This window comes from Luteimonas yindakuii (assembly GCF_004803715.2).
In the GTDB taxonomy this organism is placed as follows: domain Bacteria; phylum Pseudomonadota; class Gammaproteobacteria; order Xanthomonadales; family Xanthomonadaceae; genus Luteimonas; species Luteimonas yindakuii.
On the sequence record NZ_CP039383.2, the window covers coordinates 910,880 to 1,818,407 of the forward strand.

The 907,528-nt window shown below is 69.2% G+C and carries 822 protein-coding genes, 16 tRNA genes, 1 other RNA gene and 8 pseudogenes (2 of these 847 cut by a window edge); 445 read left to right on the plus strand and 402 right to left on the minus strand.

Translation table 11 applies throughout. The features are described from left to right. The 3 genes in view from lptC to E5843_RS04135 are tightly spaced (at most 36 nt apart) and all read right to left on the minus strand, a layout consistent with a single transcriptional unit that may run on beyond the window. Positions 1-28, minus strand: the 5' end (the start) of a protein-coding gene (gene lptC, locus E5843_RS04125) for an LPS export ABC transporter periplasmic protein LptC (protein ID WP_141065696.1). It extends 533 nt beyond the left edge of the window; only the first 28 of its 561 coding nucleotides appear in the window; the start codon lies at positions 26-28; the stop codon falls past the left edge of the window. Next, complete coding sequence (locus E5843_RS04130) at positions 25-564, minus strand: KdsC family phosphatase (RefSeq protein WP_136411912.1); 540 nt, start codon at positions 562-564, stop codon at positions 25-27. Before E5843_RS04130 ends, lptC begins: the two co-directional genes overlap by 4 nt. Before the next feature lie 36 nt (positions 565-600). Then, positions 601-1,608, minus strand: coding sequence for a KpsF/GutQ family sugar-phosphate isomerase (locus tag E5843_RS04135; RefSeq protein WP_136411913.1), 1,008 nt, complete (start codon positions 1,606-1,608; stop codon positions 601-603). A gap of 128 nt (positions 1,609-1,736) precedes the next feature. Here E5843_RS04135 and E5843_RS04140 point away from each other — a divergent pair, with 128 nt between their 5' ends. Next, positions 1,737-1,976 carry a BolA family protein gene (locus E5843_RS04140; protein ID WP_134672823.1) on the plus strand — a complete coding sequence of 80 codons (240 nt, stop codon included), beginning with the start codon at positions 1,737-1,739 and terminating at the stop codon, positions 1,974-1,976. 61 nt (positions 1,977-2,037) lie between these two features. Then, positions 2,038-3,297 (plus strand): UDP-N-acetylglucosamine 1-carboxyvinyltransferase, encoded by a 1,260-nt coding sequence (murA, locus tag E5843_RS04145; RefSeq protein WP_136411915.1) that lies wholly within the window; start codon positions 2,038-2,040, stop codon positions 3,295-3,297. A 90-nt stretch (positions 3,298-3,387) separates the two neighbouring features. On the opposite strand, the gene E5843_RS04150 is transcribed toward murA, so the two are convergent. The 4 genes from E5843_RS04150 to purM are packed head-to-tail and all read right to left on the minus strand — an operon-like array spanning position 3,388 to position 6,578. After that, positions 3,388-4,107: a DUF3108 domain-containing protein gene (locus E5843_RS04150; RefSeq protein WP_425478406.1), complete on the minus strand. Its 720-nt coding sequence runs from the start codon at positions 4,105-4,107 to the stop codon at positions 3,388-3,390. Positions 4,108-4,112: 5 nt separating this feature from the next. Further along, a complete protein-coding gene (locus E5843_RS04155; protein WP_136411916.1) occupies positions 4,113-4,832 on the minus strand; it encodes a DUF3108 domain-containing protein in 720 nt (239 codons plus the stop codon). A 9-nt stretch (positions 4,833-4,841) separates the two neighbouring features. After that, entirely contained in the window at positions 4,842-5,528 is a 687-nt protein-coding gene (gene purN / locus E5843_RS04160; protein ID WP_244240830.1) for a phosphoribosylglycinamide formyltransferase, read from the minus strand. Between the two features lie 3 nt (positions 5,529-5,531). Beyond that, positions 5,532-6,578, minus strand: a complete 1,047-nt coding sequence (gene purM, locus E5843_RS04165; protein WP_136411917.1) for a phosphoribosylformylglycinamidine cyclo-ligase — start codon at positions 6,576-6,578, stop codon at positions 5,532-5,534. 155 nt (positions 6,579-6,733) lie between these two features. Here purM and E5843_RS04170 point away from each other — a divergent pair, with 155 nt between their 5' ends. Genes E5843_RS04170 through hda form a run of 3 tightly spaced genes read left to right on the plus strand, consistent with a single transcriptional unit; the run spans position 6,734 to position 9,743 of the window. Then, on the plus strand, positions 6,734-7,813 hold the full coding sequence (locus E5843_RS04170; protein WP_166815884.1) for a DUF2066 domain-containing protein: 1,080 nt from the start codon (positions 6,734-6,736) through the stop codon (positions 7,811-7,813). A 6-nt stretch (positions 7,814-7,819) separates the two neighbouring features. Then, entirely contained in the window at positions 7,820-8,980 is a 1,161-nt protein-coding gene (locus E5843_RS04175; protein WP_141065697.1) for an AI-2E family transporter, read from the plus strand. Between the two features lie 13 nt (positions 8,981-8,993). Further along, positions 8,994-9,743: a DnaA regulatory inactivator Hda gene (hda, locus tag E5843_RS04180; protein WP_136411918.1), complete on the plus strand. Its 750-nt coding sequence runs from the start codon at positions 8,994-8,996 to the stop codon at positions 9,741-9,743. Here hda and murU read toward each other — a convergent pair. Continuing rightward, positions 9,740-10,465 (minus strand): N-acetylmuramate alpha-1-phosphate uridylyltransferase MurU, encoded by a 726-nt coding sequence (gene murU / locus E5843_RS04185; protein ID WP_136411919.1) that lies wholly within the window; start codon positions 10,463-10,465, stop codon positions 9,740-9,742. The genes hda and murU overlap by 4 nt on opposite strands. Positions 10,466-10,555: 90 nt before the next feature. Here murU and E5843_RS04190 point away from each other — a divergent pair, with 90 nt between their 5' ends. The 3 genes from E5843_RS04190 to cysC are packed head-to-tail and all read left to right on the plus strand — an operon-like array spanning position 10,556 to position 14,792. Next, positions 10,556-11,959, plus strand: a complete 1,404-nt coding sequence (locus E5843_RS04190; protein ID WP_141065698.1) for a mannose-1-phosphate guanylyltransferase/mannose-6-phosphate isomerase — start codon at positions 10,556-10,558, stop codon at positions 11,957-11,959. A 32-nt stretch (positions 11,960-11,991) separates the two neighbouring features. Next, a complete protein-coding gene (cysD, locus tag E5843_RS04195; RefSeq protein WP_134672832.1) occupies positions 11,992-12,951 on the plus strand; it encodes a sulfate adenylyltransferase subunit CysD in 960 nt (319 codons plus the stop codon). Beyond that, positions 12,951-14,792, plus strand: coding sequence for an adenylyl-sulfate kinase (gene cysC / locus E5843_RS04200; protein WP_136411920.1), 1,842 nt, complete (start codon positions 12,951-12,953; stop codon positions 14,790-14,792). The genes cysD and cysC overlap by 1 nt, the downstream gene beginning before the upstream one ends. 119 nt (positions 14,793-14,911) lie before the next feature. On the opposite strand, the gene E5843_RS04205 is transcribed toward cysC, so the two are convergent. Together E5843_RS04205 and E5843_RS04210 are read right to left on the minus strand one after the other, a co-directional pair. After that, positions 14,912-15,175, minus strand: coding sequence for a GlsB/YeaQ/YmgE family stress response membrane protein (locus tag E5843_RS04205; RefSeq protein WP_136411921.1), 264 nt, complete (start codon positions 15,173-15,175; stop codon positions 14,912-14,914). Between the two features lie 94 nt (positions 15,176-15,269). Beyond that, positions 15,270-16,763, minus strand: coding sequence for a M20 family metallopeptidase (locus tag E5843_RS04210; protein ID WP_134672835.1), 1,494 nt, complete (start codon positions 16,761-16,763; stop codon positions 15,270-15,272). 198 nt (positions 16,764-16,961) lie between these two features. Here E5843_RS04210 and E5843_RS04215 point away from each other — a divergent pair, with 198 nt between their 5' ends. Next, positions 16,962-17,309: a ComEA family DNA-binding protein gene (locus E5843_RS04215; protein ID WP_136411922.1), complete on the plus strand. Its 348-nt coding sequence runs from the start codon at positions 16,962-16,964 to the stop codon at positions 17,307-17,309. A gap of 185 nt (positions 17,310-17,494) precedes the next feature. After that, positions 17,495-18,106: a HutD/Ves family protein gene (locus E5843_RS04220; RefSeq protein WP_136411923.1), complete on the plus strand. Its 612-nt coding sequence runs from the start codon at positions 17,495-17,497 to the stop codon at positions 18,104-18,106. Between the two features lie 64 nt (positions 18,107-18,170). On the opposite strand, the gene E5843_RS04225 is transcribed toward E5843_RS04220, so the two are convergent. The 6 genes from E5843_RS04225 to E5843_RS04250 form a co-directional block, all read right to left on the minus strand. Then, positions 18,171-20,588 (minus strand): TonB-dependent receptor domain-containing protein, encoded by a 2,418-nt coding sequence (locus tag E5843_RS04225; RefSeq protein ID WP_141065699.1) that lies wholly within the window; start codon positions 20,586-20,588, stop codon positions 18,171-18,173. 162 nt (positions 20,589-20,750) lie between these two features. Next, positions 20,751-21,071 (minus strand): Rieske (2Fe-2S) protein, encoded by a 321-nt coding sequence (locus tag E5843_RS04230; RefSeq protein WP_136411924.1) that lies wholly within the window; start codon positions 21,069-21,071, stop codon positions 20,751-20,753. An 89-nt stretch (positions 21,072-21,160) separates the two neighbouring features. After that, complete coding sequence (locus E5843_RS04235; protein WP_136413023.1) at positions 21,161-21,700, minus strand: GNAT family N-acetyltransferase; 540 nt, start codon at positions 21,698-21,700, stop codon at positions 21,161-21,163. Positions 21,701-21,794: 94 nt separating this feature from the next. Then, positions 21,795-23,765, minus strand: coding sequence for an LTA synthase family protein (locus tag E5843_RS04240; RefSeq protein ID WP_136411925.1), 1,971 nt, complete (start codon positions 23,763-23,765; stop codon positions 21,795-21,797). 104 nt (positions 23,766-23,869) lie between these two features. Further along, on the minus strand, positions 23,870-25,144 hold the full coding sequence (locus E5843_RS04245; RefSeq protein WP_134672841.1) for a sensor histidine kinase: 1,275 nt from the start codon (positions 25,142-25,144) through the stop codon (positions 23,870-23,872). Then, entirely contained in the window at positions 25,128-25,817 is a 690-nt protein-coding gene (locus E5843_RS04250) for a response regulator transcription factor (RefSeq protein ID WP_136411926.1), read from the minus strand. Before E5843_RS04250 ends, E5843_RS04245 begins: the two co-directional genes overlap by 17 nt. Positions 25,818-26,022: 205 nt before the next feature. Here E5843_RS04250 and E5843_RS04255 point away from each other — a divergent pair, with 205 nt between their 5' ends. The 3 genes from E5843_RS04255 to E5843_RS04265 are packed head-to-tail and all read left to right on the plus strand — an operon-like array spanning position 26,023 to position 28,567. Beyond that, positions 26,023-26,175, plus strand: a complete 153-nt coding sequence (locus E5843_RS04255) for a diacylglycerol kinase (RefSeq protein ID WP_244240831.1) — start codon at positions 26,023-26,025, stop codon at positions 26,173-26,175. After that, positions 26,145-26,894: a phosphatase PAP2 family protein gene (locus E5843_RS04260; RefSeq protein ID WP_136411928.1), complete on the plus strand. Its 750-nt coding sequence runs from the start codon at positions 26,145-26,147 to the stop codon at positions 26,892-26,894. The genes E5843_RS04255 and E5843_RS04260 overlap by 31 nt, the downstream gene beginning before the upstream one ends. Beyond that, positions 26,891-28,567 carry a phosphoethanolamine transferase gene (locus tag E5843_RS04265; RefSeq protein ID WP_166815886.1) on the plus strand — a complete coding sequence of 559 codons (1,677 nt, stop codon included), beginning with the start codon at positions 26,891-26,893 and terminating at the stop codon, positions 28,565-28,567. The genes E5843_RS04260 and E5843_RS04265 overlap by 4 nt, the downstream gene beginning before the upstream one ends. Before the next feature lie 12 nt (positions 28,568-28,579). Here the strand turns inward: E5843_RS04265 and E5843_RS04270 are convergent, their stop codons facing one another. The 5 genes from E5843_RS04270 to E5843_RS04290 form a co-directional block, all read right to left on the minus strand. After that, positions 28,580-29,827, minus strand: coding sequence for a cysteine desulfurase (locus tag E5843_RS04270; protein WP_136411930.1), 1,248 nt, complete (start codon positions 29,825-29,827; stop codon positions 28,580-28,582). Next, on the minus strand, positions 29,824-31,104 hold the full coding sequence (gene sufD, locus E5843_RS04275) for a Fe-S cluster assembly protein SufD (RefSeq protein WP_141065700.1): 1,281 nt from the start codon (positions 31,102-31,104) through the stop codon (positions 29,824-29,826). The genes E5843_RS04270 and sufD overlap by 4 nt, the downstream gene beginning before the upstream one ends. Beyond that, positions 31,104-31,865: a Fe-S cluster assembly ATPase SufC gene (gene sufC / locus E5843_RS04280; protein ID WP_134672848.1), complete on the minus strand. Its 762-nt coding sequence runs from the start codon at positions 31,863-31,865 to the stop codon at positions 31,104-31,106. Before sufC ends, sufD begins: the two co-directional genes overlap by 1 nt. Before the next feature lie 115 nt (positions 31,866-31,980). Next, complete coding sequence (gene sufB / locus E5843_RS04285) at positions 31,981-33,456, minus strand: Fe-S cluster assembly protein SufB (protein ID WP_134672849.1); 1,476 nt, start codon at positions 33,454-33,456, stop codon at positions 31,981-31,983. A gap of 13 nt (positions 33,457-33,469) precedes the next feature. Further along, a complete protein-coding gene (locus tag E5843_RS04290; protein WP_134672850.1) occupies positions 33,470-33,937 on the minus strand; it encodes an SUF system Fe-S cluster assembly regulator in 468 nt (155 codons plus the stop codon). A 155-nt stretch (positions 33,938-34,092) separates the two neighbouring features. Between E5843_RS04290 and E5843_RS04295 the strand changes: the two genes are divergently transcribed. Both E5843_RS04295 and E5843_RS04300 read left to right on the plus strand, forming a co-directional pair. Beyond that, positions 34,093-34,569, plus strand: coding sequence for an SET domain-containing protein (locus E5843_RS04295; protein ID WP_134672851.1), 477 nt, complete (start codon positions 34,093-34,095; stop codon positions 34,567-34,569). A 121-nt stretch (positions 34,570-34,690) separates the two neighbouring features. Beyond that, entirely contained in the window at positions 34,691-36,925 is a 2,235-nt protein-coding gene (locus E5843_RS04300; protein WP_141065701.1) for a DUF5916 domain-containing protein, read from the plus strand. Positions 36,926-36,930: 5 nt separating this feature from the next. Here the strand turns inward: E5843_RS04300 and E5843_RS04305 are convergent, their stop codons facing one another. The 7 genes from E5843_RS04305 to fusA form a co-directional block, all read right to left on the minus strand. Then, positions 36,931-37,692, minus strand: a complete 762-nt coding sequence (locus tag E5843_RS04305; RefSeq protein WP_136411931.1) for a hypothetical protein — start codon at positions 37,690-37,692, stop codon at positions 36,931-36,933. Next, positions 37,689-38,120, minus strand: coding sequence for a hypothetical protein (locus tag E5843_RS04310; RefSeq protein ID WP_134672854.1), 432 nt, complete (start codon positions 38,118-38,120; stop codon positions 37,689-37,691). Before E5843_RS04310 ends, E5843_RS04305 begins: the two co-directional genes overlap by 4 nt. Positions 38,121-38,197: 77 nt before the next feature. Further along, the gene (locus E5843_RS04315; protein ID WP_136411932.1) at positions 38,198-38,806 is read right to left on the minus strand and encodes a M23 family metallopeptidase; all 609 of its coding nucleotides are present in this window, start codon (positions 38,804-38,806) and stop codon (positions 38,198-38,200) included. 70 nt (positions 38,807-38,876) lie between these two features. Continuing rightward, positions 38,877-39,551 (minus strand): tellurite resistance TerB family protein, encoded by a 675-nt coding sequence (locus E5843_RS04320; protein ID WP_136411933.1) that lies wholly within the window; start codon positions 39,549-39,551, stop codon positions 38,877-38,879. A 183-nt stretch (positions 39,552-39,734) separates the two neighbouring features. Further along, entirely contained in the window at positions 39,735-40,127 is a 393-nt protein-coding gene (locus tag E5843_RS04325; protein ID WP_134672857.1) for an HU family DNA-binding protein, read from the minus strand. 121 nt (positions 40,128-40,248) lie between these two features. Beyond that, entirely contained in the window at positions 40,249-40,656 is a 408-nt protein-coding gene (locus E5843_RS04330; RefSeq protein ID WP_136411934.1) for a DUF2784 domain-containing protein, read from the minus strand. 319 nt (positions 40,657-40,975) lie between these two features. Beyond that, complete coding sequence (gene fusA / locus E5843_RS04335) at positions 40,976-43,024, minus strand: elongation factor G (protein WP_141065703.1); 2,049 nt, start codon at positions 43,022-43,024, stop codon at positions 40,976-40,978. 264 nt (positions 43,025-43,288) lie between these two features. Here fusA and E5843_RS04340 point away from each other — a divergent pair, with 264 nt between their 5' ends. Together E5843_RS04340 and E5843_RS04345 are read left to right on the plus strand one after the other, a co-directional pair. Beyond that, entirely contained in the window at positions 43,289-43,723 is a 435-nt protein-coding gene (locus tag E5843_RS04340; RefSeq protein WP_136411935.1) for an OsmC family protein, read from the plus strand. Positions 43,724-43,885: 162 nt separating this feature from the next. Next, positions 43,886-45,577 (plus strand): amidohydrolase, encoded by a 1,692-nt coding sequence (locus E5843_RS04345; protein WP_136411936.1) that lies wholly within the window; start codon positions 43,886-43,888, stop codon positions 45,575-45,577. Between the two features lie 75 nt (positions 45,578-45,652). Here the strand turns inward: E5843_RS04345 and E5843_RS04350 are convergent, their stop codons facing one another. Further along, the gene (locus tag E5843_RS04350) at positions 45,653-46,534 is read right to left on the minus strand and encodes a PhzF family phenazine biosynthesis protein (protein WP_136411937.1); all 882 of its coding nucleotides are present in this window, start codon (positions 46,532-46,534) and stop codon (positions 45,653-45,655) included. Positions 46,535-46,730: 196 nt separating this feature from the next. On the opposite strand from E5843_RS04350, the gene E5843_RS04355 reads away from it, so the two are divergent. The 4 genes from E5843_RS04355 to E5843_RS04370 all read left to right on the plus strand — a co-directional run bounded on the left by E5843_RS04355 (position 46,731) and on the right by E5843_RS04370 (position 53,001). Further along, on the plus strand, positions 46,731-49,346 hold the full coding sequence (locus tag E5843_RS04355) for a bifunctional aspartate kinase/diaminopimelate decarboxylase (protein ID WP_141065704.1): 2,616 nt from the start codon (positions 46,731-46,733) through the stop codon (positions 49,344-49,346). Next, the gene (murL, locus tag E5843_RS04360; RefSeq protein ID WP_425480727.1) at positions 49,343-50,779 is read left to right on the plus strand and encodes a UDP-N-acetyl-alpha-D-muramoyl-L-alanyl-L-glutamate epimerase; all 1,437 of its coding nucleotides are present in this window, start codon (positions 49,343-49,345) and stop codon (positions 50,777-50,779) included. The genes E5843_RS04355 and murL overlap by 4 nt, the downstream gene beginning before the upstream one ends. Further along, a complete protein-coding gene (murD, locus tag E5843_RS04365; protein ID WP_244240832.1) occupies positions 50,760-52,160 on the plus strand; it encodes a UDP-N-acetylmuramoyl-L-alanine--D-glutamate ligase in 1,401 nt (466 codons plus the stop codon). The genes murL and murD overlap by 20 nt, the downstream gene beginning before the upstream one ends. A 64-nt stretch (positions 52,161-52,224) precedes the next feature. Next, a complete protein-coding gene (locus tag E5843_RS04370; RefSeq protein ID WP_136411938.1) occupies positions 52,225-53,001 on the plus strand; it encodes a dienelactone hydrolase family protein in 777 nt (258 codons plus the stop codon). 31 nt (positions 53,002-53,032) lie between these two features. On the opposite strand, the gene E5843_RS04375 is transcribed toward E5843_RS04370, so the two are convergent. Then, positions 53,033-54,037 (minus strand): polyprenyl synthetase family protein, encoded by a 1,005-nt coding sequence (locus E5843_RS04375; RefSeq protein ID WP_136411939.1) that lies wholly within the window; start codon positions 54,035-54,037, stop codon positions 53,033-53,035. Positions 54,038-54,227: 190 nt separating this feature from the next. Between E5843_RS04375 and ssb the strand changes: the two genes are divergently transcribed. Both ssb and E5843_RS04385 read left to right on the plus strand, forming a co-directional pair. Next, complete coding sequence (ssb, locus tag E5843_RS04380; RefSeq protein ID WP_136411940.1) at positions 54,228-54,737, plus strand: single-stranded DNA-binding protein; 510 nt, start codon at positions 54,228-54,230, stop codon at positions 54,735-54,737. A 160-nt stretch (positions 54,738-54,897) separates the two neighbouring features. Further along, positions 54,898-55,440 carry a DUF4019 domain-containing protein gene (locus E5843_RS04385; RefSeq protein WP_141065706.1) on the plus strand — a complete coding sequence of 181 codons (543 nt, stop codon included), beginning with the start codon at positions 54,898-54,900 and terminating at the stop codon, positions 55,438-55,440. Between the two features lie 69 nt (positions 55,441-55,509). Here E5843_RS04385 and E5843_RS04390 read toward each other — a convergent pair whose 3' ends face one another. Both E5843_RS04390 and E5843_RS04395 read right to left on the minus strand, forming a co-directional pair. Continuing rightward, positions 55,510-56,142 (minus strand): hypothetical protein, encoded by a 633-nt coding sequence (locus E5843_RS04390; RefSeq protein WP_141065707.1) that lies wholly within the window; start codon positions 56,140-56,142, stop codon positions 55,510-55,512. Further along, positions 56,129-56,669: pseudogene (locus tag E5843_RS04395) on the minus strand (RNA polymerase sigma factor). The gene E5843_RS04390 and the pseudogene E5843_RS04395 overlap by 14 nt, the downstream one beginning before the upstream one ends. Before the next feature lie 112 nt (positions 56,670-56,781). On the opposite strand from E5843_RS04395, the gene E5843_RS04400 reads away from it, so the two are divergent. After that, positions 56,782-57,837, plus strand: coding sequence for a GGDEF domain-containing protein (locus E5843_RS04400; RefSeq protein ID WP_136411941.1), 1,056 nt, complete (start codon positions 56,782-56,784; stop codon positions 57,835-57,837). Between the two features lie 4 nt (positions 57,838-57,841). Here the strand turns inward: E5843_RS04400 and E5843_RS04405 are convergent, their stop codons facing one another. Both E5843_RS04405 and E5843_RS04410 read right to left on the minus strand, forming a co-directional pair. Then, the gene (locus E5843_RS04405) at positions 57,842-58,801 is read right to left on the minus strand and encodes an EamA family transporter (protein WP_134672873.1); all 960 of its coding nucleotides are present in this window, start codon (positions 58,799-58,801) and stop codon (positions 57,842-57,844) included. A gap of 18 nt (positions 58,802-58,819) precedes the next feature. Beyond that, positions 58,820-59,743 carry a LysR substrate-binding domain-containing protein gene (locus E5843_RS04410; protein ID WP_134672874.1) on the minus strand — a complete coding sequence of 308 codons (924 nt, stop codon included), beginning with the start codon at positions 59,741-59,743 and terminating at the stop codon, positions 58,820-58,822. A 99-nt stretch (positions 59,744-59,842) separates the two neighbouring features. On the opposite strand from E5843_RS04410, the gene E5843_RS04415 reads away from it, so the two are divergent. Then, on the plus strand, positions 59,843-60,739 hold the full coding sequence (locus E5843_RS04415) for a DMT family transporter (protein ID WP_141065708.1): 897 nt from the start codon (positions 59,843-59,845) through the stop codon (positions 60,737-60,739). Between the two features lie 40 nt (positions 60,740-60,779). On the opposite strand, the gene E5843_RS04420 is transcribed toward E5843_RS04415, so the two are convergent. From E5843_RS04420 to E5843_RS04450, 8 genes are all read right to left on the minus strand, one after another. After that, positions 60,780-61,757, minus strand: a complete 978-nt coding sequence (locus E5843_RS04420) for an aldo/keto reductase (RefSeq protein ID WP_141065709.1) — start codon at positions 61,755-61,757, stop codon at positions 60,780-60,782. A gap of 82 nt (positions 61,758-61,839) precedes the next feature. Further along, positions 61,840-62,673, minus strand: coding sequence for a heme ABC transporter ATP-binding protein (locus tag E5843_RS04425; protein WP_136411943.1), 834 nt, complete (start codon positions 62,671-62,673; stop codon positions 61,840-61,842). After that, entirely contained in the window at positions 62,670-63,689 is a 1,020-nt protein-coding gene (locus tag E5843_RS04430; protein WP_136413025.1) for a FecCD family ABC transporter permease, read from the minus strand. Before E5843_RS04430 ends, E5843_RS04425 begins: the two co-directional genes overlap by 4 nt. 50 nt (positions 63,690-63,739) lie before the next feature. Then, positions 63,740-64,801 carry a heme/hemin ABC transporter substrate-binding protein gene (locus tag E5843_RS04435; protein ID WP_136411944.1) on the minus strand — a complete coding sequence of 354 codons (1,062 nt, stop codon included), beginning with the start codon at positions 64,799-64,801 and terminating at the stop codon, positions 63,740-63,742. 77 nt (positions 64,802-64,878) lie between these two features. Beyond that, positions 64,879-66,267 carry a Vgb family protein gene (locus tag E5843_RS04440; protein ID WP_136411945.1) on the minus strand — a complete coding sequence of 463 codons (1,389 nt, stop codon included), beginning with the start codon at positions 66,265-66,267 and terminating at the stop codon, positions 64,879-64,881. 101 nt (positions 66,268-66,368) lie between these two features. After that, entirely contained in the window at positions 66,369-66,512 is a 144-nt protein-coding gene (locus tag E5843_RS14105) for a hypothetical protein (protein WP_166815888.1), read from the minus strand. Further along, entirely contained in the window at positions 66,509-67,450 is a 942-nt protein-coding gene (locus E5843_RS04445; RefSeq protein WP_166815890.1) for an alpha/beta hydrolase, read from the minus strand. Before E5843_RS04445 ends, E5843_RS14105 begins: the two co-directional genes overlap by 4 nt. A gap of 178 nt (positions 67,451-67,628) precedes the next feature. Beyond that, positions 67,629-69,863 (minus strand): FepA family TonB-dependent siderophore receptor, encoded by a 2,235-nt coding sequence (locus E5843_RS04450; protein WP_208542775.1) that lies wholly within the window; start codon positions 69,861-69,863, stop codon positions 67,629-67,631. A gap of 275 nt (positions 69,864-70,138) precedes the next feature. Between E5843_RS04450 and E5843_RS04455 the strand changes: the two genes are divergently transcribed. The 9 genes from E5843_RS04455 (at position 70,139) to E5843_RS04495 (ending at position 82,940) form a co-directional block, all read left to right on the plus strand. Next, a complete protein-coding gene (locus tag E5843_RS04455) occupies positions 70,139-71,353 on the plus strand; it encodes an MFS transporter (RefSeq protein WP_141065711.1) in 1,215 nt (404 codons plus the stop codon). Next, positions 71,350-72,537 (plus strand): isochorismate synthase, encoded by a 1,188-nt coding sequence (locus E5843_RS04460; protein ID WP_136411949.1) that lies wholly within the window; start codon positions 71,350-71,352, stop codon positions 72,535-72,537. Before E5843_RS04455 ends, E5843_RS04460 begins: the two co-directional genes overlap by 4 nt. After that, entirely contained in the window at positions 72,534-74,216 is a 1,683-nt protein-coding gene (locus E5843_RS04465) for a (2,3-dihydroxybenzoyl)adenylate synthase (protein ID WP_279631943.1), read from the plus strand. The genes E5843_RS04460 and E5843_RS04465 overlap by 4 nt, the downstream gene beginning before the upstream one ends. A 100-nt stretch (positions 74,217-74,316) precedes the next feature. Further along, positions 74,317-74,952: an isochorismatase family protein gene (locus tag E5843_RS04470; RefSeq protein ID WP_136411950.1), complete on the plus strand. Its 636-nt coding sequence runs from the start codon at positions 74,317-74,319 to the stop codon at positions 74,950-74,952. Continuing rightward, positions 74,949-75,206, plus strand: coding sequence for a phosphopantetheine-binding protein (locus E5843_RS04475; protein WP_141065712.1), 258 nt, complete (start codon positions 74,949-74,951; stop codon positions 75,204-75,206). Before E5843_RS04470 ends, E5843_RS04475 begins: the two co-directional genes overlap by 4 nt. 144 nt (positions 75,207-75,350) lie before the next feature. Next, positions 75,351-79,394 (plus strand): non-ribosomal peptide synthetase, encoded by a 4,044-nt coding sequence (locus tag E5843_RS04480; protein WP_136411951.1) that lies wholly within the window; start codon positions 75,351-75,353, stop codon positions 79,392-79,394. Between the two features lie 39 nt (positions 79,395-79,433). Then, complete coding sequence (locus tag E5843_RS04485; RefSeq protein ID WP_136411952.1) at positions 79,434-80,189, plus strand: 2,3-dihydro-2,3-dihydroxybenzoate dehydrogenase; 756 nt, start codon at positions 79,434-79,436, stop codon at positions 80,187-80,189. A gap of 233 nt (positions 80,190-80,422) precedes the next feature. Continuing rightward, positions 80,423-81,664 carry a cyclic di-GMP phosphodiesterase gene (locus E5843_RS04490; protein ID WP_134672887.1) on the plus strand — a complete coding sequence of 414 codons (1,242 nt, stop codon included), beginning with the start codon at positions 80,423-80,425 and terminating at the stop codon, positions 81,662-81,664. 25 nt (positions 81,665-81,689) lie between these two features. Then, positions 81,690-82,940: a putative bifunctional diguanylate cyclase/phosphodiesterase gene (locus E5843_RS04495; protein ID WP_166815892.1), complete on the plus strand. Its 1,251-nt coding sequence runs from the start codon at positions 81,690-81,692 to the stop codon at positions 82,938-82,940. 96 nt (positions 82,941-83,036) lie between these two features. Here E5843_RS04495 and E5843_RS04500 read toward each other — a convergent pair whose 3' ends face one another. Beyond that, positions 83,037-84,848, minus strand: a complete 1,812-nt coding sequence (locus E5843_RS04500; protein ID WP_136411955.1) for a DUF885 domain-containing protein — start codon at positions 84,846-84,848, stop codon at positions 83,037-83,039. A gap of 188 nt (positions 84,849-85,036) precedes the next feature. Between E5843_RS04500 and E5843_RS04505 the strand changes: the two genes are divergently transcribed. The 10 genes from E5843_RS04505 to E5843_RS04550 all read left to right on the plus strand — a co-directional run bounded on the left by E5843_RS04505 (position 85,037) and on the right by E5843_RS04550 (position 98,394). Further along, complete coding sequence (locus tag E5843_RS04505) at positions 85,037-86,665, plus strand: TldD/PmbA family protein (RefSeq protein ID WP_166815894.1); 1,629 nt, start codon at positions 85,037-85,039, stop codon at positions 86,663-86,665. A 142-nt stretch (positions 86,666-86,807) separates the two neighbouring features. Further along, the gene (locus E5843_RS04510) at positions 86,808-88,439 is read left to right on the plus strand and encodes a TldD/PmbA family protein (protein WP_166815896.1); all 1,632 of its coding nucleotides are present in this window, start codon (positions 86,808-86,810) and stop codon (positions 88,437-88,439) included. A 17-nt stretch (positions 88,440-88,456) separates the two neighbouring features. Then, positions 88,457-89,791 (plus strand): TldD/PmbA family protein, encoded by a 1,335-nt coding sequence (locus E5843_RS04515; protein WP_136411957.1) that lies wholly within the window; start codon positions 88,457-88,459, stop codon positions 89,789-89,791. 228 nt (positions 89,792-90,019) lie between these two features. Beyond that, positions 90,020-90,721 (plus strand): DUF4159 domain-containing protein, encoded by a 702-nt coding sequence (locus tag E5843_RS04520; protein ID WP_141065713.1) that lies wholly within the window; start codon positions 90,020-90,022, stop codon positions 90,719-90,721. Positions 90,722-90,782: 61 nt separating this feature from the next. Further along, positions 90,783-91,772 carry an AAA family ATPase gene (locus tag E5843_RS04525; RefSeq protein WP_208542793.1) on the plus strand — a complete coding sequence of 330 codons (990 nt, stop codon included), beginning with the start codon at positions 90,783-90,785 and terminating at the stop codon, positions 91,770-91,772. Beyond that, positions 91,769-92,662: a DUF58 domain-containing protein gene (locus E5843_RS04530; protein WP_136413028.1), complete on the plus strand. Its 894-nt coding sequence runs from the start codon at positions 91,769-91,771 to the stop codon at positions 92,660-92,662. The genes E5843_RS04525 and E5843_RS04530 overlap by 4 nt, the downstream gene beginning before the upstream one ends. Further along, the gene (locus E5843_RS04535) at positions 92,662-93,813 is read left to right on the plus strand and encodes a BatA domain-containing protein (RefSeq protein ID WP_141065714.1); all 1,152 of its coding nucleotides are present in this window, start codon (positions 92,662-92,664) and stop codon (positions 93,811-93,813) included. Before E5843_RS04530 ends, E5843_RS04535 begins: the two co-directional genes overlap by 1 nt. Further along, a complete protein-coding gene (locus E5843_RS04540; RefSeq protein WP_141065715.1) occupies positions 93,810-96,062 on the plus strand; it encodes a DUF4175 domain-containing protein in 2,253 nt (750 codons plus the stop codon). The genes E5843_RS04535 and E5843_RS04540 overlap by 4 nt, the downstream gene beginning before the upstream one ends. 79 nt (positions 96,063-96,141) lie before the next feature. Next, positions 96,142-97,965: a carboxypeptidase regulatory-like domain-containing protein gene (locus tag E5843_RS04545; protein WP_141065716.1), complete on the plus strand. Its 1,824-nt coding sequence runs from the start codon at positions 96,142-96,144 to the stop codon at positions 97,963-97,965. Between the two features lie 75 nt (positions 97,966-98,040). Next, entirely contained in the window at positions 98,041-98,394 is a 354-nt protein-coding gene (locus E5843_RS04550) for a GFA family protein (protein WP_136411962.1), read from the plus strand. Positions 98,395-98,410: 16 nt separating this feature from the next. Here E5843_RS04550 and E5843_RS04555 read toward each other — a convergent pair whose 3' ends face one another. Continuing rightward, positions 98,411-98,713, minus strand: a complete 303-nt coding sequence (locus E5843_RS04555; RefSeq protein WP_134672898.1) for a hypothetical protein — start codon at positions 98,711-98,713, stop codon at positions 98,411-98,413. 91 nt (positions 98,714-98,804) lie between these two features. After that, positions 98,805-99,719, minus strand: coding sequence for a peptidylprolyl isomerase (locus tag E5843_RS04560; RefSeq protein ID WP_136411963.1), 915 nt, complete (start codon positions 99,717-99,719; stop codon positions 98,805-98,807). Between the two features lie 154 nt (positions 99,720-99,873). On the opposite strand from E5843_RS04560, the gene E5843_RS04565 reads away from it, so the two are divergent. Continuing rightward, positions 99,874-100,251 (plus strand): PadR family transcriptional regulator, encoded by a 378-nt coding sequence (locus E5843_RS04565; protein WP_136411964.1) that lies wholly within the window; start codon positions 99,874-99,876, stop codon positions 100,249-100,251. Then, positions 100,248-101,156, plus strand: a complete 909-nt coding sequence (locus E5843_RS04570) for a sensor domain-containing protein (protein WP_136411965.1) — start codon at positions 100,248-100,250, stop codon at positions 101,154-101,156. Before E5843_RS04565 ends, E5843_RS04570 begins: the two co-directional genes overlap by 4 nt. Positions 101,157-101,333: 177 nt before the next feature. On the opposite strand, the pseudogene E5843_RS04575 reads toward E5843_RS04570, so the two are convergent. Together E5843_RS04575 and E5843_RS04580 are read right to left on the minus strand one after the other, a co-directional pair. After that, a pseudogene (locus E5843_RS04575) lies at positions 101,334-102,628 on the minus strand (polyhydroxyalkanoate depolymerase); the annotation flags it as partial. A 76-nt stretch (positions 102,629-102,704) separates the two neighbouring features. Then, a complete protein-coding gene (locus E5843_RS04580) occupies positions 102,705-103,298 on the minus strand; it encodes a class I SAM-dependent methyltransferase (protein WP_136411966.1) in 594 nt (197 codons plus the stop codon). A 58-nt stretch (positions 103,299-103,356) separates the two neighbouring features. Between E5843_RS04580 and E5843_RS04585 the strand changes: the two genes are divergently transcribed. Continuing rightward, positions 103,357-103,809: a CopD family protein gene (locus tag E5843_RS04585; RefSeq protein ID WP_136411967.1), complete on the plus strand. Its 453-nt coding sequence runs from the start codon at positions 103,357-103,359 to the stop codon at positions 103,807-103,809. A gap of 101 nt (positions 103,810-103,910) precedes the next feature. Here the strand turns inward: E5843_RS04585 and E5843_RS04590 are convergent, their stop codons facing one another. From E5843_RS04590 to E5843_RS04600, 3 genes are all read right to left on the minus strand, one after another. Next, positions 103,911-104,102: a hypothetical protein gene (locus tag E5843_RS04590; protein WP_136411968.1), complete on the minus strand. Its 192-nt coding sequence runs from the start codon at positions 104,100-104,102 to the stop codon at positions 103,911-103,913. 134 nt (positions 104,103-104,236) lie between these two features. Continuing rightward, positions 104,237-105,022, minus strand: coding sequence for a 3-hydroxybutyrate dehydrogenase (locus E5843_RS04595; RefSeq protein ID WP_136411969.1), 786 nt, complete (start codon positions 105,020-105,022; stop codon positions 104,237-104,239). A 294-nt stretch (positions 105,023-105,316) separates the two neighbouring features. Further along, a complete protein-coding gene (locus E5843_RS04600) occupies positions 105,317-107,011 on the minus strand; it encodes an alkaline phosphatase (RefSeq protein WP_136411970.1) in 1,695 nt (564 codons plus the stop codon). Positions 107,012-107,163: 152 nt separating this feature from the next. Between E5843_RS04600 and E5843_RS04605 the strand changes: the two genes are divergently transcribed. From E5843_RS04605 to E5843_RS04615, 3 genes are all read left to right on the plus strand, one after another. Continuing rightward, the gene (locus tag E5843_RS04605; protein ID WP_208002225.1) at positions 107,164-108,465 is read left to right on the plus strand and encodes a dicarboxylate/amino acid:cation symporter; all 1,302 of its coding nucleotides are present in this window, start codon (positions 107,164-107,166) and stop codon (positions 108,463-108,465) included. A gap of 78 nt (positions 108,466-108,543) precedes the next feature. Beyond that, positions 108,544-109,965 (plus strand): M16 family metallopeptidase, encoded by a 1,422-nt coding sequence (locus E5843_RS04610; protein WP_134672908.1) that lies wholly within the window; start codon positions 108,544-108,546, stop codon positions 109,963-109,965. A gap of 10 nt (positions 109,966-109,975) precedes the next feature. Further along, positions 109,976-111,442, plus strand: a complete 1,467-nt coding sequence (locus E5843_RS04615) for a M16 family metallopeptidase (protein ID WP_141065718.1) — start codon at positions 109,976-109,978, stop codon at positions 111,440-111,442. 49 nt (positions 111,443-111,491) lie between these two features. On the opposite strand, the gene E5843_RS04620 is transcribed toward E5843_RS04615, so the two are convergent. The 4 genes from E5843_RS04620 to E5843_RS04635 all read right to left on the minus strand — a co-directional run bounded on the left by E5843_RS04620 (position 111,492) and on the right by E5843_RS04635 (position 114,218). Further along, positions 111,492-112,370, minus strand: coding sequence for a bile acid:sodium symporter family protein (locus tag E5843_RS04620; protein WP_136411973.1), 879 nt, complete (start codon positions 112,368-112,370; stop codon positions 111,492-111,494). Between the two features lie 42 nt (positions 112,371-112,412). Next, positions 112,413-112,832, minus strand: a complete 420-nt coding sequence (locus tag E5843_RS04625) for a hypothetical protein (RefSeq protein WP_141065719.1) — start codon at positions 112,830-112,832, stop codon at positions 112,413-112,415. 126 nt (positions 112,833-112,958) lie between these two features. Beyond that, a complete protein-coding gene (locus E5843_RS04630; RefSeq protein WP_244240833.1) occupies positions 112,959-113,636 on the minus strand; it encodes a C40 family peptidase in 678 nt (225 codons plus the stop codon). 111 nt (positions 113,637-113,747) lie between these two features. Then, entirely contained in the window at positions 113,748-114,218 is a 471-nt protein-coding gene (locus E5843_RS04635; RefSeq protein ID WP_136413029.1) for a C40 family peptidase, read from the minus strand. Between the two features lie 191 nt (positions 114,219-114,409). On the opposite strand from E5843_RS04635, the gene E5843_RS04640 reads away from it, so the two are divergent. The 6 genes from E5843_RS04640 (at position 114,410) to mdtD (ending at position 121,126) form a co-directional block, all read left to right on the plus strand. Next, positions 114,410-114,892: an FKBP-type peptidyl-prolyl cis-trans isomerase gene (locus tag E5843_RS04640; RefSeq protein ID WP_134672912.1), complete on the plus strand. Its 483-nt coding sequence runs from the start codon at positions 114,410-114,412 to the stop codon at positions 114,890-114,892. A gap of 120 nt (positions 114,893-115,012) precedes the next feature. Then, the gene (locus tag E5843_RS04645) at positions 115,013-116,200 is read left to right on the plus strand and encodes a DUF418 domain-containing protein (protein ID WP_136411975.1); all 1,188 of its coding nucleotides are present in this window, start codon (positions 115,013-115,015) and stop codon (positions 116,198-116,200) included. 9 nt (positions 116,201-116,209) lie between these two features. Next, positions 116,210-117,457 (plus strand): NAD(P)/FAD-dependent oxidoreductase, encoded by a 1,248-nt coding sequence (locus E5843_RS04650; RefSeq protein ID WP_141065720.1) that lies wholly within the window; start codon positions 116,210-116,212, stop codon positions 117,455-117,457. Further along, positions 117,454-118,833 (plus strand): glutathione-disulfide reductase, encoded by a 1,380-nt coding sequence (gene gorA / locus E5843_RS04655; protein ID WP_141065721.1) that lies wholly within the window; start codon positions 117,454-117,456, stop codon positions 118,831-118,833. The genes E5843_RS04650 and gorA overlap by 4 nt, the downstream gene beginning before the upstream one ends. A 40-nt stretch (positions 118,834-118,873) precedes the next feature. Then, entirely contained in the window at positions 118,874-119,659 is a 786-nt protein-coding gene (gene hutG, locus E5843_RS04660) for an N-formylglutamate deformylase (protein ID WP_136411976.1), read from the plus strand. 48 nt (positions 119,660-119,707) lie between these two features. After that, a complete protein-coding gene (gene mdtD, locus E5843_RS04665) occupies positions 119,708-121,126 on the plus strand; it encodes a multidrug transporter subunit MdtD (protein WP_136411977.1) in 1,419 nt (472 codons plus the stop codon). Here mdtD and E5843_RS04670 read toward each other — a convergent pair. Then, a complete protein-coding gene (locus E5843_RS04670) occupies positions 121,123-122,028 on the minus strand; it encodes a LysR family transcriptional regulator (protein ID WP_134672918.1) in 906 nt (301 codons plus the stop codon). The genes mdtD and E5843_RS04670 overlap by 4 nt on opposite strands. A gap of 85 nt (positions 122,029-122,113) precedes the next feature. Here E5843_RS04670 and E5843_RS04675 point away from each other — a divergent pair, with 85 nt between their 5' ends. Beyond that, complete coding sequence (locus tag E5843_RS04675; RefSeq protein ID WP_166815898.1) at positions 122,114-122,968, plus strand: DODA-type extradiol aromatic ring-opening family dioxygenase; 855 nt, start codon at positions 122,114-122,116, stop codon at positions 122,966-122,968. Positions 122,969-122,995: 27 nt separating this feature from the next. Then, on the plus strand, positions 122,996-123,790 hold the full coding sequence (locus tag E5843_RS04680; protein WP_136411978.1) for an SDR family NAD(P)-dependent oxidoreductase: 795 nt from the start codon (positions 122,996-122,998) through the stop codon (positions 123,788-123,790). A 237-nt stretch (positions 123,791-124,027) separates the two neighbouring features. Here the strand turns inward: E5843_RS04680 and parE are convergent, their stop codons facing one another. After that, complete coding sequence (parE, locus tag E5843_RS04685) at positions 124,028-125,917, minus strand: DNA topoisomerase IV subunit B (RefSeq protein ID WP_141065722.1); 1,890 nt, start codon at positions 125,915-125,917, stop codon at positions 124,028-124,030. 275 nt (positions 125,918-126,192) lie between these two features. Here parE and E5843_RS04690 point away from each other — a divergent pair, with 275 nt between their 5' ends. From E5843_RS04690 to E5843_RS04735, 10 genes are all read left to right on the plus strand, one after another. Continuing rightward, a complete protein-coding gene (locus E5843_RS04690; RefSeq protein ID WP_136411979.1) occupies positions 126,193-126,495 on the plus strand; it encodes a hypothetical protein in 303 nt (100 codons plus the stop codon). Between the two features lie 155 nt (positions 126,496-126,650). Continuing rightward, the gene (pyrG, locus tag E5843_RS04695) at positions 126,651-128,342 is read left to right on the plus strand and encodes a CTP synthase (RefSeq protein ID WP_136411980.1); all 1,692 of its coding nucleotides are present in this window, start codon (positions 126,651-126,653) and stop codon (positions 128,340-128,342) included. 80 nt (positions 128,343-128,422) lie between these two features. Further along, positions 128,423-129,259 (plus strand): 3-deoxy-8-phosphooctulonate synthase, encoded by an 837-nt coding sequence (kdsA, locus tag E5843_RS04700; protein WP_136411981.1) that lies wholly within the window; start codon positions 128,423-128,425, stop codon positions 129,257-129,259. Beyond that, the gene (locus E5843_RS04705) at positions 129,240-129,764 is read left to right on the plus strand and encodes a hypothetical protein (protein ID WP_136411982.1); all 525 of its coding nucleotides are present in this window, start codon (positions 129,240-129,242) and stop codon (positions 129,762-129,764) included. Before kdsA ends, E5843_RS04705 begins: the two co-directional genes overlap by 20 nt. 1 nt (position 129,765) lies before the next feature. Continuing rightward, positions 129,766-131,049, plus strand: coding sequence for a phosphopyruvate hydratase (eno, locus tag E5843_RS04710; protein WP_141065723.1), 1,284 nt, complete (start codon positions 129,766-129,768; stop codon positions 131,047-131,049). A 12-nt stretch (positions 131,050-131,061) separates the two neighbouring features. After that, on the plus strand, positions 131,062-131,439 hold the full coding sequence (gene ftsB / locus E5843_RS04715; RefSeq protein ID WP_134672925.1) for a cell division protein FtsB: 378 nt from the start codon (positions 131,062-131,064) through the stop codon (positions 131,437-131,439). After that, entirely contained in the window at positions 131,436-132,125 is a 690-nt protein-coding gene (gene ispD, locus E5843_RS04720) for a 2-C-methyl-D-erythritol 4-phosphate cytidylyltransferase (protein WP_134672926.1), read from the plus strand. The genes ftsB and ispD overlap by 4 nt, the downstream gene beginning before the upstream one ends. A 103-nt stretch (positions 132,126-132,228) precedes the next feature. Beyond that, entirely contained in the window at positions 132,229-132,720 is a 492-nt protein-coding gene (gene ispF / locus E5843_RS04725) for a 2-C-methyl-D-erythritol 2,4-cyclodiphosphate synthase (RefSeq protein ID WP_134672927.1), read from the plus strand. Further along, a complete protein-coding gene (truD, locus tag E5843_RS04730; RefSeq protein ID WP_244240834.1) occupies positions 132,717-133,775 on the plus strand; it encodes a tRNA pseudouridine(13) synthase TruD in 1,059 nt (352 codons plus the stop codon). The genes ispF and truD overlap by 4 nt, the downstream gene beginning before the upstream one ends. A gap of 127 nt (positions 133,776-133,902) precedes the next feature. Continuing rightward, a complete protein-coding gene (locus E5843_RS04735; protein WP_136411983.1) occupies positions 133,903-134,139 on the plus strand; it encodes a hypothetical protein in 237 nt (78 codons plus the stop codon). A 63-nt stretch (positions 134,140-134,202) separates the two neighbouring features. Here the strand turns inward: E5843_RS04735 and E5843_RS04740 are convergent, their stop codons facing one another. Further along, a complete protein-coding gene (locus E5843_RS04740) occupies positions 134,203-134,760 on the minus strand; it encodes a Smr/MutS family protein (RefSeq protein WP_136411984.1) in 558 nt (185 codons plus the stop codon). A 133-nt stretch (positions 134,761-134,893) separates the two neighbouring features. Between E5843_RS04740 and surE the strand changes: the two genes are divergently transcribed. The 3 genes from surE to E5843_RS04755 all read left to right on the plus strand — a co-directional run bounded on the left by surE (position 134,894) and on the right by E5843_RS04755 (position 137,205). Next, a complete protein-coding gene (gene surE / locus E5843_RS04745) occupies positions 134,894-135,676 on the plus strand; it encodes a 5'/3'-nucleotidase SurE (protein WP_136411985.1) in 783 nt (260 codons plus the stop codon). Beyond that, the gene (locus E5843_RS04750; protein WP_134674584.1) at positions 135,676-136,356 is read left to right on the plus strand and encodes a protein-L-isoaspartate(D-aspartate) O-methyltransferase; all 681 of its coding nucleotides are present in this window, start codon (positions 135,676-135,678) and stop codon (positions 136,354-136,356) included. Before surE ends, E5843_RS04750 begins: the two co-directional genes overlap by 1 nt. 87 nt (positions 136,357-136,443) lie before the next feature. Next, complete coding sequence (locus E5843_RS04755) at positions 136,444-137,205, plus strand: peptidoglycan DD-metalloendopeptidase family protein (protein ID WP_136411986.1); 762 nt, start codon at positions 136,444-136,446, stop codon at positions 137,203-137,205. A gap of 19 nt (positions 137,206-137,224) precedes the next feature. Here E5843_RS04755 and E5843_RS04760 read toward each other — a convergent pair whose 3' ends face one another. Both E5843_RS04760 and yhbY read right to left on the minus strand, forming a co-directional pair. Beyond that, positions 137,225-137,602, minus strand: a complete 378-nt coding sequence (locus E5843_RS04760; protein ID WP_136411987.1) for an Mth938-like domain-containing protein — start codon at positions 137,600-137,602, stop codon at positions 137,225-137,227. A gap of 46 nt (positions 137,603-137,648) precedes the next feature. Beyond that, entirely contained in the window at positions 137,649-137,954 is a 306-nt protein-coding gene (gene yhbY / locus E5843_RS04765) for a ribosome assembly RNA-binding protein YhbY (RefSeq protein ID WP_134672934.1), read from the minus strand. Between the two features lie 92 nt (positions 137,955-138,046). On the opposite strand from yhbY, the gene rlmE reads away from it, so the two are divergent. The 13 genes from rlmE to E5843_RS04830 all read left to right on the plus strand — a co-directional run bounded on the left by rlmE (position 138,047) and on the right by E5843_RS04830 (position 151,262). Continuing rightward, positions 138,047-138,679, plus strand: coding sequence for a 23S rRNA (uridine(2552)-2'-O)-methyltransferase RlmE (rlmE, locus tag E5843_RS04770; RefSeq protein ID WP_136411988.1), 633 nt, complete (start codon positions 138,047-138,049; stop codon positions 138,677-138,679). Positions 138,680-138,802: 123 nt separating this feature from the next. Continuing rightward, complete coding sequence (gene ftsH, locus E5843_RS04775) at positions 138,803-140,722, plus strand: ATP-dependent zinc metalloprotease FtsH (RefSeq protein ID WP_136411989.1); 1,920 nt, start codon at positions 138,803-138,805, stop codon at positions 140,720-140,722. Between the two features lie 103 nt (positions 140,723-140,825). Next, entirely contained in the window at positions 140,826-141,029 is a 204-nt protein-coding gene (locus E5843_RS04780) for a hypothetical protein (protein ID WP_136411990.1), read from the plus strand. Next, entirely contained in the window at positions 141,029-141,931 is a 903-nt protein-coding gene (gene folP, locus E5843_RS04785; protein ID WP_141065724.1) for a dihydropteroate synthase, read from the plus strand. Before E5843_RS04780 ends, folP begins: the two co-directional genes overlap by 1 nt. A 322-nt stretch (positions 141,932-142,253) precedes the next feature. Continuing rightward, complete coding sequence (putP, locus tag E5843_RS04790) at positions 142,254-143,735, plus strand: sodium/proline symporter PutP (RefSeq protein ID WP_141066129.1); 1,482 nt, start codon at positions 142,254-142,256, stop codon at positions 143,733-143,735. Positions 143,736-143,751: 16 nt separating this feature from the next. Further along, positions 143,752-144,720 (plus strand): tRNA (adenosine(37)-N6)-dimethylallyltransferase MiaA, encoded by a 969-nt coding sequence (gene miaA, locus E5843_RS04795; RefSeq protein ID WP_136411991.1) that lies wholly within the window; start codon positions 143,752-143,754, stop codon positions 144,718-144,720. A gap of 125 nt (positions 144,721-144,845) precedes the next feature. Beyond that, the gene (gene hfq, locus E5843_RS04800; RefSeq protein WP_136411992.1) at positions 144,846-145,118 is read left to right on the plus strand and encodes an RNA chaperone Hfq; all 273 of its coding nucleotides are present in this window, start codon (positions 144,846-144,848) and stop codon (positions 145,116-145,118) included. Between the two features lie 171 nt (positions 145,119-145,289). Continuing rightward, complete coding sequence (gene hflX / locus E5843_RS04805; RefSeq protein WP_141065725.1) at positions 145,290-146,609, plus strand: ribosome rescue GTPase HflX; 1,320 nt, start codon at positions 145,290-145,292, stop codon at positions 146,607-146,609. Positions 146,610-146,721: 112 nt separating this feature from the next. Then, positions 146,722-147,873: an FtsH protease activity modulator HflK gene (hflK, locus tag E5843_RS04810; protein WP_134672943.1), complete on the plus strand. Its 1,152-nt coding sequence runs from the start codon at positions 146,722-146,724 to the stop codon at positions 147,871-147,873. After that, positions 147,870-148,736, plus strand: a complete 867-nt coding sequence (gene hflC / locus E5843_RS04815) for a protease modulator HflC (protein WP_134672944.1) — start codon at positions 147,870-147,872, stop codon at positions 148,734-148,736. Before hflK ends, hflC begins: the two co-directional genes overlap by 4 nt. Beyond that, entirely contained in the window at positions 148,733-148,921 is a 189-nt protein-coding gene (locus E5843_RS04820) for a DUF2065 domain-containing protein (protein WP_134672945.1), read from the plus strand. Before hflC ends, E5843_RS04820 begins: the two co-directional genes overlap by 4 nt. Before the next feature lie 468 nt (positions 148,922-149,389). After that, positions 149,390-150,682 carry an adenylosuccinate synthase gene (locus tag E5843_RS04825; RefSeq protein ID WP_134672946.1) on the plus strand — a complete coding sequence of 431 codons (1,293 nt, stop codon included), beginning with the start codon at positions 149,390-149,392 and terminating at the stop codon, positions 150,680-150,682. A 52-nt stretch (positions 150,683-150,734) separates the two neighbouring features. Beyond that, positions 150,735-151,262: a M48 metallopeptidase family protein gene (locus E5843_RS04830; protein ID WP_136411993.1), complete on the plus strand. Its 528-nt coding sequence runs from the start codon at positions 150,735-150,737 to the stop codon at positions 151,260-151,262. Positions 151,263-151,278: 16 nt separating this feature from the next. On the opposite strand, the gene E5843_RS04835 is transcribed toward E5843_RS04830, so the two are convergent. Then, the gene (locus E5843_RS04835) at positions 151,279-151,770 is read right to left on the minus strand and encodes a MarR family winged helix-turn-helix transcriptional regulator (RefSeq protein ID WP_244240864.1); all 492 of its coding nucleotides are present in this window, start codon (positions 151,768-151,770) and stop codon (positions 151,279-151,281) included. A gap of 59 nt (positions 151,771-151,829) precedes the next feature. Between E5843_RS04835 and E5843_RS04840 the strand changes: the two genes are divergently transcribed. The 3 genes from E5843_RS04840 to E5843_RS04850 all read left to right on the plus strand — a co-directional run bounded on the left by E5843_RS04840 (position 151,830) and on the right by E5843_RS04850 (position 158,320). Then, positions 151,830-153,038: an efflux RND transporter periplasmic adaptor subunit gene (locus E5843_RS04840; RefSeq protein ID WP_136411995.1), complete on the plus strand. Its 1,209-nt coding sequence runs from the start codon at positions 151,830-151,832 to the stop codon at positions 153,036-153,038. Continuing rightward, a complete protein-coding gene (locus E5843_RS04845) occupies positions 153,035-156,109 on the plus strand; it encodes an efflux RND transporter permease subunit (RefSeq protein ID WP_136411996.1) in 3,075 nt (1,024 codons plus the stop codon). Before E5843_RS04840 ends, E5843_RS04845 begins: the two co-directional genes overlap by 4 nt. 132 nt (positions 156,110-156,241) lie before the next feature. Then, positions 156,242-158,320 carry a M3 family metallopeptidase gene (locus tag E5843_RS04850; protein WP_136411997.1) on the plus strand — a complete coding sequence of 693 codons (2,079 nt, stop codon included), beginning with the start codon at positions 156,242-156,244 and terminating at the stop codon, positions 158,318-158,320. Positions 158,321-158,422: 102 nt separating this feature from the next. Here the strand turns inward: E5843_RS04850 and E5843_RS04855 are convergent, their stop codons facing one another. The 4 genes from E5843_RS04855 to arsH all read right to left on the minus strand — a co-directional run bounded on the left by E5843_RS04855 (position 158,423) and on the right by arsH (position 160,836). Then, complete coding sequence (locus E5843_RS04855; RefSeq protein WP_141066130.1) at positions 158,423-159,076, minus strand: L,D-transpeptidase; 654 nt, start codon at positions 159,074-159,076, stop codon at positions 158,423-158,425. Positions 159,077-159,233: 157 nt separating this feature from the next. Next, positions 159,234-159,503, minus strand: coding sequence for a hypothetical protein (locus tag E5843_RS04860; RefSeq protein ID WP_134672952.1), 270 nt, complete (start codon positions 159,501-159,503; stop codon positions 159,234-159,236). Between the two features lie 160 nt (positions 159,504-159,663). Further along, positions 159,664-160,086, minus strand: a complete 423-nt coding sequence (gene arsC, locus E5843_RS04865; RefSeq protein ID WP_136411998.1) for an arsenate reductase (glutaredoxin) — start codon at positions 160,084-160,086, stop codon at positions 159,664-159,666. 9 nt (positions 160,087-160,095) lie between these two features. Next, positions 160,096-160,836: an arsenical resistance protein ArsH gene (gene arsH, locus E5843_RS04870; RefSeq protein ID WP_141065726.1), complete on the minus strand. Its 741-nt coding sequence runs from the start codon at positions 160,834-160,836 to the stop codon at positions 160,096-160,098. Positions 160,837-160,853: 17 nt separating this feature from the next. Between arsH and E5843_RS04875 the strand changes: the two genes are divergently transcribed. Further along, positions 160,854-161,201 (plus strand): ArsR/SmtB family transcription factor, encoded by a 348-nt coding sequence (locus E5843_RS04875; protein ID WP_136411999.1) that lies wholly within the window; start codon positions 160,854-160,856, stop codon positions 161,199-161,201. A gap of 3 nt (positions 161,202-161,204) precedes the next feature. Next, entirely contained in the window at positions 161,205-162,491 is a 1,287-nt protein-coding gene (locus tag E5843_RS04880) for an arsenic transporter (RefSeq protein ID WP_136412000.1), read from the plus strand. Between the two features lie 62 nt (positions 162,492-162,553). Here E5843_RS04880 and E5843_RS04885 read toward each other — a convergent pair whose 3' ends face one another. Next, positions 162,554-163,009, minus strand: a complete 456-nt coding sequence (locus E5843_RS04885; protein ID WP_136412001.1) for a MarR family winged helix-turn-helix transcriptional regulator — start codon at positions 163,007-163,009, stop codon at positions 162,554-162,556. 60 nt (positions 163,010-163,069) lie between these two features. Between E5843_RS04885 and E5843_RS04890 the strand changes: the two genes are divergently transcribed. Next, the gene (locus E5843_RS04890) at positions 163,070-163,720 is read left to right on the plus strand and encodes a DUF998 domain-containing protein (protein WP_136412002.1); all 651 of its coding nucleotides are present in this window, start codon (positions 163,070-163,072) and stop codon (positions 163,718-163,720) included. Between the two features lie 60 nt (positions 163,721-163,780). Here the strand turns inward: E5843_RS04890 and E5843_RS04895 are convergent, their stop codons facing one another. Both E5843_RS04895 and E5843_RS04900 read right to left on the minus strand, forming a co-directional pair. Continuing rightward, complete coding sequence (locus tag E5843_RS04895; RefSeq protein WP_141065727.1) at positions 163,781-165,052, minus strand: McrC family protein; 1,272 nt, start codon at positions 165,050-165,052, stop codon at positions 163,781-163,783. Positions 165,053-165,055: 3 nt separating this feature from the next. Further along, positions 165,056-167,275 (minus strand): AAA family ATPase, encoded by a 2,220-nt coding sequence (locus E5843_RS04900; protein ID WP_136412004.1) that lies wholly within the window; start codon positions 167,273-167,275, stop codon positions 165,056-165,058. Positions 167,276-167,517: 242 nt separating this feature from the next. On the opposite strand from E5843_RS04900, the gene E5843_RS04905 reads away from it, so the two are divergent. The 3 genes from E5843_RS04905 (at position 167,518) to ygiD (ending at position 169,476) form a co-directional block, all read left to right on the plus strand. Further along, positions 167,518-168,132 carry a protein tyrosine phosphatase family protein gene (locus E5843_RS04905; protein WP_244240835.1) on the plus strand — a complete coding sequence of 205 codons (615 nt, stop codon included), beginning with the start codon at positions 167,518-167,520 and terminating at the stop codon, positions 168,130-168,132. A gap of 73 nt (positions 168,133-168,205) precedes the next feature. Next, on the plus strand, positions 168,206-168,520 hold the full coding sequence (locus E5843_RS14350) for a hypothetical protein (protein ID WP_244240836.1): 315 nt from the start codon (positions 168,206-168,208) through the stop codon (positions 168,518-168,520). A gap of 92 nt (positions 168,521-168,612) precedes the next feature. Beyond that, entirely contained in the window at positions 168,613-169,476 is an 864-nt protein-coding gene (ygiD, locus tag E5843_RS04915) for a 4,5-DOPA-extradiol-dioxygenase (protein WP_136412005.1), read from the plus strand. 16 nt (positions 169,477-169,492) lie between these two features. On the opposite strand, the gene E5843_RS04920 is transcribed toward ygiD, so the two are convergent. Together E5843_RS04920 and E5843_RS04925 are read right to left on the minus strand one after the other, a co-directional pair. Continuing rightward, positions 169,493-170,083, minus strand: coding sequence for a cytochrome b (locus tag E5843_RS04920; protein ID WP_136412006.1), 591 nt, complete (start codon positions 170,081-170,083; stop codon positions 169,493-169,495). Next, positions 170,080-171,084, minus strand: coding sequence for a catalase family peroxidase (locus tag E5843_RS04925; RefSeq protein ID WP_141065728.1), 1,005 nt, complete (start codon positions 171,082-171,084; stop codon positions 170,080-170,082). Before E5843_RS04925 ends, E5843_RS04920 begins: the two co-directional genes overlap by 4 nt. A 227-nt stretch (positions 171,085-171,311) precedes the next feature. Between E5843_RS04925 and E5843_RS04930 the strand changes: the two genes are divergently transcribed. From E5843_RS04930 to E5843_RS04950, 5 genes are all read left to right on the plus strand, one after another. Further along, positions 171,312-171,866, plus strand: coding sequence for a DUF2058 domain-containing protein (locus E5843_RS04930; RefSeq protein ID WP_136412007.1), 555 nt, complete (start codon positions 171,312-171,314; stop codon positions 171,864-171,866). A 397-nt stretch (positions 171,867-172,263) separates the two neighbouring features. Then, on the plus strand, positions 172,264-173,031 hold the full coding sequence (locus tag E5843_RS04935; RefSeq protein WP_136412008.1) for a histidine phosphatase family protein: 768 nt from the start codon (positions 172,264-172,266) through the stop codon (positions 173,029-173,031). Positions 173,032-173,108: 77 nt separating this feature from the next. Beyond that, on the plus strand, positions 173,109-173,939 hold the full coding sequence (locus E5843_RS04940; protein ID WP_425480728.1) for an NAD(P)H-hydrate dehydratase: 831 nt from the start codon (positions 173,109-173,111) through the stop codon (positions 173,937-173,939). 31 nt (positions 173,940-173,970) lie between these two features. Then, positions 173,971-174,279: a hypothetical protein gene (locus tag E5843_RS04945; protein WP_136412010.1), complete on the plus strand. Its 309-nt coding sequence runs from the start codon at positions 173,971-173,973 to the stop codon at positions 174,277-174,279. Between the two features lie 68 nt (positions 174,280-174,347). Then, positions 174,348-174,548 (plus strand): hypothetical protein, encoded by a 201-nt coding sequence (locus E5843_RS04950; protein WP_134672970.1) that lies wholly within the window; start codon positions 174,348-174,350, stop codon positions 174,546-174,548. Positions 174,549-174,900: 352 nt separating this feature from the next. Here E5843_RS04950 and E5843_RS04955 read toward each other — a convergent pair whose 3' ends face one another. Both E5843_RS04955 and uvrA read right to left on the minus strand, forming a co-directional pair. After that, entirely contained in the window at positions 174,901-175,308 is a 408-nt protein-coding gene (locus tag E5843_RS04955; RefSeq protein WP_134672971.1) for an acyl-CoA thioesterase, read from the minus strand. A 26-nt stretch (positions 175,309-175,334) separates the two neighbouring features. After that, a complete protein-coding gene (gene uvrA / locus E5843_RS04960; protein WP_141065729.1) occupies positions 175,335-178,322 on the minus strand; it encodes an excinuclease ABC subunit UvrA in 2,988 nt (995 codons plus the stop codon). 284 nt (positions 178,323-178,606) lie between these two features. Between uvrA and rplU the strand changes: the two genes are divergently transcribed. The 3 genes from rplU to cgtA all read left to right on the plus strand — a co-directional run bounded on the left by rplU (position 178,607) and on the right by cgtA (position 180,452). Further along, on the plus strand, positions 178,607-178,927 hold the full coding sequence (gene rplU / locus E5843_RS04965) for a 50S ribosomal protein L21 (RefSeq protein ID WP_134672973.1): 321 nt from the start codon (positions 178,607-178,609) through the stop codon (positions 178,925-178,927). A gap of 12 nt (positions 178,928-178,939) precedes the next feature. Further along, positions 178,940-179,200: a 50S ribosomal protein L27 gene (rpmA, locus tag E5843_RS04970; RefSeq protein WP_134672974.1), complete on the plus strand. Its 261-nt coding sequence runs from the start codon at positions 178,940-178,942 to the stop codon at positions 179,198-179,200. A 205-nt stretch (positions 179,201-179,405) separates the two neighbouring features. Then, entirely contained in the window at positions 179,406-180,452 is a 1,047-nt protein-coding gene (gene cgtA, locus E5843_RS04975) for an Obg family GTPase CgtA (protein WP_136412011.1), read from the plus strand. Between the two features lie 589 nt (positions 180,453-181,041). On the opposite strand, the gene rpsT is transcribed toward cgtA, so the two are convergent. After that, on the minus strand, positions 181,042-181,311 hold the full coding sequence (gene rpsT / locus E5843_RS04980) for a 30S ribosomal protein S20 (protein ID WP_134672976.1): 270 nt from the start codon (positions 181,309-181,311) through the stop codon (positions 181,042-181,044). Between the two features lie 187 nt (positions 181,312-181,498). On the opposite strand from rpsT, the gene murJ reads away from it, so the two are divergent. The 7 genes from murJ to E5843_RS05015 all read left to right on the plus strand — a co-directional run bounded on the left by murJ (position 181,499) and on the right by E5843_RS05015 (position 189,663). Then, positions 181,499-183,163 carry a murein biosynthesis integral membrane protein MurJ gene (gene murJ, locus E5843_RS04985; RefSeq protein ID WP_244240837.1) on the plus strand — a complete coding sequence of 555 codons (1,665 nt, stop codon included), beginning with the start codon at positions 181,499-181,501 and terminating at the stop codon, positions 183,161-183,163. Between the two features lie 59 nt (positions 183,164-183,222). Continuing rightward, positions 183,223-184,197 carry a bifunctional riboflavin kinase/FAD synthetase gene (locus tag E5843_RS04990; protein WP_141065730.1) on the plus strand — a complete coding sequence of 325 codons (975 nt, stop codon included), beginning with the start codon at positions 183,223-183,225 and terminating at the stop codon, positions 184,195-184,197. Positions 184,198-184,253: 56 nt separating this feature from the next. Then, a complete protein-coding gene (gene ileS, locus E5843_RS04995; protein ID WP_244240865.1) occupies positions 184,254-187,079 on the plus strand; it encodes an isoleucine--tRNA ligase in 2,826 nt (941 codons plus the stop codon). A gap of 86 nt (positions 187,080-187,165) precedes the next feature. After that, positions 187,166-187,666, plus strand: coding sequence for a signal peptidase II (lspA, locus tag E5843_RS05000; RefSeq protein WP_136412012.1), 501 nt, complete (start codon positions 187,166-187,168; stop codon positions 187,664-187,666). 452 nt (positions 187,667-188,118) lie between these two features. Further along, entirely contained in the window at positions 188,119-189,069 is a 951-nt protein-coding gene (ispH, locus tag E5843_RS05005) for a 4-hydroxy-3-methylbut-2-enyl diphosphate reductase (protein ID WP_134672981.1), read from the plus strand. Between the two features lie 70 nt (positions 189,070-189,139). Then, positions 189,140-189,215: transfer RNA gene (locus E5843_RS05010), tRNA-Thr, on the plus strand. Between the two features lie 136 nt (positions 189,216-189,351). After that, entirely contained in the window at positions 189,352-189,663 is a 312-nt protein-coding gene (locus E5843_RS05015; RefSeq protein ID WP_136412013.1) for a hypothetical protein, read from the plus strand. Between the two features lie 12 nt (positions 189,664-189,675). Here E5843_RS05015 and E5843_RS05020 read toward each other — a convergent pair whose 3' ends face one another. Next, the gene (locus tag E5843_RS05020; protein ID WP_136412014.1) at positions 189,676-190,374 is read right to left on the minus strand and encodes a hypothetical protein; all 699 of its coding nucleotides are present in this window, start codon (positions 190,372-190,374) and stop codon (positions 189,676-189,678) included. A 137-nt stretch (positions 190,375-190,511) separates the two neighbouring features. On the opposite strand from E5843_RS05020, the gene radA reads away from it, so the two are divergent. Beyond that, entirely contained in the window at positions 190,512-191,921 is a 1,410-nt protein-coding gene (gene radA / locus E5843_RS05025; protein WP_141065733.1) for a DNA repair protein RadA, read from the plus strand. A gap of 13 nt (positions 191,922-191,934) precedes the next feature. Here radA and E5843_RS05030 read toward each other — a convergent pair whose 3' ends face one another. After that, positions 191,935-192,726 (minus strand): cytochrome C assembly family protein, encoded by a 792-nt coding sequence (locus E5843_RS05030; RefSeq protein ID WP_134672985.1) that lies wholly within the window; start codon positions 192,724-192,726, stop codon positions 191,935-191,937. Positions 192,727-192,844: 118 nt separating this feature from the next. Here E5843_RS05030 and ffh point away from each other — a divergent pair, with 118 nt between their 5' ends. The 8 genes from ffh (at position 192,845) to E5843_RS05070 (ending at position 198,559) form a co-directional block, all read left to right on the plus strand. Next, entirely contained in the window at positions 192,845-194,212 is a 1,368-nt protein-coding gene (gene ffh / locus E5843_RS05035; RefSeq protein WP_134672986.1) for a signal recognition particle protein, read from the plus strand. Between the two features lie 22 nt (positions 194,213-194,234). Next, a complete protein-coding gene (locus E5843_RS05040; RefSeq protein ID WP_141065734.1) occupies positions 194,235-195,068 on the plus strand; it encodes an aminotransferase class IV in 834 nt (277 codons plus the stop codon). Positions 195,069-195,117: 49 nt separating this feature from the next. Then, positions 195,118-195,378, plus strand: a complete 261-nt coding sequence (gene rpsP, locus E5843_RS05045; protein WP_136412017.1) for a 30S ribosomal protein S16 — start codon at positions 195,118-195,120, stop codon at positions 195,376-195,378. A gap of 43 nt (positions 195,379-195,421) precedes the next feature. After that, positions 195,422-195,937 carry a ribosome maturation factor RimM gene (gene rimM, locus E5843_RS05050; protein WP_136412018.1) on the plus strand — a complete coding sequence of 172 codons (516 nt, stop codon included), beginning with the start codon at positions 195,422-195,424 and terminating at the stop codon, positions 195,935-195,937. Between the two features lie 113 nt (positions 195,938-196,050). Further along, positions 196,051-196,824, plus strand: a complete 774-nt coding sequence (gene trmD, locus E5843_RS05055; RefSeq protein ID WP_136412019.1) for a tRNA (guanosine(37)-N1)-methyltransferase TrmD — start codon at positions 196,051-196,053, stop codon at positions 196,822-196,824. Between the two features lie 113 nt (positions 196,825-196,937). After that, entirely contained in the window at positions 196,938-197,411 is a 474-nt protein-coding gene (gene rplS / locus E5843_RS05060; protein WP_134672991.1) for a 50S ribosomal protein L19, read from the plus strand. A 198-nt stretch (positions 197,412-197,609) separates the two neighbouring features. Beyond that, complete coding sequence (locus E5843_RS05065; protein WP_136412020.1) at positions 197,610-198,038, plus strand: RNA-binding S4 domain-containing protein; 429 nt, start codon at positions 197,610-197,612, stop codon at positions 198,036-198,038. A gap of 137 nt (positions 198,039-198,175) precedes the next feature. Beyond that, entirely contained in the window at positions 198,176-198,559 is a 384-nt protein-coding gene (locus tag E5843_RS05070; protein WP_166815900.1) for a hypothetical protein, read from the plus strand. 64 nt (positions 198,560-198,623) lie between these two features. Here the strand turns inward: E5843_RS05070 and mutS are convergent, their stop codons facing one another. Further along, the gene (gene mutS / locus E5843_RS05075; protein ID WP_208542776.1) at positions 198,624-201,203 is read right to left on the minus strand and encodes a DNA mismatch repair protein MutS; all 2,580 of its coding nucleotides are present in this window, start codon (positions 201,201-201,203) and stop codon (positions 198,624-198,626) included. 274 nt (positions 201,204-201,477) lie between these two features. Here mutS and E5843_RS05080 point away from each other — a divergent pair, with 274 nt between their 5' ends. The 11 genes from E5843_RS05080 (at position 201,478) to E5843_RS05130 (ending at position 213,667) form a co-directional block, all read left to right on the plus strand. Next, positions 201,478-204,081: a TonB-dependent receptor gene (locus E5843_RS05080; RefSeq protein WP_136412021.1), complete on the plus strand. Its 2,604-nt coding sequence runs from the start codon at positions 201,478-201,480 to the stop codon at positions 204,079-204,081. Positions 204,082-204,195: 114 nt separating this feature from the next. After that, positions 204,196-204,687 carry a CinA family protein gene (locus tag E5843_RS05085; RefSeq protein WP_136412022.1) on the plus strand — a complete coding sequence of 164 codons (492 nt, stop codon included), beginning with the start codon at positions 204,196-204,198 and terminating at the stop codon, positions 204,685-204,687. Positions 204,688-204,709: 22 nt separating this feature from the next. Continuing rightward, positions 204,710-206,392, plus strand: coding sequence for an ABC1 kinase family protein (locus tag E5843_RS05090; RefSeq protein ID WP_141065736.1), 1,683 nt, complete (start codon positions 204,710-204,712; stop codon positions 206,390-206,392). A gap of 33 nt (positions 206,393-206,425) precedes the next feature. After that, a complete protein-coding gene (gene lexA, locus E5843_RS05095; RefSeq protein ID WP_134672997.1) occupies positions 206,426-207,088 on the plus strand; it encodes a transcriptional repressor LexA in 663 nt (220 codons plus the stop codon). 205 nt (positions 207,089-207,293) lie between these two features. After that, positions 207,294-208,331 carry a recombinase RecA gene (gene recA / locus E5843_RS05100; protein WP_134672998.1) on the plus strand — a complete coding sequence of 346 codons (1,038 nt, stop codon included), beginning with the start codon at positions 207,294-207,296 and terminating at the stop codon, positions 208,329-208,331. 159 nt (positions 208,332-208,490) lie between these two features. Beyond that, complete coding sequence (locus E5843_RS05105; protein WP_136413035.1) at positions 208,491-209,030, plus strand: regulatory protein RecX; 540 nt, start codon at positions 208,491-208,493, stop codon at positions 209,028-209,030. Positions 209,031-209,308: 278 nt separating this feature from the next. After that, positions 209,309-211,939, plus strand: coding sequence for an alanine--tRNA ligase (alaS, locus tag E5843_RS05110; protein WP_136412023.1), 2,631 nt, complete (start codon positions 209,309-209,311; stop codon positions 211,937-211,939). 148 nt (positions 211,940-212,087) lie between these two features. Next, on the plus strand, positions 212,088-212,291 hold the full coding sequence (gene csrA / locus E5843_RS05115; protein ID WP_134673000.1) for a carbon storage regulator CsrA: 204 nt from the start codon (positions 212,088-212,090) through the stop codon (positions 212,289-212,291). Positions 212,292-212,365: 74 nt separating this feature from the next. Beyond that, positions 212,366-212,458, plus strand: a tRNA-Ser gene (locus E5843_RS05120). Positions 212,459-212,647: 189 nt separating this feature from the next. Next, positions 212,648-212,724 (plus strand) — tRNA-Arg (locus E5843_RS05125). Positions 212,725-212,806: 82 nt separating this feature from the next. After that, positions 212,807-213,667 carry an EcsC family protein gene (locus tag E5843_RS05130; protein ID WP_136412024.1) on the plus strand — a complete coding sequence of 287 codons (861 nt, stop codon included), beginning with the start codon at positions 212,807-212,809 and terminating at the stop codon, positions 213,665-213,667. Between the two features lie 170 nt (positions 213,668-213,837). Here the strand turns inward: E5843_RS05130 and E5843_RS05135 are convergent, their stop codons facing one another. The 8 genes from E5843_RS05135 to E5843_RS05170 all read right to left on the minus strand — a co-directional run bounded on the left by E5843_RS05135 (position 213,838) and on the right by E5843_RS05170 (position 223,106). Further along, on the minus strand, positions 213,838-214,707 hold the full coding sequence (locus tag E5843_RS05135; RefSeq protein WP_134673001.1) for an alpha/beta hydrolase family protein: 870 nt from the start codon (positions 214,705-214,707) through the stop codon (positions 213,838-213,840). After that, positions 214,704-215,513, minus strand: coding sequence for a bifunctional hydroxymethylpyrimidine kinase/phosphomethylpyrimidine kinase (gene thiD / locus E5843_RS05140; RefSeq protein WP_134673002.1), 810 nt, complete (start codon positions 215,511-215,513; stop codon positions 214,704-214,706). The genes E5843_RS05135 and thiD overlap by 4 nt, the downstream gene beginning before the upstream one ends. Before the next feature lie 10 nt (positions 215,514-215,523). After that, positions 215,524-217,218, minus strand: a complete 1,695-nt coding sequence (locus tag E5843_RS05145; RefSeq protein ID WP_136412025.1) for a SulP family inorganic anion transporter — start codon at positions 217,216-217,218, stop codon at positions 215,524-215,526. 327 nt (positions 217,219-217,545) lie between these two features. Next, complete coding sequence (locus E5843_RS05150; RefSeq protein ID WP_134674590.1) at positions 217,546-218,796, minus strand: dicarboxylate/amino acid:cation symporter; 1,251 nt, start codon at positions 218,794-218,796, stop codon at positions 217,546-217,548. Between the two features lie 103 nt (positions 218,797-218,899). Then, positions 218,900-219,688: a L,D-transpeptidase family protein gene (locus E5843_RS05155; RefSeq protein ID WP_134673004.1), complete on the minus strand. Its 789-nt coding sequence runs from the start codon at positions 219,686-219,688 to the stop codon at positions 218,900-218,902. A 14-nt stretch (positions 219,689-219,702) separates the two neighbouring features. Beyond that, positions 219,703-220,554, minus strand: a complete 852-nt coding sequence (locus tag E5843_RS05160) for a MurR/RpiR family transcriptional regulator (protein ID WP_141065737.1) — start codon at positions 220,552-220,554, stop codon at positions 219,703-219,705. 10 nt (positions 220,555-220,564) lie between these two features. Further along, entirely contained in the window at positions 220,565-221,662 is a 1,098-nt protein-coding gene (locus E5843_RS05165) for a dipeptide epimerase (RefSeq protein ID WP_134673006.1), read from the minus strand. A 16-nt stretch (positions 221,663-221,678) separates the two neighbouring features. Beyond that, a complete protein-coding gene (locus tag E5843_RS05170; protein ID WP_244240838.1) occupies positions 221,679-223,106 on the minus strand; it encodes an SH3 domain-containing protein in 1,428 nt (475 codons plus the stop codon). A gap of 151 nt (positions 223,107-223,257) precedes the next feature. Between E5843_RS05170 and E5843_RS05175 the strand changes: the two genes are divergently transcribed. The 3 genes from E5843_RS05175 (at position 223,258) to E5843_RS05185 (ending at position 229,682) form a co-directional block, all read left to right on the plus strand. Further along, on the plus strand, positions 223,258-224,751 hold the full coding sequence (locus E5843_RS05175) for a transglutaminase-like domain-containing protein (RefSeq protein ID WP_136412027.1): 1,494 nt from the start codon (positions 223,258-223,260) through the stop codon (positions 224,749-224,751). A 49-nt stretch (positions 224,752-224,800) separates the two neighbouring features. Continuing rightward, positions 224,801-227,890, plus strand: a complete 3,090-nt coding sequence (locus tag E5843_RS05180) for a TonB-dependent receptor (RefSeq protein WP_141065738.1) — start codon at positions 224,801-224,803, stop codon at positions 227,888-227,890. A 196-nt stretch (positions 227,891-228,086) separates the two neighbouring features. After that, positions 228,087-229,682, plus strand: coding sequence for a serine hydrolase (locus E5843_RS05185; RefSeq protein WP_136412028.1), 1,596 nt, complete (start codon positions 228,087-228,089; stop codon positions 229,680-229,682). A gap of 75 nt (positions 229,683-229,757) precedes the next feature. Here the strand turns inward: E5843_RS05185 and E5843_RS05190 are convergent, their stop codons facing one another. From E5843_RS05190 to E5843_RS05200, 3 genes are all read right to left on the minus strand, one after another. Next, positions 229,758-229,970 (minus strand): hypothetical protein, encoded by a 213-nt coding sequence (locus E5843_RS05190; protein ID WP_134673011.1) that lies wholly within the window; start codon positions 229,968-229,970, stop codon positions 229,758-229,760. 269 nt (positions 229,971-230,239) lie between these two features. Further along, a tRNA-Val gene (locus E5843_RS05195) sits at positions 230,240-230,314 on the minus strand. Between the two features lie 9 nt (positions 230,315-230,323). Continuing rightward, a tRNA-Phe gene (locus tag E5843_RS05200) sits at positions 230,324-230,399 on the minus strand. A gap of 167 nt (positions 230,400-230,566) precedes the next feature. Between E5843_RS05200 and E5843_RS05205 the strand changes: the two genes are divergently transcribed. After that, entirely contained in the window at positions 230,567-231,034 is a 468-nt protein-coding gene (locus E5843_RS05205; RefSeq protein ID WP_136412029.1) for a DUF6491 family protein, read from the plus strand. Here E5843_RS05205 and E5843_RS05210 read toward each other — a convergent pair. The 5 genes from E5843_RS05210 to htpG all read right to left on the minus strand — a co-directional run bounded on the left by E5843_RS05210 (position 231,007) and on the right by htpG (position 237,216). After that, a complete protein-coding gene (locus E5843_RS05210; protein ID WP_100322849.1) occupies positions 231,007-231,285 on the minus strand; it encodes an oxidative damage protection protein in 279 nt (92 codons plus the stop codon). The two genes, E5843_RS05205 and E5843_RS05210, sit on opposite strands and share 28 nt — an antisense overlap. Then, entirely contained in the window at positions 231,282-232,361 is a 1,080-nt protein-coding gene (gene mutY / locus E5843_RS05215; RefSeq protein ID WP_141065739.1) for an A/G-specific adenine glycosylase, read from the minus strand. Before mutY ends, E5843_RS05210 begins: the two co-directional genes overlap by 4 nt. Further along, positions 232,354-233,607, minus strand: coding sequence for an AsmA family protein (locus tag E5843_RS05220; RefSeq protein ID WP_141065740.1), 1,254 nt, complete (start codon positions 233,605-233,607; stop codon positions 232,354-232,356). The genes mutY and E5843_RS05220 overlap by 8 nt, the downstream gene beginning before the upstream one ends. Then, the gene (ftsY, locus tag E5843_RS05225) at positions 233,604-235,064 is read right to left on the minus strand and encodes a signal recognition particle-docking protein FtsY (protein WP_136412032.1); all 1,461 of its coding nucleotides are present in this window, start codon (positions 235,062-235,064) and stop codon (positions 233,604-233,606) included. Before ftsY ends, E5843_RS05220 begins: the two co-directional genes overlap by 4 nt. A 238-nt stretch (positions 235,065-235,302) precedes the next feature. Then, positions 235,303-237,216 (minus strand): molecular chaperone HtpG, encoded by a 1,914-nt coding sequence (htpG, locus tag E5843_RS05230; protein ID WP_141065741.1) that lies wholly within the window; start codon positions 237,214-237,216, stop codon positions 235,303-235,305. 148 nt (positions 237,217-237,364) lie between these two features. On the opposite strand from htpG, the gene rsmD reads away from it, so the two are divergent. The 7 genes from rsmD (at position 237,365) to E5843_RS05265 (ending at position 242,794) form a co-directional block, all read left to right on the plus strand. Further along, the gene (gene rsmD, locus E5843_RS05235; RefSeq protein WP_136412033.1) at positions 237,365-237,973 is read left to right on the plus strand and encodes a 16S rRNA (guanine(966)-N(2))-methyltransferase RsmD; all 609 of its coding nucleotides are present in this window, start codon (positions 237,365-237,367) and stop codon (positions 237,971-237,973) included. A 66-nt stretch (positions 237,974-238,039) separates the two neighbouring features. Continuing rightward, positions 238,040-238,540, plus strand: a complete 501-nt coding sequence (coaD, locus tag E5843_RS05240) for a pantetheine-phosphate adenylyltransferase (RefSeq protein WP_136412034.1) — start codon at positions 238,040-238,042, stop codon at positions 238,538-238,540. Positions 238,541-238,589: 49 nt separating this feature from the next. Beyond that, complete coding sequence (locus E5843_RS05245; protein ID WP_136412035.1) at positions 238,590-239,078, plus strand: hypothetical protein; 489 nt, start codon at positions 238,590-238,592, stop codon at positions 239,076-239,078. Positions 239,079-239,175: 97 nt separating this feature from the next. Further along, entirely contained in the window at positions 239,176-239,427 is a 252-nt protein-coding gene (locus tag E5843_RS05250) for a YfhL family 4Fe-4S dicluster ferredoxin (protein WP_100322842.1), read from the plus strand. After that, entirely contained in the window at positions 239,424-241,190 is a 1,767-nt protein-coding gene (ggt, locus tag E5843_RS05255) for a gamma-glutamyltransferase (RefSeq protein ID WP_244240839.1), read from the plus strand. The genes E5843_RS05250 and ggt overlap by 4 nt, the downstream gene beginning before the upstream one ends. Then, positions 241,187-242,077 (plus strand): MBL fold metallo-hydrolase, encoded by an 891-nt coding sequence (locus tag E5843_RS05260; RefSeq protein ID WP_136412036.1) that lies wholly within the window; start codon positions 241,187-241,189, stop codon positions 242,075-242,077. Before ggt ends, E5843_RS05260 begins: the two co-directional genes overlap by 4 nt. Positions 242,078-242,080: 3 nt before the next feature. Next, positions 242,081-242,794, plus strand: coding sequence for a hypothetical protein (locus E5843_RS05265; RefSeq protein ID WP_136412037.1), 714 nt, complete (start codon positions 242,081-242,083; stop codon positions 242,792-242,794). A 129-nt stretch (positions 242,795-242,923) separates the two neighbouring features. On the opposite strand, the gene upp is transcribed toward E5843_RS05265, so the two are convergent. Then, positions 242,924-243,556: a uracil phosphoribosyltransferase gene (gene upp / locus E5843_RS05270; RefSeq protein ID WP_134673022.1), complete on the minus strand. Its 633-nt coding sequence runs from the start codon at positions 243,554-243,556 to the stop codon at positions 242,924-242,926. Between the two features lie 405 nt (positions 243,557-243,961). On the opposite strand from upp, the gene E5843_RS05275 reads away from it, so the two are divergent. The 3 genes from E5843_RS05275 (at position 243,962) to E5843_RS05285 (ending at position 247,467) form a co-directional block, all read left to right on the plus strand. Next, positions 243,962-245,101, plus strand: a complete 1,140-nt coding sequence (locus E5843_RS05275; protein WP_136412038.1) for an NHL repeat-containing protein — start codon at positions 243,962-243,964, stop codon at positions 245,099-245,101. After that, positions 245,089-246,510: a purple acid phosphatase family protein gene (locus E5843_RS05280; protein ID WP_244240840.1), complete on the plus strand. Its 1,422-nt coding sequence runs from the start codon at positions 245,089-245,091 to the stop codon at positions 246,508-246,510. Before E5843_RS05275 ends, E5843_RS05280 begins: the two co-directional genes overlap by 13 nt. A 99-nt stretch (positions 246,511-246,609) precedes the next feature. Then, complete coding sequence (locus E5843_RS05285; protein ID WP_141065742.1) at positions 246,610-247,467, plus strand: pirin family protein; 858 nt, start codon at positions 246,610-246,612, stop codon at positions 247,465-247,467. A 178-nt stretch (positions 247,468-247,645) separates the two neighbouring features. Here E5843_RS05285 and E5843_RS05290 read toward each other — a convergent pair whose 3' ends face one another. From E5843_RS05290 to E5843_RS05375, 18 genes and pseudogenes are all read right to left on the minus strand, one after another. Further along, positions 247,646-248,110 carry a hypothetical protein gene (locus E5843_RS05290; RefSeq protein WP_134673025.1) on the minus strand — a complete coding sequence of 155 codons (465 nt, stop codon included), beginning with the start codon at positions 248,108-248,110 and terminating at the stop codon, positions 247,646-247,648. A 182-nt stretch (positions 248,111-248,292) separates the two neighbouring features. Next, complete coding sequence (locus tag E5843_RS05295; protein WP_141065743.1) at positions 248,293-248,823, minus strand: DNA-deoxyinosine glycosylase; 531 nt, start codon at positions 248,821-248,823, stop codon at positions 248,293-248,295. Positions 248,824-248,863: 40 nt separating this feature from the next. After that, positions 248,864-249,364: a SixA phosphatase family protein gene (locus E5843_RS05300; RefSeq protein WP_141065744.1), complete on the minus strand. Its 501-nt coding sequence runs from the start codon at positions 249,362-249,364 to the stop codon at positions 248,864-248,866. A gap of 240 nt (positions 249,365-249,604) precedes the next feature. Then, on the minus strand, positions 249,605-250,027 hold the full coding sequence (locus E5843_RS05305) for a VOC family protein (protein WP_134673028.1): 423 nt from the start codon (positions 250,025-250,027) through the stop codon (positions 249,605-249,607). A gap of 117 nt (positions 250,028-250,144) precedes the next feature. Then, the gene (locus E5843_RS05310; protein WP_134673029.1) at positions 250,145-250,528 is read right to left on the minus strand and encodes a GFA family protein; all 384 of its coding nucleotides are present in this window, start codon (positions 250,526-250,528) and stop codon (positions 250,145-250,147) included. A gap of 77 nt (positions 250,529-250,605) precedes the next feature. Continuing rightward, complete coding sequence (locus tag E5843_RS05315; protein ID WP_136412041.1) at positions 250,606-250,914, minus strand: putative quinol monooxygenase; 309 nt, start codon at positions 250,912-250,914, stop codon at positions 250,606-250,608. A gap of 86 nt (positions 250,915-251,000) precedes the next feature. Continuing rightward, the gene (locus tag E5843_RS05320; protein WP_136412042.1) at positions 251,001-251,363 is read right to left on the minus strand and encodes a TfoX/Sxy family protein; all 363 of its coding nucleotides are present in this window, start codon (positions 251,361-251,363) and stop codon (positions 251,001-251,003) included. 113 nt (positions 251,364-251,476) lie between these two features. Beyond that, positions 251,477-251,866, minus strand: a complete 390-nt coding sequence (locus E5843_RS05325; protein ID WP_136412043.1) for a VOC family protein — start codon at positions 251,864-251,866, stop codon at positions 251,477-251,479. A 124-nt stretch (positions 251,867-251,990) separates the two neighbouring features. Beyond that, positions 251,991-252,422: a hypothetical protein gene (locus tag E5843_RS05330; RefSeq protein WP_136412044.1), complete on the minus strand. Its 432-nt coding sequence runs from the start codon at positions 252,420-252,422 to the stop codon at positions 251,991-251,993. Between the two features lie 74 nt (positions 252,423-252,496). Continuing rightward, on the minus strand, positions 252,497-252,739 hold the full coding sequence (locus E5843_RS05335; RefSeq protein WP_136412045.1) for a DUF1272 domain-containing protein: 243 nt from the start codon (positions 252,737-252,739) through the stop codon (positions 252,497-252,499). 135 nt (positions 252,740-252,874) lie between these two features. After that, a complete protein-coding gene (locus E5843_RS05340) occupies positions 252,875-253,279 on the minus strand; it encodes a hypothetical protein (protein WP_136412046.1) in 405 nt (134 codons plus the stop codon). Between the two features lie 513 nt (positions 253,280-253,792). After that, a pseudogene (locus E5843_RS05345) lies at positions 253,793-254,007 on the minus strand (DUF4287 domain-containing protein). A gap of 94 nt (positions 254,008-254,101) precedes the next feature. Continuing rightward, positions 254,102-254,632, minus strand: a complete 531-nt coding sequence (locus tag E5843_RS05350) for a hypothetical protein (protein ID WP_244240841.1) — start codon at positions 254,630-254,632, stop codon at positions 254,102-254,104. 5 nt (positions 254,633-254,637) lie between these two features. Beyond that, entirely contained in the window at positions 254,638-255,165 is a 528-nt protein-coding gene (locus E5843_RS14565; protein ID WP_136412047.1) for a DUF998 domain-containing protein, read from the minus strand. A 38-nt stretch (positions 255,166-255,203) separates the two neighbouring features. Beyond that, positions 255,204-255,620: an HNH endonuclease gene (locus E5843_RS14570; RefSeq protein WP_141065745.1), complete on the minus strand. Its 417-nt coding sequence runs from the start codon at positions 255,618-255,620 to the stop codon at positions 255,204-255,206. A 228-nt stretch (positions 255,621-255,848) separates the two neighbouring features. Further along, positions 255,849-256,169, minus strand: coding sequence for a hypothetical protein (locus E5843_RS05365; protein WP_136412048.1), 321 nt, complete (start codon positions 256,167-256,169; stop codon positions 255,849-255,851). Positions 256,170-256,324: 155 nt separating this feature from the next. Continuing rightward, positions 256,325-256,813: a hypothetical protein gene (locus E5843_RS05370; RefSeq protein ID WP_141065746.1), complete on the minus strand. Its 489-nt coding sequence runs from the start codon at positions 256,811-256,813 to the stop codon at positions 256,325-256,327. A gap of 591 nt (positions 256,814-257,404) precedes the next feature. Continuing rightward, positions 257,405-257,974: a hypothetical protein gene (locus E5843_RS05375; RefSeq protein WP_136412050.1), complete on the minus strand. Its 570-nt coding sequence runs from the start codon at positions 257,972-257,974 to the stop codon at positions 257,405-257,407. A 263-nt stretch (positions 257,975-258,237) separates the two neighbouring features. Here E5843_RS05375 and E5843_RS05380 point away from each other — a divergent pair, with 263 nt between their 5' ends. From E5843_RS05380 to E5843_RS05455, 16 genes are all read left to right on the plus strand, one after another. Next, positions 258,238-259,182: an integron integrase gene (locus E5843_RS05380; RefSeq protein WP_136413039.1), complete on the plus strand. Its 945-nt coding sequence runs from the start codon at positions 258,238-258,240 to the stop codon at positions 259,180-259,182. Between the two features lie 11 nt (positions 259,183-259,193). Next, on the plus strand, positions 259,194-261,524 hold the full coding sequence (locus E5843_RS05385) for a DNA internalization-related competence protein ComEC/Rec2 (RefSeq protein WP_425480729.1): 2,331 nt from the start codon (positions 259,194-259,196) through the stop codon (positions 261,522-261,524). Positions 261,525-261,640: 116 nt separating this feature from the next. Continuing rightward, on the plus strand, positions 261,641-262,315 hold the full coding sequence (locus E5843_RS05390) for a MotA/TolQ/ExbB proton channel family protein (protein ID WP_136412052.1): 675 nt from the start codon (positions 261,641-261,643) through the stop codon (positions 262,313-262,315). Positions 262,316-262,318: 3 nt separating this feature from the next. Beyond that, a complete protein-coding gene (locus E5843_RS05395; protein WP_134673045.1) occupies positions 262,319-262,747 on the plus strand; it encodes an ExbD/TolR family protein in 429 nt (142 codons plus the stop codon). Between the two features lie 10 nt (positions 262,748-262,757). Beyond that, positions 262,758-264,518: a lipid A export permease/ATP-binding protein MsbA gene (msbA, locus tag E5843_RS05400; RefSeq protein ID WP_134673046.1), complete on the plus strand. Its 1,761-nt coding sequence runs from the start codon at positions 262,758-262,760 to the stop codon at positions 264,516-264,518. Continuing rightward, positions 264,515-265,543, plus strand: coding sequence for a tetraacyldisaccharide 4'-kinase (gene lpxK, locus E5843_RS05405; protein WP_134673047.1), 1,029 nt, complete (start codon positions 264,515-264,517; stop codon positions 265,541-265,543). Before msbA ends, lpxK begins: the two co-directional genes overlap by 4 nt. 50 nt (positions 265,544-265,593) lie before the next feature. Further along, positions 265,594-266,364, plus strand: a complete 771-nt coding sequence (kdsB, locus tag E5843_RS05410; protein WP_136413040.1) for a 3-deoxy-manno-octulosonate cytidylyltransferase — start codon at positions 265,594-265,596, stop codon at positions 266,362-266,364. Continuing rightward, positions 266,357-266,851 carry a low molecular weight protein-tyrosine-phosphatase gene (locus E5843_RS05415; RefSeq protein WP_136412053.1) on the plus strand — a complete coding sequence of 165 codons (495 nt, stop codon included), beginning with the start codon at positions 266,357-266,359 and terminating at the stop codon, positions 266,849-266,851. The genes kdsB and E5843_RS05415 overlap by 8 nt, the downstream gene beginning before the upstream one ends. Before the next feature lie 32 nt (positions 266,852-266,883). Then, positions 266,884-268,308, plus strand: a complete 1,425-nt coding sequence (locus tag E5843_RS05420; RefSeq protein ID WP_134673049.1) for a thioredoxin-like domain-containing protein — start codon at positions 266,884-266,886, stop codon at positions 268,306-268,308. A gap of 16 nt (positions 268,309-268,324) precedes the next feature. After that, on the plus strand, positions 268,325-270,256 hold the full coding sequence (gene uvrC, locus E5843_RS05425; protein WP_141065748.1) for an excinuclease ABC subunit UvrC: 1,932 nt from the start codon (positions 268,325-268,327) through the stop codon (positions 270,254-270,256). Positions 270,257-270,260: 4 nt separating this feature from the next. Further along, positions 270,261-270,905 carry a CDP-diacylglycerol--glycerol-3-phosphate 3-phosphatidyltransferase gene (pgsA, locus tag E5843_RS05430; protein ID WP_134673051.1) on the plus strand — a complete coding sequence of 215 codons (645 nt, stop codon included), beginning with the start codon at positions 270,261-270,263 and terminating at the stop codon, positions 270,903-270,905. After that, positions 270,896-270,971, plus strand: a tRNA-Gly gene (locus E5843_RS05435). The genes pgsA and E5843_RS05435 overlap by 10 nt, the downstream gene beginning before the upstream one ends. Positions 270,972-271,053: 82 nt before the next feature. After that, positions 271,054-271,127: transfer RNA gene (locus E5843_RS05440), tRNA-Cys, on the plus strand. A 266-nt stretch (positions 271,128-271,393) separates the two neighbouring features. After that, positions 271,394-271,480, plus strand: a tRNA-Leu gene (locus tag E5843_RS05445). Between the two features lie 20 nt (positions 271,481-271,500). After that, on the plus strand, positions 271,501-272,787 hold the full coding sequence (locus tag E5843_RS05450) for a nucleotide sugar dehydrogenase (RefSeq protein WP_136412054.1): 1,287 nt from the start codon (positions 271,501-271,503) through the stop codon (positions 272,785-272,787). 106 nt (positions 272,788-272,893) lie between these two features. Further along, complete coding sequence (locus E5843_RS05455) at positions 272,894-274,528, plus strand: FMN-binding glutamate synthase family protein (RefSeq protein WP_141065749.1); 1,635 nt, start codon at positions 272,894-272,896, stop codon at positions 274,526-274,528. A 24-nt stretch (positions 274,529-274,552) separates the two neighbouring features. Here E5843_RS05455 and E5843_RS05460 read toward each other — a convergent pair whose 3' ends face one another. The 3 genes from E5843_RS05460 to E5843_RS05470 all read right to left on the minus strand — a co-directional run bounded on the left by E5843_RS05460 (position 274,553) and on the right by E5843_RS05470 (position 277,138). Next, complete coding sequence (locus E5843_RS05460) at positions 274,553-275,953, minus strand: PhoH family protein (RefSeq protein WP_136413041.1); 1,401 nt, start codon at positions 275,951-275,953, stop codon at positions 274,553-274,555. Positions 275,954-276,059: 106 nt separating this feature from the next. Continuing rightward, on the minus strand, positions 276,060-276,539 hold the full coding sequence (locus tag E5843_RS05465; RefSeq protein ID WP_136412055.1) for a peroxiredoxin: 480 nt from the start codon (positions 276,537-276,539) through the stop codon (positions 276,060-276,062). Between the two features lie 32 nt (positions 276,540-276,571). Then, on the minus strand, positions 276,572-277,138 hold the full coding sequence (locus E5843_RS05470) for a glycine cleavage system transcriptional repressor (protein ID WP_129135539.1): 567 nt from the start codon (positions 277,136-277,138) through the stop codon (positions 276,572-276,574). 161 nt (positions 277,139-277,299) lie between these two features. On the opposite strand from E5843_RS05470, the gene dapA reads away from it, so the two are divergent. Then, the gene (dapA, locus tag E5843_RS05475; protein ID WP_136412056.1) at positions 277,300-278,205 is read left to right on the plus strand and encodes a 4-hydroxy-tetrahydrodipicolinate synthase; all 906 of its coding nucleotides are present in this window, start codon (positions 277,300-277,302) and stop codon (positions 278,203-278,205) included. A gap of 16 nt (positions 278,206-278,221) precedes the next feature. Beyond that, complete coding sequence (locus E5843_RS05480) at positions 278,222-278,740, plus strand: hypothetical protein (RefSeq protein WP_141065750.1); 519 nt, start codon at positions 278,222-278,224, stop codon at positions 278,738-278,740. 89 nt (positions 278,741-278,829) lie between these two features. Here E5843_RS05480 and E5843_RS05485 read toward each other — a convergent pair whose 3' ends face one another. The 4 genes from E5843_RS05485 to trxA all read right to left on the minus strand — a co-directional run bounded on the left by E5843_RS05485 (position 278,830) and on the right by trxA (position 283,064). Beyond that, a complete protein-coding gene (locus tag E5843_RS05485) occupies positions 278,830-279,525 on the minus strand; it encodes a DUF502 domain-containing protein (protein ID WP_134673058.1) in 696 nt (231 codons plus the stop codon). Between the two features lie 47 nt (positions 279,526-279,572). Continuing rightward, on the minus strand, positions 279,573-281,603 hold the full coding sequence (locus E5843_RS05490; RefSeq protein ID WP_166815906.1) for a bifunctional serine/threonine-protein kinase/formylglycine-generating enzyme family protein: 2,031 nt from the start codon (positions 281,601-281,603) through the stop codon (positions 279,573-279,575). Between the two features lie 58 nt (positions 281,604-281,661). Continuing rightward, positions 281,662-282,120, minus strand: coding sequence for a DUF4442 domain-containing protein (locus E5843_RS05495; protein WP_136412058.1), 459 nt, complete (start codon positions 282,118-282,120; stop codon positions 281,662-281,664). 86 nt (positions 282,121-282,206) lie between these two features. Further along, entirely contained in the window at positions 282,207-283,064 is an 858-nt protein-coding gene (gene trxA, locus E5843_RS05500; RefSeq protein ID WP_141065752.1) for a thioredoxin, read from the minus strand. A 94-nt stretch (positions 283,065-283,158) separates the two neighbouring features. Between trxA and E5843_RS05505 the strand changes: the two genes are divergently transcribed. Then, complete coding sequence (locus E5843_RS05505; protein ID WP_166815908.1) at positions 283,159-283,764, plus strand: DUF998 domain-containing protein; 606 nt, start codon at positions 283,159-283,161, stop codon at positions 283,762-283,764. Here the strand turns inward: E5843_RS05505 and E5843_RS05510 are convergent. Next, complete coding sequence (locus tag E5843_RS05510) at positions 283,750-285,459, minus strand: sensor domain-containing diguanylate cyclase (protein WP_134673063.1); 1,710 nt, start codon at positions 285,457-285,459, stop codon at positions 283,750-283,752. The two genes, E5843_RS05505 and E5843_RS05510, sit on opposite strands and share 15 nt — an antisense overlap. A 98-nt stretch (positions 285,460-285,557) precedes the next feature. Between E5843_RS05510 and leuS the strand changes: the two genes are divergently transcribed. From leuS to rlmH, 6 genes are all read left to right on the plus strand, one after another. Further along, complete coding sequence (leuS, locus tag E5843_RS05515) at positions 285,558-288,290, plus strand: leucine--tRNA ligase (RefSeq protein ID WP_141065753.1); 2,733 nt, start codon at positions 285,558-285,560, stop codon at positions 288,288-288,290. Positions 288,291-288,335: 45 nt separating this feature from the next. Next, positions 288,336-288,833, plus strand: a complete 498-nt coding sequence (locus E5843_RS05520) for an LPS-assembly lipoprotein LptE (RefSeq protein WP_136412061.1) — start codon at positions 288,336-288,338, stop codon at positions 288,831-288,833. A gap of 15 nt (positions 288,834-288,848) precedes the next feature. Further along, positions 288,849-289,877: a DNA polymerase III subunit delta gene (holA, locus tag E5843_RS05525; protein ID WP_136412062.1), complete on the plus strand. Its 1,029-nt coding sequence runs from the start codon at positions 288,849-288,851 to the stop codon at positions 289,875-289,877. Between the two features lie 138 nt (positions 289,878-290,015). After that, positions 290,016-290,708, plus strand: a complete 693-nt coding sequence (gene nadD, locus E5843_RS05530; RefSeq protein WP_244240842.1) for a nicotinate-nucleotide adenylyltransferase — start codon at positions 290,016-290,018, stop codon at positions 290,706-290,708. 28 nt (positions 290,709-290,736) lie between these two features. After that, entirely contained in the window at positions 290,737-291,141 is a 405-nt protein-coding gene (gene rsfS / locus E5843_RS05535; RefSeq protein WP_134673068.1) for a ribosome silencing factor, read from the plus strand. Positions 291,142-291,148: 7 nt separating this feature from the next. After that, positions 291,149-291,619, plus strand: a complete 471-nt coding sequence (gene rlmH, locus E5843_RS05540) for a 23S rRNA (pseudouridine(1915)-N(3))-methyltransferase RlmH (RefSeq protein WP_141065754.1) — start codon at positions 291,149-291,151, stop codon at positions 291,617-291,619. Positions 291,620-291,753: 134 nt separating this feature from the next. Here rlmH and E5843_RS05545 read toward each other — a convergent pair whose 3' ends face one another. Continuing rightward, complete coding sequence (locus E5843_RS05545) at positions 291,754-291,945, minus strand: hypothetical protein (RefSeq protein ID WP_136412064.1); 192 nt, start codon at positions 291,943-291,945, stop codon at positions 291,754-291,756. Between the two features lie 10 nt (positions 291,946-291,955). Further along, positions 291,956-292,702 (minus strand): SIMPL domain-containing protein, encoded by a 747-nt coding sequence (locus tag E5843_RS05550; protein ID WP_136412065.1) that lies wholly within the window; start codon positions 292,700-292,702, stop codon positions 291,956-291,958. A gap of 119 nt (positions 292,703-292,821) precedes the next feature. Here E5843_RS05550 and E5843_RS05555 point away from each other — a divergent pair, with 119 nt between their 5' ends. From E5843_RS05555 to tldD, 5 genes and pseudogenes are all read left to right on the plus strand, one after another. Continuing rightward, a complete protein-coding gene (locus tag E5843_RS05555; RefSeq protein ID WP_136412066.1) occupies positions 292,822-293,388 on the plus strand; it encodes a Maf family protein in 567 nt (188 codons plus the stop codon). A gap of 65 nt (positions 293,389-293,453) precedes the next feature. After that, on the plus strand, positions 293,454-294,968 hold the full coding sequence (gene rng, locus E5843_RS05560; protein WP_134673073.1) for a ribonuclease G: 1,515 nt from the start codon (positions 293,454-293,456) through the stop codon (positions 294,966-294,968). A gap of 45 nt (positions 294,969-295,013) precedes the next feature. Then, a pseudogene (locus E5843_RS14355) lies at positions 295,014-297,995 on the plus strand (YhdP family protein); the annotation flags it as partial. A gap of 53 nt (positions 297,996-298,048) precedes the next feature. Further along, on the plus strand, positions 298,049-298,858 hold the full coding sequence (locus tag E5843_RS05570) for a YhdP family protein (RefSeq protein ID WP_244240843.1): 810 nt from the start codon (positions 298,049-298,051) through the stop codon (positions 298,856-298,858). A gap of 79 nt (positions 298,859-298,937) precedes the next feature. Then, positions 298,938-300,389: a metalloprotease TldD gene (gene tldD, locus E5843_RS05575; protein ID WP_141065755.1), complete on the plus strand. Its 1,452-nt coding sequence runs from the start codon at positions 298,938-298,940 to the stop codon at positions 300,387-300,389. An 89-nt stretch (positions 300,390-300,478) separates the two neighbouring features. Here tldD and yjgA read toward each other — a convergent pair whose 3' ends face one another. Then, entirely contained in the window at positions 300,479-301,036 is a 558-nt protein-coding gene (gene yjgA, locus E5843_RS05580) for a ribosome biogenesis factor YjgA (protein ID WP_134673076.1), read from the minus strand. Between the two features lie 91 nt (positions 301,037-301,127). Here yjgA and pmbA point away from each other — a divergent pair, with 91 nt between their 5' ends. The 3 genes from pmbA (at position 301,128) to E5843_RS05595 (ending at position 303,552) form a co-directional block, all read left to right on the plus strand. After that, positions 301,128-302,495: a metalloprotease PmbA gene (pmbA, locus tag E5843_RS05585; RefSeq protein ID WP_141065756.1), complete on the plus strand. Its 1,368-nt coding sequence runs from the start codon at positions 301,128-301,130 to the stop codon at positions 302,493-302,495. Between the two features lie 86 nt (positions 302,496-302,581). Then, the gene (locus E5843_RS05590) at positions 302,582-303,007 is read left to right on the plus strand and encodes a DUF4870 domain-containing protein (RefSeq protein WP_279631944.1); all 426 of its coding nucleotides are present in this window, start codon (positions 302,582-302,584) and stop codon (positions 303,005-303,007) included. Between the two features lie 110 nt (positions 303,008-303,117). Next, a complete protein-coding gene (locus E5843_RS05595) occupies positions 303,118-303,552 on the plus strand; it encodes a DUF4870 domain-containing protein (protein WP_166815910.1) in 435 nt (144 codons plus the stop codon). 43 nt (positions 303,553-303,595) lie between these two features. Here E5843_RS05595 and E5843_RS05600 read toward each other — a convergent pair whose 3' ends face one another. Genes E5843_RS05600 through tilS form a run of 3 tightly spaced genes read right to left on the minus strand, consistent with a single transcriptional unit; the run spans position 303,596 to position 306,151 of the window. After that, positions 303,596-304,483, minus strand: a complete 888-nt coding sequence (locus E5843_RS05600; protein ID WP_136413045.1) for a farnesyl diphosphate synthase — start codon at positions 304,481-304,483, stop codon at positions 303,596-303,598. Between the two features lies 1 nt (position 304,484). Continuing rightward, the gene (locus tag E5843_RS05605; RefSeq protein WP_141065757.1) at positions 304,485-304,775 is read right to left on the minus strand and encodes an exodeoxyribonuclease VII small subunit; all 291 of its coding nucleotides are present in this window, start codon (positions 304,773-304,775) and stop codon (positions 304,485-304,487) included. Positions 304,776-304,834: 59 nt separating this feature from the next. Then, entirely contained in the window at positions 304,835-306,151 is a 1,317-nt protein-coding gene (tilS, locus tag E5843_RS05610) for a tRNA lysidine(34) synthetase TilS (protein WP_141065758.1), read from the minus strand. A 99-nt stretch (positions 306,152-306,250) separates the two neighbouring features. Here tilS and E5843_RS05615 point away from each other — a divergent pair, with 99 nt between their 5' ends. Further along, positions 306,251-307,312, plus strand: a complete 1,062-nt coding sequence (locus tag E5843_RS05615; protein ID WP_136412072.1) for an NADH:flavin oxidoreductase/NADH oxidase — start codon at positions 306,251-306,253, stop codon at positions 307,310-307,312. 3 nt (positions 307,313-307,315) lie between these two features. Here the strand turns inward: E5843_RS05615 and E5843_RS05620 are convergent, their stop codons facing one another. From E5843_RS05620 to E5843_RS05630, 3 genes are all read right to left on the minus strand, one after another. Next, positions 307,316-308,275 carry an acetyl-CoA carboxylase carboxyltransferase subunit alpha gene (locus tag E5843_RS05620; RefSeq protein ID WP_136412073.1) on the minus strand — a complete coding sequence of 320 codons (960 nt, stop codon included), beginning with the start codon at positions 308,273-308,275 and terminating at the stop codon, positions 307,316-307,318. 77 nt (positions 308,276-308,352) lie between these two features. Continuing rightward, positions 308,353-311,877, minus strand: a complete 3,525-nt coding sequence (dnaE, locus tag E5843_RS05625) for a DNA polymerase III subunit alpha (protein ID WP_141065759.1) — start codon at positions 311,875-311,877, stop codon at positions 308,353-308,355. Positions 311,878-312,024: 147 nt separating this feature from the next. Continuing rightward, the gene (locus tag E5843_RS05630; protein WP_134673084.1) at positions 312,025-312,675 is read right to left on the minus strand and encodes a hypothetical protein; all 651 of its coding nucleotides are present in this window, start codon (positions 312,673-312,675) and stop codon (positions 312,025-312,027) included. Between the two features lie 142 nt (positions 312,676-312,817). Here E5843_RS05630 and E5843_RS05635 point away from each other — a divergent pair, with 142 nt between their 5' ends. Together E5843_RS05635 and E5843_RS05640 are read left to right on the plus strand one after the other, a co-directional pair. Continuing rightward, positions 312,818-314,956, plus strand: a complete 2,139-nt coding sequence (locus E5843_RS05635) for a winged helix-turn-helix domain-containing tetratricopeptide repeat protein (protein WP_141065760.1) — start codon at positions 312,818-312,820, stop codon at positions 314,954-314,956. Beyond that, complete coding sequence (locus E5843_RS05640; RefSeq protein WP_136412075.1) at positions 314,940-315,368, plus strand: hypothetical protein; 429 nt, start codon at positions 314,940-314,942, stop codon at positions 315,366-315,368. The genes E5843_RS05635 and E5843_RS05640 overlap by 17 nt, the downstream gene beginning before the upstream one ends. Positions 315,369-315,441: 73 nt before the next feature. Here the strand turns inward: E5843_RS05640 and E5843_RS05645 are convergent, their stop codons facing one another. From E5843_RS05645 to rpsB, 15 genes are all read right to left on the minus strand, one after another. Beyond that, the gene (locus tag E5843_RS05645; RefSeq protein ID WP_136412076.1) at positions 315,442-316,083 is read right to left on the minus strand and encodes a ribonuclease HII; all 642 of its coding nucleotides are present in this window, start codon (positions 316,081-316,083) and stop codon (positions 315,442-315,444) included. A 161-nt stretch (positions 316,084-316,244) separates the two neighbouring features. After that, positions 316,245-317,471, minus strand: coding sequence for a lipid-A-disaccharide synthase (gene lpxB / locus E5843_RS05650; RefSeq protein WP_141065761.1), 1,227 nt, complete (start codon positions 317,469-317,471; stop codon positions 316,245-316,247). Positions 317,472-317,499: 28 nt separating this feature from the next. Further along, the gene (lpxA, locus tag E5843_RS05655; RefSeq protein WP_134673092.1) at positions 317,500-318,288 is read right to left on the minus strand and encodes an acyl-ACP--UDP-N-acetylglucosamine O-acyltransferase; all 789 of its coding nucleotides are present in this window, start codon (positions 318,286-318,288) and stop codon (positions 317,500-317,502) included. A 1-nt stretch (position 318,289) separates the two neighbouring features. Continuing rightward, positions 318,290-318,745: a 3-hydroxyacyl-ACP dehydratase FabZ gene (gene fabZ / locus E5843_RS05660; RefSeq protein ID WP_134673093.1), complete on the minus strand. Its 456-nt coding sequence runs from the start codon at positions 318,743-318,745 to the stop codon at positions 318,290-318,292. Further along, the gene (lpxD, locus tag E5843_RS05665; protein WP_141065762.1) at positions 318,742-319,764 is read right to left on the minus strand and encodes a UDP-3-O-(3-hydroxymyristoyl)glucosamine N-acyltransferase; all 1,023 of its coding nucleotides are present in this window, start codon (positions 319,762-319,764) and stop codon (positions 318,742-318,744) included. Before lpxD ends, fabZ begins: the two co-directional genes overlap by 4 nt. 17 nt (positions 319,765-319,781) lie before the next feature. Continuing rightward, entirely contained in the window at positions 319,782-322,313 is a 2,532-nt protein-coding gene (gene bamA, locus E5843_RS05670) for an outer membrane protein assembly factor BamA (RefSeq protein ID WP_141065763.1), read from the minus strand. A 55-nt stretch (positions 322,314-322,368) separates the two neighbouring features. Further along, the gene (rseP, locus tag E5843_RS05675; protein ID WP_141065764.1) at positions 322,369-323,730 is read right to left on the minus strand and encodes an RIP metalloprotease RseP; all 1,362 of its coding nucleotides are present in this window, start codon (positions 323,728-323,730) and stop codon (positions 322,369-322,371) included. A 50-nt stretch (positions 323,731-323,780) separates the two neighbouring features. Beyond that, complete coding sequence (gene dxr / locus E5843_RS05680) at positions 323,781-324,959, minus strand: 1-deoxy-D-xylulose-5-phosphate reductoisomerase (protein ID WP_136412079.1); 1,179 nt, start codon at positions 324,957-324,959, stop codon at positions 323,781-323,783. A 37-nt stretch (positions 324,960-324,996) separates the two neighbouring features. Next, entirely contained in the window at positions 324,997-325,833 is an 837-nt protein-coding gene (locus E5843_RS05685; RefSeq protein ID WP_134673098.1) for a phosphatidate cytidylyltransferase, read from the minus strand. Further along, the gene (uppS, locus tag E5843_RS05690; RefSeq protein WP_136412080.1) at positions 325,830-326,627 is read right to left on the minus strand and encodes a polyprenyl diphosphate synthase; all 798 of its coding nucleotides are present in this window, start codon (positions 326,625-326,627) and stop codon (positions 325,830-325,832) included. The genes E5843_RS05685 and uppS overlap by 4 nt, the downstream gene beginning before the upstream one ends. Before the next feature lie 65 nt (positions 326,628-326,692). Beyond that, entirely contained in the window at positions 326,693-327,250 is a 558-nt protein-coding gene (gene frr, locus E5843_RS05695; RefSeq protein WP_134673099.1) for a ribosome recycling factor, read from the minus strand. Between the two features lie 96 nt (positions 327,251-327,346). Further along, on the minus strand, positions 327,347-328,066 hold the full coding sequence (gene pyrH / locus E5843_RS05700; RefSeq protein ID WP_134673100.1) for a UMP kinase: 720 nt from the start codon (positions 328,064-328,066) through the stop codon (positions 327,347-327,349). Positions 328,067-328,133: 67 nt separating this feature from the next. Beyond that, a complete protein-coding gene (locus E5843_RS05705; protein ID WP_141065765.1) occupies positions 328,134-329,642 on the minus strand; it encodes a sensor domain-containing diguanylate cyclase in 1,509 nt (502 codons plus the stop codon). 781 nt (positions 329,643-330,423) lie between these two features. Further along, entirely contained in the window at positions 330,424-331,302 is an 879-nt protein-coding gene (gene tsf, locus E5843_RS05710) for a translation elongation factor Ts (protein WP_134673102.1), read from the minus strand. A 117-nt stretch (positions 331,303-331,419) separates the two neighbouring features. Further along, positions 331,420-332,238 (minus strand): 30S ribosomal protein S2, encoded by an 819-nt coding sequence (gene rpsB, locus E5843_RS05715; protein ID WP_134673103.1) that lies wholly within the window; start codon positions 332,236-332,238, stop codon positions 331,420-331,422. Between the two features lie 371 nt (positions 332,239-332,609). Between rpsB and map the strand changes: the two genes are divergently transcribed. The 8 genes from map to E5843_RS05755 all read left to right on the plus strand — a co-directional run bounded on the left by map (position 332,610) and on the right by E5843_RS05755 (position 343,214). Continuing rightward, entirely contained in the window at positions 332,610-333,389 is a 780-nt protein-coding gene (gene map / locus E5843_RS05720) for a type I methionyl aminopeptidase (RefSeq protein WP_136412081.1), read from the plus strand. Between the two features lie 91 nt (positions 333,390-333,480). Beyond that, complete coding sequence (gene glnD / locus E5843_RS05725; protein ID WP_244240867.1) at positions 333,481-336,093, plus strand: [protein-PII] uridylyltransferase; 2,613 nt, start codon at positions 333,481-333,483, stop codon at positions 336,091-336,093. 41 nt (positions 336,094-336,134) lie between these two features. Then, complete coding sequence (dapD, locus tag E5843_RS05730) at positions 336,135-337,001, plus strand: 2,3,4,5-tetrahydropyridine-2,6-dicarboxylate N-succinyltransferase (RefSeq protein WP_136412082.1); 867 nt, start codon at positions 336,135-336,137, stop codon at positions 336,999-337,001. Between the two features lie 2 nt (positions 337,002-337,003). Next, entirely contained in the window at positions 337,004-337,360 is a 357-nt protein-coding gene (locus E5843_RS05735; RefSeq protein WP_134673105.1) for a Spx/MgsR family RNA polymerase-binding regulatory protein, read from the plus strand. Positions 337,361-337,376: 16 nt separating this feature from the next. Next, complete coding sequence (gene dapE / locus E5843_RS05740) at positions 337,377-338,519, plus strand: succinyl-diaminopimelate desuccinylase (protein WP_141065767.1); 1,143 nt, start codon at positions 337,377-337,379, stop codon at positions 338,517-338,519. Between the two features lie 585 nt (positions 338,520-339,104). Beyond that, a complete protein-coding gene (asnB, locus tag E5843_RS05745; protein ID WP_136412084.1) occupies positions 339,105-340,823 on the plus strand; it encodes an asparagine synthase B in 1,719 nt (572 codons plus the stop codon). 155 nt (positions 340,824-340,978) lie between these two features. After that, complete coding sequence (gene fabV, locus E5843_RS05750; RefSeq protein WP_136412085.1) at positions 340,979-342,187, plus strand: enoyl-ACP reductase FabV; 1,209 nt, start codon at positions 340,979-340,981, stop codon at positions 342,185-342,187. 427 nt (positions 342,188-342,614) lie between these two features. Then, positions 342,615-343,214 carry a nitroreductase family protein gene (locus tag E5843_RS05755; protein ID WP_136412086.1) on the plus strand — a complete coding sequence of 200 codons (600 nt, stop codon included), beginning with the start codon at positions 342,615-342,617 and terminating at the stop codon, positions 343,212-343,214. 223 nt (positions 343,215-343,437) lie between these two features. Here E5843_RS05755 and E5843_RS05760 read toward each other — a convergent pair whose 3' ends face one another. Continuing rightward, entirely contained in the window at positions 343,438-346,002 is a 2,565-nt protein-coding gene (locus E5843_RS05760; RefSeq protein ID WP_141065768.1) for a penicillin acylase family protein, read from the minus strand. 167 nt (positions 346,003-346,169) lie between these two features. Between E5843_RS05760 and bfr the strand changes: the two genes are divergently transcribed. Then, positions 346,170-346,667 (plus strand): bacterioferritin, encoded by a 498-nt coding sequence (gene bfr / locus E5843_RS05765; protein ID WP_134673111.1) that lies wholly within the window; start codon positions 346,170-346,172, stop codon positions 346,665-346,667. A gap of 332 nt (positions 346,668-346,999) precedes the next feature. Here bfr and parC read toward each other — a convergent pair whose 3' ends face one another. Next, a complete protein-coding gene (parC, locus tag E5843_RS05770; protein WP_141065769.1) occupies positions 347,000-349,243 on the minus strand; it encodes a DNA topoisomerase IV subunit A in 2,244 nt (747 codons plus the stop codon). Between the two features lie 127 nt (positions 349,244-349,370). Between parC and E5843_RS05775 the strand changes: the two genes are divergently transcribed. Continuing rightward, complete coding sequence (locus tag E5843_RS05775) at positions 349,371-350,135, plus strand: Crp/Fnr family transcriptional regulator (RefSeq protein ID WP_141065770.1); 765 nt, start codon at positions 349,371-349,373, stop codon at positions 350,133-350,135. Positions 350,136-350,166: 31 nt separating this feature from the next. Here E5843_RS05775 and cydC read toward each other — a convergent pair whose 3' ends face one another. The 3 genes from cydC to E5843_RS05790 all read right to left on the minus strand — a co-directional run bounded on the left by cydC (position 350,167) and on the right by E5843_RS05790 (position 353,875). Beyond that, positions 350,167-351,849, minus strand: coding sequence for a thiol reductant ABC exporter subunit CydC (cydC, locus tag E5843_RS05780; protein ID WP_141065771.1), 1,683 nt, complete (start codon positions 351,847-351,849; stop codon positions 350,167-350,169). Next, a complete protein-coding gene (gene cydD / locus E5843_RS05785) occupies positions 351,846-353,579 on the minus strand; it encodes a thiol reductant ABC exporter subunit CydD (protein ID WP_136412090.1) in 1,734 nt (577 codons plus the stop codon). Before cydD ends, cydC begins: the two co-directional genes overlap by 4 nt. Positions 353,580-353,790: 211 nt before the next feature. After that, a tRNA-Leu gene (locus E5843_RS05790) sits at positions 353,791-353,875 on the minus strand. A 101-nt stretch (positions 353,876-353,976) separates the two neighbouring features. Here E5843_RS05790 and rnr point away from each other — a divergent pair. The 3 genes from rnr to sugE all read left to right on the plus strand — a co-directional run bounded on the left by rnr (position 353,977) and on the right by sugE (position 357,774). Beyond that, positions 353,977-356,430 (plus strand): ribonuclease R, encoded by a 2,454-nt coding sequence (gene rnr / locus E5843_RS05795; protein WP_141065772.1) that lies wholly within the window; start codon positions 353,977-353,979, stop codon positions 356,428-356,430. Between the two features lie 152 nt (positions 356,431-356,582). After that, on the plus strand, positions 356,583-357,332 hold the full coding sequence (gene rlmB / locus E5843_RS05800) for a 23S rRNA (guanosine(2251)-2'-O)-methyltransferase RlmB (RefSeq protein WP_141065773.1): 750 nt from the start codon (positions 356,583-356,585) through the stop codon (positions 357,330-357,332). Between the two features lie 124 nt (positions 357,333-357,456). Further along, complete coding sequence (sugE, locus tag E5843_RS05805; protein WP_136412092.1) at positions 357,457-357,774, plus strand: quaternary ammonium compound efflux SMR transporter SugE; 318 nt, start codon at positions 357,457-357,459, stop codon at positions 357,772-357,774. A 45-nt stretch (positions 357,775-357,819) separates the two neighbouring features. On the opposite strand, the gene rnt is transcribed toward sugE, so the two are convergent. From rnt to E5843_RS05830, 5 genes are read right to left on the minus strand one after another with little or no spacing between them, the layout of a single operon-like run. Next, positions 357,820-358,485 carry a ribonuclease T gene (rnt, locus tag E5843_RS05810; RefSeq protein WP_136412093.1) on the minus strand — a complete coding sequence of 222 codons (666 nt, stop codon included), beginning with the start codon at positions 358,483-358,485 and terminating at the stop codon, positions 357,820-357,822. A 14-nt stretch (positions 358,486-358,499) separates the two neighbouring features. Continuing rightward, positions 358,500-359,066 carry an elongation factor P-like protein YeiP gene (yeiP, locus tag E5843_RS05815; protein WP_136412094.1) on the minus strand — a complete coding sequence of 189 codons (567 nt, stop codon included), beginning with the start codon at positions 359,064-359,066 and terminating at the stop codon, positions 358,500-358,502. Positions 359,067-359,122: 56 nt separating this feature from the next. Further along, positions 359,123-359,893, minus strand: coding sequence for an SDR family oxidoreductase (locus tag E5843_RS05820; protein ID WP_136412095.1), 771 nt, complete (start codon positions 359,891-359,893; stop codon positions 359,123-359,125). A 29-nt stretch (positions 359,894-359,922) separates the two neighbouring features. Further along, positions 359,923-360,732, minus strand: a complete 810-nt coding sequence (locus E5843_RS05825; protein ID WP_141065774.1) for an NRDE family protein — start codon at positions 360,730-360,732, stop codon at positions 359,923-359,925. A 38-nt stretch (positions 360,733-360,770) separates the two neighbouring features. Next, entirely contained in the window at positions 360,771-361,613 is an 843-nt protein-coding gene (locus tag E5843_RS05830) for a hypothetical protein (protein WP_136412097.1), read from the minus strand. Between the two features lie 108 nt (positions 361,614-361,721). Between E5843_RS05830 and E5843_RS05835 the strand changes: the two genes are divergently transcribed. From E5843_RS05835 to E5843_RS05860, 6 genes are all read left to right on the plus strand, one after another. Continuing rightward, a complete protein-coding gene (locus E5843_RS05835) occupies positions 361,722-362,591 on the plus strand; it encodes a M15 family metallopeptidase (protein ID WP_141065775.1) in 870 nt (289 codons plus the stop codon). 98 nt (positions 362,592-362,689) lie between these two features. Then, positions 362,690-362,950, plus strand: a complete 261-nt coding sequence (locus E5843_RS05840; RefSeq protein ID WP_136412099.1) for a PAAR domain-containing protein — start codon at positions 362,690-362,692, stop codon at positions 362,948-362,950. Between the two features lie 62 nt (positions 362,951-363,012). Further along, a complete protein-coding gene (locus tag E5843_RS05845; RefSeq protein ID WP_136412100.1) occupies positions 363,013-364,443 on the plus strand; it encodes a hypothetical protein in 1,431 nt (476 codons plus the stop codon). An 11-nt stretch (positions 364,444-364,454) separates the two neighbouring features. Continuing rightward, positions 364,455-368,192 (plus strand): type VI secretion system membrane subunit TssM, encoded by a 3,738-nt coding sequence (tssM, locus tag E5843_RS05850; protein ID WP_141065776.1) that lies wholly within the window; start codon positions 364,455-364,457, stop codon positions 368,190-368,192. Further along, positions 368,189-369,172: a type VI secretion system-associated protein TagF gene (tagF, locus tag E5843_RS05855; RefSeq protein WP_134673128.1), complete on the plus strand. Its 984-nt coding sequence runs from the start codon at positions 368,189-368,191 to the stop codon at positions 369,170-369,172. The genes tssM and tagF overlap by 4 nt, the downstream gene beginning before the upstream one ends. 1 nt (position 369,173) lies before the next feature. After that, positions 369,174-369,935, plus strand: a complete 762-nt coding sequence (locus E5843_RS05860; protein WP_136412101.1) for an OmpA family protein — start codon at positions 369,174-369,176, stop codon at positions 369,933-369,935. 3 nt (positions 369,936-369,938) lie between these two features. Here the strand turns inward: E5843_RS05860 and tssA are convergent, their stop codons facing one another. The 4 genes from tssA to metX form a co-directional block, all read right to left on the minus strand. Next, positions 369,939-371,009, minus strand: a complete 1,071-nt coding sequence (gene tssA, locus E5843_RS05865) for a type VI secretion system protein TssA (protein WP_136412102.1) — start codon at positions 371,007-371,009, stop codon at positions 369,939-369,941. A gap of 88 nt (positions 371,010-371,097) precedes the next feature. Further along, positions 371,098-371,184: transfer RNA gene (locus E5843_RS05870), tRNA-Leu, on the minus strand. A 43-nt stretch (positions 371,185-371,227) separates the two neighbouring features. Next, positions 371,228-371,821, minus strand: a complete 594-nt coding sequence (locus E5843_RS05875; protein WP_136412103.1) for a cysteine dioxygenase family protein — start codon at positions 371,819-371,821, stop codon at positions 371,228-371,230. Between the two features lie 55 nt (positions 371,822-371,876). After that, entirely contained in the window at positions 371,877-372,992 is a 1,116-nt protein-coding gene (metX, locus tag E5843_RS05880) for a homoserine O-acetyltransferase MetX (protein WP_134673132.1), read from the minus strand. Between the two features lie 80 nt (positions 372,993-373,072). Between metX and E5843_RS05885 the strand changes: the two genes are divergently transcribed. After that, a complete protein-coding gene (locus E5843_RS05885; RefSeq protein ID WP_244240845.1) occupies positions 373,073-373,726 on the plus strand; it encodes a DUF998 domain-containing protein in 654 nt (217 codons plus the stop codon). A gap of 32 nt (positions 373,727-373,758) precedes the next feature. After that, positions 373,759-374,370: an HD domain-containing protein gene (locus E5843_RS05890; protein WP_136413046.1), complete on the plus strand. Its 612-nt coding sequence runs from the start codon at positions 373,759-373,761 to the stop codon at positions 374,368-374,370. A gap of 19 nt (positions 374,371-374,389) precedes the next feature. On the opposite strand, the gene E5843_RS05895 is transcribed toward E5843_RS05890, so the two are convergent. Beyond that, positions 374,390-374,860: an FKBP-type peptidyl-prolyl cis-trans isomerase gene (locus E5843_RS05895; protein WP_136412105.1), complete on the minus strand. Its 471-nt coding sequence runs from the start codon at positions 374,858-374,860 to the stop codon at positions 374,390-374,392. Positions 374,861-375,046: 186 nt separating this feature from the next. On the opposite strand from E5843_RS05895, the gene E5843_RS05900 reads away from it, so the two are divergent. The 9 genes from E5843_RS05900 (at position 375,047) to E5843_RS05940 (ending at position 383,057) form a co-directional block, all read left to right on the plus strand. Next, complete coding sequence (locus E5843_RS05900; RefSeq protein ID WP_141065777.1) at positions 375,047-377,080, plus strand: S9 family peptidase; 2,034 nt, start codon at positions 375,047-375,049, stop codon at positions 377,078-377,080. Between the two features lie 287 nt (positions 377,081-377,367). Further along, positions 377,368-377,823: a PA2169 family four-helix-bundle protein gene (locus E5843_RS05905; RefSeq protein ID WP_134673135.1), complete on the plus strand. Its 456-nt coding sequence runs from the start codon at positions 377,368-377,370 to the stop codon at positions 377,821-377,823. A gap of 120 nt (positions 377,824-377,943) precedes the next feature. Further along, complete coding sequence (locus E5843_RS05910; RefSeq protein WP_136412108.1) at positions 377,944-378,309, plus strand: DUF6164 family protein; 366 nt, start codon at positions 377,944-377,946, stop codon at positions 378,307-378,309. Between the two features lie 105 nt (positions 378,310-378,414). Next, positions 378,415-379,083, plus strand: coding sequence for a hypothetical protein (locus tag E5843_RS05915; RefSeq protein WP_141065778.1), 669 nt, complete (start codon positions 378,415-378,417; stop codon positions 379,081-379,083). A gap of 105 nt (positions 379,084-379,188) precedes the next feature. Then, a complete protein-coding gene (locus tag E5843_RS05920; protein WP_141065779.1) occupies positions 379,189-379,812 on the plus strand; it encodes a hypothetical protein in 624 nt (207 codons plus the stop codon). 218 nt (positions 379,813-380,030) lie between these two features. Further along, complete coding sequence (locus E5843_RS05925) at positions 380,031-381,602, plus strand: leucyl aminopeptidase (protein ID WP_141065780.1); 1,572 nt, start codon at positions 380,031-380,033, stop codon at positions 381,600-381,602. A gap of 84 nt (positions 381,603-381,686) precedes the next feature. Beyond that, on the plus strand, positions 381,687-381,899 hold the full coding sequence (locus tag E5843_RS05930) for a hypothetical protein (protein WP_136412113.1): 213 nt from the start codon (positions 381,687-381,689) through the stop codon (positions 381,897-381,899). 52 nt (positions 381,900-381,951) lie between these two features. After that, positions 381,952-382,704 carry a sulfurtransferase gene (locus E5843_RS05935; protein WP_136412114.1) on the plus strand — a complete coding sequence of 251 codons (753 nt, stop codon included), beginning with the start codon at positions 381,952-381,954 and terminating at the stop codon, positions 382,702-382,704. Beyond that, on the plus strand, positions 382,701-383,057 hold the full coding sequence (locus E5843_RS05940) for a hypothetical protein (RefSeq protein ID WP_136412115.1): 357 nt from the start codon (positions 382,701-382,703) through the stop codon (positions 383,055-383,057). Before E5843_RS05935 ends, E5843_RS05940 begins: the two co-directional genes overlap by 4 nt. 56 nt (positions 383,058-383,113) lie before the next feature. On the opposite strand, the gene E5843_RS05945 is transcribed toward E5843_RS05940, so the two are convergent. Beyond that, positions 383,114-384,964, minus strand: coding sequence for a DEAD/DEAH box helicase (locus E5843_RS05945; RefSeq protein ID WP_134673143.1), 1,851 nt, complete (start codon positions 384,962-384,964; stop codon positions 383,114-383,116). A 170-nt stretch (positions 384,965-385,134) separates the two neighbouring features. Between E5843_RS05945 and E5843_RS05950 the strand changes: the two genes are divergently transcribed. Further along, on the plus strand, positions 385,135-386,697 hold the full coding sequence (locus tag E5843_RS05950; protein ID WP_136412116.1) for a protein adenylyltransferase SelO: 1,563 nt from the start codon (positions 385,135-385,137) through the stop codon (positions 386,695-386,697). 35 nt (positions 386,698-386,732) lie between these two features. Continuing rightward, positions 386,733-388,631 carry an ATP-binding cassette domain-containing protein gene (locus tag E5843_RS05955; RefSeq protein ID WP_141065781.1) on the plus strand — a complete coding sequence of 633 codons (1,899 nt, stop codon included), beginning with the start codon at positions 386,733-386,735 and terminating at the stop codon, positions 388,629-388,631. 59 nt (positions 388,632-388,690) lie between these two features. Here E5843_RS05955 and E5843_RS05960 read toward each other — a convergent pair whose 3' ends face one another. The 3 genes from E5843_RS05960 to E5843_RS05970 are packed head-to-tail and all read right to left on the minus strand — an operon-like array spanning position 388,691 to position 391,745. Next, positions 388,691-389,092 carry a YbaY family lipoprotein gene (locus E5843_RS05960; RefSeq protein WP_141065782.1) on the minus strand — a complete coding sequence of 134 codons (402 nt, stop codon included), beginning with the start codon at positions 389,090-389,092 and terminating at the stop codon, positions 388,691-388,693. A gap of 53 nt (positions 389,093-389,145) precedes the next feature. Further along, complete coding sequence (locus E5843_RS05965; protein WP_136412117.1) at positions 389,146-389,979, minus strand: endonuclease/exonuclease/phosphatase family protein; 834 nt, start codon at positions 389,977-389,979, stop codon at positions 389,146-389,148. Continuing rightward, on the minus strand, positions 389,976-391,745 hold the full coding sequence (locus E5843_RS05970; protein WP_141065783.1) for a M14 family metallopeptidase: 1,770 nt from the start codon (positions 391,743-391,745) through the stop codon (positions 389,976-389,978). Before E5843_RS05970 ends, E5843_RS05965 begins: the two co-directional genes overlap by 4 nt. Before the next feature lie 133 nt (positions 391,746-391,878). Between E5843_RS05970 and E5843_RS05975 the strand changes: the two genes are divergently transcribed. The 7 genes from E5843_RS05975 to cfa all read left to right on the plus strand — a co-directional run bounded on the left by E5843_RS05975 (position 391,879) and on the right by cfa (position 398,175). Continuing rightward, positions 391,879-393,510: a POT-type proton-dependent oligopeptide transporter gene (locus E5843_RS05975; RefSeq protein WP_136412118.1), complete on the plus strand. Its 1,632-nt coding sequence runs from the start codon at positions 391,879-391,881 to the stop codon at positions 393,508-393,510. 21 nt (positions 393,511-393,531) lie between these two features. Next, complete coding sequence (locus tag E5843_RS05980; protein ID WP_134673149.1) at positions 393,532-394,149, plus strand: rhomboid family intramembrane serine protease; 618 nt, start codon at positions 393,532-393,534, stop codon at positions 394,147-394,149. Between the two features lie 110 nt (positions 394,150-394,259). Further along, positions 394,260-395,171 (plus strand): hypothetical protein, encoded by a 912-nt coding sequence (locus tag E5843_RS05985; RefSeq protein WP_136412119.1) that lies wholly within the window; start codon positions 394,260-394,262, stop codon positions 395,169-395,171. 2 nt (positions 395,172-395,173) lie between these two features. Continuing rightward, positions 395,174-395,473 (plus strand): GNAT family N-acetyltransferase, encoded by a 300-nt coding sequence (locus tag E5843_RS05990; protein WP_136412120.1) that lies wholly within the window; start codon positions 395,174-395,176, stop codon positions 395,471-395,473. A 232-nt stretch (positions 395,474-395,705) separates the two neighbouring features. Next, a complete protein-coding gene (locus tag E5843_RS05995; protein WP_129135635.1) occupies positions 395,706-395,915 on the plus strand; it encodes a cold-shock protein in 210 nt (69 codons plus the stop codon). 166 nt (positions 395,916-396,081) lie between these two features. Further along, positions 396,082-396,948 carry an RsiV family protein gene (locus E5843_RS06000; RefSeq protein WP_136412121.1) on the plus strand — a complete coding sequence of 289 codons (867 nt, stop codon included), beginning with the start codon at positions 396,082-396,084 and terminating at the stop codon, positions 396,946-396,948. Between the two features lie 105 nt (positions 396,949-397,053). Further along, positions 397,054-398,175, plus strand: coding sequence for a cyclopropane fatty acyl phospholipid synthase (cfa, locus tag E5843_RS06005; RefSeq protein ID WP_141065784.1), 1,122 nt, complete (start codon positions 397,054-397,056; stop codon positions 398,173-398,175). Here cfa and E5843_RS06010 read toward each other — a convergent pair. The 4 genes from E5843_RS06010 to E5843_RS06025 all read right to left on the minus strand — a co-directional run bounded on the left by E5843_RS06010 (position 398,157) and on the right by E5843_RS06025 (position 403,332). After that, positions 398,157-399,065, minus strand: a complete 909-nt coding sequence (locus E5843_RS06010) for an NAD-dependent protein deacetylase (RefSeq protein ID WP_136412122.1) — start codon at positions 399,063-399,065, stop codon at positions 398,157-398,159. The two genes, cfa and E5843_RS06010, sit on opposite strands and share 19 nt — an antisense overlap. Positions 399,066-399,695: 630 nt before the next feature. Beyond that, the gene (locus E5843_RS06015) at positions 399,696-401,915 is read right to left on the minus strand and encodes a M3 family metallopeptidase (RefSeq protein ID WP_136412123.1); all 2,220 of its coding nucleotides are present in this window, start codon (positions 401,913-401,915) and stop codon (positions 399,696-399,698) included. 128 nt (positions 401,916-402,043) lie between these two features. After that, complete coding sequence (locus tag E5843_RS06020; protein ID WP_425480740.1) at positions 402,044-402,403, minus strand: universal stress protein; 360 nt, start codon at positions 402,401-402,403, stop codon at positions 402,044-402,046. A 134-nt stretch (positions 402,404-402,537) separates the two neighbouring features. Next, complete coding sequence (locus E5843_RS06025; protein ID WP_141065785.1) at positions 402,538-403,332, minus strand: ferredoxin--NADP reductase; 795 nt, start codon at positions 403,330-403,332, stop codon at positions 402,538-402,540. 40 nt (positions 403,333-403,372) lie between these two features. Between E5843_RS06025 and E5843_RS06030 the strand changes: the two genes are divergently transcribed. Next, positions 403,373-403,969, plus strand: a complete 597-nt coding sequence (locus tag E5843_RS06030) for a DUF488 domain-containing protein (protein WP_425480731.1) — start codon at positions 403,373-403,375, stop codon at positions 403,967-403,969. 79 nt (positions 403,970-404,048) lie between these two features. On the opposite strand, the gene E5843_RS06035 is transcribed toward E5843_RS06030, so the two are convergent. Next, on the minus strand, positions 404,049-405,917 hold the full coding sequence (locus E5843_RS06035) for an ABC transporter ATP-binding protein (protein WP_141065786.1): 1,869 nt from the start codon (positions 405,915-405,917) through the stop codon (positions 404,049-404,051). Between the two features lie 218 nt (positions 405,918-406,135). Here E5843_RS06035 and smc point away from each other — a divergent pair, with 218 nt between their 5' ends. The 7 genes from smc (at position 406,136) to gyrA (ending at position 419,165) form a co-directional block, all read left to right on the plus strand. Further along, the gene (smc, locus tag E5843_RS06040) at positions 406,136-409,639 is read left to right on the plus strand and encodes a chromosome segregation protein SMC (RefSeq protein ID WP_136412125.1); all 3,504 of its coding nucleotides are present in this window, start codon (positions 406,136-406,138) and stop codon (positions 409,637-409,639) included. A 96-nt stretch (positions 409,640-409,735) separates the two neighbouring features. Next, positions 409,736-410,491, plus strand: coding sequence for a cell division protein ZipA (gene zipA / locus E5843_RS06045; protein ID WP_134673159.1), 756 nt, complete (start codon positions 409,736-409,738; stop codon positions 410,489-410,491). 317 nt (positions 410,492-410,808) lie between these two features. Further along, positions 410,809-413,310, plus strand: a complete 2,502-nt coding sequence (ligA, locus tag E5843_RS06050) for an NAD-dependent DNA ligase LigA (protein WP_141065787.1) — start codon at positions 410,809-410,811, stop codon at positions 413,308-413,310. Beyond that, the gene (epmA, locus tag E5843_RS06055) at positions 413,303-414,292 is read left to right on the plus strand and encodes an EF-P lysine aminoacylase EpmA (RefSeq protein WP_141065788.1); all 990 of its coding nucleotides are present in this window, start codon (positions 413,303-413,305) and stop codon (positions 414,290-414,292) included. The genes ligA and epmA overlap by 8 nt, the downstream gene beginning before the upstream one ends. Before the next feature lie 111 nt (positions 414,293-414,403). Next, positions 414,404-414,892, plus strand: a complete 489-nt coding sequence (locus E5843_RS06060; protein ID WP_166815912.1) for a DUF3011 domain-containing protein — start codon at positions 414,404-414,406, stop codon at positions 414,890-414,892. Positions 414,893-414,943: 51 nt separating this feature from the next. Beyond that, a complete protein-coding gene (gene mtnA / locus E5843_RS06065) occupies positions 414,944-416,005 on the plus strand; it encodes an S-methyl-5-thioribose-1-phosphate isomerase (protein ID WP_136412128.1) in 1,062 nt (353 codons plus the stop codon). Between the two features lie 430 nt (positions 416,006-416,435). After that, positions 416,436-419,165, plus strand: a complete 2,730-nt coding sequence (gene gyrA / locus E5843_RS06070; RefSeq protein WP_141065790.1) for a DNA gyrase subunit A — start codon at positions 416,436-416,438, stop codon at positions 419,163-419,165. 176 nt (positions 419,166-419,341) lie between these two features. Here gyrA and E5843_RS06075 read toward each other — a convergent pair whose 3' ends face one another. From E5843_RS06075 to E5843_RS06120, 10 genes and pseudogenes are all read right to left on the minus strand, one after another. Next, the gene (locus E5843_RS06075) at positions 419,342-421,930 is read right to left on the minus strand and encodes a sensor domain-containing protein (protein ID WP_141065791.1); all 2,589 of its coding nucleotides are present in this window, start codon (positions 421,928-421,930) and stop codon (positions 419,342-419,344) included. Next, a complete protein-coding gene (locus tag E5843_RS06080; RefSeq protein ID WP_136412129.1) occupies positions 421,927-422,841 on the minus strand; it encodes a hydroxymethylglutaryl-CoA lyase in 915 nt (304 codons plus the stop codon). The genes E5843_RS06075 and E5843_RS06080 overlap by 4 nt, the downstream gene beginning before the upstream one ends. Before the next feature lie 38 nt (positions 422,842-422,879). Continuing rightward, the gene (locus E5843_RS06085; RefSeq protein ID WP_141065792.1) at positions 422,880-424,871 is read right to left on the minus strand and encodes an acetyl/propionyl/methylcrotonyl-CoA carboxylase subunit alpha; all 1,992 of its coding nucleotides are present in this window, start codon (positions 424,869-424,871) and stop codon (positions 422,880-422,882) included. Between the two features lie 64 nt (positions 424,872-424,935). Beyond that, complete coding sequence (locus tag E5843_RS06090) at positions 424,936-425,721, minus strand: enoyl-CoA hydratase-related protein (RefSeq protein ID WP_141065793.1); 786 nt, start codon at positions 425,719-425,721, stop codon at positions 424,936-424,938. A 174-nt stretch (positions 425,722-425,895) separates the two neighbouring features. Continuing rightward, positions 425,896-426,267 (minus strand): hypothetical protein, encoded by a 372-nt coding sequence (locus tag E5843_RS06095; protein ID WP_136412130.1) that lies wholly within the window; start codon positions 426,265-426,267, stop codon positions 425,896-425,898. Beyond that, positions 426,264-426,809: a bactofilin family protein gene (locus E5843_RS06100; RefSeq protein ID WP_134673171.1), complete on the minus strand. Its 546-nt coding sequence runs from the start codon at positions 426,807-426,809 to the stop codon at positions 426,264-426,266. Before E5843_RS06100 ends, E5843_RS06095 begins: the two co-directional genes overlap by 4 nt. A gap of 216 nt (positions 426,810-427,025) precedes the next feature. Next, positions 427,026-428,632 (minus strand): annotated as a pseudogene (locus E5843_RS06105) (carboxyl transferase domain-containing protein). A gap of 222 nt (positions 428,633-428,854) precedes the next feature. Next, positions 428,855-429,250: a hypothetical protein gene (locus E5843_RS06110; RefSeq protein WP_134673173.1), complete on the minus strand. Its 396-nt coding sequence runs from the start codon at positions 429,248-429,250 to the stop codon at positions 428,855-428,857. 188 nt (positions 429,251-429,438) lie between these two features. Continuing rightward, a complete protein-coding gene (locus E5843_RS06115) occupies positions 429,439-429,780 on the minus strand; it encodes a hypothetical protein (protein ID WP_134673174.1) in 342 nt (113 codons plus the stop codon). A gap of 124 nt (positions 429,781-429,904) precedes the next feature. Then, complete coding sequence (locus E5843_RS06120; protein WP_136412131.1) at positions 429,905-431,080, minus strand: thiolase family protein; 1,176 nt, start codon at positions 431,078-431,080, stop codon at positions 429,905-429,907. A gap of 204 nt (positions 431,081-431,284) precedes the next feature. Between E5843_RS06120 and E5843_RS06125 the strand changes: the two genes are divergently transcribed. Further along, complete coding sequence (locus E5843_RS06125; protein WP_244240846.1) at positions 431,285-434,155, plus strand: autotransporter serine protease; 2,871 nt, start codon at positions 431,285-431,287, stop codon at positions 434,153-434,155. 69 nt (positions 434,156-434,224) lie between these two features. Here the strand turns inward: E5843_RS06125 and E5843_RS06130 are convergent, their stop codons facing one another. From E5843_RS06130 to E5843_RS06140, 3 genes are all read right to left on the minus strand, one after another. Beyond that, positions 434,225-435,382 (minus strand): isovaleryl-CoA dehydrogenase, encoded by a 1,158-nt coding sequence (locus E5843_RS06130; RefSeq protein WP_136412132.1) that lies wholly within the window; start codon positions 435,380-435,382, stop codon positions 434,225-434,227. A 143-nt stretch (positions 435,383-435,525) separates the two neighbouring features. Beyond that, a complete protein-coding gene (locus E5843_RS06135; RefSeq protein WP_134673177.1) occupies positions 435,526-436,629 on the minus strand; it encodes a Glu/Leu/Phe/Val dehydrogenase dimerization domain-containing protein in 1,104 nt (367 codons plus the stop codon). A gap of 186 nt (positions 436,630-436,815) precedes the next feature. Further along, the gene (locus E5843_RS06140; RefSeq protein WP_136412133.1) at positions 436,816-438,372 is read right to left on the minus strand and encodes a phospholipase D family protein; all 1,557 of its coding nucleotides are present in this window, start codon (positions 438,370-438,372) and stop codon (positions 436,816-436,818) included. 228 nt (positions 438,373-438,600) lie between these two features. Here E5843_RS06140 and E5843_RS06145 point away from each other — a divergent pair, with 228 nt between their 5' ends. The 4 genes and pseudogenes from E5843_RS06145 to E5843_RS14575 form a co-directional block, all read left to right on the plus strand. Next, the gene (locus E5843_RS06145; protein ID WP_141065794.1) at positions 438,601-440,658 is read left to right on the plus strand and encodes a C1 family peptidase; all 2,058 of its coding nucleotides are present in this window, start codon (positions 438,601-438,603) and stop codon (positions 440,656-440,658) included. Positions 440,659-441,157: 499 nt separating this feature from the next. Further along, positions 441,158-441,331 carry a DUF1328 domain-containing protein gene (locus E5843_RS06150; protein WP_134673180.1) on the plus strand — a complete coding sequence of 58 codons (174 nt, stop codon included), beginning with the start codon at positions 441,158-441,160 and terminating at the stop codon, positions 441,329-441,331. Between the two features lie 206 nt (positions 441,332-441,537). Continuing rightward, complete coding sequence (locus E5843_RS06155) at positions 441,538-445,260, plus strand: methylmalonyl-CoA mutase family protein (protein ID WP_136412134.1); 3,723 nt, start codon at positions 441,538-441,540, stop codon at positions 445,258-445,260. A 19-nt stretch (positions 445,261-445,279) separates the two neighbouring features. Continuing rightward, positions 445,280-445,837, plus strand: a pseudogene (locus E5843_RS14575) (radical SAM protein); the annotation flags it as partial. 30 nt (positions 445,838-445,867) lie between these two features. Here the strand turns inward: E5843_RS14575 and E5843_RS06160 are convergent. Next, positions 445,868-446,140 carry a hypothetical protein gene (locus tag E5843_RS06160; RefSeq protein ID WP_136412135.1) on the minus strand — a complete coding sequence of 91 codons (273 nt, stop codon included), beginning with the start codon at positions 446,138-446,140 and terminating at the stop codon, positions 445,868-445,870. A gap of 388 nt (positions 446,141-446,528) precedes the next feature. Between E5843_RS06160 and E5843_RS06165 the strand changes: the two genes are divergently transcribed. The 3 genes from E5843_RS06165 to E5843_RS06175 all read left to right on the plus strand — a co-directional run bounded on the left by E5843_RS06165 (position 446,529) and on the right by E5843_RS06175 (position 448,768). Beyond that, entirely contained in the window at positions 446,529-447,308 is a 780-nt protein-coding gene (locus tag E5843_RS06165; protein WP_136412136.1) for a hypothetical protein, read from the plus strand. Positions 447,309-447,734: 426 nt separating this feature from the next. Further along, complete coding sequence (locus E5843_RS06170; protein ID WP_136412137.1) at positions 447,735-448,217, plus strand: hypothetical protein; 483 nt, start codon at positions 447,735-447,737, stop codon at positions 448,215-448,217. A 140-nt stretch (positions 448,218-448,357) separates the two neighbouring features. Further along, complete coding sequence (locus E5843_RS06175) at positions 448,358-448,768, plus strand: hypothetical protein (protein WP_141065795.1); 411 nt, start codon at positions 448,358-448,360, stop codon at positions 448,766-448,768. A gap of 102 nt (positions 448,769-448,870) precedes the next feature. Here the strand turns inward: E5843_RS06175 and E5843_RS06180 are convergent, their stop codons facing one another. After that, a complete protein-coding gene (locus E5843_RS06180; protein WP_341867489.1) occupies positions 448,871-449,401 on the minus strand; it encodes a transposase in 531 nt (176 codons plus the stop codon). On the opposite strand from E5843_RS06180, the gene E5843_RS14525 reads away from it, so the two are divergent. From E5843_RS14525 to E5843_RS06190, 3 genes are all read left to right on the plus strand, one after another. Continuing rightward, positions 449,400-449,705 carry a hypothetical protein gene (locus E5843_RS14525; RefSeq protein WP_341867490.1) on the plus strand — a complete coding sequence of 102 codons (306 nt, stop codon included), beginning with the start codon at positions 449,400-449,402 and terminating at the stop codon, positions 449,703-449,705. The two genes, E5843_RS06180 and E5843_RS14525, sit on opposite strands and share 2 nt — an antisense overlap. Positions 449,706-449,816: 111 nt before the next feature. Then, complete coding sequence (locus E5843_RS06185) at positions 449,817-450,689, plus strand: PIN domain-containing protein (RefSeq protein WP_136412138.1); 873 nt, start codon at positions 449,817-449,819, stop codon at positions 450,687-450,689. Positions 450,690-450,894: 205 nt separating this feature from the next. Continuing rightward, positions 450,895-451,458, plus strand: coding sequence for a hypothetical protein (locus tag E5843_RS06190; protein ID WP_136412139.1), 564 nt, complete (start codon positions 450,895-450,897; stop codon positions 451,456-451,458). 243 nt (positions 451,459-451,701) lie between these two features. On the opposite strand, the gene E5843_RS06200 is transcribed toward E5843_RS06190, so the two are convergent. Further along, a complete protein-coding gene (locus E5843_RS06200) occupies positions 451,702-451,992 on the minus strand; it encodes a hypothetical protein (RefSeq protein ID WP_136412140.1) in 291 nt (96 codons plus the stop codon). Positions 451,993-452,280: 288 nt separating this feature from the next. Between E5843_RS06200 and E5843_RS06205 the strand changes: the two genes are divergently transcribed. From E5843_RS06205 to E5843_RS14110, 7 genes are all read left to right on the plus strand, one after another. After that, positions 452,281-452,658 (plus strand): PH domain-containing protein, encoded by a 378-nt coding sequence (locus tag E5843_RS06205; protein ID WP_136412141.1) that lies wholly within the window; start codon positions 452,281-452,283, stop codon positions 452,656-452,658. A 171-nt stretch (positions 452,659-452,829) separates the two neighbouring features. Next, positions 452,830-453,153 (plus strand): hypothetical protein, encoded by a 324-nt coding sequence (locus E5843_RS06210; RefSeq protein ID WP_136412142.1) that lies wholly within the window; start codon positions 452,830-452,832, stop codon positions 453,151-453,153. Positions 453,154-453,218: 65 nt separating this feature from the next. Beyond that, positions 453,219-455,975, plus strand: a complete 2,757-nt coding sequence (locus E5843_RS06215) for a DUF3427 domain-containing protein (protein ID WP_166815914.1) — start codon at positions 453,219-453,221, stop codon at positions 455,973-455,975. A gap of 46 nt (positions 455,976-456,021) precedes the next feature. Next, positions 456,022-456,390, plus strand: coding sequence for a hypothetical protein (locus E5843_RS06220; protein WP_136412144.1), 369 nt, complete (start codon positions 456,022-456,024; stop codon positions 456,388-456,390). Positions 456,391-456,612: 222 nt separating this feature from the next. Continuing rightward, positions 456,613-457,524: a hypothetical protein gene (locus tag E5843_RS06225; RefSeq protein WP_136412145.1), complete on the plus strand. Its 912-nt coding sequence runs from the start codon at positions 456,613-456,615 to the stop codon at positions 457,522-457,524. A 65-nt stretch (positions 457,525-457,589) separates the two neighbouring features. Next, positions 457,590-458,054, plus strand: a complete 465-nt coding sequence (locus tag E5843_RS06230; RefSeq protein WP_141065797.1) for a hypothetical protein — start codon at positions 457,590-457,592, stop codon at positions 458,052-458,054. A 231-nt stretch (positions 458,055-458,285) separates the two neighbouring features. Next, complete coding sequence (locus tag E5843_RS14110) at positions 458,286-458,525, plus strand: hypothetical protein (RefSeq protein ID WP_136412147.1); 240 nt, start codon at positions 458,286-458,288, stop codon at positions 458,523-458,525. A gap of 604 nt (positions 458,526-459,129) precedes the next feature. Here E5843_RS14110 and E5843_RS06235 read toward each other — a convergent pair. The 3 genes from E5843_RS06235 to E5843_RS06245 form a co-directional block, all read right to left on the minus strand. Then, positions 459,130-459,330 carry a hypothetical protein gene (locus tag E5843_RS06235; RefSeq protein WP_141065798.1) on the minus strand — a complete coding sequence of 67 codons (201 nt, stop codon included), beginning with the start codon at positions 459,328-459,330 and terminating at the stop codon, positions 459,130-459,132. 349 nt (positions 459,331-459,679) lie between these two features. Then, positions 459,680-460,219 carry a hypothetical protein gene (locus tag E5843_RS06240; protein ID WP_141065799.1) on the minus strand — a complete coding sequence of 180 codons (540 nt, stop codon included), beginning with the start codon at positions 460,217-460,219 and terminating at the stop codon, positions 459,680-459,682. Further along, positions 460,216-461,400, minus strand: a complete 1,185-nt coding sequence (locus E5843_RS06245) for a PAAR domain-containing protein (RefSeq protein WP_244240847.1) — start codon at positions 461,398-461,400, stop codon at positions 460,216-460,218. The genes E5843_RS06240 and E5843_RS06245 overlap by 4 nt, the downstream gene beginning before the upstream one ends. Positions 461,401-461,517: 117 nt before the next feature. Here E5843_RS06245 and E5843_RS06250 point away from each other — a divergent pair, with 117 nt between their 5' ends. Both E5843_RS06250 and E5843_RS06255 read left to right on the plus strand, forming a co-directional pair. Next, complete coding sequence (locus E5843_RS06250; protein ID WP_141065800.1) at positions 461,518-462,198, plus strand: hypothetical protein; 681 nt, start codon at positions 461,518-461,520, stop codon at positions 462,196-462,198. 115 nt (positions 462,199-462,313) lie between these two features. After that, a complete protein-coding gene (locus tag E5843_RS06255; RefSeq protein WP_136413050.1) occupies positions 462,314-462,760 on the plus strand; it encodes a DUF3597 family protein in 447 nt (148 codons plus the stop codon). 25 nt (positions 462,761-462,785) lie between these two features. Here the strand turns inward: E5843_RS06255 and E5843_RS06260 are convergent, their stop codons facing one another. From E5843_RS06260 to E5843_RS06270, 3 genes are read right to left on the minus strand one after another with little or no spacing between them, the layout of a single operon-like run. Beyond that, positions 462,786-464,282, minus strand: coding sequence for an MFS transporter (locus E5843_RS06260; protein ID WP_141066133.1), 1,497 nt, complete (start codon positions 464,280-464,282; stop codon positions 462,786-462,788). Positions 464,283-464,291: 9 nt separating this feature from the next. Next, on the minus strand, positions 464,292-465,758 hold the full coding sequence (locus E5843_RS06265) for an MFS transporter (RefSeq protein ID WP_136412151.1): 1,467 nt from the start codon (positions 465,756-465,758) through the stop codon (positions 464,292-464,294). After that, positions 465,755-466,984 carry an amidohydrolase gene (locus tag E5843_RS06270; RefSeq protein WP_136412152.1) on the minus strand — a complete coding sequence of 410 codons (1,230 nt, stop codon included), beginning with the start codon at positions 466,982-466,984 and terminating at the stop codon, positions 465,755-465,757. Before E5843_RS06270 ends, E5843_RS06265 begins: the two co-directional genes overlap by 4 nt. Positions 466,985-467,149: 165 nt before the next feature. Here E5843_RS06270 and E5843_RS06275 point away from each other — a divergent pair, with 165 nt between their 5' ends. The 5 genes from E5843_RS06275 (at position 467,150) to E5843_RS14230 (ending at position 472,522) form a co-directional block, all read left to right on the plus strand. Then, entirely contained in the window at positions 467,150-468,463 is a 1,314-nt protein-coding gene (locus E5843_RS06275; RefSeq protein WP_136412153.1) for an aminotransferase class V-fold PLP-dependent enzyme, read from the plus strand. Positions 468,464-468,633: 170 nt separating this feature from the next. Further along, positions 468,634-469,452 carry an alpha/beta fold hydrolase gene (locus E5843_RS06280; RefSeq protein WP_166815917.1) on the plus strand — a complete coding sequence of 273 codons (819 nt, stop codon included), beginning with the start codon at positions 468,634-468,636 and terminating at the stop codon, positions 469,450-469,452. Positions 469,453-469,539: 87 nt separating this feature from the next. Beyond that, positions 469,540-470,295: a DUF5666 domain-containing protein gene (locus E5843_RS14225; protein ID WP_208542777.1), complete on the plus strand. Its 756-nt coding sequence runs from the start codon at positions 469,540-469,542 to the stop codon at positions 470,293-470,295. 158 nt (positions 470,296-470,453) lie between these two features. Further along, positions 470,454-471,620, plus strand: a complete 1,167-nt coding sequence (locus E5843_RS06290) for a GGDEF domain-containing protein (RefSeq protein ID WP_141065802.1) — start codon at positions 470,454-470,456, stop codon at positions 471,618-471,620. 122 nt (positions 471,621-471,742) lie between these two features. Continuing rightward, positions 471,743-472,522 carry a hypothetical protein gene (locus E5843_RS14230; RefSeq protein WP_208542778.1) on the plus strand — a complete coding sequence of 260 codons (780 nt, stop codon included), beginning with the start codon at positions 471,743-471,745 and terminating at the stop codon, positions 472,520-472,522. A 322-nt stretch (positions 472,523-472,844) separates the two neighbouring features. On the opposite strand, the gene azu is transcribed toward E5843_RS14230, so the two are convergent. After that, positions 472,845-473,471: an azurin gene (azu, locus tag E5843_RS14365; RefSeq protein WP_136412158.1), complete on the minus strand. Its 627-nt coding sequence runs from the start codon at positions 473,469-473,471 to the stop codon at positions 472,845-472,847. 185 nt (positions 473,472-473,656) lie between these two features. Between azu and E5843_RS14510 the strand changes: the two genes are divergently transcribed. From E5843_RS14510 to E5843_RS06345, 10 genes are all read left to right on the plus strand, one after another. Beyond that, positions 473,657-473,782, plus strand: a complete 126-nt coding sequence (locus E5843_RS14510) for a hypothetical protein (protein WP_279513007.1) — start codon at positions 473,657-473,659, stop codon at positions 473,780-473,782. A gap of 12 nt (positions 473,783-473,794) precedes the next feature. After that, a complete protein-coding gene (locus E5843_RS06305; protein ID WP_136412159.1) occupies positions 473,795-474,637 on the plus strand; it encodes a cytochrome c in 843 nt (280 codons plus the stop codon). Positions 474,638-474,676: 39 nt separating this feature from the next. Then, a complete protein-coding gene (locus E5843_RS06310; protein WP_141065803.1) occupies positions 474,677-476,062 on the plus strand; it encodes a cbb3-type cytochrome c oxidase subunit I in 1,386 nt (461 codons plus the stop codon). Between the two features lie 3 nt (positions 476,063-476,065). After that, positions 476,066-476,866, plus strand: coding sequence for a CbbQ/NirQ/NorQ/GpvN family protein (locus E5843_RS06315; RefSeq protein WP_141065804.1), 801 nt, complete (start codon positions 476,066-476,068; stop codon positions 476,864-476,866). 12 nt (positions 476,867-476,878) lie between these two features. Next, complete coding sequence (locus E5843_RS06320; RefSeq protein ID WP_136412161.1) at positions 476,879-478,912, plus strand: nitric oxide reductase activation protein NorD; 2,034 nt, start codon at positions 476,879-476,881, stop codon at positions 478,910-478,912. Between the two features lie 192 nt (positions 478,913-479,104). After that, the gene (locus E5843_RS06325; RefSeq protein WP_141065805.1) at positions 479,105-479,980 is read left to right on the plus strand and encodes an ABC transporter substrate-binding protein; all 876 of its coding nucleotides are present in this window, start codon (positions 479,105-479,107) and stop codon (positions 479,978-479,980) included. A gap of 18 nt (positions 479,981-479,998) precedes the next feature. Then, entirely contained in the window at positions 479,999-480,958 is a 960-nt protein-coding gene (locus tag E5843_RS06330; protein WP_141065806.1) for a glutaminase, read from the plus strand. 101 nt (positions 480,959-481,059) lie between these two features. Beyond that, a complete protein-coding gene (locus E5843_RS06335; protein WP_244240848.1) occupies positions 481,060-482,028 on the plus strand; it encodes a DUF4344 domain-containing metallopeptidase in 969 nt (322 codons plus the stop codon). 109 nt (positions 482,029-482,137) lie between these two features. Beyond that, positions 482,138-482,737: a YdeI/OmpD-associated family protein gene (locus E5843_RS06340; protein WP_136412163.1), complete on the plus strand. Its 600-nt coding sequence runs from the start codon at positions 482,138-482,140 to the stop codon at positions 482,735-482,737. A gap of 136 nt (positions 482,738-482,873) precedes the next feature. Then, entirely contained in the window at positions 482,874-483,635 is a 762-nt protein-coding gene (locus E5843_RS06345) for a hypothetical protein (RefSeq protein ID WP_136412164.1), read from the plus strand. Positions 483,636-483,708: 73 nt separating this feature from the next. Here the strand turns inward: E5843_RS06345 and E5843_RS14115 are convergent, their stop codons facing one another. After that, the gene (locus tag E5843_RS14115; protein ID WP_166815919.1) at positions 483,709-484,023 is read right to left on the minus strand and encodes an HPF/RaiA family ribosome-associated protein; all 315 of its coding nucleotides are present in this window, start codon (positions 484,021-484,023) and stop codon (positions 483,709-483,711) included. A 199-nt stretch (positions 484,024-484,222) separates the two neighbouring features. On the opposite strand from E5843_RS14115, the gene E5843_RS06355 reads away from it, so the two are divergent. Then, positions 484,223-485,323, plus strand: a complete 1,101-nt coding sequence (locus tag E5843_RS06355; protein WP_136412166.1) for an alkene reductase — start codon at positions 484,223-484,225, stop codon at positions 485,321-485,323. 35 nt (positions 485,324-485,358) lie between these two features. Here E5843_RS06355 and E5843_RS06360 read toward each other — a convergent pair whose 3' ends face one another. Then, a complete protein-coding gene (locus E5843_RS06360; RefSeq protein ID WP_136412167.1) occupies positions 485,359-486,081 on the minus strand; it encodes an rRNA pseudouridine synthase in 723 nt (240 codons plus the stop codon). A gap of 89 nt (positions 486,082-486,170) precedes the next feature. On the opposite strand from E5843_RS06360, the gene E5843_RS06365 reads away from it, so the two are divergent. Further along, complete coding sequence (locus E5843_RS06365) at positions 486,171-486,482, plus strand: hypothetical protein (RefSeq protein ID WP_134673213.1); 312 nt, start codon at positions 486,171-486,173, stop codon at positions 486,480-486,482. A gap of 39 nt (positions 486,483-486,521) precedes the next feature. On the opposite strand, the gene E5843_RS06370 is transcribed toward E5843_RS06365, so the two are convergent. Further along, on the minus strand, positions 486,522-488,345 hold the full coding sequence (locus tag E5843_RS06370; protein ID WP_166815921.1) for a glycerophosphodiester phosphodiesterase: 1,824 nt from the start codon (positions 488,343-488,345) through the stop codon (positions 486,522-486,524). Between the two features lie 247 nt (positions 488,346-488,592). Between E5843_RS06370 and E5843_RS06375 the strand changes: the two genes are divergently transcribed. From E5843_RS06375 to E5843_RS06385, 3 genes are all read left to right on the plus strand, one after another. After that, on the plus strand, positions 488,593-489,003 hold the full coding sequence (locus E5843_RS06375) for a CopG family transcriptional regulator (protein WP_136412170.1): 411 nt from the start codon (positions 488,593-488,595) through the stop codon (positions 489,001-489,003). 11 nt (positions 489,004-489,014) lie between these two features. Next, positions 489,015-490,256 carry an extracellular catalytic domain type 1 short-chain-length polyhydroxyalkanoate depolymerase gene (locus tag E5843_RS06380; RefSeq protein WP_166815923.1) on the plus strand — a complete coding sequence of 414 codons (1,242 nt, stop codon included), beginning with the start codon at positions 489,015-489,017 and terminating at the stop codon, positions 490,254-490,256. Positions 490,257-490,632: 376 nt separating this feature from the next. Further along, positions 490,633-493,239, plus strand: coding sequence for a TonB-dependent receptor plug domain-containing protein (locus tag E5843_RS06385; protein ID WP_141065808.1), 2,607 nt, complete (start codon positions 490,633-490,635; stop codon positions 493,237-493,239). Positions 493,240-493,338: 99 nt separating this feature from the next. Here the strand turns inward: E5843_RS06385 and E5843_RS06390 are convergent, their stop codons facing one another. Together E5843_RS06390 and E5843_RS06395 are read right to left on the minus strand one after the other, a co-directional pair. Further along, a complete protein-coding gene (locus E5843_RS06390) occupies positions 493,339-493,983 on the minus strand; it encodes a hypothetical protein (RefSeq protein WP_134673218.1) in 645 nt (214 codons plus the stop codon). A gap of 4 nt (positions 493,984-493,987) precedes the next feature. Continuing rightward, positions 493,988-494,704, minus strand: a complete 717-nt coding sequence (locus E5843_RS06395; protein WP_141065809.1) for a hypothetical protein — start codon at positions 494,702-494,704, stop codon at positions 493,988-493,990. A gap of 208 nt (positions 494,705-494,912) precedes the next feature. Between E5843_RS06395 and E5843_RS06400 the strand changes: the two genes are divergently transcribed. Beyond that, a complete protein-coding gene (locus tag E5843_RS06400; RefSeq protein ID WP_134673220.1) occupies positions 494,913-495,383 on the plus strand; it encodes a YehS family protein in 471 nt (156 codons plus the stop codon). A 35-nt stretch (positions 495,384-495,418) separates the two neighbouring features. After that, entirely contained in the window at positions 495,419-495,859 is a 441-nt protein-coding gene (locus E5843_RS06405) for an HhH-GDP family DNA glycosylase (RefSeq protein ID WP_136412173.1), read from the plus strand. A 57-nt stretch (positions 495,860-495,916) separates the two neighbouring features. Here the strand turns inward: E5843_RS06405 and rlmF are convergent, their stop codons facing one another. The 3 genes from rlmF to E5843_RS06420 all read right to left on the minus strand — a co-directional run bounded on the left by rlmF (position 495,917) and on the right by E5843_RS06420 (position 498,767). Continuing rightward, positions 495,917-496,921 carry a 23S rRNA (adenine(1618)-N(6))-methyltransferase RlmF gene (rlmF, locus tag E5843_RS06410; protein WP_141065810.1) on the minus strand — a complete coding sequence of 335 codons (1,005 nt, stop codon included), beginning with the start codon at positions 496,919-496,921 and terminating at the stop codon, positions 495,917-495,919. A 7-nt stretch (positions 496,922-496,928) separates the two neighbouring features. Next, positions 496,929-497,783: a PA4780 family RIO1-like protein kinase gene (locus E5843_RS06415; protein WP_134673223.1), complete on the minus strand. Its 855-nt coding sequence runs from the start codon at positions 497,781-497,783 to the stop codon at positions 496,929-496,931. A gap of 603 nt (positions 497,784-498,386) precedes the next feature. After that, complete coding sequence (locus tag E5843_RS06420) at positions 498,387-498,767, minus strand: YajD family HNH nuclease (protein ID WP_136412174.1); 381 nt, start codon at positions 498,765-498,767, stop codon at positions 498,387-498,389. Between the two features lie 146 nt (positions 498,768-498,913). Between E5843_RS06420 and E5843_RS06425 the strand changes: the two genes are divergently transcribed. The 5 genes from E5843_RS06425 (at position 498,914) to E5843_RS06445 (ending at position 502,618) form a co-directional block, all read left to right on the plus strand. Beyond that, positions 498,914-499,828 (plus strand): pseudouridine synthase, encoded by a 915-nt coding sequence (locus E5843_RS06425; RefSeq protein ID WP_136413053.1) that lies wholly within the window; start codon positions 498,914-498,916, stop codon positions 499,826-499,828. 66 nt (positions 499,829-499,894) lie between these two features. Continuing rightward, positions 499,895-500,425 carry a riboflavin biosynthesis protein RibA gene (locus E5843_RS06430; RefSeq protein ID WP_136412175.1) on the plus strand — a complete coding sequence of 177 codons (531 nt, stop codon included), beginning with the start codon at positions 499,895-499,897 and terminating at the stop codon, positions 500,423-500,425. Between the two features lie 225 nt (positions 500,426-500,650). Continuing rightward, the gene (gene gntA / locus E5843_RS06435; RefSeq protein WP_244240849.1) at positions 500,651-501,355 is read left to right on the plus strand and encodes a guanitoxin biosynthesis heme-dependent pre-guanitoxin N-hydroxylase GntA; all 705 of its coding nucleotides are present in this window, start codon (positions 500,651-500,653) and stop codon (positions 501,353-501,355) included. A 4-nt stretch (positions 501,356-501,359) separates the two neighbouring features. Then, a complete protein-coding gene (locus tag E5843_RS06440) occupies positions 501,360-501,962 on the plus strand; it encodes a DUF1989 domain-containing protein (protein ID WP_136412176.1) in 603 nt (200 codons plus the stop codon). A 71-nt stretch (positions 501,963-502,033) separates the two neighbouring features. Beyond that, positions 502,034-502,618, plus strand: coding sequence for a DUF6151 family protein (locus E5843_RS06445; protein WP_136412177.1), 585 nt, complete (start codon positions 502,034-502,036; stop codon positions 502,616-502,618). An 11-nt stretch (positions 502,619-502,629) separates the two neighbouring features. Here E5843_RS06445 and E5843_RS06450 read toward each other — a convergent pair whose 3' ends face one another. Next, complete coding sequence (locus E5843_RS06450; protein ID WP_136412178.1) at positions 502,630-503,118, minus strand: pyridoxamine 5'-phosphate oxidase family protein; 489 nt, start codon at positions 503,116-503,118, stop codon at positions 502,630-502,632. A 116-nt stretch (positions 503,119-503,234) separates the two neighbouring features. On the opposite strand from E5843_RS06450, the gene E5843_RS06455 reads away from it, so the two are divergent. After that, positions 503,235-503,852, plus strand: a complete 618-nt coding sequence (locus tag E5843_RS06455; RefSeq protein ID WP_208542781.1) for a DUF938 domain-containing protein — start codon at positions 503,235-503,237, stop codon at positions 503,850-503,852. Positions 503,853-504,148: 296 nt separating this feature from the next. Further along, positions 504,149-505,117, plus strand: a complete 969-nt coding sequence (locus E5843_RS06460; protein ID WP_208542782.1) for a serine hydrolase domain-containing protein — start codon at positions 504,149-504,151, stop codon at positions 505,115-505,117. A 15-nt stretch (positions 505,118-505,132) separates the two neighbouring features. Here E5843_RS06460 and E5843_RS06465 read toward each other — a convergent pair whose 3' ends face one another. From E5843_RS06465 to E5843_RS14125, 4 genes are all read right to left on the minus strand, one after another. Beyond that, complete coding sequence (locus E5843_RS06465; RefSeq protein WP_166815925.1) at positions 505,133-505,930, minus strand: CHAD domain-containing protein; 798 nt, start codon at positions 505,928-505,930, stop codon at positions 505,133-505,135. A 28-nt stretch (positions 505,931-505,958) separates the two neighbouring features. Then, entirely contained in the window at positions 505,959-506,696 is a 738-nt protein-coding gene (locus E5843_RS06470; RefSeq protein ID WP_134673232.1) for a DNA-formamidopyrimidine glycosylase family protein, read from the minus strand. Between the two features lie 111 nt (positions 506,697-506,807). Then, positions 506,808-507,515 (minus strand): ScyD/ScyE family protein, encoded by a 708-nt coding sequence (locus E5843_RS14120; protein WP_166815927.1) that lies wholly within the window; start codon positions 507,513-507,515, stop codon positions 506,808-506,810. Next, positions 507,512-507,835 carry a hypothetical protein gene (locus E5843_RS14125; RefSeq protein ID WP_166815929.1) on the minus strand — a complete coding sequence of 108 codons (324 nt, stop codon included), beginning with the start codon at positions 507,833-507,835 and terminating at the stop codon, positions 507,512-507,514. The genes E5843_RS14120 and E5843_RS14125 overlap by 4 nt, the downstream gene beginning before the upstream one ends. Positions 507,836-508,092: 257 nt before the next feature. Here E5843_RS14125 and E5843_RS14240 point away from each other — a divergent pair. The 5 genes and pseudogenes from E5843_RS14240 to E5843_RS06495 form a co-directional block, all read left to right on the plus strand. Next, positions 508,093-508,383 (plus strand): annotated as a pseudogene (locus E5843_RS14240) (DUF1428 domain-containing protein); the annotation flags it as partial. A gap of 18 nt (positions 508,384-508,401) precedes the next feature. Next, positions 508,402-508,815, plus strand: a complete 414-nt coding sequence (locus E5843_RS14245) for a DUF1428 domain-containing protein (protein WP_208542797.1) — start codon at positions 508,402-508,404, stop codon at positions 508,813-508,815. Between the two features lie 144 nt (positions 508,816-508,959). Beyond that, positions 508,960-509,718: a DUF72 domain-containing protein gene (locus tag E5843_RS06485; protein ID WP_134673235.1), complete on the plus strand. Its 759-nt coding sequence runs from the start codon at positions 508,960-508,962 to the stop codon at positions 509,716-509,718. Between the two features lie 165 nt (positions 509,719-509,883). Continuing rightward, a complete protein-coding gene (locus E5843_RS06490) occupies positions 509,884-510,861 on the plus strand; it encodes an NAD(P)H-quinone oxidoreductase (RefSeq protein WP_136412181.1) in 978 nt (325 codons plus the stop codon). Positions 510,862-511,091: 230 nt separating this feature from the next. Continuing rightward, the gene (locus E5843_RS06495; protein ID WP_134673237.1) at positions 511,092-512,354 is read left to right on the plus strand and encodes a hypothetical protein; all 1,263 of its coding nucleotides are present in this window, start codon (positions 511,092-511,094) and stop codon (positions 512,352-512,354) included. Positions 512,355-512,423: 69 nt separating this feature from the next. On the opposite strand, the gene E5843_RS06500 is transcribed toward E5843_RS06495, so the two are convergent. Continuing rightward, the gene (locus E5843_RS06500; RefSeq protein ID WP_244240850.1) at positions 512,424-513,293 is read right to left on the minus strand and encodes an MBL fold metallo-hydrolase; all 870 of its coding nucleotides are present in this window, start codon (positions 513,291-513,293) and stop codon (positions 512,424-512,426) included. Positions 513,294-513,469: 176 nt separating this feature from the next. Here E5843_RS06500 and E5843_RS06505 point away from each other — a divergent pair, with 176 nt between their 5' ends. Then, entirely contained in the window at positions 513,470-513,982 is a 513-nt protein-coding gene (locus E5843_RS06505; protein WP_136412182.1) for a ferritin-like domain-containing protein, read from the plus strand. A gap of 41 nt (positions 513,983-514,023) precedes the next feature. Here E5843_RS06505 and E5843_RS06510 read toward each other — a convergent pair whose 3' ends face one another. Then, positions 514,024-515,334, minus strand: a complete 1,311-nt coding sequence (locus E5843_RS06510) for a GGDEF domain-containing protein (RefSeq protein ID WP_136412183.1) — start codon at positions 515,332-515,334, stop codon at positions 514,024-514,026. A gap of 117 nt (positions 515,335-515,451) precedes the next feature. On the opposite strand from E5843_RS06510, the gene E5843_RS06515 reads away from it, so the two are divergent. Further along, complete coding sequence (locus E5843_RS06515) at positions 515,452-516,201, plus strand: hypothetical protein (protein WP_136412184.1); 750 nt, start codon at positions 515,452-515,454, stop codon at positions 516,199-516,201. 72 nt (positions 516,202-516,273) lie between these two features. On the opposite strand, the gene E5843_RS06520 is transcribed toward E5843_RS06515, so the two are convergent. Continuing rightward, positions 516,274-516,771, minus strand: coding sequence for a lipocalin family protein (locus E5843_RS06520; protein ID WP_136412185.1), 498 nt, complete (start codon positions 516,769-516,771; stop codon positions 516,274-516,276). Positions 516,772-516,941: 170 nt separating this feature from the next. Between E5843_RS06520 and E5843_RS06525 the strand changes: the two genes are divergently transcribed. From E5843_RS06525 to E5843_RS06540, 4 genes are all read left to right on the plus strand, one after another. Beyond that, positions 516,942-517,343: a hypothetical protein gene (locus E5843_RS06525; RefSeq protein ID WP_141065815.1), complete on the plus strand. Its 402-nt coding sequence runs from the start codon at positions 516,942-516,944 to the stop codon at positions 517,341-517,343. A gap of 108 nt (positions 517,344-517,451) precedes the next feature. Further along, on the plus strand, positions 517,452-519,617 hold the full coding sequence (dinG, locus tag E5843_RS06530; RefSeq protein WP_425480732.1) for an ATP-dependent DNA helicase DinG: 2,166 nt from the start codon (positions 517,452-517,454) through the stop codon (positions 519,615-519,617). 165 nt (positions 519,618-519,782) lie between these two features. Then, positions 519,783-520,715, plus strand: coding sequence for a M14 family metallopeptidase (locus tag E5843_RS06535; RefSeq protein WP_136412186.1), 933 nt, complete (start codon positions 519,783-519,785; stop codon positions 520,713-520,715). 97 nt (positions 520,716-520,812) lie between these two features. Further along, positions 520,813-521,784, plus strand: coding sequence for an HDOD domain-containing protein (locus tag E5843_RS06540; RefSeq protein ID WP_244240851.1), 972 nt, complete (start codon positions 520,813-520,815; stop codon positions 521,782-521,784). A 59-nt stretch (positions 521,785-521,843) separates the two neighbouring features. Here the strand turns inward: E5843_RS06540 and E5843_RS14250 are convergent, their stop codons facing one another. Further along, positions 521,844-522,740 (minus strand): BON domain-containing protein, encoded by an 897-nt coding sequence (locus E5843_RS14250; protein WP_208542783.1) that lies wholly within the window; start codon positions 522,738-522,740, stop codon positions 521,844-521,846. Positions 522,741-522,974: 234 nt separating this feature from the next. Here E5843_RS14250 and E5843_RS06550 point away from each other — a divergent pair, with 234 nt between their 5' ends. From E5843_RS06550 to E5843_RS06575, 6 genes are all read left to right on the plus strand, one after another. Beyond that, complete coding sequence (locus E5843_RS06550; RefSeq protein WP_136412189.1) at positions 522,975-524,126, plus strand: NAD-dependent epimerase/dehydratase family protein; 1,152 nt, start codon at positions 522,975-522,977, stop codon at positions 524,124-524,126. A gap of 67 nt (positions 524,127-524,193) precedes the next feature. Then, the gene (locus tag E5843_RS06555; RefSeq protein ID WP_136412190.1) at positions 524,194-525,762 is read left to right on the plus strand and encodes a M20/M25/M40 family metallo-hydrolase; all 1,569 of its coding nucleotides are present in this window, start codon (positions 524,194-524,196) and stop codon (positions 525,760-525,762) included. Beyond that, positions 525,759-526,310: a GNAT family N-acetyltransferase gene (locus E5843_RS06560; protein ID WP_166815931.1), complete on the plus strand. Its 552-nt coding sequence runs from the start codon at positions 525,759-525,761 to the stop codon at positions 526,308-526,310. Before E5843_RS06555 ends, E5843_RS06560 begins: the two co-directional genes overlap by 4 nt. A 36-nt stretch (positions 526,311-526,346) precedes the next feature. Further along, positions 526,347-527,204, plus strand: a complete 858-nt coding sequence (locus tag E5843_RS06565; RefSeq protein ID WP_208542784.1) for an SAM-dependent methyltransferase — start codon at positions 526,347-526,349, stop codon at positions 527,202-527,204. Positions 527,205-527,283: 79 nt separating this feature from the next. After that, positions 527,284-527,526, plus strand: a complete 243-nt coding sequence (locus E5843_RS06570; protein WP_136412192.1) for a hypothetical protein — start codon at positions 527,284-527,286, stop codon at positions 527,524-527,526. Between the two features lie 19 nt (positions 527,527-527,545). After that, on the plus strand, positions 527,546-529,369 hold the full coding sequence (locus tag E5843_RS06575; RefSeq protein WP_136412193.1) for a GGDEF domain-containing protein: 1,824 nt from the start codon (positions 527,546-527,548) through the stop codon (positions 529,367-529,369). Positions 529,370-529,405: 36 nt separating this feature from the next. On the opposite strand, the gene E5843_RS06580 is transcribed toward E5843_RS06575, so the two are convergent. Next, positions 529,406-529,834, minus strand: coding sequence for a VOC family protein (locus E5843_RS06580; RefSeq protein WP_141066137.1), 429 nt, complete (start codon positions 529,832-529,834; stop codon positions 529,406-529,408). A 147-nt stretch (positions 529,835-529,981) separates the two neighbouring features. Between E5843_RS06580 and E5843_RS06585 the strand changes: the two genes are divergently transcribed. Further along, positions 529,982-532,108: a M13 family metallopeptidase gene (locus tag E5843_RS06585; protein WP_136412194.1), complete on the plus strand. Its 2,127-nt coding sequence runs from the start codon at positions 529,982-529,984 to the stop codon at positions 532,106-532,108. A 154-nt stretch (positions 532,109-532,262) separates the two neighbouring features. On the opposite strand, the gene E5843_RS06590 is transcribed toward E5843_RS06585, so the two are convergent. Continuing rightward, positions 532,263-534,089, minus strand: coding sequence for a DUF885 domain-containing protein (locus E5843_RS06590; protein WP_166815933.1), 1,827 nt, complete (start codon positions 534,087-534,089; stop codon positions 532,263-532,265). Between the two features lie 155 nt (positions 534,090-534,244). Between E5843_RS06590 and E5843_RS06595 the strand changes: the two genes are divergently transcribed. Beyond that, a complete protein-coding gene (locus E5843_RS06595) occupies positions 534,245-535,012 on the plus strand; it encodes a hypothetical protein (protein ID WP_136412197.1) in 768 nt (255 codons plus the stop codon). A 15-nt stretch (positions 535,013-535,027) separates the two neighbouring features. Here the strand turns inward: E5843_RS06595 and E5843_RS06600 are convergent, their stop codons facing one another. From E5843_RS06600 to E5843_RS06615, 4 genes are read right to left on the minus strand one after another with little or no spacing between them, the layout of a single operon-like run. Next, complete coding sequence (locus tag E5843_RS06600; protein ID WP_136413057.1) at positions 535,028-536,782, minus strand: DUF7844 domain-containing protein; 1,755 nt, start codon at positions 536,780-536,782, stop codon at positions 535,028-535,030. A gap of 50 nt (positions 536,783-536,832) precedes the next feature. Further along, positions 536,833-537,138, minus strand: coding sequence for a DUF2388 domain-containing protein (locus tag E5843_RS06605; protein ID WP_136412198.1), 306 nt, complete (start codon positions 537,136-537,138; stop codon positions 536,833-536,835). Between the two features lie 38 nt (positions 537,139-537,176). Beyond that, positions 537,177-538,466 (minus strand): TIGR03862 family flavoprotein, encoded by a 1,290-nt coding sequence (locus E5843_RS06610; RefSeq protein ID WP_136412199.1) that lies wholly within the window; start codon positions 538,464-538,466, stop codon positions 537,177-537,179. Between the two features lie 27 nt (positions 538,467-538,493). Further along, positions 538,494-538,886: a hypothetical protein gene (locus tag E5843_RS06615; protein WP_141065818.1), complete on the minus strand. Its 393-nt coding sequence runs from the start codon at positions 538,884-538,886 to the stop codon at positions 538,494-538,496. Positions 538,887-539,036: 150 nt separating this feature from the next. Between E5843_RS06615 and E5843_RS06620 the strand changes: the two genes are divergently transcribed. Continuing rightward, positions 539,037-539,303 (plus strand): DksA/TraR family C4-type zinc finger protein, encoded by a 267-nt coding sequence (locus E5843_RS06620; RefSeq protein WP_136412201.1) that lies wholly within the window; start codon positions 539,037-539,039, stop codon positions 539,301-539,303. 13 nt (positions 539,304-539,316) lie between these two features. Here E5843_RS06620 and E5843_RS06625 read toward each other — a convergent pair whose 3' ends face one another. Continuing rightward, complete coding sequence (locus tag E5843_RS06625; protein ID WP_134673259.1) at positions 539,317-539,958, minus strand: mechanosensitive ion channel family protein; 642 nt, start codon at positions 539,956-539,958, stop codon at positions 539,317-539,319. A 73-nt stretch (positions 539,959-540,031) separates the two neighbouring features. Then, on the minus strand, positions 540,032-541,873 hold the full coding sequence (locus E5843_RS06630) for a sensor domain-containing diguanylate cyclase (RefSeq protein WP_166815935.1): 1,842 nt from the start codon (positions 541,871-541,873) through the stop codon (positions 540,032-540,034). Positions 541,874-542,065: 192 nt separating this feature from the next. On the opposite strand from E5843_RS06630, the gene E5843_RS06635 reads away from it, so the two are divergent. Beyond that, positions 542,066-543,577: a calcineurin-like phosphoesterase C-terminal domain-containing protein gene (locus E5843_RS06635; protein WP_244240853.1), complete on the plus strand. Its 1,512-nt coding sequence runs from the start codon at positions 542,066-542,068 to the stop codon at positions 543,575-543,577. Between the two features lie 112 nt (positions 543,578-543,689). On the opposite strand, the gene E5843_RS06640 is transcribed toward E5843_RS06635, so the two are convergent. The 4 genes from E5843_RS06640 to E5843_RS06655 form a co-directional block, all read right to left on the minus strand. Beyond that, complete coding sequence (locus E5843_RS06640) at positions 543,690-544,580, minus strand: C13 family peptidase (RefSeq protein WP_244240869.1); 891 nt, start codon at positions 544,578-544,580, stop codon at positions 543,690-543,692. A gap of 2 nt (positions 544,581-544,582) precedes the next feature. Beyond that, entirely contained in the window at positions 544,583-545,284 is a 702-nt protein-coding gene (gene mtnC, locus E5843_RS06645; RefSeq protein ID WP_136412206.1) for an acireductone synthase, read from the minus strand. Positions 545,285-545,292: 8 nt separating this feature from the next. After that, positions 545,293-545,841: a 1,2-dihydroxy-3-keto-5-methylthiopentene dioxygenase gene (locus E5843_RS06650; RefSeq protein ID WP_134673264.1), complete on the minus strand. Its 549-nt coding sequence runs from the start codon at positions 545,839-545,841 to the stop codon at positions 545,293-545,295. 113 nt (positions 545,842-545,954) lie between these two features. Then, positions 545,955-546,596: a methylthioribulose 1-phosphate dehydratase gene (locus E5843_RS06655; RefSeq protein ID WP_136412207.1), complete on the minus strand. Its 642-nt coding sequence runs from the start codon at positions 546,594-546,596 to the stop codon at positions 545,955-545,957. 101 nt (positions 546,597-546,697) lie between these two features. Here E5843_RS06655 and E5843_RS06660 point away from each other — a divergent pair, with 101 nt between their 5' ends. Beyond that, on the plus strand, positions 546,698-548,026 hold the full coding sequence (locus tag E5843_RS06660) for a dicarboxylate/amino acid:cation symporter (protein ID WP_141065821.1): 1,329 nt from the start codon (positions 546,698-546,700) through the stop codon (positions 548,024-548,026). Positions 548,027-548,125: 99 nt separating this feature from the next. Here E5843_RS06660 and E5843_RS06665 read toward each other — a convergent pair whose 3' ends face one another. Then, positions 548,126-549,427, minus strand: coding sequence for an amino acid permease (locus E5843_RS06665; RefSeq protein WP_141065822.1), 1,302 nt, complete (start codon positions 549,425-549,427; stop codon positions 548,126-548,128). An 81-nt stretch (positions 549,428-549,508) separates the two neighbouring features. Then, the gene (locus tag E5843_RS06670) at positions 549,509-550,978 is read right to left on the minus strand and encodes an amino acid permease (RefSeq protein ID WP_134673268.1); all 1,470 of its coding nucleotides are present in this window, start codon (positions 550,976-550,978) and stop codon (positions 549,509-549,511) included. 164 nt (positions 550,979-551,142) lie between these two features. On the opposite strand from E5843_RS06670, the gene E5843_RS06675 reads away from it, so the two are divergent. Continuing rightward, on the plus strand, positions 551,143-551,706 hold the full coding sequence (locus tag E5843_RS06675; protein ID WP_136412211.1) for an NUDIX hydrolase: 564 nt from the start codon (positions 551,143-551,145) through the stop codon (positions 551,704-551,706). A 9-nt stretch (positions 551,707-551,715) separates the two neighbouring features. Here the strand turns inward: E5843_RS06675 and phoU are convergent, their stop codons facing one another. The 9 genes from phoU to E5843_RS06720 form a co-directional block, all read right to left on the minus strand. Next, positions 551,716-552,417 carry a phosphate signaling complex protein PhoU gene (gene phoU, locus E5843_RS06680; protein ID WP_136412212.1) on the minus strand — a complete coding sequence of 234 codons (702 nt, stop codon included), beginning with the start codon at positions 552,415-552,417 and terminating at the stop codon, positions 551,716-551,718. Positions 552,418-552,475: 58 nt separating this feature from the next. Continuing rightward, positions 552,476-553,303, minus strand: a complete 828-nt coding sequence (pstB, locus tag E5843_RS06685) for a phosphate ABC transporter ATP-binding protein PstB (protein ID WP_136412213.1) — start codon at positions 553,301-553,303, stop codon at positions 552,476-552,478. Positions 553,304-553,335: 32 nt separating this feature from the next. Beyond that, positions 553,336-554,214, minus strand: a complete 879-nt coding sequence (pstA, locus tag E5843_RS06690; protein ID WP_134674613.1) for a phosphate ABC transporter permease PstA — start codon at positions 554,212-554,214, stop codon at positions 553,336-553,338. Between the two features lie 5 nt (positions 554,215-554,219). Continuing rightward, on the minus strand, positions 554,220-555,194 hold the full coding sequence (pstC, locus tag E5843_RS06695; protein WP_136412214.1) for a phosphate ABC transporter permease subunit PstC: 975 nt from the start codon (positions 555,192-555,194) through the stop codon (positions 554,220-554,222). Positions 555,195-555,215: 21 nt separating this feature from the next. Then, a complete protein-coding gene (gene pstS, locus E5843_RS06700) occupies positions 555,216-556,322 on the minus strand; it encodes a phosphate ABC transporter substrate-binding protein PstS (RefSeq protein WP_136412215.1) in 1,107 nt (368 codons plus the stop codon). Between the two features lie 175 nt (positions 556,323-556,497). Then, positions 556,498-557,520 (minus strand): phosphate ABC transporter substrate-binding protein PstS, encoded by a 1,023-nt coding sequence (gene pstS / locus E5843_RS06705; protein WP_136412216.1) that lies wholly within the window; start codon positions 557,518-557,520, stop codon positions 556,498-556,500. A gap of 190 nt (positions 557,521-557,710) precedes the next feature. Further along, entirely contained in the window at positions 557,711-558,658 is a 948-nt protein-coding gene (locus E5843_RS06710) for a restriction endonuclease (RefSeq protein WP_136412217.1), read from the minus strand. A gap of 69 nt (positions 558,659-558,727) precedes the next feature. Then, on the minus strand, positions 558,728-559,474 hold the full coding sequence (locus E5843_RS06715) for a phasin family protein (protein WP_166815936.1): 747 nt from the start codon (positions 559,472-559,474) through the stop codon (positions 558,728-558,730). A 126-nt stretch (positions 559,475-559,600) separates the two neighbouring features. Then, positions 559,601-559,879 (minus strand): polyhydroxyalkanoic acid system family protein, encoded by a 279-nt coding sequence (locus tag E5843_RS06720; protein WP_134673277.1) that lies wholly within the window; start codon positions 559,877-559,879, stop codon positions 559,601-559,603. 83 nt (positions 559,880-559,962) lie between these two features. On the opposite strand from E5843_RS06720, the gene E5843_RS06725 reads away from it, so the two are divergent. Further along, positions 559,963-560,763 (plus strand): FHA domain-containing protein, encoded by an 801-nt coding sequence (locus E5843_RS06725; protein ID WP_141065824.1) that lies wholly within the window; start codon positions 559,963-559,965, stop codon positions 560,761-560,763. Between the two features lie 42 nt (positions 560,764-560,805). On the opposite strand, the gene E5843_RS06730 is transcribed toward E5843_RS06725, so the two are convergent. Continuing rightward, complete coding sequence (locus E5843_RS06730; protein ID WP_136413058.1) at positions 560,806-561,423, minus strand: protein-methionine-sulfoxide reductase heme-binding subunit MsrQ; 618 nt, start codon at positions 561,421-561,423, stop codon at positions 560,806-560,808. 45 nt (positions 561,424-561,468) lie between these two features. After that, the gene (msrP, locus tag E5843_RS06735) at positions 561,469-562,455 is read right to left on the minus strand and encodes a protein-methionine-sulfoxide reductase catalytic subunit MsrP (protein ID WP_136412220.1); all 987 of its coding nucleotides are present in this window, start codon (positions 562,453-562,455) and stop codon (positions 561,469-561,471) included. Positions 562,456-562,613: 158 nt separating this feature from the next. On the opposite strand from msrP, the gene serC reads away from it, so the two are divergent. From serC to aroA, 3 genes are read left to right on the plus strand one after another with little or no spacing between them, the layout of a single operon-like run. Further along, a complete protein-coding gene (gene serC, locus E5843_RS06740) occupies positions 562,614-563,699 on the plus strand; it encodes a 3-phosphoserine/phosphohydroxythreonine transaminase (protein WP_141065825.1) in 1,086 nt (361 codons plus the stop codon). 5 nt (positions 563,700-563,704) lie between these two features. Then, positions 563,705-563,968 carry a chorismate mutase gene (locus tag E5843_RS06745; RefSeq protein ID WP_136412221.1) on the plus strand — a complete coding sequence of 88 codons (264 nt, stop codon included), beginning with the start codon at positions 563,705-563,707 and terminating at the stop codon, positions 563,966-563,968. Next, the gene (gene aroA / locus E5843_RS06750) at positions 563,965-565,272 is read left to right on the plus strand and encodes a 3-phosphoshikimate 1-carboxyvinyltransferase (RefSeq protein WP_136412222.1); all 1,308 of its coding nucleotides are present in this window, start codon (positions 563,965-563,967) and stop codon (positions 565,270-565,272) included. Before E5843_RS06745 ends, aroA begins: the two co-directional genes overlap by 4 nt. 53 nt (positions 565,273-565,325) lie before the next feature. Here the strand turns inward: aroA and E5843_RS06755 are convergent, their stop codons facing one another. Continuing rightward, the gene (locus E5843_RS06755) at positions 565,326-565,898 is read right to left on the minus strand and encodes an energy transducer TonB (protein WP_134673283.1); all 573 of its coding nucleotides are present in this window, start codon (positions 565,896-565,898) and stop codon (positions 565,326-565,328) included. A gap of 75 nt (positions 565,899-565,973) precedes the next feature. Beyond that, a complete protein-coding gene (locus tag E5843_RS06760) occupies positions 565,974-566,600 on the minus strand; it encodes an energy transducer TonB (RefSeq protein ID WP_136412223.1) in 627 nt (208 codons plus the stop codon). A gap of 115 nt (positions 566,601-566,715) precedes the next feature. Between E5843_RS06760 and serS the strand changes: the two genes are divergently transcribed. The 4 genes from serS (at position 566,716) to E5843_RS06780 (ending at position 570,605) form a co-directional block, all read left to right on the plus strand. Further along, the gene (gene serS / locus E5843_RS06765; RefSeq protein ID WP_136412224.1) at positions 566,716-567,996 is read left to right on the plus strand and encodes a serine--tRNA ligase; all 1,281 of its coding nucleotides are present in this window, start codon (positions 566,716-566,718) and stop codon (positions 567,994-567,996) included. Between the two features lie 181 nt (positions 567,997-568,177). Then, positions 568,178-569,182 (plus strand): LysR family transcriptional regulator, encoded by a 1,005-nt coding sequence (locus E5843_RS06770; protein ID WP_136412225.1) that lies wholly within the window; start codon positions 568,178-568,180, stop codon positions 569,180-569,182. 607 nt (positions 569,183-569,789) lie between these two features. Beyond that, a tRNA-Ser gene (locus tag E5843_RS06775) sits at positions 569,790-569,879 on the plus strand. A gap of 78 nt (positions 569,880-569,957) precedes the next feature. Further along, on the plus strand, positions 569,958-570,605 hold the full coding sequence (locus E5843_RS06780) for a response regulator (RefSeq protein WP_134673286.1): 648 nt from the start codon (positions 569,958-569,960) through the stop codon (positions 570,603-570,605). 63 nt (positions 570,606-570,668) lie between these two features. Here the strand turns inward: E5843_RS06780 and E5843_RS06785 are convergent, their stop codons facing one another. Continuing rightward, a complete protein-coding gene (locus E5843_RS06785) occupies positions 570,669-574,019 on the minus strand; it encodes an Rne/Rng family ribonuclease (protein WP_136412226.1) in 3,351 nt (1,116 codons plus the stop codon). Positions 574,020-574,484: 465 nt separating this feature from the next. On the opposite strand from E5843_RS06785, the gene E5843_RS06790 reads away from it, so the two are divergent. Further along, on the plus strand, positions 574,485-575,450 hold the full coding sequence (locus E5843_RS06790) for an RluA family pseudouridine synthase (protein ID WP_136412227.1): 966 nt from the start codon (positions 574,485-574,487) through the stop codon (positions 575,448-575,450). 57 nt (positions 575,451-575,507) lie between these two features. Here E5843_RS06790 and E5843_RS06795 read toward each other — a convergent pair whose 3' ends face one another. Next, the gene (locus E5843_RS06795) at positions 575,508-575,849 is read right to left on the minus strand and encodes a 4a-hydroxytetrahydrobiopterin dehydratase (RefSeq protein WP_134673289.1); all 342 of its coding nucleotides are present in this window, start codon (positions 575,847-575,849) and stop codon (positions 575,508-575,510) included. 96 nt (positions 575,850-575,945) lie between these two features. Here E5843_RS06795 and E5843_RS06800 point away from each other — a divergent pair, with 96 nt between their 5' ends. Both E5843_RS06800 and E5843_RS06805 read left to right on the plus strand, forming a co-directional pair. Further along, a complete protein-coding gene (locus E5843_RS06800; protein ID WP_136412228.1) occupies positions 575,946-576,539 on the plus strand; it encodes an NfuA family Fe-S biogenesis protein in 594 nt (197 codons plus the stop codon). Positions 576,540-576,555: 16 nt separating this feature from the next. Beyond that, entirely contained in the window at positions 576,556-578,172 is a 1,617-nt protein-coding gene (locus E5843_RS06805) for a hypothetical protein (protein WP_141065826.1), read from the plus strand. 63 nt (positions 578,173-578,235) lie between these two features. On the opposite strand, the gene E5843_RS06810 is transcribed toward E5843_RS06805, so the two are convergent. Beyond that, the gene (locus tag E5843_RS06810; RefSeq protein ID WP_134673291.1) at positions 578,236-578,670 is read right to left on the minus strand and encodes a c-type cytochrome; all 435 of its coding nucleotides are present in this window, start codon (positions 578,668-578,670) and stop codon (positions 578,236-578,238) included. Between the two features lie 8 nt (positions 578,671-578,678). Continuing rightward, positions 578,679-579,014: a c-type cytochrome gene (locus E5843_RS06815; RefSeq protein WP_134674616.1), complete on the minus strand. Its 336-nt coding sequence runs from the start codon at positions 579,012-579,014 to the stop codon at positions 578,679-578,681. A 523-nt stretch (positions 579,015-579,537) separates the two neighbouring features. Here E5843_RS06815 and E5843_RS06820 point away from each other — a divergent pair. Genes E5843_RS06820 through E5843_RS06830 form a run of 3 tightly spaced genes read left to right on the plus strand, consistent with a single transcriptional unit; the run spans position 579,538 to position 587,215 of the window. Continuing rightward, positions 579,538-580,611: an efflux RND transporter periplasmic adaptor subunit gene (locus E5843_RS06820; protein WP_244240854.1), complete on the plus strand. Its 1,074-nt coding sequence runs from the start codon at positions 579,538-579,540 to the stop codon at positions 580,609-580,611. Between the two features lie 17 nt (positions 580,612-580,628). After that, positions 580,629-584,120 (plus strand): efflux RND transporter permease subunit, encoded by a 3,492-nt coding sequence (locus E5843_RS06825; protein WP_141066138.1) that lies wholly within the window; start codon positions 580,629-580,631, stop codon positions 584,118-584,120. Further along, positions 584,117-587,215 carry an efflux RND transporter permease subunit gene (locus tag E5843_RS06830; protein WP_141065827.1) on the plus strand — a complete coding sequence of 1,033 codons (3,099 nt, stop codon included), beginning with the start codon at positions 584,117-584,119 and terminating at the stop codon, positions 587,213-587,215. Before E5843_RS06825 ends, E5843_RS06830 begins: the two co-directional genes overlap by 4 nt. Before the next feature lie 125 nt (positions 587,216-587,340). Here the strand turns inward: E5843_RS06830 and E5843_RS06835 are convergent, their stop codons facing one another. The 5 genes from E5843_RS06835 to ykgO form a co-directional block, all read right to left on the minus strand. Continuing rightward, a complete protein-coding gene (locus E5843_RS06835) occupies positions 587,341-588,537 on the minus strand; it encodes a TraB/GumN family protein (RefSeq protein ID WP_244240855.1) in 1,197 nt (398 codons plus the stop codon). Between the two features lie 42 nt (positions 588,538-588,579). Next, positions 588,580-589,464: a carbon-nitrogen hydrolase gene (locus E5843_RS06840; protein ID WP_136412231.1), complete on the minus strand. Its 885-nt coding sequence runs from the start codon at positions 589,462-589,464 to the stop codon at positions 588,580-588,582. 118 nt (positions 589,465-589,582) lie between these two features. Beyond that, positions 589,583-590,617, minus strand: a complete 1,035-nt coding sequence (locus E5843_RS06845) for an agmatine deiminase family protein (protein ID WP_136413059.1) — start codon at positions 590,615-590,617, stop codon at positions 589,583-589,585. Between the two features lie 61 nt (positions 590,618-590,678). Beyond that, on the minus strand, positions 590,679-591,008 hold the full coding sequence (locus E5843_RS06850; RefSeq protein WP_134673297.1) for a hypothetical protein: 330 nt from the start codon (positions 591,006-591,008) through the stop codon (positions 590,679-590,681). Between the two features lie 136 nt (positions 591,009-591,144). Then, positions 591,145-591,270: a type B 50S ribosomal protein L36 gene (gene ykgO, locus E5843_RS06855; RefSeq protein WP_005913193.1), complete on the minus strand. Its 126-nt coding sequence runs from the start codon at positions 591,268-591,270 to the stop codon at positions 591,145-591,147. Between the two features lie 145 nt (positions 591,271-591,415). Between ykgO and cmk the strand changes: the two genes are divergently transcribed. The 7 genes from cmk to galU all read left to right on the plus strand — a co-directional run bounded on the left by cmk (position 591,416) and on the right by galU (position 599,463). After that, complete coding sequence (gene cmk, locus E5843_RS06860) at positions 591,416-592,096, plus strand: (d)CMP kinase (protein ID WP_425480733.1); 681 nt, start codon at positions 591,416-591,418, stop codon at positions 592,094-592,096. A 181-nt stretch (positions 592,097-592,277) separates the two neighbouring features. Next, the gene (gene rpsA / locus E5843_RS06865; protein ID WP_141065829.1) at positions 592,278-593,966 is read left to right on the plus strand and encodes a 30S ribosomal protein S1; all 1,689 of its coding nucleotides are present in this window, start codon (positions 592,278-592,280) and stop codon (positions 593,964-593,966) included. A 66-nt stretch (positions 593,967-594,032) separates the two neighbouring features. Further along, positions 594,033-594,335 carry an integration host factor subunit beta gene (locus E5843_RS06870; protein WP_134673299.1) on the plus strand — a complete coding sequence of 101 codons (303 nt, stop codon included), beginning with the start codon at positions 594,033-594,035 and terminating at the stop codon, positions 594,333-594,335. A 125-nt stretch (positions 594,336-594,460) separates the two neighbouring features. Continuing rightward, the gene (lapB, locus tag E5843_RS06875) at positions 594,461-595,642 is read left to right on the plus strand and encodes a lipopolysaccharide assembly protein LapB (protein ID WP_141065830.1); all 1,182 of its coding nucleotides are present in this window, start codon (positions 594,461-594,463) and stop codon (positions 595,640-595,642) included. 8 nt (positions 595,643-595,650) lie between these two features. Further along, positions 595,651-596,640 (plus strand): MraY family glycosyltransferase, encoded by a 990-nt coding sequence (locus E5843_RS06880; protein ID WP_141065831.1) that lies wholly within the window; start codon positions 595,651-595,653, stop codon positions 596,638-596,640. A gap of 19 nt (positions 596,641-596,659) precedes the next feature. After that, complete coding sequence (locus E5843_RS06885; protein ID WP_136412233.1) at positions 596,660-598,567, plus strand: polysaccharide biosynthesis protein; 1,908 nt, start codon at positions 596,660-596,662, stop codon at positions 598,565-598,567. Beyond that, positions 598,564-599,463, plus strand: a complete 900-nt coding sequence (gene galU, locus E5843_RS06890; RefSeq protein WP_136412234.1) for a UTP--glucose-1-phosphate uridylyltransferase GalU — start codon at positions 598,564-598,566, stop codon at positions 599,461-599,463. The genes E5843_RS06885 and galU overlap by 4 nt, the downstream gene beginning before the upstream one ends. A 69-nt stretch (positions 599,464-599,532) precedes the next feature. Here galU and E5843_RS06895 read toward each other — a convergent pair whose 3' ends face one another. The 3 genes from E5843_RS06895 to E5843_RS06905 all read right to left on the minus strand — a co-directional run bounded on the left by E5843_RS06895 (position 599,533) and on the right by E5843_RS06905 (position 603,920). Next, positions 599,533-600,738, minus strand: a complete 1,206-nt coding sequence (locus E5843_RS06895) for an acetyl-CoA C-acyltransferase (RefSeq protein WP_136412235.1) — start codon at positions 600,736-600,738, stop codon at positions 599,533-599,535. Between the two features lie 135 nt (positions 600,739-600,873). Then, positions 600,874-603,246, minus strand: a complete 2,373-nt coding sequence (locus tag E5843_RS06900; protein ID WP_141065832.1) for a 3-hydroxyacyl-CoA dehydrogenase/enoyl-CoA hydratase family protein — start codon at positions 603,244-603,246, stop codon at positions 600,874-600,876. A 59-nt stretch (positions 603,247-603,305) separates the two neighbouring features. After that, positions 603,306-603,920, minus strand: a complete 615-nt coding sequence (locus E5843_RS06905) for a TetR/AcrR family transcriptional regulator (protein WP_141065833.1) — start codon at positions 603,918-603,920, stop codon at positions 603,306-603,308. Between the two features lie 220 nt (positions 603,921-604,140). Between E5843_RS06905 and ndk the strand changes: the two genes are divergently transcribed. The 10 genes from ndk to E5843_RS06955 all read left to right on the plus strand — a co-directional run bounded on the left by ndk (position 604,141) and on the right by E5843_RS06955 (position 614,510). Further along, positions 604,141-604,566, plus strand: a complete 426-nt coding sequence (gene ndk, locus E5843_RS06910; RefSeq protein WP_134673307.1) for a nucleoside-diphosphate kinase — start codon at positions 604,141-604,143, stop codon at positions 604,564-604,566. 111 nt (positions 604,567-604,677) lie between these two features. Next, entirely contained in the window at positions 604,678-605,829 is a 1,152-nt protein-coding gene (gene rlmN / locus E5843_RS06915; RefSeq protein ID WP_141065834.1) for a dual-specificity RNA methyltransferase RlmN, read from the plus strand. Next, positions 605,816-606,646 (plus strand): tetratricopeptide repeat protein, encoded by an 831-nt coding sequence (locus tag E5843_RS06920; RefSeq protein WP_136412237.1) that lies wholly within the window; start codon positions 605,816-605,818, stop codon positions 606,644-606,646. Before rlmN ends, E5843_RS06920 begins: the two co-directional genes overlap by 14 nt. Then, positions 606,643-607,485, plus strand: a complete 843-nt coding sequence (locus E5843_RS06925) for a helix-turn-helix domain-containing protein (RefSeq protein ID WP_136412238.1) — start codon at positions 606,643-606,645, stop codon at positions 607,483-607,485. Before E5843_RS06920 ends, E5843_RS06925 begins: the two co-directional genes overlap by 4 nt. 99 nt (positions 607,486-607,584) lie before the next feature. Then, a complete protein-coding gene (locus tag E5843_RS06930) occupies positions 607,585-608,214 on the plus strand; it encodes a YfgM family protein (protein ID WP_141065835.1) in 630 nt (209 codons plus the stop codon). After that, entirely contained in the window at positions 608,214-609,404 is a 1,191-nt protein-coding gene (bamB, locus tag E5843_RS06935) for an outer membrane protein assembly factor BamB (RefSeq protein ID WP_141065836.1), read from the plus strand. The genes E5843_RS06930 and bamB overlap by 1 nt, the downstream gene beginning before the upstream one ends. A 119-nt stretch (positions 609,405-609,523) precedes the next feature. After that, positions 609,524-610,921, plus strand: coding sequence for a ribosome biogenesis GTPase Der (der, locus tag E5843_RS06940; RefSeq protein ID WP_136412240.1), 1,398 nt, complete (start codon positions 609,524-609,526; stop codon positions 610,919-610,921). Positions 610,922-610,931: 10 nt separating this feature from the next. Then, complete coding sequence (locus E5843_RS06945) at positions 610,932-612,155, plus strand: molybdopterin molybdotransferase MoeA (RefSeq protein WP_136412241.1); 1,224 nt, start codon at positions 610,932-610,934, stop codon at positions 612,153-612,155. Between the two features lie 102 nt (positions 612,156-612,257). Next, complete coding sequence (gene moeB / locus E5843_RS06950; protein ID WP_141065837.1) at positions 612,258-613,394, plus strand: molybdopterin-synthase adenylyltransferase MoeB; 1,137 nt, start codon at positions 612,258-612,260, stop codon at positions 613,392-613,394. Between the two features lie 63 nt (positions 613,395-613,457). Continuing rightward, positions 613,458-614,510 (plus strand): DUF2272 domain-containing protein, encoded by a 1,053-nt coding sequence (locus E5843_RS06955; protein WP_141065838.1) that lies wholly within the window; start codon positions 613,458-613,460, stop codon positions 614,508-614,510. A 48-nt stretch (positions 614,511-614,558) separates the two neighbouring features. Here the strand turns inward: E5843_RS06955 and E5843_RS06960 are convergent, their stop codons facing one another. After that, positions 614,559-614,867, minus strand: a complete 309-nt coding sequence (locus E5843_RS06960) for a DUF1244 domain-containing protein (protein WP_136412244.1) — start codon at positions 614,865-614,867, stop codon at positions 614,559-614,561. A gap of 104 nt (positions 614,868-614,971) precedes the next feature. On the opposite strand from E5843_RS06960, the gene folD reads away from it, so the two are divergent. The 6 genes from folD to tadA all read left to right on the plus strand — a co-directional run bounded on the left by folD (position 614,972) and on the right by tadA (position 621,048). Then, on the plus strand, positions 614,972-615,850 hold the full coding sequence (folD, locus tag E5843_RS06965) for a bifunctional methylenetetrahydrofolate dehydrogenase/methenyltetrahydrofolate cyclohydrolase FolD (protein ID WP_136412245.1): 879 nt from the start codon (positions 614,972-614,974) through the stop codon (positions 615,848-615,850). A gap of 82 nt (positions 615,851-615,932) precedes the next feature. Next, complete coding sequence (gene guaB / locus E5843_RS06970) at positions 615,933-617,390, plus strand: IMP dehydrogenase (protein WP_136412246.1); 1,458 nt, start codon at positions 615,933-615,935, stop codon at positions 617,388-617,390. A gap of 1 nt (position 617,391) precedes the next feature. Further along, positions 617,392-617,658, plus strand: coding sequence for a hypothetical protein (locus E5843_RS06975; protein WP_136412247.1), 267 nt, complete (start codon positions 617,392-617,394; stop codon positions 617,656-617,658). Beyond that, on the plus strand, positions 617,655-619,223 hold the full coding sequence (guaA, locus tag E5843_RS06980; protein ID WP_141065839.1) for a glutamine-hydrolyzing GMP synthase: 1,569 nt from the start codon (positions 617,655-617,657) through the stop codon (positions 619,221-619,223). The genes E5843_RS06975 and guaA overlap by 4 nt, the downstream gene beginning before the upstream one ends. Positions 619,224-619,250: 27 nt before the next feature. Continuing rightward, on the plus strand, positions 619,251-619,766 hold the full coding sequence (locus tag E5843_RS06985) for a cupin domain-containing protein (protein WP_134673322.1): 516 nt from the start codon (positions 619,251-619,253) through the stop codon (positions 619,764-619,766). Positions 619,767-620,538: 772 nt separating this feature from the next. Further along, the gene (tadA, locus tag E5843_RS06990; protein WP_279631945.1) at positions 620,539-621,048 is read left to right on the plus strand and encodes a tRNA adenosine(34) deaminase TadA; all 510 of its coding nucleotides are present in this window, start codon (positions 620,539-620,541) and stop codon (positions 621,046-621,048) included. A 19-nt stretch (positions 621,049-621,067) separates the two neighbouring features. On the opposite strand, the gene E5843_RS06995 is transcribed toward tadA, so the two are convergent. Then, complete coding sequence (locus E5843_RS06995; RefSeq protein ID WP_243733015.1) at positions 621,068-621,559, minus strand: DUF2721 domain-containing protein; 492 nt, start codon at positions 621,557-621,559, stop codon at positions 621,068-621,070. A gap of 56 nt (positions 621,560-621,615) precedes the next feature. Here E5843_RS06995 and orn point away from each other — a divergent pair, with 56 nt between their 5' ends. Beyond that, positions 621,616-622,179: an oligoribonuclease gene (gene orn / locus E5843_RS07000; RefSeq protein ID WP_134673323.1), complete on the plus strand. Its 564-nt coding sequence runs from the start codon at positions 621,616-621,618 to the stop codon at positions 622,177-622,179. Between the two features lie 111 nt (positions 622,180-622,290). On the opposite strand, the gene E5843_RS07005 is transcribed toward orn, so the two are convergent. The 29 genes from E5843_RS07005 to E5843_RS07145 all read right to left on the minus strand — a co-directional run bounded on the left by E5843_RS07005 (position 622,291) and on the right by E5843_RS07145 (position 648,833). Then, positions 622,291-623,304: a protein-glutamate methylesterase/protein-glutamine glutaminase gene (locus E5843_RS07005; RefSeq protein ID WP_141066139.1), complete on the minus strand. Its 1,014-nt coding sequence runs from the start codon at positions 623,302-623,304 to the stop codon at positions 622,291-622,293. A 53-nt stretch (positions 623,305-623,357) separates the two neighbouring features. Continuing rightward, complete coding sequence (gene cheD / locus E5843_RS07010; RefSeq protein WP_134673324.1) at positions 623,358-623,948, minus strand: chemoreceptor glutamine deamidase CheD; 591 nt, start codon at positions 623,946-623,948, stop codon at positions 623,358-623,360. Further along, positions 623,945-624,814, minus strand: coding sequence for a CheR family methyltransferase (locus E5843_RS07015; protein WP_136412249.1), 870 nt, complete (start codon positions 624,812-624,814; stop codon positions 623,945-623,947). The genes cheD and E5843_RS07015 overlap by 4 nt, the downstream gene beginning before the upstream one ends. Positions 624,815-624,953: 139 nt before the next feature. Next, complete coding sequence (locus E5843_RS14515) at positions 624,954-627,320, minus strand: methyl-accepting chemotaxis protein (RefSeq protein WP_136413062.1); 2,367 nt, start codon at positions 627,318-627,320, stop codon at positions 624,954-624,956. A 78-nt stretch (positions 627,321-627,398) separates the two neighbouring features. Then, positions 627,399-627,782: a hypothetical protein gene (locus tag E5843_RS07025; protein WP_134673326.1), complete on the minus strand. Its 384-nt coding sequence runs from the start codon at positions 627,780-627,782 to the stop codon at positions 627,399-627,401. 100 nt (positions 627,783-627,882) lie between these two features. Then, positions 627,883-628,365 carry a chemotaxis protein CheW gene (locus E5843_RS07030; RefSeq protein ID WP_244240739.1) on the minus strand — a complete coding sequence of 161 codons (483 nt, stop codon included), beginning with the start codon at positions 628,363-628,365 and terminating at the stop codon, positions 627,883-627,885. Between the two features lie 86 nt (positions 628,366-628,451). Then, the gene (locus tag E5843_RS07035; RefSeq protein ID WP_141065840.1) at positions 628,452-629,225 is read right to left on the minus strand and encodes a flagellar brake protein; all 774 of its coding nucleotides are present in this window, start codon (positions 629,223-629,225) and stop codon (positions 628,452-628,454) included. A 21-nt stretch (positions 629,226-629,246) separates the two neighbouring features. Then, entirely contained in the window at positions 629,247-631,187 is a 1,941-nt protein-coding gene (locus E5843_RS07040; RefSeq protein ID WP_141065841.1) for a chemotaxis protein CheA, read from the minus strand. A gap of 25 nt (positions 631,188-631,212) precedes the next feature. Next, on the minus strand, positions 631,213-631,578 hold the full coding sequence (locus E5843_RS07045) for a response regulator (RefSeq protein ID WP_134673330.1): 366 nt from the start codon (positions 631,576-631,578) through the stop codon (positions 631,213-631,215). After that, on the minus strand, positions 631,575-631,877 hold the full coding sequence (locus tag E5843_RS07050) for an STAS domain-containing protein (protein WP_243733017.1): 303 nt from the start codon (positions 631,875-631,877) through the stop codon (positions 631,575-631,577). The genes E5843_RS07045 and E5843_RS07050 overlap by 4 nt, the downstream gene beginning before the upstream one ends. Before the next feature lie 89 nt (positions 631,878-631,966). Next, complete coding sequence (locus E5843_RS07055; protein WP_136412251.1) at positions 631,967-632,653, minus strand: chemotaxis protein CheW; 687 nt, start codon at positions 632,651-632,653, stop codon at positions 631,967-631,969. Then, a complete protein-coding gene (locus E5843_RS07060; protein ID WP_136412252.1) occupies positions 632,650-633,429 on the minus strand; it encodes a ParA family protein in 780 nt (259 codons plus the stop codon). The genes E5843_RS07055 and E5843_RS07060 overlap by 4 nt, the downstream gene beginning before the upstream one ends. Continuing rightward, the gene (gene motD / locus E5843_RS07065; RefSeq protein WP_136412253.1) at positions 633,429-634,373 is read right to left on the minus strand and encodes a flagellar motor protein MotD; all 945 of its coding nucleotides are present in this window, start codon (positions 634,371-634,373) and stop codon (positions 633,429-633,431) included. The genes E5843_RS07060 and motD overlap by 1 nt, the downstream gene beginning before the upstream one ends. Positions 634,374-634,376: 3 nt before the next feature. Further along, the gene (locus E5843_RS07070; RefSeq protein WP_134673335.1) at positions 634,377-635,117 is read right to left on the minus strand and encodes a flagellar motor protein; all 741 of its coding nucleotides are present in this window, start codon (positions 635,115-635,117) and stop codon (positions 634,377-634,379) included. Positions 635,118-635,261: 144 nt separating this feature from the next. Further along, complete coding sequence (locus E5843_RS07075; RefSeq protein WP_244240740.1) at positions 635,262-637,094, minus strand: chemotaxis protein CheA; 1,833 nt, start codon at positions 637,092-637,094, stop codon at positions 635,262-635,264. A 4-nt stretch (positions 637,095-637,098) separates the two neighbouring features. After that, positions 637,099-637,707: a protein phosphatase CheZ gene (locus E5843_RS07080; protein WP_134673336.1), complete on the minus strand. Its 609-nt coding sequence runs from the start codon at positions 637,705-637,707 to the stop codon at positions 637,099-637,101. Further along, positions 637,704-638,096 (minus strand): chemotaxis response regulator CheY, encoded by a 393-nt coding sequence (gene cheY, locus E5843_RS07085; protein WP_166432714.1) that lies wholly within the window; start codon positions 638,094-638,096, stop codon positions 637,704-637,706. Before cheY ends, E5843_RS07080 begins: the two co-directional genes overlap by 4 nt. A 28-nt stretch (positions 638,097-638,124) precedes the next feature. Further along, positions 638,125-638,877: an RNA polymerase sigma factor FliA gene (locus tag E5843_RS07090; RefSeq protein WP_134673337.1), complete on the minus strand. Its 753-nt coding sequence runs from the start codon at positions 638,875-638,877 to the stop codon at positions 638,125-638,127. Next, positions 638,874-639,743, minus strand: coding sequence for a P-loop NTPase (locus E5843_RS07095; protein WP_134673338.1), 870 nt, complete (start codon positions 639,741-639,743; stop codon positions 638,874-638,876). Before E5843_RS07095 ends, E5843_RS07090 begins: the two co-directional genes overlap by 4 nt. Beyond that, positions 639,730-641,226 (minus strand): flagellar biosynthesis GTPase FlhF, encoded by a 1,497-nt coding sequence (gene flhF / locus E5843_RS07100; protein WP_136412256.1) that lies wholly within the window; start codon positions 641,224-641,226, stop codon positions 639,730-639,732. Before flhF ends, E5843_RS07095 begins: the two co-directional genes overlap by 14 nt. A gap of 37 nt (positions 641,227-641,263) precedes the next feature. Further along, entirely contained in the window at positions 641,264-643,348 is a 2,085-nt protein-coding gene (gene flhA, locus E5843_RS07105) for a flagellar biosynthesis protein FlhA (RefSeq protein WP_141065842.1), read from the minus strand. Next, positions 643,345-644,484: a flagellar biosynthesis protein FlhB gene (flhB, locus tag E5843_RS07110; protein ID WP_141065843.1), complete on the minus strand. Its 1,140-nt coding sequence runs from the start codon at positions 644,482-644,484 to the stop codon at positions 643,345-643,347. The genes flhA and flhB overlap by 4 nt, the downstream gene beginning before the upstream one ends. A 99-nt stretch (positions 644,485-644,583) precedes the next feature. Further along, positions 644,584-645,381, minus strand: a complete 798-nt coding sequence (gene fliR / locus E5843_RS07115) for a flagellar biosynthetic protein FliR (RefSeq protein ID WP_136412257.1) — start codon at positions 645,379-645,381, stop codon at positions 644,584-644,586. Between the two features lie 10 nt (positions 645,382-645,391). Next, entirely contained in the window at positions 645,392-645,661 is a 270-nt protein-coding gene (locus E5843_RS07120; RefSeq protein ID WP_129135824.1) for a flagellar biosynthetic protein FliQ, read from the minus strand. Positions 645,662-645,664: 3 nt separating this feature from the next. Then, a complete protein-coding gene (gene fliP / locus E5843_RS07125) occupies positions 645,665-646,429 on the minus strand; it encodes a flagellar type III secretion system pore protein FliP (RefSeq protein WP_136412258.1) in 765 nt (254 codons plus the stop codon). 1 nt (position 646,430) lies between these two features. Then, positions 646,431-646,793, minus strand: coding sequence for a flagellar biosynthetic protein FliO (gene fliO / locus E5843_RS07130; protein ID WP_136413064.1), 363 nt, complete (start codon positions 646,791-646,793; stop codon positions 646,431-646,433). A 191-nt stretch (positions 646,794-646,984) separates the two neighbouring features. Further along, positions 646,985-647,329, minus strand: a complete 345-nt coding sequence (gene fliN, locus E5843_RS07135) for a flagellar motor switch protein FliN (RefSeq protein ID WP_134673344.1) — start codon at positions 647,327-647,329, stop codon at positions 646,985-646,987. Continuing rightward, the gene (gene fliM / locus E5843_RS07140; protein WP_134673345.1) at positions 647,326-648,339 is read right to left on the minus strand and encodes a flagellar motor switch protein FliM; all 1,014 of its coding nucleotides are present in this window, start codon (positions 648,337-648,339) and stop codon (positions 647,326-647,328) included. Before fliM ends, fliN begins: the two co-directional genes overlap by 4 nt. Positions 648,340-648,350: 11 nt before the next feature. Continuing rightward, complete coding sequence (locus tag E5843_RS07145; protein WP_134673346.1) at positions 648,351-648,833, minus strand: flagellar basal body-associated FliL family protein; 483 nt, start codon at positions 648,831-648,833, stop codon at positions 648,351-648,353. Between the two features lie 247 nt (positions 648,834-649,080). Between E5843_RS07145 and E5843_RS07150 the strand changes: the two genes are divergently transcribed. From E5843_RS07150 to E5843_RS07165, 4 genes are read left to right on the plus strand one after another with little or no spacing between them, the layout of a single operon-like run. Then, a complete protein-coding gene (locus E5843_RS07150) occupies positions 649,081-650,367 on the plus strand; it encodes an efflux RND transporter periplasmic adaptor subunit (protein WP_136412259.1) in 1,287 nt (428 codons plus the stop codon). Positions 650,368-650,379: 12 nt separating this feature from the next. Beyond that, positions 650,380-653,544: an efflux RND transporter permease subunit gene (locus tag E5843_RS07155; RefSeq protein WP_141065844.1), complete on the plus strand. Its 3,165-nt coding sequence runs from the start codon at positions 650,380-650,382 to the stop codon at positions 653,542-653,544. Beyond that, positions 653,534-654,964 carry an efflux transporter outer membrane subunit gene (locus E5843_RS07160; protein WP_279631894.1) on the plus strand — a complete coding sequence of 477 codons (1,431 nt, stop codon included), beginning with the start codon at positions 653,534-653,536 and terminating at the stop codon, positions 654,962-654,964. Before E5843_RS07155 ends, E5843_RS07160 begins: the two co-directional genes overlap by 11 nt. Positions 654,965-655,022: 58 nt before the next feature. Further along, on the plus strand, positions 655,023-655,640 hold the full coding sequence (locus E5843_RS07165; protein ID WP_166815938.1) for a TetR/AcrR family transcriptional regulator: 618 nt from the start codon (positions 655,023-655,025) through the stop codon (positions 655,638-655,640). Positions 655,641-655,692: 52 nt separating this feature from the next. On the opposite strand, the gene E5843_RS07170 is transcribed toward E5843_RS07165, so the two are convergent. The 28 genes from E5843_RS07170 to E5843_RS07300 all read right to left on the minus strand — a co-directional run bounded on the left by E5843_RS07170 (position 655,693) and on the right by E5843_RS07300 (position 683,533). Next, positions 655,693-656,751 (minus strand): flagellar hook-length control protein FliK, encoded by a 1,059-nt coding sequence (locus E5843_RS07170; RefSeq protein ID WP_141065845.1) that lies wholly within the window; start codon positions 656,749-656,751, stop codon positions 655,693-655,695. Beyond that, positions 656,751-657,203 (minus strand): flagellar export protein FliJ, encoded by a 453-nt coding sequence (fliJ, locus tag E5843_RS07175; protein WP_136412262.1) that lies wholly within the window; start codon positions 657,201-657,203, stop codon positions 656,751-656,753. Before fliJ ends, E5843_RS07170 begins: the two co-directional genes overlap by 1 nt. Beyond that, on the minus strand, positions 657,200-658,624 hold the full coding sequence (locus tag E5843_RS07180; protein WP_134673352.1) for a FliI/YscN family ATPase: 1,425 nt from the start codon (positions 658,622-658,624) through the stop codon (positions 657,200-657,202). Before E5843_RS07180 ends, fliJ begins: the two co-directional genes overlap by 4 nt. After that, positions 658,621-659,241, minus strand: coding sequence for a FliH/SctL family protein (locus E5843_RS07185; protein ID WP_141065846.1), 621 nt, complete (start codon positions 659,239-659,241; stop codon positions 658,621-658,623). The genes E5843_RS07180 and E5843_RS07185 overlap by 4 nt, the downstream gene beginning before the upstream one ends. Beyond that, positions 659,238-660,254, minus strand: a complete 1,017-nt coding sequence (gene fliG / locus E5843_RS07190; protein WP_134673354.1) for a flagellar motor switch protein FliG — start codon at positions 660,252-660,254, stop codon at positions 659,238-659,240. Before fliG ends, E5843_RS07185 begins: the two co-directional genes overlap by 4 nt. Next, positions 660,238-661,923, minus strand: coding sequence for a flagellar basal-body MS-ring/collar protein FliF (fliF, locus tag E5843_RS07195; RefSeq protein ID WP_141065847.1), 1,686 nt, complete (start codon positions 661,921-661,923; stop codon positions 660,238-660,240). Before fliF ends, fliG begins: the two co-directional genes overlap by 17 nt. 36 nt (positions 661,924-661,959) lie before the next feature. Beyond that, a complete protein-coding gene (gene fliE / locus E5843_RS07200) occupies positions 661,960-662,340 on the minus strand; it encodes a flagellar hook-basal body complex protein FliE (RefSeq protein WP_134674627.1) in 381 nt (126 codons plus the stop codon). A 184-nt stretch (positions 662,341-662,524) separates the two neighbouring features. Next, positions 662,525-663,976 carry a sigma-54 dependent transcriptional regulator gene (locus E5843_RS07205; RefSeq protein WP_136412266.1) on the minus strand — a complete coding sequence of 484 codons (1,452 nt, stop codon included), beginning with the start codon at positions 663,974-663,976 and terminating at the stop codon, positions 662,525-662,527. After that, positions 663,973-664,368: a response regulator gene (locus E5843_RS07210; protein ID WP_134673357.1), complete on the minus strand. Its 396-nt coding sequence runs from the start codon at positions 664,366-664,368 to the stop codon at positions 663,973-663,975. Before E5843_RS07210 ends, E5843_RS07205 begins: the two co-directional genes overlap by 4 nt. Before the next feature lie 8 nt (positions 664,369-664,376). After that, positions 664,377-665,792, minus strand: coding sequence for an RNA polymerase factor sigma-54 (gene rpoN / locus E5843_RS07215; protein WP_136412267.1), 1,416 nt, complete (start codon positions 665,790-665,792; stop codon positions 664,377-664,379). A 280-nt stretch (positions 665,793-666,072) separates the two neighbouring features. Then, the gene (locus E5843_RS07220) at positions 666,073-666,705 is read right to left on the minus strand and encodes a response regulator transcription factor (RefSeq protein WP_134673359.1); all 633 of its coding nucleotides are present in this window, start codon (positions 666,703-666,705) and stop codon (positions 666,073-666,075) included. A gap of 63 nt (positions 666,706-666,768) precedes the next feature. Continuing rightward, positions 666,769-667,326: a PilZ domain-containing protein gene (locus tag E5843_RS14380; RefSeq protein WP_244240741.1), complete on the minus strand. Its 558-nt coding sequence runs from the start codon at positions 667,324-667,326 to the stop codon at positions 666,769-666,771. Further along, positions 667,323-667,625: a hypothetical protein gene (locus E5843_RS14385; protein WP_244240742.1), complete on the minus strand. Its 303-nt coding sequence runs from the start codon at positions 667,623-667,625 to the stop codon at positions 667,323-667,325. Before E5843_RS14385 ends, E5843_RS14380 begins: the two co-directional genes overlap by 4 nt. After that, positions 667,622-668,038, minus strand: coding sequence for a flagellar export chaperone FliS (fliS, locus tag E5843_RS07230; protein WP_136412269.1), 417 nt, complete (start codon positions 668,036-668,038; stop codon positions 667,622-667,624). The genes E5843_RS14385 and fliS overlap by 4 nt, the downstream gene beginning before the upstream one ends. An 11-nt stretch (positions 668,039-668,049) precedes the next feature. After that, positions 668,050-669,456 carry a flagellar filament capping protein FliD gene (fliD, locus tag E5843_RS07235; protein WP_141065848.1) on the minus strand — a complete coding sequence of 469 codons (1,407 nt, stop codon included), beginning with the start codon at positions 669,454-669,456 and terminating at the stop codon, positions 668,050-668,052. 204 nt (positions 669,457-669,660) lie between these two features. Continuing rightward, positions 669,661-670,884 (minus strand): flagellin, encoded by a 1,224-nt coding sequence (locus E5843_RS07240; RefSeq protein WP_136412271.1) that lies wholly within the window; start codon positions 670,882-670,884, stop codon positions 669,661-669,663. Between the two features lie 450 nt (positions 670,885-671,334). Further along, positions 671,335-672,537: a flagellar hook-associated protein FlgL gene (gene flgL, locus E5843_RS07245; RefSeq protein WP_141065849.1), complete on the minus strand. Its 1,203-nt coding sequence runs from the start codon at positions 672,535-672,537 to the stop codon at positions 671,335-671,337. Beyond that, the gene (flgK, locus tag E5843_RS07250) at positions 672,534-674,411 is read right to left on the minus strand and encodes a flagellar hook-associated protein FlgK (RefSeq protein ID WP_136412272.1); all 1,878 of its coding nucleotides are present in this window, start codon (positions 674,409-674,411) and stop codon (positions 672,534-672,536) included. Before flgK ends, flgL begins: the two co-directional genes overlap by 4 nt. A gap of 15 nt (positions 674,412-674,426) precedes the next feature. Then, a complete protein-coding gene (locus E5843_RS07255; protein WP_136412273.1) occupies positions 674,427-675,599 on the minus strand; it encodes a glucosaminidase domain-containing protein in 1,173 nt (390 codons plus the stop codon). A gap of 1 nt (position 675,600) precedes the next feature. Beyond that, positions 675,601-676,722, minus strand: coding sequence for a flagellar basal body P-ring protein FlgI (locus E5843_RS07260; RefSeq protein WP_136412274.1), 1,122 nt, complete (start codon positions 676,720-676,722; stop codon positions 675,601-675,603). Between the two features lie 60 nt (positions 676,723-676,782). Then, a complete protein-coding gene (gene flgH, locus E5843_RS07265; protein ID WP_136412275.1) occupies positions 676,783-677,481 on the minus strand; it encodes a flagellar basal body L-ring protein FlgH in 699 nt (232 codons plus the stop codon). 8 nt (positions 677,482-677,489) lie between these two features. Then, the gene (flgG, locus tag E5843_RS07270; RefSeq protein ID WP_134673369.1) at positions 677,490-678,275 is read right to left on the minus strand and encodes a flagellar basal-body rod protein FlgG; all 786 of its coding nucleotides are present in this window, start codon (positions 678,273-678,275) and stop codon (positions 677,490-677,492) included. A 401-nt stretch (positions 678,276-678,676) separates the two neighbouring features. Then, positions 678,677-679,426 (minus strand): flagellar basal body rod protein FlgF, encoded by a 750-nt coding sequence (locus E5843_RS07275; protein WP_136412276.1) that lies wholly within the window; start codon positions 679,424-679,426, stop codon positions 678,677-678,679. A gap of 132 nt (positions 679,427-679,558) precedes the next feature. Next, positions 679,559-680,782, minus strand: coding sequence for a flagellar hook protein FlgE (gene flgE, locus E5843_RS07280; RefSeq protein ID WP_134673371.1), 1,224 nt, complete (start codon positions 680,780-680,782; stop codon positions 679,559-679,561). 51 nt (positions 680,783-680,833) lie between these two features. After that, positions 680,834-681,508 carry a flagellar hook capping FlgD N-terminal domain-containing protein gene (locus E5843_RS07285; protein ID WP_136412277.1) on the minus strand — a complete coding sequence of 225 codons (675 nt, stop codon included), beginning with the start codon at positions 681,506-681,508 and terminating at the stop codon, positions 680,834-680,836. A 16-nt stretch (positions 681,509-681,524) separates the two neighbouring features. Continuing rightward, complete coding sequence (flgC, locus tag E5843_RS07290) at positions 681,525-681,932, minus strand: flagellar basal body rod protein FlgC (protein ID WP_134673373.1); 408 nt, start codon at positions 681,930-681,932, stop codon at positions 681,525-681,527. 3 nt (positions 681,933-681,935) lie between these two features. Then, the gene (flgB, locus tag E5843_RS07295; RefSeq protein ID WP_141065850.1) at positions 681,936-682,352 is read right to left on the minus strand and encodes a flagellar basal body rod protein FlgB; all 417 of its coding nucleotides are present in this window, start codon (positions 682,350-682,352) and stop codon (positions 681,936-681,938) included. Positions 682,353-682,579: 227 nt separating this feature from the next. Beyond that, complete coding sequence (locus tag E5843_RS07300; protein WP_134673375.1) at positions 682,580-683,533, minus strand: chemotaxis protein; 954 nt, start codon at positions 683,531-683,533, stop codon at positions 682,580-682,582. A 157-nt stretch (positions 683,534-683,690) separates the two neighbouring features. On the opposite strand from E5843_RS07300, the gene flgA reads away from it, so the two are divergent. The 4 genes from flgA (at position 683,691) to E5843_RS07320 (ending at position 686,382) form a co-directional block, all read left to right on the plus strand. After that, positions 683,691-684,332: a flagellar basal body P-ring formation chaperone FlgA gene (gene flgA, locus E5843_RS07305; protein ID WP_425480741.1), complete on the plus strand. Its 642-nt coding sequence runs from the start codon at positions 683,691-683,693 to the stop codon at positions 684,330-684,332. 145 nt (positions 684,333-684,477) lie between these two features. Beyond that, a complete protein-coding gene (gene flgM, locus E5843_RS07310; protein WP_134673376.1) occupies positions 684,478-684,783 on the plus strand; it encodes a flagellar biosynthesis anti-sigma factor FlgM in 306 nt (101 codons plus the stop codon). Beyond that, positions 684,783-685,118: a flagellar protein FlgN gene (locus E5843_RS07315; RefSeq protein ID WP_134673377.1), complete on the plus strand. Its 336-nt coding sequence runs from the start codon at positions 684,783-684,785 to the stop codon at positions 685,116-685,118. Before flgM ends, E5843_RS07315 begins: the two co-directional genes overlap by 1 nt. 58 nt (positions 685,119-685,176) lie before the next feature. Further along, a complete protein-coding gene (locus tag E5843_RS07320; protein WP_141065851.1) occupies positions 685,177-686,382 on the plus strand; it encodes an ATP-binding protein in 1,206 nt (401 codons plus the stop codon). A 34-nt stretch (positions 686,383-686,416) separates the two neighbouring features. Here E5843_RS07320 and E5843_RS07325 read toward each other — a convergent pair whose 3' ends face one another. Then, the gene (locus E5843_RS07325) at positions 686,417-688,138 is read right to left on the minus strand and encodes an EAL domain-containing protein (protein ID WP_134673379.1); all 1,722 of its coding nucleotides are present in this window, start codon (positions 688,136-688,138) and stop codon (positions 686,417-686,419) included. Positions 688,139-688,147: 9 nt separating this feature from the next. Continuing rightward, entirely contained in the window at positions 688,148-690,226 is a 2,079-nt protein-coding gene (locus E5843_RS07330; protein ID WP_134673380.1) for a sensor histidine kinase, read from the minus strand. 143 nt (positions 690,227-690,369) lie between these two features. On the opposite strand from E5843_RS07330, the gene E5843_RS07335 reads away from it, so the two are divergent. Further along, positions 690,370-693,132: a bifunctional diguanylate cyclase/phosphodiesterase gene (locus E5843_RS07335; RefSeq protein WP_141065852.1), complete on the plus strand. Its 2,763-nt coding sequence runs from the start codon at positions 690,370-690,372 to the stop codon at positions 693,130-693,132. Positions 693,133-693,331: 199 nt separating this feature from the next. Here the strand turns inward: E5843_RS07335 and E5843_RS07340 are convergent, their stop codons facing one another. The 7 genes from E5843_RS07340 to E5843_RS07370 all read right to left on the minus strand — a co-directional run bounded on the left by E5843_RS07340 (position 693,332) and on the right by E5843_RS07370 (position 698,978). Further along, on the minus strand, positions 693,332-693,592 hold the full coding sequence (locus E5843_RS07340; protein ID WP_134673382.1) for a hypothetical protein: 261 nt from the start codon (positions 693,590-693,592) through the stop codon (positions 693,332-693,334). Between the two features lie 2 nt (positions 693,593-693,594). Continuing rightward, positions 693,595-694,782: a methyl-accepting chemotaxis protein gene (locus E5843_RS07345; RefSeq protein ID WP_136412278.1), complete on the minus strand. Its 1,188-nt coding sequence runs from the start codon at positions 694,780-694,782 to the stop codon at positions 693,595-693,597. Between the two features lie 215 nt (positions 694,783-694,997). After that, on the minus strand, positions 694,998-696,143 hold the full coding sequence (locus E5843_RS07350) for an OprO/OprP family phosphate-selective porin (RefSeq protein ID WP_141065853.1): 1,146 nt from the start codon (positions 696,141-696,143) through the stop codon (positions 694,998-695,000). A gap of 141 nt (positions 696,144-696,284) precedes the next feature. After that, a complete protein-coding gene (gene hflD, locus E5843_RS07355) occupies positions 696,285-696,896 on the minus strand; it encodes a high frequency lysogenization protein HflD (protein ID WP_134673385.1) in 612 nt (203 codons plus the stop codon). Next, on the minus strand, positions 696,893-698,050 hold the full coding sequence (gene mnmA, locus E5843_RS07360) for a tRNA 2-thiouridine(34) synthase MnmA (protein WP_136412279.1): 1,158 nt from the start codon (positions 698,048-698,050) through the stop codon (positions 696,893-696,895). Before mnmA ends, hflD begins: the two co-directional genes overlap by 4 nt. Beyond that, on the minus strand, positions 698,047-698,508 hold the full coding sequence (locus E5843_RS07365) for an NUDIX hydrolase (RefSeq protein ID WP_136412280.1): 462 nt from the start codon (positions 698,506-698,508) through the stop codon (positions 698,047-698,049). The genes mnmA and E5843_RS07365 overlap by 4 nt, the downstream gene beginning before the upstream one ends. Next, positions 698,505-698,978, minus strand: coding sequence for a hypothetical protein (locus E5843_RS07370; protein WP_136412281.1), 474 nt, complete (start codon positions 698,976-698,978; stop codon positions 698,505-698,507). Before E5843_RS07370 ends, E5843_RS07365 begins: the two co-directional genes overlap by 4 nt. A 105-nt stretch (positions 698,979-699,083) precedes the next feature. Here E5843_RS07370 and clpS point away from each other — a divergent pair, with 105 nt between their 5' ends. Continuing rightward, on the plus strand, positions 699,084-699,404 hold the full coding sequence (gene clpS / locus E5843_RS07375; protein WP_100322997.1) for an ATP-dependent Clp protease adapter ClpS: 321 nt from the start codon (positions 699,084-699,086) through the stop codon (positions 699,402-699,404). Between the two features lie 80 nt (positions 699,405-699,484). Beyond that, the gene (gene clpA / locus E5843_RS07380; protein WP_136412282.1) at positions 699,485-701,764 is read left to right on the plus strand and encodes an ATP-dependent Clp protease ATP-binding subunit ClpA; all 2,280 of its coding nucleotides are present in this window, start codon (positions 699,485-699,487) and stop codon (positions 701,762-701,764) included. A 64-nt stretch (positions 701,765-701,828) separates the two neighbouring features. Here clpA and infA read toward each other — a convergent pair whose 3' ends face one another. The 4 genes from infA to trxB form a co-directional block, all read right to left on the minus strand. Continuing rightward, the gene (gene infA, locus E5843_RS07385) at positions 701,829-702,047 is read right to left on the minus strand and encodes a translation initiation factor IF-1 (RefSeq protein WP_133322078.1); all 219 of its coding nucleotides are present in this window, start codon (positions 702,045-702,047) and stop codon (positions 701,829-701,831) included. 99 nt (positions 702,048-702,146) lie between these two features. Next, positions 702,147-702,887, minus strand: a complete 741-nt coding sequence (gene aat / locus E5843_RS07390; RefSeq protein ID WP_136412283.1) for a leucyl/phenylalanyl-tRNA--protein transferase — start codon at positions 702,885-702,887, stop codon at positions 702,147-702,149. Continuing rightward, complete coding sequence (locus tag E5843_RS07395; protein WP_208542741.1) at positions 702,887-704,029, minus strand: GNAT family N-acetyltransferase; 1,143 nt, start codon at positions 704,027-704,029, stop codon at positions 702,887-702,889. Before E5843_RS07395 ends, aat begins: the two co-directional genes overlap by 1 nt. Positions 704,030-704,056: 27 nt before the next feature. After that, complete coding sequence (gene trxB, locus E5843_RS07400; RefSeq protein ID WP_141065854.1) at positions 704,057-705,010, minus strand: thioredoxin-disulfide reductase; 954 nt, start codon at positions 705,008-705,010, stop codon at positions 704,057-704,059. Positions 705,011-705,228: 218 nt separating this feature from the next. On the opposite strand from trxB, the gene E5843_RS07405 reads away from it, so the two are divergent. The 9 genes from E5843_RS07405 to E5843_RS07435 all read left to right on the plus strand — a co-directional run bounded on the left by E5843_RS07405 (position 705,229) and on the right by E5843_RS07435 (position 715,818). Next, entirely contained in the window at positions 705,229-706,299 is a 1,071-nt protein-coding gene (locus E5843_RS07405) for an alanine dehydrogenase (RefSeq protein WP_134673392.1), read from the plus strand. Between the two features lie 149 nt (positions 706,300-706,448). Then, positions 706,449-708,779 (plus strand): DNA translocase FtsK, encoded by a 2,331-nt coding sequence (locus E5843_RS07410; protein ID WP_136413065.1) that lies wholly within the window; start codon positions 706,449-706,451, stop codon positions 708,777-708,779. 158 nt (positions 708,780-708,937) lie between these two features. Further along, on the plus strand, positions 708,938-709,561 hold the full coding sequence (lolA, locus tag E5843_RS07415) for an outer membrane lipoprotein periplasmic chaperone LolA (protein WP_141065855.1): 624 nt from the start codon (positions 708,938-708,940) through the stop codon (positions 709,559-709,561). A gap of 171 nt (positions 709,562-709,732) precedes the next feature. After that, positions 709,733-711,064 (plus strand): replication-associated recombination protein A, encoded by a 1,332-nt coding sequence (locus tag E5843_RS07420; RefSeq protein ID WP_141066142.1) that lies wholly within the window; start codon positions 709,733-709,735, stop codon positions 711,062-711,064. Between the two features lie 136 nt (positions 711,065-711,200). Continuing rightward, entirely contained in the window at positions 711,201-711,404 is a 204-nt protein-coding gene (locus E5843_RS14130) for a hypothetical protein (protein ID WP_134673394.1), read from the plus strand. 82 nt (positions 711,405-711,486) lie between these two features. Then, positions 711,487-713,157, plus strand: coding sequence for an ABC1 kinase family protein (locus tag E5843_RS07425; RefSeq protein WP_141065856.1), 1,671 nt, complete (start codon positions 711,487-711,489; stop codon positions 713,155-713,157). A 133-nt stretch (positions 713,158-713,290) separates the two neighbouring features. Further along, a complete protein-coding gene (locus E5843_RS07430; RefSeq protein ID WP_141065857.1) occupies positions 713,291-714,841 on the plus strand; it encodes an EAL domain-containing protein in 1,551 nt (516 codons plus the stop codon). 94 nt (positions 714,842-714,935) lie between these two features. After that, the gene (locus tag E5843_RS14580; RefSeq protein ID WP_425480742.1) at positions 714,936-715,394 is read left to right on the plus strand and encodes a DUF4124 domain-containing protein; all 459 of its coding nucleotides are present in this window, start codon (positions 714,936-714,938) and stop codon (positions 715,392-715,394) included. Next, on the plus strand, positions 715,354-715,818 hold the full coding sequence (locus tag E5843_RS07435) for a hypothetical protein (RefSeq protein ID WP_136412285.1): 465 nt from the start codon (positions 715,354-715,356) through the stop codon (positions 715,816-715,818). The genes E5843_RS14580 and E5843_RS07435 overlap by 41 nt, the downstream gene beginning before the upstream one ends. A 30-nt stretch (positions 715,819-715,848) precedes the next feature. On the opposite strand, the gene E5843_RS07440 is transcribed toward E5843_RS07435, so the two are convergent. Beyond that, entirely contained in the window at positions 715,849-716,229 is a 381-nt protein-coding gene (locus tag E5843_RS07440) for a hypothetical protein (protein WP_136412286.1), read from the minus strand. 302 nt (positions 716,230-716,531) lie between these two features. On the opposite strand from E5843_RS07440, the gene E5843_RS07445 reads away from it, so the two are divergent. The 6 genes from E5843_RS07445 to E5843_RS07470 all read left to right on the plus strand — a co-directional run bounded on the left by E5843_RS07445 (position 716,532) and on the right by E5843_RS07470 (position 721,769). Continuing rightward, positions 716,532-716,930 carry a heavy metal-responsive transcriptional regulator gene (locus E5843_RS07445; RefSeq protein ID WP_136412287.1) on the plus strand — a complete coding sequence of 133 codons (399 nt, stop codon included), beginning with the start codon at positions 716,532-716,534 and terminating at the stop codon, positions 716,928-716,930. After that, complete coding sequence (locus E5843_RS07450) at positions 716,927-719,293, plus strand: heavy metal translocating P-type ATPase (protein WP_136412288.1); 2,367 nt, start codon at positions 716,927-716,929, stop codon at positions 719,291-719,293. The genes E5843_RS07445 and E5843_RS07450 overlap by 4 nt, the downstream gene beginning before the upstream one ends. 110 nt (positions 719,294-719,403) lie before the next feature. Continuing rightward, positions 719,404-719,479, plus strand: a tRNA-Ala gene (locus tag E5843_RS07455). 43 nt (positions 719,480-719,522) lie between these two features. Continuing rightward, a tRNA-Glu gene (locus E5843_RS07460) sits at positions 719,523-719,598 on the plus strand. Positions 719,599-719,742: 144 nt separating this feature from the next. Further along, complete coding sequence (locus E5843_RS07465; protein WP_141065858.1) at positions 719,743-721,104, plus strand: APC family permease; 1,362 nt, start codon at positions 719,743-719,745, stop codon at positions 721,102-721,104. Further along, positions 721,101-721,769 (plus strand): SAM-dependent methyltransferase, encoded by a 669-nt coding sequence (locus E5843_RS07470; RefSeq protein WP_134673403.1) that lies wholly within the window; start codon positions 721,101-721,103, stop codon positions 721,767-721,769. The genes E5843_RS07465 and E5843_RS07470 overlap by 4 nt, the downstream gene beginning before the upstream one ends. Before the next feature lie 18 nt (positions 721,770-721,787). Here the strand turns inward: E5843_RS07470 and E5843_RS07475 are convergent, their stop codons facing one another. Together E5843_RS07475 and ppsR are read right to left on the minus strand one after the other, a co-directional pair. Next, positions 721,788-722,264, minus strand: coding sequence for a DUF1249 domain-containing protein (locus E5843_RS07475; RefSeq protein ID WP_425480712.1), 477 nt, complete (start codon positions 722,262-722,264; stop codon positions 721,788-721,790). A gap of 115 nt (positions 722,265-722,379) precedes the next feature. After that, positions 722,380-723,219: a posphoenolpyruvate synthetase regulatory kinase/phosphorylase PpsR gene (gene ppsR, locus E5843_RS07480; protein ID WP_134673405.1), complete on the minus strand. Its 840-nt coding sequence runs from the start codon at positions 723,217-723,219 to the stop codon at positions 722,380-722,382. Positions 723,220-723,314: 95 nt separating this feature from the next. On the opposite strand from ppsR, the gene ppsA reads away from it, so the two are divergent. Beyond that, complete coding sequence (gene ppsA, locus E5843_RS07485) at positions 723,315-725,690, plus strand: phosphoenolpyruvate synthase (RefSeq protein WP_136412289.1); 2,376 nt, start codon at positions 723,315-723,317, stop codon at positions 725,688-725,690. Positions 725,691-726,269: 579 nt separating this feature from the next. Here the strand turns inward: ppsA and acnB are convergent. The 3 genes from acnB to E5843_RS07500 all read right to left on the minus strand — a co-directional run bounded on the left by acnB (position 726,270) and on the right by E5843_RS07500 (position 729,585). Continuing rightward, positions 726,270-728,861: a bifunctional aconitate hydratase 2/2-methylisocitrate dehydratase gene (gene acnB, locus E5843_RS07490; protein ID WP_134673407.1), complete on the minus strand. Its 2,592-nt coding sequence runs from the start codon at positions 728,859-728,861 to the stop codon at positions 726,270-726,272. A gap of 68 nt (positions 728,862-728,929) precedes the next feature. Then, entirely contained in the window at positions 728,930-729,334 is a 405-nt protein-coding gene (locus E5843_RS07495) for a type II toxin-antitoxin system VapC family toxin (RefSeq protein ID WP_134673408.1), read from the minus strand. Next, positions 729,331-729,585: an AbrB/MazE/SpoVT family DNA-binding domain-containing protein gene (locus E5843_RS07500; protein WP_134674632.1), complete on the minus strand. Its 255-nt coding sequence runs from the start codon at positions 729,583-729,585 to the stop codon at positions 729,331-729,333. Before E5843_RS07500 ends, E5843_RS07495 begins: the two co-directional genes overlap by 4 nt. A 160-nt stretch (positions 729,586-729,745) precedes the next feature. On the opposite strand from E5843_RS07500, the gene acnA reads away from it, so the two are divergent. Beyond that, positions 729,746-732,511 (plus strand): aconitate hydratase AcnA, encoded by a 2,766-nt coding sequence (acnA, locus tag E5843_RS07505; protein WP_134673409.1) that lies wholly within the window; start codon positions 729,746-729,748, stop codon positions 732,509-732,511. 246 nt (positions 732,512-732,757) lie between these two features. Here the strand turns inward: acnA and E5843_RS07510 are convergent, their stop codons facing one another. Next, entirely contained in the window at positions 732,758-733,177 is a 420-nt protein-coding gene (locus tag E5843_RS07510; protein WP_137311793.1) for a nuclear transport factor 2 family protein, read from the minus strand. A 215-nt stretch (positions 733,178-733,392) separates the two neighbouring features. Between E5843_RS07510 and E5843_RS07515 the strand changes: the two genes are divergently transcribed. Next, positions 733,393-735,075: a long-chain fatty acid--CoA ligase gene (locus E5843_RS07515; RefSeq protein ID WP_134673411.1), complete on the plus strand. Its 1,683-nt coding sequence runs from the start codon at positions 733,393-733,395 to the stop codon at positions 735,073-735,075. 317 nt (positions 735,076-735,392) lie between these two features. Further along, positions 735,393-736,262: a crotonase/enoyl-CoA hydratase family protein gene (locus tag E5843_RS07520; RefSeq protein ID WP_425478410.1), complete on the plus strand. Its 870-nt coding sequence runs from the start codon at positions 735,393-735,395 to the stop codon at positions 736,260-736,262. Positions 736,263-736,272: 10 nt separating this feature from the next. On the opposite strand, the gene E5843_RS07525 is transcribed toward E5843_RS07520, so the two are convergent. The 15 genes from E5843_RS07525 to hrcA form a co-directional block, all read right to left on the minus strand. Beyond that, positions 736,273-738,435 (minus strand): response regulator, encoded by a 2,163-nt coding sequence (locus E5843_RS07525; protein ID WP_134673413.1) that lies wholly within the window; start codon positions 738,433-738,435, stop codon positions 736,273-736,275. Positions 738,436-738,439: 4 nt separating this feature from the next. After that, positions 738,440-739,516, minus strand: coding sequence for an HD domain-containing phosphohydrolase (locus tag E5843_RS07530; RefSeq protein ID WP_425478411.1), 1,077 nt, complete (start codon positions 739,514-739,516; stop codon positions 738,440-738,442). A 102-nt stretch (positions 739,517-739,618) separates the two neighbouring features. Further along, the gene (lysS, locus tag E5843_RS07535) at positions 739,619-741,151 is read right to left on the minus strand and encodes a lysine--tRNA ligase (RefSeq protein ID WP_136412292.1); all 1,533 of its coding nucleotides are present in this window, start codon (positions 741,149-741,151) and stop codon (positions 739,619-739,621) included. A 148-nt stretch (positions 741,152-741,299) separates the two neighbouring features. Beyond that, a protein-coding gene (gene prfB, locus E5843_RS07540; protein WP_134673416.1) for a peptide chain release factor 2 occupies positions 741,300-742,428 on the minus strand; the annotation gives its coding sequence in 2 pieces (ribosomal slippage) (positions 741,300-742,352 and positions 742,354-742,428; 1,128 coding nt in all). Positions 742,429-742,531: 103 nt separating this feature from the next. Continuing rightward, on the minus strand, positions 742,532-743,869 hold the full coding sequence (locus tag E5843_RS07545; protein ID WP_141065859.1) for a hypothetical protein: 1,338 nt from the start codon (positions 743,867-743,869) through the stop codon (positions 742,532-742,534). A 102-nt stretch (positions 743,870-743,971) separates the two neighbouring features. Continuing rightward, complete coding sequence (recJ, locus tag E5843_RS07550) at positions 743,972-745,699, minus strand: single-stranded-DNA-specific exonuclease RecJ (protein ID WP_136412295.1); 1,728 nt, start codon at positions 745,697-745,699, stop codon at positions 743,972-743,974. Then, complete coding sequence (locus E5843_RS07555) at positions 745,696-746,640, minus strand: phosphoglycerate mutase (protein ID WP_141065860.1); 945 nt, start codon at positions 746,638-746,640, stop codon at positions 745,696-745,698. The genes recJ and E5843_RS07555 overlap by 4 nt, the downstream gene beginning before the upstream one ends. A gap of 42 nt (positions 746,641-746,682) precedes the next feature. After that, positions 746,683-747,156 carry a transcription elongation factor GreA gene (gene greA / locus E5843_RS07560; RefSeq protein WP_136412296.1) on the minus strand — a complete coding sequence of 158 codons (474 nt, stop codon included), beginning with the start codon at positions 747,154-747,156 and terminating at the stop codon, positions 746,683-746,685. Further along, on the minus strand, positions 747,153-750,401 hold the full coding sequence (carB, locus tag E5843_RS07565; protein ID WP_136412297.1) for a carbamoyl-phosphate synthase large subunit: 3,249 nt from the start codon (positions 750,399-750,401) through the stop codon (positions 747,153-747,155). The genes greA and carB overlap by 4 nt, the downstream gene beginning before the upstream one ends. 1 nt (position 750,402) lies before the next feature. Further along, complete coding sequence (carA, locus tag E5843_RS07570) at positions 750,403-751,539, minus strand: glutamine-hydrolyzing carbamoyl-phosphate synthase small subunit (RefSeq protein WP_136412298.1); 1,137 nt, start codon at positions 751,537-751,539, stop codon at positions 750,403-750,405. A 241-nt stretch (positions 751,540-751,780) separates the two neighbouring features. After that, positions 751,781-752,500, minus strand: coding sequence for a 4-hydroxy-tetrahydrodipicolinate reductase (gene dapB / locus E5843_RS07575; RefSeq protein WP_141065861.1), 720 nt, complete (start codon positions 752,498-752,500; stop codon positions 751,781-751,783). A gap of 155 nt (positions 752,501-752,655) precedes the next feature. Beyond that, positions 752,656-753,798 carry a molecular chaperone DnaJ gene (gene dnaJ, locus E5843_RS07580; RefSeq protein ID WP_141065862.1) on the minus strand — a complete coding sequence of 381 codons (1,143 nt, stop codon included), beginning with the start codon at positions 753,796-753,798 and terminating at the stop codon, positions 752,656-752,658. Between the two features lie 110 nt (positions 753,799-753,908). After that, entirely contained in the window at positions 753,909-755,831 is a 1,923-nt protein-coding gene (gene dnaK / locus E5843_RS07585; RefSeq protein ID WP_136412299.1) for a molecular chaperone DnaK, read from the minus strand. A gap of 120 nt (positions 755,832-755,951) precedes the next feature. After that, the gene (grpE, locus tag E5843_RS07590; RefSeq protein WP_136412300.1) at positions 755,952-756,476 is read right to left on the minus strand and encodes a nucleotide exchange factor GrpE; all 525 of its coding nucleotides are present in this window, start codon (positions 756,474-756,476) and stop codon (positions 755,952-755,954) included. A 116-nt stretch (positions 756,477-756,592) separates the two neighbouring features. Next, the gene (hrcA, locus tag E5843_RS07595; RefSeq protein ID WP_134673426.1) at positions 756,593-757,654 is read right to left on the minus strand and encodes a heat-inducible transcriptional repressor HrcA; all 1,062 of its coding nucleotides are present in this window, start codon (positions 757,652-757,654) and stop codon (positions 756,593-756,595) included. A 108-nt stretch (positions 757,655-757,762) separates the two neighbouring features. On the opposite strand from hrcA, the gene recN reads away from it, so the two are divergent. Then, complete coding sequence (recN, locus tag E5843_RS07600; protein ID WP_136412301.1) at positions 757,763-759,424, plus strand: DNA repair protein RecN; 1,662 nt, start codon at positions 757,763-757,765, stop codon at positions 759,422-759,424. Positions 759,425-759,786: 362 nt separating this feature from the next. Here recN and E5843_RS07605 read toward each other — a convergent pair whose 3' ends face one another. After that, positions 759,787-760,194, minus strand: a complete 408-nt coding sequence (locus E5843_RS07605; RefSeq protein WP_129135942.1) for a Fur family transcriptional regulator — start codon at positions 760,192-760,194, stop codon at positions 759,787-759,789. Between the two features lie 104 nt (positions 760,195-760,298). On the opposite strand from E5843_RS07605, the gene E5843_RS07610 reads away from it, so the two are divergent. Beyond that, entirely contained in the window at positions 760,299-760,676 is a 378-nt protein-coding gene (locus E5843_RS07610) for an outer membrane protein assembly factor BamE (protein ID WP_136412302.1), read from the plus strand. Positions 760,677-760,718: 42 nt separating this feature from the next. Here the strand turns inward: E5843_RS07610 and E5843_RS07615 are convergent, their stop codons facing one another. Both E5843_RS07615 and E5843_RS07620 read right to left on the minus strand, forming a co-directional pair. After that, a complete protein-coding gene (locus E5843_RS07615; RefSeq protein WP_136412303.1) occupies positions 760,719-760,997 on the minus strand; it encodes an RnfH family protein in 279 nt (92 codons plus the stop codon). Further along, complete coding sequence (locus E5843_RS07620; RefSeq protein WP_134673430.1) at positions 760,994-761,422, minus strand: type II toxin-antitoxin system RatA family toxin; 429 nt, start codon at positions 761,420-761,422, stop codon at positions 760,994-760,996. Before E5843_RS07620 ends, E5843_RS07615 begins: the two co-directional genes overlap by 4 nt. Positions 761,423-761,478: 56 nt before the next feature. Between E5843_RS07620 and smpB the strand changes: the two genes are divergently transcribed. Continuing rightward, on the plus strand, positions 761,479-761,970 hold the full coding sequence (smpB, locus tag E5843_RS07625) for an SsrA-binding protein SmpB (protein WP_134673431.1): 492 nt from the start codon (positions 761,479-761,481) through the stop codon (positions 761,968-761,970). Positions 761,971-762,018: 48 nt separating this feature from the next. Here the strand turns inward: smpB and E5843_RS07630 are convergent, their stop codons facing one another. Beyond that, a complete protein-coding gene (locus E5843_RS07630) occupies positions 762,019-764,229 on the minus strand; it encodes a CHASE domain-containing protein (RefSeq protein ID WP_166815942.1) in 2,211 nt (736 codons plus the stop codon). A gap of 106 nt (positions 764,230-764,335) precedes the next feature. Between E5843_RS07630 and ssrA the strand changes: the two genes are divergently transcribed. Together ssrA and E5843_RS07640 are read left to right on the plus strand one after the other, a co-directional pair. Next, positions 764,336-764,689, plus strand: a transfer-messenger RNA (tmRNA) gene (gene ssrA, locus E5843_RS07635). Positions 764,690-764,968: 279 nt separating this feature from the next. Next, the gene (locus E5843_RS07640; protein ID WP_136413067.1) at positions 764,969-765,541 is read left to right on the plus strand and encodes a manganese efflux pump MntP; all 573 of its coding nucleotides are present in this window, start codon (positions 764,969-764,971) and stop codon (positions 765,539-765,541) included. A 59-nt stretch (positions 765,542-765,600) separates the two neighbouring features. On the opposite strand, the gene E5843_RS07645 is transcribed toward E5843_RS07640, so the two are convergent. From E5843_RS07645 to E5843_RS07680, 8 genes are all read right to left on the minus strand, one after another. Beyond that, entirely contained in the window at positions 765,601-766,278 is a 678-nt protein-coding gene (locus E5843_RS07645; RefSeq protein ID WP_134673433.1) for a YiaD family glycine zipper/OmpA-like lipoprotein, read from the minus strand. Positions 766,279-766,394: 116 nt separating this feature from the next. Next, positions 766,395-767,831 (minus strand): cryptochrome/photolyase family protein, encoded by a 1,437-nt coding sequence (locus tag E5843_RS07650; protein WP_141065863.1) that lies wholly within the window; start codon positions 767,829-767,831, stop codon positions 766,395-766,397. 33 nt (positions 767,832-767,864) lie between these two features. Next, the gene (gene alr / locus E5843_RS07655; protein WP_136412305.1) at positions 767,865-769,016 is read right to left on the minus strand and encodes an alanine racemase; all 1,152 of its coding nucleotides are present in this window, start codon (positions 769,014-769,016) and stop codon (positions 767,865-767,867) included. Positions 769,017-769,119: 103 nt separating this feature from the next. Beyond that, positions 769,120-770,535, minus strand: coding sequence for a replicative DNA helicase (locus tag E5843_RS07660; protein WP_134673436.1), 1,416 nt, complete (start codon positions 770,533-770,535; stop codon positions 769,120-769,122). Between the two features lie 215 nt (positions 770,536-770,750). Next, positions 770,751-771,212, minus strand: a complete 462-nt coding sequence (gene rplI / locus E5843_RS07665; RefSeq protein WP_134673437.1) for a 50S ribosomal protein L9 — start codon at positions 771,210-771,212, stop codon at positions 770,751-770,753. A 90-nt stretch (positions 771,213-771,302) separates the two neighbouring features. Next, positions 771,303-771,533 (minus strand): 30S ribosomal protein S18, encoded by a 231-nt coding sequence (rpsR, locus tag E5843_RS07670; protein ID WP_134673438.1) that lies wholly within the window; start codon positions 771,531-771,533, stop codon positions 771,303-771,305. Between the two features lie 11 nt (positions 771,534-771,544). Further along, the gene (gene rpsF, locus E5843_RS07675; protein WP_134673439.1) at positions 771,545-771,973 is read right to left on the minus strand and encodes a 30S ribosomal protein S6; all 429 of its coding nucleotides are present in this window, start codon (positions 771,971-771,973) and stop codon (positions 771,545-771,547) included. Positions 771,974-772,146: 173 nt separating this feature from the next. Next, positions 772,147-772,488, minus strand: a complete 342-nt coding sequence (locus tag E5843_RS07680) for a HesB/IscA family protein (RefSeq protein ID WP_134673440.1) — start codon at positions 772,486-772,488, stop codon at positions 772,147-772,149. Positions 772,489-772,590: 102 nt separating this feature from the next. Between E5843_RS07680 and asnS the strand changes: the two genes are divergently transcribed. The 15 genes from asnS (at position 772,591) to chrA (ending at position 786,826) form a co-directional block, all read left to right on the plus strand. Beyond that, positions 772,591-773,991, plus strand: coding sequence for an asparagine--tRNA ligase (gene asnS, locus E5843_RS07685; protein ID WP_141065864.1), 1,401 nt, complete (start codon positions 772,591-772,593; stop codon positions 773,989-773,991). Between the two features lie 3 nt (positions 773,992-773,994). Continuing rightward, positions 773,995-774,294 (plus strand): hypothetical protein, encoded by a 300-nt coding sequence (locus tag E5843_RS07690; protein WP_136412306.1) that lies wholly within the window; start codon positions 773,995-773,997, stop codon positions 774,292-774,294. A gap of 7 nt (positions 774,295-774,301) precedes the next feature. Next, positions 774,302-774,634 carry a hypothetical protein gene (locus E5843_RS07695; RefSeq protein WP_141065865.1) on the plus strand — a complete coding sequence of 111 codons (333 nt, stop codon included), beginning with the start codon at positions 774,302-774,304 and terminating at the stop codon, positions 774,632-774,634. Positions 774,635-774,657: 23 nt separating this feature from the next. Continuing rightward, positions 774,658-775,443 carry an SDR family oxidoreductase gene (locus E5843_RS07700; RefSeq protein ID WP_136412308.1) on the plus strand — a complete coding sequence of 262 codons (786 nt, stop codon included), beginning with the start codon at positions 774,658-774,660 and terminating at the stop codon, positions 775,441-775,443. Between the two features lie 18 nt (positions 775,444-775,461). Further along, entirely contained in the window at positions 775,462-776,883 is a 1,422-nt protein-coding gene (locus E5843_RS07705; protein WP_136412309.1) for an aldehyde dehydrogenase, read from the plus strand. An 18-nt stretch (positions 776,884-776,901) separates the two neighbouring features. Next, positions 776,902-777,576 (plus strand): carbonate dehydratase, encoded by a 675-nt coding sequence (gene can, locus E5843_RS07710; protein WP_136412310.1) that lies wholly within the window; start codon positions 776,902-776,904, stop codon positions 777,574-777,576. Continuing rightward, complete coding sequence (locus tag E5843_RS07715) at positions 777,569-778,003, plus strand: RidA family protein (protein ID WP_136412311.1); 435 nt, start codon at positions 777,569-777,571, stop codon at positions 778,001-778,003. Before can ends, E5843_RS07715 begins: the two co-directional genes overlap by 8 nt. A 61-nt stretch (positions 778,004-778,064) precedes the next feature. After that, positions 778,065-778,613: a 3-hydroxyanthranilate 3,4-dioxygenase gene (locus E5843_RS07720; protein ID WP_136412312.1), complete on the plus strand. Its 549-nt coding sequence runs from the start codon at positions 778,065-778,067 to the stop codon at positions 778,611-778,613. Positions 778,614-778,758: 145 nt separating this feature from the next. Then, entirely contained in the window at positions 778,759-779,784 is a 1,026-nt protein-coding gene (locus tag E5843_RS07725) for an amidohydrolase family protein (RefSeq protein ID WP_134673449.1), read from the plus strand. Positions 779,785-779,926: 142 nt separating this feature from the next. Then, on the plus strand, positions 779,927-781,219 hold the full coding sequence (gene kynU, locus E5843_RS07730) for a kynureninase (RefSeq protein ID WP_141065866.1): 1,293 nt from the start codon (positions 779,927-779,929) through the stop codon (positions 781,217-781,219). Further along, the gene (locus E5843_RS07735) at positions 781,216-782,583 is read left to right on the plus strand and encodes an FAD-dependent oxidoreductase (RefSeq protein WP_136412314.1); all 1,368 of its coding nucleotides are present in this window, start codon (positions 781,216-781,218) and stop codon (positions 782,581-782,583) included. Before kynU ends, E5843_RS07735 begins: the two co-directional genes overlap by 4 nt. Positions 782,584-782,693: 110 nt before the next feature. Next, a complete protein-coding gene (gene sbcB, locus E5843_RS07740; RefSeq protein ID WP_136412315.1) occupies positions 782,694-784,136 on the plus strand; it encodes an exodeoxyribonuclease I in 1,443 nt (480 codons plus the stop codon). A 117-nt stretch (positions 784,137-784,253) separates the two neighbouring features. Then, complete coding sequence (locus tag E5843_RS07745; RefSeq protein WP_136412316.1) at positions 784,254-784,940, plus strand: DUF2461 domain-containing protein; 687 nt, start codon at positions 784,254-784,256, stop codon at positions 784,938-784,940. A gap of 64 nt (positions 784,941-785,004) precedes the next feature. After that, entirely contained in the window at positions 785,005-785,553 is a 549-nt protein-coding gene (locus E5843_RS07750) for a DUF2939 domain-containing protein (protein WP_136412317.1), read from the plus strand. 61 nt (positions 785,554-785,614) lie between these two features. Continuing rightward, positions 785,615-786,826: a chromate efflux transporter gene (gene chrA / locus E5843_RS07755; RefSeq protein ID WP_208542743.1), complete on the plus strand. Its 1,212-nt coding sequence runs from the start codon at positions 785,615-785,617 to the stop codon at positions 786,824-786,826. 28 nt (positions 786,827-786,854) lie between these two features. On the opposite strand, the gene E5843_RS07760 is transcribed toward chrA, so the two are convergent. From E5843_RS07760 to E5843_RS07775, 4 genes are all read right to left on the minus strand, one after another. Then, complete coding sequence (locus tag E5843_RS07760) at positions 786,855-787,811, minus strand: 5'-nucleotidase (RefSeq protein WP_141065867.1); 957 nt, start codon at positions 787,809-787,811, stop codon at positions 786,855-786,857. Positions 787,812-787,859: 48 nt separating this feature from the next. Then, positions 787,860-788,627, minus strand: coding sequence for an NAD kinase (locus tag E5843_RS07765; protein ID WP_134673455.1), 768 nt, complete (start codon positions 788,625-788,627; stop codon positions 787,860-787,862). A 153-nt stretch (positions 788,628-788,780) separates the two neighbouring features. Continuing rightward, positions 788,781-793,793 (minus strand): NAD-glutamate dehydrogenase, encoded by a 5,013-nt coding sequence (locus tag E5843_RS07770; protein WP_141065868.1) that lies wholly within the window; start codon positions 793,791-793,793, stop codon positions 788,781-788,783. Positions 793,794-793,941: 148 nt separating this feature from the next. Continuing rightward, the gene (locus E5843_RS07775) at positions 793,942-795,096 is read right to left on the minus strand and encodes an acyl-CoA dehydrogenase family protein (protein ID WP_341777616.1); all 1,155 of its coding nucleotides are present in this window, start codon (positions 795,094-795,096) and stop codon (positions 793,942-793,944) included. Between the two features lie 122 nt (positions 795,097-795,218). Here E5843_RS07775 and E5843_RS07780 point away from each other — a divergent pair, with 122 nt between their 5' ends. The 3 genes from E5843_RS07780 to metH are packed head-to-tail and all read left to right on the plus strand — an operon-like array spanning position 795,219 to position 799,947. Further along, entirely contained in the window at positions 795,219-796,178 is a 960-nt protein-coding gene (locus E5843_RS07780; RefSeq protein WP_134673458.1) for an ArsR/SmtB family transcription factor, read from the plus strand. Further along, positions 796,175-797,266, plus strand: coding sequence for a homocysteine S-methyltransferase family protein (locus E5843_RS07785; protein ID WP_244240743.1), 1,092 nt, complete (start codon positions 796,175-796,177; stop codon positions 797,264-797,266). Before E5843_RS07780 ends, E5843_RS07785 begins: the two co-directional genes overlap by 4 nt. Then, the gene (gene metH / locus E5843_RS07790; protein WP_141065869.1) at positions 797,263-799,947 is read left to right on the plus strand and encodes a methionine synthase; all 2,685 of its coding nucleotides are present in this window, start codon (positions 797,263-797,265) and stop codon (positions 799,945-799,947) included. The genes E5843_RS07785 and metH overlap by 4 nt, the downstream gene beginning before the upstream one ends. Positions 799,948-799,954: 7 nt before the next feature. Here metH and E5843_RS07795 read toward each other — a convergent pair whose 3' ends face one another. From E5843_RS07795 to E5843_RS07810, 4 genes are all read right to left on the minus strand, one after another. Then, positions 799,955-800,602, minus strand: a complete 648-nt coding sequence (locus tag E5843_RS07795; protein ID WP_141065870.1) for a DUF2058 domain-containing protein — start codon at positions 800,600-800,602, stop codon at positions 799,955-799,957. Positions 800,603-800,629: 27 nt separating this feature from the next. After that, the gene (locus E5843_RS07800) at positions 800,630-800,842 is read right to left on the minus strand and encodes a SlyX family protein (RefSeq protein ID WP_166432719.1); all 213 of its coding nucleotides are present in this window, start codon (positions 800,840-800,842) and stop codon (positions 800,630-800,632) included. 74 nt (positions 800,843-800,916) lie between these two features. Continuing rightward, entirely contained in the window at positions 800,917-801,684 is a 768-nt protein-coding gene (gene bamJ / locus E5843_RS07805) for a BamJ family beta-barrel-assembly machinery protein (RefSeq protein ID WP_134673462.1), read from the minus strand. Positions 801,685-801,747: 63 nt separating this feature from the next. Further along, entirely contained in the window at positions 801,748-802,692 is a 945-nt protein-coding gene (locus E5843_RS07810; RefSeq protein ID WP_134673463.1) for an FKBP-type peptidyl-prolyl cis-trans isomerase N-terminal domain-containing protein, read from the minus strand. Positions 802,693-802,930: 238 nt separating this feature from the next. Between E5843_RS07810 and E5843_RS07815 the strand changes: the two genes are divergently transcribed. After that, on the plus strand, positions 802,931-803,350 hold the full coding sequence (locus E5843_RS07815) for a hypothetical protein (RefSeq protein ID WP_136412319.1): 420 nt from the start codon (positions 802,931-802,933) through the stop codon (positions 803,348-803,350). Positions 803,351-803,447: 97 nt separating this feature from the next. Here the strand turns inward: E5843_RS07815 and E5843_RS07820 are convergent, their stop codons facing one another. Then, a complete protein-coding gene (locus tag E5843_RS07820) occupies positions 803,448-803,999 on the minus strand; it encodes a glutathione peroxidase (RefSeq protein ID WP_136412320.1) in 552 nt (183 codons plus the stop codon). 123 nt (positions 804,000-804,122) lie between these two features. Between E5843_RS07820 and E5843_RS07825 the strand changes: the two genes are divergently transcribed. From E5843_RS07825 to E5843_RS07850, 6 genes are all read left to right on the plus strand, one after another. Next, entirely contained in the window at positions 804,123-804,467 is a 345-nt protein-coding gene (locus tag E5843_RS07825; protein ID WP_136412321.1) for a hypothetical protein, read from the plus strand. 3 nt (positions 804,468-804,470) lie between these two features. Next, positions 804,471-804,842 carry a GntR family transcriptional regulator gene (locus tag E5843_RS07830; RefSeq protein WP_134673467.1) on the plus strand — a complete coding sequence of 124 codons (372 nt, stop codon included), beginning with the start codon at positions 804,471-804,473 and terminating at the stop codon, positions 804,840-804,842. Further along, positions 804,839-805,723: an ABC transporter ATP-binding protein gene (locus E5843_RS07835; RefSeq protein ID WP_244240744.1), complete on the plus strand. Its 885-nt coding sequence runs from the start codon at positions 804,839-804,841 to the stop codon at positions 805,721-805,723. Before E5843_RS07830 ends, E5843_RS07835 begins: the two co-directional genes overlap by 4 nt. Beyond that, positions 805,720-806,754, plus strand: a complete 1,035-nt coding sequence (locus E5843_RS07840) for an ABC-2 transporter permease (protein ID WP_136412323.1) — start codon at positions 805,720-805,722, stop codon at positions 806,752-806,754. Before E5843_RS07835 ends, E5843_RS07840 begins: the two co-directional genes overlap by 4 nt. Positions 806,755-806,795: 41 nt before the next feature. Next, entirely contained in the window at positions 806,796-807,503 is a 708-nt protein-coding gene (locus E5843_RS07845) for a DUF2807 domain-containing protein (RefSeq protein WP_244240745.1), read from the plus strand. A gap of 127 nt (positions 807,504-807,630) precedes the next feature. After that, positions 807,631-808,332 carry a YggN family protein gene (locus E5843_RS07850; protein WP_141065871.1) on the plus strand — a complete coding sequence of 234 codons (702 nt, stop codon included), beginning with the start codon at positions 807,631-807,633 and terminating at the stop codon, positions 808,330-808,332. Between the two features lie 146 nt (positions 808,333-808,478). Here the strand turns inward: E5843_RS07850 and E5843_RS07855 are convergent, their stop codons facing one another. After that, positions 808,479-809,876: a class II fumarate hydratase gene (locus E5843_RS07855; protein ID WP_141065872.1), complete on the minus strand. Its 1,398-nt coding sequence runs from the start codon at positions 809,874-809,876 to the stop codon at positions 808,479-808,481. Positions 809,877-810,099: 223 nt separating this feature from the next. Here E5843_RS07855 and purB point away from each other — a divergent pair, with 223 nt between their 5' ends. The 11 genes from purB (at position 810,100) to pilH (ending at position 822,825) form a co-directional block, all read left to right on the plus strand. After that, positions 810,100-811,464 (plus strand): adenylosuccinate lyase, encoded by a 1,365-nt coding sequence (purB, locus tag E5843_RS07860; RefSeq protein ID WP_141065873.1) that lies wholly within the window; start codon positions 810,100-810,102, stop codon positions 811,462-811,464. A gap of 99 nt (positions 811,465-811,563) precedes the next feature. Further along, positions 811,564-812,073, plus strand: coding sequence for a DUF3060 domain-containing protein (locus E5843_RS07865; protein WP_134673473.1), 510 nt, complete (start codon positions 811,564-811,566; stop codon positions 812,071-812,073). A gap of 27 nt (positions 812,074-812,100) precedes the next feature. Further along, entirely contained in the window at positions 812,101-812,508 is a 408-nt protein-coding gene (locus E5843_RS07870) for a VOC family protein (protein ID WP_136412326.1), read from the plus strand. A 64-nt stretch (positions 812,509-812,572) separates the two neighbouring features. Then, positions 812,573-813,823, plus strand: coding sequence for a cupin domain-containing protein (locus E5843_RS07875; RefSeq protein WP_136412327.1), 1,251 nt, complete (start codon positions 812,573-812,575; stop codon positions 813,821-813,823). After that, positions 813,820-814,740, plus strand: a complete 921-nt coding sequence (locus tag E5843_RS07880; protein ID WP_136412328.1) for a GNAT family N-acetyltransferase — start codon at positions 813,820-813,822, stop codon at positions 814,738-814,740. Before E5843_RS07875 ends, E5843_RS07880 begins: the two co-directional genes overlap by 4 nt. 182 nt (positions 814,741-814,922) lie before the next feature. After that, positions 814,923-817,787, plus strand: coding sequence for a 2-oxoglutarate dehydrogenase E1 component (locus E5843_RS07885; RefSeq protein ID WP_136412329.1), 2,865 nt, complete (start codon positions 814,923-814,925; stop codon positions 817,785-817,787). A 42-nt stretch (positions 817,788-817,829) separates the two neighbouring features. Next, entirely contained in the window at positions 817,830-819,071 is a 1,242-nt protein-coding gene (gene sucB / locus E5843_RS07890; protein WP_136412330.1) for a dihydrolipoyllysine-residue succinyltransferase, read from the plus strand. Between the two features lie 132 nt (positions 819,072-819,203). After that, positions 819,204-820,640 carry a dihydrolipoyl dehydrogenase gene (lpdA, locus tag E5843_RS07895; protein WP_136412331.1) on the plus strand — a complete coding sequence of 479 codons (1,437 nt, stop codon included), beginning with the start codon at positions 819,204-819,206 and terminating at the stop codon, positions 820,638-820,640. A gap of 107 nt (positions 820,641-820,747) precedes the next feature. Then, positions 820,748-821,341 (plus strand): LOG family protein, encoded by a 594-nt coding sequence (locus E5843_RS07900; protein ID WP_136412332.1) that lies wholly within the window; start codon positions 820,748-820,750, stop codon positions 821,339-821,341. A gap of 16 nt (positions 821,342-821,357) precedes the next feature. Then, positions 821,358-822,353: a YhdH/YhfP family quinone oxidoreductase gene (locus E5843_RS07905; protein WP_141065874.1), complete on the plus strand. Its 996-nt coding sequence runs from the start codon at positions 821,358-821,360 to the stop codon at positions 822,351-822,353. Between the two features lie 91 nt (positions 822,354-822,444). Next, entirely contained in the window at positions 822,445-822,825 is a 381-nt protein-coding gene (gene pilH, locus E5843_RS07910) for a twitching motility response regulator PilH (protein ID WP_141065875.1), read from the plus strand. Between the two features lie 16 nt (positions 822,826-822,841). On the opposite strand, the gene E5843_RS07915 is transcribed toward pilH, so the two are convergent. Then, on the minus strand, positions 822,842-823,744 hold the full coding sequence (locus tag E5843_RS07915) for a DnaJ C-terminal domain-containing protein (protein ID WP_134673482.1): 903 nt from the start codon (positions 823,742-823,744) through the stop codon (positions 822,842-822,844). A gap of 161 nt (positions 823,745-823,905) precedes the next feature. Continuing rightward, positions 823,906-824,385 carry an Hsp20/alpha crystallin family protein gene (locus E5843_RS07920; RefSeq protein WP_136412333.1) on the minus strand — a complete coding sequence of 160 codons (480 nt, stop codon included), beginning with the start codon at positions 824,383-824,385 and terminating at the stop codon, positions 823,906-823,908. 146 nt (positions 824,386-824,531) lie between these two features. Here E5843_RS07920 and E5843_RS07925 point away from each other — a divergent pair, with 146 nt between their 5' ends. Together E5843_RS07925 and E5843_RS14140 are read left to right on the plus strand one after the other, a co-directional pair. Beyond that, entirely contained in the window at positions 824,532-825,035 is a 504-nt protein-coding gene (locus E5843_RS07925; RefSeq protein ID WP_141065876.1) for a peroxiredoxin, read from the plus strand. A gap of 115 nt (positions 825,036-825,150) precedes the next feature. Continuing rightward, positions 825,151-825,294, plus strand: a complete 144-nt coding sequence (locus E5843_RS14140) for a hypothetical protein (protein WP_166432720.1) — start codon at positions 825,151-825,153, stop codon at positions 825,292-825,294. Positions 825,295-825,331: 37 nt separating this feature from the next. Here E5843_RS14140 and E5843_RS07930 read toward each other — a convergent pair whose 3' ends face one another. Continuing rightward, positions 825,332-826,174 carry a spermine/spermidine synthase domain-containing protein gene (locus tag E5843_RS07930; protein WP_141065877.1) on the minus strand — a complete coding sequence of 281 codons (843 nt, stop codon included), beginning with the start codon at positions 826,172-826,174 and terminating at the stop codon, positions 825,332-825,334. Between the two features lie 123 nt (positions 826,175-826,297). Between E5843_RS07930 and E5843_RS07935 the strand changes: the two genes are divergently transcribed. The 6 genes from E5843_RS07935 (at position 826,298) to E5843_RS07960 (ending at position 832,205) form a co-directional block, all read left to right on the plus strand. Continuing rightward, positions 826,298-827,380 carry a diguanylate cyclase domain-containing protein gene (locus E5843_RS07935; protein ID WP_244240746.1) on the plus strand — a complete coding sequence of 361 codons (1,083 nt, stop codon included), beginning with the start codon at positions 826,298-826,300 and terminating at the stop codon, positions 827,378-827,380. Between the two features lie 92 nt (positions 827,381-827,472). Further along, positions 827,473-828,855, plus strand: a complete 1,383-nt coding sequence (ubiM, locus tag E5843_RS07940; RefSeq protein WP_341867476.1) for a 5-demethoxyubiquinol-8 5-hydroxylase UbiM — start codon at positions 827,473-827,475, stop codon at positions 828,853-828,855. After that, on the plus strand, positions 828,798-829,010 hold the full coding sequence (locus E5843_RS07945; RefSeq protein ID WP_136412335.1) for an RNA-binding S4 domain-containing protein: 213 nt from the start codon (positions 828,798-828,800) through the stop codon (positions 829,008-829,010). The genes ubiM and E5843_RS07945 overlap by 58 nt, the downstream gene beginning before the upstream one ends. Before the next feature lie 86 nt (positions 829,011-829,096). After that, positions 829,097-829,957, plus strand: coding sequence for an N-formylglutamate amidohydrolase (locus E5843_RS07950; protein WP_136412336.1), 861 nt, complete (start codon positions 829,097-829,099; stop codon positions 829,955-829,957). Next, positions 829,954-831,147, plus strand: coding sequence for a tyrosine/phenylalanine carboxypeptidase domain-containing protein (locus E5843_RS07955; RefSeq protein WP_166815946.1), 1,194 nt, complete (start codon positions 829,954-829,956; stop codon positions 831,145-831,147). Before E5843_RS07950 ends, E5843_RS07955 begins: the two co-directional genes overlap by 4 nt. Next, complete coding sequence (locus E5843_RS07960) at positions 831,144-832,205, plus strand: ATP-grasp domain-containing protein (RefSeq protein WP_208542744.1); 1,062 nt, start codon at positions 831,144-831,146, stop codon at positions 832,203-832,205. Before E5843_RS07955 ends, E5843_RS07960 begins: the two co-directional genes overlap by 4 nt. Before the next feature lie 5 nt (positions 832,206-832,210). On the opposite strand, the gene E5843_RS07965 is transcribed toward E5843_RS07960, so the two are convergent. The 13 genes and pseudogenes from E5843_RS07965 to hisS all read right to left on the minus strand — a co-directional run bounded on the left by E5843_RS07965 (position 832,211) and on the right by hisS (position 844,156). Then, positions 832,211-832,549, minus strand: coding sequence for a zinc ribbon domain-containing protein YjdM (locus tag E5843_RS07965; protein WP_136412338.1), 339 nt, complete (start codon positions 832,547-832,549; stop codon positions 832,211-832,213). A gap of 36 nt (positions 832,550-832,585) precedes the next feature. Continuing rightward, a complete protein-coding gene (hisIE, locus tag E5843_RS07970) occupies positions 832,586-833,206 on the minus strand; it encodes a bifunctional phosphoribosyl-AMP cyclohydrolase/phosphoribosyl-ATP diphosphatase HisIE (RefSeq protein ID WP_136412339.1) in 621 nt (206 codons plus the stop codon). Continuing rightward, positions 833,203-834,018, minus strand: a complete 816-nt coding sequence (gene hisF, locus E5843_RS07975; RefSeq protein WP_141065878.1) for an imidazole glycerol phosphate synthase subunit HisF — start codon at positions 834,016-834,018, stop codon at positions 833,203-833,205. The genes hisIE and hisF overlap by 4 nt, the downstream gene beginning before the upstream one ends. Next, positions 834,012-834,764: a 1-(5-phosphoribosyl)-5-[(5-phosphoribosylamino)methylideneamino]imidazole-4-carboxamide isomerase gene (gene hisA, locus E5843_RS07980; RefSeq protein ID WP_141065879.1), complete on the minus strand. Its 753-nt coding sequence runs from the start codon at positions 834,762-834,764 to the stop codon at positions 834,012-834,014. The genes hisF and hisA overlap by 7 nt, the downstream gene beginning before the upstream one ends. Beyond that, the gene (gene hisH, locus E5843_RS07985; RefSeq protein WP_136412340.1) at positions 834,761-835,360 is read right to left on the minus strand and encodes an imidazole glycerol phosphate synthase subunit HisH; all 600 of its coding nucleotides are present in this window, start codon (positions 835,358-835,360) and stop codon (positions 834,761-834,763) included. Before hisH ends, hisA begins: the two co-directional genes overlap by 4 nt. Continuing rightward, positions 835,357-836,484 carry a bifunctional histidinol-phosphatase/imidazoleglycerol-phosphate dehydratase HisB gene (gene hisB / locus E5843_RS07990; RefSeq protein WP_136412341.1) on the minus strand — a complete coding sequence of 376 codons (1,128 nt, stop codon included), beginning with the start codon at positions 836,482-836,484 and terminating at the stop codon, positions 835,357-835,359. The genes hisH and hisB overlap by 4 nt, the downstream gene beginning before the upstream one ends. Positions 836,485-836,561: 77 nt before the next feature. Beyond that, a pseudogene (hisC, locus tag E5843_RS07995) lies at positions 836,562-837,629 on the minus strand (histidinol-phosphate transaminase); the annotation flags it as partial. Further along, positions 837,626-838,954: a histidinol dehydrogenase gene (gene hisD / locus E5843_RS08000; protein WP_136412343.1), complete on the minus strand. Its 1,329-nt coding sequence runs from the start codon at positions 838,952-838,954 to the stop codon at positions 837,626-837,628. The pseudogene hisC and the gene hisD, both read right to left, overlap by 4 nt. Next, entirely contained in the window at positions 838,951-839,865 is a 915-nt protein-coding gene (hisG, locus tag E5843_RS08005) for an ATP phosphoribosyltransferase (RefSeq protein ID WP_141065880.1), read from the minus strand. The genes hisD and hisG overlap by 4 nt, the downstream gene beginning before the upstream one ends. Positions 839,866-839,875: 10 nt before the next feature. After that, positions 839,876-840,202, minus strand: a complete 327-nt coding sequence (locus E5843_RS08010) for a YerC/YecD family TrpR-related protein (RefSeq protein ID WP_134673499.1) — start codon at positions 840,200-840,202, stop codon at positions 839,876-839,878. Positions 840,203-840,431: 229 nt separating this feature from the next. After that, entirely contained in the window at positions 840,432-840,803 is a 372-nt protein-coding gene (locus E5843_RS08015; RefSeq protein ID WP_134673500.1) for a hypothetical protein, read from the minus strand. After that, positions 840,800-842,704, minus strand: a complete 1,905-nt coding sequence (locus E5843_RS08020; protein WP_141065881.1) for an HAL/PAL/TAL family ammonia-lyase — start codon at positions 842,702-842,704, stop codon at positions 840,800-840,802. The genes E5843_RS08015 and E5843_RS08020 overlap by 4 nt, the downstream gene beginning before the upstream one ends. Positions 842,705-842,743: 39 nt before the next feature. After that, complete coding sequence (gene hisS / locus E5843_RS08025; protein WP_141065882.1) at positions 842,744-844,156, minus strand: histidine--tRNA ligase; 1,413 nt, start codon at positions 844,154-844,156, stop codon at positions 842,744-842,746. Positions 844,157-844,278: 122 nt separating this feature from the next. Here hisS and E5843_RS08030 point away from each other — a divergent pair. The 5 genes from E5843_RS08030 (at position 844,279) to pgaD (ending at position 850,152) form a co-directional block, all read left to right on the plus strand. Beyond that, positions 844,279-844,355 (plus strand) — tRNA-Pro (locus E5843_RS08030). A gap of 268 nt (positions 844,356-844,623) precedes the next feature. Continuing rightward, a complete protein-coding gene (pgaA, locus tag E5843_RS08035) occupies positions 844,624-846,573 on the plus strand; it encodes a poly-beta-1,6 N-acetyl-D-glucosamine export porin PgaA (protein ID WP_141065883.1) in 1,950 nt (649 codons plus the stop codon). Next, complete coding sequence (pgaB, locus tag E5843_RS08040) at positions 846,570-848,453, plus strand: poly-beta-1,6-N-acetyl-D-glucosamine N-deacetylase PgaB (RefSeq protein ID WP_141065884.1); 1,884 nt, start codon at positions 846,570-846,572, stop codon at positions 848,451-848,453. Before pgaA ends, pgaB begins: the two co-directional genes overlap by 4 nt. Before the next feature lie 8 nt (positions 848,454-848,461). Then, positions 848,462-849,715 carry a poly-beta-1,6-N-acetyl-D-glucosamine synthase gene (gene pgaC / locus E5843_RS08045; RefSeq protein ID WP_425478412.1) on the plus strand — a complete coding sequence of 418 codons (1,254 nt, stop codon included), beginning with the start codon at positions 848,462-848,464 and terminating at the stop codon, positions 849,713-849,715. Further along, entirely contained in the window at positions 849,712-850,152 is a 441-nt protein-coding gene (pgaD, locus tag E5843_RS08050; protein WP_134673506.1) for a poly-beta-1,6-N-acetyl-D-glucosamine biosynthesis protein PgaD, read from the plus strand. The genes pgaC and pgaD overlap by 4 nt, the downstream gene beginning before the upstream one ends. A gap of 39 nt (positions 850,153-850,191) precedes the next feature. Here the strand turns inward: pgaD and E5843_RS08055 are convergent, their stop codons facing one another. After that, entirely contained in the window at positions 850,192-851,751 is a 1,560-nt protein-coding gene (locus E5843_RS08055) for a GGDEF domain-containing protein (protein WP_244240747.1), read from the minus strand. A 118-nt stretch (positions 851,752-851,869) separates the two neighbouring features. Between E5843_RS08055 and E5843_RS08060 the strand changes: the two genes are divergently transcribed. After that, positions 851,870-852,268, plus strand: a complete 399-nt coding sequence (locus tag E5843_RS08060; RefSeq protein ID WP_136412351.1) for a surface-adhesin E family protein — start codon at positions 851,870-851,872, stop codon at positions 852,266-852,268. Positions 852,269-852,445: 177 nt separating this feature from the next. Here E5843_RS08060 and argH read toward each other — a convergent pair whose 3' ends face one another. The 7 genes from argH to E5843_RS08095 all read right to left on the minus strand — a co-directional run bounded on the left by argH (position 852,446) and on the right by E5843_RS08095 (position 860,568). After that, positions 852,446-853,765, minus strand: coding sequence for an argininosuccinate lyase (gene argH, locus E5843_RS08065; protein WP_136412352.1), 1,320 nt, complete (start codon positions 853,763-853,765; stop codon positions 852,446-852,448). 42 nt (positions 853,766-853,807) lie between these two features. Further along, complete coding sequence (gene argC / locus E5843_RS08070; protein ID WP_136412353.1) at positions 853,808-854,761, minus strand: N-acetyl-gamma-glutamyl-phosphate reductase; 954 nt, start codon at positions 854,759-854,761, stop codon at positions 853,808-853,810. A gap of 16 nt (positions 854,762-854,777) precedes the next feature. Further along, on the minus strand, positions 854,778-856,094 hold the full coding sequence (locus E5843_RS08075; RefSeq protein ID WP_141065885.1) for an acetylglutamate kinase: 1,317 nt from the start codon (positions 856,092-856,094) through the stop codon (positions 854,778-854,780). 159 nt (positions 856,095-856,253) lie between these two features. Continuing rightward, positions 856,254-857,378 (minus strand): acetylornithine deacetylase, encoded by a 1,125-nt coding sequence (locus E5843_RS08080; protein ID WP_136412354.1) that lies wholly within the window; start codon positions 857,376-857,378, stop codon positions 856,254-856,256. Positions 857,379-857,444: 66 nt separating this feature from the next. After that, positions 857,445-858,692 (minus strand): argininosuccinate synthase, encoded by a 1,248-nt coding sequence (locus E5843_RS08085; RefSeq protein WP_136412355.1) that lies wholly within the window; start codon positions 858,690-858,692, stop codon positions 857,445-857,447. Positions 858,693-858,756: 64 nt separating this feature from the next. Continuing rightward, positions 858,757-859,767 carry an N-acetylornithine carbamoyltransferase gene (locus E5843_RS08090; protein ID WP_136412356.1) on the minus strand — a complete coding sequence of 337 codons (1,011 nt, stop codon included), beginning with the start codon at positions 859,765-859,767 and terminating at the stop codon, positions 858,757-858,759. 288 nt (positions 859,768-860,055) lie between these two features. Beyond that, positions 860,056-860,568, minus strand: a complete 513-nt coding sequence (locus tag E5843_RS08095) for a hypothetical protein (protein WP_136412357.1) — start codon at positions 860,566-860,568, stop codon at positions 860,056-860,058. A gap of 121 nt (positions 860,569-860,689) precedes the next feature. Here E5843_RS08095 and cysS point away from each other — a divergent pair, with 121 nt between their 5' ends. The 4 genes from cysS (at position 860,690) to E5843_RS08115 (ending at position 864,930) form a co-directional block, all read left to right on the plus strand. Then, complete coding sequence (cysS, locus tag E5843_RS08100) at positions 860,690-862,060, plus strand: cysteine--tRNA ligase (protein ID WP_141065886.1); 1,371 nt, start codon at positions 860,690-860,692, stop codon at positions 862,058-862,060. Between the two features lie 108 nt (positions 862,061-862,168). Continuing rightward, on the plus strand, positions 862,169-862,609 hold the full coding sequence (locus E5843_RS08105; protein ID WP_166432723.1) for a SufE family protein: 441 nt from the start codon (positions 862,169-862,171) through the stop codon (positions 862,607-862,609). Next, positions 862,606-863,892: an MFS transporter gene (locus tag E5843_RS08110; RefSeq protein ID WP_134673517.1), complete on the plus strand. Its 1,287-nt coding sequence runs from the start codon at positions 862,606-862,608 to the stop codon at positions 863,890-863,892. The genes E5843_RS08105 and E5843_RS08110 overlap by 4 nt, the downstream gene beginning before the upstream one ends. Positions 863,893-863,991: 99 nt before the next feature. Beyond that, entirely contained in the window at positions 863,992-864,930 is a 939-nt protein-coding gene (locus tag E5843_RS08115) for a glycosyltransferase family 32 protein (protein ID WP_208002205.1), read from the plus strand. 73 nt (positions 864,931-865,003) lie between these two features. Here E5843_RS08115 and dksA read toward each other — a convergent pair whose 3' ends face one another. Then, positions 865,004-866,050, minus strand: coding sequence for an RNA polymerase-binding protein DksA (gene dksA, locus E5843_RS08120; RefSeq protein ID WP_136412359.1), 1,047 nt, complete (start codon positions 866,048-866,050; stop codon positions 865,004-865,006). 99 nt (positions 866,051-866,149) lie between these two features. Between dksA and yidD the strand changes: the two genes are divergently transcribed. The 3 genes from yidD to E5843_RS08135 are packed head-to-tail and all read left to right on the plus strand — an operon-like array spanning position 866,150 to position 868,580. Beyond that, positions 866,150-866,395, plus strand: a complete 246-nt coding sequence (gene yidD, locus E5843_RS08125; protein ID WP_134673520.1) for a membrane protein insertion efficiency factor YidD — start codon at positions 866,150-866,152, stop codon at positions 866,393-866,395. After that, positions 866,392-867,741 carry a dihydroorotase gene (locus tag E5843_RS08130; RefSeq protein ID WP_136412360.1) on the plus strand — a complete coding sequence of 450 codons (1,350 nt, stop codon included), beginning with the start codon at positions 866,392-866,394 and terminating at the stop codon, positions 867,739-867,741. The genes yidD and E5843_RS08130 overlap by 4 nt, the downstream gene beginning before the upstream one ends. Further along, complete coding sequence (locus E5843_RS08135) at positions 867,738-868,580, plus strand: M23 family metallopeptidase (RefSeq protein ID WP_484496906.1); 843 nt, start codon at positions 867,738-867,740, stop codon at positions 868,578-868,580. The genes E5843_RS08130 and E5843_RS08135 overlap by 4 nt, the downstream gene beginning before the upstream one ends. A gap of 108 nt (positions 868,581-868,688) precedes the next feature. On the opposite strand, the gene folE2 is transcribed toward E5843_RS08135, so the two are convergent. The 6 genes from folE2 to efp form a co-directional block, all read right to left on the minus strand. Continuing rightward, positions 868,689-869,609, minus strand: a complete 921-nt coding sequence (gene folE2, locus E5843_RS08140; protein ID WP_134673523.1) for a GTP cyclohydrolase FolE2 — start codon at positions 869,607-869,609, stop codon at positions 868,689-868,691. A 122-nt stretch (positions 869,610-869,731) separates the two neighbouring features. Further along, on the minus strand, positions 869,732-870,400 hold the full coding sequence (locus tag E5843_RS08145) for a hypothetical protein (RefSeq protein WP_136412361.1): 669 nt from the start codon (positions 870,398-870,400) through the stop codon (positions 869,732-869,734). Between the two features lie 13 nt (positions 870,401-870,413). Then, a complete protein-coding gene (gene gph / locus E5843_RS08150) occupies positions 870,414-871,103 on the minus strand; it encodes a phosphoglycolate phosphatase (RefSeq protein WP_279631895.1) in 690 nt (229 codons plus the stop codon). Beyond that, positions 871,100-871,816 carry a bifunctional 2-polyprenyl-6-hydroxyphenol methylase/3-demethylubiquinol 3-O-methyltransferase UbiG gene (gene ubiG / locus E5843_RS08155; RefSeq protein WP_141065887.1) on the minus strand — a complete coding sequence of 239 codons (717 nt, stop codon included), beginning with the start codon at positions 871,814-871,816 and terminating at the stop codon, positions 871,100-871,102. The genes gph and ubiG overlap by 4 nt, the downstream gene beginning before the upstream one ends. Positions 871,817-871,842: 26 nt before the next feature. Continuing rightward, a complete protein-coding gene (locus E5843_RS08160) occupies positions 871,843-873,180 on the minus strand; it encodes a TRZ/ATZ family hydrolase (RefSeq protein ID WP_134673526.1) in 1,338 nt (445 codons plus the stop codon). 263 nt (positions 873,181-873,443) lie between these two features. Continuing rightward, positions 873,444-874,010 (minus strand): elongation factor P, encoded by a 567-nt coding sequence (gene efp, locus E5843_RS08165; protein WP_141065888.1) that lies wholly within the window; start codon positions 874,008-874,010, stop codon positions 873,444-873,446. Between the two features lie 104 nt (positions 874,011-874,114). On the opposite strand from efp, the gene epmB reads away from it, so the two are divergent. Further along, positions 874,115-875,095 carry an EF-P beta-lysylation protein EpmB gene (epmB, locus tag E5843_RS08170; protein ID WP_244240748.1) on the plus strand — a complete coding sequence of 327 codons (981 nt, stop codon included), beginning with the start codon at positions 874,115-874,117 and terminating at the stop codon, positions 875,093-875,095. A gap of 65 nt (positions 875,096-875,160) precedes the next feature. After that, the gene (locus tag E5843_RS08175; RefSeq protein WP_141065889.1) at positions 875,161-877,236 is read left to right on the plus strand and encodes a GGDEF/EAL domain-containing response regulator; all 2,076 of its coding nucleotides are present in this window, start codon (positions 875,161-875,163) and stop codon (positions 877,234-877,236) included. Positions 877,237-877,295: 59 nt separating this feature from the next. Here the strand turns inward: E5843_RS08175 and htpX are convergent, their stop codons facing one another. Beyond that, positions 877,296-878,201 (minus strand): protease HtpX, encoded by a 906-nt coding sequence (gene htpX, locus E5843_RS08180; RefSeq protein WP_136412364.1) that lies wholly within the window; start codon positions 878,199-878,201, stop codon positions 877,296-877,298. A gap of 110 nt (positions 878,202-878,311) precedes the next feature. On the opposite strand from htpX, the gene gluQRS reads away from it, so the two are divergent. The 4 genes from gluQRS (at position 878,312) to phbB (E5843_RS08200) (ending at position 881,406) form a co-directional block, all read left to right on the plus strand. Then, positions 878,312-879,220 (plus strand): tRNA glutamyl-Q(34) synthetase GluQRS, encoded by a 909-nt coding sequence (gluQRS, locus tag E5843_RS08185; RefSeq protein WP_136412365.1) that lies wholly within the window; start codon positions 878,312-878,314, stop codon positions 879,218-879,220. A 42-nt stretch (positions 879,221-879,262) separates the two neighbouring features. Next, on the plus strand, positions 879,263-880,003 hold the full coding sequence (phbB, locus tag E5843_RS08190) for a beta-ketoacyl-ACP reductase (protein ID WP_136412366.1): 741 nt from the start codon (positions 879,263-879,265) through the stop codon (positions 880,001-880,003). 101 nt (positions 880,004-880,104) lie between these two features. Beyond that, positions 880,105-880,596 (plus strand): polyhydroxyalkanoate synthesis repressor PhaR, encoded by a 492-nt coding sequence (phaR, locus tag E5843_RS08195; protein WP_136412367.1) that lies wholly within the window; start codon positions 880,105-880,107, stop codon positions 880,594-880,596. A 66-nt stretch (positions 880,597-880,662) separates the two neighbouring features. Then, a complete protein-coding gene (gene phbB, locus E5843_RS08200) occupies positions 880,663-881,406 on the plus strand; it encodes an acetoacetyl-CoA reductase (protein ID WP_141065890.1) in 744 nt (247 codons plus the stop codon). A gap of 37 nt (positions 881,407-881,443) precedes the next feature. On the opposite strand, the gene E5843_RS08205 is transcribed toward phbB (E5843_RS08200), so the two are convergent. Both E5843_RS08205 and E5843_RS08210 read right to left on the minus strand, forming a co-directional pair. After that, positions 881,444-882,340 (minus strand): M48 family metallopeptidase, encoded by an 897-nt coding sequence (locus E5843_RS08205; protein ID WP_134673535.1) that lies wholly within the window; start codon positions 882,338-882,340, stop codon positions 881,444-881,446. An 81-nt stretch (positions 882,341-882,421) separates the two neighbouring features. Next, complete coding sequence (locus E5843_RS08210; RefSeq protein WP_244240749.1) at positions 882,422-884,269, minus strand: SUMF1/EgtB/PvdO family nonheme iron enzyme; 1,848 nt, start codon at positions 884,267-884,269, stop codon at positions 882,422-882,424. A 148-nt stretch (positions 884,270-884,417) separates the two neighbouring features. On the opposite strand from E5843_RS08210, the gene rnd reads away from it, so the two are divergent. Together rnd and E5843_RS08220 are read left to right on the plus strand one after the other, a co-directional pair. Continuing rightward, entirely contained in the window at positions 884,418-885,533 is a 1,116-nt protein-coding gene (rnd, locus tag E5843_RS08215) for a ribonuclease D (RefSeq protein WP_141065891.1), read from the plus strand. Between the two features lie 24 nt (positions 885,534-885,557). Next, positions 885,558-885,633: transfer RNA gene (locus E5843_RS08220), tRNA-Ala, on the plus strand. 47 nt (positions 885,634-885,680) lie between these two features. Here the strand turns inward: E5843_RS08220 and E5843_RS08225 are convergent. Then, positions 885,681-886,730 carry an AI-2E family transporter gene (locus tag E5843_RS08225; RefSeq protein WP_136412368.1) on the minus strand — a complete coding sequence of 350 codons (1,050 nt, stop codon included), beginning with the start codon at positions 886,728-886,730 and terminating at the stop codon, positions 885,681-885,683. 122 nt (positions 886,731-886,852) lie between these two features. Between E5843_RS08225 and E5843_RS08230 the strand changes: the two genes are divergently transcribed. The 6 genes from E5843_RS08230 (at position 886,853) to E5843_RS08255 (ending at position 892,142) form a co-directional block, all read left to right on the plus strand. Then, positions 886,853-886,929 (plus strand) — tRNA-Arg (locus tag E5843_RS08230). Between the two features lie 82 nt (positions 886,930-887,011). Then, positions 887,012-888,547, plus strand: a complete 1,536-nt coding sequence (gene amaB / locus E5843_RS08235) for an L-piperidine-6-carboxylate dehydrogenase (RefSeq protein ID WP_134673538.1) — start codon at positions 887,012-887,014, stop codon at positions 888,545-888,547. An 84-nt stretch (positions 888,548-888,631) separates the two neighbouring features. Beyond that, a complete protein-coding gene (locus E5843_RS08240) occupies positions 888,632-888,913 on the plus strand; it encodes a DUF4190 domain-containing protein (protein WP_134673539.1) in 282 nt (93 codons plus the stop codon). Between the two features lie 82 nt (positions 888,914-888,995). Further along, positions 888,996-890,051, plus strand: coding sequence for a quinone-dependent dihydroorotate dehydrogenase (locus E5843_RS08245; protein WP_134673540.1), 1,056 nt, complete (start codon positions 888,996-888,998; stop codon positions 890,049-890,051). Between the two features lie 7 nt (positions 890,052-890,058). After that, positions 890,059-891,114 (plus strand): UDP-N-acetylmuramate dehydrogenase, encoded by a 1,056-nt coding sequence (gene murB, locus E5843_RS08250; protein ID WP_136412369.1) that lies wholly within the window; start codon positions 890,059-890,061, stop codon positions 891,112-891,114. A 116-nt stretch (positions 891,115-891,230) separates the two neighbouring features. Continuing rightward, positions 891,231-892,142, plus strand: a complete 912-nt coding sequence (locus E5843_RS08255; RefSeq protein WP_136412370.1) for a DMT family transporter — start codon at positions 891,231-891,233, stop codon at positions 892,140-892,142. A gap of 18 nt (positions 892,143-892,160) precedes the next feature. Here E5843_RS08255 and E5843_RS08260 read toward each other — a convergent pair whose 3' ends face one another. The 5 genes from E5843_RS08260 to E5843_RS08280 all read right to left on the minus strand — a co-directional run bounded on the left by E5843_RS08260 (position 892,161) and on the right by E5843_RS08280 (position 900,515). Then, the gene (locus E5843_RS08260) at positions 892,161-894,023 is read right to left on the minus strand and encodes a methyl-accepting chemotaxis protein (RefSeq protein WP_166815948.1); all 1,863 of its coding nucleotides are present in this window, start codon (positions 894,021-894,023) and stop codon (positions 892,161-892,163) included. A 348-nt stretch (positions 894,024-894,371) separates the two neighbouring features. Continuing rightward, the gene (locus tag E5843_RS08265) at positions 894,372-897,710 is read right to left on the minus strand and encodes a S8 family serine peptidase (RefSeq protein ID WP_141065892.1); all 3,339 of its coding nucleotides are present in this window, start codon (positions 897,708-897,710) and stop codon (positions 894,372-894,374) included. Positions 897,711-897,862: 152 nt separating this feature from the next. Next, complete coding sequence (locus E5843_RS08270) at positions 897,863-898,528, minus strand: phosphatase PAP2 family protein (protein WP_136412374.1); 666 nt, start codon at positions 898,526-898,528, stop codon at positions 897,863-897,865. A gap of 10 nt (positions 898,529-898,538) precedes the next feature. Further along, complete coding sequence (gene ispG / locus E5843_RS08275; protein ID WP_136412375.1) at positions 898,539-899,819, minus strand: flavodoxin-dependent (E)-4-hydroxy-3-methylbut-2-enyl-diphosphate synthase; 1,281 nt, start codon at positions 899,817-899,819, stop codon at positions 898,539-898,541. Positions 899,820-899,951: 132 nt separating this feature from the next. After that, entirely contained in the window at positions 899,952-900,515 is a 564-nt protein-coding gene (locus E5843_RS08280; RefSeq protein ID WP_136412376.1) for a copper chaperone PCu(A)C, read from the minus strand. A gap of 151 nt (positions 900,516-900,666) precedes the next feature. Between E5843_RS08280 and xseA the strand changes: the two genes are divergently transcribed. The 3 genes from xseA (at position 900,667) to E5843_RS08295 (ending at position 905,221) form a co-directional block, all read left to right on the plus strand. Then, positions 900,667-902,004 (plus strand): exodeoxyribonuclease VII large subunit, encoded by a 1,338-nt coding sequence (xseA, locus tag E5843_RS08285; protein ID WP_141066148.1) that lies wholly within the window; start codon positions 900,667-900,669, stop codon positions 902,002-902,004. Positions 902,005-902,079: 75 nt separating this feature from the next. Beyond that, the gene (locus E5843_RS08290; protein WP_141065893.1) at positions 902,080-903,726 is read left to right on the plus strand and encodes an acetolactate synthase large subunit; all 1,647 of its coding nucleotides are present in this window, start codon (positions 902,080-902,082) and stop codon (positions 903,724-903,726) included. A gap of 25 nt (positions 903,727-903,751) precedes the next feature. Then, the gene (locus tag E5843_RS08295; protein WP_134673549.1) at positions 903,752-905,221 is read left to right on the plus strand and encodes an aldehyde dehydrogenase family protein; all 1,470 of its coding nucleotides are present in this window, start codon (positions 903,752-903,754) and stop codon (positions 905,219-905,221) included. Between the two features lie 46 nt (positions 905,222-905,267). Here E5843_RS08295 and E5843_RS08300 read toward each other — a convergent pair whose 3' ends face one another. Next, positions 905,268-906,020: a protein-L-isoaspartate(D-aspartate) O-methyltransferase gene (locus E5843_RS08300; RefSeq protein WP_136412378.1), complete on the minus strand. Its 753-nt coding sequence runs from the start codon at positions 906,018-906,020 to the stop codon at positions 905,268-905,270. A gap of 123 nt (positions 906,021-906,143) precedes the next feature. Here E5843_RS08300 and E5843_RS08305 point away from each other — a divergent pair, with 123 nt between their 5' ends. Next, positions 906,144-907,528 carry the 5' portion of a vWA domain-containing protein gene (locus E5843_RS08305; protein WP_136412379.1) on the plus strand. The gene runs 328 nt beyond the window's last position, so 1,385 of the gene's 1,713 nt are visible here — the first part of the coding sequence; the start codon lies at positions 906,144-906,146; the stop codon falls past the right edge of the window.

The window sequence follows — 907,528 nt, forward strand, 5'->3', positions numbered from 1 at the left end:
CGATTGCCAGCCAGCCGCGCCAGCTCATTGCGCACCGCCGGGGGCGTGATCATCCGCATGGCCCTGCGCGACGAGCAGCAGGTCGCAGAGTTCGCGCGCGGCGCCTTCGCCGCCGGCTGCCTGGGTCTGCCAGTGCGCGTGGCGCGCGGTCCACGGATGTGCGTTGGCCGGCGCCACCGCGAACCCGGCCACCCGCATCGGCGCGAGGTCGGGCAGGTCGTCGCCCATGAAGGCGACGCCGTCGAGGTCCAGCCCCAGCTCGTTGCACAGGGTGGTCACGCGGGTGAGCTTGTCGCCGACGCCGCAGTGCACGCGCACGCCCAGCTCGGCGCCGCGGCGCTCAACCATCGGGCTGGTGCGCGCGGTGATCAGTGCGACCTCGATGCCGGCCCGCCGCAGCAACACCAGGCCCTGTCCGTCATGCACGTGGAAGGTCTTGCTCTCGTTGCCGGCGCTGTCGTAGGTCAGGCGCCCATCGGTCAACGTGCCATCGACGTCGAAGCACGCCAGCCGGATCCGCGCGGCGCGGGCGAGCAGGTCGTGCGGATAGGCATCGGCAGACATTCGTGTGACGGGTCCGGAATCGGGAGGAGCGGCGAGCTATACCACGCGTGCGCGCAGCAGGTCGTGGATGTTGAGCGCGCCGACCACGCGACGCTCGGCATCGGTGACCAGCAGGCCGTTGATCTTGTGCGTCTCTATCAGCCGTGCGGCCTCCACGGCGAGCGCATCGGCGCCGATGGTCACCGGCGAGCGGGTCATGATGTCGACGACCCGGGTGGTGCGGATATCGGTGCCCTCGTCGGCCAGCGTGCGGCGCACGTCGCCGTCGGTAAGCAGGCCGAGCAGGCGATCGTCGTCGTCGACCACCGCGGTCATGCCCAGGCGCTTGCGGCTCATTTCCAGCAGGACGTCGCCAAAGGTCGCGCCGGCGGCGACGCGCGGGATGTCATCACCCACGTGCATCACGTCGGCGATGTGCAGCAGCAGCCGCCGGCCGAGCGCGCCGGCCGGATGCGAGCGTGCGAAGTCGTCGGCGGTGAAGCCGCGCGCGTCCAGCAGCGCCACCGCCAGTGCATCGCCCATCGCCAGCGACGCGGTGGTGCTGGAGGTGGGCGCGAGGTCGAGCGGGCAGGCCTCCGCCGGCACGCTGACGTCGAGGTGCACGTCGGCCTCGCGGGCCAGCGTGGAACGCTCGCGGCCGGTCATCGCAATGAGCGGATTGCCCTGGCGCTTGAGCACCGGCAGCAGGGTCAGGATCTCGTCGGATTCGCCCGAGTACGACAGCGCCAGCACGACATCGGCGTCGGTGATCATGCCGAGGTCGCCATGCCCGGCTTCGCCGGGATGGACGAAGAACGCCGGCGTGCCGGTCGAGGCCAGCGTGGCGGCGATCTTGCGCGCGACGTGGCCGGACTTGCCCATGCCGATGCAGACCACGCGGCCACGGCAGTCGAGGATCAGCCTGCAGGCGGCCGAGAACGCGCCATCGAGGCGAGCACCCACGGCCTGCAGGGCCTGTTGCTCCAGTTCGAATACGCGACGGCCACTGGCGGCGAAATCGCTGCCGGGCGCCTGCGGCGCGCGCTGTGTTGCGTCGACGGCCATTTCTCGACGACACCCTTTCCGTTAGGCTAAGCGTCCTATCTTAATGCGTTCCCGAGCCATGGCGCCCGGGGCGGCCCGCTGCCGGCGTTCCGGCTCAGGCGGGCTTAATCGAACAGGAGTCGAGCACGTTGGATGCAACCACGATCCAGAACCTGATCCGCGACGGGCTGCCCGGCGCACAGGTCGAGGTGCAGGGCGATGACGGCGTCCATTTCGAGGCGTTGGTGGTCAGCGAGGCATTCCGCGGCAAGCTGCCGCTGGCGCGCCATCGGCTGGTGTACGCAACCGTCGATGAACATATAAAGAGCGGAGCGCTTCACGCGCTCAAGCTGAGCACCCTGACCCCCGAGGAGCACGCCCGCTCCTGAGGCGTGTCCCTGACCGGTCCGTGGCCGGCGTGGGGCGACCAGCGGCCGGCCAGACCGAATCATGCAGAAAATCATCATCCAGGGCGGCGTGCCGCTGCACGGCGACGTCGTCGTCTCCGGTGCCAAGAACGCCGTGCTGCCGATCCTGTGCGCCGCGCTGCTCGCCGACGGCCCGGTCGAGATCAGCAACGTGCCGAATCTGCACGATGTCGCCACCACCGCGCGCCTGTTGCGCGAGCTCGGGGCCGACATCCGCCACGACGTCGAGGCGAGCCGCTTTCTGATCGATGCGCGCGAAGCGCGTGGCCACGTCGCCCCGTACGAACTGGTGCGTACGATGCGCGCGTCGGTGCTGGTGCTGGGGCCGCTGCTGGCGCGCCATGGCGCGGCGGAAGTCTCGCTGCCCGGTGGCTGCGCGATCGGGTCGCGGCCGGTGGACCTGCACATCCAGGCGATGCAGGCGCTCGGCGCCGAGGTCGAGGTCGAGCATGGTTACATCAAGGCGCGCGCGCAGCGCCTACGCGGCGGGCATATCGAGTTCCCGATGCCCAGCGTCGGTGCCACCGAGAATGTGCTGATGGCGGCTTCGCTGGCGGCGGGCACGACGATCATCGACAACGCCGCGCGCGAGCCGGAGATCGTCGACCTCGTCGATTGCCTGCTGGCGATGGGCGCCGACATCGAAGGCGCCGGCCAGTCACGGATCGTGGTGCGCGGGGTGGAACGACTGCACGGCGGCCACCACGCGGTGGTGCCCGACCGCATCGAGACCGGAACCTTCCTCGTCGCCGCGGCGATGACCGGCGGTCGCGTGACCGCGAAGGCCGCGCGTGCCGACACCCAGCAGGCCGTGCTCGACAAGCTCGAAGAAGCCGGCGCGCAGCTGGAGATCGATGGCGACGCGATCACCCTCGACATGCAGGGCCGTCGCCCGCGCGCGGTGGACATCGTGACCGAGCCCTATCCGGGCTTTCCGACCGACATGCAGGCGCAATTCATGGCGCTCAACTGCGTGGCCGAAGGCAGCGCGGTCATCGATGAGCACATTTTCGAGAACCGCTTCATGCACGTCAGCGAGCTGATGCGCCTGGGTGCCGACATCCATGTCGAGGGCAACCGCGCGCGGGTCCATGGCGTCGAGCGCCTGACCGGCGCACCGGTGATGGCCACCGACCTGCGTGCATCGGCGTCGTTGATCCTCGCAGGCCTGGTGGCCGAGGGCGAGACGGAGATCAACCGCATCTACCACCTCGACCGCGGCTACGAGCAGATCGAGCGCAAGCTGTCGGCGCTCGGTGCGCGCATCCAGCGGGTGGATTGAAGCCGGCAGGCGCACGCCACGCGCGCCGATCGCTGCAGACGATGAAGCCGCCCTCGGGCGGCTTCGTTCGTTACGGGGTGTTTCCGCGGATCAGTTCAAGGACTGCAACTGCAGGTCGATGTGGTCGCGGCCGTTGCGGCGCTGCAGGATGCGTGCCGGTACCGGCATACCGTCGACGATCCACGCGGTGATCTGGCGACGCCCGTCATCGCGCACCACTTTCGTGGCCTCGCGCGACTGCCCGCCGACGGTAACGGTTTCCTTGCCCTGCACCGCGTAGGTGTGTTCACGCGCGCGGCCCTCATCGACCAGGCGATAGGTGAGCGGACGCCCGGCCTGCACGTCCTGCACCAGCACCAGGTTGAGCAGCAGGCCATCGACGTCGCCTTCGCGCAGCGCCACCGGCCCGGCCTCCTCCTTGTCGATGTCTCCGGTCCAGCGTGCCTCGTTGCGGTTCCAGTCGTAGGTGGCCTCCACCGTCTTGCGCTTGACCAGCATCGCCGCCAGGCCGGATTCGCCGCCCTGCGAGTCGGAGCTCGACAACGGCCGCCAGCCATTGCCATGGCGTTCGAACGTGGTCTTCTGCGCCATCCGTGCACCCATGCCGGCGACGTCCAGGCTGTAGTTGTAGCGGTTGTTGCCGGCAGCCTCGAGCTTCATCGTGCCGGTGGCCTCCATGCCCATGAACTTCGCGTTGTAGCGGGCGGTGAACGGCTCCATCGCGCTCGCGGCGCCGCACGCGGCCATCAGCAGCGCGCCGGCGGCAAGACGCTTCCATGCGCTGCGGGCGATCGGATTGGTACGGGCCATCATTGTCATTGGACTCCCTGGTATTCGATTAGTCGCAGGTCGACGTCGGCTTCGCCTTCGTCGTCCAGCTGCAGGATGCGCACCGGGGTGGGCACGCCATCCGCGATCCACACGATCATGGCATCGCGGCCTTCGTCGATCCGTGAAACGCGCAGTGCGTTGTAGCTGAGCTCGCCGACCTCGACGATCTCGGGTTCCGGCGCCACCTGGTAGACATGGTCGCGTGCGCGGCCGCCGTCGACGTAGCGGTACTGCAGGGTGGCGCCGGGCTTAGCATCGCGCATGATCGCGAGGTTGATCAGCAGGGCGCTCATGTCGCCATCGCGCAGTGGAACCGGTGCGCGGCGGCGCTTGCTGACATCGCCGCTCCACTGCGCTTCACGTGCATTCCAGTCGTAGCTGCCGGTGGCGCGACGGGTGAACACCAGCGCCTTGCGCACGGTCTCCTGGCGCAGCGGGCGATAGTGGCCATCGGCGATGTCGAACTGTGTGCTCTGCTCGATGTTCACGCGCGCAAGGCCGGCAAAGCCGTGGCGGCCGCGGATGCCGAGTGAGACCTCCCAGCGTCCACCTCCCGCCTGCTCCACACGCATGGTGGCGTCACCGGCGTGGCGGCCCCGGTACCACGCCTCGTAGCTGGCGAGGAACGGGGCCAGCTCGGCGGCGCGCCCGCTGCCGCACAGGACGGCCGACAGAACGAGCAGGACGGAGAGGAGGGCTTTCATGCCGCGGCATCATGCGAAGCGGTTGTTGGCTGCCAGCTGAAGCGGCCCCGCGAGTGAGCGGCCGTCGAGCAGTACGCCGTCATCGCCGAGGCTGATGCGACGCTGCGCCAGCAGGCGCACGGTTTCCACCAGCAACGGATGTTCGCGCTCGAGGACGCGCGCGGACAGGCTGGTTTCGTCATCGCCCGGAAACACCGGTACCGGCACCTGGGAGATGACCGGGCCGCCGTCGAGATCGGCCGTCACGAAATGCACGCTGGCGCCGTGCCGGGTAGCGCCGGCAGCCAGCGCCTGGCGGTGGGTGTGCAGGCCCTTGAAATCCGGCAGCAGCGAGGGGTGGACGTTGATCATGCGCGCGCTGCGCGGCGCGACCACGGCCGCACCCAGCAGGCGCATGTAGCCGGCGCAGATGATCAGGTCGGGCGCGACGGTATCGACCGCGTCGAACAGGGCGGCATCGAAGGCGTCGCGGCTGGGATAGTCGCGTGGTGAAAGTGCGTGGGCGGGGATGCCGACCGCGCGCGCGCGCGCCAGTGCGGGCGCGCCGGCGCGGTCGGAGAACACGCCGACCACGTCTGCATCAAGGGTGCCGGCGGAAATCGCGTCCAGCAGCGCCTGCAGATTGCTGCCGCGCCCGGATGCGAGCACCGCGATGCGGCAGGTGGCCGCTGCAGCCGCCGGGTCGACCGCGGCCAAGGCTCAGCCGATGCGCACGCGGTCGCCGGCGCCGCCGGCCGTGACCACTTCGCCGATCCGCCAGTGCGCCAAGCCCTGCTCGCGCAGATGCCGCTCGGCGGCTGCAACCGCATCCTGGGGCAACACCAGTACGAAGCCGATGCCGCAGTTGAAGGTGCGCCACATCTCTTCGCGTGCGACCGCGCCTTCGCGCTGCAGCCACTCGAACACCGGCGGCAGCGGCCACGCGTTGGCGTCGATGGCGACACCCAGGCCTTCCGGCACCACGCGGACGATGTTCTCGGTGAGCCCGCCACCGGTGATATGGGCCATCGCATGCACCGTGCACCCGGAGGCGTCGTCGAGCAGCGAGAGCACCGGCTTCACGTACAGCGTGGTCGGCGCCATCAGCGCGTCGATCAGCCGCACGCCGCCCAGGTCGAGATCGGCCGGTTGCCCGGTGCGGTCGTAGATGCGCCGCACCAGCGAATATCCGTTGGAATGCGGGCCCGACGACGCGATGCCCAGCAGCACGTCGCCGGCACGCACGGCCGAACCGTCGAGCAGGTGCGACTTCTCCACCGCACCGACGGTGAAGCCGGCAAGGTCGTACTCGCCCGGTGCATACATATCCGGCATCTCGGCGGTCTCGCCGCCGATCAACGCGCAGCCGGCCAGTTCGCAGCCACGGGCGATGCCGCCGACCACCGCCGCCGCGGTGTCGACATCGAGCTTGCCGGTGGCGAAATAGTCGAGGAAGAACAACGGCTCGGCACCCTGCACCAGCACGTCGTTGACGCACATGCCGACGAGGTCGATGCCGATGGTGTCGTGGCGGCCGAGCTGCTGCGCCAGCTTGAGCTTGGTGCCGACACCGTCGGTTCCCGAGACCAGCACCGGTTCGCGATAACGCCCGGAGAGGTCGAACAGCGCGCCGAAGCCGCCAAGCCCGCCCATCACTTCAGGGCGATGGGTGCGCCTGACCAGCGGCTTGATGCGTTCGACGAGCGCGTTGCCCGCGTCGATGTCGACGCCGGCGTCACGATAGGTGAGCGGGGTAGGCTGGGTCACGGATGCGGCCGAGGCGGACGGACCGGCGATTTTAGCAGGCGCGGCGAGGCGTCGGCCGTGCGCCACCCGCACCTGACAGGCAGCGCGGGCGTTTCATGGGCGAGCGCGCAGTTGTGGCACCATTCGCGCGTTTGTCGCAGCGCGAAGGACCAGGCATGTCGTTGGGTGGCCGGATGGCGGGATGGATGACGGGGCTGCTGCTGGCGGCCGCGCTGGTTGCGCCCGTGCAGGCGCAGCGTGTCGAAGGCGACAGCGCGCGCGCGCAGGGGCTGTACGAGGCCGAGGTGCCGGTGGGCAGCCAGAGCGACGCGGCCCGTGGTCCGGCGCTGAGCCGGGCGCTGGCGCAGGTGCTGGGGAAAATCTCCGGCGATGCTTCGGCGTCGTCGCGGCCCGGCGTGGGCCAGGAGCTGCGGCGCGCCGCGCAGTACGCCGAGCATTACGACTACCGGCAGGACGAGGGCGTGTCCGCCACCGGCGCGCCGAGCTTCCAGACCACGCTGGTGGTGCGCTTCGACCGCGAGGCCGTGGACGGCCTGGCCGCGGCGCTGGGTCTCCCGGTCTGGCCGGAACCACGGCCGAAGCCGGTGCTGTGGCTCGCCATCGACGATGGCTCCGGGCCGCGCCTGGTGAGCCTGCAGCAGAACAACGTGGTGCGCCCGGTGCTGGAGCGTGCCCGCCAGCGCGGCTACCAGCTCGGCCTGCCGCGCGGCAGTGCCGCCGAACAGGCGGGCGTGGGTGCGATCTGGCGCGGCGACACCGCGGCGATCGCGCGCCTGTCCGCCCGCTACCAGCCGCCGATGCAGCTGATCGGCAAGCTGCAGCGCGCCGGCAGTGGCTGGCGCGCGGACTGGACCTTTGTCGACAACGGCCGCGTGCTGTCGGAGTGGACCAGCGAGCGTGGCGATGCCCGCCAGGCGATGAGCGCCGGCGCCGATGGCGCCGCCGACGCGCTGGTGAAGCGCTACGCACGCGTCGCGCCGGTGGGCGAGCCGGGCAACTACCGGGTGGTGTTCACCGGCCTGGCCAGCAGCGACGATTTCATCCGCCTGGCGTCGACGCTGCAGGCGATGCCGGTGGTGCGCCGCGCGGTGCCGATGCGCGCGACGGCGGACGGGGTGGAATACGAACTCGAACTGGTGACCGGCCTGCCGGGCTTTCGGCGCATGGCCAACCGCGACGTGCTCGCCGAGGTCGAGGATGTCACCGGCACGCCGACCTTCCGGATGGTCCGGTGACCGGCCATGGGTGAGCGTGCCGACGAATCCATCGCGACCTTCCTCAAGCGCCTGCAGTGGGGCCTGGTCGCCTTTGCCGTGCTGTGGCTGATCGGCGCGCTGGGGCCGATCCTGACGCCGTTCGTGCTGGCGGCGCTGCTGGGCTGGCTCGGCGATCCGCTGGTGGACCGGATCGAGCGCACCGGCCGTTCGCGCGGCGCCGCGGTGGCGCTGGTGTTCCTGTTGATGGTGCTGCTGCTGGTGCTGGTGCTGCTGATCCTGGTGCCGATGATCGAACGGCAGGTGGTGACGCTGATCGACAGCCTGCCGGTCTATGGCGAATGGCTCATGGGGACGGCGATTCCGTGGATGGAGCGCCGCTTTGGCATCGAGATCTCCGAATGGATGGATCCGGAGCGCCTCATCACCTGGGTGCGCGGACACTGGCAGCAGGCCGGTGGGGTGGCGACCACGTTCATGTCCTATGTGTCGCGCTCGGGCTTTGCGCTCATCGCACTGGTGGTGAACCTGGTGCTGGTGCCGATCCTCACGTTCTACTTCCTGCGTGACTGGGACGCGCTGGTGGCCCGGGTGTCGCAGCTGATCCCCCGCGACCACCACGCCACGGTGGCCCGGCTGGCAAGGGAATCCGATGAGTCGCTGGCCGCGTTCCTGCGCGGGCAGTTCCTGGTGATGCTGGCGCAGGGCGCGTTCTACGCCATCGGCCTGCAGCTGATCGGCCTGCGCCTGGGCATCCTGGTCGGGCTGATCGCGGGCCTGATCAGCTTCGTGCCGTACCTCGGCGCCACGGTCGGCCTGATCATGATGCTGCTGGCGGCGGTGGTGCAGGCGCAGGGCTTCGACTGGCAACTGTTGCTGCTCGGCACCATCGTGTTCACCGCCGGCCAGCTGTTCGAAAGCTACGTGCTCACGCCGCGCCTGGTCGGCGACCGCATCGGCCTGCATCCGGTCGCGGTGATCTTCGCGGTGATGGCCGGCGGCCAGCTGTTCGGCTTCGTCGGCATGCTGATCGCGCTGCCGGTGGCGGCGGTGGCGAACGTGCTGCTGCGCTATGCGCACGAGCGTTACCAGGCGAGCCGCCTGTACACCGGTACGCCGAGCACCCTGGTCGTGGATGACCGCGCGCTGGTGGTGACCGACACCTTGCCGCGGGTCGACAGGGACTGACGGGGCCAACACGGTGAGTACCCCGGTCCCCGGCGCCGCGCAGCTGCCGCTTGCGTTGCGGTATCCGCCCGACCAGCGCTTCGATACTTTCGTCGGTGCGCCGACGGGCGCGCTCGCGCAGCTGCAGGCGTTGGCGACCGGCGATGAACGCGGCGGCGTGCTGTTGCAGGGCCCGCCGGGCGTAGGCAAGACCCACCTCGCACTGGCCGCCTGCGCGCATGCGGAAACCGCCGGGTTGCGTAGTGCATTCCTGCCATTGGCGAGCGCGGCCGGCCGCCTGGCCGGTGCGCTGGAGGCACTCGACACCTGCGACTTCATCGCGCTCGATGGCCTCGATACGGTGCCGGGTACGCGCGACGACGAGGTCGCGCTGTTCCATTTCCACAACCGCGCGATGGACGGCGGGCGCCGGCTGCTCTATACCGCGGACACGCCGGCGGCGGGGCTGGCGATCGGCCTGCCGGACCTGCGCTCGCGGCTGGCGGCCTGCACCGTCATCGCGCTGGCGCCGCTGGATGACGACGGACGGCGCGAGCTGCTGCAATGCCGCGCGCTGCGGCGTGGGCTGGTGATCGAAGGGGCCGCGATCGACTGGTTGCTGCGCCGCGTCGGCCGCGACCTCGGCGGACTCACGCGGCTGCTCGACCAGCTCGATCGTGCATCGCTGGCCGCCCAGCGCCGGGTGACGGTGCCGTTCCTGCGCCAGGTGCTGGCTGCGGAGGCTGGCTCCGACGGTGCGGGCAGCCCGGCGGGCCGCGGCTAGGCGCTTCCGACGAGCAACGGTCCGCCGGACAGCTCCGCGTCCAGCTGCTGCAGCCGCTGTGGCGTGCCGACATCGGTCCAGCGCCCACGGTGGTGGCTGCCGGTGACCTGGCCTTCGCGCATGGCAGCCCGCAGCAACGGCGCAAGGCGGAAGCGGGGTGGCGTGTCGCGCGCGCCCGGCGCATCGCCGATCACCTGCGTCCAGTTGTCGAACAGCGACGCGCGGTAGACGCCGATGCCGGCGAACGTGAGTCGCTGCGCACCTTCCGCGCCGACGTCACCGGAGGCGTGGAGGACGAAGTCGCCTTCGGTGTTGTGGTCGGGGTTGTCGACCAGCACCAGGTGGGCATCGCCGGCCGGTTGCGCGGGCAGGGTGGCGAAGTCGAAATCGGTCCAGACATCGCCATTGAGAGCGATGAAGGGAGCGTTGCCGAGGCGCGGCAACGCCTTCCACATGCCGCCACCGGTTTCCAGCGGCACCTCACCCTCGTGGCTGTAGTGGATGCGCAGGCCCCAGCGCTCGCCATCGCCGAGTTCGGCCGGGAAGCGCCGTGCCAGCCATGAGGTGTTGATCACGACCTCGTCGACCCCCACCGCTGCCAGCTTCTCCAGATGCCAGACGATCAGTGGCTTGCCGCCGACCGCGAGCAGCGGCTTCGGCGTGGTTTCGGTCAGCGGTCGCATGCGCTCGCCGAAGCCGGCAGCGAAGATCAGCGCTTTCATCGGATGCTCCGTTGCGCGGCCGGCGACGCCGGCGTTCGGGGCGGCCAAGGGTAAACTGCGCGCCCAGTCGGTGCGAACGAGCGAGCGCGAATGGCCATGTTGCAGGTGGTGTTGCTGTCCGGTGGCTCCGGCACGCGGTTGTGGCCGCTGTCGCGCGAGGCCTACCCGAAGCAGTTCCTGCCGCTGGCGGGAGACGCGACGATGGTGCAGGACACGTGGTCGCGCGCCGCCGCGTTGACCACGCTGACGCCGATCGTCGTCGCCAACGAGGAACACCGCTTCCTGGTTGCCGAGCAGCTGCGGCAGATCGGCGCGCCGGTGCCGGACATCGTGCTCGAGCCGGTGGGGCGCAACACGGCGCCGGCGATCGCCGCCGCGGCCCTGCAAGCGCGCGCCGGTGGAAACGATCCGGTGCTGCTGGTGCTGCCCTCGGACCACGTGGTGCGCGACGTCCCCGCGTTCCATGCCGCCGTGCGTGAAGCGCTGCCGGCGGCGGACGCAGGCGCGCTGGTGACGTTCGGCATCCGCGCATCGGCACCCGAGACCGGCTTCGGCTACATCCAGGCCGGTCCCGGCGAGGGCGTGCGCCCGGTGCTGCGCTTCGTCGAGAAACCCGATGCGGAGACCGCGCGCGGATACCTCGCCAGCGGCGACCATGTCTGGAACAGCGGCATGTTCCTGTTCCGCGCCTCGCGCTACCTCGATGAACTCGCGCGCTTCCGCCCCGACATCCTCGATGCGGTGCGCCGCGCGTTCGATGCCGCCAGCCGCGACGGTGACTTCGTCCGCCTCGATCGCGACGCGTTCGCCGCCAGCCCTTCGGATTCCATCGACTACGCGGTGATGGAGAAGACCGCCGACGCGCGCGTGCTGCCGGTCGACATCGGCTGGAACGATGTCGGCTCGTGGTCGGCCTTGTGGGACGTCAGCGAGCAGGACGAGCACGGCAACGCCGGCCATGGCGACGTGATCGCGGTCGACAGCCGCAACAGCTACGCATACTCGCGCCGGCTGGTGGCCCTGGTGGGCGTTGACGACCTGGTGGTGGTGGAGACCGACGACGCGGTACTGGTGGCGCGCAAGGACCGCGTGCAGCAGGTCAAGGACGTGGTCGCCCGGCTCAAGGCCGACCAGCGCAGCCATGCGGTGCTGCACCGCGAAGTGCACCGGCCCTGGGGCAGCTACGACTCGATCGACGTCGGCGACGGGTTCCAGGTCAAGCGGATCAAGGTGAAGCCGGGTGGACGGTTGTCGCTGCAGTCGCATGCGCATCGCGCCGAGCACTGGATCGTGGTTCGTGGCACCGCCCGGGTGACCCGCGACAACGACGTATTCGATCTCCACGCCAACCAGTCGACCTATATCCCGCTGGGTGCGCGCCACCGGCTGGAGAATCCGGCCGGCGAGATGCTGGAACTGATCGAGGTGCAGTCCGGCAGTTACCTCGGCGAGGACGACATCGTCCGCTACGAGGATGTGTACGGGCGGAGCTGAGGCGGCGTGCGGGATGGCGGCTTGCGCTCGCCATGCAGGATCGATGTATCGCCGATTGCCTACAATGCACACCACAGCAGTCTGCGACCCTGACCGTGACCGATCATCTCGACCGCCTCGAGGCGGAAAGCCTGCACATCCTGCGCGAGGTCACGGCGGAAAGCCGTCGCCCGGTCATGCTGTACTCGATCGGCAAGGACAGTTCGGTGCTGTTGCACCTGCTGCTGAAGGCATTCGCACCGGCACCGCCGCCGATTCCGCTATTGCATGTCGATACGACCTGGAAGTTCCGCGAGATGATCGCCTTCCGCGATCGCCGGGCCGCTGAAACCGGCGTCGACCTGCGCGTGCACATCAACCCGGACGGCGTGCGCGACGGCGTCGGTCCCTTCAGTCACGGTGCCAGCGTGCACACCGAGGTCATGAAGACGCTCGCACTGAAGCAGGCGCTGGAAGCCGGTGGCTACGATGCGGCGATCGGTGGCGCGCGTCGCGACGAGGAGAAGTCGCGGGCCAAGGAGCGCGTGTTCTCGTTCCGCGACGCGAAGCACCGCTGGGATCCGCGCCGACAGCGCCCGGAACTCTGGAACCTCTACAACGCCCGTGTCGGCACCGGCGAGAGCGTGCGGGTGTTTCCACTGTCGAACTGGACCGAGCTCGATGTCTGGCGCTACGTCCGTCGCGAGGCGATCGACGTGGTGTCGCTGTACTTCGCCGCCGAGCGTCCGGTGGTGCGGCGCGACGGCACCTGGATCATGGTCGACGACGAGCGCTTCGTGCTGCGCGACGGCGAATCCGTCGAGCAGCGCCGGGTCCGCTTCCGCACGCTCGGCTGCTATCCGCTCACCGGGGCGGTGGAGTCGGATGCCACGGACCTCGATGCGGTGATCGAGGAAATGGAGCGCAGCGCGCTGTCGGAGCGCGCGGGTCGGCTGATCGACCACGCCGATGGCGACTCGATGGAGAAGAAGAAGCGGGAAGGGTATTTCTGATGGCGACCACGGATTTCCTGCGCCTGATCGCCTGCGGCAGCGTGGACGATGGCAAGAGCACGCTGATTGGACGCCTGCTGCACGAAGCCGGTCGGGTGCCCGACGACGAGCGCGCAGCGCTCGCACGCGCAAGCGCGAGCCATGGCACCCGGGGTGGCGAGGTCGACTACGCGCTGCTGCTGGACGGCCTCGACGCCGAGCGCGAGCAGGGCATCACCATCGATGTCGCCTGGCGCCACCTGCAGACCACGCGGCGGCGCTTCCTGATCGCCGATTGTCCCGGGCACGTGCAGTACACCCGCAACATGGCGACCGGCGCGTCCGTTGCGGACCTGGCCATCGTGCTGGTGGATGCCAGCAGGGGCCTGCTGCCGCAGACCTTCCGCCACGCCGCGATCCTGTCGCTGTTCGGCGTGCGCCACGTGCTGCTGGCGGTGAACAAGATGGACCGCGTGGGTTATGCGCAACCGGTCTTCGAGGCGATCGCGTCGAGCTTCCGCGCGCATGCCGGGAAACTCGGCATTGCGGATGTGGTGGCGATCCCGGTGGCTGCGGCGGTGGGCGACAACGTCACCGCGCGCTCGACGTCGATCGACTGGTACCACGGCCCCAGCGTGCTTGAGCACCTCGAGGGCGTGCAGGTCGATGCGCCGGATCCGGCGCTGCCGTTGCGCCTGCCGTTGCAGTCGGTGCTGCGCGACGCCGACGGCGGCCGCTGGCTCACCGGCACGCTCGCGTCGGGTTCGGTCCGCGCGGGTGATGAAGTGCGGATCGAGCCCAGCGGCATCGCAAGCCGGATCGCATCCCTCACCGTCGCCGGCGTACCTGCGGCGGCAGCGCAGGTGGGGCAGGCGGTGGCGGTACAACTTGCCGACGACGTGGATGCCGGCCGCGGGCACGTGCTGGCCGCGATCGATGCGCCGTTGCCGCACACCGACCAGTTCGTCGCCGAGGTGCTGTGGTTCGACGAGGCGCCCTTGCTGCCCGGCCGCCGCTACCAGCTCAAGAGTGGCGCGCGTGCCGTCGGCGCGCGGATCAGCGAGCTGAAGTTCCGCCACGATCCCGAAAGCCTGCAGCCGCTGGCCGCCAAGCGGCTGGAGTTCAACGAGATCGGCGAAGTGGTGATCTCGCTCGATGCCGCCATTGCGTATACGCCGTATGCGGAGAACGCCACCCTCGGCGGCTTCATCCTGGTCGATCCGCTCAGCCGCGCCACCGTCGGCGCCGGCATGATCCGGCATGGCCTGCGGCGCGCCGACAACATCCACTGGCAGGTGCTGGATGTCGACCGCAGCGCACGCGCCGCGTTGAAGGGGCAGCGGCCGCGCTGCATCTGGTTCACCGGACTGTCCGGCGCCGGCAAGTCGACCATCGCCAACCTCGTCGAACGCGGCCTGCTGGCCCGCGGCCTGCACACCTATCTGCTCGATGGCGACAACGTGCGCCACGGCCTCAACCGCGATCTCGGCTTCACCGACGAGGACCGGGTGGAGAACCTGCGCCGCATCGGCGAGGTCGCACGGCTGATGACCGATGCCGGCCTGGTCGTGCTGGTGAGTTTCATCTCGCCGTTCCGCGCCGAGCGTGCGGCCGCGCGCGCGCTGTTCGACGCCGGCGACTTCATCGAGGTGTTCGTCGACACCCCGCTGGCAGACGCCGAGCGGCGCGACGCCAAGGGCCTGTATGCGAAGGCGCGCCGCGGCGAGCTGCCGAACTTCACCGGCATCGACTCACCGTACGAGCCGCCGGAAGACCCGGAGCTGGTGCTCGACACCGTGCACGACGACGCACAGGTACTGGCCGAGCGCGTGATTGCCTATGTGCTGGACGGCGGGGGCTGAGCCCGGTTTCAGCCGCGGATCCACGCGAAAGACGCGGAACGAACCATCCGTCGTCTGCTTGATCTCACCGCCTTCGGTCGCACTTGTCCGCGGCGCGGGCCGGACATCAGCGGCAGGAATCAGCGCGGACGCAACAGCTGCAGCAGGCCCAGGATGACAATGGCGCCGAGCAGCGCACCGAAGAATCCGGCCGTCTGTCCCAGCGCGTACCAGCCCATCTGCTGGCCGCCCCAGGTGCCCAGCAATGCACCACCGATGCCGAGCAGGCAGGTCAGGATCACGCCCATGCGGCGCCTGCCGGGCGTGACCAGGCGCGCGAGGATGCCGACCACCAGGCCGATGAGGATGATGTAGAGCCAGTTGCTGCTGCCGAACGGTGCCATGGCGCCCCCTGTGATGAGCCAGGGGCAAGCATACCGGCAGTGAACGGGGTCAGCCCTCTCCGCCACGTGCGCACGGAGAGGGCGTGATCGGGCCTCAGCAGCAGCCGTGGTCGCCGTGGCGGCTGCCGCTGTCGGCGGCCACGGCCGAACCCGTGGTTTCGCCCCGCAGGCTCGCCTGGTGGTGCTCGGTGATCACCCGCGCGACGCACGCGGTCACGCGCTTGCCCATCGGGATATGCAGGAACTCGTTGGGGCCGTGGGCATTGGAATGCGGGCCGAGCACGCCGGTGATCATGAACTGCGCACCCGGGAACTTCTCTCCCAGCATCCCCATGAACGGGATCGAGCCGCCTTCGCCCATGTACATCGCCGGGCGGCCGAAAAAGGCCTCGCTGGCGTCGTTGATCGCGGTTTCCAGCCACGGCGACAGCGCTGGCGCATTCCACCCGGTGGCGGCCTTCTCCAGCTCCAGGGTGACCTGCGCGCCGTTGGGCGGGCTCTGCGTCAGCGCCCGCTGCAACAGCTCGCCGGCACGCTTGCCGTCGACGGTGGGCGGCAGGCGCAGCGACAGTTTCACCGCCGTATGCGGACGCAGCACGTTGCCGGCCGAATCCAGCGACGGAATGCCGCCGACGCCGGTGACCGAAAGCGCCGGACGCCAGGTGCGGTTGAGCACCAGCTCGGCGAGGTCGTCGTTCATCGGCCGCATGCCCGACAGCAGCGGGAACTTGGAATAGATCTCGTCACCGAGCACGTCGGACGCGCGCTGTGCCTGTTCGCGGCGTTCGCCCGGGATCTCCGCATGCAGGCCTTCGAGCAGGATGCGTCCGGTGTCCTCGTCCTCGATGCGCGACAGCAGCTGGCGCAGCAGGCGGAAGCTCGACGGCACCACGCCCGAGGCATCGCCCGAATGCACGCCCTCGTCGAGCACCTTCACCGTGAGGTTGCCGCCGGCCAGGCCGCGCAGCGAGGTGGTGCACCACAGCTGGTCGTAGTTGCCGCAACCCGAGTCCAGGCACACCACCAGCGAGGGCTTGCCAATGCGCTCGGCGAGGTGGTCGACATAGGCGGGCAGGTCGTAGCTGCCCGATTCCTCGCAGGCCTCGATCAGCACCACGCAACGCGCGTGCGGAAGTTGCTGTTCGTGCAGCGCCATGATCGCAGCCAGCGAACCGTAGATCGCGTAGCCGTCGTCGGCGCCGCCGCGACCGTACAGCCTGTCGCCACGCAGCACCGGCTTCCACGGGCCGAGGTCGTCGTCCCAGCCGGTCATTTCTGGCTGCTTGTCGAGATGGCCGTATAGCAGCACGCAATCGTCGTCGCGGCCGCCATGCGCGGCGGGAATCTCGATGAAGATCAGCGGCGTGCGGCCTTCCAGCTCGATCACGTCCACCTGCATGCCGGGGATGTCCTGCCGGCGCGCCCAGCCCGCCATCAGTTCGACGGCCTGGTCCATATACCCGTGCGCCTTCCAGTCGGCGTCGAACATCGGCGACTTGTTGGGGATGCGGATGTACTCGACGAGCTGGGGCACGATGTCGTCGTCCCATTTCCCGGCGACGAAACGATCGACCTTGCTGGCGTCCATGGCGACTCCTGGAATACGGCGGAAGACCGCCATTCTAGCCCCCGCGGCCCGATCGGACTTTTCCGACGCCCCCGGCCGGCTTTGCCCGGTGCGCGACTGGAGGGTCGGGCGATAGGCGCGGATCGGTGGCCTCCCGACACTGTGCATACCGGCGCGGACCGCGCCGGCAGGAAGCCCACCCATACGGAAGGAACCGTCATGAACCTGTTCGCCAAAACACTGTGCGCATCACTGCTCTCGCTGCTGCTGGCCGGCGCGGCCTGGGCCAGCGAGAAGGTCAACATCAACACCGCCGATGCCGCCACGCTCGATCGCGTGCTGGTCAATGTCGGCCCCGCCAAGGCGGAGGCAATCATCGAGCACCGCAAGGAACACGGCGCGTTCCGCAGCGTCGAGCAGCTGGCCATGGTCAAGGGCATCGGCCTGCGCACGGTGGAACTCAACCGCGACCGCATCGAGCTGGGTGCGGCGCCCGCGCGGCGGCCGGCCGTGCGTCCTGCCGCGGCGGCTGCCACCGCGACCGCGGCGACGCGTCCGCAGCGCTGAAGGAGTACCTGGGGCCGCGCACGGACGCTCGGCCGCCAGACAGGAGCAGGAGTGCTCCGGGAGTCCGGCACGGACGCCGGAACGACAGGGAGGTTCGCCGCTCCACCCGAGGCCGGATGCCGGGGTGGGGCGGCATCGTGCAGGGAAGGCACGATGGGGGCCCGGGCGCCGCTACACTCGGGCGAATGGACGACACCGCCGGAAGCCGGGTGATTCCGGCGAACGAATACACCCGCAGCCGCTGGCGCAACGGGCGTGGCTGGACCCGCGAGATCTGCGCCGTCGGCGGTACTGACGAGCGGTGGGACTGGCGGCTGTCGATCGCCGACATCGAGCAGGCGGGCCCGTACTCACCGTTCCCCGATACCGGGCGCGAACAGGTGCTGTTGCAGGGCGAGGGCCTCGAACTCGCGTTTCCCGATGGCCGCAGCAATCGTCTGCAGCCACCGTACGGGCGCATCCGCTTCAACGGTGCCGAGCCTCCGCATGCCACGCCGGACGGCCGGGTCGAGGTGTTCAACCTGATCTGGCGTCCGCAGGCCGTGGAGGTCGACCTCTGGCATCGGCCGGTGGTCGGTCCGATGCTGTTCTTCGCCGATGCGGACACGCGCTGGGCGCTGCACCTGCTGGCCGGGCAGGCGCGCTTCGAGGGCGGGATGTTGCCGCCACTGGCGCAGGGCGACACCGCGATCCTCGACGAGCCAATGCGTCGGCGCTTCCTGCTCGATGGCGGCGGTGAACTGCTGGCGATCCGCATCTGCCCGCACGTGCCGGGCACGGAACTGGACAGCCCTTGATCTCGCTACGGATGCGCTGCACGCAGCGCATCCGGGTGGCCCCGGCGGATGCCGGAGCGCCGACTCAGAAGCGGTAGCTGGCCGACAGCCAGAGATTGCGCCGCTGGTCCTTCACCAGGTAGTCGTCGACGCAGACATAACTGTCGCGGGTGTCGGCGAGGGTGCAGGTCTGCTCGATGAAGTCCTTGTCGAACAGGTTGTTGATACGCGCGTTGAGCCGGAACGCGTCGGTGATCCGCCACGAGGCACCGAGGTAGAACACGGTGTAGTCGGCGTACCAGCGCTCCTGGCCGGCCACCGCGTCGTAGTCGCGGTAGCGGTCGTAGCGGCCTTCGCCGATCAGCGACACCGTCAGCACGTCGATCGGCATCCATTCCAGCGTCGCATTGGCGATGTGCTCGGCGGGGTTGCCGGTGACCGGTCGGCCGGCGTCGTCGCCGCTCTTCTGCTCGGAGCGCGTCCAGGTGTAGTTGCCGCGCAGCGCCAGGGTGTCGGTCAGGTCGGCGTGCGCGGCGAGTTCCACGCCACGGGTTTCGGCGCGGTCGATGTTCACCCGCTGGCTGAAGGTCGTGTAGCCGAGCGCGGCCCAGCCCGGCCCGATGTCGACGCAGTAGCCGCTGCCCGCCGGTGCCACCTCGCAGTTGGCGAAGTTGTCACCGGTGGCGATCTTGTCCCTGAAGCGGTTGTAGAACGCGGTGGCGTTGAAGCCCCAGCGCCCCCCGTCGTAATAGGTCGCCAGCTCCACGTTGGTGCTGGTCTCGGGCTGCAGGGTCGGCGTGCCGACCATCGGCGAGACGCCTTGGCCACCGAATCCGGTGATACCGGGGAACAGGTAGTTCGGCTTCGGCGCCTTGTAGCCGGTGCTGATGCCGCCCTTCACCGTCCACGCCTGGCTGGCATCCCAGACCAGGTAGGCGCGTGGGCTGACATGGCTGCCGAAGATGTTGTGGTGGTCGTAGCGCAGGCCGAAGGTGGCGGTGAGGTCGTCGGTGAACGCCCAGTTGTCCTCGGCGAACAGCGCCCACTGCCGGTGCTTCTGGATGGTGCCGTCGCGGAAGCCCGCGCCGTCCATGCCGAATACGCCGTCCTCCATGTCGGTGTCGTCGTACTGGCCGCCGACGGTGACCACGTGGTCGCCCAGCGGCAACTCCAGCATGGTGTCGAACACCAGGCCCTCGAGCTCCAGCGTGCGCAGCTGCCTTGGCAGGAAGGCCTGCAGGCGTGCGAGTTCCGCGGCGGTCAGGCGACTGGATTCGATGCCAGCCAGGCCGGTGCCGTTGTTGCAGTAGGCGGCCTGCCCGCGACGCGCGCAGACGTCGTTCCACAAGGTCTGCAGTTCGCCGCGTTCGGCGACGGTGAGCGGCAGCGAACGGCCGAGATTGCTGCTTTCGTGCCGGGTGAGGCTGGTGGTGCTGGTGCCGAAGGACCAGCGGCCGACATGGCTCAGCGCGAGCTGGTCGCGCTCGTAACGCTGGTAGGCGGTGTAGCCGACGCGCGGCTGCACCACGCGGCGGGTCACGGTGCCGGTGCCGCCGGGCGCGGGGATCACCGCGTTGCCGGTCCGCCACAGGCTCTCGATGCTGTCGAGCGTGCCGGTCTGGCCGCTGGAGTTGTCGTACTTCAGCCGCGAGCGGTCGTAGTCGAGGAGGATGTCGTGGTCGTCGTTCGGAGTGAACGCAAGGCGCACGCCGGCATTCCAGTTGGTCGCGGCGACCTGCTTGCCGCCACCGCCGAAGCCGAGCGTGCGGTCCCACAGCGTGCCGTCGGGCAGCGGCAGCGGATCCCAGTCGGGAATCGACTCGTCGCGGTCGTACCAGCTGCCGCGCACCGCCAGCCCGAGCCGTTCGGCGACCAGTGGCCCGCCCACGTACAGATCTGTCTTGCGCGCATCGCCGAATTCGTCTTCCTGCTGGAAGGTATGTGCCTGGGTCACGGCGCCATGCCAGGCCGTGCCGACCTTGCGGGTGATGATGTTGACCACCCCGCCCATCGCGTCGGAGCCGTACAGCGTCGACATCGGCCCGCGCACCACCTCGATGCGCTCGATCGCCTCCATCGGCGGCACGAAGCTGAACTGCCCGCCGCCGAAGTTGTTCGGATAGAGGTCGCCGACATTGCTCTGACGGCGACCGTCGATCAGCACCAGCGTGTAGTCCGATCCCAGGCCACGCATGCTGATGGTGGCCTCGCCGTTCTTGTCGGTGCTCTCCATGCCGACGTCGAGCCCCTCGATGTCGCGCAGCGCATCGACGAGGTTGGCGTACGGGCGGCGGGCGAGCTCGTCGCGGGTGACGACGGTGATGCTGGCCGGCGCGTCGGTGATCTTCTGCTCGAAACCGGTGGCGGTGACCACGATGGTGTCGAAATCACGGGTCTGCAGGGCCGGATCGGCGAGCACCTGGCCGCTCAGGCCGAAGGCGAGGGCGATGGTCAACAGGTGGCGGCGCGGGCGGGTATGCCGGCGAGGGGAAACTGCGTGCATCCAGGTGGCTCCGGGAATCGGGACGGAAGGATCCTGAAGCCGGGTCTGGCGGTGGCTGGACGGCGTCGCAGGAGGGAGGCGGCTCCCGCCTCCGATGCGAATTATAATGAGAACGATTCGCAATAAAAGACGGCTGCGCGCATTTTTTCTGCAGCCGCCCGCTCAGCGGTCGTCGCGGGTCCAGATCCCGCCGTCGCGCAGCTCGACCGGAAATTTCACCACCGGCCCGTACGCGGGCGGGCACAGCGGGCGGCCGTCGCGGATATCGAAGCGGGCGCCATGCAGGGCGCACTCGACGCTGCCCTCGGAAGCGTCGAAATGGCCGGCCGAGAGCTCGAAATCCTCGTGGCTGCAGCGGTCTTCCAGTGCGTAGTACGCACCGTCGAGGTTGAACACCAGGATCGGCGTGTCACCGTCCCAGGCTACGCGGGTCTCGCCGGGCAGCAGCTCGGCGGTGGTGCAGACGAAGGTCCAGTCGCTCATGTGCGCATTGTAGGGAGTCCGCGCGTGCCCGCCGCGGTTGCGTGCGGACGCATCACCGCTGCGCAAGGCCGGGCTCGCAGCGCCCTGGATCAACCAGCGGCCCGTAGCGGCTTGTGCAGCACCTCGAAGCGGAGATCGTCGCGCTTCGGGATGCCGAAGCGGGTGTCGCCATAGGGAAAGGGCAGGACCTCGCCGGTACGGCGGTAACCGAGGCGCACATACCAGGCGATGAGTTCGTCGCGGACATCGATGACGGTCATCCGCATCGCGGGCAGGTCCCATTCGTGGCCGGCGATGCGCTCGCATTCGGCCAGCATGGCGCGCCCGATACCGCCGCCCTGGCGGCGGGGGTCGACCGCGAACATCCCGAAATAGCCCTGGCCATCGACGTCGGCCACATGCGCGCAGGCGACCATGGTCGCGTCCGCGGTACCGGCAACGACTACCCGGCTGCGCGGCCGTTCGATATCCGCGCGCAGCAGGGTCGGATCGATGCGGTCGCCGTCGAGCAGGTCGGCTTCCGTGGTCCAGCCGACGCGGCTGGCGTCGCCGCGATAGGCCGAGGTCACCAGGGTTACCAGCGCCGGCACGTCGGCGGCCGTCGCGGCACGGAAATACAGCGGGAGCACTTCGGACATTCGATGTTCGCGCACGGGTGGGATGCGGTGTTGTCCGGAAATCCGCGAGGGAATGCAAGCGGCTCCCCGTTCGTGGCCGTGCCGCCTACGGCCCCTCCGGAAGCCGGTACCACCCACGCTCGTAGGCGACCGTGCCCCACAGCGCATGCAGCGTCGCCAGCCTCTGCGCCTCCGCCGAGGGCGCCCCGGATGCGACCAGTGGACGTCCCGGCCGGTGCACGAACGCGCGCGGCGCCTGCCCTGGCTGCAGGACCACGAGCGTGCCGTCGTCTTCCAGCCAGCCGAAGTTCGCGTCGTACTGCATCGGTGCCCGGCCGTGCGCGGCCGGGTCGTCGCGGTTGAGGTCGCGGCCCAGCAGTGGTGTCGCATCGTCGATGCCGAGCAGCGACAGCAGGGTCGGCGCCAGGTCGATCTGGCTCACCAGCCGGGCGTCGCGGCGCGGCTCGATGCCGGCGCCGAGGATCAGGCCCGGAATGCGGAAATTGTCCACCGGCACCAGCGACTGGCCGAGCACGCGGGAGTCATGGTCGGCCACCACCAGGAACACGGTGTCGGCCCAGTAGTCGGAGGACATCGCGCGGTCGAAGAAGCCGCCCAGCGCATGGTCGGCGTACTTGGCGGCGTTGTTGCGCGTCGCCTTCGGGGCGTCGTACAGCTCGATGCTGTCGTCTGGGAATTCGAACGGATCGTGGTTGCTCGAGGTGAAGACGAAACCGAAGAACGGCGTGCCGGCTGCGTGGAGACGCTCGAAGTCCGCATGTGCCTCGGCGAACAGGTCCTCGTCGGAGACGCCCCAGGAGCCGGCGAAACGCGGCGCAGCATGATCCTTGCGCTCGATGATCCGCTCGAAGCCGTTGCCGAGGAAGAAGCCGCGCATGTTGTCGAAATGGCTCTCGCCGCCGTAGTGGAACGCGGTGTCGTAGCCGTGGCGACGCAGGAGCCCGGCGAGGGTGAAGAAGTCCTGCTGCGCGCGCGGCCGCTTCACCACCGCGACCGACGGCGTGGGCGGATAGCCGCTCACGACCGCCTCGATGCCGCGCACCGAGCGCGTGCCGGTGGCATAGAGCCGGTCGAAGGCCCAGCCGCGGGTGGCGAGCGCATCGAAGCGCGGGGTGAGCGGCAACCCGCCCAGGCTGCCGACGAAACGCGCGCCGAGGCTTTCCTCCAGCACGATCACCAGGTTGCGTGGCGGGCCGTGATGGACCGGGTAGCGCCTGAGCAGCAGCGGTGTCGACGCATCCTCGATGACCGTGGCGCCGGGCCACGCGGCGCTGATGCCGCGCAGCGCGTCGGCCACGGCCTCGTCCGGCGTGGTGGTGTCGTAGATGCGCGCGCCGGGGTCGTGCCGCAGTTCGTCGCGGATCGCGAACGCCAGCGAATAGAACGAGTTGAGCGGCAGGGTGTTCACCGTGGCATCGGTGGAGAACGCGAGCATGGCCGGGTTCATGGGCCGGTGCCCCAGCGTGGAGCGGATGCCCAGCGTGCAGGCCAGCATGACCACGACCGCACCCAGCGCGCGCACCGCCCCGGTGCCGGGATGGTGCGGATGCCGCGCGAGCAGCCGGCGGGCGAGCCGGTAGGCGAGCCACGCGGCGGCCAGCGTGACCAGCACGGTGGCCAGCCCCGTCAGCAGGTGGCCCTTGGCCAGCATCGACGACACTTCGCGCGGGTAGGCGAGGTACTCGATGAACAACCGGTTGGGCCGCAGCCCGTACTCGGCCATGAACGCCGGCGTGGCGGCTTCCAGCGCCACCGGGATCGCCAGTGCAAGCGCCAGCCACACGGCGAACACGATCGCCACCTGCGGGCGCCGTGCAAGCGACGCGGGCAGCAGCAGGTAGGCGGCCGCCGCAATGCCCAGCCACATGCACATCGCGGCCACGTCCACGCGGACGCCATGGACAAGGACCGGCGCCCATCCGCCGGCGGCGCCCACCGCATCCGCTTGCCACAGCGACAGCCCGAGCCGCGACAGCGACAGCAGCAGCAGGCCGAGCACGAAGATCGACAGGAAGGGCAGCAGCGGCGCAAGACCGTGCCGGAGCGTCTGTGGCATTGCGCAACACCCGAGCGGACTCACCGGCAACACCGGCGTGTCCGGTCAGGATTCGCGCGTGGGGGTCGGAAAGTTGTCGGAACGGCGCGACGGCGAAGCGCGGCTCAGCCCTGCTGCGCACCGCCGAAGTCGAGCCGTGCCACCGTGCCCTGGTCGCCACCGGGTTCGATCGTCAGCCGCCAGCCCAGGTGTTCGCTGAGGCGGGCGATCAGGGCCAGCCCGATGCCCGAACCACGGTCGCTGCCGCGCGCCAGGCGCGCGTACAGCGCGCTGATCTCCTCGGGCGTCATGCCGTGGCCAGGGTCGCGGATCTCTACCCGCCCCGCACCGTCGAGGGTGAGGCGGATCTCGCCGCGGTCGCTGTGTTCGATCGCGTTGCGCAGCAGGTTGCCGACGGCCAGGCGCACCACGGCCTCGGGTGCCACCAGCGTGCAGGGTTGCAGCGGGCCGACCAGGAACGTGAGGTCCTTGTCCGCGGCGAGGTGGCGATGGTCGTCGACCACCGCAGGCAGCATCTCGTCGAGGCGGAAGCGCTCCGCTGCGGCGGTGACGCGCTCGGGATCCTTGGCCAGCAGCAACAGCATGGAGATCAGTTGCTCGACCTCGCGGGTGGCGCGCGCGATCCGCTGGAGCTGGCGCGGCGCATCATCGCCGGCCCCGGTGAGCGCGATCTGCGCGGCGCTGCGGATCACCGCCATCGGCGTACGCAGCTCGTGGCTGGCGGTATCGATGAAGGCGCGCTCGCGGTCGACGAACTGGTCGTTGCGGGCAAGATAATCGTTGAGCGCACCGGCGATCACCGTCAGCTCCGAACTCGCACGCGCGGGCACCTCGATGCGCAGGCCGCGGCGGTCGGGCGACAGCGTGCCGATGTCGGCGGCAAGGTCGCGCAGCGGGCGCGCGAGCAGGCGCGCGCCGAAGTAGACCGCGATGCCGAGCAGCAGCATGAACAGCACCGACGAGGCGATCACCGGTTTCACGAGCTCCCACTCGAGGTCCTCGAAGCCGTCGATGTCGAGCGCGAGCGCGTAGCGGATGCCGGCCTCCTCGCGGACCAGCACCACCCACTCGTTGTCGCCGAAGAACACGTTGTCGTGCAGGCCCGGAGCAAGTGGACGCAGGGCATCCGGTGTCCGTGCGTCCGCCGCATCCAGGATGTGGAGGTCGAGCCGGCCGTTGTTGCGCCAGCCGAAGTCGGGATCGTGCCGGCGCCGCTCGAGCAGGTCGTCCATCGACGTTTCCAGCATCGCCTGCCAGACCATCCGCTCGGCCTGTTCGTTGACCAGCAGGCCGTGCACGAACAGCGCGACGCTGAGCAGGACCCCGTAGACCACCAGGCCAAGCGTGATCTGGCGGGTGAGGCTAGGACGCGTACGCATCGTCGACCACGGCGACCCGGTAGCCGATGCGCGGGAGGGTGTGGATGAGCTTGACCGGCTGGTTGCCATCGACGCTGCGGCGCAGTTCGTAGATGTGCGAACGGAGCATGTCGCCATCGGGCGGCTCGTCGCCCCACAACGCGTACTCGAGCTCCCTGCGGCTGACCGCGGCCGGGCTGGCCATCATCAGCACCTGCAGCAGCTTTCGCGATGCGGGGAACAGGTGCAGCAGTTCACCTGCGCGGTGCACCTCCAGGGTGGCGAGGTCCAACCGCAGGTCGCCGACCTCGAGCTGACGGATGGCGGTGCGCCCGCGCGCGCGGACCAGCAGCGCTTCCAGGCGCACTTCCAACTCGGCAAGGTCGAACGGTTTGGTCAGGTAGTCATCGGCACCTGCGCGGAAGCCGGTGAGCTTGTCGGGCAGCTGGTCGCGTGCGGTCAGCATCAGCACCGGCGTGTCGATCCCGCGTTCACGCATGGTCTTCAACATGGCAGGGCCTTCCATGCGCGGCAGCATCCAGTCGAGCACGACGGCGTCGTAGCTCTGGGTGACGGCAAGGTGCAGCCCCACCACGCCATCGGGCGCGGCATCGAGGCGTGCGCCGCGTGCCTCGAAATAGGCGAACAGGCTGGCGACCAGCGGCGGGTGGTCCTCGACGATGAGCAGGCGCATGGCGATCGGTCCGGGGCAGCGCACAGGATGCGCGCCCGCGAGCGCGGCGGCCAGTGATGGCGGTACATCGGTCAGCGACCATGTCGATGGTGCGGGGCGCCATCGCCCTTAATCGGCTGCGAATGTTTTTCCGACCCGGTTCCGACGTGCACGCCGGAAAGCTGCCCGGCGCCGGCAGCGTGCCGGGAAGACGTACGGGACTGTGGTGGAACTGCCCAATACCGCGCTCGAGGCAACGGTCGACCGGTTCGGCCGTCGGCATCATCCGCTGTCCGGCAAGGCGAAGGACGCGGGCTCCGTCGCGGTCGCGGCCGCTCTCCGTGCTGCATGCTGGGTGTGGGCCTGCGTGCCGTGGTGAAGCCGGCTGCCACGCGTTGGGAGGCGATCGCCGCGGTGCCGGCGTTCGCGCTGCTGTTGACCGTGCCGCTGCACGGACTTGGCGGTGACCAGTGGATCGCCGACGCCCTCTATCGACTCGAGGGCGGGCGCTGGGCGCTGCGCGATGCATGGTGGACCTCGACCCTGCTGCACGTGTGGGCAAGGCACGCGAGCATCCTGGCGTGGGTGGGCGCATGCGCGTTGCTCGCCGCCGGGATCCGCGGGCGCATGCCGCGCGAACGGCAACGGGCGCTGGCCTACCTCGTCGTGGCCGTGGCCGGCAGCGCCCTCCTGGTGGGAGTACTCAAGCAGGTCAGTGGCGTCGATTGTCCCTGGGCGCTCGTGGCGTATGGCGGTCGCCACGCGCCCAAATCGTGGTTCGCAGGCGATGGTGCCTGTTTCCCGGCCGGCCATGCCGCCGCCGGGTATGCATGGGTCGCGAGCTACTTCGCGCTGCTGCGGATAGCGCCGCGCTGGCGTCATTGGGGACTGTGCGCAGGGCTGCTGGCAGGCACGATCTTCGGCATCACCCAGCAGCTGCGCGGCGCGCACTTCCTGTCCCACGACGTCTGGGCCCTGGCGCTGTGCTGGGTCTGGTCCGCGGCGCTCGCGCGTGTATGGCTGTGGCGGGAGTCGTCGGCCCGTGCGCCGGAAGCGGACATCGGCAGCTTCGCCATGACGGCGAGGCGGCGACCATGAGCACCGTCCGCGACAGCCTGCGCCGCTTGCAGGTGCCCGACCTCGCCATCCGCGGCTGGCGCCCGAGCATGTCCGGCGAGGCGCTGCTGGCGCTGGTGTGCGCGTACTTCGTGCTCGCCTGCAACGGCACCTTCTGGCAGGCGGTGGCGCGGGCCGGCACGTCGCCGCGGGTGCGGATCGTCCTCGCCGTCGCGGTGTTCGCGCTGCACGCCTGCGTGCTGGCGCCCTTCGCGTGGCGCGCCGCAACCCGGCCCGTGCTGGCGGCGCTGCTGGTACTGACCGCTTGCGCCAACTGGTATGCATCGCGTTACGCGGTGCTGTTCGACGTCGACATGCTCCGCAACATCCTGCACACCGACATGGCGGAAAGCCGCGAGCTGCTGTCACCGGGGCTGCTGGTCCATGTCGCCGTCGCAGGCGGGCTGCCGGCCGCGCTGGTGTTGTGGACGCGCGTGCGCATTCCGTCCCTGCGCCAGGACCTGCGGCGTCGGGCGCTGTTCGCCATCGCCATGCTGGCGCTGGCCCTGGTCGCGCTGGCGATCGGTTCGCAAGGGGTGTTCTCGCTGATGCGCAACGACCACGCGTTGCGTCACCGCATCACCCCCGGCAACGTGCTGGTCTCCACGGTGCGTGCGCTGTCGCAGGAGGAACGCGGCCCGGCCGGCCCGCGCGAGACGGTGGCCGCCGATGCCCGGCGCATCGTCGGCGCCGCCGGTCCGCGCCGGCCGAGGGTACTGGTGCTGGTGGTCGGCGAGACCGTTCGCGCCGACCACTGGGGCCTCAACGGGTATGCGCGCCAGACCACGCCGGAACTGGCGCGGCGCGACGTGGTGAACTTCCCCGACGTCACCGCCTGCGGGACCAGCACCGAAGTCTCGCTGCCGTGCATGTTCTCGATCCTTGGGCGCGAGCACTACGACCGCGTCGCGATCCGCCACCAGGAGAACCTGCTCGACGTGCTGGCGAGGACCGGCGTGGCGGTGGCCTGGCGCGACAACCAGTCCGGCTGCAAGGGCGTCTGCGATGCCATCGGAATGCAGGCGATGCAGCCGGCGCAGGCGCCCGCGCTATGCACCGGCAACCGCTGCCTCGACGCGATCCTGCTCGCCGGCCTGCGCGAGCGCATCGAGGCTGCCGACGACGACGTCCTGATCGTGCTGCATCCGCTCGGCAACCACGGACCGAACTACTTCGAGCGCTATCCCGCCGCGTTCGAGCATTACCGGCCCACCTGCCGCCACGGCGACCCCGGACGCTGCAGTCGGGAGCAGATCGTCAACGCGTACGACAACGCCATCGGCTACACCGACGCGGTGCTGGGAGAATTGATCGACCTGCTGGGCGCGCAGCATGGCCACGACGCGGCGATGCTCTACGTGTCCGACCACGGCGAGTCACTGGGCGAGTACGGACTGTTCCTGCATGGCGCGCCACTGGCGATCGCGCCGCGCCAGCAGCTCCAGGTGCCGATGACGCTGTGGCTGTCGCCCGCGGTCACCGGCAGCGCGGGCATCGACCGCGATTGCCTGGAGCGGATCGCCGGCGATGCCTACAGCCACGACAACCTGTTCGATACCGTGCTGGGCTTCTTCGACGTGCAGACCCGCGATTACCGGCCCGCGCGGGACATCCTGCATCCCTGCCAACGCGCGAGCGCTGCGGCCCGCGCCTGAGAGCGCACCGGCTCAGCCGAGCAGCCGTCGCACCTTGCGCAGCGCGGCGATGAAGGCGTCGATCTCGGCGTGCGTGTTGTAGAACGCCGGTGACGCACGACAGGTCGCGGCGACGCCGTAGAACTGCAGCAACGGATGCGCGCAGTGCTGCCCCGAGCGCACCGCCACGCCTTCGAGGTCGAGCAGGGTGGCGAGGTCGTGCGCGTGCGCGCCGTCGACCAGGAACGAGACCACGGCCGCCTTGTCGGGTGCGCGACCGAGAATGCGCACGCCGGGCTCGGCGTCCAGCGCGGTGGTGAGGTACGCCAGCAGGTCGGCCTCGCGTGCCTCGATGCTGGCCATGCCGATCGCATCGAGGTAATCCACCGCCGCCGACAGCCCCACGAAGCCTGCGATGTTGGGCGTGCCGGCTTCGAAGCGGTGCGGCGGATCGTTGAACACGGTGCCGTCGAAGCTGACTTCCCGGATCATCTCGCCGCCACCGATGAAAGGTGGCATCGCCTCGAGATGCTCGCGGCGTGCCCACAACGCACCGGTGCCTGTGGGGCCGCACATCTTGTGCCCGGTGAAGGCGTAGAAGTCGCAGCCGATCGCCTGCAGGTCCACCGGCCGGTGCGGCACGGCCTGCGAGCCGTCGACCACGGTGACGATGCCGCGCCGACGCGCCTCGCGGCACAGCTCGCGCACCGGGTTCACCGTGCCCAGCAGGTTGGACACATGCGCGATCGCGAACAGCTTGACGTCGGGCGTCATCGCGCGCGCCAGCGCCTCGCGGTCGAGCGTGCCGTCCTCGTGGATCTCGGCCACGCGGATCGTCGCCCCGGTGCGTTCGGCCACCAGCTGCCAGGGCACGATGTTGGCGTGGTGCTCCATCCGCGACACGAGGATGGTGTCGCCCGCCTTCAGCCGCGGCAGCGCCCAGGAGTAGGCGACCAGGTTGATCGCGAAGGTGGTGCCGCTGCACAGCACCAGCTCGTCCGCACGCACGTTGAGGAAGCGCGCCAATCGCCTGCGCGCGCCCTCGTAGGCCTCGGTGGCCTCGCTGCCGAGCTGGTGCACGGCGCGGCTGACATTGGCGTTGAAGTGGCGGTAGTAACCGTCGACCGCGTCGATCACCGCGGCGGGCTTCTGCCCGGTGTTGGCATTGTCGAAGTACACCAGCGGCTTGCCGTGCACGGTGCGTTCGAGCAGCGGAAAGTCCGCGCGCACCCGCGCCCAGTCGACGGGCGGCGCGGTGGTGGCGGGTGCCGGGCTGCTCATCCGGAGACGATGCCGTCGAGCATGCGCGCCAGTGCGGCCTCGAGTGCGCCTCGCAGCGGCCCTTCGACGGCGCCCAGCGGTTCGCGCACGAACGCCGCGGTCAGCAAGGCGCGGGCCTGCAGCTCGGGGATGCCGCGCGCGCGCAGGTAGAACAGCGCGTCGTCGTCGAGCTGGCCGACGGTCGCGCCGTGCGCGGCCTGCACCTCGTCGGCGTGGATCACCAGCACCGGCTGGGTGTCGATCTCGGCGTCGGCCGACAGCAGCAGGTTCTTGTTGGACAGCTGCGCGTCGGTGCCGTCGGCGCCCTCGCGGATCAGGATGCCGCCATGGAACACCACGCGGCTGCGGCCGGCGGCGGCACCACGCCACAGCAGCTCCGCGGAGGTGTCGCGGGCGACATGGTCGATACCCAGGCGGGTATCGACATGGCGGCGCCCGGTGCCCAGCAGCACCCCGTTGGCGGTCAGCCGCGCACGCTCGCCTTCGAGGCGCACGTTGAGCTCGTGCCGCGACAGCGCGCCGCCGAGTTCGACGTCGACGCGGCGGTACTCGGCTTCCTTGGCCAGCACCACGTCGGTGCGCAGGAACAGCGTGGCGCCGGTGGCGTCGTCCTGCACGCGGGCGTGGTCCAGGCGCGCACCATCGGCCACGTGCACATGGGCGAGTGCGTTGGTGAGGTGGCGGCCGTCGCCGACATGCAGGTGGTGTTCGACCACCGCAAGCGAGGCGCCCTGGCGCAGTTCGATCAGGTGGCGCAGGTGCCAGGCGAGGTCCTGCGTGGCACTGTCGTGCGCGTCCGACGGGGCGCCGATGAAGACCAGCTGCAGCGGCACATCGACCGCGGTATCGGCCTCGACGCGCAGCAGCACGCCTTCGCCGGCAAGCGCCGCATTGAGCCGCGCGAACACCTCATCGGTGCGGTCGAAGCGGCGGTGCAGGAAGCGCAGTGCCTCGTCGCCATCGCCCAGCGCAGCCGACAGCGGGCGCAGCGAGACACCGGCGGGCAGCGCGTCCAGCGAGGACAGCGCCGGTGCATGGCGGCCATTGACGAACACCAGCCGCGGCGCAGGGATCGCGTCCAGCAGCGCCGGGTCGATCAGTGGCGGCTGCGCCGGCGCGACGCCGAAGCTGCGGCGCTCCAGCGCGCGCAACGGGGTGTATTTCCAGGCTTCGCTGCGCGGGCCGGGCAGGCCGTCACGCAGGGCCTCGTCGAGGATCGAGCGGCGCGCGGCATCGCCCTGGAAGCCCGCGGCCAGCGAGTCGAGCAGCACGCTCATCAGACCGCCTCCGGCACCACGCGGTCACGGATCCAGCCGTAGCCGTGCTCTTCGAGCTCGAGCGCCAGCTCCGGGCCGCCGCTCTCGACGATGCGGCCGTCCGCCAGCACGTGCACCACGTCCGGGCGGATGTATTCGAGCAGGCGCTGGTAGTGGGTAATCACCACGAACGCGCGGTCGGGTGCGCGCAACGTGTTCACGCCTTCGGCCACGGTCTTCAGCGCGTCGATGTCGAGGCCGGAATCGGTCTCGTCGAGGATCGCCAGCTTCGGCTCCAGCACCGCGAGCTGGAAGATCTCGTTGCGCTTCTTCTCGCCGCCGGAGAAGCCCTCGTTGACGCCGCGATGCAGCAGCTTGTCGTCCAGGTGCAGCACCGACAGCTTCTCGCGCACCAGCTTGAGGAACTGCATCGAATCCAGTTCCGGCTCGCCACGCGACTTCCGCTGCGCGTTGAGCGCGCTGCGCAGGAAGTAGGTGTTGTTCACCCCGGGGATCTCGACCGGGTACTGGAAGGCGAGGAACAGGCCGGCTGCGGCGCGCTCTTCGGGCTCGAGTTCCAGCAGCGGGCGGCCCTCGAACTCGACGGTGCCCTGGCTGACGTCGTAGCCGTCACGGCCGGCGAGGATGTTGCCCAGCGTGGACTTGCCGGCGCCGTTGGGGCCCATGATGGCGTGCACCTCGCCCGGCTTCACGTGCAGCGAAAGGCCCTTGAGGATGTCGCGCCCGTTGATCGAGGCGTGGAGGTCGTGGATCTTGAGCATGGGGTTGTAGCCGTAATTGGTGATTCGTGATTGGGAAAAGCGGGCAGGGTTTGATCCGTGTCGGTGGGCGGCTCTTTCGAATCACCAGTCACCAACCACGAATCACGGGCAGGCGTCAGCCGACCGAGCCTTCCAGCGACACTTCCAGCAGCTTCTTGGCCTCGACCGCGAACTCCATCGGCAGCTCGCGGAAGACCTGCTTGCAGAAGCCGTCGACGATCAGGCTGACCGCGTCTTCCTCGCTGATGCCGCGGCTGCGGCAATAGAACATCTGGTCATCGCTGATCTTCGAGGTGGTGGCCTCGTGCTCGACGGTGGCGCCAGGGTTCTTCACCTCGATGTAGGGGAAGGTGTGCGCACCGCACTTCTTGCCGATCAGCAGGGAATCGCACTGGGTGTGGTTGCGCGCGCCATCGGCATTGCGGTCCACCTTCACCAGGCCGCGGTAGGTGTTCTGCCCGCGGCCGGCGCTGATGCCCTTGCTGACGATCTTCGACTTGGTGCGCTTGCCGATGTGGATCATCTTGGTGCCGGTATCGGCCTGCTGGCGGTGGTGGGTGAGCGCCACCGAGTGGAACTCGCCCGTGGAGTCATCGCCCAGCAGCACGCAGGACGGGTACTTCCAGGTGATCGCCGAACCGGTCTCGACCTGGGCCCAGACGACCTTGCTGCGCGCGCCGCGGCACTCCGCGCGCTTGGTCACGAAGTTGTAGATGCCGCCGACGCCGTTCTCGTCACCGGGGTACCAGTTCTGCACCGTCGAGTACTTGATCTCGGCATCGTCGAGCGCCACCAGCTCGACGACCGCGGCGTGCAGCTGGTTCTCGTCGCGCATCGGCGCGGTGCAACCCTCGAGGTAGGACACGTAGCCCTTGTCCTCGCAGATGATCAGGGTGCGTTCGAACTGCCCGGTGTGGCCGGCATTGATGCGGAAATAGGTGCTGAGCTCCATCGGGCAGCGCACGCCCTTCGGGATGAACACGAAGCTGCCGTCGGAGAACACCGCCGAGTTGAGCGCGGCGAAGTAGTTGTCACCCACCGGCACCACGGTGCCGAGGTACTTCTTCACCAGTTCCGGGTGGTCCTGGATGGCTTCCGACATCGAGCAGAAGATCACGCCCTTTTCGGCGAGCTCCTTGCGGAAGGTGGTGCCCACCGAGACCGAGTCGAACACCGCGTCCACCGCCACGCCGGCCAGGCGCGCACGCTCGTGCAGCGGCACGCCGAGCTTGTCGTAGGTGTCGATGAGTTCCTGCGGCACCTCGTCGAGCGACTTGTACTTCGGGCCCTTGGGCGCGGAGTAGTACGACAGCGCCTGGAGGTCGATCGGCGCGATCTGCAGCTTGGCCCAGTGCGGCACCGGCATCGTCAGCCAGTGGCGATAGGCGGCAAGGCGCCACTCGGTCATCCACTCGGGCTCGTCCTTCTTCGCGGACAGCGCGCGGATGGTGTCCTCGTCGAGGCCGGGCGGCAGCGAATCGGATTCGATGTCGGTGATGAAGCCGGCCGCGTACTTGCGGCCCAGCTGCTCGTGGATCTCCCGGTTCGCGACGGGTTCGTCGACGACGGGTTCGATGATGTCGGTGGCCATGGGCTGCCTACTGTCAGGTGTCGGCCAACCGCGCGTCGATGCGGCGCGCGGACGGCAGGGGGGAAGGAGGAGGAACTGTGGTGCCGTCGTGCAGGCTGGCGAGGGTGAAACCGCGCAGTGCATCGGCGACGACGTCGTTGATGCGGCGCCAGTTGGCGCGCAGTCCGCAGTGGTGGGAGATGCCGCACTGGTTGTCGTCGAGGCTGCATTCGGTGATGGCCAGCGGGCCTTCCATCGCCTCGACGATCTCGATCAGGGTGATCGCCGTGGCCGGGCGCGCCAGCCGGTAGCCGCCGTTGACGCCGCGGAAGCCGTCGACGAGGCCTGCCTGCGCCAGCGGCTTGAGCACCTTGCTCACCGTCGGCGTCTCCAGGCCGGCCAGTTCTGCCAGCTCTGGCGCGCTCAGAACCGCCTCCGACCGCGCGGCAAGCACGGTCAGCACGACGGTCGCGTAATCGGTGAGGCGGGTGACGCGGAGCATTGGCGATCCCTTAAACAGGACCGAAATTGTACTCTTTCGATCGCGCCCGGCCAAACCCCGTGCCCGGCGCGGTTCAGCGTGCGCGGGCACGCGCGCGTGCCGGAGGCGCGTGGCGCGCGTGGCACAATGCCGGCTCTCCACGACCGCGTGACCCGATGTCCACCAAGCCCCTGAAGATCGAAGCCCGCAAATCCCCGATCCACGGCAATGGCGTGTTCGCCACGCGCAAGATCAAGAAGGGCGAAAGGATCATCCGCTACACCGGCGCGCTGCGTACGCACGAGGAAGTGGACGCGGATTACGCCGAGCTCGAGGAGAACGGCCACACCTTCCTGTTCACCCTCAACGACCACTACGTGATCGACGGCAACCGGCGCGGCAACATCGGCCGCTGGATCAACCACAGCTGTGCGCCCAACTGCGAGGCGGTGGTGGAAGAGGACGAGAAGGAACGTCCCGAGAAGGACCGTATCTATATCGAGGCGTTGCGCGACATCACGCGTGGCGAGGAACTCACCTACAACTACGGCATCCGGCTGGCCGAGCGGCACACGCCGAAGCTGAAGAAACTGTGGGCCTGCCGCTGCGGCCAGCCCGGCTGCACCGGCACGCTGCTCCAGCCCAAGCGCTGAGCACCGCGGCGGGATGCACGACGGCCGCCAACCGTCGCAATGACCAACGACAGGCGTCGCGCACGCCCGGCGCGCGTACCGTGCGCGCTGCGGGCCATCCCGGAGCCCGCCTGGAACCCCGATGCGTCGCTGCAGGATCACCATCGCCCTGGCGTCCGCCCTGTTGCCGTGCACGGCCATGGCCGTGGAGATCGACGGGCGCATCGATCCCGGGGAATGGGCCGGCGCGCGTGAGTTCACCGACTTCCGCCAGACCCAGCCGCTGACCGGCGCGCCGGCGTCGCATGCGACGCGCGCCTGGGTCATGGCCACACCCGAAGGGCTGGCGGTCGCGTTCCGCAACGAGCAGCCGCCGGACGTGCCGCGCACCCGCCAGTGGGTGCAACGCGATTTCGATGCACAGGTGGATCGGGTCAACCTGATGGTCGATTTCGACGGCGACGGCCGCACCGCCTACAACTTCACCGTCGCCTCCACCGGCGGCATCTATGACGCGGTGATCAGCAACGAGAACCAGTTCAACGACGACTGGGACGGCCTGTGGACGCACGCGGTCGCCGAGGACGACAGCGGCTGGTCGGTGGAACTGCTGATCCCCTGGCACATCGCGCCGATGCGCGACGGGCGCGATGGCATGCGCACGCTGCGCATCTATCTCGACCGCGTGGTCGGCGCCACCGGCGAGCGCTCGGCGGTGCCGCTGGCGACCTACGAACGCCCGCGCTTCGTGTCCGAATTCCAGCCGCTCGAGGTGACGGCCTACAGCCAGTCACTGCTGGCGGTGACGCCGTACGTCTCGGGCCTGTACGACAACGTCGGCAACGCGGCCAGCGCCAGCGCGGGCGCCGACCTGTTCTGGAAGCCCAGCGGACGCTTCCAGCTGTCGGCGACGGTGAACCCGGACTTCGGCCAGGTGGAAAGCGACGACCTGGTGGTCAACTTCAGTGCCACCGAGACCTTCGTCAGCGACAAGCGGCCGTTCTTCACCGAGAACCAGGGCCTGTTCGAGCTGACCACGCCATCCGACTTCAGCCAGCAGCTGTACACCCGCCGCGTGGGTGGCCCGGCCGACGACGGCAACGGCGCCGGCGACATCACCGCCGCGGTCAAGCTCAACGGGAATTTCGGCGCGGTGAAATACGGCGTGTTCTCCGCCGACGAAGGTGGCGATGCCGGGCGCTCGTTCCATGCCCTGCGCGTGGTGCGCGACTTCGCCGACCAGAACCTCGGTGCCATGCTGACCCGGGTCGAACGGCCCTGGCTGGACCGCCAGGCCGATGTGCTCGGCGTCGACCACAACTGGCGTCCGACGGACCGCTGGAACGTGCGCACGCGGCTGCTCGGCAGCCGCATCGACCAGGCCGGTACGCGCAACGAGGACTTCGGCGCAACGCTCTGGGCCGACTACGAGATGGACGGCGGCTGGCGCCAGCAGTGGATCGCCATGCACTTCGGCAACGAGCTGCAGATCAACGATTTCGGCTACCTCGCCCGCAACAGCGTCAACTACCTGCACTGGGAACTCCGCCGGCGCTTCGCCGATCAGCCGGAGGATTCCCGCTACGCCTCCAAGGACTGGCGCTGGCGCGCGGCCACCAGCCACAACGACCGCGGCGACAAGCTCAACGACCAGTTCCGCGTCAGCCGCGAAGGCAGGCTGCGCGACGGCAGCTACGAATACGCGCAGCTCAACGTCAACAGCGCCGGCGTCAGCGACCAGCTGCTGCGTGGCAACGGCATCGTGCGGCTGCCGCCGAGTTTCTCGGCCGTGTACGAGTACGAGCGCCCGCGCAAGGGCGCATGGGCGCACGAGGTCGAGCTCGAACTGTCGAGTGGCGGGCTGGCGGGCAACGACAGGCTGGGCGCGGCGGCCTTCTATGGCGCGACCTGGTTCATCAGTGACGCCTTCAGCCTCAACGCCGGCGGCACCTGGATCCATCGTCCGGACTGGCTGATCTGGCAGGGGCAGGGCAACCTCGTCGGCGCCTTCCGCGGCCGCGAGGTGCGCCTGCGTGCCGGCCTGGACTGGAGCATCGATCCGCGACAGGAGCTGCGCCTGAAGCTGCAGGCGATCGGCATCGACGCCCGGATGCGACAGGCATGGCGTTTCGATCCGATGGGACATCCGGTCGCCACCGCGGACCCGGTGGAGGATTTCGGCGTGCGCAACCTCGGCTTCCAGGTGCGTTACCGCTACGAACTGGCGCCGCTGTCGCACCTGTACGTGGTCTACGCCCGCGGCGGCTACGAACAGCTCGACGATCCCGATGGTGCCGGCGGCCAGCTCGAGGACAGCTTCCGCCTGCGCGATGACGAGCAGTTGCTGGTCAAGCTGAGTTACCGCTTCGGGCGCTGATCAGCTCAGAGGCGCTCTTCGCGCAATTCCGCCGACGCGATGCGCCACGCATCGCCACCGCCCGAGGCGGCGCGGCGCAGGGTGTACTGGCCCGCGTAGCGGCGGGTGCTGCCGTCGGCCTGGGTGGCGACCACCGACACCGGCACCCGCACGTACTGCGAACCGGTCGCGCCATCGGCTGCACCGGGCGCGCCGACCTGGACCTCGATCGCGCGGGTGGCGGCAAAGCCGGTGGCGAACTGTTCCGGTGACTGCCCGCTGGCGCGTCCGCCGTCCGACCACAAGGCGTAGGCCGAGCGATAGTCGCGCGCGTCGATCGCGGCGTAATAGGCCTGCACCACGGCCGTCGCGCGGCCGGTATCCACGTCCGCCGCGACGGGCACCGGCGACGGCGCCAACGGACCGGCGTCCACGGTATCGGGATCCACCGGCACGATCGGCACCAGTTCGACCAGGCCGGCCTCGGGGTTGTCCTCGAGCGGTGGCAGGCCGTCCGTGCCCTCGGTGTGGATCCACGCTTCCTGCACCGGATGGTCGCCCAGCGGGACCGCGGCCGGCGTGGGCGCCGGCGGTGCAAGGGTGACGCTGCCGGCGCCGGGCGCAGGCGCCGGCAGGGCTGCGACATCGGACGCGCTCTCCGGCGTACCGCGCTCGTGTTCCTTCGCGTCCTCGCCACCGCAGGCAGCCAGCAGCGCCGCCAGCACAACGGCGAGCGTGGTGCGCACGGCGTGCCAGCGCGTAGGCCGTTGCATCTCCCCGGCGCTCATTCCGGAAGGCTCAGCGGTGCACGATTGGGACGCAACCACACCAGCAGCCGGCCCAGCAGCAGCATCGACAACAGGTCGAAGACCACCTGCCGCGTCATCAGGCCGAACGGCAGCGGCTGGCCCACGTAGGCCAGCAGATGCCACGGCAGGAACGACACCAGCGCGATGACCAGGCCGAACTGCAGGCCGTCGCGTGCACGCACCCGCGGCTGGGGATACACGCGCCGGAACAGCCAGGTCATGCCGAAACCGATCAGCGCATAGGCGACCACGATCCAGACCAGCCGCGCGTTCGCTTCGACCGGATCGCGGTAGAGGTCTGCATGGGCGAGATAGTCCGCGCGCAGCAGGCCGCCATGCACGAGCACGCCCAGCAGCATCGCCGCCAGGCTCATCATCAGGCCGCAAACGAAGAAGCGCTTGTCCATCCGGGTGTCATGTCCACGGCGGGCGGGAGGCTGGATGCTAACCGCGCCGGGGTGATGCGTCGATGCAGTGCGCGTGCTCATGGTGTCCGCGGCGTATCGGGGCGGGGTGGGGTGGCGTTGCGTGCGCCTGCGCGCAGCAGCGGCAGGGGGTCGTAGGCACCGTCGGCTCCGTAGATGCCGTAGTGCAGGTGGGGCGCCGTGCCCCGCGCATTGCCGGTGTCGCCGACGCTGCCAAGCACGTCGCCGGGCAGCACGACCCGGCCTTCGGCGAGCTCGTCGGCCCAGTCGTCGAGGTGGGCGTAGTAATGGCGTTCGCGTGCGGGGCCGAGCACCCACACCTGGCGGCCGCCCAGTCCGCCTTCGCGCACGGACACGACGATCCCGGGCGTGGTGCTGACGACGTCGGTCCCACGTGCGGCGAAGATGTCCACGCCTTCGTGCTGGCGGTCGCGTCCGCGCGGCGCGCCATAGGTATCGGCCACGCGGTCGGCCGCGACGCCACGTACCGGCATCGGCAACGCCTCCGGGGCCGGCATGCGCGACAGTTCCCAACCCATGCGCACGGTCGCCATGAACGGTTGCCGCCAGGCCCACGAGGCGGCGAACCAGGCCAGCAGCAGGAACACGATCCAGCCGGTGGCGCGGATCGCGGCGCGGCGGTAATCGCGGCGGGGAGGAGGAGACATCGGCGTCGACACATCACCAGCCTAGTCGGCGCAGGTGAAGCCGACGTCCCCGGTCCCCCGTCGCGTGCGCTCAGGCCGGGGTGCGTACCTGTGCTTCCAGGCGTGTCTTGAGCGCATCGTCGATGCCGAGCTTGCGCGCGAGTTCGTCGAGGTACGCGCGCTCCATGAAGTTCTGTTCGTCCACCACCAGCAGGCTCGCCAGGTACATCTCGGCGGCGATTTCCGGAGCGGCGGCTGCACCGGCGACTTCGGCCGGATCCAGCGGCTTCTCCAGTTCGGCGTGCAGCCACTGCTGCAGTTCGCGGTCGGCATCGACGCGCCGGAACTCGCCTTCGATCAGTTCGCGTTCGCGCGCGTCGACATGGCCATCGGCCTTGGCCGCGGCCACCAGTGCGCGCAGGATCGCCTCGCTGTGCACTTCGGCCTGCGGCGGTGGCAGGCGATCGACCGTCTGCGGTTCGATCGCCTGGCCGGTCTGCTGGCGCTGGTAATCGCCGTAGGCGCGGTAGGCCATCAGCCCGATCGCCGCCAGGCCGCCATAGGTCGCGAGCTTGCGCGTGGTGCGGTTGCGACCGAGCAGCAGGCCGAGGGCGCCACCGGTGAGCGCGCCGCGCCCGAAGTCCTGGTTGAGCATCCCGCCGAGGTTGCCGAGCGGCCCGCCCGTGGCAGTCGGTCCGCCAGCGGCAGGAGTGCCACTGCCGGTGGCGGAGCGGAGGAGTTGGTCAAGAAAGCCGTGCAGTTTCATTGGTCGGACCTGCTGGGATGGGCGGAAGCGCGGAATGCGAGCTAACGGGTTGGCGGCTTAATCGGGTTTCAACGCGGTCGGCCATGCAGTGCGATCCGGTTGCATGCGCCCACAAAAAAAGGCCGGTCGCCCGATGGGCAGACCGGCCTCCAGCCCGCGATGCGGGCCGTGCAGACAACTGCCTTAGACGGCAGCGTCCTTGAGCTTCTTCAGCGGACGCACCTTGACCTTGACGGTTGCCGGCTTCGCTGCGAACACCTGCTCTTCCTTGGTGAAGGGGTTGATGCCCTTGCGCTTCGGCTTTGCCGCCACCTTGACCGAGGTGATCTTCAGCACGCCCGGCAGGGTGAAGGAGCCGTGGCCCTTCTTGCCGATGGAGCCGTGGATCGCGCCTTCGAGCGCGGCGAGCACCGAACGGACGTCCTTTGCGACCACGCCGGTGGTCTCGGCGAGGTGTGCCACCAGGCCCGACTTGCTCAGCGGTTCCTTGATCGCCTTCGGTGCGGCCGGCTTCGCTGCAGCGGCCTTCTTCGGAGCAGCGGCCTTCTTCGCCACCTTGGTTGCTTTCTTCGCCATGTGTCCTGTTCCGTGATGGATGGTTGGATGTCGGCCATATCCGCCGGCCAGTCGGAATGTAGGCCATGTCAAGGCCGCCGCCAATAGGAAACCGCAAAGAAACAGCGGGTTTTTCGCCGCTTCAGCGTCGGGGATGCGGTGGCCAGCGCCACCAGGCCAGCAGCGCCAGCCCGACAACCAGGCTGTAGGCGGCGACGAAGACCCACCACGGCGCCTCGAAGAACAGCAGGCGTGACAGCCAGTATTCGACGAACGAACCCGCATGTGGCGACTGTCCGGCGTGTTCGCGCAGCCCCTGTTCCCAAACCGTCAGCGGGCACAGCCGTCCCAGCCATGCCTGCACTGCGACCACCGCGAGCAGCGCCAGGTGCAACCAGCGCAGCCATCGGTGACGCACCCAGCGCCATCCGCGCGGGCCGCCGACCAGCACCGCCAGCAACATCACCACCGCGAACAGCGCGATGCCCGCGTGCACTGCCAGCAGCGCATCGGCGAGATGCGCCGCGACGGCCGGCGGGATCAGCCGCATCGGCCGCTGCCTTCGTATCCCGCTGCAACCATCGGCCCTGCTGGCGCATCCCGGGAAGAGTGCCCTGCGAAGCGACTGCCGCCATGTCCCGTCTGCCGCACCTGCTGCTCCTGCCACTGCTTGCCACGATGTCCGCCACACCGGTGCAGGGCAGCACCCTGCCGGAAAGGCGCCGGTGGCGTGCTGCGCGTGGGCGACGTGCAGCTGTTGTCGCAGCGCCACTGGTGGTGGCTGATCGCCGGCGCCGCGGCGTTGCGCTTCGACGACGCGCCTGCCCATCAATGCGACGCCGGACGCGCGACCACGGTCGCCGTCCACGTCAGTCCTCTTCCCGGCGCGGACTCCATGCCTCGGCCAACCGCTTCTGCACCTGCGGCGGCGCCGGTTCGTAGTGGCTGAAGTCGACCGCGTAGCGGCCGCGTCCGGCGGTCACCGACTTCAGCTCGGCGGCATAGCCGTCCAGTTCCGACAGCGGAACCTGTGCGCGCACCACGATCTCGCCGGCATCGCCGCCATCGGTGCCATGGATGCGCGCGCGCCGTGATGCCAGCCCGCCGCTGATGTCGCCGGTCTGGGCATCGGGTGCGTGCACCTCCATCTCCACGATCGGCTCCAGCAGTTGCGGCCGCGCGCGGGTGACCGCATCGAGGAACGCCTTGCGGCCGGCGGCGACGAACGCCACTTCCTTGCTGTCGACCGCATGGTGCTTGCCGTCATGCACCACCACCCGCAGGTCCTGCAGCGGATAGCCGGCGAGCGCGCCTTCCTTCAGCACCTGGCGCACGCCCTTCTCGACCGCCGGCAGGAACTGGCCGGGAATGACGCCGCCCTTGACCTCGTCGACGAACTCGAAGCCGCCGCCACGCGGTAGCGGTTCCACGCGCAGGAACACTTCGCCGAACTGGCCGGCACCACCGGTCTGCTTCTTGTGGCGATGGTGGCCTTCAGCCGGTGCGGAGATCGTTTCGCGGTAGGCGATGCGCGGCGCGCGCGTCTCCACCTCCACGCCGTGTCGTTCGCGCAGGCGCTGCAGCTGTACCCGCAGATGCAGGTCCGACAGCCCGCGGACCACCGTTTCGTGGGTCTCCTCGTCCTGCTCCACGTGGAAGCACGGGTCCTCGTCGGCCAGCCGCTGCAGCGCGATGGCGAGCTTCTGTTCCTGGCCCTTGCGTCCCGGCGTCACCGCAAGGCCGAACATCGGCTGCGGAAACTGCATCGGCGCGAGATGGATGTGGTCCTCGTCGTGGCTGTCATGCAGCACGGCGTCGACGTGCAGGTCGTCGACCTTGGCCACCGCGGCGATATCGCCGGGCACCGCCGCGTCGATCTCGACGTGGTCCTTGCCGTGGATGCGGAACAGGTGGGCGACGCGGAAGGGCTTGCGGCCGTCGTCGACCAGCAGCTGGCTGTCGCGGCGCAGCGTGCCCTGGTGGACGCGGAAGATGCCGAGCTTGCCGACGAACGGATCGTGGACGATGCGGAACACGTCGGCGACGACGTGGGCTTCCGGGTCGGGTGCCACCTGCAGGGGGCGGGCACCGGGGCCCGTGCCGGCATGGAAGGGCGGCGGGTTGGCTTCGCCGGGATGCGGCAAAAGGTCGCCGATCGCCGCCAGCAGGGCGTCGAGGCCGACGCCGGTGCGCGCCGACACGAAGCACACCGGCACCAGGTGGCCTTCGCGCATGCACTGCTCGAACGCGTCATGCAGCGCCCGCGTCGACAGGCCGTCCTCGCCGCGGTCGAGGTAGCGGTCCATCACCGTCTCGTCGATCTCGACGACCTGGTCGAGCACGCGCTGGTGCCAGTCGCCGACCGGACCAAGATCGCTGTCGCCGTCGCGCAGGGTGAAGCAATCGACCACGCGACTGCACCCGTCGGCCGGAAGGTTGAGCGGCAGCACCTCCGTGCCGAACGCCTCGCGCAGCGCATCGAGCACGTGCGCGGGGTCGGCGCCGTCGGCGTCGATGCGGTTGATGATCAGCATCCGGCACAGCCCACGCTCGGCGGCGCGTGCCATCAGCCGGCGGGTGCCGTGTTCGACGCCGCGTACCGCGTCGACCACAACCGCGGCGGTATCCACGGCCGCCAGTGCGGCAAGCGCGGGCCCGCGGAAATCCGGGTAGCCGGGCGTATCGATCAGGTTGACGTGGACGCCGGCGTGGTCGAACGAGGCCAGCGCGGCGTCGATCGAATGGCCGCGCTCGCGTTCGATCGGATCGTGGTCGGAGACGGTGTTGCCGCGTTCGATGGTGCCTGCCGAGGAAATCGCGCCACCGGCGTGCAGCAGGGCTTCGAACAGTGTGGTTTTGCCGGTGCCGGGGTGGCCTGCGAGGGCGAGGTTGCGGATGGCTTCTGTGCTGTGGGACATGGACGCGACTCCGTGGAGCGGCCGGGGGCCGGGACGCGGCGGGGGCCGCGGGGAGGCGTCATGGCTGTCCGCGTGGTGTCACCGGGGGCGCATGGAACTCGGCCGGCGGTGCGGGCCGCTGCAGACGGCCTGCAGGCGGGCGGTCATGGCCCGTCGACGATAGCCCGCGGGCAGGGCGAAAACCCGTTGCGACGCAGCACGTGCGCGCCTCGCTAACAACCCGGCGCCTAGGCTGTCCGCACATCCACACCGAGGACGAACACGATGGGCATTTCGCGCAAGGCCCGCGCCCGCTGGGAAGGCGACCTGAAATCCGGCAGCGGCAAGCTGGATACGCCGCAGAGCGGCCTGATGGCCGACACCCGCTACGGCTTCAACAGCCGTTTCGGCGAAGAAAAAGGTACCAATCCCGAGGAGCTCATCGCCGCCGCCCATGCCGGCTGTTTCACCATGGCCCTGGCCGCCAAGCTGGGCGAGGCCGGTCACGCGCCGGAGTCGATCGACACCGAAGCGAAGGTCGACCTGTCCATGGAAGGCGGGCCGACCATGAGCGCGATCACCCTGACCACCCGTGCCCGGGTGCCGGGCATCGATCCGGTGAAGTTCCGCGCGATTGCCGATGACGCCAAGCAGAACTGCCCCGTCTCCAAGGCGCTGTCCGCGGTGCCGATCACCCTCGAGGCCGAACTGCTCGGATGACGGCAGGCAAGCTGCAGCGCGGAGTGCATGCTGCGGGTCGCACGGCGTGGCGCTTCCCGCCGCGTCGTGCGACATGCCGATCGTCGTGATTGCCGCGGAGCGCCGCGCGCGTCCATAGTCCGGGCATCACGACGATCGAGGGGTTGGGGAATGCGTGGAACGATGAGGGGCCCGGCGACGGGCATGCTGGCCGGCGTGCTCGCCTGCCTGTTGGCGGCACCGACGGCGTTCGCCGCGGATCACACGCTGCTGGTCGGTGCGCGCATCCACACGATGGATCCGCAGCAGCCGCAGGCCGATGCGATGGTGTGGAACGCCGACGGCGTGCTGGTCGACATCGGCAGTGCGGCATCGCTGCGCAGCCGCCACCCGCAGGCCGAGGTGGTCGATGCCGATGGCGCCGTGGTGGTGCCCGGGCTCATCGACGCGCACGCGCACCTGATGGGTCTGGGCCTGGCCTTGCTGCGTGCCGATCTCGTCGGCGCCCGCAGCAAGGACGAGATCGTCGCGCGTCTGTCGAATTACGCCCGCGAACTGCCCGAGGGCGCCTGGTTGATGGGCAACGGCTGGGACCAGAACCTGTGGCCCGATACCGCATTCCCGACCGCCGCCGATCTCGATGCGGCGTTCCCCGATCGCCCGGTCTGGCTGCGTCGTATCGACGGGCATGCCGGCTGGGCCAACAGCGCGGCGATGCGCGCTGCCGAGGCTGGCGCCACATCCCTTGCCGATGCCGTCGACCCACAGGGCGGACGCATCGTGCGCGAATCGGGTGCGCCCACCGGCGTCTTCATCGACGAGGCGATGGGCCTGGTCGAGGCTGCCATCCCGGCGCTGTCACCGGAGGATTACGCACGCGCACTGGAGCTGGCGCTGGATGCCGCCGTGCGCAACGGCCTCACCGGCGTGCACGACATGGGCGTATCGCGCGAGGGACTGGCGCGCTACCGGCAGTTCGCCGACGCCGGTCGCCTGCCGTTGCGCGTGTCCGCCTACGCCGACGGCGAGGGCGCCGCGCTCGACGACCTCTGCAGCAATGGCCTGTACGCCCACGACGGCGGCCGCCTGCAGATGCGCGGGGTCAAGCTCTACATCGATGGCGCGCTCGGCAGCCGTGGCGCCGCGTTGCTGGAGGATTACAGCGACGACCACGGCAACACCGGCCTGCTGGTGACCGAGCCCGACGCCTTCCGCGCCACGGTGGCGAAGGCCGCGCGCTGTGGGGTGCAGGTCGCCTCGCATGCGATCGGCGACCGCGGCAACCGGCTGGTGCTCGATACCTACGAAGCCGCCTTGCCACGTGCCGGCGACGACCCGCGCTGGCGCGTGGAACACGCGCAGATCGTCGCCCTCGGCGATATCCCGCGGTTCTCGCAGATGGATGTGATCGCGTCGATGCAGCCCACCCACGCCACGTCGGACATGCCGTGGGCCAGGGCGCGCCTGGGCGATGAACGCCTGGCCGGTGCGTATGCGTGGCGCAAGCTGCTCGACAGCGGCGCGCGCCTCGCGCTGGGTTCCGATTTCCCGGTCGAACAGATGGATCCGCGTCTTGGCCTGTATGCCGCAGCCACCCGCCAGGATCTGGATGGCCAGCCGCCGGGTGGCTGGCTGGCCGACCAGAAGCTCACCGCGGCCGAAGCGCTGCGCGGCTTCACCGCCGATGCGGCGTATGCCAGTTTCGACGAGGCCCATGTCGGCCAGCTGCGCAACGGGTTGCGCGCGGATTTCCTGATCCTCGAGGACGATCCGCTGGCGATGCCGGTCGAGCGCCTGCATACGCTGCGCCTGCGGTCGACCTGGGTCGACGGAAAGCCGGTGTACGAGGCCGCGGCCGGCGACGACGCGCGCTGATTGCCCGCGCCTCCGGCCGGAAGCGCGGGTTCCTTTCCCGGTGTCTGTGAACCGCGTTGACGGCCCGGCTGGCCGTCAGCGCTCCCAGTCCAGCGTGCCGTCGATGACGAAGGCGACCTGGCCACCCGACCAGACCTCGCCCTCGTCGTCGATCTCGAGCTGCAGCCGCGCGTCGTAACCGACCTCGCGACCCTGGCTGACGACATAGCGCCGGTTGCCGCCCGGCAGCGCGTCGCGCGACGCCAGCCACGCGGCGAGCGTGGCATTGGCGGCACCGGAGGCGGCGTCCTCGAACTGCGCCGGTGCGCCGACCCAGGCACGCACGACGAGGTCGTACGGATTACCGGCATCGGCGCGCGCATAGGCGCACAGGCCCATGGTCGCGGTCGACTCGGCCAGCGCGCCGATGGCATCCCAGTCTGGCGTCGCATTGCGCAGGGCCGCTTCATCGGCGACTTCGGCCAACCACCAGCGGCGACCACCGTCCATCAGCGCCGGCGGCAATGCACCGGTCGCGAGTCCGGCCAGTGCGCCGCGCAGGCGCGGATCGCCGCGGTCGGCGATCTCGACGACATGCGCGCGTGGCGTGCGCACGGCGACGGTGCGCTCGCCACCCGTGCCGAGCACGCGCAGCGGCAGGCGGCCGGCCGCGCCGTCCTGCCACACCAGGCCGTTGGCATCGGGCGTGATGTGGCCGGCGCGCAGCAGGGCCTGCGCGCTGCCGACGCTGGGGTGGCCGGCGAACGGCACCTCGCGACGTGGGCTGAACATCCGCAAGCCGTAGCCATGGCCTTCGGCGTCGGAAATGAAGGTGGTCTCGGGCAGGCGCGTCCAGCGTGCGATCGCCTGCATCGTCACGTCGTCGAGGCCCTCGGCATCGAACACCACGGCGAGCGGATTGCCTGCACCGGGGCGGTCGGCGAAGACGTCGAGCTGGACGAAACGGCGGGCGGTCATGGCAGGGGGCGGCGAAAGGGCCGCGCAGCTTACCAACCCGCGCCCGCAAGGGCCTCTGCAGCCGGCAACGCCGATGGCATCGGGTCATCTTCGCCAGTCGTGCATCACCTGCGTCGCCGGACGCGGGCGCGTGCGATTCCATAGAATGTCGCGCTTCGCGCGCCGCTTGCGCGCCCGCAACGACCCACGGACCCCGATGGCTTCCATTCCTTCTTCCCCGCGCTGGATCGTGCTCAAGTTCGGTGGCACCAGCGTCTCCGAGCGCGCGCGCTGGGACACCGTCGGCCGGCTCGCACGCGAGCGCCACCAAAGCGGCAACGCACGTGCGCTGGTGGTGGTGTCCGCACTGTCCGGGGTGACCAATGCACTGCAGGCGATTGCCGAGGGCGCGCACGACCCGGCCGGCCGCATGGAAGCACTGGTCGAGCGCCATCGCGTGTTCGCGCATACCCTCGGGCTGGATGCGGACGACGTCCTCGGCGGACGGTTGGCGGCGTTGCGTGCGCTGGCCACCGATGCACGCGCGCAGGCGCGCCCCTACGACTGGCAGGCCGAAGTGCTGGCGCAGGGCGAACTGCTGTCGTCCACGCTTGGCGCCGCCTACCTGCGCAGCCAGGGCCTGGATTTCGGCTGGACCGATGCGCGCGACTGGCTCGATGCGCTGGAACTGCCGCACCAGAGCGACTGGGCGCGACGGTTGGCGGTGAGCTGCCAGCGCGAAGCCGACGACGCCTGGCGTGCGCGCTTCGCCGCCCACAGCGATGCGCCGATGCTGCTGACCCAGGGTTTCATCGCCCGCCATGGCGATGGCGGCACCGCGATCCTCGGCCGCGGCGGCTCGGATACCTCCGCGGCCCTGTTCGGTGCGTTGCTGCGCGCGCAGCGCGTCGAGATCTGGACCGACGTGCCCGGCATGTTCAGCGCCAATCCGCGCGAGGTGCCGGATGCGCGCCTGCTCACCCGGCTCGACTATGCCGAGGCGCAGGAAATCGCCACCACCGGTGCCAAGGTGCTGCATCCGCGTGCACTCGGTCCGTGCCGTACCGCGGGCGTGCCGCTGGCGATCCTCGATACCGGCCGGCCGGAACTGCCGGGCACGCTGATCGAGGCCAGCGTCGACCCGGTGCCGGGCGTCAAGGCGATCAGCCGCCGCAACGGTATCGTGCTGGTGTCGATGGAGACGGTCGGCATGTGGCAGCAGGTCGGCTTCTTGGCGGACGTGTTCGAGCGTTTCCGCGCCCACGGGCTGTCGGTGGACCTGATCGGTTCGTCGGAGACCAACGTCACCGTCTCGCTCGATCCCAGCGACAACCTGGTCAGCACCGACGTACTGGCGCGGCTCTCCGACGACCTCGCGCAGTTCTGCCGGGTCAAGGTGATCGCACCGTGCGCGGCGATCACCCTGGTCGGGCGTGGCATGCGCTCGCTGCTGCACAAGCTGTCGGACGTGTGGGCGACGATGGGACGCGAGCGCGTGCACCTGATCTCGCAGTCGTCCAACGATCTCAACCTGACCTTCGTCATCGACGAGGCGGACGCCGATGGCCTGCTGCCCGAGCTGCACGCCGAGCTGATCGACAGCGAGGCGATGCCGGTGCGCGAGACCAGCGTGTTCGGGCCGCGCTGGCGCGAGATCGATGGCCAGCTGCGGCGGCGCCCGCAGCCGTGGTGGCAGGCGCGCCGCGATGAGCTGCTGGCGCTGGCCGATGGCGCGACCCCGCGCTACGTCTACGACCTCGCCACCGTCCGCGCCCGCGCGCGCGCGCTGGCCGCGGTGGCCCCGGTCGATCGCCGCTACTACGCGATCAAGGCCAACCCGCACGCCGACATCCTGCGCCTGCTCGTCGACGAAGGCTTCGGCCTGGAGTGCGTGTCGCAGGGCGAGCTCGACCATGTGTTCGCGACGCTGCCCGGCCTCGCACCGGAGCGCGTGCTCTTCACCCCGAGCTTCGCGCCGATCGACGAATACGCCGCCGCGTTCGCACGCGGGGTCACGGTGACCCTCGACAACATCGAGGCGCTGGCGCACTGGCCGGAGGTGTTCCGCGGCCGCACGCTGTGGCTGCGCGTCGACCTCGGCCGTGGCGAAGGCCACCACGCCAAGGTGATGACCGGCGGGCTGGCATCCAAATTCGGCCTGCCGGTCGATCGCATCGACGCGTTCCTCGCCGCTGCGCGGCCGCTGGGCGTGCGCATCAGCGGGCTGCATGCGCACCTGGGCAGCGGCGTCGACACCCCCGAACACTGGCGTTCGGTCTGCGACGAGCTGGGCGGCATCGCCGAGCGCATCGGCAGCATCCTCACCATCGACATCGGCGGCGGCCTGCCGATCCCGTACCGCGACGAGGACGAGCCGTTCGACCTCGACGCCTGGAGCGCGGGGCTTGCCGAGGTGAAGGCGGCCTACCCGGGCTACCTGCTGGCGATCGAGCCCGGCCGCTATCTGGTCGCCGAGGCGGGCGCGCTGCTGCTCACCGTCACCCAGGTGGTGGAGAAGAGCGGCATCCACCGCGTCGGCGGCGACGCCGGCATGAACGCCCTGATGCGTCCGGCGCTGTACGACGCCTGGCACGACGTGCACAACCTGTCGCGGCTCGACGACACCGGCACCACGGAGTTCGACGTGGTCGGCCCGATCTGCGAATCCAGCGACGTGCTCGGCCACCGCCGCGTGCTGCCGGCAGCCACCGCGCCCGGTGACATCCTGCTGGTGGCCGATACCGGCGCCTACGGCCATGCGATGGCCAACACCTACAACAGGCGCGAGCTGCCCGGCGAAACCGTGCTGCCCGCGCAGGGAGATCAGCAGTGAGCCTGGCCTTCGATCGCGATGCGATCCGCAGCTTCCGCTTCGTCGACTGCGGCTTCGATGCCGGCAGCGGCATCGCCCGGCTGGTCTACGCCTTCGACGAGGGCCCCGAGCTGGTCGAGACCGTCACCATTCCGGGTGCGCCGTTCGTGCTCGACGATGCGCGCGTGGCGGCGGTGCAGCGCGCCACGCGGTTGCTGCACCTGATCGCCGGCGTCAGCTACTACAAGGCGGCGGTGCCGGAGATCATCCGCGTCGACGGCTATGCCATCGACGGCGGCACCGCCGCGCTGCTGGAGGACATCTACCTGCACGGCCTCGGCGAGTTCGCCTACCGCAACGGGCTGGACCTGCGCGGCAGGATCCGGTTTCCGGCCACTGTCGCGTCCCTTCTCCCGCCTGCGGGAGAAGAGCCTGCCCCCGAGGTGCCCTTGGTCGGGGGTGCCCGAAGGGCGGATGAGGGCAGCACTCCCGCCGCACCGGCCGCCGGCCTGCGCGAACACGCGCTGGTCGCGATCGGCGGCGGCAAGGACTCGCTGGTCTCGATCGAGGCACTGCGCGATGCCGGCGTCGCGCAGACGGTCAGCTGGATCGGCGGCTCGCAGCTGATCCGCGCCTGCGCCGAACGCACCGGCCTGCCCACGCTCAACATCCAGCGCCAGCTGGCGCCGCAACTGTTCGAGTACAACCGCCAGGGCGCATACAACGGCCATATCCCGGTCACCGCGATCAACTCGGCGATCCTCGCGCTCGCCGCGCTGGTGCTCGACGCCGACCAGGTGGTGTTCTCCAACGAGCGCTCCGCCAGCTACGGCAGCCTGATCGAAGGCTCCGGCGAGGTGAACCACCAGTGGTCGAAGGGCTGGGCGTTCGAGCAGGCGTTCGGCGACCACCTGCAGCGTTTCGTCGCCGCCGACCTGCGCTACTACTCGCTGCTGCGGCCGCTGTCGGAGCTGGCGGTGGCACGGCAGTTCGCGCGCATCGACCGTTACGACGCGCACTTCTCCAGCTGCAACCGCAACTTCCACCTGCTCGGCGAGCGCCCGGTCAACCGCTGGTGCGGGGTCTGCCCGAAGTGCCACTTCGTGTTCCTGGCGCTGGCGCCGTTCATGCCCAAGCCGCGGCTGGTGGCGATCTTCGGCCGCAACCTGCTCGACGACGCCTCGCAGGTGCCGGGCTACGACGCGCTGATCGAGTACCGCGACCACAAGCCGTTCGAATGCGTAGGCGAGGCGCGCGAGTCGCGCGCGGCGCTCGCCGCGTTGGCCGCACGTCCGGAGTGGCGCGAAGACGCGATCGTGCAGCGCTTCGCGCGCGAGATCGCCCCGCAGCTCGACGGCACCGGCCTCGATGTCGCGCAACTGCTCGACGTCGACGGCGAGCACCGCATCCCCGCGACGCTGTGGGAGCAGCTGCGTGCACGCTTCGCCGCCTGATATCGCCGCGCTCGAGGGCCGCCGCGTCGGCCTGTGGGGCTGGGGCTGCGAAGGCCGTGCGGCGTGGCGCGCGATCCGTTCGCGCCAGTCGGCATTGCCGCTGACGCTGTTCTGCCAGCCGGGCGAAGCCGACGATGCCGCGCGGCTCGGTGATCCGCTGCTGCAGGTGTGCACGGCGGTGGATGCCGATGCACTGGCTGCCTGCGACGTCGTGATCAAGTCACCGGGGATCAGCCCGTATGGCGACGTGGCCCAGGCCGCCGCCGGGCGCGGCACGCGTTTCATCGGCGGCACCACGCTGTGGTTCGCCGAACGTGGCGACGCGCGCACGCTGTGCGTGACCGGCACCAAGGGCAAGAGCACGACCACCGCGCTGCTCGCCCACCTGCTGCGCGCGGCCGGCGTGCGCACCGCGCTGGCCGGCAACATCGGCCTGCCGCTGCTGGAGCTGCTCGACGGGCAGGCGGATGCCTGGGCGATCGAACTGTCGAGCTACCAGACCCGCGACGTCGCCACTTCCGGCGTGAGGCCGGACCTGGCCATCGTCACCAATATCTTCCCCGAGCACCTCGACTGGCATGGCGGGCAGGCGCGTTATGTCGAGGACAAGCTGGCACTGCTGACCGACGCCCGGCCGCACATCGCCGTGCTCAATGCGGCCGATCCCACGCTGGCTGCGCTGCGCCTGCCCGACAGCGACGTGCGCTGGTATGGCCGCGCCGACGGCTGGCACCTGCGCGACGACACGGTGTTCCGCGGCGACACCGCCGTGCTCGACACCCGCGAGCTGCCGCTGCCGGGCCGCCATAACCGCGGCAACCTCTGCGCGGTGCTGGCGGCGCTCGAGGCCTGCGGTCACGACGCGGTCGCGCTCGCGGCGCAGGCGCGCGGCTTCCAGCCACTGCCGCACCGGCTGCAGCCACTGGGCACGCGCGATCGCTTCGACTGGGTCAACGATTCGATCAGCACCACGCCGCACGCCAGCATCGCTGCGCTGGAGCTCTATCGCGACCGGCCGGTGGCGATCCTGGTCGGCGGCCACGATCGTGGCCTCGACTGGACCGCATTCGTCGACCATGTGCGCGCGCACCCGCCGCGGGCGGTGGTGACGATGGGCCAGAACGGCCCGCGCATCCATGATGCGCTGCGGAAGGCAGCCGGCGAGGTCGGGTTCGCGCTGCGGCAGGCCGGCGATCTCGAGTCCGCGGTCGCCCAGGCGCGCGGGATGCTGGCTGCGGATGGCGGCGTGCTGCTGCTGTCGCCCGGCGCACCCAGCTTCGGCCCCTACCGCGACTACGCCGAGCGCGGTCGCCACTTCGCCCGCCTGGGCGGATTCAACCCCGACGCGATCACCGCGATTCCCGGCCTCGGCATCGCCTGAGCCTGCACGCGCGCCGCCGGGCCGCCGCGCTACGCTCGCGGTCCCAGACCCCGGAGCACGACCCATGCGCCGCATCCTGCTCGCCGCCTGCTGTGCCGCCTTTGCCGCCGCCGCCCAGGCGGCACCGAAGGCCGACCCCGTGCAATGGACCCTGGACGGCACCACCTTCGAGGGCGTGCTGGTCCACGACGGTGACGGCGACGGCCCTAAACCCGGCCTGCTGATGGTGCCCAACTGGCGCGGCGTGAATGCTTCCGCAGTGGAGAAGGCCCGGCAGATGGCCGGGGACGACTACGTCGTGCTGGTGGCCGATGTCTACGGTCGTGACGTGCGCCCGCAGAACGATGCCGAAGCCGGGCCGGTCGCCGGTGCACTGCGTAACGAGGAGGGTCGCGCCACCCTGCGTGCGCGTGCCCGCAAGGCGCTGGAAGTGCTGCAGGCGCAGCCGCAGGTGGATGCGGAGCAGGTTGGCGCGGTCGGGTTCTGCTTCGGCGGCACCACCGTGCTCGAACTCGCCCGCGATGGCGCGCCGCTGGCCGGCGTGGTCAGCCTGCACGGTGGGCTGTCGACCACGGCGCCGGCGTCATCGCCGGTCACGCCGGCGATCCTGGTGCTCAACGGCGCCGACGACCGTGGTGTCAGTGCCGAGGAAATCGCGGGTTTCCAGCAGGAGATGGACGCCGTCGACGCGGACTGGCAGTTCGTCAACTTCGCCGGCGCGGTGCACTGCTTCGCGGAAGCCGACGCCGACAGCCCCCCGAACTGCGTCTACCACGAGCGTTCGGCGAAACGCGCGTGGCGGATGATGGACGACTTCTTCGAGGAGCGCTTCGCGCAGTGAGGCGAGGGGCGCAGGACGACGCCCTGATCCGTCAGTACGCGCGATCCACCGCGTACTTCGCCAGCCCGCGTAGCGCCGCGGTCGCATCGTTTTCCGGCAGCCCGTCGAGCGCACGCATCGCCGCTTCGGCATGCACGCGGGCGCGCTCGCGGCTGTATTCGAGCCCGCCGGTGGCGTGGATCGCCGCCAGCACCTCGGGCATGGCATCGGCGTCGCCACGCTGCACGATGCCGCGCAGGCGTTCGCGGGTCGCCGGATCGGATTCGCGGATGGCGTGGATCAACGGCAGCGTGGCCTTGCCCTCGGCGAGGTCGTCGCCGAGGTTCTTGCCGAGATCGTTCGCATTGGCGGCGTAGTCGAGCACGTCGTCGGCGATCTGGAACGCGAAGCCGAGTTCCATGCCGAAGTCGTGCAGCTTCTCGCAGGCGGCGGCATCGGCGCCGGCGGCGAGTGCACCCAGGCGGGTGCCGGCGGCGAACAGCACCGCGGTCTTGCGCTCGATCACCTGCAGGTAGGCGGCCTCGTCGGTATCCGGGTTGTGCACGTGCAGCAGCTGCAGGACCTCGCCCTCGGCAATGCGGTTGGTGGTGTCGGCGAGGATCCGCATCACCTCCATCGAATCCAGCTCCACCATCAGCTGGAAGCTGCGCGAATACAGGAAGTCGCCGACCAGTACGCTGGCGGCGTTGCCCCAGATTGCGTTGGCGGTGCTGCGGCCACGGCGCAGGTCGGACTCGTCGACCACGTCGTCGTGGAGGAGGGTGGAGGTATGGATGAACTCGATGATCGCGGCGAGCTGGTGATGGTCCGGCCCGCCCGCGCCGCAGGCGCGCCCGGCCAGCACCACCAGCATCGGCCGCAGGCGCTTGCCGCCGGCGGAAACGATGTGCTCGGCCACCTGGTTGATCAGCAGCACGTCCGACGCCAGCCGGCGGCGGATCAGCGCGTCCACGGCCTGCATGTCGGGCGCGGCGAGCGCCTGGATGGTGGGCAGGTCGGCGGTGGGGGCGGCGGAGGTGGGGGCGGTGGCGGACATGCGCAGGGACGTGCTGGAAACCCCCGAGTATAAAGGCCCGGCGCAGGGCCCCGACACGACGTCACGGTGTTTCCCGACCGTGCACCGGCGCGTCACCCGGAGCCCGGGCCCGGGAGCTCGCTTATACTTCGGCCCCACACACACGCAAGCCGCCGGCGCCGCCGGTGGCGATCGAAGAAGGTCCCCACACATGGCACGCGGAATCAACAAGGTGATCCTGGTCGGCAACCTCGGCAACGATCCCGACGTGAAGTACACCCAGGGCGGCATGGCCGTGACCACGATCAGCCTGGCCACCAGCAGCGTGCGCAAGGACAAGGACGGCAACCAGCAGGAACGCACCGAGTGGCACCGGGTGAAGTTCTTCGGCAAGCTCGGCGAGATCGCCGGCGAGTACCTGCGCAAGGGCTCGCAGGTCTATGTGGAAGGCTCGATCCGCTACGACAAGTTCACCGGTAGCGATGGTGTCGAGAAGTACTTCACCGATATCGTCGCCGACGAGATGCAGATGCTCGGTGGCCGCGGCGAAGGCGGTGGTGGTGGTGGTGGTGGCGGTGGTGGTGGCAACTACGAGCGCAGCAGCGGTGGCGGCGGGCAGCGCCCGCAGCGCCAGGAGTCGGCGGCACCCCGTCGCCAGGCGCCGGCGCAGCAGCCGCAGCCGGCGATGGACGACTTCTCGGACGACGACATCCCGTTCTGATGCGCGTCAGCCGCGGCGCGCCGCGGTCGTTCCTTCACGGGCGGGCCCATGGGTCCGCCCGTTGCATGTCTGCCTCCCGGTGGCCGCCGGCAGCCCGCGCGCTTGCGGCGCCGGGCCGGGAGTGCAATAGATAGCGCCTCTCCCGACGGAAGCAGGCAGCATGAGGCAGCAGACGAAGTCCACCCGCGTCACCCTGGCGGCAGCGGTCGCCCTCCTCGTCGCCGGCAGTGCGTTCGCGCAGCAGCCGCAGGCGCAGCCACAACCGCAGCCGCGGCCGGCCGCCCAGGCCGCGCCGCAGGCGCAGCTGACGCCCGAACAGCAGGCCCAGCTGGCCCGCCAGGACGCCGAGATCACCCAGGCCGCGCAGCAGATCGTGCAGATGATCGATGGCAACCGCACCGGCGAGGTCTGGGACATGGCCACCGTGCGGGTAAAAAGCATGATCCCGCGCGAGACCTTCGTGCAGGAAGTCGCCAACGACCGCGCGCGGGTCGGCGCGGCCACCCAGCGCGGCCAGGCGGTGGTCACGCGTTCGCAGTTCCAGGCCGGTGGCCAGGTGCCCGAGGGCCTCTACCTCAACGTGGTGTTCCCGACCCGGTTCGCGAACACGCCCGAGGCGGTGCGCGAGCTGGTGTCATTCCGGCTCGACGAGGACCGCACCTGGCGCGTGTCGGGCTACAGCGTGCGCGCCAACGACCAGTAAGGCCTGCGGGCGCGTTCCGCGCCCTGCGGCGTTCGTGCCACCGGACCCCGGCCCCTGCGCCGGGGTTCTTCATTCCTGCCCGTCGGCCAGCTCCTCGAGCACGCGTTCGCCGCGGCGGATCCCCGCGCTTTCGTCCGCCAGCGCGCCCGGCCCGCGGCCGCTGCGGCGTCGCCAGGCGATGAAACCCGCGGTGGCCAGTAGGCCGATACCGCCGATCAGCAGAGTGACCAGCACCCAGGCCGGCGTCCCCTGCCCGGGTTTCACGTCGGCAAACGCGAGCACCACGAACACCCAGAAGATCCACCAGGGCAGCCCACAGACGTTCGAATTGATCCGGTATACGCAGCGCAGCTGCGCCAGCTGCTGCTGGATGCGGGCCACCGGCGCCGCGTAGTCGATGCGCGCGACCAGCACGGTCGTGATCAGCGCCATCAGCAGGGTGACCACACCGAAGGCATGCACCAGCAGGCCGGTCGCAAGCATCGCCGGTACGCCGAGGTGGCTGGTCCAGCATGAGACGCCGAGCAGGATCAGTCCCAGCCCCAGCGCACCCTGCGCGAGCTGGGCCCAGAACAGCGGGCGCAGGCCCCTGCGCATCCGGTCGAGCCTGCGTTCGCGCAGCAGTTCGCGCTGCAGCGCACCCTGCTGTTCCAGCTGCCGGCCCAGCACCTGCCAGGCGTGCCTGAGTTCATCGAGTTCCATGGTCTGCCTCCGGGCAGTGGATGCGGGCGTGGTCGCGCAGGCGCTGCTTCAACCGCGAGATCCGGGTGGTGACATTGCTCTCGCCGATCCCGAGCACCTCGGCGATCTCGCGGGTGCTGCGTTCCTCGAGATGGAGCAGCAGCAGGGCACGCTCGAACGGCGCACGCGTACGGATGAAATCCTGCAGCACGCAGCTGTTCCTGCAGCGCGGGGTCGGGGCCGGGCGCAGCGACGTCGTGCAGCCGGTCGTCGAACGGTTCCGTCCGGTCACGCTGGCCGCCCTGGCGACGCGCATGGTCGATCGCCACGTTGAGCGCAATGCGGTACATCCACGTCGGGAAGCTGCGCCTGCGGTCATAGCCGGGCCAGGCCCGCCACAGCTGCAGGTGGATTTCCTGCGCCAGTTCGGCACGGTCCTCGCGGTGCCATGCGTAGCTGGCCGCCACCTTCAGCACGATGCCGCGGTGGCGTGCCAGCAGCACTTCGAACCCATCGGCGTCGGTGCCCACCGGGCTTGCGATCTCCATTCCTCGTCCATGTGCTGCAGGTTGAAGGGTGATTCGTGGCGGGCCGCCATTTGTCACAGGGCATTTCACCGCTGGTCGGCATCATGCGGCGGACCGCCCCGGAGACGACTGCATGCTGAAGCCGCAACGACCCGCAAATGAAGCACAACGGCTGGACGTGCTGCGGCGTGCGCGGATCCTCGACTCACCACCCGACGAGGGCTTCGACGACCTGATCGCCATTGCAGCGGCGATCTGCCAGGTGCCCTATGCACTGGTGAGCCTGGTCGACGAGGAGCGGCAGTGGTTCGTGGCGAGGTTCGGCATCGAGCTCGAACAGACCACGCGCGACGATTCGTTCTGCGCGCATTCGCTGCTGTACCCCGACCGGATGATGGTGGTGCCCGACGCGCGGCAGGATCCGCGCTTCCACGACAACCCGTTCGTGACCGGCGAGCCGCGGATCCGGTTCTATGCAGGCGCACCGCTGCTCGCGCCGGATGGCATGCCGCTGGGCAGTTTCTGCGTGATGGATCGCGAGGTGCGCACGCTCACCGATGAGCAGAGCCGGGCGCTCGAGGCGCTGTCCCGGCAGGCGTCGCGCCTGATCGAACTGCGCCGGGTCAGCGTCGAACTGCAGCACCACCTGCGCGAACGCGACTGGTACGAGGAGCAGCTCCTGCAGTCTCACCTCGCGCTGGAGCGGGAAAACGCCAGCCTGGTGCAGATGAGCCGGACCGATCCGCTGACCGGGCTGCCCAACCGTCGCGCCTTCGCCGAGGAAATCGAGGCCGTGGCGGCTGCCGGGGTCCCGTATGCGGTGGCGATCTGCGACATCGACCGTTTCAAGCTGATCAACGACAGTTACGGCCATGCGGAAGGCGACCAAGTGCTGTGCGCGGTGGCCGACGCGCTGCGGGGTCGGCATGCCGCGCGCGGGCGGGTGGCCCGGGTGGGTGGCGAGGAGTTCGTGGTGCTGTTTCCCGGGATGAGCCGTGAGCAGGCGCTGGTCGAGTGCGAGACGCTGCGGCATGCGGTCGAACAGCTGCCGATCCGGCACCGCGTCACCATGAGCGTAGGCGTGGCGGAAGGCGCGACGGGAGAGTCGATCAAGTCGGTCTTCGCCCGCGCCGACGACGCCCTGTACGCGGCCAAGCACGGTGGCCGCAACCGCGTCGAGGCCGGCTGACCGCTCAGTCCGGGCGGGTCTCCAGCAGGTCGCGCGCCTCGCCGGCGAGGTTCTCTGCATGCACCGCCGGCGCTGTCGTCGCGCGTCGCCGCGACAGCAGCGGATGCACCAGCACCGCCGCCATGATGATCGCCACGCCGGCGTAGAACGCAGGCGTCAGTTCGCGCTGCTCGCCGAGCAGCAGGATCGCCAGCACGATCGCGTAGACCGGTTCCAGGTTCACCGCCAGCTGCGCGGTGAACGCGCTCATGTGGCGCAAGGCCACCAGCGACAGCGCGAAGGGCAGCAGGGTGCAGGCGAATGCCAGCAACAGCAGCAGGCCGGCATCGCGCGCGCCCGGCACCACGAAGCCACCAGCGAACACCGGCGCCGCCACTGCCAGCACCGGCCACAGCAGGGTCAGGGTCAGGGTGCCGGCACCGAGCTCGATGGTGGTGACGGTGAGCGGGTCGGCACGGTCGACCAGGCGCTTGTTGAAGGAGCCGAACAGCGCCACGAACAGTGCCGACAGCGCACCCACGGCGACGCCGGCACGCATCTCGCCGGGCACGCCGCCGACCACCAGCGCCACGCCCGGCAGGACCGCGATGCCCAGCGCGAGGTCACGCAACGACAGCCGGCGCCCGGCCAGGCGCGGCTCGATCACCGCCACGAACACCGTGGCCAGCGCCATGCAGGTCGCCGCGACGGACGCGTTGGCGAGCTTCACCGCACCGTAGAAGGTGAGCCAGTGCAGGCCGACCAGTGCGCCGACGCCGGCATAGCTCAACGCCAGCCGCCGCGGCAGCGCACGCAGGCCGCGCCACACGCGTGGCACCAGCAGCAGGGTGCCGGCGACCAGCAGCATCCGCCACCACACCAGCGGCAGCGCCGGCAGGGTGATCAGCTTGCCGAGGATCGCGGTGAATCCCCACAGCAGCACGCAGAAATGGATCTGCCAGTGGGCCTTGGCGGCTGGGGTCATCGGGTGCTGTCGCGGGCCTCAGGGCCGCGCATTATCCATCCCGGCAGGCACCGCGGGGCCTTGCGCCGCCTCGGCCAGCAGCCAGTCACGGAACACCCGGGCGGGCGCGCGCAGGTGCCGATGCCCGGGATGCACCAGATGGTAGGCGCGGCGCCCGGACACCCAGCGTCCCGGCAGCGGGCGCAGCCGCTCGGCCTCGAGCCACGGAGCCGCCACGTGCTCGCGGGCCAGCGCGATGCCCAGGCCATGGGCGGCCGCCTCGAGCATGGCGGTGCTGTCGCTGAAGACGATCCGTGCATCCGCATCGGCGCCCTGCACGCCGTTGGCGCGGAACCAGTCGTGCCAGCCGAAATGCGACAGGTCCGCCAGCAACGGATGCGTCGGGATGTCGGCCACGGTGCGGATGCGCGCGAATCCTTCCCAGGTCGGCGCGGCAGCGGCGAACAGCCGCTCCTCCAGCAGCGGTTGCGCCGACAGACCCGGCCAGTGGCCGGGCCCGAAGCGGATGCCGAAGTCCGGGCCACCGTCGTCGAAGCGGGTGAGTGCGAATCCGGTATCGATGCGCAGGCGGATCCCGGGATGCGCCGCGGTAAAGCGCGGCAGGCGGGGAATCAGCCAGCCGTGCACGAACGAATGCAGGGTGGTGATCGCCACCGTGTCGCCGGCGTCGGGGCCCGCGCGCAGTTCGCGCATCACGCTGTCGAGATCGCCGATGGCATGGCTGGCGGAGTCGGCAAGCCGGCGGCCCTCGGCGGTGAGCGACACCCCGCGTGCGTGGCGCTGGAACAGGGTCACCCCCAGGCGGGCCTCGAGCTTGCGCACCTGGTGGCTGACCGCGCTGGCGGTGAGGTGCAGCTCTTCGGCCGCGTGGGCGAAGTTCTGGTAGCGCGCTGCGGTTTCGAATGCCGCCAGCGCGGACAGCCAGTCGGTGCGCATTGCCATTGAGACGCGAATCCTGTTTGTGGCTGGCGCCCAAACTATGCGCTTGTGCGCTCCACCGGCAAGCGGAGAATCCGCCGGACCACAACCGGATTCCCGACGATGAACGCATGGGTGGAACGGGCCGTGCGCCGCGATGGCGCAACCGATGGCCGCACGCTCGCCGAGCTGTGCCTGCTCGGGGCGATCTGGGGCGCCTCGTTCCTCTTCATGCGCGTCGCCGCCGCCGACTTCGGCGCGGTGCCATTGGTGGAAGTGCGCCTGGCCCTCGGCTCGCTGGTGCTGTTGCCGTTCCTCTGGCACCACCGTGGCGTCTTCCCGCTGCGGCTGTGGCCCAAGCTGGCGCTGATTGGCGCGATCAATTCGGCGATTCCGTTCGTGCTGTTCGCATGGGCGGCGCAGCGTGCACCGGCCGGCATCGGTGCGATCGCCAACGCGATGACCGTGCTGTTCACCGCGCTGATGGCCTTCCTGTTCTTCGGTGAGCGGATCGGCGCGCGCCGTGGCGTGGCGCTGCTGGCGGGTTTCGCCGGCGTGGTGGTGCTGGCCAGCGGCAAGGTCGCCGGGATGAGCGTGGGCGCCGCGGTGCTGGCCGGTGCCAGCGCGTCGCTGTTCTACGGGCTCGGCATCAACCTGGTGCGTCGTCACCTGACCGGGCTGCCGCCGGCCGCGGTGGCATCGGCGACGTTGGGCGTGGCGTCGCTGCTGCTGCTGCCGCTGGCCATCGCGCAGTGGCCGGCGGCGCGCATCCCGATGGCCTCGTGGTTGTCCGCTGCGGCGCTGGGCGTGGTCTGCACCGGCATCGCCTTCGTCATGTACTACCGGCTGATCGCGCGCATCGGCGCAAGCCGTGCCTCCACGGTGACCTACCTGGTGCCGCTGTTCGGCGTGGCCTGGGCCTGGCTGCTGCTGGACGAGCCGCTGACCTGGTCGATGGCGCTGGCCGGCGCGATCATCCTCGGCAGCGTCGCCGCCAGCCAGCGCAGCGGCGCACGCTGAGGGCGCCGCAGGCAGGCCACGCGGCCTGCAACACGTCCGCTCAGGTGAACATCGCCACCAGTTCGTCCTGCTGCGCGCGGCTCAGCAGTTCGCCGTGGCCGGCCTGCAGGTTGTCGGCCTGGCGGTCGGGCTTGCCGGTCGCGGGGATCACCGCGGTGACCGCGGGGTGGCTGATGGCGAACTTCAGGAACATCTGCGCCCACGAGCCGATGCCGAGCTCCGCGGCCCAGCCGGGCAATGCGCGGCCCTGCACTTCGGCGAACAGCTTGCCGTCGTCGAACGCGCGGTTGACCAGCACCGCGACGCCCAGTTCCTGCGCCGCGGGCAACACGGACCGCGCAGCCTCCGGTGCATTGACCGAATAGTTGACCTGGATGAAGTCGGGCTTCTCCGCACGCATGATGCGTTCGAGGTCGGCATGGCCGCGCTCGACGAAGTGGGTGAGGCCGATGTACTTCGTCGCGCCCTGTGCCTTCAGTTCGCGCGCATACGGCAGCGCGATCTCCCACGCGCGCAGGTTGTGGACCTGCAGCAGCTCGACGCGGTCGGTGCGCAGGCGGCGCTTGCTCTCGGCCCACTGCGCTTCCATCGCCTCGCGGCTGTCCTCGGCGATCTTGGTGGCGAGGAAGCAGCGTTCGCGCCAGTCGCCGGTGTCGAGCAGCGCGCCCAGCACCTCGTCGGCGTTGGAATAGTTGGGCGAGGTGTCGAACAGGCGGCCGCCGCCCTCGAAGAACACGCGGATGGTGTCCTGCAGCGTGTCGTAGTCGGCCGAGCCCAACGGCACCTCGTAGCTGCCGGAGGTGCCGGCGCCGATCACCGGCAGCTGCTCGCCGGTCGACGGGATGGCGCGCATGAGCATGGCGCCGCGCGCGGTCGGGGCCGACGTCGCGGACGCCGGTGTGGCGGATGCGGATTGCGCGGCAGCGCTGCCGGTCCCGCTGCAGGCAGCCAGCGGCGCCAGGGCCAGCCCGCCGGCGGCGAGCGAAATGGTGGTGAGGAAATCCCGACGCGTGTGCATGGCGGTGTCCGTGGCATGGATGTCGGAAACGATACTAGTCGCATCGTCCCGGCACCCGGCGCCGCAGCGCAGCAGCGGTGCGTCAGCGCGACAGGGGCAGGGCGCCGATGTCGGCGTCGTCCAGGCCCGCCTCGGTCAGCACCAGTGGCACGCCGCGCGTCGGATGTTCGATCACCAGCACCGGCTGCCGGTACACGCGTTCGATGGTCTCGCGCTGCAGTACCTCGCGCGGGGTGCCGTCGGCGACCACGCGGCCGTCGCACAGCATGACGATGCGGTCCGAGTACGCGGATGCCAGGTTGAGGTCGTGCAACACCGCCAGCACGCAGGCGCCGTGGTTGGCCAGCCTGCGTGCGTGCCGCAGCAGGCGCTCCTGGTGGTGCAGGTCGAGCGCGGCGGTGGGCTCGTCGAGCAGCACCACCGGCGCGTCCTGGGCCAGTACCCGCGCGAACGCGGTGCGCGCGGCCTCGCCGCCGGACAGCGTCTGCACGTTGCGATCGGCCAGTCCCAGCAGGTCGGCCGTGGTGAGCGAGGCCTCGACGATGGCGTCGTCGTGGTCCGCGTCCGTGTCGTGCGGCAGCCGGCCCATCGCCACGACCTCGCGCACGCCGAAACCGAAACGCACGCTGTGGTCCTGCGGCATCACCGCGCGCTCGCGCGCCAGCTCACGCACGCGCCACTGCGGCAACGGGCGGCCACCGACGCGCACTTCGCCTTCGCTGGGCCTGCGGTCCCCGGCGGCAAGCGACAGCAACGACGACTTGCCGGCGCCGTTGGGTCCGACCAGCGCGGTCAGCGTGCCGGGTGCGAAGTGCAGGTCGACGTGGTCGACGATCACCCGCCCGTCGATCACCAGTGATGCGCGCTCCAGCGCCAGCGCCACCGGGGTGCCGTGGTGGGCGGTGGCGGCACTCATGGCGCGCCCCGCGGCTTGCGCCGCAGCACCAGCCACAGGAAGAACGGCGCGCCGATCGCCGCGGTGAACAACCCCAACGGGATTTCCGACGGCGGATCCAGCGTGCGTGCGGCGGTATCGGCCAGCACCACCAGCAGCGCACCGAGCAACGCCGACAGCGGCAGCAGCAGGCGGTGGCCGGGGCCGACGATCAATCGCACCACGTGCGGCACCACCAGCCCGACGAAGCCGATCGAGCCGGCGAACGCCACGGCCGACCCGACCAGCAGCGCGCTGAAGGTGATCAGCCGCAGCCGCGCGCTGCGCACGTCGAGGCCGATGTGGCGTGCCTGGCGTTCGCCCAGCGCCAGCATGTCCAGCGGCGTGGCCATCGTCAGCAGGGCGCCGACGCCGACCGCGAACACCGGCGCGGCGGCGGCCACGTCGGTCCAGCCCACGCGTGCCAGCGAACCCATCTGCCAGAACACCAGCGACTGCAGCTCGGCGGAGTCGGCGACATAGGTCAGCAGGCCGATCGCCGCCGAACATGCCGCACCGATGGCGATGCCGACCAGCAGCAGGGTGGCGGTGCCTTCGCCGCGTCCGGGGCGTGCCAGCAGATAGATCAGGGTGGTCGCCAGCGCACCGCCAAGGAATGCCGCGACGGGGATCGTCCAGTAGCCCAGGGCCGAGGCGCCGAGCACGATCGCCGCAACGGCACCGAGCGATGCGCCCTGGGTCACGCCGACGATGCCCGGGTCGGCCAGCGGGTTGCCGAACAGACCCTGCAGGCTGGCACCGGCCAGCGCGAGGCTGGCGCCGACCATTGCCCCGAGCAGGGCGCGCGGGATACGCAGGTTCCACACCACGGAGATGTCGCGGGTGCTGAGGTCCCCGGGCGCGGCCAGCCCCAGTTGCACCCCGATCGCGTGCAGCACGTCGGCCGGCGCCACCTTCAGCGGGCCGACGCCGAACGACAGCAGGATGCCGGCCAGCAGCGCGAACAGCGCCACCGGTACCGCCAGCTGTCGCACCATCGCCGGGCGTGCACGGCGCGGGCCCGGAGCGGACGCCGCGTACGGAGTGCTCAAGGTGCCTTGTCCGCCAGCGCCGCCAGCGCCTGTGCCAGCGAGATGGCGCCGGCGCCGGAGGCGACGCTGGTGTACTTCAGCTGCACGTCGGGCATCACCCACACCCGGCCCGCCGCACCGGCCGGCGTCTGCCGCAGCGTGGGGTACTGCGTCCACAGCGCGTCGGCACCGCCGAACAGTTCGAGATCGTGTTCGCTGACCAGGATCACCTCGGGCGCCGCGGCCACGATGCCTTCCTGGCTCAGCACCGAGTAGTCGCTGACGCCCGCGGCGTCGCCGATGTTGTCGCCGCCGGCCAGGCGGATCAGCGCCGCGGCGGCGGTGTCGGCGCCGCCGACGGTGGGCTGGCCACCGGCGCCGGTCGCCGAGACATGGATGACCTTCGGGCGGCGTGCATGGCCGGCGGCAATCCGCGCCGCCTCGTCCAGCTGCGCCTGCACCTGGGTGGCCAGGCGCTCACCGGCCTCGGCCGCGCCGAACAGCGCCGCGGTCTTGCGCACCTTGTCGGGTGCCGGTTGCAGGTCGTCGACGATCACCGCGGGCAGGCCGGCATCGCGCAGCTTGCCGGCCAGGCCACTGTTGCCGTGGCGGCGCAGGCTGTTGCCGACGAACAGGGTGGCGTCGAGGCTCAGTACGCCCTCGGCACCGGTGGTGCGGTTGAACAGGAACTGCTTCGGTGCGGCGCGCCCCGCGGCGGTGGCGGTATTGACCGGCGCGGCGAACACCTGCGCGTCGAGGCCGAGCGCTTCCATCACCGAGATCACGTCGTCGCCGCCGGCAATCGTGCGGCTGCTGTCGGTCACCGTCACCTCGACGCCGTCGTCGGAGCGCACCGTCGCTGGAAGCCGCGGGTGCACGCCTTCGGCGTCGGGCACGTCGACACCGACCACGCGCTGCCAGCCCCCGGGCAGCGCCGTGGCACCACCGGCAGTGGCCGGCGCGACGCCGGTCGTCGCCGCTGGCGGCGCGGAGGGCGAGCACGCGGCCAACGCCAACGCCAGCGCCAGGCAGGCGGCGAGGGCGGCAGTGGACGGGCGGGAGATACGGCGGTCAGGCATGGAGGGATCCATCATTGCCGGCGGGACGGGGCGTCCTGCAGGCTGAAGTGCGCATTTTACCGGTGTCGGCAAACCACTCAGCGCGCCTTCGGGGTGATGCGGCGGATCTGGTCGCCGGCGGGGTCGTTCTCGCCGCGCGACTTGTTGGTGGCGAAGATGTTGCCGCGACCATCGGGATAGGCGTGGTTGGGGAAGGTGCCGCCATCGAGATTGGCGACGAGGTTGCCGGCGCCATCCACCACCGCGATGGTGCCCGCGACCCGGGTCGGCACATAGGCCAGGCCGGACTGCGGATCGAACGCCACATAGACCGCGCCGGCACCGACGTACACATCGTGCAGCACCTTGCCGCTGTCGGCATCGGCGATGACCAGGTTGTCGCTGCCCTGCGCGGCCACATAGACGCGCCGGTTCTGCGGGTCCACCGCCACGCCGATCGCGCCTTCGACACCCGGCACGCGGAACACCTTGTCGATGGTGCCGCTGGCGACATCGAGCACGGCGACCTCCCCGGTGGACAGGCTCACCGAGTACAGCTTGTGCGCCACCGGGTCGAGCGCCAGCGCCATCGGGCTGAAGGTCTCGCCGCGCTCGCCGGAGGGAATGGTCACTTCCTGCACGACTTCGAGCGTGTCCGTGTCGAACGCGACCAGCACGCCGCCGCCGAAGCTGCTGGCCCAGGCGCGGCCGGTGGCGGCGTCCACCACCACGTCGCGCGGGTGCGCGATCACGCCGGGTTCGAACTGCTTGACCAGCGACAGGTCGGACTGGCGATACACGGCCACGGTGTCGTCGCGGGTGTTGGTCACCCAGACATTGCCGCGGGTGTCGTCGACGCCGATGCCGTACACCGCGAACACGCGGCCGTCGTCGCGCCCGGGCACCGCGGCGGGGGTGATGCGCGCGGTGACCTCCAGCGTCCGCGGGTCGAGCTTGAGCAGTTCGGATTCGCCCACCGGCGGACGGCCCACCGCGGCGGTCACGAACAGCGCATCGCTGGCCGTGCCATAGGCGACCTGGTACAGCCCGCGCACCAGCGGACTGGCGGCGACATCGAAACGGTCCTGGCCCGACAGCGGGACTTCCTTCGACACCTTGAGGTCGAACACCGCCGCGGCATCCGGGTTGGCGACGCGCACGACCACCGGATGCAGGCCGGCGGCGGCATCGGCCGGAATCGCCAGCGTCGCCTTGAAGCCCCCCTCGCCATCGGCGATGTAGGGCTGCGCGTTGAGCACGGTCTCGCCGCGCAGCAGCGTCACCGACTGGCCGGGTCTGAAGCCGCTGCCGGCGATCTCCGCCTCGGTGCCCGGCAGCACCAGCGGGGTGGTCGCGCGCACGCTGCCTCGGAAGTCGTTGTCGGGCGTGCCGAACACCTGCGCGCCGGCGATGCCGGCCGCCATCGCCAGGGACAGGCCCAGCGCCGCCAGGCGCAGGCGGGAAGAACGGAAACGCGTGCTGCTCATTGCGGACTCCTTGGCGGGGATGCCGGCACGGGTGCCGGAGGATGCGGATTGGGGACGGCTGCCGGTATCGCGCGGCGTCTGGGGGAGAGCGCTGATCTGCGTCAGGCTGCCCACCGGTACGTACGATCGATGGCCGACGGTGCGGATTCGGACGCGATGGTGGTGACGCGCAGCGCCGGCCTCGACCCGCGGTGGAACCGGTCGGGATAGGCGACGTCGTCGACGGAGCCGGCCAGGGTGCTCATTGGTCGGCGTCGCCCGTGGAGGGTCGTGGCGTGTTGCTGCGGTCGGCCACGCCGGTCACCGCGTGCAGCGCGCCCATCAGCGAGGCGCGGAACATCGGACCGTGGCCGAGGCCCGGAAACTCGCGGTACGAAGCCTCGATGCCGGGCACCGTCGCCAGCGTCCCGGCGAGCTGCATCGCCGCATCCGGCGTCGCCGCCTGGATCCGCCGGAGGTGTGCGACCACGCGCGGATTGGTCAGGTCACGGCGTCCGCGGTCGCCGACACGTTCGGCGCCGCCGAGGTGGATGATCACCCGCGCCGGATGCCCGACGTTGTGGGCGATGAAGCGTTCGCTCTCGCGCACCGCATGCGCGTCGCCCCACCACATCGACGGGCTGCCGGCGACATAGGTCTGGAATGCGCCGGTGCGGGTGTACAGCGTATGCAGCACAAACAGCCCGCCCAGCGAGTGGCCCCACAGCGTCTGCCGCTGCGGATCGATCGGCATCCGCTGCGCCAGCTGCGGGCGGATCGTACGTTCGATCAGCTCGGCCAGCGCGTCGGCGCCGCCACTGCCCAGGGGTGCGGTTTCGGCGTCCTCGGGCGGCAGCACCGCCGGCGTGTAGTCGCGGTTGCGCTGCGGCGAATCGATGCGCAGGTCGTTGTCGTAGCCGATGAACACCAGCGCATGCGGCTCCGGCTGCGCGGCGAGCTCCTCCAGCAGCGCGTCGTCGAACTCGATCAGCGCGGCGTTGCCGTCGAGCATCCAGAACGTCGGCCAGCCGGCGGCGGGGGCGGGCGTCTTCGGCACCGCCACGTGCACGCGCCAGGTGCGGCTGCCGTCGTGGCTGGCGACGGTGAAGCGCTCGAAGGCATAGGCGTGCGACGCGTGATCGGCCACGGTCTGGCCGATCGTCTGCAACGGGTTGCGCTGCTGCGCGGAGGCGGGTGTGGTCATGGCGAGGGAGGCAAGGAACAGCAGGCCGGCCGCCACGGTGGTCGCGACACGCGTGCGTACGGACGGCCGGAACCGGGCGGGCTGGAAGTCGCCTGGCTGGAAGCGGGCTGGCTGGAAGCGTGCTGCGTGGAAGCCTGCTGTATGGAAGGTTGATGTCATGCGGGATCCGTCGAACGCGTCAGAAGCCGATGTGGGTGCTGACGAACCAGGCGCGTCCGGGTTCGTTGTACGTGTAGGCGCCGGCGCCCTCGATGGCGTTCGGCGTGCCGAGGTTGACGCCCGATGCGTTGCCACGGCGGAAGATGCGCTTGTCGAGCAGGTTGTCCACGCCGATGACCACGTTCACCCGGTCGGTGATCCGGTAGCGGCCACTCAGGCCGACCAGTGCATAGGGCGGCATGCGGTCCGCGGCGCTGCCGGTGACCGGACGGCCCTGGTAATCGAGCCGCTGCGGCACCTGCTCGCCGTAGAACGTGGCCCGGGCCAGCAGCGACAGGCGCTCGCCCGCCTGCCAGTCGAAGGCGGTGTTGACCGTGTATTCGGGAATCGTCGACAGCGCATCGCCGGTCGTGCGGTTCTCCGATTCCAGCATCCAGGTGACGTTGGTGTTCCAGCGCAGCGCGTCGCCCAGCGGCAGTTCCACGCTGCCTTCCAGGCCTTCGATCACGGCCCTGGGCACATTGTCCCAGCGGAAGACATCGACGTTGCGCACGCGGTCGACGACGACGCGGCCGGCTTCCACCTTGTCGCGGTAGTCGTTGTGGAACCAGGTCAGGCCGGCCTGCATGCGGCCGTCGGCAAACTGCACGCCGAGTTCCTTGTTGATGCTGGTCTCGGCGTCGAGCGCGTCGTTGCCGACCAGGAAGCACGGGCCGCCCCCGCCCCAGCAGCCGATGCCGTTGCTGTAGAGCGAATAGCCGGCGTTGCTCTGGTACAGGTTGGGTGCCTTGTAGGCGCGGGCGATGCCGGCGCGCAGGGTCCAGCCGGGCAGGAAGCCGAACGCGGCGTTGAGCGCCGGGCTGACGTTGCCGCCGTGGCGGTCGTGATGGTCGTAACGCAGCGTCGGGGTCACCGTCAGGCGGTCGCCGATGTACAGGTTGTCCTCGATGAACACCGAGGCGATGCGTGCATCGGCGCGCCCGTCCCAGGTGGTCGGCGGCACCGGGACATTGGGCTGCGGGTTGCGGTCCTTGAGGCCGGATGCGGTGTCCTCCAGCCGGCTGTCGACCCACTCCGCGCCGACGGTGACCACATGGTCGACGCTGTCGCCGATGATCGTGCGGTTGACCTCGCCATGCAGCGTCAGCGTCCGCAGGTCGATGTCGCCGAAGCCGCCGTCGACGATGAAGATGCCCTCGGTTCCCCCGGCCAGGCCTTCGAGCAGGCGCGTGTTGCGGGTGTCTTCCAGCGCCGCGTACACCAGCGAGCGGGTGGAGTCGCCGTACTCGCCACGGTGGCTGATGTCGAATGTGCGGCGGTAGCTGCGGTTGGTCTCCGCGCCGATCCACTTCAGCACTTCGGCGTTGCGGTTGGTGTTCTGGCTGTCGCCGGTATAGATGTTGCCCTGGCGGCTGAAGCCGGCGCCGAAGTCGAAGCGCTGGCCCGGCAGCAGTTCCCACAGCAGCTTCGCCGAGGCGTTGCGGCTGCGCACGCCCTCGCGGCCGGCGGGGAAGGTGCCGGCGTTGCTGCCGGTGCGCCGCGAAGCATGGTCCCGATTGATGTCGAAATCGTCGGCGTCGGCCTTGCCCGCATTGCCGGACAGCCGGAACGACAGGCGGTCCGACAGCGGGCCGCCCATCTGCAGGCCTGCGCGCTGGCTGCCGCCGTCGACGCCGTGGGTCGGGACCGAACCATAAAGGTTCAGCGAGCCGCTGAACGCATCGGTTGGTGCGCGGGTCACGATGTTGACCACGCCGCCAGCGGCGCCATTGCCATAGCGTGCCGCGGCCGGACCGCGCAGCACCTCGATGCGTTCGATCTGCTCGGGCGCCACCCAGCCGGTGTCGCCACGCGAATCACGTTCGCCGCGCCAGCCGTAGCGCACGGAGTTGCGGCTCGACACCGGGATGCCGTCGACCAGGATCAGGGTGTTCTCCGGGCCCATGCCGCGGATATCGATCTGCCGCTGGTTGCCACGCTGGCCGCTGGTGGAGTTGCCGGTCAGGTTGATGCCCGGCAGCGTGCGCAGGAACTCGGCGATGTCGTTGCGCGGTGGCTGCCGTTCGAGATCGTCGGCCAGCACGGTCGAGGCGCCCAGCGCCTGACGCGCGATGGCCTCGGCGGTGACGTGGACGGTGTCGAACGTGCGCACGTCGGCGCCAGCGTCCGCGGGGCGCCCTGTCCAGGGGGAGGCGTCATGCGCGGCCAGCGGGCCGCACAGGGTCAGCACGACGGTCGAAGCAAGCAGAGACACGCGGCGTGGGCAGGGCATTCGGGTTCCGGCACAGGCGGGATTGGCGGGCGTCGGGAGCGGCTGGACGATCGGCGCAGCGCGGGGCGCGGCAGCCGCTCATCCTAAGGTGACTGAGAATCGTTATCAACAACGTTGGCGCTCGTCATCGACGCCATGCATCGCGGTGAATGAGACCTGTTATCATTCGCGCCGCGCAGCGGGCTGGAAGCCGGCTGTCCCCGCCGAGGCCCGTGGCCCGTCCGCCGGACGCGGCGCGGGTCGCTTCCGAGACCTGCATGTCCGCCGTTTCCGCGCCCTCCAGCACCATTCCCGGCCTGCCAGCGCTGGTGTTCACCGCACTTGCCGGCACCATGGCGATGATGGCCTTCGTCGCCGTCGTCGGGCCCGTGGTGCGGGTGCTGGGACTGGCGGAATGGCATGCCGGCCTGGCCGTGACCGCAGCCGGCCTGCTGTGGATGCTGGCCGCGCGGCGCTGGGGTGTGCTGAGCGACCGGATCGGGCGTCGACGCGTGCTGCTGATCGCACTGGCGGCGTACGCCGCGGTGTACCTGGCGATGGCGGTGTTCGTGGATGTCGCCCTGCGCAATCCGCCGGTGGTGCTGGTCTCGGTGCTCGCGCTGGTGGGGACCCGGGCACTGGTGGGCCTGTTCTATGCGGCGGTGCCGCCGACCGCGGCCGCGCTGATCGCCGATGGCGCGCGTCCGGGCCACCGCGCCGCGGTGATGGCGCGGCTGGGCGCGGCGAATGCGCTGGGCATGGCGGTGGGGCCGGCTGCGGCCGGCTGGATCGCTTTCCATGATCTTTCGCTGGCGCTGTATGTCGCCGCGGGGCTGCCCCTGCTGTCGCTGCTGGTGGTGTGGTGGCGGCTGCCGCTCGACGGGCCGCTCGCGGGTGGCACACCCCGGCCCGCCAGGCAGGCGCTGACCTGGCGCGACGCGCGGTTGCGGTTGCCGGTCGCCGCGGTGTTCGCCGCGATGGTGTCGGTGACCATCGCCCAGGTAGTGGTGGGTTTCTTCGCGATCGACCGTCTCGCTCTGTCGCCGGCCGATGGCGCCCGGGTGGCGGGGTTGTCGCTGACCGCGGTCGGGGTCGGCCTGATGGCGTCGCAGATGCTGGTGATGCGCTTGAAATCGGTGCCGCCGGCGCGCTGGATCGCGCTCGGTGCCACGATCTCCGCCACCGGTTTCGGCTCGCTGGCGCTGATCGACGTGCAATGGCAGCTGCTGCTGGCCTATGCGGTGGCGTCGTTCGGCATGGGCTTCGTGTTCCCGTCGTTCCAGGCGCTGGCCGCGGATTCCGTCGATGCCCACGAGCAGGGCGCGGCGCAGGGCACGGTGGCTTCGGTACAGGGGTTCGGCATGGTCATCGGCCCGCTGCTGGGCACGCTGCTCTACAGGGTGTCGCCGGGTGCGCCCTACCTGATGGTCGCTGCGGTGCTTGCGGTGCTGGCACTGGCGGCGGTGCGGCACCGCGCGGGGGTGGTGCGATGAGCGAAGGCCCGCTGTCGATCGCGACGGACCTGCCGGCGTCGGCGCCCTGGTGCGGGCCCGCCAGCCCGGGCGCATTCCGCCTGCATACCCCCAGCGAACGTCTGGACGCGGTCGGCTGCCTGGCGCGCTTGCCATCGGGCCCCACGGACACGCTGGGCGCGCGGGTCGATGCGTTCTTCGCCGCGCGCCGGTCCGGGCCGGGCCTGCTGGTGGGCGCACTGCCCTTCGATCCGCATGCCGACGACGCGCTGTACCAGCCCGAACGGGTGGGCGCCGCCGCGCCCGGCAGCCGCGACGACGGCGCCTGCCTGCGCCCGAGCGCCGCCGTTGCGGAACCGTCCGAGGCCGACTATGCCGCGGCGGTATCGCGCTGCGTGGCACGGCTGGACACCGCGGACGCGCCGCATGGCCTGCACAAGGTGGTGCTGGCGCGCAGCCTGCGCGTGGAAGCGGCGGCCCCGGTGGATCCGCAGCGGCTGGCCGCACGACTCGGCGAGGACGCCAGCGTGACCACCTATGTGATGCCGCTGCCGGTCGCCGCCGGCGAGGCGCCGGCGTGGCTGGTGGGGGCGACGCCGGAACTGCTGGTCTCGCGACGCGGCACCGCGGTGGTCTCGCATCCGCTGGCCGGTTCGGCACGGCGCTGGCGCGAGCCCGCGCGTGACGCCGCCGCGGCCAGGGCCCTGCTCGCTTCCGGCAAGGACCACGAGGAACACCACCATGTGGTCGAGGCCATCCTCGACACGCTGGCCCCGCTGTGCAGCCGCCTGCACGCACCGGTGGCGCCGTCGCTGCACGCCACCCGCACGATGTGGCACCTCGGCACCCGCATCGAGGGCACGCTGAAGGATCCGGCGGTGTCGTCGGCGCACCTGGCCGGCCTGCTGCATCCCACGCCCGCGGTGTGCGGCACTCCGCGGCTGCCTGCGCTGGAGGCGATCCGCGCGCTGGAACCGGTCGACCGTGGCTTCTATGCCGGCGCGGTCGGCTGGACCGATGCGGACGGCGATGGCGAGTGGCACGTGTCGATCCGCTGCGCCCGCGTGCAGGGGCGGGTGCTGCGCCTGTTCGCCGGTGCCGGCATCGTCGCCGGCTCCGAGCCCGCACTGGAGGTCGACGAGACCGCCGGCAAGTTCCGCGCAATGCTCGATGCGCTGGGCATCGACGACCTGCGCACCGCATGAGCGACCGACGCACGATGGGCAACCCGCAGTCCGCAACCCGGCTTCCGCTGCGCCAGGTATGGCCGGACGCCTTCGTGGCCCGCTACCGGGCGGCCGGTTACTGGCGTGGCGAAACCTTCCCCGGCTTCCTGCGCGAACGCGCGCAGCGCCATGCCGACGACGTGGCCGTGGTCGGCGGCGACACGCGCTGGACCTATGCGCGGTTGTGGGACGAAGTCGAGCGCATCGCCGCCGGTTTCCTCGCACAGGGCCTGCAGCCCGGCGACCGCGTCATCGTCCAGCTCGGCAACATCCCCGAATTCATCGCGGTGGCCTGTGCGCTGTTCCGTGCGCAACTGGTGCCGGTATACGCGCTGCCGGCGCATCGCATCACCGAGGTCGCGCACTTCGCGCGCAAGGCCGAAGCCAGCGGCTATGTCGTGGCCGAGCGCTACGAGGGCTTCGACTACCGCACGCTGGCGCGCGAGCTGCAGGCCGAGGTGCCCGCCGTCGGGCACGTGTTCGTGGTCGGCGATGCGCAGGAGTTCACTTCCGTCTCCGCGCTCGAGGGCGATCGCGCCGCGCTGCCGGGCGATCCCGATCCGCAGTCGGTGGCGTTCCTGCAGATCTCCGGCGGCAGCACCGGCCTGTCCAAGCTGATCCCGCGCACCCACGACGACTACATCTACAGCTTCCGCGCCAGCAATGAACTCTGCGGGATCGGCCGCGACAGCGTGTACATGGTCGCGCTGCCGGCCGCGCACAATTTCCCGATGAGCTCACCGGGCTTCTTCGGCGCGCTGTACGCCGGCGCGCGCGTGGTGCTGAGTCCGGGGCCCGGGCCGGATGCGGCGTTCCCGCTGATCGCGCGCGAGCGGGTGACCTGCGTCGGCCTGGTGCCGCCACTGGCACTGTTGTGGGCCGATGCCGCGGCGAAGACCACGCACGACCTTTCCAGCCTGCAGGTGGTGCAGGTGGGTGGTGCCAAGCTGGTGCCGGAAGCGGCGCGTCGCGTGGTCGCGGGGCTCGGTTGCGCGTTGCAGCAGGTGTTCGGCATGGCCGAGGGGCTGGTCAACTACACCCGGCTCGACGACCCCGACGACATCGTGCTCGAGACCCAGGGCCGTCCCATCAGCCCGGACGACGAGGTGCTGGTGGTCGACGACCACGGCAACCCGGTGCCGGATGGCGAGGTCGGCCACCTGCTCACGCGCGGGCCGTACACCATCCGCGGCTACCACAACGACGAGGCCGCCAATGCGCGCGCGTTCACCGACGACGGCTACTACCGCACCGGCGACATGGTGCAACGGCTGCCGGGCGGTTACCTCGTCGTGCAGGGTCGCGCCACCGACCACATCAACCGCGCCGGCGAGAAGATCTCCGCCGAGGAGATCGAGGACCACCTGCTGGCGCACCCGCAGGTGTTCGATGCCGCGGTGGTGTCGATCCCCGATGCATTCCTCGGCGAGCGCAGCTGTGCCTTCGTGATCGCGCGCGGCGAGCAGCCGAAGCCGGCCGCGCTGAAGGCCTGGGTGCGCGGCCGCGGCCTGGCGGCGTTCAAGGTGCCGGACCAGGTCGTGTTCGTGGACGCATTCGACACCACCGCGGTCGGCAAGATCAGCCGCCGCGAACTGCGCGCGCAATTGCGCGAACGGTTCCTCGCCCACGTTGCGGCTCCGGCTGCGAAGACGACCTGAGTCCGGACGGCGCGGCAGGCTCCCACCCGGCGGAACAGTCGCCGCGCCACGCGCCGGACGGTCGGCGAACAAGGTCGCACCTAACCAGTACGAGACATCCATGGCACTCCCCACCATCCCCGCATATCCACTGCCCACCGCCGACGAGCTGCCAACACCGCGCGGCGCCTGGCGCCCCGAGACCGGCCGGATCGCGCTGCTGGTGCACGACATGCAGCGCTATTTCCTGTCGCGCTTCGATGCCGATGCCGCGCCGCTGGCGCCCGCCATCGCCAACCTGGCGCGCCTGGTCGAGCGCTGCCGTGCGCTGGGCATTCCGGTGTTCTACACCGCGCAACGCGGCAACCAGGACCGCCGCGACCGCGGCCTGCAGGCCGACCTGTGGGGTCCGGGCATGCAGGCGATCGACGAACACGAAGCGATCATCGACGCGCTGGCGCCCGCAGCCGGCGACCACGTGCTGGTCAAGCACCGCTACAGCGCCTTCCAGCGCAGCAACCTCGAACAGCTGATGCGCGTGCGCGGCCGCGACCAGTTGCTGATCACCGGCGTCTACGCCCACATCGGCCTGCTGTCGACCGCCACCGAGGCGTTCCAGCGCGACATCGAGACCTTTATCGCCGCCGATGCGGTGGCCGATTTCTCCCGCGCGGATCACGATATGGCATTGGCCTGGATCGCCCGCGCCTGTGGCGTGCCGCTGGCGACCGACCGCCTCCTGGAGATCCTGCAATGAACGCACCGCAGACCCTGACACTCGAGCGCATGCGTGCCGACGTCGCCGACCTGCTCGGTGAAGCGCCGGACGATATCGGCGACGACGACAACCTGGTGGACCTGGGCCTGGACTCGATGCGCGTGCTCGGCCTGGTGATGCGCTGGGGCGAGACCGGCATCGCGCTGGAGTTCCCGCATCTGGCCGAGCACGTCACCCTGGCCGGCTGGTGGTCGACCGTGCAGCAGTTGCAGAAGCACGCGGGGCAGGGCTGATGTCGGTGGAGACAGGCGTGCATCAAGCGGTCCGGATCGCCGGCGTCGCGGTGGGTGCGCGCCCGAGCACGATCGTTCCTGCGGGTGCGGGGCGCCTGTCGTCATGATGGTTCGTCGCCGCACCCGGCCCGGATCCGGCACGCCATGAGCGTCGTGCGCGAGTCCTGCGAAGCGGTGCCACACGTGGCCGCGGCCGACGGCAGCTGGCCACTGACCGAGGCGCAGGCCGGGCTCTGGTATGCACAGCGGCTGGCGCCGGAGAACCCGGCGTTCAACACCGCGCATGCGCTGTGGATCGACGGGGCGCTCGATGTCGCCGCGTTCGCTTGTGCCGCCGACCGCGCGGCGCAGGAAGCGACCGCGCTGCGGTTGCGCATGCGCGATGGCGAAGACGGTCCCCACCAGGTCGTGGACGACGCGCACCTGCCGCAGCTCGAGGTCGTCGACCTCTCGGCTGCAACTGATCCCGCTGCCGCCGCGCGTGACGCCATGCAGCACGACCGCGGCACCCCCGTGGACCCGACGCGCGACCGCCTCGCCGTGCAGCGCCTGTACCGGCTCGGCGTCGATCGCTTCGCCTGGTACTTCCGCGTGCACCACCTCGCCGCCGACGGTTACGGCATGGCGCTGTTCGCAGAGCGCGTTTGCGCGCTGTATGCGGTGGGTGGCGATGCGGCCGCAGGCGCGCCACTTGCATCGTTGTCGCGTGTGTTCGGGGAAGACGCCGCCTACCGCCGTTCCGAACGTCGCCAGCAGGATGCCGGGTACTGGCGCGACACGATGGCCGGGATGCCGGCCGCGGCCGGCTTGGGCGGTGGCTTCGCCGCGGCCGCGCCTGACTGCCATCGCCATGTCGTCGCGATCGACGAAGCGTTGCGGACGGCACTGCTGGCCACCGCGCAGCGCATCGGCCAGCCGTGGCCGGACGTGCTGACCGCGTTCGCCGCCGAATACTGCCGGCGCATGTCCGGCCAGGAGGAAGCCGTGGTCGGCGTGCCGTTCATGGGCCGACTCGGCAGCGCATCCGCGCGGGTGCCGGCGATGGTCATGAACGTGTTGCCGCTGCGGGTGCCGGCGATGCCGGAGACGAACGTCGAAGGCTTCGTGCAGGCGATCGCGCGTGCGCTGGTGCGCGGCCGCCGGCACGGGCGCTACCGCGGCGAACAGTTGCGGCGCGACCTCGGCCTGCTCGGTGGCCAGCGCCGCCTGCACGGGCCGCTGGTCAACGTGCAGCCGTTCTATCGCCCGCCGCGGCTCGCGGATATGCGGGTCTCGCTGGAAGTGCTCGGCACCGGTCCTATCGACGACGTCACCATCGGCTTCCGCGGCGACGCGACCCATGCGCTCGATCTCGAGATCGAGGCCAACCCGACGCTGTACGACGCGGTCGAGGTCGCCGCGCATGCCGCGCGCCTGCAGGCCTTTCTCGCAGCCGCCTGCAACGCATCGCAGATGGACGACGTGCCGCTGGCCAGCCCCGAGGAAGCGCGACGTTACCTGTTCGAGGTCAACGCCACCACGCAGGAGGTGCCCGACACCACCCTGGCCGCGCTGATCGAACGCAGCATGCAGGCGACGCCGGATGCGGTCGCGGTGGAGTTCGAAGGCGCTTCGCTGACCTACCGCGAACTCGAACGCCGCACGCGTGCACTCGCGCTGCTGTTGCGGGCGCAGGGCGCGACCGTCGATACGGTGGTCGCGGTGGCGCTACCGCGTTCGCTCGAATTGATCGTCGCCCTGGTCGCCACGCTGCGCGCCGGCGCCGCCTACCTGCCGCTGGACCTCGCCCATCCGGATGCACGCCTGCAGCGCATCCTGCAGTCGGCGACGCCGGTGTGCGTGCTGGCGGGGCAGGGCGATGCAGCGCGTTTCGGCGATAGCGCACCGGTACTGGGGCCGGATGCCTGGGACACCCGCACCGACACCACGCTCGAAGGCGTGCCGGGTCCGGACGACGCCGCCTACGTGATCTACACCTCCGGCTCCACCGGCGAGCCGAAGGGCGTGGTGGTCGAACACCGCGCGATCGTCAACCGCCTGGAGTGGATGCGCGCGCATTACGGCATCGACGCCTCAGACCGCATCCTGCAGAAGACCCCGGCCACGTTCGACGTGTCGGTGTGGGAATTCTTCCTGCCGCTGCTGGCCGGCGCGCGGCTGGTGGTGGCCGCGCCCGACGCGCATCGCGATCCGGTCGCGCTGGCGCGCCTGGTCCGCGCTCGCGGCGTGACCACGCTGCACTTCGTGCCGTCGATGCTGGAGGCCTTCCTCGCCGCACCGGAGGCGCGCGGGCTCGTCGTGCGCCGGGTGTTCTGCAGCGGCGAGGAACTCGGCGCCGACCTGCGCGACCGCTTCCACGCCACCGTGCGGGCCGAACTGCACAACCTCTACGGCCCCACCGAGGCGGCGGTGGATGTCAGTTACTGGCCGGCGTCGGCGGACGACACCTCGCGCCCGGTGCCGATCGGCTTCCCGGTGTGGAACACGCGGCTGTACGTGCTCGATGCGCGCATGCGGCCGTTGCCGGCGGGCGTGGTCGGCGACCTCTACCTCGGCGGCGTGCAGCTCGCGCGTGGCTACCTCGGCCGCGACGACCTCACCGCCGAGCGCTTCATCGACGATCCGCACGTGCCCGGCGCGCGCCTCTACCGCACCGGCGATCTGGCCCGCTGGCGGCGCGACGGCGCGGTCGAGTTCCTCGGCCGCAGCGACCACCAGGTCAAGCTGCGCGGCCTGCGCATCGAACTGGGCGAGATCGAAACCGCCATCCTCGCCAGTGGCGCGGTGCGCCGTGCCGGCGTGATCGTGCGCGAGGACCGCCCCGGCGATCGCCGCCTGGTCGCCTACCTGCAACCGGAAGGCGAACTTGACCTCGCCGCGCTGCGCACTACCGTGGCCGCGCGCGTGCCGGACTACATGGTGCCGGCGGCGTTCGTAGCGCTGGACGACTGGCCGGTGACCGCCAACGGCAAGCTCGACCGCGGCGCGCTGCCGGCGCCGGTCTACGACGGAGCGGAGGGCGAGGCGCCGCGTACGCCCACCGAACAGGTGCTGGCGGCGTTGTTCGCGCAGGCGCTGGGCCTCGAGGCAGGTGCGGTCTCCGCCGACGCCGACTTCTTCGCGCTGGGCGGCGATTCGCTGTCGGCGGTGCACCTGCTGATGGCGATCCAGCGCCGCTTCGGCCGCGACCCCGGGCTCGGCGCGCTGTTCGCGACCCCCACCGTGGCCGCGCTGGCCGCGCGCATCGACGCCGACGACGACACGCCGGACCACGGCCTGGCGCCGCTGGTGCGCCTGCGCCGTGGCGATCCCGGACGTGCGCCACTGTTCGTGGTGCATCCGGCCGGCGGCATCAGCTGGTGCTACCGCGAACTCGCGCGTGCGCTGTCGCCCGCGCGCGACGTGCATGGCCTGCAGTCGCCGGCGCTGGACCTCGCGCAGCCGCTGCCGGCCAGCATCGATGCGCTGGCGGCGGAGTACGTCGAACGCGTGGCCGTGTTGCAGCCCGAAGGACCGGTGCACCTGCTCGGCTGGTCGGTCGGCGGCATCCTTGCCCATGCGATGGCGGTGCGGCTGCGCGTGCTCGGACGCGAGGTCGGCGTGCTGGCGCTGCTCGATGCCTATCCGGCGGAGTGCTGGCGCGCCGAGCCGGAGCCCGATCCCGTCGCCGCCCTGCGCGCCTTGCTGGCCATCGCGGGCTACGACCCCGACGGGCATCCGGAGCTCACCACGCGCGAGGCGATCGTCGACTTCCTGCGCCGCGGCGACAGCGCACTCGGCAACCTGCCCGGCGGGGTGCTAGACGGCGTGGTGCGCACGGTCACCGACACCAACCGGCTGGTGCGCCAGCACCACCACGCGCGCTACGACGGCACCCTGCTGCACGTGCGCGCCGGCAACGACCACGTCGACCGTCCGCAGCTGCAGTCCGCGCTGTGGGCGGCGCACGCCGCCCGGGTCGACGCGGTGGAGCTGCCCTTCCTGCACGCCGAACTCACCGGCCGCGACGCCACCCCACGCATCGCACGATTGCTTGATGCCCGGCTGCATGCGTTCGACGCCGACCACGCGCCCGATCGCGTCCCTTGCGGTGCCTCACCGCCGCACGGGCCGCGCTCCGGAACCGCGCTCCCGCATGAACCCGACTCCGGAACCCCTCTCCCGTCCACGGGAGAGGGCCAGGGGTGAGGGCGCTCTTTTCCCGCCGACACCAGCTCAGGACCCGCCATGCACCTCACCGGCTTTGAAGGCAGGATCGCCCTGGTCACCGGCGCCGCCGGCGGCATCGGCGCCGCGGTCGTTACCCTGTTGCGCGCCAGCGGCGCGATTGTCGTCGCCACCGATCTCGAAGCGCCGGCGGCGGAGGCGAACGTGCACGCCTTCGCCCTCGACGTCACCGACTCCGCCGCGGTCGACGCACTCGTGGCCCGGGTGGAGGCGGAGATCGGCCCGATCGACCTCGCCGCCCATGTCGCCGGCGTGCTGTCCACGACCAGCGTCGCGGAAACCTCCGACGCGGAATGGCGCCGCACCTTCGCCGTCAACACCGACGGCGTCTTCCATGTCGGCCGTGCACTGGCGCGGGTGATGGCGCCGCGCCGGCGCGGTGCGCTGGTGGTGGTGGGTTCCAACGCCGCCGGCATCCCGCGCCAGGCGATGGCCGCCTATGCCGCGTCCAAGGCCGCCGCCACGATGTTCGTGCGCTGCCTCGGCCTCGAGCTCGCCCCGCACGGCGTGCGCTGCAACGTCGTCGCCCCCGGGTCCACCCGGACCTCGATGCAGACCGGCATGTGGGCCGACGCCGACGGCGAGGCCCGGGTCATCGCCGGCACCATGGAGAACTTCAAGAGCGGGATCCCGCTGGGCAAGATCGCCGAACCTGCCGACATCGCCCACGCGGTGATGTTCCTGCTGTCGGAGCAGGCCGGCCATATCGCCATGGGCGATCTGTATGTCGACGGCGGTGCCACCCTGCGCGCCTGACGCGACAAGGTCCTGGCGCCGCCGGAGGGGTGAAGGGCACCGCGGGCGGTTCGCGTAAGCTCCGGAAGGGCCGCCAGGGGGCGCCGGGAGCGGCGCGGCCCTTCTCGCGTGAGGGTCGGGGAAACCCCTAAAGGACCGCCGCCCGCGGTCGATAGCGTGGGGACAGCGTGCGGATGGCGGATGGCTGTCGGGCGCCTCTCGCGCCCCATGCAGGCGCAACGGAGACAAAGGGAATGTTCTTGAAGGTCGAGGAGCGCAAGGTCGCCGTCGCGGAGCTCGTCGAGGGCATGTATGTCTGCCGGCTCGACCGCGACTGGGAGGGCACGCCCTTTCCGCTGCAGGGGGTGATGATCGCCAGCCAGGCCGACATCGACCTGCTGGCCTCGCTGTGCGAGTGGGTGTATGTCGACACGCTGCTCGGGCTGGCGCCGCGGGAGCCGGCGGTGGCGGCTGCGCCGGTACGCGACGTCGGCCCGGTCTTCGAAAACAGCGAAATCGAGGCACTGCAGCACAGCCAGGCCTATCCGCAGCTGGCTGCGTTCGACACCGAACTGCCGCAGGCACGCGAGGCGCAGGCCGAGGTGGTGCGACTGGCGACGCGCATCCTCGACGAGGTGCGCGCCGGCCGGCCGATCGCCGCGGGCGAGGTGCGCGAGGCGGTGGAGCCGATGGTGCGCAGCATGGTGCGCAACGCCGATGCCTTCCTGTGGGTGGACCGCCTGCGCGAACGCGGCGACTACGCCTACGACCACGCCTTGGGCTGCAGCGCGCTGGCTGCCGCGCTGGGACGTCATCTCGGCCTGCCGGAGCCGCTGCTGGTGGACCTGGCGAGCGGCGCATTGCTGCTCGACATCGGCAAGCTGCGGGTGCCGCCGGAGCTGCTTGCTCGACCCGGGCCGCTGGCTCCGGACGAGATGCACCAGGTGCAGGCCCACGTCCAGCACGCGCTCGATCTGCTGGACCATGGCGCCGCGGTGCCGGCGCATGTGTGCGACATGATCGCCACCCATCACGAACGCGTGGACGGCAGCGGCTATCCGGCAGCGCTGGACGGCGACCGGATCCCGCTGCTCGGGCGCATCGCGGCGGTGATCGACTCCTACCATGCGATGACCAGCCCGCGCCCGTACCGCCCCGCAATGGCCCAGCACGTCGCGCTGCAGCAGCTCTACCGTGGCCGCGGGACGGCATATGCGGGCGAGCTGGTGGAGCAGTTCATGCAGTGCATGAGCGTGTATCCGGTGGGCTCGCTGGTCGAGCTCAACACCGGCGAAGTGGCGATCGTGATGGCACAGAACGCCGCACGCCGGCTGATGCCGCGGGTGATGGTGCTGACCACGCCGGACCGCGAAGTGCTGGAGCACTTCGGCACCCTCGACCTGATGATGCAGGGCGACCGCGATGCGGCGATCCGCATCGCCGGTGCGCTGTCGCCGGAGGAATGCGGCCTCGACCCGGTCGAGCTGTTCCTGTGAGCGCCTGGTTGCGTGCGGCCCGGGGATGCTGAACCGTCCCGCCACCCTGCACACGGTGTCGCAGGCGATCGACGCCCACCGCGCGGCCGGCGAGGAGCTCGCCGTGCTGGTGGTGCGCGGCCAGCGCACGCGCGAGACCGAACTGTCGCTGGGCTATGCGGTCGCCGAGGCGCTGGGGGCGGCAATGGAGGCGAAACTGGTCGCCACCCTGCGCGCCCAGGACACGGTGTTGAGGATCGCGGAGCACGGCTTCGTCGTCCTGCTGCCCGGGTTGCGCGGGCAGCAGCACGCGTCGCTGGCAGCGGCCAAGCTCGTGCGCGCACTCGGCCAGCCGGTGATGCTGGATGGCTGGCAGCTGCATCCCTCGGTGACGGTGGGGCTGGCGCTGTGCCCGTCGGATGGAATCGATCCCGAGCAGCTGTGCCTGCGAGCCGACCAGGCCTGCGACGAGGCCTGCTCCGAGGCCGACGGCTTCGCCTTCTGGCGCAGGCCCGTGCACGCCGACAGCTTCACCCACGACGAGCTGCGCGATGCCCTGGCGCTCAACCAGCTCGAGCTCTACCTGCAGCCGGTGCTCGACCTGCGAACCGGCCTGACCTCGGGCTATGAAGCGCTCGCGCGCTGGACCCATCCGCGCATCGGCGCCGTGCCACCGCCGGCATTCGTCGGCGAGGCCGAGCGCACGGGCCTGATCGGCGAGCTCACGCGCTGGAGCCTCACCGTGGCATTGCGGCACCTCGCGCAGCTGCGTCGCGACGGCGATGACGTGCACATCAACGTGAACCTGTCGGTCGTGGCCCTGCAGCTGCCGGGGTTCGCGTTGCAGGTCATGGACCTGCTCCGGGTCTGGCAGGTGCCGCCGCATGCGCTGGCGCTGGAGGTGACCGAGAGCGCGTTGATGCGCGACGTGGTCCGCGCACAGGGCGTGCTGGCCGAGCTGCACGACGAGGGCGTGCGCATCTCCATCGACGATTTCGGCACCGGCTATTCGTCGATGGCCTACCTGCAGCGACTGCCCACCGACGAGCTGAAGATCGACCGCAGTTTCGTGGTCGACGTCGCAAGCAACGACCGCGCGCGCCATCTGGTCCGCTCGATGATCGACCTCGGCCACCACCTCGGCCTGGAGGTGGTGGCCGAAGGCGTCGAGGACTCCGCCACGCTTTCCCTGCTGCGCGAGCTCGGCTGCGATTGCGCGCAGGGCTTCGTGATCGGGCGCCCTGCACCGGCCGCGGATATCGTGGCCGGTCCGCGTCCTGATCAACTCACGCTGTAGCCTGGGCACCGGTAGCGGCACCGGCAGTGCCGCCGCATCGCCTTCGGGACGACGACCGGGTCGTCCTCGCCGCTACACCGGACGGGTGCCGATTCCCTAGCCGATCGGCTCGTCCAGGATCAGCTGGCGCACGAAGCGCACCGGCGGCGCGCCCTTCGACAGCACCTCGTCGTGGTAGGCCTTGAGGTCGAAGGCGTCGCCGCGCTTTGCTTCCACCGCGCGGCGCATGTCGAAGTGTTCCTGCGCGCCGACGAAATAGGTCGGCAGCTGCGCCGAGCTCACCTGGGCGCGGATCCACTTGCCGGCGGCCTCGCTCTCCTGCTGGAAGGTGGTGCGCACCATCAACTCCATCGCCTGCTCGCGCTCCCAGCCGTCGACGTGCACGCCGATGTCGAGGATCGCGTTGGCCACCGAGCGCAGGTAGAACTTCAGCTGCACCAGCCGGAACAGCGGGTCGTGGTCGAGGTAGCCCGCCTGCGCCATCACTTCCTCGGTGTACACCGCCCAGCCTTCGGCGAACGGACCCGAGCGCAGCACCGCGCGCAGCGTGGACGGATGGCCCACCGAGTGCGCGCCCTCGAGGTAATGGCCCGGGACGCCCTCGTGGATCGACAGCAGGTGGATCATGCGGTCGTTGTATTCGCGCAGGAACGACGTCGCCTGGTCATCGCTCCAGTCGTCGGGAATCGGCGAGATCGCATAGTAGGTCTCCAGCCCCTTGTCGAGCGGGCCGGGTGAATCGCAATAGGCCACCGCCACGCCACGCTGGAATTCCGGCATCTCGATGATGCGCACCGGCGCGTCCGGCACGGTGACGAGGTCGTGTTCGCGGGTGAACGTGGTTGCCGTTTCCAGCGTTTGCCGCGCGAAGTCGAACACCGCATCGCGCGCGGGTCGTTCGGCGTAGGCCAGCTCGAGCGCCGCCTCGATGGCCGCCTGTTGCCGCGCATCGTCCGGTGTCGCCGGCAGGGCCGGGGCGCCGTCGCGGTCCTTCAGCACGTTCTGCGCGATGGCATACATCTCCTCGCGCACACGGACGATTTCTGCTTGCGCGCGCTGGCGGATCTCCTCGCGCGACAGCGAAGCGTTGAGCGAATAGCCGAGTTTCTGGTCGAACAGCGCGGCGCCGATGCGGAAGTCGCCGGCGGCATTCGGGACCAGGGTGCCGTCGATCCAGGCCTGGTGCTCGTCGACCGCGGTGCGCAGGCCGGCGACGGCGGCATCCAGGCGCGTGCGCGCCTCGCCATCCAGGCTGCCGGCGTGCGGGGTGATGAACTGGTCGACCAACGACAGCAGGCCGCGGTTCTGCCGCGACACGGTTTCCGCATGCACCTTGGGTACACGCGCCGGGTCGAGGTTCGCGCGCATCTGCGCCAACAGCGTCGGCAGCGCTTCCATGCGCGCGCTGGCGGAAGCGAGGCGCTCGGGCAGCGGCGCGAACTCGCGTGCCATCAGGTTGTAGATCGCGCCGCCGGCCAGGCCGTTGTACAGCAGCGGGTCCCAGGCCCACGACTGCAGCGTTTCCACGTTCCAGATCGTGGCCTCTAGGCGGTTGCGCAGCAGCAGCGCGTCGACCTGGTTGTCGCGCGACAGCTGGCTGGCGTCGATCGCGTCGAGTCCCGCAAGCAGCGCACGGTTCGCATCGACCACACGCTGGCGGCCTTCCTCACTCAGATCGTCGACGCGGTCGTCGTGGCGATGCTCGCCGGTGCGGGTGGCGCTGATCGGCGACTGTTCGAACCACGTGGCCAGTGCCCGGTCGGCGAGGGCGGCGAAGGCCTGGTCGGCCTCGCCCTGGGTGGCGGCCGTGGTCGCTGCAGCAGGGCTGTCCACCGTGGCGGGGCCGGTCGAAGGCTGGCAGCCGGCGAGGACGGCGAGCAGGGACAGGGCAAGCAGGCTGTGGCGCATCGAAGCACTCCGCGAAGATGGAAACGGTCAGGCAGCAAGCGTAGTCGCCACGCCCGATGTGCGCACCCTGCATTGCAGGCATGACCATCGGCCTATGCCTTTCACGCGCCGCAGTGTCGAGAATCGGGGAGGGCCGGCATGTGTCGGTGACACACCCGCATCCCCGTGATGCACGCTGGAGCACTGCCTTGAAACGACGTGACTTCATCGCCCTCGGTGGCCTTGGCGCCGCCGGTGCCCTGGTGCCGGGCTGGTTCGGCCGCGCCGTCGCCGCCGAGGTGCTGGCCACGCCGCTCGACGCCGCGATGAAGAAGCCGCTCGCCGATGCCGGCCTGCAGGCCGCACGCGATGCCGGCGCCAGTTACTGCGACGTGCGCATCGGCCGCTACCTGCGCCAGTACGTGATGACGCGCGAGGACAAGGTCGAGAACGTCGTTAACGGCGAGTCGATCGGCGCCGGCATCCGCGTCATCGTCGATGGCGCCTGGGGCTTCGCGGCCACCAACACGCTGACCACGCTGGCGGTGGCCGACGCCGCGCGGCAGGCGGCGGCAATCGCGCGCGCCAATGCGCGCCTGCAGGTCGAACCCGTGCGGCTGGCCCCGGCACCGGCGCTTGGCGAGGTGGACTGGCGCACGCCGGTCGTGCGCAACGGCATGGAAGTCCCGGTCGAGGAGAAGGTCGAGCTGCTGCTGGGCGTCAACGCCGCGGCGATGGGCGCCGGTGCCAGCTTCGTCAGCTCGCGGATGTTCGTCATCAACGAGCAGAAGTACTTCGCCTCCACCGACGGCTCCTACATCGACCAGGACGTGCACCGCATCTGGGTGCCCTTCACGGTGACCGCGATCGATAAGGCCAGTGGGAAGTTCCGCACCCGCGACGGGCTGTCGGCACCGATGGGCATGGGCTATGAATACCTCGACGGCGACCGCTCGCAGCGCTTCGAGCTGCCGGGCGGCGTGGTCGCGTATGGCCGCAGCTACGACATGCGCGAGGACGCGGTCGCCGCCGCCCGCCAGGCGCAGGAGAAGCTGCGTGCACCATCGGTGCAGCCCGGCAAGTACGACCTGGTGGTCGATCCATCCAACCTGTTCCTGACCATCCACGAGAACGTCGGCCACCCGCTGGAGCTCGACCGCGTGCTCGGCTACGAGGCCAACTACGCCGGCACCAGCTTCGCCACGCTCGACAAGCGCGGCAGCTACCGGTGGGGCAGCGACATCGTCACCCTGTTCGCCGACAAGACCCGGCCCGGCAGCCTCGGCGCGGTCGGCTACGACGATGAGGGCGTACCGACCAGACGCTGGGACCTGGTGCGCGACGGCATCCTCGTCGACTACCAGGCCACCCGCGACCAGGCGCACATCCTCGGCAAGGCGGGATCCGACGGCTGCTGCTATGCCGATTCGTGGTCGAGCGTGCAGTTCCAGCGCATGCCCAACGTCTCGCTTGCACCCGGCAAGGCGCCGCTGACGGTGGCGCAGATGATCGCCGGCGTCGAGCGCGGCCTCTACGTGCACGGCCGCGGCTCCTATTCGATCGACCAGCAGCGCTACAACTCGCAGTTCGGTGGCCAGCTGTTCTACGAGATCCGCAACGGCGAGATCACCGGCATGGTCGAGGATGCCGCCTACCAGATCCGCACGCCGGAGTTCTGGAACGCCTGTTCGGCCATCTGCGACGAGCGCGATTTCCGCCTCGGCGGCTCGTTCTTCGACGGCAAGGGGCAGCCGGGGCAGGTGTCGGCGGTGTCCCACGGCTCGGCGACCACGCGCTTCGACGGCATCAACATCATCAATACGGCGAGGAGTCTTTGAAGATCCGTGATTGGTGATTGGAGAGCGGATACGTTTCGCTCTTGCTGTTCCGAATCACGAATCACGAACTGCCGCCATCCGATCACCCGGCACCGATCATCCCGTCCCAATCGCGAATCCTCGCTCCAAAGGAGAGACTGCCTTGCAACGACGCGACTTCCTGGCCCTCGGCGGCCTTGGCATCGGCGGGCTCGTCCTGCCATCGGTGTTCGGGCGCGCGATCGCCGCCGACGAACTGCTCACCACCATCGACGTGGCCACGAAGAAGCGGCTTGCCGATTCCGCGCTGCAGGCGGCGACCGGCGCCGGCGCCAGCTACTGCGACGTGCGCATCGGCCGCTACCTGCGCCAGTTCGTGATGACCCGCGAGGACAAGGTGCAGAACGTGGTCAACACCGAATCGACCGGTGTCGGCGTGCGGGTGATCGCCAACGGCGCCTGGGGCTTCGCCGCGACCAACACGCTCACCGCTGACGGCGTGGCCGAGGCCGCGCGCCAGGCCACCGCCATCGCGCGTGCCAACGCGAAGATCCAGACCGAGCCGGTGCGCCTGGCGCCGGCGCCGTCGCTGGGCGAAGTGTCGTGGCGCACGCCGATCCGCAAGAACAGCATGGAAGTGCCGGTCAAGGAGAAGGTCGACCTGCTGCTCGGCGTCAACGCCGCGGCCATGGGTGCCGGTGCCAGCTTCGTCAATTCGATGATGTTCCTGGTCAACGAGCAGAAGTACTTCGCCTCCACCGACGGCTCCTACATCGACCAGGACGTGCACCGCATCTGGGTGCCGATGACCGTTACCGCCATCGACAAGGGCACCGGCAAGTTCCGCACCCGTGCCGGGCTGTCGTCGCCAATGGGCATGGGCTACGAATACCTCGATGGCGATGCCTCGCAGAAGTACGTCTCGCCCAACGGGGTGGTGAACTACGGCAGCTCGTACGACATGCGCGAGGACGCCATCGCCGCCGCGAAGCAGGCGCAGGAGAAGCTCACCGCGCCGTCGGTGAAGCCGGGCCGCTACGACCTCGTGCTCGATCCGTCGAACCTGTGGCTGACCATCCACGAGAACGTCGGCCATCCGCTCGAACTCGACCGCGTGCTCGGCTACGAGGCCAACTACGCCGGAACCAGCTTCGCCACGCTCGACAAGCGCGGCAACCTGCAATACGGCAGCGACATCGTCACCCTGTTCGCCGACAAGACCCAGCCGGGCAGCCTCGGCGCGGTCGCCTACGACGACGAGGGCGTGCCGACCAAGCGCTGGGACCTGGTGCGCGACGGCACCCTGGTCGATTACCAGACCATCCGCGACCAGGCGCACATCGTCGGCAAGACCGAATCCGACGGCTGCTGCTATGCCGACTCCTGGTCGAGCGTGCAGTTCCAGCGCATGGCCAACGTCTCGCTGGCGGCGGGCAAGACACCGCTGACCGTGGCCGAAATGATCAAGGACGTCGAGGACGGCATCTACATCGTCGGCGACGGCTCGTTCTCGATCGACCAGCAGCGCTACAACGCGCAGTTCGGCGGCCAGCTCTACTACGGGATCAAGAACGGCGAGATCACCGGCATGGTCGAGGACGTCGCCTACCAGATCCGCACGCCGGAGTTCTGGGGCGCGTGCGCGGCCATCTGCGACGAGCGTGACTACCGCCTCGGCGGCTCGTTCTTCGACGGCAAGGGCCAGCCGAGCCAGGTCTCGGCGGTCTCGCACGGTTCGGCGACGACCCGCTTCAACGGCATCAACATCATCAACACCGCCCGCTCGCTCGGCTGACCAGGAGACCCGCAGGAATGACCATCTATACCGAAGAGCAGGCGCGCACCATCCTCGAGAAGGTCGTCGCACTGTCCACGGCCGACGAGTGCACCGCCACCCTCAATGGCGGCGTCGACGGCAACATCCGCTTCGCGCTCAACAACGTGTCCACCAGCGGCATCGTCAGCAACGTCGAGCTCGCGGTGCAGGTCGCGTTCGGCAAGCGCGTGGGCACCGCCACCGTCAACGAGTTCGACGATGCCGCGCTGGAGCGCGTGGTGCGCCGTGCCGAGGACCTGGCCCGGCTGGCGCCGGAGAACCCGGAGTTCATGCCGGCGATCGGCAAGCAGAACTACCGCCCGAGCCCGACCTTCAGCGAATCCACCGCGGCGATCACCCCGGAGTTCCGTGCCCAGGTGGCGGCGGATTCGATCCTGCCGTGCCGGGATGCCGACCTGGTGGCCGCCGGCTTCCTGCTCGACAGCCGCAACTTCACCGCGTTCGCCAATTCCAACGGCAACTTCGGCTACCAGCAGGGAACCAACTTCAACTACACCTGCACCGTGCGCACCGCCGACGGCACCGGCTCGGGCTGGGTCGGCCGCAGCCTGAAGAACGCCAGCGACTTCGATGCCAGCCGCGACATCCGCGTCGCCATGCGCAAGGCCGCCGAATCCGCGGACGCCAAGGCGCTCGAGCCGGGCAAGTACACGGTGATCCTCGAGCCGCACGCGGCCGCCGGGCTGATCTCCTTCATGATGCGTTTCTTCGACGCGCGCACCGCCGACGAGGGCCGCAGCTTCCTTTCGAAGGCGGGCGGCGGCAACAAGCTCGGCGAGCAGATCTACGACCCGCGGGTGAACATCTCCGCCGATCCCTGGCATCCCGATGCGCCGGTGATGCCGTGGGACGAGGAAGGCCTGCCGCGCGAGGCGATGCCGATCATCCAGGACGGCAAGGTCGTCAATCTCAACTACTCGCGTTACTGGGCGCAGCAGCAGGGCAAGCGCGCCACCGGCCGGCCGGGCAACCTGATCATGGCCGGCGGCGAGGCCACCACCGCCGACCTGGTGGCCGGCACCGACCGCGGCATCCTGGTCACCCGCACCTGGTACATCCGCATGGTCGATCCGCAGACGGTGCTGCTGACCGGCCTCACCCGCGACGGCACCTTCTACATCGAGAATGGCCGCATCGTGCATCCGGTGAAGAACTTCCGCTTCAACGAATCACCGGTGATCATGTTGAACAACATCGACGAGCTCGGCCGCCCGGTGCTGGTATCCGGCGACGAGTCGAGCTTCGCGATGCTGCTGCCGCCGATGCGCCTGCGCGACTTCACCTTCAGCTCCTTGTCCGACGCGGTGTGACCTTGCACAGGGCGGCCCTCATCCGCCCCTGCGGGGCACCCCCGACCAAGGGCGTCTCGGGGGCAGGCTCTTCTCCCGCAGGCGGGAGAAGGGTCTGTTGCGCGGAACTGCGGCCGTGACGGCGCCGTTCCAGAGGGCTCGCGTGCATGCCGAAACCCTTCTCCCGTTCACGGGAGAAGGTGCCCCGCAGGGGCGGATGAGGGCGCTTTGCGCAGTTGAAGTCGCCCCATGAACCGTTCGCAGTTCCTCAAGGCCATGCTCGGCAGCGCCGCATTGCTGGCGCTGCCGACGCGCCTGCGCGCGCAGTCGGCGAGCTACGACTTCTGGTTCACCCGCCTGAAGTACGACTCCGGTGACTGGGACGTCGACGCGCGGATGCCGTCCAACGTCATCACCTCGCTGATCGACTACACCAACCTGCGCGTGGACCCCGAGGAACATGTCGTCGAGCTTGCCGACCCGAAGATGCTGTCGGCACCGTTCTGCTATCTCGCCGGGCACAAGCTGGTGGAGTTCAACCCGGCGGAGCGGCGCAATTTCGAGCGCTATGTGCGCAACGGCGGCTTCGTCTTCGTCGACGACTGCAACCACGACATCGACGGCCTGTTCGCGAAGTCGTTCGAGGCGCAGATGGCGTCGATGTTCGGCCGCGATGCATTGCGCAGGCTGCCCGGCAACCATGGCATCTACCGCAGCTTCTTCCAGTTTCCCGACGGGCCGCCGGCCACCAGCTTCGAACTCAACGGCTGGGGCGACGACCTCGTGCACGACTATCTCAAGGGCATCAGCATCGACGGCCGCCTCGGCGTGCTCTACAGCAACAAGGACTACGGTTGCGAGTGGGACTACGACTGGCGCAACAAGCGGTTCCTGGCCGAGGACAACACGAAGTTCGCGGTCAACATCGTCGTCTATGCATTGACCGCATGAGGCAGCCCGCGCGGCAGACGACCGCTCTTTCCACTTTCCGGACCCGCACATGAGCACACCGATCACCGAATCCGACCTCGACGCCTGGCGTGGCCGCCTCGACGACCTGCGTGCCGCCATCGGCCAGGCGGTGGTCGGTCAGGCCGACGTGGTCGAGCAGCTGCTGGTCGCGCTGCTGGCCGGCGGCCATGCACTGCTCGAAGGCGTGCCCGGCCTCGGCAAGACGCTGCTGGTGCGCACGCTTGGCGACGCGCTGGCACTGGACTTCCGCCGCGTGCAGTTCACCCCCGACCTGATGCCTAGCGACCTGCTCGGCACCGAGCTGCTGGAGGAGGACCACGGCACCGGCCATCGTGCGTTCCGCTTCCAGCCCGGGCCGGTGTTCACCAACCTGCTGCTGGCCGACGAGCTCAACCGCACCCCGCCCAAGACCCAGGCCGCATTGCTCGAGGCGATGGCCGAGCACACGGTGAGCTATGCAGGCACCACGCATCGACTGCCGGCGCCGTTCTTCGTGCTCGCCACGCAGAACCCGATCGAACAGGCCGGCACCTACCCGTTGCCGGAGGCGCAGCTCGACCGCTTCCTGCTGCAGATCGTGCTGGGCTATCCGGACGAGGCCGAGGAACGCGACATCCTGGTCCGCACCACCGGCAGCGCCAGGGCATCGGTGCCACAGGTGATGAGTGGCGACGACGTGCTGGCCCTGCAGGCGCTGGTGCGCGAGGTGCACGTGGGCGACGACCTGCTGGCGTGGATCGCGCGGCTGGTACGCGCGAGCCGCCCGGGCGACGGCGCGCCGCAGGCGGTGCGCGACTACGTGCGCTGGGGCGCCGGCCCGCGCGCCGGGCAGTCGCTGGTGCTGGCAGCGAAGGCACGTGCGCTGCTGCGCGGCCGGCTGGCGGCCACCCGCGAGGATGTCGTCGCACTGGCGGCGCCGGTGATGCGCCACCGCCTGCTGCTGTCGTTCGCCGCCGAAGCCGAGCAGCGCAGCACCGACGACATCGTCACCGCCTTGCTCGACCGCGTGCCGTTTCCGGGCACGCGCTGACCACCGACGTGCTTACGCTGTCGCCCGAACTGCGCGCACGCCTGCGCGGCCTGCGCATCGCGCCGCGGCGTGCGCTGGCGCGTGGCGGCATCGGCCAGCATCGTGGCCGCGAACGCGGCAGCGGCATGGAGTTCGCGCAGTACCGCGGCTACGAGCCGGGCGACGAACCGAAGGCGATCGACTGGAAGCTCTATGCGCGCAGCGACCGCCTGTTCGTGCGCGAGGCCGAGCGCGAGAGTCCGCTGACGGTGTGGCTGCTGCTCGATGCCAGCGCCTCGATGGGCCAGGTCGACGAGTCACGCCCCGGCTTCAGCCGGCTGGACGCGGCACGCCAGCTTGCGCTCGCCATCGCCGAGCTGGCGATCGGGCAGGGCGATCGCATCGGCCTGCTGGTGGTGGGCAATGACCGGGTCGAGGGCGTCGATGCGGGCAGCGGTCCGCGCCAGCGCGATCGCCAGTTGCTGATGCTCGATGGTATCCGCGCGAGCGGTGCCTGGCCCGGCAGCGACCGGCTCGCACTGGTGTGGGAACGCATCGGCCCCGATGACATGGTGGTGCTGCTCGGCGATCTGTTCGATCCCGCGTCGGTGGATCTCGCCACGCGGCTGGCCGCGGCACGCCGCGAGGTGCTGGCGATCCAGCTGCTTACCGTCGGCGAGCGTGATTTCGACTACAGCGGCGGTCGCCGCTTCGAGGATCCGGAGACCGGCGAAGTGCTGCCCGGCGATGGCGCCGCGCTGCGCGCCGGCTTCCTCGAACGCTTCGGCGCCGCGCAGGCCGCACTGGCCGCGCGCCTCGACGCAGCGGGGATCCGCCATGTGCGGCACGTGCTCGACCAACCGCTCGACGCACCGCTGCGGGCGTTGTTCGCCCCGCCGGGTCGCCGCTGATGCCGACGCTGCTGCTGCCGGCAGGCCTGCTCGCGCTGGCGGCGTTGCTGTTGCCGGTGCTGGTCCACCTGGCGCGTCGGCAGACACTGGTGCCCACGCCGTTCGCCGCCCTGCGCTGGCTACGCGCGAAGGCCAGGCCGCGCCGGCAGGTGCGGCTGGACGAATGGCCACTGCTGCTGCTGCGCCTGCTGCTGCTCACGCTGTTCGCGTTGTGGCTGGCGCAGCCGGCGCTGCAGGGCGAACCATCGATGCAACGCTGGAGCGTGGTGGCGCCGGGCGTGGATCCGGCGGCGCTACCGCCACCGGCCGAGGGCGAGCAGCGTCGCTGGTTGCTGCCGGGATGGCCGACGCTCGATGCGCCCTCATCCGATGCCGATGCTGCGGTACCGGTCGGCAGCCTGCTGCGCCAGCTCGACATGGAGCTCGACGCATCCGTCGCGCTGACCGTGTACGTGCCCGATCCGCTGGATGGCGCCGATGCGCAACGGCCGCGCCTGTCGCGCGGCGTGGACTGGCAGGTGCTGCCGGCTGCGCCACGCGATGCGGACGCTGTGGAGCCCCCGCTGCGGCTGGCGATCCGCCATGACGCGGAACACGCGGACGGCGTGCGTTACCTGCGCGCCGCCGCCATCGCGTGGTCGCCGGAAGGGGCGGTCGAGGCTGCGGATGTCGGTGGCATCGACGTGCCGGTGCCGCCGGCCACGCAGGTACTCGCGTGGCTGGTCGTCGGCGAGGTGCCGCAGGCGGTCCGTGACTTCGCAGCCCAGGGCGGCACCGTGCTGCTTGCCACCGATGCGACCTGGGCCGATGCGGCGCCGCCGGTGCCCGTGTGGCGCGACGTGGATGGCGGGTTGCTTGCGCGCGCCTCGCGGCATGGGCGGGGTCGGCTGATCCATCTCGCACGGCCGCTGCGGGCCACCGCCTGGCCGCAGATGCTCGATCCCGGTTTCGCCGGCGAGCTGCAGCGGCAGTTGCAGCCACCCGCCGCGCCGACACGCGCGCCGGCCAGCGACTACGCGCCGGTGCAGGCCGAACTGCGCTGGCCGGCATCGCTGCGCGAGCTGCGCGGTCCCTGCCTGCGCTGGGCCGGCATCGCTGCGCGAGCTGCGCGGTGGCTGGCGACGTCGCGGCGACGAGGCGCGACGCCATGACCGCCCCGGTACGCATGCGCTGGCGGCAGGCGCGCACGCACGTGGTGCTGGTACGGCTGCTCCTCGGCCTGCCATGGCTGGTTGCCGCCGCAGTGCTGGGGTGGCGGCTCGGCGGCAGTGCGGTTGCCGTGGTCGTGGCCCTGCTGGCGGGCTTCGGCCTTGTGGTCGCCGTCGTGCGCGTGCTGCGGACGATGGACCAGGCGTGGCTTGCGTCGGCGCTCGATGCGCGCCGTACCGACATGGACGACAGCGCCGCGCTGCTGTTCGCCGACCCGGCCTCCCTGCGGCCGTTGCAGCAGCTGCAGCGCGCGCGGCTGGAAGAGCGCCTGCGCGTGCAGCCGCCGCCGGACCTGCGCGCGCCGTGGCCGTGGCGCGCGCTGGCGCTGTCGTGGGGCGTAGCAGCCGGGGTGTTCGCACTGCTGGCATGGTGGCCGTTCGACGGGGTTGGTCGCGCGCCTGCAGGCAGCGCGCAAGACGCCACTGTTGCCGCCACGGCAGCGCCGCGGCTGCAAGCCTCGGTGCTGCGCATCGAGCCGCCGACGTATACCGGCCTCGACGCACAGACCGTGGCGGTACTCGATGCGAAGGCGCCTGCCGGTTCGCTGCTGACCTGGCGCCTGCGGATCGCACCGCAGCCCGCGGCGGTCGAACTCGAGTTCCTCGATGGGGAACGCCTCGCCCTGCAACGCGAGGGCGACCACTGGATCGCCACGCAGCGGCTGCAACGCTCGCGCCTGTACCGCCTGCGCATCGCCGGTGCCGCCGAGCAGCCACCGCCGCCGCTGCACCGTCTCGACGCCGTCGCCGATCGTGCGCCACAGGTACGCGTGCTGGAGCCGGAGGCTACGCTGCAGTTGCGTGTCGATGGCCAGCGCCAGTGGCGGCTGGTGTTCGAGGCCAGCGACGACCACGGGGTGGCGGCGCAGGCGCGGCTGCGGATCGTGCGCACCGAAGGCAGCGGCGAGAACCAGACCTTCCACGAGCACGTGCGAACGCTGGCCGGGCAGGGCGCGCCGCGCCTGCGCCGCTATGCCACCACGCTCGAGATCGCCGATTTCGGCCTGCAGCCTGGCGAGGACCTGGTGGCCCGGCTCGAGGTCAGCGACCTGCGCCAGCCGCAGCCGCAGGCCGGGCGCAGCGCCAGCGTGATCCTGCGCTGGCCGCCGCCCGCGCCACCGGATGTCGCCGGGCTGGAAGGACTCGCGCGGCAGGTGCTGCCGGCGTACTTCCGCAGCCAGCGGCAGATCATCATCGATGCCGAGGCATTGATTGCCGAACGCGCGCAGCTGGACACATCGCGTTTCCAACAGCGCTCCGATTCGCTCGGCGTCGACCAGCGGCTGTTGCGGCTGCGCTATGGCCAGTTCCTCGGCGAGGAATCGGAGGGCGCACCGCAGGCGCCGCCCGTCGAAGGCCACGACCGTGCGCCCCCGCCGCCGCGGCCCGCGGTGTCGCCGGGCGGCATCTTCGCGGACGGCTCCGATGCGCTGCCGCCCGCGCCGCCACCGGGGCAGCAGGGCCAGGGCCACGACCATGACACGTCGACGCCCACCCGCGCCGATGCCGACGGGGACGACCACGACCATGCCGACGGCGCACCCGCCGATGGCGTGTTCGGCCGCGCCGGCGACGTGGTGGCGGCGTTCGGCCATACCCACGACATTCCCGAGGCCGCGACCCTGCTCGATCCGAAGACCCGCGAAACCCTGCGCCGCGCGCTCGGCGAGATGTGGCAGTCGGAACTGCACCTGCGCCAGGCCGACCCGTCGGCCGCGTTGCCCTACGCCAATCGCGCGCTGGAGCTGATCAAGCAGGTGCAGGAATCCGACCGCATCTACCTGGCCCGGGTCGGTGCGCAGCTGCCGCCGATCGACGAGGGTCGACGCTTGGGCGGGGACCGCGAGGGGCTGGCCTCGCGCGGTCTGCCGTCGCTGGCTACGCCGGCCGCTGAGGCCCGACTGCACGAGGCGTGGTGGGCACTGGGCGATGCGGCGGCGGACCCGGCCCCGGTGCTCGACACGCTGCAGGCCTGGCCCGGCGGTGCGCGGCTCGACGACCCGCTGGCGCTGGTCGCCGCGATCGACGCGGTGCGCAACGATCCCGCCTGCAGCGACTGCCGCGACACCCTGCGCGGACTGCTGTGGCAGGCGATGCGCAGGCCGGCCGGCGGCATCGCGCCGCGCGTGGGCGATGACACCGGCGCACGTTACCTGCGTGCACTGCGCGACGCCGCGGAGCAGTCCGAATGATGTTGTCCACGCCTTCGCTGGCAGCCACCGCGACCGTGGCCAGCGCCATCGCCCTGCTGGCCTGCGTGCGCATCGTGCGGTGGCAGCTGCGCGCACCGGCCGGGGCGCGCGCCGCGGCTGGCGTCTGGCCCTGCTGTTGCTGGCGCAGCCGCTGTGGGCCCTGCTGCTGGTGCTGGCGGTGCATCCGCCGGCGCGCCTGCAACCCGAGGCCACGTTGACGGTGCTGACCGCCGGCGGCGAGCCGGCGCGGGTGGAGTCGGAGGCAAAGGCCGTCGCCCTGCCGGAAGCCGACGCCACCGCGGGAGTGCTGCGGGTGCCGGATCTGGCCACCGCCCTGCGCCTGCACCCCGACACCCGCGTGTTGCGGGTGCTGGGCGACGGGCTCATTGCCCGCGACCGTGACCTGCCCGCCGGCCTCGCGGTGGAATTCGAACCGCCGCTGCAGGCGACGGGTCTCACGGAGCTGTCCCTGCCGGCCAGCACGGTGGCGGGCGACACGCTGCGGATACATGGCCGGGCCAACGGCCTGGCCGGGGGCAGTGCGGAACTGCTCGATCCTGCCGGCGTGCGGGTGGACAGCGCGGCACTCGACGATGGCGGTGGTTTCCGCCTGCAGGCGCCGACCTTCGCCGCGGGCCCCGCGCTGTTCGGCCTGCGCCTGCGCGATGGCCGGGGGGCACAGGTCTCCGACGAGGCGCTGCACCTGTGGCTCGAGGCAGCTTCGACTCCCGCGCTGCGCCTGCTCGCCGGTGCGCCCAACGCGGAGACGCGCTTCCTGCGCCGCTGGGCGACGGATGCCGGGCTTCCGGTGCAGGCGCGGATCGCCCTGGGTGGCGGCATGGCCCTCGGCGATGGCGGCGGTGTCGATGCCGCGGCCCTGCGGCGCACCGATGTGCTCGTCATCGATGCCCGCGCGTGGTCGGGCCTGGGTGCGGGCGGGCGCACAGCGGTGCTTGCCGCGGTCGAGGCCGGCATGGGCCTGGTGGTACGCGCGGACGCGCCGGGCATTCCTGCCGGTCTGGCAACAGGCGGCTTCCGCCTTGCGGGTGGGCAGGGCACGGTGCCGGTGCAACTGGCCGCAACGGGCAGCGGCGATGCCGGGGCCCTGCGTGCGCGACTCGGTGCCGGCACCGCCGATGCACCGTTCGACCTCGAGCAGGCACAGGCGCCGATCCCACCGCTGCTGCGGCGGCAACTGGCAGTCGAAGGCGCGGACGCCGTCGCGCTTGGAACCGGTGCCGGGGGCGGGCCATGGGCCTGGTGGCGCCCGCATGGCCTGGGCCGCGTGCTGGTCTGGACGCTGCAGGACAGCTACCGGCTGGTGCTGTCCGGCCGCGCCGACCTGCATGCGCAGCTGTGGCGCGAGGCGGTGGCGACGGCCGCGCGCGCGCAGGCCGCTGCGCCCGTGCGCATCGGGTGGCCGGCGTTCGCCGACGAGCGGGTGACCATCTGTGGTGCGGGTACGGATGCACGTGTGGTCGCACCCGATGGCAGCGGGTCACCGCTGTGGGGCCACCCGGATGGCAATGGAGCCTGCGCCGGTTACTGGCCACGCCAGCCGGGCTGGCACCGGGTGGTCGTCGAAGGCGACGACGCGCCGCGCGCGGCCTTCCATGTCCATTCCGAAGCTGCCCTGCCGACAGTGCGCGCCGCACACCGGGCCGAAACGACGCTGGCGCTGGTCGCGCCGTGCGACCGCGACTGCCCGGCCACGAATAACGTGGGACCGACACAGACCAGCCCCGGACCATCGTGGCCATGGTGGCTCGCGTGGCTCGCCGTCTCGGCCGCGTTGTGGTGGTTCGAACGCAGTCGGCCGGGGCGACCGCGCGAAGATCACGGCATAACGGGTCAGGCAGGCCCGGCGGGCAGGCGCGCTGGGGTGCCGACTGCCGGTCGGTAAGGAGCGCGAATCCAACGTTCCCGCGCCTGCCGGATCGGTCCTAGACTCACCGAACCCGCCCACCGGAGCCCACCCATGCACTACCAAGGCAGCTGTCATTGCGGACGGATCGCCTACACGCTCGATGCCGACGATGGCCTCGGTGAGGTGTATGACTGCAACTGTTCGATGTGCCGCCGGCGTGGCGGCCTGCTCGCGTTCTTCCCGCGCACCGCGCTGGAGCTGAAGACCGCGCCCGAGGACCTGTCCACCTACCGCTTCAATCGGCGGCAGCTCCAGCATCATTTCTGCGCGGTGTGCGGCATCGCGCCCTTCAGCGAAGGCACCGATCCGCAGGGCAACGCGACGGTGGCGGTCAACGTGCGTTGCCTGGACGACGTCGACCTGGCGACGCTGACGGTGGTGCAGGTCAACGGCGCGGAGTTCTAACCCTGCGCGGCACGTCTCAGCGCGTGTCTTCCTCGTCGTCCTCGAACTCGACGATCGCGCCAAGCTGGTAGGCCAGCTCGGTCACCGCCTCGCGCACCTTGCGCGCGGTGGATTCGTTCGGCGCGTCGATCTCGATCTCGTGCATGTTCGGCCCGCGCTCCTCGGCCAGCCCGGCGGAGCTGGAGTCGTCGTCATCCATATGCGGCATGAGGTCGGCGACTTCCTCGACGTGTTCGATGCCGTCCAGGCTCTGCAGCAGGTTCATGATGCCGCGGACGGTATCGTCCTCGCCGGTGATGCGGATGCGGAGCATGGGCATGGACGACAGCTCTCTCGTTCGGGATGGACCGGCAGGCTAGGCACGCTTTCGGGAAGGCGGCGTGACGGCACCGCCTTGCATCAGCGACGTCTCAACGCTGCGGCGGCGTGCGCACCGGCACCGGCACGTTGCACAGGTCGATGTGCCCGGCCGGGTGCAGGTACCAGGTGTCGCGACGGTTGCGGCGCGATTCCACCACCGCGTCGAACAGCGGCGTATCGGTACGCAACACCTCGAGTGCGGTGCGCTCGGCTTGTGGCACTTCGGACGCAAGGCGGATCGCGCGGATCGGCGTGGCCTGCGCCCTGTCCTCGTAGAAGCCGAGCGGCCCGCTGCCGCGTGGCAGCGCGCTCAGCAGTTCCATCCCCTGCAGCACGCGACCCACCTGGGTGATGTTGCGGTCGAGCTGTCGCGGCGACTGCCCGATCACCACGTACAGCTCGGTGCCGTTGCTGGAGTCCGCCGCCATGCCGCGGCCGGCACCCAGCACCCCGTAGCAGTGCGCCATCCACGCCAGCCCGCCCGCAGGATCGCGCGCGGCGGGCATGCCGTCGACGAAGCCGACCTCGGGCGCCCAGCCATCCGGATCGGGCAGGCGATGGAAGGCCAGCCCCGCCGACGCGCGCTCGAATTCCGCCGGCAGTTGGGCACGTGCGTCACCCAGCGGCGGGCCGGCCGCCGCGTCCTCGACATTGGCGCCGAACTGGACCACGAAGTTGTCGTGCGAACGGTAGATGGTCTGGCCGTCCCAGAAGCGCTGGCGCGCGAGCGTGCGGATGTTGGCCACGTGCTCCGGCGCGAACCGCGGCGCCAGCTCCACCACCACGCGACCGGCCTCGAGGTCGATGTAGAGCAGGTTGGCGGGATCGGGCGTGCGCCAGTCCGCGGCCTGCGAGGCGTCGAGCAGCTCCTGCGTGGTCGGTGGCGGCGGCGGGTCCGCCGCGAAGGCGGGCGACAGCAGGAGGGCGGCGCACAACATGGACAGGTGCAGGACGCGTGGCGACATCTTCGGATTCCCCTGGACGGTGAGCGTTCGATTCTCGCCGGAACCGCGGTGGATGGGGCTCCGAGCGCTCCCCCCGACTTCCGGCACATCCGCTAGTGCGAACTTGCCAATAGCATCGATCTCGACCTAGCGAACGCCTCGTCTCCCCCACGCCATGACCAGCTACGAATCCGCCGTCGCCGTGCAACTGCGCAAGTTCCAGAAGGAACTGAGCGCGGGCACGGTGTCGCTGGTGCTGCTGGCGGTGCTGGCCGTGGCGGTCGAGCCGATGTACGGCTACCAGATCGCCAAGCAGCTCGAAGGCGTGGATGGCGGGGTGCTGGCCGGCAAGCAGAGCGCGCTCTATCCGGTGCTGCGCAACCTCGAAGCCGCGGGCCTGCTGGCCAGCCACGTCGAGCCCTCGATCTCGGGGCCGCCGCGCCGCTATTACCGGATCACCGCCGCCGGGCGCGAGGTGCTGGGCCACTGGATCGAGGCCTGGAGTGCCACCCGCGATTCCGTCGATACCGTCCTCAAGGGAGTGCCTGCATGAACGCCAACCGGTTGCCGACGACGATCCCCGAATACCTCGAGCACCTGCGGCGCTCGCTGGCCGGGGCCGATCCCGCCCTGATCCAGGACGCGCTGTACGACGCCGAGGAATACCTGCGCTCCGAGCTTGCCGAGAATCCCGGCCGCAGCGAGGCCGAAGTGATCGCCGCGGTGGCGTCGAGCTATGGCGCACCGGAAGAGGTCGCCGACATCTACCGCGATACCGAAGTCACCGTGCAGACCGCGCTGCGCGCGCCGCCGCCGAAGCCACGGGCATCGCTGGCGGGCCGCTTCTTCGGTGTCGCCGCGGATCCGCGCGCCTATGCCTCGCTGTTCTACATGGTGCTGGCGTTGGCCACCGGCATCTTCTACTTCACCTGGGTGGTGGCGGGGCTGTCGCTGTCGGCGGGGCTTGCGATCCTCATCATCGGCATCCCGTTCGTGATCCTGTTCTTCGGCTCGGTGCGCATCCTGTCGCTGGTGGAAGGGCGCATCGTCGAGGTGATGCTGGGTGAGCGCATGCCACGCAGGCCGCTGTACAACGCCCGCGGGCGCAGCATCCTGCAGCGCATCGGCGACATGTTCACCGACCCGCGCAGCTGGAGCACGCTCCTGTACATGCTGCTGATGCTGCCGTTGGGCATCTTCTATTTCACCGTCGCCGTGGCGATGGGCAGCCTTTCGCTCGGCCTGCTGGTGGCGCCGTTGGCACTGTTGCCCGGGTTCGAACTGAACGTATGGATGTTCGGCTTCGACCTCGCTCAGGACACTCCGTGGCTGCTGCCGGTGGTGTCGCTCGTCGGGGCGTTGCTGCTGTTCGTCACCCTGCACATGGCGCTCGCGATCGGCCGCGTCCACGGGCTGCTGGCCAAGCATCTGCTGGTCAAGACCGCGCAGTACGCGTAAGCAAGCGTCGTCCACGCCCTTCTCCCGCTCCCGCTCGCGGGAGAAGGTGGCGCGTAGCGCGGGATGAGGGCGGCTTCGAGCTGCTGCCCCTGCCTTCTGCCCTCACCCCAACCCCTCTCCCGCAAAACGGGAGAGGGGCTCGCTACTAGGCCTGCATGCTTGTAGGGCCGTCAGGCCGCGCCGGAGCGGGGTGACCGTGCCGCCGTCGTCGTCGACGCAATACGCGCGCCCGCATAGCCAGCGATGAAATCGCGCACCTGCGGATACACCTGGGTGCGCCAGCGGCGGCCGCTGAAGATGCCGTAGTGGCCGGCGCCGTCCACGGTGATGTGCGCGCGGTGCGCTTCCGGCACGCCGGTGCACAGTGCGTGCGCGGCGCGGGTCTGGCCGAGCCCGGAGATGTCGTCCAGCTCGCCCTCGATGGTGAGGATGGCGGTGTTGGCGATCGCCGCCGGCGTCACGCGCTCGCCGGCCACGTCCCAGGTTCCGCGTGGCAGCAGGTGTTGCTGGAACACGATGCGCACGGTGTCGAGGTAGTACTCGGCCGGCATGTCGAGCACCGCGTTGTATTCGTCGTAGAAACGGCGGTGCGACTGCGCGTCGTCGAGATCGCCCTTGACCAGGTTGCGGTAGAAATCCCAGTGCGACATGAAGTGGCGCTCGGGGTTCATCGCCATGAAACCCGAATGCTGCAGGAACCCCGGATACACGCGGCGGCCGCGGCCCGGGTAGTTCACCGGCACCTGGTGGATGAGGTTGTTCTCGAACCACCACAGCGGTCGCTGGGTGGCGAGGTTGTTGACCGACGTCGGTGACTCGCGGGCATCGATCGGCCCGCCCATCAGCACCAGCGAACGCGGCGTGGTCTCGCCGCGTGCGGCCATCAGCGACACCGCGGCCAGCACCGGCACGGTCGGCTGGCAGACGCTGATCACGTGCAGGTCGTCGGCGCCGATCTGGCGGATGAAGTCCTCGATGTAGGCGACGTAGTCGTCCAGCGTGAACACACCGTCCCCGGTCGGCACCATGCGCGCGTCGACCCAGTCGGTGATGTACACCTTGTGGTCGCGCAGCAGGGTGCGCACGGTGTCGCGCAACAGAGTGGCGTGGTGGCCCGACAGCGGCGCCACCACCAGCACCGGCGGCTGGCCCTTCATCTCGCCGATCGCGCCGGCGTCGTCGCTGAAACGCTTGAAGCGCAGCAGGCGGCAGAACGGCTTGCGCGCGACCTCGCGTTCGACAACCGGATACACGCTGCCATCCACCTCAACCGAGTGGATGCCGAACTCCGGCTTCTCGTAGTCCTTGGCGATGCGGTGGAACAGTTCGCTGGCGGCCGAGAACTGGTCGGCGCCGGGCAGCGTCGACAGCAGGCTGCCGGGCGCGGAAAACACCTTGGCGTTGGCTTCCGCCCAGTAGGCATGGGGTGCCAGGAAGGCGCGGCCGAATTCGTGGAGCTGGTAGAGGAACATAAGCGGTTGCGCCTCGCGGGCGTCTGGATGCTGCGTCGCAGCATATCGGATCCGGCTGCACTCCGCCTGTCTGCGGTCAGTCGATGACTTCGAGAGCGGTCGCGGACTCGGCAAGGGCAGGCGACAGCCAGCAGTGCGAGCCCAGCGGACGAAGGCCGACGGCGGCGAAGCGCTTGCGATAGAACGCGGCGGGCCGGCGCAGGAAGCCGTCATCGTCGCCCTCGGCGTCGTCCTCGCGGGTGAAGGTCTCGAGGAAGGCGACACCGCCGCAGAGTGCCGCCAGGCCCGGCAGGCCACGGTCGATCTCGCGCGTCGGCAGGTAATGCAGCACGTCGCTGCAGATCACCAGGTCGGCAGGCGGGCATGGGCGCAGGAATTCGAAATCGGCGAAGCGCGCCCGACGCAGGTTGCGTCGCGCACCGTAACGGTCCACCGCGTACTCGCTGCTGTCGAAGCCGAGATAGCGCAGTTTCGGACGCAGCTTCAGCAGCGGGGCGCGCCACGCGCCTTCGCCGCAGCCGATGTCGAGCACGGTGCGCAGCGGCCGTTCCAGCTGGTATTCGGCGGTGGCCAATGCAAGCGCCACCTTGCGCAGCAGCCGTCGGGTGCCACCGATGCCGCCATCGCGGTACCAGCGGTCGAAGTATTCGCGGTCGTATCGTTTTTCCATCCCGTTACGATACCGCCCCGGGGCACACCCCCGACCGCCATCGCCAAGGACATCGCGCATGCAAGCCTATTTATGGGTCAAGACCTTCCACCTCGTGTTCGTCATCGCCTTCATGGCGGCAGCGTTCTACCTGCCGCGGATCCTCGTCAACATCGCCGAGGCCGGTGCCGAACCCACGGTGCGCGATCGCCTGGTGCTGATGGGTCGGCGGCTGTACCGCTTCGGCCACGTGATGTCCGGTCTGGCGCTGGTGCTGGGCCTGGTGCTGTGGCTGGGCTATCGCATGTTTGCCGGTTTCCCGACGATGGTCGGTTCGGGTACGGGCTGGCTGCACGCCAAGCTGCTGCTGGTGGTGCTGCTGATGGTGCATTTCGTCATCGCCGGGCGCTGGTTGAAGGGCGCCGGGGCAGGGCGTGCCGTGCCGTCGTCGCGTGCGCTGCGCTGGTTCAACGAGCTGCCGGTGCTGGGGTTGATCGTGGTGGTCTGGCTGGTGCTGGCCAAGCCGTTCTGAGGCGGGGCGGCGGTGCCGCGCCCGGTTGCAGGCAACAAAAAACCCTGCAGGTGCATGCCCTGCAGGGTCACTCGGACGCAGTGGGGGACGAGTGTCGGCGCTCAGTCCACGCGTGAAATCGCCGGTGCGCGCGCCTGCGCATCGTCGAACGTGGCACGGCCATGGTCGCCGGACAGTGCCGCTGGCCGTCCGCGGTTGCGGCGGAGCAGCCACACCATTGCCAGGATGACCGCTGCGGGGATCGCGACGAGCAACAGCAGCACGAGTCCCTGCCAGGGATCGAAACCTCCCATATCCACTCCTCCCTTGTTCCGGGCCGTCAGCGCGAGCGGCGGGAGCGCCGGTCTGTCGTTGACGGGTCCACCCGCCCGATCCTAACCACGTTCGACGCGGTGGCCTTGCTGCACCGCCGCGAAGGAGTGCCGGCCTACTGCATGAACCAGCCGTGGCTCACGGTGATGCTCTGGCCGGTCAGCGCATTGGTCTCGAATGCGGCAAGCATCAGGGCGACGTTGGCGACGTCGTCGACGGTGGTGAACTCACCATCCACGGTGTCCTTGAGCATGATGCTCTTCACCACCTCGTCTTCGCTGATGCCGAACTCGCGCGCCTGTTCGGGAATCTGCTTCTCCACCAGCGGCGTGCGCACGAAGCCCGGGCAGATCACGTTGGCACGCACGCCGTACTCGGCGCCTTCCTTCGCCACGGTGCGCGCAAGCCCGAGCAGGCCGTGCTTGGCGGTGACGTAGGGCGCCTTGAGCTTCGACGCCAGGTGCGAGTGCACCGAGCCCATGTAGATGATCGCGCCGCCTTCGCGACGCTTCTCCATGTCGCGCATGCACTCGCGGGTGGTGAGGAACGAGCCATCGAGATGGATCGCCAGCAGCTTCTTCCAGTCGGCGTAGCTGAAGTCGGTGATCCGGTTGACGATCTGGATGCCGGCATTGGCGACCAGCACGTCGACCTTGCCCCAAGCGGCAACGGCTTTTGCGACACCGTCGATCACCTGCTGTTCGTCGGTGACGTCCATCGCCACCGCCATCGCCTCGCCGCCGCCGTCGCGGATGCTCGCCGCCGCCGCTTCCGCGGCGTCCTGCCTGAGGTCGGCAATGACCACCCTGCCGCCGGCCTGCGCATACACCTCGGCAATCCGCAGGCCGATGCCGCTGGCCGCGCCGGTGACCACGCAGACCTTGCCGTCGAGTCGGTTCATCGCATCACGCTCCTTCAGAGAATGCAGCGAGGATAGCGAAGGGGCTGCGCCGGGCCTGTCGTACGAAAGGGCGGGGTCGGGAACGCGACGCAGCTTCGGCGGCGGCGACACCCCATGTGAGATGCCGCTTCAGCGATATTCGTTGTCGGCGCTTCTGTCGGCCAAAGCGGTTTGCCGTCACTCCCGCGAAGGCGGGAGTCCATGGACCTGCCTACGAGACCCGACGTTGATGCAGCCCCGCCTTGGCGGGGACGACGAGCCCACAGCCGGCGTCGCAGCCGCAGGCATCGGCAATCACTCCACCCGCGCACCGGGTCCGAAACCGAAATCCGCGGGGTCCGGCAACTCCACCGGCACGCCGTCGGCGGTGCACAGGTCCCGTGCGCACAAACGTTCGCGCAGGCGTGGGGTGGCCTGCACCATGAAGTGGAACAGCACGTGCTGCTCGACGTTGCCGCGCACCGCATGCGCGCCGGGGCCGCGTGCCCAGACGCCGACGTCGTCGCCGCCGTGCGTCTCGCTGGCGAGCGGCAGGATCGATTCCTGCAGGTAATCCGGATGCGTGGTGTCGACGTCGCCCAGGTCCGGGCGGCCGCGCGCCGACTGGTAGGCGCTGCCGACATGGAAGTAGGTCTTCGGGCCCTCCGGCTGCGAACCGCTTGCACCGGCATAGCCGGGGCCGTTGGCATAGCCGAGGGTGGTGTAGGGCAGGCCGAGCGCGTCCCGTGCGTAGCCCGTCGTCGCATCCTCGCCGCTGCTGCCGCGGACCTTGCCAAGGATCGGATTGCCGCGCGCCGGATAGCCGGCGAAGGTCAGCGTATGTGCGTGGTCGGCGGTGACCAGGATCAGCGTGTCCGCGTCGTCGGTCGCGTCGACCGCCGCCTGCACGGCATCGGCCAGCGCGATGGTGTCGGTGAGCGCGCGGTGTGCGTTGCCGTAGTGGTGGGCATGGTCGATGCGGCCACCCTCGACCAGCAGGAAATAGCCGCGGTCCGCGTCGCGCAGCCGCGCGATGGCCTCGGTGGTCAGCTCGGCCAGGCTGGGCTCGCCGGGGTCATTGGCGCGGTCGTGTTCGAAATGCAGATGGTCGTATTCGAACAGGCCCAGCACCGGCGTGCGACCTCGGGCCGCCTGCAGCTGTGCGCGGTTCCACACGTAGGCGCCATCGGGGTGACGCGCCTGCCAGTCGGCGATCAGATCGCGACCGTCCAGCCGCAGGCCGACCCGGTCGTCCCGCTCCGGGTCGCGCTGGCCGGCGGGCATGAAGTAGCGACGGCCGCCGCCGAACACCACGTCCGGGCCGCGTCCGGGCATCTCCACCAGCTGGCGCGCGAGGTCGGTGCAGCCGGCGTCGATCGCATCCTGCGGCAGGTGCACGTCGCCTTCCCAGTTGCGGTCGGGCGAGTGGCCGTAGGTCGCGGCGGGCGTGGCGTGGGTGATGCGCGTGGTGGTGACGATGCCGGTCGCCATGCCGGCGCTCTCGGCGAGGTCGCGGATCGACAGCAGTGCATTGCCGGCGAGCTCGCTGCAGTCGGCGCGCGCGCGGGCCTGGCCGACGCCGATGACTCCGGCACGGGTCTTGGCGCCGGTGGCCATCGCGGTCATGGTGCCGGCCGAATCCGGCGTCTGCATGTCGGTGTTGTAGGTGCGGGCGAGCGCGGTGTGCGGGAACGCTTCCCAGCTCAGCAGCCGTTCCTCGCCCGGGGCGCCGTCGCGCTGGCCGGCGAGGATGCGCGCTGCAGCCACGGTGGTCAGGCTCATGCCGTCGCCGACGAACAGGATCACGTTGCGCGCGCGGCCCGCCATCGCGCCGCGTTCGGCCGCCGCGGCGGCGCCGCTGCGGAACCACCAGGCGGCGGTTTCGCCGTCGGGACGGTCGATCCCGGGCACCGCCACCGGCGCGACCGGGGCATCCGCACGGTGCGCGCGCTGCGGCGGGGCGCAGGCAGCCAGCAGGGCCGCCACGCAGAGCAGGGAAAGTTTGTGCATGGGCTGAAAATGGAACGTCGGCGCAGGGAAGCCGCCCATTATGCCGCCGATGGTGTTCTTCAGTGTTGCAGCCACACGACTCCATCATGGCAACGGCTCCGGTATCGTCGCCCCCTTGTTCGCTGTCGGGCCCGGTGCCCGGGATGTTCCCCATGCTGGGCTGGTGGTTCCGTATCGCGTTCTGGAAGCGGGTGGCAGGCGGCTTCGTGCTCGGCGCCCTGGCCGGCTGGCTGCTGGGTCCGGCTGCCGGAACCTGGCTGCAACCGCTGGGCACGCTGTACGTCAACCTGATCCGCATGATCGCGGTGCCGCTGGTGTTCTTCGCGGTGATGAATGCCGTGTCCGCGTTGCACGGCCAGCAGTCGATGGCGACGCTGGGCGGGCGCACCTTCGGCTGGTTCGCCGTGACCGCGACGATCGCGGTCGCCGTGGCGCTGGGCGCGGCGTTCCTGTTCAACCCCGGTGTCGGGGTGACCCTGACCCCGCCGATCGACTACCAGCCGCGCGACGTGCCCACGCCGGTGCAGGTGCTGCTCGACATCGTGCCGACCAACCCGTTCGCGGCGCTGGCCGAAGGCCGCATCCTGCAGGTGATCTTCTTCGCCGGCCTGGTGGGCTTCGCGCTGGTGAAGCTCGGGGACCGCACCGAAGGTCTGCGTCGCCTCGTCGGGCAGGCCAGTGACGTGATGATCCAGGTCACCCGCTTCGTGCTCGAGATCACCCCGATCGGCACCTTCGGCCTGATCGCCGGGCTGGTCGGCACGTACGGGTTCGAGCGCCTGCTGCCGCTGGGCAACTTCGTCATCGCGCTGTACGTGGCCTGCGCCTTCCATATCGTGGTGGTGTACGGCGGGCTGCTGCTCACCCACGGCCTCAACCCGCTGAAGTTCTTCCGCGGCGCCGGCCCGGCGATGCAGGTGGCGTTCGTCAGTTCGTCCAGTTTCGCCGCGATGCCGGCGGCGATCCGTGCAGTCACCCACGGCCTCGGCGTCAATCGCGACTACGCCGCGTTCGCGGTGCCGCTGGGCGCCAGCATCAAGATGGACGGCTGCGGCGCGATCTATCCGACGCTCGCGGCGATCTTCGCCGCGCAGTACTACGGCATCGAGCTCAGCTTCGCGCAGTACGTGGCGATCCTGCTGGCCTCGGTGCTGGGCAGCTTCGGCACCGCCGGCGTGCCGGGCACCGCGGTGGTGATGGCGACCGTGGTGCTCAGCGCCGCGGGCCTGCCGCTGGAAGTGCTGGGCATCCTGCTGGCGATCGACCGCATCCTCGACATGATGCGCACGATGACCAACGTCACCGGCCAGATGCTGGTGCCGGTGCTGGTCGCGCGCGAGACCGGGCTGCTGGATCGCGACGTCTACGAACGCGCGGGCAGCGACCTCGGCGTCGGCGGCGAGGCCGCGGACGCGCCGGCCACGACCCCGGCGCACCTCGAGCACAAGGGCTGATCCGGCGGGTTCCGGCTGCGGCGGGGCCCACGCTATAGTCACGATTCGGGCCCTGGGGAGGGCCAAGGGGAATACCGCATGCGTTCCAGAGCAGTCCTTGGCGGCGCACTCGCGCTGCTGGCTTCGCTGGCGATCCCGGCTGCCGCACAGCAGCCCGATCGCTGGACGATCCCGATCCGTACCCACACGCTCGACAACGGCCTGACCGTGGTCGTGTCCGAGGACCGCAGCTCGCCCACCGTCGGCGTGAGCGTGGTCTACAACGTCGGCATGCGGCTGGAGCCGGAGAACCGCACCGGCTTCGCGCATCTGTTCGAACACCTGATGTTCCAGGGCACGCCGGTGGCGCCCAAGGGCGTCTTCGACCGCGTGATCCAGGGCGGTGGTGGCCGGCTCAACGGCTCCACCCGGCCGGACTACACCAACTACATCGAGACCGCGCCGGTGTCCGCGCTCAAGCCGATCCTGTGGCTGGAAGCGGATCGCATGAAGACGCTCGACTTCTCGCCCGACAACCTCAAGAACCAGCAGGACGTGGTCAAGGAGGAGATCCGCGTCAACGTGCAGAACCAGCCCTACGGCCTGTTCTTCGTGTTCGACATGGGCCGGCTGGCGTTCTCGAAGTGGGCCAACGCGCACGACGGCTACGGCAGCTTCAAGGACCTCGAGGGCGCCACGCTCGCCGACGTCGAAGCGTTCCATCGCGACTACTACGGCCCCAACAACGCGGTCATCGGCATCGTCGGCGACGTGTCGGCCGATGAGGCGTTCGCGCTGGTGGAGGAATACTTCGGCGGTATCGCGGCGCGGGCCACGCCCGACAGCCCGGATGTCTCCGAGCCACTGAATACCGAGGGCCGGCGCGAGGCGCAGGCCGACGCGCTGGCCCAGGTACCGGCGCTGGCGGTTGGCTGGAAGATGCCCGAGCGCGGCAGCGCCGACCATGCACCGATGGCGGTGCTGTCGCAGCTGCTGGCCGGCGGTGATGCGTCGCGGCTGTACCAGGGGCTGGTCAAGGGCCGCGAGCAGCTGCTCAACCTCGAGGGGGGTGCGGGCTGGCCGATGGGCCACGCCTGGGACTACGACGGCCCGACCCTGATGACGCTGTTCGCGCTGTACAAGCCGAACGTGGATCCGGACGCGGTGCTGGCGGCGATCGACGAGGAGATCGCGCGCATCGTCGCCGAGGGCGTGCCGGCGGAGACGCTTGCCGCCGCCAAGACCAAGATGCTGGCCGACTACGTCAACGCGCTGGAGCCCTTCATCTCGCGCGCCGACGAACTCGCCAAGGCCCAGCTGCTGTGGGGCGATGCACAGACCCTCAACCGGGTGCCGGAATGGGTGCAGGCAGTGACCGTGGCCGACGTGCAGCGCGTGGCCCGCACCTATCTCACCGAAGGCAACCGCACCGTCATCGACCGGGTGCCCGCCGCGATGGCGCCCGCACGCGGCATCGCCGCTCCGGCCGCTCCCGCGCCCGCCGCCCCGACGCAGGACTGAGGACACCGCCATGGCTATCCACAACCGTTCCTCCCGCGGCGCCGTCGTCCTGCGTCCGCTTGCTCTCGCCCTGGGCGCCTGCCTGTTCGCTGCCGCGGCCCACGCACAGCAGCCGGGCGCCGCGCCGGTGACCGCGCCGCCGACCGAACTGCCGGCCGGGCTGCCGGATTACGATGCCGACCGCCCATTGCCGGAACTCGGCCTGGTCGAGCACCGCCTCGACAACGGCCTGACCGTCTGGGTGCTGCCGCGCCAGGGCGGGCTGCCGAAGGTGGACTACGTGCTCGCCGTGCGCGGCGGCCTCGCCAGCGACCCGGTGGGACTGCCCGGCATGTCCAACCTGCTGGCCGGCCTGTTGCAGGAGGGCACCGCCACCCGCAGCTCGTTGCAGATCGCCGAGGAGCTGCAGCGCCTGGGTGCATCGATGGGCGCCACTGCCAGCAGCGATGGCCTGCTGGTCATCGCCTCCGGCCTGTCGTCGTCGGCGACACCGCTGGCGGCGCTGTTCGCCGACGTGGTGCGCAATCCGGCGTTCCCGGCCAACGAGGTGCAGCTGGCAAAGACCAATGCGCTGCAGGGCCTGAAGGCGATGGAGGCCCAGCCCGGCTACCAGGCCAACCGTGCGATGGGACGCGTGCTGTTCGGTAGCCATCCCTACGGCAACACGCTGCCGACCGAGGCCGGCATCACCGGCACCGATGCCGAGGGCCTCAAGGCCGCGCACGTGGCGCGCTTCCGCCCCGAGCAGGCATTGCTGGTCATCGCCGGGCCGCTCGAGGCCGACGCGGCGCTGGCACTGGCACGCACCGCGTTCGGCGACTGGCGAGGCGAGGGCGAGGCGGTCACGGCCGTCCCGGCGCCGGACTATCCGCGTGAACCGCAGTTCGTGCTGGTCCCGCGTGCGGGCAGCGTGCAGTCGGCGGTGCGGATCGGCCGGCCGGCCTTCGATGCCGACGACGACCGCGCGATTCCCGCGGCGCTCGCCAACACCATCCTCGGCGGCGGCTTCGACAGCCGGCTGATGCGCAACCTGCGCGAGGACAAGGGTTATACCTACGGCGCCGGCAGCAGCTTCGGCCTGCGGGCGCAGGGTGGCGCATTCCAGGCCCAGGCCGACGTGCGCAACGAGGTGACCGGCGCGGCCATCGGCGAGTTCTTCAAGGAATTCGAGCAGATGCGCAATACCGTGGTGGCCGCGGACGAACTGCAGCGCGCCAAGCGCTACACCGCCGGCACCTACCTGTTCCAGAACCAGCTGCAGGGGGCGGTGGCCTCGGCGCTGGCCTCGAACTGGGTGCTCGGCCGGCCCGCGGATTACCTGAGCAGCTACGTCGACCGCACCAGCCGGGTCAGCGCCGAGCAGGTGCAGGCGGTCGCACGCGAGTTCTTCGACCCGAAGCGGCAGAGCATCGTGGTCGTCGGCGATGCCGGCGTTGCGGCGCAGCTCGCACCGTACGGCGACTTCAGCGCCGACTGAAGCCGGACGCCGCCGGCGGGGCTCCCCGTCGGCGGCATCGGCGTTCGACTCAGCCCGGTTGCGTGGCCAGCACCGCAGGCCGGCGCGCCGCCCACCAGGCGAATCCCGCCGCGGTGAAGAACATCAGCAGGCTGTAGACCGCCGCAGGCACCGACATCGTCGCGTTGCCGAGCACGTTGAGCGCGATGAAGATCGCGAGCGTGCCGTTGTGGATGCCGATTTCCATCGCGATGGCGATGGCCTGGCGCCGCGGCAGCTTCAGGCCGACCGGCGCGGCGTAGCCGATGCCCATGCTGGCGAGGTTGAACAGCAGGCAGGCGAGGCCGACCGCGGCGAACCAGGTGACCAGGGTGTCCCAGGCCTGCGATACCGCGGCCACGATCAGCAGCACCAGCACCAGCACCGACATCGCGCGGATGGGCTTCTCCATGCGCGCGGCGAACGCCGGCGCCAACGCACGCACGGTCATGCCGATCGCCACGGGCAGGATTATGATCGTCGCCACCTCGACGATCTTCTGCACGGGTGGCGGCACGTACTGGCCTTCGCCGAGGAAGAAGCGCAACGACAGGTTGAGGATCACCGGCAGGGTGACCAGGCACAGCACGCTGTTGATCGCGGTCAGGGTGATGTTGAGCGCGACATCACCCCGGGCGAGATGGCTGTAGATGTTCGCGGTGGCGCCGCCGGGCGAGGCCGCCAGCAGCATCAGGCCGACCGCGAGTTCCGGCGGCAGGCGGAACAGCAGCGCCAGGCCCAGCGCCACCCAGGGCAGCACACCCGTCTGCAGCAGCAGGCCGGTGAGCACGGCCCGCGGGTAGCGCGCCACGCGGCGGAAATCGTCGACGGTCAGCCCGAGGCCTAGACCGAGCATGATCACGCCGAGTGCCAGCGGCAGCAGCAGCGTGGTGATCAGGGTGGATTGCATGCGGTTCCCCTCCCCGGGAACGGATAAGGATGCGGGGGATCGTCAGCGGCGGGGCCGGGTGGGCAGGCGCCGGCGCGCCAGCAGGCCGCCTACCCAGGCCAGCGGCAACGGCAGCAGCAGGCCGCCGGCGATCACCCAGCCCGGATGCGGCAACGCCATCACGTTGAGGATCACGCCGCCGACGATCAGCGCGCCGACCGCGAGCGCGGCCATGCTGGTGCGTGCGACCGACAGCCGCGCCGCCACCCAGCCGCCTGCCAGCGCCGCCAGGCACCAGCCGAGCAGCACCAGCGCGAGCTTGACCGGCGGCGCCTGTGCGACCACCCGCGCCAGGTCTTCCTCGCCGGCAATGCGTGCGTCCAGCGGCAGCGGAAACAGCCATGCCGCCAGCGCCTCCATTGCCAGCATCAGGGCAATGGCAACGACCAGGCCGGCCAGGATGGCGAGCAGGGTGCGGATCATGGCGAGTTCTCCCCGGGCAGTCGGCGAGCATCGCCGCGCGTGCCCGCGCCGGGCAAGCCGCACTGCAGCGTAGCGGGCTGAAAAAAAAGGCCGCCCGGAGGCGGCCTGTACGAGGAGATGCGTGGATCAGACGCCGGCGACGCGCCGGGCCTGCATGAACTTGCCCGACCAGTAGCCGGTGTCGAGTTCGGACACGGTGACGTCGCGGCCGCTGCGGGGGGCGTGCAGGAAACGGCCCTCGCCGAGGTAGATGCCGACGTGGTCGATGCGGCCGCCGCGGCGGCTGAAGAACACCAGGTCGCCGGCGTCGAGTTGGTCGCGGTTCACGCGCTGGCCCGAGTTCGCCATGTCGCGCGATACGCGCGGAAGCTCGATCCCCAGCGCGGTGCTGAAGACGTAGCTGACCAGGCCACTGCAGTCGAAGCCGCGCTCCGGCGAGGTGCCACCCCAGCGGTACGGCGTGCCGAGCAGGGTCATCGCGCGCTGCAGCAGGACCTGCACGCCACCGCGCGGCTGTGCCTTCGATTCCTGGCGGACCAGGTCGGCGGCGGCGATCAGCTGGTTGACGTCGGAGGCGAAGAGAACCTCCGGACCACCCGCGGGCAACGGGTCGGCCAGGTGCTGGCTGACGGTCGCCACCATCGGCGACTGGTCGGCGGAATCGCCAGCCAGGCCGGGTGCCGCGAAGACGGGCAGGGCGAGACCGGAGAGGGCGCTGGCGAGAATGAAGGAGGAAATCCGCCGGATCCGGCGGGTCGCACTGGCGGCGGTTGGGCCGTGAGGCTGGGTTTCGGCTGTCGTCACGCGTCAAGTCAGGAATGTAGGCGTGGCGTGATGGTGCACGACCGAACCGGCCGGTTTGTTAAGAGAGCGTCAATGAATGCGAGAGATTCCCTGAATGAACAGGGGCCGCCGTCAAAGAATGCGACGTGCGCCCGAATAGTTGTCGCGCCAGTAGTGGCCGTCGAGATGGTCGAGGCGGACCGTGCCGCCACTGCTCGGCGCATGCACGAAGCGGCCTTCGCCGACATAGATGCCGACATGGGACACGTCGCCACGGCTGCCGAAGAACACCAGGTCGCCGGACGTCAGCCGGGCCGGTTGGATGCGCGGGCCCTGCACCGCCGCCAGTTCGCGGGAAGAACGCGGCAGGCGCAGGTCGAGCATGTCGCGATAGACGTAGTTGACCAGCCCGCTGCAGTCGAAGCCGCCCTCGGGCGTGTTGCCGCCGAAGCGGTACGGCGTGCCGACCAGGCTGATCGCACGGATCACGACGGCGTTGGCGGCGGCGGGGTTGGACGGCGCGACGGGGGTCCAGCTGCGCGTGGCGACAGGTGCCGGCGCGGGGCGGACATCGTTGCCGCCACAGCCCGCCAGCAGCGCCATCGACAGCACGACGGCGGTCCAGGTCGTGGTGAACCGGCGCGCGCGGGTTGGCGCGGTGCGGCGGAAGCCGGGATAATCGTCGCTCATCGAGGCCGCATCTTGGCCGATCGGCGTGGCGATTTGAAGCCGCGGCGCCGTGCGCCCCAACCTCCCTTCCCACCGCGGCGCATGCCGCGCAGCAGGATCGCCCAATGAAGATCGAGAAAGACCGCGTCGTCCGCTTCCATTACACCGTCGCCGAGCCGGGCCAGGAGCCGGTGGAGAGCTCGCGCGACCGCGGCGAGCCGCTGGCGATCCTGTTCGGCCACGGCAACATCATCCCGGGGCTGGAAAAAGCCATGGACGGACGCGAGGCGGGCGAGAGCTTCAAGGCCGACGTCACCGCCGAGGACGCCTACGGCGAGCGCCGCGACGGCCTGACCCAGCGCGTGCCGAAGAAGCACTTCGGCAACCAGCGCCTCACCGCCGGCATGCAGGTGGTGCTCAACACCAATTTCGGCCCGCGTGCGGTCACCGTGCAGAAGGTCGGCATGAGCGTGGTCGACGTCGACCTCAATCATCCGATGGCCGGCAAGGACCTGCAGTTCGACATCGAGATCGTCGAGGTGCGCGAGGCATCGGCGGAGGAGATCGAGCACGGCCACGTGCACGGCGAGGGTGGCCACCACCACTGAGTCGAAGCTCGCGGCACCGTCCGGAGGGCCCGCCATGCGCGGGCCCTCCGTGTTTGCGGCCCCGCGCTTGCCGTCGCCACCAGCCTCCGGCAAGGTCGCCGCTCGACCGGGGAGGCAGGCATGACGCAGTGGGCGCCAATCGACGATCGGGCCCGGATCGGCGCGCTCGATGCGCTGCGCGCGCTGGCGCTGGGCGGGATCTTCGTCGTCAATCTGGAGACGTTCAACCGCCCCTTCGACACGCTCGCCAATGGCATGCGCAGCGGCCTGGGCGGGGTGGACGTGGCCGCCGCGGGGTTCATCCAGGTATTCGTGGCCGGCAAGGCCTGGCTGCTGTTCTCGCTGCTGTTCGGCATCGGCTTCGCCCTGCTGCAGCAGCGCGGGGTGGCGGATGCGGTATGGAAGCGGCGCACCTGGGGTCTGCTGGTGATCGGCCTGCTGCATGGCGCGCTGCTGTGGCCCGGCGACATCCTGCGCACCTATGCGCTGGCGGCGTTCCTGCTGCTGGCGTTGCGCGGCCTGCCGCCGCCGCGCCAGCGCGACCTCGGGCTCGCGCTTTACCTTGGCGTGTGGGCGGCGTTCGCCCTGGTGATGCTGCTGGCCGGCGATTTCGAACCGGCGTCCACGGAAGCCGCGATGACGGCGGGCCGCATCTACGCCGAAGGTGGTTATGTCGCCGTCACCGCGCAGCGGCTGCGTGACCTGTCGACGATGATCGGCTCGGACATCCTGGCGGTGCCGATGGCGCTGGGCCTGTTCCTCACCGGCGGCTGGCTGTTGCGCAGCGGGCGCATCGAGACGGCGGATGCGCATCTGCGCTGGCACCGCGCGATGGGCTGGATCGGCCTGCCGGCGGGACTGCTGGCAACCGTGGCGATCGTCTCGGTGGTCGGACTCCATACGGAGCAGGCGGGCGGTTATGGGCGCTGGATGGTCGCGCTGGCGCTGATGCAGATCGCGGCGTTGCCGATGGCGCTGGGCCTGGTCTCCGCGGTCGTGCTGGCGTGGCGCGATCCGCGCTGGCGCAACCGGCTCGACGCCGTCGCACCCGCCGGGCGGATGGCGCTGACCCACTACCTGCTGCAGTCGCTGATCGCCTCGACCCTGTTCTATGGCTATGGCCTGGGCCGGTTCGGTCAATGGGGTCCGGCGCTGCTACTGCTGTTCGCCGTGGCGGTGTTTTCGCTGCAGGTGCTGGCCAGCCGCTGGTGGCTGGCGCGGTTCCGCTTCGGACCGGTCGAATGGGCGTGGCGCTGGTGTACCTATGGGCATCGTCCGCCGCTGCGTCGGCGCCGTGTCGACGCGTAGACTTGCGTGATGGAACGAAGTGACGACGTACTGATCGTGGGTGGGGGCGTGGTCGGCCTGGCGTGCGCACTGTCGCTGCTGGAAACCGGGCGCGGTGTGCGGATCCTCGAAGCCGGCGGTATCGGCTGCGGCAGCTCGCACGGCAACTGCGGCACCATCACGCCCAGCCATGCCGCGCCACTGGCGGCACCCGGCACGGTGGGCAAGGCACTGGGCTGGATGTTCACGCCGGATGCGCCGTTCTACGTCAAGCCGCGGCTCGATCCGGTGCTGTGGCGCTGGATGCTGGGCTTCGCCTGGCGCTGCAATCCGAATGACTGGCGCCGCGCCATGGTCGCGCGTGCCGGCATGCTGCAGGCGTCGCGGCAGGCCCTCGAGGAGTGGATGTCGCGATTCGGGCTGGACTGCGAGTTCGAGGCGTCGGGCGTCGATTACGTCTACCGCAGCGAGCGCGACCTGCTGGCCTTCGAGCACGAGGCCGGCGACCTGCGGGCGCTCGGCATCGATGTCGACATCATCGACGGTCCCACCTACCTGCGCGGCGAGCCGTCGTTGCGCGAGGGCATTGCCGGGGTGGTGCGTTTCCCCGGCGATGCACGGCTGCGCCCCGACCGTTATGTCGCCGAGCTCGCGCGCGTGGTACGCGCCGCCGGTGGCGTCATCGAAGAAAACTGTGCGGTGCAGGCGATCAAGGCCGATGCCGATGGCGTGGCGGTAACCACCGCACGCGGCGGCTTCCGCGGACGCGACCTGGTGCTGGCTGCGGGCTCGTGGTCGCCCAGCGTCGGCAAGTCGCTGGGGCTGCGCATCCCGGTGCAGCCGGGCAAGGGCTACTCGATCACCTACAGCCGGCCATCGCTGGCGCCGAAGCGGCCGATCGTGCTCAAGGAACGCAGCGTCTGCGTGACCGTGTGGGAGAGCGGCTACCGCCTCGGCAGCACGATGGAGTTCTCCGGCTACGACACCAGCCTCAACCGCCGCCGGCTCGATGCACTCGAACGCGGCGCGGCCGAATACCTGCATGAGCCGGTCGGCCCGCAGAAGCTGGAGGAGTGGTACGGCTGGCGCCCACTGTCGATCGACGACATGCCGCTGATCGGTCGCGCGCCGGCGCACCGGAACGTGTGGCTGGCCACCGGCCACGGGATGCTGGGCGTGAGCATGAGCGCGGCGACCGGGCGACTCATCGCCGAACTGCTCGCCGGCAGCGAGCCCCACCTCGATCCGAAACCCTTCGACCCGGCGCGCTTCGGATGAGCGCGCGCGATCCGATGGAGTTCGACCTCGTCGTCATCGGTGGCGGTTCCGGCGGGCTTGCCGGCGCCTTCCGCGCGGCGGCCCACGGTGCACGCGTGGCGCTGCTGGAACCCTCCGAACTCGGCGGCACCTGCGTCAACGCCGGCTGCGTGCCGAAGAAGGCGATGTGGCTCGCGGCGGACCTCGCCAGCCGCATCGGCCAGGCCGCCGACCTCGGTTTCGACGTACCGCCGCGCCCCGCGTTCGCCTGGCGCGAGTTCATCACCGACCGCCAGCGCTACATCGCCGGCATCCACGGGAGCTACCGCCGGCGCCTGGACGAGGCGGGCATCGTCTGGATGCCGCAGCGCGGCCGGCTGGTGGACGCGCGCACGGTGGAAACCGGCAACGGCGTGCGCCTGCGGGCGCGCCATGTGCTTATCGCCACCGGATCGCAGCCGGTGCACCCGGATTTACCCGGCGCCGAACTCGGCGTCGTCTCCGACGACTTCTTCCACTGGAACGAGGCACCGCCCCGCGTCGCCCTGGTGGGCGGGGGATATATCTCGGTCGAACTGGCCGCGGTGCTGCAGGCGCTGGGCAGCGATGTCGATATCCACGCGCGCTCGGCGCGGCTGCTGTCGGCGTCGGATGCGGAAATCGTCGAGCAGCTGCAGGAGCACTACCGCCATCTCGGCATCGGCCTGCGCCTGGGCGCCGAGCCCGCCGCGCTCGAGCGCGACGGCGACGGCATCGTCGTGCGGGGCAAGGATGGCGCGCGCAACGGCCCGTACGACCAGGTGCTGCTGGCGGTGGGGCGGCGTGCGTGCACCGCGGACCTCGGGCTGGACGCCGCCGGCGTGCGGCTCGATGCGCGCGGCAACATCGAGGTCGACGCCCTGCAGACGACCAGCGTCGATGGCGTGCATGCCGTCGGCGATGTCACCGGCAAGGCCACGCTGACGCCGGTGGCGATTGCCGCCGCACGCCGGCTGATGGATCGCCTGTTCGGTGGCCGGGCCGATGCGAAGCTCGACTACGACGACATCCCGACGGTGGTGTTCTCGCATCCGCCGCTGGGTGCGGTGGGACTGACCGAAGCGCAGGCGCGCGAGGCGCATGGCGATGCGGTACGTGTGTACCGCACGAAGTTCCGGCCGATGCTGCAGGCGCTGGCCGACAGCCCGCTGTGCAGCCTGTTCAAGCTGGTCTGCGTGGCCGACGGGGATGCGCCGGCGCAACAGCGCGTGGTCGGCATCCACCTGCTCGGCGATGCCGCCGACGAGATCCTGCAGGGCTTCGCGGTGGCCCTGAAGATGGGTGCCACGCTCGCCGACCTGCACGACACGGTCGCCCTGCATCCGACCAGCGCCGAGGAGCTGGTGCTGCTGCGCTGACACGTGCCGGCGGGTTCCGTGCGCGGCTTACACTCGTGCGATGACAGACGACATCTTCCATCTCCATCGCGGCAGCGCGCCGCTGCTGGTCAGCATCCCGCACAACGGCACCCGCGTGCCGGACGCAATCGCCGCACGGCTGACGCCCGAAGCCCGCGAGGTGCCGGATACCGACTGGCACGTCGAACGCCTGTACGCGTTCGCCCGCGAACTGGGTGCTTCGCTGCTCGTGCCGACGCATTCGCGCTACGTCGTCGACCTCAACCGCTCCGAGGACGACACCTCGCTATACCCGGGCCAGAACACCACCGGCCTGTGCCCGGTGCGCCGCTTCGATGGCGGGCCGGTCTACCTGCCGGGGCAGGAGCCAACGCCGGACGAGATCGCCGCGCGGGTGCACACCTGGTGGCGGCCGTACCACGACGCGCTGGCCGCCGAGCTCGATCGGCTGCGCACGGCGCATGGTCGCGTCGTGCTGTGGGAGGCGCATTCGATCCGCGGCACGCTGCCGTGGCTGTTCGAGGGCCGGCTGCCCGACCTCAATCTCGGCACCGCCAGTGGCGCGAGCTGTTCGGCCGCGCTGCAGCAGCGTCTCGACGCGGTGCTGGCGGCGCAGGACGGCTTCGACGTCGCCGTCAACGGGCGTTTCAAGGGCGGCCATATCACCCGTCATTACGGGCGTCCGGCTGCGGGCGTCGACGCGGTCCAGCTCGAGATCAGCCAGCGCTGCTACATGGACGAGTCGACGTTCGCGTGGGACGGTGATCGCGCCGCGCGGCTGCAGCCGTTGCTGCGGGAGCTGCTGGCAACCGCGCTGCTGGACTGACAGCGGTGTTGACGCACGCCGTACGCGCAAGTCGCCATCCTCCGCGCGATGACTGACTCCGAAACCCTGCGCCCGTACAAGCCGATGCTGTGGCTGGTCGCGGCCGCGGTGTTCATGCAGATGCTGGACACCACCATCGTCAACACCGCGCTGCCGTCGATGGCGGCGGACCTGGGCCAGTCGCCGTTGCGCATGCAGGCGGTGGTGGTGGCGTACGCATTGACCGTGGCGACGCTGATCCCCGCATCGGGCTGGCTGGCCGACCGCTTCGGCACCCGGCGGCTGTTCCTGATCGCGATCGTGGTGTTCACCGCCGGCTCGCTGGCCTGTGCGCTCGCGCAGAGCCTGGACACGCTGGTGGCCGCGCGCGTGCTGCAGGGCGTGGGCGGGTCGATGCTGTTGCCGGTCGGACGGCTGGCGGTGCTGCGCTCGGTGCCGCGGCAGGACTTCCTCGCCGCGATGACCTTCGTCACCGTGCCGGGCCTGATGGGCCCGCTGATCGGGCCCTCGCTGGGCGGCTGGCTGGTGCAGGTAGCGTCGTGGCACTGGATCTTCCTGATCAACCTGCCGCTGGGCGTGCTGGGTGCATTCGCGGCGTTGCGGCTGATGCCCGACCTGCGCGCTCCCGTCGCGCGCTTCGATGGCGTGGGCTACGGCCTGCTCGCGTTCGGCATGATCGCGGTGTCCGTGTCCGTCGATGCGCTGGCCGGGGAGACCCCGCGACGGGGCGCGATCGTGGTGCTGTTGGTCTCCGGGCTGGCGGCGCTGGTCGCCTACTGGCTGCATGCGGCGCGGGCGAAGGCGCCGCTGTTCCCGCTGGCGCTGTTCCGCGTGCGCACCTACGCGGTGGGCGTGATCGGCAACCTGTTCTCGCGCCTGGGCAGCGGCGGCATGCCGTACCTGATCCCGCTGCTGCTGCAGGTGGCGCTGGGCTACCCGCCGGCGCAGGCCGGCATGATGATGATCCCGGTGGTGCTGGCCGGCATGTCGTCCAAGCGCATCGTGGTGCCGCTGGTGCATCGCTTCGGCTACCGCAACGTGCTGGTGGTCAACACCGTGCTCACCGGCGCGGCGATGGCGAGCTTCGGCCTGATCGTTCCCGGGCAGCCGCTGTGGCTGCTGATCGTGCAGTTCGCCTGCTTCGGCGCGGTCAACTCGCTGCAGTTCACCGCGATGAACACCCTGACCCTGCGTGATCTCGGCGGTGCGCAGGCCAGCGCCGGCAACAGCCTGCTGTCGATGGTGATGATGCTGGCGATGAGCCTCGGCGTGGCCACCGCCGGCGGCCTGCTGGCCGCGTTCTCCACCGACGCCGGCGCGGATGCGGCCGAACCGGTGGTGGCGGCGTTCCGCTGGACCTTCATCTGTATAGGAGCGGTGACCGCGGCCTCCGCGGCGATCTTCGCCCAGGTCGGCAACACCCGGCGGATTCCCGACCAAGTCGTGGAAACCACCGAGCAGCGCTAGCCCGGTAGGGCCTGCGCGTCGAACACCTCGGCGAGGTAGTCGATCATCACCCGCACCTTTGCCGGCGGGCGGCGGTCGGGCGGGTAGAGCACGTGGATGCCGCCGAGTGCCATCGTCGGCTGGTCCAGTTCCAGGACGACCAGCTCGTCGCGCCTGATCGCGTCGCCGACGATGAACTCCGGCTGGTAGACGATGCCCTGGCCGCGGACGGCGGCGGCCACCAGCGCATCACCATTGTTGGCCAGCAGGTTGCCGGTGGCGGGCACGCGCACCTCGCCATTGATGCCGAACGCCCAGTGGCCGCGACCCTGCATCGCCGACAGCGTGTAGCCCAGGCAGTTGTGATGGACCAGTTCGGCCACGCGCCGCGGCATGCCGCGCTGGTCGAGATAGGCCGGCGAAGCGCAGACCCGCATCGGGCTGTCGCCCAGGCGACGTGCCTGCAGCGGACTGTCGGCCAGGCGGCCGATACGGATCGCGAGGTCCCAGCTGCCGGCGATGATGTCGAGTTCCGCATCGCTCAGCCCCAGTTCGATGGTCACCTCGGGATGCCGGCGGCTGAATTCGGGGATCAGCGGCGCCACGAAGCTGTGGCCGAACGACAGCGGCACGTTCATCCGCAAGAGGCCACTGGCCTTGATCCGCTGCGAGGCGACCGCTGCCTCGGCTTCGTCGATGTCGGGCAGGATCCGCAGGCAGGCTTCGAGGTAATCGCCGCCCGCCTCGGTCAGCGCCAGGCGCCTGGTGGTGCGATGGAACAGCTTCACGCCCAGCCGCGCTTCCAGCGCGTTGACGTGCTTGGTGGCCATGGCCGGCGACATGCCCAGATGCCGCGCGGCGGCGGACAGGCTGCCGTCGGTGGCGGCGCGCACGAAGACGCGCATGCTGGTGATCCGGTCCATGCAGGCAATCTAACACTGCAGGTGTGAGGTGTTGGTCTGGATTGCCCGGTTCTAACCGTTTCGCGGTGAGCCGATACTGTCCGCCATGAATCCCGACACCACTTCCGCAATCGATACGGGCACGCCGGGTGCGAATCGCGATCCGCGCATGCCCGTCCTGTTCGTTCCGCACGGCGCCGGCCCATGCTTCTTCATGGACTGGAACCCCGCCGACACCTGGACGCGCATGGCGACGTTCCTAAAGGGCATCGCCGACACGCTGCCGGCGACCCCCCGCGCGATCGTGCTGGTGTCCGGCCACTGGCTGGAGCCGGCCTTCAGCACCACCGGCCATGCGCGGCCCGGCCTGATCTACGACTACAACGGGTTCCCGCCCCACACCTACGAACTCACCTATCCGGCACCCGGCGAGCCGCAGCTGGCCGCGCGCATCGTGCAGCAACTGGAGGAGGGCGGGCAGCGGGCGCGGGTCGACCCGGCCCGCGGCTACGACCACGGGATGTTCATCCCGCTCAAGCTGATGTTCCCGAAGGCGGACATTCCGGTGATCCAGCTCTCGCTGCGTCGCGACCTCGACCCGGCTGCCCACATCCAGGCCGGACGCGCGCTGTCCGCGTTGCGCGACGAGGGCGTGCTGATCGTCGGCAGCGGCATGAGCTTCCACAACATGCGCGGCTATGGCGATCCACGCTATACCCCGGTGTCGGCGAAGTTCGACGCATGGCTGACCGAAGCGGTCGAGAGCACGACGCCACGGCGCGAGGCCCTGCTGGCGGACTGGGCCAGCGCCCCGCACGCCCGCGACAGCCATCCGCCGGGCGGCGAGGAGCACCTGCTGCCGCTGCTGGTCGCCGCCGGCGCCAGTGCCGGTTCGGAAGGCCGCAAGGTCTATTCCGAGGAAGTCATGAAGACCACCCTTTCCGCATTCCGCTTCGGCTGACACGCCGCGGACCACAGGAGATTCCCCATGAAGATCGATCTGTCCGGCAAGACCGCCATCGTCACCGGGTCCACCGGCGGCATCGGCCTTGCCATCGCCACCGGCCTGGCCCGGGCGGGCGCGACCGTCACCATCGTCGGCCGCACCCGGGCGCGCGTGGATACCGCGCTTGCCGCGCTGCGCGAGACCGCCAACCGCGATGACGCCACCGGCGTGGTCGCGGATGTCGGCACCGCGGAAGGCTGCGCCGCGCTGGTGGCCGCGCGCCCCGATGCCGACATCCTGGTCAACAACCTCGGCATCTATGGCGCGCAGGAGTTCTTCGATATCGACGACGCGCTGTGGGACGGGTTCTGGCAGGTCAACGTCATGAGCGGCGTGCGTCTGGGTCGCCACTACGCCCGCGGCATGCGCGAGCGTGGCTGGGGCCGGATCCAGTTCGTGTCCAGCGAGTCCGCGCTCAACATCCCGACCGAGATGGTGCATTACGGCGTCAGCAAGGCGGCACTGCAGGGCCTGTCGCGCGGCCTGGCCAAGGTGCTCGCCGGCACCGGCGTCACCGTCAACAGCATCCTGCCAGGACCGACGCGTACCGAAGGCGCGGTGCAGATGATGGCCGACCTCGCCGCGGAGCGCGGCGTCGGCGCGGCGGAGATGGAAACGCTGTTCCTGGCCGAGAACCGCCCGTCGTCACTGCTGCGCCGCTTCGCCGATCCGGACGAGGTCGCGGCGATGAGCGTGTACATCGCGTCGCCGCAGGCCAGCGCCACCACCGGCGCCGCGCTGCGGGTCGAGGGCGGGATCGTCGAGAGCATCGCCTGACAACGTGCCGGCTGTACCGCACCCGTGACGGGTGAGCGTGGCGCGCGACCTTCGGTCTCCCGCCACGCCTTGCGGCGTTCCGTTACGGCGAGGCGCGGGCCGTTGCCACTGACGCGCCCGCGCTCAGACCTCCAGCGTGGCCAGATCGCCCTTCGTTTCCAACCGCGCCAGGCAGTGCGTGCCGCTGCCGTGATGTACGGGCCGTCGCCACGGCCGGCGCCACTGACGCGCCCGCGCTCAGACCTCCAGCGTCGCCAGATCGCCCTTCGTTTCCAACCACGCCTTTCTGTCGCCCGCGCGCTTCTTCGCCAGCAGCATGTCCATCAGGCCGCGGGTGGCGAGGTCGTCATCGTTGGTGAGCTGCACCAGGCGGCGCGTGTCGGGATGGATCGCCGATTCGCGCAGCTGTGAGGGATTCATCTCGCCCAGGCCCTTGAAGCGGGTCACGTTGACCTGGCCCTTGATCTTCTCGCGCTCGATCTTCTCCAGCAGCAGCCGCTTCTCCTCCTCGTCGAGGGCATAGAAGACCTGCTTGCCGACGTCGACGCGGAACAGCGGCGGCATCGCCACGAAGATGTGACCGGCCGCGACCAGTGCCGGGAAGTGGCGCAGGAACAACGCCGCCAGCAGCGTGGCGATATGCAGCCCGTCGGAATCGGCGTCGGCGAGGATCACCACCTTGCCGTAGCGCAGCCCCGAGATGTCGTCCTTGCCCGGGTCGCAACCGATGGCGATGGCGAGGTTGTGCACCTCGTCGGACGCAAGCACCGACGTGCTGGCCACTTCCCAGGTGTTGAGGATCTTGCCGCGCAGCGGAAGGATCGCCTGGAAGTCCTTGTCGCGCGCCTGCCGTGCGCTGCCGCCGGCGGAGTCACCCTCGACCAGGAACAGCTCGGTGCGCGACAGGTCCTGGCTGATGCAGTCGGCCAGTTTGCCGGGCAGCGCCGGGCCCTGGGTGACCTTCTTGCGGACGATCTGCTTCTCGGTCTTGAGCCGCGCGCTGGCGCGTTCGATCGCCAGCTGCGCGATCTTCTCGCCGAGTTCGACGTGCTGGTTGAGCCACAGGCTGAAGGCGTCGTGCGCGGCGCCCTCGACGAAACCGGCGGCCTGGCGCGACGACAGCCGCTCCTTGGTCTGCCCGGAGAACTGCGGGTCGGTCATCTTCATCGACAGCACGAAGGACACCCGGTCCCACACGTCTTCCGGCGCAAGCTTCACCCCACGCGGCAGCAGGTTGCGGAAGTCACAGAACTCGCGCAGCGCGTCGGTGAAGCCGGTGCGCAGGCCGTTGACATGGGTGCCGTGCTGCGCGGTCGGGATCAGGTTGACGTAGCTCTCCTGCACCAGCTCGCCATCCGCCACCCAGCCGACCGCCCAGTCCGCGGCCTCGGTCTCGCGCCCGAGCCGGCCGACGAACAGCTCCGCCGGCAGCACTTCGCGCCCGGCCAGTTCGCCACGCAGGTAATCGCGCAGGCCGTCCTCGTAGTACCAGCTGTCCTGTTCGCCGCTGGCCTCGTCGGTCAGCTTCACGGTCAGGCCCGGACACAGCACCGCCTTGGCGCGCAGCAGGTGGCGCAGCGCGCGCAGGTTGAATTTCCCGGTGTCGAAATACTTCGCATCCGGCCAAAACCGCACGCGGGTGCCGGTGTTCTTCCGGCCGACCGTGCCCACGACTTCGAGCGCGGTGGCGCGATCGCCATTGCGGAAGGTGATGCGGTGTTCCTGGCCGTCGCGCTTGATGTGCACTTCCACCAGTGTCGACAGCGCGTTGACCACGCTCACGCCCACGCCGTGCAGGCCGCCGGAGAAGGTGTAGTTGCGGTTGTTGAACTTTCCGCCGGCGTGCAGGCGGGTCAGGATCAACTCGACGCCGGGAATGCCTTCCTCCGGGTGGATGTCGACCGGCATGCCACGGCCGTCGTCGGAGACCTCGCAACTGCCGTCCTTGTAGAGCGTCACCTCGATCACCCGCGAGTGCCCGGCCAGGGCTTCGTCGACGGCGTTGTCGATGACTTCCTGCGCCAGGTGGTTGGGGCGCGTGGTGTCGGTGTACATGCCGGGGCGGCGCTTGACCGGATCGAGTCCGGACAGCACTTCGATGTCGGCGGCGTTGTAGCGGTTGTTCATGCGTTGCGGCGACCGGGTAAGGCAGTCGCGCATGGTACTGGGCGGTCGCGGTTTCGCGCACACCACGGCTGGCCCAGCACGGAAACCGTTTGCAGGACAACCCGGGTGAACACCTGTTTACGAACTGGTTCTGACCGCTTTCGTGAAGATCGTGTGGGCTTGATGTTAAGCCGTTGTTGTTCAGCCAATGGCCGGACTCGATGTGCTCCTTTGGCGCTGTCGCAGCACGGCACTTTCCGCCGCGATCGCTGCGTTACTGCCAAACGGAGACACCCATGAAGAAGCACAACATCCTCCTGACCGCCCTGGTGGGCGCCGCCCTGGCATCGCCGATGGCCTTTGCCCAGGAAGTCGACCAGGAGGCGCTGCGCGATGCCGAGCGCGCTGCGGCGCAGTCGGCTGAAGCCGCCACCGCGGCCGAGGTGCAGGCCGAGGAGTCCGCCTGGGCGGCCGAGCAGCAGGCCGAGCAGGCTGAAGCCCATGCCGACCATGCCGAGAAGCATGCCGACCATGCCGATAGGAAGGCCGAGGACGCCGAGCAGGTCCGCGACGAGCTCGAGGAAGAAGATCCGGCCTGATCCACCGGTGCGACGTCGGTCGCCACAGTTCAAGACCGGTCAACAGCGGGCGCCTTCTGCGGAGGGCGCCCGTTTCCGTTCCGGCCGACAGCTGGTGGTCGGGCGAGGTCTGCCGGCAACCTGTAGAATGGGGCTTTCCAGCGACCGCTGTGCCCATGACATCCCCTCTGCGTTCCGTCACCCCGCTCGTTTTCGTCACCGGCGGCGTGGTGTCTTCCCTCGGGAAGGGCATCGCCGCCGCCTCGCTTGCCGCGATCCTCGAGGCGCGCGGGCTGCGGGTGACGATGATGAAGCTCGACCCGTACATCAACGTCGATCCGGGCACGATGAGCCCGTTCCAGCATGGCGAGGTGTACGTCACCGACGACGGTGCCGAGACCGACCTCGACCTCGGCCACTACGAGCGCTACGTCAACGTGCGCCTGTCGGGCAAGAACTCGATCACCGCCGGCAAGATCTACGAGAGCGTGATCCGCAAGGAACGTCGCGGCGACTATCTGGGCGCCACCGTGCAGGTGATCCCGCACATCACCGACGCGATCAAGCGCGCGATCGATGAAGCCACCCAGGGCTACGACCTGGCGCTGGTGGAGATCGGCGGCACCGTCGGCGATATCGAGTCGCTGCCCTTCCTGGAGGCGATCCGCCAGATCCGCACCGACCGCGGTGCCGAGAAGGCCGTCTTCATGCACCTCACCCTGGTGCCCTACATCGCCGCCGCCGGCGAGCTGAAGACCAAGCCGACCCAGCACTCGGTCAAGGAGCTGCGCTCGATCGGCATCCAGCCCGACATCCTCGTCTGCCGCAGCGAGCAGCCGCTGCCCGACGGCGAGCGCCGCAAGATCGCCTCGTTCACCAACGTGCCCGAGCGCGCGGTGATCTCCGCGGTCGACCTCGACAACATCCACAAGCTGCCGATGTGGCTGCACGCGCAGGGCCTGGACCAGCTGATCGTCGAGCGCCTGCAGCTCGGCGACCGCGCGGCCGAGCATGCGGACCTGTCGGAGTGGATCGACGTGGTCGATGCAACCGAGCAGCCGGTCGACGAGGTCACCATCGCCGTGGTGGGCAAGTACGTCGACCACAAGGACGCCTACAAGTCGGTCGGCGAGGCACTGCGGCACGGCGGCATCCGCCAGCGCACCCGCGTCAACCTGCACTGGGTGGAATCGCAGGACCTCGAGCGCCATGGCGCGGCGCAGGTGCTTGCCGGTGCCGACGGCATCCTCGTGCCCGGCGGCTTCGGCGACCGCGGCTTCGAGGGCAAGGTGCTGGCCTCGCAGCATGCGCGCGAGCGCGGCATCCCGTATTTCGGCATCTGCTACGGCATGCAGGCGGCGGTGGTCGACGTGGCCCGCAACCTCGCCGGGCTCGAGGGCGCCAACAGCACCGAGAACGACCGCCAGACGCCGCATCCGGTGATCGGCCTGATCACCGAGTGGCGCACGCGCACCGGCGAGGTCGAGCTGCGCAGCGAGGAGTCGGACCTCGGCGGCACCATGCGCCTGGGCCTGCAGGAGCAGCGGGTCAAGCCGGGCACCCTTGCGCACCGGATGTACGGCAAGGACGTGGTCGGCGAGAGGCATCGCCACCGTTACGAGTTCAACAACCGCTATCGCACCCACCTCGAGGATGCCGGCCTGGTGATTTCCGCCAAGTCGATGGACGACCTGCTGGTGGAAATGGTGGAACTCCCGGGCCATCCGTGGTTCCTGGCCTGCCAGGCGCATCCCGAATTCCTGTCCACGCCGCGCGGCGGCCATCCGCTGTTCGTCGGCTTCGTCCGCGCCGCGCGCGATTGCAAGGTCGCCGCCGCGGGTACCGCGCGTGAGATGGAGACGGCATGAGCGGCTGTTGCCATCCTTCCGTGCACCCGTTTCCGTTCCATCCGCGCTCCGCGTAGATCGCGGCAATAAAAGGCTCCCGCATGAACCTCTGTGGATTCGAAGTCGGCCTCGACCAGCCGTTTTTCCTGATCGCCGGCCCCTGCGTCATCGAAAGCGAGCAGCTGCAGCTCGATGTCGCCGGGCAGCTGAAGGAGATCACCGGCGCGCTCGGGATCAACTTCATCTTCAAGTCGAGCTTCGACAAGGCCAACCGCACCTCGGGCACCAGCTTCCGTGGTCCGGGCATGGAGGAGGGCCTGCGCGTGTTGTCGGAGGTCAAGCGGCAGATCGGCGTGCCGGTGCTCACCGACGTGCACGAATACACGCCGATGGACGAGGTCGCCAGCGTCGTCGACGTGCTGCAGACCCCGGCGTTCCTGGTGCGGCAGACCGACTTCATCAAGAAGGTCTGCGCGGCGGGCAAGCCGGTCAACATCAAGAAGGGCCAGTTCCTGTCGCCGTGGGACATGAAGCCGGTGGTGGAGAAGGCGAAGTCCACCGGTAACGAGCAGATCATGGTCTGCGAGCGCGGCGCGAGCTTCGGCTACAACAACCTGGTCAGCGACATGCGCTCGCTCAGCGTGATGCGCGACACCGGCTGCCCGGTGGTGTTCGACGCCACCCATTCGGTGCAGCTGCCGGGCGGACAGGGCACGTCCAGTGGCGGCCAGCGCGAATTCGTGCCGGTGCTGGCACGCGCCGCGGTCGCGGTCGGCGTGGCCGGTGTGTTCATGGAAACCCATCCGGATCCCGCCAGGGCGCTGTCCGACGGGCCCAACGCCTGGCCGCTGGCCAGCATGCGCGCGCTGCTGGAAACGATGCAGGCGCTGGATCGCGTCGCCAAGCAGGGTGGCTTCCTTGAGTCGACCCTGGGCTGACCCGCGCCGCTGGCGCCACGCCATGGTGATCGCCGCGCTGGTCGCGGTGGCCATGGTGGTCCCGGCGCACGCACGGCAGGCCGGGCCTGAGGCGGCGGCCGCGCCTACGCCCGCCGATATCGCGCCGCTCGACGCCGACGAATGGAACCGCTTCGCCGTGGCCATCGACGCGCTGCGCGAATGCGTGGAGCGCAGCCGCGACCGGCGCACGCCCGCACAGGCGGTCGTCGCGCTGCAGGCGCTCGGGCTGGCCGGCGAGATGCGTGCACAGGCGTTGTTGCTGTTGCCGGCCGATGCGCCGGCCCGCGCGGCGCTGGCCGCGGCCGGCGATGATGCGCAGACGATCATGCGATCCTTCCAGGCCGTTTCCGGCTGGGAGCCGGCGCGCCCGATCGACCGGGCGCGCGCGCTGGCCTACGTCTACCATTTCGAAGCACAGGCCACCGCAGGCGCCTGCCTGCCGACCTCCGATTTCCTCTCCAACTACCACAAAGCGCTGAGCTGAAATGAAAATCGCATCCGTCCATGCCCGCGAGATCCTCGACAGCCGCGGCAATCCCACCCTCGAAGCCGAAGTGACCCTGGAGGACGGCAGCTTCGGCCGCGCCGCCGTGCCCTCCGGTGCCTCCACCGGCGCGCGCGAGGCGGTGGAGCTGCGCGATGGCGACAGGACCCGCTACCTGGGCAAGGGCGTCAGCCGCGCGGTCGCCAACGTCAACGGCACGATCGCCGATGCGCTCAGGGGCTTCGACGCAGCCGACCAGTCGGGTCTCGACAAGCGCCTGATCGACCTCGACGGCACCGAGAACAAGGCGCGGCTTGGCGCCAACGCACTGCTGGGCGTGTCGATGGCCAATGCCCACGCGGTGGCGGCGGCGAAGAGGATCCCGCTGTGGAAGCTGCTGGCAGGCGACCGCACGCCGGTGCTGCCGGTGCCGATGATGAACATCATCAACGGCGGTGCGCATGCCGACAACAACGTCGATTTCCAGGAATTCATGGTGCTGCCGGTCGGCTTCGGCTCCTTTGCCGAGTCGCTGCGTGCGGGCACCGAAATCTTCCATGCGTTGAAGGCGGTGCTGAAGGGCCAGGGCCTGTCGACCGCGGTCGGTGACGAGGGCGGCTTCGCCCCGGACTTCCGCAGCAATGTCGAAGCACTCGACACCATCCTCGAGGCGATCGGCAAGGCCGGTTACAGCGCCGGCGACGACGTGCTGCTCGGCCTCGACGTCGCCTCCAGCGAGTTCCACGACAACGGCAAGTACCACCTGGTCGGCGAGAACAAGCGCCTGACCGGCGAGCAGTTCGTCGACTTCCTCGCCGACTGGGTCGCGCAGTACCCGATCATCACCATCGAGGACGGCATGGCCGAGGACGACTGGACCGGCTGGAAGCAGCTCACCGATCGCGTCGGTGATCGCGTGCAGCTCGTCGGTGACGACCTGTTCGTGACCAACCCGCGCATCTTCAGGGAAGGCATCGACTCGAAGACCGCCAACGCGATCCTGATCAAGGTCAACCAGATCGGCACGCTGACCGAAACGCTCGAAGCCATCGCGATGGCCGACGCGGCGAACTATGCGGCCGTGGTTTCGCACCGTTCGGGCGAGACCGAGGACACCACGATCGCCGACATCGCCGTGGCCACCACCGCCACGCAGATCAAGACCGGTTCGCTGTGCCGCAGCGACCGCGTGGCGAAGTACAACCAGCTGCTGCGCATCGAGGAGGCGCTGGGGGCACAGGCCCGCTTCGCCGGTCGCGACGCGTTCGTCTCGCTCAAGCGCTGACCGCGGCCCTGCATGCGCGTCCTGCGCATCCTGCTGGTACTGCTGGTCGTCCTGCTGGGATGGCTGCAGTACCGGCTGTGGTTCGGCACCGGCGGCAACCGTGACGTGGCCGAGCTGCAGGCGCGCGTGGACCAGCAGGCGCGGCAGAACTCGGGGCTGGCGGAGCGCAACGCCGCACTCGCCGCCGAAGTCGCCGACCTGAAATCCCCAACCGGCGAAGCCGCGGTCGAGGAGCGTGCGCGCAGCGAGCTGGGAATGGTCCGCCCCGGCGAAGTGTTCTACCGGGTGGTGGACGCGCCCGCGCCAGCGATCCCGCCCGCGGCGCCGCGCGATCCCGCCGATCCGGAAGATCCCGAGCCCGGCGAAGCGCCGTTGCAGGACGCGCCATGACCTGGGCGGTGCTTCCGGCGGCCGGTCGCGGCACCCGCTTCGGCGCCGGGCGGCCCAAGCAGTATCTCGAGGCCGCTGGCGAGTTGCTGATCGCGCATGCATTGCAGGCGCTGTTCGCGCACCCGGCGGTGCAGGGCGCGGTGGTCGTGCTCGCGGCCGACGACACCCTGTGGCCGGGCTGGACGGAGTACGCCGGCCGGCCGCTGCTCACCTGCACGGGCGGCGCCTCGCGCGCGGCCTCGGTGCTCGCCGGCCTGCAGGCACTGCCTGCCGACGTGCGCGCCGATGATTTCGTCCTCGTCCACGATGCGGCGCGACCGAACCTCGGGCTGGCCGATCTTGCCGCCCTGCTTGAACGCGGACGCGAGGATCCGGTGGGTGCGATCCTCGCCGCGCCGGTGCGCGACACCCTCAAGCGTGCCGGTGACGATGGCGGCATCGACGGCACCGAACCGCGCGAGCGCCTGTGGCGCGCGCTGACCCCGCAACTGTTCCGCCGCCTGCAACTCACCCGCGCGCTGAGCGCCGCCGAAGACGCCGGTGTCGAGATCACCGACGAGGCGATGGCGATGGAGCGCCAGGGCGCGCGTCCGCTGCTGGTCGAGGGCAGCGAGGACAACTTCAAGATCACGACGCCCGCCGACCTGGAACGCTTCGAGTTCGTGCTGTCGCGGCGCGGTGCTTGAAGGCGGGTCTTCCCGCACCAGTCCGCGGCACGAAGAACAACCGGCAGGGCCAGCCATCGCATGGCAAGCTGCCGCCCGCTCATCGCCACACGGAACGACAGACATGCCAGCCATTCCCCCCATCCGCATCGGCCAGGGATACGACGTCCACGCCTTCGGCGAGGGCGACCACGTCGTGGTTGGCGGCGTGCGCATTCCGCATGAGTGCGGGCTGGTCGCGCACAGCGATGGCGACGTCGCCATCCACGCGCTGTGCGACGCGATGCTCGGCGCGCTGGCACTGGGCGATATCGGCGTGCACTTCCCGCCATCCGACCCGCAGTGGAAAGATGCCGACAGCCGCGCGTTCCTGCGCCACTGCGCCGCGCTGATCGCCGAACGCGGCTGGCGCGTGGGCAATGCCGACATCACCGTGGTCTGCGAACGGCCGAAGATCGGCCCGCACGCACAGGACATGCGCGAGGCGATGGCCGTGGACCTCGGCATCGACGCCGGTGCGATCAGCGTCAAGGCCACCACCAGCGAGAAGATGGGTTTCATCGGTCGCGGCGAGGGCATCGCCGCGCAGGTGGTCTGCCTGCTGGTCGCGCAGTGACGACCGCGGCCGCGCAATTGCCCCATGCGCTCGGCGGGCCGGTACTGGAAGCGCGTATCCGCGCGCAGGACGAGGACTTCCGCGTCGACGAGGTGGATGCGTTCGAGGCCAGCGGCGCCGGTGAACACCTGTTGCTGACGGTGGAGAAGCGCGGCATGAACACCGCGTTCGCCGCGCGTGCCCTCGCCGCCTGGGCCGGCATCGAGGTCGACGCGATCGGCTACGCGGGCCTCAAGGACCGCCACGCGATCACGCGCCAGCGCTTCACCCTGCACCTGCCGGGTCGCGAGGCGCCGGCGCTCGACACGCTCCAGGTCCAGGGGCTGCGGGTGCTCGAGGCGCACCGGCATTCGCGCAAGTTGCCGCGTGGGGCGCTGGCCGGCAATGCCTTCGTGCTGGTGCTGCGCGAGGTGCGTGGCGATCGCGATGCCGCGGAGGCGCGGCTGGCCGCACTCGCTGCACGCGGGGTGCCGAACTACTTCGGCGAGCAGCGGTTCGGGCGCGGCGGCGCCAACGTGACGCAGGCGCTGGCGATGTTCGCCAGTGCAGGCGGCCGGTCCGGACGCCGCATGCGTCGCGAGGAGCGCTCGATGTTGATCTCCGCGGCGCGCTCGGAGCTGTTCAATCGCGTCCTCGCACTGCGTGTCGAACAGGACTGCTGGGACCGTGCGCTGGAAGGCGAGGTGTGGATGCTCGACGGCAGCCGCAGCGTGTTCGGGCCGGAGCCGCTGGACGACTCCCTGATGACGCGGCTGGCGGCGTTCGACATCCATCCTACCGCACCGCTGTGGGGGCGCGGCGAATCCAGGGCGACCGGTGCCGCGCTACGCCTCGAATGCGACGCGCTGGGCGCCGAGGAGGCGCTGGCGTTGCGTGCAGGGCTCGAACGCGAAGGCCTGAAGCAGGAGCGCCGCGCGACACGGCTGCGCCCGCAGGACCTGGCCTGGGACTGGCGCGGCGACGATGTGCTGGAACTGCGGTTCGCCCTGCCACCGGGTGCCTACGCGACGACCGTGCTGCGCGAACTCGTGACCACCGTCGGCAGCCTCGACTGAGGTTCGGAACCCGCCCGGGAGCCGCGCGCGCCGTCCGTCGGATTGCGCGGGCATGGCACTGGAGCGCGACGGGCAGCGGCGTATAAGCGGGGTAAGGCCCCGCGGGGGCGGGGTCGGAGGAGCCGCCATGCGCACCCTGTGCCGTTTCGTACCCGTCCTGCTCGTCCTTGCACTCGCCGCCTGCGCAAGCAGTGGGCCGATGGCGAGTTCGACCGCGCCGTCTGCGCGGCCCGATGTGCAGCCCAACCTGATGCACGACGACGGCGAATACATCGCCCGCGTCAACGCCGAAGCCCGTCGCCGTGGCCTGTTGGTGCACTGGGTCAACCCGCCGCCGAAGCACGTCGCCGCCCGCGTGGAGTGACGATCCGTGTGTGGGGTTGCGCGTCGCGCCGGATCGTCGGTGCGGCGCGCTGTTGTGCGCTGATCAGCGCGGTCGCAACAGCACCAGTACCGCGCCGGTGCCCCCCTGGGCGGGCGGTGCCGAATGATAGGCCAGCACGTCGGCGCGATGCCGCAGCAGCCGGTCGACCAGGTTTTTCAGGACCGGCGTGCCATCGGCGTGTCGGCCCTTGCCGTGGATCACCCGCACGCAGCCGTAGCCGTGGTCGCGCGCCTCGGCGAGGAACTGGCGCAGCATCGCTTCGGCCTGCACCACGTTGGCGAAATGCAGGTCGAGCTCGTCCTGGGCCGCGTACTGCCCGCGTGCGAGCCGCTTGAGTACCCGCGGCGGCACGTCGTCGCGGCGGTAGCCCACGCTGTCGCCGGCGAGCAGTCCGGCTTCCAGCGGTCCATCCTCGAGCAGCCTGCGAAACTCGCCACGCGCCTCGGTTTCGTCACGCTCGGCCATGCGCGCGCGTGGCCGGGGTCGCGGTCGCGCCAGCCCGGGCGCAGCAGGCGTGGGTGTGTGCTCGCGCACCGGGCCGATCGCCGCGCGGAACAGGGCGGCATCGTCGTCGTCGGGCGGCGGGCGTTTGGTTGACATCGACGCAGTCTAGCCAAATCACGGTCGTCGTCCGGCATGTGCCGTGCGTGTCGCGGCGACGCGCCGGGCGCCCCCGGCTACATCCGCTATCATGGCCCGCATCTACACGACGCGAGGCACGGCAGAGCGGTTCATGCGAGTACTGGTGAGCAACGATGACGGCGTGGACGCGCCGGGCATCCGCATCCTTGCCGAGGGCCTGCGTGGCGCCGGCCACGACGTCCTGATCGTCGCCCCCGACCGCGACCGCTCCGGCGCCAGCAATTCGCTGACGCTGGACATGCCGCTGCGGGTGATCCAGGTCGACGAGACCACCTGGCGCGTGCACGGCACGCCCACCGACTGCGTGCATGTGGCGATCACCGGCATGCTCGAGATCGAGCCCGACATCGTCGTATCCGGCATCAACAACACCGCCAACCTCGGCGACGACGTCATCTACTCCGGCACCGTCGCCGCGGCGATGGAAGGCCGCTTCCTCGGCCTGCCCGCGGTGGCGATGTCGCTGGTGACACGCGACCACGTCGGCCAGCACTACGAGACCGCCGCGCGGGCCGCGGTGGAGATCGTGGAGCGCCTGAAGGCGGATCCGCTGCCTGCCGACACCATCCTCAACGTCAACGTGCCCGACCTGCCGTGGTCGGAGATCGCCGGTTTCGAGGTCACCCGCCTGGGCAACCGCCACCGCGCCGAGCCGTGCGTGCCGCTGGAGGATCCGCGCGGCCGCATGTGGTGGTGGATCGGCCCCGCCGGCGCCGAGCTCGACGCCGGCCCCGGCACCGACTTCCATGCCGTGCGTACCGGCAACATCGCGATTACCCCGATCCACGTCGACCTCACCCGCTACCAGGCGCTGGAGCAGGTGGCGAGCTGGGTCGGCGGGCTGGCCGAAGAACTGCGGAACGGCAAGGCATGATGACCCCACGCCTGCGCCTGCAGCCCGAGGCACTCGGGGTCGGCATGACTTCGCAACGCGTGCGGGATCGCCTGATCGAGCGCCTGCGCGACGATGGCATCGTCGACGAGCGTGTGCTCAACGCCATCCGCACCGTGCCGCGCCATCTGTTCGTCGACGAGGCGCTGGCCACCCGCGCCTACGAGAACACCGCACTGCCGATCGGCCATGGCCAGACCATCTCGCAGCCGTGGGTGGTCGCGCGGATGACCGAGGTGCTGCTGGAGACCGCGATGCCGCAGAAGGTGCTGGAGATCGGCACCGGCTCCGGCTACCAGGCCGCGATCCTGGCTGCGCTCGGGGTCGAGGTGCATACCGTCGAGCGCATCGGCGAGCTGCTGCGCATCGCGCGCAAGCGCTTCCGCTCGCTCGGCCTCAACGTGCGCAGCAAGCACGACGACGGCCGCATCGGCTGGACCGAGAACGGGCCGTTCGACGGCATCATCGTCACCGCCGCCGCACCCGCGCTGGTGGACGCGCTCACTGCGCAGCTCGCGCCCGGTGGCGTGCTGGTGGCGCCGGTCGGCGGCAGCGGCGGGCAGACACTGGTGCGGCTGCGTCGCCTCGCCGACGACACCATCGAGCGCACCGACCTGGCGCCGGTGAGCTTCGTGCCGCTGCTGTCAGGCGTACTCGGCTGAGCGCGTCGCCGCTGCGTTCATCCGCGCCGCGTCACTCTTCGGCGCGCCCGCGTTCCATCCCGTCATCGCTGTGAGGACACCATCCTGATGCCACGCCACGCTTTCCGGATCATCGCCGCCCTCGCGGCACTGGCCTTGTTGAGCGCGTGCGGCAGCAGCCGGGTGGTGCGCGAGGACGGTGCGTCGTCGCGACCGGGCACGTCGGTCGCGCGTCCGGGGCAGGCGGTGACCGTCCAGCGCGGCGACACCCTGTACCGCATCGCGACCAGCAACGGCGTCAGCCCGCTCGATCTCGCGACCTGGAACGGCATCGCCGCGCCGTACACGATCTATCCGGGCCAGCGGTTGCGTCTGTATCCGCAGGGCGCGGCGACCGCGTCACGCCCTGCCACGCCGCCGCGCACCCAGGGCGGCGGCAGCACCGCCCGTCCGCCGAGCGCAACGCCGGCCACGCCCGCGCCCGCACCGGTGCGCAGCAGCGTGGCCTGGCGCTGGCCGGCAGACGGCCAGCTGATCAGCCGTTTCACCGAGGGCGATCCGACCAGGCAGGGCATCGGCATCGCCGGCGCCAGTGGCCAGGCGGTGCGCGCCGCCGGCGACGGCGTGGTGGTGTACTCCGGGTCCGGTCTGGTCGGTTACGGCGAACTGATCATCGTCAAGCATGACGACAACTGGCTGTCGGCCTATGGCCACAACCGCTCGCGTCTGGTCAACGAAGGCGAGCGCGTGCGCGGTGGCCAGCAGATCGCGGAGATGGGCCGCAGCGGCGCCGCGCGCGACATGCTGCACTTCGAGATCCGCCACAACGGCCGTCCGGTGGATCCGCTGTCGTACCTGCCGCGGCGCTGAGGCCGCCGCCGCTCCGGCCTCAAGCGGCCGAAAGCACGAACGCGGCCACCACCCGGCGGCCTTCGCCGGCCAGGACCTGGTAGGTACGCGCCACCGCGTCGTTGGCCATCGTTTCCATGCCGATCCCGCGCGCCAGGCAGGCGGCCAGCACCTCGGCGGGCGGAAACACCTGGTGGCTGCCCGATCCCAGCAGCACCACTTCCGGTTGCAGCGCCAGCACGGGTTCGAGGTCGGCCACGGTCAGCCCACCCACGGACGCCACGTTCCAGTCCTCCACCAGTGCATCGGGCGCAACGATGAAGCTGCGCTCCAGGCGCCGGTCGTTGACCAGGGCCGCGCTGCCGTTGGCCCCGCGCAGGAAGTAGTCGAAGTCCGGATTTTCGAGTGTCAGCTGCATGGAATCGGCCCGCTGCTATGGAACCGGAGCGTTGCCCGGCCGGCGCTCAGGGGCGCGGCAGCACGATGCGGCGCTTGTCCTTGCCCGGTCGGTACAGGATCGCGACGTTGCCGATGCGCTGCACCAGCGCCGCGCCACTGCCGGTCACCAGGGCATCCACCAGCGCGTCGCGCTCGTCGCGGTCGGCCGCGGCCACCTTCACCTTGAGCAGTTCGTGGTGTTCGAGCAGGCCATCGAGTTCCGCAAGCAATGGATCGGTAACGCCCTTGCCTCCCACCTGAAGAACGGTACGCAGCTCGTGCGCCTGGCCGCGCAGGAATCGGGTCTGGGAGGCAGTGAGGGTGATACTCATGCAGTGCGGAGACGGGCGGCTGAAGGGAGGGCAGAGTATCATGCCGGCCCCGTCCTCCAGATCCCGCCGGCGCCCCGCGTCGTCGTCTTTCCATGTCGTCGCGCAGCAAAAGCAGTCAACGCTGGCTCAAGGAGCACTTCTCCGATCCGTTCGTGAAGCGGGCACAGTCGGAGGGGATGCGCTCGCGCGCGGCCTACAAGCTCGAGGAGCTGGTCGAACGCGACCGCCTGCTCAAGCCCGGGATGACGGTGGTCGACCTCGGCGCCGCCCCTGGTGGCTGGTCGCAGTGGGTCCGCCATGCGCTTGGCGACAGTGGCCGCGTCATCGCCCTCGACATCCTCGAGATGCCACCGCTGGCCGGGGTGGAGTTTCTTCATGGGGATTTCAGGGAGGATGCGGTGTTATCGGGCCTCGAGGCCATGCTGGATGGTCGCCCGGTAGACCTTGTGTTGTCGGACATGGCCCCCAACAAGAGTGGTATGGACGCCGTCGACCAGCCCCGCGCCATGCACCTGGCCGAGCTGGCGATGACCTTCGCCGACGACCACCTCCGCCCCGGTGGCGCCTTCCTCATCAAACTGTTCCAGGGCGTGGGTTTCGACGACTACGTCCGCGACCTGCGCCGCCGCTACGACAAGGTGGTGATCCGCAAGCCCGCGGCATCGCGGCAACGCTCCCCCGAGGTCTATGCACTGGCCCAGGGCAAGCGCGCCGCGACGAAGTGATCGCGACGCGGCGGCGGGACAGGATGTTCCGCGATGCGGGCAGGGCGACGTGACCGGGGGTTGTACCATCGGTCGGTGAGACACGCGGTTTGCACCGCTCAATTTCGGAATGCAGAAAACTCCATGAACGATCTCGTCAAGAATCTGATGCTCTGGGTCGTCGTCGCCGTCGTACTGATGGTGGTGTTCCAGAGCTTCAGCCCACGCACGGTCGGCACCCAGGAAGTGGTGTACTCGCAGTTCATGGAGGAAGTACGGCGCGACCGCGTCAACAAGGTCGACATCGCCGAGGACGAGCGTTCGATCTCGTTCGAGCGCGCCGACGGCACGCGCGGCACCGTGATCGCGCCGCGTCGCGACGAAGGGTTGATGAACGACCTGATCAACCACGGCGTCGAGATCCGCCAGGCGCCGCCGTCGAGCGGCCCCTCGCTGCTCTATATCCTCATCAACTTCCTGCCGGTGCTGCTGATCATCGGCTTCTTCCTGTTCATGATGCGGCAGATGCAGCAGGGCGGCGGCAAGGGCGCGATGTCGTTCGGCAAGTCGCGGGCGAAGCTGCTGTCGGAAGACCAGACCAAGATCACCTTCGCCGACGTCGCCGGCTGCGACGAGGCCAAGGAAGAAGTGTCGGAGCTGGTCGAGTTCCTGCGCGATCCGTCGCGGTTCCAGCGCCTCGGCGGCAAGATCCCGCGCGGCGTGCTGATGGTTGGCCCGCCGGGTACCGGCAAGACGCTGCTGGCCAAGGCCATCGCCGGCGAGGCCAAGGTGCCGTTCTTCTCGATCTCCGGTTCGGATTTCGTCGAGATGTTCGTCGGCGTCGGCGCCAGCCGCGTGCGCGACATGTTCGAGCAGGCCAAGAAGCAGGCGCCGTGCATCATCTTCATCGACGAGATCGACGCCGTCGGCCGCCATCGCGGTGCCGGCCTGGGCGGCGGCCATGACGAGCGCGAGCAGACCCTCAACCAGCTGCTGGTCGAGATGGACGGCTTCGAGGGCGGCGAGGGCGTGATCGTCATCGCCGCGACCAACCGTCCTGACGTCCTCGATCCGGCGCTGCTGCGTCCGGGCCGCTTCGACCGCCAGGTCGTGGTCGGCCTGCCCGACGTCAAGGGCCGCGAGCAGATCCTCAAGGTGCACATGCGCAAAGTGCCGCTCGACGACGATGTCGACGCGCTGATCGTTGCGCGTGGTACGCCGGGCTTCTCCGGCGCCGACCTCGCCAACCTCGTCAACGAGGCGGCGCTGTTCGCCGCGCGCGAGAACGCGAAGGACGTCCGCATGGACCACTTCGACCGTGCCCGCGATAAGATCCTGATGGGTGCCGAGCGCCGCTCGATGGCGATGAGCGAGGAAGAAAAGACCCTTACTGCATACCACGAGGCCGGCCATGCCATCGTCGGCCGCCTGGTGCCGGAACACGACCCGGTCTACAAGGTCACGATCATCCCGCGCGGCCGCGCGCTCGGCGTGACCATGTACCTGCCCGAGGGCGACAAATACTCGATGAACAAGGTCGCGATCGAGTCACAGCTGTGCTCGCTGTATGGCGGGCGCGTCGCCGAGGAACTGATCTTCGGCGAGGACAAGGTCACCACGGGCGCATCCAACGACATCGAGCGCGCGACCAAGATGGCGCGCAACATGGTCACCAAGTGGGGCCTGTCCGACGAACTCGGCCCGATCGCCTATGGCGAGGAGGACGACGAGGTGTTCCTCGGCCGCTCGGTCACCCAGCACAAGAGCGTGTCCGACGACACCGCGCGCCGGATCGACGAGGTGGTGCGTTCGATCCTCGACAAGGCCTACAGCCGCACGACCGAGATCCTGACCGCCAACATCGACAAGCTGCATGCGATGTCGAAGCTGCTGCTCGAGTACGAGACCATCGACGTGCCGCAGATCGACGCGATCATGGAAGGCCGCGATCCGCCGCCGCCGATGGGCTGGAACAAGTCCGGCCGTGGCGACGACGACGGTGACGGGCGTGGTGGCGAGCCGCGCGCGGCAACACCGATCGGCGGGCCCGCCGAACAGACCTGAGCAGGGGCTGCACGGCAGCGGAAACCGTGATCATCACGGTTGCATCACCCGCCATGAAAGGCCAGAGTCGAACTCTGGCCTTTCTGCCATCTGGAGCACGCGCATGAGCAACGACGAAGCCGTCATGGATCCCATGTGGCTGGTCCTCGGGCTGCTGCTCGGAGCCGTGCTGGGGTGGTTCGCCGGCAACGTGGTCCTGGGGCTGGTGTTCGGCATTCCGTGCGGGATCATGGCCGGCGTGGTCGCGCGCAGCCGCCGTATGCGCCGCATCGAGCCGGCACGCCCGGGCGTGGCGCGGCGCCGCTGATGTTCGATACCGTCGCGCAGCTCGATTGCCGTGGCCGCGTGCTGCGGCTCGATCGCCCGCAGGTGATGGGCATCGTCAACGTCACCCCGGATTCGTTCTCCGATGGCGGCCGCCACGACGACGTCGACGCCGCGGTCGCGCACGGCCTGAAGCTGGTGGAGGAGGGCGCGGACGTCCTCGACATCGGCGGCGAGTCCACCCGTCCCGGTTCCGGCGAAGTACCGGTGGACGAGGAAGTGCGGCGGGTGGTGCCGGTCATCGAGCGCCTGCACGCGCGGACCGCGGTGCCGATCAGCATCGATACCTCGAAGCCCGAGGTGATGCGCGCCGCGGTGGCCGCGGGCGCCGGCATGATCAACGATGTCTACGGCCTGCGCCGCGAGGGCGCGCTCGGGGCCGCGGCCGAAAGCGGCGCGGTCGTGGTGCTGATGCACATGCTCGGCGAGCCGCGTTCGATGCAGGAGGCGCCGCGGTACGACGACGTCGTCGGCGAGGTGCATCGCTTCCTCGCCGAACGGATCTTCGCCGCCGAGATGGCCGGCATCGAACGCAGGCGCATCGTTGCCGATCCGGGCTTCGGATTCGGCAAGACGCTCGAGCACAACCTCGTGCTGCTGGCGCGGCTGGAGAAGTTCCTCGAACTCGGCGTGCCGGTGCTGGCGGGGCTGTCGCGCAAGCGCAGCATCGGCGAGCTCACCGGGCGCGATGTCCCGGATACCCGCGTGGCGGGTTCGGTCGCCGCCCACCTGATCGCCGCGCAACGCGGCGCGATGCTGCTGCGCGTCCACGACGTCGCCGCAACCGTGGATGCGCTGAAGGTGTGGAACGCGGTCGCCGCGGTGCCGATGCCACGTGATACGTCGAGTGCGCCGCCGGCGATCCGTTGGCCCGACGAGCTGTAAATTGCACGCGGCTGTGGCGAAAAACGCTTGACAAACCGCGGTCCTGCCGCGTTCCGGCCCTCGCCATGGCACTGGCCAAGTTTTGACCATACCGGGCCGGAGCCGCACTGCTGCAGGCCCGTTGGAAGTTGTCCACAGGCTGTCCCGGACGCTTGTCCACAGGCGCTGTGCATAAGCGGCCCGCGCCGGTGGGCCAGGCCGAACGACATATGACCGCCCGCGCGACGGTGCGTTAGGCTGGCGCGCTTGCCGTAGGCAACGGCATCGTCTTGCGCCATCCGGGGGAAACCGCGTGCTCAGAGCCAACACACCCACCATCGTCATGTTCCTGGTCTACCTGGCGGCGATGGTCGTGATCGGAATCGCCGCCTGGCGTTCGACCAAGAACTTCGACGACTACATCCTCGGCGGGCGCAGCCTCGGCCCGGGGGTCACCGCGCTGTCTGCCGGCGCGTCCGACATGAGCGGCTGGCTGCTGATGGGCCTGCCGGGGGCGATCTTCGTCAGCGGCCTGTCGGAATCGTGGATCGCCATCGGGCTGATCCTCGGCGCGTGGCTCAACTGGCGTTTCGTCGCCGGGCCCTTGCGCGTGTACACCGAACGCACCGGCAACGCGCTGACGCTGCCGGATTTCTTCACCAACCGCTTCGAAGACCACAGCCGCATCCTGCGCGTGTTCACCGCGGTGGTGATCCTGGTGTTCTTCGCGATCTACTGCGCGTCCGGCGTGGTGGCCGGCGCGCGCCTGTTCGAAAGCGTGTTCGGCCTGAGCTATGCCGAAGCGATCTGGTGGGGGGCGTCGGTCACCGTGCTCTACACGCTGGTCGGCGGCTTCCTCGCGGTCAGCTGGACTGATGTCGCCCAGGGCATGCTGATGCTGTTCGCGCTTCTGCTGGCGCCGGTGCTGGTGTTCATGCACACCGGCGGCTTCGAGGCCAGCATCGACCTCGTGCGCGCGCATGATCCGCTGCAGCTCGACTGGTTCCGCGGTGGCGAGGTTGGCTTCATCGGCATCGTGTCGCTGCTGGCGTGGGCGCTGGGCTACTTCGGCCAGCCGCACATCCTGGTGCGCTTCATGGCCGCGCAGAGCGTCGAGACGATCCCGGCAGCGCGCCGCATCGGCATGGGCTGGATGATCCTGTGCCTGGCCGGCGCGGTGATCGTGGGCTTCCTCGGCATCGCCTATTTCCAGGCGCATCCGGACCAGGCCGGCCCGGTGACGGCGAATCCGGAACGGGTGTTCATCACCCTGGTCGAGCTGCTGTTCAATCCGTGGGTGGCCGGGCTCATCCTCGCCGCAATCCTGGCCGCGGTGATGAGCACGCTGTCGAGCCAGCTCCTGGTGTGCGCCAGCGTGCTGTCGGAGGACTTCTACCGCGGCTTCCTGCGCAAGGCGGCCTCGCAGCGCGAGCTGGTCTGGGTGGGCCGTTCGGCGGTGCTGCTGGTGTCCATCGTGGCGATCTGGATCGCGCGCGACCCCGACAGCCGCGTGCTGGGGCTGGTGTCCTATGCCTGGGCGGGCTTCGGCTCCGCGTTCGGCCCGGTGCTGCTGCTGGCGCTGTTCTGGCAGCGCATGACCCGCAACGGCGCGGTCGCGGGCATGGTCGCGGGTGCGCTGATGGTGATCTTCTGGAAGGAGGTCATGGTCAACCGCTACGACTCCGCGCTGTACGAGATGATCCCCGGCTTCATCGCCGGCACCGTCGCGGTGATCACGGTCAGCCTGCTGGGGCGCGCACCGGGCGCCGAGGTGCAGGCCCGCCACCAGCAGGTGCGCGCCTCGCTGCGTGAAACCGGCCACTGAGGACGGGCAGGGCGGTATGGCCGCAGACGACCCGCTCCCGCCCGCACTCGCGATCATGGGCCCGACCGCGTCGGGCAAGACCGCGCTGGCGCTCGAACTCGCCGAGCGCCACGGCGGCGAGATCGTCAGCGTCGATTCCGCGCTGGTCTACCGCGGCCTCGACATCGGCGCGGCCAAGCCCGATGCCGACGAGCAGGCGCGCGTGCCGCACCACATGCTCGACCTGCGTGACCCGTGGCAGGGCTATTCGGCGGCCGAGTTCGCCGCCGATGCCCGCAGGGCGATCGGGGACATCCTTGCCCGCGGGCGGTTGCCCATTCTCGCCGGCGGTACCGGGCTGTACTTCCGCGCACTGCTCGAAGGGCTGTCCGACATGCCGCCGGCGGATCCGGCGGTGCGCGCGGAACTCGCCGCCGAGGCGGCCGACGTTGGCTGGCCGGCCATGCATGCACGTCTTGCCGACGTCGACCCCGAGGCCGCGGCGCGCATCCATGCGACCGATCCGCAACGCATCCAGCGTGCGCTGGAGGTCCACCGCCTCAGCGGTCGGCCGATCAGCGCATGGCAGCGCGAACGCCCGGCAGGGCCGGGCCTGCCATGCCGCGTGCAGCGCGTGGTGGTGGCGCCCGCCGACCGCGGCGTGCTGCATGCGCGCATTGCGCGCCGCTTCGACGCGATGCTGGACGCAGGCTTCCTCGACGAGGTGCACCGGCTGCGTGCGCTGCCGCGACTGCGCGACCATCCCGCGCCGCTCGACCTGCCGGCATTGCGCGCGGTGGGTTACCGCCAGGCCTGGGAACACCTCGACGGCTTGTGCGATGCGGGGACTTTCCGTGAACGCGCCATCGCCGCCACCCGCCAACTGGCCAAACGCCAGTACACCTGGCTGCGTGGCGACCCCGGCCTGCACTGGTTCGACCCCGCAAGCGACGCGCACGCCCTGCACGATGCGGTGGCTGCAGCGTTGCAGCGCCGGGATGCCTGATTCCGCACCGCGGATCGCGGTCCGGCAGGTGAAGACTTGTGTACCATCGGCCGCCTGCCGCTGTTCCGGGGAGACGGGTAGCGCAGCGCACCACAAACCACAACAACAACACTTGGGGATACACCATGTCCAAGGGGCAGTCCTTGCAGGACCCTTTCCTGAATGCACTCCGGCGCGAACGTGTGCCGGTCTCGATCTATCTCGTCAACGGCATCAAGTTGCAGGGGACCATCGAGTCGTTCGACCAGTTCGTCGTCCTGCTGCGCAACACCGTCAGCCAGATGGTCTACAAGCACGCCATTTCCACCGTGGTGCCGGCGCGCAACGTGCGCGTGGGCCCGGGCGGCGGCCACGTCCAGTCCGACAGTGCCGAAGGCGCGGCGGACGAGGCCGAGTAGGGGCGCCACCGGCCCAGTCCGGCCGTCCGCCTGCACTCCCGTCGCAGGCACCCGCGCACTGCGCTGGCGCCGACCTGCCGATTGAGCGGCAGGCGGCGTCGCCGCTCTTGAACCCGGCCCTTTCCGCCCGCATCTTGCAGCTTCGTCCCCGTTTCCCGGAGCACGCATCGCGTGTTTGAACGCAGCAAGAAAGGCGAGCACGCGTTGCTGATCCAGCCGCATGCCGGTGGTCCGCCCGATGATGGCGCGCTGGAGGAGTTCGCCGAACTCGCCCGGTCCGCCGGCGCGGCGGTGGCCCATGTGCTGACCGCCCGCATCGACAAGCCCAACCCGGCCACCCTGATCGGCAGCGGCAAGCTCGACGAGGTCAAGGCCGCCGCCGATGCCACCGGCGCCGACCTGGTGCTGGTCAACCATCCGCTGTCGCCCGGCCAGGAACGCAACCTCGAGAAGTTCCTCGAGCGCCGCGTGGTCGACCGCACCGGCCTGATCCTCGACATCTTCGCCCAGCGCGCCCGCAGCCACGAAGGCAAGCTGCAGGTGGAACTCGCCCAGCTGCGGCACATGGCCACGCGGCTGGTACGCGGCTGGACCCACCTCGAGCGCCAGCGCGGTGGTTCGATCGGCCTGCGTGGCCCGGGTGAAACCCAGCTCGAGACCGACCGCCGGCTGCTGCAGAAGCGCGTCGAGCAGCTGCAGAAGCGGCTCGGGAAGGTGGAAGTGCAGCGCACCCAGATGCGCCGCGCACGCGTGCGCAGCGAACTGCCACGCGTCGCCCTGGTCGGCTACACCAACGCCGGCAAGTCCACGCTGTTCAACGCACTGACCGGCGCCGATGCCTACGCCGCCGACCAGCTGTTCGCCACGCTGGACCCGACCGTGCGGCGCATCGGCCTGCCCGGCGGCAACGTGGTGCTGGCCGATACCGTCGGCTTCGTGCGCGACCTGCCGCATGAGCTGGTCGCGGCGTTCCGCTCCACGCTCTCCGAAGCGCGCGAGGCCGACCTGCTGCTGCACGTGATCGACGCCGCCGACCCGCTGCGCGAGGAGCGCATCGCCCAGGTCGACGAGGTGCTCGAGGAGATCGGCGCCGGCGAAATCCCCCAGGTGCTGGTGTTCAACAAGATCGACCGCATCGAAGGCGCCGAACCGCGCCACGAGCGGCCGGAAAATGCCGCCGCCGACGAGGCCGTGCACCACGAGCGGGTGTGGATCTCCGCCCGCGACGGCACCGGCCTCGAGCTGCTGCGCGATGCACTGGCGGTGCGGCTGGACCTGCGTCGCATCGTCGCCGACATCGAACTGCCGCCCTCGGCCGGCCGCCTGCGCGCGCGCCTGCATGCACTCGACGCGGTGAAGGCTGAACGCCACGACGAGCATGGCTGGCAGCTCAGCATCGACCTCGCACGCGCGGACCTTGCCCGCCTGGCCGCGGACGAGGGTGGCGAACCGCTGCGCGGACTGGTGGAGCCCGTCGAAGCCGAATGGTGAGGCGGGCGGCACGCCGGCCCGCATTCCGCATCCCCCGGCATCCCCTCCCGCACACCTTGTAGAATGTGCGTCCCCTGCGCCCGCGCGGGGTGAACCCCAGATTGGAGCAGGCATGGCCTGGAATATCCCCGGCAAGAACAACAGCGGCGGATCCGGCGGCAACAACCGCGGTCCGTGGAAGCCCAGCGGCAGTGGCCGCGGCGGTGGTGGCGGGCTCGACGGCCTGATCAACCAGCTGCGCAACCTGTTCGGTGGCGGCGGTGGCGGCAACCCGCTGCGCTGGGTCGCCATCGCGCTGGTGGTGTTCCTGCTGCTGAGCAGCTTCACCCTGATCGGCGAACAGCAGCGCGGCGTCGTGCTGCGGTTCGGCACCGCGGTGCGCGTGATGCAGCCGGGTCCGAACTTCAAGTTCCCGTGGCCGATCGAGCGCGTGAACAAGGTCAACGCCACCGCGATCAAGACCTTCACCAACACCGTGCCGGTACTGACCCGCGACGAGAACATCGTCATCGTGTCGCTCAACGTGCAGTACCGCGTCGGCGATCCGGAGCTGTACCTGTTCGGTACCCGCGATGCCGACCGCATGCTCGAGCAGGTCGCCCAGGGCGTGGTGCGCGAGCAGGTCGGCCGCTCCGACCTCGACACCGTGCTCGGCGCGCGTGGCCCGCTGTCGGCCATCGCGTCCAAGCAGCTGCAGGATTCGCTCGACATCTACCGCACCGGCCTGGTCGTGACCGAACTCAACCTGCAGGACGCGCGTCCGCCGGAAGAGGTCAAGCCCGCGTTCGACGAGGTCAACAGCGCCCAGCAGATCCAGGAAAGCCTGGTCAACGAGGCCCGCGCCTATGCCGCGCGCATCGTGCCCGAGGCCCGAGGCGAAGCGTCGCGTACGCGCACCGTGGCCGAGGGTTACAAGACCGCCTCGATCGCGCGCGCCACCGGTGATGCCACCCGCTTCAGCCTGCTGCTCGACGCCTACCGCAACGCGCCGGAAGTCACCCGCAAGCGCCTGTGGCTGGAGACCGTGTCCGGCGTGCTGGCCGAGAACCGCACCATCGTCGGCGGCGATGGCCGCCAGCTGATCTATGTGCCGATGGCGCAGGGGGCGACCGGCACCGCCGGGAATGCCGGCAACGCGGCGCCGTCCGCAAACAGCAGCGGCCCCGCCGTGTTGCCGCCGGAGATCCTGGCGCCGGCGACCAGCGAGGGGCGCCCGTCCCGCAACACCCCGCGGCCGGTCCGTGGTGAAGGAGGTTCGCGATGAAGTTCCGCGCACTCATTCCGCTGCTGGCGGTGGTGCTGGTGCTGGGCCTGATGGGCTCGGTGTACGTGGTGCGCGAAGGCCAGGTCGGCCTGATCCTGCACCTGGGCCGGGTCAGCCGCACCGACATCCCGCCGGGCCTGCATTTCAAGATCCCGCTGATCCAGACCGCGCGCGTGTTCGACCGCCGCTTCAACGCGGTGGACTTCTCGCCCGAGCGCTACCTGACTTCCGAGCGCAAGGACGTCGCGGTCGACTTCGTCGCCATCGTGGCGATCGCCGACGTCGGCGATTTCTACCGCGCGACCGGCGGCGACGAACGGCTGGCGGCCGAGCGCATGGCGCCGATCATCAAGGATTCGCTGCGCAACGAGATCAACGCCCGCACGCTGACCCAGCTGGTGTCCGGCGATCGCGGCGAGGTCATCGCCAAGCAGCTGGAGACGATCAACCAGGGCGCACGCACGCTCGGCATGCAGATCATCGACATCCGCCTCAAGCAGATCGACCTGCCCACCGACAGCGACGTGATCCAGCAGGTCTACAACCGCATGCGCGCCGAGCGCAAGCAGGTGGCGAGCCGCCTGCGCGCCGAGGGCGAGGAGCAGGCGCGCCTGATCCGCGCCCAGGCCGACCGCGACCAGGCCGTGCTGCTGGCCGAGGCCGAGCGTGACGCGCAGACCCTGCGAGGCGAGGGCGATGCGGAGGCGACGCGCCTGTACGGCGAGGCCGCCAACCGCGACCCGTCGTTCTTCGCCTTCCAGCGCAGCCTCGAGGCCTACCGCAAGTCGTTCGAGGACGGCCAGTCGGTGATCGTGCTGGAGCGTGACGATCCGTTCCTGCAGTACATGCGCAGCGACCGATGAGCGATCTGTGGGCGGCACTGTGCCTGGTCGCAGTGCTGGAAGGGCTGATCCTGTTCGCGATGCCGGGTGGCTGGAAACGCACCATGGTGCAGATGCTGCACCTGCCCGACCGCCAGCTGCGCGGCCTTGGCGGCATCGTCCTGGCAACGGGCCTGCTCGCGCTGTACTTCGTGCGCGGCGGCTGAGCACGGCAGAAGCGCCCTCATCCGCCCGTGCGGGGCACCTTCTCCCGTTGGCGGGAGAAGGGTAGAGGACCGTTTCGCCGGAGCGTCTCGACCCTTCTCCCGTTTACGGGAGAAGGCGGCGCGAAGCGCCGGGGGAGGGCGGCTTCGCCCTTCGCGCGCTGCAGGAACAGCCGGGCCGCGACCCTTCTCCCGCCTGCGGGAGAAGGTGGCGCGAAGCGCCGGATGAGGGGGCTTCGGCGCACGGCCTGCTGACCCCACCCCAACCCGGGAGCCCGGCGGGCTGGCACCCGCCCCGCAAACCCGGATAATGCGCAAAAGCCGGCAGGGGCGTCGCAGCCCCCCGGCTTTTTCCGTGTCTGGCGCTTGCGTGGCGGTCACTCCCCGATGGAGCAGGCCGCGCAACCTCGCAATGCCCGGCACGGCCCTTCCGCGGCCCCGATGGCCGCACGCAATGCAGGAGTTACGAAGATGGGTCAGTCAGTGGTGGTGATCGGCGCGCAGTGGGGCGACGAGGGCAAGGGCAAGATCGTCGACCTGCTCACCCAGGACATCGGCGGCGTCGTCCGCTTCCAGGGCGGCCACAACGCCGGCCATACGCTGGTGATCAACGGCAAGAAGACCGTGCTGCACCTGATCCCCTCCGGCATCCTGCGCGACGACGCGCTGTGCCTGATCGGCAACGGCGTGGTGCTGAGCCCGGCCGCGCTGATCAAGGAGATCGGCGAGCTCGAGGCCGCCGGCGTCGAGGTGCGGTCGCGGCTGAAAATCAGCCCGGCGACGCCCCTGATCATGCCGTACCACATCGCACTCGATCAGGCCCGCGAGAAAGCCGCGGGCGGCAAGGCCATCGGCACCACCGGTCGTGGCATCGGCCCGGCCTACGAGGACAAGGTGGCGCGTCGAGGCATCCGCGTGGCCGACCTGCACTACCCGAAGCAGCTCGAAGAGCTGCTGCGCACCGCGCTCGACTACCACAACTTCGTGCTCACCAAGTACCACGGCGTCGAGGCGGTCGACTTCCAGAAGACCTATGACGAGGCGCTGGCGTTCGGCGAATACGTCGAGCCGATGAAGTCCGACGTGGCCGGCATCCTCCACGAGCTGCGCAAGCAGGGCAAACGCGTGCTGTTCGAGGGCGCGCAGGGCGCCCTGCTCGACATCGACCACGGCACCTATCCCTACGTCACCAGCTCCAACACCACCGTCGGCGGCGCGCTGGCCGGTGCTGGCGTTGGTGCGGATGCGATCGACTACGTACTGGGCATCGCCAAGGCCTATGCCACGCGCGTCGGCGGCGGCCCGTTCCCGACCGAGCTCGACGACGACGTCGGCCAGGGCCTGCGCGACCGCGGCCAGGAATACGGTGCTTCGACCGGCCGCCCGCGCCGTTGTGGCTGGATGGACATCGTCGCGCTCAAGCGCGCGGTCGCCATCAACGGCATGTCCGGCCTGTGCATCACCAAGCTCGACGTGCTCGACGGCATGAAGACACTGAAGATCTGCATCGCTTACGAGTACCACGGCAAGCGCACCGAGTACGCGCCGCTGGATGCCCAAGGCTGGGACGAGTGCACCCCCGTGTACCTGGAATTCCCGGGCTGGGAGGAGAGCACCCACGGCATCACCGAGTGGGACAGGCTGCCGCCCGCCGCTCGCGCCTACCTGCGTGCGCTGGAGGAACTGGCCGGCTGCCCGATCGCCATCGTCAGCACCGGCCCGGACCGCGCCCACACCATGGTGCTGCAGGATCCGTTCGCTTGATCGCAGCGTTCACCATGCAGCAGAAAACCCCGCGCAAGCGGGGTTTTTGCCGATGCAGCCGCTGAAATATCTCGGCGGCTACCCGCCGCAGGTGCAGGCGCAGGTGCGCGAGCTGATCGCGCAGGACCGGCTGGGTGCGCTGCTGGCCACGAAGTACCGCGACCCGCATGCGGTGCGCAACGACGGCCAGCTCTATGCATACGTGCAGGCGTTGAAAGACCGCCACATGCGCAAGGCCGCGCCGCTGGGCAAGGTGATCTACGACGGCAAGCTGCAGGTGCTGAAGCACGCGCTGGGCACCCACACCACCATCTCGCGCGTGCAGGGCGGCCGGCTCAGGGCGAGCCGCGAGATCCGCATCGCCAGCGTGTTCCGCGACGCACCCGCGGAGTTCCTGAAGATGATCGTCGTGCACGAACTCGCGCACATGAAGGAAGCCGAGCACAACAAAGCCTTCTACCAGCTGTGCACGCATATGGAGCCGGACTACCACCAGCTGGAATTCGACCTGCGGCTGTATCTCACCCAGCTTGAACTGCAGGCGCGGGCGGCGCGCGCAGGGGATCTGCCGGCGTCGTGACCTCCGCGCAGCAGGCTCAGCCCTGCCGCCGGCGCGCCAGTCCGTCCACGCAACGCTGCAGCAGGTCGATCAGTGCTTCCTGCTCGCCCGCGCGCAGTCCCTGCAACGCATCCTCGATGGCCGCGCGTGCGACATGGCTGCCGCGGGTCACCAGCTCCAGGCCACGCGCGGTGGCCTCGAACGCCTGCACCCGGCGCAGGATGGGGTGGGGCGCACGCGCCGCCAGTCCCTCGCGCTCGAGCCGGCCCATGATCTGGTGCATGGTCTGCGGCGCGATGCCGTTGAGCCGGGCCAGGTCGGCGTTCGATATGCCGGGGTGTTCGACCAGCGTCATCAACGCCAGCGCCTGCGGTCGCGTCAGCTGCACGCCCGCGGCCTGCAGCCGGGTTTCCACGTGGTCGGTCAGGCCCAGATGCAGCGCCTTCAGCAGCGTCCCCGCGCGGTATGCGCGCGAGGACCTGAATTTCCCCAGTGTGTCGATACCGGACTTCGCCATGCGTGCTGCCATCACTCCGGAGTTATCAGTACGCTGATAGCTTCCCGGCCTCCTGACAAGCCCCCGCCGCGATGCGCATACATCTCCGACTGCTGTCGATCTCCGCACTGCTGGCCCTGGCCGCCTGTGGCGAGAGCGCCCCGCCCGAGGCCGTGCCCAGCCTGACCGTAAGCCTGGCCTCGCCGCAGCTTCGTGAAGTGACACGCGACGTGGTGGCCTCCGGCGCGGTGGAGGCGTGGGAGGAGGTGTCGGTGGGCGTGGAGCTGTCGGGCCTGCGGGTGGCGAGCGTCGACGTGGAGGTCGGCAGCGTCGTCGCCGCCGGCGATGTCCTGCTGCGGGTCGACGACCGCACGCTTGCCTCGCAGCTGGCGCAGTCGGATGCGTCGGTGCGCGAAGCGCAGACCAACCTCGAGACCGCGCGCCGACGCGCCGCGCGCGTGCGCGAACTCGCCGACGAACGCCTGGTGGCGCTGCAGGATGCCGAACAGGCCGAGGCCGAGCGCGACAACGCGCAGGCACGGCTCAACACGGCGATCGCCAGCCGCGACGCCGCGCGCGTGCAGCGCGACTTCACCGTGGTGCGCGCACCGGTATCGGGCGTGGTCTCCGCGCGCAGCGTGCAGCCGGGGCAGGTGGTGGGCGCCGGTGGCGAGCTGCTGCGGCTGATCCGCGATGGCCGGCTGGAATGGCGCGCCGAACTCGCCGAGGGCGATCTGATGAGTGTCGGCACCGGCACGCCGGTGCAGGTGGACACGCCTACCGGCCCCGTCGCGGGCACCGTGCGCACGGTGTCGCCTGCGCTGGATGCACAGCGCCGCACCGGCACGGTCTATGTCGACCTGCCCGATCCGGGCCCGCTGCGCGCCGGCATGTTCGCGCAGGGGCGGCTGGCGCTGGGCCGTGCGCAGGCGCTGCTGGTGCCGAACGAGGCGATCGTACGCCGCGACGGCCGTGCCTATGCGTTCACCGTCGAAGGCGATGGCCGCGTGCGCGAGCGCGGGGTCGCGGTCGGCGCCACCCATGGCGACATGATCGAGGTGCGCGACGGCCTCGACGCCGACGACCGCGTGGTCGCGCGTGGCGCCGGCTTCCTCGGCGATGGCGATCTGGTGCGCGTGGTCGACAGCGCAACCGTGGCCGATGCAGCGAACGCCGATGCCCGCGGCGCCGCAGGCCCGGATGCCGAAGCCACGCCCGCCACCGCGCCGGCTGCACCCACCGGTGCCGGCGCCACCCGCGAGGCCACCCGCGACGCCGCCACCGGGACCCTCGCCGAATGAACTTCTCCGCGTGGTCGATCCACCGGCCGTTGCCGGCGATCCTGGTCTTCATCCTGCTCACCGCCGCCGGCCTGATCGCCTTCAACCGGCTGGCGGTGTCGCAGTTCCCCGACCTCACCGTGCCGGTGGTCAACGTCACCGTGATGCTGCCGGGCGCCAGCCCCAGCACGCTGGAAACCCAGGTCACGCGCAAGGTCGAGGACGCCACCGCCAGCATCCCGAACCTCCGCAACACCGCCTCGATCGTCAACGAGGGCGTGTCCACCACCATCCTGACCTTCGAGATCGAGAAGGACGGCACGCTGGCCAAGGACGAGGTGCGCGACGCCATCGACCGCGTGCGCATCGACCTGCCGGCCGATGTCGAGCCGCCGATCGTGTCGCTGGTCAACGTCACCGGCGGCGACATGCTCACCTATGCCGTCACCGCCGACGGCTGGAGCGACGAGGAGCTCAGCTGGTTCATCGACGACACCGTATCCAAGCGCCTGTTCGCGGTGCCGGGCGTGGGCACGGTGCGGCGCATCGGCGGCGTCGACCGCGAGATCCGCGTCGACCTGCGCCCCGAAGCGGTGCAGGGCTTCGGCGTCAGCCCGGCGCTGATCAGCCAGCAGCTCGCGCGCATCCAGCAGGAGCAGCCCGGCGGCCGCACCACCGTGGGCGGCAGCGAGCAGGCCGTGCGCACGCTCGGCACCGTCGAGAACGCCGCCGACCTCGCCAACTTCCCGATCTCGATGCCGGATGGCCGCAGCGTGCGCCTGTCCACGCTGGCCACGGTCAGCGATGGCAACGCCACCGTCAGCCAGCGCACCACGCTCGACGGCCGCCCGGTGATCGGCTTCGCCGTGCAGCGCACCACCGGCACCAGCGAGGTCGATGTCGGCAACGCCGTGCGTGCAAGCGTCGCGAAACTGCAGGACGAACAGCCACGCGTGCGCATGGTGGAAGTGGCGTCGACCACCCAGGTGGCCGAGAACTCGTTCAAGTCCTCGATGCACATGCTCTACGAGGGTGCCGCGCTTGCGGTGGCGGTGGTGTTCCTGTTCCTGCGTGATTTCCGCGCCACCTTCATCTCGGCGATTGCGCTGCCGCTGTCGATCATCCCGACCTTCGCGGTGATGTACTGGCTGGGCTTCAGCCTCAACATGATCACGCTGCTGGCGCTCGCCGTGGTGGTCGGCATCCTGGTGGACGATGCGATCGTCGAGGTCGAGAACATCGACCGCCACCTGCGCATGGGCAAGTCACCCAAACAGGCGGCGCTGGAAGCCGCCGACGAGATCGGCCTTGCCGTCATCGCCACCTCGTGCACGCTGGCCGCGGTGTTCATCCCGGTGGCCTTCATGCCGGGCATCCCGGGGAAATTCTTCCGCGAGTTCGGCTGGACCGCGGCCGCCGCGGTGCTGTTCTCGCTGCTGGTGGCGCGGCTGATCACGCCGATGATGTCTGCCTACATGTTGAAGCCGTTGCCCGAGCACAAGGGCGATTCGAAGCTGATGCAGTGGTACCTGCGCTTCGTCGACGACTCGCTGAAACACCGCAACCGCACGCTGGTGGTCGCGCTGGCGATCTTCATCGGTTCACTGGCACTGCTGCCGCTGCTGAAAGTGACCTTCATCCCGCCCACCGACGGCATCCAGAGCAACGTGCTGATCGAGCTGCCGCCCGGCACCGCGCTCGCCACCACCGGGGAAGTGGCCGAGACCGCGCGCCAGCGCATCGCCGACATCCCCGAGATCGAGCACGTGTTCGTGACCGCCGGCAGCAACTCCGGCGCCAATGGTCCGGCCGGCGACCTCACCAGCGCCGAGCTGCGCAAGGCCACGCTCACCATCCGCTGGAACGACGACCGCGACCTCACCCAGTACGAACTGGAAGCGCAGGTGCGCGAACGCCTCGCCGACCTGCCCGGCGTGCGCCTGAGCTTCCAGGGCGGCGAACCCGGGCGCGCGCTGCAACTGGTGCTGGCCGGCGACGATCCGGTGAAGCTGGCCGCCGCCGCGCGCGACGTCGAGCGCGAGATCCGGCAGCTGCCGGGCCTCGGCACCGTGGGCTCGTCGGCCTCGCTGGTGCGCCCGGAAGTGATCGTGCGCCCGGACCCGGCGCGCGCCGCCGACCTCGGCGTGTCGACCGCCGACATCGCCGCCGCCACCCGCGTCGCCACCCGCGGCGATTACGAACAGTTCCTCGCCAAGCTCAACCTGCCCGAGCGCCAGGTGCCGATCCGCGTGCAGCTCGACGAACGCGCGTTGTCGGACCCGTCACTGCTCGGCCAGCTGCGCGTGCCGACGTCGACAGGGGGCAGCGTGCCGCTGTCGTCGGTGGCCGAAATCACCACCGCCAGCGGCCCGTCGCAGATCGACCGCTTCGACCGCCGCCGCAACGTCACCATCACCGTGGACTTGAACGGCATGGCGATGGGCGAGGTGGAGAAGCAGATCGACGCGCTGCCTTCGCTCGTCAACCTGCCCGTGGGCGTGGAACGCCAGGCCGCCGGCGACAGCGAGATCTTCGCCGAGATGTTCGGCGGCTTCGCGATGGCCATGGTGGCCGGCATCTTCTGCGTCTACGGCGTGCTGCTGCTGCTGTTCAACCACGCCAGCCAGCCGATCACGATTCTCGTCGCGGTGCCGCTGGCCGCGGGCGGCGCGTTCGGTGCGTTGCTGATCACCGGGCTCGACATCTCGCTGTCGGTGCTGATCGGCCTGATCCTGCTGATCGGCATCGCGGTGAAGAACTCGATCCTGCTGGTGGACTACGCGGTGATGGCGGAAGCGCAGGGCATGTCGCGCCACGAGGCGCTGATGGACGCCTGCCACAAGCGCGCGCGCCCGGTGATCATGACCACGATGGCGATGGGCGCCGGCATGATGCCGATCGCGCTCGGCCTCACCGCCGATGCCAGCTTCCGCATGCCGATGGCGGTGGCGGTGATCGGTGGCCTGATCACGTCGACGGTCCTGAGCCTGGTGGTGGTGCCGGCGGCGTTCACCCTGGTCGACGATGCAGAAGCCTGGATGATCTCGAAGTTGCGCCGCGGCAGGCGCGGAAACGACCCGGCGACCGCCTGAACGCGTGCGCACCCCAACTTCCGGCATACCGCGACGATCGGCGCGATGTCTTAGAGTTGTGGGTCAACTGTCTGGAACCACTTCATGATCCTTCGTTCGTGCGTACTGTCCGCCGCCATCGCGGCCACCCTGATGAGCACCAGTCTTCCCAGCGCCGCCCAGTCGACCCCGCCGCGCGCCGAGCAGTCCGCCAATCCGCTGATTGGCGCCTGGAGCACTCCCGACGGCGTGCCGCCCTACGACCGCATCCGCCCCGAGCACTACGAGCCCGCGTTCGACCTGGCCATCGCCGCCGCGCGCGGGCAGAGCCAGCGCATCGCCAACGACCCCGCCGCGCCGACCTTCGAGAACACCATCGAGGCGATGGAGCGCTCGGGCCGCGAGCTGTCGCGCGTGGCCAGCACCTTCTTCACCGTGGCCTCGGCCGACGCCACCCCGGCCAACCAGGCCATCCAGAAGGCCATCGCGCCCAAGCTTGCACGGCTGTCGAACGAGACCATGCTCGACCAGGCGCTGTTCCAGCGCGTGGACACGCTCTACAGGCAGCGCGACGCCCTGGGCCTGAACGCCGAGCAGGCGCGCCTGCTGGAGCAGACGCACAAGCGCTTCGTGCGTGCAGGCGCGGCGCTCTTGCCCGAGGCGCGTACGCGCGTGGCCGCGATCAACGAGGAGATGGCGAACCTCGGCGTGCAGTTCGGCCAGAAGCTGCTGGCCGACCAGAAGGCCAATGACGTCTTCCTGACCGCCGCCGAAGTGGAAGGCCTGCCTGCCGACCAGGCCAGTGCCGCGGCCGCCGCTGCCGAAGCCGCCGGCAAGCCGGGCCAGTACCTGTTCCCGGCCACGCGTTCGGCCGCCGAGCCCTTCCTGACCGCGGCACCCGACCGCGGCGCGCGCGAGAAGATCTGGCGCGCCTTCACCTTCCGCGGCGACAACGACAACGCCAACAACACCAGCGCAGAGATCAGGCGCCTGGTGGAGCTGCGCATCGAGCGGGCCAAGCTGATGGGCGCCGCCACGCACGCCGACTTCGTCCTCGCCGACGCCATGGCCAAGAGCCCGGACGCGGCCATGGAGCTGCTGATGGCGGTCTACACGCCGGCGCTCGAACGCGCGAAGGAAGAGCTGCGCGACATCCAGGCCCTGGCCGCGAAGGACGGCGTCACCGACGTCCAGCCCTGGGACTGGCGCTACTACGCCGAGCAGGTGCGCAGCGAACGCTTCGCGCTGGACGAGGCGCAGGTGAAGCAGTACATGCCGCTCGACGGCATGGTCGACGCGATGTTCGAGACCACGCAGAAGCTGTTCGGCCTCACCGTGCACGAGCGCAACGACATCCCGGTGTATGCCGACGGCGTGCGCGTGTTCGAGATCCGCGAGGCCGACGGCCGCAAGGTGGGTCTGTTCTACGCCGACTGGTTCGGCCGTCCCACCAAGCGTCCCGGCGCCTGGATGAACAGCATCCGCGTGCCGAACGGCCTGCTGGGCGAAACCCCGATCGTGGTCAACAACCAGAACATCACGCCGCCGGCCGCCGGCGAGCGCGCGCTGATCTCGCTCGACGAAGCACAGACCCTGTTCCACGAGTTCGGCCACGGCCTGCACGGCCTGCTGTCGACCGCGCATTACCCGAGCCTGTCGGGCACGGCCGTGTCGCGTGACTTCGTCGAGTTCCCGTCGCAGGTCTACGAGCACTGGATCACCGAGCCGACGATCCTGCAGGCGCATGCCCGCAACGCCGACGGCGAGCCGATGCCCGCGGAGATGCTGGAGTCGCTGCTGAAGGCGCAGACCTTCAACCAGGGCTTCTTCACCGTGCAGCAGCTGTCGTCGGCCATCCTCGACATGCGCCTGCACCAGCTGACCGCGCTGCCGGCCGATTTCGACGCCGGCAAGTGGGAAGCCGCGCAGCTGCGCGAGCTGGGGGTGCCGGAAGAGATCGGCATGCGCCACCGCCTGCCGCACTTCAGCCACATCTTCGATGGCGGCTATTCGGCCAGCTACTACGCCTACACCTGGGCGGAGGCGATGGACGCCGACGGCTTCGACGCATTCAAGGAAGCCGGCAACGTGTTCGACCCCGAGCTTGCCGCCAAGCTGCGCCGCGAGGTGTACGAGGTGGGCAACACCCGCGATCCGGCCGAGAGCTATAGGGCCTTCCGTGGCCGCATGCCCACCGCAGATGCACTGCTGCGCAATCGCGGCCTGAAGTGATCCTTCGGCCACTGCGGTAACGAAAAAGGCGACCCGGTTGATCGGGTCGCCTTTCTTCTTGACGGGTTGCTGCGGAACAGGCCGCTCAGCGTGGACCCGAGGTCACCTGCGCGACGTCCTGGTCGACCGGGCCTGCTCGAACTCTGGAAAGGTCTCGGCCAATGAGTCCTTGTCCGGCAGGATGTAGAATACCCCGCCGCGCTCGAAGGTCGGGCGGATGACCGCCTCGTAGAACTCCGGGGCGACGTTGATGCAGCCATGGGTGACGCGGTTGTCGTCCGGCGTCGGCGAGGCCAGGCGCTCGGCGCGCTTCTCGGCCGGGACGCCGGTCGCGGTCGGATGGATCGACACCGCGGACTCGTAGTCCACCCACAGCACGCGCCCGGCGTCGATCGATGGGCCATAACCGCCGACGAAACGGCCGGCAGGCGTCGTGCGATCGCGCCCGGGAATCTCGCGCAACGCGAGGCCGGCGATACCGGGGGCCGTATGGTCGCCGACCGCCGACCCGAACAGCCCGGGGGCGGCGCCGCGCAGGCGTCCGTCACCGCCGAACACCAGGATCTGCGCGGTCGCCTTGTCGATGATCGCGAACGGATAGTCCTGGCTGTCCTTGGCGGCGACCACCCAGCCGGCAAGCTCGATCACCGTGCTGGACACCTCCTGGCCGCGCGGAAGCTGGTCGACGGCGGTGGCGGGTGGTGCGGCGGCCTCCCTGGCGTTCGCCATGCCGGCGCAGGCGAACCCGAGCGCCAGCGCGAGCGCGCACTGCATGGCGCGCATCGCAGGGTATGTGCTGGTAGCGATGGGAGAAATCCTTGGAACGGGAACGGAGAGGTGAAACAAGGGACCCGTGGCCGACGAAGGCCGGCGGGTCCCCGGTCAGGCCGCGCATGGCGGCCTGTCATTGCGATCAGCCGCGCGGCACGCGGCGCGGCGCCGCCTCCAGCTGCTGGACGCGGCCTTCGATCTGATCCAGCCGTCGATTGGCCTGCTGCGCGGACTGGTTCGCGGATTCGGCACTCTGGGCCGCGCTCTGCACCCGTGAATCGACTTGGTCGAGGCGCGAATTGATGCCCGCGAACTCGTCGTCATAGGTGGCGCAGGCCGAAAGACCCACGGTGGCAAGGATCGCCACTCCGAGCGTACGCGCCACTGCCAGCTGCTTCTTCTTCAGGGACATGACCATCTCCTCTGTCGGGGGCCTCGAATATAGCGGCGTTTGCGGCGGAGCCGTGACCCGCCTTCAGCTGACGTTGCAGGTCGTGCAATAGCGATGAAGGAGCACAAAGTGACATTCAGCGGCACGCGCGTATCCGCGAAACCGGCCCCGGGGCTCCAGGTCATCGCACCGATGGCCCTCGGTCCGTCGGGCCGACCACCTCGCCGTCTTCCTTGGTGAACGGCTGTGCCAGCGGCGGCAGGATGTCCAGCACGACTTCCGACGGCCGGCACAGCCGCGTGCCGGTGTCGGTGACCACGAACGGACGGTTGATCAGCGCCGGGTGCGCCAGCATCGCGTCGAGCAGCTGCGCGTCGGTGAGCGCCGGATCATCGAGGCCGAGGTCGTCGTAGGGCGTGCCCTTGCGGCGCAGCGCATCGCGCACGCCGATGCCGGCGGCCGCGATCATCGCGCTCAACTGCTCGCGGGTCGGTGGATCGCGCAGGTACTCGATCACCGTCGGCTCGATGCCCACATGGCGGATCAGCGCCAGGGTGTTGCGCGAGGTGCCGCAGGCGGGGTTGTGGTAGATGGTCGCGTCCATGGGTGCTCCTCAGGTTCCGGTGGATGTCGCTGTGGCCGCGAGCGTCGCCGCGGCCACGTCGCCCTTGCGTTCGCTGTAGCGGCTGGTCAGGTAGTCGCCGTGGTCGCGCACCAGCAGGGTGAACTTCACCAGTTCCTCGATCACGTCGACCACGCGGTCGTACAGCGGTGACGGCTTCATGCGCCCGTCGGTGTCGAACTCCTGCCAGGCCTTGGGCACCGACGACTGGTTGGGGATGGTGACCATGCGCATCCAGCGCCCGAGCACGCGCATCGCGTTGACCGCATTGAACGACTGCGAGCCGCCGCTGACCTGCATCACCGCCAGCGTGCGGCCCTGGGTCGGGCGCATGCCGCCTTCCTCCAGCGGCAGCCAGTCGATCTGGTTCTTGAACACCGCGGTGATGCTGCCGTGGCGCTCCGGGCTCACCCACACATGGCCCTCGGACCAGGCTGACAGCGTGAGCAGCTCCTGCACCTTCGGGTGGTCGACCTCGCAGCTGCCCTGCACCGGCAGGCCATGCGGATCGAACACCCGCGTCTCGGCGCCGAAGTGGCGCAGCAGGCGCTCGGCTTCCAGCGCCAGCTTGCGGCTGTAGGACTCCGGGCGCAGCGAGCCGTAGAGGATCAGGATCCGCGGCGGGTGCGTGCCGGACGTGCCGAGGCGCGCCGCATCCGGCCGCTCGAGGGCGGCGGGGACGGCATTGGGCAGGTCGTCGGGCGGGGCGGTGATTGCGTGTTCGAAATTCATTCGACTATTCTAGAAACATGGAACTTAAAGACGCAAGCGCCGCTCTCTCGGCCCTGGGGCACGTCACCCGCCTGTCGATCTTCCGCCAGCTGGTCGAGGCCGGCCCCGAGGGGCGCACGCCCGGGCAGATCGCCGAGGCACTGTCGCTGGCCGGGGCGACGCTGTCGTTCCACCTCAAGGAACTCGCCGCGGCAGGGCTGATCGAGGGCGAGGCGCACGGCCGCAACATCTCCTACCGCGCCGATTTCGACGCCATGAACGGCCTGCTCGAATTCCTCACCCGCAACTGCTGCGGTGGCGATGCCGGCCGCTGCGCCCCCACCGCGCCCACCACCAGCAAACGCGCGCCGGCGCGGAAGGCCTGATCCATGCTGCTGGCGCTTGCGATCTTCGTGGTCACCATCGTGCTGGTGATCTGGCAGCCGCGCGGGCTGGGCGTGGGCTGGAGCGCCAGCTTCGGCGCGCTGCTGGCGCTTGTGACCGGGGTCGTGGGCCTGGGCGACATCCCCACCGTGTGGGGCATCGTCTGGAACGCCACGCTGACCTTCGTCGCGGTGATCCTCATCAGCCTGGTGCTGGACGAAGCCGGCTTCTTCGAGTGGGCCGCGTTGCATGTCGCGCGCTGGGGCGGGGGTCGCGGACGCACGCTGTTCGTGCTGCTGGTGCTGCTGGGCGCGGCGGTGGCGGCACTGTTCGCCAACGATGGCGCCGCGCTGATCCTCACCCCGATCGTCATCGCCATGCTGCTGGCGCTGCGCTTCAGCCCCGCGGCCACGCTGGCGTTCGTGATGGCGGCCAGCTTCATCGCCGATACCGCCAGCCTGCCGCTGGTGGTGTCGAACCTGGTCAACATCGTCTCCGCCGACTACTTCGGCATCGGCTTCGCCGAGTACGCCGCGGTGATGGTGCCGGTGAACCTGGTCTCGGTGGCCGCCACCCTGCTGATGCTGCTGTGGTTCTTCCGCAAGGAGATCCCGGCCAGCTACGACGTCACCCGGTTGAAGGACCCGCGTGCGGCGATCCTCGACCGCACCACCTTCAACGCCGGCTGGGGCGTGCTGGCGCTGCTGCTGGTGGGCTTCTTCGGGCTCGAACAATTGGGCGTGCCGATCAGCGCGGTGGCCGGCGCCGGTGCGCTGGTGCTGCTGGCGGTCGCCGCGCGTGGCCACGTCATCCCCACCCGCAAGGTGCTGCGCGAGGCGCCGTGGCAGGTGGTGGTGTTCTCGCTGGGCATGTACCTGGTGGTGTACGGCCTGCGCAACCGGGGCCTCACCGACCACCTCGCCGTGCTGCTGGACGCCTTCGCCGGCCACGGCCTGTGGGCCGCGACGATGGGCACGGGCCTCCTCACCGCGTTCCTGTCCTCGGTGATGAACAACATGCCGACCGTGCTGGTGGGCGCGCTGTCCATCGATGCCAGCCAGGCCGACGGCGTGGTGCGCGAGGCGATGATCTACGCCAACGTCATCGGCAGCGACCTCGGCCCCAAGTTCACCCCCATCGGCAGCCTCGCCACCCTGCTGTGGCTGCACGTGCTGGCGCGCAAGGGCATCCGCATCACCTGGGGCTACTACTTCAGGGTGGGCATCGTGCTGACGCTGCCGGTGCTGCTGGTCACGCTGGCCGCGCTGGTGGTGCGGTTGAGCGTGGGGTGAGGGGTGAGCGGGGTGGTCTGGCCAGCCCGGTGAGGACGAGACAACACGGCAACTGCACGCCCTCAATCCGTGCCGGTTTCAGTTGTCGTCAGCATCGACATCGCCTGCAACACCGGCAGCGCATCCATCAGTTGCTGCTTCTGCCCGTCATCAAGGTCGTGCAGCCATGCCACCAGCGGCTCGAGCTTGCGTGCATGGCCTTCCAGCAACAGCCGGCGTCCCCGGGCCGAGGCCTCGATCACCCAGCCACGGCCATCCAGTGGATCCGGCCTGCGTCGCACCAGCCGCTTCTCCTCCAGGCGGGTGACCGTGCGGGTCATCGACGGCGGGCGAACCGCTTCATGCCGCGCAAGCGTGCCGATGTTCATCGCCCCACCATGCACCAGCACGGCCAGCGCCGATGCTTCCGACGCCGAGAGCTGGGGTGCCTCGTCGAGCGCCCGAAGTACGCGCGGCAGCCGCACCGCCACCATCACCAGTGCATCGGCAAGCCGCAGGTCATCATCGACATCGCCCACCTTGACACCTCCTCCAGTCCACCAACATAGTTAGCATAGCTAAATAACCCGGTGGCGGACATGACACGTACGCGCGCTTACCTGTTGCTGGGGCCCGTTGCCTTCGTGTGGTTCTTCGCGTGGATCCTTCTGCTGGACCTGCTGCGACCGGAGTACACCTCGGCGCACAAGGCGGTCAGCGAGCTCGGCGCAATCGGTGCGCCGCATATGTGGGCGATGAACCTGTTCGGCTTCATCGCCACCGGCGTGATGCTGATGCTGGCAGCACGCGGCTACCGCGCCGTCATCCCGCAGCGATCCAGGTTCCCGGCCGCGATGCTGTGGCTCACCGGGCTGCTGTTCGCCCTGACCGCCGTGCCCATCGCCATGGCACCCGACGGCGATCCCGACCGCAGCGCGCCGATCACCCAGGTGCACCTGCTGATCAGCCAGCTCGGCCTGCTGCCCTGGCTGATCGCGCTGTTGGTGCTGATGACGCGCTTCGGCGACCGCGCACACCGCCCGTTGGCGCTGATCAGCCTGCTCACTGTCGTGGCCTTCATCGGCGTCATCGTTCTGTATGCCGCCGGTGTTGGCGCCACCACCCCCGGCCTGATGCAGCGCCTGTGGTTTGCCGTGGTGCTGGGCTGGTTCGGCGCGGCCGGGCTGTGGCTGGCGCTCGCGCAGGGTGCGGGAGCGCGGCATGCCGTTGTGGGCGAGGGGCGCGGCTGAGTCCATCTGATCAGTCGCGAGCAAGCCGGTGCTGTCCTTCGCGGGTGTGTCCGAGCGTCATCAGCGCAAGCGGGCGAAAGAACTTCCGTCCGCAACGAAGTGGAACGATAGGTCGTCGTCGGCGACATCTGCACAGATGACATGGAGGACAGGTCGCCGGCTACCGGCGGGGGGTAGCTGATAGGCGGTCTCCTGGGCGTCCGCGAGCCCCTCGTGCCACGGATAGATCAGCACAGCCTCATTGCAGGGGTAGACAGCGGCGTAGGCATGCAGCTGGTACGCATGCGCGTCCGGCGGCGCCAATCGACCCCGTCGATCCACATCTACCCGGCTCCATTTGGTATCCGCCACCGCCAACACCTCCGGGCCGGCGCTGAGGACGAGATCGGGCCTCAGGCGGAAGTACTTCCTTTCGGCATCGCCCAGAAGGTCCGCAAGGTGTCGCCCGGTGTGCTGCAAGTGCAGCTGCAGACCTTTCGAGCCCGCGCGGTGCCGCAGCCTCGTCGCCACCGCGGCTTCGAAGAGCCTGTTCATGTCGAACAGAAGTTCCGGAGCGGAGTTTGTGCCCTTGCGAACGTCGGGTGACAGCAACCGCAGGATCCAGCCGGCCCAACGCAGAGCCGCCGCGTAGTGATCGACCTGTCGGTCCTTGGTCAGTCGGCCATGCAGCGACAGACCATCCCTGCGCGTCGGTACTTCATCAAAGGCCGCTGCCATCTCCAGCCACAGCCGTCCCGACTCCACGCCCCGTGCCCAGGGGCGGGCTGCAATCAGCGCTGCTTTGAGGACCTGATTCCAGGGGTTGTCGGCGGTCAGTTCGTCGAAACGGGATGCAATCCGATCCACCCGCATCGCGTGGGTGGTGGCCTGACGCTGCAGGAGCAAGCGCCCACGGATAACCCTTAGGTCTTCTTCGTCAATGCGGTAACGGTGCACGAGCCCGATCCGGACCAACCGTGCCAACGCCTTTAGATAGGCCAATACGAACACATCCAGGAGTTCCCGCTGCTGCAGACCATGGTCCACGCTTCCGGCCGCGAAGATGGGGAGGTCGTATGCCCATCGCAGCAGCCGCAGCAACGTCCCGCGTGCGAGGGCAGGATCGGCGTCTTCGCCAACCTTCGGCAGTACTTCCAGCACACGCCCACCGCCGAGGTTCACCAGCCCGACGAACTGGGAGAACCGCACCGAGCGGTGGCCGAAGACGCAGAATCCCGGGCGCTGTTGCGTCATGGACGCGAGCCGCTCAGCCTCGATAGGCGAAAGCGTCGACGCGCCGCTCCCGACTGGAACTACCTCGTGCTCGAGCACAGTCAGCGTGCGGAACTCCATAGGTCAGTCAGGCGCGGCTGAAGTGTCGTAGATCGATCGAAACGTCTCGGCCGTCCAGGCGGTGGAGTCGGTCAAGACGTAACGCACACGTTCCTGCGCGCCGATGTCGGCATGGCTGCCAAAGACATCGGCCGCGTCCAGCGTCTCGGCGCGCAGGAACGGGGAACCTCCGCTGCGCGCGGAGAGGACCAGGGCGATGCGACTCCAGTCGTCGAAGAAGTACTCCTGCAACAGTGGAATCACCTGCAATCGGAACGCAGTGCGTAGATCTTCAAGGCTCGCCACGCGGGTGAAGTAAGCGTGGCCGATGAGCCGATCGCGGTCCGCCAGAAACTCGAGCCGTTCGTTGATGGCCTGGAGAAGCCTGGACAGCTCCACACCTTCGATCCGCCGCTGCAGCACCTTGTAGTCCGGCGGCATCTCTTCGAACTCGAAGCGCCGCCGCAATGCGACGTCGAGAAGGGCGATGGACCTGTCGGCCGTGTTCATCGTGCCGTAGATGTCGAGGTTCTCCGGTACGCCAAAGCGTTCGCCGTCGCCGTCCTCGTCACCCGTCCCCGGCAACTGGACTTCCATGCCACCGACCAGTGCACCATCAGCGTCATAGCGGGCACGCTTGTCGGGTTCGATGAGCGTGATGAGTTCACCGAAGACCTTGGCGATGTTGGCTCGGTTGATCTCGTCGATGAACAGCGCATAGGGCTTCCCGGAATTGGCCCGGGCCTCAGCGCAGATCTGTTTGAACACGCCGTCCATCATTCGAAAGCCGGTCGCGCCGGTGTCACCGCTGTTGTCCACGACCACCGGACGCAGGCCGATCACAAAGTCTTCGTACGAGTATGAAGGATGGAAGGTCACCACCCGGTATCTCGCCACTGGGCGAGCTGAAACTCCGGGGCCTGCCTTCCATAAGTCCATGAGTTCGGCGGCCTCGCTGTCGCCGTCCCGCCAGTCAGGGAGGACGGTCCAGTCGGAAGCCTCGGTCTTGGTGAAAAGGAAGGGCGGGCGGCGATCCGCGACGTTGACCGTGGCCACTTCCAGCGGGGTGTGACTCTGCAGGTATCCCCAGAGGGTCGCCCGAACGTTGCTTCGCTTGCGTTGGGCGGCCTTGGCCTTGATCAGACCGTGCTGCTCGAGGGAGGTGACCTTGGCCGGGTTGGCGAGGTCCGCAAGTGCGGCTGCGATCACCGCTCGCCAGCCGAATCTTGTGACTAGCCTCAGTTCCCAGGTGGCCCTGTCTACATCTGCAGGTTGATCCGTGTACCTCGCAAACAGCTGCTGGAGCTTCCACGTCTTGCCCGTTCCAGGTGGGCCGTACAGGATCAGGTTGCGTGCTGCACCCTGCTTTCGTGGGTAAGCAGGTACCGGCTCGGCGACAACAGGCGTATCGGCCTTCTCCTCCGACGCGCTGTCATCGGGTTCGTTCGGCTTTTTCCACTGATCCCGCAGCGGCTCGAGGTAAAAGTCGATATCTGCTGTCCCGTAGCGTTGTTCCTGGGTACGGCGCAGTTCCAGCAGTGCGTCGTCCAGCTGACGGTCGGTCCAGTGGCGGGTCTCTTTCCTCGGCGCCACCCCGAATCCCTGCAGGACTTTGTACCGGTCGCCATTGCTCGACATGCGTTCCACGCGCTCCGGAAACAGGAAGTAGCGGAGCATGTGGCGGAACTGGCGATCTCCGCTTTCCTGGATCGTCTCTATCCAGGCGAGGAACCGGTCGTAGTCAGCGAATATCCCGGTGCGCTCGTCAACGGGCAGCGCCTTGATCGACTGACCCAACCTGACCAGGTAGACAATCTCCCGCCAGCGGTTGGTGTTGACCCCCATCCCGCCGGATCCGATTCCGTCCAGCATCCTGTCGGCCAGCATCGGATGTGCGGGATCGAGCGACTCTCCGGACCAGCCCCACACCTGCATGACACCTTCGCGCTTGGTGTCTTCTGTGATGTTGCTGGGGAACAGGAACAGCGCCCAGAGAAGTTCGGCCATCAGCTTGCGGGCATCGGGTGGTGCATCCTCCAGCTGGGCCTGCAGCTTCTCGTAGAAGCTGCCGCTTCCGACATCGAGGCGCTGGAGGAAGTACCGATCCAGCGCGTCGTAGTTGGCCGCCGTACTGATGGCCCCGGCCCCAAGGATGCTGCCATCCCTGACGAGACACGACTGCACCCATTCGCGGCCGGCAGCCGTGATGGACGGGGCGTCGTGGTGATAGGTGTAGAGCGCCATTCAAGTCTCCGATTGATTGCACCCGAGCCCAGAGAAGTACAGCTCGCCAGTGACAACACGCCGCGGATCGGGCGAGCCAAGCCTGTGTACTCGACGATCCGGGCGAGTATGTCAGCCCGCGCAAAAGCACAGTGGATGGACGCGGCTTGCCAGTGATCCGTCGGCGTCACAGGCCGCGGGCGTGCATCATCAGTCCCCAGCTGAAAGAATCGCCAGAGCTGAGCAGAGACCCGGAGCTTTCCATGCGAGTACTTTCCGCCCTGCTGAAGATAGCCGCCGCGCCGATCGCCCTGGCCCTCGCACTCTCCGCCTGCGCCACCGCGCAGGACACGCCGGCCGCATCCACCGACGACGAGGTGACCATGCAATCCCCGGTACTCGAACGCTTCGCCACGCCCGTCGACGGCATCCACAGCGGCGGCAGGGTCAGCGCCGACGATCTGCCTGCGCTGCGCGCGGCGGGCATCCGCCATGTGATCAACCTCGCACCGGCGGCGGAGACGCCCGGCTTCGACGAGGCGGCCGCGGTGCGTGCGGCGGGGATGCGTTACGACAGCCTGCCCATTGCCGGTGCGGCGGATCTGGACCGCGAGGCGGTGGTGGCGTTCGACCTGCTGCTGCAGGCGGCCGATGGGCTGACGCTGGTGCATTGCGCCAGCGGCAACCGGGTGGGCGCGCTGGCGGCGTTGCGTGCGGCGTGGCTGCACGGTGCCGACGAGGAAGCCGCTGTCGAAGAAGGCCGGCGCTGGGGCCTTCGTGGGCTGGAAGGCGAGGTGCGCGGGCGGCTGGCGCGCGAGCGTTGCGTGGCCGATGCAGGCGATGCCGACAGCGCGGCGCGCTGTGACGCCGCGGGCTGAGCCGGCCTGGCAAGCGGGCAGTCCGGCACGGCACTTGCAAGGGGAGCCCGGTGATCCTTTTCCGAGTATCCGCATGCCGCACACCGCGCAGTCCACTGTCATCGCCGGGCCCTGGACGCCCCGGACCCATGCGCCGGCACCCCGCACGCCGGAGCGTCGCCGGGCTGCGCCGCCGGCCGATCCCGCCCGCATGTGCGAAGGCCTTGCGCCGGCCCAGCTCGTCACCCTGGAAGCGCTGCAGATCTTCGGCTGGCGGCTGGCGTTCGTGCGCCGCCCGCTGTTCCAGGCGCCGATCCCGGTGCTGTTCGACCAGGAGGGCACGCGCCACGTGGTGATCCTCGAGGACGGCACGCTGGACGAACACGCCACGCTGAAGCTGCGGAACTGACCGCTCCGGGGGCGCTGGGCCGCGCTGGGTGATCGCGCGGCGCAGACTTCGCGCTCCCTAGACTGCGGGGCGTCGCCACCCGGAGTACGCCCATGGCCCGTGACCCCGCACAGCCCGCCGCCTTTCTCGGCCACGGCAGTCCGATGAACGCGATCGAGCGCAACCGCTTCACCGATGCCTGGCGTGCGTTCGCCGCCTCGGTGCCGCGGCCGCGGGCGATCCTGGTGGTGTCGGCGCACTGGTACATCAACGCCACCGCGGTCACCGCAATGCCGCGGCCGCGCACCATCCACGACTTCTTCGGGTTTCCAAAGCCGCTGTTCGAGGTGCAGTACCCGGCGCCCGGGCTGCCGGAGCTGGCCGAGGAAGTGTCCGAGGTGGCGAAGCCGGATTACGTCGGCGCCGACCACGATGGCTGGGGGCTGGACCACGGCACCTGGTCGGTGCTGGTGCATGCATTTCCGGATGCCGACATCCCCGTGGTGCAGCTGTCGATCAATGCGCAGAAGCCGCCGGAATTGCATGTGGCGATGGGCGCGAAGCTCGCCGCGTTGCGCGAGCGCGGGGTGTTGCTGGTGGGCAGCGGCAACGTGGTGCACAACCTGCGCGCGATGGACTGGAAGCAGCCCGACGCGGCGTTCGACTGGAACACGCGCTTCGACACCGACGCCCGTCAGCTGCTGGCCGAACGCCCGGGCGACGCCGCGGCGCTGATGGAGCATCGCGATTACGAAATCTCCGCGCCGACGCCGGAGCACTTCCTGCCGGTGCTGTACCTGGCCGGCTTCGCCGCCGCCACCGGCGTGGGCGCAGGCGTACTGGTGGAAGGGCCGGCCTACGGCTCGCTGTCGATGACCAGCTACACCGCCGGCCCGGATTGCCCGCCGCCGACACCCGACGGGCCCGGTGCCGCGGCGGTGAGCACAAGTCTGCCGCCGGAGGACAGCAATATCTGAGGCGACGGGCGCGCGGTCAGCGGGCGACGGTGCCGTCGCCCGTGGCCACGTCGGCCGACGCGGGCGGCGCAGCTTCGACCGGCCGGCGTCGGCCGAAGGCCATGTGGTCGAACACGCCATCGCGCCGTACCCACGCGTGGTGCAGCGCGGCGCCGGCATGCACCAGCACCAGCGCCAGCAGGCTGTAGGCCAACCATGCGTGCAGCTCGCGCAGCAGGCCGTAGCGGGCGAGGTCGGCCCCCGTGAGCGCGGGCAGCACGAATCCGCCCACGCGCACCGGCAGGCCGGCGGCGCCGTGCATCGCCCAGCCGGTGAGCGGCAGCGCCAGCATCAGCGCGTACAGCGCCCAGTGGCTGGCGCGTGCCAGTGCGCGCTGCAGCACGGGAATGCTACGGGGCAGCGGCGGCGCCCGGAAGCGCAGGCGGTTGGCCAGGCGCAGCAGCACCAGCACCAGTGCCAGCACGCCGAACGCCCTGTGCAGCTGGATGGCCGGCGTGGTCCACGGCTGCCAGCGGTCCACCATCGCCACGCCCAGGCTCAGCTGCGACAGCAGCAGCGCCGCCATCGCCCAGTGCAGCAGGCGTGCGGACAACGGGTAGCGGCTCATGGCGCGCCCTCCAGCAGGGTTTCGCGTGCACGCCGGCGCAGGCTTTCGGCGTAGGCGGCGCGGCGTGCGTGGAGGACGGGATCGGCGGACGGCTCGATGCCTTCCGGCAGCACCAGCGGGTCGAAATTGAGGCCGTTGCAGTCGCCGCCCTGCTGCGCGCGCGCATAAGTGAGTTTGACGGTGCCGGCATCGACGGTGCGGCGCGTGTCCGGCCACGGCCGGGAGCCGTCGTCGACCGGGTCGCCGGGTTCGGCCAGCTGCAGGCGCAGGGTCCAGCGCACCGGACCGTCGGCGAGGCGCTGCTGGAACTCCTGGCTGAGCGCGTCATCGGTATGCGGGCCGTCGCCCAGCGGTGCGAACGGGGCCTCCGGCACCATCGCCCAGCGCACTGGCTGGCGCTGGCCATCGGCATCGACCAGCACGAAGGCGTTGGCGCTGTGGTAGCGCGTGTTCGCCCAGCTGTCGCTGGCCCGGTAGCCGGCCTGCCAGGCGCGGAAGGCGGCGCTCTCCGGATGCGCCTCGAAGAACGCCGCGATCCGCGCCGGGTCCGGCTTGCCGGTGGCGGGGTCGGACGCCATCGCGCGCAGCTGCTCGTGGAAGGCCTCGGGCGTGCCGACCGCCAGCATCGGCGGCGTGTTCATCGCCATCCGCCATTGCTGGCCGTCGGCCTGGGTGATGGCCAGCGCCATGCTGCGCACGCCGGCAGTGGCCTCGGGGGCGGCCGGGTTGCCGCCGCCGACCGACAGCCGTCCCAGCACCGGGGACTCGCCTTCGAAGAGTGGTGCCGACGACAGCGCCGCGGCGTCGCCGGAGCCGATGAAGCGGCCCGATACGCACAGCCCGCGCGCATGTGCGCGGCGGAAGCCGGCGTGCAGCGCCTCGCCGCCGCCCTGCATGGTGTCGATGATCGAGCTGGCGCGATGCTCGGCGCCGGTGCCGAACGCGCCGCGCAGGATGGCGATGCCGATGGCCACCGCGGCCAACAGCAGCACGATCAGCATGGTGCGTACCACGCGCGTGCGCGGCGGGAGCGGGGCGGGCGGGTGATCGGTACTTGGGTCCACGGGGTGCCTGCGAGGGTATGTGGCGTGTGGCGGGGCCTGGCACGCGGGTCGTGGCGGCAGGCGTACAAGTGATGGAACGCCGGGTCGGTCGTGCCTGGGCCGGTGGGCCGGCTGGGGACACGCCGCTATCATGGCGCGTCCACCCTTCCGCACGCGTGACTGCCATGGCCAAGGCGAATCCCCTCCAGGAACAGCTGCTCAAGGCCGGCCTGGTCAAGAAATCCAAGGTGGCCGAGGTGGCGCGCGAGCAGGCGAAGGCGCGCCACGGCAAATCGGGCACGGCCCCAAGCGAGATCGAGCTGGAAGCGCAGCGCGTGCGTGCCGAAAAGGCCGAGCGCGACCGTGCCATCGAAGCCGAACGCAAGGCCGCCGCGCGCGTCACGGAACTGCGTGCGCAGGCGCGGCAGATCATCCGCGACAAGAAGGTGCCGCGCACCGGCGAGAGCGAGTACCGCTTCACCGCCGACGGCGCGATCCGCACGCTGCTGGTCAACGAAGACCTGCGCCGCAAGCTGGCATCGGGCGCGCTGGTGATCGCCAATGGCGGCGACGGTTACGAGCTGCTGCCGCGCCCCGCCGCGGACAAGGTGCGCGAGCGCGATGCGTCGCTGATCGTGCTCGACCACGGGCAGGAGGCGGACGTGGATGTCGCCGTGCCGACATCCGAGGACGATGCGTACTACGCGCAGTTCCAGGTGCCGGACGATCTGGTGTGGTGAGGGGCGTGCGCGCCCTGCGCCGTCGGTAAAACCCAACGTCCCTGGATGACCAGCCATTCGGCTGTTGAGAGCCCCGCCTTCGCGGGGATGACGGCTGAAGAGCTTCGGTCCGTCCTTCGGAGCAGAGCCTGTCTTTGAGGTGACGCGTGGTCGCCGGCCGAGGTCTTCATCGTGCAGCCGCTCGGCAACTTTGGCTCGTCATCCCCGCGAAGGCGGGGATCCAGGGACTTTTCGGTGCGCTTACTCCACGGCCGCACCTGACGTAGCGCTGCACCCCACTTCGCGCTCTTTTGACGCCTCCCACGCGACCCTGCCACGCACCTGTTGGAGGTGCGATTGATGGTCGAGCAACCGGACGCGCAGTGTCTGTTCCCGTACCGCGAAGGCGCGGCCTGACATGGCGCGTCTTCGCCATACCGACTGGCCCGATCGTCTGTGGATCGTCCGCCACGGCCAGAGTGCCGGCAACGTGGCGCGCGATGCGGCGGAGCTGGCGAACACGCACCTGATCGATATCGATACCCGCGACGCGGATACGCCGCTGTCGGCCCTTGGCCAGCGCCAGGCGCAGGCGCTGGGCGAGTGGTTTGCCGACCTGCCGCACAACCGGCGTCCCAACGTGCTGCTGACCTCGCCATTCGTGCGCGCGCAACAGACCGTGCATGCGGTGGCCGATGCGCTGGGCATCGACCGCGACGAGATCGGCGTGGACGAACGCCTGCGCGAGAAGGAGTTCGGCATCCTCGATCGCTACACCGTGGCCGGCATCCGCGCGACGTTCCCGGAGCTCGCCGAGCAGCGTGCGCTGGTGGGCAAGTTCTACTTCCGCCCACCCGGCGGCGAGAGCTGGTGCGACGTGATCCTGCGCCTGCGCAGCGTGCTGGAGGTGCTGCGCCGCGACCACGTGGGCGACCGGGTGCTGATCGTCGGCCACCAGGTGATCGTCAACTGCTTCCGTTACCTGCTCGAGTGCATGGACGAGAAGCAGATCCTCGACACCGACCGCCAGGCCGACGTGCCCAACTGTTCGGTGACCGAATACGCCATCGATCGCGACACCCCGGATGCGCGCTTCGAACTGAGGGTCGCCAACTTCGCGTTGCCGCTGGAAGAAGCCGGCGCGCCGGTGACGGTCGAGGCGGACGTGCCGGTCGGGCCGCGATGAACGCGGCCAGGCGCACCGGCGGGGGCAGGGCGAGCGCCGCGCGCAGGATCACGCCGGCGCTGCTGAAGGCATGGCCCTTGCCCGACCCCAGCGGCGGCACCAGCAAGGAAGACCGCGGCCGGGTGATGGTCATCGGTGGCAGCCGGCAGATTCCCGGCGCGGTCTTGCTGACGGGCATCGCGGCGCTGCGCGCAGGCGCGGGCAAGCTGCAGGTGGCGACGGTTGCCGATGCGGCGATGTCGCTGGTGATGTCGTTGCCGGAGGCACGGGTGATCGGGCTGCCGGCCACCCGCACCGGTGCGATCCGCGACCTCGACAGCGATGCCACGCGTTCGGTGGGCACCGCGCATGCGGCGGTAGTCGGTCCCGGCATGGACCGCAGCACGGCGACGCAACGCGTCGCCCGGACGGTCATCGCCAACGCGCAGAGCACCGTCGTGCTCGATGCCGGCGCGCTCGACGCCATGGCGCTCGCTGCGTTCCGGCGCCGTCGCAGTGCGGGCGTGGCGATGGTGCTGACGCCGCACGCCGGCGAGATGGCCGCCCTGCTCGATACCGACGAGGACACCGTGATGGCCAATGGCGAAACGATCGCCCGCGAGTTCGCGCAGGCCTGGAACGTGGTGCTGGCGCTCAAGGGGCCGACCACGTGGATCGCCGCGCCCGATGGCCGCATGTGGGTCAACACCGCCGGCAGCGTGGGGCTGGGTACGTCGGGCTCGGGCGATGTGCTGGCTGGCGTGATCGCGGGGCTGGCCGCGCGTGGCGCGACTCCGGAGCAGGCGGCGGTCTGGGGCGTGTCCCTGCATGCGCGCGCCGGTGCGCGACTGTCGCGACGCCATGGCCAGGTTGGCTTCCTCGCCCGCGAGATCAGCGGCGAGATCCCGGCGCTGATGCACGGCCTCTGACGCACACGCCACACGCACCCGGAAGCCCCGCATGCACCTCGTCCAGCTGTTCCTGCCGCTCTATGACAACGCCGACCAGGCATTCCCGAAGGCGCTGTTCGATGGCGTGCGCGCCGAGCTGACGGAGCGCTTCGGTGGCGTCACCGCCTTCGTGCGCGCGCCCGCGGTCGGTGCATGGGAAGACGACAGCGGCACCGTGCAGCGCGACGACGTGGTGCTGATGGAAGTGATGGCCGACCACATCGACCACGGCTGGTGGGCCGCATATCGCGAGGATCTGCAGCAGCGCTTCCGCCAGGACGAGGTGCTGGTGCGCGCGATCCGCGTCGAGCGGCTGTAGCCGGCGGCACGCATCGGCTTCACCGATGGCGGCGTAGCGTGGCGCACTCCCCCCACGAGGACACCACGATGAAAGAGCACGAACTCGAAGACCGCGAGCGCCGGCCCGACGTCACCCCGAAAGCGCCGGAGCGTGGCCCGTCAACGGAAACCGGAATGCCGGTGGACAAGGGCGGCCTTGATCGCGAGGTCGGTGACATCGACGACGAGGAAGCCGGTGAGGACGGCGCATTGCCCGGGCGTGTGGGCGGTGGGCTGGCTGGAGGTTGATCGGTCGGGCTGCGCGTGCCCTCACCCGCCCCTGACGGGGCACCCTCTCCCGCAGGCGGGAGAGGGGTAAAGCGATCTGCGACCGTTCGCCCTCTGCCGGGGGGGCAGAGGTGCAGCAGTCTGCGACGTTTCAACATTTCTCCGGCAGACGGGAAATGGGCAAGAGCGGGCTGCGACCTTTCACTCTTTACCGGAGGCGGAAGAGGTGCAGCAGTCTGCGACGGTCCCGATCCCTTCTCGCTTGCGGGAGGGTTTAGCGGTCTGCCACGCGTTAACCCCTCTCCCGTTTACGGGAGAGGGTGCCCCGAAGGGGCGGGTGACGGAGCGCGGCGTGTCTTGCCGGAAACGCGTTTCAGCCGCCCGCGGCGCGCCTTACCGCATCCGGCAGTGGCGTCGGTCGGCCACTAGCGCGGTCGATCCACACCATCACCACGTGGCCGTCCGCGTACAGCGGCGTGCCGTCCTCGCCGACGATGCGGTGCGAGAGCGTCACGCTGCTCGTACCCAGACGCTCGCAACCGAGTTCCACCACCACGTTGGCGGGATACGGGATCGGCACCCGGTAGTTCATCTGCACCGCCGCCAGCAGCGGCGCCGTGGTGTCGGTCACCCAGTCCTCGCCCAGCGAATCGAACCAGCGGATCCGCGCCTCCTCGAGGTACGTCATGAAGTTCGAGTTGTTGACGTGGTTGAACGCGTCGAGATCACGCCAGCGCAGGGCGATCGGCATGCGGAACAGCGGGTCGGGGGTGTCGCTCATCGGTTCGTTCTGTCCTTGTTGGATGCTCAGCCGGCGCTCTTGCGCGCGGCCTTCTTCGCCGCCTTCTTCTTCGGGGGCAATCCGGCAAGCCGGGCATCCGGCCTGAGCCGGGCGACCGGCGCGTCGTCGTCCACCGTTCCGGTGCCCTGCGCGGCGGCAGCAACGCTGTCGACGTCCAGCATCCGTGCCAGGAACTGGCCGGTGTATGAGCCCGGCACCGCGGCCACCTGTTCCGGCGTGCCCTCGGCGATGATCCGGCCGCCGCGATGGCCGCCTTCCGGGCCGAGGTCGATCACCCAGTCGGCGGTCTTGATGACATCGAGGTTGTGCTCGATGACCACCACCGTGTTGCCGTCGTCGCGCAGCTTGTGCAGCACCGCGAGCAGGTGCTCGATGTCGTGGAAGTGCAGGCCGGTGGTCGGCTCGTCGAGGATGTAGAGCGTTCGCCCGGTATCGCGGCGCGACAGTTCCTTCGAGAGCTTCACGCGCTGCGCCTCGCCACCGGACAGCGTGGTCGCCGGCTGGCCGAGCTTGATGTAACCGAGGCCGACGTCGACCAGCGTCTCCAGCTTGCGCGCGATGGCGGGCACCGGCTGGAACAGTTCCAGTGCGTCCTCGACAGTGAGTTCCAGCACGTCGTGGATGCTGTGGCCCTTGTAGAGGATCTCAAGCGTCTCGCGGTTGTAGCGCTTGGCGCCGCAGACATCGCAGGGCACGTAGACGTCGGGCAGGAAGTGCATCTCCACCTTGATCAGGCCATCGCCCTGGCAGGCCTCGCAGCGGCCGCCACGCACGTTGAAGCTGAAACGCCCTGGCGAATAGCCGCGCGCACGCGACTCCGGCACCTGTGCGAACAGCTCGCGCAACGGGGTGAACAGCCCGGTGTAGGTGGCCGGGTTCGAACGCGGGGTGCGGCCGATCGGCGACTGGTCGATATCGACCACCTTGTCGAACAGGTCCAGGCCCTTGATCTCGCGATGCGGCGCCGGCGAATGCGAGGCGCCGTTGATTTCGTTGGCGGCGAGTGCGTACAGGGTGTCGTTGATCAGCGTCGACTTGCCGGAACCCGACACGCCGGTGATCGCGGTGAACAGGCCCGAAGGAATCCTCAGGTCGACGCCCTGCAGGTTGTTGCCGGTCGCGCCTTCGAGCTTCAGCACCATCTTCGGGTTGGCGCGGTGGCGCTTCTTCGGGATCTCGATCTTCTTCCTGCCGGACAGGTACTGGCCGGTCAGCGAGCGCGGTGCCTCGAGGATCTGCTCGTAGCTGCCCTCGGCCACGACCTCGCCACCGTGCACGCCGGCGCCGGGGCCGATGTCGACGATGTGGTCGGCCAGGCGGATCGCATCCTCGTCGTGCTCGACCACGATCACCGTGTTGCCGAGGTCGCGCAGGCGGGTCAGGGTTTCCAGCAGGCGCTCGTTGTCGCGCTGGTGCAGGCCGATCGATGGCTCGTCGAGCACGTACATCACGCCGACCAGGCCGGCGCCGATCTGCGAGGCCAGGCGGATGCGCTGTGCTTCGCCACCGGAGAGGCTGTCCGCCTTGCGTTCGAGGGTGAGGTAGTCGAGGCCCACGTCGACCAGGAAGCTCAGCCGCTCGCGGATCTCCTTGACGATCTTGCCGGCGATCTCGCCGCGCCAGCCGGGCAGGGCGAGTTCACCGAAGAACTTCAGCGCATCGCCGATCGGCAGCACCACCAGGTCCGGGAGGGGGCGGTCGGCCACGAACACGTTGCGTGCGGCCGCGTTGAGGCGCGCGCCGCTGCACTCGGTGCAGGGGCGTTCGCTGATGTACTTGGCCAGCTCCTCGCGCACCGCCGAGGATTCGGTCTCGCGGTAGCGGCGCTCGAGGTTGGGCACGATGCCTTCGAAACGGTGCCGGCGCTGGCTGCGCTTGCCGCCCTCGGTGTAGTAGGTGAAGCCGATGGTCTCGTTGCCGCTGCCGGACAGCACCGCGTCACGGGTCTTCTGGTCGAGCTCCTGCCACGGCGCGTCGACGTCGAAGCCGTAGTGCTTGGCCAACGACGCGATCAGCTGGAAGTAGTAATGGTTGCGGCGGTCCCAACCGCGTACCGCACCGGCGGCCAGCGACAGCTCCGGGTGCACCACCACGCGTGCGGGATCGAAGAACTGGCTGACGCCCAGGCCGTCGCAGGTCGGGCAGGCGCCCATCGGCGCGTTGAACGAGAACAGCCGCGGTTCGAGTTCGGGCAGTGCGTAGTCGCACACCGGGCAGCTGTAGCGCGACGAGAACAGCATCGGTTCGGCGTCGGGCGCATCCAGCGAACGCACCGCGGCCATGCCGTCGCCGAGCTTGAGCGCGGTCTCGAAGGATTCGGCGAGGCGCTGCTTGATGTCCTCGCGCACCTTGAAGCGGTCGATCACCGCTTCGATGGTGTGCTTGACGCGCAGCGCCAGCGGCGGCACGGCGTCGATCTCGTACACCTCGCCATCGACGCGCACGCGCACATAGCCCTGCGCACGCAGCTGCTCGAATACCTGTGCGTGTTCGCCCTTGCGCTCGCGGATCACTGGCGCCAGCAGCATCCAGCGCTGTTCGCTGCCTTCGTCGCCCGCGCCGAGGGCCAGCACCTGGTCGACCATCTGGCTGACGGTCTGCGCTTCCAGCGGATAGCCGTGCGCCGGGCAGCGCGGGATGCCCACCCGCGCATAAAGCAGGCGCAGGTAGTCGTAGACCTCGGTGATGGTGCCGACGGTCGAGCGTGGGTTGTGCGAGGTCGACTTCTGCTCGATCGAGATCGCCGGCGACAGCCCCTCGATCGTGTCGATGTCGGGCTTTTCCATCACGCTCAGGAACTGCCGCGCGTAGGCCGACAGCGACTCGACGTAGCGGCGCTGGCCTTCGGCGTAGATGGTGTCGAACGCCAGCGATGACTTGCCGGAACCGGACAGGCCGGTGATCACGATCAGCTTGTCGCGCGGCAGGTCGAGATCGATGTTCTTGAGGTTGTGGGTACGGGCACCGCGGATGCGGATGTAGTCCATCGCCATCGGGTCGGGAATCCGGGAATCGTCCAGGCTGGCCGGGCCTGGGGTGGGGGAGTGCAGCCGGGCCGCAGGCAATCGGGCAGCCTACCGCCCCCCCGAAATGGGGGCAAACCGCGGGAATCCCAGTGTCTCCGGGTGCCTGCGACGCAGCTGACCGCCAGCCGTCCGCCTCCGCCGCGGCACGTTCCCGCGACTTGACCGTAACTTGCTGAAAGCCCTAGAATTCCGCTTCTGTCCGGCCTCGATGCCGGCAGCGACCACAATAACTACCAAAGGAAGCATTGGTCATGTACGCAGTTATCGTCACCGGCGGTAAGCAATACCGCGTGATGGCGGGCGAGACGCTCCGCGTCGAAAAGCTCGAGATCGAAGCCGGCAACGAGGTCACGTTCGACAACGTCCTCATGCTCGGCGACGGCGAAGGCGTGACGCTCGGCGACGCACTCAAGGGTGCCACCGTCGCCGCCACCGTCAAGGCCCACGGCCGTGCGGACAAGATCCGCATCATCAAGTTCCGCCGCCGCAAGCACCACATGAAGCGCATGGGGCATCGGCAGCACTACACCGAAATCGAGATCACCGGCATCAACGCCGGCGACAAGAAGTAAGGAGAAGCAGTCATGGCACACAAGAAGGGCGTAGGTTCCTCGCGCAACGGCCGCGACTCCAATCCGAAGTACCTCGGCGTGAAGATGTTCGGCGGCCAGGCCATCGAGGCCGGCAACATCATCGTCCGTCAGCGCGGCACCCAGTTCCATCCGGGTGCTGGCGTCGGCCTCGGCCGCGACCACACGCTGTTCGCGCTGGTCGACGGCACGGTCGAGTTCGCGGTGAAGGGTCCGAAGAAGCGTCGTACCGTCAGCGTCGTCGAAGTGGCCTGACCACTCGCGACACTGCCGCATCGAAGGCCCCGCTACGGCGGGGCTTTTCGTTGGGCGACCGCAGCGGGTGATTGGTGATTCGTGATTGGTGATTCGACAAAGCCTCTGCGTCATCTTTCGCTTTTCGCCGCATGCGGCAGCCCCCGGTAGACTGGTCGGCCACGGTGCCGCTCTTCCAATCACCAATCACGAATCACGAATTCCCATGAAACTCGTCGACGAAGTAGAAATCACTGTCACTGCCGGCAATGGCGGCAATGGCTGCATCGGATTCCGGCGCGAGAAGTTCATCCCCCTGGGTGGGCCGGACGGTGGCGACGGCGGCAATGGCGGCAGCGTCTGGCTCGAAGCCGACGAGAACCTCAATACGCTGGTCGACTTCCGCCACGAGACGCGCTTCCGTGCGCAGCGCGGCGAGAACGGCATGGGCCGGCAGATGTACGGCAAGGGTGGCGAGGACCTCACCATCACTGTGCCGGTGGGCACCGTGGTGACCAACGTCGCCACCGACGAGGTCATCGGTGACCTCACCGCGCATGGTCAGCGCCTGCTGGTGGCACGCGGCGGGCAGGGCGGCCTCGGCAACATGCATTTCAAGAGCTCGGTCAACCGCTCGCCGCGCAAGGCCACGCCGGGCGAGGACGGCGAGGAACGACTGCTGCGCATGGAGCTGAAGCTGCTGGCCGACGTCGGCCTGCTGGGCTTCCCCAACGCCGGCAAGAGCACGCTGATCCGCGCGGTGTCGGCGGCGACGCCGAAGGTGGCGGACTATCCATTCACCACGCTGTACCCGAATCTCGGCGTGGTCAGCACCGAGCCGCACCGCAGCTTCGTGGTGGCGGACATCCCGGGGCTGATCGAAGGCGCGGCCGACGGTGCCGGCCTGGGCGCGCTGTTCCTGCGCCATATCCAGCGCACCCGCCTGCTGCTGCATCTCGTCGAGATCCAGCCGCTGGACGGTGGCGACCCGGTCGACCAGGTGCGCGCGATCGAGCGCGAGCTGGAGAAGTTCGATGCCGGGCTGCTCGACAAGCCGCGCTGGCTGCTGGTCAACAAGGCCGACCTGCTGCCGGCCGACGAGGCGCGGGCGGAAGCCGAGCGGATCGTCGCGACGCTGGACTGGCAGGGACCGTGGTTCCTGGTCTCCGGCCTCGCCCATGAGGGCACGCGCGACGTGATGCGCCGGGTGCAGGCCGAACTCGACGAGCAGGCGCGCCAGGCCGCCGAAGCGGCGGACGCGGAAGGGTTGTAAGACTCGCTGCGCGCGTTTTACGGTCCGGATACGGCTGCGGCGTCATCCGGCTACGGTGCAGGCAGAGTCACTGCGCGGCGGTAGCTGGTCACCCTTCTCCCGCGTGCGGTAGACAGATTCGGCAGGATCGCTGGTCTGGACGGCGAAGCCGCCCGAAGGGTGAGCGCCTTGGATGGCACTTCTGGAAAATGGCTCCCTTCTCCCGCCTGCGGGAGAAGGTGCCCCGAAGGGGCGGATGAGGGAGCTCTTCGAATTGCTGCGCTTCCTTGCCCTCACCCCATACCCTCTCCCGTGAACAGGAGAGGGGCAATCGTGCCGGGCGGGAGTCGCTTGGAAGAACGGCTCCCTTCTCCCGCCTGCGGGAGAAGGTGCCCCGAAGGGGCGGATGAGGGAGCTCTCGCGCGGTGCGCTCCTTGCCCTCACCCCAACCCCTCTCCCGCAGGCGGGAGAGGGGCGATCGTGCCGGACGGAAGCCGCTTCGTTGTGCGGCAGCGGCAGCTCGCTGGTGCAGCTTCGGTAGGCGCGGTTCTTTGGGGCAACAAAAAACCCGGCCGGAGCCGGGTTTTTCAGCACACCTTCAAGCGACGCCTCAGGCGGCCTTGAGCGCCTTGATGCGGGCGGTCAGGCGGCTCTTGTGACGGGCGGCCTTGTTCTTGTGGATCAGGCCACGTGCGCTGAACCGGTCGAGGATCGGCTGCGCTGCATTGAAAGCCTCCTGCGCGCCGGCGGCGTCGTTGGCCTCGAGGGCCTTGAGGACCTTCTTGACATAGGTACGCAGCATCGAGCGCTGGCTGTTGTTGCGCTGGTTGCGCACGATGGTCTGCTTGGCGCGCTTCTTTGCGGACTTGATGTTGGCCACGGTGGAATCCTGGAAATCGGGGAGACGGAAACTGGGGTGTCGGCGCCCGGGTATCCGGGAGTCTTGACAAACGAGCCGGAAATTATGGGGGAAGCAGCGCCCGGGGTCAACAATGCGGCATCATTGGCGGTGATCCGCTGGAACCCTGTTCAGCCACAATGACCATCCCATTCTGCTTGGCCGCCCGATGAGCGCGCCCGATCCGTCCGCGGCGGCGCCATCGCCGGGAGAACCGTCCAGGGGCCGTCGCGGCGGCCTGCTGCGCTCGACCGCGGTGTTCAGCGCCATGACCCTGCTGTCGCGTATCGCCGGCTTCGCCCGCGACATGCTGCAGGCCACGCTGTTCGGCACCGGCGGCGCGATGAGCGCCTTCATTGTCGCCTACCGGGTGCCGAACTTCCTGCGGCGCGTGTTCGCCGAAGGCTCGATGGCGATGGCCTTCGTGCCGGTGCTCAACGAGATACGCGAACGCGACGACCGTGCGGCGCTGAAGTCCTTCATCGACCACATGGCCGGCGCGCTGTGCGCGGTGGTGCTGGTGGTCTGCGCCATCGGCATGCTCGCGGCCCCACTGATCGCCCGGCTGTTCGCCCCGGGCTGGGCGGACCAGCCGGAATTGCTCCAACAGACCGCTCAGATGTTGCGGATCACGTTTCCGTACCTGCTGTTCATTTCGATGATGTCGCTGGCGGCATCGATCCTCAACAGCACCGGCCGGTTCGGGCTGCCCGCGTTTACCCCGGTGCTGCACAACCTGACGATGATCGCCGCGATGCTGTGGCTGGCGCCGCGTTTCGAGGTGCCGCCAGTGGGCCTGGCCTGGGGTGTGCTGGCGGCGGGGGTGCTGCAGCTCGCGCTGCTGTGGCCATCGCTGGGCCGGCTCGGGCTGCGGCCGCGACTGCGGCCCGGTTTCGGCCATCCCGAGGTGCGCAAGGTCGGCCGGCTGATGCTGCCGACGCTGTTCTCCTCGTCCGTGGCGCAGGTGAACCTGATCGTCGGCACCGCGTTCGCCTCGGTGCTCGCCGCCGGCAGCGTCGACTGGCTGTACTACTCCGATCGCCTGATCGAATTCCCGCTCGGGCTGTTCGGCGTCGCCCTGGGCACGGTGATCCTGCCGCACCTGTCGCGCCGGCATGCCGCCGAGGACGCGTCCGGCTACAACGGCGCGCTCGACTGGGGCCTGCGGATGGCGCTGCTGGCGGGCGTGCCGGCAGGCCTGGGGCTGCTGCTGCTGGCCGAGCCGATCACCGCCACGGTCTACAACTACGGCCAGTTCAGCGCGTTCGATACGCGCATGGCGGCGGTGAGCCTCAGCGCCATGAGCCTGGGCGTGCCGGCCTTCATGCTGACCAAGGTGCTGGCACCGGCGTTCTACGCCCGCCAGGACACGAAGACGCCGATGCGCGCCGCGATCTGGACGGTGGTCGCCAACATCGTGCTGACCGCGGCGATCACCACACCGTTGTGGCTTGGCCGGGTGGACGGGGCCCACGGCGGTATTGCGCTGGCGACGGCGCTCGCCGGCGGTCTCAACGCGCTGCTGCTGTGGCGCTCGCTGCGACGTTCCGGGCTGTACCGGCCGGAGCCGGGCTGGGGTGGATTCCTGCTACGGCTGGTGGCCGCGTGCGTGGCAATGGCTGTCGGTGCTGGTGCTGCGGCATGGCATCGGTGCGTGGACCGCGATCGACGGTGCCGTTGCGCGCGTCGGATGGCTGGTACTGACGATCGGTGCCGGTGCAGGCTGCTACGGGCTGGTGCTGGTGATGCTTGGGCTGCGGCCGCGGCATCTGAGGCATTGAGTCGCAGGGCTCGGGTCGCGCGAACAGGAGTCGTGCTACGGCGGCTCGCGTGACGCGGGCGCCCGTAGCGGTTCGGGGGGTGGGCAGGCAGGCCGTATACTGCCGGGCTTCTATGAGCAGGCTATTCCGCGACGTTGGCGGCGGTCCGGTATGTCCGGGCGGCAGCGTGGTCTGCATCGGTGCGTTCGACGGCCTGCACCTGGGTCATCGCGCGCTGGTGCGGCAGGCGGTCGCGCGTGCCTGCGATTTCGACGTCGAACCGGTCGCGCTGAGCTTCGAGCCGTTGCCGCGCGAGTTCTTCGGCAACGCGGCGCCACCGCCACGGCTGATGCTGCCGCGGGCCAAGGTGGAAGGGCTGCGCGCGCTGGGCGTGTCGACCGTCGGCCTGCTGCGCTTCGACACCGCGATGGCCTCCATGGACGCGACGGACTTCGTGCGCGAGGTGCTGGTCGACCGCCTTGCGGTACGCGAGGTATGGGTCGGGCCGGGTTTCCGCTTCGGCCACCGCCGCGGCGGCGACCTCGCGCTGCTGCAGCGCATGGGTGCCGGGCTCGGCTTCGGCGCAGCGGAGATCGCGCCGCTCCTGCATGACGGCGAGCGCGTCTCCAGCACGGCGATCCGGCAGGCACTGGTCGAGGGCGACTTCCAGCATGCCGCGCGTCTGCTCGGTCGGCCGTACGCGATCGCCGGCCGCGTGGTACGTGGACGCCAGCTCGGCCGCACGCTCGGCTACCCCACCGCAAACCTGCGCTTCGGCGGCAAGGTGCCGGCACTGCGCGGCATCTATGCCACCCGCGTGCACGGCATCGGCAACGCACCGTGGCCGTCGGTGTCGAGCTTCGGCACCCGGCCGACCGTGGATGGCGTCGAGCCGCTGCTGGAAGCCCACCTGTTCGATTTCGATGGCGACCTCTACGGACGCCGCATCGAGGTCGAGTTCGTTGCGCGCCTGCGCGACGAAGAGAAATTCCCCGATCTCGACAGCCTGGTCGCGCAGATGGACCTCGACGCCGCGCAGGCACGCGCGGCGCTGGCGGCCACCGACGATCATCCCCACCTGCAGCCACACCATAGGGTCACCGCGTGAGCGACGACGCCAACCGCTACAAAGCCACCATCCACCTGCCCGCGACGGAGTTCCCGATGCGCGGCGACCTGCCGAAGCGCGAGCCGCAGACGCTCGCGCGCTGGGAGGCGGAGGGGCTGTACCAGCGCATCCGCGATGCCGCGCGCGGCCGCCCGCAGTGGGTGCTGCACGATGGCCCGCCGTATGCCAATGGCGTGATCCATATCGGCCATGCGGTGAACAAGGTGCTCAAGGACATGGTGGTGAAGTCGAAGCTGCTGGCCGGCTTCGACGCGCCCTACGTGCCGGGTTGGGACTGCCATGGCCTGCCGATCGAGCACGCGGTGGAGAAGACCCACGGCAAGGTCGGCGAGAAGCTCGATGCCGCCGCGTTCCGCGCCAAGTGCCGCGAATACGCCGCCAGCCAGGTCGAATTGCAGCGCGCCGGTTTCAAGCGCCTCGGTGTCACCGGTGACTGGGACAACCCGTATCTCACGATGGATTTCCGCTACGAGGCGGACATGCTGCGTGCGCTGGCGAAGATCGTCGAGCGCGGCCATGTGACCCGCGGCTTCAAGCCGGTGCACTGGTGCTTCGATTGCCAGTCCGCGCTGGCCGAGGCCGAGATCGAGTACCAGGACAAGCAGTCGCCGGCGATCGACGTGGCCTACGCTGCGATCGACGCCTCCGCGCTGGCGGGCCGCTTCGGTGCGGTGCTGGAGGAGGGCGTGTCGGTCGCAGTGCCGATCTGGACCACCACGCCGTGGACGTTGCCGGCATCGCTGGCGGTGTCGGTCGGCGCCGACATCGACTACGTGCTGGTCGAAGGTCCGCCTGTCGAAGGCCCGCTGCGCGATGGCTCGCGGCAGTGGCTGGTGGTGGCCGAAGCGCTGGCGGCGAAGGTGCTGGCGCGCTACGGCGTGGATGAAGTGACGGTGCACGGACGCGAGCGCGGCGCCGCACTCGAAGGCCTGCGCCTGCGCCATCCGTTCTACGACGACCGCGAGATCCCGTTGCTGCTCGGTGAGCACGTGTCCGACGAGGACGGCACCGGTGCGGTGCATACGGCACCCGGCCATGGCCAGGAGGACTTCGTCGTCTCCCAGCGCTACGGCCTGGTCGAAAGCACCCCCGCGAACGTGTTGAACCCGGTCGACGGCCGCGGCGTGTACCTGCCGACGACGGCGCCGATGGGCGGGGTCGTGCTGGCGGGCGTGCATCTGTGGAAGGCCAACGCACTGATCGTCGAGGCGCTGCGCGAGCGCGGCGCGCTGCTGGCGCATGCCACGCTCAACCACAGCTATCCGCACTGCTGGCGCCACAAGACGCCGGTGGTGTTCCGCGCCACGCCGCAGTGGTTCATCTCGATGGAGCAGGCGCAGTTGCGTGCTGATGCGCTCCGGGCCGTCGAGGACGTGCAGTGGGTGCCGGAGTGGGGCCAGGCCCGCATCGCCGGGATGGTCGAGGGCCGCCCGGACTGGACGATCTCGCGCCAGCGCTACTGGGGCGTGCCGATCGCACTGTTCGTCGATCGCGAAACCTTGCAGCCGCACCCGCGCTCGGCCGAGCTGATGCGCGAGGTCGCCGCGCGCGTGGAGCGCGATGGCGTCGACGCCTGGTATGCGCTGGATGCCGCCGAACTGCTGGGCGGCGATGCCGCGCGCTACGACAAGGTCACCGACATCCTCGATGTCTGGTTCGATTCCGGCGTCAGCCACGAATGCGTGCTTGCGCAGCGCCCGCAGGATGGGCTGCGCAAGCCGGCGGACCTGTACCTGGAAGGTTCCGACCAGCATCGCGGCTGGTTCCAGTCCTCGCTGCTGTCGGGGGTGGCGATGGATGGCGTTGCGCCGTACCGCCAGGTGCTCACCCACGGTTTCACCGTCGATGCCGACGGCCGCAAGATGTCGAAGTCGCTGGGCAACGTGGTCGCGCCGCAGCAGGTGGTCGATGCGATGGGCGCCGACGTGCTGCGGCTGTGGATCGCCGCGGCCGACTACCGCAACGAGATGTCGGTCTCCGACGAGATCCTCAAGCGCAGTGCCGACGCCTACCGCCGCATCCGCAATACCGCGCGCTTCCTGCTCGGCAACCTGCACGGCTTCGATCCGGCCGCGCACCTGCGCCCGCTCGAGGACATGGTCGCGCTCGACCGCTGGATCGTGCACCGCGCGTTCCAGCTGCAGGAGCGCATCGTCGCCGCCTACGAGCGCTACGATTTCCCTGAAGTGGTGCAGGCGTTGTCGAACTTCTGCAGCGTGGACCTCGGGTCGCTCTACCTCGACGTCACCAAGGACCGGCTGTACACGATGCCCGAGGATTCGCGCGGCCGGCGCAGCGCGCAGAGCGCGATGTACCGCATCGTGGAAGGCTTCGTGCGCTGGATCGCGCCGATCCTGGCGTTCACCGCGGATGAGCTGTGGCGGCATCTGCCCGCCAACACGCCTGAAGGCGTACGCGCCGAACACGTGCTGTTCGCCACCTGGTACGAGGGCCTGGCGCCGTTGCCGGCGGATGCGCCGTTGTCGGAAGACGACTTCGAGCGGTTGCTTGCGCTGCGCGAGCAGGTCGCCAAGGTGCTGGAGCCGATGCGCGCCAGTGGGGCGATCGGTGCCGCGCTGGAAGCGGAGATCGAACTGCGCGCAGGTGTGGCCGACCACAACCGCGTTGCGCCGCTGATCGACGAGCTGCGCTTCTTCCTGATCAGTGGCGACGTCAGCGTGGTGGATGCCGACGAGGCGGGGGATGCGCTGCGCATCGTAGCCACACCGACCACCAGGGCGAAATGCGTGCGTTGCTGGCAGCACCGTGCCGACGTCGGCGCCGTTGCCGCACATCCGCAGATCTGCGGCCGTTGCGTGACCAATATCGAAGGCGAAGGCGAGGACCGGCGCTGGTTCTGACGCCCTGCCGCTCGCCGCGATCGCTCCGCAGCCCGCCGGCTGCGGCATGATGCCGGCCCGCGAATCACCCGAGTGCACGATCACCCATGACGACCCCGCGCCCGAAACCCGATGCCCTGGCCTGGTTGCTGCTGTCGCTGCTGGTGATCGCGCTCGACCAGCTCACCAAGTACTGGGTGCTGACCAGCCTGCCCGAGTACACCGCGATCCCGGTGATCGAAGGCTTCTGGAACTGGTACCGCACCTACAACACCGGTGCGGCGTTCAGCTTCCTTGCCAATGCCGGCGGCTGGCAGAAGTGGTTCTTCACCGCGCTCGCCATCGGCATCAGTGGGCTGCTCGCGTTCTGGCTGTCGCGCACCCCGCGCCGCGACTGGAAGACCGCGCTGCCGTTCGCGCTGGTGATCGGCGGCGCCATCGGCAACGTCATCGACCGCCAGATCCATGGCCACGTGGTGGACTTCATCCAGTGGCACTGGCGCGACCATTACTGGCCGGCGTTCAACATCGCCGACATGGCGGTGGTGGGAGGTGCCGTCGGAATCGCGCTGTTCGGGTTGTTCCAGGACGGCAAGAAGACGCGGTAGGCCGACTCCGCACCGCCGTGGGGTGCCGGGCTGCGTGGCACCTTTCTCCCGCTGGCGGGACACAGATCCGCAGAAATCCCGATGCCGGACGGCGAAGCCGCCCGGAGGGTGGACGCCATGGATGGGGCGAATTCAGGTGCCCGAACGCGGGTGAGGGAGCTCTCCCGTCAAGGAGCGGACAGCCTTGCCCTTCTCCCGCGCGCGGGAGAAGGTGCCCCGAAGGGGCGGATGAGGGGCTTCTTCCGGCAGGTGTGCCCTCATCACCCCATCCCCCGCTCCGCGCCCCGGCCCTCGCGTTGCCGCTCGGGCGTTCATCGGCACCCGAGCCCATGGCTCGCAGGCGTGCCGCTTCACCCCGCAAGCAGGAGAGGGGCGATCGTGTCCGGCACGAGTCGGTACATGGCCGACGCTTCAGGGTGAATGCGGCGTCGCTCCGTTAGAATCCCTTTCTCATGGAAATCATCCTCGCCAATCCCCGCGGCTTCTGCGCGGGCGTCGACCGCGCCATCGAGATCGTCAAGCGCGCCATCGAGACCCTCGGTGCACCGATCTACGTGCGCCATGAAGTGGTGCACAACCGCTATGTGGTCGAGGACCTGCGCGCGCGTGGCGCGATCTTCGTCGAGGAGCTCGACGAGGTGCCGGACGGCAACACGGTGATCTTCAGCGCCCACGGCGTGTCGCAGGCGGTGCGTGCGGAAGCCGACCGGCGCGGGTTGAAGGTGTTCGACGCGACCTGCCCGCTGGTGACCAAGGTGCACCTCGAGGTGGCCCGTCATTGCCGTGCCGGCCGCGACGTGGTGCTGATCGGCCACGCCGGCCATCCGGAAGTCGAAGGCACGATGGGGCAGTGGCGGCGCGAGGCGGGCGCGGGTTCGATCTATCTGGTCGAGGACGAGGCCGACGTCGCCAGGCTGGAGGTCAGCCAGCCGGAGAACCTCGCCTACACCACCCAGACCACGCTGTCGGTCGACGACACCCGCAGCGTGATCGCCGCACTGCGCGCGCGCTTCCCCGCGCTGCAGGGGCCGAAGAACGACGACATCTGCTACGCCACGCAGAACCGCCAGGACGCCGTACGCGATCTCGCCCGGCGCTGCGACCTGGTGCTGGTGGTGGGCTCGCCGAACAGTTCCAATTCCAACCGCCTGCGCGAGCTCGCCGAGCGCGACGGGGTGGAGTCGTACCTGATCGACGGCGCAGACGAGATCGATCCCGCGTGGGTGGCCGGTCGCCAGCGGATCGGCGTCACTGCCGGCGCCTCAGCGCCGGACGTGCTGGTCGACGGCGTGATCGCACGCCTGCGCGCACTGGGCGCGCACGGCGTCGGCGAACTCGACGGCGAGCCGGAGAACATGGTGTTCGCGCTGCCGAAGGAACTCCGGGTGCAGCTGGTCGAGTGAGGCCATCGCGCCCGCGCGACGCAGGCCCCTTTGACCGCGCACCGCGCTGCCCCTAGAATCTGCGGCCCCCGCCGGAATAGCTCAGTTGGTAGAGCGGCGCATTCGTAATGCGTAGGTCGTAGGTTCGATTCCTATTTCCGGCACCAGGGTCCAGACGCCCCGCGAAAGCGGGGCGTCGTCGTTTCAGCAGCCCGCTGTCATCGACCAGCCATCGCCGGTTCACCGGTTCTACGCAGTTCGCGACCCAGACTTGCGGCTCCGAACCCACCTGGCTGGCGCACCATGGACCACAGCTGCATCGATATCTACATCACCCGCGACGTCGACGGATATGTGGTCGCGCCGGCCGGCACATGCCTGCCCGAGGACGCCATGTCCGCGCTCGGCGGGGTGGTGCACGGCTGGATGCAGCAGGTCGGCGAGGCATCGCGCCTGCCTGGCTGGCGCGGCGTGCGCCGTGACCTCGATGCCTGTGGCTACAGCGTGCTGTCCGACGAGGACTTCGCCGCGCTGCTGCTGCCGGGTGAGCTTGCGCCACCGCCAATGCCGCTGTGCATGCAGCCCTCCGTGGGCGCGGTGGCCGCAGCCGCTTGACGGGACGCCCGGTCAGGGCATCAGGTCATACCGCAGACGGTAGCGGACGGGCGCCGCCCCCGGCTCGTCGGCGGCGCCGATCCGGTACAGCCGCGCCGCCTGGTCACCGGCCTCGCGCATCGATGCGGCAATCCCTTCAGCCTCCACGGTGTCGACGTCGATCACCCGGCCGTCGGCGCCGAAGGTCAGCGTCCACAGGAAGTGGCCGCGGTAGTCCTCCGGCGCAACCCCGGCCGGATAGTTGGTGCGACCCTGCACGAAGACCGCATCGCGGCGATGGAAACCGGCACTGGCCAGGTCGGCGGCGATCTCCACCGGTTCGCGCGCGACCTCGATGTCGTCATAGGTCAGCACGATCTCGTACTCGCCGGCGGCCAGTCCGTGGCGTGCGGGCTCGAACGGATGGCAGCGCACGATGGGCGCCGCGGCCGTCACCGTCTCCTCCACCAGCGCCACCTTGGTGGCGTCGCGCTTCGCGAGCAGCCGCACGCTGACGGTCCCATCCGGGAACCGCGAGGATTTCCAGCACAGCTGGTGCGGCCGCTCGGGATGCAGCAGGAGGCCCAGCGCCACCGGTCGCGCCTGCGTCGCGGGATCGCGCGCTTCCCACAGGAATTCGATATGCCCGTGGGGTGGCCGGGTGCCAGCCGCGGCGGCGGTGGCGGCAGAAAGCGACAACAGCGCCGGCAACAGCAGTGCATTCGTATCCATACGGGTCTCGCCATCCAAGGGTCGGTCGAGCATAGCGAATCGGCTGCGACACCCGTCGGTGGGCGGGCGTGCCGGGTCTCGCCCTGCGCGACGGGCGCCCGCTACCCTGTCGCTCCTTTCCGCGGATCCTTCCGGCAATGTCCAAAGCTCCAGCCACGGCCAAGGCCGGCCGCGCGCGTACCGCCTATGTATGCGCCGAGTGCGGCACCGACCACGGCAAATGGCAGGGCCAGTGTGCCGGCTGCGGTGCCTGGAACACGCTGTCGGAGTTCGTGATCGAGCCTGCGGCAAAGGCCGCCGCCGGCGGTGGTGCGACGCGACGCGCAGGCTGGGCCGGCGCGGTCGAGGCGCCCAAGGTCACCGCGCTCAAGGACGTGCGCCACATGGAGGATGCGCGGGTGTCGACCGGCATCGGCGAGCTCGACCGCGTGCTCGGCGGCGGCCTGGTCGAGGGCGCGGTGGTGCTGGTGGGCGGCGATCCCGGGATCGGCAAGTCCACCCTGTTGCTGCAGGCGGTGGCCCGCATGGCGGCGACGCTGCCGGCGCTGTATGTCACCGGTGAGGAATCGCTGGGGCAGGTGGCCGGGCGCGCGGCGCGCCTGGACCTGCCGCTCGATGGCGTGCATGCACTGGCCGAAACCGGCGTGGAGACGATCCTCGAACATGCCGCGGCAATGCGGCCGAAACTCATCGTTGCCGACTCGGTGCAGACGTTGTGGACCGAATCGCTCACTGCGGCACCGGGTTCGGTCAGCCAGGTCCGCGAGAGCGCCGCCCGGCTGGTGCGTTACGCCAAGGAAACCGGTACCGCGGTGTTCCTCGTCGGCCATGTCACCAAGGAGGGCGGCATCGCCGGTCCGCGGGTGCTCGAGCACATGGTCGATGCGGTGCTGTATTTCGAGGGCGAGAGCGGCAGCCGCTTCCGCGTGCTGCGCGCGTTCAAGAACCGCTTCGGCGCGGTCAACGAGCTCGGCGTGTTCGCGATGGGCGACAAGGGCCTGAAGGAGGTGCCGAACCCGTCGGCGATCTTCCTGTCCGGTGGCAGCACGCAGCAGCCGGGGAGTTGCGTGATGGTGACCCGCGAAGGCACGCGTCCGCTGCTGGTCGAGGTGCAGGCGCTGGTCGACAGCTCGCCGCTGTCCAACCCGCGGCGGGTGGCGGTAGGGCTGGAGGGCAACCGCCTGGCGATGCTGCTGGCGGTGCTGCACCGGCACGGCGGCGTGCTGGTCGGCGACCAGGACGTGTTCGTCAACGTGGTGGGCGGCATCCGTGTGCAGGAAACCGCAGCCGACCTGCCGGTGCTGCTTGCGGTGCTCTCGAGCCTGCGCGATGCGCCGTTGCCGGAAAAGACCATCGCCTTCGGCGAGGTCGGCCTGTCGGGCGAAATCCGCCCGGTGCCCAATGGCGAGGAGCGCCTGCGCGAGGCGGCCACCCACGGCTTCAAGCGGGCGATCGTGCCCAGGGCCAATGCGCCGAAGTCGGGTGCGCTGAAAGGACTCGAGGTGATCGCGGTGGAGCGCCTCGCCGACGCGATCGACGCGCTCTAGCGTCGTACACAGCTCAGCCGGTCCGCTGCAGCACCAGCTCCAGCACGAACTTGCTGCCGAAGAACGCCAGCACCAGCAGCACCATCGCGGTGAGCGTCCAGCGCACCGCGGGCGGCCCGCGCCAGCCGTAGCGCCAGCGTCCGAACAGCAGCGCGCCAAACACCAGCCACGACAGCACGCTCAACACCGATTTGTGGATCAGGTGCTGGGCGAAGAAGTCATGCACGAACAGCACCCCGGTGAGCAGGGTCGCGGTCAGCAACGCGAAGCCGACGGTGATCGTTCGGAACAGCAGGGTTTCGAGCTCGGTCAGTGGCGGCAGCGCGCGCAGCCAGCGGTGGAACTCACGCCGCCGCAAGGCGCGTTCCTGGGCGCGCAGCATCAACGCCAGTAGCGCGGCGATGGCGAGCGTGGCGTAGGCGAGCAGGGCAAGGCCCGCATGCAGCTGCAGGCGCCAGTCCAGGCCTTCAGCACTGTGCCGGCCGGTCACGGCGTAGGCGACCAGCGAGATCGCCGCCAGCGGAAACACCACCACGCCCAATGCTGCCATCCGGCCGCGAAGCCCGAACAGCAGGGTGACCATCGCCATGCCCAGGCCCGCCAGGGAAAGGGCGGAAAAGAAATGCAGGTCGGCGCCGCCGAGCCCCCGCCAGGCCAGCAGGTGGGCGACGCCGTGCAGAGCCACGCCAGGCACCGCCGGCACCGCCCAGGCCGCGCGCTTGGATGGCGTTTCCCGTGCCAGCGTGCGTACCAGCAGGCCCGTTGCGACGAGGTAGAGCAGGGTCGCGATGAGAATGGTTGTCATCGCGAAAGTGTCGCACACGCATCGTCGCGTCGTATGCCTCGCACGCATGGTCGCACCGGAGCCTGCGTGGACCGACGGGTATAATCGGCGGCCCCTTTGTCTCCAGTGCGGAATCTGCATGTTCGAGTCCCTCACCCAGCGCCTGTCGGGCACCATGGAGCGCCTGCGCGGACGCGGGCGGTTGACCGAGGAGAACATCCGCGAGGCCACCCGCGAGGTCCGTATCGCGCTGCTCGAGGCCGACGTCGCGCTGCCGGTGGTGCAGGCGCTGATCGAACGCATCAAGGTGCGTGCGGTCGGCCAGGAGGTGCTGAAGTCGCTGACCCCCGGCCAGGCGCTGATCAAGGTCGTGCGCGACGAGCTGACCGCGGTGATGGGCGCGCAGGCCGCCGAGCTCAATCTCAACGTGCCGGCGCCGGCGGTGATCCTGATGGCCGGCCTGCAGGGCGCGGGCAAGACCACTACCGTCGGCAAGCTGGCAAAGCTGCTGAAGGAAAAGCGCAAGAAGAAGGTGATGGTGGTCAGCGCGGACGTCTATCGCCCGGCGGCGATCGAGCAGCTGAAGACGCTGGCCGACCAGGTGGGGGTGACGTTCTTCCCGTCGGATGCCTCGCAGCAGCCGGTCGATATCGTGCGCGCCGCGATCGACGACGCCCGCAAGTCGTACGTGGACGTGCTGCTGGTCGATACCGCCGGCCGCCTCGCCATCGACGAGGCGATGATGGCCGAGATCAAGGCGTTGCATGCCGCGGTCAACCCGGTCGAAACCCTGTTCGTCGTCGACTCGATGACCGGCCAGGACGCCGCCACCACCGCCAAGGCGTTCTCCGAAGCGCTGCCGCTGACCGGCGTGGTGCTCACCAAGACCGACGGTGACGCCCGTGGTGGCGCCGCGCTGAGCGTGCGCTACATCACCGGGCGGCCGATCAAGTTCATCGGCACCGGCGAGAAAACCGACGGCCTCGACGTCTTCCACCCGGACCGCGTTGCCAGCCGCATCCTCGACATGGGCGACGTGCTGTCGCTGGTCGAACAGGTCGAAAGCCAGGTCGACAAGGACAAGGCGCAGAAGCTGGCCGAGAAGGTCGCCAAGGGCAAGAAGTTCGACCTCAACGACATGCGCGACCAGCTCGAGCAGATGCAGGGCATGGGCGGCATCCACGGCCTGATGGACAAGCTGCCGGGCATGGGCCAGATCCCGGACACGGTGAAGAACCAGGTCACCGGCAAGGAAGTTCCGCGCATGATCGCGATCATCAATTCGATGACCAAGAAGGAACGTCGCAACCCGGCGCTGCTCAACGGTTCGCGTCGCGCGCGTATCGCCTCGGGCTCCGGCACCCATCCCTCCGACGTCAACAAGCTGATCAAGCAGTACCAGCAGATGGAAAAGATGATGTCGAAGATGTCCCGCGGCGGCATGAAGGGCATGATGCGCGGCCTGCAGGGCATGATGGGCGGCCGCGGCGGGATGCCGTTCCGCTGAGCCACCGCGCCGGTTTCTGCTGATGACATCGACGGGGCCAGCGCTGTTGATCTTCCGCGAAGGCCGCCCGGCGACGGCTGCTGATCTCGCCCTTCCTGCGCTGGTCAACGAGGGCCACTTCACCACGATGCAGATGCGTGGCGGGGCGGTGCAGGGCCTCGAGCTGCACCTGCAGCGGCTGGACCGGGCGCACCGCACGCTGTACGCGCAGGCGCTGGACACCGGCCGGGTCCGCGCCCACTGTGCAGCCGCCATAGCGGCCAGCGGGCTCGTCGATGCGGCCCTCCGGATAACGGTTCACCCGGGAGAGCCCGGACCGGTCGTCCTGGTGTCGCTGGCCCCGCCGGCGCTCCCAGGTACCAATGGCCTGCAGCTGAAGTCGTTCACCTACGTGCGCGAGTCGCCGGAAGTGAAACACGTCGGCACCTTCCCGCTGTTCCATTACCGCCGTCTGGCGCGCGCAGCCGGTGCCGACGATGCGCTGTTCGTCACCCGGGATGGGCATGTGTGCGAGGGATCGACCTGGAACCTCGCACTGTGGGATCGCGGACAGGTCGTCTGGCCGCAAGCCCCGGCACTGCGCGGCACCCGGGAACAGCTGCTGCAGCGCGAATTCGGCCGGGCCGGGGTGCCGCAGCTGACCCGCGTGGTGTCGCTGGACGAGCTGCCGATGCTGGCCGGGATCGCCTGCAACTCCCGCGGCGTGCAGCCGCTGGCATCGGTGGACGGCCGGGTAATGCAGGATCCGGGGGCGCTGGTTGCGCTGGCCGCCGCGGCGGATGCCCGCATCCCGTGGGATTCCCTGGACGCCCGAGCGGGGCAGGGCCCTACCGTCGCCGCAACGGCTTCGCTATAATCGCCGGCTTACCTCGCCATCCTGGCGACTGGGCAACACCGAGAACTCCATGGTCAAGATCCGTCTCACCCGCGGCGGCGCCAAGAAGCGCCCGTTCTACCACATCATCGTCACCGACTCGCGCAGCGCGCGCGACGGTCGCAACATCGAGCGCGTGGGTTACTACAACCCCGTTGCGCAGGGCGCCGAGCAGCGCGTCGTGCTCGACACCGCCCGCGTTGACCATTGGGTCGGGCAGGGTGCGCAGATGACCGACAAGGTCCGCGCGCTGTACAAGGAAGCGGGCAAGGCCCAGCCGGCCGCTGCCTGAGCCTGACGGCCGCGCCGGTCGGCGCGGCCTTCTCCGTACGACGATGACCGATCCCACCCGTCGCATCCTGCTGGGCAGGATCCACGGCGCCTTCGGCGTGCGTGGCGAGCTGCGCGTCGAATCGTTCACCGATCCCGAGATCGAACTCTTCCGCTACCAGCCCTGGACCCTGCGCGATGCGCAGGGCCGTGAGCGGGTCATGGAAGGGGCGCGTGGCCGTCCGACGCCGAAGGGTGTGGTGGCGACGATGCCCGGGGTCGAGGATCGCGACGGCGCCGACGCCCTGCGCGGAACCGAGATCTGGGTGGCACGCAGCGCACTGCCGCCGCCGAGTCCGGACGAGTTCTACTGGGTCGACCTCGAGGGCCTGCGTGTCCGCAATGTCGAGGGCGTCGACTTCGGCACGGTGGCGTTCGTGTTCTCCACCGGTGCCAATGACGTGCTGGTGGTGCGCGACGATGCCCGCGAGCGCATGGTTCCGTTCGTCCGGCCGGACTACGTGCGCGAGATCGATATGGACGCCGGCACCATCCTGGTCGACTGGGACCCGGATTTCTGATTGCAGGGCGCGGCCCCTGGGCCACGCATTGCATCGCTTCGTCAGCCCTTCGCCGGCGGCCTGCCGGGCCGCCCTGGTATCGTCCGGTCCCGCAGTCCGAGTCCGTCACCTTCATGCGCATCGACGTCATCAGCCTGTTTCCCGAGTTCGTCGATGCCTGCGCCGGTTTCGGCGTGGTCGGGCGTGCGCGCGAGCGGGGCCTGCTGTCGATGCATGGCTGGAATCCGCGCGATTACGCCGAGGGCAACTACCGCCGCGTCGATGACCGCCCCTTCGGTGGCGGCCCCGGCATGGTGATGCTGGTCGACCCGCTGCGTGCGGCGATCGCGGCCGCGCGCGAGGCGGATCCGCAACCCGCGCACGTGGTGTACCTGAGCCCACAGGGCAGGCTGCTCGACCAGGCGCGGGTGCGCGAGCTGGCGGCGCTGCCGCGGATGATCCTGCTGTGCGGTCGCTACGAGGGCGTCGACGAACGCCTGATCGCCGCCGAGGTCGACGAGGAACTGTCGATCGGCGACTACGTGCTGTCCGGTGGCGAGCTGCCCGCGGCCGTGCTCGTGGATGCGGTGGCGCGGCTGCGCGAGGGCGTGCTCAACGATGCGGAATCCGCCACCCAGGACAGCTTCGAGGCCGATGCCGCGATCGAGGGCGGCGTGCTGCTCGACTGCCCGCACTACACGCGGCCGCCGCGGCATGCGCTTGGCGACGTGCCCGAGGTGCTGCTGGGCGGCAACCATGCCGAGATCGCGCGCTGGCGACGGATGCAGGCGCTGGGGCGCACCCTGGAGCGCCGCCCGGACCTGGTCGACGAAGCCCGCCTGTCGCCCGCCGACCGCAAGCTGCTGGCGGGCTATCGTGCCGGCCCTGCAGGTAAACCCGGCGCGTGAGGCGGGCGCTGGCGTCAGCAAGCTTCCTACGGTTATAATGCCCGGCTAGTTTTACCCGCCAGAGCGTGCGTCCACGTGCACCACGCCTACAACGAATCCAACAGGCCAAGAACATGACCACCAAGCCCTCCCTGAACACCCTGCTGCAGGACTTCGAGAAAGACCAGTCGCAGCGCACCCTTCCCGAATTCGGCCCCGGCGACACCGTCGTCGTCAACGTCAAGGTCAAGGAAGGCAACCGCGAGCGCGTGCAGGCCTACGAGGGCGTGGTCATCGGCATCAAGAACGCCGGCCTCAATTCCGCATTCACCGTGCGCAAGATCTCCCACGGCTTCGGCGTGGAGCGCGTGTTCCAGTCGCACAGCCCGACGATCGAGTCGGTGGAAGTGAAGCGCCGCGGCAAGGTCCGCGCCGGCAAGCTGTACTATCTGCGTGGCCTGGAAGGCAAGAAGGCGCGCATCAAGGAAGACCTGTCCGCAGGCGCCAAGGCGAAGAACGCCAAGGCCGCCGCCGACCTGGCTGCCGCCGCACAGGCTGCTGAAGCCGCCAAGGCCGAAGCCGCTGCTGCGGCCGCAGCCGCCGAGTAAGCAGTCCGGCACGCGTGCACGACGGCCACCTTCGGGTGGCCGTTTGCGTTTCGGGCCGTGCGGCAGATGGATGCCCTTCACGCAGCGCATGGAATCGTGTCGCCATGACCATCATCGAGGTGGCCGGCCCGTGCTCGCCTTGCGGGACGCCGGCTGTGAAGTGATCGTCCTCGCCGGTTCCGCACTCGAATCCAGACCATGACCGCACGCCAACCTTCCGATGCCGGCTCCACCGCGGCCCCCGCCACGGTCCGGCTGGACCTGTGGCTGTGGGCGGCGCGCTTCTTCAAGACCCGCAGCATCGCGCGGCAGGCGGTGGACAACGGCAAGGTCGCCGTCGGTGGCGATCGTCCCAAGCCTTCGCGCGCAGTGCGGGTGGGCGACGTGCTGCGCGTCGAGCGGGGTGAGGAAACCTTCGAGGTCGAAGTGACCGGTCTTTCGGACAGCCGTGGGCCCGCCAGCGTGGCGCGCACGCTGTACAGCGAGTCGGAGGCGTCACGAATGGCGCGCGAGGCGAAGCTGGCGCAACTGCGTGCCGAACGCGCGGGTTACCAGGCGCCGGAATCGCGGCCCGACAAGCGCGCAAGGCGCCTGATCCGCGCACTGGGCGATATCGACGCGATCTGAATCCGGGCGCAGCTGTATCCGAGGGACGCCTGAATACCCCGCTGGCGAGGACGGTATTCAGCGCCGGGAGCACGCCTGCGGCGTAGGCTCGGTCCATGGACTCCATGACTCTCCGGTCTTCCCGTGGCTTGCACCGGATGGTGACGGCCGTGCTGCTGTCCGCGGTCGCATCCAGTGCGGGCGCGCAGGTGCGTGCTCCGGAGCCGATGCCCCGCCAGGTGGAAGCAACGCGGTTGCAGGTGCCCCCGCCGGTACCGGCGCACGTGCGCCCGGCCCTGGCCGACCCGCGGGTCCGGCAGGCGCAGGACCGGCTCGACACGCGTCGTCGTGTGCTGGCATCCGAGCATCAGCACGAACAGCGACTGCGCACGATCGGCGCCACCCCGCGGGTGCAGGAATCCGAGCTGGCCGCCTCGCGCCTGCGCGAGGCCGACGCGCGCAGCGACGCCGCGCTGCTGCGTGAGCGTGAGGCCGCACTGCGTGAGGCACGGGCCCGCGAGCTGGCGGATCCGTCGCGCTAGGCAGCGTTGCATTGTCCGAGTCCGCTGCGTCGTTGCGGCGGCATGAGCGGTATCGCCGACGGATTCAGCCCAGCGACTTCAGCCGGTACAGCGCCTCGAGCGCCTGTTTCGGCGTGAGTTCGTCCGGATCCAGCGCCGCCAGCGCATCGAGTGCGGCTGAAGGCGTTGCAGCGAACAGACCGAACTGCCGCGGCGCGTCGAGCGCCGGGGGTGACATCGCGGCCGACTGGCTTTCGCCACTGCGCTGTTCGAGCTCGGCCAGACGCCGGCGTGCCTGCTGCAGCGTGGCACGCGGCAACCCGGCCAGCGCAGCCACCTGCAGGCCGAAACTGCGGTTGGCCGCACCCTCGCGCACCGCGTGCATGAAGACGAGTCCGTCGCCGTGCTCCACTGCGTCGAGATGCACGTTGGCGATGCCGCTGTCGGGTTCGCCGGCCAGCGTCGTCAGTTCGAAATAATGGGTGGCGAACAGCACGTAGCTGCGGTTGACCGTGGCCAGGTGGCGAGCGACCGCATCGGCCAGCGCCAGGCCGTCGTAGGTCGAGGTGCCGCGGCCGATCTCGTCCATCAGCACAAGCGACTGCGCGGTGGCGTGGTGGAGGATGTAGCTGGTTTCGCTCATCTCCACCATGAAGGTCGACTGCCCGCGGGCGAGGTCGTCGCCGGCGCCGATGCGGGTGAGGATGCGGTCGACCGGGCCGATCACCGCGTGCGCCGCCGGCACGAAGCTGCCGATATGGGCCAGCAGCACGATCAGCGCGTTCTGGCGCATGTAGGTGCTCTTGCCGCCCATGTTCGGGCCGGTGATCACCAGCATGCGGCGGTCCGGGTCGAGCATCAGGTCGTTGGGTTCGAATGGCTCGTCGCGCACCGCTTCCACCACCGGGTGGCGGCCGCGTTCGATCTTCAGGCAGGGCGCGGCTTCCAGCTCCGGACGTGACCAGTCCAGTGCCTGCGCGCGTTCGGCGAAGCAGGCCAGCACGTCGACTTCGGCCAGCGCCGCGGCGCAACGGCGCAGCGGTTCGAGACGCGCGTTGAGTGCATCCAGCAACTGCTCGTACAGCAGCCGTTCGCGCGCCAGTGCGCGCTCGCGCGCCGACAGCACCTTGTCCTCGAAGGCCTTCAGCTCTTCGGTGATGTAGCGCTCGGCATTGGTCAGCGTCTGCCGCCGCGTGTAGTGCACCGGCGCCTTGCCCGCCTGCGCCTTGCTGATCTCGATGTAGTAGCCGTGCACGCGGTTGTAGCCGAGCTTCAGCGTCGGGATGCCGCTGGCCTCGCGCTCGCGCGCTTCGAGGTCGACCAGGAAGCCGTCGGCATTGGCCGACAGCGCGCGCAGCTCGTCGAGTTCCGCGTCATGGCCTTCGGCGAAGACACCGCCATCGCGGGCCAGCACCGGCGGCTGCTCGACGACGGCGCTTGCCAGCAGATGCGCCTCGGCATCGTGCTCGCCGAGCGAATCCGCCAGAGCCTGCAGGCGCGGCGAGTCCAGGGTGGCCAGCAGAGCGCGCAGTGCGGGCAACATGCCAAGGCCGTCGCGCAGCGTCGACAGGTCACGCGGCCGTGCCGAGCGCAATGCGATGCGTGACAGGATGCGTTCCAGGTCACCGAGTGCGCGGAAGCGCTCGCGGATGTCGGCATCGGCGCCACGCGTGATCAGGGTGTCGACCGCATGCAGGCGCTGGTCGAGCACACCGCGGTCGCGCAACGGGCGGTGCAGCCAGCGCCGCAGCAGGCGCCCGCCCATCGGCGTCACCGAACTGTCGAGCACGCCCAACAGGGTGTGGCGCTGGTCGCCGTCGACGCGGCTGTCGAGTTCAAGGTGGCGGCGCGTCGCGGCGTTCATCGCGATCGCGCCGTCACTGGTCTCCACTGCGATCGACGTCAGGTGCGGCAGCCGCTGCTTCTGCGTCTCCTCGACATAGCCCAGCAGCGCGCCCGCGGCGGCGGTGGCCTGCGGGCGGTCTTCCATGCCGAAGCCGGTGAGATCATGCAGGCCGAAGAAGCGCAGCAGCTGGCGGCGCCCGCTGTCGGCGTCGAACAGCCACGGTGCGCGTCGGCGCAGGCCGCGGCGTTCGCCGAGGAACGCGGGCCAGCCGTCCTCGTCGGGCACCAGCAGCTCGGCCGGATCCAGGCGCGCGAGTTCCGCTTCGAGCTGGTCGTCGTTGCCGACTTCGTTGACCAGGAAGCGGCCACCGGCAAGGTCCGCCCAGGCCAGGCCATAGCCGCTCTTGCCGCGCGACAGCGCCAGCAACAGGGTGTCACGGCGCTCGTCGAGCAGCGCCTCGTCGGTGACCGTACCCGGGGTGACGATGCGCACCACCTTGCGCTCGACCAGGCCCTTGGCCTGCGCGGGATCGCCGATCTGCTCGCAGATCGCCACCGACTCGCCGAGTGCGACCAGCCTCGCCAGATAGCCTTCGGCCGCGTGGTGCGGCACGCCTGCCATCGGGATCGGCGCACCGCCGGAACTGCCGCGCTGGGTCAGGGTGATGTCGAGCAGGCGCGCGGCCTTGCGCGCGTCGTCGTAGAACAGCTCGTAGAAATCCCCCATGCGGAAGAACAGCAGTACATCCGGATGCTCCGCCTTGGCGGCGAAGAACTGCTTCATCAGCGGGGTGTGTTCGGGCGTCTTGTCCAGCGTCATGCATCCGGGGCCGGGGCGCGCACGACGCGCGCCGGGCAGCCGATTGTAGCCGGCCCCGCCGCGGCCCCAGTCGCGCAGCGGACCCGGCCGATGCGGCCGCAAAAGTGTGCATACGGGCGCGTCCGGAGTGTGATAGCGTCCCGGCCAAGGCTGCCAATCGCAGCACCGGGCCCGTCCCCCACGCCGGCCCGGTGCGTCCCGCCATGCTGTTGCCGTGGCGGCGCTCGCGCCGAGGTTGAAAGTCGCAACGACATCCATCCGTAGGGGGACACCAATGGTCTCAGACCATCCGCAACGCCACGCGCTCGCAACCGCGATTTTCCTCGCCATCCTCGCTGCCCCGGCACTGCCGGCCGTGGCCCAGTCACAACCTGCGAACGCCGCTTCCGGCAACCAGGATCAACCGACCACGCTGTCGACCATCATGGTGACCGCGCAGAAGCGCGAAGAAGCGCTGCAGGACGTGCCGATCGTGGTCAACGTGCTGCCCGAGCAACTGTTGCAGGACACCGGCGTGCGCGACATCAAGGACATGCAGGTGCTGGTGCCGGGCCTCACCGTGACCAGCACCCAGTCGGCCGCGCAGACCACCGCGCGCATCCGCGGCATCGGCACCGTGGGCGACAACCCGGGCCTCGAGTCCTCGGTGGGCGTGGTCATCGACGGCGTCTACCGTGCGCGCAACAGCGTCGGCTTCGGCGACCTCGGCGAGATGGACCGCATCGAGGTACTGAAGGGTCCGCAGGGCACCGTGTTCGGCAAGAACACCTCGGCGGGCGTCATCAACGTGATCACCCGCCGCCCCAGCTACACCCAGTCGCTCGAGGGCGAGGTGACCGTGGGCAACTACGGCCTGGTGGGCGTGGCCGGTTCGTACAACGATGCCCTGAGCGATAACGCCGCCTTCCGCGTGTACGCGGCCAAGCGCACGCGCGACGGCGTGGACGACGTGAATACCGCAGGTGGCCCGCGCCGCGAGACCGACGACGGCGACCAGAACTACCACTCGCTGCGCGGCCAGTTGCTGCTCGAGCCGAGCGAAGCCCTGAGCGTCAACTTCATTGCCGACTACACCAGCCGCGAGGAGAACTGCTGCGTCACCGTCACCACCCATCGCGGCCCGACCGCGGCGATCATCGACGCGCTGACCCCGGGCGGGCAGGGGATCATCCCGGTCCCGGACATCGACCGCCGCCTGGCCTACGCCAACCGCACGACCGAGCAGGACATCAAGGACAAGGGCGTGTCCATGGAGGTCAACTGGACCACACCGTGGGCCAACGACGCGGTGCTGACCTCGGTCACCGCGGTGCGCGACTGGGATGCGATCACCAGCATCGACTTCGACTACAGCGGCGCCGACATCATGTATCGCCCGCCGCAGGAGGACGCGTCGCTGGTCGCGTTCGAGAACTTCAGCCAGGAACTGCGCCTGACCGGTTCGGGCGACCGCCTCGACTGGATGGTCGGCCTGTTCTATTCCGACGAGGACCTTGCCCGCAACGATTCCTACTTCATGGGCGCGGCCTACGAGCCCTACCTGTCGACGCTGGTCGGCAGCCAGGTGCTGGGCGGGCTTGCGCAGCAGCTCGCGCCGCTCGGGCTGACCGTCAACACCACCAACCCGGCGACGTTCCTGTCGCAGGTCAGCGGACGCCCGTTCGGCACCAACTACACCGGCATCGGCGCGCTCGACCGCTATGCGCAGAACGCCAAGAGCGCGGCGGTGTTCACCAACAACACCTTCCACGTCAACGACGAGCTGGATATCACCGTCGGCCTGCGCTACACCCGCGAGAAGAAGACGCTGCAGTCGGATTTCAGCAACCCCAACGGCAGCCTGGCCTGCGGTTCCACGCTGGCCAACCCGGCCGCGCGCGTGGGCGGTGCACTCGCGCAGCGCATCAACGGCTTCGCCAGCCTGCCGCCACAGCTGCAACAGCAACTGCTGTCGCAGCTGGTGCCGGTCGTTGCGCCGCAGGTGGCGGGCTTCATGTGCCTGCCGTGGGCCAACGTGCAGCACAACGGCCGCAGCACCTTCCAGGAACGCACCGAGAAGGAATGGTCGGGCACGGTGAAGGTCGCCTATGACTTCGCCGACGACGTGATGGGTTACGTCTCCGCCGCGCGCGGCTACAAGGCCGGCGGCTTCAACCTCGACCGCGTGCAGTCCTCCAACGGCCTGTCGTCCGGCGTCGGTGGCATCACCCCGGTCGACGACACCTCGTTCCCGGGCGAGTTCGTCGACAGCTACGAGCTCGGCCTCAAGACCGCGTGGGCCGACGGCAACCTGCTGTTCAATGCCGCGCTGTTCCACCAGGAATACGAGGACTTCCAGCTCAACAGCTTCCTCGGTACCGCGTTCGTCGTGCGGTCGATCCCCAAGGTGACCTCGACCGGCATCGAGGCTGACGTGCTGTGGCAGACGGGCATCAACGGGCTGATGGTGCAGGGTGGCTTCACCTACGCCGACACCAAGTACGGCAATGACCTGCTGCCCGACCCGGAGCTGGTGCTGCTGCCCGGCAGCCAGATGAGCTTCGCGCCGAAGTGGTCGGGCAACACGTCGGTCACCTACAGCTGGGACATCGGTTCGAACCTGCAGGGCCGCTTCAACATCGGCGCCAAGTACATGTCCGAGTACAACACCGGCTCCGACCTCGATCCGCAGAAACTGCAGGACGGCTATGCGCTGGTCAACGCACGCGTCGGTTTCGGCCGCCAGGACCAGCGCTGGATGCTGGAGTTCTGGGGCCAGAACCTGACCGACGAGACCTACAAGCAGGTCGGCATCGATGCACCGATCCAGGCCGGTTCGTGGAACGCCTTCCTCGGCGCCCCGCGCACCTATGGCATGACCCTGCGCATGCGCTACTGATCCACCGCACCACCCTCGAAGGCCCGCCGATGGCGGGCCTTCGTGTTTCCGGCCGCGGAAAGACTTCGCCCGGCGGATGGTTTACAACAGGCTCCCCGTCGCCCTGGATCCGTGATGTCCGTTCCTTCCGATGTCGAGTTGCAGGCGCTCGCCGCCGCCACCGGCGAACGCCTCATGTCCACGCATGACTCCCTGGTCTCCGCCGAAAGCTGCACCGGCGGATGGATCGCCAAGGTGGTCACGGACATCGCCGGCTCGTCCGCCTGGTTCGATTGCGGGATGGCCGTCTACAGCTACGAGGCCAAGCAGGCTCTGCTGGGCGTACGCCCCCAGACCCTGGAAGAGCATGGTGCGGTCAGCCGGGAAACCGTGCTGGAAATGGTGGCCGGTGGGCTGGTGCATTCCGGCGCCACCCTCGCCGTGGCCGTCACCGGTATCGCCGGGCCAGGCGGCAGCACGGCGGACAAGCCGGTCGGCACGGTCTGGATCGCCTGGAAGCGGCGTGGCGGCTACCCGCGCGCGGAACTGTTCCATTTCGAGGGCGACCGCGAAGCGGTGCGCCGGCAGACCGTGGCGGCCGCGCTGCACGGACTGGAAACGCTCTGATGCCCGCCGGGAGCCGACGCTGATGTGGGAAACCCTCGGCACCGTGCGCGATCTCGGGCGCCTGCAGGAGATCGCCGTGGTGCTGGCGCGCTACGGCTTTGGCGACGTGGTCCAGCGCATCGGGCTCGCGGCTGCGCTCGAACGGGCCGGTCGCCTGCTGCACCGGCAGCAGGCCAACGAGAAGCCGCGGATGTCGCCGCCCGAGCGGTTGCGCCATGCCCTGCAGGATCTCGGCCCCACCTTCGTCAAGCTCGGCCAGGTGCTGGCCACACGCGTCGACCTGCTGCCGACGGAATGGATCCGCGAGCTCGGCGAGCTGCAGAACGCGGTCCCCGCGCTGCCGTTCGAGACCATCCGCCCGCAGCTGGTCGCCGACCTCGGTGCCGAGCCGGAAGCGGTGTTCGCCCGCATCGATACGCGCGCGCTGGCGGCGGCGTCGCTGGCACAGACCCACCGCGCCTGGCTCGAGGACGGCACGCCGGTCGTGCTCAAGGTGCGTCGCCCGGGTATCCGCGAGGTGGTGGAAGCCGACCTGCGCCTGCTGGCGCGGCTGGCCGACATCATCCAGGCACAGGCACCCGACCTGCGTCTCTACCGCCCCACCGAGGTGGTCGCACAGTTCGCAACCTCATTGCGTGCGGAGCTCGACTTCGCCGCCGAGTGCCGCAACGCCGAGCGCATCGCCGCCAACTTCGCCGGGCATGAGGAGATCGCGATCCCGGTCGTCTACTGGCAGTGGACCTCGGAACGGCTCAACGTGCAGGGCTTCATGGATGGCATCCCCGGGCGCGATCTGGCCGCCGTGGACGACCTGGGCCTGGATCGCCACGCGCTCGCGCGCACCGGTGCGGCCATCGTGCTGAAGATGGTGCTCGAGGACGGCCTGTTCCACGCCGATCCGCACCCCGGGAACATCTTCTACCTCGAGGACGGCGGGATCGGCGTCATCGACTTCGGCATGGTCGGCCGTGTTTCGGAACGCCGGCGCATGCAGGTCGCGCAGCTGCTGTATGGCCTGGTCGACCAGGACGCCGAGGCGGTCACCGACATCCTGCTCGAGTGGACCGATGGCGAAAGCGGCGTCGACGAAGGCAGGCTGCAGGTCGAGGTCGGCAGCCTGATCGACCAGTACCGTGGTCTGCCGCTGAAGGAACTGCGGATCCCGCTGATGCTGGCCGACGTGGCCGGCCTGCTGCGCCGGCACGCGCTGACCCTGCCGCCGGACCTCGCGCTGATGATCAAGGCGTTCCTGACCCTGGAAGGCCTGGGCCGCCAGCTCGATCCCGACTTCGACATGGCCACCGAGGCGCGGCCGTTCCTGCGCCGGGCGATGCTCGAGCGCTGGTCACCGCGGATCCTGGCGCGACGCGGGCGGCGGACGGTGTCGGGCGCGCTGGATCTCCTCGGCGACCTGCCGCGCGACCTGCGGCGGATGATGCAGGCCGCAAGGCATGGACGCCTGCGCGGACAGATCGAGATCACCTCGCTCAAGGCCTTCGGTGACCAGCTCAACTCCGCCGCGAACCGGCTGACCATCGGCGTGATCACCGCCGCGCTCATCATCGGCTCGTCGATCGTGATGAACAGCGTCGGCGGGGTCCCGAACCGCTGGCTGATGGCGATCGGCGTGCTCGGCTTCGTCGGCGCGGCCGTCACCGGGATCTGGATCGTGCTGTCGATCTGGCGCAGCGGCCGCCACCGTTGACCGTACCAGTGGTTAGTAGTAATACTACTAACCATGAAGCTTACCGACACCCAGCAGGCCGTCCTCGCCCTGATCGCCGAGCGCATCGAGGTGGAGGGCATGCCGCCCTCGCAGACCGAGATCGCCCGCGCACTGGGTTTCAGCAGCGTGCGCGCGGCGCAATACCACCTCGAGGCGCTGGAAGCGGCCGGTGCAATCGAGCGCGTCCCGGGCCGTGCGCGCGGCATCCGCGTGCTGGTGCAGCCGCCCGGTCCGCGCCAGGACAGTCTCGAGCTGGTGGACAGCGTGATATCGCAGGCGCTGCGGCTGCCGGTGCTCGGCCAGGTGGCTGCCGGCCTGCCGATCGGCGCCGGCGCACCCGACATCCTTGCCGCGGCCGAAGACCACGTGGTCCTCGACCGGGTGCTGTTCTCGCCGGCGCCGGATTACCTCCTGAAGGTGAAAGGCGATTCGATGCGCGACGAGGGCATCTTCGACGGCGACCTCATCGGCGTGCATCGCACTCCGGAGGCGCGCTCCGGCGAGATCGTGGTGGCGCGCATCGACGACGAAATCACCGTCAAGCTGCTGCGCATCGGCAAGGACCGCATCCGCCTGTTGCCGCGCAACCCCGACTACGCACCCATCGAGGTGCAGCCGGGGCAGGATTTCGCCATCGAGGGCCTGTACTGCGGCCTGGTCCGGCCCAACCGCTGATGGGCACTGCCACGCGCGCTTTCCGCGCCATGCACGGGACATTTCCTGACAGCCAGGATGGCCGCCAGCTGATCGTGGTCCCACAGCTGCCAACCGACGATGCAGGGCAGGTCGGCGCGGTCGCAGCCCGTGCGACCGCCGCCGCCTAGGCTGCGTCCCAACAGATTCCTCTTCAAACCAGATCCACCCCTTCCCGGAGACCACAATGGACGAGAACAAGAAGCGCGCGCTGTCCGCCGCCCTGAGCCAGATCGAGAAGCAGTTCGGCAAGGGTTCGGTGATGCGCATGGGCGACCGCGCGGTGGAAGCGACCGAGGTCATCGGCACCGGCTCGCTGATGCTCGACATCGCGCTGGGCATCGGCGGCCTGCCGAAGGGCCGGGTGGTGGAAATCTACGGCCCGGAATCCTCGGGCAAGACCACCCTGACCCTGCAGGCCATCGCCGAATGCCAGAAGACCGGCGGCACCGCGGCCTTCATCGACGCCGAGCACGCGCTGGATCCGATCTACGCCGCCAAGCTCGGCGTCAATGTCGAGGACCTGCTGCTCAGCCAGCCCGACACCGGCGAGCAGGCACTGGAAATCGCCGACATGCTGGTGCGCTCCAACGCGGTCGACATCGTGGTCATCGACTCGGTGGCCGCGCTGACCCCCAAGGCCGAGATCGAAGGCGAGATGGGCGACCAGCTGCCGGGCCTGCAGGCACGCCTGATGAGCCAGGCCCTGCGCAAGCTCACCGGCAACATCAAGCGCTCCAACACGCTGGTGGTCTTCATCAACCAGCTGCGCATGAAGATCGGCATCATGATGCCGGGCCAGAGCCCGGAGGTGACCACCGGCGGCAATGCGCTGAAGTTCTACGCCTCGGTGCGCCTGGACATCCGCCGCATCGGCGCGATCAAGAAGGGCGACGAAATCATCGGCAACCAGACCCGCATCAAGGTGGTCAAGAACAAGATGGCGCCGCCGTTCAAGCAGGTCATCACCGAAATCCTCTACGGCGAGGGCATCAGCCGCGAGGGCGAGCTGATCGACATGGGCGTGGATGCCAAGATCGTCGACAAGGCGGGCGCCTGGTACAGCTATGACGGCGAGCGCATCGGCCAGGGCAAGGAGAACGCCCGCCAGTACCTGAAGGAGAACCCCGCGGTGGCAGTGCGCCTGGAGACCGCCCTGCGTGCGCAGTTCGTACCGGCCGAGGCGTCGCGCACCGAAGGTGACGACACCGCGGAGGACGACTGACGTTTCTGACGATTCTCGCAGCACGCCAGTGGCCGCCGCTGCAGCCGCTGATGCCGAGGCCGCCGCGCCGAAGCGCGGGCGGGCCAGACGGTGAGCGGGGGGCGGCCCCGCCGCCCATCCGGAGCACCCGCTGAAGGGATCGGGTCCGGGGATCCTGCGCTGTCGGCGCAGGAGTCCGGCGACGCATCTCCCGGCGAGGCGTCCCGGCAGAAGAAGTCCCGTCCGCGCAAGGAGCCGACACCCGCGCAGCGGGCGCTCGCGTTGCTGGTGCGGCGCGAGCACTCGCGACGCGAGCTGGAGCGCAAGCTCGCGGCCCGCGGCGTCGAACGTGAGGATGCGCGCGCGGCGGTCGACCGCATGGCCGAGGCGGGCTGGCAGGACGACGGGCGCTTCGCCGCGTTGCTGGCGCGGTCGCGGGCGGTCTCGGGGTACGGGCCACTGCGCATCCGCGTCGAACTGGAAAGCCACGGCCTGGACGCCGCGGTGATCGATGACGCCTTTCGCGCGCTGGCAGAGGCCGGCGACGACAGCTGGCTCGAGCAGGCCTGCGACCTGGTCGGGCGCAGGTTTCCGGTGGCCGCCGACGAGGACTCCGACGCGATGTGGAAGCGTCGTCGCAAGGCCGCCGATTTCCTGATCCGCCGCGGTTTCGACATGGACACCGTGCGCCGGGCCAGCGCGTACGAGCTGGAGGAGTAGGGCACGCCCGTGCTGCTGCGGAGTGCGGCGGCGCAGATGCGCCGACGACCCCGCATCTGGTGTGGTCCGCGTGCGGTCGTCGTGGTGGCAGCCGGTGGCACGGCGTGTACGGGAACTGACCTGCCGTGCGTTGCCGTAGGGCGCCGGCCTGTGCACGCCTGCATCGGCACCTGTCGCCCTGTTAACCTTCACGGCCCCGGGTGGTCTGTTCCTCGTCGTGGCCGCATGCGTTGTGGCTGGCGCCGGATGGGTGCCCGTCCACGCCGCAGCCCGTACGCATGAAAACCACATCCGAAATCCGCTCCGACTTCCTCGAATTCTTCCAGGGCAAGGGACACACCATCGTGCCCTCGGCCTCGCTGGTGCCCGGCAACGACCCGACCCTGCTGTTCACCAACTCCGGCATGGTCCAGTTCAAGGACGTGTTCCTGGGGGCCGAGAAGCGCAGCTACGTGCGTGCGGCGGACGTCCAGCGTTGCCTGCGCGCGGGCGGCAAGCACAACGACCTCGACCAGGTCGGCTACACCGCACGCCACCACACCTTCTTCGAGATGCTGGGCAACTGGTCGTTCGGCGACTACTTCAAGAAGGACGCCATCGCCTGGGCCTGGGAACTGCTGACCGGGGTCTGGAAGCTGCCCGGTGAGCGCCTGCTGGTCACCGTCTATCACACCGACGACGAGGCCTACGCGATCTGGCGCGACGAGATCGGCGTGCCGGAAGACCGCATCGTGCGCATCGGCGACAACAAGGGCGCGCCGTTCGCGTCCGACAACTTCTGGCAGATGGCCGATACCGGCCCGTGCGGCCCGTGCACCGAGATCTTCTACGACCACGGCGCGCACATCGCGGGTGGTCCGCCGGGCTCGCCCGACGAGGATGGCGACCGCTATATCGAGATCTGGAACCTGGTGTTCATGCAGTTCGACCGCCAGCCCGACGGCACCCTGCTGCCGCTGCCGGCGCCGTGCGTCGACACCGGCATGGGCCTGGAGCGTCTCGCGGCGATCCTGCAGGGCGTGCACAGCAACTACGAGATCGACCTGTTCGATGCGCTGATCCGCAAGGCCGCCGAACTCACCGGCACTCCGGATCTCTCCAACAAGTCGCTGCGCGTCATTGCCGACCACATCCGCGCCTGCAGCTTCCTGATCGTCGACGGCGTGCTGCCGTCCAACGAGGGCCGCGGCTACGTGCTGCGGCGGATCATCCGTCGCGCGTTGCGCCACGGGTGGATGCTCGGCGTGCGCCAGCCGTTCTTCTCGGCGATGGTCGCCACGCTCGACGCGATGATGGGTGATGCCTACCCGGAACTGCGCGCGCAGCGCAGCCTGGTCGAGCGCAGCCTGCGTGCCGAGGAGGAGCGCTTCGCCGAAACGCTCGACGCCGGCATGCGGATCTTCGACGAGGTCGCCGCGCGCAGCAGCGGCAGCATCCCGGGCGAGGATGCATTCCGCCTGTACGACACCTACGGCTTCCCGCTCGACCTCACTGCCGACATCGCGCGCGAGCGCGGCCTGCAGGTCGACACCGCCGGCTTCGAGGCGGCGATGGAGAAACAGCGCGAGACCGCGCGTGCCGCCGGCAAGTTCGCCTCCGGCACCGGGCTGCCCGCCGACATCGTCGCGCAGATGCTGCCGACGACCTTCCTCGGCTACCAGCAGCTCGAGGCCGAGGGCCTGGAGATCGTCGCCCTGCTGCGCGATGGCCGTCCGGTCGATCGCATCGAAGCGGGCGAGGAGGCGGTGGTGATCCTGGACCGCACGCCGTTCTATGCCGAGTCCGGTGGCCAGGTCGGTGACACCGGCGCGTTGGTGGGCGAGGGCGTCGGCTTCGAGGTCACCGATACGCGCAAGTTCGCCGGTCAGTTCCACGGCCATATCGGCCGGCTTGCGAGCGGTGCGCTTGAGCGGGGCCAGCGCCTCGGCGCCCGCGTGGACGGCGCGCGCCGCGGGATGATCGTGCTCAACCACAGCGCCACCCACCTGTTGCATGGCGCGCTGCGCGACCAGCTGGGCACGCACGTCGCGCAGAAGGGTTCGCTGGTGGCGCCTGATCGCCTGCGTTTCGACTTCTCCCACTTCGAGGCGCTGACCGCCGACCACCTGATCGGGATCGAGCGCGAGGTCAACGCACAGGTGCGTGGCGACCACGCGGTGACGATCCGCGAAATGGACATGCAGGAGGCACTGGATGCCGGGGCGATCGCACTGTTCGGCGAGAAGTACGGCGAGCGCGTGCGGGTGGTGACGATGGGTGAATCGGTCGAACTCTGTGGCGGCACGCATGTCGGGCGCACCGGCGAGATCGGCCTGTTCAAGCTGGTATCCGAAGGCGGCGTTTCGGCGGGGGTACGTCGCGTCGAAGCGCTGACCGGGCAGGCCGCCCTTGAGCACGTGGCCGCCGAACAGCGACAGCTGCAGCAGGTCGCCGGGTTGCTCGGCACTACGCCCGGCGAGGCCGCCGACAAGCTCAGGGTTCTGCTCGACCGGCAGAAGAAGCTCGAGCGCGAACTCGAATCGTTCAAGGCGAAGGCCGCCAGCGGTGCGACCGCGGACCTGGCGGGCTCGGCGGTGGATGTCGCCGGCATCAAGGTGCTCGCGGCGCGCATCGAGGGTCTCGATGCCAAGGCGCTGCGCGACGCGATGGACCGGCTCAAGCAGCAGCTGCGCGATGCGGTGGTGGTGCTTGCCGGTGCCAGCGGCGGCAAGGCGGCGCTGGTGGCAGGCGTGAGCGGCGCCGCGGCGGGCCGGATCAAGGCCGGCGAACTGCTGTCGCACGTCGCCAGCCAGGCGGGGGGCAAGGGCGGCGGCCGTCCGGATCTCGCCCAGGGTGGTGGCGACGATGGCCCGGGTCTTGCAGCAGCGCTCGCGGGCGTGGAGGCATGGGTGGCTTCGCGCCTGCAGTGATCGCAGGCGTGACTTCCGACCTACTTATCCTTCAGCTGGCGGCCGGTATCATGTCGGATTGTCGTAACCAAATTGCAAGTGCGAGGTCGGGCTGGATCGCCCGGATCGCCGCTGGCTGGGGAGCCCGCCAGTTCATGGAGAAGTGTTCATGTTGATTTTGACCCGGCGTGTCGGCGAGACCCTGATGATCGGCGACTCCGTCACCGTGACCGTCCTTGGCGTCAAGGGCAACCAGGTGCGTATCGGCATCACCGCGCCGAAGGACGTTGCGGTGCATCGCGAAGAGATCTACCAGCGCATTCGTCGCGGCGAGGGTGCCGAAGGCATCGAAGGCGACGCCGACGCGAATTGATGTTTGCCGCGTCCGGGCTGAACCGTTATCCTTCACCGCCCGGGTCGCACGGCTGACGTGCCGACCCGGTGAACGGAGAGTTGCCCGAGAGGCCGAAGGGGCTCCCCTGCTAAGGGAGTATGGGGTCAAAAGCTCCATCGAGGGTTCGAATCCCTCACTCTCCGCCATTTTCCAGAGCATCCTTGCGATGGAAAATGTGTTCCGCCCGATCCTCATGCAGGCATGCGGATCGGATGGAAAAACCACTCCTACCGAGTTGTTTTTCCGCTGCGTGGAACGAGCGTCGCGACAATGCGGATCGATGCGAAATACGCATTGACGGCATCGGACACGACGGTCATAATTCCGCGCCTCACGCGCCCGTAGCTCAGCTGGATAGAGCACCAGGCTACGAACTTGGGGGTCGGAGGTTCGAATCCTTCCGGGCGCGCCATATTGAAGAAGCCACCCTCGCGGGTGGCTTCTTTTTTTGTGTCGCTCACGCAGGCGCAGGGTGGGCGCGCTATCGTCGTTGCATGCACGCATTGATCCCCGCAACCGCCGGCGCGATGTCGCCACAGGACCTCGCCACGCTGGCCGAGGCACGCGAACAGCTCGAGAGCCCCGGCATCGCCGCGCAGCTGGCGAACCTGGTTGGTGCGCCGGTGGAATACCTGCTGGCATACAAGCTTCCGCGCGGCGCCACTCGCGTGATCAACACGGCCGTGCGCATGGCGTTGCGGCAGTCACTGCGGGTGGCCACGGCGACGCTGCGCAACGGGCAACAGCCCGGCCCTGCGCGCGAGCGCATGCATACGGTCGCCGTCGCCGCCACCGGCGCTGCCGGCGGTGCGTTCGGGCTGGTCGGCCTGGTCGCCGAGTTGCCGCTCACCACGACACTCATCCTGCGCTCGGTGGCGGAGATCGCGCGCAGCGAAGGAGAGCGCCTCGACGATCCGGAGACGATGCTCGCCTGCTACGAAGTGCTGACCATGGGCGGAAGCAGTGCCACCGACGATGGTGCCGAGTCGGGCTACTTCGCCGCACGTGCGGTGCTGGCGCAGCAGGTGGTCGCGGCAACCGAGTACGTCGCGGCGCACGGACTGATGAGCAGCGGTGCACCGGCCATGGTGCAGCTGATGAGTACGGTCGCGTCGCGGTTCTCGATCCGGATCAGTCACAAGGTGGCGGCGCAGAGCGTGCCGGTGATCGGTGCGGCGACCGGCGCGACCCTCAATACATTGTTCATGCGCCACTTCCAGCGTGCGGCGCACGGGCACTTCAGTGTGCGTCGCCTGGAGCGCAAGTACGGGCCGGAGACGGTACGCAAGGCGTACGAGCAGTTGGCCGTGGCGGACAGGCGTAACGGAAGGCGTTCGCCCGCCTCGACCGCATAGGAGCGAGCAGGGCGTCTTTCCGCTCCGTGCAGACGCCAGCGATCCAGCGATCCAGCGGTGCAGGCGCTGGGCAGGCTCGGCAGGAAACCCTGCCATGCAGCAGTTCCGCCACGCATAGGTGTCGAGAGGTGTGCCGCCCGCGAGCACCAGCCGTACGCCTTGTGCAGGTTTCAGTCGCCGCGAGGTTCCAATGACGCGCCGAGCACATCCGCGACCGCTCCGGGCGTACGCATCCAGGCGAAATGATCGGCACGCGTGCCGAGTGCGTTGGCGTCGAGCGTCGTGACCTGCGCGAGGTGGCCGCTGGCGAGCTTGGCAAGCAGGAAGCGCAGCGACGACTCCGGGCCGAGCCAGTCCTCCGTCATCACCACTGCGGTGACGTCCACGTCGACCTCGCGCAACCGCGCTTCGAGATCGATGTCCAGGCCCGCGGCTGCATAGCGTCCACTCAACCCGGTGCGAGCCCAGTCGGCGATAAGGCCGCGCGCCTCGTTGCCGCCGAAGCCGATCGTGCGCCCGGGCAGCGCGCCGCGACGTGCGGCGAGCCACGGCAGGAAGCGGTACACCAGCGGCAGCACGTAGCGCCGCGGCGCGGGGAAGGCGCGCCACCACGGCGCGCCGCTCGCCACCAACCAGAGATGTGACGCCGTCAGCGGCGACAACGCGAGCCGGCAGCAGGCCAGCTGTCCACCGAGGCTGTGTCCGCCGACGATGCGCGCCAGGCCCGGCACCCTCGTGGCGATCGCCGCCTCGGCAGCCGGCAGGTCGGTGCACAGCAGGGTGCGGTAATTCCAGTCGCAGTCGCGCGTCGCGCGCACGCTGCTGCTGCCATGGCCGCGCCATTCGTGCACGAACACCGCGACACCGCGCGCGGCCAGGGCCTCGGCGAACGGCAGGTAGTGACGCGCGGCCACGCCGAGTGCGGGCAGCCACAGCAGGCTGGCGCGCGGTACCTCGGGTATGCAGGCAAGCAGTTCGCTCGCGTGCCCGTCATCAGCGCGGACTGGCAGCGCCTGCGGCACGAACGCCGCTGGCGTCATGCCAGCCCTGCGCCGAAATGGTCGAGCACGCGCACGTCGCCACGACCGGGGCGATAGCCGCCAAGCAGCGCACGATGCACGTAGTCGGTGGCGGCTTCTGCTGCTGCCGCCATTGCCATGCCCGTGGCCAGACGCGCGGCGACTGCGGATGCGAGCGTGCAGCCGGTGCCATGCGCGCTTTCGGCCAGGCGCGGATGGCGCAGCACGCGCACGCCGTCGGCGTCGGCATAGAGATCGATCACGTCGTCGGCGTCATCCTCGAGATGGCCGCCCTTGAGCAGCACCGCGCGGGCGCCAAGGGTCAGCAGCTCCGCCGCCGCTGCATGCATGGCTTCGCGCGATCCGATCGCGTGGCCGAGCAACAGTTCGGCTTCCGGCAGGTTGGGCGTGACGAGGGTCGCAAGTGGAAGGAGCCGCGTGCGCAGCGCATCCAGCGCTTCGGGTTCCAGCAGGCGCGCACCGGAGGTGGCCACCATCACCGGATCGAGCACGATATGCGCCGGGGCGTGCGCTTCGAGCGCGTCCGCGACGGCATGGATGAGGCCGGCGTGTGCGAGCATGCCGAGCTTCACGGCACCGATGTTGAAGTCGTCGAAGCACGCGTCGATCTGCGCACGCAGGAATTCCGGCGGCGGCGCATGCACCGCGGTCACCGCGCGGGTGTGCTGGGCGGTCAGCGCCGCGATCGCGGACAGGCCGTGCACGCCGTGCGCGGCGAAGGTCTTGAGGTCGGCCTGGATGCCGGCGCCGCCGCCGGAATCGGAACCGGCGATGGTGAGGGCGGAAACGATGGACGGAGTCTGCATGCCGGCCATTCTACGATCCGGCGTCGGCTGGCGGCCCCGCCGCGGTACCGGACAACGCGCGTGCCACGATGATCGCCTGCGCGTAGTCGTCGGCGAAGCGGACGTCGCCGGCATGGCCTTCGAAGCCCATGTCGGCGAGGATCCGGCGCGGCTGCGCCTGCAGGCCGGAGATCACCAGTGCCGTGCCCTGGCGCCGGCAACGCACGGCGAGGTTCTCCAGTGCATGCACGCCACTGGCATCGATGATGGGCACCAGGCGCATGCGCAGGATGAATACCCGTGGCTTCTCGGGCAGGCGGTCGAGCAGGGCGTCGATGCGGCTGCTGGCGCCGAAGAACAGCGGCCCGCTGATGCGGAAGGCCTCCACGCCCGGCGGCAGCAGCTCGCGCTGGTGCTCGTCCTCGTCCTCCGGGGTGTCGGCGGAGACTTCCACCGACTGCGCCATGCGGTGCATGAAGACGAATGCCGCGGCGACCACGCCGGCCTGGATCGCGAGGGTGAGGTCGACCAGCACGGTGATCGCGAAGGTCAGCAACAGCACCACCCGGTCGCCCCACGGCGCTGACAGCGTGTGGCGGAACTGTTGCACCTCGCTCATGTTCCAGGCCACCACCAGCAACACCGCGGCCAGTGCCGCCAGCGGCACGTAGGACATCAACGGCGACAGCGCCAGCATGAAGACGAGCAGGAACGCCGCGTGCAGGATTCCCGACACCGGCGAGCGGGCGCCGGCACGGATGTTGGTGGCTGTGCGTGCGAGCGCGCCGGTCGCCGGCAGGCCACCGAACAGCGCCGAGCCGACGTTCGCAACGCCCTGCGCGACCAGCTCACCATTGGAGCGGTGGCATCCGCCGGTCATGCCGTCGGCGACCACCGCCGACAGCAACGACTCGACGCCGGCCAGGAAGGCGATGGTGAACGCGCTCGGAAGGAGTTCGAAGGTGCGTTCGAAGGGGATATGCGGGATGGCAAACGTCGGCAACGACGAGGGCAGGGCGCCGAAGCGGGTACCCACGGTCTCGGCGGGCAGCGCCAGCGCCAGCGCGACCACGGTGCATGTGAGCAGGGCGAACAGGAAGCCGGGCCAGCGCGGACGCCAGCGCCGCAGCGCGATGATCACCGCAAGCCCGATCACGGTCAGCGCCACGGCTGTGGGCTGCGTGGTCCCCAGATGCTGGGCATAGGCCGTCCAGCGCTCGACGAAGCCGGCGGGCACGTCGCCCATCCGCAGGCCGAGCGCGTCCTTGACCTGGCTTGAGAAGATGCTGACCGCAATGCCGGCAGTGAAACCGGTGATCACCGGTTGCGGCATGTAGCGCATCAGCGCGCCCAGGCGCAGCAGCCCGGCGGCGATCAGCATCAGCCCGGCCAGCAACGTGCACAGGATCAGCCCGCCGTAGCCGAAGCGCTCGATCACCACGAACACGACCGGGATGAACGCCGCGGTGGGGCCGCCGATCTGCACCTTCGAACCGCCGAAGGCCGAAATCAGGAAGCCGGCGACGATCGCCGTGTGCAGGCCCTTGTCGGGCGTGGTGCCGGATGCGATCGCCAGCGCCATTGCCAACGGCAGGGCGACGATGGCGACCGTGAGCCCCGCCACGGCATCGGCGCGCAGGTCGCCCCATCCGTAGCCGCCGCGCAACACGGTCCACAGCTTGGGCTCGAATTCGCGCCGCCATGCCGGCGGCCGCGTGCCGCTCATCGACGGCTCCGGGGTGTGGGCTGCGGTGCCACGGGTGTGGCGCGGCCTGGGGGGGCACTGGTCATGACGCCGGTATCGGCGCTGGCGGCGAGCGAGTCAAGAGTGCTGCGGTTCACGGCGCGACCGGAGCGAGCGCGTGCGCTCAGCCGCAGGGCGTGTCGGGGAGCGCAGCACGCAGGCTTGCACCGGGCGCCTCCAGGAGGTCGATGATCGCGCGCGACTTCGAACAAGCGGGTCGTAGAGGGCGTAGCCGGTCAGCGCGGGCGCGTTGTCGTTCTCGACGCCTGCAGGCGGATGCGGACGGCGGGCGTCGGATTACCCATGCGCTCAGCCGTCCGCCGCGGCAGGCATGGCACCGGTGCGCCGCGCGACGATACCGGTCGCGGTGACCTGGGCGGTGGTGTTGCCCACGGTGGAGAACACGTCCGGAATCGTGTCCACCGCCAGCAGCACGCCCAGCGGTTCCACCGGCAGGCCCATGGCCTGGCTGACCGGCATGTTGGTGGTCATGAAGCTGACCTGCCCGGGCAGGCCCACCGACCCCATGCTGATCACCAGGCTCAGGCCCACCGCGGTGGCGAGCTGCATCGCACTGAGGTCGACGCCGTACATCCAGGCGATGAAGCAGGCCACGCCGATGTACTGCACCGGGCTGGTCACGCGGAACAGCGACACCGCCATCGGCAGCACCAGCGAGGTCACCGCCAGCGGATAGCCCAGCCGCTGGCGGGCGACATCGATCATCACCGGCAGCGAGGCGAGCGAGGACTGCGTGCTGGCCGCGATCGCCTGCACCGGCACCAGCGCGCTGGCGAACCGCCGCAGCTTCTCGCCCGCGGCCAGCACGGCGACCGCGTACAGCGCGATTGTCACGCAGATGTAGAGCACGCACTGCACGGCGATATACGTGCCCAGTGCGCCCAGCACGCTCAGGCCCACGCGCGCGCAGACCGCAAGCACCAGTGCGAACACGCCCAGCGGTGCGGCCCACAATACCCAGCGCACCACCACGATCATGGCGTCGCCCACGGTCTGCACCAGTTCCAGCATGCGTGCACGGCGCTCGGGCTCGAGCCGGGTCAGTGCGAAGCCGAAGAACATCGCGAACACCACCAGCGGCAGCATCGCGCTGGCGGCAGCGGCGGCGAGCGCGTTGTTCGGGATCACGCCCGACAGCCACTCGCCGAGCGGTGGCGGCGTCGGCAGGGTGGCAGGGCCGGCAATGGCGCTGCGGAAGGTCTCCACCATCGTGTCCGCGCGCGGCACCATCGACAGCAACGTGGGCGCGGCGATCGCGGCGAAGCTGCCCGAGGCCAGCAGCAGGATCGCGAACACCACCATCGCCATCCGCGCCGTGCGTCCGGACGCCGCCGCATCGCTGGCCGCATTGATGCCGACCACCACCAGCGCCGCCACCAGCGGCACCACGGTCATCTGCAACGCGTTGAGCCACAGCCGGCCGATCGGCTGCACCGCGTTGGCGACCTGCACGGCGGTTGCCGGATCGCGGGCGGCAAGGCCGAGGCCGACGGCGGCGCCGGCAAGCAGGCCGACCAGCACGCGGGCGGGTGCGGACAGGCGGAACGGACGGCGGGGCGGGGCGTCGGGCGTGGTCATGCGTCGGGGTGTCCCGGAGGTGGAGTCGGCAGGAGGTTGTGCGTCGCGCCCGCGGGTGCAGGCGTCACGGCGCCGGCGCCGCCTCGGGCGGCAGGTCCCAGGCCTCGCGCAGGCGTGCGTGTTCGTGGGCCGGCAACAGCACGAACACCGGGCGCAGCTGCGGATCCAGCCAGTCCAGCAGCTCGCGCATGCGTCCTTCGCCCATCGCGGTGCAGCCGGCGGTGGGTACTTCGGGGGCGTCCCACAGGTGCGCGAAGATGCAGCTGCCGCCGCCGGGCTCGCCATCGGCGTTGTGGTCGATCACGAAGCCGAGCTTGTAGCGCTGGTCGCCACCGGCATGCAGGTCACGGCGCATCGGCTCGGTGGAGCCGGCCACCGCCGCGTCGCCGACCTCGCGCGCATCGACGATGCGGTTGTAGTGCGGCGATGCGGGCACGTCGATGCACCAGTGCGACGCCTGCATCGGCCGGTAGTCGAGCGCGGTGCGCAGCTGCCCCTCATAGCCGAACGCGACGCCGATCGCGAACGCCCCGGCCGGGGCACGGCCGTCGCCCTCCTGCTTGAAGGCCCCGGGCTGCTGCGGGTGCAGGCCGCGACCCCAGGCCGAACCGTTGCGTCCCACGGTCACGTCGGCGGCGCGGTCGACTTCGCGCCAGCCGCCGCCGGCCAGCCGTTCGTAGCTGCGCAGGGTGCCCTGTGTCGCGCTCCAGTCGGGCGTTACCACCAGCACCAGCTGGCTGGCACCGGCCAGCGGAGCCGGAGCTTCCTCCACCACCTGGCCTCCGCAGGCCGACAGCAGGGCGCAGCCGAACGCGAGCAGGGGAAGCAGCAGCTGGTGGCGGGTCATCGGCATGCGGGTGGGGCCAGTCAGGATTCGAGCAACTGTCGCATCCGCGCGGTGCCGCGGTCGAGCAGCGGCATGCGTTCGTCGCCGTCGGCGCACAGCAGCAGGAACAGCAGGTCGAGCAGGTGCTGCAGGGCCGCCTGGTACAGCAACGGCTCCACGTGGGCGCGATCATCGTGGGCGGACACCAGAAGCGCCTGGTCGGCAAGCGTGCGCAGCGGATTGGCGGTGTGGCGGGTGATGCTGACCACGTGGCCGGCGCGCTCGCGGAAGATGCGCCCGAGTTCGCACAGCGCACTGCGACGGCCGTGTTCGGACAGCACCACCAGAACATCCTCGCGACGCATGCGCGACAGTCCGATCGGCATCAGTGCCGGATCGGACAGGTACACCGCCAGCACGCCGGCCTGCACCAGCCGCAGCGCGAACGCGCGCGCGCCGACGCTGTCCTCGCCCAGCCCGATCACGTAGACCGTGTGCGCCGAGCGCAGCGTGGCGGCGATCGCATCCAGCGTTTCCGGCGAATTGAGCGAGCACGTCTCCTGCTCCGCGGCCGACTTCGCCTGCCACAGTGCTTCGGCCAGGGCAGCGTGGCGGCCGGCCGGCGGCGTGGCGGATGGCACCTCCGACGAGCCGTTGCCGTCGCCGCGGGCGACGTCCTCGCCGACCGCGAACTTCAGGTCCGGCCAGCCCTTGTAGCCGAGCTTCTGGCTGAACTTCACCACGCTGGACTGGCTGATCTCCAGCGCGTTGGCCAGCTGCAGCGAGGAGTAGTCGCGCAGCAGGTGGGCGTTGTCGAGGACGAAGTCGGCGATGCGCCGCTCGATCGCCGACATCTGGTCGCGCTCGGAGCGGATCTTCAGCAATGCCGACATGGACGGCTCCCTATGCGGTCAGGGGCTGCAGGCCGCGGATCTCGCGGATGCCCAGCCCCGGTGCATCGCCGATCGAGATCTCCGATTCGTTGAACGTCACCCCGCCATCGACGGGGTCGTACTGCGCAAGCGAAGGACCGTCGAGGTCGACCTTGCGGATGATGTCGGCCTTGGCCACCGCCACGTGCACCGCGGCGGCCACGCTGATGCTGGACTCGATCATGCAGCCGATCATGCACTCCACCCCGTGCAGCGCCGCGATATCGGCCACGCGGATCGCATTGGAGATGCCGCCGGTCTTCATCAGTTTGATGTTGACGATGTCGGCGGCGCGCATGCGCAGCAGGTCGATCACCTCGGCCGGCCCGAACACGCTTTCGTCGGCCATGATCGGCGTGTGCACGCGTTCGGTGACGTAGCGCATGCCCTCGATGTCACGCGCGCGCACCGGCTGTTCGACCAGCTCGAGCTCGACGCCTGCATCTTCCAGTGCGCGGATCGCCCACACCGCCTGCTTGGCGTTCCAGCCCTGGTTGGCATCCAGGCGCAGCCGCGCGCGGCCTTCGACCGCCGCATAGATCGCCTTGACCCGCTCGATGTCGACGCCGATTTCCTTGCCGACCTTGATCTTGAGCGATTCGAAGCCGCGGTCGATCGCCGCCAGCGAATCGGCCACCATCTTGTCGATGTAGTCGACGCTGATGGTGATGTCGGTGGTGATCACCGGGTCGCCGCCACCGAGCATCCGGTACAGCGGCGCGCCATAGAGTTGCGCCCACAGGTCGTAGACCGCGATTTCCACCGCCGCCTTGGCGCTGGTGTTGCGTTCGGCGCTGGTGTGGATCACCTGCAGGATGCGGTTGAGGTCGGCGACCTCCATGCCGGTGATACGTGGCCCGATCACCTGGTCGATGGCGGCGATGATCGAGCCGCGCGTTTCGCCGGTAATCACCGCGGTAGGAGCGGCCTCACCGTGGCCGATGTGGCCGGTATCGGTGTGTACCCGCACCACCACGTCCTCGACCGCGTCGATGGTGCGCAGCGCCGTCTTGAATGGGGTTTTCAGCGGCACGCGCAGCAGGCCGAGCTCGATCCGTTCGATCTTCATTGGGTCCCTTCGGGGTTCAGCGGATGCGCACGATGCTGGTGATGCGGTCGATGGTGTCGGTCTCGCGCCCGGACATCATCGGTTCGAGCGCGGTCACCACCACGCCCGACAGCGACATGCGCACGTAGTCGCCATCGGCGCCGCGGTAGCCGGTGCCGGAGGTGTCGTGGATGACGTAGGTCATGCCGTTGTCGCGGCCGATCATCATCATCACGTGGCCGGGGATGTAGATCAGGTCGCCGACCTGCATGTCGGCGACGGCGGCCAGCCGTTCCTCACGGCTGGACTCCGCGGTCAAAACGGTCTTGTCGAACGCCGGGCTCACCGCCTGGTCGCGGGTGTTGCGCGGCAGCTGCACGCCCATGCTGCGGTAGATCTCGGAGACGAAGCCGCTGCAGTCGCGCGCATTGAACGAATGCCCCCAGCCGTAGCGCTCGCCGAGGAACCTGAAGCCCTGGCGGATCAGGTTGGCCGGGGTCAGCGGCAGCGGCTCGGCCGCGACCTCCGCGGTACGCGGCAGCAGCGCGGGCACGAATTCCAGGCTGCCGTCGGCGCGCCGTGCCGGCAGTTCGATGACGTGGCCGAAGGCCGGATGCTGCCCATGGACCTGCCCATCGGCGGGCCAGTCGGCGAGCACGGGCACGCGCACGCCCATGTCGAGCTGCAGTTCGGAGATGTCGGGACGCACCGGGTTGAACACCGTGCGTGCGGTCGCGCCGGTCACCAGCAGCGACGGCGTGCGGTTGCGGTAGGCCGCCGTCTGTTCGCGCGTGCCGGTCGCCAGCCGCGAGGTTTCCATCCAGGCCAGATAACGGTCGCTGGCGACGAAGGACCAGCTTCCGTCAGCCGTCGTGTGCAGCACGGCCAGCGCATCGCCGGGGAACAGTCCGCTTTCCTGCAGGCGGTCGATATCGACGTCACCGGCGGTGGAGAAGATCCGCCGCGTGGTCGGGAAGGCACGCAGGTCGGCGCGGTCCACGGCCAGGCCGAAGCGCGGCTGCACACGGTCGGGGATCGCATCGAGTGCCATGTCCCGCTCGAGCGTGTCGAAGAATCCGCGCTCGACCGGCTTGCCCTCGACGTCGTAGCGCTCGGCCGTGGGACGCTCGGAGAGCGCCTCGATCCAGGCGCGCACCTGGGCGCCGTCGACTTCCAGCGGGAATTCCGCCATGTCGCGGACGCTGTCGTCCTCGGCCAGCAGGCGCGCGTTGTGCGCGGCGATCGCGTCGGCATCCAGATAGGGGCGCTCGGCATCGGCACCGAGCAGGCGGATCCAGTGTCCGGGATCCAGATGACGCTCTTCCACCCCGATGATGCCGTGTGCCGGCACAGCGGCGACGGTCGTGGCGATGGGTTCGCGGGCGGAAGCCAGCGCGCTCGTGGCAAGCAGCAGTGCGATGCACAAGGCGCGTGCCGGCACGTGGATATTCGGCCGAAGGTTCATGGCGGTTCCCCGACGTGCGCGGCGCACGTCCATTCCGGACGTTATGGAATAGATTCTTCGCAAGATCAAGGGCGGCAGAATAAATTATTGACCGTCTGTGACACCCATGCTACATACGGCCGCACAGGGGTCGTTCCGGCAAGGGGGCAGCATGCTGCAGCTCGGAGTACATCTCGGAGTCGCGGTCCGTGCGGTCGCTGCGGGCATAGTCTGCCTGCTGCCGCTGGCGGCCGGTGCGCATGGCGACGATCTTCCGCCGCCTGCGCCGCCCGGGATCCATGCACTGGTTGAACGCGGTGATTTCACCGCCGCCGAAAACCGCATCGCGACGTTGCTGGCGACGGAGGCCTTGTCGCCGGAAGAGCGCCGCGGGCTGGAATTCCAGCGCGAGCGCATGCGCCGCATCCGCCTCGACTTCGGTCTCGATGAAGCCGCCGCGCGCGCGGCGGTCCGTCGCCAGGTTCCCGACCTGCGCGATGCGGAGTTCAACGCCTGGAGCTCCGGCGGGCTGCTGGAATCGATGCACATCGATGGCCAGACGCGTTACTTCAACCGTTCCGTGTCCAACATGTTCCGGCTGCATCCCGCAGTCGCGGCGCGGCGGGCATCGCCGGTACGGCCGTTCCGGTCCGGGCCCTACGAGCAACTGCATCCACACCATCGTGAAGTGGTCGAGGCCGCGCGTGCGTCCGGCGCCACGAGCGTCGTCCCGCGACGCGTACGCGTGACCCAGTCGCTGACGGTCAAGCCGGATGCCGTGCCGGCGGGCGAAACCGTGCGCGCATGGATTCCGTATCCGCGCGAGATCGGCGGCCAGCAGGAAGGCCTGCGGCTGGTCGCAAGCGCACCGTCGGTGCATCGCATCGCACCGGCCGATACCCTGCAACGCACCGTGTACATGGAGCAGCCCGCAGTGGCCGGGGAGCCCACGCACTTCTCCGCAACGTACGAGCTCACCGTCCACGCGCGTCGTTTCGACATCGATCCGGCGCGGGTCGAACGCATCGACGCCGCCGCCGACCCGGCGCTGGCGCCGCACGTCGCCGAGCGTGCGCCGCATATCGTGTTCTCGCCGGCGATGCGCGCGTTTTCCGAGCGCGTCGTGGGCGACGAGACCAACCCGTACCGCATCGCGCAGAAGCTGTTCGCCGCGGTCGATGACATTCCCTGGGGCGGCGCGCGCGAGTACTCGACGATCGACAACCTCGGCGAGCACGCGCTGCATGCCGGCCATGCCGACTGCGGACAGGTCACCCTGCTGCTGATGACGCTGCTGCGCATGAACGGTATCCCGGCGCGCTGGCAGTCCGGCTGGGTGTACTCGGAGGATGCCGAGCGCCACGACACCATGCATGACTGGGGATGGCTGTACCTCGCGCCCTACGGCTGGGTGCCGATGGACGTGACCACCGGTCAGCTGGCGTCGGAGGACGACGATCTGCGCTGGTTCTACCTCGGCGGGCTGGACGCCTACCGCATCGCCTTCAACGACGACTTCGGCCGGGCGTTCGTGCCGGCCAAGACCCATTTCCGGTCCGAGACCGTCGATTCGCAGCGCGGCGAGGCGGAGTGGAGCGGGGGCAACCTGTACTTCGATCAATGGGATTACGCGTTCGACTGGCAGATGCTGCCCGCCGTCGAATGAACCCGGAAACGGCTACAACACACAACAATCACGCTGGGGAGAGAGTGGCATGACGAGCAAGACGTTTCGGAAGGCGGCACTGTGTTTGGCGCTTGGCGCCTGTCTGGGCGCGATGGCGCCATCGGTGATGGCGCAGGCGGTCACCGGTGCCGTGGCCGGACGTGCCACCGCCGGCGACCAGGTCACCGTGACCAATCGTGCAACGGGCCTGACACGTACCGCGACCGTCTCGCCCGATGGCAACTATCGCCTGGCTCAACTGCCTGTGGGCGATTACCGGCTCGAGACCATCCGCTCGGGCGAGCGGGTGGGTCAGCCACTGGAGGTCAATGTCTCACTGGGCGGAACCACTACGGTGAACCTTGGCAGCGGTGGTGCCGTGGCCAACCTCGCCGCCGTGGAGGTGGTCGGCTCACGCGTGGTGAACCGCGTGGACGTCTTCTCGACTGAAAGTTCAACCAACATCCGGCGCGAGGATTTCGAACGTCTTCCAGTCGCGCAGAGCCTGAGCGCGGTAGCCGAACTGGCGCCCGGCGTGATTTCGGGCAACTCCTCCTTCGGTGGAATCTCGTTCGGCGGCTCCTCTGTGGCGGAGAATTCGGTCTTCATCAATGGCCTGAACGTAACCGACTTCTATCGACGCCAGAGCTTTTCCACCGCTCCTTTCGCGTTCTTCCAGGAGTTCCAGGTCAAGACGGGTGGTTATTCCGTCGAGTTCGGTCGCAGCACCGGCGGCGTAATCAACGCGGTCTCCCGGTCCGGCAGCAACGAGCTGGAGGGTGGCGTGGAGATCACGTTCGAGCCGGAAGCCTGGCGCGCGGATTTCCAGGACCGGTACTACGATGACGGCACGATCAACACCCGCGGAAGCCGCGATCGGCAGAGCTTCACCAAGGCCAACGTCTGGGCATCAGGTCCGCTGATCCGCGATCGTCTGTTCCTGTTCGCCATGTACGAGCAGCGCGAGAATGACGCCCGCAATACGAACTCGGTCGGCAGCACCTGGGCGGAGAGCTCGAACGACGACGGGTTCTGGGGTGCCAAGATGGACTGGAACATCAACGACAACCATTTGCTGGAACTGCTGGCGTTCTCGGATGAGACCGAAACCGACGTCGACAACTACGCATATGGTTGGGACGCTGGTGGGCGCGGGGCGTTGGCTGGAAACCGTACGAATGAGAGCGGTGGCAAGAGCGGTTCTATCACCTACACCGCACAGTTGACCGAAAATTTTTCCGCCAAGGCGATGTACGGTATCAACCGGAGCACTAGCTTTTCCCGCTCACCGGCAGACGATGTCTGCGATTGGGTAACCTACAACAGTGCATCCTATGCGGCGCAATACCGTGCTCTGGGTTCCCCCGTGCTGGGCTGCCATCCGGGTGCCACCGTCGTAGCACATGAGGACGAACGGAAGGCTTCCCGACTCGACTTCGAGTGGGCACTGGGCGATCACCTGCTGCGTTTCGGCGTCGATCATGAGTTGATGACAACCGACCGGAGCACCTTCTATCCAGGCAATGGGATGCAGTACACCGCCTATGGCCGGACCAGCGCAAACCAGGTGCTCGACAACGGCGCTCCATTGCCCACGGGCGTCAACCAGTTCCTGATGGCGCGTGAGCGCGCGGATGGTGGCGTGTTCGACATCACCGCGAGCGCGGTCTATCTGGAAGATATGTGGTCGGTCACCCCGAATTTTCTGTTGAATCTCGGCTTGCGTGTCGACAACTTCAACAACAAGAACGCCGTGGGCGACAGCTTCATCAAACTCGACAACCTTGTGTCCCCACGGGTGGGTTTCTCCTGGGACATGAAGGGCGATGCGACCACCAAGCTGTTCGGCAACGTCGGCCGCTACTACATGCCGATCCCGAGCATCATCAGTTACAACTTTGCTGGTGGCCTTCTCGATGAACGCACGTTCTACGTGCTCGAAGGGTGGCGCGACGAGGTCAACCCGGTAACCGGCGCGACGTATAAGGCCCCGATCATCGGCCCACAGATCGGAGCAGTCGACCAGACCTACAACATCGTGGTCAACGACACGCGGCAGAGCGTGGACCAGGACCTGGAAGCCGTCTACCAGGATGAGGCGATCCTGGGCTTCCAGCAGGCCATTAGTTCAGCGTGGTCCTGGGGTGTGAACGCGACTTATCGTCGGATGAAGAACACCATCGACGATATCCGTATCAACCAGACGGAATGTGGTCCGATCTGGACAACCGGAAACCGTGCGACCGGGGCCCCCGGAACTCCGACCGGCACGATCTTCCCGATCGGAAATCCGGGGCGGCCGTTGACCCTGTGGGGATCGACGGAGGGCGATCCGAACCAGATCCGATGCACCGAAGACGGCTGGGTCACCGTGGACACGTCGACCGAAGGCTACCGCACGGGTGGTACCAACCAGATCCTGGGCTACTTTGAGCCGAAGCGCACATACAAGTCAGTCGAGTTCCAGATCGATCGTGCATGGGATGGGAAGTGGCAACTGAACGCCTCTTACCTCTGGTCGAAGCTGGACGGCAACCACGAGGGCCCGGTCAACTCGGATACCAACTATGGCGACACCGGCATGGTCCAGCACTGGGATCATCCCGCGAACAACCAGGACTACGGCCCGCTATTCAACGATCGTCGCCATCAGATCAAGCTGCGCGGAAGCTATGCGCTCAATGAGATCTGGACGTTCGGCGCGTCGTTCACCGCGATGTCCGGCGCGCCGATCAACCAGTTCGGCGTGACATGGCCGGGTGACACCACGGCAGCGGGCAGCGTCACCTCCGAAGGGTCAGGTGGTGGTTCGTTCTGGCATTGCATCCCGCCTGCGGGCATGAGCAGCTGTGCGAGCGTCCCGGTTGGGAGCCGCGTCTACGAGTACGCGGGTCGCGGTGCCGGTGGCCGCATGCCGTGGACCTACAACCTCGGTGCCAGCGTGACGTGGGCACTGCCGGTTGAAGGTGTCGACCTCAAGGCACGGCTGTCGGTGTTCAACCTGCTCAACGATCAGGAAGTGATCAACGTGCGCCAACGTTACGAGGCCAATCCGGGCCAGGTGCGTCCGTACTGGGGTACCGGCACGCGCTGGCAGTCGCCGCGCTATGCCCAGCTGGTGGTGACCTGGAACTTCTGACCACCGTTCGTTGCATCCGGTCCGCCTGCCCGGCGGACCGGCAATCAACGGCGCAGCACTGCTGCGCCGGCAGCGCATGGCCCGCGGTACGCCGCGGGCCATGCCGCACTTCCACCAGCCGGTATGGCGTCCACGCGCGGCGCTGCCGCGCGTGATGTCGCGTCGACCGCGCGTTGCAGACGGAATGACGTACACGATGAACATCCGTAGATCCCTTCGCGCATCCGCAGCCCTGCTGGTGCTGTGTCTCGTGCCGCTTACCGGCGCAGCCGGAGACAAGCCGCCGATCACGCTGGATGCGGCGGCCATCGACACGTTGTTCGACGACACCATGGCGCGCTACGGTCTGCCTGGCCTCGCCGTGGGCGTGGTGGTGAATGGCGAGGTCGTCTACCAGCGCACCGCGGGCGAGCTGCGCGCGGGTGAGGGCGAGGCCATCACTTCGCGATCGCTGTTCAAGGTGGCGTCGAATACCAAAGCGATGACGACGGCGTTGCTGGCACGGCTGGTCGACCGCGGCCTGCTGGCCTGGGACGACCCGGTGGTGAAGCATCTGCCGGCGTTCCGGATGCATGACCCCTGGGTCACGCGCGAGATCCAGGTGCGCGACCTGCTGATCCACAACAGCGGCCTCGGCCCGGGTGCGGGCGACCTCATGCTGTGGCCCGAACCCAACCATTTCACCCGCGAGGACGTCGTTGCCGGCCTCGCGCACCTGAAGCCGCTGCACAGCTTCCGCTCGCGTTATGCCTACGACAACACGCTCTACATCGTCGCCGGCGAGGTGGCCGCCGCTGCCGGCGGTGCCTCCTACGAGGAACTGATGGAGCGCGAGGTGTTCGCACCGCTGGGCATGTCGCGCTGCGAAGCCGGCGCCTTCGACCGCGACGCGGTCGGCGATGTTGCCCAGCCGCACCGCCGCGTAGGCGGCAGGAACCTGGTCTACCGCGAAGACGGCGCCACCGTCGACACGGTGCCGATGGCTGCCGCGGGTGGCGTGCGTTGCAGCCTCGACGACATGCTGGTGTGGACGCGCATGTGGCTGCAGCCCGGGCAGCATGGCGTGGTCGATGGACGCCCATGGCTGTCGGATGCCCGCCGGCGCGAGCTGTGGACGCTGCACATGCCGATGCCGCTGGGCAGCCGCATGCGCGACTGGGACGGCAGCCGCTTCTATGGCTACGGCTACGGCTGGCGCCTCAACGACGCGCATGGGCGGTTGAAGGTCTCGCACACCGGCACGCTGTCGGGCATGTATTCCGCGCTGACGCTGCTGCCGGAACTCGATGCGGGCTTCGTCATGTTGACCAACGGCTCGGGCGACGGTGCGCGTACGGTACTGGTGCAGGCGCTTTCAGACCTGCTGGTACGCCCCGGCGGCGCACGGCCCGTGGCCTGGTACGCCGACGTGCTGCAACGCGAACGCGATGAGGCGCCGCCGGCGCGGCGCGCCCCGGACACATCCGCGCGCGAGGCGGTCTCCACTGGAGACCCCGCCATTCCCACCGGTCTCTACCGCGACCCCTGGTTCGGCGACGTCCGTCTGTGCGCGCACGAACGCGGCGTGGAGTTCGCCTCGGCGAAATCGCCCACGCTCACCGGCCTGCTGATGCGGCTGGATGATCGGGTGTTCGTCGACTGGTTCGACGACAGCATCGGCACCGATGCATGGGTGGAGTTCAAGGTCGACGACGGACGCCCGCGCATGACGATGGCGAAGGTCGACCCGGAAGCCGACTTCAGCTACGACTTCGAGGACCTGGCGTTCGAGAGCGTCGCGCCGTGCCCGTAACAGCGATGGCGCGGCGGTACCGGTAACGGTATCGCCGTAGCCAAGGCGGTATTGCCGCGGGAGACGGGGCTGGCTTCAGCCGTGCAGCCCGATCGCGACGGTTTCGCCGCACAGCATGTGCACCTGCACTCCGGTGGGGCCGCCGGTCGAATGGTGGCGCGCCTGTGCGAGGCGGGTGGCGCGGTCGATGGCGACGATCTTGTCGAGGTTGCGCTCGAGCGCAAGGCTGCCGATGCGGATCAGCCATCCCGGCTGGTCGGGCTCCACCGAAATCAACGTGCGTTCCATCGCGGCCCCAGGTTGAAGTGACCCCGGCCCAGCTCCAGGACTTGCTCAAGGTCCTTGACCGTCCTTTCCGTTGCAGAGCGGCGTCCGCTGCCGTCGCATGGCCAAGCTGCCGGGGTGGTGGAATCATGAACGCGGCGCTCGCGCCGCGCTGTCGGTGCAGGGCGTATCGGCGTGTAGGAAAAGTCCGAACAGCAGGCTTGCCGATGCTTCATTGGCCGAACGCATGGCGCAGAAACGAAAAAACCACCCGGAGGTGGCTGTTCGTACGCTGGTGGGCGGTGCAGGGATCGAACCTGCGACCCTTGCCGTGTGAAGGCAATGCTCTACCGCTGAGCTAACCGCCCGAGAAGCGATGGTGGCCGGGGAGGGAATCGAACCCCCGACACGGGGATTTTCAATCCCCTGCTCTACCAACTGAGCTACCCGGCCAGGTCACGCGACGCGGCCGAGCCGTGTGCGAGGGCGGCATGATACGGATCGTGGGCGTTCGCGGCAAGCGTTCCGGTGGCTGAATCGCATCCGGTCGGTGCTTGCGGCGCTGCGGGCGCATCGGCATGTTGACGGGTATCGCGCGTGCCACGCTGCCGGAGCAGACCATGACGACCACGAACGCCGCACGGCTTCTCGCGCCCGTGTTGCTTGCGACGGCGCTCGCCGCCTGTGCAACGGGCGGGATTCCCGATGCGCAGAAGCTCGAGCTCTACCGCAGCCACGCCGGCGAGCCGGTGTCGAGCTTCAATTTCTTCGGCCGCCTCAATGGCTGGACGCCGCTGGGCGACAGCGCGCTGGCGGTATGGACCCGGCCGAGCGAGGCGTTCCTGCTGCAGCTCACCGGGCGCTGCCCGGACCTCGATTTCGCGCCGGCGATTTCGCTGACCAGCACGCAGAACCGCGTGCATGCGCGCTTCGACAAGGTGATCCCGCTCGACCGCAATCCGCACTCCATCCCATGCCATATCGCCGAGATCCGTCCGCTCGACACCCGTGCACTGCGCACCGCCGAGCGCGAGCTGCGCGAAGGCGAGGTGGTGGCGGATCAGCCTTCCGGCGAAGCAGGCACGTAGCCGGCCGGCTTTTCCGCGCCGCCACCGAAGAGGAATTTCTCCATCTCGGTTTCCAGGAACGCGCGGTGCTTCGGATCCAGCGGTGACAACCGGTTCTCGTTGATCAGCATGGTCTGGTGGGCCAGCCACGCCGACCATGCCGGCTTGCCGACGCCGGCATAGACGCGCTTGCCAAGTTCGCCGGGCCACGGCACGAAGTCCAGGCCTTCGGCTTCGCGTTGTTCGTACTGGCAGAACACCTGTCGGGTCATCGGGTCTCTCCTGGAGTGGGGGATGGTCGCTCGGCGACGGCGCCCTCGAGCAGGCGGCGGACGGGCGCGGGCAGGCCGATGGCGTCGAAGGCACCGGGCGATACCCAGCGCAGGTCGTCATTGTCGCCCACCCGTGCCCGCGGGGTGACGTCGCGCCAGCGGTGCGGTCGGATCAGCAGGCGGTAGTGGCTGAAGCCGTGGGGAACACCGGGCAGTGCCTCGCCGTCGTCGGGGAGCCGCGCGTGGCTGGCGGCAAGCGCTTCCGCCGACTCGGCATCCGTTGCTTCGGGCAGCGACCACAGTGCGGCCCAGATGCCGGTCGGGGGGCGGCGTTGCAGCAGGATGCGTCCGTCGCCGTCCTCCAGCACGACCATATGTGTCTGCCGTTCGGGCAGCGCCTTGCCCGGGCGCGGCGTTGGCAGTTCCGCGGTACGGCCCTCACGGCGGGCAACGCAGCCAGTGGCAACCGGACACAGCAGGCAGTGCGGTGCGTGGCGGACGCACACCGTCGCGCCCAGATCCATCTGTGCCTGGGTGTAGTCGGCCATGCGCGCCCCTGGCAGGTGCATGGCGGCGTGTTCCCACAGTACGCGCTCGACCGCCGGTTGCCCCGGCCAGCCGGCCACGCCATGCCAGCGTGCCAGCACGCGTTTCACATTGCCGTCGAGGATCGGGAAGCGATCGCCCCAGGCCTGCGACAGGATCGCGCCCGCGGTACTGCGGCCGATGCCGGGCAGGGCGACCAGCGCGTCGAAATCGCGGGGCAGGTCACCGTCGTGGAGTTCGACGCAGATCCGTGCCGCCGCGTGCAGGTTGCGCGCCCGTGCGTAGTAGCCGAGCCCGGACCACAACGCGAGCACGGCGTCCTGCGGCGCGGCCGCAAGCGCGCGCACGTCCGGCAGGGCGGCCACGAAGCGCTCGAAGTAGGGCACGACGACGGCGACCTGGGTCTGCTGCAGCATGATTTCCGACAGCCACACGCGATACGGCGTGCGCGGGTGCTGCCAGGGCAGGTCGTGGCGGCCGCTGCGGTCGAACCAGGACAGCAGGCGAGCGGCGAACGCGTCGTCAGTCATGGCGCGCACGGTCGTCGTCGACCGTCTCTTCATGGATGCGGATCTCCACCCCGTGCAGGATGGCGCCGGGAATCTCCAGCGCCGGTGCATGGAAGGTGCCGGTGACCGGCGGCAGCGGCGTGCCGGCGTCGAGCTGGTCGAGCCAGCCGGCGATCGCATCGAGGCGCACCCGGCCTTCGAAGCACGCATCGGCACGCGCAAGGCGCAACGCGAGCGGCGCGGACAGGTCGGGCGCGCCGTCGTAACCGAGCGCGAACGGCGTCGGGCCCTCGACGCGGTCGAGTGGTGGCGGCAGCAGCGGCCAGGCTGCCGGCCACTCGGCGATGCTGCCGTCCAGCACGAGTGACAGGCCATCATGCAGTACCAGGTTTCCGCCGGCACGCAGCTGCGGCAACAGGCCCTGGCCACGCAGCGACACCGCCAGCGGTTCGATCCGCAGGCCGCCGCCAGCGAGCAGCAGGTCGCCGGCGATCCCTGTGACCAGCGGATGCGTCGCGTCGGCAAGCTGCAGCCTGCCGCGCAACGCAAGCGTCGTGCGCTGCACCGCGATGCGGCCGTCGCGGGTGTCCAGATGTCCGGACAGGCGCAGCCAGGCCGGCAGGCGCCAGCCCGTGGTCGCCGGCGTGGTGGTGCCGGCAATGCCGATGCCGGCCTGCGCGGCGACGCGGGTCATCGCCATATGCAGGTCGAACGGCGCCTGCAGCGACGCCGCCACGTAGCGGCCGCGCGCGTGCGCACGCAGCGGTGCGTCCATCGCGAAGCGTGGCAGGTCGACATCGAGTGCTTCCAGCCGCCAACCGTCGGCGTCGATGCGGCCATCGACGATGCGGATGCCGTCGACGAAAGCCGGCGCGGCCCCGTCGCCAGCGGGGCGCTGCGCCCACCATCGCTGGAAGGCGGGCAGGTCCAGCACCGGTGCATCGAGTTCCAGCCGCTGCACATCGAGCACCGCGCCGCGCGCGCGCAACGTGGCCCATGGCACCGACAGCAGCACCCGATCGGCGCTCAACAGCGGTGACGGATTGCCCGGCACGCGCGCCACCACGCCATGCGCCACCAGGTCCGGCGTGCCGCGCAGGCGGTAGTCGAATTCCGCGGCCTCGATCTCCAGCCCGGCGGCGGCACCGGCCATGTCGAGCAGGAAGCGGCCAACGGTTTCGGCCCGCATCGCCCAGCGCAGCGCGGCCAGCGCCACCAGCAGCAGCGCCACGATCACGACCAGCGCGACCGCGCGCCGGCGGTTCACTGCGTGGCCGAGCCTTCGCTGCCGAGCGACTCGGGCAGCAGGGCGTCGACGAACGCCTGTGCGTCGAACACGCGCAGGTCCTCGGGGCGTTCGCCGATGCCGGCGTAGCGGATCGGGATGCCGAACTCGCGCGCGAGCGCGAACACCACGCCGCCCTTGGCGGTGCCGTCGAGCTTGGTCACCACCAGCCCGGTGACGTTCACCGCGGCGTGGAACTGGCGCAGCTGCGAGATCGCGTTCTGGCCGGTGGTGCCGTCTACCACCATCAGCACCTCGTGCGGTGCGCTGGCGTCGACCTTGGCCATCACGCGGCGGATCTTGCCGAGCTCGGCCATCAGTCCCTGCTGCGTGTGCAGGCGGCCGGCGGTATCGGCGATCAACACGTCGGTGCCACGCGCCTTGGCGGCCTGCAGCGCATCGAAGGCCACCGCGGCGGGATCGGCCTCCTGGCCCTGGGCGATGACCTGCACGTCGTTGCGGTCGCCCCAGGCCTGCAACTGGGCGACCGCGGCGGCACGGAACGTGTCGCCGGCGGCCAGCATCAGGCTGTGGCCGGCGCTCTTGTAGCGGTGTGCCAGCTTGCCGATGGTGGTGGTCTTGCCGACGCCGTTGACGCCGACGGTGAGGATCACGAACGGCCTGGCATTGCGGTCGATTTCGAGCGGCCTGGCGACCGGTTGCAGCATCGTCACCAGCTCGGTGCGCAGTGCCGCCAGCAGCGCATTGGCGTCGGCGAACTCGCGCGCCTTCATGCGCTTGCGCATGCCTTCCACCAGCACGGTGCTGGCGGTCACGCCGACGTCGGCGGTCAGCAGTGCGGTTTCGATCTCGTCGAGGAGATCGTCATCCAGGCGCGGGTTGCCCGAGAACAGTCCTCCCAGGCTGCGCGCGAAGCCGGTGCCGCGCAGGCGTTCGCGCCAGCCGCCCGCTCCCGGTGCGGCCGGAGCGGGCAGGGGGCGCGATGCCATCGCGGCGATAAACGCATCGGGCGAGGCGGCGCTGGCCGGGTCGACGGCAGGTGCCGGGGGCGCGGCTGGAACCGCTGCGAGCGGTGTCGGTGCACTGGCAGGGCGATCCACGCCAGGGGACGTGGGCGGCAAGGCGGGTGTTGCAGCCGCTGGCGTGGCCTGTTCCGGCGCGGCCGCACGCGCGGATGCGGCGGCCGCTTCGGGCATCGCTGCCGTCGGAGCCTCGGCGCCGGCCGGGATCGCCGTGGGATCGGGTGTATCCGGAGCCACGACCGGTACCGCCCTGTCCGCAGGAAGCCGCGGTGCGGGCCGGGGTGCCGTCGATTCAACGGATGGCGCGCCGGTGGTCGCCGCCGTGTCGTCGTCGGTGCGTGCCGGGGCGTCGCGCAAGGCACTCGGGAACGCGGCCGCCAGCTCTTCGGCGGTGAACCCGCGGCGCGGCTGCTGCGGACTGTCCTCGGGCTTGTTGCGACGGAAGAAACTGGCCATGCGTGGGGCTCGACGTGGGGGCGACATGCTAGCACCGGGGCCGGAAGGGCCCGGTGGCAGGGCAGGTAAAGGCGCTTCGTGCGGCGCGGGGTGCCGCCCTCACCCGCCCCTTCGGGGCACCCTCTCCCGCGTGCGGGAGAGGGGGGCGAGGCTGGCGGCGATCCGGCGACCGCCGATGGATCCGGGAGACAGGGGCAGGGAGTGGCCCGGTACCCGAGGCGCGGCTTCCGCCCGGGCGTCAGCCCGTCAGTTCCAGCAGCAGCTTGTTGAGCCGCTTCACATACGCGGCCGGGTCCTTGATGCCGTCGCCGGCGGCAAGTGCCGCCTGGTCGAACAGCACCCGCGACAGGTCGCTGAAGCGCTGCGGATCCTGTTCGGCGTCCAGCTTGGCGATCAGCGGATGCTCGGGGTTGAACTCGAACACCGGCTTCGACTCCGGCACCTGCTGTCCGCTGGCTTCCAGCAACTGCCGCAGTTGCCCGCTGACCGCACCATCGGCAAGCGCGAGGATCGCCGGCGAATCGGTGAGCCGGTGCGACACCCGCACTTCCGCCACGTCGTCGCCCAGGATCGCCTTGAGGCGGCCGGCCAGCGCTTCCTTTGCCTTCGAGGACGCTTCCTGGGCCTCCTTCTCCTCATCGGTGGCGAGCTTGCCGAGATCGAGGTCGCCGCGCGCGATGTCGACGAAGCGCTTGCCGTCGAACTCGGTGAGGTAACCCATCAACCACTCGTCGATGCGATCGGTCAGCAGCAGCACCTCGATGCCCTTCTTGCGGAACACCTCCAGGTGCGGGCTGTCCTTGATCTGCGCGTGGGTTTCGCCGGTGAGGTAATAGATGCTGTCCTGGCCGTCCTTCATCCGCGCGATGTAATCGGCCAGGGCGATCGACTGCTCACCGGCGACATCGTGCGTGGAGGCGAAGCGCAGCAGGCCGGCGATCTTCTCGCGGTTGGAGAAGTCCTCGGCCGGGCCCTCCTTGAGCACCTGGCCGAACTCGCGCCAGAACGTGCGGTAGGCATCCGGCTTGTCCTTCGCCAGCTTCTCCAGCATGTCGAGGCTGCGCCTGGTCAGTGCCGACTTCATCGAGTCGATCACCGGGCCGGCCTGCAGGATTTCCCGGGAGACGTTGAGCGAGAGATCGGCCGAATCCACCACACCGCGCACGAAGCGCAGGTACATCGGCAGGAACTGCTCGGCCTGGTCCATGATGAAAACGCGCTGCACGTAGAGCTTGAGGCCCTTGGCGCCATCGCGGTGGTAGAGGTCGAACGGCGCGCGGCCGGGCAGGTACAGCAGCGAGGTGTACTCGAGCTTGCCCTCGACCTTGTTGTGGCTCCAGGCGAGCGGGTCGCTGAAATCGTGGGCGATGTGCTTGTAGAAGCCCTGGTAGTCCTCGTCCTTGAGCTCGGTTTTCGGCCGCGTCCACAGCGCGCTGGCCTGGTTGACCGCCTCCCACTCCGGGATCACCGCGTCCTTGTCGTCCTTGTCGTCCTTGCCGTGCCGCTCGACGCGCATCTCGATCGGCAGGCCGATGTGGTCGGAATACTTCTTGACGATGCCGCGCAGCTTCCAGCCATCGGCGAAGCCCTCTTCGCCGTCCTTGAGGTGCAGCACGATGCGGGTGCCGCGCTCGGGCTTGTCGATCGTGGCGACCTCGAACTCGCCTTCACCGGCCGAGGACCAGCGCACGCCTTCAGCCGCGGACAGGCCGGCGCGGCGGCTGTACACGTCGACGCGGTCGGCGACGATGAACGCGCTGTAGAAGCCGACGCCGAACTGGCCGATCAGGTTGGCGTCCTTCTTCCGGTCGCCCGACAGCGCCTTGAGGAAATCGCCGGTGCCGGATTTCGCGATCGTGCCGAGATGGGCGATCGCTTCGTCACGGCTCATGCCGATGCCGTTGTCGTCGATGGAGACGGTGCGCGCGTCGGCATCGAAATCGATGCGGATGCGCAGGTTCGGATCTTCCTCGAGCAGCGCCGGCTGGCCGATCGCCTCGAAGCGCAGCTTGTCGGCAGCATCGGCGGCGTTCGACACCAGCTCGCGCAGGAATATCTCCTTGTTCGAGTACAGCGAATGGATCATCAGGTGCAGCAGCTGCTTCACCTCGGTCTGGAAGCCCAGGGTTTCCTTGTGGGTGTCGGTGGTCATCGTGGTTCCGTCGACGAAAGGGATGTGGGTACGGGCCGCGCAGGCGCGGCAACAGCGAGCAGATGAGGGCCACGACAGCCGCAATCAAGGCCGGGGGTGCGCGGCGACTGGTCTATGATTTTTGCCCCGTCGCGTCAGCAGAGCCGCCATGTCCCGTCGAAACAGTCCTGCCGGTGCGGGTGCGCCGCACACGGTGCGCGGGCCATCGATGGGCTCGGTGCGCATCGTCGGCGGCCGCTGGCGCGGAACGCGGCTACCGGTGCCCGATGCTCCCGGCCTGCGTCCCACCTCCGATCGCGCCCGGGAAACGCTGTTCAACTGGCTGCAGCCATGGCTGCCCGGTGCGCGCGTGCTGGACCTGTTCGCGGGCAGCGGCGCACTCGGACTGGAAGCGGTGTCGCGCGGTGCCGCGCAGGCCGTGCTGGTGGAACGCGATGCCGCGCTGGCCGATGCCCTCGACGCCAGCGTGCACAGGCTCGATGCCCGCGACAGCGTGCAGGTGGTGCGCGCGGATGTTCGGGAATGGCTGCGCGCGCCGCTGTTCGGCCGCTTCGACGGGGTCTTCTGCGATCCGCCTTTCGAGGCAGGCCTGTGGGCGACGGTGCTGGAGCGGCTGGATCCGTGGCTCAACGACGCTGCCTGGCTGTACCTGGAATCGCCGGCGAGCGCGCCGGTGGAACCGGCTGGCGCCTGGCGGCTGCATCGCGAGGGCGGTACCCGCGATGCGCGCCATGCGCTGTATCGCCGCGGTGGCTGAGCGGCAGCAGTCGCAACGACACTGATACACTGACGGCCCGTCGCCGCACGCCGAGTCCGCCTGCCCATGAGCGCGCCCCGCAGCCGCATCGCGGTCTACCCGGGCACCTTCGACCCGATCACCAACGGCCATGTCGACCTGGTCGGGCGGGCGTCGTCGCTGTTCGAGAAGGTGATCGTCGGCGTGGCGGAAAGCCCGGCCAAGGGCCCGACGCTGCCGCTGCAGCTGCGCGTGGATCTCGCCCGCCAGGCGCTGGCGCAGTTTCCGAACGCCGAAGTGCGCGGCTTCGCATCGTTGCTGGCGCATTTCGTGCGCGAGGTCGAGGGCGGCGTGCTGCTGCGCGGCCTGCGCGCAGTGTCGGATTTCGAATACGAGTTCCAGCTCGCCAGCATGAACCGGCATCTCATCCCCGAGGTCGAGACCCTGTTCCTGACCCCGGCCGAACAGTACGGCTTCATTTCCTCGTCGCTGGTGCGCGAGATTTCCCGCCTTGGCGGCGACGTCTCGGGTTTCGTGCCGGCGGCAGTGGCCGACGCGCTGCAGGCCGAATGGCGGCGCAACGAGTAGCAAGACAGACATCACCATGCCGAACCATCCATCCACGGGGAGCTCCACCATGAAGACCATCAACCACCTGCTGCTGGCAGCGTGCCTGGCCCTGCCGCTGGCCGCGTGCCAGAAGGACGAAGCGCCGCAGCAGGTCGAGCGCGCCCCGGTGCCGGCGCCGACCACCGAAGACAGTGCGTCCTGGCGCACCTACCTGCAGGACCAGGTGCCGCGCCACATGGAAGGCATCACCAACCAGCCCTTCATCTACCTGGTCCCGGGCGAGAGCACCGCGGACTTCGAGGGCAACTACGAGCGCCTGCTCGACAAGGCCCGCCTTGACCTGCAACGCGGCATCATCCGCGGCAACCTGCTGGCCTATGCAGGTCCCAACCCGGCGCGCGTGGCCGACCTCGTGGTCGCCGCGTTCGAGGGCATTCCGGAAGGTTCGATGCAGGGCGTGCGCGTGGTGTACCTGGGTTCGCCCGCGGAGACCGCGCGGGTCGAGGCAGCGGTCGCGCCTGCGGGCGTCGAGTACCGCTTCGTCGAGGCGAAGTGACCGCGGATCGTCGCCCGACATCCGCTTTCGCCTTCCCGGCTCCGGCCGGGAAGGTGGGCGCAGGCCGCCGGCGGCGCGCCTGCGCGGAGGCGCCGCCATGGCGCTGATCATCAACGAGCTCTGCGTCAACTGCGACGTCTGCGAGCCCGTCTGCCCCAACAAGGCGATCACCATGGGTGCGGCGATCTACGTGATCGATCCGGCCCTGTGCACCGAATGCGTGGGCCATCACGACGAGCCGCAATGCGTGATGGTATGCCCGGTCGAATGCATCGACCCGGACCCCGCGTTTCCCGAAACCCCGGAGCAGCTGCTGGCCAAGCTGCGCCGGCTGGAGGACTCCCAATGATCCACGCCATCCGGCGCCCGGCAGCCTGGACGCTGCTGCTGATGCTGTGCCTGTTCGTCACCCCGCTCGCCGCTGCAGATGGCAGTCGCGCGCCGCTTGCGGAGCGCCCGCCGGGTGCGGCAGTGGCATCCGCGCATTCGCTGGCCACCGACGCCGGCCTGCGCATCCTGCGCGAGGGCGGCAATGCGTTCGATGCCGCGATCGCGGTGTCGGCCACGCTGTCGGTGGTCGAACCGATCAGTTCCGGCATCGGCGGCGGCGGCTTCTTCCTGCTGCACGACGCCAGCACCGGGCGCGATGTGTTCGTCGACGCGCGCGAGACCGCGCCGGCGGCGGCGACGCCGGAGCGCTACCTGACCGCCGATGGCGAGTTTGATCGCGATCGCGCCGAGAACGGCCCGTGGGCCGCCGGCATCCCCGGCCTGCCTGCGGCCTTCGTCCATCTCGCCGAACGCTACGGCAAGCTGCCGCTGGCGCAGTCGCTGGCGCCGGCCATCCATGCCGCGCGCGAAGGCTTTCCCGCCTATGGCCGCATGACCCGCGGCTACGAGCGCCGCCGTGCGGTGATGGAACGCTACCCGGGCACGCGCGAGGTGTTCCTTGCCAACGGCCGGCCGCTGCGTGACGGCGACCTGTTCCGCCAGCCCGACCTCGCGCGCACGCTGGAGCGGCTGGCAGCGCAAGGCTTCGACGGCTTCTACCGTGGCGACACCGCGCGCCTGCTGATCGAGGGCGTGCGCGCCGAGGGCGGCGAATGGACCGCCGACGAACTTGCCGCCTACCGCGTCGCCGAGCGCGAGCCGATCCGCTTCGGCTACCGCGGCTGGGAGATCGTCACCGCGCCGCCGCCGTCGTCGGGTGGCATCGCGCTGGCGCAGATGCTGCAGATCCTCGCGCCGTTCGAGCTTGCCGATCTCGAGCCCGCGACACGCGCACACCTCACCATCGAATCGATGCGCCGCGCGTTCCGCGACCGCACGTTCTACCTGGGTGATCCGGATTTCGTCGAGATCCCGCAGCGCCTGCTCACCAGCCGCGACTACGCCGCCGGCCTGCGCGCGACCATCCATCCCGCCAGGGCCACGCCGAGCGACCTGCTGTCGGGCGAGCCGACGCCGCTGGAGGACGAGGAGACCACCCACTTCTCGATCATCGACGCCGACGGCAACCGCGTGGCCGGCACGCAGACGGTGAACCTGCTGTACGGCTCCGGGTTGATCCCGCCCGGCACCGGCGTGCTGCTCAACAACGAGATGGACGACTTCGCGCTGAAACCCGGCACGCCGAACGCCTTCGGCGTGATGGGCTTCGACGCCAATGCGCCGGCGCCGGGCAAGCGCATGCTGAGCTCGATGACGCCGAGCTTCATGGTGCGCCCGGACCGCGTGGCGGTGCTGGGCACGCCGGGTGGCTCGCGGATCATCACCATGGTGCTGCTGGGCATCCTCGGCTACGACGCCGGCCTGGGCGCGCAGGAGGTCGCGGCGCTGCCACGCTTCCACCACCAGTGGATGCCCGACGTGGTCTCGGCCGAGCGCGGCATGTTCGACGCCGCAACCGCGGCGTCGCTGCGCGCGATGGGTCACGAGCTGAACCTGCCGCCCGACGAGGTCGAAGGCGGGCGCGGCTCCAGCCACGTGTGGGGCAACCTGCAGACGGTGCTCTGGAACCGCGCCGACAACACGCTGGAAGGCGGCACCGACCCGCGCAACGAAGTGGGCGAGGCGAGGGTGGAACTGCGCGCGACGACGCCGGCCCGATGAAACTCTGGTCGATCCAGGGCAACTCGCAGCAGCTCGATGGCGGCGCGATGTTCGGCAACGCGCCGCGCGCGCTGTGGACACGCTGGGTGCAGCCCGATGAGCGCAACCGCATCCCGCTGGCCACCCGCGCGCTGCTTGCGACGCCCCTCAACGGAAAGACCGTGCTGTTCGAGACCGGCATCGGCGCCTTCTTCGATCCCGCACTGCGCGATCGCTACGGCGTGGTCGAGGAGGCCCACGTGCTGCTCGATTCGCTGGCCGAAGCCGGTTTCTCGCACGAGGACATCGACGTGGTGGTGCTGTCGCACCTGCACTTCGACCATGCCGGCGGCCTGCTTTCGCCGTGGCGCGAAGGGCATGCGCCGGAGCTGCTGTTCCCGAACGCGACCTTCCTCACCAGCCGCCCGCACTGGGCGCGTGCGACGCAGCCACATGCGCGCGATCGCGCGAGCTTCATCCCGGAGCTTCCCGATCTCCTCGAAGCCAGTGGCCGCCTGCAGTTCGTCGAAGGCGATCGCTCGCCGTTGCTGGGCGATGCGGTGCGCTTCCGCTACAGCGACGGCCATACGCCGGGGATGATGCTGGCGGAAATCATTGGCCCGGAGATCGTCGACGGCCAGCCGCACGGCGGCGTCGTGTTCTGCGCCGACCTCGTGCCCGGGCGCCCGTGGGTGCACGTGCCGATCACGATGGGCTATGACCGCAACCCCGAGCTGCTGATCGACGAGAAGGATGCGCTGCTGGCCGACGCGCTGGCGCGCGATGTCCATCTGTTCCTCACCCACGATCCCGACATCGCACTCGCCCGCGTGGTGCGCGATGACAAGGGCCGTTATGCGACGACGCACGAAGTGGCGTCGCTGCAGGCACGGTCACTGGGAAACTGAAGCATGCGCCTGGCCTGCCTGCTCCTGCTGCTGCCCGTGGTGGGGCCGGCGTTGGCGCAGGCGCAGGTGCCGGATGCGCAGGCGCAACCGCGGCCGGTCGAGCGCCTGGTCGACCCCGAATTCGGGATCACCAGCGACGGCTATGCGCTGCGCCGCGACGTGCAGATGCTGCAGTGGGTGCCCGACACCCGGGGTGACCGGCTCGACTGGCGCGATGCTGCCGTGCCCACCGGTGGACTGGACGCCGCGCATCGCAATCCGCCGGCGCTGCCATTCGTCGCGGTGGAGTGGCGGGCGAAGGCACGGTTTCCCGACGGACGCGTCATTCCGCACGACGTGATCGCGCAGGCCGGCGCATGGCAGCTGCTGCACCCCGAGCCCGCGCTGTTGCCGCCCAACCTTGCCGCGACCTTCCAGCCTTCCGGAGAGGTCCTCACCACCGCGGCCGACCCGCAGTCGCCACAGCCGGGCGACCTGCGCCTGCGCTGGTCCGAACTGGTGTTGCCCGATGGCACGGGCTTCGTGTTCGATGCCGGGCGCTGGGTTCCCGTGCCGACGCGTGGACGTGCGCTCGATGCTCCCGCGATCCTTGAGCCCGCGCACGCAGCGGTGGATGCCAGCGGTACCGGCGGAAACAGCTGGCGCTACTGGCTGGCGGCCGTATTGCTGCTGGCGCTCGTCGCCGGCCTGGCCTGGCGGCAGCGTGGGCGACGCTGAGCGGCGCCGTAGGCAGGGTTCGGCGTGGCTTGCGAACCTCCCATCCAGACGCGCCTGACAACGACCTGCATCCAATCCGCGCTTGTCGCGGCAGATCCGCTCCCGGCTCCGTGTTTCGCGCAGCCCGCTTCAGACCACCCGCGTCCCGAAGATCCTGTCGCCGGCATCGCCCAGGCCCGGCAGGATGTAGCCCTTCTCGTTGAGGCGCTCGTCGATCGCGGCGGTGTAGACCTCGACATCCGGATGCGCGGCCTCGAGCGCACGCAGGCCTTCCGGTGCGGCGACCAGGAAGATCGCGCGGATGCGCCGTGCGCCGGCGCGCTTGAGCATGTCGACCGTGGCGATCAGGGTGCCGCCGGTGGCCAGCATCGGGTCGAGGATCAGCGCGTCGCGCTCGTCGAGCCGACCGGTGAGGCGTTCGAAGTAGGGCACCGGCTGCAGGGTGGTCTCGTCGCGCTGCAGGCCCACCACGCTGACCTTGGCGGCGGGGATCAGCGACAGCACGCCGTTGAGCATGCCCAGTCCCGCACGCAGGATCGGCACCAGGGTGATCTTGGCGCCGGCGATGCGCCGCACCTCCACGTCGCCGGCCCAGCCACGCTGGATCGCAGGCTCGGTCTCGAGGTCCGCCGTCGCCTCGTAGGCGAGCAGCATGCCGAGTTCGGTGACCAGTTCGCGGAAGGCCTTGGTGGACAGCTCGACATCGCGCAGCAGGCCGATCTTGTGCTGGACCAGCGGATGGCGGACTTCGACGATCTTCATGGCGGCTCCTTCAGGCGTGGCGCGCAGTGTCGCGCAAACGTCGTATGCCTGTGTCGATGTCATCGCGATCGCGTCCTGATGTCATGGCGCTGCAACCCCGTGGAAATAGTGTGTGCCGCATCCACGCTGTCCTGCGTAATCCATTTGAACTCCCCGACATCCGCTCCCGGCGGTGATCGCGATCGCGCTGGCTGCGCGGGCCCCGCCCGGCGCCTTCGCGCAGTCGATCGCACCGCCCACCCGGCATGGATGCCACCGATCTCGACCGCGTGGTGGTCCACGGCCGGTACGGGTCGCAGACCGCCCGTTGAAGCTCCAGCGGGCTCGCGTGCGAACACGATGCAGAACGAACTCCATGGCCGCAGACGCGCCAGGCGTCAAGGTCAGCTTCCGAGGGTGCCAGTGATGACGAACCATTCGAATTTCCGACCGCCCGCGCGCGGGCTGGCCATCGCCGCGCTTGCGCTGGCACTTGCCGCCTGTAGCGCCGGCGCACCCACCGGCGAGGACGCCGAAGACCGTGCCGACCGTGCCCGTGAGGCCGTGCGGCCGGCGGCCGCCGTCGCGATCGACGTAGCCGAGGCCTTCGCCACGCCGATGACGCCCGAGGACAACATCGATTCGGTGGCGAGCTGGACCGATGCCAGTGGCCGCGTGCTGCTGCTGGCCACCGCCAAATCCACCCATCGCCTGGTCGTCTACGACGGCAGCACCGGTGCATTCGTGCGCCATGTCGGCGGGCAGGGCTCGGGCGCGGGCCAGTTCGACCGTCCCAACGGCATCGCGGTGGCCGGCGACCTCGCCTTCGTGGTCGAGCGCGACAACCGTCGCGTGCAGGTCCTGCAGCTGCCGGGCATGCAAACGGTCGCCGGGTTCGGATCCGACGTGCTGCAGCTGCCGTATGGCATCTGGATCAACGACGCCGGCGACGGCTACGAGGTCTACGTCACCGATGCCTACATGGCCGGTGAGGACGCGCAGGGTGAGGACATGCTGCCGCCGCTGGACGGGCTTGACCGCCGCGTGCACCGGTTCGCCTTCAGCGCCGATGGCACGGCGCGGCATCTCGGCGCGTTCGGCGACACCTCGCCCGAAGGTGCGCTGCGCGTGGTGGAGTCACTGTGGGGCGACCCGGCCAACGACCAGCTGCTGATCGCCGAGGAGGACGAGACCTACGCCAACGAGTTCAAGGTCTACGACCTCGAAGGTCGCTTCAGCGGCCGCACCATTGGCGCGGAATTCCTGCAGGCGCAGACCGAGGGGATCGTGCTGAAGACCTGCGCCAACGGCAGCGGCTGGTGGATCACCACCGAACAGGGCAAGGACCGCACCGCGTTCCATCTGTTCGAGCGCGGCTCGCTGGACCACGTCGGCGCGGTGTCGGGGCCGACCGTCGCCAACACCGACGGCATCTGGCTGCATGACGCGCCGACGATGCGCTTCCCGGAGGGCGTGCTGTACGCCGTGCACGACGACCAGGGCGCGGTCGCGATCGACTGGCGGCATATCGCCACCGCCCTGGAGCTTCCCGCATGCGCGCGCTGACGATGCCCGCCGCCCGCATGCCGCGTGCGCCGCGCCTGCTGCTGGCCGCGCTGCTCGCGCTGCCGCTCACCGCGGGTGCGCACGATGCGTTCGGCCCGGGCATCCACACGCTCGAACCCAACACCCTGGTGCCCGCGGGGGACCTGCGCTATGCGCCGACCGCGCGGCCGGACCGCATCGTTGCTTCGCCGTCGGCGGATCCCGCATACGGTTTCCAGGTGTCGTGGCGGACTGCGACCGGTGTCGACGCGCCGCGCCTGGAACTGGTGGTCGCCGGTGACTCGCCCGCCGTGGGTGAGCCACGGCGGCTGGCCGCACGCAGCACCGCCTTCGCCACCGAAAACGGCGGCGGCAGCCAGCACCAGGTCGCGGTCGACGGCCTCGAGCCGGACACGCTGTACGCGTTCCGCGTGCAGGGCGGCAACGGTTGGTGGAGCCCGTGGCGCCAGCTGCGCACCGCGGCGACACCGGGCACGCCGCTGGAGTTCCTGTATTTCGGCGACACCCAGAACAAGAACGCCAGCCACGGCAGCCGCGTGCTCCTCGAAGCCCTGCGCCACGCTCCCAGTGCCCGCCTGGCGGTGTTCGCCGGCGACCTCGTCAGTGGCGGCGATGGCGAGGACGACAACGAGTGGGGCGAATGGGCCGACATCGTCGCCCCGGTGGCGGCGACGATGCTGGTCGCGCCGGTGACGGGCAACCATGAGTACTTCGAGGAGTTCGAGGACACGCCGCAGGAGCGCCGCGTGCTCGGCCCGCACTGGCCGCACATGTTCGCCCTGCCCGACAACGGCGCCGCGGGCACGGAGCGCACGACCTACTGGTTCGACATGCACGACGCGCGCTTCGTGGTGCTCGACGGCACCTCGGCGCTCGACCTCGGCACGGCCGCCGCGCAGGCCGCATGGCTGGACGGCGTGCTGGCCGGCAACCCGCGCGCGTGGTCGATCGTGGTCGTCCACCAGCCGATGTACTCGCCGCGCGAGGGGCGCGACAACGCACTGCTGCGCGAACACCTGATGCCGGTGCTGGAGCGCCATTCCGTCGACCTGGTGTTGCAGGGCCACGACCACACCTACGGCCGCCGCGCAGGCGACGACGGCGCGGCGACTCCGCAGTACGTGGTCTCCGTGGCAGGTGCCAAGCAGTACCGGCTGTCGCAGGAAGCGCGCGACACCATGGCGCCGGTGGGCGAAGACACCCAGCTTTTGCAGGTGGTGCGCATCGATGGCGACACGCTGCGCTACGAGGCGCGGACCGTGACCGGCCGCCTGTACGACGCGTTCTCGCTGGTCGGTGACGGGCGTGGCGCGCGCAGGCTCGTCGAGCACACGGAAGGGCGTATCGAACCGCGCGACTGCGGGCGCGATGCGACGCTCAAGGGTCGTGCCGACCGCTGCTGGGAGTGATCCACCACGCAGCGTGGTAACCCTGCGTTCCATGGGTGGGCGGTGACGGAGCGCGACGCGCCCCCATCTTGGCGGCATGTCCATCCACCGGAGCCGTCCATGAGCACCATCGACCCGATCCGCTACGCCCGTGTTGCCGGCCGGCTGCGCGGCATGCCCACCTCGGACGGTGCCGGCGTGCGCCTGACCCGGGTGATCGGCAGCCCGCAGCTGCCCGACCTCGATCCGTTCCTGCTGCTCGACGAGTTCGGCACCGATCGCCCCGAGGACTACATCGCCGGCTTCCCGGAGCATCCGCACCGCGGCTTCGAAACCGTCACCTACATGCTCGACGGCCGCATGCGCCATCGCGACAACAAGGGCCATGAAGGCCTGCTCGTGCCCGGTGGCGTGCAGTGGATGACCGCCGGCAGCGGCCTCGTGCATTCGGAGATGCCGGAGCAGGAGGCGGGCCGCATGCGCGGCTTCCAGCTGTGGGTGAACCTGCCGGCAAAGGACAAGATGGCCGCGCCGCGCTACCAGGAGTTCGGCCCCGAGCGCATCCCGGTGGTGCATCCGGCCGAGGGCATCGAGGTCAAGGTCATCGCCGGCCAGGTCGGCGACGTGACCGGCCCGATCGCGCAGCCGGCCACCGATCCGCTGTATCTCGACGTGCTGCTGGACACCGGTCGCGAGTGGACCCATCTGCTGCCCGACGGCCACAACGCCTTCGTCTACGTCTACGAAGGTGCGCTGAGGGTGGGCGAGGGCGAGGACGCACGGCTGCTGGCCGCGCAGGAGCTGGCCGTGCTCGGCGGCGGTGACGTGTTGCGCATGCATGCCGACGCCGCGACCCGCGCGATCGTCGTCGCCGGTCGCCCGTTGCGCGAGCCGGTGGCCCGCCACGGACCATTCGTCATGAATACCCGCGAGGAACTGATGCAGGCGTTCGTCGACTTCCAGGAAGGCAGGTTCTAGGGCGGCGGACGCGTTGGTCCTCAGCCTTTTCCGCCCGCGGGAGACAGATCGGCAGGATTGCCGATCTGGACGGCGAAGCCGCCCGAAGGGTGAGCGCCATGGATGGCGCGAATCCAGGTGGCGCGCGGCGCCGGATGAGGGCGTACTGCGCGGCGTTCCAGGGCCGCGCCGCCGGCGACTACTTCGCGGTGAACCGCGCCTCCTCGAAGCGCAGCGATTCCACCAGTCGCTGGTTGTACTGCAGCTGCTCGGCGTTGCGCGCATGCAGCCACACGTGCATCACCTGGCCGTTGTCGAGTTCCACCAGGGTCTCGCGCACCAGCGTGGATGGATCGGCCGCCACCTCGCCGCGATACCAGCGGATTTCCTGCCCGGCCACCATGCCGCGCTCCTCGCGGTTGGCGCGCGCGGGCTGGAACGGCGAGTTGCCGGCGAGATAGAGGCCGAACGCTTCGCGCCCATCGGCACCGATCGCGCGGCAGATCAGGAACGCCTCGCTGCTGCGCTGTGTCCAGCTGAGCTCGGCGTCGCCGGGCAGGCGCGGGCACTCGTCGCCCTGCTGCGCATGGGCAAGCGGTGCGAACAGTGTGGAAAACAGGATGGCGGCGGCGACGCGCCTCGGCCGGCGTGTGGTTCTGGTCATGCGACATTCCCCCGTGCAGGCCCCGCGCGATCCCCATCGCGCGCTGGACCCTGCCGGTCCAGACCTTAGACCTGTGCGGTCGTCATTACAAATCGTGCGTTGCGTCGCGTTTTCTGAAGCACGTCGCCGCGGTGGCGTGGATGGTGCGAATGGCCGCATCCGCGGCCGGGATCTACCTGCGCTCAAGCGGACCCGTATCGCGAACGCACAAGCGGCTCGAGCGCCGCCCGCCATGCAGCCAGCTTGCCCGCCAACGGCATGGCGGCGTAGGCCGGGCTGGTCGAGGGCAGGGTGACCGTGGCAGTGCCGGGACGCAGCGCGTTTGCGGCATGCCGTGCAAACACGCGCGCCGCGGTACCGCCGTTGAATGCAACCAGCGCGACATGCGGATGCGCTGCGAAGAACGCGTCGAAGTCGTTGACCACGATGCTGCCGGGCTCGATCCGCGCGTCGAGGCTGCCGGCGCGCTCGCAGTGCGCAAGCACATCCCACAGCGCGATGCCGGCACCGGCCAGCCGTGCCAGGCGTTGCGGGTAGGGCAGTTCCGGCGCGGCCCCGGCGAGCGCGCCCATGATCGGCGAGAACGCATTGCGTGGATGCGCGTAATAGCGCTGCGCGGCAAGCGAAGCCGTGCCGGGCATGCTGCCCAGGACCAGGATGCGTGCATCGCCGCGGGCCACTGCAGGCAACCCGGCAAGCCGCGTCGCGCTCATCGGGGAGTGGGCGAGGCAGGCACGTGCGGCAGGCGTGGGCTCAGAACCCGCGCATCGACAGGCGGGTTTCGCCATCGGCGCGGATGCGGACTTCGTAGACCTGCCCGTAGACGGTCTCGTCGATCGGCGGCACCGGGCAGGCGCACAGGGTGGACACCAGCATCGGCACGGTATTGCTGTGGCCGACCACCAGCACCTGCTGGCCGACATGGCGCAGGTGCAACACCGTGACCGTTTCGGTCGGCGGCTTGCCGCCGTCGTACTCGCGTACCTCGAGCCCCTTTGCAGCGGCCACCGGGCGCGCGGTCTCGCGCGTGCGGCGGGTGGGGGTGGAGTAGATGGCCGACAAAGGCACGTCGGCCAGCAACGTGGCCAACGCCTGCGCCCGCGCGCGCCCCGCCTCGCTGAGTGGCGGGTCGTCCGCCGGAGCCGCTGCCTTCTCTGCATGGCGCACCACGATGAACACCGTGTCCGAACCGGGCTTCGGCACCCCGGCACAGGCGGAAAGTAGGAGCAGGATCGGCAACAGCAGCAGGCGCATCGGTGTTCCGGCGGTCGTGAGAGCCGTTGCATGATGCCGTCGCCCGGCCGCGCTGACAAAGTCGGCAGTGCGCGCGGGCGTGGGCCTTGGTGTCACCCGCGATTCAGGGCGCACAGCGACTTGTCGCTGTTGATATCGCGACACGAGCCGCCCGCCACCGACGAGAAGCTGCTTTGGAGACGCGCGGCGCTGACGGACATGCAGGGCGTCGCACCGCCGTGTCCCCGCCACGCGGGAACGTCAGACGGCCCGGAGACGATACGGGACCGACCCGTTGTACTGCAGCAGGTCCCAGAGATTGCCGTACACGTCGCGGAACACAGCCACGGTTCCGTACACCTCCTCGGCGGGCGGCCGAACGAAGTTGACGCCGGCGGCGCGAAATCGTGCGTAGTCGCGCCAGAAGTCGTCTGTCTGGAGGAACAGGAAGACCCGGCCGCCGGTCTGGTTGCCGACTGCCGCGAGCTGCTCGGGGCCCACGGCTCGTGCCAGGAGAATTGATGCACCCGAGCCGCCGGGCGGTGCGACGACCACCCAGCGCTTGCCCGCCTCCGGCCGCGGCGAGTCCTCGATCAGTTCGAACCCGAGCGTGCCAACGTAGAACCCGATGGCCTCGTCGTAGTCACGGACCAGGAGCGAGATGTGGGCGATTGTCTGTTGCACTCGATGCTGCTCCATCGGGTCGCCAAACCCGGTCGGGCTGCGAGCGACATCGGTTCGGGCGACTACCGGGTTCCAACTACAGGATCGCGATCTGCGAAGCGTTCGCGCAATCGAGGCTCAATCCAGGAACTTCCAGGTCTTTGCCCCATCGAAGCGCCTGACGATCACCGACTCCAGCAGCTCGGGCTCGAAGTTCCGCAGGTTCACGCCGTGGCGAGCGCCCGGTGCAGCGTCGAGCGGCTCCCAATGGGTGATGATCCCGCAGCCCTTGCACCGGAAGTTGACCAGGGTCCGATCGCCCCAGATGTAGCGTTCGGTGTTCTCAGGATGGCCCTGGATGGAGACGGTGCCAAGTCCGTAGAACGCCCATATGCCGCCAGTGCGCCGACACAGCGAGCAGTTGCAGCTGGTCGCCGTGTCCGGGACCTCCGGCAGGGTGATGCGCACTGCGCCGCAGTGACAGGAGCCGTCCAACGATGGCGAGGGCTGCTTCTTGTCCACGGATCCGCCGCTGTTCCTGTACCGCATCACACCAGAATCAAGCCGTCCCGCAAGGCGGCATCGGCTTGATGGACTGGTCAGGCCATCTTGGTCCACACCGGCGTCAGGGCCGTCACCTGCGGCGGGCCGACCAGGAGCGGCTCGACGTCCTTCACATACGCCGCGTAACTGTCTGTCGCGAGGAACTGTTGCGATGCTTCGGCGTTCCGATACACCTGGAACGCGCTGATCGAATCCGGATCCGCATTATCGAAGCAGTAGAAGTACGCGGCGTGGCCGGGATTGCCCGCGACCGCGGGTGCCATGTGTCTCTCCCAGACCGCCCGAACCTCATCGCGTCTGCCCGGCAGAACCTTGTGCTTGATGATGAGTGCCAGCTGCGTCATCCGTACTCTCGCTCTGTGATGGTTGGGAAAGCGGCTACACCTGGGCTAGGCACCGCCACGGAAGCCGCGTCGGCTTGAACGAGCTGTCAGACGGCGGGTCCTCGAGCCTGCCCAGCCGGTTTTGTCCTTCGAGGCTTGGCTGGCTTGGGCGCCGGCATGAGCGCTGCGGTTTCCGTAATGAGCTGTCGAAGCGCGTCGGTGTCGTCGAGCAGCTCGTCGGCCACAGGATAATCCTTCGCGCCCGGGTACGGTGGCCGCTGGGGCAGCCCGGGAGCGAGCGCAGTCGCAGCGGCCGATGGCTTGACGAACAGGCTGTTGTCACACGCAAAGGCGACGACCTTGCCGTCCAGGTAGAGCGCGTATTCGCCGAACATCCTCCTGGATGTCAGGCGGCTGCCCAGACCAACCTGTTCCGTGACGTACGCGATGAAGTCCTGATCGGTGGCCATGCCTGCTCCGTGGTTCAACGCCTGAGTTTGGCCTGCTACGTAGTGGATGTAGGGACGTGGCCCGACACATTGAGTTGCGCCCGGCTACGAGGTGGCCCCGCTTGAGCGAATTGTCAGGCCGCAGACAGCGAACTGATCATGACGTAGTAGCCGTCAGGATCACGCAGTGCGAACTCCTTGGTGCCCGTGTTTGGATTGATACCAGGCTCCTCTTCAAGCGCGGCGACAAGGCCACGTGCGCGACCCAGCGCCTGGTCGAAGTCATCGACGCGGAAGAAGAGAAGTAGCCCATTGCCCGGCTTTGCATGATCCGGGCTCGCAAGGGATGGATGCTCGTGGTCGCCCCAGCGATGGAGGCAAAGCAGTACCGTTCCATCCGTGTCGACGATCTGGCCGAAATAGTCATGGGCCGGCTGCGTGGCAGGGTGCCCCAGAAGCGACTGATACCACGCGAAGCTGCGGGTAACGTCCGTGACGCCAATGATCGTCCACAAGTGCTGCATAGTCGCTCCTGCGGCCTGACCCCAGAATTGAGCCGATCCGCAACCTGCTGATCGGTCAGCCGGTGCAGTGGACCAACGATACATCCAGGCCGAGCGCCCAAGCGGGTCCGGTCCGAATGGAATGTCAGGCAACCCTCTCGGGTGTCTGCGCGCGTCGGCGTGCCATCAGGTAACCGAGCCACGCGAAGGGGAGATAGGCGCCAATCAAATCCACTGCGATGAACCAGGTCGGCGCCGGGATCATACGCGCAGCCAGCACTCCGCCCACGAAGAAGAGGACGCCAACAATCAACGCCGCAGTCGGCTTGAATCGAGAGGCGATTTTTGCGGCGGTGAAGGCGCCGACCAGCGTTCCGATGGCGTGGGCCAGAAACGGGAACAGGAAGTGGCGGGGCTCCAGCTGGGGCAACGCGGCACGAATGCCCTCAGCGGTTGTCATGTCGGCACCGGCAGGAGGAGGGATCACATGACCACTGGCCGCAATCAACGCCATGTTGATGGCACTGCCCACGATAAGGCCAAGAACCACGGCGAGGATGAGTCTCAGGCTGGACATAGGTGATCTCTCCCGGTGTTGCATGACACCTGAATCATGCTGCGTCGCGAAGCAGTATCGACGCGGATGCGTCGTTAGGCCGCTGCACAACCACCAACCTTCAAGACACGCTCTGTTGAAGCGGGGTACCTGGCCAACAAATGACTCGGACGAACCGGGCGCTGTGAAAAATTGCCGCCGCAGTTCGGGCACGCATTCGCCAGGACTCCCGCCGCACACTCCGGGCAGAACGTGCACTCGAAGGTACAGATCATCGCCTCGGTATCCGGAGGCAGATCCTTGTTACAGCACTCGCAGTTTGGACGAAGCTGCAACATGTTCCGACTCCTTGCGAGGGCTTTACCAGCGGCCTGACGCCGGAGCCAAGCCGCGCTGCGTAGGGGCGTGAAGCACCTGGCATGCTTTGCCTGCCAGATGATGCGGCCCGAAGCGGCGTGGGGTTGAACGCCCTGCTAGGCGCTATCCCGTGGCACGCCCCTGAGCCGCCCAGCAATGTACGGCGCAGTTGCCGTAGCGAGCAAGACCAGCGGCCAAACGTTGCCTTCTTTGAAGGTGTACGCCTCCAACAGCGCGGACCATGGCCTGCCCTGGAGCCGCCCAAAGGCAAGCTCGAATAACAGGGTGAGCGCCAGCCAGCCCAGCCCGATGCGAACAAGTTGCCGGAGGCCGACGGGACGTAGCCAGGGAAGGGCAATGTACGTAATTGCTAGGATGAGCGCAGAGAGCAACAGACCGCTCAGCAGCAGCCCGGCTGTCTTGCCGAAAGCTGGGATGAGAATCGCTTCACGCAGAATGCCGTTGAAAGCCGCACAGCCCAAAATGGCGAGCCACAGCGCGAGGGCTTTGACTGTGAGCATCAGCGCCGCTCCAGTAGCGCCTGACAACTAGGTTGAGCCGCCCCGAAGCGGCCTCGGCTTGAAAGCATTGTCAGGCCCCAACCCACGCCGCCCCCTCGCTGACGTCGGCTGATTCTTGAGGGCTAAAACAGGCCGACGGCAACTGGCACAAGGCACGCAACGCCGATCAGAAAAGGGGTGACGCGCCGCCAAGTCCTAGTGGACTGGTTCGTAGCCATGACATAGCCAAGGACAACGACAAGAACCAGCAGTCCGCACAGCGCTGCTACAAGAGTCCACGTCGCGGCGTGCCAAACCATCGGATCCGCGGGAAACGTGAAAAGGATGCCGGCCGCTGCTACGGAAATGCCGATAGCAAGCCAGGTGAGAACGGTTGTGGACATGAGTTTGCGAAATGCTGCCATCGGGGCCTGATACCTTGGTTACTCGACCCACGCAGTGAAGTGGGTCAGGTGGCACGGGTCTACCGGTGCCTGGGCCGCGTAACGAAGCGGGCTCGGCTTGAACACAATGTCAGGGCTCGGCCTGCGCGCGGTGATACGCAACCAGTGCGTCGGCGTGACCATGGCCGATTTGATGCTCTTGCTGGGATGCGCCACTTGCTCCATGTGCTTCATGTCTTGCAAAGAATCGAGCACCTGGAGCCAGTGCGCCACCGGCTTCCCGTAGGTCCGCTCGATCGATGGGAAGTACGAAGCCGGACCCCCAGCTTTCTCATCACTCGTCATGTCGTGGATCTCCAGTGACCCTCACAAGGTGCCTAACGCTAGAATTAAGCCGTGCCGCGAAGTCACTCGGACGAATTGTTAGGCGCCAGGCCTGTTACCTGTCCCATATGCCGGCGTCAGACATTAGCCGCATTGTGTAGTTGACTTGCAGGGTCTGGTTGCCACCGCATGCGATCCCAGTGGTTTTCCCGCTCGGCGCCTCGACGATTATGGACGACTCGCTCCTGAGCGGGTCCACTAGGCTGTAGCGGTAGCCATTGTTCGCGAACTCCACGGAAGCGTTGCCGTTGGCGTACGAGCTGTATGTGAACGCTCCTGACGGCGGGCGCTTGATTGCCGGGTACGTAAACACTGCATTGCCTGTTTTGGAGGCGCGGTACTGCATGTAGCCCTGTGCATGGGTCACAACGCGCGAGGAGCAGAGCGCATACTGACGTTTGCCCACCGAACAGGACCAGAGGGTTATCTCGTCGTCGGAGCAGAGAGGGCTGCTGGGGTAGTAGCGGCTGTACGCCTGCCACGTTGCCTCCCGGATGTAGTCCACCGGTGCGGTGTGCTGTCCAGATGCGGACGGCGCTACCAGTGCGACTACCGTGAACAACAATGGCCAGATGGTCTTGTTCATGGCGCCTAACAAGCGGATAGATCCGGCTCAACCATGAGGAAGAATACTACCGGGATGGCGACGCCTGTCAGCAACAGAAAGACGCGTCGCCATGCAAATAATCTGACCCCGGGAGCGAAAGACACTAATGCGATACCGGCACCCATGCCGAAGTACACGAGGATGCCGAACACATTGTGGAGCGTTTGACTTGTGGAGCCTTCAATGGGGCAACCTGCATCGCACGGAGCGAGTACGCCGAGCAAGAATGAAGCGGGGAGCGACCACAGGAGCCCAAAGCCGACTCGGCTGATGCCAGAGACTTGCGCAAGTGGCCGAGCGCAGAGCAAGAACGCTGAAAGAAGGAGAGCGGTGGCAAGGTAGCCGGCATAAGTGAGCGTCCGAGCCCATGCAGTGCCAGCTGCGTTGTACTCGCTCACGAAATTTGAAAGTTGCGAGTAGCCAGGCTTTATGGCGCTTCCGACAAAATAGAAGGCCACCACGTACAAGATGGATGCGATGAGCAGAGTACGAGCCAGCTTGAGTCTGTCCATGGGCTGCGATGGCTTCTCCGTGGAGCCTAACACCTGAGTTAAGCCGCGCCGCGAAGCGGCGTCGGCTTGGACGAATTGTTAGGCGTGCCCGCTAGGAACAGCGAGTGCCACTTGCCAGAGTTGCAGCGTGCCCGCACACGCTGGCGAAACTTCTGCGGCTCTGGGGCAGGTGACACCTTGCCTCGGGTCCGATTGCAGAACAAGCAGGCCGCAACGACGTTACTCCTGCATAACGTGCCGCCTGTGGCCTTGGGCTGCAAGTGCTCAGCAGTGCACTGAAGCTGCCGAGCTTGGGCCGTGGAGATGCCGTGCCGCTGAGCAAAGCTGACGTGGTCTGAAAGCCACATGGGCTGGCTGCAGTAATAGCAACGGCCGCCTTGGGCATGGAAGGCGACTGAACGGTGGTGTTTGGCGCGAGTCATTGGTGGGCTCCGAGAGAGGCCTCGAGCGCTCATGGAGCGACTTAGGCGGGGAGCCAGCGACCAACGATCGACTGGGCCTTGCCTCCCACGGAGGACGAAGGCTTGCCTAGGGCAACGGGTTTGATTCTGCCGAGTTGCAGCGCACAGTCAAGGCACGCCTAACACTTAAGTTAAGCCGACCCGCGCAGTGGAGTGGACCAGGTGGCAAGCTTTACCTGCCGCCTGGCCGCGTAACGAAGCGGCTTCGGCTTGAACGCATTGTTAGGCGCGCTCAGACGGGGTGGCTGACGCGAACTCTTTAACGCCAGCCGCAGCCAACTGCGCCCGTGCCTCCGGGTCCTCCCCTACAACGCGGCGAAGCGTGTGAAATACGTAGGTACGGCACAATCCTGGCCAAGCGACAAGCATGTAGAGCGCCCCGGCAACTAGCCAGTCAGGACGGGTCAGAGGCTTCCAGCCACTGAAGTGTGCGACGGCGGTATAGCCGAGAACACCCAACAGAACCCAGCGGAACCATGTCCAGAAGCGTGTGCCCCACAGCACGTTCTTGAAGTGGCGAATTTCCGAGTCTGTCAGTTTCACTTCACGCCTCCTTGCGGTCCCGTAGCGCGCCTAACGCCTGAGTTAAGCCGGCTTGCGTAGCGTAGCCGACAACGTGGCAAGCTTTATCTGCCATGTTGTTGGTGTAGCGAAGCAAGTTCGGCTTGAACGAGCCGTTAGACCCCTGCGAGGCCCCGTCAACGCTCTATGGTTACGCTAGCGCCCGTCATTGGGCGATGGTTCTGCAAGTTACTGTGGATCCAGTTCTCGAACTCCGATATGCGAAGTCCTTCAGGTGTCGGCCAATCTGGGTGTTTGTAATAGCGCCAAACATACTCTTCCAGAAAGTCGGCCTTAGCTACTAACTCCATTTGATCCATGAAGTCGTAGCTGAGTTGCTGTTTCCCGGTCGCTTCATCCCAAACCTTTAGCTGGAACTGTCGAGCGAAGACCTCCGCATCAAAGCTAGGCTTCCAAGTGCCGGCAGGCAGTGCTTGGGTGAGCTGATGGTCGGATACGAACGTGGCGAGACCGACTCCATAGGAAAGCCAAGCCAGCTGCTCGGCGGGTGACTCAAACGTATCGACCTGCAGTGTTGGCTTTGCCTTGCTTTGGGCGGACAGAGTTCCCGCAGCAAGCGACCAGACAATGACGAGCGCAACGAGCGTCGCTTTAAATTGGCGCATGGGGATTTTTCCTAAGGGGTCTAACACCTAAGTTAAGCCGAATTGCAGCGCGTAGCCGGGCGCATGGCAAGTCCTTTCTGTCATGCGACTGGCGTAGCGATGCAATTTCGGCTTGAACGCATTGTTAGGTGCCACCCGTCGCGCAATGCTCCGTCACTGGCTGGATGAGCGCCCGGCGTAGAACAAACGGGCTCTCGTCTTGGGCGTCGGAGCCTTCTTTCAGGGCCAGAAAGTAGCCGTCAACCATCGCCAAGCCCTCGCGGGGCAATTGGCCCTGGCCGCACGCGACGCTGGACAGGTGAATTGTCGCAACCGACTGGCATGAAGCGGCAGAACTCGGTGACGCTCCGTCCGCGCACACGTTGAGGTTGCACCTTTTGCCATCGGCAACCATGTAGCCACAAGTCCTAACAAACTTGCCGTCCCAAGAGCTGGCGCTCTGGACCAGCGCCGACGGGGTAACGTCTGTGAAGCCGCCGGTATCGCAACTCATCAATAGTGCAAGAAGCATCAAACACAAGACGTTCTTCATGTGGTACCTAACACCAGAACTAAGCCGACCTGCGAAGCGGGTTCGGCTTGAATGACTTGTTAGGCCTCAGGGTAGCGGAACTCATGCCACACCGCATTGCTTTTAAGCAAGTTGCCTATGATCAGCCAGTCCTGTGCGGAATCCTCCTTGGCGCCAAAGAACCATAGCTCTTTGATTGGTAGATCGGAGAGGTTGAGCTCTGATAGGCGGAAGAATCCTTTGCGATTGATGTGCATTGCGACAACAAGATCCGATGAATTTCGGTACTTGCGAAGCTTGTCGATCTCGCCTTGTAATTGCGCCTTAGGGTTGACTCCTACCGGCACGAACTCCTTCATCTGAATCGGGACGTAGTGGAGCCTGTTCTCATGCATGTAGGCACCCACATAGTCATAGTCTCGACTCTCATGATCCGCAAAGCTGATTCTTACGCCAAGCAGTTGCCCGACGCCATAGCAAAACAAGGCGCATCGCCTCGCCTCCCCAATGTGTCGGACATCTCGCCGCCTGAGTGATGCAAAGTCACGCGGCATGCGATGCATCGGCAGGTCGTCATAGATCTGCTTGAGGCCGACGAGAAACTTCTCGGCGTTCAGAAACTCAAGGTTCTTCCATTCCCTTGCGGTCATCTCTCGCTGAGGCCTCACACCTATTCGAAGACAAACCGGGGTGTAACCCCGCCGCGTAACCTCTGCTCTCCCCAAGAGCATCCGGACTTTTCCTACACCGAACAACGGCTTGACGGGGATTCCGGCGCCTAATCCCGGTGCGTAATCTTGGTGCTGATGCGGCTGACCAGGGAAGGTCGATGGGACGCTATCACCCCCCGGAGCGGGGAACAACGAGCGACGTGGTCCGGGCCGAGGGAAAGTCGGGTGGCCTGCTGGAGCGGATGCGTGGTCGGATCCGGCGGCTCGGGCTTGCCCGCAGGACAGAGGATGCCTACGTCGGCTGGGTGGTGCGTTTTATTCGCGCCAATGGCCGGCGGCATCCGCGCGAACTCGGCGGGCGTGAGGTGGAGGCGTTCCTGACCACGCTGGCGGTGCGTGGAAACGTCGCGCCGTCCACGCAGAACCAGGCTCTCGCGGCGCTGCTGTTTCTCTATCGCGAAGTGCTGGAGCAGGATCTTCTCTGGATGGAGGACATCCGTCGCGCGAAGAAGCCGCAGCGGCTGCCGGTGGTGCTGTCGCGTGAGGAGTGCGCGGCGGTGCTCGCGGAAATGTCGGGAGTGCACTGGCTGATGGCATCACTGTTGTATGGCAGTGGGCTGCGGCTGATGGAATGTGTGCGTCTGCGGGTCAAGGACGTGGACTTTGCCCGCGGTGAACTCACCGTGCGAGCCGGCAAGGGTGGGCGGGATCGCCGCACGATGCTGCCGCAGACACTGTTCACAGCATTGCAGGCGCAGTTGGAGGAGGTGCGTCGGCTCCATCGCCATGATCTCGAGGCCGGATACGGCGCAGTCTGGCTGCCTTCCGCGCTGGGCGTGAAGTTTCCCGGCGCTGCCCGTGAGCCCGGCTGGCAATATGTGTTCCCGTCGACCGCACGCAGTGTCGACCCGCGTAGCGGGATCACCAGGCGCCACCACCGCGACGAGAAAGGGTTGCAACGCGCCTTCAAGCTGGCCGTGCGCGGCGCGCAGCTGGTGAAACCCGCGACCTGCCACACGCTCCGGCATTCGTTCGCGACCCACTTGCTGGAGGCAGGTTACGACCTGCGTACGATCCAGGAACTGCTCGGGCACAAGGACGTTTCCACCACGCAGATCTATACCCACGTGCTCAACCGCGGTGGCCGAGGCGTGCGCAGTCCGCTCGACACGCCGGTGGGCGCATGAGGACCGGAAGCGTGCGTCCTTTTGGACCGGTAGTGGCCGTCGCGCTGGTGGCAGGTGCGCTGGGCACGCTGATGCTGCCGGTCGTACCCGGGTGGCTGGCGTGGTGTGCGGTCGCCGCGGCAGGGTTCGCCGGCTGGTGGTACGGCGGCTGGTGGCGTGGGGGCGGTGCATTCGCCACCGGTGCGGCGCTGGCCGGGCTGCATGCCGTATTTGCCCTGGCCCTGCAGCTGCCCGTTGCCCTGGAGCGGGCGGACGTGCCGCTGACCGGGCGCGTGGTGGGCCTGCCGGAGCACGATGTCGATCGCACCCGCTTCCAGTTCCGGGTCGACCGTGACCGCAGGATTCCCGACGCTCTGCAGGGGCGGCTGCTTCGGCTGGCCTGGTACGACGGCCGCGATGGCGAACCCGGTGCCCGGCATGCGCTGGAGGCTGGCAGCCGTTGGGCATTCACTGCGCGGCTGCGTGCGCCACGCGGGCTGCGCAATCCGGGGTGGTTCGATGGCGAGAAGCACGCGTTCGCGCGGCGAATCGCTGCGGTCGGCTATGTGCGCGATCGTGAGCCGGTCACGCAGTTGCGCGCCGGGCAGGGGATCGACCGCTGGCGCGAGCAGGTGGCGCAACGGATCGATGCCACCGTGCCCAGTGCATCGTCGCGTTATGTGCGTGCGCTGGCGCTGGGCGATACGCGCGGTCTGGACGAGATCGACTGGGAAACCCTGCGTGCGACCGGCCTGACCCATCTGATCGCGATCTCCGGCTTCCATGTCGGGCTGGTGGCCGGCTTCTTCGCGCTGCTGGCGGGCGGGCTGTGGCGGGTGTGGCCCGCGCTCGGCCGGGCGTTGCCGCGGCCCCAGGCGGCGGTCCTCGCAGCGTTTGCGGCCGCGTTGTTCTATGCCGCGGTTGCCGGCTGGGCGCTTCCCACGGTGCGCACCGTGCTGATGATCGGCGTGGCAATGGCTGCGCGGCTATGGAGGCGCCCGCTCGGCGTGGCCGATGCGCTGGCACTGGCCGGCATCGCGATCGTGCTGGTCGATCCCTTGTCGCTGCTCACCGCCGGCTTCTGGCTGAGTTTCGCCGGCGTGGCGTGGCTGGTCTGGTGCCTGCCGGATGCCCAGGGCAAGCCGCTGCTGGCCAGCTTCCTGCGCGCGCAATGGGTGGCCACGCTCGGCCTGCTGCCGCTGACGGTGATCCTGTTCGGGCAGGCGTCGCTGGCCGGGCCGTTCGCGAATCTCGTCGCGATTCCATGGTGGAGCCTCGTGGTGGTGCCGTTGTCGCTGCTTGGCACCGCACTGGAGGCGGCGCATGCGGGCTGGGGCGCAGGCAGCTGGCGACTGGCCGCGTGGTGCTTCGATCTGAGCTGGCCGCTGTTCGAGCGCCTGGCCGCCAGCGGCGCCGCCCTGTGGTGGCTGCCCGAGGCGCGCTGGTTCGCGCTGCCGCTGGCCGTGCTGGCGGCGTTCTGGCTGCTGTTGCCGCGCGGCGTGCCGGGCAAGTGGCTGGCGCTGCTGTTGTGGCTGCCCCTGCTGTGGCCGGATCGCCAGCTGCCCGACGCCGGGGCCGCGGAACTGATCGTGCTGGATGTCGGCCAGGGGCTCGCCGTGCTGGTGCGGACCAGGCACCAGTCACTGCTGTACGACATGGGGCCGGCCGTCCCCGACGGCTACGACGCCGGTGAACGCGTGGTATTGCCGGCCCTGCACGCACTGGGCGCACGTCGCCTGCATGCGCTTGTCGCAAGCCACGCCGATCTCGACCATGCCGGTGGCCTGCCGGCCGTGCGGCGGCAGTTTCCGGACGCGGCGCTGTTCGCCCCGGAACATGCCGGCATCGAGGGCACCGCACCGTGCCTGGCGGGCGCCGGCTGGCAGGTGGATGGCGTCACCTTCCGCTTCCTGCACCCGCCGCTGCACTTCCCGGACTTCCGCAACGAGGCCAGCTGCGTGCTGCGCGTGGAGACCATGCACGGGGCGGTGCTGCTGGCCGGCGACATCGGTGCTGTGGTCGAGCGCGAACTGGCGCGCGCGGACCCGGTCGCTGTCCGTGCCGATGTGGTGCTGGCCGCGCACCACGGCAGCGGGAAGTCCTCCGATCCGCTTTTCGTCGCCGCGACCGGTGCACGGCACGCACTGGTGTCCACCGGCCACGGCAACCGCTTCGGACATCCGCAGGCCGAGGCCGTGGTGCGCTGGGAAGAGGCGGGCGCGCAGGTGCATGACACCGCGGCGGCGGGAGCCCTGCGCGTGCGCCTGGATGCCCGTGGCATAACGGTCGAGGAACGCCGGGCGAGCCATCCGCGGCTGTGGGATGCCGCGCACCGGATGGCGCGCCTGACCGCCGCGCCGTAGGGGCGCCGGCCTGCGTACCGCGGCGATACCACGACCGCCGCCACTGCGCGCCGCGATGGCTACGCTATCCTAGCGCTCGGTTTCGTGATCGGCCGCTGCGGCCCGGGGAATACAACGTGCTTGAACTGGTCAAGGCCGGCGGCTGGCCGATGATTCCGCTGTTGCTGTTGTCGGCGGTGGCGCTGGCGATCGTCGTCGAGCGCTGCTGGGCGCTGCGCCGCAAGGCGGTATTGCCGCCGGGCCTGGGTGATGAGGTGCGGGCCTGGGCCGCGCGCGGGCGGCTGGACCCGACCCATATCGAGTCGCTCCGCCAGACCTCGCCGCTGGGCGCGCTGCTGGCCGCCGCGCTGGACGTGCGCAACCGCAGCCGCGAGGAGATCCGCGAGCGGATCGAGGACATCGGCCGCCATCTGGTGCACCGCATGGAGCGTTATCTCAATGCGCTGGGCACGATTGCCGCCGCCGGCCCGCTGCTGGGCCTGTTCGGCACCGTGGTCGGCATGATCCAGATGTTCATGGGGGTGATGGACCACGGCGTCGGCGACGTCAACCAGCTCGCCGGTGGCATCGGCAAGGCGCTGGTGTGCGCGGCGGCCGGCATGATCGTGGCGATTCCGGCGCTGATGTTCCACCGCCATTTCCGCGCCCGCATCGATGGCTACATCGTCGAGATGGAGAGCGAGGCGATCCGCCTGATGGATGCCATCGACCCGCGCAGCCGCCGCCCCGCAACTGCCGGTGCGCCGGTGGCGCCCGCGGTGGGCGAGCCCGCGCTGGCCGTGCAGGGCTGAGCCATGCGCATCCGCGACCGTCGCGCACGCGACGAGCCCGAGCTCAACCTGGTGCCGCTGATCGACGTGATCCTGGTGCTGATCATCTTCTTCGTGATCACCACCACGTTCGACGCCCGCTCCGTGATGAAGCTGGAACTGCCACGTGCCAGCGCCGACGAGACGCAGGCGCAGACCCAATCGCTGAGCGTGCTGGTCAATGCCGACGGCCGCTACTTCGTCGACGACCGCGAGGCGCTGCGCACGGACGTGGAGTCGCTCAAGCGCACCATCGTCGAAGCCGCCGGCGACGACCGCCAGCGGCCGGTGCTGCTGCGCGCCGATGCGCGCACCCCGCACCAGGCCGTGGTCACGGCGATGGACGCGCTGGGCCAGCTCGGCTTCCGGCAGATTTCGATCGCCACCGCGCCCGACGCGGCCGCGGCGCGGTGAGCATGACCCGATGAAGCCAGGGCAGCCCAAACCGCCGGCGGCGTGGCCGATCTACCGCCGCCTGCTCGGCCATGCCGCGCGCTACTGGCCGCTGCTGGTCGTCGCCATGATCGGCATGGTCATCGAGGCGATCGCCGGGGGCGCGTTCGTCTACCTGATGGGGCCGCTGACCGACGACGGCTTCGTCAACCCGCAACCCTGGGCCGCGATCTGGCTGCCGCTGGCGATCGTCGCCCTGTTCCTGATGCGCGGCGTCGCCACCTTCGCCTCGGACTACGGCATGGCGCGCACCGGGCGCAGCGTGGTGCGCGACATGCGCGAACTGGTGCTGGGCAAGTACCTGCGCCTGCCGAGCGCGCGTTTCGACGACGAAGCCGTGCCGGCCATGGTCAGCCGCCTCAACTTCGACACCGAACAGGTCGCCCAGGCCAGCACCGATGCGCTGAAGGTCATCGTCGCCGACGGCCTGACCATCATCTTCCTGCTCGGCCTGATGCTGTGGACCAGCGCCAAGGTCACCATGGCGATGATCGTGGTGGTGCCGCTGATCGGCGTGCTGGTGTGGGTGGTGGGGCGGCGCTACCGGCGCATCAGTTCCGGCATCCAGACCGGGATGGGCGATCTCGCCCAGAGCGCGGAGCAGTCGCTGGCCGCGCAGCAGGACGTCAAGGTGTACGGCGCGCAGCGCTTCGAGCAGGACCGCTACTCGGCGCTCACCAACCGCGTGCTGCGGCTCAACATGAAGGTCGAGACCACCCGCGCGGTCGCCTCGGCGCTGGTGCAGATCTTCGCCGCGTGCGCGCTGGCGGCGATCATCTGGGTGGCCACCCGCGAGGCGCTCGAGCAGGCACTTTCGCCGGGCGAGTTCGTGCAGCTGATGACCGCGATGATGGGCATCATCCCGTCGCTGCGGCGCATCACCAACGTGCAGAGCGTGATCGGACGCGGCGTGGCCGCCGCCGAGCGCATCTTCTCCATCCTCGATGCCGACGAGGAGCGCGATGCCGGCGGACGTCCGCTCGAGCGCGCGCGTGGCGAGCTGCGCTTCGAGAACGTCGGCCTGCGCTACGAACGCGATGCAGGCCATGTCGCGCTGGAAGACATCAGCTTCACCGCGCGTCCGGGCACCGTTACCGCCATCGTCGGCCGTTCCGGCAGCGGCAAGACCAGCCTGGTGCGGCTGGTGCCGCGCTTCTACGAGCCCACCAGCGGCCGCATCACCCTCGATGGCGTGCCGCTCGACGACTTCCGCCTGGCCGACCTGCGGCGGCAGATCGCGCTGGTCGGACAGCGCGTGATGCTGTTCGACGATTCGATCGCCGCCAACATCGCCTATGCCGCCGACGCCACGCCGGAGGCGCTGCGGGCCGCCGCGGAAAGCGCGAATGCCTGGGAATTCATCGAACGCCTGCCGCAGAAGATGGACACCACCATCGGCGAGAACGGCTCGCGGCTGTCCGGCGGGCAGCGTCAGCGGCTGGCGATCGCGCGCGCGATCCTGCGCGACGCGCCGATCCTGATCCTCGACGAGGCCACCGCCGCGCTGGATACCGAATCCGAGCGGCTGGTGCAGGTCGCGCTCGACCGCCTGATGCCCGATCGCACCACGCTGGTCATCGCGCACCGGCTGTCCACCATCGAACACGCCGACCAGGTGCTGGTGCTCGACCACGGTCGGCTGGTGGAGCAGGGCACGCACGCGGAGCTGCTGGCGCAGGGCGGCCTCTACGCGCACCTGCACCGCATGCAGTTCCGCGACGGCGACGCATGAGCGGTCGCACCCGCACGCCCCCGCGCTGGTGGTTCGACGGCGCCGCCCCGCCGCTGTGGGCGCGCGCGCTGGCAGGCGTGTACGGCAGCGCCGTGGCGATGCGTCGTGGCCTGTATGCGCGCGGCCTGCGCCGCCGCCTGCGTGCGGACGCGCCGGTCATCGTCATCGGCAACCTCATCGCTGGCGGCAGCGGCAAGACGCCGCTGGCGATCGCGCTGGTGGAACGCCTGCGCGCTGCCGGCTGGACGCCCGGCGTGGCCAGCCGCGGCTATGGCCGCGATCGTGCCGAGGAGGCGCTGTGGGTCGAGGCCGGCACGCCGGTCGAGCTGTCCGGCGACGAGCCGCTGCTGATCGCCCGCCGCACCGGCGTGCGCGTGCGCGTGGATCGCGACCGTGCGGCCGCCGCGCGTGCGCTGGTCGCCACCGGCTGCGACGTGGTGGTCTGCGATGACGGCCTGCAGCACTACCGCCTGCGCCGGGATCTCGAGATCGAGGTGATCGACGGCCGCCGCCGTTACGGCAATGGCCTGCTGATCCCCGCCGGACCGCTGCGCGAGCCTGCGGCGCGTTCTGCCGACGTCGCCTTCCGCGTGGTCAATGCCGGCACCGCGGTGCCGGGCGAGGCCGATGCCGAAGCTGCCGGATTCGGCGAATGGTCGATGCGCCTGCATTCGACGCGGGCACTGCCGCTGCTGGGTGGGCGCGCGCTGTCGCTGGACGCATTCACCGGCAAGCGCGTGCACGCCGTGGCCGGCATCGGTGATCCCGAGCGCTTCTTTGCCGGCCTGCGTGCGCGCGGGATCGGCGTGGTCCCGCACGCGTTTCCCGACCATCACCGGTACGTGGCCGACGACCTGCGGTTCGGCAGCGACCTGCCGGTGTTGATGACCGAGAAGGATGCGGTGAAGTGCGCCGCACTCGCCGGCGAGCGCCATTACAGCGTGCCGGTGGATGCGCAGCTTCCCGAGGCGTTCTGGGTGGCGCTGCTCGATCGCCTGCAGGCATTGCGCACCGATCCGCGCTGAGCTGCGCTGCAGGCCCTGTATCCGCGGTGCGTGGCAGAATCCCCGGCATGATTCCCGATTTCGTCGTCGCCATCCCGGCCCGTCTCGCATCCACCCGCTTGCCCGGAAAGCCCCTGCAGCCGCTTGGCGGCGAACCGCTGGTCCTGCACGTGGCGCGGCGTGCGCTCGCTGCCGGCGCTGCCGAGGTGTGGGTCGCCACCGACGACGAGCGCATCGCCGCCGCGCTGGCGTCGACGCCGGTACGCGTGGCGATGACCCGCGACGACCACGCATCGGGCACCGACCGCCTTGCCGAGTGCGCCGGCATTGCCGGCTGGGACGACGACACCATCGTGGTCAACCTGCAGGGCGACGAGCCGTTCGCGCCGGCCGACGGCATCCGCGCCGTCGCCGCTCTGGTGGCCGACAGTGGCGCGCCGATGAGCACGCTGGCCGCACCGGTGGAGGACGTGCACACGCTGCTCGATCCCAACGCGGTGAAGCTGGTGCGCGCAGCCAATGGTGATGCGCTGTACTTCAGCCGTGCGCCGGTGCCGTGGCCGCGGGATGCGTTCGCGGTTACGCGCGACCGACTGCCGGGCGGGCACACCTGGTTGCGCCACATCGGCATCTACGGGTATCGCGCCGGGTTCCTGCGTGCGTTCGCGGCCATGCCGCCGGCGGTGCTCGAGCAGGTGGAAGCGCTCGAGCAGTTGCGCGTGCTGGAAAACGGCCACCGCATCGCGGTGGGCCTGACGCCATCGCCGTTCCCGCCCGGCATCGACACCCCCGAGGACCTCGCGCGCGCGGAAGCGCGGTTGCAGGAGCACCACCATGGCTGAGCCCGTACGCCTGCTGGTGGTGTGCCTGGGCAACATCTGCCGCTCGCCGATGGCCGAAGGCGCGTTGCGCCGGCGGCTAGCCGAGGCCGGTCTCGACCACGTCGAAGTGGATTCCGTCGGCACCAGCGACTGGCACGTCGGCAATCCGCCGGATCCGCGCGCCATCGCCACCGCCGCGCGCCACGGCGTGGACCTTTCCGGTCTGCGCGCACGCCAGCTGTCGGACGCCGACTACACCGGATTCGACTGGCTGCTCAGCGCGGACCTGCAGAACCTTGCCGACGTGCGTGCGCGCAGGCCCGCTGACGCGGCCGCCGGCATCGCCCTGTTGACCGAATGGGCCGGCGTGAAGAGCGGCGATGGCGCCATTCCGGACCCCTACACCGGCGGCGACGACCACTTCGAAGAGGTCTGGCAGGTGGTCGAGGCCGTGGCGCGCGGCGCGGTGCGCAGGCTGCAGGCCCCGCGTAACGGGTTTGACGCATAATCCCGGGATTGCGGACGGCCTCCGGACGGTCCATGGAACACACGCTCGCCCCCGAGTTTCCTGCCAGCCTCGACTGGCTCAACACCACCGAGCCGGTGCGCATGGCGCAGCTGCGAGGGAAGGTGTGCGCGCTGGCCTTCATCAACGCCGGCTCGGCGTGGTCGACCCAGCGCCTCAACGACCTCGCGCACCTGCACGCGCGCCATGGCGAGCGGCTCAACGTGGTCGCCGTGCACGTGCCGAAGTTCGAGCACGAGCGCGATGCACGTCGGGCCGGGCGGCGCCTGCGGCGGCAGAAGTTCGATTTCCCGGTGGCGCACGACGCCGACTGGGTGGCCTGGCAGCAGTTCGGCATCGAGGCCTGGCCGACGGTGGTACTGCTCGATGGCGACGGCCGGATCCGTGAGCGCGTGGTCGGCGAAGGCCCGATCCGCGAACTGGACATGCGCGTGAGCGAACTCGTTGCCGGCCTGGTGCCGCGTTCGCGCAGCCCGCGGCCGATCGAGCTGCGCCGTGGCGGCGAGCCCGGCTTGCCCCTGCGTTTCCCGGTGGGCATCACCCTGTCGGGGGGTTATCTCTATCTCGCCGACAGCAACCACCATCGCGTGCTCGAATGCGACCAGAGCGGGCGTGTCCTGCGCCAGTTCGGCAGTGGCGGCCCGGGCTTCATCGACGGCCCGATGGAGCTGGCGGCGTTCAACCGCCCGCATGGCATCGCCATCGAGCGCGACACCCTCTATGTCGCCGACAGCGGCAATCACGCGGTGCGCCGCATCCAGCTGCGCACCGGTGATGTCGACACGGTGCTTGGCGCGGGGCGCCCCGGCAGCGCCGAGCCCGGCATCGTCGGCGATCCGCGTGCGGTGATCCTCGACCAGCCACGCGCGGTGGCGCTGGCCGGCGGCCACCTGTACGTGGCCTGCGCCGGCGACAACCGTATCTGGGACCTCGACCTCGGCCAGCGCGAGCTGTCGCTGCTGGCGGGCTCCGGCGCGCTCGACGTGATCGACGGCACCGGCGAGATGGCCGCGTTCGCCGAGCCGGTCGGGCTGACCGCGGTCCAGCAGGCGGTGTACGTCGCCGATGCCGCCGGCTCCGCGATCCGCAGCATCAACGTGCGCACCCGCCAGGTGCAGACGCTGGTCGGGCAGGGCGCATGGGAATTCGGACGCGCCGACGGCCAGCGCGTGGACGCGCGGCTGCAGCAGCCGCAGGCGCTGGCCCTCGACCCCGATTCGCCGCGCCTGTGGATCGCCGACAGTGGCAACGACGTGTTGCGCACCCTGCGCCTGGGTGGTGGCGAACTGACCACGTTCGAACTGCCGCGGCCGCTGCATGGCCCGTCCGGGCTCGCGGTGGCCGATGGGGTGGTGTGGATCGCCGATACCGATGCGCATGCGGTGCTGCGGCTGGATACGCGCGACGGCACGATGAGCCACGTGCCCATTGGCGAATGACGGCAGTGGGCGGCGCATGAGCCCGCGCAGGACCGCTGAGGGCAGCGGAAGCTTCGACGGCAAGGCGTACGTCAGCACCCTGAGCACCGCGCCCGGTGTCTACCGGATGCTCGCCGCCGACGGGGCCGTGCTGTACGTCGGCAAGGCCGCCTCGCTGCGCAAGCGGGTGGCCAACTACTTCAGCGGCGCGCCGAAGCCGACGCGGATCATGTCGATGGTCTCGCAGATCGCGGCCATCGAAGTCACCGCCACGCGCACCGAAGCGGAAGCACTGCTGCTGGAAAACCAGCTGATCAAGTCGCTCAAGCCGCGTTACAACGTGATGCTGCGCGACGACAAGAGCTACCCGTACGTGCTGCTGACCGGTGACGAGTGGCCGCGGCTGGCGTTCCATCGTGGCCCGCGTTCGATGCCCGGCCGCTACTTCGGGCCGTATCCCAGCGCCAGCAGCGTGCGCGAGACGCTCAACGTCATGCACAAGCTGTTCCGCCTGCGCAACTGCGAGGACAGCGTGTTCCGCAACCGCTCGCGGCCGTGCCTGCAGTACCAGATCGGCCGCTGCAGTGCGCCCTGCGTGAACCTGGTCGACCCGCAGGAGTACGCACAGGCCGTGCATCGCGCCGGCCTGTTCCTCGACGGGCGCAGCAGCGAGCTCAACGAGGAACTCGCGCAGGCCATGGAGCAGGCGTCGGAAGCGCTGGAGTTCGAGCGCGCCGCGGCCCTGCGCGACCTCATCGCCACCATCCGCGGTCTGCAGGCGCGCCAGTATGTCGACGGCAGCATCGCCGACCTCGATGTGCTGGCCTGCACGATGCAGGGCAGCCAAGCCTGCGTGATGCTGCTGGCCTTCCGCGACGGCCGCAATCTGGGCACCCGGGCATTCTTCCCGCGCACCGCCGGCAGCGAGGACCCGGCCGAGGTGCTGGCGGCGTTCGTTTCGCAGTACTACGCCGAACAGCTGCCGCCACGCGAGATCGTGCTCGACCGCGCGATCGAGGATGTCGCCCTGTTGCAGGAGGCGTTCTCCATCAACGCGGGGCGCCGCGTGCAGATCAAGACCAGCGTACGCAGCGAACGCGCCGGTTACGTCGAGCTGGTGCGTCGCAACGCGGCGCTGTCTCTCGCTGCCCGCATCGACAGCCAGTCGGCGCAGCAGGCCCGGCTCGAAGCCTTGCGCGAACTGCTCGGCATGGAGTCCGCGCCCCGGCGCATCGAATGCTTCGACATCAGCCACACCATGGGCGAGGCCACGGTGGCGTCATGCGTGGTGTTCGATGGCGAAGGCCCGGTGCGCTCGCAGTACCGGCGCTACAACATCACCGGCGTGGTGCCCGGCGACGACTACGCCGCCATGCACCAGGCGCTGACCCGGCGCTTCCGCCGCGCTGCGGCGGCGCTGGGCACGCTGCCGGACGCGGCGGGCGAGGGCGTCGAGACCAAGGCCCCGGCACCCCGCGACGCGGTACTGCCCGACGTACTGCTGATCGACGGTGGCGCCGGCCAGGTGGCGCAGGCGCGCGATGTGATGCAGTCGCTGGGCATCCCGGCGCGCAGCGCAGCCAATCCCGAGGGCGTGCTGCTGGTGGGCGTGGCCAAGGGCGAGGCGCGCAAGGCGGGGCACGAGACCCTGCTGCTGCCGGATGGCCGCGAACTCAAGCCGGGACCGGACTCGGCGGGGCTGCAGCTGGTGCAGCAGGTGCGCGATGAGGCGCATCGTTTCGCGATCACCGGGCACCGCGGCCGCCGACAGAAGGCGCGCAGCGTGAGCCGGCTCGAGGATATTCCCGGCATTGGCCCGCGCAGACGCGCTAACCTGTTGCGGCATTTCGGCGGACTCGCCGGCCTCAAGGCCGCCGGTGCCGAGGAGATCGCGCAGGTCGAAGGCGTCAATGCCGCGCTCGCGCGACGCATCTACGACAGCCTGCACGGCACCGATTCCGCGACCTGACCCGATGAAGCTCACCGTTCCCACCTGGCTCACCCTGCTGCGGATCCTGATGATCCCGCTGCTGGTGATCGTCTTCTATCTGCCGTTCAAGTGGACCAACTTCGCCTCCGCGGCGATCTTCGGGCTGGCGGCCATCACCGACTGGCTGGATGGCTGGATCGCGCGCCGCTACCACCAGTCGTCCGCGTTCGGCGCCTTCCTCGACCCGGTGGCCGACAAGTTGATGGTCGCGGTGGCGCTGTTCCTGATCGTGCAGGGGCATCCCACACCGTGGATGGCGTTCTGGGCGGCGGTGATCGTGGGTCGGGAGATCGCGGTGTCGGCGCTGCGCGAGTGGATGGCCGCACTCGGCCAGCGCGCCACCGTGCGGGTCGCCGCGATCGGCAAGTTCAAGACCGTGGTGCAGATGGTCGCGCTGCTGTGCCTGCTGTACTCGGTGACACCGGATCGGCCGGCGCGCGCGATGCCGTGGATGGGCGAACCGGTGTTCGTGATCGGTGACTGGCTGCTCGCCGCTGCCGCACTGCTGACCCTGTGGTCGGGCTTCCTTTACCTGCGCGCGGCGTGGCCGGTACTGATGGAAAGCGAACAGAAAGGTGTTGACACCACCCGAAGTCAGGTTAGAATTTCGTCTCCACCGCGGGAATAGCTCAGTTGGTAGAGCGCAACCTTGCCAAGGTTGAGGTCGAGGGTTCGAGCCCCTTTTCCCGCTCCAGATTCCACAAGACCCCGCTTGCGGGGTCTTGTTTTATCCGCGAAGTGCACCGGTTTTCCGCTAGACTTCGCACCGCGTCACCGGCCTGGTGGCAGAGTGGTTATGCAGCGGACTGCAAATCCGCGTACGCCGGTTCAATTCCGACCCAGGCCTCCAGAACAACGGCGCCGGCCGAAGGCCGCCAGCCTTGCTCCTCCACCGCATGCGCGACACGCCGGCGGAGTGTGAGCCCGGAGACCCGCGCAAGCGGGTCTTCTGCGTTGCGGGGTCCGCTCCGGCACGTACATATCGCGTCGGTTCCGTCCGCTCCACGAGCGGATGCCGGAGCATGCGCAAAGCCCCATGCGGCGTGTATGCAGCGACCACCACGCGGCGTTGCGTGCTTCCGCTGCCGGCCGCGGTCAGGCACGCTATGCGCGCATGCCCGGATGGCGAAACTGGTAAACGCAGCAGACTTAAAATCTGCCGGTCGCAAGGCCTTCCGGGTTCGATCCCCGGTCCGGGCACCATCCTCGAGAAAGGCGATCCCTTGACCGCACCGCCCGATCCCACCCACGCCCGCATCGGCATCATCGGACTCGGCTACGTGGGCCTGCCGCTGGCCGCGGCGTTCGGGCGCAGCCACGACACCGTCGGCTACGACATCGACGTACAGCGAGTGGACGAACTGCGCGCGGGTATCGACCACACGCGCGAGACGGAGGCCGATGAACTCGCCGCCGCGGTACGCCTGCGCTACACCGCTGATCCCGACGACCTTGCCGACCGCAACGTCTACATCGTCACCGTGCCGACGCCGATCGACGCGCTGCAACGCCCGGACCTGCGCCCGCTGCAGGAGGCGAGCGAACTGCTGTCGCGGCTGATCGCACCGGGTGACCTCGTCATCTACGAATCGACCGTCTATCCCGGTACCACCGAGGAGATCTGCGTGCCGATCCTCGAAGCCGGGTCGGGGCTGCGCTTCAACAGCGACTTCTGGTGTGGCTACAGCCCGGAGCGCATCAACCCGGGCGATCGCAAGCGGCGGCTGGCGGATATTCCCAAGGTGACGTCCGGATCCACGCCCGAAGTCGCCGCCGTGGTGGATGCGCTGTACGCCGGCATCGTGACCGCAGGCACCCATCGCGCGCCCTCGCTGCGCGTGGCCGAGGCCGCCAAGGTGGTCGAGAACATCCAGCGCGACGTCAACATCGGCCTGATCAACGAGCTGGCGATGATGTTCGACCGCCTCGGCATCGACACGCTCGACGTGCTCGAGGCCGCCGGCACCAAGTGGAACTTCCTGCCGTTCCGCCCCGGGCTGGTCGGCGGGCACTGCATCGGTGTCGACCCCTACTACCTGACCCACAAGTCCGAGTCGGTGGGCTACCACCCGGAACTGATCCTTGCCGCGCGCGGCATCAACAACCGCGTCGGCGCGCACGTGGCGCTGCGCGTGGTCGGCCTGCTCGGCGAGCGCGGCGTACCGGCCGCGGGAGCGCGCGTGCTGGTGCTGGGCCTGACCTTCAAGGAGGACTGCCCGGACCTGCGCAACAGCCGGGTCATGGACGTGGTCGACGGGCTGCGCACTGCCGGTGCGCAGGTGGACGTGCACGACCCGTGGGCGGATGCCGACGAGGCGCGGCGCATGCACGCTATCGATCCGGTGACGAAGCCGGAACCCGGCTGCTACGACGCCATCGTGCTCGCCGTGGCGCATTCGATGTTCCGCGGTTGGTCGCCCGACACGGTGCGTGCGCTGGGCAAGCCCGGAGCCGTGGTGTTCGACGTCAAGTCCGTTTGGCCGCGCGCGCTGGTGGACGGGCGTCTGTAGCACCGGCTGCGCGTGCGGCAGCCCTCGCAAACTCCGCCGTGATCCGGGCGACCGCCGGCAGGTGTGTGCTGCATGGCGATGACGGCGTCGTCGGTAGACTGCACGCATGAGCACATCGATCCCTTCCGGCCTCGGTCGTTACTTCGCGTGGTGGGCGTCGATCGCCCTGGCCCTTGTCAGCATCGGCCTGGCCTTCGCGTGGCCGCAGTGGTGGTGGGGCGCAGCCATCGGCGGCGTGCTGGCGGCGATCGGCACGGTCGACGTGTTGCAGAAGCGCAGCACCCTGCGCCGCAACTATCCGCTGCTGGCGCACTTCCGCTATGGCCTGGAATCCATCGGCCCGGAGATGCGGCAGTACTTCATCGAGGGCGATACCGCCGAGGTGCCGTTCTCGCGCCAGCAGCGAGCGCTGGTCTACCAGCGTGCGAAGTCGGTCAGCGACGTGCGGCCGTTCGGCTCGCAGCAGAGCGTGTACGCGGTGGACTTCGAATGGATCAACCATTCGTTGCGCCCGGTGCACCTCGAGGAGCATGACTTCCGCGTCGAGGTCGGCACGGGCTGTGCGCTGCCGTATTCGGCCAGCGTGTTCAACATCTCGGCGATGAGCTTCGGTTCGCTGTCGGCCAACGCGATCCTCGCGCTCAACGCCGGCGCGAAGGCGGGTGGCTTCTACCACGACACCGGCGAGGGCTCGATCTCGCGCCACCATCGCGTGCACGGTGGCGACCTGGTGTGGGAGATCGGCTCCGGCTACTTCGGTTGCCGCAACGCGTCGGGCCTGTTCGATCCGGGCCGGTTCGCCGCCAACGCGCAGGATCCGCAGGTGCGGATGATCGAACTCAAGCTGTCGCAGGGTGCCAAGCCCGGCAAGGGCGGGTTGCTGCCGGCCGCCAAGGTGACCGCGGAGATCGCCGAGGCGCGCGGTGTGCTGCCGGGCGTGGACTGCATCTCGCCGTCCCATCATTCCGCGTTCGATACGCCGATCGGGCTGCTGGAATTCATCGCGAAGATGCGTGAGCTGTCAGGCGGCAAGCCCACCGGCTTCAAGCTCGCCATCGGTCATCCGTGGGAATGGATGGGCATCGCCAAGGCCATGCTGGAAACCGGGCTGGTGCCCGATTTCATCGTCGTCGATGGTGCCGAAGGCGGCACCGGCGCGGCGCCGGCGGAGTTCATCGACCACGTCGGCGTGCCGATGCACGAGGGGCTGATGCTGGTGCACAACACCCTGGTCGGCATCGGCCTGCGCGAGCGCGTGCGTATCGCCGCGGCAGGCCGCATCACCAGTGCGTTCGATATCGCGCGTACGCTGGCCATGGGCGCGGACTGGTGCAACTCCGCGCGCGGCTTCATGTTCGCGCTGGGCTGCATCCAGGCCCAGAGCTGCCACAACGACCGCTGTCCCACCGGTGTCGCGACGCAGGACCCGACGCGCTGGAAGCAGCTCGACGTCCACGACAAGGGGCTGCGCGTACAGCGTTACCACGAGAACACGTTGCGCGCGTTGCGCGACCTGATTTCCGCCGCCGGGCTCTCGCATCCGGCGCAGATCTGCCCGGAGCACATCCTGCGCCGGGTCTCGCCGACAGAGATCAGTTCGCTTTCGGCCCTGTACCGCTTCCTCGAGCCCGGCGAACTGCTGCACGGCGAGCCGCAACATGCGGTGTTCCGTACGTTCTGGGCAGGGGCCCGCAGCGATTCCTTCGCCCCGCCGGAGCGCGTGGGCGCCTACCGGCGGTAGTGGAGGGCAGGGCGCACGCGCGGCCTACAGGACTTCGGACGCGTAATCCGCCAGCCGCGAACGTTCGCCACGGCGCAGGGTGATGTGCGCGCTGTGCGCCCAGGCCTTGAAGCGGTCCACCGCATAGGTGAGGCCGGACGTCGTTTCGGTGAGGTAGGGCGTGTCGATCTGTTCGACGTTGCCCAGGCAGACGATCTTGGTGCCCGGGCCGGCGCGGGTGATCAGCGTCTTCATCTGCTTGGGCGTCAGGTTCTGCGCCTCGTCGAGGATCAGCCAGCGCGACAGGAAGGTGCGCCCGCGCATGAAGTTCATCGAGCGGATCTTGATGCGGCTGGCGAGCAGGTCGTTGGTCGCCTGCCGGCCCCAGCTGCCGCCTTCCTGGTTGTGGGTGAGCACCTCCAGGTTGTCGGTCAGCGCGCCCATCCACGGCGTCATCTTTTCCTCCTCGGTGCCGGGCAGGAAGCCGATGTCCTCGCCGACGCTGACCGTGGCGCGGGTCATGATGATCTCGCGGTAACGCTGCTGGTCCATCACCTGCGCAAGCCCCGCGGCCAGCGCCAGCAGCGTCTTGCCGGTGCCGGCGGTGCCGAGCAGGGTGACGAAGTCGATCTCCGGATCCATCAGCGCGTTGAGCGCGAAGTTCTGTTCGCGGTTGCGTGCCGAGATTCCCCACACCGAATGCTGCGGGGTGCGGAAGTCGTCGACGATCTGCAGCACGGCGCGATCGCCCTCCACGCGGGCAACGCGGAACTCCGCATCCTCGTCGCCGGGGAGATAGAGGAACTGGTTGGGGTGCCAGTCGTCATCCCCGCCCACGCGCACCTCGTAGAAGGTGCGGCCGCGATCGGTCCACGACTTCAGGTCCTTGCCGGAGCGCTCCCAGAAGTCCTCGTGCAGTGCGGTGGCACCGGTGTAGAGCAGGCTGAAATCATCGAGCGCGCGGTCGTTCTCGTAATCCTCGCTGGGGATCCCGGCGATCGCCGCCTTGATCCGCAGGTTGATGTCCTTGGAGATGAACACCACCGGGATGTCCGGCGATTCGCGGCGCAGCGCGAGGATCGCGCCCAGGATGCGGTTGTCGGGCGCCACCGCGCCGAACGAGGCCTTGTCTTCGCTCGGCACCGTGGTCTGGAAGCGCAGGCAGCCGGTACTGGCCACCCCGCGCAGCTGCACCGCGCCCGGACGGTTGAGGGTGAGGCCGGTCGCGATGTGCCCGGCGCCCTGGTCCTCGATCAGCTCGTTGATGAAGCGGCTGACCTGGCGTGCGTTGCGGCTGGCTTCGGAGGTGCCCTTCTTGCCGTTGTCGAGTTCCTCGATGACCTGCATCGGCAGGTAGACATCATGTTCCTCGAAGCGGAACAGCGCCGTCGGGTCGTGCATCAGCACGTTGGTGTCGAGCACGTAGATCCGCTTGCCCTTGGTCATCATCATCGACGGTGTCCGTGTGGGAGGAAGGGTGTGGAGCGCGCGCAGCCGCAGGCCGCCACGGCCCGCTGGGCGGGGCGGCGACACGTGGCCGATGCGTGGGGAATCACTGGGCGCGGGCCGCCTGCAGGGCGTCCAGCACGGCCTGTGCATGGCCGGGCACGCGCACCTTGCGCCAGGCCTCGCGGATGCGCCCGTCGGGATCGATCAGGAACGTGCTGCGCTCGATGCCGAGCACCTTGCGCCCGTACATGTTCTTCTCGCGGATGACGTCGAACGCGCGACACAGCACTTCGTCGGCATCGCTGACCAGGGCGAAGCGGAAGTCCTGCTTCGCGCAGAAGTTGTCGTGCGACTTCACCGAATCGCGCGACACGCCGAGGATGCTCGCGCCCAGCGCCTCGAACTCCGGCAGCAGCGCGTTGAAGTCGAGGCCTTCGGTGGTGCAGCCGGGCGTCGAATCCTTCGGATAGAAATAGATCACCAGCCAGCGACCGGCGTAATCGCCGAGGGTCGCCTGCGCGCCGCCGGACAGTGCCAACGGCAGGTCGAGGGTGGCACGGTCGAGCGTGTCGCCTGGGTTCATTCCGTTTCCGTCAAGCGTGGCCATGCCGCCGGTCAGAACTTCATCGGGTCCATGATCGCGTCCAGGTTCAGATGGTCGCAGAACTCGAGGAAGTCATCGCGCAGCGCGGCGATGTGCATGTCCGCGGGCACGCCGATGGTGACCTGGGCGGAGAACATGTCCGCACCGGTCTGCATCGCGCGATAGCGCGAGGAATGCAGGCTTTCGATGGTGATGCCCTGGCGGTCGAAGAAGTCCGCCAGCTGGAACAGGATGCCCGGCTTGTCGGCCGCGATGACCTCGACCACGTACGGCAGCAGGTTGGACTGCATCGGCTTCGGGCCGGTGCGGTACCACACCAGCTTCAGGCCCTCGTCGCGATCCAGCCGCGACAGCATCGCCTCGAGCTTGGCCACCGCATCCCACGAACCCGTGGCCAGCGCGGTGACCGACACGTCGCGGCCGACGGTGGACAGGCGTGCGTCGACCATGTTGCAGCCGCTGTCGGCGATCCGCCGGCTCACCGCGAGCAGCGGCGAGTTCGGATGCGTCGTGTAGGCGTTGATCAGCAGGTGGTTCTCGTTCGGCGCAGGCCGGGAAGCGGGATCTGGATCGGTCAAGGCGGCATCCGCGACAGTCGGGTGGGGCGATCCGGAAAGCTCCGGATGCCGCGGCCAGCATACTTGCCGCTGCTTCCGGGCCGCAAGTAACATCGCCGGTCTTCGCGGCGCAATGCCGCCATTTTCCGCGGGTTTGCCCGCTTCAACCGGATCACCACACCGTGCGACTGTCTGGCAGCATCACCGCGCTGGCGACGCCGTTCACCGCCACCGGTGAACTCGACCTCGATGCCTGGAACCGGCTGCTGGCGCAGCAGCTCGACGGCGGCACCCGCGGACTCGTGGTCGCCGGTTCCACCGGCGAGGCCGCGGCGCTCTATCACCCGGAGTTCGACCTGCTGGTGCGTACCGCCGTGCAGGTGGTTGCCGGCCGCGTGCCGGTGATCGTCGGCACCGGAAACTCCGCCACCGCACGCACGATCGAGCAGACCCGTCGCGCTGCCGACCTGGGTGCCGACGCCGCCCTGGTGGTGACGCCGCCCTATGTGCGGCCCACCCAGGCCGGCCTGCTCGCCCATTACGGCGCGGTCGCCGACGATGGCGCACTGCCGGTGCTGCTCTACAACGTGCCGCCACGCACCGGCTGCGACCTGCTGCCGGAGACGGTGGCCGCACTCGCCGGACATCCGGCCATCCTCGGCATCAAGGAAGCGCGGTCCGAGCCCGAACGCATGCAGGCGCTGCTGGCGCTGCGCGGCGAGGGATTCGTGGTGCTGAGCGGCGACGACCCCACGGCCGCGCGGGCGATGCTCGCCGGTGCCGACGGCGTGATCTCGGTGGTGTCGAACATCGTGCCGGCGACGTTCCGCCGCCTGTGCGACCTGGCCACCGGCGGCGATCAGGTGCAGGCGCAGGCGCTCGATGAGCAGTTGCAGGCGCTGTACGACTTCGCTGGTATCGAGCCCAACCCGATCCCGGTCAAGGCCGTACTGGCGCGGATGGGCATCGGCCACGGCCTGCGCCTGCCGCTGACCACGCTGTCGGCCACGCACGCGGCCGCCGCCGATCGCGCCCTCGAGCTCGCGCAGGCGCTGGAACGCTCCAGCCGCGATACACTCGCGCCCTGACCTGCAGGAGACCCCGATGTCCCGTTCCGATTCCCGCCTTCGTACCGCCGTTCTCGCCGGCCTGGCCATCGCGGTACTGGGCACTTCCGGTTGCAGCTGGTTCCGCAAGGAAAACGCGATGTACGCGCAGGCCCCGGAAACCCGCCCGCTGGAAGTGCCGCCGGAACTCGATCGTCCGCGTACCGATGGCGCGATGGTGGTGCCGGACGCGACGCAGTCGGTCAGCCGCTCCGAGATCGGCACCCAGCGTGCGCCCGTGGCCAGCGCCACCGGTTTCAGCGTCACCGGCGAGCGCGACCAGATCTTCACCCGCGTCGGTGAAGTGCTGAACACCATCGACGGCGTCACCATCGCCAGCAGCGCGCAGCTGCTGGGCACGTACGACATCAACTACCAGGACACGAGCTTCCTCGTGCGCGTGGCGATGACGGGCGAGGGCGCCTACATCTCCGCGGTGGACCCGCGCGGCGTGCCGGCGTCCGGCGATGCGCCGAGCCAGCTGATCGCACGGCTGCGCGCCGGCATGGGCCAGTGATCGCGGCGTAAGGCCGGGGCATGTGATCACCTGCAACGGGCGCTTCGGCGCCCGTTCTGCATTGGGCCGCAGCGCGTGTGGCCTGCGGCTCAAGAAGCGTCGGTGGTCGGCGCTGCCGCGGCCGCAGCCGGTGCCGAGAACGGGATCGTGTCGGGCGCCGATGCGCCGCCGGAGATGATGAAGCTCATCGCCTGGTCGACCGTCCAGTCGGTGGGCGTGAGCTTTTCCACCGGCACCACTTCGAGATAGCCGGAAGTCGGGTTGGGCGTGGTCGGCACGTACACGGCCGCGAGTTCACGTCCGGTGCCCTGCTCGCGCATCACCCGGGTGACCAGGCCGATCGATTTCATCTGGTCGTGGGGGAAGTCGATGAGCACCACGCGCTGGGTGGTGCCGGGCTTGGTCTGCAGGATGTCGAGCAGCTTGCGCGAGCTGCCGTAGATGATGCCGGCCAGCGGCACCCGGACCACGAAACGCTCGAATCCGCGCAGCAGGCTCTGTCCGATCACGCGACGGGTCAGCCAGCCCACGACCAGGATCGCCAGCAAGGTGGCCAGCAGCGCGATCGCGTTCTGCACCCACAGCCCGTTCGCCCAGCCGGCCTCGTCGGGGAACCACGCGGCGATGCGCGTCGACACCGGTGCCACCCACGGCAGGCTGATGTCGCTCAACAGCACGAACACGAATTTCACCACCACCCAGGTCAACCAGATCGGCAACAGGGTGAGCAGGCCGGCAATGAACATCCGCTGCAGGCGGCGGTGGAACGGAAGGGGTTCGGACATGGGTGAATTCTAGCGGTTCGGCACGCCCGCACCGATGTCGCAATGACTCAGGGTTCGCGCACCAGGCGGAACCCGACGTCGTCGTAACCGCGTTTGCCGTCGCGTGCGCCGCCGCTCTCGTCGCGGCGCCAGCTGCTGCCACGCACGTGGCGACGTGCGCAGTCGCCTTCGCAGTCGAGCAGCCATTCCGCCACGGCGCGCGAGCCCCCGCTGGCGGCGCTGCCGGACGCTTCAACGGCGGTGGGCAGGCGGTAGCGGTGGCCGTTGCGCGCGCCGAGCCATTGCGCGAATGCCTGCGCGTCGTCCCACGACACGCAGACCACCGGATCGGCATTGCCCTGTTCGAAGCCGGGGTCGGTCCAGTCGCGGCGCGCGATCACCCGCAGCACCGAGGCGCGCTCGCGGCACAGCGCGGCGGGGCGACCGGTGGCCTCGGCAAAGCGCGTGTAGTCACTGCGGCTGATATGGCGGCGCGTGAGCGCATAGGCGCCATCGCCACTGCGCACCACGGTCATCCGCGCCGGATCACCCGTCAGCACCGCGCCCACCGCGGGCACCGCTTCCGCCTGGCGGCGTAGGCGCTCGCGGGTGGTGGCGTCCAGCGATGCGGCCTCTGCCAGGGCCACCGCCTTGCGGGCGGTATCACGATCGAAACGCCGGGCGGCGGCCTCGATGCGCGTCGCGAGCGCGGTGGCGAAGTCGCGCCGCAGTTCGACGGCGAGGTCCTCGTCGCCGAGGCCGGTGGCCTGCGCCAGCGACGCGATGCGTTCGAGCTGGCGGCGTGCCGCGGCGTCGTTGCCGTTTTTCACCGCATCCGCGGCATCGGCGGCAAGCGCGCGCGCGAGCTGCGCCGACAACTGCGGCAGGTCGAGATGGTCCGGCGCGATGCCCGCCACCGCGACCAGGCTGTCGTAGGCGTTGTCGCCGGCGGGCGACACCAGGCGGCGCTGCTGCAGCTGGCGCCGCGCGTCCTCCACCAGGGTGCTGGCTTCCGACTCGGGTGCCGCACGCAGCAGTGCATCGTCGGGATTCCCGATCATCGGTATGCCACCGTCGGCGATGGCACCCGGCTGCGATGGCGTTCCGGCGCGGAAGAACCCACGCGCCGCGTCGTCGCCATGGCGCATACCGAAGCCCAGCCCGGCCGCCAGCAGCAGGCCCAGCACGATCCACGCCCCGCGCGGCAGTTCGCGCATGCGTGCCATGCCGGCAGCGGCGGCGTCACGCGGCGAAAAGCTGCGCTGCGGCCCCTGCGGCAGGCGCTCGAGCGCGTGCAGCATGTCCGCCGCGTCGTGGAAGCGCTTGAGCGGATACTTCGCCATCGAACGGTCGATGAACGTCTGCCAGTGGCGCAGGTGCGGGGGCAGCCGCGGGATCGGATCCTGCGCGTGCATGACCGCCATCGACAACGCGTCCTGTGCCTCGAACGGCAGCCGGCCGGTGAGCATCTCCCAGGTCAGCACGCCCAGTGCGTAGAGGTCGGCACGATGGTCGACCTCTTCCCCGCGGGCCTGCTCGGGCGCCATGTAGGCGGTGCTGCCGAGGGCAAGCCCGGCGCTGGTCACGCGGCTGCCATAACCGCGGCGCAGGGCGATGCCGAAATCCGCCAGCAGCGGGCGGTCGGCCTCGTCGAACAGTACGTTCTCGGCCTTGACGTCGCGGTGGATCACCCCGCGCGCATGCGCATAGGTCAATGCCGCCAGCAACGCGCGCAGGATCTCGCGGATGCGCGTCTCGTCGCCGGCGAGTTCGCGTTGGCCGAGGTGGCCGCGCGTCATGTGCGGCATCACGAAGAACGGGCGGTCGTCGGCGGTGCGGCCGATCTGGTGGATGCCGACGATGTGCGGATGGTCGAGGCGGCCGATCGTGCGCGCCTCGTTCTCGAAGCGGCGGCGGCTGACTTCGTCGCCCAGCGCTTCCGGGCGCATCACCTTGATCGCCACGTCGCGGCCCAGCGATTCCTGCCGTGCGAGGTACACGGTGGACATGCCGCCGTCGGCGATCCGGCGCAGCACGCGGTAGCCGGCGATCTCCGGCAATGGCGTTGCCGCGTCGTGGGATGTGGTCCGGTCCTGCATGCCGCCCCCTGTCAGGCGTGCAGCATAGCCACGCCGGCCGCGGTCGTGGTGAATCACGTCAGCCGTGCCGACGGTCCTTCTTGCGGCGCACGTAGATCTGCTTGCGCACCCGCGCCACCACGTCACCCTCGTCGTCGACGACATCGGTGTCGAACCAGTGCAGGTACTTGCCGCCGTCGGCGGTTTGCGCATGCATGGTGGCCAGCGTCGCATCGTCGAGCACGAAGCCGGCGCGCACGGTGCCACGGCCCGGCTTCAGGAACTCGATGTCGCCCGCGCGGTCCCAGACGTAGTGGTCGCGGCCGATCGATTCCTTGACCAGCAGCATCCAGAACGGGTCGGTCATCGCGAACAGGCTGCCACCGAAGTGGGTACCGACGTAATTGCGGTTCCATGGCCGCATGCGCAGCGCCACCCGAGCACTGCGCCAGTCGCGATCGATGTGCTCGACGCGGATCCCCGTACACAGGAACGGCGGCCACAGGTTCATCAACAGGCGAAGGCGATCAGCCGTCATTGCGTCATGCCGGGAAACGGGCCCGGCATTCTGCCATACGCGAAGGTACGGTTGTCCCGGCGCCGGGTATTGCGCCGGTCCGCCGCTCAGAACAGCAGCGATGCCATGCGGCGGCGGTAGCGGCTGACCAGTTCCGCGTCCTCGACGACCCGGAAGGCGTCGATCAGGCTGCGTCGCGGGAGGCCATCCTCGTAATCGCGGTTCTGGCGCAGCATTTCGATGAACTGCTGCAGGCCGGCTTCGGGATCGCCCTCGACAATCCCGCGCACGCCGAGCAGGTGACGCGCACCCAGGTCGGCGGGATCAGCGGCGATGGCCTGTTCGAGTTCGCCGCGCGACGGCGCTCCCTTCAGCAGTGCGGCGAAGCCCAGGCGTGCGCGCGCCTGCACGCTGCGGTCATCGGTCGCCAGGTTTGCGGGCAGCGCATCGAGCAGGCGCTCGGCTTCATCGGCCTCGCCGGTGCGCAGCAGTGCCAGCACGAGGTCGAGGCGCAGTTCGTCCTTGTCGGGTTCCGCGGACACCGCTGCGCGCAGGCGGGCGACTTCGGCGGCAGGATCGAGCGGGGCGTCCTCTACTGCTTCCTCGACGGCAGGCGCCGGCTGGATCCCGTGGCGGGCGAGGAACTCGCGCAGCTGGCCTTCGGGTACCGCACCCGGGAAGCCATCGACGGGCTGTCCACCCACCAGCAGGAACACCGTCGGCACGGAACGGATCTGGAAGGCGGCGGCGATCTGCTGTTCGCGGTCCACATCCACCTTCGCCAGCACGAACGCACCGGCGTATTCGGCTGCCAGCTTCTCCAGCACCGGTCCGAGCGTCTTGCACGGGCCGCACCATTCCGCCCAGAAATCGAGCAGCACGGGCACTTCCATCGACTTCTGCAGGACCTCGGTCTCGAAGTTGGCGGCGGTGGCATCGAACACGTGGGCGGGCTGTGCGGTCATGCGACTGTTCCTGGCGATCCGAGCTGGAGACAATGGTGTCGCCCGTGACCGAATCCAAGTGTCACCGGCTTTTCCCATACCACTGGTGCTTCGCATGCCTGCCCGTTCTTCGCCTGGATGGCTGCCGCTTGCCTGCGCAGGCGCGGCACTGATGCTGATGGTGGTGACCGCCGCTGCCGGCACGCTGTGGTGGCCGGGGCTGTCGCACACCGGCCACCCGCTGGCCCTGCCCGGTGCGGACGGCGTGCCGCGCGCAGCTGCCTACAACGCACTGGTGTTCGTGCTGCCGGGGGGGCTGGCGTGCCTGCTGGCCTGCTGGCGCTACAACGCGCTGCCGGGCACGGCGGGGTGGGGTGCCCGGATCGGCGCCCGCCTGTTGTTGCTGGCGGGCATCGCCTGGGCAGCGCAGGGGATATTCGCGCTCGATCTGCGCGAACTCGACGGTCGCAATGGCCAGCTGCACGCCGCCGCATGGATGTGCTGGTGGCTGGCTGCAGCCAGTGGCCTGGTGCTGCTGGCGATGCAGGAGCGTCGCGGGCGCTGGGCGGACGCAGTCACCGCCGTGTTGCTGGTGCTGCTGGCGCTGTTGCCGTACTGGCCCTGGCCGGCGGGGTTGAGCCAGCGACTGGCGGCGCTGGTCTGGTTCGGCGGATGGCTCGGCTGGGCGGTCCGCGAATGGCGCGGATCAGGCCTGCGCTGAGGTGTGCAGGACGCGGTCGCGGCCTTCGGCCTTGGCGCGATAAAGCGCGGCGTCGGCGATTTCCAGCAGCAGGCCGGGGTCCGCGCTGTCATGGGGGGCCGTGGCGATGCCGATGGACACGGTGATCGGTCCGAGCATCCTGTCCATGTGGCGGATCGTCAGCGACGACATCGCCCGGCAGATCTCCAGGCCGCGCTGGATGGCGGCCTCGGCGCCGGTTTCCGGCAGCACGATGGTGAATTCCTCGCCACCGTAACGGCAGGCAAGGTCCTCGGCGCGTACCAGTGACTGCAGGACGCGACCCACGTGCGCCAGCACTGCGTCACCCGCGGCGTGGCCGTGCTGGTCGTTGAAGCGCTTGAAATGGTCGACGTCGAGCATCATCAGCGACAGCGGCAGGCGTCGCCGTTCGCAGCGCAGCATCTCGCGGACCAGGTTCTCCTCGAGGTAACGGCGGTTGAAGAGGCCGGTCAGCGGATCGCGGATCGACTGCAGGCGCAGTGTTTCGCGCAACTGCAGGTTGGCGATCGCCATGCCCATCTGTTCGGCGATGGACATGATGATGCCCGCGTCGTTGTCCTCGACCGCATCGCTGGTGCGGCCGCTGATATGCAGCAGACCCAGTGACGAGCCCTGCGCCACCAATGGCACGCAAAGACTGGAAATGCCGTCGACCGGGGTGTCATCGTCGATATGCGCACAGCGCAGCCCGCCGCTGCGGCCGCGGGTGTAATGCGGCTGGCCGCGGCGCAGGGCCCAGCACTGCTCGTGCATGATCACGTCGCTGCTGCTGATCACGCGGTCGCCGAAGCTGCCCGCGCTTTCAAGGAAGTTCTGCGAGCTCTTCGAGAGGTAACAACGACCACTCGATCCCGGTACCAGGTCCTGCATCGTGCGCATGGTCAGCAACACCAGCTCGTCGCGGCTCTGGCAACTCTGCAGCAGGCCGGCATAGACGCTCTGGGCGCGCCGCTGCTCCGCCAGCGTGTCGCGCAGCACCAGCGCGCCCTGCAGCTCGGACACTGCGTGCCTTGCCTCGCGTTCCAGCTGGCGGCTGCGCTTGTTCTCGCGCGCCAGGCCCGCCAGCAGCAGGCCCAGCAGCACCAGGGCAATGGTCATCGCCAGCACGATGAAGAGGACCAGCGTGCTGGCCTCGCGCTCGCTGCGCTGGCGGCGCTTCTGCAGCAGCATCTGTTCCACCGCCAGCATTTCCTGGCTGAGGGCGTTGATCTCGGCGACCCGACGCAGGTTCGTGCTCGCGTTCCTGCGTCGCACCTCGGCATCGGTCGCCTCGATGGCGTTGATGTCGAGCAACACTTGCAAAGCCACCAGGTGCGTGGCAATGGCCTCGCCCAGCGTGCGTGCACGGGCCTGCTGCTGCGGGTGGTCCGCAGTCAGCTGCGCCAGCTGCTCGGTAAGGCGGGTGGCGCGGCCCACGGCCTCGAAGAACCCGGGGCGGAACTCGATGAGGTTCGTGTTGCGGAAGCCGCGCGCATTTGCCTCGGCCGCACGCACTGCTGCATCGGTGGCCTCGATCAGATTGATCACCCGGTAACTGTGCTCAAGCGAACGGTTGGCCGCCTGGAAACTGCGCACGCCCATCACCGAGGCGATGCCGGCGCCCAGCAGCAACACCAGCGCGATCACCACGGCGGGGATGCGCAGGCGGCGGGTGCGGGATGAGGGCGCGGACATGGTCACAGTCTATCGGGGTGCCGGCCCGCGCCGCTTCGTGGCAGTGCACCGGGGCGTAGGGTAGGCTTGCCGACCCCCCTGCAGACGCCCACTCCGCCGTGTCCGAAGCCCAGTCCGAGTCCCACCCGTACGATCCCGCGGCCGTTGAAGCCGCTGCCCAGCAGTACTGGGACAGCACCCGGGCCTTCGAGGTGCGCGAGGACGACAGCCGGCCGAAGTACTACTGCCTGTCGATGCTGCCGTACCCGTCGGGCGCGCTGCACATGGGCCATGTGCGCAACTACACGATCGGCGACGTCATCAGCCGCTACCAGCGCATGACCGGAAAGAACGTGCTGCAGCCGATGGGCTGGGATGCCTTCGGCCTGCCGGCGGAGAACGCCGCGATCAGGAACAGCACCGCGCCGGCGAAGTGGACCTACGCCAACATCGAGCACATGCGCGGCCAGCTGAAGTCGCTGGGCTACGCGCTCGACTGGTCGCGTGAGTTCGCCACCTGCCAGCCGGACTACTACGTGCACGAACAGCGCATGTTCGTGCGGCTGATGAAGAAAGGCCTCGCCTATCGCCGCAATGCGGTGGTGAACTGGGACCCGGTCGACCAGACCGTGCTCGCCAACGAGCAGGTGGTCGACGGTCGTGGCTGGCGTTCGGGCGCGCTGGTGGAGAAGCGCGAGATCCCGCAGTGGTTCCTCAGGATCACCGACTACGCGCAGGAACTGCTCGACGGCCTGGATGCGTTGCCGGGCTGGCCGGATTCGGTCAAGACGATGCAGCGCAACTGGATCGGCCGCAGCGAAGGGCTCGAGATCGGCTTCCGCGTCGATGGCGAGCCGGAGCCGCTGATGGTCTACACCACGCGGCCGGACACGCTGATGGGCGTGACCTTCATTTCGATCGCCGGCGAGCACCCGCTGGCGCAGAAGGCCGCGGCGGCGAATCCGGAGCTTGCGGCGTTCATCGCCGACCTCAAGCGTGGCGGCGTGTCCGAGGCCGAGATCGAGACCCAGGAAAAGCGCGGCATGGCGACCGGGCAATGGGCGATCCACCCGGTCACCGGCGAGGACCTGCCGATCTACGTGGCCAATTTCGTGCTGATGGGCTACGGCACCGGTGCGGTGATGGCGGTGCCGGCGCACGACCAGCGTGACTGGGAATTCGCCAAGTCCTACGGCCTGCCGGTGCGCCCGGTGATCGTGCCCGCGTCGGTGCGCGACGCACTGGACGAGGTGGTGGGCGACGTTGCCCACGATGCCGATCCGTTCCAGGCCGCGCTGGCGGGTGGTTCGGTCGATGCCTACGACACCTCGGTCGCGGTGCGGGTGGTGCGCGAGTATCTCGATGCCATCGAGCAGCAGGGTGCGTATACCGAACGCGGAACCCTGATCAATTCCGGTGAATTCAACGGGATGGATTACGACGCCGCATTCGATGCGCTGGCTGCGCGCCTCGAAGCGACGGGCACCGGCCGGCGCAAGGTCAACTTCCGCCTGCGCGACTGGGGCGTGAGCCGCCAGCGCTACTGGGGCTGCCCGATCCCGGTGGTCTATTGCCAGGCCTGCGGCGCGGTGCCGGTGCCGGAGGACCAGCTGCCGGTGGTGCTGCCCGAGGACGTCGCGTTCAGTGGCGTGCAGTCGCCGATCAAATCCGATCCGGAATGGCGCCGGACCACGTGCCCGCAGTGCGGCGCCGCGGCCGAGCGCGAGACCGACACCTTCGACACCTTCATGGAGTCGAGCTGGTACTACGCCCGCTACACCTCGCCGGGCGCGGCGGACATGGTCGACGCGCGGGCGAAGTACTGGACGCCGGTCGACCAGTACATCGGCGGCGTCGAGCACGCGATCCTGCACCTGCTGTATTTCCGCTTCTACCACAAGCTGCTGCGCGACCAGGGCCTGGTGGACAGCGACGAGCCCGCGGTGAACCTGCTCACCCAGGGCATGGTCATCGCCGAGACCTACTACCGCGACAACGCCGACGGTTCCAAGGACTGGATCAACCCCGCCGACGTGGACGTGGAGCGCGACGAGCGTGGTCGCATCACCGGTGCGCACCTGAAGGCCGATGGCCGACCGGTGTCGATCGGCGGCGTCGAGAAGATGTCGAAGTCGAAGAACAATGGCGTCGACCCGCGCGCGATGGTGGACCGCTACGGCGCCGATACCGTGAGGCTGTTCTCGATGTTCGCCGCGCCGCCCACGCTGTCGCTGGAGTGGAACGAGGCCGGCGTCGAGGGCATGTCGCGTTTCCTGCGCCGGTTGTGGAGCCAGGTGGAGCGCCATGCCGCCGCCGGCGCCGCACCCTCGCTCGATGCATCGCAGCTCACCCCGGCGCAGAAGACCCTGCGCCGGCAGCTGCACGAGACCATCCAGAAGGTCGGCGACGACTACGGTCGCCGCCTCAACTTCAATACCGCGATCGCCGCGGTGATGGAGTTGCTGAACCACGTGGCGAAGTTCACCGAGGACGGTGACGGCGCGCGTGCGCTGCGGCAGGAGGTGTTCGAGGCGATGGTGCTGATGCTCAATCCGATCACCCCGCACGCGAGCCATGCGCTGTGGCAGCTGCTCGGCCATCCGCAGACGTTGCTGGAGGACCACGGGTTCCCCACGGTCGACCCGCAGGCGCTGGCGCGCGATGCGCTCAGGCTCGCCGTGCAGGTCAACGGCAAGCTGCGCGGCACGATCGATGTCGCGGTGGATGCCGAGCGGCCGGCGATCGAGGCCGCGGCGCTGGACGATCCGGGCGTCGCGCGTTTCCTCGAGGGCATGCAGGTGCGCAAGATCATCATCGTCCCCGGCAAGATCGTGAACATCGTCGCCGGCTGACCGCCCGGCTTGCCCCGCGATCCCCGCCTCCCCCAGACTTCGGCCATGCGCAGACTCCTCCCGCTCGTCCTGCTTTCGACCCTGCTGCTCGGTGCCTGTGGCTTCCATCTGCGCAGCGCGCTCACCCTGCCGCCCGATCTGGGCGCGGTGCGGGTGGTCACGCAGGATCCGTTCAGTCCGCTGCGCGATGGCCTCGAGCTGGCGCTGCGCCAGGCGGGCGCCGACATCGTGCCCGCGACCACTGCCGACGTGGCGACGCTCAACGTGCTCTCCGAGCGCTGGGCGGAGACGCCGCTGTCGGTCGACCAGTTCGGTCGTGCACAGGAATACTCGCTGCGCTACGCAGTGGTGTTCCGCCTGCGCCGCGCCGACGGTGCCGACCTGGTGCCGCAGCAGGCGGTCGAACTGGCACGCGACTACACCTCGAGCCCGAGCGAGTTGATCGGTACCGAGAGCGAGCGCGAGCTCCTCGGCCGCGAGATGCGCCGCGAGATGGTCGCCTCGATCGTGCGCCGCATCGACGGGGCCTCGCGGCAGCCGTAGGGCTGGGCGAGCGCAATGGAGCTGACCCCGGAACGTCTCGTCGCCCAGCTCGGGCAGGGACCGCTGCGCCCGGTCTACCTGATCGCCGGCCCGGAAACGTTGCGCGTGCTCGAGGCTGCCGACGCGGTGCGCACCCGCGCGCGCGAGCAGGGCTATGCCGAGCGCGAGGTGTTCGAGCCCGAAGGCCGCGACATCGACTGGAACGCGCTCGAAGCCACCCTGCGTGCGCCCAGCCTGTTCGCTGCACGGCGGGTGATCGAGATCCGCCTGCCGACCGCCAAGCCTGGCAAGGACGGCGCGGCAGCGATCACCGCGTTCTGCGACGCGCCACCCGACGACATCCTGCTGCTGGTGACCGGCGGCGAATGGAGCCGCCAGCACGGTGGCAAGTGGAGCGAGGCCATCGGCCGCGTGGGCCAGATCGCGGTGGCCTGGGGCGTGAAGCCGCACGAGATGCCGGACTGGATCGAGCGTCGCTTGCGCAGCCGCGGCGTCAGCGCGGACCGCGATGCGGTGCAGCGGCTGGCGGACCGGGTCGAAGGCAACCTGCTGGCGGCCGCCCAGGAGATCGACAAGCTCGCCCTGCTGGCCGAGGGCGCGACGCTGGACACCGCGCGGATGGAAGACCTGGTAGCCGATGCCGCGCGCTTCGACGTGTTCCGCCTGGTGGATGCGGCGCTGTCCGGCCAGGCCGCGCAGGCGGTGCGCATGCTCGCCGGGCTGCGTGCCGAGGGCGAGGCCGTCCCCGCACTGATGGGCATGGTGGTGATGGAACTGCAACGCGCGGCGGCGCTGGCACGGGTGCAGGCGCGTGGCGGCAACCTGGCGGCGGAATTCCGCGCGCAGCGGGTCTGGGATTCGAAGCAGGCGGTGTATACCCGTGCGCTGCAGCGTCATCCGGCACCACGCTGGGAGCAGTTCCTCGCCGCCGCCGGACGCATCGACCGCATCGCCAAGGGACGGGCGCCCGGTGACGCCTGGCAGGCGCTGGAACGCCTGCTGGTGGCGGTCGCCGAAACCCGCGCCGCGCGCGTGATGGGGTGACGACGTGCGGCTCCGCCGCAGTCGCTTCCCCGCGGGATGCACGTCATCGTGTGCCGCGGATATCGCCGATGACCGCCGATCGCCAGTGGACGCTGCAGATTCGCCTGCTTTCCCGTGATCCGCGGGCCCACCTCGACCATGGATGACGACAGCGCCATGACCGACGACGACGGGCTGCTGGTGCTCTACGGTGGCACCTTCGATCCGGTCCACAACGGCCACCTCGCCGTGGCACGGGTCGCCCGCGACGTGCTTGGCGTACCGGTGCACCTGATGCCGGCCGCCGACCCGCCGCACCGCGCCGCTCCCGGCGCCGATGCCGTGACCCGCGCCGCACTGCTCGACCTTGCGGTCGCGGGTGAACCGGGGCTCCGGGTCGACCGCCGTGAACTGCATCGCGCGGGCCGCAGCTGGACCGTCGACACCCTGCGCGCCCTGCGCGACGTGGCACCGCGGCGACCGGTGGCGTTGCTGCTGGGTGCCGACGGTTTCCGCGGCCTGCCCGGGTGGAAGGACTGGCAGGCACTGCCGACGCTTGCCCATTTCGTCGTCGCCGAGCGCGCCGGCGATCCCCTCGACCGCGATCTGCCGGCCGCCCTGGCGGAGCAGCTCGCTGGCCGCTGGACCGATGATCCCGCGGACCTGCAGACCGCGCCTGGCGGTCGCGTGCTGCGCCTGCGCCAGCCGCTGAGCCCCGAATCGGCGACGGAGATCCGCCGCCGGATCGCCACCGGCCAGCCGTGGCAGGCGAAGGTGCCGGCGGCGGTGGCTGCACGGATCACGACCGACGGCCTGTATGCACACGGTGCCGACGCCGGTGCGCCGCTATAATCCGCCGCAAATCCAAGAGTCCACCGCTTTGTCCAGCCCCGCTCAAGTCATCAAGACCCGTCTTCCCGTCCCGCCGCCGTCCGTCGATGTCCTGCTCGAGCAGGTGCGCGCGGCCACCGAAGAACTGAAGGCGCGCGACGTCGTCGAACTCGACGTTCGCGGCAAGTCGAGCGTCTGCGACTACATGGTGGTCGCCTCCGGCACCTCCAGCCGCCACGTCAAATCCATCGCCGACGAGGTGGTCCGCTTCGCCAAGAAGCTCGACGTCCAGCCCCTGGGCGTGGAAGGCGAGCGCGAGGCCGAGTGGGTGCTGGTCGACCTCGGCGACGTGGTCGTGCACGTCATGCTGCCGCGCGTGCGCGAGTTCTACGCCATCGAGCGTCTGTGGACGGTCGGCGACCAGCCACCCGACACCGGCGCGCCCGCACGCTGATTCCGAAGTGAAGGCGCGTCTGGTCGCCGTTGGCGAGCGCGCACCGGGATGGGTGGCCGAGGGGTTCGCCGAATACCGCAAGCGGCTGTCGTACTGGCTGCCGCTGGATCTTGTCGAGATCGAGCCCGGCCTGCGTGGCAAGGGCCGCGATGCGGTGCGTGCGCGCCAGGATGAAGGCGCACGGGTGCTGGCGACACTGCCCCGGCAGGCGCATGTCGTGGCGCTGGATGTCGAAGGGCGCGCGCACTCCTCGGAAGAGCTGGCCCGGCGCCTCGAATACTGGCGCGGGCAGGGCCGCGACCTCGCGGTGCTGATCGGCGGGCCGGAGGGCCATGCTCCCGATGTGCTGGCGCGCGCCGATGAGCGCTGGTCGCTGGGGCCGCTGACCCTGCCGCACATGCTGGTGCGGCTGGTCGCCGCGGAGCAGCTCTACCGTGCCGCCGCGATGCTGGCGAACCACCCGTACCACCGCGCCTGACCGCGTACCGCGGCCGGGAGATTCGCAGTGGTGGACCGGGTGTCACTCAACCGGGCTAACGGGCGTGGCCCGGACACAGCCGAAGGCCGCATCCGGGCCCGGGTCACCGGGTCGCCCGAGCCGCGAACCGCAGCTCAGCCTTCGTCCGCCGCCGTGTCCGGGGAGTCTTCCGGTTTGCGATCGAGGCCGCCGTGGTCGGGATCGCGCCGGTACGGGACGCCCACGTTGCGGGCGTCGTCGCCATCGCGCGGAGTGCGTTCGGCATAGCCGGACTTGTCCGCATCGTTGCCGGCGGGAGTGTCCTTGCGGGGGATGTCGGGGGTCATGGCGCCTCCTTCAGCGTCCGAGTTCGAACACCACGTCCAGCGACGCGGACAGGGTGGTTTCGCCTGGCGAAACCGGGCTGCTTTCCGCCCGCGCGTCCATCGCGGCCATGCGCATCATTGGCATCGGCTGCACGAAGCCGCCGCCCTCGCTGATGCTGACGATCCGCCGCACTCGCAGGTCGAGCGCGGATGCGTACATTTCCGCGCGCTGGCGGGCGAGATCCAGCGCCTTGCGGCGCGCCTCGTCGTAGACGGCTTCCGGCTGGTCGATCTCGAAGCTCGGGCCGTTGACCTGGTTGGCGCCGCTGGCGACCAGTGCATCGAGCACCTGGCCCAGGCGCCCGACGTCGCGCAACTTCAGGTTCACCGTGTTGCTGGCCTGGTAGCCGGTGATGACGGGCGCTTCGTTTTCCGAGTGGCGGTACTGCGGGTGGATGTTGAGACCGGAGGTCTGCACGTCGCGCTCCTGGATGCCGGCGGCGCGGATGGCCTGCATGAGCCGGTTCATCTGCTCGGCATTCGCGCGCAACGCGGCATTGGCGTCGGCGGCGTTGGTGACCACGCCGGCGGAGAGGGTCGCCACGTCGGGCGCGCGGCTGGCCTCGGCGCGGGCGCTGACCGACAGCAGGGTGCTGTCGCTGGCGATCTGCGGCGCGGCCGGGCCGGAGGGGGTCTGGGCGTGGCTGGGCATGCTGGTCGCCAGGGTTCCGAGGGCGAGGGCTGCCACCAGGGCGGCGGCGAGCGGGCGAAAGGTCATTGGAGTCTCCAGGATGTGGCGAGAGGGTCGAGCCGCTCCAGTGAACGGGCCGTGAGCCTGAATGGGGTTGAAGGTCGCGCGTCCGGGGTGCGCTGCGACCGCGCGGGTATCCTGTCGACATGCTGCTGCTTGCCTCCAAATCGCCCCGGCGCCGCGAGTTGCTGGGGCGTCTGGGCGTCCCGTTCGCGGTCCTGGACATCGACATTCCCGAAGTACGCGCGCCCGGTGAAACGCCGGAGGCCTATGTGCGCCGGGTCGCCCGCGACAAGGCCGACGCGGGCTGGGCCGTGGCGCCCGACGGGACCTCCGCGGTGCTGGCCTCCGATACCGAGGTGGTGCTCGACGATCGCGTCTACGGCAAGCCCGTGGATGCCGACGACGCGGCCGCGATGCTGCGCAGCCTGGCCGGGCAGACCCACGAGGTGCTGACGGCGGTGGCCCTGCGCAGCGCGGCCGGCACCCGCGAGGTGCTGGTGGCGACCACGGTCACCTTCGATGACCTCGACGACCCTGCCATCGCCGCCTATGTCGCCACCGGCGAACCGATGGGCAAGGCCGGCGCCTACGCGATCCAGGGCGGCGCGGAACGCTTCGTCACCCATCTCGCCGGCAGCTACTCGGGAGTGATGGGCCTGCCACTGCATGCGACGGCGCAGTTGCTGCGCGCTGCCGGGCTGATGCGATGAGGGGCGGCGGAACTGCGATGATCGTCGGGTTACGCGCACGCGCGTCTGCCAAGGGATAGGTCGGTATGTCGGAGGAAATCCTGGTCAACGTCACCCCGCGCGAGACCCGCGTGGCGGTGGTCGAGAACGGCATGCTGCAGGAGCTGCACATCGAGCGAGGTGCCAGCCGCGGCGTGGTCGGCAACATCTACAAGGGCCGCGTGCAGCGGGTGATGCCGGGCATGCAGGCGGCGTTCGTCGACATCGGCCTCGAGCGCGCGGCGTTCCTGCATGCCAGCGACGTGATGCGCTCGCTGCCGGCGCCGGAGATGGACGCCGAGGCCGGGGCGCTGCCGGTGCCGGCCACGGTGCCGCCGATCGCGGAACTGCTGCGCGATGGCCAGGACGTGGTGGTGCAGGTGGTCAAGGAGCCGATCGGCACCAAGGGTGCGCGCGTGACCACCCAGATCAGCATTCCGTCGCGCTACCTGGTGCTGCTGCCGCAGTCGAGCGTGGTCGGGATTTCCGCGCGGATCGAGGACGACGGCGAGCGCCGGCGATTGAAGACCCTGGTGTCGGACCTCGCCCAGAGCGCCGGCGCCCACGGCTACATCGTGCGCACCAACGCCGAAGGGCAGGGCGAAGAGGCGCTGGCCGACGACATCACCTATCTCGCGCGGGCGTGGGCGCTGGTCGGCGAGGCCGGGGCGTCGGCACGCGTGGGCACCTGCGTCTACGAGGACCTGACCCTGCCGATGCGCGCGGTACGCGACCTGATGCGCCGCGACGTCGACAAGGTGCGCGTGGACTCGCGCGAAACCTACGAACGGGTGCGCGCATTCGCCGCCCAGTACATGCCCGCGCTGGCGGACGGTGCAGGCGGACCGCTGGCCGAACGGATCGAGCATTACGCCGGGGCGCGGCCGATCTTCGACCTGTACGGCGTCGAGGACGAGATCCAGCGCGCGCTCGACAAGCAGGTGCCGCTGAAGTCGGGCGGTTACCTGGTCATCGACCAGACCGAGGCGATGACCACGGTCGACGTCAACACGGGCTCCTTCCTCGGTCAGCGCAACCTCGAGGAAACCGTCTACCGCACCAACCTGGAAGCCGCGCAGGCGGTGGCGCGCCAGCTGCGCCTGCGCAACCTGGGCGGGATCATCATCATCGACTTCATCGACATGGTGGATCCGGAGCACCGCCGGCAGGTGCTGCGCACGCTGGAGAAGTCGCTGCTGCGCGACCACGCCAAGACCACCGTGTACGATTTCTCGCCGCTGGGGCTGGTGGAGATGACGCGCAAGCGCACCGTCGACAGCCTCGAGCGGCAGCTGTCCGAGACCTGCCAGACCTGCGGTGGCCGCGGCATGCTCAAGACCACCGAAACGGTGACCTACGAGGTGTTCCGCGAGATCGTGCGCGCGGTGCGCCAGTTCGAATCCGCGCGCCTGCTGGTGATCGCATCGCCGAAGGTGGTGGCGCGCATCACCGACGAGGAATCCACCGCGGTGGCCGAGCTCGAGGAATTCCTCGGCAAGAGCATCCGCTTCCAGGCCGACGAGCAGTACCTGCAGGAACAGTTCGATGTCGTCCTGCTCTGAAGCACGCCCTGGCGGGATCGCCCGCCAGTCCACTGCGTGACCCCCATGCGCCGACACGCACGCCGCGCCGGGGCCTGGGTCTGGTACCTGCTGGCGCTGTTGCTGGTGCTGCTGGCAGTGGCCGGCGGCATTGCATCGCAGCTGCTGCTGCCGCTGGCCGAGCGCCATCCGGACCGCGTCGCCGCCTGGCTGGGCGAGCGCGCCGGGCGGCCGGTGGCGTTCGATTCGCTCGAGACCAGCTGGACCCGGCGCGGGCCGCTGCTGCAGGTCACCGGGTTGCGCATCGGCGAAACCGACGCGCCGGTGGAAATCGGTGCCGCGGAAATCCTGGTGACGCCCTACACCGGCTGGCTGCCGGGGCGGTCGCTGACCGAACTGCGCCTGCGCGACCTGCACCTGCAGCTGGAACGCCACGACGACGGCAGCTGGCATGTGCAGGGTCTTCCGGGGCAGGCCGCCAGCGACAGCGATCCGTTTGCCGCGCTCGAACGGATCGGCGAGGTCGTGCTGCACGACGGCAGCTTGGACATCGTCGCGCCGGGTCTGGGCATCCATACCCACGTGCCGCGGATCGACCTGCGCCTGCGCGTGTCCGGTGACCGCGTGCGCGCGGCGGCGAATGCCTGGCGGGTGGAAGCAGATGCCCCGGTGCGGGCGGTGCTGGACCTGGCGCGCGGCACCGGCAACGGCCGCGCCTGGCTGGGGATCACCCGCGCCGATCTCGATGGCTGGTCGCCGCTGCTGCGTTACGCCGGGGTGGCGGTGGTCGATGGCCATGGCGACGCCGGTGCCTGGGCGACGCTGGCCGGACGCCGCGTGGTGGCGGTGCGCGCGCGTGCGGAACTCGAGGATGTCGCCCTGCAGGCGGTCTCCGGCGAAAGCGACGAGGCGCGGTTCGAACAGCTCGACGCCGACGTCCACTGGCAGGCCACCGATGCCGGCTGGCGGCTGGACGCCGGCCGCCTTCGGCTGGCCGCGAACGGTGCGAGCCAGTCGCTGGACGGGGCGGTGCTGGGCTCCGGCCCGGTGCTGGCGTTTGCCGCGGATCGCATCGATGCGGGTCCGCTGCTGGCGCTGCTGCCGCTGTCGGACCGCCTGTCGCCGGCACTGCGCAGCTGGCTGCGCGAGGCGGCTCCGCGCGCTGTCCTGCACGACGTCGCGCTGGTGCGCGACTCCGACCGGCGCCTGCGCCTGCACGCAAGGATCGAGGCCGCCGGCTTCGCGCCGATCGGCGAGCGGCCCGGGCTGATGGGCGCGAGCGGGCGCCTGCGCGGCGACGCGAACGGTCTGGTGTTCGAGCCCGAGCCCGCGACACGCTGGCGGCTGGACTGGCCGGCCGGATTCCGCGACCCGCACGACTTCAGTCTCGATGGCGCCATCGCCGCCTGGCCCGGCGCCGACGGCTGGCAGGTGCAGACGCCCGGCCTGCGGATCGCCGGCGACGGCTACGGCGCGCGCGTGCGGGGTGGGCTCGGGTTCGCGCCGGGTGGCGGTCGACCCACGATCGACATCGCCGCCGATGTCGACGAGTCGGAGATCCCGGTGGCACGGCGCTTCTGGGTGCACCACGTGATGTCGGAGGCGACGATCGCCTGGCTCGACGCCGCGCTGGTGGGCGGGCGCGTGCGCAACGGCCGCGCGGTGGTGTCCGGCGATCTCGACGACTGGCCGTTCCGTGCGGCGCCAGGCCAGGCCGCCCCGGGCCTGTTCCATGCCGAAGCGGAACTGGTCGATGCGCAGGTGCGGTTCCAGCCGGACTGGCCAGCGGCGGAACAGCTCAACGGCCGGGTGCGCTTCGTCGGCAACGGCTTCGACCTGCACGGGCGCGCCGCACTGGGCGGGGTGGAGGTGGCGCAACTCGAGGCGGACATCGCCGATTTCAGCCGCGCGCCGCTGCAGGTGCGCGCGGAGTCCAACGGGGACATCGCCGCGATGTTCGCGATGCTGCGGCAGACCCCGCTGTATGCCGGCCTGTCGCCGACGCTGGGCGGGCTGCGTGCCGCGGGCCCGGCGCGCGCGCGCTTCTCGATGGCGCTGGATTTCGGCGAACCGCCGGTCATCGACGGCGCGGTCGAATTCGACGGCGTGCGCGTGGCCGAGCAGGAATGGGGCCTGCAGCTCGACCAGCTGCGTGGACGCCTGCGCTATGACCAGCACGGCTTCGGCGCTCCGGCGCTGCAGGGGCAGATGGACGGCCGCACCGCACACCTGCGCATCGCCGCCGGCGACGGTCATGCGCGTAATCCCGCGCTGGCCTTCGAGGGCGAGCTGGGCGCGGTGGTCGGTATCGGCACGCTGATCGACCGGGTCGAGGCGCTGGACTGGATGCGCACGCAGGCACGCGGGCGCTCGGCGTGGACGGTCGGCGTGGAGGTGCCGCGCGCCGGCAACGATGCACCGCCCACGCTGGTGCTGCGTTCGGACCTGCGCGGCACCAGCTTCGAGCTGCCGGCACCGCTGGCCAAGGCGGCGGGTGCGGCGCTGCCGGCCGAAGTGCGGGTCGAGCTGCCGCTGGAGAAGCGCAACGAACTGTCGGTGCGGCTCGGCCAAAGGATGGCGCTGCGAGCGCGCGTCGATGGCGACGCGACCGGGCTGGCGATCGCCCTCGGCGGCGCCGCCGCGACCACGCCACCGGCATCGGGCGTCGTGCTCGGCGGGCGCACGCCGGAATTCGCGGTGATGGACTGGCTGGGTCTGCTCGGGGGCGGCGACGGTGGCGGCATGCCGCTGCGGCGGATCGACCTGGCCGTGGACCGGTTGACCCTCATGGGCGGCAGTTTTGCCGACACCCGGATCCGTGCGGCGCCCGCGGCCGGCGGCACCGCGCTCGGCTTCGAGGGCCCCGCACTGGCCGGTTCCCTGCAGCTGCCGGACGGCCAGGGGCCGGTGGTGGGCCGCTTCGAGCGCGTGCACTGGCAACGCACGGCGCCGGCGCCGGGCGCGCCGACGTCCGCGCGCGACGACACCCCGGCCGACGACAGCACCGATCCCGCGCGCTTGCCCGCGCTGCACATCGACGTCGCCGACCTGCGCGTCGGCAGCGCGCGCGGCTGGGCGAGGCCAGCCTGCGCACGCAACCGGTGGCCGATGGGCTGCAGCTCGAACGCCTGCGCGTGCGCGCGCCGGGGCAGACGATCGACGCCACCGGCGAGTGGCGCGGCCGCGGCGCGGCCCAGCGCACGCGGGTGCAGCTCGACATCGACAGCAACGATTACGGTGCGCTGCTGGCCGGTCTCGGCCAGGGCGAACGGCTGCGCGGCGGCAGCGGCCGCATCGACTTCGATGCCACCTGGCCCGGCAGCCCGACCGGCTTCCGGGTGGAGGCGCTGGAGGGCGAGCTGTCGCTGCTGATCAAGGACGGCCAGCTGGCCGACGTGGAGCCCGGCGCCGGGCGCGTGCTGGGCCTGCTCAGCGTGGCCGAACTGCCGCGTCGGCTCACCCTGGATTTCCGCGATTTCTTCGAACGCGGTTTCGCCTTCAACCGGATCGGCGGCGAGGTGCGGTTCGCCGACGGCCGCGCGCGCGCGCAGGGTCTCGCGCTGGACGGGCCTGCCGCGGAGATCCATATCACCGGAAGCGCGGACCTGCGCGCGCAGACCTACGACCAGACCATCGACGTGCACCCGCGCTCGGGCAACCTGCTGACCGCGGTGGGTGCCCTCGCCGGCGGCCCCATCGGTGCGGCGGTCGGAGCCGCGGCCGGGTCGATGCTGCGCCGGCCGCTGGGCGAGATCGGTGCCTCGACCTACCGCGTCACCGGGCCGTGGAGCGATCCCGAGGTCGAAGTCATCCGACGCGAACCGGCGCGCGGCGGCGCCGCCAATGCCGCCAATGCCGCTACGCCGGAGGCGACGCCGGCGCCCGACAAGGCGGAACGGTCGGACCGGTAGCCGCACGTCGGCCCGGTTGGAACACGGTAAGGCCATCTTCGCGGTTGCCCCCGCGTACCTGCGCCCCCATCCTTTCGCGATGACCGAATCCCCGATTGCACTTGCCCAGTCCCGCCTGCTTGCACCGGCCGGCCTCGATACCCACCAGCTCGACCGAGCGTTCTCGGCCCTGCTGGGCCCCGGCGTCGATTTCGGCGACCTCTACTTCCAGCATTCGCGGCGCGAGAGCTGGAGCATGGAGGACGGCATCGTCAAGGACGGTGCGCACTCGATCGAACAGGGCGTGGGCGTGCGCGCGATTTCCGGCGAGAAGACCGGCTTCGCCTATTCCGACGACATCGACGCACAGGCGCTGCTGGCGGCGGCGGGTTCGGCGCGCGCGATCTCGCGCGACGGCCGCGCCGTGGCAGCCCAGCGCGTGGCGTTGCCTGCGCGCGACCGTGCGCCGCTGTATCCGGCGCTCGACCCGGTCGACAGCCTCGACAACGCGGCCAAGGTCGAGGCCCTGCGCCGCATCGACCGCCTGCTGCGTGCGGCCGACCCGCGCGTGCGGCAGGTCATGGTGAGCCTGTCCGGCACCGTCGACACCATGCTGGTGGCGCGCTCGGACGGCGTGCTCGCCGGCGACGTGCGGCCACTGGTGCGGCTCAACGTGCAGGTGCTGGTCGAGCAGGACGGCCGGCGCGAATCCGGTTATGCCGGCTACGGCGGGCGCTACGGCTACGAGGAACTGCTGGCCGAGGGGCGCCCCGAACATTTCGCCCGCGAGGCGCTGCGGCAGGCACTGGTCAACCTCGATGCGGTCGACGCGCCCGCCGGCGTCATGCCGGTGGTGCTGGGCAACGGCTGGCCGGGCGTGCTGCTGCACGAGGCGGTCGGCCATGGCCTGGAGGGCGATTTCAACCGCAAGGGCACCAGCACCTACGCAGGGCGCATCGGCCAGCGCGTGGCCGCGCCGGGCGTGACCATCGTCGACGACGGCACCCTGGACGGCCGCCGTGGCTCGCTCAAGGTCGATGACGAGGGCACGCCGACGCGCTGCACCACGCTGATCGAGGACGGCGTGCTCGCCGGCTACATGCAGGACACCCACAACGCGCGGCTGATGGGCGTGGCGCCGACCGGCAACGGCCGCCGCGAGTCGTTCGCGCACCTGGTGATGCCGCGGATGACCAACACCTACATGCTGGCCGGGCAGGACGATCCGGAGGACATGATCCGCTCGGTGAAGAAGGGCCTGTACGCGGTCAACTTCGGCGGCGGCCAGGTCGACATCACCAGCGGCAAGTACGTGTTCTCGGCCACCGAGGCCTACCTGATCGAGGACGGCCGCATCACCGCGCCGGTGAAGGGCGCGACGCTGATCGGCAACGGCCCGGAGACCATGCGCAAGGTCAGCCGCATCGGCCACGACCTCGCGCTCGACGACGGCGTCGGTGTATGCGGCAAGGACGGGCAGAGCGTACCGGTGGGCGTGGGCCAGCCCTCGCTGCTGATCGACGGGATCACCGTGGGCGGCACCCAGGCGTGACCGGACTGCTTTGCCGCGGATCTTCGCGGTTCAACATGGATCGGGGCATCGGCGAAAGCCTTGCCGTCTCCGATCCACATGCATCCGCGTCACTCCGCGGCTGGCGGCTCTTCTCCGTCGCCTGCGATGTCCGCAGCCAGCACGTCGCGCAGCAGCCGGAACAGTTCGCGGTAGGCGTGGGGCGGCCGGTTCCTGGCGCGCTCCTGGCTGGCATTGCGGATCAGCGTGCGCAGCTGCTGGCGGTCGGCATCGGGATGCGCGGCCAGCAGCTCGGCCAGCGCGGTGTCGCCGTCGTCGAGCAGGCGCTCGCGCCAGGTCTCGGCGCGATGCAGCAGCGCGGTTTCCTGGCGCGATGCTTCGCCACCGGCATCCATCGCATCGCGGATCGCTTCGAGCGTTTCGTCGTCCTCGCGGCGCATCTGCTTGGCCAGGTAGGCCAGCTGGCGCTTGCGCGCGATATGCGCGGTGATGCGCTGCGTATCGCGGATGTGCGGCAGCAGGTGCTCGGGCAGCGGCAGCTTTTCCAGCTGCGCCGGGGTCAGGCCCACCAGTCGCTCGCCCAGTTCCAGCACCTCGAGCGCGTCGCGCCGTTGCTGGCTGCGGCTGGGCGAAAGGAATTCGCCGGTTTCATCGTCGCGTCCGCGCATCGTCGTTCCTGTGTGCAGGGCGGGGGTGGTCCCCGGGTCGCCCGCGCGGGCGCGGCGGCGCGGCGGACGTCAATCATCAAAGGATAATCCATTGGACGCAGTGACTTCCCCGAAGCAGGGCACCGACGACAGCCGGCAGCGCATCGCCGCACTCGAAGAGGTGGCGCGGCGCGCGCTCGATCTCTGCCGCGCGCGCGGTGCCAGCCAAGCAGAGGTGTCGTGTTCGGAAGAGCAGGGCCTGAACGTCGGCGTGCGCCTGGGCGAGGTCGAGACGGTCGAGGCCACCCGCGATCGCGGCGTTGCGCTGACCGTGTACTTCGGCCAGCGCAAGGGCAGCGCCAGCACCGCCGACCTGCGCGAGGACAGCCTGGTCGCCACCGTCGAGCAGGCCTGCGCGATCGCGCGCTACACCGAGGACGATCCCGCCGCAGGGCTTGCCGATCCCGCGCTGATGGCGACCTTGCTGCGCGAGTTCGACAGCTGGCATCCGTGGGCGCTGGACGCCGACGAAGCGGTGGAGATCGCGCTCGCCTGCGAGCAGGCCGGTCGCGACGCCGATCCGCGCATCGACAATTCCGACGGCGCTTCGGTCGGCAGCGGCGCAGCGGTATCGGTGTACGCGAACTCGCACGGCTTCGTCGGCAGCAGCCGCGAAACCCACCACAGCGTCGGCTGTGCACTGATCGCCGGCGAGGGCGAGGCGATGCAGCGCGATGGCTGGTACACGTTCGCTCTGTCGCGAGCGGACCTGCAGGCACCGGTTACGGTCGGCCGCGAAGCGGCGCGGCGCGCGTTGGCGCGCCTGGATCCGCGTCCCGTGCCCACGGGCACGATGCCGGTGCTGTTCTCGGCGGAAATGGCGCGCTCGCTGGTCGGCCACCTGCTCGGCGCGGTATCGGGCGGCGCGCTGTACCGGCGTGCGAGCTTCCTCCTCGACAGCCTCGGCGAGCAGCTGTTCCCGGACTGGTTCGCGATCCACGAGCAGCCATTTCTTCCGCGCGGTCTGCGCTCGTCGTCTTTCGATGCCGAAGGCGTGGCCACGCGCGATTCGGCGCTGGTCGACGGCGGCGTGCTGCAACGCTATGTGCTCGGCAGTTACTCCGCGCGCAAACTCGGCCTGCAGACCACCGGCAATGCCGGCGGCGTGCACAACCTGGAGCTCGCCGCCAACGCCGGCGACCTCGCCTCGATGCTGCGCGACATGGGCCGGGGCTTGCTGGTCACAGAGCTGATGGGGCAGGGCGTCAACAGCGTGACCGGTGACTACTCACGCGGCGCGGCGGGCTTCTGGGTGGAGAACGGCGTGATCGTGCACGCGGTCGATGGCATCACCATCGCCGGCAACCTGCGCGAGATGTTCCGCAACATCCAGGCCGTCGGCAGCGAATGGGATCCGCGTTCGCACATCCGCACCGGACCGATCCTGCTGCAGCGGATGACCGTGGCCGGGGCCGAATGACGTTAGGCTGTCGGACGGAGCACCTCTCCATCGTCCCCCGGTCGGCGCGCCGCGTGGGCACGGGACCCGCGCGCCAGGGGAACGACATGAACGCACCGTACGACCACGATGCACCGACGCCCGTCAATGCCAGCGGCATCGCTGCCGAACAGCGCCAGTGGGCGATGTTCGCCCACCTGTCCGCATTGCTGGGCGGGCTCGTTACCGCTGGCTGGGCGGGAGGCGTGGGCTGTTTCCTCGGGCCGCTGGTGATCTGGCTGATGAAGCGCGAAACCATGCCCTTCGTCGGTGACCAGGCGAAGGAAGCGCTGAACTTCAACATCACCGTCGCCGCGATCATGCTGATCCTGTTCCTGGTCGGCATCTTCACCTTCGGCATCGGCTTCCTGCTGACCCTGCCGCTGATGGCGATCGTCGGGCTGGTGGCGCTGGTCTTCATCATCATCGCCGCGATCAAGGCCAACGATGGCGTCGCCTACCGCTACCCGTTCGCGATCCGCCTGGTGAAATGACGCCGCACGCGCCTGCGTGCGCATAGGTCGTCGGTTGGGTTGGACCGCGCCTGTCGCGGACCCATGATGGTTGCCGGGGCGCGATGTCCGCGCCCGGCAGGAGGACCGTCATGGCACACATCCAATCGATCACCACGTCGAGTGAGCGCGGCTGGGCCATGGCCGCGCACGTCACCGCCCTGGCGCTGGCACTGATGACCAGCTGGCTGGTCGGCGTGGCGGGCGTCGTCGGGGCCGGGGCGATCTGGCTGCTCAAGCGCGACGATTCGCCATTCATCGCCCGCCACGCGCGCGAGGCGGTGAATTTCAACCTGAGCATGCTGATCTACGCGGCCGTGGCCTGCGGCATCGCCGCGGCGCTGGTCGGGCTGACCGTGCTGACCCTCGGGCTCGGCGTGATCCTCACGCTGCCGGCCGGGCTGGCATTGCTGATGGTGATCGCGGCGATCGCACTGATGTGGCTGGTGTGCAGCATCATCGCTGCGGTCAGGGCGTGGAACGGCGAGGAGTACCGTTATCCGCTGACCATCCGCCTGCTTGATTGAAGCGGGCTTGGGCGGACGTCCCGGCGTCCGCCGGGTACGGCGATCAGTAGTTGCGGGTGATCGCGTGGCGCCCGAGCGCTGCCAGCGCCGTGGCGCGTTCGCCGAACGGCGCCAGCGCCTCGTCCATCGTAGCGGCCAGCGACTGCAGACGCTCGCGCGAGGCCTCGACGCCGATCAGCGCCGGGAAGGTGGCCTTGTCCTGGGCGACATCCTTGCCGGCGGTCTTGCCGAGGGTGCCGCTGTCGGACTCCACGTCGAGCAGGTCGTCGCGGATCTGGAAGGCGAGGCCGAGCGCGTCGGCGAAGGCGTCGAGTCGCACCGCGGTCCCCGCATCGACATCCGCGGCAAGCGCGCCGAGGCGCACCGCGGCGCGCAGCAGTGCGCCGGTCTTCATCGCATGCAGGCGTTCGAGCGCGGCGATATCGAGGATGCCTGCACCGGTCGCCGCGAGATCGCGTGCCTGGCCGCCGCACATGCCGCCGGCGCCTGCGGCCACCGCGAGTTCGCGCAGCATCGCCACCCGCGCGGCTGGCGGCTGCGGCGCGTCGGCGAGCACGGCGAATGCCAGCGACTGCAACGCATCGCCACACAGCACCGCGGTGCCCTCGTCGAATGCCACGTGCACGGTGGGTTGGCCGCGGCGCAGCGCGTCGTCGTCCATCGACGGCAGGTCATCGTGGACCAGCGAATAGGCGTGGATCAGCTCCACCGCGGCGGCAGCGGGATCCAGCGCGTCCTCGGCAACCCCGAAGGCGGTGCCGGTGGCATAGACCAGCAGCGGGCGCATGCGCTTGCCGCCCAGCAGCGTGGCGTGGCGCATCGACGCCAGCAGGCGCGGCTCGCTGTCGGCAAGCGTGGCGAGGGCGCTGCCGATCGCACGGTCGGCACGCTGTCTCCAGGCGTCGAACCGGCCGGGGTCGGCCGCTGCCATCTCAGACATCGTCGCCAGCCGCAGGGAACGGCTCGGCACTGTCGGGCTGCCCGGGATCGCTCAGCAGGCGCACGCGCAGTTCCGCCTGCTCCAGCGCCTGCTGGCAGCGGCGATACAGACCCACGCCGCGCTCGTAGGCCGCCAGCGAATCCTCGAGGCCGAGTTCGCCGTCTTCCATGCGCTCCACCAGCGCTTCGAGCTGCTGGAGCGACTGCTCGAATTCGCTCACCGGCGACGTGCTGTCGGCGCCGTCGGCGGGGAGGGCGGGGTCGGAAGTGTGCTTGCGTGCCATGCGCGCATTCTAGGCCGAATCGACCACGGCTTCGTGACCGTGGGCTGGCGATGCAGGCGTCAGCGACTTCCTGGTGGGGTCCAGCGCAGCCGCGCGTGGCGCGTCCGCAGCCACTGGTCGAACCCGGCGGAGAGCACGCGGTCGCCCGCCGCGAGAAGGCTGCCGTCCGCAGTGGACAGCAACGGCAGATGCGCGCGTTCCCAGCGCGGCACGTCGAGCATCTGCAGCACCTGTTTCAGGCTGTGGTGGTGACCGCGCCCGGGCAGGCGGATGCGCTCGCCGCCACGGCGCGCATGCACCCGCAACGGCGCATCGAAGCGAAGCGCCAGCGCGTCGGCTTCCAGCCGCAGCGCGCCGCCATCAGGCAGGGCCAGCGGCGAGGTGCCATCCCAGGTGAGATCGAGATCCGGTGGCAACGGCGCACGCACTGGTCCCGCGTGCAGCAGGCCGCGCCAGCGCTGGACGCGGGTGCCCGCATAGTCGAAACAGGCGTCGCCGTCGCGCGCTTTGCTGGCGAGCATCTGTTCGATGCACGCCACACCATTGGCCGGCAACGGCGGCAGCCCGAGTGTCGCGATCCAGTGCCGCAGCGCGCGCGCGCGCCGGGCTGCCGGCAGCGTGCCCAGCACATCCACGCGCACGACTGCAGGGTCATCGCAGCGTGCCGCGGCGAACGCTTCCGCATCGTCCGCGGCCAGCAGATCGCTGGCCTGCGCCGCGAAGCCGGCGCTGCGGGCGAGGCCCTCCGCGGCGTGCGGCCAGCGCTCGCGCAATCGCGGCAACACCGCATGGCGGAGGAAGTTGCGGTCCGGATCGAGCCCGGCGTTGCTGGGATCCTCGATCCACAGCAGCGCCTGGTCGCGCGCTTGGTGGAACAGGTGCGCGCGCGGCGTCGCCAGCAGCGGGCGCCACAGCCAGCCCGTGCCATGCGCGCGCCACGGGCGCATGGCCGACAGCCCCTCAACGCCGGAGGCCCGCAGCGCACGCAACAGGAAGGTCTCGGCCTGGTCGTCGAGATGGTGGGCAAGCGCCAGGATCCCGCCGGGTTGCAGGCGCGCATCGAAGGCGGCATAGCGCGCGTGGCGTGCGGCTGCCTCCATGCCGTGTCCGGCATCGCGCTGCACCCGTGCGTGGTGGATCTCCAGCGGCACGTCGAGCGCCGCGCACGTCTGCACGGCATGCGCGGCCCAGTCGTCCGCGGCCGGCTGCAAACCGTGATGCACATGCACCGCACGCAGCCCCTGCGCGCGCACGTCGCGGTCGACGGCAAGACGATGCAGCAGCACGGTGGAATCGAGGCCGCCGCTGAAACCGACCAGTACCGGACCGGCGACGCCGGACGGGATCCACTGCGGCAGGTCGACGGATGCAGGCATCCGCGCATGGTGCCACGCCCGCGGCGCTGCGATCCGCCAACCGCATCCCCCATGCCGGCGGCTTCGCTAGAGTGCCGTGTCCCCATGCGGAAGATCCTGATGAGCCGGCTGTTCGCACCGTTCGCCCAACGTTCCCTCGTCCTGCGCAATCGCATCGCGGTATCGCCGATGTGCCAGTACAGCGCCACGGACGGTTTGCCCGGCGCGTGGCATCTGGTGCACCTGGGCAGTCGCGCGGTGGGGGGGGCCGGCGTGGTGATGGCCGAGGCCACCGCGGTATCGCCGGAAGGGCGGATCTCGCCGTCCGATACCGGAATGTGGAACGTCGCGCAGGCGGAGGCGTGGGCACCGATCACCGCGTTCCTGGGTGCGCACGGGGCCGTGCCTGCGGTGCAGCTCGCGCATGCCGGCCGCAAGGCCAGCACCCGGGCGCCCTGGGAAGGCCGGGATGCGGTCCCGGTGGATGCCGGCGGCTGGCAGGTGGTGGCGCCTTCCGTGGGCACCTACGACGCCGGCTATCCCGAGCCTGCAATGCTGGATGCGGCCGGCATCGACAGGGTCATCGGCGATTTCCGCGCCGCCGCGCAACGCGCGCTGGAAGCGGGGTTCGAACTCGTCGAAATCCACGCCGCACACGGCTACCTGCTGCACCAGTTCCTGTCGCCACTCACCAACCGGCGCGACGATGCCTGGGGCGGCGGTTTCGAGCAGCGCATCCGGCTGACGCTGGAAGTAATCACGGCGGTGCGCGAGGTCTGGCCGGAACGCCTGCCGCTGTGGCTGCGGATCTCGGCTACAGACTGGGCAGAGGGCGGCTGGGATCCCGAGCAGAGCATCGCGCTGTGCAGGCGCGTGCGCGACGCAGGCGTCGACCTCGTCGACGTCTCCAGCGGCGGGCTGGTGCCGTGGCAGCGGATCGAGCTCGGCCCGGGCTACCAGGTGCCGTTCGCCGGTGCGATCCGCCGCGCCGCCGGCATCGCCACCGGCGCGGTCGGCCTGATCACCAGCGCCGCGCAGGCCGAGGACGTGCTGGCCCGCGAAGAGGCCGACATGGTGCTGCTGGGCCGCGAACTGCTGCGCGATCCGTACTTCCCGCAGCATGCCGCACGCGAGCTGGGTGTCGAGGCGCCGGTGCCCGTGCAGTACGCGCGGGCGTGGTGAGGCTCAGGCTGCCTCGTACGCCCCGTAGCCGCGCAGGCGCTCGTAGCGGCGCTGCAGGAGTTCCGGCATCGGCAGCGCTTCCAGCGCGTCGAGTTCGTTGAGCAGCACGGACTTCAGCCGGATCGCGGTCTGGCGCGGATTGCGGTGTGCGCCACCGATCGGTTCGCGGATCACCTTGTCGACCAGCCCGAGCCCGTGCAGGCGCCTGGCGGTGAGCCCGAGCTGCTCGGCGGCGTCGCGCGCCTTGCCGGCATCCTTCCACAGGATCGACGCGCAACCTTCCGGCGAGATCACCGAATAGGTGCTGTATTCGAACATCAGCGTGCGGTCGCCGACGCCGATCGCCAGCGCGCCGCCGGAGCCGCCTTCGCCGATCACGGTGCAGATGATCGGGGTCTTCAGCTCGGCCATCTCCATCAGGTTGCGCGCGATCGCTTCCGACTGGCCGCGCTCCTCGGCACCGATGCCCGGATAGGCGCCGGGGGTGTCGATGAAGGTCATCAGCGGCAGGCCGAAGCGTTCCGCCATCTTCATCAGGCGCAGCGCCTTGCGGTAGCCCTCGGGGCGCGGCATGCCGAAGTTGCGGCGCACCTTGGACTTGGTGTCGCGACCCTTCTGGTGGCCGATGATCATCACGCTGCGGCCGTTGATGCGGCCGAGGCCACCGACGATGGCGAGATCGTCCGAGTAGGCGCGGTCGCCGGCGAGTTCCTGGAACTCGTCGCAGATATGGTGGATGTAGTCGTGCGTGTACGGACGCGCCGGATGGCGGGCCAGCTGCGACACCTGCCACGGCGACAGGTCACGGAAGATCTGCGCGGTGCGGCGGCGCATCTTGTCCTGCAGCGCGTGCACTTCGTTGTCGACGTTGACCGCGGAACCGGTGCTGGCCTGGCGCAGCTCCTGGAGCTTCGCTTCCAGATCGGCGATGGGCTGCTCGAAGTCGAGGTAGTTGGGATTCATCGGCGGGACTCGGCCGGAAAAGTCGGACAGTCTAGCGTGTAGGTGCGATGTGGCCCGTACCGCGGGGTAGGGACCGGTCAGCCATTCGCCCACGGGCGCGACATCGCCACCCGCACGTGCACGCCGTCGCGGGCGCGCAGCGCGCCGATCAGGTCGGCGTCCACGCGCACCGAATGCGCGCCGTTGACTTCCAGCGTGCCGGCAGCGCCGGCGGGCACGGTGAGGTCGTAGCGCAACGGGGTTTCGCCGGGACGGTGGGCGTCGAGCAGGCGTTCGACGTCCTGCAGCAGGCCGGGCTTGCGCAGGTCCAGCCGCAGCGCGACACGCTTCGCGATCTGCGGGCACAGCTGCAGGTAGTCCCAGGCGCGGCGCGCGCGCAGCGCGAAGCCGCCGCTGAATTCGTCCTCGCGCAGGCCGCCCTCGACGATCAGGATGCGGTCGCGGGTGAGCAGTGGCGCGAACTCCTGCCAGGCCTCGGCGAAGAACGCGCACTCCAGCCGCCCATGCCCGTCCTCCAGCTGCACGAAGGCCTGGGTGTCGCCGCGCTTGCGCATGCCCACCACCAGCCCGGCGATGATCGTGGTCACCTCGGGACGCCAGCCGCCGCGGCCGGAATCGGGACGCGCCGCCCACACCGCATCCAGTTCGCCGAGGTGGTGGCCGAGCAGTTCGCGCAGCTCGGTGCGGTAGGGATCCATCGGGTGGCCGCTGAGGAACAGGCCCAGCGTCTCGCGCTCACCCGCGAGCAGCTGCGCCAGCGGCCATTCGCTGGTCCGGGGCAGGTCGATGTGGATCGGCGCCGATTCCGACGGCCCACCGAACAACGACACCTGGCCCGCGGCGCGCTCGCGCGCGAGCTGGTCGCAGGCCTTGAGCACCTCGGGCAGTTGCAGCATCAGCGAGGCGCGGTTGCTGCCCAGCGCATCCAGGGCGCCGGCCTGGATCAGCGCCTCCAGCGTGCGCCGATTGAGCCGCGCGCCTTCGCAGCGGCGGCAGAAATCGAGCAGGTCGGCAAATAGCCCGCCGGTCGCGCGCTGCGCGGCGATCGCCTCGCAGGCACCGCGGCCAACGCCCTTCACCGCGCCCAGGCCGTAGCGGATGGTGGCCGGGTCGGTGGCCTCGAACATGTACGCCGAGGCGTTGACGTCCGGTGGCAGCACCTCGAGCTTCAGCGCGCGCGCCTCGTCGAGGAAGCCGACCACCTTGTCGGTGTTGTCCATGTCCGACGACAGCACCGCGGCCATGAACTCGGCCGGGTAATGCACCTTCAGCCAGGCGGTCTGGTAGGCCACCAGCGCATACGCCGCCGAGTGCGACTTGTTGAAGCCGTACTCGGCGAACTTCTCCATCAGGTCGAAGATGCCGGTGGCGACCTTCGGGTCGACGCCGTTCTCCGCCGCGCCGGCTTCGAACTTGGCGCGCTCCTTGGCCATCTCCTCGGGCTTCTTCTTGCCCATCGCGCGGCGCAGCAGGTCGGCGCCGCCCAGCGAATAGCCGGCCAGGACCTGGGCGATCTGCATCACCTGTTCCTGGTAGACGATGACGCCGTAGGTGGGCTTGAGCACCGGCTCCAGCAGCGGGTGCGGATAGGTGACCTCGGCATTTCCGTGCTTGCGGTCGACCCAGTCGCGGTCCATCCCCGAGCCCAGCGGGCCGGGGCGGAACAGCGCCGCGAGCGCGATGATGTCCTCGAACGTATCCGGCTTCGCGCGCTTCAGCAGTTCGCGCATGCCGCGCGATTCGAACTGGAACACCGCCACCGTGTCGCCACGCGCGAACAGTTCGTAGGCGGCCCTGTCGTCGAGCGGCAGCGCGGCGATGTCGAGCGGTGCCTCTCCGCTGGCAGCACGGCGCACGTTGATCGCCTTCACCGCCCAGTCGATGATCGTGAGCGTGCGCAGGCCGAGGAAGTCGAACTTGACCAGGCCCACGGCTTCGACGTCGTCCTTGTCGAACTGGGTGACCGGGTTGCGGCCGCGGCCACCCTCGTCGTGTTCGGCGAACAGCGGGCAGAAGTCCGACAGCGGCGAGGGCGCGATCACCACGCCGCCGGCGTGCTTGCCGGCGTTGCGGGTGAGGTCTTCCAGCTGCAGCGCGAGGTCGATGAGGTCGCGCACCTCGTCCTCGTCCTGGTAGCGCTGGATGAGTTCCGGCGAACGCCAGGCCTCGTCGCTGCGCGACTTGTCGGTGCGGCCCATCGCGTCCGACAGCGAGATGCCGAGCACGTTGGGCACCAGCTTGGCGATGCCGTCGACCATGCCGTACGGATAGCCGAGCACGCGGCCGACGTCGCGCACCACCGCCTTCGCGGCCATGGTGCCGTAGGTGATGATCTGGCTGACGCGGTCGCGGCCGTATTTCGCGGCGACGTAGTCGATCACCTCGTCGCGGCGGTCCATGCAGAAGTCGATGTCGAAGTCCGGCATCGACACGCGTTCGGGGTTGAGGAAGCGCTCGAACAGCAGGTCGTAGGGCAGCGGGTCGATGTCGGTGATCTTGAGCGCCCACGCCACCAGCGAGCCGGCGCCCGAGCCGCGCCCCGGACCCACCGGGATGTCGTGCTCCTTGGCCCACCTGATGAAGTCGGAGACGATCAGGAAGTAGCCTGGGAACCCCATCTTGGTGATGACGTCGAGCTCGATCTCCAGCCGCTCGGCATAGCTTTCGCGGGTATGGCCGGCGGCCACCGGATACTTCGCCAGCCGCTCCTCCAGCCCGTCACGCGCTTCCTTGCGGATCCAGCTGTCGAGGGTGTGTTCGTCGGGCACCGGGAACTGCGGCAGGTAGTACGTGCCCAGGCCCAGTTCGACATTGCAGCGCTGCGCCAGCGCGACGGTGTTGTCGATCGCGTCGGGAATGTCCGCGAACAGCTCCGCCATTTCCTCGCTGGACTTCAGGTACTGCTCGCGGCTGTAGTCGCGCGGGCGGCGCGGATCGTCGAGCACGCGCCCGGACGCGATGCACACCCGTGCCTCGTGCGCCTCGAAGCCGTCGGCATCGAGGAAGCGCACGTCGTTGCTGGCCACCACGGGAATCCCGCGCACCGACGAGGCATGCAGGGCGAAGTCGTTGAACTGCGCCTCGCCATCGCGGCCGGTGCGGGTCAGTTCCAGGTGGAGGCGATCGTCGAACGCCGTCTGCAGGTCGGCCAGCCAGCCCAGCGCGAGCTCGTGCTTGCCGGTCGCCGCGAGCCGCCCGGCCTCGGTATGGCGGCCGACCAGTGCGAACAGGTCGCCGGCATGCGCCTTCAGCCAGTCCGGGCGCACCACCACGCCGTCGTTGCGATGGCCTTCCAGCCAGCCGCGCGTGAGCAGGCGCGAGAGGTTGAGGTAGCCGGCGCGGTTGCGGCACAGGAGCGTGACCGGATACGCGGGCTCGTCACCTGCGGCGACCATCACGTCGGCGCCGGCGATCGGCTTGACGCCGGCGGCCTCGCACTTGCCGTAGAAGCCGACCAGCGCGAACAGGTTGTTGCGGTCGGTCACCGCCAGCGCCGGCTGGTTCAACGCAGCGCAACGCGCGACCAGCTGCGGGATGCGGATCGTCGAGTCGGCGAGCGAGAACTCGCTGTGCAGGTGGAGATGGACGAAGCGGCTGGACATCGGACGGTGGTTGCGTCGACCCGCCAGCGTAGGCGCGTGGCCCGGGGGGGACAAGACTTGACAGTCCCCGGGCCGCGCGACGGACACCGGGCGCAGCCCGCATCATCCCGACGCCGGCCTGTCGCTGGCGGAACGCACGACACCGGTTCAGTGGACCTGGAAGCGCGCCCCGCCGGCGGGCACATAGCTCGACAGCCACACCCGGTCCCGATGCGCGTTCAGCGTCGCCTCGGCCAGGCGCGCGGCCTTCCAGTCGTTGCGATCGAAACGGAACGCGGTCTCCGGGCTGCCGAGCCACTGTGCCTCCAGCCGTCGCAGGCGGCAGAAGTCCACGAAGCCGGCGACCTCCGCCGCCAGCCGGGGCCAGGCGGCATCGATCACCAGCGCATCGTCGAGGCGACCGACGCAGGCGAGGTCGTCCGGAATCAGGTCGGCACTGTCGCCGAGGTAGGCAAGCACGCTGAGCGCAGGGGGCAGCATCGCCTCGTCCACGGCCCAGGCGCGGTCACCGACCATCGGTGCCAGCTGGCCGGCGAGATCGAGCCGGTGACGGATGCACGGTGGCGCGTCGTTGGCGCCGGCCGTGGCGTGGGCGAGGATCCGCGCGGCGGTGGCGATCTGGTCGGCCTGCAGCGGGTGGGAGCGTCCGAGCTGACCGAGCAGTGCGTTGAAGCTGTCGAGCCTGCCGGGGTCGAGCACGGCGCCGGCGACATGGCTGCGGCGGCATCGGCCGGCATAGGGTTGGGTGAGGACCTGCGGGAATGGCAGGGTCTGCGCGATTTCGTCGTTGGCATACATGAGGTGTGCTCCGGGAGAGGTAGCGCCGTGGACTCCGGCGCAATGCCAGCGTCCCGCACACGGCCGGCCCGGTCGCGATGGCGCCATGCGGGTTCCACACGGATTGATGACGGATCGATGAGGAGGCCATGAGGGTAGGACGATGCCGGACGAACACGCCGCAGGCGGGGCCGGCCACGGGCCGGAGCGCTACCGGTTCGGCGATTGCGTGGTCGACGTGCCGGCGCATGTCCTGGAGCGCGGCGGCGAGCCCCTCACGCTCGAGCCGAAGGCGTTCGCGGTGCTGGTCCATCTGTTGCGGCACGCGGGCGAGCTGGTGCTGCGCGATGCCCTGCTGGATGCGGTATGGGGCCACCGGCACGTCACCCCGGGCGTGCTGGCGCGGGCCATCGCCCAGTTGCGCCATGTCCTTGGCGACGATTTCCACCACCCGCACTGCATCCAGACCCAGCACGGCCTCGGCTACCGCTTCATCGCCGTGGTCGAGGTGGACGACGCCGCATCCGGGCCCGAGGGCGATCGCCCGGAGGAACACCCGCCGCAGCCGCCCCGCACCGCGCCGGCACCGAGGAGTCGTTGGGCCGGCTGGTGGCCGTGGCTTGCGGCCGTGGGATTGCTGGTCGCACTCGGCTGGTGGAGCCAGCGCGCGCCGGCACCGCGAGCGGCGTCGGTCGCCGTGCTGCCGTTCGCCAACCTCGGCAGCAACCGCGAGGACGACTACTTCGCCGAAGGCCTGGCTGTGGAGATGCACGACGCGCTTGCCGGCGTGCCCGGGCTGACGGTGGCCGCGCTGATGAGCCCCGGCGCGCTGGATGGCGAACGCGACCCCCGTGCGCTCGGCGAACGGCTGGGCGTGGCCGCCGTGCTGGATGCGAGCGTGCGCCGCGACGGCCGACGGGTGCGCATCAGCGCGCGCCTGGCCGACACCGCCACCGGCTACACGCTGTGGAGCCGCCATTACGACCGGGTGCTCGACGACATCTTCGCGACGCAGGGGGAGATCGCCCAGGACGTGGCCTCGGCGCTGGTCACGGTGATGCCCGATACCGGCCGCCGGCTCGAACAGCGGCTGGCACCGACCCGCAACGTGGCGGCGTTCGACATCTACCTGCGCGGCCTGCAGCACCTGCGCCGCAGCGGCGGCGAGGAGGATGCACAGGCGGCGATCTCGCTGTTCCGGCAGGCGCTGGGCGAGGACGCCGGGCTGGCCGCGGCGGAACTCGGCATCTGCCGGTCCGAGCTGTGGCGGTTCTCCAGTGCGCGCGATGCCTCGGCCCTGGGGCGGGCGCAGGCGGCCTGCGTCGCCGCGCAGCGGCTGGCGCCGGAGTGGCGCCGGGTCGACCTGCTGCTGGGCGACATCCACCGCCAGCGCGGCGAACCGGATGCGGCACGTGCGCGCTATGCACGCGCGGCGCAGGACCCGGGCCTGCTGGCCGAGGTGCACCTGCGCCAGGGCCTGCTGCACGACGCCGACGGGAACACCGACGCGGCCATGGCCGAGTACCGGCGCGCCCGCGCGATGCGGCCGGGCGACGCCTCGATCATCGCCAGGATCGGCTATCGCGAGTTCCTCGCCGGTCGCACCGGTCCCGCGATCCAGGCCTATCGCGAGGCGGTCGCACTGCGTCCGGAGGACGAGAACCTCTGGAGCAGCCTTGCCGGGATGTATCTCAATGCCGGCCGCCACCGCGAGGCGGCCGACGCGTTCAACCGTTCACTCGCGATCCGTCCGGGCAAGGAGGCCTACCTCAACTACGGCATCCTGATGTTCCAGTCCGGTGACTACCCCAGGGCCGCTGAACTGATGCAACGCGCGCTGGAGTTCGACCACGAGGACTTCTGGGTCTGGGGCGCACTGGCCGACGCCCTGCGGGCGGACCCGGTGACCGCGGCGCAGTCGGCGGCGCGGTACGAACAGGCACGCAGCCTCGCCATCGCCTATCTGGCGCTCAAGCCCGACGACGCCAAGGCGCAGGCGGCGCTGGGCTGGTACGAGGCCGCCCTCGGCCATCACCAGGCTGCGCGCCAGCGCGCGCTCGAGGCCGAGCGCCTCGGCGGCGAGCCGGGCGAAGTGGCCGCGATCAATGCGCAGACGTTCTCGCTCGCGGGCAGCACGGCCGAGGTGGCCACGCGCGTTGCCGCCGCCACCGCGGCCGGGGTACCCGCGCAACGGTTCGCCAGCAACCCGTTCGTCGATGCCGGCGTTGGCGCCGGCGTCGACTCCACCACGCCCGGAGCTTCCGGGCGCAACAAGGGAGAGCCGCATGCACAGGTTCATTGAGGTTCTGGTCGACCCGCAGGGCCGGGGCGCCGTCGACTCGCCGCTGCTGGACGTGGGAGACGACGTCGAACTGGTGTGGATCTGCCGGCAGGCCGGCGTCGGCCCGCTGCGGCTCCACGCCGTCGACGGCCGCGGCGATGACGACATCGAGTTCCTGCCGTTCGTCCCCACGGCACCGGAAGCGCTGCCTGCACCGGTAGACCGGCAGGACGGGTTCACGCTGGAGGCGAGCGCGCAGACTGTCGTGGTCATCAGCTGGCAGGCGCCGCGGGCGCAGAGGGCGCGATCGTGGGTCTATCGCATCGTCGCCGAGGACGCGCCGGTGGATTCACGTGACTTCGCCACCGGCGTGATCCATCTGTCGGCGTCCGCGTCCACCGCCGGCTCCGGCGGCGTCAGCGAGCCGCGCTAGCCACGCGCGGCGTGGAATGGCGGGGCAGCGCCAGCGGCGAGCCCGCGCACGGAGCGGGGCGACCTCGGGCCCGTCAGGCCGGGATCAGCGCGCTGTCGAACAGGTCGGCGCAGACCGGCGCCGGCGTCGCCGCCTGGCGCACCGGGGCGAAGCTGCGGCGGTGGATCACGCAGGGTCCGTGGGTGCGCAGCGCGGCGAGATGCTCGGGCGTGGAATAGCCCTTGTGGCGGTCGAAGCCGTACACCGGGTGGTCGGCATGCAAGGCCACCATCGCGCGGTCGCGCGCCACCTTGGCGAGGATCGACGCGGCCATGATCGCGCGGTCGCGTGCATCCCCGTCGACCCAGGCTTCCGCACGGCAGGGCAGGGCCTTGGGCAGGTGGTTGCCATCGATACGCGCCACGCAGCGCTCGCGTTCGAGCCCGCTGATGGCGTTTTCCAGCGCACGGCGCATGCCCTGCATGGTGGCGTGGAAGATGTTGATGCGGTCGATCTCGTCGACGTCGACCGACACGATGCTCCATGCCAGTGCGCGCTCGACGATGCGCGCATACAGCGCCTCGCGCCGTTCCGCGGTCAGCTGCTTGGAGTCGTTGAGGCCGTTGATGCGCGGCCGCGCGGGATCGAATACCACCGCGGCGACCACCACCGGCCCGGCGAGGGGGCCACGCCCGGCCTCGTCGACGCCGAGGATCCAGTCATCCGCCGTCGTCATGGGGCCACGCCCCGGGACAGGCGGCGCCGGCCACGGGCGCTGGCATGGACCGGAACGGAAATCGGGAGCGGGCGACGGTGCACGCGGGCAGGGTATCGGCGACGGTGCGGCGCGACAAGGACGGCGAACTGACTGCGTCAGCCGTTTCGCGTACGCATGGCTCAGCGGCGGTCGATCAGCGTTTCGATGACATCCGCCGCGCGCGCCGAGGCATCGCGGCGCAGGGTGCGGTGGATCCCCGCGAAGCACGGCTCCAGTGCGGCCGCCGCGGCCGGATCGTGCAGGAACCCCAGCACCGCGGCCGACAGCCGTTCCGCGGTGCAGTCTTCCTGGATCAGTTCGGGTACCACCGGCTTTCCCGCCAGCACGTTTGGCAGCGAGTAGGTGTCGACCTTGAGCAGCCCCAGCGCGCGCACGATCGCCGCCGTGGTCCGCGACACCCGGTAGCCCACCACCATCGGTCGCTTCGCCAGCAGGCCTTCCAGCGTGGCGGTGCCCGAAGCCAGCAGCACCACGTCCGCGGCCACCATCGCTTCGCGCGCCTGGCCGTCGATGATGCGCAGCGCGTCACCGCGTAGCGGGGAGGCGGCGGCGAGTGCGTCGAGCATCTGCCGGCAGGCGGGGTTGGCCGCGGGTACCACGACCTGCAGGCCGGGCATGGCGGTGGCGACGAGCGCGGCGGCGTCGAGGAACACCTGCCCCAGTCGCGCGACCTCGCCCTGGCGCGAACCCGGCAACACCGCCAGCACCGGACCCTGCTTCTGCAGGCCGAGCCGCTGGCGCGCGGTGCGTCGATCCGGTTCCAGCGGCATTTCGTCGGCCATCGGGTGGCCGACGAAGCGCGCATCGACCCCGTATTTCGCGTAGATCGGCGGCTCCATCGGGAACAGGCACAGCACCCGGTCCGCGCTGCGCCCGAGCTTCGCCGCGCGGCCGCGCCGCCACGCCCATACCGATGGACTCACGTAATGCACGGTGCGCAGCCCGCGCTGTTTCAGGCGCCGCTCGAGGCCGAGGTTGAAGTCCGGTGCATCGATGCCGATGAACACGTCCGGCTTCCAAGCGAGGATGCGTTGCTGCAGGCCGGCACGCAGGCGCAAAAGCCTGGGCAGGTGGGCGAGGACTTCCGTCAGTCCCATCACCGCGAGTTCGGAGGCGTCATGCCACGCATCGAAACCGGCACGACGCATCGCATCGCCACCGACCCCGGCGAACGTGGCCCCCGGGAAGCGCGCGCGCAGCGCGTCGACCAGGCCGGCGCCGAGCAGGTCCCCGGAGGCTTCGCCGGCAACCAGCGCGAAACGCGGTGCCCGCGGCAACGTGGCCGGGAGCGGGGAGTGAAGCGTTGCGGTGGCCGGAGAGGCTGCGGTCGTGGGCGTGGTGTTCACGGGCGCGCGTGGTTCCGGGCCGGGCCGGTCATCTTAGCAACGGCCGCTGTCCGGCTTCGACGAACGCGAGGAAGGCGCGCACGTCGTCACTTTCCGCAGCGAGTTCGGCGAGCCTTGCGCGCGCCTCCTCCAGCGAGCCGCCACCCATGTAGAGCGCACGGTAGGCGCGCTTGATCGCCGCGGTGCGGGCGGGATCGAAGCCGCGCCGCTTCAGCCCCTCGCTGTTGATGCCGCGCGGGCGGCCGTAGCCGTCCTGCGCCACCATCACGAAGGGCGGGACGTCGCCGTTGACGAAGGCACCCATGCCGATGAAGGCATGCATGCCGATCCGGCAGAACTGGTGCACGCCGACGAAACCGCTGAGGATCACGTGGTCACCGACCTCGACATGGCCGGCCAGCGTCGCGTTGTTGGAGAACACGCAGTGGCTGCCGACGATGCAATCGTGCGCCACGTGGGTGTAGGCCAGCAGCCAGTTGTCGTCGCCGATGCGGGTGATCCCGCCGCCGTCGCCGGTGCCGCGGTTGATGGTGACGAACTCGCGGATCGTGTTGCCATCGCCGATCACCAGCTCCACGCGCTCGCCGTGGAACTTCTTGTCCTGCGGTTCGCCGCCGATGGCCGCGTGGCCGTGGATGTGGTTGTCGCGGCCGATGCGGGTGGGGCCGTGGATGCTGCAGTGCGGCCCGATGCGGGTGCGGTCACCGATCTCGACGTCGGCGCCGACCAGCGTGAACGCGCCGATCTCGACGCCTTCACCCAGGCGCGCCCGCGGGTCGACGAACGCGCTCGGATGGATCGTCGCGCCCGCCGCCATGTCAGCTACGCGCCTCGGCGCAGAGGATCTCCGCGCAGGCGACTTCCTTGCCGTCGACGCGGGCGGTGCCGCAGTAGAGCGTCATGTTGCGGATCGCGCGCTTCAGTTGCACCTCGAGCTCCAGGCGGTCACCGGGCATCACCATGCGCGAGAACTTGGCCTTGTCCACCTTCACCAGGTATGACAGCCCCCCGCGCTGGGTGGCATCGAGGTCCAGATGGCTGAGCACGCCACCGGCCTGTGCGAGCGCTTCGATCACCAGCACGCCGGGCATCACCGGACGCCCGGGGAAGTGGCCCTGGAAGAACTGCTCGTTGCCGCTCACGCTCTTGTGGCAGAGCACGCGCTTGCCGCGCTCGTACTCGACCACGCGGTCGATCATCAGGAACGGGTACCGGTGGGGCAGCAGCTTCTGTACGCCGTCGTGCTCGATCGGCAGCTTGAATTCGTCGCTCATTCCTTTCCCTTCTCCAGCGCGCCGACGCGGCGCGCGAGCGCATCGAGTTGGCGGAAACGCGCGGCATTGCGGCGCCAGTCGCGCGTCGCCATGGCCGGCATCCCCGACGAGTATTCGCCCGGCTCGCTGATCGAGCTGGACACCATCGACATCGCGTGGACCAGCACGCGATCGCAGATCTCCAGGTGCCCGGCGATGCCGGCCGCGCCGGCAATCAGGCAATGGCGGCCGATGCGGGTGCTGCCGGCGATGCCGACGCAACCGGCCATCGCGGTATGCGCGCCGACGTGGACGTTGTGGGCGATCTGGATCAGGTTGTCCAGGCGCACGCCTTCCTCCAGCACGGTGTCGTCGAGCGCGCCGCGGTCGACCGTGGTGTTGGCGCCGATCTCGACGTCATCGCCGCAGACCACGCCGCCGAGCTGCGGCACCTTGATCCAGCGGCCATCCTCCATCGCCATGCCGAAGCCTTCCGCGCCGAGCACGGCACCGGGCTGGATCTGCACGCGCTTGCCGAGTCGCACACGCCGGTCGAGGGTGACGCGGGCGACCAGCACGCAGTCGATGTCGAGATGGCAGTCCTCGCCGACCACGCAGCCCGGGCCGACCACGCAACCGGCGGCAATGGTGGTGCGGGCGCCGATGCTGGCCAACGGGCCGACTTCGGCGCCCGGATGGACCTGTGCGGTCGGATCGACCACTGCGCTCGGGTGGATGCCGGGGCGCAACGGGCGTTTCGGCTCGAACAGTGCCGCGATCTTCGCGTAGGCCACGTAGGGATCGCGCGCGACCAGCGCGGTACCGGTGAACGCGGCCGCGTCGTCCTCGCGCAGCACCACGATGCCGGCACCGGTGCCGGCGAGCTGGTCGCGCAGGCGCGGGTTGGACAGGAAGCTGAGTTCGGACGCGGTGGCGCGCGACAGCGGCGCGACGCCTGTTACGTGGGTATCCCCGTTGCCGCGCAGTTCCAGCCCGAAGCGCCGCGCAAGATCGGCGGCGGTGTGGTGTTGCATGTCCATCGTCGAGTTGCGGCGCGTCAGAACGCGCCGCCGAAGCTGAACTGCAGGCGTTCGGTTTCGTCGCCGCGACGGATCAGGTCGCCCGCACCGCCGAACACGTCCTTCTGCGATTCCAGCGGAATCGCGTAGCTGATCGAGATCGGGCCCACCGGCGCACGCCACATCAGAGCGACGCCGGCGGAAATGCGCAGGTCCTTGGCGTCGAACGCGTCGAGGTCGCGGAACACGTTGCCGAAGTCGACGAACGCGGAGATGCGCGCGGCCGGCGAATCGAGCAGGGTGGGGAAGTACATTTCCAGCGAGCCCACGGTCTTCAACGCGCCGCCGATCGGCTGCAGGTAGCCGCTGCCTTCCGCGGACTCGCGCGGACCCAGGGTGTTGTCACGGAAACCGCGCACCGAGCGCGTGCCACCGGCGTAGAAGTTCTCGAAGAACGGCAGTCCGCTGGCAGTGATGGTGCGCAGGTAATCCGGCGAGCCCGGGCCGCACGGGTCGGAGGGGTCAGCGCCCGGCTGGACGATTGGCGGCGTGGCCGGATCATTGTCGTGATCGACCAGCACCGGCGGATTGAAGCAGACATTGCGGGTGACATCGTCGCCGTAGCTGTCGCCGTAGCCGACCTCGGCGCGGGTGTTGAGCACCAGGGCGCGGGTGATCGGCCAGTACTTCGAGAACTCGTAGTTGAGCTTGAAGAATTCGGCGGTCGAGCCCGGCAACGTGACCTCCAGGCCGACGCGCTGGTAGGTGCCGCGCGTGGGCTGCAGGAAGTCGTTGCGGCTGTCGCGCGCCCAGCCGAGCTCGGTGCGCCAGGAATTGAAGGTGCGCGAGCCGAACGCGTCGATGTAGTCGACGATGGAATCCGGGGTGGCGCCTCGCCAGGCGTAGATCTCGTTGCGGTCGATGCCGAACATCAGCGAGATGCTGTCGTTCTCGGTGATCGGGACGCCGAAGAACATCTGCGCCGCGGCGTTGGTCGAGGAGTACTGCGCGGTGTTGAACTCGGAGTTGTCGAACTCGCGCCACCACAGGTTGTAGCCCAGCGACATGCCGTCGTCGGTGAAGTACGGATTGAGGTAGGAGAACGCGTAGCGCTGCAGGTAGACGTTGCGGCTGGCCTCGATCGACACGCGGTTGCCGCTGCCGAGGAAGTTGTTCTGCGACAGCTGCACCGACGTGGTGACGCCGGCGAGCTGCGAATAGCCGAGGCCGAACACGAAGCTGCCCGACGCGGTTTCCTTGACGTTGAACACCACGTCGACCTGGTCGTCGCTGCCCGGGACCGGCTGGGTCTCGACGTTGACGCTGCCCGATTCGAAGAAGCCCAGGCGCTGCAGGCGCACCTTGGAACGGTCGACCGCGGCCTGCGAGTACCAGCTGCCTTCGAACTGGCGCATCTCGCGGCGCAGCACCTCGTCGGACGTACGGGTGTTGCCCTTGAACACCACGCGGCGCACGTTGACGCGCGGTCCCGGCACCACCTGCATGTTGATGGCCACCGTGCGGTCGTCGCGGTTCACGTCCGGAATCGGGTTCACCTGCGCGAACGCGTAGCCGATGTTGGACAGCGTGGCGACGATCGCGTCGGAACTCAGCTCCAGCAGCGCGCGCGAGAAGGTCTGGCCTTCGCGCACGAACACGCGCTCCTCGATCTGTTCCTTCGGCAGGATCGTGTCGCCGGTGACCTCGACGCCGGAGATCGTGTAGATCTCGCCCTCGGTCAGGCCGGCGGTGAGGTACATGTCGCGGCGATCGGGGCTGATCGCGACCTGGGTGCTGTCGATGGAGAAATCGACATAGCCGCGGTCGAGGTAGAAGTTGTTGAGCTTCTCGAGGTCGCCGGAAAGCTTCTCGCGCGAATACTGGTCGTCGCGGCGGTACCAGCTCAGCCAGTTGCTCTCGGACGACTCCCAGCTGTCGGTGACCGTCTCCTGGTCGTAGGTCTCGTTGCCGACCAGGTTGATGTGGCGGATCTTCGCCGCCTTGCCTTCGTCCACCGCGATGGTCACGTCGACGCGGTTGCGGTCGAGCTGCGAGACGGTCGGGGTGATGGTGACGTTGTACTTGCCGCGGTTGTTGTACTGGCGGGTCAGTTCCTGGGTCACGCGGTCGAGCGCGAGGCGGTCGAAGGTGTCGCCTTCGGACAGGCCGATGTCGGCCAGGCCACGCTGCAGGTCTTCGGTCTTGATGTCCTTGTTGCCGGTCAGCGTGAGGCGGTTGATCGCGGGGCGCTCGGTGACCGCGACGACCAGGATGTCGCCCTGGCGGCCGACCCGGACGTCCTCGAAGAAGCCGGTGCGATACAGCGCGCGGACCGCCTCGCCGACCTGGGCCTGGTCGATGGTGTCGCCACGCTCGATCGGCAGGTAGGTGAACACCGTGCCCGCGCCGATGCGCTGCAGGCCGTCGATGCGGATGTCCGAGACGGTGAACGCGCCGCTGGCCGCCGGCTGCGCGGAGGGCGCCTGCGGCATGGTCTGGGCCCAGGCGGGGGCGGTAAGGGCCGCGGACAGGGCAAGTGCAAGCAGGCGGCGGCTGGGAATTCGCGTCATCTAAAACGTCCGTTGGGGAAGCGCCCGCGGGGGCCGCGGGGCGGGGTTCGTGCGGTCAGCGTTGCACCAGTTGCAGGATGTCGTTGTAGAACGCCAGCCCCATGAGGCCGGCCAGCAGCACCAGGCCGACCGTCTGGCCGGCCGCCATCGCACGTTCGCTGACCGGGCTGCCTTTGACCAACTCGATAAGGTAATACAACAGGTGTCCGCCATCCAGCAGCGGGATCGGCAGCAGGTTGAGGATCGCCAGGCTCAGCGAGAGCAGCGCGAGGATCGTCAGGTACCAGGCAACGCCCTGCTGCGCATAGGCATTGGTCGCGCGGGCAATGGTGATCGGGCCCGCCACGGTGTTCTCGACAGCAATCCGGCCGGTGAACGCGCGCCCGATCATTCCGACCAGTTGCCCGGTGAGGTGCGCGGTTTCGCGCAGCGCCGCCGGTACCGCCTCGAGCGGCCCGTAGCGCTGCAACGCGTCCTTCGCTGGCACTTCGGCGCGTGCCGATTCGATGCCGAGCGCCCAGAAGTCCCCGCGGGCGGCGTCCTGTACCAGCCGCGGCGTCACCTCGAGCGCCAGCCGATCGCCGTTGCGCTCCACCTCGATCATGGCCGCGCCACCGCGCTCTCCCAGCGCCTGCACCAGCGGGCCGATCTGGTCGAAGGTGGCGACCGGGCTGCCGTCGACCGCGGTCACGCGGTCGTCTTCTGCCAGCACACCCCAGGCGGCGGAGTCGGGATGGACCCGGCCGATCACCGGCGGCGCCAGCAGGTGTCGCGGCAGCACTCCGACGGCCGGCAGCAATGCGCGGTCGTCGAGGTCGGGCGCCAGCTTCGACAGCGCCAGCACGCGTTCACCGGCATTGCCGTTGGCATCGACCACCTGCAGACGGACGTCGGCGCGGTCGAGGGCGGCCGGCAACAGCGCCATCTGCACTTCGTTCCAGGTCGGCGTGGCGCGCTCGCCGACCGCTTCGATGCGGTCGCCCCGCGCCAGCCCGGCCTCGGCGGCGACGCCCTGCGCATGACCGACCACCGGCGCATAGTCCGGCCGGCCGACGACGAACATCGCCCACAGCAGCGCCACGCACAGCAACAGGTTGGCGGCGGGACCGGCGGCGACGATCGCCATGCGCTGGCCGACCGACTTGCGGTTGAACGCCTGCGAAGCCTCGTCCGCGGCGACCGGGGCTTCGCGCTCGTCCAGCATCTTCACGTAACCGCCGAGCGGAATCGCGGCAATCGCGTACTCGGTGCCGTCGCGTCCGCGGCGCATCCACAGCGGGCGACCGAAGCCGATCGAGAAGCGCAGCACCTTGACCCCGTTGCGCCGTGCCACCCAGTAGTGGCCGAACTCGTGGAAGGTGACCAGCAGGCCCAGGCTCACGATGAGCCACCAGACCGAACCGAAGAAATCGCTCATTGAAGCGGGCTCATTGACGCTGGCTCATGGTGGCGGGGCGCATCGCCGGCTCATGCGCGGGCATGGCGCGGCAGGGCCTGGGTGGCATGGTGGCGTGCCTGCGCGTCCGCCTCGCGTGCGGCCTCCAGCGAAGCGATCTCGGCCGGGGGCAGCGCTGCGAGCGCGGACTCGACGATGGCGGGAATGCTCAGGAAAGCGATCCGGCCCTGAAGGAAGGCTGAAACCGCGACCTCGTTGGCGGCATTGAGCACCGCCGGCGCCGAACCGCCGGCGTCCAGCGCCTGCCGGGCGAGGCGCAGGCAGGCGAAGGTGTCCATGTCCGGCTCCTCGAAGTCGAGCCGCCCATGGGCGATGAGGTCCAGCGGTGGCACGCCCGACGGAATGCGGGCCGGCCAGGCGAAACCGACGGCGAGCGCGGTGCGCATGTCGGGCAGGCCGAGCTGGGCCAGCGTGGAACCGTCGGTGTATTCCACCAGCGCGTGGACCAGGCTCTGCGGATGCACGACCACGCCGATGCGGTCGTTGCCGAGGCCGAACAGGTGATGGGCCTCGATCACCTCGAGCCCCTTGTTCATCAGCGTCGCGGAATCGACCGAGATCTTCGGGCCCATCGACCATTTCGGATGCGCCACCGCCTGTGCCGGGGTGATCGATGCAAGCGAAGCGCGGTCGCGGCCACGGAATGGCCCACCGGAGGCAGTCAGCACCAGGCGCTCGACACCAGCGCTGACGCGACCATCGGGCAGGCACTGGAACAGCGCGTTGTGTTCGCTGTCGATCGGCAGGATGCAGGCGCCGGCCTGGCGTGCGGCCGCCATCACCAGGTCGCCGGCCATCACCAGCGATTCCTTGTTGGCCAGCAGCAGCCGCTTGCCGGCGCGTGCAGCGGCCAGGGTGGAGTCGAGGCCGGCGGCGCCGACGATCGCCGCGACCACGCTGTCGCAGGCGTCGCCGGCCACCAGCTCACAGAGGGCGTCGTCGCCCGCATGCGCATGCGTCGAAAGACCGGCCGCGCGCAGGGACTCGCACAGAGCGCCGTACAGGGCTGGGTCGGCGATCACCGCATGGGCCGGACGATGCTGCACGCACAACGCGACGAGTGCATCGACGTTGCGGCCGGCCGCCAGCACGCTGGCCGACAACTGTTGCGGATGGCGGGCGATGACGTCGAGCGCGGAGCTGCCGATCGAGCCGGTCGCGCCCAGGACCGCGACGCGTTGCCGCTTCATCGCGTGCCCGGCTGCGCGGACGGTGCGCGTTGCATGGTCAGAATCCCAGCCAGATCTGGCCGATGGCGAACACCGGCAGTGCGGCGATGACACCGTCGACGCGGTCGAGCAGGCCACCGTGCCCCGGGATCAGGTTGCCGGAATCCTTCATCCCGACCTGGCGCTTGAGCAGGCTCTCGAACAGGTCGCCAACCACCGAGAACAGCACCGCGATCAGCGCCACCAGCACCACGCCCCACAGCTGCGTGGCGGGGGTGCCGAGCAGCAACGCGCCGGCCAGTGCCACCACGAGGCCGGCGAGCAGTCCGCCCAGCAGGCCTTCGACTGTCTTGTTGGGGCTGATCCGCGGCGCCAGCTTGCGACGCCCGAATTTCCGGCCGGCGAAATAGGCGCCGGAATCGGCGGCCCAGACGATCATCAGCGCCACCAGCAGCCAGCCGGCCCCGGCCGGCTCGCCGGCGTGGACCAGGCCGAGCGCGGCCCAGGCCGGAATGATCGCCGCGGTGCCCGCGGCCAGCTTGAAGATCCGTGCGCTGCCGGAGCCGGTGCTGCCGAATTCGAACTGGCGCAGCCAGATCATCGCCAGCAGCCACCAGACGATGCCGGCCACGCACAGCAGCTTCAGCAGCACCAGCGATCTGCCGGGGTCGTTGGCCGATGCCCAGACCACCGCGACCATCAGCAGCAGGTTGGCCAGCAGCAGCACGCCGCGTGCGGTGGTGTCCTCCACTTCGGCCAGCCGGTACCACTCCCACAGCGCCCCGAGGAACAGCACCGCGGCCATCGCGGCCATCCAGGGAGTGGGCAGCAGCAGGACCGCGGCGATCGCCAGGGGCGCCATCACCAGTGCGGCGAGCACGCGGGTTCGGGTCATGCGTCGAGGGTGTCCGTGTCGGGTGGGGCGGGTGCGGCGACCTGGGCGCTGGTGAGCCCGAAGCGCCGCTCGCGGGCGGCGTAGTCGGCCAATGCACGGTCGAGCACGGCCGCATCGAGGTCGGGCCACAGGGTATCGGTGAACCACAGTTCGGTATAGGCCAGCTGCCACAGCAGGAAGTTGCTGATGCGCACGTCGCCACCGGTGCGGATGAAGAGATCCGGCGGCGGCAGCTCGGCCAGGGCAACGCGCGTGCCCAGCAGCTGTTCGTCGATGTCTTCGGGGCGCAGCCGGCCCGCGGCCACGTCTTCGGCGAGCGATCGCGCCGCCGCGGCGATGTCCTGGCGACCGCCGTAACTCACCGCGATGTTGAGCGCGAGGCGTGCGTGGCGTGCGGTGCGCGATTCGGCCGTGGCCATGCGCGCCTGCAGCGCCGGCGCAAAGCGCGTGCGTTCGCCGATGAAGCGGATGCGGATGCCGCGACGGTCGAGTTCGTCGATCTCGCGGTCCAGTGCACCCATGAACAGCTTCATCAGCGCGCCGACCTCGTCCTCGGGGCGACCCCAGTTCTCGCTGGAGAACGCGAACAGCGTCAGCGCACCGATGCCACGTGCGACGCACCAGTCGATGCAGAGGTTGACCGCGCGCGCACCGGCACGATGGCCGATCGCGCGCGGCCGACGGCGTCGTGCCGCCCAGCGGCCGTTGCCGTCCATGATGATCGCGAGGTGCCGTGGCACCCCGTCGAGGCGTTCGTCGCCGGTGACGGCCGGATCCTGCGGGTCCGGGCGCATGGGCGGGGCCCGGGTATCGCCCGGCGCTGGTGTCTGTCCGATCACGACCCGCGACTGACCGGTCCTCAGACCGCCATCAGCTCCTGTTCCTTGGCCTTGACCACGTCGTCGACGTCCTTGATCGCCTTGTCGGTGAGCTTCTGGATGTCGTCCTCGCTGCGGCGCTCGTCGTCTTCCGAGATCAGCTTCTCCTTGAGGAGTTCCTTGACCTGCTGGTTGGCATCGCGGCGAATGTTGCGGATGGCGACCTTGGCGTCCTCACCCTCGCCGTGCACGACCTTGGACAGCTCGCGACGACGCTCCTCGGTGAGCGCCGGCAGGTTCAGGCGGATGGTGGTGCCAGCGGTGTTCGGCGTCAGGCCGAGATCGGAGGCGAGGATCGCCTTCTCGACGGCCGCGACCATGGGCTTTTCCCACGGCGTGATCGTGAGCGAGCGCGCGTCGCTGACGGACACGCTCGCGACCTGCGACAGCGGCATGTCGGAACCGTAGTAGTTCACCTTCAGGTGTTCGACCAGGGCGGTCGAAGCGCGGCCCGTGCGGACCTTGACCAGCGTGTGGCGAAGCGCGTCGACGCTCTTGGCCATGCGGGTCTGGGTGTCTTTCTTGATATCGTCGAGCATCGCCGGCTCCAGCTGCGGTCGGGAACCGCGGGATTATACGTGCACCGCGCAGCGCGCCGGGACCCGTGCACGGTCCGGCCGCATCCGGTGCACGGATCAGCGGCCGGTGACGAGGGTGCCGATCGCCTCGCCGCGCAGGATGCGCAGCAGCACGCCGGGCTGGCTCATGTCGAACACGCGCATCGGCAGGCTGCTGTCGCGGGCCAGCGCGAACGCCGCGGTGTCCATCACCTCGAGCCCGCGCGAGATCACTTCGTCGTAGGTGAGCTGCTCGAAGCGCACGGCATCGGCATGCTTCTTCGGATCCTTGTCGTAGACGCCATCGACCTTGGTCGCCTTCAGCAGCAGGTCGGCGCCGATCTCGATCGCGCGCAGCGCAGCGCCCGAATCGGTGGTGAAGAACGGGCTGCCGACGCCGGCGGCGAAGATCACCAGCCGGCCCTTCTCGAGGTGGCGGATGGCGCGACGACGGATGTAGTCCTCGCAGACGTCGTTGATCTTGATCGCGCTCATCACCCGCGCCTTGGCGCCGAGCTTTTCGAGCGCGTCCTGCATGGCCAGCGCGTTGATGACGGTGGCCAGCATGCCCATCTGGTCGCCGGTGACGCGGTCCATGCCACTGGCGGCGAGCCCCGCACCGCGGAAGATGTTGCCACCGCCGATGACCAGCGCGACTTCCGCGCCGGCGTGCTGGGCTTCGATCACCTCGCGCGCGAGACGGCCGATGACCTTGGGATCGATGCCGTAGTCCTCGTCGCCCATCAGGGCCTCGCCGGACAGTTTGAGCAGGACGCGGCGATAGGCGAGTGTGGACATGCGGGTCTCGGGGTGGGTAAACCGGCAGGATTCTAGCCGATCGCCCGGTGACCGCGACGACGACGCGCTATGCCGGATCTGGCGAGTACTCCGCGCGCGCCTGCATCGCCACCTGGTTGCGACCCTCGCGCTTTGCGCCATAGAGCGCTTCGTCGGCGGCGGCCAGCATGGCGTGCGCATCGACGAAGCGGGCATCCTCGCCATGGGTGGCGAGGCCCGCGGAGAAAGTGATGTGGATGCCCGCCCCATCCACCGTGGCCAGCGGGCAGGCGGCGATGTCGGCGAGGATGCGCTCGAGGATCTGCTTGCCGCGCTCGGCACCGCAACGGCGCAGCACTACCAGGAATTCCTCGCCGCCATAGCGGGCGAGCAGGTCGCTGGCGCGGAGCATCCGCATCAGCGCCTGGCTGAACTCGCGCAGCACGGTGTCGCCGACGAGGTGGCCGTAGCGGTCGTTGACCAGCTTGAAGTCGTCGAGGTCGATGAAGGCGATCGACAGCGGCTCGCGACGGCGTTCGGCTTCCTCGAACGCCTGCTGCAGGACATCCTCGAGCTGCCGGCGGTTGTAGGCGCCGGTCAGCGGGTCGCGCCGCACCAGGTCGTCGAGCTCGCGCGTGCGTGCCTTCAGGCGCGTCGCTTCCCGCACCGCCAGCTGCAGGTCCTCGCGCTCGAGCAGGTGGCGGATCATCGCCAGCTCGCGTCCCTGCTGCTCGATCTCGCGCGCGTGTTCCTCGCGATGGATGCGCACGTCGAACAAGGCCGACATCTCCGGCGCCAGCGCGGACAGGCGTTCCAGCAGCGTCTCGATATCGAGTGGTTCCACGTCGAGTGCCACGGCCACCTGGTCGAGCTGTTGGCGGGCGTGGTCGTCGTCAGGGCGGATCCAGACATCGGCCAGCAGGCCGGCCGCCACCACGCAGCCGAGGGTGCGATCGCCGGTCTCGATGGTCTCGCTGCCACGGATCATCCGCTGCAGGTAGCCCGACAGTCCCCAGCGGCCGGCGAGCCAGGCGCCGACCTCGGTATGGTCGCCGCCAAGGTGGTCGCGCTCGACTTCCAGCCGCTCCGGGCCCTGCAACGGCACCTGCGGCAGTTCCGCGTACCGTTCGGGCATGGCGTGGAGCAGGGCGAGGATGCCGATGTCCTGCAGCAGGGCGCCGAGCATCAGTTCCTCGGGGCGTTCGAGCTGCAGCCGCTCCGCCAGCAGGCGGGCCGCCATCGCCGCGAGCGCGCTGCGCTGCCATACGCGTTCGTGCATGCCGGCCAGCGCGTGGTCGGGCTGCAGCGTGCGGGCGACGACGAATCCCAGCGCCAGGCTCAGCGCGGCGTTGAGCCCGAGCAGCGCGAGCGCCTGCGAGAGCGTGTCCACGCGCCTGCGGTGTGCACTCGCATACAGCGGCGAATTGGCGATGCGCAGCAGGCGCGCGCTCAGTGCAGGATCAAGCGCGATGGCATCGGCGGCCATGGCCAGGTCGGTCGCGGGATCCTCCGCCAGCTCGATCATCCGCAGCGCCACGCCCGGAAGCGTCGGCAGCGTCCGGCAGTGCGAGAGCAGGGAAACCAGTTCGGGGTGCATGGCTGTGGTCGGTATGCGTCGACAGACATATCGGCGCGTTCCGACGAACCTTTAGCGCGCGGGTGATGCGCGTCACGCCAGTGGAGGGCGGTTGTTCATGCAGGCGAGTGAGCCAGAGCCAACAGGCGTGGGACATTCCGCGCACGCCCGTCAGAAGACGCGTCTGCAGGTGTTTGCTGCGCACGGCTGCGGCATCACCGGCTCGAGAACGGTAAGCAAATGTGAAGTTTTCCGATCGCGGCAGCTTTCATAGCAGTCCGGGCGGCCCGCCGCGGCCCCAGGGGGATGTCCAGCCGGATATCTCCGCGTCCTGCTACCACATCCGGCCGCCGGCCATCCATGGCCGGCTCTGGACATCCCCCTGCGTCCGCGGCGGGCCCCGGGCTGTCATCCCGTCTGGGAGAAAGGGCGAAGACCGAAGGGGGCGTCCTGGCAGGCGACGCCGGCTGCGGCCGCGGTTGCTGTCCGTGCCGGAGCCGGCGGACGTCTGAGTCCGTCGCGTGCACCGGGGGGTGTGCGGACAGCCGGCCATGGATGGCCGGCGGCCGGCCGTGGTAGCTGGACGCGGACTTCGGCCGGGGAAGCACATCCCCCGGTGCGGGCGACGGGCAGCGCGAAGCCCACCGGAGCCGCTCTGCTCGTCGCCTCCAATGCCGGGATCCAGGGAGCCCGGACGCAGCGGAGAGCTCTCCACCGCCGGTTTCGGCAAGGGCAAGGTTCGAACAAAGAAAAAGCCGCGGAGGTCCGCGGCTTTTTCCGGTACGGCGCGAAGCGTGACGCGTCAGGCCAGGCCGGCCTGCTTCATCACTTCGGCGGCGTAGTCTTCCACCACCTTCTCGATGCCTTCGCCCACGGCCAGGCGCTGGAAGCCGACGACTTCGGCGCCGGCGGCCTTGAGCACCTGCTCGACGGTCCTGTCGGTGTCCAGCACGTACGGCTGGCCGGCCAGCGTGACCTCGTTGACGATCTTGGCGATCTTGCCGCTGATGATCTTCTCGAGGATCTCGGCAGGCTTGGCCTTGTCCTTGTCGGACATCTTCGCCAGTTCGATTTCCTTTTCCTTGGCGACGAAGTCGGCCGGGACGTCGGCGGCGGTGTTGTACGGCGGGTTCATCGCAGCAACGTGCATTGCCAGGCCGCGGGCCAGCTCGGCATCACCGCCCTTGAGCTCGACCAGCACGCCGATGCGGCCGCCGTGCACGTAGGCGGCGGTGTTGTTGCCGCTGTCGACGCGCGCCATGCGACGCACCTGCACGTTCTCGCCGACCTTGGCGATCAGTGCGGCGCGGGCTTCCTCGACGCTCTCGCCGGACGCGAGCTTCGCGGCCTTGAGGGCTTCGACGTCGGTACCGTCCACGGCCAGCGCGGCAGCGGCCACGGCTTCGGTGAAGGCAAGGAAGTTCTCGTCCTTGGCCACGAAGTCGGTCTCGGAGTTGACCTCGACCAGCACGGCACGACCGTCCGCCTGCGCGGTGGCCACGCGGCCTTCCGCGGCGACGCGGCTGGCCTTCTTGTCGGCCTTGGCCAGGCCGGACTTGCGCAGCGCTTCGGCGGCTGCGTCGACGTCGCCATTGGCTTCGGTGAGTGCCTTCTTGCACTCCATCATGCCGGCGCCGGTGCGCTCGCGCAGTTCCTTGACCAGGCTTGCGGTGATTTCCATCGGATACCTCGGAGATAGCGGAATGGGGTCGCGGGACGGAGCAACCGTCCCGGTGCGGCGCGGCCCGGAGGCCGCGTCGCGGGCCGCCGCAGGTGGCGGCGGCCTGCCGGCGCTGCCTTACTCGGCGGCCGGTGCCGGCGCGGCGGCTTCGTCGGCTTCGTCGGCCTTCTTGCCCTTGCGTGCGGCCGGCTTGCGGCCACGGCCTTCACCACCCTCGGTGAACTCTTCCTCGCGCACGGTGGCGGCGGACGGAGCGGCGGCCTTGCCCTCGAGCACGGCGTCGGCGGCGGCGCTGGCGTACAGCTGCACGGCGCGGATGGCGTCGTCGTTGCCCGGGATGGCGTAATCCACCAACTCCGGGTTGTAGTTGGTGTCGACCACCGCGATCACCGGGATGCCGAGCTTCTTGGCTTCCTTGATCGCGATGTCCTCGTGGCCGATGTCGATCACGAACAGCGCGTCAGGCAGGCGGGTCATGTCCTTGATGCCGCCCAGCGACGCCAGCAGCTTCTCGCGCTCGCGACGCAGGCCGAGCACTTCGTGCTTGACCAGCTTGTCGAAGGTGCCGTCGGTTTCGGCGGCTTCCAGCTCCTTCAGGCGCGACACCGACTTCTTCACCGTGGCGAAGTTGGTCAGCGTGCCGCCCAGCCAGCGCTGGGTCATGTACGGCATGTTGCAACGCTCGGCTTCTTCCCTGATCGCGTCGCGCGCGCTGCGCTTGGTGCCGACGAACAGGATGATGCCGCGCTTCTGCGCGATACCCGAGATGAAGTTCATCGCGTCGTTGAACAGCGGAACCGTCTTCTCGAGGTTGATGATGTGGATCTTGCCGCGGGCACCGAAGATGTACTGCGACATCTTGGGGTTCCAGTAGCGGGTCTGGTGGCCGAAGTGGACGCCGGCCTCCAGCATCTGGCGCATGGTGATCTGGGGCATTGCTGTGACTCCAGTGATGGAACCGCCGCCCGGCATTGGTGGGCGGGCGCAGGGCCTAGGCCATGCGCGATGGTTCCGGGGTTGGTCCTCCCCGCCGCCTCCGTGACCGACGACATGCGGACCGGGGCCTGGGCTCCGGCGGCACGCGCACCCCGGCACGGGGGATTGCAGCGGGTGTGTATTTGCCGGTGACGTCCGGCATCGACGGACCGGCCCATGCGGGCGCGGTCAGCCGGCGATGATACGCCCGCGACCGGACCCGGGCAAGTTGGGCCGTGGCTGCGCGCCGCGGGGGCGGTGGGCGGGGGATACCGCCGGGAGGCCCGTCGCGGTTAGCGGCAGTCGGCGGCGTGATCGGGGATAATGGCGCGATGGCCATCAACCTGAAGACTCCCCAAGACATCGAGAAGATGCGCGAGGCCGGCCGCCTGGCCGCCGAAGTGCTGCACGTGGTCGCGCCGTACGTGAAACCCGGGGTGACCACCGAGGAACTGGACCGCATCTGCCACGACCACATCGTGCAGGTGCAGGGCGCCACGCCGGCGAACGTCGGCTACCGCGGCTACCCGCGCGCCACCTGCATCTCCGCCAACAACGTCATCTGCCACGGCATCCCGGGCGACAAGGTGCTCAAGGGCGGCGACATCATCAATATCGATGTCACCGTGATCAAGGACGGCTGGCACGGCGACACCAGCCGCATGTACTACGTCGGCACGCCCTCGGTGATGGCCCGCCGGCTGGTCGAGGTGACCCGGCAGGCGCTGTTCGAGGGCATCCGCGTGGTGCGTCCGGGTGCCACGCTCGGTGACGTCGGCCACGCCATCCAGCAGTACGCCGAGTCTGAGCGCTTCAGTGTGGTGCGCGAGTACTGCGGGCACGGCATCGGCAAGGTCTACCACGACGAGCCGCAGGTGCTGCATTACGGCCGTCCGGGCGAGGGCCTGGTGCTGGAGGAGGGCATGACCTTCACCATCGAGCCGATGATCAACGAAGGTGCGCGGCATACCCGCGTGCTGCCCGACGGCTGGACCGTGGTGACCAAGGACCGCAAGCTCTCGGCGCAGTGGGAGCACACCGTGGCGGTGACCCGCGACGGCGTCGACATCCTGACCCGCGTGCCCGGCGACGACAACGACGCCTGGCTGTAAGGGCGATGCGCACCAGCGCCGGCAGCTGCACGCACCCGTCGCCAACGACGACATGGTGGTCGATGGATGGCCGGTGCGGATGATGGCCTCCATGCCGCCGCCTGCGCAGGCCACGCCAGGCCACGATTCCGCCGCCGACACCGCCTGGGCCGCCGAGGCCCGCGCGGCGCTCGCCGACCATGATGCCCAGCTCGCCGCGCGTTTCGACCACGGCGAGGATGTCGACCGCCTGCTCGCCGCGCGAGCGACCGCCGTCGACGGCTGGGTGCGCCAGGCGTGGGCGCGCTGCGTGCCGGCCGACGCGCCGTTGGCCCTGTTCGCGGTCGGCGGTTACGGCCGCGGCGAACTGTTCCCGCATTCGGACATCGACGTGCTGGCGCTGGCGGGCGAGGGTGCCGGCGCGCCGCATGCCGACGCACTGGGCCGCCTGTTCGCGCTGCTGTGGGATGCCGGCCTGAAGGTGGGCCATGCGGTGCGCACGCCCGACGAGTGCACCCGCGAGGCCGATGCCGACCTGACCGTGCAGACCAACCTGCAGGACGCGCGCCCGCTGCTGGCCAGCCAGCAGGACGTGCGGGCGCTGGCGGAGGCGATGGCCGCGGAGCGGACCGGCTGGACCGCGCAGCGCTACTTCGATGGCAAGCGCGAGGAGCAGATGCGGCGCCACGCACGCTTCGGCGACACCGCCGACAACCTCGAGCCCAACCTCAAGGATGGCCCCGGCGGGCTGCGCGACATCCATACGCTGCGCTGGATGGCCCGTGCGGTGTTCGGCGTGCACGGCTTCGAGCAGCTGATCGCGCTCGGCCAGCTCGGCGTCGACGAACTGGCGACCCTCGAGCGCGAGCGGCAGGCGCTGTCGCGGCTGCGCTTCGGCCTGCACCTGGTGGCAGGCAAGGCCGAGGAGCGCCTGCGCTTCGACCACCAGAAGGCGCTGGCAGCGCGGCTCGACCACGTCGAGGAAGCCGACAACGCGCTGGTCGAGCAGATGATGCAGGGCTTCTACCGCAGTGCGGCGGTGGTGCTGCGCATCAACGACCGCCTGCTGCAGCGCTTCGAGGAACATATCGAGGGCGAAGGCGAACTGGTGGACCTCGATGCCGGTTTCGTATCGCGTCGTGGCTACCTGTCCACGCGCGACGAGGTATGGCCGCGCGCCGATATCGGCCAGGTGTTCGACCTGTTCGCGGCGTGGGCCGCGCAGCCGGGAATGCGCGGGCTGCACTCGCAGACCGCGCGCGCCCTGGCCGAATCGCTGCATGCACTGCCGTCATGGCGCGATGCCGCGGCGCACGAGCGCCAGCGCTTCCTCGACCTGCTGCGCGGGCCGATGCCGGTGCGCACGCTCGAGCGCATGGCGCGCCTGGGCGTGCTCGGCACCTGGATCCCGGAGTTCGCCCGCGTCACCGGACGCATGCAGTTCGACCTGTTCCACGTCTACACGGTGGACCAGCACACGCTGGCGGTGCTGCGCAACATCGCGAGCTTTGCCGACGAGGCCGCGGATCCGCGTTTCTCCAGCGCGCACGAGGTCTGGCCGGTACTGCGCAAGCCCGAACTGCTGCTGCTGGCCGGTCTGTTCCACGACATCGCCAAGGGCCGCGGCGGCGACCACTCCGAACTCGGCGCGGTGGACGCGCGCGGGTTCTGCGAAGGCCACGGCCTGCCGGAAGCCGATACCGCCCTCGTCGAATGGCTGGTGCGCCAGCATCTGCTGATGTCGACGGTGGCGCAGAAGCACGACATCTCCGATCCGGCGGTGATCCACCGCTTCGCCACCGAAGTCGCCGACCGTGAGCGGCTGGATTACCTGTACCTGCTGACCTGTGCCGATATCGCCGGCACGTCGCCACGCCTGTGGAATGCGTGGAAGGACCGCCTGCTGACCGACCTGCGCACCGCCACCCGGCTCGCGCTGCGGCGCGGGCTCGAGCACCCGGTGGCGGCTGCCCAGCGCATTGCCGAAACCCGCGAGCAGGCGCGTGGCCTGCTGGCCGCCCGCGGCGTCGACGCCGCCGACGCCGATGCCCTGTTTGCGCGGATGCCGGAAGAGGCCTTCCTGCGCGGCCGGCCGGACCAGGTCGCGTGGCAGGCGCTGTCGCTGCGCGATGTCGCCACGGGCGAGACCGTGGTGCGCGTGCGCCGGCTTGCCGACGGCGTGCAGGCATTGGAGGTATTCGTGCATTCGCCCGATCGCGATGGCCTGTTCACCGCGATTGCGATCACCCTGGACCGCAGCGGGCTGGCGATCCAGCAGGCGCGTGCGCTGGATGGGCCTGCGGCCACCATCTTCGACGTCTTCCAGGTGCTGCCGTCCGATCCACGCCATATGCCCGATCCGCTGGTGATCGAACGCAAGCTCGCCAGCGTGCTCGCGGGTTCGCTGGACGTGCATCCGGCGCGCCGCACCCAGCCGCGGCATCTGCGGCATTTCCGCGTGGTGCCGCAGATCGGTTTCGACGACAGCGCCGACGGCCGCCACACCGTCTTCAGCCTGGTCGCCACCGATCGCCCCGGCCTGCTGGCCGACGTCGCCCATGTGCTGCGCAGCCAGCGCATGCGCGTGCACGATGCACGCATCGCCACCTTCGGCGAACGGGTCGAGGACGTGTTCCGGCTGAGCGACCACCATAACAACCCGCTTGGGGAGCCGGCGCGCGACGCACTGCGCGAGGCCCTGCTGGCGACCCTGGATGCCGGCTGAGCGAACCCCGGCGCCTCCCACCACACCCGTATGGATTCCACATGACCCTGCCCACGTTCAACACCGACCCCACCGCCGTGGCGGTCCTGCACACCACCATCGACAGCGCGTTCGAGCGCCGCGGCACGCTGACCCCGGAAGAAGTGGACGGCGCCGTGCGCCCCGCCGTCGAACAGACCCTGGTCGGGCTGGAAACCGGTGAGCTGCGCGTGGCCGAGCCCGACGGACGTGGCGGCTGGACGGTCAACGAGTGGGTGAAGAAAGCGGTGCTGCTGTACTTCCGCATCAACGAGATGGCGATGGTGGAAGCGGATCCGGCGCCGTACTGGGACAAGGTCGAGGCGCGTTTCGCCGACTACGACGAGAGCATGTTCCGCGAGGCCGGCGTGCGCGTGGTGCCGGGCGCGTACGTGCGCCGCGGCAGCCATGTCGGCCGCGACGTGGTGCTGATGCCGAGCTTCGTCAACATCGGCGCGCACGTGGGCGAGGGCACGATGGTCGATACCTGGGCCACCGTCGGTTCCTGTGCGCAGGTCGGAAGGCACTGCCATATCTCCGGCGGCGCCGGCATCGGCGGCGTGCTGGAGCCGCTGCAGGCCTCGCCGACGATCGTCGAGGACCACTGCTTCATCGGCGCGCGCTCGGAAGTGGTCGAGGGCGTGGTCGTCGGCCATCACAGCGTGATCGGCATGGGCGTGTTCCTCGGCCAGTCCACGCGCATCTACAACCGCGCCACCCGTGAGATCAGCTATGGCTACGTGCCGCCGGGCAGCGTCGTCGTTGCCGGCTCGCTGCCGGCCGAGGACGGCAGCCATTCGCTGTATTGCGCGGTGATCGTCAAGCAGGTCGACGAGCGCACCCGTGCCAAGACCAGCGTCAACGAGCTGCTGCGCGGACTGGCGGGCTGAGCATGACCACGCTGTACGGCCTGAAGAACTGCGATACCTGCAAGAAGGCCCGCAAGTGGCTGGACCGCTTCGGCATCGCCCATACGTTCGTCGACTACCGCGATACACCGCAGCCGCCCGACGTGCTGGCCGGCTGGGCGCAGCAGGCTGGCGGCTGGGACGCGCTGATCAACCGGTCCTCGACCACCTGGCGCACGCTGCCCGCCAACCGCAAGGGGCCGGGCAGCGATGCCGAATGGAAGCTGCTGCTGCGCGAATACCCGCAACTGATCCGCCGCCCGGTGGTGGTCACCGACGACGGCGTGGTGACGCAGGGCTTCACCGACAACGGCTTCAAGAAGCGCTTCGGCATCGCCTGAGCCACGGGAACGCGCAATGTCCGATGTCGTCGAACTCACCTGCGAACTGATTGCCCGTCCCTCGGTCACGCCGGATGACGCCGGCTGCCAGGCCATGCTGGCCGAACACCTGTCGCGTGCCGGTTTCGCCTGCGAGCACCTGCGCTTCGGCGCGGTCGACAACCTGTGGGCGACGCATGGCCGCGGTGGGCCGGTGCTGGTGCTGCTGGGCCATACCGACGTGGTGCCGCCGGGCCCGCGCGAGGCATGGGCGAGCGATCCGTTCGTGCCGGAGATCCGCGATGGCCTGCTGTACGGGCGTGGCGCCGCCGACATGAAAAGCGGCGTCGCCGGCTTCGTGGTCGCGGCCGAGCGCTTCGTTGCCGCGCATCCCGATCATCCGGGCACGCTCGCGCTGCTGCTGACCTCCGACGAGGAGGGCGATGCCATCGATGGGGTGCGCCGTGTCGCCGAGCACTTCCGCCAGGACGGGCAGCGCATCGACTGGTGCATCACCGGCGAGCCGTCGTCAACCGCGGTGCTGGGCGACCTGTTGCGGGTGGGTCGGCGCGGCTCGCTGTCGGCCACGCTCGCGGTGCGTGGCGTGCAGGGGCATGTGGCGTATCCGCAACTCGCGCGCAATCCCGTGCATGAAGCGCTGCCGCTGCTCGCCGAACTCACGGCACGGTTGTGGGATGACGGCTACGAGAGCTTTCCGCCGACCAGCCTGCAGGTCAGCAATATCCATGCGGGCACAGGCGCGACCAACGTGGTGCCGGGCACGCTCGAGGTGCAGTTCAACCTGCGCTTCAACCCGCACTGGACCGCCGACCGGCTGATCAGCGAGATCGAATCGATGTGCGTGCGCCATGGGCTGGACCATCAGCTCTCCTGGCACCGCAGCGGCGAGCCGTTCCATACCCCCGAAGGCCCGCTGCGCGCAGCGGCCCGCGAGGTGCTTGCCGCGTTCGCTGGCGCCGCGCCGGAGGAAAGCACCGGCGGCGGCACCTCGGATGCGCGCTTCATCGCGCCGCTGGGTGCGCAGTGCATCGAGATCGGCCCGGTCAACGCCAGCATCCACAAGGTCGACGAGCACGTGCGGGTGGCGGACCTCGAAGCGCTGCCGGGGCTGTACCTGGCGATCATCGAGCGTCTGCTGCGGGCGGGCATTGCCGCCTGAAGGCGCAACGGGGACGGTACCGGGCGGGTCGCGGTGGAGGCGCCCGATGGCACCCAGGTGGCCCGCCGCGGCCACAGGGGGATGCCCAGCCGGATATCTCCGCGTCCTGCTCCCACATCCGGCCGCCGGCCATCCATGGCCGGCTCTGGACATCCCCCTGCGTCCGCGGCGGGCCCCGACCTGTCGTCGCGTCGGCACGAAGATCAAAACCGAAGTCAGGAACGAGCTTGGTCGGTTGCGGGCGACGCTGGCAGCAAAGCGCTGCCACCCGAGGACCCAGATGTTGATCTTCGTGCCGAAGCTGACGACTGCCTGAGCCCGTCGCGTGCACCGGGGGGTGTGCGGACAGCCGGCCATGGATGGCCGGCGGCCGGCCGTGGTAGCTGGACGCGGACTTCGGCCGGGGAAGCACACCCCCCGGTGCGCGCGACGGGCAGCGCGGAACACGACGGAGCGCCTCGCGGGCGCACATAGGCATCGGGTTGCGAGCGTCCGGGAGAACGAAACCGTCCATCGGCCGCAACACCAATGGCCTGCATCCCCGCCCGATTGCGTTGCTTCCAACCTGAGGCGGGGGACTTCCATATGTGCTCGATCTTCGGCGTGTTCGACCTGCAACCCGGCGACGACCTCGCCAGCCTGCGCCGGGAGGCGCTGGAATGCTCCCAGCGACAGCGCCATCGCGGCCCGGACTGGAGCGGCGTGCACGTCGATCCGGGTGCGATCCTCGTCCATGAACGACTGGCCATCGTCGACCCCGCCGGTGGTGCGCAGCCGCTGCGCTCGGAGGACGGCGCGTTGGTCCTTGCCGTCAATGGCGAGATCTACAACCACCAGGCACTGCGCGCCGCCCTAAGCGAGCCCTATGCGTTCCAGACCGGTTCCGATTGCGAGGTCATCAACGCCCTCTACCGCGAAGAGGCGCCGGAGGTCTTCCTCGAGCGCCTCAACGGCATCTTCGCCTTCGCGCTCTGGGACCGCGCCGCCGGCCGGGTGCTGATCGCGCGCGATCCCATTGGCGTGGTGCCGCTGTACTGGGGCCACGACCGCGAAGGCCGGCTGCGCGTGGCCTCCGAGATGAAGGCGCTTGCGGAAAGCTGCGCCGATGTCGCCCAGTTCCCACCCGGGCACTGGTACGACAGCGCCACCGGTGCGCTGACCCGCTACTACCGCACTGGCTGGCGTGACTACGACGCCGTCGAAGGCAACGCGGTCTCGCCCACCGAACTGCGCGAGGCCTTCGAGGCCGCAGTGCACCGGCAGCTGATGACCGACGTGCCCTATGGAGTGCTGCTGTCGGGTGGCCTGGACTCATCGCTGGTGGCTGCAGTGGCCGCGCGCTACGCCCGCCACCGCGTCGAGGACGGCGACCGCAGCGAGGCGTGGTGGCCGCGGCTGCACTCGTTCGCGATCGGCCTGAAGGGTTCGCCCGACCTTGCAGCAGCGGAGATCGCCGCGCGCGCGCTCGGCACCGTCCACCACGGCTTCGAGTACAGCTTCGAGGAAGGCCTGGATGCACTGCCGGAAGTGATCCGCCATATCGAGACCTACGACGTCACCACCATCCGCGCGTCCACGCCGATGTTCCTGCTCGCGCGGCGGATCAAGGCGATGGGGGTGAAGATGGTGCTGTCGGGCGAGGGCAGCGACGAGGTCTTCGGCGGATATCTCTATTTCCACAAGGCGCCGAACGCGCGCGAGTTCCACGAGGAACTGGTGCGCAAGCTGGATGCGCTCAACAACTACGACTGCCTGCGGGCCAACAAGTCGATGATGGCCTGGGGCGTGGAGCCACGGGTGCCGTTCCTGGACCGCGAGTTCCTCGACGTCGCGATGCGGATGGATGCGCGGCACAAGATGATCGACAAGGGCTCGGCGGGGCCGCAGCGGATGGAAAAGGGCGTGCTGCGGCAGGCATTCGAAGGCTGGCTGCCCGCAGAGATCCTGTGGCGGCAGAAGGAGCAGTTCAGCGATGGCGTCGGCTATGGCTGGATCGACGGGCTCAAGGCCTACGCGGGCACCCAGGTCAGCGACCGCGAGCTCGCCGCGGCCGCACGGCGCTTCCCGCACAACCCGCCGCAGACGAAGGAGGCCTACTGGTATCGCTGCCTGTTCGAACGGCATTTCCCGGGCGCCGCGGCAGCTGAGACCGTGCCCGGCGGCAAGTCGATCGCGTGTTCGTCGCCGGCTGCGATCGCATGGGATGCCTCGTTCGCCAACGCCGCCGATCCCTCCGGCCGCGCGGTCGCGGGCGTGCACAACGATGCGGTGATCGCGGAGCCGGCACCTGCAGCGGTGGCCTGAGCACGCCCTCGCGGAGCCGCGTCCGGCGCATCCGTCGCACCGGCAACGCGTGGTTTTCCTCGGCGCCACGTATCGCACCATCGACCCGCGTACGGACGGTCGCCAACGGCGGCGCAGTAAACTTGCCCGTCCGTCCGACTGGCAACGAGTAACCCGTGATCATCCATCCCAAGGTCCGCGGCTTCATCTGCACCACCACCCATCCGACCGGCTGCGCGCTCAACGTGCGCGACCAGATCGCGGCGACGAAGGCGCAGGGGGTGCGCAACGACGGCCCGAAGAAGGTGCTGGTGATCGGCGCGTCGAGTGGCTACGGCCTGGCCGCACGGATCAGCGCTGCGTTCGGCTTCGGTGCGGACACTCTCGGCGTGTTCTTCGAAAAGCCGGGCACCGAGAAGAAGCCCGGCACCGCCGGCTGGTACAACGCCGCCGCGTTCGACCGCGAGGCCAAGGCCGCCGGCCTGTACAGCCGCTCGATCAACGGCGATGCGTTCTCCGATGCCGCACGCGACAAGGTGATCGAGCTGATCCGCGACGAGATGGGCGGGCAGGTCGACCTCGTCGTCTATTCGCTGGCGTCACCGGTGCGCAAGCTGCCCGATACCGGCGAGGTCAAGCGTTCCGCGCTCAAGCCCATCGGTGAGGCCTACACCTCGACCGCCATCGACACCAACAGGGATCAGGTGATCGAAGCCACGATCGAGCCTGCCAGCGAGCAGGAGATCGAGGACACCGTCGCGGTGATGGGCGGGCAGGACTGGCAGCTGTGGATCGACGCGCTGGATGCCGCCGGCGTGCTCGCCAATGGCGCGAAGACGGTGGCCTTCAGCTATATCGGCACCGAGATCACCTGGCCGATCTACTGGCACGGTGCGCTCGGCCGCGCCAAGGTCGACCTCGATGCGACTGCCCGCCGCCTGGATGCGAAGCTCGCCGCGAAGGGCGGCGGCGCGGCGAACGTCGCGGTGCTGAAGTCGGTGGTCACCCAGGCCAGCGCGGCGATCCCGGTGCTGCCGCTGTACATCGCCATCGTCTTCAAGGTGATGAAGGAGAAGGGCCTGCACGAGGGCACCATCGAGCAGCTCGACCGCCTGTTCCGCGAGCGCATGTACCGCGCCGACGGCCAGCCGGGCGCGGTCGACGACGAGCACCGCTTCCGCCTCGACGACTGGGAACTGCGCGACGACGTGCAGGCGCAGTGCCAGGCCGTGTGGCCACAGGTGCGCACCGAGAACCTGTTCGAGCTGACCGATTACGCCAGCTACAAGCACGAGTTCCTCAAGCTGTTCGGCTTCGAGCGCGACGATGTCGACTACGACGCCGAGGTGGATCCGGTTGCCGATTTCGACGTGATCGAACTCTGACAGCCCGACGTCGCCGATCGGAAAGGTCGGTGCGCGTGCTGGAGCAGGCGCGCCCGCCGTGAACGGCGCGACATGCGCCCTGATGCCCGATCGCGGCGTGCAGCGGTCACGGCCTTCGCCCGCAAGGCCATGGTTTTCCGACGTCAGCGCCTGTTAGCCGCCGCGACCCTTCTCCCGCCTGCGGAGACAGATGGACTGGATTGCGATCCGAACGGCGTAGCCGCCCGAGGGTCAGCGCCATGGATGGCGCGAATCCAGGTGTCCGAAGGTCGGACAAGGACGTATGCGACGGCCGCCCACCTCGGTCATTCCACTCTTCGCGCCATCTCCCCGGCGCCGATGAAACGATTCATCCCGGAGATCGTTCTGTTTTTGGCGTGAAACGCCAATAGGCTTCTCTTATCCATCCACTGATGAGCAGTTGCCCATGTCCCAGACCTTTCTCGATGCCATCCGTCGCCGCCGCAGCCAGTACGCGCTGGGGCCGGAGCTTCCCCTGTCGCGTGACGAAACCACCGCGCTGATCCAGGAAGCGATCCGCCAGGCGCCGTCCTCGTTCAACTCGCAGAGCTCGCGTGCGGTGATCCTGTATGGCGACGAGAGCCAGCGGTTCTGGGAGATCGTCCGCGAGGCGCTGCGCAGGATCGTGCCGGCTGATGCCTTCGCCGCCACGGGGCAGAAGATCGACAGCTTCGCCGCCGGCGCCGGCACCGCTCTGTTCTACGAGGACCAGGAGGTGGTGAAGGGGCTGCAGGAACAGTTCCCGCTGTACGCCGACAACTTCCCGGTGTGGTCCGAGCATGGCAGCGGCATCGCCCAGTTCGCGGTGTGGACCGCGCTGGCCAACGCGGGCATCGGCGCCAGCCTGCAGCACTACAACCCGCTGCCCGACGAGGCCGCCGCCGAGGCCTGGAGCCTGCCGGCCAGCTGGAAGCTGCGCGCGCAGATGCCGTTCGGCGCCAATGCGGGCGAGATCGGCGAGAAGACCTTCATCGACGACAGCACCCGATTCCGCGTCTTCGGCTGAATGGTGCCGGCGCCGGCCTGTCCCGGCCCGGGCACGACCGGCGCGGCCCGGGCGCGTGGCAGGACATCGCGGCAAGCGTGCTCCACGGCGCCGCGCCTTGGTGGTGCCCCTCACGACGATGTGCCAGGCCACGCCCGCCACGCACGCTGACCTTGCTGCCACGTCTGGGAATGCGCACTGGCCGACAGGCGACGCCTGTTGTGCCAAGTGGCGCGTGCCGGCGTCAGTCGCCCCTGATTCCCTCCGGCAACAACTGCAACCGGTGACGCGTCTCGCCAGGCAGGAACGGCGAGGCGCGGCCGTGCACCCAGTCGTCGTGGCCGGCGCCCCAGAACGGCGATAGCGGATGCCCGCTCTGGCCGCCCGGCATATGGGCAATGCCATCGGCTTCGTGGCCCGGCGCCACCACCATGCGCTGCGAGGCGCCGAATCCCGGCCCTTGCACGCGCGGCATCATGCTGTCGCCGGGCAGCGGCTCGCCCGGCATGCACAGCAGGCGGCGACCAAGCAACGGGATCGCACCGGCCAGCGGATGACAGATCGCGGCGGTGTTGCGTTCGCCCCAGGTGCGTTCGCGCAACGGCCCGGCCGCAGCGAGCTCGTCGCGCACTTCGATCGCAGCGTCCTCGAACAACGCCGCCCAGCCGTCGCGTGCATCGTCACAGTCGCTGTCCTCCGGTGCTCGCGTTGCACAGCTGTAACGGCGTGGGAGCAGATGTGCCGGCCGGCGGGTGACCAGTGGCCAGGCGACGCCTTCCAGATGCGGTAGCGACGGCAAGGCGAAATCGTCGCCGAGCGCTGCCAGTGCGGGTGCGCCCAGGCCGTCGGCCACGCGCGCGTGCACCGCCAGCCGCCAGGCACGCACGATGCGATAGGCGGCCGACTCGACATCGGCATGGCCACTCCAGCGATCCGCGGCCTCCGCCAGCGCGAGCAGGGCCGGTGTCGTGGTGGCCGTGTCGCGTGGCGCCGCGGATGCGCCTGCGCCGCCCCCTGCGTGGCCGGCGAGCGTGCGCAGCAGTTCCCACCAGCGTGTCATCAGCAGCGCGCGGTCGTCGAGCTGGATCGCCAGCAGGTCGTGCTCGTCGAAGCGTTCGCGCGCGGCGAGTGCGTCGCGGATCTGCTTCGCGCGTGCGCCGAGGGTGGCGCCGCCATCGCCGATCCGGCGGAAATCCTCGCCATCGACGATGCGGTTGTTGGCGGTCCACAACCGGTCGGCGGTGGGCGAACGCAGCAGGGGCGAGGTGTCGGTGGCGATCGCCCAGGGCGCGCAGGCCGTGTCGCCGGTTTCCGGACCGGACGCAATGGAGATCCGGGCGCCATCGCAGCCGGCCGCGCGCTGCGGCAGCGGGCCGAGCAGGCGCCAGGCGATCGCGCCATGGCGATCGCCGGCAACGAGATTCTGCGTGGGCGTGGCGGCGCGGTTGGCGAGCTGCAGCAGATGGTCGAGATTGCGTGCACGCACGAAGTCGGCGAGCCCGAAGTCCAGCGAGCCGGGCAGGTGGGCCACCCAGCGCAGCGCCAGTGCGCGGCCGTCGTCTTCGCGGTGGAGGATCGGGCCCCATGTTGTCTCGTCGACCGCCACCGTGACGGTTTCGCCGCCGGCGACGGCGATACGTTCCTCATGGCGGATGTACGCAGTGCAGTCCGCGGTCGTCGCCGGGCCGGGCGTGGCGCAGGGCCGCACCCGCTGCCAGTCCAGGAAGTCGCCATAGCTGTTGGTGAAACCCCAGGCCACATGGCCGGTGCTGCCGACGATCACCGCAGGCAGGCCGGGCAGGGTGAAGCCGGTGACGTCGACCTGCCCACCGGGTGCAGCCGCGTCGGGATAACGCAGGCGCACGCGGAACCAGATGTTCGGTGCGCGCAGGCCCAGGTGCATGTCGTCGGCCACCAGGGCGCGACCGTCCGCGGTCAGCCGCCCGGACACCGCGAAGCTGTTGCTGCCCGGCATGAGATCGGTCGCCGCAGGCGACCCACCAACGGCTCTCTCCCGCATCTCCCTCAACGATCCGATCAACCGCTGCGGTGGCGCCACCGGGGTATCCAGCGGAGGCGCCGGCAGCGTACGCAGGTCGACGGTTCCAGCATCGGGCAGCGGCGCATCGCCCCGCACACTGCCGGACAGCGGCGCATCCCAGCTGCTGCCGGCATGGGTGAGCAGCGCATACAGGGGTGGCGGCAACTCTTCGCGCAGCCGCGCCAGCGCCAGCTCGCGCGCGTTGCCCGCGTCCTGCAGGTCGAAATACATCGCATAGCCGGTCAGCACCGAATCGGCCGCAGTCCATGGCTGCGGACTCTGGCGCAGCAGCAGGTAAGGCCATGGACGCACGCGCAGCGCATCACGGCCGGCGTTGACGCCAGCGACATAGGCCTGCAGTGGTGCCTCGCGACCGGTAGCGATCGTGGGCAGCCGCGCCTCGACGCGCGCTCGCACGCGGTGCATCCGGTTGGCGCGGTCGACGTCCAGGGCCCGCGCGCCGAACAGCGCCGAGAGCTCGCCCGCCGGCACCCGACGCATCAGGTCCATCTCGAAATAGCGCTCCTGTGCGTGCACCCAGCCGAGTGCGCGCATCGCATCGGCCTCGCTGCGGGCGTCGATGGTCACCATTCCGAGCGCGTCGCGGCTGACCGACACCGGAGCAGCCAGGCCCGCGAGGCCGGATTCGCCATCCAGCCGCGGCACGCTGCCACGCAGCAGCAGCCACGTGGCCGGGCCGACCAGCAACAGGATGGCGATCAGCAACAGCACGCCCGCACGAAGCGTTCGCCGGATTCCAGGCCGCATGGAACTTCCCCTTGTCGAAGGTTCGATTCTAGGAGTAGCCCCGCGACGAAGCAGCCAGCCGACCCTGCGCGACACGCGAATGCGACTCGGACGGATTCTCATCCGATCGCGTTCGCGCACAAGCCGGCATACTCCGGCCGTCCAGCTGTCCGTCGAGAGGTCGTGTCATGAAGGGTCACCCCGAAGTCATCGAATACCTGAAGGAACTGCTGCGTGGCGAACTGGCCGCGCGCGACCAGTACTTCCTGCATTCGCGCCGCTACGAGGACCTTGGCCTCCACGACCTCTACCAGCGGATCAACCACGAGATGGAAGAGGAGACCCAGCATGCCGATGCGCTGCTGCGGCGGATCCTGTTCCTCGAGGGCAATCCCGACATGCGCCCGCATGCGTTCGAGCCGGGGCGCACGGTGGAGGAGATGCTGCGGCGCGACCTCGACCTCGAATACAAGGTGCGCGGCGACCTCGCCCGCGGCATCGCGTTGTGCGAACAGCACCAGGATTACGTGAGCCGGGAAGTGCTGGTGACCCAGCTTGCCGACACCGAGGAAGACCACACCTACTGGCTGGAACAGCAGCTGCGTCTGATCGGGATGATCGGCCTGGAGAACTACCTGCAGAGCAGGATGGGCGAGGCCAGCGGGACCGACGCTGGCGCGCACTAGGGAGAAGCTGGACTTCCGTAATCCCCGCGAAGGCGGGGATCCATGGACGTCAATCAGCTCGATTCCAGTGGCCATGGACCCCCGCCTTCGCGGGGGTGACGATCCGGGTCGCCCTGCCCTGCATGTTCCTGGAGCGTCGATCCGGTATTCGACCGTTGCATCACTCGACGCCGAGCGCGTCCACCTTCTGCCGCGCCGGGACGAAGCGGACGTGCGACGCAACCGACCGCGTCGCCACGCGTTGTGTTACTCGACGCTGAGCCCGTCCACCTTCTGCCGCGCCGGGACGAAGCGGACGTGCGACGCAACCGGCCGCGTCGCCACGCGTTGCGTTATTCGACGCTGAGCCCGTCCACCTTCTGCCACCCGCGCGGCAGCAACCCGCCGCGGCTCGCGCGCACGCCGAGATAGCTCTCCAGGTCCCTCCACGACAGCGACATCGTGCGTGCTCCGGATTTCACCTGCAGCGTCTGTCCGCTACCGACCACGACCACTGCAACCACGCGCTCGGTGCCGCGCTTGGCCTTGGGGATCTCGATGATCTTGTTGCCCTTGCCGCGTTCGAGCTCGGGCAGTTCGCTGACCGGGAACGCCAGCAGGTGGCCGGCGCTGGTCACCGCGACGATGCGGTCGTCGGTGCCACCGGGAAGCTGGGCGGGCTGCAGCACCTGCGCGCCTTCCGCCAGCGACAGCATCGCCTTGCCCGCCTTCTGGCGGCCGACCAGGTTCTCGAAGCGGGTCACGAAGCCGTGGCCCTGCGACGAGGCCAGCACGAAGCGTGCGTCCGGCTCGCCGCTGGCCAGCGCCGCGAACGACGCCCCCGGTGCCGGCGAGAAGCGGCCGGTCAGCGGTTCGCCATTGCCACGTGCCGACGGCAGGCTGTGGGCGATCGTCGAGTAGCTGCGGCCATTGGAATCCAGGAACACCACGGCCTGCGTGCTGCGGCCGCGTACAGCCGCCAGCAACTGGTCGCCATCGCGATAGGACAGGCCAGCCGGATCGACGTCATGGCCCTTGGCCGCACGCACCCAGCCCTTGGCGCTGAGCGCGATGGTCACCGGCTCGCTCGGCACCAGGTCGGTCTCGGCCAGTGCCTGCGCCGCGCCGCGCGCCACCAGCGGCGAACGCCGTGCATCGCCGTACTTCTTCGCGTCCGCCAGCAGTTCGTCCTTGACCAGCTTCTTCAGCTTCGCATTCGAGCCGAGCGTCGCGGTGATCCGGTCGCGCTCGGTGGCGAGCTCGTCCTGCTCCCCACGGATCTTCATTTCCTCCAGTCGCGCCAGCTGGCGCAGGCGGGTCTCGAGGATGTAGTCGGCCTGGTCCTCCGACAGGCCGAAGCGCGCGATCAGCGCCGGCTTCGGCTCGTCCTCGCTGCGGATGATCCGGATCACCTCGTCGAGGTTGAGGAACGCCACCAGCAGGCCTTCCAGCAGGTGCAGGCGGCGCTCGACCTTCTCCAGCCGGTGCTGCAGGCGGCGGGTCACGGTGGCGAAGCGGAACTCCAGCCATTCCGACAGCAGCATCTTCAGGTTCTTCACTTGCGGACGGCCGTCGAGCCCGATGACGTTGAAGTTGCCGCGGTAGCTGCGCTCGAGGTCGGTGGTGGCGAACAGATGGCCCATCAGCTGTTCGGCGTCGACGCGGTTGGAGCGCGGCACCATCACGATGCGGGTCGGGTTGGCGTGGTCGGACTCGTCGCGGATGTCCTCCAGCCACGGCAGCTTCTTCGCGCGCATCTGCGCGGCGATCTGCTCGATCACCTTGCTCGGCGACACCTGGTGCGGCAGCGCCGTCACCACGATGTTGTGCGCCTCGCGGGTCCACGTCGCGCGCGCGCGGATTGCGCCGCTGCCGGTCTCGTACAGCGTGAGCAGGTCGGCGGCCGGGGTGATGATCTCGGCGGTGGTCGGGTAGTCCGGGCCGCGCACGTGCTCGCAGAGGTCGCGCACGCTGGCGTCCGGGTCCTCCAGCAGGCGCACGCAGGCGCTGACCACCTCGTTGAGGTTGTGCGGCGGCACGTCGGTGGCCATGCCGACCGCGATGCCGGTCGTGCCGTTGAGCAGCAGGTGCGGCAGGCGTGCCGGCAGCCACGAGGGCTCCTCCAGGGTGCCGTCGAAGTTCGGCGTCCAGTCGACCGTGCCGTGGCCCAGTTCGCCCAGCAGCATCTCGGCGATCGGGGTCATCTTGGATTCGGTGTAGCGCATCGCGGCGAACGACTTCGGGTCGTCGCTGGAGCCGAAGTTGCCCTGGCCGTCGATCAGCGGATAGCGGTACGAGAACGGCTGTGCCATCAGCACCATCGCCTCGTAGCAGGCGCTGTCGCCGTGCGGGTGGTACTTGCCGATCACGTCGCCGACGGTGCGCGCGGACTTCTTCGGCTTGGCCGCGGCGCCGAGGCCGAGTTCGCTCATCGCGTAGATGATCCGGCGCTGCACCGGCTTCAGGCCGTCGCCGATGAAGGGCAGGGCGCGGTCCAGCACCACGTACATCGAGTAGTCGAGATAGGCGCGTTCGGCGTACTCGCGCAGCGGGATCTGCTCGAAGCCATGGAAGACGGGACGGACGGTGTCGTTCATCGGGACCGGTACTGCGGGGAAACCGTCGATTCTACCGGCGCGGCCCGTCGCTGCGCCCGGTGCATCGGGGTCGAGTCACCCGGTTCACGCCCGCCCGCTAGAATGGCCGCCCGCGACGGAGTCCACGATGAGCAACCGCGCCAGCCCGCAGGCGCCTCCGCAGGGAGTCCGCGGGCACACCGAAGCGCCGAAGCGCGAGCCTCACGTGGGCTGCGATGGCTGCCTTGCGCGGCACCTGTCGGTATGTGCGTCGCTGCCGCAGGAGGAAACCCGCGACCTGGAAGCGGCCGCCGGCAAGTTGCGGCTCCCCGCGGGTGCCACGCTGGCACGCGAGGGCGCGCCGCGTCGCGAGGTCTACACGGTGACCAGCGGAATGCTGCGCCAGGTGCGCGTGCTCGCCGACGGCCGCCGGCTGGTGGCCGGGTTCCTGCAGGCCGGCGACTTCATCGGGCTGACCGGCTCAACGCTGCACCGGCACACGATCGAGGCGATCAGCGACACCGCGCTGTGCGCGTTTCCGTTGCAGGGCATGCGCGCGCTGTGCGAGCGCCATCCGGAACTCGGCGCCGGCGTGCTCGACCATGCCTTCCATGCGCTGGATGCCAGCGAGACCAACCAGATGGCACTGGCACGGATGACGCCGCTCGAACGCCTGGCAGGCTTCCTGCTCGACATGGCCAGGCGCCAGCACCAGCGTGGTGGCGAGGAAGATCGTGTCGAGTTGCCGATGACGCGCGCCGACATCGGCGACCATCTCGGGCTGACGGTGGAAACCGTCAGCCGCAGCTTCACCCGGCTGCGCCGCGAGGAATTCGTGCACTTCGACGATCCGCACCATATCGAACTGCGCGCGCCCGACAGGCTGCGTGCGCTGGTCCAGTCGACGGGTTGAGATAACGGCGTCGACGCGAAGGCCTGCAGGGTCAGGCGTCGCGCGTGTCTTCCTGCAACCGGCCGTCCCGCAAGCGGTAGCGCCTGTGCACGACCCCGTCGGGCAGCGAGTCATGGCTGATCATCAGCACGCTGCGGCCTTCGGCGAGGCGGGCCACGTCGTGCAGCAGCGCGTGCGCGGTGTCCACGTCCAGGCCCTCGGTCGGTTCGTCGAGCAGCAGCACCGGTGCATCGCGCAACAGCGCACGCGCCAGCGCCAGCCGCCGTGCCTGGCCGCCGGAGAGGCTGCTGCCGCTCTCACCGATCCAGCCGTCGAGGCCGCCGCGCAACCCGCGCACCGCCTCGCCGAGGCGCACGGCCTCCAGCGCCTGCCACATCCGCGCATCGTCGGCCGCGGCATCGCCCATCGCGAGGTTGTCGCGCACGCTGCCGGCGAACACCGGTGCGTCCTGCGGCAGCCATGCCAGCCGCTGGTGCCAGTCGGCGGGGTCGGCATCGCGCAGGTCCACGCCACCGAAGGAGATGCTGCCGCCATCGGGATCGCGCAGGCGCAGCAGCAGCGCCATCAGCGAGGACTTGCCCGCGCCGCTGTCACCGGCAACGGCCACGCGTTCGCCAGCGCGCAGCTCGAAGTCGATGCCGTCGAGCACCGCGCGCGGCGCCGCGCCGCCCCAGTCGAAGCGCACGCCCGACAGTTGCAGCGTGCCCTGCGCCGGCAGCGCGACCGGTCGTGCCGGCGCAACGACCGGCGTCGTGCGCATGGCGATGTCGTCCAGGCGCCGCAACGAAGCACGTGCCGCGCGCAGCGCCTGCCAGGCCTGGCCGACCCCGGCCGCCACCTCGAACAGGGCGACGCCGGCGAACAGCACGGCCGCGGCGGCCGCCGTGCCGATCTCGCCGGCGTGGTGTGCGACCAGCAGCAGCCACAGCAATGCCGGCAGCGTGAGCGCCACCGCCAGCGCATGCACCAGCCCCGACCACGACAGCCGGCGTTGCAGGCGTGATTCACGTGCGGCCAGCCCGTCGGCGGCGGTATCGACCCGCGCGAGCTGCCCAGCCGCTGCATCCAGCGCGATCAGGTCGGCAGCCCCTTCGATGCCTTCCTGCATCGCCTGCCGCAGCGTGGCGCGGGCAGCTGCGCGATCGTGCTCGGCGTTGCGCGCACCCCAGGCGGTGGTCGCCGGCACGCCCACGCCGATCGCCAGTGCCGCGGCCAGGAGGCACAGCGCGGCCGATGGCAGCACCAGCGCCGTCGCCATGATCACTACCGCCGCGGTGGTGGCCAGCGCCAGCAGCGGGCCGAGCGCGCGGATCAGCAGGCCATCGGCGGTCTCGATGTCGCCGACCAGGCGCGCCAGCAGGTCGCCGAGCCGCTCGCGGCCGAGCCCCAGCGGTGCCTGCGGCAAGGCGCGGGCGAAGAACCACACCCGCAGGTCGCGCGCCAGCCGCAGGGTGACGTCATGGCCGTAGAGCTTTTCCGCATAGCGCGAGACGATGCGCGCGAACGTCAGCGCGCGGATCCCCGCCGACGGCCCGAAGAAGTTGAAGCCCGATGCCAGCCCACCGGCCAGCGCGGCGGCGGTAAGGAAATGCCCGGACAGCGCTAGCAGGCCGGTCCCGGCGGCAACCGTTGCCGCCAGCAGCAGGATCGCCAGCACGATCGGCAACGCGTGGCGGCGGAACACCGCGCGGGCGTTGGCATGAGGTCCGTTCATCGCAGCCCACCCGATGCATCCAGCGTCACCACCCGGCCGGCCGTTGCCAGTGCGGCATCGCTGTGGGTGGCGACGATCAGCGTGCGCCCACGCGCGAACATGGCCAACGCGTCCAGCACCGCGCGCTCGGTGTCGGGGTCGAGGAACGCGGTCGGCTCGTCGAGCAGGGCGAGGGCGGGATTGCGCAGGAACAGCCGCGCCAGTGCGATGCGCCGCGCCTCGCCGCCCGACAGGCCGAAGCCGCGCTCGCCGATCACCGTGTCGAGGCCGTCGGGCAGGCGTGCGGTGAAGCGCATGACCTGCGCGGCTTCGGCGGCGGCATGCAGCGCGGCGTCGTCGGCGTCGGGCCGGGCAATGCGCAGGTTGTCGGCGATGCTGCCGTGGAACAGGTACGGGCGTTGCGGCGCATAGCCGATGCGCGCGTCGTGCGGCGCGATGTCGATCCGGCCTTCGCGCAGCGGCAGCCAGCCGGCGACGGCCTCCAGCAACGTGCTCTTGCCGCTGCCGCTGCCACCCGCCAGGGCCACGAACTCGCCGGGGGCGACGTCCAGGCTGACCGCCGACAACGCATCGCGCGCGGCACCGGCATGGCGCACGCTGATGTGTTGCAGCGAGACCGCGGGTGCTGCGGTGGATGTGTCCGTCACCGCAGGCGTGGATCGAACCGGGCTCTCGGGGTGTCCGGCCAGCGACGGTGCCGGTTCGACGTCGTCCGCCAGCGCGTGCTCGATTTCCTCGAGCGCGGCCAGCGCGCTCGCGCGATCGTGGTAGTGCGCGGCCAGCCGGCGCATCGGTGCGTAGAACTCCGGTGCAAGCAGCAACAGGAACAGACCGGTGCCCAGCGTCAGCGCCGCACCGCCACGCAGGTCCACCATCCCGAGGTAGCTCATGCCCAGGTACAGCGCGATCAGCGCGACACTGACCGAAGCGAAGAACTCGAGCACCGCCGATGAGAGAAAGGCGATCCGCAGCACCTTGAGGCTGCGCTCGCGCAGACCTTCGGCGGCGTCGCCGATGCCCGCGAGTTCCGCCTCGCCGCGGCCATAGACGCGGATCAGGCCGAGCCCGCGCAGGCGATCGGCGAAATGGCCGCCCATGCGCGACAACGCACGCAACTGGCCCTGGCTGGCGGCCTGGGCGCCGCGGCCGACCAGCATCATGAACACCGGCGCGAGCGGCATCGTCACCAGCAGCAGCACGCCGACCACCGGTTCCACCAGGAACGCCACGACCAGATAGGCCAGCGGCACCATCGCGACTTCCAGTCGCGCCAGCAGATAGCCGCCGAAGTAACCGTCGAGCGCATCGACATGGGTGGCGGCGAGTTCGCTCAGGCCACCGCTGCGCTGGCGTCGCAACCATGGTGCACCGCGGCCGAGCAGGCGCCCGGCAAGCGTGCGGCGCAACCCGGCGCGCAGCTCCGTGCTGGCGCGGTCCGCGTTGCGGCGCGCGCCGAGCAGCAGTGCCGCGCGTGCAACGCCCACCGCCACCAGCGCCAGCAGTGCGGGCACCAGCGTGGTCGGTTCCGCGCCTTCGACGAGGCCGCGCTGGACCAGCAGGGCGATCAGCGCCGCCTGTGGCACCAGCAACCAGCCGGCCACCACCGTGCATCCGCCAGCCACGCGCAGCCGTCCGCGCACTGGCGCTGCAAGCGCGTCCAGGCGGCGGATCTGGGCGGTGCGGGATGCGGAGGCTTGCGGCAGCGATTCCGCCGCGTCGGGTGAATCCATGGACTGGGGTTCGACGATGGGAGCGCGGGGCGCGCAGCCATTGTAGCCGCGCGGGCGCAAGCTCCAGCCGCTCGTCGGGTACTGTCCGGCGCCTAGCGGCGCGGCGCCACGGCCGCCGCGGCATCGCAGAAACCGGACAACAAAAAACCCCGCTTTCGGCGGGGTTTCTTCATCACCTCGGTGACCTGTGCAGCGTCCCGACGTTGTTGCTTGGTGCCCAGGAGAGGACTCGAACCTCCACGGTTTTACCCGCTAGTACCTGAAACTAGTGCGTCTACCAATTCCGCCACCTGGGCAGGTGAGGCGCGTATGTTGCGGTGCGGAGCAGGCCTTGTCAACGCTTCGGATGCGTTCGCATCACGCGTCGTGGCGGAAGCCGGCATGTACCATCGCGGCCATGGCAAAGACACCAGGCAAACGCGGCCAGAAGCGCGTCGACAGCACCTCCGCAAAGCGCGGGGGCACACAGAAAACCGGTACGCCGAAGGCCAAGGGCCGCGGCGGCGATGCACTTCCGGGGTGGATGCCGGACACGCTGCGCGACCCGCCGCGCGCCGCGTCGGGCAAGGCGCCGGCCAAAGTCCCCGCGAGCCGCAAGCCCGCCGGCGCACGCAAGCCCTCCGGGTTCCGCGATCCGCAGGCCGAGCGCGAGGCCGGCCGTTACGAGAATCCGATCGTCAGCCGCGAAGCGATCCTGCTGTGGCTGGGCGAAGCCGACGGTCCGCAGACCGCCGATGACCTCGCTGCCCACTTCGCGCTGACCGAGCCGGAGCGCTTCGACGCACTGGGCAAGCGCCTCGGTGCGATGGTGCGCGACGGCCAGCTGCTGCAGAACCGCCGCGGTGGCTTCGTGCCGGTCGCGCGCATGGACCTGATCGCCGGCACGGTGATCGCCAACCCCGACGGCTTCGGTTTCCTGCGCCCCGACGCCGGCGCCGGCGACGACCTGTTCCTGCCGCCGGGGGAGATGCGCAAGGTCATGCATGGCGACCGCGCCATGGCCAGCGTCACCGGCATGGACCGGCGCGGCCGCCGCGAAGGCGCCATCGTCGAGGTGCTGGAGCGCAGGCTCACCCGCCTGATCGGCCGCTACACGGTGGAGTCGGGCATCAGCTACGTCGTGCCGGACGATCGCCGCATCCAGCGCAACGTGCAGGTGCCGCAGGATTCGCGCAATGGCGCCGAACACAGCCAGCTGGTGGTGTGCGAGATCGTCAATGCCGGCGACGCGCGCCGGCCGCCGATCGGCCGCGTGCTGGCGGTGCTGGGCGATGCATTGACGCCATCGCTGGTGGTGGAGGCCGCGATCCACGGCCACGACCTGCCGCACGAGTTCCCGCAGGAGGTCATCGACCAGGCCACCGCGATCCCGCTCGAGGTCGACATCCCCACCGCCAACGCACGCCGCGACCTGCGCCGCCTGCCGCTGGTCACCATCGATGGCGAGGACGCCAAGGATTTCGACGACGCGGTCTGGTGCGAACCCAACCGTGACGGCTTCCGCCTGGTGGTGGCGATCGCCGACGTCTCGCATTACGTGCAGCCGGGCACGCCGCTCGACAACGAGGCGCAGCTGCGCGCCACCAGCGTGTACTTCCCGGGCTTCGTGGTGCCGATGCTGCCGGAGACGCTGTCCAACGGCATCTGCTCGTTGCGCCCGGCGGTGGACCGGTTGTGCTTCGTCTGCGACATGCAGGTGGGTCGCGATGGCACCGTGCACGAATCCGAGTTCTACGAGGCGGTGATGCATTCGCACGCCCGCCTGACCTACACCCAGGTGTGGAACGCGGTCGGCGAGGAGGATGCGGACGCGCAGGCCCAGGTCGGCGCGCAGATGCCGCAGCTGCGCCACCTGCACCAGCTCTACAAGGTGCTGTCGAAGGCGCGCAGCAAGCGCGGCGCGATCGAGTTCGAGACCTCGGAAGTGCGTTTCGTCCTCGACAACCGCGGCGAGGTGGTGCAGGCCGGCATGCTGTTGCGCAACGACGCGCACAAGCTGATCGAGGAATGCATGATCGCGGCCAACGTGGAAGCAGCGAAGGCGCTGCTGGCCTCCGAGGTGCCGGGCATGTACCGCATCCACGACAAGCCGCCAGAGTCCAAGTACGCCGACCTGCTGGAGTTCCTGAAGGAGTTCCAGTTGCGCATGCCGCCGTGGGGCAAGGTGCAGCCGAAGGACTTCACCGCGTTGCTGACCAAGGTGCGCGAGCGCCCGGATGCCGCGCTGCTGGAATCGGTGCTGCTGCGCAGCCAGAGCCTGGCGGTGTATTCGGCCGAGAACATCGGCCATTTCGGCCTGGCGCTGGAGGCCTATTCGCACTTCACCTCGCCGATCCGCCGCTACCCGGACCTGCTGGTCCACCGCGCGATCAAGCATGTGCTGTCGGGCAGGAAGCCGTCGGCGTTCCGCTACGCGACCAGCGACATGGTCGCGCTGGCGCTGCAGTGTTCCGAGCGCGGTCGCCGTGCCGACGAGGCCGAGCGCGAGGTCGACGAGCGTTACCGCGCGGCGTGGATGGAACAGCACGTCGGTGGCGAGTTCTCGGGCGTGATCAGCGGGGTGACCAGCTTCGGCCTGTTCGTTGAACTCGACCAGTCCAAGGTCAACGGGCTGATCCACGTCACCCAGCTGCCGCGCGATTTCTACCATTTCGACCCGCTGCGCAAGACGCTGGCTGGCGAGCGCACCGGGCGCGAGTTCCGCCTGGGTGACCGCCTCGAGGTGCGCGTGCTCAAGGCCAGCCTGGAGGAACGCAAGATCGACTTCGGCCTGGTCGAGGAGGCGCGCGGCCCGAAGCCGCCGCCGCCGCGCGGCAAGCCGGCGAAGCGGGCCAAGAAGCCGTACGAGTGACCCTGGCCGACTGAGCCTGGACGGCATCGACCGCTGCGGCACGGCCGCGGCGGTTGTGGTGAACGCGCCGGCCGCCGTCGCGATTTGCGGCGGCACCGGCCGCGTACGCCGTCCGTCTACAATGGGCGCCCCCTCGAACACCGCGGATCGCGATGAGCAAGCAGACTTCCTGGATCGCCGGCATCAACGCCGTCGCGGCGGCCGTCGAGCACGATGCCGGGAACGTCCGTGAAGTGCTGCTGGAGGCGGGGGCGAAGAATCCGCGCATCGCGGAAATCGAATCCGAGGCGCGGCGGCGCGAGATCGACGTGCGCCGGGTCAACCAGCAGGCGCTCGACGGCGTTGCCGGTGGCCTGCGCCACCAGGGTGCGGCCGCCCGCTATGTCGCGGCGAAGACCTGGGACGAACACGACCTTGCCGCCATGGTCGAAGCCGCCGGCGGCAGCGCGCTGGTGCTGGTGCTCGACGGCGTGCAGGACCCGCACAACCTGGGTGCCTGCCTGCGCAGCGCCGCCGCGGCCGGCGCCACCGCGGTGGTGATCCCGAAGGACAAGGCGGTCCAGGTCAACGCCACCGTGCGCAAGACCTCCGCCGGCGCTGCCGACACCGTGCCGGTGGTGCGCGCGACCAACCTCGCCCGCACCCTGCGCGATCTGCAGAAGCAGGGCGTGTGGATCCATGGACTCGCCGGCGACGTGGATGCGTCGCTGTACAGCCTCGACCTGCGCGGCAACGTGGCACTGGTGCTGGGTGGCGAAGCCGATGGGCTGCGCCGGCTTACCCGCGAACACTGCGACAGCCTGGCCCGGATCCCGATGCCGGGTGGGTTCGAGAGTCTCAACGTGTCGGTGGCCACCGGCGTCGCACTGTTCGAGGCCGTGCGCCAGCGCCTGCCCGGCTGAGACTGGTCACCGGCGGGTCATGCCATGCTGACGCCGCTGGCTAGAATGCGGCGATCGAGGACGCGGGGACGACCCCGCCGCTCCAACCGCATCGGGGACGGCCCCGGCCAACCGGAGTGTCCGCATGCACTGGACCATTCTTTTCCTCGCCGGGCTGTTCGAGATCGTCTGGGCGGTCGGGCTCAAGTACACCGAAGGCTTTACCCGGCTGTGGCCGACGGTCGGCACGCTGGTCGCGATGGGGATCAGCTTCGGCCTGCTCGCGCAGGCGATGAAGGCGCTACCCCTGGGCACCGCCTATGCGGTGTGGGTGGGTATCGGCGCGGTGGGCACCGCGCTGGTGGGCATCGTCCTGCTGGGCGAACCGGCGAATCCCGGCCGGCTGGTCAGCATCGGACTGATCGTGGCCGGCGTGATCGGATTGAAACTGGCGACGGCCTGACCGCATGCGCCGGCAGGCGCCGGCAACCGTGGTGGCCGCGTGCGATCAGACGGGAATGGCGGGCGGTGCCGGCGGGAGCGGTGCTGGCCACGCGTTGACAATGGTGCAGAACAGCCGCGCGGTCTGTTCGGCGTCGTACACGGCCGAATGCGCGTCGGCGGCATTCCACTCGAAGCCCGCCGCCTGCACCGCGCGTGCGAGCACGGTCTGGCCGTAGGCCACGCCGGCCAGCGTCACGGTGTCGAACACGCTGAAAGGATGGAACGGGTTGCGCTTGTGCCCGCTGCGCGCCACCGCGGCATTGAGGAAATTCAGGTCGAAGTGCGCGTTGTGGCCGACGAGGATCGCGCGCTGACAGCCGTGTTTCCTGATCGCATTGCGCACCGGCGCGAACACGTGGCTCAGCGCATCGCGCTCGGGCTTGGCCAGGCGGAAAGGGTGGTCGAGATCGATGCCGGTCACCTCCAGCGACTTCGGATCGATCTCGGTGCCCGGGGCCGGCACCAGGTGCGCGCTGGCGGTCTCGCCCAGCACCAGGCGGCCGTCGGCGTCCACGTCCAAGGGCACCGCGGCGATCTCCAGCAGCGCATGGCGGTTCCAGTCGAAACCGCCGGTCTCCACATCCACCACCACCGGCAGGTAACCGCGGAAGCGCCGCGCCAGCAGGCTCGGCGGTGCGGGGACGTCCGGGGTGGTGGGTGCTTCGTTCATGGCGTCGCCGACGTTCAATCGGCGCGACCGGAGAATTCGCCGGTAGTGGTGTTGACCAGCACGCGCTCGCCGTTGGCGATGTATTCCGGCACCTGGATTTCCAGCCCGGTCGACAGCGTCGCCGGCTTCGGGCGCTTGGTCGCGGTGCCGCCCTTGAGTTCCGGCGGGGTGTCGACGATCTCCAGCGTCACCGTCTGCGGCAGCTGCAGGCCTACCGGCTGGTCGTCGATCACCTGCACGAAGCAGCCGCCCAGGCCGTCGGTGATGTAGCCGGCGTCATCGCCGACGACGTCCGCATCGAGCTGGTACGGGGTGTAGTCCTCGTCGTCGAGGAACACGAAGGCGTCGCCATCCTTGTAGGAGAAGCTGGCCTGGCGGCGCAGCAGCTCGACCTCGGGCAGGCTGTCGTCGGCGTCGAAGCTCGCGTCGAGCTTGTTGCCGCCCGGCACGCTGTACATGGTGAAGCGGAAGCGCACGTTGCCGCCGCGCCCCTGCGGGGAGCTGCGCTCGATGTCGCGGACCTGGTACACGCCACCGCTGTATTCGACGACGTTGCCCTTCTTGATGTCGCTGGCTTTCATGGATGCGTTCGGTCGGGATGTGGAATGGACCGCGGCAGTGCGCCGCGGCGGTGGGGTTACTTCGGTGCCAGCCGCACCGCACCGTCGAGGCGGATGGTCTCGCCGTTGATGTAGCGGTTGCCGAGCAGGTAGGCGACAAGGTCGGCGAATTCCTCCGGCCGGCCCAGGCGCGACGGGAACGGGATCGAGGCCGACAGCGAGGCCTGCACCTCGTCGGGCATGCCGTCGACCATCGGGGTCCAGAAGATCCCCGGCGCGATGGTGTTGACGCGGATGCCGAAGCGCGAGAACTCGCGCGCCATCGGCAGGGTCATGCCGACCACGCCGGCCTTGGATGCCGAGTACGCGGCCTGGCCGATCTGGCCTTCGTACGCTGCGACCGACGCGGTATTGATGATCGCGCCGCGCTCGCCGTCGTCGCCGGCGTCGTTGTGCTGCATCACCGCCGCGGCGGCCTTGGCGACGTTGAAGCTGCCGACCAGGTTGACCATCACCGTCTTCGAGAAATGGTCCAGCGCCATCGTGCCGTCGCGGCCGAGTACGCGGCCGGCGCCGAGGATGCCGGCGCAGTTCACGCAGGCGTTGAGGCCGCCGAGGAACTCGCGCGCCGCGGCGACGTTGCTTGCCACGCCGGCCTCGTCGGTGACGTCGGTGCGGAAGTAACGCACGTTGTCGTCACCCAGCGCGGCCACCGCGTCGGCGCCCTTGCCGTCGTTGACGTCGAACAGCGCCACCTTGCCACCGCGGGCGACGAGGTGTTCGGCGACCGCCAGCCCAAGCCCGGAAACACCACCGGTGACGATGGCGCGGATGTCGGACAGCTGCATGGGAACTCCTGCTGCGAAAGGACGCGATTCTACCCGGCGCGCTGTTGCGGCGTCCGCGCCAGTACGTCGAAGGAGGCGCCTGCGGCCGCGCCGTCCGGCCCGAAACGGCGCTCGGCGAACACCAGCGACTGCGCATCGGCCAGCACCACCGAACTCGAGCGCGTGCCATAGACCGGGTCGCGGATGAAGGCCGGTGACAGCCGGCGTTCCAGCGCAAGGCCGATGCCGGTATCGGGCAGGCGTTCGTCGGGCGCCTGCGCGGTGTCGGCGAGGGCGTCGAACAACGGCGCCAGTGTGTCGGGCGTTGCCGCGGGCCCGTGCTCGCCGGGCAGGTCGTCGAGCCAGGCGGCGAGCGCCCGCGTCGCATGCGCGCTCTTGGGCCAGCTGGCGTCGAACGCACCGTTCGACATCGCGTGCAGGCCGGGCGCCACCGGCATCGCCACCGGTTCGGGCACGTTGCTGGCGAATCCCAGGGTGTCGCCGTCCCACATCAGCAGGTTGAAACGTCCGTACGCGCGCGCCTGCGGCTGCAGGGCTTCGGCATACGCCAACGCGCCGTCATTGCCGCGCACGAAGTCACGCACCAGCCAGCCGCGCGAATGCCGTGCCTGCTCCGGCTCCAGCCCGCGACGGACATTGGTGACCGCGGCCAGCCGGCCACGCGTCGACACCTGCAGCCAGCTGCCACCGGCGACGAGGTCGCGGCCGCCATAGACATCGCCTGCGTCCGGATCGAACCCGGCCGGCGCAGTGGCGCGCGCGTGCGCCTCGTCGCGGTTGGCGATGAGCACCAGCGGCCAGCGCGGGTGCAGGCGATAGGCGAGGGCGACCAGGCACATGGCCCCAGCTTAGCGGGGCGGTGCGGATTCCCGTGTGGTCAGAGCGGGCACAGCGGAAGTCGCCCGGCGTGCGGCGCGCAGACGCGGTCGCGACAGGCGATGCCGGCAGGCGTATTCGCACGCGGACAGGCAGCGAGCGCCTGTTCCACCTGCTGACGGGTGCGCGCCTCGCGCCGCGAAGCGGGTTGCGGCTGCGGCCCGCCAAGGCTTTCCAGCCTGGCCTGTGTCTGGCGGCTGCGCTCGTCATCGGCGCGCAGCTCCGCGACCAGCGCATCCATCGATTCATGTGCCTCGCCGGTCGCGCTGCCGTCCTGGTGGATGATCCTCATCAGCGTCGACAGCAGCCCGCCGTCGTCGGCCGGTGCAGCAGGCGCGGTCGACGCTGCGCGGCGCACCGGCGGACGTGAAGGTGCAGCACGGACGGCACCCGCAGGAGGTGCCGTCGCCGTCGCCGTGGCCGTTGTCGTCGCGACTGCCGACGCAGGTGTCGCATCGGCCTCCGGGGACGTTGCGCCGAGCCGGCGGAACGGATCGTCGGCACGGTCGTCGACGATCACCGCGACATCGTGTGGTGGGTCGCCCGTGTCGACCGGCAGCGGAATGTCTTGCGCGGCGATCGCCGGATCGTCGACAGTCTGCGCCGGATCCGCAGGGGCGTGCTGCCACAGGCGCATCGCGGCGAGGAGCAGGAGCACAAGGACGGTGACGACGATGAACCCCAGCAGCAGCCGCCTGCCGGCGAGCGCGCGCCCGCGATGGCTGCGCGGCGCGCGCTCGGGCTTGCGCTGTTCCATGTCCGCAAGGATGCGGCCGCTGCCTGCGGCCATCGTATGGCCGCTGCCCGCGACAAGGCTGGGCCGGGTCGATTCACCAGTATTCAAGGGCAATCCTGCGCTTGTCCGGCCACGGCCGGAATCAGTCCGTTGCCGCATTCTATGCGGCGCCAATGGCGCGGCGTCAATGGCGTGCCGCGCAGGCCAGGTGGTGGCATGACGTTGTTCGTCGTGTTGCTGGCGTTCTTCGCCGCGGCGTGCGTGCTGAGCTGGCTGCTGCTGTTCGACGGTGCGCGCGATGGCGTGGCGGCCTGGTTCGCGCGCGTGTGGACGCGCACTGCACGTACCGGCGCAAGCACATCGCGACGCCTTGCCCGCGGCCTCAGTGCCGGTCGCCGCGTCGCCGCCGGCGGGGGTTCGACCCTGCTCGACGGCCTGCGCCGGTACCGCTGGCTGTTGCTGGGTTCGCTCCTGCTGCTGGTGCTGCCGCCGTTGCTGGTGCTCGGGCTGCGCCAGCGCGTCGTGCTGCCCGGTTTCGATGGCGACGATCTCGCCGAATCGCAGACCATGGTCGCGGGACTGTTGCGCGGCGAGCGCCTGGTGCCGCCGCCACCGCCGCCGCCGGCGGTGTTCACCACCCGCGAGATCCGCGAGGAACGGCCCGAGATCGTTACCGCTGATCGCCGCTGGGACCATCTCGACGCGGCGCTGCAGCAGCGGGTGCTGGCGATCTACCAGGTCATGCGGTCGCAGTACGGCATCCGGATGGTGCTGGTGGAAGGCTATCGATCGCCCGAGCGGCAGGCGGAGCTCGCGCGCGAGGGGCGCGCCACGCTGGCGGGTGCGTGGTCGAGCTGCCACCAGTACGGCCTGGCACTCGACAGCGCGCCGATGCGTGACGGCAAGCTGCAGTGGGACATGGGTGATGCCTGGACCCGGCGCGCCTATTTCCTCTACGGCGAACTCGCCGAGCAGGCCGGCCTGACCTGGGGCGGGCGCTGGACCCGCCTCAAGGACTACGTGCACGTCGAATCCACGCGCAGCTGCCGCGAGGCGCGCGCGGCGCGAAGGGCGGCGGACGGCTGAGCCGGCACAGGGAAGCTGCCAAGCGGCGACGACTCCTGCTATCTTCGCCGCCGGGCCGGTTGCGGTCCGCAGGAGCGGTACGACAGGGAGAGCACGCGATGTCGCGTCCAATCATCGTCATCGGCGACAGGATCGACCACGGGGGAAGCGTGGTCTCCGGAACCCAGGCCTCGGGTATCACCGGCACGCCGATCGCGCGCATCGGTGATCGCGTCGTGTGCCAGCGCCACGGCCCCACCACCATCGCATCGGGTGACCCCACGCTGATCGTGGACGGCCAGCCCGTCGCCCGGCACGGCGACAGGACGGCGTGCGGGGGCACGCTGCTGTCGTCGCAATCCACCGCGTTCGTGGACTGAGGCAGGCGCATGGGGCAGGACGCCCACAGGGGAACGACGGGAGACGGAGGCGCATCGCCGTGATGCGCGCGTTGCTCGTGGCCATCGTGGTGTTCGCTGTCGTGTGGCTGTGCGCCATCGGCCTCTGGCGCGGCACCGGCGCGACGCCGGGCGGCGTGCAGATGGCCCTGGTGCTGGGGGTGTTGCCGCTGGCGCTGCTGGGCGGCGTGTACCTGGTGCGCAAGGCGCGACGCCGCGAGCCCACGGACGCCGGCGCGTCGCCGGGTGCGATGGCCCCGGACGGCACGCCGCGGGACACGGTGACTGCGCCGGCAATCGCGGTGCGCGCCACGGCCGTGTGCCTGCCGAGCGCGGACAATCCCGCCGATGCCCTGGCCGCTCTGGTGCAGCCGCGGCGACCGGGCCTGCATCCGACCCTGCGCGATCGCGATGGCTTGCCGGTGTTCGCCGCATCTGTCGAGCACGTCGACACGCTGACAGCCGACGGGATGCTGCAGCGGCACGCACCGGGCGTGCGTGCGGGCGAAGAGGCGCTGCGCGCGCTGGCGCTGCTCGAGCAGGTGGCCGAGACAGTGTTCGCCGACACCGCGGCGCTGCTGCCGCGCGCAGTACAGACGGATGGGCAGGTCATTGCCGGCATGCACCATCGCGAAGCAGCGACCGCAGGCGAACGCGTCGACGTGCAGCTGCTCCTGCCGGCAGCGTGGCCCACGGCACTGCGCGAAGCGTCGGCCACGGCCATGCGGCAGTGTGCCGCCGATTGCGGGTTGCCGGCGGCGCAACTGCATGTGCAGGCCGTGCCTGTTGCGGATGCGCGCGAGGCGTGGTCGCGGTTGCGACTGGTGCTGGATGCGGCGGACACGCCCGTGGGTCGCGACCAGCCGCGCAGGTGGCATGTGCTGCTCGCGGCCGATTCGCAGGTCGGCGCACAGGCCGTTCGCAGGCTGGAGTCCGCAGGCCTGTTGCTGGGTGCGCGGCACCAGGACGGCGTGCTGCCCGGCGAGGGTGCGGCCGGCGTGCTGCTGCTGCCCGCCGCCGATTGCGACGGTGCCATGGCGCTGCTGCACCCCCTCGTGGATGGCGAGACCTCGCTGGCATCGCTGCGTGCCGGCGCGCGCGCGACGGCTGACCTCCTCGAGCGCGCCATGCGCCAGGCCGCTATCGGGGCGTCGTCGATCGGCCTGGTGCTCAGCGACGCCGACCAGCGCTCCACCCCTGCGGTGGAGACCGCCGCGGCGGTGTCGCTGGCCTGCCCGGATCTCGATCCTGTCCGCGCATGCGCCGCGCTGTGCGTGCCCAACGGTGCGCTGGGCATCGTCGCGCCGGTCGCACAACTGGCGTTGGCCGCCGCCCGGGTCGTCGGCTCGTCGCAACCCGTGCTGGCGCTGTCGTTGCCTGACGAGCGCAGGCGCCTGGCCCTCGTCGTGGTGCCGCCTGTCGCCGACGACTCCACCACCCATGACGACGCCGACGCGTCGACCACCGCCGCCTGACGGATTTCCCGATGTTCAGCAGACTCCGCTATTACCTCACCGACTACCGCGTGCTCGCCGCGATCGGCATCGTCTCCGCAGCGGCGATCGCCTGGTTCGGTGCCGATGGTCTGCGGCGGATCGGGCTGTGGCTGCTGGCACTGCTCATCGTTTCGCTACTGGTGTCGACGGTGGTCTGGCTGGTGCGGCGGCTGCGTGCGCGGCGCGCCGCAGAGGGCATCGACCGGATGGTCGCCGACGATGCCGACCGCGCGGTCGCGCATGCACGACCGGCGGCGAAAGCGGACACCGAGGCACTGCGCACACGGATGATGGAAGCGGTGTCGGCGATCAAGTCGTCGCGCATCGGCGTGCTCAAGGGCAAGGCCGCGCTGTACGAACTGCCGTGGTACGTGATCATCGGCAACCCGGCTGCCGGCAAGAGCTCGGCGATCCTCAATTCCGGGCTCAAGTTCCCGTTCGGGGACAGCCGCGGCAATGTCATCCAGGGCATCGGCGGCACCCGCAACTGCGACTGGTACTTCACCACCGAAGGCATCGTGCTCGACACCGCCGGCCGTTATTCGGTCAGCGTCGAGGACCGGCTGGAGTGGTTGACCTTCCTCGACCTGCTGAAGAAGAACCGTCCGCGCGCGCCGCTCAACGGCATCCTCATCGCCGCAAGCATCGCCGAGATCTCCGGCAGCAAGCCCGAGTTCGCCATCGAGCTGGCCAAGAACCTGCGCCAGCGCGTGCAGGAGATCACCGAGCGGCTGGAGGTGTTCGCCCCGGTCTACGTGGTGTTCACCAAGGCCGACCTGATCGCCGGCTTCACCGAATTCTTCCGTGGCCTGGACCCGGCCGAGCGCGAGAACGTCTGGGGCGCCACGTTGCCGTTCGAGCCGCATGCCGGGACCGATGCGCTCGCCGCGTTCGACGGCCACTTCGACGAACTCGCCGACGGGCTCAAGGAAATGAGCCTGAGCCAGATGGCGATGCAGCGCGGCGGCCAGGTATCGCCCGGGCTGCTGACGCTGCCGCTGGAATTCGCCGCGATCAAGCCGGCGCTGCGCATCTTCATCGCCACCCTGTTCGAGGACAACCCCTACCAGTTCAAGCCGGTGTTCCGCGGCTTCTATTTCACCAGCGCGCTGCAGGAAGGCCATTCGGTGCACTACGCATCCGAGCGGGTGTCACGCGAGTTCGCGCTGCAGCCGTCGCGTGATGCAGTGGCGGAGCCCTCGACCACCGGCCACACCGCACATTTCCTCAGGGACCTGTTCCGCAAGGTGATCTTTGCCGACCGCGGCCTGGTGCAGCAGTACTCGAGCCCGCGCCGCACCCGCCTGCGCTATGCGGTGTTCTTCGGTTCGGTGGCGGCGCTGGCGCTGGCCCTGGGCGGCTGGGCGTGGTCGTACACGACGCACCGCCAGCTGGTCGAGAACGCGTCGCGCGACCTCGAACAGGCCGTGCGCGTGCAGGACGGTCGGGTCGACCTGCAATCGCGGCTGCAGGCGCTGTCGCTGCTGCAGGACCGTCTCGAACAGCTGGCGCGTCACCGGCAGTCGCGCGGCATCGCCTCGGCGCTCGGCATGGACCAGAGTGATCGCATCGAACAGAAGCTCCGCGACGAATACTTCCACGGCATGCGCCAGGTGATGCTTGCGCCCACCGGCGCACGGCTGGAAACCTTCCTGGCCGATGTCGCCGCCGGTGGTGGCCTGCGCGAATCGGCCACCCCCCGCGACCACGCGCAGCCGCAGGAGGCGACGTTGTACCAGGAGGCGTCGCCCGAGGACGCCAACGACGCCTACAACGCGCTCAAGACCTACCTGATGCTCGGCAATCGCGGGCGTGTGGAGCAGGCCCATCTCGCGCATCAGCTGACCCGCTTCTGGCGTGGCTGGCTGGAGGCCAACCGCGGGCAGATGTCGCGCGAGGAGCTGGCACGCAGCGCGGAGAAACTGCTCGGCTTCTACGTCGCGCAGGCGGACGATCCTGCCTGGCCACAGCTCGAGACCAGGGTCGCGCTGGTCGCCGATACCCGCGAGGCGTTGCGCCAGGTGATGAAGGGCCAGCCGGCCATCGAGCGGGTGTTTGCGCAGATCAAGGCGCGCGCGGCCACGCGCTTCCCGACGGTCACTGTCGCCTCGCTGGTCGGCGAGGACCGCAACGGCGGTGCGATCGCGGGCAGCTATGCGATCTCCGGTGCGTTCTCCCGCAGGGCCTGGGAGGACTACGTGCGCTCCGCGTTCGACGAGGCGGCCGGCAGCGAACTCAGCACCACGGACTGGGTGCTCGACACCACCGAGCAGAGCGACCTGTCGCTGGCGGGCAGTCCGGAGCACATCTCGCGCCAGCTGGCCGCGCTGTACAAGCAGGAATACGCGCAGGAATGGCAGAAGTTCCTGCAGGGCGTGAGCGTCAACCGCTTCGAGGACTTCGAGACCGCGGTCGCACGCATGAACAGCCTCGGCGATCCGCGCAATTCACCGCTGCGTGCGTTGCTCGAGGCGATCAACGAGCAGACCGTCTGGGACAACCCGGCCGCGCTGCGAGCCGCGCAGGGTCCCGGGCGCAGCGGCTTTGTTGCATGGTTCCAGCGCGTGGTGCTGCGGCGCACGCCGTCCTCGCTGGCGATGGAGGTCCATCCGGAAACAGGCAAGCCGGTGCAGGCGCCGATGGGTCCTGTCGGCAAGACCTTCGAGGGTTTCGCGCGGCTGATGGGCACCGGCGACGGCCCGGCGCTGATCGACAGCTATTTCCAGACCCTCGGCAAGCTGCGCAGCCGGCTCAACGCAATCCGCACCGAGGGCGAGCCGGGCCCCGGCGCACGCCGGTTGATGCAGGACACGCTGGGCAACGACGGCTCGGAGCTCAACGCCGCGCTGGCGCTGGTCGACGAGCAGATGCTCAACGGGCTCGACGAGACCCAGCGCGATGCGTTGCGGCCACTGTTGCTGCGCCCGCTCACCGAAACCTTCGCCGCGCTGGTGGCGCCCACCGAGGCCGAGATCAACCGGGTCTGGGCGGCGCAGGTGTACCAGCCGTTCCGCACCGGCATCGGTCGCCAGTTTCCGTTCGACGTGGGCGCCGATGTCGACGCTGCGCCGGGCGAAGTCGCCGCGGTCTTCGGCAGCAGCGGCGCGGTGGCCGGTTTCAACAGGGAGGCGCTGGGCACGCTGGTGATCCAGCGTGGCAACCTGCTCGAGCCGCGGCGCTGGGCCGGCATGGGAATCACCCTGTCGCCGGAACTGGTCAGTGGCTATGGCGACTGGGTCAGCGGCAACGCCGCCGGCGCGGGCGGCCAGGACACCACGATCTTCCAGATCCAGCCGGCGCCTGCGATCGGCGCGGTCGAGTACACGCTGGAGATCGACGGGCAGGCCATGCGCTACCGCAACACGCCGCCGACCTGGACCACGTTCCAGTGGCCCAATCCGGGGCAGGTGCCGGGCGCGCAGCTCTCGGTCGTCACCAGCGACGGACGCACCGTGCGCGTGGTCGATGCGCCGGGCAGCAACGGCTTCGTGCGCCTGATGGAAGCCGCCCGCGTCGAGAGCCGGCCGGACAGCAGTTCGGTGACATGGAGCGCGGACGGGATCTCGATCACCGTGGACATGCGCATCACGCGCCGGGCCGGCACCGGTAGCGGCACTGGCGAATGGCAGCGCGGCCTGCAGTTGCCGTCGACGGTGGCCGGAGAGCCGGGCGACTCCGCGACCGCATCCGCCGATGGCGCGGAAGCATCCATGGAGGAAGGCGCATGAGCCAGACAGCGACCGCCGCGGTCAGTTACTTCGGCAAGATCCCGGCACGCGGCGACTTCGTGCGCACCGCCGACGACCATCAGCTGATGGCGCTGCTCGACCGCTGGGCCGGCGGCAGCATCGAGTTGCTCGCGCGCAACCCGGACTGGAAGCGGCTGTACGACGCCTCCCCGGGCGTTGCCTATGCGTTCCTCGGCTCGCGCAGCCGGCTGGTGGTGTGCGGGCACCTGCGCCCGAGCCGCGATGCCTCGTCACGGCGGTTTCCGTTGCTGTCGGCGATCCGGCTCGAGGTCGGCCAGCCGCTCGCGTTCCTCGCCCGCAGCCCGCTGGCGCTGTCGCGGGTGTGGACGGGGCTGTCGCGGCTGTCGGCGAACGCGGTTGCCACCGACGCACCCGAGGAGCCGCTGCGCACGCTTGGCGAAGCGCGCTACGAACTCGCGGTCGATCCGGTGGCCTACCAGGCGCCGTTCGACGACTTCCTCGACCTGGAAACGATCGGCTCGTTGCAGGCGCGGCTGCGCGATGGGGGCCATGCCGAGGTCTCGTTGCGGCAGATGCTGCCCGCGCTCGGACTGCTGCTGCAGCCCCTGCTCACCGGAGGCGGGGTCAGCATCGACAAGGGGCTCGAACTGCCGCTGCCCACCGACACCCTGCACCGGCCCCTCGTGGCCGCGTTCTGGCTGGACCTGGTCGCCGGCTTCATCGCGCGCGGCGATTTCGAACTCGCCGTGCTGGTCCGCGACGAGACCGCGCCACGGCTGGTGATCGGCTTCAACGGCACGCAGGACCAGGTGCTGGGCGCGGTGCTGGATCCGACGGTGGCGGCCGACTACCTGATCCGCGGCAGCCAGGCCGGCTGGGTCGAGGATTACCTGCCCGGCGACTACGCGCTCAACCGGCTGGCCAGCTATCTCGACCGCGACGAGCTGTCGCTGAAGACCGCACGCAAGCTGTTCTGCGAAACCTTCCTGGGAACCTGAGATGCGAACGATCCTCCACATCCTGCTGCTGGCGTGCGTGTTGCCGGCCGCGGCTGCGTCCGCACAGGACACCGCGAAGCCCGTCATTGCCGAGGGCATCGTCCCGGACCAGGCCAGCAAGTCGCTCATCCTGGCGCGGCTGCACGAGGTCTACGGTGCGGAACGCGTGGTCGACCGCCTGCAGGTGGAATCCATCCCGGCACCCCCGAACTGGGGCGAGTACGTGGCCAACATGGTCGGCCCGGGCCTGCGGCGGGTGTCCGAGGGTGCGCTGGAGGTCAACGGCCAGGCGGTGCGAATCACCGGCCAGGTGGTCAACGAGGCGCAGCGGCAGCAGGTCGCCAGTGAGCTCAGCCTTGCCAGTAGCAGCCGCTATACGGTCACCAACAGCCTGCGCACCGGCGGGTCGGGCCAGGGCCTGCTGGACGCGACACTGGGCGACCGCATCGTCGAGTTCCAGAGCGGCAGCGCGCAGCTCACCGACATCGGGCGCGGCATCCTCGACGAGATGGCCTCGGGCCTGCGCGAGATCGGCGACGCGCGCGTGCAGATCGTCGGCCACACCGACGACGTGGGTGCCCGGCAGGGGAACATCGCGCTGAGCCAGGCACGCGCACTCGCGGTGCGCGACTACCTGGTCGGTCAGGGGATTTCCGTCGACAGCCTCAGCGTGCTCGGCGTCGGCCCGGACGAGCCGATCGCCGACAACGCCAGCGACGAAGGCCGCGCGCGCAACCGCCGCATCCAGTTCAAGGTGCTGTAGCGCTCAGCCGTACGGATCCTGTGGGACATCCTCGACGTCGAGCAGTTCCTGCATCTGCGCAAGCGTCGCGTCGTCCCTGATCACGCGCTTGAGCCACACGTGCAGCGGCATCTCGCCCCAGCGCGCGGCCTTGTCGGCCAGATAGGCGACCGGGCTGTGCGGCTCGGTGCGGCGGAAGAACTCCGCGACCTGGCGTAGCTGCGCGAGTGCCTGCCGACGCGACGCCGGCGCACCCGCCGCGACCGCGGCGTTGCCAGCAGTGGCGATATCCGGCGTCGGCGTCGGCGTTGGGTCCAAAGACATTGGCACGTCGGTCGCGTCGCCGCTGCTGGTCCCGTCGAAAAGCACGCCCGCCTCGCGGGCAAAGCGGCCGACCATCCGGCGCAGGGTGTCGATCTGGTCGTTGACCGCGGAGAAGCTCGGGCCGTCGACGCCCAGCCGTGCATCCACCGCCAGCTGCAGCTCGTGCAGGGCCTCGGCGCAATCGTCCACGGCGTTCAGTAGCCCGCGGTAGAAGCCGTGCGGAGTGTCACGGCGCGCGGCGTCGAGCAGGTCGAGGCCGGGGCGGCCGTCGCCCGGATCCTGTTCGCCGCGCGCGTGCGCGGCTTCGAACGCGCCGAGCCCGAAGCGCCCCTGTGGCGCCTGCACGATCGGCAATGTGCGCAGCCACTGCAGCGAGTTGCCGAGCAGCCAGCCCAGGTTGCCGATGCGCTCTTCGTGGTCGTCGCCATCGGGCAGGGGGTGCAGCTCGTCCCAGTAGCGGTCGCACAGGCCGGCGACGAGCCGGTAGCCCTGCGCAAGCCCGCTGAACCCGTGCAGCTGGCCGTTGGCCTCCACCAGCCAGGCGGCGATGCGCAGGTCCTTGGTGCGGGTGCGCAGCAGCTCGCTGCTCATGCGCGCGGCGATCGCCCAATCGGCGCTCTTGATGTCGGTGACCCAGTCACCCTGTTCGAGGGTGGGGTCGTCAGCGCGACGCGCTTCCTGGATCAGGTCGAGTTCCGAGGAAAACGCCAGGTCTTCGCCGGCAGGGTAGGTGGCGTCGATCGGCGCCAGCAGGTCGTCCAGGTCCAGCATGTCGGGAGTCCGTTTCCGAGATGGCCCGATTCCAGTCGAGCCGTCGCCGTATCCGCACTGGCGACGCGCTGACCGGCCTGTGGGCCGGTGGTGCCGGAGGCGGGACTCGAACCCGCACGCTTTTAAGGGCGGCGGATTTTGAGTCCGCTGCGTCTACCGATTCCGCCACTCCGGCGCGGAGCGCGAGTATAGCGCCAGCTGCCGGCGCTGCGAGGCACTCAGCGGGCCGGATCCACCGCGAGTGGACTGTCGATGCGCCGGTGCCACTCGCCCTCCTCGGGCACGAAGCGCGCGCAGCGTTCCATCGGGCCCTTGTAGATGTGCACCGACACGGCGACGCGGTCGCTGCTGGCGTTGGCGATGGTGTGGTACTCGTGCGGCGGGATCAGGCTGCCGGCGCTGCCCGGGCCCGCCTGCATGCCGCCGGCGGCACGGAAGCGGAAGCGCTCGCCGGCGCGTTCCAGCAGTTCGTACTGGGTGATCTCGAGCACGCCGTGCCACACGCCTTCCACGCACCACAGGCCGCAGTGATCGTGCAGCGGGGTCGCCTGGCCCGGCCCCCAGGTCATCGCGACGACGCTGTAGCCGTGCTCCGGGCTGCGATAGAGCTCGCGGCGCGCGTAGTGGTCGGCGACGGGTTCGTGCACGCACGCCGGCAGTTCGACCTCCGGATCGCAGATCACGTTGCACAGCACGGTGCGCAGCGCGGCGGTCACCGCATGCTCGCCGCCGCTGGCGACCGCGGCGTCGATGGCGCGCACCAGCTTGTCGCGGCCGGTGAAGCGGATGTCGGGCAGGGCGGTCTCGTTCATGGCGATCATTCTAGGCCAAGCACCGCGACCGGGCCGGCATCGTCGCGGCGGCAGCCTAGAGCGCGTCGAGGAATCCGCGCACGGCGGGACCGAAACGCTCGAAGTCGACCAGGAAGGCGTCGTGCCCCTGCGGCGAAGGCAGCGGCAGGAAGCGCGCATCGCAACCGCCGGCACGCAGGCCGTCGGCAATCTCCTCCTGCTGCTGCAGCGGGAACAGGATGTCGGTATGCACGCCGATCGCCAGCGCGCGTTCGATGCGGATCGCCGCCAGCCCGGCCAGCGTGTCCCCGCCCAGCGACTCACCGATGTCGAACCAGTCCATGCAGCGGCTTAGGTAGAGGTAGCAGTTGGGATCGAAATTGCGCACGAAACGTCGCGCGTGCGCCTCGAGGTAGCTCTCCACCTCGAACTCGAGGCCGAACGGGTCTTCGTCGTCGCGGCGATCGGAATCCAGCCGCACGCGGCCGAAACGGCCATCCCACTCCAGCGCCGAGCGATAGGTGATCACGCCGAGCTTGCGCGCCATGCGCATGCCGCTTTCGGGATAGTGCGCGTCGTCGTAGTGACCGCCGTTCCAGTCCGGATCCAGGCGGATGGCCTCGCGCTGCAGCGAGCGGATGGCGATCGAGAACGGCAACGCCTGCGCGGCACCGGACACGTTGATATGGCTGCGCGCACGGCCGGGATGGCGCAGCAGGAAGGCCAGTGCCGCCATGCCGCCCATCGAGTTGCCGATCACGCAGGCCAGGCGCTCGATGCCGAGCGCGTCCACCACGCGGACCGCGGCATCGGCGACGTCCTCGATCGACATGTCCGGGAAGCGCAGCCGGTAGGGCTGGCCGTCCTCCGGCGAGGGCGAGGCCGGTCCGGTCGAGCCCTTGCAGCTGCCCAGCGTGTTGACGCAGACGACGTGCCAGCGATCGGTGTCGATCGGCTTGCCGGGACCGACCATGGCCTCCCACCAGCCGGGCGACGGGTCGTCTTCGCTGCTGGCCGCATGCGCGTCGGGCGACAGCCCGGTGAGGATCAGGATGCTGTTGTCGCCGGCCGCCGAGCGCGTGCCCCAGGTCTCGTAGGCGATGCGCGCGCCGCGTAGTGCGCCGCCGCGCTTCATCGGCAGTGGCTGCTCGAGCTGGAGGAAGCGCGTGCCGGGGGGGATGAATTCCGTCATCGCGAAAGTGTAAGCGCAGCCCGGCGTCGCGGGCCGGCCTCTGTAGGACAATCCACCGGACCCGGCCGACGCTTTCACCCATGTCCCCATCGCCAGACCTCCGTTACGCGCGTTCACGCATATCCCTGCTGCTGGCGGCGGCGGGGATGGCGCTGTTCGTCGGCATCGCCATCGGCATCCATCCGCTGCGCCCCGACCTCCACTGGCTGGACGCACAGATGAGCCGCTACCTGCTGCAGCCATATGGCGGCTGGCTGCAGCTGGCGTACTGCGCACTGGCGATCGCGATCGTCACGATCGCGTTTGCGGTGCAGGCTGCGCTGGCGCCTTCCGCGCGCAGCGGCGGGCCGACGCTGCTGTTCGTCGCAGGCGCGGCGTCGCTGGTGGTGACCGCATTCGCGCCGATGGATGCCGATGGCGCCGATCCGACATTCGTCGGCTGGGTCCACGGCCTGTCGGCGCAGGCGGCGTTCCTCTGCGTCACCGTGGCGATGCTGGTGCAGTCCGCGTGGCTGCGCCACGACGTGCGCTGGCGCACGCGGATGCCGCTGGCGTTGGCCATCGCGATGGCCGCTTTCGCCGGCCTGTGGACGCTGGTGCTGGTCGACGACCTGCCGCGCGGGGCAGCGCAGAAGGCGGTGATCGCGGTCATCGTGCTCTGGCTCCTCGTCATCTGGTCGGGCCTGCTCGCCGACCGGCGGGGGCACAGGCGGCTGCCCGGAGGAACGCCATGAACGTGGCTTTCGATCCCTATGACGTTCCGGGCATGCCGGAGCTTGCGCCGGCGCAGCGTGCGGCGCTGGAAGCGGCCTACGCGGATCCGCCGCGCGCCTACCATTCCTTCGCCCATGTCGGCGAGGTGATGCGCGAGATGGCCGGGATCCTGGCGGCGCCAGGCTGGCATCGGCCCCGCGAGGTGTGGCTGGCGGTGCTCTACCACGACGCGGTGTACGTGCCCGGCGCGACCGACAACGAGGCACGATCCGCGGTGCTGGCGCGCGAGGCGATCGCGCGCTGGATGCCCGACGCCGGCATCGATGCGGCGCGCGTCGCCGGGCTCATCGAGCTGACCGCGCGGCACGGCCAGCATCAGCCGGAGGACTTCCCCGACGATGCCGATGGCGACGACACCCGTCGCTTCCTCGATTGCGACATGGCGATCCTCGGCGCACCGGCGGCGCGCTTCGACGCCTACGACCGTGCGATCGCCGCCGAATACCGCGACCGCGTGCCGGGCTGGCTGTACCGAATGCAGCGGCGGCGCTTCCTCGCCGCGCTGCTGCGGCGCCCACGGATCTACCTCAGCGCCGAATTCCACGCGCGGCTGGATACCGCGGCGCGCGCCAACCTGCGGCGCGCGCTCGTTACCAAGCGCTGATCAGACAGGCTGCCGGCGCTCAGCCGGCGTCGATCGCGTGGCCGTTCTGCTTTTCCTCGTCGGTCGCCGCGCGCACGCTGGCGATACGGACATCGAAATGCAGGGTCTTGCCGGCCAGCGGATGGTTGCCGTCGACGCGGACCTCGTCCTCGCCGACCTCGACCACGGTGACCAGCAACGATCCGCCCTCGGTCTGGGCGCGGAACTGCATGCCCGGGCGCACGCTGTCCACGCCCTGGAAGGCCTGCTTCGGCACCGACTGCACCATCTGCGGATTGTGTGCGCCGTAGCCGAGCTCCGGCTCGACGTCGACCACCAGCTCGTCGCCGGCGACGTGGCCCGTCAGCGCGTTCTCCAGGCCCGGCACGATGTTGCCGGCACCGTGCAGATAGCTCAGCGGGCGATCGTCCGGCGAGCGGTCGATGACTTCACCGGCATCGTCGGTGAGGGTGTAGTGGAAGCTGACCACGCGTTCGGCCGCGATCTCCATGGGATCTCCTGATTCATTGGGGTTGGGAGTACGCCGGTCGACTCACGACGCCAGAGAAGTGGTGCGTGCCGGCAGGCTAGGGGAATCGGCAGGCCGGCTGCAACCCGTCGCGTCGACCTGCACCACGGCGCGGAATGCCGCTGGCGCTGTGGCAAAGTTGCCGCCTTGTCGGGATGGAGTGCACGGATGAGGCGGATCTGGTTCCTTGGCCTGGCGGCGGCGCTGCTGCCGGTCGGAGTGATGGCGCAGGCAGCTGGCATGACCCTGGAGCAGATCGCCAAGACGCGCACCGCGTCGGGCGTGGCGATCAGCCCCGATGGCGGCGAGATCGCCTATGTGCTGGCGGTGCCGCGGCAGCCGGGCGTGGACGAGGACGGTCCCGCACGCACCGAGCTGCACGTGGTGTCGCGCAATGGCGACAGCCGCGGCTACGTGACCGGCAAGAGCAATATCGCGGCGCTGCAGTGGTTTCCCGATGGCCGCTCGCTGGCATTCCTGTCCAAGCGCGAAAGCGACGGCACCCGGGGTGTGTACCGCATCCCGTTGCGCGGTGGCGAAGCGGTGCGATTCGCGTCGCTCAAGACCGATATCTCCGGCTACAGCCTGTCGCCCGATGGCGCCCGCGTCGCCTTGCTGGCGCCGCAGCCGGAAAGCGACGCGTTGGCGGCGCAGCGCAAGCACGGCTTCACCCAGAAGGTCTACGAAGAGGACTGGCGCCCGACCGCGCTGTGGATCCAGGACGTCGACGCCGGTGCCGACGCGCGCGCCCTCAAGATCGACGGCAGCGTGCAGAGCGTGCACTGGAGCCCGGCTGGCGATCGCCTGGCCCTGGTGGTCACCCCGCGCCAGCTCACCGACGACACGCTGGTGTTCGCGCGGGTACGCATCGTCGATACCGATGGCCGCGAACTTGGACGCGTCGACAATCCGGGCAAGCTCGGCCAGCTGGCCTGGAGCCCGGACGGCGAACACCTCGCGGTGATTTCCGCCGCCGATCGCAACGATGCCGCCGATGGCCGCCTCACCGTCGTCGGCAAGAACGGTGGCGCGCAGCGCGACCTGCTGCCGGGCTTGCTGGGACATGTCTCGCACGTGGACTGGCGCGGCAACGATCGCCTGGTGTTCCTGAGCCAGGAGGGCGTGCAGACCCGGATCGGCGAGATCGATGCCGATGGCGGCAACCCGCAGACGGTGCTGGCGGCGGAGGGTTCGCCGGTGTGGGGCGGACTCAGCGTGGCACGCGGCAGCGGCGACCTCGCGCTGGTCGGGCATTCCCCGCAGCATCCGCAGGAGGTCTTCGTCCTCGGCCGCGGGCAGGCGGCGCCGAGCCGGCTGACCGACAGCAACCCGTGGCTGGCCGACGTGCGTCTCGCACGGCAGGAAGTGGTGCGTTACCGCGTACGCGACGGTCTGGAGATCGAGGGCATGCTGGTGCATCCGCTCGAGCGTCGCGGCAACCAGCGCGTGCCGCTGATCCTGGTCGTGCACGGCGGGCCGGAGTCGCATTACTCGAATGGCTGGCTCACCGGCTATTCGCAGCCCGCGCAGGTGGCCGCCGCGCGCGGCTTCGCTAGCTTTTTCCCGAACTACCGCAGCAGCACCGGCCGCGGCGTGGAGTTTGCGAAATCCGGCTACGGCCGGCCGGGCATGGAGGAGTTCGACGACCTCGTCGATGGCGTCGACCATCTCGTCGATATCGGCCTGGTCGACCGTGAGCGCGTCGGCATCACCGGCGGTTCCTACGGCGGCTACGCCAGTGCGTGGGGTGCCACGTACTACAGCGAGCGCTTCGCCGCATCGGTGATGTTCGTCGGCATCTCGGACCAGGCCAGCCTGGTCACCACCGGCGACATCCCGCAGGAGCAGCACCTGGTGCACATGGGTGCATTCCCGTGGGAGAACCCGGAGATGTACCGCCAGACCAGCCCGATCACCCACGCGCAGAAGTCGCGCACGCCGACGCTGATCCTGCACGGCGAGGCCGATCCGCGGGTGCCGGTGATGCAGTCCTACATGATGTACCGCTACCTGCAGCTGGCCGGGCAGGCGCCGGTGCGGCTGGTGCTGTATCCCGGCGAGGGCCACGGCAACCAGCGCGCGGCATCGCGCTGGGATTACGCGATGCGGCTGATGCAGTGGATGGAGCACTACCTCACCGGGCCGGGCGGCGAGCCGCCTGCCTACCAGCTCGAGTACGCGTTGCCCGACGCGGAGCGCTGAGCGACAGGGCAGCCATCGACGGAAGGCCGGCAGCGATGCCGGCCTTTCGCGTTTCCGGGCGGCGATCGGCGCCGCGTGGAGCGTGCAGGCGGCTCCGGTCCCGACGCCCGTTCGTAAGCACTGCGTGATCGCATGGCTCACATGCCTTTGAGCGCCGCGCCGTTAGCCTGGGTACGCCGCATCGATGCATCGCGCTTACGCGCCGACACGATGCGCCGTGGCCCGATACGCAGCTGCCGTGTGCGCGTGCGACGGGCCCGTAACCCCCACGATCACCAGGAGACACCATGAACCAGCAGAGCCGAACCACCGGGACGTTGAACGACCTGATCGCCATCGCCCGCGACGGGCAGGAGTTCTACCAGGATGCGTCCACCCGGATCGACGATGTCGAACTGAAGTCGCTGTTCACCCGCATTGCAGGCACCAAGGCGACGATCATCGCCGAGCTGGGCGCCGCGGTGCAGGCGGTGGGCGGCGACCCCGAGGACTCGGGGACCCTGCGTGGCTCGATGCAGGAGATGTATGCCCGCGTGCGCGCCGCCCTGGGCGACAAGGAATACAGCTATGTCGCCGAGCTGGAGGAATCCGAGGATCGCCTGCTGCATGCATTCGAGGATGCGGTGAAGGACGACAGCACCCCGGCGGCCGCCCGCAGTGTCGTGACCCGGCTGATGCCGGAGGTGCGCGCCTGCCACGACCTCATGCGTGCCCGCAAGCATGCGATGAAGGGCGCTTCGTAAGTCGCGCACCTGGTTCCATGCGTCTGCACGGCCCATCCGGTAAACCGGGTGGGCCGTGTGCGTATCGGGGCGGACACGCCGCTAGAATGACGATCGTCCCTCGCGTCGCCCGGCTGTTCGATGTCCAAAGTCCTGCTGCACCTGCGTAACGTCCCGGACGAGGAAGCCGATGGCGTCCGTGCATTCCTCGATGCCCATCGCATCGCCTGGTACCAGACCAGGCCCGGCCCACTCGGGATCACCGGTGGCGCGATCTGGATCAAGCATGACGAAGACCATGCGCAGGCGCGCCGACTCATGGACGGTTACCAGCAGGAACTGCGCGAGCGTGTCCGCGCCGATCTTGCGCAGGCGCGTGCGCGCGGCGAGGACGAGAGCTTCGCCGACATGCTGCGGGACCGTCCCGCCTGGGTGCTGTTGCGCGTGCTGGCGATCCTCGGGTTGCTGGCGCTGATGGCCTTGCCGGGCTATCTGCTCTGGCGTTAGCGTTGAGTGGTCCCGATCGCGAGCCGCGATGTGCGTTCATCCGCTCACGTGCACTGAATGCCGGAATCCTATGATCGGTGCCGGCCGATCGCTTGCGGATCCGTGATGAAATCGAGCCTTGTTATCGCACTTGCGGCCGCTGTCGCGGCATCGTTGTCGGGCTGCGGGGATCGCGCCCCGGACCCGTCGCCGTCGTCCCCGCACGGCGCAGGCGCGCCCGCGCCCGAGGGCGTGCCGGCCAACGATCCTGCCGTTCGCCGGCTTGAACGCGCGGCGCCTCCGGAGCTGCAGGCACTGGTGAACGGCCGCTTCCAGCCGCGCGGTGACCGCGCCACTGAAGCGACCGGCGCGATCGAGGTCACCGATCACGCGATCTCCGCCGCCAAGGGTGATGACCTGCCTACCGAGCGCATCGCCATCGTGCGCGGCGATGACCAGTACCGCCCGGGCGAGCGGTATTCCAACCTGCTGATGGTCGGTGCCGAACAACCGGTGGAACTGCGCCGCGTGTATCCGCTCCCCGTCGCGGGCGATGCCACCCCCTCGGATGGGCGCGACGGCGTGCCGATGGAAGACGATCCATCGCGGCCAGCACCTGCACGTGTCGGCCCGCCGCTGTGTGCCTCGGGCGATGCCGACTTCGTAGCGCTGGTCATGCTCAACGAAGGTGCGCAACAGGTCGTGCGGCTGGCTGGTCTGCAGGGTCGATCCACCCCGGCGGCCGGGGCCGAGGACATCGAGGCATGCGCAGTGCTGGAGTACCAGGCGGGCTGAGCAGGCGGTCGCACTCCGCGGGTCCGGGAGACATCGGCTTACGGAAAGTGAACATCTGTGCAGGGACCAGTCCCGATAATGCGCGCAGTTTTCACGGAGCTGAAGATGACCTCGCGACCCCTCCGACTGTTGTTCGTCGCCCTCGGGGCGACCGGACTGGCCGCCTGCCAGGACATCGGTGACACGCCCGCCACGCACGTCTCGACCACCGCGCCAATCGTGGTGACCGCGGCGCCTCCACCGGCCGACGTCCCCAGCCATGACCCGCAGCTGCGCCCGGGTTCGCGTGCCGCACCGCCGATGCTGCATCCGGTCGCGCTCGGCCCGTTCGAGACCGGGAATCCGACCGCGGAATCGATCACCGGCAGTATCACCATCGAGGGTTCTCGCATCGTCGGCGAGAACGGAGCCGAGTTCGTGACCGAGCGCATCGCCATCCTGCGCGGCGGCGACGAGTTCCTGCCCGGCCAGCGCTATGCCGACGCGATGATGATCGGGACCGAGCATCCGGTGGAGCTGCGCCGGGTCGTGGCGGAAAAGTGGCCGACGCGTGCGCCGGGCAACGCGATCTGCCGCGACATGAAAACGGGTTATCTCGCCATCACCAAGGTCGCCGAGGGCGAGCACGACGTGGTGCGGGTGATGGGCCTGCGCGGGCAGGACATGCCGGCACCGAGCGCGCAGGACGTGGTGGTCTGCGCGTCCTCGTCATATTACGCCCGCCGCTGACGGCTGGCGCTGACGGCCGGGCGCTGACCGCCAGACGGGCCTGTCGGTCGCAGCCGTGCACTGCGCATGGCATGCAGTTCCATCGACCGGTGCGGTCTGCGGTAACGCGTAGTCGCCACGGGCCGTGACCAACGGCACCCGGCCCCGGCGCGCGTTTTCTCTATGGTCGGACACTTCGCGGCCGCATCGGCCGTTCCATCCGTACGTCTGGAGTCCGCATGTTCCGATCACCTCCGCTGCAGCGCCTGCTGCTGGCGCTGTTCCTGTCGTGTCTTGCATTGCCTGCCGCCGCACAGCGCGAGATCCGCTTCGATGCCTATGCCGTGCCCTCCGGCGGCACGATCGCGCTGGCGATGCGTGGCGAGGGTGCGCAGGGCGGTGCGTTCGCCGAAGTCGACGCCGCAACCGGCGGTGCGCTGGCACGCGCCGTCGCGGCAGCCGGCTACAAGGGCCGCGCGGAGACCCAGCTCGACCTGCCGGGCCTGGCACCTTTCGATCGCGTGCTGGTGGTCGGGATGGGCAGCGATGCTGCCACCGCGCGCACGCTCGAGGACGTGGGCGGACGTGTCGGCCGCTTCGCTGCCGGCAGCACCGCAAATTCGGTCGAACTGCTGTGGCAGGGCGACGAGCCCGCGGCGGCGCAGCAGCTCGCGTTCGGCGCCGCGCTGGGTGGGTACCGCTTCGACCGTTACCGCTCGCAGCGTGAGGATGACAATGGCCCGCGCGCAGGCGCAGGCACGCTGGTGGTGCGCAGCCGCGATGGTGCGGCGGCGGCGCAGGCCTTCCAGCGCGACTGGGCGCCGGTTGCCAACGGCGTGAAGTTTGCCCGTGACCTGGTGACCGAGCCTGCAAGCGCGGTGTATCCGGAGGAGTTCGTCCGCCGCACCCGCCAGGCATTCAGCGGCATGCGGGGCGTAACCATCGAGGTGCTCGACGTCCCGGCCATGCAGCGCCTGGGCATGGGCGGCATCCTCGCCGTGGGGCAGGGCAGTGCGCGTCCGCCGCGCCTGCTGGTGGTGCGTTATGACGGTGCCGGTCGTGGCGAAGCGCCGGTGGCGTTCGTCGGCAAGGGCATCACCTTCGATTCCGGTGGCCTGTCGATCAAGGGCAGCGACGGCATGTGGCGGATGAAGTACGACATGGCCGGCGCGGCTTCGTCGGTGGGTGCCGTGCTTGGCCTTGCCGGGCGCGGTGCCGCGGTGAACGCCGTGGCCGTCGCCGCGCTGGCGGAGAACATGCCGTCGGGCACCGCCACGCGGCCGGGCGACGTGATCCGCACGGCGTCGGGCAAGACTTTCGAGGTCATGAGCACCGACGCCGAAGGGCGCATGGTACTGGTCGATGCGATCTGGTACGTGCAGGACCGCCACCAGCCGCGCGCGATCATCGACATCGCGACACTGACCGGTTCCATCGTCACCGCGCTGGGCGGCGACTACGCGGGCCTCTTCAGCCGCGACGACAGTCTCGCAGGCCAGTTGCTTGCCGCAGGCGAAGCATCCGGTGATGCGCTGTGGCGCATGCCGATGCATCCGGGCTACGGAAAGATGCTGGAATCGCCGATCGCCGATCTGCGCAATGGCGGCGGCCGGCCGGGTTCGGGCACCGCCGCGCACTTCATCGGCGAATGGGTCGGCAAGGGCACGCCATGGGCGCATGTCGACATCGCCGGCATGGCCTGGATCGAGACCGGCGGCACCGCCACCACGCCGGCCGGCGCCACCGCATTCGGCGTGCGCCTGTTCGACCGCTGGGTGCGCGACCACGTGGAAACGCAGTCCGCACCCTGACCCGCGCTCACTGCGAACCGACGGCGGTCCCGGGATGATCCTCGGGCCGCCGTTTTCTGTTCATGGCCCGGCCCGGAGTGGACCATGCGCAAGATCCTCAATGATCCGAAGTCGCGCCCGAAGCCGTGGCAGCGCGGCAACCCCAGGCCGGCGGCAGCGCGCGTACGCCTGTCCGATGCCCAGCGCGCGATGGCACGGGACCGTGCACGCAGTGCCGGTCGGCGCTATCCCAACCTCGTCGACAACATGTGGGCGGCGACGTCGCTGGATGCGGACGGGCGGCCGAAGCAGGTCTGAACACCGGGGGCCTGGCAGCGGGAGAGACGGCACGGGCGCGTAAACTATGCGCATGTTCACCAGCATTGCCGCCTACAGCTTCGTCCGCATCGCCGATCCGCGTGCGCTCGCCGATGCCATCGCAACCACCGCCGCCACGCATGCGTTGCTGGGCAGCGTGCTGGTTGCCGGGGAGGGCCTGAACCTGTTTCTCGCCGGCGAACGTACTGGCATCGACGGCTTTCTGCGCTGGTTGCGCGGCGATGCCCGCTTTGCCGCGATCGAGGTGAAATCCAGCAGCAGTGCGCAGCAGCCGTTCGCGAAGCTCAAGGTCAAGGTCAAGCGCGAGATCATCGCGTTCCGGCGCGAGGATGCGTCGCCGCTCGAGGGGCGCGCGCCCACCGTCGCCCCGGAGGTGCTTGCACGCTGGCTGCAGCAGGGCCACGACGATGCCGGCCGGCGGGTGGTGATGCTCGACACCCGCAACCGCGAGGAGGTGGCCTACGGCACCTTCGCGGGGGCACTGACCTTGCCGATCGACAACTTCACCGATCTTCCCGATGCCGTAGCCGTGCAGCGCGACCGGCTTGCCGATGCCACCGTGGTGAGCTTCTGCACCGGCGGGATCCGTTGCGAGAAAGCAGCACTGTGGATGCGCGCGCAGGGCATGGACAACGTGCTGCAGCTCGACGGCGGCATCCTCGGCTACTTCGAGCGTGTCGGCGGCACTGGATACGAGGGCCGTTGCTTCGTGTTCGACGAGCGTGTGGCGCTGGATCCGGCGCTGGCCGCACTGGCCGACGACGCAGCCGCGGGCACCGCATGAGCTGGATCGGCATCGTCGTGCTGGTGCTGGCGCTGTACCTCGGCTTCAAGCTGGTGGGCGTGGTGCTGAAGCTCGTGCTGTTCGTGGTCGCGCTGGTGATCGGCTATGCGCTGCTTGCGCCGCACCTGGACTGGCCGTCGCCGACCGAGGTCGTGTGGGTGCTGGGGCCGGATACCGATGCGCTGGGGCCGGATGGCCTGCGCGTGCTGGACGCCTCCGATATGCGCCAGCGGGTGGTGCACGGTGTTTCCAACGCGATCGCGGAGCGCGTCGTACCCGCGGTGGACGCGCCGGCGGATCCGCTGCCGGCCCCATGCGCCAGCGAACAGGGTGATTCCACCGGCGATTGCTGATCCACGGTATAGCGCCCTGACCCGCCCAAAGGCGGGTCAGGGCAGCCTTGACGTGCTCAGCCTTCGCGACGCGGCGGCTTGCGCGGGCCGCCCTTGAAGCCGCCCGGCGGACCCTTCCGGAAGCCGCCCGGCGCCTGGCCGGGTGCACGCTTGAAGCCACCGCCGCGACGCGCGGGTGCCTCGGTGTCGGCTGCCTCGGCACGCCGCATGCGCAACTGCTGGCCAGCCACGCGCACACGCTTGAGATGCTCCATCACCTCGCGCGGCATGCCGTCGGGCAGGTCGACCAGGGTGTAGTCGTCGCGGATGTCGATGCGGCCGATGTAGCGGCTTTCGAGGTCGGCCTCGTTGGCGATGGCGCCGACGATGTTGCCCGGCTGCACGCCGTGCACATGGCCCACCTCGATACGGAAGGTCTCCATGCCGGTCTCCGGGGCCTGGACGCGCTGCGGGCGCGGCTCGCGCGGTGCGGCATCGTCGGCGTTGCGGCGCGGTCCGCGGTCGGCGCGCTCCGGGCGCTCAAAGTGGCGTTCGCCATCGTTGGCGCGTGGCTCGAACTTCGGCCGCTCGCGCGGCGGATCCAGCAGCAACGGGGTATCGCCCTGCAGCAGGGCGGCAAGCGCTGCCGCGATCTCCACCGCCGGCACGTTCTGCTCGCGCTCGTAGTTCTCCACCAGCTCGCGGAACATGCCGTGCTGCGGGTGCTGCAGGCCCTCGCCGATGCGGTCGAGGAACTTCGCCACGCGCCGTGCGTTCACGATCTCGACGCTGGGCAGGTCCATCTGCTCGATCGGCTGCCGCGTGGCGCGTTCGATCGAGCGCAGCATGCCGCGCTCGCGCGGGCTGACGAACAGGATCGCCTCGCCCGCGCGCCCGGCGCGGCCGGTGCGGCCGATGCGGTGCACGTAGCTTTCGGTGTCGTAGGGGATGTCGTAGTTCAGCACGTGGCTGATGCGCTCCACGTCGAGCCCGCGCGCAGCGACGTCGGTGGCGACGAGCACGTCGATGCGACCGTCCTTGAGCTGCTGGATGATGCGCTCGCGCTGCTTCTGCTCGACGTCGCCGTTGAGGGCAGCGGCAGCCAGCCCGCGTGCCGCCAGCTTCTCCGCCAGCTCCTCGGTCGCGATCTTGGTGCGCGCGAACACGATCATCGCGTCGAAGGGTTCGGCCTCGAGGATGCGGGTCATCGCGTCGAGCTTGTGCACGCCGCTGACCATCCAGTAACGCTGGCGGGTGTTCTTGGTGGTGGTGGTGCTGGCCTTGATCGCGATCTGCACCGGATCACGCAGGTAGGTCTGCGCGATGCGGGCGATCTGCGGCGGCATCGTGGCGGAGAACAGCGCGACCTGGCGCGACTCCGGGGTCTTCTTCAGCACCGCCTCGACGTCGTCGATGAAGCCCATGCGCAGCATCTCGTCGGCTTCGTCGAGCACCAGCGCGCGCAGCTGCGAGAGGTCGAGCGAGCCGCGCTCCAGGTGGTCGATGATGCGGCCGGGAGTGCCGACGACCACGTGCACGCCGCGCTTGAGCGAGCCCAGCTGGGTGCCGTAGCCCTGGCCGCCGTAGATCGGCAGCACCTGGAAGCCGGGGATGTGGTTGGCGTACTTCTGGAACGCCTCGGCAACCTGGATGGCCAGTTCGCGCGTCGGTGCGAGCACCAGCACCTGCGGCTTGCCGGCGACCGGGTCCAGGCGCGCCAGCATCGGCAGCGCGAACGCGGCGGTCTTGCCGGTGCCGGTCTGCGCCTGGCCGAGCACGTCGCGGCCTTCCAGCAGCGGCGGGATCGTGGCGGCCTGGATCGGCGAGGGTGTCTCGTAGCCGACCGCGGTCAGCGCCTGCAGCAGGGTGTCAGGCAGGCCGAGGTCGGCGAAAGTGGGGGTGTTGGTCTCTGTTTCGTTTGCGCTCATCGCGGTCTCTCGCACCGGTGAAGGCGCAGTTCGTTGGGGAACCGGCTAGTCTACGGCACGGCTCCGCCACCTCCCATGCCCCTCCATGTCCTGTTCAGCGCGCGCAGGGCCGCGCGCGACGGCCATGGTGTGGCCGCGCCCGTCATCGTGGCGTGTCTATCCTCATCCGCATGACTGACAACGTACTGCAGTTCGACAACGCCTTCCTCCGCGAGCTTCCCGGCGATCCCTCGCAGGCGCCGGGCACGCGGCAGGTCGAGGACGCCGCCTGGTCGATGGTGATGCCGACACCGGTGTCCAGGCCGGAACTGCTGGCGTGGTCGCCGGAAGTCGCGGAGGCGATCGGCTTCTCGCCACGCGACGTGCTCGATCCCGCATTTGTCGAGGTGTTCGCCGGCAATGCGCTGCTTCCGGGCATGCAGGCCTACGCGGCCAACTACGGCGGCCACCAGTTCGGGCACTGGGCCGGGCAGCTTGGCGACGGCCGCGCGATCGCGCTCGGCGAAGCCGTCGGCCGCGACGGGGGACGCCACGAACTGCAGCTGAAAGGCGCCGGGCCGACTCCGTATTCGCGCGGCGCCGACGGCCGCGCGGTGTTGCGCTCGTCGCTGCGCGAGTTCGTCTGCAGCGAGGCGATGCACCACCTCGGCGTGCCGACCACGCGGGCGCTGAGCCTGGTCGCCACCGGCGACAGCGTGGTGCGCGACATGTTCTACGACGGCCGCGCCGCGCCTGAGCCGGGGGCGATCGTGTGCCGGGTGGCGCCGTCGTTCATCCGCTTCGGCAGCTTCGAGCTGCCGTATGTGCGCGGGGACATCCACCTGCTGCGCCGCCTGGTCGATTTCACCATCGCCCGCGACTTTCCCCACCTGCCGCCGGGGCCAAGCCGCTATGCCGACTGGTTCGCCGAGGTCTGTAGCCGCACCGCCACGCTGATGGCGGAGTGGATGCGGGTGGGCTTCGTGCACGGGGTGATGAATACCGACAACATGTCGATCCTCGGCCTCACGATCGATTATGGCCCCTACGGCTGGATCGAGCCGTTCGACCCGGACTGGACACCCAACACCACCGACGCCGGCGGCCGCCGCTACCGCTTCGGCTGGCAGCCGCGCATCGCGCACTGGAACCTCGGCCAGCTGGCGCAGGCGCTGTCGCCGCTGTTCGACGAGGTGGCGCCGTTGCAGGCCGGCCTCGATGGCTATGCGCAGGCGTTCACCACCGCCGATCGCGCCGCGCAGGCGCGCAAGCTGGGTCTCGAGCGGCTGGACGATGACGATGTGGGCCTGCTGCAGGAGCTGCTGGTGCTGCTGCATGACGGAGGGGCCGATATGACGCTGTTCTACCGTGCCCTGGGCGAGCGTGATCCCGCGGCCGCGCCCGATGCCGTGCTGTTCGGGACGTTCTATGGCTACGACGCCGAGGCCCGCATCGGCCCGGCGCTCGCGCAGTGGCTGGCACGCTATGCGGTTCGCGTCGGGCGTGATCCGCTCGATGCCGCGCAGCGCCGCGAGACCATGCGCCGCGCCAACCCACGCTACGTGCCACGCAACTGGCTGTTGCAGGAGGCGATCGACGCCGCCACCGCTGGTGACCTGGCACCGCTGCACGCCCTGCAGGCGGTGTTCCGGCATCCCTATGACGACCAGCCGGGGCGCGAGGCCTACGCACGCAAGCGCCCGGACTGGGCCGCCAACCGCGCCGGCTGTTCGATGCTGTCGTGCAGTTCCTGAGCAGTCGGAGCCCCGCGCGCGGGTAAACTGCGCGGATGCCTTTGATCACACTCAACGCCGTCGATGTCGGCGTCGGCGGTCCGCCGCTGCTCCATCGCACCGACCTGTCCATCGAACCCGGCGAGCGCATCGCGCTGATCGGCCGCAACGGCGCCGGCAAGTCGACCCTGCTGCGCGTCCTCGCCGGCGAGATCGAGCCGGAAGACGGCCAGATCCGCCGCCAGGACAACCTGCGCGTCGCGCGGCTGGAACAGGAGGTGCCGGCCGGCGCCGATGGCAGCGTGTTCGACGTCGTCGCCAGCGGCATGGGCGCGGAGGGCGAACTGCTCGCCGAGTACCACCGGCTGGCGCACGCGGAGACCTTCAATGCCGATGCGTTCGCCGCCGTGCAGGCGCGCATCGAGGCGGCCGGGGCGTGGGAAGTCGACCGCCGCGTCGAGGACACGTTGCTGCGGCTGTCGCTCGATGGCGACGCGGCGTTCTCGGCGCTGTCGGGCCGACTCAAGCGGCGCGTGCTGCTGGCGCGTGCGCTGGTATCGGCACCCGACCTGCTGCTGCTCGACGAGCCCACCAACCACCTCGACATCGCCGCCATCGACTGGCTGGAGCAGTTCCTGCTGGAGTGGCGCGGCGCGCTGGTATTCGTCACCCATGACCGGCGCTTCCTGCGCGCGCTGGCCACCCGCATCGTCGAGATCGACCGCGGCCAGGTCACCAGTTGGCCGGGCGACTGGGCCAATTACCAGCGCCGCCGCGAGGAGCGCCTGCACGCCGAGGCGCAGGAGAACGCGCGCTTCGACAAGCTGCTCGCGCAGGAAGAAGCGTGGATCCGCCAGGGCATCAAGGCCCGCCGCACCCGCGACGAGGGCCGCGTGCGCCGCCTGAAGGCGATGCGCAACGAGCGTGCCGCGCGTCGCGAACAGACCGGCAACGTGCGCATGCAGGCCACACAGGGCGGGGCGTCGGGACGCAAGGTGGTGGAGGCGCGCGACGTGTCGTTCGCATTCGCGAACGGCGCGCCGCTGCTGAGCGGCTTCTCGACCACCATCCTGCGCGGCGACCGCATCGGCCTGGTCGGCCCGAACGGATCCGGCAAGACCACGCTGTTGCGCCTGCTGCTCGGCCAGCTGCAGCCGCAGCAGGGCGAGATCCGCATCGGCACCCAGCTCGACGTGGCCTATTTCGACCAGTACCGCTCGACCCTGCGCGAGGACTGGAACGCGCTGGAGAACGTCGCCGAAGGACGCGAGTTCGTCGAGATCAACGGTGCGCGCAAGCATGCCATCGGCTACCTGCAGGATTTCCTGTTCACCCCGGAACGCGCGCGTGCGCCGATCACCCGGCTGTCCGGCGGCGAACGCAACCGCCTGCTGCTGGCGAAGCTGTTCGCGCAGCCGGCCAACCTGCTGGTGATGGACGAACCGACCAACGACCTCGACGTGGAAACGCTGGAGCTGCTCGAGGAGCTGCTGATGGATTACAGCGGAACCCTGCTGCTGGTCAGCCACGACCGCGACTTCCTCGACAACGTGGTGACCTCGACGCTGGTGATGGAAGGCGAGGGCCGCGTGGGCGAGTACGTGGGCGGCTATTCCGACTGGCTGCGGCAACGCGCGGCCTCGCAGGCGTCCGGTTCACGTCCGGCAGAGGCGGATTCCGGTGGCGACGCACGTCCTGCCGCTGCAGCGCCGGCGAAGCAGGCGCCGCTGCGGCGCAAGCTCAGCTTCAAGGATGCGCGCGAGCTCGAACAGCTGCCGGCGCGGATCGAGGCTCTGGAAACGCAGCAGGCGGCGATGACCGCGGAGATGGGCGAACCCGCGTTCTTCCAGCGCGATGGCGCGTCGATCGCCGCGCATGGCGAGGCGCTGGCCCGGGTGCAGGCGGAACTCGAGGAGGCCTACCGCCGCTGGGGCGAACTCGAAGGCGGAGCGTGATCCGCGCGCAGGCATCGCGGCCGGAGACCGCTGGGGGAGGGTTCTCCTACCGGCGTGCGCTACGGCGAGCGCAGCATGCGGAATTCGGCCGGTTGCGTGCTGCCGTCGACGACCGGCACCGCCTCGGCGGTGACGAACATCCGCTCACCGCGGGGGGTGAACAGCGCGGCATGCAGCCCCAGTCGCGCCCCGTCCGGAACGCTGGCGGGCGCGTAACGCAGGGTGAACGCATAGGGCGGGCCGGGCAGCGACCTGAATTCCTCGCGCACCAGCACGTCGTTGTCGCGTGACATGTCGACGAGCTCGACCCGCAGCACCGAATCGGACGGCATCAGCAGCTTCTCGTAGAAGGTGGCGCGACCTTCGACGCTCGCGCTGGCCTCACCGGCGGATGACGGCGTGGCCGCGCAACCCGACAGGGACGAGGCGGCAAGGAGGGCGGCAATGATGGATGGGCGCATGGTGGACTCCGGCGTGGGCCTGCGAGGCTAGTGCCTGCCGGGTTGCGTCCAGGTCAATGCCCGATCCGGAACTGGGCCAGCACGCCGAAATGGTCCGATGGCCAAGTGCCATCGTCCGCAGCGGCATCGAGCACCCGGCGTGTCGCCAGCGGCCGCAGACGGGCCCCGCGCGCGAACACATGGTCGATCCGCCGGCCGCGTTCGAAATAGTGCGGATTGAGCGTGGTGCGCAGGTTCGCGGCCGGTTCCAGTGCCGCCGGCACGTCGACGAAGCCGGCGCGGGCGAGCGCCTGCAGTTCCGGCGCGTCCGCCTCGGCATTGAAGTCGCCCATCAGCACGCTGGCGCCGGCGTCGTGGCGGTCGACGTGTGCGAGCACGTCGTCGAGCTGGCGCGCGCGGATCGCAGCGCCGTCGTCGGTCCAGTGCAGGTGCGTGTTGAACACGTCCACCGCGTGCCCCTGCACGTCGATGCGCAGGTGCGCGACGGTGCGCGAGTCGTCCAGCGGCTGCAGGCGGGCCTCGCTGCGCGCCAGCACCGGCCGCCGGGAAAGCAAGGCGTTGCCGTAGCGATGATCCTGGCCGGGCGGGTCGGTGGAGACGAAGTGCACCGCGTAGCCGAGGGCGGCGCCGATGTCCTCGGCCTGGTTGCGCAGGCCGGCCTTCTGCAGCACCTCCTGCAATGCGATCACGTCGGCATCGAGCGTGCGCAGACCATCGATCACCAGCGGGCGGCGGCGCTCCCAGTGGCCACGGTCGTGATAGAGGTTGAGGGTGACCACGCGCAGTCCCGGCGCATCGGTGGCAGCTGCAGGTGGCGGTGCATGCGTGCAGGCCAGCAGCCACAGGCACGCGATGACCACTGCGACCGGCAGGCCGGCACGGATCATGGCGCGGCGTCGGTCCTGTAGACCGGGTACAGGCCGAAGCGCTCGTCCCAGGCGCTGTGGCGGCGGTAGAAGAAGTCCAGCCGCGCGCGCGGATCGGCGGCAAAGGCCGCGTCCTCGCGCAGCCGGAGTTCGAAGACCTCGCGCAACGCGGGATCGGCCGCGAGCATGTCCCGGGCGACGGCTTCGGCCACATAGGCCTCCATGTATTCCTTGCGTTCGAAGTGGTTGTTGAATGCTCCCCAGGCCGCCAGTGCGTCGGGCGCCTGTGGTTCGAGCAGGGCCATCACCAGCCGTGCCTTCGGCTGCGCGATCGGCACGAACAGCGCGCCGGCCGGCAGGTCGCGTGGCTCGTCGCGCCAGCTGCCGTCGAGGTCCAGGCGCTGCATGCCCTCGCTGGAGGCGTTGGCAAAGCGGATGTCGTCGGCCCGGAACACCTGTACCGGTGCCTGCGTCAGCGCACGCCCGATGCGGCGGTAGTCGATGCCGTGGATGTCCAGCGCACGCGAAACCCGCGCGGCCTGCGCGGGCGGCACCAGGTAACCCGCGCGGGGCGCCGTCGCCACGCGTGCAGGCACCAGGGTGTCGCGCAGCGGTACCCGCCACAGTTGCGGCGTGGCCTCGTCATAGCGGGTCATCAGCGTGCCGGAGACGTCGGAGGGCGTGCGGGTGTACGCATACCCGCGGAAGTCGATCGTGCGCACGTCGTCGGTAGCCCGCCAGTCCAGCGGCACGTCCTGACCGCCGAGGGCGGCGGCGCGGCGGTCGGCCTCGTGCGCCACGCGCATCCAGTCGCGGCCATGGCGGGCGACATGGTCGAGCACCGACACGATGGTGTTGCGGTTGGTCCGCACCCGCACCGGGTATTCCTTCCACGAATGGGTTTCCACCAGCATCGCCAGGCGGTTGCGCAGCAGGAAATAGCCGGTGGAGAAGCGCGGCGGCGACACGCCGTCGACGAAGCCGGAATCCGGCTCGTCATGGCGCACGAACGAGGGATAGAACGGCAGCGGCAGCGAGCCCTGCGCGGCAAGGTCGGCCATCACCCCGTCACGCAGCTGCAGGCCGGCCGCGCGCAGTGCATTGTCGCCGGCGTGCAGCGGTTCCACCTGGATGGAGATGTCGTGTTCGAACTGCGCGCCGTTGGTGGCGTGCAGGTCGATGTAGGCGATCGGATCCCACGCCTCGACCAGCCCCAGCATCGCCTGCATCTCCGGCGCATCGGCCTTGGCGTAGTCGCGGTTGAGGTTGAGGTTCTGCGCGGTGGTGCGCCAGCCCATCTCGCGCGGGCCGCGCTGGTTGGGCCGGTTCCAGGCGCCGAAGCGTTCGTGGCCGTCGACTTTGAACACCGGCACGAACACCCACACCAGCCGGTCGAGCGTGCCGGCTGCAGCCGTGCCCTCGAGCGCCTCGCGCAATGCAAGGAAGCCCGCGTCCTTGCCGTCGATCTCGCCGGCATGGATGCCGCCCTGCATCAGCACCACCGGAATGCCGGCGGCCCGCGCGGCATCGGGGGTCAGCGCGCCGCTGCGCGATACCGCCAGTGCCTTCATCGGGCGACCTTCCGGCGTGGTGCCGAAGTCGAAGCAGCGCACCGCATCCGGATATGCGGCCTGGAAGGCGTCGCACAGGGCGATGGTCTCGTCGTAGCGGCCGGTCTCGACGAAGCCGCTGCGCTCTGCATGCGTGGTCAGGTCGGCCGCGGCGGCAGTGCCGGCGAGGGCGAGGAGCAGGGCCAGGGCAAGGCGGTGCGGGAGGCGGCGCGGCATGTCAGGCGGCTCGGACGGGCAGGACCGGCGATGGTAACGAGCCCCGCAGGTGCGCTGGCCGTGCCATTCGTTGGTGCCGGCGGCGGACGCTATCGGCTACCCTTGAACGCTTTCGCCCGTACCCGGCCAGAAGATGTCCACGACTCCCGCTTCCGCTTCTCCAGCCAACGGCCGCATGCCGCGCCAGATCGGCTACATCATCGGCAACGAGGCATGCGAGCGCTTCAGCTTCTACGGCATGCGCAACATCCTGGTGCCGTTCCTGATCAGCTCGGTGCTGCTGGCCTACCTGCCTGCGGGCAGCGAGCGCGACGCGGCGGCGAAGGACATCTTCCACATGTTCGTGATCGGCGTGTACTTCTTCCCGTTGCTGGGGGGATGGCTCGCCGACCGCTACTTCGGCAAGTACCACACGATCCTGTGGTTCTCGCTGATCTACTGCGCCGGCCACGCCTGCCTGGCGCTGTTCGAGAACAATGCCAGCGGGTTCTATACCGGCCTGTTCCTGATCGCACTGGGCTCGGGCGGCATCAAGCCGCTGGTGGTGAGCTTCTGCGGCGACCAGTTCGACCAGAGCAACAAGAGCAAGGCCAAGGTCGTCTTCGACGCGTTCTACTGGATCATCAATTTCGGCTCGTTCTTCGCTTCGCTGCTGGCGCCGTTGTTCCTGCGCCACTACGGCCCGGCGGTGGCGTTCGGTATTCCAGGCGTGCTGATGTTCATCGCCACGGTCATCTTCTGGCTGGGGCGCCGCGAGTACGTCAATGTGCCGCCGTCGGGCCGCGACCCGCATGCGTTCCTCGAGGTGGTCAAGTCCGCGCTGCGTGCGCAGGCGCCGGGGCAGGGCCGTCCCGGCCTGCTGGTGGCGATGGTCGGCATGGTGTCGGCGGTCGCGATGCTGCTGCTGTGGGCGCTGTCGGCCACAGTGGGGGTCGATTTCTGGCCAACCGACTTCAACTTCGTGATCACCGCCTGCCTGGCGCTCGGCGTGATCATCGCGCTGGGCGGCTGGGGCGCGTCGCTGCAGCTCGAGCGCGCGCGTGGCGCGCATCCGGATGCTGCCGTCGACGGCGTGCGTGCGGTGCTGCGCATCCTGATCGTGTTCGCCTTGGTGACGCCGTTCTGGTCACTGTTCGACCAGAAGGCCTCGACCTGGATCATCCAGGGCCGCGAGATGGTGATCCCGCACGAGGCCGGCTGGTGGCCGAGCTGGCTGATCCAGGACGCCGCGCAGATGCAGGCGCTCAATCCGCTGCTGGTGATGCTGCTGATCCCGTTCAACAACATCGTGCTGTATCCGCTGTTGCGGCGGATGGGCTTCGTGGTGACCGCGCTGCGGCGCATGGGTTGGGGCATCGCGATCTCCGGCGTGTCCTGGATCGCGGCGGGCATCCTGCAGCTGTGGATCGACAGTGGTTCCGAGGTTTCGCTGGCCTGGCAGAGCCTGCCGTACCTGCTGCTGACCTTCGGCGAGGTGCTGGTCTCGGCCACCGCCTTGGAGTTCGCCTACAGCCAGGCGCCGCACGCGATGAAGGGCGTGATCATGGCGTTCTGGTACCTCACCAGCACGTTCGGCAGCCTGTGGGTGCTGCTGACCAACGCCGGCGTGCGCAACGAGGCGGTGACCGCGTATATCGCCTCGACCGGGTTGAGCGAGAATGCCTTCCTGATGTTCTTCTTCGCCGCGTTCGCCTTCGTCGCCGCACTGGCGTTCGGGCTCTACGCGCGGCGCTACCCGATGCAGGACAACTACCGCATCGCCTGATGCGGCCGTAGGCCCGACCTGATGAACTCCGGACCCGTCACCCTGCTGCTGATCGCCGCCACCGTGCTGGTGTCGTGGCAGGCGTTCGCCAATCCCCGCCTGCTCGAGCGGTTGATCCTGTGGCCGCCGGCGATTGCCCGGAAGAAGCAGTACGACCGGCTGGTGACCCACGGCTTCATCCATGCCGACTGGGGCCACCTGCTGTTCAACATGATCACGCTGTTCTTCTTCGGCGGCCTGATCGAACGCGCGTTCGCGCCCTACATCGGTGCGGTGGGCTTCGCACTGTTCTACCTCTCGGCGATCCTGGTCGCGATCCTGCCGACCTACCTGCGCCACCGGCACGACCCGCACTACCGCAGTCTCGGTGCGTCCGGCGCGGTCTCGGCGGTGCTGTTCGCGTTCGTGCTGCTGAGCCCGTGGTCGCTGATCTTCGTGTTCTTCCTGCCGATGCCGGCGATCCTCTACGCGGTGATGTACGTCGGCTATTCGATCTGGATGGACCGGCGCGGCGGCGACAACATCAACCACAGCGCGCACCTGTGGGGTGCCGGTTACGGCGTCCTTTTCACCATCACGATGGAGCCGCGGGTGATCCCGGCGTTCCTGGAACGGCTGGCCAGTCCGTCGTTCTTCTGAGCTTTCGCGCACGCGCCGCGTGTGCCCGCCAGCGCGTCGACACGCTCACTTCCGCTGAAAGTCCGCTGTGATAAAGCTGTCCGCACAGCCCCACAGTGGAGTCATCAGCAATGCTCATCACCCGCGCCAAGGCGACCGCTCTCCTCAACCAGAAGGAGATGGAGCTCTACACCGACAGTCGAGTGAACACCCTGCGCCAGCTGGATGCCAAGGCACTCACCACGCGTGTCGGCCGCGCACGCGACGCACGCGATCGCGCCCGCGACCTGGTGCAGCGGCAGAAGCTCGCATCACGCGACAGGACCGGCGCCAAGCGTGGCGCCAGCGGCATGGCCAACGAGCGCAGCAAGGAAAAGGCGACACTGCTGGGGGACATCCTGTCGCGCTTCGAGGCGCAGTTGCGCCAGGTCGAGCGCGAGGAGCGAAAGTCCGCCAAGGCAGCCGAGAGGGCCGCGAACGCGGGGTCCGCGCGCAAGTCGGTGTCGAAGCAGAGCGAATCGTCTGCACCGGCGAAATCGGCGGGCGGTCGGCGCAGCGCCGCGAGCGGTGATTCCGCCAGCGCCACCCCGCGCAAGTCCGCCGTAAAAACAGCAGCCGGCAGCGACGCGAAGACAGCACGCGCGTCCTCGAAGTCGGCGGAGCAGGCCAAGGGTAGCGGGACGAAGGCAAAGAGCGCCGCGTCCACCGCGGGCAGCTCCACGAGCGAGTCCTCCGAAGGCGCAACGAAGAAGGCGCGCCCGGCGAAGAAGGCACTGACGCCGGAGCAGGCGCTGGAGCGTACCCGCGAGTTGCTGGAAGCCAAGCAGGGGCAGGCGCGCCAGCCCAAGTCCTGGGAAACGCTGGGCGGCACCGGTGCCGAAGTCGGGTCGCCCGGCTACCAGAACGAGGAAGCCGCGCGGCGTGCCGAGCAGCTGCACGAAGGCGAGGCCCGCATCCCGGCCATCCAGGGCAGCAACAGCACCCGCGACCGCATCAACCAGGGCAAGCGCGCCGCGCGCCGTTCGCCCGCCACCGGGGATTGACCATGACCACGCCAACCGGGGTTCGCCATGACCCGCAACGCGGCCGGTTCGAGCTCGACGTGGATGGCGAGACCGCCCACGTCGAGTACCGCCAGGAGGGCGACACCATGGTGGTGCTGCATACCATCGTGCCGGATGCGCTGGCCGGGCGCGGCATTGCCGGAACCTTGAATGCGGCCGCTCTGGACCATGCCCGCGACGCGGGAATGCGGGTGGATCCGCAGTGCGAATACACCGCCTCCTACGTCCGCCGGCACCCCGGTTACGCCGACCTGGTCAGGGGTGCCGACCGGTCGTCGTGAGGCGTATTCCGCATTCACACTTTCGATTCGAACTAGGGTATCGTGCGCGAACTGTTCAAGGCCGGGATCACGGTACATCGTGGCTCCGATGCGGTAGATCAAAGCTGTACGGCCAACCGGCCGGGACGATCCGCTCCATCGCTTTCGCGTTACCCCTTGCTCGACAGTCTCGACGCCGCCCAGGCGGGTCGTGCCAAACCATCAACAACTGTTTGTACCAAGGAGTAACACCATGTCCGAGCGTCAGAGCGGTACCGTCAAGTGGTTCAACGATGCCAAGGGCTTCGGCTTCATCACCCCGGAAAGCGGCCAGGACGTTTTCGTCCACTTCCGTTCGATCCAGGGCACCGGCTTCAAGTCGCTGCAGGAAGGCCAGAGGGTTTCCTTCAAGGTCGTCCAGGGCCAGAAGGGCCTGCAGGCTGACGAAGTACAGCCCGAGTAATTCCCGCCTCGCGGCAGGATCAGAAAGCCCGGCTCCGGCCGGGCTTTTTCGTGGGCGACGTTTACTGCATCGGCGTCGTGGGCAGCTGGATTGCACGCGTTTTGCATGGGGCCATCACGCGGCGCCGATTAGCCTCGCGACAACAGTGAACAGGGGAAAGCACACGATGAAGTACTGGTGGATCGGCCTGGCCGTGCTGGCGCTGGCCGCATGCGGACGCAACGAGGAAGCGGGTTCCGCGCCGTCCGCGGCAGGCGTGCCGCAGCAGGAGACCCCGTCACCCGAAGCGCCGCAACCCGAGCCGAACCTCGCGGACGTGATCGAACAGACCCCGCGCTATATCGTCGGCATCAGCTATCCGCCAGAAGCGCGGCGCTATCCGGGACTTGCGTCCGAACTCCACCGTTATGGCCAGGCCGCCCGCAGCGAACTGGTGGACGCCGCGGGCAGCGCGGGGGAGGCCCCCGGGGGTCTCGTCTACGACCTGTCGCTGGAGTTCCGGATGCTGGTGGAGTCGCCGCAGCTGGTGGCCGTGGCCGCGGACGGCAGCAGTTACACCGGCGGTGCGCACGGCAACCCGCTGGTGGCGCGCTTCGTCTGGCTGCCGCAGCGCGAGCGCCTGTTGCGCGCCGGCGATCTGGTGCCCGAAGCCGAAGGTTGGACTGCGATCTCGCGCCATGTGCGCGAGCAGCTGCACGCCACCCTGGGCACCCGCATCGACGCCGAGGAACTGTCGCCCGAAGCCCGCAGCGAGGCACTGCGTACCGCCGGCCGGATGATCGACGACGGATCGGCGCCCGAGCCGGACAACTTCGATTCGTTCGAGCCGGTGCTCGACCCCCAGGGGCGGATCGAGGCGCTGCGCTTCGTCTTCCCGCCCTATCAGGTGGGGCCTTACGCCGACGGCACCCAGTCCGTGCTGGTGCCCGCGCACGTGCTGCTGCCGCACGTGGCGCAGGAGTACCGGGGCCTGTTCTCCACCGCCACGCCTGCCGACGCAACCGGTGAGACGGTCACGCCCGAACGGCGATAACGACGCGCAGCCCGTGGCGCGCCTGCGGGGCAGGCTTGCTTCCCCCGGGGATCGAAGCGCTAGACTCGATGCGCCGGGGCCTCCCGGCATGCTGCTGACCTGGCCATGGCAAGCACCAACCGTTCCCGACGGCGTGTGCAGGCCCTGCTGGCGCAAGCCGATGTAAACGTGGATGGCGACCGCCCGTGGGACCTGCAGGTCGATGACGAGCGCTTCTATGCACGCGTGCTCGCGCAGGGTTCACTGGCGCTGGGCGAGAGCTTCATGGACGGCTGGTGGCGTACGGCTTCGCTCGACGGGCTGCTCCACCGGCTGATCCACCACGGCACCGGCGAGCGCGTGCATGGTGCCGGCGAGGTGCTCGATGCCGTCCATGCCTGGCTGTTGAACCCACAGGCCGGGCGCCGCAGCTTCGCGGTCGGCGAGCGCCATTACGACCTCGGCAACGATCTCTACGCGGCGATGCTCGGACGGCGGCTGGTGTACAGCTGCGGATACTGGCGCGATGCCGCCGACCTGGATGCCGCGCAGGAAGCCAAGCTGGACCTGTGCTGCCGCAAGCTCGGGCTGCAGCCGGGCATGCGGCTGCTCGACATCGGTTGCGGCTGGGGCGAGATGCTGAAGTTCGCCGCCGAACGCCATGGCGTGGAGGGCGTGGGCATCACGATCTCGCGCGAGCAGGCCGCGCATGCGCGCGCCGCATGTGCCGGCCTGCCGGTGGAGATCCGCCTGCAGGACTACCGCGACCTGCGCGAGCGCTTCGACCGCATCGTGTCGATCGGCATGTTCGAGCATGTGGGCGTGCGCAACTACCGCGCCTACTTCCGCGTTGCCCGGCGCTGCCTCGCGGAGGACGGGCTGTTCCTGCTGCATACGATCGGCAGCAACCGCAGCCGACGTCGGGCCGACCCGTGGATCGCGAAGTACATCTTCCCCAATTCGATGCTGCCGTCGCCGCCACAGGTGACGCGGGCGCTTGAGGGCGCGTTCGTGATCGAGGACTGGCACAACTTCGGCGCCGATTACGACCGCACGCTGCAGGCCTGGCGCGACAACGTCGAAGCCGCCTGGGACCGGCTGCCGGCGCGCTACGACGAACGCTTCCGTCGCATGTGGCGGTTCTACCTCGCCGGGTCGATGGCGTGCTTCCGCGCGCGCAACCTGCAGCTCTGGCAGCTGGTGCTGTCGCCGCACGGCGTGCCGGGCGGCTACCGCGCGCCGCGCTGATCGTCCGGCGCCGTCACCTCCAGCCGGTCGTGCAGATGCAGTCGCCGTACGGCGGTGGCGAGGGTGCCGCCGAGGTCGCCGTCGAGACGGAGGCCGGCAAGTCCATCGGCACGGGTGTTGCCGCGGTTGAGGATGGCGAGCGGCAGCCCGCGCTCGTGCGCCATGCGTGCGAAGCGGAACCCCGAATAGACCATCAGCGAGGAACCTGCGACCAGCATCGCGTCCGCGCGTTCGAACGCGTCGAGCGTGGCCCCGTACCGCTCGCGCGGGACGTTTTCGCCGAAGAACACGACGTCCGGCTTCAGCAGGCCGCCGCAGCGCATGCACTGCGGTGGCACGAAATCCTGTTCGGCCTTTTCGTCAATGTCCGCGTCACCGTCAGGGGCCGACGTTGCGGGACCGGGCGACCAGCAGGGGTTGAGGCTCAGGAGCCGGGCCTGCAGCGAAGCACGCGATAGCCGGTCGCCACAGCCCAGGCATACGACCGCGTCGATGCGGCCGTGCAGGTCGATCACGCGCCGACTGCCGGCGCGCTGGTGCAGGCCGTCGACGTTCTGCGTCACCAGCATCGCCAGCAGTCCGCCGTCGTCCAGCGCGGCCAGAGCGCGATGGGCCTCATTGGGACGGGCGCGGTCGAAGCGCGGCCAGCCGACATGGCTGCGCGCCCAGTAGCGGCGATAGATCGCCGGGTCGCCGGTAAATCCCTGCCAGGTCACCGGCGGTGGCCGTGTCCATCGGCCGTCGTCGCCGCGGTAACCCGGGATGCCCGATGCGGTGCTGCAGCCGGCGCCGGTAAGTACGAAGACCCGACGATGCTGCGAGAACCAGTCGGCCAGCCGCGATGCGTCGTCGTCGACGGTGGTGGCAGGCGGGGAGGGCAGCAGCTGCATCCGGACATCGTACCGGGCCCCGCGGCGAACGCTCGGGGCGTCCCGACCGTCAGGGTGCCGCGCCCGCGATGCCGGGGAACGGCTGTGTTTGGTCGCCGCGGGCGCGAGTCGGTCCTTAATCCGGACGACATACGCGTTCGATGGGGTCCGGGCGGCCCACCGCGGCCACAGGGGGATGCCCAGCCGGATATCTCCGCGTCCTGCTCCCACATCCGGCCGCCGGCCGTCCATGGCCGGCTCTGGACATCCCCCTGCGTCCGCGGCGAGCCCCGAGCCGGCGTCGCGTGTGGGCGGAGATCAACTGCGAAGACGGTCTGGGGTCCTGGCAGCGCCGCCCGCTGCGACCGCTCGGGTTTTCCGTGCCGAAGCTGCGGACGCCCGAGCCCGTCGCGTGCACCGGGGGGTGTGCGGACAGCCGGCCATGGATGGCTGGCGGCCGGCCGTGGTAGCTGGATGCGGACTTCGGCCGGGGGAGCACACGCCCCGGTGCGCGCGGCGGGCAGCGCGTATCACGGCGAAGGGCTTACAGCCGCGCGAGCGCTCCACCTGGCGCCCGGGGATGTGGATAAGAACAAAAAAAACCGCCCGGATCGCTCCGGGCGGTTTGCTCGCCATGAGGCGAAAAACGTCTTACCTGTTGACCGGTTCCGGGTTGCCGGCATCCGGCGCGGCGGAGTCGTCGGCGGACCCGGCCAGGCCACGCTTCACCAGCAGCGGCGCGATGTCCGGCTCGGCGCCGGAGAAGTCGCGGAACAGCTGCAGCGCGTCCTTGCTGCCGCCCTGCGAGAGCAGGGTGGCGCGCAGGCGGTCGCCGTTGGCGCGGGTCAGGCCGCCGTTGTCCTCGATCCACTTCACCGTGTTGGCGTCGAGCACCTCGGACCAGATGTAGGCGTAGTAGCCCGCCGCGTAGCCGCCCATGATGTGGCTGAAGTACGTGGTGCGGTAACGCGGCGGCACCGCGGCGAAGTCCAGGCCCGCCTCGCGCAGCGCGGCGGCTTCGGTGGCGAGGATGTCACCGGCCTGCGGCAGGCGGTCCGCCGGCAGCTGGTGCAGGTACTGGTCGAGCATCGCCGCGCCGAGGTACTCGGTGGTGGCGAAGCCCTGGTTGAACTGGGCGGCGGCGGTGACCTTGTCCAGCAGCGCCTGCGGCATCGGCTCGCCGGTCTCGTAGTGCTTGGCGTAGTTGGCGAGGATCGACGGCCAGTCGGCCCACATCTCGTTGACCTGCGACGGGAACTCGACGAAGTCGCGCGGCACGCTGGTGCCGCTGAAGTACGGGTAGGCCACGTCCGAGAACATGCCGTGCAGGGCATGGCCGAACTCGTGGAACATCGTGGTGACCTCGTCCCAGGTCAGCAGCGTCGGCTCGCCTGCCGGCGGCTTGGTGATGTTCTGGTGGTTGGCCACCACCGGCCTGGTGCCCATCAGCTCCGACTGCGACACGTACGAGTTCATCCACGCGCCACCGCGCTTGGAGTCACGCGCATACGGGTCGAAGATGAAGATCGCGAGCTTGCTGCCGTCCTTGTCGAACACGTCGTATACGCGCGTGTCGGGGTGGTACAGCGGCAGGTCGGTGCGGTGCTTGAAGGTGATGCCGTAGAACTCGGTGGCGGCGTGGAACACGCCGTTCTCGAGCACGTTGACCATCTCCAGGTACGGCTTGAGCTGCGACTCGTCGAAGTCGTACTTGGCCTGGCGCACCTTCTCGGAATAGAAGGCCCAGTCCCACGGCTCGAGCTTGAAGGTCGGCTCGCCCTTGGCAGCCTGTTCCTGGTCGATCATCGCCTGCAGCTCGGCGGCCTCGCGGCGCGCGTTGGCGACCGCCGGCGGGGCCAGCTGGCGCAGCATGCTGTTGACCGCTTCCGGCGTCTTCGCGGTTTCGTCGGCCAGCACGTAATGCGCGGTGGTCGGGAAGCCGAGCATGCCGGCGCGTTCGGCGCGCAGCTTCAGCACCTGCGCGACGATCTCGCGGTTGTCCCACTGGTTGCCGCGCGCGCCGCGCACCACCGAGGCTTCGTGGATGCGCTGGCGCAGGTCGCGGTTGGTCAGCTGCGACAGCGGCGGCTGGCCGGTGGTGTTGAGCAGGGTGACGACGTACTTGCCGTCATGGCCGCGGGTCTTGGCGGCATTGGCGGCGGCGGTGATCTGCTGCTCGGTCAGGCCGTCGAGTTCTTCGCGGGTGTCGACCACGACTGCGGAGTCATTCACCTCGGCCAGCACGTTCTGGCTGAAGGTGGTGCCCAGGCGTGCCAGCTCGGCGTTGATTTCCTTCAGACGGGTCTTCTGGCCCTCGTCGAGATCGGCACCGGCGCGGACGAAATCGTTGTAGTAGCGCTCGACGAGGCGGGTGCCCTGCGCATCGAGGCCGAGCGAGGCGCGACCTTCGTACAGCGCTTCGATGCGCTCGAACAGCTTCGGGTTCAGCGTGATCGCATCGCGGTAGGCAGCGAACTTCGGCGAGTACTCGGCCTGCAGGCGCTTGCGCTCGTCATTGGTGTCGGTACCGACGAGGTTGAAGAACACCCGCGTCGCACGGCCCAGCAGCTGCCCGGCCTTCTCCATCTCGAGGATGGTGTTCTCGAAGGTAGGCGCTTCGGGGTTGTTGGCGATGCGCTCGATCTCGGCCAGGTGCTCGCGCATGCCGGCATCGAATGTGGGAGCGAAGTGCTCGTCGCGGATCTGGTCGAACTGCGGGTACTGCAGGTCGAGCGGGCTGACCTGGGCGAACGGGTTGGCCTGTCGCGCTTCGGAGGAGACGGCCTGCTGCGGGGCGGCCGTCTGGGCGAAGGCGGGGGCACCGAGGCCGGCGATGGCGGCGGCGAGCGCGAGGCTGAGCGGGTGCTTCATGCGGCGGGTTCCTGCTACGTCGGAATCCCCAAGAATATCCCACCGCTCCTGACCGGGACCCATGACCATCGGCACGGGCGCGCAGGGAACCGATGTTCCGGCAGCGCGCGGCGCGCGCCGACAGGCGATCAGCGGACGATCGTCACCGGCACGTCGGCCTGCGCCAGCACCTTGCCCGAGACCGAGCCCAGCAACATGCCGGACACCGCGCCGCGGCCGTGCGAGCCCATCACGATCACGTCGGCGCGGGCCTTGCGGGCGACGTCGAGGATGGTGGCGGCGATGTCGCCGACCTCGCGACGTTCCTTGAATTCGACCTTGGCGCGGGTGAGCGTCTTCACCGCGGCATCGATCATCGCTGCGTGGGATTCCGCATGGTGGCGCGCAGCGGCTTCGGCGCCGATCTTGCGCTCGACGCCGGGAAACAGCTCCGGGTTCACCGCCACCAGGGTGATCTGCGGCTTCTCGCTCGCGCGGGCGAGCTTGATCGCGAACTTGACGGCACGCTGGCTGATTTCGCTGCCATCCACGGCGACGACGATCTTCATTGCGGAGCTCTCCTGGCGAGTGCCGGAATTGTAATCGCAAGCCGGCAATGCATGGAACGCGCCACCGCGCAGCGTCAGCGTTCGACGAACGCGCGCTCGAACACGTACTGGCCCGGGGTGCCGATGCGCGGGGCGGCAGCGAAGCCGCGGCCGTCGAGCAGCGCGCGGAAGTCGGCCAGCATCTGCGGGCTGCCGCAGACCATCGCGCGATCGTGCTCGGCGTCCAGCGCCGGAAGGCCCAGCTGTTCCATCATCCGTCCGCTGCCCATCAGTGCGGTCAGCCGACCCTGATGGTCATCGCCGTTGAACGCGAAGGCCTCGCGGGTGACCGCCGGGTAGTACAGCAGCCTGGCGCTGATCTGCTCGCCAAGGAACTCGTGTTGCGGCAGTTCGCGGGTGAAGTAGTCGCGATAGGCGAGGTCGGCCTCGTGGCGCACGCCGTGGCAGACGATCACGCGTTCGAACCGCTCGTAGGTTTCCGGATCCTTGACCACCGACAGCCACGGCGCGAGGCCGGTGCCGGTGCCCAGCAGATAGAGATTGCGGCCGGGGTGCAGGTCATGGATCAGCAGGGTGCCGGTCGGCTTGCGGCCGATAAGCACCTGGTCGCCGGGCCGGATGTCCTTCAGCCGCGAGGTCAGCGGGCCGTCGGGCACCTTGATGCTGAAGAATTCCAGCTGTTCTTCCCAGTTGGCACTGGCGATGGAATACGCGCGCAGCAGCGGCTTGCCGTCCACCATCAGCCCGATCATCACGAACTGCCCGTTCTCGAAACGGAAGCCGTCATCGCGGGTGGTGGTGAAGCTGAAGTAGTCGTCGGTCCAGTGGCGGACGTCGAGGACCGTCTCGGTGCCGAAAGCGGAAGACATGCGCGGGGAGTGCCGTGGGGAGAACCGCATATTCTATCCGATGGGAACCATTCTCATCGAACCTGCACGGCGCCGATGGCAGCCTGCGGCAATGGACACGCTGTGGACGATCGGTCATTCGACGCGGACGCTCGAGGAGTTCGTCGCCCTGCTGCACGACGCCCGCATCACCTGCGTGGCCGATGTGCGCCGCTATCCGGGTTCCCGGCGACACCCGCATTTCGCGGCGGAGGCACTGGCCGAAAGCCTGCACGCCCACGGCGTCGGGTTCATGCCGATGCCGGCACTCGGCGGCCGACGTCGCCCGCGTCCGGATTCACCACATACGGCGTGGCGCAACACCAGCTTCCGTGGCTACGCGGATTACATGGACACACCGGCATTCGGCGCGGCGCGCGAGCACCTGATGGAGGTGGCCCGCGGTACCCGCACCGCGGTCATGTGCGCCGAGGCGATGTGGTGGAGCTGCCACCGCAGCCTGATCTCCGACGATTTCAAGGCGCGCGGCTGGACGGTCATCCACCTGATGGGACCGGGCAAATCGCAGGAGCACCCGTGGACCGGCGCCGCGCGCATCGTCGATGGGCGGCTGGACTACAGCGCACCCGAGGATGCGCAGCAGAAGCTTGAGCTGTGAAACGCCTGCAGGCACCTCTCTCCCCGACCGCTCCCGCGGGACACCTTCTCCCATAGACGGGAGAAGGCCGAAAGCAGCCTCAGCGGTAGCCCGCCGCCTGCAGCTCGAACAACTCCGCGTAGCGTCCGCCTGTCGCCATCAGCTGCTCGTGGGTGCCGCTGGCTTCCAGCCGGCCCTGTTCGAGCACCAGGATGCGGTCGGCCATGCGCACGCTGGAGAAGCGGTGCGAGATCAGCACCGCGGTGCGCTGGTGCGACAGCTCCTTGAAGCGGCGGAACACCTCGTACTCGCTGCGCGCATCGAGCGCGGCGGTGGGTTCGTCGAGGATCATCACCTGCGCATCGCGCATGTAGGCGCGGGCGATGGCGATCTTCTGCCACTGGCCGCCGGAGAGGTCCACGCCGGTCTTGAAGCGGCGGCCGATCAGCTGGTCGTAACCACCGGGCAGGGCATCGATCACCTCGTCCGCCATTGCCCGGCGTGCCGCGTCGACGATGCGCTCGCGATCATCCATCGAGCCGATCTGGCCGACGCCGATGTTCTCCGCCGCGGTGAGGTGGTAGCGCACGAAGTCCTGGAAGATCACCCCGATATTGGCGCGCAGGTCGTCGAGGTCGTAGTCACGCAGGTCGCGGCCGTCGAGCAGGATGCGGCCCTCGTCGGGGTCGTACAGCCGTGCCAGCAGCTTGACCAGGGTGGTCTTGCCGGCGCCGTTCTCGCCGACCAGCGCCAGCACTTCGCCCGCGCGCAGCTCGAAATCCAGGTGGCGGACCGCCCAGCGTTCGGCATCGGGATAGCGGAAGCCGACGTTCTCGAACACGAAGCCATGGCTGACCGGTCGCGGCACCGGCACCGCGTCGGGCTTCGAGCGGATCTCGGGTTCGATGGCGAAGAACGAGAACAGGTCGTCGAGATACAGCGCCTGCCCGGCGACCTGCGAGAAGCCCACCAGCAGGCCTTCCAGCAACTGCCGCAGGCGGCGGAAGCTGCCGGCGAGGAAGGTGAGGTCACCGATCGAGAAGTCGCCGCGGATGGTGCGCCAGACGATATAGGCGTAGGCCACGTAATAGCCGAGCGTGCCGAGCGAGGAGAGCAGCGTGCCCCACACGGCCCGGCGGCGGGCAAGCGCGCGGTTGGCGCCGTAGAAGCCGTCGGCCAGCGTGCGGTAGCGGTCGATCAGGAAGCGGTGGAGGTCGAAGATCTTGACCTCCTTCGCGCTCTCCACGCTGGCGCCGGTCTGGCGCACGTACTCCAGCTGCCGGCGCTCCGGCGTCCACTGGAAGTTGAGGGTGTAGCCCAGCGCGTTGAAATGCGATTCGCCGATGAAGGCCGGCAGCAGCGCCACCGCCAGCAGCAGGATCAGCCACGGCGCGTAGATCAGCAGGCCGGCGGCGAAGCTCGCCACGGTGATGATGTCCTGCACCTGGCCGAACAGCTGCCCGAGCAGGCTCATCCGCCCCATCGTCTGCCGGCGCGCGCGGTCGAGCTTGTCCTGCAGCTCCGGATCCTCGAAGTCCTCGAGGTCCAGGGTGGCCGCGTGCTCCATCAGCCGCACGCTGGTGGCGTTGGTGAACAGCTCCGACAGCAACCCTTCCGCGTAGGACACCAGCCGCCCCAGCAGGTCGGACAGCACCGCCAGGCCGAATTCGGCCAGCACCAGCCACAACAGGTAGTCGAGCTGGCCACTGTCCCAGGCCTGGCCAAGGTCGACGAAGCCCAGGCCCAGCCCGACCAGACGCACGACCTCGTCGATGATCAGCTTGCCGATATAGAGCATCAGCACCGGCATCACCGCACGGACCAGGCGGATGCCGAGGCTGGTCAGCGTGAGCGTGGGGCTGGTGGCCCAGACCTGGCGCAGGAAGGGCGGCAGGTTGCGCATCGCATTGAAGCGTTCGCGCAGGGTGGGTTGCGGGCGGGACGGGGCGGTTCGGGGGTCTGCAGGCATCGCGTGATTCTGCCGTTGCGGATGTGGTCGTGGTGGTCACGATGCCGCCGTGCACCCCGGCCGGCGCATCCGGCCATCCGCGTATACTCGCCTGTGGCGCCGCCCTGCGCGGCTCCGTGACCCAGCAGGATCAACGCGTTACCGGCTGTTCCCAAGCCGGATTCTCACCCATGGAGCGGCCGCGCCCTGCGCCGGCCCACGAGGCAACCGTCCGCCGCATGCGCCTGTCCACGATCAAGCTCGCCGGATTCAAGTCCTTCGTCGACCCCACCACGCTGCACCTGCCGACCAACATGACCGGCGTGGTCGGCCCCAACGGTTGCGGCAAGTCGAACATCATCGACGCCGTGCGCTGGGTGATGGGCGAGAGCACCGCCAGCCGCCTGCGTGGCGACTCGCTGACCGACGTGATCTTTTCCGGCTCGACCGCGCGCAAGCCGGTCTCGCAGGCGATGGTCGAGCTGATCTTCGACAACTCCGACCACACCATCACCGGCGAGTACGCCTCGTTCAACGAGATCTCGGTCAAGCGCACGGTGAGCCGCGACGGCCAGAGTGCGTACTACCTCAACGGCACCAAGGTGCGCCGGCGCGACATCACCGACCTGTTCCTCGGCACCGGCCTGGGCCCGCGCAGCTACTCGATCATCGAGCAGGGGATGATCAGCCAGATCATCGAGGCGCGGCCCGAGGACCTGCGCGTGCATCTCGAGGAGGCGGCCGGCATCTCCCGCTACAAGGAGCGGCGCAAGGAAACCGAGACGCGCATCCGCCACACCCGCGAGAACCTCGACCGCCTCAACGACCTGCGCGAGGAAGTGGGCAAGCAGCTGCAGCACCTGGCGCGGCAGGCCAAGCAGGCCGAGCAGTACACCGCGATCCAGGCCGAGCGGAAGATCCGCGACGCCGAATGGAAGGCGCTGGAATTCCGCACCCTCGACCGCGAACTGCAGGCCTTGCGCGAAGGCCTGGCGCAGGAGGAGACGCGGCTCGAGCAGCTGATCGCCGAGCAGCGCGACGCCGAGCGCCGCATCGAGACCGGCCGCGTGCGCCAGCACGAAGCCGCGGACACGCTGGCGAAGGCGCAGGCCGGCGTCTACGAGGTGGCCGGCACGCTGGCCCGCATCGAGCAGCAGATCGCCCACCAGCGTGACCTGTCCGCCCGCCTGCACCGCGCCCGCGACGAGACCGCCAACGCGCTCGCCGAACTCGGTGGCCATATCAGCGGCGACCAGCAGCGGCTGGATGCGCTGCGCGCAAGCATCGTCGACGCCGAACCGCGGCTCGAGGCCCTGCGGGCCGAGGACGAGACGCGCCAGGACATGCTGCGCGAGGCCGAGGCGGCGCTGGCCGACTGGCAGCAGCGCTGGGAAACCCATGGCCGCGAGTCCGCCGAGGCCGCGCGTGCGGCCGAAGTCGAGCGCACCCGCGTCGACTATCTCGACCGGCAGGCACTGGAAGGCGACCGTCGCCGCGAGCAGCTGCAGAACGAGCGCGCCGGGCTGGATCTCGACGCACTCGCCGAGGCATTCGCCGGCATCGAACAGCGCCACGAGGAACAGCGCACCGCGCTGGACAGCCTTGGCGAGGACGTCGAACTGCGCAAGCAGGCAGCACTCGAGCTGCAGGACGAGCAGCGGCGCGCACAGGACGAACTGTCGGAGCTGCGCAAGCGCGCCCAGGAAGCACGCGGCCGGCTGTCGTCGCTGGAAACCCTGCAGCACGCAGCCCTCGGCCAGGAGCAGGGCGCCGCGGTGGAGTGGCTGCGCCGGCAGGGGCTGGATTCGTCCGCCCGCGTCGGCGAGCGGCTGCAGGTCGAGCCGGGCTGGGAAAACGCCGTCGAAGGCGCGCTTGGCCAGCTGATCGAAGGCGTGCTGGTCGAGTCGCCCGAAGCACTGGTGCAGGCGCTGGCTGACCTCGGCGAAGGCCGCCTCGCGCTTGTTTCAGCGGAGGACGGCGACGCCGCTTTCGCGCCGACCTCGCTGGCGGCCAGGGTGCGCGGCCCACTGGCGATCCGCCGCCTGCTGGCGCGCCTGCACGCGGCCGAGACGCTGGCAGAGGCGCGCGCATTGCAGGCCACGCTGCCCGAGGGCGATTCGGTCATCACCCGCAATGGCGAGCGCTTGGGTGCGGGTTGGGTGCGCGTGCTGCGTTCCGGCGCGGCCAAGCAGGGTGCGCTGCTGCGCGAGCGCGAGATCCAGTCGTTGCGTGCCGAGATCGCCAGCCTGCAGGAGCGCGAGGGCGAGCTGGAGGCGGCCGCTGCACAGCGTCGCGAGCGGCTGCTGGCCGCCGAACAGGCGCGCGAGGAAGCGCAGCGCCAGCTCTATGTCGCCCACCGCAGCGCATCCGAACTCGCCGGCCAGTTGCAGAGCCAGCAGGGCCGGCTGGATGCGGCACGCAACCGCATCACCCGCGTCGACCAGGAGCTGGACGAACTCATCGCCACGCTCGACAGCTCGGCGACGCAGTCGCGCGAGGCGCGTGGCCGGCTGGAGGACGCGATCGGCCTGATGGCGGGTCACGAACAGGCGCGGCAGGCGCTGGAAGCCGAGCGCACGGCGCTGGCACAGGCCCGCGATGCCGCACGCGATGCCGCACGCGCGTCGCGCGATGCGGCGCACGCACTGGCGCTGAGCCTGGAATCGCAGCGTGCACAGATCGCCGGGCTTGCGCAGGCGCTGGATCGCATGGGCGCGCAGCGTGGCCAGCTCGACAGCCGGCTGGAGGAGATCGCACTGCAGCTCGCCGACGGCGATGCGCCGGTCGGTGACCTCGAGGAACAACGCCAGTCCGCACTGGAACAACGCGTGCTCGCCGACAACGCGCTGGCTGCGGCACGCTCTGCGCTGGACGGCATCGAACACGAGTTGCGCGCATTCGAACAGACCCGCCAGCAGCGCGACGCGCATGCGCTGGCCCAGCGCGAGGCGATCTCGCAGCGCAGGCTCGACCAGCAGGCGCTGGTGATCCGCGCCGACCAGCTGCGTGCGGCTGTCGTCGAAGCGGGCTACGAGATGGACGCGGTGCTGGCCAACGTGGCCGATGACGCCAGCGCCCCGGCATGGGAAAAGATGGTCGCCGACTTCGACGGCCGCCTGCGCCGGCTCGAGCCCGTGAACCTCGCCGCGATCCAGGAGCACGCCGAGGCCGCGCAGCGCAAGGAATACCTCGACAGCCAGGATGCCGACCTCAACTCGGCGCTGGAAACGCTGGAAGACGCGATCCGCAAGATCGACCGCGAAACCCGCGGCCGCTTCAAGGACACCTTCGACCGCGTCAATGCCGGCGTGCAGGAACTCTATCCGCGCCTGTTCGGCGGTGGCCATGCCTACCTCGAACTCACCGGCGAGGACCTGCTCGATACCGGCGTGACGATCATGGCGCGCCCGCCGGGCAAGCGCGTGTCCAGCATCTCGCTGCTGTCGGGTGGCGAGAAGGCGATGACCGCGGTGGCGCTGGTGTTCGCGATCTTCCGCCTCAATCCCGCGCCGTTCTGCCTGCTCGACGAGGTCGACGCGCCGCTCGACGAGGCCAACGTCGGCCGCTTCACCGCGATGGTGTCGGAGATGAGCGAGCAGGTGCAGTTCCTGTTCGTCACCCACAACAAGGCGACGATGGAAGCCGCGCACCAGCTCAGTGGCGTTACCATGCGCGAGCCCGGCGTCAGCCGGCTGGTTTCGGTGGACCTTGCCGAGGCGGCGCGCCTGGCCGGCGCGGCCTGACGGCCGAGGCGGCGCGCGATTGGCGCGGCCTCATGGTCCATTCCGCACGCCGGCCGCGGCCGGCGTGCACCGATGACGAGCAAGGGAGATAGCGCGATGTCCGATGTGTGGCTGATGCGGATCGGCATTCTGGTTGCAGGCGCGATCCTGCTGGCGGCCATCTGGTACTTCGGCACCCGCCCACGCCAGGGCGGGCAGGGCAGGCGGGTACGCACCGACGAACGCAATGGCGAGCGCGATCGCATGGAGCCCACGCTGGGCGCGCAGATCGAGCAGGAGCTCGACGCCGCCGGCAACGGCACCGACACCGCGCGCGAGCCCGAGGAACTCGACCTGTTCGACGATGCGGTCGGCGAGCCGGCCACGCCGAACGCCGAACTCGGGCGGCGTGTCAGCGACGACTTCGACAAGATCGTGACCCTGTACATCGCCGCGCGTGCGGGCGAGGTCCTGCGCGGCCCGGACATCGTCGTGGCCGCCGAGAAGGCGGGCCTGACCTACGGCCACATGAACGTGTTCCACCGCCTCGTGGAAAGTCATCCCGAGCGCGGCCCGATCTTCAGCGTGGCCAATATCCGCAAGCCGGGCAGCTTCGAGATGTCGGAGATCCAGGCGCTGGAGACCCCGGCGATCGCATTCTTCCTGACCCTGCCGGCGCCGGTGAGCGCGCTCGATGCGTGGGAAAAGATGCTGCCCACCGCACAGCGGATGGCCGAGCTGCTGGAAGGCGTGCTGCTCGACGAACAGCGCAACGCGCTCGGGCGCCAGCGCGTCGCCCACATCCGCGACGAACTGCGTGCCTACGACCGCCAGAACGAAGCCCCGCCGGTCACCCGCAGCCCGCGCTGGTAGGCCGTGCGCGTTCGAAACAGTTGTTCGGCACGCATGATCAGATCGAGCGCGTACTGACCCTTCTCCCGCTTGCGGGAGAAGGTGGCGCGAAGCGCCGGATGAGGGCAGCGCGCCCGGGCTGTCATTTCGGGCCGCATCGGTGTCGCCCGGCCAACCATCGGTGGCAAAAGCACAGTCTCTGGATCCCCGCCTTCGCGGGGATGACGAGCGGGTGGGTGGTGCGCGTCCGAAACCAGCGTTCCGTCATCCCTTTGGAATCGTCGGTATCCACGCCGACTCGCAAGGCAATGCCCACCCCCGCCGCTTAGAATTCCCCGATGGCCAAGTCCCCCAGCGAGCGCATCGACGAACTCCGACGCCTGATCGAAGACGCGAACCACCGCTATTACGTCCTCGATGACGCGTCGATTCCTGACGGCGAATACGACGCCCTCATGCGCGACCTGGAGGCACTCGAGGCCGCGCACCCGGACCTGGTCACCGCGGATTCCCCGACCCGCACCGTCGGCACGCGACCCGATGCCGGCTTCGCCGAGGTCCGCCATGCGATCCCGATGCTGTCGCTGGCGAACGCGTTCGAGGATCCCCAGGGCGGCGACGACGACCGCATCCGCTACCGCGAGGTCGCCGAATTCGAACGCCGCATCGAGGAGCGGCTCGGCACCCGTGCACCGCGCTTCTCGGTCGAGCCCAAGCTCGATGGCCTCGCCATCAGCCTGCGCTACGAGGATGGCGTGTTCGTGCAGGGCGCGACCCGCGGCGATGGCGCGACCGGCGAGGACGTGACCGTCAACCTGCGCCAGGTGCGCGCGGTGCCGTTGCGGCTGCGCAACACCGGCGCACCGCCGCCGGCGCTGCTCGAGGTGCGCGGCGAGGTGTACATGCCGCGCAGGGAATTCGAGGCCTGGAACGCGCGCGCGCTGGAGCGCAACGAGCGCCTGCTCGCCAACCCGCGCAACGGCGCGGCCGGATCGCTGCGCCAGCTCGACCCGGCAGTCACCCGGCGCCGGCCGCTTGCGTTCTTCGCCTATGGCATCGGCGCGGTGGACGGGCTCGAACTGCCCGAGACCCACTCCGAAACACTGGCACTTCTGCGCGGCTATGGGTTCCCGGTCGCGGCGGAGGTCGACACCGCAACCGGCTTCGAGGGCCTGATCACCTACTACCGCCGCATCGGCGCGCTGCGTGACGCGCTGCCGTATGACATCGACGGCGTCGTCTACAAGCTCGATCGCTACGACCAGCAGCGCACGCTGGGCTTCGTCTCACGCGCGCCGCGCTGGGCGCTGGCGCACAAGTACCCGGCACAGGAACAGGCCACGCAGCTGCGCGCCATCGAGATCCAGATCGGTCGCACCGGCGCGGCCACGCCGGTGGCGCGGCTGGACCCGGTGCAGGTGGCCGGCGTCACCGTCACCAATGCCACGCTGCACAACGCCGACCAGATCGCACGGCTCGACGTGCGCGAAGGCGATAGCGTGATCGTGCGCCGCGCCGGCGACGTGATCCCGGAAATCGTGCGCGTCATCGACGAGCGTCGCCCGGCCGGAAACGTGCCGTGGACGATGCCCGAAGCCTGTCCCGTGTGCGGGTCGGACCTCGTGCGCGAGGAGGGCGAGGCGGTGTTCCGTTGCACCGGCGGACTCGCCTGCGCCGCGCAGCGGCGCGAAGCGCTCCGGCACTTCGCCTCCAGGCGCGCGCTCGACATCGAAGGCCTGGGCGAGAAGCAGGCCGATGCGCTGGTGGAATACGGATTCGTCGAATCGCTGGCCGACCTCTATGCGCTCGATGTCGCCGACCTCGTACGCATGAAGGTGGCGATGGACGCGGCGACCGCCGCCGACCTGCTGCAGCTGGTGGACGACAGCCGCGGTGCGCTGTCGCTCGACGCGTCCACGCGCGCGGCGCTGGCGCAGGAGCCGCCGCAATGGCGACGCGCGGAGTTCCTGCGCGCGCACCTCGCCGTGGACACGGGCAGCGGCCGCGTGGCGACGAAGTGGGCGGAGAACCTGGTCGCCGGCATCCACGCCAGCCGTCGCACCACGCTGCCGCGGTTCCTGTTCGCGCTGGGCATCCCGCATCTGGGAGAGACCACGGCGAAGACGCTCGCGACATGGCTGGGTTCGCTGGACTTCATCCGCACCACGCCGGCGCTGCTGCTGCGGGCGCTGCCGGACATCGGTGGCGAGGTCGCGCGCTCGATCGCCACGTTCTTCGAACAGCCGGGCAACGTCGCGGTCGTCGATGCGCTGCTCGCCGCCGGCATCGTGTTCGAGGACGAGGGCGCGCCTGATCCGGGCCTGCACGAGCGCCTGGACCTTGCGCACCTGCTGTCGACGCTTCCGGTCAACAAGCTCGGTGGCAAGAGCGCCGAACGCCTGGGCCAGACCTACGGCACGCTGGCCGCGCTGCTGCGTGCGAATCCGAGCGGATGGACGGGTGCTGGCCTGTCGGCGGCGGGTGCCGGCAACCTGCAGGCGTATCTCGCCGATGACGACGCGCGCGCGGAACTGTTCGCCGCCGGCGAGGCGATGGAACGCCTGCTCGCGGCGGCACCCGTGGCGATGCAGCAGAGCACCGGGCCGCTCGACGGCAAGACCGTGGTGCTGACCGGCACGCTGGCGTCGATGACCCGCGATGAAGCCGGCGCGCGTCTGGAAGCACTGGGCGCAAAGATCAGTGGCAGCGTGTCGAAGAAAACGGATTTCGTGGTGGCTGGGGAGGCGGCGGGCTCGAAGCTCGCCAGGGCCGAGGCGCTGGGCGTCGAGGTGTGGGACGAAGCACGGCTGGTGGCCTTCCTCGAGCGCGGGCATGAGTGACTGGCGTCCTTCCGCGGCGCCGTCGGCGCTGCGCCTGCGGGCGCGGGTCAATGCGCTCATCCGCGATTTCTTCGCGGACCGCGACGTGCTCGAGGTGGAGACCCCGGTGATGTCGCAGGCCGGCAACACCGAGCCCAACATCGCGTCGTTCTCGCTGGATTTCACCGGCCACATCGATGCGGGGGCGCGCACCCGCTGGCTGCGTACGTCACCGGAATACCCGCTCAAGCGCCTGCTGGCGGCAGGCATCGGCGACTGCTACGAACTCGGTCGTGTGTTCCGCGATGGCGAGGCGGGCGGGCGCCACAACCCTGAATTCACCATGCTCGAGTGGTATCGCGTGGGCTGGGATCATCGCCAGCTTGCCGAGGAGGCGGCGGCGATCGTGCAGGCAGCGCTGGCGCTGGTGGACCGGCGAGCGCACGTGGTGGCCACGTCGTACCGGCAGCTCTACCGCGATGCGCTCGGCATCGACCCGATGCTCGCCGAGATCGACATGTTGCGCGCCGCGCTCGGCGACATCACCGTCGATGGCGACGGCCTCAACCGTGACGACTGGCTCGACCTCGTGATGAGCCACCGCATCCAGCCTGCTTTCCCGGCCGACCAGTTGCTGGTGCTGTACGACTATCCGGCCTCGCAGTGCATGCTTGCGCGGGTGCGCGACAGCGATGGGGATGCGGTGGCGCCGGTGCCGGTGGCAGAGCGCTTCGAGCTGTTCCTGGGGCCGCTGGAACTCGCCAACGGTTATCACGAGCTGGCCGATGCCGGTGAGCAGCGTGCGCGTTTCGAACGCGAACTGATCGAGCGCGCCCGCCGTGGCGGCGTACTTCCGCCGATCGACGAACAGCTGCTGCAGGCCCTGGACGACGGCTTTCCGCCCTGCGCCGGCGTCGCGCTGGGTGTCGACCGCCTGCTGATGGCGATGCTGGGAACGTCACGCATCGCCGACGTCCTCGCCTTCGATTTCGCGCGCGCCTGAGGCGCATGCACCGGCGCGATTGTCGAAATGTTTACATGCGCGGCAGCGCGCAGCGTGTAGATTGGGCGCGTCGTGGATCCGGGGGGTTTCATGTTGCGGGGAGCACTCGTCGTGCTGTTGGCCGTGTTGACGGGCGGATGCGGCCTGACCGCGCGCCTGGGCATGGGCGGCGGCAAGGACACGCCATCCGCCGCGGCCGCGGAGCCACGGGTGTTCCGCTGCGAATCGCGCGACAACCGCCGCAACTACTGCCCGGCGGAAACCCGCCACGGCGTGCGCCTGCTGGTGCAGAACTCCTCGTTCGACTGCATCCAGGGCACCACCTGGGGCTATGACGACCGCAGCGTCTGGGTGGCGCGGGGCTGCAGCGCGGATTTCGTCGAGGGCCCGGTCGACCTGGCCGGCAATGCTCCGCCGCAGCGGGTGCGTTGCGAATCGCGCGGCAACCGCATGATGCGCTGCAATGCCGTGGTCTCGCAGGATGTCCGGCTGGACGAGCAACTGTCGGAGGTGCGCTGCGTGCAACGCCAGAACTGGGGCTGGGACCGCGGCGGCGTGTGGGTGACCGGCGGCTGCGGTGCGGAGTTCATCGTCCGCTGATTGCCGGCGCGACGCGCGGGGCGCCGTGCGCCGCGGGTTTAGAATCCCCGCATGAACGACACCATCGATTACGCACGTTACGACCGCATCCGCCCGATCCGCTGGACCGGCGAGGCGCTTGAACTGCTCGACCAGCGCAAGCTCCCGTTCACCACCGAGTACGTCGCCTGCACCAGCAGCGACGAGGTCGCGGCAGCGATCCATGCCCTCGTCGTGCGCGGGGCGCCGGCGATCGGCATCGCGGCTGCGTGGGGCGTCGTGCTTGCCGCACGCGACGTGGACGCTGCCGATGGCATCGCCGCAGCAGCGTTGCTGGCACCGGCGATGCAGCGGCTCAATGCCGCGCGCCCGACGGCGGTCAATCTGGCCTGGGCGCTGGCGCGCATGCGTACCGCACTCGAAGCCGCCGGTGCCGACTGGCGCGAGCGGCTCGCCAGCGAGGCACAGGCGATCGCCGACGAGGATCTTGCCGCCAACCGCCGCATGGGAGAACTCGGCGCCTCGCTGATCGCCCCGGGCTCTGGTGTGCTCACTCACTGCAACACCGGCTCGCTCGCCACTGCGGGTTTCGGCACCGCGCTGGGAGTGATCCGCGCCGGCGTCGCGCAGGGCAGGGTGGGGCGTGTGTACGCCGACGAGACACGTCCGTGGAACCAGGGTTCGCGCCTGACCGTGTGGGAACTGCAGCAGGACGGCATCGACGCCACCCTGATCGCCGATGCCGCCGCCTCGCACCTGCTGCGCAATGGCGAAGTCGAATGGGTGGTGGTGGGTGCCGACCGCATCTGCGCCAATGGCGACGTCGCCAACAAGATCGGCACCTACCAGCTGGCGATCTCGGCGCGCTTCCACGGCAAGAAGTTCATGGTCGTGGCGCCGTCGTCCACGGTCGACATGGCCACGCCATCGGGCGACCACATCGAGATCGAGGAGCGCGATCCGGCCGAACTGCTCGGCGTCGGCGGCAACCGCACCGTGGCCGAAGGCGTGCAGGCGTGGAACCCGGTGTTCGACGTGACGCCTGCCGCCCTGATCGACGCGATCGTGACCGAGCGGGGCATCGTCGAGCAGCCCGACGAGGCAAAGATGCGGGCGCTGTTCGGCGCGCACTGACGACACACGCATGCGGCGCTGCGCACGCGTGAGTGCATTCGCAGTCGCAGTCGCGGCATACCGGCGCGGCGCCACGCGGGATGGAGCGCTTGCATCGCGTCCAATCCGACGACAGCACCTGCGTGCAGTGAACCTGCTGCGCTGTTGCGTGGCCGATGCCGGCATGGCGACCTCGCCCGGCTGGGTGATGCCGAGGCCGGGGGCGGCCTGTTCATCCCGGCGGCCGAAACCGCCCCATACGCGTCCCATTCGGGCACCCGTTCGTAGCTAAGTCATTGTTTTCAGGATGGAACGGCTTGGGCCCACGGTGCCCGGCGTGCTATCATTCCCCGTCTTTTTCCACGCGTTGCCGGCGGCCGGCGCGCGGGTCGTCCGGAGGTTCCGGAAGGCCACCCGGTCCGTGCCGCGCAGCCAGGATGCAACCGCCTAGATGGTCGATTCCTCGAAAGAAATCATTCCCGTAAACCTCGAAGACGAGATGCGCCGCAGCTATCTCGATTACGCCATGAGCGTGATCGTGGGGCGCGCGCTTCCCGACGTCCGTGACGGCCTCAAGCCGGTGCACCGGCGCGTGCTCTTCGCGATGACCGAACTCGGCGCGCACAGCAACAAGCCGTACTACAAGTCGGCGCGAATCGTCGGTGACGTGATCGGTAAATACCATCCGCACGGCGACCAGTCGGTGTACGACACCCTGGTGCGCATGGCGCAGCCGTTCTCGCTGCGCTACCTGCTGGTCGACGGACAGGGCAACTTCGGTTCGGTCGACGGCGACTCCGCCGCGGCCATGCGTTACACCGAAGCGCGCATGGCGCGCCTGACCCACGAGCTGATGGCGGACATCGACAAGGACACCGTCGACTTCGTCCCCAACTACGACGAGAAGGAACTGGAACCGTCGGTGATGCCGACGCGCTTCCCGAACCTGCTGGTCAACGGCTCGGCAGGCATCGCGGTCGGCATGGCCACCAACATCCCGCCGCACAACATGGGCGAGGTGATCGATGCGCTGATCGCGCTGATCGACGATCCGGACATCGACATCGACGGGTTGATGGAATACATCCCGGGCCCGGACTTCCCCACCGCCGGCATCATCAACGGCGTCGGCGGCATCCATCTCGCCTATCGCACCGGCCGCGGCCGCGTGCGCATGCGCGCGCGCGCGGACGTCGAAGTGGCCGACAACGGCCGCGAATCGATCATCGTCACCGAGATCCCGTACCAGGTGAACAAGGCGCGGCTGATCGAGAAGATCGCCGACCTGGTGAAGGAAAAGAAGCTCGACGGCATCAGCGAGCTGCGCGACGAGTCCGACAAGGACGGCATGCGCATCTACATCGAGGTCAAGCGCGGCGACTCGGCCGAGGTCGTGCTCAACAACCTCTATCAGCAGACGCAGATGGAGTCGGTGTTCGGCATCAACATGGTGGCGATCGTCGCCGGCCGGCCGCAGCTGCTGAACCTGAAGCAGATCCTCGAGGCCTTCGTGCGCCACCGCCGCGAGGTGGTCACCCGCCGCACGATCTTCGAGCTGCGCAAGGCGCGCGCACGTGCGCACATCCTCGAAGGCCTGACGGTCGCGCTCGCCAACATCGACGAGATGATCGAGCTGATCAAGACCTCGGAGAACCCGCAGGTCGCCCGCGAGCGCATGCTCGAGCGCCTGTGGCAGCCCGGCCTCGTCGGTGCGCTGCTGGGTGCGTCCGGCGCGGAGGACTCGCGTCCGGAAGACCTGCCCAAGGGCGTGGGCCTGCTGGCCGATGGCTACCAGCTCACCGAGATCCAGGCGCAGCAGATCCTGGAAATGCGCCTGCACCGCCTGACCGGGCTGGAGCAGGACAAGCTGACCGAGGAATACCGGCTGCTGCTGGAGACCATCCGTGGCCTGATCGAGATCCTCGAGAATCCCGACGTGCTGCTCGATGTCATCCGCACCGAGCTGCGCAACGTCAAGGAGGAGTTCGGCGACGCGCGCCGCAGCGAGATCCGCGCCAGCGAGGAGGATCTCGACATCCTCGACCTGATCGCGCCGGAAGACGTGGTGGTGACGCTGTCCCATGCCGGTTACGTCAAGCGCCAGCCGGCGACCGCCTACCGCGCGCAGAAGCGTGGTGGCCGCGGCCGCAATGCCGCATCGACCAAGGACGAGGATTTCATCGACCAGCTGTGGCTGGTCAACACGCACGACACGCTGCTCGCCTTCACCAGCAGCGGGCGCGTGTTCTGGCTGCCGGTGCACCAGCTGCCCGACGCAGGCCCGAACGCACGCGGTCGTCCGATCATCAACTGGATGCCGCTGGAAGAAAGCGAAAAGGTGCAGGCGGTGCTGCCGGTGCGCGAGTACACCGAAGGCCAGTACGTGTTCTTCGCCACCCGCAACGGTACGGTCAAGAAGACCCCGCTCACCGAGTTCGCGTTCCGCCTGCAGCGCGGCAAGATCGCCATCAACCTCGACGAGGGCGATGCACTGATCGGCGCCGAACTGACCGATGGCGATCGCGACATCCTGCTGTTCGCATCCAACGGCAAGGCGGTGCGCTTCGACGAGAACGCGGTGCGCTCGATGGGCCGCACGGCCACCGGCGTGCGCGGCATCCGCCTGGCCGAGGGCGAGTGCGTGGTGAGCCTGATCGTGGCCGAGTCGGCCGGCGAAGGCGTGGAGGACGCTGCCGACGACGTCGAGAACGGCAACGGCCATGCGAATGGCAACGGCAATGGCAACGGCAATGGCAACGGCGATGCGGTGCAGGTCGAACACGACGACGAGCCCGATGCCTACATCCTCACCGCGACCGAGAACGGCTACGGCAAGCGCACCCGGCTGGCGGAATATCCGCGCAAGGGCCGCGGCACCCAGGGCGTGATCGGCATCCAGACCACCGAACGCAATGGCCGCCTGGTCTCCGCGGTGCTGCTGAGCCGTCGCGACGAGGTCCTGCTGATCTCCGACGGCGGCACCCTGGTACGCACGCGCGCCGCCGAGATTTCCGTGGTCAGCCGCAACACCCAGGGCGTGACCCTGATGCGGGTCTCGGAAGGCGAGCGCCTGCAGGCGGTCGAGCGCGTGGATGCGTCGATCGAGAGCGATGAGGCGGCAGTTGTCGCGGACATCGCGGTCGATACGGGCACCGGAGAGTCGGCGACCCCGGCCTCCTGAGCCGCGGAACGGCCCGGTTCGACGCGATCCGCTGCGTAAGGCCCTCAGCGCAACCCTCTCCCGCAACCGGGAAAGGGGCCTGTCGGGGGATCCGACGACGCGCGCAGTGGCCGACGTGGTCGCCCGGTACGCGCCGCTGAGGGCTCATCAGCCGGCCGTGGCCACGGCTGCCCGCGTCACCGCTCTCCGGTCTGCGCGGCCAGTACCGTCTGCTCCAGCGTCAGCCGGCGCGCGAGATCATCCGCGGACAGCCCCGGCGCGAACAGGAAGCCCTGGCCGACCGGCACGCCGAGTTCCAGCAGGAAACGCCGCTGCGCTTCCGATTCCACGCCCTCGGCGACCAGCCCGAGCCCCAGGCTGCGCGCGATGCCGGCGATCGCCTGGCACACGGCGACGTCGGAATGGTTGTGCGGCACCCCGGCCACGAACAGCTGGCTCAGCTTGAGCCCATGGATGGGCAGCCGGCGCAGGTAGTTGAGCGCGCTGTAGCCCTCGCCGAAGTCGTCGATGCTCAACATCACGCCGAGGTCGCGCAGCCCGGCAAAGGTGCGCAGGGTGTCGGGTGCGTCCTCGATCAGCGCGCGCTCGGTGAATTCCAGCTCCAGCGCGGAGCCGGGCAGGCGATGTTCGGCGAGGATCGCGCGCACGGCGTCGGCGAGGTCGTCGCCGATGAACTGCCGGTACGACACGTTCACCGCGACGCGCACGATCCCATGGCCGGCCGCGCGCCAGGCCGCCACCTGGGCGCAGGCCTGCTGCAGCACCCAGCGCCCGATGCGCACGATGTCGCCGGTGTTCTCGGCATGGGCGATGAAATGGTCGGGCCGCATCTCGCCCTGCTGGCTGCGCCAGCGGATCAGCGCCTCGGCGGCGACGACGCGCCCGTGGCGCAGGTCGACCTGTGGCTGGTAGACCAGCCGGAATTCCTCGTTCTCGACCGCGCGCCGCAGCTGGGTCTCCATGCGCAGGCGGTCCTCGCGCAGCTGGCCGAGTTCCGGCGTATAGGCCTGCCAGTTGTTGCGCAGCCGACGCTTGCTGTCGTACATCGCCGCGTCCGCGTTCTGGATCAGCGCCTGCGGCCGGTCGCCGTCCTGCGGCGCGCGCGCGATGCCGATGCTGGCGCTGATGTCGAACTCCTCGCCATCGAAACGGAAGTTCTCCGCCAGCGAGGCTAGGATGCGCGCGGCGATGTGTTCCGGCGTGCCGGCCTCGTCGCGGATGCCGCACACGACCAGGAACTCGTCGCCGCCCACGCGTGCGATCAACCCTTCCGTGCCGACCGCATCGGCGATGCGGCGTGCCGCGAAGTGCAGCAGCTGGTCGCCGGCGGCGTGGCCCAGCACGTCGTTGACGGTCTTGAAGCGGTCGAGGTCGATGTAGAGCACCGCCAGTTGCGACTGGGTCGGGTCGCGCAGGCGGCCGTCGAGCTCGGCCAGGATCGCGTCGCGGTTGAGCAGCCCGGTCAGCGGATCGGTACGCGCCTGCACGCGCAGCGTTTCCTCGGCCTGCTTGCGTTCGCTGATGTCCTGCAGCGTGCCGGTGATGTTGATCGCGCCGGATTCGTCGCGCTCGCGCTCGCCGATGATGCGCACCCACAGCGCCCGCCCGTCGTCGCGGCGGCCGCGCAGCTCCAGGTCGAGCGGCAGGCCGCGTTCGACCGTCTCCTGCAGCGCCTGCGAGAGACGGTGTGCATCCTCCTCGCGCAGGCTCCCGAGCATGCCCGCCATGTCCACCGGCAGCGGGAGATGGTCGAGGATGCGCGCGCCCTCGGCAGTGAGGTAGAGCGAATCGCGGCCGACTTCCCATTCCCAGCCGCCGATGCGGGCCAGCGCCTGCGCACGGGCGAAGAGGGCGTGGTCGCGCTTGAGGCTGGTGATGTCGTTGAAGAACGAGATCACCTGGTGCGGCTGCTGCGCGCCCGGCGCGAATACCGGCACGGTGGCGTACGACATCCAGCGCAGGCGGCGTTCGGGCTTGTGGTAGAAACCGAGCACGCGGGTGCCGGTGGGGCGACCGTGGCGCAGCGTCTGCGCGAACGGCGTGGCATCGAATGGGATCCGCCGGCCGCCCTCGTCGAGCAGGGTCCAGTCGTCGATCGACAGCTGGTCTTCCAGGCTGTGGTCGGCCTCGATGCCGAGGATGCGCATGGCCGCCGCATTGGCCTGCAGGGGCCGGCCGCGGGCGTCCTGCACCAGCACGCCCTTGTCGATGACTTCCAGCAACTGGCCGTAGCGCGCCTCGGCCTCGCGCCGGGCGCTGAGGTCGCGCGCCACCGCCACCACGCACGGCCGGCCATCCAGGCTGAAACCGGCCGAGTGCACCTCCACCGGGAAGCGGGTGCCGTCGGCGCGCATGTTGTAGACCTCGATGACGTAGGTGCCGCCGCGGTGGAGCGTTTCCAGCACCGGCTGCATGTGGTCGGCGGGGAGGTCCGGATTCAGTACCTCGATCGGCTGGCCGATGATCTGCTCGCGCGGGCGGCGGTAGGCGCGCTCGCCGGCACGGTTGAGGTCGAGCACGATGCCGCGTTCGTCGAGGATGCTGACCGGATCGGGCACGGCGTCGAACAGGGCGTCGTAACGCAGGCGCGCGCGCTCGGCATCGGCGCGGCTGGTGCGCAATGCCGCGGCGGCGTGGACGAGCAGGACACGGGTGGCCGCGGCAATGCCGCGGTCGTCGGCGGCGGCGTCGAGCGCTTCGGCGATCCGCTCCGGGTCGTCCCCGGGGGCGGCGTCGTCCGCATCCGCTCGGCGCGGCGGGGTCATGACACCGGTGGATCCACGTCAGCGGGCGCGGTGGCGCGACCGACCCTGCTGCCGGTCTGCCGGCCCAGGCGCGCGGCCAGCCAGCGCCCGGTGTCGGCGAGTGCGTCGAGGTCGATGCCGGTGTCCATGCCCATGCCGTGCAGCATATACACGACATCCTCGGTGGCGACATTGCCGCTGGCCCCACGTGCATACGGGCAGCCGCCGGTGCCGGCGACCGCGGCATCGACCACCCGCGCGCCTTCGTCGAGGCAGGCCAGCACATTGGCCAGCGCCTGGCCGTAGGTGTCGTGGAAGTGCAGGGCGAGTGCCGGCATCGGCACCTCGCCGGCGACCGCACGCAGCATTGCCGCCGCCTTCGCCGGCGTACCGACGCCGATGGTGTCGCCCAGCGAGACCTCGTAGCAGCCCATGCCGTGCAGCGCGCGCGCGACCCGCACCACGTCCGCCAGCGCTACCTCGCCCTGGTAGGGGCAGCCGAGCACCGTGGACACATAACCACGCACGCGCACGCCGTCGACGCGTGCGCGCTCTAGCACCGGGGCGAAGCGCTGCAGCGACTCGTCGATACCCGCATTGATGTTCTTGCGGTTGAACGCCTCCGACGCGGCGGTGAACACCGCGATCTCCTCCACGCCCACCGCACGGGCACGGTCGTAGCCGGTTTCGTTGGGCACCAGCACCGGATAGGCGATGCCGGGGCGGCGATCGATCGCGGCGAACACCTCGGCGGCATCGGCCAGCTGCGGCACCCACTTCGGGCTGACGAAGCTGGTGGCCTCGATCGTGCGCAGGCCGGTTCGCCCGAGACGGTCGATCAGTTCGACCTTCACCGCCGCCGGCACGATGGTCTTCTCGTTCTGCAGCCCGTCGCGCGGCGAAACCTCGACGATGCGCACCTGGTCGTTCATTGCATCTCCCGGGAGGATGTACGCGCTCCGCGCGCGGCTCAGGCCAGACGGGCGAGGGTGGTGTCGGCCTCGACGAACTCACCTTCCGCCACCGGCAGCTCGGCCAGCTCGCCATCGCGAGGCGCCTTGATGGAGATCTCCATCTTCATCGCCTCCATCACCAGCAGTTCCTGGCCTGCGCTCACCGTGTCGCCGGCGGCCGCGCGCACCACCACGATGCGGCCCGGCATCGGCGCGCGCAGCCGGCTGTCGTTGCCGGCAGCCGATCCGGCCGCACGCTGTTCGCGACGCATGAACTGCACGGCGCGGCGGCTGTCGCCGTCATGGACGAGCACATGGTCACGGTCGCCACCGATGCGGTAGCGGCGTGCACTGCCGTCGACCTGCAGCCACAGCCACTCGCCGTCACGGCGTGCGGCGGTGACGGCGGACGGTGCGGCATCGCCCAGCGTGACCAACCAGCGTCCGTGGCGGCCGCTGGCGTGCACATCGAGCACGCCTTCGCCATCGCGCAGGCGCAGCCGCGTGGCCGCAGCGCCCGCGCCATGCCAGCCGTCACCGGCCGACCACGGCGAATGCGGATCGCCCGGCGTGGCGTGTGCCGCCTCCTCCAGCGCGAACAGCTCGGCCACGACCGCGGCAACGCGCTGCATCGCCACCGCCTGCGGATCCTCCGCCTGCCGCAACGCATCCGGCTGGCGGTCCAGGTAACCGGTGTCGATGGTGGCTTCCACCACGGCCTGGTCGCGCACAAGCCGCTCGAGGAAACCCACGTTCGACTTCGGGCCTTCGATTTCGCAGGCCGCCAGCGCCTCGCGCAGGCGGGCCAGCGCACGCGGGCGGTCGGCATCGTGGACGATCAGCTTGGCGATCATCGGGTCGTAGAAGATCGTGACCGTGTCGCCCTCGACCACGCCGCTGTCCACGCGCACGTGCGCGTCCTCGCGCGGCAGGCGCAGGCGGGTCAGCGCGCCGGAGCCGGGCAGGAAGCCGGCGTCCGGGTCCTCGGCATACAGCCGCACCTCGATGGCGTGGCCCTGCTGGGTGACCGCGTGCTGCGCCAGTGGCAACGGCTCGTCGGCAGCGACGCGCAGCTGCCATTCGACGAGGTCGAGCCCGGTCACCAGTTCGGTCACCGGGTGCTCCACCTGCAGGCGCGTGTTGATCTCCATGAAGTAGAAGGCGCCGGCCGGGTCGACGATGAATTCCACCGTACCGGCGTTGGTGTAGTCGATCGCGCGCGCAGCATGCACCGCGGCCTCGCCCATGCGCGTGCGCAGTTCGCCGGTGAGGAACGGCGAGGGCGATTCCTCCAGCACCTTCTGGTAGCGGCGCTGCGCGGAGCATTCGCGTTCGAACAGGTGGATCGTGTTGCCGTGCCCGTCGCCGAACACCTGGATCTCGATATGCCGCGGCTGTTCGATGTAGCGCTCCAGCAGCACGCGGTCGCGTCCGAACGCATTGGCGGCCTCGCGCTGGCAGCTTTCAAGCGCCGCGGCGAACTCATCCGCCGCGCGCACGATGCGCATGCCCTTGCCGCCGCCGCCGTGCGCGGCCTTGATCATCAGCGGGAAGCCGATGCGCTGCGCCTCGCGTGCAAGCGCCTCCGCATCCTGGTCTTCGCCGGTGTAGCCGGGCACCACCGGCACGCCCGCCGCGTCCATCAGGTCCTTGGCGCCGGCCTTGCTGCCCATCTTGCGCATCGACGCCGCCGACGGCCCGATGAAACGGATGCCCGCAGCCTCCACCGCCTCGGCGAAGTCGGCGTTCTCGCTGAGAAAGCCGTAGCCGGGATGGATCGCCTGTGCGCCGCGTGCGCGCGCGACCTCGAGGATCGCATCGCCACGCAGGTAGCTGTCCTGCGGCCGCGGCCCGCCGATCGGCCAGGCCTCGTCGGCCATGCGCACATGCAGCGCCTGCGCATCGGCCTCCGAATACACGGCGATGGTGCGGATGCCGAGCCTTCGGCAGGTGCGGATCACCCGGCAGGCGATCTCGCCGCGGTTGGCGATGAGGACGGAATCGAACATGGGGTGGAGCCCTCTCCTCCCGGTGGAGGGTTGGATGCGGATGCAGGAGCGCAGCGGCGGTGGGTCAGCGCTCCGCCCATGCGGGCGGGCGCTTGTCGAGGAAGGCGCTCAGGCCTTCCTGGCCTTCGGTGGAGACGCGCAGGGCGGCGATCAGGGTGGCGTTGTCGTGGTCGCGGCGGTCGCGGTCGGGTTCGGCGAGGACTTCGCGGACCAGGCGCTTGGCGTCGGCCGCGGCGAACGGGCCGGCCTTGAGCAGCAGGGCGATCTGGCGATCCACCGCGGCATCGAGTTCCGCCGCGGGCACCACCTCGTGCAGCAGGCCCATGTGCAGTGCCTGGGCGGCGTCGAAGATCTCGGCGGTGGCGAACCAGCGGCGCGCCTGGCGCGGGCCGATGGCGGCGATCACGTACGGGGAAATCACCGCCGGCAGCAGGCCGAGGCGGCTTTCGGTAAGCCCGAATTTCGCCTCCGGCACTCCGATGGCGATGTCGCAGCAGGCCACCAGGCCGACGCCGCCGCCGAAGGCGGCGCCATGCACTCGGGCGATGGTGGGCTTGGGCAGCTCGTCGAGCGTGCGCATCAGGCGCGCCAGTGCCATCGCGTCCTCGCGATTCTCGACTTCGCTGGCGCCCGCCATCGCGCGCATCCAGTTGAGGTCGGCGCCCGCCGAGAACGAGGCGCCGGCGCCTTCGATCACCACCACGCGCACGTCGCCATCGCGCGCGACCTGTTCCAGCGCGGCGGTCAACGCGGCGATCAGGTCGGCATCGAAGGCGTTGTGCAGCCCGGCGCGATCCAGGCGCAGCCGGGCCACCGGGCCGTGGGTGGCGAAGGTCAGGGCATCGGACATCGGTACGGAACTCGCGGAAAACCGACCGGCATGATAACCGCGTCGTCGCGGCAGGCCGGGTGCGTCGTCGAGCCGTACGCCCTGGTGGTCACCCCACGAACGCGACGTCGACTGATGTCGTTCAACAATCGCTGGCGCTCCTTGCCGGAGCGTCACGGTTGCGCGGAGGCGTTCCTAATGCCGCAGTCCGCGCTTGCCCGGTCGCCGGGTATCGTGGGTCGGGGTGATCTCGACGGTCAGGCTGAAGCTGCGCTCGTCGCCGCCGAACAGGGCACCGACGCCGACCACCTGGCGGTTGAGTTCCTTGCCTTCCTCGTCGCGCACCACCAGCACGACGGAATACTCCCAGGCGCCGCCTTCGGCCGGATGGCGGATGGTGCCTTCCACCTGCAGCGCGTTGGTGGACGCGCCGGCCACGCTGGCCGGCGCATCGAAGCGCAGGTAATGCCGGCACGACGGACAGATCGTCGCGCTCTGCAGGATGGTGGTCTTGCAGTGCGGGCAGACGCGGGTCGCGCCGGCCTCGCCGGGCCGGCCGTTGCTCACGGGGTGGCGGGTTCGAGGTCGGCCTTGTCCGCCTTGTCACTGCGCGCGCCCTTGGCCGGCGCCGCGCTCTCCCAGCCGCATTCGACGTGGCCACGGATCTTGGAGCCTGCGGCCACGGTGAGCGTGCCGGCCTTGAGGTCGCCGCTCATCACCGCGGTCTCCAGCAGTTCCACGCGCTGGGCGGATTCGATATTGCCTTCCAGTTCGCCGGCAACGATGACCTTGTCGGCACGCACGCCGCCGTTGAGCTTGGCACCACGTTCGAGGGTGACATCACCCTGGACGTTCACATCGCCCTTGAAGCGGCCGGCGATGCGCACATGCCCGGTGCCTTCGATCTTGCCCTCGATGGTGAGGTTCGAGGCGATCAGCGATTCCTTGGCTTCCGGCGGGACGCTGCGGGGCGGGGCGCTCTGCGTGGGCCGGAAATCGGCCGCGGCGGGCGCCGGCGGCGGGTTGTCGCGCAGGGCGGCGGGTGCGGGGTCGTTGGCAAAGGACGGCACGTCCTTCTTGGCGTGACCGGGCGGGTTGAAGATGGCCATGGGAGTTCCTCGGCAGGGCGGTGGCGTGCGGGCCGGACAGGGAGGCGCGCGGGTGCGGCGTGACGGCGGAGCCGTCGGCCGAGACTAGCACGCAGCCCGGTAGGCTCCGCTGTGACCGCCTGCCCGAATGGCCAACCCTGTCAACAGCTTACGTTCCGGTATTCATTCGCGACATGCGTTCTCTGCACACGTCGTGCACACCGCCGTGCGTGGGAACTACATCCGGAACACGCCGAAGCGGGCCGGCTCCACCGGTGCGTTGAGCGCGGTCGACAGGCCCAGGCCGAGTACCCGACGGGTATCGGTCGGATCGATGATGCCGTCGTCCCAAAGCCGCGCCGTGGCATACCACGGGCTGCCCTGGTGTTCGTACTGGTCGCGGATCGGTGCCTTGAAGGACTCCTCCTCGTCGGCGCTCCAGCTGCCCCCCTTGCCTTCGATGCCGTCGCGCCGCACCGTCGCCAGCACGCTGGCCGCCTGCTCGCCACCCATCACGCTGATGCGCGCGTTGGGCCACATCCACAGGAAGCGCGCCCCGTAGGCGCGGCCGCACATCGCATAGTTGCCGGCGCCAAAGCTGCCGCCGATGACCACGGTGAACTTCGGTACCGACGAGCACGCCACCGCGGTGACCATCTTCGCGCCGTCCTTGGCGATGCCCGCGTTCTCGTACTTGCGGCCGACCATGAAGCCGGTGATGTTCTGCAGGAACACCAGCGGGATGCCGCGCTGGTTGCACAGCTGGATGAAGTGGGTGCCCTTGAGCGCGCTCTCGCCGAACAGGATGCCGTTGTTGGCGACGATGCCCACCGGGTAGCCGTGCAGGTGGGCGAAGCCGGTCACCAGGGTCTTGCCGTAGCGTGCCTTGAACTCCTGGAACTCGCTGCCGTCGACCACGCGCGCGATCACCTCGCGGATGTCGAACGGGCGACGGGTGTCCCTGGGCACGATGCCGTACAGCTCGTCGGCCGGGTACAGCGGCTCGACCGGTGCACGCACCGCCACCGGGACGTGCTTGCTGCGGTTGAAGCCGGCGACGATGTCACGCGCGATCTGCAGCGCGTGGCGGTCGTCCTCGGCGTAGTGGTCGGCCACGCCGGAGACGCTGGTATGCACGTCGGCACCGCCGAGCGATTCGGCGTCCACGACCTCGCCGGTGGCTGCTTTCACCAGCGGCGGTCCGCCGAGGAAGATCGTGCCCTGTTCCTTGACGATGACGCTCTCGTCGCACATCGCCGGCACGTAGGCGCCACCGGCGGTGCAACTGCCCATCACCACCGCCACCTGCGGGATGTTCTCCGCCGACAGCCGCGCCTGGTTGTAGAAGATGCGCCCGAAGTGTTCCTTGTCGGGGAAGACCTCGTCCTGCAGCGGCAGGAACGCACCACCGGAGTCGACCAGGTAGACGCAGGGCAGACGGTTCTCGCGGGCGATCTCCTGCGCGCGCAGGTGCTTCTTGACCGTCATCGGGAAGTAGGTGCCGCCCTTGACGGTGGCGTCGTTGGCGACGATCACCACTTCTTGGCCCATGACCCGGCCGATGCCGCAGATCATCCCGGCGGCCGGGGCGGCGCCGTCGTACATGTCCTCGGCCGCGAGCGGGGCGATCTCGAGGAACGGCGAGCCCGGATCCAGCAGGGCCAGCACGCGCTCGCGCGGCGGCAGCTTGCCGCGCGCGGCATGCCGCTGCTGCGCCGCCTCGCCACCGCCCGCGCCGCACGCTGCAGGCGCTGCCGCAGCTCGTCGGCAAGGGCGCGGTGGTAATCCGCGTTCTCGCGGAAGTCGGCGGAGCGCGGGTCGATCTCGGTCGCAAGAGCGGGCATGGCTTCGGCGGCGTTGGCGAAAGGCCGACAAGGATACCCGCTGCCCGGCAGGCTCCCCGCCATATCGATGCGGCGGGCCCCGCGTACAACGACGGAGCATCCCCGCGGACACAGGCCACTCCTGCCGGCGCCTCCCCGGAGTGGAACCAAAAGAAAGGCCCACCGACGGTGGGCCCTCGAACGACACGAGCCGTCGTGCGACGGCCAGGCGGCTGCTGAAGATCAGTCGCCGTCGGTCCGCGCGTCGCGTGCGGCGGCGTCGGCGTTCTCGGCGGCGCGATCCAGCGCCTCGGACGTGTTGCGTGCAGCGGCAGCGCCTGCCTCGGAGACGTCCGCCGCGGCTTCGCGGGTCGCGGCTTCGGTGCGGGCGGCGGCCTCGCGGCTGGCTTCGCGTGCATCGGCTGCAGCTTCGCGCGACTGCGCGGCGGCGGCGTCGGCACTGGCCGAGATCGCGTTGCCGGTCTCGTCGAGCGCCTGCGAGGCATTGGCGCGGGCGCGCTCGGCGGCCGCATCGGCCTCGGCAGCATTCGCACGAGCTTCCGGCGACTCGCTGTTCTGGCAGGCCGACAGGGCCAGGGTGGATGCAATGGCAAGCACGATCAGTTTGCTGTTGAGCATGTTTCTCTCCGCGCCCGTGGCGCTCCGTGGTTGGCGGGCGCAGTGTTTGCGGCGGACGGTGAAGAGGATGTTGAAGGCCGGCCCGCGCGTTCAGCGAGAACTCCGGACACAAAAAGAGACCGCCCTTGCGGGCGGTCTCCATTACAGCTTGCTGCGAACTGCGGATCCGAGGATCCGCGGCTTGCGGCTTAGTGCTGCTCGTCGGCAGCCTGCTCCGCGTTGTCGGCAGCGTCCTCGGCCACATCGGCCGCGGTCTCTGCAACGTCGGCAGCAGCGTCGGCGGCGTCGTTGGTCGCAGCAGCGGTGGCGTCCGAAGCGGCGTTGGCAGCAACGTCGGCGGCGACAGCGGCGGTGTCAGCGGACTCCTGGGCGGCGTCAGCGAACGGAGCAGCAGCGGCGTCGGCCTGGGCCTGGGCTTCTGCAGCGGCGTCGGCGGCGTCAGCAGCGGCGTCCTGGGCGGAGTTCTGGTTCGAGCACGCAGCCAGGGCGAAACCCATGGCGAGGGCGAGCAGAGCCTTGTTGATGGACATGGTAAATTTCCTCGTCGTTGTTTGAAACAAACGCGCTAGATGCGCGCCGGGCAACATGATGACAAGCCGATGATCGCTGTCAAGCACGCGCTTGATTTCTTTCGTAAAGAGCGCGTTAACCCCGTTACGGCAGCTCGATCGCGATCGCCGTGGCCTCGCCGCCACCGATGCACAGGGAAGCGATTCCACGGCGGAGATTGCGCGATTTCAGGGCATGGACGAGGGTCACCACCAGACGTGCGCCGGAGGCACCGATGGGGTGGCCGAGGGCGCAGGCACCCCCATTTACATTCAGCTTCTGGTGGGGAATCCCGAGGTCCTTCATGGGCGCCATTGCCACGCTTGCGAAGGCTTCGTTGACCTCGAACAGATCCACGTCCTCCACGGTCCAGCCGGCCCGTTCCATCACGGTGCGGATCGCGGCCACCGGTGCGGTGGTGAACCACTCCGGCGCCTGTGCATGGCCGGCGTGGGCCACGATGCGCGCCAGCGGTGCCAGACCGCGCTTCGAGGCTTCCTCTGCCGACATCAGCACGGTCGCGGCGGCGCCATCGGAGATCTTCGACGAGGACGCGGCGGTCAGGCGGCCTTCCTTGCCGAATGCCGGGCGCAGCCCGGGAATCCGCGATGTGTCGATCCTGCCCGGCTCCTCGTCGGTGTCGACGACGGTGTCGCCCTTGCGACCCTTGACCGTCACCGGGACGATCTCGGCCTTGAACGCGCCGTTGCCGATCGCGTCCTGCGCGCGGCGTGCGCTCTCGGCGGAGAACTCATCCAGCGCCTCGCGGGTGAAGTCGTAGGCCTCGCACATGGCATCGCCGAACACGCCCATCGCCTTGCCGTCGTAGGGGTTGGTCAGGCCGTCCCAGGCCATGTGGTCGAGCATCTCGGCGCTGCCGTAGCGCACGCCGGTGCGCGAACCGTTGAGCAGGTGCGGCGCGTTGGTCATCGACTCCATGCCGCCCGCGACAACCACCGCCGACGAGCCCGCCTTGATCAGGTCGTGGCCGAACATGATCGCCTTCATGCCGGAGCCGCAGACCTTGTTGATGGTGGTGCAGCCGGCGGCATCGGGGATGCCTGCCGCGCGCGACGCCTGGCGCGCCGGGGCCTGGCCGAGTCCGGCCGGCAGCACGCAGCCCATGAGCACCTCGTCGACCTGGTCGGCGGCGAGGCCGGCATGGGCCAGTGCGCCCTCGATCGCGGCGGCGCCCAGGGTGGGCGTCGGCACGCCGGTGAACTGGCCGAGGAAGGAACCGATGGCGGTGCGCTTGGCGCCGACGATGACGACATCTTGCATGGCAGAACTCCGGAAGCGGGCCGCGTGGGGCGGTTGATGGCGCCCATTATCCGGCGCGCGCCGGACCCCGGCAAACCTGAAGCCGTCATTCTCGATGCGAACGCCCGGCACGGTTCAGCCGTCGAGTGGTGGCGGCCGCGCGTGGCGAAGGTATAGATTCGCGTGATCGCGCGCGGCGCGGCACACGACGAAGGGAAGGGGACCATGACGAATCACAAGGGAATGCATGCATGGCGCGCGCTGCGCCGTTCGGCACTGGCTGTCGCGGTGGTGGCGACGCTTTCGGCCTGCGGCGGCGGTGGCGACACGATCCGTCCGGAAGTGCCGCCGCCGGTGAGTCCGCCGCCGGCCACGCCGCCGCCGGCGCCGCCGCCGACCGTGGTGCTGCCGCCGCGAGCTGATCTGAGCCGGCACCTGGAGTTGACCAATGCGTATCCGGCGCTCGAGGCCGGCCTGACCGGCGAGGGCATCGTGGTCGGCGTGATCGACACCGGCGTCAACCGGAACCATCCGTCGCTGCGCGGCCGCGTCACCGACAACCTGATCTACGTCAATCGCAACATCAATGACATGTCGGTGGACGACAAGGACGGACATGGCACCGCGGTGGCGCAGGCCATTGCGGGCACGCCGTTCGGCGCGTGGCCGGGCGGCGTGGCGCAGGGTGTGAGCATCGTGTCGGCGCGGATCATCAATGACGAGCCGCCCGAGGACGACGGGTCCGGTGACGGCAACCCGGTCAGCGGTGCACTGGGACTGGAGCCGATCCACAACGCGCTGATCGATCGCGGCGTGCGGATCATGAACAACTCCTGGGGCGGACTGTATTGGAACGACCTCAACGCAACCGCGCCGATCGCAGCCGAATACAGACGCTTCGTCACCCAGAACGATGGGCTGGTGGTGTTCGCTGCAGGCAACCGCACTCCGGATTCCAATGACTCGATGGAGCTCACCGACCTTGCCGGCCTGCCCAGCCAGGCCGGTCCGAACAACAGCAGGCCGGCCGCCGACCTCGAGCGTGGCTGGCTGGCGGTGGTCGCGGTGGATACCGACAACCCGTCGCAGCTGGCGAAGTATTCGCGGACCTGCGCCTATGCGCGCAACTACTGCCTGGCGGCGCCCGGCACGGTTGCCGTCACCGGCACCAACGATGCCCCGGACAATCCGGCGTACTGGAAATGGACCGGAACCTCGTTCGCCGCTCCCCTGGTCTCCGGCGCTGCCGCGCTGGTGTGGGAAGCCTTCCCGTACTTCAACAACGACCTGGTCCGGCAGACGCTGCTCGGCACCGCCACCGACATCGGCGCGGCCGGCGTGGACGACGTGTTCGGCTATGGCCTGCTCGACGTCGGCAAGGCGATCAAGGGTCCCGGGCGCTTCGACTGGGGCCGCGTCACCGTGGACTTCGACGGGCTCGAGTCCGACTGGTCCAACAACATCTCGGGCAATGGCGGGTTGACCAAGCGCGGCGACGGCCGGCTGGTGCTGACCGGTGACAACACCTACCGGGGTGATACCCGTGTCGAGGAAGGCACGCTGTGGGTGGGCGGTGCGTTGCGCAACTCCAACGTGGCCATCACCAGCGGCGGCACCCTCGGCGGCGGCGGCCGCGTGGACGGCAGTGTCGACAACCAGGGCACCATGGCGCTGGACGCCGGCAACGGCTTCATCGTCGGCGGCAACTACGTGCAGGGCCCGAACGCGCGGCTGTCGGTCACGCTGGGCCATGGCGCGCTGCAGGTGCAGGGCAATGCCAGCCTCAACGGCACCGTGCATGTGGCCGGCGCGCGACAGGGCTACATCACCCGTGACCGCGAGGAGATCCTGCGCGTCGCCGGCACCCGCGCCGGATTCTTCGACGGCGGCGTGACCTACGACGCCAACCGGGTGTTCTTCCAGGGTTCGGTGTCCTACGACTTCCAGAGCGCGTGGCTCAACATCACCCGCCTCGACGTGCTGGCCGCGGCCTCGGCGATGGGCAACATGACGCCGGCGTCGCTGTCGGCGGCCGAGCGCGTCGAGGGCGCGTTCCGGCAGATCGACGGGCAGCTGGACGCCGGTGGTCGTGGTCCGATCGCCGAGGCTTTCATCCGCACCGCCGGCGATTTCCAGTCACTGGCCGATGCCAACGCCGCCCGTACCGCGCTGTCGAGCCTGTCCGGCGAGCTGCATGCGCTGGCTTCCAGCGCCACCTTCGACCATGTCGATATCGGCCGTCGCGCGTTGTCGTCGCAGCTCACCGCGACGCTTGATCGCCCGCAGCTTGCAGGCAGCTGGCAGAAGCGGCTGGGCGACGGCGGCGAGGGCGGCTTCGCCACCGGGCGGTCCGCGTTCGACGGCTGGATGCTGGGGCAGGACTTCCGCCTGGCCGACGGCACCGTGGCCGGTTTCGCGTTCGGCGAGATGCAGGCCGACAGCCGCCGCGCCGACAGCAGCGACCGTGGCCAGGACCGCCAGGTGCAGGCGCAGATGTATGCGGGCAAGGCGTTTGGCAACGCGCATGTGCTGGGCCAGGCCGGCGTCGGCCGCTTCGATCGCGACCTGCGCCGTGACCTGTACACCGGTGCGCAGTGGTCCGGCGTGCACAGCAACTACGCCGGCGACATCACTACCGCCGCGATCGAGGGCGGCTACCGCTTCGACCTCGGCACCGATGCGCAGCTCACCCCGTACCTCGGTGCCGAGTACACCCGCGTCGACAGCGACGGCTTCCGCGAGCTGGGTGCCGACGGCTTCGGCCTGCGTGCGGAGGCATGGACGTCGAGCCGCAGCCAGGCCATCGCCGGCCTGCGTGGTGCCTGGGACCTGGCGCGTGTGAGCGTGCATGGCTACGCCGAATGGCAGCACACCTTGTCGGCGCAGGGCCTCGACATCGATGCCAGCTTCGTCGGCGTGGATGCGTGGTCGGCGTTGCGCGGCCTGCAGCCGGGCCGTTCCGGCGGGCTGTTTGGCATCGGCATCGACGCTTGGGCCGGCCGCGATGCGCGGGTCAACTTCGGCTACGACCAGCGCTTCGGCCCGCGCGGCGACGACCGCATGCTGTCGATGCGCTACGTCAAGGGGTTCTGGTAAGCGACGGACCCTGGCCCGCCCTCACCCCTGCCCCTCTCCCGCACGCGGGAGAGGGGTTGAAGCAGACCGTCAGCTGCGGTCTTCGAACAGCTCGCGGCCGATCAGCATGCGGCGGATCTCGTTGGTGCCGGCACCGATGGCGTAGAGCTTGGCGTCGCGCAGGATCCGACCGGTGGCGAACTCGTTGATGTAGCCATTGCCGCCCAGCGCCTGGATGCCTTCCAGCGCGACCTGCACGGCGGACTCCGATGCATGCAGCAGGCAGCTGGCGGCGTCGACGCGGCTCTTGTGGCCGGCGTCGTAATCGCGCGCCACCTGGTAGGCGAATGCGCGGCTGGACTGCAGCGCGGTGTACATGTCGGCGATCTTGGCCTGCATGATCCCGAACGTACCGATCGCCTGGCCGAACTGGCGGCGTTCGCGGACGTAGGGCAGGGCGATGTCGAGCGCGGCCTGCATCAGGCCGATCGGGCCGCCGCTGAGCACCAGACGCTCGGTGTTGAGTCCGCTCATCAGCACGCGCACGCCGTTGTTGACCTCGCCCAGCACGTTTTCCGCCGGGATCTCGCAGTCCTCGAACACCAGCTCGCAGGTGTTGGAGCCGCGCATGCCGAGCTTGTCGAGCTTCTGCGCGGTGGAAAAGCCCTTCATGCCCTTTTCGACGATGAAGGCGGTCATGCACTTCGAGCCCAGCTCGCGGCTCGCGGTGCGCATGTAGACGATCAGCACATCGGCCTCGGGGCCGTTGGTGATCCACATCTTGTTGCCGTTGGCGACCCAGGTATCGCCGCGCAGTTCGGCGCGGCAGCCCATCGAGCCGACCACGTCGGAACCGGCGCCCGGCTCGCTCATCGCCAGCGCGCCCTTCCATTCGCCGCTGCACAGCTTCGGCAGGTACTTCGCGCGCTGCGCGTCGTTGCCGTTGGCGTAGAGGTTGTTGACGCAGAGGTTGGAGTGCGCGCCGTAGGACAGGCCGATCGAACCGGAGGCGCGGGAGATCTCTTCCATCGCCACCAGGTGGGCGAGGTAGCCCATCCCGCTGCCGCCGTACTCGCCGGGGACGGTCAGACCGAGCAGGCCCATCTCGCCGAGCTTGGGCCACAGCGCCTGCGGGAAGGCGTTCTCGTGGTCCACCTGTTCCGCCAACGGGGCGATCTCGGCGTCAACGAAGCGGCGCACGGCCTCGCGCAGGGAATCGATGTCCTCACCAAGTGGGAAGGGGCGCATGGTGGTTCCTCTGGCTGCATCATCCCCGCGCAGGCGGGGATCCATGGACATGTGAGACGTTCGTCGCCCGACGTATGTCGAACGGGAGCGGTGGAAACAACGACGGGGCACTTGGCCCCGTCGTCGGCTTGCATCGATACGGCTTACGCGCCGCCGCGGATGCGGCCTTCGAAGCGCGGAGCGCTGCGGCCCAGCGGCAGCTTGAGCTTGCCCATGATCTGGATGCGCTCTTCCGCCATGCGGTCGGCAGCCTTGTAGGTCGGGATGCCGTCACGCTGGGCGATCTCGAAGATGCGCGCCACGTTGTGGTAGATCGTGCGCATCTGGCGCATCGCGCGCTCGCGGTTGTAGCCGGTCATCTCGAGCGCCACGTTCATCACGCCGCCTGCGTTCACCGCGTAGTCCGGGGCGTAGAGGATGCCGCGCTTCTCGAGCTCGTCACCGATGGCGTTGTTGGCCAGCTGGTTGTTGGCCGAGCCGCAGATGACCTTGGCCTTCAGGCGGGGCAGGGTCTCTTCGTTGACCGTGCCACCCAGCGCGCAGGGCGAGTACACGTCGGCGTTGACGTCGTAGATCTCGTCCAGGCCCACGGCCTCGGCGCCGTACTCGGTCACCGCCTTGTCGACCAGCGCCTGGTTGATGTCGGTGACGAAGATCTTCGCGCCGCGCTCCTTGAGCAGCTTCACGAACTCCATGCCGACGTGGCCCAGGCCCTGCACGGCGTAGCTGTAATTGCCGACTTCCTCGTTGCCGAACTTGGCGTTGAGCGTCGCCATCAGGCCCTGCAGCGAACCGTAGGCGGTGAACGGCGACGGATCACCCGAGCCACCGTGCACCTGGTGCACGCCGGTGACGAACTCGGTCTCCTTGTAGACGTGCTCCATGTCGTTGACGTCGATGCCGACGTCCTCGGCGGTGATGTAGCGACCGCCCAGCGACTGCACGGCCTTGCCGAACGCACGGAACAGCGCCTCGGACTTGTCGGTGGCCGGGTTGCCGATGATCACCGCCTTGCCGCCGCCGATGTCCAGGCCCGCGACCGCGTTCTTGTAGGTCATGCCGCGCGACAGGCGCAGCACGTCGTTCAGCGCTTCCTGCTCGCTCTTGTACGGCCACATGCGGGTACCGCCCAGGGCCGGGCCCAGGGTGGTGTTGTGGATCGCGATGATGGCCTTCAGGCCAGCGTCCTTGTTGTGGCAGAAGACGACCTGTTCGTGGCCGTAGGTATCAAGATGTTCGAAGATCATCGCAAGCTCCGCTGCGGCGCGATTCGCTGGGCGAACCGGGCCGGTCGCTGTGGGTGATTGGGTTGCTGCGGGTGCGGCGGCCCGGAAACGGCTGCCGATGGGGGCCGTATTCTACGCGGGTCACCTGTCAAATGCCCGTCCGCCCCGGAACGGGGGCGGGTGTGCCGACGCCGGCAGGGCGTCGCCCTACAGCTGCGACTCGATCGGCAGCCACGCCATCAACCACACCAGGAAACGCTGCCAGCGGCTGGATTCGGGCTCGTTACCCAGCACCTCCGGCGGCGATGTGGCCGCGTCCAGCCAGCGCAGGCGGCCCTCGTCGTTGATGTACACCCAATAGCTGAGCTCCGGGCTGGACAGGTGCACGAACAGCTCGCGCAGCGCCGCGCCCAGCGCCGGGTCGTCGAAGAACAGGCCCATCTCGGTGTTGAGGTCGATCGAGCGCGGGTCGACGTTGAAAGAGCCGACGAAGCCGCGGCGGTCGTCGACGATGTAGGCCTTGGTGTGCAGGCTGGCACCGCTGCTGCCGAACACGCTCGATTCGCTCGTCATGCCGGGCCTGGTCTCGTACAGCGCCACGCCGTGGCGCAGCATCTGCTTGCGGTAGCGGCTGTAGCCGCTGTGCACGGCCAGCACGTCGTTGGCCGCCAGCGAGTTGGTCACCACGCCCACGTGCACGCCGGCGCGCACCGACTGCGCCATCAGCGTCACGCCCTCGGGGCCCGGCACGAAGTAGGGCGACACCACCAGCGCCTTGCCGCGTGCGCTGCGCAGGTCGTCGAGGATCGGGGTGATCAGCCAGCCGTCGCGGCGATCGCCGTTGGCCTTGACCGGCGGGTCCGACATGATCCTGAGGCTGCTGATCCAGTACGGCTCCAGCGTCTGCAGGAAGTAGCGGCGCACGCTGTCGGAGGTGTCGACCAGGTCGAGGAAACGCTTGGCCTCGGCGCTCCGCACCTCCTCGCGGATGCCGGCCATCACCTCATCCAGCCGTCGCTCGGACTTGCTGTTGAGCGCGGCGATCGGCACCACCGCTTCGCTGTTCCAGAAGGTGTCGAAGATGTCGCTTGCGGAATTCACCTCGGGCCCGAACACCACCACGTCGAGATCGATGAAGTTCACGTCCTCGGCGGCGTCGAAGTATTCAAGGCCCACGTTGCGGCCGCCCACCACCGCCACCCGGCCATCGGCGATCCACGCCTTGTTGTGCATGCGGTGGGTGATGCTCCAGGCGCGCTGCACCATCTCCAGCAGGCGGCCGATGCCGTCGCGGTTGCGGAACGGGTTGTAGACGCGGATCTCGATGTTGGGGTGCTGGTCGAACGCCAGCAGCGCGCCGTCCTTGCCGCGGGTGCTGATGTCGTCGAGCAGCAGGCGCACGCGCACGCCGCGCTCGGCGGCCTGCAACAGCTCGTTGAGCAGCAGGTGGCCGGCGAGGTCGTCCTTCCAGATGTAGTACTGCACGTCGAGGCTGCGCCCGGCCTGGCGGGCGCTGATCGCGCGCGAGGCGAAGGCATCCAGCCCGTCGGGCACCAGGATCACCCCGCTCATGCCGGGGTTGCGGTCGAGCAGCGGCATCAGCTCGCGGTCGATGGCGGTGGCGTCGCGCTCCAGCGGCAGCGTCCACGAGGGTTCGCCCGTCGCCTGCGGCGTCAGGTGGTCGGCCAGCAGGATGCCGCTGGCGATCAGCACCACCAGCCCCACCAGGGCCCAGGCAAAGATCTTCTTCAGGCGCGTGCGCATGCCGTGTCTGTCGTCCCCGTGTCGATCGGCCGATTGTAGGGGCACCGCCGTGGCCGCCGCCGCGACTGCGGGGGATCGAACGGTGGCGCGTGTCGCGGACCGCGCGACGCCACGCGCGCATGCTCGTGGCGGGTGTGCAGTGCCGGCATGGCCCGGCGGTGCCGCCCAGCGCGTTGCTTCTCCACGATCGCCTGCTCGATCGCACACCTGCCGCCCGGAGGGATCCGCATGTCCGCACGCACCGCTCGCCAGCCCGAACGCCTGCTCGACGCCCGCCCCGACACCGCCGATTTCCGCGACCGCATGTTCGACCCCACCCTGGTCGACGTGCCGCCCACCATGCCGCTCGACCGCCATCTCAAGCGCCGCGTGCCAGTGCTCGACCAGGGCGGCGAGGGCGCCTGCACCGCGTTCGCGCTGGTCACCGTCGCCCACACGCTGTTGCGCAGCCGGCGGCCGCGGCCACTGGCGACCCGGCTCAGCCCACGCATGGCCTACGACATGGCGCGCCGCTACGACGAATGGGAAGGCGAGGACTACGCCGGCTCCAGCTGCCGCGGCGCGATGAAGGGCTGGCACCGCCATGGCCTCGCCACCGAAGCGGTGTGGCCCTGGCGCGCCGGCGCCGAAGCCGAGGCCTATACCGAACGCCGCGCGCGCGACGCGCAACGCCATCCGCTCGGCGCCTATGCACGCGTCAACCACCGCGACCTCGTCGCCATGCACGTGGCCATCGCCGAAACCGGCGTGCTGTATGCCTCGGCCGCGGTGCACGAAGGCTGGCTGAAACCGCCGGCCAGCGGCGCGATTGCCTGGCGCCAGCAGGACGTCACCGGCTACCACGCGTTCGCCATCGTCGGCTACGACGCGCGCGGCTTCTGGATCCAGAACAGCTGGGGCACCGGCTGGGGCCGCAATGGCCATGCGCACGTGGGCTACGACGAATGGCTCGAGCGCGGCACCGACACCTGGGTCGGCCGGCTGGCGGTGCCGGTGCAGGTGCAGCGCCCGGCCACCAGCGCGGTGTTCAACTCGGCGCTGGCCGCGCAATCCACCGGCTATTCGCAGGCCGACCTGCGCCCGCACATCGTCAGCCTCGGCAACGAAGGGCGCCTGCGCAGCGGCGGCCGCTTCGGCAACAGCCAGGACGACATCCGCAACCTGGTGCGCAACGACCTGCCGCGCATCACCCGCGGCTGGTCGCGCAAACGCATCCTGCTGTACGCGCATGGCGGGCTGGTGCCGGAACAGGCCGCCGTGCAGCGCGTCGCCGACTACCGGCAGAGCCTGCTCGGGCAGGAGATCTACCCCCTGGCCTTCATCTGGAAGACCGACCTATGGACCACGCTCGGCAACCTGCTGCGCGATGCCGCGCGCCCGCGCAGCGAAGGCCTGCTCGAACGCACCCGCGACCTGCTGCTCGACCGCCTCGACGACACCCTCGAACCGCTGGCACGCGTGCTCGGCGGCCGCGCGATGTGGGAGGAGATGAAGGAGAACGCGCTGCTGGCCACCACCGCGGTGTCGCGCGATGGCCAGGGCGGCCTGCAGGAGGCCGGCGGCGCCGCGCAGGTCGCGCGCCTGTTGCACGACTGGCAGCAGCGCGACCCGACGGTGGAGATCCACGTTGCCGCGCACAGTGCCGGCTCGATCCTGCTGGCGCCCCTGGTGCAGCTACTGACGACGCAGGGCCAGATCGCCGGCGGCCCCGCGGCCGGCATGCTCGGCCTGGGCGGGAAGATCGAAAGCGCGCATCTGTGGGCACCGGCGCTCACCACCGGGCTGTTCCTGCAGACTTTCGCTCCGGCCCTGCGCGAACGCCGCATCGACCGCGCCAGCCTGTTCACCCTCACCGACCGCGCCGAGCGCGACGACCATTGCGCGCGGGTCTACAACAAGTCGCTGCTGTACCTGGTCGCCCATGCGTTCGAGGCCACCGCGCGCAACTGGATCGACCGCGACCGCCGCCACGGCACGCCGCTGGCCGGCATGGCGCTCTTCATCGAGCACGCGGAGTTCGGCAACCCGGAGATGCGCGCGCTGATCCGCGACGGCCTGCTGGACTGGATCCAGGCGCCCACCGTCGACGAGGCCGCCGGTTCGCCCGACGCCTCCGAGGCCAGCAACCATGCCGCCTTCGACGACGACGCCGCCACGCTGTGCGCGACGGTCAGCCGCATCCTCGACGTCCAGCGCAGCGGCGAAGGCGTCGACATCCACCGCTCCAGCGCCGGCCTCGACGCCAGGCGCCGCAGGTTGTACCGGGCGATCTGCGAAGCGCCGTAGCGCAAACCACGGCCCTCACCCGCCCCTTCGGGGCACCCTCTCCCGCAGGCGGGAGAGGGGTCACAGCGGTACGCCGGTCCCACAGGTCGGCATCGCACGCGCCGACGAGGCTGCTCTGCACCCCTCTCCCGCCTACGGGAGAGGGGTCAGAGGCCGAACGCCATGGCCAACAGGTCGGCACAGCACGCGCCGACGAGGCTGCTCTGCACCCCTCTCCGGCCTACGGGAGAGGGGTGCAGAGGCGGTACGCCATGGCCGACAGGTCGGCACAGCACACGCCGACGGGGCTGCTCTGTACCCCTCTCCCGCCTGCGGGAGAGGGTGCCCCGGAGGGGCGGGTGAGGGCGCTCTTCCGCACGCACCGAACACCCGCATTCACGCATCCCGCACGACGTGCTCGCGACGATGCAGCCCAACCGGTTCATTGCACGGCGCGTCGGGTCCACCACGGGTAGAACACGCGTCGCGCAACCGGTCCCTCTTCAAACAAGGAGCCGCCATGATCAAGTGGGCCATCATCTTCGCCGTCATCGGCCTCATTGCCGGCGCGCTCGGGTTCTCCGGCGCCGCGGGCGCCATGATGGGCATCGCCCAGTTCCTGTTCTGGGCCGGTATCATCATCGCCGTGATCCTTTTCATCCTCGGCGTGACGATCTACAAGAAAGTCACGTAACGCCGCACAGGACAGCCGCAACACCAGGAAGCCGCCCTCACCGGGCGGCTTCTCTCGTTTCAGGCCCGCAACCCTGGCTCTCCGCCGACGCCCGACATCACCGACGCCCACGCACGTTCCCGCGCAGTCAGCCGCGGCGGCGGCCCGCCCGGGCGCACGCCCTCTACAATGGCGGCCATCGTTTTTACGCTTCCAGGGAGCGCGCCATGAGCACGCCAGCCAGCAACGCCCTCGACCAAACCCCCGCCGCCCAGCCCGACGCCACCCCGCTGCGCTTCGTCACCGCCGCCAGCCTGTTCGATGGCCACGACGCCGCCATCAACATCATGCGCCGGCTGATCCAGGGCCAGGGCGCCGAGGTCATCCACCTCGGCCACAACCGCTCGGTGGAGGACGTGGTGCGCGCCGCGCTGCAGGAAGACGCCGACGGCATCGCCCTGTCGAGCTACCAGGGCGGCCACGTCGAATACATGAAGTACATGGTCGACATGCTGCGCGAGCGCGATGCCGGCCATATCCGCGTGGTCGGCGGCGGTGGCGGCACCATCACCCCGGAAGAGATCCGCGAACTCGAGGCCTACGGCGTCGAGCGCATCTACCACCCCAACGACGGCATGAAGATGGGCCTGGTAGAGATGATCGAGGACGTGGTGTTGCGCGTCTCCAACGCCCGCGACGCCCGCGGCGACGAAGCCCACGCGCTCGCCACCACGCGTCCGTCGATGGACGACGAGATCGCCATCGGCCGCGTGCTCTCGGCCATCGAGGATGGCGCGCATTCCGAGGCGGAGCTGGCGATGCTGCGCAAGCAGTGGGCCTCGCACGGCCAGGCCGCGCCGGTCATCGGCATCACCGGCACCGGCGGCGCCGGCAAGTCGTCGGTCACCGACGAACTGCTGAACCGCTTCCTCGCCAGCTTCCCGCAGATGCGCATCGCCGTGATCTCGGTCGACCCGACCCGCCGCCGCACCGGTGGCGCGTTGCTCGGCGACCGCATCCGCATGAACTCGCTGCGCTCGCATCGCGTGTACATGCGCTCGATGGCCACCCGCCGCCAGAACGTGGCGACCAATGCCGTGCTGAAGGACTGCATCGGGTTCCTGAAGGGCCTGGGCTACGACCTGGTGATCGTCGAGACCGCCGGCATCGGCCAGTCGGATTCGGAGATCGTCGACCTCGTCGACTTCCCGATGTACGTCATGACCAGCGACTACGGCGCGGCCAGCCAGCTGGAGAAGATCGACATGATCGACTTCGCCGAACTGATCGTGCTCAACAAGTACGACAAGCGCGGCGCCGAAGACGCCCTGCGCGACGTGCGCAAACAGTGGAAGCGCAACCGCGTGGCCTTCCAGATGGCCGACGAGGACGTGCCCGTCTACCCGACGATCGCCAGCCAGTTCAACGACCCCGGCATCAGCTGGATGTTCACCAACCTGTGCCGCCTGCTGCGCGAGAAGGTGCCGGGCCTCGCCGCTGTTGAACCCTCCCCTTCAAGGGGAGGGCAGGGTGGGGATGGTGTCACCGCGGCCCACTGCGACTTCCAGCCCAACCTCGACACGAGCCTGCGCGAACCCCGCGCCACCGTGCTGATCCCCGGCGCCCGCGTGCGCTACCTCGCCGAGATCGCCGAACAGGGCAGGGCGATCAACGCCTCGATCGAAAAGCAGGCCGAAGCCGCCGACCGCGCGCAGTCGTTTTGGCAGGCCCTGCAGGAACTGGGCGACCCCAAGCTGCCGAAGCAGCTCGACCTCTACGACGGCGCCGACGTCGTTCCCGCATCCTCGTCCGTCACCCCCGCGAAGGCGGGGGTCCATGGACGTTCAACCGACGACAGCGAAACGTCCATGGGTGACCAGCCATTCGGCTGTTTAGAGCCCCGCCTTCGCGGGAACGACGAGGCTGCCGACCGCACCCTCCTCACCCTCCGCCAGCGTTACAACGACGCCGTCCAGGCGCTCACCAGCGAGAACCTGCGCAACCTGCGCGAGTGGCCCGCACGCCTGAAGTCGATCACCGACGAGGTCACCGAATACCAGGTGCGCGGCAAGACCATTCGCGTCGAGAACTACCGCGAATCGCTCAGCCACCAGAAGATCCCGAAGATCGCCGCGCCCACCTACAAGTCGTGGGGCGAGCTGCTGACCTTCCTCGGCAAGGAAAACCTGCCGGGCAGCTACCCCTACACCGGCGGCGTGTACCCGTACCGCCGCACCGGCGAAGACCCGATCCGCATGTTCGCCGGCGAGGGCACGCCCGAGCGCACCAACCGCCGCTTCCATTACCTGTCCGTCGGCCAGCCCGCCGCGCGCCTGTCCACCGCGTTCGACTCCGTCACCCTGTACGGCGAAGACCCGGCGCCGCGCCCGGACATCTACGGAAAGATCGGCAACTCCGGCGTCAACATCCCCACGCTGGACGACATGAAGAAGCTCTATTCCGGCTTCGACCTGTGCGCGCCCACCACCAGCGTGTCGATGACCATCAACGGCCCCGCGCCGATCATCCTCGCGCTGTTCATGAACTGCGCCGTCGACCAGCAGATCGAGAAGTACCTGAAGGCTGACGCCGACCGTTGGGCCGAAGCACAGAAGCAGATCGACGCCTTCTTCGAAGGCCGCGAGCGCCCGCGCTACCACGGCGAACTGCCGCCCACCAACGACGGCCTCGGCCTCGCGCTCCTGGGCATGACCGGCGACCAGCTGGTCGACGCCGAGACCTACGCGAAGATCAAGGCCGAAACGCTCGCCACCGTGCGCGGCACCGTGCAGGCCGACATCCTGAAAGAAGACCAGGCGCAGAACACCTGCATCTTCAGCACCGAGTTCGCGCTGCGCATGATGGGCGACATCCAGCAGTACTTCGTCGACAACAGGGTGCGCAATTTCTATTCGGTGTCGATCTCCGGCTACCACATCGCCGAAGCCGGGGCGAACCCGATCAGCCAGCTCGCCTTTACGCTGTCGAACGGCTTCACCATCGTCGAGTACTACCTCGCGCGCGGGATGAAGATCGACGACTTCGCCCCCAACCTGTCGTTCTTCTTCTCCAACGGCATGGACCCGGAATACACCGTCATCGGCCGCGTGGCCCGGCGCATCTGGGCGCGCGCCATGCGCGAGCGCTACGGCGCGAACGAGCGCAGCCAGATGATGAAGTACCACATCCAGACCAGCGGCCGCAGCCTGCACGCGCAGGAGATCCAGTTCAACGACATCCGCACCACGCTGCAGGCGCTGTACGCGCTGTTCGACAACTGCAACAGCCTGCACACCAACGCCTACGACGAAGCCATCACCACGCCCACCGAAGAAAGCGTGCGCCGCGCCGTGGCCATCCAGATGATCATCAACAAGGAGCTGGGGCTGAACTTCTGCGAGAACCCCTGGCAGGGCAGCTTCATCGTCGACCAGCTGACCGACCTGGTGGAGGAGGCCGTGTACAAGGAGTTCGAGGCCATCAGCGAGCGCGGCGGCGTGCTCGGCGCCATGGACACCATGTACCAGCGCGGCAAGATCCAGGAAGAAAGCCTGTACTACGAGCACAAGAAGCACGACGGCAGCTTGCCGCTGGTGGGCGTGAACACCTTCCTGCCTAAAGAACACGCAGGCGAAGTCGCTACCGAGATCGAACTGATCCGCTCAACGGAAGAGGAAAAGGGCCAGCAGATCGAGAACGTGCGCCTGTGGCAGCAGTCCCGCAACGTGCTGGCGCCGGTCGGGGAGACCGAGCACAGCCACGTGGTGGAAGACGATGCCGCCGCGGCCACCGAGCCGCACGACGGCCACGGCCTGGGCTACCTGCAGAAGACCGCGCGCGAACGCCGCAACGTGTTCAAGGCGCTGATCGAAGCGGTGAAGACGCACAGCCTGGGTCAGATCAGCCACGCGCTGTATGACGTGGGTGGGGAATATCGGAGGAATATGTGAGGGACCACGGGGGTGATGTTTGAGCTATCGATACTCTCTTTCAATAACGAGTCAATTCCCGTTTTGCGGAATTCCCCTCCGACTCGACACGTACTCAAGTTGCCAGTTCGCATGTCGTTACTGCTTCGCCAGTGCGCGAGGTGGCAGCACGTCTTCCTCCCGGACCGTTCCAGCTAGCGTAGAATCGTTTTCACGCCGCCTAGAAAGAGTTTCGAGCGGCCGGCTTTCATCAGCGGTCGATGAGTTCCTCGCGCAGAAGATTCCGATTCATTTAGGAGGAATGTCCGACCCATTCCCTCCGATGGAGGAAGGTTTGGGTGTCACACTCGCCCACTTGTCCGCGGCGAGGGAGTATGGTCAGCCTGTTATTCTGAGCACTAAAGGGCGCGCAGTGGCTTCGGATCACGTGCTTGGCGTGCTTGCCGACGGTCCCTTTGCTGTCCAAATATCACTAAGCACTTTAAGTGATGAGGTATCTGCCGCAGTAGATGCCGGAGCGCCTGTCGCCAGTGAGCGGTTGGCGATGATGGATAGACTTTCTAGTGCCGGAATTCCGGTGGCCTGTCGTATTCAACCCGTTCTGCCTGGGAGGGAGACTGAGGTCTTTTCAATCATTGAAGCGTGTGCGCGGGTTGGCGTAAGGCACGTCGCCGTTGAGCACCTCAAGCTCCCAATAGAGCGAGGCTGGGCTCACCGCTCGCGGCTCGACGCAGCGCTCGGAATGAATGTCAGAGAGAAGTTCGATCATCTTGGGGCTAGAAGACATGGAAGGGAGTGGGTTCTCCCTGTGAATTGGCGACTTCCGTCGGTTCTTGAGTACCGGGATCGCACTAGACAATGCGGCATGACGTTTGGTGCTGCGGATACCGATCTGCTTCATCCCAGTGATGGCGCGGTTTGCTGCAGTGGAGCCGACCTATTAGGACTTGGCGATGGCTTCAAATTTAATTACTTAGAAGCTATCCGCGCCGCTAAGGATCACGGTCGCGTTGAATTGGAATCCTTAGAGATGACGTGGCGACCGTCGCGAAGCATTGCCATGCATGTGAACTCAAAGTCACGCTCACAGTCGGGCTGCACCATCGAGGATGAAGTCAGGGCTAAGTGGGGCTCTGTCTCACATGGCGCGACCCCGGCAAGTTTTTATTGGGTCGAGTTGGTGGATGATTTCGAAGGTGGAAAATCCAGAGCGAAATACATTCTAACTAGAGAAGTTCGGGAGTTAATGAAGTCGCCTTCTGTAGATCCAGTTCGGAGGTCAGCCCAGAATGCGTGAAGTCAGAAAAAAGTCCTGGCTGGATCAATATCGCACGCACTGGCAATGGTATAGGGAGTTCTTCTCCGTCTCCATTCTTCGATACTTCGTTGTCTGGTTTTCTATTGTCCCAATTGCACTTAGCCTGTTGCAGGCAGTTCCGGCGCAAATCCAGATAAACGCATGGTCTGTTAACATTCGTCCTTCACTCCCGTTTAGCTGGACGATACTTTGGTTTGCCTCCCTCGCGTACACCGTCGCACTACTACTATTTACTGCTTGTTGCCCATATTTCATTAAGAAGTATCCTTCGTTCGCTCACTACAAGTCAGTTGGGCATTCGCCAAGGTGGCTGGTGTGGCTGGCCTTTGACATCATGAAGAGTGGGGGTGCTCCTTGGAAGAGGCTTTCAAAGAGGTTGAGTGAAAAAGGCTATTTAGTTGTCAGCAAGGCAGCGGGTGATCTGCCATCAGAGCCGGAAATCCTGGAGAGAGGAACTGTTCTGAGCTTTATCATGGATGACGTTCGGTATGAGTTTGTAATGCCGCGAGAAGACGCGGAAAAGACGGATGGCGCTGAAAGAGAGATTTATTGGGAAATATTCGGAGCTCACTCAGGTAGCAGACGATTATTTCGCCTTGCGATCATTCTCTTGTTGATTCTCGCGCTCGTCCTGTTCGGAATTGTCCTGTTGCAGCATGTATGTTCAGCTCTTCCTGCAGCGCTAGGGAATCTTCTAGAGTTGCTGTTTGGTATGTGGGGTTGGATTTTTGCGAATGTATCAAGAGTATGAGCAGCAAGCGATTAAAGCGATGCGGTGCGAGAGGATAAGTATATTCTGCTCAAGTCCGCGATCGAATCCATCACGACAGGCGTGACACAGGCGGCTGGCTCGGGGCGCCCCAGCGTTCCGTCTACACGGCAAAACGTTCCGCTATCAACACAGCGGGCGACTGCGGTCGCGGGGCCGGGCCCGACGGCCGCTGCCTACACCGAACCCGCGTCCAACCCCTGCCACGAGGTCATCGACCACTTCTCCGGCACCTATATCGACCATTGCGCGAAGAACGCACCGCGCAGGCCGCTCTCCGAGGCGGAGGCCCGCGGGGCGCGCCGCAAAGCGGATGCGGCGATCGAGCTTCTGCGGGATTCCACACCGGAAATGTAAGTCCGGCCACAAGCGGCGCTTGCCAACATCCACGTCGAGCGGGAGAAAAGAATGGGTACACCACCAGATCAGTGCACCGCTCCCGCCACCCATCGGAGGCTCGGGATTGTCGTGCTGATAGGTCTGCTGGTCTTCGCAGCGCCGGTTCTGGCCCAGCAGGTGGACGATGCCACCTACGCAGCGGATATCGCAGCCGCCGAAGCCAATGGCCGCGTCATGTACCAACACGCGCGCGCGGTGGCGGTGGTGCCGGCTGCGATGCACGAGAACCGCGACATGCGCCGGGATCGTCGCGTCGCGGGCGAAATCACCGAGGGTCGCAATGGACAGGTTGCGGTGACCGTGATCGACGCAACACCGGCGGCACTGTATCGGGCCACGGTGGCGGCGGATGGCACGTTGGTGTGCCCCGGCCAGGAAAACGGGGTCAGGTTCACTTCTCGCGTAGGCTTTGCGTGGACGATGGGCCGGCCGGGAGTCGGCGAAGCGCGGAGTCTTGGCTTCGACATCGCGCGGAAATCGTCGCGGCCCTAGGCGCTTCTGCTGTTGCCGGTAGAGCCGGCGATCTGATCGGCAAGAGGTGCTGCCGGCTCGGCGCTTGATACTATAAGATTTCAGTTGAGTTTGAGCATATTCCAGCTATGAATAGTTGCTCAAGAGATACAGGAGGCTTCATGTTTGGCCCCAGTAAAGACGTGCTAATCAACCAGCTTGTGGAAAGTTGGAATGAAATATCGCACGCGACGACTAGCTGTGTTCGCTTCTTCCGAAGTGGCAGCGGTTGGCAGTGGGTTGTGGCAATGGAGATTTTAACCTACAAGGATGAGGTTGAGATTCATGTGGTGCTTTGTTCTAGCCAGCATGCCGGGGACAAACTGATCGAAATAGCTGTCGATCGACCGAACCAGCTCGGGTTCTCCTCGGCACACCGCATTTTCGGTCCGTTTATGCAGCTTCTCGACGAGAACCTCGGCGTTAAGAGTGAAGCGCGATGGAAGCAAGATATAGACGAATACGGAAGGCTGAGGAGCAGGAACTTCGAATCTACGCTAAAGGATAGTTCGGACTGGCGACCTACGGAATAACGAGGCGGTTTGAATGGTCATTGGCGACGATGGCGTGCGTGTTCCGCTCCGTAACCGCGCGTGCGGTTGGAGGACTGAGCGGAACGAATAACGGGGTCAGGTTCACTTCCCGTGCGAGGCCTTGCCTGGGCGGTGCGCCGGTCGGGTGCCGGCGAAGCGCCGGGTTTTGGCTTCCACCATGGCACGGAAGTCGTCGCCGCCCCAGGCGCGTTGTTGCTGCAGGTAGAGCCGGATCTCGTCGAGCTGGTCGGCGGGAAGGGCCTTGTCAAGCAGGCTCCGGTAGGCGGCGTTGCGTGCTTCGGGCGACGTGCCCAGCGCGTGCCATGCAGGATGCGGGGTGAGCTTCGAGTGCGGGCGCTGGCCAACGTTGGCCGCGCAGCTCGACCAGCGGTAGGCCACGGGATCATCCGTCATCCGCGCGCGCACCGGATTGAGCTCGATATAGCGATAGCAGGCGAGGACGTACCGCTCGCTGTCGACCAGGCATGCCTTGTAGCGGCCCTCCCACAGGGTGCCGCTGCGTGCATGGCGTGCGTTGAACAGGCCGACGTACTGGCGCCCGAGGCGCTGCATCAGCCGGCTGATCGCGCCGGTTTCGGGTGGTGTGGCCAGCAGATGCACGTGGTTGTCCATGAGCACGTACGCGCAGCTGTACGCCGGTGGCGGCCAGCGCCTCGCCCAGCAGCGTGAGATAGCGCAGCCGGTCGCCGTCGTCGAGGAAGCAGGGCAAGCGGTTGTTGCCGCGCTGCACGATGTGCTGCGCTACGCCGGGCAGGTCGAATCGTGGCAGACGGGCCATGTCATGGATCGTGGGCGGCCGCTGCCGGTGGAGCGATCGCCGCCCACCGTGCAGTGCCGTCGGGCTTCCGGACGCAGCCACGTCGGAAAGGTGGACCCGACCCCGTTTCAGACCCGACGCAGCACGTCAAAAAAGTGAACTTGACCCCGTTTTCAATCCGTAAGTTAAAGCTTATCGCTCTTCGACCGGCTGGTTTATCGCCACGGACGTCGTCGGGTACAGTCACCTAGGGCGAAACGGGGACATGGATTGAGCCTGGAAATTTTCCTGATCGATTTCGAGAACGTGCAGCCCACCGGCGTGGGTCGGCTGCGGCTGGTGCCCGGCGCGTGCCGGATCATGCTGTTCCTCGGCCAGAACCAGAACAAGGTGCCGATCGAGTTGACCCGGGCGCTGCAGCGGTTCGGCACCGATGTCGAGTACCTGAGCATCGCGGGTAGCGGGCCGAACGCGGTCGACTTCCACATCGCGTTTTACATCGGCCACTTGGCCCAGCGGCATCCAGGTGCGAAGTTCACCATCGTGTCCGGCGACACCGGCTTCGATCCGCTGGTGCGTCACCTGACCGCCACGCTGAAAATCGAATGCCGCCGGATCAGGGCACTGCCTGGGCAAGCCGAGACCAGGGTGACGTCAGCGGTGGCCGTGGCGCCTGCTGCGGCAGCGGTTGCAGCCGGGCAGGGCGCAATGGTGTCATCCACGGACACAGCCGCCGCCTCATCCGCCCTCCCCGCTGGCGGCAACGTGGTGGCGATCAAGCCAACCGCGATCTCTCAGGTGGCACAGATTCCCGCGGCGGTCGCGGTGGCCGCGCCTGTGCAGGCCAAGCGTGGGAAGGATGTCGAGGTCACGGTACTGTCCGAGTCGACCCCGGCGCCGAAATCCAGGGCAATCGCGGCGGACGTGGAGACGTTCACCGCGCAGGTGGTCGAGCGTCTCAAGGGCTTGAAGCACGCCAGGCCCGCGACGCTCAAGACGCTCACGTCTTCGCTCACCTCATGGGCGACACCCGCGCCAGGTGCGCGCGTCGTTCCGCAGGTGATCGCGCGTCTGAAGGACCGCAAGCTGATCGCGATCGAGGGCTCGAAGGTGTCATATCGATTCAAGGGACCGATCCGGTAACGCGGTCAGGTTCACCTGGTCGCACGTCGTAGCAAGGTTGCGTCGCCAGGGTTGTTATGTCGAAGCGGTGGAAGAGCCGCTGTTATCGTGATGGGGGGGTGTGGTGAAACGGAATTGGTTGCTGGTACTGCCCCTCATGCTGACCGGTTGCGGGGTAGGTGAGCATGACTCCGAGCGACGTGAGCCCCAGCGGGCCGGACAACCGTTGACGCCTGTGGAGACCGCCGCGCGGATGGCCGCGATTCGCGGATCCGCGATCCTCGGCGATCAGGAAGGAGTGCGGCGGGGCATGGAGGCGTTCAATGACGACTTCCGCAGGTCGATCAAGCTGGCCGACCCGGCCCGCAAGGTGGATCGTGAGGCTGCGCGGGCGGCGATCCGGCATGTCGATGGCGTCAGGTCAGTCGCATGGATCGACCACGAGAATCTGCTGGTAATCGTGGCGACGAACGAGGCCCGCAGTCAGCGCACCATCGATGACATCTGTATCGAGCTGGAGCCGCTCGGCGATACCCTCGGGGTGGTCGTGAACCTGCAGAGCGGGGCAGCAAGGTCGGGAGACGAGCTGGAGATCCTCAGTCGCAATTGCCAGCTGGTGCCTGGGGACAGGGCCTTCATGCAGCGGCATCGGCAAGTGGACGTGGTCCCGCCGGAGTTGCGCGCCGAACACAAGCGCAACAACGCCCATCCGCCGGCCGATCCGGAACGTCTAAGGCGTCAGCAGGAAGAAGCGATGCGGATCCTGGAGGCTACGACGCCCGAGATGTGACGGCGGGAGTAACGCCGTCAGCTTCTTTCCCGGGTGAGGCCGTGCGCGGGCGCTGTGCCGGCCGGGGTGCCGGCGAGCCGCTGTCCGAAGTTGGCCACGCAGCTCGACCAGCGATAAGCCCCGGGATCACTCATTCGCGCGCGCGCCGGATGAGCTCGATGTAGTGATAGCAGGCGAGGACGTACCGCTCGCTGTCGACCAGGCACGCCTTGTAGCGGCCCTCCCACAAGGTGCGGCTGCGTTTCAGGACTCCGAGCCAGACAGGAACCGATCCTGCTCACGCACGACCTGCCCGTACTCGACCGACTCATAGGCATCGATGCAGTTCATCAGCGAAAGGTCGGTCCCCGGCATCTTCGGTACCGCGGGACGCTCGACCACCCAGTTATCGAAGAAGCGGCGGACATTTGCGTAGGCCTCCTCGCTGCCGTGCGCGCCCAGCTGGAAGTAGCCGTTCATTGCCGCGCCGCCCTGGGCCGCACGGCCCTCGACATGCGCCGCCACGCAGTAGGCCAAGCCCCATTGCTTCAGCATCAGACGCGGATCGTCTGCCGCAGCGGGAGTGCTACAGGCTGCCAACAACGCCAGGGCCGGGCGGGTCCACTTCCTGTCGGGAATACGCCACGTCATTCGTTGCGCCCACGGGGTGGGAGACAACGGGGGCCCGTTCGTTCCTCCGGTCGATCGCAACTGGTGATCCATATGCTTCCCCCTCGGTTCCTCGCGTCCCCGGTGCGCCATGTGCGTGCCGGGCACCGGCCATCGTAAAGTGTTGCCGCCATCGTGCGATAACGTGGCGACACCCACTTCATGGAGATTGCGATGGGACTTTTGGACGGCCTGCTTGGCAACGCATCGAAGATCGAACCTGCACAGATCCAGCAGGAGTTCTCCAAGGTGCTCGCGCCGGGCGAGCAGGTGGAACACGCCTACAAGCTGATCCGCGACTACTTCGTCTTTACCGACAAACGCTTCGTGATCGTCAACAAGCAGGGGCTGACCGGCAGCAAGGTCGAGTACCACTCGATTCCATACCGCAGCATCACCCACTTCAGCGTGGAAACGGCCGGCTCGTTCGATCTCGACGCCGAGCTCAAGATCTGGATCTCGGGCACCCCGACGCCGATCCAGACCCAGTTCAACAAGCAGCTGAGCATCTACGAAGTCCAGGCCGTGCTGGCGTCGTACGTGCTGCGCTAGTGGCTTGGTTGGCGGGGTCGGGGGAGGGCACCGCAGGGGGCGCGCAACAGATCACGTCAGTGCTTGCCGCAAAGTGGATGCGGCGATCGAGTTTTGAGGGATTCCACACCCGAAATGTAGTCGGTACACAGCAAGGCGATTGCCAGCCTCAACATCAACAGGGGGAAGAGAATGAATGCACAACCAGATCAGGGCGCCGTTCTCGCAGCACCTATTGCTAAGCAAAGCGCCATCGGTGCGTTCTTCGACACAGTGCTCGGCGTCATCATGGTCACGTTGCTCGCTGCAGGCCTGATCGCGCTGACGTTGACGTGGCGTTCGAGTGACCTCGAGTTCCTGGGGGACAATGAGATAAAGGTCACCCGGGCCACTTGGTGGGGATTGATGGAAACAGTGACCAGGCTCGAGGTCTCGCCGCAGGGCGGTTGGATGGTCATTGGCGACGATGGCGTGCGCGTTCCGCTCCGTAACCGCGCGATGCGGCTAGAAGATTGATTCAAGAAGAAATGCCAAGCCCCCCGTCTGAAATCGTCGTCGGCAATTTGCCAGGTCAGCGCAGGATGCTGGATGTCGTTCGTGGGGCATTTCGCTCCGCGCGTGACGTCTCGATCGCCGTGTCGTTCTTCCGCTATAGCGGCCTTGGGTTGGTGGCGGATGAACTTAGGGCGCTTGAGCAACGCGGAGGGACTCTGCGGCTTCTTGTCTCGACCTACATGTGCGTGACACAGCCTGATGCACTGCGTGCTGTGCTTCGATTTCCGAATGTCACCGCGCGTTTGCACCTTGCATGTTTGGAAGGAGCGAAGAGCCAAGGATTCCACGCAAAAATGTACGTCATCGATGAGCCGTCCGAATGCTGGGTTGGCTCGTCGAACTTCACGAAGGGTGGCTTGTCGACCAACATCGAAGCCAACTTGCGTCATGCGGGAGCAGTTGAGGTTTCAGCCGCACAGACACTGTTTGAGCAGTTGTGGTCTCGCGATGATGCAGTGCCGCTGACCATGGAAGTGATCGAGACCTACGAGAGAAGCATCCCCAAGCAGGTCTCCCTTGCTCCTCCGAGCGGGCGCTCCCTGCTCGATGTGCAGGGCACCTACAACGCCCACGTAAAACCGAACGCCGCCCAAGCGGAAGCGTTAGACCGCCTGAAGGAGCTGCGTGAGAGCGGTGAGCGGCGTGCCGCGATCGTCGCGGCACCGGGTATCGGCAAGACGTTTCTCGCTGCCTTCGATGCAAGGGCACGCAACGCAAGATCGCTGTTGTTTCTGTCCAATCGCCTAGAACATCTGACTCAAGCGCTACGCACCTTCCAGCAGGTGTTCGGCAACAGCCGCATCTTCGGTGAGGTTTTCGGCGGACAAGCGGAGGCTCAAGCCGACTTCGTGTTCGCGACGGTGAGCTCTGCGAGCAACAGTACTGCGCTGCTGGAGCGTGAATTCGACTACGTCGTCGTGGACGAGTTTCACCACGCTGCTGCGAAGTCCTACCGAGCGCTTATCGATCGGCTGTCGCCCAGATTTTTGCTGGGCTTGACGGCTACACCAGAGCGGCAAGATGGACACGATGTACTGGCCCTATGCGACTACAACGTCGCCTACGAAGTACGTCTCGTCGAAGCAATCAACCGCGGTTGGTTGCTGCCGTTCCACTACTTCGGGGTATCCGACGACAGCGTCAATTACAGCGCTATCCCATGGCGTAGCGGATTCGACCCAGAGCAGCTGGAAATTGCGCTGATGGTCGAGGCGCGCGTCGACGCCATGCTCGAACAATGCCGGCTCCGTGGCTTCGACGGACCGAAGCGTGTCGCAGTGGGGTTCTGTGCAGGCGTCCGGCATGCGCGCTACATGGCCGACGCACTGGTGAGGCGCGGCCTGGAGGCACGCGCGGTCACTGGGGCTGATAGCGTCGCGGAACGCGAGGCGATCTACGCGCGGCTGCAAGACCCATCGGACCCGTTGGAGTGGCTTTTCGTTGCTGATGTGCTGAACGAAGGTGTGGACCTGCCAGCGATCAACTGTCTCGTGTTCCTGCGTCCAACCGAATCCGCGACCATCTTCATCCAGCAGCTCGGCCGTGGACTTCGGCTGACCCCGCATTCGGAAGTTCTGACGGTGCTCGACTTCGTTGGGCACCACCGCACGGCGTGGCTCGCAGTCGAAGCACTGAACGACAGGGCCGCGCCTATAGGGCCGACGACCGTACGCGAGCTCGACATCACGCCGCCAGAGGGATGCGAGATCGTGCTGGATGCTCGCACGGTCGAGATTCTGGAAAAGGTTCGGCGTTTCGCCCCCTCCCGCAAAGACGTGTGCCTCGCCACGTACAAGCGCCTCAAGGAGGAGCTGGACATTGCAAGGCCACATCTAGTCGACCTCTTGTCTGACCCGGGGATGCCGACGCCCTCCGACGTGCGCACGGCTTTCGGTAGCTGGATCGGAGTGCGATTGGCTGCTGGTGACACGGAGCCGTGGGAGAGCCGAATTGCAGTGGGCGGCCCCGCGTTCGATCTGTTGCTTGCCGCCGAGAAGGACTGGCAGGCACAGCGCGTCTACGCGTATGCCGCTCTGTGGGGCATGTGCGCCAGGCCGGACGATCCTATGTCGGGCTACGAGGCCTTCTACGCGCGCTTTCCGCGCTGGCAAGTCGAGTACAAGCCATTTGCAGAGTCGAAGGTCGCCGAGACTTTGAAGCGCAAGCTCGGCGAACTCTTTGACGGGACGAGGCTGGTGGACACCGTCTTGCGCGAGATCCCGAGCGACTGCCTGCTGGCGGAAGTAGAAGGGCGCCTGCAGTACACGCTGGAGAATGACTTCCGACTCCGCCATGGCGGCGTCCTACGACGACCTGCAGATCTTGGGTTGCATCGCAGCTATAGCCGACCGGAGATCGTGAACCACTTTGGAAACCAGTACGACCCGGCGCGTCATAACAAGGGCGTGCTTCGCTTCGAGATAGAAGGCGGGCACACGGTCATCATCACCAAGCTCGATACGAGTGGCGCGGTCCAGCGACATCAGTATGTCAACGCGCTTGTGGGTGCTTCCCGGTTTCTTTGGACGAGCCAAAACCAGCAGGCGCAGGACAACAGCTCAGGCCGGGAGATCCTCGAGCATCGGCAACGGGGCAACACCTTGCATCTGTTCGTCCAACCGGGATCCCATAGCCCTGCAACGTATCTCGGTGTCGTCGATGTGGCAGCGGTTGAGGGCGACCGCCCAATGCGCGTGACCTTTGACTTGCGGCATGTCGTACCGCCGGCTGTGCTAGCGCAACTAGGCGCCGGAGACCCCTCACTGGAGATTCGCAAGGGCTGAGACTGCGCCAGGCCAGGCTGGCTTCCCGCATTAGGAGAGCCATCTCATGGAGCAGCCATCTAGCATCTTCGAATACTTCTATCGCGACGCCGGCAACTTCACGACGACAGGTCGGCTTCGCTTGTCGGGCATCGACGATGCGGCCGATGCCGAAATTAGGCGTTGTCTAGACTGGGGTCACCAATTCGTCGCAGAGCAGGTGGGCGTCCCATCGTTGTGTAGAGAGCACTGGGAGTCCGTCGGCGACGGACCGTCCGATCTCGATCACGCGTATCACGAGTTCGGCGGGTTGCGGCCGGCCACTCCAGAGGACGCGACACTTGCCGTGTGGGGGCCCGTGAAGGCGATGGTGAGCCGCATGCGATCAGCGGCCGGGAAGTGGGACGTCACCCTCTCGCCGAACTGCGATTTGTAGCTGAGAGGTCGCCGCTCGGCGCCGGCGACTTCCTACTTCCGATTCGGAAAAATCCGACTGCACAGTCAGCATTTCAGTGCACCCCGTCGCCGAAATCCCCCTTGACCCTCTGCGATACTCGCTCCCGCTCCGTCGCCCTTGGCACGGATGTACGCCACGGATCGGCGGGGCAGGGATGCGCGGGCGGGCGCCCGCGTGACGACCACACGGAAGCATAGGGAGATGGATGTGTCGCAGAACCTGATTTCACTGGATGTCACGGACGAGCAGGTGCAGGGCGTGCTGGCCGCGCTCGGGCAGATCGAGGCGGCGTTGCCGGACCTGTTGTCGATGGAAACCGGCGACCGCCGCGGGCTGATGCTGATGGGCCCGAAGTCACGTCTGGGGCCCGCAGATCCGACCAACTGCGAGCAGGCTTCCGGGTATCGGCGCGCTTCCGCACCCAAGGTCCCACGCCTTGTACCGCTCGTTCGTCGGTCCTGCCGAATCAGCCTGCTCGCCCTCACTGCAGTCGTGCTTATGGGGTGCAATCGACAGCCGCCGGCTGCGCAGCCGGAGGAGTTGGAGCCGCACAGCAGCTTCGAGGTGGGCTACCGCCCCTCGATGAACACTGCCCACGCGGTGGCGAATCGGTTGCAGGGCAGTGGTCTGGGCCTCGAAGGTATCCAGGTGCCGGGCTATGCCGATCTCGAGTTCTTCCCGATCACCCGGCCCGATATGTTTGAGGAGTCGCCGGCAATGCAGCGGCTGCGCCGCAGCGAACAGCCACCGGATCTCGCCGACATCGACTTCGACACTCAGTTCGCCTTCCTCGTGGCGCATCCGGGAGGGAACTCATACGCCAATCTGCGCAGTGGCCAGATGGCGCAGTTCTTCTCGGATGTGGCGGTGTCCTATACCGACGAGGCCGTGGTGTTGCACCTCGAGGCCAGCCGGCTCGGCACGCTTGACCCAGTAGCGGCGATGTCCGGCGGGTGGGCCGGGGACATTTACGCGGTGCCGCGGCGCGATCGCGGACAGGTCGAGGTGCATCTCGACGATCAGGTGTATCGGTATTCGCTGATCGACGGCTTCGGCTTCGACTCCAGCGCAGGTACCGGTGCAGATGCGGAGAAGGATGGGCCTGCCAACTGACCGGCCCGCGGCCAGCTCGCGGGGCGAGCGCCGACTTCTCGTCGGCACCGGCTTTGGAGACGACGATGTCTATGCGCATGACACCATTTCCCGAAAGCCTGCTGGCGAAGGCCAGGGTCTCTATGCTGGTGACGATGACGCTGCTTGGATCCGCATGCCATGGCAGCGTGCTACGCGCCCCTGAGTTCAGGGTGGTGGAAGTAGGCGGTGTGGAAACCGATCCGGCTTCGTCCGCGCCCGAGTATGCGGGGCAATGCAGGAGCTGGACGATGGACGTGGAGTCAGTGTCCGCTTTCTTCGTACTGAGTGAGCGGATCAGCTCTCGCCAGTATCACCATGACTTTGAGGCCGCGCCGTGCAGGGTGAGGGGTGTGGTGCGGTATGGCGACGAAGACTGGCGATTCCAGGTCAACGGTGCGGCAAAGGGCGCATGGACAAATGGTTCTCAAACCATCTACTTCGGGTGCACTCAGGACGCCTGCTCGCGGGTCGTGATGTGGCAACACGTGCCGATGGATGCAGTCGATTGATGCATCGACAAGAAGTTTTTCCGGCCGAGTGGCGCGGCACCGGTCCAGGCAGCATACGAATGGCGGCTCTTTTATCCTCGATCTGCCAGTACGGGGTGAAACGCATTTCCGGTAAGGCCCAACTTCAGAGACGGAACTATGGAACCAGCTGATCACCCAGGGGCTGTGCACGCGAACTCTGCGGAAGGGCCGACTGGCAGCTGGGCCGTTTGGTGTTTCGTTGGCCTGCTGTTGTCCACCATGGTGGGGGTGATTGGTATCCATTTTTTCGTGGGCAATGGGTCGTTTGCACGTGCTGGGGCGTTGTTACTCGTCATGGGAACAACCGGCCTGCTTGCGCCTTTGCTGTCCATCACCGCATTTGCTCAATATCTGGCACGGGGTCGGGTCGGAGCGCGTCATGCTCTTTGGGGTGGTCTGATGCTGGGTTTGCTTGGCGGATGCGTCTGGTTGGTCATACTGGGCGCATGATGTTCCGGCTGGGGGGCAACCACGGTTGCGGTGCGCTGACTCTCTTCGGGTCGGCTAGCGGGACGAGTACCCACTCGCTGCAGGCGTCCCGCAGACGCTCCAGTCGAGTTCGCCGCGGATCCGCGGCACCAGCACGCCTCGCACCGCCGCCCCATGCTCCACCAGGCAGAAGTCCGCTTCATATTGGCGCAGCACCGTGGGGTCGCCCCGGCCCGCGGGGTTGGCGATATCGCCGGTGATATGCACGCCATAGCGGGGCGCCGGGCCGCAGTGTCTCGTCAGGCAATCCATCGCGCGGGTGAGTTCCAACCCCGGCGTGATAAAGGCACTCGCCGTGGCGGAGGCGCGTCCCCCCACCCGGGCTGTCCCATTGCAGCACGGGCACCCAACCATCTTCGGCCAGGAGGTTGACAGTCATGGAAGTCACCACGGGCGGGCTGCGTCTGGATTCCTCGGAGTTGGGGATCGAGAAGCACACGCCGGCCCGATCGAGCGAGACGGCCGCGGCCTGGTAGGTGCCACGCGGTTGCGTGCACCCGCCGATGCTGGGAAGCGCCAGCAGATGGTGCCGAGAACCGTTCCATCCAGACATGGTGGCCCCGGTTTATTGATCCACGTGCAGCGCAGGACCGTCGTCGGATTCGTGGCAGACGCTCCAGTCGAGCGCACCCCGGATCCGCGGGACCAGCGCGACCCGATACGCGCCCTGGCCGGTCGGCAGGATGCAGAAGTGGCGGCTGTAGCTGCGGCTGTGGGTGGCGTCGCCATCAGGCGATGGGTTCGGGACCTCTCCGTTGATCTCCACCACGTATCGCTCGCCGGGGCGGAGTGGAGGAGCTGCAAAGGAGGGTGAAGTGGCGGCTTGCGGCGCCTCTCCATAGCGAAGGCAACGATCGGGAGGCAGCACAGTCGGAGGTGCGACAGGCGTCGCCCAGTGCCAGAGGTCGACCCAGCCACCCCCGGTTTGCCGACTGACCGAGATCGCAGCGAGCACAGGTGCGGTGCGCCGGCTCTCTTCGGTATCGGCCACCGAGAAACATGCGGTATCGCCGACCCACGTCACCGTGGCGTGCTGATAGGTTCCGCGTGGTTGGTTGCACCCTGCCGCGAGTGGCAGCAGGGCAAGAAGCAGCATTGGTGCCCGCATCATTCGGTCACCTTTTAGCGGCGGAGTGCCCGCTCTCCGCAGGCGTCTCGCAGACGCTCCAGTCGAGTTCGCCGCGGGTCCGCGGCACCAGCTCGATTCGCATCGACGCCGCATGCTCCACAAGGCAGAAGTCCGCTTCATATCGGCGCAGCACCGTAGGGTCGCCCCGGCCCGCGGGGTTGGCGATTTCGCCGGTGATATCCACGCCATAGCGGGCGCCGGGCCGCAGTGTCTCGTCGGGCAGTCCATCGCGCGGGTGAATCTCAACCCTGGCGCGATAAAGACACTCGCCGGGGCGGAGGCGCGTCCCCCCGCCCGGGCTGTCCCATTGCAGCACCGGCACCCAGCCATCGTCGGCTAGGCGGCTGACAGTCAAGGAAGTCACCTCGGGCGTGCTGCGTCTGGATTCCTCGGAATCGGGGATCGAGAAGCAGACGCCAGCCCGATCGAAGGAGACAGCCGCGGCCTGGTAGGTGCCCCGTGGTTGTGTACATCCGCCAATGCCGGGGAGCGCCAGGAGTATGGCGCCGAGCAGGATGGGCCTCATTCGGTCACCTTCGGCAGGTTGTCCGTCGCGGCAGGGTCGGAAAGAAAATCCCGCAATGTCCTTTCATATAACGGCAGCACGTCTCGCATGGTGTGGTACCTCGGTTCGCTTACATTCCGCTGGCCTTGGCGGAACCTGATGAGGAAGTAATCCGCGAGGAGGTTCCCTTGCGCCTCCAGGTTGTAGTCGCATAGCAACTTGTTGGCTGTCAGTTCATAGCGATAGGACATGTTGGGTCGGACACCCCGGATCCGCTTGAGGGGGTAGCCCAACTGGTATTGCCATACATGCGTCATCTCGTGCACGAAGAGATGTTGCCGGGGGAGCCGCTCGCGCGAAAAATCGGCCGAGAACAGGTTGCCCGGAAGGAAGATCTGGCCGTTCGGCGCCGTCGCGGTGTCGTCCGGTTGGAAGCCGAACAGCAGCCAGTAACCGTGGTTGTGGAGCTTCACCGCGCTGTAGTCGACCGCGGTACCGAACAGAGGGCGAAGCAGGGCGATCTCGCCTTCGGTCAATCCTCGATCCCTGGCGCGCGTCGTCGCCCGGTGCGTCGAGGTACTCAGGCCCGCCGGGCTGGTGCTTGCACCGTCAAGATCGATCGATACGGGCTGCGCGGACGGAAGGCTGCCACAGCAGGCCGGAAGTGCATGGGGAGTGTCGAGCTCCGCACGCAGGATGGCGACCGGGTGCTCGGTGTGCACCCGGGCACTGCGACCTTCCTGATCGGCAGTGCCTTGCAGGATGGTGCCGTCGGCGAGGTGGAGGGTGTAGGCGATGTTCGCCAGCGGCTCCCCCGTGGGGCCAAGGAACTCGATCTGCTCATCGCAACCGGTGGATAGCCCGGCCGCGGCCTCCAGGATCGAATCCTGCGGCCGGGTGACAGCGGGTCGAAGAGAACGTCCTTCTTCGGAACCCGGGTCAAGGAACACCCGGGGCTGCACCACGGCGACGATCCTGCATCCGCAGGCCAGGGCGCTGCCGTGCAGGGCCACCGGATGTCCATCAACGGTCGTGGATACGTCCCCATCCACGATAGGGAAGGCCCCCTGGTGCTGCGGGCATGTCGCCTTGTCGGTGACACGCGCGACGGGCCTGCCTTCGATATCGGTAAAGGGCGAACCGGTGATGACCTTGCCGCCGCTCGTGGTCGCATCGCCAACAACAGCCCACATCCGTGTCATGTGCCCCTCCCTGGGAATTGATCGCGGCCAGTGTCCCCGCGGGATCATGAGGCCGCAAGAGGTGCGCCACGCGCCTGGCCGGCCGGCCAGCGGCGAGCCGGGTGCTAGGCTGGGTCGATGGATGAATCAACGATCTATGTGGATCAGCTTCGCCGTCTGGTGATGGAAGGCCACTTACGGGGTGCGCTCGAGCTTCTCAATATCCAGTCCGGGTACCGCTTCACCGCCATCTACCGGCTCGGCGCGACGCACGCCGAGAACTTCATGCTGGTGGACCGTGACCGCGAGCCGGCGACTCCGTTCACCGCTGACATCCCGCTCGACGAGACGTACTGCCACAAGGTCGAATCCCTCGCCGCGCTGGTGATCGAGGATGCGTCATCCGATGCCCGGCTCACCACCCACAAGTACCGGGACATCGTCCGGGCCTATTGCAGCGTGTCCCTGCTGGAAGCCGACGGCTCGAAGTTCGGCACGCTGTGCCAGTTCGATACCGCGCCAAGGGTGACGTCCGAGGCGACGCTGCGCCTGATGCGGGAAATGGGACGCATGCTGCGTTCGGATGTCATCTCCACGCCTTACCGCCGTGCCGATATCGACGAGCGCGTCGATCGCCTGTCGGACATGCGCGGAATGATCTCCGAAGCGTCGCTCGATGGGGACGACGCCCTTTCGACATTCGACATCTATGCCGGCCCGCTCATTGCAGAAGCCGGGCAGCGGCTTCCTCCGTGCGATGCGCTGGAGGTCTCCGCACGGATCAGCGACATCCGCAACGCGCTGCTCGACGGGCGGTAAAGCGACCTGCGGCGTCGCCCGGTGCTGCTGCCGCTTCGGGATGACGGGAGCCGCTTCATTCGATCTTTGCGGACCGGCCCACAGGATGGGGTCTCCCTTCTCCGGAGCCTCATCCATGGGCCTGTTCTCGAAAATCGCCGACCGCATCTTCAACCGCAGGAAGGCGTCCGCACCTGCCGCGGCGCCCGCCGCAGGCACGCCGGCGCCGGTCATCTTCACCGGTAGCAAGGACGACCCCAGGGTCTCGCCGCCCGCGCGCAATCCCGTGCCGGCCGCCACGCCCGCACCCGCGCAGCCGGTGGAGCCGGTGGACGTGGAGGCCGTGCTCACCGGTATCGCCGAAGAAAAGGGCGGCAGGAGCGACTGGCGCAATTCCATCGTCGACCTGCTGAAGCTGCTGGACCTCGATTCCAGCCTGGACGCGCGCAAGGAACTCGCCACCGAACTCGGCGTCGATGCCGGCGCGCACGGCAGCGCCGAGCAGAACATCGCGCTGCACCGCGCGGTGATGCGCAAGCTGGCCGAGAACGGCGGCAAGGTGCCGGACGAGTTGAAGGACTGAGCGGTACGGCGGTCGCGGTGTCGCTTTAGCCGCCGCGATCCGCCTTGGCATCCCCGGTCTGCTTCGGGATGAAGACCGCGATCGCGACCAGCGCCGCGATCGCCATCAGCGCGGTGAACGCCAGCGCGACCATGCCGGCCTCGCGCACCGCCAGGTTGTCCTGGCGCCCGGAGAACTCGATCACCGCACCGACGGCCTGCACGCCGCCATCCGACAGTGCGGTGAAGAGGGCGGCGGCGATGGCGACGCCGAACGCGGCGCCAAGCGCGGACGCCATCTTGTAGATGCCCGAACCGGCACCGGCCTGGTCGCCCGGCAGGTTGGACAGCGCAGCGTCGGTGGAGGGCGTGGCGTAGAGCGCCAGCCCGAGCCCGAACAGCGAATAGGCGACCGCCGCCACGATCACGTACTGCGCCTGCAGCAGGTGGGTGGCCATCAGCAGCACGATCGCGGCCAGCACGATCTGCGAGCCCCACAGCATCGGCCTGCGCGGGCCGAAGCGCTGCAGCAGTTTTTCGCCCACGCGGATGAAGGCGATGATGAAGACCGCATAGCCGAGGGTGAGGTAGCCGGCGGTCGCCGCCGCCAGCCCACCCGCGCCCTGCAGCACCCACAGCGAGACCGCCAGCGCGCCCGCGGTGCCGTTGATCAGGAAGTTGGAGAGCGTGGCGCCGGTGAACACCGGATTCTTGAGCAGGGTGAAATCCACCAGCGGGTGGGGCGCCTTGAGCTCGGCATTGGCGAACACGCCGAAGGCCACCAGCGCGACGGCGAGCAGGGCCCAGGTGAGCAGGTTCCCCCAGCCGAGGCTCGAGCCCTGGGTGACCACCACCAGCAGCGCGGCCAGGCCGACCGCCAGCGAGACGATGCCCGCCCAGTCGGTGCGGCCGCTGCGCCCGGCCAGCGGTGCGGACTCGGGGATCTGCCGCATCAGCAGGATCGAGGCCACCGACACCAGCGCGCCGAGGATGAAGATCGCGCGCCAGCCCAGCGCGGTGGACGCCATGAAGCCGCCGAACAGCGCGGCCAGCCCGGAGCCGCCCCAGGTGCCGATGGCCCACATCGACACCGCGCGCTGGCGGTCCCGGCCGTCCCAGTAGGTCTTCAGCAGGGCCAGGGTGGAGGGCATGATCGCCCCCGCCGCCAGGCCCTGCAGGATCCTGCCGAGGATGACCATCGGCGTGGCGGCCGCCCCGGTCGAGAACGCGATCAGCAGCGAGCCGGTGATGCCGAGCAGGTTGCCGGCCATGACGATGCGCACGCGCCCCCAGCGGTCGCCGAGCCCGCCCAGCACCACGGTGAACATCCCGGAGAACAGCGCCGACAGCGAGATGGCGATGTTCATCACCGGCATCGGCATGCCGAGGTCGCGCGCCATCAGCGGTCCGATGTTCATCGCGGTCTGGGCGAACAGCCAGAACGTGACCACGGCGCACACGATGCCCAGCAGTGCCGAGTCGTTGCCGCGGAAGCTGCCGGCACCGGAGGCGGGGTGCGCAACGGCCGTGATCGCGATCGGCATCGGCACGCGTCAGGCCTTCTTCTGCCTGGGGATGAAGATGGTGATCGAGACCAGCGCGGCGATCGCCATCAGCGCGTTGAAGGCCAGCCCGACCATGCCGGCCTCACGAACCGCCAAGTTGTCCTGGCGGCCGGTGAACTCGATCACCGCGCCCACCACCTCCAGCCCGCCCTCCGACAGCGCCGTGAAGATGGCGGCGGAGGCGGCCACGCCGAAGGCGGCGCCCAGCGACGAGGCCATCTTGTAGATGCCCGAACCGGCACCGGCCTGGTCGCCGGGCAGGTTGGTCAGCGCGGCATCCGTCGAAGGCGTGGCGTAGAACGCCAGCCCCAGCCCGAACAGCGAATAGGCCACCACGGCCAGCACCGTGTACTGCCATTGCAGCGTGTGGGTGGCCATCAGCAGCACGATCGAGGCCAGCACGATCAGCGTGCCCCACAGCATCGGCTTGCGTGGGCCGAAGCGCTGCAGCAGTTTTTCGCCGACGCGGATGAAGGCGATGATGAAGATCGCGTAGCCCGCGGTGAGGTAGCCGGCGGTGGCCGCCGACATGCCCGCCGCGCCCTGCAGCACCCACAGCGAGACGGTCAGGGCACCGGCGGTGCCGTTGATCAGGAAGTTGGAGATCGTGGCGCCGGTGAATACCGTGTTGCGGAACAGGTTGAAGTCCACCAGCGGATGCGATGCGTGGAGTTCGGCATTGACGAACACGCCGAAGGCCGCGATGAACACCGCGAACAGGCCCCAGGTGACCAGGCTGGTCCAGCCGATGCTCGATCCCTGGGTGACCACGATCAGCAGCGCGGCCAGCGCCACCGCCAGCGACACGATGCCCGCCCAGTCGGTCTTTCCCGGGCGCCCGGCCAGCGGCGCGGATTCCGGGATCTGCCGCATCAGCAGGATCGAGGCCACCGACACCAGCGCGCAGATGACGAAGATCGAGCGCCAGCCGAGGAAGGTGGAGGCCATGAAGCCGCCGAAGATCGCGGTCAGGCCGGAACCACCCCAGGAGCCGATCGACCACATCGACACCGCACGCTGGCGGTCCGGGCCGTCCCAGTAGACCTTCAGCAGCGCCATCGTCGACGGCATGATCGCGCCGGCCGCCAGCCCCTGCAGGATGCGCCCGACGAGGATCATCGGCGTGGACAGCGCGCCTTCGATCGCGAACGCGATCAGCAGCGAGCCCACGATGTTGAGCACGTTGCCGAGGAATACCACCCGCACCCGGCCAAAGCGGTCGCCGAGGCCGCCCAGCACGACGATGAACATTCCCGAGAACAGCGCCGACAGCGAGATGGCGATGTTCATCACCGGCATCGGCATGCCGACGTCGTCGGCCATCAGCGGCCCGATGTTCATCGTGGTCTGCGCGAACAGCCAGAAGGTGACCACCGCCAGCACGATGCCGAGCAGGGCGGAGTCGTTGCCCTTGAAGCCGCTGGCGGCGGGTGCCGCATGGGTGGTGGTGTTCATGGGGTGGCTCCCATGAGCCAGGGCGATGCGGCGACCACGATTGCCTCGACGCCGCGGTCGAGGGTGGGCTGGAGGTCGGGGGCGAAGAACGGCGAGTGGTTGCCCGGCGCGTTCTTCCAGTCGGCGAACCCGCCCAGGCCCCAGTAGGTGTACGGGCTGCCGAAGGCGTCGGGGATGATCGAGAAATCCTCCGACGCCGGAACCGGCGCCATCGGCACCGAGTCCTCGCCGAAGTACGCATCGAACGCGGCGCGCACCCGTGCGGTCGGCTCGTCGTGGTTGGAGGTCAGCGGGTACTGGTCGTAGTAGCGGAACTCCGGCGGCTTCGGCGAGCGCGCCGCCTCGCATTCGGCGCGCACGATGCGCTCGATCGCCTCGTGCAGGTGCTTCTCGACGTCGCGGTCGAACGCCCGCGTGTTGAGCTGCAGCACCGCGGAGTCCGGGATGATGTTGGACTTGCTGCCGGCGTGGAAGCTGCCGACGGTGACCACCGCGGTTTCCTTCGGCGCGACCTCGCGCGCGACGATGGTCTGCAGGCGGGTCACGATCGCCGCCCCGAGCACGATCGGGTCCACGCCGAGGTTGGGCATCGAGCCGTGCGAGCCCTTGCCGTGCAGGGTGATCTCGATCGATGCCGCGGCCGAGAACAGCGGGCCGCTGCGGATGCCGACCGCGCCGCCGGGCAGCGAGCCCAGCACATGCTGGCCGAGGTAGACATCGGGCTTGGGCAGCAGGTCGACGATGCCGGCATCGACCATCGCGCGTGCGCCGGCGGCGTTCTCCTCGCCGGGCTGGAACACGGCGAGGAAGGTGCCCGCCCAGTGCTCGCGATGGGCGTGCAGCGCCTGCGCCGCGCCCAGCAGGCAGACGATGTGGACGTCGTGGCCGCAGGTGTGCGCGACCGGCGTCTCACGGCCGGTGGCCTCGTCGAGCTGGGTCACGCCCTCGGCGGCGTAGTCCTTGCCGGAGCGTTCGGCCATCGGCAGGGCATCGGTGTCGCCGCGCATCGCCACCACCGGGCCGTCGCCGTTCTCGATGACGCCGACCACGCCGGTGGCGCCGACGCGCACCACGTCGATGCCGGCGTCCCGCAGTTCGGCTTCGATCCGTTCGGCGGTGCGGTGTTCCTGCAGGGACAGTTCCGGGTGCCGGTGGAAATGCTTGTACAGCGCCTCGCGGGCCTCGCGGCCGGCCTCGAGGTCGGACAGGACGGTCTTGATCGGCATCGGCAGGGCTCCGGTGGCATGAACGCACTGGATACGCCCGTGGCCGGGCGCGAGGCGTGCAGGGTGTCACGGAACGCGTGTGCGTGTGTTGAGGGTCGGCCGCCGCCCGCCGCGGCACGCGTTGCTTCTGCAACCACCCGTACCCGCCCGCCGGGGAGATCGCCCATGCACCTGACGCGACGCAGCTTCCTCGCGGCCCCGGCCGTGCTCTCGACCGCGCTGTTGCCGCCCAGCCTGCTGGCGGCGGTGGAGGCGGAAACCCCTGCCGTACCCGACCTCTCCAGCTGGGATGCCGTGCGCGCCCAGTTCGCGCTCGACCCGGCCCATGCGCACTTCGCCAGCTTCTTCATCGCCAGCCACCCGGCGCCGGTGCAGGCGGCGATCGACGGCTACCGCCGCGCGATGGACCGCAATCCGTTCCACGTGGTCGAGCACGGCATGTTCTCGGAAGGCGCGGACAACGTGCACATGCAGGTGCAGGCGGAGATCGCCGATTACCTGGGCGCGCGGCCGCAGGACGTCTGCCTGACCGGCAACACCACCACCGGGCTTGCGCTGGTGTACCAGGGCCTGCCGCTCGCCGCCGGCGACGAGGTGTTGTGCACCACCCACGACCACTACTCGCACCATGAGTCGATCCGCCTGGCCACCGAACGTGCTGGTGCCAGCATGCGCAAGGTCGTGCTGTTCGAGGACGCGGCCTCGGCCAGCACCGGCTCGATCATCGACGCGCTGCTCAAGGGCATCGGGCCGCGGACGCGGGTGGTGGGGCTGACCTGGGTGCATTCCAGCAGCGGCATCCGCCTGCCGATCCGCGAGATCGCCGCGGCCCTGCGCGCGCGCGCCGGCGCGCCGCTGCTGCTGGTGGTGGACGGCGTGCACGGCCTCGGCTCCACCGACGAGACCGTGGCGACGATAGGCTGCGACTACTTCTGCGCCGGCACCCACAAGTGGATGTTCGCGCCGCGCGGGACCGGCATGGTCTGGGCGAACGCCGACAACTGGGCACGCCTGCGGCCGCTGATCCCGAGCTTCACCGACGTCGACCAGTACGTCGCCTGGGAGCGCCAGGCCGAGCCCGCGTCGCCGACCACCGCCGACCGCATAAGCCCCGGCGGCTTCCACGCCTACGAGCACCAGTGGGCGGCGGCCGCGGCGTTCCGCATGCACAAGCAGATGGGCCGCACGCGGGTGGCTGCGCGCATCCGCGAACTCAACGACCAGTGCAAGGCCGGGTTGGCCGCCAACCCGAAGGTGACATTGCATACGCCGATGTCCGGCGAGCTGTCGGCGGGACTGGTGTCGTTCGAGGTCGACGGGCTGTCGCCGGCGGAAGTGGTGAAGCAGCTGCTGGCGCGCAGGATCATCGCCAGCACCAGTCCCTACGCGATCACCTATGCGCGGTTGGCGCCGAGCCTGGTGAACACGCCTGAAGAAGTGGACCGCGCGGTGCGCGCGGTGCGGGAGATTTCGGGGTAGGCCAGACGGGCCAGCGGTGTTCTCTAGCTGGACGGCCGCACGCTGATGGCCGGCCGGCGATGCGGCACGGGCACGGGCGTCGCCCCGGCGCCGCGGGATGGGGTGGTGCCGCGGCCGCACCGGTTGCGGGATCCCGTTGGACGGTCATCCCGACAAGGACTCTCCCTGCCATGGCGTCCCTGCGTTTTCGCTGCCTGCTCCTCGCCGTGCTGTGCCTGCTGCTGCCGGCGTCGGTGGCGGCAGCACCCCGGCTCGTACGCGCCCACGACGTCGCCATCGCCTATACCGAAACCGGCAGCGGCCCGCCGCTGGTGCTCATCCACGGCTTCGGGGACTGCGGCAGCGCGTGGGAGCCGTTCACCGCCGAGCTCGGCAAGCACTACCGCGTGATCGCGATGGAGCTGCGCGGGCACGGCAGTTCGGCGGACTTCGAGGGGCCGTTCCTGTTCGAGGACTCGGCGCGCGACCTGCTGGCGCTGCTCGGGCACCTGGGCCTGGACCGGGTCAGGGCGATGGGCATCAGCGCCGGCGGCATGACCCTGCTGCATGCGGCCGTGCAGGCGCCCGGGCGGATCGAGGCCATGGCCGTCATCGGTGCGGCGCACTACTTCCCGGAACAGGCGCGCGAGATCATGCGCGGGACGCCGGGCAACCTCCCGCCGGAGGTGCGTGCGGGCTTCGAACGTTGCGCCACCCGGGGCGCGGCGCAGGTCGATGGGCTGCTGCAGCGTTTCCACGGCTTCAAGGACAACGACGACGACATCCGCCTGTCGCCGCGGGAGCTGGGCACGATCCAGGCGCGCACGCTGATCGTGCACGGCGACCGCGACGTGTTCTTCCCGGTGGACATCCCGCTCGAGGTCTACGCCGCGATCCCGGATGCGCAGCTGTGGATCGTGCCCGGCGGCGACCATGTGCCGATCTACGGGCACAACCAGGAGGCCTTCATGGACACGGTGCTCCGGTTCCTCGCCGGCACGGCGCCGTGACCGCAGCGGCTGTCCACGACGCCGTCGCGACCCGGGCTTCACGGATTCCCGGTGCAAATGGATCCTTCGACGGCCCATGGAGTCCTCATGAAAAGTGCGTTGGGCTTCATCGCCCGTGTCCTGGCGTGTGGCGGCCTTGTGCTGCTGGCGGCCTGCGCCACCCCCGGCGGTTACGGTGGATACGGCGGCCAGGGTGGCTATCCGCAGGACCGCGGCGGCTACGGGCAACCGGGCCCGGGGAATCGCGGCGCCTACGGCCGCGAGCTGCTGGGAACCGTGGACAGCCACGATCCCCGCACCGGCCGCATCCGTCTCGTTGTCGACGATCCGCGCAGCGGCCGCATGCAGGGCGCGGAGGTGCGTTACGACGATCGCACGCGGCTGTACTACCAGGGCCGCGAACTTGCCGTGGGCGGCCTGGAGCGCGGTGACGTCGTGCGGATCGACGCCACCCAGTCCGGCCCGGACCTGTGGGCGCGCACCATCGAGGTGGTACGCGACGTGCGTGATGGTGGCTACGGCGGCGACGCATACGGCCGCGACGATGGCTACGGCCGCAACGACGGCTATCGCAGCGATGGCTACGGCTACGGCAGCGAGCTGCATGGCTCGGTGGTGGGGGTCGATGTCCGGGCGGGCCTGATCCGCCTCGATGACGGCTACGGCACCGGCCGCGGTGGCGTGGAACTGGCCTATGACGGCCGCACCACGGTGGACTACCAGGGCCGCCGCTATCGCCCGGAAGACCTCGAGCGGGGCGACCGCGTGCGCGTGCAGGCGCGGCAGCTGCGCGGCAACCAGTGGCTGGCCGAGCGCATCATCGTCGAGCGGTCCGTGCGCTGATCGGCCCCACCTGCGAAAGGACGCGGGTCCTGCCCGTCCTTTTTCGTGTGCGCGCACGCAACGCCTCCAGCGTCGCTGTGCACTCAAGCCTCCGCCACCCCGGTCGATATCGTCCCGATGCCGCGCCCGCCGCGCGCCACGCCACGGATCTTCGTGCCATGCATTCCATCGACATGCTCTTCGCCTATGTGATCGGTGGCTTCGGGGCGTGGGCGGCTGCGTTGATGATGCTGGTCGCGGTGCAGGGTGACCGCCTGCATCGCGGCGTGCTGGCGCGCTGTGCGCTGGGTTTCGGGGTGGTCGGCGCCGGCATGGTGCTCAGCGGCGTGGTCGAGCGCGACGCGCGTTGGCCCATCCTCACGCTGGCAATGGCGGCCGTGGTGGGAACCCTGGTGATCTACCGCGCCTCGCGCCAGCTGGTGGGCGCGCCTGCGGTCGGTCGGCCGCGGCGGCTGTCCGAGATCGCGGCGTTGTGCCTGGCGCTGCTGCTGGCCTGGGCCGCAGGGCCACGCAGCTTTGCGCTCGCGTTCCATCTGTTGTGCCTGGCCGTCTCGCTGGGCATCACCTGGACGGTGCGTCGTGCGCTGGTGGCGCCGCGCAATGCGGCCGAGGCGGCGATGGCGGTCACGCTGCTGCTCTACGCCGGCAGCTGGGCCTACGCACTGCACGCGGCCGTTCGCTACCACGGAGCCGAGCACCGCCATCTGCTCTACGTCGAGCCACCCTGGCTGGCCGCCTATGGCGTGATGTATGCGCTGTTGCCGCTGCTGGTGGGCGCGCACGTGCTCAACCTCGCCAATGCACGCCTGGACCGGCGCCTGCGGCGGCAGGCCAGCACCGATGAACTCACCGGCCTGCTGACGCGTCGTGCATTGAACGAGCGTGCCGCGGCGTGGCAGGCCGACGTGCTCGAACACGAACGCCAGCCGGCAGTGCTGTTGCTGGACATCGACCATTTCAAGCCGATCAACGACAACCACGGCCACGAGCGCGGCGACGAGGTGCTGCGTGCGGTGTCCGGCCGCCTGCGCGGCACGCTGCGTGAGGGCACCCCACTGGCGCGCTGGGGCGGCGAGGAGTTCCTGGTGCTGCTGGATGCCGTGAGCCTGGACGAGGCCGGCGCCACCGCCGAACGCATGCGCGCGGCCGTGGGCGCAACACCGTTCGCCTTCGGCGACGCCCGCCTGCCGGTCACGATCAGCATCGGCGTGGCGCCATGGCCGGCCGGCGGCGTGTTCTCGCATGCGGTGCGCGAATCCGACGCCGCGATGTACACCGCCAAGCGCGAAGGCCGCGACCGGGTGCGGGTGGCCGGGGCGGAGTAGCGGCATCCCGTGGCCGATTCCTGCTACAGGCACCGCCGCGCTGCTTCGCCACCTCGGATGCACGCCACCTGTGCACGCTTCGGGATAGCCTCGATCCGGATATCGTCCTGAGTGAGCAGCCAATGCGCGTGTCCCTGTCCCATCCCGTTTCTCCACTGCTGCTGTCCCTCGCCATCGCGTTGGCCTGCGCGTCCTGCGCCACGTCGCGCGAGGCTCCGTCCACGGCTGGCGGCGATGTCGCCATCGAAGGCACCGTGGCGTCCATCGACACCCGGCCGTGGATGTACGACGGCAATGCGGTGATCGAGGTGGATGTCGACGGCCGCGGCCGCGTGGCGGTGCAGCTGCCGGCGCGCTGGAACCTCTGCCGGGCCGCGCCCGTGGACGTCGAGGCGCTCGCCGTGGGCATGCGGGTGCAGGCGGTGGGCGCGACCGGGGACGAGGAGCGGCTGACGGTGTGCAGCGATCCCGGGCACCGGTTGCAACCGTTGGAAGCGGCTGGCGATGCAACGCAGGGCGGTGACGGTTCGGCGATCGTGCTCGTGCCGCTGTCGGCGACCGGGATCGATGCGACCGTGCTGGCCGGTGAGCTTGCCTGCAGCTTCTCGGGCGAGGCGGGGCAGGCGCCGCTGCTGCTGGCGAGGGGTGATGTCGCGTCGAAGACGCCCGCGCGTGGCGTGGTGAAAGTCGGCGACTACGTGGAAGCGGTGGCGGCGCCCGGCGGCTTCGACGCCATGCTGCGCGGCGCGCGCTTCTCGGGCGCCGGCAAGACCATCGATATCGAAGTGACCGGTGCCGCGGTAGGCGGCGGTGAGTCGCCGGCGCATCCGGCAACCCTCACGTATCACCGTGCGGATGGGGCGCAACGGCGGTGGGCTGGGTGGTGGCAGTGCGGGCCCTGACGAGGCTGGTAACACGGTCAGCTGAGCGTGTGGATCGATGCGCGCGGTGTCACCCTGGTCTTGCAGGGGCTGTCACGAGTGCACGGAGCGCATCGCGACGCCGTTGAAGGTCGACGTCCATGGATCCCCGCCTGCGCGGGGATGACGGGCGGTGGGGATGACGCGTGGTGGGGATGACGAGTCGGTGGGGATGAGGAGAGTGGGATACCGAGTCGTTGGGGATGGCGAGCGGGCGGGATGGCCAAGAAGAACGGGCGGCCCGGGGTGTTCCGGGACGCCCGCCTGGTTGACGGTGCAGCCGATCGTGTTTGCGCTGGCGTGCTTAACCCACCTGGATCGAGCCGCGCATCACCGCCCAATGGCCGGGGAAGCTGCAGAAGAACTCGTAGGGGCCGCTGCCCTGCAGCGCGCTGACCGGGAAGGTGACCGAGGTGGTCTGGCCGCCGCCGATCAGGTCGCTGGCGGCGATGACGCGGTCGTCGCCGTTCTTGACGTAACCGCCGTCAACGCCGGCGGCGACGCCGTCGGTGGCGATGCCGGTGCGGTCGGAGGCCTGCGAGACCACCACGTTGTGGCCCATCGCGGCGACCGGCATCTTGCCGACATGCTCGAGGGTGATGGTGAACTCGCTGCACGACGACGGCACGGTGATGGAGCCAACGCTGAACTGCATCGCGTCGTCGCCCTGGATGGTGGTGGCGCAGTTCGAGACCACCGCGTCCGGCTTGCCGCTGGCCGGTGCGGCTGTGTCGGTGGCTGCGGGGGTCGCTGCCGGGGCGGTGGCGTCCTGGGTGCCGATATCACCGCCGGCTGCAGGCGTTGCAGGCTCCACAGCTGCCGGGGGCGTGGCTGGCGCACTGGTGTCGGATGCCTGCTGCGACGTGTTGTCGCCACAGGCGGCGAGCGCCAGCGCGCAGGTCAGGCTGAGGGTGGTGAGCTTCAGATTCATCGTGTGTCTCCTTCGTCAATGACGGCCCAATCATGGTCAAGCGCGGGTAGCCCGGGGTGAAGAACGATGCCGCAATGCATGCAGCGCACGCGTCGAGACGTTGCATCGAACCAGGTATGAAGGCAAGGTAACTGCCGAACGCGGTCATATCGTGACGCGTGGCGACCCATTCGCGGAGCAGTCGAATGAAGGCGAGCACTCTGATTTCCCCCGTGCGCTGGCTCGGGATACTGGTGTTGCTGTTGATGGCGGTAGCGGTGATCTACGCCGGTTACACGGCAGTTTCCTATTGGCCCTCGATCGCCGTCTGAGGAAGGACACCCATGAACAAACGGCAGTCGCGCATCTTCGCCATCGTCGCAACCGGCATTGCCGCGGTTGCCTTCCTTGGCCTGACCCTGCACAGCCATACGCGTTTCGATGAACTGACCAATGCCGCGGACATCACGCCCGAAATCACCCACGGCAAGGATGTCTGGCACAAGTACAACTGCATCAACTGCCACACCCTGTTCGGCGAGGGTGCCTACTACGCGCCCGACCTGACCAAGATCGCCCAGCACCGCGGCGAGGCCTACCTCAAGGCCTATATGCGTGATCCCTCGCAGTTTTACGACGAGCAGCGCCATCGCCGCCTGATGCCGACGCAGAACCTCAGCGAGGTGGAGATCGCCAACCTGGTCAAGTTCCTCGACTGGGTGTCCAAGGTGGACAACCAGGGCTGGCCGCCGCGGCCGATCCTGGTGGCGGGGGGCGCGGTGAACGTTGCCGCGCAGGGGACCGAGCAGGGCGTGGCGCAGGCGCAGGACGTGCGGCCGGTGAGTGCGGACAGCGACCCCCGCGCCATCGGTGAACACCTGTTCCGCACCGTGGTGCCGGTGTGCACGGCATGCCATTCGCTGCAGCCGGGCGTCCAGCTTGCCGGGCCGTCGATGGCGGGCATGGCGGAACGGGCGGCGCTGACGCTGGCATCGCCGGACTACACCGGCAACGCAGCCGACGTGGAGGGCTATATCCGCGAGGCGATCGTCGCGCCCAGCGCACACCTGGTGCCGGGTGCGATGTTCTCGGCGGACGGGGTGTCGTTCATGCCCAACACCTATCCGGAAAGCCTGACCGACGAGCAGATCGACCAGCTCGTGGCCTTCCTTGGATCGATGAAGTAAGCACACGCGGGCGCGCTGCGCCGCACGGGGAGATCGTCCATGCGTTACAAGTCGCAATCGGTGGCCTGGTGGTATTTCGCGGTGGCCATGGTGCTGTTCGGGCTGCAGATCGTGTTCGGACTGCTGTCGGCCACCAAGTACCTCGGCCCGGATCCGCTGCTCTACATCCTGCCGTTCGACGTCACCAAGACCATCCACACCAACCTGCTGATCGTGTGGGTGCTGACCGGCTTCATGGGCGCCACCTACTGGCTGGTGCCGGAGGAATCGCGCACCGAGCTGCACAGCCCGAAGCTCGCCTATATCCAGCTGGTCCTGTGGACGCTGATGGGCGTCACCGCGGTGATCGGCTACCTGTTCCGCTACGGCACCGGCAACAAGCTGCTGGAGCAGCCGCTGCCGCACAAGATCGTCATCGTCATCTGCATGCTGATCTTCCTCTACAACATCGGCATGACGATCAGGAAGTCGGGGCGGCTGACCACCACCGAGGGCGTGCTGCTGCTGGGCCTGGCGCTGTCGGCGGTGCTGTATATCCCGGCGCTGCTGCACTACGAGAACTACACCGTCTCGATCTTCTACCGCTGGTGGACGATCCACCTGTGGGTGGAAGGCGTGTGGATGATGATCATGGCCGGCTTCCTCGCCTACCTGCTGATCCGCCTGTCGGGCGTGGACCGCGAGGTGATGGAGAAGTGGCTGTACGTGATCGTCGGCCTGGTGTTCTTCGCCGGCATCCTCGGCACCGCGCATCACTACTACTGGGTGGGCGTGCCGCAGTACTGGCTGCCGATCGGCGGCTTCTTCAGCGCACTCGAGCCGCTGGCACTGGCTGCGATGGCGATCTACGCCTATGCGGCGATGCGACGCGGCGGGGTCAAGCATCCCAACACGCTGGCGCTGCACTGGACCATCGGCAGCGCGATCTTCGCCCTGTTCGGTGCCGGCCTGCTCGGCCTCGCGCACACCTGGCCCAGCGTCAACAAGTGGACCCACGGAACGCTGATCACCGCGATGCACGCGCACTCGGCGTTCTACGGGGCCTACGCGATGATCATCATGGCGATGATCACCTATGCGTTGCCGGGCCTGACCAACCGGCCCCAGAACAGCTACTCGCCGCTGGGCTACTGGGCGTTCTGGCTGCAGGTGTCGGGCATGTTCGGGATGACGCTGTCGTTCGGCACCGCGGGCATCGCGCAGGTGTACCTGGAGCGGATCATGGGCATGGGCTACCTGGATGCGCAGCTGAAGATCCAGGTGCACTTCCTGATGCTGATCCTTACCGCCACGGTGTTCGCCACCGGCGTTGCGATGTTCATCTACGATTTCTTCCGCCACCGCCCGCAGTTCAACGTGATCACCGACGAGGTGATCGTCGACGACCCGGTCGATGCCGGCGCACAGGTACGCACGGGGCGCTGACCGGTGGATGCACGCACGGGCCCGGCCGGCACCGGGCCGTACTACCTGCCCAGCGGCAACGAGGTGGCGGTCGTCGAGCAGTGCCATGCCAATGGGCTGGCGGTGATGCTCAAGGGCCCGACCGGTTGCGGCAAGACGCGCTTCGTCGAGCACATGGCGTGGCGGCTGGGGCGGCCGCTGATTACCGTGTCCTGCCATGACGACCTGACCGCAAGCGACCTGATCGGTCGTTTCCTGATCCGCCACGACGACACCGTGTGGCAGGACGGCCCACTCACCCGGGCCGTGCGCGAAGGCGCGATCTGCTACCTCGACGAAGTGGTGGAAGCGCGCCAGGACACCATCGTGGTGCTGCATCCGCTCACCGATTACCGGCGCATGCTGCCGATCGACCGCACCGGCGAGACGCTGGAGGCCGCGCCCGGCTTCCAGCTGGTGATCTCGTACAACCCCGGCTACCAGCGCATGCTCAAGGACCTCAAGCCGAGCACGCGCCAGCGCTTCGTGGCCATCGAGCTGGGCTTTCCGGAGCCGGCGGCGGAAGCCGCGATCGTCGTCAGGGAAAGTGGGGTGGAAGCGGGCACCGCGGTCGCTCTGGTGGAGCTGGCCGGTCGCCTGCGCTCGCTGCGCGACCGCGGGCTGGCCGAAGTGCCGAGCACGCGCTTGCTGATTGCCGCGGGCCGGCTGGTCGCCAGCGGCATCGGCGTACGTGATGCCTGCAATGTCGCGGTGATCTCGCCCCTGAGCGACGACCCGACCCTGCTCGGTGCGATGCGCGAACTCGTCGATGCGATGTTCCCGTAGGCGGATGCCGAGGTGGCCGAAGCCGAAGACCTGGTCGTCGATGCCGCGCGGCATGCGACGGTGTTCATCCGCGATACCTGGCGACGCCACTACGCAAGCGAGCCCGATGCACCGGTCGCGCTTGCATCACTGGCACGACGCCTCGACCTGCTGATCTCCGCCGCCTGCGGCACCAGCCTGCCGATGCGTTCGGCGCTGCCGCCGGCACGGCCGACCCTGCTGCACCGGGTGTTCCACCCACGCGCCTATCCGCGTCATCGCCAGTCGCTGCCGGCGACGAGTGGCGAGGCCATCTGGCTGCCGGCCCACCTTGGCACCTGCGACGTCGTGGAAGCCTCGGAGCTGTATCGTGCGATGGCGTTGCAACAGGCGCGGCGGGCGATGCGCGGCACGGCGCAGGCGCTACTGGCCGAACCCGATCCGCTGCTGCGCGATACCGCGCTGGTACTGGAGGCGCAGGCCTCGGAACTCGACATCGCACGGGAATTCCCGGGGCTCATGCCCGCGTTGCGACGACTGCGGCAGCTGGCGCTCGCGGCGCGTCCATCGCTGCAGGCCTTCGCACCCGCACGCCAGCCGGTGGAGCGGCTGGTGCGCGGGATCCTCGAACGCGACCTCGATGGCGGCGCGACGTCCACGCCGGTGGGCACCGTCCAGGTTTCGCTGACGCGCGCACGCCAGCTGCTGGCGGAGTGGGCGATCGATCCCGTCGACGCACGCCGGCTCGGTGCGATGCCGCTGTATCGCGACTTGTGGACCGGCGAACTGCGCGCCGGTGGTGGAATCGCGCGTCTGCTGGACGGCACACCGTCCAGCCAGGGCGGCGACGACAACGACGGCAAGGTGCGCAGCGCACGCATGGAACGTCGTCCCGATGAGCGCGATGCGATCGAGGACGAGGACAAACCTGGTGAACCCGGTGTGTGGATGATCCAGCAGGATGCACCGCACGAAGTCGCCGAGGATCCCTTCGGCCTGCAGCGCCCGGTGGACCGCGACGACGAGACCAGTGCCGACGAGTACGGCGACATGCTGTCGGAGCTCGCATCCACGCGGATGGTGGCCGCGCCGGATCCGCCGCGCGAAGTGCTGCTGTCCGACGACCCGCCGGCCAGCCGCGCGCAGCTCGAATTCAACGCGCAGGGCGAGGGCGACACGCGCTTCCGTTACCCCGAGTGGGACCACGCGAACGCGTCGTATATCGAGCACGGCACCACCGTGCGCATGCTGCCGCCGGTACACGGCCACCCCGCCTGGATCGACGCCACGCTGGCGCGCCACCGTTCGCATCTGGACGGGATCCGCCGGCAGTTCGAGGCGCTGCGGCCCGAGCGCGTGCGCCTGCGCCGGCAGGGTGACGGCGAGGACATCGACATCGATGCCTGCGTCGAGGGCCGCGCCGACCTGCTTGCCGGCGGGTTCCTGCGCGAAGGCCTGTACGAAACACGCCGGCCCGGTCGACGCAGCATCGCGGTGACGTTGCTGGTGGATGCGAGCGGTTCCACCGATGGCTTCATCGGCAGCGGCCGGCGGGTGATCGACGTCGAACGCGAAGCGCTGCTGCTGGTCTGCATGGCGCTGCAGGGCCTGGGCGAACCGTTCTCGGTCATGGCGTTCTCCGGTGAAGGTCCGCACGGCGTGACCATGCGCATGCTCAAGGGGTTCGACGAGCTGTACGGGCAGGACGTCGCGCTGCGCATCGCCGGCCTCGAACCGGAGAACTACACCCGTGCCGGGGCCGCGATCCGCCACGCCACCGCGCTGCTGATGCGCCAGCCGGCCGAACACCGCCTGTTGCTGATGCTGTCCGACGGCAAGCCCAATGACGCCGACCGCTATGACGGCCTGTTCGGCGTCGAGGACATGCGCCAGTCGGTCACCGAAGCGCTCCTGCAGGGGATTTTTCCGTTCTGCCTCACCGTCGACCTGCAGGCTCCCGGCTACCTGCCGAAGGTGTTCGGCCCCGGCCACTACGCGCTGCTGTCGACCCCGGAGCGCCTGCCGCTGGTGCTGCTGGACTGGACCAGGCGGTTGCTGGCGCGGTAGTCCGTGTGGGCTTCGGGATAGTTCTCGCGGCGATGCTGCAAGCGGCTTTCGCAGGCGTGGCGTCGCCGCAGGGATGGGAGTCGTTACCCGCGGGCGCCAGCCTGATAACGACATGGCCGACGTCCTTGCCACCTTCGCGCTGCGTGCGCGGTGGACTAGTCTGTAGCGCCTTTTCTCCGCGGTGCTGCCCCGATGAAACTCCAGTTGTCGCTCGAGTGGTTCCTCAATCCCGATCACCTGCCGATGATGGCCGGCATCGACCAGGGCTGGTACCGCGATGCGGGCCTGGAGCTGGAACTGCTGGTGCCCGACGACCATTACGACGGTCTGGCGGCGACCGTCAGCGGCGACATCGCGTTCGCCTGCAACGAGCCGCTACACATGATCGATGCGCACCGCCCGGGGCTGAAGGCACTGGGCTGCTTCTTCGAGACCGACGGCGGCATCCTGCTGCAGCGCGCGGCCGGCCAGCGTCTGCTCGACGGAGGCGCAGTGCGGCTGGCATCCCCCGTGGCGGGCGGGGTGACCGACGCGATCGCGGTGGAGATCCTTGCGCGCTGGTGCACGCAACAGGGTGCGGCGTTCGATGCGGCGCAGGTGCGGATCGAGGAAGCGGGCTTCGCGCATCTGGACAACCTGCGTGCCGGTTACGACGGCGCGTGGCTGTGCTTTGCCAACTTCGAGGGCGTGGAGGCGCGGCTGGCCGGGATGGACGCGCACTTCATCGCCACCCACCAGGTGGGCATGCACAACTTCTCCGCGTTGGAGCTGTTCACCTCGCAGGGCTTCCTCGCCGAGCATCCCGATGTGGTGGCGACGGTGACGCGGCTGATCGGGCAGGGCGCGCAGCTGTGCCGCGATGATCCCGCGCAGGCCGCGGCGATCTGGTACCGCTACAGCGAGACGCAGCCGACAGCCTTGATGGACGCGATCATCGCCGACACCTGCCCACGGCTGGTGGCGCCGGTGACTCGCGACGCGGCACGCTGGCACGGCATGTGGGAGCAGTTCGACCGGCTGGGCCTGAGCCAGGTGGATCGCGCCGGCTACGACGCCCTCTACGCCTGACCGCCGGACGGAGCCCGCATGCGCAAGCCACCGAATAACCCCTACGACATCAGCCGGCTCGACCTCGACGACATCCTCGGGACCATCAACGAGGATGTGCGCCAGCGCTTCGGGGAGAACAGGGGCGAGGTGGCCGACTACATTCCGGCGCTGGCCGACGTGCCGAGGGACCGCTTCGGCATGGCGCTGGCGCTGCTGGACGGCACGGTGCACGAGGTCGGCAACGCGCGCGAGCGTTTCTCGATCCAGAGCGTGTCCAAGGTGTACACCCTGACGTTGGCGCTGGAAGCGATTGGCGACGCGTTGTGGAAGCGGGTGGATCGCGAGCCCTCGGGCGATCCGTTCAATTCGCTGATCCAGCTCGAGCACGAGAAGGGCATCCCGCGGAACCCGTTCATGAACGCCGGCGCGATCGTCACCGCCGACGTCGTGCTTTCGAACTACGGCGACGCGGAGGCCACGTTGCTGGAGTTCATGCGCGCGCGCTCGGGCAACCCGGAGGTCGGCGCGGATGTCGAGCTGGCGAAGTCCGAGCGCGAGAGCGGCCATCGCAACGTGGCGCTGGCCAACTTCATTCGCAGCTACGGCAACCTGCACAACGACGTGCAGGACGTGCTCGACTTCTACTTCCTGCAGTGTTCGCTGCGCATGGATTGCGTGGACCTGGCGCGCAGCATGCAGTACCTCGCCGATGGCGGCCGCTGCGGGCCTTCCGGCCAGCAGGTGACCACCGCCGAGGGCGCCACCCGCATCAACGCGATGATGATGACGGCCGGCACCTACGATGCCGCCGGCGACTTCGCGTTCCACGTTGGGCTGCCGGCCAAGAGCGGCGTCAGCGGAGCGATCGTGGCGGTGGTTCCACACGTGATGGGTCTGTGCGTGTGGTCGCCGGCGCTGGACCGGAAGGGCAATTCGCTGCTGGGCGGCTATGCGTTGCACCGCTTCACCCGGATGACCGGGTTGTCGGTGTTCTGAGCGGCGCACCGCAGTAGGGGGCCTGCGGGCGGGTTTGTGCCCGCGCCTGCGTCTGCCAGACTGCGTGCCGATCCGCCGCCTGGACCGGTCCCGCCGTGCCGATGTCTTTCCACCCCTGCAGGATCGCGCTGCTGCTGGCACTGGCGGCGCTGTCCGGTTGCGCCTGCATGCCGGACACCGCTGCGGACGCGCATGCGTACGCCCGCGCGGGTCCGCGGTTGGCCAATCCCTTGCCGCGCACCGTGGTGCGCGCGCGCGTGCCCGCGGAGGCGGGACCGGCACGGCCCGCGGCCCCCGCGTTCGAATACGCCTACCTTGCGCCGCAGTCGCCCGGCCTGCAGCAGATCCACCAGCGCGTGCGCGATGCCGACCTGTGGCACCGGCTGCCCGAGGTGCAGGCGATCGACGGCATGTTCGCGTTGCCGCGGCGCGTGCGTTACGTCACCACGGAGTGCGGCGAGTTCGGCGCGTTCTACCGGCCGGACGAGGCGGAAGTGGCGCTGTGCTACGAAACCCTGCGCACGCTCTACCAGCGCGGCCAGGAGCAGCAACGCGACCTCGGCCTGGCCGACGACTACCCGTCGCGCTACGTGCTGGCCAACGTGCGCTTCATCGTGCTGCATGAGACCGGGCACGCACTGGCGCACCTGCTGGACCTGCCGATCACCGGTCGCCAGGAGGATGCGGTCGACCAGCTCGCCGCGATCCTGATGCTGCGCTTCGCCGGCCTGGACGAAACCCCGGCCGAGACGATCGCCAACCTGCGCATGGCCGCGAACTGGCTGTTGTCGCGCAGCACCGGCGCCTACAACCTCTACGCCTACGCCGCCGAGCACGCGCTCGGTGAGCAGCGCTACTTCAACCTGCAATGCCTGATCTACGGCACCGACCCGACCGCGTTCGCCGGCATGGTGGCCGCCGGTGACCTCACTGCCGAGCGCGCCAGCGGCTGTGCCCGCGAAACACGGCTGGCCAGTCGTGCCTGGGTGCGCCTGCTGTTGCCACACCTGGCGCCGGGCTACGAGGTGTACGGGAAGGAAGCCGCGCAGTATCTCGAACGGGGTGGGTAAGCGGCGGCGGCACCGACGCTGCGTGTAATCCGCTGCACGCGGCAATACCATCGGGCCGCCAGCGCATCGGCAACCCTGCTGCCCGCGTGCCTCGAGGATGACCGCCGCCATGCCCACGCCCGACCCGCGCATCGACGCCTACATCGCCCGCCAGGCCGACTTCGCGCAGCCGATCCTCGCCGAGCTGCGTGCGCGCGTGCACGCCGCCTGTCCCGACGTGGAAGAAGCCATCAAGTGGGGCGCGCCGGCGTTCACCTATCGCGGCAAGCTGATCGCCGGCATGGCCGCCTTCAAGCAGCACGCGGCGTTCAACCTGTGGCTCGGGAAGCAGGTGGTGGAGACGAATCCCACGTTGGCACCGGGGATGGGGCAGTACGGCCGCCTCGCCTCGGTCGCGGACCTGCCGGCCAAGCGAGACACCACCCGCCACGTGCATGCGGCAATGGCGCTGGTGGATGCGGGCGGCGCCGCGCGGGCGGTGAGCGCGCCCAAGCCGCCGCCCAGCCTGCCGCCCGACCTTGCCGCGGCGATGGCCGGCAACGCGGCGGCACGACGCACCTGGGACAACTTTCCACCCGGCAAGCGCCGCGAGTACGCGGACTGGATCACCGAGGCCAAGCGCGACGAGACACGTGCGCGGCGCGTCGCCGAGGCGGTCGCGTGGCTGGCCGAGGGCAAGTCTCGGCACTGGAAGTACGCGGGCTGCTGATCGCCTGCGCGCCGTGGCCGGCTGCAGACGCCTGCGTCCAGCCGCATCCGTCGCTTCACCCGCGTCGGAGGCTGGGATTCCACCCCGAATTCCGACGGTCGCAACCGCCTTCACGCCGCGCGCCTATGCTGGCGGCATGCAGCAGCTTGCCGACACCTTCTGGAATCTTCGCGGCGTGTACCGAGTCGGCGGCGTGCTCGATATCGGCACGCAGATGTCGCTCGTGCGACGACCGAATGGACGCTTCGTCGTGATTGATGGCTGTGCGCTCGATGACGCGCAGCGGAGTGCGCTGCTGGCGCTGACCGGCGATGGCGCGCAGGTGGATGCAGTGGTGCATGTGCATCCCTTCCACACCCTGCACGTGGAGGCCACGCACCGGCTGTTTCCTTCCGCGCGCTTGCATGGCACCGCGCGCCACCGGCGGTTGTTTCCCTCGCTGCCGTGGTCGGAAGCGCCGATGGAAACATGGGGCGGGGAACATCCATTTGCCGACATGTTCGATCTGTCGGTGCCCGCTGGCGTCGATTTCGACTGCCCGGACGAGCGCGTGCACGTGGCTTCGGTGCTGGTGCGCCATCGGCACAGTGGCATCGTCCATGTCGACGACACATTCAACGTGATCGCCGCACCGGGACGACTGGGGGCGATGTTGCCGCAGTCGTCGCTGCGCATGCATCCGATGCTGGCGCGTGCGCTCAGGCCAGAGCGCGGTGCCGCGGATGCCTATGCCGCCTGGGCCCGCGCGCTGGCCTCGCACTGGGCGGATACCCGCATCGTCTGCTCCGCGCATTCCGCCGTGCGGCATCTGCCGGCGGGCGGGTTTGCACGCGAGGTGGAAGGCGCGCTCGATCGGGTGTCCGGCACGCTGGAGCGGCACCGCAGGCGGCATGGCTAGAACGAAGCGGCGGTACCTCGTGGGAGGCGAGCCGCACGACGCGCCACGGCTGCCCGGGGGATGACGCCCCTCTTCAGTAGCCGCGCTCCTTCCCGATGCGCGTATCCAGGAGCGCCTTGAGCTTGTCGCAGGCGCCACGCACCGCGCGGTCGATGTCCTGATCGTCGTGGCTGGCGCCCAACGGTGCATCGCTCTGCAGCCGTGCCTCGATCGCGCAGCGCTTGTCGGCGGGGCCGCCCTTGGTGGAGTTGCTGTCCGACAGGTACACCTCGATCCGGCTCAACCGCGGGAAGAAGCGTCCGAGGTGCTGCTCGAGCAACGCATTCACGCGCGCTTCCAATGCTTCGGTGCCGTCGATGTGGTTATCGGTGTTCAACTGGATGATCACTACGCAGTCTCCTTCATTGGTCGGTTTCGCACGCAGCCACCCTATCAATCGGCGCGTTGCCGCTCGCGTGAAGCGGACCACGCCGCAGCGGTATCCAAGGCTGTTCCTGCAATGGCAGCGATCGCCTGTGGCAGCCGGGTTTGCGAAGCACGTGCAGCATCCCCATATCGGTTGTCCCCATGCGTTCCACGGAGTTCCGATGCATTCCCACCTGCTTTCAGCGGTCCAGGCCGGCGCGCTGGCGCTTCCCAACCGCGTCGTCATGGCACCGCTGACGCGATCGCGCGCGGGCCAGCCCGGCGACGTGCCCACCGCACTCAACGCGGAGTACTACGCACAGCGCGCCAGCGCGGGGCTGATCGTCTCCGAGGCCACGCAGATCTCGCCGCAGGGCCAGGGCTACGCGTGGACACCCGGCATCTACGACGATGCGCAGGAAGCGGGCTGGAAGCAGATCACCGAAGCGGTGCATGCGCGCGGCGGGCGGATCGCCGCACAGCTGTGGCATGTCGGCCGCATCTCGCATCCGCTGGTGCAGGCTGACGGCGCGACGCCGGTGGCGCCGTCGGCGATCGTTGCCGAGGGTGCCAACGCGTTCGTGGTCAAGCCTGATGGCACGCCGGGCAATGTCCCCACGGCAATGCCGCGCGCACTGGAGACCGATGAGATCGCCGGCATCGTGGCGGACTACGCAAAGGCCGCGCAGCGCGCCGACCGCGCCGGTTTCGACATGGTCGAGCTGCACGCCGCCAACGGCTACCTGCTGCAGCAGTTCCTGTCGACCAACAGCAACACCCGCACCGATCGTTATGGCGGCGCGCTGGAGAACCGTGCACGGATCACGCTGGACGTGGTGGACGCGCTGATCGACGTGCTCGGTGCCGGTCGCGTCGGCGTGCGCCTGTCGCCGCATTTCGCCGGGCATGGCATTGCCGATGCGGAGCCCGAGGACAGCGCGCTGTACCTGGCACGCGAGTTCAGCCGCCGTGGGATCGCCTACCTGCATATCGCCGAGCCGGACTGGGCCGGCGGACCGAAGCTCGGTGACGCGTTCCGCCGTGCGCTGCGCGAGGCGTTCGAGGGCGTGCTGATCTTCTGCGGCGGCTACACCGCCGACCGCGCCGACACGCTGATCGCGTCGGGCATGGCCGACGCGGTGGCATTCGGACGGCCGTTCATCGCCAATCCGGACCTGGTGGAGCGCTTCCGCGTCGGCGCCGCACTCAACGAGCCCGATGCCTCGACCTTCTACGGTGGCGCGGAGCGCGGCTACACCGACTATCCGACCCTGCAGGGCTGAAGTGGCAGCAGGGCGCGCGCATCACGCGCGCCCGCTCAGAAGCGGTCACCCACCGGCAGGTAGCGCCACATGCCCACGGGCATCTTCGCAAGCGACACCTTGCCGATGCGGATGCGGCGGATCGCGACCACGTCCAGGCCGACCTGCGCGCACATGTGGCGCAGCTGCCCGCCCTGGACGCCCTTGAGGGCAAAGCGAAGCCGGATCTCGTTCTGCCAGCTCACGCTGCAGGGCGGTAACGCGCGTCCGCCGTACTCCAGGCCGTGCCGGAGCCGGGCCAGCCCGTAGGGCGCGATCTCGCCACTCACTTCGACCACGTATTCCTGTTCGATCAGGTCGCGGTCTTCGGAGAGGCGGCGCCAGACGCGGCCGTCCTGGGTCAGCACCATCAGTCCGCTGGCTTCGGCGTCGAGCGGCACGAGCGGCGTCAATCGGTTGAAGTGGCGCTGCAGCAGGCGCACGCCGGAAGCATCCTCGCTCCATCGACTGTCGGGCTGCACCAGCGTCGCCGCGGGTTGCCGGCCGCTGATGGTGTCGTAGCCGACCGGCTTGTGCAGCAGGATCGTCGCCGGCTCGGCAGCCGCCAGTTGCGCGGCGGGATCGACCACCACGGCCTCCGCCGTCACCCGGAACGCGGGATCCTCGACCACCTGGCCGTCGACCGACACCCAGCCGCCCTTGATGTACTGCTCGGCCTCGGCGCGCGAACACCCGGTCAACTCGATGACGCGTCGGGCCAGGCGTACGGGATCGGACATGGAAGGCTGCCGGAAACGGGGAGGCGCAGTGTACCGGGGCGTCGCCATGGGTCGACCGTTGCAGCGTCGGGCACGACTATCCTGCGGCCATGACCGCCACGCTGCCGATACTCGAATTCGCCAATGCCACGTTCCTGCCGGGTCGCAACACCACGGTGCGGCGGGGCACGCGCTGGCACGGGGTCGCGGTCGCGCGCCTGCGACTCGGGGATGGCCGCCTCTCCGCGCCGGTCGGCCTTGAGACCGAGTTGCGGGTATTCCGCGACATCGACGCGGACGCGTTGCGGTTCGAGCACGATCCCGACTGCCGCACGCCGCAGGGCTTGCTTGCGCGGCTCAGGATCCACTACCCGGGCTTCAGCGACGACGAGATCGTGACCCTGTGCCATTTCCACGTCTGACGCGGGTTGCGCGCGGGCGTGCCGGAACACGCGGCACCCTCAACGCCGGAACCAGCTGTGCAGGCGCGCCAGCAACAGCTCGACATCGGTCAGCCCCGCGCGTTCGGCACGCAGCCGCACCGCCTGCGCGGGCACGTCGGTGCTGATGTCGTCGACGCCCAGGTCCATGTAGCGCGCCATGCGCTCCGGGTCGTTGACCGTCCACGCCTGCAGCAGGTAACCGCGGCGGCGTGCATCGGCAAGGGCGGCGGTGTCGATCTGCAGGTGATTCAGCCCGAGCATGTCGAAGTCGGTGCGCCGAGCCGTGCCCGGCAATGCCGCATTCGCGAACAGTGCCAGCGGGAGTTCCGGTGCCGCTTCGCGGGCGCTGCGCACCAGCTCCGGCGACAGCGAGCCAAGCATCACCGCATCGTCGTGACCGCCGCGTTCCACCGCGCGCAGGGTGGCATCGAGCAGCGCGTGCGCGTTGTCGGCATCGGGCTTGAGCTCGATCAGGGCGAGCGCGCGGCCGTCGATGAAGGCGAGAGCCTCGGCCAGCGTGGCGATGCGTTCGCCGGCGAACGCCGGGTCGAACCAGCTGCCGACGTCGATGTCGCGCATCGCGGAAAGCGGCGTCTGCACCACGGTGCGTGGGTCGCCGGCGACGCGGCGGAAATCGCTGTCGTGGAACACGACCACCACGCCGTCCGCGCTCAGCCGCACGTCCAGCTCGATCGCATCCGCGCCGGCATCGATCGCCGCCTGGAACGCCGCCAGCGTGTTCTCCGGCGCGACCGTCGATGCACCGCGATGCGCGGTCACGGTGACGTCGGCACGCAGGTTCATGCTCGCCACCGCAAGTGACGCCTGCACCAGCGCGACCGCGAGGAAGGCGGCTTCCGCGCCCCACACGAAGCGGCCGGGGTGGGGCGGGGTGGCATCGACGGCGCGGCCACCGCGGGCGCCGCCGAGGCGGTGGAACAGCGCACGCACCAGCAGCGTGTTGACCGTGGTACCGAGCAGCAGCACGCCCAGCACGGTGGCGGCATACAGGGTGAGGTAGACCACCATGCCGGCGTTGGTGAGCAGGCGATACGGCGGGATCCAGTCCAGCAGCGGCGTGGCCGCACGGTCGTACAGGGCGGTCACGCCCAGTGGCAGGGCGGCGATGGTGAGCGCCACGCCCACCACCAGCACCGCGATGCGCAGGTGGCGTCCGCGGGTGAGGTCGCGACTGCGCAACAGCGCACTGATCGGTGACAGCCCTTCGAGCACGAGCGCGGGCGTGGCCAGCAGCCAGCGGAAGTAGAGCGTGGCGTGCAGCAGCAGGCCGACCGCCAGCACCGGCAGGAAGGCGCCAAGGAACCACCAGAGCGCGGCGGGGCGCGCCATCACCACGAAGTAGGGGTCGTAGCCGCCCAGCAGCAGCCGGTACAGCCCGGCGCCGATCGCGAGCCACGGCATGGCCAGCAGCGCGTGCGTGGCGACCTGGCAGGCGGCGAGCATGGCAAGCGGCAGCGCCCGTCGCAGCATGCCGAGCAGCGCCGCCGCCGCCGTGCGGTAGCGGCAGCCGCGGCTGGCCGAGACCAGCAGCATGCCGGCCTGTTGCAGCATCACCACGTACCACGACAGCGCGCCGGCCAGCACCAGCCAGGCCAGCGCCAGCAGGTTGTCGCGAAGGCCGTCGAGGTCGCCGGCCAGCGGCCGCTCGATCCAGTGCAACAGCGCGGCGAGCGACCAGGTGGTCAGCGGCGCCGCCGCCACCGTGGCGAAGGCGGTGAACAGCAGGTACCAGGCCAGCATCGGACGCAGGTGGCGGCGTAGATCGCGGCGGATGTCGTGGACCAGGATGCCGTGCAGGAGTTCGCGGTCGTCGGCGATCACGGGCACTCCGGTGTCGTCGCTGTTCCTCCGTGGGTTGTTCCCGCCTGCCTGTCTACGCATTCGCGGAAGTTTAGACACGCGGCGGGCATGGCCGCGTCGGCTGGCCGGGCATTCGATGCGATGCGTGAGGAGCCGTCACCCTTCGGTCCTGAAGGTCGACGTTGCCTGGAATTCACCCTGTAATTTTTGCGTCCGCACCATCCATGTGGATGGTGGTAGGATGGCGTAAGCCTTCCGGAGCCCTGTCATGTCTGACCCGCGCCCGCGCCCCATTGCCGACAGCGAGAAGCTCACCATCAATCTCGGCGTTGTCGATCTGGGCCAGATCGACCTGCTGGTGCAGGAAGGTTTCTATTCCAACCGCACCGATCTCATCCGCACCGCCATCCGCAACCAGCTGGCCACCCATGGGGAAGTGCTGCGGCATGCGGTCGCCCGGCGGACCCTCGTCGTCGGCCTGCAGGATTACGGACGCCGCGAGCTCGAGGCCGCGCGCGACGCCGGCGAGCGCCTGCGGATCCAGGCCCTGGGGCTTGTGCGCATCGCCGACGACGTCAGCCCGGAGCTGGCGCGGGAGGTGATCGAGTCGATCGCCGTCCTCGGCGCGCTGCAGGCGAGCCCGAAGGTGAAAGCCGCGCTGGCCGGCCGCATCCACTGACCAGGAATTCCATGAATCACGACAACGACACCATGCGTCGGGCGATGCGCCTGATGCAGGCCGGCGATCTGCAGGCCGCCACGCGCACGCTGCAGGACGCGCTTGCGGGCAACGCGGGTCCGGCACCCGCCGCGCCTGCTGCACACGACGCCCGCGGCGATGTAGCCGGTCGTGGCGCCTGCCTGGAGGGCGAGTTCCGGGTCATCGACGACACGAAGGCGCACGACGCGAGGCCGCCCGCCGACCACCACGCGGCAGCGGATCTCCGCCCTGGGCCGACTGCGGGGCAGCCGTATACGTGGCCGCGCTCCACGACGGGCGAGGGGGCAACGCATGCAGGCGTGACGCCGTGGCGCCGGCCAGCGTCCGGCGAAGGAACCGGCGACGGCAATTTCCCGCGCCTGCGTTTTTCCTGCGCGGCTGGCGAGCTGGAGTACGGCCTGTACATTCCGCCGGGCCTCGAAACAGCCGGCGCGCCCCTGCTGGTGATGCTGCACGGCTGCACGCAGACGCCCGAGGACTTCGCCCGCGGCACCCGCATGAATCAGCTGGCGGACGGACACGGTTACGTCGTGGCGTGGCCCGCGCAGTCGGCGGAGCGCAACCAGAACCGCTGCTGGAACTGGTTCCGCGGCAGCGACCAGCAGCGTGATCGGGGAGAGCCGGCGATCCTCGCCGCACTGACCCGGCACCTCGTCAGCACCCACGGGCTGGACGCCGGGCGCGTGTACGTGGCCGGGCTCTCGGCCGGTGGCGCGATGGCCGCGGTGCTCGCCAGCACCCATCCGGATGTCTACGCCGCCATCGGCGTCCACTCCGGCCTGCCGGTGGGGGTGGCCCGCGACATGCCGTCCGCGTTCGCCGCCATGCGCAAGGGCAGCGGACGACGCAGGCGTGCGTCCTTCAGCACCGCCGCGCCGGTGCCGGCGATCGTCTTCCACGGCGACGGCGACGCCACCGTGCATCCCGGCAACGGTCTGGGCGTGGTCGAACAGAGCCTCGACCGTGCGGCGGATGACGCGGGCATGACCAGTGCCGTCGAACGCGCAAGCGCGCCCGGCGGACGAAGCGCGACCCGGACCGTGCATCGCACGGCCGACGGGCGGATCGCGGCCGAACACTGGGTCGTCCACGGCGCCGGCCACGCCTGGTCCGGCGGCGATGCAAGCGGCAGCTACACCGACCCGCAGGGGCCCGATGCCTCCGCAGAGATGCTGCGGTTCTTCGCCGGGTGCAGGCGTAGCGGCAGCTGAGGATGGCCGGCGGCCCGGTGCGGCAGCCGGCCGCAACGCTGCAAGCACGTTCCGCGCGCCATACGGGCACCTCATCCATCGTCACGCCTGCGGCACTTCGCAGTGACGGTGCTGTGTCCTTGCCCGACGGGGGGCATGTACGGACGCGGGAAACACGTTGCCGCGGGTGCCGGCGCCACGCGCTCACAACGCCCGTATCGGCCGCATCGCAACGACCCGAAGCCCCCACGGCGCTCCGGAGTCGGCAGCCGGCGCTGCGCGCCGGAAATTGTTCCTTGCAAGGACATTAAGTTTCTGTTAGACGCAAAACGAGCCGGTGCGGACAGGGGCGACACGGCCAAGGAGCGGTATCCCATCCATCCAAGAAGGAATTTCGATGACGCACCTGAATCCCGGGCGCCTGCCGGCGCGCCATTCCCTGTCCGTCGGTGTCCGGCTCGCGCTGGCCGCCGCGATGCTCTCGGCGGCCGGCATCGCCAGCGCCCAGTCGCAGACCCGGGCGCCGCAGCCGGAAGAACAGCGGACCACCACGCTCGGTACGGTCTCGGTGCTCGGCTCGCGCACCAGCCCGCGGTCGGAAACGACATCGGCGGTGCCGATCGACATCATCGAAGGCGAGCAGTTCCACAACCAGCCCTCGGTCGACGTGCTCGACAAGCTGCGCACGCTGATTCCGTCGTTCAACGTCAGCACCGTGCCGATCGACGACGCCGCCACCCTGGTGCGCCCGGCCAACCTGCGCGGACTGCCGCCGGACAGCACCCTGGTGCTGGTCAATGGCAAGCGCCGCCACCGCGCGGCAGTCATCACCTTCCTCGGCCACGGCCTGTCCGATGGCTCGCAGGGCCCGGACATCTCGGTGTTCCCTTCGCTGGCGCTGGAACAGGTGGAAGTGCTGCGTGACGGCGCGGCCGCGCAGTACGGCTCGGACGCCATTGCCGGCGTCATCAATTTCGGGCTCAAGCGTCTGGAGGCCGGCGGCACCGTGGAAGCCTTCGGCGGCCAGTTCTACGACGGCGACGGTTTCACCCAGCAGTACTCGGCGCAGGTGGGCCTGCCGCTGACCGCGAACGGCTTCGCCACCCTCACCGCGGAGTGGCGCACCGCCGACCCGACCTCGCGTAGCGTGCAGCGCGACGATGCGGCCGCCGCCGCCGCCGCGGGTTACCCGGGCGTCGCCAACCCGGTGCAGGTGTGGGGTTCGCCCGAGACCGACCACGACCTGAAGTTCGTCGCCAACACGGGGCTGTCGACCGAAGTCGCGGACTTCTACCTGTTCGGCAACTACGCCCGGCGCGAAGTGATCGGCGGGTTCTACTACCGCGATCCCACCTCGCGCGCCGGCGTCTACACCAACGACGGCGGCGAGACCTTGCTGATCGGCTCGCTCGACGGCGGCGCCTGCCCGACGGTCGCGTTGCGCGATGCCGACGGCAACCTGATCCCGTATGCGACGGTTGGCGCGCAGGTCGCGGCGCTGCCGGACAACTGCTTCACCTTCCTCGAAAGCCTGCCGGGCGGCTTCACCCCGAACTTCGGCGGCGAGATGGAGGACCGCGCCGTCACCGCGGGCGCCAAAGGCATGTGGGCCGGCAGCTGGAGCTGGGACTTCAGCCTCTCCTGGGGTCGCAACGACGTCGACTTCTTCCTGCTCAACACGGTCAACGCATCGCAGGGTCCGGAGCAACCGTCCGGCCTGCGCTTCAACCCCGGCGGCAACGTGCAGACCGAGCGCAACGTCAACTTCGACGTCGGCCACGACATCGAGAACGGCTTCACCGACGGGCCGATCCGGCTGGCCATGGGTGCGGAGTGGCGCGAGGAGGAGTTCGAGATCAAGGCCGGCGATCCGGCGTCGTTCGGGATCGGCCCGCTCACCCAGCAGGGCTTCAGCATCGGATCGAATGGCTTTCCCGGGTTCAACCCGCGGATCGCGGGCACCTTCAGCCGCGACAACTGGGCGCTGTATGTCGACGCCGAAGCGCGCCTGACCCCGCAGTTCCTGCTGGCGGCGGCGGTCCGTCACGAGGACTACAGCGACTTCGGCGGGACCACCAACTGGAAGCTGACGGGCCGTTACGACTTCACCGAGGCGTTCGCCCTGCGTGGCGCCATCAACACCGGCTTCCGCGCGCCCACCCCGGGGCAGGCCAACGTCAGCCAGGTCACCAGCGCGTTCATCGATGGCGAATTGCGCGACACCGCCACCCTGCCGCCCACCAACCCGGTCGCTGCGTTCTACGGTGGCGAGCCGCTGACCCCGGAGGAATCGAAGAGCGCCTCGCTGGGCCTGGTCTGGGTGGGCGAAGGCTGGCAGACGACGCTCGACGCCTACCGCATCGAGGTCACCGACCGCATCGCGCGCAGTACCGACTTCACCCTGACCGATGCCGACCGCGCGGCGCTGGTGGCCGCGGGCATCGGCGAGGCGGCGACGCTCAGCCGCGTGGGCTTCTTCGTCAACGACTTCGACACCACCACCACCGGCGTCGACCTGGTGACCAGCCTCAACACCGCGCACTTCGGCGGCGCGACCACGTACTCGCTGGCGGCCAACTGGAACCGCACCGAAGTCGACAGCTATACGCCGGGCATCATTTCCGAAGCGCGGGTGAAGAAGCTGGAGGAGTCGCTGCCGCGCACCAAGGGTTACTTCAGCCTCAACCACCAGCGCGAGGTCTTCAATGCCAACCTGCGGGTGAACTATTTCAGCTCGTTCTACGAGGACCATCTCGACAGCGACGTGATCCTCGCCGAGGAGGGCGGCCTGCCGATTTATGGCGGCAGCGCCGTGACCGTGGATGCCGAGGTCGGCTGGAAGTTCGAGTCCGGCCTGTACGTCAACGTCGGCGCGCAGAACCTGTTCGACAAGGTGCCGGACGAGAACCCGTGGGGCGGTGTTGCCGGTGCACGCTATCCCGTGCACGCGCCGTACGGTTTCAATGGCGGCTTCTACTACGCGCGGGTGGGTTACCGGTTCTGACCGGGCCGGTGATGACACGCGGGCAGCCGGATGAACCGGCTGCCCGCGTTGCCGCGCGTTCGCGAGCCGCCATGCCGCCGGTCCCGCAGCGCCGGGCCGTCAGACGTTGAAACCCGGATGCGTGTCGAAGTTGCCGTTGAGGATGTTGTTCGCGCGCTGGCGCGCCTGGGTGCGCATCGCCGCCGAGGTGTGCCGGCCTTCCGCCGCGAACCATGCAAGCCAGGCCACGTGCCAGCGCCAGGCGCCGTTGTATTCCCAGGACGAATCGTTGTTGCCGCGGTCATGGCCCTTGCCGTCGGCGTGGCGTGCCTCGTGCAGCAGGGTGCCGGCGCGGCGGCTCACGCCCTGGTCATAGAAGAACGGCAGGAACAGTTGCGTCCAGTTGTCGACGATCGGTCCCCACTGGGTGCGGGCGAAGGCGCCGCCGCTGCCACAACGGGCGTCGAGCTCGTCGATGTTGTTGCGGGCGAAGCGGCAGCCCCACTCCAGGATGTTGGAGTCGTACGACTCGCGCGGGAAGTTTGGCGACGAGTAGGTGAGGCACCAGATGCCCGACAGTGCGCGCGAGAGCGGCAGGCGGTTGTTGCAGACGTCGTGATGGCCGAACCCCTGGTCCCAGTCACCCTGGTCGAAGTCGAAGACCTGCCAGGCCCAGTCGACGAAGGGTTGCGAGCAGATCCGCGGCCCGTAGAGATTGTCCCCGGACGTGACGAGGTCCGGGACGCTTGCAGTGCAGCTGGCCATGTCCTTACTCCTTCCTGGTGAAGCCGCAGGCCTGTGGCACCTGTCGCGCCGCGTCCTGCGCCGGTGGCCGGAAACGTCCGTCGACCTCGTCCTTGCGGCCCGGGTCGGCCTGGACCTGCTGGTGGTTGACGCGCTTGAGGTCGAGCATCCAGTGGTGCTCCTGTGGCAGCAGTTCGCGCACGCGGTCCTGCAACCCGGCATCGGCGGCGGCCTTGACCGCCTCGACGAGCACGGCGCGCTCCGGGTTGGCTTCGACGATGCGCAGCAGCTGGCCGGCGACCTCCCGCTCGCGCGTGGCGATCGCGGCGATCGCATGCACCGCCATCGTGCGGTTGAGCAGTTCGGTGTCGAACGGCCCTTCGCAGCCTTCCCGGCTGCGTTCCGGCAGGCGTTCGATCGCGGCTTCGACGAGATAACCCGCCGATGACGCATTGCCCGCATCGCCGAGCAGGTGCAACAGGTTCCAGCGCAACGTCGGATCGCCCACGGTCTGGTGCGCGAGCCGGACGAGCGCATCGGCCGCGTCTTCCTGCTCCCGCAGCAGGGCCACCGCATGCGCGTAATAGGCCTCGTCCTCGCGGCCGGCGCCATTGAGATGGCGGATCGCCTGCGCGGCGAGCCACTGGGTTTTCGAATCCGCGACCCAGCGCCGCCCGTCCTCGACCTGGACGTAGTCGCGCGGGCCGTCTCCGCCGGGATGACTTTCGCATTTGCAGTTCATGGTGGAACTCCCTTCCGCGTATCCGGCGCCGGCCACGCCTGGCGCCCACAACCAGTCACAACGCATGCGTCGTCGACGGCCGGACAGGCGGGCGGGGGATGCAGCGGGCAGGCAGTGCGGGCGGACACGAACGGCAGAATGCGATGCCACGCGCCGTGCCGCCGGAACCGTCCGGTACACTGCGGCACGCCCAGCCACCTGTGGATCGATGATCACCAACGACGTCCTGCGCAGCATCCGTTACATGCTCGACCTGAGCGACCAGAAGCTGGTCGATCTCGCGCGCCTCGCCGATCCCGGGTTCGCCATCGAAAAGGACGACGTGCGTGCCATGTTGCTCAAGGAGGACGAGCCGGGGCACCTCCCCTGCAGCGACGAGGTGCTGGCGCATGTCCTCGACGGATTGATCGTGCATCTGCGCGGGCGCGAGGAGGGCAGGGCGCCGCGTCCGGTGGAAAAGCGCATCAGCAACAACGTGGTGCTGAAGAAGCTGCGGGTGGCGTTCGAGCTGACCGACATCGACATGCACAGCATCTTTGCCGATGCGGGGTTCCCGGTGACCAAGCCGGAACTGTCGGCGCTGTTCCGCCAGGCCGGACACCGCAACTTCCGTCCCTGCGGGGACCAGCTGCTGCGCAACTTCCTCAAGGGGCTGACGCTGCGCGTGCGCGGCGGCTAGTCCGTTCGCGGTCGGCACTCCGGCAAGGACACGACATGCGTCGCCAGCTGCTGCCACGCGACCTCGGCTTCGAGCTGCATCGGGGCGACGAGTTGTCGCTATTCAAGTGGTTCCTGGCCAGCTTCCTGTTCGGCAACCGCATCTCGCAGTCGATCGCCGCCGAAACCTGGCGGGTGATCGTGGAAACCCACGGTTGCGACACGCCGCGCAAGCTGTGCGCCCTGAGCCACCGTGAGCTGGTGCGGATGCTGGGCGACGGCGGCTACAGGCGTTACGACGAATCCACGGCGGAGCGGTTGTCCTTGTTGTGCCGCACGCTGATCGCGCAGTACGACGGTCGGATCCTCGGCATTGCCGAAGCAGCGGACGACCGCGCGGACTTCGAGCGCCGGTTGCTTGCATTCAAGGGCGTGGGGCCGGTGACGCTGGGCATCTTCATGCGCGAGGCCGGGCCGGCGTTGTTCGACCACCAGTGATCGCGTGCGGTTGATCGGCGCGTTGCGTGCCGCGCTACGGCGGCCGTGCCGACGGGCCTATCTGCGCGTGGCGCGCCATGCCTCGCGGGCCGCGGAGTCCATGAAGCTCCAGGCGACGAAGCGGCTCTGCTTGCTGCCCTGCGCCATGGCCACTTCGCGTACCTCCAGCGCGCCTGCCTCGCGCAGCTGCCTGCGCACGCCGGGAAGATGCGCGGACTTCGCGACCAGGCTGCTGAACCACAGCACCTGCGCACCGAAGCCGACGCTTTCGCGCACCATTCGGCGCAGGAATTCCGCCTCGCCGCCCTCGTACCACAGCTCGTGCGCGTGCCCGCCGAAGTTGAGCGCCGACGCGGTGGCAGGCGCGCCGGCGCCGCCGAGCTGGCGCCGCTTGCGCTGGTTGGCCTGCGCGGCCTCCGTGGCGGAGGCGTGGAAGGGCGGGTTGCACAGCGTGACGTCGTAGCGGTCGTCGTCGGCGACCACACCGCGGAAGACGTTGCCGCGACGCGGCTGCTGCCGCAGCGTGATCGCCTTGTCGAGCCGGTTGGAATGGACGATCGCCGCGGCCACCTGCAGCGAGGTCGCATCGATGTCTGTACCGGTGAAGCGCCAGCCGTACTCGGCGTGGCCCAGCAAGGGGTAGATGCAACTGGCGCCGACGCCCACATCGAGCGCGCGGACCGACATGCCGCGCGGGATCGTGCCATCGCCCGGATCCACCGCCAGCAGGTCGGCCAACCCGTGCAGGTAGTCCGCGCGGCCCGGGATCGGTGGGCACAGCGCGCCGTCCGGAAGGTCCCAGTGCGCGATGCCGTAATCGCTGTGGAGGATCGCGCGGTTGAGCTCGCGCACGGCCATCGGGTTGCCGAAGTCGATGCTGGTGTCGCCGCGCGGCGTCGTCAGCATATACGCCGACAGGGCGGGACGTGCCGCCAGCAACCGTGCGAAGTCGTAACGGCCCTGGTGCCGGTTGCGCGGATGCAGTGCGGGGCGGGTGGCTGCGCCTGCTCCGGTCGAGTTTGCTCCGGCCGGGCGTGTGTCGCGGCGAGGCGTTGGCGTCATGCGTGGGTCAATCCTCGTCCGCCGCCTCGCGACCCTGCTGGCGGATCAGCGCCAGCTCGCGCGCGTCGTTGATGGCATCACGCACGCTGTCGAGGTCGATGGTGCTTTCATCGAAGGTGAACTGCCCGGTGAGCTCGGTGTCGGGCTGAAGCGCACCGGCCTCGAACAGCGCCCACATCTCCTCGCCGTACCAGGTGTCGAGCAGTTCCGGTGCCCAGCGGCCGAGGGTGGCGGTGAGGTTGTTGACGTCGCGCAGCAGCATGGTGCGCGCGGCGTTGTTGCCGGCGGCGCTGACCACCTGCGGGAAGTCGATCACCACCGGGCCATCCGGGCCCACCAGCACGTTGTAGGCCGACAGGTCGCCGTGGATCAGGCCGCAGCACAGCATCCGCACCACCTGGCGCACCAGCACGCGGTGGAACTCGCGGGCCTGTTCGGCGGTGAGCTCCACCTCGCCCAGGCGCGGGGCGGAGAAGCCGGCGGCGTCGGTCACGAGTTCCATGACCAGCACGCCGTGGAAGAAGCCATGCGGCTCCGGCACGCGCACCCCGGCCTCGCGCAGCTGGTACAGCGCATCGACCTCGGCGTTCTTCCATTCGGCCTCCTGCTGCCGGCGGCCGTAGCGGCTGCCGGTGGCGACAGCGCGCGTCTCGCGGCTGCCGCGCGACTTGCGGCCTTCCTGGTACTGCACGCGCTTCTGGAAACTGCGCTGTGCCATGTCCTTGTAGACCTTTGCGCAACGCACGTCGTCGCCGGAGCGCACGACGTACACCGCGGCTTCCTTGCCGCTCTTGAGCGGACGCATCACTTCATCGATGACGCCTTCTTCGATCAGCGTCAGCAGGCTTGCAGGAGTTTTCACGGGGTCCCGGAGATGGGTCGCGCAGGCAGGGCCCCGCGACGGGCGTGCAGTGTCGCCGAAAGCGCATCGCAGCGCCTCAGGCGCGAGGTACGGAGTTCACGTTGGGGTACAGCGCGTGGGGCTGCCCGCGGCTGCCAGCGGCCGGTACCGACGGACTGGACCCGTATGTCGGGAAGTTTTGCCCGGGGGCGGATACGCGGGGCGCGCAGCCGCGCAATGAAAAGGCCCGGGCGATGCCGGGCCTTTTCCAGGGTGCACGGAGCGCCCTCACACCGGCGCGAACGCCTTGGTGGCGCTCTTCTCGCGCTTCTCGGCCTTCTTCTCCTTCATCGTCTTGGCCGGCTTCTTCTTCTGTTCCTTCTTCTGGTTCAGACCCTTGCTCATTCCGTTCTCCTCGCGTTGGCACGGGGCCGCGACTGCGGACCGTTGGTGGAGTATGCCCCTGCCATCGCCGCAACGGTGCCGCGGCCGGCGGCATGCCGTGCGGCCCGGCGGGGCCGGTTCATGCCGGTGTCGGACGGGGCCTTCGCCGGTACGCGGACGCAGTGGATGTCCCCACGCACGCCGCGGCCGATCACCCCATCATGATTACCACCAGCCCGCTCAGCCGTCGCGCTTGAGCAGGGCGGCCAGGGCGGCGAAGGGCTGGCTGGTGGCGGTGGCCACGGCGTCTTCGGCCCTGCCGGCGGCGACACCGGTGTGGTCGCCGTAACGCGAGTGTTCGTTGTCGTGGCAGTACAGGCACAGCAGTTCCCAGTTGCTGCCGTCGGGCGGATTGTCGTCGTGGTTGTGGTTGCGGTGGTGGACGGTGAGTTCCGACAGGTTGCTGCGGTCGAATTCGCGCGCGCAGCGGCCGCAGACCCAGGGGTACATGCCGAGCGCGCGTTCGCGATAGCCCTTGGCGCGCTGGTCGGCGTCGCGACGTGCCTGGGCGACGATGCGGTCGAGGCGGTCGTTGTCGGGTGGTCGCGGTGGAGTGGCCATGACGATGCCCGTGCGGGGGAGATGGCGAGCATAAGCCCGTGCACGCGGCGCCGCACGCACCTGCACCGGTGATACCAAGGCCATATCCTTGGCGGATGAAGATGCTCCATTCCCCGCTTCATGCGCTGCACGACGGTGATGTGGGAATGCATCGTGGGGCTCGACCTACCCGCGACGGCATCCCCGCCAGCCGCTTCCAGCTGCCACCGGGACCGTGGACAACGGTGCTCGATGCGCTGTGCGCACGGTTCCCGCAGGTGGGGCGCGAGACCTGGCTGGACCGCTTCGCCCGCGGGCGCGTGCTCGATGCCCAGGGGCGCCCGCTCGACGCCCGTGGCGCATTCCGAGCCGGCGCCGAGATCTTCTACTTCCGCGAGGTGGCCGACGAGCCGCGGGTCCCCTTCGTCGAGACCGTGCTGCATGCCGACGCGCATCTCGTGGTGGTCGACAAGCCGCATTTCCTGCCGGTCACGCCGACGGGCGCGTACGTGCGCGAGACCCTGCTCACCCGGCTGGTGCAGCGCTTCGACAATCCCGCGCTCGTGCCCCTGCATCGCATCGACCGCGACACCGCGGGGCTGGTGCTGTTCTCGGCCGACCCGGGCAGTCGGGCCGCCTACCAGGCGTTGTTCCGGGAGCGCCTGATCCGCAAGGAGTACCGCGCGCTCGCGCCGCCACTGCCGCAGTTGCGGTTTCCCCATCTGCATCGCAGCCGCCTCGAGCGCGCCGAGCCGTTCTTCCTGATGCGCGAAGTGGCCGGGGCGCCCAACAGCGAGACGGTGATCGATGTGCAGGCCCGCGATGCCGATGCCTGGTGCTATCGGCTGATGCCCATCACCGGGCGCAAGCACCAGCTGCGCGTGCACATGGCTGCGCTGGGCGTGCCGATCCTCAACGACCCGTTTTATCCACGACTGCGCGAGCCGCTGGAGGACGACCATGCGCGCCCGTTGCAGCTGTTTGCCGAGGCGCTGGAGTTCGACGATCCGCTGACCGGCGAACGCAGGCGGTTCTCGCGTGGGCAGGGCGTCGCTGGCGATGCGCCCCGGTCCGTGCCCTGACATCCGTTCACGCGTGCCGAACGGCCGCGTCCGAATCATCGGTCGCAGCCGATGGAGCGCACCGACATGTCAGACAACCCCGTCACCGGAGAAATCTCCAACAGCAAGATCGCCGCGGTGTTCGATACCGCCGCCGCCGCCCGCGACGCCGCGACCGCGGCGATCTCGGCGATGGACCTGCACCCGACCCAGGTGAAGGTCATCACCCCCGACGAGCCCGACGCCAGCATCAAGCTCGAGCCCGAGGGTCGCGGCATCTGGCGCACCATCGTGATCGCGCACCTGCGGCTGGGCCTGTTCGGCGCTGCCGCCGGTGCGATCGCATTCGCGATCATGATGTGGATCGGCGTGCCCTTCGTCGTGCAGTCGCCGGTTGCCGCCGCGCTCGTCACCATCGCCTTCGCCACGGTTGGTGGGCTCATGCTGGGTGGCCTGGTCGCCATGCGGCCCGACCACGACCGCTACGTGGATGCGACGCGCACGGCGATGGCGGCGCGCCGGACGACGGTCATCGTGCATGCGCGGTCCCGGGAGGAGCAGCAGCAGGCAAAGGATTTCATGAGCGGTCGCGGAGGCGACGTCACCGGCACGTTGTGAGCGTCGCGCCTGCGGAACTCCCGCGAGAGATTCGATGGCCGCCGTGACGCACGCCTCATCAAGGTGAACCGCCCCGCACGCGGAACTGCGTCGGGCCTCGGCTTACACATGCCGATGGCATCGGTCTGAATAGCCTGCTTGCACTGGCTACCGCCGCAAGACACCGAGCATTCCGGAATGACGTCGCGCAACAGTGTCACCCCACGCCTCGCCTGCAAGGCGTCCGTGGCAGTTCCCCGCCCGGCTGACGGAGCGGGGGAGATCACCAGCCGTTTCCTAGAATTCGTCGGCGACCCGGACTTCCCCTGTGTCGGTTCCAAGGCGGCGTTGGCCCGCAATGCGATCGAACCGTACGAGTTCGGGCGCTTGGGCGATCGCAGGAACGACGCGCAGTTGCTCGCCGATCTGGCCGGCTTCGCCCGCCGCGTCGACGCCATGGACCCCGCGGATACCACTATCCGTTCGTTCGTCGCGCTGTTCGACGGCCCACAGGACACCGACGAGCCCCGTTTCGAGGCGATGCTGTGGTCACAGTTGCAGCGCCTGCATGACCTTGACGCGCGTCGCGGTACGCCGTGGGCGGCCGACGTGAGCTGTGATCCGCACGATCCACGCTTCAGCCTGAGCCTGGCCGGGCATCCGTTCTTCGTCATCGGCCTGCACCCCGGTGCATCGAGGCTGGCACGCCGGTTTGCGTGGCCGGCGCTGGTGTTCAACTCGCATCGCCAGTTCGAGCGCCTGCGCGCGGACGGGCGTTACGCCAAGATGCAGGCGGCGACGCGTGCACGCGATATCGCCCTGCAGGGTTCGATCAATCCGAACCTCGCCGATTTCGGCACCGCGACGGAGACCCGGCAGTACAGCGGGCGCGCGGTGGATGAGGGTTGGACCTGTCCCTTCCGCGTACGCAGCGTCAATGACCGGGGTTGAATCGATGAACGTTGCCGTGGAACGCATCCCCCCGTGTTCCGGCCGCGCCGTTGAACTCGAGACCGGCGACGAGCTGATCGTGATCGACCCGATGGGGCAGCAGGTCAGCGACCTGACCGCATTCGCGCGCGACGACACGGCCGAATACCTGTCGTCCGGCCGGTCCATCGATTACGCATCGAAGCTCTGGCTCAGCACGGGCGACGTGCTGTATTCCAACCGCAGCCGTCCGATGTTCACCATCGTGGAAGACACCTGCGGCCGCCACGACTTCACCCTGACGCCGTGCTCGAAGCGGATGTTCGAGCTCATCTACGGCGAAACCGAAGGACGGCCCGGCTGCGAGGGCAACCTGGCCTCCGCGCTCGCACCCTATGGCATCGGTACCGACCGTATCCCGATCGCCTTCAACATCTTCATGAACGTCGCCTTCGACGCCATCACGGGCGCCGTGGCCGTGCTGCCGCCGTTGAGCCGTGCCGGCGATTCCATCCGGCTGCGCGCGGAAATGCCGATGGTGGTGGCGATGACCGCATGTTCCGCCGGGCAGTCCAACAACTTCAGTTACAAGCCGATCGACTTCGGCATCCGGCGCGCGCGGGCATAGGCCCGGCGCGCAGGCCGAGGTGTACGCTTCCTGCCTGCGCTGATGCCGGCCACTGCCACCGCGAGGCCCCGATGACCATCCCGTTCCAGTGCACCTGCGGCCAGTTGCGTGGCGAGATCGATCCACGCGCCGTCTATGTCCGCGCGGTCTGCTATTGCCTTGACTGCCAGGCGTATGCGCATGTGCTCGGCCGCGAGGACGTACTCGACGGGCAGGGCGGCAGCGACATCATCGCAATGCAGCCCGGCGGCCTGCGCTTTACAGCGGGAACCGACCGCCTGGCCTGCCTGTCGTTGAGCCCCAAAGGGCCGCTGCGCTGGCATTCGGCCTGCTGCAACATGCCGATCGCCAACACCGCGCGTACCCCGGCCCTCCCGTACGCGGGCGTGCTGGTTGCGTGCCTGGCCACCAGTGCGCAGGCATTGGATGCCGCGTTCGGGCCGGCGCGGACCGCGCTCAATACCGACTCCGCAGCAGGGAGGGTCGCAGCGACGCCGGTACGAACGGCCGCCGGCATCGCCCGGATCATCCTTGGCGTGGTGCGGGCAAAGCTCGGCCGCACGCGTGAAAGTCCGTTCTTCGAAAGCCGTAGGTCACAGCCGCGGGTGCTGACGCTGCAGGAACGCGCCGCCGCGACGCCACCGCGCCGCGGCTGATCGCGCACGTCTCAACGCAGCGGGACGTCGCCGACCTTGTCGTCGTAGTCCTTCTTCGGGTCCACCCCGAACAGCATCTTGACGCCCGCCATCAGGCTGTTCTCGTTGAGCCACACATGCGCGTCGGCGGCGTCCATGCGCAGCAAGCGCAGCTTCGGATCGTCCTTGCCATCCTCGTACCAGGCGGCCACGAAGGGGTTCCACAGCCGCTCGATCACCGCGCGGTCGTTGTCGATGCGCACCTGGCCGGTGATGGTCGCGAACAGGTCGTGGTCCTTCGCCGCGAACGTGGCCTGTGCGGCGTAGCCCCCGCCACCGCCTTCGAGGGACTGCGCGAGTTCGGTGTCGATGGAGGTGAAGAACCACAGCGGCGCGCGCTGGTCCTCGGCCATCGCCGTCATCGGACGCGGATCGACGCCCGAAGCACCCAGCATCACTGTGCGGTCCTTGTCCAGGGCCTTCCAGAACTTCTTCTCGAGCTCACGGGTGTCGGTGGTCATGCGCGGACTCCACGGGGAAAGGACGCTCAGGGTCCGGCCCGGGCCGTGACGGAGCCGCCAAGGTGTCGCTACACGCGGATCGAGCCGGAAGCGCTGCGTTGTTGCACGATACGGGCATGGATTCCATCACCCCCAAGCCGCATGCGCCGGCCTGCGAGCGCAACCGCGAACCGATCCTCGGTGTCCTGCGCGAATACTTTGCCGATCGCAAGCATGTGCTGGAGATCGGCAGCGGCACCGGCCAGCACGCGGTGCACTTCGCGCAGGCGATGCCGTGGCTGGCCTGGCAGGCCTCGGACGTCGCACCGAACCTGCCCGGTATCCAGGCCTGGCTCGATGAGGCCGGGCTCGCCAATACGCCACCGCCGTTGGTGCTGGACGTGCTGCAGTCGCCCTGGCCCGCGATCGGGGCCGACGCGGTGTTCACCGCCAATTCGCTGCACATCATGGGCATGGATGGGGTGGAGGCGTTCTTCCACGGCGTCGGGCGCACGCTGTCCGCAGCCGCCGGCGGCACGCTGGTGGCCTACGGCCCGTTCAATTACGGCGGCAGCTGGACCAGCGACAGCAACCGCGATTTCGATGGCTGGCTGAAGGCGCGTGATCCGCGTTCGGGCATCCGGGATTTCGAGGCCTGCGACATGCTGGCCAGCCGCGCGGGGCTCCGGTTCGTTGCCGACGTGGCGATGCCCGCCAACAACCGCTGCCTGGTATGGAGGCGCGGACCGGGTTGATCCGCGATTTCTGCTGCCACCGCATGCATGCATCGACGCGCCCCTGCATCGGGGTTCGCTAGGCTCGAAGCTGCGATCAATCGGACACACAGATGCCTGGTTTCGAGCCGGAGACCTGCAACGCGCCCGCCAGCGCATGCCGTAACGGCCATGCGCGACCTGCACGGCCGGTCGCCATTGCGTTCGTGCTCCTCGCCATGGGGACCGCGGCTGCCTGCAGCGAGGTCGAGCCAACCATGCGAGCTGCTACCGCGGAAGATGCAGCGCTTCCGGCGCAGTCGCAGCCGACTGCGGCAGTGCCCGCACCGCTGACAGCGGCGCAACACGCGGCCGTCGAGGCCCTGCTGGACGATGCCGGGACGATCGAGCCGCTGAAGGCGGTGGTCGTCGCCCACGACGGCAGGGTCATCGCCGAACGTGGCTATCGCGGCGCCACGCCGGCCACGTCCACCAACATCAAGTCCGCATCGAAATCGGTGATGTCGGCGCTGGTCGGCATCGCCATCGACAAGGGCGTGCTTGCGGGCACCGACCAGCCGATCGCACCGCTGCTGCACAGCGACCTGCCGCAGGATCCGGATCCACGGCTGGCGCAGGTGACCATCGGCCATCTGCTCACGATGCAGGCGGGACTGGAGCGCACCTCCGGCGCGAACTACGGACGCTGGGTCACCAGCCGGAACTGGGTGCGCGCGGCGCTGGCGCAGCCGTTCGTCGACGAGCCCGGCGGGGCGATGCTGTACTCCACCGGGTCCACGCATCTGCTGTCCGCGATCCTGGTGCGCGTCACCGGCCGCTCGACGCTGGATCTCGCGCGTGAATGGCTCGGTCCGCAGGAAGGCTTCGCGATCACTGCCTGGGATCGGGATCCGCAGGGGATCCATCTCGGCGGCAACAACATGGCGATGAGTACCCGTTCGCTGTTGGCGTTCGGCGAGCTGTACCGCAATGGCGGCCGCAGCACCCAGGGCCGGCAGCTGCTGTCGCAGGCCTGGATCGACGCCTCGTGGCAGCCGCGTACCGCATCGCGCTATACCGGCGATGCCTACGGCTACGGCTGGTTCCTGCGCGACATCGCCGGCGATCCGGTGCGCTACGCCTGGGGCTACGGCGGGCAGATGCTCTACATCGTGCCGTCGCTACGGCTGACCGTGGCGATGACGTCCGATGACGGCGCCGCCTCCGCGCGCACCGGGCATCGCGATGACCTGCACGGCCTGATGGGCCGGATCATCGCGGCGGTGCGGGAACAGCCTGCGGGGTAGCGGGACCAGCCGTATTCAACCGGCCAGCGACGCGGCGATCCGGGCTTCCGTCTGGTCGAGCTGGACCAGCAGGGCGTCGTGGGCGCCAGCGTCGGGCATGCCGGTGATCAGCTCGCGCAGGACCTGGAGATCCTGCCGGCGGCCGAGCCGGTCGTTGAGCTTCTGCAGGCGACGGACCTGGCGGTCGTGGCGGTCATTGGCGAACGCCGCGGCCAGCCGGGGCCTTATGCGGTGGACGGCCTGCACCTGCATCCGCAGCTTGCGTACGCGCCTGCGCCAGCGGTGCAGATTGTCGGGCGTCGGCTCCCGGCGCGCCTGCTTGCGGGCCTTGTCGACGCGACGCTGGCCACGCTCCAGTCCACGCCTCAGATGCCGGCCGCGCAGGGTCTCCCACGCGGCGGAGTCGATCCGCCGCGCTGCACGCGCCACCCAGGCGCGCCGTCGCGCGAAGCCGGGGTCGTGGGCGAGCGCCTCGGCGAGCAGCGCATCGCGGCGCGCAACCAGGCGCGCGACCACCGGCTCCCATAGGGCGCCTTCGTCGCGGGCAAGGCCGCGCGCCACATCGATGGTGGCGTGGGCGTCACGCAGCGCGGACAGGCTGTCGCCGGTGCGTTGCAGGATGCGGTCGGCGACCGCGAGGTCCAGCGGCCCGTCCACGAGCTGCAGCAGCGCACGCAGCCGGCGGATGGCCTTGCGCGCGGCGTGGATGGATTCATGCACCCCGTCGGGCGATGCCAGCGCCTGCCCGATGGCATCGAGCTCGCTTCGTGCGAGCTCGAGTGCGGTCTGCGCGGTGGCGGTGGGCGTGGGCATGTCCATGCTGCGACTCGGGGCCTGGTACTCAACCGTACATCCGCTGGCAGGTCCCGCACCAGAAGGCACGCCGTTGTGCCTGCCCCAGGTGCTTGCGATAGCTGAGTCGCGTGCCGTCGCGCGGACAGGTGGTCTTCGTGTGCACCTGGTAGTTCTTCCGGAGCACGAAGGCCTTTTTCCAGTGGTAGAAATCGAAGCTGTAGTCGCGCGCCTGGGCGACCAGTTCCGACAGCTTGCGCGGTGGCAACGCGCCGATCCGGCTCTCGGGGTGCACGCGGATGCGGTGCAGCACCTCGTTCTTGATGATGTTGCCGACGCCGGCGAACACGTCCTGGTCCAGCAGGGCGTCGGCGGCCAGCGTCCCGGGTTCCGCCCTGAGCTTGCGCCGCGCGGCGGCGGCGTCCCAGCTGTCGGCCATCACGTCGGCGCTCCAGTCATAGCTGTCGTCGAGGTCGCCCTCGATGAAGCGCACCGAGCACGCGTAGAAGTTCAGCACCTCGCCCTTGCTGAAACCCAGCGACAGCCGCGGCGGCGTGCCCTTGTCCTCGTTGATGCGATAGCTGCCGAACAGCAGGAAGTGGATGCGCAGGGCGAAGCCGTCGAACTGCAGCAGGAAATGCTTGCCCCAGCTGCGCACGGCCAGCACCTTGCGGTTGCGCATGCGGTCGATGTCCTGGCTGCTGTTGCCCGAAACCCGCAGTACCTTGCGGCCGGCGAACTGCGCAGCGGCCTCGCGGAGGATGACGATCGAAGGACCTTCAGGCATGCGCGCGAGTATCGCCATGCCCGATGAGGCAGGCGTCAACGATGCTGCAGGCACATAGCCCTGCGCGTCGTGCGATGCGGCGCGATGGGTGCCGCGGCCCGCCTGTGCCCGTCAGGGCACGACCCGCAACACTTCGCCACCCATCGCGGTGATGCCGCGGTTGGCCACATACAACGCCTGGTCGGGACCGACGACGAGGCTGGTCGGCCGGTCGAGGTTGCCAAGCACCAGCGAACGGCTGCCGTCCGGGGCGATGCGCAGGATCTGCCCGGGCCCGGCGAAGAACACCGGTCCACTGGCGTGCAGCAGCACATAGAGGCTGCCATCGGCGGCGAAATCCAGATCGATGATGGTCTTGAAGCCGCTGGCCCACACCGTCGGTGCAGCGCCGGGCACGATGCGGAAGATGCTCGCCGCGCCATCGGCGAAGGGCACGCTGGTGAGCTGGCCGACGTACAGCGCGCCGTCCGGACCACGCACCACGCCGGTCGGCACCGCATCCGTCGCCGCGGCCGGCCGTGAGGGGAAGGTGGCGACGGTGCTGACGGCACCGCCCAGGGCCACCCGCAGCAGCGAGTTTCCCGCGGCGTCGGTGACGTAGTGCGCGGCGGACTCGGACAGGACCCCGAACGGATTCGTCTCCACCGGCCCGCCGGCCGGGTTCTGCCTGCCCTCGTGCGCGGACACGTCCGCGACCACATGCCACAGACCGCCCGGGGTCACCCGCAACAGGTGGCCGAACACGCGGCCGGCCGCACCGAACTCGGCGCGCACCGATGGCGCGACGCCGGCGAAACCCATGGTCACGTAGCCGATCATTCCGTGGAACGAGATGCCGTGGGTCCGGCAGCCTCGGTGCCCGCTGCATCCGATATCGACGGCAAGCCACGGACCACGCGTTCCTGCCGCCCATGTCGAAGCCGGCTGATCGCCCCGGTGGGGCCATGGCAGAACGCGGTGCCGCGGATCGAGATGCAGGGGCTGGTGCCACCGTGGCCGGCCTCGGTGACATACAGGGTCCCATCGGCGGCGAAGGCCAGGCCGCGGGGGTTGTCGAGCCCCGACATCACGACGTCGACCGAAGCCGACCACGCCGGGGCCGGCAGCAGCAGGGCGGCGGCAAGAACCAGGGTGCGCATGACGGTTCTCCAGCTGTGCCCGCGCCGCGAGTGTGCGGCGCCATGTCGGGGAAGAACGCGGGGGCAGGGGCCCGCCGGACACCCGGGTCCGTGCAATGCTTGCGGTATCGGGCGTCGCCGGCCGGCCATTCATGCGGGCCAGTGGCCGATCCCCGAAGCGGCGGACGTTTCGAACTGCGTCGCGCGCCACAGCGTGTCCATGCCGCCGTGGGCGGTCGACGGAAAGACGGCAATGCCACCCAACAGGAGATTGCAGGATGAGCTACCACACCGGATCGATCGCCGCCGTGCCCACCGCGAACAGGCAGCAGTATCTCGACCACGCGCGCGCGTGCTGGGAGTTGTTCCAGCGCCACGGCGCAACGCGCATGGTCGAGACCTGGGGCGAGGACGTGCCGCACGGCAAGCTCACCGACTTCAACCGCGCGGTGGAATCGCAGGACACGGAGACGGTCACTTTCTCGTGGATCACCTGGCCCGACCGCGCCAGTGCCGACGCCGCCTGGCAGAAGATGTCCGAGGATCCCGCCATGCGCGACATGCAGATGCCGTTCGATGGCAGCCGGATGATCTGGGGCGGATTCGAGACGATCTTCGAGCAGGGCGACGCTGTCGGTGGCGACTACTACCAGGGGTTCGCGCTGGCGGTGCCGGCGCAGAACAAGGACGCCTACACCGACATGGCCGGCAAGGGCTGGGACATGGTGCGCAAGAGCGGGGCGTTGGGGGTGGTGGAGGCCTGGGGCGAGGACGTGCCGCATGGCAAGCGCACCGACTTCCATCGCGCCACCCAGGCGCAGGACGACGAGGTCATCGTGTTCTCCTGGATCAACTGGCCCGACCGCGCCACCTGTGACGCCGCAGCCAAGGCGATGGAGCAGGACACCGACATGGCGCAGTGGGAGATGCCGTTCGACGGCAAGCGCATGATCTGGGGCGGCTTCTCGACGCTGTTCGATTCGGCCTCGTCACCGCGTTGACGCGCCCGGCGGTATGGATCGGGGCCTCGCCCTTGGATACCGCCCGATGCCAGCACGGATCCGTACCTCCGGTTGCCTGGTCAGCATCATCGCCTCGGTGGTGCTGACCGTCGTGTTGAACCTGCTGCTGCGCGGCTGCATGGCATGAGTGCGGCACGACGGCGCGCGCCTGCGCGGCAGCTGGTGGGTTGTGCGGGCTGGTCGATCCCGTCCGGCCACATGCACCTGTTCGACGAGGGTGACAGCCATCTCGCGCGCTACGCCACGCGCTTTCCCGTCGCCGAAATCAATTCCACTTTCTACCGGCCGCACCAGGCACGAACGTTCGAGCGCTGGGCCGCGAGCGTGCCCGCCACGTTCCGGTTCTCGGTCAAGCTGCCGCAGGCGATCACCCACGACGCGCGCCTGCACGGGGTGGGCGATGCGTTGACCGTGTTCCTGGACTCGGTCGCCGGCCTCGGCACGAAGCTCGGCGGCGTGCTGGTGCAGTTGCCGCCCAGCCTGGTGTTCGATCCGCGCACGGCCAGCACCTTCTTCGGCATGGTGCGCCGGCGCACCGCGTTGCCGGTGGCGTGCGAGCCCCGCCATGCCAGCTGGTTCGAACCGGCGGTGGATGCGCTGTGGCAGCGCCATGCGATCGCACGCGTGGCGGCCGATCCGGCACGGCTGCCGGCGGCCGCCGAGCCGGGTGGTTCCAGCGAGCACTGGCGCTACTGGCGCTGGCACGGCTCGCCGCGGGTCTACTACAGCCAGTACGACGACGCCGCGCTGGAGTCCCTGGCCGCGGCGATGCGCGACCGCGCCGGGGCGTCGCCGTCGTCCTGGTGCATCCTCGACAACACCGCCGGTGGCCATGCGATGGGGGATGCCGCGCGCCTGCAGGCCCTGCTCGCCGGCAGGTGAGTTGTCCGCTTGGCGCCGCAGGCTCTCGTCGGTCAGGTCGAGGGGCGCGGCCTGACGGCCAGGCGCATCAGTGCGCCGGCCGCAGCCATCCGTCGCGTGCTTCGCATCCCCTTGCTCGGGCATGCGCGACCATCGCCACATGACCCCCGACACTCCGAAGACGCCATGACTGCAGACACCATGACCGCCATCGCCGTGCGCGGCGGATCCGGGCCCGCCGATGCATTGCACGCAGTGCAGGTACCCATGCCGGTGTCGGCGGAAGGCGAGCTGCTCGTGCGGGTGCTGGCAGCAGGCGTGAACCGGCCCGACACCCTGCAGCGCGAGGGCCGCTATCCGCCGCCGCCGGGGTCGCCAGCCACGCTCGGCCTCGAGATCGCCGGCGAAGTGGTGGTCGGCGCCGGCCGCTGGCGTGCAGGCGACCGCGTGTGCGCGCTGCTGGGCGGGGGTGGGTACGCGACCCATGCGTTGGTCGACGCACGCCATGTGTTGCCGTGGCCGAAGGAGCTCGACGCCGTGCAGGCGGCCGCGCTGCCGGAGACGCTGTTCACCGTGTACGCCAACGTGTTCGAACACGGCGCGCTCCGGGCTGGCGAGACGTTGCTGGTGCACGGCGCGACGTCGGGCATCGGCGTCGCGGCGATCCAGATGGCGAAGGCCGCCGGGGCGCGGGTGATTGCCACCGGCCGTGGCGCCGCGAAGGCGGAAGCGGCGCGCAGGCTGGGCGCGGATGTCGCCGTCGATACCAGCCACGAGGACTTCGGGCAGATCGCGATCGACGCGGGCGGCGTCGATGTCGCGCTCGACATGGTCGGCGCGCCGTACCTGGCGTCGACGCTGGACGCACTCAAGCCGGGCGGGCGCATCGTCTATATCGCCGCGCAGGGCGGCAATGACCTGCAGCTGCCGGTGGCTGCGCTGATGCGCAAGCAGGCGGTGCTGACCGGCTCGCTGCTGCGCCCGCGCAGTGCCGACGAGAAGGCGCGGCTGGCGGCCGAGGTCGAACGCGTCGTGTGGCCCTGGGTGGAAGCCGGCCGCGTACGCGCGGTCGTGGACCGCACGTTCCCGCTGGAGCAGGCTGCGCAGGCGCATGCCTGGCTCGAAAGCGGCAGGCATACCGGCAAGGTGGTGCTGGTGACCTGAGGTACGCGGCGTCCGCCGGAACGGTCTTTCCACTGGCTGCGTGAGCGCATGGTGCTGGGACTTGGATCTGCCGCGGTCAACTCGTCCTGCAGTGCCTACTGGTCGCGATTCCCGCGCGAGGTATCCTCCGCCGAAAGGGGGAGTTGATGGACGGAACCGGAAGCGGTGGCTCGCAAGCAGAAAGGCGCTGGCGATGGGGCGGGCGGGGGTGGTCCACAACCGTGGCACAGGTGAACCTGTTTGCTATCCGCACATTGCAGGCACGCAGCTGGTACGGCGTTGCGATTTCAATGGCACTACTCGCGCTGGCAACCTGGCTGGGCTATCACGACTTTACGTCCGGCGCCTGGCTGTCGCTGGTTGCGGGCTTCGTCGGATTGGGACGCGAAGCCTGGTCATTGGCACGGGCTGCGCGCGCGCCTTCGTTGATCGTCGTGGAGCGGCAGGACAGTTTCGTGGATCAACTTCTCGAACGTGTGGTTCCCTCACCAGGGGAGGTCGATGACGGGCATGTCGTTACCCGCGTGCCCCATCTTCGCGAGGCGGTGGTGCGGTCCACGGCGGTTGACCGCTGGTTGCGCACACATGCGCTGTCGATGGTGGAAGACACAGGCAAACGTCAGGAAGTGGATGCGCGGCTCAGGGGCCACGCGCCGGCGTTGGAAACGCTGCTGCGCTGCCACGCGCGCCAGTCGCTTCGCTCGGTGCCGCCACGCGTGCTCGTCAATGAGACAAAACTCGGGTTGTCGGACGGCGTTTCGCCCTCGCGATCGATGGTGCGCGTTCACCAGGTCGGTTATTTCCATTCGCTGTTGACCAACGAGGCATCAACGCGCTGTCTGGAAACCCTGCATGAGGATCCGGAGATCGTGTTCTCCGGTTGTGACCAACTTTTTCCACTCGCATCGAGGGACGGACCCAGCTGGCCGCTGCTGCCGCTGGCGCAATCACGGATGGCCGACCACATCGGCATCAGTACGCTGGTCGTTACCCGGGATCACAAACTGGTCCTCTGGACCCAGGGCAGCAACGCGCAGCACAGCAGACAGCAGCTCGTCTCCACCGGCTCGGGTTCCTGCGATTGGGATGACCGGACCGGGGATGACCTGAAGGCCACCTTGGTGAGGGCCATGGAACGCGAATTCGTCGAAGAGTCCCTTGGCGGAGGCACCGCGCCGGAGTTTCAGCGCGAGACACGCGTCTTGGGTTTCTTCCGCTGGCTGACGCGCGGCGCCAAGCCCGAGTTCACCGGGATCACCTGGGTCGACCTCGATGCGCACTCATTGCGACCGAATATCTCCGAGGTCACCAGGCGTCACCGCGCGCAGCTATGCCATGACGTCGGCACCATGGAGCGGCTGCGCCTGGTCCTCGACAACCTGCTGCAGAACCAGCAAGGGTCGGTTTCCTTCTGGGCCAATGTTCTCGCGGTGCGCGAAGCCATCAACGAAGCGCCCGAGGAAATGAGATCGTTCCTGCGCTTGCCGGGTTGATCGCCGGCAGTGGGTTCGGCCGCCCGATCCCGGCAGCTCGCGCCGCTGCGGCAAACGGATGCCGTGCCCTCAGTGGTCCATGAAGCCTTCCCCCGGCAGGCGCGCCGAGCGGCCGCTGAGCAGTTCGAACTCGGCGATATCGTGCGAGCAGAAGACGTCGATGTCGCGTGCGTCGCGGCATAGCGCGCGCAGACGGTCCTGGTTGTGCAGGCGCGCGTCGCGGTCGAGTTCCATCATCCACTGGTAGAAGCGCAGTCCAGGCGGGCAGCCGGGCGTGGCCTCCATCTCGCCGATGTGGAAGTACGCGTCGGCCGCCAGGAACTTCCAGCGTTCACCGGCATCGATGGCGATGCCCGCATGGCCGTGGGTGTGCCCGGGCAATGGCACGAGCAGGATCTCCGGCGGCAGCCCGTCGGGGGAGCGCACGCCTTCGAAGCCGTGCCACCGGCCACCGCTGTCGGGTTCGTAGGTGCGCCAGCGTGGTTGGCTCGACCATTGCTGCGGCCGGAAGCGCTGGCGATCGAGCCAGCTGCGTTGCTGTAGCGCGTGCTCGCGCTCGCGGGCGAGCATGTGGACCGTGGCACGCGGGAAATCGTCGAGCCCGCCGGCGTGGTCGAAATCGAGATGCGACAGCAGGATGTGGCGCACATCGGCAGCGTTGAAACCAAGGCGTTCGACCTGCCGCACCGCGGTCATCTGCTCGCGGAATTCCGGGCGCAGCAGGGTCAGGAAGAACCGGCTGAGCCGGGTCTTCGGGTCGGCGACGTCGAGCAGGCCAAAGCCGGTATCCACCAGCACCAGGCAGTCCGGTGTTTCCACCAGCAGGCAATGGCAGGCCAGGTGACCGCGCTCGAGCACGGTGCGCGAGCGCCCATCCATCAGGCGGCCGCCCAGCGGGCAGGTGGAGATGCAGTTGAGGTGGTGCACGCGGATTGCCATGGCCCGCTCCCGCAAGCGAAAGGCCGAGCATGGGCGCGTGCAGGTCGGCTTGCGGTGAACCGGCGTGGCACACGCTGGCTCCAGGTCCACTTTGCCCGGTCCTGTCCGCCATTCCATCTCGGACTGTTCACGCCGGGGGCGGGAGAGTGCATCTCCCCCCGTTGCGGAGATCCATCATGACCACCGAAGCGCACGAACACCTGCTCGACTGGCTGCGCGATGCGCATGCGATGGAGCTGCAGGCCGAGAGCATGCTCAAGGCGCAGGCCGGACGTATCGAGAACTATCCGAAGCTGAAGGCGCGGATCGAGGAGCACCTGCAGGAAACGCTGGGCCAGCAGCAGTTGCTGCAACAGTGCATCGAGCGCCTCGGTGGCTCCACCTCGGCGGTCAAGGACACCATGGGCAAGATCGCCGCGATGGGCCAGGCCATCGGCGGCATGACCGTGTCCGACGAGATCGTGAAGGGCTCGATGGCCAGCTACGTGTTCGAGAACATGGAGATCGCCTCGTACACCACGCTGATCGCCGCCGCCGGCGCGGTCGGCGACACGCAGACGCAGCGTGCCTGCGAGCAGATCCTGCAGCAGGAAATCGCCATGTCCGAGTGGCTGCTCGAGCACCTGCCGGAAACCACCCGCGAGTTCCTGGCGCGCTCGGAAGCACCGGGCGTCACCGCGAAGAAGTAACCGCCCCAGGCGGACTCATATGCCCGTGTCGCGTCCCGGCGTCAGGCCGCGGACGCGGCAGGCGTCCAGCTCGGCTGGACCCGGTCGCGTCCCGCGGCCTTGGCCAGATAGAGGCAGCGGTCGGCCTCGCAGAGCAGACGGCTCAGGTTGTCCTGCGGCGTGGCCATGGTGATGCCGATGCTCACCGTCACCCGCACTTCCTCCTCGTTGACCATGATCTGCAGCGTGTCGATCCGGTGGCGCAGGCCCTCGAAGTAGGCGTGCGCATCGTCGCGCGCGAGCCCCGGCACCAGCATGCAGAACTCCTCGCCGCCGAAGCGCGCCACCAGGTCCTGCGGCCGCGCATGGCCGGCCACGGCGGCCGCGATCGCACGCAGCGCCTGGTCGCCGGCGTCGTGGCCCCAGGTGTCGTTGATGTGCTTGAAATGGTCGATGTCGAGCATCGCCACGGTGACCGCTTCGCCTTCCGCCAGCAGCTTCGCCAGCATCCGTTCGCTCTGTTCGAGGAAGTGGCGACGGTTCGGCAGGCCGGTGAGGAAATCCCGCGTGGCGAGATCCTGCAGGCTGCCGATCAGCTCGAGCTGGTCGATGTTCTGCGAGACGCGGCAGAAGAATTCCTCGCGCGAGAACGGCTTGCGCAGGAAGTCGTTGGCGCCGTTCTTGAGGAAATGCGCGACCAGGCCCGGATCCTCATTGCCCGACACGCCGATCACCGCAAGCCGGTCGCGGGTGCGCACGCTGCGCATGCGCCGCGCCAGTTCGATGCCCTGCATGCCGGGCATCTCCTGGTCGACCACGGCCAGCCGGATCGTCGAATCCGCCTCCAGCGCGGCGAGTGCGGCGTCGCCATCGGCGGCCTCCACCACGGTGTAGCCATAGAGTTCGAGCAGCGCGGCCGCGTAGGCCCGCGCCGAGGAAGAGTCGTCCACCACCAGCGCCGAGACCCGCCGGTTGCGTTCCAGGCGCTGCACCAGCCACAGCAGGTAGTCGAGGCTGCCCGGCGCGTTCTTGAGCACGAAGTCGATGATCTGCCGGCGCAGCACGCGCCGCCGCAGGTCCTCGTCATAGACGCCGCTGACCACCACCGTCGGCAGGCCGCGATCGAGGAAGAAGTCCACCACCGCGTCGCGGTTGCCATCCGCCAGCACCAGCCCGGTCAGGGCGAGGAACCAGTCGTCGTGCGACTCCAGCGCGTCGCGGGCTTCGGCGAGGGTGGCCGCCACCGTGACCGGCAGCCCGAGCTTCTGTTCGATGGCCTCGGCCACCATCCGCGTATAGCTGCGCGAGTTCTCCACCAGCAGGATGCGTTGCGGCAGCGCCGCCGAGGGCGGTCGCAGAGGGAGGACGTGCATGCCGCGGGGTCCGGATCGTCGCAGGGTTCGCAGCCGCTATCGGCCGTGCCCGGCCGGACTTGAGCCCGGCGCCACCGTGCGTCGTATCCTCCGCGCTCCATTCGCGGAGGGTCGGCCATGCGGCGGTATTCGGAACGGTTCCTGGTGGTGTACTCGGGTGCGTTGACGGTGGCGCTGGCCGCCATCCTGCTGACCGGCGCGCGTGAAACCCGCACCGCGACGTTCGACGAAATCGATGTGCAGCGGATCAACGTGCGCGAACCCGACGGAACATTGCGGATGACCGTATCCGGGCGCGAACGCTTCCCCGGCGGGATCGTCAAGGGTCGCGAGTTCCCGTTCGACCGCGGCGTGGCGGGAATGATCTTCTACAACGACGAAGGCACCGAGACCGGCGGGCTGGTGTTCCGCGGCGAGGCGGGCGAGGACGGCAGGCCGGTGACCACCGGGCACCTCAGTTTCGATCCCTACCACCGCGATCAGGCGCTAGGGCTGAGCGTGCGGCAATTCGGCGGTGGCTACGAATCCGGCCTCACCATCAACGACGTCGGCGACACGCCGATCGAGGAGCTGTTGCAGGCCATGGAGCGCATCCGTGCGCTGCCCAAGGCCGAGCGGGCCGCCGCCCAGCAGGAATTCGCCGCGGGCGCGCAGCCGCTGGTGCCGCGGCTGTTCGTGGGTCGCACGCATGACGGCATGGCCGCGCTGCAGTTGCGCGACGGCGACGGCAAGACCCGGCTGCAGTTCCGCGTCGACGAGGACGGAGCGGCGAGGATCGACTTCCTCGATGCGGGCGGGCGCGTGCAACGCACGCTGCGTGCCGATGATGCCGGCGCGGCCGGGGACGCCGCGGGCAGCGACGCCTGACCGGCGCTGCCGGCGCGCCGGAACGCATGCGGGCCGCTCGGTTGCGATCCGCTGAGCGCCGGGCCGATCCCCTCACGGGGCAGGCGAGCCGCCCTGGGGGGTGTCGATCAGGTCGGCCAGTTCGAAGCCGTGCTCGCGGGCGGTGGCGAGGTAATCCTCGCGGGTCACCGCGTCGATCCGCGGCTCGCGCGCCAGCAGCCACAGATATTTGCGGTCCGGGCTGCCGACGAGGCTGATGCGGTACTCCGGGTCCAGCCGCAGGATCCAGTAGTCGCCCTTGGTGAAGGGAATCCAGCGCAGGCCGTCGGGCAGGAAGCTCACCTTGAGCCGGCTGTTGGTGTCGTCGACCGGAGTCGCCTCGCCGATGGCTTCCTGCGGCTCGCCCTTGCCGTCGATCGCCCGGTTGGCCACGCGCACCTTGCCGTCGTCCTGAAGGCTGTAGGTGGCGGTGATGTCGCGGTAGTCCTCGGGCTCGTGGCGCATTGGCAGGCGGGCGATCTCGTACCAGGTACCGAGGTACCGCTGCAGGTCGACCGACGGCACGGTGGCGGGTTCGTCGTGGTGGCTCATCAGGAGTTCTCTTGTGGGGAACGCCCTGTCTAGGCCATCCCGGGTGAACCGGCCGCATGCATCGGCCGATCTCCCGCCCTCGATGTGATGGCCGCGGCAACGGGTTGGAGGCGCCGCCGCGCTAACGTGAAGGCATCGGGCATGGCCCTGGATTGAACGAGGTTGTCGCTATGAAGATCTGGATCCAAGCGCTGGCAGCGGGCGTGATCCTGACCGGCTGCTCGGCCGAACGCTGGGCCGAACGCGACGCGGTGGTGGCATGCGAACGCATGCTTGCGCAGGTGTTGGCCGATTCCGGCTCGGCGGTGATTCCCGAGCCGCAGGCGCAGGCGGCCGAAGGCGACGACGGCTTCCTGGTGACGTGGCCTGCCGGCAGCGGCCTGCGGGTGGCAGGGGCCGAAGGCGGCGCCTTGCGCGAAGCCACGGCACGCTGCCACTTCGGCCTGCAGGGCGACGTCGAATGGCTGGAGCTGGACGGAGAACGCGTCTTCGATCCGCTCACCGGCCAGGACGCGGCCCGCGAGCAGCGGCGGGACGCCACCGGCGACGACGCCACGCCTGCCGGCCAGTAACCCTGCGGAGCAGTGCAACGCGCACCGGCTGAACGACCTTCAGCCTGGGCCGGTGCGCAAGCACCAGGCACAGGCCGGTCGCCGGTCGCGATCGCCGACAATGGGCGGATGATGGATTCCGCTACCGCCGCCGCCGCTCCGACGCCTGCCGATACGCCTGTGCCCACCGACACCCCCGCCCGCGTCCTGACCGAGGCGATGAAGGACGGGGTGCGCCAGGCCTACCAGCGGCTGCAGGAGAACACCCCGGGATTCAGTCCGCGGCGCGCGCAGCGGCAGATGATCGGCATTGCCTCGCGCGCGCTGGCCACCAGCGGTGGCGTGGCCGCGATCCAGGCTCCCACCGGCGTCGGCAAGAGCCTCGGCTACCTCAGCGCCGGCGTCCCGATCGCGCTCGCCAGCCAGCGCAAGCTGGTGATCAGCACCGGCACCGTGGCGCTGCAGTCGCAATTGTTCGATCGCGACATCCCCGCCTTCCTCAAGGCCACGGGACTGGAAGCGCGGGTCGCGCTGGCCAAGGGCCGCACCCGCTACCTGTGCCCGCGCAACGCGCTGGAGCTGCATGCCGGCCCCGGCCAGGCGTCGATGTTCGGCGACATGCCGGCGGAGGAGGGCGAGCGCCTCTACGACCGCCCGCCGACGGTGCTGGAGATCGACGCCGCCGGCCGGCTGCTCGAGGCGTTGGCCGACCGCTCGTGGGACGGCGACCTCGACGACGCGGCGACACCGGTGTCGCCGGCCCTGCGTGGCCACATCACCACGCCCGCATCCGGCTGTGCCGGCAGGCGCTGCAGTCACGCCGCGCAGTGCCCGGTGCTGCGCGCGCGTCAGAACGTGCGCGAAGCGCAGGTGGTGGTGACCAACCACGCATTGCTGCTCTCGTCGCTGACCCTGGGCGAGATCGAGAACGGCCAGCCGCTGCTGGCGCCCCCGGGCGAGATGCTGCTGGTGCTCGACGAAGCGCACCACCTTCCCGGCGTGGCCATCGACCAGGGGGCGGCACGCATCGACCTGGGCGAGGCCGCGCGCCAGGTGCGGCGCATGGAGGGCCTGATCGCCAGTGCCTACCGCACGCTGGACAAGGACACCATCGGTCGCCTGCTGCCTGGCGACGTGATCGAGCTGGCCGCGCGGCTGGCGAAGGCACTGAAGGCGTTCCGCAACGAGCTCGAACAGGCCTGGACTCCGGAACCCGGCGATCGCGAGCCGCTGTGGCGCGCGCCGATGGGGCGGCTGCCCGACAGCTGGATGCCGTCGATCGAAGCGCTCGCTGACGACACCCGCGAGCTCTACAACTGGGTGCATGCGGCGCAGCAGGCCGCGTCCAAGGGCAAGCCCGACGAACCCCTGCGCGAACGCCTGCTGCGCACGCTCGGCCCGGTGGTCGAGGCGATGGCGCAGCAGGATGCGCTGTGGGCAGGCTGGCGCCGCGAGGACCATGACGGCCAGCCGCCGATGGCACGCTGGATGGCGATGGACCGCGACGGCGAGCTGCACTGCCACGCCTCGCCGGTGTCGGCAGCACAGGTGTTGCGTTCGCTGGTGTGGCGCGAAGTGGATGCGGTGGTGATGACCAGCGCCACGCTGGCGGCGGGACATGATTTCCGGGCCTTCGCCGCGGAGAACGGGCTGCCTGCACATGCCGAGATGGTGGCGCTGGACTCGCCGTTCGACCTGCAGCGCCAGGCGCAACTGGTGGTGCCGCGGTTCCCGGTGCCGCCGGACGACCGCGAAGGCCACCCGCGCGAGGTCGCACGCTGGCTCGACCGCGAACTCGACTGGGGCCGCGGCAGCATGGTGCTGTTCACCTCACGCTGGAAGATGGAAAAGGTGGCCGAGCTGCTGCCGGCCACGCGCCGTGCGCAGGTGCTGGTGCAGGCGCATGGCAACAAGAGCAGGCTGGTCGCCGAGCACCTCGAACGCGTCGCCGCAGGCAAGGGCTCGGTCCTGTTCGGGCTCAACTCGTTCGGTGAAGGGCTCGACCTGCCGGGCGAAGCCTGCACCACGGTGGTGATCACCCAGGTGCCGTTCGCGGTGCCCACCGACCCGCAGACCGCGACGCTCGGCGAATGGCTGGAAAGCCGTGGCCACAACCCGTTCAACCTGATCGCGGTGCCGCAGGCGCTGCGCACCCTGACCCAGTTCGCCGGGCGGCTGATCCGCACCGGCGAGGACACCGGCCGCGTCGTCATCCTCGACTCGCGCCTGCTGACGCGCCAGTACGGCCAGCGCATCCTCGACGCACTGCCGCCGTTCGAACGGGTGATCGGCTAGGGAAGCTCTGACAACTGCCGTCATTCCCGCCTTCGCGGGAATGACAAGCCAGGACGATTTCGTTCAGACGTTCCCTGGCGCGATTGCGGGCCGAGGTTTTTGCGCGCGTCAGCAGGCGCGGGCCGCGATGCTAGAGTCCGGTCCCCCTCATGCCACGGTGATGTCATGTCCACGACCCGCGCGTTCTATCCCATCGGTACACCCGGTGTGCCCTGGACGGAGGCCGAACGCGCCGCCTGGCTTGCGCGCCAGCGTCGGCTGCGCAGCCATGCCGACGACGTGCTGGCGGCCATCGAGCGGCTGCGTGGTGATTGGGACGTTGTCGAGTACGGCACCCTGGACTATCCGCCGGAGACCTACCCGCTGCTGGCATTGCGCAGCCGCGACTGGAACGCGGCGCGCCCGCTGGCGCTGGTGACCGGCGGCGTGCACGGCTACGAGACCAGCGGCGTGCGCGGTGCGCTCGCCTTTGCACAGAATCACGGCCACGAGTACGCGGGGCGCATCGACCTGCTGGTGGTGCCCTGCGTCAGCCCCTGGGCCTACGAACGCATCCATCGCTGGAATGCACATGCGGTCGATCCCAACCGCTCGTTCCGTGCCGACAGCCCGGCTGCGGAGTCCGCCGCGTTGATGGCACTGCTGGCACCGTTTCGCGACCGGGTGCTGGTGCATATCGACCTGCACGAGACCACCGACACCGACGAGTCGGAGTTCCGCCCCGCGCTGGCCGCGCGCGACGGTGCCGACTGGGTGCCGGGCAGCATTCCGGACGGGTTCTACCTGGTCGACGACAGCGAGCATCCGCAGCCCGGCTTCCAGGCTGCGGTGATCGAGGCGGTCGCGCGGGTGACCCATATCGCGCCTGCCGACGAGCGCGGGGAGATCATCGGTTCGCCCGTCGTGGCGCCCGGGGTGATCGAGTATCCGGTCCAGCGCCTGGGCCTGTGTGCGGGCATCACTGGCGCACCGTATGTCACCACCACCGAGGTCTATCCGGACAGTGCCAGCGCCACGCCCGAGCAGTGCGATGCGGCGCAGGTCGCGGCGATCCGCGCAGCGCTCGACTACGCGCTGGCGCATCCGATCGCGCGCTGAGCCGCGCACGTCTCGCTGCGGCTGCGACCGCGTGAAGGCGCTGGAGTAACATGCGCGCCGGGGAACGGAAGACGGTGCGCAACGGATGGATGCAATCGTGGGAACAGGACTGCTGGCGGCTGCGCTGGCGGTGGTGGCCTGGTGGTGGCGACGCGCGTCGTCCACGCGGCACGTAGTGGATGCGATGCCCGCGCAGTGCGACGCCGATGCCACGTCCACGACCACCGTTGCGCCGCCGGAGCGGGGCTGGCCGGTGGTGCTGCTGGAACTCGCGCTTGGCCCGTCGACCGTCGATGGCCGCACGGAGGCACATGACGAGGCCATCGTCGCCGCCGGCCGTTCGCTTGAACGTTTCGCCTCCGAGCCGAACCGCCTGCCGCGCCGGCCGCAGCTGTTGCCGCAGTTGCTCGGTGCCCTCAATGACGAAACATCGTCGGCGTCGCAGCTGGCCGCACTGGTCGGCCGTGATCCGGCGCTGGCGGCGAATCTGCTCAGGCTCGCCAACAGTGCGCTTTACCGGATCTACCCGGCGCCGGTCGAGAGCCTCGAACGCGCGGTCACGCTGATCGGCATGCAGGGCATGCGGCAGCTGGTCGCGCTCGCGTTGATGCAGCCGGTCATGCGCGCCGATGGCGGCGTATTCGGCCGGCTGCCGGACCTGGTCTGGGAACACACCCAGTACGCCACGCTCGCCGCGCGCGAGCAGGCCGCACGGGTGCACGGCGTCGATGCGTTCGCCGTGCAATTGCTGGTGCTGCTGCAGTGGCTGGGCGCGATCGTGGTGGTGCAGGCGTTGCGCGACGAGCACGCCCGACGCGACCTTGTCGCACTACCGCTGCCCGCGATCGCGGACCTGCTGCAACACTGGGCACCGCGGCTCGGACGCCTGGTCGCCCAGGGCTGGGACCTGCCGGCGCGGACTTGGCAGGCCTTCGAGCGTGCCGGCCCGGGCAGCGAGCTGGCGACGCTGGTGCAGGCCGCCTGTGCCGATGGCGCCGCGGCGCTGGATACGGTGCACGCCACCGACGCCGCGCGGTCGCCTGCGCAACTGGCGCTGGCCGCGTCGTAGGCTCACCGCGGCAGCGCAGGCGCCGCGTTCAGGCGACGCCTGCGTGCTGCAGTCCCCTGTCAAGAATCACGTCGCCCGTTGCCGGCATCGATGGTCTCGGTGGACTGCGGCGCGTCGGCCGGCAGCATGCCGCTGGAGTGCCGGGCCCCTTCGCTGGCGCCACGGCCGCCGACGCGGATCCGGTTCTCGACGTCCTTCACTCCACTGCAGGCCTCGGCGAGATCCTCCGCGCGATGCTTCATCCACCGATGCGACACCGTGCCGGTAAGGGTCGCAACGCCATCGCGGACCTCCACCGAGATGTCGGACGCGTCGACATCGTCGTCCTCGGCCAGCTGTTCGCACAGGTTTTCCATGATGCGTTCGTCCGAGCGCGTGTAGCCCTTGGGGCCGCGACCGCGGAATCCGCCACGCCCGGCGGGATCGCCGCCGTTGCCGCGCCACGGTTCACCGCCGTTGCGATGGCCGCCGGTGCGCTGTGGCTGGTCCTCGCCGCCCTGGTACATGGTGGTGACGTCGCCGCCGCGGCTGCGGTCGAGCGACGAGGTGTCGTATTGCTCCAGGCGCGGATGGGAGCGGTAACGCCCTTCGCGCGACTCCTCAACGGGCGGGCCGGACATGCCATGGCCGAAGCCACCCTGGCGCGATGCGCTGCCACCGAATCCACCCTGCGCGTAGGCCCCGCGGTTGTAGCCGCCGTCACCGTGGCCGTAGCGCTCCGAGAGCTGGCGGGTGTAGTCGCCATCGTTGCGCGGATCCTGCTGGCCGTGGCGCTGCTCCCGCTGGCCTGCGTGCCGGTCCTGGTCGTGGCCGTGGTCGTGGCGCTGCCGTGCACCGCTGCCCTCGTCGTGTCGGCCCCTGGCAGCCCAGTCGTCGTCGCGGCCGAACTGCCGGTCCTCGTTGTCCTGCCACTGGCCGCGGTGGCGCTGCTCGTGTCGATCGTGGTCGTGCTTCATCGGTTGTCTCCTGTCGGCTGGACGCCGCGTTGGAACGGTGGCCCGACTATCGGCGCGGCGGCGTGCAGCGCGCGCATCCGTGGTGTCTAGAAATCGTTCAGTACGCCCGTTCACCCACCGGGCACGGGGGCTGGAGGCCGCCGGCTGGCTGCGGTCACCCCCACTTCCGGCAGGGCAGGGCGCGCCCGCGCGGCAGCAGACTCGCCGCACACCCTTCCCGTAGCGGAGCCCGCCATGCCGACCTCCCGTCGTGATCTGCTGAAGTTCGCCACCCTGGCCGCCGCCGCCGGCGCGTTTCCCGCCCTGGCGAGCCCAACCGTGGCCAGGGCGGAGCGTCCGTTGCGCATCCTGATCCTCGGCGGCACCGGCTTCACTGGCCCGTTCCAGGTCGCGTACGCACTTGCCCGCGGGCACAGCGTGACCCTGTTCAACCGCGGCAAGCGGCCCACGCCGGAGTGGCCGGGCGAGGTCGAACAGCTGCATGGCGATCGCAACACCGGCGACCTCTCCGCCCTCGACGGCCGCGAATGGGACGTATGCATCGACAACCCGACCACGCTGCCGTTCTGGGTGCGCGATGCGGGGGAGGCACTACGCGGCCGGGTGGGGCACTACATCTTCATCTCGACGATCTCGGTCTACGCCGATGGCAGCCGTCCCGGCATCGACGAGGACGCACCGCTGGCCGCGTACACCGGCGCCGACCCGCTGGCCGAGACGATGGAAAGCTTCCGCGCCGACATGGCCGGCCTGTACGGGCCGCTCAAGGCCGCCAGCGAGGCCGAGGCGCGCCGGCAGTTCGGCGAGGCGGTGACCGTGGTGCGCCCCGGCTACATCGTCGGCCCGCGCGACGAGACCGGCCGCTTCACCTACTGGCCGCTGCGCGTGGCCGAGGGCGGCGAGGTGCTGGTGCCCGGCGACGGGCGCGACCCGGTGCAGTTCATCGACGGCCGCGACCTCGGCGAATGGGTGATCCGCCTGGCCGAGACACGCACGTTCGGCACCTTCAACGCCGTCGGGCCGGCAAGGCGGATGGACACCGATGCCTTCCTCGCCAGGATCAAGGAGGCGACCGGCAGCGATGCACGCTTCACCCATGTGCCGGCCGACTTCCTCGCCGCGCGCGAGGTGCGGTTCGGCGCCGACCTGCCGATCTGGTTCCCGCAGGACCACGAGTACGGCGGCTACGGCCAGGTCGACAACAGCCGCGCGATCGCGGCGGGGCTGGTGTTCCGGTCGCTGTCGACCACGGTGACCGACCTGCTGGAATGGCACCGCGCCCTGCCTGCCGAACGCCAGGCCGAGCAGCGCGCCGGCATGTCGCGCGAGCGCGAGGCGGAACTGCTGCGCGAATGGCATGCGCAGGGCGAGGCCGGTACTGGCTGAGGATGTGCGCCAGCGGGCCCGGCCGGTCGCGTTAAGATCCGGCGATCGTTGCTCGGGGAGTGGGCGGATGCGCGGATCGCGATACGGATGGGGCGTGGGCTGTCTGCTGGCGATCGCAGGCCTGGCATCGGCACAGGTGCAGGCCTCGCCGCGGCCGGTGTGGAAATTCTCCACCGATGCGGTGTTCGACGCCTCCGCGGTGCCTGCCTATGCCGGGCGGCACGACGATGTCTATGCACGCATCGATACCGACCTCGACACCCACGTCGCGCACCTGCAGCGCTGGGTGCGGCAGCGCTCGATCAGCGCACTCGACGACGGCATCGACGCGATGGCGCGGCTGCTCGCCGATGACCTGCGCACCATCGGCTTCCAGCAGGTCGAGCTCGTGGAAACGCCCGGCCATCCCGGCGTGCTGGCCCACTACGATGCCGGCGCGCCGCGCACGCTGGTGGTCTACATGATGTACGACGTGCAGCCGGTCGAACCGAACTGGCGCATCGATGATCCGTTCGCCGGCGAGCTGGTCGAACACGAACTGGGCACCGTGCTGATGGCGCGCGGGGCGACCAACCAGAAGGGCCCGCAGCGCGCGTTCCTCAATGCAGTGGACGCCATGCTCCGGACCCGCGGCACGCTGCCGGTGAACCTGTACGTGGTCGCGGAGGGCGAGGAGGAACTCGGCTCGCCGAACTTCGGCGCGGTGCTTGCGCCATGGCAGGAGCGCCTGCGCCGGGCCGATGGCGCCTTCTTCCCGATGAACATCCAGGGGGCGGATGGCAGCGTGGCGCTCAACCTCGGCGTCAAGGGCCTGGTGTATTTCGAGCTCGAGGCACGCGGCGGCGATCACGGCGGCCCGCTGCGTTCGGAAGTGCATGGCTCACTGAAGTCGCTAGTGGATTCGCCTGCATTGCGACTCGTGCAGGCGATCGCGTCGCTGACCACGCCCGATGGCAACACCATCACCGTGCCCGGTTACTACGATGCGGTCCGTGCACCAACCCCCGCCGAGCAGCGCCTGGTCAATACCCTTGCACGCGATGCCGACGATGCCGGCCAGCAGCGGCTGTACGGGGTGGCGCGCTGGGTCGATGGCGTGACCGGGCGCGATGCCATCGTGCGCAACCTCTACGACCCCACGCTCAACCTCAACGGCATCTGGAGCGGCTATATCGGCGAAGGGATCAAGACCGTGCTGCCGCACGTGGCCACTGCCAAGGTCGATTCACGCCTGCCGCCCGGGCTCGAGCCCGACGACGCCTACCGGATGATCCGCGCGCATCTCGATGCCGGCGGTTTCGGCGACATCGAACTGCGGCCACTCGCCGGCTACCCCGCCGCGGCAACTGGCGTCGACACGCCGCTGGTGCAGGCCGCGATCGGGGTCTTCAACAAGTACGCGGCGACGCCCCGGGTGGCGCCGTGGCTGGCGGGAAGCGCGCCGTTCCACCAGTTCACCCGCACCCTCGAGCTTCCCTTCGTGTTCGGTGGGCTGGGCCACGGCTCCGGTGCCCATGCGCCCGACGAGTACATGCTCATCCACCCGGCTCAGGGCGTGCGCGCCGCCGGCCTGGCCGACATCGAGAAGTCCTACGTCGACCTGCTGCACGCATTCGCGGATGCTCCGGCGCCGTGACGCATCCCGCGCGCGATGCGCCTTGGCCCTCCGGCTTTCGTACCCGTCGCGTGCTGGTGCGTCCGCTGCAGGCGGACGATGTGGGGCCCGTCACCGCACTGCATCTCGACCCTGCGGTGATGCGCCACGTGGACGATGCGCTGGGCCCGGACTCGGCTGCGGACATCGCCCGCCGGCTGCTGCGCGCGGCACAGCGCAAGCCGCCGTCGGTGTATGCGTGGATGCTGCAGACGCTCGATTCAGGGGCGCTGGTCGGACTGATGACGGTGACGCCGTCCCCGGAGCCCGCGCGCGGCGAGCTCGGGCTGATGTTCGACCCGAAGCTTTCCGGCTGCGGATACGCCACCGAAGTGGTCGCGGAACTGCTGCAGCGGATCCAGGCGTCCGGTGGAATGCTCGACGCACGGCACCGGCCCGGCAACGTGCCAGTGCGCCAGCTGATGCGCCGGCTGGGGTTCCAGCCACAGGCCGGGGAGGGCGGCTACGTCCGCTGGCGCAGTGGCCTCGCCGGGCCATGGCCCGTGCTGTCGCTCGGCAGCAAAGGGTGATCTAATTCACGTTCGCAAGTGTCGGGGGACACCTGGATGGGTGGTCGGGGGCGGCTTTCCTGCGTGGGGCTGGGGATGATGCTGGGCGCGCATCTGGCACCGCGTGCGCGCAGCGAAATTGCCGGTGCCGACGTGGTGTTCGTCGCCGCCGCCGACCCGATCGTCGAACGCTGGGTGCTGGGCATGCACGCCGACGTGCGCAGCCTGCAATCCTGTTATGGCGATGGGCGTTCGCGCCACGCGGCCTATCGCGACATGGTCTCGATGCTGCTGGCCGAAGTGCGACGCGGTGCGCGGGTCTGCGGCGCCTTCTACGGGCATCCCGGCGTCTTCGCCACCGTGCCGCATCGTGCGATCGCGCAGGCGCGCGAGGAAGGGTTCGACGCCTGGATGGAACCGGCGGTATCCGCCGAGGACTGCCTCTACGCAGACCTGGGCATCGACCCCGGTCGCGTCGGCTGCCTGCACCTGGAAGCCAGCCAGTACCTTGCGTATGTCCGTACCGTCGACCCCACGGCCTACCTGGTGCTGTGGCAGATCGGCGTGGTTGGCGACCTCGGTGTCAGCCGCCGCAGCACCGGCGCGGCCGAGCGCGCGCTGCTGGTCGAGAAGCTGCTCGGCGACGGCTATCCGCCGGACCATGAAGTCATCCTCTACGAGGCCGCGACGCTACCGGTGGATCGCGCGCTCGTGCTGCGGATCACGCTGGCCGGGCTGGTCGACGCCGCTCCGTCCATGCAGGCGACGCTGGTCATTCCGCCGGCGGGACCGATCCTGCGCGATGACGCGATGATCGCCCGGCTGCGCCATTCCGGCCGCCAGCCGATGGCATACGGGTCCGTCGGGTGCGGCACCGGTGCGGACGCGGCTCTTCGCGAAGCCGCGCCGGCCTGACCTGTCTGCGCTGTACGAAACGTATGGGGTTGCTGTTGCGTGCGGGTTCGGCGGTATCACCACACAGAGGGGAAGGCGGATGTTTGACGAGGACCTGGGCAGGCTCGAGGCATTGGGGCAGATGCCACACGGCAGCGCGATCGACGACCTGGCGACGCTGGTTGCGGCGGTCCGGCAGGAGCGCGCGCGGCACGATGCGTTGATGTGCATGATCATTGCGCCGGATGAAGGTGAAACGGAATTCCCCGAGGAGCGGACCGATGAAGGACATGACGACGGTTCGCGCGAACCGGCCGACCGCGACGACCGCGCGAGGGAGTAACTGGCTGCGGCGCGGAAGCTTGCTGTCCGCGTTGTGCCTGTTGCTGGCCGTGCCGATCGTGGCGGTTGCCACGGATGCGGCTGCCGCGGGCGTCGACGAGGTCGAGGCCCTGCTTGTCGAGGCGGGCAGCGTCAAGACATCGGACGTCGCCCGCTTCCAGCAGCTGCTCGGTGAGCTGGACACGCGCGCCGGTGACGCCACACCGGAGCAGCGGCATCGGCTGCAGATCCTGCGTGCGTATCGCCACGCGCTGCTGGGCGAGTCGGGCCCGGCGGTGGAACTACTGGGCGGCGTGCTGGGCGAAAGCCGTGTCCCGGACATCCGCTTCGAGGCGGGTGGCCTGCTGTCCAATATCCACGCGGCCAACCGCCGCTTCGAGGATTCGTTGCGCATCCTCGAGGAGATCCTGCCGCTGGTCGACCGGATCAAGGACCTGGAAACCCGGCATCGCGGCCTGCTCAATGCCGGCGTGGTCTACAACCAGGTCGGCGAGTACAGGATCGGCCGCCAGTTGGCGCAGGCCGTGGTGGATTCGCACCCGGATCCGCGCAATGCCTGCGCCGCGGAAAACCTCGTCGCAGAGGCGTCGCTCGGGCTGGAGGAGGATGTCGGCGAACCCCGGCTGCGGGCCAACATCGCCCACTGCGATGCGCTCAACGAGCGGGTGTTCGCCGCGTTCGCGCGTGCACACCTCGCCCGCTGGCTGGCGGCAAGCGACCGCGTCGACCAGGCGATCAGGCTGCTGGAGGGCTACCTGGCGACGGTCGAGGACACCCGCTACCCGTTCCTGCAGGGCGTCTACCATGCGCTGCTTGCGGGATACCGACTGCGTGAGGGAGCGCAGGCGCAGGCCGAGGCGCACGCCGTCGTGGCGGTGGAGCGGACCCGTGGCATCGGCAACATCGAGCCCCTCGTGTCGGCCTACGGCACGCTGTACCGCATCGCCAGCCAGCGTGGTGACGCGGAGGCCACGTTGCTCGCCTACAAGGCGTTCGTGGATGCCGAGCGCCGGCACCTCAACGACGTCAAGTCGCGCGAGATGGCCTACCAGATCGTGCGCCACCAGTCGCAACAGCAGTCCCAGCAGATCGAACTGCTCAACCAGAAGAACGCGCTGCTCGAGCTCGACCAGAGCAACACCAGGCAACGCGCGCGCCTGTGGCTGGTGGTGGCCGGCCTGCTGGCCTTCCTGCTCGCCACCACCGCGTACTGGGCGTTCACGACCAAGCGCCTGCAGATGCGCCTGCGGCGGCTGGCCGAACTCGACCCGTTGACGGGGGTCAGCAACCGGCACCACTTCAGCGAGAAGGCCGGCTGCGTACTGGCGTCCTGCAAGCAGGACCACCGGGTGGTGGCGCTGCTGACCTTCGACCTCGACCATTTCAAGCAGGTCAACGACCGCTACGGCCATGCGGCGGGCGATTGGGTGCTGCAGCAGGTGGCGAAGGCGTGTGCCGAACTGTGCGGCCCGGGCGACTGCATCGGCCGGCTCGGTGGCGAGGAATTCGCGATGCTGCTTCCGGGCTGCGATGCCGCCACCGGCCTGCAGCTGGCGGAAGACGCGCTTGACCGCCTGGCCGCCATCGACACCGATGGCCGCGGCTACGAGGTGCGCATCGCTGCAAGTTTCGGCATCACCGACACCACGTTGTCCGGCTATGACCTGACCCGGCTGATGTCGCACGGCGACCGCGCGATGTACGCGGCCAAGCGCGCCGGCCGCGCACGGGTCGCGGTGTTCGACGAAGACAATGTGCGCACCCTGACGCCACGTTCCGGCGGCCTCGACGGCCCGGCCGAGCTGCGGCTGGCGGGCGACGAGCGGCGCACGTTCCCCGCCTGAAACCGTGCGAGAGCCCGGCCGGAAGGGCCGGGGCCTTCAGAAGGTGATGTGTACCGACGGCGCGCTGCGGCGAGCGTCGCCGTGGTGCACTGCCTCGATGTTGTTGCCGTCCGGATCGAGCACGAAGGCGGCGTAGTAGCCGGGATGGTACGGGCGTTCGCCCGGGGCGCCGTTGTCGCTGCCGCCCGCGGCGAGCGCGGCACGGTGGAATGCGTCGACGGCCGCGCGGTCCCGCGCCTGGAAGGCGAAGTGATGCCGGCCGGTGAGCTGTCCCTGCGCGGCCTCGCTGCCGGCGCTGGAGATGAACAGTTCGTCCGCCCAGAACCAGCCATCACCCGAGCCGCCAATGGGGACGCCGAGCGTGTCGAGCACGGCAGCATAGAAGCGCCGGCTTGCCTCGAGATCGCGGACCACCAGTTGCAGATGGTCGATCAACCGCCCGCGGTGCAGTTCATTGGTTTCCATCAGCTGCCTCCTTGTGCCGATCGGCATGCTACTGCGCGGCGGGCCGGACGTGGACCGGGACTTTTGGCCCACGGCGACACCGCCGCCGGCCGGTACTCTGGGTGGCTGGGGCAATCCGTGTGCCCCGTTTCCACGACTGGAGAACCCATGAAGAAGTCCCTGCTGTCCCTTGCCACCGCGCTGGCACTCACCGGTGCGGCACCGCTGGCCGTTGCCCACGACAACCACGCCTGCATCGATGCGACCTGCGACATGGTGACCCTCTTCCAGGCGGCGCCCGCTGGACAGGGCGGCAGCAGCGAAGTGATCGAAGCGAAGCGGTTCGGCAGCTGGGGCATCGACACCGCCGGCATGGATACCAGCGTGAAGCCGGGCGAGGACTTCTTCGCCTATGTCAGCGGCACCTGGGCCGGAAACACCGAGATTCCGTCCGACCAGTCGATGTACGGCTCGTTCCTGATCCTGCGCGACCTGTCGGAAGCTCGCGTGCACCGGATGCTGGAGGGCTACCAGCTCGGCAACCCGGCCGGTACCGACAACGCCGCCAAGCTCGCCGCGCTGTACCAGGGCTTCATGGACGAAGCGGCGGTCGAAGCGCTGGGCGCCGCGCCGCTGCAGCCGCTGCTCGACGAGATCCGCGCCGTGTCGGACAAGGACGGCATGGCGCGCCTGATGGGCAAGCGCAATGCCGGTCCGCGCGGCAGCTTCTTCGGCCACAACGTGTCCGACGACCAGCGCAATCCCGACGTCTACACCCTGTACCTGAGCCAGTCCGGCCTCGGCCTGGGCGACCGCCAGATGTACCTCGACGAGAAGTTCGCGCCGCAGCGCGAGCGCTATGTGGCCTACATCGCCGAACTGCTGGAGCTTGCCGGCTGGGACGACCCGCAGGGCAATGCACAGAAGATCATGGCGATGGAAACCGCCATCGCCGAGGCGCACTGGACGCGTGCCGAGAGCCGCGACCGCGACAAGACCTACAACCCGGTGAAGTTCGCCGAGCTCGATACCGTGGCCCCCGGCTTTCCGTGGCAGACCTACCTGGCCTCGGCGGGCGTCGATTACGCCGATGCCGGCGTGATCCGCCAGGACACCGCGTTCCCGAAGATCGCCAGGATCTTCGCCGACACCGATCTCGACACGCTCAAGGCGTGGCAGGCATTCCACACCACCGACAACGCCGCGCCGCTGCTGTCGAGCGCGTTCGTCAATGCGGTGTTCGAGTTCCGCAACAAGTTCCTGTCGGGCCAGCCGGAGCTGCGCGCGCGCTGGAAGCGCGGCGTCGACTACACCTCGATGGCCATGGGCGAGGCGATCGGCCAGGACTACGTGAAGCAGTACTTCCCGCCGGATGCGAAGGCGAAGATGGACGAGCTGGTCGCCAACGTGAAGGTGGCGATGGGCGCACGCCTGGACCAGCTGGACTGGATGAGCCCGGCCACCAAGGCGGAGGCGCGGGCCAAGCTCGAAGGCTTCGGGCTGAAGATCGGCCACACCGACGAATGGCGCGATTACAGCGGCCTGCAGCTCGCCAACGGCGACGTGTTCGGCAACATGCAGCGGGCGATGGAGTTCGAGTGGGACTACCGTCGCGTGCGCATCGGCAAGCCGGTGGACAAGGCGGAATGGGGCATGACCCCGCAGACCGTCAACGCCTACTACAACTCGGTCAAGAACGAGATCGTGTTCCCGGCGGCGATCCTGCAGCCGCCGTTCTTCGATCCGGACGCCGACCCGGCGGTGAACTACGGCGCCATCGGCGGCGTGATCGGCCACGAGATCATCCACGGCTTCGACGACCAGGGCCGCAAGTCCGATGGCGCCGGCCTGCTGCGTGACTGGTGGACGGCCGAGGACGCGGCCAAGTTCGAGGCCCAGGCCGCGAAGCTGGGCGCGCAGTACGAGGCCTACGAGTTCCCGCAGCTGCCGGGCATGCACATCAACCCGCGGGTGGCGATGGGCGAGAACATCGGTGACCTCGGCGGCCTGACCATCGCGCTGGAGGCCTACCGCCGCTCGCTCGACGGCAAGCCGGCACCGGTGATCGACGGCTTCACCGGCGAGCAGCGCCTGTTCATGGGCTGGGCACAGGTGTGGCGCACGCTGTGGCGCGACGATGCGCTGCGCCAGCAGCTGGTCAACGGCACCCATTCGCCGGGCCACATCCGCGCCTTCGCGCCGCTGCGCAATATCGATGCGTGGTACGACGCGTTCAACGTGACCGAGAACGATCCGCTCTACATCGCTCCGGAAGACCGCGTGCGGATCTGGTAAGCGATCCAGCGCAAGTGGCAACACGAAACCGGGCGCCGCAAGGCGCCCGGTTTTTCTTTTTCGCCGTGTGCAGGTCGTGCTGTGGCTGTAGGTCGCCGCCGTCAGGCGCCTGGTTTCGTCAGGACGCCCGGGCCGCTGCGGCGCAGCCAAGGCGTCACGGAGCGGATGCCCCGGCGATGTAGTCGTCCACCTCGCGCTCCAGCAGCTCCAGCGGCACCACCCCGGTGAGCAGCACGCGGTTGTGGAACTCGCGCGGGTGGAAGCGCTCGCCGAGTGCGTCGCGGGCCTTGTCGCGCAGGCGCACGATCTCGAGCTGGCCGATCATGTACGACGTCGCCTGGCCCGGCATCACCACGTAGCGGTCGACCTCGGACGGCGGGATGCCGTAGTCGATCGCCTGCTGGCGGGTCCAGCGCATCGCATGCAGGCCGGTGTCGGCGACCAGGCGACGGGCGCGGAACAGCGCGGCGTCGAGCTGGCCGAGCCGGCCTTCCGGGTCGCCCTCGTACCAGCCTTCCTCCGCGGCGAGGCGTTCCGCGTACAGCGCCCAGCCTTCGCTGAAGGCGGAGATGCCGCCCAGCGCGCGGGTCTGGCGGAACTTGGGCAGCGCCTGGTTCTCGACCGACAGCGCCACCTGGAAGTGATGGCCGGGCACGGCCTCGTGGTAGACCAGCGTGCGCAGGCCGAAACGGGTCAGGCGGTCGGGGCGCAGCGGCATCTGGTAGACGCCCGGGCGCGAGCCATCCAGCGGCGGTGCGGTATAGCTTGCGGCGGCGCTGGCCCAGCGGTATTCGGGATAGGGCTGGGCGATCACCGCGGTCTTCGGACGGATGTCGAACAGTGCATCGGCGCGGCGTTCGGCATCGCGCATCATGGTTTCGATGTCGTCCATGATCGCCTTGCGGCCGGCGTCGTCGTTGCTGTAGGCAAGGTCCTTGCGCAGCGCGTCGATGCGCTCGCGGACGGTGCCGTCGGTGCGGCCGATCGAACGCAGGATCGTGTCCATCTCGCCTTCGATGCGCGCGACCTCGCGCTTGCCGATCCCGTGGATCTCCTCGGCGCCCAGCGAAGTCGAGGTGAACCGGCGCAGGTGATGCGCGTACGCCTCGGCGCCACCGTCGAAGCGCCACAGGCCGGCATCGTCGGTGGCCGCAGGCAGCTGCGATTCCAGCGTCGCGATCGCCCGCTGCCAGGCGGGGTACACGCTGTCGCGCACCACCGCGGTGGCGTCGTCCACGTGCGCCTGGCGCGTGTTGGCGTCGATCGCCTCCACCGATGCCAGCCGGTCGTTGAAGGTCGTGACCAGCGGATTGGCAGCCGGCGCCGGTGTGATGAACTGCCGCATCTGCGCGATGGTCGCTTCGAGGATGAATCGCGGCGGCAGGATGCCGCGCGTGGCCAGCTCGCGCGAGCGTTCGGTCGCCTCGTCCATGCGCGCGTCGAACTGGCGCAGCCGGGCGAGGTAATGCCCGGCATCCTGCGCGTTGCGCACCGGATGCACCACGGTCATCAGGTTCGGCAGGTTGACGTTGGCGCCGCTGAACTGCTGCAGCGGGAAGTCGAAATCGGCATGCCGCTCACCGTCGACGATGCTCTGCAGCTGCCACGCCATCAGCTCGGCGGACACGCGCTCCGTCGGGTCCATCGCCGCGCGATCGAAACGCGCGAGGTCGGCGAGGCCGCGCTGGGCGAGCGCCACCGTCTCCTGGCGGAACGCACGCGTCTGCGGGGTCAGCTGGCGATCCATTTCCGCCTGCACGGCAGGATCGTCGAAGTAGCCGCTGGCGGTGGCCGACGACGGCTGGCGGCGCATCCAGGTATCGGTGAACGATTCGAAGAACGCGGCGACGCCGCGCTCGTCCTGGGCGCCGGCGGATGCGACGGGGACACCCGCCGGGTTCGGCGACGTAGAACACGCGGCGAGCGTGAGCGCGGTGGCGAGCGCGATCCCCAGCGGGGCGACACGGAACCTGATGGGCACGGCAACTCCTGGCAGACAGTGGACGCCCGATTCTAGCCGCCGCGCGCCGGCTGTCCCGGTGCCGATAGGCCTGTCCGTCGCCATGCGTGCACGGTACCGAAGGCGATCGCGACACGCTTACCCTTGTGAGCCCCGAGTCCGGAGAGAACGACACGATGCGCAGGATCCTGATTGCCGCCAGCCTGTCCGCGTTGCTGGTTGCATGCGACGGCACGCCGACGGCCACGTCACGTGACCTGAACGACGCGGCTTTGCAGGCACCATCAGCCGCGGCGCCGGCCGGTGATCCGGCACTGGCGCAGGATCTCGTGGTCTCCACCAACGAGCCCTTCCTGCAGGCACGCATGGAGGGCGGCGTGCTGGTGCTGACCGGCGTCGACATCGGCGAACGCCGATTGGTGGTCGAGCGTTCCATCGTCGACGGCACCACGCGCACGATCATCGGCCGCGACGCCACTGGCAGTGTGGAAGCGCGCGTACACGCACGGCCGTGCGAGGACAGCATGTCGGGCGCCGCCTTTCCGCTCAGCGGCGAGCTGACTGTCGATGGCAATGGCCCGCACCCTGGTTGCGCGCGCCCGGCCGCGATGCCAGCGCCCGGTGAGCGGGGTGCCGATCCCACTGGCGCGCTGCTGCCGGCGGTGTTCGGTGGCCGTTGGGCGCCGGACGCCGCGGCCTGCGCGGATCCTGCCAGCATCGAGGCGATCGTCATCACAGGCGATGCCATCCGTTTCCACGAAAGCGTGGGCAGGCCGCGCGAGGTCCGCATGGAGGGCGACGACGCGGCCACCGTGGTGTTCGCCTATGAGGGCGAGGGCGATCAGTGGGAATCGGAGCAGCGCCTGCGATTGCCCGAAGCTGACACGCTCGAGATCACCGGCCCCGAAGAACTGCGGTTGCAGCGGGTGCGTTGCGCCGAATGACGCGGACGGCGGCGCCTATGGCGCCACGTCGTCCGCGCTGAGCCGACGCAACCTGGCCGCCACGAGGGTGACATTCGCCCGCGTGGCCGCGAGCTCACCGGCAACCGTGGGCGGCAGCATCGCTTCCGCCCGTGCGCGCAGGTCACTGGACTGGTCCAGGCGCGCGCCATCCAGCACCCGTGCACGTTCGCCGGCGATCGCCAGTTCGTCCGGCTGTGGCAATCCGTAGCCGGGCACCTGCGCCAGCAGCACGGCAGGACGTACCAGCATGCCCTCGGCGGCGAGGACGTCCTCGGCGAGGCCACGGGTCGCGACCGCGTGCGCGTCATCGGCACGCAGCAGGCGTCGCTTCAGCGCATCACGTGCGCGCACTTCCGCGCGGCGCAGTGCCGCTTCCTCCAGCACCAGCAGTGCCGCCGTGGCGCGGAGGTCGCCATGTTGCAGCCACGGTGCACGCACGGGTGCCTCCAGTTCCAGCCAGCCGCGGGCGTCCGGTGCGGGCATGGCGAGTGCAGCGGCGGCCACGTCGAACAGCGCGTCGTAATGGGCGTCGGCTGCGGGGAAGTGATAGCCGAGGCGGACGGCGGTTTCCATGTCAGTCAGTACCGAAGCGTCGACGATGCCGCGGCGTTCGAGCTTGCGCCGCAGCCCGTTCGGAGTGATCGCCGCCAGCCGCGCGGACGCCAGCCGCGGCACCGCGTCATGCAGCAGCTTGAAGGTCTCGCTGGCGCAGTTGTTGCCAAGGAAGCTGTAGCGCCCGTCGTAGGTCCAGTGCAGCTGCGAGGCGCGTTCGAGCAGTGCCGCGATGTCGGCAGGTTGCAGTTTCAACGGCACCGAGCGCAGGCCGCGCAGTTCGACCCGGGTGTATTCCTCGACCACCTGCGACAGCGGCAGCACGAAAAGCCGAGACGGATAGCGCCCGGTCAGCCCGCGCCAGCTGGAAATCTGCACGTCGTCGACGAAGGCGCGGAACGACAGCACGCGGTGGTGGTCGAGATCGAAGCGGCAGTCCGGGCCAGCCACGCGCTCCGGCGCGCAGACCACCAGTCGCAGCATGCTGTGGCCCCAGCGGCTCATCGGCGCGCGGGTGGGTTCGGCGAACAGGTACTCGACCGCATGCACGCGCGCGGGGTCGAGTGACTCGAGCGGGGAGCGGCCGGCGCCGTCGCCGGGAGACACGAAGGGCAGGGCGTCCGCACAGGGCTGTGCCGGGGGATCCGCACCTTCGCTGCCGAGCCGTGCGGTGAAATGGCGATGCAGTGCCGGACGCCGGCAGCGGTAGTGCGGGTCGAGCAGGAAATGCCCGAGATTGACCGCGACGAACTCCGCCGGGCTGTGCAGTTCGTACGGATCCGGACTGCGATCGCGCAGCGGATTGTCGGCGTTGCGCAGGCCGAAGCGGCGCGGCCGCACCTGCCAGCCGGCGAGGTCGAGCAGCCGTGGCTCGCGCGACAGGCCCAGGCGGCCATCCAGCACATGGGCGAGTTCGTGCACCAGCGCCGCCAGCGCCGGATCGGGGCCGTCATCGCCAGGCGGCGCGATGACGAGGTGACGTGGCAACTGGATGTCACGCCCACGCTGTCGGCCCTGCACGTGCGCAGGCAGCGTATCGACGATATGCAGTCGCAGCGGCGGTAGTTGCGCGTTCAATGCTGCAGGCAGCGTTGCCCCGGCACGCTGCAGCAGTGCGGCAGCCGCGGCATGTGCGGTGTTGTCGACGGGTGCCACGGTCACCGGCAGGACCGCGCCATTGGCGTTGGCGCCCGGCATCAACGAAAGCGCCAGCAGCCAGCCGGCGAGGCCGGCGCGGTGCGCGCCGTTCACAGCGCGAGGATGCTCCTCGCAAGCGCCAGGTCGCTGGCATTGCGTGCGGCACCGGACTGCTCGCGCAGGTGCCGCAGCGCCGCCTCGAGGCGCACGCCGCGGATGCGGCCCTCGGTGGCGACGAAGCTCGCCGCATCGCTGCGCGCTTCCAGCAGCACCTTGTCGTTGCCGGACGTGCTGCCGCTGGAGGCGGAGATACCGCCCGACGTGGCGCCGGCCGACGTGCCGGCGAAGCTCGATGCGACGGCAGGTGCAGCCATGGCGACAAGGAGGAGGGCGATCGCGGTGGAAGTACGGCGCATGGCGTGATCCGGAAGCATGGTGGACGGCAGGCGCCAGCCTAGCGCACGACGGCATCGGGCCCGATGGCCGCCGTCGCGGTTTCGCCGCGCGCAAGCCACGCAAGCACGCCTTCGGCAGCCACCACGCCGCTGGCGAAACAGGCGGTCAGCAGGTAGCCGCCGGTCGGTGCCTCCCAGTCCAGCATCTCGCCGGCCACGAACACGCCTGGCCGCGCCGGTGCCATCAGCGCGTCGTCCAGCGTCTCGAGGCGCACGCCGCCGGCGGTGCTGATCGCCTCGGCCACCGGGCGCGGGCGCAGCAGGCGCAATGGAAGCCGTTTGAGCAGCGTCGCCAGCGCACGCGGGTCATCCGGCAGTTCGCGGCCCGACACCTCGCGCAGCAGGCCGGCCTGCACGCCGGCGATGCCCGCGCTGCGGCGCAGGTGTTCACCGACACTGCGCTTGCCGCGGGGTCGTCCGAGGTCCGACGTCAGCCGTTCGACAGCGCGTCCCGGTACCAGATCCAGCCACAGCGTGGTCTCGCCATCGCGTTCGATCGCATCGCGCAGCCCGGCGGCGATGGCGTAGATCGCGCTGCCCTCGATGCCGGTCGCGGTGACCACGCATTCGCCCTGCAGCTGGTGCGGGCTGCCTTGCATGTCGTTCCACTGCAGCACCACGGGTTTGAGCGGCGCGCCGGCATGGCGTTCGGCGAAGTGCGCACTCCAGTCGATGTCGAAGCCGCAGTTGGCCGGCTGCAGCGGCGCGACCTCGATGCCGGCCTGCTGCAATGCGGGCACCCAGGCGCCGTCCGAACCGAGCTGCGGCCAGCTGGCGCCACCCAGCGCAAGGAGGGTGGCGCGTGCGTGCAGGCTGCGTGCGCCGTGCGGCGTGTCGAAACGCATCGCCCCGTCGTCGCCCCAGCCCAGCCAGCGATGCTGCACATGGAAGCGCACGCCGGCTTCGCGCAACCGCCGCACCCAGCCGCGCAGCAGTGGCGCGGCCTTGAGGTCGGCGGGAAACACCCGCCCGGAACTTCCGACAAAGGTCTCGACGCCGTGGCCGCGGGCCCAGTCCCGCAACGCCTGGGCATCGAAGCGCCGCAACCAGCCGGCGACGGCCGCGCTGCGAGCGCCGTAGCGGGCGACGAACGCATCGAACGGTTCGGAATGGGTAAGGTTGAGCCCGCCCTTGCCGGCGATCAGGAACTTGCGGCCCACCGACCCCTTCGCTTCGAACAGGTCGACGTCCATACCTGCGGCACGCAGGATCTCGGCGGCGATCAGGCCGGCGGGGCCGCCGCCGACGATGGCGACGCCGGGCACGGCGGACGGGTGGACCTCGGACATCGCGGAATTATCGGCGCGTGGCGCCGATCAGGACACCGGCACGTTGCGGTCGCGACGCTCGGCTTCGAGCGCATCCAGGTGTTCTGGCAACGTGCGTGCATGCGCAGCGGCCTCGCCGGCGGCCGCCGCGCGCAGCTGCGGCGAGCAGCGCAGCTGCAGTCCGGCTTCGCCTGCGGCATGGCGACGGGCGATATGCCGCAGCATCGCCAGCACCATGGCGGCGCTGTCGGTGCGCGCGGCGGTGCGGCCGTCGAGCAGCAACAGCCATTCGCCATCGCGCAGTGCGGCGGCCGCGATGGTCTCGCCTCCAGGCTCGGCCAGGCGCGCCTGCAGGCGCAGCGGATCACCCAGGCGGCGGATCGGTCGCGCGGGTTCATCCTTGCGTCTGGCGTCGCGACGCGCCTTGGAAAATCGGGACATGCAGGTGGATCCGCTGTCGGCGCCTCGTGGCCGGCACCCATCGTAACGGGGTGGTGACAGCGCCGCAGCTGAACGTCCGGTGCGCGCGTCGTTGCCGGCCTCACCTGCGGCCCCATATCGTGGGTTTCCGACCAATGCGGAGGCTGGGACATGGCAACCGGATGGGCCAATGAAGGCGCGGTGCAGGAGCAGATCGACGCCACCGTCGAGGATGCGATCAAGCGTGCCCGTAGCCAGCTGCGCAAGGGGCCGGGGCTGAGCCACTGCGAGGAATGCGAAGCGGAGATCCCGGAGGCGCGGCGCCAGGCCGTGCCCGGCGTGCGGCTGTGTGTGCGCTGCCAGGAAGCGGAAGACCGCGAGCAGCACGCCGCCAGCGGTTACAACCGCCGCGGCAGCAAGGACAGCCAGCTGCGCTAGCGCGCGGCCGGGGTCAATCGTCGAGGTCGAGAGCGCCACCGCGCACCGCGGCGACGCGGGTGTCGATGCGGTCCGCCTGCGCGCCGGGCAGGCGCGGCAGTGCCGGCGGCGGGCCGCGCCAGCGCCGCACGGTGCGCTGGAAGAACAGGTTGTTCGGCACCAGCAGGATGGTCCCCGCGCCCTCGGCGCCGGTCTCGTGCAGCGTGGTGTAGACGAGGTTGATGTCGACCACGCGGCCGCGCAGCCCGGGCTTCTCGCCGTTCTCCAGCAGTTCGACGTGGTCGAAGAGGCGGAACGGGCGGGTGGTGAAGATCAGGATCGTGCAGAAGATGTTCGACAGCACGCTCCACGCGGCGAAGAACGCCACCGCCGCCACCGCTGCGAAGCCGGTGAACGCCGTCCACAGCACCGTGCCGGACACGCCGAGCCGTTCCAGGATCAGCATGCTGGCGGCGGCGTAGATCACGAAGCCCAGCACCCGGCGGGTGCCGACGGCGAGTTCGACGGGCAGTTCGTAGCGTGCGTTGACGCGCAGCACGATGCGGTGGACCAGGCGCTGCAGCAGCCATGCCACCAGCACGACCAGGACCACCTGGGCAACCGGCACGATCAGCCCCAGCCACTCCACCAGCCAGGCAGGAAGTCTGTCGTGCATCCGTAGCGCTCCGTCATCGTGCAGGGGTCGCCATTGTAGGAGCCCTTGCGCAGGCAACCGCCGAACGTGCGTCTCAGGCGATGGGCGCAGCACTTGCCGGCGACATGCGCACGCAGCCGCGGCCCTGCGCCTTGGCGACGTAAAGCGCGCTGTCGGCGGCGGCGAGCAGGCCGTCGACCCCCTGGTTGTCGGGCACTCCCGCGTGGATGCCGATGCTTGCGGACAGCATGATCTCGCGTGACTCGAAGAGGCACGGCGTGGACGCCAGCGCGGTGCAAACCGCGTGCCCCACCGCGGTCGCGGCGGCGGCATCGTGGCCGGGCAGCGCGGCCACGAACTCCTCGCCGCCGAAGCGCGCCAGCAGCGCGTCGTGCTGGCGCAGCACGCGGCCGATGCGACGCGCCGCAATGCGCAGGCATTCGTCGCCACCGAGATGGCCGTGGCGGTCGTTGATCGCCTTGAAGTGGTCCAGGTCGATCATCAGCACCGCCAGCGGGCGCTGTTCGTCGGCGGCGTGCCGCACCAGCACGGCGAACTCCTCGCGGAACCAGGTGCGGTTGTAGAGGCCGGTGAGGCCGTCGCGGCGGCTGGAATCGCGCAGCCGCGCGTGGGCTTCCTCGAGCTGGGTCAATGCGCCGCGCAGCTCCTGCGTGCGTTGCGCGACCTTGCCTTCCAGCCGTGCGGTGGCCTCGGCGACGATGCGCTCGTTCTCGTTGCGCAGCGAGGCGTAGCGATATCCGAGCGCGACCGAAAGCAGCAGCATTTCCAGCGCCGAACCGATCTGCACGCCGTATCCGGTGGCGAGGTTCTTCGGCAGCAGGCCGAAGGCGAGCAGGGTGAACGCCGCGGTGCCGGCGAGGAAGGCCAGCCAGGCCAGCAACAGCAGCTTGGCGGGCGCATAGCCCTGGCGCACGACATGGATCGTCGCCAGCAGGATCCACGCCACGCCCACCAGCACCGCGCCCGACGCCACCGGCGTCGCGGTCCGGTAGGGCATCCAGATCGAGGCGATGCCGAACGCGATGAAGAAGCCGATCATGCCCAGGCTGATCGCGTTGCCCAGGGACCAGCGCCGCGGCAGTTCGAGGAAGTGGCGCGCGAACTGCTGCATGGCCACCAGTGCGAGGCAGATCGACATCGGCACCGCGCGGTCGGCCAGCCACGGCGAATCCGGCCACAGGTACTCGAAGCCGAAGCCGTTGAGGGTGAACAGCACCAGCCCGAACGCGCAGATGTGGAACAGGTACCAGAAGTAGCTGGCGTCGCGCAGCGACAGCCACAGCACCAGGTTGTAGACGAACAGCGCGAGGATGATCCCGTAGTAGAGCCCGATCACCAGCAAGGAATCACGCGCGTGCCCGGCATAGGCCACCGGCGTGTACAGCACCAGCGGTACCTGCAGCGAGCTCTGGCTCTCGATGCGCAACAGCAGTTCCACCGGCTCGCCGACGGGCAGGCTGATGCGGAAATTCGGATGGCGGTCGCGCACCGCGCGTGACGCGAACGGCAGGTGATCGCCGCCGGCGTGGTGCAGCGTGGTTCCGTCTGCATGCACCACGTAGAGGTCCAGCCGGTCGCTGAGCGGATATTCCTGCACCAGCAGCCAGTCGCGTTCGCGCGCGTTGCGGTTGACCACGACGGCGTGGAACCAGTGCGCGCCGGGCTGGAAGCCGAGCGCGGTGCGGCCATCGGGCAGCGGCTCGAAGCCGCCAGCGCGTGCCAGTCGCAAGGCCTCGCCGGGCTCGATGTCGCCGGCGGTGTCGTGCAGCAGCTGGAGATGCGGCGCGAGGCTTGCGCGGGTTGTCGCGGCGTCGATGAGGGCCTGGGCGGACGGCGCGGCAGCGCATGTCGGTGCCGGCAGCAGGCAGGACAGCGCGAGCAGTGCAGCAGCAGTGCCCGTCCGTGCAGCAGCCAAACCGGTCCCAGAGCCATTGCGGTCCTCGCGTGGCATTCCCCGCGCACAGGGTACGCCTGCGCGGTGCAGGATCAACGCCGGTTGCGCGATCGCTGCGGACCGACCGGACGGCGGGGTCAGCAGCTTTCGTCGACCGCGTGCGGTCATCGTGCGATCGCATAATGCATGCCCGTTCCGCCGACCCGAACCGCGATGCGCACACCGATCCTGCTCGCCCTCCTGCTGTCCACTGCGTGCGGCACCGTCGCCGCAAGTTGCCGGGTCGGTCGCGTCGTCGACACCGGTGGCGAGGGAATTGCTTCCATCCGGGTCTCGGATGGTCGGCAACTCGTCGCAACCGGTGTCGATGGCCGCTTCGCGTTCGCCGCGCCACCGCAGGCGCCGGTGTTCGTGATCAAGCCGGCCGGCCATGCGGTTCCTGCGGGGAGCAACGGCCTGCCCGACTTCTGGCGACGGCCGGATGCCGCTGACTGCACGTTCGTGCTGCGGGCGGAACCGGTCACCCGCGATGCGCTGGAGGTGCTGGTGTTCTCCGACCCGCAGACCAGCGACCTGCGCGAGGTCGGCTACTACCGTGACGACGTGGTCGCGCCCCTGGCCGGGCGCCACACCGCCGCGCTGGGCGTCACCCTGGGCGATGTCGCCAACGACGACCTGACGCTCTATCCGGCGATCAACGCGGTCACCGCGCGACTCGGCGTACCGTGGCTGCACGTGGCCGGCAACCACGACCTCGATGCGGGGACGGACGCGACCTCGCTGCACAGCTTCCAGGCCATCTACGGCCCCGACACGTTCGCCTGGGAAGAACCCGAGGCGGTGTTCGTCGGCCTCGACAACGTGATCGCGCAGCCGGAGGGCCGGCCGGGCCATATCGGCGGCCTGCGCCCGGACCAGTTCGAGTTCCTCGAGGCCTACCTGCCGACCGTGGCGCACGATCGCCTGCTGGTGCTGTCGATGCACGTGCCGCTGTTCGACGCCCCGGCAGGGCGCGAAACCTTCCGCGCCGGCGATCGCCAGCGCCTGTACGGCCTGCTGGCCACGCATCCGCGCGTGCTGGTGCTGAGCGGCCACCGGCACACCCTGCAGCATGTCTTCCACAATGCGGCCGATGGCTGGCCCGGAAGGGAGCCCCTGCACGAGTTCAATGTCGGCGCGGTCAGCGGTGCGTTCTGGAGCGGGGCACCCGATGCCGCGGGGATTCCGGATGCGACGATGGCCGAGGGCACGCCCAATGGTCACGCCACGCTGGTGGTGCGCGCCGGTGGCGACTATGCGCTGGCCTGGCATCCGGCACGCCTGGATGCTGCCGACGATGCGACCACTGCGGCGATGGCGCTGCACGCACCACGCCGCCTGCGCCGCGGCGCCTATCCCGCCTGGGGCGTCTACGCCAACGTCTACATGGGGCTGCCGGAGACGCGGGTGGAGTTCCGCGTCGGCGGCGGTGACTGGCAGCCGATGCGACGCATCGAGGCGCCGGACCCGCGGCTCACCGCCGAGAACGCGCGTGATGACCTCGCCGATGCGCTGCGTGGGCGCGACCGCTCGCCGGAAGCGGTGCCATCGACCCATCTCTGGCGCGGCGCGCTGCCGACCGATCTTCCGGCCGGCATGCATCGCGTGGAGGTACGCGCCTTCGACCGCTGGCAGGGCAAACAACGCGCGAGCACGACGTACAGCCTGGAGGAGTGGGTCGACTGAGCCGCTCCATGTGCGGTGTCCTGGCGCCGGAGATCGGCCGTCGGGCGAACGGGGTGCGCTCCGCCGTTGCTGCGCGAGTCAGGAGTGCTTGGCGGAGCGCGCCCTGGCGCTGCTATGGATCGACCGGGGGCGCGGTGAACGGTACCGGCGGCCCGGGTTCCATCGTCGCCTGCCATTGCTGCAGGCGTCGGCTGATGTGCGAGCCGATGGAGATCTGCGGCAACGATGCTTCGAAGCCCGCTTCGCGTTCGCGGTCGGCGATGCCCCGGGTCGCAACGTCGTAGGCCCCGATGAAGTCGTGCGTGGCATTGAGGCCGTCCACCAGCCACGCACGGCCGAAATAGGTCAGGTCCGCTTCGGCGCCACAGCCGAACGATGGCCGGTCAGCGCTCGCCGCGGTGATCATCAGCGTGTCCGGCCCCTCCAGGTCGCGGATGAAGCCGCCCGAGAAGCACGCCGACACCACCAGCACGCGGTGACGGATGCCGGCGTCGTCGAGCGCCTCGCGCAGCTCCGCGGGGGTAATGCCCTCGTCGATCATCGGCGGCAGCACCGCGGCGAGTTCATGGTCCTCGCTGCCGTGGGTGGTGGCGAACAGCAGCAGGATGTCCTCGTCGGCATCCATCGCCCGACCCAGCCCGGCGAGGGCGTAACGCAGGCTGGCGCGGGTCGCCAGCGGGTGCGGCGCGTCCTCGCCCAGGCTGTCGGGATGGTTCACCAGCAGCAGCGTGCGCCCGCCGTTGCCCAGGCGCGTGGCGGCAACCTGCCGCAGGTGCATGACCTCGTTGCGGAACACGTCTTCCTGCCCGTCGCCGGCGAACCCGAGGACGTAGAGGTCGGTGATTCCCGGGCGCTGTGTCGGCAGTTCCGCCAGCGCCCGATCGATCATCTGCCGGTCGCGCGCATCCCAGCCGTCGTCCGCCGGCTGCGCGCAGGCCGGCAGGGCCAGCGCAGCGCCGAGCAGCAGGGCGGGCAGGCGCCAACGCCCGCGCACCGGCCGCATGCTCACCCGACGTCGATCCCGTCGAAACCTTCGACCCGGCGATGGCCGCCGGTGGCATCGCCGGTGCGCGGCTGCGGGTAGTCCTGGTGGCGGTCGAGCAGGACGGTCTGCAGGCCGGCCGCGCGCGCGGCGTCGAGCTCCTCCACCACGTCGGACAGGAACAGGATGCTGTCGGGCTGCGCGTCGAGCGACTGCGCGATGCGCGCATAGCTTGCGGCTTCGCGCTTGCCGCCGGTCTCGGTATCGAACCAGGCGGAGACCAACGCGCCGAGATCGCCGGCGTCGCTATGGCCGAAGAACAGCTGCTGTGCCGGGACCGAACCCGAGGAATACACGGCGATCCGATGACCGTCGGCATGCCAGCGGCGCAGCGCCTCGACGGCGTCGGGATAGACGTGCGCGGTGAAATCGCCGCTGCGGTAGCCCTCGGCCCACAACATGCCCTGCAGCGCCTTGAGCGCGGTGTGCTTGCGGTCGGCGTCGATCCATTCGCGCAGGATCGCCACCACCTCCTCGTCGCTGGCCACGCCCGCCTCGCCGGCGACGGCATCGACCCAGCGGCGTACCTCGCGGTCGTCGGCGTGCGCGGCAACGAAGGCCGGCAGGCGCTCGTGCGCGTACGGAAACAGCACGTCCTTGACGAAGGAGATGCTGCTGGTGGTGCCCTCGATGTCGGTGAGGATGGTGTGCGGAAGCGTGGCCATGGCTGGACTCAGTTCTGCCCGTAGCGCGGGAACTTCTGCGCGATGTCGGTGCCGGTGAAGTGGCCGATCCAGCCATCGGGCTGCTGGAAGAAGCGGATCGCGACGAAGTTCGGTTCCGGGCCCATGTCGAACCAGTGCGTGGTGCCGTCGGGCACGGCGATCAGGTCGTCCTTGACGCATTCGATCTCGTAGACGCGGTCGTCGACATGCAGGGTGAACAGGCCCGAGCCGGCGACGAAGAAACGCACTTCGTCTTCCTTGTGGAAGTGCTCGTCGAGGAACCTGGCGCGCATTTCCTCGCGCTTCGGGTTGTCGGGCGCGATGCTGATGACGTCGACGCTGTTGAAGCCGCGCTCGGCGACCAGGCGATCGATGTCGGCACGGTAGGCGGCGATGACTTCTTCCTGCGAGGCGCCGGGCGATACCGGCTGGCTCGCCTGCCAGCGCTCGAAGGTGACGCCGATGGTGGCGAGTTCGCGGGCGATCTCGTCGCCATCGTGGCTGGTCAGCAGCGGCACGTCGGGTGCGTCGTCGGAAAAGATGCGCAGTCGGCTCATGGGGGCTCCTTGGCTGCGGAGTGAGGGCCGCTCAGGTTAGCAACGCGATCCTGCATGGGTGTGCGGCCGGCGGAATACAAGGCCGCCGGCGCTGCAACGGGCAGACCCTGCGTTCAGCCGCGTACGCCCAGCCGTCGCAGGTCGAGTTCGCAACCGATCAGGAATTCGAACGCATCCAGGTGCCGGCGCGCCTCGGCCATGTCGCGGCCCCAGGCATACAGACCATGGCCGTCGATCAGATAGCCCCACATCGGCCCGTGGTCGAGCAGGGTGTCGACCTGCGCCGCCAGCGTCGGCATGTGCTGGCTGTTGGCCAGCACCGGCAGTTCGATCGCGGCTTCGTGGGTGGCGTTGCCGCGGAAGGCCTTCAGCAGCTCGTAGCCTTCCAGGCGCACGCGGCCTTCGCCTGCGAACAATCGCGAGGCCACGGTCTGGTTGTGCGAATGGGTGTGCAGCACGCAACCCACGTCGGCGTCGCGCCGGTACAGCTGGGTGTGCAACAGGGTCTCCGCCGAGGGGCGGTGGTCGCTGCCGACGGCGGTTCCATCGAGGTCCACCACCATGATGTCGGCTTCGGTGAGACGCCCCTTGTCGCGCCCGGACACGGTGATTGCCGCATGTGCGGCGTCCAGGCGACGCGAGAAATTGCTGCTGGTGGCCGGCGTCCACCCGAGCGCCGCGAGTTCACGGACATTGACGATGATCTCGCCAGCGGCATCGGCGAGCTGCTTGTGGTCGTACGGAACGGCGCTCATGGCAGGACTTCCTCGAACAGCCGTCACTATACCGTCGACCGCGGGGACTGGCGTGCGTGCCGTGGCCTGCCTAAGCTGCCCCGTCCCCGGGGGAGGTGTCCATGTCGTCGTCAACAGCAGCACCGCGTCGCAAGCTTCCGTTGCACTGGAAGATGCTCATCGGCTTCATCGCCGGCCTCGTCGCCGGTCTTGCGGCCTATCTCACCAGCGCGGATGCCGAGTGGGTGCAGGCGGTCACGCGTTACGTGACCACGCCGTTTTCGACCATCTTCCTCAATCTCATCTTCATGCTGATCGTGCCGCTGCTGTTCTCGGCGCTGGTGGCCGGCATCGCCGAGATGGGCGACGTGCGCTCGCTCGGGCGGATCGGCTGGAAGACGCTGGCCTACACGGTGGTGCTGTCCACGGTCGCGGTGGTGATCGGCCTGGTGGCCACCAACTGGCTGCGGCCCGGCGCCGGCGTGGACCCGGTACTGGCGAACTCACTGATCGCCGAGAACACCGAACGCACCCAGCAGATCGTCGCCAGCGTGGACGACACGCCGCGCGGCATGGACATGCTGCTGTCGATCGTGCCCAGCAACGTGATCGACGCCGCGTCCAGCAACGCCTCGATCCTCGCGCTGATGTTCTTCGCGGTGATGTTCGGCATCGGCATCGTGCTGACCGACCCGGAAAAGACCCTGCCGCTGCGGCGGGTGATCGATGCCGTGTTCGAGGTCTCGATGACGCTGATCGGCCTGGTCATCCGGCTGGCGCCATACGCGGTGTTCTGCTTCATGTTCAACCTGGCCGCGATCTTCGGCTTCGAGCTGCTGATCCGCCTGGGCGCGTTCGTCGGCGTGGTGGTGGGCGCGCTGGCGGTGCACATGTTCATCAGCTATTCGATCGCGCTGAAGCTTGCCGGGCATTCACCGCTGGCGTTCTTCCGCAACATCCAGGAAGCGATGCTGATGGCGTTCTCCACCGCGTCGAGCAACGCGACGCTGCCGACCGCGTTGCGGGTGGCGGAGGAGAACCTGCAGCTGCCGCCGCGGGTGTCGCGCTTCGTGCTCACGGTGGGCGCCACCGCCAACCAGAACGGCACCGCGCTCTTCGAGGGCGTGACCGTGCTGTTCCTGGCGCAGTTCTTCGGCGTCGACCTGACGCTGGGCCAGCAATTCATGGTGATGCTGGTGTGCATCCTCGGCGGCATCGGCACCGCCGGCGTGCCGTCCGGCTCGTTGCCGGTGATCGCGCTGATCTGCGCGATGGTCGGGGTCAACCCGATCGGCATCGGCCTCATCCTCGGCGTCAACCACTTCCTCGACATGTGCCGGACCACGCTCAACGTGACCGGCGATCTTGCCCTCGCGGCGATCGTGTCGAAGGGCGAACCGGTGGATGCGGGGCCGGTGTTGCCGGTGGAAGAGGGTGTGCGGCCCGCGTAGCGGAGCTGCTGGGGAGCCGGGGAGCTGCACCCCGATCGAGGTGCAGCTCCCTCCGGAGCGGCTGCTTCGCGGGCTACCGCGTGAAGCGAAAGAGCTGGGTCAAGCGCTCTCCGCGCCGCGCCGCGCGAAGCCGCGATACGCCGCCCAGGCGAGCAGGGCGATCACCAGCGAGCCGATCAGGGTGTCGACCGGGGTCGACCACACCAGCAGGCCACAGGCCACCAGCGCGCCCATCCCGAGCATGCGTTCGCGGCGGCCCGACGGGCGTTCGCGGGTACCCAGCAGCAAGGCAAGGCCGGCCGTGGCATAGGCCATCACCACCAGCATCACCACCATCTCGATGATGACCTCGAACTGCGCGCCGACCGTGGAGGCCATGGTCAGCACCGCGATCGCGCTCATCGACAGCGCGACGATGAAGAGGCCCCAGCCCGCGGAACCGTTCGAGCGCAGGCGGCCGAAGATCGCCGGCAGGTAACCGCGCTGGGCCGCGCGTGCACCGGTTTCGCCCGACACCAGCATCCAGCCGCCGAGCGTGCCGGTGGCCTTGATCGCCGCGGCCGCGGCAATCACCGGGATTGCCCAGGCGCCGAACATCTCGCCGGCCACCAGGGCGAACGGCGCACTGGAATCGGCCAGGACATGGGCCGGCACGATGCCCATCATCAGCACCGACGACACCAGGTAGACGGTGCCGGCGATGAGGATGCCGCCGATGGTCGCCCGGGGCACGTTGCGGTCGGGATCGTGGACCACGCCGGCGACCATCGCGCCGGTCTCCAGGCCGATGAACGCCCAGAAGATCGGCGCCAGCGAACCGAACACCACCGCCGCGTCCGATTGGCCCGACACGTTCCAGGCAGCGCGGTAGATCCCCTGGTCGAAGCTCGCCCAGCCGGCGATGAGCACGGCGGCCACCGGCAGCAGGCCGAACACCACGCAGAACGACTGGAAACGGGCGATCGGCCGCGGACCCATCATGTTGAGCGCGAACATCAGCCAGATCAGCAGCAGCTGTCCGCCGAGCCGCACGCCGTAGCCATCCTCGATCGGCAGCAGCAGGATCAGGTAGCCGAACGCGGCGACCGCGATCGCGTTGTTGCCGATCCACGACGACACCCAGTACAGCGTGCTGGTGAGGAAGCCGAAGTCACGCCCCAGCACCGGCCGCACGTAGTCGTCCGGCGAATTCATCTCCGGATACTGACGCGCCAGGCGGGCAAAGGCCGCGCCCAGCACCACCGCCAGGCAGGTCGCCAGCAGCCAGCTGAGCGCGGTGACCGCGCCGGAGCGCGCAAGCGTTGCCGGCAGCAGGAAGAACCCGGAGCCGATCATGTTGTTGGCGACCATGAAGGTCGCAAGCACAGGGCCGATCTTCTTGGCGGTGGAGACCGTGGACATCGCGCATCCAGCTGAGGGCGCACCTGCGGGTGCGGGAAACGCGCCACGGGCCCGCACGCGGCGGGCCGTGGCGGCCTGGCATCAACGCGTGTTGAGCTTGCTGTTGCGGCGGCCGTACAGGAAATAGATCAGCAGGCCGACGACCGTCCATGCGGTGAACAGGTGCCAGTGCTCCAGGAACGACTGGAAGAACAGGAACATGCAGGCCAGGAAGCCGAGCGGGCAGATGATCGACGCCGCCGGCACGCGGAACGGGCGATGCAGTTCCGGGCGCGTACGGCGCAGCACCAGCACGCCCAGGCACACGGTGGCGAACGCGATCAGGGTGCCCATCGACACCAGCTCGCCAAGCACGCTGAGCGGCATCAGGCCGGCAAGCAGGCAGGCCGCGATGCCGACGATGATGGTGCCGACGTAAGGCGTGTGGTGCTTCGGATGCACGCGGCCGAACACCTTCGGCAGCAGGCCGTCGCGGGCCATGGTGTAGAAGATGCGCGGCTGCGCCATCAGCATCACCAGGATCACCGACGACAGGCCGGCGATCGCGCCGATCTCCACCGCGGTCTTGAGCCAGGCGAGTTCGGCATAGGGCTCGAGCGCGGTGGCCACCGGCTTGGCGGTGTTGAGCTCGGTGAACGGCGTCATCCCGGTGAGCACGGCGCACACGGCGATGTAGATCACCGTGCACAGCGCCAGCGAGCCGAGGATGCCGATCGGCATGTCGCGCTGCGGGTTCTTGGCTTCACCGGCAGCGGTGGACACCGCGTCGAACCCGATATAGGCGAAGAACACCACGGTGGCGGCGCGGAACACGCCTTCCATGCCGAACTGGCCGGGGCCGGTGTTCTCCGGGATGAAGGGCGTCCAGTTGGCGGGGTCGACGTAGAAGATGCCGACACCCAGGAACGCGGCGATGACCGTCACCTTGATGGCCACCACGATCCCGTTGACGAACGCCGACTGGGTGATGCCGACGTAGCACAGCCCGCTCACCGCGGCCACGATCACCACCGCCGGCAGGTTGAACATGTTCGCGGTGCGGACGAAACCGCCGTTCTCCCATGCGATCGGCGCGCCGGCGAGCTCGGCGGGGAACGGTATCCCCAGCGTCGAGGTGAGGAAGCTGACCAGGTAGCCGGACCAGCCGACCGCCACCGTCGACGAGGCGAACAGGTACTCCAGCACCAGGCACCAGCCGATGAACCAGGCAACGAACTCGCCCAGCGTCGCGTATGAATACGAGTAGGCGCTGCCCGACACCGGCAGCAGGGCCGCGAACTCGGCATAGCACAGGCCGGCCAGCGCACAGGCGATGCCGGCGATGACGAAGCTCAGCATGATCGCCGGGCCGGCGTGGTTCGCCGCGGCCTGGCCGGTCAGCACGAAGATGCCGGCGCCGATGACCGCACCCAGGCCGAGCAGCACGAGGTGCCGGGCGGTGAGGGTGCGCTTGAGTTGTACTTCGCCTTCGAGACTCCCTTCGACAGGTTCGCCCGCGTCCACGTGCGGTGCGGCTTGTACCGGTTTGACCCTGAAGAGGTCTCTGAGCATGTTGTTCCCCAGCATTGAGTGCGAGCGGGACGTCGCAAGGACGCCTGCGGTGCGCGCTCCCCCCGGGAACGCAACCGCCGTACCTTGCCAAAGCCGCCACGGGATCACAAGCAGGTGAAGACGTGGATAATCCTGCGCTTTGCGCTGCCCCTATGCCATTGGTCATGCACCTGGACACACCATCGCGCGAGCTGGTTGAGGATCTCGCCGAGTACGCCCTGCGCTGGCCCGAAGAGGCCGGCGTCGCACATGCGTTCGCCGCGCTGCTCGACGATGCCGTCGATCCCTTCAGGCGCGAACGGCTGGCCGGGCATTTCACCGCATCGGCCTGGCTGGTCAGCGCCGACGGCCAGCGCACCCTGTTGACCCACCACCGCAAGCTGGGCCGCTGGCTGCAGCCGGGCGGGCATGCGGACGGCGATCGTGATCTGGCCGCCGCCGCGCTACGCGAGGCCTGCGAAGAGACCGGCGTGGCCGGGCTGGGGGTCGAAGGCGGGATCTTCGATCTCGACCGGCACTGGATTCCCGAACGCGCCGACGTGCCCGGGCACTGGCACCACGACGTGCGCTACGTGGTGCGCGCAGGGTTCGACGAGCGCTTCGTGGTGAGCGACGAGTCGCATGCTCTTGCGTGGCGACCGGTCGACGTCGTGGCGTCCGATCCGGACGCGGATCCGTCGCTCAGGCGGATGGCGCGCAAATGGCTGGCGCGGATGGCCGATGCCTGAGGGAAGCCTTCAACCCACGGTGTTGGTCGCGTCGCGCTTCTCGCGCGGCGGCAGGCTGTCGTCGCCATGCACCAGGAACCACACGTTCTCGGCGATGTTGGTGGCGTGGTCGCCGATGCGCTCGAGGTTCTTGGCGATGAACAGCAGATGGGTGCACGGCGTGATCGAGCGCGCGTCCTCCATCATGTAGGTCAGCAGTTCGCGGAACAGGCTGGTGTAGCGCGCGTCGAGTTCGGCATCGGAGGCGCGGATGCGCTGCGCCGCTTCGGCATCGCTGTCGCGGTACGCCACCAGCACGTCGCGCAGCTGGCGCACGGCGAGTTCGGCCAGCACGTTGAGGCCGCGGGTCAGCGGCAACGGTGGCGACTGGTTGAGTGCCATCGAACGCTTGGCCGCGTTCGCCGCGTAGTCACCGATGCGTTCGATGTCGGACGACACCCGCAGGGCGGCGAGGATCTCGCGCAGGTCGCGCGCCATCGGGCCACGCAGCGCCAGCCGCATGACGTCGTGGCTGATTTCCTTCTCCAGCGAATCGATCGCCTCGTCATTGGCGATGACGCGCGCGGCGGCGCTGTCGTCGCGACGCTCGATCACGTCGAGCGCGGCCTCGAGCTGCGAGGCGGCCATTTCGCCCATGCGCAGGATCTCGGCCAGCAGTCGCTGGCGTTCGTCGTCGTAGCTCTTGACGATATGGCTGTGGGGCGTGGTCATGGCAGTTTCCGGCGGATGGCGTCTGGACGGCGGTCGATGGGCGGGCGGGCGCGACGCCTCAACCGAACCGGCCGGTGATGTAGTCCTCGGTCTGCTGCTTCGAGGGGTTGGAGAAGATCGTCTGCGTGGTGTCGTGCTCGATCAGGTCGCCGAGGTACAAGAAGGCGGTGAAGTCGGACACGCGTGCCGCCTGCTGCATGTTGTGGGTGACGATCACGATCGTGTAATCGCGCTTGAGATCCTCGATCAGCTGTTCGATGCGGCTGGTGGAAATGGGGTCGAGTGCGGACGTCGGCTCGTCGAGCAGCAGCACGTCGGGGCGCAGCGCCACCGCGCGCGCGATGCACAGCCGCTGCTGCTGGCCGCCCGACAGGCCGAGCGCGCTCTGGCCGAGCTTGTCCTTGACCTCGTCCCACAGCGCCGCCTGCCGCAGCGCGAGTTCGACGCGTTCGTGCATCTTCGCCTTCGACAGCTTCTCGTGGTGGCGGATGGCGTAGGCGACGTTCTCGTAGATCGTCATCGGGAACGGCACCGGCTTCTGGAACACCATGCCCACCTTGCTGCGAAGGCGGTTGAGCGGGTACTTCGGGGCCAGCACGTTCTCGCCGTCCAGCAGCACTTCGCCGCTGGCCTGCATGCCCGGATACAGCGCATAGATGCGGTTGAACACGCGCAGCAGGGTGGACTTGCCGCAGCCCGACGGCCCGATCATCGCCGTGACCCGCTTCTCGGGGATCTCGAGGTCGATGCCCTTGAGCGCGTGGAACTTGCCGTAGTGGAAGTCCAGGTTGCGCGCGGCGATCTTCACCGGCGCCGCGTCCTGCGCCGCGCGCTCGGGCATCGCCACCTGGATCCGCTGCGGCGCATGGGCGGTGGTTTCGTTCATGGACAGGTCCGTCGCGAAGAGGGTCATGGCGGTCAATCGTTGGAGATGCGGTTGCGCAGCAGCAGGGCACGGGCCAGCAGGCTGACCACGAGCACGAATGCGGTCAGTACCAGTGCGCCGGCCCAGGCGAGTTGCTGCCAGGATTCATAGGGGCTGCCGGCGTACTGGTACATCACCAGCGGCACGCTGGCCATCGGCCGGGTAACGTCGCTGTTCCAGTACTGGTTGCCGAACGCGGTGAACAGCAGCGGCGCGGTTTCACCCGAGATGCGGGCAAGTGCCAGCAGCACGCCGGTCACGATGCCGGCCATCGCGCTGCGGTAGAGCACCTGCACGATGACCTTCCACTGCGGGATGCCCAGCGACAGCGCGGCCTCGCGCATCTGCGTCGGCACCAGGCGCAGCATCTCGTCGGTGGTGCGCACCACCACCGGCAGCACGATGAAGGCCAGTGCCAGTGCGCCCGCGAGCGCGGAGAAGCGCCCGCCGGTCTGCATCACGAACAGGGTGTAGACGAACAGGCCCAGCACGATCGACGGCGCCGACAGCAGGATGTCGTTGACGAAGCGCACCACGGTGCCGACCTTGCGGGCATTGCCGTACTCGGCAAGCCATGTGCCGGCGGCCACGCCCAGCGGAGTGCCGATGGCGATCGCCAGTGCACACATCACCGCGCTGCCGAAGAAGGCGTTGAGCAGGCCGCCTTCGACCATCGGCGGCGGCGTCATCTGGGTGAACAGTTCGACGTTGATGCCGCCCGCGGCCTTGGTCACCAGCGTCCACAGGATCCAGCCGAGGAAGAACAGGCCGAAGCAGGCGGTGAGCACCGACAGCACGATGGCGACCACGTTGCGGATGCGCCGGCGCAGGTACAGCGCATCGGATCCGTGCGAAGCCTGGTTGGCGGTCATGTCCATCACGAACCCTCCCGGCGCGACAGCTGCATCAGCATCAGGCGGGCGATGGCCAGCACCACGAACGTCACCAGGAACAGGACGAAGCCCAGCAGCAACAGGGCGGAGCGATACGTCTCGGTGGCCTCACCGAAGTCGTTGGCGATCAGCGCGGCGATGGTGGTGCCGGGCTCGAGCAGCGACGGCGTCAGGCGCACCGAGTTGCCGATCACGAAGGCGACCGCCATGGTCTCGCCAAGCGCGCGACCGAGGCCCAGGAACACGCCGCCGATCACCGCCGAGCGGGTGTAGGGCAGCACGATGTCCCAGCTGACTTCCCACTTGGTGGCGCCCAGCGCGTACGCGGATTCCTTCAGCCGCGTGGGCACGGTCAGGAACACTTCGCGCATGACCGATGAAATGAACGGGATCACCATGATCGCCAGCACGAAGCCGGCGGTGAGCATGCCGATGCCCAGCGGCGGGCCCCGGAACAGCATGCCGATGCCGGGGATGGTGCCGAGGTGGTCGTTGAGCCAGGGGGTGACGTACTCGGTCATCACTGGCACCAGCACGAACAGGCCCCACATGCCGTAGATGATCGACGGGATGCCGGCCAGCAGTTCGATTGCCGTGCCCACCGGGCCGCGCAACCAGCGCGGCGCCACCTCGGTGAGGAAGAACGCGATGCCGAAGCTCACCGGCACCGCGATCAGCATCGCGATGAGCGCGGTGACGATGGTGCCGTAGATCGGCACCAGCGCCCCGTACCTGTTCTCGACCGGATTCCAGTCGGCGGAATAGAAGAAGCTCAGGCCTTCGCTGGCAAGCACGTCGCGCCCGCCCCACAGCATCGACAGCGCGGCACTGGCCAGTGCCAGCAGCACGAACACCACGGTGCCGGTGAGCACCCAGCGGAACATGCGGTCCGCACGTGCGTCGCGGATGTCGCGGCCGGTGGGTGCCGGCTGCGACTGGGGGAGGGAGGTGGCGTTCATGCGCGGGGCGTCGGCCGGTGCTTACTGCTGCGGCTGGAAGCCGAACGCGTCCTGCCAGTACGCCCGTACCTGCTGAACCAGCGGCTCGGGCAGCGGCACGTAGTGCAGTTCGGAGGCCTGGGTCTTGCCGTTCTCGAACGACCAGTTGAAGAACTCGAGCGCCGCGCGTGCACGCTCGGCGTCACGCGGCTGCTTGTGCATCAGCATGAAGTTGGTGGCGGTGATCGGCCAGGCATTCACGCCGGGGGCATCGGTGATCACCAGGTTGAAGTCCTGTGCGTTGGCCCAGTCGGCCGTCTCGGCGGCCGCGGCGAAGGTGGTCTCGCTGGGTTCCACCCAGTTGCCTGCCGCATTGCGCAAAGACGCATACGGCATGCTGTTCTGCAGCGCGTAGGCGAGTTCCACGTAGCCGATCGAACCCTTGATCTGCTGCACGTAGGAGGCCACGCCCTCGTTGCCCTTGCCGCCGACGCCGGTCGACCACTGCACGGTGGTGCCTTCGCCGACCTTCGACTTCCACTCCGGGCTGACCTTGGAGAGGTAGTTGGTGAAGTTGAACGTGGTGCCGGAGCCGTCCGAGCGATGGACGATGCTGATCTTGCCTGCCGGCAGGGCGGTGCCCGGGTTCAGCGCCACGATCGCCGGGTCATTCCAGGTGGTGATCGCACCCATGAAGATGCCGGCCAGCGTGGGGCCGTCGAGGCGCAGCTGGCCCGGAGCGAGGCCTTCGATGTTCACCACCGGGACCACGCCGCCGATCGCCGACGGGAACTGGCCGAGGCCGGCTTCGGCGAGCTCGGCGCTGTCGAGCGGGCGGTCGGACGAGCCGAAGTCGACCGTGCCGGCCTTGATCTGGGCGATGCCGCCGCCGGAACCGATCGACTGGTAATTGACGCGGTGGCCGGTGGCGGCGTTGTAGTCGGCCGACCACTTGGACACCAGCGGGAAGATGAAAGAAGCACCGGCGCCGGAGATCTCGGCGGCGACGCGGTCACCGCTGCCCTGGCTGGCGGTGCCATCCGCGGACGGCGCACCGCTGGTCTGCGCATCGTTGGACGGCTGGCACGCGGCCAGGCCGAACGCGATCGACAGGGTGAGGGCGGCCAGGCGGGCCCGGGAGAGGTTCATGCGCACTCCAGATCATGGAAGGCCGGCAACCCGGCGATGCGCCTATGAAATGATGTTTTTGTTTCAGCTTGATTACAGGGCTGCCGTTCGCCGCCGCGGGGTCCGGTGCGATTCACGGTCGCGCACGCGAAAGGCGGGCCCTGAGGCCCGCCCTTGGGGACGCCGGATGCCGGCGTCAGTTGCCGCCCTGCTGCTGGCGCCAGTAGCCCTCGATCCGCTGGACCAGCGAGTCCGGCAGCGGCACGTAGTCGAGTGCACGGGCCTGGGCATCGCCGTTGGCGTACACCCAGCGGAAGAACTCCCGCGCCTGGCGCGCACCTTCCGGACTGCGCGGCTGCTTGCGCATCAGGATGAAGTTGGTGGCGGTGATCGGCCAGGCGGCCTCACCGGGGGCGTTGGTCATGACCAGGTGGAAGTCGCGCGCATTGGCCCAGTCGGCGCTGGCCGCCGCGGCGGCGAAGCTTTCCTCACCCGGCTGCACCCAGCGGCCGGCGGCGTTGCGCATCTGCGCATGCGACAGCCGGTTCTGCACCGCATACGACAGCTCCACATAGCCGATGCTGTTGCGGACCTGGCGCACATAGGCCGACACGCCCTCGTTGCCCTTGCCGCCGATGCCGGTCGGCCAGCGCACAGAGGTGCCTTCGCCGATCGAGGACTTCCACTCCGGGCTGACCTTGGACAGGTAGTTGACGAAGTTGAAGGTGGTGCCCGAACCGTCCGAACGGTGCACGACGGTGATGCGCGACGCCGGCAGCGTCAGCCCGGGGTTGAGCGCCACGATTGCCGGGTCGTTCCAGCTGCTGATCCTGCCGAGGAAGATATTGGCCAGCGCCGCGCCATCCAGGCGTAGCGCGCCGGGTGCCACGCCGGTCACGTTGACGATCGGCACCACCCCGCCGATCACCGACGGGAACTGCACCAGGCCGGACGACGCGAGCTCCTCCGGCTTCAGCGGCGCATCCGAGGAGCCGAAGTCCACGGTGCCGGCCTTGATCTGCGCGATGCCGCCGCCGGAGCCGATCGACTGGTAGTTGACCTGGTGCCCGGTGGCCTGGCGGTAGTCGGCCGACCAGCGGGTCATGACCGGATAGATGAAGGAGGCGCCGGCGCCGGTGACTTCCGCTGCAGCCGCCGGCAGGGCGACGCAGGCAGCCAGGGCGATGGCGGCAAGCCGGACTAGAGGTTTGATGGACACGATGTGCTCCCGATGCGTAACGGACGATTCCGCTCGCGGCGCATTCAATCGTGTGTCGATGATCGAACCGTGGCAGCGGGATGACCGCGCCGTGACAACGGCGCATCCGCGTGACGGGTTCGGCCGCGCCGTCGGCGATGCCCGGGTGCCGTCCCCGTCGTGGGACCGGACCAACGGAAGTCCGGCGCGCTCAGTAGCTCCGGCACTGGCGGAAGCGCACCTGTCCGCCACTGTCCGGCGGCGGCGTGAGCTGGATGCGCGACGAGGCGATGTCGGCGTGGCGCACGATCAGTGGACACAGCGCAGCGAAGGCCGCATCGGCATCGTCATCGAGCAGATGCACTTCCAGGGTGGACTGGGTGGTCCATAGCGCGCGGTCGACCATCGGCAGGGTCGCGATCGAGGTGACCACCGCGCGCCGCTGCTGCTCGGGCGACGGCTCTTCCGCCGCGTCACCTTGCAGGTCTTCCGCTGCGGTTGCAGGGCTGTCGACGGCCGCTGCCGGCGCAGGCTGGGCGACGCTGGGCGTATCGACACGCGTGGATACCGGTGCGGGCAGCACCACGAAGGTCGCGATGCCTGCCAGCAGCGCGACCAGCCAGACCATCAGCGTGCGCTGTCGTGCGCGCTGGGCGGCGCCCGCGCAGATGGCGGCCAGTTGACCGGGCTTGAGAAGCTCCCGCACCTCGGGCCACAGCGTGGGACCATCCAGCAGTTCGATCTGCTGGTTGGCCGATGCCGCGCGCGCGTTTCCATCGATCCGGCCCTGGGTGACCAGCAGCCCGCCGGTGGCATTGGCCATATGCACGTCGCTGACCAGCTCGTTGACCGTCAGCTTGCCGATGATGAAGGCGCTGCCGTGCTTGCACGACAACAACCAGCGCTCATGGCCGCGACCCAGGGTGTATTCGCTGTCGCCCGAGGCGGCCTCCTTGTCCAGCACGCGGGTGAAACCGCGGCGCGCCATCGCCTCCAGCACGAGATGCAGGAATTCGCGCCAGGACATCGCCGCCAGTGCGCGCATCCCGGCCGCGGTCTCGTCGCGTCGCATCAGGATGCCGCGGACATAGAACGTTCCCACCACCCCGACCGACGCCATTACCGCGATCGCGACGACCCACTGCAGCACTGCACTCACGACGACCCCTTCTTCGCACCGGACGCCTGTTGCCGGCGGCCGGCAGGATAGACGGATTCGGCCGGGCGTTTAAAGGCGCTGCTGGCCGGCGCCGCGTGGGGCCGATGGCCGTGCCTCAAGCGCCAGTGTCCGGGCCCGTCGACGTCGACGGCAGCGGCGCTGTCGACGCAGCCCCGGTGCTGGATGTGGCGCCTCCGCTACCCGTTCCCGGGGTGGACGACGGCGTGGAAGCGGCGCCCGGGGCGACGGTGGAGGGCGCCGTGCCACCCGGCGTGGTCGTCGACCCTGCAGCCCCCGTCGCCGTGGAACGGCTGCGCCGGGCGCCCGGCGCGCGCGCAGCGCCATCGGGGTACCGGCGGTGGCGCTGGCCTTCGCCCTGCGTGCGGCGGCGTCGCGCTTGCGCAACTCGGCCGTCAGGGCCTCGACGCGCGCATTGAGTTCGGCGACGTCGCGCCGGGTCGGCACGCCGAGGCGGGTCAGGGTGCGCTGAAGTCCGCTGTCGAACAGCCGCTCGACGCGCTCCCAGCCAGCCGTGACCTGCTCGCGCGCCCCATCGACCGTGGACTCGACGCCGTCGCGCAGGCTACTGGTATGCGCATCCAGGTGCTCGCGTGCGGTGTTGTCCACCTCGCGGCCCTCCCGGACGAGGGTCTCGAACAGGCGGCCACCTTCCTCCTGCGCACGTCCGAGCGCGCCGAGGCCGGCCAGCCAGATCTGCTGCGCGGATTCGCCGAGCGCCCGCGGAAACGATGTCTCCGGTGGCGGCGGTGGCGGGCTCGAGGTGTGCGTGCCGTCGGGCTTCTTGTACGTGGCCATGCTGGCCTCCAACGCGTGGGTTCGGCCGATCGTGTCGCAGGCGGCATTAGCGTCGCGTCGAGAGGGACCAGGCATGTAGGGTCTGGAGACCGGGGTGGTCGGTGGGAGCAGCACCGTCACGGTGGCTCAGGCGCTGAATTCCTTCTCCAGGACGCGCTGGATCTCTGCCTCGATCGGACCGCGCATCGCCGACAGCAGGAAGCCGAGCTTGGCGGTCACCCGGACCTCGTCGCCGGCCAGCGCGATCGCGCCGTCCACGCCCGAGCGCTGGAAGTGCAGCACGTCGCCGTTCCATGCGCATTGCACGTCGAACTTCTGCGCCAGCTTCGCGGAGATCTGCTCGACCGCTGCGCGCGCCTGCGGCAGGGGCAGCGAATGGGGATGGCGGATGTCGATCTCGGACATGGTGCACCTGGCGGCTGGAGGAGCATGCATTCTGAGTGCAGCCGATGCTGACTCCAACCGTGCCCGTGCTAGATTCGCCGCGCATGGAAATCCTCAGACTGCGCTTCGTCGGCGGCGATCAGCCCGATCAGCCTGACCTGCCGCTCGATGCCGGCATGCATCGCATCGGACAGCTGGCCGGCGGCGGCATCGGCCGCATCGATGGCGGCAACCCCATCGCACTGCTGTGCGTCGACCGTCGCGGCATCTGGCTGACCGTCGCTGAAGGCCGCCGCGGCGTGCACGTCAACGGGCGGCCGGTGCAGCGGCTGGCCATGCTGCGCCGTGGGGACACCCTGCATATCGAGGGCGCCGAGCTGCGGTTGCTGGGTGGTGCACCCGTGCGACGACCCGGCGTCGGCGACCTCGCCACGCCGGCGGACGCCTCGGCGGGGCTGCACATCGTGTTGCGTGCGATCGGTGGGCGCCACCATGGCCGCAGCTTCACCCTCGACCGGCCCCGGCTGGTCGGCAGCCTCGCCGAAGCCGACATCCATATCGACGATCCGGCGTTTGCCGAGCGCCACGCGCGCGTGGAACTGGTGGGCGGCGAAGTGCTGCTGCGTGACCTCGGGTCCGCGGACGGCAGCATCGTCAACGGCGAGAGCGTGCGCGATGCGCTGCTGCAGCCGGGCGACCAGGTGGTCTTCGATGCCTACCACCGCTTCGTGGTCGAAGCGCCACTCGGCGGCGGCTCGCGCGAGCCGGTGTTGCCGGAGGTGGAGTTGCCGTCCGACGACGACAGGACGCCACGCCGCCGCCCGTGGCCGCTGCCGTGGCTGCTGCTGACGGCCGTGGTGATCGCGGGCCTGCTGAGCCTGTTGCTGCTCTACGGCACGGACTGACCTGCTGTCTCGACGCGCGCAGTCCACGGCGCCGGAGGAAGGCTAACCGGCGGGACGTGCGCGGCTCCCCGGCGGGTGCAGCCGACGCCACAGTCGCCAGCCCAGCAGCACTGCCAGCAGCACCGCGTACAGCAGCGGCTCGCGGATGTCGGACTTCACTACCCACCAGAAATGCAGCACGGCGAGGCTGGCGATCACGTAGACCAGCCGGTGTAGGCGTTGCCAGGCCCCGGCCAGGCGGCGCATCCAGCCGCGCGTGGATGTCACCGCCAGCGGCAGCAGCAGCAGCCAGGCGAGGAAGCCGACGGTGATGAACGGCCTTCGCGCGATCTCGGTGGCCACGCCGCCCCAGTCCAGGCGCAGGTCCAGCACCAGCCAGGCGGCGAAGTGCAGGCTGGCGTAGAAGAACGCGTACAGCCCGAGCATCCGACGGAAGCGCAGCAGCTGCGGCTGCCCGCTCAGGTGCCGCAGTGGCGTCACCGCCAGCGTCAGCAGCAACAGCCGCAACGCCCACAGTCCGAGCGTGTGTTCGATCATTGCGACCGGGTCGGGGCCCAGCGCGTCGATGTCCGCACCGGTCTGCACCTGCCACGCACGCCAGCCGAGCCATGCGGCCGGCGCCAGCGCCAATGCATGCACGCCTGCCTTGGCGGCGATCAGCCAGCCCGGCGTGGTCCTGTGCTTCGCGGCAGCCGGCACGCGCGGTCAGTACCAGCGACGCAGGTCCATGCCTGCGTACATGGAAGCCACGTGCTCGGCGTAGCCGTTGAACGGCCGGGTGGCGATGCGGTTGGCGAACAGCTTGCCCTCGGTGCCGCTGATGCGGCGCTCGCTCGCCTGGCTCCAGCGTGGATGGTCCACGTCCGGATTAACGTTGGCGAAGAACCCGTATTCGCGCGGCTGCAGGTCGTTCCATGCCGTGGGTGGCACCCGTTCGACGAAGCGGATGGCGACGATCGACTTGATGCCCTTGAACCCGTACTTCCACGGCACCAGCAGCCGCAGCGGGGCACCGTTCTGCTGCGGCAGCGGCTTGCCGTAGACGCCGGTGGCGAGCAGTGTCAGCGGATGCATCGCCTCGTCGATGCGCAGCCCCTCGCGGTAGGGCCAGTCGATCGACCGGTAGCGCATGCCCGGCATCTGCGCACGGTCGGCCAGCGTGGTGAACGCCACGTACTTCGCGTTCGAAGTCGGTTCGAAACGCCGCAGCACCTCGCCCAGCGGCACGCCCAGCCACGGGATCACCATTGACCAGCCTTCCACGCAGCGCAACCGGTAGGTCCGCTCCTCCGGCAGGAAGCCACGCAGCAGGTCGTTGAGTTCGAGGGTGCCGGGCCGTGCGCACTCACCACTTACTTCGACCTGCCAGGGCGAGGTGCGCAACGTTCGCGCGGCCCGCGATGGATCCGCCTTGCCGGTGCCGAACTCGTAGAAGTTGTTGTACGTGGTGGCGTCGATCTCGCGGGTCAGCGTCTCGTCCGTCGAGAAGCCGGCGGCCACGGCCGCGGGCGATGGTGGTGGCGCGGTGGGTGCGGGCGGGGCTTCCGCCTCGGCGCAGGCCGACAGCCCAAGGGCGGGAATCGCGCCGAAGGCGGCAAGCACGCGGCGGCGTTGCCGCCAGACCGTCTCGTCGGTGATGTCGGATGCGCGGATGCGCAGTGCCTCGCGCAGCGTCCTGTGGTCGCCTGCCATGGGCGTCACTCCGTCGGGTCGGGCACCCGGTTGGAGCAGTGTGCACGGGCGAACGTTGCAGGCACGCGAACGCGCGACCCGCCACGGAACGCTGCGGCATACTAGGCCCCCCGGCAGGCGCGCAGCCGGCCGGCCTCCCCCAGATGGATGTCGCCACGATGTCGCGTGCCTACAACTTCAGCGCCGGCCCGGCCGCGCTGCCCGAGCCGGTCCTGCAGCAGGCCCGTGACGAGATGCTGGAATACGGCGATGCGGGTGCCTCGATCGTCGAACTGAGCCATCGCGGCGATGAGTTCATCGATGTCGCGCGTCGCGCCGAGGCCGACCTGCGCCGCCTGGTCGGCATTCCGGACGACTACGCGGTGCTGTTCCTCGGCGGCGGTGCGACCACGCAGCAGGCCCTGATCGCGCTCAATTTCGCCGCGCCCGGCCAGCCTGTCGATTACGTGGTCACCGGCCATTGGGGCCGCATCGCGCTGAAGCAGGTGGCGCCGTATGTCGACCTGCGTATTGCCGCCAGCAGCGAGACGGATGGCTTCCGCAGCATCCCGCCGCGCGCGGAGTGGGCGCTGTCGGCCGACGCGGCCTATGTGCACATCACCGCCAACGAGACCATCCACGGCGTCGAATTCCGCGACGTGCCCGATACCGGCGCGGTACCGCTGTTCGCCGACTTCAGCTCGTCGATCGCCTCCGAACCGATCGATGTGCGCCGCTACGGCCTGATCTATGCCGGCGCGCAGAAGAACCTCGGGCCCGTCGGCATCGGCGTGGTGATCGTCGACCGCGCACTGCTCGAGCGCGTTGGCCAGCCGCGCGCGGAGATCTTCGATTACCGCGCGCACCTGGCCGCGGAGTCGATGCTCAACACGCCACCGAGCTGGAACTGGTACCTGCTCGGACTCACCGTGCGCTGGATGCTCGAAGAGGGTGGGGTGGAGGAGTTCGCACGTCGCAGCGAGGCCAAGGCACGCGCGCTGTATGCCGCCATCGACGGTTCCGGCGGCTTCTACCGCAACGAGGTCGACGCGGCGGTGCGCTCGCGGATGAACGTGCCGTTCTTCCTCCAAGAGCCCGCGCTCGAGGAGGACTTCCTCGCCGGTGCCCGTGACGCCGGCCTGATCGGCCTGCGCGGCCACCGCGTGCTGGGCGGCATCCGCGCCTCGATCTACAACGCGATGCCGGTCGCCGGCGTGGAGGCGCTGGCCGCCTACATGGGCGATTTCCAGCAGCGTCGCGGCTGAGCACGATGACGACGGACGACATCGGGCCGGGCGCCGGGACGGGCGACGCCGCGCCCGCGGTCACGCCCGACCCCGCCACGGTGCGCGCGCAGATCGACGGCATCGACCGCGGGATCCAGGCGCTGATCGCCGAGCGCGCGTGGTGGGCGCGACCGGTCGGCCAGGCCAAGGGCCTGCTGGCGGTGGCGGTGGACGACTCCCGTCCCGAGCTCAAGGTCCTCGCCCGCGACGTACGGGTGCCGGGTTCGTTCCCGGTGGCGGTGCCATGAGCACGTCCCCGGTGTCCTGGACCGCCGAGCCCGGCACCGCGCTGCGCGGCACGCTGGCGGTGCCGGGGGACAAGTCGGTCTCGCACCGCGCAATCATGCTGGCCTCGCTGGCCGATGGCGTGTCGCGCATCGATGGCTTCCTCGAGGGCGAGGATGCGCGTGCCACCGACGCGATCTTCCGCGCGATGGGTGTGCGGATCGAAACGCCCGCACACGGCGTGCGCATCGTCCACGGTGTGGGCCTCGATGGCCTGCGCGCGCCGGTCGCAACGCTCGACTGCGGCAACGCCGGTACCGCGATGCGCCTGCTGGCGGGCCTGCTCGCCGGACAGGCCTTCGATACCACGCTGGTCGGCGATGCCTCGCTGTCGAAGCGGCCGATGCTGCGCGTGACCACGCCGCTGGCCCGCATGGGCGCGCGCATCGACACCGGCCCCGGCGGGCTGCCGCCGTTGCACATACGCGGCGGCACGCCGCTCGCGGGCGTCGAACATCGTGCGGAGGTTGCGAGCGCGCAGGTGAAGTCGGCGCTGTTGCTGGCCGGGTTGTACGCGCGCGGCACCACGCGGGTGCTAGAACCGCAACCGACCCGCGATTACACCGAACGCATGCTGGCCGCGTTCGGCTGGCCGGTCGATTTCGCGCCGGGCCACGCCACGCTCACCGGCGGCCACCGCTTGCGGGCGACCGACGTGCAGGTGCCGGCGGATTTTTCCTCGGCGGCGTTCTTCCTCGTCGCCGCCACCGTCGTGCCGGGCTCCGAACTGCGCCTAGCGCGCGTCGGGATGAATCCACGCCGCACCGGATTGCTGCACGTGCTGCGCCTGATGGGCGCCGACATCACGGTGGAACCGGCGGGCGAGCAGGGCGGCGAGCCGGTCGCCGACCTGGTGGTCCGGCATGCGCCGCTACGCGGGATCGAGGTGCCGGTCGCCCACGTGGCCGACATGATCGACGAGTTCCCGGCGCTGTTCGTCGCCGCCGCCTGCGCACACGGTGTCACCACCGTACGCGGTGCGGCGGAGTTGCGGGTCAAGGAATCGGACCGCATCGCCACCGTGGGTACCGGCCTGCGCGCCATGGGCATCCGGGTGGACGAGGCGCCTGACGGCGCCGCCATCCATGGCGGCCGGCTGCAGGGGGGCCGCATCGACAGCCATGCTGACCATCGCGTGGCGATGGCCTTCGCGGTGGCCGCGCAGTGCGCACGCGGTGCGGTCACGATCGACGACGTGGCCAATGTCGCCACGTCGTTTCCAGGCTTCGTGGAGCTGGCGCGGACCGCCGGATTCGGCCTGGCCTGAGCGAGGCGGCATCCTGCCGCCCACGCCCGGATGGCGCCTCGACGGCGACGTGCTCAGCGCTGGGCGGACGCGTTGGCGTCCAGCCGGAACTCGACCGGCACCTGCACGGTGGAGGGGATCGGCTTGCCGTCGCGCATGGCCGGCGAGAACCGTGCATCGCGGACTGCCGCAAGCGCGGCGCGGTCGAGCTCGCGCGAGCGGCTCGATTCGATGATTTCGATGTCGCCGGTCCTGCCGTCGCTGTCGACCGTGGCGCGCAGCATCACCAGGCCTTCCTCGCGGGCCCGTAGCGCAGCGGCCGGGTAGCCGGGGTCGATCGGCGTCACCGGGCTGGCATCGCGGGTCACGCCCGCCGCCGGCGCCGGGGTGGCCTCGCGTGGACGGCGCTCGCTTGCGGGTGGCGGCGGGGTACCGTCGCCGATCTCGGGCGCGGTGCCGACCGGCGTCGGCGGCGCTTCCGGCGCGGTAACCGGCCCACGCTGGCTGTAGAAGTACCAGCCCACCGCGATCAATGCGATCAGCAGCAGGATCCACAACAGCGGACTGGAGCTCTTCCGCGGCAGGGACTCTCGCGGAGGTTCGCCGGACGGTTGGCGGACGTCGTCGGGACGGCGTGGATCGTTCATGGGTGACCCCTGTTCAGGCGGGGAATGAGCGTTCCACAGGGCATGTGCGGGCGGCGTCACGAACCGTGCCGGGTCTCACCGCTGGCCGCTGACGAACTCCACCGGCACGCGCACTTCGCCTTCCACGGGCTGGCCCGCCTGCCGCGCCGGCTCGAAGCGCCAGCGCTCGACGGCACGCACGGCGGCCCGGTCCAGCGCCGGGTGTCCACTGCTGCGGGCCACGTCCACCTGGCGCGGTCGACCGTCGATCCCGACCACCGCGCGCACCAGCACCTCGCCGCTTTCGCCGCGACGCAGCGACGTGCGCGGGTAGGCCGGCTGCTGCCTGCGTACCGCGACCGGTCGGCTGGCAGTGGCCGCGGCGGTTGCGGGCGGAGGCGGTGCGTCGACCGCGGCACGGGGTGGCTGCGGAACCGGTGTCGCCGCGGCCGCTGGAGGCTGCGCCGTCCCGGCGAGGCCCGGGTCCGCGGGAGCAGGGCCGTAGAGCCCGGGAACGTCGCGATCCTCGCCAGGAGGCTGCGGGGCCGGCAGTGCGCCGGACGCGTGCGACTGCATCGGCGCAACAGGACCGGCGTCGTCGCCGGGCAGGGCAGGGCCACGGTCGTCGAAGTAGACCAGGGCGAACAGCAGCAGGCCGACCGCGAAGGCGATGCCCATCGCGATCGCGATCCGGGCAGGCAATGGCAAACGGGAGAGTCGCAAGATGGGGTTCTTCCAGTGACTGACGACGTCCGCCGCATTCTGGCACAGGCCGCGGATGCGGCATCCGCGCACGCAGGCGATAATCCGCGTCATTGCCATTGCCCTGGATGTCTCGATGCTCGACCCCGCCCTGCTGCGCACCCGTCCCGAAGAGATCGCCCGACGCCTGCGCGAGACGCGTGGCTTCGAGTTCGATGCGGATGGCCTCGAACGTTTGGAGACCGAGCGCAAGCTGATCCAGGTGCGCACGCAGGAGCTGCAGAACCTGCGCAACACCCGCAGCAAGGCGATCGGCCAGGCCAAGGCAAAGGGCGAGGACGTGGCCGCCCTGCTGGCGGAAGTGGCCGGTTTCGGGGATGAGCTCAAGGCCAGCGAGGGCCGGCTGGAAGCGATCCGCGGCGAGATCGACGCCATCGTGCGCACGCTGCCCAACCTGCCCGATGACAACGTGCCGCTGGGCGCGGACGAGTCGGCCAATGTCGAACAGCACCGCTGGGGCGATGTGCCGCAGTTCGATTTCGAGGTCCACGACCATGTCGAACTCGGTGCGCGCCATGGCTGGCTCGACGCCGACGCCGGCGCCAAGCTCAGTGGCGCGCGCTTCACCGTGCTGCGCGGAAAGCTCGCGCGCCTGCATCGCGCGCTGGCGCAGTTCATGCTCGACCTGCACGTCAACGAGCACGGCTACGAGGAAACCAGCGTGCCGTTGATCGTCAACGCGGAGACGATGGAGGGCACCGCCCAACTCGGCAAGTTCGTCGAGGACATGTTCGCCACCCGGGTGGGGGACAGCACGCGCTACCTGATCCCCACGGCCGAGGTGCCGCTGACCAACATCGTGCGCGACGAGATCGTCGAGGCGGCGGACCTGCCGCTGCGCATGACCGCGCACTCGATGTGCTTCCGCGCCGAGGCCGGCAGCCATGGCCGCGACACGCGCGGGATGATCCGCCAGCACCAGTTCGAGAAGGTGGAGATGGTGTCGGTGACCCGCCCGGAGGACAGCGACGCCGAGCACGAGCGGATGACGCGCTGCGCCGAAGCGGTGCTCGAACGCCTCGGCCTGCCGTACCGCCGGATGCTGTTGTGCAGCGGCGACATGGGTTTCGCCGCGCGCAGGACCTACGACCTCGAGGTGTGGTTGCCCTCGCAGCAGACCTATCGCGAGATCTCCTCGTGCTCCAACGTCGGCGATTTCCAGGCCCGGCGCATGCAGGCGCGCTGGCGCAACCCCGGGACCGGCAAGCCGGAACTCGTGCACACGCTCAACGGATCCGGCCTCGCCGTCGGCCGCACGCTGATCGCTGTGATGGAGAACTACCAGCGCGCGGACGGCAGCATCGGCATACCCGACGTGCTGCGCCCGTGGATGGGCGGGGACGACGTCATCGCCTGATGCCCGTTGGCGGCCCCGGAGCTTCCCTGCGGGCGGGAAGTGCAGCGATGTCGTTGCAATGGATGGCCGTCCCGGGCGGTGCATCGGCCGGTCGAGGGTCGCCTGACGGGGCAGGCCGGTTTGTTGTGCCGGCGGAATAAACGTGATTCGATTGCGCGCATCGTTCCATCAGGCGCCGCGCATGCAGGACCTCAACGATCTGTACTACTTCGCCGTGGTGGTCGATCACGGGGGATTCGCGGCCGCGGAACGCGCGCTGGGCATCCCCAAGTCGCGACTGAGCCGGCGCATCAGCCAACTCGAGAACGAGCTCGGCGTCCGCCTGCTGCAGCGCTCGACGCGCCGGTTCGCGGTCACCGACGTGGGCCAGAGCGTGTACCGCCACGCGCAATCGATGCTGGCCGAGGCCGCTGCCGCGCGCGAGGTGGTCGACCGCCTCAGCGCCGAACCGCGTGGGCTGGTGCGGGTCAGCGTGCCTGTCTCGATCGCCCAGCAGTCCATGCCCAAGCTGTTGCCGGACTTCCTTGCACGCTACCCGCAGGTGCGCGTGCAGCTGCATGTCAACAACCGCCGCGTGGACGTCATCAACGAAGGCTTCGACATCGCCGTGCGCGTGCGTTCCAAGCTCGACGACGACGGCAGCCTGGTCATGCGCAGCTTCGGCCATGTCCAGGAACTGCTGGTCGCAAGCCCCGAGTACCTGCGTCGCGCGGGACGCCCGCGCGACCCGGACGACCTGCGCGAACACGTCACCATGACCATGGGCGAGGACGAGGTGAAGCAGCGCTGGGAGCTGCACGGCGGCGACGGCCAGGTGCAGCGGATCGAACTGAAGCCTCGCGTGGCGGGTTTCGACTTTCCGATGCTGATGTCGCTGGCGCGCCAGGGGCTGGGCATCACCATGCTGCCCGAAACCATCTGCGCCGATGCGGTGCGCAGCGGTGAACTGGAAGTGGTGCTGCCCGACTGGACCCTGCCGCAGGGCATTGCGCATGCGGTGTTTCCGTCACGGCGCGGCCTGTTACCCGCGGTACGGGTGTTCATCGATTACCTCGCCGAGCGCCTGCCGCCGCTGCTCGCGGAGTCGAGCCTGGATTGCAAGAACCGCCCGAAAGGCGCCGGGCCGAATGGCGAGGGCACCACGCGTGGTACGTCCGCTGCGGCCCCGCGTGCGACAATGCGCTGAGCTGCGCGACCCGATACGGCTACGTCGCTCATCGTCTAGCATCCGCATCCGCTGCCTCGATGGACTTGCAGATTTCGGAAGCGTGGCCGAGTGGTTGAAGGCACCGATCTTGACCCGGAGGCCTGAAGGCCGGAGGGAACAGCGGCATCGCCGCTGGTCAAACCGGCGTTGCTGAAAGAACGGAGAGATGGCCGAGTGGTTTAAGGCAGCGGTCTTGACCCGGAGGCGATAGCCGGAGGGAACAGTGGCGCAGCCACTGGTCAAACCGCCTTGATGGACTTGCAGATTTCGGAAGCGTGGCCGAGTGGTTGAAGGCACCGGTCTTGACCCGGAGGCCTGAAGGCCGGAGGGAGCAGCGGCATCGCCGCTGGTCAAACCGGCGTTGCTGAAAGAACGGAGAGATGGCCGAGTGGTTCAAGGCAGCGGTCTTGACCCGGAGGCGATAGCCGGAGGGAACAGTGGCGCAGCCACTGGTCAAACCGCCTTGATGGACTTGCAGATTTCGGAAGCGTGGCCGAGTGGTTGAAGGCACCGGTCTTGACCCGGAGGCTGAAAGCCGGAGGGAACAGCGGCATCGCCGCTGGTCAAACCGGATCGACGAAAAAACGGAGAGATGGCCGAGTGGTTTAAGGCAGCGGTCTTGAAAACCGCCGAAGGGTCAAACCTTCCGTGGGTTCGAATCCCACTCTCTCCGCCAACCTTGCTGATCCTCCTTGCGGTCCCCCCACTCCATCGCTAGCCTCATACGCGGGGAAAGCAGAAGGAGGGGCCAAGGATGACCATCCGTGTCTTTCTGGTAGACGACCATGCGCTCGTCCGTACGGGCCTGCGCATGATCCTGGCCAGCGAAGTCGACATCGAAGTGGTAGGCGAAGCGGAGACCGGCGAAGCGGCACTGCCGGACATCCGCCGCCTGAAGCCGGACGTGGTGCTGTGCGACCTGCATCTGCCGGGCCTGAGCGGCCTGGAGGTGACCGAGCGCATCGTGCGCGGCAAGTACGGTGCGCGGGTGATCGTGGTGTCGGTGCTCGAGGACGGGCCGATGCCCAAGCGCCTGATCGACGCGGGCGCCTCCGGCTACGTCGGCAAGGCGGGCGATGCCAGCGAGCTGTTGCGCGCGGTGCGCGTGGTCGCCGCCGGCAAGCGGTACCTGGCCACCAGCATCGCGCAGAACATGGCGCTGTCCGCGCTGGCCGGCAATGACAGCCCCTTCGACCAGCTGTCCGCGCGCGAGCTCGAGATCGCGATGCTGCTGATCCAGGGGTTGCGACAGGAAGAGATCGCGCGTCGGCTGAGCCTCAGTGCCAAGACCGTCAATACCCACAAGACGCGGATGTTCGCGAAGCTGCAGCTGCACGACACGATCGCGCTGGCCCGGCTGGCCGGGCAATACGGCCTGGCCGACCCCACGCACGCGCTGTAGCACTTGCAGGGCAACAAAAAAGGGCGGCCCGAGGGCCGCCCTTTCTGTTTGCATCGCCGATGATCAGGCGTCGCGCGTTGGTGCGGTGTTGGCCGCCGCCTCCTGCGCAGACGTGGCGTGCCCGCTGCCGTCGTCATCGACACCCGCAGCTTCGACCTGCGTGGACTCTTCGGTGTCAGCGTCGACCCCGGCAGGCGTCGCGGCCAGCGCATCCGGCTCATCCGCGGTGCTCGCATCGAACAGGCCCGGCATGACCGGATCGACCGTGGCGACTGCCGAAGCCTGCGCTGCCGGCACCTGCTCCGGATTAACCGCTGGCTCGGACGCGACGTCAGCTGCATTCACCGCCGCATCTGCCGGCGTCGGGTTGACGACGGCGGTCTCCCCGGAATGATCCTGCGACGTTTCGGCCTCGACGCCCGACTCCTGCTGCGCGGCGGCGACGGTTTCCGCGGACTGGACCGGCGCCGGTACGTCCTGCACCGGCGTGGGCCTGTCCCGTGCGGGCTCGCGCCGCGCGGCTTCGTCCTCTACAGACCGGACTTCGACTGGTTCTGCCTGGGCGGGCTCGGCCCGGGCAGGTGCCGGCGGCTCGACCGGGGACGGCGACTCGGCGATCTCCGGCTGCCGCTCCACTTCGGGGCCACCGCGGTCATGGTTCGACCTGTAGCGGTCCGGCACGGCGGGAGGTGCCGGCGGCTCGACAGCTGCCGTCGTCTCTGCCTGGGCAGTGGCTGCCACCGCCGGTGCTTCCTGTGCGGCGGCCGCGGTCATCGCCACCGCTGCGACGGCGACGCTGGCCGCTGCACGTTGTGCGGGTTCCGCGTCTTCGGTGGTCTCCTGCACAGGCGCGGCGGTGCGCTCGCGAACGGGCGCCGGCATGTCATCGAAATCGAACTCGGGCTGCGAGCCGTCGACCGCCGGCGTGGGGCCGTCGGAAGCGACGTTGTCGTCCTGCATCGCGCCATCCTCGCCAGCCGCGGCCTGCTCGCCGTTGCCACGACGACGGCGACGACCGCCGCGACGTCCGCGACGACGACGGCTGCCACCATCGCCTTCGCCGTTGCTGTCGTCCTGTGCCGCGGTGGCATCGGTCGCCGCTGCCTCGGCGACATCTGCCGCGAGCTGGACATTGGTGTCGACAGCGGATGCCTCGATCGCTTCGGCCGGGGCCGCTGCGATGGACCTGCCGAGCCCGTCCGTCGCGGCAGCGGTCGTCACGACCGCTGCATCGTCACGACGCTTGTCCTCGCCCTGGCCACGCGGAGTGCCCGCGTCGGCGAGGTCGGCCTTGCGTCCACCCTGCTGGCCATCCGGCCTCGGCTGCTTTGGCGGCCGCGGCTGCTTCTGCTGCTGGGCATTCTGCTGCGCCGGTGCGGAAGCCTGCTGGGCGACCTGCTGTGCAGCCTGTGCGCCCTTGGCCGCCTTTTCGCCCTTGTTGCCGCGCTCGGGCCGCTCGGCCTGCGTGTTGCGCGCCTCGCGGCCGCCCTGTGTTGCGTTGCGTTCGCCATGCGCCGGCTTCGGCCCGCGCCGTTCGTCACGACGTCCGTTGCCACCGCCACCGTCACGGCCCTGACGGCGGTCGCCGCGCCGGCCACCGCGGCCATTGCGGTCGCCGGACGCGTCGTCACGATCCTGCTGCGGGCGATTGCCGCGGGTGCCGGTGGCCGGCGATGCCGGCTCGGACGCGAACAGGCGCTTCAGCCAGCCGACCAGGCCCGCGGCAGGCGCGGGCACCGGTGCCGCGACAGGCGCCACGGGCGATGCCACGGCCACCGGTGCAGGTGCTTCCTCGCGCGGCTCGCGCACCGGCGCGGGCTGCGTGGGACGCACGTTGGTGACCGCTGGCGGCGGCACGTTGAGGTTGTTCTTGTTGAGCGCGATGGTTGCCAGCTTGCGCGGCGTGCCGCGCTGGTAGCTTGGCTTGCTGGTCTCTTCGCCGAGCTCGTTCTCGCGGATGCGGGTGACTTCGTAATGCGGCGTGTGCAGCTGCTCGTCGGCCACGATCAGGATCGGCGCCGTGTGGCGCTTCTCGATCTCCGCCAGCGCGCCGCGCTTCTCGTTGAGCAGGTAGTTGGCGATCTCGACCGGCGCCTGCACCAGCACCTGGCCGGTGTTGTCCTTCATCGCGTGCTCTTCGGCGACGCGGATGATCGACAGCGACAGCGACTCGATGCTGCGCATCCGGCCGTGGCCCTCGCAGCGCGGGCAGACGATCTGGCTCGACTCGCCCAGGCTTGCGCGCAGGCGCTGGCGGCTCATTTCCAGCAGGCCGAACTTGGAGATCCGGCCCAGCTGCACGCGCGCGCGGTCGTACTTGAGCGCGTTCTGCAGGCGGTTCTCGACCTCGCGCTGGTGCTTGGAGGACGACATGTCGATGAAGTCGATCACCACCAGGCCGCCGAGGTCGCGCAGGCGCAGCTGGCGGGCGACTTCGTCGGCTGCCTCGAGGTTGGTGTGGAACGCGGTTTCCTCGATGTCGCCGCCGCGGGTGGCGCGCGCGGAGTTCACGTCGACCGCGGTCAGCGCTTCGGTCTGGTCGATCACCAGCGCGCCGCCGGACGGCAGGCGGATGGTGCGCTCGTAGGCGTTCTCGATCTGCGATTCGATCTGGAAGCGGTTGAACAGCGGGGTGTCGTCGGTGTAGTGCTTGAGCTTGCGCAGGTTGTGCGGCATCACCTGCTCGACGAATTCCTTCGCCTCTTCATACATCTCAGGCGTGTCGACGAGGATCTCGCCGATGTCGGCGCGCATGTAGTCACGCAGCGCGCGGGTGATCAGGCGCGATTCCTGGTAGATCAGGAACGAGGCCGGCTTCGACAGCGCGGCGTCGCAGATCGCCTTCCAGATGCTGAGCAGGTAGTCGAGGTCCCACTGCAGTTCCTCGGCATCGCGGCCGACGCCGGCGGTGCGGATGATCACCCCCATCTCGTCGGGGATGTTGAGCTTGTCCATCGCCTCTTTAAGCGCGGCGCGGTCCTCGCCCTCGATGCGGCGCGACACGCCGCCGGCGGTGGGCGAGTTCGGCATCAGCACCATGTAACGGCCGGCCAGCGAGATGAACGTGGTCAGGGCGGCGCCCTTGTTACCGCGCTCTTCCTTCTCCACCTGGACCACGACTTCCTGGCCCTCGCGCAACAGCTCGCGGATGCCGGCATTCCGATGGTCGACGCCCGCCTGGTAGTAGTCGCGGGAAATTTCCTTCAGCGGCAGGAAGCCCTGGCGGTCGGCGCCGTAATCGACGAAGGCGGCTTCCAGCGAGGGCTCGAGCCGGGTGATGCGGCCCTTGTAGATATTGGACTTGCGCTGTTCCTGCGACGGTTGCTCGATGTCGATGTCGTAGAGCGTCTGTCCGTCAACAGTGGCCACGCGCAGTTCTTCGGCCTGCGTGGCGTTGATCAGCATGCGTTTCATGGGTGCGTTCCTCGCGCGCTGCACCGCGCGGAACGCCGTGGGCGTCTCGCCTCTGGAGACTTGGACCGCGCCACCCGGGATGAGCCCGGGGGGCAGGGCAAGGGGATGCCCCGGCGCCTGGCGGCGCGGCCTTGGGTATTCCAGCGCTGCGACACCACGGCGGACCGCGGGAGCGCTTGTTGTTCGTTGTCTGTTTTGGGGCCGGAGGCGGGCCGGCTGAGCCGTACGCCACGCGGGTCATGTTCAATACACCGGATCCTCGCGGCCCGGACGATGGCCGGGTCTGCCGATGAGCCGCTAACATGTCCGCCCCGGGGGCGGTGGCCGCGCACTGCATCGGAATCGAAGGAAGGCGGGCTTTCGGCCCCCGCGCGCGGCGCTGGCCACATCGGCCGCACCACTCGCAACTCCCTGCGAAATCAAACCCTTATCTCGCGCGGCGAGTGTAGCAGATCAAAATCGCCGATGGCCCATTCAGAAACACCCCCACGCGCCGGTGGCGCCCGCACGGTCCGGGTGCCCGATGACCGTGACGGCCAGCGCCTCGACAACTTCCTGCTGGGCCAGCTGAAAGGCGCGCCGCGCAGCCTGGTCTACAAGCTGGTGCGCTCGGGCCAGGTCCGCGTCAACGGTGGCCGCGCCAAGGCGGAACGGAAGCTCGCCGGCGGTGACGAGGTGCGGATCCCGCCGGTGCGGATCGAGGAGCCCGGCACGCCGGGACGGCCGGCCAAGGGGCTGCTGCAGGCGATCGAATCCTCGATCGTGTTCGAGGACGCGCGCCTGCTGGCGCTGAACAAGCCCTCCGGCATCGCCAGTCATGGCGGCAGCGGGATCAGTTTCGGCGTCATCGAGACCCTGCGGGCCCTGCGGCCGGATGAGCCGTTCGAGCTGGTCCATCGCCTCGACCGCGACACCTCGGGCCTGCTGGTGATCGCCAGGAAGCGCTCGGCGCTGACCACGCTGCAGGCGTTGATGCGCGAAGACGACGGCGGCATCGCCAAGCGTTACCTGGCGCTGCTGGCGGGGCGGATGCCGGACGGGCTCATGAGCGTGGACGCCCCGTTGCACGTGGGCCTGCGCCAGGGCGGGGAGCGCCATGTGCAGGTCAACCAGGCCGGCAAGCCGTCGCTCAGCCATTTCCGCGTGCTCGAGCGCCGCGGCGGCCATTCCTGGTGCGAGGTCCGCATCGAGACCGGCCGCACCCACCAGATCCGCGTGCATGCGCAGCACATCGGCCACCCGGTTGCCGGCGACGACAAGTACGGCGACCCGGAGGTCAACCGTCGCCTGCGCGACCAGATCGGGCTGAAGCGGCTGGCCCTGCATGCCGCATCGATGGAATTCGCCCTCGAGGACGGCCGCGTGCCGTACGTGCTGCATGCCCCGCTGGCGCCCGAGCTGGCAACGGTGCTGGATGCGCTCGGCGGCTGAATCCTGTTGGCCGCGGATCACGCGGAAGAACGGGATCCGTGGCAGGAAGTCGCCGGCTCAGCCGATGAGCACGTCGGCCTTCGCCGCGCAGATGAAGTCGTTCTCGCTCAGGCCACCGACGTCGTGGGTCGACCAGCGCACCACGCAACGGTCGTAGTGGACACCGAGGTCGGGGTGATGGTCCTCGCGGTGGGCGATGAAGGCGAGGGCGTTCACGAAGGCCATGGTGCGGTGGTAGTCGTCGAAGCGGAACGTGCGCACCAGTGCGTGGCCGTTCTCGGCGAGCTCCCAGGCGGGGACTTCGGGCAGCAGCTCGCGCAGGCGTGCTTCCGGAAGCCGGTGTTCGCTGCCCCGGCGCGGGATGCAATGGGCCTGTGCAAGCGGCACGAGATCGGACATGGCGGGCTCCTCGGTAATCCAACCGCAGGCCAACGGCGCAGGACCGCGCGCGCGGGCGTTCCGGAAAAGGTGTGACGGGAAGGCTAGAATACGCCGATGATCCAGATCTCCGACAGCGCACAGACCCACTTCCGCACCCTGATCGAACGCGAAGGCCTGCCCGGTCTCGGTGTACGCCTTGCGGCAATGCATGCCGGCACGTCGCGTGCCGACGTGCGTCTCGAGTTCGCCGAACCCGCCGATCTGCGCGGCGACGAGTGGGCAGTGGACTGCGAGGGTTTCACCCTGTGGCTTGAAGCCGACAGCGTGCGCTGGCTGGATGGCGCCGAGATCGACTACGCGGTGCAGGCCACCGGCGGGCAACTGCAGATCCGCGCGCCGAAGATCAAGGGCGAAGTGCCGGCGGATTCCGCGTCGCTGGTGGAGCGGGTGCGCTGGCTGGTGGAACACGAGATCAACCCGCAGCTGGCCCAGCATCGCGGCCATGTGTCGGTGGTGGAAGTGACCGGCGATGGCGTCGTGGTGCTGCGCTTCGGCGGCGGCTGCCACGGCTGCGGGATGGCCGACATCACCCTCAAGCAGGGTATCGAGAAGACCCTTGTGGAGAAGGTGCCGGGGGTGACCGCGGTGCGCGACGCCACCGACCACGACACCGGCGACGCGCCGTACGTGCCGCGCGACGCCGCCTGACAGGGCCCCGGCGCGAGTGTTCTCCTCCGCCGAACTGATTTCAGCGCTGCACAGGCGCAAGCGCCGCTCGATCCGCCCGCCATCTCCGGCTGGCGAGTTCCCGCCCGGCTGGCAATCCTGGCTGGACACGATGCAGGCCAGCCCCGGCCGGGTACGTGGCGCACCCGCGCCCGACATCATCTCGCTGCTTGCCGCCCGCGAACCCACGCCCTTGCCGCCAGGCGAAGTACTCGAGAACCGCTGGCAGGCATTCACCGTGCTGTGGCGGCAGCACTGGGAACGGGCACCCGACGATGAGCGTGGCATGCGCCGGCTGTCATCCGCGGTGTCCGGCGTGCTGCACCTGGTGTGGCTGTTCCTGCTGGGCTGGCTGATGGTGGTGCCGCCATGGACGGGTCCGACGCAGGCCGGCGAGGACAGCGCGATCGAGGTGACATGGATCGGCGAAGGCACGCCGCGCGACGAAGGGGCCGGGCCGCCGGCAGCCGGCGACGCCATTCCGGAGGTCGCCGATTCGCGACAGGAACCGTCGCCACCTCCGCCGCCTCCCGCAGCGCAGCCCGACCCGGTGCCGGCCAGCGTCGCGGAAGCGGCCACGCCGCCGCCCGAGCCCCAACCCGAACCCGCACCGGCAGCCGCCGAGCAGCCGCTGGTGGTCACCGAGACCGCGGTGCCGGATACCACCTTCGTCGTGCCGCCACCGCCCGAGGTGCCGGTGCTGCAGCCGCGACTGCGGGAGCGCACCGTGGAGCTGCGTGATCGCGAGATCCCGGTGCAGGAGCCTGTGGAACTCGCGCGGCCGGAGCTGCCCGCCTTGCGGTCCGTGGCCGTCACGCCGAGCATCGAACAGCCGGTGGTGGAGCTGGCCGAACGCAAGGTGGTGGCACCGGTCCGCCTCCCCGATGCGCCGCGCATCGCTGCGCCGTCGGTGCGCGCGCCTGTCGTCGAAGCGGACGCGCCAGCCGCGCCGGTGCGCGAGATCGCACTGCGCGAGACATCGGACGGGCAGGGCGCGAGCGAGACCGTGGACGCCACCCGCGCAACGGCCGCGGCTGGCAGCACCAGCAGCGATGCCGCACCCGCGGCTGACGCCGGTACCCGGCCCGATGCCACGGCCGCCGGCGCAGGCCCGGCCACGTCGCCGGCCCCCGGCGCGATCCCATCGCCGCGGTCCGGCGATGACTGGGATACGGCTGCGCAGAACCGCGCGGGCGGACAGGCCGGCACAGCGGGCCTGTTCAACCGCGACGGTCGGCCACAGTTGCCGCCGGGTGCCGGCGGGCGCGTTGGCGGCGGCCTGCCGCCAGGCACCGTCACCGAGGATTACGAAAAGATCGACCGCATGGGCACGTGGCTGCGGCGTCCACCTTCCGATTTCGAACCCACCTCGCTCGACCGCTTCTGGGTGCCGCACGAGAACCTGCTCGAGGAATGGGTGCGCCGAAGTATCCGCACCGTGCTGATTCCCATCCCCGGCACCAGCAAGTCGATCCGCTGCGATGTGGCGCTCCTGGCGTTCGGTGGTGGCTGCGGGATCACCGATCCGAACCTGCAGGATGTCGAGGCCGGCGCACGGCCACCGCCGGATGTCCCGTACAAGCCTGAGCTGCAGGAAGGCGACGACGCCCGGTGAGGACATCGCAACGAAAGACGGAGCCTTGCGGCTCCGTCGGCGTCGTTGCAGCGAGGGTGAACGTCAGCGCTGCGAGTGCGTGGCCTCGAGGGTGACGATCTGCGACGGACGCGAGCCGAAGTACGCGGCGAGATCGGCGATTTCCTGATCGTTGAGACCGGTGGCCTGGTTGGCCATCAGCGCGTTCGAACGCTCGCCGGCACGGTAGGCCTGCAACGCATGGGCGAGGTAGTCGGCGTACTGGCCACCAAGCTTCGGGTAGGTCGCGTCGAGTGGCTGGTTGCCGTCGGGGCCATGGCAATCGATGCAGGACTGGCCGGTGGCCTCGCCCTTGGTATGGGCCAGCGCTTCGCCCTGTTCGACGCGGCCCCTGGGCAGGCCGGCGGACGAGGAGCGGTTCTCGGCGGTGGCCGCGTGTTCGCCCTCGGCACCGCCCGAGCAGGCGGACAGCAGCAGGGCGGTGGCGACCGGAAGGGCGAGGAGGTGCAGACGGGTCATGGCGCGGCTCACTTCTGCAGGCCGGAAAGGAACGCCGCGATATCGGCGATGTCCTGGTCGGAGAAACTCTTGGCCTGCACTTCCATGGTCGGATGCCGGCGCCCGCTGTTGCGGTACTCGGTCAGCGCGTTCACCAGGTAGGGCTCCGGCTGGCCGCCGATCTTCGGCACGCGGTAGTTGGGGTAGGCGTTCTTGTAGTTCGGAATGCCGTGGCAGCCGTGGCACGTGTAGGTGAGCATGCGGCCGTTTTCGAGATCGGGCGTGCCGGTGGCCGGCTGCGGCTGTTGCGCATGGGCCGCGCTGGATGCGGCAAGGGCAAGACAGGCTGCAAGTAGCGGTCGCATCATGTTGTTCCGCATTCCTGTTGGCTGGTTTCGCGTGGCGTTGGCCGGTAGGGATCGGCGCCTGCTTTCCCCGGCGCGCAATCGCCCGAGTATAGCCTGCGTTCATGGCGCATCCCAAGGTGGTCGGCAGTCGCATCCAATCGCTGCGATCGTGGGAACACGGTAGCGCCGCCCTGTCCTGCAACGCCGGGCGCGGGCGTTTGCGAAAGGCATGCAGCCACGCATTACCACCGGGCCGGGATCGCTTACGATGCGCGCCCGGCATCGACGGCGCCGGCGGTGGATGCCGCCGACGCCCGCCGGATGGGGCACTGAACTTCAGGCGCATCGGGCAGACCAGCAGGTGATGCCCGCGGTGCCGCGTGGGTCGCCACGAGTCACCATGACCTTTGACGGATGATGTCAGCGGGTCCTGGTGATATACATAACTACAACACCAACCAAACGTTCTCGGGGATCCACGGACATGCGTTCGTATCGTGTAGCAGCCACACGCTGGCACAACAGCCTGCCGGCCATCGGAATGGTCTTCCTGTTCGCCATGCTGGCGGGCTGCGGCAAGGGCGCCGGCGATGCCGCAGCCAAGGAACAGGCCGACCCGGCGACCACCGCGGTGCCGGTGGAAACGGCAGAGGCTTCGCGGCGCGCGATCGCCGCCAGCTACACCGGCACCGCGCCGCTGGAGGCACAGGCCGAAGCCCAGGTGGTGGCGAAGACGTCGGGCGTGGCGCTGCAGGTGCTGGTCGAAGAAGGCGATGTCGTTCGCGCCGGCCAGCCGCTGGTGCGGCTGGATCCCGATCGCGCGCGCCTCAACCTGGCGCAGCTCCAGGCACAGCTGAGCAAGCTGCAGAGCAACTTCAACCGCTCCGACCGCCTGGCCTCGCAGCAGCTGATCAGTGCCGGTGACCACGAGCAGCTCAAGTACGACCTGGAGAACGTGCGCGCGGCCTACCGCCTGGCGCAGCTGGAACTGTCCTACACCAACGTGGTGGCGCCGATCTCGGGCGTGGTGGCCTCGCGTTCGATCAAGACCGGCAACTTCGTGCAGATCAACACGCCGATCCTGCGCATCATCGACAACTCGCGGCTCGAGGCCACGCTCAACGTACCCGAGCGCGAGCTGGCCACGCTGCGCGCCGGCCTGCCGGTGCGCCTGCAGGTGGACGCGCTGCCCGGTCGCGAATTCGTCGGCACGGTCGATCGCGTGGCGCCGGTGGTGGATGCCGGCAGCGGCACATTCCGGGTGATCTGCGCCTTCGCCGGTGACAGCCTGCAACCCGGCATGTTCGGCCGCATCCGCATCGATTACGACCAGCGTGCCGACGCATTGACCATTCCGCGGCTGGCACTGCTCGACGACGAGGGCGAGCCCTCGGTGTACGTGGTACGCGACGGCAAGGCCGTACGCACGGCGATCGAGCTGGGTTATGTCGATGGCAACCTCGTCGAGGTTCGCAAGGGCCTGGAGCCCGGCGACGCGGTGGTGACCGCCGGCAAGGTGGCCCTGCGCGACGGCGGCCTGGTCCAGGTGATCGGCCCGCGCGTGGCGGCAGCGCCGACCGATGCATCCAACGACAGCAGCGGCGAACGTCAATGAACCGGCTCGATGACGACATGGCTGGCGCCTCCGAAGGCACCGGTCCGGGCCCGTACGCCCGCGGCGGGGTGATCGAGTTCTCCACCCGGCGCCGCGTCACCGTCGCCATGGTGACGGTCAGCCTGCTGCTGTTCGGGCTGCTGGCGCTGGGCAACCTCAAGGTCAACCTGCTGCCCGACCTGAGCTTCCCGACCCTGACCGTACGCACCGAGTACACCGGTGCCGCGCCGTCGGAGATCGAGACCCTGGTCAGCCAGCCGGTGGAGGAAGCGCTGGGCGTGGTGAAGGGCCTGCGCAAGATGAAGTCGGTCTCGCGCACCGGGCAGAGCGACGTGGTGCTCGAATTCGCCTGGGGCACCGATATGGACCAGGCGGGCCTCGAGGTGCGCGACAAGCTGGAGACCCTGCAGCTGCCGCTGGAAGTGGCGGCACCGGTGGTGCTGCGCTTCAACCCCTCGACCGAGCCGATCCTGCGCGTGGCGCTGAGTGCGACGGGCGAGGGCGACGCGGTACGCCAGCTCACCGCGCTGCGCCGCTACGCCGACGACGACCTGAAGAAGAAGCTTGAGCCGGTGACGGGCGTGGCCGCGGTGCGCGTCGGCGGCGGCCTCGAGGACGAGATCCAGGTCGAGCTCGATACGCAGATGCTCGCGCGCATCGGCCTGCCGATCGACAACGTGATCCAGCGGCTCAAGCAGGAGAACGTGAACCTGTCCGGCGGCCGCCTGGAGCAGGGCACGCAGCGTTACCTAGTGCGCACGGTGAACCAGTTCGCCGGCGTGGAAGAGATCCGCGAGATGCTGGTGGCCACGCAGTCGGCGGCGGCCAGTGGTGGCGGTGGTGCGGACGAGGTCGCGCGCATCGCGGCGGCCTCCGGCGATGCCGCGGTGATGGCCGCAGCGATGCAGGCGCAGAGCGCGGGCAGCGGCGGCAACCGCGCGGTGGCCGATGGCCGCCCGGTGCGGTTGCGCGACATCGCCGAGGTGCGCCAGGGCTATCGCGAACGCGAGTCGATCATCCGCCTTGGCGGCCGCGAGGCGGTGGAACTCGCGATCTACAAGGAGGGCGATGCCAACACCGTCGCCACCGCCGATGCGGTGCATGCGCGCCTCGAACAGCTGCGCAAGGAAGTGCCGCCCGGGGTCGAGCTCACCGTGGTCGACGACCAGGCGAAGTTCATCCGCGCGGCGATTTCCGACGTCAAGTTCGACGCGGTGCTCGGCGGCACGCTGGCGATCCTGATCATCTTCCTGTTCCTGCGCAGTGGCTGGAGCACCTTCGTGATCGGCCTGTCGCTGCCGGTGTCGATCATCACCACGTTCTTCTTCATGGACCAGCTGGGCCTGAGCCTCAACGTCATGTCGCTCAGCGGCCTGGCGCTGGCCACCGGGCTGGTAGTGGATGACTCGATCGTGGTGCTGGAGTCGATCGCCAAGGCGCGCGAGCGCGGGCTCGGCATCCTTGCGGCGGCGATCGAGGGCACCCGCGAGGTGAGCATGGCGGTGGTGGCCTCGACGTTGACGCTGATCGCGGTGTTCCTGCCGCTGGTGTTCGTCGAAGGCATCGCGGGCGAGCTGTTCCGCGACCAGGCGATCACCATCGCACTCGCCGTCTCGATCTCGCTCGCGGTGGCGATGACATTGATCCCGATGCTGAGCGCGCTGGGCGCGACGTCGCCGATGCAATTCCCCGACGAGGACCCGCATCCGCAGTGGCGGCCTGACCGCCGCTGGCAGAAGCCGGTGGCCGCGACGGGTCGTGGCATCGGCGCGTCGGTGCGCGGGGTCTGGTTTGCCATTGCGTGGACGGTGGTGCGCGCCTGGCGTGGGGTGGTTGCCCTCGTCGGCCCGGTCATGCGCAAGGCCAGCGACCTCTCGATGGCGCCGTACAACCGTGCCGAGCGTGGTTACCTGCGTCTGCTGCCGGCCGCGCTGGCGCGGCCGGTGCTGGTGATGGGCGTTGCGGCGCTGGCCTTCCTGGCCAGTCTCGCGATCGTGCCGATGCTGGGCACCGACCTGATCCCGCAACTGGCGCAGGACCGCTTCGAGATGACCATGAAGCTGCCGCCGGGGACGCCGCTGCGCGAGACCGACCGGGTGATGGCCGACGTGCAGCGCGCGCACGCGGACGACGAAGGCGTGGACGCGCTGTTCGGCTACACCGGCTCCGGTACCCGCCTGGACGCCAGCCCCACCGACAGCGGCGAGAACGTCGGCAAGCTCACCGTGGTCATGACCGATGGTGGCAGCCGCGCACTCGAAGGCACGCTCAGCGATCGGCTGCGGGCGACGATGGCGCGCTATCCCGGCGTGCAGGTCGACTTCAGCCGGCCGGCGCTCTTCAGTTTCTCCACGCCGCTGGAAATCGAACTGCGTGGCCAGGACTTGGACAGCCTCGCCGCGGCCGGGCAGCGGATGGCCGCAATGCTGCGGACCAGCCCGAACTATGACGACGTCAAGTCGACCGTCGAGCAGGGCGCGCCCGAGATCCAGATCGTGTTCGACCAGGCACGTGCCGGCGCGCTCGGCCTGACCACGCGGCAGGTTGCCGATGCGGTGGTGCGCTCGGTGCGCGGCGAGGTGGCGACGCGCTACAACTTCCGCGACCGCAAGATCGACGTGCTGGTGCGCGCGCAGCAGGACCAGCGGGACTCGCTCGAGGCGATCCGCAACCTGGTGGTGAACCCGGAAGCCGCGCGCCCGGTGCGGTTGTCGGCAGTGGCCGACGTGGTGTCGACCACCGGCCCGGCGGAGATCCATCGCGCCGACCAGGTGCGCGTGGCGGTGGTGTCGGCGAACCTGCGTGGCATCGACCTCGGCACCGCGGTATCGGACGTGCAGCGTCTGGTGGCAGACGCCAACGCTGCCGGTGCCGGCCTCGGCGCGGGCGTGTCGATGCACATCGGCGGCCAGGGCGAGGAGCTCGCCAGCTCGCTGCGTTCGTTGCTGTTCGCCTTCGCGCTGGCGATCTTCCTGGTCTACCTGGTGATGGCCTCGCAGTTCGAATCGCTGCTGCATCCGTTCGTCATCCTGTTCACCATTCCGCTGGCCGTGGTGGGTGCGGTGCTGGCCCTGCTGGTGACCGGCAACACGATCTCGGTGGTGGTGTTCATCGGCCTGATCCTGCTGGTCGGGCTGGTGGTGAAGAACGCGATCATCCTGATCGACAAGGTCAACCAGCTGCGCGAGGAGGGTGTGCCCAAGCGCGAGGCGATGGTGGAGGGCGCGCGCTCGCGCCTGCGGCCGATCGTGATGACCTCGCTGTGCACGGTGTTCGGCTTCCTGCCGCTGGCGCTGGCGTTCGGCGAGGGCGCCGAGGTCCGTTCGCCGATGGCGATCACGGTGATCGGCGGCACCATCGTCTCCACGCTGCTCACGCTGGTGGTGATCCCGGTGGTCTACGACCTGATGGACCGCCGTGGCGACGCCTGGTACCGGGCGCGCGGCCTGCGTGCGCGCGGTGCGACCGACGCCGCACTGGTGGCATCAGCGGAGGCGCAGCACGCATGAGCGTCGCCGAACTCAGCCTGCGCCGCCCGGTCACCACGGTGATGCTGTTCGTGTCGCTGTTCGTGGTCGGGCTGATCGCATCGTTCCGCCTGCCGCTGGAGGCGTTGCCGGACGTCTCCGTACCGTTCCTGTTCGTGCAGCTGCCGTACGCGGGCTCCACGCCGGAAGAGGTCGAGCGCAACGTGCTGCGTCCGGTCGAGGAAACCCTGGCGACGATGACCGGCATCAACCGCCTGCGCAGTCGTGCCAACTCCGAGGGCGCGACCGTCATCATGGAGTTCTCGGACTGGGATCGCGACATCGCGATCACCGCATCCGAGGCGCGCGAGCGCATCGACGCGATCCGCGGCGAGCTTCCGGGCGACTTCCGCCGCTACTTCGTCTTCAAGTTCTCGACCACCGACGCACCCGTGCTGCGGGTGCGCCTGGCCGGCGATACCGACCTGACCGGCGCCTACGACCTGATCGATCGCCAGCTCAAGCGGCGGATCGAACGCGTGCCCGGTGTCGCCCGCGTCGAGATCAGCGGCGCGCCGCCGAACGAGGTCGAGATCGCCATCGACCCGGAGCGGCTGACCGCGCATGGCATCGAGCTCAACGCCCTGGGCGAACGCCTGCGCAACGCCAACTTCTCGGTCTCCGCCGGCCTGATCGAGGACGGCGGACAGCGCCTGCGCGTGCAGCCCGTGGGTGAGATCGACGACCTCGAACAGCTGCGCGAGATGTCGATCAACAGCAGCGGCCTGCGCCTGCGTGATGTCGCCGACGTGCGGCTGCGTCCGCAGCGGATGGACTACGGCCGGCGCCTGGACGGCCGCACCGCGGTCGGTATCGACATCTTCAAGGAGCGCGACGCCAACCTGGTGGAGGTGTCGCGCGAAGCGCTGGCCGAGATCGACCGCGCGCGCGCCGAGCCGGGGCTCGAAGGCATCGACGTCAAGGTCATCCAGAACATGGGCGAGGAGGTCACCGGTTCGTTGCTGGAGCTCGCCGAGGCCGGTGCGATCGGCCTGTTGCTGTCGATCGTCGTGCTGTTCTTCTTCCTGCGCCACTGGCCGTCGACGCTGATGGTCACGCTCGCGATTCCGATCTGCTTCGTGATGACGCTGGGCTTCATGCACTTCTTCGGCGTGACCCTCAACGTGCTGACCCTGATGGGCCTGCTGCTGGCGGTGGGCATGCTGGTCGACAACGCGGTGGTGGTGGTCGAAAGCATCTACCAGGAGCGCGAGCGTTATCCCGACCGCCCGGCGCACGCCTCGATCGTCGGCACCCGCAACGTGGCGATCGCGCTGTCGGCCGGCACCCTGTGCCACTGCATCGTGTTCCTGCCGAACCTCCTGGGCGAAACCAACCAGATCAGCATCTTCATGGCCCAGATCGCTATCACGATCTCGGTGTCGCTGCTGGCCTCGTGGCTGGTGGCGGTGAGCCTGATCCCGATGCTGTCGGCACGCATGCGCACGCCGCCCGCGGTCGCCAGCCCCGATGGCTTCATCCCGCGGCTGCAGCGCCGCTACGCGCGCTTCCTGCGCTGGACGCTTCAACATCGCGGCTGGAGCGTTGCAGGCATCGCGCTGGTGGTGGCGATCAGCATCGTGCCGATGGCCAAGACCAAGATGGACATGTTCGGCGGCGGCGAGGGCGGCAACGAGGTCACCGTCTATTACCAGTGGAAGGGAAGCTACAACCGCGAACAGCGGTCGCAGGAAGTGGCGCGGGTGGAGAACTTCCTCGACGAGAACCGCGAGCGGCTGGGCATCACCCAGATCTATTCCTGGTACGGCGAGCAAGGCGATTCGGGCACCGTGGTGACGTTCGGCGACGGCAAGGTGGATCTGCGTGCGAAGAGCGACCAGCTCAGCAAGGAACTGCCGAAGTCGGCCCGTGCGGAGATCGGCATCCAGGGATCGGGCGACGGTGGCCAGGGCGGTGGCGTCGGCCAGAACGTGCAGGTGCTGCTGGTCGGTGACTCGGCGCAGGCACTGCGCGAGCTTGCCCTCGACATCCTGCCGGTGCTCGAGAGCAGGCCGGAGCTGCGCGACGTGCGCATCGATGCCGGCGACACCAACCAGGAACTCACCGTACGGGTGGACCGCGATCGTGCCGCCGCCTATGGCTTCAGTGCGGAACAGGTGTCGAACTTCGTCGGCATGGCGCTGCGCGGAAGCCAGCTGCGCGAGTTCCGCCGTGGCGAGACCGAGGTACCGGTGTGGGCACGGTTTGCCGGCGCGGAGAGCTTCTCCGCCGAGGACATCGCCACCTTCAACGTGCGATCGCCGGACGGCCGCACGGTGCCGCTGATGAGCATGGTCGACGTGACCCTGGTCCCGGGCGCCAGCCAGATCAGCCGCACCGACCGCCAGACCACGCTCGCGATCCTGGCCAACCTGGAAGGCGAGGCGACCATGCAGGATGCGCGCAAGGCCATGGAAGGGACGCTCGCGGCGATGTCGTTGCCTGCGGGCTACGGCTACAGCTTCTCCGGCAGCGGCTTCGAGGAAGACCAGCAGGCGATGGTGCAGATGCTGTTCAACTTCGTGCTGGCGCTGGTGATGATCTACGTGGTGATGGCGGCGGTGTTCGAGTCGCTGCTGTTTCCCTCGGCGATCATGAGCTGCGTGCTGTTCTCGATCTTCGGCGTGTTCTGGCTGTTCTGGATCACCGGCACGGCGTTCACGGTGATGGCCTTCATCGGCGTGCTGGTGCTGATGGGCGTGGTGGTCAACAACGGCATCATCATGGTCGAGCACATCAACAACCTGCGTCGCCGCGGCATGAGCCGCACCGACGCGCTGGTGGCAGGCAGCCGCGAACGCCTGCGGCCGATCCTGATGACGATGGGCACCGCGATCCTTGCGATGATCCCGATCTCGCTCAGCGACACCGTGGTGCTGGGCGGGCTGGCCTACTCGCCGATGGCACGCGCGGTGGCTGGTGGCCTCGCGTTCTCCACCGTGGTCAGCCTGCTGTTCCTGCCGACCATCTACGCGCTGCTGGACGACCTTGCCGCGGGCACGAGCCGGGTGTTGCGCCGCGCACGTCGTCGGCGCGGTGAGGACGTGGCGCCGCCGCTGACCGTGGATGTCGCCTGAGTCGACGGGAGCGGGGGACGCTCCCGCTCCCGTCGCGTACATGCCGGGAGCGGGTCCGGGGCGCCGCCGTGATTCCAGGCAGGACGCATGCGGCCGGCCCACGATGGAAGCGGAGTCGGCCGGGATCAGCCGAACATCTGGCGTGCGATGCGCAGGCCCGCCACCCAGACACCGACGCTCGAGCCGATGTTGGTGAGGATGAAATTGAGGATGGTCCGTGACACCCGGTTGCGGTACCACCCGCGCAGGGTCACCGCATCGTCGCGCAGCGCAAGGAAGTCGCCGTAGGCGGGCTTGCGCAGCCGCGCTTCGATCAGCGCACTGAACAGACCCGGCGAAATGCCGGGCGGGCGGAGCGGTTTCAACGGCGCGGCAATGGCGGCCGCCAGCACCCCGAGCGGATGCGCCGCGGCGGCGATCGCGCCCAGTGCAGCGAAGCCAGCGGTGATCAGCACCCAGTCGGTGACCATCTGGCGCCCGAGTTCGGCGCCGCCGTGCCAGAACCCCCAGCCGATCATGGCGAGGATCAGCACCATCACCACGCTGGTGACCCAGCGCATGCTGCGTTTCGGTGGCACGTGTTCCAGCTGCGCACGCAGGACGCCTGGCGGATCGGCATCCTCGGCAAGGTGGCGGGCAAGCCCAGCGAGGTGTCCCGCGCCGACCACCGCCAGCACCTCGCGCGCACCGTCGGGCACCTCACGCAGGCGCGCGGCCATGTAGCGATCGCGCTCGGCGATCACGCTCTCGTACAGCGCCGGGCTGGTCTGCGCGAACTCGCCGAAGCTCGATTCCAGCATGTCGCCCTGCTTGAGCTTCTCGATCTCGGCCTCGCCCATCTCCTCGCTGCTCATCAGCCCGGCGAGCAGGCTGGAAGCCAGCTTGAGCTTGCCGAAGAAGCCGAGCCGGCTGGAGGCACGGCGGAAGGTCAGGCCGACGTCGCGGTCGATCAGCTCGACTGCCAGTCCACGTTCCCGTGCCGCGGCGACCGCACGCTTGAGCTCCGCACCCGGTTCGATACCCAGCTGCTCGGCCAGCCGCCGCTGGTAGGCGGCCAGGGCGAGATTGGCGGCGAACATCGCCACGCGCCCCTTCCGGATCACGTCGACCAGGTTGAGGCTGGCCAGCGTGTCGGGGTCGGTCAGCGCCTGCAGGCGTCCGGCATCCAGTTCCACCGCGACGGTATCGAACCCGCCGCTGTCGATGGCGTCCTCGACGGCATCGACGCTCGCCCGCGACACATGTGCGGTGCCGAGCAGGGTATAGCGCACGCCGTCGCGTTCGACGATGGCATGCGGCTGGCTGTGCCACAGCCGGGACACGGGTTCGGTGATCAAAGGTGGCGTTCCGTTCCCGTGGGCGGGTCAGTCGATATAGCGCTTGAGCAGATCGCCGTAGGCGTCGATGCGGCGATCACGCAGGAACGGCCAGATCCGCCGCACGTCCTCGCTGCGCTTCATGTCCACTTCGGCCAGCAGGATTTCCGGCCCGTTTCCCGCCTGGGCGAGGAACTCGCCCTGCGGACCCAGCACGTGGCTGTGGCCCCAGAAGTCGATGCCGGCAGCCCCGAGCGGCGACGCCTCATGGCCGACGCGGTTGCACGACAGCACCGGCAGACCGTTGGCCACGGCATGCCCACGGTGGCTGAGGATCCACGCATCGCGCTGGCGGTCCTTTTCCGCCTGCTCGTCACCCGGGTCCCAGCCGATCGCGGTGGGGTAGAGCAGCAGCTCCGCACCGGCCAGCGCCATCAGGCGCGCCGCTTCCGGGTACCACTGGTCCCAGCAGACCAGCACGCCAAGGCGGCCCACCGCGGTATCGACCGGCTGGAAGCCGAGGTCGCCCGGGGTGAAGTAGAACTTCTCGTAGAAGCCCGGGTCGTCGGGGATGTGCATCTTGCGGTACTTGCCGGCGATGCTGCCGTCGGCGTCGAACACCACCGCGGTGTTGTGGTACAGGCCCGCGGCACGGCGCTCGAACAGCGAGCTGACCAGCACCACGCCATGCTGCTTCGCCAGCGCGGACAGCCGGTCGGTGCTGGGGCCGGGAATCGGCTCAGCCAGGTCGAATTCGTCCACGCATTCGTGCTGGCAGAAGTAGGAACCGTTGTGCAGTTCCTGCAGCAGCACCAGACGCGCACCGTCAGCGGCCGCTTCGGCCACGCGCTGCTCGATGACGGCGAGATTCGCGGCGGCATCGCCGTGGTTGCGCTCCTGGATGAGCGCGACGGAAAGAGTGTTGTTCTTCATGCGGACAGTCTAATACCCGGGGGCTGTATGCCCCTTGATCGAGGACGCGCGTAGCTGATGCGTGGGGTGGCGCGCGCCGTGTCCGCGGTGTGCCGGCAGGCCGCGCGGGTGAGTGGCGTCAGCCGAGCACGCCGGCCGGCAGCTGCATGGTCAGGCAATGCAGGCTGCCGTTCTGCCAGATCAGCGGACGGCAATCGATCTGCACGATCTCACGCCCGGGAAATGCTGCAGCAACGACATCACGCGCACGCTCGTCCGCGTCGTCGCCATAGCCAGGCATCAGCACCGCATCGTTGAGGATGAGGAAGTTGGCGTACGACGCGGCCAGGCGGCGATCGCCATCATGGATCGGGCGCGGCCACGGCAGCGGGAACATGCGGTAGCTGCCGCCATCGGGCGTGCGCAGCGCGGCGATCTCCTCGCCCATCGCGCGCAGTTCGTCGTAATGGGTGGCATCGCCAGCGTCGTCGCAGGCCTGGTAGACGATCGCGTCGGGGGCCGCGAAGCGGGCGAGGGTATCGACATGGGCGTCGGTGTCGTCGCCTTCCAGATAGCCGTGGCGCAGCCACAGCACGCGGTCCTGTGCCAGCGACGCCATCAGCCGTGCGTCGAGTTCGTCCTGCGCCAAGGTGGGGTGGCGCTCGCGCAGGCACTTCCATGTCGTCAGCAGCGTGCCCTCGCCATCGGTTTCGATGGCGCCGCCCTCGAGCGCGAAGTCGATCGTCTGCACGGTGCTGTCCGTGAAGACGCCCATCGTCGCCAACCGGCGCACCAGCGCATCGTCCTCGGTCGCCTCGAACTTGCCGCCCCAGCCGGTGAACCGGAAGTCGAGCAGGCGGAAGCCTTCGCCGGTGCGCAGCGTGACCGGGCCGGTGTCGCGCAGCCAGGTGTCGTTGTAGGGCACCGGCAGGAAGCGCACACGCGACATGTCGATCCGCGCCGACGCCAGTCGCGCCCGGGCGTAGGCCTCGACATCGTCATCGGCCACGCACAGCAGCACCCGCTGGAAACGCGTGATTGCCGCCACCAGCGCGATATAGGTCTCTTCGACCTCGCCAAGGCGATCGGCCCAGTCGGTGCCGGCATGTGGCCAGGCCAGCAGGATCGCGTCCTGCGGCTCCCATTCGGCGGGGAAGCGGATGGTGTCGGTCATCTTTGATCCTGCAAACGAAAGAGCCGGCCGCTGGGGCCGGCTCGGAGAAACATGCGCGCCGTCAGCGGATGGCGGGCTTGGGCCCGATCTCGTTGGATGCGGCCTTGTTCAGCACCGCGTTCACCACGCGGTCGCGCTCGAAGTACACGGTGAACCCCGGGTAGACCCAGCGGTTGATCGTCGGCCAGTCGCGCTTCTGGCCACCGCGCGGGTCCAGCCGGTCGGCTGGCGCTCCGTAGCGGGCCTCGACTTCGGCCATGCGCATGCCCTGCGTCGGCAGCGCGAGTTGCGACTGCGCCTGCACGCGTTCGATCAGCAGCACGTCCGCGGATGCGGAACCTGCCATGAGGAGGAGAAGGCACGACACGGCTGCGATGCTGCGGATTTGCATGGCACGGCTCCTGAACGGGACGGCCGATTGTAGGGTGCAATGCGGGCGGCGTGGCGTCGGGCCGCACAAAAGACGCGGGCCGCAACAGGGCGGCCCGATCGTCTATCCATCGGCGCGTGCTGCGCCGCCGGGCGCCTCAGCGCTGGCGGGCCTTGAAGCGCGGGTTCGACTTGCAGATCACGAAGACCTTGCCACGACGACGAACGACCTTGCAGTCACGGTGGCGGGTCTTCGCCGACTTCAGGGAGGACAGGACCTTCATGATGGAACCTCAGGGAAAGTGATGACGACAGGAAACCCGCGATTCTAGCGGACACGCCGCACCTGCGGCAACAGTGGCGGATGCCGGACGGGCAGTGTCCGGGGCGGCATTAGAATGGCGGCCACGTCCATCGCCGAGTCCACCCATGCCCCTGTCCGATCCCGCCGCGCCTGTCCTTGCCATCGATGGCCCCTCGGGGTCGGGCAAGGGCACGATCAGTCGCGCGGTGGCCGGACAGCTGGGTTGGCATTATCTCGACTCCGGCGCGCTGTACCGCGGCGTGGGTGTGGCGGCTGGCTGGAACGACATCGATCTGGCCGATCCCGCGGCACTGGTGCGCTGCACCTTCGATACCCGGATCGCGTTCCGCGACGCGCCCGGCGGCGAACCCCGCGTGCTGATCAACGATGTCGACGCCACCGACGAGCTGCGCACGGAAACCGCTGGGGCCGCAGCTTCGGCGATTGCCGCCATCCCCGAGGTCCGTTCCGCCCTCAAGGACCGGCAACGCGCGTTCAGGCAGCAGCCCGGCCTGGTCGCCGATGGGCGCGACATGGGCACGGTGATCTTTCCCGACGCACGCTGGAAGGTGTTCCTGACCGCGAGTGCCGAGGAGCGCGCCGACAGGCGCTATAAACAGTTGATCGGCAAGGGGGTTTCCGTTACATTGGCCGGTCTGTTGCGCGAGATCCTCGCACGTGACGCCCGCGACGCGAACCGTCCGGTGGCGCCGCTGCGGCCGGCCGATGACGCCGTCCGCATCGATACCACCGGCGTCGGCATCGACGAGGTGGTCGCGCGCGTGCTGGCAGTGGTGCGGGGGTAATCCCGTCCACGACCGGGTCGCGCAGCGGAACAGCCCGTCCGGCGCATACCGCACCGCGACGGAAATCCACCAACTGCAACGGCCACCGCATCCCGCACCGGCCGACCTACGGGTGGACCGTGGTCCGCAGGCGGAGTTCCCGCCGGCACCGCGCGTCCGTGTCCTCACCGAGTAACTCCCAATGACCGAATCATTCGCAGAACTGTTCGAGCAGAGCCAGGCCAACCTTGCCAAGCTCAAGCCGGGCGCCATCGTCACCGGTATCGTCGTCGACGTGCGCACCGACGTCGTCGTCATCAACGCCGGCCTCAAGTCCGAGGGCATCGTGCCCATCGAGCAGTTCCGTAACGACGACGGCGAGATCGACATCGCCGTGGGCGACACCGTCAAGGTGGCGCTGGACTCCCTGGAAAACGGCTTCGGCGAGACCGTGCTGTCGCGCGAGAAGGCCAAGCGCGCCATGGTGTGGGACGAGCTGGAAGAAGCGCTCGAGAAGAACGAGACCATCACCGGCAAGATCAGCGGCAAGGTCAAGGGCGGTTTCACCGTCGACATCAAGGACGTCCGCGCGTTCCTGCCGGGCTCGCTGGTCGACGTGCGCCCGGTCCGTGACCCGGTGTACCTCGAGGGCAAGGAACTCGAGTTCAAGCTGATCAAGCTCGACCGCAAGCGCAACAACGTCGTCGTCTCCCGCCGTGCGGTGGTCGAGAGCGAGCACTCCGAGGAGCGCGAGGCGCTGATGGAGAAGCTGGTCGAGGGCGCCAAGCTCAAGGGCGTGGTCAAGAACCTCACCGACTACGGCGCGTTCGTCGACCTCGGCGGCATCGACGGCCTGCTGCACATCACCGACATGGCCTGGAAGCGCGTGCGCCATCCGTCGGAAGTCGTGGAAGTGGGCCAGGAGCTCGACGTCCGCGTGCTCAAGTACGACCGCGAGCGCAACCGCGTCAGCCTCGGCCTCAAGCAGCTGGGCGAGGATCCGTGGGACAACATCGCCCGCCGTTACCCGTCCAACACCCGCGTGTTCGGCAAGGTCTCCAACGTCACCGATTACGGCGCGTTCGTCGAGATCGAGCCGGGCGTCGAGGGCCTGGTGCACGTGTCCGAGATGGACTGGACCAACAAGAACGTCAACCCGCAGAAGGTCGTGCAGGTCGGTGACGAGCTCGAGGTCATGGTGCTCGACGTCGACGAAGAGCGTCGCCGCATCTCGCTCGGCATCAAGCAGGTCACGTCCAACCCGTGGGAGACCTTCGCGGCCATCCACAAGAAGGGTGACAAGGTCGAGGGCCAGATCAAGTCGATCACCGACTTCGGCGTGTTCATCGGCCTGGACGGCGGCATCGACGGCCTGATCCACCTGTCCGACATGAGCTGGAACACCAGCGGCGACGACGTGGCACGCAACCTCAAGAAGGGCGACACCCTGCAGGCCGTGGTGCTGGCGGTGGACCCGGAGCGCGAGCGCATCAGCCTGGGCGTCAAGCAGATGGAGCAGGACCCGTTCGGCCAGTTCATGGCCTCGCACCCGAAGGGTTCGAAGGTCACCGGCACCGTGCGTGAGGTCGATGCCAAGGGTGCCATGGTCGACCTGGCCGAGGGCGTGGAAGGCTACGTGATGGCGCGTGACATCAGCGACCAGCGCGTCGACGACGCGTCGCAGGTGCTCAAGGTCGGTGACCAGATCGAAGCCAAGTTCACCGGCATGGATCGCAAGGGCCGCACGCTGCAGCTGTCGATCAAGGCGAAGGACGAGGCGGAGACCGCCGAGAGCCTGGCCGAGTACAACCGCAACGCGGCGGAAGCGTCCAGCGGCACCACCAAGCTCGGTGCGCTGCTGCGTGAGCAGCTGCAGGGCAAGGGCGAGTAAGTCGAAGCAAGGCGACGGCGGCCCGGAGTCCGGGCCGCCGTCCGCATCCAGCGTCAGACCGGGGATATGACCAAGTCGGAACTCATCGAGATCCTCGCCGGGCGGCAGGCCCACCTGAAGGCCGACGACGTCGACCTTGCGGTGAAGTCGCTGCTCGAGATGATGGGGGCCTCGCTGGCGCAGGGGGAGCGGATCGAGATCCGCGGGTTCGGCAGCTTCTCGCTGCATTACCGCCCGCCGCGTACCGGCCGCAATCCCAAGACCGGAGATGCCGTGGCGTTGCCCGGCAAGCACGTGCCGCATTTCAAGCCGGGCAAGGAATTGCGCGAGCGCGTCAGCAGCGTGGTTCCGCTGCCTGGCGAAGGCTGAGCGGCCTGCGCGGTCCTGCCTGCCGCGGCAGGTATTCATTCACGTCATACTTCGGCGGCGCGGCGTTCGCAGAACGCGTGGCGCCTGACCGCGCCCGACGCGCGGACTGAAAGGAGTCGATCCGAATGGCCTTCATCAGCGAGTGGTTCCTGTTTTTCCTGCTGTTGCCGCTGGCCGCGTTGAGCGGCTGGATCATCGGCCGGCGGGGCGGGGAGCGCCACAGCGACACCCAGGTCAGCCGTCTGTCCACCACCTATTTCCGTGGCCTGAACTATCTGCTCAACGAGCAGCCGGACAAGGCGATCGAACTGTTCCTGCACATCGCCGAACTCGACAAGGACACCTTCGAGACCCAGGTCGCGCTGGGCCATCTGTTCCGCCGGCGCGGTGAGGTCGATCGTGCGATCCGCCTGCACCAGGGTCTGGTGGAGCGCGCCGACCTGAGCGACCAGCAGCGTGTCCAGGCCCTGCTTGCACTGGGCGAGGACTACATGCGTTCGGGGCTGCTCGATCGCGCCGAGACGGTATTCACCGAGCTTGCCGCGCTCGACGACCGCGCGCCGCAGGCACTGAAGCACCTGATCTCGATCTACCAGGCCGAGCGTGACTGGCCCAAGGCGATCGAGAATGCGACGCGCTTCGAGACGGTAACCGGTGAGCCGATGGGCCGCCTGATCGCGCATTTCGAATGCGAACTCGCCGAGCGGCTGCGCTCCGGCGGTGATTTCGACGGCGCACGCGCGGCAGTGGCGCGCGCCTATGCCGCGGATTCCAAGTCGGTACGTGCGGGCATCCTGTCCGGTCGCCTGGAATTCGACGCGGCCAACTACGCGGCGGCGATCAAGGCCTTCGAACGGGCAGGGCGCCACGATACCGAGTTTCTCCCCGAGATCATGCCGCAGCTGATGACCGCCTATGAGCGGATCGGCGACGCGCCCGGGGCGAAGTCCTATCTGAGCGAGATGGCCGAGCATTACCGCGGCATCGCCCCGGTGCTGGCGCTGACCAAGCTGATCGAGGCCGAGCAGGGCGTGGACACCGCGCGCGAATACCTCGCCGACCAGTTGAAGGACCGGCCCTCGGTACGTGGCGAAGCCGCGCTGATCGATCTCACCCTCGCGGGCGAGGGCGGTAATCCCGCGCATACCCTGCGCGACCTCAAGCACATCACCGACCAGCTGCTGGTGCGCAACCCCAGCTACCGCTGCAACCGGTGTGGCTTCGGGGCGCGCAGCCATCACTGGCAATGCCCGAGTTGCAAGGAGTGGGGCACCATCAAGCCACTGCTCAACTACGCCGTCGTCTGACCGCGCTGATGGAGATCGCGCTCTACGCCTGCGCGGCGTTGGTCGCGGCTGCGCTGACGTGGCTGGCGCGCCGGTATGCGATGGCGCGGCGCCTCGTCGACCAGCCCGGCGAGCGTCGCAGCCACCAGACCGCGACGCCACGTGGCGGCGGTATCGCCATCGTGCTGGTCATGCTGGCGGTGCTGTTGTGGTCAGGGCGGGACACGACACAGGCCGGTTTCGCACTGCCGTCGGCGCTGGGATTGGTCCTCGTCGCGGGAGTCGGCTGGTGGGATGATCATCGCCCACTCTCCGCGCGGCTTCGGCTTGCGGTGCATATCGTCGCGGCGCTGCTGCTGGCGGCGGCCTTCCGTGAGGCGGGTCTGGACGCCGTCACTGCCATCGTCATCTGCGGTACCGCGGTCGTGCTGGTGAACGTCTGGAATTTCATGGACGGGATCAACGGCCTGGCGGTCAGCCAGGCCGCGCTCGTGGCCGCAACGGCCGCGGTGATCGCGGGCCCGGATACCACGGCGTGGTTGCTGGGCTGGCTACTGGTCGCTGCCTGCATCGGCTTTGTCCCGTTCAATTTTCCCCACGCGCGGATCTTCCTCGGTGACGTCGGAAGCGGGGCGTTGGGATACCTGCTGGCATTGCTGGCAGGGATGGTGGCGCTGGAGCACACCGGCACCCCTGTACGTGGTGCGGCTGCACTGCTGCTGTTGCCGGCCAGCGCCTTCCTCGTTGATGCCGCGCTCACTCTCGGCAGGCGCATCCTGCGACGCGAGCACTGGTGGCAGCCCCATGTCCAGCACGCATATCAGGCGTTGGCCCGCCAGCACGGACATACCGCAACGACGGTTGCGTACGGCCTCTGGAGCCTGGCCGGAATGTTGCTGGCGTGCTGCCTGGCGCGTTCCGGCTACACGTTTGGGTTTATGATGGCCGCCGCCGTCGCGGCCTGGCAGGGAATGGGGGCCCTGTGGTGGCGATACCTGCAGGACTCCGAGCACGGATGACAGTACGAGGCCCCCGCGAATGACGTCCTTGCATGAGCGAGCGGGTGCATGGTTGCCCCGTGCGGCCATCATTGCCCACGACCTGTTCATGGTCTGGCTCTGCTGGATCGTCCTGCACCAGTTCCGCCTGTCGATGCAGCCGGTGCCGATGGAGACGCCGCTGTGGTCGACCGCCACGCTGATCGTGCTCCTGGCCCAGGGCCTGGTGCTGTGGCGCGTCGGCCTGTATCGCGGCGTATGGCGCTTCGCGAGCGTCCCGGACCTGGTCAACATCCTCAAGGCCAGTGTATTCGGCCTGCTCGCGATACTGATCGCACTGTTCCTCTACAACCGACTCGAACTGGTGCCGCGGACGGTGCTGGTGCTCTATCCGATCGCGTTGACGGCACTGCTCGGCATGCCTCGACTGCTGTACCGGAGCTGGAAAGACCACAGCCTGGCGCGTACCGACCAGAGTGCCGTGCGGGTGCTCATCCTGGGGGCCGGGCAGGCCGGTGAAGCGCTGTTGCGTGACCTGCGACGCACCGGTGCGTACCAGGCCGTCGGTTTCCTCGACGATGCGGCCAAGCTGCGCGGCAGTTACCTGCAGGGCGTTCCGGTGCTCGGGCGGGTCGAGGATGTCGCACGTATTGCCCCGGAGACGGCGGCGCGGTTGCTGATCATCGCCATGCCGTCGGTGGACGCGGCCAACATGCGTCGCGTGGTCGCGCTGTGCGAGGAAACCGGGCTTCCGTTCCGCACCGTGCCACGGCTGGATGATCTGCTCGAAGGCCAGTCGCTGCCCGGTGAACTGAAGGAAGTCGCAATCGAGGACCTGCTGGGCCGTCAGCCCGTGGTCCCGGACTGGCAGGCGATCCGCAGCTGGCTGGGTGGCCGCAGCGTGCTGGTCACCGGTGGTGGCGGGTCGATCGGCGCGGAGCTGTGCCGCCAATGCGCACGCAACGGCGCCCGCCAGATCACGGTCGTTGATATCGACGAGCTCGCGCTGGCGACGATCCAGGCCAGACTGCACCGCGATTTCCCGCATATCGAGTGTCTGCCGGTCCTCGGCGACTGTGGCGACCCGGCCGTGATGCGCCACGCGCTCTCGCTGTCCACACCCGAGGCGATCTTCCATGCCGCGGCGTACAAGCAGGTGCCCGTCCTCGAAGGCCAGCTGCGCGAGGCAGTGCGCAACAACGTACTGGCGACGGAGACCGTCGCACGCGAAGCCACGGCGGCGGGTGTCGGATCCTTCGTCCTGATTTCCACGGACAAGGCAGTGGATCCAGCCAATGTGCTGGGCGCGACCAAGCGACTGGCCGAGACCGTGTGCCAGTCGTTGGCGGAGTCGGCGCACACGCGATTCATCACCGTCCGCTTCGGCAACGTGCTCGACTCGGCGGGCAGCGTGGTGCCACTGTTCCGCGAGCAGATCCGGATGGGCGGCCCGGTGACCGTCACCGACCCCGACGTCACCCGCTACTTCATGACCATCCCCGAGGCCTGCCTGCTGATCCTGCAGGCCGCTGCGATCGGTTCGCGGCATGCCGTGTACACCCTGGACATGGGCGAGCCGGTCTCGATCCGCCTCCTGGCCGAACAGATGATCCGTCTTGCCGGCAAGCACCCGCAGCGCGATGTCGCCATCGTCTACACCGGTCTGCGGGCCGGGGAGAAGTTGCACGAGACGCTGTTCCACGCCGACGAACGCTATCGGCCGACCTCGCATCCGAAGATCCTGCAGGCCGAGGCGCGTGCGGTGCACAGCGAGGCGGTGCTGGCGGCAACGCAACGGCTTCGTCACGCTTCCGAACGCTACGATCTGGCGGAGCTCGCCGTGATCCTGCGTACGTCGGTTCCGGAGTTCATTCCGGCAGGCATTCCCGACGTGCGCACCCCGCACACGGTGGTCGCATTCCCCGCCAGACACGCACGCAGGACATGACCCAACGCATCCGCAAGGCCGTATTCCCCGTCGCCGGACTCGGCACCCGTTTCCTTCCCGCCACCAAGACCGTTCCCAAGGAGATGCTGCCGATCGTCGACCGGCCGCTGATCCAGTACGCGGTGGACGAGGCGATCGAAGCCGGATGCGACACGCTGATCTTCGTCACCAACCGCTACAAGCACGCGGTGGCCGATTACTTCGACAAGGCCTACGAACTCGAGCAGAAGCTCGAGCGGGCGGGCAAGCTCGAGCAGCTGGAACTGATCAGGCATGTGCTGCCCCGGGGCGTGCGTGCGGTGTTCGTGACCCAGGCCGAAGCAGTCGGGCTGGGGCATGCGGTCCTGCAGGCAAAGCCGATCGTCGGTGACGAACCCTTCGCCGTGCTGTTGCCCGACGACCTGATCTGGAACCGCAACGGTCACGGCGCACTGCGGCAGATGGCCGAGCTCGCGGCGCGTGAATCGGCCAGCGTCATCGCGGTCGAGGATGTTCCGCGCAGTGCGACCGGCAGCTACGGCATCGTGGCGACCGAAGGCTTCTCGGAACGTTTCGGGCGGATTTCGGAGATCGTGGAAAAGCCGAAGCCGGAGGTTGCGCCGTCGACGCTGGCCGTGGTCGGCCGCTATGTGCTCGACGGCAGCATCTTCGATCTGCTTGAAAACACCACCCCGGGTGCGGGTGGCGAGATACAGCTCACCGACGCGATCGCCGCGCTCCTGCAGCGAAAGCCTGCGCTGGCCTACCGGTTCGAGGGCACCCGATTCGACTGCGGCCAGCACCAGGGCGTGGTGGAGGCCAACATGCGTTTCGCACTCGACAATCCCAAGCTGCGCGACTCGACGCTGGCTGCGATGCGCAAGGCACTGGCGGATGCGGAGATCGGCGACGCCTGATGGCGGCCTGATCGAGCCGGCAGTGAAAAAGGCGCCCGAGGGCGCCTTTTTCGTGGGTCGGTGCGCGGATCAGAGGGCTTCGAAAATCCCCGCCGCGCCCATGCCGGTGCCGATGCACATGGTGACCATGCCGTACTTCTGCTGGCGCCGACGCAGGCCGTGCACCAGCGTGGCAGTGCGAACCGCACCGGTGGCGCCGAGCGGATGGCCCAGCGCGATCGCGCCACCCAGCGGGTTGACGCGGGACGGGTCGAGCTCCGAATCACGGATGACGGCCAGTGCCTGCGCTGCAAAGGCTTCGTTGAGTTCGATCCAGTCCAGCTGGTCCTTGCTGAGGCCTGCCTGCCTGAGCGCCTTCGGGATCGCCGCGATCGGCCCGATGCCCATCACCTCGGGCCGCACACCGGCCACCGAGAAGCTGACGAAGCGGGCAAGCGGCGTCAGGCCGTAATCCTTGATGGCCTGTTCCGACGCAAGCAGCACCGCACCGGCGCCGTCGCTCATCTGCGACGAGTTGCCCGCAGTGACGGTGCCGCCGAACTGGCCGTTGCGGAACACCGGCCGCAGCTTCGCCAGGCCTTCGATCGAAGTATCCGGGCGCGGCCCTTCGTCCTGCTCGACGAGCAGCTGTTTGACCCGCACGGCGTTGCCAGCCAGGTCAGCCTGGCGCGACACGACTTCCAGCGCGGAGATCTCGTCGCGGAATTCGCCGGCGCTCTGCGCCGCCAGCGCCTTCTGGTGCGAGGCGAGGGCGAACGCGTCCTGGTCCTCGCGCGAGACCTTCCATTCCTCCGCGACTTTCTCGGCGGTGATGCCCATGCCGTACGCGATGGCGACATGGTCGTCCTCGAAGACCGAAGGCGACAGCGCGACCTTGTTGCCCATCATCGGCACCATCGACATCGATTCGGTACCACCGGCCAGCATCAGGTCGGCATTGCCGAGACGGATCTGGTCCGCCGCCAGCGCGACTGCCTGCAGACCCGAGGAACAGAAGCGGTTGATGGTCTGCGCGGCGATCGTATCCGGCAGGCCTGCCAGCAGCAGGCCGATGCGCGCCACGTTCATGCCCTGCTCGCCCTCGGGCATGGCGCAGCCGATGATCGCGTCGTCGATGCGGTTGACGTCGATGCCCGGGGCCTGCGCGATCACGGCACGCAGCACGTGCGCGAGCATGTCGTCGGGACGGGTGTTGCGGAACACGCCCTTGGGCGCCTTGCCCACCGGGGTACGGGTGGCGGCGACGATGTAGGCGTCCTGGATCTGCTTGCTCATCTTGCTTTCTCCGAAAGCGGAATTCGTGATTGGTGATTGGTGATTCGAGGTGAAGTGGTTCGGGAGCCGGCGCCTAGTGGCGACCTTCCTGCTTTTCCGAATCACCAATCCCGAACCACCAATCACGGCCTGCGATCAGTTGCGCAGCGGCTTGCCTGTCTTGAGCATGTGGCCGATGCGCGCCTGGGTCTTTTCCTGCTGGGCGAGCTCGACGAAATGCCTGCGTTCGAGCGCGAGCAGCCAGTCCTCGTCGACCAGCGCGCCGCGATCGATCTCGCCGCCGCTAAGCACTGTCGCGATGCGGGTGGCGATCTCGTCGTCGTACGGACTGATGAAGCGGCCCTCCAGCATGTTGACCAGCAGCATCCGGAAGGTGCTGATGCCGACGTCACCAGCCGCCTGGATGCGACGTGCCGGCATCGGTGGGCGATAGCCGGCTTCCGCCAGCGCGCGCGCCTCGGCCTTGGCCACGTGCAACAGCTCGTGTGCGTGGAACACGATGCGGTCATCGGCGCGCAGCAGGCCCAATTCCTTCGCCTCGAAGGCCGAGCTCGATACCTTCGCCATCGCCACGGTCTCGAAGGTCTTCTTGAGTTCGGCGAACACGTCGCCGCCGGGGCCGGCCGCCTGCGACGCGCGCACCGCCAGTTCCTTCAGGCCGCCGCCAGCCGGCAGCAGGCCCACACCGGCCTCGACCAGGCCGATATAGCTTTCCAGATGGGCGACCGTGCGGGCGCTGTGCATCTGGAACTCGCAGCCGCCGCCCAGCGCCAGCCCGCGCACCGCCGCGACCACCGGCACCAGCGCGTACTTGATGCGCTGGCTGGTGGCCTGGAAGTTCGCCACCATCGCCTCGAACGCGTCCACCTTGCCGGCCTGCAGCAGGCCGAGCGCGCCGGCGAGGTCGGCACCGGCGGAGAAGGGCTCCTTCGGTTGCCAGATCACCAGGCCCTGGAAATCGCGCTCGGCAATCGCCACCGCTTCCTGCAACCCGTCGAGCACCTGGTCGGAGACCGTGTGCATCTTGGTCTTGAACGACACCACCGCGATGCCGTCGCCGTCGTGCCACATGCGCACGCCGTCGTTCTCGAACACCGTGGTGCCAGCGTCGAAGGTCTCGCCGAGGACGGGATCAGGGAAGCGCTGGCGCTGGTAGACGGGCAGGGTGGAGCGCGGCACCACGGTATCGCGTGCCGGACTGTAGCTGCCTTCGGCCGAGTGCACGCCTTCGCGGCCGTCCAGCACCCAGGCCGGCAGCGGCGCATCGCTCATCGCCTTGCCGGCGGCAATGTCGTCGGCGATCCACTGCGCGACCTGCTTCCAGCCGGCGGCCTGCCAGGTCTCGAACGGCCCGAGCGACCAGCCGTAGCCCCAGCGGATCGCGAGGTCGACATCGCGCGCGGTCTCGGCGATATCGGCAAGGTGGTAGGCGCTGTAGTGGAACAGGTCGCGGAACACCGCCCACAGGAACTGCGCCTGCGGGTGTCGGCTTTCGCGCAGCTTTGCGAACTTCTCCGCGGGATTCTTCGTCTTCAGGATCTCGACCACCTCGTCGGCGGCCTTGCGGTCGGCCAGGCGGTAGTCCTGCTTCTCCAGGTCGAGGACCATGATGTCCTTGCCCGCCTTGCGGAAGATGCCGGCACCCGCCTTCTGGCCCAACGCGCCCTTGCCGATCAACGCCTGCAGCCACTCGGGTGACTGGAAATAGCGGTGCCACGGGTCCTGCGGCAACGTGTCGGCCATGGTCCTGATGACATGGGCCATGGTGTCCAGCCCGACCACGTCGGAGGTGCGATAGGTCGCCGACTTCGGGCGACCGACCAGCGGTCCGGTCAGCGCGTCCACCTCGTCGAAGCCGAGACCGGCTTCGCGCGTGTGGTGGATCGTGGCGAGGATCGAGAACACGCCGATGCGGTTGCCGATGAAGTTCGGGGTGTCCTTGGCGTACACCACGCCCTTGCCCAGCTGGGTGGTGAGGAACGTCTCAAGGCCTTCCAGAACGGTGGCATCGGTGGTGCTGGCGGGGATCAGCTCGGCCAGATGCATGTAGCGCGGCGGGTTGAAGAAATGCACGCCGCAGAAGCGGTGGCGCAGTTCTTCCGGCAGCACATCGGCCAAGGCATTGATCCCCAGGCCCGACGTGTTGGAGGCCAGCACCGCGTGGTCGGCAACGAACGGCGCGATCTTCCGGTAGAGATCCTGCTTCCAGTCCATCCGCTCGGCGATCGCCTCGATGATCAGGTCGCAGCCCTTCAGCTGCTCGAGACCGGTGTCGTAGTTGGCCGGGGTGATCGCCGAAGCCAGCGCCTTGCTGGCGAGCGGGGCAGGGCTCAGCTTGCCGAGGTTGGCGATCGCCTTCAGCACCACGCCGTCGGCAGGACCTTCCTTGGCGGCGAGGTCGAAGAGCACGGTGTCCACACCGGCATTGGTCAGGTGCGCGGCGATCTGGGCGCCCATGACACCCGCGCCCAGCACTGCTGCGCGACGGACAAGCAGTTTCTCAGACATTCTTCCCAACTCCTTGATATGTAACGTTATCGGCGTGACGTTTGACAGCGCCGGTGCGGTCAGCTGCGAAAGCCGGCGGCGGCGAAGCGGATCAGTTCCTCCGCGGCGCGGCGCCGATGGGTCTGCTCGTCGACCCCGGGCGGGCGGCGGATCAGGCCGAAGTCGGCCATCGCATAGGTCAACGCGCCGCCGAGGAAATCCAGTCGCCAGTACAGCTGTTCCTTCGCGAGGCCCGGGACGCACTCGGCGATCGCGCGGGCGAACTCACGCTGCACATGCCCGTAGCGTTCGGACAGGAACCCACGCAGCCCGTCGTTCTGCTCGGCATAGGCGCGGGCGATCACCCGGATGAAGGCACCGCCACCATTGCGGCCTGCGGCCAGCGCCAGCGCCGGTTCGACGAAGGCGGCGAGGATGGCTTCCAGTTCACCGGGACGTTGCGCCCGCGCATCGTTGAGCATTGCCAGCCGATGGCCGCTCATGTCGTCCATGCGGCGGCGGAAGACCTCGTTGACGAGGTTCTCCTTGCTGCCGAAGTGGTAGTTCACCGCCGCGATATTGACGTCCGCGCGGCTGGTGACCTGGCGCAGGGAGGTCGCGCCAAATCCCTGCTGCGCGAAGAGTTCCTCCGCCGCGCCGAGAATGCGTTCCTTGGTCGAAAACTGGGTGGACATGGCTTCCCATGATCAAACGCTTGTTTGGATGTTAGGTCGCAGCCTGTCCAGCGGTCAAACGCGGGTGCGCACGCCGTCCGCGCGTCTACAAATGCCCGTGCTTTTCAGCTAGAATCGACCGCAGCCAGATCGGCCAAACCCGCGCAGCGACGCGGGTTTTTCCATGCAACCGAATTCACGGGCCGCCGTTCGCGCGGTCCCTCACTCCCGGAGATCGTCCATGGCGCTGGAGCGCACCCTGTCCATCATCAAGCCCGATGCCGTCGCCAAGAACGTCATCGGCGAGATCTACAGCCGTTTCGAGAAGGCCGGCCTCAAGGTCATCGCTGCACGCATGACCCAGCTGTCGCGCAAGGAAGCCGAGGGCTTCTACGCCGTGCACCGCGAGCGTCCGTTCTTCAACGCGCTGGTGGAGTTCATGATCTCCGGCCCGGTGATGATCCAGGTGCTCGAAGGCGACGGTGCGATCGCGAAGAACCGCGAGCTGATGGGCGCGACCAATCCGAAGGAAGCCGCGGCCGGCACCATCCGCGCCGACTTCGCCGATTCGATCGACGCGAACGCGGTGCACGGCTCGGATGCCGCCGAGACCGCGGCCGTCGAGATCGCCTACTTCTTCGCATCGACGGACGTCCACGCCCGTTGATGTTCCTGCCGCGGAAGGACGCGGAGCAATGACAGGTCGGCAGCTCCGCTTCCGGCACCTCATCCTCACTCCGCGTTCCTTCGTGGCAAATCAACAGGCAACCGAACAGTCGTGACCGAAACAACCACCAGGCAGAACCTCCTCGAGCTCGACCGCGAAGGGCTCGAGCTCTTCTTCGTCGACACGCTCGGCGAGAAGCGCTTCCGTGCGCACCAGGTCATGAAGTGGATCCACCACCGGCACGTGACCACGTTCGAGGAGATGACCGACCTCGGCAAGGCGCTGCGCACCAAGCTGGAGGCGCACTCCGAGATACGCGTTCCGGCTATCCAGTTCGACAAACCCTCCGTCGACGGCACCCACAAGTGGCTGGTCGGCATGGACGGCAGCAATGCGATCGAGACGGTGTTCATCCCCGACAAGGGGCGCGGCACCCTCTGCGTCTCCTCGCAGGTCGGGTGCGCACTGAACTGCCAGTTCTGTTCGACCGCGACCCAGGGCTTCAACCGTAACCTGTCGACGGCGGAAATCATCGGCCAGGTGTGGATCGCGGCACGCCACCTCGGCAACGTGCCCCACAGGCAGCGCAAGCTCACCAACGTCGTGATGATGGGCATGGGCGAGCCGCTGATGAACTTCGACAACGTGGTGCGCGCGATGAGCGTGATGCGCGACGACCTCGGCTACGGCCTCGCCAACAAGCGGGTGACACTGTCCACCGCCGGCATGGTGCCGATGATCGACCGCCTGGGCGAGGAGAGCGACGTCTCGCTTGCGGTCTCGCTGCACGCGCCCAACGACGAACTGCGCACCCAGCTGGTGCCGCTCAACAAGAAGTACCCGATTGCCGAGCTGATGGATGCCTGCGTGCGCTATGCGCTGCGGAAGAAGGGCGAATCGGTGACGTTCGAATACACCCTGATGAAGGGTGTCAACGACCAGCCCGAGCACGCGCGTGAGCTGGTCGCGCTGCTGCGCGCATTCGACCGCGCGGTGCAGATGAAGGACGCCGCCAAGATCAACCTGATTCCGTTCAACCCGTTCCCGGGCACGCGCTACGCACGGCCCGATGACGAGGTCATCCGTGCCTTCCAGAAACAGCTCAACAACGCCGGCATGATCGCGCCGGTGCGCCGTACCCGCGGCGATGACATCGACGCGGCATGTGGCCAGCTCAAGGGGCAGGTGGCCGACCGCACACGGCGCCAGGCTGAATTCAACAAGCAGTTGCAGGCCCAGGGAAATGCCGATGCGGCCGCCTGAGGCAGCCGTACGCCTGCTTGTCCTCGCGGCCACGGTTGCGATCCTCGCCACCGGTTGCTCCCGCCTCACCTTCATCAAGGCGGATGCGAGCCGCGGCAAGACGCGGCAGGTGGCCCAGGACTACAGCTTCCGCACCACGCCTGAAGACCGTCGCCGCACCGAGGCCGCCACGCACGTCAGCCGTGCCGACCGTGCCCTCGTTGCCGGTGAGTTCGATGCCGCCGCGGGTCATGCGCGCGACGCACTGCGGGTGGACCCGAAGTCCGCCGACGCCCTGACCCTGCTGGCCGTTGTCGCCGTGCGCAACGGGCGTACGGCGGAGGCCGGCGACTATTACCGCCGCGCTGCGGAAGCGGCGCCGGACAATGGGCTGATGCTCAACAATTACGGTGCCTGGCTGTGCGGCAATGCGCGCGCCGCGGAGGCAATGGGGTATTTCGACCGGGCGATCGCCGACCCCCGCTATGGGCGGGTGGCGGACGCGATGGCCAACGCCGGCGCCTGTGCCGAAGCCGCAGGACAGCCGGGGCGGGTCGAGCGCGACCTGCGGTTCGCCCTAGGGTTGGACCCGGCCAACACTGTGGCATTGTCAGCAATGGCCGATTACCAGTACCGTAGTGGCCGTTTTCTGGAAGCACGTGCGTTTTCGGAGCGCCGCCTCGCGGCTGCGCCCGCAACGGGGGCTGCGCTTCTACTTGCGTCACAGATCGAAACACGCCTCGGCGACATGGCAGCCGCCGGACGCTATCGTCAGCGCCTGGAAAGGGAGTTTCCGCGTGCGCTGTCCGAATCATCCGGGGAAAGCAGTCAGCTATGACATCTGCAGCGAATCCAGGCCACTCTGATGGCCACGGGGACCGCCTGCGGGACGCCCGCCAACGTGCCGGCCTGAGCGTGGCCGATGTTGCGTCAAGGATGCGTGTACCCGCACGGGTGGTGGAATCGCTTGAATCGGGCGACTGGGGCAGGCTCGGGGCGCCTGTCTTCATCCGCGGCCAGGTCCGCAGCTATGCGCGGGTGCTGGGAGTGCCAGCCGACAGCCTGCTGCCACCGGAGGCCCAGCAGCCGCTGGAGCCATCGCGCCTGCAGCCGCGCACCTACACGTCGCCGTTGCAGCGCTATGCCGAACAGGCGGCTCGCAAGGTCGTCTATGTGGTGATCACGGCCGCTATCGCGGTGCCGGTGTGGATGGTCACCCGGCAACACGTCGATGGCCCGGGGCAGGGTGTCATCGCACTGGATGTCGATCCGTCGAGCATGGACCAGGGCGCAGCCCGCGCCGACGGTGTGGTGACGACCGAGGCGGCGCCGCGCACGCCGGCGCAGCAGCGTCCGCTGGTGGCGTCGATGGCGCCGCCGGTGCAGCGGACCGCACCGGCATCGGCCGTCGCGCAGTCACTGTCGCTGGAATTCCGCGGCGACAGCTGGATGCAGGTACTCGCTCCGGATGGCCGCGAGGTCGAGCAGGCGCTCGTGCGGGCCGGTGATTCCCGCAGTTACGAGCCCGGCCAGGTTGGCCGCGTGGTGCTCGGCAATGCGGGTGGCGTCGAGGTCCGGCGCAACGGCGAGGTGCAGGATCTCGCCGGATTCAAGCGGGCGAACGTGGCCCGCTTTGAGGTATCCTCTGACGGCTCGCTCGCGCCCGTCTCGGAGTGATCCGGACGCCCGCGTGGCGTATCCCAATGGTCCGCGTTCCGACGCGGACCCCATACAAGAACAACAGGTCGCGCGCGCCAGCGTGCGGCGAGAGACAGCATGGCGATCGACGATCTTCCGGACGAACACGAACAGGGTGAACGCGTCCGTACCTGGCTGCGTGAGAACGGCCTCGGCATCCTTGCAGGCATCCTCGTTGCCTTCGGTCTCGTCGGCGGTTGGCGCTGGTGGCAGGGCAACCAGCACGCCCAGCGTGTCGAGGCGGGCATGACCTACCAGCGCATGGTCGCGGATCTTGCCAGCGGCGACCTCGCCGACGCCCAGCGCCAGGTCGGCGCCTTGCAGGGCGGCAGCTACGGTGTGCTTGCCGCACTCGAGCTTGCTCGTGCACAGGTGCAGGCCGGCGAACGTGACGCGGCCATCCAGACCCTGCAGGGCGCGGATGCGAGCGACCTGGCGCTCGAGCCGATCCGGCGCCAGCGTCTGGGCCAGCTGCTGATCGACGCGGATCGCGCCGAGGAAGCCGTCGCCCTGTTGCGGGACGCCAGCGACGCGACCGCGCTCGAAACACTGGGCGATGCGCACGCCGCGCTGGACCAGACTGCCGAGGCCCGCGAGGCCTATGCCCGCGCACTCGCGCAGACCGACGTCGCCTCGCCCGGCCGCGGGCTGATCGAAATCAAGCTCGCTGCCGCAGGTGGCGAACCGACCCCCAACGAGGCCTCTTGATGAAGTCTGCCAAGCGTTCTGCCGCGTTGCGTGGCGCGATCCTTCTCCTGGGCGCGGTCGCGCTGACCGGCTGCGGCACGATCCGCGGCTGGTTCAGCAGCGACGACGACAAGCCCAACACCACCGATCCGGCACCGCTGGTCGAGTTCACCTCGACGGCGACTCCGGAGCGGATCTGGACCGCTGGCGCCGGCAAGGGCGAAGGCCGTATCGGCGTGCGCCAGGCACCGGCGGTGGGCGATGGCCGTGTCTACGCGGCCGCCGTGCGTGGCGGCGTGCGCGCGTTCGACCTGCAGAGCGGCGCGCAGGTCTGGCATTACCCCTCCGACCTGCGGCTGTCGGGTGGCCCCGGCCACGGCGAGGGGCTGGTGGTGGTCGGCGGACTCGATGGTGAGGTCGTGGCGCTGGATGCCGCGACCGGTACCGAACGCTGGCAGGCCAAGGTCGGCAACGAAGTGCTGGCGGCGCCGGTGATCGGGCAGGGCGCGGTGATCGTGCGCTCCAACGACGGCCGGGTGACCGCGTTCGATGTCGCGACCGGTGAGCGTCGCTGGTTCTGGGTGCGCGAGCTGCCGACGTTGACGGTGCGCGGGCATGGCTCGGCACTCCTCGGCCCGGGCCTCGTGTTTGTCGGCAACGACGACGGCACGGTGGTCGCGCTGAGCATTGCCGACGGCCGCGTGCTGTGGGAACAGCTGGTCGGCCCGCCGGACGGTCGCACCGAGCTCGAGCGCATGGCCGATATCGACGGTACGCCGGTGCTGGATGGCACCGTGGTGTTCGCGACGAGCTACAAGCGCAACACGATGGCCATCGATGGCCCCACCGGCCGCCCCCTGTGGGTGAGCGACCGTGGTGGCGTCGGGCGGCTCGGCGTCGCGCCGAACCTGCTCGCGGTGTCCGACCCGGCCGGCACGGTGTGGGGCCTGGACAAGCGCAGCGGATCGGCGATGTGGCAGCAGGACGGGCTGGCGCGTCGCGACCTGACCTCGGCCGTGGTCCACGGCAACTATGTCGTGGTCGGCGACTACGACGGCTACCTGCACTGGCTGCAACTCGACAGCGGCCAGTTCGCTGCCCGCGCCCGGGCCGGCCGCGACGCCCTGCGTGGCACCCCGGTGGTGGCCGACGGCATCCTCGTGGTGCAGAACGTCGACGGCAACCTGAGCGCCTGGCGCATCGGCCAGTAGTCCGCGTCCTCGTCGGACCGGATCCTGCAATCGACGGGCAGGATCCCTAAGATGGTCATCGGCCGCATCGCTGCGGCCGATGCCGTTTCCATCTCCCGTCTTTTTCGCGGATTCCTCCAATGCTGCCTCTCGTCGCCCTGGTTGGGCGCCCCAACGTCGGCAAGTCGACGCTGTTCAATGCGCTGACCCGCACCCGCGACGCGCTCGTCCACGATGAGCCCGGGGTCACCCGCGACCGCAACTACGGCATCTGCCGGCTCACCCCGGAGCGTCCCTTCGTGCTGGTCGATACCGGTGGCATCGGTGGCGAGGAGGAGGGCCTGGCTGGCGCCACCGCGCGGCAGTCGCGCGCCGCGGCCGAGGAGGCCGACCTGGTGCTGTTCGTGGTCGACGGCCGCGAGGGCCCGTCGTCGCTCGACGACGAGCTGATGCAGTGGCTGCGCCGGCATTCCCGGCCGACCCTGCTGGTGGTCAACAAGACCGACGGCATCGACGCCCGGCAGGCGATCGCCGAGTTCTCCCGCTACGGTTTCGATGATGCGAGCGCCGTGTCTTCCGCGCACCGCACCGGCATCGACGACCTGCTCGACGACGTGCTCGCGCGGCTGCCGGAGGAGGGCAGCAGCGAGGTCCTCGACGACGATCCCGAGCGCGTGCGCATCGCCTTCATCGGACGCCCCAACGTCGGCAAGTCGACGCTGGTCAACCGGCTGCTGGGCGAGGAACGGATGATCGCGTCCGACGTGCCAGGCACCACCCGCGACTCGATCTCCGTCGACCTCGAACGCGACGGCCGCAAGTACCGGCTGATCGATACCGCCGGCATCCGCCGCAAGGGCCGGGTGGAGGAGGCGGTCGAGAAGTTCTCGGTGATCAAGACGCTGCAGGCGATCGAGGAATGCCAGGTGGCGGTGGTGATGCTCGACGCCAGCGAAGGCGTGACCGAGCAGGACGCCACCGTGCTGGGTGCGGTGCTCGATGCCGGCCGGGCACTGGTGGTTGCAGTCAACAAGTGGGACGGCCTGACCACCTACCAGCGCGAGCAGGTCGAAGCCTTGCTGTCGCGCAAGCTGACCTTCGTGCCGTGGGCGGAAAACGTGCGCATCAGTGCCGTGCACGGCTCCGGCCTGCGCGAACTGTTCAAGGCGATCCACCGCGCCCACCTCTCGGCCACGCGCGAACTCGGCACCTCCGAGGTCACCAAGGCGCTGGAGGCGGCGTATACCGCCAACCCGCCGCCCACCGTGCGCGGCCACGTGCCCAAGCTGCGCTTCGCCCATCCCGGCGGCACCAATCCGCCGACCGTGGTGATCCACGGCAGCCGGCTGAAGACGTTGCCGCAGAGCTATCACCGCTATCTGGAAAACTTCTTCCGCAAGCGTTTCAAGCTGGTGGGTACGCCGGTGCGGTTCGTGTTCAAGGAAGGCGACAACCCGTACAAGGACCGCAAGAACGAACTCTCCGAGCGGCAGGTCGCGCAGCGCCGGCGCCTGATGCGTCACGTCAAGCGGAAATGACCGCAACGCGATGGAGTCTTTCCCCGTCCGCATCGGCTACCACGACGCCTGCCGGCTGATCGACGACGCTGCCGCGCGCCACCGCCTGCCGGTGCAGCGCCTGCCGCTTGCACGCGCGCATGGACATGTCCTCGCCGAAGACGTGCGCGCCGTGCTGCCGCAGCCGCCGTTCGACAACGCGGCCATGGACGGGTTTGCCTGCCGCCATGCCGACCTTGCGCGCGCCGGCCGCGCTGGCCTGCTGCTCGCAGGCGAGCAGTTCGCCGGTGCGATTGCGGCGGCCAGGGTCGATGCCGGGCATTGCGTGCGCATCACCACCGGCGCACCGTTGCCCGAGGGTGCGGACACGGTAATGATGAAGGAGGCAGCGACGGTCGAAGGTGATCGCGTGCGGTTCGCCGGCGAGGCGGTAGCCGGGCAGTTCGTGCGCCGCGCGGGCGAGGACTGTCGCCTGGGCGATCTGCTGGCGGTCGCCGGTCAGGCCCTGGCTTCCGGGCAGCTGGCCCTGTTCGCGGCCCAGGGCATGACCGAGGTCGCCGTGCACCGGCGCCCGACCGTGGCGGTGTTCACCACCGGCGATGAGCTGGTCGAACCCGGCATGCCGCTGGCACCCGGGATGATCTACAACGCCAACCGCGTGCAGCTGATGGCACTGCTGCGCGAAGCCGGCCTCGAGCCGACCGCGTGGCCGACGCTGCCGGACGATCCGGGACAGATCTATTCGGCGCTGCTGCATGCCGGCCATGCCTTCGACGTGGTGCTGACCTGTGGTGGCGTGTCCGCCGGGGAAAAGGACCACCTGCCGCAACTGCTGCGCGAGCGTGCGCGCATCCTGTTCTGGAAGGCGCGGCTGAAGCCCGGCATGCCGGTTCTGCTGGCGGAGGGCGGCTCGCTCGGCAATGCGCTCTTCCTGTGCCTGCCGGGCAACCCGGTTTCGGTGCTCGCCACCTGGCTGGCGCTCGGTCGACGACTCACCGATGGTCTGCAGGGCAGGGCGCCACGATCGCTGCGCAGCGCGAAGCTGATGCAGGACTGGGACAAGCGGCACGAGCGGCTGGAGTTCCTGCGCGGCCGCCTGCTCGACGATGGCGATGGTGTTCTCCACGTCGAACCCAACGCTGCCGACGGTTCGCACCGGATGCGCGCGGCAGCGGATTCGGATGCGCTGATCGTGCTGGACGAGGGCGCGCGCCACTACCGCGCCGGGACGCCGGTCGGGATCATCGCGTACTGACCCAGGGGCAGCATCCGGCCCGGTGTTGCGCGTTGCCAGTCGGGGAACGGGCGTTGATTGCTGCTTACCGGCAGTTCGTGGCGCCCGGGCGATAATCCCGCCATGAGCATCGAGGAACTCACCCCGCGCGAAGCACTGCGCCGCCTGCGCGCCGGCGCACGCCTTGTCGACGTGCGCGAATCGCACGAGCGCGACCTGGGCATGGCCGATGGCGCCCACGGCATTGCCCTCGGCGAACTGGACGCCCTGATTGCCGGGGTCGTGCCCGCGCCCGGCGACGAGCTGCTGTTGATCTGCCAGTCCGGTGCCCGTTCCCTGCAGGCCGCGCAGCGCCTGCAGGCCCGCGGTTACCACCGGCTTGCCTCGGTGGTCGGAGGGACCAGCCGATGGCAGGCGGAAGGCCTGCCGATGACGGCGCCCGCTGCGCATGTCGACCTCGATTTCCACGAGCGCTACGCGCGCCACCTGCGCCTGCCGGAGATCGGTGTCGAAGGCCAGCGTCGGCTGGAGCGCGCGCACGTGATGATGGTCGGCGCCGGCGGGCTGGGCTCGCCGGCCGCGTATTACCTGATCGCCGCCGGCCTGGGCCGGCTGCGTATCGCCGACGACGACGTGGTCGACCGGAGCAACCTGCAGCGGCAGATCCTGCACACCGATGCCCGCATCGGACATTCCAAGGTCGCGTCCGCGGCAACCGCGCTCTCGGCGCTCAACCCGCGCGCGCGGATCGAGCCGATCGCCGAGCGGGTGACCAGTGCCAACGTGGAGTCGCTGCTGGAGGGCGTCGACGTGGTGATCGACGGCGCCGACAACTTCCCGGTGCGCTACCTGGTCAACGACGCCTGCGTGAAGCTGGGCAAGCCGCTGGTGTACGGCGCGGTGCATCGCTTCGAAGGGCAGACCAGCGTGTTCGATACCGGCGGACGCCGCGGCGAGGCGCCGTGCTACCGCTGCCTGTTCCCGGAGCCGCCGCCGCCCGAAGCGGCGCCGAACTGTTCCGAGGCCGGTGTACTCGGCGTGCTGCCGGGGGTGATCGGCATGTTGCAGGCCACGGAAACCCTGAAGCTTCTGCTGGGCATCGGCGAGCCGCTGCGCGGCCGTCTGCTGCACTTCGACGCATTGGCGATGCGCTTCCGCGAGACGCGGCTGCCGGCCGATCCGGACTGCCCGCTGTGTGCGCCGGGACGCGAATTCCCGGGCTACATCGATTACGCGGCGTTCTGCGCCGGCGCGGGCTGAGCGGGCGTTCTTCACGGCGGTAGCGGCAGGATCGGGCCCGTTCCGATACGTCGAGGTGTCCGCATGCCGTTGTGTCTGCGCGTGTCCGTTCTCCGCTGGGTCGCGTTGCTGCTGCTCGTACCGGGCGTGGCCCCCGCGGCTGATCCCTGTCCGCTGCTGCGCGGTGAGGTCGATGCCGCCGATGTCGCGACCCGCATCGCCGCGGTGGCGTGCGAGGAGCACCAGCTCTGGCACCGGCCGTTCATCGACGCCGACGGGCGCCTGGCCGGGTCGGTGGTGCGCGAAGCGGAGGCCGCGTTGCTCGCCAACGGCGAGCAGGCGTGGCGGCGCGTCGCCGGCTACTGGCGCGACAGCGGATTGCTTGCCGCGGCGGCGGGGCGGCCCGGCGCCGCCGAGTGCGCGTACGCCGGGATCGATGGCCATCCATCACCGGCCTGCCGTGCCTTCGTCGTCGACACGCCGTGGTCGGCGGCGTACGTGTCATGGGTGATGCGGCGCGCCGGCCTGCGCGGTTTCAACGGCTCGGCCAGCCACGTCTCCTACGTGCGCGACGCCTACCGCGGCCCGGATGCCAGCGCCTACCGGGTGGCGGCCCCGGAGTCGGCACGGCCGAAGCGCGGCGACCTGCTGTGCTATGCCCGCGCCAGCACCCGCACGTTCGGCTTTGCCGGCCTTGCCCAGCTGCTGGCAACCAGCGACGAAGGCCTGGGCATGCATTGCGACATCGTGGTCGACGCCCGGCCGCATACGGGGCTGGCCTGGCTGGTCGGCGGCAACGTCTTCGATGGCGTCACCCTGCGCATGCTGCCGCTGACCCCGGGCGGCCTGCTGCATGAACTGCCGGTCCGGCAGCTGTCCGATCCACCGTGCAGCCCGGACCACCCACAGGCATGCAGCGCCAACCGGCAGGACTGGACCGTGCTGCTGGAGCTCAGGCCGCCCGACGTACTCGCCGGCCTGGCGCCGCCACCACCGCTGCAGGTTACGCACGCGGCATCGATCGTATTACCGGCACAGCCACCGGGGACGCCGGACGGCTGCTGTATCCATTGCATCGCCGGAGACACCCGCGTGCCGCGTTGTCCGCGCGATGCGGGTGGCAGTGGCGGCGACTGACCATGCACGGCGCCGCTGCGGATCCCACGGCCGCCGGAACCGGTCGCGTCATCCGGCCGGTGGCTGCGCCCGCTGTGCTGCTTCGAACGCGGCGAGCTGCGCAGGCGTCGCCTCGCGCTGGTGGCGGGCCTTCCATTCGGCGAACGGCATCCCGTAGATGCGTTCGCGCGCGGCGTCCTTGTCCAGCGCGATGCCGCGCCCGGCGGCGGCTTCGCGGTACCAGTCCGCCAGACAGTTCCTGCAGAAGCCGGCGAGGATCATCAGGTCGATGTTCTGCACATCCGGACGGTGCCCGTTGAGGTGCTGCAGCAGGCGCCGGAATGCGGCCGCTTCGAGTTCGGTGGTGGTGTCGGTCATAGCGGCGCGCCCGGGATGGGCGGGCAGCATCGCGCGCGTGCGCGGTGCCTGCAAACCGCGGCCACCATCGGCGACAATGCACCGCCGCGCATTCGACCCCACCGATGACCTCCGAGCCCGCCCAGACCGCACGCATCCTTGATGGCCGCCGGATCGCCGATTCGCTGCTCGACGAGCTGCGCCTGCGGGTCGACGCACGGGTGGCCGCAGGCCGGGCACGACCGACGCTTGCCGTGGTGCTGGTGGGTCAGGATCCGGCGTCGCAGTCCTATGTGCGCAACAAGCGTCGCGCGGCGGAAAAGGTCGGCATCCGTGCGATCGACATCGACCTTCCTGCGGGCACCAGCGAGGCGGAACTCGAGGCACTGATCGACCGGCTCAATGCCGACCCGGAGGTCGATGGCATCCTGGTGCAGCTGCCGCTGCCGGGCATCGCCGACGCCAGCCGCCTGATCCAGCGCATCGACCCGCTCAAGGACGTCGACGGCTTCCATCCCGAGAACGTCGGCCAGCTGGCGCTGCGCCAGTTCGGCCTGCGCCCGTGCACGCCGCGCGGCATCACCACCTTGCTGGCGTATACCGACCGCCCGGTGCGCGGACAGAGCGCGACGATCGTCGGCGTGTCCAACCATGTCGGCCGGCCAATGGCGCTGGAGCTGCTGATCGCCGGCTGCACGGTCACCAGCTGCCACAAGTTCACCCCGCCCGAGGTCCTGCAACGCCACGTGGGCGAGGCCGACATCCTGGTCGTCGCGGTGGGGCGTCCCGACATCGTGCCGGGGGAGTGGGTCAAGCCCGGCGCGGTGGTGATCGACGTCGGCATCAACCGCCTCGAGGATGGCCGCCTGGTCGGCGACGTCGGCTTCGCGGCGGCGGCGCGCCGCGCCAGCTGGATCACACCGGTTCCGGGCGGAGTGGGGCCGATGACCGTCGCCACGCTGATGCAGAACACCCTGGAGGCGGCGGAAGCGTCCGACGCCTGATCCGCGACCACGACACGCGCCCGGCCGGCGTAGGCGCCGCCGACGCGGTACAATGGCGCGCTTCCTCTCCTGTGGAACGCCCATGCTGCGCATCCAGGCCGAAGCACTGACCTACGACGACGTCTCGCTAGTCCCGGCGCATTCCATCGTCCTGCCCAAGGACGTTTCGCTCGCCACCCGCCTGACCCGCGACCTCCGCCTGAACATGCCGATCGTGTCTGCCGCCATGGACACGGTGACCGAGGCGCGCCTGGCGATCGCCATGGCCCAGCTGGGCGGCATCGGCATCGTGCACAAGAACATGAGCGCCGAGCGCCAGGCCGCGCAGGTGCTGCAGGTCAAGAACTTCGAAGCGGGCGTCATCCGCGAGCCGTTCACCGTCGGCCCGCAGACCTCGATCGGCGAAGTCCTGCGTCTCACCCGCGCGCGCAACATCTCCGGCGTGCCGGTGGTCGACGGCGACCAGCTGGTCGGCATCGTCACCGGGCGCGACATGCGCTTCGAGAAGAAGCTCGACGACCCGGTGCGCAACATCATGACCCGCAAGGAGAAGCTGGTCACGGTGAAGGAAGGCGCCAGCGACGAGGAAGTGATCGAGCTGCTGCATCGGCACCGGATCGAGAAGGTGCTGGTGGTCAACGACGAGTTCCAGCTCCGCGGGCTGATCACCGTCAAGGACATCCAGAAGGCGCAGGACAATCCCAACGCGGCCAAGGACGCTTCCGAGAGCCTGCTGGTCGGTGCCGCGGTCGGCGTCGGTGGCGACACCGAAGACCGTATCGAACGCCTGGCGGCCGCCGGCGTCGACGTGATCATCGTCGACACCGCGCACGGCCATTCGCAGGGCGTGCTCGACCGCGTCGCCTGGGCGAAGAAGCACTATCCGCAGCTGCAGGTGGTCGGCGGCAACATCGTCACCGGCGATGCCGCGCTGGCACTGATGGATGCCGGCGCCGATGCGGTCAAGGTCGGCGTGGGCCCCGGTTCGATCTGCACCACGCGCATCGTCGCTGGCGTCGGCGTGCCGCAGATCACCGCGATCGACCTGGTCGCTTCCGCACTGCAGGAGCGCATCCCGCTGATCGCCGACGGCGGTATCCGCTATTCCGGCGACATCGGCAAGGCACTGGCTGCCGGCGCGTCCACGGTGATGATCGGCGGCCTGTTTGCGGGCACCGAGGAAACCCCCGGCGAGACCGAGCTCTACCAGGGCCGCAGCTACAAGAGCTACCGCGGCATGGGCAGCCTGGCCGCGATGGAGAAGGGGTCGAGTGACCGCTATTTCCAGGACGCCGCCTCCGCCGACAAGCTGGTGCCCGAGGGCATCGAAGGCCGCGTGCCGTACCGCGGCCCGCTGTCGGGCGTGATCCATCAGCTGATCGGCGGCCTGCGCGCGACGATGGGTTATGTCGGCTGCGCGACCGTCGAGGAAATGCGCAACAAGCCGCAGTTCGTGCAGATCACCGGCGCCGGCCAGCGCGAGAGCCACGTCCACGACGTGCAGATCACCAAGGAACCGCCGAACTACCGGATGGGCTGAGATGGCCCGCAAGCGTCCGTCGCCGGCCACGTCTCCTGCCGCTTCGCGTCCGCCGCGCCGGCGTCGTCTCGGCGTGGGCCTGGCCGCACTGGCGCTGGTGGTGATCGTGCTGATGGGCCTGCAGTGGTATCGCGGCCACCAGCTGGTCCGCTCCTGCACCGGCAACGGCGGCAGCTGGGACGCCGAGCGCCACGCCTGCACCTTCGGCGGCCCCAACGGCGCGCCTTCCTCCTCAACGTCCGCACCTCCCGAGCCAGCCACGCAATGACCGATCTGCACAGCGACAAGATCCTCATCATCGACTTCGGCGCGCAGTACACGCAGCTGATCGCCCGCCGGATCCGCGAGATCGGCGTCTACTGCGAGGTCTGGGCCTGGGACCACGACCCGTCGGAAATCGCCGGCTTCGGTGCGAAGGGCATCATCCTTTCGGGCGGCCCGGAATCGACCACGGTCGAGGATTGCCCGGTCGCACCGCAGCAGGTCTTCGACAGCGGCGTGCCGCTGCTCGGCATCTGCTACGGCATGCAGACGATGGCCAAGCAGCTGGGCGGCGCCACCGAAGCCGCGGACGCGCGCGAGTACGGCCACGCGGAAGTCACCATCGTCGCCCCCGACCGCCTGTTCGAGGGCCTGTACGACCATCCGGGTGCGCCGCGCCGGCTCGATGTCTGGATGAGCCATGGCGACCACGTGTCGCAGGCGCCGCCGGGTTTCACCGTGACCGCCACCACCGAGCGCGTGCCGGTCGCCGCGTTCGCGCACGACGAGAAGCCCTGGTACGGCGTGCAGTTCCATCCCGAAGTCACGCACACGAAGCAGGGGCGGGCGCTGCTGGAGCGCTTCGTCGTCGACATCTGCGGCTGCCACACGCTGTGGACGCCGGCCAACATCATCGAGGACCAGATCGCGCGCGTGCGCGAGCAGGTCGGCAGCGACGAGGTGATCCTCGGCCTGTCGGGCGGCGTCGATTCGTCGGTGGTCGCCGCGCTGCTGCACCAGGCGATCGGCGACCAGCTCACCTGCGTGTTCGTCGACACCGGCCTGCTGCGCTTCCAGGAAGGCGACCAGGTGATGGCGACCTTTGCCGAGCACCTCGGCGTGCGCGTGGTGCGCGTGGACGCGCACGAACGCTATTTCAGCGCGCTGGCCGGCGTCACCGATCCCGAGGCCAAGCGCAAGGTGATCGGCAACCTGTTCGTCGAGATCTTCGACGAGGAAGCCGGCAAGCGCTCCAACGCGAAATGGCTGGCACAGGGCACGATCTACCCCGACGTGATCGAGTCCGCCGGCAGCAGGACCGGCAAGTCGCACGTCATCAAGAGCCATCACAACGTTGGTGGGCTCCCCGAGCACATGAAGATGGGCCTGGTCGAGCCGCTGCGCGAGCTGTTCAAGGACGAGGTGCGTCGGCTGGGCGTGGAACTCGGCCTGCCGCACAAGATGGTCTACCGCCATCCATTCCCCGGCCCGGGGCTGGGCGTGCGCATCCTCGGCGAGGTGCGGCAGGAGTACGCCCAGCTGCTCGCACAGGCGGATGCGATCTTCATCGAGGAGCTGATGCGCTCGGGTCTGTACGACCAGGTCAGCCAGGCCTTCGCGGTCTTCCTGCCGGTGAAGTCGGTCGGCGTGGTGGGTGATGCGCGTGCCTACGAGTGGGTGATCGCGCTGCGCGCGGTGGAAACCATCGACTTCATGACCGCGCACTGGGCACACCTGCCGTACGATTTTCTCGGCAGGGTTTCAAACAGGATTATCAACGAGTTGCGTGGTGTTTCTCGCGTAGTTTATGACATCAGCGGCAAGCCGCCGGCGACCATCGAGTGGGAATGAGGGCGTCCCGGCGAGGAGGTATTCGCGATGGGTTCTGATCCGGAACAACTGCTGCTGCCCGGAAACGACCGGGTGCCGAACAACCCGCGCCTGCCGGTGCTGGTGTATCGCGCGGTTGCGCGGGGTGCGGATGGCGAAGGCACGGCCTCGGCGCTGGAGCGGATCTTCGCCGCCAACGGCTGGCCGGCGCAGTGGCGTGCCGGCATCTTCGATTACCACCACTACCACTCGACCTCGCACGAGGTGCTGGGCGTTGCGCGTGGCACGGCGACCGTGCTGCTGGGCGGCCCGGAGGGCGAGCGGGTGGAGATCGGTGCCGGCGACGTGGTCGTGCTGCCAGCGGGCACCGGTCATTGCCGGGTACGCTGCAGCAATGACTTTCTGGTGGTCGGCGGCTATCCCGACGGGCAACAGGATTACGATTTGCGCACAGCACCGCCGACCGACGACATCCGCGAACGCATTGCCGCGGTCCCGGTGCCACCGCAGGATCCGGTACAGGGCCGTGATGGCGCACTGGTTCGCCTGTGGGCTGCCGGCTGACAATCCACGCGCGGCGCCAGGTGTGCAGAGGATGGAACAGGCACCTGCGGCACGCGCCCAGGTGAGCTGCCTCCCTGTCCCGTGTGATTGCCGAGGCCCGGTCATTCGGGATGACGCGCAACTGCATCCGTGACGAGCGGCTCCGTTGGGCTCCGCGCTGCCCGTCGCGCGCACCGGGGGGTGTGCTCCCCCGGCCGGAGTCCGCGTCCAGCTACCACGGCCGGCCGCCGGCCATCCATGGCCGGCTGGGAGCATACCCCCCGGTGCACACGACGGGCTCAGACGTTCTTCGGCTTCGGCACGGAGAGCGGGAGCGGGTGGATGAAGTCTGCTGCAACCCTCTCCCGCTCGTGGAGTGAGGCGGCTCGCATGCCGGCGAACGCCGGAGCGGTGACGTGAGGGCCGGGCACGGAGCGAGATGCCCCGAAGGGGCGGATGAGGCGTCCTCCTGCGCGGCATTGGCCCTCACCCCCGCCCCTCTTCCGCACGCGGGAGAGGGGTTCCCAAGCCACCAGCTGTCTGTTCTGGGCCTTTGATCTCCCCCAGAAGCGACGACAGGTCGGAGCCCACCGCGGACGCAGGGGGATGTCCAGAGCCGGCCATGGATGGCCGGCGACGGATGTGGGTAGCAGGACGCGGACCCATCCGGCTGGGCATCCCCCTGTGGCCGCGGTGGGCTGCCGGATGCCGGACGCCCGACACCCGACAAGCGACCCTCGATCCACCGAAGAACCTAGAATTCCATTCCCTCCGTGGCCCCGGCACTGTCTTGATCGACGAACCCCAGATCACCGCAACAGCACCCGCGCTTACGGTCGATGACGAGCGCTGGATGGGTCATGCGCTGGCGCTGGCCGAGCGTGCCGAACGCGAGCATGACGAGATCCCGGTGGGTGCGGTGCTGGTGTCGGCGCAGGGCGAAGTGCTGGGCGAGGGCTGGAACCTCAACATCTGCCATCGCGACCCCACCGCACACGCCGAGATCGTGGCGCTGCGCGAAGGCGGCCGGCGGCTGGACAACCACCGCCTGCTGGGCACCACGCTCTACGTGACGCTCGAACCCTGCGCGATGTGCGCGATGGCGATGGTGCATGCACGCGTGGCGCGCGTGGTCTACGCGGCGGCCGATCCGAAGACCGGCGCGGCCGGCAGCGTGTTCGACCTGCTCGCCGATCCACGCCACAACCACCGCGTCGCCGTCACCGGTGGCGTGCTGGCCGCGGAAGCCGGCGTCCGCCTGACCAACTATTTCCGCCGCAAGCGGGGCAAGCCGCCGCTTTGACGCGGAGACGGCAGCGGCGTCACGGCGCCGGTGGAGGACGATGCAGACGATGCGCGCGCGCGTGGGCGTCGTCCATCTCGTGGTTCACCGCCGCCACCGCGAGCGAAGCCTCCCGCGCCAGCACCACGCTGGCGGTCAGCATCGACAGCACCCCGAGCACGGCAAGCAGCGTCGGCAGCTGGGACAGCCGGTGCCCGAGCAGGGCATCACCGGCAATGCTGAGGCTGGTGCCGACGAAGCAGCTGATCGCGACGTAGAACAGCTGGCTTGCGCGCAGCAGCATCCGGCTGCGGGTGCGTTGCAGGGCGATGCGTTTCTCGATCACAACGCGTTCGGCCGGGTCGTCGTTGTCGGCGAGCTCGCGCATCAGCCCGCGGGCACGGTCGACCATCCGCGCCAGGCGCGAGTTGGCCGTGGTCAGCAGCGCCGCGGTGGCGGTCAGGAACAGCGCCGGCGCCAGCATCGACGTGAGGATGGCGTAGTGGCTGAGTGGCAGTGGTGGCATCGGCATGGGGAGCGGGAGCGGTGGGATATGATGCGCCGTCCTTCAATGACACGCGAAAAAGGATGGCGATGGAACAGGCGGGCGAGGGCAGGCTGATCTGGATCGACCTGGAAATGACGGGTCTGGATACCGACCGCGACGCGATCCTCGAGATCGCCACCATCGTCACCGACGCGCAGCTCAACGTGCTGGCGGAAGGGCCGGACTGCGCGATCGCGCAGCCGCTGACGGTGCTCGAAGGCATGGACGAGTGGAATCGCACCCAGCACGGACGCTCCGGGCTGTGGCGTCGGGTGCTGGAGGAAGGCGTGCCGCTGGCCGACGCCGAAGCGCGCACGCTGGAGTTCCTGCGCGAGTGGGTGCCCGAGCGTGCGTCGCCGATGTGCGGCAACTCGATCTGCCAGGACCGTCGCTTCCTGCACCGGCTGATGCCCTCGCTGGAGCGCTACTTCCACTACCGCAACCTCGACGTCAGCACGGTCAAGGAACTCGCGCGGCGGTGGGCGCCCTCGGTGCTGCACGGGGTGCGCAAGCAGGCGGCGCATACGGCGATGAGCGACGTCAGGGATTCGATCGCGGAGCTCCGCTACTACCGCGCGCACATGGGCATCTTCGCCGCGGACTGACCGCCGACGGGTGCGTGGTGCGCGCCTGCGCGCCGGTATCGGTTGCGGCGGAGTAGTCGTCCACAGCCTCTTGCGCGGGACGCAGTTGCGCAGGTGATCCCCGCCGATGGATCAGGGATGCGGTTGGCTCGCCCAGCCCAGCAACCGCGTGGCGATGGCATCGAGCGGCACGATCTCGGTCGCCGCGCCCAACTTCACCGCCGCACCGGGCATGCCCCAGACGACGCTGGTCGCCTCGTCCTGCACCAGGGTCGCCGCGCCGGCCTCGCGCATCTCGAGCAGGCCGCGTGCACCGTCGTCGCCCATGCCCGTGAGCAGCGCGCCTATCGCATTGGCACCGGCTGCCCGCGCCACCGAGCGGAACAGCACGTCCACCGCCGGCTTGTGGCGGTTGACCGGTTCGCCATCGTCGACACGCAGGCGCCAGCCACCGCCATGTCGCAGCACGGCGAGGTGGCGACCGCCCGGCGGCAGGTAGGCATGGCCACGCAGGACGGTCTCGCCATCGCGTGCCTCGCGCACGGTCATCGCCGAATGCCGGTCGAGGCGCTCGGCGAACGCGACGCTGAAGCTGGCCGGCAGGTGCTGGGCGAGTACCACCGCCGGCGTATCGGCAGGCAGCTGTTGCAGTACCACCCGCAACGCCTCGGTGCCGCCGGCGGAAGCACCCAGTGCGATCAGGCGCTGGTTGCCGTGCAGCGGCAGCGGGCGGACCGCGGGGGGTGGTGGTGGCGCCGGTACAGCCGTGGGCGGCACGCGGGCCGGCAGGCGCACCCGCGCGCGCGCGGCCTGCTTCACCTTGTCGACGATTTCCTCGGCATAGCGCTGCAGCCCGCGGGCGACGTCGAGGCGTGGCTTGGAGACCACGTCCACCGCGCCGAGCGCCAGTGCCTGCAGGGTGGTCTGCGCGCCGCGCTCGGTCAGCGACGACACCATCACCACCGGCATCGGCTGCAGCCGCATCAACTGCTCGAGGAATTCGAGCCCGCTCATGCGCGGCATCTCGATGTCGAGGGTGATGACATCGGGTTGCAGGCGCTGGATCTTGTCGCGCGCGATCAGCGGGTCGGCCGCGGTGCCGACGACCTCGATCCCCGCATCCGCGGCGAGGATCTCCGACAGCATCTGGCGCACCACCGCCGAGTCGTCGACGACCAGTACGCGCACCGGCCTGGTGGTCACTCGAACAGCTCCACGCCACCGCTGGTGGGCGTGCCGGACAGGCGCGCGCGCACGGCGGTTTCGGTCGCGGCCACTTCGGCCTCGTGCGCGTGCGGCAGCCGCTGCACCATCACCCGGCCGGTGTCGGGAAAGAACCACACCTTGCGCGGATGGATGCCGCGCAGGTCGGAGGCGATGACCGGAATGCGCTCGGCACCGAGGTAGGTGGCGACGAAGTCGGCATTGCGGGTGCCCACCGGGTTGCTGGTGAAACCGCGCAGCACGTTGGCGCCCCCGAACACCTTGGCTTCGAGCCGGCGCCGGTTGGCACCGCGCTTGAGCAGGTCGTTGATCAGGAGCTCCATTGCGTGGCTGCCGTAACGCGCGGGCGCACCGTCGTCGGCACTGCCGTCGGGCAGCATGAAATGGTTCATGCCGCCGATGCCCAGCAGCGGATCGCGCAGGCACGCGGCCACGCATGAGCCCAGCACGGTGACCAGCGCGGTGCCGTCGTCCACCACCAGGTACTGGGTGGGCAGCAGCTTGGCGGCCTGCACCTGGAAGCGGGCGTCGCGGTAGCGCAGCACGTCCTCGGCGGCGACGCTCATCGGTCGGCCTCCGCGCGGCGGTACAGCGTGCGCCCGCACGGGCGGATCAGGTCGGCCGCATGCAGGTAGTTCTCGGAATGGCCGGTGTAGAGTAGGCCTTCCGGCGCGAGATGGGTGACCAGGCGGGAGAGGATGGCGCGCTGGGTGGGCTTGTCGAAATAGATCATCACGTTGCGGCAGAACAGTGCCACCACGTCGCCGTCGATGTCGTAGCGCGGCTGCAACAGGTTGAGCGCCTCGAAGCGCACCAGCGCCTGCAGTTCCGGGCGCACCCGGCAACGGCCGGCCTGCGGCCCCTTGCCGCGCAGGAAGTAGCGGCGCAGCAGCGCGGGTTCCAGCGACGCGACCCGCTCGAGCGGATAGACGCCGGTGGCCGCGGTGTCGAGCACCTGGGTGTCGATATCGGTGGCGAGGATGCGCACCGGCGGGCTGAGCGTGCCGAACGCCTCGCACGCGGCGATCGCCATCGAATAGGGTTCCTCGCCGGTGGAGGCCGCGCACGACCACAGTCGCAGCGGCTGCCGCACGGCGGGTGCGGCCGCATGTGCGAGCAGCTCTTCGCGGAGACGTTCGAAGTGGTGCGGTTCGCGGAAGAAGGCGGTGAGGTTGGTGGTCAGGGCGTTGATGAAGCCCTGCAGTTCGCCGTCGCCACCGCCCTCGATGTGGTCGAGGTAGTCACGGAAGCTGTCGATCCCGAGCGCGCGCAGGCGCCGCGACAGCCGCCCGTAGACCATGTCGCGCTTGGCCGGGCCGAGCGAGATTCCGGCATGGCGATGGATGAGTTCGCAGACGCGGCGGAAATCGCGGTCATGGAACACGAACTCGCGCGCCTCGGGTGGCGCGGGCAGGAGTGAGCTGGCCGACATGGATCCGTCTCGGGTGACACAGCGTTATCGGCCGGAGGCACGCGGACTGAAGCGTCGGGCCCAGGCGCGCCACCACAGCGTCCACACGGCAGAACGCCGGCGCGGGGCCGGCGTCCTGCATGCGAGGCGTAGCGGTGGATCAGAACTCCTGCCAGTCCTCGCCGGCGGTGGCGAGTGCGGGCTCGACACGCTTGCGCGATGCGGCCGGGCGGCCGCGCTCCTGGGTCGCTGCCACCGGCCTTGCGGCGGTGCGCGCAGGGCTTGCGGTGTCCGCCGCGGCATCGGCGGCGTGCAGCTGGAACACCGAGACCACGTCGGCAAGCTGCCCGGCCTGTTCTTCCATGCTGCGCGCGGCGGCGGAGGCTTCTTCCACCAGCGCGGCGTTCTGCTGGGTGGTTTCGTCCATCTGGGTGATGGTCTGGTTGACCTGCTCGATGCCCGAGGCCTGTTCCTGCGAGGCCGCGGAGATCTCCGCCATGATGTCGGTCACGCGCTGCACCGAGGCGACCATTTCGACCATGGTCTTGCCGGCTTCCGAGGCCAGCGCGGAACCGTTGCCGACCTTGTCGACCGAATCCTCGATCAGGCCCTTGATCTCCTTGGCCGCGGTGGCCGAACGCTGCGCCAGCGAACGCACCTCGGCGGCGACGACGGCGAAGCCGCGGCCCTGCTCGCCGGCACGTGCGGCTTCCACCGCCGCGTTGAGGGCGAGGATGTTGGTCTGGAACGCGATGCCGTCGATGACCGAGATGATCTCGGCGATGCGCCGCGAGGACTGCTCGATCTCGCGCATCGTGCCGACCACCTGGCCGACCACGTCGCCGCCGCGCGTCGCGACGCCGGCCGCGCCGATCGCCAGCTGGTTGGCCTGGTGGGCGTGCTCGGCGTTCTGCTTGACGGTGGAGGTGAGCTCCTCCATCGAGGCCGCGGTTTCCTCGAGGTTGGCCGCCTGCTGCTCGGTGCGGCGCGAGAGGTCGTTGTTGCCGGAGACGATCTCGCTCGATGCGGTGTTGATGGCACGCGAGGCGCGCTGGATGCTGCCGACCAGGCTGGTCAGCTGCGCGGTGGTGCGGTTGGCGTCGTCGCGCATCTGCGCGAACACACCCTGGTAGTCGCCTTCCATGCGCGCGGTGAGGTCACCCTCGGCCAGCGCCTGCAACACGCTGGACACCCCTTCGAGGCTCTTGCCGTTGGCGTCGAGCAGTCCGTTGAGCTGGCTGGCGAGCTGCAGGTAGAAGCCCTGCTTGCCCTTCAGCTCGATGCGCTGCGACAGGTCGCCGGCGGCGGCAGCGTTGACGACGCTGGCGAGTTCGGCTTCCACCCGCACCTGCGGGGTGCGGTCGCGCCACTCGACCACGTAGCCGAGCAGGGTGCCTTCGGCATCGTCCACGCGTGCGACGGTCTGCACGAAGTGCGCATCGCCCATCGAGATCTCGCCCTGGTGGGTGCCCTGCAGGCGCTCCAGCATGCCGGCGATCAGTGCCGGTTCGCGATGGAAGCCGTCGATGTTGGTGCCGATGAGGTTGTTGAAATCGAAGTGCGGCAGGTCCTTGTGGATCTCCGACTCGTACTGGCCGAGCAGGGTGGTGACGGCCTGGTTGGTGTAGATGATGTTGCGCTGCGGGTCGGCGATCATGACGCTGGTACCGGAGCTGTCGAGGGCGGTACGGATGCGCAGGTTCTCGCCGGCGATGCGCTGGTCGCGCTCGATGCGCTCGCGCAGGTCGCCCTGCATGTGCTGCATGGCCTTGAGCAGGTCGCCGATCTCGTCCTCGCGGTCGGCTTCGATCTCGTTGTCGAGCTGGCCCGCCGCGACCGCGTTCGCCACGTCGACGGCACGGTGCAGGCTGCGCGTCAGCGCCTTGGCCACGAACCATGCGATCGCAAGGCCGCCACCGACGCCGGCCAGCAGCATCAGCAGCACCAGGGTGGTGACCGTGGTGTGGGTGGTGGCCGCGTCGGCCTGCGCATGCTCGGCGAGCACGTTCTCGTGGGCGATGACCGCATCCACGGCCGCACCGGCGGCGCCGTGCAGGCGGTGGGTGTCACCGAGGAAGGTGTCGAGCGCGTCCTCGGGAAGATCGAGATCGATCATCTCGTTGACGTCGGCGTAGGACTGGCGGGCTTCCGCCCAGGCAGCGGTCGCGGTGCCATGCAGCGTCCGCTGCTGCGACTCGCCGGCCGGCAGGGCGGCCTCGTAGCGCTGCAGCGTTTCCTCGATGCGCTGGTCGAGGTCGCGGGTCTGCTCGCGCGCCTGCGCCTTCACCGCGTCACTGGCGCGGATCAGCCCGCGGTAGGAGTTGTTGCGGTATTCGGCCAGCAGCAGCTTGACCTCGTTGGCGGTGGCGACCGACGTCATCGTGCCGTTGACGAGCTGGTTGGTCTCCCGCGCCAGCGAAGCCATGCCGGTGTAGGCCACGATGCCCTGTACCACCATCAGGACCAGCACGATGCCGAAGGCCAGCATCAGCTTGTAGGAGAGCTTGAGGTTCTTGAGGCGCTGCATCATGGCGAGTGTTTCCGTTGGCGCGGGTGACGGGCGCGTGGCACCGGACGGGTGCCACGCAACCTGCTTGCAGGTGGATCAGCGGATGTCGGCGAGCTTGATGTTCGACGGCGAGCTCACCGCGATCTCGGCGCGGCTGGCATCGCGCTGGATGTTGCCGACCACGCAGATGTCCTTGCCCTGCAGTTCTTCCGGCGACGGGCGGAAGTTGCCGCGGATGCTGCCGGGGATGCGTGCGGAGAACGTATGGCGCGGGAACGTACCGCCCATGTAGAGGAAGGTCGGCTCGCCCTCGGTGTTCTGGGCGTGGCGGGCGCGGTCGACGCGGCCGCAGACCATGCCGCTCTTGCCGACGTGGCGCACGGCCTGTTCGGCGGGGATCATGTCCTGGGCGGCAACGGGGCCGGTGGCAAGGGCGATGAGCGCGCCGACGGCAGCGGCGAGCAGGCTCTGGGTGTTCATGGAACGGCTCCTGGGGAGTGGTATCTGGGTGGGGGACCGGCGGCACGCAGCCGCCGTTGCCCCGCTATCGGCACGCGGAGGCCCGGCTTTAGCGCAGCCGTCAGGCCGCCGCCTCCTCGAGTGCGTCGGCGCCGATGTCGGCCCAGTCGATCAGCGACTGGATATCGAGCAGGATCACCATGTGTTCGTCGGTGGTGCCGATGGCGGAAATGAAGCGCGTGTCCACCGCTGCGCCGAGTTCCGGCGTCGCGCGGATCTGCTCGACGCCGAGCTGCACGACATCGGACACCGCGTCGACCACGATGCCGGCGGTGCGGTTGTCGAAATTCAGCACGATCATCACGGTGAAGGCGTCGTAGCGCGCCTCCTTGAGTCCCAGCTTCATGCGCAGGTCGAGCACCGGCACGATGGCGCCGCGCAGGTTGACCACCCCGCGGATGTAGTCCGGCGTGTCCGGGACGCGGGTGACCGAGTCGTAGCCGCGGATCTCCTGCACCTTGAGGATGTCGAGCGCGTAGTGCTCGTCGCCCAGGGTGAAACCGAGATACTCGCCGGGCCCGGGAAGGGTGTCCGAAGTGCTCACATACCGCTCCTGCAGTTGCATGGCCGCCAGATCGCCGGCCTGTGCCTGCGTGATCGGCCGCGCCGCGAGGAACTTGAGGCCCGGTGCTAGACGGCGCGCCGTTCGCGGGCGCTGCGCTGGCGCTCGACGCGGAAGATGTAGTTCTGGATCGCGCGTTCGGCGGGAGGCGCCAGCTGCTCGAAGCGGCAGCCGATGCGCAGGCGCTGGCTGCCGTTGCGGGTGTGCTCGATGTAGCTGTGCGCCACCGACAGTTCCACCACGATCGGCGGGGCATCCGGCAGCAGCAGCGTGCAGCCGCCCAGCCTGCTGGAGCCGGGCAGGGCGAAACCCTCCGCCGCCGCCAGCGCGACGCCGCCGGCACTGAGGTCGAGCACGCGCAGTTCGGCGCCCTCGTCCTCGCCATCGTCGGCGGGCAGGCGGCACAGCACCGGCTGCATCGGCGGGATCTGCAGGCGATAGGTCTCGCGGCGCTGCAGTTCGATCACCGATGCCGGCAGCGGCGCGATGAACGCGGTGTAGCCCTCGTTGTCGACCCGCTGCAGGCGCTGCACGCGGAAGCGGATCTGCACCCGGTCCAGCTGCGAGGTGCAGACCAGATGATGCGCCTGCAGCAGGCGCTGGTTGATCGGTTCCTGCGGGTGCCCGTCGAGCAGCACGGTGTCGTTGTCGACCGCCAGCACCGCGGTGGGACAGCTGATGCTGCCGGGGACGATCTGCGCGGTTACCAGCGCACGCGCCGAGACCAGCGCGCCCAGCAGGCGCCGCACGTCGGCCGGTTCGCGCTTCTCGTAGCGCAACTGCTCGGTGCCGTCGACAGCCACGTCGACCTGGTCCGGATGGTGTTCGAAGGAAGGGTCCATGCGGGCGTCCGGCCGCGCCGCTCAGGCAGCCTGCGGCACGCGACGGCTGCGTGCGAGGCCGCCCACGTCGACGATCAGCGCCACCCGGCCATCGCCGAGGATGGTCGCGCCGGAGATGCCTTCCACGCGCCGGTAGTTGCGTTCGAGGCTCTTCACGACCACCTGTTGCTGGCCGAGCAGCGCATCCACCTCGACCGCGAGCCGGCGCCCGTCGCCCTCGACCACCACCGCCACCAGCGCGTCGGTGCCGGCACGGCCGTAACCGTAGGTGTCGCCGAGCGACAGCAGTGGCAGGTATTCGTCGCGCACCTTGAGCATGCGGCCCTGGCCCTTGACGGTGCGCACGTCGCCCGGCCCGGGCTGCAGCGCCTCGCGGACGTGGGTCAGCGGCAGGACCAGCGTCTCGTTGCCCACCGATACGGTCATGCCATCGAGGATGGCGAGTGTCAGCGGCAGGCGGATGGTCACCCGCGTGCCGCGGCCGAGATGGCTCTCCAGCTGCACGCTGCCGCCGAGCTGGCGGATGTTGCTGCGCACGACGTCCATGCCCACGCCGCGCCCCGACAGGTCGGTGACCGCATCGGCGGTGGAAAAGCCGGCCTGGAAGATCAGGTCCCACACCTGCGCGTCGGTGGGTTGCTCCGGCACCACCAGTCCGCGTTCACGCGCCTTGGCAAGGATGCGGTTGCGGTCGAGGCCGCGGCCGTCGTCGCCGACCTCGATGACGATATGGCCATCCTGGTGCGACGCCGCCAGCGAGATCGTGCCGGTGGGCTCCTTGCCGGCGCCGCTGCGCGTGGCCGGGTCCTCGAGGCCGTGGTCGATGGCATTGCGCACCAGGTGCACCAGCGGATCGGCGATCTTCTCGATCAGGCCCTTGTCGAGTTCGGTGGCCTCGCCGCTGGTCTGCAGGCGGACCAGCTTGCCGAGACGGCCGGACAGGTCGCGCACCAGGCGCGGGAAGCGGCGGAACACCGCATCCACCGGCAGCATGCGCACGCCGATCACCGCGTCCTGCAGGTCGCGGGTGTTGCGCTCCAGCTGCTCCAGCGCCGCCTGCATCCGTTCGGCCAGCGCGCCGTCGAGGCCCGCGCCCAGCTGCTGCAGCATCGACTGGGTGATGACCAGCTCGCCGACCAGGTTGATCAGGCCGTCGATCTTGTCCACGCCGACGCGGATCGAACTCTCGGCATCCTGCGCACCGGAACCCTTTGCCGCAGCACCGGCGGTGTCGACCTCGACCACCGGTTGCCGGATCGGTTCGATCTCGAGGCGGCACTCGTCGGCCACCCACGCGAACACGTCGTCGATGGCGGCGCGCTTCACCGGTGCGCCGAGTTCCAGCGTCCAGCCGATATGCGCCTGCAGCGGGTCGAGCGCGTCGAAGGCGGGCAGGGCGGCAAGGCTGGCCTCGACCCTGAGCGGGCCCAGCTCCTCGAGCTCGCGCAGAATCCGGAGCGGATCGTTGCCGCTCATGAACAGCGACGGTTCCGGCTGGAAGCCGATCCGCCAGCCGATCACGCTGCCACCGGCATCCGCCGCGGCGGTCGCCTCGGCGGCAACCGGGACCGGCGTACCGCCGAGCACCGCGGCAAGGCGCTGGTGCACGGCCTGCACCTGGGCAGGATCTGCAGGGCGCTGGTGTTCGGCCTCGTCCAGCAACGCGCGCAGCACGTCCACCGAGCCCAGCATCGCATCGAGCGCGCCGGCTTCCACCGCGCGCTCGCCGGCACGGATCTGGTCGAGCAGCGTCTCCAGCACGTGGGTCAGCTCGGCAGTGGCGGTGAAGCCGAACGTCGCCGCGCCGCCCTTGATCGAGTGCGCGGCGCGGAATACCGAGTTGATCAGTTCGGCACCGCGTTCGCCGGCGTCGAGTGCAAGCAGGCCGGCCTCCATCGCGTCCAGCCCTTCACGGCTTTCTTCGAAGTAGGTGGCGTGGAACCGCTGCAGGTCGATGCTCAAGGTCGCGCTCCGGGTGTGGCGTGGATCAGCTGACCACGCGGCGCACGGTCGCCACGAGCTGGTCCGGGTCGAACGGCTTGACCAGCCAGCCTGTGGCACCGGCGGCGCGTCCGTCGGCCTTCTTGTCGGCGGCGGATTCGGTGGTCAGCATCAGCAGCGGGGTGAACTTGTAGTCCGGCAGCTGGCGCAGTTCACGGATCAGCGAGATGCCGTCCATGTTCGGCATGTTGACGTCGGTGATCACGGCGTTGAAGCGCGCGCCGCGGGCGCGGCCCAGCGCCACCTGGCCGTCTTCGGCTTCCTCGACCGCATAGCCGGCCGAGGTGAGGGCGAACGAGACCATCTGGCGCATCGACGCGGAATCGTCGACGACGAGGATACGGGCGCTCATGGGGTTCTCTCCATGGGGGAAGTGGGGTGTGCCGGGGCGTCCGTGATTGCAAGCGCGGAGTCCAGGCCGAGGGTACGCACGGCGGCGCGCAACGGTTCGCCGATCTCGGCCCAGCGCGTTTCGCGCGCATGCAGGGTGCGCGCCTGCCACCAGGCCGCCAGTACCTGCAGGCTCGCGGTGTGCACGCGCTGCACGCCGGCGCCGTCGACGGCCAGCGGCGCGTCCACGGCCACGTGCGTGGCGAGCATGTCCTTGAGCCCGGCACTGCTCTCGATGCCGAGGTCGGATTGCAAGGTCACCGTGTCCAAAAATCAGCCCCCGGGTTGCGGACGGTTCGCAGCGGTAACGGCCGCATCGCTGCGATCTTTAGCCCGGGGTGTCGGCCGCTTCAATGCGGCCGCAGCGGCATCTCGATCAGCCGGCTGGCATCGAGCAGCAACATGACGTCGCGGCCGATGCGGGCGATGCCGTGGATGCGCCGGTCGCCGACCGGGGCCAGCCGCGACACATGGGTGTCTTCGACCTGCGCATCGTTGATGACGACCACGTCCTCGACCGAGCACACGCGCAGGCCGAGCACTTCGCCGCGTTCCTCGAGCACGATGATCCGCGTGCTGCCGGTATCGGCCGCCGCGCTTTCGCCGAGCTGCACGCCAAGGTCGATCACCGGCACCACTTGGCCGCGCAGGTTCATCACCCCGGCGACGCTGGGCACCGCGCCCCGCAGCGAGAGCAGCGGCATCGGCCGCACGACCTCGCGGATCTTCAGCAGTTCCAGCGCATAGGCCTGGGCGCCGCAGCGCAGCCGCAGCCAGCGTGCCGTGCGTTCGCCACGACGACGACGGCGCTCGCCGTGGGCGGGTACGTTCGCAGCCGCCTCGGCTTCGACCTGCGCGGCCGCCGCGGGTGCGACCGCGCGGCGCGCCTGTGCCACCGCGGATGGCGGCGCCGCGGGCACCAGCGGTGCGACCGCAGGCGCCAGGGCGGGGCCTTCGCCCGTCACCGCGGCCGGTACCGGCGCACCGCTGCCGAGCAGCAGGTCCACGTAGTCGTCCACCTCGCGCATTGCATTCATGCCGCGCGCTCCAGTTGCTGCTCGCTGGCCAGCAGCCAGTCCAGTGCGCGTGCGTAGGCGGTCATCGCGCGCCCGCCCGGCTCGCCACTGAAGACCTGCTGGGCGAGTGCGTCGGCATTGGCGAGCTGGGTATCGACGGGAATCGCCTGGTCCCAGGCCAGCTCGCGGTACTCCTGCTGCAGCTGCGCCAGGGTGTCGCGGCCGGCGCGGGTACGGCGGTCGAACAGGGTCGGCAGCACCGACACCGGCAGCGGGCGCTGCCGCGAGCGCTCGACCATCGCACCGGTGCGCACCATGCCCGCCAGCCCGTGCAGTGCCAGCGGTTCGCACTGGGTCGGCACGATCAGCCGGTCGGCGGCAGCCAGCGCATTGACCATCAGCAGGCCCAGGGTGGGCGGGCAGTCGAGGAGCACCACGTCGTGCCCGCCGGTGTGGCGGGTGATCGCCTGCGACAGCGCCAGGCCGAGTCCGGGCTGGTTGGCGCTGCGGCGCTCCAGGGTGGCCAGCGCGGTCTGCGCGCAGACGAAATCCAGGCCTTCGACCGGGGCAGGGCGCATCACCCCGGCGAGCGTGGCCGGCGGCGCACCGAACAGGTCGACCACGCCGGCGGGCTGCGGATCGCTGGGCACGCCGAAGGCGCGCGTCAGCGAAGCGTGCGGGTCGAGGTCGACCAGCAGCACGCTCAGGCCGCGCACCACCAGGCTGCGACCGAGTGCGAGCGTGGTCGTGGTCTTGCCGACGCCTCCTTTCTGGTTGGCGATCGCCCACACGCGCATCAGCTGTCTCCTCGCATCGTCGTGGCTGCACGTGGCCGTGCGCTGGCCACTGCGGCTTCGTTCGGAACGGTTGCCGGGGGATGGTCCACCGCACGTGCCCCTGCGGCATCGGGTGCGGCCAGCACCATCAGCACCACGCGGCGGTTGGCATTGCGGCCGGCGTCGGTGGCGTTGTCGGCCTTGGGGCGATGTTGGCCGTAGCCCACCATGACCAGGCGTTCGGGGGCCAGCTGCTCGCGCACGAACAGATGCACGACGCTGGCCGCACGCGCGGCCGACAGTTCCCAGTTCGACGGAAACTGCATCGTGCGGATCGGCCGGTCGTCGGTGTAGCCCTCGACGCGGATCGGATTGGGCGAGTCCCGCAGCAGCCCGGCCAGCTTCGTCATCAGCCCCTGTGCGGACGGATCCAGCGACGCCGATCCGGTCGGGAACAGGATGTCGCTGTTGATCTCGACTTCCAGCCACAGATCCGTGCGGTGGATGGTGATCATCCGCGCACGCACCAGTTCCGACAGTGCATCCTCGAGCTGCATGGCGATGCGTGCCAGCTGCTTGCGCGACGTCTCCAGCGCAGCGGCGTCCAGCCCTTCGCCGGTGCGGTCACTGCGCATCTTGGATTCGAGCATCGGCTGCAGCGGCGAATCGAGCACCGGCGACACCGCCTGCGGGCCGCGGCGGGCTCCGCTGGGAATCGGCGTGGGGCGGCCGAAGTCGGATTCGCGGCGGTCGCTCTCGCCGATCTGCACCGGGTCGATGGTGCGCGGCGTGCCGTTGAAGGCGTTCGCCAGCGATGCCGACATCACCCGGTACTTGCCTTCGTTGAGCGACGAGATCGCGTACATCACCACGAAGAAGGCCAGCAGCAGCGTCATCAGGTCGGCATAGGGGATCGCCCAGGCCTCGTGATTGGCATGCTCTTCATGGTGTTTGCGACGTGCCATGGCCTAGTGCAGGAACCCGGCCAGGCGCGCTTCGATGTTGCGCGGGTTCTCGCCCTGGGCGATCGCGATCAGCCCTTCGATCACCAGCTCGCGCTCGCCGCTGCGGCGGCCGATCACGCTCTTGAGCTTGGCGGCGCAGGGCAGGAACAGCAGGTTGGCCGAGGCGATGCCGTAGATGGTGGCGGTGAACGCGGCGGCGATGCCCTGGCCGAGCTTGCTCGGATCGGCGAGGTTCTGCATCACCGCCATCAGGCCGAGCACGGCGCCGACGATGCCCAGAGTCGGCGCATAGATGCCCATGCTCTCGTAGATCTTGGCGGCGGCGAGGTCGTGGTGTTCTTCGCCCTGCAGCTCGATGTCGAGCATGTGGCGGATGGCTTCGGGCTCCAGGCCGTCGACCAGCATCTGCAGGCCCTTGCGCAGGAACGGGTCGGTCTGCGATTCGACGTGGCTTTCCAGGCCCAGCAGGCCCTGGCGGCGGGCGACGTTGCTCCACTCCAGCAGCTGGGCGATCAGCGCGGCGCGGTCGGCCACCGGCGGCTTCAGCACCCAGCGCGAGATCTTCATCGCGCGGCTGAAGACCGGGCGCGGTGCGTGCAGCAGGATCGCGGCCACGGTGCCGACGATGACGATGACGAAGGCCGCGGGAGACCACAGCCCCGCCAGCCCCGCGCCCTTGAGGACGCTGCCGCCCAGCAGGGCGACCACGGCGAGCACGAGTCCGATGACGCTGAAGATATCCATGGTGGCGATATCGGCGAAGGGGCGCGCGACTTGAGTCGGGCGCGGTGACTGGTGATTCGTGATGGGTGGTTCGGAAGAGCTGAATCACCGGAACGGACGTCGCCCGCCCTTGCCACTCACGAATCACCAATTACCAATCACGAATCACGGACCTTTCAACGCATCCACGTCGAGGATCAGCGCCAGGCGACCGTCACCGATCAGGGTGGCGCCGGCGTAGCCGGGCAGGCCGCGCAGTGCGCGTGGCAGCGGCTTGATCACCACTTCCTCGCGGCCGCGGACCTCGTCCACGACCAGGCCGAAGCGGGTATCGCCGCGTTGCAGGACCACGATGGTCAGCAACGCCGTCTCCGGCGCCGGCTGCCGCAGCCAGTGGCGAAGATCGAGCAGTGGCAGCGTGTGCGAGCGACGGTCGAGTGCGGCACGGCCATCGAACCAGTTCACCGCATGGGTCGGGGCATGCAGCACTTCCTGCACGCGCGCCAGCGGCAAGGCATAGGCGTCGCCAGCGGCCTGCACCAGCAGGGTCGGCAGGATCGCCAGCGTCAGCGGTACCCGCAGCGAGAAGCGGCTGCCACGGCCGAGTTCCGAATGGATCTGGATCTGCCCGCTCAGCTCGCGGATGCGCGACTGCACCACGTCCATGCCCACGCCGCGGCCGGAGATGTCGCTGACCTCGCCGCGGGTGGAGAAGCCGGGCATGAATACCAGGTGCAGGCATTCCTCCGGACTCAGGCGCGCCGCGGATTCGGCATCGATCAGGCCCTTTTCCCGCGCCTTGCTGCGCAGGCGTTCCGGGTCGATGCCGGCACCGTCGTCCTGCACCTCGATGCCGACGTAATCGCCCTGCTGCTGGGCGATCAGCCGCACCCGGCCGGCGCGCGACTTGCCGGTGGCCTCGCGCAGGGCAGGGGCTTCGATGCCGTGGTCGATGGCATTGCGCACCAGGTGCACCAGCGGGTCGGCCAGCGCCTCGACGAGGTTGCGGTCGAGCTCGGTGTCGGCGCCGACCAGTTCGAGGTCCACTTCCTTGTCGAGCGCGCGGGCGACATCGCGGGCGAGCTTGGGAAAACGCGAGAACACCTTGCCGACCGGTTGCATGCGCGTATGCATGACCGCGCCCTGCAGGCGTGCGGTGGCGTTGTCGAGCGTGCTGACGGCGCGGTCGAGTTCCTCGTCGCGCAGCCGCGCACGCAGGGTCTTGAGGCGGTTGCGCGCCAGCACCAGTTCGCCGACGAGGTCGACGATCGCATCGAGGCGTCGCGTGTCCACGCGCACGGTGTGTTCGCGCTCGGCATTGGCCGATGCATTAGCCGGTTGCGGCGCGGCGGGCCTGGGCGGCACGGCGACGGGCGCCGGCGGCGGTCGCAGGGGTGCCGGCGTGGCCACGGCGGCAGGCACAGCCGCACCGGGAGGCGCCGAGCCATGCAGCTGGTCGAGCAGCGCCTCGAACTCGTCGTCGCTGATCGGTTCGCCACTGGCAACTGCACTGCCCGCGCCCGGTGCCGCATTGCCGTGCAACTGGTCGAGCAGCGCTTCGAATTCGTCGTCGCCGATCATCTCGCCGTTGGCGGCGGGGGCGAGCCCCGACGCCGTGGCGACCGGACCCAGCGAGAAACCATTGACCACCGCGGCCGGGGCGCGCGGGACGTCGCCGCCGTTCTCGATCGCGTCGACCATCGCCTGCAGCCAGTCCAGTGACTGTTGCGCCGCATCGAAATGGCGCGGCTCCAGCGTGGCGTGGCCACTGCGCGCGGCGCCCAGGGTCTCCTCGGCGGCGTGGCAGAGTTCCACCAGCGGGGTGACGCCGAGGAAGCCGGCGCCACCCTTCAGGGTATGGAACGCGCGGAACACCGCGTTCAACTGTTCGCGGTCGCCCGGCGTCTGCTCCAGCGCGACCAGCTGCCCGCCGAGGTCGTCGAGCAGCTCGCGTGCTTCGAGCACGAAGTCGGCGGCGATTTCCGGCGAGGCGTTCACCGCGTCAGAGGCCCAGGTTCGACAGCAGGTCGTCGGCGTCGCTCTGGCCGACGGTGCCGGCATCCAGCCCGCGCACGGCCGGGCCATGGCCGCGTTCGTCGCAGGCCGGCTCGTCCTTCGGCGGCAGGCCGAGCTCGCCGAAGCCCTCGTGCACGCCACGCACGATCGAGGCGACGCGGCGGATGATCTGCCCGCCCAGGTCCTGGTGGCTCTGCGCCAGCGCCATCTCGCGCAGGTTGTCGCGCAGCGCTTCCACGGTACCGGCCTGGGTCTCGTCCAGCGGGCCGTCCTTGAGGCGCGCGACCAGCGCGCGGCTGTCGTCGATCAGGTCGAGCGTGCGGTGCGTGGCCTCTTCGGTCATCGCCACCACATGGTCGAGGCGCGCGCAGGCATCGTCGAGGTTGCCGCCGGACGGCGCCGGGGGCAGGGCATCGAGCGCCTGTTCGAGTTCGCGCGCGAGGCGGCCGAGGCCGTTGACCAGCGTATGCGTGCGCGATGCGGCGATCGCATCCACGTGCTGGCGCCAGGCGTCCTCGTCGCCGCGTTCGAGCGCGTCGAGTGCGTCCTGCAGCAGGCGTGCAACCGGGATGTCGTCGACCACCGGCGTGTTCAAGCACCGCCCCCGAGGCGTTCGAAGACCTTGTTGAGCTTCTCCTCGAGGGTCTGCGCGGTGAACGGCTTGATGATGTAGCCGTTCACCCCGTTCTGTGCCGCCTCGATGATCTGCTCGCGTTTGGCTTCCGCGGTCACCATCAGCACCGGCAGGGCGCGCAGCGCGGCGTCGGCGCGGATCGCGCGCAGCAGTTCGATGCCGGTCATGCCGGGCATGTTCCAGTCGGTGATCACCAGCTCGACCGCGTCCTGGCGCAACACCGCCAGCGCGCTGTGGCCGTCCTCGGCCTCGACGGTGTTGTTGAAGCCGAGGTCGGTCAGCAGGTTCTTGATGATCCGGCGCATCGTCGAGAAATCGTCGACGATCAGGACGCGCATGTTCTTGTTCAAAAGTGGGGCTCCAGTAAAACCGTAGGCATCAGTCGTCGTCGCCGATGCCGGTGTCCGCGAGTTCGAACGCGGTCAGGCGCCCGCGCAGCCGCACCACCGCCTGGCCATGGATCTGGCACACGCGTGATTCGCTGACGCCGAGCACCGCGCCGATCTCCTTGAGGTTGAGTTCCTGCTGGTAGTACAGCGACAGCACCAGCTGCTCGCGTTCCGGCAGCAGGCCGATCGCGGCGGCGAGTTCGCGGCCGAACTCGCCGCGCACCAGCGCGTCCTGCGGGGTCGGGCCGCCGCGCCGCGCGGGCTCGACCTCGCCATGGTCCTCGACATGCGAATCCAGGCTCAGCACCTGGCCGCGCGCGGCGTCCTCCAGCAGGCGCATGTAGTCGGCCAGCGGCAGCCCGAGTTTGTCGGCGACTTCCTGTGCGGCCGCGGCGCGGCCACTGGCCTGCTCGATCGCGCGGATCGCTGCAGCGGCTTCGCGTGCGCGGCGGTGCACGGAACGCGGCACCCAGTCGCCGCGGCGGATCTCGTCGATCATCGAACCGCGGATGCGGATCGAGGCATAGGTCTCGAACGACGCGCCCTGTTCGGCGTCATAGCTGCGCGAGGCCTCGAGCAGGCCGATCATGCCGGCCTGGACGAGGTCGTCGATCTCCACGCTGGCCGGCAGCCGCGCCGCCAGGTGATGGGCGATACGGCGCACCAGTTCGGCGTGCTGGACGATGGGATCGGGCGCGTTGCTGCGCTGGATGTCCTGGTAGTGGCGGGCGGCCATGCTCATGCCGGCACTCCCTGGCGCAGCATCCGCTCGACGAAGAACTCGACATGGCCGCGCGGCGCGGTCGGCGCCTGCCAGCGGGCGGTGCGGCGGGCGATCTCGGTCAGCGCACGCGCCGACGGGCTCGCCGGATAGGCGCGCACCACGGCCTGCTGGCGCTGCACCGACATCCGCAGCCACTCGCACTGCGGCACCGCGCCGAGATAGTTCAGCGACACGTCACCGATGAAGCGCTCGCACACGCGCGACAGTTTCTCGTACAGGCCGCGGCCTTCCTGCGGGCTGCGCACCATGTTGGCGACCACCTGTACCTGGCCGACGCCACGCTCGCGCGCGAGCACCTTGATCAGCGCATAGGCGTCGGTGATCGAGGCCGGCTCGTCGCAGACCACGACCAGCGTGTCCTGCGCGGCCTGGCAGAAGGTGAGCACCGAATCGGTGATCCCGGCAGCGGTATCGACCACCAGCATGTCGAGGTCGCGCTGCAGATCGTTGAAGACGTTGACCAGGCCTGCGTGTTCGGCGGGACGGAGTTCGGCCATGTGCCGGCGGCCGGAGGCGGCGGGGACGATCATCACCCCCGACGGGCCTTCCAGGATCACCTCGTCGAGGCTGCAGCGCCCGGCGACGAGGTCGGCCAGCGTGTGGCGCGGCGAGAGCCCCAGCAGCACGTCGACATTGGCCAGGCCGAGGTCGGCATCCAGCAGCAGCGTGCGCTTGCCGAGCTCCGATAGCGCGATCGCCAGGTTCGCCGACACGTTGGTCTTGCCCACGCCGCCCTTGCCACCGGTGACGGCGAGGGTGCGCACGGGCTGGAGTGCGGGCGGGACGGCGACGGACATCGGCGGCAGGGTCTCAGGCGACAGCATGGGTGTGCTCCGGGGCGGAATGCTCGGATGCCATGGGCTTATCGGCATCGCGGCGGAGATCTTCAAGGCGAAGCACCAGATGGGCGGCATTGGCCCGGCTCAGGTCTTCCGGGATGCGCTGGCCGTCGGTGGTCCAGGTCAGCGGCAGCTGGTGGTCGACCACCACCGACAGCGCGCTGCCGAGGCGGCTGGTCTCGTCGAGCTTGGTCAGCACCACGCCCTGCGGGCGCGCGTGCTCGAAGCGGCGCACCACTTCGTCGAGGTCGGCGAAGTGGGTGTTGGCCGGCAACACCAGCAACGTGCGGACCTGGCGCGCGGCGCGCAGCCAGTTGAGCTGGCCGGCCAGTGCGCGGTCGCGCTGGCTCAGGCCCGCGGTGTCCACCAGCACCAGCCGGTAGTCCTGCAGTTTCTGCAGCAGCTGCAGCAGGCTGGCCTCGCTGTCGGCCTCGTGCACGGCGATGCCGAGCTGGCGGCCGTAGCTGTGCAGCTGTTCGCGGCCACCGATGCGCGCGGTGTCGGTGGTCACCAGCGCGACGTCGCGCGGCTGGTACTGGGCGGCGTACAGCGCGGCCAGCTTGGCGATCGTGGTGGTCTTGCCGGCGCCGGTGGGACCGACCAGGGCGATCACCCCGGCCTCGTGCAGCGGATCGACCGGGCAGATCGGCAGCTTGCGCGAGATCAGGCCCAGCATCAGCCCGCGGGCGCGGTGTTCAGGGGTGTCGGCGGGGATCTGCAGCACCACGTCGCGGGTGATGCCGGCATCGAAGCCGTAGTCCTCCAGCAGGTCCATCATCTGTGCGCGCACCGGCGAGCCGCGCAGGCGTTCGTCGGTGAGGCGGGCCATCTCGCGCTCGATCATGGTGCGCATCTGCGCCAGTTCGTCGCGCATGCGCGCCAGTTCGCCGTCGCTGGCGGGCGCCGGCGGCGTCGGGACTGCGGCGAGCACCGGCGCCGGCGGCTCGGGTGCAGGGGCTGGGCGGTCGTCGACCGGGGCCACCGGCGGACGCGTGCGCGCCAGCAGTTCGGCGAAGGCGGGGCCGTCGAATTCGTCGCCTGCGTCGCGGGCCCTGGCGGCTGACGTGGGTTCGGCGACCGCAGCTGCGGCCCGGCGCGGCGTGGCACGCGGTGTGGCCGGTGCCGCCATGGCGGCGACCGCTGGCGCTGGCGCCACCGGCGCGGGGGTGGAGGTGCCCGTGACCGGCGCGGTCGTCGTGGCGGGCGCGAGTTCACGCAACCAGCGTTCTGCCGGCGCGAGCGGCCGTTCCGGCGCGACCACCGCAGGTGCCGGTGCTTCGGCCGGCGGGCGCGGCTGCGCCTCGAGGGCGCGCTGCAGGCAGGCTTCGTCGTAGTTGCTGGCCGCCACGATCTCCACGCCCTCGTCGGTGCGGCGGTTGGAGAGGATCACGGCATCGGGACCATGGGCGTCGCGCACCATCTGCAGTGCGGTGCGCATGTCGGCGGCGACGAAGCGGCGGATGTTCATGACTGTTGCCCGTGGTTCGAAAGGGGTGACGCGTTGTTCAACTGATCGTGCCCACCAGCTTCAGGCGCCGGTCTTCGGGGACTTCCGTGTAGGCCAGCACCGACAACCCGGGCACGCTGTGGCGGACCAGGCGCGCCAGCGCGGCGCGCACCTGGCTGGGCACCAGCACCACGGCCGGTTCGTTCCTGGCCTCCTGCTGGCCCGCGCAATCGGCGAGGCTCTGCTGCAGGCGTTCGGCGAGGCCCGGTTCCAGTGCGGCACCGGCGCCCTGTGCGGAGTCCTGCAAGACGCGTTCCAGCGTCGGCGCCAGCGTGTACACCGGCAGTTCGGTGGCCGGCCCGGCGATCTCCTGGACGATGAAGCGGCCCAGCGCGGTGCGCACCGCGGCGGTGAGCTGGGTGGGGTCCTGGGTGTGCGCGGCGTGCTCGACCAGCGACTCGGCGATGCGCCGCAGCTGGCGCACCGGGATGCGCTCGATCAGCAGGTTCTGCAGCACGCGCACCACCACCGACAGCGGCAGCGACTTCGGGGTCAGGTCCTCGGCGAGTTTCGGCGTGCTGCGCGCAAGCGTCGCCAGCAATTGCTGCACTTCCTCGTGGCCCAGCAGTTCCGGTGCCTGCTCTCGCACCAGGTGCGAGAGGTGGGTGGCGACCACGGTGGCGGGATCGACCACGGTGTAGCCGGCGGCTTCGGCCTGGGCACGCTGCAGCGGCAGGATCCACAGCGCGTCGAGCCCGAACGCCGGGTCCTTGCCGGGGATGCCCTCGATCGGATGCAGGGTGCCGCCCGGGTCCAGTGCCAGCAGGCGGTCGGGGTGGATGTCGGCGGTCGCCACCGGCACGCCGTGCACCAGCAGGCGGTAGGCGGTGGGTGCGAGTTCGAGGTTGTCGCGGATATGCACCGGCGGGATCAGGAAGCCGATGTCCTGGGTGAGCTTGCGACGCACGGCCTTGATCCGCGCCATCAGTTCGCCGCCCTGGGCCTTGTCGACCAGCGGGATGAGCCGGTAGCCGACTTCCAGCCCGAGCGGATCGACCGGGCGCAGGTCGTCCCAGCCGAGTTCGGCGGTGGCGGCCTGTTCGGGCGAGGGCAGGGCGGGATCGGGATTGGCGGCGGCGATCGCGGCTTCCGCCTCGCGCTTGCGCATGTACCAGGCCCCGTAGCCCACCAGCGCGGCGAGGCTCAGGAAGGCCAGGTTCGGCATGCCCGGCACGAGGCCGACGACCAGCAGGATCGCGGCGGCGATAGTCAGCGCCTTGTGCTGGCCGAACACCTGGCCGGTGACGGCGCCGCCCATGTCCTGCGAGCGCGAGGCACGGGTCACCAGCAGCGCGACCGCGGACGACACCAGCAGGGCCGGGATCTGCGACACCAGGCCATCGCCGATCGACAGCAGGGTGTAGGTGGCGGCCGCTTCGCCGGCCGGCATGCCGTGCTGGAGCACGCCGATCGCCAGGCCGCCGATCACGGTGACGAACAGGATCAGGATGCCGGCGATGGCATCGCCGCGGATGAACTTGCTGGCGCCGTCCATCGCGCCGTAGAAGTCGGCTTCCTGGCGCACTTCCTCGCGACGCGCCTTGGCTTCCTCGCGGGTCAGCAGGCCGGCATTGAGGTCGGCGTCGATCGCCATCTGCTTGCCGGGCATGGCATCGAGGATGAAGCGCGCGGTCACTTCCGACACGCGCCCGGCGCCCTTGGTGATGACCATGAAGTTGATGATGGTGAGGATCGCGAAGGCGACGATGCCGACCGCGAAGTTGCCGCCCACCACGAACTCGCCGAACGATTCGATCACCTTGCCGGCCGCGTCGGGGCCGTTCTGGCCGTGCAGCAGGATCACGCGGGTGGAGGCCACGTTGAGCGCAAGGCGCAGCATCGTGGTGATCAGCAGCACGATCGGGAAGATGCTGAAGTCCAGCGGGCGCTGCACGTAGATCACCGCCAGCAGCACCACCAGCGAGATCGCGATGTTGAAGCTGAAGAGGATGTCGAGGATGGTCGGCGGCAGCGGCACCACCACCATCGCCAGCAGCGCCAGCACCACCAGCGGCGCGCCAAGGCCATTGCGCAGCATGTCGAAGATGCGCTTCGGGCCCGGCTGCATCAATGCGGCGCTCATCGCGGGGCTTCGCGTGCGCCGTCAGCCTCGTCGACGTCGATGTCGGCAAGCTGCGGCTGCGGCGTGCCGGCCCGCCAGTTGCGCAACTGGTAGACGTAGGAGAGCACCTGGGCAACGGCAGCGTAGAGTTTCACCGGGATTTCCTGGCCGATCTCCGCCTCCCGATACAAGACCCGTGCCAGTGGCGGCGCCGACACCAGCGCGACGCGGTGCTTCTCGCCGACTTCGCGGATGCGCAGGGCCAGTTCGTCGACGCCCTTGGCGACGACCTTCGGCGCGCGCATGTTGCCGCCCTCGTACTTCAGCGCCACCGCGTAGTGGGTCGGGTTGACCACGATCACGTCGGCGGTCGGCACGTCCTCCATCATCCGGCGCTGCGACATCTCCTGCTGCAGCTGGCGGATGCGGCCCTTGACCTCGGGGCGACCTTCCGACTCCTTCATCTCCTCGCGCAGTTCCTGCCGCGTCATCATCAGCTTCCGCCGCCAGTTCCACTTCTGGTAGGGCGCATCCATCAGTGCCAGCAGCAGCAGCGCGCCGGCGGTCGCCATCAGCATCCACAGCGCGAACTGCAGCCCGCCGCGGGCGGCGTCCTCGAGCGGCTGGTTGAGCATCGACCGCAGCCGGTTGAGGCTCGGCAACAGGAACAGCGTCGCCGCGCCACCGACCAGCGCCACGCGCAGCAGCGACTTCAGCAGTTCGGCGAAGCCTTCGGGGCCATAGATGCGCTTGAGCCCGGCCATCGGATCGAGCTTCTTGAGGTCGGGCACCAGGCCCTTGGTGGCGAAGTTGAAGCCACCCATCACCGCCGGTGCGATGAAGCAGGCCAGCAGCGTGACCAGCAGCAGCGGCGCCAGGATCCACAGGAAGCCCAGCATCAGCATCGCCGCATGGCCGAACAGCAGGTGCGGCGATTCCAGCAGCGCGAGGTCAGGGGTCAGCGCGACGCGCATCCAGTCGAGTGCGCGCGCGGCGAAGCCGCCGCCCATGGCCAGCAGCGCGGCCACGCCGGCACCGAACACCGCCACCGTCGACAGCTCGCGCGAGCGCGGGACATTGCCTTTCTCCCGGGCCTCGCGCAGCCGTTTTTCACTGGGCTGTTCGGTCTTTTCCTGACCGTCTTCGTTTTCCGCCATCAGTCACGGCCGCTGTTACCTGCCTGGAGCAGTGCAAGGCGCGTGCCGCGAAGCGGTGAGGGCGGAACGTGGACGCATCAGCGCAACCCGCGAGTTGGCTTATCCCCCGGTCGGAACGCGCCCCGCCGCATCGAACGCGGCGTCGTAGAGACGTTGCACCGGCGGGCCGAGTTCGCCGGCCAGCATCGCGATCAGGAACAGGCCCACCAGTACCGAGATCGGCAGGCCCAGCTGGATCGGGTTGAGCGCGGGTGCGGCGCGCGACAGCACGCCGAAGGCGAGGTTCACCGCCAGCATCGCCACCATCACCGGCAACGCCAGGCTGACCGCGCCGCGCAGCACCACGGCGAAGAATTCCGGCGCCACCGACAGCGTGGCGCGCACGTCGGGCAGGGCCGTGCCGATCGGCAGCGCCTCGTAGCTGTGCACCAGCAGCGCCACCATCGCCAGATGGCCGTTGGCGGCGAAGAACAGCAGCCCGAACGCGAGGTAGAACCATTGGCCGATTACGCCCGAGTTCACCCCGCGCAACGGATCCGACATCTGCGCGAACGACAGGCCGGTGCCCTGCGAGATCAGCTCGCCGGCCAGCGCGCCGGCCTCGAACACCAGCCGCAGCATGAAGCCCATCGCCGCGCCCACCGCCAGCTCGCGCGCGATCGACAGCACGGTGGCCGCATCGAAGCCGGTGTATGCGGGCGGCGCCGGCAGCAGCGGTGCCAGTGCGAGGCTGATCGCCAGCGCCACCATCACCCGGATCCGCGCCGGGATCGCACGGGTGCCGATCAGCGGCATCGCCATCAGCAGTGCACCCACGCGCAGCGCGGTCCACATCAGGGTGCCGATCATGCCGAAGGCCTGCTGGCCGTCGATCGCCATCTGGGTGGCGGCGTCCATCAGCGCGTGTTCAGCCGATCAGGTGCGGGATGCGGTGGAACAGGGTGATCGTGTAATCGACCAGGTAGCTCAGCAGGAAGGCACCGAGTGCGAACAGGGCCGCGGTCAGCGCCGCCGCCTTGGCGACGAAGGCGATGGTCGGCTCGTTGATCTGGGTGGCCGCCTGCACCACGCCGACCACCACGCCGACGATCAGCACGGTGACCAGCAGCGGGCCGCCGACCCACAACGCCACCTGCAGGCCCAGGCGCAGTTCGGTGAGGGCGAGTTCGGGGGTCATGGCTCAGACCGCGTTGAAACTGGCGGCCAGCGTGCCCACCGTCAGCACCCAGCCATCGACCAGCACGAACAGCAGGATCTTGAACGGTGCCGACACCAGCATCGGCGACAGCATCATCATGCCCATCGACATCAGCACGCTGGCCACGACCAGGTCGATGATGATGAAGGGGATGAACACCAGGAAGCCGATCTCGAACGCGGTCTTGAGTTCGCTGGTGACGAACGAGGCCACCAGCACCTGGAACGGCACCTCTTCCGGCCCGGCGTAGGTGCTGTGTCCGGCGAGGCCGGCAAACGTCATCAGGTCGGTCTCGCGCACCTGCGCCAGCATGAAGGCGCGCAGCGGCGCGCTGCCCAGGTCCCAGGCGGCGCGGAACTCGAGCTCGCCGTTGAGCCAGGGGCCGAAGCCATTGGTCCACGCGGCTTCCCACACCGGCGTCATCACCAGTGCGGTCAGGAACAGCGCCAGCCCCACCAGCACCTGGTTGGACGGCGTCTGCCCGGTGCCCATCGCCTGCCGCAGCAGCGCCAGCACCACGATGATCCGGGTGAACGCGGTCAGCACCAGCAGCATCGACGGGATCAGCGTGATCGCCGTCATCAGCAGCAGCGTCTGCAGCGGCAGGCTCACCGGTGCATCGCCGATCTGGCCGACGGTCACCCCCGGAAGCGACGGCAGCTGCGGTGCCGCCCACGCCAGCGATGGCAAGAGCAGGCAGGCGATGGCCACCAGCGCCACGAAGCGGCGCAGCAAGCGGGACGACATGTCAGGAGTCCTTGCGCAGGCGTTGCGCGAGCAGTTGCTTGAAATCGGGAAGCTGCTTGAACGACGGCAGCTGGGCTGGCGCCGCCTCGGGCAGGTGTTCGGGCAGTACGTGCAGGGTGCGCACGCCGCCGGCACCGATGCCGACCAGCAGCTGCTCGCCGCCGACCTGCACCACCGCGGCGCGTTCGCGTGCGCCGAGCGGAATGCTGGCGACCACGCGCAGGCTCTCGGCCTGGCGGAAGCCGCTGCCGGGCAGGCGCTTGAGCACCCACGCCAGGCCCAGGATCAGCCCGATCACCAGCAGCAGCGCGATCACCGCGCCGCCAAGGCCGGGTGCCTGCGGCGCATGCGCACCGATCGCCATGGGTTTCGCCGGCGTGGCGACCTCTGCACGCAGCTGCTGCGAAGCCACCGGCCTGCTCGCGGTGCCGGACGCCGCCACGTCATCGACGACCGCGGCCGGAGTCACCGCAGCCGGAGCCACCGCAGCCGCGGTGGTTGCGATCGTGGTGGCCTGTGCGCTGGCCTGCACGATGCCGAGGCTGCCGGCGACGATCAACGCAGTCTCCGGATCCGTTCGCTGGGGCTGACCACGTCGGTCAGGCGCACGCCGAAACGGTCGTTGATCACCACGACTTCGCCATGCGCGATCAGCGTGCCGTTGACGTAGACGTCGAGCGGCTCGCCGGCACCGCGCTCGAGTTCGATCACCGAGCCGCGATTGAGCTGCAGCAGGTTGCGGATCGGCATGCGCGTGCGGCCGACTTCCAGCGACAGCGCCACTGGCACGTCGAGGATGACGTCGAGGTTGAGGTCGGCCGCATCGTCGGCGCTGTCGGCGCGCAGGTCGTCGAAGCGGGCCGGCTCGGCGGTGGGGAAGACGGTGTCCTGGGTGTTCATGCGGGCATGTCCTGGGGGTCGGTCCGGCGCTGCGGCTGCGCACCGGGCGGATGGGTCTGGGTGATCTTCACCACGTTGTTGCCGTTGGCGCTGCCGAAACGGCCGGTGAAGACCGGGATGTTCTCGATGCAGATCGGCACTTCGGCCGGCAGGTCGATCGGGATGATGTCGCCGACCTTGAGCCGGGTGAGCTGGCGCAGGTCGATGCTGCGGCGCGCGAGGATGCTCGACACGCTGACCTCGGCCGACATCAGCTGTTCGCGCATCGAGACGTTCCAGCTCTCGTCGCGGTCCACGCGGTCGCTCTGGATGCCGGCGTCGAGCAGCTCGCGGATCGGCTCGAGCATCGAATAGGGCAGGGTGATGTGGATCTCGCCGCCGCCGCCCTCGAGTTCGACATGGAAACGGCTGACCACCACGTACTCGCGCGGGGTGACGATGTTGGCGAAGTGCGGGTTGATCTCCGAGTTGATGTACTCGCACTCCACATCCAGCACCGGTGCCCAGGCCTCGGCCATGTCGGCGAAGGTCTGCTTCAGCATCAGCTGGATCACCCGCATCTCGGTCGCGGTGAATTCGCGGCCCTCGATGCGGGTGGGGTAGCGGCCGTCGCCACCGAAGAAGTTGTCGACCACCGAGAACACCAGCTTCGGCTCGAACACGATCAGGCCGGTGCCGCGCAGCGGCTTGAACTTGATCAGGTTGAGGTTGGTCGGCACGTAGAGCTGGTGCAGGTAGTCGCCGAACTTGACCAGTTCGATGCCGCGCACCGAAAGGTCGGCGGAACGGCGGATCAGGTTGAACAGGCCGATCCGCCACAGCCGCACGAAGCGCTCGTTGACCATCTCCATGGTCGGCATGCGGCCGCGGATGATGCGGTCCTGGCTGGCGAAGTCGTAGGTGCGGGCCACGCCGGGATCGGGCGCCGGCTCGGTGTCGACCACGCCGGAATCGACGCCGTGGAGCAGGGCGTCGATCTCGTCCTGGGACAGCAGGTCGTGGGTGCTCATGGGCGGATGCCTTACTGGGTGACGAAGCTGGTGAACAGCAGCGCTTCGGCCTGTGGCGCGCCGGTTTCCTCGGTCATCAGCGTCTGCACTTCTTCCAGCGCCTGCGCACGCAGGGCCTCCTTGCCCTCGCGGGTGGCGACGCCTTCGTAGGTCTGCTGGGCGAAGAGCATCAGCAACCGGGCACGCAGCGCGGGCTCGTGGCGGTTGAGCTCCTGGGTGGCCAGCGGGTCGCGGGTCACCAGCTGCACCTCCACCTGCAGGTAGCGCGGGCCCATCGGGGTCTCGTCGAGGTTGACCACGAACGGCGGCGACATCGGCGAGTACTGCGCGGGCGCAGGCGGCTTGGCCGCATCGCCCTTGCCGCCCTGGGCGGTGAAATACCAGAAGCCGGCGCCGGCCAGGCCGAGCAGGGCGACGACGGCAACGATCACCAGGGTGATGCGATGCGAAGAGGACGAGGACTTCTTGCGGGAAGGGTCTGCAGCGACAGCCACGTGGCGTTACCGGTGTGGATTCGAGCATGCACATGCAATCGCCGTGCCGTTGCCGCGTCGGGATTCCGTCGTCGCGGTGCCGCGCCGGCGCACCGGCATCGGAATCAACCCCAACCGCAGCGCCAACCTGAATGAAGGTGTGGGGCGGCCGCTCCCACCCTTTGACGAAAAGCGAATGATCGTTCATTCTTTCGCAGCCGCCGGGACCCACCCCCGGCGGTTTCCTTTTTCCGATCAGGCCTCTCCCATGCGCAAACCGTCCCGCCGCCTGGCGTTCATTCCCTTGTTCCTGGGCGTTGCCCTGGCCGCCTGCAGCGGCAGCGAGCACCAGGACCAGGCACCGCCCGCCCAGGTGTCGGTGGTCACGCTGCAGCCGCAGACCGTGACCCTGACCCGCGAGCTGCCCGGTCGGACCAATGCGTTCCTGGTGGCCGAAGTGCGGCCGCAGGTCAACGGCATCGTCAAGCAGCGGCTGTTCACCGAGGGCAGCCTGGTCAAGGCGGGCGAGCCGCTGTACCAGATCGACGACGCCAGCTACCGCGCCGCCGCCAACAGTGCACGTGCACAGCTGGCGCGCGCCCAGGCGACCGTGACCGCGGCGCGGCTCACGGCCGCGCGCATCAGCGAACTCTCGAGCGTGCAGGCGGTGAGCCGCCAGGACGACGAGAACGCCACCGCCGCGCTGCGCCAGGCGGAGGCCGACGTGGGCGCCATGCGCGCTGCGCTCGACGCCGCCAACGTAACCCTCGGCCATGCCCGCATCACCGCGCCGATCGACGGCCGCATCGGGAAGTCCTCGGTCACCCAGGGCGCGCTGGTCACCGCCAACCAGGCGGCGCCGCTGGCGACCGTGCAGCAGCTCGATCCCATCCACGTCGATCTCACCCAGTCCGCCAGCGAACTGCTGCAGCTGCGCCGGGAACTCGCCAAGGGCACGCTGGAAAGCGGCGCGGAAATGCCGGTGACGATCCTGCTCGACGACGGCACCCCGTTCGCGCACGAGGGCCGGCTGGCGTTCTCCGAGGTCAGCGTCGATCCGGCCACCGGCAGCTTCGGCCTGCGGGTGCTGGTGGACAACCCCGACCACGTGCTGATGCCCGGCATGTACGTACGCGCCGTGATCGGCAGCGGCGTACGCCAGAACGCCATCCTCGCGCCGCAGCAGGGCATCAGCCGCGACCCCAAGGGCAACACCAGCGCGCTGGTGGTCAATGCCGAGGGCGTGGTGGAGCAGCGCCCGGTGCAGGTCAGCCGCACCGTCGGCGACCGCTGGCTGGTCGAAAGCGGCCTGGTCGCCGGCGACCGGGTCATCGTCGAGGGCCTGCAGAAGATCCAGCCGGGCATGCCGGTGGAGGTCAGCGAAGTCGCCGCGGCGCCTGTCGCCGCGCCGGCTCCGGCCGCGATGGCCCCCAATGCCGGCGGCGACGCCGTCGATGCAGCCGGTCAGGCGACCGGCAGTGCCACCGACGCGGCGGCACCCGCGCACCCCGACGCGGCCGGGCAGGCCGCCGACACTGCCGCCCCGCGGCAGTAAGCGGAGACCTCCATGGCACGTTTCTTCATCGATCGCCCGATCTTCGCCTGGGTCATCGCGATCATCATCATGCTGGCCGGCCTCCTGTCGATCACCAATCTGCCGGTGTCGATGTACCCCACGGTGGCACCGCCCGCGGTCGAGATCCGCGCCATCTACCCGGGTGCCTCCGCGCAGGTGCTCGAGGATTCGGTGACCCAGGTCATCGAGCAGAACATGAAGGGCCTCGACGGGCTGATGTACTTCTCGTCGCAGTCCTCGTCGAACGGCATCGCGTCCATCACGCTGACCTTCGAGAGCGGCACCGATCCGGACATCGCCCAGGTGCAGGTGCAGAACAAGCTGCAGCTGGCGATGCCGCTGTTGCCGCAGGAAGTGCAGCGCCAGGGCGTGAACGTCGCCAAGTCGATGTCGGGCTTCCTGCAGGTGATCGGCTTCGTGTCCGAGGACGACACGATGAACGAGGTCGACATCGCCGACTACGTCAGCGCCAACATCGTCGACCCGCTCAGCCGCGTGCCCGGCGTCGGCAACATCCAGGTGTTCGGCGGCAAGTACGCCATGCGCATCTGGCTGGATCCGAACAAGCTGCACACCTACCGGCTGTCGATCCCCGAGGTGACCACCGCGATCCGCGCGCAGAACGCGCAGGTGGCGATCGGCTCGCTCGGCGGTGCGCCGGCCGTCGATGGCCAGCAGATCAACGCCACCATCAACGCCCAGGACCGCCTGCAGACCCCGGAACAGTTCCGCGACATCGTCGTGCGCAGTGACGCCGACGGCTCGGTGCTGCGCCTGGGCGACATCGCCCGCGTGGAGATGGGAACCGAGATCTACGAGTTCGCCTCGCGCTACAACGGCCAGCCGGCCACGGGCGTGGCGATCGCCATGTCCACCGGTGCCAACGCGCTCGATACCGCCGCCGGCGTCAGGGCCGCGCTCGACGAGCTGGAGCCGTACTTTCCGCCGGGCATGAAGGTGGTGATTCCGTTCGACACCACGCCGTTCGTGCAGGTGTCGATCAAGAGCGTGGTGACCACGCTGATCGAAGCCATCGTGCTCGTGTTCCTGGTGATGTACCTGTTCCTGCAGAACTTCCGCGCCACGCTGATCCCGACGATCGCGGTGCCGGTGGTGCTGCTGGGCACGTTCGGCGTGCTCGCCGCGCTGGGCTTCTCGGTGAACATGCTGACGATGTTCGCGATGGTGCTGGCGATCGGCCTGCTGGTCGACGATGCGATCGTGGTGGTCGAGAACGTCGAACGCATCATGAGCGAGGAAGGCCTGTCGCCACTGGAGGCCACCCGCAAGTCGATGGACCAGATCACCGGTGCGCTGGTGGGCATCGGCGTGGTGCTGTCGGCGGTGTTCGTGCCGATGGCCTTCATGTCCGGCTCGACCGGCGTCATCTACCGGCAGTTCTCGGTGACGATCGTCTCGGCGATGGCGTTGTCGGTGCTGGTGGCCATCGTGCTGACGCCGGCGCTGTGCGCGACGATGCTCAAGCCGCTGAAGAAGGGCGAGCACCACGACAGCGGCGGCGGGCGCATGGCGCGTTTCTTCGCCTGGTTCAACCGTGGCTTCGACAACACCAGCGGCAAGTACCGCCGTGGCGTGCGTGCGATCGTCTCGCGCCCGAAGCGCTGGATGGCGATCTTCGCGGCGATGGTGGTGGTCATGGGCGTGCTGTTCATGCGCCTGCCGACCTCGTTCCTTCCGGAGGAGGACCAGGGCGTGCTGATGGCGCTGGTGCAGACCCCGGTGGGTGCGACCCAGGAACGCACCATCCGCTCGATCGAGGCGCTGGAGCAGCACTTCCTGCAGAACGAGACGGACGCGGTCGAATCGGTGTTCGCGGTGCAGGGCTTCAGCTTCGCCGGCATGGGCCAGAACACCGGCATGGCCTTCATCAAGCTCAAGGACTGGGACCAGCGCACCGACGAAGCGCTCAGCGCATCGGCCGTGGCCGGCCGCGGCATGGGCGCGCTGAGCCGGATCAAGGATGCCTTCATCTTCGTCTTCGCCCCGCCGGCGATGCCGGAACTGGGCGTCGCCGCCGGCTACTCGTTCTTCCTGCAGGACAACGGCGCGCAGGGCCACGAGGCGCTGCTGGATGCACGCAACCAGCTGCTCGGCATGGCGGCACAGAGCCCGCTGCTGGCCAACGTGCGTCCCAACGGCCAGGAAGACACGCCGCAGCTGCGCATTGACGTGGATGTCGCCCGTGCCGGCGCGCTCGGCCTGACCCAGGACGCGATCAACGCGACGCTGGCCACCGCCTGGGGCGGCCAGTACATCGACGACTTCATCGATCGCGGCCGGGTCAAGCGCGTCTATGTGCAGGCCGATGCGGAGTTCCGCATGACCCCGGAGGACTTCCACCAGTGGTCGGTGAAGAACAACGTTGGCGAGATGGTGCCGTTCTCGGCCTTCGGCAGCTGGGACTGGGATTACGGTTCGCCGCGACTGGAGCGCTACAACGGCGTGCCGGCGATGGAGATCCAGGGCGAGGCGGCAGCGGGCGTCTCCTCGGGTGATGCGATGGCCGAGATCGAACGCCTCGCGCAGCAGTTGCCGCCCGGCTTCGCCGTGGAGTGGACCGCGCTGTCCTACCAGGAGCGCGAGGCCGGTTCGCAGACGCCGCTGCTCTACACGATGTCGCTGCTGATCGTGTTCCTGTGCCTGGCGGCGCTGTACGAGAGCTGGAAGGTGCCGACCTCGGTGCTGCTGGCCGCGCCGATCGGCATCCTGGGCGCCGCGCTGGCCGCGACCGTGTTCGGCATGGACCGCGACGTCTACTTCCAGGTGGCGATGCTCACCACTGTGGGCCTGGTCAGCAAGAACGCGATCCTGATCGTCGAGTTCGCCAAGCAGAACGTGGAGGCGGGCATGGAGCTGATCGAAGCGACCATGCAGGCGGTGCGTGACCGCTTGCGGCCGATCGTGATGACCTCGCTGGCGTTCGGCCTCGGTGTCACCCCGTTGGCGCTGTCGTCGGGCGCCGGTTCCGGCGCGCAGAACGCGATCGGCACCAGCGTGCTCGGCGGCATGATCGTCGGCACCCTGTTCGGCCTGTTCTTCATCCCCCTGTTCTTCGTGGTGGTGCAGAAGGTGTTCGGCCGCCGCCAGAAGGACACCGCACCGGCATTGCCGGCGACGGAGGTCCGTGATGTCTAAGCCGCTGACCCTGGCATTGACGGTGGCGCTGGCCGCATCCGGCTGCGCCACGCTTGAACCGCCGCTGCCGCAGGTGACTCCGGCGATCCCCGCCGAATGGACCTCGACGCCGGGCACGGGGTCGTCGACCACAGGCGACGTCGCGGCCGATGCCGACGCGGTGGACTCTGCGGTTTCCGACATCGGCTGGCGCGATTTCTTCGCCGATCCGCGGCTGCAGGCACTGATCGGCCAGTCGCTGGACCACAACCGCGACCTCCGCGTCGCCGTGCTCAACGTGGAGCGCGCGCGTGCGCAATACCGCATCCAGCGTGCGGCCCGCGTGCCGTCGCTTGGCGCGGGCGCGGAACTGCTGCGCACCGGCGGCGATGCACCGGTCAACGACGCCTACAGCGTCGGTCTCGGCGTGGCCGGCTTCGAGCTCGACCTGTTCGGTCGCGTGCACAATCTCGGCGCCGCGGCGCTGCAGCAGTACCTCGCCACGGAGGAGGCTCAACGCAGCGCGCAACTGGCGCTGGTGGCGGAAGTGGCCGCCGGCTGGCTGACCCTGGCCGCCGACCAGGAACTGTTGCGCATCGCCGAGGCGACCCTGCGCAGCCGCGAGGCTTCGCTGTCGCTGGCGGAGCGTCGCCACGCGCTTGGCGGTGCGTCGGCGCTGGACGTGAACCAGGCGCGCACGCTGGTCGAAACCGCACGCGCCGATGCCGCGCGCTATGCCGGACAGGTCGCCCGCGACGTCAACGCGCTGACGCTGCTGGCCGGTGGGCCGGTGGATCCGGCGCTGTTGCCCGATGCGGCCGTGCCGCAGGTGGCGGTGGCGGCACCGCTGCCCGCGGGGCTGCCGTCCGACGTGCTGCTGCGTCGGCCCGACATCATGGCCGCCGAGCACGGCCTGCGCGCGGCGAACGCGCATATCGGTGCCGCGCGGGCGGCCTTCTTCCCGTCGATCACCCTCACAGGCAGCGTCGGCACCGCAAGCAACGAACTGTCCGGGCTGTTCGACAGCGGCACGCGGACGTGGAGCTTCATGCCCGCGGTCAACATCCCGATCTTCCAGGGTGGGCGCCTGCGCGCGGCGCTGGGCATGGCCACCGCCGACCGCGACATCGCGCTGGCGCAGTACGAACAGTCGATCCAGGCCGGGTTCCGCGAGGTCTCGGATGCACTCGCACTGCAGACCTCGCTGGACGGCCAGATCGCCGCCGGAGAGCGACTGCTCGATGCCGCCACGCGCACCCTCGAACTCTCGCAGGCGCGTTACGACGCCGGTCTCGACAGCCACCTGCAGCTGCTCGATGCACAACGCGGGCAGTACGCCGCCCTGCAGGGCCTGGTGGCGGTGCGGCTGGCCGGGCAGGTCAACCAGGTGTCGCTGTACAAGGCGCTCGGTGGCGGTTGGCGGGAACGCGGCGACATCTAGTGGACGGCGTGACGCTACCCTTTTGCAGCTGTTGGAGCGGACTGACGGAGCACGGTGGATGAACGCAAGACCCCGATCGGAGAAGGCCGAGGCGCGCGCCGAGGCCCAGCGCAAGCGCATCCTCGATGCCGCGCAACACTGCTTCATCGAGCACGGATTCCACGGTGCCAGCATGGCGGCGATCGCCGAGACCGCGCAGATGAGCGCGGGGCTGATCTACCGCTACTTCGAGAGCAAGAGCGCGATCATCCTGGCGATCGTCGAGGAACAACTGGTGCTGCTGCGCGCGGACATCGGCCGCAACACGTGTCCGGATTTTGCCGTGATCATGACCAACGAGTACGGCCGCTCGTACCGGCCCGAGGGGCGCGGCATGAACGCGGCGCTGCTGCTCGAGATTTCCGCCGAAGCGACCCGCGATCCGCAGATCGCGGCCGCCCTCGACGACTACGACACCACCGTGCGCGACGCGCTGCATGACTGGCTGACCCGCGCCCGCGAGGCGGGCGGCCATGCCCTGGCCGACGACGCTGCGCGCCGGCGTGCACTGATGCTGCAGTGCCTGATCGAAGGGTTGAAGCTGCGCGAGACCCGCGAGCCGGGTCTCGACCGGGCGTTGCTGTTCGCCGCGCTGCAGGACGTGGTGCCGAGGTTGCTGGACGCCGATCTGCGTTGAAGGCGCGTCCGCCTGCTGGCGACGCCGCGAGTGCCAGCAGTCCCGGGAACGGTTATGCGTAGGCGTCGAGCAGACCGATCGTCGCACGCCTGATCACGCTCGCCGGGGCACCGGCTTCGAGTTCATCGCCCGACTTGCCGCCGGTGCCGGTGGCGTTGCCATCACCGGAGCGCGCGCCGCCATCCGACTGCGTGCCGACACCGGCATGTGCCAGCTGGAACCCGTGTTCGCCCAGCAGGTCGCGCAGCCGCGGCAGGCCCTGTTCGAGCGCCTGGCGGGTATCGACATGGGCGCTGAAGAATTCCGCACTGATGCGGTCGCCATCCATCTGCAGGCGCACTTCCACCGGCCCGAGGTCATGCGGGGTGACCTGGATCCGCGCGTGGCCGATCTTCTGCCCGGCCATCCACTGCAGTTGCGCGCCGAAGCGGTCGCCTAAGTCATCGGCATGGACATCGGCCGGCGGCAAAGGCGTGGCGAGCACGGGCGCCGCATCACGCATCACGAGCGGCGTGCCGCCCGCACCCGATGGGAGGGCGAAGGCGGGCGGGGCAGGCGCGGTGTCGTGGGCGGCCGAGAGTTCCAGGGGCAGGGGCAGTGCCGCCGTGCCGTCATCGGCCAACGGCAACGCGGCCGCCGCGGCATCGGCTGTCGATGCCTGCGGGGCGGCCGGCATCAGCGGTGCAACCCCGGTCGCGAGTGCGGCCGTCCGCATGCTGCCCGTCGCCACCGTTCCCGCGTGGGCGGACGTGATGACAGCCGGGTCCGCATCCGCGTCGGGGGTCGTCGACACGTCGACCGCAAACAGGCCGGCGAGGCCGACCGGTGGCCACGGCGGGACGGTGGCCTGGAGCGCGACGATCGCGAGCGACGCATCCGGCTGCATCTCGGGCTGCTCCGCGGCGTCCGGGTTCGCGCCCGGCAGCGCGGTCATGACGGCGGGATCCGGCAACGGAAAATCCGCCGGAGTGAACAGATCCTGCAGCGTGTGCGCGAAATCGGGACTGCCGGCAGCGTCCGCTGATGCAGGCGAGGCCGGCAACGCCGGCAGCAATGCCGTCTGCGCCCGGGCAGGCACCACCGCCAACGGCGCCGGCGGACCCGGCTGCATCACGAGCCGATTCCCTCCGCTGCAAGCGCGGCCAGTCGCACGCGGCGTGCACCAAGGTCGTCGAGCTCGCGCTGCGAACGGCGTTCATCGACCACGCGCTCCTGCGCGCGATAGCTGGCAGCGAGCTGCTCGAGAACCTGCTTGTCGCGGCTGGCCAGCAGCAGGCGTCCGCGTTCCACTTCGACCGTCTGCCGGCTGTTGTCGACGGCGCGGCTCTGCTGCTCGACGGCGGTTTCCAGCCGCTCGAGGAAGGCGCGGCGGTTGGCCAGCTGCGCCGGGCTGGTGGCGGCCAGCTGGCTCTGCCCGTATTCGTCGGCGTAGCGGCGCAGTTCGTCGAGCCGCGATTCGTTCTGTTGCAGCGCCTTCTGGCGATCGGCCAGCACGCGGGCGACGGCGTCCTCGTTGTCCTGGGCGCGGTTGAGCAGTGGATCGATGCGTTTGGACGATTTCATGCAGGGGACTCCTCGGATTGCAGCAGGCTCGCGAGCGCGTCGCGGCTGTGGTTCAGATCGGCGGCGCGGGCGACGTCCTGGCCCAGGAAGGCCATGATCTCGGGCCAGCGCGCCAGCGCCTCGTCGACCGCGGGATCGCCGCCGCGCTGGTAGGCGCCGATGGCGATGAGGTCGCGGTTGGCGTTGTAGGCCGACACCAGGCGCTTGAGCGCGCGGATGCGGTCGCGCCAGGTCTCGTCGGCGATCTCGGTGACGACGCGGCTGACCGACGATTCGACGTCGATCGCCGGGTACAGGCCGGCGTCGGCGATCCGTCGCGACAGCAGGATGTGGCCGTCGAGGATCGCGCGCGCGGCATCGGCGATCGGATCCTGCGGATCATCGCCTTCGGTCAGCACGGTGTAGAACGCGGTGATCGAACCGCGACCCTTGGCGCCGTTGCCGGCACGCTCGACCAGCGCAGGCAGCTTGGCGAACACGCTGGGCGGATAGCCGCGGGTGGTGGGCGGTTCGCCGACCGACAGGCCGATCTCGCGCTGCGCCTGCGCGAAGCGGGTCAGCGAATCCATCAGCAGCAGCACGTTGAGGCCCTGGTCGCGGAACCACTCGGCGATCGCCGTCGCCCGGTAGGCACCATGCAGGCGCGCCAGCGGAGGGCGGTCGGCCGGCGCGGCGACCACGACCGCGCGGCGCAGGCCTTCCTCGCCGAGCGTGCTTTCGACGAAGTCGCGCACTTCGCGGCCACGCTCGCCGATCAGCCCGACCACGATGACGTCGGCGGCGGTGTAGCGGGTCATCATCCCGAGCAGGGTCGACTTGCCGACGCCGGAGCCCGCGAACAGCCCCACGCGCTGGCCGCGGCCGATCGGCAGCAACGCATTGATCGCGCGCACGCCGACATCCAGCGGCTGGGTGATCGGTTCGCGCGCAAGCGGGTTGATCGAGACGCCGGCCATGCCGACGCTGCCTTCGGCGCGGATCGGGCCCTTGCCATCGAGCGGGATGCCGTCGCTGTCGATGACGCGGCCCAGCAGGCCTTCGCCCACCTCCACGCCGCCGCGGCGATGCAGCGGCACCACGCGCGCATTCGGCAGCAGGCCATGCAGCTCGGCGCTGGGCATCAGCGAGGTGCGGTCGCCGGCGAAGCCGACCACTTCGGCTTCCACCCAGCCACCGTCCACTTCGACCCGGCAGGTGGCGCCCATCGGTGCCTCGCAGCCCACGGCCTCCACGGTCAGGCCGATCGCACGGCGCAGGATGCCTTCGCGGATCAGTCCGCGGCCGGCGGCAGGATCCGGGCCGGTGGCGGCCAGCCGTGCGGCCAGGCGCAGGTTGCGTGCGCCGAGCCAGCCGGCCGGATCGGCGGGCAGGGCGGCGTCGCGTGCCCGTGCCTCATCGTGCGGGATCGGGCGGGTACTCATGCGCGTGCCCCGGCGCGACGCAGCACGGTGTCGAGCGCGCCACGCAGGCGGGCGTCGAGACTGCCGTCGATACGCACGCTCTCGGCATGCACGCGCAGGTCACCGCGCGCCAGCGCGTGGTCGGCGATCAGGCGCGTGGCGGGTGCCAGCGACAGCAATGGCGTCAGCGCCGCGATGTCGTCGGGATGCAGGCGCACTTCGACCTCGCGCGCCGCGCCGCCCACCGCATCCACGGCCTCGGCGACAAGGTCGGCGAGCAGGGTGGGGTCGGCCTCGTACGTGCGCCCGACCAGGCCGCCGGCCACGCGCACGGCAAGATCGCCGAGTGCGGCCACCACTTCGTTCTCGAGGCGGGCGAGGGGACGCGAGAAGTTGTCGAGGATGCCCTCGATCTGCGCGGTGAGCCGGCGGATTTCCGCCTGGCCCTGTGCGAAGCCTTCCGCATGCCCGCTTGCGAAACCTTCCGCGTGGCCCTCGCGCTGCGCCTCGTCGCGGATCTGCTGGATTTCCTCCAGCGATGGCGGGCGCGGAAGCTCGACCGGTTCTTCGGCCTGCACCACGGTCGTGCGGTCGTCGGCATCGAGTGCAGGCGCCAGCCAGCGGACCGCCGCGCTCATACCATTTCCTCGGTGGCGCCACCGCCGAGCGTGACCGCGCCCTCATCGGCCAGCCGCCGCACCACCGCCAGGATCTCCTTCTGCGCGACCTCGACATCCGACAGCCGCACCGGGCCGCGCGCTTCCATGTCCTCGAGCAGGATCTCGGCGGCACGCTGCGACATGTTGCGGGTGATCTTCTCGCGCACCTTCGGATCCGCGCCGCGCAGCGCGACGCCGAGGCGCTCGCCCGACACCTCGCGCAGCACCGTCTGCAGCTCGCGGTCCTCGAGGTCGATGAGGTCGTCGAACACGAACATCAGGTCCTGGATGCGCTGGCCCAGCTGGGCGTCGACCTTGCGGATCGCCACCAGCAGGCCCTGGTCCTGGCCGGTATCCATGTAGTTGAGGATGTTGGCGGCCACTTTGACCCCCCCCACGGCCGAGGACTTGAGGTTCTGGTTGCCGGCGAACTGGCGTTCCATGATCTCGTTGAGTTCGTTGAGCGCGTTCGGCGGGATGCCGTCGAGCGTGGCGATGCGCAGCAGCACGTCGGCGCGGGTGCGCTCGGGCATCAGCTTGAGGGTCTCTGCGGCCTGGTCGGGATCGAGGTGCGAGAGCACGATGGCGATGATCTGCGGATGCTCGTTGCGCACCAGGTCGGCGATCGCACGCGGATCCATCCACTTCAGCGTGTCCAGGCCGGTGGTGTTGCGGCCGAGCAGGATGCGGTCGATCAGGCTGCCCGCGCGCTCGGCGCCGAGCGCCTGCACCAGCACCGCGCGGATGTAGTCGTCGGCACCCACGCCCAGCGAGGTCTGGCGGTCGAGGATGTCGTGGAAGTCGTCCATGACGGTGCTGACCTGCTCGCGGCTGATCGCGCCCATGGTCGCCATCGCCAGGCCGAGCTTCTGCACTTCCTTGGCCTCCATGTGCTTGAGCACTTCGGCGGCGTCGTCCTCGCCCAGCGACAGCAGCAGCACCGCCGCCCGCTGCACGCCGGTGAGCGCTTCCCTGTTAGACGGATGCTTCATCACCCAACCACCCCTTCACGACCTGTGCCACGCGCTTGGAATCGGTGCGTACCGCTTCGCGCGCGTGGCGCAGGCGGTCCTCATAGGCATCCGAGGGCAGGGCCATCGGTGCGCGGTTGCTGCCGGCGCCCAGCTGCGCGGTGTCGTCGGCCAGCGCCGGCAGGTCGTCCTCGACCAGGACCACCTCGGCGGTCTGCGGCTCCGGCTTGCGGCGCGGCGCGGGATCGTTGATCTGGCGGATCGCCGGGCGCACGACGCCGAACAGCAGCGCCAGCACCACCACCGCACCCAGCAGCAGGCGCAGGCCATCGCGCAGCTGCGGCATCTGCCACCAGGGCGTGCCGCCGATGTCTTCGGCCTGTTCGCGCACGAACGGCGCATTCATCACCGAGACCACGTCGCCGCGTGTCTCGTCGAAGCCGACCGCCTGGCGCACCAGGGCTTCCACGCGCTGCAGTTCGGCGGCGGTCAGCGGCTGCAGCGTACTGGCGCCTTCAGCGCCGGCGCGCGGCACGTGGTCGACAAGCACCGCGGTGGTGACGCGGCGGATCCGGCCCGGCGGCTGGCGGGTGTGGCTGAGGGTGCGGTCGAGCTCGTAATTGCGGGTGGCGCTGCGCGAGGATTCGGTCGGATTGCCGCCGGTGGCGGCCGCGACGGCGGCATCCACCGCCGCGGGATCCTCGACGGTTTCGGGCAGGTTGCTGGTCGCGCCGGGAATGCCCTGCGCGCCGCCGGTGGCCGCGCTGTTCTCGCTGACCTGCTCGCTGCGCAGCTTTGGCGGCTCGGCGTTGAACTGCTCGCGCGCTTCCTCGATCGCCGAGAAGTCCATGTCCACGGTGACCTCGGCATTGACGCGGCCGGCGCCGGTCATCGGCTCGAGCAGCTCGCGGATGCGCTGGTTGAACGAGGTCTCCTGGCGGCGCACCTGCTCGAACTGCAGCGTGCTCAGTGCGGCCGCGGCGTCCTGGCGGTCATTGCTGAGCATGCGGCCGTTCTGGTCGACCACGGTCACGCGCTCGGGTGCGAGGTCGGGAATGCTGGAGGCGACCAGGTGCACGATCGCATCGACCTGGCCGCGCTCGAGCGCGGCGCCACCGCGCAGTTCCAGCACCACCGAGGCACTCGCGGCCTCGCGCTGGCGGGTGAACGCGCTGGGCTTGGGGATCGCCAGGTGCACGCGTGCGTCGCGCACCGGCCGCAGCGCGCTGATGGTGCGCACCAGCTCGGTCTCCAGCGCGTGCTGGTAGCGCGCGGTCTCGACGAACTGGCTGACGCCGAAACCGGGGTCGCGCTCCATCATCTCGAAGCCGAGACGGCCGGACTCTGTGAGCCCGGAGCCGGCGAGCTTCAGGCGCGCGTCGTGCACGTTCTGTTCGGGCACGGAGATCGCGCCGGTCGACTGGTCGATGCGGAACGGGATCTGCGCGGTGCGCAGCAGGTCGGTGGCCTCGGCGGTGGCCTTGGCGTCGAGACCGGCATACAGCGGCACGTAGCCGGGCTTCTGCGACCAGAAGAACACGATCAGGCCCAGCGCCACCGCGCCGGCCAGCAGCAGCATCTTCCCCAGCCGCCGCGCCAGCTGCATCTTCTCGAGGCGATCGAACACCTCGACCGCCTTTTCGCCGGCTTTGTCCGCGCGGAGCGCTTCCTTCGACAACGTGATCGCCATGGTATCCGGTGGTCCCCTGGAGCTGTTCGGGCCGCGTTAGAGCGGCATGTTCATGACGTCCTGGTACGCCTGTACCAGTCGGTTGCGCACTTCCACGGTGGCGCGGAAGGCGACCTGCGACTGCTGGGCGGCCACCATCACCTTCGCCAGGTCCGCGCCGGGCTCGCCCAGCTCGAACGCGCGCACCAGCTCACCGCTGCGCTGCTGTGCACCGTTGACGCCCTCCAGCGCATTGCGCAGGGTGGCGCCGAAACTCGGCGCCGCGGTGCCGGTGGTGCCGCCGATCGCGTTGCCACCCTGCAGGCCACCCGGGGTGGGGATCGCATCGGTGCGCGGGATATCGGCGCCCACGGTCTGGCGCACCTGGCCCTGGTAGCTGCGGATCTGCGTGAGGATCGAATTGACCGAGTGGCTCATCGACATGCGGACTGGCGGGAATCCCCGTTGACCATGCAAGCGGCGTGCCGCAGCGGGTGCCATGCGATGTAACAGGGTTGCTGAGCGCGCCGCCGTGCGCGGCTTCGCAACCCCTCTCCCGCCTGCGGGAGAGGGGCAGGGGTGAGGGCATGGTCGGGAGAACGGTAGGTGTCGCCTGCGCGGCCTATGCCGCCAGGTCGCGCTCGATGCCGTACTTGCGCAGCTTTTCCGCCAGCGTGGTGCGGCGCAGGCCCAGCAGTTGCGCCGCATGCGCCACCACGCCGTCGCTGCGCTCCAGCGCCTCGCGGATCAGCCGCAGCTCGATCTGCGCCATGTGGTCGCGCAGGTCGAGGCCGTCCTCGGGCAGGTGCGTTTCGTTGGCGGTCTCCACCACCACCGCGCTGGCGGTGGTCCGCTGCGCATCGGCCGCGGGGCTGCGCACGGGTGCAGCAGCCGCGGGCGTGGCCGTAGCATGCGCCAGGTGGTCGCGGTAACGCTGCGGCAGGTCCTGCACGCGCACCAGGCCACCGGGATTGAGCACGGCAAGGCGCTCGACCAGGTTGCTCAGCTCGCGCACGTTGCCCGGCCAGGCATAGCCGGCCAGCGCATCGAGGGTTTCGGCGGCGAAGCGGATCTCGCCGCGGCCATTGCGCGCCAGCTGCGCGGCGATGGTGCGGACCAGCTCCGGCAGGTCGTCGCGGCGCTCGCGCAGCGCGGGCATCTCGATCGGGAACACATTGAGGCGGTAGAACAGGTCCTCGCGGAAGTGGCCTTCGCCGATGCGATCCTCGAGGTTGCGGTGGGTGGCGGCAATGACGCGCACGTCGCACTTGATGGTCTGGTTGCCACCGACGCGCTCGAAGCAGCGCTCCTGCAGCACGCGCAGCAGCTTGACCTGCATCGGCAGGCTCATGTCGCCGATCTCGTCGAGCAGCAGGGTGCCGCCCTCGGCCATCTCGAAGCGGCCCTTGCGCGCCGACAATGCACCAGTGAACGCGCCCTTCTCGTGGCCGAACAGTTCGCTTTCCAGCAGTTCCGGCGGGATCGCGCCGCAGTTGATCGCCACGAACGGCCCGTCGCGTCGCGCCGAGCGGTGGTGGATGGCGCGCGCGGCGACTTCCTTGCCGGTGCCGGATTCGCCCAGCACCAGCACGGTGGTGTCGAACGGCGCCACCTGGTCGACCAGCCGACGCAGCCGCTGCACGGGCTCGCTGGTGCCGGTGGGGCCACCGCCCTGGTCGGCGGTGGCCTGGGCGTCGGCATCGATGCGCTTGAGGCTCGCCATGCGCAACAGGTTCTCCAGCTGGGCGTGGCGCAACGGCGCTTCCAGCGCCCAGACGCCGGCTTCGTGCAGGCCGTGCGCCGCCGCAAAGGCGGCCGGTTCGGCATCGAGCAGCAGCACCGGCGGCGGCACGCTGGCCTGTGCCAGCCAGGCGAAGAAGGTGCGCGTGGCGTCGGCGTCATCGAGGTCGCCGACCAGCACCGCCATCCAGTCGTTCTGGCGGTGGCGGGCGGGTGCGATTTCGCCGGGCTCCGACACCCAGCGCGGGCGCAGGTCCATGAATTCAAGCAGCGTGCACAGGCGCTCGGCGCGGTCGCCGTTGGCGTCGATGACGAGGATGCGGGGTTCGCTCACGACGGGTCTCCATCACGTCCCTGCGGGGAGTGCAGTGATTCCAGGATCTGCATGACTTCCTGGATATAGGACAGCTTGCTGACGAAGTTGTCGGCACCGGCACGGGTGGCGTGCTCGCGGTGTTCGGCATCGTCGAAATGGCTGGCAATGACGATGTAGGGCGGGTCGTCCTGCGCCTTGATCAGGCGCGCGGCCTGCAGGCCACCCATTTCCGGCATCGCCAGGTCCATCAGCACCACGTCGGGACGCAGCGCCTCGGAACGCTCGATCGCCTCCAGCCCGTTGGCGGCGGTGCCGATCACCTGCAGCCAGTCGACCTTGCGGAAGTGCCGCAGCGCCGCGTTGATGAAACCCTCGTGGTCGTCGACGAGCAGGACCTTGATCGTATCCATGTGGAGCCTCAGCCCGTCCGGGCCAGCAGGGTGTGGGAACGCGCGTTGCGGCGTGCGCGTGCCGGCGCGATGTCGAGCTGCTCGCGGTACTTGGCGACCGTGCGCCGCGCGATGTGCACGCCCTGTCGGGCGAGCAGGGCGGCGATGGCGTCGTCGGCGAGGGGGCGCTGTGCGGGTTCGGCATCGATCAGGCGCTTGACCATCGCCCTGACCGCGGCGCCGGAGACATTCGCGCCGTCCAGGCGCACCGCGAAGAAGCGCTTCATCTCGATGGTGCCGCGCGGCGTCTGCAGGTACTTGCCGGTGGTGATGCGCGAGACCGTGGATTCGTGCATGCCGATGGCGTCGGCGACTTCCTTGAGCGTCAGCGGTGCCATCGCTTCCTCGCCCTGTTCGAGGAACGCGGCCTGGCGCTCGACGATCACCCGCGCGGTGCGCAGCAGGGTGTCATAGCGCATCGACAGGCCGCGGGTGAACCAGCGCGCTTCCTGCAGCAGCTCGCGCATCGGCGCGGTGGCGGCGCCACCTTCGCCTTCGGCGACGGCGCGCTCGTAGCCGGCGTTGATCGATATCCGCGGCGTGGAGCGCGGATTGAGTGCCACGCGCCAGCCGGCGTCGGCCTTCCACACCACCACGTCCGGCACCACCGCCTGGTCCGCTTCGGGTGCACCGGCTTCGCCGGGCTTCGGGTCCAGCGACAGCACCAGCCGCACAGCTTCGTGGGCATCGGCTTCGTCACAGCCAAGCCGACGTGCGACCGCACCGATGTCATGCGCCGCCAGTGCATCGAGCGCATCGCGGATCAGGCGCGCGGCCAGCGGGCGGGCGGCGACCGTGCCGGGCAGGGCCGCGAGCTGTGCAAGCAGGCACTCGCGCAGGTCGCATGCGGCAACGCCGGCCGGGTCACCGGCAAGCAGGCGCTGGCGCACGCCTTCGATCTCGCTTGCGTGCCGGTCGAACAGCGCGCAGGCGCGGCGGGTCAGCGCGTCCAGCGGTGCCGTCAGGTAACCGGCGTCATCGCAGTTCTCCAGCCAATAGGCCGCGACCTCGAGATCGCGGGTATCCAGCTCGGCCGCCAGCCGCTGCAGGATGCGCAGCTGCGGATCGGTGGACTCACCGGCGGCGATGCGCTGCATGCCATCGTCGTCGGCATCGTTCCAGCCCGCACCGCGCACGTCCCACATCGATGTTTCCGGCAGCTCGTCGAACGAGGCGACCTCGGCCTGCGCGTCGGCCGGTTCTGGCATCGCGCTTGCAACGGGTTCCTCGTCGAGTTCCAGCAGCGGGTTGTGTTCCAGCACGCGGCGGATTTCCAGCTCCAGCTGCAGGCCATCGAGCTGCAGCAGACGGATCGACTGCAGCAGCTGCGGGGTCATGTGCAGCTGCTGGCCGAGCTGCATCGAGGTGGTGGCGCTGGCCTTCATGGCGACTCCGAAACACCGGTCACGGTGCGTGTGGAGACATCGTGAAGCCGCCGCGACGGGATCTGTATCGGGAAGAACCCGGCGCCGCCAGGTGATCGACCGACACCTGTAGGGGATTCCCTTACGCCTTTTCTGCCGAGGCCGGCGGAATTCCGACGGCGGTCACATCTCACGGACTGATGCTGCCGTCGTCCCCGCGAAGGCGGGGACCCATGGACGTGGCCTTATCATGCAACCCGCGCCACCTGGACAACGCGACTGGGCTGTTCGCAGGTCGCCGCTACACCACTTCCTGCTGATGCCTCGCCGCGAGCACCACCAGCTCGTTGGCGCGACGGCAGCCCAGCGCTTCCATCATCCGCGCGCGGTGGGTTTCCACCGTCTTGACGCTGATGCCGAGCTCGGCGCCGATTTCCTTGTTGCCCAGGCCGCGGCCGATCATGCCGAGGATCTGCCGCTGGCGCGGCGACAGCGCATCCACGCCCACCGCCTTCTCGCGTCCGAACATCGGCGCCATCATCCGCGACGACAGCCGCGGGCTGAGGAACACCTGGCCCGACATCGCCGTGCGCAGCGCGAGTTCGAGTTCCAGTGGCGCTGCATCCTTGACGATGAAGCCGCAGGCGCCGCGCTCGATCGCGGTGCGCACGTGCTGCGAGTCGTCGTGCATCGACATGATCAGCACCCGCGTGGCGGGCAGTTCGTTGCGGATGGCGACCATCGCCTCGATGCCGTTGCGGCCGGGCAGGGACAGGTCCATCAGCACCACGTCGGGGCGATGGATCAGGCTGAGGTCGAAGGCCTCGTCGGCGCGGCTCGCTTCGCCGCAGACGTCCACATCGCCGAAACCCTGCAACAGGCGGGTAAGCCCCGCGCGGACAAGGGTGTGGTCGTCAACGATCAGTACGCGCACCGGTCGGTGTCTCCCCCGGCCACCTGGCCGTGTTGCCCGGCCAAGGATACGCGAGCCGCCGGCTCAGCGCCGGCGCTGCTCGGCGATCTGGCGGCGGTGCAGGCGGAACAGGTGGCGGTCGAGCGCCTCGGCGAGATCGGGACGCAGGTCCGCGAACGCCAGCCACACGCGGTGGCCGACGACATCGAGCACCGTGGCCGGCAGTTCCACGTGGTCGGGCAGCCAGTCCGCAGGCTGCAGCTTCACCAGCACGGGCGTGCCCGCATCCAGCGCGGGCACGTCGGCGAGGTCGATGCGCAGGCCATGCCGCGACCAGCGCAACTCGTGCTCGGGCATGCCGTCGACCTGGCGCGCGAGGCGCCCAAGCAACGCAAGGATGAGGTCGAGCTTGGCATCCATCCGCTGGGCGAGCAGCGGCAGGTCGCCATGCTCCTCGCCGCCGTCGTCCTTGCGCAGGTCCTCGATCTGGGCGAGGCCGGACAGCAGGGTCACCGCCTGCGCCTGGCGACCACGGCTGTCGGAAGTTGCAATCGAGACGGGCAGGGCGAGCTCGCAGCTGAGCACGTCGGCGAACAGCCGGTGCTCCGCCGTCGTGCCCGTGTGTCCGCCGGCCGAAGTCACAGCGCGACCCCGACCGCCGCATAGGCGCGCGAGGCGTGGCCGCTGCGCTGGGCGTCCCGTGCTTCCCGCCCGAGCGACTCGCGCAATTCGTGCATCGTCGTCAGCAGTTCGTTCTGCATCCGCAGCAGCGTACGCAATCCATCCATCGGAACGGAGCTGCCGGTACGTTCGATGTAGCCTCGCAGCTCGCGGTCGTAGCTCGACATGATGGCCTGCGCACCATCGAGGTCGCGGCAATCCAGCGCCGCCTCGAGGGAAGCCAACTCCGTTGCGAGCTGTTGCAGGGATGTCAGGCTCATGCCGTGGCACTCGCGGGCACGTTGCCGACCACCGCCGGGCGGATGGCGTTCCATGCGGTTTCGATCTCGCCAAGCAGCGACAGACACTCCCGGAGCGCCTCGACATCGTTGTCGAGGTTGGCTTCGGTCAGCCGCCGCAGGACGTAGTCGTACAGCGACGACAGGTTGCTTGCGACCTCGCCGCCGGCCTCGTGGTCCAGGGAGCCGTTGAGGTGCCCGACGATGGCGCAGGCTTCGCCGATCGCCTTGCCCTTGCGGGCCGGGTCACCGCGCTCCAGGCAGGCCTCGGCCAGGCGGATGCGCTCGCACGCCCCCGACAGCAACAGTGCGACCAGCTTGTGCGGGTCGGCATCCATCACCGCACCCTCGAGCTGGCTCTGGCGGTACTGCTGGGCGTAATTGCGCGACATCATGGGGGTGGCTCCTAGCGGTTGCTGGTCTGCGCCGACAGCGCTGAAAGCTGCTGCGCCAGCGCGCTGCTGGTCGAGGTCATCTGCGCCATCAGTGAATCGAGCGCGACGAACTGGGTGCGGTAACGCTTCGCGGCCGCGTCCATCCGCACGTCGAGCGCTTCGCGTTGCTTGGCGACGTCCTTGAGCTGGTCGTTCAGGCCCTTGGTACGCAGGGTGAGTGCGCCGTCGGTGCCGACGTAACGCTTGACCACGTCGTTGAGCTTCGCGGCAAGGCCGGTTTCGCCAGTGAATGCGGCGATGACCCTGGCCGAATTGCTTGCCATCGCCTCGTTGAACTTCGTCGAGTCCAGCACCAGGCTGCCGTCGGGATTCGGAAACCCCTGCGTCTGCAGGCCCAGGGTCTTCGCATCGAGGCCCTGCGCTGCAAGGCCGCCGAGCAGGTCGTTCATCACGTTGCGCAGCTGCGACGCGGCGCCACGCATCTGCGCATCGCCGGTCAGCGACGACGGCGTCTTGGTTTCGGCGTTGTAGGTGGTCGCGGTGCCAATTGCCTTGAGTGCGGCGTTGTAGGCCTTGACGAAGCCATCCACGGCCGCGCGGCTGCCGGCGGGATCGGCGCTGACGTCGACGCGGCTGGTGCCCGCCTGCTTCAGCACCAGGGTCATGCCGGGTACGGCGTCCTTGATGGTGTTGCTCGCCGCGGTGGTCAGCAGGCCGTCGATCACGACCTTTGCATCGGCTGCGGGAGACTGTTGGGCCAGGCCCTGGACCAGCGACTGCAGATCGCTGTCGCCTTCGACCATCTCGATCGTGATGCCGTTCGCCGCGCCGGTCTTGGCACTGCCGAGCGAAAGATGATGGCCGGCGTCGGAAGTCAGCAACGCGGCCTGCACGCCATGCTTCCCGGCGGCATCGTTGATCGCGCTGCGGATGTCGGCGAGCGTCGCATCGGCCTTGATCGCAACGTCGACCGAGTCCTCGCCGATCGCCACGCGCAGCGTCCCGGCGGAGAACTTGCTGCCGACCTCGGTGCCGGTGCCCAGCAGCTTGTGGGCAGTGGCCAGGGACAGCACCTCGACCTGGTAACTGCCAACCGGTGTATTGCGCCCGACGGTGGGAGTGAGCACCGCATCGGAGGTCGCGTTTGCGGTGCTACCCGACGCCAGCGACAGCATGGTCGAGCCGACCGTGCGAGCACCCAGCGCATCCACCTTCTGCAGGCCGTCGAGCGCGGTCTTGAGTGCATCGAAGGCGGAGGCGACGCTGCCCAGGCCGGAGAGCTTGAACTTGGTCGTCGATTCCAGGGTGTTGAGGCGGGCGTTCTGCGGCGCACGGTCGGCCGCGACCAGCTGGCTGACGATGCCACTGATGTCGAGCCCCGAGCCGATGCCGCCGTAACCGAAGGAATAGTCCGCCATGTCAGGTCTCCGTCGCCCGGCAGGCCGGGCAGGCCGCCCCGGCGCGCCGGGACATCAGGGATAGCGGCCACACGCCGCGATCCTTGAGCCGTGCAAGTTGCGTGCCTTGTTCTGCTCACGGGTCCGAAAAGCAGAAAGGCCCCCGGATGGGTCCGGAGGCCTTTGAACTGGGACGGCGAAGGCCGTCCCGATGATCCGCAGCACTCAGCGCAGCAGGCTGAGCACGTTCTGCGGGATCTGGTTGGCCTGCGCCAGCATCGCGGTACCGGCCTGCTGCAGCACCTGGGTGCGCGACAGCTCGGCGGTTTCCTTGGCGAAGTCGGTGTCCATGATCCGGCTGCGCGAGGCCGACAGATTCTCCGACGTGGTCTGCAGGTTGGCGACAACCGAGCTGAAACGGTTCTGGATCGCACCGAGGTCCGCGCGAGAAGAGTTCACGTCATTCAGTGCCGAGTCCATAATCGAGATAGCGCGCTGAGCGCCCGCGAAGTTGCTGATGTCGACGTTGGTCACGGCAGTCTTGTCAGTGGCAGCCAAGGCAGAGAAGGTGCCAGTCAGGTTGGTGTCAATCGAATCGCCCACTTCACCTGCCTTCGTAGAAAACAGCTCCACCGCACCGGTCGGAACACCATCGCCGTCCACAGTGAGCGAGGCACCCACCCCCGTTTCAGCCGCCTTGGCGTTAATGGTGCTGACGTAATAGTTCGCTGCCGCGAGCTCGCCGGCGGCTTCAGCATCCGCAGCACTTTCGTAGACATTGCCGGACGCGGCAATGGTGCTGCCTGCAAACTCAACGCCACCGATTGTGAAATCGGCGACAGTGATTTCGGTGTAGCTGTGCGCGGCGGGGGTGCCGCCATCATCGCTAGTAGTAACGGCGACCGCGTCGATGGTGCCCTTGGCGAACAGACCGGCACCCAGAGCATTGGTCTGTGCATTGGTGATGCTGTCGACGGAAATCAACTGACCGGCATCGGCACCGACCTGGAAGGCTTTGCCGGAGAAGCTGCCATCGAGCAGGTTGGTACCGTTGAAGCTGGTCTGCTTGGCCACGCGGTCAATCTCGGCGACGAGCTGGTTCACTTCCTTCTGCAACGCCTCGCGGTCGCCCTTGGAGTTGGTGGCGTTCGAGGACTGCACGGCCAGCTCACGGATGCGCTGCAGGTTGTTGCCGATCTCGCCCAGCGCGCCTTCGGCAGTCTGCGCCAGCGAGATGCCGTCGTTGGCGTTGCGGGCGGCCTGGTTCATGCCGCGGATCTGGGTGCTGAAGCGCTCGGAGATCGCGAGGCCGGCGGCGTCGTCCTTGGCGCTGTTGATGCGCAGACCCGACGACAGGCGCTGGATCGAGGTCGACAGGCTGGCGGAGTTCGTTGCCAGGTTGCGCTGGGCGTTGAGCGAGATGGTGTTGGTGTTGATGACGGACATGATGCGGGTCTCCTGGTTTGGGAATCCGGCACGGGAACAGGGCCTGGCCGGTGGCTCCGCAGGGTGGTTGCCGTTGTTCGGCCCTGTCCTCTGCTGTGAGCATTAACGGCGTGTCGTCGTCAAGCTTTAATGCTGCGTTGCCGGCGATCCGCGTGCCCTTTCGGTCACGGGAGCATTAACGGCAGGGTGGGGCGGGGGTTTAGGGCCGGGTAGGGAGTGCCTCCACGCGCAGGCGCGGTGCGGGATCGCGCGGTCACGTACAACCCGTGTCTACGCGTAGCCTGGATAAGGCCGGAGGCCGCATCCGGGATGCGGTGATGCCGGATGTGCGACACGGGTGCGATCCCGGATGCGCTTCGCTTATCCGCGCTACGGGATGCCCTCATCCGCCCCTGCGGGGCACCTTCTCCCGCGGGCGGGAGAAGGGCCAGAGCGTTCGAAGTGTCAGAAGCGTCAGCGGATCAGGTTGAACAGCGACAGGCGCTGCATCTGCACGAAGCTGAGCTGTGCGGCTTCGAGTGCGACCTTCTCGAGGTCGAAGCGGGCGATGGCGTCGGCGTAGTCGAGATCGCGCAGGCCGGAGAGTGTGGTTTCCAGCGTGAGGCCCTGCGCGTCGCGCAGGCTGGCGGCGTTGTCCAGCGCGGAGAGCTGTGCGCCGCCGCTGGCGCGGGCGTCGATCATGTGCTCCTGCGCGGTGGCGATGTCGCGCATCGAGGACTGCAGCGCGTTCTGCTGCGCTGCGCGTTGCGTATCGGTGGTGGCGCTCATCTGCAATGCGCCGAGCAGGCGATCGACGGTGGCGAAGATGTCGCGCGTGCCCGCGGCCGAGACCTCGAAGCTGTCGCCATCGGCGGGGGCGCCACGCAGCACGATCTGTGCGCCGGCGAAGGTGATCGCCTCGCCCGGCACATGGACGCCGGTGGCGACTTCGGTACCGCCTGCATCGGTGACGGTGTACGACGCGTCGGCGCCGAAGGCGATGCTGTAGCGGCCGCCATCCCACTGTGCGGAATCCACCAGGCCGAAGCTGCCGATCTGGCCGGTGCCGGTATTGCCCGCTGCTGCGGCCGCGTCGATGCGGCCGTCGCCGGCGCGCACGCGCAGGAAGACCTCGCTGCCGGGCAGGGCATCGGCGACGAACATCTGCGGTGCGATCTCGACCTGGCGCTGGGTCTGGTCGCCGCCGTAGATCACGCCGGTGCCGGTACGTGCGAATGGCGCACTGCCATCCTGGGTGCCGCCGAACAGGTAGCGGCCGGTGCCATCGGTGCTGTTGGCGAGGTCCAGCAGGCCGTCGCGCAGGCTGGTGACCTCGATGGCGATGGCCTTGCGGTCGCCGTCGGACAGCGCGCCGCCATTGGCCTGCACGGTCAGCTCGTTGATACGCCCCATCATGCCGCCGGCCTGGGTCAGCACGCTTTCCTGCATGCCCAGACGATGGCGCACCGTGTTGCCGTTGGCCTCGAAGCGCTCCAGCGCCGCAAGCGCGCGGTCCATGCCGACCGCAGCACCGGCGCCGACCGGATCGTCCTTGGCGGTAATCAGCTTCTGCCCCGTGGCCAGCTGCTGCTGCAGCTTCGCAAGCTGCGCCTGCTTCGACTGCAGGGTGGAGATCGACTGCTGGTACAGCATCCCAGTCGAAATACGATTGCTCATCGGCGCACGGCTCCCAGCAGGGTCTGGAACATGGTGTCGGCGGTGGAGATGATCTGCGCGGCGGCCTGGTAGGCCTGCTGCAGGCGGAGCATGTTGGCGGCCTCCTCGTCGAGGTTGACGCCGGACACGCGGTCGCGCGCGGCCTGCGCCTGTTCGTGCAGCACGCCCTGGGCCTCGGCGGCGTACTCGGCCTGGCGCGCGGCGGAGCCCACCGCGGTGGTCAGGCCGGCGATCGCGCCGTTGAGGCTGAGGTTGCCGCCATTGAGGTCACGGCGGTCATCGAAGCCGGCTAGGAGCGCTGCGTTGCCGTTGTCGCTGGAGCCGGCGCCATTGCGGCCGACGCTGAAGCTGTCGCCGGCGGCGGGCACGCCATCGAGGGTGAACGACCAGCCATTGGCGGCGATCACGTCGCCGGGCGCCCAGGTCACGGCCGCGCCCCCATTGATCGAGTAGCTGTCGCCGTCGAGGAATTCGATATTGGCCGTGGCGAGAAGATCGGCATGCGCGGGGTCGCTTACGCGCAGGCCGGTGGCCTTGCCGCTGCCGAGGTTGTCCAGGGTCGCCTGCACGCGCACCGGCGATGCCGCGGCGATGCGGGCCGGGTCGGTGATCGCGACGCCGATGCCGCCGGCGGCCTGTGCGGTCGGCTGCAGCAGGAAGCGGTCGTCGTCCTGTGGCGTGCCGCTCATCACCAGCGACAGCCCGCCGACCTGCAGAGGATCGGCAGCGCTGCCCGTACCGGCGAGCGGCACCGCCACGCCGGTGCTGGCATCGGTGGCCGACCAGGTGCCGCCGCGCCATTGCAGGACCAGGTTGCGACCATCGACGGCGCCGAGATCGGACACGCTGGCGGCAAGGTGCGCATCACCGGCGTTGCCGGCGTGGGCGTTGGCAGACGGCGGTGGCACGCGGAAGAACTCAGCGCCCATCGCGCCATGCTGGTCCATGCCGGCGGCATGGCCGGCGTTGAAAGTGGTCACCAGGCCAAGCGCGATGCGACCGAGTTCGGACTGCGCGGGGTCCAGCACCTGGCTGCGGAATTCCAGCAGGCCGCCGATGCGTCCACCCATCACCCGCTCGTCGATGCGGATGGTCTGGCCCTGCGTCTGCAGCGCGAGCTGCAGGCGTTCGGGTCGGTACGGGTCGGGCACCGTGGTCAGCTGCGACGGTTGGGTGCCGACCACCAGCGCCTGGCCGCCCGCGGTGAACACGTTGAGCGCGCCGCCATCCTGCTGCACGGCGGTGCCGCCGGTGTACGTCACCAGTTCGGCGACCAGCTGTTCGCGGCGGTCGAGCAGATCCGGCGCGGCGCTGCTGGCGGTGCCGATCTGCCCGTTCATCCGCGCGATCTCGCCGGCGAGGCGGTTGATCTCGTCGGCACCGGCCACCAGCCCGCCATTGACCTCGCGGCCCAGCATGTCGAACTGGCCCTGCAGCTGCGAGAAGCGCGTGGTCAGTGCGTTCGCCTGGCCCAGCATGTTCTGGCGCTCGGCCGGCGCGGATGCGTTTGACGACAGCGCGCTCACCGAGTCGAAGAACCCCGACCACAACCCGGCGATACCTGTGGCCTTGTCCGACATCAGCGCATCGACACGGTTCGCCATCGACGACAGCTGCTGCAGCCGGGCGAGTTCGCCGCCGCTGTCGATCAGCCGCGCATTGGCGAGTTCATCGGCCACGCGGCGGATGTCGCTGATCTGGGTGCCGCGCCCGATGTACCCCGCGCCCACGAACTGCGGGCTGCGCGCCTCGAAATCGACCCGCTGGCGGCTGTAGCCCGGCGTGTTGATGTTGGCGACGTTGTGGCTGACCGTCGACAGCGCCCGCTGGAATGCGAGCAGTGCGCTGGTGCCTGTGGAAAGGACGTTGGGCATGGCGACGTTCCTGCGTCAGCGAAGGACGGCCTGGCGGGCCGCATCGGCCGCGCTGGCGAGGATATTGGTGGGCTGCGCGGCGGCGCCGGCGAGGTTGCGCGCCTGGTTGCCGATCGCCGACAACGCACGCTCGAGTGTCGGGCCGTTGGCGATGGAACTGATCTTGTCGGCGTAGCGCGGATCGGTGGCGTAGCCGGCACGCTGCAGGGCGGACGCGAAACGGCGCACGTCGCCGCCGGATTCCAGCGCCTGCCGGTAGCGCGGGTTCTGTTTGATCATGCGCACGTAGTCGGCGAAGCTCTCGGCCGGCGAGCCGTAGGCACGGAACTCGGCACGCTCGGTGTGGCGCACGCCGTTGCTGTATTCGTGGGTGGTGGCTGCCGCACGCTCGCCCTTCCAGCCGGTGGCCTTGATGCCGAACAGGTTGTGCGCGGTGCCGCCATTGCCGTGCTGGATCATGCGGCGGCCCCAGCCGGTTTCGAGCGCGGCCTGCGCGACCAGCGCGCGCGCATCGACGCCGAGCTCGCGCGCGGCTTTCTGGGCGTCTCCCCAGATCGAGGCGACGAAACCTTCCGGGCTGCGTGGGCCGAAGCTTGCGGCCACCGCACGGGCGGCCGGTTCGATCACCGCATCGGCCACGGCTGCCGGCGCGCGGACCACCGCGGCACCGACCGCCTGCGCGGCATCGCCGATGGCGTCGATGGCCGGCTGTGCGCGGCGCATCAGGTTGTCGATGAAGCCGTCCATCGGCGAGCGCGAGGCCGCCGTGGCTGACGGCTCGCGACCGGCGATGAGGTCGAGCGCCTGCGTATTGAGCGTGTCCGGCACCGCGTCGAGGCGGTGCATCGTCTGCGGCAAGGGCAGGGCAGGCGCCACGCCCGATGCGGGCTGCAGTTGCGTGTCCAGCGCCGGCCTATCGCCATCGCCGCCGCCAAGCTGGCGTGCGATGACCTTCGCGAGGCCAAGGCCTTCGCCATCGGTCAGTGACTTGGCCAGGCGCTGGTCGTAGAGGTCGCGGTAGAGCTGGTTCTCGCCCGGGAACAGCGCATCGCCGAAACTGGCGTCGCGCATGCTCTTGATCATCATCTGCGCGAACACGCCTTCGAACTCGCGCGCGACCTGGTCGATGCGCGCGGCATCGTGGCGCTGGGCGGGGTTGAGCTCGATGGGCGTACCGGAGATGCGCATGTCAGATGACCTCGAGCTCCGCGCGCAGCGCACCGGCCTGCTTGAGCGCTTCGAGGATGGCGATCAGGTCACCAGGCGCGGCGCCAACGGCGTTCACCGCGCGCACGATCTCGTCGAGCGAGGTGCCGCCGGCGAACTTGAACATGCGGCTGCCTTCCTCGTCGACGGCGATGTCCGAGCGCGGGGTGACCACGGTATTGCCGCGACCGAAGGCTTCCGGCTGGCTGACATCGACGCTCTCGGTGATCGTCACCGACAGCGAGCCATGCGCGATCGCGGCGGGCATCACCTTGACCTGCGCGCCCATCACCACGGTGCCGGTGCGCGAGTTGACGATGACCTTGGCCGGCGCGGTGCCCGGCGACAGCTGCACGTTCTCGACCTCGGCGAGGAAGCCGATGCGCGCGGCCGGGTCGTAAGGTGCACGCACGGCGACCGTCACGCCATCGACGGCACGCGCGGTGCCCTGGCCGAAGCGTGCGTCGAGTGCGGCGACCATGTTGGACACGGTGCTGAAGTCGGCGCGGTTGAGGTTGAGGGTGAGCTCGCCGCCCTGGCTGAATCCGCCGGCGACTTCGCGCTCCACCATCGCGCCATTGGGAATGCGGCCGACGCTCGGCACGTTCACCGACACCCGCGAGCCATCACGACCCTGCGCGCCGAAGCCGCCGACCACCAGGCTGCCCTGGGCGATGGCATACACCTGGCCGTCGGCGCCCTTGAGCGGCGCCATCAGCAACGTGCCGCCACGCAGCGAGACCGCATTGGCGATCGAGGAGACGGTGATGTCGATGGTCTGGCCGGGCTTGGCGAATGGCGGCAGCTCGGCATGGATGGCCACCGCGGCCACGTTCTTCAGCTGCGGATTGACGTTGGCCGGCACGGTCACGCCCAGCTCGTTGAGCATGTTGCGCAGGCTCTGCACGGTGAAGGGCGACTGGCTGGTGCGGTCGCCGCTGCCATCGAGGCCCACCACGAGGCCGTAGCCGACCAGTGCGTTGCCACGCACGCCGCCGACGCTGGCAAGGTCCTTGATGCGTTCCTGCGCATGCGCGGGCATCGCCAGCGTGGCGATTGCGAGCATGATGCTGGAGAGCAGGCGGAGCGGGGTGATCGTGAACATGGCGGAAGCCTGGTTGGGACGCGGAAGACGCTGGACCCCGCCTGAGCGGGGTTGCCTTCGTCAGTAGGGAAAGAGGCGCGAATGGAAGAACCGGCCGAGCCAGCCCATCGCGTTGGATTGCGCGATTGCGCCGCGGCCGCCGTAGACGATGCGCGCGTCGGCGACGCGGCTGGACGGCACGCTGTTGTCCGGACCGATGTCGGAAGGACGCACGACGCCCTGCACCTGCACCAGTTCGTCACCCTGGTTGAGCCGCAGGTTCTTGCTGCCCTCGACGACCAGGTTGCCGTTGGGCAGGCGCTGCACCACGGTCACGGTGATGCTGCCCTGCAGACGGTTGCTCTGCGTGCTGCGGCCGCTGGCATCGAAGTCACGCGTGCCGCTGGCGGATGCGCTCAGCACGTCGCGGCCGTCGATGGTCACCGGGCCGCCGAACAGCTCCGGCACGCCGATGCCGATGCTGCTTTCCTTGCCAACCTGCGTTGCCGCATTGGTCTGCGCCACGGTGCTCTCGACCAGCTGGATGGTCAGCAGGTCGCCGACGTCGCGCGCACGCTTGTCGGCGAACAACGACAGCCCGGTATTGCCGCCGCCGGCCTGGTAGATCGCACCCTGGCTGGCATGGGCGACGGCAACAGGCGCCGGCTGCGTCTGTGCGATTGGCGGGTAGGGACGCACGTCGCCGGCGGCGACGCAGCCGGCCAGCAGCATCGGGGCCAGCACGGCGACCACGGCGGAACAGCGGAGGAGAAGGTTCATCGCGGTGCTCAGACGTTGTTGTTGAGGTAGCCCAGCATCGAATCGGTGGTCGAGATCGCCTTGGCGTTCATCTCGTAGGCGCGCTGGGTCTCGATCATGCTGACCAGCTCCTCGACCACGTTGACGTTGCTGCCTTCCAGCGAACCCTGCTCGAGCTGGCCGAGGCCATTGAGGCCCGGCGTACCGTTCTGTGCCGGGCCGGAGGCGGTGGTTTCGAGGTAGAGGTTCTCGCCGCGCGCCTGCAGGCCGGCGGGATTGATGAAATCGGTGATGGTGAGCGCGCCGATCTCCAGCGCCTGCGCCTCGCCGGCGACCTGCACGCTGATCGTGCCGTCCTTGCCGATGGTCATCGACTGCGCGCCTTCGGGCATCTGGATGCCGGGCTGCACCGGGTAGCCGCTGCTGGTGACGAGCTCGCCCTGCGCATTGACCTGGAAACCGCCGTCGCGGGTGTAGGCGGGGGTGCCGTCGGGCATCAGCACTTCGAAGAAGCCGCGGCCGCTGATCATCACGTCGAGCGCGCGACCGGTCTGCTGCGGGTTGCCCTGCTGGAAATCCTTGGCGGTGGAGACCACGCGCACGCCGGTGCCGAGCTGCAGGCCCGAGGGCAACTGCGTCTGTGCGGAGGTGGCGCCGCCGGGCTGGCGCACCTGCTGGTACAGCAGGTCCTCGAAATTGGCGCGGTCGCGCTTGAAACCGGTGGTGTTGGTGTTGGCGAGGTTGTTGGCCACCACCGACATCCGCGTCTGCTGCGCGTCCAGTCCGGTCTTGGCAACCCAGAGAGCCTGGTTCATCGAAGTTCCTCAGGGCGGGCGCGGAATGGCGCCGTCGCGAGGACTGATGCAATCGGTGTGCCAGAGACGGCTTTTGCCTGTCGTTCGCCGGGCAAAGCCAGGTCACCGCGATGCCGCGGACGGCCCAGGCCGGTCATCGTCATCCCCGCGAGGGCGGGGATCCAGGGACTTGCGGGCGCTCCGAGCGCTCACGCTGGTCCGACAGGGTGCGCTGCTCGGGCGAGCCGGAAATGGACGTCGCTGGCCCCGTACATGGCCGCTGAAGTCTCTGGATCCCCGCCTCCGCGGGATGACGGTTGAAAGACACGGCTCGGGCTCGAGGACGCAGGCCGCAGAACGAAGAACGAAGAACGAAGAACGCAGAGCTCGCGGCGCGGCACGCTACGCGGCAATACAGACGATCAACCACCCAAACGCAGCAGGCTGTTGGCGGCCTGGGCGTTGTCGTCGCCGCGCTGGATCAGCTTCACCTGCATCTCGAACTGGCGCTGCAGCTGGATCATCTGCACCAGCGCGCCGGCCGCATCCACGTTGCTGCCTTCCAGCGTGCCGGTGGTCATCACGTCACCCGCGGCCTGTGCCAGCGGCTGCTCGGGCGTGGTATTGCGCATCAGCCCGTCGAGGCCACGCGTCAGCCGGTCCGGCGTGGCATCGACCACGCGGATGCGGCCGACCATGGCCATGGTCTGCGGGCCTTCGCCCAGCGGGATGATCGACACGGTGCCGTCGTGGCCGATGTCGAGCGCCTGGTGCGGCGGCAGGGCGATCGGCTGGCCCTGCTCGTCGAGCAGGGGATGGCCGCCGGACGTGACCAGCTGGCCGTTCGGCGTGAGCGACAGGTTTCCGGCGCGGGTGTAGGCCTCGCCACCATCCGGCGATTGCACGGAGAGCCAGCGGTCCGGACGCAGCGAGACATCCAGCGGATTGCCGGTCACCCGCTGCGCGCCGACGCGGCTGTCGAAACCCTGGTCGACATGCAGGGCATCGATCCGCGATGCATGTCCCGGCCCTTCGACGCGGTAGGCGCGCGTATTGGCCAGCGCCGCCTTGAAGCCCGCGGTGTCGGCATTGGCGAGGTTGTGCGACACCGTGCCCTGCGCCTGCAGGGTGGAGCGCGCACCGGTCATCGCGACGTAGAGGGCTTTGTCCATGGGAGCCGTGATTCGTGGATTGGTGATTGGTGATTCGGAAGAGCGTGGTCACGGCGATCGGATTCAGGACGGAGAGCGGCAACCTCACGTTGCCGCTCTCCCGATCACGAATCACCAATCACCAGTCACGCCTCATCGGATATTGATCACCGTCTGGGTGACCTGGTCCTGGGTCGAGATCATCTGCGCGTTGGCCTGGAAGTTGCGCTGCGCGGTGATCATGTTCACCAGCTGCGCGGTGAGGTCGACGGTGGACGACTCCAGCGCGCCGGCCTGGATCTGGCCGAAATCCGAGGTGTCGGGCGCGCCGGTGCGCGGCGTGCCCGAGGCGTAGCTTTCCGCCCAGGTGTTCTCGCCCTGTGCCTGCAGGCCCTGCGGGTTGACGAAGGTGGACAGCGCGATCTGACCCAGCGGCCGGTCGGCGCCATTGGAATAGCGCGCGAACACCACGCCGTCGCCGGAGATGCTGATCTCGTTGAGCTTGCCGGCGGCATAGCCGTCCTGGCGCGTGTCGCGCAGCTGGAAGCGTTCGCCGTACTGGGTGGAACCGGCGAGGTCGAGATTGAGCTCGAGCACGCCGGCACCGGTGGACGGGGTGAACGGATCCAGCGCGATGCGGCCGTCGGCCGGGGCGAGCAGGGCGCCCGAGTCGGAGAACTGCAGGGTCACCGCAGCACCGGCGGGCTGGCCATCGACATAGTTGTGCACTTCCCACTCGTTCGGATTCGCGGTCTTGACGAAGTACGAGGTCTGCACGTGGCTCACGCCCAGCGAATCGAACACGGTGATGCCGCCGGTGGAGGCGTTGTAGCTGTTGGGTTCGCTGGGGTCGAAGCCGGCGATGGTCGGCTGCGCGGCGTTGCCGGGCAGGGTGAACATCAGGTTGACCCGGCTGGTCTGCTGCGGCGGGCTGTCGGTGGTGAGCAGCTGCAGGTCACCAACGCGGCCGATGTCGAAACCCTCTGCGCCTTCGCGCGGCGGATAGACCTGCAGGCGCGCGCCGTCAGGCGTGCCGACGAAGCCCTGCGCATCGGTCTGGAAGTTGCCGGCACGCGAGTACAGGCGCGCACCGTTCTTGTTGAGGGTGAAGAAGCCGTCGCCGTCGACCGCCATGTCCAGGCTGCGCCCGGTGGGGTCGATATTGCCCTGCGAGAACTGCTGCGCCACGTTGCTGAGCTTCACGCCGGAACCGATGGCGTTGCGCGCCAGGCCGTAGGTGCTGTTGGAGAACAGGTCGGCGAACTCCGCACGCGACTCCTTGAAGCCGGTGGTGTTGACGTTGGCGATGTTGTTCGCGGTGACGTTGAGGTTGGCGTTGGCCGCGTTGATGCCGGACAGCGAGGTGTTGAAGCTCATGGCGGACTCCGTGAGGTCGTGCGCGGGAAGGACGTGGAAGGGTGTGCGTCGTCAACCGACGCGTAGGACATGGCCGACCGGCGCGGTGCCGAGGCCCTGGATGTCGAGGTAGAGGCCATCGGCGCCGACCGACACGCTGTCGACGCGGCCGCGCACGTAGGTGCTCAGGGTGGTGCTGTCGCCGTTGCCGGCGACATGCTTCGCGGTGATGGCGTACTGGCCCGGTGGCATGCGCTCGCCGGCGGCATTGGTGCCATCCCAGGCGAACGGCACTTCACCCGCGGTATCGGCGCGCACCACGACCTGGCGCACCGGCTGGCCGTTGGCGTCGCTGATGTCGAAGGTGACGAGGCCTGGCGATGGCGCAGCCACCAGGCCGCTGGCCCCGCCATCCGCACCGAGCGCAACCTTCGCCGACGGCAGCACCACGTCACGGCCGACCAGCGCCGCGCCGCGCATCAGCTGGTCGCCGGCCATCGCGTTGGCGAAGCCGCTGACGGTGCCGTTGAGCGCCTGGATGCCCTGCACGGTGGAGAACTGGGCCATCTGGCCGAGGAACGCGCTGTTCTCCATCGGATTCAGCGGGTCCTGGTGCTTGAGCTGCTCGGTCATCAGGCGCAGGAACTCGGCCTGGCCCAGCGAATCGCTGCGCTTGTCGCCGCCGACCTTGCCGGCAGCGCCGCCGAGGCCGAGGTTGTTGAGGGCGTCACTGGAAATGCTGGTCATCGTGCGTGCTCCGGGCTCAGCGGCCCATGCTCAGGGTCGCGACGGCGAGCTCCTTGGCGGTGTTGAGCATCTCCACGCCGGCCTGGTAGCTGCGCGAGGCGGAGATCATGTTGACCATCTGCGCGACCGGATCGACGTCGGGCGCGTACACGTAACCCTGTTCGTCGGCGAGCGGATGACCGGGTTCGTAGCGCTGGATCGGCGGGGTGTCGCGCTCGACGATGCCCGCCACCTGCACGCCGGTGAGGGCCGGGTCGCTGCCGTGGGCGGTGGCGCGGAATACCGGCTCCAGCGGCTTGTAGACCTGGTCCGGCGAGCCGGCGACGGAGCCGGCATTGGCCATGTTGCTGGCCAGCGTGCTCAATCGCACCGACTGCGCCTGCAAGGCGGAGCCGGCAACGTCGAAGATCGGCAGGTTGCTCATGGCTTACTGTCCCGTGATCGCGGTCAGGAGGGTGCGCACCTTCGATTCCATGAAGCTGAGCGAGGCGCGGTATTCGAGGGCGGCACGGCCGTAGGCGGCGCGCTCGGCATCGGGATCGACGGTGTTGCCGTCCAGGCTCGGCTGGGCTGCGACGCGGGCCGTGGTGAACGGCTGCAGGGCGTCGTCGAGGCCGGCGATGGGGATGTGCGCGGAATTGGTTTCGCGCTGGATCGATGCGGTGCCGCCGGCTTCACGGGTGCGTGCCGCCGACGCGAGCGCGGCATTGAAATCGAGGTCGCGTGCCTGGTAGCCGGGGGTGTCGGCGTTGGCCAGGTTGCTGGCGATCAGCTTCATGCGCTGCTCGCGCAACGGCAGCGCATCGGCCTGCAGGCCCAGGTACGAGGAAATCAGGTTGGACATCGCAGCCCTCCGGCAAACGCTCGCCGGGGACTGTGCAAGTGGCGTGCCAGACCCTTCTCCCGCCTGTGGGAGAAGAGCCTGCCCCGAGGTGCTGCTGGGTCGGGGGTGGCGCGAAGCGCCGGATGAGGGCGTGGCGCGGGACACGGTCAGGGATGCAACGTCCCTGGACTCCCGCCTTCGCGGGAGTGACGACCGGGAGACCCGAAACCGGGGCTCGGTGCCCTCGCTCAGGCGACCCGGCGACCACCCGCGTCGGCGGCAACCTCGTTCAGCCGCTTCAGCACGTGCTCGGCCAGCTCGTGCGGGCTGTACTTCGCCACGAAGGCATTGGCGCCCACGCTCTTCACCATCGAGGTGTTGAACACGCCCGACAGCGAGGTGTGCAGCAGCACGAACAGATCGGCCAGGCCCGGATGGCGGCGGATTTCCGTCGTCAGGGTGTAGCCATCCATCGCCGGCATCTCGATGTCGGACACGATCATCGCGTAGCGCTGGGCCGGCGGCTCGCCGCTGGCGTGCAACTGCAAGAGGTGGTCCAGCGCCTGGCGGCCGTCGGAAAGCAGGGTCACGCCGACGCCCAGCTGGTCGAGCACGCTGCGGATCTGCTGGCGCGCCACGCGGGAATCGTCCACCACCAGCACCTGCATCGGCGGTGCGTCGGCGGGCAGGGCGTATTCCGGTGGCAACTCGGCATCCATCCGTGCCTGCGAGATGTCCGCCAGCACGCTTTCCACGTCGATGACCTGGATCAGCTCGCCCTGGTAGCGGGTGACCGCGGTGAGGTAGCTGCCTTCGGCGCCGAGGTCCGGCGGCGGGTGGATATCCTCGACCGCGATGTTGACGATGCGTTCGACCTCGCTGACCAGGAAACCCTGGATCGAGCGGTTGAACTCGGTGACCACCAGGTAGCCCGGTGTGTCGTGGGCGCGTTCCGGATGGGCGATGGCGAGGCCCAGGTCGAGCACCGGCACGCTGCGGCCGCGTACGTCGGCGACGCCGGCGAACTGTTCGGGCAGGCCCGGCACGCGGAACAGCCCCGGACGGCGCAGCACCTCCTGCACCTTGAAGACGTTGACGCCAAAAAGCTGGCGGCCGCCCAGGCGGAAGAGCAGCAGCGCCAGCCGGTTGTGGCCGGCGAGGCGGGTGCGCTGGTCGATACGGTCGAGCAGGTCCTGCGACATGCCGGCGGTATCGGCGCGGGCGGGGGCGACTTGAGCCGCGCTTGCGGCACGGCGCTTGCATCGGCGGGGCCATCGTTCCGCCGCAAGGACCCCCATGGCCCCGATGCCACCGCGCCGAGCAGCCCGTCATGTGCCGACCTCGCGTTGCCACTTGGTGTTGGTCGTGCTGTTCCTGCTCGGCAGCCTGCTGGTGCCGGTGGCCTGGGCATCGGCGGGTTTCCAGCCGGTGGAGTCGATCCGCGCCGCCGCGCTGGCCGCGGCCGGGGGTGGCGAGGGCACCGATGCCACGCTCGATCCGGCCCTGCGCATGCCGCGCTGCGCCCAGCCGCTGGAAGCACGCATGACCGGTGCCGGCACCGCCGAAGTCGCCTGTCCTTCGGGTTGGCGGCTGTTCGTGCCGGTGCGCGTGCACCGCAGCCAGACCGTACTGGTACTGGCGCGCAGCGTGGCTTCAGGACAACCGATCACGGCCGATGTCTTCATTGCCGAACAACGCGATGCCACGCGCATCGCCGGGGTGGCCATCGCCGATCCAGCGGAGGCAGTGGGCCGCGTCGCCCGTCGCACGCTCTCCGCAGGCAGCGTGTTGACCGCCGGCGACCTGGTCGCGCCACGGCTGGTGCGGCGCGGCGATACCATCGCCCTGGTCTCGCGCCGGGGCGGGGTGGAGGTGCGGATGGTCGGTCGCGCGCTCGGCGATGCCGGTGAGCACGAACGCGTCAGCGTGGAGAACCTGTCCTCGCGCCGCATCGTGCAGGGCACCGTGGATCCCGACGGCGACGTGCTGGTGAGCCGGTGACCTGCCCGGATCGGGGCTCCGACCCGGCTTGCGGCGGCCCCGGTGAACACGCTGAACGCATGTGGGGAATTCCCCTAAAGCTTTTCCGGCACCGGTCGATAACGGCCATGAACCCACTTACCAACCCGGCGTCAGGATCACTGCCATGACCCAGAAAATCGAAGGATTGTCCACCGCCGCGGTGCGCGGCACCGGTCCGGCCCTTGGCCAGGTGTCGCGTGCCGGCGATGCCCGCAAGGCCGTCGAGGCGCCCGCCGCCGCCGACAGCCTGCGCCTGACCGGCGAGGCCACCGGCCTGCAGGCCCTGCAGCGCGATCTCGCCACCCGTCCGGCGCTCGACGAGTCGCGGGTACAGGCAGTGCGCGAGGCATTGGCCTCGGGCAGCTACCGGATCGACCCGGAAGCGATCGCCTCGCGCATGCTCGAGCTGGACGCACAGCTCGCCGGCTGATGAGCGCCGCCCAGGCCAGCCTCGAACGCCTCGCCACGGCGCTCGCCGACGAACGCGAGGCGCTGATCGGCCACGACGTCGAGGCGCTGATGCGTTCCACGCACGCCAAGCTCACCGCGTTGCGCGAACTCGAGGCGAGCACGGACAGCGAGATCGCCGGCCCGCTGGCGGAGCTGGCCGAGCTCAACCGCGCCAACGGCGCACTGCTGGCCCGCCGTCGCCGCGAGGTGAACTGGGCCTTGCGCCACCTCGGGCGGGTCGAGAGCGCTCCGGCCTATGACGCCCATGGCCGTGCCGAACAGGCCCGGCATTCGCGCGAGCTCGCGGTCGCCTGAGCGCCCGCGCCCGGCGCCGACGCTATGATGCGGTGACCCACCGCCGCGTCCGGACACCGTGACCGCCACCTCCGACTCCGCCCCGCCGCCCTCCGTCCTCGCTGCCGCACTGTCGCGCGTACAGGAAGGCGTGCTGCTCTACCGCACCGATGGCACGCTGGCATATGCCAACGCCGCCGCCCAGGCGCTGTACCGCTCGCACCCGCTGTATTCCGGCGCGGAACCGGGTCTGTCCGACCTGCTGCCGGCGCACGCGTTGCCGCAGGCCCGCGAGCAGGGGCGCTGGAACGACTACCTGCCGTTCGGCGAGGGCCGCGTGCTGGTGGCATGGCTGCACGCATTGCCGGACGGCGAGCACATCCTCCTGTTGTTGCAGGACCCGGGCCTGGTGCGCGACAGCGACCAGGAACTGCTGCGCCGGCATGCCGAACTCAACGTGCGCCTCACCGCGGCGCAGGAGCAGCTGCTGCAGGCGGAGAAGATGGCCTCGATCGGCCAGCTGGCCGCCGGCGTGGCGCACGAGATCAACAATCCGATCGGCTACGTGCATTCCAACCTGGGCAGCCTGCAGGAATACCTGAGCAACCTGTTCGCGCTGGTGGATGCCTACGACCGCGCACTGGCGTCGCCGGATCCGGCCACCCAGCGCCAGGAGATCGACGCCACCCGCGAGCAGCTCGACATCGACTTCATCAGCCGCGACCTGCCGCAACTGTTGACCGAGTGCCGGCAGGGCATCGAGCGCGTGACCCGCATCGTCAAGGACCTCAAGGACTTCTCGCGTTCCGACCGCGACCATTCCTGGAAGCTCGCCGACCTGCACGCCGGGCTCGATTCCACCCTCAACATCGTCTGGAACGAACTGCGCTACAAGGCCACGCTCGACAAGCAGTACGGCACGCTGCCGATGATCGAATGCCTGCAGTCGGAGTTGAACCAGGTTTTCATGAACCTGCTGCTCAACGCCGGCCAGGCGATCGAGGAGCGCGGCGTGATCACCCTGCGCACCGGTGCCGCCGACGGCTCGGTATGGGTGGAGATCGGTGACGACGGAGCCGGCATCCCGGCCGAAGTGCAGCAACGCATCTTCGATCCGTTCTTCACCACCAAGCCGGTGGGCAAGGGCACCGGCCTGGGGCTGTCGATTTCCTATGGCATCGTCGCCAAGCACCACGGCCGCATCGAGGTCGACAGCACGCCGGGGCAGGGCAGTCGCTTCCGCGTGGTACTGCCGACCCGGCAGCCGAAGCTGGTCACCGCCTGACCACAGCGGTGCGGGCACGCGCTCCCACGCGCCGTTACGTCGACGCCTCGCGGTTGCGCTGGGTGTCGTGGGTGCGGAACGCCTGGCGGATGTGCTCGCGCAGCTCGGCGTCGTCCCAGGGCTTGGTCAGGAAGCGGTAGATCGCGCCGCGGTTGATGGCGTCGGTCACCGTGGCCAGGTCGGTGTAGCCCGACAGCACCAGGCGGATCGTGTCGGGGTAGAGCATCTTCACCCGGCCGAGGAACTCGGTGCCGTCCATTTCCGACATGCGCTGGTCCGACAGGATCACCTGCACCTCGTTGGTCGCCAGCAAACCGAAGGCATCGCGCACGTTGCCGGCAGCAAGGATCCGGTAGCCGTCGCGGCGGAACAGGCGCACCAGCGCACGCAGCACGTTCTCCTCGTCGTCCACCAGCAGCAGCGTGCGGTCGGTGGTGCTGGCGGCGAACAGTTCCGAACGCAGGTAGCGTCGGCGCAACGCCTGCCCGGCGGCTTCCGCGCTCATCGCCTCGCCGAACAGGTAGCCCTGGAAGATGTCGCAGTCGGCGCGGCGCAGGAAGCCGAGCTGGGCTTCGGTCTCCACGCCGTTGGCGATCACCTTCATGCCGAGCTGGTGGCCCATCGCGATCATCGCGCGCACGATCGCGGTCTCGCGGTTGCCCGCGGGCGCGGCGTTGATGAAGCTGCGGTCGATCTTGAGGATGTCGGCCGGATAGCGCACCAGCGCACCGAGGCTGGCATTGCCGGTGCCGAAGTTGTCCAGCGTCAGGCCCAGGCCCTCGTGGCGCAGCGCGGCGATCGCTTGGTAGACCGACTGGGTATTGGTGCTGAGCGCGCTCTCGTTGATCTCCAGCAGGATCGCCGAGGTCGGCAGGCCCGCCTGCTGCATGCGCGCGAGCAGGCGGTCGACGAAGTCCGGTTCGAGCAGCTGCAGCGTCGAGACATTGACGCCGACGAAGAAATCGTCGAAGCCCTGTTCCCGCCACAGCTTGCACTGCTCGACCACGCGCTCGAGCATCCAGTCGCCGATCTGCACGATCACGCCCAGCCGTTCGGCGATCGGCAGGAAGCGTTCCGGCAGCAGCAGCCCGAGCACCGGTGACTGCCAGCGGATCAGCGCCTCCATGCCGACGATGCGGCCGTCGCGGGCGCTGATCATCGGCTGGAAGCGCAGCCGCAGTTCGCGGTTCGGCAACGCATCGATGATCTGTCGCGCGATCGTGCTCTCGCTCTGCGCCCGATCCAGCGCCGGCGCTGCATGCACCTGCACGGGATCGTGCACCACGTGCGAGGCGCGACGCACGGCGGTCTCGGCCAGCTGCAGCAGCTGCGAGGCGTCATCGCCATGCTGCGGGCACAGGCTGATGCCGACCTTGGCGCCAAGGAACAGCGTGTACGGCAGTACCGTCAGCGGTTGCTCGATGGCTTCGATCAGCCGCTGGGCGAGTTCCTGCGCGTACACAACCGATGCCTGTGCATCGGGCACCGCGACGACGAATTCATCACTGCCGTGGCGCCAGACCCGGCCCCGGTCATCGATCAGGGTCTGCAGCCGCTGGCCGACGGTCTCCAGCGCGATATCGCCGACCTCGATGCCCATGTTCTGGTTGATCGAGGCGAAATGGTCGATGTCCACATGCAACACCACCAGCGGGGTGCCGCCATGCCGCGCCGCATCCACCAGCGCGGCGAGCTCGGGATGGCCGGCGCCCAGACGAGGCAGCGGGGGTGGCGCATCCGGATCCGTATTTCGCATCCCGGCATTCTAGCCAGCCCGCTGGCCGGCGTGCTTTGCGTTTGCTGCCGGATCGTACGGAAGCACCGCTTCCACCGTTGTGCCATGGCCGCGCAGCGACCGGATATCGAACACGCCGCCGACACCGTGCGCGCGTTCGCGCATGATCGCCAGGCCGAGGCCGCCGTCCGCGGGGGTGTCGAAGCCACGGCCGTCGTCGACGACGCGCAGGTGCAGGCGGTCCCCGCTGTCCTCCAGGCGCAGCGAGACGCGCGCCGGTGCCGCATGCCGCAGGGCGTTGGTCATCGCTTCCTGTGCGATGCGGAAGCACGCCTGCTCGACCTCGCGTTCCGGACGCCGCGGCAGCGCCGCGATCGAGAGTTCGAGGCCGACGCCGGCATGCGTGAACAACCGCTCCGCATGCCAGCGCAGAGCCGCTTCCAGGCCCAGCGCGTCGAGCTGCGGCGGACGCAGCAGGATGGAGATGTCGCGCAGCCGCGACAGCGTCGCGTCGGCGAGTGCAAGCACGTCGTCGAGGTCGTCGTGGCGACGCGCCGGGTCGTCCTCGTCCATGGCCGCGCTCGCCGACATCTTGATCGCGGTGATCGACTGGCCGATGTCGTCGTGGAGGTCGCGCGAGATGCGGCGCCGCTCGTCCTCCTGCACGGAGAAGATGCGCGCCGCCATTGCCTGCAGCTGCAGGTTGCCGGCGGCAAGCTCGTCGCGCATGCGCTCGGCATCGGACAGGTCGCGCATCACCACCACGGTGCAGATGGTGTCCTCGTAGCGCGTCTCGGCCGCGGTCAGCGCGGCATTGAACAGGCTGCCGTCGCTGCGTCGCATGCGCGGTGCGCGCACGACCGCGGCGTCTGGCACCTGGCCGGAGACGAGCGCGGCGCGCAACCACGCACCCAGTAACGGCGCGTCGTCCTCGGCCACCAGCTCCTGCACCGGCAGGCCGGGCATCGATTCCACCGGCCGCCCGAAGGCCTCCGCGCAGGCCGGGTTGGCGTAGCGCACGCGGTCCCCGGCCAGCAGGACCACGCCATCCGGCAAGGCCCGGATCAGGTCGCGGAACTGGCGCTCGCGTTCGCGCAACTGGCGCCGCGCCGCCTCGGCCTCGGTGATGTCCTGCAGCGTGCCGCGCAGCAGGTGCGCGGTACCGTCCTCGGTGGCGCGCGCGCCGCGCAACTGCAACCGCCGCGTGCCGTCCGGCGTATCGACAGGAATCACCACGTCCAGCGGCGGCCCGTGGCCGGAAGCCAGTGCGTCCAGCAGCCCGGACAGCTCCGCGGCCCAGCCCGGCAGTGCATCCAGCAGCAGGCCACGCACATCGGCATCGTTGCCGGCGGGCACGCGGATGCCGAGGATGCGGCAGGTCTCGTCGGACAGATGGCCGCGACCGGAGGCGGGGTCGAACTCCCACGACCCCAGGCAGGCCAGTTGCTGCGCCTCGCGCATGCGCCGCGCGCTCTGCGCACGCTCGCGCTCGGCGCCGATCTCGGCGGTGCGGTCGCGCATGCTGACCAGCCGCGCCTCACGGCCGTCATGGTCCAGGCGTGCGACGTGGAGTTCGACATCGCGGCGGCGTCCGTCGGGCAGGCGGATCCGCCGAATCGTGGCCGGCCGGCCTTCCTCGCCTGGGTGCGGCAGCACGCCCTGCAGGTCGGCGGCGTCGCCGGGCAGCGCATCCTCGGCCCCCAGCCCGAAGAACGCGCGCGCCGCCGGATTGACATACAGCAGCCGCCCGCTGCCGGCCTCGTGCAGCCACAGCGGATCGGGATGCCGATCCAGCAGCCCGCGGTAACGCTGGGCGTAGTCGAGCGTGGCGCGGTGGGCGCGCTCGATGCCGCGCGCCTGGTTGCGCAGCAGCAGCCACAGGCCGGCGGCAGTGGCCAGCACGAACAGCAGGCCCTTCGCCGATTGCGCGGCGCGGACCGTGGCCGAGGGCAGCAGCCACTCCACGAGGAGGTCGCTGAACAGGATCCACGCCGCGCTCAGCAGCAGGTAGAGCAGGGGAATCCACCAGCGGATGCCGGCCAGGCTCTGGCGCAGGTCGGCACCACGCGCACGTGCGGTGTCGCTGTCTCCCTCGCGAACTGCTGCCATGTGGTCCTTTCCGACGGTTGCCGCGTCCGAGTCTAGCCGCCAGCGAGTGGGCGCCTCAATTTCCGACCCGCCGCGCCGCTACCGGTGGACGAGCCCCTGCCGACCGCGGCGGGGGTGGCCCGAACACGGAGCACTTCGCCCAGATGGACCCTGGCGTCATCTCGAGCCTGCTCAGCCATCCGCTACCGGATGGCCTGCTGCTGCTGGATCGCGACGGCCGCTGCCTGCTGGCCAACGCGGTGGCGCAGGCGCGCGGACTGGACGCACTGGTGGAGCGCCATGCGCCGTCACTGGCGGGCCTGCGCGCGCGCCTGTCGCAGGGCGAGGAAGCCGTGGACTGCGAGCTGCCCGGGGCCGATGGTGCCCTGCAGGCCTGCATGCGGGTGGTCACGCGTGACCGGCAGGGCGTGGTGGCGTACTCGCTGAGCGTGCAGCTGTCGTCGGTGGCCGGGGCATGGCTGGAGGCGGCGGAGTCGGGCGGCCATGGCCTGTGGGTCTGGGACATCCGCCAGGACCGCCTGCAGCACTCGGTCTCGTGGCTGAAGCTGATGGGCTACGAAGGTGCATCCGCCGGCGTCGACCGTTTCGCCGATGCGCAGCGCCGGGCGCATCCCGATGATCGCGCGCGCCTGCGGAGTGCCCTCGAGGCCCACCTGGCCGGTCGCAGCCCGGCATATCTGTGCGAGTACCGCTGCCTGCATCGCGACGGCAGCTGGCGCTGGGTGCGCGATGCCGGCCGCGTGACCGCCTGGGATGCCAGCGGCGCGCCGTTGCGCATGGCCGGCACCGTCACCGGCATCGGCAGCCAGAAACAGCTTGAACAGCGCCTGCGCGAACAGCGTGGACTGGTGGAGGAAACCCAGCGCCTGGCCGGCATGGCCAGCTGGACCTGGGACCCGGCCACCGATGTGGTCTGGTGCACGCGCGAACTGCGCGCGGCGCTCGGCCTCGACGACGGGCTGCGCGTGCGCGCCTGGCTGCGCCGCTGCCGCAGCGACCGCCGGGCGCTGCGTCAGGCCTGGGACCGGATCCGCCAGGGCGAAGGCACCGTCAGCTTCGAGATCGCCGTGGACGGTGCCGCCGACCGCCTGCACCTGCAGGTGTGGGCGTCGCCCCGTTGCGACGGCGGCCAGCTGCTGCGGGTGATCGCACAGATCCAGGACGTCACCGCGCAGCGCCGGGCCGACGCCGCCAACCGCAGGCGCGGGGAGCTGCTGCGGCGGGTGGCGGAGCTCGGCCGGATCGGCGGCTGCGAGATCGACGCCGCCACCCGCACCCTGTACTGGACCGAGGAATGCGCGCGCCTGCACGGGCGCGAGGGCAGCACGATGGCGCTGGACGAACTGCTGCGCCACTACACCACCGAATCGCGCGATGCCCTGCACGAGGCGATGGCGCGGGTGGCCGATGGTGCCGACGCGATCTCGCTGGACCTGTGCTTCTACCGGCCCGACGGCGTGCAGGTATGGACCCAGGCGGTGGTCGAGTACGACCGCGACGGGGCCGGCCAGGGACGCCACCTGGTGCTGTTCCGCGATACCTCGCGCGAGCGCGAGGCCAGCGCACGCATCGAGCTGCTGTCGCACTACGACACCCTGACCAGGCTGCCCAACCGCACGCGGCTGCGCGAGGAGATCGAAGCCGTCCTCGCGGCCACCGATGGCGGGTCCGGCCACGCACTGCTGCTGCTCGACCTCGACGGCTTCGGCGGCATCAACGAAGCCCATGGCCACGCAGCGGGCGATGCGGTGCTCAGGACGGTGGCGGCGCGCCTGCACATGCTGGTCGACGCCGGCGACCTCTTCGGGCGCCTGGGCGCCGACGAGTTCGTCGTCCTGCTGCGCCAGGGCGAGGGCCGCGAGGCCATCGCCGCCGCTGCCCAGCGCATCGTGACCGGCCTGTCCGATCCGGTGCCGGTGGACGGCGAGATCCTGCGGTTCGGCGTCAGCGCCGGCATCGCGATCCGCCCCGCGGACGTCGGGTTCGACGAACTGCTGCGGGCGGCCGCGGCCGCCCTGCACAACGCCAAGCAGGACGACGGCCGCAACCGCATCCAGTTCCACAGTCCGGAAGCCTGGCGCCGTTCGCGCCGGCGCCTGGATCTCGAGCAGGCGATGCAGGGCGCGCTCGAGCGCGACGAATTCTCGCTGGTCTACCAGCCGCTGTACGAACTGCGCGGTGGCACCGTGGTCGGCGTGGAAGCGCTGTTGCGCTGGCACCACCGCGACCTCGGCCACTGCCCGCCAGACGAGTTCATCCCGATTGCCGAGGCGACCGGCGACATCAACCCGATCGGCGACTGGGTGCTGCGCGAGGCCTGCAGCCAGGCGGCGGCATGGTCGCGCGCCGGCATCGTCGTCGGGCGGATGTCGGTCAACGTGTCGGCGGTGCAGTTGCGCGATCCCGGCTTCGCCGCGCGCGTGCTGGGTGCCTGCGCGGAGAGCGGATGGCCGCCCACGCAGCTGGAACTCGAACTTACCGAGTCCGCCCTGCTGCGCGACACACCGGCGTTGTGGCATTGCTTCGACGTCTTCGCCCGTGAGGGCGTGGCGCTGGCGATCGACGACTTCGGCATCGGCTTTTCCAGCCTCAGCTACCTCAGCCGGCTCCCGGTCGGGCGGCTGAAGATCGACCGCAGCTTCATTGCGGGGCTCGGCGACGGCCGGCGTTCCGCCGAGGTCACCCGCGCCATCATCCAGCTCGGCAAGGCCCTGCGCATGCAGGTGCTGGCCGAGGGCGTGGAAACCGCGGACGACGAGCGCCTGTTGCGCGAATTCGGCTGCGACGAGGTGCAGGGCTACCTGTATGCCCGTCCATTGCCCGCGCGCGAGGTCTCGCGTTGGCTGCAGCCGCGCGCTGACGACACCGTGGCCGAATCCGGCCGGGTCACCGTGCTCCGTCGCTGAGCGGATCGCATCGTCGCGCCGCGAGGCGCATCAACCCGATGCATGCGTGGCCGCAGGGGAGGGCATCGACCCTCCCGGACTGATTGCGTGCGGAGATCACCGCCTGCGCGTCGGGCGATTGCGGCAGGTGGATCCTGCGCGTGCCTGTGCAGGTGCATGCGGCATGGCGCCGAGGCCACCCTGCATTGAAGGTCGGGCGTCAGGCGCCGACGGCCAGGTCCCACTCGATGAAACTGGCCAGCAGGTCGGGGCTGGCTTCGGGCTGCTGGCGGTTCGCCAACAGCAGCTCGAGTTCGCCATGCGCCAGCTCCTCGAGGCGACGCAACACGTCGTCACGTCGGCGGCCGGCCGTCGGTACTCCCGGCGCACCGGCACCCTCCGCATCGGGTGGCAGCGCACACGACAACGCCCCGGCCGTGGCCGGGGCGTTGCTGTCATCGTGGGCGACCGGGCGATCCAAGCTCAGAACAGCTCGACGGTGCCCGCACCCATGGACTCCTGGGTGACCGGCTTGTGCGGCGGCTTTTCCCAGGTGCCGCGCAGTTCGCGCAGGCGCTGGCCGATGCGCTGTAGGGCACGGATGAGTTCGTCGTCGAACACGCCGCCGTTGCGACGCAGCAGGTCCTGCAGGTCGATCGCTTCGCGGTTGATCGCGTTCAGCCGCTCCAGATGCGCATGCACGCCACCCAGCGCCTGGGTGGCGATGTCCTCGAACTGCAGGGCGCGCACCGCGTCCGCCACGCTGCCGTCGATGGCGCGGCCGCAGTCGGAGATCTCGCGCATGCCGTCGCCGAGCGAACGATTGATCGCAGCCACCTGGTCGAGCATGCCGGCGGCCTCCACGCGCGCTTCCCGCGAGCGGTCCAGATCGCGCGAGGCCATCCCCGAGACCGTGTCGCGCACCTTGGCGATCGATTCCTTGGAAGAGTGCGCAAGCTTGCGGATCTGTTCGTTGAAGGCGGTCGAGCGCTCGGAGAGGTTGCGCACCTCGTCGGCGACCACCGCGAAGCCGCGGCCGGCCTCACCGGCGCGCGCGGCCTCGATGGCGGCGTTGAGCGCCAGCAGGTTGGTCTGGTCTGCGATCGACTTCACGTCCTCGAGCAGGGCGAAGATGCCGTCGAGGTGGCCGGCCATCTCGTCGATATGGGTGACGGTGGCGCCGCTCTGGCCGCTGACCTGTTCCAGCGCCTCCACCAGCTGCTCCATGCGCTGGCTGGCGTGCTGGGCGAAGCGGGCGACATCGGCACCGCTGTCCTGGTCACCGGTGCGGTCGAGGATGCGCGCCATCGCCTGCGCCTGCTGCCGCGACTTGCGGTTCATCGCGTCGAAGCTGCTGCCCAGCCCGCTGACGGCCTGGCGGATGAGGTCGCGTGCGCGCTCCACTTCCACCCGCGAGCCTTCGATCTCGGCGCCGACGAACTGGCGCAGCTCGCTCAGCAGCTGCTCCTGCTCCTGCAGCACGCGCGCATGCTCCGGCGGTCGCCGGGTTTCGCGCATCACCAGCCAGAAACCGAAGCCAAGCCAGCTGGCGGTCACGGTCAACAGGATCGCCCAGCGCACCGCGCCCGGCCATTCCAGCGCGAACGCAAGTGGCATCAGCAGGGTGAGGAACAGCGGTGCGGCGAGGCGGATCAGCAGACGTGCGTACATGGGGCGCTCTCAGACGGGCTCTACGGACCCGGTATCGGCCCCCGTCGACCGGGCTTTAGCGTTTGCCCCCGTTGCCGCGGCATCGCGTGCGCTGGTTGCGGCATTTGCGACGCAGGCCGCAGTTCACCCACATCTGGAAACGGGCCGCGTCGGCAGCCCGCTTCATGCAGAGTCGTGCCCGCCTGCGTGAGAGGCGGGCACGCCAGTGTGGGCGCTTACCAGTGCAGCTGGACGCGCGCCTCGAGGATCGACGGATCGTCGTTGAACACCAGGCCGCTGGCGGCATCGCTGGCACGGCTGGTGACGTTGACGTAGTTGAGCATCAGCTTGGCGTTCTGGCGCCAGTACCAGTTCACGCCCGCCGTCCAGGCCTCCATGCGACCGCCGCGCACGGCGCCGTCGTCGAGGTCCAGATAGTCGTAGCGCAGGCCGAACTGCCACAGGCCGGGATTCTCGACGCGGGTGCGGGGCAGGCCGCCGCTGTAGTTCCAGCCACTGCCGCCCGGCGTCCACAGGGCGCTGACATAGCCGCCCTCGGTGTCATAGCCGCTGTTGCCGATGCGGTCGGCGCTCGACAGGAAATACTCGCCCTGCAGCTTCACCGGCCCATCGATCCACATCGCCTCCAGGCCGGTGGTGGACAGGCGGTCGACATCGACCAGGCTTCCGCTGTCGACGATGCGTACCGCCGCCATGTCGGCGTTGGGGCGCGCGCGCAGGCGCAGGGCATCGCTGTCGGTATCGCGGTCGACGTGGCTCAGGCCGAGGTGCAGGACGCGGCCGTCATCACGCACCGGGGCCCACCAGCCACGCGCGCCGTAACCGGCACCGCCGGCGTCGTCGTCGAGGTTGCGGCCGAACCAGCCGACCGTGGCGCCGTGGGCACCGGCGTCGTAGCTCCACGAGGCACCCAGCCGGCGGCCGGTGGCGAACGTGCCCGTCGCGGCCGCCTTGGCGATGAAGTCGTTGTGGCGCGACGACGACAGTTCCTCGAGGCTGTTCGGCTGCTTGGCCTGGCCGAGCAGCAGGGTCTGCTTCGGCGAACCGTCGCCACCGAACGCCCAGGTCACGTTGTTGTCGAGGAAGTTGTCGCCCTCGATGTCGTAGCCGAGCACCCAGCCGAATCCACCCGGGCCCTTGCCCTTGAGCGCGAGTTCGAAGCGGCGGATGCCGGTGGCGCGGTCGCGACCGTCGTCGCGGCCATCCAGGTCGCGCAGGTCGTTGTCGAACCAGTAGCCGTCGACCTGGAACATGCCTTCGAAGGCGACTTCGGAACCGGCGACCGTACCGAGGGGAATTTCAGCGTGCGCGGGCATCCAGCAGGCCGCGCCCAGGGCGATCGGCAACAACAGGCGTTTCATGGGTGGGGTCATCCAACACGGGGCCCACCAGTTTACCGTCGCCGGCGTAGACGGCAGGGAACGGCGTGTTCCGTTGCGCCGGCTTGCCCCGGCGCAGGCGCGCCACAAGAAGCGCACGCGTACGCAGGTGACGGGCCGGTCCTACGGCAGCAGCCTTCCCAGCGATTCCAGCATCCGCCCGCGCGAGAACAGCAGGTCCCACTGGCTGCCGCCCACCTGCCGCCACAGCACCGCCGAGCGCACCGCGGCCAGGAGCAGCGCGCGGATCTCCGCGACGACGCCCGCCTGCCCGAGGTAATGCGGCGAACCCTGCACCATCACCCGTGGCCGCAGATGGCTGATGGTGTCGGCGTACAGGGTGCCGAGTGCGTTGAGCACGTCCGGATGGGTGCCGCCATGGGCCTCGGCCTGCGGGGCGAGCCTGCGCAGACCGCTGCCGACGGCCTCCTGCACCGCCGGCTCCGAGGAGAAGCGGCGCTCCAGGCGCATCACCGCCAGCGCCAGCTTGGGCACGGCGTCGTCGTGGGCCTGGCGGGTCAGGTAGTCGCGCAGCAGGCGCAGGCCGGGATGCAACGGCGGCACGCCGCCATAGACGTCCGACACCGACTCGGCATCGATGCGGAACACGCTGTCGATCACCGCGCTGGCGGCGTCGCTGCGCGACTGGCCGGTCTCGGCGGTGGTCCGGACCTGCTGCAAGGCCTGCGCGAGCGCCGCAAGGGCCAGCACGCGATCGTCGAAGGAATCAGTCATCGCGCAAGTTTAACCGCTGCCCCGTGGTCCCCGCGGTCCTGTGCAGCGGTCACCGGCGCGTCGGTGGCGGCGATCACCCCGCCGCCAAGGCACTCGTCGCCGTCGTAGAGCACCAGCGACTGTCCCGGGGTCACGGCCCGCTGCGGGCGGTCGAAACGCACTTCGAGGGTTCCGTCGTCGCGCACTGCGACATCGCAGGCTTCCGGCGGCTGGCGGTAGCGCGTCTGCGCCAGCGCGCGGAACCGCGCCTGTGGCGGGCGGCCGGCGATCCAGTGCATGTCCTCGGTCCAGGTGAGGTCCGACATCAGCCAGCGGCTGTCGCGGTCCTGGTCCACCACCAGCACGTTGTCCCCGACGCGCTTGTCGACGACGTACCACGGCGCGGCGGCAAAGCCGCGCACGCCACCCAGCTGCAGGCCCTCGCGCTGGCCGAGGGTGAAATAGAACACGCCGGGATGGGTGCCAAGCACGCGCCCGTCCGGGGTCCGGATCTCGCCCTCGCGGGCGGGCAGGTAGCGGCCGAGGAAGCTGCGGAAATCGCGCTCGCCGATGAAGCAGATCCCGGTGGAATCCTTCTTCGCGGCGGTCGGCAGGCCTGCGGCGGCGGCCAGTTCGCGCACGCGGTGCTTGGGCAGTTCGCCGAGCGGAAACAGCGTCGCGGCGAGCTGTTTCTGGCCGAGCTGGTGCAGGAAGTAGCTCTGGTCCTTGCCGGCGTCGTGCGCGCGCAGCAACCGCCAGCGCCCGCCGGCGTGATCCACGCGCGCGTAGTGGCCGGTGGCGATGCGTTCGGCGCCCAGCGCATGGGCGGCGTCGAGGAAATGCCGGAACTTGATCTCGCGGTTGCACAACACGTCCGGATTGGGCGTGCGGCCGGCGGCGTACTCGGCCAGGAAGTGCTCGAACACGCCCTGCCAGTACTGGCCGGAGAAATCACGGAAGTGGATCGGGATGCCGAGCCGCCCGCAGACCGCGACCGCATCGCGCCGGTCGTCCTCGGCGCGGCAGTCGCCGCTGCCGTCGTCGGCCCAGTTCTGCATGAACAGTCCGGCGATCGATTCGCCCGGGTCCTGCAGCGCACGGTCACGCAACAGCAGTGCCGCCACCGACGAATCGACGCCGCCGGACATGCCGACGATGATGCGCGGCGCGCTCACGGCAGGCAGGTGACGAGGTCGAGCGGATAGCGCCGGCCGGCGAGGAAATCCTCGACCGTGCGCGCCACCAGCGGGCTGCGGTGGCGGGCTTGCGCCTGCCGCAGTTGCGCAGGGGTCAGCCACAGCGCGCGTTCGATGCCGCGGTCCAGCGGCCGCGCCGGGTCGTGCGAGACCGGCACCGCCGCAAAGGCAAAGCGCAGGAAGGGCTGGCCGTCTTCGGCCGTCCACTGGTACACGCCGACCAGGTGGGTGAGGCGCACCGTCCAGCCGGTTTCTTCCAGGGTCTCGCGCACGGCGCCATCGGCCAACGACTCGCCCGGGTCGAGGTGCCCGGCCGGCTGGTTGATCACCAGCGCGCCGGCGGCGGTCTCCTCCACGCACAGCAGGCGCCCGTCGTCGACCACCAGGGTGGCCACCGTCACCGCGGGCTGTCCGCTGAGGTCGCGACGTGCGCTCACAGCGCGTCCAGTTCGCCGCTGAAGACGATCTCGCGGTCGTCGGCGGTTTCCGCGGCGATCGACAGCGCCAGTTCGAGCAGCGGGGCGTCGAGCGGTTCCGGCAGCTTGATAACGTAATACAGCACGTCGCCGGCAAGCTCCCAGGCACCGAGCTTGCGCGTCTGGCTGTCGCGCAGCAGGGCGTTGGCGGTACCGGCATCGAGGGCTTCCTCGAGCTGCGCGGCCGGCGAGAACACCTCGCGGATGCGCCTGCCCGCGATCTCCTCGGTGCGGCCGGACACGAACACCATCTGCGTGCGCGACTCCTGCGCCCACGAGAAGACCACGCGGTAGTCGCCGTCACCGTCGACCTCGTACCCGATGCCGGCCTCGGCAAGCAGCGCCGGCACCGCGTCGCCAGGCGCCGGCGGTTCGGGCGGCGCCGGAGGCGGCGGCAGCAGCAGGGCGGTCAACAGCAGGGCGAGGGACATGGGTGGGAATCCGGAATGGCGCGTTCCAGCAACGCGCACACGCATTCTCGCCCCGGGCCCCGGCGACGTCCACGGACGTCGCGGTGCGGAACGTATAATTCCGCCATGCCCCGCAATCCCGAACACGAGCACGATCACGGCGTTGCCGTCGAAACCGGCCGCCCCGAACTCGCCCGGCCGCCGATGTACGCGGTGCTGCTGCTCAATGACGACTACACGCCGATGGATTTCGTCATCGATGTGCTGGTGCGGTTCTTCTCGATGAACCTCGAGAAGGCGACCCAGGTGATGCTGCATGTCCATACACGCGGTCGTGGCGTGTGTGGGGTCTACAGTCGTGAGGTGGCCGAATCCAAGGTGGCGCAGGTGAACGAATACGCGCGCCTGAACCAGCATCCCTTGCTCTGCACCATGGAGAAGGCCTAAAAGCAGGCAGGACCGGCGGGCATGGAAAACCGGCGGGCAGGCCCCACCTAGGCCATAGACTTTCCGGAGGCATCCGCCCCATGTTCAGCAAGGATCTCGAGTACTCCATCGGCCAGTGCTACAAGCGGGCCCGCGAAGCCCGCGACGAGTACATGACGGTCGAACACCTGCTGCTGGCACTCCTCGACAACCCGTCGGCGGAAGCCGTGCTCAAGGCCACCAGCGTGGATTTCCAGCGCCTGCGCGGTGACCTCGAGCAGGCCATTGCGACCAGCGTCTCCAAGCTCGACGAAGGCGACGGCCGCGACACCCAGCCGACGCTGGGCTTCCAGCGCGTGCTCCAGCGCGCCGTCTACCACGTGCAGTCCTCGGGCAAGAAGGAGGTCACCGGCGCCAACGTGCTGGTGGCGATCTTCGGCGAGAAGGACTCGCACGCCGTCTATTACCTGAACCAGCAGGACGTCACCCGCCTCGACGTCGTCAACTACCTGTCGCACGGCATTGCCAAGGCCAGCGACGGCGAATCCGCGCCGGGTGGCGAGGACGGCGAGGGCACGGTGGGCGAGGGTGGCGATGGCAAGGCCGACGCGCTGGCCGAGTACGCCACCGACCTCAACGCCGCCGCCCGCGAGGGCCGCATCGATCCGCTGGTGGGACGTGCCGACGAGATCGAGCGCACGATCCAGGTGCTGTGCCGGCGGCGCAAGAACAACCCGCTGTACGTCGGCGAGGCCGGCGTCGGCAAGACCGCGATCGCCGAGGGCCTGGCCAAGCGTATCGTCGATGGCGAAGTGCCCGAGGTGCTGGCGCACGCCACCATCTATTCGCTCGACCTCGGCGCGCTGGTCGCCGGCACCAAGTACCGCGGCGATTTCGAGAAGCGCCTGAAGGCCGTGCTTGCCGCGATCCAGAAACATCCGGGCGCGGTGCTCTTCATCGACGAGATCCACACCATCATCGGTGCTGGTTCGGCGTCGGGCGGGACCATGGATGCGTCGAACCTCCTCAAGCCCGCGCTGGCCAAGGGCGAGCTGCGCTGCATCGGCTCCACGACCTTCCAGGAATACCGCGGCATCTTCGAGAAGGACCGCGCCCTCGCACGCCGCTTCCAGAAGATCGACATCGTGGAGCCGACCACCGGCGAGGCGATCGACATCCTGCGCGGGCTCAAGGCCCGCTACGAGTCGCACCACGACGTCACCTATGCCGACGATGCGCTGCGCGCCGCGGTCGAGCTGTCGGTCAAGCACATCGCCGACCGCCTGCTGCCGGACAAGGCCATCGACGTCATCGACGAGGCGGGCGCCCGCCAGCGCCTGCTGCCCGAAAGCGTGCGCAAGGCGCTGATCGACGTCGAAGAGGTGGAGACGATCGTCGCGCGGATGGCACGGATCCCGGCCAAGCAGGTGAGCGCCTCGGACAAGGACGTGCTGCAGCACCTCGAGCGCAACCTGAAGATGGTGATCTTCGGCCAGGACCCGGCGATCGAAACGCTGGCCTCGGCGATCAAGCTGGCGCGCTCCGGCCTGGCCAATCCGGACAAGCCGATCGGCAACTTCCTGTTCGCGGGCCCAACCGGCGTCGGCAAGACCGAGGTCACCCGCCAGCTCGCCCATCAGCTGGGCATTGAACTGGTGCGCTTCGACATGTCGGAGTACATGGAGCCGCATTCGGTCAGCCGCCTGATCGGCGCGCCCCCGGGCTACGTGGGCTTCGACCAGGGCGGGCTGCTGACCGAGAAGATCGTCAAGACGCCGCACTGCGTGCTGCTGCTCGACGAGGTGGAAAAGGCCCATCCGGACATCTTCAACATCCTGCTGCAGGTGATGGACCGCGGCACGCTGACCGATACCAACGGCCGCGAAGCGAACTTCCGCAACGTGATCGTGGTGATGACGACCAACGCGGGGGCCCAGCAGGCCTCGCGGCGTTCGATCGGCTTTACCCGCCAGGACCACAGCACCGACGCGATGGAAGTGATCCGCCGCAGCTTCAGCCCGGAATTCCGCAACCGCCTCGATGCGATCGTGCAGTTCCAGCCGCTGGGCTTCGACCACATCCTGCGCGTGGTGGACAAGTTCGTCATCGAGCTGGAAGCGCAGCTGCACGAGAAGAACGTGTCGATCAACGCCACCCCGGAGGCACGCGACTGGCTGGCCCAGCACGGCTTCGACCCGCAGATGGGCGCACGCCCGATGGCGCGGGTGATCCAGGACAAGGTCAAGCGTCCGCTGGCCGACGAGCTGCTGTTCGGCACGCTGGTCGACGGCGGCAGGGTCAGCATCGATGTGCGCGACGGCGAACTGGTCGTCGAGGCGTCGCCGGAGCCGGAGAAACTGCTGCCGGCAACGGTGGACTGAGCCCGCAGGGCGCGACAATGAAAAAGGCGGCCGATTGGCCGCCTTTCTTCTGCGCCGGTGGAACCTACTTCATGCGGTAGGTGATCCGGCCCTTGGTGAGGTCGTAGGGAGTCATCTCCACCTTGACCCGGTCACCGGTCAGGATGCGGATGTAGTTCTTGCGCATCCGCCCCGAGATGTGGGCGATGATCTCATGTCCATTTTCGAGCTTTACCCGGAACATCGTGTTCGGCAGGGTCTCGGAAATGGTGCCTTCAAATTCAATGACGTCGTCTTTCGCCATGCGTCCTGTCTGCGTTGGTCGCGGGCGCGGAATCGCAGACCCGGAAAACGCGCCATTCTGCCACGGATGGCGTCGCGGCGCAAAAATAGCGAGGCGCACTCACCCTGCGAGGTCGCGCGCGGCCTGCTCGCCGAAGCGCTCGCGCCAGGTACCAGGCGGCTCGCATGCCTCCACCAGCGGCGCGATCGTGTCGAGGAAACGCGCCCGCCGCCACGATTGCGCCCCCAGTCGCTCCAGGTGGGCGGTGGGCATCTGCGCGTCGATCAGCGGCCACCCGCGTCCCGCCAGGTGCCGTGCCAGCGCGGCGAGCGCGACCTTGGAGCCGCCGGACTCGGCACTGAACATGCTCTCGCCATAGAACATCCGCCCCACCGCAACGCCGTAGATGCCGCCAACCAGGCGCTCGCCGTCCAGCACCTCGACACTGTGGGCATGCCCGAGCGCATGCAGGCGCAGGTAGGCCGCCTGCATGGCGTCGGTGATCCAGGTGCCGTCCTGCCCGGGGCGCGGTGCACCGGCGCAGGCGGCCACGACGGCACCGAAGCGGGTGTCGGCCCGCACCGTCCAGCGCGAACGCCGCAGGCTGCGGCGAAAGCGCGTGGAGAGGTGAAGGTCGCCGGTGACGAACACGCCGCGGGGGTCCGGTGACCACCACAGGATCGGCTGGCCGTCCGAATACCAGGGAAAGATGCCGCCGCGGTAGGCCGCCAGCAGCCGTTGCGGGCTCAGGTCGCCGCCAATGGCCAGCAGTCCGTCCGGCTCGCACAACGCCTGCGTCGCCGGCGGAAACGGTGCGTCCGGATCGGCACCGAGGATGGCCGGGCGTGCGTCCACCGCCATCAGGTCGCGGCATCCGGCTTGAACGGCGAATGCGCGGCTAGTGTCGCCGCGTAGGCGCGCACGCTGGCGGCTTCCTGCGTGCACCAGTCGCGCAGGGCGTCGGCGAATGCCGGGTCGGCGATCCAGTGCCTGCTGCGCACGAAGTGCGGCAGGAAGCCGCGGGCGATCTTGTGCTCGCCCTGTGCGCCTGGTTCGAAACGGGCGATCCCTTCGCGCAGGCAGTAGTCGATGCCCTGGTAGTAGCAGGTCTCGAAATGCAGGCCCGGCAGGCTGCGGGTGGCGCCCCAGTAACGTCCGTACAGCGTGTCGCGGCCACGCAGGCACAGCGCGCCGGCGATCGTTTCGCCCCCGTGCTCGGCCAGGATCAGCACCAGGGCGCGCGGCATCCTCGTCGCCAGGTGGCGCAGGAAGGCGGGAGTGAGCGCCGGCGAGTTCCCGTACTCGACAAAGGTCTGCAGGTAGAAGCCATACATCGCATCGAGGTCCGCGGCGTCCGCCTCGTCGCCATGGCGCACGCGGAAGGTCACGCCCGCCCGCGCCACGCGGGCGCGCTCCTGGCGGATGTTCTTGCGGTGCTTGTGGTCCATTGCCGCGAGGTAGTCGTCGAACCGCCGCCAGGGGCCCGGGTTGTGCCAGTGGTACTGGACGTCCAGCCGCGGCAGCCAGTCGTCGCCGAACGCGGCGTCGTCGGCTGCGGTATGGAAATTGACATGCGCCGACGACAGTCCGTCGGCCCCGGCCTGGCCGCGGATCGCCGCGACCAGTGCGCGGCGCGCGGCGTCATCCACGGCGAGCAGGCGTGGCCCGGTGACGGGCGAGTAGGGCACCGCACCCAGCCACTTGGGGAAATACTCCCGGCCGTAGCGCGCATACGCATGCGCCCATGCATGGTCGAAAACGAATTCGCCGTGCGAGTTGGTCTTCAGGTAACCCGGCGCGGCGGCCACCAGGCGAGTGCCATGCCAGACGGTGACGTGGCGTGGCGTCCACCCCCAGTCCGCGCGCAGGCACCCCGTCGCCTCCAGCCCGGACAGGAACGCATGGGCGACGAACGGGTTGCTGCCGGTATGCAGGGCATCCCAGTCCGCCGCTGGAACCTCTTCCAGCGACGGCAGCACGCGCGCTTCAGGCCGGACGCTCACGCAGGCGGCCGTCGGCGACTGGAATCCTCAGCCCTGCTGGTCGAGGAAGCGCTCGGCATCCAGCGCCGCCATGCAACCGAAACCGGCCGAGGTGATTGCCTGGCGGTAATGCTGGTCGGCGACGTCGCCGGCGGCGAACACGCCCTGTACCGAGGTTTCGGTGGCGCCGCCGCCGAGACCGGAGCGGATCTCGAGGTAACCGTTGTTCATCGCCAGCTGGCCCTCGAACAGCGAGGTGTTCGGGGTGTGGCCGATCGCCACGAAGAAGCCGTGCACGTCGATCTGCCGGGTCGAGCCGTCCTGCACCGACGTCAGGCGCAGGCCGGTGACGCCGGCGTCGTCGCCCAGCACCTCGTCGACAACGTGGTGCCACACCGGCTCGATCCTGCCGGCGGCGATCTTGGCGTGCAGCTTGTCCTGCATGATCTTCTCCGCGCGCAGGGTGTCGCGGCGGTGCACCAGGTAGACCTTGCTGGCGAGGTTGGACAGGTACAGCGCCTCCTCGACCGCGGTGTTGCCGCCGCCGACCACCGCGACCTCGCGGTCCTTGTAGAAGAAGCCGTCGCAGGTGGCGCAGGCGGACACGCCGCGGCCCTTGAAGGTCTCCTCGGACGGCAGGCCGAGATACTTGGCGGTGGCACCGGTGGCGATCACCAGCGCCTCGCAGGTGTACTCGCCGTTGTCGCCCTTGAGCCGGAACGGACGCTGCGACAGGTCGGCGGTGTGGATGTGGTCGAACACCGTCTCGGTCTCGAAGCGTTCCGCATGCGCCTGCATGCGCGCCATCAGGTCCGGACCCATGAGGCCGTGTGCATCGCCGGGCCAGTTGTCGACCTCGGTCGTCGTCATCAGCTGACCGCCCATCTGCATCCCGGTGACCACCACCGGCTTGAGGTTGGCGCGTGCCGCGTAGACGGCGGCGGTCCAGCCGGCAGGGCCGGAACCGAGGATCAGGAGGCGGCAGTGCTTCGGGGTGCTCATGTATACTCGCGACGTTGGAAAACAGGGTATTCCGGGCCGCATAGCTTGGCGGCGCACCATCACCAGCACAAGGCGCGCAGGCGCCGGCAGCCCGGAACGCTCCATCCCGATACGCGGCCCGCGCCCCCACCGCGAGCCCGCAACCGCCCGCACTCCACCGGTGCGGGTTTTTCGTAATAGACGACCGGCAGCGCCGGTCAACACGTGGAGAAGTTGCAATGCGGATTGGCGTGCCGAAGGAAACCAAGACCCTCGAAGGCCGCGTGGCGCTGGTACCGGCTGCCGCCGGCGACCTGGTCAGCCGCGGACATGAGGTCTGGATCGAAGCCGGGGCCGGCGAGAAATCGCGCTTCAGCGACGACGACTACGCCCGCCTGGGCGTGAAGATCGCACCGGACGCGGCAGCGCTGTACGAGAAGGGCGAGATGATCGTCAAGGTCAAGGAGCCGATCGAAGGCGACCTCGCGCACCTGCGTCGCGATCACATGCTGTTCTGCTATCTGCACCTGGCCGCCGAGCCCGTGCTGACCCGCAGGCTGCTCGACATCGGCCTGACCGGCGTTGCGTTCGAGACCGTCGAACTGCCCAATGGCGACCTGCCGCTGCTGGCACCGATGTCGGTGGTCGCCGGCAAGATCGGCGTGCAGGTCGGCACCCACCTGCTGCACCAGCCGGAAGGCGGCAAGGGCAAGCTGCTCGGCGGCATGCCGTCCACCGAGCGCGGCAAGGTGATCGTGTTCGGCGCGGGCAAGGCCGGCGGCGCATCGGCGGCGCTTGCTGCTGCGGCCGGTGCCAACGTGGTGGTGTTCGAGATGCGCCAGGACCGCATGGACGAGATGATGCGCCTGGGCAACAACGTCACCGCGCTGTACCCGTACCGCGACGTCGTCGCGCGCGAACTCGCCAGCGCCGACCTCGTGATCGGCGCGGTGCTCGTCACCGGTGCCAAGGCCCCGCACGTGGCCACCCGCGAGATGATCGCCGGCATGGAGCCGGGCAGCGTGCTGGTGGACATCGCGATCGACCAGGGCGGCTGCTTCGAGACCTCGCGCCCGACCACCTGGAAGGAACCGACCTACGTCGAAGAGGGCGTGACCCACTTCTGCGTGACCAACATGCCGGGCGCGGTGCCGCAGACCAGCTCGCAGGCGATCTGCGCAACGATCCTGCCATGGGTCAACAAGCTCGCCTCGGCGCCGAACTGGCGCGACGACGCGGCGCTGGTGCGCGGCATCAACGTCGAAGGCGGCCAGCTGGTGCATCCGGCACTCAAGGGCATGTCGCTCTGAGCCACGCGGCCCCCGGCTTGCCGGGGGCTTTGCGGCAGGCGTGCGCGACGGAAACTTCCAGCGTAAGATCAATGCCCTGCACGCCATACCTCAGGTAAGTACGCACGGTGGCACTCCCGCTCCAGGAACGCAGCAGCAAGGGAAAGCGCATGCGCGGCAGCACTGCCGCGAGCGCGGAACCGCCGAACCCGCGCCGGCAGCGGCTGTGGCGTGACATCGCGCTGATCCTGATCGCGCCTCTGCTGCTCTATCTCTTCGCCAGCCTGCTGACGTTCTCGCCCGACGACCCGGGCTGGTCGCGCTCGGGCAGCGTGGCCGAACCGCTGCACAACGTGGGCGGTCCCGTCGGCGCGTGGCTGGCCGACGTGCTGCTGCACCTGTTCGGCTACATCGCCTACCTGCTGCCGTTGATGCTCGGCGCGATCGCGTGGATCGCGATGTTCGGCATGGACACCGACGGGGATGGCAAGGCCGAACTCGGCCCCGCGCTGCGGCTGGCGGGCATCGTCGGTTTCCTGGTCTCGGCGACTGGCCTGCTCGCGCTGCGGATGCCCAACGTGGCCGACCTGTCGGCCGGTGGTGGCGGCATCCTGGGTCGACTGGTCGGCAACTCGCTGTATGCCGGCTTCGGCCCCGTCGGCGGCAACCTGTTCCTGCTCGCGCTGGTACTGGTGTCGATCACCCTGGCCACGGGGTTGTCCTGGTTCCGGGTGATGGACCACATCGGCGCCGCGGTGCTGAAGCTGCCGGCGCTGCTGCGTCGTGGCAGCCACCAGGCCAGCGAATGGAAGAAGACCCGCGAGCTGCGCGAAGAACGCGAGGGAGTCCGCAAGGCGGATACCGAGAAGCGCGCCAGGCGTGCGCCGGTGCGCATCGAACCGCCGGCTCCGGAAATCGCCGTGGTCGAACGCAGCGAACGCGCCAAGCGCGAGCAGCAGATCCCGCTGTTCAAGGGTACCGGCGGTGATCCCAGCGGGCTGCCACCGCTGTCGCTGCTCGACGACCCGAAGCCACAGCCGCGGGGCTACGACGAGGACACGCTCGAGACCCTGTCGCGGCAGATCGAGTTCAAGCTCAAGGACTTCCGCATCGACGTCGAGGTGAAGGAGGCCCAGCCGGGCCCGGTCATCACCCGCTTCGAGATGGAGCCGGCGCCGGGCATCAAGGTCAGCCAGATCAGCTCGCTGGACAAGGACATCGCGCGCGGGCTTTCGGTGAAGTCGGTGCGCGTGGTCGACGTGATCCCGGGCAAGTCGGTGATCGGCCTGGAGATTCCCAACACGCGGCGCGAGATGATCTATCTCAGCGAACTGTTGCGCTCGAAGGAATACGACAAGTCGGCGAGCCCGCTGACGCTCGCACTCGGCAAGGACATCAGCGGTCGCTCGACGGTTGCGGATCTGGCGCGCATGCCGCACCTGCTGGTGGCCGGCACCACCGGCTCGGGCAAGTCGGTGGCGGTCAACGCCATGGTGTTGAGCCTGCTGTTCAAGGCGTCGCCGAAAGACCTGCGGATGCTGATGATCGATCCGAAGATGCTGGAACTCAGCGTCTACGAGGGGATCCCGCACCTGCTGGCGCCGGTGGTCACCGACATGAAGGAGGCCGCCAATGGCCTGCGCTGGTGCGTAGCGGAGATGGAGCGCCGCTACAAGCTGATGAGCACCGTCGGCGTGCGCAACCTGGCCGGCTTCAACAAGAAGGTGAAGGACGCGCAGGACGCGGGGCAGCCGCTGCTCGACCCGCTGTTCAAGCCGAACCCCGAGATCGACGAGGTCGCACAGCCGCTCGAACCGCTGCCGTACATCGTCATCTTCATCGACGAATTCGCCGACATGATGATGATCGTCGGCAAGAAGGTCGAAGAGCTGATCGCGCGCCTGGCGCAGAAGGCACGCGCTGCCGGCATCCACCTGATCCTGGCCACGCAGCGCCCGTCGGTGGACGTGATCACCGGCCTGATCAAGGCCAACATCCCCACCCGCATCGCCTTCCAGGTCAGCTCCAAGATCGACTCGCGCACCATCCTCGACCAGTCCGGCGCGGAAGCACTGCTCGGCAACGGCGACATGCTCTACCTGCCGCCCGGTACCGCGCTGCCGGAACGCGTGCACGGAGCGTTCGTGTCCGACGAGGAAGTGCATCGCGTGGTCGAACACCTCAAGCAGTCGGGCACCGCCGAGTACATCGAAGGCGTGCTCGACGAAGTGCAGACGATGGGCGATGGCATCGTCGTCGGTGCCACCGGCCTGCCCGAAAGCGGTAGCGGGGCAGGGGACGAGGGTGACCCGCTGTACGACGAGGCGGTCAAGATCGTCACCGAGACCCGGCGCGCCTCGATCTCCGGCGTGCAGCGCCGGCTCAAGATCGGCTACAACCGCGCCGCGCGCCTGGTCGAGGCGATGGAAGCCGCCGGCGTGGTCAGCCCGCCGGAACACAATGGCGACCGTTCGGTGCTGGCCCCGCCGCCACCCCGGTAGGAGCGGCCTTGGCCGCGACCTCCACGACGCACTGACGCGGCGGGCTGAACGCTGTTGCGATATTCGTACGGTTGCCCGGGGCATGCCGTCCTTCCGCGTCCACCCGTTCAGCAACCCCCATTCAAACTCCGCCGCAACCAACGAAACGGGATCCGACCATGCGCCGCCTCCTGCTTGCCGCCGCCCTTGCCACCTCGCTGTTGCCGTTCGGCGCGTTCGCCGGCGCGCGTGATGTCCTGCAGACCTTTACCCGCGACCTCAAGGGCCTGGATGGCCAGTTCGCCCAGCGCGTGTTCGACGGCAACGGGCGGGTCAAGGAAAGCTCGAGTGGCCGCGTGGCGCTGTCGGCCCCGCGCCTGTTCCGCTGGGAATACGTCAAGCCGTACCCGCAGCTGATCGTGGCCGATGGCCGCCGCGTCTGGGTTTTCGACCCGGACCTGGAACAGGTGACCGTGCGTCCGCAGGGCCCCGAGGAGCAGAACAGCCCGCTGGCGACGCTGATCGAACCCGGCCGCCTTGACCGCGATTTCGACGTCAGCGAAGAGGCCGCGCCGGTCGACGGCCTGCACTGGATGACGCTGACCCCGAAGCGCGACCAGGACGCGAGCTTCCAGTCCGCACGTCTGGGTTTCGATGCCACGGCACTGGTGCGGATGGAGGTCGTCGACGCGCTCGGCCAGCGCACCGAGATCGCCTTCAGCGGCTGGCGCAAGAACCCGCGCTTCGCCGCGGACACGTTCCGTTACACGCCGCCGGCGGGCGTCGACGTCATCGGCGAGTGAGCCATCCGCGTGTCCGGCCGCCACGGCCGGGCACGCGCACCGCAAGCGATCGCGCGCGTGTGTCCACGGGGCCGCCGGTAGAATGGCCGCGTGTCCAGAAAATCTTCCGCCCCGCGTGGTCCCGACCTGCTGAGCGCCGACAACGAGGCGCTGCGTCCGCTGGCCGAGCGCATGCGTCCGGGCACGCTCGACGAGATGGTCGGCCAGCGCCGCCTGCTTGCTCCCGGGTCCGCGTTGCGCCGCGCCGTCGAGTCCGGCCGCGTGCATTCGATGGTGTTGTGGGGTCCGCCCGGTTGCGGCAAGACCACGCTCGCGCTGCTGCTGGCACGCTACGCCGATGCCGAGTTCCGCGCGGTTTCCGCCGTGCTCTCCGGGCTGCCCGAAGTACGCCAGGTGCTGGCCGAGGCGACCCAGCGCTTCAAAGATGGCCGCCGCACCGTGCTGTTCGTCGACGAGGTGCATCGTTTCAACAAGGCGCAGCAGGATGCGTTCCTGCCGCATATCGAACGCGGCAGCATCGTGTTCGTCGGCGCCACCACCGAGAACCCCTCGTTCGAGCTCAACTCCGCGCTGCTGTCGCGCTGCCGCGTGCACGTGCTGGAAGCGGTGTCGGTGGCCGATATCGAGGCCGCGCTGCAGCGCGCGCTCGAAGACGGCGAACGTGGGCTGGGAGGGCAGGGGATCCGGATCGAGGACACGGCGCTGCACGAGATCGCCACGGCCGCCGATGGTGACGTGCGTCGCGCGCTGACGCTGCTCGAGATCGCCGCCGAACTCGCGCAGGACGAAGGCGGCCGGATCACCGCGCAGACCCTGCTGCAGGTACTGGCCGACCGCACGCGCCGCTTCGACAAGGGCGGCGAGCAGTTCTACGACCAGATCTCGGCACTGCACAAATGCGTGCGCAGCAGCAATCCCGACGCTGCGTTGTACTGGCTGGCACGCATGCTCGACGGCGGCTGCGATCCGGCCTACCTCGCGCGGCGGCTGACGCGGATGGCGGTGGAGGACATCGGCCTCGCCGATCCGCGCGCGCTGCAGATGGCCATCGACGCATGGGACACCTACGAGCGCCTGGGTAGCCCCGAAGGTGAGCTCGCCTTCGCGCAGCTCACGCTCTATCTCGCCAGCACCGCCAAATCCAACGCCGCCTACATGGCCTGGAACCAGGCCCGCGCCGATGTACGCGAGCACGGCACCCAGGAGGTGCCGATCCATATCCGCAACGCGCCGACGCGGTTGATGAAACAGCTCGGCTACGGCAAGGGCTACCAGTACGACCACGATGCCGAAGGCGGGATCGCGCTGGACCAGACCGGGTTTCCCGATGCCATGGGCGAGCGCGTCTACTACCGGCCGGTGGCGCGTGGACTGGAACTCAAGCTGGGCGAGAAGCTGGACCGCCTGCGTGCCGCACGCGCCGAGGCGCGCGGCGAATCGGGCGGCGATGGGCAGGGCGGCGCTGCCGTCGATCCAGCGGGTGAGTCGACGACAGCGCCGTAGAGGCCGGGACGCCCGGTAAGCGCGCTGCCAGCCTGAACGGTTACGCCTGCTGACTGCGAGGCGACGGACGGTCCGCTCCGGCGGGGGTTCGCGGCCATACTCGATCGTCAGGGAATCGTTTACAGGGAGAACCGCCATGGCCGCCCGTGACAGATGCCTCGACCCCATCCCGCGGACCCAGCTGGGGGCGCTGTACGCCCGCGAAGCGCGTGACCTCCACCCCGACCGCGCCTGGCATGAAGTGGAGCCATTGATCGGCAGGCTCTGGGAACGCGAACGACCGGGTGACTGGTCACGATCGCGCCCGATGGTTCGCGAATTCTGGCGCAAGGCGCGCTGATCCGGCACGTCCTGTTCACAAACCCGCTGCCACCCTCGCGTCCAGGCCGGCAGGCCACAGGCCGACAGAACAGGGGTGGAACATGGCGTCAACCGGAAAGCCGGGTGCATTCGACCGGTCCTCACGGATCATGCGCTTCGCGCTGAAGTACTACCGCGCGGGCGTGTTCGGCAATGTCGGCACCACCCGCGTACAGCCCGGTGACGTGCGCAAGGCGGAGGAGTTCGTCGACGATCTCGAGGCGCTCGGCCCGACCTTCGTCAAGATCGGCCAGGCGCTGTCGACGCGTACCGACCTGCTTGCGCCGGTGTACCTCGATGCGCTGAAGCGGATGCAGGACGACGTGCAGCCGGTCGCGTTCGCCGAACTGCAGCCCATGCTGGAGGAAGCGCTTGGCGTGCGCCTCAGCAAGGCATTCGCGAGCTTCGACGAAGAGCCGCTGGGTGCGGCATCGCTGGCGCAGGTGCACCGCGCCACGCTGCACGACGGGCGCGAAGTGGCCGTCAAGATCCAGCGTCCCGGCGTGGAGGATCTCATCCATGCCGACCTCGGCGTGCTCGACCGCTTTGCGCGCGGTGCGGACCGCTTCACCTCGATCGGCCAGCGGCTGCATTTCGTGGACATCGTCGGCGAGATGCAGCGTGCGCTGCTTGCCGAACTCGATTACCTCGACGAGGCCGAAAGCCTCGACCGCTTCCGCGAGCGGCTCTCGGTGTATCCGGAGTTGTTCATTCCCGCCCCGGTGTGGGACTACACCTCGCTGCGCGTGCTGACGATGGAGTACGCGCCGGGCACCAAGGTCACCGACATCAGCGGCCTGCAGCGCACCGAGAACGACTACGGCAACCTCGCGCGTGCGCTGCTGAAGGGTTATCTCGACCAGGTGTTCGTGCATGGCGAGATCCATGCCGACCCGCATCCGGGCAACGTGCTGGTGCTGCATGACCAGCGTCTGGCGCTGCTCGATTTCGGCATGGTGGCGCACGTGCCCCCGCGCCAGCGCGAGCGCCTGCTCAAGCTGGTGCTGGCGGCGGTGGACGGCCGCGGCGAAGACGTGGCCTCGGAATCGATCGCGATCAGCGCGCGCCTGGAGAATTTCGACGAGGCACGTTACGTACACGAAGTGTCGCAACTGGTGGCGCGCTATGCGGTGCGCTCGGAGCGGATGGGCCTGTCGGAAGGGCGGCTGCTGCTGGAGCTGGCGCGCATCGGCAGCGAATGCCGCCTGCGCATGCCACCGGCGACCACGCTGCTCGGCAAGACCATGCTCAACCTCGAAGCGGTGTGCAACGCGCTGGAGCCCGAGCTCGACGTCAAGAAGGCGGTGGAAAAGCACGCCTACCAGATCCTGCGCAAGCGGCTGCAATCGTCGTTGTCGCCACGCCGGCTGGGCATGGAGGCACTGGAAACGCAGCAACTGCTGCGTGGCGCGCCGCGCAAGATGGCCGACATCCTGTCGCTGATCGCCGACAACAAGCTGCGGGTGCAGCTTGGCGGGCTCGAGGAATCCCACCTCATGGAGAGCCTGCAGAAGATCGCCAACCGCATCTCCACCGGCATCATCACCGCGGCGTTGATCGTCGGCGCGGCGATGCTTGCACAGGTACGGACCAGGTTCACCCTGTTCGGCTATCCGGCGTTCGCGCTGGTGATGTTCGTGCTTGCCGGGGCGCTGGGTGTTGCGCTGGTGGTCTCGGCGCTGCTGTCGGACCGCAAGGTGCGCCCGCGGGAGGAACGCAGCCCTTCGGACTGAGCAAAGTCGCCGCGCGACGCGGCGGATCGCATCCGCCTCAAGCCCGCCCGCAGCCAGCCGCTAAGATACTGATCCCGCCGGTTTCCGGACGTTTCCGGCGGGACTCCTGTATCCACGAGTGGAGAGCGGCAGGTTGCACCGGAGGTTCAAGACCGCGCAATCGCTGAACGGGTCCGGCATCTTCGCGGCCGCCGTCGTGGCGGGCTCGATCCTGCTGACGCTCCTGCTCGCGCACGCGGCGTGGGTGCAGGGCGACCGGCACCGCCTCGAGCGCCATGTCGACCGGCTGCTGGAAGCCACGCGCCTCGTCGCCACGCAGTCGACCCGGGCGCTCAACGACAGCCTCCGCCTGACCACCGCGCGTTGCAGCGCCGACGACCTGACCGAACTGCGGGTACTCGCGTTCCAGTCGCAACACATCCGCGACATCGGCCGGGTGGAGGATGGCCGGGTGCTCTGCACTGCGGCCTGGGGCGTGCTGCCGCATCCGCCAATGTTGCCGGAGCCGACCCGGCACGCCACCGCCTACCGCTTCTGGAGCGTCGGTTCCACCCTGGTGGATCGGCGCATCTCCACCGACATGGTCGCCGCCGGCGACGCGATCCTGTTCGTGGCACCGGACTGGTTCGGCGACATCGCCAGGCTCGATCCGCGTACGTCCTCGATCGTCACCACGCGCGACCGCCGCCACGTGATGCGCGCGTGGGGCAGCGAGGCGACCATCCTCCCGGGCGCGCGGGAGGAGCCATGGCATGACCTCGGTTCGGCGCGCGTGCAACTCGCCTGCGACGACGATTACGACCTCTGCGTCATGGCACGCACCCGCGGGTCCGGCCTGGCGGACGCATCGCTGCAGAGCGTGCTGGGCCTGTGCCTGCTCGGCGGACTGGCCGGCATGGGCATCAACTCGATGATGGGTGCATCGCGGCGGCGGCGCGCATCGCTGGAAGCACGACTTGCACGCGTCATCCGCACCGACCGCCTGCATATGGTCTACCAGCCATTGCGTCGCCTGTCCGACCGTGGCCTCGTCGGCTTCGAGGCGCTGGTGCGATGGACCACGTCCAGCGGCGACGACGTGCCCCCGGAAGTGTTCGTGCGGATGGCGGAGCAGACCGGTCTGGGCCGGGCGCTGGCGCGCCAGGTGGTGGCCAAGGCGTTCGCGGAGATGGCGCCCACCCTCCAGCGCGACAGCGGCCTCTACCTCGGCATCAACCTGACCGCCGAAGACCTGCTGGACATGCGGTTCCATGACTACCTGGATGCACAGGCGGCGCTGCATGGCATCGCCGCCGCCAGCATCGTCCTGGAGATCACCGAGCGTTCCACCGCGATGCGCGACGACCTCGTGCGCAACATCCATCTCCTGCGCGCGAAGGGGTACCGCTTCTACATCGACGACTTCGGCACCGGCTATTCGAGCCTCGACTACCTCGCCGCGCTGCCACTGGACGCGGTCAAGATCGACAAGCTGTTCACCCAAGCGGCCGGCTCCGATTCCGTGGTCGGCCAGATCTTCGAGCCGATGTGCACCATGGCCCATGCCTTGCGCGTGGGCATCGTGGTCGAAGGTGTGGAAACCGAACAGCAGGCCGAGCATGTCTGCCGGCTTGCACCGCAGGCGATCGGGCAGGGCTGGTTGCTGGGACGACCGGTCGCCGTGCAGGACCTGCCGACCACGTGATGCCTGCATCGCCCGCAGGGCGCGGAGCTACACTCGGAGACGCATGGATGCGACACACAGGAGATCAGGGATGAGGGCAGGGATGATGATGACCATGTGGCTGGCGCTGTGTGCGCCTGCGGCGGCACAGACCGTCTACAAATGCATGGGCCCGGACGGCGCTGTCTTCCAGTCGACACCGTGCGGCGCCGGGCAGCAGCAGGAACGCGCCTATGGCGGCGAGGCTTATGCCACCACGCCGCAGCGGCAGGCGCAGATCGAACGCGAACAGGCTCGTGCGCAGGCGGTGGTGCGGCGCAATGCGGGCGGGGCGGGGAGAGCATCCACCCCCGGTCGGCGCGCAATCGGGGCGATCCAGTTGCGACCGGGTCAAGGCCCAGCGCGACCGCGCAATGCAGGCTCTCGGCAACCGCCGTACGTACGAGCAGATCTCGTACTGGGCCACCGAGGTCAGCAAGTCATGCAACCATCGCCGCTGACCGACCGGATGCCCGCGACGGGGGAGGCCGCGAATGACCACGACATCGGACAGAGGAGAGGGGTCGGCGCCTGATCCCGACGGATTCGCCACCGCACGCTTCGGACGGCGACACCATGCGGCAGGCAGGCGCGAGCCCGAGCCGCTGCGCTTCCGCGACGTGTTCGCAGCCGTATTGCTCGCCCTTTGCGTTTTCAGCATCGCCCAGGGTCTGATCGTGTGGTACGTGGTTTCGACGGAGCTCGACCGCATGCAGCGCGAGATCGCCATCTTCGTCGAATCGATGGAACCCGCCTGGACACAGACACCAGCGGAGTTGCATACGCCTCGGGCGCGAGGGCGCGCATCCGCACATGCACCACCGTTGCCGGGTTACCCCGGGCCGGTCACCGCCAAGGCCAATGGCGCATCCCATGCGTGTGCCGGCGGCCGTACGGTGCGCCGCCTGCCCAACGGCTGGGAAGATGTCGGCGGGCGGTGCCGCGCGACATCGCAATGATCACCGCAGCCGCGTCCCGCGATGGACCGATCAACCTTCCGCGCCGAATACCGCAAGCAGCAGCAGGACGAAGGCGACCACCGCCAGCAGTGCATGGGTGATGACCAGCCACGACGGCAACAGACGTTGCTTCCACTTGTAGGCCAGGCTCAGCACCGTGCCACCACCGGCTGCCAGCAGGAACAGCAACAACGCCAGCAGCGCCGGGGACGGCACCGCATCCACCCAGGCCGCATAGGCCAGCAAGGTGATACCGGCGCCAGCCAGCAGCCCGTGCAGCATCGCCAGCCACGCCGGAGGGTTGCGTTTTCCGCTGAAGCGGATCGCGGCCATCACCACGCCGCCGAGTGCTGCCAGGGCGAACAGGCAGGCGGCGACCTGCAACATGCGTATCGGATCGTCCGGACTCATTGCATGGCTCCTTGTGTGATCCCCGGCGCGCGGCCTGGCACGCTGGTCGATGATCGATCATATGGCTGGGCTAGAAGAGACCACGGCGGGGATGCGAAACACAGCAGACGCGACAGGGGCTGTGTCGTCCGGTGAACGCAATACACGGGAAGTTCCGGCCATAACGGCACCGCGAGCGGGGCAAGTCGCCACTTCCATCACTTCGCATAATGTCGATTATGTTGTAGAACAGCCACCCTTGACTCTGGAGCTCCCTCCAGGGTCGATACTCTCGGCTCGCCATCCCGACCGTCGGAGTCCCCATGCAGATAGGCCAGCTCAGCAAATGCACCGGTGTTCCGGTCGACACGATCCGGTATTACGAGACCCAGGGCCTGCTGCCTCCACCGATGCGGCGACCTTCCGGCTACCGCCGGTATGCGGAATCGGATACCGGACGACTGGAATTCATTCGACGTGCCAAGGACCTGGGATTCAGTCTTCGCGAAATACGTGAACTGATGGAACTGTCCAGCCATGCGTCCCGGGACATGGCCGCGGTGCGCGAAGCCGCACTGCAGAAGGTCGCGGACATCGATCGCAAGCTGGCCGAGTTGCAGCGCATGCGTGGTGGATTGGCCGCGCTGGTGGATGCCTGCCCCGGCGAAGGTCGGATCGGGCAATGCCCGATCGTCGGTGCGTTGACCGGGGATGTCCCATGACCGGCGACGAGCACCGCACCCACGGCGACGTCAGTGATGACGACGGCAGGGTCACCGATCCGGTCTGCGGCATGCGTGTCGACCCGCAGCGCACGCCGCACCATGCCGAACATCAGGGCATCCGCTACCACTTCTGCGCGGCACGCTGCCGGGAGCGATTCATCGCCGACCCGGTCCGTTTTCTGGAGCCGTCTGCCGCCGCGGCGTCCGATCCCATGCCGGCCGGAACGATCTACATCTGCCCGATGGATCCGGAGATCCGCCAGGACCAGCCCGGCACGTGTCCGATCTGCGGCATGGCGCTGGAGCCGGAAATGCCCACGCTCGACGACGCGGCCAGCCCGGAACTGGCCGACTTCAGGCGACGCTTCTGGTGGACGCTGCCGCTCAGCGCTGCGGTGATGGTGCTGGCGATGGCGGGACACCGCTGGTCGTGGCTGTCGGCCGACACGCGCACCTGGCTCGAGCTGGTGCTGGCCACGCCCGTGGTGCTGTGGGCCGGCTGGCCGTTCCTGCACCGCTGCGTGCAGTCGATCCGCAACCGCAGCCCCAACATGTGGACGCTGATCGGCATCGGCGTCACTGCTGCCTTCGCCTACAGCGTGGTCGCGACGGTCGCACCGGGCCTGTTTCCCGGTTCGTTCCGCGAACATGGCCGTGTCGGGGTCTATTTCGAGGCGGCGGCCGTCATCGTCTCGCTCACCCTGCTCGGCCAGCTGCTGGAATTGCGCGCCCGCGACAGCACGTCGTCGGCGATCAGGTCCCTGCTCGGCCTGGCACCGAAGACCGCGCGGCGCCTGCGCGATGACGGCACCGAGGAAGACATCGAACTCACCCACGTGCATGTCGGCGACCGCCTGCGCGTGCGCCCGGGCGAGAAGGTGCCGGTGGACGGCCGCGTGCTCGAAGGCGGTTCCAACGTCGACGAATCCATGTTGACCGGCGAGCCCATCCCGGTGGCCAAGGGCCCGGGCGACGCAGTGATCGGCGCAACGATGAATACCTCAGGCAGTCTGGTCATCCGCGCCGAGAAGGTCGGCTCGGGCACGGTACTGGCGCAGATCGTGCAGCTGGTGGCGCAGGCGCAGCGGTCGCGCGCCCCGATGCAGCGCATGGCCGATACCGTCGCACGCTGGTTCGTGCTGGCGGTCCTCGCGGTGGCGGTCGTGACCTTCTTCGTCTGGGGCCTGTTCGGCCCGGACCCGTCGTGGACGTACGCCATCCTCACCTCGGTCTCGGTGCTGATCATCGCCTGCCCCTGCGCGCTGGGCCTGGCCACGCCGATGTCGGTGATGGTCGCCACCGGCCGCGCCGCACAGGCCGGCGTGCTGTTCCGCGACGCCGAAGCGATCGAGAACTTCCGCCGCATCGATACCCTGGTCGTCGACAAGACCGGCACGCTGACCGAGGGCCGTCCCGCGTTCCGCGAGGTCGTCGCCCATGACGGATGGTCCGGCGACGAAGTGCTGCGCATCGCGGCGACCATCGACCAAGGCAGCGAGCATCCGCTGGCCGAGGCGATCGTCGCCGAGGCACGCACGCGTGGACTTGCACTGGATGCGGTGCAGGGCTTCGAGTCTTCGACGGGAATCGGCGTGCGCGGCCACGTGGGTGGACGTGCGATCGCACTCGGCAACACCGTGTTGATGGTCGAGGGCGGCATCGACCCTGCCCCGCTGTCGTCGCGCGCGGAAGCACTGCGGGCCGAAGGCGCCAGCGTGATGTTCCTTGCTGTCGACGGTGCACTGGCCGGATTGATCGCGGTGGCCGACCCGATCAAGGCCACCACCGCCGAAGCCATCACCGCCCTGCGCGAATCCGGAATGCGCATCGTGATGGCCACCGGCGACGGCGAGACCACGGCTCGCGCGGTGGCGCGCAGCCTCGGCATCGATGAAGTCCATGGCGAGGTGCGGCCGCAGGACAAGGTCGCGCTGGTCAAGCGGCTGCAGGCGCAGGGTCGGCGCGTGGCAATGGCCGGCGATGGCATCAACGACGCCCCCGCGCTGGCGGCCGCCGATATCGGCGTGGCCATGGGCACCGGCACCGATGTCGCGATGTCGAGCGCGCAGGTGACGCTGGTCAAGGGCGACCTGCGTGGCATCGTCCGCGCGCGTGCGCTGTCCGAGGCGACGGTGGCCAACATGAAGCAGAACCTGGGTTTCGCGTTCGTCTACAACGCGGTGGGCGTGCCCATCGCCGCCGGTGTGCTCTACCCTGCGTTCGGCATCCTGCTCAGCCCGATGCTGGCGGCGCTGGCGATGAGCCTGAGCTCGGTATCGGTCGTCGGCAACGCACTGCGACTGGGTGCGAAAGCCCCAACCGCACCGCCGACGGATGCACGCGATGGACATCCGCCCTGATGCTTGCAAAGGCCTCGGTCGCGCTGCATAGAACACGTACGCGGACGGAATTCATAAAAACCTGTTGCGCTTCCTGAAGTGCCTCCTTACAATTCCGCTCCCGACACAACGGGGCCATAGCTCAGCTGGGAGAGCGCCTGCATGGCATGCAGGAGGTCGGCGGTTCGATCCCGCCTGGCTCCACCACGGTACGCACCACAGGCCGGTGCAAACGTGTTCGCAGTACCACGTCCCTATCGTCTAGAGGCCTAGGACACCACCCTTTCACGGTGGCGACCGGGGTTCGAATCCCCGTAGGGACGCCAAGCGACACGACGGAAACGCCCGCGAATGCGGGCGTTTTTCGTTTAGGGGATTAACGGGTTCCGAATCCCCACCCTGCTCCAATCGGTCGTCGACATCCGGTGCGCCCTGCGGTTGCATCGCGTTGCCCCCGACCCCGGAGCAGCATGCAACCCAGCGTCCCTGGCGCAGTCGCCGCCCAACGCGCACACCCTCCCCGCCCGTCGCTGGGGCCGGCGGCGGCGTTCGCGATCACCATCGGCATCGTGGTCGGTGCGGGCATCTTCCGCACGCCGTCGCTGGTCGCGGGCGCGTCGTCGAGCGGCACGATGGTGTTGATGGCGTGGCTCGCCGGTGGCGCGCTCTCGATCGTGGGCGCCCTGTGCTATGCCGAACTCGCAACGACCTACCCGCAGGCCGGCGGCGACTACGCCTACCTGCGTCGTGCCTACGGCGCGCGGCTGGCCTTTCTCTACGCATGGGCACGGCTGACGGTCATCCAGACCGGCTCGATCGTGCTGCTGGCCTATGTCATCGGCGACTACATGCAGCAGTTGTACGACCTCGGCGCATGGTCCTCGTCCATCTATGCCGCGGCTACGGTCATCGTGCTGACCGCGCTCAACTGGTGGGGCGTGCGCCAGGGCACCGCGGTGCAGAACGCGCTGACCGCGGTGGAGATCGCAGGCGTGCTGCTGATCATCGTGGCGGGATTGCTGTTCGCGCCGGTGGCGGCCACCACGCGCATTGAAAGCGGCGCCGATGGCAGCTCGCTCGGGCTGGTGCTGGTGTTCGTGCTGCTGACCTATGGCGGCTGGAACGAGGCGGTGTACATCACCGCCGAAGTGCGCGATGCACGCCGCTGGATGCCGCGCATCCTGATCCTCAGCCTGATCGCGATCGCGGCGCTTTACCTGCTGGTGAACCTTGCCTACCTGCGCGTGCTCGGACTCGACGGCATGGCGGCCTCGGACGCGGTCGCTGCCGACGTGGCGCGCGCGGCATTCGGATCCACCGGCTCGACGCTGATGAGCGCGATCGTGGTCGCCGCTGCCCTGACCTCGGCCAACGCCACCATGATCACCGGCGCACGCAGCGTGTACGCCGTCGGCCGCGACTTCCCGGCACTGGGTTTCATCGGCCGCTGGGACCAGCGGCGTGGAACGCCGCGCGCCGCGATGCTCGCGCAGGGCGGGTTGTCGCTGCTGCTGGTCGGCCTTGCGGCCACCGCGCTCGACGGCTTCCGCACCGCGGTGGAATACACCGCGCCGGTCTTCTGGCTGTTCTTCCTGCTGGTCGGGGTGTCGCTGTTCGTGCTGCGCCGGCGCGATCCCGAGCGCCCGCGCCCCTTCCGCGTGCCGCTGTATCCGGCGCTGCCACTGCTGTTCTGCGCCACCAGCGCCTGCCTGCTGTACTCCAGTCTGGCGTATACAGGCATGGGCGCACTCGTCGGCGTCGGCGTACTGGCGCTGGGCGGGGTGCTGCTGCTGTTCCTCGAACCGTCCACCCGCACCCAGGAGTCGCCATGAGCTTCCCGAAGACATTCGCCGGTCTGCTGCTGTGCCTGCCCCTGCTGTCGGCCTGCGCGGACGAGGCAGCCCCATCGGAACGCGCCGCAAGCCAGGGCACGGCGGCGACCACGTCCGATGCGGTCGACATGCAGGCGGTCAGCGCGGCCACCGAACCGCCCTCCCCCTACGCCGAAGTCGACATCCCGAAGCCCAGCCGCGAGCCGGACGTGATCTATGTGCCGACCCCGCAGCCGGTGGTGGACGCGATGCTTGAGCTTGCCGGAGTGAACTCGAACGACGTGCTCTACGACCTCGGTTCCGGCGATGGCCGGATTCCGGTCACCGCGGCGCAGAAGCACGGCATCCGCGCCGTCGGCATCGACATCAACCCGGTGCGCATCCGCGAGGCCAAAGCCAATGCGGAAAAGGCCGGCGTCACCGACCTCGTGAGCTTCCGCGAAGAGGACCTGTTCGAGGCCGACATCAGCGAGGCCACCGTGGTCACGCTGTACCTGCTGCAGAGCCTCAACGTGCGCCTGCGGCCGAAGCTGCTGAGCGAACTCAAGCCCGGCACCCGCATCGTCAGCCACGCGTTCGACATGGCCAACGAGTGGGAACCCGAAGAAACCCGCGCGGTGGGCGACAGCAGCATGATCTATCTGTGGACGGTGCCCGAACGCTGAGGCGCCCGTAGCCTGCCCTCAGGCTTCGGCGAGCGGTTCCGCTTCGCCGGCCGGCAGCAGCGTGGCCACCCCGTGGCCGCGCTCGGCCAGGTACTGCAGCCATTTTCCGAGGAAGGTGTTCATCCGCATGCGGTGGCCGATGACCTCGGCCGGTGGCGGGAACATGCCGATGACGTCCTGCCAGCGCCGACCGACGTAGCAGTGCGTCGCCTCGACCTGGCGTGCGTCGCGGTACAGGCGCAGGTAGGCCGAAGGATCGGGTTCGCCGGTGACCGGATCGACCAGGCCGTACGACAGCCGCAGCTCGGTGGTGTAGCGATGCTGGTCGAGCACGTCGAGATGCACGTCCAGGCCATCGCCGATCGTCGAGAGGTAGCTCCCGACCGCAAGGCCGCCCGGCTCGAACAGCCGCACCAGGCGCTGGTGGTTCTCGGCGTACAGACCCATCAGCCAACCGAGGCGGCCGAGACGGGGAATGCGGGGCTGGCGGAGCATCAACCGGGACATGTCCTGATCCTACACGCCCGGCCCGCGCGCGTGCGCCTGGCTCCGCGCCGTTGCCCGTGCCCGCGGTTCATCGGGTTCAGGAAGCTGCGCGTGCAGGCCCGCGTCAGAACATTTCGCGATTGATGTCGAGGTCCTCGAGGATGCGGCTGGAGATCTCCTCGATCGATGCATGCGTCGTGCTGAGGATCGGGATCCGCTCCATCCGCAGCATCGTCTCGGCAGCGGCGACTTCGCTGCGGCAGGTCTCGAGCTTCGCGTAGTGCGAATTGGGCCGCCGCTCCTGGCGGATCTGGTGCAGCCGCTGCGGATCGATGGTGAGCCCGTAGAGCTTGGACCGGTACGGACGCAACCGCGGTGGCAGGCGGTCCGATTCCAGGTCCTCTTCGGTGAGCGGATAGTTCGCCGCGCGGATGCCGTAATGCAGCGCCAGGTAGACGCAGGTCGGCGTCTTGCCCGCGCGCGATACCGCCACCAGGATCACGTCGGCCTCGTCGTAGTTGAGGGCGATGCCGTCATCGTGGGCGAGCGCGAAATTCATCGCGTTGATGCGCCGGTGGTAGGTGTCGAAATCCACCATGCCGTGCGCACGCCCGACCCGGGATTCGCGCGCCACGCCCAGTTCCACCTCCATCGGCGCGATGAAGGGCGCGAACACGTCGAGGATCAGCGCACCGCTTTCGGCGAGCACCGCGTTGATCGATGCATCCACGCACGAGCTGACCACGATCGGCCGATAGCCGTGCTGTTCCCCTGCCCGCATCACTTCGGCCACTGTCTGCCGGGCCTTTTCCACGCTGTCGACGAAGGGAATGCGGTCGGTGACGAAACGGAAGCCGACGAACTGCGTCAGCAGGCTGTGGCCGATGGTCTCGGCGGTGATCCCGGTGCCGTCGGACACGTAGAACACCGGCCGCACCGGGGAATGGTTGGTCTCGTCGGGCATTTTTACTCCGCACCAATGATCGCGGGGGCTAAAATAGCGTCTTCGCCGGGCCGCGTCCCGCGCGCTTGTCCAAAAAACCCCATGGAGAGCCTCCCTTGAGCGCCAATATCCTCTGGTTGCACGATCTTCGTCTCGGCGACCTCGCCCAGGTCGGTGGCAAGAATTCCTCGCTTGGCGAGATGATCGGCAACCTGGCCCAGCTCGGCGTTTCGGTGCCGGGCGGCTACGCCACCACGGCCGACGCGTTCAAGGACTTCATCGCCCACAACGACCTCCACCAGCGCATCTTCGACCGCCTCGGCGCGCTGGACGTCGAGGACGTCACCGCGCTGACCGCAGCAGGCACCGAGATCCGCGGCTGGGTGATCGATGCACCGCTGCAGCCCGGCCTCGAGCAGGACATCCGCGACGCCTACGCGAAGCTGTGCGCCGACAACGGCGGCGGCGAAGTGGCGGTCGCGGTGCGCTCCTCGGCCACCGCCGAAGACCTGCCCGACGCATCGTTCGCCGGCCAGCAGGAAACCTTCCTCAACGTGACCGGCGCCGACGACGTCGTGGTCAAGGTCAAGGAAGTCTTCGCCAGCCTCTACAACGACCGTGCCATCGCCTACCGCGTGCACCACGGCTTCAAGCACGAGGACGTGTTCCTGTCCGCCGGCGTGCAACTGATGGTGCGTTCGGACGTCGGTTCGTCCGGCGTGCTGTTCACCCTCGACACCGAATCGGGCTTCCGCGACGTGGTGTTCATCACATCGAGCTATGGCCTCGGCGAGAACGTCGTGCAGGGCGCGGTGAATCCGGACGAGTTCTACGTCTACAAGCCCACGCTGCGACAGGGCAAGCCGGCGATCCTGCGCCGCTCGCTCGGTGCCAAGCAGATCCGCATGGTCTATTCCGACCAGCCCGGCGAGCGCGTACGCAACGAGGACACCCCGGCAGAGCTGCGCTCGAAGTTCTCGATCAGCGACGAGGACGTGCAGGAACTCGCGCGCCAGGCGCTCACCATCGAGCAGCACTACGAGCGTCCGATGGACATCGAGTGGGCCAAGGACGGCGTCAGCGGCAGGCTGTACATCGTGCAGGCGCGCCCGGAGACGGTGAAGTCGCGCGGCAAGGCCACGCAGATCGAGCGCTACACGCTGGGCGATCGTGGCCCCGTGGTCACCGAAGGCCGCGCGATCGGCCAGAAGATCGGCAGCGGTGTCGCCCGCGTGGTGCGTTCGCTCGCCGACATGAGCCGGGTACAGCCCGGCGACGTGCTGGTGGCCGACATGACCGATCCGGACTGGGAGCCGGTGATGAAGCGCTCCGCGGCGATCGTCACCAACCGTGGTGGCCGCACCTGCCACGCGGCGATCATCGCGCGTGAACTGGGCGTGCCCGCCGTGGTCGGCACCGGCAACGCGCTGGACACCATCAAGGACGGCCAGATCGTCACGGTGAGCTGCGCCGAGGGCGATACCGGCTTCATCTACGAGGGCGAGCTGTCGTTCGAGCGCACCACGACCGACCTGTCCTCGATGCCGGAAGCGCCGCTGAAGATCATGATGAACGTGGCCAACCCGGAGCGCGCGTTCGACTTCGGCCAGCTGCCGAACGCCGGCATCGGCCTGGCGCGGCTGGAAATGATCATCGCCAGCCACATCGGCGTGCATCCGCGTGCGCTGCTCGAATACGACCGTCAGGATGCCAAGACCAAGCAGGCCATCGATGCGCGCATCGCGGGTTACGCCGATCCGGTGTCGTTCTACGTCGACCGCCTGGCCGAAGGTATCGCCACGCTGACCGCTTCGGTGGCACCGAACCCGGTGATCGTGCGGATGTCGGACTTCAAGTCGAACGAGTACGCGAACCTGCTCGGCGGCCAGCAGTACGAGCCGCACGAGGAGAACCCGATGATCGGCTTCCGTGGCGCCAGCCGCTACGTCGACCCGTCGTTCGCGCCGTCCTTCGCCCTGGAATGCCGTGCGGTCAAGCGCGTGCGCGAGGACATGGGCCTGGACAACCTGTGGGTGATGATCCCGTTCGTGCGCACGCTCGACGAAGGCCGCCGGGTTCTCGAAGTTCTGGCGGAGAACGGCCTCAGGCAGGGCGAGAACGGCCTGAAGGTGATCATGATGTGCGAAGTGCCGTCGAACGCGCTGCTGGCCGACGAGTTCCTCGACATGTTCGATGGTTTCTCGATCGGCTCCAACGACATGACCCAGCTCACCCTGGGCCTGGACCGCGATTCGGCGGTCGTTGCCCACCTCTTCGACGAGCGCGATCCGGCAGTGAAGAAGGTGCTGTCGATGGCAATCCAGGCGGCGCGCCGCCGCGGCAAGTACATCGGCATCTGCGGCCAGGGCCCGAGCGACCATCCCGACCTTGCCGAGTGGCTGATGGACGAAGGCATCGAGTCGGTATCCCTCAATCCCGACACCGTGGTCGATACCTGGCTACGGCTGGCGAAGATCAAGGCCGCTCGCTGATCGAACGTTGCATACGCCGGGGTCCGAAAGGGCCCCGGTTTTTTTTGTCTCTTCCCCGGCGTGGGGCGTTCTGTGACTTCCGGGCCCACCACGGCCACAGGGGGATGCCCAGCCGGATATCCCCGCGTCCTCTTCTCACATCCGGCCGCCGGCCATCCATGGCCGGCTCTGGACATCCTCCTGCGGCCGCGGGGGGCCCCGACCTATTGTCGCGTCGGGGCGAAGATGGAAGTCAACGGCGAGGAGGAATGTTTGACCGGTTGCAGGCGACTCTGCCGGCAACCACTCCTGATCTCCGTGCCGAAGCCGACGAACGCCTGAGCCCGTCGCGTGCACCGGGGGGTGTGCTCCCAGCCGGCCATGGATGGCCGGCGGCCGGCCGTGGTAGCTGGACGCGGACTCCGGCCGGGGGAGCACACCCCCCGGTGCGCGCGACGGGCGGCACGGATCACGGCGAAGTAACGCACTGGCACCCACGCGTACGGGCTGCATGCCAGCCCCGAAGCGGGAGCAAGAGCCAAAAAGAAACGCCCGGCACTGCCGGGCGTTTCTGTCCTGCTCTACGAGACACGCGCGCCGTCAGGCCGCGACCGTCTCCGCGATCTCCCGGTACTCCTCGATCTGGTCGAAGTTCATGTAGCGGTAGATCTCGGCGCCGTGGTCGTTGACCACGCCGATGTCCGCCATGTACTCCTCGCGGGTCGGGATGCGGCCCAGGCGCGAGCAGATCGCCGCCAGTTCCGCCGAACCGAGGAAGACGTTGGTGTTGCGGCCCAGGCGATTCGGGAAGTTGCGGGTCGAGGTCGAGAACACCGTTGCACCCTCGCGCACCTGCGCCTGGTTGCCCATGCACAGCGAGCAGCCCGGCATCTCCATGCGTGCACCGGCGGTGCCGAAGGTGCCGTACACGCCTTCCTTCGTGAGCTCCGACGCGTCCATCTTGGTTGGCGGCGCCACCCACAGCCGCGTGGGAATGTCGCGCTTGCCTTCCAGCAGCTTTGCGGCGGCACGGAAGTGGCCGATGTTGGTCATGCACGACCCGATGAACACCTCGTCGATCGCGGTGCCGGCGACATCGGACAGCGACTTCACGTCGTCCGGGTCGTTCGGGCAGGCCAGCAGCGGTTCGTGCACCTCGGCCAGGTCGATCTCGATCACCGCCGCGTACTCGGCGTCGGCATCCGGCTCCAGCAGCTGCGGGTTCGCCAGCCACTCCTCCATCTTGGCGATGCGGCGCGCCAGCGAGCGCGCCTCCGCATAACCTTCCGCGATCATCCACTTCAGCAGCGTGATGTTGCTGGTGAGGTATTCGATGATCGGCGCCTTGTCGAGGCGCACGGTGCAGCCGGCCGCGGAACGCTCGGCCGACGCGTCCGACAGCTCGAACGCCTGCTCCACCTTGAGCTGCGGCAGGCCTTCGATCTCGAGGATGCGGCCGGAGAAGATGTTCTTCTTGCCCTGCTTGGCCACGGTCAGCAGACCCTGCTTGATGGCGTAGTACGGGATCGCGTTGACCAGGTCGCGCAGGGTCACGCCGGGCTGCATCTCGCCCTTGAAGCGCACCAGCACCGACTCCGGCATGTCCAGCGGCATCACGCCGGTGGCGGCGGCGAAGGCAACCAGGCCCGACCCGGCCGGGAAGGAAATGCCGACCGGGAAGCGGGTATGCGAATCACCGCCGGTGCCGACAGTGTCGGGCAGCAGCATTCGGTTCAACCAGCTGTGGATCACGCCATCGCCCGGACGCAGCGAAATGCCACCACGCGTCGAGATGAACTCGGGCAGCGTGTGGTGGGTCCTGACGTCGACCGGCTTCGGATACGCCGCGGTGTGGCAGAACGACTGCATCACCAGGTCGGCACTGAAGCCCAGGCAGGCCAGGTCCTTCAGCTCGTCGCGCGTCATCGGGCCGGTGGTGTCCTGCGAACCCACCGAGGTCATCCTCGGCTCGCAGTAGGTGCCCGGGCGCATGCCCTGCCCCTCCGGCAGGCCACAGGCGCGGCCGACCATCTTCTGCGCGAGCGAGAAGCCGCGGCCGGTGTCGGCCGGCTGCACCGGCAGGCGGAACAGCGTGGTCGCCGGCAGGCCCAGCGACTCGCGCGCCTTGGCGGTCAGGCCGCGACCGATGATCAGCGGGATGCGGCCACCGGCGCGCACCTCGTCGAACAGCACGTCGGACTTGACCTGGAACTCGGCAATCACCTGGCCGTTCTTCAGCGCCTTGCCATCGTACGGACGCAGCTCGACGACATCGCCGTGTGCCATCTGCGACACGTCGAGTTCGATCGGCAGCGCGCCGGCGTCTTCCATCGTGTTGTAGAAGATCGGCGCGATCTTGCTGCCCAGGCAGACTCCGCCGGCACGCTTGTTCGGGATGTAGGGGATGTCGTCGCCGGTCCACCACAGCACGCTGTTGGTCGCCGACTTGCGGCTGGAACCCGTGCCGACGACGTCGCCGACGTAGGCGACCAGGTGGCCCTTGTCCTTCAGCGAGAGGATCTCCTGGATCGGACCGCGCCTGCCGTCTTCCTCCGGCACGAACGGCGCATCCGGACGACGGTTCTTCAGCATCGCCAGCGCGTGCATCGGGATGTCCGGGCGCGTGGTGGCATCGGGCGCCGGCGACAGGTCGTCGGTATTGGTTTCGCCGGGCACCTTGAACACGGTGATGGTCAGCGACTGCGGCACTTCCGGTCGGCCGGTGAACCATTCCGCGTCGGCCCAGCTCTGCAGCACCGATTGCGCGTTGGCATTGCCCGCCCTGGCCTTCTCTTCCACGTCATGGAAGGCGTCGAAGACCAGCAGCGTGTTCTTGAGCCCGTCGGCGGCGATGGTGCCGACCAGCGCGTCGTCCAGCAGCTCCACCAGCGGCGCCACGTTGTAGCCGCCCAGCATCGTGCCGAGCAGTTCGGTGGCGCGTTCGCGGCTGATCAGCAGATTGGTCTCGGTGCCGAATGCCAGCGCGGCAAGGTACGAGGCCTTGACCTTGGCGGCGTCGTCCACGCCCGCAGGCACGCGATGGGTGATCAGGTCGAGCAGGAACTGCCCCTCCCCCACCGGCGGGTTCTTCAACAGCTCGATGACATCGGCCGTCTGCTGTGGGGTCAGCGGCAGCGGCGGGATGCCGAGCGCAGCGCGTTCGGCCACGTGGTGGCGATAGGCTTCCAACATCTTGCGGGGACTCCGGTGGTGCGTGGACAGATGGATGGCAGGCCGCGGTCGTGGACCGGGCCGTGTGGTCATTCGACCGTGGGCACGATCAGCTTCAGGCCCTTGAAGTAGTCGCGGTAGAACTGGTTGTCGCGGGTGATCAGCCCGTCGCACTGCAACAGCGCGTGCGCACCGATCATGAAGTCGGACACCGAGCGCCCGGGTTCGCCGCCGCGCTGGCGATGGCGGCGCTGCATCTCGCCGGCCCGCAACGCGGACTTGGCTTCGATGGCATTGAAGCGCACGCCCATTTCCTCCAGCACGGTCACGGCCTCGGCCCCGTCCTTGAGTGCGCTGCACACCTCGGCAAGCACCACGTCGCAGACCACCACCGGCCCGATGCTCAGGCACCGGCGCAGGCTGGCTTCGGCGGCATCGGCGAGCGGCCCGTCGGCCAGCAGGTCGACGAGCACCGAGGAGTCGATGGCGATCATTCGCTGCCCGGATCCGGGTTGGCGGCCCGGCTGCGGCCGCGCAGGGCCTGCACCGCTTCCTCCGTGGTGCCGAAGCCGTCGAGGCGGAAGCGGCCGCGGGCCCGCGATACCGCGTCGTCCACGCTCTTGCGCAGGATGATGCGCCCGCCTTCGAGCTCGACCTTGAGGATGGTGCCCTTGGTCAGCCCCAGCGCATCACGCACGGCCTTGGGCAGGGTGATCTGCCCGCGTTCGGCAACAGTGGCTTCCATCATGACTCCCGCCCATCCGGGCCCGGCCTGAGTACGCGGATAGTATACATACCTTGCAATGCATACCTGCGGCCGCATACTGAAGACCTGCCGCTGACACATCGATCCGTAGACTGGCAGGCCAGCCGACCCGCCACGCCATCCGCACAGGAGCCCAGCCATGGCCGATTCCTTCTCCACCCGCGACCAGCTCGAGGTCAACGGCAAGACATACGCGTACGCCAGCCTGCCCAGGCTCGGGGAACGCTTCGACATTGCCGCCCTGCCCTACTCGATGAAGATCCTGCTGGAGAACCTGCTCCGGCAGGAGGACGGCGTCTCTGTCACGCCCGAGCACATCGAAGCGGTCGCGCGCTGGAACCCCGCCGCGGAGGCGGATACCGAAATCGCGTTCATGCCGGCGCGCGTGGTGCTGCAGGACTTCACCGGCGTGCCCTGCGTAGTCGACCTCGCCGCGATGCGCGATGCGGTCGCGCGCCTGGGCGGACGCCCGGAGCAGATCAATCCGCTGATCCCGTCGGAGCTGGTCATCGACCACTCGGTGCAGGTGGACGTGTTCGGGCGCCCGGATGCGCTCGACCTCAACGGCCGCATCGAGTTCGAACGCAACAAGGAGCGTTACGGCTTCCTGCGCTGGGGCCAGAACGCATTCCAGAACTTCAAGGTGGTGCCGCCCAACACCGGCATCGTCCACCAGGTGAACCTCGAGAACCTCGCCCGGGTGGTGATGGAGCGCGAGGTGGATGGCGAGCTGTGGGCCTTCCCCGACACCGTCTTCGGCACCGACTCGCATACCACGATGATCAACGGCATCGGCGTGCTCGGCTGGGGCGTCGGCGGCATCGAGGCGGAGGCGGCCATGCTCGGCCAGCCCTCGTCGATGCTGATTCCGCAGGTGGTCGGCTTCAAGCTGACCGGCAGGCTGCCCGAAGGCGCCACCGCCACCGATCTGGTGCTGACGGTCACCCAGATGCTGCGCAGCCACGGCGTGGTGGGCAAGTTCGTCGAGTTCTTCGGCAGCGGCCTGCAGCACCTGCCGCTGGCCGACCGCGCCACCATCGGCAACATGGCACCGGAGTACGGCGCCACCTGCGGCATGTTCCCGGTCGATGCCGAGGCACTGCGCTACCTGCGCCTGTCCGGACGCAGCGAGGAGCAGATCGCGCTGGTCGAGGCCTACTGCCGCGCACAGGGCCTGTGGCACGAGCCCGGGCAGCAGGAGCCGACGTATTCCGCCGTGCTCGAGCTCGACATGGGCTCGGTGAAGCCTTCGCTTGCCGGCCCCAGGCGCCCGCAGGACCGCGTGCTGCTGGAGGACATGAAGCACAACTTCAACGAGAACGTCGGCCCGCTGACCGCGCAGCGCGAAAAATCGCGCGACTGGCAGGTCAACCGCTTCGAGAAGGAAGGCGGCGGCCAGCCCCAGGCCGACCGGCTGGCGGCCAAGCCCGAGCGTCCGGTCTCGACGATCTGCATGGACGGCTGCAACCACGAGCTGACCGACGGCTCGGTGGTGATCGCGGCGATCACTTCGTGCACAAACACCTCCAACCCGGCGGTGATGCTCGGTGCCGGCCTGCTGGCCCGCAACGCGGTCGCCAGGGGCCTGAAGGCAGCGCCGTGGGTGAAGACCTCGCTCGGGCCGGGTTCGCTGGTGGTCACCGACTACCTGAAGAAGGCCGGCGTGATGGACGACCTGGAGAAGCTCGGCTTCTACGTGGTCGGCTACGGCTGCACCACCTGCATCGGCAACTCCGGCCCGCTGCCGGAAGCGGTGTCGAAGGGCGTCGCCGAAAACGACCTTGCGGTGGCCGCGGTGCTCTCCGGCAACCGCAACTTCGAGGGCCGCATCCACGCCGAGGTGAAGATGAACTATCTCGCCTCGCCGCCGCTGGTGGTGGCCTATGCGATCGCCGGCACCGTCGACATCGACCTCACCACCGAGCCACTGGGCCAAGACCAGGACGGCAACGACGTCTACCTGCGCGACATCTGGCCGAGCAACAAGGAAATCGGCGACATGATCGCCGAGACGGTCGGGCCGGAACTGTTCGCGCGGAACTACGCCGACGTGTTCAAGGGCGACACCCGCTGGAACTCGATGGAGTCGCCCGACAGCGAGCTCTATGCCTGGGACGAGGCCTCGACCTACATCAAGAACCCGCCGTACTTCGACGGCATGACCATGGACGTCGGCAACATTGCCGATATCCACGGTGCGCGGGTGATGGGCCTGTTCGGCGATTCCATCACCACTGACCATATCTCGCCTGCCGGCAGCATCAAGCAGGACTCGCCGGCCGGGCGCTTCCTGCAGGAGCGCGGCGTGCAGCCTGCCGACTTCAACAGCTATGGCAGCCGGCGCGGCAACGACGACGTCATGGTGCGTGGCACCTTCGCCAACATCCGCATCAAGAACCTGATGTTCGGCGGCGAGGAAGGCGGCAACACGCTGTACTTCCCGCGCGACGGCGGCGAACCGCAGAAGATGGCGATCTACGACGCGGCGATGCGCTACAAGGCCGAGGGCATGCCGCTGGTGGTGTTCGCAGGCGAGGAATACGGCACCGGTTCGTCACGCGACTGGGCGGCCAAGGGCACCAACCTGCTCGGGGTCAAGGCCGTGGTGGCGCGCAGCTTCGAGCGCATCCACCGCTCCAACCTCGTCGGCATGGGCGTGCTGCCGCTGCAGTTCCGCCAGGGCGAGAGCGCGCTGACCCATGGCCTCGACGGCTCGGAAACAATCGACATCACCGGCCTCGACGACGGCCGCGCGAAGCTGGCCACCGTCACGGCCACCCGCAAGGACGGAAGCCAGGTCAGCTTCCAAGTCCACGTGCTGCTGCTGACGCCGAAGGAAGTGGAGTACTTCCGCCATGGCGGCCTGTTGCACTACGTCCTGCGCCAGCTGGCGGCGCGTCGCTGAGCGACACCACGACTGGAACGGGCGGAAGCCCGGCCCTCGCGCACAGCGCGAGGGCGTTCCGGCGCACGCGAGGCGGTGCCTCGCAGCCGCGCGCCCTCCCCCACCATGGCGGCCTGTTGCATTACGTCCTGCGCCAGCTGGCGGCGCGTCGCTGAGCGACGCCACGGCTGGAACGGGCGGAAGCCCGGCCTTCCCTTCTCCCGTGCACGGAGAAGGTGCCCGCAGGGCGGATGAGGGCGATGACGGTCAGCGCAGCTTCGGCGTCCACTCGATGCTGGTCATGCGCCACTCGTCATCGCGCAATCGCCAGCCGCTGCGCACCTCGTAGACCTGGCCACGTTCGGGCAGCAACCTGCTGTTGCCGCCGGTGACCGCGGCGGTGAACGACACCTGCGCACGGGTGTCATGCAGGTCGATCGACAACGGACCCGGCACCAGGCCGATGTTCGTGTGCTGCAGGAAGTACAGCGCAGCCGTGCGGCGGGCACCGTCGCGATCCATGCCGCCGGGGCCGATGAACTCGTGGTCCAGGTGGCGGACGAATGCTCGGGCGTCGCGCGCATCGATCGCGGCCTCCATCGCCGCCACCGCTTCGCGCAGCGCCGCTTCGGGTGGCGTGCGCGCACAACCGCCCGCGACGAGGATGGCGCAGAGCGCGACGACCATCGACCACACGGGAACAGCATTTGTGCGTTGCAGCGCGAATGTCATCGATCGGTACCTGATCAGTGCGGGATCGCAGGATATCGGCACATGCCGATCATCACGCCGCCTTGCCGGGGTGGAGTGCGTGTGCTGAAATCGACCGGAGAAGAAATACACACGCGGGCAGGCTGCCGATGGCCGTCTGACCCGTCCGATCGGAACAGGGAGAGGAACGCATGACCCACGACCGGCCTTGGCTGGCGCAGTACCCCGCCGGCGTGCCCGCGGAAATCGACGTTGACGAGTTCAGGTCCGTTCCCGCCGTCCTCGAGGGTGCCATCGCGAACTTCCGCGACCGCCCTGCCTTCTCGAACATGGGCAAGGTCATGACCTATGCCGAGATCGACGAGGCCAGCCGGCAGTTCGCCGCCTACCTGCTCGGCGAGCTGAAGCTCAAGCGCGGTGATCGCGTCGCGATCATGATGCCCAACTGCCTGCAGTATCCGATCGCCACGTTCGGCGTCCTGCGTGCGGGGCTGACGGTGGTCAACGTCAATCCCATGTACACGGTGCGCGAACTCAAGCACCAGATGGTCGACTCCGGCGCCGTCGCCATCCTCGTGCTCGACAACTTCGGCTCCACGGTCGAGAAGTCGCTCGCCGGCACCGCGATCCGCCATGTCATCACCAGCGGCCTCGGCGACCTGCTGGGCATGAAGGGCGCGATCGTCAATTTTGTGCTTCGCCACGTCAAGAAGATGGTGCCCGACTACAACATCCAGGGCGCCGTGCGCTTCCGAGACGTGCTGGCCATGGGCAAGCGCCACGCACTTCCGGACGTCCAGATCGACCCGACCGACATCGCCTTCCTGCAGTACACCGGCGGCACCACCGGCGTGGCCAAGGGCGCGATGCTGACCCACCGCAACATGGTGGCGAACATGCAGCAGGCCAGTGCATGGGTCGATGCGCTGGCCACGCCCGGCAAGGAAGTCATCATCACCGCGCTGCCGCTGTACCACATCTTCGCGTTGACGGCGAACGGCCTGGTCTTCATGAAGTTCGGCGCCAAGAACATCCTGATCACCAACCCGCGCGACATGCCCGGCTTCGTCAAGGAACTCAAGCGCGAGCCCTTCACCGCGATCACCGGCGTCAACACGCTGTTCAACGGTCTGCTCAACACCCCCGGCTTCGAGGAGGTCGACTTCTCCAGCCTGCGCCTGACCCTCGGCGGCGGCATGGCGGTGCAGCGCTCGGTCGCCGAGCGCTGGAAGAAGGCCACCGGCGTCACCCTCGTGGAAGCCTACGGCCTGACCGAGACCGCGCCGGCGGCGTGCATCAACCCGATGGACCTGAAGGATTACAACGGCTCGATCGGCCTGCCGATCCCGTCCACCGACGCATGCGTCAAGGGCGAGGACGGCGCGATGCTGCCGGCCGGCGAGGTGGGCGAACTCTGCATCCGCGGCCCGCAGGTGATGGCCGGTTACTGGCAGCGCCCCGATGAAACCGCCAGGACGATCGACGCCGAAGGCTGGCTGCATACCGGCGACATGGCGAAGATGGACGAGAAGGGCTTCTTCTACATCGTCGACCGCAAGAAGGACATGATCCTGGTGTCCGGCTTCAACGTGTATCCCAACGAAGTCGAAGACGTGATCGCGATGATGCCGGGTGTACTCGAAGTCGCAGCGGTGGGCGTGCCCGACGAACGCTCCGGTGAAGTGGTCAAGGTGTTCGTGGTCAAGAAGGATCCGGCACTCACCGCGGACCAGATCAAGACGCACGCACGCGAATACCTCACCGGCTACAAGCAGCCGCGCCAGGTGGAATTCCGCACCGAGCTGCCCAAGACCAACGTCGGCAAGATCCTGCGCCGTGAGCTGAAGGAAGAGCAGCCGACACCGGCCAGCTGACCTCCGTTCCACACACGCCAGACCGCAGAAAGCGCCCGTCGATGACGGGCGCTTTCTTTTTGGCCGGGCTCGATCGGCCACGCGACGAGGGCGCTCGCAGCCTGCATGGCGGATGGTCACGGACCAGCGATTGCACCACCTTCCGGTGCGCTGCATGTGCGTGCCCGGGCCCCGCGCCGGGCCGCCGCGCGTGCTTGCAGTTTGTGGTTTTTGAGAGCATAGAGAGGCCGATCGGTGCATTCACATTGCCTGCACACCGGCACCCGATTCGTCAGCCCTTCTCTTCCACGCCCACAGGAATACACACAATGAACAATATCGAGTCCCTGCAGATCGCCAGCCGCTTCAACATGCTGCGCGTGGCGGACGATGCCGAGCGCGGCGTCCACTGGTTCTACATGCACAACCAGGGTGCCACCGGCCGGGCCTGTTTCAGGCCCGGCCTCGTTTCGGAGATCCTCAACCACCAGCAGATCCTCGGCGACCGCCTGCGCCGCAACGGCGATCCCGACGGCATCGCCCATGTCGTGCTGGCATCTGACTCGGATGCGTTCAACCTGGGCGGCGACCTGGAGCTGTTCTGCCGGGCCATCCGTGCCGGCGACCGCGCGACGTTGCTGTCGTACGCGCGCCAGTGCGTGCTTGGTGTCCACGCGTTCCACGATGGCCTGGGCGCGGGCGCGCACACCATCGCGCTGGTGCAGGGCGATGCCCTGGGCGGCGGTTTCGAAGCCGCGCTGAGCTGCCACACCATCGTCGCCGAGGAAGGCGCGATGATGGGCCTGCCCGAAGTCCTGTTCGACCTCTTCCCCGGCATGGGCGCGTATTCGTTCCTGTGCAAGCGCATCCCACCGCACCAGGCGGAGAAGCTCATGCTCGACGGCAATGTCTACCCCGCCGAGCAGCTGTACCGCATGGGTCTGGTCGACGTGCTGGCGCCCCGCGGCGAAGGCGTGCGCGCGGTGGAAGACGTCATCCGCAGCAACCGGCGGATCCCGCACGCGCGTGCGGCGATGCACCGTGTGCGCGCCATGCACCAGCCGGTGACCATCGAAGAGATGATGACGATCACCGAGGTCTGGGTGGATACCGCCCTGCGGCTGGGCGAGAAATCCCTGCGCACGATGGAACGACTGGTGCGCGCCCAGTATCGCCGCCATGGCGATGCCGGCGTTGCGACCGCCTGATGGCGGGGACTCAGGGAGTGTTGCTGTCCCCTTCGCGGGGCGCGACCATGCGGCCGCGTGCCGCGAGCGCGGACCTGCCCTGCTCCAGCGCAGCTTCCAGCCGGGTCAGGCGTTGCCGCCATTCCGGTGCCATCTGCCAATCGGCAAGGCGCATGACGTCGCCACTCAGCCCGGCCACGCGAACCATGCCCACGTTGCTGGCCACGCCCTTGAGCGCATGGGCATGGTCGCGCAGCTGGTCCCAGGCGCCGGCCTCGCCGGCGTCGCGGAACTGCTCGAGTGCGCGTTCGGCGTCGGCGACGCATTGGCCGATGAACTTGGTCTCGAACGCCTGCCCCATGCCCAGCGCGGCGATCTCGTCGAGTACGCCGGTGTCGAGCACATCGCCGGGCGCCGCCAGCGACTGGCGTGCGGTCGCCGAGGTGTCCACCGGCGTCTGCTCGCCACTGGCGATCGCCGCGAGTGCGTCGAGCAGCCGCGACGCCACCACCGGCTTGGCCAGGAACGCGCGCGCCCCGGCCTCGGTGCAGGCGCGGATCGACTCCGGGGTGACATCCGCACTGAGGATGATCACCGGCGTGCGCGTGCTGCCGGCCTGCATCACGCGCAGCTGCCGCAGCATGTCCAGTCCCGTCACCTCGGGCATGTGCAGGTCGACGATGACCACGTCGTAATCGGTCACCTCCAGCGCGGACAGCGCCTGGTCGCCATCCTCCACTTCGACCACGCGATGCCCGGCCTTGCGTAGCAGGCTCTGCAGCACGAGGCGGTTGGCGGCATGGTCGTCGGCGATCAGGATCCGCATCGACGCCACGCGTGCACGATGGCGCAGGAACGGATCGCTGAAGGCGATCACGTTTTCCACCTCCGTCGGCGGACCATGCGGCTCATGCACCGGGCCGACCACGGCCTGGGGCAGCTCGAAGGGCAACTCCACCCAGAACCGGCTGCCGACGCCTTCGCGGCTTTCGAAGCCGATGATGCCGCCCATCGCCTCGGTCAGGCCCTTGGCGATCGTGGTGCCGAGGCCCGTGCCGCCGTGGCGGCGCGAGAGGCTGGTATCGGCCTGCTCGAAGGCCTCGAAGAGCTTGGCGCGCACCGGGGTCGCGATGCCGATGCCGGAGTCCGAGACGGTGAAGCGGATCATCACCCGCCCCGCAGTGGTCCGTGTGGTCACCGGCGTGATGTCGACGCGCACATGGCCTTCGTCGGTGAACTTGATCGCGTTGTTGACCAGGTTCACCAGCACCTGCCGCAGTTGCGGCATGTCCCCGACCAGGTGCGGCGGAACATCGGGCGCGATCTCGACCACATAGGCCAGCCCCTTGGCGCGCGCGTCGGGCTCGAGCATGTAGCCGATGCTGTCCACCAGTTCGCGCAGCGAGAACTTCTCCGAGGCGAGCTTGAGCTTGCCGGCCTCGATGGCGGAGATGTCGAGCACATCCTCGACCAGCGCCAGCAGCGAGCGCGTCGACGCCTGGATCGTATTGAGGTACTCGCGCTGTTCGGGATCCAGGCGGGTGGTCGCCAGCAGTTCCGACATGCCCGACAGGCCGTTGAGCGGGGTGCGGAACTCATGGCTCATGTTGGCGAGGAAGCGGCTCTTGGCCTCGTTGGCCTTGCGCGCGTCCTCGATGGCGGCAGTGAGGGCGCGCAGCAGCGAGCCGAAGTACAGCGGGACCGCGCCCACGCCCACCAGCAATCCCCAGGACAGCATGGGATTGTCGATCCAGTAGGGCGTGAACCGGATCACCGCGAAGAACGACGCTACCGCCATGACGGTAGCGGAGTAGAGATAACCAGGGCCGTAGCGCAGGCCGTTGCCGATCGTCACCCACAGGTACACCGCATACAGCGGCGACGCCGTTTCCCCCTGCAGGTACATGACCCCGCCAAGGGCGAAATAGTCGGCGAACATGCCGATCCAGCGGCGCACATGGGACACGCCGGGATGCACCAGCATCGCCCCCAGCAGCCCCAGCGAGACGACGAGCTCGCCGAGAAGGATCAGCCAGGTCAGGACCAGCGCCGGATCGCTCTGCCCACCGCGGACCTGCCAGCCCAGGTAGGCCGAGAACAGCGCGGTGATGACGATGCGCACCATCACCTGCTTGTGTTCGCTGTCCGGTCGACCGGACAGGCGCGCCCTGATCCATGAGCCGTATGCGTTCATGGCGTTACTGCAGGTGCGGTCCCGGACGCGAGGGCCGGCCGAACCGGTGGATGATCTCCGGCAGCTGCGCCTCGTAGCGCAACAGCGCGTCGACACAGCGTGGGTCGAACAGGATGCCCCGGTTGTCGCGCAGATAATCCATTGCTTCCTGCAGGCTCCATGCACGCTTGTACGGACGTTCCGAGATCAACGCGTCGAAGACGTCCGCGATCGCCACGATCCTGGCTTCCAACGGAATCGCCTCGCCGGACAGGCCATCGGGATAGCCGCTGCCGTCCCAGCGCTCCTGGTGGCTGAGCGCGATCTTCGCGCTGAGCTGGATGAAACGGTTCTGGCTGCCGGCCAGCAGGTCGTAGCCCAGCTGCGGGTGGCGCTGCATGACCGCGGTCTCTTCGGGCGTCAGCGCCCCGGGCTTGAGCAGCAGCGCATCCGGAATCGCGATCTTGCCGATGTCGTGCAGCGGTGCGGCGAGTTCGATCATCCGCACCTCGTCCTCGAACAGCCCGAGTTCCTCGGCGATCAGCCCGGACAGGTGGGCGACGCGTTCAAGATTGGCGCTGGTTCCCGAGTCACGGTAGGCGATGGCCCGGGCAAGCCGGGTCAGGGTCTCGCGCTCGCGCTCCTCCACCTCGTTCATGGTCGCCAGCAATCGCTGCTCCAGCGACAGCGCACGCTGTTTCACCGACTGCGCGTGCTGGCGCAGCTGCAACAGGTTGCGGCACCGTGCGCGCAGCTCGCGCGGGCGCACCGGCTTGACCAGGAAGTCGATCACGCCGGCATCGAGCGCGGCCTGCCGGATCGGCTCGTCGCCGACCACGGTCACCAGCACGATCGGGACATCCCGATGCAGCAGTGGCTTGCGGAAACGCCGAGCGAACTCGAGGCCGTCGATGCCGGGCATGCGGTAGTCGAGCAGCAGCAGGTCCGGACGGTTGTCCTGGCACCACTGCAGGGCGATCTGGGGATCACCGAAATCCCGGACATCGAGCTCGGGGCCGATGTCTTCGAGGATATGCCGCAACATGGTGCGGGCCGAGGTCTGGTCGTCGACGATGACGATATTCACATCCGCTCCTGGCAGGCCGGGCCCGTTCGGTGCCCCATGGTGGCTGCCCGGCGGCGCGCGGCGCAAGTCCTGTTCATTGCCGTTGTCGGCCCGGTCACAGCCGACTTGAGGCGGGGTTCAGCCGCGACCGTCGCCGCCCTCGGGGCGCATGTAGGGAAACAGCAGTACGTCACGGATCGAGTGGGCTCCGGTCAGCAGCATCACCAGCCGGTCGATGCCGACGCCCAGCCCGCCGGTGGGCGCCATGCCGTATTCAAGCGCGCGGATGTAGTCGGCATCGTAGTGCATCGCCTCGTCGTCGCCGCCTTCCTTGGCCGCCAGCTGCGCCTGGAAGCGCGCGGCCTGGTCTTCGGGGTCGTTGAGCTCGGAGAAGCCGTTGGCCAGTTCCTTGCCGTTGACGAACAGCTCGAAGCGGTCGGTATAGCCCGGCTCGGTGTCGCTGGCGCGTGCCAGTGGCGACACCTCGACCGGGTGGTCGGTGATGAAGGTCGGCTGCACCAGCGTGTGCTCCACCGTCGCCTCGAAGATCTCCAGCAGCAGCTTGCCCCAGCCCCACGACGGCCTGACGCGGATCTTCAGCCGCTCGCAGTGGCGCAGCAGTGCGTCGCGGTCGGTGCAGTCGGCGGCGGAGATGTCGGGGTTGTGGTGGCGCACCGCCTCGTCCATGCGCCAGCGGCGGAACGCGGGCTCGAGGTCGATCGTCGCGCCCTCCCACTCCACCGTGGTGGTGCCGAGTACGCCGCGCGCGGTGTCGCGGATCAGCGCCTCGGTCAGGTCCATGACCTCGTCGTACGTGGCGTAGGCCTCGTAGAGCTCGAGCATGGTGAATTCGGGGTTGTGGCGGGTCGACACGCCTTCGTTGCGGAAGTTGCGGTTGATCTCGTACACGCGTTCCAGCCCGCCGACCACCAGGCGCTTCAGATAGAGCTCCGGCGCGACGCGCAGATAAAGCTCGAGGTCCAGCGCGTTGTGGTGGGTCACGAAGGGCTTTGCAGTGGCGCCGCCGGGGATGTAATGCATCATCGGCGTTTCCACTTCGAGGAACCGGCGCTCGTCGAGCCATGCGCGGATCGCGCGGATGATCCGGCTGCGCTTGACGAAGACCTCGCGCGCTTCCGGAGTGACCACCAGATCCACATACCGCTGGCGGTAGCGCTGTTCGACGTCGCTCAGGCCATGCCACTTGTCCGGCAACGGGCGCAGCGACTTGACCAGCAGGCGCAGCGAGGTCGCCTTGACCGAGAGCTCACCGGTGCGCGTGCGCGTCAGTCCACCCTCGACGGCGACGATGTCGCCAACATCGAACGACTTGAACGCGTCGTAGGCGTCGCCCAGTGCATTCGACTGCAGGAACAGCTGGATGCGCCCGGACTCGTCCATGATCTGGGCGAAGCTGGCCTTGCCCATCACCCGCTTGGCCATCAGCCGGCCGGCCATCGCCACGCGCCGGGGCGATGCCTCCAGCGATTCCGCGCCCCAGGCCTCGGCGTCGGCGAACTCGGACTGGAGGTCGCCGGCGTAATCCACGCGCCGGAAATCGTTCGGGAATGCCACGCCCTGTGCGCGCAGCGCGGCCAGCTTGGCCCGCCGCTCGGCGATCAGGTGGTGTTCGTCGGCATGCGCCGCGGTGTCGTGCGTGGGCTCGGTCATCGTGGAAACGTTCCGGAGAGCTGTCCGCGGATGGGCGCGGATTGAAAGGCGATTCGTGGAAGCAGGCACGCAGGTTCGTGTCCCTGCCCTGATCCGCGTCCATCCGCGGCACACTTCATTCGTCAGGCCGCGACACCGCGGCCGTCCGTCATGCGGCGTCGGTACGTTTCGCGCCCACCTGCAGGCCCGCCTTCAGGCTGGCCTCGACGAACTCGTCAAGGTCACCGTCGAGCACGTTCTGCGTGTCGCTGCGCTCGATACCGGTGCGCAGGTCCTTGATCCGCGACTGGTCGAGCACGTAGTTGCGGATCTGGCTGCCCCAGCCCACGTCGGACTTGGTCGCCTCCACCGCGTCCTTCTCGGCATTGCGCTTCTGCAGCTCCAGCTCGTACAGGCGCGCGGCCAGCATCTTCATCGCGCGGTCGCGGTTGGCATGCTGGCTGCGTTCGGTCTGGCACGCCACCACCGTGCCGGTCGGCACGTGGGTGATGCGGACCGCGGACTCGGTCTTGTTGACGTGCTGGCCACCGGCACCAGAGGACCGGTAGACGTCGGTCTTGAGGTCCGCCGGGTTGATCTCGATGTCGATGTCGTCGTCGATTTCCGGCGCCACGAACACCGAGGTGAAGCTGGTATGGCGGCGGTTGTCCGAGTCGAACGGCGACTTGCGCACCAGCCGATGCACGCCGGTCTCGGTCTTGAACCAGCCATAGGCGAAATCGCCCTCGACCCGGAACGTCGCCGACTTGATGCCCGCCACTTCGCCGCCGGACACCTCCAGCAGCTCGGTCTTCCAGCCGCGGTCCTCCGCCCAGCGCAGGTACATGCGCAGCAGGATCTCGGCCCAGTCCTGAGCTTCGGTGCCACCAGCGCCGGCCTGGATGTCGACGAATGCGCTGGCGTTGTCCATCTCGCCGGAGAACATGCGCTGGAACTCCAGCTTGTCCACGTCGACGGCGTAGCGTTCGACGTCCGCCATCACCGCCTGCGCGGTGTCCTCGTCGTTCTCCGAATCGGCGAGCTCCAGCAGTTCGCTGGCGCCCTCGAGGCCTTCCAGCAGGTTGCGGATGCCGTTGACCGTCTTGTCGAGCAGGGAGCGCTCGCGGCCGAGCGCCTGCGCACGGCCCGGGTCGTCCCAGATCCGCGGATCCTCGAGTTCGCGCTCTACTTCTTCGAGCCGTTCACGCCTGGCATCGTAGTCAAAGAAACCCCCTCAGCGCTTCCAGCCGACCCTGGAGGTCGGCGATGCGCTGGCGGACGGGATTGAGTTCCATCATGTGAGGCAGTCGCCCTTGGAGACAAGCGCGACATTCTATCGAACAAGCGCTGGTGCCGGGGGCACCGCCGGCCGCCACGCGCGGGGCATGGCGGCCGTTGCGCTCAGCGTCGCTGGATGGCGATGCGGTAGCGGCCTTCCGAGCGGCCCACCGCCGAACTCGCTTCGAGGACGTAGTCGCCGGCCTGCAGGGTTTCCTCGATGCGCGCGTTGAGTTCGCCGCCGCTGTCGTCGTCCTGTGCCACCCGCTGGCCATCGCGCAGCAGGCGCAGGTAACTGTCGACGCCTTCTGCCGACTGCATCTCGATGCGATAGCTGCCGTTGCGCGGGATGCGCACGGTATAGCGATCGGTGGCGCCGGCCATCAGCCGCGCATCGCGTGGTTGCCCGACGACGAGCGTGCCGCCGCCGATGTCCGCCGGAACGCCGGCAAGCGTGGCCGACAGGGTGAACAGCCCGGCACCGTCGTTGTACGAGGATGCACGCACGCTGTAGTCACCGGGCTCGAGGACCGAGATGATGCGCGCGTCCAGGCCGCCACCGGAATCGTCGTCCTGCAGCAGCACGTCGGCGCCTTCCAGCGCGAGCATCGAATCGAGCTCGCTGCTGCGCATCGTGATCGTCGCCAGTTGCCGCGACGGCACCTGCAGGCGGTAGGCCACCTGCGCACCCTCGTGCAATGCGGTGATGTCGGCGCCCGGCTGCAGCACGCCATCCGCGGCCATGGTGACGCCGGCCGGAAGCTCGCGCTCGCTGACCGCCAGCCGGTACTGGCCCCGGATCGAACCACCGTAGCCATCCGCGATGACGGTATAGCGGCCCGGGGCCAGGCGCGCGGTCACAAGCGAATTGCTGCCTTCCGCGTCGTCGTTGCCGAGCGACACGCCGTTGCCTTCGAGCTTCAACAGGGTGTCGAACTCGTCGGAATCCATGCGTACGGCGTACACCGCCTCGCGCTCGATCACCAGCGGAATGCGCCGGGCACTGTCGGCCCAGTCGGTGATGGCGGCACCGGCGCGGATCTCGCTGCCGTCATACAGCGCAAGCGGCGATACCCGCAGCGTGTACGGGCCGTAGGACGATGCGTCGCGGCCGCTGACCGCCAGCAGGTAACGCCCCGATTCCGGCGCGCGCACCGACATGCTGGTGGCATCGCGCTCGGTGGACGAGGTCTGCACCAGGTGGTTGTCGGAGAACAGCGTCAGCTGCCCCCGCAACGGTCCGTCGACTGCGAATTCGACGCCCTGCCCGGGCGCGAGGCTGATCGAGTACAGCTTGCTGCGGGTGCCATCGCGCCAGTTGAGGGCATCCGCGGTGGTGATCTCGCCGCGCACCTGCTGGCCGACCGCCAGCGGCGCCGGCGCCGGATCGGCGGCCACCGCCGCGCCTGCAACGCCTGAAAGCGAAATCCCGACCGCGAGCGCCAAACCGTTCCTGATCATGCTGAGTCCTTCTGCCTGTGGAAGCCGGCACCGATCGATGCCGACATGAACAGGCGAAGTATGCGCCTTCACATCGCCAACGCCAGAGGATCGACACACGGCTCAGGCCGGTTCGAGATGCTCCACCACCAGCTGCACGGCGCCGTTGCCGCGGTAGTCGTCCGGTGCAAGCCGATAGGCCAGGTGCACCCGCGACGCCTGCGGGCGGGCATCCCAGCCGCCGAAGTGGATGGCATCGACCGGCTCGCGACGGTCCGGTATCCGCAGGCGCAAACGCAGATGGCGTTGGCCGACGCAGCGCGCATCCAGCAGTTCGAAGCTGCCGTCGAACAGCGGCTCCGGAAACGCCTGCCCCCACGGCCCGCCATCGCGCAGCGCTTCCGCATGCGCGTGGTCGAATTCGTGCGGAGCAAGCTCGCCATCACTGTCGATCACGGCGTGCAGCAGCGCGGCGTCGAGCGTGCGAGCGGCATGGGCGCGGAAGGCGCGCTCGAAATCGGCGAGCGCATCTACATCGAGGCTGAGCCCGGCGGCCATGGCATGGCCGCCGAAGCGGCCGATCAGGCCGGGATGGGCGGCATCGACGGCGGCCAGCGCATCGCGGATGTGGAAACCCGGGATCGAGCGGGCCGAACCGCGCAACTGGCGGCTGCCCGGCTCGGCAGGCGCGAACGCCACCACCGGCCGGTGCAGGCGCTCCTTGAGCTTCGAGGCCACCAGCCCGACCACGCCGGGATGCCACTCGGGATCGAACAGGCAGACCGCGGGATCGTCCGCGGTGGCCATTGCGTCCAGTGCGCGACCGGCGAGTGCGGCCTCGGCCTCGTCCACCATGGTCTGCTGCACGCCGCGGCGCTCGGCATTGATGCGGTCCAGCAGCTGGGCGAGTTCGAGCGCCCGGGCCGGATCGTCGGTCAGCAGGCATTCGATGCCGATCGACATGTCCTCGAGCCGGCCGGCTGCATTGAGCCGCGGGCCGATCGCGTAACCGATATCGGCCGCCGTGAGGCGGGACACATCGCGTCCAGCCACGCGCGCCAGTGCCTGCAGCCCGGAGCAGCCCTGCCCCGCACGCAGGCGCTGCAGCCCGGCCGCGACCAGGGCCCGGTTGTTGGCATCCAGCGCGACCAGGTCGGCGACGGTGCCGACCGCGACCAGGTCCAGCAGCACGCGCAGGTCCGGGCCGGCCCCATCGAATGCGCCGCGCGCGCGCAGCACACCGCGCAACGCCAGCAGCACGTAGAAGATCACACCCACGCCGGCCAGCGTCTTCGACGGGAACACGTCGCCGGGAAGGTTCGGATCGACGATGACGTCGGCCGCGGGCAGCGTCGGCCCCGGCAGGTGATGGTCGGTCACCAGCACCCGCCACCCACGCGCCTTGGCCGCGGCGATGCCGGCATGACAGGCAATGCCGTGATCGACGGTGACCAGCAGCTCCGGCCCGAGCGCCGCCAGCTCGTCGACCAGGCCAGGCGACAGCCCGTAGCCGTGGACGATCCGGTTGGGCACCGCGTGCAGCACCTCGCGCGCGCCCAGCATGCGCAGCCCACGCACCGCCACTGCACAGGCCGTCGCACCGTCGCAATCGAAATCGCCGACCACCACGATCCGCCGTCCCGCGGCGATCGCGTCGGCAAGCAATCGCGCAGCCTCGGCGATGCCGGTCAGCGTGTCGGGCGCATGCAGGTCGGCCAGGCGTGGACGCGCGGCGGTGAAGTCGGACACCCCGCGGGCCGCATACACCCGGCGCAGCAGCGGCAGCACGTGGTCGGGCCAGGCGCCGCTCGCCCCGGCAGGGCGGCGACGGATCCTGCGCAATGGAGTCATGACAGCGACGTGCGCGGCCGGCGCCAGACGCGCCACCGCTGTGACCGGCGCAGCGTCAGCTGCCGACCATCGGCCAGGTCGAGCACGAGCGACGACAACGCACCGGCCTGCAGCGCCTCCAGTGCCGGCGACAGCCACTCCCCGGCAAGCTGACGCAGATCGCGTCCGCTGCGCAGGTCGACGAGCGTGTCGGCGCCCGGTACCGCAAACGCGGCGGGCACGGCGGCATGCGCGCCCGCCGCCGCGGCCATGGCCGCAAGCGCGTCATCGCGGGTGAGCACATGCGCCGCCGGCATGCGGACCTGGTCGGGCAGCACGCCGGCACCCCAGAACCACAGCGAGTTCACCGGCGGAAGCCCGCGTGCGGCGCGCTGCGCATTGCGCGGATGGTTGTGCAGCACGATCTGCGCCTCGTTGAGCAGCGTGCGCCAGCGACGCGCGTCGGGCCCTTCGGCCAGATGCTCGAACAGGTCGGTGCCGAGCGCCTCGTCGGGCGAGGTGAACGAAGGCAGCGGCGTTCCAGGTGGCAAGCGCAGGTACCAGCGCCCGGCCACGGGTGCATCGATCGGCATGCCCGAGTCGCCGAACAGCGGCTTCAGCGGACGCAGCAGGTCCGCCGCCTCGTCGGCATCGAGCTGCAATGCATCGCCATAGCCGAACAGGCGCGCGCCATTGATGTCGGGGCGGATCCACGCCGGGTCGGCACGCAACCAGGCGGCTCCGGCAGCGTCGCCGGCATCGCGCTGGCGGGTGACCGCGGCCACCGGCCAGCCGCGCGGCAGCACCTCGACGTGACGCTGCAGTTGCGGCCCCTCGCCCGCTTCGCCGGCGATTCCCGCATCGGCGCGACCGAACGCGGCCGCGACCGGGGCCGGCAGCCGCTGCGCACCGAAATCGGCGCCTGCAGGCAGCAGCAGGACCAGACGCGGACTGGCGGCCATCAGGTGCGCGCCGGTGCGTGGAGCATGCGCACGGACCGCGCCTCAGCCGTAGCTGACGGAGACGATCTCGTACGCGTGCGTGCCGCCCGGGGCCTCGATGGTGACCTCGTCGCCTTCGAGCTTGCCGATCAGCGCACGCGCCACCGGCGACGAGATGGCGATCAGCCCCTGCTTGATGTCGGCCTCGAGGTCGCCAACGATCTGGTAGCGGGTGACCTCGCCATTGTCGAGGTCCTCGAGTTCGACATGCGCGCCGAACACGATCTTCGAGCCCGCGTTGAGCGTGGCGACGTCGATGACCTGCGCATGCGACAGCTCGCCTTCGAGCTGCTTGATGCGGCCTTCGATGAAGCCCTGCTGCTCGCGTGCGGCGTGGTACTCGGCGTTTTCCTTCAGGTCGCCGTGCGCACGGGCCTCGGCGATCGCATTGATCACCGCGGGACGCTGCACCGACTTCAGCTGCTCGAGTTCGGCGCGCAGGCGCTGGGCGCCCTGGACGGTGAGGGGGGCTCTCATGGCGTTTTCAGTTCCTCGTGCAGTTCCTGCAGCGACCACACCGGGCCGCTGCCGCGATAATCCAGAGAATGCAGCAGCGCCCGGGCGCCGGCAATCGTCGTCGAATAGGTCACCCGCTGCTGCAGGGCCTCGCGGCGGATCGAGAACGAGTCGGCGATCGCCTGCTTGCCCTCGGTGGTGTTGACGATGTACGCGAGCTCGCCGTTCTTGATCAGGTCGACCACGTGCGGCCGGCCCTCGACCACCTTGTTGATGCGCTCGCACGCGATGCCGTTGTCGTCGAGCCACTTCGCCGTGCCCTGGGTGGCGACGATGCTGTAGCCGCGACGCACCAGCTCCTGTGCTACCGGCAGCACGCGCACCTTGTCCGGATCACGCACCGAGACGAACACCTTGCCGGTGGCCGGCGGCGCCTTGATGCTGGCTGCTTCCTGCGCACGCGCGAAGGCGGCACCGAAGCTGCGGCCCACGCCCATCACCTCGCCGGTGGAACGCATTTCCGGGCCGAGGATCGGATCCACGCCCTGGAACTTGGCGAACGGGAAGATCGCCTCCTTCACCGAGTAGTAGTCCGGCACGATCTCGGTGGTGACGCCCTGCTCCGCCAGCGTGCGCCCGGCCATGCAGCGCGCGGCGATCTTCGCCAGCGGCAGGCCGATCGCCTTGGACACGAACGGCACCGTGCGCGAGGCACGCGGGTTCACTTCCAGCAGGAAGATGGTGTCCACGCCATCGCCGTCGGTCTGCACCGCGAACTGGGTGTTCATCAGGCCGACCACCTTCAGCTTGCGGGCCAGCGCAACCACCTGCTCGCGCAGGCGCGCCTGGGTGTCGGCCGACAGCGAATACGGCGGCAGCGAGCAGGACGAGTCGCCCGAATGCACGCCGGCTTCCTCGATGTGCTCCATCACGCCGCCGATCAGCACCTCGCCATCGGCATCGGCAATGACGTCGATGTCCACTTCCACCGCGTTGTCGAGGAAGCGGTCGAGCAGCACCGGCGAATCGTTGGAGACCTTGACCGCCTCGCGCATGTAGCGCTCGAGGTCAGCATCGGCGTGCACCACTTCCATCGCGCGGCCGCCGAGCACGTAGCTCGGGCGCACCACCAGCGGATAGCCGATCTCCTTGGCCAGCACCAGCGCTTCCTCAGCGCTGCGCGCGGTCCGGTTCGGCGGCTGCTTCAGGCCCAGCTCGTCGACCAGCTGCTGGAAGCGCTCGCGGTCCTCGGCGAGGTCGATCGACTCCGGCGAGGTGCCGATGATCGGCACGCCGTTGGCCTCCAGCGCACGCGCGAGCTTGAGCGGGGTCTGCCCGCCGTACTGCACGATCACGCCCTTCGGCTTCTCGACCTCGACGATCTCCAGCACGTCCTCGAGCGTCAGTGGCTCGAAATACAGGCGGTCGGAGGTGTCGTAATCGGTCGATACGGTCTCCGGGTTGCAGTTGACCATGATGGTCTCGAACCCGTCCTCGCGCAGCGCCAGCGATGCATGCACGCAGCAGTAGTCGAACTCGATGCCCTGGCCGATGCGGTTGGGACCGCCGCCGAGCACCATGATCTTGTCGCGCGAGGTCGGCTCGGCCTCGCATTCGTCCTCGTAGGTCGAGTACAGGTAGGCGGTGCCAGTGGCGAACTCCGCCGCGCAGGAATCGACGCGCTTGTACACCGGACGGATGCCGAACGCGCGGCGCAGTGCACGCACCGCCTGCTCGTCGCTCCCGGTCAGCTGTGCAAGCCGCGCATCGGAGAAGCCCATGCGCTTGAGTTCGCGCATGCGGGCTGCGTCCAGCGCCTGCAGGCCATCCGCGGCCACCGCCTTCTCGGCGGCGATGATGTCCTCGATCTGGTCGAGGAACCACGGATCCACAAACGACAGCGCATGCACGTCCTCGACGCTCATGCCGGCACGGAACGCATCGCCCAGGTGGAACATGCGTTCCGGGCCCGGCTCCTTGAGCTCGCGACGCAGCGCGACCATGCCGTCCTCGGTGGTGAGGTCCAGGCCGGTCGGGTCGAGTCCGACCTTGCCGGTCTCCAGTCCGCGCAGGGCCTTCTGCAGCGATTCCTGGAAGGTGCGGCCCATCGCCATCACCTCGCCGACCGACTTCATCTGCGTGGTCAGGCGCGAATCGGCCTGCGGGAACTTCTCGAACGCGAAGCGCGGGATCTTGGTGACCACGTAGTCGATCGACGGCTCGAACGACGCCGGGGTCCGGCCACCGGTGATCTCGTTCTTCAGTTCGTCGAGCGTGTAGCCCACCGCCAGCTTCGCCGCGACCTTGGCGATCGGGAAGCCGGTGGCCTTGGATGCCAGCGCCGACGAGCGCGACACCCGCGGGTTCATCTCGATCACCACCACGCGGCCGGTCTGCGCGTTGATGCCGAACTGCACGTTGGAACCGCCGGTATCCACGCCGATCTTGCGCAGCACCGCGATCGAGGCATTGCGCAGCCGCTGGTACTCGCGGTCGGTCAGGGTCTGCGCCGGGGCGACGGTGATCGAGTCACCGGTGTGCACGCCCATCGGATCGAGGTTCTCGATCGAGCAGACGATGATGCAGTTGTCCGCGGTGTCGCGGACCACTTCCATCTCGAATTCCTTCCAGCCCAGCACCGACTCTTCCACCAGCACTTCGCTGGTCGGCGACAGTTCGAGCCCGCGCTTGACGATGTCCTCGAACTCCTCGCGGTTGTAGGCGATGCCGCCACCGCTGCCACCGAGGGTGAAGCTCGGACGGATGATCGTCGGATAACCCACCGTCGCCTGGATCTCGACGGCTTCCTCGAACGTCCTGGCGACCGCGGCCTTCGGGCACTCCAGGCCGATCTCGCCCATCGCCACGCGGAACAGTTCGCGGTCCTCGGCCATCATGATGGCCTCGCGCTTCGCGCCGATCAGTTCGACGCCATACTTCTCGAGCACGCCGTTGTCGGCGAGGTCGAGCGCGCAGTTGAGCGCGGTCTGGCCACCCATCGTCGGCAGCAGCGCGTCGGGCTTCTCCTTGGCGATGATCTTCTCGACCGTCTGCCAGTTGATCGGCTCGATGTAGACCGCGTCCGCCGTATCGGGGTCGGTCATGATCGTGGCGGGGTTCGAGTTCACCAGCACCACGCGGAAGCCTTCCTCGCGCAGGGCCTTGCACGCCTGCGCGCCGGAATAGTCGAACTCGCAGGCCTGGCCGATGACGATCGGGCCCGCGCCGATGATGAGGATGGTCTGGATATCGGTGCGCTTTGGCATGTCAGCGGCTCTCCATCAGCGCGACGAAACGATCGAACAACGGGGCCACGTCGTGCGGGCCGGGGGCGGCCTCGGGGTGGCCCTGGAACGAGAAGGCGGGGGCGTCGGTCAGCTCGATGCCCTGGTTGGTGCCGTCGAACAGCGAGCGGTGGGTGACGCGTACGTTGGCGGGCAGCGTCGCTTCGTCGACCGCGAAGCCGTGGTTCTGCGAGGTGATCATCACCCGCCCGGTATCGAGGTCCTGCACCGGGTGGTTGGCGCCGTGGTGGCCATTGGCCATCTTCACCGTGCTGCCGCCGGCGGCAAGCGCCAGCAGCTGGTGGCCGAGGCAGATGCCGAACAGCGGCACGCGCCGGGCGACGAACTCGCGGATCGCATTGATCGCGTAGTCGCACGGCGCCGGGTCACCCGGGCCGTTCGACATGAACACACCATCGGGCTGCATCGCCAGCACCTCGGCGGCAGGCGTCTGCGCCGGCACCACGGTGACGTCGCAACCCGCCTCGGCCAGCAGGCGCAGGATGTTGCGCTTCACGCCGAAGTCGTAAGCGACGACCTTGAACCTGGCCTTCGGGGTGGTGAACACGTTGCGGTCGAGATCCAGCTGGCCCTCGTTCCACGCGTACGCCTCGGCGACGCTGACCTCCTTTGCGAGGTCCATGCCCTTGAGGCCGGGGAACTTGCGCGCGGCCTCGATCGCACGCTCGACGTCGGCTTGTTCGATAGAAGCCGCACCTGCCATCAGCGCACCGTTCTGCGCACCGCGCTCGCGCAGGATGCGGGTGAGCCTGCGGGTGTCGATGCCCGCGATGGCGACCACGCCACGCGCGGCCAGCCATTCCGGCAGCGGCGTCCGGCTGCGCCAGCTCGAGGGGCGGCGCGGCACGTCGCGCACGATCAACCCGGCGGACCACACCTGGTTCGCCTCGTCGTCATCGCCGGTGGCGCCGGTATTGCCGATATGCGGATACGTCAGGGTGACGATCTGGCGTGCGTACGAGGGATCGGTCACCACTTCCTGGTAGCCGGTCATGGCGGTGTTGAACACCACCTCGCCAACGGACAGGCCAGCAGCGCCTACGGAAATACCCTCGAAGACGGTGCCGTCTTCAAGTACGAGGATTGCGGGTTGGGTCACGGCAGTCGCCCAGAGTGGAGGAGATCCTGCACCGCCAGGCCCGCTTCCAGTCACGGAGAGCGTTCGCTGTCGACGGGCCGCAAAAATCCGCGGACGTGGCGCATGGCCAGTCCGGGGCGGTGGGGTTCAGGCGAGCGGGAATTTTACCGGCCGGGGTGGCAAAAGGAAACGGCCAACCGCTGCACCTCGGAGCGGATTGGCGTTGCTGCGCGCTGGTACAAGGATTCCGGCTGCGGCGCGTTCAGCCCGCGGCCAGCAGATCGCGCATGCCGTAGCGTCCCGGTGCGCGATCGGCCATGCGCAGGGCGGCCGTCAACGCCCCCTGCGCGAACACGTCGCGGCTGGTGGCGCGGTGCACCAGTTCGATCCGTTCACCGATGCCGGCGAACTGCACGGTGTGCTCGCCGATGATGTCGCCCGCACGCACGCTCGCATAGCGCGGCGTCGCACCGCCCTGCTCCGCCGCCGCGCCCAGCGCGAGCGCCGTGCCCGACGGGGCATCGCGCTTGTGGATGTGGTGGAGCTCGACGATGTCGCAGTCCCACTCGGCGAGGTCGCGCGCGGCACGCTCGACCAGCAGGTTGAGCACGGTCACGCCAAGACTGAAGTTGGCCGCCCACAGCACGGGGATCCGCTGGGCCGCGGCGTCCAGTGCGGCAAGTTGCGAATCCGACAGGCCCGTGGTCCCCGACACGAACGCGGCGCCGCGCGACACGCAGTGCGCCAGCACACCGTCGAAGCCTTCCGGGAGGCTGAAGTCGATCGCCACGTCGAATGCCGGCACGCCGGCAAGCTCGCGCGATGCAAAGCGCGGCACGCCGTCCTGCACCCGCTGCTCCACCCGCCGCGACACCGCAGCGACGACCTGCAGGTCGTCATGTCCGGCGGCAAGGCGCAACAGCGCCTGCCCCATGCGGCCGTTGGCGCCGTGGATCAACACGCGGACAGGAGGCTTCGACATCGGGCTCGGTACGCGCTGGAGGGCCACATAGGCTGCGCCAGCGTCACGTGGACGGCAACCCTCATAGCTCCGTGGACACGAGATCCACTGCGCCGCAAAGCGGAACGCCGCGAATGATCGCGGCGTCCGGGAGGTCATGTTGTCGCGCTACGGACTCAGGGCGACGTCATCCGGTCCCAGAAACTGCGCACGCCATCGACGAAGGTGCTCGACTTCGGGGAGTGCCGACGTGCGCCGTCGCCGCTGAAGGTCGCTTCGAACTGCTCGAGCAGCGTGCGCTGTTCGGCGGTGAGGTTCACCGGCGTCTCGATGACCACCTTGCAGTAGAGATCGCCGGGATGGCGGCTGCGCACCGACTTGACGCCCTGGTCGCGCAGGCGGAACACCTTGCCGGTCTGGGTTTCGGCCGGAATGCGGATCTCCGCCTCGCCATCGAGGGTCGGCACGCGCACCACGTCGCCCAGCGCGGCCTGCGAGATACGGATCGGCACTTCGCAGTGCAGGTCGTCGCCATCGCGCTGGAAGATCTCGTGGGGCCGGACCCGGACCTCGACATAGAGATCGCCGGGCGGCGAACCCGCCGGTCCCGCCTCACCCTCGCCGGACAGGCGGATGCGGTCGCCGTTGTCCACGCCGGCGGGAATCTTCACCGACAGGACCTTTTCCTCCTCCACCCGTCCCGCGCCATGGCAGGTCCGGCACGGATTGACGATGCTCTGGCCACGGCCGCCGCAGTGCGGGCAGCCCTGCTGCATGGTGAAGATGCCGCGCTGCATGCGCACCTGGCCACGACCATTGCAGGTCGAGCAGGTCTCGATCCTGCCGTCCTCGGAGCCACTGCCGTTGCAGCCGTCGCAGCCGGCCAGGGTCGGCACCTCGATGCGCTTCTCGACGCCATTGACCGCTTCGCGCAGGTCCAGCTCGAGCACGTAGCCGATGTCGGCGCCACGGCGCGGGCCACCACGGCCACCGCCACCACCACCGAAGATGTTGCCGAAGATGTCGCCGAAGATGTCGCCCATGTCCGGGCCACCGAAGCCACCAGGACCGGCATTGCCGCCGCCCATCCCGTGCTCGAACGCGGCATGCCCGTACTGGTCGTACATGCGGCGCTTGCCGCCGTCGGACAGGACCTCGTAGGCCTCCTTGCACTCCTTGAATGCCGCCTCGGCGGCGGCATCACCCGGATTGCGGTCCGGGTGGTGCTTCATGGCGCTGCGACGGTAGGCCTTCTTGAGCTCGTCTTCGCTTGCGGTGCGGGCCACGCCCAGGACTTCGTAGTAATCGCGTTTGGTCATGGGGTCGTGATTCGTGATTGGTGATCCGAGGGTACGAAAGCGAGGCAGCGGCGATCCGCTGGAAAGAGCGGAACCTTGCGGCGCCGCTCCTTCCAATCACGAATCACCCATCACGGCTTCCCGTCGTCCTTGACCTCGGTGAACTCGGCGTCCACCACGTCGTCGTTCGACGGCGCGCCGCCACCGGCCTGCGGGCCGGCATCGCCACCCTGCTGGGCCGCGGCGACCGCGGCGAACAGCGCCTGCGCGGTCTCTTCCAGCGCCTTGGTCTTCGCCTCGATCTGGCCCTTGTCGTCGCCCTTCATCGCGGTCTCGACCTCGGCGATCGCCGCCTCGACGCGGCCGATCACGTCACCCGGCACCTTGTCGCCGTTGTCCTTGATCGCGCTGCGGGTGCCGTGCACCAACGCATCGGCCTGGTTGCGCGCGCCGACCAGCTCGTGGAACTTCTTGTCGTCCTCGCGATGCGCCTCGGCATCGGCGACCATCCGCTGGATCTCGTCGTCCGACAGGCCCGAGCCGGCCTTGATCTCGACCTTCTGCTCCTTGCCGGTCTTCTTGTCCTTGGCGGTGACGTGGACGATGCCGTTGGCGTCGATGTCGAACGACACCTCCACCTGCGGCATGCCGCGCGGCGCGGCATCGATGCCGGTGAGGTCGAACTTGGCCAGCGATTTGTTGTAGCGGGCCTGTTCGCGCTCACCCTGCAGCACGTGCACGGTCACGGCCGACTGGTTGTCCTCGGCGGTGGAGAAGGTCTGCGAGGCCTTGGTCGGGATGGTGGTGTTCTTCTCGATGATCTTGGTGAACACGCCGCCCAGGGTCTCGATGCCCAGGCTCAGCGGGGTCACGTCGAGCAGCAGCACGTCCTTGACGTCACCGGCGAGCACGCCGCCCTGGATCGCGGCGCCGAGCGCGACCGCCTCGTCGGGGTTGACGTCCTTGCGCGGCTCCTTGCCGAAGAACTCGGCCACCGCCTGCTGCACCTTCGGCATGCGGGTCTGGCCGCCGACGAGGATGACCTCGTTGACATCGGATGCGCGCAGGCCGGCATCGTTGAGCGCGGTGCGGCAGGGGTCGATCGACTTGCGCACCAGGTCCTCGACCAGCGCCTCGAGCTTGGCGCGGGTCAGCTTGATGTTGAGGTGCTTCGGGCCGGACGCATCGGCGGTGACGTACGGCAGGTTCACCTCGGTCTGCTGCGCGGTCGACAGCTCGATCTTGGCGCGCTCGGCGGCGTCCTTCAGGCGCTGCAGGGCCAGCGGATCCTTGCGCAGGTCGATGCCCTGGTCCTTCTGGAATTCCTCGACGAGGTAGTCGATGACGCGCTTGTCGAAGTCCTCGCCACCGAGGAAGGTGTCGCCGTTGGTGGCCAGCACTTCGAACTGCTTCTCGCCGTCGACTTCGGCGATCTCGATGATCGACACGTCGAAGGTGCCGCCGCCGAGGTCGTACACGGCGATCTTGCGGTCACCGCCGTCCTTGTCGAGGCCATAAGCGAGTGCCGCAGCGGTCGGCTCGTTGATGATGCGCTTGACGTCGAGGCCGGCGATGCGGCCGGCGTCCTTGGTCGCCTGGCGCTGCGAGTCGTTGAAGTACGCCGGCACCGTGATCACGGCCTCGGTGACCTTCTCGCCCAGGTAGTCCTCGGCGGTCTTCTTCATCTTCTCGAGGATGCGCGCGGAGATCTCCTGCGCCGACAGCTTGTTGCCGTCGTTGGTGGCCACCCAGGCATCGCCGTTGTCGTGCTGGACGATCTTGTACGGCACCAGGCCGATGTCCTTCTGCACTTCCGCGTCGGTGAACTTGCGCCCGATCAGGCGCTTGACCGCGAAGAAGGTGTTGTGCGGATTGGTGACGGCCTGGCGCTTGGCGGACGCGCCGACCAGCACCTCGCCGTCCTTGGTGTAGGCCACGATCGAAGGCGTGGTGCGATCACCCTCGCTGTTCTCGATGACCTTGGCCTTGCCGCCGTCCATGATCGCCACGCACGAGTTGGTCGTGCCGAGGTCGATGCCGATGATCTTTGCCATGAGTGGTTCCCTCTGGATCCGTAATCGTTGTGTCTGGGGCGGCGCGAAGCCGCCGATGCGTGATATCTGGGGGCGGCTGTTGGCCGTTCAAGCGGTCGCCGCGACGCGACGGCGCCGGCGTCAGTCCTTGGCCACCACCACCAGGGCCGGGCGCAGCAGGCGCTCGTTGAGCACATAGCCCTTCTGGAACACCTGGGCGACGTGGCCCGGGGGCACTTCGCCGGCATCGGTCTGGCTGATCGCCTGGTGGCGCTCGGGATCGAACGGCTGTGCGGCCGGATCCACCACCTGCAAGCCGTTGTCGCCGGCCACCTTGAGCAGCTGGCGCATCGTCAGTTCCAGCCCTTCGCGCAGCGGACCGCCTTCGGCGCCGGCCGCGGACAGGCCGGCATCCAGGCTGTCGAATACCGGCAGCAGGTCGCCCAGCAGGCGTTCGTTGGCGAAACGGCGGGCCGCATCGACCTCGCGCGCCATGCGCTTGCGCTGGTTCTCGAGGTCGGCGCGCTCGATCAGGGACTGCGCGCGCAGCTGTTCGAGTTCGGCCTGCAGCAGCTGCACCTGCTCTTCGAGCAGGGCCTGTGGCGATGCGGACTCATCCGCATGCATCGTGTGGTCGGGAGTGTCGGGGTGGCTCTCGTGGGTCATTTCCATGTCCGTGGCGGTCGACTGGCCGCCGCTGGCCGGAGCAATGGGGTTGCCTGGCGCGGTTTCAAGGCTCGACCACCCCGTGCCAGCCCTTCATGCGCGTTCCGCGAAGTGGCCTACGGCGTGTTTCCGCCCCGTTCCAGCGCGGCGCCGAGCGCTTCGGCGGTGGCCTGCACCACCGGCACGATGCGGTCGTAGGCCATCCGGGTCGGGCCGATGACCCCGAGCACCCCGAGCACGCGACCGTCGGCTGCGTAGGGCGCGGTCACCAGCGACACGCCTTCCAGTGGCGCAAGCCCGGTCTCCTCGCCGATGAAGACCCGCACGCCGGGCGCGCGCACCGTGCGCTCGAGCAGCTGCAGGATTTCGCGCTTGCGCGAGAAGGTGTCGAACAGCTCGCGCAGGCGGTCGAGGTCGGACAGGTCCTGCACGCCGATCAGCCGCGCCTGCCCCGCCATCAGCATGTCGTCGCCCTCCTCGGGCGCCAGCGCCTGTTCGGCCAGCTCCACGGTGCGCGCCATCAGGCTTTCCATCTGGCTGCGGGTCACCTGCATCTCGCGCAGCAGGGTGGCGCGGATGTCGGCCACCGCGCGGCCGGCGAAGTTGACGTTGAGGTAATTCGCCACCTGCTCCAGTTCCGATGCGTCGTAGGGACGGCGCACCTGGATCAGGCGGTTCTGCACCTCGTTGTCGGCGAACACCAGGATGGCCATCACCCGCTGGCTGTCGACGGCGACGAAGTCGATGTAGCGGAAGGCGAACTGCTCGCGCCGCGGCACGCTGACCACGCCCATGAAGCGGGTCATCGCCGACACCAGCTCGGAGGCGCTGCCCAGCAGCGATTGCGTGCCACCGCCGGCCGGCAGCTGCTCGCGCAGGCGCGTGACCTCGTGCTCGGGCAGCGGCCGCAGCTGCAGCAGCGAGTCGACGAACACCCGGTACCCCTGCGCGGTGGGCACCCGCCCGGCCGAGGTGTGCGGTGCGGTCAGCAGGCCGCTGTCCTCGAGGTCGGACAGGATGTTGCGGATCGTCGCCGGGCTCACGTCCAGCCCGGCGTGCCGCGCCAGCGTCTGCGAGCCGACCGGCTCGCCGTTCTCGATATGGCGCGCGATCAGCGTGCGCAGCAGCTGGCGCGCGCGTGGGTCGAGTTCCGAGGGGGATGTGTGCTTGCGACGCATGCTCCCGGTATACGGCCGGCCCTGCGCGCGCGCAAGCGCGTCTCACGCGGTGCGCCGGTGATCATCGAGATTGTTGGCCCCAACCCTCCTGCCCTGCACAATCCGCGCATGCTGACCCATCTTGCCATCCGCAATTTCGCCGTCGCCACTGCCAGCGAGCTGGAATTCGGCGCCGGGCTGACCGTGATCTCCGGGGAAACCGGTGCGGGCAAATCCCTGCTCGTCGATGCACTGGGCTTCCTGTCCGGCCTGCGCGCCGACAGCGGCATGGTGCGCCACGGCGCCGACCGCGCCGAACTTACTGCCAGCTTCGATCTCGCCGACGCCCCGGGTGCGCGCGCGTGGCTCGTCGCCGAGGAATTCGACGATGGCGACGCCTGCCAGCTGCGGCGCACGCTGCGTGCGGATGGCGGCTCGCGGGCGTGGATCAATGGTCGCCCGGCCACGCTGGGCCAGCTGGCCGCGCTTGCCGGCCATCTGGTCGAGATCCACGGCCAGCACGAGCACCAGGCGCTGCTGTCGCGTGGCGCGCAGCTTGCGCTGCTCGATGCATACGGTCGCCACGCCGGTGCGCTGCAGGCGGTGGCCGATGCCGCGCGTGCGTGGTCGGCACTGCTCGACGAACGCGACCGGCTGGCGGGCCTGGGCGATCCCGGCGAGCGGCAGGACTGGCTGGCACATCAGCTGCGGGAACTCGAGCGCGAGCCGCTGGATGCCGCATCGCTCGCCGAACTCGATGCCGCGCACCGCCGCCAGGCCAATGCCGCCGGCCTGATCACTGCTTGTGAAACCGTGCTGGCCGGGCTGGGCGAGGACGACGCCGTCACCGGCCGCGTGCAGCGGCTGCGTGGTGAACTTGCGCGCCTGCATCGCGACGAGCCCCGCCTGGCGGAGGTCGACGGAATGCTCGAGGCCGCCGCGATCCAGCTCGACGAGGCACAACTGCTGCTGCAGCGCGTGCGCGACGATCTCGACATCGATCCCGAGCGCTACGCCGAACTCGAACGCGGCCTTGCCCGCATCCACGACCTCGCGCGCAAGCACCGGGTGGCGCCGGACGCACTCGAAGCCTTGCGCGACCGCATCGCCACCGAACTCGAGGAACTGGCGGATGCCGGGATCCGGCTGGAGCGCCTGGATGGCGAGATCGACGCCGCCCACGCGGCCTGGACCTCGGCGGCGGCGGACCTGACCCGCGCCCGCCAATCGGCCGCGACGCGACTGTCCGCCGACACCACCACGCTGATCGACGAGCTGGGCATGGGCGGCGGCCGCTTTGAGATCGCGCTCGAACCGCAACTCGGCGGGCGCCCCGACGCGCTCGGCGCCGAGCGCGTGGAGTTCCTGGTGGCGGCCAACGCGGGCCAGCCGCCGCGCGCACTGCGCAAGGTCGCATCCGGCGGCGAGCTGTCGCGGATCTCGCTGGCGATCGAGGTCGCGGCGTTGGGCCTGGATGCCGTGCCGACGATGGTCTTCGACGAGGTGGACTCCGGCATCGGCGGCGCCGTGGCGGCGATCGTCGGCCGTAAGCTGCGCGCGCTGGGCGCATCGCGGCAGGTGCTGTGCGTCACCCACCTGCCCCAGGTGGCCGCGCAGGGCCACGCGCACTACCGGGTCAGCAAGCGCACCCGCGGCGAGGAGACCGAAAGCGAGGTCAACCGGCTCGACCAGCGCCAGCGGCAGGAAGAACTTGCCCGGATGCTGGGTGGCGTGGAGGTCAGCCGCGAGGCGATGGCCGCCGCGCGCCGGCTGCTGGCGGACGTGGCCTGAGGGCGCTCGGGGCCAGACCGGCTCAACCCTTCTCCCGCTTGCGGGAGAAGGTGGCGCGTAGCGCCGGATGAGGCGCGTTTTTCGCGGCACGAGCCCTCACCCCCAACTCCGCTCCCGCAGGCGGCAGAGGATCAGGATGTCGATTGACCCGCCTTCTCCCTTCTCCCTTCTCCTGCTTGCGGGAGAAGGTGGCGCGCAGCGCCGGATGAGGGCGTCTGGCGCTCCCAGCTTCGTTCGCCGGAGCGCTAGCCCTCACCCCATCCCTCTCCCGCAGGCGGGAGAGGGGCGATGGTGCCGGGCGGGAGTCGTGTCGATGTGCTGCGCGCGGAACCGGGGAAACGACGGCTCCCGATCGTCGGTTTTTATAGGCGCTTCTTGCGTACGTACAGCACCAGCGAATGCTCGTCGAGCACATAGCCGTGCTCGTCGGCGATGCGGTTGAGCAGGGCCACGATTTCCGGGCTTTCGAACTCGGTGATCAGCCCGCTGCTCATGTCGACCATGTGGTAGTGGTGGTCGCCGCGATCGAGTTCATAGAGCGCATGGCCGCCCTCGAAGTTGTGCTTGATCACCAGGCCCGCGGCCTCGAACTGGGTCAGCACGCGGTACACGGTGGCCAGGCCGATCTCGTCGCCCTGGTCGAGCAGCTGGCGGTAGATGCCTTCCGCGGTCATGTGCTGGTGCGGCGTCTTCTGCTCGAGCAGCTGCAGGATCCGCATTCGCGGGTGCGTGACCTTTAGACCGGCCTTGCGAAGGTCGAAGGATTCCATGTCGTCTCCTGTCGGCCGCATCGAACAGGGCAAAGCGGTCCGGAACGGTTGCTGCAATCGACCGGAGTGTATCATCGGCATGTTCCCGACCACCCGATGGCCCCATGCGCAGACTTCTCGCTCCCCTCCTCGTCGCCGGCATCCTGTCGGGCTGCGGCATCGTCTACAAGCAGCCGATCTACCAGGGCAGCCTGGTCGAACCCGAAGCGGTCGGGCAGCTGCAGGCCGGCATGAGCAAGCAGCAGGTCGTCGGCCTGCTGGGCACGCCTTCGATCGCCGACCCGTTCCACCACCAGCGTTGGGACTACACGGCCACGCAGCGCAACAACCGCCGCGGCCATACCGAGATCAAGAACCTGACGCTGTGGTTCGACAGCGACCGGCTGACGCGCTGGGACGGCGAGTATTTCCCCGAGCAGAACGAAGAGCTCGCGGCGGAAATGCGCAAGTTCGGCAACCTGCCACGCGAACGCCGCCGCTGATCCGCATCCGCAGGTGAAACATGATGACCGGCCACGCGCCGGTCATTTTTTTTGCAGGCGCTCGCTGGCGCGACGTCGGCGCGCGTCCTTGGGATCGGCCACCAGCGGCCGCAGCAGTTCGATGCGGTCGCCGTCATTGAGCAACGCCCCGGTGTCGACGCGTTCGCCGAACACCGCCTGTCCGTCGATGCCCTCAAGGGGCAGTCCGCTGGAAGCGATCGCATCGGCGACGCGCGCGCCGGCCGGCAACCGCAGTTCGACTTCCTCGAAGCGACGTGGCCAGGCCAGCACCACCCGCACCCGGATGGTGCCCGCGCTCATGCCTCGCGGTCGGCGATGCGGACGAAATCGTCGACCATGCGGTCGGCCAGCCCCTGGAAGCCGATGGTCAGCGCCGGCAGCAGCAGGCGGCTGCGTGGTTCGAAGTCCAGGGTCAGCGTGACCCGGCTGGCGGATTCGTCGATCGCATGGAATTCCCAGCGCCCGTCCAGGCGGCGGAAAGGCCCGTCACGCAACCGCATGTCGATGCGGTGCGGGGCATGCAGGGTGTTTTCGGTGGTGAACCACGTGCGCAGCGCGCCGAAACCGAGATCGAGCCGGGCGAGCTGGCGCACATCGGTGGATTCCATGACCTCGGCCCGCTCGCACCAGGCAAAACGGCGGGGATAGGCGTCGACGTCGCGGACCAGTTCGAACATCCGGCTGACGGAGTGCTCGACCAGGGCGCTGCGTTGGATCTTGGGCATGGAACCTCTTCGTCACGGGTGTGTCCACGCCTGCCGGATTCGGGGACAATGCCCGGATGGGCAAGCAGACGGACAAGGATAAGACAATCGGCGCGACCATCGCGCTGAACAAGCGCGCGCGCCACGAGTACCACCTCGAACAACGCGTCGAGGCCGGGCTTGCGCTGCAGGGCTGGGAGCTGAAGGCCATCCGCGCCGGCCGCGCCAACATCGCCGAAAGCTACGCCATCGTGCGCAACGGCGAGATCTTCCTGTTCGGCGCGCAGATCACCCCGCTGATCTCGGCGTCCACCCACGTGGTCGCCGATGCCAGGCGCACTCGCAAGCTGCTGATGCATCGCCGCGAGATCGACCAGTTCATCGGCAAGGTCGAGCGCGATGGCTACACGATCGTGCCGACGTCGCTCTACTGGAAGCGCAACAAGGTCAAGATCGAACTCGCCCTCGCGAAGGGCAAGCAGAAGCATGACAAGCGCGACACCGAACGCGAGCGCGACTGGAACCGCGAGAAGCAGCGCGTGCTGCGCCGGCACAACAAGGACGCCTGACGGCCGCGCCCGCGCAGGCGGCCCGCATCACCGCGCGGCCCGCAGGCATCACCCGCAGTCGTCGCCGGGCTGCTCGTCCGGCAGGGTGAACCAGAAACACGCGCCCTCGCCTTCGCGACCCTCGGCCCAGACTTCGCCGCAGTGGCGTTCCACGATCCGCTTGACCGACGCCAGGCCGATTCCGTGGCCGGGGAATTCATGCTGGGCGTGCAGGCGCTGGAACGGCCTGAACAGCTTGGACGCGTAGTCCTGCGAGAATCCCGCGCCGTTGTCGCGGACGAAGAACGCCTCCACGCCATCGGGTCGTCGTGCGTGCCCGATCAGGATTTGCGCGTCGTCGCGACCGGCGGTGAACTTCCAGGCATTGCCGACCAGGTTCTGCAGCAGGTTGGCCACCAGGGTCGGGTCGCCCTGCGCGGCGAGGCCATCGTCGATCTCCACGACCACCTCGCGCTCCGGCTCCGCCAGGCGCAGGTCGGCCACCACCTGGCCCGCCATCCCGGAGAGGTCGAGGTCGCGTCGGCGTACCTGCGCGCGCGAAAGTCGTGCCATCTGCAGCAGGGCGTCGATCAGTGCGTCCATGCGCGCCGTCGCTGCGCGGATCCGCCCCAGGTAATCACGGCCGGTGTCGTCGATCACCGATGCGTAGCGGTCGTTGAGCAGGCGCGAAAAGCCGTCGATGGTGCGCAGCGGTGCCCGCAGGTCGTGGGACACGCTGTAGGAGAATGCCTCGAGCTCGAGGTTCGCGCGCTCCAGCTCCTGGGTGCGTGCCGCGACCCGCGCCTCCAGCGTGCGGTTCAATGCGCGCACCCGCTCCTCGGCGCGGTACCAGTCGGTGACGTCGTCGATCTGCACCAGCCGCACGACCTCATCCCCGGCCTCGCCGGGCACCGGAGCGGTGAACAGGCGCACGCGGCGCCGGCTGCCGTCGCTGCGACGCAGGATCCGGCTCGCGCGATAGACGCCATCGCGCGCGTGCGCGCCTGCCTCCTCGCTGTCGACCTCGTCGGCATCGCGGCCATCGACGAAGAACCCACCCATGTCGGCACCGATCAGCTGTTCCAGCGGCAGCCCGACGATGGCGGCAAGCGCGAGGTTCGCATCGACCACGCGGTCGTCCTCGTCGAGCAGGGCCTTGCCGACCGGCGAATGCACCATCGCACTGCGGAACCGGGATTCACTGCGCCGGTACGACTCGCTCATCCGTGCGGCGAGCTGCTGGGCGTGCACGCCGGTGCGCGCGAGCGACCACGTCACCGCCGCCAGCAACAGTGCCGCGAGCAGGCCGACGATCACCGTGGTCCGCGCAGGCGACGCGGCACTGGTGGCCTCCAGGGCAATGAAGTCGATCCGCCAGGTGCGACCGTAGAACGACTGGTTCACGCTGTGGCGGTCGCGCCCGGCCGCGGCGTCGGCACGTGCGTAGTCCTGGTCGACATACAGTTCTGCCGCTTCGCCACCGGTGACATCGGTGATCCGCATCGACATCGTGCGCGGCAGGGTCGCCAGCGACTGCGGCACGAAGTCCTGCATGCGCAATGGCGCATAGGTCCAGCCGCGCAACGCCGCCCCGCGCGCCTCCACGGAAGCCGGAAGCACGCCGCCGCGGTACACCGGGGTATAGAGGATCGCGCCCTGCGGGGTATCGTCGAACCTGCGCTGCAGGACCAGCTTGCCGGTCAGGCGTGACTCGCCGCTGTCGCGCGCGGCTTCCATCGCCCCCCGGCGTACCGGCTCCGACAGCATGTCGTAGCCATCGATGCCGTCGTGCTCGGGCCGCCGCGGCTCGACGTAGACCACCGGACCGTAGGCCTCGCGCACGCCCCTGGGGTGCAACTCGAACAGGCCTTCGCCATCGGACCGGCGCTCGAGCTGGAATTCACGCAGGCGGTCGCCGGGAATATAGGCGCCGTAGCCCAGCGCATTCGGCCCGGCACGCCGGCCGATCTGCAGCCCGTCCACGTAGCTGCGCCACTGCTGCGCCGTCGGCCGCTCGACCGACGCGAACAATGAGGCGCCGCCGCGGGTACTGAGCTCATAGGCCAGCAGGCGTTGCGACATCAGGTCGAGGACCTGGGTGGTTTCCTCGGCCATTCGCGCCTTGCGCAGGTCGCGGTCACGCGCGTGCTCGGAGCGCGCGTACATCAGCACCAGCAGCAGCGAGGCCAGCAGCACCACCAGCGCGGCGGCGACGGCCAGTCGCGGATCTTCGCGCAGCCGGCGGGGCCCCGTCGCTGTGCTGTCTGTTTCCCCGATCAACGCCTTCTTCCCCTCGATGAACGCTCCCCCGCCCCCTGCCCTGCGCGCCTTGCGTCCGCACCGGCCGCCCCTATACTGGCGCATGTCGGCGACAAACGACATTCCCGGGGGTGCACTGGCTTCGACGGGGGTCGCGAAATTGCCTGGCGCATGCCGAGGGGGTAGCTTTCCTCGTTAATCCAGCTGCAAAACTCTAGTTGCCAACGACGACAACTACGCTCTCGCCGCTTAAGGCGTAAGCCCCGAACCCACTTGTTCCCATGCTCGTGGATGTAGGGTCATTATCATGGGAATCCAGCCGCGGCGGCCGCCTGTCTGCCGTGGTTGAACTCACAGGCTGGTCCCGGGATGCGCTTCGCACACCGTGCTGTTCCGGGATGAGATCCAACGGTGGGCTAAGCATGTAGTGCCGGGGATGGAGTGCCTTCGGACGGGGGTTCAATTCCCCCCACCTCCACCATCTTCAAGCAGGACCCCGATCGGAAACGGTCGGGGTCTTCTGCTTTCAGGGCCACAGACGAGGCATGGTGTCGTGGGCGCTTCGGTGGCGGATGCTAGAATCGCGCTTCCCTTGGGGAGTAGCCTGCTTCCGCTCCAGGAAGCGCCGGTATCAACACGCTCGGCCGTCGATGGCCGTGGTGCCGGCAGCCAGTCCTGGTTGGCGAGACCAGCGGTACACGGGCGCGACCGGTCGGCGCAGGCCGTGACCGCGTTCGCGCGCGCCCGACCCCTCTCTCGCATGCATCCTGTTTCCCTGCTTCTCATCGGTCTGGCGATGTCCACCGACGCCTTCGCGGCCGCGGTCGGCAAGGGCGCCGCCATGGGCACCCCGCGTTTTCGCGACGCCCTGCGCGTCGGCCTGATCTTCGGCCTCATCGAGTCGGTCACGCCGGTGATCGGCTGGTGGCTCGGTCGCAGCGCGCTGCCCTGGGTCGAGGCATTCGACCACTGGATCGCGTTCGCGCTGCTGGTCCTGCTGGGCGGCCATATGATCCATTCGGGCCTCAGGCCGTCGCCCGCGGACGACAACGAGGGCCGACACCACGGTTTCTGGACGCTTGCCGCCACCGGCTTCGCCACCAGCATCGATGCGCTGGCGGTGGGCGTCGGCCTGGCACTGCTCGACGTCAACATCGCCGTCATGGCCGCGGTCATCGGGCTGTGCACGCTGGTGATGGTCACGACCGGCGTCATGCTCGGCCGGGTGCTGGGCGCCATGGCCGGGCGGCGTGCCGCCATTCTGGGCGGAGTGATCCTGATCGTGATCGGCATGACGATCGTCTACGAGCACGCCGTCGTCCGCGCCGCTTGACCGCATATAAAGAAAGGGCCGCAATCGCGGCCCTTTCTTCGAAGCAATGATCGATCCCGTTACTGCTGGATCGGCACCAGGGTGATTTCAACGCGGCGGTTCTGCGCGCGGCCGGCGTCGGTGCTGTTGTCGGCGATCGGACGGGTCATGCCCGCACCGACGGTGATGATGCGCTGCTGATTCACGCCCTGCCCGCTCAGGTACTGGGCGACGGCCTGCGCACGACGCTCCGACAGCTGCTGGTTGTAGGCCGCGGCGCCGACGTTGTCGGTGTGGCCGGCCACCTCGATCACCGTCTGCTCGTACTGGCGCAGCGTGTTGGCCACGTTGTTGAGCACCGGATAGAACTGCGACTGGATGTTGGACTGGTCGAAACCGAAGGTCACGTTGCCAGGCATGTTGAGGGTGATGTTGTCGCCCTGGCGGACCACGTCAACACCGGTACCGGCCATCTGCCGGCGCAGTTCGGCTTCCTGGCGGTCCTGGTAGGCGCCCACAGCACCGCCCGTCAAGGCGCCGGCACCGGCACCGATCAGCGCGTGCTGGCGGCGCTCGGTGGCGCTGTCACCGCTGAGCAGACCGGCAACCGCACCGATGCCGGCACCGATCAGCGCGTTGTTGCGGGTGCGGTTGGGATCGTTCGGGTCGCTGCTCTGACCGGTGTAGGTGGCACAACCGGTCAGCATCAGCGCGCCGGCGAGCGCGGCGGTCAGGCCGGTGGTCACGGAATTGCGCATGGGTGTTCTCCCTGGGTTCTGCGCCGGAGGCTTCCGGCGTGTGGGTAGGCGGGTCGCATCCTAGCCACGACCTGGTCGGGATCGGGTGATGGGCTGAATGCGCGGATACAACCCATTCAGTTTGTCGGCTCCGCCTTCCGGGTGACCTGCGCATACGCCGCGAGTGCGGCCTGGCGGCCCTCCGCCATCCCCACCAGGGGTTGATGCGGATAGCCGCGAAGCTGCTTCAGCAGCGGGTCCGGCGCCTCCCACGGTGCGAAGCGGTGCGCGGGCGGAAGCACGTCCAGTTCCGGTATCCACCGGGAGATATAGGCCGCATCGGGGTCGAAGCGCCTTGCCTGCAGGACCGGGTTGAACACGCGGAAATACGGCGCGGCATCGGCGCCGGTGCCTGCCACCCATTGCCATCCCATGGTGTTGTTGGCGAGGTCGGCATCCACCAGGGTGTCCCAGAACCAGCGCGCACCGTGCCGCCAGTGCACGCGCAGGTGCTTGGTGAGGTAGCTCGCCGCAAGCATGCGCACGCGGTTGTGCATCCAGCCCGTTTGCCAGAGCTCGCGCATGCCTGCATCGACGATCGGTACGCCGGTACGCCCACGCTGCCAGGCGGCAAGCACGCCGTGCTGCGGGCGTGCCCACGGGAAATCGGCGAAGCGCGGGTCGAGATCGGCATCCACCGTATGCGGGTAGTGGTGCAGCAGATGGTGGGCGAATTCCCGCCAGCCCAGCTGTGCCAGACAGACGTCACCAGCCTCGCCCAGGCCGGCATCGATCACCGCCTGCGCAACGCGCGCGACCGAGATCTCGCCGAAGTGCAGGTGCGGCGACAACCGCGAGGTGCCTTCGACAGCGGGCAGGTCGCGGGCCCGTGGGTAGTCCGCCAGGCTCGCCTGCAGGAAGCGGGATAGCGCATCTTCCGCGCCCTCTTCCCCGGGAGTGAAGCGTTCCCAGCATCCGTGGTCCCAGCCACGGCGCGGCGCGAGGTGCAGGCCCTCCAGCGGGACGCCATGCGGTACGGCGTCGTCGTCTTCCGGCGCCTCGAAGTGGTCCGGCGCCTGCCACAGGCGTGGCGTGCGCCACTGGCCGCGGGCTCGCTTCCAGAACGGCGTGAACACGCGGTAGGGATCCCCCTGCGCGGTCTCCACTTCCCACGGCTCGAACAGCAGCGAACCGTTGAAGCTCTCCGCGCGCAGGCCGGCACGCCGCAGCGCGCCCTTGATGATGGTGTCGCGCGCCTCGACGACGGGTTCGTAGCGCCGGTTCCAGAACACCGCCTCGGCATCGACGGCGGCGGCGAGGGATTCCAGCGTCGCCTGCGTCGGGCCATGGAAGCAACGCAGCATCGAACCGCGCGCACGCAGGCGATCGTCCAGCGCCTTCAGGGAGCGATGTCGCCAAGCGTCGGAGGCGGCACCCGGCGGCCACTCGCCTTCTTCGGCCGGCGCGTGGATGTCCACCATCAGCGGCTGGTAGCCGCCCTCGACAGCAGCCCGCAGGGCCGGGTTGTCGTCGAGACGCAGATCGTTGCGGAACCAGACCAGGGCGATGGGCATGGCGCAGTCTCGACCGTCCGCGTGAGCCGCGCGTCAAACAGCGGTCGCGGCGGGTAGCGCCTGGCCGCCGATGTATTCGCGCGGGATGCGGTCGTTCAGACCCGTCAGCAGCTCGTACGGAATGGTGCCGGCGGCACTGGCGAGCGCCTCGACGCGGATCGACGCGTCACCCTGGCGGCCGATCAGCACCACCTCGTCCTCGTTCCAGGTACTGCTGCTGCCGATGTCGACCATGAACTGGTCCATGCACACCCGGCCCACGACCGGATACGACTGCCCGTGGATGAGCGCACGGCCGCGCGAAGACAGCGCACGCGGATAGCCGTCGCCATAGCCGAGCGGCACCGTCACCACGCGGGTGTCCGACGGCGCGGTCCAGCTGCCGCCGTAGCTCACCGTGCGCCCGGCGCGCACCACCTTGAAGTAGACCACCCGCGACACCAGCGACAGCGCGGGCTCCACGGTGATCGTGGGCTGTGACGCGGGATCGGGCATCACTCCGTAGACGAGGATGCCGGGGCGCACGAGGTCGAGGTGGGTGTCGGAGAAATGCAGCACGCCGCCCGAGTTGGCGAGGTGGCGCAAAGGCATCGGCGCGCCGATCCGGTCGAAATGCGCGCAGGCATCGAGGAAGCGCTCCAGCTGCAATGCCGTCATCGGTGCGTCCGGGTCGTCCGCGCATGCGAGGTGCGAATAGACGCCCTTGATCTCGCACCAGCGCGAAGCCGTTGCCGCCTCGATGAAGGGGCCTGCCGAGTACTCGTGGACACCGATGCGCTCCATGCCGGTGTCGATCTTGAGATGCACCACCGCGCGCCGCCCCAGTGCCTGCGCCGCGGCCTCGACCTGGCGCAGCTTCTCCACCGAGGACACGGTGATCTCCAGGTCGTGGACGATGAACTGCGCGATCTGCGGGCCGAAGATGCCGCCAAGCACGAGGATCGGCACGGTGATGCCTGCCCGACGCAGCGCGATGCCCTCCTCCACGAACGCGACGCCGAGCTGATCGACCCCGTTCGCCTGCAGGTGCCGCGCCACCGGCACCAGGCCGTGCCCGTAGGCGTTGGCCTTGACGATGGCCATCACCGGCACCCGCACATGCGCGCGGATGCGCTGCAGGTTGCCGGCGATGCGGTCGAGATCGACCAGGATCCGGGTCGGACGCTCGGTGGCGGAGACGCTCATGCGGGGTCCATGGGCGGGCGCGGGGCCCGGGCGCGTCCGATTCTAGCGATGGCGACCGCCGCTGAAACCGCGACGGCCGCAGAGGCTGAAGCCGCAGCAGCGCCTATTCGAAGCTGCCCATCGCGTCGTGCGCGAGGTTGTCGAAGCGCGTGTACTCGCCGAAGAAACGCAGCTTGAAGGAGCCGGTCGGGCCGCTTCGATGCTTGCCGATGATGATCTCGGCCAGCCCCTTGTCCGGCGACGCTTCCTTGTTGTAGTACTCGTCGCGGTAAATGAAGATGATCATGTCGGCGTCCTGCTCGATCGCGCCCGACTCGCGCAGGTCGGCCATCACCGGGCGCTTGTCGGTACGCGATTCCAGCGAGCGGTTGAGCTGCGACAGCGCGATCACCGGCACGTTGAGCTCCTTCGCCAGGCCCTTGAGCGAACGCGAGATCTCCGAGATCTCGGTGGCGCGGTTCTCCTTGTTGCCCGGCACCTGCATCAGCTGCAGGTAGTCGATCACCACCAGCCCGAGGTCGTACTCGCGCTTGAGCCGACGCGCCTTGGCACGCAGCACGTCGGGCGACAGGCCCGGCGTGTCGTCGATGAAGATCTTCGACTCCTTGAGCATGCGGATCGCCGCGGTCACCCGGCTCCAGTCCTCGTCCTCTAGCTGGCCGGTGCGCAGGCGCGTCGCGTTGATGCGCCCGTTGGAGGAGATCAGGCGCAACGCGAGCTGACTGGCCGACATTTCCATCGAGAACACCGCCACGGCCTTCTTCGACTTCAGCGCGGCGTATTCGGCGATGTTGAGCGCGAGCGTGGTCTTGCCCATGGCCGGACGCGCCGCAAGGATCAACAGGTCGGTCGGCTGCAGGCCGGAGGTCATCTGGTCGAAGGCCTCGTAGCCGGTCGGCAGCCCGGTGATGCCTTCGCCGTTGGCGAAGCGCGTCTGCAGGACGTCGAACGCCTCCGCCATCGCCTTGTTGATGGCGGTGAAGTCGGTGCGTCCGCGCGCGCCGGCCTCGGCGATCGCGAACACCTGCTGCTCGGCCTTGGCGAGGATTTCACCGGAGTCGCGGCCATCGGGCTGGAAGCCGTCGTTGACGATCTCGGTGCCGACGTCGATCAGCTGCCGCATCACCGCCTTGTCGCGCACGATCTCGGCATAGGCGCGGATGTTGGCGGCCGACGGCGTGGTGCTGGCCAGTTCGACCAGGTAGGCGCCACCGGCGACCTGTTCGGCCAGACCCTGCGATTCGAACCACTCGCCCAGCGTCACCGCGTCGAACGGGCGGTTGCGTTCGGCAAGCTCGCGGATCGCGCGGTAGATCAGCTGGTGGTCGCGGCGGTAGAAGTCCTTGTCGACCAGCATGTCGGCGATGCGGTCGAACGCCTCCGGCGCTAGCATCAGCCCACCGAGGACCGCCTGCTCGGCCTCCACCGACTGGGGCGGAATGCGCAGCTGTTCGAGGCGGCCCTCGCGGGCGTCGTGCTCGTGACCGGCGCGGTCGCCGAATCGGGGGCGGGCGGACATCTTCTGGGGAACTCCGGACAGGCGGTGCCGCGGTCGTGCTTGCGGCAGGAAACATCGATGCTAGTGCCGATGGCTGTGGGTACGCGATGGAACAAGCTGTGGATAACTCGGCCATGCTGGCGCTGGTCGATCTCACTGCCTGCGAAACACCAGCGCCCGAAAACACGAAGGGCGCCCTGCGGCGCCCTCCGGTAGCTCCAGGTTGGCAGCGCGGATCAGACCGCGACTGCTTCCGGCTCGATCACCACCTTCACCGGCGTCTCGACGTCGGCGTGCATGTGGATGACCACTTCGTACTCGCCCACGTGGCGGAACGGGCCTTCGCCCATCACCACTTCGGACTTGTGGACCTCGACGCCCGACTGCGCCGACAGCGCCTCGGCGATGTCGCGGTTGGTCACCGAACCGTAGAGCTTGCCTTCCGACGAGGCATTGGCCTTCACGTTCACGGTGAAGCCTTCCAGCTTCGACAGGCGCGAGCTGGCGGCTTCCAGCTGGTCCTTGGCCTTGGCCTCGTACTCGGCACGCTTGGCCTCGAACGACGCGAGGTTGTCGGCGGTCGCCGGCACGGCCTTGCCCTGCGGCACCAGGAAGTTGCGGCCGTAACCCGGCTTCACGCTGACGGTGTCGCCGAGGTTGCCGAGGTTGGTGATCTTCTGCAGCAGGATCAGTTTCATGGGTGTTGCTCCGTGTTCGTTAGCGGCGACGCGCGCCGCAACGGGTGCTGTCCGAAACGGACGGGAACCTCCCCCAAGGGAGGCCCGTGCTTAGACGTTGTGGTTGTCGGTGTACGGGATCAGCGCGAGGTAACGGGCGCGCTTGACCGCGTTGGCCAGCTGGCGCTGGTAGCGCGACTTGGTGCCGGTGATGCGGCTCGGCACGATCTTGCCGTTCTCGGTGATGTTCTGGCGCAGGGTGTTGAGATCCTTGTAATCGATCTCCTTCACACCCTCGGCGGTGAACTTGCAGTACTTGCGGCGACGGAAGAACTTGGACATGACGTGATTCCTCAGGCGGCTTCGGCGGTGTCGTCGGCCTTGTCGGCCTTCTGGGCGTCGTCACCGGACTCGTCGTCACGGCGGCGGCGTTCGCTGCGCTCGGGCTTGTCGCCCTTGTCGTCCTTGTTCTTCATGATCAGCGACTGCTCGGTGACCGCCTCGTCGCGGCGGATCACCAGGTGGCGCAGGATCGCGTCGTTGAAGCGGAAGGTCTCGACCAGTTCGTTCAACACGGCCTGGTCGGCTTCGATGTTGAACATCACGTAGTGGGCCTTGACCAGGTTGTTGATCGGGTACGCCAGCTGGCGGCGGCCCCAGTCTTCAAGTCGGTGGACCTTGCCGTTGCCGGTGTCGACCATCGAGGTGTAACGCTCGATCATCGCCGGCACCTGCTCGCTCTGGTCCGGATGGACCAGGAACACGATTTCGTAGTGGCGCATGGTGGTTCCTTTCGGTTATCGGCCGGCGGAAGTGGAACCGCCGGGAAGGACAGCCCCCCGTCGCCGCCCTCGGGCGGGCGCGGTGGAGCAAGGGCTCGCCCGGCACGGGGCCACAGCGAGCCGCGCATTATGGAGGATCAACGACTTGCCCGCAATCGCGGGCGACGGACGGCTCAGGCGGCCTTGTCGGCGTCGGTAGTGAAACTCTCGCCGCAGCCGCATTCCGCGGCGGCATTGGGGTTGCGGAACACGAATTCGTGGTTCAGCCCCTTCTGCGCGAAATCGATCTCGGTACCGTCCACCATCGGCTGGCTGGTGGCATCGACATGGATGCGCAAGCCTTCGTACTCGTGGACGGTATCGCCGGGGCGCTCCTCGCGCGCGATGTCGACCACGTAGCCCCAGCCCGAGCAGCCGGTGCGTTCGACGCCGAAACGGATGCCCAGCGCACCGGGGGTGGATTCGACGAAGCGGCGGGCGCGTTCCAGGGCGGCAGGTGCAAGAGTGATGGCCATGCCGCGATTCTAGCCCGCGGGGCCGCGGGCCGCCTTAGCGGAGGCTGAGTTTTCGGTAGACTGCGGCGTTCCGACAACGATTCTCGGCACGGGATTTTCAGCATGACGACGGTAAGCGTGGCGCAGGCGCTGGCAGGCAAGGTGCCGGAAGGCGGCGAGGTGACGGTGCGTGGCTGGGTACGGACCCGGCGCGACTCCAAGGCCGGCCTGAGCTTCGTCAATGTCAGCGACGGCTCCGGCTTCCATCCGATCCAGGTCGTCGCCCCGGCGGAGCTGGCCAACTACGACAGCGAAGTGAAGCGGCTGACCGCCGGTTGCGCGGTGGTTGCGCGCGGCACGCTGGTGAAATCGCAGGGCCAGGGCCAGCAGTTCGAGATCCAGGCCCGCGCGGTCGAGGTGGTCGGCTGGGTCGAGGACCCGGAAACCTATCCGATCCAGCCCAAGGCGCATTCGCTGGAATTCCTGCGCGAGGTCGCCCACCTGCGCCCGCGTACCAACCTGTTCGGGGCGGTCACCCGCATCCGCCACTGCCTCGCGCAGGCGGTGCACCGCTATTTCCACGAGCAGGGCTACTACTGGATCAGCACCCCGGTCATCACCACCTCGGACGCCGAGGGCGCCGGGCAGATGTTCCGGGTGTCGACGCTGGACCTGGCCAACCTGCCGCGCAGCGCCGACGGCAGCATCGATTTCTCGCGCGACTTCTTCGGCCGCGAGGCGTTCCTGACCGTGTCCGGCCAGCTCAACGTCGAGGGCTACTGCCTGGCGCTGTCGAAGGTCTACACCTTCGGCCCGACCTTCCGCGCCGAGAACTCCAACACCACCCGTCACCTCGCCGAATTCTGGATGGTGGAGCCCGAGATCGCTTTCGCCGACCTCGCCGAGAACGCGCGGGTGGCCGAGGACTTCCTCAAGTACCTGTTCCGTGCGGTGCTCGACGAGCGCGCGGACGACATGGCGTTCATCGCCGAGCGGGTGCAGAAGGACGCCATCAGCCGGATGGAGAAGTTCGTCAACGCGCCGTTCGAGCGCATCGAATACACCGAGGCGGTGGAACTGCTGCGCAACACCGGGCACAAGTTCGACTTCCCCGCCGAGTGGGGACTTGACCTGCAGACCGAGCACGAGCGCTGGCTGACCGAGCAGCACGTCGGCCGCCCGGTGGTGGTGACCAACTACCCCGAGCACATCAAGGCGTTCTACATGCGCCTCAACGACGACGGAAAGACCGTTGCGGCGATGGACGTGCTGGCACCGGGCATCGGCGAGATCATCGGCGGTTCGCAGCGCGAGGAGCGCTTGGACGTGCTGGACGCACGCATGGACCAGTTCGGCCTTGACCGCGAGCACTACGGCTGGTACCGCGATTTCCGCCGCTACGGCACGGTGCCGCATGCCGGTTTCGGCCTCGGCTTCGAGCGCCTGGTGGTCTATGTCTGCGGACTGTCGAACATCCGCGACGCGATCCCCTACCCCCGCGCACCGGGCCATGCGGAGTTCTGAACCGTGATCCTGTTCATGGCCCTGGTGTTCGTCGGCGTCGCGATCGGCGGCACCTGCGCCTTCGTGATCTTCTGGCCGCTGTCGCTGGTGCACCTGCGCGAACGCGAACCCGCGGTGCGCGCGCGGCTGGGCGAAAACGCATTCCTGCGCCCCGCCGCCTTGCGCTGGCTGCTGTCGGGAGGCTACCGCGAGGTCGCAGACCGCCAGTTCACCGGCCTCGCCACGCCGGCACGCATCGCGCTGGTGGTCACCATGATCGGCCTCGTATTCGCAGGCCTGCTCGCCCTGTGGGCGCTGAGCTGAGGAAGCCATGCACGAGATCCGCAACCCCGCCGACGAACGCACCTATGACGAGTGGTGGCTGGCCACCCTCGCCCGCACCGTGGTCTGGGCCCGGCTGCGCGTACGCGCCGGGGGCACCGCAGAGGTCTTCGACAGCGACGGCAACACGCTGGCCTATGACAGCGAGGACACCGCGCGCGCCGCGCTGCTGGATGCCGAATTCGTCGGCTACGACGGCCTCGACGAGGACGATGCCCTGGCACGTGGGTTCTCGCTCGACGAACTCGCGCCGCCGCAGGCCGGCGACGACGACCAGCTGCGCCCGCTGATGATCCATCGCCTGGCCGGCGGCAACGCCTGACCTGATCCGCAGGGGAGCAGTGCATGGACCTCGACCTCACTGGCAAGCACGCCCTGGTCTGCGGCGGCTCGGAAGGCATCGGCCGCGCGGCGGCGCATGAACTCGCCCTGCTCGGCGCCGTCGTGACCGTGCTGGCGCGGCGCGAGGACGCGCTGCGGGCGGTCGTCGATGCGCTGCCCGCCGCGCACGGGCAGCAGCACGCCTGGTGCGTCGCCGACTTCGCCGATACCGCGACCCTGCAGGCAAGCGTGCAGGCGCTGGTCGCGCAGCGCCCCGTCGACATTCTGGTCAACAACACCGGCGGTCCGCCGGGTGGCAGCGCCCACGAGGCACCCGTCGGCGCCTATCTCGATGCGTTCCATCGCCATCTCGTGGCCGGGCAGACGCTGGTACAGGCGGTGTTGCCGCAGATGCGCGCGCGCGGCTGGGGCCGCATCGTCAACGTGGTCTCGACCTCGGTGCGCGAGCCCATCGCCGGCCTCGGCGTGTCCAATACCGTGCGCGGCGCGGTGGCGGGCTGGGCGAAGACGCTCTCGCGCGAGCTGGCTGCCGACGGCATCACCGTCAACAACGTGCTGCCCGGCTTCACCGAGACCGGGCGCATCGACCAGATCGTGCGCGACCGCGCGGCGCGCGAAGGGCGCGACGAGGCGGCCATCCGCGCCGAGATGGCCGCGGGCGTGCCGGCACGCCGTTTCGCGCGGCCGGAGGAGACCGGCGGGGTCATCGCCTTCCTGTGTTCGCCGGCCGCGGCCTACATCAACGGCGTCAGCCTGGCGGTGGACGGCGGGCGGATGGCCTCGATCTGACAGCGGTAAGCTGTGCGGATGCTGCGATACCAACACCTTATCGGCGGGCAGCCGCATGGATCGGACCGCTGGCTCGAGGTCGCCGACCCGGCGCGTGGCGTCGGCTATGCCGAAGTCGCCGATGGCACGGCGGCCGATGTCAATGCCGCGGTCGCTGCAGCCTCGCAGGCGTTTCCGGAATGGAGCGGCTGGTCCTCCGAACGACGTGCGCGCTGCCTTGAGCGGCTGGCGGATGCGATCGAAGCGCGGCTCGACGATTTCGCCCACGCCGAAGCGCGCGACGGCGGCAAGCCCTATGCGCTGGCGCGCGATGCGGAGATCCCGCGCGCGATCGCCAACCTGCGCTTCTTCGCCCATGCCGCCACCCAGTTCGCCAGCGAGTGCCATCACGGCCAGGCCGGGCTGAACTACACGCTGCGGCTGCCGCTGGGGGTGGTCGCCACGATCTCGCCGTGGAACCTGCCGCTGTACCTGTTCACCTGGAAGATCGCGCCGGCGCTGGCGGCCGGCAACACGGTGGTGGCGAAGCCGTCGGAGATCACACCGGCCACGGCCACGATGCTCGGCGAACTGCTGCAGGACGCAGGCTTTCCCGATGGCGTGCTCAACATCGTCCATGGCCGTGGCGCCGTCGTTGGCGAGGCACTGGTGGCGCATCCGCAGGTCCGCGCGATCTCGTTCACCGGCAGCACCGCGGTCGGCCGGCGAATTGCGGCGATCGCCGCGCCGATGCTGAAGAAGCTGTCGCTGGAGCTGGGCGGCAAGAACGCAACGCTCGTCTTCGGCGACAGCGACTGGGAAGCCCAGCTCGACACCATCGTGCGCTCGACCTTCCAGAACAGCGGACAGATCTGCCTGTGCGGGTCGCGGCTGCTGGTGGAACGGTCGATCTGGCACCGCTTCCGCGACGCGCTGGTCGCACGCGTGGGCGAGCTGGTGCCGGGCGACCCCATGGATCCGGATGCGCGCATGGGGCCGCTGGTCTCGCAGGCGCACTTCGACAAGGTCATGGCCGCCATGACGCGTGCGCGCGATGAAGGCGCGCGCGTGCTCTGCGGCGGCCATGCGCTCGACCGCCCGGGCTGGTTCGTCGCGCCGACGCTGCTGGAAGGGCTCGGCGCCGACACGGCGACCAACCGCGAGGAGATCTTCGGTCCCGTCGCCACGCTGCAGCCGTTCGACGACGATGCCCACGCGCTCGCACTTGCCAACGCCAGCGATTACGGCCTGGCCGCCAGCGTCTGGACGCGCGACCTCGCCCGCGCGCACCGGTTCGCCGCCGAGTTGCGGGTGGGCATCGTGTGGATCAACAGCTGGCTGGTACGCGACCTGCGCACGCCGTTCGGTGGCACCGGCCAGTCCGGCGTCGGCCGCGAGGGTGGCTTCGAGGCGATGCGCTTCTCCACCGAAGCGAAGAACGTGAGCCTGCCTTTCGGATGAGTCTGGAATAATCCCCGCATGGGCGAACTCGACAACCTCCTGCAACGCAACCGCGACTGGGCCGAACGCATCTCCCGCGACGATCCGGGCTTCTTCGACCGTCTGTCGACACAGCAGACACCGCGCTACCTGTGGATCGGCTGTTCCGATTCGCGGGTGCCGGCCAACCAGATCCTCGGCCTCGACCCGGGCGAGGTGTTCGTCCACCGCAACATCGCCAACGTGATGTCGCACGGCGACCTCAACGCGCTGTCGGTGATCCAGTTCGCGGTGGACATCCTCAAGGTGGAACACATCCTGCTGGTCGGCCATTACGGCTGCGGCGGCGTGCACGCGGCGATGACCGGCACCCGCCTGGGCCTGGCCGACAACTGGCTGCGCCACGTCGGCGACCTCACCAAGAAGCATGCGCCGCTGCTGGCATCCGTCGGCGACCCCTCGCTGCGCCACGCGCGCATGTGCGAGCTCAACGCGATCGAACAGGCGTTCAACGTGTGCGAGACCACCGTGGTCCAGGACGCCTGGGCGCGGGGCCAGCAACTGACCGTGCACGGCTGGGTCTACGCGCTTGGCGATGGCCGCGTGCGCGAGCTGTCGATGGATGTCGGTGGACCCCAAGCCCTGGCGCCCGCCTATGCCACGGCGGTGGCCGAGGTTGCCGCGGTCGCCGCACGCGGACGGCGCGATGACTGACGTCGTCCACGCCGGCGCCGCACCGCGCCCGGTCGGGCGCTATCCGCATGCACGCCGGGTCGGCGACCTGCTGTTCCTGTCCGGCATCGGCCCGCGCGATCCGCGCACCGATACGGTCCCCGGCAACGTGTTCGATGACGGCCAGCTCGTCGCCCACGACATCGCCATGCAGACGCGCGCGGTGTTCGCCAACGTGCGTGCGGTGCTCGAGGCCAGCGGGGCGCGCTGGGAAGACCTCGTCGATGTCACCGTCTACCTGACCGACATGGCCGGCGATTTCGCCAGCTACAACGCGGTATGGGCCGAAGCCTTCCCCGACCCGGACACCGCGCCGTGCCGGACCACGCTCGGCATCACCGCGCTGCCGACGCCGATCGCCATCGAGGTGAAATGCATCGCCGCCATCCGGTCGCCGATGCAGGCCTGATGCCGCCGGCAATCGCGGGCGCCGCGTGCCGGCAACGACATTCCACGTGGAGGATTCCGAGATGATTCCCGCCCCGCTGAACTTCCAGAAGTGGATCGAGGACAACCGCCACCTGCTCAAGCCGCCGGTGGGCAACAAGTGCATCTACGACGGCGACTTCATCGTGATGGTGGTCGGCGGGCCCAATGCACGCACCGACTACCACTACGAGGACGGCCCGGAGTGGTTCTACCAGCTCGAAGGCGAGATGGTGCTGCGCATCCAGGAGGACGGGAAGGTACGCGACATCCCGATCCGTGCCGGCGAGACCTTCCTGCTGCCGCCGCGCATCCCGCACTCGCCGCAGCGCGCGGAAGGATCGATCGGGATCGTCATCGAGCGTCGCCGGCTGCCGCATGAGGACGACGGCCTGATGTGGTTCTGCGTGCAGTGCAATACGAAGCTGTACGAGGAATTCTTCCACCTCATCGATATCGAGCAGGACTTCTTCCGCGTGTTCGAAGCCTTCTACCGCAGCGACGACCTGCGCACCTGCAAGAGCTGCGGGCATCTCAATCCGCGGCCCACGCGCTACGAGATGCAGGCGGACTCGCAGGCCGACATCACCTGAATCCGCCCGGCGGTGAGGTGGCCGGCGCACCGGGCATGCGGGGTTTGCCATGGCGGGCGCACATCGGCGCGGGCCCTCGGGCCCGGTGGGGCGAGACGGCGGATACGGGTCGCCCGCCCGGTCGGCGTCGTCTACGATGGCCGGCATGCTGAAAATCGACATCCACGCCCATTACCTGCCGCGCGACTGGCCGGATCTCGCCAGGAAGTACGGCGATGCGCGCTTCCCGGTGATTCACCACACCCCGGACGGGCGCCACCGCATCTACAAGGACGGCAGGTTCTTCCGCGAGATCTGGTCGAAGACCTGGGATGCGCAGGAGCGCATCGACGACTTCGCGCGCTTCGGCGTGCAGGTACAGGTCATCAGCACGGTGCCGGTGATGTTCAGCTACTGGGCGCGGCCGCAGCATGCGCTGGAGCTGCACCAGGCGCTCAACGACCACATGGCGCAGACCTGCCGCGACTTCCCGCGCCACTACGCCGGCATCGGCACGGTGCCGCTGCAGTCGCCGCGGCTGGCGGTGCAGGAACTCGAACGCTGCATCGACCAGCTCGGGTTGCAGGGCGTGCAGATCGGCTCGCACGTGCAGCTGTCGGACGGCCAGCACTGGAACCTCGACGCGCCGGAACTGTTTCCGTTCTTCGAGGCGGCGGCCGACCTGGGCGCGGCGATCCTCGTGCATCCCTGGGACATGATGGGCACCGACACCATGCCCAAGTACTGGCTGCCATGGCTGGTGGGAATGCCCGCCGAACAGTCGCGTGCCGCCTGTTCGCTGGTGTTCGGCGGCGTGCTCGAGCGCCTGCCGAAGCTGAAGATCTGCATGGCCCATGGCGGCGGGAGCTTCCCGTACACGATCGGCCGCATCGAACACGGCTTCAACATGCGGCCCGACCTCGTCGCCACCGACAATCCGCACAATCCACGCGGCTACCTCAAGCGCATGTACTTCGATTCCTGGGTGGCCGACCCCCACGCGCTGCGCTACCTCATCGAGACCTGCGGCATCGACCGGGTGATGCTGGGCACCGACTACCCGTTCCCGCTGGGCGAACAGACCCCCGGTGCCGGCATCGCCGAACTCGGCCTCGATGCCGAAGGACAGGCACGCCTCTACCACGGCACCGCACTCGAATGGCTGGGCCTGCCGCTGTCGCGGTTCGCGTGATGCGGCACGTGTGTGCCGGCTGCCATTCCCGGACGAAGCGGGCAGCGACCGTGACCAGCGCCCTCGCCTTCATGCCGGACGTCGCCCCCTCCGGCTTCCCCTCCGTGTCCAGCCGCGTTGTCCGCGGTGACTGGCAGACCCCATGACCGACCTGCTCTCCGACGACCACGCGCGCGAACTCGACGCGGGCGATCCGCTTGCGGCGCTGCGCCGCGAATTCCACCTGCCCCGCCATGGCAATGGCGAACAGGCCTACTTCTGCGGCAATTCACTGGGCCTGCAGCCGCGCGGTGCGCGCGCGCATGTCGAGGAAGTGCTCGACAAGTGGGCACATGAGGCCGTGGAGGGCCATTTCCGCGGCCAGGCGCAATGGATGCCCTACCACGAGCTGGTTACCGCACCGCTTGCCGCGGTCGTCGGTGCCGGGCCTGCCGAGGTGGTGGCGATGAACTCGCTCACCGCCAACCTCCACCTGCTGATGGTGAGCTTCTACCGGCCCACCGCGGAGCGCCCGGCGATCCTGATCGAGGCCGGCGCGTTCCCTTCGGACCGCCATGCGGTGGCCTCGCAGATCCGCTTCCACGGCTTCGACCCCGCCACCGACCTGATCGAACTCGAGCCCGACCTGCCCGGCGGCACGCTGTCGATGGCGGCGATCGCCGACGCCATCGAACGCCACGGCCCACGGCTTGCGCTGGTGCTGTGGCCCGGCGTGCAGTACCGCACCGGACAGGCCTTCGACCTCGCGGAGATCACACGCCTCGGCCATGTCGCCGGAGCGATGGTGGGCTTCGACCTCGCCCATGCGGCGGGCAACCTGCCGCTGCAACTGCATGACGCGAACGCCGACTTCGCCGTGTGGTGCCACTACAAGTACCTCAACAGCGGGCCTGGCGCGGTAGCGGGCGCCTTCGTCCACGCACGCCATGCGCGTACCGACCGGCCGCGCTTCGCCGGCTGGTGGGGCCACGACAGGTCCACGCGCTTCCGCATGGGTCCGGAGTTCGTGCCCACGCCCGGTGCCGAAGGCTGGCAACTTAGCAACCCGCCGATCCTGGGCCTGGCGCCGTTGCGCGCCTCGCTGGATCTGTTCGCCCGCGCCGGCATGGACGCGTTGCGTGCACGATCGGAACGCCTGACCGGCTACCTGGAATCGCTGGTGCGCACGCAACTCGACGACACGCTGGAGATCCTCACGCCGGCCGATCCCGCGCAGCGCGGCTGCCAGCTGTCGCTGCGGGTGCGCGCCGGCCGCGATGCCGGTCGTGTCCTGTTCGACCACCTCGCCGCCGATGGCGTACTCGGCGACTGGCGCGAACCCGATGTGATCCGCATTTCGCCGGCCCCGCTCTACAACTCGCATGCCGATGTGCTGCGCTTTGCCCGCAGCGCGCTGTCATGGCGCGATGGAAGCGGCGTGGGGGCGGTGTCGTGAAGCCCGCCGCCGGCCAGCGCATCGTGATCGTCGGCGCGGGCCTCGCCGGGGCGCTGCTCGGCGCCCTGCTTGCCCGTCAGGGCTGGCAGGTGGAGCTCCATGAGAAACGTGGCGACCCGCGCCAACAGGGTTATGCCGGCGGCCGCTCGATCAACCTCGCGCTCGCCGAGCGCGGACGCCATGCACTGCGAGAGGCCGACGCCGACGAGGCGGTGATGCGACACGCGGTGATGATGCGCGGCCGCATGGTGCATTTCGCCGACGGCACCCAGCAGCTGCAGCGTTACGGCCGCGATGATTCCGAAGTGATCTGGTCCGTGCACCGTGGGGACCTCAACATCACCCTGCTCGGGATCGCCGAGGCCGCCGGCGCGCATCTGCATTTCGACAGCCGCCTGGATACGGTCGACTTCGATTCCCGCCGCGCCTGCTTCATCGACGATCGCGACGGCGGTGCGGTGGAGGTCGCATTCGACGCCCTGATCGGCGCCGACGGCGCCGGTTCGGCGCTGCGCGCGGCGATCACAGCGGTGACCGATCTTGGCGAACGGGTCGAGCCGCTGGGCCACTCGTATCGCGAACTGGTGATCCCACCAGCCGAGGACGGAGGCTTCCGCATCGAGCCCAACGCCCTGCACATCTGGCCGCGCGGCGACTACATGTGCATCGCCCTGCCCAACGACGAGCGCACCTTCACCGTCACCCTGTTCATGCCCAACCATGGCGATCCGGGCTTCAACACCGTGCGTACGCCGGCACAGGCCCGCGCGCTGTTCGAGCGCGACTTCGCCGATGCGCTCGAGTTGATCCCGGACCTCGAAGCGGACTGGCAGGCCAACCCGGTCGGCATGCTGGCCACGCTGTATCTGGATCGCTGGTCGCTGGATGGTCGCGCGGTGCTGATGGGCGACGCCGCGCACGCGATGGTGCCGTTCCACGGCCAGGGCATGAACTGCGCGTTCGAGGACTGCGTGTCGCTGGCGCGCCATATCGCCGGCGCGGACTCGTTCGAGGCCGCGTTCGCCGCCTTCGAGGTCGAGCGCAAGCCGAATGCCGAGGCGATCCAGCACATGGCGCTGGAGAACTACTACGAGATGCGCGACCGCGTCGACGATGCCGATTACCTGCTCCAGCGCGCCCTCGAACTCGTCCTGCAGGAACGCCACGCCGGCCGCTTCGTACCGCACTACGCGATGGTGACCTTCATGCGCATCCCGTACCGGGTGGCGTTCGAACGCAGCGAGGTGCAGCGCCAGCTGCTGCGCGAGGCGACGGCCGGCATCGAGTCGCTCGACGCGATCGACTGGGACACGCTCGACGCACACGTGCGCGAACGCCTGGACGTGCTGGACCCGGAACGCTGATGCCATCCAGCTTTCTTTTCTACGATCGCGCCAGGTGCACGCCCCGACGCGATTGAAACGATGCCGTCGCCACGGCCGCCGCCAGTGACTCGCCCGGGACACCGCTTTTCATGTCATCCAACTTCCTCTTCTACGATCTCGAAACCTTCGGCAGCGACCCCCGCCGTACGCGGATCGCCCAGTTCGCGGCGATCCGCACCAACGAGTCGCTGGAGGAGATCGAAGCGCCGATCGACATCCTGGTGCGCCCCGCCGACGACCTGCTGCCGTCGCCCGGCGCGACCCTGGTCACCGGCATCGAGCCACAACGCGCCCTGCGCGACGGCATCCGCGAGGCCGAGGCCTTCGCCCTGATCCAGGAAGCAATGGCGCAGCCGCGCACCTGCAGCGTCGGCTACAACTCGCTGCGTTTCGACGACGAATTTATCCGCTGTGGGCTGTACCGCAACTTCCACGATCCCTACGAACGCGAGTGGCGCGGCGGCAACTCGCGCTGGGACCTGCTGGACGTGATGCGGCTGGCGCACGCGCTGCGGCCCGGCGGCATCACCTGGCCGCGCCGCGAGGACGGCGCCACCTCCTTCCGCCTCGAACACCTGGCCACGGCCAACGACGTGCGCGTCGGCGATGCACACGAAGCGGTGTCCGACGTGCGCGCCCTGATCGGCATGGCGCGGCGGCTGCGCCAGTCGCAGCCACGGCTGTGGGACTACGCACTGCGCCTGCGCGACAAGCGCCATGCGGCGTCGCTGCTCGACACCGTGGCGATGCAACCGGTGCTGCACGTCTCCCAGCGCTATCCGGCGTCGCGGATGTGCGCCGCCGCGGTGCTGCCGCTGACGCGCCATCCGCGCATCGACGGTCGCGTGATCGTCTTCGACCTCGAAGGCGAACCCGAACGCCTGCTCGACCTTGAGCCCGAGGAGATCGCCGACCGCCTGTACACGCCGGCGCGTGACCTGCCGGAGGGCGAGACCCGCATCCCGCTGAAGGAGGTCCACCTCAACCGTTGTCCGTCGCTGGTGGCCTGGCGCCACCTCACCCATGCCGACCTGGAGCGCCTTTGCATCGACGATGCGCTGGTGCAGGCGCGCGCGGAACGCCTGCGCGGTGTCGGGCCGGCGCTGGCGGAGAAGGTCCGACGTGTCTACGCCGTAGAAGCCGAGCGCGCGCTTTCCGATGCCGACGGCGCGATCTACGACGGCTTCCTCGGCGACGGCGACCGCAAGCGCTGCGCCGAGGTGCGCGCAACCCCGCCGGACCAGCTCGGCACGCGTAGCTTCGGCTTCCAGGACCCGCGCCTGGACGAGCTGCTGTTCCGCTATCGCGCACGCAACTGGCCGGAGCTTCTGGGCACGGACGAGCGCGTGCGTTGGGATGCCTACCGCCGCCAGCGCCTGGCCGAGGGCAGCGACCTGTCCGAGAACTCGCTGCCGGGTTTCTTCGGCGAGATCGCCCAGTTGCGTGTCGCCCACGCCGGCAATGGCAGCGTCCAGGTGCTGCTGGACCGGCTCGAGAGCTGGGGCCGGGGGATCGCGGCGTCGCTCCAATAGCTGGGCTGGCCTCGACAGCCCTGGAGTCGGGACAGCACGGGCAGGACGGACTCACGGGTGAAGCGGCGTTCTGCGGCACCACCCTAGAATGCCGGCACATCCCCGCTGCGGTGAACGATGCCCGCCTATTTTTCCGACCAGTCGCTCCGTTTCCTGCACAACCTCGCGCGCCACAACGAGCGCGACTGGTTCCATGCGCACAAGGCCGACTACGAAACGCACGTACGCGAGCCGTTCCAGCGCCTGCTGGCCGACCTGCAGCCCGATCTCACCGCGGTCAGCCTGCAGTTCCGTGCCGATCCGCGGCCGGTGGGCGGTTCGCTGTTCCGCATCCACCGTGACACCCGCTACGCCCACGACAAGTCGCCCTACAAGCGCTGGCAGGGCGCGAAGCTCTTCCATGCGCGCCATCGCGAAGTGCCGACGCCGTCGTGGTACATCCACCTGCAGCCCGGGGAGAATTTCCTCGCCGCCGGCATCTGGCATCCGGAGACGCCGGTGCTGCGCCGGATCCGCCAGTTCCTGGTCGACAACCCGCAGGGCTGGCGTCGCGCCGCGCACGACCCGGCGCTGCAACGCCGCTGGCGCCTGTCGGGCGACGAGATGCTGGTGCGGGTGCCGCGCGGTTATCCCGACGACTTCGAGTTCCGCGACGATCTGCGCCGGCGCAACTTCGTCATCGTGCGTGCGCTCGACGATGCCACCATGACCGGCCCGCGGCTGCGCCAGACCATCGCCCGCGAACTGGCCGCGACCGCGCCGTTCATGGATTACCTCTGCGCCGCACTGGACCTGGAGTTCTGATGCCCGGCTCTATCCCGACCATTGCTGTGGCTGCCACCGCAACCCGGGCTCACGGAGCGCCGGCATGAAGCGCACGCGGGCGCGGTGGCTGCCCTGGGCCGTTGTCGCGGTCCTGCTGGCAGTGCTGGGCTATGCCGTCGCGGGACCGTGGCTGACCATCCGCGGCATCGAGCAGGCGATCCGCAACGACGACACCCGTGCCCTCGCCCGCCAGGTGGATTTCCCCGCCCTGCGCGCCAACCTCAGGGCGCAGGCCGACGACCACATCGCAAGGCAATACGGTGATCGTGCACAGGGGAGCGTGTTCAGGCGCCTTGGCCTGCGGGTGGCCAGTGGCCTTGCCGGCGGCGTGGTCGATGCGATGGCCACGCCGGTGGGACTGGCAGCGCTGATGGAGGGGCGCCGTGTGTGGTCGCGTCTCGAGGGCTCGCCACCGGCGCGCAGCCTCGACGGTAGCCAGCACCCCGAGCCGTTCCGCGACGCGCGCTACCGCTACGAATCGACCTCGCGCTTCACCGTGACCATCGACGACGAGCGCGGCCGGCCGCTGGTGTTCGTGCTGACCCGCAAGGGCCTGCACTGGCGGCTGTCGGATATCCGCATCTCGCCGTGAGCGCTGCCGCGTCTGCTCGAGACCGGGTGCGGGCCCGTCCTCCCCAGCGGGCCATGAGACCGTGAGCCACCCGACCCGCGGGCCTGCCCAGGCGCCCGTGCGGGAAGTGTTCCGCATCTTCCTCGTCCTGGGACTCACTTCGTTCGGTGGGCCGATCGCGCATCTGGCATACCTGCGCCGGGAGTTCGTCGAGCGCCGCCACTGGCTCGACGATGAGGGGTTCGCGCAGCTGATCGCCGTGTGCCAGTTCCTGCCAGGCCCCGCGAGCAGCCAGCTTGGATTCGCCATCGGCCTCGATCGTGCTGGCTGGAGGGGCGCACTGGCGGCATTCGCTGGCTTTACCCTGCCCTCGGCGTTGCTGATGTTCGCGCTGGCCATGCTCGCGCCGGCGCTTGCAGGAAATGCCGTGACTGGAAGCATCGTGCAGGGGCTGAAGCTTGTTGCCGTGGCTGTGGTTGCCCACGGACTGCTGGGGATGGCCAGGCAGCTTGTACCGGATGTGGCACGCGCTGCCATTGCTGCCAGCGCGGTGGCACTCGTGCTGTTGTCGGGCGGCCCCTGGAGCCAGTTGTTCGCGGTGGCCCTGGGGGCGTTGCTCGGCCTGGCGTTCTGCGGCCACGTCCGCGGCCCTGCGGCCATCGGCCAACGCTGGCATGTCGGACACAGTGCCGCGCTGGTCTGCCTGCTGACCTTCGCCGCGTTGCTCGCGCTTGCGCTGGCCGTGCCGCCCTCGCCTGCACCCGGCGTGGCCGGGCTTCTCGCTGCGTTCTATCGAACCGGTGCGCTGGTCTTCGGCGGCGGCCACGTCGTGCTGCCGTTGCTGCAACAGGCCGTGGTGGAGCCGGGCTGGCTCGACGCGGATGCGTTCCTCACCGGGTATGGCGCGGCACAGGCGCTGCCGGGGCCGATGTTCGCTCTGTCGGCCTACCTCGGTGCGGGGATCAATGCCGGGCTTCCTCCAGCGGCCTCGGCGGGCCTCGCCCTGGGGGCGATCTTTTTCCCGGGATTCCTGCTGGTGACCGCCACGTTGCCGGGTTGGACGCGCATGCTCGCCCGGCCGGTCGCAGCCAGGGCCGTGGCCGGTATCAATGCGGCCGTGGTCGGCCTGCTTGCGGCAGCGCTGTATGACCCGCTGTGGGTGACGGCGATCCATGGCCCGGCGGATTTGCTCGTCGCTGCCGGCGCAGCCGCACTGCTGCTGACCGGACGGGTCGCGGTGCCCTGGGTCGTGCTGTTGTGCGTTGTCGCGGCTGCGATCACGGGAGCTATCTGACGCAGCGGCAGCCTTGCCTCTCTGGCGTCTACTTCGCAGCAGGAACCTTCGGCAGGTTGGAAATCCCGTGCGGCACATGGCCGGCGGTCACGTGCTGGCGCGCGGAATCGATGTTGTGCAGGGAGTCGTCGAAGAAGATGTCGGCGCCGAACGCTTCCAGGAACGGGCCCTTCGGTCGCCCGCCGAGGAACAGTGCCTCGTCCAGCCGCACGCCCCATTCGCGCAGGGTGCGGATCACGCGCTCATGTGCCGGCGCCGAACGCGCAGTGACCAGTGCGGTACGGATCGGTGCGTCGGGGCCGGCCGGGAACGCCTCCTGCAAGTCATGCAGCGCCGACAGGAAGCCGCGGAACGGGCCGCCGGACAGCGCCTCGCGGGCACGCTCGCGCTCGTGGCGATGGAAGGCCTCGATTCCGCTTTCCTGCGACACCCGCTCGCCTTCGTCGCCGAAGATCACCGCGTCGCCATCGAAGGCGATGCGGATCTGCGCGCGCGCACTGGTCGCGGCCTCGCCCGCCCGCGCCGGTGGCGGCAGCGCCGCGCTCGGCAGGATGGTCGCCGCTGCAATGCCGTCTGCAAGCGCGCGGCGCACCGACTCCGGGTTCGCGGACAGCAGCAGCTGCGCGCCGAACGGGCGGATATAGGGCCAGGTCGGCTCACCCGAGGTGAACGTCGCGCGCGAGATCGGCAGCCCGTGGTGCTGGATCGAGTTGAAGATGCGCAGCCCGGTATCGGCCGAGTTGCGCGACAGCAGGATCACCTCGACATGTGGTGCGTCGGGCGGCGCGGACTCGTTCAGTGCCAGCAGCTTGCGCACCAGCGCGAAGGCGATGCCCGGCGGCAGGATGTCGTCCTCGTGGGTGCGCTGGTAGTTCGAGTAGGCCTCGATGCCTTCCTCCTCGAACAGCGCATGGCTGTCCTCGAGGTCGAACAGCGCGCGCGAGGAGATCGCGATGGTCAGCGTGGAGACGGATGGAATCGACATGGGCCGATTATGCGGCCCGCGCGGCGCATGCCGTGAGACGCCGGCCCATCAGGCCATGAACTGCTCGCTCAGGATCCGCTCCTCGAGGTTGTGCTCGGGATCGAACAGCAGCGTGACCTGGCGCTCGCGTGCCTCGCGGATGCGCACCTCGATCACGTCACGCACCTCGTGCGAATCGGCGGTCGCACTGACCGGGCGCTTGTAGGGATCGAGCACGCGGAATACGACCTCGGTGTCGGCGCGCAGGATCGCGCCGCGCCAGCGTCGCGGGCGGAACGGCGCGATCGGCGTCAGCGCGACCACGCCGCTGCCCAGCGGCAGGATCGGCCCGTGCGCGGAGTAGTTGTACGCGGTGCTGCCCGCGGGCGATGCCACCAACACGCCGTCGCAGATCAGCTCCTCGAGGCGGGTGCGGCCGTTGAGTTCGATGCTCAGGTGCGCGGCCTGCCGCGTCTGCCGCAGCAGAGACACCTCGTTGTAGGCCAGCGAGCCGACGCTGGTGCCGGATTCGGTCAGCGCCACCATTTCCAGCGGCCGCAGCGTGGCGGGTTCGGCGGCGGCGATACGTTCGAGCAGGCTGTCGCTGCGGTGGTGGTTCATCAGGAAGCCGACCGTGCCGAGCTTCATCCCGAACACCGGCTTGCCCAGGGCCCCGTGGCGATGCAGCGTCTGCAGCATGAAACCGTCGCCGCCGAGCGCACACAGCACGTCGGCGTCCTCGGGGGCATGGCTGCCGTGCTCGGCGACCAGCGCCTCCAGCGCAACGCGCGCGTGCTCGGCAGGGCTGGCGAGGAAGGCAATGCGCGGCGCGGACATCCGACGGCTCCCGATGGGTCGCGGGCAGGATAACGCGGGCGACGCCGCGACAGGCGCCCGCCCGCCGCAAACGACGATGCCCGCGGCCTTGGCACGCGGGCATCCCGTTCCACCGGTCCGCCGGACTGGCCGACGGACCGTTTGCGGGCCGGATCAGCCCAGGCTGGTGCCCGCCAGCTGGCCAAGGCGGCTGACCGCCACCGACACGGTCGGGTAGTCCAGCGACTTCTGCGCGCACATCTCGTCGAGCATGCCGAGGGTGAAGCGCAGCGTCGTGTCGTCGCGACCCACCCAGGCAGCGACCTTCTCGTCGGCACCGCGACCCGGCATGTCGAGGACCTGCGCGGTCAGCAGGGTCTGCTGGGTGGCGAGATCGTCACGCAGCACGCCACGTGCCACCGCGTGCCAACGACCCTCCACTTCCAGCGCTTCGATCTGCGAGAACAGCCACGGCAGGTGCAGTGCCTCGCCGACGCGGAAGTGCACCTTCGCCACCTCGACCGGCTTCAACCTGCGCGCGCGCGCCAGCTCGATGATGTCCAGCGCCGAAGCGAGGTACGGCAGTTCCGCCAGCTCGCGGGCGAGGTCCGCCGGCATGCCCTTGTCGGCCCATGCCGCAAGCCCCGCTTCGTACTCGGCACGCTGGGAATCGGCGAGGATGCCGTCCGCGCGGCGGATCTCGTTGAGCGCATCGTGGTAGCGCTCCACCGCCCTGGTGATGGCCGGCATCTCGCCCTGGCGGTTGAGCAGCCAGCGCACGTACGAACGCTGCAGGTTCCAGATCGTCTGCAGGGCATCGATCTGCGCTTCCTCGCTGACCTTGAGGTTCAGCGCGTCGAGCTGGGTCCACAGGGCGCGCGCATCCAGCGTCTCGCGGCTGATGGTGTAGGCCTTGGCGACCTCGGCCGGGGTGCGACCGGTGTCCTCCTGCATGCGCATGAGGAAGGTCGCACCCATCCGGTTGATGGTGGTGTTGGTCACCGCGGTGGCGATGATCTCGCGCTTGAGCGGATGCTTTTCCATCGCCGCGGCGTACTTCTGCCGCAGCGGTTCGGGGAAGTAGCGCTGCAGCTCCTTCGACAGGTACGGGTCTTCCGGGATGTCCGAGTCCAGCATTTGCTGGAACGCCACCAGCTTCGAGTACGACAGCAGCACCGCCAGCTCCGGCCGGGTCAGGCCCTGGCCGCGGGCCCTGCGCGCGGAGATCTCCGCGTCCGACGGCAGGAACTCGATCTGCCGGTCCAGCAGCCCCTGCGATTCCAGGGTGCGGATGAAGTGCTGCTTGGAGCCCAGGCGCGACAGGCTCATCCGTTCCATCAGGCTCAGTGCCTGGTTCTGGCGGATGTTGTCCCACAGCACCAGCGACTCGACCTCGCCGGTCATGTCGGCCAGCAGCGTGTTGCGCGCCGGCAGGGTGAGCTTCTTCGCCCGCACCTGGCCGTTGAGCAGGATCTTGATGTTGACCTCGTGGTCGGAGGTGTCCACGCCCGCCGAGTTGTCGATGAAGTCGGCGTTGAGCAGCGCGCCGGCCTGCGCGGCCTCGATGCGGCCACGCTGGGTGAAGCCGAGGTTGCCGCCTTCGCCGACCACGCGGCAGCGCAGCTCGCAACCGTCCACGCGCAATGCGTTGTTGGCGCGATCGCCGACGTCGGCGTGGGTCTCGGTCGAACCCTTGACGTAGGTGCCGATGCCGCCGTTCCACAGCAGGTCCACCGGCGCCTTGAGGATCGCGTTCATCAGCTCGTTGGGGCTGAGCGCGGTCACCGAGGCATCCAGCCCCAGCACCTCGCGCGCCTGCGCGGACACCGGCACGGTCTTGGCCGAGCGCGGCCACACGCCGCCGCCGGCGCTGATCAGCGACCTGTCGTAATCCTCCCAGCTCGAACGCGGCAGGCGGAACAGGCGTTCGCGTTCCTTCCACGAACGCGCGGAGTCCGGCTGCGGGTCGATGAAGATATGGCGGTGGTCGAACGCCGCGACGAGGCGGATGTGCCTGGACAGCAGCATGCCGTTGCCGAACACGTCGCCCGACATGTCGCCGATGCCGACCGCGGTGAAGTCCTCGCTCTGCGAATCCACGCCGAGTGCGCGGAAGTGCCGCTTCACCGACTCCCACGCGCCCTTGGCGGTGATGCCCATGCCCTTGTGGTCGTAACCCACCGAGCCACCGGAGGCGAAGGCATCGCCCAGCCAGAAGTTGTATTCGGCCGAAATGCCGTTGGCGATGTCGGAGAACGTCGCGGTGCCCTTGTCGGCGGCGACCACCAGGTAGTAGTCGTCATCGTCGTGGCGGACCACGTCGCGCGCGGGGACGACCTTGCCGTCGACGACGTTGTCGGTGACATCGAGCAGGCCGCTGATGAAGCGGCGGTAGCAGGCGATGCCCTCGGCCAGCTGGGCGTCGCGGTCGCCGCCCACCGGCGGCTTCTTGACGATGAAACCGCCCTTGGCGCCGACCGGCACGATGACGGTGTTCTTGACCATCTGCGCCTTGACCAGGCCCAGCACCTCGGTGCGGAAGTCCTCGCGACGGTCCGACCAGCGCAGGCCGCCACGCGCCACCGGGCCGTAGCGCAGGTGCACGCCCTCCACCCGCGGCCCGCAGACGAAAATCTCGCGGTACGGACGCGGCTTCGGCAGCTCCGGCACGCGCGCGCAGTCGAACTTGTAGGCGACGTAATCCTTGTCCTGGCCGTCGGCTGCGCGCTGGTAGTAGCTGGTGCGCAGGGTGGCGTCGATCACGCCGATGAAGCCGCGCAGGATGCGGTCCTCGTCGAGGCTGCCGACGCCGTCCAGCAGCGCGGTCAGCGCCTGGCGGGTCGCGGTGTACTGCGCCGAGCGGTCGCCTTCGCGTGCCAGCAGCACCGGCTCCAGCGTGGCGAGTGTCTCCGCGGCACCGCCGGCGAGTGCGCTGAACTGCGCGCGCAGCAGTTGCGCGCCTTCGCTGATCTGCGCACGCGTCTCGCGCCCGGTGGCGGGGTGGAAGCGGCTCTCGAACAGCTCGACCAGCAGGCGCGACAACAGCGGGTAGCGCGCCAGGGTCTGTTCCATGTAGGCCTGCGAGAACGGCACGCCGGCCTGCAGCAGGTACTTGCTGTAGGCGCGCAGCATCGCGACCTGGCGCCAGTCCAGCCCGGCCAGCACGATCAGGCGGTTGAAGCCGTCGTTCTCGGCCTCGTCGCGCCACAGGCGCGTCACGGCCTCCTCGAACGCCGGGCCAACGCGCTCGAGATCGAGGTCCACGCCCACGGCTTCGACCTCGAAGTCCTGCACGTAGAAGATGTCGCCGCCGGCATCGATGCGGTGCGGATGCTCGGACAGCACGCGCAGGCCCATGTTCTCCATCACCGGCAGCACGTCGGACAGCGGGATGTCGCGGTGCTGGCGGAACAGCTTCAGGCGCAGGCCGCCGGTACCGTCCGCGGCGTCCGCGGCGTCCGCGGCGCGCACCAGGCTCAGGCGCAGGTCGTCGGCGGATTCGAGCGCGGCCAGCTGGCCGACGTCGCGGGCGGCGACCGACGGCGTCGCCTGCTCGATGTAATCGACGCTGAGCGCGCGGCCGAAGCGGCCGGCCAGGGCCAGGCCTTCGGCTTCGCCATGGCGTGCGATCAATGCGTCACGCAGGTCGTCCTGCCAGTTGCGCACGATCGCCGACAGCTGGCTGTCGAGCGCCGCCGCGTCGATGTCCACGGTGTTGCCGGAACGCGGGCGCACGATGAGGTGCAGCTGTGCCAGCGGCGATTCGCCGACCTGCACGCTGGTGTCGACGCGATCGGCTTCGAGCACCTCGCGCAGCATGGCCTCGATGCGCAGGCGCACCTCGGTGTTGTAGCGGTCGCGCGGCACGTAGGCCAGCACCGAATAGAAGCGCCCGTAGCGGTCGCTGCGCAGGAACAGGCGGCTGCGCACGCGCTCCTGCAGGTGCAGGATGCCCAGCGCCAGCCGGTACAGCTCGTCACTGCTGGACTGGAACAGCTCGTCGCGCGGCAGGGTCTCGAGGATGTGTTTGAGCGCCTTGCCGCTGTGGCCGGTCTCGCGCAGGCCGGAGCGGCTCATCACCTGTTCGAAGCGCTCGCGCACCAGCGGGATGTCCCACGGCCGGCGGTTGTAGGCGGCCGACGTGTACAGGCCGATGAAGCGCTGCTCGCCGATCGCGCGGCCCTTGGCGTCGAACTGGAGGATGCCGACATAGTCCATGAAGCCCGGGCGGTGCACGGTGGAGCGCGCATTGGTCTTGGTCAGGATCAGCGGATCGATCTCGCCCTCGCCGCGCGCGGCCTGTGCGGCCAGCGCACGCAGCGAACGCGGGTGGCCGACTTCCTTGCCGCGCAGCAGGCCGAGACCGGAATCCTCGACCGCCAGCAGGCTCGGCTCGCCACCACGGTGGCGCACCTGGTACTCGCGGTAGCCGAGGAAGGTGAAGTGGTCATTGGAGGCCCAGCGCAGGAACTCCTGCGCCTCCGCGCGCACCGCATCGTCCACCGGCAGCGCGCGGTCGGCGAGATCCTCGGCGACGGCCACCATCTTGTCGCGCATGCTCGGCCAGTCGGCGACGATCTGGCGCACGTCGCCGAGCACTTGGCCAAGTGCTTCCTCGATCGCCGCGATCGACTCCGACGGCTGGCGGTCGATCTCCAGGTGCATCAGCGATTCGGGCTCGCCCTCGCCCACCGCCTGCAGCTTGCCTGCGCGGTCGCGACGCAGCGCGATCACCGGATGGCCGAGCACGTGCACGCCGATGCCCTGCTCGGCCAGCGCCATGGTCACCGAATCGACCAGGAACGGCATGTCGTCGTTGACGATCTGCAGCACGGTGTGGGGCGATTCCCAGCCGTGCGTCTTCATCGTCGGATTGAACAGCCGCATGCGCGCGGTGCCCGGCTTGCGCTTGCGCGCGAACTCGAGGAAATCGAACGCCAGCGCGGCCCAGGCATCGGCCGTGTGCAGCGGCAGTTCGTCCTCGCCCATGCGGTAGTAGAACGCCGACGCGAACGCCTCGGCATCGGCGGCGCCGGCGCTGCCGGCCCGGGTGCGGATCGCCGCGCGGATCGGCGCGAGGATGCCGCCGCCGGCATTGCGCGCCGGCTTCTTCGATGCGGCTGCGCGCACCGGTTTGTCCGTCTTCGCGGCGGCGGGCTTGGAGGTGGAACTGCGCTTGCTGGTCATGGTCGGTAGGTCCGGATGCAATGAGGCCCGCGCGATGCGCGGGCCGGCCATGGGATATCAGTTGCCGTACGGCGCGATCGCGCGGGCCACCGGGATGTCCGGCGTGGGCAGCGCGTTGGCGGCGAGGGCGTGGGTGGTCACGTCGGGGTCAACGCAGCCCGGTTTCGTTGCGGGCAATGACCAGGCGCTGGATTTCCGAGGTGCCCTCGTAGATCTCGGTGATCTTGGCGTCGCGGAAATAGCGTTCGACCGGCATCTCCTTGGAGTAGCCCATGCCACCGTGGATCTGCACCGCCTGGTGGGTGATCCACATCGCCGCTTCCGAGGCGGTGAGCTTGGCCACCGAAGCCTCGGTGGTGAAGCGCTTGCCCTGGCCCTTCAGCCAGGCGGCCCGCAGCGTCAACAGCAGCGAGGCGTCGAGCTTGCACTTCATGTCGGCGATCTTGGCCTGGGTCATCTGGAACGCGCCGATCGGCTGGCCGAAGGCCTTGCGCTCCTTGACGTACTCCAGCGTGGCCTCGTAGGCCGCGCGGGCCAGGCCGATCGCCTGCGATGCGATGCCGATACGGCCGGCGTCGAGCACGCTCATCGCGATCTTGAAGCCCTGTCCTTCCTCGCCCAGCACGTCCCCGGCGCGGGCGACGTAATCCTGGAATTCGATCTCGCAGGTGGCCGACGCACGGATGCCGAGCTTGGGCTCGGTCTTGCCGCGATGGAAACCGGCGCGGTCGCCATCGACGAGGAAGGCGGTGATGCCGCGCGCGCCCTTGTCGGGATCGGTCACCGCGAACAGCACGAAATACCTGGCGACCGGGCCGGAGGTGATCCAGCTCTTCTTGCCATTGATCACGTAGCTGCCGTCGTCCTGCTTCACGGCGCGGCAACGCATCGCGGTGGCGTCGGAACCGGACTGCGGCTCGGTCAACGCGAATGCGCCGATCTCGGCACCTTCGGCGATGGCGCGCACATAGGTCTGCTTCTGCTCCTCGGTGCCGTGGGTCAGGATGCCGTTGCAGAACAGCGAGTTGTTGACCGACATGATGGTGGAGTGCGCGGCGTCGCCGGCGGCGATCTCGATCATCGCCAGCACATAGGCCACCGGATCCATGCCCGCGCCGCCGTATTCGGTCGGCACCTCGATGCCCATCAGGCCGTTCTCGCCGAGCAGGCGGATGTTGTCGAGCGGGAATTCGCCGCTGCGATCGAAGCCCTCGGCCGACGGCGCGATCTTTTCCTGCGCGATGCGGCGCGCCACGTCCTGGATCATCAACTGTTCTTCGCTGAAACCGAACTCCACGCGCACACCTCGAAGCCGAACGGGAAGCGCAAATTGTACCCGCGCGCGTCGGCAAACCCCATCGTCCGGCTTGACGCTCCGGAACCGCACGCGCAGACTCATCTCGATATCGCGATATAGAGATACTTATGGATCTGGAAAGCTGGTCGGCGCGCCTCAAGATCCTCGCCGACGCCACCCGCGTGCGCCTGTTGGCGCTGCTCGAAGGCGAAGAACTGACCGTCGCCGAGCTGTCGGCGATCACGCGCCTGGCGCAGCCGCGGGTTTCCACCCATCTCGCCAAACTGAAGGAGGCCGGACTGGTGCGCGACCGCCGCGCCGGTGTCTCCGCCTATTACCGCTTCGACGACGCGCCGCTGGACCCGGCCATCCGCACGCTGTGGATCACCCTGCGCGATGGCAGCGATGACCCCCTGCTGCGCCAGGACGCCGAGCGCGTGGCCGGAGTGCTGGCGATGCGCGCAGCGGACCAGAACTGGGCCGATTCCGTGGCCGGCGACATGGAGCGCCATTACTCCCCCGGCCGTACCTGGGAAGCGCTGGCGCGGTCGGCGCTGCCATTGATGGAGACCGGTGACGTGCTCGACATCGCCTCGGGCGATGGCGTGCTGGCGGAACTGCTGGCGCCGCATGCGCGCCGTTATGTGTGCGTGGACACCAGCGCGCGGGTGGTGAGCGCCGCCGCGGAACGACTCAAGCGCTACCGCAACGTGGAGGTCCGCGAAGGCGACATGCATGCGCTGCCGTTCGACGAGGGCGGCTTCGACCTGGTGGTGCTGATGCATGCGCTGACCTATTCCGACCGTCCCGCGCAGGCAGTGGCCGACGCGGCACGGGTGCTGCGCCCCGGCGGGCGACTGCTGCTGACCACCCTCGCCCGCCACGAGCACCGCACCGCGGTGGAGGCCTACGGCCACGTCAATCTCGGCTTCGGCGAGCGCGAGTTGCGCCGCTTCGTGGAAAAGGCCGGCCTGTCGCTGCAGAGCCTCAACACCGTGACCCGCGAGAAGCGTCCACCGCACTTCGAGGTCATCTCGCTGATTGCATCGAAACCGGCGCCGCAGGCGCGGTCGGGAGTATCGAAGTGACGGAAGTAAACGCCGCTCCGCTGTCGCACGGCGTGCGCTGGCTGCACCCGCGCCGTGTCGAGGCGCTGCATGAGGCCCTCGCCCAGCGCATCCTCGTGATCGACGGCGCGATGGGCACGCTGATCCAGCAGCACGGGTTTGCCGAAGCGGACTATCGCGGCGAGCGTTTCGCCGAAGGCTATGACCGGTTGGCACCGGGGGAGCGCGTCGCGCGCGACCTGCGCGGAAACAACGACCTGCTCAACCTGACCCGCCCGGACATCATTGCCGGCATCCACCGCGCCTACCTCGAGGCTGGCGCCGACCTGGTCGAGACCAACACCTTCAACGCGACGTCGATCAGCCAGGCCGATTACGGCCTGCAGCACCTGGCACGCGAGCTCAACCGCGAAGGCGCGCGCATCGCCCGTGCAGCCTGCGACGCGACGGAGGCGAGCACGCCCGGGCAGCCGCGTTTCGTGATCGGGGTGGTAGGGCCGACCAGCCGCACCGCATCGATCAGCCCCGACGTCAATGACCCCGGCTTCCGCAACACCTCCTTCGACGAACTGCGACAGGCCTACGCCGACGCCACGCACGGCCTGGTCGAAGGCGGCGCCGACGTGGTGATGGTGGAGACGGTGTTCGACACCCTCAATGCGAAAGCGGCGCTGTACGCGATCGAGGAGGTCTTCGACGACCTCGGCGCGCGCCTGCCGGTGATGGTGTCCGGCACCATCACCGACGCCTCCGGACGCACCCTGTCGGGACAGACCGCCGAAGCGTTCCATGTCTCGCTGATGCACGCCCGCCCGCTGGCGATCGGCCTCAACTGCGCGCTGGGCGCGCGCGAACTGCGCCCGCATGTCGAGACCCTGGCCCGCGTTGCGCAGTGCCACGTCAGTGCGCATCCCAACGCCGGCCTGCCGAACGCGTTCGGTGGCTACGACCAGACCCCGGACGAGATGGCCACGATGCTGAAGGAGTTCGCCACCGCGGGGCTGGTCAACCTGGTCGGCGGCTGCTGCGGCACCACGCCGGACCACATCCGCGCGATCGCCGACGCGGTGTCTGGCGTGGCGCCCCGTCGCCAGGGAGGCGTGGAATGAGCAGCGCACCGCGCCACACCCGCCTGTCCGGCCTCGAGCCGCTGGCCATCACGCCCGAACTGCTGTTCGTCAATGTCGGCGAGCGCACCAACGTCACCGGCAGCGCGCGCTTCCGCAAGCTGGTCAAGGAAGGCCGCTACGAGGATGCGGTGGAGGTGGCGCGCCAGCAGGTCGAGAGCGGCGCGCAGATCCTCGACGTGAACATGGACGAAGGCCTCATCGATTCGGAAGCGGCGATGGTGCGCTTCCTCAACCTGATCGCCTCCGAGCCCGACATCGCCCGCATCCCGGTGATGGTGGACTCGTCGAAATGGAGCGTGATCGAGGCTGGCCTGCAGTGCCTGCAGGGCAAGGGCGTGGTCAACTCGATCTCGCTGAAAGACGGCCACGCCGCGTTCGTCGAGCACGCCCGCAAGGTGCTGCGCTACGGCGCGGCCGCGGTGGTCATGGCGTTCGACGAGGACGGCCAGGCCGATACCTGCGCGCGCAAGGTGGAAATCTGCACCCGCGCCTACCGCATCCTCGTCGACGAGGTCGGCTTCCCGCCCGAAGACATCATCTTCGATCCCAACATCTTCGCCATCGCCACCGGCATTGCCGAGCACGACAACTACGCGGTCGATTTCATCGAGGCCACCCGGATCATCCGTGCCACGCTGCCGCATTGCCATGTCTCCGGCGGCGTGTCCAACGTGAGCTTCTCCTTCCGCGGCAATGAGCCGGTGCGGGCGGCGATCCACTCGGTGTTCCTCTACCACGCGATCCAGGCCGGCATGGACATGGGCATCGTCAACGCCGGCGCGCTGCCGGTCTACGACGATCTCGATCCGGAACTGCGCACGCGCGTGGAGGATGTCGTCCTCAACCGCCGCGCGGATGCGACCGAGCGGTTGCTCGAGATCGCCGAGACCTTCCGCGGCAGCGGCGGCGCACGCGTCGTCGAGGACCAGGCGTGGCGCCAGCGCCCGGTACGCGAACGCCTCACCCATGCGCTGGTGCATGGCATCGACCAGTACGTGGAAACCGACACCGAGGAGGCGCGCCAGCTGCTGCCGCGCCCGCTCGATGTCATCGAAGGTCCGCTGATGGACGGCATGAACGTGGTCGGCGACCTGTTCGGTGCCGGCAAGATGTTCCTGCCGCAGGTGGTGAAATCGGCACGGGTGATGAAGAAGGCGGTGGCTTACCTGTTGCCGTGGATCGAAGCGGAAAAGGCCCGCACCGGCGATGTCGCGAAAACCAACGGCCGCATCGTGCTGGCCACGGTCAAGGGCGATGTGCACGACATCGGCAAGAACATCGTCGGCGTGGTGCTGGCGTGCAACAACTTCGAGGTCGTCGACCTCGGGGTGATGGTGGGCGCGCAGGTCATCCTCGACAAGGCACGTGAAATCGATGCCGACCTGGTCGGCCTGTCAGGCCTGATCACGCCTTCGCTGGAAGAGATGGGCCACGTCGCGCGCGAGATGCAACGGCAGGGCTTCACCATGCCGCTGCTGATCGGGGGTGCCACCACCTCGCGTGCGCACACGGCGCTGAAGATCGATCCGCACTACGCCGCGCCCACCGTCTGGGTGAAGGACGCCTCGCGTGCGGTGGGCGTGGCGCAATCGCTGATCTCCCGCGACATGCGCGCGGCGTTCGTCGCCGCCAACGATGCCGACTACGCGGAAATCCGCGAACGCCATCGCAACCGCGGCGACGCCAAGCGACTGGTGTCACTGCAGAAGGCGCGCGGGCAGAAGTTCGACGGCGGCTGGGACGGGTACGTGCCGCCCGCGCCGCGCGCGACCGGCCTGCATGTGTTCGAGGACTGGCCGCTGGCGGAGCTTGCCGACTGCATCGACTGGAGCCCGTTCTTCAACGCGTGGGAACTGGCAGGCTATCCGGCGATCCTCGACGACGCCGTCGTCGGCACCCAGGCGCGCGAGCTGTACCGCGACGCGCGGGCGATGCTTGCGACCATCGTCGAGGAGAAGTGGTTGACCGCGAAAGCCGTGTTCGGCCTGTGGCCGGCGTACAGCGTCGGCGACGACGTGGTGGTGCACGCCGACGGCGGCGAGACCACGCTCCACTTCCTGCGCCAGCAGGTCGACAAGCCGGCCGATCGTCCCGACTTCTGCCTGGCGGACTTCATCGCACCACGCGGGACCGGCCTGGCCGACTGGATCGGCGGGTTCGCGGTGACGGCAGGCATCGGGCTGGACCCGCATGTCGCGCGTTTCGAGGCCGACCATGACGACTACAACGCGATCCTGCTCAAGGCGCTGGCGGACCGCCTGGCCGAAGCACTGGCCGAGCGCCTGCACCAGCGCGTGCGCATGGAGTTCTGGGGCTATGCCACCGACGAGGCGCTGGACAACGACGCGCTGATCGCCGAGCGCTACCGTGGCATCCGCCCCGCACCCGGCTACCCGGCGTGCCCCGACCACAGCGAGAAGGCCACCCTGTTCAAGCTACTCGATGCGGGTGCGAATGCGGGCATGACGCTGACCGAGAATTTCGCGATGCTGCCCACCGCCGCGGTCTCCGGCTACTACTTCAGCCACCCGCGCAGCCAGTACTTCGTCGTCGGCAGGGTTGCACGCGAACAGGTCGCGGACTACGCACGCCGCAAGGGCGTGTCACTGCAGCAGGCCGAGCGGTGGCTGGCGACCCAGCTCGACTACGACCCGCAGTGAGCCGGCTTCACCACACCAGGTCGTCGGGTACCTGGTACATCGGGTCGGCATAGGGGTCGTCGCCGGCGGGGGCGTCCGGGTCCACCCGCAGCGCCACCGACGGCGCGAACACCGCCTCCGCCTCCGCCAGCACCGCCGCGGTCACCAGCAGGTACCGCCCATTGAGCTGGGCCACGCCCAGCTCGCCGGCGTTGAGCGCCCGCAGCTGCTCGGCGGTCACGTAGATGCGCTTGATCTTGCCGCCGTACTCGAAGTGACGGGCGATGTCGGCATCCGCGTGGTTGAGCGCCTTGCCCTCGAGCAGGGTCGCCAGGCGTGCACGCGCCTCGCGGCGCAGGCGTGCCTCCTCCTGTTTCTGCTTCTCCGCCGCGATGCGCTCGTCCTTTTCCTTCTGGGCACGGATCGCGTACGCCTTGGCGAGGTCGATGTCCTCCCGCGACGTTGGCTTGCCGCGACCGCGCGTGCGCGCATCGCCGCGGGCCTGCGGCTTGCCCGGCGACGGCTTGCCGTCCGGGCGGCGCTGGCCAGGGCGCGATGCATCGGCCTTGGCAGACGCCTGATTGCCGCCCGCACCGGGCTTGCGCGCAGGCTGGCGCTCCGGCGTGGGGGCCTTGAAGCCCAGGCCCAGGAGCTGGTCGCGCAGGGTATCGCTCATCGTCGTGCCGTCGTTCCAGTCAGACCATCAGTAATGCGGCGGTGGCGGCTCGTCCGCCGGGTCGGCGAAGAAGCCGCCACGCGCCTGCTTCAGTTCGTCGAGGCTGCGCCGCAGCAGCTCCGCGTTCTGCGCCGACTGCAGGCGCAGCCCGGCGAGCGCATCGCTCATCTCGTTGAGCGCGTGCTCCTGGAACGCGACCCGCGTTTCCAGTTCGACCACGCGCTGTTCCAGTTCATCCATCGTGTTCCAACCTCGCTCCGGCCGCATGCGGCAGGCGTCACCATGCGTGGCGACGCCTGCCGGGACCGCGTGGCTTACTGCGCGCTGGCGGGCAGCACTTCGATCAGCTCGACCTCGAACTGCAGCGCGGCATTCGGCGGGATCGGACCGGCGCCCTGCTCGCCATAGCCGAGGCTGCTCGGGATCCACAGGCGGTGCTTGGCGCCCTGCTGCATCAGCTGCAGGCCTTCCTGCCAGCCGGGGATGATTTCGCCCAGCGAGAACTCCACCGGCTCGCCGCGCTGGATCGAGCTGTCGAACACGGTGCCGTCGAGCAGCTTGCCCTCGTAGTGCACGCGCACGCGGTCACCGGCCGACGGGGTCGGGCCGGTGCCGGGGGTCAGCACCTCGTACTGCAGGCCGGACTCGGTGGTCTGCACGTTCGGCTTCGCCGCGTTCTCGTCGAGGATCTTCTTCTCGTCGTCGAGACGGGTCTGCGCCTCGGCAGCCTGCTTGGCCTGCATGCGCGTCGCCAGGCCCTGCATCACCTGCATGACCTGCTCGTCGTTGAGCTTGGGCTCCTTGCCAGCGAGGTTGTCGCGGATACCACGCACCATCGCGTCGAGGTCGATCTCGTCCTCGAGCGGCTTGATCGAGTTGCCGAGGTCGAGGCCGATCGCATAGCCGACCTGCTCGCGGTTGTTCTTGAGGCCCTGCACCTGCACCGCCGGCGCATCGGCGCCGGTCGCCGAAGCGGCCGTCGAAGTGCCCTCGCCGTCCTCGATCTTCTTGCAGGCCGACAGCCCGAGGGTGGTGGCCAGCGCGAGCGCGGAGAGGGTCAGGGCGCTGCGGGAAATCTTCATGGGGAACTCCTGGAAGGAAACGTGGGCGGGTGGCGCGGGCGACGCGCCGACCCGACAGAAGGATCAGAGGATGTCGAGCAGCTCGACGTCGAACACCAGGGTGGCTTCCGGCGGGATGCCCTGCGTGCCCTTGGCGCCGTAACCGAGGCGGGCCGGAATCCAGAACCGGTACTTGCTGCCGATCGGCATCAGCGCAACTCCCTCGGTCCAGCCGGGGATCACCTGCCCAAGGCCGAAATCGGCCGGCCGGCCGCGCTCGTAGGAGCTGTCGAACACCGTGCCGTCGAGCAGGGTGCCGTGGTAGTGCACGCGCACGCGGTCGCTGGCGACCGGACGCCGGCCCGAGCCCTGGCGGACCACCCGGTACTGCAGGCCCGACGGGGTGACCTGCACGCCGGTTTCAGTGCGGTTGCCGGCGAGGAATGCCTCGCCTTCGGCGCGGTTCTTCTCGCCGGCCTGCGCCTGCTGCGCCTCCATGTCCTTCTGCACGCGCTCCGAGAACGACTGCCGCACGGCGTCGGCCTGTGCCTCGTCCATCAGGACCGGGCCGCCCTCGACGCGCGCGCGCAGGCCCTGCACCAGCACGGCAAGATCGAGCTCGCCCTGGATCGGCTGCAACGAGCGGCCGATGTCACTGCCCACCATCAGGCCGACCTTCTGGCGGTCGACTTCCGGCGGCGGTGCACCCGGGGGCATGCCGGGCGGGGTCTGCCCGTTGCGGACCGCGATGCGCTGCATCAGCGCCTGCGCCGTCTGCGCCACGTCCTGTTCCGACAGCAGCGGCTCGCCGCCCTCGAACGCGTTGCGGATGCCACGCTCCAGCGCGGCGTAGTCGATGTCGGGGCCGACCGGGGCGATCGACTGGCCCACGTCCATACCGACCATGTAACTGACCTGGGCGCGCTCGCCCTGCAGCGCCGGCGCCTGGGCGAACGACGTCACCGGCACCACCGCCGCACAGACCGCGGCGAGACAGAGCGCGGCCACACCGCGCATCGCTTTCTTCATTGGGACAACTCCAGATTGGTGACGCGGGTTCGCACCCGTACGTTTGGCCACACGGTTTCACCGTGTCGCGGCGCGCTGCATCGGCGGCGCTGCCAGCGGAGGCCATGCAGCGGGCTATTGTCACGGCAGCGCGCGATGCGGGCAATCACGCCCGATGCCACGGCGCACGCCCGCCGCGCCGGAGGGCACGGTGGCCGGTGACCGATGAACCGCCGATGTCCCCGAGCCCGCGCGCACGATGCCTTCACCGGTGCTTTTCAACCATGCGCTGGCGCCGGCACCGGCGCCCCTCCCCACCGACCGCAAAATGCGCATGGCCTCCGTCAGACCTTTCCATCACCGGACTTCCGATGTCTCACACGACCGGCCCATCGGGGCCGCCGGCCATGCCGATCTGCACGGGCTCCAGCGCGGCCGCGACCAGGCGCTGTGCGCAGCGCAGCCAATACCGTCGGCGCTCTCCGTACGCCAGCGGGCCGACGCCACGGCTGCCGGCAGCCTGCGGGGTCCGCCGCCCGTCCGTCGCATCCAGTCCAACGCACGTCTCGTCAGCGCGCTGACGCGCCTGGCGCGTGGCGGCAGCGCGCGCGCCGGCGCTTCAGGCCACGGTCTTTCCGCCTTGCTGGTGGCCCTGGCGTCGCAAGCTCCGCCTGCGTGACGACAGGCGTCGGAGTCCCGCGCGCCACCCGGGCTCGGCACCGACCATCCTCATGATCCGCGCTGCCCGGACGGCCTCCACCAACGCACGCTACGGATCAGGGTGATCCCAACGCACGTTCGATCGCGCTGACGATGGCCGGGTCGTCCGGCGGCGTGCGGCTGCCCCAGCTGGCGACGAGAGTGCCGTCGCGACCGATCAGATACTTGTGGAAGTTCCACTGCGGCACGTCGCCGCCGCTGGCCCCCGCCAGATCGCGGTACAGCCCCGTCGCCTGCGGCCCGACCACGTGCACGCGTTCGAACATCGGGAACTGCACGCCATAGGTCAGGGTGCAGAACTCGCGGATCTCCGTTTCATCCTCGAACTCCTGTTCACGGAAATCACCCGATGGAAAGCCGAGCACTGCGAAGCCGCGCGTGGCGTACTTCGAATGCAGTGCTTCCAGCGCTTCGAACTGCGGAGCCAGACCGCATTTGCTGGCCGTGTTCACCACCAGCACCACCTGGCCCCCATAGGTGGCGCGCAGATCCACCGCCCCGCGGCCGGCCAGCGGGCGGTACTGATGGTCGAGCAGGCTGTCCGCGGCCTGCACATGGGTCATCGAAAACATGAGAAATGCTGCGCAAACTATTGTTTTGACGTTCATGGCACTGCCTCCTGGACCGTGGAACCCACCCTGTCTTAAGTTGGGTCGTCAAACCGCTTGACCTCAGCTGTTCTGGTGTTATAGTTGCATACAACACCGATCAACCAGGGCAGGAGGTTCGGCATGAACCGCAAGCTCCACAACACGATACTGGCTTTCTCCTTCACCGGACTCGCCGCAGTGCTGATGCTGCTGGCCGCCGGTCCGCTGCCGCAGATGCCGACGTCCACGGACGTCCAGCTTGCCGGCTGTGGCGGAGCTTCCGGCACGGCGCCGATGACCGCCATCGGCACCTCTGCCGTCATGGCAACTGCAGGCGTTGCGGGGCCCGCGCGCACGGATGCCTCGCAGGCGGTCGCCGGACAGGACGAGGCCCAGGCCGCTCCCCGCCGTGCCCGCCTCCGCCACCAGGCGCTGGCGATGCCGTACTTCTCGTTCGCGCAGGAACTGCGCCCGGTGGGGAGCTGACCCATGGCCGACATCCAGTGGAGCGATGGCGCTCCCATCTACCGCCAGCTCAAGGAACGGGTGATCGCGATGATGCTCGACGGCGTGCTCAAGCCCGGCGACGCCCTGCCCTCGGTGCGTCAGGTGGCCGCGGACTACCAGCTCAACCCGATCACCGTGTCGCGCGCCTACCAGGAGCTCGCGGACGAGGCGCTGGTCGAGAAACGCAGGGGCCTGGGCATGTTCGTGACCGAAGAGGCATCCAGGAAACTGCTGTCCACCGAACGCGAGCGCTTCCTGCACGAGGAATGGCCGCTGGTACTCGAACGCATCCAGCGCCTGGGTCTGGGCCTGGACGATCTCACCCGACCGTTGCGCACTGGAGGTGCCGAGTGAACACGCTACCCGACGTCAGCCTGCCCCATGTCATCCAGGCGCGCGGACTGCGCAAGGCCTACCGCAATTCACTGGCCCTGGCCGACGCCAGTTTCGCCATCGAGCCGGGCCGTATCGTCGGCCTGATCGGCCCCAACGGTGCCGGCAAGACCACCGCGCTCAAGGCCATCCTCGGCCTGCTGCAGGTCGAAGGCGACCTGCAGGTGCTGGGCCTGGACCCGCGGCGCGACCGCGACCGGCTGATGAACGATGTCTGCTTCATCGCCGACGTCGCGGTGCTGCCGCGCTGGATCCGCGTGCGCGAGGCGATCGACTACGTCGAGGCCGTGCACCCGCACTTCGACCGCACCCGCTGCGAACGCTTCCTGGCCAACACCAAGCTCACCCCGAAGATGCGGGTGCGCGAGATGTCGAAGGGCATGATCGTGCAGCTGCACCTGGCGCTGGTGATGGCGATCGACGTGCGACTGCTGGTGCTCGACGAGCCGACCCTGGGCCTCGACATCCTCTATCGCAAGGAGTTCTACCAGCGCCTGCTGGAGGACTACTTCGACGAGCAGAAGACCATCCTCGTCACCACCCACCAGGTGGAGGAGATCGAGCACATCCTCACCGACGTGATGTTCATCCGTGACGGCCGGATCGTCCTGCAGTCGACGATGGACGAGGTCGGCGAACGCTTCACCGAGGTGCTGCTCAATGCCGACCGCGTGGATGCCGCGCGGGCGCTGGGGCCGGTGAACGAGCGCAGCCTGCCGTTCGGCAAGACGGTGATGCTGTTCGACGGCGTGCCCGCCGTGCGCCTGGCCGAGTACGGCGAGACCCGCAACCCGGGCCTGGCCGACCTGTTCGTGGCCCAGATGAAAGGAACCTACGCATGAACGCCCAAGTCGAAACGCCGGTCGCGGCACGCGCCGTGACGCCGCGCCGGCATCCGTTCCCGACCCTGCTCCGGCGCGAATACTGGGAGCACCGTGGCGGCTTCCTGTGGGCGCCGGTGATCGCCGGTGGCGTCTCCCTGCTGCTGACCATGATCTTCGCGGTGGTCGCGTCGGTGATGGCACGCAAGGCCGTTGCCGAGGGTGAGCTCGAGATCGACGGCGTCACCATCAACGGCCTCGACCTGAGCCTGATCACCAGCCAGATGAGCGCGCACGACCTGCAGCAGCTCGGCGACGCCTTGGACGCCAGCCTGCTGATGGCCTCGAGCTGGCCCTTCATCGTCATGGCCTTCGTGGTGTTCTTCTACTGCCTGGGCGCGCTGTACGACGACCGCAAGGACCGCAGCGTGCTGTTCTGGAAATCGCTGCCGGTCTCCGACCGCGACACCGTGCTGTCGAAGGTGGTCAGCGCCGCGCTGGTCGCCCCGCTGCTGGCCACCGCGGCGGCACTGGCGACGATGGTGCTGTTCGCGGTGATCGTGAGCGTGCTGGTGGTGATGCATGGCGGCAACGCGTTCCAGCTGGTCTGGGCCTCGGGTGGTCCGTTCCGGATGGCGGCCTTCGTGGTCGCGGCGATCCCGGTCTACGCGGTCTGGGCGTTGCCCACCATCGGCTGGCTGCTGCTGTGCTCCGCCTGGGCGAAGGGCAAGCCGTTCCTGTGGGCGATCGTGGTGCCGGTGCTGCTGGGCGTGTTCGTCTGGTGGTTCGAGGTGATGGGTTACTTCGGCCTGCAGGCGGACTGGTTCTGGCAGAACGTGGTCGCCCGCATGCTGCTTAGCGTGGTGCCCGCGGGCTGGATGGACGCGGTCAACCTGCACGGCATCGACGCCCCGGGCGACCTGCGCGACGTACTCAACCTGCGCACCCTGTATTCGACCTTCCTGTCGCCGAAGATGTGGATCGGCGCGGTGGCGGGTGCGGTGATGATCGCCATCGCGGTGCGGCTGCGCCGCTGGCGCGAAGAGATCTGAGCAGGCCCGCCGGCCAATCCACCCCTGCACAAGGACACACGATGAAAGCCATCGCCACCCTGCTGGTCTGCCTGCTTCCGGTCGCCGGATTCGCCCAGGAGCGCTGCGCCCACAGCCAGCCGCAGCAACTCGTCCTCGACACCGCCGGCGCCAAGCGCGTCATGTTCGACATCGGTCCGCACAGGCTCCGCCTGCAGGGCTCAAGCGGCGGCGATCACCGCATCGCGGGCCGTGCCTGTGCCTCGAGCGAGGGTGACCTCGCGCGCATGTCGGTCACCCAGGAGCTTCGCGGCGACACCCTCCACGTGAAGCTGCAGCGCGAGGACCGCCGCGGCCTGTCGCTCGGCGACCGCTATGCCTACCTGACGCTGGAAGGCACCGTGCCCGAGGACGTCCTGGTGCAGCTGCGCGTGGGCTCGGGCGATGCCTGGCTCGATGGCGCCGCATCGGCGAGCGCCGACTTGGGCTCGGGCGATGTCGATGTCCGCGGCATCCGCGGCCTGCTGACCGCCAAGGTCGGCTCCGGCGACGCCGCGCTGCATGACGTCGGCGCGCTGAACGTTCTCTCGCTCGGCTCCGGTGACATCGAGGCGAGCCAGGTCCGCGGTGACGCCGAGGTCGGCAGCATCGGGTCAGGCGACTTCAGCCTGCGGGGCGCCGCCGGCAACGTCGACATCGGGTCGATCGGCTCGGGCGACGCCACGCTGGAGGACGTCACCGGAAACGTCGTGGTCGGCTCCATCGGCTAGGGCGACCTCGACGTGCGCAATGTGCGGGGCACGCTGACCGTACGTTCCAAGGGCAGTGGCGACGTCGACCATCGCGACGTCGCCGGGGCCATCGACATTCCACGCAAGCGCTGACCGGGGAACCACCATGACCACCATCCAACGCACCCTGCTGATGTCCGTGCTTCTTGCCTGCACGCTGCCGCTGGCCGCCTGCAGCGCGGATCCCGCCGACACTGGCGCCGGTACCAGCACCGAAGCAGCGGACGAGGGCCTGGTCGCCCGCACCACCCGCACGGCCATCGAGCACGCGCGGGAGGAAATGGCGACGGCCAACATCGGCGTGGGCGGCAAGGGCAACAAGGGGATCAACTTCGGCAGCCGTTCGCACGCGGGCAGCGACGCGCTGCCGTCCGCCGAGATCAGCCCGCAGGGCGATTTCCTGATCGACGGCGAGCCGGTGCCGGTGGATGACAGCCAGCGTGCGCTCCTGCTTGCGCACCGCGCGCATGTCATCGCGGTCGCCGATGCCGGGATGGAGATCGGTGCACAGGGTGCGGCCCTCGGCCTGCAGGCCGCGAGCGGTGCGATCGGTGCGGTCCTGCGCGGCGACGGCGAGGCATTCGGCAAGCGGATGGAAGCCGAGGGCGAACGCATCGAGGCGGCAGCGGGCGAGCTGTGCACGCATCTGCCGGCGCTGCTGCAATCGCAACAGGCCCTGGCCGCGGCGCTGCCGGCATTCGAGCCCTACGCCACGATGACCGCGGAAGACGTCGACAGCTGCGACGACAAGACGCGCCGGGACGGCGACTCCGTGTCCCCTCAAACGACCGGGAACGAGGTCCTCTAGGACAGTGCGACGCGCCGTCCACGCAGCGTGCGTGGACGGCATCCGCTGCACCCGCCTGTATGGCCGCGTCGCATGTCGGGGCAACGGCAGCCGTCCACCTCCGATGGAGCGCGCTGGTTCGGCATGCCGGCCGGAATGGACGCGACTCAGCCCCCGCCGGCCTTGCCGTGGATGCCACCGCGGGTGAGCGCTTCCGGGTCCAGCAGCGCGCGCAGGGTCTTCTCGTCGAGGCCGCTGTCCTCCAGCGCGATCTCCAGCACCGGCCGGCCTTCGGCATAGGCGCGCTTGGCGATCGCGGCACCCTTCTCGTAGCCGATCACCGGGTTCAGCGCGGTGACCAGGATCGGGTTGCGGTCGAGCGCGCTGGCGATGAGGTCACGTCGCACTTGCAGGCCGTCGATGACGGTATCCGCCAGCAGACGCGAGGCGTTGGCCAGCAACTGGATCGAGTCGAGCAGGTTGGCCGCGATCAGCGGCAGCATCACGTTGAGCTGGAAGTTGCCGCTCTGCCCGGCCACGGTGATCGCGGTGTGGTGTCCCATCACCTGCGCGCAGACCATGCAGGTCGCCTCGGGGATCACCGGGTTCACCTTGCCGGGCATGATCGAGCTGCCCGGCTGCAGCGCCGGCAGCTCGACCTCGCCCAGGCCGGCGAGCGGCCCGGCGTTCATCCAGCGCAGGTCGTTGGCGATCTTCATCACCGCCACCGCCAGCGCATTGAGCTGGCCGGACATCTCCACTGCGTCGTCCTGGGCGGCGATGCCCTCGAATTTGTCCTCGGCGCTGGTGAACCTCACCCGTGTCTGCTTCGACAGCGCGACGCAGACACGCGCGCCGAAGCGCGGCTCGGCATTGATGCCGGTGCCGATCGCGGTGCCGCCGATCGGCAGCCGGCGCAGTCGCTTCAGCGCGTCCTCGATCCGCGCGCGCGCCGATCCCAACTGCGACGACCAGGCGCCGAACTCCTGCGCGAAGGTCAGCGGCATCGCGTCCATCAGATGGGTACGGCCGGTCTTGACCACCTTCTTCAGCCCGCGCCCGCGACGGTCGATGGTGCGGCGCAGATGCGCGATCGCCGGCAGCAGATCCTCCTCGACCGCCAGCACCGCACCCACGCGCAACGCCGTGGGAATCACGTCATTCGAGCTCTGGCCAAGGTTGACGTGGTCATTGGGATGCACCTTGCGGCTGCGCGTCGAAGCCAGCGTGGCGATCACCTCGTTGGCGTTCATGTTCGACGACGTGCCGGAGCCGGTCTGGTAGATGTCGATCGGGAAATGCGCGTCGTGCGCGCCATCCGCCACCGCCAGCGCGGCGCGGCGGATCGGCGTGGCCAGCCGCTCGGGCAGCAGGCCGAGACCGCCGTTGGACTCCGCAGCGGCGGCCTTCACCAGGCCCAGCGCGCGGATGAAGCCACGCGGCATCGGCCGGCCGGAGATCGGGAAGTTCTGCACCGCGCGCTGGGTCTGCGCACCCCACAGCGCGTCGGCAGGCACCTGCAGCTCGCCCATGCTGTCGTGTTCGATACGGAAGGACTGCGGCATCGCGGTCTCCTCTGCCGTGATGGCAAGCGGCGCATCGCGCCAGGTGCGGGGCAGGATACGCCAGCCCTCTGCTGCACCCCGCGAAGCCCGGCGCGGATGACCGCTGCGGCCGGCGCCGGTGGGCCTCCCGTCCGCTGGCACCGGCATCGGCGTGCCCCGTATCGCCTGCAGCCCCTTTCGATCCCGCATAAAATGCGCGCCCGTCTGTCGCACGTGTGCCGCCATGTCCCATGCCCTGCTCGCCCTGTCGCCGCTGGATGGCCGTTATGCATCGAAGGTCGATGCGCTGCGCCCGGTGTTCTCCGAGTACGGCCTGATTCGCGCCCGCGTGCGGGTGGAAATCGAGTGGCTGCTGGCACTGGCCGCCGAGCCCGGCATCGTCGAGCTGGCACCGTTCGACGACGCCGCGACCGCGCGCCTGCGCGCGATCGCTGACGACTTCTCGGTCGAGCATGCGGCCCAGGTCAAGGCGATCGAACGCACCACCAACCACGACGTCAAGGCCGTGGAGTACTTCATCAAGGACCAGCTGCGCGACCAGGCCGACCTCGCCGGCGCGCTCGAGTTCGTGCACTTCGCCTGCACCAGCGAGGACATCAACAACCTGTCCTACGGGCTGATGCTGGAACGGGCGCGGCGCGAAGTACTGCTGCCGACGCTGCAGGGCATCGCCGATACCCTGCGCACGATGGCGCACGCGCAGGCGGCACAGCCGATGCTCTCGCGCACCCACGGCCAGACCGCATCGCCGACCACGCTCGGCAAGGAGCTGGCCAACGTGGTCGCGCGGCTGGAGCGGCAGATCCGCCAGGTCGCGGCGGTCGGGTTCACCGGCAAGATCAACGGCGCGGTCGGCAACTACAACGCGCACGTGGCCAGCTATCCCGACGTCGACTGGCCGGCCTTCGCGCAGCGTTTCGTCGAGGGCCTGGGCCTGGTGTTCAACCCCTGGACCACGCAGATCGAGCCCCACGACAACATCGCCGAGATCGGCGACGCCACGCGCCGCGCCAACACCATCCTGATCGACTTCGCCCGCGACATCTGGGGCTATATCTCGCTGGGCTACTTCAAGCAGCGGCTCAAGGAGGGCGAGGTCGGCTCATCGACGATGCCGCACAAGGTCAACCCGATCGACTTCGAGAACGCCGAGGGCAACTTCGGTATCGCCAATGCGCTGTTCGAGCACTTCAGCGCCAAGCTGCCGATCAGCCGCTGGCAGCGCGACCTCACCGATTCCACCGTGCTGCGTGCGCTGGGGACCGCCTTCGGCCATACCCAGGTGGCGCTGGATGCACTGGCACGCGGACTGGGCAAGCTGGAAGTGAATCCGCAACGGCTCGATGGCGACCTCGATGCATCCTGGGAAGTGCTGGCCGAGGCGGTGCAGACGGTGATGCGTCGCCACGGCCTGCCCAATCCCTACGAACAGTTGAAGGCGCTGACCCGCGGCCACGGCATCACCGCCGAATCCATGCAGGCGTTCGTGGAATCGCTGGACCTGCCGGAGGATGCAAAGCAGCCGCTGCGCGAACTCACGCCGGGTCGCTATACCGGCCTCGCCGAGCGCCTGGCCCGCGAAATCTGAGGCGGGACGGCGCACGAAGCTGGATCCACGGGACCGCTGGTCGACCGCGCGCGACCTCTGCTAGGGTGCGGGCTTCTTTCAGGCGAGAAGGACCTCCCGATGGCAACCAGGACACTCTGGGTCGCGACCTCCATCCTGCTGCTGGCCGCGTGCGATGCGACGCCACCCGCGACCGCGGATGCGGGCACATCCCTCCTGCCGACCGACGCCACGCCCGGCGTGCTCACCGACCCGGCCTCCGGCGCCAATTGCGCGGGCAACGACCTGCGCATCACCCGTGACAACTCGCGTCTCGTCATCGAAGGCGAGTGCCGCGACATCACGATCACCGCGTCGCAGGGCTCGCTCAATGTCGACCACGCACGCAGCCTGCACGTGGAAGGCGACCGCTTCACCGTGCTCAACGCACAGGTCGGCGAGGTCCGCGTCAGCGGCGACGACAACATCCTCAACCTCACCGACAGCGGCCCGCTGCGGATCGACGGCCGCGGCAATACCGTGCTGGGCACGCGGATCGAGGGCGTCGGGTTCGGCGGGAACGACAACACCGTCAATGCCAGCAACGAGCCGCCGGTCGAGGACGCGGGCACCGGCAATCGCGTGATCTGACCGCACCAGCGATACCGGGGCGGCACCTTGGACATCCTGGTCAATCTCGACGTACCCGATCTCGCTGCCGCCGAGGCGCTGTACGTGGCGGCGTTCGGCCTGCGCATCGGGCGCCGGTTCGGCGATGCAGGGGTCGAACTCCTCGGCGCGCAGGTGCCCGTGTACCTGCTGGTGAAATCGGCGGACAGCATCGGCGCAGCCACCCGACCGCGCGACTACGCACGCCACTGGATGCCCTGCCATCTCGACGTGGTGGTCGATGACCTCGCCGCCGCGCTCGCGCGTGTGCTTGCCGCCGGCTTCACACAGGAAGGTGACGTGCGCGAGGCGGACTGGGGGCGGATCGTGCAGATCGCCGATCCATTCGGCCACGGCTGGTGCCTGCTGCAGTTCGTCGGTCGCGGCTACGACGAAATCGCCTCGATACCAGCGTGAGACCCCTGCCGGGGCAACCGTTTCCGCGTGAGGCAGCCCCGGTTTTCGCGTAGGCTGCGGCCCCATGAGCCGCCCTCCATTCCCGATTGAAATCGACGCCAGCCGGACGCCCGAAGGCGGCCCGCTCGGCATGTCCGCCGAACGCTTCCTGCGCGATTACTGGCAGCAGCGCCCGCTGCTGGTGCGCAACGCGTTTCCCGGCTTCGTCTCGCCGATCGAGCCCGACGACCTCGCCGGCCTGGCCTGCGAGGACGGCGTGCTGGCGCGCATCGTCGAACACGACCGCGCCGCCGACCGCTACCGCCTGCGCACCGGGCCGTTCCCGGAAGACGCGTTCCCGGGCATGCCCGACCACGACTGGACGCTGCTGGTGCAGGACGTCGACAAGTGGGATGCCGACATCGCCGCCCTGCTCGAGGCCTTCCGCTTCCTGCCGCGCTGGCGCATCGACGACATCATGGTGAGCTTCGCCGCCACCGGCGGCTCGGTGGGCGCGCATATCGACCAGTACGACGTGTTCCTGCTGCAGGCGCAGGGCCAGCGCCATTGGCAGATCGATGCCCGGCCGAATCCGCCGACCGCGTTCCGCGACGACGCCGAGCTCAGGCTGCTGCGCCAGTTCGATCCCAGCCATGACTGGGTGCTCGATCCGGGCGACATGCTCTACCTGCCGCCGGGCGTGCCGCACCATGGGGTCGCGGTGAATCCCTGCCTGACGTTCTCGGTCGGCACGCGCGCACCGTCATCGGCGGAACTGATCACCGACTGGCTCGATACTGTGGTGGCGGATGCCGACGACAGCGTCCGCTATCGCGATGCCGGCATGGCCCCCCCGCGTGACCCGTGGGAGATCGACGCGCTGGCGATGGGCCGCGTGATCGAGGCGCTCAACGCGCTGCGCATGAACGATCCCGACCGCCTCGGCGACTGGTTCGGCCGCTTCATCACCATGTACCGGGCCGGTGCGGAAGCCATGCCGGCCGGTGAAGGCCGCCCGCGCATCGAGGTCGAATGGGACCTGCGCGCCGGCGGGGCGCTGCATCGTCATCCGTGGACGCGGATGGCCTGGCGACGCGCCCGCCGCGGCGCGCGCCTGTACGTGTCGGGCCAGGAGTTCGCGCTGCCGGTCGCCGATGCGCGCGCGCTTGCCGCCGCGGCCCGGGTTGATGACGCCGTCTATGCACGGCTGTCGGACACCGGTCGCGACGCCGTGATCGCCCTGCTCGACGCCGGCCATTACCACCTGCTGGCGCCCGACGATGGCGACTGGGGCGGCGCGGAGGACGGCGACGGCCTGGAGATCGACGGACGATGAGCGACCAGGCACCGCCAGGCCCGTTCCAGGTCGCCACCGCGCAGTGGCCACGCGACCACGCCGAACTGCTGCAGGTGCGCGGCGTGGTCTTCATCGAGGAACAGGGCGTCCCGGAAGCGCTGGAACGTGACGACGACGACCCGCGCAGCACCCACGTGGTCGCCCGCGATGCCGGCGGACAGCCGATCGGTACCGCCCGGCTGACCCCGCAGCGACGCATCGGCCGCATGGCGGTGTTGCGCGAATGGCGCGGCCAGGGCGTCGGCCACGCGCTGCTCGAGGCATTGCTGCGCGAGGCACGTGCGCAGGGGCTGGCCGAAGTGGCCCTGCATGCCCAGGTCGACGCCATCGGCTTCTATAGCCGCCATGGCTTCGTGCCCGAGGGCCCGCGCTTCGACGAGGCGGGCATCGAGCACCAGACGATGCGTCGTGCGCTGGCCCGGCCGCAGGCGATCGACGACCGCGAAGCCGCAGCCGCGATCGTCACCGCGCTGGTGCGCGGCGCGCGGCGCCGGCTGTGGGTCTACAGCCGCGACCTCGACCCCGGCCTGTTCGACGACCCGCAGGTGCTGTCGGCCCTGCGCCGCTTCGGCACCCGCGGCGGCGGCGTCGAGGCGCGCTTCCTGCTGCAGGACCCTGCCGCCGCACAACGCGCGCATGCTCCGCTGCTGCCGCTCGCCCAGCGCCTGTCCAGCGTGTTCACCTTCCGCGTGGTCGACGACCCGGTGGATCGCGGCTATGCACCGGCCTATATCGCCACCGACGGCGGCGGCTACTACTTCCGCACCCTCGGCAACCGCTTCGACGGCGAGGCGGAACTCGACGCGCCGGGGCGTGCCCGCCAGTTGCGCGACAGCTTTTCGCCGGTATGGGAACGCGCCCGTCCCGCCAGCGAGTTCCGTGCCCTCGGGCTCTGACGAGCCTGCGCACAGGCAACATGAACAGGGTGCGGGACGCACCCGGCTCCGGGCGCAGCGGGTCGCCCCCGTCGTTGGGCTGGGGCTATAATCGCGTTCTTTGCCGCATCCCGACCCGGGCGGCCGCTGTATCCACGTCCGGGCCGTCTCCCGCCCCCTCTATCCGAGCCCAAACCCCCGACGTGGACAGTCTTCTCAAGCAGTTCGCCCAGTCTTCCCAGCTCGGCGCCAACGCCGCCTATATCGAGGATCTGTACGAGCAGTACCTCGTGGATCCCGACAGCGTCGGCACCAAGTGGAAAACCTGGTTCGACGGCTTCAAGGGGCGCGAGGCCGGCGACGTTCCGCACTCGGTGGTCATGGACGCGGTGGCCCGCGCCGGCCGCGAAGCCAAGGCCGGCACCGTGGTCGCGGCAGCCAGCGGCGATATCGAAGCCCAGCGCAAGCAGGGCTCGGTGCTGAAGCTGATCACCGCCTACCGCTCGCGTGGCCACCTGCAGGCGGATACCGATCCGCTGGCGATGGCGGGGAAGATCGACGCCCCGGACCTCGACCTGCCCTTCCACGGCCTGTCCGATGCCGACCTCGACACCGAGTTCGCCACCGGTCCCGCCGGCGGCACCAGCACGTTCGGCGGTGCGCCGCGCATGCGCCTGCGCGAACTGCTGGCATTGCTCAAGGCGACCTACGCCGGCCCGATCGGCGCCGAGTTCATGCACATCCCGCAGGCCGAGCAGCGCCGCTGGATGTACGAGCGCATGGAAAAGGCCGGTGGCCGTTTCAGCCACAGCCCCGACGAACAGCGTCGCATCCTCGAGCGGCTGACCGCCGCCGAAGGCCTCGAGCGCTACCTCCATACCAAGTACGTCGGCCAGAAGCGCTTCTCGCTGGAAGGCGGCGATTCGCTGATCCCGCTGCTGGACACCGTGATCCGCAGCGCCGGCAATGACGGCGTCAAGGACATCGTGATCGGCATGGCCCATCGCGGCCGCCTCAACGTGCTGGTCAACACGCTGGGCAAGAGCCCGCGCCGCCTGTTCGACGAGTTCGAGGGCAAGTTCGAGCACAACGCGCTCGCGCTGGCCGGCGACGTGAAGTACCACATGGGCTTTTCCGCCGACGTGGTCACCGAGGGCGGCCCGGTCCATCTCGCGCTGGCGTTCAACCCGTCGCACCTGGAGATCGTCGACCCGGTGGTCGCCGGCTCGGTCCGTTCGCGCCAGGAGCGTCGTGGCGACACCGACCGCCGCCAGGTGATGCCGATCCTGATCCACGGCGATGCCGCGTTCGCCGGCCAGGGCGTGGTGATGGAGCTGTTCCAGATGTCGCAGGCGCGCGGCTTCGCCGTCGGCGGCACCGTGCACGTGGTGGTCAACAACCAGGTCGGCTTCACCACCAGCCACCGCGAGGACGCACGCTCCACGCTGTACTGCACCGACGTGGCGAAGATGATCGCCGCCCCGGTGCTGCACGTGAATGCCGACAACCCGGAAGCCGTGGCCTTTGCCGCGCGCCTGGCCTACGACTTCCGCCAGGAGTTCCGCAAGGACGTCGTCATCGACCTGGTCTGCTACCGCCGCCACGGCCACAACGAGGCCGACGAGCCGGCAATCACCCAGCCGGTGATGTACCAGGTCATCCGCAAGCACAAGACCACCCGCGAGCTCTACGCCGAGCAGCTCGAAGCCGCCGGCGTGGTGCCGGCCAAGGGCGGCCAGGCGCTGGCCGATGCCTACCGCGACAAGCTCGATTCCGGCGAGGTCACCACCGAGCTCGCGCCGCCGGCGAAGACGCCGCCGGAGAGCCGCCTGTTCGTGGACTGGGGCACGCTGGTGTCCGGCAAGCTGACCGACCACGCCGACACCGTTGTCGACCTGTCGAAGCTGAAGACACTGGCCAACGCCATCACCACGATTCCGGAGGACGTGCAGCTGCACTCGCGCGTCTCCAAGGTGTATGACGACCGCCGCAAGATGGCCGCTGGCGAGACGCCGGCCGACTGGGGCTTCGCCGAGAACCTCGCCTACGCCACCCTGCTCGACGAAGGCTTCGGCCTGCGCCTGGTGGGCCAGGACGTCGGCCGCGGCACGTTCACCCATCGCCACGCGATCCTGCACGACCAGAAGACCGACACCTACCACCTGCCGCTGCGGCAGCTGGTGGATTCGCCGGAGCGCGCCACCGTCATCGACTCGCTGCTCAGCGAGGAGGCGGTGATGGCCTACGAGTACGGCTTCTCGACCACCGACCCGAACACCCTGTGCATCTGGGAAGGCCAGTTCGGCGACTTCGCCAACGGCGCGCAGGTGGTGATCGACCAGTTCATCGCCTCCGGCGAAGCCAAGTGGGGCCGCATCAGCGGGCTCACCCTGCTGCTGCCGCACGGCTACGAAGGCCAGGGCCCCGAACACAGCTCGGCACGCCTGGAGCGCTTCCTGCAGCTGTGCGCGCTCGACAACATGCTGGTCTGCGTGCCGTCCACCCCCGCACAGGCGTTCCACATGCTGCGCCGGCAGATGCACATGACCACCCGCAAGCCGCTGGTGGTGATGAGCCCGAAGTCGCTGCTGCGCCACAAGCTCGCGGTGTCGAGCCTGGAAGAGCTCGCCACCGGCGAGTTCCAGCACCTGATCGGCGACGCATCGGCGGATGTGGCGAAGGTGAAGCGCGTGGTCCTGTGTTCCGGCAAGGTCTATTACGACCTGCTCGAGGACAAGGAAAAGCGCGGCCAGGACGATGTCGCACTCGTGCGTATCGAACAGCTCTACCCGTTCCCGCGCGAGGCGCTGGTGGCCGAACTCGGCCGCTACGGCAAGGCCACCAAGGTGGTCTGGTGCCAGGAAGAGCCGCAGAACCAGGGCGCGTGGTACCAGATCCGCCACCACCTGCAGGCCTGCGTGCCCGCCGGGCTCGAGTTGCACTACGCCGGCCGCCAGCGTTCGCCCTCGCCGGCCGTCGGCCACTTCGCCGACCACGTCGTCGAGCAGCAGCAGCTGGTCGCCGATGCCCTCACTTCCCCTGCCGGCAGCGTTTTCGCCGCCGACTGACCCCCACACCGCTGACAGCAACGACCAGGACGCATCAAGACCATGGCCACCGAGATCAAGGTACCGGTACTCCCCGAATCCGTTTCCGACGCCACCATCGCCACCTGGCACAAGAAGGTGGGTGACAGCGTGGCGCGCGACGAGAACATCGTCGACCTCGAGACCGACAAGGTGGTGCTCGAAGTGCCGTCGACCGTCGAGGGCGTGATCAGGGAGCTGAAGTTCGCCGAAGGCGACACCGTCACCAGCCAGCAGGTGCTGGCGGTGATCGAGGAAGGCGCGGCGCCGGCGAAGGCCGACGGAGGCAGCGCCAAGGCGGATGGTGGCAAGGCAGAGCCCGCCGCCGGTGCGCAGCAGGTGCAGCCCAAGGCCGCCGCCGCCAAGAGCGAGGCGAGGGCACCGTCGTCGACGCGTCCCGCGCCGGCATCGGGCACCGGTGACCTGCCGCCGGGCGCGCGTTTCACCGCGCAGACCCAGGGCATCGACCCGTCGCAGGTCGAGGGCACCGGCCGCCGTGGTGCGGTCACCAAGGAAGACCTGGTCAACTACGCCAGCGGCAAGACCGCAGGTGTGTCCGGCGGTGCACGTCCGGAAGAGCGCGTGCCGATGACCCGCATCCGCAAGCGCATCGCCGAGCGCCTGATGCAGTCCAAGGACTCGATCGCGATGCTGACCTCGTTCAACGAGGTCAACCTCGGCAAGGTGATGGCGCTGCGCAAGGAACTGGGCGAACAGTTCCAGAAGGACCACGGCATCAAGCTCGGCTTCATGAGCTTCTTCGCCAAGGCCGCCGCCAACGCGCTGGCGAAGTACCCGGTGGTGAACGCCTCGGTCGACGGCGACGACATCATCTACCACGGCTATGCCGACATCTCGATCGCGGTCTCCACCGACCGCGGCCTGGTGACGCCGGTGCTGCGCAACGTCGAGCGCATGGGCTTCGCCGACGTTGAGCAGTCGATCGCCGACTACGCGACCAAGGCACGCGACGGCAAGTTGTCGCTGGACGACCTGCAGGGCGGCACCTTCACCATCACCAACGGCGGCACCTTCGGTTCGCTGATGTCGACGCCGATCGTCAATCCGCCGCAGTCCGCGATCCTCGGCATGCACACCATCAAGGAGCGCCCGATCGTCGAAAACGGCCAGGTGATCGCCGCGCCGATGATGTACATCGCGCTGTCGTACGACCACCGCATCATCGACGGCAAGGACGCGGTGCTGTTCCTGGTCGACATCAAGAACCAGCTCGAGAACCCGCACCGCATGCTGCTGGGCCTGTAATGCTTCCCGCCCCCTCTCCCGCATGCGGGAGAGGGCTGGGGTGAGGGCTGCCGCAACGGCCCTCCCCTCATCCGGCGCTTCGCGCCACCTTCTCCCGCAAGCGGGCGAAGGGAACACGCTAGGAATCCCGAAATGGCTGAACAATTCGACGTCGTCGTCATCGGTGCCGGCCCGGCCGGCTACCACGCCGCCATCCGCGCCGCGCAGCTGGGCATGAAGGTCGCCTGCATCGATGCCGCGCTCGGCAAGGACGGCAAGCCCGCCCTGGGCGGCACCTGCCTGCGCGTGGGCTGCATCCCGTCCAAGGCGCTGCTGGATTCCTCGCGCCAGTTCCACAACCTGCAGCACGTGTTCGAGCAGCACGGCATCAGCGCGAAGGACCCGAAGATCGACGTCGAGAAGATGGTGGGCCGCAAGGACGCCATCGTGAAGCAGTTCACTGGCGGCATCGCGCAGCTGTTCAAGGCCAACAAGGTCGCGCCGTACTACGGCTTCGCGACCCTGCACGCCGATCGCCTGGTCAAGGTGAAGCAGCACGATGGCAGCGAGGTCGAGCTGACCGGCACCAACGTGATCATCGCCGCGGGCTCGGATTCGATCGAGCTGCCGTTCGCCAAGTTCGACGGCGAGACCATCGTCGACAACGTCGGCGCGCTGGACTTCACCGAGGTGCCCAAGCGCATGGCCGTCATCGGCGCCGGCGTGATCGGCCTGGAGCTCGGCAGCGTGTGGAAGCGCCTGGGCGCCGAGGTCGTGATCCTCGAAGCGCTGCCCGACTTCCTCGCCGCCGCCGATGCGGAAGTCTCGAAGGTCGCCGCGCGCGAGTTCAAGAAGCAGGGCCTGGACATCAAGCTCGGTGCCAAGGTCAGCAAGGCCGAAGTGACCGGCAAGGGCAAGAAGAAGGAAGTCGAGGTCACCTACGCCGACAGGAACGGCGAGCAGACCATCACCGTCGACAAGCTGCTGGTTGCCGTCGGCCGCAGGGCCGCGTCGAAGGGCCTGCTGGCCGAAGGTTCCGGCGTAAGGCTCACCGAGCGCGGCCAGATCGAGGTCGACGAGCACTGCCACACCGGCGTCGATGGCGTCTGGGCGGTCGGTGACTGCGTGCGCGGGCCGATGCTCGCCCACAAGGGCTTCGAGGAAGGCATCGCGGTGGCCGAGCTGATCGCCGGCCTGCCCGGCCACGTCAACTTCGACACCATTCCGTGGGTCATCTACACCGAGCCGGAGCTGGCCTGGGTCGGCAAGACCGAACAGCAGCTCAAGGACGAAGGCATCCCGTACAAGGCCGGCAGCTTCCCCTTCGCCGCCAACGGCCGCGCGGTGGCGATGGTCGAGCCGGCCGGCTTCGTGAAGGTGCTGGCGCATGCCGAGACCGATCGCGTCCTCGGCATGCACCTGGTCGGCGCCAACGTCTCCGAGCTGGTGCACGAGGGCGTGCTGACGATGGAGTTCAAGGGCTCCGCCGATGACCTGGCACGCATCTGCCACGCGCACCCGAGCCTGTCGGAAGTCATCCATGACGCGGCGATGGCGGTCGACAAGCGCGCGATCCACAAGGCGAACTGAGCCGGCCGGCTGACCGGGATCATCCCGGCGCCGCCGCGCTGCATGCGACACCGGCGCCGGGCTTTGCCCGGCGTCTGCTTTTCTCCACAACCCACCGGCATTCCGACATGCGAAGCATCTGCGTTTACTGCGGTTCCAACAGCGGCGCCCGCCCCGCATACATCGAACAGGCGGTCGCGCTGGGCACGCGCATGGCCCGCGACGGCATCCGTCTGGTCTACGGCGGCGGCAACATCGGCCTGATGGGCACCATCGCCGACGCGGTGCTCGCCGCCGGCGGCGAAGTGACGGGCATCATCCCCAAACAGCTGGTGGACATGGAGGTTGCGCACCGGGGCCTCACCGAGCTCGAGGTGGTGGGCTCGATGCACGAGCGCAAGCTGCGGATGTTCGACCTCGCCGACGGCTTCGTGGCCATGCCCGGCGGATTCGGCACGCTGGAGGAGGTCGTCGAGATGCTGACCTGGCGGCAGCTGGGGATCAGCGACAAGCCCTGCGCCTTCCTCGATGTCGAGGGCTACTACCAGCCACTCATCGCGATGATGGACCGCATGGTCGAGGAGCGTTTCCTGCATCCGGGCCAGCGCGCGGACCTGTGGACCGGTCAGGACATCGAGGCGATGCTGGGCTGGATGAAGACGTACGAACCGGCGCACGCGACCAAGTGGCTGAGCGAGAAGCACAGCCGCGAGCTGCGCTGACTCCAGGAGACAATGCATGACGATCCCCGCCAGTTTCCGCGCCTTCCGTATCCACGGCGACGCACAGGGTTATCGCAGCGGCGTCGAAGCGATGACGCTCGATGACCTCTCGCCCGGCGAGGTCGTTATCCGCACCGCGTTCTCGTCGGTGAACTTCAAGGACGCCTTGGCCGGCACCGGGAAAGGCCGGATCCTGCGCCGCTTTCCGCTGGTCGGTGGCATCGATGTCGCCGGACACGTGGTCGCGTCGACCGATCCCGGGTTCCGGGAAGGCGACGAGGTGCTGGTGACCGGCTGCGGGCTCAGCGAGACCCGCGACGGTGGCTATTCCGAGTACGCGCGCGTGGAAGCCAAGTGGGCGGTCAGGCTGCCCGCTGGGCTGTCGCTGCGCGATTCGATGGTGCTCGGCACTGCCGGCTTCACCGCGGCGCTGGCGCTGCTGCGCCTCGTCGAGAACCACCAGCACCCCGGCCTCGGCCCGCTCGCGGTGACCGGTGCCACCGGCGGCGTCGGCTCGCTCGCGGTCGACATCTTCTCCAGCGCGGGTTACGAAGTGCACGCGGTCAGCGGCAAGCCCGAACAGGCCGCCTACCTGAAGGATATCGGCGCGACCGAGGTCATCGGACGTGACGCACTCGCCACCGGCAAGCCGATGGAGTCGGCACGCTTCGGCGGCGGCCTCGACAATGTCGGCGGCACGATGCTGGCCAGCCTGCTTGCGCAGACCGTGCCCTACGGCAATGTCGCCAGCGCCGGCCTCGCCGCCACCCACGAACTGCCGACCACGGTCATGCCTTTCATCATCCGCGGCGTGTCGCTGCTGGGCGTGGCATCGGCCGGTACCGCGCGCGACATCCGCGACGAAGTCTGGAAGCGCCTGGCCGGCGAATGGAAGCCGCGACACCTCGATCGCATCCTCCAGCACGAGGCCACGCTCGACACGCTGCCTTCGGTCTTCGAGCGCATGCTTGCCGGCGGATCGCTCGGCCGCACGCTCGTGCGCATCGGCTGAACCCCGCAGCACATCGCCCATGCACGCACTGCATCCGCTTGCCGGGTGTGGTGGCGCCGCTACAATCTCTGCTCGCAAACCGGAACATCCCATGGCGCGCATCCTGATCGTCGACGACTCACCTTCCCAGCTTGCCGGCATTCGCCGCATCGTGGAGAAGCTCGGCCATCAGCCGCTGACCGCCGAGGACGGACAGGCCGGCGTGGAAGCCGCCAAGCGCGAACTGCCGGACCTGATCCTGATGGACGTGGTGATGCCGAACCTCAACGGCTTCCAGGCCACGCGTTCGATCAGCCGCGAGCCGACCACGAAGCACATCCCGGTGGTGCTGATCACCACCAAGGACCAGGAAACCGATCGCATCTGGGGCATGCGCCAGGGTGCACGCGGTTACCTCACCAAGCCCTTCAGCGAGACCGAGCTGGCGGACGTGATTTCCAGCACCCTGGGTGCCGGCGACATGCCGGCCTGAGCACGACGCTGGCGGCCTAGGCGCGCCAGCCCTCGCCGAATGCGGCCTGCAGCGACTGGTAGGCCTCGCGCTGGCTGTCGTTGTGCGGCTTCGGCGCCAGCACTTCGAGTTCGACGATCTGGTCGCCCGCCGGTGCACCGCGCGTACCCGGCAGGCCACGCCCACGCAGCCGCAGGCGTCGCCCGGCCTCGGAACCGGCCGGAATCCTGAGCTCCACCGCGCCACCGAGCGTGGGTGCACTCACGGTGGCACCCAGCGCGGCTTCCCACGGCGCAACCGCCAGCACGTGAACGACGTTGCCGCCATCGACCTCGAACTGCGGATGCGCTGCATATTCGACCTCGAGCAGCAGGTCACCGTGGGTGCCCTGCCCGCGCAGCCGGATCACCTGGCCCGGGCGGATGCCGCGCGGCACGTTGACGTCCAGCGAGCGGCCGTTGACCGCGATGCGCACGCTGTTGCCGTGGTAGACCGCCTCCAGCGGGACCGCGAGCTTTGCGCGTGTGTCGCCGCGCGGCGCCTGTGCACCGGGTCCGCTGCCCGGCGCCCCGGTGAATCCTCCGCGCCGGCGGCCGAACAGTTCCTCGAAAAAGTCGCTGAAGCCCCCGCCGGCACCACCGCCTGCGAAGATCTCCTCGAAATCGACACCGCCGGGGCCGCCGAAGCCGCCTTGCGGAGGCTGCACTTCGTCGCCGGGTCGATAACCGCGTGCGCGGAGCTGGTCGTACGCGGCACGCTTCTGCGGGTCACGCAGGGCCTCGTAAGCCTCGTTCACCGCCTTGAAGCGCTCTTCCGCGTCCGGCGCCTTGCTCACGTCGGGATGGTACTTGCGCGCGAGCCTGCGATAGGCGGTCTTGAGTTCCGCCTCGTCCGCGCCCGGCTCGACGCCGAGCGTGCCGTAGTAGTCCTTGAACTGCATCGTGCGTGTTCGTGTGGAGGGTCGTCAGTGTAGTGCGTGGCCGCGCAAGCGCAGCCCGGGGCGATGCCTGCCCTTGCGCGCATGCGCACCGGGCGCCGCACGGCGCCCGGTGGCGATGGCTGCGGCCGAGGCGTTCGTCCCGCCTCGGCACGCGGGCCCGACTACTGCGCGGACAGCGTGTGTCCCGTGCGGCCGACCTGGATGCGCCGCGGCGTGGTCTCCGGGCGCTTCGGGATGCTGATCTCCAGCACGCCGTTGTGGCCGGACGCGGTCACGCCCTCGGGGTCGGCGCTGTCGGGCAGCGCGAAGCGGCGATGGAAGCTGCCGTAGCGCCGCTCGATGCGCGAGAAGCTGGTGTTCTCGTCGCGGGACGCGGCCTGGCGCTCGCCGCGGATGCTCAGGATGCCCTTGTCCATCAGCACCTCCACGTCCTCCGGGTCCACACCCGGCAGGTCGGCGAGGATGACGAAGCGGTCGGCCTCCTCCTTGATGTCGACGCGCGGCGTCCACTGGCTGGTGACTACCGAGGAGCCGTCACGGTCCTCGTCACCCTGGAAGAACTGGTTGAACGCCTGGCGGAGATCATCGTGCAGGCCGGACTGCGCGACGCCCTGCAGGGGATGGCGGATTGCATGTCTCATCGTGGGATCCTCCGTTGCTGGATGGCGGGCGCCGTGCACCCGCCGGATGCCCGCGATGTAGCGGTCCGGCCGCGGCTTTCAAGGGTCACGCCGCCGCCGGACGCCACGCGGCTAGACTGTGTTCACCCATTCCCGAGGATTCCCCCATGAGCGTGCAGCCCGGCGACCGCATTCCCGAAGTGGTGCTGAAGTACATCAACGACGGCGTGCAGGCGATCGACACGCCCACCCTGTTCCAGAGCCGCAACATGGTGCTGTTCGCGGTGCCGGGCGCGTTCACCCCGACCTGCTCCGAGCGCCACCTGCCGGGCTTCGTCGAACACTTCGACACGTTCCGCGCGCGCGGCATCGAAGTCGCCTGCGTCGCGGTCAACGATCCGTTCGTGATGCAGGCCTGGGGCGCGCAGCTCGGGGTGCCGGACGGACTGCGCATGCTGTCCGACGGCAACGGCGACTTCGCGCGCGCACTCGGTCTGGAGATGGACGCCAGCGCCTATGGCATGGGCCGGCGCGCCAAGCGCTTCGCGCTGTACGCGGAGGATGGCGTGATCCGGCACCTGTTCGTCGAGGCAGCGGGCGAGTTCAAGGTCTCGAGCGCGGAACACATGCTGGCCCAGCTCGACCAGGCTGCCGAAACGCCGGCATCCTGAAGCATTCACGGCTTCACCTGGGGGCAACGGCTGCTTCACGCCGGCTGACGGGGCCCGGCACGCAGGATATGCGTGCGGCACCGCCGGTGTTCCGCACCCCCCACAGGAGTCACTGATGAACAACCAGACGCAGGGTCAGAACCAGCAGCAGGGCGGCCAGGGCCAGCGGGACCAGCAGCAGAACCAGCAAGGGCAGCAGGGCCAGGACGGCCAGCAGCAGCGCCGTGAGACCCAGGGCATCCAGGACGAAGAGGAATAGGTCCTGCCCCTCCCCCCGCGACACCCGACGCCCGGCATCAGCCGGGCGTTGTCGTTCCGGCGCCCTGTGCCACCAATGCCGCGGCGAACCGGTCGAGCACCGGTTGCAGCTGCGCGACGGCGGCGGCCTCGCGCCCCGCCAGCAACCGCGCCACGGCATCCGCGTCCGGTCGCGGGCCGCGCCAGGCGAATGCGACCTGGTTGCGCATCCGGGCTTCCTCGACCACCAGCACCTGCGCGGCACCGAACACTGCCTGCAGGCGCTCGACATGCACGTCGGCCTCCGCCACGAACAGGTTCACCGACAGCGCACCGCCCGGCACCAGCGCGGCATGGCAATCGGCGTAGAAACGCGGTGTCGACAGCACCGGGGGAATGCCGGTCTCGTCGTAACCATCGACCAGCAACACGTCGTAACGGCCGGGACGCGCGGCCACGAACGCGGCGCCGTCGTCGACCAGCACCTGCAGGCGCCCGTCGTCATCGGGAATGCCGAATTCCCGCCGCAGCTCCACCACCCAGGGATTGTTCTCGACAACGTCCAGCGTGGCCTCGGGAAAATGCCGGTGGATGAACTTGGCCTGCGAGCCTCCGCCCAGGCCGATCATCGCGATGCGCGGGCGCGGCGGTGCCCACAGCAGCGCGGCCAGCATCGTGCGCGTGTAATCGATCAGCAGATGGTCCGGATCGTCGGCAACCATCCGGCTCTGGGTCTGGCGACGCGTGAAGTGCAACGCGGCGTAGCGCCCGTAGCGGCGCACCGAGGGTCTGCGTAGGCGCCGACCCGAGGCGTCGACCGGCCCGCGCAGGCGTTGCCACCAGCGCTGCAGCCACGCCGCGACGTTCCGGTTTCCGCCATCGTTGCCGCCTTCGTCGTGCACCTGTGATCCATCCTGCGCAAGGGCGCACAGCCTAGCGCGCACGCTGCAGGCATGCGATCCGTGCAACGCGGTTCCGGCGGCGCCGGTATGCTTCGCATGTTGTCCGCATCCGACGGGGGGAGGATGGACCAGCACATCGGCACAGCGACCGGCACCTCCGCGCCGGACATGGCTGCGCGTGCGCCACGGCGGATCTCGCGGCTGCCGCGGCGGGTCTATCCGTTCCGGGTGCTGGGGATGGGCCTGGCCGGCATCGCCTCGGCGGTGGTGCTCTACGAACGCCAGGCCGGCTGGCCCGCCTGGGGCTGGATGCTGGTGATCGCGCTGGCATGGCCACAACTGGCGTGGCTGCGTTCGCGCCGCAGCCGCGACCCCCATCGCACCGAAGTCGGCAACCTGCTCATGGACTCGGCGCTCGCGGGTTCGCTCGCCGCCCTCCTCCACTTCAACCTGCTGCCCAGCGTGCTGGTGCTGACGCTGGCCACGGTCGACAAGATCAGCACCGGCCTGCCGCGGCTGTGGCTGCGTTCGCTGCCGTGGATGCTGGGCGGTTTGCTGATCACCAGCCTGGCGACCGGCTTCGCCGCGGCGCCGCGCACGTCGATGGCGGTGATCGTGGCCTGCCTGCCGATGATGATCCTGCACACCATCGGCGTTGCCCTGGCCAGCCAGGACCTAGTGCAGCAGATCCGCGGCAAGAACCGCCAGCTCGACCTGCTCAGCCGCATCGACGGACTGACCGGAGTGACCAGCCGCCGTCACTGGCAGCAGCAGGCCGAAGCGCTGCTGGCCGAAGCACGCGTGCACGGGCGCGCCGCGCTGCTGATGATCGACATCGACCGCTTCAAGGACATCAACGACCACGTCGGCCACGCCGCCGGCGACGAGATCCTGCGCGCACTCGGCGAGATCCTGCTGCAATTGCAGGCGCGGCCAGGCCTGGCGGGCCGCTACGGCGGCGACGAGTTCGCACTGGTGGTGCCGGACGTGGATCACGCCGCAGCAGCGGCGCTGGCGGAGCGATTGCGCGCCACGGTGGCAGTGCGCACCGCGGGTGGGCCGGGCCCGGAGGCGACCATCAGTATCGGCCTTGCAATGGTGGACACCGCACACCGTTCGCTGCGTGACTGGATCGAGGCCGCGGATGCAGCGCTGTATCGCGCCAAGGGCGCCGGACGCAACTGCGTGGAGACCTCGCCCGGTTGACGCGTCTTCCGGCGGATTGCCGGACGGATGTGATCGATGCGGCGCCGGCCGGCACGCGATCACGGAGGTCCCGATTTCCCTAGACTGTGTGCATGGAAACCCGCTTCCACGCCACACCCTGGACCACCGACGTGGTGATCGTTGGCGCCGGCCCCGCGGGGCTGGCCCTGGCCTGTGCGCTGGCACCACTCGGGCTGCGCATCGAACTGGTCGAGCGGCAGCCACGGCATGCGATCGCCGAGCCGGCATTCGATGGCCGCGAGATCGCACTGACGCATGGTTCGATGCGGTTGCTGCGCGAACTCGGCATCTGGGCGCAGATCCCGGCCACCGCCATCTCGCCGCTGCGGACCGCACGCGTGATCGAGCGCGACGTCGCACGCGAGTTGCAGGTGGGAACGGCCGGGACCGGCCACGACCGGCTCGGCAGCCTGGTGTCGAACCAAGCCATCCGCGCCGCGGCGTGGCAGACGGTGCAGTCTCTTGCGGGCGTGCAGGTGCATGCGGCGGCAGCGGTGGATGCCGTGCATACGGACGCACGCGCCGCCGAGGTGCGGCTGGCCGATGGACGCGTGCTGCGCGCCGGCCTGCTGGTCGCGGCGGACAGCCGCTTCTCGCAGACACGCCAAGCGCTGGGCATCGGCGCGGACATGCACGATTTCGGTCGCCATATGCTGGTCTGCCGGATGCGCCACGAGGTCGCCAACGACGCTGCGGCCTGGCAGTGGTTCGGCGATGCACAGACGCGCGCGCTGCTGCCGCTGGAGCCGCACCTGTCTTCGGTGGTGCTCACCCTCACCGGCGCCGGGGCGCAGCGGATGGAGCGCCTCGATGACGACGCGTTCGCGCGCGAGGTGGAACAGCGTTTCGAACACCGCCTGGGCGCGATGACCCCCGTGAGCACGCGTCACCGCTACCCGTTGACCACGGTGTACGCACGCCGCTTCGTGGCCACGCGCGCCGCGCTCGTGGGCGATGCCGCGGTGGGCATGCATCCGGTCACCGCGCACGGCTTCAACCTGGGCCTGGCCAGCGTCGAACGGCTGGCGGGTGTGGTACGCGATGCGCTGCAGCGGCATGCCGACCCTGCCCACCCGCGCGCGCTCGCGATGTACCAGCGTCGCCACCGCCGTGGCTCGCTGCCGCTTTTCCTTGCTACGGCAACCGTCGCCGGCCTGTACGGCGACGACCGCGCGTCCATGAGCGCCGCGCCGCTGCCGCGCTCGAGGCTGCCGCACGCCTCACCCCGTTCCGGCGCGCGCTGGCGGCCGGGCTGGTCGACGATGGCCCGGTGGACGTCACTCCCGCGCACCGCGTCCGCGAGGCGCTGCGCTGGCTGCGCCCCGGGTAATCGACGTGCGATGCAAATGCGCTGGCGTCATGGCCAGCCGCCATCGCCCATGGGAACATGCACGCCATGCAGACCATCCATTTCGATCTCGAAGGCGAATACGTCGAACTCAACCAGCTGCTGAAGCTGGTCGGCCTGGTCGACAGCGGCGGTGCCGGCAAGGCGCTGGTGGCGGCCGGTGCGGTGCGTGTGGATGGCACGATCGAATCGCGCAAGACCGCGAAGATCCGTGCCGGGCAGCAGGTGCAGCTCGACGGCGTCGACATCCGCGTCAAGTGAGGCGGTCGCCACGCTGCGTGGACGTCGCTGAACACATTCGGCGCGCGTCCACGGATTGCTAATGCGGCCTTGGCCAGCATGGCCGCATGACACCATCCAACGCAGCGGCCGGTGCACGCGTCCGGCAATCAGGTTTTTTCCTTCATGACACACGTCTCGTCGCGGCATCACCATGTGACGAATGGGATCTGGTGATCGGCGACGGGCCGGTGGTGGCCGCGGCCATCCACGACGGTCATGCGATGCGCCCTTCCCTGCAGCGGCATCTCGCCATCGACACCGCGAGCCGGCGCCGCGACGAGGATCCGTTGACTGGATTGTTCACCGGCGTCGGCGACGTGCGCCTACGCGCGCGCCGTTCGCGCTTCGAGGTCGACCTCAACCGCCCACGCGAGACGGCGCTGTCCAGCAATCCTGAAGACACCTGGGGCATCCGCTTCTGGCGCGATGACCTGCCGCATGACGAGCTGCAGGCATCGCTTGCCGCGCACGATCGCTTCTACGCGATGGTCACGGAACTGTTCGATGCGCTGCTCGATCGCCACCGCAGCCTGCTGGTGATCGACCTGCACAGCTACAACCACCGTCGCGACGGGCCCGACAGTTGCGCGCCGGCTGATGGCAATCCCGATATCGACCTCGGTGTCACTACGCTCGACCGCGCCCGCTGGGGTGACGCGGTGCATGCCTTCGCCGAGGCCATGCGCTCGGCGCCGGTGGCGGGTGGCGCGCCGGACGTGCGCGAGAACGTGCGCTATCCGGGCGGCGGTCATTTCCCGGAATGGATCCATGCACGCTACGGCAGCCGCATCTGCACGATCTCCATCGAGTACAAAAAGACCTTCATGGACGAGTGGACCGGGCATGCCGACATTGCCCGTCTCTACGACCTGCAGGCGGGACTGGAACGGGCAGTGGCCGCGGTGCGCCCGGAATTCGGGCGGTGACTGCAGTCGCCACGCCACCGAGGCCATTGCCACCGATCGCGGCCGAGGTGGACGCCGCGCTCGCACGCATGGACGCCGAGCTCGACTGGCTGATGGCGCTGTCGCCGATCGGCAATGTCGAGCTCTGGCAGGCCTTCGATGCCAGCGGCCGCACCGCGATGCCCGAGCTGCGCTACATCGACCTGGACATCGACCTGCAGGCGACGCGGCAACGGCTGCTTGCGCTGCGCGTGGACGAGGTCGAGTCGCCGCTGCTTTCCGGCCTGCTGGCCGAGAAGCAGCGCGAACTCGACCGCCAGCTGGAACTGGTGCGCCTGCGTGGCACCGACGGCTTCGTCAACGCCAGCCTCGACCTGTTCGGTGGTGTGGAGCCGCCGTTGCTGGAGCTCGCGCGGGAGATCCTCCGCGACGTGGATGCTGGCGTCGCCCTCCAGGCCGATGCCGGCATCGACGAATTCATGGCCGCGCTGGAGGCGGAGCTGGACTGGTACCACGCGCAGTCTGCGGACTTCCATGCCGAGGTGGTGGTCGACACCGACCTCAACTCGCTGATGCTGGTCAACCACGGCACGTTCTACGTCGACGGCAACCTGCGCATTCCGCATGCGCGCGTGCAGCCGCTGATCCAGCACGAGATCGGCACCCACGTGGTCACCCGTCACAACGGCGCGCGCCAGCCACTCACGCAGTTGAAGGTGGGCCTGGCCCATTACGACCCGCTGCAGGAAGGTCTCGGCGTGCTTGCGGAGTTCCTCGCCGGCTACCTCCCGGGCGAACGCCTGCGCGTGCTGGCGGCGCGGGTGGTCGCCGTGGACATGGCACTGCAAGGCGAAGGCGTGCCGGCGATCTTCGACGTGCTGCACAACAGCCACGCACTGCCGACCGACGATGCCTTCGACGTCGCGGTGCGCGCGGTGCGCGGTGGCGGCCTCAGCAAGGACGCCGTCTACCTGCGCGGCCTGCGCGACCTCGTCGACTACCTGCATGACGACGGCGACTTCGAGGCACTGCTGGTCGGCAAGTTCGCGCTGTCGCACCGCGTGGTGCTCGAGCAGCTGATGGCCGAGGGCTGGGTGGTCGGACCCGAGCTGCTGCCGCGCTACGTCACCGACCCGGCATTCGCCGGCAGGCTCGAACTGTGCCGCAGCCTCCCCGTCCAGCACCTCCACCACACGGAACCCGCAACATGACCCCCACACCGATCGCGCTCGGCTTCGTCGTCAACGACGTGGCCACCGAGCAGGACAACTACACCACCATCCGGCTGGCCCGCCGCGCCTGCGCCCGCGGCCACCGCGTCGCGATCATCGGGCTGGGCGACTTCACCTACGACGCGACCGGCTGCGTGCGTGCCTCGGCCTGCATCCCGCAACGCAGTGACTACGTGGACGATGCCGACCTGCTGGCCGAACTGCAGGGCGACGATGTCACTCGCGAGCGCATTTCGGTCGAGGAGCTCGACGTGCTGATGCTGCGCAGCGATCCGGCCGAGGAACTGGAGACCCGTCCCTGGGCGCCCAACAGCGCGCTGCTGTTCGCGCAGCTCGTGGCGGCGCGGCATGTCATCGTCCTCAACGACCCGACGCGCCTGACCGACGCGTCGAACAAGACCTACTTCCAGCATTTCCCCGAGGAGCTGCGTCCGGAAACCTGCATCACCCTGGATCCCGACGAGATCAAGTCGTTCATCGCCGCGCACGACGGCTACGGCGTGATCAAGCCGCTGCAGGGCTCAGGCGGCCAGAGCGTGTTCGTGGTGACGCCGGACAGCGGCGCCAACCTCAACCAGATGATCGACGCGGTGGTGCGCGACGGCTACGCGATCGCGCAGGAATACCTGCCGCGCGCTGCCGACGGCGACCTGCGCCTGCTCACGCTCAATGGCAAGCCGCTGCAGGTCGACGGCACGTACGCATGCATCCGTCGCTACAACGACAGCGGCGACGCGCGCAGCAACATCAGCGCCGGCGGCAAGTACGAAGCCGCGGTGCCGGATGCCGATGCCCTGCGGCTGGCGGAAATCGCCGCGCCCAAGCTGATCCGCGACGGCATGTACTTCGCCGGCCTCGATATCGTTGGTGACCGCATGATGGAGATCAACGTCGACACGCCGGGCGGCATCAACATGATCGAGGAACTCACGGGCGTCGATTTCAGCGGCCACATCATCGAGGACCTCGAGCGCAAGGTCCGGCTGCGCGACCAGTACGACCGCACGCTCGGCAACGTCGAGCTGGCGATGCTGTAACGCCGTCAGGCCTTGCGCAGGAACTCGGTCTTCACCACCAGGCCCCTGATCTTCTCCGAGTGGCCTTCGACATGCGTCGGGTCGCCCTCGACCAGACGGATGTTGCGGATCACCGTGCCCTGCTTGAGCGGGATCGACGAGCCCTTGACCTTGAGGTCCTTGATCACCACGACGGTATCGCCGGCAACCAGCAGGTTGCCGTTGCTGTCGCGCACCGTGTCACCGGCTTCGCCATCCTGGGGTGAATCCGACCACTCGTGCCCGCACTCCGGGCAGACCAGCAGGCCGCGATCGGCATAGGTGTGCGCGCCGCCGCACTGTGGACAAGCGGGATGGTCGGACATGGTCGGCTCCGGCAACAGCAACGCCGCATTGTAGCGCTAGCCGCCTGATGCGGCCCCGGCGCGTGCGGCCAGCACGCGCTGCACGTCCGCCCAACCGAGGCCGCGTGCGCGCAACAGCACGACGAGGTGGTAGAGCAGATCCGCGGCCTCGCCGAGCAACGCACCGTCACCCTCGGCGACCGCGGCCAGCGCGGTTTCCACACCCTCCTCGCCGACCTTCTGCGCGATGCGGCGCACGCCGCCGGCAAACAGTCGTGCGGTATAGCTGGCATCGGCGGGCGCATCCACCCGCGAGGCGACCAGCGCATCGAGCGCGGCCATCACGTCGTGCGGTGCGTCCACGAAACAGCTGGCGCGCCCGAGGTGGCAGGTCGGGCCACGCGGCCGCGCACGCACCAGCAGGGCGTCGCTGTCGCAGTCGGTTTCGATGGCGACCAGCTCCAGCGTGTTGCCGGAGGTTTCGCCCTTGGTCCACAGGCGATTACGGCTGCGACTGAAGAACGTCACCTGCCGCGTCGCGCACGTCGCCTGCAGCGCCTGGCGATCCATATAGCCCAGCATCAGCACGCGCAGGCTGTCGGCGTCCTGCACCACGGCAGGCAGCAGCCCGCCGCTCTTGTTCCAGTCGAGGCTGTCGATGTCGATCGTGGTGGTCATATGTTGCCGCCCTCCCCGGCAGTGGAGTCGCGGGCTGCGGGCGCAGGTCGCACCGCGATGCCCGCATCGGAAAGATGCACCTTGAGTTCCGGGATCAGCACCGTGCCGCTGTGGAACACGCTGGCGGCGAGGGCTGCATCCACATCCGCGTCGCGGAACACGTCGACGAAATGCGCCGCGGTGCCGGCGCCACCCGACGCGACCAGCGGCACGCGACAGACCGCGCGCGCGGCACGCAGCTGTTCGATGTCGTAGCCGTTGCGCACGCCGTCGCTGCCCATGCAGTTGAGGACGATCTCGCCGGCGCCGAGCGCCTGTGCCTCGAGCAGCCAGTCGAGCGTGCGGCGCCCGGGCGCGCGCGTCCTTGCGGGGTCACCGGTGTGGCTGCGCACGCGCCATTCGCCGTCCGCCTCGCGCACCGAATCCACACCCACGACCACGCACTGCACCCCGAACTCGCTGGCGAGTTCGCCGATCAGTGCCGGCCGCTCGAGCGCGGGTGTGTTGATCGAGATCTTGTCGGCGCCGGCCTGCAGCACCGCGCGTGCAGTGGCCACGTCGCGGATGCCACCGGCCACGCAGAACGGAATGTCGAGCAGGCGCGAAACGCGGCGGATCCACTCGCGATCCACCGAGCGTCCCTGCGGACTGGCGGCGATGTCGTAGAACACCAGTTCGTCGGCGCCGGCGTCGCGATAGCGCATCGCCAGCTCGACGATGTCGCCCATGTCCACGTGGTCGCGGAAGCGCACGCCCTTGACCACGCGTCCATCGAGCACGTCCAGGCAGGGCACGATGCGTCGGCTCAGCATGGCGCGACGTCCAGTGCTTCGGCCACGGTGAACCGGCCCTCGAGCAGCGCGCGACCGAGCACGATGCCGGCGCAGCCCTGCGCGCGCGCGGCGGCGATGTCATCGAGCCGGTGCACGCCGCCCGATGCCTGCACCGACAGCGCGGGCGCAAGATCGCGCAGGTGCGCATACAGGGCGGGGTTGGGCCCGGCCAGCATGCCGTCGCGGTCGATGTCGGTGCTCAGCAGGTGCACGAGCCCCGCCTGCGCGTAACGCAGGGACAGCGCGTCCAGGGTTTCGCCACCGGTCTCGGTCCAGCCATGCACCGGCAGGCGCCACACGCCACGAGGGTCGCGGCGGGTATCCAGTGCAATGGTGACGCGGTCGGCGCCGAACTCCAGCAGCCAGGCTTCGACCAGCTCCGGCGAACGCACCGCCAGCGAACCGACCACGACCCGCGTGGCGCCGGCGTCGAGCAGCGCGGCAACGTCGTCGCGCGAGCGCACGCCACCACCGGTCTGCACACGCAAGTCCGTAGCGGCGACGATCGCCCGCAACAACGGCGCAAGCGTGTAGTGGCCGACACGCGCGGCATCCAGGTCGACCAGGTGCAGCCATCGTGCGCCCTGCGCCGCGTAGTCGCGCGCCACCGCGATCGGTTCGTCGGCATAGCGGGTCTCGCGGGCGTAGTCGCCCTGGCGCAACCGGACCACGCGCCCTTCGCGTACGTCGATTGCCGGATAGATCGTGAAGTCGTTGGAGGTCACAGCCCGTTCTCGAGAAAGTTGCGCAGCAGGCGTGCGCCGACGTCGGCGGAGCGTTCCGGATGGAACTGCGCGCCGGCCACGTTGCCGCGCTGCACGACGCCGGCGAACGCGTCGCCATGCGTGCAGGCCAGCACGCAGTCGTCGGTGACCGGTGCGGCATAGCTGTGGACGAAATAGGCCTGTGCGCCAGCACCGATCCCCGCCACCAGCGGCGAGGGCCGTACCGGGGCCAGGGTGTTCCAGCCCATGTGCGGCACCCGCACGCCCTCGCCTTCGCGCAGGCGCGTCACCCTGCCGGGCAGCAGGCCCAGGCAGGCGGTGTCGTCTTCGGCGGAGTGCTCGAACAGCAACTGCATGCCGACGCAGACACCCAGCAGCGGCGTGCGCAGTTCGCGCAGCGCGTCGACCAGTGCCAGCTCGCACAGCCGGCGCATGACCGTGGCCGCGGTGCTCACGCCTGGCAGGATCACGCGGTCGGCCGCGTGCAGCACCGCCGCATCGGTGGTGAGCTCGGGCTCCACGCCCAGTCGCTGCAGCGCATACACCACGGAGCCGAGGTTGGCCCCGCCGGCATCCACCACGGCGAGCCGCATCAGAGCACTCCCTTGGTGCTGGGCAGGCCGGCACCCTCGCGCCGCAGCGCCTGTCGTAGCGCACGCGCCACGGCCTTGAACATCGCCTCGATCTTGTGGTGGTCGTTGTCGCCACGCACCTGCAGGTGCAGGTTGAGGCCGGCCGCTTCACACAGCGAACGGAAGAAGTGCGCGACCAGTTCCGTCGGTAGATCACCGACACGCTCACGCCGGAACTCGCCATCGAACACGAAGTAGGCGCGGCCGCTGAAGTCGAGTGCGGCCCGCGCCAGGGTCTCGTCCATCGGCAGCGTGAAGCCGGCCCGCGGCCCGCTTGCTGCGGGCAACGGATCGTCCGGCGGATCGAAGCCGTAGCGGCCGATTCCGCGCTTGCTCCCCAGCGCCTGGCGCAAGGCCTGTCCGAGCGCGAGGCCGGTGTCCTCGACGGTGTGGTGCTCGTCGATATGCAGGTCGCCCTGCGCCTCGATCTCCAGCGCGAAGCCGCCATGCTTGCCGAGCTGGTCGAGCATGTGGTTGAAGAACGCCAGACCGGTGCTGACGCGTGGTTCGCCGGCGAGGTCGAGGTCGAGCGCGACGCGGATCGAGGTCTCGCGCGTGGTGCGTTGCACCCGTGCCGTGCGCGGCGCGTCCACCAGCGCGTGCGCGATGCCCGCCCAGTCCCACTCGCCGCCGAACTGCGGGGTGCGCAGCTGGAAGCCGCGGATGCCCATGTTGGCGGCGAAGGCGATGTCGGTATCGCGATCGCCGACCATCGCCGAGCGCGCAAGGTCGATGCCGCGATCATGCAGATAGTGCATCGCCAGGCCGATTCCGGGCTTGCGCGTCGGCAGGCCTTCGCTGGCGAAGCTGCGGTCGATCAGCGTTTCCCGGAACCGGATGCCCTGGCTTTCGAAGATCTGCAGCATCAGCGCATGTGGCCCGTCGAAGTCGGCCTGCGGGAACGCCTCGGTGCCCAGGCCGTCCTGGTTGGTCACCATCACGAATTCCCAGCCGGCATCGCGCAGCTTCAGCAATGCCGGGATGACACCCGGAAACAGCCGCAGTTTTCCGTAGGCATCGATCTGGAAGTCGTCGGGTTCCTCGATCAGCGTGCCGTCGCGGTCGACGAAGAGGATCGGCGTACTCATCGGGAAGCTCCTTCGCCGGGCAGCCGCTGGGCGCCGGCCTCCATGCATTGCGCGCTGCTGGTCACCGACTGCTGATCACGGGGGGCGCCGAACACGTCGAGCACCCGGTCGTTCTGTTCCGGTGTGCCGATGCTGATCCGCAGCGCGTCACCGAGCTGCGCCGCACCACGCTGGTCGCGTACGACGATTCCTGCGGCGAGCAGGCCTGCGAACGCACCTTCGGCATCGATGCAGCGCACCAGCAGGAAGTTGCCGTCGGATGGATAGACCCGACGCACGCCCGGCGCCCGCAGCAATCCGTCGAACAGCCGGGTGCGCTCGCTGCATACCGCTTCGATGCGGCGCTGCGTTTCGCACAGTGCTCCAGCCGAAAGCGCCGCGCAGGCCAGCGCCACCGATGGCACCGGCAACGGATACGGCGCCTGGCAGCGTCGCAGCAGCGCGATCAGCTGCGGGTGGCCGATGGCAACGCCGACCCGTGCCCCCGCCAGCGCATGCGCCTTGGACAGGGTGCGCAACACGACAAGGTTCTCGTGGGCTGCAAGCAGGCCCAGCGCCGATACCTGCGAGGAGAACTCCGCGTAGGCCTCGTCCACCACCACGAGTGCCTGCCCGCGCAGGGCCTCGGCGACCCGTGCGATCGCCTCCGCTGCGATCGCTGCACCGGTGGGGTTGGCCGGCGAACAGAGGAACACGATCCGCGCCCGACGTTCGCGCGCGATGTCGACCACGCGCACGAGGTCCGGCATGAAGCCGCCGGCACCCTCGACCAGCGGCACTTCCACGAATGCTGCGCCCTGGAGCCGCGCCGCGACCGCGTACATGCCGAACACCGGTGGCGTCGCGAGCACGGCGTCCACGCCAGGGCGGCATGTGGCGCGTACCAGCAGGTCGATGGCCTCGTCGCTGCCACGCCCGACCAGCAGCTGCGCGCCATCCACCCGGTACAGCGCGGCCAGCGCATCGACCAGCGCCTGCGGCTGCGGTTCGGGATAGCGCCGACACGCACCATCCACGTCCGCGGCGTTCGGCCACGGCGCCTCGTTCGCATTGAGCCAGTCGCGGCCCTGCAGACGGGTGCTGCGTGCCGAACCGTAGCCGGCGAAATCGCGGAGATCCTCGCGCACCAGGTCGAGCACGCTCATGCCCGTGCCTCCGGCAACCGCCGGCGCACCGCGTTGGCGTGCGCTTCCAGCCCTTCCGCTGCGGCGATGGTCACCGCATCCGGGCCGATCGCGGCGACGCCGGCCGGCGTGGCGGCCTGCACGCTGATGGTCTTCTGGAACGCCGCCACGCTGACCCCACTCCACGCGTGCGCGGCACCATCGGTGGGCAGCACGTGGTTGGTGCCGCTGCAGTAGTCACCCAGCGCTTCGGGCGTGTGGTCGCCGAGGAAGATCGAGCCGGCCGAGGTGACGCGGCCGAGCCAGCGGCGCGGTTCGCGCAGGGCGAGGATCAGGTGTTCCGGCGCGTAGAGGTTGGACAGCGCGAATGCATCCTCAAGGTCTTCGACCTCCACCAGTCGGGAACGCTGCAAGGCCTGCCGCGCGATGTCGGCGCGTGGCAGCGCTTCGAGCTGACGTGCCAGTGCCGCTTCCACCGCGGCCAGCAGCGCCGGCGCATCCGAGACCAGCAGCACCTGAGAGTCCGGGCCATGTTCGGCCTGCGACAGCAGGTCGGCGGCGACGAACTCCGCGTCGGCGCCGGCGTCGGCGATCACCAGCACTTCTGACGGACCGGCCGGCAGGTCGATGGCGACGTCACCCGCCTGCGCAAGCTGACGCTTGGCCTCGGTGACCCAGGCATTGCCCGGCCCGAACACCTTGTCGCATGCCGGCACTTCGGCGGTACCGAGCGCGAGCGCTGCGATCGCCTGCGCGCCGCCGAGCTTGAACACACGATGCACGCCGGTCATGCGCGCGGCCACCAGCACGGCGGGATCAGCACTGCCATCGCGACGTGGCGGCGTGCACAGCACCACCTGCGCACAACCGGCAAGACGCGCCGGCACACCGAGCATCAATGCGGTTGAGGGCAGTGGCGCACTGCCGGCCGGCACGTACAGGCCGACACGGGCGATCGGCCGCACCAGCCGTTCGCAGACCACGCCGGGCGCGGTCTCGACGCTGTATTCCTGCAGGCCGCCCGGCGCGTGGAAGGCCTCGATGCGCGCGGCCGCGCGGGCCATCGCCTCGCGCAGGGCCACGGGGACCATCGCCTCGGCGGCGGCGAACTCGGCCTCGCCGACCTCGAACGCTTGCAGTTCGACGCCATCCAGCCGTGCGGTGATCGCGCGCAGCGCGGCGTCGCCATCACGCCGCACCTCGTCGACAATGGCGGCGACGGATTGCGCCAGTGCCTGTGCCCCGTCGCGGACCGGCCGCTGCAGTACGCGCAGGCGTTCTGCGTTGTCCAGCGCGGACCAGCGCACGCGCTGCGCGGTCCCTGCGGTGTCGACGCAGGCGTTCATGCCAGCGTCCTCTCGACCGGCAGCACCATCAGTCCGCGTGCGCCGGCCTGGCGCAGGTCTTCCAGCCGTTGCCAGGTCATGGTGCCGCGGCACAGCGTCTGCAACGCCAGCGTGTCCTGGCCATCAAGCTGCATCACGGTCGGCGGCTCGGCATCGGGCAACAGCTTCATCAGCGCGGGGACGGCCTCGCGCGTGGTCTGGAACATCAGCAGGCGGCTGTCGCGCAGCCGCAGCACGCCGTCCATGCGCCGCAGCAGCAGGGCCATCAGCTCCGCGCGGGCATCGGTGAACGCACGCACGGGACCGGCGAGTACCGCCTCGCTCTGCAGCAGCGTGAGCACCGGGCGCAGCTGGTTGGCGGCCAGGGTGGCGCCGCTCGACACCAGGTCGCAGATCACGTCCGCCTGGCCCAGCCGCGGCGCGATCTCCACCGAGCCCGACAGCAGCACGACGTCGGCGGCGATGCCCTGCCCCTCCAGCCACTGGCGCACGAGGTGCGGATAGCTGGTCGCGATGCGCCGCCCGGTGAGCTGGGCCGGACCGTTCCAGTCCCAGCCATCGGGCACGGCGATGTCGAGCCGGCAGCCGCCGAAGCCCAGCGTGCGCAGCTCGCGCGCGACCTCGGGCAGCGACTCGGCCGCACGCCCGGCCGCCTGCTCGGCCAGCACGTTGCGACCGACGATGCCGAGGTCGCAGACACCATCGGCGAGCAGGCCCGGGATGTCGTCGTCGCGCACGAGCAGCAGGTCGATCGGCAGCGTCTCGCCGTAGCAGAACAGGCGGTCGCGGCTCTCGCGGAAGTCGAGGCCGCAGGAGGCAAGCAGGGCACGGGACGGCTCGCCAAGGCGGCCGCTTTTCTGGATGGCAATGCGCAGACGGTCGCGCACCGCCGCGGGGGCGGTCGGGCTCATGGGGGTCCGGTCAATGGGAGGGAACGAGGTGCGGGAACTGGCGACGCGCGGCGGCGGCATAGCCGCCCTCGCCGTGGCCCAGCGTGCGTGCGACGCGACCGACGGTGGTCACGCTGACGCGGGTGCGCTCGTGGATCTCGCGGTACGGCACGCCCTCGAGCAGCAGCGGCACCACCTTCCAGCGGTCCGACATGGCCTCGAGTTCGGCCGGCGTACACAGGTCACGCAGGAACGCGGCGACTTCCTCCGCGTTCTGCAGCGAGGCGAACGCCTCGGCCAACCCCTGCATGGAGGCTTCGATGTCGTAACGCGGCAGGGGATCGGGTCGCTGTTTCATCGAGCTAATGTAATAACGCGTTAGCGCATTATGCCGATCGAAAGCCCCGCGTCAATGCGCGCATTGCATGCCAGTCAGGGTTCGCTACGGGAGGTGGGCGGGAAACGACTGGCAGGAGCCGTGAAGTCCCGGCCTTTGCGTCCGCGGTCTGGGGCTGGGCCAGTGCGGAGCAACAGTCCCGGGGTGCACCCGACTGCGGGCAGCCAGGCGGAGCGGCGGTGGAGCCGACTCAGTGCTCCGCGGGCAGCGAACTCCGCCGGTGCGCGATCATCCACGCCAGTGCCACGCCGACCATGGCGCCCAGCACCTCCATCAGCACGCGGATGCCGAGGTTGTTCGCGTCGTGGATCTTCTGCAGGAACATGCGCGCATACACCGGCGATTCCAGCCGTACGACACCCATGTAGAACAGGTTCCAGATGTCGATGCCGGCGGCGATCGCCACCGCGGCGACGCAGCTCCAGCCGATGGAGTGGCCTTCGTTCCAGGCGAACTTCCGTGCCAGCACGTGGAACAGCGCGAACAGCAGCATCCCCACCGCCAGCGCGATGAGTCCGGCCTCCAGCGCGCCCAGCCAGCCGTAATGCAGCGGCAGGTTCATCCGGCCTGCCCGACCGCCTGGTGGGCGGCCGTGAGCAGCGTGCCACTGGTGACCAGACGCACCGCTTCCGCCACCTCGCCGTCGAGCGCGCGGTCGCGATCGAGGAAGGCGATGCGCTCGCGCAACACCGCATGCGCGGCAGCAACGGCAGGCCCCGGCTGGAACGGTTCGGAGACGGCGAGTTCCTCGCGCAGGGCCTCCACCTCGGCCAGGAAGCGCGCACGGTCCGGGTGACCCTCCGCGGGTGCGCCCTGCACCTTCAGGGCGAACGCGGTGGCGTCGCTGCGACGCGCAAGATCACACGCGGCATTGATCATGTCGCGACGGAAATCGAGCGCCTGCGCGGCGGTGTGCAGTTCCAGCGCCAGCACCTTGCCGAGGTCGGCCACCATCGCCAGCACATGGCGCGCCTCGTTGGCACCCATCGACACGTGGTCCTCGGCGTTGGCGCTGGTCGGAACCGAGTACACGCTGGCCGGGTGTGCGCGCGTGGCGAGGTCGTTGACGATCGCCGCCGCGGTGTACTGGATGATCATGAAACCGGATTCGGTGCCGTCCTCGTTGCCGATCAGGAAGGCCGGCAGGCCATCGCTGGTGGACGGATCGACCAGCTTGTTGAGCCGACGCTCCGAGATCGACGCCAGCACCGGGATCGCCGCCTTCACCGCGGACAACGCCAGCGCCAGCGGCATGCCGTGGAAATGGCCGGCGGAAATCACCTGCTCCTCGACGTGGTCTGCTTCGCGGTCGGGGAACACCAGCGGGTTGTCGGTGACCGCGTTGAGCTCGATGTCGAGCACCCGCGCGGCATGCGCGGCGGCATCGCGCACCGCGCCGTGCACCTGCGGGATGCAGCGCAGCGAATAGCTGTCCTGCGGCTGGTGCTTCTTGCCGCCACGGAAGGGCTTGAAGCGCTGGTAGAACTTCTCACGACCATGGCGCTGGTTGGCGGCCACCCAGTCCCAGCCGATGTCGAAACGCAGCGCCTGCGCGTCCGGCGTATCCCAGCTTTCGGGTTGCCAGAAGCGGAACTTCGGCACCAGGTGGTAGGCGATGTCGGCAAGCGTCGAGCCGTCCAGCAATGCGCGCAGCCGCGCTGCCACCTCGACCTGGCCGGGATGCGGCCGCAGCGCGTGCACGTCGGCATCGAAGGCGCCGAGGCGGCCGGCGAACGCATCGATGGTCATTGCCGCGGCGAGGTCGGCGGTATCGAGCAGGTCCTCGAGCCGGTGCAACGCCAGCACGCCCATCGCCACCATCTGCGCGGTGCCGTTGTTGAGCGCCAACCCTTCCTTGTACGACAGCTCCACCGGCCGCAGGCCGGCACGCGCGAGCGCTTCGCCACCCGGCATGCGCTCGCCATCGAGGAAGGCTTCGCCACCACCCAGCAGCACGATCGCCAGATGCGAGAGCGGCGCGAGGTCACCCGAGGCGCCTACCGAGCCCAGCGACGGCACCACCGGCACCACCCCGGCATTGAGCATCGCGGTCAGCGCCTGCAGGGTCTCCACCCGGATTCCCGAATGCCCGCGCAGCAGCGTGTTGATGCGGATGCACAGCATCGCGCGGACCACGTCCGCGGACATCGGCTCACCCACGCACACCGCATGGGTGATGATGAGGTTGCGCTGCAGTTCCGCATGCAGCGAACGCCCCGAGGGCGTCGCGCCCGGCAGTTCGTCGCGCAGCGGATGCGCACCGAGCAGCTTGTCGGCATTGCTGCCGAAACCGGTAGAGACGCCGTAGATCGGCTCCTCACGGCGGACCTGCTCGGCCAGGAAGGCCGCCGCGCGCGCGACCGCCCGCAACGCACCGTCATCCAGCTCGACCGGCGCACCCTCGGCGACCATCACCAGCTGCGTCCGGGTCAGCGACCTGCCATCGAGATGGATCGGTTTCATCGTGTTCGTCCCCTGTGATCATTGACGGCGTGCGCGCCGTCAGCGCCCGGCAAGCGCGCGGGTCTGTTCGAGCTCGACGCGCAAGGCCTCGGCGCATTCGTTGCGTGCAACCTCGAACTGCTGTTCGCGCAGCAGGTCCTTGACCGCGACCACGCCGCGCGCGCGCTCATCGTCGCCGGCCAGCACCACGAAGCGGACACCCGCCTTCGCCGCGTACTGGAACTGGCGGCCGAGCTTGCGCGGCTCCATCTGCACCTCGGTGTTGATGCCGCCGGCACGCAGCCGGCGGGCGAGTTCGAGTGCATCGTCGAGCGAGGCATCGTCCATCAGCGCGACCATCGCCTGCACGCTGCTGTCGCCGATGCCCTCGATCAGCCCGGCATCGCGCAGCTGGAAGAACAGCCGGGTCAGGCCGATCGAGATGCCCACCCCCGGCAGCTTCGACTTCGTGTAATGGCTGGCGAGGTCCTCGTAGCGGCCGCCGGAACAGATCGAACCGATCTCCGGATGGTCGGTGAGCGTGGTCTCGTAGACGGTGCCGGTGTAGTAGTCGAGGCCGCGGGCGATGGAGAAGTTCAGCCGGTAGGCCGATTCGGGCACGCCCAGCGCGCGCACCAGCTCCAGCACCTCGCGCAGCTCGGCGGCGCCCGTGCGCAGGGCCTCGCTGGCGTCGTCGCCCGCACCTGCCAGCACCTCGTCGATCCGCGCCAGCGCGTCGGCATGCGACTGCGAACGCACCTCGACGAAATCGAGGATCCGCTGCACGGCATCCGCCGGCAGGCCGAACTCCGGGCCGGCCAGCGTTTCGCGCACGTAGTCGGCGCCGCGCTTGTCGATCTTGTCGACCTCGCGCAGCACCAGCGCCTGCTGCTGCGCGTCGGTCACGCCCTGCGCCTCGAAGAAGCCACGCATCAGCTTGCGGTTGTTGAGCTGCACCGCGAAGCCGCCGATCCCGAGTTCGGAGAACACCGCGTGGATCACCGCGAGGATCTCCGCGTCGTAGCGGATGCTCAGGCTGTCCTTGCCGATGACGTCGATGTCGCACTGGTAGAACTCGCGGAACCGCCCGCGTTGCGCGCGTTCGCCACGGTAGACGCGCTGCATCTGGTAGCGGCGGAACGGGAAGCTGAGCTCGTGCTCGTGCTCGGCGACATAACGCGCCAGCGGCACGGTGAGGTCGAAGCGCAGTGCCAGTTCCGGCAACCCGGCGCCCTCCCCTTCGGCGGCGGCGTTGGCCAGCGCGCCGGTGGACTGCACGAAATACACCTGGCGCTCGGTCTCGCCGCCGGACTTGGTCAGCAGCACGTCGGACAGCTCGAACACCGGCGTCTCCACGGGCAGGAAGCCGAAGCGCTCGTAATTGCGGCGGATCACGTCCAGCATGCGCTGGAACGCGATCTGCTCGCGAGGCAACAGTTCCATGACTCCGGCGGGGGTACGCGGCTTGATCAAGGCAGGCTCCGGCAGTGCAAAAAGGCAGTGCGACAGTCTAGCGGTTCGCCCCGTCGAGTCGGCCGGTTGCGTACGACCCCCTTGCCGAGTTCTCCACGGATCCCTAGAATGCGCGGCTCAGTCGGGGTGTAGCTCAGCCTGGTAGAGCGCTACGTTCGGGACGTAGAAGTCGCAGGTTCAAATCCTGTCTCCCCGACCAATGAAACAGGCAATACAGAAGCCGCCCTCGAGGCGGCTTTCCTGTTCTGGGCTCTCCGTCACGGTTTTGACCCCCACGCGGCCTTGACAAGCGCAGCCCTACTGTGCAGGCGTCGGCGCGGTCCTTGCGATCGACATCCCTTCCAGTTGGATGCCGCATCGTGCCAAGCAGCCGGTTCTGCCGTTCGCTCCTGCCCGTCGTCATAGCCGCCACGCTCTTCCCGTCCGCGCTGGCCGCACAGGGGCGTGCGGCAGCCGACGTGCGGGCCATGCCACCCCCGGCGGACCCCATCGCCAACGCCAGACGCGACCTGGCCGACGCCGAGCGTCGCTTGCTGGCCGACCGGGCCGACAACGACGCCTTCAGGCTGCGCGTGCTCGCACTGGATGCGCTGGGCGCCTCGGGGCTGGCCGCCGAAGCCATGGCCGAACGGCCGCAGCTCTTCGCCGACCACGAGCGCGAACGCCTCGAGGGCGACGCGATCGCACGGCGCATCGGCTGGAGCCGCGCGACCGCGGTGCATCCGTCGCAGCGCCTGGATGAAAGCCGGGCCGCACTCGCCGCACTGGAAACACTGCAGCGCGAGTCGCCCCGCCAGACCACGTGGGAATCCACGCGCCTGCGGGTCGATGCGCTGTCCGCCCTGAACCACCTGCAGCGCCATGAAGAAGTGGTGCGCGGCTATCAGGCGCTCCTGGACGAAGGCATCGAGGTGCCCGCCTACATCCTCGCCACGGTCGGCGATTCGCTGCTTGCCTTGCGGCGACCGGAGGACGCCATCCCGCTGCTCGAGGCCGCGATCGCCCACGCACCGCAGGACGTCAACGCACGCATCCTGCTCGGCTACGCGCTCATCGAGGCCGAACGCTTCGACCGTGCGCTGCCGCTGTTCGCAACGCTGGCCGCGTCACAGGAGGCATGGCCGCGGCATCCCGGTGCGGTCACCGGTTACGAGAACTGGGACCGCTACAGCGCCGATCTCAACCATGCGCTTGCCCACTCCTACGCCAACGACAACGCGCGCGCGGAAGAGATGCTGCAGGCACTGGCCGCCATTGGCCCGGCCAATGCCGGCCTGCAGGGCGCTGTCGGCTCGGTGCAGTCGCGCCGCATGCGCCCGGCAGCGGCGCTGGAGCGGTACGGGATGGCGTTGACGCTCGACCCGTACGATCGCGACGCGATGGCCGGCCGGGTGTCGGCGCTGACCTCGCTGGACCGCGTCGGCGCCGCCCGGGTTGCACTTGCGGACCTGCAGCAGACCCATCCGGAGGATCCGCGGCTCGAACGTGTCGAACGCGACCTCCGCCACCATCGCGGAATACAGGCGACCCTCCTCGCCCATCACGGCCGCAGCGACCAGCGCTCGGCAGGCACCTCCCTGTCGCCGCTGGGCACCCGCGACCGCGGCTGGTCGTTGCAGGTGCGCTCGCCACTGCTCGACGACCGCTGGCGGGTCGGCGTGTTCGCCCATCAGGACCAGGCCGACTTCGACGATGGCCGCATACGCCACCGCGCGGCCGGCGTGGGCGGCTGGTACCGGCACGACCGGCTCGGCGCCTGGGCCACGCTGGGCGGGAGCAGCGGCACGGTGTCCTCCGGCGGCGCGACGTGGACGCTTGGCGCCGACTGGCGCTTCAACGATGCCTGGCGTGCCGGTGCCACGGTTGCGCGCAATGCCCGCGACACCTCGCTGCAGGCCCGTCGGCTCGGCATCGCGGCCGATGCCGCCAGCCTCTCGCTCTCGCATGCGCCCAGCGACACCTTCGCCGTGGATGCGCGGCTGATGCGGCTGCGTTATGACGATGGCAACACCCGCGACCTGTTTGGCACGAACCTGGCCCGTCGCCTGCTGTCGCGGCCGCACCTGCTGGTGGACGGGCTCGCGTCGGCCTATGCCGGCCGCGGCTCGCGCGGCAGCGCGGCCGGCTACTTCAACCCGGAGCGCGATGCCTCGGCAACGGTCGGTGTCCGCCTGGACCATATCGCCTGGCGGCGCTACGAGACCGCGTTCCAGCAGCGGCTGGAACTCGCGGCCGGGCCGTACTGGCAACGCGATGCAGGTACCCATTGGGTGCCTGCGGTGGCCTATCGCCATCTGTGGCGCCGCGACGGCCGCCAGTTCGAATACGGCATCGCCTGGTCGCGGCCGGTCTATGACGGCGTGCGCGAGCAACGCATCGCCCTTGACGTCGCACTGCACTGGGGAACCGCCCGATGAAGCTCCACTGGATCGCCGCCCTGATGCTGGGCCTGCTCCTCTGTTCGACGCCGGCGCGCGGCTCGTTGCTGGTGCTCAGCTATCACGACATCCGCGACGACGTCGCCCCTAAGGGCGACCCGGATCCGCATGCGGTGTCGACCGGCAATTTCGCCCAGCACCTCGACTGGTTGCGTGCCCACGGTTACCAGGCGGTGAGCGCGCAGGCGGTGATCGACGCGCGTGCCGGGAGTGGCACGTTGCCCGACAAGGCCGTGCTGCTCACGTTCGACGACGGGCTGCGCAGCGTCTACACCCATGTCTTTCCGCTGCTGCGTGCATATGGCTGGCCGGCACTGGTGGCGCCGGTGACGTCCTGGGTCGAACTGCCGGAGGGACAGGCGGTGCGCTACGGGCCGCGCGACTACACCGGCGACGACTTCCTGACCTGGGCCCAGTTGCGCGAGATGCACGACAGCGGCCTGGTGGAGATCGCATCGCACAGCCACGACCTGCATCGCGGCGTCGATGGCAACCCGTTCGGCAACCAGATTCCTGCCGCGGTGACGCGGATCTGGTCGCCACGCGACGGCTACGAAACCGCCGAGGCCTGGCATGCCCGCATCGAGGCCGACCTGCGGACCAGCCGCGATCTCATCGCGCGCCATGTCGGACAGGCGCCGCAGGTGGTCGTCTGGCCCTATGCCGCCTACAACGACGTCGCCAACGGCATCGCCCGCGACCTCGGCATGACGCTGTCCTTCGATCTCGAAGGTCGCGCGCAGGGGGCCGACCTCGGGCTGCAGGGTGAGCAGGGTGTGGAACAGACCTCGCTTGCGAGCCTGGCGCGCCTGCTGGTGTACCGGAACCCCGACGTGCGCGACTTCGCCGGCGAACTGCGTCGCGACCTGTCGCTGGACGGCGTGCGCGCGATCCAGGTGGACCTGGACCATGTGTACGACGACGACCCGGCGCAGGTGGTCCGTAACGTCGACGCGCTGGTGCAGCGCATCCATGACATCCGCCCCAGCCACGTGTTCCTGCAGGCGTTCTCCGATCCCGACGGCGACGGGGCCGCGGAAGCGGTGTATTTCCCGAGCCGGCACATGCCGGTACGCGCCGACCTGTTCAACCGGGTGGCCTGGCAGCTGCGCACGCGTGCGCAGGTCCGTGTGTTCGCGTGGATGCCGGTGCTCGGCTTCGAGCTCGCCGACACCGCGCTGCTGCAAGAACTGCAGATCCGGGCCACCGGCGCCGACGAGATCCCGCGGCTGGACCCGGGCGACCCGCGCACCCTCGAGGTGGTGTCCGCCATCTATGCCGAACTGGCCACCAGCAGCCATTTCGACGGCCTGCTGTTCCACGACGATGCCTACCTGCGCGACGACGAGATTCCCGATTACGGTGGCGGCGTTGCCGCTGCGCGGACCCGCGGCCTGATCGATTTCACGCTTGCCTTGCAGAGCGCCGCGGAACGCTGGCGGCCGAAGCTCGCCACCGCGCGCAACCTGTTCGCGCGGCCGGTGCTCGAGCCCGGGTCTGAAGCGTGGTTCGCGCAGCGCCTGGAGCCCTTCCTCGCCGCCTACGACTACACCGCGCTGATGGCGATGCCGCAGCTCGAGGACGCCGCCGATCCCGAGGCCTGGCTGCGCAGGCTCGCGGCCACGGTGGTGGCGACGCCGGGTGGCGCCGAGGGGACCCTGTTCGAGCTGCAGACCGTGGACTGGCGGCTTCCCGCGCCGCTGCACGGCGAAACCCTGCGTGCACAGACCCGGCTGCTGCTCGCAGCCGGCATCCGCCACCTCGGCTACTACCCCGACGATTTCGTCGGTGCACACCCGCCATTACCCGACTCGCGCGAGGCAGTGTCCGCGCGCGAATTCCCCTACCTGGAGCGCTGAGGATGGACATGACTTCCCTGCCGTGGGCGCGCTGGCTGTTCAACTTCGCGTTCTTCTACCCGATCGTCATGGCCTGCTTCTGGATGACCGGCGGCCTGTACTACTACCTGCGCCGCGAACGCAAACGTCCACTGCACGATGCGCCACCGCCGATGGCCGATACGCCGTTCGTGTCGATCCTGGTGCCCTGCTTCAACGAGGAAGCGCATATCGCCGAGACCATCCAGGCGCTGAGCGCACAGGAGTACCCGGACTTCGAGATCATCGCCATCAACGACGGCAGCGACGACCGCACGCCGGAGCTGCTCGATGCGCTGGTGGCCGAACACCCGCGCCTGCGGGTGGTGCACATGTCGCGCAACCAGGGCAAGGCCAATGCGCTGCGGATGGGCACGCTTGCGGCCCGGTCCGATTACCTGGTGTGCGTGGACTCCGACGCGACGGCCGATCCGCACGCCGTGCGCTGGATGGTCGGCCATCTCGTCAGCGGACCACGGGTCGGCGCGGTGACCGGCAATCCACGCATCCGCAACCGCACCACGCTGATGGGCCGCATGCAGATCGGCGAGTACTCCGCGATCATCGGGCTGATCAAGCGCGCGCAGCGCACCTATGGCCGGCTGTTCACCGTGTCGGGAGTGATCTGCGCGTTCCGCCGCACCGCACTGCACGAGGTCGGCTTCTGGTCCGACCGCATGGTCACCGAGGACATCGACATCTCCTGGCGGCTCCAGCTCGCCGGCTGGGACATCCGCTACGAGCCCAACGCGATGTGCTGGATCCTGATGCCGGAAACCATTCGCGGACTGTGGTCGCAGCGGTTGCGCTGGGCCTGTGGCGGCGTCGAGGTCCTGTTGGACCATGGCCGCAATGTCCTTGCCTGGAAGAAGCGCCGCCTGTGGGGTGTGCTGGCCGAGTACATGCTGAGCCTGACGTGGGCCTACATCATGCTGGCGATCATCGTGCTCTGGCTGGTGGGCCAGTTCGTCCAGCTGCCGCCGGCCTGGCACGTGGAGAGCATCCTGCCGCGGTGGCACGGGGTGATGCTGGCGACGGTATGCATGCTGCAGTTCGCCACCAGCCTGATGATCGAGCGCCGCTACGAAGAGAAGATGGGCCGCCACTTCTACTGGGTGATCTGGTACCCCATCGCGTTCTGGATGCTGGGCATGCTGACCGCGGTCGTCGCGCTTCCGCGCACACTCCTGCATCGGCCACGGCGCGCGGCCTGGGTCAGCCCGGACCGGGGAGTGACCGCATGACGCCTCCCATCATCGACCACCGCCGGCAGCGCAGCCGCGGAAGACAGGTCGCCTCCAGCGCACTCACCGCCGCCGCCTGGGCCGTCTACGCTTCGCTGTGGTTGCCGCTGCTCACCGCGGTGGCCTGGTACGCGGGCGTGCGGACTGCGTATTCCCACATCTACCTGAAACAGCACGAAGTGGACGCCTTCCTGCTGCTGTGGGTACCCGCGATCGCGCTCGGGTGTGGCGTGTTGCTGATCGGCTGGGCGGAATACAACCGCATCCGGTTCTCGAAGAAAGACCGGCGACAGCGCCGCTCCGAGGTGCACGCCGACACCGTGAGCGCCGGGCTGGGCGTCAGCGCGGCGCTGGCCGCCAGGATGCGCAGCGGTCGCATCACCCGGGTCGCGCTGGACCAGGATGCGAATCCGACAGGGGTGGATACCGCGGGCTGACTGCCCGCGATCTCGTGGAACCGGCGCGGGGGCCGACTCTCAGGTGCGTCCGGGCCCGGGACCGGGTGCGTCGTCGGCGGCGATGCTCCGGTCCTTGCCCGCGCGCTTGGCCTGGTACATGGCGAGGTCGGCGCGCTTGAGCAGGGCATCCAGCGCCTCGCCCGGCGCCGACAGCGCGACACCGGCGCTGAAGGCGATGGTGATCCGCGCACCCTCGTGCTGCAGTGCGCGGTGTTGCAGCACGGTGCGCAGCCGGGCCAGCGCGGCCAGTGCCTCCGGCAGGGGCGTCTCCGGCATCAGCACCACGAATTCCTCGCCACCGAAGCGCGCGATGACATCGCTGGCACGCAGGGTCAGGCGCGCGACCTCCACCACGTGGCGCAGGGCGGCATCGCCGCCGAGATGGCCATGGGCGGCATTGAGTGCCCGGAAATCGTCGAGGTCGAGCATGGCCAGGCACAGCGGGCGGCCATCGTGTGCGGCCGCGGCAACGGCGTCGAAGCGCTCCTCGAACCCGCGACGGTTGAGGCAGCCGGTCAGCTGGTCCTCGCGGGCCTTGCCGGCGGCGTCGCGCAGTTTCTGTTCCAGCTGCTGGATATGCCGTTCGCGCGCCTCGACTTCATGGCGAGCGGCGAGCAGGTCGTCGCGGGCACGCAGGGCCTGCGCCTGCACGCGGGCGGTGTCGACCAGCACGTCGTCGAGCATGTGCTGGAGGTCGGTGATGCTGCGCGCCTCGCGCACGCGCAGCGCGTGGCGGGTGATGCGGTCGTGGAACTCGCCGGTGTCCACCGCCATGCCGTCCAGCCGCTCCACGAAGGCGGCCATCATGTCCTTCATCGCGCTGCGCGAATCGGCAATGCCCTGTCGCAGCAGCCCCTGGCGGTAGATCACGTCCCGCAATTCGGCGCGGGCCGACTGCAGCGACTGCCGGTCCATCGGCCCGCCGAGCAGCCCGCGCACGCGGGTGATCTGCCCGTGCAGCCAGCTGCGCTCGTCGAGCAGTTCGCCGATGTTCTCCAGCAGCAGCTCGAACAGGCCCACCAGCATCGCCAATTGCTCGTCGGCGTCTTCCGCGTACAGGCCCACGCGCGTGCACAGGCCGGCCAGCTGCCGTGTCAGCGCGCCGAGATCCTGCCCGGGGCGCCATTCGCGCACGCGGGTGGCGAGCGCCCCGGATTCCTCGGCAAGAGCGGGCGCCCGCTGCAGCAACGCACCCATCGCCACGCCCAGCACCTGCCGCAGTGCTTCGCGCAGGCGCTCGGCATCGGTGGCCGACGCCGGTTCCAGTTCGATGCAGCGGATGTACTTGTCGATCAGCTGCCGCATCGAACGGCCGTAGCCGACCCAGTCCCCGGCCGCGCAGGCCGCCTGCAGGTAGCGCCCCATATCGCCGAGTTCGTCATGCAGCCCGGCCATGCCATCGGCGAATGCGGCCAGCAGCAGCGGCGGCTGGTCGGCCGGGGCGAACAGCGCACGCAGCTCGGTGCTGCCGATGGGCTCGGCGCGCCGCGTGGACATGGCGCTGCCGGGGCGGCTGCGGGTGCTGTTGGCGGGATCGGGCATGGCGATGGCCAGTGCGTGGCGGCGGAGTCGCCGCATGGCGGCAGGCCCTCGGCTATCGGCCGCCCACCGCTGAAGTTGAGCCGGCCCGGGCGCGCCCGGGTTGTGCCGCCGTGGCCGCGGCCTAGACTCGGCGTATTTCATCCTGGTGCGAACGATGACGCGACTGCCGCCCCTGCTTGCATCGCTGGCCCTGCTGGTCACCGTGGCGCACACGGCCCAGGCGGCGCGCTGGCTGCATGTGGCCACCACACCGGGCGAAACCGTGGTCGAGATCGACGCCGACGCCATCAGCGGCAGCGGCGAGCAGGTGCAGGTGTGGGTGCGCTATCTGTTCGGGCCCGACGCCGGGCGCGTGGTTGCCGGCCAGGTCGCACACCAGGCGGTGACACTGACGCGGGTCGATTGCGGGACACGCAGCAGTGGCGTGCTGGAGTCCGGGTATCACGATGCCTCGGGCCGGGTGCTGCGGCGCCAGGCGTACGACGCACCGCGGATGGAGCCGATCCGCCAGGGCAGCACGATGGAGGCGGTGGCCGAGCAGGTCTGCGGCTAGCGGCGCGGCGGCGGCAGAGCCCCGCATCCGGTCCCCCGCACCACCTTCCTCCGGAGAAGGTGCCTGCCACACAGCCCCCGGCCGGTATGGGTCGAATCGCGCGAGCGTCGCGCGGCGAAGCCGACGGTCGCAATCCGGAAGCCCGGCGACATCCGGACGAGGCCCCGCATGGCGCACTCAGCCGTGCGCGACCCTGCCCGGCACCTCCAGCGCGTCCAGCCGCGCGCGCAATTCGTCCAGCCGCAGGTTCGCCGCCGCCCCGGGCGAGACGCGCGCGGCCAGGCTGGCTTCCGGCGTGCGTCCCTCCCCCGCCTGCTCCATCGATGCCGCCGCCGCGCGGTAGGCATCGCGGAACGGCACCCCGGAGGCGGCCTGCTCCACCGCCACGTCGGTGGCATACATGCCCGCATCCATCGCCGCGCGCATGCCGCCGGGCTTCCATTCGAGGTTGGACAGCAGCGCCGGCAGCAGCTCCAGCGCGGCCAGGCCGCGACCGAAGCCGTGGAAGATCGCGCCCTTGGACGCCTGCAGGTCGCGGTGGTAGCCGGAGGGCAGCGACAGCAGCTGTTCGATCTCGGTGCGCGCGGCGGCCACGCTGGCGTGGGTGGCGCGCATCAGTTCGACGACGTCGGGGTTGCGCTTGTTCGGCATGATCGAACTGCCGGTGGTGTACTGCGCCGGCAGGGCCACGAAGCCGAATTCGGCCGCGGTGAACAGCGACAGGTCCCATGCAAGGCGGCGCAGGTCGAGGGTGGCCGAGCCGAGGGCTTCCAGGGCGGCCAGTTCGAACTTGCCGCGCGAAAGCTGCGCGTAGATCGGGCTGACCTGCATGCGTGAAAAGCCGAGCGCGGCGGTGGTGTGCTCGCGGTCCAGCGGCAGGTTCACGCCGTAACCGGCGGCAGTGCCGAGCGGATTGGCGTCGACCAGCGCCAGCGTGTCGAGCGCACGCCGGGCGTCGTCGATGAACGCCTCCGCCCAGCCGGCCCACCACATCCCCGCCGACGACACCACCGCACGCTGCAGGTGGGTGTAGCCGGGCAGCGGCAGGTCCTTTTCGGCCTGCGCGCGGTCGAGCGCAATGCGGGCGGTCTGCTGCGAAAGCGCGGCCACGCGGGCCAGCTTCTCCTTCAGCCACAGGCGCGTGGCGACCAGCACCTGGTCGTTACGGCTGCGGCCGGTGTGGACCTTCTTGCCGGCATCGCCGAGGCGCTCGACCAGCCGCGCCTCGATTGCCGAATGACCATCCTCGTAGCGCGCATCGAGGATGAAGTCACCACCGCCGAAGTCCACGGCGAGCTGGTCGAGTTCCGCTTCCAGCCCCTGCAGTTCGTCGGCAGAAAGGATGCCAATGCGCTGCAGGCCCTGCGCATGCGCGCGGCTGGCGGCGATATCGTGCAGGAAGAACTCGCGGTCCAGCAGCACATCGTCGCCGGCGAGGAAGGCCTGGATCTGCGCGTCGACGGCGACGCCGGGTTTCTGCCAGAGGAGGTCGGACATCGTTGGGGTTCCTGTTGCCGGGCGGAGCGGCGCGTGCCGTGCCTAGAGCGGAATGCCCGCGGTCTCCGGGAGACCGAAGGCGAGGTTGAGGTTCTGCAGCGCCTGGGTGGCGGCACCCTTGAGCAGGTTGTCCAGCGTGGCGACCACCACCACGCGACGGCCGTCGTCGCTCGCGGTGAAGCCGCCGATCCGTGCGCCATGGTGCCCGGCGATGCCGCTCACCCACGGTGCGGCATCGACGATCTCCACCAGAGGCTCGTCCGCGTACCGGTCGCGGTAACGCGCAGCAAGCGCGTCCACGTCCACCGGAGCCGACAGGTGCGCGTTGACGGTCAGTGTGATGCCACGGAAGTGTGCGGCGACATGCGGCATGAATTCCACCGCAGTCGCCAGCTGGCGCGTCACCTCGCGCTCGTGGATATGCCCGGCCAGCGCATACGGCATCAGGTTGTCGCGCAGAAGCTCGATGTTGTTGCGGTCCGATGGCGTGGTCCCGGCACCGGAGTAACCGGACACGCCGAAGGCCTGCACGGGACCGTCCAGCAGGCCCAGCAGCGGCGCGATCGCCAGCTGCATCGCGGTGGCGTAGCAGCCGGGGTTGCTGATCCGGCGCTGGCCGTCATAACGCCCGCGGGTGAGCTCGGGCAGCCCGTAATACCAGCTGTCGTCGAAGCGGTAGTCGGCCGACAGGTCGACCACCACCGTCTCCGGCGCATCGCGGTCGAGCGCGGCGACGAATGGCGCGGCCTTGCCGTTTGGCAGCGCCAGCACCACCGCATCCGCGCCCTGCCCGGGCACCGCATCGGCGCCGAAGTTGCCGTAGCGCAGCTCACCGGCGTAGCCGGCGACCTGCGCGTCCACGCGCTGGCCGTCGAGTTCGCGCGACGAGACGAAGGCAAGCTCCAGCGACGGATGGCCGTGGACCAGCCGGATCAGCTCCGCGCCGGTATGGCCGCGTGCGCCGACGATGCCGACGGTACGTACGGATTGGCTCATGTCGTACTCCCTTCGCTCAGCCGACGAGGGTCGGCGTGCGCTGCGCGCAATGGTCGACGAAATAGCGGATGTCATCGAGATCGCCGGTGCCGTACCAGAACACCTTCCAGGCATCCTGCTTGTAGCAGCCGTCGGACTGCGCGTAATAGAAGATATTGATCTGGTTGTCGTGGCGCGAACGCCAGAACAGCTGCGGCGTTTCCTCGTGCATCACCTGCCACACCGCGCGCCCCAGCCCCTCGCCCTGGGCCTCGTCGAGCACCGCGAACTTGTCGAGATAGACGTAGTCGCCCTCAGCGGTGAGGATGACCGCGGCACGGTAGTTCTCGCTGACATAGGCGCGCAGCAGACGGGTGCGCTCGAAATAGTCAGGCGCCAGCGTGCGGCCGAAGCTCGACTCGATCAGCGTGCGCAGCCGGTCGAGGTCGAAGGCGCTCCAGTCGGTCGCACGCAGCACGCGCTCGCCGCGGCGCACCAGCGTGCCCGAGCCCTTGTGGGTGAACAGCTCCTTGGCGAGATCATCCGGGCGGGTGATGGAGACCGACGAGGTCAGCGGCAGGTCGTCGAGCAGCCCCTTGATCTGCTCCAGCTTCAGCCGCATCCCGCCGCTGATCCAGTCCTGCGCCATCAGGTGTTCGTACTCGGTCGACAGGTTGATCGAGTCGATCACGCTGCCCTGCTCGTCGAGCAACCCGCCGGTGCCGGTGAGGAAGATGATCTTGTACGGCTGCAGCACCCGCACCAGCTCGTTGGCGGAGAAATCGGCGTTGACGTTGAGGATCTGCCCGCCACTGGTCTCACCGAGGCTTGCGATGACCGGGATCGACCCGGCCTGCAGGCTGGCCTCGATCGGCGCCAGGTTGACCCTGCGGATCTCGCCCACCAGCCCGTAGGTGTCGCGGTCGAGGTAGTCCGCCTCGAACACGCCGCCGGTGATCGAGGTCGCCCGCGCACCCGACTGCTGCAGCGCCTCCACCAGCGCGAGGTTGGACGCCTGGAACACGCGACGCACGATCGCCAGCGACTCCGGCGTGGTCACGCGCAGGCCGTTGACGGTGTGCTTCTCGATGCCGGCGGCCGACAGCTCCGCATCCAGCTGCGGGCCGGCGCCGTGCACGACGATCGGGCTCAGGCCCACCTGCTGCAGGAAGGTCAGCGACGAGGTCAGCGCGTCGAGGTCGTCGCGCAACACCGCGCCACCCACCTTCACCACCGCGAAGCGCTTGGCGTCGAGCTGGGAGAAGCGCTTGAGGTACTGGCTGATCTCGCGCGCGCTCGCCATCGACGACAGCAGGCGGACGATGGTCTGGCGGGTCTGGGTATGTGCTTGCATCGGCTCGGTTCGGGTGGGTGCGGGTTTCAGCTGCGGATTACGGTGCGGACGCGGATCGAACGGGGAACGTGCGGCGTTGCGGTGGGGCCACTCCTCCCGCGCGGGAGGGGTGTTACGTGCGTGTCTGGCGGGCCGCGGTCCGTCGGCCGCCGCCGGCGTTCATCGGCGTGGATCCGCGACAGAACCGGCCGCGCCACCCAGGATCCGCACGATCGATTCCGCGTAGGTCTGGAGTTCGCTCAGCGACACCCACTCATCGGCGGTGTGGGCCTGGGCGATGTCGCCTGGTCCGTAGACGATCGCGGTCATGCCGGCCTGCGAGAACAGCGAGGCCTCGGTCCAGAAATCCACCGCGTTGCCGACCGGCAGGCCGAGCGCGTCGGCAAGGTCGCGCGCTTCCAGCCTGCGCTCCTCGGCCTCGGCCACGTTGCCTGCGGGCAGTGGCGGGCCGCGGAAGGTTTCCTCGTAACGGTCGAGCGCCCCGGTGGTCACGAAGCTGCCGAACGTGCTGTGCAGCACGTCGATGTCCTGCGACGGCAGTGGCCGGAAACCGAAGCGCACCTCGGCATGCGGAGCGATGACATTGGCCTTGATGCCACCTTCGAGGCGGCCGACGTTGAAGCGCAGGCCGGTCAGCCCACCGAACCGCTGATGTGCCTGCGATTCCACGAAATCGAGCGCACTCGCCCCCCAGCGCATCGCCTGGTGCAGCGCACTGGCCTCGAGCGCGTTGGCGCCCGACGCGTGCCCCGCCGCACCACGGAACTGCAGCCGCACCGAACTGATGCCACGGTGCGCCAGCACCGCTTCGCAGCGCGTCGGCTCCGCGATCACAGCCTCGGCAAAGCCATGGTCGCGGGCCAGGAATGCGGCGATGCCACGCGGGTCGTTGGCTTCCTCGTCGCTGGTAAACAGGAAGGCGGCTGCACCACGGGTGGCCCGCGCGGCCGCGATCAACCCGGCCGCCGCGCCCTTGATGTCGCATGCTCCGAGCCCGATCGCGCGACGGCCGCGCACGCGCAGGCGCAGCGGGTCCGCGGTCCAGTGCGGCGAGTCGGGCACCGTGTCCAGGTGCACGTTGAACAGCACCTGCGGCTGCCCGCGCACCGCGAACAGCGACACCGCGCCATCGCCGTGGTCGGTCACTTCGACCCGGAAATCCGGCAGCTGGGCACGGATGTAGCCGAAGATCCCGCCGGTATCGATGGCACGCGGCGGATTGCGGGTGTCGAACGACACCAGCTGTTCCAGGTGGGTCAGGGTGCTGTCGAGGAGTTCGGTCATCGGAAACGGATCAGCGGCGGTGGCGGCGTCAGTGGCGGTTGTCGGCGAGGCGATGGCGTGGCCGGCTCAGCGGTTGACCTGCGCGTACAGCGTCGAACTCATGCCGAACAGCTTGATGAAGCCCTCGGCCTCCTCGACGCCCCAGTCGGCGGACTGCGCATAGGTGGCGTTGCGCGAGTGCAGCAGGTGCTCCGACGCAATGGCCACTGCGTCGACCCGGCCGCCACGCGTTTCCAGGGTCACTTCACCGGTGACGTTGGCCTGTACCGAGGCCAGGAAGGCCTCGAGGTCGGTCTTGAGCGGGTCGTGGAAGAAGCCTTCGTAGACCAGCTCCACCCACTTGCGCGCGACCTCGGGCTTGAAGCGGTTCTGCTGCTTGGACAGCACCGCTTCCTCCAGCGCGCGATGCGCGGTCAGCAGCGCGACCAGGCCCGGCGCCTCGTACACGATGCGGCCCTTCAGGCCAATCACGGTGTCGCCGGTATAGACGCCCCGACCGACGCCGTAGGACGCGAACAGGGTGTTGAGCTTGGCCAGGATCTGCTCGCCCGGCAGCGGCTTGCCGTCCAGTTCCACCGCCTCGCCGGCAACGAAGCGCAGCTTCACCGTCAGCGGCTCCACCGGCCAGGCACTGCGCGGCGCGCACCAGCCGCGTGCACCCTCGCCCGGCGCTTCCCAGCGGTCGATCTCGCCGCCGGACATGGTCACGCCGAGCAGGTTCTCGTTGATGGTGTAGGCCATCTGCTTGGCGCGCACGCCGAAGCCGCGCTCCTCCAGATACTTCTGCTCGTAGGCGCGGGTCTGCGTGTGTTCCTTCTGGATCTCGCGGATCGGCGCCACGATGCGGTAGTCGCCCTGTGCCTTGATCGCGAGATCGAAGCGCACCTGGTCGTTGCCCATGCCGGTGCAGCCGTGCGCGATGGCATTGGTGCCGAGTTCCGCCGCGCGCTTCAGCGCCGCATCGACGATCAGGTAACGGTCCGACACCAGCAGCGGGTACTGGCCCTGGTAGCCCTCGCCCGCCCACACGAACGGCTTGACGAAGCCGTTCCAGATCGCCGGACCGCCATCGACGGTGACGTGGCTGGCAACGCCCAGTTCCTCCGCGCGCTTCTCGATGAAGGCGCGTTCGTCGGCATCCACGCCGCCGGTATCAGCGAACACCGTATGCACCGACCAGCCGCGCTCCTGCAGGTAGGGCACGCAGAAGCTGGTGTCGAGACCACCCGAGAAGGCGAGCACGATGTCGCGGCTTTGCGCGGGCGCGGTGTTGATGGAGGAACCGTCGGAAGAAGACGCGGGCTGCTGCGACATGGGAAGTCTCTGGAAGACGAAACGGGGAGGAATGCGATCGGACGAGGCGCTTGTGCGCGGGCGGTTACTGGCGGACCAGCGCCGCCATCACCGCCTTCTGCACGTGCAGGCGGTTCTCGGCTTCATCGATGGCGATGCAGTTGGGCGAGTCCATCACCGCATCGGTGGCCTTGACGTTGCGGCGCAACGGCAGGCAGTGCGAGAACACGCCATTGTTGGTCAGCGCCATCTTGCGCTCGTCGACCATGAAGTGCTTGAACCGCTCGCGGATGGGCTGTTCCGGGCCCCAGTTGCCGAAGTACGGCAGCGCGCCCCAGCTCTTGGCATAGACCACGTCCGCACCTGCGTACGCGGCATCGATGTCGTGGCTGACCGCAAGCGAGCCGCCGCTTTCGGCCACGTTGGCCTCCGCCCAGTCCATGTAGCGCTCGTCGAGGATGTACTCGGGCGTCGGGCACAGCAGGGTCACGTCCATGCCGAGCCGGGTGGTGATGGTCAGCGCCGAGTTGGCGACGGCGGTATTGAGCGGCTTCGGGTGGTAGGTCCAGGTCAGCACGTACTTCTTCCCGCGCAGGTCGCTGGTGCCGAAGTGCTCCTGCAACGCCAGCGCATGCGCGAGTTCCTGGCAGGGATGGGTGATCGTCTCCATGTTGATCACCGGCACCGGCGAGTACTTGGCGAACGACTTCAGCACGATGTCCTGGCGGTCGTAGGTCCAGTCGACGAACTTCGGGAACGCGCGCACGCCGATCATGTCGACATAGCGCCCCAGCACCCGCGCCACCTCGGCGATGTGCTCCTCGGTATCGCCATCCATCACCGTGCCGAGGTCGAATTCGATCGGCCAGGCATCCTTGCCGGGCTGCAGCACGATGGCGTGCCCGCCCAGCTGGAACGCGCCGAGCTCGAAGCTGGTACGGGTGCGCATCGACGGGTTGAAGAACACCAGCGCGATCGAGCGGCCCTTCAGTGCGTCACCGAGCTTTTCGCGCTTGAAACGCGCGGCGTCGGCCAGCAGCGCGTCCAGCTCCGTGCGGCTCCAGTCCTGGGTGTTGAGGAAGTGCTTGATCGACATCGGTGGTGGTCCGGGTGGAGGTGGTGCGCTCCGCAGCGGCTGCGGGCGCCTGCGCGTCATGCGCGTGGTGCGAAAACGAAAAAACCCAGCGCTGGGGCTGGGTCTGTCCTGGTGAAACTCGAATGCAACGAGTACCGGCTACCCAGCGGAGTGGTGGGCTTCCGGTCGACGCGCGCGCGAGGTCATGCCAGCCGCCATGTAAGCGGAAGTCAGGATCTCGGCGTCGGCGCGAAGCGGGTTCATGAGGGGCGGCATCCTCGCACGCGGGGGCGTGCGCAGCAAGTGGCGCTATTCGGCCGCGGTACCGACCACGGGCGTCACCGACACCCGTACGCGCACCCGGTTGCCCGGGTCGTACGGCAGCCGGGAGCGGTATTTGACGCCCTTGTGGACGTAATCCACTTCGTAGCCGATCGGCCGGCGGAACTCGCGCTCGACCGGCACCATGCGGCAGCTGTCCGCCACGCGTGCGCGCTCCGCGTCGTCCTCGGCCGGGGCAAGCACGTCGCGGACGGCACCGACCACCCGGGAAATGCCGCGGCGCTCGCCCTCGCCGGTCACCGGCGTGGACGCGTCGCAGCGTTCCACCATGCTGGTGGCGCGAAGGACCTGGTACACCGGCTCGGCGCTCAGCACGCGGGCGTACTCCATCCGCACGTTCTCCTGCGGCGGCGCGGCCATCTGCGCGTCGCGCTGGGCGCGCTGGTTGCCATGGACGCTCTGCGCCGAAACCGGCAACGACGTCACCACCATCACCAGGATGGCGCACAGGTACGTTGCTTGCGGGAGCGGCTGCGGCATGGAAACCAGGAAAGTCGCGAATTCAGGGAGTTTAGGACGTGGCGCTGTGTGCGGCCTGAATCCTCGCTGTCGTGGGCCGGACCGGGCCGGTAGAATGGCCGGTTTACCGCCCTGCAATGCCATGACCCTGCGCCTGCACAACAGCCTGACCCGACGCGTCGAAGCCTTCCAGCCGCAGGATCCCGCCTGCCCCACGATGTATGTGTGCGGGCCCACGGTCTACAACTACGTGCATATCGGCAACGCGCGCGGGCCGGTGGTGTTCGGGGTGCTGGCCGCGCTGCTGCGGCGTCGTCATGGCGGGCTGCGCTATGCGCGCAACATCACCGACGTCGACGACAAGATCAACGCCGCCGCGCGCGAACAGGGCGTGCCGATTTCGGCGATCACCGACCGCTTTGCCGCCGCCTACCGCGAGGACATGGCGGCGCTCGGCGTCGCCCCGCCCGACGTCGAGCCCGAAGCCACCGCGCATATCCCGCAGATCGTGGCCATGATCGGGCAGCTGATCGACAACGGGCACGCCTACGCGGCCGAGGGCCATGTGCTGTTCGCCGTGCAGAGCTTCGACGGCTACGGAAAGCTCTCGCGCCGCGACATCGAGGACATGCGCGCCGGCGCCCGCGTCGAGGTCGCGCCCTACAAGCGCGACCCCGGCGACTTCGTGCTGTGGAAGCCGTCCACCGACGACCTGCCGGGTTGGGAGTCGCCCTGGGGCCGTGGCCGGCCGGGCTGGCATATCGAATGCTCGGCGATGGCCGCGGCCCACCTCGGGACGACGATCGACATCCACGCCGGCGGCGTCGACTTGCAGTTCCCGCACCACGAGAACGAGATCGCGCAGAGCGAATGCGCCCACGGGGGCGCCCCATTCGCCCGGTTCTGGCTGCACAACGGCATGCTGACGCTGTCCGGCGCGAAGATGTCGAAGTCGGTCGGCAATATCGAAAAGGTCCGCGACCTGCTGCAGCAGCATCCCGCCGAAGCGCTGCGCTACGCGCTGCTGTCGGCGCACTACCGGCAGCCGCTGGACTGGTCGGATGCGCTGGTCGAGCAGTCGGCGCGCACGCTGGAGCGCCTCTACGCCACGCTGCGCGATCTCGCCGACGTCGACGCGACCGCGCGGATTCCCGACGCCATCGAAGCTGCGCTCGACGACGACCTCAACACACCCCAGGCACTGGCGGAACTGGCCCGTCTGGGTGCCGAGGCGCGCAAGGCCGACGGCGAGGCGCGCGTTGACGCGAAGGCGCAACTGCTCGGCGCCGGGCTCGCGCTCGGCCTGCTGCAGCAGGACCCGGCCGACTGGTTCGGCCGCGGCGCCGGCGGCGACGACGACGCGCGCATCCAGTCGCTGGTGGACGAGCGCACGGCCGCCAAGCAGGCACGCGACTTCGCCCGCGCCGATGCCCTCCGCGACCAGCTCGCCGCCGAGGGCGTGCAGCTGGAGGACACGCCACAGGGCGTACGCTGGGTGCGCAAGCGCGTCTAGCCGATGCGCTTGCGGAGCGTCGCGACGTGCGCCGGGACCGGGCCGGATCGACCCGCCACCCGTGCGATCGCCGCCACGCGCTGGCATCACTGGAATGACGAGTACACCGTGACCGACACCGCCTTCCCCCTTGAAGCCACCGCCCTCGACGCGCAGGCGGCGATCCGCGAGGAGTTCGCGTTCTTCGGCGACTGGTCGGAACGCTACCAGTACCTGATCGACCTGGGTCGCAAGCTGCCGCCGTTCCCCGATGCGTTGAAGACCGAGGACCACCGCCTGCACGGCTGCCAGTCGATGGTCTGGATCGTGCCCTCGGGTGATGCGTCGCGGCTGGATTTCGCCGCGACCAGCGATTCGGCGATCGTCTCCGGGCTGATCTTCCTCGCCCTGCGGGTATATGCCGGCCGCAGCGCGCAGGAGATCGCCGCCACCGAACCGGACTACATCGCCTCGATCGGGCTGGCGAAGCATCTCTCGCCCACGCGCAGCAACGGGCTGGCCGCACTGCTGGCCGAGATCCGCAACGCCGCACACCGCGCACTGGCGTGAGCGCCGCCGCGCCGGCTGCTGGCGCCGACGACAGCAGTCGCACCGCGCCGTTGCGCAACCCCGGTTTCCGTCGGCTGCTGGCGTTCCGCCTCTGCTCGATCCTGTCCTACCAGATCGTCGCGGTCACCGTCGGCTGGCAGGTCTACGAACTCACCCGCAACCCGTGGATGCTGGGGCTGATCGGCCTGGCCGAACTGCTGCCCTACTTCTGCGTGGCGCCGTTCGCGGGCTACCTGGTGGACCACCTGCCGCGGCGCCGGCTGGGCATGGCCGCCGGCGTGGGGCTGGCGCTGACCCCGGTACTGCTGGCACTGCTCACGACCCGGGTGATCGATGCCGGCGTGTGGGCGATCTACGCCGCGGTCGTGCTCACCGGCATGGTGCGGGCCTTCCTGGGGCCGGTCTACAACGCCTTGTTCGCACGCGTGCTGCCGCGCGCGCAGTTCGTACGCGGTGCGAGCCTGGGCAGCATCGTGTTCCAGTCGGCCCTGGTGCTGGGCCCGGCGATCGGCGGCGTGCTCGTCGGCTGGTCGGGGATGGCGTCGTCCTACATCACGGCCGCGGTGCTGGCGCTCGGCGTGGTCGTCGCGCTTGCGGGGATGCGCGTTTCCGAGCCTGCACCGGTGCTGCAACGCGCGCCGATCTTCTCCAGCATCGCCGAGGGCGCGCGCTTCGTGTTCGGCCACCAGATCCTGCTGGGCGCGCTGGCGCTGGACATGTTCGCGGTGCTGTTCGGCGGCGCGATCTCGCTGGCGCCCGCGTTCATCCACGACATCCTCGCCCACGGCCCCGAGGGCCTGGGCATCCTGCGCGGGGCACCGGCCCTGGGCGCGGTGGCGGTCGGCATCTGGCTGGCGCGCAATCCCATCCAGCGCAATGCCGGGCGCATCCTGCTGGTCGCGGTGGCGTGCTTCGGCCTGTGCATCATCGGCTTCGGGCTGTCGCGGCTGTTCTGGCTGTCGGCGTTCTTCCTGCTGCTGTCCGGCGTCTGCGATGGCGTGTCGGTGGTGATGCGCTCGACCATCCTGCAACTCGCGACCCCGGATGAAATGCGCGGCCGGGTGTCGTCGATCAACGGGTTGTTCGTGGGTTCGTCGAACGAGCTCGGCGCGTTCTATGCCGGTTCGATGGCCCGGTTGCTGGGGCTGGTGCCCGCGGTGGTGCTGGGAGGCTGCGTGACCATTTCGGTGGCGCTGGCTGCCGCATGGCGTGCGCCACGGCTGCGCCGGCTGGACCTGCGCGACCTGCAGGCCGGACCACTGGAAGCTGAACGCGGCCACTGAGCGCACACACGGCACGCCACCACGGCTGCATATCATCCGCGTTCCCATCGCGTGCGCGCCCGGATGCCGACAGTCGCCTTCCCACTGCCACGAACCCGCATGGAACTGGGCCTCGCCCGCATGGTGCGCCAGTGGCACCGCTGGCGGCCGGCCGCACTGGAAGCCTGCCCGCCGCAGCACTTCACCTGCCACGACATTCCCGCCGTCACCGGCGATGTGCCAGCGCCGCCGACCGCTGCGGTCCCGCGCATCGTATGGACGTACTGGGACGACGCCCATCCGCCGTCGCTCGTGCGCGCCTGCCTTGAAAGCTGGCTCGAACACGCCGGCCGCTTCGAACTGCGGCTCCTCGACGATGGCAACCTAGGCGACTGGATCGACGCCCTGCCCCCCGGCCTCGAGCGCGACCCGATCCGGCGCTCGGACTGGATCCGCCTCGACCTGCTGCGTCGCCACGGCGGGATCTGGATCGATGCCAGCAGCATCGTCACCCGGCCGCTGGACTGGGTGCTGGAGGAGCAGCACGCGACGGGCGCGGATCTCGTCGGCTACTTCCTGCGCCGCTACACCACGGACGCGCGTTTCCCGGTGGTGGAGAACTGGTGCATGGCGGCCCCGCCCGGCAGCCGCTTCATCGTCGATCTGCATGACGAGTTCACCCACCACGTGCTCGCCGGCAGCAACGAGGACTACATCCACCGGCTCGTTGCACTGGATCTCTACGGGCGGGTGCGGCAGAACATCGAGATTCCGCACTACCTGAGCATGCATCTCGCGGCACAGGTGGTGATGCAGACGCGTGGCGGCTACCGGATGGCCCTGGGTGCGGCCGAGGACGGGCCGTTCTTCTATCACCACGCCAGCCGCTGGAACCGCAATGCACTGCGCGCACGCCTGCTGCTGCGCAAGGCCGGCGACGCCGTCCCCGCGTTGATCAAGTTGCGCAAGCCGGACCGACGCCGACTCGATACCTACATCGATGCAGGCCTGTCGCTGCCGGGCAGCCTCGCGACGCGCTACCTGCACGCGAGCGACTGAGCCCGGCCGGATGCCGGAAACGGACAGGCCCCGCACTGCGGGGCCTGTCCGGGTCACGCGTGAGGCGCGTGGGTCAGTCGCCCATCTGCTTCTGCAGATGCTCCCAGCGCTCCTGCTCGTCAATGGTGCGCTCGGCGGTCAGGCGTGCCTCGAGGCGGTCCAGCCCGATCTCCTCGCCCGAGTCGACGCTGTAGCCGTACTCGCCCGAGTCGACACGCTTGAGCGTGCTGTCGATCTTGCCGATCAGCTTGCGGTAGCGGTCGCGGGTACGCAGTTCGAGCGAATTCTCGGTCTCGCGGGTGGCACGCTCGGCCTCGTCGCCGACGTCGCGCACTTCTTCCTTGAGGTTTTCGATGGTCTGCTTGGATTCCTCCACGAGGTCCGCACGCCACTGCATAAGGCGCTGGCGGAAATACTCGAGGTGGAGCGGGTTCATGTATTCCTCCTCGCGGGAGGGGCGATAACCGTTCGGCACGATGGGACGGCCGGTCTCGGGATCGGTTTTGTAGTCCACTACCTTGTACTTCGTCTTGGGCGCCGGGGGGGTCGGGCGAGCGGCGACAGCCACTGCGACCTTGCCCGTGCGGCGCGGGTTCGCGGCCGCGCTGGCGGCCTGGGGAGCGCCGGTCGGCACGGTGTTCCGGTTGGCGCCCTTCGACGCCGTTGTCTTCGACGTATCCGGTGCTTCGGCCTTGACGGCCGCGGCGGGGGCCAGTTTGCGGGCGACGTTGGCCGCCTTGGCGATCGGCTTCTTGGCACCGGCCGACTTGCTCGCCACGGCAGGCGTCGCCGCCTTCTTCACCGTGGTCCTGCCGGCCGGCACCTTGGCGACCTTCTTCGCCGGAGCCCTGGTGGCGGTCTTCGTCGCGGTCTTCTTTGCCGGCGCGGTCTTCTTTGCCGGCGCGGCCTTCTTCGCGGGCGCAGCCTTCTTGACCGCTACTGCTTTACTGGCAACGGCCTTCTTGGCAACCGGCGCCTTCTTTACGGCCTTCGCCGGAGCCTTCTTCACCGGAGCCTTCGTGGCGGCGACCTTCTTTGCCGCGGCCTTCTTCGCCGGTGCTTTCACGGCCTTCTTCGCCGCCGCGTTGGCGGACTTTTTCGCGGTTTTCTTCGCTGCCACGTCGATCCGTCCTTTCGTTCCCTTGGATTGGGAAAGCGGGGTGTTATACCCTGCCCCGGCGGCAGCGGCAACCGAGCACGCCACCCACCATCACGCCGCATGCATCTTGTGATCGACCGCCTCCTCATCCTTCTCCTGCGCCTGTACAAGCGGCTGCTGAGCCCCCTGCTCGGACCACGCTGCCGGTTCGTCCCCAGCTGTTCCGAGTACGCGATGACCGCCATCGCCCGCTTCGGCGCGCTCAAGGGCAGCTGGCTGGCCATGCGTCGCCTGTCGCGCTGTCATCCCCTGCACCCTGGCGGGCACGACCCCGTGCCGATGCCGCCCACGGATCCGCATCCATGACCGACACCCTCATCGTCAACGCGCGCCTGGTCAACGAAGGCACGATCACCGAAGCCGACCTGCGCATCAGCGATGGGCGCATCGCGCGCATCGCCAGTGGCCTGTCCGCCCGCAACGGCGAGCATGTCGTCGATGCCGCCGGCCGCTGGCTGATGCCCGGCATGATCGATGACCAGGTGCACTTCCGCGAGCCCGGCCTGGAATACAAGGCCGACATCGCCAGCGAATCGGCGGCGGCGGTGGCAGGCGGCCTCACCAGTTTCATGGACATGCCCAATACCAGCCCGCCAACGCTGGATGCGGGCGCGCTGGCGGACAAGTACGCCCGCGCCGCCGGCCGTGCGCATGCCAATTTCGGTTTCTACCTGGGCGCCAGCAACGACAACCTCGACGCGGTGCGCCGGCTCGATCCGGTCACGGCGCCCGGGATCAAGGTGTTCATGGGGGCATCGACCGGCAACATGCTGGTCGACAACCCGGAGACGCTGGACGGCATCTTCCGCGAGACCCCGGTGCCGATCATCACCCACTGCGAGGACACGCCGACGATCGATGCCCTGCTCGCGCAGTTCCGCGCGAAGTACGGCGACGACATCCCGGCCGAGTGCCATCCCGACATCCGCTCGCGCGAGGCCTGCATCAAGTCGACCCGGCTGGCGCTGGAGCTGGCGCGCCGCCACGACACCCGCCTGCACGTGCTGCACATTTCCACCGCCGACGAGCTGGCGCTGTTCGAGCGCGGCCCGCTGGTGGATGCCGACGGCCGCGTGCGCAAGCGCATCACCGCCGAGACCTGCGTGCACTTCCTGCACTTCGCGCGGCCCGACTACGCGCGCCTGGGCCACCAGATCAAGTGCAACCCGGCGATCAAGGACGTCGCCGACCGTGATGCGCTGCGCCGGGCGATCGCCGACGACCTGATCGACGTGCTGGCCACCGACCACGCCCCGCATACCTGGGACGAGAAGCAGCAGACCTACCTGCGCGCGCCGTCGGGATTGCCGCTGGTGCAGTTCGCGCTGTCGGCGGCGCTCGAGCGCGTGCACGAGGGCCACTTCGACATAGCCACCGTCGTGCGCAAGTTCGCGCATGCGCCGGCGCAACTGTTCGACGTGCGCGAGCGCGGTTTCCTGCGCGAAGGCTACTGGGCGGACCTGGTGATGGTGGAGGACACCCCGTTCCAGGTGCGGCGCGAGCAGGTGCTGTCGAAGTGCGGCTGGTCGCCGTTCGAAGGGACCACGTTCCGCAGCCGCGTCGTCTCGACATGGGTCAATGGCACGCTCGCCTGGGATGGTGCGCAGCTGGCTGGCGCGCCTGCAGGGCAGCGCCTGGAGTTCGCGCGTTGATGGCGGCTGTTGGCGGGCTTGCATTGCGCCTGGCCTGCACGCTGGCCACCGCATTGGCGATCGCCCCGATTGCCGCAGCCGCCGATGAGCGCGTGGTGTTCCCCGACAGCGTGCAGCAGGGCGCGATGGTGATCGGCAAGGTGCCACCGGGCAGCCAGGTCACCCATGCGGGCCGCACCCTGCGCGTGACCGGCTACGGCAGCGTGGTGCTGGGCGTGGGCCGAGATGAAACCGGCCCGGTGCAGGTCGCGGTGACCCGCCCGGATGGCAGCCGGCACACGGCCGCGATCCAGGTCAACGCGCGCGACTGGCCGCTGCAGCGCGTGGACGGCGTCCCGCCCGCGACGGTCGATCCGCCGCCGGCGATCGCCGAACGCATCCGCCGCGAACAGGCGCAGGTGTCGGCGGCGCGGGTGCGTGACGATGCACGCGCGGATTTCGCGCAGCCCTTCCTTCGCCCGGTCGACGGGCGCGTCAGTGGCCGCTTCGGCCGCGCCCGCGTCTACAACGGCAGGCCCGGCTCGCCGCATTCGGGCATGGATATCGCCGCGCCCACCGGGACGCCGATCAGGGCACCGGCCGCCGGCGTCGTCACCTTTGCCGCGCCGGACCTCTATCTCACCGGCGGCACGGTCCTGCTCGACCACGGCCACGGCATCAGCTCGAACTTCCTCCACATGTCGCGCATCGACGTCGCGGTGGGAGACCGTGTGGAGCAGGGGCAGGTGCTGGGCGCGGTCGGGGCAACGGGTCGCGCGACGGGGCCGCACCTGCACTGGGGGATGAGCTGGTTCGACGTGCGCATCGACCCGCAGCTGGTGCTGGAACGGGCGCCCTGATTCCGGGGCCGACATACACCACAGTTCGCCGACGCGGCGCGCGGCGACGCGGTCATCCAGCCGGCGGCGAGGCAGATGGAAGGATCCGCGAAATCCGCGGCGAACAATCTAGGGACCGCTCACCCGCGCCACCGCGTCATGCGCGTGCAGGCTTTCGAAGTGCGACACCGTCGCTTCGAAACGCGCCACGCGGTCGTCGGCTGCCAAGGCGGCGGCGACGCGACGCGCGGCGTCCTCGCAGAACATCAGGTTTTCGGCGTTGAGGCGGGCGAAGGCCTGCTCGTCCTCACGCTTGACCGCGGTCTGCACCGGCGTGCCGAGCGCGGCTTCGAGGGCATCCACCAGGGCCTCCACCGGCAGGCCGGCATCGAACGACGGCTGCAGTTCGACCCGCACGTCGGCACGGCTGCGCTGCGCATGCGGCGTGGCCGCAAGCCCGCGTTCGGAGGCCAGCCACTCGCCGACCACCTGGGTCGATAGCGGACGCGCGGCGGCGAAATCCGTGGTGAAGCGCGCAGCATTGAGCTGGCGCGACAACGCCGCCGACGCCGGACAGGTGCTCGAGTACTCGACCGAGAATCCCAGCACCGCGCGGAAGCGGCCGTCGGCGACTGTCGCTTCCAGCTGCACCGGGTAGCGTTTCCAGCCGGCGTTGTCGCTGGCAAGCGCGCGACGCCGCAGCAGGTGCTCGTAGCGGATCACCAGACGCGCCGAACCCGACAGGCCGCGCTGCGATTCGACCAGGTCGTCGAGAATGCGGCGCAGGCTGGACAGGGTCAGCGGCTCCGCGGCGAAGGCGTCCTGCAGGCGCAGGTACAGCCGCGACATATGGATGCCGCGCGTGTCGGGCCGCCGCAGGTCGACCGCAACGTCGACTTCCGCCGGCACCTGCAATGCCGCCTCGCCATGCGCGGCCGGCAACTGCAGCGGCAGAGCGATGCGATCCATGCCGACCCAGTCGAGCGCGCGCGCGGCAAAGGCGGCGTCATCGGCGACATCGGGCAGGACGGGGGCAAGGCGCTGGGTCACGAATCACCGGGGCGGCAGAGGGGTCGCCTAGTGTAACGGCGCGGGTCTGGCTGCCCGCGCAACGATGCGTTGTGGCGAGTTCCGCGGCCAATCGCCGCGATAGGAGCCGCCTGCGGCGCCGATCAGCCGCGAACCGCGCGCCACGCCAGTGGCAGCACCCGCCATGCCGCCAGCGACTGCGGCGCCTTGCGGTCGGCCAGCGCCAGCAGACGGCGCCGCAGCAGTTCGGCCTGGATGCGTCGCCCGCGGCTGCCGGCGCCGCGATGGCGTGGCCAGGTTGCGAGTACGCGCTGCGCTTCATCGGCATCGCCATGGCGCAACGCCCGCTCGCCCAGCAGCACCGCACCCAGCAGCGCGGCGTCGTCCTGGCCGACCGGCTGCCCGGCAAGCCGGGCTTCCGCCTGCGCCAGCGCTCCGGCGAGCGGTTGCAGCGCCTTGGCGACGCCGTCAGCCGCACCCTCGCGGGTGGCGGGCAGCACGTTCAGCGCGTGGCCCAGCGCTGGCCAGTCGATCGTCTGTGAGCGCAGCCGCTGCGCAAGCGGATGCCGGCGCGCGCCGCGGGACCAGCCCAGCAGTTCGTCCTGCCACCACGCCAGCTTGGCCAGCCCCGGCGCCGCCTGGCTGCCGCCCCAGGCGGCGTCGGCGAATTCCTGCAGCAGGGCCAGCCAGGCTTCGAGCGCGGCCCGCTCGGAGGGTGCGATGAAGGCGATGGCGACGCCCCACTCCGGCCAGCGCTCATGGAACTTGGCGATAAAGGTTTCCGGCGGCTCGCGGTTGTCGGTGTCGCTCATGGCTGCTTCGGCGTCAGCCATGCACGGCACAACGCGGCCAGCGCGCCGGATCCAGCAGATCCCCGGGCTGCTCGACCATCACGTCGCCACCCCAGTCCTGCGGCAGGTCGTCGCCGAGTCGGTAGCCCCACAGCGCCACCACCGACGGCATGCCCGCCGCGCGCGCGGCCTCGATGTCGCGCTCGTCGTCACCCACGTACACGCAATCTGCCGGCTCCACGCCCAGGGTCTGCGCGGCATGCAGCAACGGCAGCGGATGCGGCTTGCGTTCTGCCAGCGAATCGCCGCCGATCAGCACCTTGCAGCGGAACTGCCAATCCAGCGCGCGCAGGACTTCGCTGGCGAGGTATTCGGGTTTGTTGGTGACCACGCCCCAGATAACGCCATCGGCCTCGAGCGCCTCGAGCAGCGCGGCGATGTCGTCGAACGGCCCGCCGTGGCGGCCGAGCTCCTCGCGGTAGATCGACAGGAACTCCGGGACCATGTCCTGGCGCTCGGCGAGGTCGGCATCGGGAAACGCTGCCGCGGACATCGCCCGTGCACCCTTGGACACGTGCGGGCGCAGTTCTTCCATCGCCACCGGTGGCCGGTCACGCTGCGCACGCATGCGGTTGACCGTGGCGAGCATGTCGGGCGCGCTGTAGAGCAGCGTGCCGTCGAGATCGAACAGCACCGTGCGCGGAAAGCGACCCTGCCCGCTCACGAGGCGGCCGCCTTGCGCGCGCAGGCCAGGTAGTTGACCTCCGTGCGCGCCACCAGCCGCGCGCGGTTGCGCCACGGCTCGTACATCATGCCGCTGACGTCCTCCAGCTCCAGTCCGCAGTCGCGCAGCCAGGCGGCGAGTTCCGATGGACGGATGAAATCCTCGTAGCGGTGGGTGCCACGCGGCAGCAGGCGCGCCACGTATTCGGCGCCGACGATGGCCAGCGCGAACGCGGCCGGCGTGCGGTTGAGGGTGGACACGAACAGCCGGCCACCCGGCTTGAGCAAGCGTGCGCAGGCTGCAAGGATCGCGCCGGGATTCGGCACGTGCTCGAGCATCTCCATGCAGGTGACCGCATCGAAGCTGCCGGCTTCGGCCTCGGCGAGCACCTCGACCGCCTGCTGCCGGTAGTCGATGTCCAGGCCGGCCTCGCGTGCATGCAGCTGCGCAACCCGCACCAGCTCCGGCGCGAGGTCGATCGCGGTCACCCGGGCACCGGCACCGGCCAGCGCCTCGCTCAACAGCCCGCCACCGCAGCCGACATCGAGCACCCGTGCGCCGGCAAGCGGCACGCACCCGGCGACGTAGCCGAGGCGCACCGGGTTGAGCGCATGCAACGGCTTCTGCGGGCCGTCCGGATCCCACCAGCGGCTGGCGAGCGCGGCGAACTTGTCGAGTTCGGACTGGCGGTAGTTGCTTGCGGTTGCGTTCATTGCAGGACTCCTCGGCTGCATCGGCCTCAGCGCCCGAGGGCGGCGATGCGGGTGCGCCACTGGCGCGCGTTGGCGATCAGCGCCGCGGCGTCGATATCCACCAGCTCGCGGGAGCGCAGGCGCGCACGCCCGGCAATCCACACATCGCTGACCTGGTGGCGGCCGGTAGCGTAGACCAGCTGCGAGTGCACGTGATGCAGGGGCTGGGTTTCCAGTGCGGACAGGTCCACGCAGACCAGGTCCGCCTGCTTGCCGGGTTCGATCGAACCGACCAGGTGGTCGAGCCCGATCGCACGCGCGCCGCCCAGCGTCGCCGCGCGCAATGCGGTGGCGGCATCCAGCGCGGAGGCATCCTGCGCGACCGCCTTGGCGAGGATCGCCGCGGTGCGGGTCTCACCGAACATGTCGAGGTCGTTGTTGCTGGCGCAGCCGTCGGTGCCGATCGCCAGGTTCACCCCCGCGCGCTCCAGCGCGCAGGCCGGGCAGAACCCCGAGGCCAGCTTGAGGTTGGATTCCGGGCAATGCACGACGCTGACGCCACGCTCGCGGCACAGGTGGATCTCGGCTTCGGTGAGTTGGGTCATGTGCACCGCGATCAGGCGGTCGTTGAACAGCCCCAGCCGGTCGAGACGCGCGATCGGACGCTGCCCGTGCTCATCCAGCGACTGCTGCACTTCCTGCGCGGTCTCGTGCAGGTGCAGATGCACTGGCACGTCGAGCTGGTCGGACAGCATCCGCACGCGTTCGAAATTGGCGTCGCTCACCGTGTACGGGGCATGCGGCGCGAACGCGGTGCTGACCAGCGGGTCATCCCGCCACTGGTCGTGCACCTCGCCGGCACGGGCGAAGTATTCGTCGTCGCTCTTCGCCCACGCGGTCGGGAAGTCGATCACCGGCAGGCCGACGCGGGCGCGGAAGCCGTGCTGCTTGTAGACCGCGGCCTGCACGTCGGGAAAGAAATAGTTCTCGTTGACGCAGGTGGTGCCACCGCGAAGCATCTCGGCGATCGCCAGCGTCACCCCGTCGGCGACGAACTCCGGGCCGATCACCGCGGCTTCGATCGGCCAGATGTGGTCCTGCAGCCAGGTCTTGAGCGGCAGGTCATCGGCCACGCCGCGCAGCAGCGTCATCGGGTTGTGGGTGTGGGCGTTGACCAGACCGGGCATCAGCGCGGCGTCCGGGCGCGATACCGTCGCGGCCGCCTCGAAGCGCGCCCGCGCCTCGGCGATCGGCAGCAGCGCCACGATGGCGCCGTCGCGGACGGCGACGGCGTGGTCTTCGAGCACCACTCCATGCGGCTCGACCGGCACCACCCAGCCGGCTTCGATCAGGAGGTCGACGCGTTCGGGGGTGGGCTGGGTCATGGGTGTTCTCGCCACTTGCGGTCCATCGTTCCCGGCAAAGGCAGGAACCGATGGACGATGACATCGGGTCAGGTGGGGATCCGGAATCGACGTCCTTGGATCCCCGCGTTCGCGGGGATGACCTGATCCGCTACGCACGCTGCGCGATCGCTGCGAACGTAACGGTCAAGCCACTGGATCACCAGCCATACGGCTGTCGAGAGCCCCGCCTCCGCGGGGATGACGGATCCGCTACGCACCGCTGCGCGGTCGCTGCGGATCAGTCACTTGACGCGGCTGACGTACTCGCCGGAACGGGTGTCCACCTTGATCACTTCGTCCTGGCCGACGAACAGCGGCACGCGCACCACCGCCCCGGTTTCCAGGGTCGCCGGCTTGCCGCCGCCGCCCGAGGTGTCGCCGCGCACGCCAGGATCGGTCTCGGTGATCTTGAGCTCGACGAAGTTCGGCGGCTGCACCGCGATCGGGGTGCCGTTCCACAGCGTCACCACGCAATCCTCCTCGCCCTTGAGCCACTTTTCCGCGCCGCCCATGCCGGCCTTGTCCGACTGCACCTGCTCGAAGTTGTCGGGATCCATGAAATGCCAGTACTCGCCATCGGCATACAGGTAGCGCATGTCCGTATCGACGACGTCGGCGGCGTCCACCGAGTCGGTCGCCTTCATGGTGACTTCCTGCACGCGGCCGGACTTGATCATGCGGTACTTGACCCGGGTGAACGCCTGGCCCTTGCCCGGCTTCACGTATTCGGTGTCGGTGATGATCGCGGGCTCATTGTTGACCAGGATCTTCATCCCGTTCTTGACGTCGTTCATGCCGTAGCTGGCCATCTCTGCTCCTGCGGTCCCGCCTGCGCGGGAGATAGAATGTCGGTTTGCGCCCGGCCGACCTGCGCCGCGCTGAGCCCGACATGATACCTGCAGCCTCCCTTTCCATGCAGCCGCGCCGCTGGCAGTTGGCCTGGCGCGACGCTGTCCGCGATCCGCGCGAACTGCTCGGCCTGCTCGGCCTGGACGCGCTGGCCGCCCGCGTGCCGGACGCCGCCTGCGCGCAGTTCCCGCTGCGGGTGCCGCGCGGCTTCGTGGCGCGCATGCGCCATGGCGATCCCGCCGACCCCCTGCTGCGTCAGGTGCTGCCGCTGGATGACGAACTGCGCCCGGCACCCGGGTTCGACCTGGATGCGGTCGGCGACGGCGCCGCCCGCGCCGGTCGTGGCCTGATCCGCAAGTACCGCGGCCGCGCCCTGCTGGTCGCCACCGGCAGCTGCGCGGTGCACTGCCGTTACTGCTTCCGCCGTCATTTCCCCTATGCCGAGGAAACCGCCGCGGCCGGCGGCTGGCGTGATGCGGTCTCCGCGATCGCCGCGGATCCGGGTATCGACGAGGTGATCCTGTCCGGCGGCGACCCGCTGTCGCTGGCCACCACCAAGCTTGCCGAACTCACCCGCGCGCTGGCCCCGTTCGCGCACCTGAGGCGCCTGCGCATCCACACGCGGCTGCCGGTGGTCCTGCCCGAGCGTGTCGACGACGAGCTGGTCGCCTGGCTCGCCGCCCTGCCCTGGCCGGTGACGATCGTCGTCCATGCCAACCACAGCAACGAGTTCGACACCGACGTCGATACGGCGATGGCGCGGCTGCGCGCCACCGGCGCCACCCTGCTCAACCAGGCGGTCCTGCTGCGCGGGGTCAACGATTCGCTGGACGCCCTGGCCACGCTGAGCGAGCGCGGCTTCGAGGCGGGCGTGCTGCCCTACTACCTGCACCAGCTGGATCGCGTGGCCGGCGCCGCGCACTTCGAGGTCGACGACGCGCGCGCCCTGGCATTGCACGCCGCGCTGCGCGACCACCTGCCGGGTTACCTGGTACCCCGGCTGGTGCGCGAAGTCGCGGGTGATGGCTCCAAACGCCCGCTCTGACGCTGCACCGATGGACGTCGCATGGCGGGCCGTGGCATAAACCTCGGGCTTCCGGGGAGGGACGCATGGCAAGACAGGACAACGCGCTGCGCCTGGTGATCGTCGACGACAGCGTCGAGGACGCCGAGGCGATCGTCAGCGGCCTGCGCAACGCGGGCATCGCCGTCCGGCCATTGCGGCCGGCCACTTTCGAGGAACTCGACGCGACCCTCGGCGGCCAACCGATCGATCTCGTGCTCGCGGCCCAGCGCCCCGGCGCCCTGCCCCTGGCCGAGGTCGCCCAGCGGGTGCTGGCCACCGGCAAGGACATTCCGCTGATGGCGGTGGTCGAGAGCATCGACGAGGCCGGCTTCCTCGATGCGCTCGCCCTCGGCGCGCGGCGGATCGTGCCGCGCCACAAACCGCAGGTGCTGCTGTCGCTGGTGCGCAGCGAGTGGGCAGACCTCGAGGCGCGGCGGTCGCTGCGCCGGCTCGAGGCGCGTGTGCGCGAGACCGAGCGCCGCTGCGATGCGCTGATCGATTCCTCGCGCGAACCGATCGCCTACGTCCACGAAGGCATGCATATCCGGGCCAACGCGGCCTACCTCGAAATGTTCGGCTACGAGGAGTTCGAGGACGTCGAGGGAATGTCGCTGCTGGACATGGTCGGCCCCCAGCACGTCGAAGACTTCAAGCAGCTGCTGAAGGGCCTGTCGAAGGGCGAGCCGCCACCGCCGCACTACGAGCTGGAAGCGCGCGACATCGAGGGCAATGCCTTCCCGGCCACGATGGAGTTCACGCCTGCCCAGTACGAAGGCGAGCCCTGCCTGCAGGTGATCTTCCGCCGCGCCGAGGTCGACCCGGAGCTGGCCCGCCAGGTGGAGGAACTGCGCAAGCGCGACCAGGTCACCGGCCTGCTCAACCGTCCCACGTTCCTGCGCCTGCTCGAGGACGCGGTCGCGGGGTCCGCCGCCGACAACCACCAGCACGGCCTGCTGCTGATCGAGCCCGACCATTACCAGCGCCTGCTGCAGGAGATCGGGCTGGACTCGGCCGACGACATGCTGGCCGCCCTGGCCGAGCGCGTGCGCGCGGTGATCGGCGACCACGCGGTGGCCGCGCGCTACGCCGAGCACCGGCTGGCGGTGCTGCTGCGCGATGCCGACCACGCCCGCACCGTGGCCCTGGCCGAGAAGATCCTCGCCGCGTTCACCGCCGACGTGTTCCAGATCGGCACCCATTCCAGCGTGGTCACCGCCAGCATCGGCGGCGTGCAGATCGGCGAGAAGATCGCCAGCATCAGCCAGGTGCTGGCCAAGGCCGATGCCGGCGTGGTGTCGTCGCTGGCGGTGGGTGGCAACCGCTACGAGATCTTCGACCCGGCGGCGGCCGACCGCGCGGAAGAGGAACATATGCAGGCCTGGGTCGAGCGGCTGCGCGACGCCCTGGACCGCGACAGCTTCGTGCTGCATTACCAGCCGGTGATCAACCTGCAGGGCGAGACCGGGGCGATGTACGAGACGCTGCTGCGGCTCGATGCCGGCGACGGCGAGCTCATCCCGCCGTTGACCTTCCTCCACATCGCCGAGGAACACGGGCTGTTGTGGGAGATCGACCACCACGTGGTCGGGCAGGCGATCGCGCGGATCGGCGAGCGCATGCGCGCCGGCAGGCCGACCACGCTGCTGGTGAAGATCAGCCAGGCCTCGCTGCATGACGACAGCCTGGTGCGCTACATCGGCGAGCAGCTGACGAAGCACGAGGTGCCGGGCGAGTACCTGGTGCTGGAGCTGCCCGAGGCCAAGGTGTTCACCCACCTCAAGGCGACCCGCGACTTCGCCGCCGCGATCGGCCGCTACGACTGCCGGCTGGCGCTGGAGCACTTCGGCGTGGGCCTGGATTCGTTCCAGCTGCTCGCGCACCTGCAGCCGCACCTGCTCAAGCTCGACCGCAGCTTCACCGAGGAGCTGACGCAGAACCCCGACAACCAGCGGCGGGTCAGCGAGATCGCCAACAAGGCCCGCGAGCTCGGCATCCGCACCATCGCCGAGTCGGTGCAGGACGCGTCCAGCATGTCGATCCTGTTCTCGGCAGGCATCGACTACGTGCAGGGCATGTTCCTCGCCGAACCGGGGCCGCAGATGAACTACGACTTCGAATAATCGGTCGTGCAACGAAAAAGCCCGCCATCCGGCGGGCTTTTCCTGGTTCGGGACGCAGGTCAGAACGCGCGCTGGCGGGCGCCGTCGCTTTCGCCGAGGTCGGCGTTGCGCAGGCTCTGGATACGCTCCTCCAGCGGCGGATGGCTCATCAGCAGACGCTTCAGGCCGTGACCCAGCGCGCCGCTGATGCCGAACGCGGCGATCTGCTTGGGCAGCGTGTTGTGGCCGTAGGTCTGGCCCAGGCGTTCGAGCGCGGCAAGCATCTTCTGCCGGCCGGCGAGCTGCGCGCCACCGACGTCGGCGCGGAACTCGCGGCGACGCGAGAACCACATCGCGATCATGCTTGCGAACAGGCCGAAGATCATGTCCAGCACGAACACGATGGCGAAGTACGCCAGCCCACCGCCGCTGTTGTCGCGACCGCCGCTGAGGTAGCCGTCGACCGCGCGCCCGACCACGCGGGCCAGGAAGATCACGAAGGTGTTGAGCACGCCCTGCAGCAGGGCCATGGTCACCATGTCGCCATTGGCGACGTGGGCGACTTCATGGCCGAGCACGGCCTCGGCCTCGTCCCGGGTCATCGAACGCAACAGTCCGGTCGACACCGCCACCAGCGCGTTGTTGCGGCTGGCGCCGGTGGCGAAGGCGTTGATTTCCGGCGCGTCATAGATCGCCACTTCGGGCATGCCGATGCCGGCCTGCTCGGCCTGCCGGCGCACGGTCTCCACCAGCCAGCGCTCGCTCTCGTTGGCGGGCTGGGTGATGACGTGCGCGCCGGTGCTGCGCTTGGCGGTCCACTTCGACAGCGCCAGCGACACGAAGGCGCCACCGAAGCCGAACACCGCCGCGAACATCAACAGGCCCGCATTGGTGGCCGGATCGATGCCGAAGATGGCCATGACGACGCTGACAAGCGCGAGCACGGCGAGGTTGGTTGCAAGGAAGAGGGCGATACGGCTGAACATCGGGGCTGGTTCCAGTTCGGGTGTCGCGACCGCGGGCCGCGTTGCTGCCGACATAATGCCAGCCCGCAGGAATTCAAGTGGACCGGTCAGCCACGGTTGTCCCGACACGCATGCATCCCACCCACCCATCGTCACCGCCGCGCGGCCGCTTCGCGCCATCGCCGACCGGACCCCTCCACGCGGGTTCACTGCTCGCCGCGCTTGGCAGCTGGCTGTTCGCACGCCGCGCCGGTGGGGAGTGGCACGTGCGCATCGAGGATATCGACCCGCCACGCGAGGTCGCCGGCGCCGCCGATGCGCAGCTGCGCGGTCTCCACCGCCTGGGCCTGCATCCGGATGGGCCCGTGGCGCGGCAGAGCACGCGCGGCGCACTGTACGCACAGGCACTGGAACGCCTGCTCGACCAGGGCGACGCCTTCGTCTGCCATTGCAGCCGGAGCGCCCTCGCCGCGCACGACGGCATCCACCGCCGCTGCGTTGCCGGTGCGCGCCGGCGCGATCCTTCGATCCGGCTGCGCGTCCCGGAGGGGACCCATATCGCTTTCGACGATGCCATCCAGGGCCACGTCGCCGAAGACGTGCATGCCACCACGGGCGATGTCGTGCTGCGCCGCGCCGATGGCTTCTGGGCCTACCAGCTGGCGGTGGTCGTCGACGACGCCGCGCAGGGCATGACAGACGTCGTGCGCGGCGCCGACCTGTTGGGCTCGACCGCGCGCCAGATCCTATTGCAGCAACGGCTCGGGCTGCCGACCCCCCACTACGCGCACCTGCCGCTGCTGCTCGATGCGCGCGGCCACAAGCTGTCGAAGTCGCTGGACGCCCTGCCCTTCGACGACCGCGATCCGGTCGCGGCCTTGGCGTGCGCGTGGCAACGGCTCGGCCAGCATGCGCTCGCCACGTCCACCGGGGATCCGCAGCACTGGCTGGCGATGGCGGCCACGGCCTTCGATCCGTCCCGGGTGCCGCGTGGCCCGCTCGCCGCATCGCACAACGCGGGTGGCATGGACGCGCCCTAGAATCGGCTCGCACCCACGCCCCTGTGGCAAAGGAGAAACGAGATGACGGCAAGAGTCGCCCTGGTGACCGGGGGAACCGGCGGTATCGGCACTGCCATCTGCAAGCGTCTGCACGACGCCGGGCATCGGGTGGCCACCAACTACCGCGACGAGGGTCGCGCACGCGACTGGCAGGAGCGCATGCGCTCCGCCGGCTATGAGGTGGTGCTTGCGCAGGGCGACGTCGCCTCGCCCGAGCAGTGCGAGGCGATGGTCCGGCAGGTCGAGCGCGAGCTGGGTCCGGTGGACATCCTCGTCAACAACGCCGGCATCACCCGCGACACGACGTTCCACAAGATGAGCCCGCAGCAGTGGCGCGAAGTCATCGACACCAACCTCAACTCGGTGTTCAACGTCACCCGGCCGGTGATCGAAGGCATGCGCGAGCGCAAGTGGGGCCGCATCGTGCAGATCAGCTCGATCAACGGGCAGAAGGGCCAGTACGGCCAGGCCAACTACGCAGCGGCAAAGGCCGGCATGCATGGCTTCACCATCTCGCTGGCACAGGAAAATGCGCGCTTCGGCATCACCGTCAACACGGTGTCGCCCGGCTATATCGGCACCGACATGGTGATGGCGGTGCCCGAGGCCGTGCGCGAGAAGATCGTTGCGCAGATTCCGACCGGCCGCCTCGGCACGCCCGAGGAGATCGCCTATGCGGTGGCGTTCTTCCTGCCGGAGGAAGCAGCCTGGATCACCGGCGCCAACCTTTCCGCCAACGGCGGGCAGTACATGGGCTGGTGATCGCGCACGCCTGCGCAACCGGCGCGCGTACGCGTGGTCGGTTGCGCCGGTCCACGCGCTGGGCCATGCTGCGTGGCAACACGGCCAGGCCACAGGGTCCCATGAGCGACCTCCGCATCATCAAGAAGTATCCGAACCGCCGGCTCTACGACACCGAGATTTCCAGCTACATCACGATCGAGGATGTCCGCCAGCTGATCGTGGATGGCGAGAACTTCGAGGTCCGCGACGCCAAGAGTGGACAGGACCTGACCCGGCAGGTGTTGCTGCAGATCATCGCCGAGCACGAGCAGGAGGGTCAGCCGATCCTCTCCACCCAGCTGCTCAGCCAGATCATCCGTTTCTACGGCGATCCGCTGCAGGGTTTCATGGCCACGTATCTGGAGCGGTCGATGCAGGTCTTCCTCGACCAGCAGACCCAGTTCCGCCAGCAGGTGAGCGGACTGCTCGGGCAGACGCCGTGGACGATGATGAACAAGCTCACCGAGCGCAACCTGGAAATGTGGCAGGACTTCCAGAAGAACCTGGTCGGCAGCGTTGGCCGCGCGCCCGGCACCGGCCAGGACAAGCCCGACGACAAGCGCGGCCGCTGAGCCGCGCCATCCCGTTACAACGCGCGCCGCATCAGGCCGGCGTGCGTTCGATCCCGAGTTGATTGCATGAGTCCACAACGCGTGGCCGTCGTGACCGGCGGCCTGGGCGGCATCGGCACCGCCATCTGTCGACAGCTGGCGCAGGCCGGTTGCCGTGTCATCGCCGCCGACCTCGAGGGTCCGCCCGAGCGCCGTGCCGCGTTCGAGCAGGCCATGCAGGGACTGGACGCGGAATCGGCGGTGCTCGACGTGTCCGACTTCGACGCCTGCGCGGCCTTCGTCGCCGAAGTCGAATCCCGCCACGGCACGCTCGATATCGTCGTCAACAACGCCGGCATCACCCGCGACACCACCCTGCGCAGGATGGATCGCGTGCAGTGGGACGCCGTGATCGACGTCAACCTCGGCAGCGTCTTCAACCTGTGCCGGCATGCGGTGGACGGCATGGTGGCGCGCGGCTTCGGGCGCATCGTCAACCTCGCCTCGGTGAACGGCCAGACGGGCCAGTTCGGGCAGACCAACTACTCCGCGGCCAAGGCCGGCATGCACGGTTTCACCATGGCGCTGGCACGCGAGGTCGCGCGCAAGGGCGTGACCGTCAATACGGTGTCGCCGGGTTACTGCGCGACCGCGCTGGTGGCGGCGATGCCGGAAGCGATCCGCGAGGACATCGTCAGCAAGGTGCCGGTCGGCCGCCTGGGCGAACCCGGCGAGATCGCGCGTGCGGTGGCATTCCTCGCGGCGGAGGAATCCGGCTTCATCACCGGCGCCAACCTGCCGGTCAACGGCGGCCTGTTCATGAGCTTCTGAAACGCTGCGCGGTCCGGAGGCCGCGCACGTTGCACCGCTACATCGCCTGTTCGCAGAAGCGTTCCCGGTACTCGAGCGCGCGCGGCATCATCGACTGCAGGTTCTGGATGCGCGTGCCCGGGTTCGGGTGTGTCGACGAGAACTCCGGTTGCGCCTGCCCGCCCGATGCTTCGCCCATGCGCTCCCACAGCGGCACAGCCTCGCGTGGATCGAAACAGGCCGCGGCGGCCAGCATCAATCCGACCTCGTCGGCCTCGGTTTCGTGCTTGCGCGCGTAGGGCAGCAGGTAGCCATAGCCCATCGCCGCCATCACCATCTGCTGCTGTTGCGGGTCCATGCCGCTCATCGCGCCGGCCATCTGCCCGACCTGGCTCAACCTTTGTTGGGCCATGCGTTGCGCGCCATGGCGTAGCAGCGCATGGGCGATCTCATGGCCCATCACCACGGCCATCGCATCCTCGTTCTGCGCCACCGGCACCAGGCCGGTATAGACCGCCATCTTGCCGCCGGGCAGGCAGAAGGCGTTGGCCTGGTCGGACTCGATCACGCTGACCTCCCAGTCGAAGCTCTGCGAGAACCGTGTCGGCTGCATGCCGTGCTCGGCGGCCAGAGCGGCTTCCACCACGTCGACCTTGGCGATCAGGCGATCGGCGATCGACTGCACCTCGCGAGCGATGGGCAGCGAAGGATCGACCGGTCGCTCCTGCTGCAGGATCTGCTGGTAGGCCTCCAGGCCGAGCGCCTTCTCGTCATCGGCCGACAGGCTGCGGTCGATCAGCACCTTCTGCCCGGTGACGGGATCCTCGACCTGGTTGGAGAAGTAGTAGTAGACGCCGTAACCGGCGAACAGCAGCAGGATCCACAGGCGCAGGCCGCCGCCTCGGCGGCTGCGGCGGCGCGGGTCCGACTGGCGGGAAAACGGGTCCTGTCGCATGCGTTTCTCTCGTCCTGGGCACGTGCTGCGGGCTGATGTATCACGCCGCCGGCGCAAGATGTGGTGACGGCGTCGGGACGGTCAGAGTTCGCGCACGACGCGGAAGCCCAGGCGTGCGTTGGTGGTGTCGCGCTGCGCTGGCGCGCGCCACGCCGAACGCGCCTGTTCGGGCGCGCTGGCCCAGGAACCACCGCGGATGACATGGGTGCGGCAGCCTGGATTCACCCACGGCGTGGCGTCGGTCGGTGCCCGGCGGTAGTTCTCGTGCCAGCAGTCGGCGACCCACTCGCTGACGTTGCCGGCGAGATCGTGCACGCCCCAGCGGTTGGCGGCGAAGCTCGCCGCGGGCGCCGGGCCCCAGTAACCGTCACCGTAGCCGCGGAACGCATTGCTCCAATGCCGACCCGACGGCGACCGGTCCTCGCCACCGGTCAGGTTGGCGACGCCCTCCGGGATGTCGCCCGCATCGCCCCACGCGAACGCGGTTTCGGTACCGGCGCGCAACGCGTATTCGAACTCCGCTTCGCTGGGCAGCCGGTAGCGCTGGCCGCCCTGCTCCGACAGCCAGTCGGCATATGCCGTCGCATCCACCGCGCTGACATGCAGGACCGGCGCGTTGTCGGTCGCAGCCCCGCCAAGATGGTCGTGCCGCCAGTCGACGTTGCTGCGGCGGATGAAATTGCCGCTGCGTTCGTCGTAGACCATGGAGAAACCGCGCCGCGCCGAACGCGTCTGGTAGCCGGTGGCATTCACGAAGCGCCGGTAATCGCCGACGGTCACCTCGGTGACCGCCATCGCGAAGCCGCGCTCGAAGCGGACATTGCGCTGCGGGCGCTCGGCATCGCTCGACCCGGGCTCGCCTTCCGGCGCGCCCATGGTGAAGGCGCCATGCGGGACCACCACCATGCGCGGTCCGCGGCCGCCACTGCCCAGCGCATCGGTGAACACCTGGCCGGGGCGGAACAGGCCGTAGTGCACGGCCAGGTCGATGCGCTCGCGCAGGTCCACTGCGGCCGGGTCGCCCGGCTCGGCGATGCGCAGCAGTTCTGCCAGCCGTGCGCGCGCCTGGGCAATGCCATCGTCCCCGGCCAACGCCGCGACGCCCTCGTCGCGCAGGCGGGAGATGCGCAGCGTGCGCATGCGCGAAATGCGCTCGCGTGCATCGGGCACGGTTTCCATATCGGGGCGCAGCAGCCCGGCGTGCCCGAGCCATTGCTCCGCGCTGTCGAAATCGCCGTTGACGGCGGCCGTTTCGGCGCGCCGGATCAGCGCGCTCTCGACCGCGGCGAGGTTCTGCATCGCGCGCGGCTGCCCGGGTGCGAGTTCCAGCGCCTCGCGCAGTTTCGGCAAGGCGCCCTCGCCGGATTCGCCAAGCCGGTCCTGCGCCAGGTCGGCCTCCGCGGTGCGGTTGAGTTCCCACAACCGGTCGGCACGGTCGAGCCGCTGCAGGTAGGCCTGGGTGTGCTCGTCGCCCGGCCAGACATCGCGCGCGACGGCGGCGACACGGTGGGCGTTGCGCAGCGCATCGGGATCGTCGCCGCTGCCGGCCAGCGCCTCGTCGCCCAGCGCGAACAGCCGCGTGCGCGCGGTATCGAGGCCACGGCGGGCGTCACGGTCGTCGGGATCGCGCTCGACCAGTGCCAGGTAGAGCGGGATCGCGGCGTCCTCGCCTTCGTAGAGGTCGCCGGTGTCGAGCGCCTCGGCGGCACGCGCGCGCGCCTGTACGACCTCCTCCTCGTCCTCCGCCAGCGCCACCCGCGGGCGCTGCCAGCTCAATGCCGCCGCGCCCGCCTCGTCCGCGCTGATGGTGACGCTGCCCGACGCCGACGGCGACGCCGCCTCGTCCGCGGGTGGCGTGTCCGCGTCGCGCGCGCACGCGGCACACACCAGCAGCAACAGTGGAATCACAAGGACGCGGCGACGACGCAAGCGGGGCTCCGGGGGCCTGGCGGGGTTTACGACGGCGGACGGTAGGGTGCGCCCGCGGTGCGGTCAATCGCACGTCACGGGCCATGCAGTATCTCCCGCGTCCCTGCAGGCACGCGTGCAGATGCGCCTCAGGGCCTACACTGGCGCGATGCCTGAACCCCGAATCCAGTGGATCGACGATCCACAGACCCTGACCGCCCGCCTCGCCGATCCGCCAGCCAGCGTCGGCCTGGATACGGAATTCATCCGCGAGCGCACCTACTGGCCGCAACTGGCGCTGGTGCAGCTGGCGATCGACGGCGACATCCTGCTGGTCGACCCGCTCGTCCCCGGCATGACCGACGCGCTGCGGCCGCTGCTGCTCGACCCCGCGGTGCTCAAGGTGATGCACAGCGCGGGCGAGGACCTGATCGCCTTCAAGCACGCCTGCGATGCGGTGCCGACGCCGCTGTTCGATACCCAGGTCGCCGCGGCGATGGCCGGGATCGCCGCCGGCCTGGGCTACCAGAAGCTGGTGCAGGAGATCAACGGGGAGGCCCTGCCCAAGGGCGAGACGCGCTCGGACTGGATGCGCCGCCCACTGTCCGAATCGCAGCTCGCCTACGCCGCCGACGACGTGCGCCACCTCGCGGCATTGCACCGGGACCTCGACGCGCGCCTGGCCGCGCTGGGTCGCCGCGCGTGGCTCGATGCGGACTGTGCCCGGCAGGTGCGCCTGGCCGACCACGACGAGGGCGAGCGCTGGCCGCACCTGTCGTTGCGCGCGGCGCAGCACCTGGAACCCGCGGCGCAGCACCGGCTGCTGCGCCTGCTGCGCTGGCGCGAGCAGTTCGCCCGCGAGCGCGACCGTCCACGCAACTGGGTGCTCGACAACGACCTCGCCACCCTGCTCGCCCGCGACCCGCCGGGCGACGCCGCCGAACTGCAGCGCGTGCTCGACCGGCATCCGAAGTCGCCGCGCAAGCTCGCGACACAGATCCAGCAGGCACTGGACACTCCCCTGGCCGACGAGGGCGACGCGCCGCCCCCGCGCACCGAGGAGGTCGATCGCAAGGCCCTCAAGCGGTTGCAGGATGCGGTGGCCGCGCGCTCGGCGGAGCTCGGCCTGCCTGATGGCGTGCTGGCGTCGCGGCGCTGGCTGGAGGCGCTGCTGGAGCGTGGCGAATGGCCGCAGGCGCTGTCGGGCTGGCGGCGGGCACAGCTCGAACCGGTGCTGTCGCCGCTGCTCGGCGACGCCTTGCCGGCCGCCAGCCGCTCCGTATAATGGCCCGTCGCTGAAGTTTTCCGTGGGGTCATAGCTCAGCTGGGAGAGCGCGTCGTTCGCAACGACGAGGTCGGGAGTTCGATCCTCCCTGGCTCCACCACAAACTCCCTGAAGGGCCCGGTTCGCATGATCCGGGCCCTTTGTTTTTCAGCCTCTGCTGCCCTCGTCCGGTTCGCCGGGCACCGATGTCTCCGTATCCAGCAGCTCGCGTACGTAGAGCTTCTTGACCAGCACGTAGACGAACACCGTCAGCGGCGCGGCCAGCAGCAGGCCCGGCAGCCCGTACAGCGCGCCGAAGGCGAACAGGGCGAACAGCAGCAGTGCCGGTGGCAGCTCGACCGCGCGTTGCTGGATCAGCGGCTGGATGATGTTGCTCTCGATCTGCTGGATGACGATATATGCCGCCAGCGTGGCCAGGCCGATCTTCGGGCTGACGGTGAACCCAAGCAGGACGCCGGGCACGGCCGCCACGATCGGGCCGATGATCGGCACGAAGTCGAGCAGGAAGGCGATCAGCGCGAGCGCGAACGCCGCCGGCACGCCCAGCATCCACAGGGCGATGCCGGTCAGCGCACCCACCAGCAGCATCGCGACCAGCTGCCCGCCGAGCCACAGCTGCAGCGCGCGCCCGCTGGCGTCCAGCGCTTCGCCCGTGGTCAGGCGCACCGGGCGCGGCACCAGCTTCAGCAGGCCCTTGCGGTAGAGCTGCGGCTGCGCGGCCATGTAGATGCCGCCAACGAGCACCAGGAACACTTCCAGCAGGCCGCTGGTCAGGGACATCGCCATCGCCCCGGCCGTTCCGACCAGACGGCTGACATTGCCGCGCAGCGCGTCGATCTGTTCGTGGATGATCGGGCCCAGGCGGGTGGTGTCGACCCAGTCCTGGAAGGACTGTGCCGCCGCCGGCATGGTCTCGATCAGCGTGGCCAGCTCGCCCGCCGCCTGGGTACCGAACAGCGCCAGCAGCATCGACAGGCCACCGATCAGCAGCACCAGCACCACCGCCAGCGCGGCACCGTGCGGCACTGGCAGCAGCCGGCGCAGCAGGCCGGTCAACGTCAGCAATACCGCCGCGAGCACGACGCCGCCGAACACCAGCACCAGCACATGCGACAGCCTGGCAATGACGAACGCGAGGCCGACGATGGCCACGAAGATGATCACCTTGCGGGTGTAGTCGAGCAGATCGGTCGTCATCAGCAAGTGGCATCCAGCGCTGTTGCAGGCAGCGTTGCGACCAACTGGCCACAGGCGGCGTGCAAACGCCGTGGACGCTGCGGCTTGGGCAAATGGGCCGGGCGTGAGAAAATCGCCGCGCAGCCCCCGTAGCTCAGCTGGATAGAGCGTCCCCCTCCTAAGGGGAAGGTCGTGCGTTCGAATCGCGCCGGGGGCACCAGCACCATCCGCATCGGCATCCTGCCGTCGCGTCAGCCTTGCCTGGCGCCGTGTGTCCCCATGTCCCGTTCCAGGAGTACTCCATGACCCATCCCGTCCTCAGCGCGCTCGGCCTCGGCGAAAGCGAATCCGGCACCTTCCTCGGCGGCGGCGAATGGGCCACGGGCGATGGCGCCGGCACCCTGTCGCCGACCAACCCCACCACCGGGGACGTGCTGGCACGGGTGAGCGCGACCACGCCCGAGCAGTACGAAACGATCGTTGCGCGCGCGCAGGAGGCCTTCAAGGTCTGGCGCAGGACGCCGGCCCCGCGCCGTGGCGAGGCGATCCGCCTCTGCGCAGAAGCACTGCGCACGCACAAGGACGCGCTCGGCTCGCTGGTCGCGCTGGAGATGGGCAAGTCCAAGCCGGAAGGCGACGGCGAAGTGCAGGAGATGATCGACATCGGCGAGTTCGCCGTTGGCCTGTCGCGCCAGCTCTACGGCCTGACCATGCATTCCGAGCGCCCCGGCCACCGCATGTACGAGCAGTGGCATCCGCTGGGCATCGTCGGGATCATCTCGGCGTTCAACTTCCCGGTCGCGGTGTGGGCCTGGAACTCGTTCGTGGCCGCGGTCTGCGGTGACATCTCGATCTGGAAGCCGTCGGGCAAGACCCCGCTGTCGGCGGTCGCGTCGATGCGCATCTGCAACGAGGCGCTGCGCGAAGGCGGCTTCCCCGACCTGTTCTTCCTGTTCAACGACACCGACAACGCGCTGGCCGAGCGCATGGTCGACGACCGGCGCGTGGCGATGATCAGCTTCACCGGTTCCACGAAGGTCGGCCGCCAGGTCGGCGAACGCGTCGCGCGCCGCATGGGCCGTTCGCTGCTCGAGCTCGGCGGCAACAACGCGATGATCGTGGAGGCTTCCGCCGACCTGAAGCTGGCGATCCCGGCGATCGTGTTCGGCGCGGTCGGCACTGCCGGCCAGCGCTGCACCACCACCCGCCGCGTCTTCATCCACGAGTCGATCCATGACGACGTGCTGGAGAAGCTGGTGTCGGCCTACGGCCAGGTGGAGAAGAAGATCGGCGATCCGACCGACCCCGCCAACCTGATGGGCCCGCTCAACAGCGCCGACGCGGTGCAGGCCTACCTGGACGCGATCGAGAAGGCCAAGGCATCCGGCGGCACCGTCGCCACCGGCGGCAAGGCGCTGACCGATCGCAAGGGCAACTTCGTGCTGCCCACGATCATCACCGGCCTCGCCAACGATGCCGAGGTGGTGCAGACCGAAACCTTCGCGCCGATCCTCTACGTGATGAAGTACAGCGACCTCAACGAGGCGATCGCGATGCAGAACGACGTGCCGCAGGGCCTGTCGTCGTCGATCTTCACCACCGACCTGCGTTCGGCCGAGCAGTTCCTGTCCGCCTGGGGCTCGGACTGCGGCATCGCCAACGTCAACATCGGCACCTCGGGTGCGGAGATCGGCGGCGCCTTCGGCGGCGAGAAGGAAACCGGTGGTGGCCGTGAGTCGGGCTCCGACGCCTGGAGGGCCTACATGCGCCGGCAGACCAACACCATCAATTACTCCAACAACCTGCCGCTGGCACAGGGGATCAAGTTCGACCTCTGACCGCACCCGGGGTGGCCGCCGCAAGCCGAAGTACGATACGGCCACGGCGGCCCTCCCCGGGCCGCCACGCCGCAGGAGCCGGACATGGATGCAATGCCCCGCCAGACCAGTGTGCTGGCCGTTCTGAGCCTGGTGTTCGGGATCCTCGGCTGGACGCTGCTGCCCGGCCTCGGCGCGATCGTGGCCGTGGTCACCGGCCATATCGCGCGTGCGGAGATCCGCCGCACACCGCAGACCCTGGAAGGCGACGGACTGGCGATTGCCGGCCTGGTGCTGGGATGGCTCGGCATCGTGCTGGGCATCGTGCTGGTGGCGCTGATGCTGCTGGTGTTCGGCGGCCTGGCGTGGCTCTCCGCGTGGGCATGACCGTGCCGACCACCTTCCGCGCACTGCCGACCCTCGACACCTCCGCGCGCGCCCGCACGCGGCCCCAGGAGCGCTGAGCCGCATGTATCCGCTTGGCCGCCGCCTGCTGTTCTCCTTCGATGCGGAACGCGCGCATGGGCTGGGGCTCGCGGCGCTGGACATGGCGTACCGGACCGGCACCACCGGCCTGGTCGCACGCAAGGTGAAACCGCTGCCGACGCCGGCGTTCGGGCTGCGCTTTCCGAATCCGGTCGGCCTCGCCGCGGGCCTCGACAAGAACGGCGAACACATCGACGCACTGCTCACGCTGGGCTTCGGCTTCGTCGAAGTCGGCACCGTCACGCCGAAGCCGCAGGCGGGCAACCCGCAGCCGCGCATGTTCCGGCTGCCGGAGCACAACGCGGTCATCAACCGGCTGGGCTTCAACAACGGCGGCGTCGAGGCGCTGGTCGCCAACGTGTCGCGTGCGAAGCGCCAGGGCGGCCTGCTGGGCATCAACATCGGCAAGAACAAGGACACCCCGAACGAGTCCGCGGTCGACGACTACCTGTACTGCATGGAGCGGGTGTATCCGCTGGCCGACTACATCACCGTCAACATCTCCTCGCCCAATACCGCGGGCCTGCGCGAACTGCAGGAGGAGCAGTCGTTGCGACGCCTGGTCGGCACCCTGCGCGAGGCCCAGGAGCGCTTCGGCGCGCAGCATGGCCGCCGGGTACCGATGCTGGTGAAGGTGGCGCCCGACCTGTCCGACGACGACATCGACGCCGCCGCCCGCGTGCTGCGCGAACTGCAGGTGGACGGCGTGATCGCCACCAACACCACGGTGTCGCGCATCGCGGTGCAGCAGCATGCGCTGGCCCGCGAGACCGGCGGCCTGTCCGGCGAGCCGCTGATGAACAAGGCCACCGCGGTACTGCGCATGCTGCGCACGCGGCTGCCGGATTCGATCCCCCTGGTCGGCGTCGGCGGGATCATGACCGGCGCCGACGCGGTGAAGAAGGTCGCGGCCGGGGCATCGCTGGTGCAGCTCTATACGGGTCTCGTCTATCGCGGTCCTGCGCTCGTGCACGAATGCGCGGCGGCAATCCGCCGGCGCAAGGAAGCCCCGAGCATCGGCAACCTGCCCCCGGCCTGAGAGCACGATGACCCACGGCCACCGTGTGCTGCAGCGCGTGCCGCTGCGCAGCCTGAACACCTTCGGCATCGACGCCTGCGCCCCGCGGCTGGTCGAGGTGGCCGATGCCGACGCCCTGCCCAGGCTGCTTGCATCCGGCCTGCTCGGCGACGCCGCGACGCCGGCGATGGTGCTCGGCGGCGGCAGCAACCTGCTGTTCGCCGGCGATCCCGACCGCACCCTGCTGCGCCTGTGCGGGCAGCGGATCGACATCGTCGACGACACCGATCCCACGCATGTGCGGGTGCGCGCCGAAGCCGGCGTCGAATGGCACGCGCTGGTGATGTGGTCGCTGGCGCAGGGGCTCGGCGGGCTGGAGAATCTCGCGCTGATCCCCGGCACGGTCGGCGCCGCGCCGATCCAGAACATCGGCGCCTACGGCGTCGAGGTGGGCGAGCGCATCGTCGTGGTCGAGGCGTTCAATCGCGACGACGGCGCACTGGCACGGCTCGACCACGACGCCTGCGCCTTCGCCTACCGCGACAGCCGCTTCAAGCGCGCACCGGACCGCGAGATCGTCACCGCGGTGGAGTTCGCGCTGTCACGGCACGCGCAGCCGCGCCTGGGCTATGCGGGACTCGGCGAGGAACTTGCCGCGATGGGCATCACCACGCCCTCGCCGGCCGACGTGGGCGAGGCAGTGATCCGCCTGCGCCGGCGCAAGCTGCCCGACCCTGCCCGCATCGGCAATGCCGGCAGCTTCTTCAAGAACCCGCTGGTCGCCACCGTGCAGGCACAGGCGCTGCTGGCCGACCACCCCGACCTGCCGTTGTATCCCGCCGGCGACCCCGGCCGCCGCAAACTGTCGGCCGCATGGCTGATCGAGGCCTGTGGCTGGAAGGGCCATCGCGACGGCGATGCCGGCGTATCGGCGGGCCATGCGCTGGTGCTGGTGAACCACGGCGACGCCAGCGGACTGCAGCTGCTCGAACTCGCCGTGCGCATCCGCGATTCGGTGCGGGCGCGCTTCGGCGTCGCGCTGGAGCCGGAACCACGCATCGTCGGCGCGGCCTGGCCGGCGTGAACAGGCAGGCGGACCCGCACGCGCATCACCTCCTGCCGCGCCATCGGCGATCATCCGCGGCGACCACGGCCCGTACCGGTCCGGGTTGAGTCGCGAGCAGAAGGAGCCGTCCCGCCATGCCGCTGTCCACGCCCGCGCGCGCCGCCCTCCTGATGCTCGGCAGCACCATGCTGTTCGCGCTGATGGTCATCGCGATCCGCCTGGCCTCGGAAAGCCTGCACACGTTCGAGATCGCGTTCTTCCGCAACTTCTTCGGCCTGATGGCCGCGCTACCGCTGCTGCTGCGGCCCGGACGCGGCCTCGCCTTCCTGCGTACCGAGCAGCTGCCGCGCTACGTGGTGCGCTGCCTGATCGGCGTGGGTTCGATGTTCTGCGGCTTCTGGGCCATCGGCAACCTGCCGCTGGCGCAGGCGGTGTCGCTGTCGTACTCGACGCCGATCTTCGTGACCATCGCGGCGGTGCTGTTCCTCGGCGAAACCGTGCGTGCACGCCGCTGGACCGCGGTCGCACTCGGCTTCATCGGCGTGCTGGTGATCCTGCGGCCAGGCACCGGCGAGTTCACGCCGGGCATGCTGGTGGCCGTGGCGGCGGCGGTGCTCAGCGGTGTCGTCGCCATCCAGATCAAGCAACTGTCACGCACCGAACCCGCCGACCGCATCGTGATCTGGACCACGCTGTTCTGGGTGCCGATGTCGTTCCTGCCCGCACTGGCGGTCTGGGAATGGCCGCAGGGCATCGTCTGGCTGTGGGTGGTCGCCGCCGGCGTACTGGGGACCGGTGGCCACATGCTGTGGACGCGTGCGCTGAAGATCGGCGAGGTGTCGGCACTGACGCCGATCAGCTTCATGCAGCTGCCGGTGGTCGCGCTGTTCGGATGGGTGCTGTTCGACCAGACCGTCGACCGCTGGACCGCCGCCGGCGCCGCGATCATCCTCGCCGCGAATGCCTACATCGCGCATCGCGAAGCGCGCCTGTCGCAACGCTCGGCAACGACCGCCCCGGTGGAGGCGGCCAAGCCGGGCGAGTAGCCGGGCACCGGCGCCCGGTCATCCGGCGGTCGCGTGCGCCGGCGCACCGAAGTTGGCGACCTCACCCTGCAGGCCCGCGGCCACCAGTTCCAGCTGCGCCGACGCGGTGGCGGTCCGTTCGACCAGTCCCGCGTTCTCGCGCGTTCCTTCCTCCATCCCACGCAGCGCCGCGTTGACCTGTTCGACGCCGAGCGTCTGCGCGCGGGTGGCCGCGGAGATGTCGCCCATCATCGCGCTGGTGCGTGCCACCGCGTCGGAGATCTGGCGCATCGCATCGCCCGCCTGATGGACGCGCCCCGCGCCCGCCTCGATCGCGGCGTTGGCTGCCGCAAGGTTGGTGCCGATCTCCCTGGCCGATGCCGCGCAACGCTGCGCCAATGCGCGGACCTCGCTGGCCACCACCGCGAACCCGCGTCCGCGCTCGCCGGCATGCGCGGCCTCGACCGCGGCATTGAGCGCCAGCAGGTTGGTCTGGAACGCGATGGTGTCGATGACGCCGACGATCTCGCCGACCTTGCGGCCACTGGCGGCGATGTCGCGCATGGCCTCGGTGACGCGCCCGACCGCCACCGCGCCGCCATCGGCGGCCTGGTTGGCGCTGCCGGTCAGCGCGAATGCCGCATCCGCGTTCGACGCGGTTACCGCGATCGCCGACGCCAGCTGCTCCATGGTCGCCGCCGTGCCGCGCAGCGAGGCTGCCTGCTGCTCCGTGCGCGCGGACAGCGCACCGTTGCCGGATGCGATGTCGCGCGCACCGGCGTGGATGGATTCCGAGAACGCCTGTACGCGCTCGAGCAGCGCCTCGAGTGCCCTCGCCTGTTCGACCTCGCCGGTGATGTCGGTGCAGTACTTGACGATCCGGTAGGGTCTGCCGGCCGCGTCGAGGACCGGGTTGTAGCTGGCCTGCAGCCACAGGTCGCCGCCGTCGCGACGGATGCGCCGGTAGCGGCCGGCATCGGCCTCGCCACGGCCGAGCTTCTCCCAGAACACGCGGTACGCCACCGAGGCGCTTTCGGAACGATCGACGAACATCGAGTGATGGCGGCCGACGACGTCCGCCTCGCTGTAGCCGACCGCGCGCAGGAAGTTGGCGTTGGCGCCGCGGATGGTGCCGTCGAGTTCGAACTCGATCACCGCCTGCACCTTGTGCAACGCGGTGATCTGGCCCTCGTGGTCGGCGGTCCGATTGCGCTGCGCGGTCACGTCGGTGGCGAACTTGACCACCTTGCGGGGCCGGCCGGCGGCGTCGAGGATCGGGTTGTAGCTGGCCTCGATCCAGACATCACGGCCGTTGCGCGCGCGGCGCCGGAATTGGCCGGAGCGGAATTCGCCCGCGTTGAGCGCGTCCCAGAACGCGCGGTAGTCCGCGCCGGCAGCGTCCTGGCGGTCGACGAACATCGAGTGGTGCCTGCCGACGACCTCGTCGGCGGCGTAGCCCATCGTCGCCAGGAAATTGGCGTTGGCGCGCAGGATCGTGCCGTCGAGCGCGAACTCGATCACGGCCATGGAACGGTCCAGCGCCTGGTATTGCGCAGCCAGATCGAACTCGTCGGACTTCCCTGCGCTGATGTCGCGGACCAGCTCGACAACCCGCGGCGCGACGCCTGCATTGGCGGGCATCGCGATGAAGGTGGACTCGAGCCACTGTTCGCGACCGTCGGCCGCGATGCGACGCACCCGGCCGGAAGCATTGCCTCCGCCCACCAGCGCCTGCCATGGGTCGTACCCGTCCTGCTCGAAGCCGTGCGAGGCCAGGAGCTCGCGATGATGGCGACCACGCATGTCGTCGTCGCCGCAACCAAGCAGTGCTCGATAGGCCGTGCTGGTCCGCAGCACGCTGCCATCGCCGGCCAGTTCGGCAACCGCGTGGGTATGCTGCATGGCGTCGTACAGGGTGGCGGCAACAGCAGGAGCGTGCCGTCGCGACGATCGCGACAGGAAAGGGACTGCAAGCATCCGGGGACATCCGATGACGTGGGATAACGGGCCCCGGGCAAGGCCCCGGAGACGGCGCGTACCCCGCCGTACCACCGCTATCGGCCGACTTCTCCCCTACTTGAGTGCCGATCCGCGAAGCCGTTCACAGCTTCCGGAGCACGGCCATCAGCGTACGCATGCAGGCGCGTCCGTAGCGTGAATCCGCATGTGCGACGGTCCTGGTGGTCGTGTCGTTCCCGCAAAAAAAGACGCCCGGCGTGGGCCGGGCGTCCTGCAACAGGTCAGACGAAGTCAGGGCGTCACGGTCAACACCACCGGGGCCGCCGCCTTCGGCGTCACCGGGTCATTGCTCTGGACGCAGTAGTTCGCCACATGGCGCCCCGGGGCGAGGCCGGCGGTGCTGACGTTGATCCGCAGGGTCTGGCTGCGCCCCGGCGCGACGCTGCCACTGGGCGGTGCCGCCGCGCCCATCCACGGTGCGCCGCAGCCGACCATGCCGCCGATCCGCATCGACAGGCCGGGGAAGGCGCTGACCGGCGACCACGCGCCGCCGCCATCGGGTGCCACCACCAGTGCGGCGAAGCTGCCGTCTCCCTGCGGGGAGGCGTACCAGACCCAGCTGCTGGCGAACGGCGCGCGTGCGTAGACCACCAGCCAGTAGCGGCCGGCCGGCAGCACCACGTTCTGGCCGGCGGCGGCAAGGTCGAGGGCGATGTTGGCGCCCGACAACGCGACGCCGGGCCCGTTGGCCGCACTGGTGTAGCGCCAGACCGCTGCCTGTGGCGAGGTCGCCGGGTTGCCGGCGGGCAGCCCGTTGGCATCCGGGAAGATCGCCCAGCCCAGTGCGCTCGCCACGTTCGGCAGCACCGCGCCGCCGACCATGAAGCCCTCCGCCCACAGCGACGTGATGCGGGTGTCCCCGGCGAGGATGAAGTCGTCCGCGGCGAACTGTGCGGCGGGCGCGCCGGCATCGGTGCGCCAGGTGCCGCGGTAGCCGGTGGTGAGGGTGCCGCGCTGGCGATCGACCAGGGTCAACGCCGCGGTCCCGGTGTTGGCCACCGAGTACTCCAGCGTCGAACCGCCGGCATTGGCGACCGACCCCACCGCGATTCCACTGCGACCACGCGCGAGGCTGAGCGCCACGGCATCCGGAAGATCGATCACCGGCGCCGGCACCGCGATGGCCACGGGCAGCCGCAGCGTCGGCCGCGGCTGTCCGCCGACCGTCGCGTTGACCGGCTCCATCACCACTTCGCCGAACTGCCAGCTGCCGTCTGCCGGCAGGGTGCTGCTGTTGACCAGCACCCGCAGCGTGCGGGTCGCGCCTGCCGCCAAGGTCAGGCTGGCCGGCGTCACCCCGCCCGGCACGCCGTCGAGGCGTACGCGGTAGGTCTGCGTCGAGGCGGTCGGATTGCGCAGCGTGCGCAGGAAACTGCAGTTGCGGAAGCACTGCCCGCTGGCGATCGACGGCTGGTTGAGCGAGGACACGTCGCCACCGGTGGCCGGATTGGCGGCGAGGTAGTTGGCCGCGGTCTCGTGCATCACCAGCCCGGCATTGATCGCCCGGTCCACGCGGATACGGCCGCTGCCCTTGCCGAACGGCGTGGCCGGCGTGACCTCGTCCTCGAGGTAGACGCGCGGTTCGGCGGTCATCGCCAGCGCCGACTTGATCTCCGGCGCGCTCCAGCCGGGTCGCGCCTGGCGCACCAGCCCGGCGGCGCCGGCATGGTGGGGCGAAGCCATCGAAGTGCCGTTCATCAGGCCGACCAGGTTCTCGAAACCCGTGATCGTGGTTCCCGCCATGCTCGCGAGGATGCTCACGCCGGGTGCGGTGACGTCGGGCTTGAGCAGGTCGAAGCGACCGGCCGGCCCACGCGAACTGAAGGCGGCCAGCGCATCGGCGGTGTTGGGCAGCGGCACCGGCGGGAACGCGATCGCGGCAGTGGCGTCGGCATGCGCCCGTGCGAAATCACGCAGGGCGATGCCGTCGGCCTGGTTGACGCCGAACGCGCGGATGGTGGTGCCGGGAACCGACGGGATCAGATCGCCTGCCGCGTTGTTGGCGATGACCACGGCGATGGCGCCGCCGGCGGCGACCGCGTTGGTCTTCTCGGTGAACGAGCAGCCACCACGGCGCACCAGCACGATCGCACCCTGGTAGGACCCCGCCGGCGCTGCGGTGCAGGCGTCGGCATCGGTGTCGAAGGTCGGGCTCACCCGCAGCGGCGTGGTGCCCGGGATCGCCGAGGTGTGCGGAATGCCGTTGCTGCCTTCGTTGAGCAGCACCGGGGTCAACGGTTCCGGCACCGGCTGCGGGCCGGTGACCTGCAGGGTCACCGCGAACGCGCCGCGGCCGTGCTGGGCGGCGGCGGTGGAAGCGACCCACGGTTCCAGGTGGCCCATCGTGTTCGGCCCGGGCCCACTGTTGCCGGCCGAGGCGGCGACGTAGATGCCGGCGTCGGTGGCACCGAGGAAGGCCAGAGACACCGCCTCGCTCCACGGCTGCGCGCCACCACCGATGGAATAGTTGATGACATCGACGATGCCGTCGGCGACCGCCTGTTCGATCGCGGCCACCGCAGAGACGTTCGGGCACAGGCCCTGGCTGGTGGCGGTGTTGGTGTAGCAGATGTCGAACGCGACGATATTGGAACGCGGCGCAACGCCGGAGATGCGCCGCGCATTTCCGCGGAAGTCGACGTCGCGTCGGTTGCCGGCGGCAGTGGAGGCCACGTGGCTGCCGTGGCTGTTGGTATCGCCGAAGCCGGGTTCCTCGCGGATGTTGGGCTGGCCGCAGGTGTTGGCGGGCGGGCCGCAGACGAAGTTGTAGCCGCCGATCAGCTTGGCGTTGCAGCGCCCCTGGTCGACGCCACCGGCGGCGCAGGTGCCGAGGTAGTTGCCGTCGCCCAGCGGATTGACGTGCACGTAGCCGTCCACCGGATCGACCGCCGCGAACGACGGGCTGCCGAAGTTGATGCCGGAATCGAGGATGCCGAACACCACCCCCTCGCCCTGGTAGGCCGCCGGTGCACCCGGATTGGTGCCGTTCCAGACCGGGCCGGCGCCGATAAGGAGCGGGCCGGTATCGGTATCGAGCACGTATTCGCGGTAGCCCTCGACGAACATCACCTCCGGCATCGCGGCCACCGCCGCGACCTCATCGGTCGACAGTGACAGCACCACGCCGTTGACGGCGTACTGCATGCGCCTTTCCGCGGCCACCGCGCGGCCGATGCGGCGCGCGATGGCGCCTTCATGCGCCTGCTGGCGCTGGCGCAGGTGGGTGACATAGCTGCGCGCATTGGCGCCGCGTGTATCGACGCGTTGCCTGCCGCGGGCGTCGAGCCGACGCTCCGGTGCGGCCAGGCCCCGCGTACCGCCCTCGTAGGCGGCGAGCGCGGGCTCGCGGAAGACCACGATATGGGGCTGCGATGCATCCAGGGCACCATCCGCCCCGCCTCCACGGCTGGCCGCGGTCAGCGGTGCCTGCGGATCGGCGGATGCCGCGCTGGCGGCGGCGGTGGCAACGGTGCCCGGATGATTGCCGGAACCGGACGGGAGACTGACGATTGCGGCGAAGGCCAGTCCCGAGAACAGGACGGCCAGACCGGTCATGCGGACAGGCGACATGGTGGGTTCCCCGATGGTGTTCACGCTCGGAACGACGACGGCACCCGAAGGCGGCCATCCCTCCGTACCCGGCCCGCGCGCCACCCCCTGTCCGGCGGCGCGGCCTGCCAGCGGTTATACACCCGTGCGCCACCGCGCGCGCGGGTACGGAATCAGCGCCTGCGCCCGCGCATCAGCAGAAGCCAGCTCGCGACCACCCAGATGCTGGCCGCCATCCAGCCGGCGATGATGTCGGACGGGTAATGCACGCCCAGATAGATCCGCGACAGCCCCACCATCGGCACGAACACCGCCATCGCGGCCAGCACCGGCCAGCGCCAGCGGGTCGGCCAGGACAGCAGCACCAGCACCAGCGCCAGCGACATCGAGCCCATCGCGTGGCCGCTGGGAAAACTGTAGGTGGCTTCGGGGGCGATCGATTCCCACAGCGCCGGACGTTCGCGGGCGAAGGTGAGCTTGGCCGCGACGTTCAACAGCCCGGAACCCCCCAGGGCGACGGCGGCGAACAGCCCGTCGCGGAAACGGCGCCGCCACAACAGCACCAGCACCAGCAGCACGTCCGCCGGCACCACGCCCCAGCGGTGGCCGAGCGCGGAGAAGAAGAGGAAGACGCGGTCGAAGCCGTCGCGTGCCATCGCCTGCGCGAACAGCAGCAGCGGCTCGTCGAACGCGATCGCCTCCGCCTCGTGGACCTCGTCGGCGAGTTCGGCGAACACCCACATCGGCAGCAATATGCCGGCGAACAGCAGCGCGAGGACCAGGCCGTGGCGGCGCAGGAGTCCGGATGCCGCATCACGCAGGCCGCGCGCGACCGCCATCGCGCGCGGATCAGGCGATCGCGGGGTGCCGCCCATAGCGCCGATCCACGTAGCCGTCGATCAGCGCGATGAACTCCTGTGCGATGTGCTCGCCGCGCAGGGTCACGGTCTTCTCGCCATCCACGAACACCGGCGCCGACGGCGCTTCGCCGGTACCCGGCAGCGAGATGCCGATATTGGCGTGGCGCGATTCGCCCGGGCCGTTGACCACGCAGCCCATCACCGCAAGGGTCATGGTTTCCGCGCCGGGATGGGTGATCTTCCATTCGGGCATCCTGCCGCGCACGTGTTCCTGCACCACCTGCGCCAGTTCCTGGAAGAACTCCGAGGTGGTGCGGCCGCAGCCCGGGCAGGCGGTGACCATCGGCGTGAACGCGCGCAGGCCCATGGTCTGCAGCAATTCCTGCGCGACCACCACTTCCTGCGTGCGCGCACCGCCCGGTTCCGGGGTGAGCGAGATGCGGATGGTGTCGCCGATGCCGTCCTGCAGCAGCACCGCGAGCGCGGCGCTGGAGCCGACGATGCCCTTGCTGCCGATGCCGGCCTCGGTGAGGCCGAGGTGCAGGGCGAAATCCGAGCGCGTGGCGAGGTCGCGATAGACCGCGATCAGTTCCTGCACGCCGCTGACCTTGGCCGACAGCACGATGCGATCGCGTGGCAGGCCCAGTTCGACCGCGCGCTCGGCCGAATCCAGTGCCGAGCGGATCAGCGCCTCGCGCAGCACGCGCCCCGCATCCCATGGCTGCGCCCGGCGTGCGTTCTCGTCCATCAGCTGCGCCGCCAGCGCCTGGTCCAGCGAACCCCAGTTGGCGCCGATGCGCACGGCCTTGCCGTGGCGCGCGGCGAGTTCGATCAGCTGCGCGAACTGCAGGTCCTTCTTCTTGCCGAAGCCGACGTTGCCGGGGTTGATGCGGTACTTCGCCAGCGCCTCGGCGCAGGCGGGCTCGCGCTCGAGCAGCTGGTGCCCGTTGTAGTGGAAGTCACCGATGATCGGCACCTCCACGCCCTGCATCGCCAGCCGCTCGACGATGCGCGGCACCGCGGCGGCCGACTCCGGGTTGTTGACGGTGATGCGCACCAGCTCCGAGCCCGCACGCCAGAGGTCGGCGATCTGCTTCGCGGTGCCGGCGATATCGGCAGTATCGGTGTTGGTCATCGACTGCACGACGACCGGGGCGTCTCCGCCCACGGCCACCTGCCCGATCCGCACCTGGCGGGTCACGCGACGCGGCGCCGGACCGAAACGATCGGTCACGGGAAGGGACGGCAGGGGCTGCGGTTGGGCGGACATGCACGCATTTTAGCGGCTGCCGCCGCCGCGGGGATGACGGTGCCCGCAACAGCTGCGGGCATCCGGGCGGCGCCGGGGAAGGTCTGTCCCGCGAAGACGGGATGACGGGACCGGACGATGTCCAACGGTTCTCTACTGCGTATCGCCGCCATGGCCACCGCCGTGGGTGCCCTGCCCGGTCGCCGAACGCACCTCGAATTCCACCGGTACGCGACCGGCGTGTTCGAACACCAGCACCGCCGGCACCCGGCCGCCGACGGCCAGGTCCGCCTGCGGCTCCATCAGCATCAGGTGATAACCACCCGGCTTGAGTTCGACGTGGGCGCCCGACGGCAGCTCGATCCCGGCCTCCAGCTGGCGCATGCGCATCATGCCGTCCTCCTCGCGCATCTCGTGGATCTCCACGCGCGCGGCGGCATCGGTTTCCACCGCGAGCAGGCGGTCGGGGCTGTCGCCGGAATTGCGGATGCCCAGGTAGCCGGCGGCAACCGCGGCAGGCGGTGGTGGCAGGCGGATCCACGGGGTTTCGATGGCGATGCCGGCTTGCGCGGGATCGATGCCGGCACCCGCATCGGCGTCGGCCGCGGCGTCGAGGCCGGGCGGTGGTGCATCAACCGTCGGCGGCGGCGTCGGCTGGTTGCAGGCGGCCAATGACAGCGCGGCCAGGGCCGACAGGAGTACGTCGCGGATGTTCAATTCAACCTCCAGGGTCTTTGGCCGGTCGCGGGACACGGCGCGGGACAGGCATACAGGATGGACGTGGCGCGACAGTATCGCCGCTGTGCCGCTCCGGCGCGGCAGTGCGCACGCCGCACTGGCGCGGGCCGGTATCCTGTCGCGCATGCATATGCCACCCGTCGCGGACGTCCTCACCCCGAGCCAGCTCAACACCCTTGCCCGCAGCCTGCTGGAAGACAGCTTTCCGGCGGTGCTGGTGGAAGGCGAACTCGGCAATGTCTCGCGCCCGGCGTCGGGCCATCTGTATTTCACCCTGAAGGACGCGCGCGCCCAGGTGCGTTGCGCGATGTTCAAGCCGAAGAGCCAGTGGCTGCGCTTCCAGCCGCGCGAGGGCATGCAGGTACTGGCGCGCGGGCGGTTGACCCTCTACGAGGCGCGCGGCGATTACCAGCTGATCCTCGACAGCCTCGAGGAAGCCGGCGAAGGCGCGCTGCGGCGTGCGTTCGATGAGCTCAAGACACGGCTGCAGGCCGAGGGACTGTTCGACGCCACGCGCAAGCGGCCATTGCCGGCGTGGATCGGGCGGCTCGGCGTGATCACCTCGCCCGGCGGTGCAGCGGTGCGCGACGTGCTGAGCGTGCTCGGCCGGCGGTTTCCACTGCTCGAAATCGACATCCTGCCGGTGCTGGTGCAGGGCAGTGGCGCGGCGCCGCAGATCGTCGACATGCTGCAGCGCGCCGGCGCCAGTGGCCGCTACGACGCGCTGCTGCTGACCCGCGGCGGCGGTTCGCTGGAAGACCTGTGGGCTTTCAACGAGGAACCGGTGGTGCGCGCCGTCGCCGCGTCGCCGGTGCCGGTGGTGGCCGCGATCGGCCACGAGACCGACTCCAGCCTGGCCGAATTCGCCGCCGACCTGCGCGCGCCGACACCGTCCGCGGCAGCGGAACTGCTGGTGCCCGACCGCATCGACCTGGACGCGCGCCTGCGGATGCTGCAGCGCCGCCATGCCGCGGTGTTCGAACACCGGCTGCGCCAGGCGGCACAGCGCGCCGACCGCGCGTTCCTGCGCCTGCACGCGCAGCGTCCGCAGGCGCGCATGCAGGCGCTCGCCGCGCGTCGCGACGAGGCCTGGCGTCGCCTGCACACCGCCTGGGCGATCTGCCTGGAGCGCCGGCAGGCACGTGTGCGCCATGCGCAGGCCGATCTGCGTAGGCATCACCCGCAACAGCAGCTGGCCGCGTTGCAGGCGCGCCTGCTGGCCACTCGGCCACGGCTGCAGGCCGCACTGCCACGCCGCCTGCGCGACGACCGTGCGCGCCTGCAGGCGCTGGTGCGTGCGCTGTCGGCGGTGAGTCCGCTGGCCACCGTCGCGCGCGGCTACGCGATCCTGCAGCACGACGACGGTCGCGTGGTCCGCGGCATCGACGATGCAAGGCCCGGCGATGCGCTGCGTGCGCGCGTTGCCGATGGCGAGCTGCGGGTGCGCGTCGAACCGCAGACCGACTGAGCACCGCGGGCAACGGTCGCCCGCCGATCACGCCGCGCGCGGCACACTGGCCGTGGCCCGCACCGGATCGCACGCATGACCAAGGCATCGGACCTCTTCGTCTCAGCGCTGCAGGCGCACGGCGTCAAGTACGTGTTCGGCATCCCCGGCGAGGAGAACCTCGACCTGCTGGAATCGCTGCGCAAGTCCGACATCCGGCTGGTGCTCACCCGTCACGAGCAGGCCGCAGGATTCATGGCTGCCACTGTCGGGCGCCTGACCGGCCGTGCCGGCGTCTGCCTGTCGACGCTCGGCCCGGGCGCCACCAACCTGGTGACCGCGGCGGCCTACGCGCAGCTGGGTGCGATGCCGATGTTCATGGTCACCGGCCAGAAGCCGATCCGCAGCAGCAGGCAGGGGCATTTCCAGATCGTCGACGTGGTCGACATGATGCGCCCGTTGACGAAGTACACGCGGCAGATCGTCTCCGCCGACAGCATTCCCGCACGCGTTCGCGAGGCGCTGCGCTGTGCCGAGCAGGAGCGTCCGGGTGCCGTGCACCTGGAGCTGCCACAGGACATCGCCGGTGATGACAGCGACGCGCGGCTGATCCCCGAGAGCCACTCGCGACGGCCGGTGGCCGAGGACAAGACGATCCGCCGCGCCGCCGACGCCATCGCGCAGGCAAAGCACCCGCTGTTGATGGTTGGCGCCGGCGCCAACCGCAAGACCACGTCGCGCATGCTGCGTCGTTTCATCGACAGGCTCGGTATCCCCTTCTTCAGCACGCAGATGGGCAAGGGCGTCATCGACGAGACCCATCCGCTGTGGCTGGGTACCGCCGCGCTGTCGGACGGCGATTTCGTCCATCGCGCCATCGATGCCTCCGATTGCATCGTCAACATCGGCCATGACGTCATCGAGAAGCCGCCGTTCTTCATGCGCGAGGGCCGGCGCACGGTGATCCACGTCAACCACTCCGGCGCGGTGGTGGACCCGGTCTATTTCCCGCAGGTGGAGGTGGTCGGCGACATCGCCAACAGCGTGTGGCAACTCGCCGAGGCGATCGGACCGCAGCCGCACTGGGACTTCGCCTTCTTCGACCGCGTGCGCGTTGCGCTGCAGGCGCAGTTGCGCGAGCGCGCCGACGACGACCGCTTCCCGATGGCGAGCCAGCGCCTCGTGGCCGACGTGGCCGCGGCAATGGGGCCGCAGGACATCACCTGCCTCGACAACGGCCTCTACAAGCTCTGGTTCGCGCGCAACTTCCGCTGCCGGGCGCCCAACACCCTGCTGCTCGACAACGCGCTGGCGACGATGGGCGCCGGGCTTCCCAGTGCGATCGCCGCGCGCATGGTGCATCCGCAACGGCGCGTGCTGGCGGTGGCCGGCGACGGCGGCTTCATGATGAATTCGCAGGAACTCGAGACCGCCGTGCGGCTGGGCCTGGACCTCACCGTGCTGGTGCTGCGCGACGATGCCTACGGCATGATCCGCTGGAAGCAGGCACACGAGGACTATCCGGAGTACGGCATGGCGCTGGGCAACCCGGATTTCGTGAAGTACGCCGAATCCTATGGCGCGCGTGGCCACCGGCCGGCATCCGCCGCGGAATTCGCGCCGATGCTGCGAGAGGCACTCGACACGCCCGGCGTGGACGTGATCGAAGTGGCCATCGATTACACCGACGACGACCGCATCCTCAACGAGGACATCCCGCGCGAGAGCGCGGCGGTCGCCTGACCGTCAACGATACGGAGGACACCGGATGGCCAGCACCAGCAGGACGACAGCGCGCCGCAACCCACGCGGCCTCGCCCGCAGCTACCCGTACTGGCTGGCCGGCGAGGCGGTTGCCGCCAATACCGATCTCGAGGTGCGCGACAAGTACAGCGGCAAGGTCGCCACGCGCGTCGCGTTCGCCGACGCGGCCACCGTCGACCGCGCGATCGAGGCCGCGTGGAACGCGCGTGGCGCGATGGCCGACTTCGCGCCCGACCAGCGTCGTGACGTGCTCGAACACTGCATGCGCCGCTTCGAGGAACGCTTCGAGGAGCTCGCGCTTGCCCTGTGCATCGAGGCCGGCAAGCCGATCGGCGATGCCCGCGGCGAGGTGACACGGTTGATCGATACCTTCCGCATCGCGGCCGGCGAAGCCACCCGCGTGGAAGGCGAAACGGTGGAGTTGCAGATCTCCGAACGCACCCGCGGTTACCGCGGGCTGGTGCGGCGGGTGCCGATCGGCGTGTGCAGCTTCATCACCCCGTTCAACTTCCCGCTCAACCTGGTCGCGCACAAGGTGGCGCCGGCAATCGCCGCCGGCTGCCCCTTCGTGCTCAAGCCTGCGGCCAAGACGCCCGTGGGCGCATTGATCATCGGCGAGATCCTCGCCGAGACCGACCTGCCCAGGGGTGCGTTCTCGATCCTTCCCTGCAGCAACGACGATGCCGCCGCGCTCACCGAGGACGAACGCATCGCGCTGCTGAGCTTCACCGGCGGCCTGGTCGGCTGGGACCTCAAGGCGCGTGCCGGCCGCAAGAAGGTCACCCTGGAACTGGGGGGCAATGCGGCGTGCATCGTCGACGCCGATCCGGGTGCGTCGCTCGACCACGTGGTCGAGCGCCTGGTGTTCGGCGCCTATTACCAGTCCGGGCAAAGCTGCATCAGCGTGCAGCACATCCTCGTCCACCGCGACCTGTACGACCCGCTACGGCGCCGGCTCAAGGCGCGGGTGGCGAAGCTGGTGATGGGCGATCCGCGCGAGGAGGACACCTTCATCGGGCCGGTCATCGACGAGGATGCGGCGAAGCGGATCGAGTCCTGGGTGGACGACGCCCGCAAGGCCGGCGCGAAACGCGTCGCGGGCGGCGCTCGCGACGGCACCATGGTGCCGGCCACGCTGATGGAGGACGTGCCGCGCGACTGCGACCTCTACCGCCAGGAAGTGTTCGGACCCGTCGCCTGCCTGCAGGCCTTCGACGATTTCGACACGGCGCTCGAGACCGTCAACGCCAGCGAGTTCGGACTGCAGACCGGCGTGTTCACCGCCAACCTCGCCCACGCCATGCGTGCGTGGGACCGGCTCGAGGTCGGCGGTGTCATCGTCGGCGACGTGCCGAGCTTCCGCGTCGACAACATGCCCTACGGCGGGGTGAAGGGCTCCGGCCTCGGCCGCGAGGGCGTGCGCTATGCCATCGAGGACATGACCGAGCCGCGCCTGCTGGTGATCAGGAGCTGATCGACCGGAGTCGACGGGTTCATGCACTTGCCATGGATGGCACGGATCAGCGCGGACGAGGACGTTCGTCGAGGCCGCCGGTCATCGGCACGAAACGCACCGCGGCCACCTGGCGGCGGCTGACGCGGCCGTCGTCCGATTTCTCGATGACGGTGAGCGACTGCACCGCATGCACCGGACCGACCGGGACCACCATGCGACCGCCCGGGGCGAGCTGGTCGACGAGCGCCTGCGGCACCTGCTCAGGCGCGGCGGTGACGATGATGCCGTCGAACGGCGCCGCCTCCGGCCAGCCGGCGTAGCCGTCGCCGGTGCGGACCTCGACGTTGGCATAGCCGAGCCCGGCCAGCACGGCGCGCGCGCCATCGGCCAGAGGAGCCACGATCTCGATCGTGTACACGCGCGCCACCAGGCCGGACAGGACCGCTGCCTGGTAGCCGGAGCCGGTGCCGATCTCCAGCACCCGATGGTGCGGTTCGGGCTGCAGCAGCCCGGTCATCAGCGCCACGATGTAGGGCTGCGAAATGGTCTGCCCATGGCCGATCGGCAGCGGGTGATCCCCATAGGCGTGTTCAGCCATCTCTTCGGGCACGAACCGTTCGCGCGGCACGGACCGCATCGCCGCCAGTACCCGCGCGTCGCGGATGCCTTCGGCCTCGAGCGAGGCCAACAGCCGTGCGCGCTGGCTTGCCATGTCGTCCTCCATGTCGCCCACCGGCGCTGCGCACGCAGCCAGCGCGCCCCAACCGCCGAGGATGGCCGCCAGCAGGCGACGGGCTGCCTGACCTGTTCCGCGCATGGCCGCTCCACGGCAACGGCGATGCCGCCAGACTCCCGCAGGCGGCGTCAACCGCCGATGAGCGCCGCCCGACCCCACCCGCCGCCCCGGTACGTTTGCAGCCACCACCCACCGGAGATCGACATGCGTGCACCGTTCCTGCTGCTGGCCTGCTGCCTGGGCCTGATCGCCTGCCACCCCACCCGCGTCGCGGACACACCATCGCCCCCGGGTGAGCCCGCCGGCGAGGCTGCGTCGCCAACCCCGGAACCGGTGCCGGTGTACGACATGGCGATGTCGGCCCGGACTGCCAGCGAGGTCGCGCAATTCGCCCCACCCCCGGCCCCGCCGGCGCCACCCGGGCCGTGGAACGGACCCACGCCGGGCGCCAATACCGAGCGCTATGCATCGCGCACCGACAACCCTGTGCAGCGCACCGCGGACACACCGGTGTCGACGTTCTCCATCGATGTCGATACCGGCAGCTACAGCAACGTGCGGCGGATGCTGCGCCAGGGCGTGCGCCCGCCCGCGGATGCCGTGCGTGCCGAGGAATTCATCAACTACTTCCGCTACGGCCACCCGGCACCATCAGTGCGGGAGGTGCCGTTCCGCATCACCACCGAGCTCGCGCCGTCGCCGTGGGCCCGCGGCCGCCAGTTGCTGATGATCGGCCTGCGCGGTTACGACGTGCCACGCACCTCGCTGCCGGCGGCCAACCTGGTGTTCCTCATCGACACGTCCGGCTCGATGGGCAGCCCGGACAAGTTGCCATTACTGCAGAAGGCGTTCGCCGAGCTGGTGGCGCAATTGCGCCCACAGGACCGGGTGAGCCTGGTCACCTATGCGGGCTCGGCAGGACTAGTGCTTGCACCCACGCCGGGCGACCGCAAGGCCGAGATTCTCTCCGCGCTGCGCAACCTGCACGCCGGCGGCAGCACCCACGGCAGTGCCGGGCTGCATCTCGCCTACGAAACCGCGCGCCAGGCCCATGTGGAAGGCGGGATCAACCGCGTGATCCTGGCGACGGATGGCGATTTCAACGTGGGCATCGTCGACCGTGGGGCACTCGAGACCTACGTTGCCGACCAGCGCCGCGGCGGCATCGCGCTCAGCACGCTCGGGTTCGGCCAGGGCAACTACCACGATGCGATGGCGGAGCGGCTCGCCGACGTCGGCGACGGCCAGCACGCCTATATCGACACCCTGCAGGAAGCCCGCAAGGTGCTGGTCGAGGAACTGTCGTCCACGCTGCTGACCATCGCCAACGACGTCAAGGTGCAGGTGGAGTTCGATCCCGCCCGCGTGGCCGAATACCGGTTGATCGGCTACGAGAACCGCGTGCTGCGCGAGGAGGATTTCGCCAACGACCGCGTCGATGCCGGCGACATCGGTGCCGGCCACGAAGTCACTGCGCTGTACGAGACCGTGCCGGTCGGGTCGGCGGATGCGTGGCTGTCGCCGCGCCGATATGGCACGCCGTCCCCACAGGCTGCATCCTCGACAGCCGGCGAGATCGCCCGCGTCAG

Excerpts from the sequence above, each read along its gene's own strand:
- E5843_RS04130 (WP_136411912.1), bottom strand. The coding sequence starts at position 564 with ATGTCTGCCGATGCCTATCCGCACGACCTGCTCGCCCGCGCCGCGCGG.
- E5843_RS04135 (WP_136411913.1), bottom strand. The coding sequence starts at position 1,608 with ATGGCCGTCGACGCAACACAGCGCGCGCCGCAGGCGCCCGGCAGCGAT.
- murA (WP_136411915.1), top strand. The coding sequence starts at position 2,038 with ATGCAGAAAATCATCATCCAGGGCGGCGTGCCGCTGCACGGCGACGTC.
- E5843_RS04150 (WP_425478406.1), bottom strand. The coding sequence starts at position 4,107 with ATGGCCCGTACCAATCCGATCGCCCGCAGCGCATGGAAGCGTCTTGCC.
- E5843_RS04155 (WP_136411916.1), bottom strand. The coding sequence starts at position 4,832 with ATGAAAGCCCTCCTCTCCGTCCTGCTCGTTCTGTCGGCCGTCCTGTGC.
- E5843_RS04170 (WP_166815884.1), top strand. The coding sequence starts at position 6,734 with ATGTCGTTGGGTGGCCGGATGGCGGGATGGATGACGGGGCTGCTGCTG.
- E5843_RS04175 (WP_141065697.1), top strand. The coding sequence starts at position 7,820 with ATGGGTGAGCGTGCCGACGAATCCATCGCGACCTTCCTCAAGCGCCTG.
- murU (WP_136411919.1), bottom strand. The coding sequence starts at position 10,465 with ATGAAAGCGCTGATCTTCGCTGCCGGCTTCGGCGAGCGCATGCGACCG.
- E5843_RS04190 (WP_141065698.1), top strand. The coding sequence starts at position 10,556 with ATGGCCATGTTGCAGGTGGTGTTGCTGTCCGGTGGCTCCGGCACGCGG.
- cysD (WP_134672832.1), top strand. The coding sequence starts at position 11,992 with ATGCAGGATCGATGTATCGCCGATTGCCTACAATGCACACCACAGCAG.
- cysC (WP_136411920.1), top strand. The coding sequence starts at position 12,951 with ATGGCGACCACGGATTTCCTGCGCCTGATCGCCTGCGGCAGCGTGGAC.
- E5843_RS04205 (WP_136411921.1), bottom strand. The coding sequence starts at position 15,175 with ATGGCACCGTTCGGCAGCAGCAACTGGCTCTACATCATCCTCATCGGC.
- E5843_RS04210 (WP_134672835.1), bottom strand. The coding sequence starts at position 16,763 with ATGGACGCCAGCAAGGTCGATCGTTTCGTCGCCGGGAAATGGGACGAC.
- E5843_RS04215 (WP_136411922.1), top strand. The coding sequence starts at position 16,962 with ATGAACCTGTTCGCCAAAACACTGTGCGCATCACTGCTCTCGCTGCTG.
- E5843_RS04220 (WP_136411923.1), top strand. The coding sequence starts at position 17,495 with ATGGACGACACCGCCGGAAGCCGGGTGATTCCGGCGAACGAATACACC.
- E5843_RS04225 (WP_141065699.1), bottom strand. The coding sequence starts at position 20,588 with ATGCACGCAGTTTCCCCTCGCCGGCATACCCGCCCGCGCCGCCACCTG.
- E5843_RS04230 (WP_136411924.1), bottom strand. The coding sequence starts at position 21,071 with ATGAGCGACTGGACCTTCGTCTGCACCACCGCCGAGCTGCTGCCCGGC.
- E5843_RS04240 (WP_136411925.1), bottom strand. The coding sequence starts at position 23,765 with ATGCCACAGACGCTCCGGCACGGTCTTGCGCCGCTGCTGCCCTTCCTG.
- E5843_RS04245 (WP_134672841.1), bottom strand. The coding sequence starts at position 25,144 with ATGCGTACGCGTCCTAGCCTCACCCGCCAGATCACGCTTGGCCTGGTG.
- E5843_RS04250 (WP_136411926.1), bottom strand. The coding sequence starts at position 25,817 with ATGCGCCTGCTCATCGTCGAGGACCACCCGCCGCTGGTCGCCAGCCTG.
- E5843_RS04260 (WP_136411928.1), top strand. The coding sequence starts at position 26,145 with ATGCTGGGTGTGGGCCTGCGTGCCGTGGTGAAGCCGGCTGCCACGCGT.
- E5843_RS04265 (WP_166815886.1), top strand. The coding sequence starts at position 26,891 with ATGAGCACCGTCCGCGACAGCCTGCGCCGCTTGCAGGTGCCCGACCTC.
- E5843_RS04270 (WP_136411930.1), bottom strand. The coding sequence starts at position 29,827 with ATGAGCAGCCCGGCACCCGCCACCACCGCGCCGCCCGTCGACTGGGCG.
- sufD (WP_141065700.1), bottom strand. The coding sequence starts at position 31,104 with ATGAGCGTGCTGCTCGACTCGCTGGCCGCGGGCTTCCAGGGCGATGCC.
- sufC (WP_134672848.1), bottom strand. The coding sequence starts at position 31,865 with ATGCTCAAGATCCACGACCTCCACGCCTCGATCAACGGGCGCGACATC.
- sufB (WP_134672849.1), bottom strand. The coding sequence starts at position 33,456 with ATGGCCACCGACATCATCGAACCCGTCGTCGACGAACCCGTCGCGAAC.
- E5843_RS04290 (WP_134672850.1), bottom strand. The coding sequence starts at position 33,937 with ATGCTCCGCGTCACCCGCCTCACCGATTACGCGACCGTCGTGCTGACC.
- E5843_RS04295 (WP_134672851.1), top strand. The coding sequence starts at position 34,093 with ATGTCCACCAAGCCCCTGAAGATCGAAGCCCGCAAATCCCCGATCCAC.
- E5843_RS04300 (WP_141065701.1), top strand. The coding sequence starts at position 34,691 with ATGCGTCGCTGCAGGATCACCATCGCCCTGGCGTCCGCCCTGTTGCCG.
- E5843_RS04305 (WP_136411931.1), bottom strand. The coding sequence starts at position 37,692 with ATGAGCGCCGGGGAGATGCAACGGCCTACGCGCTGGCACGCCGTGCGC.
- E5843_RS04310 (WP_134672854.1), bottom strand. The coding sequence starts at position 38,120 with ATGGACAAGCGCTTCTTCGTTTGCGGCCTGATGATGAGCCTGGCGGCG.
- E5843_RS04315 (WP_136411932.1), bottom strand. The coding sequence starts at position 38,806 with ATGTCTCCTCCTCCCCGCCGCGATTACCGCCGCGCCGCGATCCGCGCC.
- E5843_RS04320 (WP_136411933.1), bottom strand. The coding sequence starts at position 39,551 with ATGAAACTGCACGGCTTTCTTGACCAACTCCTCCGCTCCGCCACCGGC.
- E5843_RS04325 (WP_134672857.1), bottom strand. The coding sequence starts at position 40,127 with ATGGCGAAGAAAGCAACCAAGGTGGCGAAGAAGGCCGCTGCTCCGAAG.
- E5843_RS04330 (WP_136411934.1), bottom strand. The coding sequence starts at position 40,656 with ATGCGGCTGATCCCGCCGGCCGTCGCGGCGCATCTCGCCGATGCGCTG.
- fusA (WP_141065703.1), bottom strand. The coding sequence starts at position 43,024 with ATGTCCCACAGCACAGAAGCCATCCGCAACCTCGCCCTCGCAGGCCAC.
- E5843_RS04340 (WP_136411935.1), top strand. The coding sequence starts at position 43,289 with ATGGGCATTTCGCGCAAGGCCCGCGCCCGCTGGGAAGGCGACCTGAAA.
- E5843_RS04345 (WP_136411936.1), top strand. The coding sequence starts at position 43,886 with ATGAGGGGCCCGGCGACGGGCATGCTGGCCGGCGTGCTCGCCTGCCTG.
- E5843_RS04350 (WP_136411937.1), bottom strand. The coding sequence starts at position 46,534 with ATGACCGCCCGCCGTTTCGTCCAGCTCGACGTCTTCGCCGACCGCCCC.
- E5843_RS04355 (WP_141065704.1), top strand. The coding sequence starts at position 46,731 with ATGGCTTCCATTCCTTCTTCCCCGCGCTGGATCGTGCTCAAGTTCGGT.
- E5843_RS04370 (WP_136411938.1), top strand. The coding sequence starts at position 52,225 with ATGCGCCGCATCCTGCTCGCCGCCTGCTGTGCCGCCTTTGCCGCCGCC.
- E5843_RS04375 (WP_136411939.1), bottom strand. The coding sequence starts at position 54,037 with ATGTCCGCCACCGCCCCCACCTCCGCCGCCCCCACCGCCGACCTGCCC.
- ssb (WP_136411940.1), top strand. The coding sequence starts at position 54,228 with ATGGCACGCGGAATCAACAAGGTGATCCTGGTCGGCAACCTCGGCAAC.
- E5843_RS04385 (WP_141065706.1), top strand. The coding sequence starts at position 54,898 with ATGAGGCAGCAGACGAAGTCCACCCGCGTCACCCTGGCGGCAGCGGTC.
- E5843_RS04390 (WP_141065707.1), bottom strand. The coding sequence starts at position 56,142 with ATGGAACTCGATGAACTCAGGCACGCCTGGCAGGTGCTGGGCCGGCAG.
- E5843_RS04400 (WP_136411941.1), top strand. The coding sequence starts at position 56,782 with ATGCTGAAGCCGCAACGACCCGCAAATGAAGCACAACGGCTGGACGTG.
- E5843_RS04405 (WP_134672873.1), bottom strand. The coding sequence starts at position 58,801 with ATGACCCCAGCCGCCAAGGCCCACTGGCAGATCCATTTCTGCGTGCTG.
- E5843_RS04410 (WP_134672874.1), bottom strand. The coding sequence starts at position 59,743 with ATGGCAATGCGCACCGACTGGCTGTCCGCGCTGGCGGCATTCGAAACC.
- E5843_RS04415 (WP_141065708.1), top strand. The coding sequence starts at position 59,843 with ATGAACGCATGGGTGGAACGGGCCGTGCGCCGCGATGGCGCAACCGAT.
- E5843_RS04420 (WP_141065709.1), bottom strand. The coding sequence starts at position 61,757 with ATGCACACGCGTCGGGATTTCCTCACCACCATTTCGCTCGCCGCCGGC.
- E5843_RS04425 (WP_136411943.1), bottom strand. The coding sequence starts at position 62,673 with ATGAGTGCCGCCACCGCCCACCACGGCACCCCGGTGGCGCTGGCGCTG.
- E5843_RS04430 (WP_136413025.1), bottom strand. The coding sequence starts at position 63,689 with ATGGTGCGACAGCTGGCGGTACCGGTGGCGCTGTTCGCGCTGCTGGCC.
- E5843_RS04435 (WP_136411944.1), bottom strand. The coding sequence starts at position 64,801 with ATGCCTGACCGCCGTATCTCCCGCCCGTCCACTGCCGCCCTCGCCGCC.
- E5843_RS04440 (WP_136411945.1), bottom strand. The coding sequence starts at position 66,267 with ATGAGCAGCACGCGTTTCCGTTCTTCCCGCCTGCGCCTGGCGGCGCTG.
- E5843_RS14105 (WP_166815888.1), bottom strand. The coding sequence starts at position 66,512 with ATGAGCACCCTGGCCGGCTCCGTCGACGACGTCGCCTATCCCGACCGG.
- E5843_RS04445 (WP_166815890.1), bottom strand. The coding sequence starts at position 67,450 with ATGACCACACCCGCCTCCGCGCAGCAGCGCAACCCGTTGCAGACGATC.
- E5843_RS04455 (WP_141065711.1), top strand. The coding sequence starts at position 70,139 with ATGTCCGCCGTTTCCGCGCCCTCCAGCACCATTCCCGGCCTGCCAGCG.
- E5843_RS04460 (WP_136411949.1), top strand. The coding sequence starts at position 71,350 with ATGAGCGAAGGCCCGCTGTCGATCGCGACGGACCTGCCGGCGTCGGCG.
- E5843_RS04465 (WP_279631943.1), top strand. The coding sequence starts at position 72,534 with ATGAGCGACCGACGCACGATGGGCAACCCGCAGTCCGCAACCCGGCTT.
- E5843_RS04470 (WP_136411950.1), top strand. The coding sequence starts at position 74,317 with ATGGCACTCCCCACCATCCCCGCATATCCACTGCCCACCGCCGACGAG.
- E5843_RS04475 (WP_141065712.1), top strand. The coding sequence starts at position 74,949 with ATGAACGCACCGCAGACCCTGACACTCGAGCGCATGCGTGCCGACGTC.
- E5843_RS04480 (WP_136411951.1), top strand. The coding sequence starts at position 75,351 with ATGAGCGTCGTGCGCGAGTCCTGCGAAGCGGTGCCACACGTGGCCGCG.
- E5843_RS04485 (WP_136411952.1), top strand. The coding sequence starts at position 79,434 with ATGCACCTCACCGGCTTTGAAGGCAGGATCGCCCTGGTCACCGGCGCC.
- E5843_RS04490 (WP_134672887.1), top strand. The coding sequence starts at position 80,423 with ATGTTCTTGAAGGTCGAGGAGCGCAAGGTCGCCGTCGCGGAGCTCGTC.
- E5843_RS04495 (WP_166815892.1), top strand. The coding sequence starts at position 81,690 with ATGCTGAACCGTCCCGCCACCCTGCACACGGTGTCGCAGGCGATCGAC.
- E5843_RS04500 (WP_136411955.1), bottom strand. The coding sequence starts at position 84,848 with ATGCGCCACAGCCTGCTTGCCCTGTCCCTGCTCGCCGTCCTCGCCGGC.
- E5843_RS04515 (WP_136411957.1), top strand. The coding sequence starts at position 88,457 with ATGACCATCTATACCGAAGAGCAGGCGCGCACCATCCTCGAGAAGGTC.
- E5843_RS04520 (WP_141065713.1), top strand. The coding sequence starts at position 90,020 with ATGAACCGTTCGCAGTTCCTCAAGGCCATGCTCGGCAGCGCCGCATTG.
- E5843_RS04535 (WP_141065714.1), top strand. The coding sequence starts at position 92,662 with ATGCCGACGCTGCTGCTGCCGGCAGGCCTGCTCGCGCTGGCGGCGTTG.
- E5843_RS04540 (WP_141065715.1), top strand. The coding sequence starts at position 93,810 with ATGACCGCCCCGGTACGCATGCGCTGGCGGCAGGCGCGCACGCACGTG.
- E5843_RS04550 (WP_136411962.1), top strand. The coding sequence starts at position 98,041 with ATGCACTACCAAGGCAGCTGTCATTGCGGACGGATCGCCTACACGCTC.
- E5843_RS04555 (WP_134672898.1), bottom strand. The coding sequence starts at position 98,713 with ATGCCCATGCTCCGCATCCGCATCACCGGCGAGGACGATACCGTCCGC.
- E5843_RS04560 (WP_136411963.1), bottom strand. The coding sequence starts at position 99,719 with ATGTCGCCACGCGTCCTGCACCTGTCCATGTTGTGCGCCGCCCTCCTG.
- E5843_RS04565 (WP_136411964.1), top strand. The coding sequence starts at position 99,874 with ATGACCAGCTACGAATCCGCCGTCGCCGTGCAACTGCGCAAGTTCCAG.
- E5843_RS04570 (WP_136411965.1), top strand. The coding sequence starts at position 100,248 with ATGAACGCCAACCGGTTGCCGACGACGATCCCCGAATACCTCGAGCAC.
- E5843_RS04580 (WP_136411966.1), bottom strand. The coding sequence starts at position 103,298 with ATGGAAAAACGATACGACCGCGAATACTTCGACCGCTGGTACCGCGAT.
- E5843_RS04585 (WP_136411967.1), top strand. The coding sequence starts at position 103,357 with ATGCAAGCCTATTTATGGGTCAAGACCTTCCACCTCGTGTTCGTCATC.
- E5843_RS04590 (WP_136411968.1), bottom strand. The coding sequence starts at position 104,102 with ATGGGAGGTTTCGATCCCTGGCAGGGACTCGTGCTGCTGTTGCTCGTC.
- E5843_RS04595 (WP_136411969.1), bottom strand. The coding sequence starts at position 105,022 with ATGAACCGACTCGACGGCAAGGTCTGCGTGGTCACCGGCGCGGCCAGC.
- E5843_RS04600 (WP_136411970.1), bottom strand. The coding sequence starts at position 107,011 with ATGCACAAACTTTCCCTGCTCTGCGTGGCGGCCCTGCTGGCTGCCTGC.
- E5843_RS04605 (WP_208002225.1), top strand. The coding sequence starts at position 107,164 with ATGCTGGGCTGGTGGTTCCGTATCGCGTTCTGGAAGCGGGTGGCAGGC.
- E5843_RS04610 (WP_134672908.1), top strand. The coding sequence starts at position 108,544 with ATGCGTTCCAGAGCAGTCCTTGGCGGCGCACTCGCGCTGCTGGCTTCG.
- E5843_RS04615 (WP_141065718.1), top strand. The coding sequence starts at position 109,976 with ATGGCTATCCACAACCGTTCCTCCCGCGGCGCCGTCGTCCTGCGTCCG.
- E5843_RS04620 (WP_136411973.1), bottom strand. The coding sequence starts at position 112,370 with ATGCAATCCACCCTGATCACCACGCTGCTGCTGCCGCTGGCACTCGGC.
- E5843_RS04625 (WP_141065719.1), bottom strand. The coding sequence starts at position 112,832 with ATGATCCGCACCCTGCTCGCCATCCTGGCCGGCCTGGTCGTTGCCATT.
- E5843_RS04635 (WP_136413029.1), bottom strand. The coding sequence starts at position 114,218 with ATGGCGCTGCTGGCGGGCTGTGGCGGCAACGATGTCCGCCCCGCGCCG.
- E5843_RS04640 (WP_134672912.1), top strand. The coding sequence starts at position 114,410 with ATGAAGATCGAGAAAGACCGCGTCGTCCGCTTCCATTACACCGTCGCC.
- E5843_RS04645 (WP_136411975.1), top strand. The coding sequence starts at position 115,013 with ATGACGCAGTGGGCGCCAATCGACGATCGGGCCCGGATCGGCGCGCTC.
- E5843_RS04650 (WP_141065720.1), top strand. The coding sequence starts at position 116,210 with ATGGAACGAAGTGACGACGTACTGATCGTGGGTGGGGGCGTGGTCGGC.
- gorA (WP_141065721.1), top strand. The coding sequence starts at position 117,454 with ATGAGCGCGCGCGATCCGATGGAGTTCGACCTCGTCGTCATCGGTGGC.
- hutG (WP_136411976.1), top strand. The coding sequence starts at position 118,874 with ATGACAGACGACATCTTCCATCTCCATCGCGGCAGCGCGCCGCTGCTG.
- mdtD (WP_136411977.1), top strand. The coding sequence starts at position 119,708 with ATGACTGACTCCGAAACCCTGCGCCCGTACAAGCCGATGCTGTGGCTG.
- E5843_RS04670 (WP_134672918.1), bottom strand. The coding sequence starts at position 122,028 with ATGGACCGGATCACCAGCATGCGCGTCTTCGTGCGCGCCGCCACCGAC.
- E5843_RS04675 (WP_166815898.1), top strand. The coding sequence starts at position 122,114 with ATGAATCCCGACACCACTTCCGCAATCGATACGGGCACGCCGGGTGCG.
- E5843_RS04680 (WP_136411978.1), top strand. The coding sequence starts at position 122,996 with ATGAAGATCGATCTGTCCGGCAAGACCGCCATCGTCACCGGGTCCACC.
- parE (WP_141065722.1), bottom strand. The coding sequence starts at position 125,917 with ATGAACAACCGCTACAACGCCGCCGACATCGAAGTGCTGTCCGGACTC.
- E5843_RS04690 (WP_136411979.1), top strand. The coding sequence starts at position 126,193 with ATGAAGAAGCACAACATCCTCCTGACCGCCCTGGTGGGCGCCGCCCTG.
- pyrG (WP_136411980.1), top strand. The coding sequence starts at position 126,651 with ATGACATCCCCTCTGCGTTCCGTCACCCCGCTCGTTTTCGTCACCGGC.
- kdsA (WP_136411981.1), top strand. The coding sequence starts at position 128,423 with ATGAACCTCTGTGGATTCGAAGTCGGCCTCGACCAGCCGTTTTTCCTG.
- eno (WP_141065723.1), top strand. The coding sequence starts at position 129,766 with ATGAAAATCGCATCCGTCCATGCCCGCGAGATCCTCGACAGCCGCGGC.
- ftsB (WP_134672925.1), top strand. The coding sequence starts at position 131,062 with ATGCGCGTCCTGCGCATCCTGCTGGTACTGCTGGTCGTCCTGCTGGGA.
- ispD (WP_134672926.1), top strand. The coding sequence starts at position 131,436 with ATGACCTGGGCGGTGCTTCCGGCGGCCGGTCGCGGCACCCGCTTCGGC.
- ispF (WP_134672927.1), top strand. The coding sequence starts at position 132,229 with ATGCCAGCCATTCCCCCCATCCGCATCGGCCAGGGATACGACGTCCAC.
- E5843_RS04735 (WP_136411983.1), top strand. The coding sequence starts at position 133,903 with ATGCGCACCCTGTGCCGTTTCGTACCCGTCCTGCTCGTCCTTGCACTC.
- E5843_RS04740 (WP_136411984.1), bottom strand. The coding sequence starts at position 134,760 with ATGTCAACCAAACGCCCGCCGCCCGACGACGACGATGCCGCCCTGTTC.
- surE (WP_136411985.1), top strand. The coding sequence starts at position 134,894 with ATGCGAGTACTGGTGAGCAACGATGACGGCGTGGACGCGCCGGGCATC.
- E5843_RS04750 (WP_134674584.1), top strand. The coding sequence starts at position 135,676 with ATGACCCCACGCCTGCGCCTGCAGCCCGAGGCACTCGGGGTCGGCATG.
- E5843_RS04755 (WP_136411986.1), top strand. The coding sequence starts at position 136,444 with ATGCCACGCCACGCTTTCCGGATCATCGCCGCCCTCGCGGCACTGGCC.
- E5843_RS04760 (WP_136411987.1), bottom strand. The coding sequence starts at position 137,602 with ATGCAGCTGACACTCGAAAATCCGGACTTCGACTACTTCCTGCGCGGG.
- yhbY (WP_134672934.1), bottom strand. The coding sequence starts at position 137,954 with ATGAGTATCACCCTCACTGCCTCCCAGACCCGATTCCTGCGCGGCCAG.
- rlmE (WP_136411988.1), top strand. The coding sequence starts at position 138,047 with ATGTCGTCGCGCAGCAAAAGCAGTCAACGCTGGCTCAAGGAGCACTTC.
- ftsH (WP_136411989.1), top strand. The coding sequence starts at position 138,803 with ATGAACGATCTCGTCAAGAATCTGATGCTCTGGGTCGTCGTCGCCGTC.
- E5843_RS04780 (WP_136411990.1), top strand. The coding sequence starts at position 140,826 with ATGAGCAACGACGAAGCCGTCATGGATCCCATGTGGCTGGTCCTCGGG.
- folP (WP_141065724.1), top strand. The coding sequence starts at position 141,029 with ATGTTCGATACCGTCGCGCAGCTCGATTGCCGTGGCCGCGTGCTGCGG.
- putP (WP_141066129.1), top strand. The coding sequence starts at position 142,254 with ATGTTCCTGGTCTACCTGGCGGCGATGGTCGTGATCGGAATCGCCGCC.
- miaA (WP_136411991.1), top strand. The coding sequence starts at position 143,752 with ATGGCCGCAGACGACCCGCTCCCGCCCGCACTCGCGATCATGGGCCCG.
- hfq (WP_136411992.1), top strand. The coding sequence starts at position 144,846 with ATGTCCAAGGGGCAGTCCTTGCAGGACCCTTTCCTGAATGCACTCCGG.
- hflK (WP_134672943.1), top strand. The coding sequence starts at position 146,722 with ATGGCCTGGAATATCCCCGGCAAGAACAACAGCGGCGGATCCGGCGGC.
- hflC (WP_134672944.1), top strand. The coding sequence starts at position 147,870 with ATGAAGTTCCGCGCACTCATTCCGCTGCTGGCGGTGGTGCTGGTGCTG.
- E5843_RS04820 (WP_134672945.1), top strand. The coding sequence starts at position 148,733 with ATGAGCGATCTGTGGGCGGCACTGTGCCTGGTCGCAGTGCTGGAAGGG.
- E5843_RS04825 (WP_134672946.1), top strand. The coding sequence starts at position 149,390 with ATGGGTCAGTCAGTGGTGGTGATCGGCGCGCAGTGGGGCGACGAGGGC.
- E5843_RS04830 (WP_136411993.1), top strand. The coding sequence starts at position 150,735 with ATGCAGCCGCTGAAATATCTCGGCGGCTACCCGCCGCAGGTGCAGGCG.
- E5843_RS04835 (WP_244240864.1), bottom strand. The coding sequence starts at position 151,770 with ATGGCAGCACGCATGGCGAAGTCCGGTATCGACACACTGGGGAAATTC.
- E5843_RS04840 (WP_136411995.1), top strand. The coding sequence starts at position 151,830 with ATGCGCATACATCTCCGACTGCTGTCGATCTCCGCACTGCTGGCCCTG.
- E5843_RS04845 (WP_136411996.1), top strand. The coding sequence starts at position 153,035 with ATGAACTTCTCCGCGTGGTCGATCCACCGGCCGTTGCCGGCGATCCTG.
- E5843_RS04850 (WP_136411997.1), top strand. The coding sequence starts at position 156,242 with ATGAGCACCAGTCTTCCCAGCGCCGCCCAGTCGACCCCGCCGCGCGCC.
- E5843_RS04860 (WP_134672952.1), bottom strand. The coding sequence starts at position 159,503 with ATGTCCCTGAAGAAGAAGCAGCTGGCAGTGGCGCGTACGCTCGGAGTG.
- arsC (WP_136411998.1), bottom strand. The coding sequence starts at position 160,086 with ATGGACGCGACCATCTACCACAACCCCGCCTGCGGCACCTCGCGCAAC.
- arsH (WP_141065726.1), bottom strand. The coding sequence starts at position 160,836 with ATGAATTTCGAACACGCAATCACCGCCCCGCCCGACGACCTGCCCAAT.
- E5843_RS04875 (WP_136411999.1), top strand. The coding sequence starts at position 160,854 with ATGGAACTTAAAGACGCAAGCGCCGCTCTCTCGGCCCTGGGGCACGTC.
- E5843_RS04880 (WP_136412000.1), top strand. The coding sequence starts at position 161,205 with ATGCTGCTGGCGCTTGCGATCTTCGTGGTCACCATCGTGCTGGTGATC.
- E5843_RS04890 (WP_136412002.1), top strand. The coding sequence starts at position 163,070 with ATGACACGTACGCGCGCTTACCTGTTGCTGGGGCCCGTTGCCTTCGTG.
- E5843_RS04895 (WP_141065727.1), bottom strand. The coding sequence starts at position 165,052 with ATGGAGTTCCGCACGCTGACTGTGCTCGAGCACGAGGTAGTTCCAGTC.
- E5843_RS04900 (WP_136412004.1), bottom strand. The coding sequence starts at position 167,275 with ATGGCGCTCTACACCTATCACCACGACGCCCCGTCCATCACGGCTGCC.
- E5843_RS04905 (WP_244240835.1), top strand. The coding sequence starts at position 167,518 with ATGCGAGTACTTTCCGCCCTGCTGAAGATAGCCGCCGCGCCGATCGCC.
- E5843_RS14350 (WP_244240836.1), top strand. The coding sequence starts at position 168,206 with ATGCCGCACACCGCGCAGTCCACTGTCATCGCCGGGCCCTGGACGCCC.
- ygiD (WP_136412005.1), top strand. The coding sequence starts at position 168,613 with ATGGCCCGTGACCCCGCACAGCCCGCCGCCTTTCTCGGCCACGGCAGT.
- E5843_RS04920 (WP_136412006.1), bottom strand. The coding sequence starts at position 170,083 with ATGAGCCGCTACCCGTTGTCCGCACGCCTGCTGCACTGGGCGATGGCG.
- E5843_RS04925 (WP_141065728.1), bottom strand. The coding sequence starts at position 171,084 with ATGCTGATCGTGCTGCTGTTGGCCGCGGTGGCCATCGGCATCGCCATC.
- E5843_RS04930 (WP_136412007.1), top strand. The coding sequence starts at position 171,312 with ATGGCCAAGGCGAATCCCCTCCAGGAACAGCTGCTCAAGGCCGGCCTG.
- E5843_RS04935 (WP_136412008.1), top strand. The coding sequence starts at position 172,264 with ATGGCGCGTCTTCGCCATACCGACTGGCCCGATCGTCTGTGGATCGTC.
- E5843_RS04945 (WP_136412010.1), top strand. The coding sequence starts at position 173,971 with ATGCACCTCGTCCAGCTGTTCCTGCCGCTCTATGACAACGCCGACCAG.
- E5843_RS04950 (WP_134672970.1), top strand. The coding sequence starts at position 174,348 with ATGAAAGAGCACGAACTCGAAGACCGCGAGCGCCGGCCCGACGTCACC.
- E5843_RS04955 (WP_134672971.1), bottom strand. The coding sequence starts at position 175,308 with ATGAGCGACACCCCCGACCCGCTGTTCCGCATGCCGATCGCCCTGCGC.
- uvrA (WP_141065729.1), bottom strand. The coding sequence starts at position 178,322 with ATGGCGATGGACTACATCCGCATCCGCGGTGCCCGTACCCACAACCTC.
- rplU (WP_134672973.1), top strand. The coding sequence starts at position 178,607 with ATGTACGCAGTTATCGTCACCGGCGGTAAGCAATACCGCGTGATGGCG.
- rpmA (WP_134672974.1), top strand. The coding sequence starts at position 178,940 with ATGGCACACAAGAAGGGCGTAGGTTCCTCGCGCAACGGCCGCGACTCC.
- cgtA (WP_136412011.1), top strand. The coding sequence starts at position 179,406 with ATGAAACTCGTCGACGAAGTAGAAATCACTGTCACTGCCGGCAATGGC.
- murJ (WP_244240837.1), top strand. The coding sequence starts at position 181,499 with ATGAGCGCGCCCGATCCGTCCGCGGCGGCGCCATCGCCGGGAGAACCG.
- E5843_RS04990 (WP_141065730.1), top strand. The coding sequence starts at position 183,223 with ATGAGCAGGCTATTCCGCGACGTTGGCGGCGGTCCGGTATGTCCGGGC.
- ileS (WP_244240865.1), top strand. The coding sequence starts at position 184,254 with ATGCGCGGCGACCTGCCGAAGCGCGAGCCGCAGACGCTCGCGCGCTGG.
- lspA (WP_136412012.1), top strand. The coding sequence starts at position 187,166 with ATGACGACCCCGCGCCCGAAACCCGATGCCCTGGCCTGGTTGCTGCTG.
- ispH (WP_134672981.1), top strand. The coding sequence starts at position 188,119 with ATGGAAATCATCCTCGCCAATCCCCGCGGCTTCTGCGCGGGCGTCGAC.
- E5843_RS05015 (WP_136412013.1), top strand. The coding sequence starts at position 189,352 with ATGGACCACAGCTGCATCGATATCTACATCACCCGCGACGTCGACGGA.
- E5843_RS05020 (WP_136412014.1), bottom strand. The coding sequence starts at position 190,374 with ATGGATACGAATGCACTGCTGTTGCCGGCGCTGTTGTCGCTTTCTGCC.
- radA (WP_141065733.1), top strand. The coding sequence starts at position 190,512 with ATGTCCAAAGCTCCAGCCACGGCCAAGGCCGGCCGCGCGCGTACCGCC.
- E5843_RS05030 (WP_134672985.1), bottom strand. The coding sequence starts at position 192,726 with ATGACAACCATTCTCATCGCGACCCTGCTCTACCTCGTCGCAACGGGC.
- ffh (WP_134672986.1), top strand. The coding sequence starts at position 192,845 with ATGTTCGAGTCCCTCACCCAGCGCCTGTCGGGCACCATGGAGCGCCTG.
- E5843_RS05040 (WP_141065734.1), top strand. The coding sequence starts at position 194,235 with ATGACATCGACGGGGCCAGCGCTGTTGATCTTCCGCGAAGGCCGCCCG.
- rpsP (WP_136412017.1), top strand. The coding sequence starts at position 195,118 with ATGGTCAAGATCCGTCTCACCCGCGGCGGCGCCAAGAAGCGCCCGTTC.
- rimM (WP_136412018.1), top strand. The coding sequence starts at position 195,422 with ATGACCGATCCCACCCGTCGCATCCTGCTGGGCAGGATCCACGGCGCC.
- trmD (WP_136412019.1), top strand. The coding sequence starts at position 196,051 with ATGCGCATCGACGTCATCAGCCTGTTTCCCGAGTTCGTCGATGCCTGC.
- rplS (WP_134672991.1), top strand. The coding sequence starts at position 196,938 with ATGACCACCAAGCCCTCCCTGAACACCCTGCTGCAGGACTTCGAGAAA.
- E5843_RS05065 (WP_136412020.1), top strand. The coding sequence starts at position 197,610 with ATGACCGCACGCCAACCTTCCGATGCCGGCTCCACCGCGGCCCCCGCC.
- E5843_RS05070 (WP_166815900.1), top strand. The coding sequence starts at position 198,176 with ATGGTGACGGCCGTGCTGCTGTCCGCGGTCGCATCCAGTGCGGGCGCG.
- mutS (WP_208542776.1), bottom strand. The coding sequence starts at position 201,203 with ATGACGCTGGACAAGACGCCCGAACACACCCCGCTGATGAAGCAGTTC.
- E5843_RS05080 (WP_136412021.1), top strand. The coding sequence starts at position 201,478 with ATGGTCTCAGACCATCCGCAACGCCACGCGCTCGCAACCGCGATTTTC.
- E5843_RS05085 (WP_136412022.1), top strand. The coding sequence starts at position 204,196 with ATGTCCGTTCCTTCCGATGTCGAGTTGCAGGCGCTCGCCGCCGCCACC.
- E5843_RS05090 (WP_141065736.1), top strand. The coding sequence starts at position 204,710 with ATGTGGGAAACCCTCGGCACCGTGCGCGATCTCGGGCGCCTGCAGGAG.
- lexA (WP_134672997.1), top strand. The coding sequence starts at position 206,426 with ATGAAGCTTACCGACACCCAGCAGGCCGTCCTCGCCCTGATCGCCGAG.
- recA (WP_134672998.1), top strand. The coding sequence starts at position 207,294 with ATGGACGAGAACAAGAAGCGCGCGCTGTCCGCCGCCCTGAGCCAGATC.
- alaS (WP_136412023.1), top strand. The coding sequence starts at position 209,309 with ATGAAAACCACATCCGAAATCCGCTCCGACTTCCTCGAATTCTTCCAG.
- csrA (WP_134673000.1), top strand. The coding sequence starts at position 212,088 with ATGTTGATTTTGACCCGGCGTGTCGGCGAGACCCTGATGATCGGCGAC.
- E5843_RS05130 (WP_136412024.1), top strand. The coding sequence starts at position 212,807 with ATGCACGCATTGATCCCCGCAACCGCCGGCGCGATGTCGCCACAGGAC.
- E5843_RS05135 (WP_134673001.1), bottom strand. The coding sequence starts at position 214,707 with ATGACGCCAGCGGCGTTCGTGCCGCAGGCGCTGCCAGTCCGCGCTGAT.
- thiD (WP_134673002.1), bottom strand. The coding sequence starts at position 215,513 with ATGCAGACTCCGTCCATCGTTTCCGCCCTCACCATCGCCGGTTCCGAT.
- E5843_RS05145 (WP_136412025.1), bottom strand. The coding sequence starts at position 217,218 with ATGAGCGGCACGCGGCCGCCGGCATGGCGGCGCGAATTCGAGCCCAAG.
- E5843_RS05155 (WP_134673004.1), bottom strand. The coding sequence starts at position 219,688 with ATGCCGATGACCCGCCACCAGCTGCTGCTTCCCCTGCTCGCGTTCGGC.
- E5843_RS05160 (WP_141065737.1), bottom strand. The coding sequence starts at position 220,554 with ATGTCGGCATTGCTGAAGATCCGCTCCGAGCGCGACCAGATGTCGGCG.
- E5843_RS05165 (WP_134673006.1), bottom strand. The coding sequence starts at position 221,662 with ATGAAGATCGAACGGATCGAGCTCGGCCTGCTGCGCGTGCCGCTGAAA.
- E5843_RS05170 (WP_244240838.1), bottom strand. The coding sequence starts at position 223,106 with ATGAACCTTCGGCCGAATATCCACGTGCCGGCACGCGCCTTGTGCATC.
- E5843_RS05175 (WP_136412027.1), top strand. The coding sequence starts at position 223,258 with ATGCTGCAGCTCGGAGTACATCTCGGAGTCGCGGTCCGTGCGGTCGCT.
- E5843_RS05180 (WP_141065738.1), top strand. The coding sequence starts at position 224,801 with ATGACGAGCAAGACGTTTCGGAAGGCGGCACTGTGTTTGGCGCTTGGC.
- E5843_RS05185 (WP_136412028.1), top strand. The coding sequence starts at position 228,087 with ATGAACATCCGTAGATCCCTTCGCGCATCCGCAGCCCTGCTGGTGCTG.
- E5843_RS05190 (WP_134673011.1), bottom strand. The coding sequence starts at position 229,970 with ATGGAACGCACGTTGATTTCGGTGGAGCCCGACCAGCCGGGATGGCTG.
- E5843_RS05205 (WP_136412029.1), top strand. The coding sequence starts at position 230,567 with ATGACGACCACGAACGCCGCACGGCTTCTCGCGCCCGTGTTGCTTGCG.
- E5843_RS05210 (WP_100322849.1), bottom strand. The coding sequence starts at position 231,285 with ATGACCCGACAGGTGTTCTGCCAGTACGAACAACGCGAAGCCGAAGGC.
- mutY (WP_141065739.1), bottom strand. The coding sequence starts at position 232,361 with ATGACTGACGACGCGTTCGCCGCTCGCCTGCTGTCCTGGTTCGACCGC.
- ftsY (WP_136412032.1), bottom strand. The coding sequence starts at position 235,064 with ATGGCCAGTTTCTTCCGTCGCAACAAGCCCGAGGACAGTCCGCAGCAG.
- htpG (WP_141065741.1), bottom strand. The coding sequence starts at position 237,216 with ATGACCACCGACACCCACAAGGAAACCCTGGGCTTCCAGACCGAGGTG.
- rsmD (WP_136412033.1), top strand. The coding sequence starts at position 237,365 with ATGTCCCGTCGAAACAGTCCTGCCGGTGCGGGTGCGCCGCACACGGTG.
- coaD (WP_136412034.1), top strand. The coding sequence starts at position 238,040 with ATGAGCGCGCCCCGCAGCCGCATCGCGGTCTACCCGGGCACCTTCGAC.
- E5843_RS05245 (WP_136412035.1), top strand. The coding sequence starts at position 238,590 with ATGAAGACCATCAACCACCTGCTGCTGGCAGCGTGCCTGGCCCTGCCG.
- E5843_RS05250 (WP_100322842.1), top strand. The coding sequence starts at position 239,176 with ATGGCGCTGATCATCAACGAGCTCTGCGTCAACTGCGACGTCTGCGAG.
- ggt (WP_244240839.1), top strand. The coding sequence starts at position 239,424 with ATGATCCACGCCATCCGGCGCCCGGCAGCCTGGACGCTGCTGCTGATG.
- E5843_RS05260 (WP_136412036.1), top strand. The coding sequence starts at position 241,187 with ATGAAACTCTGGTCGATCCAGGGCAACTCGCAGCAGCTCGATGGCGGC.
- E5843_RS05265 (WP_136412037.1), top strand. The coding sequence starts at position 242,081 with ATGCGCCTGGCCTGCCTGCTCCTGCTGCTGCCCGTGGTGGGGCCGGCG.
- upp (WP_134673022.1), bottom strand. The coding sequence starts at position 243,556 with ATGAAGATCGTCGAAGTCCGCCATCCGCTGGTCCAGCACAAGATCGGC.
- E5843_RS05275 (WP_136412038.1), top strand. The coding sequence starts at position 243,962 with ATGACGAACCATTCGAATTTCCGACCGCCCGCGCGCGGGCTGGCCATC.
- E5843_RS05280 (WP_244240840.1), top strand. The coding sequence starts at position 245,089 with ATGCGCGCGCTGACGATGCCCGCCGCCCGCATGCCGCGTGCGCCGCGC.
- E5843_RS05285 (WP_141065742.1), top strand. The coding sequence starts at position 246,610 with ATGAGCACCATCGACCCGATCCGCTACGCCCGTGTTGCCGGCCGGCTG.
- E5843_RS05290 (WP_134673025.1), bottom strand. The coding sequence starts at position 248,110 with ATGACCAGAACCACACGCCGGCCGAGGCGCGTCGCCGCCGCCATCCTG.
- E5843_RS05295 (WP_141065743.1), bottom strand. The coding sequence starts at position 248,823 with ATGAGCGCGACGCGGCTTGCCGGGTTGCCTGCAGTGGCCCGCGGCGAT.
- E5843_RS05300 (WP_141065744.1), bottom strand. The coding sequence starts at position 249,364 with ATGCGCCTGCTGCTGTTGCCGATCCTGCTCCTACTTTCCGCCTGTGCC.
- E5843_RS05315 (WP_136412041.1), bottom strand. The coding sequence starts at position 250,914 with ATGACGCAGCTGGCACTCATCATCAAGCACAAGGTTCTGCCGGGCAGA.
- E5843_RS05320 (WP_136412042.1), bottom strand. The coding sequence starts at position 251,363 with ATGGCCACCGATCAGGACTTCATCGCGTACGTCACGGAACAGGTTGGT.
- E5843_RS05325 (WP_136412043.1), bottom strand. The coding sequence starts at position 251,866 with ATGCAGCACTTGTGGACGATCATTGGCGTCACGGACGTTACCCGCAGC.
- E5843_RS05330 (WP_136412044.1), bottom strand. The coding sequence starts at position 252,422 with ATGTCCAGCCTGAGACTCATCCTCGCCGTGGTTCTTGGCCTTATCGTG.
- E5843_RS05335 (WP_136412045.1), bottom strand. The coding sequence starts at position 252,739 with ATGTTGCAGCTTCGTCCAAACTGCGAGTGCTGTAACAAGGATCTGCCT.
- E5843_RS05340 (WP_136412046.1), bottom strand. The coding sequence starts at position 253,279 with ATGCTCACAGTCAAAGCCCTCGCGCTGTGGCTCGCCATTTTGGGCTGT.
- E5843_RS05350 (WP_244240841.1), bottom strand. The coding sequence starts at position 254,632 with ATGAACAAGACCATCTGGCCATTGTTGTTCACGGTAGTCGCACTGGTA.
- E5843_RS14565 (WP_136412047.1), bottom strand. The coding sequence starts at position 255,165 with ATGGACAGACTCAAGCTGGCTCGTACTCTGCTCATCGCATCCATCTTG.
- E5843_RS14570 (WP_141065745.1), bottom strand. The coding sequence starts at position 255,620 with ATGAGCGCTCGAGGCCTCTCTCGGAGCCCACCAATGACTCGCGCCAAA.
- E5843_RS05370 (WP_141065746.1), bottom strand. The coding sequence starts at position 256,813 with ATGCGCCAATTTAAAGCGACGCTCGTTGCGCTCGTCATTGTCTGGTCG.
- E5843_RS05375 (WP_136412050.1), bottom strand. The coding sequence starts at position 257,974 with ATGACCGCAAGGGAATGGAAGAACCTTGAGTTTCTGAACGCCGAGAAG.
- E5843_RS05380 (WP_136413039.1), top strand. The coding sequence starts at position 258,238 with ATGCGTGGTCGGATCCGGCGGCTCGGGCTTGCCCGCAGGACAGAGGAT.
- E5843_RS05395 (WP_134673045.1), top strand. The coding sequence starts at position 262,319 with ATGCGCATCCGCGACCGTCGCGCACGCGACGAGCCCGAGCTCAACCTG.
- msbA (WP_134673046.1), top strand. The coding sequence starts at position 262,758 with ATGAAGCCAGGGCAGCCCAAACCGCCGGCGGCGTGGCCGATCTACCGC.
- lpxK (WP_134673047.1), top strand. The coding sequence starts at position 264,515 with ATGAGCGGTCGCACCCGCACGCCCCCGCGCTGGTGGTTCGACGGCGCC.
- E5843_RS05415 (WP_136412053.1), top strand. The coding sequence starts at position 266,357 with ATGGCTGAGCCCGTACGCCTGCTGGTGGTGTGCCTGGGCAACATCTGC.
- E5843_RS05420 (WP_134673049.1), top strand. The coding sequence starts at position 266,884 with ATGGAACACACGCTCGCCCCCGAGTTTCCTGCCAGCCTCGACTGGCTC.
- uvrC (WP_141065748.1), top strand. The coding sequence starts at position 268,325 with ATGAGCCCGCGCAGGACCGCTGAGGGCAGCGGAAGCTTCGACGGCAAG.
- pgsA (WP_134673051.1), top strand. The coding sequence starts at position 270,261 with ATGAAGCTCACCGTTCCCACCTGGCTCACCCTGCTGCGGATCCTGATG.
- E5843_RS05455 (WP_141065749.1), top strand. The coding sequence starts at position 272,894 with ATGAGCACATCGATCCCTTCCGGCCTCGGTCGTTACTTCGCGTGGTGG.
- E5843_RS05460 (WP_136413041.1), bottom strand. The coding sequence starts at position 275,953 with ATGACCAAGGGCAAGCGGATCTACGTGCTCGACACCAACGTGCTGATG.
- E5843_RS05465 (WP_136412055.1), bottom strand. The coding sequence starts at position 276,539 with ATGAACCCAGGCGACACGCTCGACCGTGCCACCCTCGACCTGCCGTTG.
- E5843_RS05480 (WP_141065750.1), top strand. The coding sequence starts at position 278,222 with ATGTCCCGTTCCGATTCCCGCCTTCGTACCGCCGTTCTCGCCGGCCTG.
- E5843_RS05485 (WP_134673058.1), bottom strand. The coding sequence starts at position 279,525 with ATGTCCGAACCCCTTCCGTTCCACCGCCGCCTGCAGCGGATGTTCATT.
- E5843_RS05490 (WP_166815906.1), bottom strand. The coding sequence starts at position 281,603 with ATGCAGGACCGGACCACATCCCACGACGCGGCAACGCCATTGCCGGAG.
- E5843_RS05495 (WP_136412058.1), bottom strand. The coding sequence starts at position 282,120 with ATGACGGCTGATCGCCTTCGCCTGTTGATGAACCTGTGGCCGCCGTTC.
- trxA (WP_141065752.1), bottom strand. The coding sequence starts at position 283,064 with ATGACCGCACAGCCCGCCCACGTGTTCGATGCCACCGCCGCCAACTTC.
- E5843_RS05505 (WP_166815908.1), top strand. The coding sequence starts at position 283,159 with ATGCCTGCCCGTTCTTCGCCTGGATGGCTGCCGCTTGCCTGCGCAGGC.
- E5843_RS05510 (WP_134673063.1), bottom strand. The coding sequence starts at position 285,459 with ATGTCCGCGCCCTCATCCCGCACCCGCCGCCTGCGCATCCCCGCCGTG.
- E5843_RS05520 (WP_136412061.1), top strand. The coding sequence starts at position 288,336 with ATGCGCAGACTCCTCCCGCTCGTCCTGCTTTCGACCCTGCTGCTCGGT.
- holA (WP_136412062.1), top strand. The coding sequence starts at position 288,849 with ATGGAGCTGACCCCGGAACGTCTCGTCGCCCAGCTCGGGCAGGGACCG.
- nadD (WP_244240842.1), top strand. The coding sequence starts at position 290,016 with ATGGATGACGACAGCGCCATGACCGACGACGACGGGCTGCTGGTGCTC.
- E5843_RS05545 (WP_136412064.1), bottom strand. The coding sequence starts at position 291,945 with ATGACCCCCGACATCCCCCGCAAGGACACTCCCGCCGGCAACGATGCG.
- E5843_RS05550 (WP_136412065.1), bottom strand. The coding sequence starts at position 292,702 with ATGACCTTTCGCCCGCTCGCCGCCGCCCTGGTGGCAGCCCTCGCCCTC.
- E5843_RS05555 (WP_136412066.1), top strand. The coding sequence starts at position 292,822 with ATGCTGCTGCTTGCCTCCAAATCGCCCCGGCGCCGCGAGTTGCTGGGG.
- rng (WP_134673073.1), top strand. The coding sequence starts at position 293,454 with ATGTCGGAGGAAATCCTGGTCAACGTCACCCCGCGCGAGACCCGCGTG.
- tldD (WP_141065755.1), top strand. The coding sequence starts at position 298,938 with ATGACCGAATCCCCGATTGCACTTGCCCAGTCCCGCCTGCTTGCACCG.
- yjgA (WP_134673076.1), bottom strand. The coding sequence starts at position 301,036 with ATGCGCGGACGCGACGATGAAACCGGCGAATTCCTTTCGCCCAGCCGC.
- E5843_RS05590 (WP_279631944.1), top strand. The coding sequence starts at position 302,582 with ATGAACGCACCGTACGACCACGATGCACCGACGCCCGTCAATGCCAGC.
- E5843_RS05595 (WP_166815910.1), top strand. The coding sequence starts at position 303,118 with ATGGCACACATCCAATCGATCACCACGTCGAGTGAGCGCGGCTGGGCC.
- E5843_RS05600 (WP_136413045.1), bottom strand. The coding sequence starts at position 304,483 with ATGGCAGCGGCCGACCCCGGCCGGTTCGACGCCTGGAGACAGCGTGCC.
- E5843_RS05605 (WP_141065757.1), bottom strand. The coding sequence starts at position 304,775 with ATGGCACGCAAGCACACTTCCGACCCCGCCCTCCCCGCCGACGGCGCC.
- tilS (WP_141065758.1), bottom strand. The coding sequence starts at position 306,151 with ATGCCTGCATCCGTCGACCTGCCGCAGTGGATCCCGTCCGGCGTCGCC.
- E5843_RS05615 (WP_136412072.1), top strand. The coding sequence starts at position 306,251 with ATGAGCCGGCTGTTCGCACCGTTCGCCCAACGTTCCCTCGTCCTGCGC.
- E5843_RS05620 (WP_136412073.1), bottom strand. The coding sequence starts at position 308,275 with ATGAATCCCAACTACCTCGACTTCGAGCAGCCCATCGCCGATCTGGAA.
- dnaE (WP_141065759.1), bottom strand. The coding sequence starts at position 311,877 with ATGTCCAGCCGCTTCGTCCATCTCCACCTGCACAGCGAGTTCTCGCTC.
- E5843_RS05630 (WP_134673084.1), bottom strand. The coding sequence starts at position 312,675 with ATGTATGCCAACGACGAAATCGCGCAGACCCTGCCATTCCCGCAGGTC.
- E5843_RS05635 (WP_141065760.1), top strand. The coding sequence starts at position 312,818 with ATGCCGGACGAACACGCCGCAGGCGGGGCCGGCCACGGGCCGGAGCGC.
- E5843_RS05640 (WP_136412075.1), top strand. The coding sequence starts at position 314,940 with ATGCACAGGTTCATTGAGGTTCTGGTCGACCCGCAGGGCCGGGGCGCC.
- E5843_RS05645 (WP_136412076.1), bottom strand. The coding sequence starts at position 316,083 with ATGACGACGGCGGATGACTGGATCCTCGGCGTCGACGAGGCCGGGCGT.
- lpxA (WP_134673092.1), bottom strand. The coding sequence starts at position 318,288 with ATGGCGGCGGGCGCGACGATCCATCCGAGCGCGTTCGTCGACCCGCGG.
- fabZ (WP_134673093.1), bottom strand. The coding sequence starts at position 318,745 with ATGAGCGACGAATTCAAGCTGCCGATCGAGCACGACGGCGTACAGAAG.
- lpxD (WP_141065762.1), bottom strand. The coding sequence starts at position 319,764 with ATGGACATGCAACACCACACCGCCGCCGATCTTGCGCGGCGCTTCGGG.
- bamA (WP_141065763.1), bottom strand. The coding sequence starts at position 322,313 with ATGACGCGAATTCCCAGCCGCCGCCTGCTTGCACTTGCCCTGTCCGCG.
- rseP (WP_141065764.1), bottom strand. The coding sequence starts at position 323,730 with ATGAGCGATTTCTTCGGTTCGGTCTGGTGGCTCATCGTGAGCCTGGGC.
- dxr (WP_136412079.1), bottom strand. The coding sequence starts at position 324,959 with ATGAAGCGGCAACGCGTCGCGGTCCTGGGCGCGACCGGCTCGATCGGC.
- E5843_RS05685 (WP_134673098.1), bottom strand. The coding sequence starts at position 325,833 with ATGACCCGAACCCGCGTGCTCGCCGCACTGGTGATGGCGCCCCTGGCG.
- uppS (WP_136412080.1), bottom strand. The coding sequence starts at position 326,627 with ATGCGCCCGGACCCGCAGGATCCGGCCGTCACCGGCGACGAACGCCTC.
- frr (WP_134673099.1), bottom strand. The coding sequence starts at position 327,250 with ATGCTCGACGATATCAAGAAAGACACCCAGACCCGCATGGCCAAGAGC.
- pyrH (WP_134673100.1), bottom strand. The coding sequence starts at position 328,066 with ATGTCCACACTCGCCTATCGCCGCGTCCTGCTCAAACTGTCCGGCGAG.
- E5843_RS05705 (WP_141065765.1), bottom strand. The coding sequence starts at position 329,642 with ATGCACCCCGAACTGGTTTCCCTGCTCTCGCACTGCCGGACGCTGCCG.
- tsf (WP_134673102.1), bottom strand. The coding sequence starts at position 331,302 with ATGGAAATCACCGCAAGCCTGGTCAAGGAACTGCGCGAGCGCACCGGC.
- rpsB (WP_134673103.1), bottom strand. The coding sequence starts at position 332,238 with ATGCCCCAGATCACCATGCGCCAGATGCTGGAGGCCGGCGTCCACTTC.
- map (WP_136412081.1), top strand. The coding sequence starts at position 332,610 with ATGGCCATCAACCTGAAGACTCCCCAAGACATCGAGAAGATGCGCGAG.
- glnD (WP_244240867.1), top strand. The coding sequence starts at position 333,481 with ATGCCGCCGCCTGCGCAGGCCACGCCAGGCCACGATTCCGCCGCCGAC.
- dapD (WP_136412082.1), top strand. The coding sequence starts at position 336,135 with ATGACCCTGCCCACGTTCAACACCGACCCCACCGCCGTGGCGGTCCTG.
- E5843_RS05735 (WP_134673105.1), top strand. The coding sequence starts at position 337,004 with ATGACCACGCTGTACGGCCTGAAGAACTGCGATACCTGCAAGAAGGCC.
- dapE (WP_141065767.1), top strand. The coding sequence starts at position 337,377 with ATGTCCGATGTCGTCGAACTCACCTGCGAACTGATTGCCCGTCCCTCG.
- asnB (WP_136412084.1), top strand. The coding sequence starts at position 339,105 with ATGTGCTCGATCTTCGGCGTGTTCGACCTGCAACCCGGCGACGACCTC.
- E5843_RS05755 (WP_136412086.1), top strand. The coding sequence starts at position 342,615 with ATGTCCCAGACCTTTCTCGATGCCATCCGTCGCCGCCGCAGCCAGTAC.
- E5843_RS05760 (WP_141065768.1), bottom strand. The coding sequence starts at position 346,002 with ATGCGGCCTGGAATCCGGCGAACGCTTCGTGCGGGCGTGCTGTTGCTG.
- bfr (WP_134673111.1), top strand. The coding sequence starts at position 346,170 with ATGAAGGGTCACCCCGAAGTCATCGAATACCTGAAGGAACTGCTGCGT.
- parC (WP_141065769.1), bottom strand. The coding sequence starts at position 349,243 with ATGAACGACACCGTCCGTCCCGTCTTCCATGGCTTCGAGCAGATCCCG.
- E5843_RS05775 (WP_141065770.1), top strand. The coding sequence starts at position 349,371 with ATGAGCAACCGCGCCAGCCCGCAGGCGCCTCCGCAGGGAGTCCGCGGG.
- cydC (WP_141065771.1), bottom strand. The coding sequence starts at position 351,849 with ATGAACGGACCTCATGCCAACGCCCGCGCGGTGTTCCGCCGCCACGCG.
- cydD (WP_136412090.1), bottom strand. The coding sequence starts at position 353,579 with ATGGATTCACCCGACGCGGCGGAATCGCTGCCGCAAGCCTCCGCATCC.
- rnr (WP_141065772.1), top strand. The coding sequence starts at position 353,977 with ATGGCAAAGACACCAGGCAAACGCGGCCAGAAGCGCGTCGACAGCACC.
- rlmB (WP_141065773.1), top strand. The coding sequence starts at position 356,583 with ATGAGCAAGCAGACTTCCTGGATCGCCGGCATCAACGCCGTCGCGGCG.
- sugE (WP_136412092.1), top strand. The coding sequence starts at position 357,457 with ATGCACTGGACCATTCTTTTCCTCGCCGGGCTGTTCGAGATCGTCTGG.
- rnt (WP_136412093.1), bottom strand. The coding sequence starts at position 358,485 with ATGAACGAAGCACCCACCACCCCGGACGTCCCCGCACCGCCGAGCCTG.
- yeiP (WP_136412094.1), bottom strand. The coding sequence starts at position 359,066 with ATGAAAGCCAGCGACATCAAGAAGGGCAACGTCGTCGAATACAGCGGT.
- E5843_RS05820 (WP_136412095.1), bottom strand. The coding sequence starts at position 359,893 with ATGCAGCTGTCCGACATCCGCGCCATCGTCACCGGTGGTGTTTCCGGG.
- E5843_RS05825 (WP_141065774.1), bottom strand. The coding sequence starts at position 360,732 with ATGTGCCTGGTCGCCCTCGCCTATCGCCTGCACCCGCGCTGGCCGCTG.
- E5843_RS05835 (WP_141065775.1), top strand. The coding sequence starts at position 361,722 with ATGACGTTGTTCGTCGTGTTGCTGGCGTTCTTCGCCGCGGCGTGCGTG.
- E5843_RS05840 (WP_136412099.1), top strand. The coding sequence starts at position 362,690 with ATGTCGCGTCCAATCATCGTCATCGGCGACAGGATCGACCACGGGGGA.
- E5843_RS05845 (WP_136412100.1), top strand. The coding sequence starts at position 363,013 with ATGCGCGCGTTGCTCGTGGCCATCGTGGTGTTCGCTGTCGTGTGGCTG.
- tssM (WP_141065776.1), top strand. The coding sequence starts at position 364,455 with ATGTTCAGCAGACTCCGCTATTACCTCACCGACTACCGCGTGCTCGCC.
- tagF (WP_134673128.1), top strand. The coding sequence starts at position 368,189 with ATGAGCCAGACAGCGACCGCCGCGGTCAGTTACTTCGGCAAGATCCCG.
- E5843_RS05860 (WP_136412101.1), top strand. The coding sequence starts at position 369,174 with ATGCGAACGATCCTCCACATCCTGCTGCTGGCGTGCGTGTTGCCGGCC.
- tssA (WP_136412102.1), bottom strand. The coding sequence starts at position 371,009 with ATGCTGGACCTGGACGACCTGCTGGCGCCGATCGACGCCACCTACCCT.
- E5843_RS05875 (WP_136412103.1), bottom strand. The coding sequence starts at position 371,821 with ATGAACGAGACCGCCCTGCCCGACATCCGCTTCACCGGCCGCGACAAG.
- metX (WP_134673132.1), bottom strand. The coding sequence starts at position 372,992 with ATGACGGAATTCATCCCCCCCGGCACGCGCTTCCTCCAGCTCGAGCAG.
- E5843_RS05885 (WP_244240845.1), top strand. The coding sequence starts at position 373,073 with ATGTCCCCATCGCCAGACCTCCGTTACGCGCGTTCACGCATATCCCTG.
- E5843_RS05890 (WP_136413046.1), top strand. The coding sequence starts at position 373,759 with ATGCCGGAGCTTGCGCCGGCGCAGCGTGCGGCGCTGGAAGCGGCCTAC.
- E5843_RS05895 (WP_136412105.1), bottom strand. The coding sequence starts at position 374,860 with ATGGAGATCGCGGCCGAACGCGTGGTCAGCTTCCACTACACCCTCACC.
- E5843_RS05900 (WP_141065777.1), top strand. The coding sequence starts at position 375,047 with ATGAGGCGGATCTGGTTCCTTGGCCTGGCGGCGGCGCTGCTGCCGGTC.
- E5843_RS05905 (WP_134673135.1), top strand. The coding sequence starts at position 377,368 with ATGAACCAGCAGAGCCGAACCACCGGGACGTTGAACGACCTGATCGCC.
- E5843_RS05910 (WP_136412108.1), top strand. The coding sequence starts at position 377,944 with ATGTCCAAAGTCCTGCTGCACCTGCGTAACGTCCCGGACGAGGAAGCC.
- E5843_RS05915 (WP_141065778.1), top strand. The coding sequence starts at position 378,415 with ATGAAATCGAGCCTTGTTATCGCACTTGCGGCCGCTGTCGCGGCATCG.
- E5843_RS05920 (WP_141065779.1), top strand. The coding sequence starts at position 379,189 with ATGACCTCGCGACCCCTCCGACTGTTGTTCGTCGCCCTCGGGGCGACC.
- E5843_RS05925 (WP_141065780.1), top strand. The coding sequence starts at position 380,031 with ATGTTCCGATCACCTCCGCTGCAGCGCCTGCTGCTGGCGCTGTTCCTG.
- E5843_RS05930 (WP_136412113.1), top strand. The coding sequence starts at position 381,687 with ATGCGCAAGATCCTCAATGATCCGAAGTCGCGCCCGAAGCCGTGGCAG.
- E5843_RS05935 (WP_136412114.1), top strand. The coding sequence starts at position 381,952 with ATGTTCACCAGCATTGCCGCCTACAGCTTCGTCCGCATCGCCGATCCG.
- E5843_RS05940 (WP_136412115.1), top strand. The coding sequence starts at position 382,701 with ATGAGCTGGATCGGCATCGTCGTGCTGGTGCTGGCGCTGTACCTCGGC.
- E5843_RS05945 (WP_134673143.1), bottom strand. The coding sequence starts at position 384,964 with ATGAGCGCAAACGAAACAGAGACCAACACCCCCACTTTCGCCGACCTC.
- E5843_RS05950 (WP_136412116.1), top strand. The coding sequence starts at position 385,135 with ATGACTGACAACGTACTGCAGTTCGACAACGCCTTCCTCCGCGAGCTT.
- E5843_RS05955 (WP_141065781.1), top strand. The coding sequence starts at position 386,733 with ATGCCTTTGATCACACTCAACGCCGTCGATGTCGGCGTCGGCGGTCCG.
- E5843_RS05960 (WP_141065782.1), bottom strand. The coding sequence starts at position 389,092 with ATGCGCCCATCCATCATTGCCGCCCTCCTTGCCGCCTCGTCCCTGTCG.
- E5843_RS05965 (WP_136412117.1), bottom strand. The coding sequence starts at position 389,979 with ATGATCCGTGCCGGCCTGCCGGTCGCAGTGGTCATCGCGTGCCTGTGG.
- E5843_RS05970 (WP_141065783.1), bottom strand. The coding sequence starts at position 391,745 with ATGCCGCGCCGCCTCCCGCACCGCCTTGCCCTGGCCCTGCTCCTCGCC.
- E5843_RS05975 (WP_136412118.1), top strand. The coding sequence starts at position 391,879 with ATGTCCACGACTCCCGCTTCCGCTTCTCCAGCCAACGGCCGCATGCCG.
- E5843_RS05980 (WP_134673149.1), top strand. The coding sequence starts at position 393,532 with ATGAACTCCGGACCCGTCACCCTGCTGCTGATCGCCGCCACCGTGCTG.
- E5843_RS05985 (WP_136412119.1), top strand. The coding sequence starts at position 394,260 with ATGCTCATCACCCGCGCCAAGGCGACCGCTCTCCTCAACCAGAAGGAG.
- E5843_RS05990 (WP_136412120.1), top strand. The coding sequence starts at position 395,174 with ATGACCACGCCAACCGGGGTTCGCCATGACCCGCAACGCGGCCGGTTC.
- E5843_RS05995 (WP_129135635.1), top strand. The coding sequence starts at position 395,706 with ATGTCCGAGCGTCAGAGCGGTACCGTCAAGTGGTTCAACGATGCCAAG.
- E5843_RS06000 (WP_136412121.1), top strand. The coding sequence starts at position 396,082 with ATGAAGTACTGGTGGATCGGCCTGGCCGTGCTGGCGCTGGCCGCATGC.
- cfa (WP_141065784.1), top strand. The coding sequence starts at position 397,054 with ATGGCAAGCACCAACCGTTCCCGACGGCGTGTGCAGGCCCTGCTGGCG.
- E5843_RS06010 (WP_136412122.1), bottom strand. The coding sequence starts at position 399,065 with ATGCAGCTGCTGCCCTCCCCGCCTGCCACCACCGTCGACGACGACGCA.
- E5843_RS06015 (WP_136412123.1), bottom strand. The coding sequence starts at position 401,915 with ATGAAGCACCCGCTCAGCCTCGCGCTCGCCGCCGCCATCGCCGGCCTC.
- E5843_RS06025 (WP_141065785.1), bottom strand. The coding sequence starts at position 403,332 with ATGTCTTCCGCTTTCGGCACCGAGACGGTCCTCGACGTCCGCCACTGG.
- E5843_RS06030 (WP_425480731.1), top strand. The coding sequence starts at position 403,373 with ATGGGAACCATTCTCATCGAACCTGCACGGCGCCGATGGCAGCCTGCG.
- E5843_RS06035 (WP_141065786.1), bottom strand. The coding sequence starts at position 405,917 with ATGCCTGCAGACCCCCGAACCGCCCCGTCCCGCCCGCAACCCACCCTG.
- smc (WP_136412125.1), top strand. The coding sequence starts at position 406,136 with ATGCGCCTGTCCACGATCAAGCTCGCCGGATTCAAGTCCTTCGTCGAC.
- zipA (WP_134673159.1), top strand. The coding sequence starts at position 409,736 with ATGTCCGATGTGTGGCTGATGCGGATCGGCATTCTGGTTGCAGGCGCG.
- ligA (WP_141065787.1), top strand. The coding sequence starts at position 410,809 with ATGGCCAAGTCCCCCAGCGAGCGCATCGACGAACTCCGACGCCTGATC.
- epmA (WP_141065788.1), top strand. The coding sequence starts at position 413,303 with ATGAGTGACTGGCGTCCTTCCGCGGCGCCGTCGGCGCTGCGCCTGCGG.
- mtnA (WP_136412128.1), top strand. The coding sequence starts at position 414,944 with ATGAACGACACCATCGATTACGCACGTTACGACCGCATCCGCCCGATC.
- gyrA (WP_141065790.1), top strand. The coding sequence starts at position 416,436 with ATGGTCGATTCCTCGAAAGAAATCATTCCCGTAAACCTCGAAGACGAG.
- E5843_RS06075 (WP_141065791.1), bottom strand. The coding sequence starts at position 421,930 with ATGACCCCGCCGCGCCGAGCGGATGCGGACGACGCCGCCCCCGGGGAC.
- E5843_RS06080 (WP_136412129.1), bottom strand. The coding sequence starts at position 422,841 with ATGAACGACCAGGTGCGCATCGTCGAGGTTTCGCCGCGCGACGGGCTG.
- E5843_RS06085 (WP_141065792.1), bottom strand. The coding sequence starts at position 424,871 with ATGTTCGATTCCGTCCTCATCGCCAACCGCGGCGAGATCGCCTGCCGG.
- E5843_RS06090 (WP_141065793.1), bottom strand. The coding sequence starts at position 425,721 with ATGTCCGATGCCCTGACCTTCGCCACCCACGGCCCGGTGGCCCGGCTG.
- E5843_RS06100 (WP_134673171.1), bottom strand. The coding sequence starts at position 426,809 with ATGGCCATCTTCAACCCGCCCGGTCACGCCAAGAAGGACGTGCCGTCC.
- E5843_RS06110 (WP_134673173.1), bottom strand. The coding sequence starts at position 429,250 with ATGCTCAACAGCAAACTGATCGTGCTTGCCATTGCATCCACCCTGGCC.
- E5843_RS06115 (WP_134673174.1), bottom strand. The coding sequence starts at position 429,780 with ATGTCCATCAACAAGGCTCTGCTCGCCCTCGCCATGGGTTTCGCCCTG.
- E5843_RS06120 (WP_136412131.1), bottom strand. The coding sequence starts at position 431,080 with ATGCAAGATGTCGTCATCGTCGGCGCCAAGCGCACCGCCATCGGTTCC.
- E5843_RS06125 (WP_244240846.1), top strand. The coding sequence starts at position 431,285 with ATGACGAATCACAAGGGAATGCATGCATGGCGCGCGCTGCGCCGTTCG.
- E5843_RS06130 (WP_136412132.1), bottom strand. The coding sequence starts at position 435,382 with ATGCGCCCCTTCCCACTTGGTGAGGACATCGATTCCCTGCGCGAGGCC.
- E5843_RS06135 (WP_134673177.1), bottom strand. The coding sequence starts at position 436,629 with ATGATCTTCGAACATCTTGATACCTACGGCCACGAACAGGTCGTCTTC.
- E5843_RS06140 (WP_136412133.1), bottom strand. The coding sequence starts at position 438,372 with ATGCGCACGCGCCTGAAGAAGATCTTTGCCTGGGCCCTGGTGGGGCTG.
- E5843_RS06145 (WP_141065794.1), top strand. The coding sequence starts at position 438,601 with ATGTCCGCACGCACCGCTCGCCAGCCCGAACGCCTGCTCGACGCCCGC.
- E5843_RS06150 (WP_134673180.1), top strand. The coding sequence starts at position 441,158 with ATGATCAAGTGGGCCATCATCTTCGCCGTCATCGGCCTCATTGCCGGC.
- E5843_RS06155 (WP_136412134.1), top strand. The coding sequence starts at position 441,538 with ATGAGCACGCCAGCCAGCAACGCCCTCGACCAAACCCCCGCCGCCCAG.
- E5843_RS06160 (WP_136412135.1), bottom strand. The coding sequence starts at position 446,140 with ATGAAGCAGATCGGTATCCGCAGCACCAAACGTCATGCCGCATTGTCT.
- E5843_RS06165 (WP_136412136.1), top strand. The coding sequence starts at position 446,529 with ATGCGTGAAGTCAGAAAAAAGTCCTGGCTGGATCAATATCGCACGCAC.
- E5843_RS06170 (WP_136412137.1), top strand. The coding sequence starts at position 447,735 with ATGGGTACACCACCAGATCAGTGCACCGCTCCCGCCACCCATCGGAGG.
- E5843_RS06175 (WP_141065795.1), top strand. The coding sequence starts at position 448,358 with ATGTTTGGCCCCAGTAAAGACGTGCTAATCAACCAGCTTGTGGAAAGT.
- E5843_RS14525 (WP_341867490.1), top strand. The coding sequence starts at position 449,400 with ATGAGCACGTACGCGCAGCTGTACGCCGGTGGCGGCCAGCGCCTCGCC.
- E5843_RS06180 (WP_341867489.1), bottom strand. The coding sequence starts at position 449,401 with ATGGACAACCACGTGCATCTGCTGGCCACACCACCCGAAACCGGCGCG.
- E5843_RS06200 (WP_136412140.1), bottom strand. The coding sequence starts at position 451,992 with ATGCTGAAGCAATGGGGCTTGGCCTACTGCGTGGCGGCGCATGTCGAG.
- E5843_RS06205 (WP_136412141.1), top strand. The coding sequence starts at position 452,281 with ATGGGACTTTTGGACGGCCTGCTTGGCAACGCATCGAAGATCGAACCT.
- E5843_RS06210 (WP_136412142.1), top strand. The coding sequence starts at position 452,830 with ATGAATGCACAACCAGATCAGGGCGCCGTTCTCGCAGCACCTATTGCT.
- E5843_RS06215 (WP_166815914.1), top strand. The coding sequence starts at position 453,219 with ATGCTGGATGTCGTTCGTGGGGCATTTCGCTCCGCGCGTGACGTCTCG.
- E5843_RS06220 (WP_136412144.1), top strand. The coding sequence starts at position 456,022 with ATGGAGCAGCCATCTAGCATCTTCGAATACTTCTATCGCGACGCCGGC.
- E5843_RS06225 (WP_136412145.1), top strand. The coding sequence starts at position 456,613 with ATGGATGTGTCGCAGAACCTGATTTCACTGGATGTCACGGACGAGCAG.
- E5843_RS06230 (WP_141065797.1), top strand. The coding sequence starts at position 457,590 with ATGTCTATGCGCATGACACCATTTCCCGAAAGCCTGCTGGCGAAGGCC.
- E5843_RS06240 (WP_141065799.1), bottom strand. The coding sequence starts at position 460,219 with ATGAGGCCCATCCTGCTCGGCGCCATACTCCTGGCGCTCCCCGGCATT.
- E5843_RS06245 (WP_244240847.1), bottom strand. The coding sequence starts at position 461,400 with ATGACACGGATGTGGGCTGTTGTTGGCGATGCGACCACGAGCGGCGGC.
- E5843_RS06250 (WP_141065800.1), top strand. The coding sequence starts at position 461,518 with ATGGATGAATCAACGATCTATGTGGATCAGCTTCGCCGTCTGGTGATG.
- E5843_RS06255 (WP_136413050.1), top strand. The coding sequence starts at position 462,314 with ATGGGCCTGTTCTCGAAAATCGCCGACCGCATCTTCAACCGCAGGAAG.
- E5843_RS06260 (WP_141066133.1), bottom strand. The coding sequence starts at position 464,282 with ATGCCGATCGCGATCACGGCCGTTGCGCACCCCGCCTCCGGTGCCGGC.
- E5843_RS06265 (WP_136412151.1), bottom strand. The coding sequence starts at position 465,758 with ATGAACACCACCACCCATGCGGCACCCGCCGCCAGCGGCTTCAAGGGC.
- E5843_RS06270 (WP_136412152.1), bottom strand. The coding sequence starts at position 466,984 with ATGCCGATCAAGACCGTCCTGTCCGACCTCGAGGCCGGCCGCGAGGCC.
- E5843_RS06275 (WP_136412153.1), top strand. The coding sequence starts at position 467,150 with ATGCACCTGACGCGACGCAGCTTCCTCGCGGCCCCGGCCGTGCTCTCG.
- E5843_RS06280 (WP_166815917.1), top strand. The coding sequence starts at position 468,634 with ATGGCGTCCCTGCGTTTTCGCTGCCTGCTCCTCGCCGTGCTGTGCCTG.
- E5843_RS14225 (WP_208542777.1), top strand. The coding sequence starts at position 469,540 with ATGAAAAGTGCGTTGGGCTTCATCGCCCGTGTCCTGGCGTGTGGCGGC.
- E5843_RS06290 (WP_141065802.1), top strand. The coding sequence starts at position 470,454 with ATGCATTCCATCGACATGCTCTTCGCCTATGTGATCGGTGGCTTCGGG.
- E5843_RS14230 (WP_208542778.1), top strand. The coding sequence starts at position 471,743 with ATGCGCGTGTCCCTGTCCCATCCCGTTTCTCCACTGCTGCTGTCCCTC.
- azu (WP_136412158.1), bottom strand. The coding sequence starts at position 473,471 with ATGAATCTGAAGCTCACCACCCTCAGCCTGACCTGCGCGCTGGCGCTC.
- E5843_RS14510 (WP_279513007.1), top strand. The coding sequence starts at position 473,657 with ATGAAGGCGAGCACTCTGATTTCCCCCGTGCGCTGGCTCGGGATACTG.
- E5843_RS06305 (WP_136412159.1), top strand. The coding sequence starts at position 473,795 with ATGAACAAACGGCAGTCGCGCATCTTCGCCATCGTCGCAACCGGCATT.
- E5843_RS06310 (WP_141065803.1), top strand. The coding sequence starts at position 474,677 with ATGCGTTACAAGTCGCAATCGGTGGCCTGGTGGTATTTCGCGGTGGCC.
- E5843_RS06325 (WP_141065805.1), top strand. The coding sequence starts at position 479,105 with ATGAAACTCCAGTTGTCGCTCGAGTGGTTCCTCAATCCCGATCACCTG.
- E5843_RS06330 (WP_141065806.1), top strand. The coding sequence starts at position 479,999 with ATGCGCAAGCCACCGAATAACCCCTACGACATCAGCCGGCTCGACCTC.
- E5843_RS06335 (WP_244240848.1), top strand. The coding sequence starts at position 481,060 with ATGTCTTTCCACCCCTGCAGGATCGCGCTGCTGCTGGCACTGGCGGCG.
- E5843_RS06340 (WP_136412163.1), top strand. The coding sequence starts at position 482,138 with ATGCCCACGCCCGACCCGCGCATCGACGCCTACATCGCCCGCCAGGCC.
- E5843_RS06345 (WP_136412164.1), top strand. The coding sequence starts at position 482,874 with ATGCAGCAGCTTGCCGACACCTTCTGGAATCTTCGCGGCGTGTACCGA.
- E5843_RS06355 (WP_136412166.1), top strand. The coding sequence starts at position 484,223 with ATGCATTCCCACCTGCTTTCAGCGGTCCAGGCCGGCGCGCTGGCGCTT.
- E5843_RS06360 (WP_136412167.1), bottom strand. The coding sequence starts at position 486,081 with ATGTCCGATCCCGTACGCCTGGCCCGACGCGTCATCGAGTTGACCGGG.
- E5843_RS06365 (WP_134673213.1), top strand. The coding sequence starts at position 486,171 with ATGACCGCCACGCTGCCGATACTCGAATTCGCCAATGCCACGTTCCTG.
- E5843_RS06375 (WP_136412170.1), top strand. The coding sequence starts at position 488,593 with ATGTCTGACCCGCGCCCGCGCCCCATTGCCGACAGCGAGAAGCTCACC.
- E5843_RS06380 (WP_166815923.1), top strand. The coding sequence starts at position 489,015 with ATGAATCACGACAACGACACCATGCGTCGGGCGATGCGCCTGATGCAG.
- E5843_RS06385 (WP_141065808.1), top strand. The coding sequence starts at position 490,633 with ATGACGCACCTGAATCCCGGGCGCCTGCCGGCGCGCCATTCCCTGTCC.
- E5843_RS06390 (WP_134673218.1), bottom strand. The coding sequence starts at position 493,983 with ATGGCCAGCTGCACTGCAAGCGTCCCGGACCTCGTCACGTCCGGGGAC.
- E5843_RS06395 (WP_141065809.1), bottom strand. The coding sequence starts at position 494,704 with ATGAACTGCAAATGCGAAAGTCATCCCGGCGGAGACGGCCCGCGCGAC.
- E5843_RS06400 (WP_134673220.1), top strand. The coding sequence starts at position 494,913 with ATGATCACCAACGACGTCCTGCGCAGCATCCGTTACATGCTCGACCTG.
- E5843_RS06405 (WP_136412173.1), top strand. The coding sequence starts at position 495,419 with ATGCGTCGCCAGCTGCTGCCACGCGACCTCGGCTTCGAGCTGCATCGG.
- rlmF (WP_141065810.1), bottom strand. The coding sequence starts at position 496,921 with ATGACGCCAACGCCTCGCCGCGACACACGCCCGGCCGGAGCAAACTCG.
- E5843_RS06420 (WP_136412174.1), bottom strand. The coding sequence starts at position 498,767 with ATGGCCACTCCACCGCGACCACCCGACAACGACCGCCTCGACCGCATC.
- E5843_RS06425 (WP_136413053.1), top strand. The coding sequence starts at position 498,914 with ATGCATCGTGGGGCTCGACCTACCCGCGACGGCATCCCCGCCAGCCGC.
- E5843_RS06430 (WP_136412175.1), top strand. The coding sequence starts at position 499,895 with ATGTCAGACAACCCCGTCACCGGAGAAATCTCCAACAGCAAGATCGCC.
- E5843_RS06440 (WP_136412176.1), top strand. The coding sequence starts at position 501,360 with ATGAACGTTGCCGTGGAACGCATCCCCCCGTGTTCCGGCCGCGCCGTT.
- E5843_RS06445 (WP_136412177.1), top strand. The coding sequence starts at position 502,034 with ATGACCATCCCGTTCCAGTGCACCTGCGGCCAGTTGCGTGGCGAGATC.
- E5843_RS06450 (WP_136412178.1), bottom strand. The coding sequence starts at position 503,118 with ATGACCACCGACACCCGTGAGCTCGAGAAGAAGTTCTGGAAGGCCCTG.
- E5843_RS06455 (WP_208542781.1), top strand. The coding sequence starts at position 503,235 with ATGGATTCCATCACCCCCAAGCCGCATGCGCCGGCCTGCGAGCGCAAC.
- E5843_RS06465 (WP_166815925.1), bottom strand. The coding sequence starts at position 505,930 with ATGCCCACGCCCACCGCCACCGCGCAGACCGCACTCGAGCTCGCACGA.
- E5843_RS06470 (WP_134673232.1), bottom strand. The coding sequence starts at position 506,696 with ATGCCTGAAGGTCCTTCGATCGTCATCCTCCGCGAGGCCGCTGCGCAG.
- E5843_RS14120 (WP_166815927.1), bottom strand. The coding sequence starts at position 507,515 with ATGATCGGCTACGTGACCATGGGTTTCGCCGGCGTCGCGCCATCGGTG.
- E5843_RS14125 (WP_166815929.1), bottom strand. The coding sequence starts at position 507,835 with ATGCGCACCCTGGTTCTTGCCGCCGCCCTGCTGCTGCCGGCCCCGGCG.
- E5843_RS14245 (WP_208542797.1), top strand. The coding sequence starts at position 508,402 with ATGATCTGGGGCGGATTCGAGACGATCTTCGAGCAGGGCGACGCTGTC.
- E5843_RS06485 (WP_134673235.1), top strand. The coding sequence starts at position 508,960 with ATGAGTGCGGCACGACGGCGCGCGCCTGCGCGGCAGCTGGTGGGTTGT.
- E5843_RS06490 (WP_136412181.1), top strand. The coding sequence starts at position 509,884 with ATGACTGCAGACACCATGACCGCCATCGCCGTGCGCGGCGGATCCGGG.
- E5843_RS06500 (WP_244240850.1), bottom strand. The coding sequence starts at position 513,293 with ATGGCAATCCGCGTGCACCACCTCAACTGCATCTCCACCTGCCCGCTG.
- E5843_RS06505 (WP_136412182.1), top strand. The coding sequence starts at position 513,470 with ATGACCACCGAAGCGCACGAACACCTGCTCGACTGGCTGCGCGATGCG.
- E5843_RS06510 (WP_136412183.1), bottom strand. The coding sequence starts at position 515,334 with ATGCACGTCCTCCCTCTGCGACCGCCCTCGGCGGCGCTGCCGCAACGC.
- E5843_RS06515 (WP_136412184.1), top strand. The coding sequence starts at position 515,452 with ATGCGGCGGTATTCGGAACGGTTCCTGGTGGTGTACTCGGGTGCGTTG.
- E5843_RS06520 (WP_136412185.1), bottom strand. The coding sequence starts at position 516,771 with ATGAGCCACCACGACGAACCCGCCACCGTGCCGTCGGTCGACCTGCAG.
- E5843_RS06525 (WP_141065815.1), top strand. The coding sequence starts at position 516,942 with ATGAAGATCTGGATCCAAGCGCTGGCAGCGGGCGTGATCCTGACCGGC.
- dinG (WP_425480732.1), top strand. The coding sequence starts at position 517,452 with ATGATGGATTCCGCTACCGCCGCCGCCGCTCCGACGCCTGCCGATACG.
- E5843_RS06535 (WP_136412186.1), top strand. The coding sequence starts at position 519,783 with ATGTCCACGACCCGCGCGTTCTATCCCATCGGTACACCCGGTGTGCCC.
- E5843_RS14250 (WP_208542783.1), bottom strand. The coding sequence starts at position 522,740 with ATGAAGCACGACCACGATCGACACGAGCAGCGCCACCGCGGCCAGTGG.
- E5843_RS06550 (WP_136412189.1), top strand. The coding sequence starts at position 522,975 with ATGCCGACCTCCCGTCGTGATCTGCTGAAGTTCGCCACCCTGGCCGCC.
- E5843_RS06555 (WP_136412190.1), top strand. The coding sequence starts at position 524,194 with ATGCGCGGATCGCGATACGGATGGGGCGTGGGCTGTCTGCTGGCGATC.
- E5843_RS06565 (WP_208542784.1), top strand. The coding sequence starts at position 526,347 with ATGGGTGGTCGGGGGCGGCTTTCCTGCGTGGGGCTGGGGATGATGCTG.
- E5843_RS06570 (WP_136412192.1), top strand. The coding sequence starts at position 527,284 with ATGTTTGACGAGGACCTGGGCAGGCTCGAGGCATTGGGGCAGATGCCA.
- E5843_RS06580 (WP_141066137.1), bottom strand. The coding sequence starts at position 529,834 with ATGGAAACCAATGAACTGCACCGCGGGCGGTTGATCGACCATCTGCAA.
- E5843_RS06585 (WP_136412194.1), top strand. The coding sequence starts at position 529,982 with ATGAAGAAGTCCCTGCTGTCCCTTGCCACCGCGCTGGCACTCACCGGT.
- E5843_RS06595 (WP_136412197.1), top strand. The coding sequence starts at position 534,245 with ATGCGCAGGATCCTGATTGCCGCCAGCCTGTCCGCGTTGCTGGTTGCA.
- E5843_RS06600 (WP_136413057.1), bottom strand. The coding sequence starts at position 536,782 with ATGCCGGGCGCCAACGCCAATGGCGCGGTCCTGCCGGTGACCGTGGCA.
- E5843_RS06605 (WP_136412198.1), bottom strand. The coding sequence starts at position 537,138 with ATGCGCCGTACTTCCACCGCGATCGCCCTCCTCCTTGTCGCCATGGCT.
- E5843_RS06610 (WP_136412199.1), bottom strand. The coding sequence starts at position 538,466 with ATGTCCGAGGTCCACCCGTCCGCCGTGCCCGGCGTCGCCATCGTCGGC.
- E5843_RS06615 (WP_141065818.1), bottom strand. The coding sequence starts at position 538,886 with ATGTCCCGATTTTCCAAGGCGCGTCGCGACGCCAGACGCAAGGATGAA.
- E5843_RS06620 (WP_136412201.1), top strand. The coding sequence starts at position 539,037 with ATGGCAACCGGATGGGCCAATGAAGGCGCGGTGCAGGAGCAGATCGAC.
- E5843_RS06625 (WP_134673259.1), bottom strand. The coding sequence starts at position 539,958 with ATGCACGACAGACTTCCTGCCTGGCTGGTGGAGTGGCTGGGGCTGATC.
- E5843_RS06635 (WP_244240853.1), top strand. The coding sequence starts at position 542,066 with ATGCGCACACCGATCCTGCTCGCCCTCCTGCTGTCCACTGCGTGCGGC.
- E5843_RS06640 (WP_244240869.1), bottom strand. The coding sequence starts at position 544,580 with ATGCGGCCGGTGCGCGGGCGTTGGCGCCTGCCCGCCCTGCTGCTCGGC.
- mtnC (WP_136412206.1), bottom strand. The coding sequence starts at position 545,284 with ATGGCCACGCTTCCGCACACCATCCTCACCGACATCGAGGGCACCACC.
- E5843_RS06650 (WP_134673264.1), bottom strand. The coding sequence starts at position 545,841 with ATGAGCCGACTGCGCATCTTTTCCGACGACGCACCCGACGTGCCGCTG.
- E5843_RS06655 (WP_136412207.1), bottom strand. The coding sequence starts at position 546,596 with ATGAGCGCCGTTCCGTACGACCACAAGCAGCTCGCCGATGCCGCTGGC.
- E5843_RS06660 (WP_141065821.1), top strand. The coding sequence starts at position 546,698 with ATGTCGTCGTCAACAGCAGCACCGCGTCGCAAGCTTCCGTTGCACTGG.
- E5843_RS06665 (WP_141065822.1), bottom strand. The coding sequence starts at position 549,427 with ATGTCCACGGTCTCCACCGCCAAGAAGATCGGCCCTGTGCTTGCGACC.
- E5843_RS06670 (WP_134673268.1), bottom strand. The coding sequence starts at position 550,978 with ATGCTCAGAGACCTCTTCAGGGTCAAACCGGTACAAGCCGCACCGCAC.
- E5843_RS06675 (WP_136412211.1), top strand. The coding sequence starts at position 551,143 with ATGCACCTGGACACACCATCGCGCGAGCTGGTTGAGGATCTCGCCGAG.
- phoU (WP_136412212.1), bottom strand. The coding sequence starts at position 552,417 with ATGACCACGCCCCACAGCCATATCGTCAAGAGCTACGACGACGAACGC.
- pstB (WP_136412213.1), bottom strand. The coding sequence starts at position 553,303 with ATGAACGAAACCACCGCCCATGCGCCGCAGCGGATCCAGGTGGCGATG.
- pstA (WP_134674613.1), bottom strand. The coding sequence starts at position 554,214 with ATGACCGCCAACCAGGCTTCGCACGGATCCGATGCGCTGTACCTGCGC.
- pstC (WP_136412214.1), bottom strand. The coding sequence starts at position 555,194 with ATGAACGCCACCTCCCTCCCCCAGTCGCAGCCGGCACCCACCGGCCGC.
- pstS (WP_136412215.1), bottom strand. The coding sequence starts at position 556,322 with ATGAACCTCTCCCGGGCCCGCCTGGCCGCCCTCACCCTGTCGATCGCG.
- E5843_RS06715 (WP_166815936.1), bottom strand. The coding sequence starts at position 559,474 with ATGGCCACGTACAAGAAGCCCGACGGCACGCACACCTCGAGCCCGCCA.
- E5843_RS06720 (WP_134673277.1), bottom strand. The coding sequence starts at position 559,879 with ATGTCCGAGATCGACATCCGCCATCCCCATTCGCTGCCCCTGCCGCAG.
- E5843_RS06725 (WP_141065824.1), top strand. The coding sequence starts at position 559,963 with ATGGAAATCCTCAGACTGCGCTTCGTCGGCGGCGATCAGCCCGATCAG.
- msrP (WP_136412220.1), bottom strand. The coding sequence starts at position 562,455 with ATGGCAGGCGACCACAGGACGCTGCGCGAGGCACTGCGCATCCGCGCA.
- serC (WP_141065825.1), top strand. The coding sequence starts at position 562,614 with ATGTCGCGTGCCTACAACTTCAGCGCCGGCCCGGCCGCGCTGCCCGAG.
- E5843_RS06745 (WP_136412221.1), top strand. The coding sequence starts at position 563,705 with ATGACGACGGACGACATCGGGCCGGGCGCCGGGACGGGCGACGCCGCG.
- aroA (WP_136412222.1), top strand. The coding sequence starts at position 563,965 with ATGAGCACGTCCCCGGTGTCCTGGACCGCCGAGCCCGGCACCGCGCTG.
- E5843_RS06755 (WP_134673283.1), bottom strand. The coding sequence starts at position 565,898 with ATGAACGATCCACGCCGTCCCGACGACGTCCGCCAACCGTCCGGCGAA.
- serS (WP_136412224.1), top strand. The coding sequence starts at position 566,716 with ATGCTCGACCCCGCCCTGCTGCGCACCCGTCCCGAAGAGATCGCCCGA.
- E5843_RS06770 (WP_136412225.1), top strand. The coding sequence starts at position 568,178 with ATGCAGGACCTCAACGATCTGTACTACTTCGCCGTGGTGGTCGATCAC.
- E5843_RS06780 (WP_134673286.1), top strand. The coding sequence starts at position 569,958 with ATGACCATCCGTGTCTTTCTGGTAGACGACCATGCGCTCGTCCGTACG.
- E5843_RS06785 (WP_136412226.1), bottom strand. The coding sequence starts at position 574,019 with ATGAAACGCATGCTGATCAACGCCACGCAGGCCGAAGAACTGCGCGTG.
- E5843_RS06790 (WP_136412227.1), top strand. The coding sequence starts at position 574,485 with ATGGCCCATTCAGAAACACCCCCACGCGCCGGTGGCGCCCGCACGGTC.
- E5843_RS06795 (WP_134673289.1), bottom strand. The coding sequence starts at position 575,849 with ATGTCCGATCTCGTGCCGCTTGCACAGGCCCATTGCATCCCGCGCCGG.
- E5843_RS06800 (WP_136412228.1), top strand. The coding sequence starts at position 575,946 with ATGATCCAGATCTCCGACAGCGCACAGACCCACTTCCGCACCCTGATC.
- E5843_RS06810 (WP_134673291.1), bottom strand. The coding sequence starts at position 578,670 with ATGACCCGTCTGCACCTCCTCGCCCTTCCGGTCGCCACCGCCCTGCTG.
- E5843_RS06815 (WP_134674616.1), bottom strand. The coding sequence starts at position 579,014 with ATGCGACCGCTACTTGCAGCCTGTCTTGCCCTTGCCGCATCCAGCGCG.
- E5843_RS06820 (WP_244240854.1), top strand. The coding sequence starts at position 579,538 with ATGGTCTTCCTGTTCGCCATGCTGGCGGGCTGCGGCAAGGGCGCCGGC.
- E5843_RS06825 (WP_141066138.1), top strand. The coding sequence starts at position 580,629 with ATGGCTGGCGCCTCCGAAGGCACCGGTCCGGGCCCGTACGCCCGCGGC.
- E5843_RS06830 (WP_141065827.1), top strand. The coding sequence starts at position 584,117 with ATGAGCGTCGCCGAACTCAGCCTGCGCCGCCCGGTCACCACGGTGATG.
- E5843_RS06840 (WP_136412231.1), bottom strand. The coding sequence starts at position 589,464 with ATGAAGAACAACACTCTTTCCGTCGCGCTCATCCAGGAGCGCAACCAC.
- E5843_RS06845 (WP_136413059.1), bottom strand. The coding sequence starts at position 590,617 with ATGACCGACACCATCCGCTTCCCCGCCGAATGGGAGCCGCAGGACGCG.
- E5843_RS06850 (WP_134673297.1), bottom strand. The coding sequence starts at position 591,008 with ATGCAAATCCGCAGCATCGCAGCCGTGTCGTGCCTTCTCCTCCTCATG.
- ykgO (WP_005913193.1), bottom strand. The coding sequence starts at position 591,270 with ATGAAGGTCCTGTCCTCCCTGAAGTCGGCGAAGACCCGCCACCGTGAC.
- cmk (WP_425480733.1), top strand. The coding sequence starts at position 591,416 with ATGCCCCTGTCCGATCCCGCCGCGCCTGTCCTTGCCATCGATGGCCCC.
- rpsA (WP_141065829.1), top strand. The coding sequence starts at position 592,278 with ATGACCGAATCATTCGCAGAACTGTTCGAGCAGAGCCAGGCCAACCTT.
- E5843_RS06870 (WP_134673299.1), top strand. The coding sequence starts at position 594,033 with ATGACCAAGTCGGAACTCATCGAGATCCTCGCCGGGCGGCAGGCCCAC.
- lapB (WP_141065830.1), top strand. The coding sequence starts at position 594,461 with ATGGCCTTCATCAGCGAGTGGTTCCTGTTTTTCCTGCTGTTGCCGCTG.
- E5843_RS06880 (WP_141065831.1), top strand. The coding sequence starts at position 595,651 with ATGGAGATCGCGCTCTACGCCTGCGCGGCGTTGGTCGCGGCTGCGCTG.
- E5843_RS06885 (WP_136412233.1), top strand. The coding sequence starts at position 596,660 with ATGACGTCCTTGCATGAGCGAGCGGGTGCATGGTTGCCCCGTGCGGCC.
- galU (WP_136412234.1), top strand. The coding sequence starts at position 598,564 with ATGACCCAACGCATCCGCAAGGCCGTATTCCCCGTCGCCGGACTCGGC.
- E5843_RS06895 (WP_136412235.1), bottom strand. The coding sequence starts at position 600,738 with ATGAGCAAGCAGATCCAGGACGCCTACATCGTCGCCGCCACCCGTACC.
- E5843_RS06900 (WP_141065832.1), bottom strand. The coding sequence starts at position 603,246 with ATGTCTGAGAAACTGCTTGTCCGTCGCGCAGCAGTGCTGGGCGCGGGT.
- E5843_RS06905 (WP_141065833.1), bottom strand. The coding sequence starts at position 603,920 with ATGTCCACCCAGTTTTCGACCAAGGAACGCATTCTCGGCGCGGCGGAG.
- ndk (WP_134673307.1), top strand. The coding sequence starts at position 604,141 with ATGGCGCTGGAGCGCACCCTGTCCATCATCAAGCCCGATGCCGTCGCC.
- E5843_RS06920 (WP_136412237.1), top strand. The coding sequence starts at position 605,816 with ATGCGGCCGCCTGAGGCAGCCGTACGCCTGCTTGTCCTCGCGGCCACG.
- E5843_RS06925 (WP_136412238.1), top strand. The coding sequence starts at position 606,643 with ATGACATCTGCAGCGAATCCAGGCCACTCTGATGGCCACGGGGACCGC.
- E5843_RS06930 (WP_141065835.1), top strand. The coding sequence starts at position 607,585 with ATGGCGATCGACGATCTTCCGGACGAACACGAACAGGGTGAACGCGTC.
- bamB (WP_141065836.1), top strand. The coding sequence starts at position 608,214 with ATGAAGTCTGCCAAGCGTTCTGCCGCGTTGCGTGGCGCGATCCTTCTC.
- der (WP_136412240.1), top strand. The coding sequence starts at position 609,524 with ATGCTGCCTCTCGTCGCCCTGGTTGGGCGCCCCAACGTCGGCAAGTCG.
- E5843_RS06945 (WP_136412241.1), top strand. The coding sequence starts at position 610,932 with ATGGAGTCTTTCCCCGTCCGCATCGGCTACCACGACGCCTGCCGGCTG.
- moeB (WP_141065837.1), top strand. The coding sequence starts at position 612,258 with ATGAGCATCGAGGAACTCACCCCGCGCGAAGCACTGCGCCGCCTGCGC.
- E5843_RS06955 (WP_141065838.1), top strand. The coding sequence starts at position 613,458 with ATGCCGTTGTGTCTGCGCGTGTCCGTTCTCCGCTGGGTCGCGTTGCTG.
- E5843_RS06960 (WP_136412244.1), bottom strand. The coding sequence starts at position 614,867 with ATGACCGACACCACCACCGAACTCGAAGCGGCCGCATTCCGGCGCCTG.
- folD (WP_136412245.1), top strand. The coding sequence starts at position 614,972 with ATGACCTCCGAGCCCGCCCAGACCGCACGCATCCTTGATGGCCGCCGG.
- guaB (WP_136412246.1), top strand. The coding sequence starts at position 615,933 with ATGCTGCGCATCCAGGCCGAAGCACTGACCTACGACGACGTCTCGCTA.
- E5843_RS06975 (WP_136412247.1), top strand. The coding sequence starts at position 617,392 with ATGGCCCGCAAGCGTCCGTCGCCGGCCACGTCTCCTGCCGCTTCGCGT.
- guaA (WP_141065839.1), top strand. The coding sequence starts at position 617,655 with ATGACCGATCTGCACAGCGACAAGATCCTCATCATCGACTTCGGCGCG.
- E5843_RS06985 (WP_134673322.1), top strand. The coding sequence starts at position 619,251 with ATGGGTTCTGATCCGGAACAACTGCTGCTGCCCGGAAACGACCGGGTG.
- E5843_RS06995 (WP_243733015.1), bottom strand. The coding sequence starts at position 621,559 with ATGCCGATGCCACCACTGCCACTCAGCCACTACGCCATCCTCACGTCG.
- orn (WP_134673323.1), top strand. The coding sequence starts at position 621,616 with ATGGCGATGGAACAGGCGGGCGAGGGCAGGCTGATCTGGATCGACCTG.
- E5843_RS07005 (WP_141066139.1), bottom strand. The coding sequence starts at position 623,304 with ATGCTGTCGGAGATCCTCGCCGCGGATGCGGGGATCGAGGTCGTCGGC.
- cheD (WP_134673324.1), bottom strand. The coding sequence starts at position 623,948 with ATGAGCGTCGCCGCCGAGGACGTGCTGCGCTACCGCGACGCCCGCTTC.
- E5843_RS07015 (WP_136412249.1), bottom strand. The coding sequence starts at position 624,814 with ATGTCGGCCAGCTCACTCCTGCCCGCGCCACCCGAGGCGCGCGAGTTC.
- E5843_RS14515 (WP_136413062.1), bottom strand. The coding sequence starts at position 627,320 with ATGCAGCGCCTCAAGAACCTCAAGCTCTCCTACAAGCTGATGCTGGCC.
- E5843_RS07025 (WP_134673326.1), bottom strand. The coding sequence starts at position 627,782 with ATGAACACCCAGAGCCTGCTCGCCGCTGCCGTCGGCGCGCTCATCGCC.
- E5843_RS07035 (WP_141065840.1), bottom strand. The coding sequence starts at position 629,225 with ATGGACCCTTCCTTCGAACACCATCCGGACCAGGTCGACGTGGCTGTC.
- E5843_RS07045 (WP_134673330.1), bottom strand. The coding sequence starts at position 631,578 with ATGAGCGCCCGTATCCTCGTCGTCGACGATTCCGCGTCGATGCGCCAG.
- E5843_RS07055 (WP_136412251.1), bottom strand. The coding sequence starts at position 632,653 with ATGAATGCAATGCGCGAGGTGGACGACTACGTGGACCTGCTGCTCGGC.
- E5843_RS07060 (WP_136412252.1), bottom strand. The coding sequence starts at position 633,429 with ATGCGCGTGTGGGCGATCGCCAACCAGAAAGGAGGCGTCGGCAAGACC.
- motD (WP_136412253.1), bottom strand. The coding sequence starts at position 634,373 with ATGGCACGTCGCAAACACCATGAAGAGCATGCCAATCACGAGGCCTGG.
- E5843_RS07070 (WP_134673335.1), bottom strand. The coding sequence starts at position 635,117 with ATGGATATCTTCAGCGTCATCGGACTCGTGCTCGCCGTGGTCGCCCTG.
- E5843_RS07090 (WP_134673337.1), bottom strand. The coding sequence starts at position 638,877 with ATGAGCATGGCCGCCCGCCACTACCAGGACATCCAGCGCAGCAACGCG.
- E5843_RS07095 (WP_134673338.1), bottom strand. The coding sequence starts at position 639,743 with ATGCTGTCGCCTGAGACCCTGCCGCCGATGTCCGTCGCCGTCCCGCCC.
- flhF (WP_136412256.1), bottom strand. The coding sequence starts at position 641,226 with ATGAACATCCGCCGCTTCGTCGCCGCCGACATGCGCACCGCACTGCAG.
- flhA (WP_141065842.1), bottom strand. The coding sequence starts at position 643,348 with ATGAGCGCCGCATTGATGCAGCCGGGCCCGAAGCGCATCTTCGACATG.
- flhB (WP_141065843.1), bottom strand. The coding sequence starts at position 644,484 with ATGGCGGAAAACGAAGACGGTCAGGAAAAGACCGAACAGCCCAGTGAA.
- fliR (WP_136412257.1), bottom strand. The coding sequence starts at position 645,381 with ATGGACGCCGCCACCCAGATGGCGATCGACGGCCAGCAGGCCTTCGGC.
- E5843_RS07120 (WP_129135824.1), bottom strand. The coding sequence starts at position 645,661 with ATGACCCCCGAACTCGCCCTCACCGAACTGCGCCTGGGCCTGCAGGTG.
- fliP (WP_136412258.1), bottom strand. The coding sequence starts at position 646,429 with ATGTCGTCCCGCTTGCTGCGCCGCTTCGTGGCGCTGGTGGCCATCGCC.
- fliO (WP_136413064.1), bottom strand. The coding sequence starts at position 646,793 with ATGGCGATCGGTGCGCATGCGCCGCAGGCACCCGGCCTTGGCGGCGCG.
- fliN (WP_134673344.1), bottom strand. The coding sequence starts at position 647,329 with ATGAACACCCAGGACACCGTCTTCCCCACCGCCGAGCCGGCCCGCTTC.
- fliM (WP_134673345.1), bottom strand. The coding sequence starts at position 648,339 with ATGAGCACCCACGACCTGCTGTCCCAGGACGAGATCGACGCCCTGCTC.
- E5843_RS07150 (WP_136412259.1), top strand. The coding sequence starts at position 649,081 with ATGCGCAAACCGTCCCGCCGCCTGGCGTTCATTCCCTTGTTCCTGGGC.
- E5843_RS07155 (WP_141065844.1), top strand. The coding sequence starts at position 650,380 with ATGGCACGTTTCTTCATCGATCGCCCGATCTTCGCCTGGGTCATCGCG.
- E5843_RS07165 (WP_166815938.1), top strand. The coding sequence starts at position 655,023 with ATGAACGCAAGACCCCGATCGGAGAAGGCCGAGGCGCGCGCCGAGGCC.
- E5843_RS07170 (WP_141065845.1), bottom strand. The coding sequence starts at position 656,751 with ATGCAGCCGGGTCCGCCGGCGCCGTTGGCGGTGGTGCCTGCCCGGGCG.
- fliJ (WP_136412262.1), bottom strand. The coding sequence starts at position 657,203 with ATGAAATCGTCCAAACGCATCGATCCACTGCTCAACCGCGCCCAGGAC.
- E5843_RS07180 (WP_134673352.1), bottom strand. The coding sequence starts at position 658,624 with ATGAGTACCCGCCCGATCCCGCACGATGAGGCACGGGCACGCGACGCC.
- E5843_RS07185 (WP_141065846.1), bottom strand. The coding sequence starts at position 659,241 with ATGAGCGCGGCGGTCCGCTGGCTGGCGCCTGCACTCGATGCCGACGAC.
- fliG (WP_134673354.1), bottom strand. The coding sequence starts at position 660,254 with ATGAAGCATCCGTCTAACAGGGAAGCGCTCACCGGCGTGCAGCGGGCG.
- fliF (WP_141065847.1), bottom strand. The coding sequence starts at position 661,923 with ATGGCGATCACGTTGTCGAAGGAAGCGCTCCGCGCGGACAAAGCCGGC.
- fliE (WP_134674627.1), bottom strand. The coding sequence starts at position 662,340 with ATGAGCCACTCGGTCAATTCGATCCTCACGCAGATCCGCAGCTACCAG.
- E5843_RS07210 (WP_134673357.1), bottom strand. The coding sequence starts at position 664,368 with ATGGATACGATCAAGGTCCTGCTCGTCGACGACCACGAGGGTTTCATC.
- rpoN (WP_136412267.1), bottom strand. The coding sequence starts at position 665,792 with ATGAAGGCCAGCGCCACCACCTCGATGCAGCTCGGCCAGCAGCTGCAC.
- E5843_RS14385 (WP_244240742.1), bottom strand. The coding sequence starts at position 667,625 with ATGAGCCTGACATCCCTGCAACAGCTCGCAACGGAGTTGGCTTCCCTC.
- fliS (WP_136412269.1), bottom strand. The coding sequence starts at position 668,038 with ATGATGTCGCGCAATTACGCCCAGCAGTACCGCCAGAGCCAGCTCGAG.
- fliD (WP_141065848.1), bottom strand. The coding sequence starts at position 669,456 with ATGGCGGACTATTCCTTCGGTTACGGCGGCATCGGCTCGGGGCTCGAC.
- flgL (WP_141065849.1), bottom strand. The coding sequence starts at position 672,537 with ATGAGCAATCGTATTTCGACTGGGATGCTGTACCAGCAGTCGATCTCC.
- flgK (WP_136412272.1), bottom strand. The coding sequence starts at position 674,411 with ATGCCCAACGTCCTTTCCACAGGCACCAGCGCACTGCTCGCATTCCAG.
- E5843_RS07255 (WP_136412273.1), bottom strand. The coding sequence starts at position 675,599 with ATGCGCATCTCCGGTACGCCCATCGAGCTCAACCCCGCCCAGCGCCAC.
- E5843_RS07260 (WP_136412274.1), bottom strand. The coding sequence starts at position 676,722 with ATGTTCACGATCACCCCGCTCCGCCTGCTCTCCAGCATCATGCTCGCA.
- flgH (WP_136412275.1), bottom strand. The coding sequence starts at position 677,481 with ATGAACCTTCTCCTCCGCTGTTCCGCCGTGGTCGCCGTGCTGGCCCCG.
- flgG (WP_134673369.1), bottom strand. The coding sequence starts at position 678,275 with ATGAACCAGGCTCTCTGGGTTGCCAAGACCGGACTGGACGCGCAGCAG.
- E5843_RS07275 (WP_136412276.1), bottom strand. The coding sequence starts at position 679,426 with ATGGACAAAGCCCTCTACGTCGCGATGACCGGTGCGCGCTCCACCCTG.
- flgE (WP_134673371.1), bottom strand. The coding sequence starts at position 680,782 with ATGAGCTTCAACACCTCGCTGTCCGGCATCAACGCGGCCAACGCCAAC.
- E5843_RS07285 (WP_136412277.1), bottom strand. The coding sequence starts at position 681,508 with ATGACCAGCATTTCCAGTGACGCCCTCAACAACCTCGGCCTCGGCGGC.
- flgC (WP_134673373.1), bottom strand. The coding sequence starts at position 681,932 with ATGAGCAACCTGCCGATCTTCGACGTTGCCGGCTCCGCCTTGCAGGCG.
- flgB (WP_141065850.1), bottom strand. The coding sequence starts at position 682,352 with ATGTCCAACCTGATTTCCTCGTACCTGGGCCTGCAGGCCGATGCGCTG.
- E5843_RS07300 (WP_134673375.1), bottom strand. The coding sequence starts at position 683,533 with ATGTCGCAGGACCTGCTCGACCGTATCGACCAGCGCACCCGCCTCGCC.
- flgM (WP_134673376.1), top strand. The coding sequence starts at position 684,478 with ATGACCCAGAAAATCGAAGGATTGTCCACCGCCGCGGTGCGCGGCACC.
- E5843_RS07315 (WP_134673377.1), top strand. The coding sequence starts at position 684,783 with ATGAGCGCCGCCCAGGCCAGCCTCGAACGCCTCGCCACGGCGCTCGCC.
- E5843_RS07325 (WP_134673379.1), bottom strand. The coding sequence starts at position 688,138 with ATGCGAAATACGGATCCGGATGCGCCACCCCCGCTGCCTCGTCTGGGC.
- E5843_RS07330 (WP_134673380.1), bottom strand. The coding sequence starts at position 690,226 with ATGGCAGCAGTTCGCGAGGGAGACAGCGACACCGCACGTGCGCGTGGT.
- E5843_RS07335 (WP_141065852.1), top strand. The coding sequence starts at position 690,370 with ATGGACCCTGGCGTCATCTCGAGCCTGCTCAGCCATCCGCTACCGGAT.
- E5843_RS07345 (WP_136412278.1), bottom strand. The coding sequence starts at position 694,782 with ATGTACGCACGTCTGCTGATCCGCCTCGCCGCACCGCTGTTCCTCACC.
- E5843_RS07350 (WP_141065853.1), bottom strand. The coding sequence starts at position 696,143 with ATGAAACGCCTGTTGTTGCCGATCGCCCTGGGCGCGGCCTGCTGGATG.
- hflD (WP_134673385.1), bottom strand. The coding sequence starts at position 696,896 with ATGACTGATTCCTTCGACGATCGCGTGCTGGCCCTTGCGGCGCTCGCG.
- E5843_RS07370 (WP_136412281.1), bottom strand. The coding sequence starts at position 698,978 with ATGTCCCTCGCCCTGCTGTTGACCGCCCTGCTGCTGCCGCCGCCTCCG.
- clpS (WP_100322997.1), top strand. The coding sequence starts at position 699,084 with ATGCCCCGCAATCCCGAACACGAGCACGATCACGGCGTTGCCGTCGAA.
- clpA (WP_136412282.1), top strand. The coding sequence starts at position 699,485 with ATGTTCAGCAAGGATCTCGAGTACTCCATCGGCCAGTGCTACAAGCGG.
- infA (WP_133322078.1), bottom strand. The coding sequence starts at position 702,047 with ATGGCGAAAGACGACGTCATTGAATTTGAAGGCACCATTTCCGAGACC.
- aat (WP_136412283.1), bottom strand. The coding sequence starts at position 702,887 with ATGGCGGTGGACGCACGCCCGGCCATCCTCGGTGCCGATCCGGACGCA.
- trxB (WP_141065854.1), bottom strand. The coding sequence starts at position 705,010 with ATGAGCACCCCGAAGCACTGCCGCCTCCTGATCCTCGGTTCCGGCCCT.
- E5843_RS07405 (WP_134673392.1), top strand. The coding sequence starts at position 705,229 with ATGCGGATTGGCGTGCCGAAGGAAACCAAGACCCTCGAAGGCCGCGTG.
- E5843_RS07410 (WP_136413065.1), top strand. The coding sequence starts at position 706,449 with ATGCGCGGCAGCACTGCCGCGAGCGCGGAACCGCCGAACCCGCGCCGG.
- lolA (WP_141065855.1), top strand. The coding sequence starts at position 708,938 with ATGCGCCGCCTCCTGCTTGCCGCCGCCCTTGCCACCTCGCTGTTGCCG.
- E5843_RS07420 (WP_141066142.1), top strand. The coding sequence starts at position 709,733 with ATGCGTCCGGGCACGCTCGACGAGATGGTCGGCCAGCGCCGCCTGCTT.
- E5843_RS14130 (WP_134673394.1), top strand. The coding sequence starts at position 711,201 with ATGGCCGCCCGTGACAGATGCCTCGACCCCATCCCGCGGACCCAGCTG.
- E5843_RS07425 (WP_141065856.1), top strand. The coding sequence starts at position 711,487 with ATGGCGTCAACCGGAAAGCCGGGTGCATTCGACCGGTCCTCACGGATC.
- E5843_RS14580 (WP_425480742.1), top strand. The coding sequence starts at position 714,936 with ATGTGGCTGGCGCTGTGTGCGCCTGCGGCGGCACAGACCGTCTACAAA.
- E5843_RS07435 (WP_136412285.1), top strand. The coding sequence starts at position 715,354 with ATGACCACGACATCGGACAGAGGAGAGGGGTCGGCGCCTGATCCCGAC.
- E5843_RS07440 (WP_136412286.1), bottom strand. The coding sequence starts at position 716,229 with ATGAGTCCGGACGATCCGATACGCATGTTGCAGGTCGCCGCCTGCCTG.
- E5843_RS07445 (WP_136412287.1), top strand. The coding sequence starts at position 716,532 with ATGCAGATAGGCCAGCTCAGCAAATGCACCGGTGTTCCGGTCGACACG.
- E5843_RS07450 (WP_136412288.1), top strand. The coding sequence starts at position 716,927 with ATGACCGGCGACGAGCACCGCACCCACGGCGACGTCAGTGATGACGAC.
- E5843_RS07465 (WP_141065858.1), top strand. The coding sequence starts at position 719,743 with ATGCAACCCAGCGTCCCTGGCGCAGTCGCCGCCCAACGCGCACACCCT.
- E5843_RS07470 (WP_134673403.1), top strand. The coding sequence starts at position 721,101 with ATGAGCTTCCCGAAGACATTCGCCGGTCTGCTGCTGTGCCTGCCCCTG.
- E5843_RS07475 (WP_425480712.1), bottom strand. The coding sequence starts at position 722,264 with ATGCTCCGCCAGCCCCGCATTCCCCGTCTCGGCCGCCTCGGTTGGCTG.
- ppsR (WP_134673405.1), bottom strand. The coding sequence starts at position 723,219 with ATGCCCGACGAGACCAACCATTCCCCGGTGCGGCCGGTGTTCTACGTG.
- acnB (WP_134673407.1), bottom strand. The coding sequence starts at position 728,861 with ATGTTGGAAGCCTATCGCCACCACGTGGCCGAACGCGCTGCGCTCGGC.
- E5843_RS07495 (WP_134673408.1), bottom strand. The coding sequence starts at position 729,334 with ATGATCGCCATCGACTCCTCGGTGCTCGTCGACCTGCTGGCCGACGGG.
- E5843_RS07500 (WP_134674632.1), bottom strand. The coding sequence starts at position 729,585 with ATGGAAGCCACTGTTGCCGAACGCGGGCAGATCACCCTGCCCAAGGCC.
- acnA (WP_134673409.1), top strand. The coding sequence starts at position 729,746 with ATGGCCGATTCCTTCTCCACCCGCGACCAGCTCGAGGTCAACGGCAAG.
- E5843_RS07510 (WP_137311793.1), bottom strand. The coding sequence starts at position 733,177 with ATGGTCGTCGCGCTCTGCGCCATCCTCGTCGCGGGCGGTTGTGCGCGC.
- E5843_RS07515 (WP_134673411.1), top strand. The coding sequence starts at position 733,393 with ATGACCCACGACCGGCCTTGGCTGGCGCAGTACCCCGCCGGCGTGCCC.
- E5843_RS07525 (WP_134673413.1), bottom strand. The coding sequence starts at position 738,435 with ATGAACGCATACGGCTCATGGATCAGGGCGCGCCTGTCCGGTCGACCG.
- lysS (WP_136412292.1), bottom strand. The coding sequence starts at position 741,151 with ATGACCGAGCCCACGCACGACACCGCGGCGCATGCCGACGAACACCAC.
- E5843_RS07545 (WP_141065859.1), bottom strand. The coding sequence starts at position 743,869 with ATGATCAGGAACGGTTTGGCGCTCGCGGTCGGGATTTCGCTTTCAGGC.
- recJ (WP_136412295.1), bottom strand. The coding sequence starts at position 745,699 with ATGACTCCATTGCGCAGGATCCGTCGCCGCCCTGCCGGGGCGAGCGGC.
- E5843_RS07555 (WP_141065860.1), bottom strand. The coding sequence starts at position 746,640 with ATGGCCGCCAGTCCGCGTCTGGTCCTGCTGCTGCCTGCAGGCGCCGAT.
- greA (WP_136412296.1), bottom strand. The coding sequence starts at position 747,156 with ATGAGAGCCCCCCTCACCGTCCAGGGCGCCCAGCGCCTGCGCGCCGAA.
- carB (WP_136412297.1), bottom strand. The coding sequence starts at position 750,401 with ATGCCAAAGCGCACCGATATCCAGACCATCCTCATCATCGGCGCGGGC.
- dapB (WP_141065861.1), bottom strand. The coding sequence starts at position 752,500 with ATGTCGAAGCCTCCTGTCCGCGTGTTGATCCACGGCGCCAACGGCCGC.
- dnaJ (WP_141065862.1), bottom strand. The coding sequence starts at position 753,798 with ATGACCAAACGCGATTACTACGAAGTCCTGGGCGTGGCCCGCACCGCA.
- dnaK (WP_136412299.1), bottom strand. The coding sequence starts at position 755,831 with ATGGCAAAGATCATCGGCATCGACCTCGGCACGACCAACTCGTGCGTG.
- grpE (WP_136412300.1), bottom strand. The coding sequence starts at position 756,476 with ATGACCCACGAGAGCCACCCCGACACTCCCGACCACACGATGCATGCG.
- hrcA (WP_134673426.1), bottom strand. The coding sequence starts at position 757,654 with ATGCGTCGCAAGCACACATCCCCCTCGGAACTCGACCCACGCGCGCGC.
- recN (WP_136412301.1), top strand. The coding sequence starts at position 757,763 with ATGCTGACCCATCTTGCCATCCGCAATTTCGCCGTCGCCACTGCCAGC.
- E5843_RS07605 (WP_129135942.1), bottom strand. The coding sequence starts at position 760,194 with ATGGAATCCTTCGACCTTCGCAAGGCCGGTCTAAAGGTCACGCACCCG.
- E5843_RS07610 (WP_136412302.1), top strand. The coding sequence starts at position 760,299 with ATGCGCAGACTTCTCGCTCCCCTCCTCGTCGCCGGCATCCTGTCGGGC.
- E5843_RS07615 (WP_136412303.1), bottom strand. The coding sequence starts at position 760,997 with ATGAGCGCGGGCACCATCCGGGTGCGGGTGGTGCTGGCCTGGCCACGT.
- E5843_RS07620 (WP_134673430.1), bottom strand. The coding sequence starts at position 761,422 with ATGCCCAAGATCCAACGCAGCGCCCTGGTCGAGCACTCCGTCAGCCGG.
- smpB (WP_134673431.1), top strand. The coding sequence starts at position 761,479 with ATGGGCAAGCAGACGGACAAGGATAAGACAATCGGCGCGACCATCGCG.
- E5843_RS07640 (WP_136413067.1), top strand. The coding sequence starts at position 764,969 with ATGCATCCTGTTTCCCTGCTTCTCATCGGTCTGGCGATGTCCACCGAC.
- E5843_RS07645 (WP_134673433.1), bottom strand. The coding sequence starts at position 766,278 with ATGCGCAATTCCGTGACCACCGGCCTGACCGCCGCGCTCGCCGGCGCG.
- E5843_RS07650 (WP_141065863.1), bottom strand. The coding sequence starts at position 767,831 with ATGCCCATCGCCCTGGTCTGGTTCCGCAACGATCTGCGTCTCGACGAC.
- alr (WP_136412305.1), bottom strand. The coding sequence starts at position 769,016 with ATGAGCGTCTCCGCCACCGAGCGTCCGACCCGGATCCTGGTCGATCTC.
- E5843_RS07660 (WP_134673436.1), bottom strand. The coding sequence starts at position 770,535 with ATGTCCGCCCGCCCCCGATTCGGCGACCGCGCCGGTCACGAGCACGAC.
- rplI (WP_134673437.1), bottom strand. The coding sequence starts at position 771,212 with ATGAAACTGATCCTGCTGCAGAAGATCACCAACCTCGGCAACCTCGGC.
- rpsR (WP_134673438.1), bottom strand. The coding sequence starts at position 771,533 with ATGTCCAAGTTCTTCCGTCGCCGCAAGTACTGCAAGTTCACCGCCGAG.
- rpsF (WP_134673439.1), bottom strand. The coding sequence starts at position 771,973 with ATGCGCCACTACGAAATCGTGTTCCTGGTCCATCCGGACCAGAGCGAG.
- E5843_RS07680 (WP_134673440.1), bottom strand. The coding sequence starts at position 772,488 with ATGGCCATCACTCTTGCACCTGCCGCCCTGGAACGCGCCCGCCGCTTC.
- asnS (WP_141065864.1), top strand. The coding sequence starts at position 772,591 with ATGACGACGGTAAGCGTGGCGCAGGCGCTGGCAGGCAAGGTGCCGGAA.
- E5843_RS07695 (WP_141065865.1), top strand. The coding sequence starts at position 774,302 with ATGCACGAGATCCGCAACCCCGCCGACGAACGCACCTATGACGAGTGG.
- E5843_RS07700 (WP_136412308.1), top strand. The coding sequence starts at position 774,658 with ATGGACCTCGACCTCACTGGCAAGCACGCCCTGGTCTGCGGCGGCTCG.
- E5843_RS07705 (WP_136412309.1), top strand. The coding sequence starts at position 775,462 with ATGCTGCGATACCAACACCTTATCGGCGGGCAGCCGCATGGATCGGAC.
- can (WP_136412310.1), top strand. The coding sequence starts at position 776,902 with ATGGGCGAACTCGACAACCTCCTGCAACGCAACCGCGACTGGGCCGAA.
- E5843_RS07715 (WP_136412311.1), top strand. The coding sequence starts at position 777,569 with ATGACTGACGTCGTCCACGCCGGCGCCGCACCGCGCCCGGTCGGGCGC.
- E5843_RS07720 (WP_136412312.1), top strand. The coding sequence starts at position 778,065 with ATGATTCCCGCCCCGCTGAACTTCCAGAAGTGGATCGAGGACAACCGC.
- E5843_RS07725 (WP_134673449.1), top strand. The coding sequence starts at position 778,759 with ATGCTGAAAATCGACATCCACGCCCATTACCTGCCGCGCGACTGGCCG.
- kynU (WP_141065866.1), top strand. The coding sequence starts at position 779,927 with ATGACCGACCTGCTCTCCGACGACCACGCGCGCGAACTCGACGCGGGC.
- sbcB (WP_136412315.1), top strand. The coding sequence starts at position 782,694 with ATGTCATCCAACTTCCTCTTCTACGATCTCGAAACCTTCGGCAGCGAC.
- E5843_RS07745 (WP_136412316.1), top strand. The coding sequence starts at position 784,254 with ATGCCCGCCTATTTTTCCGACCAGTCGCTCCGTTTCCTGCACAACCTC.
- E5843_RS07750 (WP_136412317.1), top strand. The coding sequence starts at position 785,005 with ATGAAGCGCACGCGGGCGCGGTGGCTGCCCTGGGCCGTTGTCGCGGTC.
- E5843_RS07760 (WP_141065867.1), bottom strand. The coding sequence starts at position 787,811 with ATGTCGATTCCATCCGTCTCCACGCTGACCATCGCGATCTCCTCGCGC.
- E5843_RS07765 (WP_134673455.1), bottom strand. The coding sequence starts at position 788,627 with ATGTCCGCGCCGCGCATTGCCTTCCTCGCCAGCCCTGCCGAGCACGCG.
- E5843_RS07770 (WP_141065868.1), bottom strand. The coding sequence starts at position 793,793 with ATGACCAGCAAGCGCAGTTCCACCTCCAAGCCCGCCGCCGCGAAGACG.
- E5843_RS07780 (WP_134673458.1), top strand. The coding sequence starts at position 795,219 with ATGGATCTGGAAAGCTGGTCGGCGCGCCTCAAGATCCTCGCCGACGCC.
- metH (WP_141065869.1), top strand. The coding sequence starts at position 797,263 with ATGAGCAGCGCACCGCGCCACACCCGCCTGTCCGGCCTCGAGCCGCTG.
- E5843_RS07795 (WP_141065870.1), bottom strand. The coding sequence starts at position 800,602 with ATGAGCGATACCCTGCGCGACCAGCTCCTGGGCCTGGGCTTCAAGGCC.
- E5843_RS07800 (WP_166432719.1), bottom strand. The coding sequence starts at position 800,842 with ATGGATGAACTGGAACAGCGCGTGGTCGAACTGGAAACGCGGGTCGCG.
- bamJ (WP_134673462.1), bottom strand. The coding sequence starts at position 801,684 with ATGAAGATTTCCCGCAGCGCCCTGACCCTCTCCGCGCTCGCGCTGGCC.
- E5843_RS07810 (WP_134673463.1), bottom strand. The coding sequence starts at position 802,692 with ATGAAGAAAGCGATGCGCGGTGTGGCCGCGCTCTGTCTCGCCGCGGTC.
- E5843_RS07815 (WP_136412319.1), top strand. The coding sequence starts at position 802,931 with ATGCCTTCACCGGTGCTTTTCAACCATGCGCTGGCGCCGGCACCGGCG.
- E5843_RS07820 (WP_136412320.1), bottom strand. The coding sequence starts at position 803,999 with ATGAACGTCAAAACAATAGTTTGCGCAGCATTTCTCATGTTTTCGATG.
- E5843_RS07825 (WP_136412321.1), top strand. The coding sequence starts at position 804,123 with ATGAACCGCAAGCTCCACAACACGATACTGGCTTTCTCCTTCACCGGA.
- E5843_RS07830 (WP_134673467.1), top strand. The coding sequence starts at position 804,471 with ATGGCCGACATCCAGTGGAGCGATGGCGCTCCCATCTACCGCCAGCTC.
- E5843_RS07840 (WP_136412323.1), top strand. The coding sequence starts at position 805,720 with ATGAACGCCCAAGTCGAAACGCCGGTCGCGGCACGCGCCGTGACGCCG.
- E5843_RS07845 (WP_244240745.1), top strand. The coding sequence starts at position 806,796 with ATGAAAGCCATCGCCACCCTGCTGGTCTGCCTGCTTCCGGTCGCCGGA.
- E5843_RS07850 (WP_141065871.1), top strand. The coding sequence starts at position 807,631 with ATGACCACCATCCAACGCACCCTGCTGATGTCCGTGCTTCTTGCCTGC.
- E5843_RS07855 (WP_141065872.1), bottom strand. The coding sequence starts at position 809,876 with ATGCCGCAGTCCTTCCGTATCGAACACGACAGCATGGGCGAGCTGCAG.
- purB (WP_141065873.1), top strand. The coding sequence starts at position 810,100 with ATGTCCCATGCCCTGCTCGCCCTGTCGCCGCTGGATGGCCGTTATGCA.
- E5843_RS07865 (WP_134673473.1), top strand. The coding sequence starts at position 811,564 with ATGGCAACCAGGACACTCTGGGTCGCGACCTCCATCCTGCTGCTGGCC.
- E5843_RS07875 (WP_136412327.1), top strand. The coding sequence starts at position 812,573 with ATGAGCCGCCCTCCATTCCCGATTGAAATCGACGCCAGCCGGACGCCC.
- E5843_RS07880 (WP_136412328.1), top strand. The coding sequence starts at position 813,820 with ATGAGCGACCAGGCACCGCCAGGCCCGTTCCAGGTCGCCACCGCGCAG.
- sucB (WP_136412330.1), top strand. The coding sequence starts at position 817,830 with ATGGCCACCGAGATCAAGGTACCGGTACTCCCCGAATCCGTTTCCGAC.
- lpdA (WP_136412331.1), top strand. The coding sequence starts at position 819,204 with ATGGCTGAACAATTCGACGTCGTCGTCATCGGTGCCGGCCCGGCCGGC.
- E5843_RS07900 (WP_136412332.1), top strand. The coding sequence starts at position 820,748 with ATGCGAAGCATCTGCGTTTACTGCGGTTCCAACAGCGGCGCCCGCCCC.
- E5843_RS07905 (WP_141065874.1), top strand. The coding sequence starts at position 821,358 with ATGACGATCCCCGCCAGTTTCCGCGCCTTCCGTATCCACGGCGACGCA.
- pilH (WP_141065875.1), top strand. The coding sequence starts at position 822,445 with ATGGCGCGCATCCTGATCGTCGACGACTCACCTTCCCAGCTTGCCGGC.
- E5843_RS07915 (WP_134673482.1), bottom strand. The coding sequence starts at position 823,744 with ATGCAGTTCAAGGACTACTACGGCACGCTCGGCGTCGAGCCGGGCGCG.
- E5843_RS07920 (WP_136412333.1), bottom strand. The coding sequence starts at position 824,385 with ATGAGACATGCAATCCGCCATCCCCTGCAGGGCGTCGCGCAGTCCGGC.
- E5843_RS07925 (WP_141065876.1), top strand. The coding sequence starts at position 824,532 with ATGAGCGTGCAGCCCGGCGACCGCATTCCCGAAGTGGTGCTGAAGTAC.
- E5843_RS14140 (WP_166432720.1), top strand. The coding sequence starts at position 825,151 with ATGAACAACCAGACGCAGGGTCAGAACCAGCAGCAGGGCGGCCAGGGC.
- E5843_RS07935 (WP_244240746.1), top strand. The coding sequence starts at position 826,298 with ATGGACCAGCACATCGGCACAGCGACCGGCACCTCCGCGCCGGACATG.
- ubiM (WP_341867476.1), top strand. The coding sequence starts at position 827,473 with ATGGAAACCCGCTTCCACGCCACACCCTGGACCACCGACGTGGTGATC.
- E5843_RS07945 (WP_136412335.1), top strand. The coding sequence starts at position 828,798 with ATGCAGACCATCCATTTCGATCTCGAAGGCGAATACGTCGAACTCAAC.
- E5843_RS07950 (WP_136412336.1), top strand. The coding sequence starts at position 829,097 with ATGACACCATCCAACGCAGCGGCCGGTGCACGCGTCCGGCAATCAGGT.
- E5843_RS07960 (WP_208542744.1), top strand. The coding sequence starts at position 831,144 with ATGACCCCCACACCGATCGCGCTCGGCTTCGTCGTCAACGACGTGGCC.
- E5843_RS07965 (WP_136412338.1), bottom strand. The coding sequence starts at position 832,549 with ATGTCCGACCATCCCGCTTGTCCACAGTGCGGCGGCGCGCACACCTAT.
- hisIE (WP_136412339.1), bottom strand. The coding sequence starts at position 833,206 with ATGACCACCACGATCGACATCGACAGCCTCGACTGGAACAAGAGCGGC.
- hisF (WP_141065878.1), bottom strand. The coding sequence starts at position 834,018 with ATGCTGAGCCGACGCATCGTGCCCTGCCTGGACGTGCTCGATGGACGC.
- hisB (WP_136412341.1), bottom strand. The coding sequence starts at position 836,484 with ATGAGTACGCCGATCCTCTTCGTCGACCGCGACGGCACGCTGATCGAG.
- hisD (WP_136412343.1), bottom strand. The coding sequence starts at position 838,954 with ATGAACGCCTGCGTCGACACCGCAGGGACCGCGCAGCGCGTGCGCTGG.
- hisG (WP_141065880.1), bottom strand. The coding sequence starts at position 839,865 with ATGAGCCCGACCGCCCCCGCGGCGGTGCGCGACCGTCTGCGCATTGCC.
- E5843_RS08010 (WP_134673499.1), bottom strand. The coding sequence starts at position 840,202 with ATGAAACAGCGACCCGATCCCCTGCCGCGTTACGACATCGAAGCCTCC.
- E5843_RS08015 (WP_134673500.1), bottom strand. The coding sequence starts at position 840,803 with ATGAACCTGCCGCTGCATTACGGCTGGCTGGGCGCGCTGGAGGCCGGA.
- E5843_RS08020 (WP_141065881.1), bottom strand. The coding sequence starts at position 842,704 with ATGAAACCGATCCATCTCGATGGCAGGTCGCTGACCCGGACGCAGCTG.
- pgaA (WP_141065883.1), top strand. The coding sequence starts at position 844,624 with ATGCCACCCCCGGCGGACCCCATCGCCAACGCCAGACGCGACCTGGCC.
- pgaB (WP_141065884.1), top strand. The coding sequence starts at position 846,570 with ATGAAGCTCCACTGGATCGCCGCCCTGATGCTGGGCCTGCTCCTCTGT.
- pgaC (WP_425478412.1), top strand. The coding sequence starts at position 848,462 with ATGACTTCCCTGCCGTGGGCGCGCTGGCTGTTCAACTTCGCGTTCTTC.
- pgaD (WP_134673506.1), top strand. The coding sequence starts at position 849,712 with ATGACGCCTCCCATCATCGACCACCGCCGGCAGCGCAGCCGCGGAAGA.
- E5843_RS08055 (WP_244240747.1), bottom strand. The coding sequence starts at position 851,751 with ATGCGGCGACTCCGCCGCCACGCACTGGCCATCGCCATGCCCGATCCC.
- E5843_RS08060 (WP_136412351.1), top strand. The coding sequence starts at position 851,870 with ATGACGCGACTGCCGCCCCTGCTTGCATCGCTGGCCCTGCTGGTCACC.
- argH (WP_136412352.1), bottom strand. The coding sequence starts at position 853,765 with ATGTCCGACCTCCTCTGGCAGAAACCCGGCGTCGCCGTCGACGCGCAG.
- argC (WP_136412353.1), bottom strand. The coding sequence starts at position 854,761 with ATGAGCCAATCCGTACGTACCGTCGGCATCGTCGGCGCACGCGGCCAT.
- E5843_RS08075 (WP_141065885.1), bottom strand. The coding sequence starts at position 856,094 with ATGCAAGCACATACCCAGACCCGCCAGACCATCGTCCGCCTGCTGTCG.
- E5843_RS08080 (WP_136412354.1), bottom strand. The coding sequence starts at position 857,378 with ATGACCGAACTCCTCGACAGCACCCTGACCCACCTGGAACAGCTGGTG.
- E5843_RS08085 (WP_136412355.1), bottom strand. The coding sequence starts at position 858,692 with ATGTCGCAGCAGCCCGCGTCTTCTTCCGACGGTTCCTCCATCAACACC.
- E5843_RS08090 (WP_136412356.1), bottom strand. The coding sequence starts at position 859,767 with ATGTCGATCAAGCACTTCCTCAACACCCAGGACTGGAGCCGCACGGAG.
- E5843_RS08095 (WP_136412357.1), bottom strand. The coding sequence starts at position 860,568 with ATGCCGCAGCCGCTCCCGCAAGCAACGTACCTGTGCGCCATCCTGGTG.
- cysS (WP_141065886.1), top strand. The coding sequence starts at position 860,690 with ATGACCCTGCGCCTGCACAACAGCCTGACCCGACGCGTCGAAGCCTTC.
- E5843_RS08115 (WP_208002205.1), top strand. The coding sequence starts at position 863,992 with ATGGAACTGGGCCTCGCCCGCATGGTGCGCCAGTGGCACCGCTGGCGG.
- yidD (WP_134673520.1), top strand. The coding sequence starts at position 866,150 with ATGCATCTTGTGATCGACCGCCTCCTCATCCTTCTCCTGCGCCTGTAC.
- E5843_RS08130 (WP_136412360.1), top strand. The coding sequence starts at position 866,392 with ATGACCGACACCCTCATCGTCAACGCGCGCCTGGTCAACGAAGGCACG.
- E5843_RS08145 (WP_136412361.1), bottom strand. The coding sequence starts at position 870,400 with ATGAGCGACACCGACAACCGCGAGCCGCCGGAAACCTTTATCGCCAAG.
- ubiG (WP_141065887.1), bottom strand. The coding sequence starts at position 871,816 with ATGAACGCAACCGCAAGCAACTACCGCCAGTCCGAACTCGACAAGTTC.
- E5843_RS08160 (WP_134673526.1), bottom strand. The coding sequence starts at position 873,180 with ATGACCCAGCCCACCCCCGAACGCGTCGACCTCCTGATCGAAGCCGGC.
- efp (WP_141065888.1), bottom strand. The coding sequence starts at position 874,010 with ATGGCCAGCTACGGCATGAACGACGTCAAGAACGGGATGAAGATCCTG.
- epmB (WP_244240748.1), top strand. The coding sequence starts at position 874,115 with ATGCAGCCGCGCCGCTGGCAGTTGGCCTGGCGCGACGCTGTCCGCGAT.
- E5843_RS08175 (WP_141065889.1), top strand. The coding sequence starts at position 875,161 with ATGGCAAGACAGGACAACGCGCTGCGCCTGGTGATCGTCGACGACAGC.
- htpX (WP_136412364.1), bottom strand. The coding sequence starts at position 878,201 with ATGTTCAGCCGTATCGCCCTCTTCCTTGCAACCAACCTCGCCGTGCTC.
- gluQRS (WP_136412365.1), top strand. The coding sequence starts at position 878,312 with ATGCATCCCACCCACCCATCGTCACCGCCGCGCGGCCGCTTCGCGCCA.
- phbB (WP_136412366.1), top strand. The coding sequence starts at position 879,263 with ATGACGGCAAGAGTCGCCCTGGTGACCGGGGGAACCGGCGGTATCGGC.
- phaR (WP_136412367.1), top strand. The coding sequence starts at position 880,105 with ATGAGCGACCTCCGCATCATCAAGAAGTATCCGAACCGCCGGCTCTAC.
- phbB (WP_141065890.1), top strand. The coding sequence starts at position 880,663 with ATGAGTCCACAACGCGTGGCCGTCGTGACCGGCGGCCTGGGCGGCATC.
- E5843_RS08205 (WP_134673535.1), bottom strand. The coding sequence starts at position 882,340 with ATGCGACAGGACCCGTTTTCCCGCCAGTCGGACCCGCGCCGCCGCAGC.
- rnd (WP_141065891.1), top strand. The coding sequence starts at position 884,418 with ATGCCTGAACCCCGAATCCAGTGGATCGACGATCCACAGACCCTGACC.
- E5843_RS08225 (WP_136412368.1), bottom strand. The coding sequence starts at position 886,730 with ATGACGACCGATCTGCTCGACTACACCCGCAAGGTGATCATCTTCGTG.
- amaB (WP_134673538.1), top strand. The coding sequence starts at position 887,012 with ATGACCCATCCCGTCCTCAGCGCGCTCGGCCTCGGCGAAAGCGAATCC.
- E5843_RS08240 (WP_134673539.1), top strand. The coding sequence starts at position 888,632 with ATGGATGCAATGCCCCGCCAGACCAGTGTGCTGGCCGTTCTGAGCCTG.
- E5843_RS08245 (WP_134673540.1), top strand. The coding sequence starts at position 888,996 with ATGTATCCGCTTGGCCGCCGCCTGCTGTTCTCCTTCGATGCGGAACGC.
- murB (WP_136412369.1), top strand. The coding sequence starts at position 890,059 with ATGACCCACGGCCACCGTGTGCTGCAGCGCGTGCCGCTGCGCAGCCTG.
- E5843_RS08255 (WP_136412370.1), top strand. The coding sequence starts at position 891,231 with ATGCCGCTGTCCACGCCCGCGCGCGCCGCCCTCCTGATGCTCGGCAGC.
- E5843_RS08260 (WP_166815948.1), bottom strand. The coding sequence starts at position 894,023 with ATGCAGCATACCCACGCGGTTGCCGAACTGGCCGGCGATGGCAGCGTG.
- E5843_RS08265 (WP_141065892.1), bottom strand. The coding sequence starts at position 897,710 with ATGTCGCCTGTCCGCATGACCGGTCTGGCCGTCCTGTTCTCGGGACTG.
- E5843_RS08270 (WP_136412374.1), bottom strand. The coding sequence starts at position 898,528 with ATGGCGGTCGCGCGCGGCCTGCGTGATGCGGCATCCGGACTCCTGCGC.
- ispG (WP_136412375.1), bottom strand. The coding sequence starts at position 899,819 with ATGTCCGCCCAACCGCAGCCCCTGCCGTCCCTTCCCGTGACCGATCGT.
- xseA (WP_141066148.1), top strand. The coding sequence starts at position 900,667 with ATGCCACCCGTCGCGGACGTCCTCACCCCGAGCCAGCTCAACACCCTT.
- E5843_RS08290 (WP_141065893.1), top strand. The coding sequence starts at position 902,080 with ATGACCAAGGCATCGGACCTCTTCGTCTCAGCGCTGCAGGCGCACGGC.
- E5843_RS08295 (WP_134673549.1), top strand. The coding sequence starts at position 903,752 with ATGGCCAGCACCAGCAGGACGACAGCGCGCCGCAACCCACGCGGCCTC.
- E5843_RS08300 (WP_136412378.1), bottom strand. The coding sequence starts at position 906,020 with ATGCGCGGAACAGGTCAGGCAGCCCGTCGCCTGCTGGCGGCCATCCTC.